This is a genomic window from Pseudomonas sp. REB1044, assembly GCF_038813925.1.
Lineage (GTDB): Bacteria > Pseudomonadota > Gammaproteobacteria > Pseudomonadales > Pseudomonadaceae > Aquipseudomonas > Aquipseudomonas boreofloridensis.
In genome coordinates this window covers 3,486,415-4,409,160 of the sequence record NZ_CP046139.1, presented here as the reverse complement: position 1 = coordinate 4,409,160, position 922,746 = coordinate 3,486,415, and the positions used below count along the sequence as shown (strand labels likewise).

The window sequence follows — 922,746 nt, the reverse complement described above, 5'->3', positions numbered from 1 at the left end:
GCACGCCGACCGCCAACGTCCAGCTCAAGCGTCGCCGCATACCGTTGTCCGGCGTGTACCTGACCAGCGCCGAGATCGACGGCAAGGTTTGGCCAGGCATCGCCAATATCGGGGTTCGACCCACCGTCGCCGGTGACGGCCGTGCCCACCTGGAGATTCATCTGCTGGATTACGCCGGCGATCTGTATGGCCGGCGCCTGACGGTAGAATTCCACCACAAGCTGCGCGAGGAGCAGCGATTCGCCTCCCTGGAGGCGCTGAAGTCGGCGATCGACGCGGACATCGCCGCCGCACGTGCCCACTGGCACGCTCAACCGCTAACCAAGAGCCTGAAATGACCGACTACAAAGCCACGCTTAACCTCCCGGACACCGCCTTCCCCATGAAGGCCGGCCTGCCTCAGCGCGAACCGCAGATCCTGCAGCGCTGGGACAGCATTGGCCTGTACCGGAAGTTGCGCGAGATTGGCAAGGACCGTCCGAAGTTCGTCCTGCACGACGGCCCGCCCTATGCCAACGGCAAGATCCACATCGGTCATGCACTGAACAAGATCCTGAAGGACATGATCGTGCGTTCGAAGACCCTGTCCGGCTTCGACGCGCCGTATGTTCCGGGCTGGGACTGCCACGGCCTGCCGATTGAGCACAAGATCGAGGTCACCCACGGCAAGCACCTGAGCCCCGACCAGACCCGCGAATTGTGCCGCGCCTACGCGGCCGAGCAGATCGAAGGGCAGAAGGCCGAATTCATTCGCCTGGGTGTGCTGGGCGACTGGGACAATCCCTACAAGACCATGGACTTCGCCAACGAGGCCGGTGAAATCCGCGCGCTGGCCGAGATGGTCAAGCAAGGGTTCGTCTTCAAGGGCCTCAAGCCAGTGAACTGGTGCTTCGATTGCGGCTCGGCATTGGCTGAGGCCGAGGTCGAGTATGCGGACAAAAAATCCCAGACGCTGGACGTCGCTTTCCCCATCAGCCCTTCCGACACCGGCAAGCTGGCTGCAGCGTTCGGCATGGACACGCTGCCCAAGCCTGCTTCCATCGTGATCTGGACCACTACTGCCTGGACGATTCCTGCCAACCAGGCGTTGAGTGTCCATGCCGATTTCAGCTACGCCTTGGTGGATGTGGGCGACCGCCTGCTCGTGCTGGCTGAGGAGCTGGTGGCTGCCTGTCTCGATCGTTACGGCCGTGAGGGTCAGATCATCGCGCGTACGCCGGGTGCGGCCCTGGAACTGATCAACTTCCGTCATCCCTTCTACGACCGTAACTCGCCGATCTATCTGGCCGACTACGTCGAGCTCAGCGCAGGCACTGGTATCGTCCATACTGCGCCGTCCTATGGTGAGGACGACTTCATCACCTGCAAGCGCTACGGCATGCAAAACGATGAAATTCTCACGCCTGTGCAAAGCAACGGCGTGTACGCGCCTTCACTGGAATTCTTCGGTGGCCAGTTCATCTGGAAGGCCAATCCGGCCATCGTCGAGAAGCTGCAGGAAGTCGACGCGCTGCTGCACACAGAAACCATCACCCACAGCTACATGCATTGCTGGCGCCACAAGTCCCCGCTGATCTATCGCGCCACGGCGCAATGGTTCGTCGGCATGGACAAGCAGCCTGCCAGCGGTGAGAACCTGCGTGAGCGCGCGCTCAAGGCCATCGAGGACACCCAGTTCGTCCCAGCGTGGGGCCAGGCGCGCCTGCATGCGATGATCGCCACCCGTCCGGACTGGTGCATCTCGCGTCAACGCAACTGGGGCGTGCCAATCCCGTTCTTCCTCGACAAACAGACCGGTGAATTACACCCGCGCACCGTCGAATTGATGGAGGCGGTAGCCAAACGCGTCGAGCAGCAGGGTATCGAAGCCTGGTTCAAGCTCGACGCTGCCGAACTGCTGGGTGATGAGGCCGCGCAGTACGAGAAGATCGCCGACACCCTGGACGTCTGGTTCGACTCTGGCACCACTCATTGGCACGTGCTGCGCGGCTCGCATGACATCGGTCATGCCACGGGGCCTCGCGCCGACCTGTACCTGGAAGGCTCCGACCAGCACCGCGGCTGGTTCCATTCCTCGTTGCTCACCGGCTGCGCCATCGATGGTCATGCCCCCTACCGCGAGCTGCTGACCCACGGCTTCACCGTCGACGAGAACGGTCGCAAGATGTCCAAGTCGCTGGGCAACACCATCGAGCCTGAAAAGGTCAACAACTCCCTGGGCGCCGATATCCTGCGTCTTTGGGTGGCCGCGACCGACTACTCTGGCGAGATGGCCGTTTCCGAGCAGATCCTGCAGCGCAGCGCCGATGCCTACCGGCGCATCCGCAACACTGCACGCTTCCTGCTTTCCAACCTGTCCGGTTTCGACCCGGCCCGCGATCTGCTGCCGGCCGAAGACATGCTGGCGCTCGACCGCTGGGCGGTCGACCGCACGTTGCTGCTGCAACGCGAGCTGCAGGAGCACTACGGCGAGTATCGCTTCTGGAACGTCTATTCCAAGGTGCACAACTTCTGCGTGCAGGAGTTGGGCGGCTTCTACCTCGACATCATCAAGGACCGTCAGTACACCACTGGCGCCAACAGCGTCGCCCGCCGCTCCTGCCAGACCGCGCTGTACCACATCAGCGAGGCCCTGGTGCGCTGGATCGCGCCAATCCTGTCCTTCACCGCCGACGAGATCTGGCAGTACCTGCCCGGTGAGCGCAATGAATCGGTGATGCTCAACGAGTGGTATCAGGGCCTGACCGAGTTGCCGCAGGACAGTGAGCTGGATCGCGCGTACTGGGACCGCATCATGGCGGTCAAGGCAGCGGTAAACAAAGAGCTGGAGAATCAACGCACGGCCAAGGTCATCGGCGGCAACCTGCAGGCCGAAGTGAGCCTGTTCGCTGAAGATGGCCTGAGCGCCGACCTGGCCAAGCTGGGCGATGAACTGCGCTTCGTGCTCATCACGTCGGCCGCCAGTTTGGCCCCATTCGCCCAGGCCCCGGCCGAGGCGGTGGCAACCGAGGTGGAGGGCCTGAAGCTCAAGGTGGTCAAGTCCGGTCACGCCAAGTGCGGTCGTTGCTGGCACTTCCGCGCTGACGTCGGCAGCCATCCGGAGCACCCGGAGATCTGCGGGCGTTGCGTCGACAACATCAGCGGCAAGGGCGAGGTGCGCCACTATGCCTAATCCTGCCGCAGGGCGCTTTGGCCGGCTGGCCTGGCTGTGGCTGAGCTTGCTGGTCCTGGTCCTCGACCAGGCCACCAAGCTGTACTTCGACAACGCCCTGACCATGTACCAGCAGATCGTGGTGATTCCCGACTACTTCAGCTGGACGCTGGCCTACAACACAGGCGCGGCCTTCAGTTTCCTGGCCGATAGCTCTGGCTGGCAGCGCTGGCTGTTCGCGTTGATCGCGGTCGTGGTCAGCGCCGCGCTGGTGGTCTGGCTCAAGCGCCTGGGGCGCAACGAGACCTGGCTGGCTGTCGCGCTGGCCTTGGTACTGGGCGGCGCCATCGGCAACCTGTGGGACCGGGTAGTGCTTGGCCATGTGGTCGACTTCATTCTGGTCCACTGGCGCAATACACACTATTTCCCCGCCTTCAACCTGGCCGACAGCGCAATTACGGTGGGTGCGGTGATGTTGGCGCTGGACATGTTCAAGAGCAAGAAGTCCGAGGAGGCCGTGCATGACTGACATCCGTATCGGCCAGAACACCGAAGTCACCCTGCACTTCGCGTTGCATCTGGAAAACGGCGACACTGTCGACAGTACGTTCGACAAGGCGCCGGCCACGTTCAAGGTAGGTGATGGCAACCTGTTGCCGGGCTTCGAGAATGCGCTGTTCGGCTTCAAGGCCGGCGACGAGCGCACCTTGAGCATTGCCCCGGAAAACGCCTTCGGTCAGCCGAATCCACAGAACGTCCAGGTGATGCCGCGTACGCAATTCGAAGGTATGGAACTGTCCGACGGTCTGCTGGTGATTTTCAACGATGCTGCCAACACCGAGCTTCCGGGCGTGGTCAAAGCCTTCGACGATAACCAGGTGACCATCGATTTCAACCATCCGCTGGCTGGCAAGACCTTGAGCTTCGAGGTCAAGATCCTCGACGTGAAGGCCCTGTGAGTCTGGAGCCGAGCATGCAAATCAAACTCGCCAACCCGCGCGGCTTTTGCGCGGGCGTTGACCGGGCGATCGAGATCGTCAACCGTGCGCTGGAAGTCTTCGGTCCGCCGATCTATGTGCGTCATGAAGTGGTGCACAACAAGTTCGTGGTGGAAGACCTGCGTAACCGTGGTGCGGTGTTCGTCGAAGAACTGGACCAGGTGCCAGACGATGTCATCGTCATCTTCAGCGCCCATGGCGTGTCCCAGGCTGTGCGTCAAGAAGCGGCGGGGCGCGGACTGAAGGTATTCGATGCCACTTGTCCGTTGGTGACCAAGGTGCACATCGAGGTGGCCAAGTACAGCCGTGATGGCCGTGAGTGCATTCTCATCGGCCATGCCGGGCACCCGGAAGTCGAAGGCACCATGGGTCAGTACGATGCCAGCAATGGCGGTGCGATCTACCTGGTCGAGGACGAGAAGGATGTCGCCACCTTGCAGGTGCGCGACCCGGAACATCTGGCGTTCGTCACCCAGACCACCTTGTCGATGGATGACACCAGTCGCGTCATCGACGCCCTACGAGCGCGCTTTCCGAACATCGGCGGGCCGCGCAAGGACGATATCTGCTATGCCACCCAGAATCGCCAGGATGCCGTCAAGCAACTGGCCGACGAGTGCGATGTGGTGCTGGTGGTCGGCAGCCCGAACAGTTCCAACTCCAATCGCCTGCGTGAGCTGGCCGAGCGCATGAGCACGCCAGCCTATCTGATCGACGGCGCCGAGGACCTGCAGCGCAGCTGGTTCGACGGTGTTCAGCGAATCGGCATCACCGCTGGTGCATCGGCGCCCGAAGTGCTGGTGCGTGGCGTGATCGATCAGCTCAGGGCCTGGGGCGCGAGTGGCGCCGAGGAACTCGATGGGCGCGAGGAGAACATCACCTTCTCCATGCCCAAAGAGCTGCGCGTGCGTACTCTGATCTGATCAGGGCTCTGCGCAGCGGGGTGTCTGCATTGCCTCGCTGCGCACACTGACACGCCCGCTGGGCGCCAGTACCACACGGTGCTGGCTGAGGCCTCGAGCCTCTGTGCAGATCTGCAACGTTCCCCCGACGAAAGCGCCGTTGTCGCGCCTCGGTATCCCCAGGGCATCGAACCTCACTTCGGCCAGGTTGGCGGCGATGCTCGACTGACGCTGCAATCGGTGTTCACGCACCACCTGCCCGCTGGCTTCCAGCACTGCGCGCCACCCCCGACCCCACTCTTGCTTGATAGGTCGCACAACCATGGCCTGGCTGTGCAGCAGTGCCTGGCTGCGGGCGCTGCGCAGGCTCTGTGCCAACTCCCGTGCGACGGCAGCCTGATAGACGCTTTCGCGCCAGTCTGCGTAGGCCGGCGCGCCGATTTGTGTCAGAACACCGAGCAGGGCCAGGACGCCCAGCAGTTGCATCAGTGTTACTCCCTGTTGCCGCATCGTGCATTCCTCCCTGGAAGTGCTTCTCTGTAGCTTCGAGGTCTGGGGCCAGGAGGTCCAGTCGGCCGAACCGATCACGTCAGGCGGGAAATTTCGCAGGAGGCGAATGATGAAGCTCAGGGAGCAGGGCATGACCTTGCTGGAGGTGGTGGTGGCGGTACTGGTACTGGGGGTGGGGCTGTTCACCTCGGCGTCGCTGCAGATGCGCGCGCTGCACGCGGCCGAGGGCGCACGGCGTGATGCCCAGGTGGTGCAATTGGGGCAGAGCCTCATCGAGCAGACGCGTAGTGCCGGGCGGTTTCAGCCCGGCGCGTTGCATGACTGGCGAGCGCGCCTGGAGGCGCTGTTGGGGAGTTCCGGTCGGGGGCAGGCGGTGGTAGCGGGTCAGTGGCTGCGTCTGGAAACCTGCTGGCAGGATGCGCGCGGTGCCCAGCCTCAGACCATCCAGTTGCAGGGTTGGGTCTTGCCATGAGCGCCCGGCAGCGCGGCTTCGGGCTCATGGAGGCTCTGCTGGCACTGGCGTTGGGTTTGATGGTACTGGCCGCAGCGGGCCAGGTGCTGTTCTCGGGCCAGCAGTTGTGGCGGGTGCAAGGCGCTCTGGCGCGCCTGCAGGAGGATGCCATGCTGGTGCTGCAACGGCTGGCTCTGGACATTCGCATGACTGCAAGCTTTGGCTGTCTGTCCCGGAGGCCGTCGAGTTCCACGATGCCGGCGCGCGGCAGGCGTTCGCCCACCCCTTGCACATCGAGCACCTCAGCGATGGCCGCCTGGCCAGGCTCAGTCTCGTCACGGCCGAGCTGTCTGGTACGGCGGGCTCACCGGACTGGACCTTGCACACCGACTGCCTGGAATGGGCGCAAGTGCATGGAAAGCGTCACTCGCTCCCTGGTGCACCGCTGTCGATTGGCTTGCGCCGCCATACCTATAGGCTCCAGGGCGGCAGCCTGATGCTTGCCAGCGGCGGATTCAATGCGTCGCTGATCGACAACGTGCGTGATTTCCGGGTGATGCGCGTTGAGGCCGAGCAGGGCACACGGCTCGATTTACAGCTGATCCTGGGCGACCTGGAGGGGCAGGTGGAGCGCACCTATGCCCTGAGTGTGGCCCTGCGCAATCGGTTGCCCCCGTCATGAGTCGTCAGCGAGGCATGGTGCTGCTGCTGGCGCTGATGTCGAGCCTGTTGCTTGGACTGTTCGCAACCTCAGCACTGCGAGAAGCCTTGCTGCAGTCCACGTTGGCCGGCAATGTGCTGGCGTCCGTCCGCGCGCTGGAGCAGGCGGAGGCGAGTCTGCTGGCCGGTGCCCAAGCGCTTGCACACACACCGCTGCAAGCGTGCAGCGTCTGTGTGCCGCCTGCCGATCCTCACAATCTGATCGCTGATCAGGGGGATTGGCAAGCCAGCGAGCACGGCTTCTTTCTCGTGCAGCGTCTTGGCGTCACGACCCGAGCGGTACACGTGCCGCAGGGTACGCCTGTGACGCTGTACCGTGTCACCGCCGTGAGTCGCGAGGCGCGTGCGCGTCAAGTGATCGAGGCGATCTATGCGCAGGACAGCGTAGAGGCCCACCCGCCACAGCGCATCCTCTGGCGCCAGCGGTTCAGGGAGCGCAGCGATGCAGCGCGGCCTTAGTCTAGTGGAGCTGTTGCTTGTGCTGGCGGTGCTCGGCATCCTGGCGGGCGTCGCCTATCCCAGCTACAGCGACTCCTTGCGGCGCGCAGCTCGTAGTGAGGTGGTCGGTCTGTTGCACGATGCCGCCCAGCGCCTGGAGTATCATCATGCGCGCACCGGCCAGTATGCCGACAACGACCCGTTGCACACGACGTTGCCAGAAGGCAGCCGGTTCTATCGCCTGCACGCCTGGCGAGAGGCGGATCGCTATCGTTTGCTGGCTGTACGTCTACCCGGTGGACTGATGGCCGATGATCGTTGCGGTGATTATCTTCTCGATCAGGCAGGCGTGCGCGACAACCCCGGTGCTCAGGACGCGACAGCGTGCTGGTGAGGCATTTCCCTTCAGGCAGTGGAACGACAGATGAGCAAGCGCGTAGTAATTGTCGGTGGTGGCGTGATCGGCCTGCTGACGGCCTACAACTTGGCGGCGAACGTCGAGCAGGTGGTGGTGTGCGATCAGGGGGCCGTGGGGCGTGAGTCGTCCTGGGCAGGAGGGGGCATCGTCTCGCCGTTGTACCCGTGGCGCTACAGCCCGGCAGTGACTGCGCTGGCGCACTGGTCGCAGGATTTCTATCCACAGTTGGGCGACCATCTGTTCGCCCGTACGGGTATCGACCCGCAGGTTCACACCACTGGATTGTACTGGCTCGACCTGGAGGACCAGGATCAGGCCTTGGCCTGGGCAGCACGTGAGCAGCGGCCGCTGAGTGAGGTGGCCATTTCGGCCGCTTATGCGGCGGTGTCGGCGCTGGGTTCTGGCTATGAGCGAGCCCTGTATATGCCTGGGGTGGCCAATGTGCGTAATCCCCGCTTGGTGAAGTCGCTGAAAGCAGCATTGCTGGCGCTGCCGAATGTGAGCTTGCGCGAGCACTGCCAGATCAGCGGCTTTGTGCGCACGCACGAGCGGATCAGCGGTGTGGTCACGCAGGAGGGGGTGCTCAGTGCCGACGAGGTCGTACTCAGCGCTGGCGCCTGGAGCGGCGACTTGTTGCGCACGCTGGGTCTGGAGCTGCCAGTCGAGCCGGTTAAAGGGCAGATGATCCTGTTCAAGTGCGCCGCCGATTTTCTGCCGAGTATGGTGCTGGCCAAAGGGCGGTATGCGATTCCGCGTCGGGATGGGCACATTCTGGTGGGCAGCACCCTGGAGCACGAAGGCTACGACAAGACCCCGACCGAGGTGGCGCTGAACAGTCTGCGGGCATCGGCGATCGAGTTGTTGCCGCAGTTGGCGCAGGCGCCAGTGGTGGCGCATTGGGCGGGACTGCGGCCTGGGTCGCCAGAAGGCGTTCCCTACATAGGACCGGTGCCGGGGCATGCAGGGCTATGGCTGAACTGTGGCCATTATCGCAATGGACTGGTGCTTGCCCCGGCCTCGTGCAAGCTGTTGGTCAACCTGATGAGCGGCGCCAGGCCGCTCATTGATCCTGCTCCCTATGCGCCAGCAGGACGGGTCGATTGAACGTTTCGTCAGCGCAATGGGGTCGATGACGATCGAGGTCAGCCTTGTCGACCAGGCCCCTGCTCCAGATGCGCCTGGCTGCAGTACCAGTCACTGCCCAGGCGCAGCGCCCGGTCGTTGGGCAAGTGCACGCCGCAATGGGCGCAGCGCACCATGGTCAGGGGATCTTCGAGGCGTTGCTCTGGGCGCGATTGCTGGCTGATCTTGAATTTGCGCCACAGCCAGAACGCGGCGGCGATCAGGGCGATCCAGAAGAGTAGACGAACCATGGTGTCCAGCTTGTCGTGAATTGAAGAGGCCACAGTCTAGGCTGCGGCCATGAAAAAAGGGAGACCTGCGGGTCTCCCTTTCTGTCGTTACGCGAGCGGTCAGTCGAACAGACCGAAGGTCAGATAACTGAACCAGGAGCGATCTTCGTCGGCATCCTTCGGACCTGCTGGCAGGATCGGGTCGCCGTTCTCGTCCTTGGGCAGCAGTTCGGCTGGCATTTCCGAACGGGCGTCCTTGAACTGACGCACCACATCCTGGTTGGCGCGGGTTTCGCCCGGTGGCAGCGGGGTGTCGGTCTCGATCAAGCCCAGGGTGGCCTTGGACAGCCAGGAGCGGTCGTCATCGTCTTTTTGCTGCGGCACGAACTGGCCATCGACCAGGCTCGGGTGATTCGGGTAGTTGAGCTTGAGGGTTTCCAGGCTGGTGGCAGCCAACTCGTCCAGGTGCATCTTCTGGTAGGCCTCGGTCATCACGGCCAGACCATCGCCCACGGAAGGGGTTTCCTGGAAGTTTTCCACCACGTAGCGGCCACGGTTGGCGGCAGCGACGTAGGCCTCGCGGCTCAGGTAGTAGTCGGCGACATGGATCTCGTAGGAGGCCAGCAGGTTGCGCAGGTAGATCATGCGCTGCTTGGCGTCCGGGGCGTAGCGGCTGTTGGGGAAACGGCTGGTGAGTTGGGCGAACTCGTTGTAGGAGTCGCGGGCCGCGCCCGGGTCACGCTTGGTCATGTCCAGCGGCAGGAAGCGCGCCAGCAGGCCACGATCCTGGTCGAACGAGGTCAGGCCCTTGAGGTAGTAGGCGTAGTCGACGTTCGGGTGCTGGGGGTGCAGGCGAATGAAGCGCTCGGCAGCCGACTTGGCGGCTTCCGGCTCGGTGTTCTTGTAGTTGGCGTAGATCAGCTCGAGCTGGGCCTGGTCGGCGTAACGGCCGAACGGGTAGCGCGATTCCAGGGCCTTGAGCTTGTTCACGGCGCTGGTGAAGCTGTGGTTGTCCAGGTCGGCCTGCGCCTGCTGGTACAACTCGGCTTCGCTGAGGTTCTCGTCAATGACTTCCTTGTTCGAGGAACAGGCAGCGGTGAGCCCGAGGATGGCGATCAGCAGCAGGTGTTTCACTTGCATGGCGGCTTGCGTCCTTTGACGGCCGCTGTCTTGGGCGGTGCCGTCCTGTTATGATGAGCGCCCCCGGCGAACCCCGGGGCAAAAGAAGCCGTATTTAACCACAAGCACGCAGCCGAAACCAAAGGCTGTAAGCCCATCGATTCGAGCATGTCCGAGATCATTCAATTAAGTGCAGAGGTCCCGTCCGAACTGGGGGGGCAACGCCTCGACCAAGTCGCCGCCCAATTGTTCGACGAGTACTCGCGTTCGCGCCTGACTTCGTGGATCAAGGAAGGTCGCTTGACCGTCGATGGTGCGGTACTGCGCCCGCGCGACACCGTCCACAGTGGCTCGGTCCTGGCGCTCGAGGCTGAACAGGAAGCCCAGGGCGAGTGGGAGGCCGAGGACATCGCGCTGGACATCGTCTATGAAGACGATCAGATCCTGGTGATCAACAAACCGGCCGGGCTGGTGGTTCATCCGGCCGCCGGGCATGCCAGTGGCACCTTGCTCAACGCCTTGCTGCACCACGTGCCGGACATCGTCAACGTGCCGCGCGCCGGCATCGTTCATCGTCTGGACAAGGACACCACCGGCCTGATGGTGGTGGCCAAGACCCTGCAGGCGCAGACCAACCTGGTCGATCAGTTGCAGAAGCGCTCGGTGAGCCGCATCTACGAATGCATCGTGGTCGGCGTGGTCACCGCCGGCGGCAAGATCGACGCCCCCATCGGTCGTCATGGCGGCATGCGCCAGCGCATGGCGGTCACCGACGGTGGCAAACCGGCGGTCAGCCACTATCGTGTGCTCAAGCGCTTCCGCTCGCACACCCATGTGCGGGTCAAGCTGGAAACCGGGCGTACCCACCAGATCCGCGTGCACATGGCCCATGTCGGTTTCCCGTTGGTGGGCGACCAGACTTACGGCGGTCGCTTCCGCATCCCGCCGGCGGCCAGTGTGGCGATGGTCGAGGCGGTCAAGCATTTCCCTCGCCAGGCCCTGCATGCGCGCTTCCTGGCGCTGGACCATCCGGCCACGGGTGAGCGCATGGAGTGGAAGTCGCCACTGCCGGATGACTTCATGTGGCTGCTGTCGCTGCTGGACCAGGACCGCGAGAGCTTCATCGGATGAGTGAGCTGACGCACTCGCTGATCAATCCCGACTGGCCGGCCCCGGCCTCGGTTCGCGCTTGTGTCACTACCCGCGATGGCGGCGTCAGTCTGCCGCCCTATGCCACCTTCAATCTGGGCGATCACGTCGGTGACGATCCGGCAGCGGTTGCCGAAAACCGTCGGCGTCTGCGCGACACGCTGGATACCCAACCCGTCTGGCTCCAGCAAGTGCACGGTACGCACGTGGCCGACGCCGACCCCGCTCACGTGGCGCAGGCCGATGCCAGTTGGACCGATCGGCCGGGCATCGCCTGTTGCGTGATGACTGCCGACTGCCTGCCGGTGCTGTTCTGCGACCGTGCCGGTACCCGTGTCGCCGCCGCCCACGCCGGCTGGCGTGGCTTGGCTGGCGGCGTGCTGGAAGCCACCCTCGAGCGCCTGGGGTTGGCGCCTGAGGAAGTGCTGGTGTGGCTCGGGCCGGCAATCGGTCCACACGCCTTCGAAGTCGGTCTGGAGGTGCGCGATGCGTTTACCGACCTCCATCCGCACGCGGCCAGTGCCTTCGTGCCAGGCCAGCGCCCAGACAAACTGATGGCAGATATCTACGCGCTGGCGCGCATTCGCTTGGCCGCCTGCGGCGTCACTGCCGTATATGGCGGTGGTTTCTGCACGGTTAACGACCCCCGCTTCTTCTCCTATCGCCGTACCCCTCAAGGCGGGCGTTTCGCTTCGTTGGTCTGGTTGGCTGCTCGCTGACTGCCTTGGGTAATGCACCCGCTGTTCTATGACTCGCCATAGATCTCACTGATGCCTGTGAGTCTTGTTGCTTTTTGTCGTAGTCTTTTTCCCAGCAAGCGCGTTCATCTGCTTCAAACGCGGGGGAATTGTCGCTAGTCTCGCAGCACATCCGCGCCGTTACCTTCCTGTTCGAACGAGTCGGCCATGACAGATCTGTCCCGCATGCATGGAGTCGCCAGCGAGGCCCAGGGTCTGCGGGATGGGCGTTTCTTTCGCCCACCGCTACCGGAGGGGCATGTGCTGCGTGGCCGTCTGTGCCAGCGGTTGCAGGCCGGGTTGCAGGGGCGTCTGCTGCTGGTGAATGCGCCGGCAGGTTTTGGCAAGAGCTCGTTGGCGATCGAATTCTGCGAGCGCCTGCCGCAGCGCTGGCGCAGTCTATGGCTGGGTCTGAGTGCGCGCGATGCCGAGCCTGGCCGGTTTCTCGAGCGCCTGCTCGAAGGCCTGCAGCAGTGCTGTCCGGCGGTCGGCGGTCAGGCCATGGGTCTGCTGCGCATGCGCCAGCGCCATCAGCCGTTTGCCTATGAAGCGTGGCTGGACGGCCTGCTTGACGAACTGGCCCTGCAGCTCGATGCCGAGACGCCGTTGCTGCTGGTGCTGGATGACTATCACCTGGCACAAGGGCCTGTGCTCGACCGCTGCCTGCAATTTCTGCTCAATCATCTGCCGTCGGGCTTGACGCTGCTGGTCACCAGCCGTCAGCGGCCGGATTGGCATCTGGCCCGGCTGCGCCTGTCGCGGCAGTTGGTCGAACTCAACGAACAGGACCTGCGCCTGACCCCTGACGAAGCCCTGGCGGTGATTGGACGGCAGCCCACCGGTCTGCGCGGGCAAGCCTTGGACAACCTGATCCAGCGCAGCGATGGCTGGGTCGCCGGCCTGCGCTTCTGGCAACTGGCGGCCAGCGAGGCCGGCGAGGAACAGGTGCTGCCCCAGGCCTTGCATGGCGCCCAGGGCCTGATTCGCGACTACCTGCTAGAGGAGGTGATCGAGATTCTGCCTGCGCAGGTTCAGGCCTTTCTCTACGACACCGCGTGTCAGGAGCGCTTTTGCAGCGACCTGTGCGATGCCCTGCGCGAGCGCCAGGACAGCGCCCAGATCCTCAGCTACCTCCAGGCCCACCAGGTATTTCTGGTGCCATTGGATGAGCACGGACGCTGGTTTCGCTACCATCACCTGTTCTCCGACCTGCTGCGCAGCCGGCAGGTCAGCGACCCTTCGAGCGCCTCGCACCTGCGCGCCTGTCGCTGGTTCGAGCGCCAGGGGCTGCTCGACGAAGCCGTGGAGCAAGCGCTGCGTGCGGGGTCGCTGGAAGCCGCCGCCGAGCTGGTGCAGAGCCTTTCCGAGGAGCAACTGCTGGCCGAGCAGAACGTCGGTATGTTGCTGCGCTGGAAGATGGACCTGCCCGACAGCCTGCTGATCAGCACGCCGCGGCTGATCGTGCTGTACAGCTGGGCGCTGGGTCTGGCTTGCCAGCTCGATGCCGCCGAGGAGCTGGCGGCCCATCTCAGTCGTTTTCTGCCGGCGCCGTCAGCCACTGCACAACGGTCCATGCTCGCCCAGTGGCTGGCGCTCAGCGGTGTCATCGCGCGTGGTCGCGGAGATCGTCAGCGCACGCTGGCGTACTGTGAAGAAGCGCTGCACAGCCTGCCGTGCAAACGCTATGGGCAGCGCCTGGTGTGCCTGTCGACGTTGTCCAACCTGGCCATTGCCGATGGCGACTTCTGGCGGGCGCGGGGCTGGAACCGTGAGGCGTTGGAGCTGGCTCAGCGCGTCGGCAATCCCTTGTTCGAAGCGCTGGCGCACTACGACCGCGCCCGTGTGCTGCATGCCCGTGGCCAGGTGCTGCGGGCGTTGGACGAGGTGCAAAGCGGCTTGAAGCGACTGCAGGGGTTGTCGAGCCAGCGTCTGTATGCGGTGCGTGCTCGACTGGTGCTCTACGAAGGCTATCTGCAGGCTTCACGGCTGCAGCCTGAGCAGGGCCGTGTGCGCTTGCGCGCCGGGATCGCCGAGGCGCGCGCCTGTCGCGATATCAGCGTGTTGATCGGCCATTGCATGATCGCTTCGCTGGAGGGGCGGGAGGGTCGATTCACCGAGGCCTTTGCCGAGCTGGCTGAGGCCGAGCGGCTGATGCATATCTGGGACGTCCCACCGATCTTCTACCTGGCGATGATCACCCTGATCAAATGCGAGCTGTGGCAGGCCCAGGGCCGCACCGACCTGGCCGAGTCCTGGCTGCAACGCCTGGGGCAGACCTACGGCGGCGAACAGGCGGCGGCAGCGCCGGAATTTCACCCCTTGCTGGCGCTGCACATCGACCTGCAACAGGCGTTGCTCGACGCCACCCTTGGGCGTACCGATGTGGCGGAGCAACGCCTGCGGTCGCTGATGAGACAAGGTCAGGACACCGGCGGCTTGATGCTGGTGCTCAGTGCCGCGTGCCAGTTGATCAGCGTGTTATTGGGGCAAGGACGTGGGCAGGAGGCGTCCGAGGTGGCCGGTCACGCCCTGCTGGCGGCCCGCGGCGGTGCGCTCTATCCCTTTCAGGCGCTGCTCGACGAGCACCCGGCCTGGCTGCGCGAGCTGCTCGATAAACTGCCGGCATGCCCCGTTCAGCGAGGACTGTTGGCGCGCCTGCCGCAGGCGCCTGTTCTGGGTGCGGTCGCCAGCGAGACCCTCAGCGGTCGCGAATTGGCGGTTCTGGAACTGATCGCCCAGGGCTGTTCCAACCAGCAGATCAGCGAGCGCCTATTCATTTCCTTGCACACGGTCAAAACCCACGCCAGTCACATTAACAGTAAGTTGGGCGTTGAGCGGCGTACCCAGGCGGTGGCCAGGGCCAAATCGCTGGGCTTGCTGGCCTAGGTGCGCGCAGCCCGTTAAAGTGATGGCTATTGGCTATTTTGCTGCCTTCATGCTCGCCTCATCTTTTCCGACGCACGGCCGATACAGCAAAGCGCCGCAGTGAATTTCCCATTCCCCAATACAGGTCGTGTCGATGCTGCAGTACGGGCAAAAAAGCTTTCTGATCGTCGACGACTACACCGACTTTCGTACCTCCACGCGCTCGATGCTGCGCGAACTTGGCGTGCGCGACGTGGACACCGCCGACAGTGGCGAGCAGGCCCTGCGCATGTGCGCGCAGAAGCGCTACGACTTCGTCCTCCAGGACTTCCACCTGGGCGATGGCAAGAAGAATGGCCAGCAAGTGCTCGAAGACCTGCTGCTGGACAAGCTCATCAGCCATGAGTGCGTGTTCATCATGGTCACGGCCGAGAGCAGTCAGTCCATTGTGCTCAGTGCGCTGGAGCACGAACCCGATGCTTACCTGACCAAACCGTTCAACCGTGTGGGGCTGGCCCAGCGTCTGGAGAAACTGACGCAGCGCAAGACGCTGCTCAAGCCGATCCTCCAGGCCCTGGACCGGGGACGGCCGGCCGAAGTGCTGGCCGCCTGTGCGCAGTTGTGCAAGCAGGATCCGCGCTTCGCCCCGCTGTGCCTGCGCTATCGGGCAGACGCGCTGCGCGAGCTCAACCGCTTCGAAGAATTGGAGAAGTTCCTCACCAGTATCCTGGCCAGTCGCCCGCAGCCCTGGGCCTATGCCGCCCTGGGCAGTCTGCTGCACAAGCGCGGTCAGCAGGACCAGGCCCAGGGCGTGTACGAGCAGGCCCTGAAAGCCTTCCCGATCATGCCTGCCTTGTACGACGGCATGGCCGAGGTGCTGGTGGCCAAGGGCGAGACCAAGCGTGCCCAGAACATGCTTGAAGAAGCCGTGCGCCTGTCGCCCTTGGCTGTTCGGCGTCAGGCGGCGCTGGGCAAGCTGGCGCTGGACAACGAGGACTTCGAAGGCGCCTCCAAGGCTTACCGACATGCGGTCAGTCAGGGGCAGAGCTCGCGCTACAAGGATGCCGAGAGCAACCTCGGCCTGGCCCAGGCGCTGATGAACAAGAACGTCGGTAATGGCCTGGATGCGCGTACCCGCGTGGAAATCAACAGCGTGCTCAGCGAAGTGGCCAAAGAGAATACCGAGGACCAGGGCCTGCAGGTGCGGGCGCGCCTGATGAAGGCCGCCAGCCTGCAGCAGGCGGGCGATGCGCAGACCGCCGCCAAGCTGACCGAGCAGGCCATGCAGCGGCTGGAGAAGATGGACCAATTCTTCTCGGTCGATGCGGCGCTGACCGTGGCCAGCCAGCTCAATGCGCTGGGCCAGGCGTCGGCCGGCACCTCCATTCTCAAGGGCTGCGTGGAAACCTATGGTGACGATCCGAAGGTGATGCAGAGCGTGGCCAAGGTCACTGACGACCCCACCGTGCTCGGCGCTGTGACCGAAGCCGTCGATCTCAACCGCCAAGGGGTGCGCAGCTACCAGGGCGGTCAATTGAACGAGGCCCTGGAGATGTTCCGCAAGGCACTCTCGCTGCAGCCGAAAAACATCAGTATCGCCCTCAACACCGCCCAGGCGCTGCTGCGCGTGGGCGGTGAAAGCCCGCCGGAGGCGATCATGCAGGAATGCCGCAACTGCCTGAACAGCGTGGCCGGCATTCCGGCCAGCGACAACCGCTTCGATCGCTACCGCAAACTGCATGTACGGGTGTTCGGGGCATGAGCCAGGATGAACAGGGGCTGGACTTTTCCACGGTGATCGCCTCCACCGTCCATGACATGAAGAACTCGCTGTCGGCGCTGATCCAGGCCCATGACCAGTGGCTGGCGCGCCTGCCCGAAGAGGCGCGCAGCGGTGGCGAACAAGGGGTGATCGAGCATGAGTTCCGCCATCTGAACGGCATGCTGGTGCAGATGCTGGGGCTGTACAAATTGGGCATCAACCAATTGCCGATCTGTCCCGACTATCACGAGCTCGAGGACTTCGTCGAAGCACAGTTGGCGCAGCAGCAGGAGGTCATTCGCCATCGCGACCTGCTGGCCACCTGGCGCATCGACAGCGAAAGCCCGCTGGGTTTCTTCGACCGCGAACTGGTCGCCTCGGTGGTGGGCAATGTGCTGACCAACGCCATTCGCCATGCCGGGCATGCCTTGCTGATCGGCGTCGAGCAGCAGGGCGAACAACTGGTGATCAGCGTCAACGACGACGGCGCCGGATACCCGCCCTACATGCTCGAACGTCAGCACGATTACATCCAGGGCATCGATGGGCGCAGCGGCAGCACTGGACTGGGCCTGTACTTCGCCGCCAGGATCGCCGCGCTGCATGAGCGTGACGGCGTGCGCGGGCGGATCGAGTTAGCCAATGGCGGTGCATTGGGTGGTGGTTTGTTCCGCTTGTACTTGCCCTGAGTGGTCTGTTGCGGTGAGTGTGCTTTCCTGAATGAAGGTAGGCGTGCTCCGAAGATCCGGTCGCGCCCGCTCTATGAACGGCATTTCATGGAATCTTTGCGCTTCGCTGTGATCCAATTCCGGCAGAGACCTGCCTGCGATCCGCCGCACTTTCCGAACTTCACCAGGAGCTTGTCCATGTTCAACATGCGCCGTCTGATTATCGTCGCTACTACCGCTGCCCTGATGACCGGCTGTGCCGGGCAGAACCCCTACGACAACCAGGGGCAGGCCCAGGGTGACGGTTCCGGGATGAGCAAGACCGCCAAGTATGGTGGTCTGGGCGCCTTGGCCGGTGCGCTGGCCGGTGCCGCCATCGACCACAACCACCGTGGCAAGGGCGCGCTGATCGGTGCTGCCGCCGTGGGCGCCGCCGCTGCCGGCTATGGCTACTATGCCGACAAGCAGGAAGCCGAGCTGCGCGCGCAGATGGCCAATACGGGCGTTGAGGTGCAGCGCCAGGGCGACCAGATCAAGCTGATCATGCCGGGTAACATCACCTTCGCCACCGACTCGGCGAACATCGCCTCCAGCTTCTACACCCCGCTGAACAACCTCGCCAACTCGTTCAAGCAGTTCAACCAGAACACCATCGAAGTGGTCGGCTTCACCGACAGCACCGGCAGCCGCCAGCACAACATGGACCTGTCCCAGCGTCGTGCCCAAGCGGTCAGCACCTACCTGAAGTCCCAAGGCGTCGATGCTTCGCGCGTGAGCGTGCGTGGCATGGGCCCGGACCAGCCGATTGCCAGCAACGCCGACGCCAATGGCCGTGCGCAGAACCGTCGCGTCGAGGTCAACCTCAAGCCGATTCCGGGTCAGCAGTATGACCAACAGGGCGCCGGCCAGCAGGGCACTGTCCAGCAGTATCCCTGATCCCAGGAAGGGGCCGCACTGCGGCCCCGATGCCTGATCACCGCACCTGACTGGCCTGGATGGCGGTCAGGGCGATGGTGTGTACGATGTCATCCACCTGTGCGCCGCGCGGCAAATCGTTCACCGGCTTGCGCAACCCCTGCAGCATGGGCCCCAGGCTGACTCCATCCGTGCTGCGCTGCACGGCTTTGTGGGTGGTGTTGCCGGTGTTCAGGTCGGGGAACACGAATACCGTCGCGCGCCCGGCCACCGCGCTGTTGGGCGCGAGCTGGCGGGCGACCTGCGGGTTGGCCGCTGCGTCGTATTGCAGAGGGCCGTCGATCAGCAGCCCCTGTTCGGTATCCTGGGCCAGGCGCGTGGCCTCCCGCACTTTCTCCACTTCCTCATCGCTCGCCGAATCGCTCGAATAGCTGATCATCGCCACCCGTGGAGCGATGCCGAAGGCCTGCGCCGATTCAGCGCTCTGCCGGGCAATCTCGGCCAGCTCGCTGGCGTTGGGGTGCGGGTTCATCACGCAGTCGCCGTACACCAGCACCTGCTCGGGAAACAGCATGAAGAACACCGAGGACACCAGGCTGGCGCCGGGCGCGGTCTTGATCAGTTGCAGGGCCGGACGAATGGTGTTGGCCGTGGAGTGCACCAGGCCCGAAACCAGGCCATCGACCTCGTCCAGGGCGAGCATCATGGTGCCGATCACCACCGGGTCTTCCAGTTGTTGCTCGGCCATCGGCGCATTGAGGTTCTTGCTTTTGCGCAGGTCGACCATCGGCTGCACGTAGCGCGCGCGAATCAGCTCGGGATCGAGTATTTCCAGGTCTGCCGGCAGGCTGATGCCTTGCGCGCGGGCTACGGCCTCGACGTCTTCGGGCTTGGCCAGCAGGACGCAGCGGGCGATGCCACGGGCCTGGCAGATGGCCGCAGCCTGCACCAGCAACGGTTCGGCGCCTTCGGGCAGGACGATGCGTTTGTTGGCTTGCTGTGCGCGCTGGACCAACTGATAGCGGAATACCGCCGGCGACAGACGCAGTTCACGGGGCGTGCCGCAGCGCTGGTGCAGCCAGGCGGCGTCCAGGCGGCTGGCGACGAAGTCGGTGATGAACTCGGCGCGGTCGCGATCGTCCACCGGGATTTCCCGGTTCAGCGAGTTCAGCAGGTTGGCGGTGTCGTAGGAGCCGGTGCTCACCGACAGAATCGGCAGGCCGGCCTGCAGCGCACCGCGGCACAGGCCGAGAATGCGCGCGTCCGGTTTGCTGTCGCTGGTCAGCAGCAGCCCGGCCAGCGGCACGCCATTGATCGCCGCCAGGCTCACCGCGAGGATGATGTCGTCGCGATCGCCCGGGGTCACCACCAAGGTGCCGGACGTCAGCAGCGGCACGGTATTGGCCACCGTACGCGCGCAGAGGATGATCTTGTTCATGCGCCGCTGTTCGTAGTCGCCTGCATTGAGCACCTGGGCACCCAGCAATTCGGCCACGTCACGGGTACGTGGCGCGTTCAACTCGGGTTGATAGGGAATGCAGCCGAGCAGGCGGAAGTCGTCGCCGCGCAGCAGCGGCGAATGCTCGCGCAGGCGAGTGGCAAAGTCGGTCATGCTCTCGTCGGTGCGCACCTTGTTGAGAATGACCCCGAGCACTTTCGGGTCGCGCGGGCCGCCGTACATCTGCGCCTGCAATTCGACCCGCCCCGAGAGCTCGCTGAGCACTTCGTTTTCCGGAGCCGATACCAGGATCACCTCAGCGTCCAGGCTCTTGGCCAAGTGCAGGTTGACCCGCGCCGCATAGCTGGCGTGGCGAGTCGGCACCATGCCTTCTACCACCACCACGTCGTTGCCGACGCAGGCCTGCTGGTACAGGCGGATAATCTGCTCGAGCAGTTCGTCGAGCTGGCCGTCGCCGAGCATGCGCTCGACCTGAGCCAAGCTCAGCGGCGTCGGTGGCTTGATGCCGTGGGTGCGGGCAACCAGTTCGGTGGAGCGTTCCGGGCCAGTGTCCCCAGGGTGGGGCTGGGCGATCGGCTTGAAGAACCCGACCTTGAGCCCGCCGCGCTCGAGCGTGCGCACCAGGCCCAGGCTGATGGAGGTCAGGCCGACCCCGAAGTCGGTCGGCGCGATGAAAAATGTCTGCATGCGTGGCGTCTCGAATGAGCGGTGCAAGGAATCAACGGTCAAGGGTAGCGCCATCAGCCCCTCTCGCGCACCAGCCGCAGGTGAAGACCTGGCCGACACGGGCGGCGCGTTGCTCTGGGTCGAGCACCCAGGCTCGGTTCTGCCAGGGCGGCTGATGGCGCAAGTGCTGGGTATGGCCGCAGGACAGTGCGACCACCCAATGGCCGTTCTCGTCTTGCTGGAAGTCGACGATCCGACTGATGGGGCGTTCCCCCTCGGCTACGCGTTCGCATTCGGGCGAACCCTTCGTTACACTTGCGCGCTCTACATTCTTTTGCAAAAGGTCTTGCCCCATGCTGATCGCCGCCAACAAGGCAGTCTCCATCGACTATACCCTGACCAACGACGCCGGGGAGACCATCGACAGCTCCGCCGGTGGCGCGCCGCTGGTCTACCTGCACGGTGCCGCCAACATCATTCCGGGCCTGGAAAAGGCGCTGGAAGGCAAGCAGGCTGGTGATGAACTCACCGTTGCCATCGAGCCGGAAGAGGCCTACGGCGAGTACATGGCCGAGCTGGTCAGCACCCTGAACCGCAGCATGTTCGAAGGCGTCGACGAACTGGAAGTTGGCATGCAGTTCCACGCTTCGGCGCCGGACGGCCAGATGCAGATCGTCACCATCCGTGACCTCGACGGCGACGACGTCACCGTCGATGGCAACCACCCGCTGGCCGGCCAGCGGCTGAACTTCAAGGTCAAGGTGGTCAATGTGCGTGATGCCAGCGAGGAAGAACTCGCCCATGGCCACGTGCACGGCGAGGGTGGCCATCAGCACTGATTTCTCAGCTAAGCTCTGAGAGTCGTCAGGCGCTCGGACAAGCCGACCCGCCCCTACGGGAGGGTATACGGCTTGATCGAGCGCCTTTTTAGTGGGCCCCATTCGCCCCAACGGCCATCGGTCACCTGAGAGGGAAATCAACATGAGTGCATTTCACGGCCTGACGCTGAAGTTGCTCGACGGCGAGGACTTGCCTCTGGCGCCGTTCAAGGGGCAGGTCGTGCTGGTGGTGAACGTCGCCTCCAAGTGCGGCCTGACGCCCCAGTACGCGACACTGGAGAAGCTGTACCAGCAGTTCAAGGACCGAGGCTTTGCTGTGCTCGGCTTGCCTTGCAACCAGTTTGCCGGACAGGAGCCAGGGTCGGCGCAGGAGATCCTGGCGTTCTGCAGCCTGAACTACGGGGTCAGTTTCCCGCTCAGTGCCAAGCTTGAGGTCAATGGGCCCGAGCGTCACCCGCTGTACCGGCTACTGGCGGGCGAGGGCGCCGAGTTTCCGGGGGACATCACCTGGAATTTCGAGAAGTTTCTGGTCGGCAAGGACGGCCGTGTGCTGGCGCGTTTCGCCCCGCGCATCGCGCCGGACGAGCCGAGCGTGCTGCAGGCGATCGAGAAGGCGCTGGGCTGATCGCGCGCCGACCAGGCTGACGCTCAGTTGTTCGAGGCAGTCGAGCCGGGCTTTATCGCCAGCGGCTTGATTGCTCGGGCATCATGGGTGGTGCTCGCCGCGCAGGCGGCATACAGATGACCTTCGAATTGCTCGACGATCGTCTGCCACCCTTGGCGGCTGGCGTGCTGGCGCGCATTGAGGCGCACGCGTCGAAGGGTTTCGTCGTCCTCGAGAAGCCAGCAGGCGGCGTCGATGAACGCCGGTTGATCGCCCGGCATGGCCAGCGCGCCGCTATGACCATGTCGAATATGCTGGGCCGCAGCGGCTTCATCATAGGCGACCACCGCCAGGCCCGAGGCCAGCGCTTCGAGCACCACGTTGCCGAAGGTTTCAGTCAGGCTGGGAAACAGGAACAGGTCGCCACTGGCGTAATGCTGAGCCAGCAATTCGCCGCGTTGCGCCCCGCAGAAGACCGCCTCGGGCATCTGCTGTTGCAACTGCGCACGCTGCGGCCCGTCGCCCACCACGATCAGGCGCAGGCGTCGCTGTGGATGGGCCTGTTGCAGGGCGCGCAGGCAGGGTTGCAGCAGGGCCAGGTTCTTTTCCGCCGCCAGCCGCCCGACATGCAGCACCGCGATATCGTCCGCCGCCAACCCCCAGCGATCGCGCAGCGCTTGGTCGCGCTTTGCCGGATTGAACAATTGCCCATCGACGCCGCGAGCCATCAATGCCAGACGCTCGAAGCCGCGCCGCTCCAGTTCCAGGCGCTGGCTGGCGCTGGGCACCAGGGTGGTGGCCGTGCGCCGATGGAACCCGCGCAGGTAATGCGTGAGCAGGCGGGCCAGCAGGCCCAGGCCGTATTGCCCGGAATACTGCGGGAAATTGGTGTGGAAGCCGCTGACCACGGCGATGCCCAGGCGTCGGGCCGCACGCAGGGCGCTAAGGCCCAGTGGGCCTTCGGTGGCGATGTACAGCACGTCCGGACGCTGCCGCCGCCAGCGCCGCCACAGTTTGTGCATCGACACTTCGCCCCATTGCAGTCCCGGGTAGCCCGGCAGCGGCCAGCCACGGCACAGCAGCAGGCTATCGTCGGCGTTGGTGGCCACTTCGCCGGCCTGGCGCGGACGCACCACCTCGACCAGATGCCCGCGCAGACGCAGGCCATCGCTGAGCCGGCCCAGGGTATTGGCCACGCCGTTTATCTCGGGTGGAAAGGTCTCGCTGACCAGGGTGACGCGTAGCGGCGGTGTATTCATGTGAAAAATTTTCCGCCTGCTTGATTGCCGTCATGTGACACAAAAATGATGGCCTTATGACGCCTGTTTTCCGGCACTTTTTCCGTTCACCATTATTTATTTTTGGGCGGATCAAGACTGTCTGGTTTCAGCCGATGAAGATGCCATTGACGGGTGGGCACGCTCGGGGAGAGCGGTGATGTTCAATAGCAAACTGAAGCAAGAAATCCAGCAACTGCGCGAGGAGCTGCAATCCATCGAGCAGATCAAGAACAGCCTCGACAGCGAAATGCTCGTGCTGCAACTCGACCCCAAAGGGCGCATCGAGTCGGCCAACGGTAATTTCGAGAAGGAGATGCTCTACACCCGCGATCGCCTGATCGGCCGCAATATCGAGGACATCGTTCCCGAGCATGTGAAGTCGCTGGATTTCTATCAGCGCATGAAGACGGCCATCACCCGTGGCGAGCACCTGAACGGCGCCTTCCGCCTGCTGCGTGGCAACGGTGAGGAGGCTTGGCTGCGCTCGATCCTGCAACCGGTCAAGGGCACCGACGGGCGCATCCAGTGCTTCAGCCTGCATTCGAGCGACCTGACGCGTACCATCAAGACGTCGCGTGAGCACGAAAGCCTGATCAAGGCATTGATGCGCTCCACGGCAGTGATCGAGTTCAATCTCGACGGCATCGTGCTCACTGCCAACGACCGTTTCCTGCACGCGATGGGCTACAGCCTCGAGCAGATCCGCGGCAAGCATCACCGCTTGTTCTGCGAACCCGAGGAAGCCAATTCGGCGGCCTACCAGCAATTCTGGGACAAGCTGCGCCGCGGTGAATTCGTGGTCGAGCGCTTCAAGCGCATCGACGCCCACGGGCGGGTGGTCTGGCTGGAGGCGTCTTACAACCCGATCATCGATGCCCATGATGTGCTGTACAAGGTGGTCAAGTTCGCCACCGTGATCACCGATCAGGTGAATCAGGAGATGGCCGTGGCGCGGGCCGCCGACATGGCCTACGGCACCTCCCAGGACACCGATGCCGCCGCGCGCAAGGCGACCGAGGTGGTGACCCAGACCGTCGAGGTGATGCGTGGCCTGGAGCGCTCCATGCAGGAGGCGGCCGAAGGCATTCAGGCGCTGGACAAGCAGTCGAAGGTGATCGGTTCGATCATCAAGACCATCAGCGACATCGCCGGGCAGACCAACCTGCTGGCGCTCAACGCGGCAATCGAAGCAGCGCGCGCTGGCGAGCAGGGCAGGGGCTTTGCCGTGGTCGCCGACGAGGTCCGCCAACTGGCCTCGCGTACCAGCAGCGCCACCGAGGAAATCGCCCGCGTGGTGCAGCAGAACGAGCAGTTGGCCCAGGCGGCGGTGGACATCATCGACACCAGCAAGCGTCAGGCCGAGCAAGGCCTGACACTGGCCGATGAGACCGGCCAGGTGATCGTGGAGATTCAGGATGGGGCGCGGCAAGTGGTCAGCGCGGTGGGGCAGTTTTCCAATCAGTTGACCCACTGACCGCACCACCCCTGGTGAGCGGGCGACGGATCAGCGTGGGCGATCGCGCTCGCGCACCCAAAACACCGTCGCCCCCGCTACTGCCGCCGGCATCATCAAGACGTTCACGCCCGGAACCAACAGCGCCAGGTAGGTGATGCCGCCAAAACCCAGGCTCTGCCAGCGCTTCTGGCGCAGCCAGGCGAGCATGTCCTGCCAGCTCATCTTGTTGTTGTCGGCCGGGTAGTCGATGTACTGGATGGCCATCATCCACACACCGAATACCAGCCACAGCGGCGCGGCGACCACGTTCACCACTGGAATCAGCGACAGGATGAACAGTCCGATGGCCCGTGGCAGGAAGTAGCCGAGCTTGCGCATCTCGCGGCCAAGCGTGCGCGGCACCATGGCCATTAGCTCGCCCCAACTGAACGCCGGAAAGTGGTCTTCGCCGCGTACCACCACTTCCACCTTCTCGGCCAGGAAGCCGTTGAACGGTGCAGCGATGATGTTGGCCAGCAGGGTGAAGGTGAAGAACACCATCAGGACCACCAGCACGACGAACAGTGGCCAGAGAATGTAGGTGAGAAAGCTCAGCCAACTGGGCAGGGTCGGCATCAGTGTGTCGACCCACAGGCTGAACTGATGGCCGGCGAAGTAGATCAGGCCGCCGAACAGCAGGATGTTGATCGCCAGCGGCAGCAGCACGAACAGGCGCAGGCTGGGGCTCAGGACCAGCTTCAGGCCTTCGCGCAGGTACTGCGGGCCGGACAGGACGGGGGCTTGCATCGAAAGGCTCCACGGAAGGGAAAACGCGCTGACCTTACCGAGTTTGCGGCGTCGGCGAAAGACGCGACACTCTCTGTAACAAAGCTGAGCGACAGTACCGGCAACGACGGCGCGTGCGCATAGAGCCTGCCTATGAGGTGGATTGTCGAAGGATATTTCCTTACTCTTTGCCACCTCGCTACAGTGCGTTCACTTTCTTTACGCCACGAAACGCCGCGAGCCCTCTGTGGGAGGTGGCCCCCAGGTTTTCGGACCTGCGCGTAGTAGCCTTCCCCAAGTGCTGCGCAGGTCCTTTTTCATTTCCAGCCGGCTTTGCCGGCACAGCGGTGTCGGCCTGTTCAGGCCGGCTCGACAGGAGCACGCCATGTCCGAAGTTCGTCATTCCCGCGTCATCATCCTCGGTTCCGGTCCTGCCGGTTACAGTGCTGCGGTGTACGCGGCCCGTGCCAACCTCAAGCCGCTGCTGATCACCGGCATGCAGGCCGGCGGCCAGCTGACCACCACCACCGAAGTCGACAACTGGCCGGGCGACCCCCATGGCCTGACCGGCCCTGCGCTGATGCAGCGCATGCAGGAGCACGCGGAGCGTTTCGAGACCGAGATCGTTTTCGATCACATCAATGCCGTCGACCTGGCCAACAAGCCGTTCACCCTGCGCGGTGACAGCGGCACCTACACGTGCGATGCGCTGATCGTCGCCACCGGCGCCAGCGCGCGCTACCTGGGCCTGCCGTCGGAAGAAACCTTCATGGGCAAGGGCGTGTCGGCCTGCGCGACCTGCGACGGTTTCTTCTATCGCAACAAGCCGGTCGCCGTGGTCGGTGGCGGCAACACCGCGGTGGAAGAGGCACTGTACCTGGCCAACATCGCCAGCAAAGTGACCCTGGTGCACCGCCGCGATACCTTCCGCGCCGAGAAGATCCTGATCGACAAGCTGCACGCTCGTGTGGCCGAGGGCAAGATCGAACTCAAGCTCAACGCCACCCTGGACGAAGTGCTCGGCGACAACATGGGCGTGACCGGCGCGCGCCTGAAGAACAACGATGGCAGCAGCGACGAGATCAAGGTCGATGGCGTGTTCATCGCCATCGGTCATACCCCGAACACCTCGCTGTTCGAAGGGCAACTGACGCTCAAGGATGGTTACCTGGTGGTCAGCGGCGGTCGCGAAGGCAATGCCACCGCCACCAATGTCGCCGGTGTGTTCGCGGCGGGCGACGTGGCTGACCATGTGTACCGTCAGGCCATCACGTCGGCGGGCGCCGGCTGCATGGCCGCGCTGGATGTGGAGCGTTATCTGGACGGCCTGGCCAACGCGTCGTTCTGATAGAAGGCGCGGCGCGCAACGCGCCGCGTTTGCGATCGCTGGGCCACGACAGCAGCCCGGCGATCCACCGGAACGGGCCGCAGTTACAGGCTCAATCGCATCGACAGATCCACCGCCTTCACATCCTTGGTCATCGCGCCGATGGAGATGTAGTCCACGCCGGTTTCAGCGATCACCCGCAGTGTACTTTCGTTGACCCCGCCGCTGGCCTCCAGCTTGGCTTTGCCTGCGTTCAGGCGAACGGCTTCACGCATTTCGTCCAGGCTCAGCTCGTCGAGCATCACGATATCTGCGCCCGCTGCCAGCGCCTGATGCAGTTCGTCCAGGCTTTCCACCTCGATTTCCACCGGCTTGCCGGGCGCAATGCGCCGTGCGGCTGCAACGGCTTCGGCCACGCCGCCACAGGCTGCAATGTGGTTCTCCTTGATCAGAAAGGCGTCGAACAGGCCGATGCGGTGGTTGTCGCAACCGCCGCAGGTCACGGCGTACTTCTGTGCCAGGCGCAGGCCGGGCAGGGTCTTGCGGGTATCGAGCAGCCGCACCTGGGTGCCTTCGACCAGGTTGGCCAGAAAGCGTGCGCGGGTCGCCACGCCTGAGAGCATTTGCAGGAAATTCAACGCCGAGCGCTCGCCAGTGAGCAGCGAGCGCGCCGGTCCTTCGAGGTGAAACAGCGCCTGGTCGGCTTCAGCCTGCTCACCGTCGACCACGCGCCAGTGCACGGCTACGCGCGGATCGAGCTGGCGGAACACCGCGTCGACCCAGGCGGTACCGGCGATCACGCAGCGCTCGCGGGTGATGACGGTGGCCTTGGCCAACCGCTCGGCAGGGATCAGCTGGGCGGTGATGTCGCCGCTGCCGACGTCTTCGAGCAGTGCACGGCGCACGTTGGCTTCGATTTCGGCGGTGAGGTCGGCGAGACGTAGGTTCGGCATGGTCGGCTCCACAAGCAAAGTGGCGCCGATTATAGGGCAGGGGACCACGCTTTACAGCCGTGCAAGCCGATGTCGATCACTGTGCACCGGGTCGCGTACTCGGCAGGGCGTGTTGGCAGCTGTCATCTTTTTCATCAATAATGACGCCTTGTATTTGACGTCATCGCTTTGACGAATCGAATTCGACTGTCGATCAATACCCAGCAAGGAGTTCGGGATGCGCGATGAAGGCAGGGTGGGCCCCTTCGGGGTGACCCTCGACAGCAGGCGGCCAGCGCCCTTGCCTGGCCTTCCCATGGTCCTCCTGCAAGTGCGTGACAAAGCCGCGTTGCACTTGCGCCAGGGGCTCCAGGCGTTGTTCGACAACGCCGACGACACCCTCTTCGAGATGGCCGACAAGGCCGGCGGTGGCGATCCGCAGCACCTGTATTTCGAAGCCATGCGCGATCTGCGGCTCAAGCGTAAAAGTATCGAGCGCGCCTTTCTCGACACCCTTCACGACACCTTCCTGCAACTCGGTCAGATCGACCCGCTGGGAAACTTCGACCTGGCCATCGGCAAACCTTCGCGCGAGCGCACCTTGGCAGTGGGGGCGATGGTCGAGCGCGTGCTGGCGCGCGATGGGTTTGCCTTGGAACAACTGAGCCAGCGTTTCACCGCGCTGCTCGACCGGCCCGTGCAGGTGCACGGCAATCCCCTCGGGCCTGCCTGCCTGTGTCGCTATTTTCTCGATGCGGGCCGCGAGCTGGGCGTGGGCCTGCGGGTCAAACTGATCCTGCTGCAACTGTTCGAGCGCTACGTGCTGCGCGATGTCGATGTGCTGTACGCCCAGGCCAACCAATTGCTGGCCGCCGCCGGCGTGCTTGGGCATCTGGCGCCGGGGCCGCGTCGGCGCGTCGAGGATCGGGCGCGGGTCGAACGCTGCGGTCCGACCTCTTTGATTGGCGGGCCTGACCTGGATGCCGACAGCGCCGGACAGACTTTCTTTGCATCGCTGCAGGACCTGCTGGCGCCCCGTCGCGGTCGCCTCGCCCCACGCGTACAGAGCGTGGCGGCGGCACAGGCGATCGGTACTGCGGACCTGTTGCGCCTGCTCACGCACTTGCAGCACTACCTGCCGGAACCGGTCGAGGCCGACGATTTCGACCTCGGCCAGCAACTGGAGCAACTGCTGCTGCGCATTGGCGTACGCAGTGGCACCCGGCGGCGCCTGGCCACGGACGATGAAGACTTGATCAACCTCATCGGACTGTTGTTCGGTCATATCCGTCGCGACGACAACCTGCCCGAAGCCCTGCGGGTGCTGCTGGTCCGTCTGCACCTTCCCCTGCTCAAGGTGGCCTTGCTGGACAAAAGTCTGTTCAGCCGCACCAGTCATCCCGCGCGTCGGCTGCTCAACGAAATAGCCGCCATGGCCATCGACTGGGAGGGCGCCGGCGAGGCGCTGCAGGCGCGGATGGAACGTGTCATCCAGCGCCTGCTCAGCGATTTCGACGACGACCTGCAGGTAGTTAACGATGTGCTCGAGGAGTTCCTGCAGTTCAGCGCAGAAGAGCGTCGGCGCAGCGAGTTGCTGGAACAGCGCACCCGTGATGCCGAACAGGGGCGGGCGCGTGCGTTGCAGGCGCGTCGACAGGTCCAGTTGGAACTCGACCGCCGCTTGCGCGGGCGCCTGGTGCCACGCGTGGTGCAGACCATGCTGATGGAGTGCTGGAGTCAGGTGTTGTTGCTCGCCTGGCTCAAGCATGGCGAGGGTTCGCAAGCCTGGGAGCACGGTCTGACGACACTGGACGCCTTGCTCGAGAGCATCACCGTGCGGCCCCAGCCCCTGGCGCGCCAACGTTTGATCGAGCAGTTGCCCGGCCTGCTCAAGGCCTTGCGCGATGGCCTGGCCGGGGTGGTGCTGGACTCGGCCGTACAACGGGCGTTCTTCATGGAGTTGGAGCGTCTGCACCTGCGCGCTTGCGCCGAGCCCGGTCAATGGCAGGGCGAGATCGACGAGGTCCGGATACGTGAGCCGATCATCCTGGCCATCGCTGAGGAGCCGGCCGGCAGTTGCGTACCGCCGTTGGCGGCGCACAGCCTGCAGTTGCAGCAGGTCAGGCGCCTGCGCCTGGGCACGTGGGTCGAGTTGCATGACGAAGATGAGCCGCTGCGCTGCAAGTTGGTGGCACGCGTCGAAGGGAGCGATCGGCTGGTCTTCGCCAATCGCACCGGCATGAAAGTGCGCGAATGGAGCAGTGCTGGCCTGGCCCTGGCGCTGCGCCGAGGCGAGGCGCGGGTGCTGGATGACGGCTTGCTGTTCGAGCGCGCCTTGGAGGCCGTGCTGGAAGAGCTGCGTTCAGCCGAAGTGCGTTGAGCCGGGGCTATCTTCACATGCACGCGTCATCTGGCCGGGGCATACTGATGCCTTGTTCCCGGCGTCTTTCAGGATCTGCCTCATGCAATTGGACCGCGCCAGCGGCTGGTTCAGCGGTGTCACTCACTGCCCCTCGCCCAATTTCAACGCCCGTCCCTCGGCGAGGCGATCTCCCTGCTGGTGATTCACAACATCAGCTTGCCGCCAGCCTGTTTCGGCACCGGCAAAGTCCAACAGTTCTTTCAGAACCGCCTCGATCCGGCCGAGCATCCTTATTTCGACAGCATCGCGCACCTGACCGTATCGGCACACCTGTTCGTCGAACGCGACGGCGCTGTGACCCAGTTCGTGTCGCTGCTCGACCGCGCCTGGCATGCTGGTGTGTCACGTTTCGACGGCCGTGAAGGCTGCAACGACTTTTCCATCGGCATCGAGCTGGAGGGCACCGATGCGCTGGCCTACACCGATGCCCAGTACGACGCTCTGGTCCAGCTCTCGCGACAGATCCGTCAGCAATGGCCGGCGATCGATCTGGAGCGCATTCAGGGTCACAGCGACATTGCGCCGGGGCGCAAGACCGATCCCGGCCCGGCTTTCGACTGGCGGCGTTACCGCGCCGCGCTGAACGAGGATGCGGTATGAGTTTTCTGGTGTTGGTCCTGATCCTCTGGGTCGAGCAGTTCTCGGCCTGGCGCCATCGTCTGCAGCGAGACGGCTTTTTCCTCGCCGAGCTGGCGCGCCTGGAGCGCCGAGGACGCGTGTCGGCCGACTGGAGCCTGGTGCTGCTGGTGCTGGCGCCCGTGCTGCTGCTGGCATTGCTGCTGTATGTGCTGCAGCCAGTGGCCTATGGCTTGCTGGCGCTGCCGGTGCACCTGCTGGTCCTGCTCTACAGTCTCGGCCGCGGCGATACCAAGGCGGCCCTCGGACCGTTTCGCGATGCCTGGCGTCGCGGCGACGAACAGGCCGCCCTGCATGTGGCCGAGCGCGACCTGGGCCTGGCCGCAGACGACCCGCGCGACCTTCTGGTCCGGGTGCAAGGCAACCTGCTGTGGCAGGCCTACCAGAGCTTTTTCGCGGTGATTTTCTGGTATGTCCTGCTGGGGCCGGCCGCGGCGCTTGGCTACCGGTTGCTCGCCCTGAGCGCCGCCCACGCTCATCAGCCCGCGCTCAAGGCGCGTGCGGTGCAATTGCGTCACCTCATGGACTGGCTACCAGTGCGGGTGCTGGCGCTGAGTTTCGCGCTGGTCGGCAACTTCGTAGCGGTGACCCGGGTGATGCTGCACGAGTTGCTCAACTGGCACCTCAGTGCCGGGCAACTGATCGCTCGCGTAGGCAGGGTGGCCGACGATATTCCTGAGCAGGAAGAGGCGCAGAGCGCACTGGCGCGTCTGGACAGTCTGTGGGAGCTGCTGCTGCGCAGTGCGGTGTTGTGGTATGCCGGGTTCGCCTTGTGGACGGTGCTGCTGTGAGCACTGGGGCGACGCCGGTCAGTCGTCGTGCGGCCAGCCGAACAGCTCGCAGGTGTTGCGGCGGGTAGCGTCGGCCAGCACCTGCGCCTCGACGCCCATGATGTCGGCCAGGGCGCGGGCGATGTCCGGCAGGTGCTCGGGGCTGTTGCGCACGCCTGGGTGCATGACCGGTGCCATGTCCGGCGCGTCCGTTTCCAGGACCAGACTCTCCAGCGGCAGACGCGGCAATGTCTTGCGCAAGCGCAGCGCCTGGGGCCAGGTGGCGGCGCCGCCGAGGCCCAGCTTGAAGCCGAGCTTGATGTACTCACGCGCCTCCTCGGCGCTGCCGGCGAAGGCATGGACGATGCCCGCGCGTGACGGTCTGTAGCGTTTGAGGGTGGCGATCACCTGGGCGTGGCTGCGGCGCACGTGCAGCAAGGCGGGCAGGTCGAAATCGCAGGCCATCTGCAACTGCGCTTCGAACAGCGACTGCTGGCGCGCCTTGTCCAGCGCTGGAAGATAATAGTCCAGCCCGAATTCGCCGACGGCGCACAGGCGCGGATCGCCGTGCAGGCGCTCCAGCCATTGGCGCAATTGCGTCAGGTGTTCCGGGCGATGCTGGGCGAGGTACACCGGATGCAGACCCAGCGCCGCGGGCAGGCGCGTGTCATGGCAGGCCAGGTTCCACACCCGTTGCCAGTTTTGCTGATCAACCCCCAGTACCACCATGCGCTCGATGCCGCGCGCCGTCGCGGTGGCCAGCAGGCGCTCGCGGTCGGCGTCGAAGTCGGGAAAGTCCAGGTGGGTGTGGGTGTCGATCAGGCGCATGCTCAGACCGCAATGCGTTGCTTGAAGGTCCGCGCCACCGCGTGCACCCCTGGCGCATAGCGCTTCTGCTCGATGGCGGCCAGCGCCAGTTCCAGGGCAGTGGCGGCGATCTGCCCGTGCTGCTGCGCCATGGCGTTGACCGGCAGCGGCAGGAAGTCCAGCAGCTGGTTGTCGCCAAAGGTGCCCAACTGCAATTGCCGGGCTTCGCTGCCGCGTGCCTGAAGGGCATCGAATACGCCCTGCAGCAGCACGTACGAGGTGGTGATCAAGGCGTCGGGCAGGCCGCCCAATTCGTCCAGCAGCGCCTGCATCAGTCGCTGACCGCAGGCGCGGCTGAACGCCTCGCCCTCTTGGCGTCGCACCTCGCCCGCGAAGCCCAGCAAGGCGTCGTCGAAGCCCGCCGCACGGGCCTGACTCACCGACAGTTCCGGGCGTGCGCCGATCAGCGCGATGCTGCGCGGCGCGGTGAGCAGCAAGCTGTCGGTGAGCTGGCGGCTTGCATTGTGGTCGTCGCTGATCACCGAGCAGAAATGCTCGGGGTCCAGGCAGCGGTCGATGGCGATCACCGGCAGGCCCTTGGCCTGCATCTCGCGGTAGCTGTCGTCCTCGGCCGGCAGGCAACTGGCGACGAACAGCGCGTCGCAGCGGCGGGCGCGGAACAACTGCTGCAACTGACGTTCGCTCTCGGGCTGATCGTCGCTGCTGGCAATCAGCAACTGATAGCCACGGGCACGCGCGCCTTGCTCCAGTTGCTTGGCGATGCGCGCATAGCTGGGGTTTTCCAGGTCCGGCAAGATGAAGCCGAGGGTCCGCGTGTGACGGCTGCGCAGGCCGGCAGCCTGGGGATTGGGTGTGAAGTCATGGGCTGCGACGACGGCGCGCACCCGCTCGACGGTGGCGCTGCTGATGCGCTGCTGTTCGGCCTTGCCGTTGATGACATAGCTGGCAGTGGTCACGGAGACACCGGCCAGACGTGCGATATCGCTGAGTTTCACCGCATTTTCCTTGTTATTACCGAGGCAGTCGGAGACGCGTGGTGAGGTAGTCTTACCCGCAATTGTGTCCAAGTGCAGGCGACCATTGTCGCAATTGTTCCGACAAACTGGGGCTTTTTCCCACGCAGATTATCGAGTAACGTGGCGGCCTGGTCAGATTAAACGTTTCAGCATCCATTAATTGGGGTCTGCCCTGAAAGCCCTAGGATGAAAAATACGTTGAATCCCACAACAATAACCTCAGTTCCCGACTGCGGGTACTGCAAAAGGAGAGGGTCATGCTCGAGCTCGCCAATGAGCAGATAGCCATGGGCCAGGTGGCCGTCGACAAAGCGTCGGCGCTGCGCCTGCTCGCGGACCGGTTGGTCGCCGATGGTCTGGTCGCCGAGGGATACCTCGACGGGTTGCAGGCCCGCGAGGCGCAAGGTTCCACCTTTCTCGGTCAGGGCATCGCCATTCCCCATGGCACGCCGCAGACCCGCGACCTGGTGTTCGCCACCGGTGTACGTCTCTTGCAGTTTCCCGACGGCGTCGACTGGGGCGACGGTCAGATCGTCTACCTTGCCATCGGCATCGCCGCGCGCTCGGACGAGCACCTGCGCCTGCTGCAACTGCTCACCCGTGCCCTGGGTGAAACCGACCTGGCCGAGGCGCTGCGACGCGCCAGTTCCGCCGACGCGCTGCTCAAGCTGTTGCAGGGCGCACCACGCGAACTGGAACTAGACGCCCAACTGATCAGCCTGAACCTGCCCGCCGACGACTTTGACGAACTGGCCTGGCGCGGCGCTCGCCTGCTACAACGCGCAGGGTGTGTGGACAGTGGCTTTGCCGCCCTGCTGCAACAGGCCGAGCCGCTGCCGCTGGGCGAGGGCTTGTGGTGGTTGCACAGCGAGCGCGAGGTGCTGCAACCGGGGTTGGCCTTCGTGACCCCGCAGCAGCCCTTGCGCCACCGCGACCAACCGCTCAATGGCCTGTTCTGCCTGGCCAGCCTGGGCGCTGCACACCAGGCGTTGCTCGAGCGCCTGTGCCAGGTGCTCATCGAAGGTCGGGGTCAGACCCTCTACCAGGCCACCAGCAGCCGTGATGTGCTTCAGGTCCTGGGCGGCGAGGTGCCAGCCGATTGGCCCAGTGTCCGGGTGATGCTGGCCAACCCTCACGGTTTGCATGCGCGCCCCGCCAAGGTACTGGCGCAGTTGGCCAAAGGGTTCGACGGCGAGATCCGTATCCGTGTCACCGACAGCGGTCAGGCTGGCGTTTCGGTCAAGAGCCTGAGCCGCCTGTTGTCCCTGGGCGCCCGCCGGGGACAGGAACTGGAGCTGATCGCCGAGCCGAGCATCGCCGCCGACGCGCTGCCGGTGCTGCTGGCGGCCATCAAGCAAGGCCTGGGCGAGGACGTCGAGCCGCTGCCGAGCACGCCTGAGCTTGCCCAGCAGCCCGTACCTGAAACCCTCCAGGCGCCGCTGCCGGGCACTCAAGTGCAGGGTGTCGGTGCGGCGCCGGGTATCGCCAGTGGCCCGGCCCACGTGCGCGTCGAACGCGAGATCGACTACCCACTGCGCGGCGAATCCTGCGCCCAGGAGCGCGCGCGTCTGCGCGCTGCCTTGGCTGCGGTTAACGATGAGTTGCAGGCGCTGGTACAGCGCAGCGACAAGGCCATCGCGGAGATTTTCGTCACCCACCAGGAAATGCTCGCCGATCCGGCCCTGACCGACGAAGTGGACCAGCGCCTGACCCAGGGTGAAAGCGCCGCAGCGGCCTGGATGACGGTGATCGAGGTTGCCGCCAGTCAGCAGGAAGCCCTGCGCGATGCGTTGCTGGCCGAGCGCGCCGCCGACCTGCGCGATGTCGGTCGGCGGGTGCTGGCCCAGTTGTGCGGCGTGACCGAGCAGGCCGAGCCGCAGCAGCCCTACGTGCTGGTCATGGCCGAAGTCGGGCCGTCCGACGTGGCGCGCCTGGACCCGCAGCGGGTCGCCGGTATCGTCACCGCCCATGGCGGCGCTACCGCCCACAGCGCCATTGTCGCCCGCGCCCTGGGCATTCCTGCCGTGGTCGGTGCGGGCGCAGCGATCCTGTTGCTCGAGCCCGGCACGGCATTGCTCCTCGATGGCCAGCGCGGCAAGGTCAGCGTGGCGCCGCCGGCCGACGAGTTGCAGCGTGCGCTGGCCGAGCGCGACCAGCGCGAACAACGCTTGCAGGCGGCCTGGAGTCAGCGGCACGCGCCGGCAGTGACCCGTGACGGCCATGCCCTCGAAGTGTTCGCCAACATCGGCGACAGCAGCAGCATCGACAAAGTGGTCGAACAGGGCGCCGAAGGCGTCGGTCTGCTGCGCACCGAACTGATCTTCATGGCCCATCCGCAAGTACCGGACGTGGCCACCCAGGAAGCCGAGTACCGCCGTGTGCTCGATGGCCTGCAAGGGCGTCCCCTGGTGGTGCGCACCCTCGATGTGGGGGGCGACAAGCCGCTGCCGTACTGGCCCATCGCCGCCGAGGACAATCCGTTTCTAGGCGTGCGCGGGGTGCGCTTGACCCTGCAGCGTCCGCAGGTGATGGAAGACCAGTTGCGCGCACTGCTGCAGGCCGCTGACGACCGACCGCTGCGCATCATGTTCCCGATGGTCGGGCAGATGCACGAATGGCGAGCGGCCAAGGCCATGGTCGAGCGCCTGCGCCAGGACATCCCAGTGGCCGACCTGCAGGTGGGCATCATGATCGAAGTGCCCTCGGCGGCGCTGCTGGCCCCGCAACTGGCTCGCGAAGTGGATTTCTTCAGCATCGGCACCAACGACCTGACCCAGTACACCCTGGCCATCGACCGAGGCCATTCGAGCCTGTCGGCCCAGGCTGATGGCCTGCACCCGGCCGTGCTGCAACTGATCGACATGACCGTGCGCGCCGCCCATGCCGAAGGCAAGTGGGTGGGCGTGTGCGGCGAGCTGGCCGCCGACCCGCAAGCGGTGTCGGTGCTGCTGGGGCTGGCGGTCGATGAACTCAGCGTTTCGCCGCGCAGCATCGCCGAAGTCAAGGCCTTGGTCCGCCAGGCCGATTACTCGACGGCCTGCGCCCTGGCGCGCGAGGCCTTGCAACAAGACAGCGCCGAGGCAGTACGGGCGCTGGTGGAGCGTTATTGAATGGCCAAGATTCTCACCCTGACCCTCAACCCGGCGCTGGACCTCACCGTCAGCGTCGAGCGCCTGCGCATCGGTGCGGTCAATCGCGCCACGGAGCAGCGTTGCCACGCTGCTGGCAAGGGCCTGAACGTGGCCCAGGTGCTGGCTGATCTCGGCCACCAGATCACCGTCGCCGGCTTTCTTGGGCGCGACAATCCGCAGCCTTTCGAGGCGCTGATCGCCCAGCGCGGTTTTGTCGACGCGTTTGTACGCGTGGACGGTGAAACCCGCACCAACCTCAAGTTGGTCGAAGCGCACGGGCAAGTCACCGACGTCAATGGGCAAGGACCGCAGGTGGATGCAACTGCCCAGGCCGAGTTGCTCGAACGCCTGGCTGCGCTGGCGGGCGAACATGCGCTGGTGGTGGTGGCTGGCAGTCTGCCGCGGGGTATCAGCCCGCAGTGGTTCACTCACCTGCTGGAGCAACTGAAGTCGCAAGGGCTGAAGGTGGTGCTGGACACCAGCGGCGAGGCTCTGCGTGCCGGTCTTCAGGCAGCGCCCTGGCTGATCAAACCCAACACCGACGAGTTGGCTGAACTGACGGGCAGTGGCGTCGAAGACTTCATCGCTCAGCAGACGGCGGCCCAGCGTCTGCTCGACAGCGGCGTCGGCCACGTGGTGGTGTCCCAGGGCGCCCAAGGCGTGAACTGGTTCAGCGCCGAGCGCACCCTGCATGCCCAGCCGCCCAAGGTCAGCGTCGCCAGTACCGTGGGCGCGGGCGACTCGCTGGTCGCCGGTATGGTGCACGGGCTGCTACTGGGCGAAGACGCCGGCCAGACCCTGTGCCGCGCCACCGCCATCGCCGCCCAGGCGGTGACCCAGGTTGGCTTCGGGATCACTGATCGCGAGCAACTCGCGCAGTTGGAGGCCGCCGTGCAACTGACCGAACAACAACAAGAGGCTCGCCGATGAACATCGCGATCGTCACCGCCTGCCCGAATGGCCAGGTGTCGAGTGTATTGAGTGCGCGCCTGCTGGCGGCGGCAGCGCAGCGTCGAGGCTGGAGCACCAGCGTCGAGGTGTGGGATGCCGACCATCCCGAGCGACGCCTGAGTGCGGCGCAGATCGCCGAGGCTGACTGGGTGCTGGTGGTCAGCACCGGGACCGTGGACCTGAGCCGCTTCGTCGGCAAGCGCCTGTTCCAGAGCACGCCGGCCCAGGCCCTGGCAGACCGGGAAAACTTCCTCGACGACGCGGCGGCCAAGGCCCAGGTGCTGGAGCACAGCGTCGCTGCCGAGCCTGCGCACGTCCATGCCGCGCCGCGTATCGTCGCCGTCACCGCCTGCCCGACTGGCGTGGCGCACACCTTCATGGCTGCCGAAGCGCTGCAGCAAGCGGCGCGCGACCTGGGCTACGACTTCAATGTCGAGACCCAAGGCTCGGTCGGTGCACGCAATCCGCTGTCGGCCGAGGCCATCGCACAGGCCGACGTGGTGCTGTTGGCCGCCGACATCGAAGTGCCCACCGCGCGCTTTGCCGGCAAGCGCATCTATCGCTGCGGCACCGGTATCGCCTTGAAGCAGTCACGCACCACGTTGGACAAGGCGTTGGCCGAGGGGCGTGTCGAGACGGCCGACGCCGCCAGCGCCCAGGCGCCGGCCAAGGGCGAGAAGGCTGGGGTGTACAAGCATTTGCTGACGGGCGTGTCGTTCATGCTGCCGATGGTGGTGGCCGGTGGTCTGTTGATCGCCTTGTCGTTCGTCTTCGGCATCGAAGCCTACAAAGAGGCAGGCACCTTGCCTGCCGCGCTGATGCAGATCGGCGGCGAAGCGGCGTTCAAGCTGATGGTGCCGATGCTGGCCGGCTACATTGCCTGGTCCATCGCCGACCGTCCGGGCCTGGCGCCGGGCATGATCGGTGGGCTGCTGGCTAGCACCCTGGGGGCCGGCTTCATCGGCGGTATCGTCGCCGGCTTCCTGGCCGGTTACAGCGCCAAGGCGATCAGTCGCTGGGCGCGCCTGCCCAGCAGCCTGGAAGCGCTCAAACCGATTCTGATCATTCCGTTGCTGGCCAGCCTGTTCACAGGCCTGGTGATGATCTACGTGGTCGGTCATCCGGTGGCGGCAATGCTCGAAGGGCTGACGCGCTTTCTCGACAGCATGGGCACCACCAACGCCATCCTGCTCGGCCTGCTGCTGGGCGGCATGATGTGCGTGGACTTGGGCGGGCCGATCAACAAAGCGGCCTATGCCTTCTCGGTCGGGCTGCTGGCCTCGTCCAGCTACGCGCCAATGGCCGCGACCATGGCGGCGGGCATGGTGCCGCCGATCGGCCTGGGCCTGGCGACCTTCCTGGCGCGTCGCAAGTTCGCCCAGAGCGAGCGCGAGGCGGGCAAGGCGGCGTTGGTTCTGGGGTTGTGCTTCATTTCCGAAGGGGCGATCCCGTTCGCGGCCAAAGACCCGTTGCGGGTGATCCCGGCGAGCATCGCCGGCGGCGCGCTGACCGGTGCGCTGTCGATGTACTTCGGCTGCAAGCTCATGGCGCCGCACGGCGGGTTGTTCGTGCTGCTGATTCCCAACGCGATCAACCATGCCCTGCTGTACCTGCTGGCGATCGTGGCCGGCAGTGTGGTGACGGCCGTGGTCTATGCGCTGCTCAAGAAGCGTGAACAAGCGGAGTTGGTGGTGGCGCCTGCGTCGGTCAACTGACCGACATTCAACCGCGCCGTTTGGCGCGCAACGGCGTCAAGAGATCGCCCAGACCGTTGTGGTCGATCTCGTGCATCAAGGCCAGCAGCCCGCCCAGTTCCCCGGGCGGGAAGCCTTTGCGGGCGAACCAGGCCAGGTAGTCACCTGGCAGGTCGGCGATGAGTCGGCCTTGATACTTGCCGAATGGCATCGAGCGAGTGATCAGTAGTTGCAAGAGTTCGGGGTTCATCTTTCTTACGGTCCTTTGTGTGGAAAGCTGACCATACAGCAGTTGATTCACCCTGCAATCTGCACGAGCCCCTAAGCGGCGATCATGCAGAACGCTGCAGTCGCGAAATCAGCCTTTAATTTCAACTTATTGAAATTAAAGGATTTATTTTTATCGTTCGACTTGGCACGAAGGCTGCTCTCTTCTTGGGGGACTATCACCTGCCAAGGAGTTACGCCATGAGCAACCCGAACAAAGACGTGATCGACGTACTGAACGACCTGATCGAGTACAGCAAAGACGGCGAGAAGGGTTTCAAGGAATCGGCCGATGATGTCAAAAATCCTCAACTGAAGGCATTCTTCAAACAACGCGAAACGGACTGCGCCCAGGCTGCACGCGAGCTGCAAGCCGAGGTGCGTCACCTGGGCGGGGATCCGGAAACCTCCACCAGCTTCAGCGGCGACCTTCACCGTGGTTGGCTGAACATGAAATCGATGTTCACCGGCAAAGACGAAGAGGCGGTACTGAACACCGTTGAAGACGGCGAAGATCATGCGCTGAAGGCTTATAAAAAGGCTCGCGAGAAATTGGCCAAAATCAACACTCCCGACGCACTGAAAGCGCGGAATTTGGTGGATGGCCAGTTGCAAGGCGTGCAGCGTAATCACGACCAAGTCAAGACTTTGCGCAATGCTGCCCGCGCCAAGTCTTAAATAGCGGGTCCCTCTACCCGGTTGCGGCCATTGGCTTTGGCCCGGTAGAGCGCTTCATCGGCGGCACCCAGCACCCTGGTCAGGTCGTGCTGGGTGCCGGCTTCATGTAGGCCGATGCCGATACTCACGGTGATCGGTCGCTCGTCGCCGCCGAAAGGGGGCAACGCCTCCACGCTCAGGCGGATACGTTCAGCCAACAGCCGCGCACCGGCCAATTCAGTTTCTGGCAACACCACCTGAAACTCCTCACCCCCATACCGCGCTGCCAGGTCTGCCGGACGGCGGATGCTCAACTCTATAGTGCGCGCCACCTCACGCAGGGCATGGTCGCCACCGGCGTGACCATGGCGCTGGTTGAACGCCTTGAAATGATCCACATCGACCATCAGCACCGCCAACGGCGTGCGGTTGCGCTGGGCACGAGCCCATTCCTGACGCAGCACCTGATCCAGCCGCCTGCGGTTGGCCAGGCCGGTCAAGCTATCGGTGGCGGCCAGGGTGGCAAGGCCTTGCTCGGCATGATGGCGGCGGCGCAATTCGCGTCCTAGCAGCAGCGTGAGCCAGAGAATGCCCAGGCACAGCACGCCGGTGGCCAAGCCGACGATGATCGCCGTACGCCGCCAAGCCTGGAAGACTTCGCTGGAGGAGTGCGCCACCAGTACGATCAAGGGCAGATCGCCTACACGGGCGAAGGTGTACATGCGCTGTTCGTCGAACAATGCCGAATGGGCGCTGAAGCTGCCGCTGTGCTCTTGCAGGATGCGCTGGAAATTCGGTTGCTGGCTGAAGTCGCCGCCGATGGCCGGTTGTCCAGGCCCCAGGGGCTCTCGTGCAAGCAAGTGCCCGCTGGTGTTGAGCAGGTTGATGCTGCTGTGCTCGCCGATGTCCAGGCGCTGGAACAATTCGCTGAAGTACGACAGGCGCAGAGCGCCGGTCGCCAGGCCCGCGAACTCGCCATTGGCGCCTGAAATGCGTCGGCTGAAACTGATGCACCAATCCAGATCGCCCAGCCTGGCCTTGAACGGCGGCCCGATGAGCAGCCCGAGGTTGGGGTAGTCGCGATGCGCCTTGAACACGCCGGTATCAGCGAAATTGGCTTTGCGCGGGACCAGGCTGGTGGAGTCTCCGACCACATTGCCTTGCTCGTCCAGCCACAGCACATCGCCACGGCTCTGATCGACCAGCGCCGGGTTGAACAGCAGCCGATGCCGCATGGTACTCGGCACTTGCGCCAGATCCTTGCGTCCCACCGCCCAGATGAGCTCCTTGAGCGACTGGTCGTAGAGCTCCGCGTTATTAAGGATATCGCTCTCGATCAACTGGACGATGTTGCTCGACGCGCGGATCGACGATTGCTCGACGCTGTCCCGTTCACGGCCCAGCAAGTAACTGACGATGCCGACTATCGCGAGCACGGCGAGGCAACTGCCCAGATTGAGGATCAGCTCGGGGTGAGGCCTGGAGAGGGTGGGGCGCGGGATTCGAGTGTGCGACATCAGGCTCGCGACTGCATAAGCCCCTCTTGCCGTGAGGGTCGGGCTATCAAGCGGCGGCGACAGTGTAGGCAAGTGGCTATTGTCGGACAAGACAGTCTGTCGCAAATGCGCGCTTCATGCGCGCCAGGCGAGTCGCGCTGGGCGAACCGGATGAGGTGTCCGCCCGTTTGCCCGTTTGCCCGTTAGACAGTCCTAGAACACGGCGAGCGGGTAGTCGACGATCAGACGGATCTCGTCGTTGTCGTTGTCCACCGCCGAGTAGCCTCGGCTGCCCCGGTGGCTGGCATAGCGCAGCAGTAGCGAGAGGTCCTTGAACTGGCCTTCCTGGAATACGTATTTAACGTCCAGATCGCGCTCCCAGTGACGTGCATCCTTGCCCTCGGCGTTGTACCACTGGCCGTAGCCGACGCTCTCCGGATTGGCCCGAGTGAGGTCCAGTTTGCCTCGCGAATACGACAGCGAAGCGCTGAGCCCTGGCAGTCCGAGCCCGGCAAAATCATAGTCATATTGCAGTTTCCATGAACGCTCGCCCGGCCCATTGAAGTCCGAATACATGCGCGAGTTATCCAGGAAGATGCTGTCGCCTTGGTTGATGTAGTCGAAGGGCGTGTTGCCGTTGACCTGCTGGTAGGCCGTGGTGACGCTGTGGTATCCGCTTGCCACGGTGAAATGCAGGCTGTAGGTCGTGTTGTTGATCTTGCCCAATTTGGCCTGACCGGTGTCCTGGGTGCGATAGAGGTGCACGCCGGGGTTCAGGCTGAGGCTGTCGTTAACCACATAGGTGTAGTCCAAGTCGGCGTAGTACTGGTGCCAGATGTCCTTGAGTTCGGCGGCATAGAGGTTGGCGGTGAGGTGCGGGCTGTCGCTCCAGGCAGCGCCAGCCCAAGACAGGTACTGGCTATGCTGATCGTCCGCACGCTGGCTGTAGTTGGTGTCGATACGTCGATGGCCGCTCTGGTTGTACGGCTTGGTGAAACTGACTCGCCCGCCTTCGAGCAGCAGCCCGTCGAGGCTGGTGTTACGTAGCGTCACGCCGCGGAAGGTCTGCGCCAGCAGGTAACTTTCGCCACCCGCAATCACCGGGTTTGAGATAAACAGGTCGCCTGCCTTGAGTTCGGTATCGAACCCTGTGAGCTTCACTGCTGCGCCCGCACTTGAGAAGTGGGCTGGCGCGGCACCCAACGCGTCTTCGTTCTTTTGCCGCGTAGGCAGCAGATCGGTGCCGGCATGTCCGCCGCCGCCGTCGAGTTTCACACCGAGCATGCCGTAGGCGTCGACGCCCACACCAATGAGTCCGGGCGTATAACCCGACTCAAAGCGGGCAATCGCCCCTTGTGCCCATTCGCGATTGTCCCGCACGCCACGGTCGAGCTGGTTGCGGTGGTAATAGGCATTGCGAAAATGCAGGTTCAGCGATGAGCCCTCGACGAAACCCGCGACGTGTTCTTCGGCATGACTGTGGTGCGAAATCATTGCGCAAAGTGCAATGAATAGAGGCGTCAGACGGAAAGTGAAAGGCATTGATGACTGCTCCTTTGCTCGAACGGCGGGCAGTCTCTCACTATTCAATTCGAAAGTTCCGAGGAAAGGGCTCGACAACCTGAAGGAAATTTCCAGCACGTGGACATGCCGCTGCTAGGCAACGGCTAAACGGCAGCCGGCCGGGCCGTGTGGGGGCTGCTTGAGGCCCGGCCGTGAACGCGCGGGTGCGCACGCGGTGACACGTCAGCTGTCGGCCCGGCCGTTTTCGATGACCTTCGCGGCCGTCTGCTGTGCATCTTTTCCGGCATTCTGCTGCTGCGCGGCGTAGCCGTCCTGCGACTGCTGCAGGCTCGTCGCGATCTCTGCATTGCGGGCAACGAAGGCCGGTGATTCCTCCGCCATGGCCAGGGGCGACAACAACAGGGACGACAGAACGAAGACGCTGGCAATACCCATACTCTTGGACATTTGAACAACCTTCTTGCGTGGCAAGTGTTAATTGGGACAGCGCTAAGTTAGTCCTGTGAAGGCCGTTGAAACAGCGCTCAACAAGGGAATCACTCTTGTATTAAACGTAACTATAAGTCGCTAAAACTTCGCCAAAATCGCTGAAAACGTCTTGGTTGGGCGCCTGCCTTCATTTCCCGGCGCGTGGGCGCCAATGCCATGGGTGGCCACCTGCCAGTTGGTTGCCGTGGATCAATGTTCCCGCAGCGGTTGCCCCTAGAGTCGAGCACTTTGCCGATTGTCCCGACGATGCTGAGAGCCTGCAATGAAGTGCAATGTGCCCATAACCGGTCGAGCCGTGGATTATCCGGCCGATGCCAACATTCTTTCGACCACCGACCTGGACAGCGTCATTACCTACGCTAATGACGACTTCGTGCGGATCAGCGGTTTTTCCCGCGACGAACTGCTGGGACAACCGCATCACGTCGTGCGCCATCCCGACATGCCGGCGCTGGCGTTCGAGCAGATGTGGCGAGCCCTGAAGTCGGGACGTTCGTGGATGGGCTTGGTGAAGAACCGCTGCCGTAATGGCGACCATTACTGGGTCAGTGCCTTCGTCACGCCGATCAGCAGCGCGGGAAGCACGGTCGAGTACCAGTCGGTACGCACACGCCCCACCGACGAACAGATCGCGGCCGCCGAGCTCTGCTATGCGCGTCTGCGCAAGGGGCGGCAGCGCTGGTGGGAGCGCTTGCCGATGCCAGGGCTGCATGCGCGCCTGTCGCTGAGCATGGCGATGGTGCTGGCGCTGGTGATGGGCGTCGGCCAGGGCTGGACGTCACTGCGTTGGTACGAGGCGCTGTTCCAATGGACTGCGGCCATCGCGTTGGCCAGCCTGGCGACCTGGGCACTGCTGCGTCCTTTCGAGCGTCTGCGCAGTCAAGCGCGGGCGCTGGCCGACAACCCCTTGAGCCAGCAGTTGTACACCGGTCGGCGCGACGACATCGGTCAAATCGACTTCGCCCTGTGCATGCTTAAGGCACAACTGGGCGCGGTGGTTGGGCGCATTGGCGATACGTCGACGCGCCTGGCCGGGCACTCTGGTTCGTTGGTCGAGGCCACCGAGGCGAGCCACGCCAACAGTCTTGAACAGCAGAGCCAGGCGGACCAGGTCGCGACCGCCATCCACCAGATGAGCGCCAGCGTCGCCCAGGTGGCCAGCAGTGCGCAGATGGCGGCGCTGGCGGCCGATCAGGCCGAGGACGAGACCCAGTCCGGGCATCGTATGGTCGAGCGCAATCGCTGCGCGATCCAGGACCTGGCCGGCTCGCTGGTGGAGGCGAGCGAGGTGATCCAGCGCCTGGAGAGCGACAGCGGCGAGATCTCCAGTGTGCTCGATGTGATTCGCGGCATCGCCGAGCAGACCAACCTGCTGGCGCTCAATGCCGCCATCGAGGCCGCCCGCGCCGGTGAGCAGGGCCGCGGTTTCGCAGTAGTGGCCGATGAGGTGCGGGGCTGGCCCAGTGCACCGCTCAGTCGACCCACGAGATTCAGCGCATGATCGGCGCCGTGCAGGGTGGTACTCGCGCGGCAGTGCAGGTGATGCGCCAGAGCAGCGCGCATGCCGGGCACAGCGTCGAGCAGGCGCGCCTGGCCAGCGATGCGCTGGACGGCATCAGCCTGCGGGTCAACCAGATCAACGAGATGAGCCTGCAGATCGCGGCTGCGGTGGAGCAGCAGAGCCAGGTGAGCGAGGCCATCAACCGCAACATCGTCAGCATCCGCCAAGCCAGCGAAGCGACCGTGACGGTGGGTCAACGCAGCCACGGTAGCGCCGCTGATGTGGCCGCGCTGGCCCAGGAACTGCGGCGGCTGGCCGACGAGTTCTGGCGCCGCAGCCGCTGAAGATCCCTCAGGGTGGGTGTGTCAGAACCCGATGAAGGCGTAGTACACCGGCGCTTGGTCCGTGGTCAGCACCCCGTGCTGTTGCAGATCTTGCGTCAGATCGGGGTCTTGCAGGTGCACCGACCACGAGGCGGCGTGTGCCTGCTGCCTGCTTTCCAGCGCCGTCATGAAGGCCTGCATGTCCGGTAGCCAGGCGGTGAAGCCATTGCCTTTTAGCGCACTGGTGGTCATGCCCAGCGCCTGACAGACCGCGACCTTGGCGGCGATGTCGTCGCGGTCGGCCTGGCGCGATGCGCCGATCAGGGCGGCGAGGTGTGGATCGGCAGGGCGATTGCCGACGATCAGTTGCGGACCTTGATGCCAAGCTTCGGGCGGGCAGTCCTTGGCGTCTGGACGCAGCGGCAGGTGCGGATTGATTTCCGCCGGGTAGATACGGCACACCAACGGCCGAGTTTCATAGATGCCGCACAGGTTGTCGGCATCAAGATGGCGGCAGCGGCCGGGGTTGAAGGCGGCGAAGGTGACCGAGACGTGCAGCTGGGCATTGCCGCAGGGCACGGCCAGCGAGCGGCGTAGCACGTGGTCGCGCTGTTCGGGCGGCATGCCGGGGCCGTCGGCGACGAACCCTTCGATCAGCACCACCACTTGGCCACCATCACGGGCCCACTGGTGTGCTTCGGCAAATGTCAGCGGCACGTGGTGACCGCTGCAGCACTTGCCACAGCCGGTGCAGGCGAAGCGCAGGCTATCGCTCACTTGGCGCCCGGTTTCCATTCGGTGACGTAGGCCTGCTGCCGGGCGCGGTCGTATAGGCACAGCTCGGTGCCGGTCTGGTTTTTCATGTGCTTGGGTTTGTAGACGCCTTCGATCAGCAGTGCGCTGTAGGCGGTGCGGTCGTCGAACTCGGCAGGCTTGCCCAGGGCATGGGCATCCTTGAACTGGCTGGCGGCCAGGCAACTCTTGACCATCTGCTGGCGATACGCGTTCCAGGCGTCGGAACTGGAGGCATGGGCCGCGCCGGCGGTCATGGCCAGCGCGATCAGGGCAGTACGAAGAAGTGTCATGGCGATACCGACAAATAGACTCGGAAGGGTAGGAAGTATGCCCGAGTCCTACCCTTCATCAAGTGAAGGCACTAGGCCGCCAACTGTATCAGCGTTTTTCCGCATGCACCGCGCGCGCCGCCACCACCAGGCAGTCGGTCAGTTCGGGGGAGGAAAACTTGGTGAGGATTGCATTGGCACCGGCGAGCTTGGCCTTTTCGGCGCTCATGGCGCTGTCCAGCGAGGTGTGCAGCAAAATATAGAGGTGCTGGAAGTCAGGTGTCTCGCGTAGCGTCCGGGTAAAGGCGTAGCCATCCATTTCCGACATCTCGATGTCGGACACCACGATGTTGATTTCCTGCCCGGTGCCCTGCTGTTCCAGCAACACGTTGATCGCGTCCTTGGCGCTGCGCGCAGTGTGGCACTCCAGCCCCAGGTGACGCAGGGTGTGCACCGACTGTTGCAGGGCCACCTGGCTGTCGTCCACCACCAGGATGTTGGCCGCCGCGAGCAGGCTGGCATCTTCCTCGGCGAGCTGCCCGGAAGGGGCTTCGGGCGGCGGTGGCGCGATGCCGTGGATGACCTTTTCGATATCCAGCACCTGCACCAGCGCATTGTCCACGCGGGTGACGCCGGTGATGTAGGAACGGTTGCCGGAACCATAAGGTGGCGGTTTGATGTCGGTGCTCAGGCAATGCACGATGCGGCTTACCGCCTGGACGTGCAGCCCCTGGCGCGAGCGGCTGATGTCGGTGACGATCAGGCAGCCGCCGTCCGGGTCGGCCAGCGGTTGCTCGCCGATGGCCCGGGACAGGTCGATCACCGACAGCGACTGTCCGCGCAGGGTGGCCACACCTTTGACGTGGGGGTGGGATTCGGGAAGCTTGGTCAGCGACGGGCAGGGGATGATTTCGCTCACTTTGAGCAGATTGATCGCCATCAGCTTGCCGCTGCGCAGGGTGAACAGCAGCAGGGACAATGCGTCCGCGCGGGCATTGGGCGTGGCCATGGGCAACCTTTGGGAGTATCGAAACGGGAGAAGGTATTCGTTTATCGGCCTCTCTGTGCCTGGCTTTAGGGTGAAGGCGCACGAGGTGGGTGAGCAACACCGGACAGGGTGATAGCGGTGGCTCGAGCATACGACGATCAATTGTCGGTCTGTCGTGCTCAATGGATAGCTAACCGACGCGCCAGGCGACTGAGGTTGGCACGGTCGATGCCCAACTCTCGCGCGGCGGCCGCCCAATTGTGCTCATGGCGAATCAGGCATTGTTCGATCAGCTGGCGCTGATAATCGTCCAAAGCCGTCCGCAAACCTACTCTTTCTAGCGACGCCGCTTGAACGGGCGCCGTACTGATGTGCGCCTGCGGGGCTATGGTGGCGTTGCTCAGGCCAAGGTCGAGCGCGTCCAATGCCAGCATCCGCGACCGATGCGCGCCTCGGCCCAAGGCCTTGAGGGCGCAGCGGCCTATGAGGTGCTCGAGCTCGCGCACGTTACCTGGCCAGTCGTAAGCTAACAGCGCCGCTTCGGCCGCCTTGGTCAAGCGCAAGCTGTCGAGCCCCAGGCGCGATCGATTCTGCTCGAGAAAAAACCCCGCAAGCAGCAGCACGTCGCGACCCCGCTCGCGCAGCGCAGGCACCGGCAGCGGATAGACGCTCAAACGGTGATAAAGATCGGCACGGAATTGACCAGCGCGCACGCTGGCGGCCAGGTCGCGGTTGGTGGCGGCGATCAGCCGCACATCCACCCGGTGTTCCCGGTCCGAACCCAAGCGCTGCAGTTGCCCACTCTGCAACACGCGCAGCAGTTTGGCCTGTACGGCCAACGGTAATTCACCCACTTCATCGAGAAACAGCGTGCCGCCGTCGGCCAGCTCGAACTTGCCGCGCCGTTCGCCGTGGGCACCGGTGAACGCACCACGCACATGCCCGAACAGCTCGCTTTCCACCAGGGTGTCGGGCAGGGCGGCACAGTTGAGGCTGATCATCGGTTTGTCGGCGCGGTGGCTGGCCTGGTGCAGGGCTTGGGCGACCAACTCCTTGCCCACCCCGGTCTCGCCCGTGATCAAGACGGTGAGATCGCTACCGGCGACCAGACGCAACTCCTCGAGCAGGCGCTTGTGCGCCGGACTCTGGCCGATCAACTCCTGGCTGCGGTCGGTAGCCTGGCGGAAAAGGTCGGCCCGACGTTGCTCGTCCTGCACGCGCAGCGCCAACTGGTCGATGCGTTCGGCCACGGTGACGGTGGCTGCGGCAAGGCTGGCGAAGGCCTCCAGCGCGTCGAGTTCCAGGCTCTGGAACTGCCCGGGGGTCAGCGCATCGAGGGTCAGCAGTCCCCACGGACGCTCTTCGACCATCAAAGGACAGCCCATGCAGTCGTGCACATGCAGATCGACGTCGATGGCTTCGACCAGGCCGTCGTACGGATCGGGCAATGGGGAGTCGCTGGCGAAGCGGGTCGGTTGCGGGCGGCTGAGCAGCACCTGGAAACGCGGATGATCACTGACCTTGAAGCGCCGGCCGAGGGTGTCGGTGGCCAACCCATCGATCGCCAGCGGCACCAGCCAGTCGCCCTCCAGGCGCAGCAGCGCGGCGGCATCGCAGGGCAGCAGCGTGCGCAGGGCTTGCAGCAGGCGCCGATAGCGCTCTTGATCGGGCAGGTCGCGCGACAGATCGCTGACCAAAGGGAGGAGGGCGGTGAGCAGGGGTTTTGCAGTCATTTGGACTCCTGTTGGTCATCCTGACTATACGCGGGCACTAGTCAATATGACATGCATCCGCTCCAGGGCTTGATTTTGCTGGGCCTGCCAGTTGGCACGATTGGTGAAATGACCGGTGTAATCATTCGAAGCCCAAGGCTCAGGAGTCGCAGCAATGCTCAATGCCGAACACCGTGCAATCATCAAGGCCACCGTCCCCCTGCTCGAAAGCGGGGGCGAGGCACTGACCACCCATTTCTACAAGATGATGCTCAGCGAGTACCCCGAAGTGCGTCCGCTGTTCAACCAGGCGCACCAGGCCAGCGGCGACCAACCGCGCGCGCTGGCCAACGGCGTGCTGATGTACGCCAAGCACATCGACCGGCTCGACGCCTTGGGCGCTCTAGTAGGACAGATCATCAACAAGCACGTGGCCCTGCAGATTCTGCCCGAGCACTATCCCATCGTCGGCCGCTGCCTGCTGCGTGCCATCGAAGAGGTGCTGGGCAGCGAGATCGCCACGCCGGCGGTGATCGAAGCCTGGGCGGCGGCTTACGGGCAATTGGCCGAGATTCTCATCGGCGCCGAAGAGCAGTTGTACCAGGCCAAGGAGCAAGCCGAGGGCGGCTGGCGGGGCGGGCGGGCGTTCCGTCTGGTGCGCCGCGAGCAAGAGAGCGCGGAAATCGTCTCGTTCTACTTCGAGCCGGTCGATGGCGCGGCGGTGCTCAAGGCTGAGCCTGGGCAGTACATCGGTGTGCAATTGTTCATCGAGGGGCGCGAGCTGCGCCGCAACTATTCGCTGTCGTCGCTCAGCGATGGCCGCAGGTACCGTATCAGCGTCAAGCGCGAGGAGGGGGGTGTGGTCTCCAATTACCTGCACGATCATTTGCAAGTCGGCAACACCGTCACACTGTTTCCGCCTGCGGGCGATTTCACGTTGCAGGCCAGCGACAAGCCCTTGGTGCTGATCAGCGGCGGGGTAGGGATCACCCCGACCCTGGCCATGCTCGAAGCAGCGCTGCAGACCCAGCGTCCGATACGCTTCATCCACTGCGCACGCAATGGCGCGGTGCATGCGTTTCGCGAATGGGTCGATGAGTTGGCCGAGCGGCACCCGCAACTGCAGCGCTTCTACTGCTACGACGAGCACGACGGCAGTCGGTCCGTCGATGCCGTGGGTCTGCTGAGTGAGGACTTGCTGGCCGAGTGGTTGCCCCGTGAGCGCGACATGGACGTCTACTTCCTCGGGCCCAAGGGCTTCATGGCGGCGATCCGGCGGTCCTTGAACCATTTGGGCGTGCCGCCAACGCAGAGTCACTTTGAGTTCTTCGGACCGGCTGCGGCCTTGGAATAGCGGGGCAAGAGATCGGGGCGGGCCACGCTCGGCCCGGTTTCTCTATAAGTAGTGCAGTGTCTTTAACCCACTGTTAATCGCCGTATCCTTCACTTTCGCTCACCCACGTCTTTGTCATCGGACGGGTGAACCGACCTGCAGACTGTCGGTCTGAGCTTCCCATGGAAAGCCCGGGCCGCACCGCACTGTCGCCTTTTCATCCATCGCCGGGTGCCCGCGCCGTGTAGACTGGCGGGCTTTGGGCATGGGCCATAGGGCAGCAGGCCTGCAACTCTCCAACGAAGGAACCGGTCATGAACGAACACAACCTGCGCCTGAATCGGGAACGGCGCTTTCTGGTGCTGCTGGGGCTGATCTGCCTGTCGTTGATCGGCGGCGCTCTTTATATGCAGGTGGTGCTGGGCGAAGCACCGTGCCCGCTGTGCATCCTGCAGCGCTACGCCTTGCTGTTGATTGCCCTGTTCGCGTTCATCGCAGCCGCCATGCCGGGGCGGCGCAGCCTGACCTTCTTCGAAGCGTTGGTGGTACTCAGCGCCATCGGCGGAATCGTTGCGGCCGGCAACCATGTGTATATACTCGCCAACCCCGCCGTCAGCTGTGGCATCGATGTGCTGCAACCGATCGTCGACGACCTGCCACTGGCGCAGGTCTGGCCGCTGGCGTTCCAGGTCGATGGTTTCTGCACCACGCCCTACCCGCCGATCCTGGGGCTGTCGCTGGCGCAATGGGCGCTGGTGGCCTTCGTCCTCACCGCCCTCCTGGTGCCACTGGGGATCTACCGAAATCGCCGCCGGGCTTAGACAAAAGTCCTTGCATGACGCAGGCCCATTGCGCAACTCGATCGATATCGAAAACCCGTCATCGGCTGATGTAGATCAAGTTCCAGCCCTTGCAGCATGCGGGTTTCGGGTCTACAGCCGAGGGTGCGACAAACTGTCGCGAAGTTGATTTTTAAGCGCTGATTGTTACTGATTCGGTAAAGGACTGTTGCTCAATAAGTCATAGTAAAGGGGGGCTACCTATCTACAATCGCCCCCAATTTCCGTTCGGCACTGCTTGCAAGTCGCAGGATTGAAGGAAGCCCCAGCGCTCCTTTTGCTGACTTCGACAAGTTTCGCCCAACGGCGATCCGGGCGGACACCCCTCCGCGTTTTCCGCACCAAATGGACTTGGTCTGAAGTACAGGCCTTTAGCCTACAAAAAACCCCAAGCTCGACCATACTTCCAACGCCCAGATCCTGCAGTCGGATCACAGGCCGGAGGGAGTTCGGGCTTAAAAATGCTAACGCTGGGCAGGACGAAGTGTTGGCGAACAAAACACATTGCATTGAAGCAAGCTGATCTAGAGGTCGTGAGATGAGTAAAAAGCGTTACCCCAGACTGTTTGGCATATTGCCCTTTTTAGGCATGCTTTTACTCAGTGGGTGCAACTGGACCCTGCTCGACCCCAAGGGCCAGGTCGGCATTGAGCAAAAGAACCTGATCCTGATCGCGATCGGCCTGATGCTGCTGGTGGTGATCCCGGTCATCATCATGACCTTGGTCTTCGCCTGGAAGTACCGTGCTTCCAACACGGCGGCCACCTACACGCCTGACTGGTCGCACTCGACCAAGATCGAGGCGGCGGTGTGGATCATCCCGATCCTGATCATCATCGTGCTGGGCTACGTCACCTACAAGTCCACCCATAAACTGGACCCCTACCGTCCACTGGATTCCGATGTGAAACCGGTGCAGATCGACGTGGTGGCCCTGGACTGGAAGTGGCTGTTCATCTATCCGGAGCAAGGCATCGCCACGGTCAACAAGATCGTCTTCCCGGCCAACACCCCGGTCAACTTCCGCGTGACCTCCGACGCCGTGATGAACTCGTTCTTCATCCCTGGCCTGGGCGGCCAGATCTACGCGATGGCCGGCATGACCACCAAGCTGCACCTGATCGCCAACGAAAATGGCGAGTTCGACGGTATCTCGGCGAACTACAGCGGTGCGGGCTTCACCGGTATGAAATTCAAGGCAACCGCCACCTCGCAAGCCGACTTCGATGCCTGGGTCGCGCAAGTGAAGGCGTCGCCGAAGAAGCTGGACAAGGCCGAATACGACGCCTTGGCCAAACCAAGCGAAAACAACCCAGTCGCGCTGTACAGCGAGGCTTCGCCTGACACGTTCCAGCTCATCGTCGACAAGTACGAAGGCATGAACCGCGGTCGTCCGAGCCATGAAGAAGCAGGCAGCAAAGACCTGGCCACTACCAAGGGTGTGGAATCGAGTATGCAACCAGCTGCCGGTGCAGAGGAGTAAGAGATGTTCGGTAAATTAAGCCTGGAGGCGATACCCTATCACGAGCCGATAGTCATGGTGACGCTTGCCATGATCGCGCTCGGTGGTATCGCCGTCGTTGGTGCCATCACCTATTTCCGCAAGTGGTCCTACCTGTGGACCGAGTGGCTGACCACGGTCGACCACAAGAAGATCGGGGTGATGTACATCATCGTCGCGATGGTCATGCTGCTGCGCGGCTTTGCCGACGCCATCATGATGCGTACCCAGCTGGCCGTCGCCACCGGCGGCTCCGAAGGCTACCTGCCGCCTGAACACTATGACCAGATCTTCACCGCCCACGGTGTGATCATGATCATCTTCATGGCGATGCCGTTCTTCACCGGCCTGATGAACCTGGCCCTGCCTCTGCAGATCGGTGCACGTGACGTTGCCTTCCCGTTCCTGAACTCCCTGAGCTTCTACCTGCTGCTGGCAGGCGTGCTGCTGGTGAACATCTCGCTGGGCGTCGGCGAATTCGCCAAGACCGGTTGGGTGGCCTATCCGCCGCTTGCGGGTATCCAGTACAGCCCTGGCGTGGGGGTCGATTACTATATCTGGGCGCTGCAGCTATCAGGTCTAGGCACGACATTGACGGGCGTGAACTTCCTGGTCACCGTCCTGAAGATGCGCGCACCTGGCATGAAGCTGATGGACATGCCGATCTTCACCTGGACCTGCACCTGGGCCAACGTGCTGATCGTCGCTTCTTTCCCGATCCTGACCGCTGCACTGGCCCTGCTGACCGTTGACCGTTATCTGGACTTCCACATCTTCACCAACGAGCTTGGTGGGAACCCGATGATGTACGTCAACCTGTTCTGGGCCTGGGGTCACCCCGAGGTGTACATCCTGATCCTGCCGGCCTTCGGCGTGTTCTCGGAAGTGACCTCGACCTTCGCCAGCAAGCGCCTGTTCGGCCACCACGCGATGATCTACGCATCGGGTGCGATCGCCATCCTGGGCTTCGCGGTCTGGCTGCACCACTTCTTCACCATGGGTGCCGGCGCCAGCGTCAACACCTTCTTCGGCCTGGCGACGATGCTGATCTCCATCCCGACCGGTGTGAAGCTGTTCAACTGGCTGTTCACCATCTACCAGGGCCGTCTGCGCTTCACCCCGCCGATTCTCTGGACCCTGGGCTTCATGGTCACCTTCTCCATCGGTGGCATGACCGGCGTTCTGCTGGCCGTTCCGGGTGCTGACTTCGTGCTGCACAACAGCCTGTTCGTGATCGCCCACTTCCACAACGTGATCATCGGTGGTGCGGTGTTCGGCTACATCGCCGGCTTCGCCTTCTGGTTCCCGAAAGCCTTCGGCTTCACCCTCAACGAGAAGTGGGGCAAGGCAGCCTTCTGGTTCTGGATCTCGGGCTTCTACGTCGCCTTCATGCCGCTGTACGCCCTGGGCTTCATGGGTATGACCCGTCGTCTGAACCATTCCGACAACCCGCTGTGGGAACCCTACCTGTACGTCGCCGTGGTCGGTGCCGTGCTGATCCTGTTCGGTATTGCCTGCCAGCTGATCCAGCTCTACGTGTCGATCCGCGATCGCAAGCAGAACATGGACGTGACCGGCGACCCATGGGGCGGCCGTACCCTGGAATGGTCGACTTCGTCGCCACCACCGTTCTACAACTTCGCCCACATGCCCGAGAAAGTCGGTCTGGATGCCTGGCAAGAAGCCAAGGACGCCGGTGTCGCTTACAAGGCGCCAGCCAAGTACGAAGCGATCCACATGCCGAGCAACACCTCTACCGGTCTGTTCATGGGTATGTTCCTGACCGTGTTCGGCTTCGCCTTCATCTGGCACATCTGGTGGCTGGTAGGCCTGAGCCTGGTAGCGACCATCGCGGTCTTCGTTCGCCACGCTGCGCGTGACGACCAGGGCTACATGGTGCCTGCCGAAGAAGTGGCGCGCATCGAAGGTGAACGCCAACGGGCCCTGCAGCTTGCCGGTGTGCCTACCGGTGGCGCACGTGTCGAAAACGTTTGAACGGGTGTAATCAATGTCCAGTCAAGTAATTCACGGTGACGCCCATGGCCATGACCATGGGCACGACGATCACCACCACGACTCGGGCCAGATGACCGTCTTCGGTTTCTGGCTGTACCTGATGACCGACTGCATCCTGTTTGCGTCGCTCTTCGCCACCTACGCGGTGCTGTCCGGCAGTTTTGCCGGCGGCCCGTCGGGTCATGACATCTTCCAGCTCGACTTCGTGCTGGTCGAAACGGCGTTCCTGCTGCTGTCCTCGATCACCTTCGGCTTCGCCATGCTGAAGATGTTCGCCGGCAACAAGGCAGGTGTACTGGGCTGGTTGGCAGTGACCTTCCTGTTCGGTGCAGGCTTCATCGCGATGGAAATCTATGAGTTCCATCACCTGATCATGGAGGGCTACGGCCCGCAGCGCAGTGGTTTCCTCTCGGGCTTCTTCGCCCTGGTCGGCACCCACGGTCTGCACGTGACCTCGGGCCTGATCTGGATGGCGATCCTGATGTACCAGATCCAGACCAAGGGCATCACGCCGACCGCCAAGACCCGCATGAGCTGCCTGAGCCTGTTCTGGCACTTCCTGGACGTGGTCTGGATCTGCGTATTCACCGTCGTCTACCTGCTGGGGGTTCTGTAATGGCTAATGCACACGACACTCATCACGAAGGCAACCACGGCAGCGTGAAGTCGTACATGATCGGCTTCGTCCTCTCGATCATCCTCACCGCGATTCCGTTCGCGCTGGCGATGTCGCCGATGCTGCCGAAGAACCTGACCGTGCTGGTCATCGTCGCCATGGCCGTTATCCAGGTGGTCGTCCACCTGGTGTACTTCCTGCACATGGATCGCTCGAAAGAGCAGAGCTCCAACGTGTCGACGTTCCTGTTCACCACCCTGGTGATCGCACTGCTGGTCGGCCTGTCGCTGTGGATCATGTTCAGCATCCACTTCGAAATGCTGGCCAAGTGAGGTAAGACTGCATGTCCGTGAAGCACTTTATCCAAATCACCAAACCGGGGATCATTTTCGGTAACGTGCTTTCCGTGGCGGGCGGTTTCTTCCTTGCCGCGAAGGGCCATGTGGACTTCGCCCTGTTCCTGGCCGTGGTGGTCGGTACTTCGCTGGTGGTCGCATCCGGTTGCGTGTTCAACAACTGCATCGACCGTGACATCGACCAGAAGATGGAACGTACCAAGAACCGCGTCATGGTCCAGGGCGGCATGTCGCTGCCCCTCGCGCTGATCTACGCCACCCTGCTCGGGGTGGCGGGTTTTAGCCTGCTGTACGTCCAGGCCAACCCGCTGTCGGCGTACTGCGCGCTGATCGGCTTCGTGGTCTACGTGGGCTTCTACAGCCTGTGGCTCAAGCGTAAATCGGTGCACGGCACCTTGGTTGGCAGCCTGTCCGGTGCCATGCCTCCGGTGATCGGCTATTGCGCCGTGAGCAACAGCTTCGACCTGGCAGCGGTCACGCTGCTGGTGATGTTCAGCCTGTGGCAGATGCCGCACAGCTTCGCCATCGCCATCTTCCGCTTCAAGGACTACAGCGCGGCCAACATTCCGGTCCTGCCGGTGGCCCGCGGTATTCTGGCGGCGAAGAAGCAGATCGTGCTGTACGTGCTGGCCTTCGTACTCGCCACCGTCATGCTCACCCTCGGTGGCTATGCTGGCCTGGCTTACCTGGCCGTCGCCGCTGCCATGGGCCTGTACTGGCTGTACATGGCCTGGGGTGGTTACAAGGCCGAAGACGACAGCAAGTGGGCGCGCAAAGTGTTCGGCTTCTCCATCCTCACCGTCATGGCCTTGAGCCTGATGATGTCGGTGGACAGCCAGACCGCGACCGATGTGCTGATGACCTACGCTCGCTGAAACCGCTTCACGCTTCACTGAAAACCCGGCCTAGCGCCGGGTTTTTTCATGGTGCGCCCGAAACCCGGCAGATTTTCCGGCTGCTGGCCGACGATCGCACAGCATAGTTTCGATGCCCCAACCTTCTGGAGGCACCGAGATGAGTGCGTTCACCGTGTACTTCTGCGGCACCGGCTCCCATCGCTTCGATGACCGTAATCCCAATTTCTGGAACGGCGAACTGATCGCCACCCTGGCCAGCCATACCGGCGGCAGAGAGTTCGTCGACTGGATCGCGGTCGATGGTCCGGGCAGTGGCAATCTGCAGGACGATGCCTTGTTCGTCGATGACGGCGACCACCTCAAGGTGACCGGCACCCTGTTCGGCAAAGGCTGGAACGAAAATGTGCAACATGCGTTGCAGGTCATCAAGGGCAAGAGCAACTGGGCACGGACCCAACTGACCGAGCAGCAATACGAGCATCTCAAGCAGGCCGGTGTTCCGATTCCCGACGCCTCAGCCGCCGGTTCGTGGTTCTGGCGCACCTACGATTACGGTGAGCGTGCCGTGACCCCGCAGGCGTTGCAGGAACAGTTGATCAAGCAGATGCGCAAGCCATTGATTCCCAGTGTGGTCAATCTGGTGGGCTGGAGCCGTGGCGGGATCAGTTGCCATATGCTGGCCAATGCCATGGTTGCAGATCCGCAGCTGCGCGACGTGCCGGTCAACATCTTCGCCATAGATCCCGTACCGGGTGTGGGGAACATCCAAGCTGATCGCGTGCAGTTGGGCGCGAACGTGAAGGAGTATGTCGGTTTCTACGCCCGTGACGAACGCTCCAAGGGCTTCGCCTGCGTGGTGCCGGTCACCGCGTTCGGCACGCGCATGAGTCTCTTCCCGGTCCCCGGCCGGCATGCCACCTTGGTGGGCAATGCCTCCGCCGACGGCGCCAGTGCCGGCAAGGTGCTGGCGGAGCCGGGCATGATCGTCCGGCATTTCGCCGAAACCTGCCTCACGCGCTGGGGCACCGCGTTGGACAAATGCCTGGCGCTCGATGACCAGGCGCTGGAGACCTGCCACCAGGCCATGGCCGCTGCCGACAGCCAGTACCTGGCGCTGCGTAAACAGTCCTACACGGCAATCACCGAAGGCAGCCAGCAGGAGCGCCTCGTTCATCATGGCCTGAACCCGACCGCGTTCAGCAAGGTGGCCAACGAGGGCATGCAGACCAAGGAAGGGTTGGGCCTGCGGCAACTGACCTGCGACAGCTACCAGTCGCTGCACTGAATCATCGGGCGGGAGGGTTGCCCTCGGCAGCCCTCACTTTACAAAACATTACCGCTGCGCTTATCGTCTGCCTCGGCCACCGCAGTGGCCAACGTCGCTCGGACGGTTCCGGGCGCTTACGTCTTCGAGGAAATCATGGCCAACTCCGGTTCGCCGCGCCGCTTTGCGCGCATCGATCGTCTACCCCCCTACGTCTTCAACATCACTGCCGAACTCAAGATGGCTGCCCGTCGCCGTGGCGAGGACATCATCGACCTGAGCATGGGCAACCCCGACGGCGCCACCCCGCCGCACATCGTGCAGAAGCTGGTACAGGTCGCCCAGCGCGAAGACACCCACGGTTACTCCACCTCACGCGGCATTCCGCGCCTGCGCCGGGCCATTTCCAACTGGTACCGCGAACGCTACGAGGTCGAGATCGATCCGGACAGCGAAGCCATCGTCACCATCGGCTCGAAAGAGGGCCTGGCGCACCTGATGCTCGCCACCCTCGACCAGGGCGACACGGTGCTGGTCCCCAACCCCAGCTACCCGATCCACATCTACGGTGCCGTGATTGCCGGCGCCCAGGTGCGTTCGGTGCCGCTGGTGCCGGGCGTGGACTTCTTCAATGAGCTGGAGCGGGCGATTCGCGAATCGATCCCCAAGCCGAAGATGATGATCCTGGGCTTCCCGTCCAATCCCACCGCGCAGTGCGTGGAGCTGGACTTCTTCGAGCGTGTGGTGGCCCTGGCCAAGCAGTACGACGTGCTGGTGGTTCACGACCTGGCCTACGCCGACATCGTCTACGACGGCTGGAAGGCGCCGTCGATCATGCAGGTCCCCGGGGCCAAGGACATTGCGGTTGAGTTCTTCACCCTGTCCAAGAGCTACAACATGGCCGGCTGGCGGATCGGCTTCATGGTGGGTAATCCCGAGCTGGTCAATGCCCTGGCGCGCATCAAGAGTTACCACGACTATGGCACCTTCACACCGCTGCAAGTGGCGGCGATCGCTGCCCTGGAAGGCGATCAGCAATGCGTGCGCGACATCGCCGAGCAGTACCGCCAGCGTCGCAACCTGCTGGTCAAGGGCCTGCATGAGCTGGGCTGGATGGTGGAAAACCCCAAGGCTTCGATGTACGTCTGGGCCAAGATCCCGGAAGCCTACGCACACCTGGGCTCGCTGGAATTCGCCAAGAAGCTGCTGGCCGAGGCCAAGGTCTGCGTGTCCCCTGGTATCGGTTTCGGGGAGTATGGCGACGATCATGTACGTTTTGCCCTGATCGAGAACCAAGACCGCATCCGCCAGGCCATCCGCGGCATCCGCCACATGTTCCGCGCCGGGAAGTAAGCGGCACGCGGCACGCGGCAAGCCGCAGCCGCAGCCGCAAGCTGCAAGCGGCAAGCTGCAAGATAGAACTGCGTTGTCAGTGCCACCGCGATCTAGCTTGTAGCTTGTAGCTTGTAGCTTGTAGCTGGCGCCTGGCGCCTGGCGCGACCAGCGGCTGCCTTTTTTTGCGTGGGCCTCTGTTCAGGGGCGTGGGGTTGGATTACAAATGGCGGCGCGGGCGTCCGCTCGCTCCCCATAACCTCCCTTTCTGGCCATCATGTCCGAACAGAATCCTTGCCTGACCTGCGGCGCCTGCTGCGGCTACTTTCGTGTGTCCTTCTTCTGGGGTGAATGCCAATCCTCGGGCGGGTCGGTGCCCGACGATCTGGTGGTGCAAATCAACCCCACCCGCGTGGCGATGATCGGCACCGATGCCAAACCCTGTCGCTGTATCGGTCTTGAAGGGGAAATCGGCAACACAGTGGGCTGCACGCTCTACGAACAACGCTCCAGCCCGTGCCGCGAATTCGAGGCGTCCTGGGAACATGGCACGCACAATCCGAGCTGCGACGCGGCCCGTGCCGCCTACGGTCTGCCACCGCTGACGCCGCCCGGCGCCAACGAGCCGCACTGGCCGGACGAGGGGCCGAGGTGGCCTGATCCGCTCTCGGAACACCACCGTTCGTCGCTTGGATCCACTTTTGAAGTCGCTGCAGCCCGCGTAATCCGGGCTGCCTAGACAAAGTATTAACCCGATTTGACCGCCCCTGCGCCGCGCCTGACTGCCTGTTCTGCGACTACACATTCCCCAATAAGGAAATTTGTCGCCAGGGTCAGGTGCTTCGTCGCGCGTGTGAAATCAACCGGCAACAGCGCTGTGCACGCATTCAAGGACTGAATCAGCTGATCCACGAAGGAGCTCTCCGTGGACAGAAGTCTCATCGCCGTTTCGCCCGCTCGTCTCTCGCACCTGTCATTGGCCGTAAGCCTCGCCGTCGGCGGATTGCTGTTCGGTCTGGGCAGCCAGCCGGCACTGGCCGCTTGTAGCCTGAGTGGGGGCGTGGTCACCTGTACCGGCGCGCTCAGTCCACTGGCGCCGGCCTATGCCAGCAGCGCGAACAATCTCACGGTCAACGTTCAGCAGGGCGCCAGCCTGGGTGTTGCGCTTGGCCTGCTCGGCACGGCGTTGAATCTGTCCGGCAGCAACATCACGCTGAACAACGCCGGCACGATTGACCCTTCGCTACTGGGCGCAGTCAGCCTGCTGAGCACCAGCACGCGCATCGGCAATGCCAACCCCAGCACCCTGGTGATCAACAACCTGGCCACCGGCGTGCTAAGAGGCACCGGGGGCGTTCTCGACGTCAACCTGGCCAACCTCAACGGCGCGGCGCTGGAGGTCACCAACGGTGCAGGCGGGAGCACCGTGATCAGCAACGCGGGGATCATCGGCTCTTCGGCACTCAGCGTCAGCGTGCTCAGCGAAGACACGCCCGTGGTCGCCGTCAGCGGCGGCAGCACGGTGAACATGACCAACACCGGCACCATCACCGGTCGCGCGGCGTTCCAGGCTTCCAGCAGCGGTAACACCTTCACCAACGTCGGCACGCTTAACGGCAGCCTGTCGATGGGTGCCGGCTCGACCAACCGTTTCAACGCCATCACCGGCTCCAGCGTCAACAAAGGCGGCGGCGCCGGCCTGCAATTGCTGGTAGTCAGCAATCCGAATCTGTCGTTCGCCGCCACCGGCACGGTCGATGGCGGCGCCGGCGGCAACAACACCCTGGCGTTGCAGAACGCCGTGGGCGGTGGCAGCGGCACGGCGGGTAGTGGCACGGTCGCGGCGGGCACCTACGTCAACTTCAACCGCCTGATCGTCGACAGCGGCACCTGGACCCTCGGTGGGCCGCTGCTGACCGGCAGCAGTTCGACCACGCTCAACGGCGGGCTGGTCAGCGTCGACGACTCCGCGGCCTTCGGTTCCGGCGCGATCACCGCCAACGGCGGGGCACTGCAAAGCGGCGGCGCTGGCGTGAACCTGAGCAACGCGCTGATTCTGGGCAGCAATGGCCTGACGGTTTCCGGCAGCAACCCCCTGGGTCTCAACGGCGTCCTGTCAGGTAGCGGTGCGCTGATCAAGAGCGGTGCCAGCCTGCTGACGCTGAGCGGCAACAACACCTTCAGCGGCGGCATCAATCTGGCCGCTGGAGGCCTCGAACTGGGCAGCGCGGCGAGCCTGGGCGGCGGTGCGCTGAATGTGACCGGCGCGTCCCGATTGCAGGGCAGCGCGCCGCTGGTGCTGGCCAATGCCGTGCAACTCAACGGCGCCGCACTCAACGTGACCGGCGCCAACGCCGTCACCTTGGGTGGCACGGTAAGCGGAACGGGAGCGCTGGTCAAAAGCGGCAGCGCCAGCCTGACCCTCAACGCCAGCAACACTTACACCGGTGGCACCACCCTCGGCGCAGGCACGCTGGTGTTGGGCAACGCAGGTGCCTTGGGCAGTGGTGCGTTGGGCCTGACCGGTAATGCGGCGTTGGATGCCAGCACTGCCATCAGCCTCGGCTCCGCGATCAACCTGGCCGGCAACACCCTGACCCTGCCTGGCAGCAACGCCATGACCCTCACTGGCGCGATCAGTGGAGCCGGGCGCCTGGTCAAGAACGGCGCAGCGACGCTGACCCTCAACGGCAGCAACAGCTTCAGCGGCGGCACCACCGTCAATGGCGGCGCGTTGATTCTGGGCAACGGCAGTGCCTTGGGCAGCGGCGCCCTGAACCTGGGGGCGAGCCTGGTGCTCGACGCCGGTGCGGCGGTGAGCCTGGCCAACGCCATCAACCTCGGCGCCAGCACACTCGCGCTCGCCGGTTCCAGCGCCACCACCTTGGGCGGCGTGATCAGCGGCACGGGCGCGTTGGTGAAAAACGGTGCGGCCAACCTGACCCTCAACGGCAACAACAGCTTCAGCGGCGGCACCAGCGTCAATGGCGGCGCGTTGATTCTGGGCAACAGCACTGCGCTGGGCAGCGGCGCGCTCAACCTCGGCGCCAGCACGCAGCTCGACACCAGCGCTGCACTGAACCTGAGCAATGCGATCAACCTCGGGAGCAACACGCTCGCGCTCGTCGGCAGCAACGCTGTCACCCTCGGTGGCGCCATCGGCGGCAGCGGGGCGCTGGTCAAGAATGGCGCGGCCGGCCTGACGCTCAACGGCAACAACAGCTACAGCGGTGGCACCACGCTCAACGCCGGTGTGCTGACGTTGGGCAACAACAATGCGCTGGGCACGGGGGCGCTGACCCTCGGTGCCAACGCCGGTCTCGTGGCAAGTACGGCGCTCAGCCTGGGCAACGCCATCGACCTGGGCGGCAACACCCTGAGCGTGGCGGGCAGCAACGATCTGCGCCTGGGCGGGACGATCGCCGGCACCGGGGCGTTGATCAAGAATGGCGCCGCCAACCTTACCCTCGGCGGCAGCAACACCTTCAGCGGCGGTCTGACGCTCAACACCGGCACCCTGACCCTGGCCAGCGCCGCCGCCCTGGGCAGCGGCGCGCTCATCGTCGGCGGCGCCGCCACCCTGGCCAACAGCACCGCGCTGAGCGTGAGCAACAACGTCAACCTCGGCGCCAACCTGGCCTTGACCGGCAGCAACGACCTGACCTTGGCCGGCACCCTGAGCGGGGCCGGCGGCCTGGTCAAGAACGGCGCCGGTGCCCTTACCCTCAGTGGCGTCAATGCCCACACCGGCGCCACCACGCTCAACACCGGCACCCTGGTGCTCGGCAGTGCCGCCGCCCTGGGCAGCGGCGCCCTCAACGCCGCCTCCGGCACTACTTTGGATAGCACGGTGGCCGGGCTGAACCTCAGCAATTCGTTGAACCTGGGCGGCAACCTGAACCTGACCGGCCGCAACGACCTGGTCCTGAACGGCCCCCTGAGCGGCGCGGGCGGCTTGACCAAAAATGGTGCCAGCACCCTGACCCTCAACGGTGCCAACACCCAGATCGGCGCCACCAACCTCAATGCCGGGCGCCTCGTGCTTGGCAACGATGCCGCGTTGGGCAGCGGTGTGCTCAATACCGCCGCGGGCACTCACCTGGATACCAGCACGGCGGTCAACCTCGGCAATGCCGTCAACCTCGGCGGAGCCCTGACCGTCGATGGCAGCGCCGACCTCGGCTTTGGCGGCCTGGTCAGTGGCGCCGGCAGGCTGCTCAAGCAGGGCGCCGCGACCTTGACCCTGTCCGGCCCCAACGTTTACCTGGGCGGCACCACCCTCGCAGCGGGTGGCTTGGTGCTGGGCAATGGCGATGCGCTGGGGCTCGGCAATTTGGCCGTCACCGGGGCTGGAAGCCTGGATAACACGGTGGCGCTGTCGGTCGCCAACGCTGTCACCCTCGACGCCGACCTGACCCTGCTCGGCAGCAACGACCTGCGTCTGGACGGTGTGATTGACGGTACCGGTCGCTTGATCAAGAACGGTGTCGGTACCCTCGCGCTCGGCGCATCGAACACCTTCATCGGCGGCACGCTGCTCAATGCCGGAACCTTGCTCCTGGACAGCGCCAGTGCCTTGGGCAGCGGCGCATTGAACGTCGGCGGCACGGCTACGCTGGATACCGCTGCGGCGCTCAACCTGGGCAACGACATCGCGCTGAATGCCGACCTCACCCTCGCTGGCAGCAATGCCCTTGACCTGTCCGGTGTGATCAGCGGGGCAGGGCAGTTGGTCAAGAACGGCGCGACCACGCTCACCGTGAACGGCGCGAACAGCTACGCGGGCGGCACCACGCTCAATGCCGGTGCTCTGGTGGTGGGCAACGGCGCCGCCTTGGGCAGCGGTGCGCTCAACGTTGCCGGTGTGACGCGCCTGGACAACAGCACGGCGCTCACATTGGGCAACACCATAACGCTGAATGCCGACCTGACCCTGGGCGGCAGCAACGACCTTGGCCTGGCAGGCGCCATCAGGGGCAGCGGCGGTCTGGTCAAGAATGGCCCAGCCAACCTCACCCTCAGCGGCAACAACAGCTTCACTGGCGTGATCGATCTGCTCGGCGGCACCCTCACCAGCGCAACGGCGACGGCTCTGGGCAACGCCTCGGCGGTGAACGTCGGTGCCGGCGCCAATCTCGCGCTCGGTGCCAGCACGGCCGTGGGTGGGCTCAACGGAGCGGGAGCAGTCAACCTCGGTGCGGGCAGCGACCTGAGCGTCGGTGGCAATGGCCTGGACAGCCTCTTCAGCGGCACTTTGAGCGGCGGCGGCGGGCTGATCAAGCAAGGCCCCGGCACCCTGCAACTCACCGGCAGCAACGGGCTGACCGGCGCCACCACGGTCAACGCCGGGCTGCTTGAGGTCACCGGCTCGCTGACCAGCGTCTCCGTGCAGGTCAATGCGGGCGCCAGCCTCGGTGGTGGCGGCAGCCTGCCGGGCGCGGTGGATATCGCCGATGGCGCGCACCTGCTGGCCAACAGCGGCAGCACCCTGAGCACCGGCGCGCTGACCCTGCACAGCGGTTCGATCCTCGATTTCGGCCTCGGCGCGCCGGTCAGCGGCAGCAACGCACTGGTCAGCGTCAACGGCAACCTCACCCTAGACGGCACCCTCAACGTCACCGACCTTGGCGGGTTCGGCACCGGTATCTACCGCCTGTTCGACTACACCGGCGCACTGCTCGACAATGGCCTGGCCTTGGGCAGCGTGCCCGGCAGCGTGATGCCGAGCGACCTGCAAGTGCAGACGTCGGTCGGCGCGCAAGTCAACCTGTTGGTCGGCGGCGCGGCCGGTGGCGTGCAGTTCTGGGACGGTCTCGAGACGCTGGCCAACGGTTCCATCGACGGCGGCAGCGGCACCTGGGACGCCAGCACCGGCAACTGGACCAACCTCGCCGGTACGCTCAACAGCGCCTGGGGCGGCGAGTTCGCGGTGTTCCAGGGCGCAGCGGGCGACGTCACCCTGATCGGTACCCAAACGGCCAGCGGCATGCAGTTCCTCACCGATGGCTACCGCCTGATCGGCAGCGGCGGGCTGGAGCTGGTCAACGCCGCCAACGGCGCGTTCGCCGTGCGGGTCGACCCCGGCGTGAATGCCACCCTGGAAGTCGATTTTTCGGGCAGCGGCCGACTGGCCAAGCTCGACCGCGGCACGCTGGTGCTCGGCGGGGTCAACAGCTACACCGGTGGCACCCTGCTGCAAGGCGGCCGGATCGTGCTCGGCAACGACCGCGCGCTCGGTGTCGGCGCGGTCACGACCGCAGGCGGCACGGCGCTGGACAGCCGCACGGCGGTCATCCTTGGCAACGACTTCGCCCTCGGCGGCGCGCTGACCTTGGACGGCAGCGCCGACCTTGGCCTGGTCGGCGTGATCGAGGGCGCCGGCAGCCTGGTCAAGAATGGCGCTGGCACGCTGACCCTCGGCAACGCCAACCGCTACAGCGGCGGCATCACCTTGAATGCCGGTAGCCTCGTCGTGGGCAGCGATCTGGCGCTGGGCAGCGGTAGCCTGACCGTCGGCGGTGCGTCCAGCCTCGTGGCGCCTGGCCAGATCGCGCTGGCCAACGCAGTGACCCTCAACGCCAACCTGACCCTGCCCGGTACGGGCGACCTGCGTCTGGATGGCACGCTCAGTGGCAGCGCTGGGCTGATCAAGAATGGCAGCGGCTCGCTCGTCCTCTCCGGGAGCAACAGCTATCAGGGCGGCACGCGTCTGGACGCGGGCACGCTGCAGGTCGGCAGTGACGCCGCGCTGGGCAGCGGTACGCTCACGGCTGCAGCGGGCACCACCCTGTCGGCAGTTGCCCAAGTTAACCTCGCCAACACCCTCGAACTGCTGGGCGATCTGACCTTGGCCAGCGCGCAGGACCTGGCGCTCAACGGTAGCATCGGCGGCGCAGGCGGCCTGACCAAGACCGGAAGCGGCACCTTGAGCCTGGGCGGCAGCAACACCTATCAAGGCGGCACCATCCTGGCCGGCGGCACCCTGCTGCTGGAGAGCGACACGGCGCTCGGCCTGGGTGCACTGAACACCGCCGACGGCACTCAGCTCGACAGCCGCGTGGCAGTCAACCTCGGCAACGCTGTCAATCTTGCGGGCACGCTGGCGATCCTCGGCAGCAACGACCTCAGTCTCTCCGGGCCGATCACGGGCCTCGGCGGCCTGAGCAAGGCCGGACCGGGCAACCTCACGCTCGCGGGCGCCAACGCCTTCGACGGTGGCGTGGTCCTCGGCGCGGGCAGCCTGACGCTGGGCGACGATGCAGCGTTGGGCAACGGTGCGTTGTCGGTCATCGGCGACGGCACGCTGTCCGGCACCACCGCGCTGCAAATTGCCAATGCCATCGGCCTGGCCGGTGGTGCCAACCTGACCCTCGACGTCGGCCAGGACCTGGCCCTGTCGGGCGCGATCAGCGGTGACGGCACCCTCACCAAGCAGGGCGGCGGGCAACTGCAACTCGCGGGCAATAACCGCTTCACTGGCGGCACGCTGCTGCAAGCCGGCAGCCTGTTGCTGGGCACCGCCAATGCCTTGGGCAGCGGTGCGTTGAGCGTGATCAACGATGCCTTGCTGGACATCACCCAGGCACTGACGGTGAGCAATGCGATCAACCTGACCAGCGGTAACCTGACCCTCGGTGGCGCGCAGGATCTGGTGCTCGACGGCGTGATCGCAGGTGGCGGTGCGCTGGTCAAGAATGGCGGCGCCAGCCTGACCCTCGCAGGCGCCAACACCTTCGCTGGTGCCACCCAACTCAACGGCGGCACGCTGATCGTCGGCAACGACAGTGCCCTGGGCAGCGGATCGCTGATCGCGGCCGACGGCACCGCGCTCGATGCCAACACCGACACTCGTCTGGCCAACAACCTGACAGTGGGTGGCGTACTCACCCTGCCAGGCTCTGCCGACTTCACCTTGAACGGTGTGATCGACGGTCCCGGCGGCCTGAACAAGTCCGGGCCCAGCACCCTGATCCTCAACGGCGCCAATACTTATCTGGGGGGCACCACGCTGGGCGCCGGCCAGTTGGTGGTCGGCGACGACAGTGCCTTGGGCCTGGGCGGTCTCACCGTCGCCGGGGCTTCGACCTTGAGCAGTGGCAGCGCCGCCACTACATTGGCCAACGATGTGGCACTCGATGCCGACCTGAGCGTCGTGGGCAGCAACGACCTGACCTTGAATGGCGTGGTAAACGGCGCCGGCGCCCTGGTCAAGCAAGGCGACGGCAACCTGACCCTCTCCGCCAGCAATGGCTACCAAGGCGGCACTCAGCTCGAAGCCGGGCGCCTGACCCTCGGCAATGGTGGTGCGCTGGGCAGTGGGCCTCTGACCGTGACCGGTGATGCCACGCTCGGCAGTGCCGCGCCGCTGACACTAGGCAGTCTTGTCGCCCTGAGCAATGGCGCCACGCTCACGCTCGATGCCGACAACGCGCTGGTCCTCACGGGCGACTTGAGCGGCACCGGCAACCTGATCAAGACCGGCGCCGATGACGTGACCCTGGTGGGCGGCAAGACGTTCACCGGCAACGTCGCCGTGCAGGCCGGTTCGCTCACCACACAGGGCAACGGCGTGTTGGCCAATGTCGGCACTCTGGACCTCGCTGCCGGTGGGCAGTTGAACCTCAATGGCGACGCCAGCCTCGGCGCGCTGAGTGGCAGCGGTCAGGCCAACCTCGGCAGCGGCGCCACCCTGAGCCTTGGCAGCAATGATCTCGACACGGCGTTCGCCGGGGCGCTGAACGGGCTCGGCAGCCTGGCCAAGGTCGGTAATGGGCGGCTGATCCTGAGCGGCGTCAGCGCCTTGGGCGGCAACACCCAGGTCAATGGCGGCACCTTGCAGGTCGATGGCACGCTTTCCAGCGCCGGGCTGAACGTTGTCAGCGGCGCCAGCTTGAGCGGCAGCGGTACGGTTGCGGCGCCGGTCGGCATCGGTGCGGGCGGGCGCTTGATCGGCAACAGCGGCAGCACCCTGCGCCTTGGCTCACTGGTGCTGGACAACGCGGCCAACGTCGATGTCGGGCTGGCCCCGCCGAGCATCAACAGCGCGGCGCTGTTCGCCGTGGGCGGTGACCTGACCTTGGGCGGTACGCTGAACATCAGCGACATCGGCGGCTTCGGCAACGGTGTGTACCGGCTGTTCGACTACGGCGGCGTGCTCACCGACAACGGCCTGGCCTTCGGCAACCTGCCGCTGGGCGTGGCGCTGGGTAACCTGGCGCTACAGACCGCGCTGGTCAATCAGGTCAACCTGCTGGTCAGCGGCAGCGGCTTGAACATCCTGTTCTGGAACGGCAGCCAGACCCAAGCCAGCGGCCAAATCGAAGGCGGGGCCGGGGTGTGGAACGCGAGCACGACCAACTGGACCGACTTCGACGGCACCGTCAACAGCACCTGGGGCGACACCTTCGCGGTGTTCCAGGGCACGCCGGGCGATGTCAGTGTCGAAGGCAACCAGCGCGTCACCGGCCTGCAGTTCGCCGCCGACGGTTACCGCGTGATCGACGGCAGCGCCGGTCAGTTGGAGCTGATCGACGGCGAACGCGGTGACACGCCGGTGCGGGTGGATCGCGGCGTGACGGCGACGCTCGACCTGCCGCTGGTGGGCAGCGGCAGGCTGACCAAACTCGACAGCGGCACCCTGGTGCTCGGTGGCAGCAACCGCTACAGCGGCGGCACCCAGCTCGGTGGCGGCACGCTGGTGCTGGGCAGCGACTCGGCATTGGGCAGCGGTGCGCTGGATACCGTCGCCGGTACCACGCTGGATGCCAATCAAGCGGTGAGCATCGGCAACGCAATCAACCTGACCGGGCCACTCACCGTGGCCGGCAGCAATGACCTGACCCTGAGCGGCACCGTCGCCGGGGCCGGCAGCCTGGTCAAGGCGGGCGATGCGGCGCTGGCGCTCTCCGGCGACAACCGCTATGCCGGTGGCACCTCGCTGCAGGGCGGCACCTTGGTGGTGGGCGCCGACACTGCGCTGGGCAGCGGCGTGCTGAGCGCGGCTGACGGCACGAGCCTGGACAGCAGCCAGGCGGTCACGCTGGCCAACGCCGTCAACCTGGCCGGCGACCTCACGGTGCTCGGCGGCAACGAGCTGGCCCTGGGCGGTCCGGTCAGCGGCGCGGGGCGTCTGTTCAAGGCCGGCTTCGCGCGCTTCAGCCTGCTGGGCGCCAACCGCTTCAGCGGCGGCACCGAACTGCGCGGCGGCACCCTGGTGGTGGGTAACGATGCCGCCCTCGGTACCGGCTCACTGGACGTCACCGGTGCGGCCAGCCTGGACAGCAGCCAAGCGGTCAGACTGGCCAATCCGGTCAACGTCAGCGGTACGCTCGACGTCGAAGGCAACAACGATCTGCAACTGGCCGGCGTGCTCAGCGGCAACGGTGTGCTGAACAAGAACGGCGCCGCCGACCTGACCCTGTCGGGCAACAACACCTTCAGCGGTATCCTCAACATCCTCTCCGGCAGCCTCAGCACTCTGGGCACCACTGCCCTCGGCACCCAGAGCGCGCTCAATGTCAGCAGCGGCGCCCGGCTCAACCTCGACGGCAGCACTACCCTGGGCGACATCGGCGGCACCGGGGCGATCCAGATCGCCCAGGGCAACAGCCTGAACGTGCAGGGCGGTGTATTCGATGGCCAGATCAGCGGCACCGGCACCCTGAACAAACTGAGCGTGCGTCGCCTGGCACTCACCCGCGTCAACACCCATGTGGGCGATACCCATGTGCAAGCCGGCGAACTGCAAGTGGACGGCTCGCTGGACAGCGGCAACGTGACCGTGGCCAGCGGCGCGACCCTGTCGGGCAGCGGCAACCTCGGTGGCGCAGTGTCGGTGAGCAATGGAGCGACGCTGGCCACCGTGACCGGCTCGACCTTGCAAGTGGGTAGCCTGAACCTGGAGCCTGATGCGGTGGTGACGGCGCAGCTCGGGGCACCGGACCCTGACGGTCAGCCGCTGGTCCAGGTGGCCAACGACCTCACCCTGCATGGCACGCTGAACGTGGTCGATATTGGCGGCTTCGGCGCCGGCGTGCACCGCCTGTTCCTGTACGGCGGCGCCTTCACCGACAACGGCATCAGCGTCGGCAGCACGCCGCTGCCCGATGTCGAAGTAGCGCTGCAAGCGACCGTGCCCAACCAGGTCAACCTGGTGGTGGGTGGGGCCAGCAACGTGCTGTTCTGGGATGGCAGCGACACCAGCGGCAATGGCCAGATCGACGGCGGCAACGGCACCTGGGACGCCGCCAGCCGCAACTGGACCGATGCCAACGGCGCGGTCAACAGCGCCTGGAACAGCACTTTCGCCGTGTTCCAAGGCCCGGCGGGCACCGTCACCCTCGATGGCAGCCAGGCGATCACCGGCCTGCAGTTCATGACCGACGGCTATTCGCTGCAGAGCGCGGGCACGGGTGAACTGCTGACCAGCGGCACCACCAACGTGCGCGTCGACAGCGGCGCCACCGCCACGGTCGGCGTGCCGATCAACGGCACCGGTTTTCTGGCCAAGCAGGATGGCGGCACGCTGGTGCTCAATACGGCCAACGGCTACAGCGGCGGCACCGCGCTCAATCGCGGCGCTTTGGTGGTGGGCAATGACGGCGCCCTGGGCAGCGGCCTGCTCACCGCCGCAGCGGGCACCCTGCTGGACAGCAACACGGCGGTCAGCCTGGCCAATGCCGTGCTGCTCGAAGGCGCCTTGACACTCGGTGGCAGCGCGGCGCTGACCTTGGCGGGTAGCGTCAGCGGCGAGGGCGGCCTGATCAAGAACGGCGCTGCGCCACTCACTCTCACCGGCAGCAACCTCTACAGCGGCGGCACCCAGATCAACGGCGGCAGCCTGATCGGCAACAGCAACAGCCTGCAAGGCGCCATCCTCAACAATGCCGCGTTGACCTTCGAGCAGGCAGCCGACGGTCGCTACACCGGCAATCTCACTGGCAGCGGCACCTTGAGCAAGAACGGCAGCGGCGAGCTGCTGCTCACCGGCAACAATGGCCTGACCGGCACTACTTCGGTGAATGCCGGCAGCCTGCGTGTCGACGGTCGCCTGGACAGCGCCAGGGTGCAGGTCGCCCGCGGCGCGCGGCTGGGCGGCAGCGGCGTCTACGCCGGGCAGGTGCTGCTCGCCGACGGCGCCAGCCTGGTGGCCGGACAGAGCAGCACGCCGCTGACCTTGGGCGGTCTCGAACTGGCGTCCGGCAGCACCCTGGACTTCGCCTTGGGCGCCCCGGATGCGGCCAGCACGGTGGTCAAGGTCGAAGGCAACCTGGTGCTCGACGGCACCTTGAATGTCACCGATGTCGGTGGATTCTCAACCGGCGTCTATCGGCTGTTCAGCTACGACGGGGCGCTGACCGACAATGGCCTGGCCCTCGGCGCCGTGCCGGGCAGCGTGGCCCTGGGCGATCTGGCGTTGCAGACCGCCATCGCCCGGCAGATCAACCTGGTGGTGCAGCGTGCGGGCGATCCGGTGCAGTTCTGGAACGGCAACCAGACCAACCCCGACGGCAGCATCGGCGGTGGCAGTGGCACCTGGGGGCCGAACAGCAACTGGACCAATGCCAACGGCACCGCAGGTGAAACCTGGAGCGATGCCTACGCCGTGTTCGGTGGTCAGCCCGGCACCGTCACCGTGGTCGGCAACCCGTCGTTCAGCGGCCTGCAATTCCTCAGCGATGGCTACCAACTGGTGCCGGGTGCCGAGGGCAGCCTGACGCCGGTCAATGGCGCCGACGGCAGCCTGGCGCCAGTGCGCGTCGATGCCGGTGCCAGCGCCGAGATCAGTGTGCCACTGGTGGGCCGCGGCGGTATCGAGAAGCTCGATGCCGGCACCTTGGTGCTCAGTGGCGCCAACCGCTACACCGGCGGCACCCTGGTCAGTGGCGGCACGCTGGTAGGCAACACCAGCAGCCTGCAGGGCACGCTGACCAACAACGCCAACCTGGTGTTCGCGCAAGCCAACGACGGCACCTTCAACGGCGTGTTGCGCGGCACCGGCACCACCATCAAGCGTGGCTTCGGTCGTCTGTTGCTGCTGGGCAATCATCCCTTCAGCGGGCTGTTCAACGTCGATCAGGGCACGCTGCAAGTGGGCGATGCCGCCAACCCGCGCAGTCTACTGGCCGCGCGTGTGAACGTGGCCAACGGTGCCGGCCTGACCGGCAATGGCACGCTAGGCAGCCTGATCAACCACGGCACGGTACTGCCGGGGCCGGCGGGCAATCTGAATGTCAGCGGCGACTTCACCAATGCCAGCGATGGCAACCTGGTCATCGACCTGGGGACTGCACCGGTGAACTACCTCAACGTGGGCGGCACCGCCAACTTGGGTGGCAGCCTCACCGTGGCCAATTTGTCCGGTGGCAATGGTCGTTACACGCTGCTGTCTGCCGACGGCGGTATCAATGGCGTGTTCGCCAGCAACAACCTGATGAACTCGGCGTTCCTCACCAGTGCGCTGGACTACGGCGCCAACCAGGTGACCCTGTCGGTGAGCCGCAACGACACCTCGCTCGCCGAGGTTGCGGTGTCCGGCAACCAGCGCGGCGTGGCCACTGCGCTGGAGAGCGCTGGGGTGCCGAACGTGCTGCGCGATGAAATCCTGCCGCTGGACCGGCCTTCGGCACAGGCGGCGTTCGACAGCCTGTCCGGCGAGATCCACGCCAGCACCGCCACGGTGTTGATCGAGGACACCCGCCACGTGCGCGAGGCGCTCAACGACCGGATGCGCCAGGCCGATTGCAGCCGTGCCGAGGATCCACGTCGCACCCTGGCCCCGACCGCCAATCAGCAATTGACCAGCGAAGGTTGCCAGGGTCAGCCGGTTGGCTGGATTCGCGCCATTGTCGCCTGGGGCGACTACGACGGTAGCGCCAACCATGCCAGCGTCGACCGCGACCTGTCCGGTTTCATGCTCGGTGTCGATCGCGCCCTGGACGATCAGTGGAAGGTGGGCATCGCGGCGGGCTACACCCGCAGCAGCATCGATGCACAGCGCCGCCGTTCGGACGCCAGCGTCGACAGCTATCACCTGGCGACCTACCTGGGTTACCAGATGGACGCCTTCGCTGCGCGCCTGGGGGCCAGCTACACCTGGCATGAAATCGATACCAAGCGCGATGTGCAGGCGGGCGCTTACGACGATCGCCTGAAGGCGAAGTACAAGGCGCGCACCGCGCAGGTGTTCGGCGAGGTGGGCTACGCCCTGGACGCGGGCGGTGTCGCGGTAGAGCCATTCGCCGGACTGGCCTATGTCAACCACGACAGCGACAGTGCGCGGGAGAAGGGCGGGGCGGGGCGTTTGAAAGCCAAGGTGGATCAGGACGTGACCTTCTCCACGGTGGGTGTGCGCGTCGGCAAGCGCATCACGTTGGACAACGGCAGTGAGATCACCCCACGGCTTTCGGTCGGCTGGCGACATGCCTTCGGTGATACCCAGCCCGAGGCTAAGTCGCGCTTCATCGGCGGGGGTGCGAGTTTCGGCAGTGAAGGCGTGGTGATCGCGCGCAACGCGGCGGTGGTGGAGGCTGGCCTTGACGTGGCTGTGGGCGAGAGCGGCAAGTTGGGCGTGGGGTATTCGGGGCAATTGTCCAATCAGGGCCGCGACCACGGTGTGGTGGTGAGTTTCAGCATGGGCTTCTGAACGGGGTGTCGTTGCGCCTGGCAGAGCTAGGGCAGTGGTGGTGTTGGTGTGTGGAAGCGGTCGTGCAAGACTCCGGGACCCGGTCAACGAGGAGGCCGCGCCCACGGTTACATCGACTTACTTTCATCACGCCACTGACGCTAGACTGTCATCTTCCCAGCTTTGGACAGGAGTTCGGCGTGATCCACCTCCGCAGTTTCCCCAGTGACCTGTGCCTGGACAGTCCGCGCTTGCAGTTGCGGCCCATGCGCCACGCCGATGCGGCGCGCTGGTTGACGATCATGGCCGACCCCGAGGTGATGCGTTACTGGTATCACGCGCCCTGGACCGAACTGGCCGAGGCCGAAAGCGCCCTGGCCGCCGACCGCGAAGCCTATGCGGCGGGCACGCTGCTCAAGCTGGGCATGTACCGGCGCGACAACGGCGAGCTGATCGGCATGGTGCAGATGTTCAACATCGATCACGATTCGCGCCGGGGCGAGATCGGCTACTGCCTGGCCCGCGCCGTGCAGGGCCGGGGCTACATGGACGAGGCGCTGACCTGCTTCATCGACTACCTGGCCCACACCCTGCACATGCGCCGTCTGGAAGCGGAGATCGACCCGCGCAACCAAGGCTCGGCGCGCACCCTGGAGCGTCAGGGCTTCGTGCTGGAAGGCACCTTGCGTGCGCGTTGGTGCGTGGCTGGAGAGCTGTCCGACTCGGGCCTCTACGGCCTGCTGCTGGAACCGCCTGTCGCCTGAGGCGTGGGTGCGGTAAGGTCGGCGTTCGCTTTCAAGCCCGTGGAGTGTCCGGTTGCCCGCTTATTACCTCAGTCTCAGCCTGTTGCTGTACCTCTCCAGTCTGTTCTTCGACGGCGCGCTGATGGATGTCGGGCGCCAGATGCCGGCCTTGCAGATGCTGCTCTACGGCCCCTGGGGCGTGGCCTTCGGTGTGTACGCCTGGTTCGCCAACCCGTTGCTGGCGCTGGCGGTGCTCGCCCATCGGCGCTTTCGGCGTTTGGCGTTGCTGGTCGGCGCTGCGGCGCTGTACCTGGCAATCGGCAGCTTGACCATCGAGCGTCTGCCGGACAACCGCAGCTACGCTTTCCACGACATCACCGGTTTCGGCCTCGGGTTCTACCTGTGGCTGGGGTCGATGCTGGTGTTCTGCGCCGGCCAGCTTTGGTGGTGCTTCAAGGCCCGCCGCGCCGATGAGGTGCCGGGCTGGAACTGGCTGGACGTGGTGGTGATTGCGGCCCTGGCGCTTACGCTGTATGTCGCCACACAACTGCCGTCGCTGCGCTTCGAGGTGGATCAGGTGCTGATGCCGCCGGAGCCTGCGCAAAGTCTCTGACACTGCTAGGCTCAGCATCCTCTTCACGCAACGGACCCGCTTCGATGACTCGCTATGCTTTTGCCACGCTGTATGCCGCGCTGGCTTTCGCCACATCGGCCCAGGCCGACGACAATTCCCCGAGCTATGTCCAGTGCATGGACAAGGCCGCCAGCACCTTGGCGATGACTGTCTGCGTCGCCGACGAAACCCGCGTGCAGGACCAACGCCTGAACACCGCCTACAAGCAGTTGATCCGCAAGCTGGAGATCGCTCAGGTCAAGCGCCTGCGTGAGGTGCAGCGCGACTGGATCGCCTTTCGCGACAAGAACTGCGGCTTCCACGCGCAACTGAGCGGCGGCAGCATGGCCAGCGTCGAGCAAGGCATCTGCGTGATGGACATGACCCAGGAGCGTGCGGCGGAGCTGGAGCGTCTGCTCAAGCCGGAGCAGTAATGCTTCGAGGCGTGGCGCCGGGACGTCTGCGGTCGCGGCGCCGAGACGCTGTCAGCGTGCCGGTGGCCGCTCGCGCTGCGCCCGTGCCTTGAGATACTCGCGCACCTCCACGCCATCGCCCGCGAACTCGATGCGGTGCGCCTTGGCCTCGCGCTGATAGGCGTACATCGGGTCGTAATACTCCTTTAGCAAGCCTTCGATCCAGCCCCGGTGCAGGTCCACCTCACCGCTGCGCAACTGTTCGTCCAAGGCCTGGTCCAGCAGCGCCTGCAGGCGCTGGAGACGTTCGCCGCCCAGGCGCTTGCGAATGTTGCCCAGGCTGTGGCGCAGACGTTCAGCGAACAACTGGCGACCCTCATCCTCGCCGTGCAAGGCGACGAACTCGGCGCACAGGTTGATCACGTAATCGCGCAGGATCCGCTCGACACGCTGGGCGAAGCTATCCTCCAGCCACACCAGCGGATAGCGCTGCATGCCCTGGTAGAGCGGCAGCGGCACCGCGCAACTGCCGACGATGCGCCCCTCGTCTTCGAGCACGAATTGCTGCACGCCACGCGCCCGTTTCTTCAGCACGTCGATCGCCAACTGGTTTTCGAAGTCGATCTGCGCTGGCTGCGCGGTGGCGCGTTTGCCGAAGCTGGAGCCGCGATGGTTGGCGTGGCCTTCCAGGTCCAGCGCGTTATCCAGTTGCAGCAGGACGTCGGTCTTGCCTGTGCCGGTGAGCCCGCCCATGAGCACGAAGTCGCACTGCGCCACCGCCTGTGCCGTGGTATCCAGCAGATAGTTGCGCAGGGCCTTGTAGCCGCCGCTGATGCGCGGGTAGTCGATACCGGCCTCTCTCAGCCAGCCTTGGACGATCTGCGAGCGCAGGCCGCCGCGAAAGCAGTACAGGTAGCCCTGCGGGTTGGCGCTGGCAAAGGCCGCCCAGGCCTCCAGGCGCGCCTGCTTGACTGCGCCATTGACCAATTGATGGCCCAGGGCGATGGCCGCGCCCTGGCCCTGCTGCTTGAAGCAGGTGCCGACCTTGTGCCGCTCCGCGTCGTTCATCAGCGGCAGGTTGACCACGCCGGGGAAGGCGCCTTTGGCAAACTCGATGGGCGCACGCATGTCCATCATCGGCACGTCATCGAGGAACAGCGGGTGGAAGTCGGTGCAGTCGGGGCGCATCAGATCACCTCGACTGCGTAGGTCTGTCGCTCGACCAGGGTGCCGATCGGCGCCAGGTCCAGGCCCAGTTCGGCGGCCACCGCGAGGAACTGCGCCTGGCCCTCGGGGCTGACGGCTACCAGCAGGCCGCCGCTGGTCTGCGGGTCGCACAGCAGGTGTTTCTGTTCATCGGTCAAGGCGGCGATCTTGTGACCGTAGCTCTCGTGGTTGCGCAGCGTGCCGCCGGGAATGCAGCCCTCGGCCAGGTAGTGCTCGACACCCGGCAGGCGCGGCACGGCGTCGAATTGCAGACGCGCGGTGAGGCCGCTGCCTTCGGCCACTTCGACCAGGTGACCAAGCAGGCCGAAGCCGGTGACGTCGGTCATGGCTTTGACCCCGTCGAGCTTGCCGAAGCGGCTGCCGGGGGTGTTCAAGGTGCACATCCAGTCGCGCGCCAGGCCCTGGTCCTGGACACGCAGCTTGGCCTTTTTCTCGGCGGTGGTGAGGATGCCGATGCCCAGCGGCTTGGTGAGGTACAGCGTGCAGCCTGCGGTGGCGGTGTCGTTGCGCTTGAGCTGGCGCTTGCCGACCACACCGGTCACCGCCAGGCCGAAGATCGGCTCGGGCGCGTCGATCGAGTGCCCGCCGGCCAGCGGAATACCGGCCTCGGCGCACACCGCGCGACCACCCCGGATCACTTCGCGGGCGACCTCAGGCGGCAGCACGTTGATCGGCCAACCGAGAATGGCGATCGCCATCAGCGGATCGCCGCCCATGGCGTAGATGTCGCTGATGGCGTTGGTGGCCGCGATGCGGCCGAAATCGTAGGGGTCGTCGACGATGGGCATGAAGAAGTCGGTGGTCGAGACCACGCCACGCTCGTCGTCCAGCGCATACACGGCGGCGTCGTCACGCGAAGCGTTGCCGACCCACAGCTTGGGGTCCAGCGCCTGGCTGCCGCTGTCGGCCAGAATGACGTCGAGCACCTTGGGAGAGATCTTGCAGCCACAACCTGCGCCGTGGCTGTACTGGGTCAGGCGAATCGGCTCGCTCATGGGCACCTCGCAATCGAATGAATGCGCGAGTGTAGCAATAGAGCAGCTTCGAGCTTCAAGCTTCGAGCGGCAAGATGAAGCAGTCGTGCGTGCTTGCGGCTAGAATGCCCACCTACACCCAACCGCGATCCGCGTTCATTTGCAGCTTGCAGCTCACCGCTCGCAGCTGTCTCCAAAGGAGACCCCTCCCGTGCTGAAACGTCCCCTGGCGCTGGCCGCCGGTTTCGTCCTGTCTTGTTGTGCCGTGGTGGCTCAGGCTGCCGAGACCTTGCGCGTCAGCGCCATTCCCGATGAAGCGCCGACCGAGTTGCTGCGCAAGTTCAAGCCGCTGGGCGAGTACCTTGAGCAGCAACTGGGCATGAAGGTGCAGTTCGTGCCGGTGGCCGATTATCCGGCGGTGGTCGAGTCGCTGGCCAGCGACCGCCTCGACCTGGCCTGGCTGGGCGGCTTCACCTTCGTTCAGGTGCACCTGAAAGATCCCACCGCTACGCCGCTGGTACAGCGCGAGCAGGATGCCCAGTTCACCAGCAAGTTCATCACCGCCAACCCCGAGGTCAAGAGCCTGGCCGATCTGAAGGGCAAGACCTTCGCCTTCGGCTCGATCTCTTCGACGTCCGGCAGCTTGATGCCACGCTACTTCATGCTCAAGCAGGACAACATCAAGCCGGAAAGCTACTTCAGCCGGGTCGCCTACTCCGGTGCCCACGACGCCACCGTCGCCTGGGTGCAGGCCGGCAAGGTCGATGCCGGCGTGCTCAACGCCAGCGTCTGGCAGAAGCTGGTCGATGCCGGCAAGGTCGATACCACCAAGGTGCGCGTCTTTGCGACCACGCCGACCTACTACGACTACAACTGGACGGTGCGCGGCAGCATGGACCCGGCGCTCAAGGAGAAGATCAAGCAAGCCTTCCTCGCCCTGGATCCCGCCAAGCCTGAGCAGAAGGCGATCCTCGATCTGCAGGCGGCCAGCCGCTTCATCGAAACCCAGCCGGAGAACTACGTCGGCACCGAGCAGGCTGCCCGTGAGGCCGGCTTGCTCAAGTGAGTATCGAACTGCAGGGCGCGGGGCTGCGCCACGGCCAGGTTCGCGCCCTGGACCACGTCAACCTGCGTATCGACGCCGGCGAGCGGGTGGCGGTGATCGGCCCGTCCGGCGCGGGCAAGTCCAGCTTGCTGCACCTGTTGGCCACCGCCGTGCAGCCGAGCAGCGGGCGCCTGCACCTGCTCGGCGAACAGCCCTGGGCACTGTCGGCCCGCGCTCGCCAGCGTTTGCGCACGCGGGTTGCGCTGGTGCACCAGGCGCCGCCCTTGCCGCCGCGCCAACGGGTGGTCACCGCCGTGCTGGCCGGACGTTTGGGGCAGTGGGGCACCCTGCGCGGGTTGCTCAACCTGCTGCACCCCACCGATGTACCCGGCGCCCGCCAAGTGCTGGCCGAGCTGGGGCTGGCCGACAAGGTGTTCGTCCAGTGCGGGCAGTTGTCCGGTGGTCAGTTGCAGCGCGTCGGCATCGCCCGCGCGTTGTACCAACAGGCTGAGGTGCTGCTGGCCGACGAGCCGGTCTCGGCGATGGACCCGGTACTGGCCGAGCATAGTTTGGGCCTGCTCAACCGCCATGCACGCGAGCGGGGCGTGACCCTGGTCGCCAGCCTGCACGCGGTGGACCTGGCGCTGGCGCATTTCCCGCGCATCATCGGCATTCGTGACGGCCAGGTGGCGTTCGATTGTGCGGCAGCGGCGGTCGCGCAGAGCATGCTCGACGAGCTCTATGCCAACGAGCACCTGCCGGCGCCAGTGACCGTAGCGCCGACCCTGACGGTGCAGATGCCACGATGCTGAAGGCCGATGCCCGCGATCCGGCGGCCTGGCCGCGTCTGCTGCTGGCCGTGGTGTGCCTGGCGGTGCTGTGGCCGGGCGTGCGACTGAGCGAGCTGAACCCCGGGGTGCTGCTGCAGGCCGAGAACCGGCAGCAGATGGCCAGCTTTCTCGGCGCGTTCTGGCCACCGGCCCATGATCGCGATTTCCTCGCCTTGCTGCTGGAGGCGACGGTGCAGACGCTGGCCGTGGCCACGGCCGGGATGGCCCTGGCGTTGCTGTTGGCCGTGCCCGCCAGCCTGCTCGCCAGTCGCGCGCTGTCGTTGCGTGCCGCATCGCGCGGTGGCCGGCCGGGGCCATGGTCGCAACTGGCGCGCTTACCGGTGCGCGGGCTGTTGGTGTTCCTGCGCAGCGTGCCGGAAATCGTCTGGGCGCTGCTGTTTGTCAGGGCGGTCGGGTTGGGACCGACGGCGGGGGTGCTGGCCATCGCCATCACCTACAGCGGCATGCTCGGCAAGGTCTATGCCGAGATCTTCGAGTCGGTCGACCAGCGTCCGGCGCATGCCCTGATGCAGGGTGGCAGCGGGCGATTGGCGGCCTTCGCCTACGGCATCCTGCCGCTGGCGGCGGCCGAGGTGGTGTCCTACAGCGTCTACCGTTGGGAGTGTGCGGTGCGCGCGTCGGTGGTGATGGGCTTCGTCGGCGCTGGCGGGCTCGGTCAGCAGATCGACCTGTCGATGCGCATGTTCGCCGGCGCCGAGGTGGCGAGCATGCTGCTGGCGTTCCTGCTGTTGGTGACCCTGGCTGATGGCCTGAGCCGCCTGCTGCGCGGGAGGCTGGCGTGAAGCGGGTGATCAATTGGCTGGTGCTGCTGGCACTGCTGGCCGCCGTGGTGGCGTCGTTCGCCTACCTGCAACTGGACCTGGCCTCGGTGCTGGGCAACGGCGGCTCGGCGCAGATGGCTGACTATGCGGCGCGCTTCCTCAGCCCTGACCTCTCGACCGAGCACTTGCGCGCGGTGGGCCATGGCGCACTGGAAACCCTGGCCATGTCCGGCCTGGGTACGTTGCTGGCGATGCTCTTGGGGTTGCTGCTGGCGTTGCCGGCGGCGGGGCGCTTCGGCTGGCCGCTGCAAGGCGCAGCGCGGCTGCTGCTCAATGCGCTGCGGGCAATTCCGGAACTGGTCTGGGCGGCCTTGACGGTGCTGGCGGCCGGGCTTGGCCCGAACGCCGGCACCCTGGCCCTGGCGTTGCACACGGCCGGGGTGCTGGGCCGGTTGTTCGCCGAGGCGCTGGAAAACGCACCGCCCGAGCCTGCGCAGGCCATCCGCCTGCAGGGCGGTGGGCAGGTGGCGGCGTTCTGCTTCGGCACCTTGCCCAACCTGTGGCCGCAGTGGCTCGCCTACAGCCTGTACCGCTGGGAAAACAACATCCGCATGGCCAGCGTGCTCGGTTTCGTCGGCGCGGGCGGGCTGGGGCAGATGCTCTACACCACCCTCAGCCTGTTCCAGGAGGCGCAGGCCAGCACCGTGATCATCGGCATGCTGGTGCTGGTGTTGCTGGTGGATGCCTTGAGCGACATGCTGCGCCAGCGCTACGTACGCGCCTGATCCTGCCGGTCTTCAGCCGCAAACTGGCGCGAGCCGTAGACGCTCGTCACGGCGCCCACTCGCCGCACTGCGCTTCGCGCTGCATCGACTCCAGGTTGCGCTCGATGGTCTCGCAGATGGTGTCCATGGTGATCTGGTGCTCGCTGCGGCGGAACGGGCTCTGCAGGTCGGTGCCGATGCGTTCGATCGCCAGCAGCATGAAGCCGACCACGGTCGAGGCCAGCGGCGTGAACCATTCCAGCGATTCCACCAGACCGATCGGCACGATCACGCAGAACAGCGTGATGAACAGCCGTGGGAAGTACACGTAGGGGTAGGGCAGCGGGGTATTGGCGATCCGCTCCATGCCACCTTGGGCATTGGACAGGTCCACCAGGGTCGACTCCAGCCGTGCCAGGCGAATGCTGTCCAGCCGCCCAGCCTTGTACTCGCGAGAGAGCAAGGCGGCGGAGCCTGCGAGGATGTCGTTGGCGAAATTGTTCGAGCCATTGCGTCGCTCGAATTCGTGCTGCGGGATGAACGCCATCAGTTCGGCCGGGCACGGCTCGCCCTTGAGGTGCGCGGCCAGGCAGTTCACATAGGCCACGTGACGGCGCAGCAGCGTGGCTTTCACCGGATTGAGCCCGTCGTCGGTGTCGTCCACCAGCGTCAGCACCTGCCGCGCGAAGCTGCGCGAACTGTTGACCATCGCCCCCCACAGCGTTCGCGCTTCCCACCAGCGGTTGTAGGCGCTGCTGTTGCGAAAACTCACCAGCACCACCAGTGCCGAGCCGAGCAGGGTCAGCGGGATCAGCGGCAGGCTGAACTTGCTGTCGAGGAACAGCATGAAGTCCAGGGTCACCAGGATGTCCCAGAGCAGCAGCCACAGCAGCGACCAGCCAATGTAGTTGAAGGTCTTGAACACCAGGCGGTATTTGCGCACGAGGTAGTTTTTCACGCAGGGATCTCTTCATGGAGCGGATGAAGGATCGGACGTCGGGGGCGGGGTAAGGTTCGCGCAGAGGGATGGGAACGTTAAACGGTTCAGTTTCCGAAGGCTGATGAAATGCGTAGGATTCGACCCCACCCGTTTGAACTCCCCTTTTCAGTAGTGGCACAATGCCAAAACGCCGAACCCCAGGGCCTGTCGCCAGCCTGGTTGCCTGTCCGGTGCAACCCAGGACAGTTTTTTTTCGGTGATTCCCGATGAACCAGCGAACGGACAAGGGCCTTTCTTTTGCTAAGCGCATGTACCCGCCACGTGCCATCGGCACCGGTCTGGGTTTCTTCTGCGTGCTTATGGGCCTGTGGCCCCTGCATCCGGCCTGGTGGGTCTGGACGCTGCTCGGGCTGCATGGCTTCGTTTGGCCACATCTGGCGTACCAGATCGCTCGACGCTCCCGGCAGCCTTTCGTCGCCGAGCAGCGCAACCTGGTGTTCGACGGCTTCGCCGGCGGCTGCTGGGCCGGGGCGATGGGGCTCAACCCGCTGCCTAGCGTGATCATTCTGTCGATGATTGCCATGGACAAGATCGCCGCCGGTGGCTGGCACATGCTGGTCAAGACCGTCATCGCCCAGGTGCTGGGTATCGCGCTGGGTCTGTGGCTGTACGCGCCGCCACTGTTTCCGCCCACCACCCAGGCGCAGATGCTGGCCTGCCTGCCGATCCTGCTGATCTACCCCATGGCCATCGGCCTGATCTGTTACCAGGTCACGGTTCAACTGGGCCAGCACAAACGCGCCCTGGCGCGCCTGAGCCAGACCGACAGCCTGACCGGACTGATCAACCACGGCGCCTGGAAAGACCTGCTGACGCGCGAGTTCCAGCGCTGCCGCCGCGCCGACCAGGCCAGTGTGCTGGCGTTGATCGACATCGATCACTTCAAGCAGATCAACGACGTCCATGGCCACCTGATGGGCGACGACATCCTGCGTACCCTGAGCGCGCTGCTGCCTACGCAACTGCGCAAGACCGACCTGGTGGCCCGTTATGGCGGAGACGAGTTCTGCGTGATGTTGCCCGGCGCTGGCCTGGCCCAGGCCGAGGAAATCCTCGAACGATTGCGCCAGGCGGTGGAGTGCTATCGGCATCCCGACCTGCCGGAGCAGCGGCTGAGCCTGAGCATCGGCATCGCCGCCTACGGCGCGCACCAGCTCAGTGCCGATGGCTGGCTGCATGAAGCGGACATGGCGCTGTACCAAGCCAAGAGCGCCGGGCGCAACCGGGTCGTGGTGGCGCGCAGCCAACCGTCGGCCGCTTGATAGGACCTGGGCGATGGATCCTCTTTCTTTTTGTGACCATGGGCATACCGACAACACACACAGATACATCCCACAGGTTATCTCTCCCGGATCCTCATGCGTTGACCGCTGAGTCGCCGTTAAATGCAGCGGCACGGCGGTTCGCGCTTTCGCGGACAGCCTTCATGGACACGAAAGGAGATGCACCTTTGAGCCTGACCGACAAGCGATTTCAGCGGTTCACTCAGCTGGGCTGGGGGGCGATGGATATGCTCATCGTCCTGGTCTATGTGGTCGACAGCCTGCGTCGCGGTGACATCCCGTTCTGGACCGACCTGCACAGCATTCTGGCGTTGGCGTCAGAACATGCGGAACTCGCCTACGCCATTGGCTTCGCCAGCTTGGCGGTCTATCTGACGGTGTTCATCAGCGGCTGTCTCTTTCTGAAAGGCGCGCGCATGGCGGCTTATCTCGGGCTAGCGCAGGCGCCGTTTCGGGTGATTCTGGTGCCCTCGATCCCGGTTGCGCTGTTCTGGCCCGATCCGCTGATCGAGACGGCGGGATGGCTGGTGTTCTTCCTCAGCCTCGTCGCCGAGGTGGTGAAGGTCTGGAGTTTGTTGCTGCTGCTGCGTAGCCAGAGCAATGAGGTAGCCGACGCGCCGGCGGCGGCTTGAGCCAGCCATTTCAGACGCTGCCTGGCAGCGGCCTGTGATCGCCGACGAGCGCGACTTTCCGTTAGACAAAAGATGGCCTACAGGCGATGAAGAAAATACTGAAATTTACCCGCGCCCGGACTACGGAAAACCCTTCCCAAAGGCTACGCTAGGCCAACTGTCCACAAGGCCGACTCGCCATGATCCTCGCCGATAACCTGCTTGCCTTTACCCTCGCCGCCACAGTGTTGACCATCACCCCAGGCCTGGACACGGCCCTGATCCTCAGAACATCGGCCGTCGAAGGCCGCGCGCAGGGGTTGCGCGCCGCGCTGGGTATCAACGCCGGCTGCTTCATCTGGGGCGCGGCGGTGGCCTTTGGTCTCGGCGCCTTGATCGCCGTGTCGGAACTGGCCTACGACATACTCAAGTACTGCGGCGCGGCCTATCTGGCATGGTTGGGTCTGAACATGCTGCTGCGCCCCCGACAGTCGTTGGCCCCGGCCGAGCAGGACGCACGGCCCACGCGGAACTGGTTCCTCAGGGGCATGCTCGGCAATCTGCTCAATCCGAAGATCGGCATCTTCTATGTGTCGTTCTTGCCCCAGTTCATCCCCCAGGGGGCACCGCTGATCACCTGGACCTTTGGCCTGGTAGCCATTCATGTGGTGCTCGGCCTGCTCTGGGCCGCGGCATTGATCGGCGCCACCCGCTCGTTGTCCGGTGTGCTGCGCAAGGGCTCGGTGGTCTCATGGATGGATCGCACCACCGGCGTGCTGTTCATCCTATTCGCTGCCCGGCTGGCGTTGAGCCGCCGTTAAGGAGTTTTCTGTGAATACCCCCGCAACCTTGTATGAAACCGACCGACTGATCGTGCGTAGCTTCTGCGAGGGTGATGCCGCCGCGCTGTTCGACTACCTGCATCGACCGACCGCTAGTTGCTTTTTCTCACTGGCGTTGTCCGACATGGCCGCCGCCGCGCAAGAAGCGAAGCAGCGCGGTATCGACAACGAGTACTTTGCCGTGTGTCTCAAGCACGACGGCGCGTTGGTCGGCGATGTCTTCGCTCACCCGGAAAAGGACCAGCCGGACACGTTTTCCATCGGCTGGAATTTCAATCCCCGCTTCGCCGGGCAGGGCTACGCGCACGAGGCGGCGGTAGCGTTGGTGGACTATTTGTTCAACGAACGGGGCCTGCGACGGTTGTATGCCTACGTTGAGGACACCAACCTGCCGTCCCAGCGACTCTGCGAAAAGCTCGGCATGCGCCGGGAGGGGCTGTTCATGGAGTTCGTGTCGTTCATGAAGGACGATAACGGGGTGCCGGTGTACGAGAATACTTATCAGTATGCGGTGTTGAGTAAGGCGTGGCGAACCACTCAGTCGCGCCCATGATGCAAGCAGCCCCCTAGGCACGCGCCAAGCGCGATCAGGCTGAACATCGCAACGGCCCCCGCCAGCACAGCCAGGCTGGTCCCGAACACTGCGCTGATCGCCATGGCCATCAGCGCGGCACTGCCAATCTGACAGAAACCTACCAGCCCAGAGGCGGTGGCGGCATGGCCGTGCTCTGCGGCGATGGCTCCCGACACGGACAGTGACAATGATGAGCCATTGGCCAGGCTCACCAGGCACATCGGCAGCACCACCCCGGCCGCACTTCGCCAGTCCATCGCTGCAACCCCCAGAAAGACCACACCGCCAAGCACGAAGCAGATCACCCCGGCGGCCACCAGCCGGTCATAGGGCCAGTATTCCAACCCGCGTTTCGTCAGCCAATTCGCGCCGATGATGCCCGCTGTCAGCGGCAGGTACATCCAGCCGATCTGTTCTTCGCTCAGCCCAGCGCGTGTCAGCAGAAAGGGTGACTGCGTGAGGTAGACGAACCACGCGCAGTAGATCGCGCAGACCACCAGGGTGTAGCGGCGAAAGCCACGGTCGCGTAGTACCTGGCTGAAACCGTTAAAGGGGTTGGTCCGTACACGCGCGGCTGCCGGTAGCGTTTCAGGGAGTCGTATAAAGGCCAAGAGCAGTGCAACAGCCCCGAATCCCGCGACGAAAAGAAAATCTGCGCGCCAGCCGAACTGGGCGGCCAGGTGTCCGCCAATCACCGGCGCCAGCGCGGGGGAGAGTGACACCAGCGGGTAGACGACCGCATAGACCTTGGCCGAGGTTCGCTTGTCACAGGTATCGGCGATCAGCGCGCGGCCGATGACCAGCCCGGCAGCGGCGCCCATCGCCTCGATCATGCGCCATGCCAGGAATTCCGAGTAGCTGCCCGCCGCCGCACAGCCCAGCGAGCCCACCAGGTACAGCAGGCCGGCGCCCATCAATACCGGTTTGCGGCCATAGCGGTCGGAGAGTGGGCCGTACACCAATTGCGATACCGCCAGCGCCAGCAGGTAGAACGACACGGTCTGCGGCATCTGCCAGTCGGCGATGCCGAAGGCGTGGGTCATGCTGGGCATGGCGGGCAAGTAGACGTCCGAGGCGATCAGGCCGAAGGCGCTGAGCATCGCGACGACGAGGATGAATGAGGGACGAGGCATGAGGCTCCCGGGTGACAGGCTGGCTGTCGTAGTGAGTTGAGTGGAAGCGGCACATGCTAGGCAGGCTGGGTTCATGTGAAAATGCACGCTAACGCAGCCATTGGCTGCATTTTTGCAGGTGCGTAGCAGGCAATCATGAACTGGGATGACATACGTATCTTTTTAGCCGTCCACCGTGCGAGCACCCTGACCGGCGCGGCGCAGCAGTTGGGGATCGACCAGACCACCGTGAGCCGGCGCCTGGCCGGGCTGGAGCGCACACTCGGCAGTCGGCTGTTCCTGCGCAGCAACAGCGGCCTGACGCTGACCGTGACCGGCCGCGATGTGCTGCTCAAGGCGCAGGACATGGAGCGCATGGCCGTGTCGTTCGAGCGCCGAGGCGAGGGCGCCGATGCACGCGCCGAGGGCGAGGTGAGGGTCACCACCACCGACGCGCTGGCCGTCGATTTCCTGGTCCCGGCGATCGAGCGCTTGCGCGCGAGCCACCCCGACATTCGCGTGATCCTGACCACCACCACCCGACTGCTGGATCTGGCGCGCCGGGAGGCCGACATCGCCGTGCGCACTGTGCGTCCAGAGCAGCCGGATCTGATCGTGCGGCGGCTGGCCAGTTGGGACGTGGGGCTGTATGCCACTCGCGGCTATCTCGAACGCTATGGCACGCCAGAGCCACAGGACCAATTCGCCGGACACGACATTGCCCTGTACCAGGCCGGGGTGACCGAGCGCCAGGACGGGACGCTGGTGGGCGTGCCCATCAAGCAGGGGCGGGTGGTGGCCGAGCTGGACTCCAGCTTGATGTTGGCTACATTCGTGCGGGCAGGGTTGGCCTTGGGTGAACTACCTGACTATCTGGCGGCGCGCGATCCTCAGTTGACGCGGCTATGGCCGCAGCGCCGGCGTGCCACGCCTTATGAAGCGTGGCTGGTGTTGCATCAGGATCTGGCGCATACGGCGCGGGTGAGGGTGGTGGTTGAGGCGATGGCAGGGGTGTTTGGGCAGGGGACGACGGTGCCGGAGCTGTGAGGCAAGGATGTGCCCAGCCTGTTTCACGGTGGGTTACCGGGTACGGGCGGGCGGCTTGTGTGGCTGATGTATCGATTTTTACGCTGCCTATTCGGCAGGTGATGAGTTGAAACTACGGTCTGAAGATTATGAGTCTTTCTGAGCTGTGTATGCGGCAGTGAAGGCTTGTACGTCCTTGGCCCCGCGTTTGACGGCTTTCTGAGTTGTCGGGTCAGCAGTGAACAGGTGCCTCAAGCCTATCGGCTGCTACCGTCGTTTCTGAACTGGCTCATGGCAGGGAGCTCCAGAACGGCGCTGGATTTGGGGCTGGATAATTTCTGGGCTGCCTACACGGGGGTAATCTTGCCCCTGGCCTCGGCGCGGCGGAGTATCCCTTTCTGAGCTGCCTACACGGCAGTGAACGTGGCGGTGTAGCCGATTTTCGAGTCGGGGTATTTCTGAGCTGCCTACACGGCAGTGAACCAATGGCTGGTCGATTGGCCGGACCTTGCGCATTTCTGAGCTGCCTACACGGCAGTGAACGCAGTGAATAGAGGGGAGAGGGGTTACAGCGGTTTCTGAGCTGCCTACACGGCAGTGAACCCGTGTCTCGCGCTCGCCTCGCACCGCCGTGCTTTTCTGAGCTGCCTACACGGCAGTGAACACGCCCACTTCGTCCAGGATCAGTAGGTCAACTTTCTGAGCTGCCTACACGGCAGTGAACGCCAAGGCCCTGCTGCTCGGTGAGTTCAAGCTTTTCTGAGCTGCCTACACGGCAGCTCAGAAACTATCCGCCAGCGGAGAGCCGAGCGCGCCATGGTTCACTGCCGTGTAGGCAGCCCATAAATCAATCCCAGGCCGCCTCACAGAACAGTTCGAATCAGTGATACCAACTATCAAGCGGGACGATTTTTCACCTTGTGCGGCGCCTCATAAGCTTGATCCATCGATTCGAAACCCTCGAATGTCAGGCACAGGATGCTGCACCATGAACGCCATTGTCCGTCCTCTTCTGGTTGTCATCACGGCTGTTGGTCTCAGTCTTCTTGCAGGCTGTGCCACCCATCCCGAACTACGTCCCTATACTGCGCAGGAAGTGCGCCAGTTGCGGCTGGAAGCGCTGCAGCGTCAAGGGCTATCTCTGGATGCCTACGAAAGGCAGCGGGCTGTAATCATCAGGGCCGACCAGGCAGAAATGGCGGCAAGCAGCGAGCAATCCGTAGACGGTTTCAGCGGGTGAGGCCTCGATGATGAGAAAAACACTGCGCGCCTTACTCATAATGTCCACCGCGTTGTTCTTTATCAGTTTGGCAGGCTGTGCAGGATCGTCACGCCTGTCTACGGGGGGCGTTGAGTACGCGCAGTTCGACTATGAAAAGCGGCTGGCGATGTTCTTAGGCGATGACGACCCGCTCGACGAAGATCAAGAGCTGAGTCTCTGGGGGCTGGACTACGCGGTGTTCAGTTCAGGTGTTGGCATGGTTCCAGCCCTGAAAGCGTCCGTGAACTGAGGTGCCTTACCCAACAGCATGAGAATCCGCAATGTCCGGCTCGGCGTCGCACAGGCAGTGCCATACCGTCTCGCAGGCCCTCTCTGGTTTGGCCATTAAAAACCGAAAACCCGCCCACAAAAAAACCGACCCTAAGGTCGGTTTCCTGTTCAATCATGGTGCCCCGAGGGAGACTCGAACTCCCACTCCTTTCGAAAACGGATTTTGAATCCGCCGCGTCTACCAATTCCGCCATCAGGGCTTGTGGCGCCGCAGTATAGTGAGGGTCTTCGAGTCGGTCAATCGGCTTTCATGGTCAATTTTCATGCATTGGGCTAAACTTCCCGGCCCTGCCAAACCGAACACGATCATGCGCGTCGCCGATTTTTCCTTCGAACTCCCCGATTCCCTCATCGCCCGTCATCCCCTGGCCGAGCGCCATGGCAGTCGTCTGCTGGTCCTCGACGGGCCGAGCGGCGAATTGGCGCACCGGCGTTTCACCGACTTGCTCGAGTACCTGCGCCCGGGCGACCTGATGGTGTTCAACAACACCCGGGTCATTCCGGCGCGGCTGTTCGGCCAGAAAGCCTCCGGCGGCAAGCTGGAAATGCTGATCGAGCGCGTGCTCGACAGCCACCGGGTGCTGGCCCATGTGCGCGCCAGTAAGGCGCTGAAGGTCGGGGCCACGGTGCTGATCGATGGCGGGGGCGCGGCCGAGATGGTGGCGCGCCACGAGACGCTGTTCGAATTGCGCTTCAGCGAAGAGGTGCTGCCGCTGCTCGACCGCGTCGGGCACATGCCGTTGCCGCCGTACATCGACCGTCCCGACGAGGGCGCCGACCGCGAGCGTTACCAGACCGTCTACGCCGAGCGCGCCGGGGCGGTGGCAGCGCCCACTGCCGGGCTGCACTTCGACGAGGCGTTGCTGGCGCAGATCGCCGCCAAGGGCGTTGGGCGCGCGTTCGTCACCTTGCATGTGGGCGCCGGCACCTTCCAGCCGGTGCGGGTCGACAAGATCGAAGACCACCATATGCATAAAGAGTGGCTGGAGGTGAGTCAGGACGTGGTCGATGCCATCGACGCCTGCCGCGCCAGGGGCGGGCGGGTGATCGCGGTGGGGACTACCAGCGTGCGGTCGCTGGAAAGCGCGGCGCGCGATGGCGTGCTCAAGGCCTTCAGTGGCGATACCGACATCTTCATCTACCCTGGTCGGCCGTTCCATGTGGTCGATGCGCTGGTCACCAACTTCCATTTGCCCGAGTCCACGCTGCTGATGCTGGTCTCGGCCTTCGCCGGATACCCCGAGACCATGGCCGCCTACGCGGCGGCGGTCGAGCAGGGGTATCGCTTCTTCAGTTACGGTGATGCCATGTTCATCACCCGCAATCCGGCGCCGCGCGGCCCCGAGGATCAAGCATGAGTCGCACCTGTCGTATGTCCTTCGAACTGCTGGCCACCGACGGCAAGGCCCGTCGTGGTCGGCTGACCTTCCCCCGTGGCACCGTGGAAACCCCGGCGTTCATGCCGGTGGGCACCTACGGCACGGTCAAGGGCATGCTGCCGCGTGACATCGAGGCCATCGGTGCCGAGATCATCCTGGGCAACACCTTCCACCTCTGGCTGCGTCCGGGCACCGAGGTGATCAAGAAGCACAACGGCCTGCACGATTTCATGCAGTGGAAAGGCCCGATTCTCACCGACTCCGGCGGCTTCCAGGTGTTCAGCCTGGGTGCGATGCGCAAGATCAAGGAAGAGGGCGTGACCTTCGCCTCGCCGGTGGACGGTTCCAAGGTGTTCATGGGCCCGGAAGAGTCGATGCAGGTGCAGCGCGACCTGGGCTCGGACATCGTGATGATCTTCGACGAGTGCACGCCGTACCCGGCCGAGCATGACGTGGCGCGCACCTCCATGGAGTTGTCGCTGCGCTGGGCCCAGCGTTCGAAAAACGCCCACGGCGACAATACCGCCGCGCTGTTCGGCATCGTTCAGGGTGGCATGTACCAGGACCTGCGCATGCGTTCGCTGGAAGCGCTGGTCAACATCGACTTCGACGGCTTGGCCATTGGTGGCCTGTCGGTGGGTGAGCCCAAGCACGAGATGATCAAGGTGCTGGACTACCTGCCGGCGCAGATGCCTGCTGACAAACCTCGTTACCTTATGGGGGTAGGCAAACCGGAAGATCTGGTTGAGGGTGTGCGCCGCGGCGTCGACATGTTCGACTGCGTGATGCCCACGCGCAACGCGCGCAACGGTCATCTGTTCGTCGATACAGGGGTGATCAAGATCCGCAATGCGTTCCATCGCCACGATGATTCGCCGCTGGATCCGACCTGTGACTGCTACACCTGCAGCAACTTCTCCCGCGCCTATCTGCATCACCTGGACAAGTGCGGCGAAATGCTGAGCAGTATGCTCAATACCATCCACAACTTGCGCCATTACCAGCGCTTGATGGCCGGTTTACGCGAGGCTATTCAACAGGGTAAATTGGCCGCCTTTGTCGACGCCTTCTATGCCAAGCGCGGACTTCCCGTACCGCCTTTGGATTGACTGTTCGTACACAACACTAAATTAAGCAACTGGAGTGCTACATGAGCTTTCTGATTCCCGCCGCTTACGCGGACGCTGCAGCCCCGGCCGCCGGCCCCGCCGGTACCGGCTTCGAGTGGATCTTCCTGGTCGGCTTCCTGGTCATCTTCTACCTGATGATCTGGCGTCCTCAGGCCAAGCGCGCCAAGGAGCAGAAGAACCTGCTCAATGCGCTGCAGAAAGGCGACGAAGTGGTCACCAACGGCGGTATCGCCGGCAAGATCGTCAAAGTATCGGATGATTTCGTGGTGCTGGAAGTGTCCGACACCGTCGAGCTGAAGTTCCAGAAGGGCGCCATCGCCGCGACCCTGCCGAAAGGTACGCTCAAGGCTATCTGAGTTACCGGTTTCATTTTTTCCAGTCGGGGCGCGCAACGCGCCCCGCGTCTTGAACGGGCGGCGTGATGCTGAACAAATACCCTCTGTGGAAATACCTGCTGATCCTGGTGGTACTGGCGGTCGGCTTTATTTATTCCGCTCCCAACCTCTACCCGGACGATCCGGCGGTGCAGATCAGCGGCGCAAGCTCGGCCCTGCACGTGAGCCAGGCCGACCTCGACCGCGCCACCAAGGCGCTGACCGATGCCGGTATCGCGGTCAAGGGCGGCAGCCTGGGCGAGAAGGGCAGTGCGCTGGTGCGCCTGACCAACCAGGAAGATCAACTGCCGGCCAAGGACGTGGTGCGCAAGGCATTGGGTGACGACTACGTCGTTGCGCTGAACCTGGCCCAGACCACCCCGCAATGGCTGCGCAACCTGGGCGCCAGCCCGATGAAGCTGGGCCTGGACCTCTCCGGTGGTGTGCACTTCCTGCTCGAAGTGGACATGGACAAGGCCATGAGCGCCCGGATGAAGGTCTACGACGGCGAGGTCAAGACCCTACTGCGCAAGGAGCGTGTGCGCTACCGCAGCCTGCCTCAGCAGGACGGTGCCATTCTGCTCGGCTTCTCCGACGACGCCACCCGCGAACAGGCCCGTGCCCTGGTCCGCAAGAATTTCAGTGATTTCGACATCACCACCACCGAGCGCAACGAGCTGTCGGTCCTGCGCCTGGCGCTGACGCCGGCCAAGGTCGCGGAAATCCGCGAGTACTCGGTCAAGCAGAACCTCACCACCGTGCGCAACCGGGTCAACGAGCTGGGTGTGGCCGAGCCGCTGGTCCAGCGTCAGGGCGGCAACCGCATCGTGGTCGAACTGCCAGGCGTGCAGGACACTGCCGAAGCCAAGCGTATCCTCGGCAAGACCGCCAACCTGGAGTTCCGCTTCGGCGCCGAGCCCGGCGCTTCGAAAGCCACTACCGAGGTGTTCGAGTTCCGCGACGGCAATCGTTCGGCGGCGGTCGAGCGCGGCCTGATCATCACCGGCGACCAGGTCACCGACGCCCAGGCCAGCTTCGACGAGCACGGTCGTCCACAGGTCAACATCCGCCTCGACGGTCACGGTGGCGAGCTGATGAGCCGCGCCACGCGCAGCAACGTCGGTCGCAGCATGGCGGTGATCTTCATCGAGCAGCGTCCGATGACCCGCTACGAGAAGCAGGTGATCGATGGCGTCGAGAAAGACGTACCCATCCAGACCTTCAAGGAAGAGAAGAAGATCATCAGCCTGGCGACCATCCAGTCGCCGCTGGGCAGCCAGTTCCGCATCACCGGCCTGAACGGTCAGGGCGAGTCGTCCGAGCTGGCGCTGCTGCTGCGTGCCGGTGGCCTGGCCGCTCCGATGTACTTCGCCGAAGAGCGGACCATCGGTCCGAGCCTGGGGGCCGACAACATCACCAAGGGTGTCGATGCGTCGCTGTGGGGCATGCTGTTCGTCTCGCTGTTCATCATCGCCATCTACCGCGGTTTCGGCGTGATCGCCACCGTCGCCCTGGCGGGCAACATGGTGCTGCTGCTGGCCTTAATGTCGCTGCTGGGGCCACCCTGACGCTGCCGGGTATCGCCGGTATCGTGTTGACCATGGGTATGGCGGTGGACGCCAACGTGCTGATCTTCTCGCGTATCCGCGAGGAGCTCAAAGCCGGCATGTCGGTGCAGCGCGCCATCCATGAAGGTTTCAACCGCGCCTATACCGCGATCATCGACGCCAACCTGACCAGCCTGCTGGTCGGCGGCATCCTGTTCGCCATGGGTACCGGCCCGGTCAAAGGCTTCGCGGTCACCATGTCCCTCGGGATTTTCACCTCGATGTTCACCGCCGTCATGGTGACCCGCGCAATGGTCAACCTGACCTGCGGCGGGCGTGACATCAAGAAGCTGTGGGTTTGAGGGAGCTGCGATGAAAACCATCAACTTCATGGGCGTGCGCAATGTCGCGTTCGCCATCACCATGCTCCTCACCGTGCTGGCGCTGTTCAGCTGGTGGCAGAAGGGCCTGAACTTCGGCCTGGACTTCACCGGCGGCACGCTGATCGAGCTGACCTACGAACGCCCGGCTGACCTCAAGGCAGTACGTGCCGAGCTGGTCGAGTCCGGTTTCCATGAGGCCGTGGTGCAGAGTTTCGGCGCCACCACCGACCTGCTGGTGCGTATGCCTGGCGACGACCCACAACTGGGTAATCGCGTGGCCAGTGCCCTGCAGAAACTGGGCGGCGACAACCCGGCGACCGTCAAGCGCGTCGAGTTCGTCGGCCCGCAGGTGGGTGAAGAGCTGCGCGACCAGGGCGGCCTCGGCATGCTTCTGGCCCTGGGCGGTATCCTCATCTACCTGGCGTTCCGCTTCCAATGGAAGTTCGCCGTGGGCGCCATCGTTTCGCTGATCCACGACGTGGTGGTGACCCTGGGCATCCTGTCGTTCTTCCAGATCACCTTCGACCTGACGGTGCTGGCAGCGGTGCTGGCGATCATCGGCTACTCGCTCAACGACACCATCGTCGTGTTCGACCGGGTGCGCGAGAACTTCCGGGTGATGCGCAAGGCTTCGTTGATCGAGAACATCAACGTCTCGACCACCCAGACTCTGCTGCGCACCATCGCCACCTCGGTGTCGACCCTGCTGGCCATCGCCGCCTTGCTGTTCTTCGGCGGCGACAACCTGTTCGGCTTCTCCCTGGCGCTGTTCATCGGCGTCATGGCCGGTACCTACTCGTCGATCTACATCGCCAACGTGGTGCTGATCTGGCTGAATCTGAACAGCGAAGACCTGATCCCGCCGGTCAAGGCCGAGGGTGCGGACGACCGACCGTAAGTAATCTCCTGCGCCGTTTGGCGTAACAAGAGGCGCGAGTGTTGAACTCGCGCCTTTTTTTTTGCTCCAAGGCAGGGAGAAGGTGGGCGTAGCCCCGTGAGTATGATCAGGAGAGTCCACGTGAACAAATCAATGCTGGTGGGTGCGGTTCTGGGTGCTGTCGGTGTCACTGCCGGAGGTGCTGTGGCGACCTACAGCTTGGTGAACAAAGGGCCTGAATACGCCCAGGTCACCGATGTGCAGCCGATCAAGCAACAGGTGAAGACGCCGCGCGAAGTGTGCAAGGACGTGACCGTGACCCGGCAGCGTCCGGTGCAGGACCAGCACCAGATCGCCGGTACGGTGGTGGGTGCGTTGGCGGGTGGCCTGCTGGGTAACCAGATCGGCGGCGGCAACGGCAAGAAGCTGGCCACCGTGGCCGGTGCGGTGGGCGGCGGCTATGCCGGCAACAAGGTGCAGGAAGGCATGCAGCAGCGTGACACCTACACCACCACGCAGACCCGCTGCAACACGGTCAATGACCTCAGCGACAAGGTGGTGGGCTATACGGTCAAGTACACCATCGGTGATCAGGCAGGTGTGGTGAAGATGGATCACGAGCCCGGTTCGACCATCCCGCTGGACAAGAATGGCAAGCTGGTGTTGAGTCAGGAGCAGCGTGGGCAGTGAAGGCGGATCGCGTTCTTTTCAGGCGCAGTTGAATAAAAAAAAGCACCTCGAGAGGTGCTTTTTTTGTGCCGCCGAGATCGCCTCAGCGCTTCAGGCTTTCCGGCAGGTGCGGTTGGATCGCCGTCAGCACCGCCTTGAAGCACTTGATGTTGCCGGCAACGATGTGGCCTTTCTCGAGGAAGTCGTGGCCGCCATTGAAGTCGCTGACCAGGCCGCCCGCTTCCTGGATCAGCAGCACGCCGGCTGCCATGTCCCATTCCGACAGGCCCGACTCCCAGAAGGCGTCGAAACGACCGGCCGCTACGTAGGCCAGGTCCAGCGCAGCGGAACCGGCGCGGCGGATGCCGGCGGTCTGGCCGGTGAGGGCGCGGAACATGCCCAGGTAGTTGTCCAGGTCGGCCATCTGGTTGTCACGGAACGGGAAGCCGGTGCCGAGCAGGGCGCCTTCCAGGCTGGTGCGGGAGCTGACGCGCAGGCGACGGCCATTGAGCTGGGCGCCGCGACCGCGGCTGGCGGTGAATTCTTCCTGGCGCACAGGATCGACGATGACCGCGTGCTCGAGGCGACCGCGGTAGCGGCAGGCGATGCTGACCGAGAAGTGGGGAACGCCACGCAGGAAGTTGGTGGTGCCGTCCAGCGGATCGATGATCCACAGGTAGTCCTTGCCTTCCTCGCCGGTGCCGGCATGCAGGCCGGTTTCTTCGCCTTGGATCGAGTGGTTCGGATAAGCCTTGCGCAGGGCGTTGACGATGGTCTGCTCGGCGGCGCGATCGACCTCGGAGACGTAATCCTTGGCCTCTTTCTCGTCGACCTTGATGCTATCCAGGCGTTCGATGGAGCGGAAAATCAGTTCACTGGCGCTGCGAGCGGCGCGCAGGGCGATATTCAGCATAGGCTGCATGGGCGTTTCACCTGGAGATGTTAAAGAAGAAAGCCGCATAGTCTATCAGAAAACTGTTCCGGCAGAAGGGTGACATGCACTTTCGTGGCGTTACGCCCCTCGCTTAGGTAACATCGCGGGCCTTGTCGTGTGCCTTCGTGAGCGTGTCACCGTGCTGCAGAATATTCGTGTCGTTCTGGTCAATACCAGCCACCCCGGCAACATCGGCGGCGCTGCGCGTGCCATGAAGAACATGGGCCTGTCGCGGCTGGTACTGGTGCAGCCGAAGGTGTTTCCGTCCGATGAGGCTGCGGCGCGGGCCTCCGGGGCCGACGATGTGCTGGCGAGCACGCAGGTGGTCGACAGCCTCGAAGAAGCCCTGACCGGCTGTACCCTGGTCATGGGCACCAGCGCCCGTGAGCGCAGCATTCCCTGGCCGTTGATCGATCCCCGCGAGTGCGGTGCCAAGGCAGTGGCGCATGCCGCCGGCGGCGAGGAGATCGCTCTGGTGTTCGGGCGCGAGCATGCCGGGCTCACTAACGACGAGTTGCAGCGATGTCACTTCCATGTGCACATCGCCTCGAACCCCGATTTCAGCTCGCTGAACCTGGCGGCGGCCGTTCAGGTGCTTTCCTACGAAGTGCGCATGGCCTGGCTGGCCGCTCAGCAAGCGCCTTCGGCGGTCGCGGTGTTGGAGGCTGGCTCGCCGCCCAGCGACGACCTGGCCACCATGGACGAGATGGAGCGGTTCTACGAACACCTGGAAAAGACCCTGGTGGACATCGGCTTCCTCGACCCGGCGAAGCCCAAGCACCTGATGCCGCGTCTGCGCCGGTTGTATGGGCGCAGCTCGGTCAATCGTTCGGAAATGAGCATCTTGCGTGGCATCCTCACCGAGACCCAGAAGGTCGTCCGGGGTGACGCGCACAAGCGCAAGGACTAGACCCCATGTTCGACCGTCTGCGTGAAGACATCCAAAGCGTATTCCACCGCGACCCGGCCGCGCGCAACGCCTTCGAGGTGCTGACCTGCTATCCCGGTATGCATGCCATCTGGTTGCATCGCCTGGGCAACGCCCTGTGGCGCCGCGACTTCAAGTGGCTGGCGCGGCTGGTGTCGAACTTCGGGCGCTGGCTCACCGGGATCGAGATCCACCCAGGTGCAACCATCGGCCGACGCTTCTTCATCGATCACGGCATGGGTATCGTCATCGGCGAGACCGCCGAAATCGGCGACGACGTCACCTTGTACCAAGGGGTGACGCTCGGCGGCACCAGTTGGAATAAAGGCAAGCGCCACCCCACGCTGGAAAACGGGGTGGTGGTCGGGGCCGGCGCCAAGGTGCTCGGCCCATTCACTGTTGGCGCTGGAGCCAAGATCGGCTCCAATGCCGTGGTCACCAAGGCGGTGCCGGCGGGGGCGACCGCCGTGGGCATTCCCGGGCGCATCATCGTCAGGCAGCAGGACGATGAGGCGGGTGCGCGGCGCAAGGCCATGGCCGAGAAGATCGGCTTCGATGCCTACGGCGTCAGCGCCGACATGCCCGACCCGGTGGCCCGCGCCATCGACCAGATGCTCGATCACCTGCAGGCGGTCGACGAGCGCCTCGAAGGCATGTGCGGTGCGCTCACTCAGTTGGGCAGCGACTACAGCGCCAAGGCGCTGCCGGCACTGCCCGAGGAGGACTTTGCCGAGGTCAAGCCGGCGATCCAGAGCGACGCGGCGGCGCACTGATTCCGTCAACACAGGTCGGCGCGTTGGCCAGGGGCGTGTGCTGCCGGCCCGTGTCTGCTATCATCGCGCCGCCTCCCGCATTCAAACCCGACTAAAGCACTAGGTCTTATAGTTGACTTAAATGCTCGGGAATCGCATACTCGCACACATCCTGTAACTCCCGTGGTACCCATAGCCATGCGATTGACTACCAAAGGCCGATACGCCGTCACCGCCATGCTCGACCTGGCGTTGCACGCGCAGCATGGACCGGTATCCCTGGCCGACATTTCCGAGCGTCAGGGCATTTCCCTTTCTTATCTGGAGCAGCTGTTCGCCAAGCTGCGCCGCAGCAGTCTGGTCTCCAGCGTGCGCGGTCCCGGCGGTGGCTACCAGTTATCCAGGACCATGGAAACCATCCAGGTGGTTCAGGTGATCGACGCGGTCAACGAGTCGGTCGATGCGACCCGCTGCCAAGGCCTCGGCGACTGCCACTCCGGTGACACCTGCCTGACCCACCATCTGTGGTGCGACCTCAGCCAGCAGATCCATGAATTCCTCAGCGGCATCAGTCTGGCCGACCTCGTCATGCGCCGTGAGGTGCAGGAAGTCGCCCAGCGCCAGGACCTGCGCCGTGTCGCCGGTCGCGTTGCCCAGCTGGACAAGATTGAGACGTCCGCCGTCGACTGATGCGACGAGCGACGCCAACGCCTGATAGGAGATATTCAATGAAGTTGCCGATCTACCTCGATTACTCCGCGACCACGCCGGTCGATCCCCGTGTCGCGCAGAAAATGGCCGACTGCCTGCTGGTCGACGGAAACTTCGGTAACCCGGCCTCGCGTTCCCACGTGTTCGGCTGGCGTGCCGAGGAAGCCGTCGAGAACGGCCGTCGCCAGGTCGCTGAACTGATCAATGCCGACCCGCGCGAGATCGTCTGGACCAGCGGTGCCACAGAGTCCGACAACCTGGCCATCAAAGGTGTCGCGCACTTCTATCAGACCAAGGGCAAGCACATCATCACCTCCAAGATCGAGCACAAGGCGGTCCTGGATACCGCTCGCCAGCTCGAGCGCGAAGGTTTCGAAGTCACCTACCTGGAACCCGGTGAAGACGGCATCATCACCCCGGCGATGGTCGAGGCGGTGCTGCGTGACGACACCATCCTGGTCTCGCTGATGCACGTGAACAACGAAGTCGGCTCGATCAACGACATCGCTGCCATCGGTGAACTCACCCGTGCTCGCGGTGTGCTGTTCCACGTCGATGCCGCGCAGTCCGCCGGCAAGGTCGAGATCGACCTGCAGACGCTCAAGGTCGACCTGATGTCGTTCTCCGCGCACAAGGCCTACGGGCCTAAAGGCATCGGCGCGCTGTACGTCAGCCGCAAGCCGCGGGTACGTCTGGAGGCCATCATTCACGGCGGCGGTCACGAGCGTGGCATGCGCTCTGGCACCCTGCCGACTCACCAGATCGTCGGCATGGGCGAGGCATTTGCCATCGCCAAGCAGGAAATGGCCGCCGAAAACGTGCGCATCAAGGCCCTGAGCGACCGCTTCTTCAAGCAGGTCTCGGACCTCGAAGAACTGTACGTCAACGGCAGCCAGACCCAGCGCGTACCGCACAACCTGAACCTGAGCTTCAACTACGTGGAAGGCGAGTCGCTGCTGATGTCGCTCAAGGACATCGCGGTATCGTCCGGCTCGGCGTGCACCTCCGCGTCGCTCGAGCCGTCCTACGTGCTGCGCGCTCTGGGCCGCAACGACGAGCTGGCGCACAGCTCGATCCGCTTCTCCTTCGGTCGTTTCACCACCGAGGAAGAGGTCGACTACGCCGCGCAGGAAGTCTGCAAGGCCGTGAACAAACTGCGTGAATTGTCGCCGCTGTGGGATATGTACAAGGACGGCGTCGACATCTCCAAGATCGAGTGGGCCGCCCACTAAGCAGTCGCCAGCAAGAGCGGCTCCCTGACGAGGAAGGAATTGCACCATGGCATACAGTGAAAAGGTCATCGACCACTACGAGAACCCGCGCAACGTCGGCAAGATGAACGCGGAAGACCCAGACGTCGGCACCGGCATGGTCGGGGCTCCGGCCTGCGGCGACGTGATGCGCCTGCAGATCAAGGTCAACGAACAAGGCGTGATCGAAGACGCCAAGTTCAAGACCTACGGCTGCGGTTCGGCCATCGCCTCCAGCTCCCTGGCCACCGAGTGGATGAAGGGCAAGACCCTGGACGAAGCCGAGACCATCAAGAACACCCAGCTGGCCGAAGAGCTGGCATTGCCGCCGGTCAAGATCCACTGCTCGGTGCTCGCTGAGGATGCCATCAAGGCAGCCGTACGCGATTACAAGCAGAAGAAAGGCTTGATCTAAGTCGCCCACGCGAAGGAGTTCCGATGGCTATCAGCATGACAGAAGCCGCCGCCAACCACATTCGCCGCTCCCTCGACGGGCGCGGTAAAGGTGAAGGCATTCGCCTGGGCGTGCGTACCACCGGCTGCTCGGGCCTGGCCTACGTGCTGGAGTTCGTCGATGAGCTGGCGAGCGAAGACCAGGTGTTCGAGAACCACGGCGTGAAGGTCATCATCGACCCGAAGAGCCTGGTGTACCTCGATGGCACCGAATTGGACTTCGTCAAGGAAGGGTTGAACGAAGGCTTCAAGTTCAACAACCCCAACGTGCGCGGTGAATGTGGCTGCGGCGAAAGCTTCAATGTCTGAGGCCTGACGTGGGTAGCCCTTGCCATTTCGCTCTGTTCGACCTGCAACCGAGCTTCCGCCTGGACCTCGACAAGCTGGCCACGCGTTATCGCGAGCTTGCCCGCGAGGTCCATCCCGACCGCTTCGCCGACGCCTCCGAGCGTGAGCAGCGCGTGGCCCTGGAAAACTCCGCAGCCCTCAACGACGCCTACCAGACGCTGCGCAGTGCGCCGCGTCGCGCGCGTTACCTGCTGGCCATCAGCGGCCAGGAGGTGCCTCAGGAAGTCACGGTCCACGACCCCGACTTCCTGTTGCAGCAGATGCAGTGGCGCGAAGAACTCGAGGAACTGCAGGACGAAGCCGACCTCGACGGCGTTGCCGTGTTCAAGCAGCGCCTGAAGGGTGCCCAGAGCACTCTCGATGAGGAATTTGGCGCTTGCTGGGATCAAGCTGCCGAGCGCGTCAGGGCCGAGCGCCTGATGCGCCGCATGCAGTTCCTCGACAAGCTCGCCCAGGAAGTGCGCCAACTCGAAGAGCGCCTCGACGATTAACCCCGGCGCCGCCGTGACGGCGCCCAAGGTATCAAGATAAGCATGGCCCTACTGCAGATCGCCGAACCCGGTCAGAGCCCCCAGCCGCACCAGCGCCGCCTGGCGGTGGGCATCGACCTGGGGACCACCAACTCGCTCGTCGCCGCGGTACGCAGCGGCCGCAGCGAGCCGCTGCCCGATGCCCAGGGCAACCTCATCCTGCCGTCCGCGGTGCGCTACCTGGAGGACCGCTGCGAGGTCGGTCAGGCTGCACGCGATGCGGCCTCCAGCGACCCGTTCAACAGCGTCCTGTCGGTCAAGCGCCTGATGGGACGAGGCCTGTCCGACGTCAAACAGTTGGGTGAACAGCTGCCATACCGGTTCGTTGGCGGCGAGTCGCACATGCCGTTCATCGACACCGTTCAGGGGCCCAAGAGCCCGGTGCAGGTGTCGGCCGACATTCTCAAGGTGCTGCGTCAGCGTGCCGAGGAATCCTTGGGTGGCGAACTGGTGGGCGCGGTGATCACCGTGCCGGCCTATTTCGACGACGCTCAGCGTCAGGCCACCAAGGACGCTGCGCGTCTGGCCGGGCTGAACGTGCTGCGCCTGCTCAACGAGCCCACCGCAGCGGCGGTGGCCTATGGTTTGGACCAGAACGCCGAAGGCGTGGTGGCGATCTTCGACCTGGGCGGTGGCACCTTCGACATTTCCATTCTGCGCCTTACGGCCGGCGTGTTCGAAGTGCTGGCCACCGGCGGCGACACGGCCCTGGGCGGGGATGATTTCGATCACGCCATCGCGGGCTGGATCATTGAACAGGCGGGCCTGTCCGCTGACCTCGACCCTGCTACTCAGCGCCAGTTGTTGCAGGCGGCGTGCGCCGCTAAAGAAGCCTTGACCGATGCCGATAGCGTTCGCGTGAGCCACGGCGGCTGGAGCGGTGAGCTCAGACGTGCCGATTTCGACGGCATGATCGAGCCGTTGATCGCTCGTAGCCTCAAGGCCTGCCGCCGCGCCGTGCGCGACAGTGGTGTCGAGCTGGAAGAGGTGGGGGCTGTGGTCATGGTGGGTGGATCGACCCGTGTGCCGCGTGTGCGCGACGCGGTCGGCACGTTGTTCGGTCGTGCGCCGCTGACCTCGATCGATCCCGATCAAGTGGTGGCCATCGGCGCGGCGATTCAAGCCGATACCTTGGCTGGCAATCGTCGCGAAGGCGGTGAATTGTTGTTGTTGGACGTCATCCCTCTGTCGCTCGGCCTGGAGACCATGGGCGGGTTGATGGAGAAGGTGATCCCGCGCAATACCACCATTCCGGTGGCGCGCGCCCAGGAGTTCACCACCTACAAAGACGGCCAGTCGGCCATGATGATCCACGTCCTGCAGGGCGAGCGCGAGCTGATCAGCGACTGCCGGTCGCTGGCGCGCTTCGAGTTGCGTGGCATTCCGGCCATGGTCGCCGGCGCGGCGAAGATCCGCGTTACGTTCCAGGTGGATGCGGATGGGCTGCTGAGCGTGGCCGCGCGCGAGCTGGGCTCGGGTGTGGAGTCGAGCATTCAGGTGAAGCCTTCCTACGGCCTGACCGACGGCGAGATCGCCCGCATGCTCAAGGACTCCTTCGAACACGCCGGTACCGACAAGCAGGCGCGCCAGCTGCGCGAGCACCAGGTCGATGGCGAACGCCTGCTCGAAGCGGTACAGGGTGCCCTCGAGGCGGACGGCGAGCGCCTGCTCAGTGGCGAGGAGCGCGAGGCCATCGAGTTCCAGATGCAAGAATTGCGTGATTTGCTCAACGGCACCGATGGCCCGGCCATCGAGCAGCAGACCAAGCGTCTATCGCAAGTGACCGATGCTTTTGCCGCCCGTCGCCTTGATTCGACGGTCAAAGCCGCACTGGCCGGGCGCAACCTGAATGAGATCGAGGAGTAATCGATGCCGCTGGTGACATTCCTGCCGCATGAGAAATTCTGCCCCGAGGGGCTGACCGTCGAGGTCGCGTGCGGCACCAACATCCTGGAGCTGGCCCATGAGCACCATATCGAAATGGAAAGTGCCTGTGGCGGCGTGAAGGCGTGCACCACGTGCCATTGCATCGTGCGCAAGGGCCTCGAATCCCTCGAGGAAGCCGACGAGTTGGAAGAGGACATGCTGGACAAGGCCTGGGGTCTGGAGGCGCAGTCGCGTCTCGGCTGTCAGGTGGTGGTCGCCGACCAGGACCTGACCATCGAAATCCCTAAGTATTCGCTCAACCACGCTGCCGAAGCGCCGCATTGAGGATCACGGAATGAGTCTGAAATGGGTTGATGTACTTGAAATCGCCATTCAGCTTGCAGAAAGCAAGCCGGACGTCGATCCTCGTTATGTGAATTTCGTCAATCTGCGGAGTTGGGTGATGGAATTGCCCGACTTCAGTGACGATCCGGCGCGCGGCGGCGAAAAGGTTCTGGAGGCCATCCAGGCGGCCTGGATCGAAGAAGCCGACTGAGTGACACCCGCAGGTTAGGCAATGCCCTCGAACCCGCGTATAATTCGCGGGTTTAATTTTTCGCAACACTCAATATTCTGGAGTTTTCCATGGCTGTTCAACGTACTTTCTCCATCATCAAGCCTGACGCCGTCGCCAAAAACGTCATCGGTGAGATCACCACTCGTTTCGAAAAAGCCGGCCTGAAAGTCGTCGCCTCGAAAATCAAGCAACTGTCCAAGGCCGAAGCCGAAGGCTTCTACGCCGAGCACAGCGCGCGTGGCTTCTTCGGCGAACTGGTTGCCTTCATGACTTCCGGCCCGGTCGTTGTCCAAGTGCTGGAAGGCGAAAACGCCATCGCTCTGAACCGTGAGCTGATGGGCGCTACCAACCCTAAAGAAGCCGCTGCCGGCACCATCCGTGCCGACTTCGCCGAGTCGATCGACGCCAACGCCGTTCACGGTTCGGACTCCGAAGCCGCTGCCGCTCGCGAAATCGCCTACTTCTTCGCAGCTACCGAGGTAACCACTCGCTAAGCGAACGCTTTCGAGTGAGGGTGAATCCATGACGACATCTACTGGCAAAATCAACCTGTTGGGGCTGACCCTGCCGGAAATGGAACAGTTCTTCGACTCGATCGGGGAGAAGCGCTTCCGTGCCGGTCAGGTGATGAAATGGATTCACCATTTTGGCGTGTCCGATTTCGCGGACATGACCAACGTCGGCAAGGCCTTGCGCGAAAAGCTCGAGGCCATTGCCGAGATTCGACCTCCGGAAGTGGTCAGTGAAGACATTTCCGCCGACGGGACCCGCAAATGGGTCGTGCGCGTTGCCTCCGGCAGCTGCGTCGAGACCGTCTACATTCCCACCGACGACCGCGGCACGCTCTGCGTCTCGTCGCAAGCCGGCTGCGCCCTGGACTGCAGTTTCTGCTCCACCGGCAAGCAAGGCTTCAACAGCAACCTGACCGCCGCCGAAGTCATCGGCCAGGTATGGCTTGCGAACAAATCCTTCGGCACCGTCCCGGCCAAGATCGACCGCGCCATCACCAACGTGGTGATGATGGGCATGGGCGAGCCGCTACTCAATTTCGACAATGTCATCGCCGCCATGAAGATCATGATGGACGATCTGGGCTATGGCATTTCCAAGCGTCGCGTCACCCTGTCCACCTCGGGCGTGGTGCCGATGATCGACGAACTGGCCAAGCACATCGACGTGTCGCTGGCGCTGTCGCTGCACGCGCCGAACGACGAACTGCGCAACAAGCTGGTGCCGATCAACAAGAAGTACCCGCTCAAGGTGCTGCTCGAGTCTTGCCTGGGCTACATGGCCACGCTCGGCGGCAAACGCGTGCTGACGGTCGAGTACACCCTGCTCAAGGATGTCAACGACCAGCCCGAACACGCCGCGCAGATGATCGAGCTGCTGCGCGACGTGCCGTGCAAGATCAACCTGATCCCGTTCAATCCGTTCCCGCACTCCGGCTACGAGCGGCCCAGCAACAATGCGATCCGTCGCTTCCAGGACCTGCTGCACCACGGTGGCTTCAACGTCACCACACGGACCACCCGTGGTGAAGACATCGTCGCGGCCTGCGGCCAGTTGGTCGGTCAGGTCATGGACCGCACCCGCCGCAGTGAGCGCTACATTGCCGTGCGCCAGCTCAACGCCGACGGTAGCGAGTCGGCAGACAGCGCCGTGCGCCTCTGACGGACACCGCCGCCCATGACCCTGCGCGCCGCGCTGTCGATCCTGTCACTGCTGTTGCTGGCTGGCTGCGTGTCCGGCGGCAGCGGCCATCCGCTGTCCAGCGAGCAGGGTCGGGCAGAGGCGGGGCGTGCCTACGTGCAGTTGGGCCTGGGCTATCTGCAGCAGGGCATGAGCGAGCAGGCCAAGGTGCCGTTGGCGCGCGCGCTCGAGTTGGACCCGCGTGACGCCGATGCCCATGCGGCCTTGGCACTGGTGTTCCAGGCTCAAGGCGAGCCGGAACTGGCGGATGAGCATTTTCGTCACGCCCTGGCGCAGCGCTCGAACGATGCGCGCATTCGCAACAACTACGGCAGTTTCCTCTATGCTCAAGGGCATTTTCGCCAGGCCGAGCAGATGTTTCGCCAAGCCGCCGCCGATACCCTGTATCCTGAGCGCTCGCGCGTGTACGAGAACCTGGGCCTGACCGCGCTCAGGCAAGGCCGTGCCGAGCAAGCACAGGCCTATCTGGAAAAAGCCCTGCGCCTCGATCAGCGACAACCGCGGGCGCTACTGGAAATGGCTGAGTTGTCCTACGAAAACAGGCATTATGTGCCGGCCTGGGATTACTACGAACGTTTCAGCCAGCAGGGCCAGCATGATGCCCGCAGCCTGCTGTTGGGCAGTCGTCTGGCGCGAATCGTCGAAGAGCACGGTACCGCTGACGAACTGGGCCGCACACTACAACGACTTTATCCCGGTACGCCGGAATATCAGCAATACCTGTCGGAGCAACGATGAACGCCGCGCACCCCGAATCAGCAGCAGCGCTTGAGCAGCATCCCGGTGACGTCCTGCGCCAGGCGCGCGAGCACCGGAACTGGTCGCAAGCCGAGGTCGCCCGTAGGCTGAACCTGACCGTCACCTCGCTGAACTACCTGGAAACCGGTGCCTTCGACAAGCTTCCCGGCCATACCTTCGCCCGCGGCTACATTCGCGCCTACGCCAAACTCATGGACATGGATCAGGCCCCGTTGGTCGAGGCCTTCGATCGTGTGACCGGCACCCATGCCAAAGGCAGCGAAGTGCATTCGCTGGGCCGTATCGAGGAGCCGGTACGCTTGTCGCACAACATTCTGCGCGGCGTCAGCCTGCTGCTGCTAGTGGTGGTGGTCGGCGGTGGCTTCTTCTGGTGGCAGGACCAGAGCGGCCAGCATGGCAAGGACCTGAGCAAGATCGCCCTGGAGCATGTCGAGGTCGAAAGCGCCGACGGCACCACCCAGATCCACACCCTCGACGAGCCCGAAGACCAGGCCGTGAGCGCTGGCCAGCAGCCCGAAAGCGCGCCGCTGCCGCTGGGGCAGGACACGGCAGCGCAGGGCGAAGACGAAACCGCCGCCCAGGCACCTGAACAGTCCGCGTCCGCGGTCGCGCCTACTGCGCCGGTTGCGCAGAACCCAGCCCCGCCGCATGCGCCGGCTGCCACGACCACCACCGCGCCTTCGACCACCCCTGCTGCGCCCGCCGTCAGCGAGCCTGCCGCGCCGAGCGCAGGGGAGGGCAAGGTCGCCATCCAGTTCGTCGCCGACTGCTGGACCCAGGTCACCGACGGAAATGGCAAGGTGCTATTTAGCGCCATCAAGCGCAAGGGCGATAGCCTCGAACTGGCAGGCAAGCCGCCGTTCGCCGTGCGCCTGGGCTTTGCCCGTGGCGCCCAGGTCAGCTACAACGGCCAGCCCGTCGATGTCGCCCCGTTCACCAGTGGCGAGACCGCTCGCCTGAAGTTGGGACAGTAAGTCATGCACGGTGAATCCCCGATCAAACGTCGCGAATCCCGCAAAATCTGGGTCGGCAATGTGCCGGTGGGCGGCGATGCTCCCATCGCGGTACAGAGCATGACCAACACCGACACCAACGATGTGGCCGCCACCGTGGCGCAGATCCAGCGTTTGGTGGATGCCGGTGTCGATATCGTCCGCGTGTCGGTGCCCGACATGGACGCCGCCGAAGCCTTCGGCAAGATCAAGCAGCAGGTCAGCGTCCCGCTGGTCGCCGATATCCACTTTGACTACAAGATCGCGCTGCGCGTCGCCGAGCTCGGCGTCGACTGCCTGCGCATCAACCCGGGCAACATCGGCCGTGAAGACCGAGTGCGCGCGGTGGTCGATGCTGCTCGCGATCGTGGCATTCCGATCCGCATCGGCGTCAACGCCGGCTCCCTGGAAAAAGACCTGCAGAAGAAGTACGGCGAGCCGACCCCGGCCGCGCTGGTCGAGTCGGCGCTGCGCCATGTCGAGCACCTCGACCGCCTGGATTTCCATGACTTCAAGGTCAGCGTGAAGGCCTCCGACGTGTTCATGGCCGTCGAAGCCTATCGCCTGCTGGCCAAGCAGATCGTGCAGCCCCTGCACCTGGGCATCACCGAAGCGGGAGGACTGCGTTCCGGAACGGTGAAATCCGCCGTCGGCCTCGGTATGCTGCTCGCCGAAGGCATCGGCGATACCATCCGCATTTCGCTGGCGGCCGATCCGGTCGAGGAAGTGAAGGTCGGCTACGACATCCTGAAGTCGCTGCACCTGCGCTCGCGTGGCATCAACTTCATCGCCTGCCCGAGCTGCTCGCGGCAGAATTTCGATGTGGTCAAGACCATGAACGAGTTGGAAGGGCGCCTGGAAGACCTGCTGGTGCCGCTGGACGTCGCGGTGATCGGCTGTGTGGTCAACGGACCGGGCGAAGCCAAGGAATCCCATGTCGGCCTGACCGGTGGCACGCCCAACCTGGTGTACATCGATGGCAAGCCGGCACAGAAGCTGACCAACGACAACCTGGTCGATGAGCTGGAAAAGCTCATCCGCCAGAAAGCGGCCGAAAAGGTCGAGGCCGACGCGGCGCTGATCGCCCGCGGCTGATATACAGATTCGTAAGGACTTTTCGTGAGCAAATCGCTGCAAGCCATTCGTGGCATGAACGACATCCTGCCCGAGCAATCGCCGCTGTGGCGCTACTTCGAAGGCACCGTGGCCAGCTTGCTGGACACCTACGGCTACAGCCAGATCCGCACGCCGATCGTCGAGTTCACCGAACTGTTCAAGCGTTCGATCGGCGAAGTCACCGATATCGTCGAAAAGGAAATGTACACCTTCCAGGACAACAAGGACTCGCTGACCTTGCGTCCGGAAGGCACTGCCGCGTGCGTGCGTGCCGTGCTCGAGCACGGCATCATCGGCAACGGCCAGGTTCAGAAACTCTGGTATGTCGGGCCCATGTTCCGCCACGAGCGCCCGCAACTGGGGCGCTATCGCCAGTTCCACCAGATCGGCGTCGAGGTGTTCAACCTGGCCGGTCCCGACATCGATGCCGAGCTGATCATGCTGACCTGGCGTCTGTGGGCGCGCCTGGGCATTCAGGATGCCGTCACCCTCGAACTCAACAGCCTGGGCACCAGCGAAGCGCGCGGGCGCTATCGCGAGGCACTGGTCGAGTTCCTCTCCGAGCGCCTCGACCAGTTGGACGAAGACAGCCAGCGCCGCCTCAAGAGTAATCCGTTGCGTATCCTCGACAGCAAGCACGAGGGCACCAAGGCTGCGCTGGTCGGTGCGCCGAAGCTGGAGGATTACCTGGACGAAGAGTCGCGCGTGCATTTCGACGGCGTGAAGGCGCGCCTGAACGCCGCCGGTATCCCGTTCGTGATCAACACCAAGCTGGTGCGTGGCCTGGATTACTACAGCAAGACCGTCTTCGAGTGGGTCACCGACAAGCTCGGCGCCCAGGGCACGGTCTGCGCGGGTGGCCGTTACGATGGCCTGGTCGAGCAGATGGGCGGCAAGCCTACCGCTGGCGTGGGTTTCGCCATGGGCATCGAACGCCTGCTGCTGCTGATCGAAACCTTGGGTCAGGTGCCCGAGTCGATTGCGCGCACGCTGGATGTCTACCTGTGCGCTTTCGGCGAGCAGGCCGAGCTGGCGGGGCTGGCGCTCAGCGAGCAACTGCGCGACCGCTTGCCGGCGCTGCGCCTTGCCGTCAACGCCGGCGGTGGCAATTTCAAGAACCAGTTCAAGAAGGCCGACCGCAGCGGGGCGCTGTTCGCCCTGATCCTGGGGGACGACGAACTGGCGCAACAAGTGGTAGGTTTCAAACCCCTGCGTGGCCAGGGCGAACAACAGAACATTGCCTGGGATGCTCTGGCCGAGCACCTGCAAGCTGCTCTCGCGCAGGCGTGAAGCGGTCATACAGCCGAATTGCTGAAAAGGAGTATTGGGGTGTCGAGTACCGATGATGAAGGCCTGGTCGCAGCCAAGGACTGGTGGAACCGCAACGGCAAGCCGCTGCTGACCGGTGCTTTGCTCGCCGCAGCGGTGGTGATGGGCTGGCAGGCCTGGCACAAGTACCAGAACAACCAGTCGCAGGGCGCTTCGATGGTCTATCAGGCGTTGATCGAAACGGCCCTGTCGGCTGACGGCAAGCCGGATGCGACCAAGGTGGCCGAGTTGTCCGGCAAGCTCAAGAGCGAGTACGGCGGCACCGCCTACGCCCAGTATGGCAGCCTGTTCGTGGCGAAAGTGGCCGTGGAGAGCGGCAAGCTCGACGACGCTGCCGCAGAACTCAAGGGCGTGGTGGATAAACCCGCCGACGCGACCCTGGGCGAGCTCGCCCGTCAGCGTCTGGCGCGCGTGCTCGCGGCGCAGAACAAAGCCGAAGAGGCACTCAAGTTGCTCGACGGCAACGCCGAGAAGGCCTACCAGGCCAGTCGCGAGGAGCTCAAAGGCGATCTGCTGGTGCAATTGGGCCGTACCGACGATGCCCATGGTGCCTACGAAAAAGCCAAGGCCGCGCTGTCTGACGACGCCGCGATCGGTGGTTTGCAACTGAAGCTCGATGACCTGGCCAAAGGGGACGCGTGAAGTGACCGGTTGGAAACAAGCAGCAGTGCTCGCCCTGGCCGTCCTGGCCGCGGGTTGCAGCAGCAACAGCAAGAAGGAACTGCCCCCGGCCGAACTGACCAAGTTCACCGAAGAGGTGGTGCTGACCAAGCAGTGGAGCCGTTCGATCGGTGACGGTCAGGGGGAAAAGTACAACCTCCTGGTGCCGGCCATCGAGAACGACCGTATCTACGCGGCCGACGTCAATGGCAAGGTCTACGCACTTAACCGCCTCAACGGTGACGTGATCTGGGACAAGGACCTGGAAGTGCCAGTGTCCGGTGCTGTCGGCGTGGGCTACGGCCTGGTGATGATGGGCACCCTCAAAGGTGAAGTCATCGCTCTGGATGCCAGCACCGGCGAAGAGCGCTGGCGCTCGCGCGTGACCAGCGAGGTGCTGGCTCCGCCGGCCACCAACGGTGACGTGGTGGTGGTGCAGACCCAGGATGATCGTCTGGTCGGCCTGGACTTCAACACCGGCGACCGTCGCTGGATCTACGAAAGCTCGCCTGCGGTGCTGACGTTGCGTGGCACCGGCGCGCCGATCGTGACCAATCGCATGGCCGTGGCAGGTCTGTCCACTGGCAAGGTGGTCGCAGTCGATACCCAGAACGGCGTACCGGTGTGGGAGGCGCGCGTCGCCGTCCCGCAAGGTCGTTCGGAACTGGAGCGCGTGGTGGACATCGACGGCGGTCTGCAGCTGTCCGGCGGTGTGCTCTACGTCAGCAGCTACCAGGGCCGCGTCGCTGGCCTGGACCTGGAAAGCGGTCGTGTCTTGTGGCAGCGCGATGCCTCCAGCTACGTGGGCGTCGCCCAGGGCCTGGGCAACGTGTACGTCAGCGAGGCGTCCGGCACCGTCGAGAGCATCGACGAGCGCTCGTCGTCGGCCCTGTGGAGCAACGACTCCCTGGCCCGTCGCCAACTGTCCGCGCCAGAGGTGTTCTCCAGCTATGTGGCGGTGGGCGACTTCGAGGGTTACCTGCACCTGCTCAGCCAGGTCGACGGTCGCTTCGTCAGCCGTGAGCGCATCGACAGCGACGGCCTGCGTGCCCGTCCGCTGGTGGTGGGCAACACCATCTACGTCTATGGCAACAGCGGCAAGCTCGAGGCACTGACCATCCGCTGAAGCTATGCTTGAAACCGACCTCGGTTTCAGGCTGCGGCGCAGGACGCGCCGCCCGAACTCCGGCCGCTGCCTTGCAGCGGCCTTTGCATTTTCAAGAATTCAGAGTGGAGAGCCGCATGGTTCCCGTAATCGCCCTGGTGGGACGGCCGAACGTCGGCAAATCCACCCTGTTCAACCGCCTGACCAAGACCCGCGATGCCATCGTCGGCGACCTCTCGGGCCTGACCCGTGACCGCCAGTACGGCGACGCCAGCTGGCAGGGTCGCTCCTACATCCTCATCGACACCGGCGGTATCACCGGCGACGAAGTGGGCATGGACGAGAAAATGGCCGCGCAATCGCTGATGGCCATCGAAGAAGCCGACTATGTCCTGTTCCTGGTCGATGCCCGTGCCGGCATGACCGCTGCCGACCAGATGATCGCCGAGCATCTGCGCAAGCGGAACAAGGAAGCGATCCTGGTCGCCAACAAGATCGACAACATCGACGCCGACGTCGCCCGCGCCGAGTTCTCGCCGCTGGGCATGGGCAACGCCATCCCGGTGGCCGGCTCCCAAGGCCGCGGCATCAATGGCCTGATGGAAGCTGTGCTGGGCCACATCCCGCGCGACCAGGTCGAAGAAGCGCTGGACGCTGAGGTCGCCGAGGGCGAGGAAGCGGTGCGCATTCCTGGGCCGAGCGAGAAGGATGGTATCAAGATCGCCATCATCGGCCGTCCCAACGTCGGCAAGTCCACGCTGGTCAACCGCATGCTCGGTGAAGAGCGTGTGGTGGTGTACGACCAGCCGGGCACCACGCGCGACAGCATCTACATTCCGTTCGAGCGCGATGGCGAGAAGTACACCTTCATCGACACCGCGGGTGTGCGCAAGCGCGGCAAGATCCACGAGGAAGTCGAGAAGTTCTCGGTGGTCAAGACGCTGCAGGCGATCAAGGACGCCAACGTGGTGGTGTTCGTCATGGACGCCCGTGAAGGTGTGGTCGACCACGACCTCAACCTGCTGGGCTTCGCCCTCGAAGCCGGCCGGGCCATCGTCATCGCCCTGAACAAGTGGGATGGCATGGAGTCGGGCGAGCGCGACTACGTGAAGACCGAGCTGGAGCGCCGGTTGTTCTTCGTCGATTTCGCCGATATCCACTTCATCTCCGCGCTGCACGGCACGGGCGTTGGCAACCTGTACAAGTCGGTGCAGGCCGCGTTCAAGTCGGCCGTCACCCGCTGGCCGACCAGCCGCCTGACGCAGATTCTCGAGGACGCCGTCAGCGAGCACCAGCCGCCGCTGGTCAACGGTCGCCGCATCAAGCTGCGCTATGCCCACCTCGGTGGCGCCAACCCGCCGTTGATCGTGATCCATGGCAACCAGACCGACAAGATTCCGCGTTCCTACTCGCGTTATCTGGAAAACACCTACCGCCGTGTCCTCAAGCTGGTCGGCACGCCGATCCGTATCGAGTACAAAGGCGGCGAAAACCCCTACGAGGGCAACAAGAACACCCTCACCGACCGTCAGGTCAACAAGAAGCGCCGCCTGATGTCGCACCACAAGAAGGCCGAGAAGAAGCGCAAAGACAAGCGCTGATCCCAAGAAGGAGCGGCGAACCGTCGCTCCTTCTGACTTGTCGCTTGCCGTTCTGAGCTTGTAGCTTATCCCCCCTCAGTCCGCAGGAAAGAGGGCTCCATGATCCGCAGCAAACTGCCGAACGTCGGCACGACCATCTTTACCCGCATGTCCCAGCTCGCCGCCCAGACCGGCGCGCTCAACCTTTCCCAGGGTTTTCCCGACTTCGACGCACCGCCCGCGCTGCTCGAAGCGGTCTCGCGACATGTGAGCGCCGGCCACAACCAATACGCACCCATGACCGGCCTGCCAGTGCTGCGCGAACAGGTCGCGGCGAAGATTGCCCGCCTGTATGGCGTTCAGGTGGACGCCGAGCAGGAAATCACCATTACCCCCGGCGCCACCGAGGCGCTCTTCTGCGCCATCCAGGCAGTGATTCAGCCCGGTGACGAGGTAATCGTCTTCGATCCCTGCTACGACAGCTACGCACCCGCCGTGGCACTGGCTGGCGGTCGCTGCGTGCATCTGCAACTGAGCGATGGCGATTTTCGTATCGACTGGCAAGCGTTCAGCGATGCATTGACACCCCGCACGCGCCTGGTGGTGCTCAACTCCCCGCATAACCCCAGCGGCGCGCTGATTACCCGCGAAGACCTCGACCAGTTGGCGGCGCTGATCGCCGGGCGCGATCTGTACCTGCTCAGCGACGAAGTCTACGAGCACCTGGTCTATGACGGGGTGCAGCATGCCAGCGTGCTGGCCCACGAGGCGTTGTACGCGCGGGCCTTCGTGGTCAGCTCGTTCGGCAAGACCTATCACGTTACGGGTTGGAAAACCGGCTATGTGGTCGCGCCGCCAGCACTGAGCGCGGAGCTGCGCAAGGTGCACCAGTACGTCAACTTCTGTGGCGTGACGCCCCTGCAGTGGGCGCTGGCCGACTTCATGGCCGAACACCCGGCCCATGTGGACGAACTGCCGGGTTTCTACCAGGCCAAACGCGATCTGTTCTGCGACCTGTTGCACACCTCGCGCTTCAGGTTCACCCGCGCGGCGGGCACCTATTTCCAACTGGTGGACTACTCGGCGATCCGTCCCGACCTCGATGACGTGCAGATGGCGCTGTGGCTGACCCGCGAGCACGGCGTGGCGAGCATTCCGGTGTCGGTGTTCTACCAGCAACCCATCCCCGCGCAGCGCCTGGTGCGCCTGTGCTTCGCCAAACGTGAGGAGACGCTGCGTCAGGCAGCGGAAAAGCTATGCGCGATCTGAGCCAACTGCCCAACCTGAACCTGGCCCTGGTGCAGACTCACCTGGCCTGGCATGACCGCGAAGGCAACCATGCACATTTCGAGGTGCTGCTGGAGCAAGCCCGAGGGGCGGACCTGGTGATTCTGCCGGAGATGTTCACCACCGGTTTCACCATGGATTCCGAGCGCCTCGCCGAGCCGGAGCAGGGGCCCACCTGTAAATGGCTCAAGGCCCAGGCGAAGAAGCTCGACGCGGTGATCACCGGCAGCGTGATCATTCGTGCGGCTGACGGCAGCCACCGCAACCGCCTGCTGTGGGCGCGCCCCGATGGCGAGGTGCTGCACTACGACAAGCGTCACCTGTTCCGCATGGCTGGCGAGCACCAGCACTACACGCCGGGCGAGCGGCAGGTGCAGTTCGAGCTCAAGGGTTGGCGCGTGCGTCCGCTGATTTGCTACGACCTGCGCTTCCCGGTGTGGAGCCGCGACCCGCACGACACCGACCTGCTGTTGTACACCGCCAACTGGCCGGCAGCGCGCCGCCAGCACTGGAACCGTCTGCTGCCCGCGCGGGCGATCGAGAACCTGTGCTATGTGGCGGCGGTGAATCGGGTGGGCACCGACGGCAAGGGCTTTGCCTATTCGGGGACAGTCAGGTGCTGGATTTCCAGGGCGAGAGCCTGCTGGGCGCAGCCGAAGCCGACGGTGTCTTCCATGTGGCGCTCAATGCCGTGGACCTGGCCGCCTACCGTGCGCGGTTCCCGGCGAACCTGGATGCCGACACCTTCGATATCCACTGAGCCATGCAGCCAGAGGGTCTGGCCGCCACCGATGGAAGGTCAATATACGTCCCGCCGGTAGCGGCCCTCTTCGATCAGGTGCTCCACCCCATCCTCACCGAAAATCCCCCTGAGCGCCGCATCCACGCCCGCCGCCATGCCCTGAAGGCTGCCGCACACGTACAGGCTCGCACCGTCATCGACCCAACGGCGCAGCGTCTCGGCCTGCTGCAGCAGTACATCCTGCACGTAGATCTTTTCCGCCTGATCCCGTGAAAAGGCCAGGTCCAGCCGAGCCAGATCGCCGCTGTCCAGCCAAGCGTGCAACTGCTCGCCGCAGAGCAGGTCGCAGGCTCGATTACGCTCGCCGAAAAACAGCCAGTTGTGCCGCTCCCCGGCGGCGATGCGCGCCTTGAGCAAGCTGCGCAGGCCCGCCAGGCCAGTACCGTTGCCGATCAGCACCAGCGGTGCCGGCCCCGCAGGCAAGTGGAAGCTGCTGTTGCGGCGTACCCGCAGACGCACATGGCCGTCCAGTGGCAGGTACTCGGTCAGCCAGCCGGAGCCCAGCCCCAGGCTGCCGTCGGGATGCCGTTCCTGGCGCACGATCAAGTCCAGCACGCCGTCGCTGGCGATGGAGGCGATGGAGTACTCGCGTGTGTCGAGCGGGATCAGTGCATCGACCAGCGCCTGGGCATGCAGCCCGACCAGGTGTTCGCGGCTGGCCGGCAACTGACGACTGGCCAGCGCTTGTCCCAGTGGCTGCGACAGTCCGTCGAGGTGCACCGGCTGCGCGGCATCCAGGCCCAGGCCCGCCAAGAACGCGTCGATCCGTACCTGGCCATGACGAGGCAGTATCTCCACCAGATCGCCGGCCTCCCACGTGCTCGGTCGTTCGGCGCTCAGGCCCAGCAGGAACACCGGTGCACCCTGGCTGCCGGAATTGAGCAACTGTCGTCGGATCAGGCGCCAGTTGCCATAGTCCGGCGCCTGCCAGGGGGTGACGGCCGCGGCACCGGTCAGCGCGCTCAGCGCCTGTTGCCAGTGCTGCAACGCACCGGCGTCGGCGTTATCGACTTCCACCGGGCTGAACGCTGAAGTCGCCCCGCGCTCACCCAACCAGGCGTGCAGGCGTCGGGCGAAACCACAGAAATGCGGGTACTGACGATCGCCCAGCGCCAGCACGGCGTAGCTGAGGTGGCTCAGGTCCAGGGCCTGACCCAGCACGTTGCGCTCGAAGCCACGGGCGCTGTCCGGTGCCTGGCCTTCGCCGAAGGTGCTGACCACGAACAGCACGCGCAAGGATTGGCTCAGTTGCGCCTGGTCGAGCTGGGCGAGGCTGCGCACCTGAACCGCCACGCCCGCGGCCTGCAATTGCCCGGCGCTTTGCCAGGCCAGTTGTTCGGCCAGGCCGCTCTGGCTGGCGAAGGCGATCAGCCAACCGCCTTCGCCGTCGCTGACGTGGTCCACCGAGCCCCGAGCGGCACGCACCTGACGCTGTTTGCGGCGTCGATCCAGATACAGCAGCCAGCCGGTGACGAAGAACAGCGGCATGCTCAAGCTGGCGAGGGTGAGCAGGATGCGTCCGGTCAGGCCGAAGTATTCACCCACATGCAGGGCATAGACGCTCTGCAGCAGTTGTGCCTTGAACGACTTGTCGGTGTAGCGCTCGTGGCTGCTCACCTCGCCGGTGGCCGGATCCAGCGTCAGCGTGTTGTAGGCGCGCGGATGTGCGGCGTCGTCCAGCATGTAGAACACGTTGGCGGGTTGGCCACCGGTGGCGGGCAGGCGCAGGTTGTAGGAGACCAGACCCGGTCCGGCCGCGACCTGAAGGGCAGACCACAGGGCCGGATAATCCACCACCAAAGGCGCTGCGTCCTTGTCGGGCGGTGCCATGGCCCGTGCGCGGCGCTCGCTGCGCGACAGTGTCGACTGCCCGGCAGCAGGCGGGTCGGCCAACAGCCTGTTCAGCCCCTCGCGGTACCACTCGTAGGACCAGAACAGGCCGGTCAGGGCGAACAGCAGATAGAACAGCAGGCACCAGGTGCCGGCGACGGCGTGCAGATCCCAGTTGAACGCCCGCCCTTTGCGCGCCCAGTCGAAGGTCAGCCACACCCGCCAATCCCGTGCCCGCCGTGGCCAGCGCAGGTACAGGCCGGACAGGCAGAAGAAGATCAGCAGCAGGGTGCAGGCGCCGGTGATCTGTCGGCCGCTGTCGCCCATGGCCAGGAACCGGTGCAGTTGCAGCATGAGGTTGAAGAAGTCCTGACCGGCCACGGCGCCGAGCAGTTCGCCGGTGTAGGGATCGGCATAGCGCAGTTCGCCGCGGCGCTCGCCTGGGGGCGGCGTGAAGAACAGCCGGGCGGCCTCGTCGCTGCGGGTGTCGACCCAGAGCATGGCCACCTTGTCGTGCTGGGCGGCCTCGGCGCGGCGCACCAGTTCCGGCAGTGGCAGCACGCCTTCGCGGCGCACTTCGACCTTCAACACCTCAGGGTTGAAAAAGCGCAGCAGTTCTTCCTGGAACGACCAGATCGCCCCGGTGATGCCCATCAGCGCCAGGACCAGGCCGGCACTGATGCCGAAGAACCAGTGCAATTGGAACAGCGACTTCTTCAGCACTTCGATTACCTTGAATTCCAGAGGGTGGCGCTTAGTGGTGGAGGTGTTTAGGTCAGGGCTGCCAGCGCGGCGCTGGGATTCTAATGCAAGCAAGGGAGAGTAACAATTGAGACTGGTTAGCATTTGCGAGTCGGTACGCCTGTCTTTTGCGCGTGATCCAACCGTGCGCTGGTCCCGCCATCCTTGCCCGCACTGAAACCGACTCCCTATGATGGGGGCCTTTTGCGATTTCACAGGTCACCGTCCCATGTCTGCCTCCACCTCGGAACGCTTCGATGCCGATCAGTTGGCGTCGATGCTCGACCATCAACCTGGCCAAGCCGCCAAGGCGATTCTCGCCGCCGCCGGGCAGGGCGTGGTCGAGGCGCAGGCGCTGCTGGGGCAGATCCTGCTGGACGGGCGCGGCATCGAGCAGGACGAGCGTCTGGCCCGCCATTGGCTGGCGGTGGCAGCCCAGGCCGGCAATGCCAAGGCGCACAACCTGCTGGGCCGCTGCCTGGAGCATGGCTGGGGCGGCGAGGTGGCGCTGAGCCAGGCCGCGATCCACTATGCCCAGGCCGCCGATGCGGGCTCAGGCTGGGCCTGTACAACTTGGGCAATCTGTTGGCGACCGGACGTGGCTTGCCCGCCGATCAGGGGCTGGCACTGACCTGCTATGAGAAGGCCGCGCAGATGGGCCATGCCAAGTCGATGAACCTGTACGGGCGTTATCTGGAACAGGGCATCGCGACCACGGCGAGTCCGTTGCGGGCGGCGCGCTGGTATCGGCGGGCGGCCGAAGCGGGAGATTTTCGCGGCATGTTCAGTCTGGCGCTGGTGTTGGCGTCACGCGGGCAGATGGGCGAGGCGGCGCAGTGGTTCGAGCAGGCGCGACAGCAGGGGCCCGTGGACTTCCTGCGCAGTGCGCTGGCGACCTTGCAGGACGCGGGGCCGACACTGACCAGCTTTGCGGCGCGCTACGCCGAGGCGATCGAGCGCTGCGAGGGGTGAGATCGGGGCCGCCAGGCGGCCCCGGACCTGATTACAGGTAGTACGCCTTCAGCGGTGGGAAACCGTTGAATTCAACTGCGCTGTAGCTGGTGGTGTAGGCGCCTGTGGACAGCCAGTACAGGCGGTCGCCGATGGCCAGGTTCAGCGGCAGGCCGTACTTGTAGTTCTCGTACATGATGTCGGCGCTGTCGCAGGTCGGGCCGGCGATCACCACTTCCTCGGTCTCGCCTTTCTTCTCGGTCCAGATCGGGAACTTGATGGCTTCGTCCATGGTTTCGATCAAGCCGGAGAACTTGCCCACGTCGGTGTAGATCCAGCGCTCCACGGCGGTACGCGACTTGCGCGCCACCAGCACCACTTCGCTGACCAGGATGCCGGCGTTGGCGATCAGCGAGCGGCCCGGCTCGAGGATGATTTCCGGTAGGTCGTCACCGAAGTCTTCCTTGAGGAAGCGGATGATTTCCTCGGCGTAGGTTTCCAGGCTGTTGGTGCGGGTGATGTAGTTGGCCGGGAAGCCGCCGCCCATGTTGATCAGCTTCAGTTCGATGCCGTCTTCTTCTTTCAGGCGTTCGAAGATCACCTTGACCTTGGCGATGGCCGCGTCCCACACGCTGATGTCGCGCTGCTGGGAGCCGACGTGGAAGGAGATGCCGTAGGGCACCAGGCCCAGGTCGCGGGCCAGGATCAGCAGGTCCATGGCCATGTCGGTCTGGCAGCCGAACTTGCGCGACAGCGGCCAGTCGGCGGTGGTCGAGCCTTCGGTGAGAATACGCACGTACACCTTAGAGCCGGGCGCGGCCTTGGCGATGTTGCGCAGGTCGGCTTCGGAGTCGGTGGCGTAGAGGCGCACGCCCTTTTCAAAGAAATAGCGGATGTCCTTGGACTTCTTGATGGTGTTGCCGTAGCTGATGCGATCGGCGCTGACGCCGCGCTCCATCACCTTGTCCAGTTCGTAGATCGAGGCGATGTCGAAGTTCGAACCCTTGTCCTTGAGCAGGTCGATGATCTCGACGGCCGGGTTGGCCTTGACTGCGTAGTAGACCTTGGCGAATTCGAAGCCCGCGCGCAGGTCGTCATAGGCCTGGCTGATCATCTGTGTATCGATGAGGACGAACGGGGTTTCCTGCTTGTCGGCGAACGCCTTCATTTTCTGGAAGGTGTCGCGTGCGAAATAGTCTTCGACCTGGATCGACATACTCAGGGACTCCATGGGCAAACTGAAAGAATAAGTGGCTGCAAACTGAACGTCCTCCGTATCCCCACTTTGGTTCGCCTACTCAGTACTTGAGCCGGATGGATCGTTTCCAGCATGGACGTTCGGCGCGCACTGTAGGGCGTGAGAAAGGTGGAATCAACCCGCGATCCGCGCCTGTTCGTCACCGTTCGACGCGCAACCCGTGGAATTAACGACCCTTGTGGCCGGTTGATGTTCCCGTGGACGATCCAGGCGTAAAAAATTGTGGAATGGAGTAGGTCGGCACCTTTGCAGGTGATGCCCTGCTTACAGGCATGGCGGGGTTGGACAGGGCACTCGGTCCGCTGACAAGCGGGTACGAGTGTTCATATTTATGGCCACCCGGAACAGGTACGGCCGTACCCGTCCGGGACCATAAATTTTTTGTTACCGAGGTGAAAATCGACTCGGCTGCCGCTCAGGAGGCGACAACCTCGGCCGGTGAGACGATGCTGGTCTTGGCACCGCGTGAGCGACCCGAGCTCAGGTAGGCCGCGATCGACTCCTGGGTAACCTCGCCGAGGAACACCTGCTCGGCATCGAGCACCGGCAGCCAGGCGCGGTTGAACTCGTACATGCGCGACAGCAGGATGCGCAGGTGCTCGTCATGGGCGGCGGTGGCGTTGAACTGACGCAGGAAGTCGGCGCACGTGCCCTGCTGGCGGTGCATGTCGCGGCGGCGCACATAGCCCAGGGCCTTGTTCGTCGCGTCGGTCACCACCACATAGCGGCGGTCGTGCTCGTCGAGCAACTCCAGCGCTTCGGCCACCGGCGTCTCGGGGCTGACCGACGGTGCGTTGTCCGCGGCATCCTCGGCGCGCACCAGCAACAGGCGCTTGAGTGTGCTGTCCTGGCCGACGAAGCTGCTGACGAAGTCGTCTACCGGATGCGCCAGCAGGGTGTCCGGATGGTCCAGTTGCAGCAGCTTGCCCGCGCGGAAGATGGCGATTTTGTCGGCCAGCTTGATGGCTTCGTCGATGTCGTGGCTGACCATGATCACGGTCTTGTTCAGCGCCCGCTGCATCTCGAAGAATTCGTTCTGGATCATCTCGCGGTTGATCGGGTCGACCGCACCGAACGGCTCGTCCATCAACAGCACCGGCGCATCGGCCGCCAGGGCGCGGATCACGCCGATCCGCTGCTGCTGCCCGCCGGACAGCTCGCGTGGGTAGCGCTGCAGGTACTGCTTGGGTTCGAGCTTGATCATGCTCATCAGCTCACGCGCCCGGTCGTGGCAACGTTGCTTGTCCCAGCCGAGCAGACGCGGCACCACGGTGATGTTTTCCTCGATGGTCATGTTGGGGAACAGGCCGATCTGCTGGATCACATAACCGATGTGGCGGCGCAGGGTGACCTCGTCGAGGCCGCTGGTGTCCTCCCCGTTGATGAACACCTGGCCGGAGGTCGGGGTGATCAGGCGATTGATCATTTTCAAGGTGGTGCTCTTGCCGCAGCCCGAGGGGCCGAGGAAGACGCAGATCTCGCCTTCGTTGACGGTCAGGCTGACCGAGTCCACGGCTTTGACGTCCTTGCCGTTGACGTCGAAGGTCTTGCTGAGGTTCTTCAATTCGATCATGGGCGCAGTCCTTCTGGAGTCAGGGCACGTTGCAGGGTTTGCAGAAGCAGGTCGGCGACGATCGCCAGCAGGCTGACCAGCACGGCGCCGACCAGCAGCATCGACATGTCGCTGCGGCTGATGGAGGTCAGGATGAGTACGCCCAGGCCACCCGCACCGATGGTGGCGGCGATGGTCATCACGCCGATGTTCATCACTACGGCGGTACGCACGCCGGCGAGAATCACCGGCACGGCGATGGGCAATTCGACCATGCGCAGGCGCTGGCCGAAGGTCATGCCGATGCCGCGCGCGGCCTCGCGGATGCCGGGTTCCACGTTGGTCAGGGCCAGGTAGGTGTTGCGCAGGATCGGCAGCAGCGAATAGAGGAACACGGCGGTGATCGCCGGCAGCGGCCCCAGGCCCTGGCCGAATGTGGAGTAGAACGGCAGCAGCAGGCCGAACAGGGCGATGGAGGGGATGGTCAGCAGCACCGTGGCGCTGGCTTGCAGCGGCCCGGCCAGGACCGGAAAGCGGGTCATCAGGACGCCCAGCGGCACGCCGATGACGATGGCCAGGCCCACGGCGATGCCCACCAGCATGATGTGCTGCCAGGTCAGTTGCAGGACCAATGCCCAGTCGAGGTGGGCGAAGGTGTCGAGCAGGCTCATGGGGTCACCTCGTGCAGGTCATGATCACGCAGAAAGGTGGCTGCGACCGAGGACGGGCTCTGGTGCTGGACATCGACCTTGGCATTGAGCTGGCGCATGGTTTCGTCGTCAAGCGCATCGGCCAGCGGCGCGAGCAGCTCGGCCAGTTGCGGATGGGCGTCGAGCACAGCCTTGCGGACCACCGGGCCGGCGGTGTAGTCCGGGAAGTAGTGCTTGTCGTCCTCCAGCAGCGTCAGCTCGAAGGCGTTGAGGCGACCGTCGGTGGTGTAGACCAGGCCGGCGAACACCTGGTCGTTGCGCAGAGCGGTGTACACCAGCCCGGCGTCCATCTGGCGGATGTTGGCGCGGCCCAGTTGCATGCCGTAGCGCTGCTGGAGGCCGTCCAGGCCATCCGGGCGATTGGCGAACTCGGTGTCGAGGGCGACCAGGTGCTTGCGCGCCTGTTCATCCTGCAGCACCTGATTCAACTGACTGATGGTGCGCACCTGCGGGTAGGCCTTGGCCACCGCGCTGGGCAAGGCCAGGGCATAGGTGTTGCTGAACTTGGACGGTTTGAGCCAGACCAGGCCTTTCTTCGCGTCCAGTTCCTTGACCTTGGCGTAGGTGGCCTCGGCGCTGGGCATGCGTTCCTGAATGTGGTTGTAGGAGACCAACGACACGCCGGTGTATTCCCACATCAGGTCCAGTTGGCCGGTTTCCTGGGCCTGGCGCGCCAGGCTGCTGCCCAGACCGCCAGTGACGCGCACATCAAAGCCGTTGGCACGCAGGTACTGGGCAGTGATTTCGGCGAGCACGGTCTGCTCGGTGAAGACCCGCGCACCGATGCGGATCAGGGGTTTTTCCGCCGCCTGGGCAACACCTGCCAACAGCAGGCCCGCGCCCAGGAGCAAGGCGATAGCTTTCTTCATGGATTGCCTCTTCTTAATGGGCCAGGCCGCGTTCCAGCCAGCGTTTGCTGGAGGCACTCACCAGCGCGTCGAGCAGCAGTGCCAGCAAGGCCGTGCAGGCCGCGCCGAGCAGTAGCTGTGGCTGATTGTTCAGGGCGATGCCGGGGAAGATCAGGCTGCCCAGGCTGTTGGCGCCGATCAGGAAGGCCAGTGGCGCGGTGCCGACATTGAGCGCCAGGGCCACGCGTACGCCGCCGACGATGATCGGCACGGCGTTGGGCAACTCGACCTGCCACAGTTGCTGGCGTGGGGTCATACCGATGCCGGTGGCGGCTTCCTTGAGCGAGGCGGGGACGTTCTTGAGGCCTTCGTAGGTGTTGCGCACGATCGGCAGGAGGGAGGCGAGGAACAGGGCGAAGATCGCAGGGCCTGCGCCGATGCCCAGAACGCTGAGGGCGATGGCCAGTACGGCCAGGGGAGGGATGGTGTTGCCAATATTGAAGAACTGCATGAAGCGCTCGGCTTTGTCGACCCGGTGCGGTCGACTCAAGGCAATGCCGGCGGGGATGCCCACGGCCAGTGCCGCCGCCATCGAAGCCAGCACCAACACCAGGTGCGCTTGCAGGTAGAACGTCAGATCGTCGCGATAACGCGCGATTGTGTCGAGGCCGATCCAGTGGATCAGCAGGGCCAGGATGACGAGCACGGCGGCCCATCCCAACAGCCCAGTTCCGTAGCGTTTTGCCACAGGTGGACTCCTTTTTTGTCGTCGGCGAGCACACTTCTTCTTGGCCGACCCGAGCGGGTGGCGGTGGTGTGTTCGCGAGTAGCAGCGCGGCGCCTGCCAAGCAGGGCGTTCACGCCATGAGTCGAGCCCCGTCAGGCTCGTGGATGCTGGTGTAACCAGCCCTGGAACCGAAGCGGGTTGCAGGGGAGTGGACGTCTCCGAGGGGACAAAGGTTCCCATGGGTGGAGGCGTTTGGCCAGTGTTCATCACTGGTCTAGTCGATTTTTCCTTCAGGAGAACAGTGGATTTCCTGCTGAAAGGCGTTGATTTACCTGCTGTCGGGCAACGAGTTGCAGCGGCAGTCTCTCCATGCTGATCGCTACCCTGCGCGCCTATCTGGAAGCCATGGGCGGCAGGCTGGAGTTGGTCGCACATCTGCCGGGGCGCGCGCCAGTTACGATCGACGGGTTGGCGGGCGATTGGGCGTCACGCCTTTGATCTCTTAGCGATACGGGACCATTCCAGCGACCTGCGGCCGAGCGCACTTTGGTCTGGCGTGCGACTTCAGGTATGATATCGCCCCTTTTTCGATCCCCATTCAGGCGATTTCCCATGACCCATCAGGCCGCCGAAGTCGCGAAGCGCCGCACTTTCGCAATCATTTCCCACCCCGACGCCGGTAAGACCACCATCACCGAGAAGCTGTTGTTGATGGGCAAGGCCATTTCCGTCGCCGGTACCGTGAAGTCGCGCAAGTCCGACCGCCACGCCACCTCCGACTGGATGGAAATGGAGAAGCAGCGCGGCATCTCTATCACCACCTCGGTGATGCAGTTCCCGTACCGCGAGCACATGGTCAACCTGCTCGACACCCCCGGCCACGAAGACTTCTCCGAAGACACCTACCGCACCCTGACGGCGGTGGACTCGGCGCTGATGGTGCTCGACGGTGGTAAGGGCGTCGAGCCGCGGACCATCGCCCTGATGGACGTCTGCCGTCTGCGCGACACGCCCATCGTCAGCTTCATCAACAAACTCGATCGCGACATCCGCGATCCGATCGAACTGCTCGACGAGATCGAGGCCGTGCTGAAGATCAAGGCGGCGCCCATCACCTGGCCGATTGGCTGCTACCGCGATTTCAAAGGCGTGTATCACCTGACCGGCGACTACATCGTGGTCTACACCCCCGGGCACGGTCATGAGCGCACCGAGGCCAAGATCATCGAGAAGCTGGACTCGGACGAAGCCCGCGCCCACCTGGGCGATCAGTACGATTCGTTCGTGGAGCAACTGGAGCTGGTGCAGGGCGCCTGCCACGAGTTCAACCAGGACGAGTTCATCAACGGCCAACTCACCCCGGTGTTCTTCGGCACCGCGCTGGGTAACTTTGGCGTCGATCACGTGCTCGACGCCGTGGTCGACTGGGCGCCACGTCCACTGGCACGGGTCGCCCACGAGCGCACCGTGGAGCCGGTGGAGGAGAAGTTCACCGGCTTCGTGTTCAAGATCCAGGCGAACATGGACCCCAAGCACCGCGACCGTATCGCGTTCATGCGCATTTGCTCGGGCAAGTACGAGAAGGGCATGAAGATGCGTCATGTGCGTCTGGGCAAGGATTTGCGCATCGGCGATGCACTGACCTTCTTCTCCTCCGAGCGCGAGCAACTGGAAGAAGCCTACGCCGGCGACATCATCGGTCTGCACAACCACGGCACCATCCAGATCGGCGACACCTTCAGTGAGGGTGAGGTGCTCGGTTTCACCGGCATTCCGCACTTCGCGCCGGAACTGTTCCGTCGTGTGCGCCTGAAAGATCCGCTGAAGTCCAAGCAACTGCGTCAGGGCCTGCAGCAGTTGGCCGAAGAGGGCGCGACCCAGGTGTTCTTCCCCGAGCGCAGCAACGACATCATTCTGGGCGCCGTGGGTGTGCTGCAGTTCGATGTGGTCGCCAGCCGCCTGAAGGAGGAATACAAGGTGGAGTGCGCCTATGAGCCGATCACCGTGTGGTCGGCCCGCTGGATCGCCTGCGACGACAAGAAGAAGCTCGAGGAATTCCAGAACAAGGCCGTGGAAAACCTGGCCATCGACGGTGGCGGCCACCTGACCTACCTGGCGCCCACCCGAGTCAATCTGGCGCTGATGGAAGAGCGCTGGCCAGACATCCAGTTCCGCGCTACGCGTGAGCACCACTGAGTCGCCGGGGCCGTAGGCCCCGGCGACTCAGAGCAACAAGCGGCAAACAAAAAGCTGCAAGCGGCAAGCTCCAAGCGGCAAGAGAAAAGCAGATCGCGTAGGGCTCTTGCTCTTGCTCTTGCTCTTGCTCTTGCTCTTGCTCTTGCTTGCAGCTTGCAGCTTGCAGCTTGCCGCTTGCCGCTTGCCGCTTGCCGCTTGCAACTAGCGGCAAGCCGCTAGTTGCCTGCCTTTACGCTGGTCCAGATGCGGGTGCGCAGGCGATCGATCTTGGCGGGCATCGCTTCCAGGGCGAACAGTTTGTTCATCACATCGTCGCTGGGGTAGATCATGGTGTTGTGCTTGAGCGCCGGATCGACCAAGGCGTCGGCCTTGGCATTGCCGTTGGCGTACTGCACGTAGTTACTGATGTTGGCCATCACCTCAGGCTCGAGCAGATAGTTCATGTAGGCGTAGCCGGCCTTCTCGTCCGGGGCGTCGGCAGGCATGGCGACCATGTCGAACCACAGCGGCGCACCTTCCTTCGGGATCGAATAGCCCACCTTGACCCCATTCTTCGCTTCCTCGGCGCGGTTCTTGGCCTGCAATACATCGCCCGAGAAACCCACCACCACGCACACATCGCCATTGGCCAGGTCGCCTGTGTACTTGGACGAATGGAAGTAACTGATGTACGGACGAGCCTTCATCAGCAGCGCCTTGGCTTTCTCGTAATCCTCGGGTTTCTGGCTGTGGTGCGGCAGGCCCAGGTAGTTCAGGGCGATGGGCAGCAGTTCCGGACCATTGTCCAGCACCGCCACGCCGCAGCTCTTGAGCTTGCTCAGGTACTCGGGCTTGAAGATCAGGTCCCAGGAATCCACCGGCGCGTCGGCGCCCAGCGCGGCCTTGACCTTGTCGATGTTGTAACCGATGCCAGTGCTGCCCCACAGATAGGGGAAACCATACTGGTTACCCGGATCGTTCACCTCGAGCACCTTGAGCAGGCGCGGGTCGAGGTTCTGCCAGTTCGGCAACTGGCTTTTGTCGAGCTTCTTCAGCGCCTTGCCCTGGATCTGCCGCGCCATGAAGTGGTTGGAGGGAAACACCACGTCGTAACCGGAGTTGCCGGTCATCAGCTTGCCATCGAGGGTCTCGTTGCTGTCGTAGACGTCGTAGGTGGGGGCGATGCCGGTGGCCTTCTGGAAATTCTTCAGCGTGTCGGGCGCGACGTAGCTCGACCAGTTGTAGATCTTCACCGAGTCGGCGGCGCTGGCCACGCCGGCCGCCAGTATCAGGGGAGCGATGAGAAGTGTGCGCATGTCCGGTTTACCTTGCTGAGTTTGTTGTTGTCGAGGAGCGGCAGGCGATCAGCGGATCAGAAAATCAACACATAGGTCTTGCGCACGGTTTCCTGGATGTCCCAGGTACCAGTGCTGTTGGCCGGTAGCATCAGGGCGTCTCCGGCTTCGATGAGCAGCGGCTCGCCGCCGTCTGGCGTGAAGGTGCAGCGACCCTTGATGAAGTGGCAGAACTCCTGTTGCACGATCTGCCGGCGCCAGCGGCCTGGGGTGCATTCCCAGATGCCGGTTTCGACGCCGTCGCTGCGCTCGACGCAGGTCACCGAGGTCACGGCAACGGGTTCGCCAAGGGGCACGGCGACCGGGTTGGAAGTCTCCAGGACGGCGCGTTCTGTGTCTTTGAACTGGGTGATGCTCATGACGGCGGATTCTCGTGTGGGAGTGGGTGAAACTCAGTGCATGAAACCTTCCATGAAGTCGGCCAGGCCACTGGCCAGGTTGCGTCGCCAGGCCGGGCTGGCCGGGTCGGCGAGAACGCGGTCTTCATGGACGAAACTGCGAATGATGGCGTTGTAGCCCAGCCAGCGGCAGGGCTCGGGCGGCCAACTGGCCAGGCTCGACAGCGGCCGGTTGTCGTGCACCCAGGGCTGGGCGGTCAGCACGTTCTGCTGGCCGAGGATCAAGGCGGCCAGCGTGCGTCCGCCGAGATTGGTGGCGCCGACGCCTTCGCCGCCATAGCCGCCCGATAGCGCCAGGCCGCGTTGACGGTCACACAGCATATGCGGGCGGAAACGCCGCGCCATGCCCAGGTTGCCGCCCCAGGAGTGGGTGATGCGCACGTGCTTCAGGTGCGGGAACAGTTCGCCGAACAGGTAGCGGCGCAGCTCGATTTCGGCGTCGGTGAGATTGAAGTCTTCGCGCAGGCGACCGCCGAAGCGGTAGCCGCCGCGAGCGCCGAATACCAGGCGGTTGTCGAGGGTGCGCTGGCCGTAGGTGACCTGACGGCTGCCTTCGCTGAAGGCCTGGCCCTGGCTGAGGCCGATCTGCTCCCAGGCGGAGTCGGGCAGCGGCTCAGTGGCCACCAGCAGACTCTGCACGGGCAGTTGATGCCGCCCCAGCGGTGGCAAGCTGGCTGCGTAGCCTTCCACCGCAGGCACCACCCACTGGCAGCGCACCTTGGCCTGGGCGCAACGCACCTCGCCACTCTGCCAATCGAGGGCCGGGGTGTTTTCGTAGATCGCCACGCCCAGGCCCTCCACCACCCGTGCCAGGCCCCGCACCAGCTTGGCCGGCTGAATGGTCGCCACATGCGGGCTGAAGATTGCGCCGTAGGCATTGCTGACCCGCAGTTGTCCGGCCAGTGCCTCGGGTGTGAGCCAGCGGTAGTCGTCCTCGTTCATGCCTTGGCGGTACAGATCGTCCAGGTAGGCACGCAGGCTACGCTCCTGCTCCGGGTAACGGGCCGCGCAGTAGATGACCCCACCCTTGCGGTAATCGCAGTCGATGCCTTCGCGCTGCAACATACGCTGCACTTCGTCGGGAATGTCGTGCAGCAGGTCGATGCTGTCGCGGCGCTGTAGCGGTGACAGTGTGGCGAGCAGGCGATCCTCACCCAGCAGGTTGCCCATCAGCCAACCGCCGTTACGACCGGATGCACCGAAACCGGCCGTGTGGGCTTCAAGGATGGCGATGCGCAGGTGCGGGGCCTGGCGCTTGAGGTAATAGGCTGTCCACAGCCCGGTGTAGCCGGCGCCGATGATGCATACGTCGACATCGATGTCGTGGGCGAGGGACGGTCGCGCGTCCAGCGGCTCGTCGAGCTGGTCCATCCACAGGCTGATCGTGCGCCAGGCTTGCATCGAGTACGGCTCCCGGAAAAAAGGTTGGGTTGTGCTCGATGCTAGTGGCAGGTCCGCTCCACTGTCTTACGTGCGTGCACGCAGAGAAATCTGCTTCACGTACGCCTTGGGAGACAGGCCGGTCTGTTCGCGAAAGCATTTGTAGAAGGCCGAGAGCGAGTTGAAGCCGGCACTGAACGCCAGTTCGTCGACCGGCGTCTGGAGGTCGGTATCGCTGAGCTGAGCCAGCAGGTGCTGGAGCCGCGCCTGATTGACGTAGCGATAGAAGCTCTGTCCCAGCACCTGATTGAACAGGTAGGAGATCTGGTTACGGCTGTAGCCACTGTGCTGTGCGACCTGTTGCAGGTTGAGCTGCGGATCCAGATACGGCCGGCGCTGCTGGAAGTAGTGCTCCAGATCCTGCGCCATGGTGCTCAACTGACGCGGCGACAAACCGAGCCGGCTAGTGGCCGGACGCGTCCGCCCACCGTTGCCCACGCGCGCGTCCTGGCGCACCAGCGTGGCATATTCGTTGACCTGCCAGATCAGCCCGTCGCGCACGGTGATCGCTTCGCTGGACTGAAAGGCCACCAGCCCCTCACCGCCCTGGACCGTCACCTGGTATTGGATGAACGCCGTGCAGCCATCGACGCGAATGCGGTCGCTGTGAACGATATCTTCGCCCTGCTGGTGGGGCAGGCAGGCGGCCACGTACTCGCGCAGTTCGGCGTAGCCGAGCACGCGGTTCTGGAAGAAGTCGTGGTAACGCACCTGCGGGTGGTAGAGCGCCATCACTCCGTCCAGGTCGCGATGCTTCCAGCACAGGTGGTAGCGCAAGACGATCTGCGCAGTCAGCGGAGTCTGTTCGGGGCCGTCTATCAGCGTGGGCGCGGTCATGGCGCGATAGTGCATCGTCGCAGTTCGACGGGCAAGCCCGGTGGCCGGGCTTGAGCGCATGGCACTGCATAACGCCCACCTGTTTTATCGGACTTCGGGCGTTTCGCACGATCCTAAGATTCGTCGATTCTGCAAGTCGTTGATTTATGACGAGGTTATTTTTTGGCACATCTGGCACGGGCAGTGCACCGACCCTCGTGCAAACCAACGGAAGTTTTGCTCACCTTCATAAGGCGCCGAATCATGATAACCACTGCCGATCTGCCAACCGCTGTCTCCGAGGCCCCGAATCGCTCGGGCGTTTCCTGGGCCGCCATCTTCGCCGGTGCCGCTGCTGCGGCTGCCTTGTCACTGATCCTCATCATTCTGGGCGCAGGCCTGGGCTTCGCGGCCTCCTCGCCGTGGGCGAACGAGGGGGCCAGCGCCAAGGCATTGGGCATTTCCACCATCGTCTGGCTGCTGATCACTCAGATCCTGGCCTCTGGCCTGGGTGGCTACATGGCCGGTCGTCTACGCGTGAAGTGGGCCAACTTGCATGGTGACGAAGTGTATTTCCGCGACACGGCGCATGGGTTCCTGTCCTGGGCTGTCGCGACCCTGGTCACTGCCGTGCTGGTGGTGTCCTCGGCAGGCGGTCTGGCCAGTGCGGGCGCGTCGGCCGGTGCCGCCGCTGCTTCGGGCGCCGTGGCCAGCGTGTCGATGAGCGATGACAAGAGCAAGCCGTCCGGCGCCGCCGACCCGATGGGCTACTACGTCGATCGGTTGTTCCGCAGCGAAGGCCCGGTGGGTGTGAGCGAAGATGCTGCCAACGGCGTCGCCAGCCGCATCCTGCTGCGCGGCCTGGCTGCCGACAATGGCATGTCCGCCGAAGATCGTACCTACTTGGCGCAGATGGTTGCCCAGCGCACTCGTCTGACCCAGGCCGAAGCGCAATCGCGCGTCGAGCAGGTCTATGAGGAAGCGCGTCAGGATGCCGCCCAGGCCAAGCAGGCCGCTCAGCAAGCTGCCGACACTGCAGCCAAAGTAGCCGCCTGGACCGCCATCTGGACCTTCATCTCCCTGCTGTGTGGCGCCTTCTTCGCCAGCTTCGCCGCGTTGTTCGGCGGTCGTCTGCGTGACCGCGCACGCTGGATCGAAGAAGACCGCCACGTTCACGCCTCGACCACCGTCGTGCGCTAATCCGCATTCACTACTGGAGAACTCATCATGCGCTCGATTCTGCTCTGGATGCTCGGCGTCCCAATTCCAGTGATCATCTTGATCGCTATCTTCATGCACTGATGTAACCAATGGAGCTGCAAAAGCAGATCCATCGTGTTTCAAACGCATGCTGGGGGCGTTCATGTCAATGAATGCCCCACGCCTGTCCTCTCAGACGCTGGTACCGATGAGCGAATGTCCATTCCCGCGTCATCTGCATCTTCCGACTCAGTCCGGGTGTGCCCCATCATCGCTCTGAACTGCTATTTCTCGATGGGCTTCCAGATGTAGTTGCCATCGTGAGTTTCGACCTTGCCAATACCTGGGAAGTCAATATGGGCGTCCGCTACCCAATAGCCTGCCTTGGGAGCCATCTCCAAGGCGGCTTTTCGGGTTTTCACTGCTTGGCTTGGAGTGGTGTCGTAAATGACGGTGACTTCAGGCTCAGGAAATTGCACGGGTTCTACATGGATAACATCACCCCAGAAGAGTAGTTGGTCGCCCTGCGCTCCGATCTTGAAACCGGTGTGCCCCGGCGTATGGCCTCGCAGATCCACAGCCTCGATTCCCGGCATGACGTTGTCCCCCCACTTGAATGTGGAAACACGGCCAGCGTCCTGGTAAGGCTTCAAGTAGTGTTTGACAGCAGAGAATGCGCTGGGCTTGTCCTCTTTGCCCAAGGCAGCGGATGCGTCCGACATCCAGTAGGTCAACTCCTGATCGTTGACTTTCACTACGGCGTTCTTGAATGCCCGCTGCTCTCCATTCAGAAGGCCGCCAATATGATCTGCATGCAGATGAGTCATTAACACCACATCAATCTGCTCGGGTGTGTAACCGGCGACCCTCAGACTGTCCTGCAAATGGCCCGCCGTTTTGCCGGTGAGCGTACCGCCGCCCGTATCCACGAGTATCTTTTTGTCACCCGTATCCACCAGATAAACGTTGACGGATATTCCGGCATCTTTATCCAGATTTGCTTCTTTCAGTAGCGCAGTGATCCGCTTTCCATCACCGCCTTCCAGAATCTTCATCATGTCCGCTGGTAAATAACCGTCATTTAAAGCGACCACTTTCAGTTTGCCGACGTGCATGGTGTAACTCGCAGGAGCTGCTGGAGGTGTGGCAGCAGACACCCCTCCCGAGAGGGAAAGTATAAAGACGAGGGGCCAAAGTGCAGCCTTGTTAAAAGTTGGGTATCTCATTGTCTTGCTCCTAAAGATCAAAGGACAGCCTGTCTCGCCCTGTGTAGTTGACGATCCAAGTTCGAGCCTTATCAAAGTGCGAATGTAGGCTGACGATTGCAGAGGTTTTTTTCTGCTGCTGAGTTGCTTGAAAAACACGTGAGCCGGCGTGGTTTCGCTGAGGCTGGTCAGCACCCACTCATGACTGAAGCACTCTCAGCCACGCCAGGATTCCAGAAAATCGAGCAGCAGTTTATTGACGGTCTCTGGCTGCTCTTCTTGTGGGAGGTGACCACACTGTTCAATGGCGTGTGTCTGAAGGTCGTCGGCCATTTCCGCCCATACCTTTTTCATGTCGAACAGCTTGCCAACCGCATGAAAATCCGCCCCCCATAGCGACATCACCGGGCAACTGATTTTCACGTCGGCGTCGGCCAAGTCCTGCTCAACATCCTGGGCGTTCGCACGATAGTCTGCCATGGCACCACGCACTGCCCCTGGCGCCTGGTAAGCACGCACGTAGGTGTCAAACGCTTCACCACTGATGCACGATGGATCGTACGTCCAGTCCGAGAAAAAGTGCCTGAGCCAGACCGCCTCGCGCCCACTGATGAGCGTCTCCGGTAGATCGGGTACGAGGTGGAACAAGAAGAACCAGTACGCCTTGGCGATTGAGGCGTTGAGATCGCGTGCCACGATGCGTGTCGGCACGTTATCCATGACCACCAAACGGTCAATCAAATCAGGATAATCCTTGGCGAACCGAGTGGCGACACGTGCGCCGCGGTCATGACCCACCAAGGCGACTTTCGGAATGTCGAGTGCATGAAGCAATGCTCGAATGTCGAGCGCCATGTTTCGCTTGTCATAGCCGGAGGCTGGTTTATCTGTCTCTCCATAACCTCGAAGGTCAGGCGCAATCACACGAAAATGTTTGGACAGGGCGGGAATCTGGTATCGCCAGGCGTAATGGGTTTCCGGAAACCCGTGAAGCAGAACCACGGGGCGCCTTCGCCCTCTTCCACAACGAACTGCCGTATGCCGTTTGCATGAACTGTGTAGCCTTTCATCATCATACCTTTAGGGGGCGGGAGGCGGGCTTTGCGGGCAGGCCTTCTTGTAACGTAAAGACGCGACATTGTCGGCCAGATGCGCAACTGCGAGACTTCGGATGAGTACATACATTGATGAACTGCCGACCAGTCATGACTGTTTCATCTTGAAGAGCGTATTGAAGATGTTTCCAGAAGGAAAGTATTGAAAAACCAAACTGTAGATTCGTTTTATCTCAACCACGCTCTCGTTCGACTTACGCAAAACCCAGCGTCTGGATCGAGACGCCATAGTTATGCCAGTGCTTCTCCAGGCATTCTTCAATGCGGCGTCATCGGTGTAAGCTTTTTTGGCTCAAGATAGAGACTGCTCCCAACACCTCAGCATCGAGCACATGGCCTGGACTGAGGTGGTCGGAGCGTTATCGAGGGGCGGTGAGATTCGCATCGGCCTGTTGGCCGTCTCTGAGTTATCGAAGTCCTGAACGTTCTGTTCGACAATGATCGCAGCACTGGCGGCGATCCGGGGGCGCTTGTCTTTCGTCAGGAGTCGTCACTGGGCAGCGTACTCTACGGCTGCTTTTCGCAGCGAGGGCCGCCCAGTTTTCCAACCGTTAGAGAAACTGTTCCGCATAATGGCAGGCCACCTGCCTGGTGCTGACGTGCCTGAACGCCGGCACCTCCTTGGCACACCGCTCCGTCGCATACGGACAGCGTTTGTGAAACGCGCAGCCATCCGGCGGATTCAGCGGATTGGGCAACTCGCCGGCGATGCGAATCTTCGGTTTGAGCGGATCGGGATGAATCGCCGGCGTCGCCGACAGCAGTGCCTGGGTATAGGGATGCAGGGGTTTGTCGTAGATATCGGCCTTCGGTCCCATCTCCGCCGGTCGCCCCAGGTACATCACCAGCACCTGATCGGCCACGTGCCGCACCACCGCCAGGTTGTGCGAAATGAACACATAGGCGGTGTTGAACTCCTGCTGCAGGTCCATGAACAGGTTCAGCACCTGCGCCTGGATCGACACGTCCAGCGCCGACGTGGGCTCGTCCGCCACCAACACCTTGGGTTGCAGCATCATCGCCCGGGCCAGGGCGATGCGCTGGCGCTGGCCGCCAGAGAACATGTGCGGGTAGCGTTGATAATGCTCGGGGCGCAGCCCCACCTGCTGCATCATCTGCTGCACCCGCTCGCGGCGCTCGGCGCGGCTGAGGGAGGTGTTGATCAACAGCGGCTCGGCCAACTGGTCGCCGATCTTCTGCCGAGGGTTGAGCGAGGCATAGGGGCTCTGGAAGACCATTTGCACGTCCCGGCGCAATTGCCGGCGCTGGGCCTTGTTGGCGCCGGCGACTTCGGTGCCGGCGATCTGCAGCGAGCCGGAGGACGGCTCTTCGATCAGGGTCAGGGCGCGCGCCAGGGTGGACTTGCCGCACCCGGACTCGCCGACCACGGCCAGCGTCTTGCCAGCCTCCAGTTCGAACGATACGCCATTGAGCGCACGCACCAGGGCATGGCCTTTGAACAGGCCACGGGACACTTCGTAATGACGGGTCAGTTCACGGGCAGACAGCACGACGCTCATCACGCCACCTCCTGGTTCAGCGGATAGAAGCAACGTGCCAGGCTGTGGGCCTGGGGATCGAGGGCCGGACGCTGGGCCCGGCAATTGTCACGCACGTAAGGGCAGCGCGGCGACAGCAGGCAGCCCTGCGGCCGGTCGTAGCGACCGGGCACGATGCCCGGCAGCGTCGCCAGGCGCTCGGCGCCCAGGCTGTGCTCGGGAATCGCCGCCAGCAGCGCTTCGCTGTAGGGGTGGGCGGGCAGGTCGAACAGTTCCGGCACCTGACCTACCTCCACCGCTTGGCCGGCGTACATCACGCAGACGCGCTTGGCGGTCTCGGCGACCACCGCCAGGTCGTGGGTGATCAGAATCAGCGCCATGTTGCGCTCGCGCTGCAGGTTGACCAGCAGTTCCATGATCTGCGCCTGGATGGTCACATCCAGCGCGGTGGTCGGTTCGTCGGCGATCAGCAGCTTGGGCTCGCCGGCAATCGCCATGGCGATCGCCACGCGCTGGCTCATGCCGCCGGAGAGTTGGTGCGGGTAAGCGTCCAGGCGGCTTTCGGGCGCCGGAATCTCGACCTTCTGCAACAGCTCCAGGGCGCGCTGGCGGGCCGCTTTGCCCTTCAGGCCCAGGTGCTGGCGCAGCACTTCTTCGATCTGGTAGCCCACGGTGTAGCTGGGATTCAGTGCGGTCATCGGGTCCTGGAAGACCATGGCGATGTCCTTGCCCACCACCTTGCGCCGCTGCCGGGCGCTGAGCCTGAGCATGTCGGTGCCGTCGAAGGTGAGCGAGTCGGCGGTGATGCGGCCGGGCGCTTCGATCAGCCCCATCAGGGCCATCATGGTCACCGACTTGCCCGAGCCGGACTCGCCGACGATGGCGAGAATCTCGCCGGCATCCACCACCAGGTCCAGGCCGTCGACCACGGGGACGGCATCGGCGTCGCCGAAGCGCACGTTGAGGTTGTTGATCTGCAACAGTGACATGGCGTTCTCCTCAGGTGGCGTTCTTGAGTTTCGGGTCCAGCGCATCGCGCAGGCCGTCGCCCATCAGGTTGATTGCCAAGACGCTGAGCAGGATCGTCAGGCCGGGCAGGCTCACCACCCACCAGGCGCGCTCGATGTAGTCGCGCGCCGACGCCAGCATGGTCCCCCATTCCGGCGTAGGCGGTTGTACGCCCAGGCCGAGGAAGCCCAGGGCCGCCGCGTCGAGGATCGCCGAGGAGAAGCTCAGGGTCGCCTGCACGATCAGCGGCGCCATGCAGTTGGGCAGCACGGTGACGAACATCAGGCGCGGCAGGCTGGCGCCGGCCAGGCGCGCGGCGGTGACGTAGTCGCGGTTCAGCTCACCCATCACGGCGGCGCGGGTCAGGCGCACGTAGGACGGCAGCGAGACCACGGCGATGGCGATCACGGTGTTGATCAGGCCAGGGCCGAGGATGGCGACGATCGCCACGGCCAGCAGCAGCGATGGCAGCGCCAGCATCACGTCCATCAGGCGCATGATCGAAGGCCCAAGAAGACGCGGGAAGAAGCCGGCGAACAGGCCCAGCAGGATGCCTGGAATCAGCGACATCACCACCGACGACAGGCCGATCAGCAGCGACAGCCTGGCGCCCTGGATCAGCCGCGAGAGCAGGTCGCGTCCCAACTCGTCGGTGCCCAGCACGAACTGCCAGGTGCCGCCTTCGAGCCACACCGGCGGCGTCAGCAGGAAGTCGCGGTACTGCTCGCTGGGATTGTGCGGCGCGACCCAGGGGGCGAACAGCGCGCAGAACACGATCAGGCACATGAAGGCCAGGCCTGCCACTGCGCCTTTGTTGCGCGAGAAGGCTTGCCAGAACTCCTTGTAGGGGGAGGGGTAGAGTGCGCTGTGGTCGGCGGCGGTAGCCGGCGTCGCAGCGTCGGAAATCGGATGAGACATGACGAGGTCCTCAGCGCTGATGACGGATACGGGGGTTGGCCAGGCCGTAGAGGATGTCCACCACGAAGTTGACCAGGATCACCAGGCAGGCGATGAGCAGGATACCGTTCTGCACCACGGGGTAGTCGCGGGCGCCGATGGCTTCGATCAGCCATTTGCCGATGCCCGGCCAGGAGAAGATGGTCTCGGTGAGCACCGCTCCAGCCAGCAAGGTGCCGACCTGCAGGCCGAACACGGTCAGCACCGGGATCAGCGCGTTGCGCAGGCCGTGGATGAACACCACGCGGGACGGCGACAGGCCCTTGGCGCGGGCGGTGCGGATGTAGTCCTCGCGCAGCACTTCGAGCATCGAAGAGCGGGTCATGCGCGCGATCACCGCCAGCGGGATGGTGCCGAGCACGATGGACGGCAGGATCAGGTGCATCAGCGCGTCCTTGAACGCACCTTCTTCATCGCTGAGCAGGGTGTCGATGAGCATGAAGCCGGTCTTCGGCTCGATGTCGTAGAGCAGGTCGATGCGCCCGGATACCGGTGTCCAGCCCAGGCTCACGGAGAAGAACATGATCAGGATCAGGCCCCACCAGAAGATCGGCATGGAGTAGCCGGCCAGGGAAATGCCCATCACCCCATGGTCGAACAGCGAGCCGCGCTTGAGCGCGGCGATCACCCCGGCGAGCAGGCCGAACACACCGGCGAACAGCAGGGCGCACACGGCCAGTTCGAGCGTGGCGGGGAACAGCGTGGTGAACTCGTTCCACACGCTCTCGCGGGTGCGCAGCGATTCGCCCAGGTCACCCTGGGCGAGCTTGCCGATGTAGTCCAGGTACTGGGCAGGCAGCGGCTTGTTCAGGCCCAGGCGCTCCATGGCCTGGGCGTGCATCTCGGGGTCGACCCTGCGCTCGCCCATCATCACTTCCACCGGGTCGCCGGGGATCAGGCGTATGAGCGCGAAGGTCAGCAAGGTGATACCGAAAAAGGTCGGAATCAGCAGACCCAGGCGCCGGGCAATAAAACTCAACATCGTCGGAGGTACCTCATCGGGCCGGTCAAGGCGGCCGCCGGCTGCGCGAGCAGGTCGGCGGCGGTCGTTTCTTCTACTTCACCTGGGTGGTGGCGAAGTTGTTATTGGTCAGGGGACTGATGACATAGCCCTCCACGTTCTGGCGCAGGGCCGTGAACATCTTCGGGTGGGCCATGGCGATCCACGGCAGGTCGGCATCGTACACCGCCAGGGCCTGGCGATAGAGCGCTGCACGCTGCTCATTGTCGATGATCAGACGGGCTTGGGTGATCAGTTCCTGGAACTTAGGGTTGCACCAGCGCGCATAGTTCTCTCCGCTCTTGGCCGCCTCGCAACTGAGCATGGGGCCGAGGAAGTTGTCCGGGTCGCCGTTGTCGCCGGCCCAGCCGGCGGACACCAGGTCCGCTTCGCCTTTTTTCGCGCGGCGCAGCATCTCGGCCCACTCCATCACGCGGATGTCGAGCTTCAGGCCGATGCTGGCCAGGTCCGCCTGGAGCATTTCCGCCGACAGGCGCGGGTTGGGGTTGGTCGGCCCGCCGCCGTTGCGGGTGAACAGGGTGAAGGTGGTGCCTTCGGGCACGCCGGCTTCCTTGAGCAAGGCGCGGGCCTTGTCCAGGTCGCGGGGCGGATTGCGGTTGTCGGTGTTGTAGCCGATCAGGGTCGGCGGGTAAGGATTGACCGCCACCAGCGCATTGCCCTTGCCGAACAGTTGATCGACATGGGTCTGGCGGTCGAAGGCGATGTTGATCGCCTGGCGCACGCGTACGTCGTTCAGGTACTTGTGCTCGGTATTGAGGGCGATGTAGCCGGTCACCAGGGCTTCGATCTCGGCCACTTTCAGCCTGGAATCGGTCTTGATGCCGGGTACGTCGTCAGGTTTGGGGTACAGGGCGATCTGACACTCGTTGGCGCGCAGTTTTTGCAGGCGCACGTTGTTGTCGGTGGCGATGGCGAACACCAGGGTTTCGCTCGGCGGTTTGCCGCGGAAGTAGTCCGGGTTGGCCTTGTAGCGGACCTGGGCGTCCTTGTTGTAGCGCTGGAAGACGAACGGGCCGGTGCCGATCGGCTTGCTGTTGAGCTCGCCGGTCTTGCCGGCCTTGAGCAGTTGGTCGCCGTACTCGGCCGAGTAGATCGAGGTGAAGGCCATGGCCATGTCGCGCAGGAATGGCGCTTCGGGACGGGTGAGGGTGATGACCACGGTGTGGTCGTCGGTCTTGGTCACCGACTTGAGCAGGTCCTTGAAGGCCATGCTCTCGAAATAGGGGTAGCCGACGCTGGTCTTGTCGTGCCACGGGTGCGCGGGATCGAGCTGGCGGTTCAGGCTCCAGAGCACGTCGTCGGCATTGAATTCACGGGTAGGGGTGAAATAGTCGGTGGTGTGGAACTTCACGCCCTGGCGCAGGTGGAAGGTGTAGGTCAGGCCGTCGTCACTGATCTCCCAGCGTTCGGCCAGGGCCGGTTCGATATCGGTGGTGCCGGGCTTGAAATCGACCAGGCGGTTGAACACCGTCTCGGCCGAGGCGTCGGCGGTGACCGCCGTGGTGTACTGGACGATGTCGAACCCTTCCGGGCTCGCCTCGGTGCACACCACCAGCGGCTTGGCCGCGAGCTGACCGGCGGCGCCGAGAATGATCGCTGCCAGGGCAGCGCGTAGCGGTAGCGAATGCATGGAACCTCCCTGCGTATGTCTTCAGCGTAGACCCCATGGCCCCGCGGGTCCGGGGCATGGGGTGCGGTTCAGAGAATGTTGAATGGAATGGTGGTCACCACGCGGAACTCGTCCAGGCTGCCGTCGGCCTGGGCTTGGCTCGCCCGGTGCGCGGTGTAGGTGGCGCGGATGCTGGTGTCCTTCAGCGGGCCGCTCTGCACCGCGTAGCTGGTACCGAAGCCCCACTCGTAGTGGGTTTCGCCGTCCATGCCGCGCACGTCATAGGCGGTGCCACGGTAGTGGGTGCCGTCGATGCCCCAGCCGCGCGCGTTGTACAGGTTGAATTTCAAGCCCGGCACGCCGTATTGCGCCATGTTCAGCACATAGGCGATCTGCAGCGATTTCTCGTTCGGGCCGTTGAAGTCCGACAGCAGCGAGTTGGCCAGGTAGATGCCGTTGGTTTCGTGCAGGTAGTCGAAGTACTCGTTGCCGTTGACCTGCTGCCAGGACGCGGTCAGGGTGTGGGCCTGGTGGGTGAGGCCGAGCGACAGGCTGTAGGTGTCGTTGTCGATCTCGCCCATTTTCTTGCTGCCGGTGTCCACCGTCTTGTAGTAGTTCAGGCCGGTGTTCAGGCTCAGCACCGAACTGTCGCCCAGCACGTGGCTGGCGCCGAAGTAATACTGGTTCCAGAAGTCGTCCACGCGCGTGGCGTACAGGCTGGTGGTCAGGCTCTTGAACGGCTGGTAGCTCAGGCCCGCGGTGCTGGCGCGGTCGGTTTCCACGCCCAGGGCGCCGTATTCGCTGCGGAACTTGCTCAGGCTCTGTTCGGTACGCGGCGAGACGCGGTCGAAGGTGCCCAGGTCGAAGGTCAGGTTGTCGAACTCGGCGCTGTGCAGGGCCACGCCCTGGAAGCTGGAGGGCAGGGCGCGGTTGCCGATGTAGGCGATCATCGGCGTGTCCAGTGACTGGCGGCCAACGGTCAGGGTGGTGTTGGAGATACGCGCCTTGACGTTGGCCAGGCTCGCCTTGCTCCACTGGTCGACCGGATCGCCGTCGCTGTGGGTCAGGGTGCGGTTGTTCGGCCCGGCGATGGATTCGCGGTCGCGCAGCAGGGCGACGGCGTTGTAGGCCGCCACTTCGGTGGCGAAGCCGATGGTGCCCTGGGTGAAGCCGGAGCTGTAGTTGAGGATGGTGCCCTGCACCCAGTTCTCGCGGCTGTGGGTGTCGTGGCGGGTGCCGTCGCTCTTGTAGTAGCGCCACAGCGGGCCGCGCGCGGCGTGTTCGCGTGCGTACCAGTTGCGCGTGCTGCCGCTCAGGCTCTGGCCTTCGAAGAAGCCGGTGGCCTGCGCCTGGTCGCTGGCGGACTTGAGCGTGATGGGCATGTAGTCCTGGCTGGCGGGTTCGGCCTGGGCGAAGGCGCAGAAGGCGCCGACGGACAAGGCCAGTGCAGTGGTTCTGGTTCGTATCGACATGAAAGCTCCCTTTCTCTTTTCTAGTTATCAGCCGGCCTCAGGGGCCAGTGTTGTCACGGTGTTGCGGGTATCTGCCTGGGGTCGCCGGGCAAATTCGGGCTGCACGGGTTCGCGGACGTGCGTGGCACGCCCGGATCCGTGATGGCGTCAATCGATGCCGACGTCGGAGAAGACGTTGCGGCCGAAGGGGCTGACCTTGAAGTCCTTGACGCGCAGGCTCAGCGGCTGGTTGACCGTGGAATGCGCCACGGGCGTGATCGGCACCTGGGCCTTGAGGCGGCGCTGGGCCTGCTGGTACAGCTCGGTGCGCTGGGCGCGGTCGGTGACCTGCTTGGCTTTCTTGACCAGCGCGTCGTAGGGCTGGTCGCACCACTGCGAGTAGTTGTTGCTGCCGATGGCGTCGCAACTGAACAGGGTGCCGAGCCAGTTGTCCGGATCGCCGTTGTCGCCGGTCCAGCCGATCAGGGCGATGTCGTGTTCGCCATTCTTCATGCGCTTGAGGTACTCGCCCCATTCGTAGCTGACGATGCGGACCTTGAAACCAAGCGCGCCCCAGTCGGCCTGGAGCATCTGCGCCATGAGCTTGGCGTTGGGGTTGTAGGGGCGTTGTACCGGCATGGCCCACAGGGTGATTTCGGTCCCCGGCTTGACCCCGGCCTGCTCCAGCAGTTGCTTGGCCTTGGCCGGATCGAAGGGGGCGTCCTTGATGCTGCTGTCGTAGGACCACTGGGTGGGCGGCATGGCGTTGACGGCCGCTTGGCCAGCGTCCTGGTACACCGCATCGATGATCGCCGCCTTGTTCACCGCCATGTCCAGTGCCTGGCGGACTTCCAGTCGGTCGAAGGGTGGGTGCTTGATGTTGTAGGCGATGTAGCCGAGGTTGAAGCCCGGTTGCGAGAGCACTTTCAGCTTGGCGTCCTGCTTGAGCGCCGGCAGGTCGGCCGGGCGGGGGTGCAGGGTGATCTGGCATTCGCCGCGGCGCAGTTTCTGGATGCGCACGGACGGGTCGATGTTGATCGAGAACACCAGGTTGTCCAGCTTGACCCGGTCCGGCGCCCAGTAGTCCTTGTTGCCCTTGTAGCGAATCTGCGCATCCTTCTGGTAGCGCTGGAACACGAACGGGCCGGTGCCGATGGGTTGCTGGTTGATGTCGCTGGCCTTGCCGCTGGCCAGCAGGTGGTCGGCGTATTCGGCGGACAGGATCGAGGCGAAGGCCATGGCGATGTTCTGGATGAACGCCGCATCGACCGTGTTCAGGGTGAACACCACGGTCATCGGGTCGCGCTTCTCGACCTTGGCGATGTTCTTGTCCAGGCCCATGCTGACAAAGTAGGGGAACTCGGTGGGGTAGGCCTTACGGAACGGATGATCGCGGTCGAGCATGCGCTGGAAGGTGAACAGCACGTCATCGGCGTTGAAGTCGCGGGTTGGTGTGAACGCCTTGTTGCTGTGGAACTTGACCCCGGGGCGCAGGTGGAAGGTGTAGGTCAGGCCGTCGTCGGATACCTGCCAGTCGGTGGCCAGGCCCGGCTGCACGGCGGTGCCTCCGCGCTCGAACTCCACCAGGCGGTTGTAGATCGGCTCGGCGGCATCGTTGTCGGTGGCCGAGGTGAACTGCGCGGTGTCGAAGCCCGCCGGACTGCCTTCGGAGCAGAACACCAGGTTGCTGGCGGCGGCGCTGACCTGGCTCATCAGGCCCAGGCCCAGTGCGGCGCCCAGCAGTGTGGTACGGCGTAGGGCAATCCTTTTGCTCATCGGTACATCCTCATCAGTGCGTTGCCGTGCGCCGGACGTGCGGCAACAGAATTCCGTTCCTGGCCCTCGCGGTAGCAGGAAAACGAATCACGGGTGTGGTATCGCTGACGGTGCGGTGTGGCTTCAGGCAGATGGCCGGGCGTGGCCGTCGCACTGCCTGGAATACGCCAGCCCTCTGCGCACAGAGGGCTGGCGCTGCCTCACTTCTCCACGCTCACCCCATAGAACGCGTTCAGGGCGAATGGACTGATCTTGAAGTCCTGCACCTTGATGCTCATGGGTTGATAGACGGTGGAGTGGGCGATGGGCGTGTACGGCACCTGTTCCTTGAGGATGTGCTGCGCCTGCTTGTACAGCTCGGTGCGCTTGGCCTGGTCGGAGGTGGCCTTGGCTTGCTTGATGAGGTCGTCGTAGGGCTTGTAGCACCACTTGGAGAAGTTGTTGCCTTCCAGGGCGTCGCAGCCGAACAGGGTGCCGAGCCAGTTGTCCGGGTCACCGTTGTCGCCGCTCCAGCCGATCAGCATGGCGCCGTTTTCGCCGCCCTTGGAGCGCTTGATGTACTCGCCCCACTCGTAGGTGAAGATCTTGGCCTTGATGCCGATCTTGGCCCAGTCCGATTGCAGCATCTCGGCCATCAGCTTGGCATTGGGGTTGTAGGGGCGTTGCACCGGCATGGCCCAGAGCGTGATTTCGGTGCCTTCCTTGACTCCGGCTTCCTTGAGCAGTTGCCGAGCCTTTTCCGGGTCGTAGGGGGCGTCCTTGATGGTGGTGTCGTAGGACCATTGCGTCGGCGGCATGGCATTGACCGCCAGTTGCCCGGCGCCCTGATACACCGACTCGATGATCTGCGCCTTGTTCACCGCCATGTCCAGGGCCTGGCGAACCTTGAGCTGGGCCATGGGATTGGGCTCGTTGCTGCCCTTGATCTTGTCCATCACGTTGTAGGCGATGTAACCGAGGTTGAAGCCGGCCTGCTCGGGCATCTTCAGGTTCTTGTCGGCCTTGAGCGGCTGGATGTCGGCTGGGCGCGGGAACAGGGTGACCTGGCACTCGTTCTTCTTGAGCTTCTGCATGCGCACCGAGGCGTCGGTGGTGATGGCGAAGATCAGGTTGTCGACCTTCACGTCCTCGGGCTTCCAGTAGTCCTTGTTGCCCTTGTAGCGGATCTGCGCGTCTTTCTGGTACTTGCTGAACACGAACGGCCCGGTGCCGATCGGCTTTTGGTTGATGTCGGGCGCTTTGCCTTGCTTGAGCAACTGCTCGGCGTATTCGGCGGACTGGATCGAGGCGAAGCTCATGGCCAGGTTCTGGATGAAGGCGGCGTCCACTGTGTTCAGGGTGAAGCGCACGGTATGGTCGTCGAGCTTCTCCAGCTTGGCGATGTTCTTGTCCATGCCCATGTCGGTGAAGTACGGGAACTCGGTGGGGTACGCCTTGCGGAACGGCATGTCCTTGTCGAGCATGCGGTTGAAGGTGAACAGCACGTCGTCGGCGTTGAATTCACGGCTGGGCTTGAAGTAGTCGGTGGTGTGGAACTTGACCCCTTCGCGCAGGTGGAAGGTGTAGGTCTTGCCGTCTTCGGAAACGTCCCAAGTGGTGGCCAGGCCTGGAATGACGGCGGTGCCGCCACGCTCGAACTGGGTCAGGCGGTTGAACAGCGGTTCGGCCGAGGCGTCGAAGTCGGTTCCGGTGGTGTACTGGCCGGGGTCGAAGCCGGCGGGACTGCCTTCGGAGCAGAACACCAGGTTGGATGCGGCGAGCGCGGTGGGCGCTGCACCAGCCAGCAGGCCTGCGCCTACCAGAAACGGAATGACTGCGTGTTTGAGCATGGTGGCCTCATTGTTGTCATTTTTTGAGTTGAGGCGGCCTCGTGAGCCGACCTGCGGATACTTATGCAGGGGCTATACCCATTGCAACACTCAACAGGATGGCCGGTCCCGGAAAGGTGGCACGCGCGTACATGGATGTCGCATTGTTGTAACTTTTGCCGTGGTTGAACGTTTGCGCAACAAAAAAACCGGCATTTTGCGACATGTTTCGGCGGGAATGGGGATGTAGGATGCGCGCTCTAAGTGCGTAGGGGCATTCGGATGGGTAGTGATGGGGCGGGGTAAGGCAGGTTGATGTTGGCTGTGGGCGTCAAACGATCGGGGCCGCAATGCGGCCCCGAGGTTGCGTTGAGTGCACGCCCAGATCAGGGCATTTGCACTTCGATCAGGCCATCGGCATTCATGCTGACTTCGCTGGTGCCCGCCTCGACGTCAGGCGAAGGGGCGGCCTCGTCGGCGGCCATGGCCTTCATTGCCATCGGCGCGCTGCGCAGGTAGGGGCGCGGGTAGCCACTGCTGTTGAGGTTGAGGTTGACCACCTTGTAGCCGCTGCCGCCGAGCGCTTCGGTGGCCAACTGGGCGCGGGCCTTGAAGGCGTTGACCGCTTCCTTGAGCAGGTCGTCTTCGCTGGCCTTGCGCGTAGCCGGGGCGATGGAGAAGTCCATGCCACCCATTTTCAGGGTTTGCAGCAGATCGCCGGTGAGCTTGGACAGGGCCGGGAAGTCGGCGCTTTCCAGGCGCAGCTCGGCACGCTCGCGCCAGCCGGTGATCTTCTGGCCCTTGTTGTCGTAGATCGGATAGCTGTTGCGGCTGCCCTGGCTGATCTTCACCTCTTTGACGTCGCGCGCCTGCTGCACGGCCTTGTTCATGGTTTCGGTGATCTGCTTGGCGAGCTTGCCCGGATCGTTGTCCTGCGCTTCGCTGTAGAGGGTGACGACCATCAGATCGCGGGCCACTTCCTTGCTGACTTCGGCGCGCAGCGAGACCTGGTTGTAACGCGGCTCGTCGGCGGCGAAGGCCGGCAGGCTGGCGAACAGGCCACAGGACAGGGCGAACGCGGCGCTGCAACGGGAAATCTGCATGTATCACTCCTTGGATGGAAGGCGCGGGGAACAGTCGCGTCCCGCATGGCCGTTCAGACTGGAAAAGCGGGCCGTGGGTTCAACGATGCCATCACGACTTTGTGACAGAGTATGGCACGCGCGAAACCTGTGGCGGTTTGCCGCATGGCTGCAGGCCAGCGCCTGGCTTCGGTATACTCCAGCCGATTGTCCTGGAGCACTCATCAGGAGAGCTCATGCTCGCCCCCGCACATCCGATGTCCGCCACGCGTCAGAACCTCTGGCGCCTGACCATCATCCGCATTCTGGTTCTGGCTGCCCAGGCAGGTTCCGTGGGCGTCGCCTACTGGACCGAGCTGCTGCCGCTGCCGTGGTTCTCACTGGCCGCCACCCTGGCCTTGTCGTCCCTGCTGTGTGCCTTCACCGCCCTGCGCCTGCGCCTGACCTTACCGGTGACCGAGCTCGAGTATGCCCTGCAATTGGCCTGCGACCTGCTCATCCACAGCGCCCTGCTGTACTACTCCGGTGGCTCGACCAACCCCTTCGTGTCCTATTACCTGGTGCCGTTGGCGATCGCGGCGGTGACCCTGCCGTGGATCTATTCGCTGCTGCTGTCGGGCATCGCGCTGGTCGCCTACAGTCTGCTGCTGGTGCAGTTCTATCCACTGGAAACGCTGCCGCTGGCGCGCGACACCATGCAGGTCTACGGCATGTGGCTGAGCATTGCCCTGGCGGCTGCGGTGATCACCTTCTTTGCCGCACGCATGGCCGAGGAGTTGCGTCGACAGGAGCAATTGCGTGCCGAGCGCCGCGAAGACAGCCTGCGCGACGAGCAGTTGCTGGCCGTGGCCACCCAGGCGGCCGGCGCTGCCCATGAGCTGGGTACGCCGTTGGCGACCATGAGCGTGCTGATCAACGAGATGCGCCAGGACCACAGCGATGCGCAGTTGCAGGAAGACCTCGCTGTGCTCCAGGACCAGGTCAAGCTGTGCAAGCAGACCCTGCAGCAATTGGTGCGCGCCGCTGAAGCCAATCGGCGCATGAACGTGCCCGAGCAGGAGGTCACGGCCTGGCTCGACGAGGCGCTCAACCGCTGGCACCTGATGCGTCCTGAGGCCAGCTACCGCTTCCAGCGCCTGCGCGACGGTCAGGTGCCATCGCTGACGCCGCCTCCGGACTTGACCCAGGCGCTGCTCAACCTGTTGAACAACGCCGCCGATGCCTGCCCGGACGATCTGGAAGTGCGCCTGGACTGGGACGCCCAGGACATCCTGATCAGCATTCGCGACCATGGCCCCGGCGTGCCGGTGGCCATTGCCGAGGCGATTGGCAAACCCTTCTTTACCACCAAGGGCAAAGGCTTCGGCCTGGGCCTGTTCCTGAGCAAGGCCAGCGTGACCCGCGCGGGGGGCTCGGTGAAACTCTACAGTCATGAAGAGGGCGGCACCCTGACCGAGCTGCGCCTGCCCCATGGCACGCGAGGAGATGAACGATGAGCGACGAGAACCAGATCGAAAGCGAAGAGCTGCCGCACCTGCTGCTGGTGGATGACGACGCCACTTTCACCCGCGTCATGGCGCGCGCCATGAGCCGCCGCGGCTTTCGCGTGAGCACAGCGTCCAGTGCCGAGGCCGGGTTGGAACTGGCCCTGCAGGACCTGCCCGACTACGCCACGCTGGACCTGAAAATGGACGGCGATTCGGGCCTGGTGCTGCTGCCCAAGTTGCTGGAGCTGGACCCGGAAATGCGCGTGCTGATCCTGACCGGTTATTCCAGCATCGCCACGGCGGTGGAAGCGATCAAGCGCGGTGCCTGCAATTACCTGTGCAAGCCGGCCGACGCCGACGATGTGTTGGCGGCGCTGCTGTCCGAGCATGCCGACCTGGACACCTTGGTGCCGGAAAACCCGATGTCGGTTGATCGCCTGCAGTGGGAGCACATCCAGCGCGTGCTGGCCGAGCACGAGGGCAACATCTCGGCGACGGCGCGGGCGCTGGGCATGCACCGACGCACCTTGCAGCGCAAGTTGCAGAAGCGCCCTGTGCGCCGCTGAGGCGGCCTACTGGCCCGGTGGGTGCAGCCCGCCAGGACTGCGCCAACCGGGCCCATTCTGCGCAGGTCAGATCTGCCAATCTGACAGAAGTTTCTCTCCTACAGCCCCGCGATCCCCGCAAATACCGGCCGTTGGCGTATCATCAGCGCCCTAAACGGCAAACCCCTTCCAGGATCGTGGCAATGCTCGCCCTTCTCATCCAGACGCTGAACATCACGGCACCGGTCTTCGCCATGCTGTTCCTGGGCGTGCTGCTCAGACGCATTCACCTGATCGACGACGACTTCATCAAAGTCGCCTCATCGCTGGTGTTCAATGCCTGCATGCCGGCGCTGTTGTTCCTGGGCATCTATCACGCCGACCTGTCTTCGGCGGTCAAGCCCGGCGTCATCCTTTACTTCATCGTCGCCACCTTGCTCGGCTTCGGCCTGTCCTGGGGACTGGCGATCTGGCGCAGCCCGCCTGCGGATCGTGGCATCTATACCCAGGGCGCCTTTCGCGGTAACAACGGGGTGATCGGCCTGGCGCTGGCCGCCAGCCTGTATGGCGACTACGGTATCTCCCTCGGCGCGGTGCTGGCCGGGCTGGTGATCCTGATGTACAACTCGCTGTCGACCGTGGTGCTGGCGGTGTACAGCCCGAGCCTCAAGTCCGATCCGTGGAGCCTGTGCAAGAGCATCTTCAGCAACCCGTTGATCCTCAGCGTGCTGCTGGCCACGCCCATGGCCTACGCTCAGGTGCCGCTGCCGAACTGGCTGCTCACCTCCGGCGACTACCTGGCGCAGATGACCCTGCCACTGGCGCTGATCTGCATTGGCGGCACCTTGTCGCTAGCGGCGCTGCGCGACAGCGGCAAGCTGGCGGTGGATGCCAGCCTGGTGAAGATGGTCTGGCTGCCGCTGTTCGGTACGCTCGGTGCCTGGCTCTGCGGATTCCGCGGGGCCGAGTTGGGCATCCTGTTCCTCTACATTGGCAGCCCGACCGCTGCGGCCAGCTACGTCATGGCCCGTGCGGCCGGCGGCAACCATGAACTGGCCGCCTCGATCATCGTCATCACCACGTTGATGGCGGCGATCACCACCAATATCGGCATCTTCATCCTGCAGTGGGGCGGATGGATCTAGCCGTCGGCACCCTAGCCTCAATCACAAGAACTTCGCCATCAAAGGACACTTCATGCAAGACCAGAGCACGCCCGAGGGGTTGCAACGCGGGCTGAAGAACCGCCATATCCAGCTGATCGCGTTGGGCGGTGCCATCGGTACCGGCCTGTTCCTGGGTATCGCCCAGACCATCCAGTTGGCTGGCCCTTCGGTGCTGCTGGGTTATGCGATCGCCGGGCTGATGGCCTTCCTGATCATGCGCCAGCTCGGCGAAATGGTGGTCGAGGAACCGGTGGCCGGGAGCTTCAGCCACTTCGCCCATCGCTACTGGAGCGAGTTCGCAGGTTTCGTCTCCGGATGGAACTACTGGGTGGTCTACGTGCTGGTCGGCATGGCCGAACTGACGGCGGTGGGCATCTACGTGCAGTACTGGTGGCCCACGTTTCCGACCTGGGCCACGGCGGCGATCTTCTTCGTGGTGATCAACGCCATCAACCTGACCCAGGTGAAGGTCTATGGCGAGATGGAGTTCTGGTTCGCGCTGGTCAAAGTCGTGGCCATCGTCAGCATGATCGGCTTCGGTGCCTGGTTGCTGAGTACCGGGCATGGCGGCCCGGATGCCAGCGTGGCCAACCTGTGGCAGTACGGCGGGTTCTTTCCCAACGGCATCACCGGATTGGTGATGGCGCTGGCGGTGATCATGTTTTCCTTCGGCGGCCTGGAGCTGGTCGGCATCACCGCTGCCGAAGCGGACGACCCGCGGCGCAGCATTCCCAAGGCCACCAATCAGGTGGTCTACCGCATCCTGATCTTCTACATCGGTGCCCTGGCCGTGCTGCTGGCGCTGTACCCGTGGCAGAAGGTGGTGCAGGGCGGTAGCCCGTTCGTGATGATCTTCCACGCGCTGGACAGCGATGTGGTGGCGACCGTGCTCAACGTCGTGGTGCTCACCGCGGCGCTGTCGGTGTACAACAGTTGCGTCTACGCCAACAGCCGCATGCTGTTTGGCCTGGCCAGCCAAGGCGACGCGCCGCGTCAACTGCTCACCGTCAATCGACGCGGCGTGCCGCTGGTGGCGCTGGGCGTTTCGGCGCTGGCCACTGGCCTGTGCGTGGTCATCAACTATGTGATGCCGGGCGAAGCGTTCGGCTTGCTGATGGCCCTGGCGGTGTCGGCGCTGGTGATCAACTGGGCGAGCATCAGCATCACCCACCTGAAGTTCCGCAAGGCCAAGCAGGCGGCGGGCATCGTGCCGTTCTACCGCAGCCTGGGACACCCGTTGACCAACTACCTGTGCCTGGCCTTCATCGTGTTGATCCTCGTGGTGATGTACCTGACGCCGCCGGTGCGCATTTCGGTGCTGTTGATTCCCTTGTGGATTGCCGCACTGTGGGTAGCGTTTCGCTTGAAGAAGCGCCGTCAGAGCGGCGCCTGATCCTGCCGAGCGGGCTGCTCAGTGCTGTCGGCGCCAGGCGCGAACGGTGGTGTAGAGCAGCACGGCACCGAGCACCGGCAGCACATACAGCAGCATCAGTCGTTCCAGGCGTTCGGCCAGCGGCAGGCCTGTGGTGAAGGCCACCACGTGCAGGCCGTAGGCCAGGTACAGCGCTAGGAACACCAGGCCCTCGGCGCGGGTGATGCGATAGCCGGAATAGAACACCGGCAGGCTCAGCGCCGCGACGCCGAGCATGACTGGCAAGTCGAAGTCCAGGGCATTGGGCGAGATCGACAGCGGCTCGGGCGTGATCAGCGCCGTCAGGCCCAACACGCCCAGCAGGTTGAACAGATTGCTGCCGATCACGGTGCCCACCGCGATCTCGCGCTCCCCGCGCAAGGCGGCGATCAACGCCGCCGCCAGTTCCGGCAATGAGGTGCAGACCGCGACCACGGTCAGGCCGATGACGCGCTCCGACAGTCCCAGGTCGGTGGCGACCTCGACTGCCGCCTGCAACAACAGATGCCCGCCCAGACTCAGCAATACCAGCCCACCGATCACCTGCAACAGCGCCAAGCTCCAGAAGCGTGCGGCGCTGCGATGGGCTGTGTCCGGGGCCGGATAGGTGCGCGCGTAGTGGCGTGACTGATGCCACAGCATGCCCAGGTAGCCGAGCAATCCCAACAGCAGCAACAGGCCTTCGAAACGGCCCAGCTCTGCGTTGGCGGCCAGCAGGTACACCAGCGCACTGGCGGCGATCATCAGCGGAATGTCCAGGCGCACCAGTTGCCGCGAAACGCGCAGCGGGATGATCAGTGCGGCCAGGCCGAGGATCACCAGGACATTGAAGATGTTGCTGCCGATCACGCTGCCGATCGCCACGTCAGGCGCGCCCTGGTAGGCGGCTTGCAGGCTGACGGTCAGTTGTGGCGCGGTGCTGCCGAAGGCGACCAGGCTCAGGCCGATGATCAGTGGCCTGACGTGCAGGCGCACCGCCAGGCGCAAGGCGGCGCGTACCAGCAGCTCGGCGCCGAGCACCAGCAGCACGAGGCCCAGGCCCAATTGCAGGAGGCTGAAGGTGGGAAGGGTGGCTAGGTCGAAAATGGTACAGCTCCCGTCAGGTCAGTCGCTCAATCCTTGTACCCGCACGCGCGCCGTTCCGCTACGCAGCATGCCGATTTTTTCAGCGGCAGCCCGGGATAGGTCGATGAGCCGGCCGCGGGTGTGCGGGCCGCGATCGTTAATACGCACCACGACGCTGCGTTGGTTGGACAGGTTGGTCACCAGCACCCGGCTGCCGAACGCCAGGGAGCGATGGGCGGCGGTCAGGCCATGCTGGTTGAAGGGTTCGCCGCTGGCGGTGCGGTTGCCGTGGTGGCGTGCACCGTAGTACGAGGCCGTGCCGGTTTCGTCGTAGCCGCGCGGATCGACGGCGTGGTTGGCGCAGCCGCCGAGGACGGCGAGCACCGCGAGGGGTAGAAAACGGATGATCGAACACATGGGTAGATCGGGTGCTCCGGTGCTGGCAGGTGAGGCGCAGAACCTGCAGGAGCGGCGCGAGGCCGCTCCTGCGAAGGTCACCCTTCGAGCTTGGCCTTGAGCAGTTGGTTCACCTGCCCTGGGTTGGCCTTGCCCTTGGAGGCCTTCATGGCCTGGCCGACGAAGAAGCCGAACATCTTGCCGCGCTTGGCCTCATCGGCGGCGCGGTACTGCTCGACCTGTTCGGCGTTGGCGGCCAGCACGTCTTCGAGCATCTTGTCGATGGCACCGGTATCGGTGACCTGTTTAAGGCCTTTGCTTTCGATGATGCCGTCGGCATCGCCTTCACCTGCAGCCATGGCCTCGAACACGGTCTTGGCGATCTTGCCGCTGATGGTGTTGTCGCGAATGCGCAGCAGCATGCCGCCGAGCTGTTCGGCGCTGACCGGCGACTGGTCGATCTCGACGCCCAGCTTGTTCAGCAGGCTGCCCAGCTCGACCATCACCCAGTTGGCCGCCAGCTTGGCGTCACCGCCGATCTTGGCCACCTGCTCGAAGTAGTCGGCCTGTTCGCGGCTGCTGGCCAGCACATTGGCGTCGTACGGCGACAGGCCGTACTGGTTCTGGAAGCGCTCGACCTTTTGCGTCGGCAGCTCCGGTAGCGAGGCGCGAACGGTGTCGAGGAAGCTCGGCTCGATGACCACTGGCAGCAGGTCCGGATCGGGGAAGTAACGGTAGTCGTTGGCTTCCTCCTTGCTGCGCATGGAGCGCGTCTCGTCCTTGTTCGGATCGTATAGGCGGGTTTCCTGGACTACCTTGCCGCCGTCCTCGATCAGGTCGATCTGGCGCTGGATCTCGCTGTTGATCGCCCGTTCGATGAAGCGGAAGGAGTTGACGTTCTTGATCTCGCAGCGAGTGCCGAACTCGGCCTGGCCTTTCGGGCGAATCGACACGTTGCAGTCGCAGCGCAGCGAACCTTCGGCCATGTTGCCGTCGCAGATGCCCAGGTAGCGCACCAGCGCATGGATGGCCTTGACGTAGGCCACCGCCTCCTTGGCGCTGCGCATGTCCGGCTCGGAGACGATCTCCAGCAGCGGCGTGCCGGCGCGGTTGAGGTCGATGCCGGTGGCGCCGTTGAAGTCTTCGTGCAGGCTCTTGCCCGCATCCTCTTCAAGGTGAGCGCGGGTGACGCCAATGCGCTTGAGCGTGCCGTCTTCCAGGGCGATGTCCAGGTGGCCCTTGCCGACGATCGGCAGCTCCATCTGACTGATCTGGTAGCCCTTGGGCAGGTCGGGGTAGAAGTAGTTCTTGCGCGCGAACACGTTGCGCGGTCCGATCTGGGCATCGATGGCCAGGCCGAACATGCACGCCATGCGCACTGCCTCCTGGTTCAGCACCGGCAACACACCCGGCATGCCGAGGTCGACCAGGCTGGCCTGGGTGTTCGGCTCGGAGCCGAAGGTGGTGGCGCTGCCGGAGAAAATCTTCGACTGGGTGGCGAGCTGGGTATGAATCTCCAGCCCGATCACAACTTCCCATTGCATGTGTGAATTCCTCAGAAGCCGTTGGGGGCGCGGGTGTGCCAGTCGGTGACTTGCTGGTAACGGTGCGCGACGTTGAGCAGGCGGCCTTCCTGGAAATACGGGGCCAGCAGTTGCACGCCCACCGGCAGGCCATCGACGAAGCCGGCCGGCATCGACAGGCCCGGCAGGCCCGCCAGGTTGGCGGTGATGGTGTAGACGTCCTCGAGGTAAGCGGCGACCGGATCGCTGCTCTTGGCCCCGAGTTTCCAGGCCAGGTTCGGCGTGGTCGGGCCGAGGATCACGTCGACCTGCTCGAAGGCCGTCATGAAGTCGTTCTTGATCAGGCGGCGGATTTGCTGGGCCTTGACGTAGTAGGCATCGTAGTAGCCAGCCGACAGGGCGTAGGTGCCGACCATGATCCGGCGCTGCACTTCAGGGCCGAAACCCTCGCCGCGCGAGCGCTTGTACAGGTCGGTGAGGTCTTTGGGGTTTTCGCAGCGGTGGCCGAAGCGCACGCCGTCGAAGCGTGACAGGTTGGAGGAGGCTTCGGCCGGGGCGATCACGTAGTAGGCCGGGATGGCATGCTGCATGTTCGGCAGGCTGATTTCCTTGACCACCGCGCCGAGCTTTTCCAGCGCCTTGACGCTGTTGTGCACCAATTCGCCGATGCGCGGGTCGAGGCCGGCACCGAAGTACTCCTTCGGCAGGCCGATGCGCAGGCCCTCGAGCGGGGCGTTCAGGTTGGCGCTGTAGTCGGGTACCGGCTCGTCGACGCTGGTGGAGTCGTTCGGGTCGAAGCCGGCCATGGCTTGCAGCAACAGCGCGCAGTCTTCGGCGGTGCGGGCCATCGGGCCGCCCTGGTCGAGGCTCGAGGCGTAGGCGATCATGCCCCAGCGCGAAACCCGGCCATAGGTAGGCTTGAGACCGGTGAGACTGGTCAGGGCCGCCGGTTGGCGGATCGAACCGCCGGTGTCGGTGCCGGTGGCAGCAGGCAGCAGGCGAGCGGCCACCGCGGCGGCCGAACCGCCAGAGGAACCGCCAGGCACGTGTTCGAGATTCCACGGGTTTTTCACTGCGCCATAGTGGCTGGACTCGTTGGCCGAGCCCATGGCGAATTCGTCCATGTTGGTCTTGCCGAGGCTGACCATGCCGGCCTGGGCCAGGCGTGCGACCACGGTGGCATCATAGGGCGCGGTGAAGCTGTCGAGCATCTTCGAGCCACAGCTGGTGCGCACGCCCTGGGTGCAGAACAGGTCCTTGTGGGCGATGGGAGCGCCCAGCAGCGCACCGGTCTCGCCCTGGGCGCGCCGCTGGTCGGCGGCGCGGGCCTGTTGCAGGGCTTGTTCTTCGGTGATGCTGATGAAGCTGTTGAGCTGGGGGTCGAGCTGCTGGATGCGCGCCAGCAGCGTGCGGGTCAGCTCTTCGGAGGAAAACGACTTGTCGGCGAGGGCGCGGGCGATCTCGGCCAGAGTGAGTTGATGCATGGCAGGTTCTATCCCTTACTCGATGACTTTCGGAACCAGGTACAGACCGTTCTCGGTCGAGGGTGCCACCGCTTGGTAGCGATCACGCTGGTTGCTTTCGGTCACCTGGTCGGGACGCAGGCGCTGGGTGGCTTCGAGCGGGTGGGCCAGCGGCTCTATGCCGGTGGTGTCGACGGCTTGCATCTGGTCGACCAGCCCGAGAATACTGTTCAGGGCATCGGTAATACGTGGCAGTTCGCCTTCATTGAGACCCAGGCGGGCCAGATGGGCGATCTTTTCCACGTCACAGCGTTCAAGCGCCATGGGGATCTCCAGGAAAAACAGAAACAGAATGCTTCCGTATTGAGGAACATGCCAGGATTCTGGCGGTCATACGGCCGCGATCATCGGCTGGCGTGCTCGGAAAAACTGCCAATTTACCATATTGGCTCCTTGCCCAAAATCCCTGCCATTGTTAGAGTTTGCCGCACTTTTTTACCCACGCTTTCCCCAGGGTCACTTTCCCATGTTCAAGAAACTGCGTGGCATGTTTTCCAGCGATCTGTCCATCGACCTGGGTACTGCCAACACCCTTATTTACGTGCGTGAGCGCGGTATTGTCCTGAATGAGCCCTCGGTCGTTGCCATCCGTACCCACGGCAACCAGAAAAGCGTCGTGGCCGTCGGCACCGAAGCCAAGCGCATGCTCGGCCGTACACCTGGCAACATTGCCGCCATTCGTCCGATGAAGGACGGCGTGATCGCCGACTTCAGCGTCTGCGAAAAGATGCTGCAGTACTTCATCAACAAGGTTCACGAAAACAGCTTCCTGCAGCCCAGCCCTCGTGTGCTGATCTGCGTCCCGTGCAAATCGACCCAGGTCGAACGCCGCGCCATCCGTGAATCGGCGCTGGGCGCCGGTGCCCGCGAAGTGTTCCTGATCGAAGAACCCATGGCCGCCGCCATCGGCGCCGGCTTGCCGGTCGAGGAAGCGCGCGGCTCGATGGTCGTGGATATCGGCGGTGGTACCACCGAGATCGCGTTGATCTCGCTCAACGGTGTGGTCTACGCCGAGTCCGTTCGCGTCGGCGGCGACCGCTTCGACGAAGCCATCGTCACCTACGTACGTCGCAACTACGGCAGCCTGATCGGCGAATCCACCGCCGAGCGCATCAAGCAGGAAATCGGCACCGCCTATCCAGGTGGCGAAATCCGCGAAGTCGATGTGCGCGGCCGTAACCTGGCCGAAGGCGTGCCGCGTGCCTTCACGCTGAATTCCAACGAAGTGCTCGAAGCGCTGCAGGAGTCCCTGGCGACCATCGTTCAGGCGGTCAAGAGCGCCTTGGAGCAGTCGCCGCCGGAACTGGCCTCGGACATCGCCGAGCGCGGTCTGGTGCTGACCGGTGGTGGTGCCCTGCTGCGCGACCTCGACAAGCTGCTGGCCCAGGAAACCGGTCTGCCGGTGATCGTCGCCGAAGACCCGCTGACCTGCGTCGCGCGCGGCGGTGGTCGTGCGCTGGAGATGATGGACAAGCACGCCATGGACCTGCTCTCCAGCGAGTGAGTCGCGTGCCGTTCGCTGTTCGCTGAAATCCCCCCGTTTACAGGTGGCACACACAGTGCTACCTGTATGCGCTGGGCTGGCGTCCGTTGGGCGTCGTTTCCGTCAACCCGCAGGCAGGTGGTTGCATTGACCCTGTGCAATGACCGCCTGAATCGTCGTCCACGAGGAACGGCCCATTAAACCGCTTTTCTCCAAGGGCCCTTCACTGGGCGTTCGTCTGCTCGTGCTGGTGGTGATGTCGGTCGCGCTGATGGTGGTCGACTCGCGCTTCGACGTGCTCAAACCGGTGCGCAGTCAGATGGGGCTGGTGCTGATGGAGTCCTATTGGGTCACCGATTTGCCGCAGCGTCTGTGGCAAGGCGTGGCCGGGCAGTTCGGCAGCCGCACCGAACTGATTGCCGAGAACGAGAAACTCAAGACCGAAGCGCTGCTGTTGCAGGGGCGTTTGCAGAAGTTGGCTGCACTCACCGAACAGAACGTGCGCCTGCGCGAACTGCTCAATTCGTCCGCGCTGGTCAACGAGAAGGTCGAGGTGGCCGAATTGATCGGCGTCGACCCCAATCCGTTTACCCATCGCATCCTGATCAACAAGGGCGAGCGCGACGGCGTGTTCCTCGGTCAGCCGGTGCTCGATGCGCGCGGCCTGATGGGCCAGGTGGTCGAGCTGATGCCTTACACCTCGCGGGTGCTGCTGCTCACCGACACCACCCACAGCATCCCTGTCCAGGTCAATCGCAATGGCCTGCGCGCCATCGCCAGCGGCACGGGCAATCCGGAGCGTCTGGAGCTGCGCCATGTGGCTGACACCGCCGACATCAAGGAAGGCGATCTGCTGGTGAGCTCCGGCATGGGGCAGCGTTTCCCGGCCGGTTATCCGGTGGCCACGGTCAACGAAGTGATCCACGACTCCGGGCAGCCCTTCGCCATCGTTCGTGCCATCCCCACCGCCGCGCTCAATCGCAGTCGCTACATGCTGCTGGTGTTCAGCGATCGGCGCACGCCTGAGCAACGCGCCACGGACGCGGCCATGGCACAGGAGGAGGCCGATCGCCAGGGCGCCAAGGACGCTCATCCGGGCGCGGCGACCGGCCAAGCGCCGGCCTCGACCGGCGACGCGCAGGGCCATGCTCCAGCCGCGTCTGGTTCCTCGGCGCCGGCGCACGGCTCGTCCACCTCTCATCCGGCCGCCACGCCAGCAGCGCCGGCCCAGCCGCGGAGTGAATGATGGTCAGTACCCGTAGCAGAAATGGCTGGGCGATCTGGCTGACCTTCGTCATCGGCTTGTTGCTCAGCGTCACGCCGATGCCGCAATTCATGGAAGTGTTTCGCCCCATGTGGCTCGCTTTGTTGCTGGCGTTCTGGACACTGGCGGTGCCGAGCAAGGTTGGCATGACCACCGCGTTCGTCCTGGGGCTGGCCGAAGACGTGCTGTATGGCACCCTGTTGGGGCAGAACGCGCTGATTCTCACGTTGATCACGTTCCTGGTGCTGTCCTTGCAGCAGCGCCTGCGCATGTTCCCCATGTGGCAGCAAAGCCTGGTGATCCTGGTGGTGTTCGGCATCGCCCAGTTGATCCAGCTGTGGCTCAGCGCCCTGACCGGTAACCGCCTGCCGACCCTGGCGCTGGTCTGGTCGGCGGTGATCAGTGCCTTGCTCTGGCCCTGGATCAGCTTCGCCCTGCGTGGCCTGCGCCGACGCCTGCACATCCACTGACGCGTCGTCACTGACAGGGAGATGTCCACATGACCCAACTGTACCTGGCCTCCGGCTCGCCGCGTCGGCGCGAGCTGCTGGCCCAGATCGGCGTGCCGTTCACTCGGGTCCACGCCCCCATCGATGAAACGCCGTTGCCCGCCGAAGCGCCCCAGGCCTATGTCGAGCGTCTGGCACGGGCCAAGGCCGCAGCCGGTTTCGCCACGCTGTCGGCGCCCGGCGTGGTGCTCGGGGCCGACACTGCCGTGGTGCTCGACGGCGTGATCCTCGGCAAGCCGGACGATCGCGAGCATGCGCTGGCCATGCTCGGCGATCTGTCCGGCCGTGAGCACCAGGTGCTCACGGCCGTGGCGCTCACCGATGGCCAACGCTCGCTGAGCCTGTGCGTGGCCACTCAGGTGCGTTTTCGCGCCATCTCCTTCGACGAAGCCTGGCGCTACTGGGCCAGCGGCGAGCCTGTGGACAAGGCCGGTGGTTACGCCATCCAAGGCCTTGGCGCGGTATTCGTCAGCGCCATCGCCGGCAGCTACTCGGCCGTGGTCGGCCTGCCCCTGAGCGAAACCGCCGAGCTGCTCGAACAGTTCGCCATTCCCTGCTGGCAGCATGAGGAAACCGCTTAACGCTGGCCAGACGTGCGCCCGCCATCCATGATTACCGAAGACCTTTGACGAGAGCTGCCATGAGCGAAGAGATCCTGATCAACATCACCCCGATGGAATCACGCGTGGCAGTGGTGGAAAACGGCGTATTGCAGGAAGTGCATGTCGAGCGCACCCAGCGCCGCGGTATCGTCGGCAATATCTACAAGGGCAAGGTGGTGCGGGTGTTGCCGGGTATGCAGGCGGCTTTCGTCGACATCGGTCTGGAGCGCGCAGCGTTCATCCATGCTTCGGAAATCTCCCAACGCGAAGGCTCGGCGGTCGAGACCATCACCGCCCTGGTGCACGAGGGCCAGGCCCTGGTGGTGCAGGTGACCAAGGATCCGATCGGCACCAAGGGCGCGCGCCTGACCACCCAGTTGTCGATTCCCTCGCGTTACCTGGTGTACATGCCGCGCAGCAGCCATGTCGGCATCTCGCTGAAGATCGAAGACGAAGCCGAGCGTGACCGCCTCAAACAGGTAGTCAGCGACTCCATGACCCAGGAAAACCTCAAGGACGCCGGCGGTTTCATCCTGCGCACCGCTGCGGAAGGCGCGCGGGCCGAGGATATCCTGCAGGACATCCGCTATCTGCGCCGCCTCTGGGAGCAGATCGCCAGCCAGATCCAGACCTGCGGCGCGCCCACCGTCATCTACGAAGACCTGGGCCTGGCACTGCGCACCTTGCGAGACCTGGTCCACCCGAAGATCGAGAAGATCCGTATCGATTCCCGGGAAACCTTCCAGAAAACCACGCAGTTCGTCGGCGAGCTGATGCCTGAGATCGCCGACCGCCTCGAGCACTATCCGGGCGAGCGGCCGATTTTCGACCTCTACGGTGTCGAAGACGAGATCCAGCGCGCGCTGGAGCGCAAGGTGCCGCTGAAGTCCGGTGGTTATCTGGTGGTCGACCCGGCGGAGGCCATGACCACCATCGACGTCAACACAGGCGCCTTCGTCGGCCATCGCAACCTCGAAGAGACGATCTTCAAGACCAATCTGGAAGCGGCCACGGCCATTGCCCGACAACTGCGCCTGCGCAATATCGGCGGCATCATCATCATCGACTTCATCGACATGGAAGATGAGGAGCACCGCCGCCAGGTGCTGCGCACGCTGGAGAAGCAGCTCGAGCGCGATCACGCCAAGACCAACATCATCGGCATCACCGAGCTGGGCCTGGTGCAGATGACCCGCAAGCGCACCCGCGAGAGCCTCGAGCAGGTGCTCTGCGAGCCCTGCCAGGCGTGCCAGGGGCGCGGCAAGCTGAAAACCCCGGAAACCATTTGCTACGAGATCTTTCGCGAGATTCTGCGTGAGGCCCGCGCCTACCAGGCCGAGGGCTATCGGGTGCTGGCCAATCAGAAGGTGGTCGATCGGCTGCTGGATGAGGAGTCGGGTAACGTCGCCGAACTGGAAGCGTTCATCGGGCGAACCATTCGCTTCCAGGTCGAGTCCATGTATTCCCAGGAACAATATGATGTGGTGCTGCTCTGACTCGCGCTGAATACCTCCGTGCTGTGGCGAAATCTGCGGGTGCGGCCATAGTTGATGGACGACTCGGAGGGCCTTGGCCATGGGACGTCTGAACCGCGTCCTGGGCGCGATGACCCGGTGGGGCCTTGGCCTCTGCGCACTGCTGGTCGTGTTGCTCGCGCTGTATGTGAGTCTCGGCCGACAATTGACGCCGCTGGTGGCCGAATACCGTAACGAGCTGCAGGACAAGGCCGAGCAGGCGCTGGGCATGCCCGTGCATATCGGCGCCCTGGAGGGACGCTGGAGCGGCCTGGCACCGGTGCTGCGGGTCAGCGATCTGCAGTTGGGTGAGGGGGCGTCGGCGCTGCGCCTGGACGAGGTCAAGCTGGTACCCGACTTGTGGGCCAGCCTCAAGGCCCGCGAAGTGCGTCTGGCGCACATTCAGCTTGGCGGCCTGCAAGTGATCCTGCGCGAGAATCCTCAGGGCGAGTGGAGTTTGGAAGGGCTGCCGAAAAAGGATGACGAACCGTTCGATGCCGCCCAGGTGCTGCAGCGCCTGCGTCAATTGGGGCGGGTCGATGTGTTCGACAGTCAGGTTACCCTCCAGCCGTTTGGACGCGACCCTCTCACCCTGACCTATGTCAGCCTGGGTCTGCAGGCTAGTCCCGCGCGGCAGTCTCTGGAACTGCAGGCAACGCTGCCGGACGGCCAGCCTCTGGCGCTCAACCTGCGCAGTCGCGCCAGACCCGAGGCCTGGCGCGAAGGCGACTACCAAGCCTATCTGAGCCTGCCGCAGAGCGACTGGGCGCGCTGGCTGCCGCCCAGTGTGCTGGGCCAATGGCGGGCCAAGACCCTGCGTGCAGGCGGCGAGTTCTGGGTCGACTGGCGCGAAGGGCGCTTGCAGCGCGGCGTCGTTCGGCTCAACGCACCGACATTGCGAGGTGCCTACGCGGACCGCAAGATGATCACCCTGGACAATCTGGCCCTGTCGGCCTGGGTTCGCCAAGGGCGAGAAGGGTACGAGGCGGTGGTCGATTCGCTGGCGGCGAACATCGGCGACACTCGCTGGGAGAGCCACCTGCAGGCGCAGCAAGCACCCGCTACGGATGACTCAGGCGACACTTGGCACGTTCAGGCCGACCGCCTCGACCTGACGCCGATCACCCCGTTGATCGACGCACTGGCGCCACTGCCCGACAAACTGATGACCGTAGTCGATGCGCTGAAAGTTACCGGTGCCCTGCGCAACGTGCGGCTCGACATCCGCCCCCAGGCCGAAGGCGACCAACGCCTGGCGTTCGCCGCCAACCTCGACAATGTCGGTTTCGACGCCTACCACGGCGCTCCGGCGGCCGGCAATGTCAGCGGCAGCATCAGCGGCGACCTGGGCCAGGGCGAGCTGCGCCTGGACAGCGATGCCTTCATGCTTCACCTCTACCCGATCTTCGCCAAGCCCTGGCACTACCAGAAAGCCAATGCTCGGCTGACCTGGGCGCTGGACGACGACGGTTTCACCCTGATCGCGCCCTACATCAAAGTGCTCGGCGATGAAGGCAAGATCGCCGCTGACTTCCTCATTCGCTTCCGTTTCCACGAGCAACAGGCCGACTACATGGACCTGCGCGTCGGTCTGACCGACGGCGACGGGCGCTACACGGCCAAGTACCTGCCGCAGGTGCTCAGCCCGGCGCTGGACCAGTGGTTGCGCAGCGCCATCGTCAAAGGCGCGGTCGACGAGGGTTATTTCCAGTACCAGGGTTCGTTGAACCACGATGCGCCGGACCATTCGCGCAGCATCAGCCTGTTCTTCGACGTCCACGACGCCACCCTCGATTTCCAGCCCGGCTGGCCGCAGGTGCGGCAGGTGGACGGCAAGGTGCGCATTCAGGACAGCGGCGTGCATATCCAGGCCAACCAGGGCCTGTTGCTCGATACCAAGGTCAGCGATGTGCGCGTCGATATTCCTCACGTCGAGGGCGACCAGCACAGCCACCTGTATCTGGACGGCAAGTTCGACGGCAGCCTGGGCGACGGTCTGAAGATCCTCAAGCAGGCGCCCATCGGCACTGGCGAGATCTTCGCCGGCTGGGAGGGCGAGGGTCCGCTGCGGGGCAAGGTCAAGCTGGACATTCCCTTGGAGCACGGCATGCAGCCCAAGGTGAACGTCGATTTCGCCACCCAAGATGCGCGACTGAAAGTGGAGCCGCCTGCGCTTGAGTTGAGCCGCCTCAAGGGCGACTTCAGCTTCGATCTGGACAAGGGTTTGAGCGGTAAGGACATCAGCCTGCAGGCCTTCGGCAAACCGGTTTCGGCGCAGATTTTCGCCGAAGGGCAGGGCGGCCAGATCCAGACCCGTATCCAGGCCAGCGGTCAGGTGGCACTCAAGGCGTTGACCGAGTGGCTGCAGTTCAAGCAACCATTGCCGGCTTCGGGCGATCTGCCCTACCAACTGCAACTCAGCCTTGGCAGTCGTGACAACCGTCTGGACATCAACTCGTCGCTCAAGGGGCTGATCATCGACTTGCCGCCGCCGTTCGGCAAGGCCATGACCACGGTGCGCGACAGCAGCTTCGGCATGACCCTGCAAGGCGCCGAGCGACGCTTCGATGCGCGGTATGCCGACCTGGCGCAGTTGGCCTATGCCACCACCTTGGACAAGCCCGAACAGGGCCGCGGCGAGTTGGTGCTCGGCGGTGGGTCGGCCAGCGTACCCGGTGCTCAAGGCCTGCGAGTGCGGGGCCGGCTGGAGACGCTGGACCTGGAGCCCTGGCAGCAGCAGATGAGCAAATATGCCGGGCAGGAGCCTGACGGCAGCGCGCGCCAGACCTTGCAGAGCGTCGATTTGAGCATCGGCCGGCTGAGTGCTTTCGGCACCGAACTCAATCAGGCCGTGGTGCGACTGGCGCGGGTGGCCAGCGCCTGGGACCTGCGGGTGGACAGCCGCGAAGTGATGGGCAACGCCCGCCTGCCTGACGCCAAGGCAGCGCCGATGGTGGTCACGCTGCAGACCCTGCGTCTGCCTCCGGCCGATCCGCAGCAGGAAGCGGCCGACGATGCGCCGGACCCGCTGGCCTCCTTCGATCCACGCAAGGCGCCCATGCTCGACCTGAGCATCGACAAGCTCTACCGCGGCGACGATCTGTTCGGCAGCGCGGCGGTCAAGCTACGCCCAACGGCACGCGGCGTTTCGGTGAATGACATCAACCTCGATCTGAAGGGCCTGCGTGTCGATGGCAGCGCGGGCTGGGAGGGCACGCCCGACAGCAGCGCCAGCTGGTACAAAGGCCGCGTGCAGGGCGCGAATCTCGGTGATGTGCTCAAGGCCTGGGGCTTTGCGCCGACCGTCACCAGCCGCAGCTTCCGCATGGACGTCGACGGTCGCTGGCCAGGCTCGCCAGCCTGGGTCAGTCTCAAGCGCTTCTCGGGAAGCCTCGATGCTGCACTGCGCACCGGGCAGTTCGTCGAGGTCGAGGGCGGTGCCCAAGCTCTTCGCGTATTCGGCCTGTTGAATTTCAACTCGATCGGTCGCCGTCTGCGCCTGGACTTCACCGATCTGTTCGGTCAGGGCCTGGCCTATGATCGGGTCAAGGGCTTGCTGGTGGCCAGCGAAGGCGTCTATGTGACCCGCAAGCCGATCGCGGTGACCGGACCTTCGAGCAATTTCGAACTCGACGGTACGCTCGATCTGGTCCGTGACCGCATCGACGCCAATCTGCAGGTGACCCTGCCGGTTACCAACAACCTGCCACTGGCCGCGTTGATCGTCGGTGCTCCGGCGGTGGGTGGGGCATTGTTCCTGGTCGATCGTCTGATCGGCGATCGCGTTGCGCGCTTCGCCAGCGTGCATTATCGGATTCAAGGTCCGGTCAAAGAGCCTAAGATCACATTTGTGAAACCCTTCGACAAATAGCTTCGGGAGCAGTCATGAAGTCAGCGGTGATCCAGATGGTCAGTCAGAATGATGTCCTGGCCAACCTGCAGCGGGCGCACGCGCTGCTGGAGCAGGCTGCCGCCGACGGCGCTCGCTTGGCTGTGTTGCCGGAAAACTTCGCGGCCATGGGTCGGCACGATGCCGCCGCCATCGGCCGTGCCGAGGCCCTGGGCCAGGGGCCGATAATGCCCTGGTTGAAACGTGCCGCCCGCGACCTCAAGTTATGGGTAGTGGCGGGCACGTTGCCGCTGCCACCGGTCGCTTCGCCCGAGGCCAAGGCCCACGCCTGTTCGTTGCTGGTCGACGAGCAGGGTGAAATCGTTGCCCGCTACGACAAGCTGCATCTGTTCGATGTGGACGTGGCTGACAATCGCGGACGCTACCGGGAGTCAGACGACTATGCGCCGGGTGCGCGCGTGGTGGTGGCCGATACTCCGGTCGGCAAACTGGGCCTGTCGGTGTGTTACGACCTGCGCTTTCCCGAGCTCTACAGCGCCCTGCGCGAGGCAGGAGCGGAGCTGATCAGCGCACCTGCGGCGTTCACCGCCGTGACCGGTGCGGCGCACTGGGAAGTGCTGATCCGTGCCCGGGCCATCGAAACGCAGTGCTACGTGCTGGCAGCCGCCCAGGGCGGGACTCATCCCGGAGGGCGCCAGACCCATGGTCAAGCGGCGATCGTCGACCCCTGGGGGCGGATCGTGGCCGAACAGGCGCGCGGCGAAGGTGTGCTGCTCGCTGCGCGCGATATCGACGAACAAGCGTCCATTCGGGCGCGCATGCCGGTGACTTCGCACCGGCGCTTTTTCTCGCAGGACGCCTTGCGGCCTGCGTTCACCGTGGAGTGATTATGAGCCAGATGTTATCGACCGTCAGCGATCAGCTCCTGGCACCGGGCGGACTGACCCTCGACAGCCTGCAAGCTGTGTTGGGTGAGTTGGCCGGGCCCGGCATCGACGCGGCCGACCTGTATTTCCAGGGACAGATCTCGGAAACCTGGGCGCTGGAGGACGGCATCGTCAAGGAAGGCAGTTTCAACCTCGACCAAGGCGTGGGTGTGCGTGCGCTGTCCGGCGAGAAGACAGGCTTCGCCTATAGCAATGCGATCAACCTTGAAGCGCTGACCTCGGCCGCCCGTGCCGCCCGGTCGATCTCGCGCGCCGGCCAGAACGGCAAGGTTCAGGCGTTCCGCAGCCAGGACGTGGCCGCGTTGTATGCGCCGAACAACCCACTTGACGTGCTGAGCCGCGCCGACAAAGTCGAGTTGCTCAAGCGCGTCGATGCCGCCACCCGTGCCCTCGATCCGCGTATCCAGCAGGTCAGCGTCAGCATGGCGGGCGTCTGGGAGCGTATTTTGGTGGCGGCGGCCGATGGCAGTCTGGCGGCGGATGTGCGGCCCTTGGTGCGCTTCAACGTCAGTGTCATCGTCGAGCACAACGGTCGCCGCGAGCGCGGTGGTCACGGCGGGGGCGGGCGCACCGACTACCGCTACTTCACCGAGGCGCGCGTGATGGACTATGCGCGCGAGGCGTTGCGTCAGGCGCTGGTCAATCTCGATGCCCGACCGGCGCCGGCTGGCTCCCTGCCGGTGGTGCTCGGTCCAGGCTGGTCAGGTGTGCTGCTGCACGAGGCGGTTGGGCACGGTCTCGAGGGCGACTTCAACCGCAAGGGCAGTTCGGCCTACAGCGGTCGCATCGGCGAAGCCGTGGCGTCGAAGTTGTGCACCATCGTCGACGATGGCACGCTCAAGGATCGTCGCGGCTCGCTGAGCGTCGACGACGAAGGCACGCCCACCGAGTGCACCACGCTGATCGAGAACGGCATCCTCAAAGGCTACATGCAGGACAAGCTCAACGCTCGCCTCATGGGCATGGCGGTGACCGGCAACGGCCGACGCGAATCCTATGCGCACCTGCCCATGCCGCGCATGACCAATACCTACATGCGCGCTGGCCAGAGCGATCCGCAGGAGATCATCGCCTCGGTCAAGAAGGGCATCTACTGCGCCAACCTGGGTGGCGGACAGGTGGACATCACCAGTGGCAAGTTCGTGTTTTCCACCAGCGAGGCCTACCTGATCGAAGACGGCAAGATCACCGCACCGGTCAAGGGCGCGACGCTGATCGGCAATGGTCCGGAGGCGATGAGCCGGGTGTCAATGGTCGGCAACGACCTGGCGCTGGACAGTGGCGTGGGCACCTGCGGCAAGGACGGGCAGTCGGTGCCGGTGGGCGTAGGCCAACCGACCCTCAAGCTCGATGCGATTACCGTAGGTGGGACCGGGGCTTGACGTATTCTGGGCGCGGTGCAGGCGCGGCGCGGTGTCGCGACCTGCGCGTGCGCTCAGCGCAGGCCGCGTTGCAGTTCGTCGAGGTCGCGAATGTACTTGAATACCTTGCGCGCTGCGGCGGGCGGCTTGTTCCGTGCTTTTTCGTGCTGAGCATGGCGAATCAGCGAGCGCAGGTGCTGGCGATCGGTTTCGGGGAATTCGCTGACGAAACGCTCAAGGTCTTCGTCGTTGCCGTCGATCAGCCGGTCGCGCCAGCGTTCCAGGCCATGGAAGCGTTCGTTGTACTGGCGTGTGGAGCTGTCGATCTGTTCCAGCAGCGCCTGGATGGCGTCCACATCCTGCACGCGCATCAGCTTGCCGACGAACGACATGTGGCGTTTGCGAGCGCCGTGGGCAGTGTGCCGGGAGGCTTCCTCCAGGGCCTTGCGCAGCTCGTCGGTGAGCGGCAGGCGCGCGAGGGTGTCGGGCTTGAGCGTGGTGAGGCGCTCGCCGAGTTCGACCAGTGCATGCAGCTCGCGCTTGATCTGGGTCTTGCTTTTTTCGCCGTCGAAGGCGTCGTCGTATGAATCAACCATGGTGGCAGTCCGCAGGAAATCGCCGCCATGATAACCAGTCGGGGGCCGCTTTGTCCGGCCCGGTCGCACAACGACCCTCGCCGAACGCAGAATTTGAGTGGAGAACACCATGAGTGCAGTCCAGAGCATAGGCCCCAAGGACCTGCCGGCGTTGCAGGAGCAGGTCGAAGCGATCGTCGCCGAAGCACGACGCCAGGGCGCCAGCGCCTGCGAGGTGGCGGTTTCGCTGGAGCAGGGTCTGTCGACCAGTGTGCGCCAGCGCGAAGTGGAAACGGTCGAATTCAACCGCGACCAGGGCTTCGGCATTACCCTCTATGTCGGTCAGCGCAAGGGCTCGGCGAGCACCTCGGCCAGCGGCGCCGAGGCCATCCGCGAGACCGTGGCCGCTGCCCTGGCGATCGCCAAGCACACGTCCGAAGACGAATGCTCGGGCCTTGCCGATGCGGCCTTGATGGCACGTGAGCTACCTGATCTGGACCTCTACCACGATTGGAATATCGAGCCGGAACGGGCCATCGAGATGGCCCTGGAGTGCGAGGCGGCGGCCTTCGATGCCGACCCGCGTATCCTCAACGCCGATGGCACCACCCTCAATACCCACCAGGGCGTGCGCGTGTATGGCAATAGCCATGGCTTCGTGGGGGTTACGCCTCGACCCGGCACAGCCTGAGTTGCGTGATGATCGCCGAGGGCGAAGGGCAGATGCAGCGTGATTACTGGTACGACGTCAGCCGCCAAGGCCCACTGCTCGACGATCCACGAAACATTGGTCGGCGTGCGGCACAGCGGGCCGCCAGCCGACTGGGCGCGCGTCCGGTGCCTACCTGCGAAGTGCCCGTGCTGTTCGCCGCAGAGCTGGCCGGTGGACTGTTCGGCAGCTTTCTTTCGGCTATCTCCGGCGGCAGTTTGTATCGGAAGTCGTCCTTCCTCGAGGGCACGCTCGGTCAGCAGTTGTTCCCCACCTGGCTGACGCTGGACGAGCGCCCGCATATTCCACGGGCGCTGGGCAGCGCCGCATTCGATGGCGACGGGCTGGCCACCTATGCCAAACCGTTCGTCGATAAAGGTGAGCTGGTGTCGTACATCCTCGGCACCTACTCCGGTCGCAAGCTGAAACTGCCGAGCACCGCCAATGCCGGGGGCGTGCACAACCTGTTCGTGACCCATGGTTCGGAAGACCAGGCTGCGTTGATCCGACGCATGGGCCGTGGTCTGCTGGTGACCGAACTGATGGGGCACGGGCTGAACATGGTCACCGGTGACTATTCCCGCGGCGCGGCGGGTTACTGGGTGGAGAACGGCGAAATCCAGTTCCCTGTGCAGGAGGTGACCATCGCCGGAAACATGAAGGACATGTTCCAGCAAATTGTTGCCATCGGTAGCGATCTTGAGACCAGAAGCAACATTCACACGGGTTCCGTGCTGATCGAGCGCATGACCGTCGCGGGCAGTTGACTGTCTGAAGTGAAGCGATGGTGTACAAAACCCGGACGAAGCGCCGGGTTTTTTACGTCCGCTTTCGAGCTTGAAGTGATTCTATTTATCAATTAATAATGAATATCATTAAACGGCAACTCCGGCGATGATGTTCATGAAAACCGTTCTCCACGAACTGCCCTACCTGGAAAACTGGCGCTGGCTGAGCCGGCGTATTCGTTGCGCGCTCGATCCCGACGAGCCGCGTCTGGTCGAACACTACCTCGCCGAGGGGCGCTACCTGGTGTGCTGCACCGACACTTCGGCCTGGACCGTGGCCCTGACTTCCCTGCGCCTTCTGCTCGATACCGCTTGCGACCGCATGCTGCCGTGGCACTGGCGCTGCCACTGCCTGGACCAGGCATGGCGTCCGTTGCTCGACCTGCGCAATCTCGATCGCCGCGACGGCAACCAGCGTTGGCAGCCCTATGCCCTGCAGTTGGCCAATTGTGTGCTACTGCCTTCGATTTCTCCCGATGAACTGATGCAAGGATTCGATGATGAGTGATACCCGTATCGAGCGTGACAGCATGGGCGAGTTGCAGGTCCCGACCCAGGCCCTGTACGGCGCGCAGACCCAGCGTGCGGTCGATAACTTTCCGGTCAGCGGCCAGCGCATGCCGCTGCAGTTCATCCGTGCCTTGCTGCTGGCCAAGGCGGCGGCTGCGAAGGCCAACATCGAACTGGGCCAATTGAGCGCGCAGCAGGGCGAGGCGATCATCCGTGCGGTGGAGCAACTGTTGGGTGAAGACTTCATCCAGCACTTCCCGGTCGACGTTTTCCAGACCGGCTCCGGCACCAGTTCCAACATGAATGCCAACGAGGTGATCGCTACGCTCGCCAGTTGCGTGCTGGGCGATCAGGTCAATGCAAACGACCATGTCAACTGCGGGCAGAGCAGCAATGACATCATCCCCACCACGATCCATGTCAGCGCAGCCTTGGCCCTGCATGAGCAACTGCTGCCGGCGTTGACGCATCTGGTGCAAGTGATCGAGAAAAAATCGCTGGAGGTGCATCGCTTCGTCAAGACGGGCCGCACTCACCTGATGGACGCCATGCCGGTGCGCATGAGTCAGGTGCTCGACGGCTGGGCCGCGCAGATCAAGGGCGCACAGGCGCACCTGCAAGCCAGCCTGCCCGCGCTGCAAGCGCTGGCTCTGGGCGGCACCGCCGTCGGCACAGGAATCAACGCCCATCCACAGTTCGCAGCCGGTTTTGCCCGTGAATTGAGCGAGTTGACCGGCATCCCGTTCACGCCAGGCGAAAACCTGTTCGCGCTGATCGGCTCTCAGGACACGGCCGTTGCGCTGTCCGGGCAGCTCAAGACCACCGCCGTGGCGCTGATGAAGATCGCCAACGATCTGCGCTGGATGAACTCTGGCCCTCTGGCCGGGCTTGGCGAGATCGAACTGGAAGGCCTGCAACCGGGCTCCTCGATCATGCCCGGTAAGGTCAATCCGGTGATTCCCGAGGCCACCGCCATGGTCGCCGCGCAGGTGATAGGCAATGACGCCACCATCGCCATCGCGGGTCAGTCGGGCAACTTCGAGCTCAACGTGATGCTGCCGGTGATCGCCCGCAACCTGCTCGAGAGCATCGAACTGATGGCCAACGTCAGTCGATTGCTGGCGGACAAAGCCATCGCCAGCTTCAAGGTCAACGAGCCCAAGCTCAAGGAGGCCCTGTCGCGCAACCCGATCCTGGTCACCGCCTTGAACCCGATCATCGGCTATCTGAAGGCGGCCGACATCGCCAAGACGGCCTACAAGCAGGGACGACCGATCGTCGATGTGGCCTTGGAGTACACCGATCTTTCACGCAATCAACTGGAGGCCTTGCTGGATCCGGAGAAGCTCACTGCGGGCGGTATCTGACTCGCGTTCTTCATCAGGAGACATGTCATGCAACACTGGAAACGCACCACGGACATCGCCAATCGGCTGTTCGCACAGGGCGAGCTGATAGACGCCCGAGAGCACTACCTGCAAGCGCTGGCCCTGGCGCAGGTGCTGTTCGAGCGCTGGCATGACGTCGATCAGGCGGTGGCGGCATTCGTCATCGCTCATCACAACCTGGCTGACCTGCACGTACGTCTGAACCAACCCCATGAAAGCGCCGACTACCTGTGTGCGGCGCATCAGCGCTTGCTCCAGGCCAGTCAGGAGCAGCGTCTGCCCGCAGCGCTGCGAGAGGCCGCGCTGCGGCACAGTGGGCGCACTTACACCGAGCTGCTGAATTTCATCGGCGAATACGGCCAATACCCCCGCACCGAGCGCCTGCTCCACCGCCAAGCTGCCGAAGCGAGCGCGCTGACGACTCGACCAGACACCTTCTCCCGTCCATCTGCCTACGGAATCCACTGATATGCCCCACACCTTGCCTGCCTTGCCCTACGCCTACGATGCCCTGGAGCCGCACATCGACGCCCAGACCATGGAGATCCACCACAGCAAGCACCACCAGACCTACATCAACAATCTCAATGTTGCTCTTGAAGGCACCGAGTGGGCCGACTGGCCGGTGGAGCGTTTGGTCGGGGCGGTCAAGCAACTGCCCGAGAAGCTGCAAGGCGCGGTGATCAACCAAGGCGGGGGGCATGCCAACCACAGCCTGTTCTGGACCGTAATGTCGCCGCAGGGCGGCGGTCAGCCATCAGGGCAGGTGGCGCAGGCCATCGAGCGCGAACTGGGTGGTTTCGATGCCTTCAAGGAGGCGTTCACCAAGGCCGCGTTGACGCGCTTCGGCAGCGGCTGGGCCTGGCTCAGCGTCACGCCGGACAAGCGTCTGGTGGTGGAAAGCAGCGGCAATCAGGACAGCCCGCTGATGCACGGCAATACGCCAATCCTGGGGCTGGATGTTTGGGAGCATGCCTATTACCTGAAGTACCAGAATCGCCGACCGGAGTACATTGGCGCCTTCTATAACGTCATCGACTGGGCGGACGTAGAACGTCGTTATCTCGAAGCCCTCAAGTGAGTCGATCCGCGATGCGCACTGACGTGATGTCTGTCGGGGGTGTGCGCCTGTTCCGCATGGCGCTTGGGACCTTGCTGCTCTTGGCCGGCACTGCGCTGCTGATGGCACGAGGCATCGCCTGGTTGGAACTGGAGCCGCGGATGTTGCGTGCGCTACAGGGTGGTGCCTTGTGCGCCTTGGGCACGGCATTGGGCGCGGTGCCGGTCCTGGTGATCCGCAAGATGCCGGTGGCCATCGCTGATACGTTGCTGGGTTTCGGTGCCGGGGTGATGCTGGCTGCAACCGCGTTTTCGCTGATCATGCCTGGCCTGGAAGCCGCGCGGGCCATCGGTTTCGATCCCTGGGGCGCCGGGGCGCTGGTCAGTGCCGGCTTGCTTGCCGGGGCCCTGTGCCTGTTCCTGATCGACCTGCGTATCGCTCGGGTTTCGCCCGGGTCCCTGGCAGGGCAGGGGCATCAGCCAGTGATCGCGGCGCGGGTCTGGTTGTTCGTGGCCGCTATCGTCGCCCACAACATTCCTGAAGGCATGGCGATAGGCGTCTCCGCTGGAGGAGGCATGCCCGATGCCGACAGCCTGGCGATGGGCATCGCTTTGCAGGATGTGCCGGAGGGACTGGTCATTGCGCTGGTCTTGGCGGGGGCTGGCATGCACCGGTTCAAGGCATTCTTGATCGGTGCGGCGTCAGGGCTGGTGGAGCCGGTGGCGGCGCTGATCTGCGCCTGGCTGGTCAATGTCGCACAGTTGCTGCTGCCGCTTGGTCTGGCCTGTGCGGCAGGGGCGATGTTACTGGTAGTGACTCAGGAAATCATTCCGGAGTCGCGCAGCAATGGTCATCACCGATTGGCCAGCCTGGGCCTGTGTATCGGCTTCTGCCTGATGATGGTGATGGATACGGCGATGTCCTGAGCCTGGTTTGCGCCAGGCTTGGGTTCATTCGCCCTCGTCGAAATAGTTGTTGATCAGCGCCACCAAGGCTTGCAGGGCTTCTTCGTCCTGCTCTCCCTCGGTGTGCAGGTGCACCGGGGTGCCCTTGCCGGCTGCCAGCATCATCACTGCCATGATGCTTTTTCCGTCCACCAGCTTGTCTGGGGCGCGCCCGACACGTACCTGACAGGGAAACTTCCCGGCCACGCCGACGAACTTGGCTGCCGCGCGTGCATGCAGGCCCAGCTTGTTGATGATGGTGATTTCGCGGGCCGGCATTGTCGGGTGGATCCTGTATTAGAGGTCGCGATGGCGAACCTGGACGTTTTTCAGGGTGCGCTGTAGCAATTGCCCCAGCCGCTCGGTGATGTACACCGAACGGTGATGTCCGCCGGTGCAGCCGATGGCGATGGTCACGTAAGCGCGGTTACTGGCCGCAAAACGCGGTAGCCATTTGAGCAGATAGCTGGAGATGTCTTGGTACATCTCCTCGACATCTGGCTGGGCCGCCAGGTAATCGATGACCGGCTGCTCGAGCCCAGAATGCTCACGCAATTCGGGCTTCCAGTATGGATTGGGCAGGCAGCGTACGTCGAATACCAGGTCCGCGTCCACTGGCATGCCACGTTTGAAACCGAAGGATTCGACGAGGAACGCGGTGCCGGGTTCGGGCTGGTTGAGTAGGCGAAGCTTGATCGAATCACGCAGTTGATAAAGGTTCAGACTGGTAGTGTCGATCTTGAGGTCGGCGAGGTCGGCGATCGGCCCGAGCAGTTCGGTCTCGACACGAATCGCTTCGGCAAGTGAACGGTTGGCGTTGGTCAGAGGGTGGCGCCGGCGGGTCTCCGAGAAGCGCTTGAGCAGCGTATCTTCGTCGGCATCGAGGTAGACCACGTCGCACTGGATGTGTCGCGCGCGGGCATCCTCGAGTAACTCGGGGAAACGGGACAGATGGCTGGGCAGGTTTCGCGCATCGATTGAGACGGCGACTTTGGGCTGCGACAGCTCGGTGTTGATCAGTGCGCTTTCGGCCAGTTGTGGCAGCAACCCGGCGGGCAGGTTGTCGATGCAGTAGTAGCCGTTGTCTTCCAACACATCGAGCGCGGTGCTCTTGCCGGAGCCGGATCGGCCGCTGACGATGATCAGGCGCATGTTCAGAGCTCGTTCTGGACGTTCAAGACGACCTGATAAAGCGCTTCGTTGCTGTCGGCGGCACGCAGACGGTCACGAACATCTTTGCGGTCGAGCATGCTGGCGATCTGGCGCAGCAATTCGAGATGCGCATCAGTGGCGGCTTCTGGTACCAGTAGCACGAAGAGCAGGTCGACTGGCGCTCCGTCGATCGCGTCATAGTCGATGGGCGCATCCAAATGCAGCAATGCGCTTACGGGAGCGCTGCAACCTTTCAGGCGGCAGTGGGGGATGGCAATGCCGTTGCCGAACCCCGTGGAACCCAGCTTCTCGCGGGCAAGAAGGCTCTCGAAGACGTCCTTCATCTTCAGCTCGGGTACTTGCTGGGCAATCAGATTGGCGACCTTTTCCAGGGCGCTCTTCTTACTGCCGCCCGGCACGTTCACCAAGGAACAGCCGGGGGCAGGATGGATTCAAGTCGGGTCATGGATGAGGGGTATCAGCGTGCGGCTGCACCTTGCAGCAGGCTTTGCTGTTTTTCCTTGTGTTTTTTCAATTGGCGGTCGAGCTTGTCGGCCAGGGCGTCGATGGCTGCATACATGTCTTCGTGCTCTGCGTTGGCAACCACTTCACCGCCCGGAATCTGCAGGGTGGCTTCGACCTTCTGCTGCAGCTTCTCGACTTTCAGGATGACCTGCACGTTGGTGATCTTGTCGAAGTGATTCTCCAACCGGGCAAGTTTATCGAGTACATAGTCGTGCAGGGGCTTGGTGACTTCTACATGGTGTCCACTGATGTTGACTTGCATACAGCTTCTCCTTTTGTTGCCGTGCATGTAAGAGGCAGGTGTTGCACCTGCCACTGAAACGCCGTGGCACATCCGGGCGTTACATCAGTCGCTTGCGTTCGCTGGAAGGTGCAATGCCGAGCGACTCGCGGTACTTGGCGACCGTGCGACGGGCTACCTGGATGCCTTGTGCCTCCAGTAAACCAGCGATCTTGCTGTCACTCAATGGCTTTTTCTGATTTTCCGCAGCAACCAGTTTCTTGATGATCGCGCGGATTGCCGTGGACGAGCACTCGCCGCCTTCGGCAGTGCTGACGTGGCTGGAGAAAAAGTATTTCAACTCATAGATGCCGCGCGGCGTATGCATGTACTTCTGCGTAGTGACCCGTGAAATGGTCGACTCATGCATACCAACCGCTTCGGCGATATCGTGCAGTACCAGCGGCTTCATGGCCTCGTCGCCATAGTCGAGGAACCCACGTTGGTGCTCGACGATCTGCGTGGCCACCTTCATCAGCGTCTCGTTGCGACTCTGCAGGCTCTTGATGAACCACCGAGCCTCTTGTAACTGGTTGCGCATGAAGGTGTTGTCGGCACTGGTATCCGCGCGGCGCACGAAGCCGGCGTACTGCGGGTTCACCCGCAACCGCGGCACCGCTTCCTGATTCAGCTCGACCAGCCAGCGATCGCTGTCCTTGCGCACGATGACGTCGGGAACGACATACTCCGGCTCGCTGGACTCGATCTGCGAGCCGGGACGTGGATTGAGGCTCTGTACCAGCTCGATGACCTGGCGCAGCTCGTCTTCCTTGAGCTTCATGCGGCGCATCAGTTGGCTGTAGTCACGGCTGCCGAGCAGGTCGATGTAATCGCTGACCAAGCGCTGCGCTTCGGCCATCCACGGCGTGCCGGCAGGCAGTTGGCGCAGTTGCAGCAGTAAGCATTCGCTGAGTGTACGGGCACCGATGCCGGCAGGTTCGAACTGCTGGATGCGATGCAGAACCGCTTCGACCTCATCCAGCTCGATGTCGAGCTCAGGATCGAAACCGGCGCAGATCTCCTCAAGGCTGTCTTCGAGATAGCCCTGGGCGTTGATGCTGTCGATCAGGGTGACGGCGATGAGTCGGTCGGTGTCCGACATCGGGGCCAGGTTGAGTTGCCACAGCAGGTGGCTTTGCAAGCTCTCGCCTACGGACGTGCGGGTCGTGAAGTCCCATTCGTCGTCATCGTTGCTCGGCAGGCTGCTGGCGCTGGTCTGGTAGATGTCTTCCCAGGCCGTGTCTACTGGCAGTTCGTTGGGAATGCGTTCGCTCCACTCGCCTTCATCGGTGGAATCGGCATTGCCACTGCTTTCCTGAAAGCTGCTGTCCTGGGCTTCGGCGACCGGTTTGCTCTCGCCGTTTTCTGCCATCGGGTCGCTGTTGTCGAAGTCGTCGCCTTCTTCCTGGCGTTCGAGCATCGGATTGGATTCCAGCGCTTCCTGGATTTCCTGCTGGAGGTCCAAGGTGGAAAGCTGGAGCAGACGAATGGCCTGTTGCAACTGAGGGGTCATCGTCAGTTGCTGGCCCATTTTTAGGACGAGCGATGGTTTCATGGCTGGGGCTTAATACCTTGTTCGCCGGCGCGCATGCGCCATCCACTACAGGGCGCCGGAGCGCCAAATCTTAAGCAAGTTATATGCCTGAAATTGTAGCGTTTGCCTAGAGCGCTGTAACACTTAAGCCCGTTTCAACAGGTTTTAACAGCGCTCCAGGCCGTTACCTGGCTGTCAGAGGCGGAACTCATGACCCAGGTAAACTTCCTTGACCAACTGGTTGGCCAGGATGGTCTCTGCGTCGCCCTCAGCGATCAGTTGACCGTCATTGACGATGTAGGCGGTCTCGCAGATGTCGAGCGTTTCACGCACGTTGTGATCGGTGATCAGGACGCCAATGCCTTTGGCCTTGAGGTGGTGGATGATCTGCTTGATGTCACCCACTGAAATCGGGTCGACGCCGGCGAAGGGTTCGTCCAGCAGGATGAACTTCGGCGAAGTGGCCAGAGCGCGGGCAATCTCGACCCGGCGTCGTTCGCCGCCGGACAGGCTCATGCCAAGGTTGTCGCGAATGTGGCTGATGTGGAATTCCTGCAGCAGGCTTTCCAGCTCCTTGCGACGACCGTCGCGGTCGATGTCCTTGCGGGTCTCGAGGATGGCCATGATGTTGTCGGCCACCGACAGCTTGCGGAAGATCGAGGCTTCCTGCGGCAGGTAGCCGATGCCTGCCTGCGCACGACCATGCATGGGCTGGTGGCTGACATCAAGGCTGTCGATGAGCACGCGGCCCTGGTCGGCCTGCACCAGGCCCACGATCATGTAGAAACAGGTGGTTTTGCCGGCGCCGTTGGGGCCGAGCAGGCCGACGATCTGGCCGCTGTCGATGGACAGGCTGACATCGCGTACGACCTGGCGGCCCTTGTAGCTCTTGGCCAGGTGCTGAGCTTTGAGGGTTGCCATCTGTTATTCGGCCTTTTTCTTCGGTTGGATAACCATGTCGATGCGCTGACGAGGTTGTGTCACCTTGCCACCACGACCGGCGGTTGCCACCTGGGTCTTGGTGTTGTAGACGATTTTCTCGCCTTCGGTGGTGTTGCCTTCGTTCTCGACCTTGGCGCGGTCGGTGAGGATGACCATGTCCTTCTGCGCCTGGTACTGGATGGTCACTGCCCAGCCTTTCATCTTGTCGGGCTTGGCGGCCGATTGCTGTTGCTCGAAGTAGGCCAGGTTGCCCACCGAGGTCACCACGTCGATATCGCCGGAGGGCGCACGGGTCATGGTCACGGTGTTGCCTTTGATCACCATCGAGCCTTGGGTGATGATGACATCGCCGGTGTAGGTGGCTACGCCCTGCTTGTCGTCCAGGTGCGCGTTGTCAGCCTGGATGCGGATCGGCTGATCACGGTCGTTCGGCAGGGCCAAGGCGCTCGCGCTTCCCAGTGCTGCGCTCAGGCTGAGCAAAAGGGGGAGGGTTTTAACGAGCCTCATACTGTCCTCTTACGTTGGACAGCAGGTCCATCCTGCCGTCTTCCAAGTACGCTTTCATTCCTACGCCCGTGGTCGTGCCACCGGCGCCGTCGATTCTAACGGCTTGATCGGTCTGCGCATATTGCTTCTGCGGGAACACCGTCATGCGGCTGCTGGTAATCAGGGTGTCACGCTGCTTCTCGTCGGTGCGGGCAATACGTACGTTGTCGATCAGTTCAACTTCGCTGCCGTCCGGATTGACCTCTGCGCGCACGCTCTGGACATGCCAGGGGTAAGCGGTGCCGCGGAAAATATGCATGTCTGGCGTGGTCACCAGCGTGATTTCGCTGGCTTTGAGGTGTTCGACCTTGTCGGCGGTCATTTCGTACTGCAGCTTGCCATCGGGCAAGAACTGGACGCTGTGTGCGTTGATCGCATAGTAGTCGATGGCGCTCTCGTCGACCTGGGCCGTAGGCTCGTCGAGGAAGCTCTCCGGGCTGATGTTCCAGTAGCCGACTGCGACCAGGACGGCGGCGATGGCCGTCAACAGCAGAGCATTGCGAATTTTCTTGCTGAACATGGCGTGTGGCCTACAGGTAATGGGCGTTGGCAGCGTCCAGGGTGCCCTGGGCCTGCATGATCAGTTCACAGAACTCGCGGGCGGCGCCTTCGCCGCCGCGGGCCTGGGTGACGCCATGGGCATGTTCGCGCACAAAGGCCGCGGCGTTGGCCACGGCGATCCCCAGGCCAACCCGGCGAATCACCGGCAGGTCGGGAAGGTCGTCGCCCAGGTACGCCACCTGGTCGTGGCGCAGCCCCAGTTCGGCGAGCAGGCCATCGAGCACCACCAGTTTGTCCTCGCGTCCCTGGAACAAGTGCGGGATGCCGAGATTGCGGGCGCGGCGCTCGACCACCGGGGTTTTGCGTCCACTGATGATAGCGGTGGTAACGCCAGAAGCCATGAGCATCTTGATGCCGTGGCCATCCAGGGTGTTGAAGGTCTTGAACTCGCTACCGTCTTCCAGGAAATACAGGCGGCCGTCGGTCAGCACGCCATCGACATCGAAAACGGCCAGTTTGACGGCTTTGGCCCGTTGCATCAGGTCTTGGTTCATTTCACATCACTCCAGCACGCAGCAGGTCGTGCATGTTCAGCGCGCCGGTCGGGCGATCCTGATCGTCGACCACCACCAGTGCGCTGATCTTGTGGTCTTCCATGATCTTGAGGGCCTCGGCGGCGAGCATTTCGGCGCGGGCGGTCTTGCCATGGACAGTCATCACTTCGTCGATCAGCGTGCGATGCACGTCGATGTTGCGATCCAGGCTGCGGCGCAGGTCACCGTCAGTGAAGACGCCGGCCAGCCGGCCGTCGGGTTCCATCACCACCGTCATGCCCAGGCCCTTGCGCGACATTTCCAGCAGTGCGTCCTTGAGCAGGGTGCCCCGTTGTACCTGCGGCAATTCGTCACCGGCATGCATGACGTGCTCGACCTTGAGCAGCAAGCGACGTCCCAGTGCCCCCCCGGATGGGAGAAGGCGAAGTCCTCGGCAGTGAAGCCGCGGGCCTCGAGCAAGGCGATGGCCAGCGCGTCGCCCAGCACCAGGGCCGCGGTGGTTGACGACGTCGGGGCCAGGTTCAACGGGCAGGCTTCCTGGGCGACGCTGGCGTCCAGATTCACTTCGGCGGCCTGGGCCAGCGGCGAGTCTGCCTTGCCAGTCAGGCTGATCAGGCAGATACCCAGACGCTTGATCAACGGCAGCAAGGTCACGATTTCGGCAGTACTGCCGGAATTGGACAGGGCCAGGATGATGTCGTCGCGGGTGATCATGCCCATGTCGCCGTGGCTGGCCTCGGCCGGGTGCACGAAGAACGAGGGTGTCCCGGTACTGGCCAGCGTGGCGGCGATCTTGTTGCCGATATGGCCGGACTTGCCCATGCCGACCACCACGACGCGCCCCTTGCTGCCCAGAATCAGCTCGCAAGCCTTGACGAAGTTGTCGTCGATACGCGCCCGCAGGCCTTGTACGGCCTCGAGTTCCAGGCTCAGGGTACGCTGGGCGGAGTGGATCAGCTCGCTGGATTGGCTCATGTCGAAAAAGCAATGCCTGATGAAAAGGCGCCGATTATAGCGACAATGTGAGAAACCCTCACCTTCGAGTTGTCGTAGGAACACGCGCGGATTGCTGTATGGCGCCTGAACGACCCTGGGAAAGTACCTTGGGGAGCCTTGTACGCAGTGCTATAGTTCGCCGCTGTTTGGCCCGCCGGGACGCACGTGTCTTCCTCATGAGGAGCGGCGTCCCTGTTGACGAGGCCACCTAGCAAGGAGTCTAGATGAGTTCGGATAGCGCCTACGCGGTCGAGTTGAAGGGTGTGACCTTCAAACGCGGTTCGCGCAGCATTTTCAACAACGTCGACATCCGTATCCCCCATGGCAAGGTCACTGGCATCATGGGGCCTTCCGGGTCCGGCAAGACCACGCTGCTGCGCCTGATGGGCGCGCAGTTGCGTCCGTCCAGCGGCGAGGTCTGGGTCGCCGGTCAGAACCTGCCTGCGCTGTCGCGCAGCGATCTGTTCGATGCCCGCAAGCAGATGGGCGTATTGTTCCAGAGCGGTGCGTTGTTCACCGATCTGGACGTCTTCGAGAACGTGGCATTCCCACTGCGGGTACACACCGAACTGCCCGACGAGATGATCCGCGACATCGTGCTGATGAAGCTGCAGGCCGTGGGCCTGCGCGGCGCCATCGACCTGATGCCCGACGAGCTTTCCGGCGGCATGAAGCGCCGTGTCGCGCTGGCCCGTGCCATCGCGCTCGATCCGCAGATACTGATGTACGACGAACCTTTCGTCGGTCAGGACCCCATCGCCATGGGCGTCCTGGTACGACTGATCCGCTTGCTCAACGATGCCTTGGGTATCACCAGTATCGTGGTGTCCCACGACCTGGCCGAGACGGCGAGCATCGCCGACTATCTCTATGTCGTGGGTGACGGTCAGGTGCTGGGGCAGGGCACGCCCGACGAACTGATGGGCTCGGACAACCCACGCATTCGCCAATTCATGAAGGGCGATCCGGACGGGCCGGTACCCTTTCATTTCCCCGCGCCAGACTACCGCGCCGACCTGCTGGGAGCGCGTTGATGCGCAGAAAATCCATACTCGAACGCATTCGCCTGTTCGGTCGCGCGGCTATCGACGTGCTGGCCGTGCTCGGGCGCTCCTGCCTGTTCCTCTTCCACGCCCTGGTCGGGCGTGGCGGTATCGGCGGCGGCTTCCAACTGCTCACCCGGCAGTTGTACTCGGTCGGTGTGCTGTCGTTGGCGATCATCGTCGTTTCCGGCATGTTCATCGGCATGGTGCTGGCTCTGCAGGGCTACAGCATTCTCACCAAGTACGGCTCGGAACAGGCCGTGGGCCAGATGGTCGCGCTTACGCTGCTGCGTGAACTGGGTCCGGTCGTCACCGCGTTGCTGTTCGCCGGCCGTGCAGGCTCCGCGCTTACTGCCGAAATCGGCAACATGAAGTCGACCGAGCAGCTCTCCAGCCTGGAGATGATCGGCGTCGATCCGCTCAAGTACATCGTGGCGCCGCGTCTGTGGGCTGGCTTCATCTCGTTGCCGCTGCTGGCCCTGATCTTCAGTGTGGTCGGTATCTGGGGTGGCTCCTGGGTGGCCGTCGACTGGCTGGGCGTCTACGAAGGCTCGTTCTGGGCCAACATGCAGAACAGCGTGTCGTTCAGCGACGACGTGATCAACGGGCTGATCAAGAGCCTGGTGTTCGCCTTCGTCGTCACCTGGATTGCCGTATTCCAAGGGTATGACTGCGAACCCACCTCAGAAGGGATCAGCCGTGCCACCACCAGGACCGTGGTCTATGCCTCGCTGGCCGTCCTGGGTCTGGACTTTATTCTGACCGCCTTGATGTTTGGAGATTTCTGATGCAAAACCGCACCCTGGAAATCGGTGTCGGCCTGTTCCTCCTGGCCGGGATCCTGGCGCTGTTGCTGCTGGCCCTGCGCGTCAGCGGGCTGTCGGCCAGCCCGAGCACCGACACCTATAAAGTTTATGCCTACTTCGACAATATCGCCGGTTTGACTGTCAGAGCGAAGGTGACCATGGCCGGTGTGACCATTGGCAAGGTCACCGCCATCGATCTGGATCGCGACTCCTTCACCGGTCGGGTCACGCTGCAGTTGGACAAGTCGGTCAATAACCTGCCGACCGATTCCACGGCGTCGATCCTGACCGCTGGGTTGCTCGGCGAGAAATACATCGGTATCAGCGTGGGCGGCGAGGAAGCTGTGCTCAAAGAGGGCAGCACGATTCACGACACCCAGTCGGCCCTGGTGCTGGAAGATCTGATTGGCAAGTTCCTGCTCAACTCCGTTGGCAAGGAACCCAAAGACGCCCAACCAGCTAATTGAGGAATTTCCATGATTTCGATCCTGCGACGTGGTCTGCTGGTGTTGCTGGCGACTCTCCCTTTGATGGCCTTGGCGGCTCCCGGGCAGTCCCCGCGCGATGTGGTGCAAAGCACCACGAATGAGCTGCTGTCCGACCTAAAGGCCAATAAAGCACAGTACCGCTCCAACCCCACGGCGTTTTATGAGGCGCTCAACCGCATCCTTGGCCCTGTGGTCGATGCCGACGGCATCTCCAGAAGCATCATGACGGTCAAGTACTCGCGCAAGGCATCGCCTGAGCAAATGCAGCGCTTCCAGGATAACTTCCGTCGCAGCCTGTTCCAGTTCTACGGCAATGCGCTGCTCGATTACGACAATCAGGGCATTACCGTCGATCCGGGCAGTTCCATTAAAGATAATCGCGCAACGGTCGGCATGAAGGTTTCCGGCAACAACGGGGCTATCTATCCGGTGTCCTACACCTTGGAAAACCTGGGTGGCGAGTGGAAGGTGCGTAACGTCATCGTCAACGGTATCAATATCGGCAAACTGTTCCGAGACCAGTTCGCCGATGCCATGAATCGCAACCGTAACGACTTGGACAAGACCATCGACGGCTGGGCTGGCGAAGTGGCCAAGGCCAAGGAAACCGCCGACAACTCGCCCGAGAAGGCGGTCAAATGAGCGAGTCTGGGGTAAGCATGGCCGAGCCGGGCGTGCTGAGCCTGGCCGGCGTGCTGGACTATCGCAGCGGGCCCGTCTTGCGCAAGCAGGGCAAGGCGCTGATCGCCGCCAGCCGTGAGCCGCGGCTGGTGCTCGATTGCGCGGCGGTGAGCAAATCCAGTAGCGTGGGGCTGTCTTTGCTGTTGGCGTTCATCCGTGATGGGCAAGGCCTCGGCAAGGCGTGCGAAGTCCGGAACATGCCCGCTGATATGCGGGAAATCGCCGAGGTCTATGGTCTCGACGAGGTATTGGCGGGCTGATAGCCCGTCTTGCTGAAAACGCCCCTCGGTCAGCGCGTCCAGCTATTGGGCTTCGCAGGCGAGGGGCTTTTTTGTATGATGGCCGACCCGCGCGCACTGGGCGCCGATTGAGGTTGAGCATGCAGGCCGTAGAAGTTAAGAGCTTCCTTGAAGAAAAACTGCCGGGAACCCGGGTCGAAGTTGAGGGCGAAGGCTGCAACTTCCAGTTGAACGTGATCAGCGACGAGCTGGCCGGCCAGAGCCCGGTCAAGCGCCAGCAGGCGATCTATGCTCACCTGAATCCGTGGATCGCCGACGGCAGCATCCATGCGGTAACCATGAAATTTTTCAGCAGCGCAGCCTGGGCTGAGCGCACCTGAGCCAACAGTTGGCGGCGAGATTGAAATGGACAAACTGATTATCACGGGTGGCGCACGTCTCGACGGCGAAATCCGCATTTCCGGGGCCAAGAACGCGGCACTGCCGATTCTTTCGGCGACACTGCTGGCCGATGGCCCGGTTACCGTCGGCAACCTGCCGCACCTGCACGACATCACCACCATGATCGAGCTGTTCGGGCGCATGGGCATTGAGCCTGTGATCGACGAGAAGCTGGCCGTGGAAATCGACCCGCGCACCATCAAGACCCTGGTCGCGCCGTATGAGCTGGTCAAGACCATGCGCGCCTCGATCCTGGTGCTCGGCCCGATGGTCGCTCGCTTCGGTGAGGCTGAAGTGGCCCTGCCAGGCGGTTGCGCCATTGGTTCGCGTCCGGTCGACCTGCACATCCGTGGCCTGGAAGCCATGGGCGCGAAGATCGAGGTCGAAGGCGGCTACATCAAGGCCAAGGCGCCTGAAGGCGGCCTGCGCGGTGCGCACTTCTTCTTCGATACCGTCAGTGTGACCGGTACCGAGAACATCATGATGGCCGCAGCGCTGGCCAAGGGTCGCAGCGTGCTGCAGAACGCTGCGCGCGAGCCTGAGGTGGTCGACCTGGCCAACTTCCTGATCGCCATGGGCGCCAAGATCCAGGGCGCGGGCACCGACACTATCACCATCGATGGCGTCGAGCGCCTGCACTCGGCCACGTACCGGGTGATGCCCGACCGTATCGAGACCGGCACCTACCTGGTCGCCGCCGCCGTCACCGGTGGTCGGGTCAAGGTCAAGGACACCGATCCGACCATCCTCGAAGCGGTCCTGGAGAAACTCAAGGAAGCCGGCGCCGAGATCACCACCGGCGAAGACTGGATCGAGCTGGACATGCACGGCAAGCGGCCCAAGGCCGTCAACCTGCGTACCGCCCCGTACCCGGCGTTCCCCACCGACATGCAGGCGCAGTTCATTTCCCTGAACGCCATCGCCGAAGGCACCGGTGCAGTGATCGAGACCATCTTCGAAAACCGCTTCATGCACGTGTACGAGATGCACCGCATGGGCGCGCAGATTCAGGTCGAAGGTAACACCGCCATCGTCACCGGCGTCACTGCGCTCAAGGGTGCTCCGGTCATGGCCACCGACCTGCGCGCCTCGGCCAGCCTGGTGCTGTCTGCGCTGGTGGCTGAAGGCGATACCTTGATCGATCGCATCTACCACATCGACCGTGGCTACGAGTGCATCGAAGAAAAACTGCAGATGCTGGGCGCGAAGATCCGTCGCGTACCGGGTTAATCCGGCTTCTGCCTGTGATCGGCACAAGGACGTGCCAGCCGAATCGAACGCGGTCGGGTCCAGGACCCGGCCGGCCGTAGCTGCTTAAGGACCGACGTTGCAATGTTGACCATCGCGCTTTCCAAGGGCCGTATTCTCGACGATACCCTGCCGTTGCTGGCCGAGGCCGGTATCGTGCCGACCGAGAATCCGGACAAGAGCCGCAAGCTGATCATCCCCACCACGCAGGACGACGTGCGCCTGCTGATCGTGCGTGCCACCGATGTGCCGACCTATGTCGAGCACGGCGCTGCCGACCTGGGCGTGGCTGGCAAGGACGTGCTGATGGAATACGGCGGCCAGGGGCTCTACGAGCCGCTGGACCTGCAGATCGCCCAATGCAAGCTGATGACCGCCGGTGTGGTGGGTGCGCCGGAGCCCAAGGGGCGTCTGCGCGTAGCCACCAAGTTCGTCAATGTCGCCAAGCGTTACTACGCCGAGCAGGGCCGTCAGGTCGACATCATCAAGCTGTACGGCTCCATGGAACTGGCACCGTTGATCAACCTCGCCGACAAGATCATCGACGTGGTGGACACCGGCAACACCTTGCGCGCCAACGGTCTCGAACCCCAGGAACTGATCGCCACGATCAGCTCGCGACTGGTGGTGAACAAGGCCTCCATGAAGATGCAGTACGCCCGCATCCAGACCCTCATCGACACCTTGCGCAAGGCTGTCGAGTCGCGACACCGCGGTTGACCTCTGCGCGCGACCTTCGCTGTCGCGCCCGTCGATCCGCGTCATTGCCACTTTTCTCGGGTGCCCGCGCGGATCGACTGGTAGCCTAGGGCGCCTGAGCATTCGCCACTAAAACGAGGCCCTCGTCATGACGCTGTCCACTGCAATCGCCCGTCTCAATGCTGCCGATCCGGATTTCGCACGCCATCTGGATCATCTGCTGAGCTGGGAGAGCGTGTCCGACGACGCGGTCAATCAGCGGGTGCTCGACATCATCAAGGCCGTGCGTGAGCGAGGCGACGCCGCGCTGGTGGAGTTCACCCAGCGCTTCGATGGCGTTCAGGCCAGTAGCATCGCTGACCTGATCCTCGACCGCGAGCGCCTGGAACTGGCGCTCACGCGCATCACTCCAGCGCAGCGCGAGGCGTTGGAAACCGCTGCCAATCGGGTACGCAGCTACCACGAGCGGCAGAAACAGGACTCCTGGCAATACACCGAGGCCGATGGCACGGTGCTGGGCCAGAAAGTCACTCCGCTGGACCGCGCCGGGCTGTACGTGCCGGGCGGCAAGGCGTCCTACCCTTCGTCGGTACTGATGAACGCCATTCCCGCCAAGGTTGCCGGGGTTGGCGAAGTGGTCATGGTGGTGCCCACGCCACGGGGCGAGTTGAACGAACTGGTGCTGGCCGCGGCCTGCATCGCCGGGGTCGATCGGGTGTTCACCGTTGGCGGTGCACAGGCAGTCGCAGCGTTGGCCTACGGCACCGAAAGCGTCCCGCAGGTGGACAAGATCGTCGGCCCGGGCAACATCTACGTGGCCACTGCCAAGCGCCATGTGTTCGGTCAGGTCGGCATCGACATGATCGCCGGCCCTTCGGAGATCCTCGTGGTCTGCGATGGTCACACCGATCCGGACTGGATCGCCATGGACCTGTTCTCCCAGGCCGAGCACGACGAAGATGCCCAGGCGATCCTGGTCAGCCCGGATGCCGATTTCCTCGACCGCGTCGCCGCCAGCATCGAAAAGCTGCTGCCGACCATGGAGCGCGCCGACATCATCGAGAAATCGATCAATGGTCGGGGTGCGCTGATCCAGGTGCGCGACATGCAGCAGGCCATCGAGGTGGCCAATCGCATCGCGCCCGAACACCTGGAGCTTTCGGTGGCCGACCCGCAGGCCTGGCTGGGGCAGATCCGCCATGCCGGAGCGATCTTCATGGGACGTCACACCAGCGAAGCGCTGGGTGACTACTGCGCTGGCCCCAATCACGTGTTGCCTACCTCCGGCACGGCGCGATTCTCCTCACCGCTGGGCGTCTACGACTTCCAGAAGCGCTCCTCGATCATTTTCTGCTCCGAGCAGGGTGCCTCGCAGTTGGGGCATACCGCATCCGTACTGGCCCGTGGCGAGTCGTTGACCGCCCACGCGCGTAGCGCCGAATTCCGTATTCTCGACAACGAGGGGAACTGAACATGAGTAAATTCTGGAGCCCCTTCGTCAAGGATCTGGTGCCCTATGTCCCAGGCGAGCAACCCAAGCTCGCGCGGTTGGTGAAGCTCAACACCAATGAAAACCCCTACGGCCCATCGCCCAAGGCTTTGCAGGCCATGCGCGAGCAGTTGAACGATGACCTGCGCCTGTACCCGGACCCCAACGGTGATCGGCTCAAGCAGGCAGTCGCTCAGTACTATGGCGTCAGCACGCAGCAGGTGTTCGTCGGCAATGGCTCGGACGAGGTGCTGGCACACATCTTCCACGGACTGTTCCAGCACCCGGGGCCGCTGCTGTTCCCGGACATCAGCTACAGCTTCTATCCGGTGTACTGCGGTCTGTACGGCATTGCGTACCAAACCGTGGCGCTGGACGAGGCGTTCCAGATCCGCATCGAGGACTATCAGCGCCCCAATGCCGGCATCATCTTCCCCAATCCCAACGCGCCCACGGGTTGTCTGCTGCCATTGCAGGCCATCGAGCAACTGCTGCAGGCCAATCGCGACTCGGTGGTAGTGGTGGACGAAGCCTATATCGACTTCGGCGGCGAGACGGCGATCAGCCTGGTCGCGCGCTACGACAACCTGCTGGTGACCCAGACCTTGTCCAAGTCGCGTTCGCTGGCTGGGCTGCGGGTCGGTCTGGCCGTCGGGCATCCCGATCTGATCGAAGCCCTGGAGCGGATCAAGAACAGCTTCAACTCCTACCCGCTGGACCGCATGGCCATTGCCGGCGCGGCTGCAGCGTTCGAGGACGAGGCCTATTTCGCACAGACTTGCCAAAAGGTCATCGACAGCCGCGAGGCACTGGTCGAGCAACTGACCGCGCGCGGCTTCGAGGTGCTGCCCTCGGCGGCCAACTTCATCTTCGCTCGCCATCGGCAACAGGACGCTGCACAACTGGCGGCGCGTCTACGTGAACACGGGGTGATCGTGCGTCACTTCAAGCAGACCCGCATCGACCAGTTCCTGCGCATCACCATCGGCACGCCGGAGATGAACCAGGCGCTGCTCGACGCGTTGCCCGCTTGAAGCGGGTTAACGGGGCCGAGCCCGAACAGCACGAAGCCGACGAGTGGCTGATCGATGCCGAGGCCGATGACGAGCAGGTCCAGCAGCAGCCGGTGACGCTGCAGCGCCCCTGGCTGCTGTTGCTGGGCCTGGTGCTGGTCGCTCTGAACCTGCGCCCGGCGCTGTCGAGCATGGCGCCGGTGCTGGGGCAGGTGTCCGATAGCCTGGGCTTGAGCGCTTCGGCGGCAGGTCTGCTGACCACCCTGCCCGTGTTGTGCCTGGGGCTTTTCGCGCCGTTGGCACCCGTGCTGGCGCGGCGCCTGGGCAGCGAACGGGTGATTCTCGGCATTTTGCTGATGCTGGCCCTGGGTATCGTGGTGCGCAGTGCGTTGGGTATCGCTGGAGTCTTCATCGGCAGTCTCATCGCCGGTGCCAGTATCGGCATCATCGGCGTGTTGCTGCCAGGCATCGTCAAACGGGATTTCCCCGCCCATGCCGGCACGCTGACTGGGGTCTACACCATGGCCTTGTGCCTGGGCGCGGCCATGGCGGCGGGCAGTACCGTGCCGCTCAGTCATGTCTTCGACGACCGTTGGGCGCTGGGCCTGGGCTTCTGGGCCGTGCCTGCGCTGCTGGCGATGCTGGTGTGGATGCCGCAGGCTCGCCAGGGGCACGGCGCCCATAAGGTCGCCTACCGGGTACGGGGCCTCTGGCGCGATCCGCTGGCCTGGCAGGTGACCTTGTACATGGGCCTGCAGTCGTCGCTGGCCTATATCGTGTTCGGCTGGTTGCCCTCCATCCTCATCGGCCGTGGCCTGAGCCCGACCGAAGCTGGGCTGGTGCTGTCCGGATCGGTGCTGGTGCAACTGATCAGCTCGCTCAGCGCCCCGTGGCTGGCCACCCGAGGCAAGGATCAGCGGCTGGCGATCGTGCTGGTCATGCTGATTACCCTGTGCGGGTTGTTCGGCTGTCTGTACGCCCCGGTTTCCGGGCTCTGGGGCTGGGCCGTGTTGTTGGGGCTGGGGCAGGGCGGCACCTTTGCCTTGGCCTTGACCCTGATCGTATTGCGTTCGAAGGACGCCCACGTCGCCGCCAACCTGTCGAGCATGGCTCAAGGCGTGGGCTACACCCTGGCATCGATGGGGCCGTTCGCCGTCGGTCTGGTGCACGACCTCACAGGCGGCTGGGCTGCGGTGGGCTGGATCTTCGGCGTGCTGGGCCTGGGCGCCATCGTCTTCGGGCTGGGTGCCGGGCGGGCCCTGCATGTGCAGGTGGTCAGCGAGCGTGTGCAGCGCTGAACGCCCGCTCATTGGCTTGTTCACCGCACTGATGGGCATGGCGCCCGCAGGTTGCGCGGATTATCGTGCAGCCTTCAATCCCTTTCTCGGATCTGCCCCATGAGCGACGCCAACAGCGCCTTGATCACCCGTTTCTACCAGGCCTTCCAGCGCCTGGACGCCGAGGCCATGGTGGCCTGCTACAGCGACGACATCGTCTTCAGCGATCCGGCCTTCGGTACCCTGAGGGGCAAGGATGCAGGCGATATGTGGCGAATGTTGATCAGCCGCGCCAAGGATTTCTCCCTGACCTTCGACCATGTGCGCGCCGACACGCGCGGCGGCAGCGCGCATTGGGTCGCCACCTACGTGTTTGGCCAGACCGGCCGTACGGTGGTCAACGATATCCAGGCCTGCTTCGTGATTCGCGACGGCTTGATCTGCCAGCATGACGACAGCTTCGATGTGTGGCGCTGGTCGCGTCAGGCACTGGGTACGCCAGGCCTGCTGTTGGGCTGGAGTCCGATGCTGCGCAACAAGGTGCGTCAGCAGGCGTTGAATGGCCTGCGCGCGTTCCAGGCGCGCTAAGGCGCAGCGTCGTGGAAGGTGAATCGATAGCCGAGGCGCCAGGCAAGCCTTGGTTCGTCTATCTGGTCCGGGCGGCCAATGGCTCGCTGTACTGCGGTATCAGCGACGATCCCCAGCGGCGCTTTCTCAAGCACCGCAGCGGGCAGGGTGCGCGCTATTTCAAGACCAGCCCTGCGCAGGCGCTGGTGTATGTGGAGCAGTGGCCCGACAGGCGCCAGGCGCTGCAACAGGAGCGGCTGGTGAAGAAGCTGCGCAAGTGCGCCAAGGAGGCCCTGGTGGCCTCCTATGTCAGTGAGCAGGTCGCAACCGAACTCAGTCCTTGCGACGTTTGAGCTGATCGACCAACTGCGTGGGCAGGCCCTTGATCACCAGCGTGCCGGCCGCTTCGTCATACTCGATCTTCGAGCCCAGCAGGTGCGCTTCGAAGCTGATCGACAAGCCCTCGGCCCGGCCGGTGAAGCGACGGAACTGGTTGAGGGTGCGCTTATCCGCTGGAATTTCCGGCGATAGGCCGTAGTCCTTGTTGCGGATATGGTCGAAGAACGCCTTGGGGCGGTCCTCGTCGATCAGGCTCGACAGTTCTTCCAGGGTGATCGGCTCGCCCTGCTTGCTTTGACTGGTGGCGTAGTCGACCAGGGTCTGGGTCTTTTCCCGCGCCGCTTCTTCAGGCAGATCCTCGCTCTCGACGAAGTCGCTGAAGGCCTTGAGCAAGGTACGGGTTTCGCCAGGGCCGTCGACGCCTTCCTGGCACCCGATGAAATCACGGAAGTAGTCCGAAACCTTCTTGCCGTTCTTGCCCTTGATGAAGGAAATGTACTGGCGTGAGTGCGTGTTGTTGTTCCATTCGGACAGATTTATACGCGCCGCCAGATGCAGTTGCCCCAGGTCCAGGTGACGCGATGGCGTGACGTCCAGTTCGGCGTTCACTGCCACGCCTTCGCTATGGTGCAGCAAGGCGATGACCAGGTACTCGGTCATGCCTTGCTGGTAATGGGCGAACAGCACATGACCACCCGTGGACAGGTTGGACTCCTCCATCAGCTTCTGCAGGTGCTCGACCGCCACGCGGCTGAAGGTGGCGAAGTCTTTTTCCTGCTCCTGGTACTGCTTGAGCCAGCCGCTGAGCGGATAGGCGCCGGACTCGCCATGGAAGAAGCCCCAGGCTTTGCCCTGTTTGGCGTTGTAGCTGTCGTTGAGGTCAGCCAGAAGATTTTCGAGGGCATCCGATGCAGCCAGTTCGGTGTCTCGTGCATGGAGCACGGCGGGGCTGCCATCGGGCTTCTTGTCGATCAGGTGAACGATGCAATGACGGATTGGCATGGAATTCTCTGAAAAAGGGGCGTTGGAACGCCGCGCTGCAAAGTCTCGCAGTTTACCGCAGGGCGGGGGTGAGGCAGTGGTCAGATTGTGGCAGATACACGGTGTTGTATGTTTTTTGATCAAAAGTCGGTTTTTTCGGCAAAACCCCCGAAAAACCTGAATAAAAACAGTGTCGGCAGCGGATATTTCCGCAGGCCTGTGTTAGTTTTGCGCCGTCTTGCGCCCCTTGGGGTGGCGCATTGCTGGCAGCTCGCTTGCCTCGTGTCGAACCAAACGTCGATTTGCGCATCTACATTCGCGATTGGCGAGGCTAGCCGGGACTTCCGTGCAGGCCCGATAACGATGAAGCACGCTGCATACCTCTGATTTGATAGGGAAGGAACACCACCATGGCATTGACCAAAGACCAACTGATTGCCGACATCGCCGAAGCCATCGATGCGCCGAAGACCACCGCGCGCAACGCCCTGGAGCAACTGGGCCAGATCGTTGCCGACCAACTGGAAAACGGCGCTGAAATCACTCTGCCGGGCATCGGCAAGCTGAAAGTCTCCGAGCGTCCTGCCCGTACCGGCCGTAACCCTTCGACTGGCGCTGCCATCGAAATCGCGGCCAAGAAAGTCGTCAAGTTCGTACCTGCAAAAGTGCTGACCGACGCCGTCAACAAGTAATTGTCGATGCTTCGTTGAAACCGCGCCCGGCCTGTCCGGGCGCGGTTTTTTCATGCCTGCGTTTTGTCTCGACCGCTGGACCAGGCAGCTCGGGCGCTGTCGTCGTGGAAGCTCCAGGCGACCATGCGGCTTTGCTTCTGTCCTTGGCCCATCGCGACCACGCGTTGGTCACTGACGCCTGCTTGCTTCAGTGCTGCTTCGATCCCGGGCAGGTTGCCGACTTTGGACACCAGACTGGTGAACCACAGCACTTGGCTGGCGTACTGCACGCTTTCGCTGATCAGCTGGCTGACGAAGCGAATCTCGCCCCCTTCGCACCACAGCTCATTGTTCTGCCCACCGAAGTTGAGCACCGGCAACCGGCGCTTGGGGTCCTGCTTGCCGAGGTTCTTCCATTTGCGCTGGCTGCCGCGCGTGGCTTCTTCGCGCGAGGCGTGGAAGGGCGGATTGCACAGGGTCAGGTCGAAGCGTTCGCTGGCCTGCAGCAGGCCGCTGAGGATACGGGTGCGCTCAGGTTGCTGGCGCAGCGTGATGGCCTTGCTCAGGCCATTGGCCTGGACGATGGTCTTGGCCGAGGCCAGTGCCACTTGATCGATGTCAGAGCCCAGGAATGACCAGCGGTAGTCACTGTGCCCGATCAGTGGGTAGATGCAGTTGGCGCCGACGCCGATGTCCAGTGCGCGCACTTTCGGGCCGCGTGGAACCTGTCCGCTGCTGTCTTCGGCGAGCAGATCGGCCAGCACATGAATGTAATCGGCGCGGCCTGGGATGGGCGGGCAGAGGTAATCGGCGGGAATGTCCCAGTGCTGGATGCCGTATTGGGCCTTGAGTAACGCGCGGTTGAACACGCGCACGGCTTCGGGATTGGCGAAGTCGATGCTGGGTTTGCCATGGGGATTGGTGAGGGTGAAGCGGGCCAGATCGGGGTGTGCCTCGATCAGCCGGGGAAAGTCGTAGCGGCCCTGATGGCGGTTGCGTGGGTGCAGGGTAGGTTTGTCGATCATGGTCGCATCCGGTGTTGCGAACCTTTCGCGGCCCTGTCGCGGCGAGGCCGCTCCGGCAAGCGCCTGGTGGCGTGCAGGAGCGGCCTCGTGCCGCGACAGGGCCGCCAAGCGGCCCCAACGGTGTGTTGATTACAGCGCAGCGATCCGCGCGTGTTGCTCGGTGAAGTTGGCCAGTGCCTGTTCGGACTCAGCCAGCTTGGCGCGCTCCTTCTCGATCACCGCCGGCGGTGCCTTGTCGACGAAGGCGGCGTTGGACAGCTTGCCACCGACCCGCTGGACTTCGCCCTGCAGGCGCTGGATTTCCTTGTTCAGGCGGGCCAGCTCGGCATCCTTGTCGATCAGGCCAGCCATGGGCACCAGCACCTGCAGATCGCCTACCAGGGCGGTGGCCGACAACGGCGCTTCGTCCTGCTCGGTGAGCACGGTGAAGGACTCGACCTTGGCCAGCTTCTTGAGCAGGGCTTCGTTGTCCTGCAGGCGACGCTGGTCGTCGGCGTTGGCGTTCTTCAGGAACAGCGGCAGCGGCTTGCCTGGGCCAATGTTCATTTCGGCGCGAATGTTGCGCAGGCCCACCATCAATTCTTTGAGCCACTCGATATCGCCCTCTGCGGCCGTATCGATGCGGCTTTCGTTGGCCACCGGCCACGACTGCAGCATGATGGTCTTGCCCTGGACACCGGCCAGCGGCGCGATGCGCTGCCAGATTTCTTCGGTGATGAAGGGCATGAACGGATGGGCCAGGCGCAGCACCACTTCCAGCACGCGCACCAGCGTGCGACGCGTGCCGCGAGCACGCTCGATTGGCGCGTTCTCGTCCCACAGCACCGGCTTGGACAGCTCCAGGTACCAGTCGCAGTACTGGTTCCAGACGAACTCGTAGAGCGCCTGGCTGGCCAGGTCGAAACGGAACTGCTCGAGCTGGCGGGTCACCTCGGCTTCGGTGCGTTGCAACTGCGAGATGATCCAGCGATCGGCCAGCGACAGCTCACAGGCTTCGCCGTTCTGGCCGCAATCTTCGCCCTTGTCCAGCACGTAGCGGGCGGCGTTCCAGATCTTGTTGCAGAAGTTGCGATAGCCTTCGACACGGCCCATGTCGAACTTGATGTCGCGACCGGTGGAGGCCAGGGAGCAGAAGGTGAAGCGCAGGGCGTCGGTGCCGTAGCTGGCGATGCCCTCGGGGAATTCAGCCTTGGTCTGCTTGGCGATCTTCTCGGCCAGCTTGGGCTGCATCATGCCGCTGGTGCGTTTCTCCAGCAGCGCCTCGAGGGTGATGCCGTCGACGATGTCCAGCGGGTCGAGCACGTTGCCCTTGGACTTGGACATTTTCTGTCCCTGACCGTCACGCACCAAGCCGTGCACGTACACGGTCTTGAACGGCACTTGGGGGTGCCGTCTTCGTTCTTGATCAGGTGCATGGTCAGCATGATCATCCGGGCGACCCAGAAGAAGATGATGTCGAAGCCTGTGACCAGCACGTCGGTGGAGTGGAATTTCTTCAGGAACTCGGTCTGTTCCGGCCAGCCCAGGGTGGAGAAGGTCCACAGCCCCGAGCTGAACCAGGTGTCCAGGACATCGTCGTCCTGGCGCAGGGCCACGTCGGCACCCAGGTTGTGCTTGCTGCGCACTTCCTGTTCGTTGCGCCCGACATACACCTGGCCGGCCTCGTCATACCAGGCTGGGATGCGGTGGCCCCACCACAGCTGACGGCTGATGCACCAGTCCTGGATGTCGCGCATCCAGGAGAAGTACATGTTCTCGTACTGCTTGGGCACGAACTGGATCCGGCCATCTTCCACGGCAGCGATGGCAGGCTCGGCCAGGGGCTTGGTGGAGACGTACCACTGGTCGGTCAGCCAGGGTTCGATGATGGTGCCGGAGCGGTCACCCTTGGGCACCTTTAAGGCATGGTCGTCGACACTCACCAGCAGGCCCTGGGCATCCAGGTCGGCCACCATCTGCTTGCGCGCGACGAAACGGTCGAGCCCGGCGTACTGGGCCGGCAGGGACGTATCGACGCGCTCGTTGACGCTGCCATCGAGGTTGAAGGCCTGCACGGCGGCGAGCACGCTGGCGTTCTTATCGAAGATGTTCAGCAGCGGCAGGTCGTGGCGCTTGCCGACTTCGTAGTCGTTGAAATCGTGGGCTGGGGTGATCTTCACGCAGCCGGTGCCGAATTCAGGGTCGCAGTAATCGTCAGCGATGATCGGGATGCGGCGACCGACCAGCGGCAGCTCGACGAATTGGCCGATCAGGGCCTGATAGCGCTCATCGTTCGGGTTGACCGCAACGGCGACGTCGCCCAGCAGGGTTTCCGGACGGGTAGTGGCCACCACCAGGTGGTCCTTGCCTTCGGCCGTGGTAGCGCCATCGGCCAGCGGGTAGCGCAGGTTCCACAGATGGCCCTTTTCGTCGTGGCTTTCCACTTCGAGGTCGGAAATGGCGGTGTGCAGCTTCGTGTCCCAGTTGACCAGGCGCTTGCCGCGGTAGATCAGACCGTCTTCATGCAGGCGCACGAACGCTTCTTTCACTGCTTCGGACAGGCCGTCGTCCATGGTGAAGCGCTCACGGCTCCAATCGACCGACGAACCCAGGCGACGAATCTGACGGCTGATGTTGCCGCCGGACTGGTCTTTCCACTCCCAGACTTTTTCCAGGAACTGCTCGCGGCCCAAGTCGTGACGATTCTGGCCTTTGGCTTCGAGCTGGCGTTCGACGAGCATCTGCGTCGCGATGCCGGCATGGTCGGTGCCCGGCTGCCACAGCGTGTCGCGGCCCTGCATGCGGCGGAAGCGAATCAGGGCGTCCATGATCGCATTGTTGAAGCCGTGGCCCATGTGCAGGCTGCCGGTGACGTTCGGCGGCGGGATCATGATGGTGTAGGACTCGCCTGCACCTTGCGGAGCGAAATAGTTTTCCGACTCCCAGGTGTTGTACCAGGAAGTTTCGATGGCGTGCGGCTGGTAGGTCTTATCCATGCGCGGCGGGACCCTTAGGCATTAATTCGGGAAAGCCGGGAAGTATAACCAAGCTGCGAGCTGCAAGCGACAAGGAGGGCGCGCGTCAGGCTCATCGAAGCTGGACCACGATGAGCGCAACGCGCAGAGCGCGGCGGCTTACTCCGAACGCTTGATCAGGCGTTCCATGCGCGCCTCGAGGCGACGCTTGATTTCGGCTTCGATGTGCGGGGTGTAGTCGTTGATCACGTCTTGCATGATCGATTGCGCGGCGGCGCGCAACTCGGCGTCCAGGTGCAACAGGGTGTCCTGGCGGCGGGTTTGCGAGTCTTCGGCTGGCGCCGGTGCCGGTTCGGCGCTTGTCTCGGAAGCGGGCAACGGCTCGTCGAGGTGCAGGGGCATCTGCTCGACGGTTTCGGTGAGCAGCGGCGGCTGCAGGTCGTCGTCGCCCAACAGCTGGCGAATCGACTCGAGGTCGTCGAGCAGGTGGGCGGATGGGGTCTGGGAAGTGGGTTTGTCCATCGTCGTCAAAGTCGCTGTAAGCGGTGATCTTGCAGAGCATAGCCCTGTTCACGGTAGAAACGGAATCGGTCTCGGGCCGACTGGCGGATGGCTGCGTCCTCGACGACGATTTCCGCCACCCGCTCGAACTGGCCGACGAAGGCCGGCACACTGGCGCCGAGGTTGATCAGCAGGTCGCGATGTTCGCCTGCACTGGCGTCGATGCCCAAGGCCACCTGGGCTTCAGGGTGCTGCTCGGCCAGGTCGTGGGGGACGAACGCCTCGCCCTTGAAGCGCCACAGGCGTTCGTCCAGATCCACGCGCTGAGCGTCGTCCTGGCAATGCAGGTAGACCCGATGGCCCAGGCGCCAGGCCTTCTCGCACAGCTTGCAGGCGAAGTCCAGGCGCGCCGACAGCGAGTCGGTGGGCAGAATGTAGAAGTCGACTTTGCTCATGGTCGGTCAGGTCGTCAGCCACGAGGCGACGGCAACGCCATCACCTCGCTGCCATCAAACGCCCGCGCGGTCCAGCAAGTACTGGGTCAGCAGGGGCACCGGACGCCCGGTGGCGCCTTTGTCCTTGCCGCCGCTGGTCCAGGCGGTGCCGGCGATGTCCAGGTGCGCCCAGCTGTAGTTCTTGGCGAAGCGCGACAGGAAGCAGCCGGCGGTGATGCTGCCCGCCTTCGGGCCGCCGATGTTGGCGATGTCGGCGAACGGGCTGTCCAGTTGTTCCTGGTACTCCTCGAACAGCGGCAGTTGCCAGGCGCGGTCGTCGGCGCGCTTGCCGGCGTCGAGCAGTTGACCGACCAGATCGTCGTTGTTACCCATCAGGCCGGAGGTGTGGCTGCCCAGGGCGACGATGCAGGCACCGGTGAGGGTGGCGATATCGATCACGGCCTGCGGCTTGAAGCGCTCGGCGTAGGTCAGGGTATCGCACAGCACCAGACGGCCCTCGGCATCGGTGTTGAGGATTTCCACGGTCTGCCCGCTCATGGTGGTGACGATGTCGCCAGGTCGGGTCGCGCCGCCACTGGGCATGTTCTCGGCGCAGGCCAGCAGGCACACCAGGTTGATCGGCAGTTGCAGTTCGAGCACCGCGCGCAGGGTGCCGAACACGCTGGCCGCACCACCCATGTCGTATTTCATTTCATCCATGCCGGCGCCCGGCTTGAGGCTGATGCCGCCGGTGTCGAAGGTGATGCCCTTGCCGACCAGCACGAACGGCTTGTCGGTCTTCTTGGCGCCCTGGTACTGCATGACGATCAGTCGTGGCGGCTGATCGCTGCCCTGGCCGACGGCGTAGAACGCGCCCATGCCCAGGTCCTTGATCTTCTTCTCGTCGAGCACTTCGACCTTCAGGCCCTTGTGCGCCTTGCCCAGATCCTTGGCCTGCTCGGCGAGGAAGCTGGGGTGACAGATGTTCGGTGGCAGGTTGCCCAGGTCGCGGGTCAGCGCCATGCCGCTGGTGATGGCGGTGGCGTGCTTGACCGCGCGCTCGACCTCGGACAGGCCGGCCTTGTCGGCGAGCAGGGTGACCTTCTTCAGGGCGCGCGGTTCGGCTTTCTGACTCTTGAAACGGTCGAACACGTAGGTGCCGTCGAGCAGGGTTTCTGCCAGCAGGCGGTATTTGCCGTAATGACCGTCACGATTGGTCACGGCGATGTCGTCCAAGGCCAGCACGGCGTCGGTGCCGGCCAGGTTGCGCAGAGCCCCGGCGACGCTGGCGACCAGCTTGCGCCAGGTGCGGTCGCCCAAAGCCTCTTCCTTGCCGCAGCCGACCAGCAGTACGCGCTCGGCCTTGAGACCCGGCAGGTTGTGCAGCAACAGGGTCTGACCCGGCTTGCCGACCAGATCGCCGCGCTTGAGGATGGCTGCCAGGGCGCCTTCTGTCGCCAGGTCGATGGCCTTGGCGACGGCGCCAAGCTGACGGCCTTCACCGACCGGAACGACCAGAGTGGCGGTTTTCACGGATGCTGCGGCTACGGTCTTTACAACCAGTTGCATGTGAGGGTCCCGAATGATCTGTAGAGTGGCGACGGCCGCGCAAGCGACGCGCCCGGCCTGGCGGCGCTGTCGCGGGCCAGTGGAAAAGCTGCCAGTTTGAGCCTGCCGGCGCCTCGCTGACAACCCCGGAGCCCGCTTTTGCAGGGGGCATCCGGCTTTCGCCAGTCAGGACATTCGCTGTGATGCGCCGCCAAGTGACAGGCGCCCCCAATCACAGGATAATGCGCGCACTTTTGAATGGAGGTTCGCTGCTGGCGAACCGGCGCGGGTCCTGATTGTCCTTTCAGTCAGTGTCCTGGCAATCCGCCCCTGACAACCCAGGAGTGTCTGGTTTGATCGTCTTTCGTTATCTGTCCCGCGAGGTCCTGGTCACCTTGAGCGCCGTCAGCGCCGTGCTGTTGGTGATCATCATGAGCGGGCGCTTCATCAAGTACCTGGCCCAGGCGGCCCAGGGTGCACTCGATCCGGGTGTGCTGTTTTTGATCATGGGCTTCCGCCTGCCGGGCTTTCTGCAACTGATCCTGCCGCTGGGGTTGTTCCTCGGCATCCTGCTGGCCTACGGCCGGCTCTACCTGGAAAGCGAGATGACTGTGCTTTCGGCCACCGGCATGAGCCAGCAGCGCCTGCTGACGCTGACCATGGCGCCGGCTGCGCTGGTCGCGCTGTTGGTGGCGTGGTTGAGCCTGAGCCTGGCGCCGTTGGGCGTTGCCCAGGTGCAGAAGATCGTGGCCCAGCAAGATGCCTTGACCGAGTTCGATACCCTGGTGCCCGGTCGCTTCCAGAGCCTGCGTGACGGCACCCGTGTCACCTATGCCGAAACGATGTCCGACGATCGGGTCAATCTCGGTGGCGTGTTCATCTCCGAGAAGCGCTTCAACCAAGACAAGACCAAGGACCGTGCGCCTTCGGTACTGGTCGCCGAAAAGGGCCACCAGGAAGTCCAGGCCGATGGTAACCGCTACCTGATCCTGGAAAACGGCTATCGCTACGATGGCAACCCAGGCGAGGCCGGTTATCGTGCGATCAAGTACGAGACCTATGGTGTGCAATTGCCCAAGCCGGAAGTCAGCCAGGAGGTCACCGAGCGCGAAGCCATCCCGACCTCCGACTTGATCGGGCACGACGGTCTGCGCGAGCGCGCCGAGCTGCAGTGGCGGCTGTCGCTGCCGCTGCTGGTCTTCATCGTGACACTGCTGGCGGTGCCGCTGGCTAGGGTCAATCCACGCCAGGGCCGCTTCCTCAAGCTGCTGCCGGCGATTCTTCTGTACATGGCCTACCTGACGATGCTGATTTCCGTTCGCGGTGCCCTGGAGAAAGGCAAGCTGCCAATTTCCCTTGGCTTCTGGTGGGTACACACGCTGTTCCTGCTCATCGGTCTTGCGCTGATGTACTGGGAGCCGCTGCGCTTGAAGATGGCCTCGCGCCGTGCGGGGGTGAGCCGTGGTTAAACTCGACCGCTACATTGGCAAGAGCGTACTGCTGGCCATTCTCGCCGTGCTGGGGATCATCCTCGGCCTGGCCTCGCTGTTCGCCTTCATCGACGAGATGGGTGACCTGAGCGACACCTACAGCCTGCTCGATGCCAGCAGCTATGTGCTGCTCACCGCGCCGCGCCGCCTCTACGACATGCTGCCGATGGCCGCACTGATCGGTTGCCTGATTGGCCTGGGCAGCCTGGCCAGCAGCAGCGAATTGACCATCATGCGTGCTGCTGGCGTGTCCATCGGCCGCATCGTCTGGGCGGTAATGAAGCCGATGCTGGTGCTGATGCTGGTCGGCCTGCTGATCGGCGAATACGTCGCCCCGGTCACCGAGAACAAGGCCCAGGCCGAGCGTTCGTTGGCCCAGGGCGGTGGCGAGGCGCAGAGCTCCAAGCGAGGCATGTGGCACCGCCAGGGCGACGAGTTCGTGCACATCAACTCGGTGCAGCCCAACGGCCTGCTGCTGGGCGTGACTCGCTACCGTTTCGACGACGAGCGCAAGATTCTCAGTTCCAGCTTCGCCCGTCGTGCCCTGTACAAGGACGAGCGCTGGGTGCTGCATGACGTCAACACCACGTTCTTCAAGGGCGATCACACCGAAGTGGTGCAGGTGCCGGAAGAACTCTGGGATGTTTCGGTGACGCCGGAACTGCTCAATACCGTGGTGCTGCCGCCCGAATCGCTGTCGATGACTGGGCTGTGGGAGTACATCCATTACCTGGCCGATCAGGGTCTGAACAATGCCCGCTACTGGCTGGCGTTCTGGAGCAAGATTCTGCAGCCGGTGGTGACCGCCGCATTGGTGCTGATGGCGATCTCCTTCATCTTCGGTCCGCTGCGCTCGGTGACCTTGGGTCAGCGCGTGTTCACCGGGGTGCTGGTGGGCTTCGTGTTCCGCATCGCCCAGGATTTGCTCGGCCCCTCGAGCCAAGTGTTCGGCTTCCCGCCATTGCTGGCGGTGGTGATACCGGCAGGGGTCTGCGCCCTTGCAGGGGTATGGCTGCTACGAAGGGCGGGATGAGCCTAGCCTTGGCGTAAACGAAAAAGCCGACCCTAGGGTCGGCTTTTTGCTGGCCGCTGCGCAGAGCCTGGCCGCCGTCATTTCTTCGACTTTGGAACGCGTACTAGCCGGGTTTCGGAGTAGATGTCATGCCAACTGCGTTTTTGCTTGTCGATCAACGACCAGATGAACCCCAGGCCCAGGCACAGCCAGGACGCGATCGAGACCATGAAGCGCAGTAAAGCCTGCCACAACGTGATGGCGCTACCGTCGGCATTCTGCACGCGCACTCCCCAGACTTGCATGCCCAGCGTCTGGCCGCCGTGGGTCCAGAACTTGGCGAAGAAGCCGAACAGGGCGAACAGCAGCACCGTGGACAGCAGGGGATCGCCATCCAGCGCGCCCGCCTCGGTGAGCGATCGCATGCGAGCCTCGCCGATGATCGACATCTGGATCAGCTTGTAGGCGCCCGCCGTCACGATTAGCAGGGCCGTGCAGAGCAGGAAGTCGTAGAACATCGCTGCCAGGCGTCGGCCAAGGCCGACAGGCGGGAATTCACCCTGTGGAGTGAGCAAGGGCTTGGTCATGCACGGTGGCTCCGAAAGACGAAGCCGCCATTCTACGGTTAAAAAAAAGCCCCTGCACTTGGCAGGGGCTTTTTCGAAGCCGGATCGGCTTACTCTGCAACCTGAACCTTGTCAGCTTGCATGCCCTTCTGGCCTTGCACGGCTTCGAAGGTGACCTTCTGGCCTTCTTTCAGGCTCTTGAAGCCATTGCCTTCGATCGCGCGGAAGTGAACGAACAGATCCGCACCGCTTTCGGGGGTAATGAAGCCGTAACCTTTCTCGTCATTGAACCACTTGACGGTACCGTTCTGACGCTCAGCCATTTTCTTGCTTCCTATGAATCTTTAGATAGTGATTTCAGTTTCTTTCGTTTTGGAAGGACGAAAGAGTACTGGGCTGGGTTGCAGGAAAGTAAGAGACGTCAGACGGGTTGTAGCAAAATTCGGCTACTGGCCCAGGTCACGAACTGTTGCGACCCATGCAAACACAGTGAGCCGACTCTACGCCAACTCTCGCGACAAAAACAAGCCCCGAATCGCCTCCAGATCAGGCTTTTGCCAATTACCGACACAATGGTCGCAAACAGCATGGCGCCTGGGCTGGCGCCATGTTCGAAAGTTATTAAATGGGTTCGCAATCGAATAAGCGAGCGCTTAATGAATTACCTTCAACCTCGGTAGTAACGCGGTACAACGAAAGGCATTTTGCTGACCTTCAAGGCAACTTGCTTGCCCCGCACCATGGCGAACAGCGGCGTTTCCAATGCACTGTGTTCGCTATCGACATAGCCCATCGCCACAGGCGCATTCAATGTCGGTCCGAAGCCGCCACTGGACACCCTTCCGACCGTCTTGCCGGTGCCATCGACGATGTCGGCACCTTCTCGAACCGGCGTGCGCTCCTGTGGCAGCAGGCCGACGCGCTTGCGGGCCACGCCCCCACGCTGCTGCTCGAACACCCGCTCTGCACCTGGGAAACCGCCCGCACGCGCGCCGTCGGCGCGACGGGCCTTGGACACGGCCCACCACAAGCTGGCTTGTACTGCGGTGGTGTCAGGGTCCATGTCGTGTCCATACAGGCACAGCCCGGCTTCCAGGCGCAGCGAGTCGCGGGCGCCGAGGCCGATGGGTTGTACCTCGGGTTCGGCCAGCAGGCGCCGCGCCAAGGCTTCGGCGTGCTCCGCGGGTACCGAGATCTCGTAGCCGTCTTCGCCGGTGTAGCCAGAGCGACTGATCAGGCAATCCGCCTCGAGCAGCGTCACGCGCCGCACCTGCATGAAGGTCATCTGCGCCACTTCAGGTGCCAGGCGCTGCAGCACCGAGGCCGCTGCCGGGCCTTGCAGTGCCAGAAGGGCGCGCGTCTCGAACAGCGGTTGCACCTCGCAGCGGGCGCCCAGATGGTCGCGCAGATGGGCCAGGTCCTGCTCCTTGCAGGCGGCGTTGACCACCAGAAAGAGCGTGTCGTCGCCGAGATTAGCGACCATCAGGTCATCGAGGATGCCGCCCTGTTCGTCGGTGAACAGCGCATAGCGCTGGGTGCCTACCGGCAGGTCGACGATATCCACCGGCACCAGGCTTTCCAGGGCGGTCGCCGCTTCAGGCCCGTGCAGCAGGATCTGGCCCATGTGCGAGACGTCGAACAATCCCGCCTGGCTGCGGGTGTGCAGGTGTTCCTTGAGTACGCCCAGCGGGTACTGCACGGGCATGTCGTAGCCGGCGAATGGCACCATGCGTGCGCCCAGTTCCAGGTGAAGGGCGTGCAGCGGGGTCTTGAGCAGTGTGGCGGACATCGATGACTCCTTGGAATGTGGTCCAGCCCTGCGCGCGAGCGGTAAGTGGCATTCGCGCGCAGGCCTTGCTGAGGCTGCGACGTTCGCGGCCTCAGACGTCCTGATAGCTTTCGACCGACGGGCAGGCGCAGACCAGGTTGCGGTCGCCGTACACGTTGTCGACGCGACCCACCGGCGGCCAGTACTTGTTGTCCATCAGGCTGGCCACCGGATACACCGCTTGCTCGCGGCTGTAGCCGTGTGCCCAGTCCCCGACCAACTCGGCTGCGGTGTGCGGGGCGTTCTTCAGCGGGTTGTCGTCCCTGTCCAGGCTGCCGTTCTCTACCGCGCGAATCTCTTCGCGGATCTGGATCATCGCTTCGCAGAAGCGGTCCAGTTCCTGGCGCGACTCGCTCTCGGTCGGCTCGATCATCAGCGTGCCGGCCACCGGGAAGGACATGGTCGGGGCATGGAAACCGAAGTCGATCAGGCGCTTGGCCACATCATCGACGCTGATGCCGCTGGAGTCCTTGAGCGGGCGCAGGTCGAGGATGCATTCGTGGGCCACCAGGCCATTGCTGCCGCTGTACAGCACCGGATAGTGCTCTTCCAGGCGGCGGGCGATGTAGTTGGCGTTGAGAATGGCCATCTGCGAAGCGCGCTTGAGCCCCGCCCCGCCCATCATGCGGATGTACATCCAGGTGATGGGCAGGATGCTGGCGCTGCCGAACGGTGCAGCGCAGACCGCCCCAGTGGTGTTCTCCAGCGCCGCATGGCCGGGCAGGAACGGTGCCAGGTGGGATTTGACGCCGATCGGCCCGACGCCCGGCCCGCCACCGCCGTGGGGGATGCAGAAGGTCTTGTGCAGGTTCAGGTGCGAGACATCGCCGCCGAACTTGCCTGGGGCGCACAGCCCGACCATGGCATTCATGTTGGCGCCATCGATGTACACCTGGCCACCGTTGTCGTGGATCAGCGCGCAGATCTCACCGATGGCTTCTTCGAACACGCCGTGGGTCGACGGGTAGGTGATCATCAGTGCGGCGAGGTGCTCGCGGTGCTGGCTGGCCTTGGCCCGCAGATCGTCGACATCGACGTTGCCGCGCGCGTCGCAGGCAGTCACCACCACGCGCATGCCGGCCATGTGGGCCGTGGCCGGGTTGGTGCCGTGGGCCGAGGAGGGGATCAGGCAGATGTCGCGGTGGCTGTCGCCGCGGCTTCGGTGATAGGCGCGGATCGCCAGCAGGCCGGCATACTCGCCTTGCGAGCCGGCATTGGGCTGTAGCGACACCGCGTCGTAGCCGGTGGCAGCGCAGAGCATGGCCTGCAATTCATCGGTCAGTTGCTGGTAACCCTGGCTTTGGCTGGCCGGGGCGAACGGGTGCAGGTTGCCGAATTCGGCCCAGGTCACCGGCATCATTTCGCTGGCCGCGTTGAGTTTCATGGTGCACGAGCCCAGCGGGATCATGCTGCGGTCCAGGGCCAGGTCCTTGTCGGCCAGGCGGCGCAGGTAGCGCATCAACTCGGTTTCGCTGTGGTAGCGGTTGAATACCGGGTGTTCGAGGTAGCCCGAGCGGCGCAGCAGGGCCTGCGGCAGGCGCGAGACGGGGGCTGCGGCCAGGGCGTTGAAGTCGGGCAGGCGACGGCCTTCGGCGAACAGCCCCCACAGCGCTTCGACATCGGCTTGGGTGCTGGTTTCGTCCAGCGACAGGCCCACGTGCGTGGCGTCGATCTGGCGCAGGTTGAAGTGCTGTGCCCGGGCTTTTTCGTGAAGCGTGGCGGTGGCGGCGCCGGTGTTCAGGGTCAGGGTGTCGAAGCAGGTGCTGTTGAGCACTGAGACGCCGAGGCTGTCGAGGCCGGCAGCGAGCACGGCCGTCAGCGTGTGTGTGCGTTCGGCGATGCGCTTGAGGCCGGCGGGGCCGTGATAGACGGCGTACATGCTGGCGATGTTGGCCAACAGCACCTGGGCGGTGCAGATGTTGCTGGTGGCCTTCTCGCGACGGATGTGCTGCTCGCGGGTCTGCATGGCCAGGCGCAGGGCGGTCTTGCCGAAGCGGTCGATCGACACGCCGACCAGGCGGCCCGGCATGTCGCGCTTGAATGCGTCGCGAGTGGCGAAGTACGCCGCGTGGGGACCGCCAAAGCCCAGCGGCACGCCGAAGCGCTGGGCGCTGCCGATGGCCACGTCGGCACCGAAGTCGCCCGGCGGGGTGAGCAGGGTCAGGGCCAGCAGGTCGGCGGCTACCGCCACCAACGCGTTGCCGTCGTGCAGGCGTTGGACCACTTCGCGGTAGTCGAACACTGCACCATGGCTGGCCGGGTACTGCAGCAGCGCACCGAAGTAGGCGCTGGTGTCCTGCAGCGCGAACTCATCGCCCACCACCACTTCGATGCTCAGCGGCTCTGCGCGGGTGCGCAGCACATCGAGGGTCTGCGGATGGCAATGCACGGAGGCGAAGAAGGCATTGCTGGCCTTGTTCTTCGACAGCCGCTTGCAGAAGGTCATGGCCTCGGCCGCAGCGGTGGCTTCGTCGAGCAGCGAGGCGTTGGCGATCGGCAAACCGGTGAGGTCGCTGATCAGCGTCTGGAAGTTCAGCAGCGCCTCCAGGCGACCCTGGGAAATTTCCGGCTGATAGGGGGTGTAGGCGGTGTACCAGGCCGGGTTTTCCAGCAAGTTGCGCAGGATCGGCGCCGGCGTGTGGGTGCCGTAGTAGCCCTGGCCGATGAAGCTCTTGAACAGCACATTGCGTGCAGCGATGGTCTTGAGGGCCGCGAGCGCGTCGGCTTCGCTTTGGCCATCGGCATGACCGAGCACGCTGGTGCCCTTGATGCTTTCGGGAATGACCGCAGCGGTCATGGCTTCGAGCGAATCGAAGCCCAGGGTGTGCAGCATGCCCTGTTCGTCGGCGCTATTCGGGCCGATGTGGCGGGCGATGAATTCGTTGGCGGTGCCGAGGTTGCTGGTCATGGTGGTGATCCTCAGGCGTGGGCGTTGGCGTTGAGCAGGCGGTCGTAGGCATCCTGGTCGAGCAGGGCGGCCACTTCAGCCATGTCGGCGGGCACGAAGCGGAAGAACCAGCCTTGGCCCAGTGGGTCTTCGTTGACCTGTTCCGGGCTGTCGTTGAGGTCTTCGTTGACGGCGACCACTGCGCCAGTGAGCGGCATGTACACACCGCTGGCGGCTTTGACCGATTCGACGGTGGCGGCTTCGGCACCTTTGTCGTAGTGCTGCAGCTCCGGCAGTTGCACGAAGACCACATCGCCCAAGGCGTTCTGGGCGTAGGCGGTAATGCCGACGGTGACGCTGCCGTCCGCTTCGACGCGCAGCCATTCGTGATCTTCGGTGAAACGCAACTCGCTCATGGGAAATCCTCGTAACGCAGGGGTCGATGGGCGCGGTGGTTCCGCGCTCTTGAGATGGGATTTCACCTAGCAATAATGCGGCCACTCGAATGGAAGCCCTTCAATTCAATGGGTTGGGGGCTTTTTGTGGGTGCGGGTGAGCGTGGAGATGGAATGAAAACGCTACGGCGCAAAAGTGGGAACAAAAGATCGACCAATCAAACCTTTGCAAAGACAAGCGCAACAGGGTTTGTACTGATTTCATTACGGTGTATTGAAATCAGTACGGATGTGGTCGGCCTCAGGACTTCCCAGAGATGCCGTACTTGCGCAAGCGCTGCGCAATGGCGGTATGCGAGGTATGCAGCCGCGCGGCGAGTTGGCGCGTCGAGGGGTAGCTGGCATAGAGCCGTTGCAGCAAACTGCGCTCGAAATCGCCGACGGCCTGTTCCAGGCTAGCCACTTCGCCGTCCTGCCCGCGCGCGACCGACGTGCCAGCAATGTCCAGATCGCCAATGTCCACCAAGTGGCTTTCGCAAATGGCGGCGGCGCGGAAAATCACGTTCTGCAACTGGCGCACGTTGCCCGGCCAGGGGTTGGCCAGCAGCGCCTGGTGGGTGGCGGGCGCCAGGCGGCAGGGCGGGCGCTGGATCTGGGTGCAAGCCTGCTGCATGAAGTAGTGGGCCAGCATCAGGATGTCCTGCCCGCGGTCGCGCAAGGGCGGCACTTGCAGGTTGAGCACGTTCAGCCGATAGAACAGGTCTTCGCGGAAGCTGCCTTCAGCGACCATGCGCTCCAGGTCGCGGTGGGTGGCGCTGATGATGCGCACGTCGACCTTGACCTCACGGTCGCCGCCAACCCGGCGGAAGCTGCCGTCACTGAGAAAACGCAGCAGCTTGGCTTGCAGGTACGGCGACATTTCGCCGATCTCGTCGAGGAACACCGTGCCTTTGTTGGCCAGCTCCATCAGACCGGGCTTGCCGCCGCGCTGGGCGCCGGTGAAGGCGCCGGGGGCATAGCCGAACAGCTCGCTCTCGGCCAGACTCTCGGGCAGCGCGGCGCAGTTGAGTGCCAGGAATGGCGCGGCCTGGCGGCTGCTCAACGCATGGCAGGCGCGGGCCACCAGTTCCTTGCCGGTGCCGGTTTCGCCATGCACCAGCAGCGGCGCATCCAAGGTCGCCACGCGTAGGCCGCGGGCCTTGAGGGTGCGGATGACCGGCGACTCGCCGAGCAGTGCATCGAAGCCTTCGGCGCGGTCGTGCCGCAGCGCCGACAGGCGCTCACCCATGCGGTTCGGCGGATACAGCGTGAGCAGGCCACCGGCCTGGGTGATCGGTGTGGCGTCGAGCAGCAGGCTCTGGCCATTGAGCTGCATTTCGCGCATGGGCAGGTGGAAGTTGTTGTCCAGCAGGGCCTTGAGCAGGTTGTCGTCGCCGAACAGCTCGCCCACCGAGCGGCCGGCCGATTCGCGCCCGCACAGGGCGATCAGTGCCGGGTTGGCCAGCAGCACCTTTCCGGCGCTGTCCACGGCCAGCACCGGATCACTCATGGCCGCCAGCAGGGCGTCGAGCTGCAGGTGACGGCGCTGGCCGGGCAAGATGTCCACTACCTCCACCGCCTGCACGCCGTGCACCTCGAACAGCGCATCGTGCAGTTCTTCGAGCACGGCAGGGCTCAGGGTCGGTGCGTCGATGTAGACGTTGGGCGGAACCATCTCCACCGCATCGAGGTTGAGGTGACGGGCACCGAGCAGGGCCAGGACTTCCTGGGTGATGCCGACGCGGTCGATGAAGCTGACGTGGATGCGCATGGGGGCGAGCGGTCTTGGGACGAGAGGCAGCAGTATGCCTCGAGATGCCTGGCGCGCCCACACGAACGGTGCATGGTCGGCGCCGGGGTCACTGCAAATGTTCAGGCTTGATCGGATCGCCGGACTTCACCGCCAGCGTCTGGCGGATGTCTTCGAACATGTGGTCGTAGAGTTTGTGCGGCGAGTTCAGGCTCTCGAACTTCTTCGGCGCCGGAAGGTGTGCTTGCGCCCTGCGCGTGAGTTGCATGAGAAAGCTCGGCAGGACCTGATCCTTGGCCAGGAAGAAGCGTTCGTCCACCGGTTTGCCTTCGATGCTGCCATGCATGTGGAACTGGATGCCGTGCCCTTCCTTGGGATCCTGGGTGGCCTCGTACTCGATGGCGAGGTCGTAGCTGTGGTCGTGGCTGTTGAGCGCGACACGCTCGATGTGCACGTGACCAGGATGGAACTGGGCCATGGGACGTCCTCCTGTAAATCGAAAACGGCCGGTGGGGCGCACCGGCCAACTGCGTTCAACGGTAGCTGATCCCGGGCAGGCCGGTCGATATGCGTGTACCGGCGGTGCCTTTGACGATGTCCTCGATGTTCTCCAGCGAGCTGATGACTGCGACCTTGCCGGTATTGCGGGCGAACTCGCAGGCGGCTTGGACCTTGGGGCCCATGGAGCCGGCGGCGAAACCGAGCGTGTCCAGCGCGTCCGGGTGCGCCTGGGCGATGGCGGTTTGCGTCGGCTTGCCGAAGTCCACATAAGCGGCATCGACGTCGGTGGCGATGATCAACAGGTCGGCGTCGAGCTGCTCGGCCAGCAGCGCGGAACACAGGTCCTTGTCGATCACCGCCTCGATGCCTTTGAGTCGTCCATGGGCATCGTACATCGTCGGAATGCCGCCACCCCCGGCACAGATCACCAGTGTGCGCTTTTCCAGCAGCCATTTGATCGGGCGGATCTCGAAGATACGCTTGGGTTTGGGGCTGGCGACCACGCGGCGGTACTTGTCGCCATCGGCCTTGACCACCCAGCCCTTTTCCTGTGCCAGGCGCTCGGCTTCCTGCCGCTCGTAGACCGGTCCGATGAACTTGGTCGGGTCCTTGAAGGCCGGATCGTCGGCATCGACTTCGACCTGGGTGAGCAGGGTGGCGAAGGGCACCTCGAAGTCGAGCAGGTTGCCCAGTTCCTGTTCGATCATGTAGCCGATCATGCCTTCGGTCTCGGCGCCCAGCACGTCCAGCGGATAGGCCTCGTCAGGCTTGTAGGCCTGGCCCTGGAGCGACAGCAGGCCAACCTGCGGGCCGTTGCCGTGGGCGATGACCAGCTCGTTGCCCGGATGGATGCGGGCGATACGCTCGGCAGCGGTACGAATGTTGGCGCGCTGATTGTCGGCGGTCATCGGTTCGCCGCGGCGAAGCAGGGCGTTGCCGCCCAGTGCAACCACGATAAGCATGGGGAATCTCCTTTGGGAAGCCACTGCGAGCGGTGAGCGCCGAGCGGCCAGTAGACGTGCGGTCGGGCAGAGGCTCGCCGCTTGACGCTCAAAGATCGGCGAGGGTCGAGACCAGGATCGCTTTGATCGTGTGCATGCGGTTCTCGGCCTGTTCGAAGGCGATGCAGGCCGGGGACTCGAACACGTCGTCGGTGACCTCGATGCCGTTGGTCAACTCCGGGTACTGCGCGGCGATCTGCTTGCCGACCTTGGTCTCACAGTTGTGGAAGGCGGGCAGGCAGTGCATGAATTTGGTCCGCGGGTTGCCGCTGGCCCGCATCAGCGCAGCGTTGACCTGATAAGGCTTGAGCAGCGTGATGCGCTCGCCCCAGGCTTCGATCGGCTCGCCCATCGACACCCACACGTCGGTGTGGATGAAGTCCACGCCCTTGACGGCCGCGCGCGGATCTTCGGTCAGGGTGAGGCGTGCGCCGCTTTCTTCGGCGTACTGCTTGCAGCGTTGCACCAGATCGTCGTGGGGCCAGAGGTCCTTGGGTGCGGCGATGCGCACATCCATGCCGAGCTTGGCGCCGATCAGCAGCAGCGAGTTGCCCATGTTGTTGCGCGCATCGCCCAGGTAGGCATAGCTGATGTCGTGCAACGGCTTGTCGCTGTGCTCGCGCATGGTCAGCACGTCGGCGATCATCTGCGTGGGGTGGTACTCGTCGGTCAGGCCGTTGAACACCGGCACGCCGGCGAATGTGGCCAGCTCCTCGACGATCTCCTGCTTGAAGCCGCGATACTCGATGGCGTGGTACATGCGCCCGAGCACGCGGGCGGTGTCCTTCATGCTTTCCTTGTGGCCGATCTGCGAGGAATTGGGATCGATGTAGGTGACGTTGGCGCCTTGGTCATAGGCGGCGACCTCGAAGGCGCAGCGGGTACGGGTGGAGGTCTTCTCGAAGATCAGCGCGATGTTGCGGCCCTTCAGGTGTTGCTGCTCGGTGCCGGTGTACTTGGCACGCTTGAGGTCGCGCGACAGGTCCAGCAGGTAGTTGAGTTCGCGGGTGCTGTGGTGTTCGAGGCTGAGCAGGTTGCGGTTACGCATGTTGAACGCCATGACGGTGTCTCCTTGGGTTCGGTAGGCTCGTGTGGCCGGGAATGACGGCTCTCAGTAGTCGATCGGGTCGCGCACGATCGGGCAGGTCATGCAGTGGCCGCCGCCGCGACCCCGGCCCAGTTCGCCGGCGCTGATGGTGATCACTTCCACGCCGGCCTTGCGCAGCAAGGTGTTGGTGTAGGTGTTGCGGTCGTAGCCGATGACCACGCCGGGCTCCAGGGCCACCACGTTGTTGCCGTCGTCCCACTGCTCGCGCTCGGCGGCGAAGCTGTTGCCACCGGTTTCCACGACTCGCAGTTTCACCCCCAGGTGTTCGCCGACCACGTCGATGAACGATTTATGTTCCCGGCGTACGTCCATGCCGTAGGGCTTGCTCTCGTCGGGGCGAATGATGAACGGCACGATTTCGCTGACCACCTCCGGGAAGACCGTGACCAGGTCGCGGTCGCAGAAGCTGAACACCGTGTCCAGGTGCATCGCTGCGCGCGACTTGGGCAGGCCGGCGACGATGACTTTTTCCACCGCGCCCTTGGCGAACAAGCTCTGCGCCAACTTGCCGATGGCCTGGCGCGAAGTGCGCTCGCCCATGCCGATCAGCACGACGCCGTTGCCGATCGGCATCACGTCGCCGCCCTCGAGGGTGGACTGGCCATGCTCCTTGTCAGGGTCGCCGTACCAGACCTGGAAGTCAGCCTGGGTGAACTGCGGGTGGAAGCGGTAGATGGCCGTGGCCAGCAGGGTTTCCTGGCGGCGCGCCGGCCAGTACATGGGGTTGAGCGTGACGCCGCCGTAGATCCAGCAGGTGGTGTCGCGGGTGAACTGGGTGTTGGGCAGCGGCGGCAGGATGAAGCTGGAATGGCCCAGGTAGTCGTTGTACATCTTCACCACTGCCGCGCCTTCGCTCTGCGGCAGGTCCTGGCCGGCCACGCCGCCGATCAGGAATTCGGCCAGGTGGCGCGGCTCCAGGCCCTCCAGCCAACTGCGCACTTCGTTGGTGAGGCCGACGCCGACGGTGTCCGGCGAAATCTTGCGGTCGAGGATCCAGGCCAGCGCCGCCTTGTCCTGCACGATGTCGGTCAACAGGTTGTGCATCTCCAGCACCTCGACGCCGCGCTCGCGCATCTTGGTGACGAAGTCGAAATGGTCGCGCTTGGCCTGGTCGACCCAGATCACATCGTCGAACAGCAGTTCGTCGCAGTTGCTTGGGGTCAGACGCTTGTGCGCCAGCCCCGGTGCACAGACCATCACTTTGCGCAGTTTGCCGGCTTCTGAATGGACGCCGTATTTCGCTTTGTCCGCGGACATGAGGTGTTCCTCCAGCAAGAGGTGATTCACAGGGTCAGGAAGCCGTCGTACAGGCCGTAGGCTGCCAGCAGGGCGCCCAGGACCACGGCGGCGAAGATCAGTTTTTCCAGGCGGCTGAAAATGGGTTGGCCCACTTCGTGCCGGGCCTTGGCGAACAGGATCGCGCCCGGTGCGTAGAGCAATGCCGACAGCAGCAGGTACTTCACGCCGCCGGCGTACAGCAGCCAGATGGCGTAGAGCAGGGCGATGGCGCCGATGGCCAGGTCCTTGCGCCGTTCGGCGAGGGCCTGCGCGTAGGTTTCCCCGCGCACCGCCAGCAGCACCGCATAGGCCGCCGACCACAGGTAGGGCACCAGGATCATCGAGGTGGCGAGGTAGATCAGCGACAGGTAGGTGCTGTTGGAAAACAGGGTGATGACCAGGAAGATCTGCACCATGGCGTTGGTCAGCCACAGGGCATTGGCCGGCACATGGTTGGCGTTCTCACGGCGCAGGAACGCCGGCATGGTGTGGTCCTTGGCGGCCGCGAACATGATTTCCGCACACAGCAGCACCCACGACAGCAGCGCTCCCAGCAGCGAAATGATCAGGCCGACACTGATCAACAGCGCCCCCCAGTGACCGACGACGTGTTCGAGCACGGCGGCCATCGATGGGTTTTGCAATGTGGCCAGTTCCGGCTGGGTCATCACGCCCATCGACAGAACGTTCACCAGTACCAGGAACAGCAGCACGGTGACGAAGCCGATGACCGTGGCCTTGCCCACGTCGGCGCGTTTTTGCGCCCGTGAAGAAAAGATGCTCGCGCCTTCGATGCCGATGAACACCCATACGGTCACCAGCATCATGTTGCGCACCTGGCTCATCACCCCGCCCAGGTCGGGTGAGCCCAGTCCCCAGATGTCGGCGGTGAACACGTCGAGCTTGAAGGCGAACAGACAGATCAAGGCGAACAGCAGCAACGGCACCACCTTGGCCACCGTGGTGACCAAGTTGATGAACGCCGCCTCCTTGATGCCGCGCAGCACCAGAAAGTGCACGCCCCACAACAACAGCGAGGCGCCGACGATGGCCGCTGGCGTGTTGCCCTGGCCGAAGATCGGGAAGAAATAGCCCAGGGTGCTGAACAGCAGGACGAAATAGCCGACATTGCCCAGCCAGGCGCTGATCCAGTAGCCCCCGGCCGAAGAGAAGCCCATGTAGTTGCCGAACCCGGCCTTGGCGTAGGCGTAGACGCCGCCGTCCAGGTCGGGCTTGCGGTTGGCCAGGGTCTGGAACACGAAGGCGAGGGTGAGCATGCCCACGGCGGTGATTGCCCAGCCGATCAGCACCGCGCCGACCCCGGCGCTGGCGGCCATGTTCTGCGGCAGCGAGAAGATACCGCCGCCGATCATCGAACCCACTACCAGGGCAACTAATGCACCAAGTTTGAGTTTTCCGGGAGCATCAGACATTTAACGACTCCACGTCAGGAGGAAGTTGCTGAAAGAATAAATCCGACGCGTTCGACATTCGCTGATTTGGATCAGTCGTTGAGGATTCGTCGTCAGAAACTTCCCGCTCGCTAGTTCGAAATTGAAGACGAAAGCGATCCATCCCTCTGCATGAAGGCCATGTGCCACAAGGCTTTGAGGTAGGCCGCCAGAAAAACACCGCGTTTGCCAAGCGAACTTTCAACCTGGTCGTTTCCTGGGGCTTCGCCCATTTTTCTCGTCTTCAAAGGCGATAAGTGCTCAGGATGTGAAACGTTTGGCACTCGGCTTCTGAATAAGCGCTCACCGATAGACAGATCCGTTATGAGTCATTTAAATTTAATGGTTTTAGTTGATATGACTGTCATGAAATCTCACGCTTCAATTCGACCGTTCAACTGCCGTGCGCACGGTGAGGGTGCTCCTTGATGGGCGAGCAAGGACACAAACTGGGCCTGGGCGCGCTCGTCGCCTTGGTCGTGGGGTCGATGATCGGCGGCGGTATCTTTTCGCTGCCGCAGAACATGGCCGCCCGTGCCGAAGTGGGCGCGGTACTGATTGGTTGGTCGATCACCGCCGTGGGCATGCTGGCGCTCGCGTTCGTGTTCCAGACCCTGGCCAATCGCAAGCCGACACTCGACTCGGGCGTGTATGCCTACGCCAAGGCCGGGTTCGGCGACTATCTGGGCTTCTGCTCGGCTTGGGGGTACTGGATCAGTGCCTGGATGGGCAATGTCGGCTATTTCGTCCTGCTGTTCAGCACGCTGGGGTTCTACGTTCCGTTGTTCGGCGAGGGCAATACGCCCCTGGCCATTGGCTGTGCCTCACTGTTGCTCTGGAGCGTGCACCTCTTGGTGCTGCGCGGCATCAAGGAGGCGGCGTTCATCAACCTGGTCACGACCGTGGCGAAGGTCGTGCCGCTGCTGATCTTCATCGTCATCGCCGCTTGCGCTTTTCGCGCCGATGTCTTCACCCGCGATGTCTGGGGCCTGGATACGCCGCAGTTGGGCAGCGTGCTGGAGCAGGTGCGCAGCATGATGCTGGTGACGGTGTTCGTGTTCATCGGCATCGAGGGCGCCAGCGTCTATTCCGGGCGCGCGCGGCGTCGCTCGGATGTCGGCAGGGCGACGTTGATCGGTTTTCTCGGCGTGTTGGCGCTGTTGGTGCTGGTCAATGTGCTGTCGCTTGGGGTGATGAGTCGTGGCCAGTTGGCAGGATTGCCGAACCCATCGTTGGCTTCGGTACTGGAGCACCTGGTAGGCCCCTGGGGCGCGCTGCTGATCAGCGTCGGCCTGGCGGTGTCGCTGCTCGGCGCCTTGCTGTCGTGGGCGTTGCTCTGTGCCGAGATCCTGTTTGCCACGGCCCGTGACGGCACGATGCCGCGTTTTCTCGCCAAGGAGAACGCCAACCAGGTGCCGGCCAATGCGCTGTGGCTGACCAATGGCATGATCCAGGGTTTCCTGTTGATCACGCTGTTTTCTGCCGGCACCTACACCAGCCTGATCTACCTCGCCTCGTCGATGATCCTGATGCCGTACTTCTGGTCGGCCGCCTATGCCGTGAAGTTGGCCTGGTGCGGCGAGGGTTATGCCGGGCAGTCGGCCGCGCGGCGCAAGGACTTGATGATAGGTCTGCTGGCCCTGGTGTATGCGCTGTGGCTGCTGTACGCCGGTGGCGCCAAGTACCTGCTGCTCTCGGCGCTGCTGTATGCCCCTGGGGCAATCCTGTTCGCACGGGCTCGCCGAGAGCAGGGCCGGGCGCTGTTCAGCCGATGGGAAGCGCTGATCTTCGCCGTGGTGCTGCTGGGCGCCGGGGTGGGGGCCTGGGCGCTTTCCGTGGGGCTGCTGAGTCTTTAGCGTCCCGCCCTGTGACGGTCACCAGGCCGGGCGGGCCGAACCCAGCTCGCTGGCGCCCAGTGCCCACTCCAACTGCGCGCAGCCTACTCTCAACGGACCCTTGAGCCGCTGCGCCACGCCCCAGGGCGTTTGCTCCAGGTGGGGGTCGAGATCGTCGGGGCTTTCTTCGGCCAGCGGCAGGTCTTCGCCGACCGTGCCGTGCTCGACCAGCAAGGCGGCGGTGCGTGCCAACGACAGGCGCGCGCGGCAACCGGCGCCGCTGTGCAGGCGCTGCTGCAGGCCCGAATCGCTTCGGCGGCCATCAGGTAACCGGTGGCGTGGTCGAGCGCCTGCACTGGCAGCGGTATGGGCTTTCCGCCTGCTGCCAGCGCATGCCTTCACGGGCGATACCGCTACTCATTTGCACCAGGCTGTCGAAACCCCGGCGATCCTGCCACGGCCCGCTCCAGCCGTAGGCATTGAGGCTGACGTCGATCAGGCCGGGGTTGAGCTGGCGCCGATACCGCGCGCCGAAGCCCAGACGCTCCAGAGCATCGGCGCGATAGCCGTGCAGCAGGACGTCGGCGTCGGCAAGCAGGGCAGCGAACGTCTCGCGGTCTGCGGGGGCGTGCAAGTCCAGACGCGCGCAGCGCTTGCCGAGGGTGACCTCAGCGACCAGCGAGGGCTCTTCCCAGCCTGGCGGGTCGATACGCAGGACCTGGGCGCCGAAGCCGGCCAGCAGGCGGCTGGCCGTGGGGCCGGCGATGATGCGGGTCAGGTCGAGTACCTTCAGTCCTGCCAATGGACGCGTCGGTGTGCCCTGCCAGGTCAGGATCGGGCCGGCTTCGAAGCCTTCGCGCAGCACCAGCGGCTCCTGGTTGACGGCCAGGCCCTGGGGATGCGCGCACCACTGCGCCCAACTGCGCATCTTCGCCGCGCAGCCGCCGGCCTGGACCACGGCGCTTTCCAGCGCTTCGGCATCCCAGCGCGCGACCTCGGCGGCGACGGCCTGGCGTTCGGCGGGGGTACCCAGCACAGCCAATGCCGCCTGACGGTGATGGACGGCGTTGGTGTGCAGGCGAATCCAGCCGTCACGGGTGGGGTAGTCGCCCGCGATGGCGTCCCACAACGGCGGTGTCTGCCAGTCGTGGGGACGCAGGCTGGTGGCGAACCAGAACGAAGCCAGGCGCCGATCGACGCTGACCAACGGGCATTGGTCGGTCTGTTGTTGCAGCAGCCTGGCCAGGGCCAGACCAGCGGCTGCCACACTGGCGGCGGCCAGGTCGGTGACGGCGAAGGTCGAGGGCAGCGCGCCGATGCCGTGCCAACGCAGGGCGCTGCTGTCCAGGTCGAGTGCTTGGGCGATGGTGTCGAGCATCTGATGCATGCAGGATCCTCCGTGCTGGGAGCCATTGCAGTACATCCGGCGCGTCGATGCAATGTCAGCGTTGCAGTTCGGCGGGAAGTGGCGCAGTGGGATGCTCTGGACGCGACCAGATCCACAGGTTGCCCAGGGTCATGCCGGCGATGGCCAGGAACACCGGCCAGCGGTGTTCGAGCACGATCAGCATCAGGCTGGCGCACAACAGCATGCTCAGGGTGGCGCTGATCTTGGCGCGGCGCTGGATGACCTTGCCATTGCGCCAGTTCCACAGGATCGGTCCGAACAGCCGATGGTTGTCCAGCCACGCTGCCAAGCGGGGCGAGCTGCGGGTCGCGGCCCAGGCGGCGAGGAGGATGAACTCGGTGGTGGGCAGGCCAGGTATCACGATGGCGACCAGGCCTATCCCGAGGCTGACATAGGCCAAAAGCGCATACAGCAGGCGTGACACTCGGGAGCGGGCAAGTCGGGTCGTCATGGTCTCACTGCAAGGCGATACGGCCACCGGGAGGGTGGCCGGCAAAGGCATTTCAAGCCAGCGCGGCATCGGTGGCATAGGCGTGCCTGAGCAGCTCGGTAAAGCGCTCGAAGGCTGCCACGGCGGCGCGCTCGGCGGCGGCGTCCTGTTCTGGCGACAACTGCAAGCCGTCCAGCGTGCGGGTGAACTGTTTCCAGCCCTCGGCCCGGCCACCTTCAGGCTCGCCCAGATGGCGGGCACCAAAGCTGTCGGACAGGCCCAACGCCTGCGCGCGCTTGATCAGGAACGCGGCGCCCAGTTTGGAGCCTTCGGAGACGAAGATCCAGCCCAGCGCCTGGCCCAGCGTCGGCGCGGTCACGGCGCCGGGAACAGGTGACGGCATAGCGGTATTCAAGTCTGCCAGATCCAGCCGTGCCTGTTCGGCCCGGCAGCGGGCGGCGAGGTCCGGGAAGAGCGAGATCAGCGCCGGGTCGTTGTACAGCGCCTGCAGTTCGGACTGGAACAGATACTGGGCGACGACGAAGCGGGCGAAGCTGTCGCGGCTGTCGAACGGCGCATGCGACTTGACCAAGGCATCGAGCTCGGTATGCGGGGCGTGGGTCACCTGGTTCAGGCGCTGCGAGCGCAGGGCAGGGCGCTCGGAAGGGGCTTGGGTCATGGAGGCATCCTTGGGAAATGGGGCTGTCTAGGCTCTGTCTGAAAAGCCTTGATACTCGGTGATGCTGCGTTGAAAACCGCCTCGGAATGCTCATTTACAGCTCGTAAACTCCGCTTCCTCGGCGGTTTTCGCCTTGCCTGACCTTCGTCTCAAGACTTTTCAAACAGACCCTAGGTAAAAGACGAAAGAGAAGACGCAGGGCAGTAAAAAAACCTCACCTGCGGTCAGGACGTATTCGCATTGAGGGTCAAATGGGCGGGTGAGCCACTGCGCGCGCAGGGCTCACGGTGAACATCCCCGAATCAGATATCCCACACCACATTGATGGCGAAGTTGCGCCCGGGCATTGTCAGGCGGTCGAGGTTGGCCGGCTGGGTCACGGCCGCTTCGCCCAGGCCGTCGTAGCCGCGCACGTCATCCCACTGCCAGTATTTCTTGTCGGTGAGGTTGTACAGGCCTGCGTTGACGGTCACGTCGTCGGTGACCTTGTAGAAGCCGGTCAAGTCGAGCACGCCGTAGCCTGGGGTGCGGAACTGCGAGCTGGTACCGTCCGGGGCGAAGAAGGTGCTGTCGTCGACCCGGGTCTTGCGCTTGACCAGCGTCCAGCTCAGCAGGCCACCGTACTGCGGCTGCTCGTAGCCCAGGCCCAGTACGGCGGTGAGCGGGTTGACGCTGTTCAGCGGCTGGCCATTGTCGTCATTGCGGCCATGGGCATAGGCCAGCGAACCCTGGGTGTAGAGGCCCTGGCTGGCGCCGAAGCTGTCCAGGTTCAGACGGCCCTTGAGTTCGGCACCCCTGATGGTGGCGTGACGGATGTTGTTGGCCTGGAAGGTCGAGCCGAGGTTGGCCGACTGCACAGCGTCTTCGTTGATGAAGTCGCGGTACTTGTTGTAGAACACCGCGACATCGAACTGGCCGGCCTCGAACTGGCCGCGCAGGCCCGTCTCGTAGCTCTTGCTCTTTTCCGGTTCCAGGTTCGGGTTGGGCTCGACCCGATAGCCCAATGTCGGGTTGTCGAAGCGGCCATACATGGCCTTGGCGGTCGGTGTGCGGAAGCCCTCGGCGTACTGGCCGTACCAGGTGTAGTGATCGTCGAAGGCATAGGTGATGCCGAACTTGGGCGAGACCCGATGCCACTTTTTGTCGCTGTCGTCGATACCGGCGGCCGCCGCGCCGTTGCCCTGGATGCCGCGCAGGAATTCGTCGGTCATCTTCGGCGACAGGCGGGTGTAGTCGTAGCGGGCGCCGGGCAGGAAGGTCCAGTCGTTCCAGCGGATCTCATCCTGGGCGAACAGGCTGTAGGTGTCGACGGTGGGGTCGGGGAAGTCACTGACCCGTGCCTGACCGTCGTTCGTGCTGACCTGGCCGATGGCGCGGCAGGTGCCGCCGACATTCAGGCAGACGCCGCTACCGCTGCGTGAGCCGGTGACTTTCTCATGCTTGAAGGTGGTGCCGTAGGTCAGCAGGTGCTCGGTCTCGCCGAGGCTGAAGGCCTTGTCCAATTGCGCGTCGAGCACCCACTGGCGGTCCTTGTAGGTGGTCTGGCGATCGCGCGCCACTTGGCGCCCTGACGCGAAATACAGCTCATCGGTGCGCTGGTCGGTCTTGGCGATCTGGTAGTTCAGGCTCCACTTGACGTGATCTGCCAGCAGGCTGTCGAGGCCGAATTCATGGTTGATGCCCACGCGTTCGCGGGTGACGGTGTCGTTGCCTTGGCGCAGGCGGTAGCTGTTCATGGCGCCGAAGCCTGGGATGAACGGCCCACCCACGGCGCTGCGGATGTTCTGATCGCGGTCGTCCTTGTAGTGCTCGTAGGTCAGGCCCAGGCGCGCGTCGTCGGCGTAGTTCCAGCCCAGCTTGGCCAGCACGTTGGTGGTGCGCACGTCTTCGGGGTTGGCCTCGGTCCGGGCCAGGCCCGTACCGCCGTGGCTGCCGTAGGACTCGGTCTCGTGGCCGTTGCGCTGACTCAGGTGCAGCAAGCCGTCGACGTCGCCCTGGCGGCCGGCGACGGTGGCGGAGGTCAGCCAGCTCTCGTCGGCGGAGCTGTAGCCCGTCTTCAGGCGCGCGCCGATGTCCTTGCCGGGCTTGATGATGTCGTCCGCGTCCAGGGTGTAGTAGCTCACCGCGCCGCCGATGGCATTGCTGCCGTAGAGCACCGAGGCCGGGCCACGCAGGATCTCCACGCGCTTGACGATTTCAGGGTCGACGTAGTTGCGCTGGGTCTGGGCGTAGGGGCCGTAGAAGAAGCTGTCGGGGATCGACACACCATCGATCTGGGTGAGGATGCGCTCGCCGTCGATGCCGCGGATGTTGAAACCGTTCAGGCCGCTGCGTTGGCCGGTGCCGCCCACCGACACGCCGGGCTCGTAGCGCACCAGTTGTTTGATGTCGCCGATGTTCTGCCGGTCCAGTTGTTCGCGGGTATGTACGCTGACGCTGCTGGGCACCTGGCTGGCATCCTGGGCGCTGCGGGTGGCGCTGACGGTCATCTGCTGCAAGGCGATCACCGTGCCGGCGCGCTGACGTTCGAGCACCACGTTGCCGGGGCCGAGGATGCGAAAGTCCAGACCGGTATTGGCGAGCAACTGGCGCAACGCGGCCTCAGGCGACAGCGCGCCTTGGGCGCCGGGGGAGGCCACATCCTGGGCCAGTTCGGCGGAAAAGCCGACCTGCCAGCCGGTGGTCTGGCTGAAGGCATTGATGGCTGAGACCAGTGGCTGCTGGGCGATGGCGAAGCGGTATTCGCCGCTACGCGGGCTGCTGACCTGGGCGGGCGCGGCGGCCAGCGCAGGCAGGCAGCCGACGCCACTGGCGATCAAGGCCAAGGTCAAGAGGGACAACTGCCCCCGGCGTTGGGGGAGGAATGAAGACGGGTTGGACCTGAGGACATCGAAAGCGCTCCCTGTCGCGCGAACCGTTATGAGTGAGTGCAGTTCTTGTTTCTTAACAAGAATCAGTTGCATTGGCTATAACGAGACGTGCCAGGATCGCGATTGCGTAAAAAATAGTGGGATGGACTGCGCGAGAGCGCGGCGATCAGTTGAGGATCACCACCTTCGGGTACTCATGCACGTGCGCCGAAGTGATGTGCGCCAGCGCCCGCAGCGCCTCCAGCGGCTGGTCCAGCCGGTAGTTGCCAGTCACCGCCACGGTTTCCAGGCGCGGGTTGCGATTGATGATCCAGCCGGGGTAGTAGCGGCGCAACTCGTCGAGCACCTGGCTCATGGGGCAATTCTCGAAGACCAGGCGACCCTCGACCCAGGCCAGGTCCTTCTGCGGATCGACCCGCTGGCGCTGGCCGAAGCCTTCGGGGCCGACCGCGATGCTGTCGCCGGCACGCAGACGAATGCGCTGGTCGCTGGCGGCCTGCAGGTCGACATCACCGCGCTGTACCCGCACCTGCGCCTGGCCGTCGAGGTAGCGCACGGCGAAGTGGGTATCGCGTGCCTGCGCACGCAGCGGACCAGCCTGGACCTCCAGCGCCGGCTGGTCGCCGCCGGGCACTTCGAAGTAGGCCTCGCCTTGTAGCAGGCGTGCGACTTGTTGGCCGTCGCGCGCGTGACTGGCGAATGCCGAATCGGTGTTCAGCAGCACGTGGGCGCCACCGTCCAGTTGCAAGCGCTGGCGTTCGCCGACCTGGGTCAGGTGGTCGGCTTGCAGGCGCACCGGCAGATTGCCGAAGGTGAACAGCCCCACCAACAGCAACGCAGCCGTGGCCAGCGGTTTCCAGTGGCGACGGAGGCGACCGCGCAGGGACGCGCGGCGGCGCTGGTGCAGATCGCCAGCGAGTCGGCGCACCTGCGCGCCGTTCCATAGCGCTTCGGCCTCCACATAGGCGAGGGCGTTATGTTTGTTGGCGCTCAGCCAGGCCTGGAAGTGTTCGGTGTCTTCGGCGTTAGGGCATTGCAGACGGATCAGCCAGTCCTGGGCCTCGTCCAGGGCACGGGCGCGTGCGTCTGGCGCGGCGAGCGATGGGCGAGAGGCGGAGTCGGTCACGGCATGTCCTTGGGCGATGGCTGCTGCAGATGATCGGTGCTGGCGCCAGGGCTGGCAAGCGCTCAGGCGAGGCGCTCGGCCACGCTTAAGCAGATCGCCATGATCAGTTTCAGTTCCTTCTGCACCGTGCTGGCCGAGACCTGCAATTGCTCGGCGATTTCCTGGTAGCTGGCGCCCTGCAAGCGGCTGAGGATGAAGATGCGTTGTTGCCGCTCGCTGAGCTGGCCGAGGCTCAGGCTCAGACGCTCCAGCAGTTGTTCGGCGTGCAGGGCATCTTCGCGGCTGCTCAGCGGCGCGGCGACATTGTGCAGAACCTGCTCGCAGACGTCGTCCACCAGCGTGCGCGCCTGGACGCGACGTGCGCGCAGGTGGTCGAGCGCCAGGTTGCGCGCGGTCTGGAAGACGAAAGGTTCGAGGTGTTCCACGGGACGCTCGCCCAATGCGCGAGTGACCCGCAGGTAGGTTTCCTGCACCAGGTCTTCAGCCGTGCTCGGGTTGCCGACCATGCGCTGGAGCGTGCGCAGCAGGCTCAGGCGCTGGTTGAGAAACAGGGCAGTGAAGCGGGACTGACTCACGAGAAAACCTGACCGAATGGGATTTTTGATGATGCGTATCATTCGCGCTAAAGGTCAAGCTGGGAAATGTCATGGCGCCATGCTCTATGGGGCGAGGATGATTTTCAATGTGAGAAATCTACGTTGATAATCAGCTATTGAGTTTCTAATTGTTTCTATAAGTAGGGATTTTCTGGTTTCTCGATCAAGCGTTGTCTTGCCGGACGGAGGTGCCTAGTTTTGTGGCTCCAACCTCACGCGATGACGATCGGGAGACACCATGGCCCATCAGGCGGCTCGGAGCATTTCGCCCATTCACTTCGCCGAATTTGCGGTGCTCATCGAGCGTTTGGGACCGAGCGCTGAGCGAGGAGGACTGTCATGACTGGCAAGCCAGCCGCCCGCAAAGGAGATGCGATCAAGTGCCCGGTGCATGGCGACAGCACGCTTGTTTCCGGTTCCTCCAACGTCTTGATCAACGGTCGTCCCGCCGCTCGCGAAGGCGATGAGTGCCCTTGTGGCGACACCCTGAGCACCGGCTTTTCCACCTCCGTGTTCATCAATGGCAAACCGGCTGCGTTACAGGGCAGTGGCGGCGGTCATGGTGGCCTAGTGATTGGCGGATCCGGGAACGTCAATATCGGCGGAGCGGCAAAAGCCTTACCTGCGGCTTCTGACGACTCGCCTGACTGCTATCGCGGGCACTTTCAGCTGATAGACCAGATGACGGGTAAGCCCATTGCCGGGCGCAGGGTCAGGCTGTTGTCGGACGATGGGTGGGACCTAGTCGACACCACCGATGCAGAAGGTTGTACGGTTTCGCGCGTTCACCGCCGCCCCGAGACGCTCTACATCGCTCTGCTGCGAGACGACGAGGCATGAGCGACAGGCCCAGTCTCGACCAGGGCGGTACGGCGGTGGGCGAGCGCGTCAATCCTGTTCGCCTGCAAGCGCCTCAGCTCGATCAGAACGACAAAACCGTACTGTGTTCGGCGGTCTGTCATTGCTCGGCGGCGCCCGCCATCAGCCGTGACGGTCGCAACCTCAAGCAAGTGTGCGTGGCGCAGCACCTGCGGGCGCTGGACGATGTGCTGCAACAGCGCAGCCCCTACAAGCCCGAGGTCAGTTACGACATGACCAAGCAGCCACCGCAGCCGATTCTCGACAGCCAGACGGGGCAACTTCCCCATGGCTGGATTCCGGGATGGATTCGCAAGTATTGGGATGAAGATCCGGAGCATCCGCCCTTCAGACCCGGCAAAGGAATGATTCGTCGTCCTGACGTGGTAATTGTCAGGAATACAAGAAATCCACCCACTCAGGACAATATTAAACAGGTCCTGGAGATGAAATTTCCACCTGATCCGATTAATGAAGAGCAGGCGCGGACTTACGCGCAAATCACAGGGGATGAAAGAAAGGTGGTTCAAATGAGTTCCGATGAGTGTGATTGTAATCGGCACGTACAGGTGTCCGAGATACCCATCCAAGAGTTGGGCTGGGCCGCAGGTATAGCCAGTGGCCTGTTATTCATTCTTACCCGTGGTCGCGTGCCTCGCCCTCCCATGCCCGCATACTGACTAAGGTGACACTGGTGAAGTCAGACTTCAAGCTCGCTGAGCAACTCGTAAAACACTCCCATCTACTGGAAATACCAGGCCATTTGTTGATGGGGCATGGTCGTCAAGACTATGTGGGCGCTGTACTTTGCTTGCGAGGCACTCTTTATTTTAAACAGGCACATACGATCATTGTGCGTGAAGCAATTTGTCAATGTTTCGACGCCTTCAGAAAGTATGCCGAGCTGCACGTGAATTGGTTGTGGCGGGAGGGAGTGGCGAGCGGGGAGTCTTTGACCCCCTATGCTAACTCTGTGTCTCTAAGGGAGATGATGAGCGTGATGGATGAGGATGACCATCTCAGTTTTTGCTACACCAGCGGCGTCAGGGAAGTTGATGCAGGCTCGTGGCTTTTCAAGATATTTGGAAAGCGTGGTTGGCAAGCGAAGATGGGGGACGATCTCAGTGTTTTAGAGTTCTCTGTTCCATTACTTTTCCAGGAATATCATCCCCTGGTATTTTTGGATTTATTCCTTTCTTTCTGCCGTCGACTCGCACCCGAACACGGCCACGCAGGACACGCCTACAACCTTTCCCCAACGCGCCGCGACGCCAATCAACCCACCGAAGCGTTCATGGCCGAACGTATGCCGGGGCTGGACGCCGGCACGGCCGCTCTGTTGACGACGACCCCAGGGTTCGAGCCGGTCAGCATCAAAACCGTCAGTTGGCTAACCGTGCTCGACCATGCACGTCTGGAGCGCGCCGGAGGCGTCTCGGCGCTGCGCGCGCAATTGCCGCCGAGTCACTTCGCCTTCTATGACTACGGTGCCGGATCGATCATCCAATCCGGCGCCTACCCCTACCTGGCCGGCGACGCCGAAGACCCGCGCCCGGCGCCTTACGTCTTGCTCAACCACCTGTTGAAAAGCATCCGCTGTGAAACCGTCGGCCCGCTGCACGGCGGCTCCCACGATGGCGAATTGCGGCTGGTGGGCTGGGCCGCTGACCAATGGCTGAAACGCCTGGATGTGGACGATGCCGCCATTCCCGCCTGGCGCAGCAAGCTGCTCGACCGCGAGCCAGCCTTGGACGCGTCTAACAGCCTGAGTGCCAGCCCGTGATGCGGCTCAGCGCGCGTTGAACAGTGCCAGGCAGTTGTCGAGCATGCGGTTGGAGAAGCCCCATTCGTTGTCGTACCAAGCCAGCACCTTGAGCATGCGCCCGTTGGCGCGAGTGTGGTTGGCGTCGAAGATCGACGACAGCGGGTTGTGGTTGAAGTCGCACGACACCAGCGGCAGGTTGTTGTAACCCAGCACCCGCGAATGGCGACTGGCTTCCAGGAACAGCGCGTTGACGTCGTCGGCCGAGACCTCGCGCTTGAGGTTGACGGTCAGGTCCACCAGCGACACGTTGATCACCGGCACCCGCACGGCCATGCCGGTGAGCTTGCCTGCCAGCTCCGGCAGCACCAGGCCCACGGCCTCGGCGGCGCCGGTCTTGCTCGGAATCATCGATTGGGTGGCCGAACGCGCGCGGTACGGATCGCTGTGGTAAACGTCGGTGAGTACCTGATCGTTGGTGTAGGCGTGGATAGTGGTCATCAAGCCCTGTTCGATGCCGAACTCACGCTGCAGCACCTGGGCGATCGGCGCCAGGCAGTTGGTGGTGCACGACGCGTTGGAGATGATCTGGTGCGAGGCGCGCAACACGTCGTGGTTGACGCCATACACCACGGTGGCATCCACGCCCTTGGCCGGTGCCGAGATGATGACCTTGCCGGCGCCTGCGCTCAGGTGCGCAGCGGCTTTTTCGCGTTCGGTGAACAGCCCCGTGCATTCGAACACGACGTCGATGGCTTCGGCCTTCCAGGGCAGTTCGGCAGGGTTGCGGATGGCGCTCACGCTGATGCGGTCGCCGTTGACCGTGATGCTTTCGTGGTCGGCCTCGACACTGGCGTCGAAGGTGCCGTGAACGCTGTCGTACTTGAGCAGGTGGGCGTTCATGGCGCTGTCGCCCAGGTCGTTGATGGCGACGACCTGCAGGTCCTGGCGGTAGCCTTGGGTATAGAGTGCGCGAAGGACGTTGCGTCCGATGCGGCCGAATCCGTTGATCGCGATGCGAAGGGTCATGGCATTACCTCTGGCAGTTCGGGTGAAGCTTGTGGCACAAAGACGCGACAGCCTCACTGAAACGGTTTTGTTATAGGAATTACAAGATTATTCACTCCCTGATAGAAAACAAGCATTTTTAGTGGCAATATTTTTGTAAATCTACAACGAGTGATCGAGCCGGGCGTCCCGGCGAGCCTTTCGCCCCTGCCTTGAGCCTAGGTGGCAATGGCCGCCAGCGCCGAGATCGGTTCAGATCGCCCTTACCCTAGCCTGGAGTTCAGTACATGCATCCGCGCATCCTCGAGGTCACCGCCCGGCTGACCGAACGCAGCCGTGCCACCCGTGAACGCTACCTTCAGCTCATTCGCGGCGCGGCCAGCGAAGGACCGATGCGCGCCAGCCTGCAATGCGCCAACTTCGCCCACGGCGTGGCCGGCTGCGGCAGTCAGGACAAGCAGAGTCTGAAGATGATGAACGCGGCCAACGTCGCCATCGTCTCGGCCTACAACGACATGCTCTCGGCGCACCAGCCCTACCAGCATTTCCCTGAACAGATCAAACAGGCCCTGCGCGAAATCGGCTCGGTCGGTCAGTTCGCCGGTGGCGTTCCGGCCATGTGCGACGGCGTCACCCAGGGCGAGCCAGGCATGGAGCTGGCGATCGCCAGCCGCGAAGTGATCGCCATGTCCACGGCCATCGCCCTTTCCCACAACATGTTCGATGCCGCGCTGATGCTCGGCATCTGCGACAAGATCGTGCCTGGGCTGATGATGGGCGCGCTGCGCTTCGGTCATCTGCCGACCGTCTTCGTGCCAGGCGGGCCGATGCCCTCGGGCATTTCCAACAAGGAAAAGGCCGACGTGCGCCAGCGCTATGCCGAGGGCAAGGCCAGCCGCGAAGAACTGCTGGAATCGGAGATGAAGTCCTACCACAGTCCCGGCACCTGCACCTTCTACGGCACCGCCAACACCAACCAACTGGTCATGGAGGTGATGGGCCTGCACCTGCCGGGCGCCTCGTTCGTGAACCCCTACACGCCGCTGCGCGATGCCCTCACCGCCGAGGCGGCGCAGCAGGTCACGCGCATGACCAAGGCCAGCGGCAACTTCATGCCCTTGGGCGAAATCGTCGACGAGAAGGCGCTGGTCAATTCCATCGTCGCGCTGCATGCCACCGGGGGTCGACCAACCACACCCTGCACATTCCAGCTATCGCCCAGGCCGCGGGTATCCAGCTCACCTGGCAGGACATGGCCGACCTGTCCGAGGTGGTGCCGACCCTGTCGCACGTGTACCCCAACGGCAAGGCCGACATCAACCACTTCCAGGCGGCCGGCGGCATGAGCTTGCTGATCCGCGAGTTGCTCGATGCCGGGCTGCTGCACGAGGACGTCAATACCGTGGCCGGACATGGTCTGCGTCGCTACACCCAGGAGCCGTTCCTGGAGGACGGCAAGCTGGTCTGGCGCGAGGGTCCGTTGCAGAGTTTGGATGAAAGCATCCTGCGCCCGGTGGCACGGCCGTTCTCGGCCGAGGGCGGGCTGCGGGTCATGGAGGGCAACCTTGGCCGTGGCGTGATGAAAGTCTCCGCCGTTGCCCCGGAGCACCAGGTGGTCGAAGCGCCCGCGCGCATTTTCCACGACCAGCAGTCGCTGGCCGATGCCTTCAAGGCCGGCGAACTGGAGCGTGATTTCGTCGCCGTGGTGCGCTTCCAGGGCCCGCGCTGCAATGGCATGCCCGAGCTGCACAAGCTCACGCCGTTCCTCGGGGTGCTGCAGGACCGTGGCTACAAGGTCGCGCTGGTCACCGACGGGCGCATGTCCGGCGCCTCAGGCAAGATCCCGGCAGCGATCCACGTCTGCCCGGAAGCCTTCGATGGCGGCCCGCTGGCAAAGGTGCGCGACGGTGATATCGTGCGCGTCGACGGTGTCGAAGGTACGCTGCAACTGATGATCTCGGCCGAAGAACTGGCCGGGCGCGATCAGCCTGAAGCACCCCAGGGCAATGACCTGGGCTGCGGCCGCGAGCTGTTCGGCTTCATGCGCATGGCATTCAGCCCGGCAGAGCAGGGCGCCAGCGCCTTTACCTCGGCTTTGGAGCGATTCAAATGAAGGCCTTGCTGGTCGGCGACATTGGTGGGACCAACGCACGCTTTGCCCTGTGGCGCGACAACGGCCTGCACGCGGTGCAGGTGTTGGCCACGGCGGATTATTCCAGCCCCGAGCAGGCTATCGAGGCCTATCTGCACGAGCAGGGCATCGCCTGTGGCGGCGTGTCGGATGTCTGCCTGTCGGTGGCTGGGCCGGTGGACGGCGACGACTTTCGCTTCACCAACAACCATTGGCGGCTGAACCGCACGGCGTTCTGCAACACCCTGCAGGTTCAGCGCCTGCTGCTGCTCAACGACTTTTCCGCCATGGCCCTGGGCATGACCCGGCTCAAACCGGGCGAGTTCGTCGAGGTGTGTCCGGGCCAGGCCGATCAGGCGCGTCCGGCGCTCATCATCGGACCGGGCACTGGCCTGGGGGTGGGCACCTTGCTCAACCTGAACAAGCACTGGATGGCGTTGCCGGGCGAGGGCGGCCACGTCGACCTGCCGGTGGGCAACGCCCGTGAGGCTGCGATCCACCAGCACATCCAGGGTCAGATCGGTCACGTCAGTGCCGAAACCGTGCTCAGCGGTGGCGGGCTGGTGCGCCTGTACCAGGCGATCTGCGCGCTGGACGGCGCCGCGGCGCAGCACAAGACCCCGGCGCAGATCACCGAGGCGGCGCTGGGCGGCGAGCCGCGTGCGCTGGCGGTGATCGAGCAGTTTTCGCGCTTCCTCGGCCGGGTGGCTGGCAACAATGTGCTGACCCTGGGCGCGCGGGGCGGCGTGTACATCGTCGGCGGCGTGATCCCGCGCTTCGTCGAGCTGTTCCTGCGCAGCGGCTTCGCCACCAGTTTCGCCGACAAAGGCTGCATGAGCGGCTACTTCCCCGGCGTACCGGTGTGGCTGGTGACAGCCGAGTTCTCGGGGCTTCTCGGCGCCGGCGTCGCGTTGCAGCAGGTGCTCGCCCACTGATGCCGTGAACCCCATCGCGCGGGGCGGTCCTTGGCGGCGCAACACCGCATGGACTTGCCCCGCGCCCGCTTCAGCGCTTATACAATGCCCCCAGCAGGCACCAAGACCTGCCCCCACCAAAGGGATTCCATTGTGAGCACTGCCGGTAAGACCATCCTCATGGTCGACGACGACCAGGATATTCGCGAGCTGTTGCAAACCTACCTCAGCCGCTGCGGCTTGCAGGTGCAGGCCGAACCCGACGGACAGGGTTTTCGCCGTGCCTTGGAGGCCGGGAACTACGACCTGCTGATCCTCGACGTGATGCTGCCCGACGAAGACGGCTTCAGCCTGTGCCGCTGGGTGCGTCAGCATCCACGCCAGTCGCGGGTGCCGATCATCATGCTGACCGCCAGTTCCGATGAGGCCGACCGCATCATCGGCCTGGAGCTCGGCGCCGACGACTACCTAGGCAAGCCGTTCAGCCCGCGCGAGCTGCAAGCGCGGATCAAGGCCTTGCTGCGCCGCTGCGACTTCACCACGGCGAGCCCCGCCAGCGCAGTGCTGGCCTTCGACGACTGGCGCCTGGACACGGTCAGTCACCGGCTGTTCCACCGAGACGGCGAGGAGGTGATTCTCTCCGGTGCCGACTTCGCCCTGCTCAAGCTGTTTCTCGATCATCCCCAGCAGATCCTCGACCGCGACACCATCGGCAATGCCACCCGTGGCCGTGAACCGATGCCCTTGGACCGCATCGTCGACATGGCAGTGAGCCGCCTGCGCCAACGGCTGCGCGACACCGACAAACCGCCACGGCTGATTCGCACCGTACGCGGCAGTGGCTACCTGCTCGCGGCGAATGTCTGCTGTGCCGGCTGAACAGGGCGTCGAGCGCCGCTGGCGCCTGCTGCCGCGCTCGTTGCTGGGACGCATGCTGCTGCTCACCTTGCTGGTGGTACTGATCGCCCAAGGCCTGTCGAGCCTGATCTGGCTGGCCCAACTGCGCGCCAGCCAGGTGCAGGGGCTGCGCGCCAGCGCCAACAGCCTGGCCCATTCCATGAGCGCCAGCGTCAGCTATTTCCGCTCCTTGCCGGTGGCCTACCGGCCGATGGTGCTCGATCAACTGCGCAGCATGGGCGGCACGCGTTTCTTCGTTTCGCTCAACGACAAACCGCTGGACATGTCGGTGCTGCCCGTCACCTCGCGCAAGCAGGCGGTGATCGAAGTGGTGAGCGAGGTGCTGCATGAGCGCCTGGGCCAGGGCATGGAAATCTCCGTCGAATTCGTCAGCCCCGATGACCTGCGCATCTTCAACAGCGGTCTGAAGCTCGATGAGCTGCCGCGCTCCTGGGCGCACTACGCCTTGACCCTGGAACCGCTGAATCCACCGGTGCTGGTGACCCAGATTCGCCTGGACGAGGGCGAGTGGCTGTACATCGCCTCGTTGCTGCCCGAGCCCTACACGGGGCTCGAACCCCAGGGCCTGCCGCGTCAGCAGATCGGTTTCATCGTCCTGACCACCGCCTTGCTGCTGCTGTTCATCGGCTTGCTGGTGCACTGGCAGAGCCTGCCGCTCAAGCGCCTGGCACGTACCGCCCGGGAGATGTCGCTGGGCGCCGACGTGCCGCCGGTGGCCGAGGCGGGAGGCAGCGAAGTGGTGGAAGTGGGGCGGGCGTTCAACGCCATGCGCGAGCGCATCAGCCGTTACCTGACCGAACGCTCGCAGTTGTTCAGCGCCATCTCCCACGACCTGCGTACGCCAATTACCCGCCTACGCCTGCGTGTCGAGCTGCTCGAGGACGAGGCGTTGCAGGCCAAGTTCAGCCGTGACCTCGACGAGCTGGAGCTGCTGGTCAAGGGGGCGCTGCAGTGCGTCAAGGACACCGACATTCACGAGAACATCGAGCCGGTCGACCTCAACCAGGTGCTGGAGATTCTTGCCGAACCCTACCTGCGCGACGGACGCGTCACCGTCGAGGGAAAAGTGCTGGCGCCCTATCAGGGCAAGCCACTGGCGCTGCGCCGCTGCATCGGCAACCTCATCGATAACGCCATCAAGTACGGCGAGCGCGCGCACCTGCGGATCATCGACGGCCCGGAGGCTTTCGTGTTGCAGGTCGACGACCAGGGCCCGGGCGTGCCGGAGCAGCGCCTGGAACAGGTATTCGAGCCGCACTTTCGCCTGGCGGCGCAGCAGCAGGGCTATGGCCTGGGCCTGGGCATCGCCCGCAACATCGCCCACAGCCACGGCGGCGAGGTGAGCCTGCTGAACCTGCGCGAAGGCGGGCTGCGGGTGACGCTGTGCCTGCCGCGGCTGATGGAGTGAGCTGAGAGGGGCCAGGCGTGGATGTCACGACTTGGTGACATTCGCGCTGGCCTTCGTGACATGCTCGCGCAGAGGGCTGGCTAGAATCCGCTGACGACAGGCACCCGGCCTGTCCTTGGCAAGGACCACGCCGCTGATGGACAGCCTCGATTTTCCCACCGGCCGCTGGCTCGATTCGCCGGCCCACCAGGCTTGGCTGCTGGGCGAAGGCCAGCGTCTGGTAAGCTTCGCCAAGGCCTCGCGCCTGCCCGGTGGCTTCGCCGGCCTCGATGCCCGCGGTGCGCTGCCCGGCGCAGCGATGGCCGATACCCTGAACACCACCCGCATGATCCACTGCTTCGCCATGGCCCACGTGCAGGGCATTCCCGGTTGCCTGCCGCTGGTCGCCCACGGCGTGGCCGAGTTGCTCGATGGCCCGCTGCGCGATGCGCGCCATGACGGCTGGTACATCGATGCGCGGGAGCAGGGCGAGCGCAGCAAGACCGCCTACCTGCACGCCTTCGTCGCCTTGGCCGCCAGTTCGGCGGTGGTGGCCGGTGCTGCCGGTGCCCGGCCCTTGCTGGACGATGCCATCGCGGTGATCGAGGCGCACTTCTGGCGCGAGGAGGAGGGCGCACTGTGCGAATCCTTCGCCGAGGACTGGTCGCAGGCCGAGGCGTATCGGGGCGCCAACAGCAACATGCACGCCACCGAAGCGTTTCTCGCCCTGGCCGATGTCACCGGCCAGACCCGCTGGCTGGATCGCGCCCTGCGCATCGCCGAGCGGCTGATCCAGCATCACGCCGCGGCTCACGACTTCGTGGTGGTCGAGCACTTCGATGCCCACTGGCAGCCGCTGCCGGACTACAACCGCGAAAACCCCGCCGACGGCTTCCGGCCCTTCGGCAGCACGCCGGGCCATGCCTTCGAATGGGCACGCCTGCTGCTGCACCTGGAGGCATCGCGCCAGCGGGCCGGGCTGCAAGTGCCGGCCTGGCTGTGCGAGGCTGCCCGGTCACTGTTCGCCGGGGCCTGCCGCCACGCCTGGAACGTCGATGGTGCGCCAGGGCTGGTCTACACCCTCGACTGGCACAATCGCCCGGTGGTGCGCGCGCGTCTGCACTGGGTGCACGCCGAAGCCTGCGCCACCGCCGCCGCGCTGCTGCGCCGTACCGGACAAACCGACTATGAGCAGTGGTATCGCCGCTTCTGGGATTTCATCGCGATGCATTTCATCGATCTGGTCCACGGAAGCTGGCACCATGAGCTGGATCCGCAGAACCGCCCTGGCGCAAGCATCTGGGGCGGAAAACCGGACCTGTACCATGCCTATCAGGCCGTGCTGCTGCCGCGCCTGGCCCTGGCGCCAAGCCTGGCCACAGCCCTGGCCCAGGCGAATGTCACCAAACGATGACATTCAGGCATCGCTTCGTTACCTGACGGGGCGGCCTCGCTCTCTAGAATCGATGCAACGCAAGCGCCAGTCTTGCACTGCATAACAAGAAGAAAGGTACTCCAATGAATTCCAAGCTCTGTCTCGCCGCCGCTATTTCCCTCGCCTCGCTTCTGCCGCTCAGTGCCCAGGCCGCCGACTCCAAAGGGAGTGTGGAGGTGGTTCACTGGTGGACGTCGGGCGGTGAAAAGGCCGCCGTCGATGTCCTCAAGGCCCAGGTCGAGCAGGACGGTTTCACCTGGAAGGACGGCGCGGTCGCCGGTGGCGGTGGCGCCACGGCCATGACCGTGCTCAAGAGCCGCGCCATGGCCGGCAATCCGCCCGGCGTCGCCCAGATCAAAGGCCCCGACATCCAGGAATGGGCGTCTACGGGTCTGCTCGACACCGACGTGCTCAAGGATGTGGCCAAGGAAGAAAAGTGGGACAGCCTGCTCGACAAGAAGGTCGCCGACACCGTCAAGTACGACGGTGACTACGTGGCCGTTCCGGTCAACATCCACCGCATCAACTGGCTGTGGATCAACCCCGAAGTGTTCAAGAAGGCCGGCATCGAACAGCCGCCCAAGACCCTCGAAGAGTTCTACGCCGCCGCCGACAAGCTCAAGGCCGCAGGCTTCATTCCCCTGGCCCACGGTGGCCAGCCGTGGCAGGACAGCACCGTGTTCGAGACCGTCGTGTTCGCCGTGATGGGCGCGGACGGCTACAAGAAGGCGATGGTCGACCTCGACGAGAAGACCCTCACCGGCCCTGAGATGATCAAGGCGCTCACCGAACTCAAGAAAGTCGCCAGCTACATGGACCCGGACGGCAAGGGCCAGGACTGGAACCTGGAAGCGGCCAAGGTCATCAACGGCAAGGCCGGCATGCAGATGATGGGCGATTGGGCCAAAAGCGAGTGGACCCTGGCCAAGAAGGTCGCGGGCAAGGACTACCAGTGCGTGCCTTTCCCCGGTACTGGCAATGGTTTCCTGTACAACATCGACTCGCTGGCGGTGTTCAAGCAGAAGGACAAAGGCACCGCCGAGGGCCAGAAAGACATCGCGCGCAAGGTGCTGGGCGAGGACTTCCAGAAGACCTTCAGCATCAACAAGGGCTCGATCCCCGTGCGTAACGACATGCTCGAGCACATGGACACGTTCGGCTTCGACAGCTGCGCGCAGACCGCTGCCAAGGACTTCCTGGCCGATGCCAAGTCCGGTGGACTGCAGCCGAGCATGGCGCACAACATGGCGACCACGCTCGCCGTGCAGGGCGCCTTCTTCGATGTCATCACCAACTACATGAACGACCCGAAAGCCGAGCCGGCCGACGCGGCGAAGAAGCTGGCGGCAGCGATCAAGTCTGCCCAATAGCTGAGGCTGTGCAGGCGCGGCCAGCCGCCGCGCCTGCAGCGTGTGTGCTTTCTTCCATCGGGGTATCCCTTCCATGACCACGACCACCGCCCGCCTGCGGGCCTCACCCCTGGACGCGTTGCAGCGCTGGCTACCCAAGCTGGTGCTGGCGCCGAGCATGTTCATCGTGCTGGTGGGTTTCTACGGCTACATCCTGTGGACCTTCGTTCTCTCGTTCACCACCTCGACCTTCCTGCCCACCTACAAATGGGCGGGCCTGGCCCAGTACATGCGGCTGTTCGACAACGACCGCTGGTGGGTGGCGAGCAAGAACCTGCTGGTGTTCGGTGGCCTGTTCATCGGCGTCACCCTGGTGATCGGTGTGCTGCTGGCGGTATTTCTCGACCAGCGCATCCGCCGCGAGGGCATGATCCGCACCATCTACCTGTATCCCATGGCGCTGTCGATGATCGTCACCGGCACCGCCTGGAAATGGCTGCTCAACCCAGGCATGGGCCTGGACAAGCTGCTGCGCGACTGGGGCTGGGACGGTTTCCGCTTCGACTGGCTGATCGACCCTGACCGGGTGGTGTACTGCCTGGTGATCGCGGCGGTATGGCAAGCGTCGGGCTTCATCATGGCGATGTTTCTCGCTGGCCTGCGCGGCGTCGACCCCTCGATCATCCGCGCCGCGCAGATCGATGGCGCGAGCCTGCCGCGCATCTATTGGTCCGTGGTGCTGCCGAGTCTGCGCCCGGTGTTCTTCAGCTCGCTGATGATCCTCTCGCACATCGCCATCAAGAGTTTCGACCTGGTGGCGGCCATGACCGCTGGCGGTCCGGGCTACTCCTCCGACCTGCCGGCGATGTTCATGTACTCGTTCACCTTCAGCCGTGGGCAGATGGGCATGGGCTCGGCCAGCGCGATCCTGATGCTCGGGGCGATCCTCGCGATCCTCGTGCCTTACCTGTATTCCGAGCTGCGGAGCAAACGCCATGACTGACGTCGTCGCCAAACCCGGCCTGAGCCTGGGGCGCGTGGCCATCCACGCGGTGCTGCTGGTGGCCGTGCTGCTGTACCTGGTGCCGCTGGTGGTCATGCTGTTGACCAGCTTCAAGACCCCGGAAGACATCAGCACCGGCAACCTGTTGAGCTGGCCGCAGATGTTCACGGCCATTGGCTGGACCAAGGCCTGGGCCACGGTCAATGGCTACTTTCTCAACTCGATCCTGATCACCGTGCCGGCCGTGCTGATTTCCACCACCATCGGCGCGCTGAACGGCTACGTGCTGTCGATGTGGCGCTTTCGCGGCTCGCAGCTGTTCTTCGGTCTGCTGCTGTTCGGCTGCTTCCTGCCGTTCCAGACCGTGCTGCTGCCAGCCTCGTTCACCCTCGGCAAGCTAGGCCTGGCCAGCACCACGTCAGGTCTGGTGCTGGTGCATGTGGTTTACGGACTGGCCTTCACCACACTGTTCTTCCGCAACTACTACGTGAGCATTCCCGAGGCGCTGGTCAAGGCGGCGCGCCTGGATGGCGCCGGGTTCTTCACCATTTTCCGGCGCATCATCCTGCCGATGTCGACGCCGATCATCATGGTCTGCCTGATCTGGCAGTTCACCCAGATCTGGAACGATTTCCTGTTCGGCGTGGTGTTCTCCAGCGGCGACTCGCAGCCGATCACCGTGGCCTTGAACAACCTGGTCAACACCAGCACCGGCGCCAAGGAATACAACGTCGACATGGCCGCCGCGATGATCGCCGCGCTGCCGACGCTGCTGGTCTACGTGGTGGCGGGTAAGTATTTCGTGCGCGGCCTGACCGCCGGCGCAGTCAAGGGGTAAGTCATGGCAACGCTCGAACTTCGCAATGTAAACAAGACCTACGGCAGCGGCCTGCCGGATACCCTCAAGGACATCCAACTCGCCATCGGCGACGGAGAGTTCCTGATCCTGGTCGGCCCTTCCGGCTGCGGCAAGTCGACGCTGATGAACTGCATCGCCGGGCTCGAGCAGATCACCGGCGGTGCGATCCTGATCGATGGCGAGGACGTCAGTGGCATGAGTCCCAAGGACCGGGACATTGCCATGGTGTTTCAGTCCTATGCGCTGTACCCGACCATGAGCGTGCGCGAGAACATCGAGTTCGGCCTGAAGATTCGCAAGATGCCCCAGGCCGCCATCGACGAAGAGGTGGCGCGGGTGGCCAAGCTGCTGCAGATCGAGCACCTGCTCACGCGCAAGCCGAGCCAGTTGTCCGGTGGTCAGCAGCAACGCGTGGCCATGGGCCGGGCGCTGGCGCGGCGACCGAAGATCTACCTGTTCGACGAGCCGCTGTCCAACCTCGACGCCAAGCTGCGGGTCGAGATGCGCACCGAAATGAAACTGATGCACCAGCGCCTGAAGACCACCACGGTGTACGTGACCCACGACCAGATCGAGGCCATGACCCTGGGCGACAAGGTGGCGGTGATGAAGGACGGCATCATCCAGCAATTCGGCACCCCGCAGCAGATCTACAACGATCCGGCGAACCTGTTCGTCGCCAGTTTCATCGGTTCGCCGCCGATGAACTTCATTCCGGTGCATCTGAGCCGCCAGGACGGTCGCTTGTTCGCCCAGCTCGACAGCGGCCAGGCCCGCTGCGAACTGCCGTTGGGCGTGCACGGCGATGGGCTGGAAGGACGCGAGGTGATTCTCGGCGTACGACCTGAACAGATCGCCTTGGGCGCCTCCGAGGGCAATGGCCTGCCGGCCGTGCGCGCCGAGGTGCAGGTACTCGAGCCCACCGGCCCGGACCTGCTGGTGTTCGTCACCCTCAACCAGACCAAGGTCTGCTGCCGACTGGCGCCGGATGTCGCCTGCCGTGTCGGTGACAGCCTCAACCTGCAGTTCGACCCGGCGCGGGTCCTGCTGTTCGACGCAGGCACCGGTGAGCGCCTGGATCTGCCGGCGACCGACGCGACGATCAAGGACAACGTCGCGCGTTTCAAAGGCCGCTGAAGTACACCCCCATCGATAACAAGAAAAGAGGAACCAACGGATGGAACATCGCAAACGTATCAAGGCCCTGGGATCGCTGACCCTGCTTGCCCTGTTCGGCAGCACCGGCGCGCACGCCGCCGAGGCGTTTTCCAGCGACTCGAAATGGATGACCGGCGACTGGGGCGGCACGCGCACCGAGTTGCTGGAAAAAGGCTATGACTTCAGCGTGGATTATGTCGGCGAGGTGGCCGGCAACCTGCGCGGTGGCTACAACCACGACAAGACCGCGCGCTACAGCGACCAGTTCGCCCTCGGCGCGCACCTGGACCTGCAGAAGATCCTGGGCTGGCACGACGCCGAGTTCAAGCTGGCGATCACCGAGCGCAGCGGGCGCAATCTGTCCAACGACCGCATCAGCGATCCACGCGCCGGGCAGTTCAGCTCGGTGCAGGAAGTCTGGGGCCGTGGCCAGACCTGGCGCCTGACCCAGATGTGGGTCAAGCAGAAGTACTTCGATGGCGCGCTGGACGTCAAATTCGGCCGCTACGGTCCGGGCGAGGACTTCAACAGTTTCCCCTGCGACTTCCAGAACCTGGCGTTCTGCGGCTCGCAGGTAGGCAACTGGGTGGGCGGCATCTGGTACAACTGGCCGGTAAGCCAGTGGGCCCTGCGCGTGAAGTACAACATCACCCCAGAGTTCTTCGTTCAGGTCGGCGCCTTCGAGCAGAACCCTTCGAACCTGGAGACCGGCAACGGCTTCAAGCTCAGCGGCAGTGGCACCAAGGGCGCGATCCTGCCGGTGGAGATGGTCTGGTCGCCGAAGGTCAACGGCCTGCCGGGCGAGTACCGCCTGGGCTACTACTACAGCACCGCCGACGCCACCGACGTGTACAAGGACATCAATGGCAACCCGCAGGGCATCTCGGGCACCGACTTCAAGTCGCATTCCAGCAAGCATGGCTGGTGGGTGGTGGCCCAGCAGCAGGTCACCGCGCACAACGGCGACGCCAGTCGCGGCCTGAACCTGTTCGCCAACTTCACCGTGCACGACAAGGCCACCAACGTGGTCGACAACTACCAACAAGTGGGCATGGTCTACAAAGGCGCCTTCGATGCACGGCCCAAGGATGACATCGGCTTCGGCATCGCCCGCATCCATGTCAACGACGATGTGAAGAAGCGCGCCGAGCAGATCAATGCCTTCAACGGCATCGACGATTATGACAACCCGGCCTTCCTGCCGCTGCAGCGCACCGAGTACAACGCTGAGTTGTACTACGGCTTCCACGTCACCAACTGGCTGACCGTGCGCCCGAACCTGCAGTACATCAAGCGTCCGGGCGGCGTGGACGAAGTCGACAACGCACTGGTTGCCGGCCTGAAGATTCAGTCGTCATTCTGAGACCGATTGTTGTAAATTTACGCCATCGCCTCTCATCCCGACATCCACTGCCTGGCAGTGGATGTTTTTTCCAGGGCTGAGATAGCGCTGTCTCAACAACAAGAGTGTCTCTGAAATGTCCGAACATCCGCTCCAGCGCTTCTTCACCTCGCAACGGCCGAGACCGGTTTTCGAGTGGGAGCGTCACCAGCAGCGCGATGTCTTGATCATCGATCATCCTCGCTGCCAGGCAGTGTTCAGTCGCCAGGGGGCGCAGTTGTTGCACTTCCAGCCGACCGGTGAGAAGCCGTGGTTGTGGTGCGCCGAGCAGTGGCCGCAGGTGGGTGCGATTCGGGGCGGGGTACCGGTGTGCTGGCCGTGGTATGGCCGTCATCCCAGCGAGGACTTGTGGCCGGCCCACGGCTGGGGGCGGCTGCTGGACTGGAAGCTGCTGGACAGTTGCGAGGACGAGCAGGGGGTGAGTCTCACCTGGCGTCTGGACCTGTGCGACTGGCAGGTGGACCTGCATGCGCGGCTGGGTGCGAGCATGGAACTGCGCTTGAGCACCGAGCACCAGGACAGCGAGCCGTGCCAGTTGAGCCATGCCCTGCTGGCGTTCTGGCGCATCAGCGACGTGTCGCAGATCGCCTTGTCGGGTCTTGAGGACATCGACGGCTATGACCGGCTCAACCGTCAGGCCTGCCGCGAAGAAGGCGCGCTGACCCTCAACGGGGGCTGCCAGAAGGTGTATCCGGGCACGCCGAAGGTGCAGTTGCACGACCCGGCCTGGGAGCGCGAGCTGTACATCGACACCAGCGACAGCGACGACACCGTGGTCTGGCATCCCGGCAATCGGCCGCTGATGGGGGTTAGCGGTCGCGAGAGCCAGGGTTTCGTCTGCGTCGAGGCCGCCAGCGGCAGCGCTGAGGGGCTGAGACTGGCGCCCGGGCAGCGCGCACAGTTGACGCTGCAGGCCCATCGGCTCAGTTGAGCTCGTTGTCCTCGGCGGGGTAGCGGCTGGCGTTGAGGCTTTCCTTGATCTTGCGCAGGTGCGGCTGGAAGTCCGAGCCCCGGCGCAGGGTCATGCCGGTGGCCAGGACGTCGAGCACGGTCAGCTGGATGATGCGTGAAGTCATGGGCATATAGATGTCGGTGTCTTCCGGCAGCGGCAAGTGCAGGCTCAGGCTGCAGGCGCTGGCCAGCGGCGAACCGGCGGCGGTGATGCCCAGTACCGAGGCGCCGTTTTCCCGAGCCTGGCGGGCTACTTCCACCAGCTCGCGGGTGCGTCCGGTGTAGGAGATGATCACGAACAGGTCACCGGTGTGCGCGACCGATGCCAGCATGCGCTGCATCAGCACATCGGGGTGGGCCGACACGGCCAGGTTGAAGCGGAAGAATTTGTGCTGCGCGTCCATGGCCACCGGGGCCGAGGCGCCGAGGCCGAAGAAGTGGATCTGGCGCGCCTGGATCATCATGTCCACGGCGCGGCTGACCTGCTGCGGATCGATCTGCTGGCACGCGCTGTCGAGCGAGGCGATGGCGCTGGCGAAGATCTTCTGGGTGTAGGCGGCCGGGTCGTCGTCGGCTTCCACCGCGCGGCTCACGTAAGCCGCGCCGCTGGCCAGGCTCTGTGCCAGTTGCAGCTTGAGTTCGGGATAGCCGCTGACGCCGAAGGAGCGGCAGAAACGGTTGACGGTCGGTTCGCTGACCTTGGCCGCCTGGGCCAGGGCGGCGATGCTGAAGCGCGTGGCCTGCTGCGGGTTGAGGAGGATGACCTCGGCGACTTTGCGTTCGGCCTTATTCAGCTCGTCGAGGCGTCCCTGGATCTGCTCCAGGAGGTTTCGCACACGGTCCATGGGTTGTCCTTGGGTCGGAAACGCGGCCGGCTACGGGAACTGCCGGCATGTTGCAGGGTTGTCTATCGTACTGAGGGTGGGTGTGTCATACCACACGTCTGTACCACTTAGGGGTAATGTTGTTGTTTTTACTACATCCTTCTTGAAAAGTACGCCTGAAAACGGTATTCCTACGTCCACTTTAATAAAAGAACCAACATCATGGCGGCCATTAGCGTAGAACCTTGCACTTTCGCTCTATTCGGCGCCCTCGGCGACCTGGCGTTGCGCAAGCTGTTTCCTGCCCTCTATCAGCTCGACCGCGCCGGCCTGCTGCACGCCGACACGCGCCTGCTGGCCTTGGCCCGTGAGCCGGGCAGCGCCGACGATCACCTGGCGACCATCGAAGCCCAGTTGCGGCGCTTCGTGCCGGATGCCGATATCGACCCCCAGACCTTGCAGCGCTTCATCGCGCGCCTGAGTTACCTGCACCTGGATTTCGTCCAGGCCGAGGGCTATACCGCGCTGGCCGAGCAGGCCGGCGAGGGCCTGCCGCTGATCGCCTATTTCGCCACGGCCGCAGCGGTGTATGGCGCCATCTGCGAAAACCTCGACAAGGTCGGCTTGGCCGAGCGCACCCGCGTGGTGCTGGAAAAACCCATCGGCCATGACCTGGAGTCCTCGCGCCGGGTCAACGACGCCGTGGCGCGCTTCTTCCCCGAGAGCCGGGTCTATCGCATCGACCATTACCTGGGCAAGGAAACGGTCCAGAACCTGATCGCCCTGCGTTTTGCCAACAGTCTGTTCGAAACCCAGTGGAACCAGAATTCCATCTCCCACGTGGAGATCACCGTGGCCGAGAAAGTCGGTATCGAAGGCCGCTGGGGCTACTTCGACAAGGCTGGCCAGTTGCGCGACATGATCCAGAATCACCTTTTGCAACTGCTGTGCCTGATCGCCATGGACCCGCCCAGCGACCTGTCGGCCGACAGCATCCGCGACGAGAAGGTCAAGGTGCTCAAGGCGCTGGCGCCGATCACCGGCGACGGGCTGAGCACCCGGGTGGTGCGCGGCCAGTACATTGCCGGCTACAGCGACGGCAAGCCGGTGCCTGGTTACCTGGAAGAAGACAATGCCAATGCCCAGAGCGACACTGAAACCTTCGTCGCCCTGCGTGCCGATATCCGCAACTGGCGCTGGTCCGGCGTGCCGTTCTATCTGCGTACCGGCAAGCGCATGCCGCAGAAACTGTCGCAGATCGTCATCCACTTCAAGGAAACCCCGCACTACATCTTCGCGCCGGAGCAGCGTCTGCAGATCGGCAACAAGCTGATCATCCGCTTGCAACCGGACGAAGGCATCTCGCTGCGGGTGATGACCAAGGAGCAGGGGCTGGACAAGGGCATGCACCTGCGCAGTGGCCCACTTCAACTGAATTTTTCCGACACCTGGCGCAGCGCGCGGATTCCGGATGCCTACGAGCGTTTGTTGCTCGAAGTGATGCGCGGCAACCAGAACCTGTTCGTGCGCAAGGACGAGATCGAGTACGCCTGGACCTGGTGCGACCAGTTGATCGCCGGCTGGAAGAACGCTGGCGATGCGCCCAAGCCTTATGCGGCAGGGTCCTGGGGCCCGATGAGCTCGATTGCACTGATCACTCGCGATGGGAGAGCCTGGTATGGCGATATCTGAACTGCGACTGCCGAGCAACGTGAAGGTCCATGAACTGGCCGACAGCAAGCGGCTGGCGGCGGCGTTGGCCGCCGATGTGGCCGAGCGGCTGTCTTCGGCCGTGGCCGCCAAGGGCCAGGCGTGCCTGGTGGTGTCCGGTGGGCGCAGCCCCGTAGCGTTCCTGGAGCAGCTTTCCAGCACCTCGCTGGATTGGTCGAAGGTCACGGTATCGCTGGCCGACGAGCGCTGGGTGCCGGTCGAGCATGCCGACAGCAATGCCGGGCTGCTGGCCCGTCACCTGTTCAAGGGCGCGGCGGCCAAGGCTCGTTTCCTCGGCCTTTACCAGCGCGGCGACAACCTTGAGGCCGCAGCAGAAGCGGCGGACCAGGCATTGGCCGAGTTGCCGCCCATCGACGTGCTGATCCTGGGCATGGGCGATGATGGCCATACCGCTTCGCTGTTCCCGGACAGTCCGCACCTGGCCGAGGGCCTGGACCCTGGCGCCAGCCGTCGCTGCCTGCCGATGCTGGCGCCAAGCGTGCCGCACCAGCGCCTGTCGATGACCCGCGTGCTGCTGTCCAGCGCCGCATTCACTGCCTTGTCGGTGCAAGGCCCGGGTAAGCTCGCCGCCCTACGCGCTGCATTGGCCGCCAATGATGCCGCGCAGATGCCGATTCGCGCCTTTCTTCACGACCCCCTGGACATCTACTGGTGCCCATGAGCCAAGGATCCACTGTCATGACCACCCTTGAACGCCCCCAACCGCTGCGCTCGATGGCCGAAAAAGCCGCCCGCATCGACCAGATCTGCGCCCAGGCGCGCATCCTGCCGGTGATCACCATCGCCCGCGAGCAGGACATCCTGCCGTTGGCCGACGCGCTGGCCGCCGGTGGCATTCGCACCTTGGAGGTGACCTTGCGCTCCGAGCACGGCTTGAAGGCCATCCGCGTGCTGCGCGAACAGCGCCCCGAGCTGTGTATCGGTGCTGGCACCGTGCTCGACCCGGCGATGTTCGCCGCCGTCGAAGCCGCGGGCGCGCAGTTCGTGGTGACGCCGGGCATCACGGCTGAGGTGCTCGAGGCCGGTGTTCGCAGCGACATCCCGCTGCTGCCAGGCATCAGCACGCCATCGGAAATCATGGCCGGTTACGCGCTGGGCTATCGCCGCTTCAAACTGTTCCCGGCAGAAGTAGTCGGTGGCGTCGCCGCGATCAAGGCCTATGGCGGCCCGTTCGGCGACATCCGTTTTTGCCCTACCGGCGGCGTCAATCCGGCCAATGCCCGCAGCTACATGGCCTTGCCGAACGTGATGTGCGTTGGCGGCACCTGGATGCTCGACAGCAGTTGGGTCAAGAGCGGCGACTGGGCGCGGATCGAGGCGTGCAGCGCCGAGGCCATGGCGTTGCTGGGCTGATACGAATTTCGTTGTGTGCTGTACGGCTTGTGGGGCGCTTGGTCGGCGCCCCTTTTTTTTGCCTGTGATTCGACGATCAGGCGACCTTGAATTGCGAGACCAGCCGCTGTCGTGCTCAGACCTATGACGCCAGTTTCTGCTGGGGGAGGCGGTCTGCTGCGCACGAGCGACTGTCCTGCGCACAACAAAAAGCCCGCGTCTTGCGAGGCGGGCTCTTCGGGTAGAGCGCTGGCAATCAGGCCGCTTTGGCAGACTGCTGGCTCAGTGAGCGGTTCAGGGCGCTGAACAGGGCCTTGAAGCTGGCCGTGGTGATGTTCTCGTCGATACCCACGCCATGCACCGGACGACCGCCGGCCACGCGCAGTTCGATGTAGGCTGCGGCCTTGGCGTTGGTGCCGGCACCGATGGCGTGCTCGTTGTAGTCCATGATCTCGACCGCGACCGGCAGGCCGGCGACCAAGGCTTCCAGGGCGCCGTTGCCCTTGCCGCGCCAGTGCAGGGTGGTTTCGCCCTCACCGGCCACTTCCACTTCCACGGCGCTGCTGCCGTTCTCTTCCTGCAGGCGATGGCTGACCAGCGCGTAGGGTGCGTTGGCTTGCAGGTACTCTTTGTGCAGCAGGCTGTAGATCTGCTGAGCGGTCATTTCCAGGCCCAGGCGATCGGTCTCGCCTTGCACCACTTGGCTGAATTCGATCTGCATGCGACGCGGCAGGCTGATGCCGTATTCCTGCTCCAGCAGGTAAGTGATGCCGCCTTTGCCGGACTGGCTGTTGACGCGGATCACCGCCTCGTAGCTGCGGCCGATGTCGGCCGGGTCGATCGGCAGGTACGGCACTTCCCACAACTCACCGTCCTTCTGCTGGGTGAAGCCTTTGCGGATGGCGTCCTGGTGGGAGCCGGAGAAGGCGGTGTGCACGAGGTCGCCCACATACGGATGACGTGGGTGCACGGGCAGTTGGTTGCACTCTTCGACGACCTTGCGCACGCCGTCGATGTCGGAGAAGTCCAGTTTCGGGTCGATGCCCTGGGTGTACAGGTTCAGCGCCAGGGTAACCAAGTCGACGTTGCCGGTGCGCTCGCCGTTGCCGAACAGGCAGCCCTCGGCGCGGTCGGCGCCGGCCATCAAGCCCAGCTCGGTGGCGGCGATGCCGGTGCCACGGTCGTTATGGGTGTGCAGGCTGATGATGACGCTGTCGCGACGGTTGACGTGGCGGCAGAACCATTCGATCTGGTCGGCGTAGACGTTCGGCGTGGCCACTTCGACGGTGGCTGGCAGGTTGAGGATGATCTTGTGTTCCGGCGTCGGGTTCCACACCTCGATCACCGCATCGCACACTTCCTTGGCGAACGCCATTTCAGTGGCGCTGAAGGTTTCCGGGGAATACTGGAAGGTCCACTGGGTGTCTGGCTGCTGGGCGGCGTACTTGACGAACAGCTTGGCGGCGTTCACCGCGATGTCCTTCACGCCTTGCTTGTCCTGGTTGAAGACGATGCGGCGGAATGACGGACAAGTGGCGTTATACAGGTGAACAATGGCTTTCTTGGCCCCGCGCAGGGACTCGAAGGTACGTGCGATCAGGTCTTCGCGGGCCTGGGTGAGCACCTGGATGGTGGTGTCGTCGGGGATGTGGCCATCTTCGATCAGGGTGCGCACGAAGTCGAAATCGGTCTGCGAGGCCGAGGGGAAGGCCGCTTCGATTTCTTTCACACCGACCTGCACCAAGGTCTTCCAGAAGCGCAGCTTCTTTTCCGCATCCATCGGTTCGATCAGCGACTGGTTGCCGTCACGCAGGTCGGAGCTGCACCAGATTGGCGCCTGGGTGAGGGTTTGCGAAGGCCAGGTGCGGTCGGGCAGGTCGATGGTGGGGAAGGCGCGGTACTTCTTGGAAGGGTCTTTGAGCATGGTCATTGGAGCAATCCTTTAAATGTGCGGCCTGATCGGGCCTGCCAAGCGGTGACGAGATGACGCGGCGGGGCGATGCGGTTTAGCCAGGTAGTCGTGCACTGACCAGGCAAAGGCTGCGGTGTTGGCGGAGCAGAATGAGGGTGTTGGCGGTTTTCATGCCCTCAACCCTAACCAGTGGCATGGGGGTTGGCAAGCGGCGGGAAAAAATTGAGAGGAATGCTTAAAAAAACCCTTCTTGCGAGATTCAATAGCTGAATTGTAATAAAGACTTTTTGATTGTTGCGCAGTATTTTTGGATGGCGCAACTCGGTTTTGTTGAGCGGGGAGAGTGTCAGATTTTTTGTGTGCGGGCCGATAACGGCCTGCCGTCAGGCTGGCCATGCTTTTACCAGGTCGGCCTGATAAATCGATCTCCGTACAGCATCGCGAATTGATTCATCGCATTTTTCCAGTCATGGGCCGCTGAGCCCCAGTTTGCCGTGATGTTCCGCAGCCCCAGCCAGATCAGCTTGGTGGCGGCCTCATCCGTTGGGAAGTGACCACGCGTTTTGATGATCTTGCGTAGCTGGGCGTTGATGCTTTCGATCGCGTTGGTCGTATAGATCACTTTTCGAATGCCCGACGGGAAGACAAAGAATGGAATCACTCGATCCCAGGCTCTTCTCCATGCCGCAACTACCGTTGGGTACTGTTTGCCCCAAGGGCCGTTTTCAAAGGCATCCAGTGCCTGCTCAGCCGCCTCGGCGTTGATGGCCTGATAGATCGGCTTGAGCGCTTTGGCCAGATCACGACGCTTATCCCACGCTGCATAATCGAGACTGTTGCGGATCAAGTGGACGATGCATGTTTGCAGCGTGGTGGCCGGAAACACGGCGCTTAGCGCATCTGGCATCCCTTTGAGGCCGTCGGTGACGGCGATCAGCACATCCTCAACGCCGCGCGTCTTAAGGTCATTGAAGACCTTCATCCAGAACTTCGCACCTTCGGTATTTTCGATCCAGATCCCGAGAATATCGCGCGTCCCATCGGGTAGAACGCCCAGCGCCAAGTAAATCGCTTTGTTGCGCACAAGCCCTTCTTCGCGAATCTTGACTCGCAGCGCATCAAAGAAAATGACCGGGTACATCGGCTCCAGCGGCCGCTGTTGCCACGCGCCGATTTCCTCCATCACCTCGGCCGTGACCGAACTGATGAAGTCGTGCGAAACATCCGTTCCGTACTGTTCAGAGATGAATGCGCGAATTTCCCGAACGGTCATGCCTCGGGCATACATGGCGATGATCTTGTCATCGAAGCCGGTGTAACGGCGCTCATGTTTGGGAATCAGGATGGGCGCAAAACTACCGTCTCGATCACGGGGGATATCCAGCCGCAGCGGCCCCTCTCCAGTCAGAACCGTCTTGCCAGTCCTGCCATTGCGCTGATTGGTTTCATCCTCTGGACGCTGCGCGCCCGGCAGATACCCCAGATGGTGACTGAGCTCGGCGTTCAAGGCCCGTTCGATCAGCGCCTTCTTGAATGCCGCAGAGGCATCTTCGATAGCCTCCGCAGTCATCAGGCCCTCACCGAACTGCTCAAGCAGCTCCTTGGGGATTTTTGGTAGGTCACGCAGGGGTTTCTTCTTGGTTGGCATACATGCACCTCTTGCTCATGTTATGCCCGAACACAAAATTTCTGACATACCCTGAGCGGGCGGCCTTTCGCGGATTCAACTGTGAACGGCCGCCACTGCACTCAAGGCTGAAACGCACCGATGAAAATCGCCGGGTCCACCCGCGCATCGTTCAGGCTGACGTTCCAATGCATGTGCGGCCCGGTGGCCCGTCCTGTAGAGCCCACCCGCCCGACGACGTCGCCACGGCGCAATACCTGCCCCGGCTGCACGTCCACCTTGGACATGTGACAGAACATGCTGATGAAGCCCTGGCCATGGTCGACGAACACCGTGCGGCCATTGAAGAAATAATCGCCCACCAGAATCACCTTGCCGTTGGCTGGGGTCTTGATCGGCGTGCCGGCGGGCACGGCGAAGTCCAGACCCGCGTGGGGATTGCGCTCCTCGCCGTTGAAGAAGCGGCGCACACCAAACTTGCTCGACAGGGGACCATTGACTGGCTTGTCGAGGATCAGGTTGCTGGGCACGCCTGGGCTGAAGCTGCGGTACGCCTTGATCTGTTCGGCCAATTCGCGGTCGATACGCTTGAGGTCGTCCGGCTCAGGATTGACCTGGCGCGTGTTCTTCAAGGTGATGCGTTGCTCCGGGTATTTCTTGCTGCCGACGCTGAAGGGCAAGGTGCGCGTGCCCTGGGTGAGGCTGGCAGGACCGGGCTTCTGGGTGAGAGGGAGGCCGACGATGGCCAGCCAACGGTCTTGCTCTTTGACCACCAGCACCGGCTTGCCCTCGAAGCGAGCGCTCGGGGCGCTGGCGGCTGGGCCCAGATCGACCACCGCAACGCCGCCAGGCACGGGTTTGTTCAAGGTGCGGGTGATGTAGCTGGCTTGGGCCGTAGCGGTCAGCAGCAGGACGCAAATGGCGAGCAGACGGGGCATGTGTCAGTCCAGAAGCGAGAGGGTGACCGGGGTCTGATGGTTGTCTTCGACCCGCACCTGCAACTCGCCCTGATCCAGGCGTGCGGTCAGGCGTTGGCCGTTGTGAGTCTGGGCAGCGCTGCGGATCGCTTGGCCACGGTCGTCGAGCAGGATGCTGTAGCCGCGCGCCAGGGTGGCCAGGGGGCTGACGATCTGCAACGTTTGCAACTGCGCCTGGAAGCGCTGGCGACGGTCACGAAGCACTGCCTGCATGGCCCTGGGCAAACGTTCGCCCAGGCTGTCCAGGCGCTGTCCCAGCAGGGCCAGGGTGCGCCCGGGATGCTGCGCGGCCAGGCGCGTGTCGAGACGGCCCAGGCGCTGCTGACGCTGGTTCAGGTCGAGCATGAAGGCGCGGCGCAGGCGCATGTCCAGGTCGTCCAGGCGCTGGGCCTGCTGGCGCAGTCGCTCGCGTGGATGGCGCAGGCGTCGGGCCAGGCCGTCGAGGCGCAGACGGTCGTGGCTCAAGCGGGCATTCATGCGCAACAGCAGACGGCGTTGCAGGCTGTCCAGGCGTTGCAGCAGACCGCTGCTGTCGGGCGCCAGCAATTCGGCGGCCGCCGAGGGCGTGGGGGCCCGCACATCGGCGACGAAGTCGCTGATCGACACATCGGTCTCATGCCCTACCGCGCTGACGATCGGCGTGACGCAGGCCGCGATGGCGCGCGCCACCGGTTCTTCGTTGAAGCACCACAAGTCTTCCAGCGAGCCACCGCCACGGGCCAGAATCAGCGCGTCGAAGCCAAGGCTGTCGGCCCGCTGCAGCGCGCGCACGATCTGCCCGACGGCTTCGCGCCCCTGCACCGCCGTGGGGATCAGGTTGAGTTCCACCTGCGGTGCGCGGCGAGCGAAGACGCTGATGATGTCGCGGATCACCGCGCCGGTGGGCGAGGTGACGATGCCGATGCGCCGCGGATGCGCCGGCAGCGGCTGTTTGCGCTCGGCGGCGAACAGGCCCTGTTCGCCCAGTTTTTCCTTCAGGGCTTCGAAGGCCAGGCGCAGGGCGCCATCGCCCGCCGGCTCGACGCTGTCGACGATCAACTGGTAGTCGCCACGGCCCTCGAACAGCGACACCTTGCCGCGTACCTTCACCGCCAGACCGTCACGCAGGGCCTGGCGAACCCGCGCAGCGTTCTGCCGGAACAGCGCGCAGCGCACCTGGGCACCACTGTCTTTGAGGGTGAAGTAGAGGTGGCCGGAGGCTGGGCGGGCGAGGTTGGATATCTCGCCTTGCACCCAGACGCTGCGGAACACGTCCTCGAGCAGCACGCGGGCGCGCCCGTTGAGCTGGGTGACGGTGAGGACCTCGCGGTCCAGGCCGAGTCGTTCGAAAGGATCTCTGATCATGGCGGGCATCATAAAGGACAACGCTTGCGATTGTCTGTGTCCGCTCCTTGGGTGGCAGCGAGGGGTACACAGGGGTGGGCCCCCCATCAGCCGACCTCACGCCGTCATCGCCGCCACGAACTGCCTCACCAGCACGCTCGCGTCAGCGCGACAGGCCAAGGCCACCGTGCTGTCACAGCGTGGTTTCAGTGTGATGAACTTCAGCGAAACCGGGGCAATGTCGCGCATGCAGGCCGGCAACAGCGCCACGCCCAAATCGGCCTCGATCAATTGAAGCTGGGTGGTCTTGCGTGACACCACCTGGGCGGCCTTGGGAAAGAATCCTGCGTCCAGGCACAGCGAAGCCGACAAGTAACTCAGTCCGCCTCGATGCCGGTGGGGGACGGACACGAAGCGTTCGTCCTTCAAGCGCTCCAGCGCGACTTCAGACACGCCAGCCAGCGGGTGCTCGGCCGCGACGGCCAGCAGCAGCGGTTCGCTGAACAGCTCGTGCAGTTCGACGCCTTCGTGCTGGCGCAGCACGGGCAGGCGCAGCAAGCCGATGTCCAGGCGTCCTTCGGCGATGTCCAGCAGTTGCGCCTCCGATGACTGCTGGGCGATTTCCAGGTTGACCTCTGGATGGTTTCGCAGATAGCTGCTCAGGCGCGTCAGCAGCTCGCCCGTGAGGGGGACGGTGCTGGAATGACTCAACTGCAGGCTGCCGCGCAGACCTTGTCCGACCTCCAGCGCCAGGCGCTGTGCGCTGTCCAGGTCTGCCAGGAGTTGCCGAGCCCGACCGAGAAACGCTTCGCCGGCCGGAGTCAATCGAGGCTGGCGTGCGGTGCGCTCGAACAGCGGTGTACCGAGATGCTGCTCCAGTTCCTTGATCTGGCGGCTCAAGGCCGATTGGGCGACGTACAGCCGCTCGGCCGCCGCCGTGAAGCTGCCGCTGTCGGCGATTTCCACGAAGTAGCGCAGTTGGCGAAGCGAGGTCATCCTTGATATGCCTTTTCGAGATGGGTCTGCTGGTCAAGGCATATTAGTCGGCATGGCTCATGGCTGGCTAACCTTGTGCTGTCTTTCCAGGAAACCTGCACATGGTCATTGCGCTTCCTTTTACAGGCTTGGAGTGGCTGCCGATCCTATTAGGCATTGCTGCCGCTTACGTCGTCTTTGGCATTGCCGGCTTCGGCACCGCGTTGATTGCCGGGCCGGTGTTGATCCATTTCATGCCGTTGTCGCGGATCATTCCGCTGCTGGTGTTGCTCGATTTCGTCGCCGCTTTCGGCAACCTGCTGCCGTCGCGACGTGATGTGGTGCGCAGCGAACTGCTGCGCCTGCTGCCGTGCATGGCGCTGGGCTGCACCTTGGGCGTGGCGTTCCTGCTGCACCTGAAATCGGACCTGCTGCTCTTGCTCATGGGGCTGTTCGTCACCGCTTACGCGCTCTACAGCCTCTGCGTGAAGGCTCGCCCGCAGCGTCTGGCCGCCGCCTGGGCGGTGCCCATGGGGACGGTGGGTGGGCTGTTCGGGGCATTGTTCGGCAGTGGCGGCTTTCTCTATGCGATCTACCTCAGTGCGCGGCTGACGGCCAAGGAGCACGTGCGGGCGACGCAGAGCGCATTGATCAGTTGCAGCACCCTGGTGCGCCTGGCGCTGTTCCTGGTGGCCGGGGTGTATGCCGACAGTCGCTTGCTGTGGCTGGCGGTGTGCTTGCTGCCGGTGATGGCGATCGGCTTGTGGCTGGGGCGGCGCCTGAGCCTGCGCCTGTCCCGCGAGGCCTTCGTGCGTCTGGTCACCTGGTTGGTGCTGGCCAGTGGGCTGGCGCTGATCGGTCGCTACCTCACGGGCTGAGCAGGGCGTAGACTTGCGCGATCGCTACAGTTTCAGGCCTGACCCTTCATGAACATCCACAGCATCATTGTCCCCAAACTGTCCACCGTACCCGCGCACGAGGCCCGCGCCCGGGCCATCGTGCGCTGGCTGGTACGCGAGAAAATCGTCGAGGAACACCTGAGCACCTGCGGGCGCACCGGCAACCGCATGGGCCATGCATTGGCCGAGGGGGCACGCAAGGTGGCCCTGCACCCGGAGCGTCTGCCGTTCGGCGAGCCGGTCAATGGTCTGGAAGTGATGCTCAAGCGCTGCATCTATACCCCGACTGACGGCTTTCTGGAGGAAGCCGGCTGCCCTGAGTGTCGCCGCGAAGTGGGCGAACCGCTGTTCGAAAGCCTGGAGGAGTGGATGCCAGCGGTGAGTGACAACTTCACCTGCCCGCTGTGCGGCTTCGAGGACGACATCAACGGCTTCCTGTATCTGCAGCCGTGCGCGTTCTCCAATCTGGGCTTCATCTTCAACAACTGGGGCGAGGCCGGGTTCACCCAGGCTTTTCTCGACAACTTCGCCGACTGGCTGGATCAACCGGTGGCGGTGGTCAGGGTGGGCTGAGCGGTGAGGCCTGCTGCCCATTGAGCCCCGGGCCCTGCATGAGTATAATGGCGCGCTTCCATTTTTCCCGCCCGGGAGCCCCCGCGATGCTGCGTATCAGCCAAGAAGCCCTGACCTTCGACGACATTCTCCTTGTACCCGGTTATTCCGAGGTACTGCCCAATGAAGTCAGCCTCAAGACCCGATTGACCCGCGGCATCGAGCTGAACATCCCGCTGGTGTCCGCTGCCATGGACACCGTCACCGAAGCGCGCCTGGCCATCGCCATGGCCCAGGAAGGCGGCATCGGCATCATCCACAAGAACATGACCATCGAGCAGCAGGCCGGCGAAGTGCGCAAGGTCAAGAAGTTCGAGGCTGGCGTGGTCAAGGATCCGATCACCATCGAGGCCGACGCCACCGTGCGCGACCTGTTCGACCTCACCCGTCTGAACAACATCTCCGGTGTTCCGGTGCTGGAAAACGGTGATCTGGTGGGTATCGTCACCTCCCGCGACGTGCGCTTCGAATCGCGTCTGGACGCCAAGGTACGCGACGTGATGACGCCCAAAGAGCGTTTGGTCACCGTGCGTGAAGGCGCCGACAAGAACGAAGTCCGCGAGCTGCTGCACAAGCATCGTCTGGAAAAAGTCCTGATCGTCGACGACAAGTTCGCCCTCAAGGGCATGATGACTGTCAAGGACATCGAAAAAGCCAAGGCCTACCCGCTGGCCAGCAAGGACGACCAGGGTCGCCTGCGCGTCGGCGCGGCGGTCGGCACCGGTAAGGACACCGGCGAGCGTGTCGCTGCGCTGGTGGCCGCTGGCGTCGACGTGGTGGTGGTCGACACCGCCCACGGCCACTCCAAGGGGGTGATCGAACGCGTTCGCTGGGTCAAGCAAACCTACCCGCAGGTGCAGGTGATCGGCGGCAACATCGCCACCGGCGCCGCCGCCAAGGCCCTGGCCGAAGCGGGCGCCGATGCGGTCAAGGTCGGTATCGGCCCAGGCTCGATCTGCACGACCCGTATCGTCGCCGGTGTCGGCGTGCCGCAGATCAGCGCCATCGCCAACGTTGCCGCTGCGCTGGAAGGCACAGGCGTGCCGCTGATCGCCGACGGCGGTATCCGCTTCTCCGGTGACCTGTCCAAGGCCATCGTTGCCGGTGCTTCCTGCGTCATGATGGGTTCGATGTTCGCCGGTACCGAAGAGGCTCCAGGCGAAGTCGAGCTGTTCCAGGGCCGTTCCTACAAGGCCTACCGCGGCATGGGCTCACTGGGTGCCATGGCGCAGGCGCAAGGCTCGTCCGACCGCTACTTCCAGGACTCCTCGGCCGGCGCCGAGAAGCTGGTGCCGGAAGGTATCGAAGGCCGCGTACCGTACAAGGGCGCCCTGGCCGCGATCATTCACCAACTGATGGGCGGCCTGCGTTCGTCCATGGGCTACACCGGCAGCGCGACCATCGAAGAGATGCGCACCAAGCCTGAGTTCGTGCGCATCACCGGCGCTGGCATGGCCGAGTCCCACGTGCACGACGTGCAGATCACCAAAGAAGCGCCGAACTACCGGGTCGGCTGACCCCTGAAGCCGCGCCGAGCGGCTTCGCCACACGTGACAAACGATGGCTGCGTCGATGCAGCCATCGTGTTTTCCCCCCGATCAACTTGCAGCTTGCAGCTTCAAGCTCGCAGCTGAATCAGAGATTCCCCCCATGGCCCTCGACATTCACGCTCACCGCATCCTGATCCTCGATTTCGGTTCCCAGTACACCCAGTTGATCGCCCGCCGTGTGCGCGAGATCGGCGTGTATTGCGAACTGCACCCGTTCGACATGGACGATGAGGCGATTCGCGAATTCAACCCACGCGGCATCATCCTCGCCGGTGGTCCCGAGTCGGTTCACGAATCCAACAGCCCACGCGCGCCGCAGGCCGTGTTCGACCTGAAGGTGCCGGTGCTTGGCATCTGCTACGGCATGCAGACCATGGCCGAGCAGATGGGCGGCAAGGTCGCCGGCTCCGAGCTGCGTGAGTTCGGTTATGCCCGAGTCGATGTGGTCGGCAAGAGCCGCCTGCTCGACGGCATCGAAGACCATGTCGATGCCGATGGCGTGCTGGGGCTGGACGTGTGGATGAGCCACGGCGACAAGGTCACCCAGATGCCGGCCGACTTCCACGTGCTGGCCAGCACCCCGAGCTGCCCGATTGCTGGCATGTTCGACGACGCGCGCGGCTACTACGGCGTGCAGTTCCACCCGGAAGTGACCCACACCAAGCAGGGCGGTCGCATCCTGTCGCGTTTCGTCCAGGACATCTGCGGCTGCGAAGCCCTGTGGACGCCCTCCAACATCGTCGAAGACGCCATCGCTCAAGTGCGCGAGCAAGTGGGTTCGGCCAACGTCCTGCTGGGCCTGTCCGGCGGTGTCGACAGCTCGGTGGTCGCGGCGCTGCTGCACCGCGCCATCGGCGACCAACTGACGTGCGTGTTCGTCGACAACGGCCTGCTGCGCCTGCACGAGGGCGACCAGGTGATGGCCATGTTCAAGGAGAACATGGGCGTCAAGGTGATCCGCGCCGACGCTGAGCAGCAGTTCCTGGACAACCTGGCCGGCGAAGCCGATCCGGAGAAGAAGCGCAAGATCATCGGCCGCACCTTCATCGACGTGTTCGATGCCGAGGCCAGCAAGCTGCCCAACATCCAGTTCCTCGCCCAAGGCACCATCTACCCCGACGTGATCGAGTCGGCCGGCGCCAAGAGCGGCAAGGCCCACGTGATCAAGTCGCACCACAACGTCGGCGGCCTGCCGGAGGAAATGAACCTCAAGCTGGTCGAGCCGCTGCGCGAACTGTTCAAGGACGAAGTGCGCAAGATCGGCCTGGAGTTGGGCCTGCCGTACGACATGGTCTACCGCCACCCGTTCCCAGGTCCGGGCCTGGGTGTGCGTATCCTCGGCGAAGTGAAGAAGGACTACGCCGACATCCTGCGCCGCGCCGATCACATCTTCATCGAAGAACTGCGCAAGGCTGACTGGTACCACAAGACCAGCCAGGCCTTCGTCGTATTCCAGCCGGTGAAGTCGGTAGGCGTCGTCGGCGACGGCCGCCGCTACGCCTGGGTCGTTGCCCTGCGCGCCGTGGAGACCGTGGACTTCATGACCGCACGCTGGGCGCACCTGCCTTACGAGCTGCTGGAGACCGTCAGCGGGCGCATCATCAACGAGATCGAAGGCATCTCGCGGGTGACCTACGACGTGTCGAGCAAACCGCCGGCGACGATTGAGTGGGAATGACATTGCGTTCGGCATAGACCGGCAGTAAGTGGCAAAAACCGAAAGCCCGCATAATTGCGGGCTTTCGGTTTTTTGGAAGTTGAGATTAGATAGAACTTTGCAGTGTTTTTGGTGCGTTGTAGAATTCCTGACCGTATTTACTATCACGCATGCAGTTTCCGCGAATGGCTCAACGGCCTCACCCTAGATACGGATAGCCTTAGGTCACTTACACTACGCTTGTCCGGCCAGTGCTCGCAGCCTGGGATGTACTCATGATGATGTATAAGGATGCCTAACATGTTTTACGTGCAGGATGCTGTGCTGGTGTTTGTTTTGCTTGGTATTCCCTATGCCTTTTTACTTAAAAAGGCTGGGCTCTCTCCGTATTGGTCGTTGATATTCATGATTGTCCCATTCGGTATACCGTTGGGCGCATGGATTGGCTTTCCGATTCTCGCCCTCAGGGCATGGCCTGCCAGGAATGAATTACCCAACAGGTACTTCCTGGCCGTTCCTCAAAACGTCACGTTGGTCCTGCTCCACCTTGTGATGCCGATCTTTTCAATCTTTGTCATTCTCAAGAAGTCTGGCTACAGCGGATGGTGGTGTTTGACCGCTGTGATACCTCCAGCCGCTTTCATCATGCTCTGGGTTATTGCATTCAAGAAAAGAACAATGCAAGCACCCGTAGCGCCATGCTAGTGGGCTAGCGTCATTCGCTTTTTATGCCCTGTTTTAGAAGTGAGCTGAGCCCCATGTTTCGGGTTGCACGCGGACGTGGTGGGAGCGGCCTTGTGCCGCGAAAGGGCCGCGAAGCGGCCCCAGCATTCTTTGAGTGAACAGCATTACCGTAAATACGGGATTTGTTGTTTCAGGCAAAGACGTTCAATCAGAAGTCATAACGCACATTGGCCATGAAACTGTTTGCATCGAAACCACTGCGGGCCAAATAGTTGTAACTTCCACCCACGCTCCATGCGCCCATGCGATAGGTCGCGCCCAGTCCCAGCTCGTAGCTGTCGCGCGCCGGTGTGGCGCCGGTGGTGGTGAACGCGTTGCCGCCGAGCACGAAGGTCGAGGTGGTGCTGGCCTTGTCGCCGATGAAGTCGTGCCAAGCCATCAATTTGGCCTCCGGCTCCAGACTGCCCACGCCCACGTCGAAGGCCGCTGCCAGGCGAGCGCCCAGGCCCATTTCGCCGATTTCATAGCGTTGGCTGCCGACTTTGAGGGCGGCCGAGCTGCTTTTTTCCCGGTACGAATCGATCGACACATTGGCATAGCGTGCCCCGACCTGCGGTTCCACAAGCCATTGCTTGTCGAGTTGGAAGCGGTAGCCGGCCAATGCATTGACGCCGAAGATCTCGCTGTCGTAGTCGGCTTTGGCGCGGGTGCCAGCAATGTAGCGTTTGGATTCGTTGTCGTTCCAGCCATACATCAGCGAGGTATCGACGAAAACGTTGCCGCGCGTCCAGTTGCCGTACAGGGTCAGGGCATGGCCGCTGACATCGGTTTTGTGGCCCAGGTCGGATTTGACGTCGCTGGCCAGGTAGCTGTAAGCCAGGCCCAGGGTGGTGTCGGCATTGAGCTTGCCATCGGCACCCAGGGAGATGCCCTTGGTCTTGGCGTCGTAGCCTTGGACGCCGTGGCGGTTGTCCTGGTTGGCATCGCTGGACAGCGCTTGCAGCCAGACGCCTTGCTCTGCCAGTGCGTCACCGGAAGACAGGCCGCTACGCGCTTTGCTGGCGCGCGCGTGAATGGCATTGGCCACCAGGTTCTGACTGTCGGTGGCGGCATTGATCACGCCACGGCTGACGTCCGGCGTCAGGGTTTCGGCCAGTTTGGCGAGTTCGGCGTTGCTGGCGGCGCTGGCGAAACGCTGGAAGACCGGGTCGCTTTCGGCGATCTGGCCCATGATCGTGTTCTTCAGCGGATTCACGGCGTTGACCGCGTTGTCCGAACCGCTGGCCTCCACCACGTTCTGCGCGACCTCCTCATCGCTGCGGGTGGTCACCAAAGCTTTGACGTCCTGGCCTTCGATACCGAAGTTCTTGACTTCGAGCAGGGCCGACGACGACACCACGGAGAGGTTCTGTTGTTCCTCCCAAGTGCCGGAATTGATCAGTGTGTAGCGTGTGCCTTGGGCGGAGGTGCGGAAGTCGTCGGAGCGCGCTTGCAGTTCGACCTGGCTGCCTTTGGAGAAGTAGGTATTGCCGGTGACTTTCAGGATCGGCGTGTTGGGCTGTGTGTCGTTGTCCAGCAACAGGCGCAGGCGTGCGGTGTCGCTGTCCAGGTCGAGGTCGCCGACGATCGTGGTCTGTGGGCGCAGCAGCGTCAGGCGGCCCCCGTCGATATCGACGAAGCCGCTGCGAATGGTCGAGCCATCGAACTGTACATCGCCTTTGACCAGGACACCGCCCAGGCCCTGCAGGTCACCTTTCACTTGGCCGCCGCGCCAGTAGAAGTAGGTATTAGGTGCATCGTCGTCGGCCAGAATCGCTGCGACGCCGCCTTCGATCAGGCCGCTGGTCTGGGTGATGCTGAGCAGGTTCCCCGGTGTGCTGGCATCGATGACGTGGATACCTACACCGTCGGCTGAAATGGTCCCACTGTTGTTGACGTCGGACTGATAAGGAGAGCCCGGCATGTTACCGGTGAATTGGGCTTTCTCGAGCACGATGCCCTCAGCGTCGGTGCCACGTGCCGTTATGGTGCCGGTGTTGTTGATGCGCGCTTGAGTCGAGCTGATCCACATGCCTTCGGCCTCTTCACCCGTGACGGTGATGTTGCCGGAGTTATTCACCTCGCCTGCGATCTTGGTCATGTACATTTGCAGACCGCCGCCGAGATCACCGCTCACCGTGATGTCACCCTGGTTGATCACATCGCCAGCGATGTTGGCGTACAAGCCGTCGATCGTGATGCCTGCTGTGAATCCTTTTGAGCTATCTGCTCGGTTGATTGTGCCTCGGTTTATCACGTTACCTGCCAGGGTGACGTCATTGAACCTAACCCCTGCGTTCTGGGAGGTGCCGGTGAAGGTGGCATTATTGAAAACTTCACCGGTGCTAAGGTAGCCCCCAGTACTCAGATCGTGATTCAGATTGTTCAGGGGTGCAGCCTGGAGTGGGGCAACGACAGCCGCCACGCAGAGCGCCAACAGTGAGCGGCGCAGAGGGGAAATAGTCAAAGCAGTATCCTTACAGGGCAGAGACTGAAAGGGAACAACCCGCTTTGGCGTCTGTTGTCGGCATCCCTGCCAGCTTTTCAGTGGAGTGCTGAGTCAAGCGCGCGTGAATTTACACGAATGAAGATGGCAATTCACCACTATCCATTCAGCGTGCGGCTAGATATTTCAGAAATGCGACAGGTGTCTCTCAGGTCTGGACTTTCTCTAAGGTTTATTCGGAAATCGTTCGAGCGACTTCAGCGATGACATAGCCCAGCAGCGACGAGACGTGGGCGGCCCATCGCGCGACAGCAAATGTGAGGATTGGCTGAAATGCGTCGATAGGGTTGGCAGCAATTCGAACGGTTAGTGGCTAAAAGCCGCTATCGTGCTAGCGTCAGTCCTACCCGTATTTCTGGTTCAACGGGGCGCATTCGCTCTCTGGATGGCGGTCGATTCACTTCCCACTCCCACATCACGAGGACACGCCATGATCTCCACTCTCAAGACGCCCGGCGTGTACATCACCGAGCTCAATGCGTTTCCCAACTCAGTCGCGCCCATCGCGACCGCTGTGCCCGCGTTCATCGGCTATACGCCGCGCGCCGATTATCGAGGCACGTCCTACTACAACAAGGCCGTGAAGATCACCTCGTTCGCCGAGTTCCAGGCCTACTTCCTGCTGGACAATCCGCCGCCGCCGGCGGAGCCGGCGCGCCAATACAGTCCTGCGTACTACCTGGTAGCGCAGAGCGCGCAACCTGACTCGGGTCAGTTCGTGCTGATCGGCGGCACGTACTATTCGATAGTGCCCGACCCCAGCACCGTCTATTACCTCTACAACAGCATTCGCCTGTTCTATCAGAACGGCGGCGGCGATGCCTACGTCGTTGCGGTCGGCACCTATGGTGCTCCCAGCCACAGGCCGGCCAGCGATGCGTCGGCACCTGTAGTCAACCCCAACGTGCACTTGGTCGATCTGCAACGGGGTTTGAGTGTGCTGCTCAAGGAGGCGGAGCCGACCTTGTACATCTGTCCAGAGGCCACCCTGCTGACGGTGGCCGACAACGGCACACTGATGCGGGGGATGCTGGAGCAGGCCGAGCAGATGGGGACTGCGTTCTGCGTGTTCGACATCATTGGCGCAGACAAACCTGATCCGGTCCACTACACCCAGGACATTCAGACCTTCCGTGGCAACGTCGGTCAAAATGGGCTGAGCTATGGCGCCTGCTATTACCCGTTCATCGGCACCCACGTGATGCAGCCGGCCGAGATGGATTTCACCCAGCTGTTCGGGGGCGATACCGCGCAACTGGCGGCGTTGATCAATCCGTCGGCTGCACCGAATGTGGCGGTCGCGGCACTGCTGGACATGATCCAGACGCCGCCGGCCCAGGCGATGAGCAACAGCCAGTTGCAGGCCGGGCTGCTCAACGCCAGTCAGAGCTACCGAATAATCATCGAAAAAGTGCTCGAATGCGCCAATATGCTGCCCCCAGCGGCGCGATGGCGGGGGTCTACGCGGCAAACGACAACTTAGAAGGGGTGTGGAGTGCCCCGGCCAACAGGGGCATCGTCGGTGCCGTCAGCTTGCCGATTCAGCTGTCCGACGCCCAGCAGGATGGTCTCAACATCGATGCCGATTCGGGCAAGTCGGTCAACGCCATCCGCTCTTTCAAAGGCGCGGGCATTTTGATCTGGGGGACACGTACCCTCGACGGCAACAGCCAGGACTGGCGCTATATCCCGGTGCGCCGGACCATGATCTTTCTTGAGCAGTCGATCAAGCTGGCCGCGCAGCCCTATGTGTTCCAGCCAAACACCGTCGACACTTGGGGCGCCGTGAAGGCCATGATCACCAGCTTCCTCACCGATCTCTGGAAGGCGGGTGGCCTGCAGGGGGCGACCCCTGATGAGGCGTTCCACGTGAGCGTCGGGCTGGGGTCGACCATGACCCCGGAAGACTTGCTCGACGGCTACCTGCGTATCAGCGTCCAGGTCGCGGTGATGAGGCCGGCCGAGTTCCTCACCATCGCCATCGTTCAGGAGCAGGCCAAGTCCGACTGAGATGGGGCGCCAGGCGCGTTCGACTCTGCTACCGCGCGACAATCGCGCACTTAATCTTTCTCAGTTGCAGGTGTATCGTATTCGCCCTTACGTCACTGGCCGATAATGGCCATTTGATTGCGCCTACGAGGTACCTGCACCGATGTCCTTTACCCGTCGACAAATGCTCAAAGGCCTGACCGGTCTCGTGGTGGTTGGCCTGGGCGCCGGAGGTGCGGCGCGTTACTGGCTGGGCAAGGTCGAGGACGAAAACGCCGGGCACGACTACGAGCTGATCGCCGCCCCGCTGGACGTTGAACTGGTGCCGGGCTTCAAGACCGAAGCCTGGGCCTTCGGGCCTTCGGCGCCGGGCACCGAACTGCGGGTGCGCCAGGGAACCTGGCTGCGGGTGCGCTTCATCAATCACCTGCCGGTGGAAACCACCATCCATTGGCACGGTATTCGTCTGCCGCTGGAAATGGATGGCGTGCCCTACGTGTCGCAACTGCCGGTCAAGCCGGGTGAGTTCTTCGACTACAAGTTCCGCGTGCCGGATGCCGGCAGCTACTGGTATCACCCGCATGTCAGCAGTTCCGAAGAGCTGGGCCGCGGCCTGGTGGGGCCGTTGATCGTCGAGGAGCGCGAGCCCACCGGCTTTCTTCACGAGCGCACGCTGAGCTTGAAGACCTGGCACGTGGACGAGCAGGGCGCCTTCATGCCCTTCAGCGTACCGCGCGAGGCGGCGCGCAATGGCACGGCCGGGCGGCTGATCACCATCAACGGCCAGGCCGAGGCGGTCACCGAGCTGCCGGCCGGGCAAGTAGTGCGCGTGCGGCTGCTCAATCTGGACAACACCTGGACCTATCGCATCAACCTCAAGGGTAATTGCGAGGCCAAGGTCTACGCCCTCGATGGCAACCCGGTCACGCCGAGGCCGCTGGAGGACGAGTACTGGCTCGGCCCCGGCATGCGCATCTGCCTGGCCATTCGCATTCCCGAGGCGGGCGAGGAGATCTCGTTGCGTGATGGCTTCGTGCGTCTCGGTACGCTGCGTTCGGTGGCCAGCAGTGAGGCCCCAGGCAACTGGCCCGAAGCCCTGCCGCCCAATCCCATCGCCGAGCCGGATCTGGAAAACGCCGAGAAGCTCAACTTCAATTTCGAGTGGGCAGGCAAGGTCTCGGTGGACACCGACAACGGCAGGCCACCGAGCCTGTGGCAGATCAACGGGCAGGCCTGGGACATCACCGACAAGACCTGCGCCGACCGTCCCATCGCCACGCTGAAAAAGGGCAAGAGCTACATCTTCGAGCTGAAGAACATGACCCAGTACCAGCACCCGATCCATCTGCACGGCATGAGCTTCAAGGTGATCGCCTCCAATCGGCACAAGATCACCGAGCCCTGGTTCACCGATACCTACCTGCTGGGCCGCAACGAACGTGCACAAGTGGCCTTGGTGGCGGATAACCCCGGCACCTGGATGTTCCATTGCCATGTGATCGACCACATGGAAACCGGCCTGATGGCCGCGATCGCGGTGCTGTGATGCGCCCGCGGATCATCGATCGCAGCCGCGACGAGGAATTCATGCGCCTGGCGCTGACGCTCGCGGCCCAGGGCGCGGCACTGGGCGAGGTGCCGGTGGGGGCGGTGCTGGTGCAGCACGGCGAGGTGTTGGGCCAGGGCTTCAATCGCCCGATCATCGACAGCGATCCCAGTGCCCATGCCGAGATGATCGCCATCCGCGCGGCGGCGCAGGCGGCGAACAACTACCGGCTGCCGGGCAGCACCCTGTATGTGACCCTCGAACCGTGCAGCATGTGCGCTGGGCTGATCGTCCATTCGCGCATCGAGCGGGTGGTGTTCGGCGCGCTCGAACCCAAGGCTGGCGTGGTGCAGAGCCAGGGCCAGTTCTTCACCCAGAGTTTTCTCAACCACCGGGTGCTGTTCGAGGGCGGGGTGCTGGCCGAGGCGTGCGGGGCGATCCTCAGCGAATTCTTCAAGGCCCGGCGGGCCAAGGGCTGACGCGGGTGGCCGTCAGGGACGGATCTCGATCATGGTGCCGTCCTTGACCATGCTCCACACTTCGCGCATGTCGGCGTTGCGCATGGCGATGCAGCCCTCGGTCCAGTCCAGGGTATGGAAGTACCACTCCGGGTACTCTTCGTTGATCGGCGTACCGTGGATCATGATCATGCTGCCGGCGTTCACCCCGTCACGGCGTGCCTTGGCGGCATCGCTGATGTTCGGGTAGGAAATGTGCATCGCCAGGTTGTAACGATCACTGGCCTTGCGCCAGTCGAGCCAGTAGAAACCTTCGGGGGTGCGCTTGTCGCCCTCGCGCTCCTTGGCGCCCTTGGGCTGCTTGCCCAGGGAGATGCGGTAGGTCTTGAGCGGCTCGCCGCGGCTGATCAGTTGCAGGCGACGTTCGGACTTGAGCACCAGCACCTTGTCGATCAACGGCTGGCTCGCACTGCGCGGCGGCAAGACCTGTGGCTGCGCAACCGGCGGCGTGTTCGCGGACGCGGGCTTGCGGATGATGGTTTCGGTGAACGCAGCCTGCGATACCGAGGCCACGCACAGGCAGAAGAGGGCAAGCAAGCAACGCATCACACGTATCCTGAAAGAGCTAGTTGGACGACGACACCTGCATCGGCGGCAGCGATTCATGCCCCAAGGGGAAATGCTGCCTGATGCGGTCGCGATAGTAGCATTCTAGTGTCCTGCTCACGGTGCGAAAAGCCAGCGCGTCCCAGGGGATTTCGTGTTCCTCGAACAGTCGCACCTCCAGGCTCTCGACGCCGACGGCGAAATCCAGGTCGGCCAGTTCGGCGCGGAAGAACACATGCACCTGGTTGATGTGCGGCAAGTCGAACAACTGATAGAGGGTAGTCGGGCCGACCCGCGCGCAGGCTTCCTCGACGGTTTCGCGACGGGCGGCCTGATCAAGCGTCTCGCCGTTTTCCATGAAGCCGGCCGGCAAGGTCCAGAAGCCGCGACGCGGTTCGATGGCGCGGCGGCACAGCAGCACCTGCGTGCCACAGGTCGGCAGCACCCCGGCGACGATGTTGGGGTTCTGGTAATGAATAGTCTGGCAGGCCGGGCAAACATAGCGCAGCCGGCTGTCGCCTTCGGGAATCTGTTGAATGACCGGGTTGCCGCACGCACTGCAGAATTTCATGCTGATCGTCCTGTGTGGGTGGCTATCTTGGCGCGGCCCGGTGGGTTGCCGCAAGCGGCCAGGGCTTGGGTGCTCTCGGGCTTTTGGTGCATCATGCAGGGCAGGCTTTGGAATCGAGAGTGCGCGATGCTGGACGAGCTTCTTCGCCGTATGAGCAACCATATCCCCGTGCCCCTGGAGGCGGACCGCCGTTTTCCGGAGGCGGCGGTGCTGTTGCCCATCACCCGCAGCGAAGAGCCCGAGCTGGTCCTGACCTTGCGCGCCCAGGGCCTGTCGACCCATGGCGGCGAAGTGGCTTTTCCGGGTGGAAGGCGCGACCCCGAGGACCCTGACCTGGTCTTCACCGCCTTGCGTGAGGCCGAAGAAGAAATCGGCCTGCCGCCCGGCTTGGTGGAAGTGCTCGGTCCGCTGAGCCCGCTGGTTTCCCTGCATGGCTTGAAGGTAACGCCGTTCGTCGGCGTGATTCCGGATTACGTCGAGTACCGCGCCAACGATGCCGAAATTGCTGCGGTGTTCACGGTGCCGCTGTCGTTCTTTCGCCAGGACCCTCGCGATCACACCCACCGTATCGACTACCAGGGCCGCAGTTGGTACGTGCCCAGCTACCGCTATGGCGACTACAAGATCTGGGGCTTGTCGGCGATCATGATCGTCGAGCTGGTCAACCTGCTGTTCGACGCCGGCATCAGCTTGCACCGGCCGCCCGAGCGTTTCATCGAGCACTGAGCGGGGTCCACCCGCCAACCGCAGCCAACCGTGAGGAAGCACATATGAAATACCGCCTGGGCGACCTGCGCGTCGAAGCCCATCCCAGCAGTTGGGCCGCGCCCACCGCCACGTTGATCGGCAAGGTGCGCCTGCAGGCGCGGGCCAGTGTCTGGTTCGGCGCCGTGCTGCGTGGCGACAACGAGCTGATCGACATCGGCGAGGACAGCAACGTCCAGGACGGTACGGTGATGCACACCGACATGGGCTCGCCGCTGACCCTGGGCAAGGGCGTGACCATCGGCCATAACGCCATGCTGCATGGCTGCAGCGTCGGCGACTACAGCCTGATCGGCATCAACGCGGTAATTCTTAACGGCGCGCGCATCGGTCGACACTGCATCATCGGCGCCAATGCGCTCATCCCGGAGGGCAAGGAAATTCCCGACGGCTCGCTGGTGATGGGCTCGCCGGGCAAGGTGGTGCGCGAGCTCACCGAGCAGCAGAAGCGCATGCTCGAGGCCAGCGCTGCGCATTACGTGCACAACGCCGAGCGTTATGGGCGCGAGTTGGTGCTCGATGAAGACTGACGAGCGGCCGGTCGGCTCACCCTGCGTTAACGTCTGCGCCCTGGACGAGCAGGACATTTGCACGGGTTGCCAGCGTACCGTGGAGGAAATCAGCCAGTGGACACGCCTGGACAACGACCAGCGCCGGGCAGTGCTGGTGCGTTGTCACGAGCGGGCGCTGGCGGCGGGCCTGGTCATCGGTTGAGCGTGTCTGCGGGCTGGGTTGCGCAGCAGCGGGTTTACCGGCGAATCACTCCCCGCTAATCTGTCCGGCTTGCCCACAGAATCTCCAATCATGTTCTATCTCATCGCCTATATCAGCAGCGTGGTGCTGATCAACTACGCCTTCTCCAGTGCGCCGCACCTGGACGTGATCTGGTCCGCCTGGGGCGGGCTGGTGTTCATCCTGCGCGACATGGTCCAGACCCGCTTCGGCCATGGCGCCCTGATCGCCATGCTGGTCGCGCTGGTGCTGTCCTACGCCACCTCCGAACCGGCCATCGCCCTGGCCAGTGCCACGGCGTTCTTCGTGTCCGAGCTGATCGACTGGCTGGTGTTCAGCATCACCCGCAGGCCCCTGCGCGATCGCCTCTGGCTGAGCTCGGCCCTGAGCATTCCGGTGGACACGTTCATCTTCTTCGGCATGATCGGCGCACTCACTCCAGCGGTGATCGGCACGGCCATGGCCTCCAAGTTCGCCGGGGTGACCGCAGTCTGGCTGATCATGGCCTGGCGTGCTCGCCGCTTGCTGGCAGCAGGTTGAAGCGCACGCGATTGATGTAGAATACCGGTCCTTTTTCAGCGGGCAGCCCCTGCCGGCGCGCCCCGGACGCCTACGAGGACCTGAAATGACCCGTATCGGAACCCCATTGTCGCCCACCGCGACCCGCGTACTGCTGTGTGGCTGCGGCGAGCTGGGCAAGGAAGTGGTGATCGAGCTGCAGCGCCTGGGCGTCGAAGTGATTGCCGTGGACCGTTACGCCAATGCGCCGGCCATGCAGGTGGCCCACCGTAGCCACGTGATCAACATGCTCGATGGCGTCGCCCTGCGCGCTGTGATCGAAGCGGAAAAACCGCATTACATCGTGCCGGAGATCGAAGCCATCGCCACGGCCACGCTGGTGGAGCTGGAAAACGAAGGCTTCAACGTGGTGCCGACGGCCCGCGCCACCCAGTTGACCATGAACCGCGAAGGCATCCGCCGCCTGGCCGCCGAAGAGCTGGAGTTGCCGACCTCGCCGTATCACTTCGCCGATACCTATGAAGACTTCGCCAAGGGCGTGGCCGATGTGGGCTATCCGTGCGTGGTCAAGCCGGTCATGAGCTCGTCGGGCAAAGGCCAGAGCTTGCTGCGCAGCGATGCCGACCTGCAGAAAGCTTGGGACTATGCCCAGGAGGGCGGCCGTGCCGGCAAGGGCCGAGTGATCGTCGAGGGCTTCATCGATTTCGAGTATGAAATTACCCTGCTGACTGTCCGACACGTCGGCGGGACCACGTTCCTCGCGCCGGTCGGCCACCGTCAGGAGAAGGGCGACTATCAGGAGTCCTGGCAGCCCCAGGCCATGAGCCCGAAGGCCTTGGCCGAGTCGCAGCGCGTAGCGCAGGCGGTCACCGATGCCCTGGGCGGTCGTGGTCTGTTCGGGGTCGAGCTGTTCGTCAAGGGCGACCAGGTGTGGTTCAGCGAAGTGTCGCCGCGCCCTCACGACACCGGCCTCGTCACCCTGATTTCCCAGGACCTGTCGCAGTTCGCCCTGCATGCCCGGGCTATCCTGGGCCTGCCAATTCCGGTGGTCCGCCAGTTCGGCCCGTCGGCCTCGGCGGTGATCCTGCCGGAAGGTCAGTCGCAGCAGACCGCGTTCGCCAACCTCGGCGCCGCGCTGAGCGAGCCCGACACCGCCATTCGCCTGTTCGGCAAGCCGGAAATCAACGGCACCCGACGCATGGGCGTGTGCCTGGCACGCGACGAGTCGATCGAAGCCGCCCGCGCCAAGGCCACCCGCGCCGCCCAGGCAGTCCACGTCGACTTTTAAACCACGAGCGGCAAGCGGCAAGCTACAAGCGGCAAGAAGGAGCGATCCGCGGCAGGTGCGGATCCTCTTGCAGCTTGCAGCTTGCAGCTTGCAGCTTGCAGCTTGCAGCTTGCTGCTTGCTGCTTGCCGCTTGCAACTGGCCGCAGGCCCAGGCTTAAAGCTGCGTCTGCCGGGTCTCCTTCAGGCACAACACCGCGATCACGCTGATGAGCGCGGCTGCCGATACATAGCCGCCTACCCAACTCAATCCACCCAGGCTCACCAGCTTCTGGGCGAAGAATGGCGCGGCCGAGGCGCCGACGATGCCGCCCAGGTTGTAGGCCGCCGAGGCGCCGGTGTAGCGCACGTGGGTGGGGAACAGCTCTGGCAGCAAGGCCCCCATCGGCGCGAAGGTCACGCCCATCAGGAACAGCTCGAGGGCCAGGAACAGCGCCACGCCGGTCGTGGAGCCAGAGGTCAGCAGCGGCTCCATGGTGAAACCCGACGCGGTCGCCAGCAGTCCGCCGACCACCAGCACCGGCTTGCGCCCGTAGCGGTCACTGAGCCAGGCCGACAGCGGTGTGGCCAGGGCCATGAACACCACGGCGAAGCACAGCAGGCCGAGGAAGGTTTCGCGGCTGTAGCCCAGCGTCGAGACGCCATAGCTGAGCGAGAACACCGTGGAGATGTAGAACAGTGCGTAGCACACCACCATCGCCGCCGCGCCGAGCAGGGTGGGGCGCCAGTGGTGGGCGAACAGGTCGACCACCGGCATCTTCACCCGCTCGTGACGCGCCACGGCCTTGGCGAACACCGGGCTTTCCTCGAGCTTGAGCCGCACATAGAGACCGACCAGCACCAGCGCCGCGCTGAGCAGGAAGGGAATGCGCCAGCCCCACTCACGGAACTGCTCGTCGCTGAGCAGCAAGGCCAGTGTCAGGAACAGGCCATTGGCGGCCAGAAAACCAATCGACGGCCCGAGCTGGGGAAACATGCCGAACCAGGCGCGCTTGCCTTCAGGCGCATTCTCGGTGGCCAGCAGCGCCGCGCCGCCCCATTCCCCGCCCAGCCCCAGGCCTTGGCCGAAGCGCAGTACACAGAGGATGATCGGTGCCCACACGCCGATGCTGTCGTAGCCGGGCAGCACGCCGATCAGGGTGGTCGATACGCCCATCAGCAGCAGCGAGGCCACCAGCGTCGACTTGCGCCCGATACGGTCGCCGAAGTGGCCGAACAGGGCCGAGCCCAGCGGGCGGGCGAGAAAGGCGATGCCGAAGGTGAGAAAGGCCGCCAGCATCTGCGCGGTGCCTGAGCCTGAGGGGAAGAATACCGGGCCGATGACCAGTGCCGCGGCAGTCGCATAGACGTAGAAATCGTAGAACTCGATGGCGGTGCCGATGAAGCTGGCGGTCGCCACGCGGGCAGGTGAGTTGACCGGAGTCGCCGAGGCAGGCTCGGCGTAGGTGCTGCTGGTTGTCATGCGAAAGTCCCTGAGCAGTCGTTCGCGAGGCTGCATGCGCAGGCCACCGCGTATTATTGTGGTTCGCCAGGCTGACGAAGACCCAGGGATGGCAGGGTGCGGATGCTGTTCGGGGTAGATGGCAGGACCGCAGGTTCGTCAGCAGCGGACTGGCCGTGAGCCGCCGATGCGGATAGCGGGCGGGACGGCAGGGCTGGGTAAGCGTGGGCCGAGTATAGCTAGCGAGTGACGGCCCAGACCAGCACCTTGCTCGCACAGTTGTCTTCGATTTCGAGGATCTCCAGGCGATAGCGACCGATCTTCAGGCAGACCGCGCTGGGGGGAATGCTTTCCAGGGCTTCGGTGACCAGGCCGTTGAGGGTTTTCGGGCCGCCGTCGCAGGGCAGGTGCCAGCCGAGACTGCGGTTGAGCTCGCGCAACGAAGCGGTGCCATCGATGACGAAGCGGCCATCGACCTGCGGGTGAATGTGCGGATTGTCCAGGCCCTGCTCTTCCTCGAACTCGCCGACGATTTCTTCGAGGATGTCTTCGAGCGTCACCAGGCCCAGCACCTCGCCATATTCGTCCACCACCACACCCATGCGCCGCTGCTGCTTGTGGAAATTCAGCAATTGCAGATGCAGGGGCGTGCTTTCGGGGACGAAATAGGGGTCGTAGCAGGCGCTCTTCAGGCTCTCCAGGGTCAGCTCGGCGCTGGCCAGCAAGTGACTGATGAGCTTGGTGTTGAGGATGGCTTCGACCTGATTGATGTCGTTGTGATAGACCGGCAGCCGCGTATGGCGGCTGACAATCAATTGCCGGACGATCTGTTCGAGCGGGTCGTCGAGGTTGATGCCATCGACTTCGTTGCGTGGCACCAGGATGTCGTTGACAGTGATCTTGTCCAACGCTTGCAAGCCCTCGGCCAGGCCCTGGCGAGGGGCTTCGTGGGGCTCGTGTTCGTCGAAACGCTCCTCGTCCTGTGGGTGCAGGGCGACGGCGGCAGGCTGTACACGGAACGGGCGCAAAATGAGCTTGGCCATCCCGTCTAGGAGGCAGGCCAGTGGCTGCAGCAGCGTCAGTGGCAGTTTCAGCAGGCTGGCCCCGAGGCTGACGAAGGCTTGGGGGTTACGTCGGGCCAGGCGGCGCGGCAGGTACTCGGCCAGCACCAGCAGCGCCAGCGTGGCGCCGAGTCCGCCCAGCCAAAACCCGTGTTCGCCACTATGGCGCTGGCCGATCAGGCAGGCCAGGCCCAGGACCAGCAATCGGCCCAGGCTGGCGCATAGCACCAAGGCCTGGGCGGGCAGGGCAGGGGCTGGCATGTCGTTGTGGCGGGGCTGGCCAAGCAGGTACTGGCGGGCGGCGTCGACAGCGCTGAACAGCGCCGACCACAGCAGCGCCAGTGTCAGGGTGCCGAGCAGAGGGGCATACGGCAGAGTGTTCATGACCGCTCGTCAGATGTGCAGGATGAATTCGCGAACCAGCTTGCTGCCGAAATAGGCCAGCATCAGCAGGCAGAAACCGGCCAGTGTCCAGCGGATTGCCTTGTGTCCGCGCCAGCCCAGGCGGGTGCGTCCCCACAGCAGCACGCTGAACACGATCCACGCCAGGCACGACAACGAGGTCTTGTGCACCAGGTGCTGGGCGAACAGGTTGTCCAGGAACAGCCAGCCGGAAATCAGCGACAGCGACAGCAAGATCCACCCGGCCCAGAGGAAGCCGAACAGCAGGCTTTCCATGGTCTGCAGCGGCGGGAAGTTACGGATCAGTCCGGAAGGGTGCTTGTGCTTGAGCTGGTGATCCTGCAACAGCAACAGCAGCGACTGCACCACGGCGATGGTGAACAGGCCGTAGGCGAGGATCGACAACAGGATGTGCGCAAGGATGCCGGGCTCTTCGTTGACCAGTGGCACCGTACCGGCCGGCGCGAACTGCGACAGCAACGCAGTGATGGCGCCGAGCGGGAACAGTAGGACCAGCAGGTTCTCCACCGGAATGCTCAGGCAAGCCAGCAAGGTGAGTGCGATGACCGCCGTGGCGATCAGGCTGGCCGCACTGAAGAAGTCGAGGCTCAGCCCCAGCGGGGTGAGCAACTGGAAGAACAAGGCGCTGCCTTGGGCAAGCACGGCGACCACGCCCAGCAAGCCGAGCAGCCGTTTGTCCGCTTTGTTGCCCTGTGCCAGGCGCGTGCCCTGATGGACGGTCGCGGCGATGTAGAGAATGGCTGCGATCAGGTTGGGGATGAGGCTGGGTGAGGAGAGCATAGGTCCTGGGAGGCGAGCCCTTAAAGGAGGGGAGTTTCGCACCGTCAAGCTGCAAGCTGCAAGCTTCAAGAAGCCGCGGGCTTCGAGCTTGGAGCGGCAAGCAGGAGCGGATCGCGCCAAACTCGCTTGCCGCTTGCCGCTTGCCGCTTGCCGCTTCGCGCCTTCGTCGCTCTCCGTTATACTGCCCGGCTTGCTGTGCCCTCGGCGTGCGATGTTTGCCGGGGCGCCTGAACAACCTCGGCTTTACTGGGCCTGAAAGGATCACCATGTTCGAAAACCTGACCGACCGTCTGTCACAGACGCTGCGCCATGTCACCGGCAAGGCCAAGCTGACCGAAGAGAACATCAAGGACACCCTGCGCGAAGTGCGCATGGCCCTGCTCGAGGCCGATGTCGCCCTGCCGGTGGTCAAGGACTTCGTCAACAGCATCAAGGAACGTGCAGTCGGCACCGAAGTGTCGCGCAGCCTCACCCCGGGCCAGGCTTTCGTGAAGATCGTCCAGGCCGAGCTCGAAAGCCTGATGGGCGCGGCCAACGAAGACCTGGCCCTCAATGCAGCCCCGCCGGCCGTGGTGCTGATGGCCGGTCTGCAAGGTGCGGGCAAGACCACCACTGCCGGCAAGCTGGCGCGCTTTCTCAAGGAGCGCAAGAAGAAGAGCGTGATGGTGGTGTCCGCCGACGTCTACCGTCCCGCGGCGATCAAGCAGCTCGAAACCCTGGCCAACGACATCGGCGTGACCTTCTTCCCGTCCGATATCAGCCAGAAGCCGGTGGATATCGCCGAGGCGGCGATTCGCGAAGCCAAGATCAAGTTCATCGACGTGGTCATTCTCGACACCGCCGGTCGTCTGCACATCGACGCCGACATGATGGACGAGATCAAGGTCCTGCATGCCGCGGTCAAGCCGGTGGAAACCCTGTTCGTGGTCGACGCCATGACTGGCCAGGACGCCGCCAACACCGCCAAGGTGTTCGGCGAAGCGCTGCCGCTGACCGGCGTGGTGCTGACCAAGGTCGACGGTGACGCCCGCGGCGGTGCCGCGCTGTCGGTGCGTGCCATTACCGGCAAGCCGATCAAGTTCATCGGCATGGGCGAGAAGAGCGAGGCGCTCGAGCCGTTCCACCCCGACCGCATCGCTTCGCGCATCCTCGGTATGGGCGATGTGCTCAGCCTGATCGAGCAGGCCGAGCAGAACATCGACAAGGCCAAAGCCGACAAACTTGCCAAGAAGCTGAAGAAGGGCAAGGGCTTCGACCTCGAAGACTTCCGCGACCAGCTGCAGCAGATGAAGAACATGGGCGGCCTGGGCGGCTTGATGGACAAGCTGCCGAGCATCGGCGGGGTCAATCTGTCGCAGATGGGCAATGCTCAGGGCGCGGCCGAGAAGCAGTTCAAGCAGATGGAAGCGATCATCAATTCCATGACCCCGGCCGAGCGCCGCGATCCCGACCTGATCAGCGGGTCGCGCAAGCGCCGCATCGCCATGGGTTCCGGCACCCAGGTGCAGGACATCGGTCGGCTGATCAAGCAGCACAAGCAGATGCAGAAGATGATGAAGAAATTCTCCGCCAAAGGCGGCATGGCCAAGATGATGCGCGGCCTGGGCGGGATGCTGCCCGGTGGCGGCATGCCGAAACTGTAAGGAATCCGATCGGCTGTATCGCCTCGCGAGGCAGCCGATCCGACCCCGCTTCGGCGGGAAAACCGGCCGCCTCAGCGCGGCTTAACCGGCAGGTCTGGCCGGCATTGCAAGGCTTTTGCGAAAAAGCCATTTGCAAATGTCCGTGTATTCCCCGAGAATATGCGGCCTTTTGGGCACCCGTGTGCCTATTTGGCATTCAGATTTGCAGCACCGACTGCAGTACCGACTATAGGAACGATGTTCACATGGTAACCATTCGTCTGGCCCGTGGCGGCTCGAAAAAGCGCCCCTTCTACCACCTGACCGTGACCAACTCGCGTAACGCCCGTGACGGCCGTTTCGTTGAGCGCGTAGGCTTCTTCAACCCGATCGCATCGGGCGCCGAAGTCAAGCTGTCGGTCAACCAGGAACGCGTCACCTACTGGCTGAGCCAGGGCGCGCAGCCGTCTGAGCGTGTTGCTCAGCTGCTGAAGGACGCTGCCAAGGCCGCCGCCTGAGCAGTATGAACGCGACGCCAGAAAAGCCTGACGATCTCATCGTCGTCGGCAAGATTTTTTCGGTTCACGGCGTTCGCGGCGAGGTGAAGGTGTATTCCTTTACCGATCCGATTGAAAACCTGTTGGATTATCCGCGCTGGACGCTCAGGCACGAAGGCAAGGTAAAACAGGTCGAGCTGGTCAACGGTCGTGGCTCCCAGAAGGGCCTGGTCGTGAAGTTGAAAGGTCTCGAGGATCGCGATGAAGCCCGTCTTCTGAGCGGTTACGAAATCTGCATACCGCGGAGCCTTTTGCCCAACCTGGCTGCTGACGAGTACTACTGGTACCAGTTGGTAGGTCTGAAGGTCATCAACCAGGACGAACAGCTGTTCGGCAAGGTCGATCACCTGTTGGAGACCGGTGCGAACGATGTCATGGTGGTCAAGCCTTGCGCTGGCAGCCTGGACGATCGCGAGCGTTTGTTGCCCTATACGGCGCAATGCGTGCTGGCCATCGACCTGGAAGCAGGCGTGATGCGAGTCGAATGGGACGCGGATTTCTAGACGATGGGTAACCTTCGCGTAGAAGTCGTCACGTTGTTCCCGGAGATGTTCTCGGCCATCACGGAGTACGGCATTACCAGCCGCGCGGTGAAACAGGGGTTGCTTCAGGTGACCTGCTGGAATCCGCGGGACTACACCACGGATCGTCACCATACGGTGGATGATCGGCCTTTTGGCGGTGGTCCGGGCATGGTGATGAAAATCAAGCCTCTGGAAGACGCCCTGGCCAGTGCCAGGCAAGCGACCGGAGCAGCGGCGAAGGTGATCTACCTCTCGCCACAAGGCCGCAAGCTGACTCAGCAGGCGGTCAAAGGTCTGGCCGAACAGGAATCGTTGATCCTGATCGCGGGCCGTTACGAAGGCATCGACGAGCGCTTTATCGAGGCTCATGTCGATGAGGAGTGGTCGATTGGCGACTATGTGCTTTCCGGTGGCGAGCTGCCGGCCATGGTGTTGATCGATGCGGTTACACGGCTGCTGCCCGGAGCTTTAGGGCATGTGGACTCGGCGGAGGAAGACTCCTTCACCGACGGTCTGCTCGATTGCCCGCACTACACCCGACCTGAGGTGTATGCGGATCAGCGTGTACCCGACGTGTTGCTCAGTGGCAACCATGCACACATCCGGCGTTGGAGAATGAAGCAGTCCCTTGGTAGGACCTTCGAACGACGCGCCGATCTTCTGGAAAGTCGCTCGCTTTCTGGAGAAGAGAAGAAGCTGCTCGAGGAATACCTCCGCGAGCGGGACGATAGTTAAACGTATCGATGGTGGATCGCGTATCCATCTTAGGAGCACAGCATGACCAACAAGATCATCCAGCAGCTCGAAGCCGAGCAGATGAGCAAGGAAATCCCAGCCTTCGCACCCGGCGACACCATTGTCGTCCAGGTCAAAGTGAAGGAAGGTGAGCGTTCCCGTCTGCAGGCGTTCGAAGGCGTCGTCATCGCCAAGCGTAACCGCGGTCTGAACAGCGCCTTCACCGTGCGCAAGATCTCCAGCGGCGTTGGCGTCGAGCGTACCTTCCAGACCTACAGCCCGCAGATCGACAGCCTGGCCGTGAAACGTCGTGGTGACGTGCGTAAAGCCAAGCTGTACTACCTGCGCGACCTGTCCGGCAAAGCCGCTCGCATCAAGGAAAAACTGTCCTGAGTGCAGTTTGACCGGTGGCCTCGGCCACCTTGCGAGAGAAAGAGCAGCCTTCGGGCTGCTTTTTTGCGTTCTGCGTCCGTGAGAAGAGGCGTCGCCAGGCCGTTGCAGACAAGCGTTGTCCCGTGTGGAAGACTAGGCGCACTTTTTCGCCACAGACCCGTTAAATGCCTGCTCTGGACCATCCGCTGATCGACCAGTTCCTCGATGCCCTCTGGCTGGAAAAGGGGCTGTCGGACAATACCCGTGTTTCCTATCGCAGCGATCTGGCCCTGTTCAACGGTTGGCTGCAGGAGCAGGGCCTGGCCTTGCCCGAGGCGGGCCGCGCCGCCATCCTCGATCACCTTGCCTGGCGTCTGGACCAGGGTTACAAGCCACGCTCCACCGCCCGCTTTCTGTCCGGAGTGCGGGGTTTCTATCGCTATCTGCTGCGCGAGAAGCTGATTGCCCTCGATCCCACCTTGCAGGTGGACATGCCGCAACTGGGCCGCCCGTTGCCCAAGTCGCTGTCGGAAGCGGATGTCGAGGCCCTGCTCAAGGCGCCGGATCTGGGTGAGGCCATCGGCCAGCGTGATCGCGCCATGCTCGAGGTGCTGTATGCCTGCGGCCTTCGGGTGACTGAGTTGGTCAGCCTGACCCTGGACCAGGTCAACCTGAGGCAAGGCGTCTTGCGGGTGATGGGCAAGGGCAGCAAGGAGCGCCTGGTGCCGATGGGCGAGGAAGCGGTGCTGTGGATCGAGCGCTACCTGCGCGGTGGCCGCGCCGATCTGCTCAACGGTCGTCCCAGCGACGTGCTGTTTCCCAGCCTGCGCGGGGAGGAAATGACCCGGCAGACCTTCTGGCACCGTATCAAGCACCATGCGCGCGTGGCCGGGATCGACAAGCCGTTGTCGCCGCACACTTTGCGCCATGCCTTCGCCACGCATTTGCTCAACCACGGCGCCGACCTGCGCGTAGTGCAAATGCTGCTGGGCCACAGCGACCTGTCCACCACGCAGATCTACACCTATGTGGCCAAGGCGCGCTTGCAGCAGTTGCACGCCCAGCACCACCCGCGTGGATGAATGATCCTCATGTTCCGCTCGGTGGCTTTCCAGACACTGATTTCGTCCCCGCCTGATGTGGTAGTCTTGGGCGGTTTGCATCAGGGACCGCTCTAGTCGCCGCGCTTTTCCCGCAGGCGATGTCCTCCGGTCCCCGTCCGTCTTCAGGAGTACCCCATGCGCGTGACCCAGATTTTTGCCGCCGCCGCTCTGGCGTTGGCCAGTACCTTTGCCGCCGCCGCGGCCACCGAGGCCAGTGCCGGTGCCAACGCAGGCGCCGAGCAGGCCATTCGCAACACGCTCAAGACCCTTGAACTGGAAGTGCCGATCGAGAGCGTCTCCAACAGCCCGGTCGGTGGTCTGTACGAAGTCAAGCTGCAAGGCGGTCGTGTGCTCTACGCCAGCGGTGACGGCCAGTACGTCATGCAGGGTTACCTGTATCAACTGCAGGACGGCAAGCCGGTCAATCTCACCGAGAAGACCGAGCGCCAAGGCATCGCCAAGCTGATCAACGGCATTCCCAAGGCTGAAATGGTCGTTTACCCGGCCAAGGGCGAAACCCGCTCGCACATCACCGTATTCACCGATACCACGTGCCCGTACTGCCACAAGCTGCATGCTGAAGTACCGGAGCTGAACAAGCGCGGTATCGAGGTGCGGTACGTGGCCTTCCCGCGCCAAGGCCTGGGCTCGCCGGGTGACGAGCAGTTGCAGGCCGTCTGGTGCTCCAGCGATCGCGTCGCGGCGATGGACAAGATGGTCGATGGCAAGGAAATCAAGGCGGCCAAATGCGCCAACCCGGTCAGCAAACAGTTCCACCTCGGCCAGTCGATCGGCGTCAACGGTACGCCAGCGATCGTGCTCGAAAGCGGTCAGGTGATTCCGGGCTACCAGCCGGCACCGCAAGTGGCCAAGCTGGCGTTGGCCGGCCAGGCGCAAGCGGCCAAGTAATTCATTCAGTACGCCGTCGTCATGGGGTGACGGCATGTTTCACGGTCGGCATTGTGCCGGTCGTTCTATGGGGAGTTCACAGTGAAACCGGTCAAAGTAGGCATCTGTGGGTTGGGGACCGTCGGTGGCGGTACCTTCAATGTGCTTCAGCGCAACGCCGAGGAGATCGCCCGCCGTGCCGGGCGCGGCATTGAGGTGGCCCAGATCGCCATGCGCTCGCAGAACCCGAACTGCCAGATTACCGGTACCCCCATTACCGCTGATGTGTTCGACGTTGCGACCAACCCCGAGATCGACATCGTCATCGAACTGATCGGTGGCTATACCATTGCCCGCGATCTGGTGCTCAAGGCCATCGAAAACGGCAAGCATGTGGTCACGGCCAACAAGGCGCTGATTGCCGTCCACGGCAACGAGATCTTCGCCAAAGCCCGCGAAAAGGGCGTGATCGTCGCCTTCGAAGCCGCAGTCGCTGGTGGCATTCCGGTGATCAAGGCCATTCGCGAGGGGCTGTCGGCCAACCGTATCAATTGGCTGGCCGGCATCATCAACGGCACCGGCAACTTCATCCTCACCGAAATGCGCGAGAAGGGCCGTGCCTTCCCTGATGTGCTGGCCGAGGCCCAGGCGCTGGGCTATGCCGAGGCCGATCCGACCTTCGATGTCGAGGGTATCGATGCTGCGCACAAACTGACCATCCTGGCGTCCATCGCCTTTGGCATTCCGCTGCAGTTCGACAAGGCCTATACCGAAGGCATAACCCGTCTGACCACGGCCGACGTCAACTATGCCGAGGCCCTGGGCTATCGCATCAAGCATCTGGGCGTGGCGCGCCGTACCGTCGATGGCATCGAGCTGCGCGTCCATCCGACCCTGATTCCCAGCGATCGACTGATCGCCAACGTCAACGGCGTGATGAACGCGGTGATGGTCAACGGCGATGCCGCCGGCTCGACCTTGTACTACGGCGCCGGTGCCGGCATGGAGCCGACCGCCTCTTCGGTGGTCGCCGACCTGGTCGATGTGGTGCGCGCCATGACCGCCGACCCGGAGAACCGCGTCCCGCACCTGGCGTTCCAGCCCGACTCGCTGTCGGCGCATCCGATCCTGCCGATCGAGGCCTGCGAAAGCGCCTACTACCTGCGCATCCAGGCCAAGGATCACCCGGGCGTGTTGGCCCAGGTGGCGAGCATCCTTTCCGAGCGTGGCATCAACATAGAGTCGATCATGCAGAAGGAAGCCGAGGAGCAGGATGGCCTGGTGCCAATGATCCTGCTCACTCACCGGGTCATCGAACAGCGCATCGACGACGCCATCGTCGCCTTGGAAGCGCTGCAGGACGTGGTCGGCAGCGTGGTACGCATCCGCGTCGAACAGCTCAATTAAGTGGTAAGCCTCACGCTGCGAGCTGCCAGTAAAAGCGGCGCGGTGTTGAGGCTTTCGATAGAGTCAATTCGCGGCAAAGGTGAGAAGCACGGCGCGAGAGCAACGCCAATCGGCTTTTTCTCGTGGCTTGACGCTTACAGCTTGCAGCTCAAATGAAAGGTTTGCACCCATGCGCTATATCAGTACTCGGGGCCAAGCTCCGGCGTTGAATTTCGAAGATGTTCTGCTGGCGGGCCTCGCCAGCGACGGCGGCCTGTACGTACCGGAAAACCTGCCGCGCTTCACCCAGGAAGAGATCGCCTCCTGGGCCGGCCTGCCGTATCACGAGTTGGCGTTCCGCGTGATGCGCCCCTTCGTGGCGGGCAGCATCGCCGATGCCGATTTCAAGAAGATTCTCGAGGAAACCTACGGCGTCTTCGCCCACGCTGCGGTGGCGCCGCTGCGCCAGCTCGATGGCAATGAGTGGGTCATGGAGCTGTTCCACGGCCCGACCCTGGCGTTCAAGGATTTCGCCCTGCAATTGCTGGGTCGTCTGCTCGACCACGTCTTGCTCAAGCGTGGCGAGCGTGTGGTGATCGTCGGCGCCACCAGCGGCGACACCGGCTCGGCTGCCATCGAAGGCTGCCGCCGCTGCGACAATATCGATATCTTCATCCTGCACCCGCACCAGCGTGTGTCGGAAGTACAGCGCCGCCAGATGACCACCATCCTGGGCGACAACATCCACAACATCGCCATCGAGGGCAACTTCGACGACTGCCAGGAGATGGTCAAGGCGAGTTTCGCCGACCAGTCCTTCCTCAAAGGCACCCGGCTGGTGGCGGTCAATTCGATCAACTGGGCGCGGATCATGGCTCAGATCGTCTACTACTTCCATGCGGCGCTGCAGTTGGGTGGCCCGGCCCGTTCCGTGGCGTTCTCGGTGCCGACCGGCAACTTCGGCGACATCTTCGCCGGTTACCTGGCGCGCAACATGGGCCTGCCGATCAGCCAGTTGGTCGTGGCGACCAACCGCAATGACATCCTGCACCGCTTCATGAGCGGCAATCAGTACGTCAAGGACGCCCTGCACCCGACTCTGTCGCCGTCGATGGACATCATGGTCTCGTCGAACTTCGAGCGCCTGCTGTTCGACCTGCACGGTCGCAATGGCGCGGCGATTGCCGAGTTGATGGCCAACTTCAAACAAGGCGGCGGTTTCAGCGTCGAGCAGGACCGCTGGACCGAGGCGCGCAAGCTGTTCGACTCACTGGCGGTGAGCGACGAGCAGACGTGCGACACCATTGCCGAGGTGTTCAAGGCCACCGGCGAGGTGCTCGATCCGCACACGGCAATCGGTGTCAAGGCTGCTCGCGAGTGCCGCCGTAGCCTGGATACGCCGATGGTGGTGCTGGGCACTGCACACCCGGTGAAATTCCCCGAGGCGGTCGAGCAGGCGGGCGTCGGCAAGGCGCTGGAATTGCCGGTGCACCTGAGCGACCTGTTCAGCCGTGAGGAGCGTTGCACGGTGCTGGCCAACGATCTGAAAGCGGTCCAGGCGTTCGTCAGCCAGCACGGTAATCGCGGCAAGCCGCTGTAAGGCGTTCTGGTCGCGAGGCCAAGCGGGGCAAGTCGGTCATCCGGCTTGCCCCGTTTTCGTTCGAGCGAAGGGTTTCTACGAAGATTCATCCTGCACTATCAGTTTCTTCCTATAGGAGTTTCTGTATCGCCTTTCTAGAGTGGGCGCCCTGTCCACCAGGGCCAGCAGCCCTCAGGAGCGGCTCATGCAGCGCCTCGATCTTCTCGTCGTCCAGTCCCGTCCCTCTCACCAGATCACCCTCCACCAAGCCTGCAACGCGCTGGGCGTGTTCAAGGTGCGGGTGGTCAACGACCTGCACAACGCCAAGGCGAGTCTGGCCCAAGCGCCGGATGCGGTGCTCATCGATCATGGCATGCCCACCCTGGCCGTGCAGGCGCTATTGAAAAGCATCGTGCGTCAAGGGCAAGTGCGTGCGGTGCTGTTCATCGGCGCGCCACCGGCGGGGGCACCGAACCTGTCCGTGGAAGCCTGGCGCAGAGGGTTATGGGTGGTCGCCAACCTTTCCTGGCCGCTCTCGATGCCGGCCTTGCACGCTGCGCTGTTGCGCTTGCGTCCGGCGATCGGTGGGTTGCAGACGCGGGATATCGAAACTGTCACCTCCAGCCTCCATGCTCGATGACGCGGCGACCGTCAAGCGAACTTTCCGCTTCGCTTGGCGGTCAGTTTCGTTAGGTTACCGACAAAGCGAGTACGCCGGATGGAAAGAATCTGCACCCTGCTCAATGATGCCCTGTCCCCTATCAGGTCCAGCTCGATGACGTGGACGCCAGAGGCTACCGCCAGTTGAGCGTCGTCGATATGCGCGGCACATCCGTGCTGCGGCGCTCGGTCAGCCTGTTGCAGTTGCAGGATCAGCGGCTGCTGGTGGATCTGGTGGACGGTCTGCACCGCGACCTGCAGATCGTCGAGGGCCGCTTGCAGCCGTGCGTGATCGCGGCGCTGCGGCAGCCTGTGCAAACTCAGGGAACCTTCGCGTAGGCGCCCCGTCACATTTCTTGACCCTGTGGTGATACTGCTTTGCTCCGGTGGTATCGACCCAGGGCGCAAGGCCTGCAAGGCCTTTGCTTGACCCCGTTGGCTGTGCGACAGCCTGCGGGGTTTCTTTTTAGCGATTTAGCGATCAGCGCTGAGGGGGGCGTTCGGTGGCTGCTCTGCTTGCAACAGCCGCTGCGCCTGTTTCAGGTAGTGTTCGCGCAGTTCGGGATCCAGCCATCGGGCATAGCGCTCAAGCAGCTCCGCTGAGCGTAGATGGGGAAGAAGTCGGTCGATCTTGGCGATGGCCTCTCGACCTGCCGGGGTGTCGGAGCAACCGACGTGGACCAGTTGATAGCGTTTGGCGCCCTTGATCGAGAGAAACGCATACGCGTCCAACGCGTTGCCTTGCTGTTGAAGCAGATAGCGTGCTTCAGGCCAGTAACCCAATACCACGTGCAACCGGCCCAACTGCTGCATCTGCAATAGATTGGCGGTGGCATCGTTGCTGTAGTGCCGACTCAACGCCGAGTCAGGCAACTGGCTGAGGATCTTATCGGTTTCTTGCCCGTAACTGCGGCCGGCGACGACGCCCAGTTTCAGACCCGGCGTGCCGAGCAATTGCGTGAGGTCCACGGAGGTCTGGCCTGCGGACAGGTTCAGTGCTGCCAGGTCCTGTCTGCGTACGATCACGCCACTGCTCACGATCGGTAGCAAAGGCTGGGAAAATTTCGCGAAGCTGGCCCGCTCCGGCGTCCACAGCAGCGTCGGATCACAGGTGAGGGTAGGGTCCTGCAGCATCTGGATGCCACGCGGGCGGTTGACGCGCACGATGCTGTGTTGGTACTCCGGCAACTGCTCGATCAACTGGGGTAGCAGGCTGTCGATCACACCCTGACCTTTTTCCGTGCCTTCGTAAATGGTGAACGGCGGCAGGTCACGTACCAGCCAAGTCAGGCGCTCACCCGCCTTCGCGGGTTGCAGCGCCAGTAGCGGCAGGATGCACAGCAGCAGGCGCTGCGCGGCCCTTTGAAGTTGAATCAGATGGCCCCCTGTTCGCGCAGTCGGGCAATGTCGGCCTCGCTGTAGCCCAGGCGGGTCAGCAATGTGACGGTGTGCTCGCCAAGGGCCGGCCCCACCCATTCGGTAGAGCCGGGCGTGTCCGAAAGCTTGGGAACGATGCCCGGCATCTTGAACGGTTTGCCGTCTGGCAGCCGAGCCTGGATGAACATTTCCCGAGCGAGAAACTGTGGGTCGTGGAACATGTCTTCGGCTGAATAGATGCGACTGGCGGGCACACCGGCGTCGTTCAGCACCTGCATCACCTGATCGAGCGGCAAACCGTTGACCCAACGGTCGATCACGCCATACAACTCGTCGCGGCGCAGGTCGCGACCGTCATTGCTGGAAAGAGTGGGGTCGTCGGCAAGATCGTTGCGGCCGATGGCCTGCATGAAGCGCTTGAAGATCGCATCGCCATTGGCGCCGATCTGCACATGGCGGCCGTCGGCACTGGTGTGGATACACGACGGGGTAATGCCCGGCATGATGTTGCCGGTGCGTTCGCGGATGAAACCGAACACGTCGAATTCCGGCACCATGCTTTCCATCATGGCGAAGATCGCTTCGTACAAGGCCACGTCCACCACCTGTCCCTGGCCACCGTTGACCTCCCGATGACGCAAGGCCATCAGCGCACCGATCACGCCCCATAAGGCGGCGATCGAGTCGCCGATGGAGATGCCCGTACGCACCGGTGGCCGGTCGTCGAAGCCGGTGATGTAGCGCAGGCCGCCCATGGACTCGCCGACCGCACCGAAGCCGGGCTGGTCCTTCATCGGCCCGCTCTGGCCGAAACCGGAAAGGCGGACCATCACCAGCCGCGGGTTGAGGGCGTGCAGCACGTCCCAGCCCAGGCCGAGCTTTTCCAGCACGCCGGGGCGGAAGTTCTCGATCAGGATGTCGGCCTCGGCCAGCAGTCGCTTGAGCACCTCGCGACCCTCCGGGTCTTTGAGATTCAGGGTGAGCGACTGTTTGTTGCGCGCCTGCACGAACCACCACAACGACGTGCCCTCGTAGAGCTTGCGCCACTTGCGCAGCGGATCGCCGCCGTCCGGCGATTCGACCTTGATCACCTCGGCACCGAACTCGGCGCAGATGCGCGAGGCGAAGGGTCCGGCGATCAGGGTACCGAGCTCGATCACCTTGAGGCCGGCGAGGGGTTTGGCAGGACTGGACATGGTGGATCCGTGACGGCTGAAAAGAGGGCTTGGTTTTATCACAGCTGGCTCGATGCAGGTAATGGCTCGCGACAGCGGTTGCGTGCCTGTGCGCAATGACGGACGACACGAGCCCCTCTGCGCACGTGGATCGGGTAAACTCTCCGACTTTCTTCGAAGAAGCCTCTGCCCCATGGCCCAGCCGTCCACCACCTACAAGTTCGAACTCAATCTCACCGACCTCGACCGTGGCGTGTACGAAAACGTACGCCGGACCATCGCCCGTCATCCGTCCGAGACCGAGGAGCGCATGGCTGTCCGCTTGCTGGCCTACGCGCTCTGGTACAACGAACAGTTGGCCTTCGGGCGCGGTCTGTCGGACGTCGATGAGGCTGCGGTGTGGGAGAAGAGCCTGGATGATCGGATCCTGCATTGGATCGAAGTGGGCCAGCCCGATGCCGATCGCCTGACCTGGTGCTCGCGTCGCACCGAGCGCACCAGTCTGCTGGCCTACGGCAGCCTGCGGGTGTGGGAGGGCAAGGTGGTGCCGGCGGTCAAGGGCCTGAAGAACCTGAGCATCGCAGCGGTGCCGCAAGAGGTGCTGGATGTGCTGGCCACCGACATGCCGCGCACCATCAAGTGGGACGTGATGATCAGCGAAGGCACGCTCTTCGTGACCGACGACCGGGGTCAGCACGAAGTCCAACTGCAGTGGCTGCTCGGCGAGCGCGGCTGACCTGATTCGACCTGACTGAAGAGCCCCATGCGCATCGAGCCCCGCCCCTGCCTGCAACCCTGCCATTTCTCGGCCAACTGCCGCCCCTGCTGACCCGTCTGTACGCCGCCCGTGGTGTGCAGAGTGAACTGGAGTTGGACAAGAGCCTGGCGCGCTTGCTGCCCTATCAGCAGCTCAAGGGCATCGACGCTGCCGTGGACCTGCTGGTGGAGGCCCTGGACCGGCGCCAGCGCATCCTCATCGTCGGCGACTTCGACGCTGATGGCGCTACAGCCAGCACCGTCGGCGTGCTCGGCCTGCGTCTGCTCGGTGCAGCCCAGGTCGATTACCTGGTGCCTAATCGCTTCGAGTACGGTTACGGCCTGACGCCGGAAATCGTCGAGGTGGCGCTGCAGCGCGAGCCGCACCTGCTGGTGACGGTGGACAACGGGATCTCCAGCGTCGAAGGCGTCGCTGCGGCGAAGGCGGCCGGGCTCAAGGTGCTGGTCACCGACCACCACTTGCCGGGCGAGCAGTTGCCGCAGGCCGATGCCATCGTCAACCCGAACCAGCCCGGTTGCACCTTCCCCAGCAAATCGCTGGCCGGGGTGGGGGTGATCTTCTACGTGCTCATGGCGCTGCGCGCGCGCTTGCGCAGCCTGGGCCGCTACGAGACCCAGGCGCAACCGAACATCGGGGAGTTGCTCGATCTGGTGGCCCTGGGCAGCGTCGCCGATGTGGTGCCGCTGGATGCCAACAACCGCATCCTGGTTCATCAGGGGCTCGAGCGCATCCGTGCGGGCCGTGCCCGGCCAGGCCTGAAGGCCATCCTTGAGGTCGCGCGGCGCGATCATCGGCGCATCACCTCAACCGACCTGGGCTTCATTCTCGGGCCTCGGCTCAATGCAGCAGGGCGTCTGGACGACATGAGCCTGGGCATCGAATGCCTGCTCTGCGAAGACCCCGCCACGGCGTTGGACATGGCAGCGCAACTGGATGGGCTCAACCAGGACCGCAAGTCCATCGAACAAGGCATGCAGCGCGAAGCGTTGGCCCAGCTCAAGGACCTGCCGCTCGACGCCATGCCCTATGGGCTGTGCCTGTTCGACGCCGAATGGCATCAGGGCGTGATCGGCATCCTCGCTTCGCGCTTGAAGGAGCGCTATCACCGTCCGACCATCGCCTTCGCCGACGCCGGCGAAGGCATGCTCAAGGGCTCGGCGCGCTCGGTACCGGGGTTTCACATTCGCGATGCCCTGGATGCGGTGGCGGCGCGCCACCCCCAGTTGATCAGCAAGTTCGGCGGGCATGCCATGGCGGCAGGCTTGTCGCTGCCGGCTGAGCACTTCCCGGTATTCGCCGAGGCGTTCGACCAGGAGGTGCGACGCCAATTGGATGAGGACGATCTGACCGGTCGGTTGCTGTCCGACGGCAGCCTGGCGGTCGAGGAATTCCACCTCGACCTTGCCCGTGCCCTGCGTAATGCCGGCCCCTGGGGGCAGCATTTTCCCGAGCCGTTGTTCCACGGCGTGTTCGAGTTGGTGGAGCAACGGGTGGTCGGCGAGCGCCATCTGAAAGTGGTGCTCAAGAGCGAGTGCGGTTCGCTGCGTCTTGACGGCATCGCTTTCAGCGTCGATCGCGAGGTATGGCCCAACCCGACGGTGCGCTGGGTGGAGCTGGCCTACAAACTGGATGTGAACGAGTTTCGCGGCAACGAAAGTGTGCAGTTGATGATTGCGCATATGGAGCCGCGCTGAGGGCTCGGCGCATTCGCTCGGGATGGCGGCGCCAGGCCGCGACCGATGACCGTGCAGGTGCCATGGCCTGAATTTTCGGGAACCGATCCCCAGGGTAATCTGGTCTAGTCTCAAGGAACGCCGGTAACGGTCCAGGATCGCACCACAGCGCCTGGGTCGGACCGTCATTGCAGACCTTCGGAGGCCCTCCCATGAGCATGCTGCTTGAGCCCTACACCCTGCGTCAGCTGACGTTGCCCAATCGCATCGCCGTTTCACCGATGTGCCAGTACTCGAGCGTCGATGGCCTGGCCAACGACTGGCACCTGGTCCACCTGGGCAGTCGCGCTGTCGGCGGCGCTGGCCTGGTGATAACAGAAGCCGTCGCTGTGACCGCCGACGGGCGCATCACCGCAGAAGACCTTGGGTTGTGGAACGACGAACAGATCGCCCCGCTGCAACGCATCACCCGTTTCATCACGGCCCAGGGCGCGGTTCCGGGTATCCAGTTGGCCCACGCCGGGCGCAAGGCCAGTACCCATCGGCCCTGGCTCGGCAAGCACGGCAGCGTCGCGCCGCAGGAGGGTGGATGGCAGCCGGTGGGGCCGTCGAAGATCGCCTTCGACCCCCAGCACACCGCACCGCGCGAACTGAGCCACGATGACATCCAGGAGGTCGTCGAGGCGTTCGTGGAGGCCGCGCGGCGCGCCCTGACCGCGGGCTTCAAAGTGGTGGAATTGCACGCCGCCCACGGCTACCTGCTGCATCAATTCCTCTCGCCATTGAGCAATCAGCGCTGTGACGACTATGGCAGTTCCTTCGACAACCGCATCCGTCTGACCTTGCAGGTGACCGAAGCGGTACGCGAGGTCTGGCCCAAGGAACTGCCGCTGTTCGTACGGGTGTCGGCCACCGATTGGGTCGAGGATGGCTGGAACCCTGACGAGACGGTGGAGCTGGCGCGCCGGCTGCGGTCGCTAGGCGTGGACCTGATCGATGTGTCCTCTGGCGGTACCTCGGTCAACGCCGAGATTCCCACCGGGCCCGGTTATCAGACGCGCTTCGCCGAACGGGTGCGCAAGGAGTCGGAAATCGCCACCGGCACCGTCGGCATGATCACCGAACCGGCCCAGGCCGAGCACATCCTGCGCACCGGTCAGGCCGACCTGATCTTCCTGGCCCGCGAGCTGCTGCGCGACCCTTACTGGCCGCTGCATGCCGACGATGACTTGGGTGGCAACAAGGCGACCTGGCCTGCCCAGTACCAGCGCGCCACTCATCGCGCCAACCCGATTCACGAGTCGGATTTGCGCGATTAAGCCTGGATTCAGACTGCGGTCGTAATCTGGCGCTTTCCTGTCCTTGAGGGTTCGCCAGATGAATACCCGTGGTCTGCTCGATCAATTGCTCAAATCCGGTCAATCGCTGCTGCAGAATTCGTCGGGCAAGCCCGGTACCGGCAAGGTGGCGGGGCTCGGCGATCTGCTCGGCGGCAAGGCCGGCGGCCTGGGAGGCCTGGTTTCCGGCGCCGGTGGCGGCGCCTTGGCGGCCGGCGCCATGGGCCTGCTGATGGGCAACAAGAAGGTGCGCAAGGTCGGTGGCAAGGTGCTGACCTACGGTGGCCTCGCCGCACTGGGCGTGCTGGCCTACAAGGCCTACGGCAACTGGCAGGCGCGCCAGGGGCAGGGCGACGCTGGCGAGCCGCAGACGCTCGACCGACTGCCGCCAGCCCAGGCCGAGCAGCACAGCCAAGCCGTACTCAAGGCCCTGGTGGCCGCCGCCAAGTCCGATGGCCATATCGATGCGCGTGAGCGTGAGCTGATCGAGGGCGAGTTCACGCGCCTGGACAGCGACCCAGAGCTGCAGCGCTGGTTGCAGGGCGAACTGAACAAGCCGCTCGATCCGGCAGAAGTGGCGCGTGCGGCGCAAACGCCGGAGATGGCCGCCGAGATGTACCTGGCCAGCGTGATGATGGTCGATCAGGAGCACTTCATGGAACGTGCTTACCTCGACGAATTGGCTCGCCAACTGCGCCTGGAACCCGCACTACGCGAGGAACTTGAACTGCAGGTCAGGCAGGCATCGACACCCTGAGATGGCTTTGAGCTATCCATCGGGCATGGAAGCCCGATAAGCCTTCAATTCTCCCGATAAAGCGTCAGGCGCCTGGGCTATACTTCGACGATTTTCCCGCTCGTGAAGCTTTCCTGAGGGCTGATTGTGAAGAACTGGACCTTGCGCCAACGGATCCTGGCAAGCTTTGCCGTGATCATCGCCATCATGCTGTTGATGATCGTGGCCGCCTACTCGCGTTTGGTGACCATCGAGTCCAGCGAGCAAGCGGTGGGGACCGACAGCATTCCCGGCATCTACTACAGTTCGATGATCCGCAGCGCCTGGGTCGACAGCTACGTCGCGACCCAGCAGTTGGTCGGCCTGTCCGAGCACCGCGAGCTGAGCTCGGCTGATGCCGAGCTGTTCAAGGGCTTCCACGACCGGCTCAAAGAACAGATGGCCAACTACCAGCGCACAATCCAGGATGCCCAGGATCAAGCCGCCTTCGACACCTTCGTGGGGCTTGAACAAGCGTACGAGAAGGCCATCGATCAGGTGCTGGGTGCCTATCGAGCAGGGAACTATGCCGAAGCCGAGCGCCTGATCATCAACGTGCTCACGCCGGCCTGGACCGCTGGCCGCAAGCACCTGAACACGGTCATCGACCGCAACACCGAAGCAGCCAACGCCGCTACGCGGGACATCGTCGATGCGGTGGCCACGGCCAAGGTGAGCATGGTGGTGTCGCTGATCCTGGCGATTCTCGCCGCCGGCATCTGCGGTCTGTTGCTGATGCGGGTCATCAGCGCGCCCATGCGCAGCATCGTGCAGGCCCTGGACAAACTCAGTTCGGGCGACCTCAGCGTGCGCCTGAGCATGGCGCGCAAGGATGAGTTCGGCGCCATCGAGACCGGCTTCAACGACATGGCCGAGGCATTGGCCAACCTGGTCGCCCAGGCCCAGCGCTCGTCGGTCCAGGTTACGACTTCGGTCACCGAGATTGCTGCTACCTCCAAGCAGCAACAGGCCACCGCCACCGAAACCGCGGCCACCACCACTGAAATCGGCGCGACCTCGCGCGAGATCGCCGCGACCTCTCGCGACCTGGTGCGCACCATGACCGAGGTCACCAGCGCCGCCGATCAGGCCTCCAGCCTGGCCGGCTCCGGTCAGCAAGGTCTGGCGCGCATGGAGGAAACCATGCACCAGGTGATGGGCGCGGCCGACCTGGTCAACGCCAAGCTGGGCATCCTCAACGAGAAGGCCGGCAACATCAATCAGGTGGTGGTGACCATCGTCAAGGTGGCCGACCAGACCAACCTGCTGTCGCTCAACGCCGCCATCGAAGCCGAGAAGGCCGGTGAGTATGGCCGCGGCTTCGCCGTGGTGGCCACTGAGGTGCGTCGTCTGGCCGATCAGACCGCGGTGGCCACTTACGACATCGAGCAGATGGTGCGCGAGATCCAGTCTGCGGTGTCGGCTGGGGTCATGGGCATGGACAAGTTCTCCGAAGAAGTGCGCCGCGGCATGTTCGAGGTGCAGCAGGTCGGCGAGCAGCTCACCCAGATCATCCATCAAGTGCAGGCCCTGGCGCCGCGCGTGCTGATGGTCAACGAAGGCATGCAGGCGCAAGCCACCGGTGCCGAGCAGATCAACCAGGCGCTGGCTCAGTTGAGCGATGCCAGCACGCAAACGGTCGAGTCGCTGCGTCAGGCCAGCTTCGCCATCGACGAATTGAGTCAGGTGGCAACCGGACTGCGCGGCGGCGTCTCGCGCTTCAAAGTCTGACGACGATGGCCGAGCCGCAATCGCACGAGCAGCGCCAGACCGCGAACAAGGGCGTGTTGTACCTGCAGTTCTGCATTGGCCAGCAGCGCTTCGCCCTGGACGTGCGCGAGGTGATCGAGGTGCTGCCGCTGCGCCCGCTCAAGCCCATCGCCCAGGCACCGCATTGGGTGGCCGGAATTCTTGGTCATCGCGGTACGCTGGTGCCGGTCATCGACCTGTCGGCGCTGAGCTTCGGCACACCTGCGCCGCGCCGCACCAGCACGCGTCTGGTGTTGGTGCACTATCAGGGCGATCCCCTGCGCGCGCCGCTCCGCCTGGGCCTGGTGCTGGAACAGGCCACCCACACCCTGCGCTGCCAACCCGATGAGTTCCTGCCGTATGGCGTGGATAACCGCGAAGCACGCTACCTCGGCCCGGTACGACAGGACGAACATGGCCTGCTGCAGCGCATTCAGGTCAATGATTTGCTCGACGAGGATGTGCGCCGGCTGCTGTTCCCCGAAGTCTCTGAAGCGGAGGCTGAATGAGCGAGCAGCGCTTTTTCCGCTTCCTCCAGGAGCGCATCGGGCTGGACGTGGAGTCGGTGGGCGCCTCGATGGTGGAGCGCGCCTTGCGCCAACGCTGTGCGGCGTCGGCGGCCGGCGACCTCGACCACTATTGGCTGTGCCTGCAGCAATCGACCGTCGAGCAGCAGGCGCTGATCGAGGCGGTGATCGTGCCGGAGACCTGGTTTTTCCGATACCCCGAGTCGTTCACCGCGCTGGCCACCTTGGCCCGTAAGCGCCTGGCCGAACTGGCCGGTGCCCGGCCCTTGCGCCTGCTCAGCCTGCCGTGCTCGACCGGCGAAGAGCCCTATTCGATTTCCATGGCGTTGCTCGACGCGGGCTTTGCGCCCTGTGCTTTCCGCGTCGACGCCATGGACATCAGCCCCAGCTCCATCGCGCGCGCCGAACTGGCGGTGTATGGACGCAATTCGTTTCGCGGCAGCGATCTGGCCTTCCGTGACCGGCACTTCGAAGGCGTCAACGACAGCTACCAGTTGTCCGAGCGGGTCCGCCGGCAGGTCAGCCTGGAAGCGGCCAACGTGCTCGACCCGGGGTTGCGCGCGCGCAGTGGACTCTATGACATCGTGTTCTGCCGCAACCTGCTGATCTATTTCGACATCCCGACTCAGCAGCGCGTGTTCGAGGTATTGAAGCGGTTGCTGCACGACGACGGCGTATTGTTCATCGGTCCGGCCGAGGGCAGCCTGCTGGCACGCCTGGGCATGCGCCCGGTCGGTATCGCGCAGTCGTTCGCCTATGTACGCCAGGATCCCGCCAGCGTCACTGCGCCGCCCAGTCCCGCACCGGTCGTGCGTGTGGCGGCGACGCCCGCACCGCCACCGCGAGCGACTGCCTGGGCGCCGAATGCGCTGCAGGCTACCCGCACTCCGCCAGCGCCGATCAGGCCGCTGCCAGAACCGGCGGCGAGCGAGAGTGAGCCCGAACTGCTGGCGAGCATTGCGCGCTTGGCCAACAGCGGTGCCAGCGATCAGGCCCGCGCCAGTTGCGAGCGTTACTTGCGCCAGTTCGCGCCCAAGGCCCAGGTGTATTACTGGCTGGGCTTGCTCAGCGATACCCAGGGCGACGCCGGCGAGGCGCTCAAGCATTACCGCAAGGCACTGTATCTGGAGCCGCAGCATGCCGAGGCACTGATGCACCTGGCCGCGTTGTTGGCCTCCCAGGGCGACAGTGCCGGCGCACGGCGCCTGCAGGCGCGTGCGGCTAAGGCGGACCGGGAGTCTGAACGATGAGTGAGCAACAGGGCCTACCACTGATCGCCCGGGCCGACGACGATATCGATGACTGCTGGAACCGCATCGGTGTTCACGGCGACAAGCAATGCCCGTTGCTTGAACGGCATATCCACTGTCGCAACTGCGAAATGCACGCCGCTGCGGCCACCCGACTGCTGGACCGCTACGCGCTGCAACAGGACGAGCAGGTCGAGGCCGTCAGCGTCGAGCCGAGGGCTGCGGGACGCTCCATGCTGCTGTTCCGGCTGGGCGAGGAGTGGCTGGCGTTGGCCACAGCCTGCCTGGCGGAGATCGAACCGCTGCTGCCGGTACATTCGCTGCCGCACCAACGCTCGCGAGTCCTGCAGGGGTGGCCAACGTGCGCGGTGCGCTGGTGCCGTGCCTGTCCTTCGCCGACCTGCTGGGCGTGGCTGCAGTCTCAGGCGCTGAGCGCCCGGGCCGAATCATGCCGCGCATGCTGATCCTTGCCGCCGAGGGCGGGCCGGTGGTGTTGCCGGTGGACGAGGTCGACGGCATCCATCGCCTGGACCTCGCGCAGGCGCAGGACGAGCGCGACGCCGCGACCTTCACCCTGGCGGTACTGCAGTGGCGTGCCCGCAGCGTACGCGTGCTGGATGAGCGCCAACTTCTGTCTGCCGTGAAGCGGAGCCTGTCATGACCCCGGAGCAAATGCGCGACGCTTCGCTGCTCGAGCTGTTCAGCCTGGAGGCCGAGGCCCAGACGCAGGTGCTCAGTGCCGGCCTGCTGGCATTGGAGCGCAATCCGGCCCAGGCCGATCAGCTCGAGGCCTGCATGCGTGCCGCGCACTCGCTCAAGGGCGCCGCGCGAATCGTCGGGATCGATGCGGGCGTCAGCGTGGCCCATGTCATGGAAGACTGTCTGGTGGCCGCTCAGGAACAGCGACTGCTGCTGCGCCCGGAGCACATCGACGCCTTGTTGCAGGGCACCGATCTGCTCATGCGAATCGCCACCCCAGGCGATCTGCAAGGTGAGGCAGCGGTGCCGGCGTTCCTGCTGCAGATGGCGGCGCTGCTCGATCCCACCGCGCCCATCGTGCCGCGCCCGAGCCTGCCCGCCGAGCCTGCGCCCGCCCCGCCCCCAGCGTACCCGCCGGCATTGTCGGTGGCCTCGGTCGAGCGCGAACCCGAATCCGAAGCGGCGACGGTTACCAAGACCAGCAGGCGAGGCGGTGAGGGCGGCGAGCGGGTATTGCGGGTCACCGCCGATCGCTTGAACAGCTTGCTTGACCTGTCGAGCAAATCCCTGGTGGAAACCCAACGTCTGAAGCCTTACCTGGCCACCCTGCAGCGCCTCAAGCGCATGCATGGCCAGGGCATGCGTGCGCTGGACGGGCTCAGGGGCCAGCTCGAGGGCAGCGCTCAGAACGTCGAGGTGCTCGAGGCCTTGGCCCAGACCCAGCGCCTGCTGGCCGAAACCCAGCAGATCCTCCAGCAGCAGGCCGCCGACCTCGACGAGTTCGGCTGGCAGGCCAGTCAACGCGCTCAATTGCTGTATGACACGGCGCTGGCGTGCCGCATGCGGCCGTTCGCCGATGTACTCACCGGGCAGAGCCGCATGGTCCGCGACCTCGGTCGGTCGCTCGGCAAGCAGGTGCAGTTGCTGATCGAGGGCGACAAGACGCAGGTCGACCGTGATGTGCTGGAGCGCCTGGATGCACCGCTCACCCATTTGCTGCGCAACGCCGTCGACCACGGCATCGAGTCGCCGGAACAGCGCTTGCTGGCGGGCAAGCCGGCCGACGGCACCTTGCGCTTGCGCGCGTCCCATCAGGCCGGCTTGTTGATCCTGGAGCTGACCGACGATGGCGCCGGTATCGACCTGGAGCGCCTGCGCCGCAGCATCGTCGAGCGCGCCTTGTCGCCGGCCGAAACCGTCGCACAGATGAGCGAAGCAGAACTGCTCACCTTCCTGTTCCTGCCGGGTTTCAGCCTGCGCGAGCAGGTCACCGAGGTGTCAGGACGCGGGGTGGGCCTGGATGCTGTGCAGCACATGGTTCGCGAATTACGCGGCTCGATCGAGTTGACCCAGTCGCCAGGCCACGGCTGTTGCTTCCACATGGAAGTACCGCTGACCCTGTCGGTGGTGCGCAGCCTGGTGGTCGAGGTCGGAAGCGAAGCCTACGCCTTCCCGCTGGCGCACATCGAGCGCACCCTCGACGTGCCCGCGCAGTCCATCGTGCAGATCGAGGGGCGCCAGCACTTTTGGCACGAAGACCGCCATATCGGCCTGGTCGCCGCCAGCCAGTTGCTCAATCGTCCGCCCGCGCAGGGTGATGCGGACAGTCTGCGCGTAGTGGTCATCCGAGAGCGCGAGCAGCTCTATGGGGTGGCGGTCGAGCGCCTGATCGGCGAGCGGGTGCTGGTGGTGATGCCGCTGGATCCGCGCCTAGGCAAGGTGCAGGACATTTCTTCCGGGGCGTTGCTCGACGACGGCTCGGTGGTGCTGATCATCGATGTCGAAGACTTGCTGCGCTCGGTGGACAAGCTGCTCAGCACCGGTCGCCTGGAGCGCATCGAGCGCAGCGCGGGCGCTGGTCGAGGCGTACCGCGCAAGCGCGTGCTGGTGGTCGACGATTCGCTCACCGTGCGCGAATTGCAGCGCAAGCTGCTCAGCACGCGCGGCTACGAGGTGGCCGTGGCGGTCGATGGCATGGATGGCTGGAACGCGCTTCGGGGCGAGGATTTCGACCTGTTGATCACCGACATCGACATGCCGCGCATGGATGGCATCGAACTGGTGACTTTGGTTCGCCGCGACAATCGATTGCAGTCATTACCGGTGATGGTGGTGTCATACAAAGACCGGGAAGAAGACCGACGACGTGGTCTGGACGCCGGTGCCGACTATTATCTGGCCAAGGCCAGCTTCCATGACGATGCGTTGCTGGACGCCGTGGTGGAGCTGATCGGAGGGGCACAAGGATGAAAATCGCCATCGTCAATGACATGCCCATGGCCGTGGAAGCCCTGCGTCGTGCGCTGGCCTTCGAGCCTGCCCATGAAGTGGTGTGGGTCGCGGGTAACGGTGAGGAGGCCGTGCGCAAGTGCGCCGAGCTCACGCCCGACCTGATCCTCATGGACCTGATCATGCCGGTGATGGACGGCGTCGAGGCGACGCGACGCATCATGGCCGAGACGCCCTGCGCGATCGTCATCGTCACGGTGGATCGCAAGCAGAACGTGCACCGCGTGTTCGAGGCCATGGGCCACGGCGCGCTCGATGTGGTCGATACGCCGGCGCTGGGCGCGGGCGATGCCCGTGAGGCTGCCGCGCCGTTGCTGCGCAAGATCCTCAATATCGGCTGGCTGATCGGTCAGCAACGCTCCAGTGCGGCACGTTCGCTGGATGCATCGGCGCGTACGCCGGCGTCGCGCTGTGCGTTGGTGGCCATCGGCTCCTCAGCCGGTGGTCCGGCGGCTCTGGAAGTGCTGCTCAAGGCGTTGCCGCGGGATTTTCCCGCCGCCATCGTGCTGGTCCAGCATGTCGATCAGGTGTTCGCCGCCGGGATGGCCGAGTGGCTCAGCGGGGTGTCCGGGCTGCCGGTGCGCCTGGCGCGCGAGGGCGAGCCGCCGCAGCCGGGCCAGGTGCTGCTGGCCGGCACCAACCACCATATCCGGCTGTTGCAGAACGGCCAATTGGCGTACACCGCCGAGCCGGTCAACGAAATCTATCGACCCTCGATCGACGTGTTCTTCGAAAGTGTGGCGCGCTTCTGGCGCAGCGAGGCGGTGGGGTTGCTGCTCACCGGCATGGGCCGTGACGGCGCCCAGGGTTTGAAGCTGATGCGCGAGCAGGGCTTTCTGACCATTGCCCAGGACCAGCAGAGCAGTGCGGTATATGGCATGCCCAAAGCGGCCGCAGCGATCCAGGCGGCCGTCGAGATTCGGCCGCTGGAACGGATTGCCGGGCGACTAGTGGAAATCTTTCCGAAATGACGACATGTGTTGAGTCACGCCGAGTGGTCGGTGGTGATCTGGTGAATACAGATGAATGATCTACCGATCGAAGGTTTCACGACGATCAACGAAGGTGCCGCCATGGTCCTGCTGGTCGATGACCAAGCGATGATCGGTGAGGCGGTGCGTCGCGGGCTGTCCCATGAAGAGAACATCGACTTCCACTTCTGCGCCGACCCGCATCAGGCGGTGGCCCAGGCGATGCGCATCAAGCCCACGGTGATCCTGCAGGACTTGATCATGCCGGGCCTGGACGGTCTGACCCTGGTGCGCGAATACCGTAACAACCCCGCCACCCAGGACATTCCGATCATCGTCCTCTCGACCAAGGAGGATCCGCTGGTCAAGAGCGCCGCCTTCGCCGCCGGAGCCAACGATTACCTGGTCAAGCTGCCGGACACCATCGAGTTGGTGGCGCGCATCCGCTATCACTCGCGTTCCTACCTGACCCTGTTGCAGCGCGACGAGGCCTACCGGGCCTTGCGAGTGAGCCAGCAGCAGTTGCTCGACACCAATCTGATGCTGCAGCGGCTGATGAACTCCGATGGCCTGACCGGGCTGTCGAACCGCCGCCACTTCGACGAGTATTTGGAGCTCGAGTGGCGCCGGGCCATGCGCGAGCAGCAGCAATTGTCGTTGCTGATGATCGACGTGGACTACTTCAAGGCCTACAACGACAGCTTTGGCCATCTGGCCGGCGACGAGGCCTTGCGCCAGGTGGCCGAGGCCATTCGCGGTTCCTGTTCGCGGCCCAGCGACCTGCCGGCGCGCTACGGCGGCGAGGAGTTCGCCCTGGTGCTGCCCAACACCTCACCGGGTGGCGCGCGCCTGATCGCGGAAAAGCTGCGCCAGACCGTCCTGGCGCTGAAGATTCCCCACAGCGCACCGCAGGCGGACTCGAGCCTGACCGTGAGCATCGGCCTGGCCACCCAGACCCCGGCGATCGGCAGCCATTGCCGGCAACTGATCTCGGCGGCGGACAAAGGCCTGTACCAGGCCAAGAACAGCGGTCGCAATCAGGTCGGTATCGCTTGAGACTACCAGGCCGCGCATTGTAAGAGGCAGGTGCTACCGATCACACCCCGTATGGCGATGTGTTGAGTGCCGGCCTTGTCAGGACTGTGCACTTATGATCGTCAAGGGGGAGTGTCACTGATATTTTTGTCAGTACCGCGCTTTGTCTTCAGGCATTTCAATAGCCACTATCGCCAGGATTGTGGCATTCAAGTGCTTAGGTGGCATCATGCATATACCAACGGTTGTCAGCTCCTCCTTCGTTTCGTACGCGCTGGTTCTGCTTCTTTCAGCGCTGTTCCCGAATCCCGCTTGGTCCGAATCAAATGCAGTGACGGCGCCTTCTTCGTCAGTCACTGCAGGTCTGGCGCTTGAATTGTACAGGCCGAGATTCCCCGACTCTGCCGCCACGCATGTCAACCTTGACCAGATCGGCGAATCAGTCGTGATCACTTTTTTGTACAAGCCTATGACGGTTGGTGATGTCGTCACGCTGAATTGGAAGGGGACGTCCGACTACCAGGCGCCGGAGCTGGTGGTGGCCGTGCCTGGTGTACCCATGGCCTTTCAGATTCCGTCCTCTGTGGTCGCAGGTGACGATGGCGGCGGGGCGGTCGTAACGGCCAGCGTCAAAGCAGGCTCTCAACCCGAAGTGACCTCGCCTGCTTTTAACGTCACGGTGGGCAGGGAGGGTAGTTCCACGGGAGACGGTATTGCGCAGCGGCTCAACGCACGTTTCAACGCGACCGAGAATGCCTGTCCTGGCAACCTTCCGGCCTACTACTGCAACGGCATCATCGTGCGTTCGGTAGATAACGGCGACTTCGACCCCTGGGATCCCAGTCCTTCCGGCGAGCGGCTGGGGGCGATATCGTTTTCGTACTTCCGCGTCGACACCCATACCGATAACCTGTACAGAAAGAGTGGATTCATCTTTCTGCCGCAATCGGAGGCCATTGCTCAGGGGAAAGCTGTCAACTACCTGTGCATTTATGCCTATGATGCCGGCACCCTGGTGGGTACACGTCCCGACAAAGGCTGTGGGCTCAAGCAAGAGCGCGTTTCGGACGACGATCTCAGCACGTGCGCTGGCAAGAATGCCACTACCGTCGAAGGCTGGTACGCCTTCACTAAGAGCCTGGCTCACCGTGACTATCAGTGTTCTTTGAGCACGCGTCAGGCTGATCAGTTTGCTGTCAGCTACCAGGTGCGTGCCAACAAGCCCGATAACATGAACGCCGCCTGGAACGAGCTTATGGTCGAGCTCTGGCCCCAGGGCCACGGGGCGCATTTGCCGATCGAGGCCTTTTACTACCGTGCGCGCGATGTGCGTTCGCTGGAGGATGCCAGGACCTTCCAGTACAAGTTCCATGCCCGTACGGGCCTGTGGGTACCGGTCGTTGCCTTCGACCTGGATCGCCTCGAACAATCTCCGTTCAGTTATCACGTTGAGGATCAACGTGTAGCTCAGGTGCCGGCGCCTGAGATCAAAGGCGTAGGCAGCAGTGGCGTGCTGGAGCTCTCCTCGCTGGGGATGCAGCCCGTCGATGTTTACGTCGACTACCCGGGTATGGCAGAAGGTCATCGCATCACGCTTCAGTGGTCCAATGCGCAGAAGTCCTGGACCGAGTCGAAGGTTGTCGGTAAAGACCACCGGGGCTTGTCCTTCGCGGTGCCAAACGACGTGGCGCGTGCCGCTCTGGATGGGCACGTGCTCGTCACTGCCAGTGTTACCCGCTGGCCCGATGAACGGGTGATTGTGTCCCCTTCTGCCCGATTGGCGGTCAAGAAGGCCAGGACAGGTCGAGATGTAGCTCAGGCGCTCAACCAACGTTTCGTCGACACCCGTGATAGCTGCCGAGCTGGAACGCCCGCGTATTACTGTAATGGTCTGCTGATACGGGCTATAGATGATGGCGATTTCATGCCGTGGAACCCAAGCCCGAGGGCTGAGAAACTGGGTGCGGTGTCGTTGTCCTGGCTACGGCGGGGTACTCATGTCACGCGTCTGCATACCGCCAGCGGTTTCATATTTCTGCCCCAGCAACTGGCCATCGAGAAGGGCTTCGACCTGCGCTACCTTTGCGTCTATGCCTACGACGCCTGGACAGCACTTGAAGGGCGCCCAGCCAATGGTTGCGGACTACAGCCGTCGAATCAGTCTGCCGCTGATTTGGATCTAAGCACTTGCGCCAGCCAGCAAGCAACGACTGTGACGGGCTGGTACGCGTTCACCAGCACCATCGAAAACTCCAAGTATCAGTGCTCACTCAGTACTCGCGATGCCGGTCAGTTTGCGGTGGCGTACAAGGTCAGGGACAAGCGTCCGCCCAATATCGTCGATACCTACAATGAAGTGCTGGTAGCCACATGGCCGCAGGATATTCCCGATCAACTCCCGATGGAGGCGTTCTTTTATACCAGTAGCCAAGGGCGAGAAGCGGCGATGAACTTCCAGCGCAAGTTCAAGCAGAGCACCGACGGTTGGTTGCCGGTCGTCAAAGTGGATTTGCGCCGGCTATCCACCTCTACGCCTATGAGCTATCTCGAGGAAGATCAAGCAGTGCTCCCCTGAGCGTCGGCTCAGGCTGCAGGTTTGAGCAGGCACCTCATTTGGTTGCAAGGCTGTCTTGAATCCGTATCAATCAAGACAGCTTTGCAAGCCCCTTTGAATCACACCTGGATTCAGCAAAAACACACGATTGCGTGGGCCTGCCGTCACGCGGCAGACTGCGATATACTCGCGGGCTTTTCACCGAATTCGCGCGAGAGCTGCCCGCCCATGGAAATCCAACCGATCCTCAATACCATCAAGGACCTTACCGAGCGTTCCCAGTCAATTCGGGGGTATCTTTGACTACGATCACAAAAGTGATCGTCTGATCGAAGTCAACCGCGAACTGGAAGACCCGGCCGTCTGGAACAAGCCTGAGTATGCCCAGGGCCTGGGCCGCGAGCGGTCCATGCTGGCGCAGGTGGTCGAGACCCTGGACAAGCTGTCCGGCGGCCTGGCCGATTGCAAGGATTTGCTCGACATGGCCGTGGAAGAGGGTGACGACGCAGCCGTGAATGATGTGATCGGCGAACTCGAAGGGCTCGAGGAATCCCTCGCCCAACTGGAGTTCCGCCGCATGTTCAGCGGCGAGATGGACATGAACAACGCCTACCTCGACATCCAGGCAGGTTCCGGCGGCACCGAGGCGCAGGACTGGGCCAACATCCTGCTGCGCATGTACCTGCGCTGGGCCGACAAGCGCGGTTTCGATGCCACCATCATCGAGCTGTCCGAAGGCGAGGTCGCCGGCATCAAAGGCGCCACCGTGCACATCAAGGGCGAATATGCTTTCGGCTGGTTGCGCACCGAGATCGGTGTGCACCGTCTGGTACGCAAGAGCCCGTTCGACTCCGGCGCCCGTCGCCACACCTCGTTCTCGGCGGTGTTCGTCTCGCCGGAAATCGACGACAAGGTCGAGATCGAGATCAACCCGTCCGACCTGCGCGTCGACACCTACCGCTCCTCCGGTGCGGGCGGTCAGCACGTCAACACCACCGATTCGGCGGTGCGTATCACCCACGTGCCGACCAATACCGTGGTGGCGTGCCAGAACGAACGCTCCCAGCACGCCAACAAGGACACCGCCATGAAAATGCTGCGGGCCAAGTTGTACGAGCTGGAAATGCAGAAGCGCAATGCCGCTTCCCAGGCGCTGGAAGATAGCAAGTCGGACATCGGCTGGGGTCACCAGATCCGCTCCTACGTGCTTGACGACTCGCGGATCAAAGACCTGCGCACCGGCGTCGAGCGCAGCGATTGCCAGAAAGTCCTCGACGGCGACCTCGACCAGTACCTCGAAGCGAGCCTCAAGCAGGGCCTGTAAACCGCACACCACCGCCGCGATACCTGGCCTGGGGCCGGTATCGCGTGGCCTGCCCGACAGGGGCAACGAACACCTGATGGAACCAATGACGACATGAGCGACCTGAAGACCGAATCGCAAGACCTGCAACAGGAAGAAAACACCCTGATCGGCCTGCGCAAGGACAAACTTGCCGCCGAGCGGGCCAAGGGTAATGCCTTCCCCAATGACTTCCGTCGCGACAGCTACTGCAACGACCTGCAGAAGCAGTACGTGGACAAGACCAAGGAAGAACTGGAAGCAGCCGCGATTCCGGTCAAGGTCGCCGGCCGCATCATGCTCAACCGTGGCGCGTTCATGGTCATCCAGGACATGACCGGGCGCATCCAGGTCTACGTCAACCGCAAGACCCTCCCCGAGCAGACCCTTGCAGCGGTCAAGACCTGGGACCTGGGCGACATCATCAGCGCTGAAGGGACCCTGGCGCGTTCCGGCAAGGGCGACCTGTACGTCGAGATGACCGACGTGCGCCTGCTGACCAAGTCGCTGCGTCCGCTGCCGGACAAGCACCATGGCCTGACCGACACCGAGCAGCGCTATCGTCAGCGCTACGTCGACCTGATGGTCAACGAGGACACGCGCCACACCTTCCGTGTGCGCTCCCAGGTGATCTCGCACATCCGCAAGTTCCTCGCCGAGCGCGACTTCCTCGAAGTCGAAACGCCGATGCTGCAGACCATTCCCGGTGGCGCCGCCGCCAAGCCTTTCGAAACTCACCACAATGCGCTGGACATGGCCATGTTCCTGCGTATCGCGCCTGAGCTGTACCTCAAGCGTCTGGTGGTCGGCGGCTTCGAGAAAGTCTTCGAGATCAACCGCAACTTCCGCAACGAAGGCGTCTCGACCCGGCACAACCCCGAGTTCACCATGCTCGAGTTCTATCAGGCCTATGCCGATTACCGCGACAACATGGACCTGACCGAAGAGCTGTTCCGCGAGCTGGCCCAGTTGGTCCTGGGCAGCACCGACGTGCCCTATGGCGATAAGGTGTTCCACTTCGGTGAGCCGTTCGCTCGCCTGAGCGTGTTCGACTCGATCCTCAAGTACAACCCGGAGCTGACCGCGGCCGACCTGCAGGATGTCGACAAGGCCCGTGACATCGCCAAGAAGGCCGGCGCCAAGGTGCTCGGCCACGAGGGCCTGGGCAAGCTGCAGGTGATGATTTTCGAAGAGCTGGTCGAGCACAAGCTGGAGCAACCGCACTTCATCACCGAGTACCCGTTCGAGGTCTCGCCACTGGCTCGCCGCAACGACGACAATCCGGCCGTCACCGACCGTTTCGAGCTGTTCATCGGCGGCCGCGAAATCGCCAACGCCTACTCCGAGCTCAATGACGCCGAGGACCAGGCCGAGCGCTTCCTGGCCCAGGTGGCCGAGAAGGATGCAGGTGACGACGAAGCCATGCACTACGACGCCGACTTCGTGCGCGCCCTGGAGTACGGCATGCCGCCGACCGCCGGTGAGGGCATCGGCATCGACCGCCTGGTGATGCTGCTGACCAACTCGCCGTCGATTCGCGATGTGATCCTCTTCCCGCACATGCGCCCGCAGGCCTGAGCCCACTGACCAAGCCGCCTCCCGAGGCGGCTTTTTCTTGCATTTCGTGAGGTACTTCCCGTGACACCCGCAACTGCCCCGCAAGGGGCTGCCGGCGTGGCCAATGCCGTCGCCGAGAGCGTCCAGTATCAAGGCCGCAAGGCCAGTCGCCAGGGCAGCGAGCAGCGCCGCCAGCAGATCCTCGACGCCGCCATGCGCATCGTCGTGCGTGACGGCGTGCGCGGCGTGCGGCATCGCGCCGTGGCCGCCGAGGCTGGTGTGCCCCTGTCGGCCACTACCTATTACTTCAAGGACATCGAAGACCTGCTCACCGACAGCTTCGCCCAGTACGTCGAGCGCAGCGCCGCCTACATGGCCAAGCTGTGGGCCAACACCGAAGGGGTGTTGCGTCATCTGCTCGCCCAGGGCGATTGCAGCGCCTTGTCGCGGGCGCGTCTGGCCGACGAAGTGGCGCGCATGACCGCTGACTATGTGAGCCGCCAATTGCTCAACCGCCGCGACTTCCTGCTGGCCGAACAGGCGTTTCGCCAGGAGGCGCTGCTGTGTCCGCGTTTGGCCGAACTGGTGCGCGCCCATGAGCAGATCCTGCTGCATGGTGCGCGGCAGATGCTCGAGGTGGTCGGCTCGCGTCAGCCGCAACAGGACGCCCTGGTGTTGACGGCCATCATCGAGCAGATGGAATATCAGGGCCTGCTCGATGCGCCCGATGCCCAGGCCGACGAACAGATGCTCGCTATCCTGACCCGCTATCTGCACTTGGTGCTGGCTGCGGTTTAAGGCATAGCCGATTTCTTCAAGGAGAACCCGATGAAAGCCTGGCGTGTGCTGTTGCTGACCTTGTCGTTCCTGCTGCTGGGCGGATGTCTGGTGACGTTCGACGAACCGCTGGCGGCGCACCAGGCGGCGCCCAAGGGCCTGGTGGGTCACTGGAGCAGCAAGGATGCCTGGGGCCAGCCGCTGCAGTTGACCATCAGCCGCACGGTTGGCGACACCTACAAGGCGGTGGCCCGCACCCAGGGCAAGGCGCCACAGTCCTACGACTTCACCGTGTCGCGCCATGGCAACCGCTGGTATCTGTCGGCGGCGGTGCCCAAGTCCTTGGGTGGCCACTATGTGATCGGCGGCTTCGAACTGATCGATGGCAAACAGTTGGTGGTCTACAACCTGGACGTGGAACAGATGCAGCAGGCCGTGGACAAGCAGGAACTCAGTGGTCGCCGCACCGAGGTGCCGCAAGACAACGGCGCGGGCGTGTTGATCGACAGCTCGGCCGAACGCGTTCTGGCATACCTGGACGACCCGGCCAACTCCGACCTGTTCGTGGAAGCGGCGCGGTTCCAGCGGGCCAGCAAATAAACCTGCCGGACGCTTTGCGGCTGAAGCGTTCGCTATTGGCCTCAACGCTATAGCCCGGCACGGCCAGCGTTTTTCAGAAAGGAGTTCCCGGTGGACGATTACCAACAGACCATCCGCGCGCTGTCCGACCGTATCGTCGCCGCCCAGACCCCGATACGGGTGCTGGATGCGGTGAAGTGGGACGACGGCATCCGTCAGGGCTTCTACAAGACCAAGGGCAAGGAACCGCCGGCGGTGGATCGCGCCTACTATCAAAGCCGGCCGCTGTCGTTCGACTCCAGCGCGGTGAAAGCCGAATTCCAGAGTATCGAGCGCGACATCACCCGCCAGCTCGGCCAGTTCAACCCAGTCGGGCAGATCATGCGACGCATGTGCAAGGAGTACCGCATGGTGGTGCGCATGCTCGAAGCGCGCGGCACCGAGGACTTCGGCCTGATCTCCCAGGAGCTGTACGGCGCCGCGTCCGATGCCTTCCACGCGGGTGACCCGACCCTGGCCGACCTGGGGCTGATGCTGTCGGATTACCTGAACAACATCGACGGGCGCGGCGACCTCAAGGACGAGCCGAAGAACCTCACGGCCAAGGAAGCGGTGGAAATTCTCCAGCGTCGCCTGAACAAGGTGTTCGGCGAGGCGGAAGAAACCATCCGCGTGTTCGAGTCCGACGGTATCGTCGCCGATGCCGCGGCCGGTGCCGACTACATCAAGGTGCGCAGCGACGCCCTGTTCAACAGCCGGGACGTGCGGGCGCTGGAGGTGCATGAAGGGCTGGTGCATGTCGGCACCACCCTCAATGGCCTCAACCAGCCCATCTGCACCTTCCTCTCCAAAGGCCCGCCATCGTCCACCGTGACCCAGGAGGGCCTGGCCATTCTCATGGAGGTGATCGCGTTCGCCTCCTACCCCAGTCGCTTGCGCAAACTGACCAACCGTACCCGCGCCATCCACATGGTGGAGCAGGGCGCCGACTTCATGCAGGTCTACGCCTTCTTCCGCGACCAGGGCTTCGAAATGGCCGACAGCTACGGCAATGCCAGTCGCGTGTTCCGCGGCTCCGTGCCCAATGGCCTGCCATTCACCAAAGACTTGTCCTATCTCAAGGGCTTCATCATGGTCTACAACTACATTCAGTTGGCCGTGAGGAAGGGCAAGCTGGAGCAGATCCCGCTGCTGTTCTGCGGCAAGACCACGCTGGAAGACATGCGCACGTTGCGTCAATTGGTCGAAGAGGGCCTGGTGGCGCCACCGAAGTACCTTCCCGAGCAGTTCCGCGACCTCAACGCGCTGTCGGCCTGGATGTGTTTCTCCAACTTCCTCAACCACCTGAGCCTCGATCGCATTGAAGCCGACTACGCCAACATTCTCTGAGCGCTGCCGTACGCTGTTGCTGGGGCTCGGGCTGGTGTGCCTGGCCGGTTGCAGCAGTCTGCTGTTCTACCCCGAGCCCGGTCAGCCGTTCACGCCAGAGCGTGCGCAGTTGCCGTACCGCGACGTGACGCTGACGGCGCGCGATGGCACGCGCTTGCATGGCTGGTGGTTACCGGCCAAAGCCGGCGTCGCGGTGAAGGGTACGGTGCTGCACCTGCATGGCAATGGCGGCAACCTGGCCTGGCACCTGGGCGGTAGCTACTGGCTGCCTGAGCAGGGCTATCAGGTGCTGATGCTCGACTACCGGGGCTATGGCCTCTCTGCCGGCAAGCCTACGCTGCCGGCGGTGTACCAGGACATCGAAGCCGCTTTGGATTGGCTGGGGCAGGCGCCCGAGGTCCAAGGCAAGCCGCTAGTATTGCTGGGCCAGAGCCTGGGAGGGGCCATGGCCATCCACTATCTGGCCGAACACCCCCAGCAACGCCAGCGCTTCAGCGCCCTTGTGTTCGACGGCGTACCAGCCAGCTACCGCGACGTCGGGCGCTTTGCCTTGAGCACCTCGTGGATGACCTGGCCGCTGCAGGTGCCGCTGTCCTGGCTGGTACCCGACGGCGACAGCGCGATCCGCTCCATCGAGCGTCTGGACAGCCCGCCGAAGCTGTTCTTCCACAGCATCGACGACAACCTGGTGCCGATGGCCAACGGCATCCGCCTGTACCAGCACGCACCGCCGCCACGCGTGCTGCAACTGACCCGGGGCGATCATGTGCAGACCTTCGCCGACCCGACCTGGCGTCAGGTGATGCTGCGTTTTCTCGACGATCCCAGCCATTTCAACTGCCTGCGCCGATTGGCGGAAGTGCCGAACTACCCTGACGAGAACCACCCGCAATGAGTGAAGAACGCAACGCCATCCGGCTGATTCTGACCGGTGTAGGCACCATCATCGTCACCGTGGGGGCCTTGTGGTACTACGGTTACCTGCACTTCGCCAAGCCTGAAGACGCGCTGCTGCTGCAGGACTACACCATGCTCAAGACCATTCCGGGCGAAGACTACAAGGTATCGCTGGAGCCCTCGCCGCAATTGGCGCAGTGCGTCGACGGCGTGCTGGTGCTGTTCGATACCCAGCAGAAGGGCCTGACGGGCGTGCTGGTGGACAACCGCAAGCGGGCGATCCGCTGCATGGGTCAGGACACGCCGCAACAGGTGCAATAAAACCTGCAGGCATGAAAAAACCCGCCATCGAGGCGGGTTTTTTCATATTACCGAGCAGACGCTATCAACGGATGGTCGAACGCGGCGCTACCGGTTGGTTGTCGTTGGAGATGGTGACTTCCACGCGACGGTTCTGGGCACGGCCAGAATTGCTGGAGTTGTCCGCAACCGGATACTCCTTGCCATAACCCTGGGCGACGATGCGCGCTGGGTCGATACCGGCACGTACCAGGGCCATGCGCACGCTGTTGGCGCGACGCTCGGACAGGCTCTTGTTGTAGCTCTGCGAACCGACGCTGTCGGTGTAGCCTTCGACGATCACCTTACGCTCTGGATTTTCCTGGAGGAAAGTGGCCAGGGTGGTGATGTTCGGCAGGGCACTGCTCTTGAGCTCAGCCTTGTTGAAGTCGAACAGCACGTCGCCGAAGGTCACCAGGGTGCCGCGGTCGGTCTGCTTGGCGTTGAGCTTGTCCTGCAGGGCTTTGATCTGCGCGTCGCGGGCGTCCAGCTTGGCCTGGGCGCGCTGGGCGGCGGCGTTCTTAAGGTCAGCTTCGGCGGTGCGCAGGGCGATGGTCTGCTTGGCCACTTCGACGCGCTGGTTGGTCAGATAGGCCAGTTGGTCGACCTTCTTCTCGTCTTCGCGGTCCATGTAGGCCTTGTCGGCCTTGTTCAGCCAGTCCTGGGCGTCCTTAGTTTCCAGCGCCGCGACTTTGCTCGCTTGCGGATCGCTCTGCAGCGACGAGAAGTTGGTGCGGGCCGATTCCAGGTTGGCGTTCGGGTCGTGCGAGCACGCAGCCAGGCCAACGCTCAGGGCCAGAAGGGCGGGGATCATTACGTAGTTGCGCATAGTGTTCATCCTTTGATCGATAACGAAGGCAGGTGGGCGGTCAGGCAGGCCTTACTGGGCGCTGCGCAGGCCTTCCTCACGCACGTCATTGACGCCTTGGCGGGCATCCTGCACGGCCTTCTGGGCCTTGGCTGCCTGGGCCTTGCGCTCGGCGACGCGGGCGTCCCACTCGGCCTGTTCGGCCAGGCGCTTGGCTTCGTCGTACTTCTTGTCATGCATGGCGATTTCGGCCTGCTTGAACTTGTCCTGCGCAGATTTCATCTCGACTGCGGCGTACTCGGTGCCGCCGGCGCTGACCGCAGAATTCACGGCGGACTGGGTCACGGCGTACTGTTCGGTCGGCGGATTGCCAGCACAGCCGGCCAGGACCAGGCTGCTGCCCAGGGCCAGCGCGGCCAATTTCAGCCCGCGCAGTGAGTTGGACGGGAAGTTTGCGGTGCGGGTCTTCATGGTGGTCAACTCCATTGGAACACTCCTGATAACGATGTCCGTGACAGTCCATCGCTCCCTGACATCACATAGGCTTGTGCCGGTGCACCAAACACCATGGGCGCAGGGTTTTTGCGTGATGGCTATTGGCTCCGACTTGAGCGATTCAAGAATAGTTCAGAAAAAACTTAGCTAGGCAACGCAACTTTTTCTGACTGATCGGTCAGTGCGCACAGGCCGGTGACTCAAGCCCATCGCACGTGCCACGGCGCGGTCTGTGTTGAGAACCGCAGCAGGTTGCAATAGTTGCATTGGCGTGGCGTCGCTTGTTTTGACGGGCTGTCGTGGGCACTCTTGGCGGATCGACCGGGATGCTGGCGCGGGTTGACCGCGCGATCTAAGGAGAGCCAATGACCGATATCGATGTGCGCTTGCGTGAAGATGTCCACCTGCTAGGTGAGCTGCTCGGGGAAACCATTCGCCAGCAGCATGGCGAAGGTTTTTTGCAGAAGATCGAGGACATTCGCCACAGTGCCAAGGCCGATCGCCGCGGTGCGGGCGAGCAGTTGAGTTCGACCCTTGCCGATCTGGCCGATGACGACCTGTTGCCGGTGGCCCGCGCGTTCAACCAGTTTCTCAACCTGGCCAACATCGCCGAGCAGTACCAGTTGATCCATCGACGCGGTGCCGAGCAGCAGGCGCCGTTCGAGGACCGCGCCTTGCCGGAACTGCTGGCACGGCTGCGCCAGGCTGGACATGACGATCAGAGCCTGGCCCGGCAGTTGGCCGAACTGGACATCCAGTTGGTGCTGACGGCGCACCCCACCGAAGTGGCGCGGCGCACCTTGATCCAGAAGTACGATGCGATCGCCGCCCAACTCGCCGCCCAGGACCATCGCGACCTCACGCCAGCCGAGCGCCAGCAGATTCGTGAGCGGCTGCGCCGTCTTATCGCCGAGGCCTGGCATACCGAGGAAATCCGTCGTACCCGGCCCACCCCGGTGGATGAAGCCAAGTGGGGCTTTGCAGTGATCGAGCACTCACTGTGGCAGGCCATTCCCAACCACCTGCGCAAGGTCGACCAGGCCTTGTTCGACGCCACCGGCCAGCGGCTGCCGCTGAGCGCCGCGCCGATTCGCTTCGCCTCATGGATGGGCGGTGACCGTGACGGCAACCCCAACGTCACCGCGCCTGTAACCCGTGAGGTACTGCTGTTGGCGCGCTGGATGGCGGCTGACCTGTTCCTGCGCGACATCGATGCGCTGGCGGCGGATTTGTCCATGCAGCAGGCCAGCGCCGCGCTGCGTGAAGTGGTCGGTGACAGCGCCGAGCCCTATCGCGCGGTGCTCAAGCAACTGCGCGATCGCCTGCGCGCCACCCGCGCCTGGGCCCATGCCTCCTTGGCCGGGCCACAGCCTGCTTCGGCGCAGGTGCTGGTCAACAACCGCGAACTGATCGAGCCCCTTGAGCGATGCCATCAGTCGCTGCATGACTGCGGCATGGGCGTGATCGCCGACGGCCCGCTGCTCGACTGTCTGCGCCGGGCCGTGACCTTTGGCCTGTTCCTGGTGCGCCTGGACGTGCGCCAGGACGCAGCCCGGCACCGCGATGCATTGTCGGAAATCACCGACTACCTGGGGCTGGGACGCTACGCCGACTGGGACGAAGAGCAGCGCATCGCCTTCCTGCAAGCCGAACTGGCCAATCGTCGACCCCTGCTGCCTGGCTATTTCCAGCCCGAGGCGGACACCGCCGAGGTGCTGGCGACCTGTCGCGAGATCGCGGCGGCGCCCGCTGCCTCGCTGGGCTCCTACGTGATTTCCATGGCCGGCGCGGCCTCCGATGTGTTGGCAGTGCAATTGCTGTTGAAGGAAGCCGGGCTGACCCGGCCGATGCGGGTGGTGCCGCTGTTCGAGACCCTGGCCGATCTGGACAACGCCGGCCCGGTGATGGAGCGCCTGCTCGGTTTGCCCGGTTATCGCGACACGCTGCACGGTCCGCAGGAAGTGATGATCGGCTATTCCGACTCGGCCAAGGACGCCGGCACCACGGCGGCGGCCTGGGCGCAGTACCGCGCACAGGAAAACCTGGTGCGGATCTGTCGTGAACATGAGGTCGAATTGCTGCTGTTCCATGGCCGCGGCGGCACCGTCGGGCGTGGCGGTGGTCCTGCCCACGCGGCGATCCTGTCGCAGCCCCCGGGCTCGGTGGCCGGACGCTTCCGGACCACCGAGCAGGGCGAAATGATCCGCTTCAAGTTCGGCCTGCCGGGCATCGCCGAACAGAACCTCAACCTGTATCTGGCGGCGGTGCTGGAGGCGACCTTGCTGCCGCCTCCGCCGCCGGAGCCCGCCTGGCGCGAGGTGATGGACCAGATGGCCGCCGACGGCGTCCAGGCCTACCGCGCGGTGGTGCGCGAGAACCCGGATTTCGTCGAGTATTTCCGGCAGTCCACGCCCGAGCAGGAACTGGGACGTCTGCCGTTGGGTAGCCGGCCTGCCAAGCGCCGCGCCGGGGGCATCGAGAGTCTGCGAGCGATTCCGTGGATCTTCGGCTGGACCCAGACACGGCTGATGCTGCCGGCCTGGCTGGGCTGGGAAACCGCATTGAGCAACGCACTGGCCCGGGGGCAGGGTGACCTGCTGACGCAGATGCGTGGGCAGTGGCCATTCTTCCGCACGCGTATCGACATGCTGGAGATGGTCTTGGCCAAGGCCGATGCGGAAATCGCCAAAGCCTACGACGAACGTCTGGTGCAACCGCAACTGCTGGCGTTGGGGTCGCATCTGCGCGACCTATTGTCGCAGTCGTGCCAGGTGGTGCTGAGCCTGACCGGCCAGCCGGTGCTACTGGCCCACAGTCCCGAGACCCTGGAATTCATCAGCCTGCGCAACACCTACCTGGACCCGCTGCATCGCCTGCAGGCGGAACTGCTGGCCCGCTCGCGGGTGCGCGAAGCCGCTCTGGATAGCCCGTTGGAGCAGGCCCTGCTGGTCACCGTGGCCGGCATTGCGGCGGGTTTGCGCAACACCGGCTGAGGTGCCGAGGCACCGTCGAATGCGCGCAAGCGACGGTGTCTTGCAAGGCGGTGCGGGGTGCGGTTGCGAGGGGCGCAACCCGCACTGAAAAGGGGCGCGGCACGCCGGTCCGTGCCACTTTCGCACGCTTGTCTGGCTGACGGGCGCTGTGTATCTTGAGCAGCCTTTTGACCGATTTTCCGGTCTATCCGATTTTCCGGACTTGGCCCTGAACCGCCGAATCCACTGTTTTGCTATAAAAAAATATGAGGAGCACATGATGCGCGTAATTCTGCTGGGAGCTCCCGGGGCCGGTAAAGGTACTCAGGCAAAGTTCATCACCGAAAAGTTCGGTATTCCGCAAATCTCCACGGGCGACATGCTGCGTGCCGCGGTCAAGGCCGGTACCCCGCTGGGCCTGGAGTTGAAGAAAGTTATGGATGCCGGTCAACTGGTCTCCGACGAACTCATCATCGGTCTGGTCAAGGAGCGCATCGCTCAGCCAGATTGCAAAAATGGCTGCCTGTTCGATGGCTTCCCACGGACCATCCCGCAGGCTGAAGCCATGGTCGCGGCAGGCGTGGACATCGATGCCGTGGTAGAAATCGCCGTGGACGACGAAGAGATCGTCGGGCGCATGGCCGGTCGCCGCGTTCACCTGGCCTCGGGTCGCACCTACCACATCCAGTACAACCCGCCGAAGGTCGAGGGCAAGGACGACGTCACTGGCGAGGAGCTGATCCAGCGCGACGACGATAAGGAAGAGACCGTGCGTCATCGCCTGTCGGTCTATCACACCCAGACCAAACCGCTGGTGGACTTCTATCAGAAGCTGTCCGCCGCGAATGACGGCAAGCCCAAGTACGCCCATATCGCAGGTGTCGGCTCGGTCGAGTCGATCACCGCCAAGGTACTGCAAGCCCTGAGCTGATCGTCCCTTGCAGTGCACCACGGCCCGCTTGCGGGCCGTAGTCGTTTATACTGCCGGCCTTTTCCCTTTCGCCTTTGGATACACGTTCGATGACCACCCTGCTGGCCCTGGATACCGCCACCGAAGCCTGTTCCGTCGCCCTGCTGCATGACGGCCAGGTGACCAGCCACTACGAGGTGATTCCGCGCCAGCATGCGCAGAAACTGCTGCCGATGATCAAGCAATTGTTGGCTGACGCCGGGGTGGCCCTGAACGCGGTGGACGCCATCGCCTTCGGTCGCGGGCCGGGCGCCTTCACCGGCGTGCGCATCGCCATTGGCGTGGTCCAAGGCCTGGCATTCGCCCTGCAGCGTCCGGTGCTGCCGGTGTCCAACCTGGCGGCGCTGGCCCAGGGCGCGTTGCGTCAGCACGGCGTGCAGCAGGTGGCGGCGGCCATCGATGCGCGTATGGACGAGGTGTACTGGGGCTGCTACCAGGCCCAGGGCGACGAAATGCGTCTGCTGGCACCGGAACGCGTGATTGCCCCTGAACAGGTGGTGTTGCCTCAGGGCGGTCAGTGGTTTGGCGCAGGCACCGGCTGGGGCTACGGCGAGCGACTGGCGGTTCAGGTGGCCAGCCACGACGCCCAGGCCTTGCCCCATGCCCAGGATGTCCTCAGCCTCGCCGCGCATGCCTGGGCTCGCGGCGAAGCGGTGGCCGCCGACCAGGCGCAGCCGGTGTATCTGCGCGACAACGTGGCCACACCAAAGGCGCGCTGAGTGCAGTTCGTCGGCTATTGCGGTTCGAGATAAACATTTGGCAAAAACTGTGGTCCAGTTATCACGGCCGCGTTGGTGATGGATGCCGGATGCTGCTAAATTGCCATTACTGTTTCTGAGTATGCCCTCATGCGCATCGACGGATTCTCCTCACAGCCGTACCCGGTCAAGCGCCCCCCGCGCAAGGGACCGGTGCGCGACGAGTCGATCGAAGACGCGCAGCTCGTCGAGGACGACGATGAAGCGGTGCAGGTCGCCCGCGCCCAGCGCCGCAGCGCTGGCCTGCCGGCCCGCCAGCAGGACATGATCTTCCCTCGGGCGCGTGATCGTCGCACGGCGACCGCCTTGGCCAGCTACCTGAGCACCGCCGGCTTCAGCGACTGGGAGATGGAAGTGCTGGGGCTCGACCTGTACATTTGAGCGATGAGCCCATCGCCACTGCCTTACCACCTCGGATGCCCGTCCTGGAGCGAAAACGCCTGGCGCGAGTACCTCTACCCCGTCGATTCGCGATCCCCGCAGTTTCTCGGGCTGTACTGCCAGGTGTTCAACGCTGTCGAGGGTAACACCACCTTCTATGCCCGCCCTACACCCGCCACGGTCGAGCGCTGGGCGCAGTCGATGCCTGCCGGCTTCCGCTTCACCGCCAAGTTTCCCCGCGAGGTCAGCCACTGCGACGATCTGCGTCAGCAACTGGACTCGGCCGCCGACTTCACTCGCCTGTTGGCGCCGCTGGGCGAACGGGTATCGCCTTACTGGCTGCAACTGCCGGCATCCTTCGGGCCGGGACGTCTGGCCGAACTGAGCCAGTTCCTCGACGACATCGGCGTGCCCGTGGCGGTGGAGGTGCGCAACGATGCGTTTTTCGCCCGAGGCGACGAAGAACGGCTGCTCAACCGGCTGTTGCACGCGCGCGGGGTGGAGCGTATCTGCCTGGATCCGCGGGCATTGTTCAGTTGCACGTCGCGCTCGCCCGAGGTGCTGCACGCGCAGTCGAAGAAACCCAAGGTGCCGCCTCGGCCCGCAGCGTTCAGTCAGCATCCGCAGGTGCGCTTCATTGGCCATCCCGAACTGGACGCCAACGATCCATTCCTCACGCCTTGGGTGGACAAGATCGCCGAATGGATCGAGCAAGGGCGCTGCCCGTACATGTTCCTGCACACTGCCGACAACCGCCTGGCCGCCGCCCTGGCGCAGCGTTTTCACCAGCGTTTGATGATGCGCCTGCCGGGCCTGGCCGCATTACCGGAATTGCCTCGTGCGCCTGAGGTCGAACAATTGGGACTGCTCTGACACCCCTTTTGACCCTCCCGGAGACGTGATCATGGATGTGCAAACCCTGCGAGCCGAAGCCTTCAAGGCGCTGCATGCGCGCGATGGCGCTTTCGTCATCGCCAACCCCTGGGATGCGGGCTCGGCACGGATGCTGGCGGCGCTCGGCTTCGAAGCCCTGGCCACCACCAGTGCGGGGCTGGCCTTCAGCCTGGGGCGGCCGGATGCCGAAGGTGCCCTAGGCCTGGACGAAGTGCTCGACAACGCCAGGGGTATCGTCGACGCCACCGCGCTGCCCGTCTCCGCCGACCTGGAGAAGGGCTTTGGCGACGCGCCGCAGGACTGCGCCAACGCCATTCTGCGCGCCGCTGAAGTGGGCCTGGTGGGCGCTTCGATCGAAGACGCCAGCGGCCGGGTCGACGCGCCGATCTACGAGTTCGCTGTGTCGTTGGAGCGGGTGCGCGCGGCGGTTCAGGCAGCGCGCAGCTTGCCGTTTCCTTTCACGCTATGTGCCCGCGCCGAGAACCTGCTGCACGGGCGCATGGACCTCGACGACACCATTGGCCGCCTGCAGGCGTACGCCGAGGCCGGGGCCGATGTGGTGTATGCACCGGGACTGCGCAGCGTCGAGGAAATCCGTGCGGTGGTGCAGGCAGTCGCGCCGACGCCGGTGAACGTACTCATGGGGCTGGCGGGAGTACCGCTGGGCGTCAATCAGTTGCAGGACCTGGGCGTGCGTCGCATCAGCGTCGGTTCGTCGCTGGCGCGTGCGGCGCTGGGCGCCTTCCAGCGGGCGGCGCTGGAGATTCGTGATCAGGGCACGTTCAGCTACGCCGACCAGGCGATGCCGTTCGATGCGCTCAACGACTTGCTGCGCCGCTGACTCGCGTGCGTCTGATCGCGCTGCTGCTCGGCGCCCTGTTGCTGGTCGGCGCGCAGGCTTGGTATCTGGGCTGGCGGCCACCGGCGCAGTGGAATCCCTGGGCGCCGCTGGATGTGCGGCAGCCGCCGAACTTGCTGACCGCCTGGAAACTCTCGCGTCTGCGCGACGACCCGGCACTATGCCGTCAGGCGCTGGAAACCTCTGCGCTGCGTTATCGGGCACAGGCCGACAGCCCGGCCTCAGCCGGTTGTCCTTTGCGCAATGTCTGGCGTGTGGAAAGCGGTGAGGCACGCTTGAGCAGCAGTTTCATCGCCAGTTGCCCGCTGGCAGTGGCCTATGCGCTGTTCGAGATCCACGGTCTGCAGCCGGCCGCGCAGCGGGTGTTCGGGCAGCCGGTCACGCAGGTGGACCACCTGGGCAGTTTCGCCTGCCGCAATGTGTACCACCGGGCACAAGGCAGGCTCAGTCAGCACGCCACGGCAAACGCCCTGGACATCAGCGGCTTTCGTTTGAAAGATGGCCAGCGCATCGTGCTGGCGCGCGACTGGCAAGCGGGCGGAGCCAAGGCGCAGTTTCTGCGCGAGGTGCGCGATGCGGCGTGCGCCAGTTTCAGTGGCGTACTAGGGCCGGACTACAACGCCGCCCACGCCAATCACTTCCATGTGGACATGGGACGCTGGCAGGTCTGTCGCTGATTCAGGCGTAGGCGCGCACGTTGTTCAGCACCACCGGTCGCGCCCAGTGGGTATCGAATTCCAGCGCGTTCTGCTGCTGGGCCAGGGTGGACGCGTCGAAGGGTTCTGCTGCGGGCTCGAGCAACTGTGGCTCCAGCTCGGCGATCGGCAGGTGCAGCGGGCGCGGTGAGGGCGCAGGGCCTGGGGCGGGAAGGGGATGGCCCTGGCTCATCACCCGTGGCCGCAGCCAACTGCCGTCGAGGTCGAGCTGGCGCTGCTGCTCGATCAGTTCGCTGGCGCTGAACGGCTCCGGCGCAGGCGGCAGCAGGTTGGCCTCCAGCTCCGCCTTGGGCAGGAACAGCGGCTCGGGCGGACGCACTTCGTGGTTCTGCACGGGCAGCGCACGCTGGATTTCGATCAAGGCCAGGGCCTTGGCACCGCCCAGGGGTTCGCCGCTATCGTGATCGTACTGGCGGGTCAGCGCCTGGCTGAAGCTGTCCTGCTCTTCCTCGGAGCGCTCGGCCATGGCGCGGGCGAAGAAGTCCTGCCACAGGTGGCTGACGCCGCCCAGGGCTTGGGAATTCTGCCGACCGTAGTTGCCGACAGGCGACAAGTAGGTCAAACCGATGGGAAGAGTTTCTGACATGGCAAGTCGCGCGCGTTGTGCTCTGGCAGAATAGCGGATAGAGCTTCTATCGGCCGTGGCCGGGGTTTCATTAATTTTTTCGAGTGCAGGTCGCATGGCAGAGCAAGGGCAGGGCGCAGGTATCAGGGTCGAGGCAATGTCGGCGCCGTTTCACAGTCAGGCGCAGGCGTGGTCGCAGCGCCTGGGCCTGCCGTTGGTGGATGACGCGGCGGCGTTCGCCCTGCAGGTCGGTGCCGAGGGGCTGCAGTTGCAGCAATTAGGGCCGCAGGCACCGGGCGCGGTGCGCGTGGACTTCGTCGAAGGTCAGGCAGCCCACCGCCGGCTGTTCGGCGGTGGCAGCGGGCAAATGATCGCCAAGGCGGTGGGCATCGCTCAGGGTGTGCGGCCGCGGGTGCTGGATGCCACGGCCGGTTTGGGCAAGGATGCCTTCGTGCTGGCCAGCCTGGGCTGCCAGATGACCCTGATCGAGCGCCAGCCGCTGATCGCAGCGTTGCTCGAAGATGGTCTGGCGCGAGGGCGTTCGGACGCTGAAGTGGCGTCGATCGTCCAGCGCATGCACCTGCTGACGGGTAACGCCATCGCGCACATGCGCGGATGGCAGGGCGAGGCGCCGCAGGTGATCTACCTCGACCCGATGTTCCCTCATCGCGACAAGAGCGCCTTGGTGAAGAAGGAAATGCGCGTGTTCCGTCCCTTGGTCGGCGACGACCTGGACGCTCCGGCGCTGCTCGAAGCGGCCCTTGCACTGGCGAGCCATCGCGTGGTGGTCAAGCGTCCGCGCAAGGCGCCGATCATCGACGGGCCCAAGCCGAGCCACAGCCTGGAAGGCAAGTCCAGCCGCTATGACATCTACCCCAAGAAGGCGCTCAAGCCCCAGGCTTGATTCGACCGTGAAGCAGGGCGCGAACCGTTCAGGACTCGCGCCGGTACGCACGCATGAACAGCGCCACCACCTCGCGCAGATGCACCTCGGCCTCTTCGCCGGCCAAGGGCGGCGCGCAACCGAGCAGCAAGCGGTAATCCGGCGCCCCTTTGACCAGGCAGAAGAAGTGCTCCGCCGCCCTGTCGGGGCGGTCGATGGCCAGCATCGACCGTGCATCGACCTCCCGTAGCAACCCTTCCATGCCAGCCAGTACCCGCCTGGGTCCCGCCTCGTAGAAAAACTGCCCCAGTCGAGGGTCTTGATTACCCAAGGCCATGATCAGCCGTGTCAGCTTGACCGACTCGTCATTACTGATCAGCGCCTGGAAACCACGGGCTATGCTCAGCAGGACGTCTTCGAGGGAGGCGCCCTCAGGCAGTTCGAAGATCAGGTCAGGCAGTTGCGTCTGGCAAGTCGCCATGACCGCCGTGCCGAACAGCGTCTGTTTGTCGTTGAAGTGGCTGTAGACCGTGAGTTTTGAAACACCTGCCGCCGCAGCGACCGCATCCATGCTGGTGTTGGCGTAGCCAAGGCTGAGAAACAGCGACTTGGCGGCTTCGAGGATAGCGTCGCGTTTGGCGAGATCCTTGGGCCGGCCAGGGCCTGTGGGTGCGTCGATGGGCATTGCAGTCCTTGTTTGTCCGAGGTGGCGCTCATCTTACCGGGTCATGCGGCCAATACGATTTTTCTCTAGGGCAACGGCTTCCCCGGTTCGGTTCCCTGACTTAATATACCCGCCAGTTCAATTATTAGAAGCGTCCCCTGCCAGGAAGGTCCGTCATCATGTTGCGTCACGCCTCGCCTCTGTTGTCGCTCGCTTGTGTCCTGCTGCTCACTGCCTGTGGCGCGGAGGTCGCGACGCCCGTCGCCCCGCGTCCGGCGCTGGTGATTCAGCCCCAGCCTGCCGTCGCCGCTGCCGACAGCTACCCAGGAGAAGTGCGCGCCCGCTTCGAACCGGCGCTGGCGTTTCGCATTGCTGGCAAGGTGAGCAAGCGCCTGGTGGAGGAGGGGCAGCGGGTCAAGGCCGACCAGCCACTGGCTGAGTTGGACCCCCAAGACGTGCGCCTGCAACTGGATGCGAGTCGTGCCCAGTTGGCAGCGGCCGAGGCCAACCTGGCGCTGGTCCGTGCCGAGCGCGATCGCTATCAGCGCCTGATCGACAGGCAGATGGTCAGCCGCTCCCAGTACGACAACGCCGAGAACCTCTACCGGGCCGGGCTCGCTCGCCTGAAGCAGGCCAAGGCCGAGGTCGATGTGGCCGGTAACCAGGCCGCCTACGCAGTGCTGCGTGCGCCGCAGGACGGGGTGATCGCCCAGCGTCTGGTCGAGGTCGGCCAGGTGGTGGCGCCGGGGCAGACGGTCTTCACCCTGGCTGCCGATGGCGAGCGCGAAGTGGCCATCGGCTTGCCGGAGCAGCAGTTCGCCCGTTTCGCCGTCGGCCAGCCGGTCAGCGTCGAGCTGTGGTCGCAGCCCGGCCAACGCTTCGTTGGCCGCATTCGCGAGCTGTCGCCAGCGGCCGATCCACGCTCGCGTACATTCGCCGCGCGGGTGGCGTTCGCCTCCACCTCGATCCCCGCGCAGTTGGGGCAGAGCGCCAAGGTGTACATCGCCGGCGCCGAGCGCTCGCCGCTGTCGGTGCCGCTCTCGGCCGTCACTGCCGAGCAGGGGCAGGCTTATGTCTGGCGGGTCGGTCGCGACCATCGGGTGCAACGCGCGCCGGTGCGCATCGGGCCTTATGGCGCCGAGAGCGTGCCGGTGCTGGCCGGGCTCGACGCGGGTGACTGGGTGGTTGCCGCTGGCGGTCATGTGTTGCGCGAGGGCCAGGAGGTGAGGCCGGTGGATCGCAGCAACCGAGGGGTAGACCTGGCGGCCAAGGAGTAAGTCGCGATGGGGTTCAATCTTTCCGCGTGGGCGTTGCGCAATCGCCAGATCGTCCTGTTCCTGATGATTCTGCTCGCGGCCATCGGTGCTGTGTCCTACACCAAGCTGGGACAGAGCGAGGATCCGCCCTTCACCTTCAAGGCCATGGTCATTCGCACCCTCTGGCCGGGCGCTACCGCCGAAGAAGTGGCCCGACAGGTCACCGAGCGCATCGAGAAGAAGCTGATGGAGACCGGCGAGTACGACAAAATCATCTCGTCCTCGCGCCCCGGTGAATCCCTGGTCACCTTCATGGCCCGTGATTCGCTGCATTCGGCCGACATCCCGGCGCTGTGGTACCAGGTCCGCAAGAAGATCGCGGACATCCGCTACACCTTGCCGCCCGAGGTTCAGGGGCCGTTCTTCAACGACGAGTTCGGTACCACCTTCGGCAACATCTATGCGCTCAGTGGCGAGGGCTTCGATTACGCCGTGCTCAAGGACTATGCCGATCGCATCCAGATCCAGTTGCAGCGGGTCAAGGACGTGGGCAAGGTCGAATTGCTCGGCTTGCAGGACGAAAAGATCTGGATCGAACTGTCCAACACCAAGCTGGCCACTCTGGGCCTGTCGCTGGCTGCCGTGCAACAGGCACTTCAGGAGCAGAACGCGGTGAGCACCGCAGGCTTCTTCGAAACGCCCAGCGAGCGCCTGCAACTGCGGGTCAGCGGGCGCTTCGACAGTGTCGAGCAGATCCGCCAGTTCCCCCTGCGGGTGGGCGAGCGCACGCTGCGCATCGGCGACGTGGCCGACGTGCACCGGGGATTCAACGACCCGCCCGCACCGCGCATGCGTTTCATGGGCGAGAATGCTATCGGCCTGGCCGTGTCGATGAAAGACGGCGGCGACATTTTGGTGCTGGGCAAGGCGTTGCAGGCCGAGTTCACCCGGCTGGCGCAGAACCTGCCGCTGGGCATGGCGTTGCGCAAGGTCTCGGACCAGCCCGCAGCGGTCAAGGCCGGGGTCGGCGAATTCGTCCAAGTGCTGGTCGAGGCGTTGGTCATCGTCCTGCTGGTCAGCTTCTTCTCCCTGGGCCTGCGCACCGGCCTGGTGGTGGCACTGGCCATTCCGCTGGTGCTGGCGATGACCTTCGCCACCATGCACTACCTCGGCATCGGCTTGCACAAGATATCCCTGGGCGCGCTGGTGCTGGCTTTGGGCCTGCTGGTGGACGACGCGATCATCGCGGTGGAAATGATGGCGATCAAGATGGAGCAGGGCTTCGACCGGCTCAAGGCGGCCAGCTACGCGTGGTCCAGCACGGCCTTCCCGATGCTCACCGGCACCCTGATCACCGCAGCAGGGTTCTTGCCCATCGCCACCGCAGCTTCGAGCACCGGCGAGTACACCCGTTCGATCTTTCAGGTCGTGACCATCGCACTGCTGACTTCATGGATCGTCGCCGTGCTGTTCGTGCCCTACCTGGGTGACCGGCTGCTGCCGGACCTGGCCAAGCGGCATGCCGCGCAGGGCGCTCAGCACGGTCCCGACCCCTATGCCACACCGTTCTATCGGCGCGTACGGGCGGTGGTGCAGTGGTGCGTACGCCGGCGCAAGACGGTGATCCTGCTGACCCTGGCGGCGTTCGTCGGGAGCCTGCTGTTGTTCCGCTTCGTGCCGCAGCAGTTCTTCCCTGCCTCCGCGCGCCCGGAGCTGATGATCGACCTGAAGCTGGCCGAAGGCGCTTCGCTGGCCAACACCACCGAACAGGTCGAGCGCCTGGAGGCGCTGCTCAAGCAGCAGCCGGGCATCGACAACTACGTGGCCTACGTCGGTACCGGCTCGCCGCGCTACTACCTGCCGCTGGACCAGCAATTGCCGGCCACCAGCTTTGCCCAGTTCGTGGTGCTGGCCAAGTCGCTGGAGGACCGCGAGGTTCTGCGCCGCTGGGCCATCGCCACCCTGGACGACGAGTTTCCGCAGTTGCGCTGGCGCGTCACGCGGCTGGAGAACGGCCCGCCGGTGGGCTACCCGGTGCAGTTCCGGGTGACCGGCGAGCACATCGACCAGGTGCGCGCCCTGGCCCGCGAAGTGGCGGTCAAGGTGCGCGATAACCCGCACCTGGTCAACGTGCACCTGGACTGGGAGGAGCCGAGCAAAGCGGTGTTCCTGGCGATCGACCAGGACCGCGCCCGCGCCCTGGGCGTGAGCACCGCGCAATTGTCCAGCTTCCTGCAGAGCGCCTTGAGCGGCAGCACGGTGAGCCAGTACCGCGAAGACAACGAACTGATCGAGATCTTGGTGCGCGGCACCGCCGAGACGCGTCGCGACCTGGGCAGCCTGTCCAGCCTCGCGGTGCCTACCGACAACGGCCGCAGCGTGGCGCTGTCACAGATCGCCACCTTGGAATATGGCTTCGAAGAGGGCGTGATCTGGCACCGCAATCGCCTGCCGACGGTCACCGTGCGCGGTGATATCTATGGTAAGGAGCAGCCCGACAGCCTGGTCCGGCAGATTCTACCGACCTTGCAGTCAGTACGTGAGCACCTGCCGGACGGCTACCTGCTGGAGGTCGGCGGCACGGTCGAGGACGCCGAGCGTGGCCAGCGTTCGGTGAATGCCGGCATGCCGTTGTTCATCGTGGTGGTGCTGACCCTGCTGATGGTCCAGCTGCGCAGTTTCTCGCGCACGCTGATGGTGTTCCTCACCGCGCCCTTGGGGCTGATCGGCGTGACCCTGTTCCTGCTGGTGTTCCGCCAGCCGTTCGGCTTCGTGGCGATGCTCGGCACCATCGCGCTGGCCGGCATGATCATGCGCAACTCGGTGATCCTGGTGGACCAGATCGAGCAGGACATCGCCGCCGGCCTGGACCGCTGGCAGGCGATCATCGAAGCCACCGTCCGTCGGTTCCGGCCCATCGTGCTGACGGCGCTGGCCGCAGTGCTGGCGATGATCCCGCTGTCGCGCAGCGTGTTCTACGGGCCGATGGCCGTGGCGATCATGGGCGGGCTGATCGTCGCCACGGCGCTGACGCTGCTGTTCCTTCCGGCGCTGTATGCCGCGTGGTTCAGGGTCAAGAAAGGCGACTGAGCGTGATGCCGCTTGAAGGGGATCGATGCAGTCGGCTCACACCGCCGCGATCTCATCGGCGGTCAGCAGTCTGAAAGCACCAGGCGCCAGGTCCGGGTCCAGCGTGATCGGGCCCATGCGCTCTCGGTGCAGGGCGATCACCTTGTTGTCGAAGTGGCCGAACATGCGCTTGACCTGGTGATAGCGTCCTTCGACGATCGCCAGTCGTGCGCTGCGCGGGCCGAGGATCTCGAGCTGGGCGGGCAGGGTGGTGAGGTCTTCGAACGCGAAGTACAGGCCGGCGCGGAAAGTCTCGATGTAGTGCGCGCCGATCTCGTCTTCGGTCTGCACGTGGTAGACCTTGGGCAGCTTGGTCTGCGGTTGGGTCAGGCGTCGCGACCACTGGCCGTCGTTGGTCAACAGCATCAGGCCGGTGGTGTTGTAGTCCAGGCGCCCGGCGATGTGCAGGTCGTCACGCAGTTGCGGGGGCAGTAACTCCAGCACGGTGGGGTGTTGCGGATCGCGTGTGGCGCTGACGCACCCGGCGGGCTTGTTGAGCATCAGGTAACGCGCTGCGCGTCCCGCCTGCAAAACCTGCTCGGCCACTTCGACCTGGCTGAATTCGCGCACTTCATGGCGCGGATCGGTGACCGTCAGTCCGTCCACGCGCACGCTGCGCTGCGCCAGCAGGACACGCACCTGTTGGCGGTTGTACTGGGGAAAGTTGGCCAGAAACCGGTCCACGCGCATGGCGGGCGCTCAGTCGTGTTGCCGCGTGGCGGCGGCCTTGAGTTGCTCATCCACCGCAGCGCAGCGCGGGCACAGGCAGGATCGGTTGCGCAGCTCGGCGGGCAGGGCTTGGAGCAGCGCAGGATCGATGCTGACGCTGTAGCACCAGCAGGCCTGGGTGGCGCTGCGGGGGTCGGCCAGTGCGCACTGGTTGGCGGCGCCACAGGCGGGGCAGCGTTGAGGGTCGTGCATGAGCGGGTCCGCAAAATCGTGTCTGGGGGCAGGCAGGCGCGCAGTATAGCGGCTACAGGCCGTGCCTCGCAGTGGCGTCATGCTTCAGGGGCTGGCTCACAGGCCGGACGGTTGCTCCAGGTCGGCCAGCGGATGTGCGCCCTCCCACACGGGACTGAAGTGCGCCTGGACGACCGCCCCCGGCACCTGGCCGACGTCCGGCCAATGCCAGCGCGGCTGCTGGTCCTTGTCGATCAAGCGCGCACGCACGCCTTCGCTGAATTCCGGGTGCCGGCAGCAGTTCAAGCTCATGGCGTACTCCATCTGGAACACCTGGGCCAGCGACAAGGTGCGGGCGCGCCGCAGTTGCTCCCAGAGCAGATGGCCGGTCAACGGGCAGCCCTGCTGCACGCGTTCGCCCGCGGCCGCCAGCAGCGGATCGGCGTGGCCCTGCAAGCCGCACACTGCACGCCAGGCCGCCACCGGATCGCAGACATCGAGCAAGGCGTCGATCTGCGCCCGACGCGGCAACCACTGCGGCTCGGGCAGCTCAGCGCGGGCCCGGTGCTGCTCGGCCCGCAGCAGGCTGCACAGTTGCAGTTCGGTCTGTTCCTGCCAGTTCAGTTGCAGCAGCTCGTCGATCAGCGCGTCCTGCTGCCCTTCGCCGAGAAAGCGGTCGGCCAGGCCCAGGTCGAGGGCGTCGCGGGCGTTGATCGGCGAGCCGGTCAGGCCCAGAAACAGTCCCAGCTTGCCCGGCAGTCGACTGAGGAACCCACTGGCCCCGACATCCGGGTACAGGCCAATGCTCACCTCCGGCATCGCCAGGCGCGTACTGGGCGTGACGATGCGCAGGTTGGCGCCCTGCAACAGGCCCATGCCGCCCCCAGCACATGGCCGTGCCCCCAGCACAGCAGCGGCTTGGGGTAGGTGTGCAGCAGATGATCGAGACGGTACTCGCGTTCAAAGAAGGTCGCGGCCAGCGGCGGCACGCCGCCGGGCGATTCGCGGCAGGCCTGGGCCAGGGCGCGGACGTCGCCGCCGGCACAGAAGGCCTTGGCACCGTTGCCGCGCAGCAGCACGCAGACCACCCCCGGATCGTTCGCCCACTCGCGCAGGCGCGTGTCGAGCGCCTCGATCATGGGCAGGGTGAGGGCGTTGAGGGTCTTGGCGGCATCCAGTGTGGCGATGCCGAGACGGGCGCCATCGGCGCCGGTGAGTAGCTCGCAGTGAATCGACATGAACCACCTCGCGCGAATCGTCGCTCAAGTATGGCTCGCCTTGCCGATCCTGCCGGTCATCGGTCGGCGCGATTGACAAGCCGGCACGGCTTTCCTAGTGTCGCGCCTCACCGATTCAGGATGGCACCATGACCGACGACGATCGCATCAAGCTCGAACCCAGCTGGAAGGCTGCGCTGCGCGCCGAGTTCGACAAGCCCTACATGCATCAGTTGCGCGAATTTCTGCGCGGCGAATACGCTGCCGGCAAGCAGATCTATCCGCCCGGTCCGCTGATCTTCAATGCCCTCAACAGCACGCCGCTGGAGCAGGTCAAGGTGGTGATCCTCGGCCAGGACCCTTATCACGGTCCCGGCCAGGCCCATGGCCTGTGCTTCTCGGTGCAGCCCGGGGTGCCGACGCCGCCGTCGCTGGTGAACATCTACAAGGAACTGCAACGCGACCTGAATCTGCCGATCCCCACGCATGGCTACCTGCAAAGCTGGGCCGAACAGGGCGTGCTGCTGCTCAACACCACCATGACCGTCGAGCGCGCCAACGCTGCCTCGCACGCCAAGAAGGGCTGGGAGCACTTCACCGACCGTATCATCGAGGTGGTCAGCGAGCAGTGCGAAAGCGTGGTGTTCCTGCTCTGGGGCTCGCACGCGCAGAGCAAGCAGAAGCTGATCGACGGCACCCGTCACCTGGTGCTCAAGTCGGTGCACCCTTCGCCGCTGTCGGCGTACCGCGGCTTCTTCGGCTGCGGGCATTTCAGCCGCGCCAACAGCTTCCTCGAGCAGCGCGGGCTGACCCCCATCGACTGGGCCTTGCCGCCGCTGTGAGGCGCGCGGGGTTCACTCGCGTCTGCGCACCCAGTAACGGAACATCGGCTCCGCCAGGAACAGGACGAACAGCAAACGCATCACCTGTAGTGCAGTCACCAACGGCACCGACAACTGCAAGGTCTCTGCGGTCAGGCTCATCTCGGCGATGCCGCCAGGCATCATGCCCAAGGTCAGCGAACGCAGGTCCAAGTGGCTGAACAGGCTCAGCACCCAGGCCGCGCCACCGGCGATCAGCATGCACAAGGCCGTGGCCACCAGGGTGCGGACAAGGAAGGCCGGGGCGCGACGGAAGAAGGCCCGGTTGAAATGGCAGGCCAGGCCGCTGCCGATCAGCCACTGGCCGATCTGACTAGCGCCATTGGGCAGGCCGATGCGCAGATCGCCCGCCAGGCTGATGCTGGCGGCCACCAGCAACGGGCCGAACAACCAGGGGTTGGGCTGGCGCAGACGTTGCCAGAGCAACGCCACGCCGATGCTCAGCGGCGCGATCAGCGCCAACCAGCCCCAACTGACGCTGCCGGCGTGATCGAGCGCCACACCGTTACCCAGCAGCAGCTTGAACAGTGCCGGCACGCACAGCACCACGGCCAGCACCCGCAGGCTCTGGGCGGCGGCCACCTGGCTGAGCAGCGCGCCATTGCGCGCACCAAGGTTGACCATCTCGCCCGAGCCGCCGGGCATGCTGGCGAAGAATGCCGTGGCGCGGTCTTCGCCGGCGCGGCGCAGCAGCCAGACGCCGACCACGCTGGACAGGGTGGTCAGCAGGGCGCCGAAAAAGATCAGGCCGAAATGGCCGGCGACCTGCTCGATCACCTCAGGGGTGAAGTGCAGGCCGATGCCGATACCAATGACCCATTGTCCGCATTTGCGGCCATTGGGAATTTCCGACAGTTGCCAGGGTGTCAGGCAGCGCACGGCGATGATCGCCAGTAGCGAGCCGACCATCCACGGCAAAGGCCAGCCGACCTGACTGGCGATGAAACCGCCCGTCAGGCCGACCAGCCCGGTTGCCCAGAACAGCGGCAACGACCGATCAGGCATCGGCCATGGCCCGGCGTTGCAGACTGCGGCGGCGCCAGATGCGCAGCAGCGGCAGGCTCATCATGCACAGGGTCAATGCCCACACGCCCAGGCTGATCGGGCTCGACCAGAGAATGCCCAGTTCACCGTTGGAGATCGACAGCGCCCGGCGCAGGTTCTGCTCCATCAAGCCGCCGAGGATGAAGCCCAACAGGATCGGCGACAGTGGGAAATCGAGCTTGCGCAGGATGTAGCCCATGATGCCGATGCCGACCATCAGGAACAGGTCGAAGGTGGTGGCATGCACGGCGTACACGCCAATCGCGGTGATGATCGCGATCACCGGCACCAGCGCCCAGTTCGGCACGGCGAGGATACGGGTGAAGATGCGGATCATCGGGATGTTCAGGATCACCAGCATGATGTTGGCGATGAACAGCGAGGCAATCAGGCCCCAGACAATGTCCGGCTGCTGTTCGAACAGCATCGGACCTGGCGTGATGTTGTACAGGGTCAGCGCACCGATCATCACGGCAGTGGTGCCCGAGCCTGGCACGCCGAGGGTCAGCATGGGCACCAGCGCGCCGCAGCACGAGGCGCCGATCGCGGTTTCGGGTGCGGCCAGGCCACGGGCGTCGCCTTTGCCGAATTTGCCGCTGGTGCCAGCGATGCGTTTCTCGGTCATGTAGGCCACGGCACTGGCCAGGGTCGCGCCCGCGCCGGGCAACACGCCCATGATGAAGCCCAGCAGACCACAGCGAATGTTCACCACGAACACCGAGGCCGCTTCCTTCATGTTGAACAGCATGCGTCCGGTGGCCTTGACCGCTTCGTGGCCGTGGTGGGTCTTTTCCAGCAGCAGAAGAATTTCGCTGATGGAGAACAGGCCCAGCACCAGCACCACGAACTGGATGCCATCGGCCAGGTGCACGCTGTCGCCGGTGAAGCGGTATACACCGCTGTTGGCATCGATGCCGACCGCTGACAGGAACAGGCCGATCAAGGCGGCGATGAAGGTCTTCAGGGGCTTGTCACCGGCCATCCCGCCCAGGCAGACGATGGCGAACACCATCAGCACGAAGTACTCCGCCGGTCCGAAGGCGATCGCCCATTTCGCCAGCAGCGGTGCGAACAGCACCATGCCGCAGGTGGCGATGAAGGCGCCGATGAACGAACTCCAGGCCGACAGCGACAAGGCCACACCGGCCAGGCCCTGGCGTGCCATGGGGTAGCCGTCGAGGGTGGTCATCACGGTCGAGGCTTCGCCGGGGATGTTCAGCAGGATCGAGCTGATCCGTCCACCGTATTCGCAGCCCAGGTATACCGCCGCCAGCAGAATCAGTGCCGATTCCGGCGGTAGACCGAGGGCGAAGGCGATGGGGATCAGCAGGGCCACGCCGTTGATCGGGCCCAGGCCCGGCAGCAGGCCGACCACGGTGCCGATCAGCGTACCGCACAAGGCAGTGACCAGGTTGTACGGGCTCAGCGCGACGCCGAAGCCCTGGCCCAGGTAGCTCAAAGTATCCATGTGTCAGTTCTCCAGTACGCTCAGCAGACCCAGGGGCAGGGGCACGTCCATCATGCGGTCGAACAACCAGTACAGCAGCAGGCTCATGGCGACCACCACGACGGCGCTGTGCAGCGAATTGCCACCGTACAGGCGCGCCATGGGCACGCCGACGAGCACGGCGCTGAGGATGAAACCGAGCGATTCGAAGGTTGCGGCGAACAGGATCAGCAGGCCGATGCAGGCGACGATCTTGGTCAGGGTTTCGCGATCCAGGGCCGGTTCATCGTCCTTGCGCACGATGGGCGTGGGGCGGATGGCCAGGTACAACAGGCCAAGCCCCATCAGACCGAGCATCAGCAGCGGGTAGGCCCGTGGGCCGACAGGTTCGTAGGAGAAAGCGGCCTGATAGGGCCAGGCCATCACGGCCAGGGCCGCGCAGACCGCGAGCATGGCCAGGGCGAAGAGGCGTTGCAGGATCATTGCTGAGTCCTCAGTGAACGCGGAGCCTGTGGCCGCAGCGAAGGATCGCCGCGGCCACAGGAAGCGCTGAAAGGTCGTGGTGGCTTACTGGATCAGGCCGAATTCCTTGGCCAGGGTCTTGTAGTCGGCCACTTGCTTCTTGACGTAGGCGTCCAGCTCTTCGCCGGTCATGGCGAAGGGGAACAGTTCGCGCTGGTCACGCAGCTTGGCGAAGTCTTCCGAGGCCAGCAGCTTGTCGAACGACGCTTTCCACCAGTCGTATTCTTCATCGGTCACCTTCGGCCCGAGGTAGAAGCCGCGCACCACCGGCCAGACGATGTCGTAGCCCTGTTCACGGGCGGTCGGAATGTCCTTCATCTCCGGCTCGTCCAGGCGGTTTTCCGAGAACACCGCGAGGATGCGCATGTTGCCGCTCTGGATGTGCGGCATGGAGTCGGAAATATCGGTGGAACCGACCTGGATATGGCCGCCGAGCAGTGCCGTGGCGATTTCGCCGCCGCCTTCCAGGGCTACGTAACGCAGGTCGCGCGGGTTGATGCCGGCAGCCTTGGCAATCAGCGCGGTCTGCATCCAGTCCTGGCTACCGACCGTGCCACCGGAGCCGATCACCACGCTGCCTGGGTCCTTCTTCAGTGCTTTGACCAGGTCATCCAAGGTCTTGTAGGGCGAGTCGTTCTTGACCGCGATGGCGCCGTAGCTGGTGCCGACGGCAGCCAGCCATTTCACGGCGTTCTCGTCGAAGCGGCCGAACTTGCCCTGGGCCAGGTTCAACAACGAGCCACTGGACCAGGCCACCAGGGTGCCGGCATCCGCCGGGCGCTGGGCGACCACGGCGTTGTAAGCCACTGCGCCGACGCCGCCGGGCATGTAGGTCACGCGCATCGGCTTACTGAGGATCTTCTCCTGCACCAGAGCGCTCTGCGCCAGTTTGCAGGTCAGGTCGAAGCCGCCACCGGGCGAGGCCGGGGCGATGCATTCCGGGCGTTTGGGTTCGGCGGCCAGGGCGTTGCCCGCCAGCAGCAGGCAACCGGTGGCCAGGACGAGTCGGCGCAGTGAAGGGGTCATGATAGGTCTCCGTGAACGTTGTTGTTATGGGGGGTCACAGGGTCAGGCGTGTGCTGATCGGCAGGCGCACTTCATCGCCAACGGTCAGGTCGCGGTACTTGCAGGGGAGTGCTGAGGGCTGTGTTCGAGCGGGCGCGCTGGGCGAGCCTCGGGGTGCGACCGGACAGGAACCGGTTGGGATGCAGAGACGGCATCGTTGTCTGACTCCGTTTATTGTTCTTATTCGTTGCACCTTGCTGGTGCTTTATTGGGCGCGTGGAGCGACCTTGGTGCGATGCTAGGTAACGAACCTTTCGCCAACCTTTCAACGTGAAAGGTTTGTGACCCAGGGGCTTCACAGGCTTGGCGACAGCGGTACACTCCGGGCCACTGTCCAATCCGAGCAGGAATAAACCGATGCGTGTGCTGCTGGTCGAAGATCACCTGCCGCTGGCCGACAGCGTGGCCCAGGCGCTCAAGAGTCACGGCCTGACCGTGGACGTGCTGCATGACGGCGTGGCGGCCGACCTGGCCCTGGCCAGCGAGGATTACGCCGTGGCCGTACTCGATGTCGGCCTGCCGCGCCTGGACGGCTTCGAGGTGCTGGCGCGCCTGCGCGGCCGTGGCAAGACCCTGCCGGTGTTGATGCTGACCGCACGCAGCGATGTCAAGGATCGGGTCCATGGCTTGAACCTGGGGGCCGACGATTACCTGGCCAAACCGTTCGAACTGACCGAGCTCGAAGCGCGGGTCAAAGCCTTGCTGCGGCGCAGCGTGCTCGGCGGCGAGCGTCAGCAGCGTTGTGGGCCGCTGGTCTACGACCTCGACACTCGACGCTTTACCCTGGGTGACGACGCGCTGACCCTGACCTCTCGCGAGCAGAGCGTGCTCGAAGCGTTGATCGCTCGTCCCGGACGGGTGATGAGCAAGGAGCAACTGGCCGCCCAGGTTTTCGGTCTGGACGAGGAGGCCAGTCCCGACGCCATCGAGATCTATATCCACCGATTGCGCAAGAAACTCGACGGCCATTCGGTAGCCATCGTGACGTTCCGTGGGCTGGGCTACCTGCTCGAGCACCGCGATGCGTGACGCCGGCAGCTTGCGTGGGCGCTTGCTGGGCAACCTTGCGCTGCTGCTGGTGGTGTTGATGCTGGCCAGTGGTCTGAGCGCTTACTGGAATGGCCGCGAAGCGGCCGACACGGCCTATGACCGTACCTTGCTGGCGTCGGCGCGGACCATCGCTGCCGGGCTTTCGCAGCGCGACGGCACGCTCAGCGCCGACGTACCCTACGTGGCACTGGACACCTTCGCTTACGACAGTGCCGGACGCATTTACTACCAGGTCCTGGACATCGACCAGAAGCTGATCTCCGGCTATGAAAAGCTGCCGCCGCCGCCGCCGGGTACGCCGCGCACCGACGATTACCCGGCGCTGGCCCGCTTCTACAACGCGACTTATCTGGGCCAGGACGTGCGCGTGGTCAGCCTGCTCAAGGCGGTCAGCGAGCCGAACATGAACGGTATGGCCGAGATTCGCGTGGCCGAGACCGAGGAGGCGCGGGTCAGCATGGCGCGCAGCCTGATGGCCGATACCCTGCTGCGTCTGGGCATGCTGGCGCTGGGTGCGCTGGTGCTGGTGTGGTTCGCGGTCAGTGCCGCCTTACGCCCGCTGGAGCGGTTGCGCACGGCGGTGGAGGAGCGTCAGCCCGACGATTTGCGTGCCCTGCCGGTGGTGCAGGTGCAGCATGAGCTGATGCCGCTGGTGGGCGCCTTGAATCATTTCACCGAGCGCTTGCGCGGTCAGTTCCAGCGCCAGGCGCAATTCATCGCCGACGCTGCCCACGAGTTACGCACGCCCTTGGCGGCGCTCAAGGCGCGTGTCGAATTAGGGTTGCGCTCGCGAGAGCCGCAGCAGTGGCACCAGACGCTGGAGGCGGCGGCGCAGGGCACCGATCGCCTGACCCACCTGGCCAATCAGTTGCTGTCGCTGGCGCGGGTGGAAAACGGTGCTCGGGCCATCGCCGAGGGGGGCGCTCAGCGCCTGGATCTCAGTCAGTTGGCGCGCGAACTGGGCATGGCCATGGCGCCGCTGGCCCATGCACACGGGGTCGCTCTGGCGTTGGAAGCCGAAGCGCCGGTGTGGCTCAAGGGCGAGCCCACCTTGCTCAACGAACTGCTGAGCAATCTGGTGGACAATGCCCTGGCCCACACACCCTCTGGCGGCAATGTGATCTTGCGGGTACTGGCGCCTGCGGTGCTGGAGGTGGAGGACGATGGTCCGGGTATCCCTGAGGATGACCGCGAGCGGGTGTTCGAGCGCTTCTATCGGCGCAGCGCGCAGGGCAGTGGGTTGGGGCTGGCCATTGTCGGCGAAATTTGCCGGGCGCACCTGGCGCAGATCAGTCTGCATGATGGCGACAACGGCGGTCTTAAAGTGCGGGTGAGCTTCATCGCCGACTGAAAAGGGCGGCTGGGCGCTCAGCGCAGCATGTCACGGGCGTCGAGCAGCTCGCTCAGGTCCAGGTCCTTGCCTTCAGGCAAGCGCAGGTGACGGTAGGCGGCCAGCGCTTGCGGTGCCTGGTCCTGATCGCGCAGGCACAGGGCGCGGGCGATCTGCACGATACCGATGTAGTCGATCTTGTCGCTCTGACGCGTCAGGTCTTGGACCTGGCTGGGCAGGCGCACCAGTTGCTCGGGAAAGTCCCAGGCGCTGAGAATCTTGTCGCCCAGCACGGGCTGGATCTGCTCGATGACGAACTGCAGGCACACCGGGTCGGACAGCAGTTCGTTGTGCTCTTGGGCATAGATCAGCACGGGCAGGGCGCCGATCTGGTGCACCAGGCCGCCGAGTGCGGCCTGATCCGGCTTGAGATGGGTGTGACGGCGGCAGATCTCGTAACTCACCCCGGCCACTTCCAGGCTGGTCTCCCAGATGGTGCGCAGGGTTTGCTCCACGGCAGGGGCGCGCGCGTGGAAGATCTGCTCGATCACCAGGCCGATAGCCAGGTTGCAGCTGTAGTTGACGCCCAGGCGGGTGATTGCGGTATGCAGGTCGGTGACCTCGACCAGCGCCCGCAGCAGCGGGCTGTTGACTACCTTGATCAGGCGCGCCGACAGCGCAGCGTCGCGTCCGATCACGCGGCTCAGGGCGGCCACGCTGATCTCGCTGTCTTCAGCCGCTTCACGGATGCTCAGGGCCACTTCAGGCAGTGTGGGCAGCACCAGGTCGTCGTTCTCGATGGCCGCCAGTAATTGCGCTTGAACCATCTCGGCCAGCTTGTTCATGAACATCTCTACCGCAGTGGTGGGGCTGCCCCGCACGGCGGCGGGGCCGGCTGGTCAGCGCTGAATTTCCCGGTCGCGGTCCAGTTCGTAAGGCAGGTCCAGCACCCTCAGGCGCGGGCCTTCGAGACTGCCCAGGTGCAGGTTGTCGTCCGCCACTGCTTCGGCAGTAAGCACCGCCAGCAGTTCCACGCCATGTTCGGCAGGGGCGGCGATCACCACTTCGCCGACGGATGAACCATGGGTAGGGGAGAAGATTTCGCTGCCAGGAACAGGGGCCTGTTCCTCGTCCAGGGCTAGCCGATACTGGCGACGTTTGAGCTTGCCCAGGTACTGCATGCGCGCGACGATTTCCTGGCCGGTGTAGCAGCCTTTTTGAAGCTCACGCCATCGACGGCCTGCAGGTTGATCATCTGCGGGATGAACAGCTCACGGGTTTGCTCCATCACCTGGCCGATGCCCGCACGGATCTGGCCGAGCAGCCAGGCCGCCAGCGGCGCTTCGGGCACGGCCTCGGCGAGCGTTGCGCTCACCTGGGCGGCGCGCTCGGCGGGCACCCAGAGTTCTGCGCGTCCTGGCGAGACGGCAATGACCATCAATCCCTCGTTGCGCAGGGTGGTGCCGGCGCCCTGAGGCTCCTCCAGCCCCAGTGCCTGCAGCGCAGCGCCCGCGTGCTGCAGCCCGAAGCGGGCCCAGGCGTCGCTTTCGTCGGTCAGCTTGGCCTTGGAGAACACCGCGTATTTCTTCAGGTCTGCCAATTGCGGCTCGAGCAGTTCGCGGGTCATGGCCAGCAGGAAACCGTCGCCTTCGGGCAGGATGCGGAAACTCGATTGCATGCGGCCTTTGACCATGCACCGAGCCCCCAGGCTGGCATGCTCAAGGCTGAGATAGTCGAGGTTGCAGGTCAGTTGGCCTTGCAGGAACTTACCGGCGTCGGAGCCGCGTACGGCGAGAATGCCCTCGTGGGACAGGGGGCAGAAAAAAGCGGAGTCGGCCATGGGTCATCGCGGTCGCTAGAAAGACTGGCGGCCATCATAGAACGGCAGTAACAAAATAGGTAGGTGAGCAGACCAATGCCCCGTGCCGCTGCGGTTGCGGCGCGCTATACTGCGCGACCATTCGAGGAGGGCCCCATGGTCGAACAAACTGAACTCAATCGGCTTTTCTGGCATAGCCGGCGTGGCATGCTGGAGCTGGATGTACTGCTCGTCCCCTTCACTCAAGAGGTCTACCCGAGCCTGAGCGAAGCGGATCGCGAACTGTATCGCCGCCTGTTGACCTGCGAAGATCAGGACATGTTCGGTTGGTTCATGGAGCGCACCGAGTCGGAAGACGCGGAGCTGCAGCGCATGGTTCGCATCATTCTGGACCGTGTCCAGCCCAAGTGAGCGGTTCGAGTGCCGTTGGCAAGGCTCGCGCCTGCTGCTGACGGCCTATCTTTCAGCCCAGGGGTTTGTGTTCCTCACCTTGTGGTGGAGTGCGCTGCCCTGGTGGTTGTCCATCAGCCTGCACTCCCTCTGCATGGCTCACGCCTACTGGACGATCCCTCGGCGTATCCTGCTGACCCATCCCGATGCCATCAGCGGCCTGCGTCGCGACGCGAGCGGCTGGCAGTTGTTCAGCCGTGCCCATGGCTGGCAGCGGGTCGAGTTGCGCCGCGACAGCCTGGCGCTGCCTGCGGTGATCGTCCTGCGCTTCGTTCGTCAGGGCCGACGCCTGAGTGAAAGCCAATGCATTCCTTTCGATGCGCTGCCCGGCGAGGAGCATCGCCGGCTGCGGGTGCGTCTGAAATTTAGTCGGCGGCGCTGGGCTCGGCTCAGCACGGGCTGAGCACGGTGTCCTTGGCGGTTTCCAGCAGTGCGGGGTAGTCGAGGGTGTAGTGCAGGCCGCGACTTTCCTTGCGCTGCATGGCGCAGCGGATCATCAGTTCGGCCACCTGCGCCAGGTTGCGCAACTCGATCAGGTCACGGCTGACCTTGTAGTTGCTGTAGAACTCATCGATCTCATCGAGCAGCAGCCGCACGCGATGTTCGGCGCGTTGCAGGCGCTTGCTGGTACGCACGATCCCCACGTAGTCCCACATGAAGCGTCGCAGCTCGTCCCAGTTGTGCGCGATGATCACGTCCTCGTCCGAGTCGGTGACCTGGCTGGCATCCCAGCAGGGCAGGGCGGTCGGGGACGGCACCTGCTCCAGGTGCGCCTGGATGTGCGCAGCCGCTGCGCGGCCATAGACGAAACATTCGAGCAGCGAGTTGCTGGCCATGCGGTTGGCGCCGTGCAGCCCGGTGAAGCTGGTTTCGCCGATGGCATACAGGCCCGGGACGTCGGTGCGACCGCGTTCGTCGACCACTACGCCGCCACAGGTGTAGTGCGCCGCGGGTACCACGGGTATGGGCTGGCGGGTGATGTCGATGCCAAAGGTCAGGCAGCGCTCGTAGACGGTGGGGAAGTGACTCTTGATGAAGTCGGCAGGTTTGTGGGTGATGTCCAGATACACGCAATCCACGCCCAGGCGTTTCATTTCATGGTCGATGGCACGCGCGACGATGTCCCGTGGCGCCAGTTCTTCGCGGCGGTCGAAGCGCGGCATGAAACGCTCCCCGTTGGGCAGGCGCAACAGCGCGCCCTCACCGCGCAGGGCTTCGGTAATGAGGAAGCTCTTGGCTTGGGGGTGATAGAGGCAGGTGGGATGAAACTGGTTGAACTCCAGGTTGGCCACCCGGCAACCGGCGCGCCAGGCCATGGCGATGCCATCGCCGCAGGCGCCATCGGGGTTGCTGGTGTAGAGGTAGACCTTGGCGGCGCCGCCGGTGGCCAGCACGGTGAAGCGTGCGCCGAAGGTGTCCACTTCGCCACTGTGGCGGTTCAGCACATAGGCACCCAGGCAACGGTCGCCGCTCAGGCCCAGGCGCCGCTCGGTGATCAGGTCGACGGCCACGCGTTGCTCGAGCAACTCGATGTTCGGACGTTGCCGCGCCTGCGCCAGCAGCGTCGTGAAGATCGCCGCCCCGGTGGCGTCGGCGGCATGGATGATGCGGCGGTGGCTGTGACCGCCTTCGCGGGTGAGATGGAACTCGAAACCGCCATCATCCACGCCGTGCTGCTCGTCACGGGTGAAGGGCACGCCCTGCTCGATGAGCCACTCGATGGCCTCGCGGCTGTGCTCCACAGTGAAGCGCACCGCGGCTTCGTGGCACAGGCCGCCGCCGGCGTCGAGGGTGTCTTCAACGTGAGACTGCACGGTATCGCTGTCATCGAGCACGGCGGCGACCCCGCCTTGTGCCCAGTAGGTCGAGCCGTTTGCCAGCTCGCCCTTGCTCAGCACGGCGATGCGCAGATGAGCCGGGAGGTTCAGTGCCAGGCTGAGACCGGCGGCGCCGCTGCCGATCACCAGGACATCATGTTGGAATTGTTGGCTCATGTCGGGACACTAGTAACTGGGGATGGGGGGCGGCACAATAGTCATGCGCGTATGGCATTGTGAAACTATCGTGAATCCGGTCGGGCTGTCTTTATAGCAGTCTCCAGCGCCAGATTTCCAATGGCGGGACTGCATGTACAGCCCGGCTGTGGGAACTTTCCGGCACCACGGGAAATCTTAAGCAGGCTGCCCGTCTTTCACCAATGCCAAAGCGATGCAGGACGGCGGCGCTATCCAGGCTGCCACCTGTGTATCTGAAACACCGATTATCGACGCAGCCGGCTGCGACCGCGCTGTGCCTTTTTCGTGCGAGCCGACCAGAGGCCGCAGGAAACTTGCTTGGAGGGGAGAACTTTTGCGCAAAGGCCGAGTCTATGGTTGCAAGCCTGAACGATGGCTTTCGCAACGCTCCTTTGAGTTCACTGAGGAGTGTTCATGCTAACCCAGGAAGAGGATCAGCAGCTTGTCGAGCGCGTGCAGCGTGGTGACAGGCGAGCGTTCGATCTGTTGGTGCTGAAGTATCAGCACAAGATTCTCGGGTTGATCGTGCGTTTTGTTCACGACACCCATGAAGCGCAAGACGTGGCGCAGGAAGCCTTCATCAAGGCCTACAGAGCGCTAGGCAATTTCCGCGGTGACAGTGCGTTTTACACGTGGCTGTACCGCATCGCCATCAACACGGCGAAGAACTACCTGGTGTCCCGTGGAAGACGGCCGCCAGACAGTGATGTCAGCTCCGAGGATGCGGAGTTCTACGACGGCGATCATGGCCTCAAGGATCTCGAGTCACCAGAGCGCTCGTTGTTGCGGGATGAAATCGAGGGCACTGTCCATCGCACCATCCAGCAACTACCGGAAGACTTGCGTACGGCATTAACCCTGCGTGAGTTCGATGGCCTGAGTTATGAAGACATTGCCAGTGTCATGCAATGTCCGGTGGGTACCGTGCGCTCTCGAATCTTCCGCGCTCGGGAGGCCATTGACAAAGCCCTGCAGCCCCTGTTGCAGGAAACCTGAGACAGCGGCGACAGCCAAGAGAGGAACCGCCATGAGTCGTGAAGCTTTGCAGGAATCGCTGTCCGCGGTAATGGATAACGAAGCGGACCAACTGGAATTACGTCGCGTGCTGAACGCCGCCGACGATGCCGAAACCCGTGCCACCTGGTCGCGTTACCAAGTGGCTCGGGCAGCCATGCACAAGGAGCTGCTGCTGCCCAACCTCGACATCGCTTCGGCCGTGTCGGCCGCGCTGGCTGATGAAGCTGCGCCGGTGCAGGCCAAGCGTGGAGCATGGCGCAGTGTCGGTCGTCTGGCCGTAGCTGCCTCGGTGACCGTTGCCGTCCTGGCCGGTGTACGCCTGTACAACCAGGACGAGATCACCGGTGCCCAGCTTGCCTCGCAACAGGCTGTGCAGCAGGGTGTCAGCTTGCCACAGGTGCAAGGTCCGGCTGTACTGGCGGGTTACACCGAGAGCAGCGATCAGCCGACCGGCCCGATGGCTAACGGCGTGTTGCAGAACCAAGCCGGTTGGGATCAGCGTCTGCCAGGTTACCTGCGCCAGCACGCTCAGGAGTCTGCGCTGAAGGGCGCTGAAAACGCTCTTCCTTACGCTCGCGCCGCTAGCCTGGAACCTGCCAAGTAAGGAGGATCATGCGCGCGCTACCTCTCCTGGCGCTGCTGTTCGGCGGATGCATGTCGGTGCCGGTGTTGGCGGCCAATTCCTCGCCAGAGGCGGGTGAATGGCTGTCCAAGCTGGCACAGGCCGAGCAGAAGCAGAGCTACCAGGGCGCCTTCGTCTACGAGCGTAACGGCAGTTTTTCTTCCCACGATATCTGGCATCGCGTCCAGTCGGGCAAGGTCAGCGAGCGGCTACTGCAGCTCGATGGCGCTTCCCAGGAAATTGTGCGCGTCGACGGCAAGGTGCAGTGCGTCAGCGGTGCACTCGCCGACGGTGTCGGCGCACCACCCGACGCGGCTGCGCGTGTCCTCGATCCGCTCAAACTGATGAGCTGGTACGCCCTGAGCATGGCGGGCACGTCCCGCGTGGCCGGTCGAGATGCCGTAATCGTCACCTTGACGCCTCGCGATCAACATCGTTATGCCTTCGAATTGCATCTGGACCGTGAAACCGGCTTGCCCCTGCGCTCGTTGATGCTCAACGACAAGGGTCAATTGCTGGAACGCTTCCAGATGACTCGACTGGACACCGCGAACCTGCCCAGTGACCGCGACCTGCAACCCAGTGCCGACTGCAAGCCGGTGGCGCCGGAGCCGGGAGCCAAGTCCGAGTCGGTCGCTGGCTGGCGCTCCGACTGGCTGCCCCCGGGCTTCGAGCTGATCAACAGCGCAGTGCGCACCGACTCTGCGGATAAGCGCTCGATCAGCAGCCTCATGTACGATGACGGGCTCACCCGCTTCTCGGTGTTTCTCGAACCTATCGACGACAAGGGCACCGACACGCGTGTGCAGCTCGGCCCAACGGCAGCCGTTTCGCGACACCTCAACACGCCTTCGGGCAAGGTCATGGTAACGGTGGTCGGTGAAATTCCCCTCGGTACTGCCGAGCGTGTGGCATTGTCGATGCGGCCACAGGATATCCAGGCACGGCAATAATTGGCGAGGACGTTTCGTACGGCTAGTCCAGCGTGCGTCTGACATCAAATTAAGGCATTGTCATTTGCAATCGACCGGTAAATTTTCTATAGGTCAGACTCTCCGGGGTCTGGCCTTTCCTGTATCTGCAGAGGCCGTTCTGCTAATTACGCTCGTTGTGACGGGAGCCGTATGTCAATACCACGCATGAAATCCTACCTATCGATGTTCGCCGCCGTGCTGATGCTCGGCCAGGTGCTCACCGCCCAGGCGGAGGAGGCCCTGCCAGACTTCACCACATTGGTCGAGCAAGCCTCGCCGGCGGTGGTCAACATCAGTACCAAGCAAAAGCTGCCCGATCGTCGCGTGGCTGCTGGTCAGATGCCGGATCTGGAAGGTCTGCCGCCGATGTTCCGCGAGTTCTTCGAGCGCAACATGCCGCAGCAGCCGCGCTCGCCGCGCGGTGATCGTCAGCGCGAGGCGCAGTCGCTGGGCTCGGGCTTCATCATTTCCCCGGATGGCTATGTGCTGACCAACAACCATGTGGTCGCTGATGCCGACGAGATCATCGTGCGTCTCTCCGATCGCAGTGAGCTGCAGGCCAAGCTGGTGGGCACCGATCCGCGTACCGACGTGGCGCTGCTCAAGGTCGATGGCAAGAATCTGCCGACCGTGAAGCTGGGCGATTCGGAAAAGCTCAAGGTCGGTGAGTGGGTGCTGGCCATCGGCTCGCCGTTCGGCTTCGACCATTCGGTGACCAAAGGTATCGTCAGCGCCAAGGGGCGTACCCTGCCCAACGACACCTACGTGCCGTTCATCCAGACCGATGTGGCGATCAACCCAGGCAACTCCGGCGGCCCCCTGTTCAACATGAAGGGCGAGGTGGTGGGTATCAACTCGCAGATCTTTACCCGTTCCGGTGGTTTCATGGGCCTGTCGTTCGCCATCCCGATCGACGTAGCGCTGGACGTGTCCAACCAGTTGAAGAAAGACGGCAAGGTCAGCCGGGGCTGGCTGGGTGTGGTCATTCAGGAGGTCAACAAGGATCTGGCTGAGTCCTTCGGGTTGGACAAGCCCGCCGGTGCGTTGGTGGTGCAGGTGCTCGATAACGGTCCGGCGGCCAAGGGCGGTCTGCAGGTGGGTGACGTCATCCTGAGCATGAACGGCCAGCCGATCGTCATGTCCGCCGACCTGCCGCATCTGATCGGAGGTCTGAAGGACGGTCAGAAAGCCAAGCTGGAGATTATTCGCGAAGGCAAGCGCCAGACCCTGGACGTGACCATCGGTGCGTTGCCCGAGGACGATGCCGACATCGGCACGGGTGGCCAGGCGGGCGCCGAGCGCAACAGCAACCGTCTCGGCGTATCGGTGGCCGACCTGAGCGATGAGCAGAAGAAGTCGCTCGAACTCAAGGGCGGGGTGGTCATCAAGGAAGTGCAAGACGGTCCGGCGGCGCTGATCGGCCTGCGCCCAGGCGATGTCATCAGTCACCTGAACAACCAGGCGATCGGCTCGGCCAAGCAGTTCACTGAAATTGCCAAGGAACTGCCGAAGAATCGCTCGGTGTCGATGCGCGTGCTGCGTCAAGGCCGTGCCAGCTTCATCACCTTCAAACTGGCCGAGTGATCGATTCAGTCTGAGAGAAGGGCAGCTGCGGCTGCCCTTTTTCACGAGTGGACCTGGTTTGACCTGAAAACCCCAATGCACCGAGCGGGTCAGCGGCGATACAGGAACCTCCCATATCCCGTCGGCTTGCGTTACAATGCCCGGCTATTTTTCGGCGGGCGTCCGGCTCGCAGCCTTATCGAGTGTTGACCTGTGAGTGATTTGAGTCATATCCGCAATTTCTCCATCATCGCCCACATCGACCATGGCAAGTCGACGCTGGCCGACCGTTTCATCCAGATGTGCGGCGGCCTGACCTCGCGCGAAATGGAAGCACAGGTCCTCGACTCCATGGACCTTGAGCGTGAACGCGGTATCACCATCAAAGCCCACAGCGTTACCCTGCACTACAAGGCGCAGGACGGCAAAACCTACCAGTTGAACTTCATCGACACCCCCGGCCACGTCGACTTCACCTATGAAGTTTCGCGTTCGCTGGCGGCGTGCGAAGGCGCGCTGCTGGTAGTCGATGCGGGTCAGGGCGTCGAGGCACAGTCGGTCGCCAACTGCTACACCGCCATCGAGCAGGGCCTGGAAGTGATGCCGGTGCTCAACAAGATGGACCTGCCCCAGGCGGATCCGGACCGCGTCAAGGACGAGATCGAGAAGATCATCGGCATCGACGCCACCGACGCCGTGGCGTGCAGCGCCAAGAGCGGCATGGGCGTGGACGAGGTGCTCGAGCGCCTGGTGCAGACCATCCCGGCGCCGGTCGGCGACATCGAGGCGCCGTTGCAGGCGCTGATCATCGATTCCTGGTTCGACAACTACCTGGGTGTCGTCTCGCTGGTGCGTGTGCGCCAGGGTCGCGTCAAGAAGGGCGACAAGATCCTGGTCAAGTCCACCGGCAAGGTGCACTTGGTCGACAGCGTCGGTGTCTTCACCCCGAAACACACGGCCACCGCTGACCTGAAAGCTGGCGAGGTGGGCTTCATCATTGCCAGCATCAAGGACATTCACGGGGCCCCGGTGGGTGACACCCTGACCCTCTCCTCGACGCCTGAAGTCCAGGTGCTGCCAGGCTTCAAGAAGATTCAGCCGCAGGTCTACGCGGGTCTGTTCCCGGTCAGTTCCGACGACTTCGAGGACTTCCGCGATGCCCTGCAGAAGCTGACGCTCAACGACTCTTCGCTGCAGTACATGCCGGAAAGCTCCGACGCCCTGGGCTTCGGCTTCCGTTGCGGCTTCCTCGGCATGCTGCACATGGAGATCATTCAGGAGCGCCTGGAGCGCGAATACGACCTGGACCTGATCACCACCGCGCCAAGCGTGATCTACGAGCTGGAATTGAAGACGGGTGAAACCATTGTCGTCGACAACCCCTCCAAGCTTCCGGACGTCTCGGCGGTCACCGACTTCCGCGAACCGATCGTCACCGCAACCATCCTCGTTCCCCAGGAACACCTGGGCAACGTGATCACCCTGTGTATCGAGAAGCGTGGCGTGCAGCGCGACATGCAGTTCCTCGGCAGCCAGGTGCAGGTGCGCTACGACATGCCGATGAACGAGGTGGTGCTGGACTTCTTCGACCGGCTCAAATCCACCAGCCGTGGTTACGCCTCGCTGGACTATCATTTCGATCGCTACCAGTCGGCCAACCTGGTCAAGCTGGACGTGCTGATCAACGGCGACAAGGTCGATGCCCTGGCATTGATCGTGCACCGCGACAACGCGGCCTACAAAGGCCGTGCGTTGACCGAGAAGATGAAGGAACTGATTCCTCGGCAGATGTTCGATGTGGCGATCCAGGCAGCCATTGGCGGTCAGATCATTGCGCGGACCACTGTCAAGGCGCTCAGAAAGAACGTACTGGCCAAGTGTTACGGCGGCGATGTGAGCCGTAAGAAAAAACTGCTGGAGAAGCAGAAGGCCGGTAAGAAACGCATGAAGCAGGTGGGCAACGTGGAAATTCCACAGGAAGCCTTCCTTGCCGTGCTCAGGTTGGATAGCTAGGTCCTATGTCGCTAAATTTCCCGCTGTTGCTCGTCATTGCCGTAGCCGTCTGCGGTCTGTTGGGTCTGATCGATCTGCTGTTCCTGGCGCCGCGCCGGCGAGCGGCGATCGCCAACTACCAGGGCAGCGTCAGCCAGCCCGAAGTGGCCGTCGTCGAGCGCCTGAACAAGGAGCCGTTGCTGGTCGAATACGGCAAGTCCTTCTTCCCGGTGCTGTTCATCGTGCTGGTGTTGCGCTCGTTTCTGGTCGAGCCCTTCCAGATTCCTTCGGGGTCGATGAAGCCGACCCTGGAAGTGGGCGACTTCATCCTGGTGAACAAGTTCTCCTACGGTATCCGTCTACCCGTGATCGACAAGAAGGTCATCGAGGTGGGTAATCCGCAACGCGGGGACGTCATGGTGTTCCGCTATCCGAGCGATCCGAACGTCAACTACATCAAGCGTGTGGTCGGCCTGCCGGGCGACCGGATCCGCTACACCAACGACAAGCGCCTGTACGTCAACGACCAGTTGGTCGCCGAGCAGTTGGTCGGCAGCGAAGCTGGCTCGCTGGGTAGCGCCGAGCTGTACAAGGAAAAACTCGGCGAAACCGAGCATCTGATCCGCAAGGAAATGAGCCGCTACCGCATGCCGCCGGACCAGCAATGGACCGTACCGGCCGGGCACTACTTCATGATGGGCGATAACCGCGACAACTCCAATGACAGCCGCTTCTGGGACGACCCGAACATCCCTCGCGAGCTGCATGGCATGGTCCCGGACCGCAACATCGTCGGCAAGGCCTTCGCGGTCTGGATGAGCTGGCCAGAGCCCAAGCTCAGCCACTTGCCGAACCTGTCGCGGGTGGGTCTGATCCATTGATACCCCTCGGCGCTGTCCACGGACGGCGCCGAATGCATTTCTGACATAGGCTGTGTTCTCAGGGATGAATCAATCCAGCGCCACGTTGTGGTGCGACACGGCCAAACAGTCTTTCAGGATGTTGATTTGAACGCGTTTAACAACGATGGGGTGGCCGCATGAGCGCTTCCCTCGAGCGCCTCGAGCGCAAGCTCGGCTACACCTTCAGGGACCGGGAGCAGATGCTCCTGGCGCTGACACACCGCAGCTATGCCGGGCGCAACAACGAGCGCCTGGAGTTTCTTGGCGATGCCATTCTCAACTTCGTGGCTGGCGAAGCGCTGTTCGAGCGTTTCCCCCAAGCGCGAGAAGGCCAGCTTTCGCGTCTGCGCGCTCGCCTGGTCAAGGGTGAAACACTGGCCCGTCTGGCACGCGGCTTCGACCTGGGCGAGTACCTGCGCCTGGGTTCGGGCGAGCTCAAGAGCGGCGGCTTCCGGCGTGAGTCGATCCTGGCCGACGCCCTCGAAGCCCTGATCGGCGCCATCTACCTGGACGCCGACATGCAGACCGCCCGCGAGCGAATCCTCGCCTGGCTGGCGGGCGAGTTCGACGGCCTGACCCTGGTCGATACCAACAAAGATCCCAAGACCCGCCTGCAGGAGTTCCTGCAGTCGCGTGCCTGCGAGTTGCCGCGCTACGAAGTGGTGGACATCCAGGGCGAACCGCACTGCCGTACGTTCTTCGTCGAATGCGAAGTGGTGCTGCTGAACAACAAGAGCCGTGGACAGGGCGTTAGCCGGCGTATCGCCGAGCAAGTCGCTGCCGCCGCCGCACTGATCGCCCTGGGCGTGGAGAATGGCAATGACTGAGAACACCCCGACCCGTTGCGGCTATGTGGCCATCGTCGGCCGTCCCAACGTGGGCAAGTCCACGCTGCTCAACCATATCCTCGGGCAGAAGCTGGCGATCACGTCGCGCAAGCCGCAGACCACGCGCCACAACATGCTCGGCATCAAGACCGAGGGCGATGTGCAGGCGATCTACGTCGACACCCCCGGCATGCACAAGGCCAACGACAAGGCCCTGAACCGCTACATGAACCGTAACGCATCGGCGGCCTTGAAGGACGTCGATGTGGTGATCTTCGTGGTCGACCGTACCCGTTGGACCGATGAGGACCAACTGGTGCTCGAGCGTGTCCAGTACGTGGAAGGCCCGCTGATCCTGGCGGTCAACAAGACCGACCGCATGGACGAGAAAGCCGAGTTGATCCCACACCTGCAATGGCTTCAGGCGCAACTGCCGAAGGCCGAAATCGTGCCGATCTCGGCGCAGCAGGGGCATAACCTGGAGTCTCTCGAGGCACTGATCGCCAAGCACCTGCCCGAGAACGAGCATTTCTTCCCGGAAGACCAGATCACCGACCGCAGCAGCCGTTTCCTCGCCGCCGAACTGGTCCGTGAAAAGATCATGCGTCAGCTCGGTGCCGAGCTGCCGTACCAGATCACCGTGGAAATCGAAGAGTTCAAGCAGCAGGGGCATGTGCTGCACATTCACGCCCTGATCCTGGTCGAGCGTGACGGCCAGAAGAAGATCATCATTGGCGACAAGGGCGAGCGCATCAAACGCATCGGCTCCGATGCGCGCAAGGACATGGAAGTGCTGTTCGACGCCAAGGTCATGCTCAACCTCTGGGTCAAGGTCAAGGGCGGCTGGTCCGATGACGAGCGGGCGCTGCGCTCGCTGGGTTACGGCGACCTCTAATCGGCTCGCGACGGCGCGGCTTTCTATGAGCGCGTAGGCAGGCGCTGCGATTGACCTGGGAAAGCGGCGCTGTCGCTGCCGTTTCCATGGGGTCACCCGCGCCTCCCGGTATCTTCGCTGCGTGAGATCGCCATGGACCAACCCACACCACAACTCGCCTACGTCCTGCACAGCCGCGCCTACAAGGAAACCAGTGCGCTGGTGGATTTTTTCACGCCCCAGGGCCGTGTGCGTGCCGTCTTGCGCCGGGCACGGGGCAAGGGCGGCAGTTCCATGCGGCCGTTCGTGCCGCTGGAGTTGGAACTGCGCGGGCGCGGCGAGCTGAAGAATGTGGGGCGCATGGACACCGTCGGCCTCGCCGGTTGGCTCAACGGCGATGCGTTGTTCAGCGGCTTGTACCTCAATGAGCTGCTGATGCGCCTGCTTCCTGCCGAAGCCCCTTATCCCGCCTTGTTCGAACACTACGGTCTTACCCTGCAAGCGCTGGCGGCGGGTCGTCCCCTCGAGCCGCTGCTGCGTGCGTTCGAGTGGCGCCTGCTCGATGAGCTGGGCTACGCGTTTTCCCTGACCGAAGATGTCGACCAGGCCCCAGTGGTTGCCGAAGGACTGTATCGCCTGCAGGTGGATGCCGGGCTTGAGCGTGTCGAGCTGTTCCAGCCCGGACTGTTCAATGGCGCGGAGTTACTGGCGCTGTCCGAGGCCGAGTGGGAAGCGCCGGGCGCCCTGTTGGCCGCCAAGCGCCTGATGCGCCAGGCATTGGCGGTCCACCTGGGGGCCAAGCCACTGGTCAGCCGCGAACTGTTTCGCAAGCGCTGAGCACGACGTATGCTGTGGGGCTCAATCTTCAGGAGAGCCTTTCGTGACTCAGAGCAACCGCATCCTTCTCGGCGTCAATATCGACCATGTGGCGACCTTGCGCCAGGCCCGCGGCACTCGCTATCCGGATCCGGTCAAGGCAGCGCTGGACGCCGAGCAGGCGGGGGCCGACGGTATCACCGTGCACCTGCGCGAAGACCGTCGGCATATCCAGGAGCGCGACGTGCTGCTGCTCAAGGATGTCTTGCAGACACGCATGAACTTCGAAATGGGCGTCACTGAAGAGATGATGGCCTTTGCCGAGAAGATTCGCCCGGCGCACATCTGCCTGGTGCCTGAAACGCGCCAGGAACTGACCACCGAGGGCGGGCTGGACGTGGCCGGCCAAGAGCAGCGGATCAAGGCCGCTGTGGAGCGCTTGTCGCGCACCGGCGCCGAAGTGTCCTTGTTCATCGATGCCGATGAGCGTCAGATCGAGGCGTCGCGGCGGGTCGGTGCGCCGGCCATCGAACTGCACACCGGGCGCTACGCCGATGCCCAGACCCCAAAGGACGTGGCCGAAGAGCTCGAACGTATCGTTCAGGGCGTCGCTTTCGGTTTGGCTCAGGGTCTGATCGTCAATGCCGGCCATGGCCTGCATTACCACAACGTCGAAGCCGTGGCGGCCATTGAAGGCATCAATGAGCTGAACATCGGCCATGCGCTGGTGGCGCACGCACTGTTCGTCGGTTTCCCGGCCGCCGTTGCCGAGATGAAAGCGCTGATGCTCGCTGCGGCGCCGCGCCGCAACTGAATGCAGTGCCCCTTGGGGCACTTGCGGCTCTCTATTTGCGCGCCAGCAACGTGGCTCGGCGCGGCGCTGGCAGGCCTTCGATGGTCTTGCTGTGGTCGGCAGGGTCGAGGAAGTCGCTGAGCGACTGGTAGCGCATCCAATCGGTGCTGCGCTGTTCCTCGACGCTGGTGACGCTGACATCCACGCAGCGCACATCGCTGAAACCTGCCCGGCGCAGCAGGCGCTCCAGGGCCGGCACCGACGGCAGGAACCAGACGTTGCGCATCTGCGCGTAACGGTCTTCGGGCACCAGCATTTGTTGCGCGTCACCTTCGATCACCAGCGTTTCCAGCACCAGCTCGCCGCCTTTGACCAGGCAGTCCTTCAGCGCCAGCAGGTGCTCGATTGGCGAGCGACGGTGGTAGAACACGCCCATCGAGAACACGGTGTCGAACCCTTCCAGATTGGCCGGCAGTTCTTCCAGGGCGAACGGCAGGTGCCAGGCCGGAAGATGCGGGAGGTATTTACTGACAGCCTGGAACTGGCAGAAGAACAGCCAGTTCGGGTCTACCCCGACCACCAGGTCGGCGCCGGCGCCGAGCATGCGCCACTGGTAGTAGCCGTTGCCACAGCCGACATCCAGCACACGTTTGCCGCTGAGGTTCAGGTGCGGGCTGACCCGCGACCACTTCCAGTCCGAGCGCCATTCGGTGTCCACGTGCACGCCGAACAGTTCGAACGGCCCCTTGCGCCAGGGCGACAGCCCCATCAGCGCTTGATGCATCTGCGCACGGCTGGCGGCATCGCAGTCGCTGTCCAGGCGCAGGCCGTCGACCAGGTCGACGGTGCTCGGCGTCAAGGCGGGCAGCGCGTCCAGTGCGCCACGCCAGCGTTCTAGGTCGCCGTGGCCTTTTTCCAGCTTGGCATCCAGTTGCGCTTGCAGACCTTGGGACCAGCGAGCCAGTGGGGTGCCCGCCAGACGGCGGACGAGGGGAGACAGATCGATCATGGCAGGGCTATCAGCGAGGCGAAGTTGAGGCATTGGAACCAGGGCACCACCTTGGAGAAACCGGCGGCGCGCAGGCGCTGCTCGTGGGTCTCCAGAGTGTCAGGCTTCATGACGTGCTCGATGGCGCTGCGTTTCTGGGCAATTTCCAGTTCGCTGTAGCCATTGGCACGCTTGAAGTCCAGGTGCAGTTCGTTGAGCAGATCGTGGGTCTGCGCGTCGTCGAAGCGCAGCTTTTCCGAGAGCACCAGCGCGCCACCGGGGAGCAGCGCCTGGCGGATGCGGGCCAGCAGGTCGAGGCGTTGGTCTAGCGCGATGAATTGCAGGGTGAAGTTCATTGCGACGAACGACGCCGGCTCCAGCGATAGCGCCAGGATGTCGGCCTCCAGCACCTGCACCGGCAGCAGTTCCTGGAACATGGAGTCCTGGGCGGTGAGGTACTGGCGGCAGCGCTCGACCATCGCTGCCGAGTTGTCCACCGCCATGACCCGGCAGCCGTCAGCGCGCACATGGCGACGCAGCGACTGGGTCACGGCGCCCAGCGAAGCGCCCAGGTCATACAAGACGCTATGCGGTTGGGCAAAGCGCGCACCCAGCACACCGATGTTCTCGACGATGGTCGGATAGCCGGGCACCGAGCGCTTGATCATGTCCGGGAACACGCGCACGACGTCTTCGTTGAAGACGAAGTCGGGTACCTGTTCCAGAGGCTGGGCGAATAGGCGGTCTGAGGGGTGGCTCACAGCGGGCTCGTGCAGTGGATGAAAAGGCGCACATTCTAGCGAAAACTCCCTGATGCCGTCTGCGTCGATTGGCCCGGATCTCGGAGCTTGGTAGCGTTTCCATTCATCAATCATCTGGCAATGGCGTGTGCGTTTTCCTGCCTGCCAGGGCGTGAACGGCTGACTTCTCGACGCATCGCTGACCCTTAGATTAACCGCTCGGCGATTCTTCCTGAGTTCAGGAAGAGCGGGAAACAAGGGGACGGTGACAATGGACACTGAAATACCTGCACAGCAGGTCGCCAACGATCAGGCCGCAACTGATGGCAAACCGTATGGGGAGTTGTCTGAGCACGAGCGCGTTGAACTCATTCCTCAGCAGATCTTCGACTTCAAAAAGAAAGCGCCTGCCTTTTTATTCAGCCAGGACAACTTGCGGACCATCAAACGCTATCAAAAGGCGGTGCGGCTGTTGCCCAAGGAGCGCAGCGCACTGGCCGCAAGAGCCAATTTCGGGATGCTTGGCCTGGACCTAGAGGCGTTTTGGTCATTTCATGAAGACCTGCGCCAGCATGCCGACGCCTGGGACGGCGTGGAAGATGGCTGCAAGACCTTGGGCGGTGAATTGCAAGTCTTCGCCGAAAATTTCGTCAAGGAAGGTGGCGCCTTCATCAAGCAACTCCGTGAGACCCAAGCATACGGCAGCCGACTGACCGACCTTCCTTCCGCTGAGCTACCGGGCCTGCCGCTATCGGAAAAAGACAGCACTTCCCTTAAGGAGGCGGTCGATCTGTATCTCACGACGATCCATGCCGATATCGAAGAACTCCTGAAGGGGATTCGCCAAGTCAAGAAGTTGGTGGCCAGCTTCAGTGAACAGATCGACAAGACATTGCAACCGAAAGCCATGGGTTTGTTGGTATCGCTGGAAAAGGAAAAAGTCGATGGAAAGATTGCATTGATCGGCAAGGAATTGATCGAACTTAATGAGTGTATCGAGAAGAAAACGGGGGAATATGATGCACTCGTCGGCACGGCATTCTTCGGCATCGCCTTCGGTCCTTTGGGCTTGGCCATTACCGGAGGCATCTACGGTGCTCAGGCAGAGGCCGTTCGCGCCGAGAAGAATGAGTTGATCGAAAAGCGCAACACGCTTGCCGAACGTCAAGAAGTTCTAACAGCCGAAATCGATAACTTTTTGGGTGTCAACACGATGGTCTCGGACATCAATTTCAGGTTAGTTGAGGTCCGCGCCGCGACCAAGAATCTGGAAGATGTGTGGGTGCTGCTGGAGTCCTATACCTCCGCATCGATCAAGAAAGCGAAGTTAATTTCCAGTGATATCGCCTTGAAGAAATTTATCGTGCAGTTCGAACGTGTGGTGTCACCTTGGGAAAAGATATCGGACATTTCCAAGCAACTGTCGGCACTCTTCAATGATGTTCTCGATGCCGAAAAACAAGGAGTTTCGTGATGCCAGGTATACAAAGAAACCCGTCGCTGCCCGATGTCAAGGACATGTTGGCCGTGGAAACTCGGGTCATCAAGATTTACCACAGCGAAACGACCCGTTTGCTGCCAGCCGTGCGCGAACGCTTGCAGACTGTAGCCGACGGCATCCAGAACGCGAACGATAAGTTCCGTGCGCAGGTGACACAAAGCCTGGTGACGTTGAATCTCGATCTGGAGGGATTCAATCAGCAAACGGCAGCAGAACTCGATGAGCATGAACTGGTGAACACGCGCAGCGAACTTCAAGCTGAGATCGCGCAGGTCATCGAACACTTCGAAACATTCCGCCGTATCTCGGTCCCGGAACTTGCAGGCTTGCAACAGGGTGCGCAGGCCGACTGGGCACAGGGGGATACAGCGCTCAAGCAGATTCAGCAGACCATCAAGAGCCAAGAGGACAATCTGGCCGAGATCGATACCAGTCTGGCAGCCTTGAAGGCGCCTTCTATCAGTCAGGCACTGAGGAACATGATCCCGGAGGAACAGGATATCGATACGGTCGTGTCGCAGATCAAGAATCCAAGCCTGTCGCCGGATCTGATCAAAGCCGCCCTCGCAAAGCTGAACAAGAATCTCGACCTGCTTGCTCAAGGTCGTGATTTCGCCAACGTGCTCAAGGCCAGGGATCGCATCGCTGCTGACCTGGAACGGGAAAAGCAGAACCTGCGTGCGCTCGAGAAGCAATTGCAGCAGAAGAACGAAACCATCGATCAGTATCAGCGGGCGCAGGAGTTGCTAGGGCTACGCCAGCAATGGTTGGGACAGGCAGCACTCTTCACGCAAGGCTGGAGCAGCACCGACAACACGCTGCGCAACTCACATGAGGGCACCCGCTTGTTGGCGGCGCTTGGGCAGGCACGTGACTACCTGCTGGCAGTGCGTAGAGCTTTTGAGGCGGTTTGATGCGGGTCATCTGACCCTGATCGCGCACTCGAACGTCTGCACCGGTTGCACTTCAGGCGCCCACGGTTGTTGATAGACCAATACCAGGTTGCCATCTCCCGGCGCGCTGGCCTGGAAACGCCAGGTGGATGTCCCGGCAACGCCGACCAGACCGCTTTCTTCAGGGCTGCTGTACACCTCTGGACCGAGGCTGCGCAGCACGCTCGAAGCGGGATCCTTGACCTGCCAGCGGTATCCGGTAGTCGGATTGCTGGTCAGGGTGAGGGTCAGGTTCTGGCCTGGCGCCAAGCGCTTGGGGCATTCGCTCTCGGCGTCCAGTTCGACGGTCTGCCGGGACTGCTGGGCGCAGGCGGTCAGCAATGCAAGGCTCATGGGAAGCAATAGGCGGGGGAGGGTCATGGTGTCTCCTCAGGCGACGATGGCCTGAGGATAACCGAAGCGTGTGGGCCTGTGGGGCCGGCGCGCGGCCCCGGCCGATCAGAACAGCACTTTCGCCACGTCGGCGAAGCGTTTGGCGAAATGCACCGTCAACCCCTCGCGCAGGTACGCCGGCAGTTCCTCGAAGTCGCCCCGGTTGGCCTCGGGCAGGATCAACTCGTGGATTTTCTGCCGCCGTGCAGCGATCACCTTCTCGCGCACGCCGCCGATGGGCAGCACCTGGCCGGTGAGGGTCAGCTCGCCGGTCATGGCCACGCCCTTTTTCGGCGCCTGATCGCGGGCCAGCGACAGCAGTGCACTGGCCATGGTCACGCCTGCGCTCGGCCCATCTTTCGGCGTAGCCCCTCGGGTACGTGCAGGTGAATGAAGGCCTCATTGAAGAAGCCCGAATCGCCACCGTATTGCTTGAGGTTAGAGCTGACATAGCTATAGGCGATTTCGGCGGACTCTTTCATCACATCTCCCAGCTTGCCGGTGAGCTTGAAGCCGCGATTGAGGGTGTGCACGCGCGTCGCCTCGATCGGCAGTGTGGCCCCGCCCATGCTGGTCCAGGCCAGGCCTGTGATCACGCCTTTGCCCGACAGCACCTGTTCGCTGCGGAATACCGGCATGCCCAGTGCCGGTTCCAGTTCCTTGGGACCGATCTTGAGTTTGGCGTCAGGATTGTCCAGCAACTTGACCACGGACTTGCGCACCAGTTTGCCTAGCTGTTTTTCCAACTGACGCACGCCGGCCTCGCGGGCATAGCCCTCGATCACCAAGCGCAGTGCGCTGTCTGAGATGCTCAGGCTGGTCTTGGCCACGCCCGCTTTGTTCAGTTGCTTGGGCCACAGATGGCGCTTGGCGATGGCCACCTTCTCTTCGGTGATGTAACCGGAGAGGCGGATCACTTCCATGCGGTCGAGCAGCGGGCCGGGGATCGAGTCGAGGGTGTTGGCGGTGCAGACGAACAGCACCTTGGACAGGTCCAGGCGCAGGTCCAGGTAATGGTCGAGGAAGTCGACGTTCTGCTCTGGATCGAGGGTTTCCAGCAGCGCCGAGGCGGGGTCGCCCTGGTAGCTCTGGCCCATCTTGTCGATCTCGTCGAGCATGATGACCGGGTTCATCACTTCGACGTCCTTCAGCGCCTGCACCAGTTTGCCGGGCTGGGCGCCGATGTAGGTGCGGCGGTGGCCCTTGATCTCGGCCTCGTCGCGCATGCCGCCGACGCTGAAGCGGTAGAACGGCCGGCCCAGGGATTCGGCAATGGACTTGCCAATGCTGGTCTTGCCCACGCCGGGTGGGCCGACCAGCAGCACGATGGAACCGCTGATTTCACCTTTCCAAGCGCCGACGGCGAGGAACTCGAGAATGCGCTCCTTGATGTCGTCGAGACCGGCGTGGTGTTGGTCGAGCACTTTGCGCGCGTGCTTGAGGTCGAGCTTGTCCTGGCCATAGAGGCCCACGGCAACGCGGTGGCCCAGTCCAGGTAATTGCGGGTGACGGCATACTCAGGCGAGCCCGTCTCGAGAATGGCCAGCTTGCCCATTTCCTCGTCGATGCGTTTTTTCGCCTGATCGGGCAGGGTCTTGCCTTCCAGGCGCTGCTCGAACTGTTCGAGGTCGGCGCTGCGGTCGTCCTTGGTCAGCCCCAGTTCCTGCTGGATGACCTTGAGCTGCTCCTTGAGGAAGAACTCGCGCTGGTGCTCGCCGATCTGCCGGTTTACCTCGGCGGAGATTTCGTTCTGCAGGCGCGCGACCTCCACTTCCTTGCGCAGCATCGGCAGGACTTTTTCCATGCGTTTGAGCATGGGCACGCAATCGAGCACTTCCTGCAACTGATTGCCGGTGGCCGAGGTGAGGGCCGCGGCGAAGTCGGTCAACGGCGAAGGGTCGTTGGGACTGAAGCGGTTGAGGTAGTTCTTCAGCTCTTCGCTGTACAGCGGATTGAGCGGCAGCAGTTCCTTGATGGCGTTGATCAGCGCCATGCCGTAGGCCTTGACTTCGTCGTTGGGCTCGGTGGGCTGACGCGGGTACTCGACTTCCACGAGATAGGGCGGGCGGTGATGCTTGAGCCAAGTGCGAATGCGCACACGGGTCAGTCCCTGAGCGACGAACTGCAGCTTGCCGCCCTCGCGACTGGCATGGTGGACCTTCACCAGGGTGCCGTACTCGGGCAGCGCCTTGGTGTCGAAGTGCCGGTGGTCTTCGGCTGGGGTGTCCATGAAGAACAGCGCGAGGGTGTGATGATCGGTCTTGGCGACGAGGTCGAGGGTTTCCGCCCAGGGCTCTTCGTTGACGATCACCGGCAGCACCTGCGCGGGGAAGAACGGGCGATTGTGAATGGGGATCACATAGACTTTGTCCGGCAGTTGCTGGCCGGGCAGGGCGAGGGCATGGCTGGTACTGGACTTGGCGTCGATATGCTCGACTTCGTCGTGCTCGTCGGGGTGATCAGGAAAATCCTGCTGGTCGCTCATGGGGCACCTGCGTGAATGGCTATGGTGCTTAGATGGGGCGAATGGTCCTGGGTTTCAAGCGGTGCGCGCTTGGCGCGCAGAGAGTGTCAGATTTTTTGTGTGCGGGCCGATAACGGCCTGCCGTCAGGCTGGCCATGCTTTTACCAGGTCGGCCTGATAAATCGATCTCCGTACAGCATCGCGAATTGATTCATCGCATTTTTCCAGTCATGGGCCGCTGAGCCCCAGTTTGCCGTGATGTTCCGCAGCCCCAGCCAGATCAGCTTGGTGGCGGCCTCATCCGTTGGGAAGTGACCACGCGTTTTGATGATCTTGCGTAGCTGGGCGTTGATGCTTTCGATCGCGTTGGTCGTATAGATCACTTTTCGAATGCCTGACGGGAAGACAAAGAATGGAATCACTCGATCCCAGGCTCTTCTCCATGCCGCAACTACCGTTGGGTACTGTTTGCCCCAAGGGCCGTTTTCAAAGGCATCCAGTGCCTGCTCAGCCGCCTCGGCGTTGATGGCCTGATAGATCGGCTTGAGCGCTTTGGCCAGATCACGACGCTTATCCCACGCTGCATAATCGAGACTGTTGCGGATCAAGTGGACGATGCATGTTTGCAGCGTGGTGGCCGGAAACACGGCGCTTAGCGCCTCTGGCATCCCTTTGAGGCCGTCGGTGACGGCGATCAGCACATCCTCAACGCCGCGCGTCTTGAGGTCATTGAAGACCTTCATCCAGAACTTCGCACCTTCGGTATTTTCGATCCAGATCCCGAGAATATCGCGCGTCCCATCGGGTAGAACGCCCAGCGCCAAGTAAATCGCTTTGTTGCGCACAAGGCCTTCTTCGCGAATCTTGACTCGTAGTGCATCAAAGAAAATGACCGGGTACATCGGCTCCAGCGGCCGCTGTTGCCACGCGCCGATTTCCTCCATCACCTCGGCCGTGACCGAACTGATGAAGTCATGCGAAACATCCGTTCCATACTGCTCGGAGAGGAATGCGCGAATTTCCCGAACGGTCATGCCTCGGGCATACATGGCGATGATCTTGTCATCGAAACCGGTATAACGGCGCTCGTGCTTGGGAATCAGGATGGGCGCAAAACTACCGTCTCGATCACGGGGGATATCCAGCCGCAGCGGCCCCTCTCCAGTCAGAACCGTCTTGCCAGTCCTGCCATTGCGCTGATTGGTTTCATCCTCTGGGCGCTGCGCGCCCGGCAGATACCCCAGGTGGTGACTGAGCTCGGCGTTCAAGGCCCGTTCGATCAACGCCTTCTTGAATGCCGCAGAGGCATCTTCGATAGCCTCCGCAGTCATCAGGCCCTCACCGAACTGCTCGAGCAGCTCCTTGGGGATTTTTGGTAGGTCACGCAGGGGTTTCTTCTTGGTTGGCATACATGCACCTCTTGCTCATGTTATGCCCGAACACAAAATTTCTGACATACCCGGCGCGCACCGAGCCGCTCGCAGCTCGCTGCGAGCTTCAAGCTGCAAGCGCCAAGCGGCAAGAAAAAGCGGGACCGCGCAGGCCCCGCTTTTGCTATCCAGCTTGCAGCTTGCCGCTCGCTTACAAGCCCGCGCGCTAGTGCGCGAGCTTGTAAGCGATGATGTAGTCGCCCATCCGCGTGCCCAGCGAGCCGTGGCCGCCGGCGACGATCAGCACATACTGCTCGCCATCCTTGCCGGTGTAGGTCATCGGTGTCGCTTGGCCGCCGGCCGGCAGGCGGGCGCTCCACAGCTGCTTGCCGTCGTTCACGTCATAGGCGCGCAGGTACTGGTCCAGCGTGCCGCTGAGGAAGCCCACGCCACCGGCAGTGACGATCGAACCGCCCATGCTCGGCACGCCCACCGGCAGGCCGATCGGCACCGGGGTGCTGTCACGGGTGGTGCCGTTCTTGTGCTTCCACACCACCTTGTGGGTGAACAGGTCGATGGCGGCCACATAGCCCCAGGCCGGAGCCTGGCACGGTACGCCCAGCGGCGACATGAACGGATGCATGGTCACCGCGTAAGGCGCACCCGTGTTCGGCTGGATACCGCTGGTTTCGCTTTCACGCTTGCTGTCGGCGGCGACCTGGTCGCGCGGGATCATCTTCGACACGAACGCCATGTAGTTCGGCGAGGTGAACAGCAGTTGACGTACCGGATCGACCGACACGCCGCCCCAGTTGAACACTCCCACGTTGCCCGGATACACCAGCGTGCCCTGCTCGGACGGCGGGGTGTACTGACCCTCGTAGCGCAGCTCGCGGAACTGGATGCGGCACAGCATCTGGTCGAACGGCGTGGCGCCCCACATGGCCTGCTCGGTCAGTTCAGGGCCGAGCAGGTTGAGGTCGGAACGGGCCTGGGTCGGTGCGGTGAAGTCGCCTTTGACGGCACCCTGCGGCACCGGAATCTCGCGGATCGGCACGATCGGCGTACCGTTGCGGCGGTCGAGCACGTACAGGCTGCCCTGTTTGGTCGGCACGATCACGGCCGGCTTGACGCCGTCGTCGGTCTTCAGGTGGACCAGGGTCGGCTGGCTGCCGACATCCATGTCCCACAGGTCGTGGTGAGTGAACTGGTAGTTCCAGCGGGCCTTGCCGGTGGCCAGGTCGAGGGCGACGATACCCGCGCTGTACTTCTCGGCGCCTGGCGTGCGGTCGGCACCGTACTGGTCAGGCATCTGGTTGCCCAGCGGCAGGTAGACCATGCCCAGCTCTTCGTCGACGCTGGCCAGCGACCACATGTTGGCTGAGTTGCGGCTGTAGGTCTTTCCAGGCGCCAGCGGTTGGGTGTCGTCGGGGTTGTTGCTGTCCCAGTTCCACACCAGGTGACCGTCGTGCACGTCGTAGGCGCGAATCACCCCGGACGGCTCGTTGGTCGACTCGTTGTCGGTGACATGACCGCCGATGATCACCAGGTCGCGGGTCACGGCCACCGGCGAGGTGGAGTAGTAACCGCCGGCGGTGAACGGACCGATGCCTTGGGTCAGGTCGATGGCGCCCTGGTTGGCGAAGCCTTCGCAGACTTTGCCGTTGTCGGCGTTGATGGCGATCAGGCGGGCGTCGGCAGTGGGCAGGTACAGGCGGCGCGGGCAGGCTTGCGCCACGGCCTGGCCGGCGGCGGAAATGGCCGGCACGGGGCTGCCGTCACGGCTGACGTAGCGGTTTTCGTCGTAGTACGACACGCCGCGGCAGGTCATATGGGCGAAGCCCTTGAAGGTGCCCACCGAGCTCTTGATCTGCGGATCGAAGCGCCAGATTTCGGCACCGGTGTCCGGGTCCAGGGCCAACACCTTGCTGTGCGCGGTACAGGCATAGAGCATGCCGTTGACCTTCAGCGGGGTGTTTTCATTGGTCAGCTCGACCGGGTCGTTGTCGCTCGGCAGATCGCCGGTGCGGATGCGCCAGGCTTCCTCCAGCCGATGGACGTTCTGCGCAGTGATCTGACGCAGCGGCGAGTAGCGGTCGCCGAACTCGGTACGACCGTAGGCCTGCCAGTCGCCATCGGGCATCGAAGGCGCAGCACTGGCCATTTCGCTGCTGTCGCGCCCCAGTTCCCCGGCAATTTCCCCGGGATGGGTGAATTGGCTGGCCAGGGCGCTGGCGCCGGCGGCGACCACCGCCACGCCGAGCAAGGCGCCGTTGACTGTCGACGCCGGGCCGCGCAGGGAACGACGTGCCCATGGCAGCAGCAGGATCACGCCCAAGGCGAACCACAGCGCCAGGCGCGGCACCAGTTGCCACCAGTCCAGGCCCACTTCCCACAGTGCCCAGGCCGTACTGGCCAGCAGCACGGCGCCGTACAGGCCCAGGCCGATGCGACGCAGCGCGATCAGCAACACGCCCGAGAGGGCGAAGCCGATACCGCCGATCAGATAATACAGCGATCCGCCCAACTGGCTGAGCTTGACGCCGCCGGCGATCAGGGCGAGGCCCATCAACAGCAGCAATACGCCGATCAGGCGCGGTAGCCAGCGGGTTCCAGAGGTAGCACCGTCAGTGCTCATCGTAGCTTCTCCGTTCATTCAAGGTGAGGTTCAGAAACTGCTTTGGATCTTCACGCCGCCGACCAGTGCATCGTCGACCCGCGACACCCCGCCCGGATGGCGGATGTACTGCAGGTTCGGGCGCACGGTGAGCCAGTCGGCCAGATGGATGCCGTAGTAGAGTTCGGCGCTGTATTCGGTGTCCTGGACAGGTAGGAAGCCAGGATTGTCATAGTCGTCCACGGCGTTGACCTGGTTGGCCAGGCGGGCGTTCTTGCGGTAGGCGGGGTTGACGTGCACGCGCGCCAGGGCGAAGCCGATGTCGTCCTTGGCACGGACGTCGAACGGTCCCTTGTACACCACACCCGCCTGAACATAGTTGTCGATGACATTGGTCTTCTTGTCGTGCATCGTCGCGTTGGCGAACAGGCTCAGGCCGCGCGAGGCGTCGGAGGCGAGCGAGGTCACCTGCTGTTGGGCACCGAGCCACAGGCCATGCTTGCTGGCGCTGCTGCGGTAGGCCTGGCCACTGAGGGCAGCGGGCTGGCCGTTGCGGTCTCGGTAAACATCCTGTGCCTTGGCATTACTGTAGTAGTAGCCGGCGCGATATTCCCCTTTCAAGCCATTGACCTGCGGGCTCCACACCAGTTCTATCGGCATCAGCGCGCCTTGCGTACCGCTGCCGCTGAGCTTGAAGCCGTTGCCGGTGTCCAGGTTGGAGGGGTTCTGCTCGAACACGCCGACTTGGGCGTAGAGGTCCTCGTGTAGGTTGTATCTGACACGCAAGGCCCATTGACTGACCGGCCAGTTGTACCAGATGCCACCGACCCAGTTGCCCACCTGCGAGCCGCAGAACGCCAGGTTCTGGAAGTCGCAGGGGAAGCTGTTGAAGTCCTCGCCTTCGCCGAAGCGGCCGACCTTGATGTCCAGCGCACCGTCGAAGTACTTCTGCTTGAACCACATCTGCGTCAGCCGCCAGGTCTGGCCACGGCCCCAGACTTCCTGGGCGGAGGTGAAGCCGCCGACGCGCGGGTCGTTGATGCGGTCGTTGCTGATGTTGCGGCCACTGCGCTCGGTGACGGTGAGCTGGAACTCGCTGGCTTGCCAGCCGAGCAGTTTCTGCAGGTCGAAGTGGGTGCCCAGGGTGAATTGGTCGCTGTAGCGCGCGGTGCGGTCATGATCGAAACCGCCATGCAGGTTGCTGCCCATCTCGCCGGTGTAGCCGAGGGTGAAGTCGTAGCCTTGTTGCTGCAGTCGCTGGCGCGCGCCGCCCCAGTCGCCGAGCATCCAGGGCGAGTCGGCGGAGAACGGCGCCTGGGCGCTGGCAGGCGTGGCGAAGCTGGTCAGCAGGACCGCCAGGGCGGTGCCGGGGAGTCGGTATTTCGGCAGTTGGAGCATGAGATAGCGCTGTCTTATTGATTATCGAAAAAACGCAAGCGCATCAAAGAGTTGCTCTCTTCGATGTTGATGGCTGCAAGGAGTGATGAGTGAAGCGTTTCAGCGTGCGGCGGGGAGGATATAGAGGAAGCGAGCGGAAAAAAAGACAAAATGTCGCAGGGGATTGTTGTGACCCGTGTAACAGTCGACTGAAAGGGGGACCTGTTCCCGCCACGGGGCAGGAACAGGGATTGGCGTGCCGAATGCCCGGGTCTCAGAAACGTGTGGTCAGGCCCACTTCGACGCTGCGCCCAGGTGCCGGGGCGATGTCACGCAGGATCGAGCTGGCGTAGCGCACGGTCTGGTTGGTCAGGTTTTCACCGCGCACGAAGGCCAGCCATTGGCTTTGACCGATATCGAAGTGGTAACCCACGCTGGCGCCGAGGGTGGTGTAGCCGTCGGTGCTGGTTTCATTGGCCGGTTTACGGTGCTGCGCGGCGGCATGCTGCACATCCACACGCGCTTGCCAGCGGTCCAACGCCCACAGCAGCCCGCTGTTGACCCGCAGCGGCGCGATGCGTGGCAGCGGCTCGCCAGTGTCGAGGTTCTTGGCGCGGGTATAGTCGCCGGACAGTTCCAGGGCGAAGCTGCCGTAGCGGTTCTCCAGCAGCTTCCAGTGGTCCTGGGCTTCGACGCCGTAGAAGCGTGCGCGCACGCCCGAATAGAGGTATTCGGGAATGGTCTCGTCGTCCTCGCCTTCGCGCTGGATACCGCTGGCTATCAAGCCGATGTAGTTGCGGAAGTGACTGTAGAACACTCCGACGCTGCCTTTATGGGTGCCGTTGTCGAAGCGCAGGGCCAAATCGCTGGAAATGGCTTTTTCCTTATTCAGGTTGGGGTCGCCGACTTCATAGGTGCCGGTCGCCACATGGGCACCGTTGGCGTACAGCTCGTAGAAGGTCGGTGCGCGTTCGGTGTAGCCCAGGCTGGCGGCCAGCGCCCAGACCGGATCGAGCTGGTAGACCGCGCCGGAGGACAAGCTCGCCGCATTGAAACTGTTGGTGCTGTCGGCATCGACGAAACGCTCGTTGCCCTTGCCGTCCGGATCCACCCGGGTGTGTTCCAGGCGTGCGCCCAGGCTCAGGTTCAGGCGTTCGGTGGCCTGCCACTGTTCGAGCATGAACACGGCCAAACTGTCGGTATCGGTCTGCGGTACGAACGCCTCTTCACCCAGGGCCGAGAATTCGTTACGGCTGACTTGGGCACCGATCACGCCTTCGACCGGCCCCAGCGGCTGATGACGCGCTTCGATGCGGGCCTCGTAGCCTTTGTTCTTGAAGGTGGTGCCGACTTCGCCGTCCTCGATCTCGCGGTGCTGGTACTCGGTGTATCCCGCGTCGACCTTGACCGAGCTGAACGGCCCTTGCAGGTCGCGCAGTTCGGAGGCGAAGGCATAGTGGTCCTGCTCCATGTCCAGACGCACGCCGGGCTCGGCCACCGAGCCGTAGTTGCCGTCATAGCGGCTGTAGGACAGGCCGGCATAGCCATGATCCCACTGGTAAGAACCGCCGATGGCACCGCCGTCCTGACGACCGTCACTGTTCTCCAGACGGTGTTTGGAACCGGGGTCGTCGGCGTCGCGCACCTTGCTGCTGCGCGCGTAGCCGGGAATGCGCAGGTCGTTGAACTGGCGGCTGTTGGCATCCAGGTGCAAGGCGAAGGTGCCATCACCCGCTTCCAGTTTGCCGGCGCTGCTGCGCGTGGTGTCGGCGCCGCCATAGCGCAGTTCGCCTGCGCCGTGGATGCCGTCGATGGGCGAGTCGGGAATGCGGTTGTCGAACGTATTGATTACCCCGCCGATGGCGTTGCCGCCATACAGCAGTGCCGCGGGGCCACGGACGATCTCGATGCGCTCGACGTTCACCGGGTCCAACGGCACGGCATGGTCGTAGGACAGCGACGAAGCGTCCAGCGCGCCGACGCCATTGCGCAGGATGCGAATGCGGTCGCCGTCAAGACCGCGGATCACCGGACGGCTGGCGCCCGGACCGAACCAGGTGGAGGCGACGCCAGGCTGCTTGTTCAGGGTTTCGCCCAGGCTGCCTTGCTGTTGCTGCAGCAGGGTGTCGCCTTCGAGCACGGTGCTGGGGCGGCGAGCTGACTGTTGCCCAGCGGGTTGGCGGTGATCACCTGGGGAGCGAGTTCCACCGCCTGGCCAGGCGATGAAGCCAGCCACAGGGCGATGGCGAGAGGGGAAAGGTGCAGAGGTTTGGACAGCATGGTGAAGTGACGTTCCTTGGCAGAGGATATGTATTGATACAATATAACATTGCCATTTCATCACGACCCTATTGTCTCTGGCCAGGAATTTGTGTACGCCTTCGTCAAGGCGTGTATGAAAGTGCCGGCGCGCGGGCGTTGGGCGCCGAATCGACCGCCACCGGCCGCCTACACTGGTGTAAGGTGCGCATCTTTGGACAGGAGCGCTGCATGAGCACGGCCCAACACACTGCGTTGCACGGCAAGACACTGGAGCAGATCCTCACCGAACTGGTGGCCCATTACCAATGGCAGGGCCTGGCCGAGCGTGTGGATATCCGCTGCTTCAAGAGCGATCCGAGCATCAAGTCGAGCCTGACGTTTCTGCGCAAGACGCCGTGGGCGCGGGAAAAGGTCGAGCAGTTGTACGTCACGCTGCAGCGCCGCAGTTGAGGTGGCCGCATCCTTGGCTGAGCGTGGCGGCCTGGCTGGGTTGGACAGGGTTGGCGGTGCAGTTGTATCTGGTGCTGTGGTCGCGCTGGCAGGAGCAGGCCAGCTTGATCGGCGGCCTGATCAACCTGTTCGGTTTCTTTACCGTGCTGAGCAACACCTTGGTGGCGACGGTGTTGAGCTATGCCGCCTTTGGCCGCGAGTCGGCGGCGCGGCGTTGGTTCCTGCGCCCGGCCGTCAGTGCCGGTGTGCTGGTGAGTATCGTGCTGGTGGCGTTGGCCTACAGCCTGCTATTGCGTAACCTCTGGCACCCGCAAGGCTGGCAGCGCCTGGCCGACGAGTTGCTGCACGATGTGATGCCAGGGGTGTTCGCGTTGTACTGGTGCCTGGCGGTGCCCAAGGGGCACTTGCGGCTCTGGCACTTGGGCGCCTGGACGCTTTACCCGCTGCTGTATTTCCTGTTCATCCTGTGGCGCGGGCATGAGATCGGGGTCTATCCCTATCCTTTCGTCGACGTCGCCAGTCTCGGTTACGCCCAGGTGATGCTCAACGCGTCGGGCGTGCTGGCAGGGTTCTGGGCGATCGGCCTGGCGGTACTGGGCGTGGACCGCCTGTGGGCACGGCGACACGCCTGATCAGCCGCCTCATTCATCATCCGCCGCGCCATCCGCTCGCCAGTAGGCGGCCGCTTTCAACGCGTCTTCTGCAACCCCTTTGTCCAGCAACAGCGCCTTGACCTGGCGGGTCAGCGTTTTCTCCAGTGCCACCCAGGCATACAGCCGGCCTTGCGGCAGTGCCAGATGCTCGACGAAATCAGCCACGTTTTCTGCCTGGCGCCGCAGCCAAATCACCTCTACCTGGGCCTGGCTCGGCAGCGCCTGGCGCTCCTGTTCATCCTCGATTTCTATCACCGCCAGTACCCGACGCCCGGCCGGCAGGGTTTCCAGGCGCCTGGCGATGGCGGGAATCGCGGTCTCGTCGCCGATCAGCAGGTAGCTGTCGAAGATGTCAGGCACCACCATCGACGCGCGCGGCCCAGCGATGTCGAGGGTCTGGCCGGGTGCAGCTTGGGCGGCCCAGGTGGAGGCGGGGCCGTCGCCGTGCAGGACGAAATCGATGTCCAGCTCCAGGGCCTGGAGGTCGATGCGCCGCGGGGTGTACTCGCGCATGGTCGGCCGCACGCTGCCGTCGCGGCCCAGGCTGCGGGTGTCGATCGCCTGCTGTTGCTCGGGGTGCAGCCGAACAGCACCTTGACGTGGTCGTCACTGCCCAGGCTGGTGAAACCAGCCAGTTCCGGGCCACCGAGGGTGATGCGGCGCATGCGCGGAGTCAGGTCGGTAACCCGCAGCACGTGCAGGTGGCGTTGGCGGATTTCGTGGTTGACGCGGTGGATGGTATCGCTCATGGGGACCTCGGCGTTCCGGTCGCTCTCGGCGCCCCCCCAGCTCAGCGGCGCTGAAAAGATCGTGGGGTTCACGCCCGTTGACAACGACCCTGGGTGGAGAGACGTCGCGACAGCTTACGCCACCGATATCCAGGCTCAAGCCTCAAATGCGGATGATTATCATCTGTTTTTTCGATGCGTAAGACCGTTCAGCGCAGGGCCAACCGCGGCGCCTTGCATTCATTGGGGTTTCCCGGCTCCAGATAAGGCATGAGGATTGGTGCCATGCCCTTGAGCACCTGTACCGGCAAGGCCGAGGTGAACGTGAAGGCTTCGGCGCTGGGGCCGGGAACGAAGGCCGTGAGCGTACCGAAGTGGTTATCGCCGAGGAAGAACACGAACGTGGCGGTGCGGTTGAGCGAGCGCGAGGCGATCAGTCGCCCGCCCGCGCCGTAGCTTTGCAGACGGTTGTCGCCGGTGCCGGTCTTGCCGCCCATCACCAGCGAGGTGCCGTCTTGCAGCTTGAAGCTGCCGGAGATGCGCCGCGCGGTACCGGCATCGACCACTTGCGACATGGCGCCTTTGAGGGCGCGCGCTACCTCCACCTTGAGAATGCGCCGGCCCCGGTCTGGGTCGCTGACGAGCTGGGTTTCGTAGGGGGTGTCGGCGGCGAAATGCAGGGTGTCGATACGCAGGGTCGGCAGGCGCACGCCATCGTTCTGGATGATCCCCACCAACTCCGAGAGCGCGGCAGGCCGGTCGCCCGAGCTGCCGATGGCCGTGGCCAGCGACGGCACCAGATGATCGAACGGGTAGCCGACGCGTTTCCAGCGTTGATGGATGTCGAGGAATGCCTCGATCTCGACCATGGTGCGGATGCGGCTGTCCCGTGCGCCCTGATGGCGACTCTTGAACAGCCAACTGTAAACCTCCTGGCGCTCGAAGCGGCTGGCCTTGACCATGTCGGCGGCGCTCGCACCTGGGTTGCGCAGCAGATAGCCCAGCAGCCACAGGTCCAGTGGGTGCACCTTGGCAATGAAACCTTGGTCGGGCAGGTCGAACTTGCCGGGACCGTAGGCCGCGTACATCTCGGCCAGGCGTCCGTCGTTGAGCCTGGCCATGGCGGCCTTGTCCTTGGCGGCATGGGCGCGCACGAAGGCGTTGAAGGTGTCCTGGCTGGCGTCGGGGAACAGGTAGCGATGCACTGCGGCCAGGCGCTGCGGGGTCACGCGCATGCTATCGAGGAAGGTGTCCAGGCGCTGCTGGGAGGTCTTGCGCTGGTACTTGCGCCAGAAACGCATCAGGTAGTTGGTGCCTTCCCGGTCGGCGAAACGTGCCAGGTATTCCTGGCGACGTGGATCGGCATCATCCTTGAGCAGCGGCTCGCGGTTGTAGGGCTGCTGGTAGGTGACGTAACGCACCAGGTCGCGCATCAGGCGGATGAAGGGCAGGTTGATCGACTCGCGCAAGGCGTCCTTGAGGCTGGGGTTGCGACCGTTGTCCTCGCGGCGAAAGTTGTTGAAGCGGTGCAGACCGCCGCCAGTGAAGAAGGCTTCGCCGGTGTTGGCCGAATAGGTGCGCTCCAGCGCCGCATCGAGCATGGCGTCGAGGTTCTGATCCTTGTTGTTCTGCATCAACCACTGCAGCGACCACTGGCTGATGCGGTCCAGATCGGCCACCGGCACTTTGCGCAGATCGGCCACTGACTTGCCGGCGTACTGGTCGTGCAGCTCAGCGATGATTTCCAGATAGGTGGTCAGTACCCGCAACTTGGCGGTGGAACCCAGTTCCAGCTTGCTGCCCTCGTTGATGTCGAACGGCTGGTTGGTGCTGTCGGTCTGCACCCTGACCCGCGAGCCATCGGCGGTGCGCTCGAACAGGGTGAAGCTGTAGCTGACCTGGTCGGTGGTGCGACTGGTCAGCAGGCGCTCGCCGATCAGGCCCATCTGCGCCGCGAACGCGGGGTCGGCGAGGTTCTTCAGGTACTGGCTGACCTGGGTCTGCAGCTCGGCCTGCAGGGTGCTGGTGGCCGACAGGTCGAGGCGGTCGAGGTCGTACAGCGGCCGATCGAGCATGGCTGCCAGGCGGTTACGGGCCAGACTGATGCCCTTGTTGGTGACGATTGGCACGATGGTCGGCTGCGCCACCCAGTCGCGGTAGACCGCCTTGCTCGCCAGCGCGGCCTCGGCCAGCGGGCGGTCGACGATGGCGTTGGCGGCGAGCACACGGATGTGCGCATCGGTCAGTTCGGCCAGTTCTTCTCGACCCTTGGACAGGTAATGGGAGGGCCGGCGCTGGGCGATCATCAGCGACAGCACCTCGCGCAAGGCCAGGCCGCGTGCAGCCAGGCTCTGCGCGTCCGTGGCGCTGGCGGCCAGTGCCTGGTTCACCTCGGCGAAATCGGCGCCGTACCAGACCCGCAGTCCTTCGGCCAGACCATGCACCTCGCCGTGCCCAGGCACTGCCGACAGCGGCACGCTGTTGAGGTAGTCGCGCACGATGCGCTGGCGCGCCACGGTGGTGTCCGTACCGCCCTGATAAGCGCGCACGCTGGCGGAAATCATCTGGCGGATTTTTCCGCCCCGCTGACCGTCAGACCGTCCGGCGAGTGGCGGTACTTTTCCAACTGCGTGGCCAAGGTGCTGCCACCGGCCGACTGCCCCGGCAGGGCCAGGTGCTTGGCCACCTGGCTGTAGGCGGCCTTGGCGAAACGCGGCCAGTCCACCGCCGGGTTGCTGCGCGGGTTGCTGGGGTCGAGCAGGTCACGGTTCTCGATGAACAGCAGGCTGTTGACGATCACCGGCGGTATGTCCGTGAAGCGATCGTACAGGTACTGGGGATAACGGTACTGGTAGAGGGCATCGCCACGGCAGTCGGTGATCGACAATCCGGCCTGGTCCTTTTCCACGTAAGGGACGAACAGGCCGTGATCGACATAGCGCATCAGCGCCGGGGAGAAGCGCACCTGTTCGCTGATCAGGTAGTCGCGCTTGAGCAACCTTGGCAGGAACTGGCCCAGGGCACTGTAGCCCAGGCGCTTGTCGAACGGGCCGTCGCCTGGGTAGACGATGGCGTCGCTCGGGCCGCGCTCGAGCGAATAGGTGAGGGTACTGGCCAGCGCGCTGAACTCGCGCGATTGCAGTTGCGAAGTCTGCACCTCTTCACGCACGGCCAAGCCCGCTGCCACCAAGGCCACCAGCACGATCAGAACGATCAGGCGCCACCACAGGCGGCGTTGACGAGGCGTCTTCGGCTGTGGGGCATCGGCCAGAGGTGGTTCGGTCGCTTGGGTGCTGCTCTGTTCCGAGTGCCACAGTACGCCCATAGTGTTCCAGTCCGGCCAGGTAGTTTCGTCTTGCTTGTCTGAAGCTTAGACGCTGACCGGGTTTGGTGAAAAATTTGTCATGGGGTGTGGGACGGGTATGCCTCAGGCGGCGATTTCGCTGTGCGGCTCGAAGCTGTCGGCACGGGCGAGCTGCCACATCCGCGAGTAGAACTGGCCGTCCACTTCGCCGGTCAGCAACTCGCCGGGCTTGAGGAACACGTGCATCTGCGAGAACAGCTTGATCTCGGTTGCGCTGATACGCCGTACCAAATGCTTGGCCTCCAATTGCGCCGGATGCTCGAGGCCGGCGGCGGCCAGCATTTCGGCCAGCGTGCGCAGGGTGTTGTGGTGGAAATTGAGCACACGCTGGGCTTTGTCCGGCACCACCAGCGCGCGTTGGCGCAGGGTGTCCTGGGTGGCGACGCCGGTGGGGCATTTGTTGGTGTGGCAGCTCTGCGACTGAATGCAGCCGATGGCGAACATGAAGCCGCGTGCCGAGTTGGCCCAGTCGGCGCCAATGGCCAGCACGCTGGCGATATCGAAGGCGCTGACGATCTTGCCGCTGGCACCGAGCTTGATCTTGTCACGCAGGTTCAGGCCCACCAGGGTGTTGTGCACGAACAGCAGCCCCTCGCGCAACGGCACGCCGATGTGGTCGGTGAATTCCACCGGCGCTGCACCGGTGCCACCTTCCTTGCCGTCGACGACGATGAAGTCGGGCAGGATGCCGGTCTCCAGCATGGCCTTGGCGATGCCCATGAATTCCCACGGATGGCCCAGGCAGAACTTGAACCCGACCGGCTTGCCGCCCGACAGCTCGCGCAGCGTGGCGATGAACTGCATCATCTCGATGGGCGTGGAAAAGGCGCTGTGGCGCGAGGGCGAGATGCAGTCCTCGCCCATGGCGATGCCGCGCGTGTCGGCAATTTCCTGGGTGACCTTGTGCTTGGGCAGGATGCCGCCGTGACCGGGCTTGGCGCCCTGGCTCATCTTGATTTCGATCATGCGCACCTGTGGGTTGGCCGCCTGTTCGGCGAAGCGCGCCGGATCGAACTGACCGTCGGCGCTGCGGCAGCCGAAGTAGCCGCTGCCCAGTTCCCAGACCAGGTCGCCGCCGTGTTCGCGGTGGTAGGGGCTGATGCTGCCCTCGCCGGTGTCATGGGCGAAGTTGCCCAGGTGCGCGCCTTGGTTGAGGGCGCGGATCGCGTTGGCGCTCAGTGAGCCGAAGCTCATCGCCGAGATGTTGAAGATCGACGCCGAGTAGGGTTGGCTGCACTGCGGCCCGCCGATGTCGATGCGAAAGCTCGCCGGATCGGCCAACGGTGCCGGACGCATCGAGTGGCCGATGAACTCGAAGCCGGACTCGTAGACATCGATGAGCGTGCCGAAGGGTTTGTCCGAGGCCTCGTTCTTGGCCCGGGCGTAGACCAGCGAACGCTGGGCGCGGGAGAAGGGCAGCGCGTCGCTGTCCGATTCCAGCAGGTACTGGCGGATCTCGGGGCGGATGCCCTCGACCAGGTAACGGATGTTGCCAAGGATCGGGTAATTGCGGCGCACCGCGTGGCGCGTCTGCAGCAGGTCGAACAGGCCAAGCAGGCTGAGCACGGCGGTGGTCAGGGTGAAGGGCCACAACCATTCGTGATGCAGGAAGGGCAGGCTGGCCAGGGTGAACAGCACGCACCCGGCGAACACAGCGTAACGGCTCAGAAGTGACAGACTCATGCGAAATTCCCTTGCGAATGCTTCGGTCGAACCTCGACCTTAGCCCGCCGCGGCAAGCATTGGCCAGTCTGAGGTAGCACGAGCAAATGAAATCTTCGGTATCAAAAATCATTCTCAAAATATTATGTTATAAAGTATCTCTTTCTATCCGAGGGTTACTTCCATGAAAGCAGGCATCCATCCCGATTACCGCCCGTGCTGTTCCACGACACGGCAGCGGACGCATTCTTCCTGATTGGCTCGACGGTCGAGACCGACCGCACGCATCGGCACACCGATGGCCAGACCTACCCCTACGTGGCGCTGGATGTGTCCAGCGCATCGCACCCGGTGTACACCGGCCAGCAGCGTAAGACCACGGTCGAGGGGCGTGTGGCCGGGTTCAACAAGCGCTTTGCCGGGTTTGCCGGGCAGGCGAAATAAGCGCGCACCCGCCGCCGCGTCGAGCCGGTCAGGGATTGCGTATCGGGGCGCCGCGCAGCACGTGCTGGCGCCACGCGTTTTGCTCCTCGCCGGTGGCCTCGACCAGGCAGCGGAACGTACCGCCTGCTCGCACCGCCACCGGTACGCCGTCGCGGTAGAGCAGGCGATTGGCGCTCAGCGCTGGCAGCTTGGTGCCCGGCAGTAACGTGCCGAGCAGATTCAACGGGTCGCTGCCGCTGACCATCACCCCCTCACCCTTCGCCTCGCGCCGGCGTACCTGGCGCAACGAGGCCACGGCTTCGGGCAGGGCGAATTGCTCGCCAGCGAGCCCGGCGATGAAGCGACCGCCACGGATTTCCCCGCGCGCTTCCAGTCGGTGATAGCAGCGCAGCAGATCGCGCCAGGGCGGCAGCAGTTCGCTTTCACGCTCCAGCAGGCGCCAGCAGATCACGCCATAGCGGCGCAGCAACACGCGGGCGATGTACTCAAGGCGCTCGTCGTTGTCCTGTTCGAGGCTGCCACGGCGCAGCAATGACCAGCGCCCGGCCTGGAGCATGGGGCTGGCGAAGGACGCATGGCTGCGCCGGCCATGCCGCGCGGTGCGCCTGCCCACGGGCGTGATCAGGCTGCGCAAGCCGCTGAAGCCGTCGGCTGCGGCCAGTCCTGAGCCGACCAGTTCCTGCAGCGCCGTCTCCAATTCGCTGGGCAACAGGCGCGCCTCATCGACGAGTTCGTCGAAGAACAAGGCGCCGTGCGCCTGCAAGGCCTGGTGCACGCGCTGCGCCCGCGGCCCCAGCGTGTCGGGATCGGCGCCGCAGGTCAGGCTGCGCCACAGGCCCAGGCGTTCGCGTGGCAGCAACACCAGCGGCGTGCTCGACAGCGTGCTGCTCGACACGCTACCGGTGAGCCGGGTCCAGGCCCACTGACCGCTGCGGCAGGCGTCATCCAGCCAATGTGGGCTGTAGTCGCCGATACGGGTGGGCAGCACGTCCGCTTCCCAGGCCCCGGCCGCGCAAGGGAAGCCTTCGAGTTGCGCCAGTACCACGGTCACGGCCTGGGGACCGCGCAAGCGTTCGTCGACGCTCAGGTGCTGCCAGTCGAACAGAAAACGCATGAAGTCCTGCAGGCTGACCGGCTCGATCTCCCGACGCAGACGCTTGACCGTATAACGATGAATCCGCGCCAGCAGATGCCGTTCGCACCACTGCAAGGCCGGTTGCGCGGGGCTGAAGTGTCCGCGCAGCAGATAGCCTTCGCCTTCCAGTCGTGCCAGGCCCTGTTCCACTTGGGTTTCGCGCAGACCCAAGGGCTCGGCGATCTGCGCCAGCGTCTGTGGGCCGAAGCCACTGAGGCGGGCGCGCAGCAACTCGCACAGGGCGTCGTCGGCAGCGACAGGCTGGTCGAAGCCCGGCAGGGCCTGCACCGCAGGCGTCAGGACGGCGCCGGGGTACAAGGTCGTCAGCGCCTTGAGTCGCTCACGGGGCAGCCACAGTTCTAGGTCGGCCGTCTCCAGGCGACAGGCACGCCCCCCGTGGGTCAAGTCCGCAAGCAGGGCGTCCCAGCCTGGGTTGGCCTGCACCTCGTCGGTGGTGAGCACGCCCAGGCTCATCAGCGCTTCGTGCAGTTCATCGGCGTCACGCGGCTGCGGCCAGGCCTCGATTGCGACGGCGTGAATCGCCTCGGCATCCAGGGCGCCCAAGTCATCGGCGCTGTGCACGTCGCTCCAGCGTCGATTGAGCACCGCCTGGGTGCGCCGTTCTTCCAGCGGCGCGTCGTCGAGAAAGGCATAGGGCCGCGCGTTGAGGATGGCCGAGGCCAGGGGCGACGGGGCTGGCAGATCACGGGCGAGCAAGCGCACTTCGCCGCGCTCCATGCGCCGCAGCAAGGCCAGCCAGCCCTCGCTGTCCATGGCGTCGTGCAGGCAGTCGTCCAGCGTCTGCTGCACCAGAGGATGGTCCGGCACCTGGCGTTCGCCGACCAGGTTTTCCACGCAGGCGATCTGGTCGGGAAAGACCGACGCCACCAGGTCTTCACTCTTCATCCGCTGGATCTGCGGGGCCACTTTGCGCCCGCCGACGTAGCGCGGCAGCGCCATCGCCGTGGCAGCGTTCCAGCGCCAGCGCACACCGAACAGCGGCGCGTCGAGCAGCGCCTGGATCAGGATCGACTCGGCGCTGCGGCTGGAGAGGTAGCGCCACACCTCGTCCAGTTCGAAGCTATGGCTGGTGGACAACGACAGCACGAGGGCATCTTCGCTGGCCGCCGCTTGCAGCTCGAAGTTGAAGGTGCGGCAGAAGCGCTTGCGCAGGGCCAGGCCCCAGGCGCGATTGATGCGGCTGCCGAAGGGGGCGTGAATGATCAGTTGGGTGCCGCCGGATTCATCGAAGAAGCGCTCCATCACCAGCGTCTGCTGCGAGGGCAGGGCGCCGAGCACGTGCCAGGTCCGCCCCAGGTAGTCGAGCAACTGACGGGCGCTGTCCTCGCCCAATGCGTAATGCGTCATGAGCCAGTTCAGGGCGGCGTCGGGGTCGTCGGCCTGGCGTTGCAACTGCGCATCCAGGCCCTGTTGCAGACGTGCCACCGCCGCCGACAGCTCGTCGCTGCGTCCCGGCGCTTCGCCGATCCAGAACGGGATGTTCGGCGCCAGCCCCTGGGCGTCTTCGACCCGCACGCGGCCTGGCTCGATCCGCAGAATGCGGTAGGAGGCGTTGCCCAACTGGAAGATGTCGCCGGCGAGGCTCTCCACCGCGAAATCCTCGTTGACGCTGCCGATGTTCAGCGCCTGGGGCTCGAGCAGCACGGCGTAGTCGGCGGTCTGCGCAATGGTGCCGCCGCTGGTCAGAGCGACCAGCTGGCTGCCACGCCGACCGCGCAAGGTGCCGCTGACGGCGTCGCGGTGCAGGTACGCGCTGCGCACACCCTGGCGGCTGTTGTAGCCCTCGGCGAGCATGCGCAGCACCGCCTGGTAGCGTTCATCGCTGAGCGCGGCGTACGGCGTGGCTGCGCGCAGGCAGTCCAGCAGCGCCTGCTCGGGCCACGGCTGGTTGCTGACTTCGGCGATGATCTGTTGGGCCAGGACATCCAGCGGGGCTTCTGGCAGGTGCAGGGCATCGAGCTCGCCACGCTGTACGCAGTCGAGCAGGGCCGCACATTCGATCAGGTCGTCGCGGGAGGTCGCGAACAGTCGGCCCTTGGGAGTGCCATCGACCTGATGCCCCGAGCGGCCCACGCGTTGCAGGAAAGCAGCGATGGAGCCGGGCGAGGCGATCTGACACACCAGGTCGACCTCGCCGATATCGATACCCAGCTCCAGCGAGGCGGTGGCCACCAACAACCGCAACTCGCCGGCTTTCAATCGCTGTTCTGCCGCCAGCCGGTGCTCCTTGGCCAAGCTGCCGTGGTGGGCGGCCACCTGGTCCTGGCCGAGGCGCTCGCTCAGGTGGCGGGTCAGGCGCTCGGCCAGCCGTCGGGTGTTGACGAACACCAGCGTGGTGCGGTGCTCGCGGGCCAAGGTGGCGAGGCGGTCGTAGACCAGGTCCCAGACATCGTTGGCCATTACCGCACCCAGCGGCACCGGCGGCACCTCGATGGCCAGGTCGCGCGCACGGGTATGGCCGACGTCGACGATGGCGCAGGGTCGTTCATGCCCGACCAGGAACTGCGCGACCCGCTCGATGGGACGTTGCGTGGCCGACAATCCTATTCGCCGCAGCGCCCGTCCGCTCAGGGCTTGCAGACGCTCCAGGCTCAGCGCCAGGTGGCAGCCGCGCTTATTGCCGGCCAGGGCATGGATCTCGTCGACGATCACCGTGTGCACCTGGGTCAGCCCGGCGCGCCCGGACGCCGAGCCAAGCAGCACGTAGAGCGACTCGGGCGTGGTCACCAGGATGTGCGGCGCGCGCCGGCGCATGGCGGCGCGGTCTTTCTGAGGGGTGTCGCCGGTGCGCACGGCGGTGGTGATCTGCGGCGCGTGCAACCCCAGGTCGGCGAGCGTCTGGGCAATGCCTTCCAGCGGCGCCTGCAGGTTCAGGCGGATATCGTTGGACAGCGCCTTGAGCGGCGAGAGGTAGACGACTTGGGTGTGCGCGGGCAACTCGCCGCCGAGCGCCAGGCCTTGGCGGAACAGTTCGTCGAGCACGGCGAGAAAGGCGCTGAGGGTCTTGCCCGAGCCGGTGGGGGCGGCCAGCAGCATCGACTGCCCGGCGTGGATCAACGGCCAGGCGCGGGCCTGGGCAGCGGTGACCGTGGCGAAGCGTTGCCCGAACCACTGGGCCACCGCGGGGTGGAACAGGTCGAGCGCCGGGTGGTGCGATTCGGGCAGGTTCATGCCCCGTTTATGGCGACTGAACGCCCGCTTGGCAAGGGGCCGTTCGTCTGGCTTGAAGCGTACGGGGCCTTTTCGGGTATCCTCCCCGCCCCGTCGTTGAGGAAGCCCTGCCCATGTCCCAGATCATCCCTATCGCCGCTGCCCTGCTCATCGATCCGGCCGGCCGGACCTTGCTGGTGCGCAAACGCGGCACCCAGGCCTTCATGCAACCCGGTGGCAAGATCGACGCGGGCGAAACGGCGGTGCAGGCCTTGGCGCGCGAACTGCACGAAGAACTGGGCCTGCACATCGATCCCGAGCAGGCGGTGCACCTGGGCCGTTTCAGCGCGCCAGCGGCCAATGAGCCGGGTTTCGAGGTCCAGGCCGAGCTGTTTCGCGTTCACTGCGCCGAGGCGGTGACGCCTGCGGCGGAAATCGAGGAAGTGCAGTGGCTGGCCGCCGACCAGGCCAGCGCCCTGACCCTCGCGCCCTTGACCCGCGACCTGATTCTGCCGCTGTGGCGCGACGCCCTCAACGCACCGCGCTGACCCCATCGAGGGTGGCGAACGAGGTGTCCTTGGCCGTCAGCAGAAAGTCGCGCATGTACGGCGCATCGAGCATGTCGGTGCGCACGGCAGCATAGAGCGTGGCGAACAGGCCCTTGTCGCCCAGGCGCTTGCCCTTCACGTAGCCGCGCGAACTGTACTCGTGCAAGGCCCAGTGGGGCATGCCGCACACGCCACGGCCGCTGGCCACCAGTTGCATCATCATCACGGTCAGTTCCGAAGTGCGCACGGCGGCCGGTTCGATGTCCGCCGGCTCCAGGAAGCGGGTGAAGATGTCCAGCCGATCGCGTTCCACCGGGTAGGTGATGAGTGTCTGGTCGACCAAGTCTTCCGGCACGATGTAGGGCTTGGTCGCCAGCGCGTGCTGATTGGCCACCGCGAGCATGGCCTCGTAGGTGAACAGCGGCACGTAGGTGATGCCGGCCAGGTCCAGCGGGTCGGAAGTCACCACCAGGTCGAGGTCGCCACGGGCCAGCGCCGGCAGCGGAGCGAAAGCGAAACCCGAAGCCAGGTCCAGCTCCACCTCCGGCCAGGCGTCGCGGAATTGATCGATGGTCGGCATCAGCCACTGGAAGCAACTGTGGCACTCGATGGCCATGTGCAGGCGACCGGCGGTGCCGCCGGCCAGGCGCGCGATGTCGCGTTCGGCACCGCGCAGCAGCGGCAGCGTGGCGTCGGCCAGTTGCAGCAGGCGCAGGCCGGCGCTGGTGAAGCGGATCGGTTTGGTCTTGCGCACGAACAGTTGCATGCCAAGACGTTCTTCCAGTTCTTTGAACTGATGCGACAGCGCCGACTGGGTCAGGTGCAGGCGCTCGGCAGCCTCCACAAGGCTGTCGGCCTCGCGCAAGGCATGAAGGGTTTTCAGGTGACGGATTTCCAGCACGTGCAGCTCCGTGAGCAAATTTTGAGGAAAATCAGATGGGGTTGAGTTTCCCTCATGTTGCGCGGTGTGTCGACTGCAGGATTCATGACCGTTCAGCGACCTTAATCAAACTGTCACGCAACTGTGGCAGCGCGCTTTAACGGATTTCATCAGACTCGCGCTCTACTGGGGATTTGCATTCTGGTGTTTCTGTCCATGCGGTACTTTCTGATTATTGTTCTGCTGCTGTGCGGGGGGCCGGCCGGTTTCGCTGCAGGGCGTTGCGATGCCCAGGTGCCGGTGCAGCGCGCCGAGCTGGGGGGGTGAGCCTGGTCTACCAGAGCGTCGGTACGCCGGGCGATCCGGCACTGCTGCTGGTGATGGGCCTGGGCGGGCAACTGATCCACTGGCCGGACGACGTGGTCGAGGCGTTGTGCCGCCAGGGCTTTCGGGTGATTCGCTACGACAACCGCGATGTCGGTCTGTCGCGCTGGAACCAGCCGCCGGCCTCGGCCAACCTCACCGTCGAACTGCTGCGCTACAAGCTGGGGCTGCCAGTGGCTGCGCCTTATAGCCTGACTGACATGGCCGGTGACGGCCTCGGGCTGATGGATGCGCTGGGTATCGAGCAGTTCCATGTGCTGGGTGTGAGCATGGGCGGCATGATCGCCCAGCATCTGGCGGCCATGGCGCCGCAACGGGTACGTAGCCTGACCTTGATCATGTCCAGCTCCGGCGCCCAGGGCCTGCCGGCGCCGAGCGCGGCGTTGGTGCAATTGCTCGCCCGGCGCAGCGCACCGAGCCGCGAGGTCGCGCTGGAGCAGCAGGCCGACTTGTTGGCGGCACTGGGCAGCCCAGCGGTACACGATGACCGCGCGGTGTTGTTGCAGCAGGCCGCGCAGGCTTACGACCGGGCGTTCAATCCGGAGGGGGTCAAGCGCCAGATCATGGCGATTCTGGCCGAGCCGAGCCGGGTACAACTGCTCAACCGCCTGCGGGTGCCGACGCTGGTGGTGCATGGCACGGCCGATCCGTTGCTGCCGGTGATGCACGGCGTGCACTTGGCCGCGCACATCCAGGGCAGTCAACTGCGCTTGATTCCGGGCTTGGCGCACCGATTCCAGGAGCCGTTCAAGGCGCCGCTGCTGGCGGCGGTACTGCCGTATCTGAAGTCGCATCGCCAGGAAACGGCGCACATCGCCGGGCTTTGAGCGGGCTGGCGTCTAGGCCTGGGGCCGCGCCGTCGGTGAGATGCGCTCAGCCCAGACCGTATTTCTTCACCTTGTCGAACAACGTGGTCTTGGCCATGCCCAGCTCCTGGCTGGCCTGGCTGAGGTTACCCCCGGTGCGCTGCAAGGCATCGCTGAGCAGATTGCGCTCGAAGGCTTCGACTGCCTCGGCAAAGCCCAGGCCCTGGCTGCCGCCGGCGCCGGGTTTCTTGAACGCTGGCAGTCCCAGCGCGTAACGCTCGGCGACGTTGCGCAGCTCGCGCACATTGCCTGGCCAGTCGTGGGCCATTAGCCGCGACAGGGTCTGGCTGTCCAATTGCGGCGCTTCACGATCGAAGCGCAGCGCTGACTGCTGGAGGAAATGTTCGAACAACTGGAGGACGTCTTCGCGGCGTTCGCGCAGTGGCGGCAGCTCGAGCGTAACCACGTTGAGGCGGTAGTACAGGTCGCTGCGGAACTGCCCCGTGGAGCCCAGCGCGTCGAGGTCAGACTTGGTGGCGGCAATTATCCGGCAGTCCACCGGGATGCTCTGGTTCGAGCCCAGCCGTTCGAGCGTGCGCTCCTGTAGTACGCGCAGTAGCTTGATCTGCAGGTTGACGGGCATGCTCTCGACCTCGTCGAGAAACAGCGTGCCGCCATTGGCGTGCTCGATCTTGCCGATGCGCCGCTTGCCGGCGCCGGTGAAGGCGTTGGCTTCGTGGCCGAAAATTTCGCTCTCGAACAGGTTCTCCGGCAGACCGCCGCAGTTCAGGGCCACGAACGGCGCGCTCTGACGGCGGCTGAAATCGTGCAGGCAACGCGCGACCAATTCCTTGCCGGTGCCGGTCTCGCCCTCGATCAGTACGTTGGCCGAGGTATCGGCGACGTTGGCGATCAGCTCGCGCAGCGCCTGCATGGCCGGCGAGCGGCCGATGATGCGCGCCTCCAGCGAGCCCTGGCCCGCCAACTGCTTACGCAAGGCCACCACTTCGCGTGACAGCCCGCGCTGCTCCAGCGCGCGGCGCACCACGTCTACCAGCCGCTCCGGCGAGAACGGCTTTTCCATGAAGTCGTAGGCACCGTTGCGCATCGCACCGACCGCCATGTCGATATCGCCGTGGCCGGTGATCAGCACTACCGGCAGGCTGCGGTCGCGGGCCTTGAGACGGTTGAGCAGCTCCAGGCCATCGATGCCGGGTAGACGGATGTCGCTGACGACGATACCGGCGAAATCGTCGCCGATACGTTCCAGCGCCTGTTCGGCGCTGCCCACGCCTTCGCAGGCGATGTCCTCCAGCGCCAGCGCTTGCTGGCAGCCGAGCAGCACGTGGGGGTCGTCTTCGACGATCAGGACGGTCAGGGGAGCTGGGGTCATGGGGACTCTTCATTCATGGTGTATCGGCCGAGTCGGTGGCGGGCGTTGCCAGCGGCAGGCTGAGGACGAACGCGGTGCCGCCGCCGGCAGGGTGTTCGACGCTCAGGGCGCCTTTGGCCGCAGCGGCCAGGCTGGCCGACAGCGTCAGCCCCAGGCCCAGGCCGTGCTCGCCCGGTTTGGTGGTGAAGAAGGGTTCGAACAGGTGTTTGCGCGCTTCATGGTCGATGCCGTGGCCATTGTCGCGTACCCGCAGGCGGTAGCGGTCGCCGGCCAGTTCGCCCTCCAGCCACAGTTGCGGGTGGGCTTGGGCAGTCATGGCGTCCAGCGCGTTGCCGATCAGGTTGACCAGGATCTGTTCCAGCCGGGTCTGGTCGATGGCCAGTGCCTGGTCGTCGAAATCGCGGTGCAATTGCAGGCCGCAGGCACCGATACGGTTGGCCAGCACCTGCAAGGTGGCCTCCACCGCGCTATCGAGCGACGCCAGGCCGCTGTCTTCGCCGCGGCGGGCGAAGGAGCGCAGACTCGCGGTGATCCGGCCCATGCGGTCGATCAGGTCGTTCATGGTGCGCAGATTGGTGCTGGCGGTGTCCAGGGCGCCGCGTTCGAGGAAGCGCACGGTATTGCCCGAGAGCGTGCGCAGCGCCGCCAGTGGCTGGTTGAGCTCGTGGGCGATGCTGGTGGACATCTGTCCAATGGCGGCCAGCTTGCCGGCCTGGACCAACTCGTCCTGGGCGTGACGCAAGGTTTGTTCGGCATGACGGCGTTCGCGGATCTGACCTTTGAGCCGCTCGTTGCTGGCGCGCAGGTCGGCGGTACGCTCGGCGATCCGCCGTTCCAACTGGCTGTTGGCTTCTTCCAGTGCTTCGCGGGCTGCCAGGCGGGTGGCGATCACCTTGCGCCGCTCGTTCCAGGCGATGCCGAGGATCGCCAGCAGGGCGAAGGCGACGCCTACCAGGATGCCCTGGATCATCGACTCGCGGTGCAAGTCCTGCAACGGGGTGAGCAGGGTGAAGTGCCATGGCGTATCGGCCAGACGTCGGGTCTGTGCCAGGTAGGTGACTTCGTGGCTGGCGTCCTGGCCGCTGTCGCGGCTGACCGGGAAGGTGAGCTTCTCCACGCCATCGCCCAGGGCTTCGCGCGCCAGAGGGTGCAGCTCGTTGAGCGGCCACCAGTAGTACTGCAGGCTGCGCGCCAGGTCCTCCTTGACCTGAGGGGTCAGCGGGCGGACCGATTTGAGCCGGCGCGCCGGATCGCTGGAAAGAATGATGATGCCGTTCTCGTCGCTGACGAAGGCTTCCAGGCGCGCGCGCTGCCAGCGCTCCTCCAGCGTGTCCAGGCGCACCTTGATCACCGCCACACCGATGATCCGACCGTGCTCCTCCAGGCCGTGGGCCAGGTAATAGCCGGCCTCGCCAGTGGTGCTGCCGATGCCGTAGAAGCGCCCTGGTTGGCCGCGCACGGCATCTTGGAAATAGGCGCGGAAGGCCAGGTCTTCACCCAAGAAGGAGTCGGGGTCGCGCCAGTTGCTGGTGGCCTGGACCCGGCCGTTGGTGTCCAGCACATAGATGGCCCGGCTGCGGCTGCGCCGGTTCAGGCCTTCGAGGTATTCGTTGACCGCCTGGCGTGGACCGCCGTCGGGGTCGGCGAGCAATTGCGAAACGCTGTCTTCGAGTTCCAGCAGGCTGGGCAAGTAGGTGTACTTGCTGATTTCGCTCTCGACCGTGCGCGCATGCAGCTCGAGCTGGCGTTCGCCGTTCTCGCTGAGGGCGCGGATGCCGTTGCTCTCGCTGATCATGTAGCCGACCGACCCTAGGCCGACCATCAGCAGGATGATCAGAGGCGGTAGAAACAGTTGGCGGATCAGGCGGGATTTCACGGCAGGCTGTGCAGGGCGAAGAAGCGAGGGATCGCATTTCATCACAGTGGCCTTGTCACCACCAGCGTGCGCCGCCTTGGCGGACGGCGCACGCCTGGCGCATCAGTGCTGCAGGATCTTGCTGAGGAAGTGCTGGGTGCGTTCATGGCGCGCTTCGGGTTTACCGAAGAAGTCTTCCTTCTGGCAGTCCTCGATGATGTGGCCCTTGTCCATGAAAATGACCCGGTTGGCGACCTTGCGTGCGAAGCCCATTTCATGGGTGACGCACATCATGGTCATGCCCTCATGGGCCAACTCGACCATCACGTCCAGCACCTCGTTGACCATTTCCGGGTCCAGCGCCGAGGTCGGTTCGTCGAACAGCATGACGATCGGGTCCATCGACAGCGCCCGGGCAATCGCCACGCGCTGTTGCTGACCGCCGGAAAGCTGACCGGGGTGCTTCTTGGCGTGGGCGCCCAGGCCCACGCGGTCGAGCAGGGCCAAGCCTTTCTTGGTGGCTTCGGCTTCGCTGCGCCCGAGCACCTTACGCTGGGCGATGGTCAGGTTCTCGGTGATCGACAGGTGCGGGAACAGCTCGAAGTGCTGGAACACCATGCCGACCCGCGAGCGCAGCTTCGGCAGGTTGGTCTTCGGGTCGGCGATCGAGGTGCCGTCGACCACGATGTCGCCCTTCTGGAAGGGCTCCAGCGCGTTGACGCACTTGATCAGGGTGGACTTGCCCGAGCCGGACGGGCCGCAGACCACCACCACTTCGCCTTTCTTGACTTCGGTGGTGCAGTCGGTCAGTACCTGGAAGTCCCGTACCACTTGTTGACGTTCTTGATGGAAATCATACGGTGATCCTTTTTTGCAGGCGCTTGACCAACCAGGAGGCGGAGAAACTGATGATGAAGTACACGACACCGGCAAAGATCAGGAACTCGTGGGAGCGCCCGATGATGTCGCCGTTGGCGCGTGCCGAGTTGAGGAAGTCGATCAGCCCCACGGTGTACACCAGTGAGGTGTCTTGGAACAGGATAATGCTCTGCTGCAGCAGCAACGGCGTCATCTTGCGAAATGCCTGGGGCAGGATGATCAGGCGCATGCACTGTCCGTAGGTCATCCCCAGGGCTTGGGCGGCGCCCATCTGGCCTTTGGAGATCGACTGCACACCGGCGCGCACGATTTCGCAGAAGTAGGCAGCCTCGAACATCATGAAGGCCACGACGCAGGAGGTGAAGGCGCCGATCGGGGTGTCTTCACCGGTGATCCAGCGCAACACGAAGGGCACGGCCAGGTAGAACCAGGTGATTACCAGCAGCAGTGGGATCGAGCGGAAGTAGTTGACATAGGCCCCTGCCAGGTTGGCCATCAGCTTGCTCGAGGACAGGCGCATCAGCGCCAGCAAGGTGCCCAGCACGATACCGCCGACCACGCCCATGACCATCAGTTGCAGGGTGATCAGCATGCCATCCCACAAGGCTGGCAGTGCGGGGATGATTTCACTGAAATCCAGGTCCATCATTTACCTCCCACGGAAATCAGGCCCGGCACGGCGACTTTCCTCTCGATCAAGCGCATGAGCAGCATCAAGCTCATGTTCAAGGTGAAGTAGATCAGCGTGGCCAGGGTAAAGGCCTCGAACAGGTTGGCGGAGAACTCGGCGGTTTGCTTGGTCTGTGCCAGCAACTCCATCAGGCCGATCAACGACGCTACCGACGAATTCTTGAACACGTTGAGGAATTCGGAAGTGAGCGGCGGGATGATGATCCGATAGGCTTGCGGCAGCAGCACGTTCATGTAGATCTGCGTCAGGCTGAAGCCCATCGCCCGCCCGGCCGATTCCTGTCCGCGGGGCAGGGCCTGGATGCCGGTGCGTACCTGCTCGCACACGCGCGCGGCGGTGAACAGGCCCAGGCAGATGACTACGCTGATCAGTGCCGAGGTGGCCGGGTTGAGATCCTGCTTGAACCATTCCTGCAGGCCTTCGGGCAGCAGGTCCGGTACTAGGAAGTACCAGATGAACAACTGCACCAGCAGCGGTACGTTGCGGAACAGTTCCACATAAGCGGTGGCGATGCCCGATACGAGGCGATTCGGCACGGTACGCATCACGCCCAGCAGCGATCCCAGCAGCAAGGCGATGATCCAGGCTGAAACGGCGATGGCAATGGTCCAGCCCAGACCGGTGATGTACCAGTCCAGGTAGATTTCGTCGCCCACGCCGGTGGACTTGAAGAAAACGCCCCAGTCCCAGTTGTAATTCATCGGGATTTCCCCTCAGACGGTTGTTTCACGGGCACCTTTGAACTTCCAAGGGCGCAGGCGCCCTTGGAAGTAAAGGTTAGACACTAATGAGTGGCCTGTCGGATCGATTGCGGTGCGTTGGAGCACCAGGCCACTAGCTACTGGAGGTCAGGACTTCTTTTCGTCCGCAGCCTTGTCGGTAGGCTCGGCAATCAGCTTTTTCAGTTCGTCGCTCATTGGGAATTGCATATTCAGACCCTTCGGCGGAATCGGCTCCTCGAACCATTTTTTGAAGCTCTTATCGACGTCACCGGATTTGAAGTAGGCGATGATGGCGTCATCCACTGCTTTCTTGAACTGGGCATCGTCCTTGCGCACCATGCAGCCATAGATTTCGTACGACTGTGGCGTGCCGGTGATCGTCCAATCGGATGGCTTCTTGGCCTTGGCCATTTCACCGGCCAGCAGGGCGTCGTCCATCATGAAGGCGACGGCACGACCGCTTTCGAGCATTTTGAAGGCTTCACCGTGGTCCTTGGCGGAGACCACGTTCATCTTCATGTTTTTCTCGGCGTTCATCGCTTTGAGCAGACGCTCAGAGGTGGTGCCCGCGGTGGTGACGACGTTCTTGCCCGCCAGGTCCGGGAAGTCTTTGTACGCCGGCTGACCGTCCTTGGCCTTGGTCAGCAAGCGAGTGCCGACTTCGAAGATGCCCACGGTAAAGCCAACTTGTTGCTGGCGTTCGACGTTGTTGGTGGTGGAGCCGCACTCCAGGTCAACGGTGCCGTTCTGCACCAGCGGGATGCGGTTCTGGGAAGTGACGAGCTTGTAATCGACCTTGATATCGGTGCCAAGCTGCTTTTTCAGCGCCTCGACCACGGCCAGTTGGACATCATGGGAGTAACCCTGAGGAACTTTGCCGCCCGTTAGGTACGAGAAGGGAATGGAAGAGTCGCGATGACCCAGGCTGATGGTGCCGGAATCCTTGATCTTCTTGAGCGTGCCGGTCAGCTCTTCGGCCATGACCGGCGAAGCGATGACGGCGGCGGCGATTGCAGCGCCCAGCAATTGACGAACGATACGCATCAAATTTTCCTCGACGTTTGTTTTTCTTATGGAGCCGTTGGCGGACTCTTCGTTCAACGAACACACCAGTGTGGTATGCGTTCGGCTTCCAAGTGTAGAGCATGACTCGTGCCAAACTCTGATATCGATCATAACGCCTCGAATTTGCTTGGAATTAGTCTTTTCTGACGATCACTTTGGTGCGGGCGCGTACGGGATTCCGATTGCTATGTGGGTTCGCGTTCGGAAAGCCGACCGAGGCTCCACGGTTTTCCGGTGGCTGGCACCATCCCGATACCACCTTGCTTTCCAGCGATTGGGGTGTGCTGCAGGTTTCCACCAGCGAGCCACCCCCATGACATTCGCCCTAGAACCTCAGTCCATCGACACCCTCATCGCCTCGCGCATGCCCCCTGGCTTATGGGCGCCAGTGTGGAGCATCTCACAGCGTTTCGCCGCGCTCTGCGCAGTCAGCAGTTGCATGCCGAACGGCTGAAGGTCCTGCTTCGCTCGATCCCTGCGCTCGATGCCTTCGCCGAGCAGCGCCTGGTGCAGGCCCTCGCGTCCAGAGGCGTGCCCAGCCTGGATGTGCGCCGCGCCACGCTGCGCATCACTCGACAGTTGAAGGCGCCGTCAGTCGGCAACAGTTTGCCAGGCCCGTTCTATCCGCATGTCTCGCGCCAGTCACTGCTAGGGGCGCTACTGCACAACTTTCATGTCGCCGAGACGCGGCCGAGCTTCCTGCGTTCGGGGCTGTTGCGCGATGCGCAGGGCAAGGCGTTGCCGATGGGCTTCGAAGCGTTCGCAGGGTTGTGTCGTCAGTTGGATGTGGGCAAGGCGTATCAGTCGCTGCTGCAACAGCGTCTGCGTCCTGATCAGGGCGACGATCGATCGCCCGGTGTCGGGTGCCAGGCGGTGAACCGCCTGTTCGAAGACAGTCTGCGGTCGAACCTGGAGGTGGATGTTCGCGCCTCCAGGCTCAAGGACGACCTGGATGAGACCAGTTATCTGCAGTTGCTGCCCGTGTTCGCCCACAAGCCCGTGGTGCCCCCCGTGGCGGCGACGCTGCTGCCGTGCCAGCCCTATCTGCTCGGCAAGCGCCTGCGCGGTGTGGTCGGGTTCGAAGTACGCGAGCCGGGGGGCTCCGATGTCGCGGCCGTGTTGCTGTGGATTCCCGGCGACCCTGCACGGCCGTTGCAGCGTCACGCGTCCTGGGAGGCGTTCTATCGGGCGCAAGCCGCGAGTCTGCGCGACGACAGCTACCAAACGTTCTTCTTGCGATTCGTCAGCCAGCGCGACCGGCCCGTGTTCGCCGGTGCGCTGCGCACGCGTTTAGCTGCGTCATCGGCTGCTGACCCTGTGGAGCTGGATGGCCGTGCGCTGCCGATCAAGGACGAACTCTTCGCTTACCTGCGCCAGCAGCACATCGACACGCTGTTCGATGATGCGCGAATACTGGCGGTACCCACTGGTGATGAAGACGAAGACGATCGACGTGAGCGTCTGGACAATTACCTGTCACTGGGTATGGATGTACTCGGCATGGCCGGGCTGTTCGTGCCGCTGTTGGGCCAGACCTTGCTGGCCATTGGCGTGGTGCAGATTGCCAAAGAAGTCTTCGAAGGGTTCGAGGACTGGCAGATCGGTGATCGGCAGGGCGCTATCGGTCACGTCCTGAACATTGCCGAGCAGTTGACGCTCGGTGCGGCCGTATCGGTGGGCGGCGCCGCGCTCGCCAAACGGCTGCCACGTCTGGACTTCGTCGACGCGCTGGCACCGGTTCGTCTCGACAACGGCGAACTGCGGCTGATGGATCCGCAACTGAGCGGCTACGCCCAGCCCGATGCGGCAGACGGGATCGTCATGGCGCACACCCGCTACGTGATGAGCGGTGACAGCCTCGACGGCTCCGCGCGCCTGCTGCATCCGTCACGCGTTGAGGCCTACAGCCCGCGGGTTGAGGACAATGGCACGTCTGGCTGGCGTCATGAGCTTGAACGGCCGCAGTGCTGGCAAGGCCCGCGCCAGTTGTTGCGCAGATTCGGCGATGGCTTTGCCGACCTTCCCGACCGGGTTGCCGAGGATCTGTTGCAGGTCACCGGCCTGAGCGAGGACCAGTTGCGGCGCTTGCACCTGGAAAACGCTGCGGCACCCGCTCGGCTGGCCGATCTGGTGGATCTGTATCGTCTGCACGAGGCGCAGCCGGGGTTGGAGGCTGCGGCCTTGGAGGAGCAACAACGACTGCGTCAGGGCTCAGCCGCCGCTAACGAGCGCGTGTTGATGGGCAGTTTCCCGGGGCTGACATTGCGCACCGCTCGGCAGTTGCTGGAGCATGCCGCTACGGCAGATATCGAACATCTGACCCGCCGCCAACGGGTGCCGCTGTCCATTGCCGAGCATGCCCGCTGGGCCTTGCGTGAGCGTCGCTTGGACCGTGCCTGTGCCGGCCTGCGCTGGCCGTGGCTCGCCGGCCCAGACAGCGAGCAACTGGCGCTTGGCTTGTTGGACAGCTTGGCGCCCTGGCCTGATTCGGTGCGCCTGGAGGTGCGCGAGTCAGCCGGCGATGGGCGGTTGCTGGCCAGTCATGGCCGCTTGGAAGCCCGCGACGTGCGCGCAATCATACGGTCTGTCGACGGATACCGGTCGAGTAGTGTGGATGCCGCGTCGCCGCACCTGATCGGTGCATTGCAGCACTGCCTCAGCGACCCGCAGAAGCTCATTCTGGGCCAGAGTGCGGCGAGCGAGGCCGCACTGCTGGCGAAAGTGGCCAGCACTATCGATCGCGATCTGGCCGCTTCGTTGTTGGGCATGACTGGACGCCAACCTGCGTTCGCACCTCCGCGCCGATTTGCCGATGGCCGCTTGGGTTATGCGCTCAGTGGGCGTGGCGGGGGAGAGCGCCAAGCCCTGCGCCGTGGCATTCATCAGATCTATCCGACCCTGAGCGACAGCCAGTTGAATGCGTATCTGGAGTCTCTTAGTCAGCGGGGAATCGGTTTGTGGGAGCACTACACCCAGTTGCAGGACCAATTGAGTCGCCTGCGTCAGTCGCTGGCGAACTGGCAGCGAAACTGGTCGAACCCCCTCGATGCGCTGCGCCGTCGTCGCGTGGCGAACGCGATTCGGCGCAGTTGGCGGCGCAAGGTCACCGATCGGTCGGACGATTTCGTCCTGCTCATCGATGGCGAATCGGTCGGCAGCCTGCCCAGCCTGCCCGACGACATCAGCTTCGCCCACGTCCGTCGCCTGTGCCTGCGCAACATGCGGCTCGAGATGATCGACAATGACTTTCTCCAGCGTTTCGAAAACCTGGTGGAGTTGGACCTCAGCGGTAATCGGCTGGACACCGTTGCGCAGGTTATCGGGCAAATGACGCACCTGCGTGTACTGCGTCTGGCCAACAACCAGATCACCCTGACCGCTGCCAGCGAGCGTATTCTGGGTGCGCTACGGGGGCTGGAATTTCTCGACCTGAGCCACAATCCGCTGGGGAGGGCCCCGGTGTTGACCCACTTGCGACGATTGCGCGATGTGCGCCTGCGCAATACCGGACTGGAGTCCTTGCCCGATGGGATCAGTTGGCGCGGCACCGTGGACGTGCGTGACAATCGGATTCGCCAATTGCGCCAGGACCTGATCAACCTGCGCGAGCAAATGGAGCAGGTGGCCTTGCATGACAACCCCTTGGACGAGGCCAGCGAGGCGCTGGCCGACAGCGCCTCTGGGCACGTCTCTGGCGGGCGTGGCAGTCCCACATTCCGGCATTCGGTCGTCGATATCTCTCTGAGAGATGCCTGGGTGGGTAATGTCAGCACGCAACTGCGCGAACGTCGTCGTGGCATCTGGGCAGCGCTGCAAGACGAACCGGGATCATTGGACCTGTTCAGGTTCCTCGCCGACTTCCTGGATACCGAAGACATGGATGCCCACCCACAGTTTTACCGCAAGCGCGTCTGGCGCATTCTCGAGGCGTGCGAGCAACACGCCGATCTTCGCCAGCGGCTGTTCATGGAGGCGGCGGGGCCTGGCACCTGTGAGGATCGGCTGCTGCTGGTGCTCGAACAGATGGAGGTGGCCGTGCTGGCCGAGCGGGCACTCGCGCAAGGGCCTGGGTCCAGGTCCGAAGCAAGTCTGGTCGAACTCGGTCGCGGCCTTTTTCGACTCGACGAAGTCGACCGCATCGCTTCCCGGCACATCGCCCAGATGCGTGAGCAGGCGATGCCGCTGGTGGATGACATCGAGGTCCGGTTGTTTTACCGACTCAGGCTGATGCGGCCGCTGGAGCTGCCCATCGCTGATGACGAGATGCATTACGACAGCTTTGCCCACGTCTCCACCAGTCAACTGGCGGCGGCGCAACGCGAAGTGCTGGCGGTGGAGACTCCGAGCGTATTGGCTGACTCGATCGCTCAGCGACCGTTCTGGGCCAAGCATGCGCGGGAATTGCACAGTATCCGTTTCGACAATCTGGCCGAGCAGTTCCACGGCCGTCTGGAGGCGCTGCAGTCTCAGGTCGAGCGACAGACGATCGATGAGTGGACATACGAGGTACGCAGCCGCGGCCTCAAATATGAGTACGAGATCGCCGAGCACCGCCTGCTGCGCACCCTGGCCGAAGAGGCGTTGCGCCGTACCAGCTAATGTCTGAAGGCCGGGGCCGCAGTAGCGCCCCGGGCAATGGCACTCAGGCGGCTGCCAGTCGGTGCACCTGTTTCAGGTAGTCAGCCAGCGCCTGCTGCTCGGCGGCGTTGGTGAACAAGCCCAACTTGGTGCGGCGCCAGAGAATGTCGTCGGCCGACACCGCCCATTCTTCCTTGCACAGGTAATCCACCTCACGGGCGAACAGACCGCCGCCGATGGCCTGGCCAAGATCGTCGGGCCCTTGCACGCCTTCCAGCAATCGCCAGACACGGTTGCCATAGGTGACCGCCCAGCGCTTGGCGATGTCCTGTGCCAGCCAGCCGTGGGCCGCCAACAGGGCTTGCACCAAGGCGTGCACGCTGGTCATGTCCTCACCGCCGGGCAGCGCCGAGGTGGCGGTCCAACTGCTGCGCATCTGGGGGAAGAACGGCTTGAGTTCGGCCATCGCCGACTCGGCCAGCTTGCGGTAGGTGGTCAGCTTGCCGCCGAACACCGACAGCAGAGGCGCCTGGTCGGCGTGGCGTGACAGCGCCAAGGTGTAGTCACGGGTGACTGCCGAGGGGTTGTCGGACTCGTCGTTGCACAGCGGGCGCACACCAGAGTAGGTGTGCTGGATGTCGGCACGCGATAGCTGATGATTGAAGTGGGCATTGACCACCTTCAGCAGGTAATCGGTCTCGGCATCGGTGATTGCGACCTGCGCCGGATCGCCGCTGTATTCGCGGTCGGTGGTGCCGATCAGGGTGAAACGGTCCAGATAGGGGATGCAGAAGACGATACGCTGATCTTCGTTTTGCAGGATGTAGGCCTGCTCACCTTCGTACAAGCGCGGCACGATCAGGTGGCTACCCTGGATCAGGCGAATGCCGTAGGGCGCGTCGAGTTTCAGATCGTCCTTGATGAAGCTGGCCACCCAAGGCCCAGCGGCATTGACCAGCGCACGGGCCCGAACGCTCTGCAGACGACCGTCGGCATGCTGCAACTCCACCTGCCACACGCCATCGACGCGCTCGGCGCGCAGGCAGCGGCTGCGGGTCTGGATAGTCGCTCCTTGCTCACGGGCGGCCATGGCGTTGAGCACCACCAGGCGAGCATCGTCGACCCAGCAGTCGGCATATTCGAAACCGCGGCTGATCTCGGGCTTGAGCGGGTAGCCCGGGCCGAAGCGCAGGCTGCGCGAGGCGCCTAGACGTTTGCGCTTGCCCAGGTGATCGTAGAGGAACAGGCCGGCGCGAATCATCCAGGCCGGGCGCAGGTGCGGGCGGTGGGGCAGGACGAAGCGCATGGGCTTGACGATATGCGGCGCCTTGCCTAGCAACACTTCGCGCTCGGCCAAGGCTTCGCGTACCAGACGGAATTCGTAGTGTTCCAGGTAGCGCAGGCCACCGTGAATGAGCTTGCTGCTGGCCGAGGAGGTGTGCTGAGCCAGGTCGTCGCGCTCGCAGAGAAACACCTTCAGGCCACGCCCGGCAGCGTCTGCCGCGATGCCGACGCCATTGATGCCGCCGCCGATCACGGCAAGGTCATAGCAATCTGCGGGGGTCGATGGGGTCTGTGGGGACTGGGACACGGGCAAGGCCTCCTGGGCACGGCTCACAGCGAATGTGAACATCGATGTTCGTTTGCGAAAATACTAGCGCAACAAAACGGCCCTTTCCAGTCGCGATCAATAGAAAATACTGATCGCTTACGGAACAAATGAACATTTATGAACATGAGATGACGGCCGCGCCGGGTCGTCCCCGGCGGGCGCCGTCCAGGAAGGCTCAGACGACCTCGAGGCGCACCTTGTACTGGTTCAGCAACTGCGAAAGCGCCGGGGTCGGCGTCTTGTCGGTGACCAGGCAGTCGATCAGGTTGATCGAACCCAGTCGCACCATGGCGTTGCGCCCGAATTTACTGGAGTCGGCCGCGAGCAGCACTTGTCGAGCGTTGGCGATGATCGCCTGGGAGACGCGCACTTCCTGATAGTCGAAATCCAGCAGGCTGCCGTCTTCGTCGATCCCGCTGATGCCGACCACGGCGAAGTCCACCTTGAACTGGCTGATGAAGTCGACGCTGGCCTGGCCGACCACACCGCCGTCACGGCGCACGGTGCCGCCGGCCACCAGTACCTCGAAGTCGTCCTTGGCGGCAAGGATCGAGGCCACGTGCAGGTTGTTTGTGATCACCTTGAGGTGGTTGTGGTTGAGCAGGGCGCGGGCGATGGATTCGGTCGTGGTGCCGATATTGATGAACAGCGAGGCGTGATCGGGAATCTGCCGGGCCACGGCGTCGGCGATGCGCTGCTTTTCGTCGCGCATCTGGTCGGCGCGCATGGCGTAGGCGGTGTTCTCGACACTCGAGTCGTAGGCGGCGCCACCGTGATAGCGGCGCAGCAGGTTGGCTTCGGCCAGTTGGTTGATGTCGCGGCGGATGGTCTGGGGGGTGACGACGAATAGTTGGGCCATTTCCTCGATACTGACGTAGCCGCGTTCGCGCACCAGTTCGAGAATTTGTTGTTGGCGGGGGGGCAGATTCATGGGCGGTCCTTTGGGGCTGCCGGACAAATGCTGCAATGATGCCGTAGGACGGGGATGTCGGCCAGTGGCGTATCCCACCGCTGCGTCCTGGCCCTGTAGGCGCGGCGAAGCATCGCGCCTACAGGGTGCAGCAGGCTTCAGTCGGTGTGATCTTCCCAGTCACGGGTGCGCTCGACGGCTTTCTTCCAGCCGGCATACAGCTTTTCTTTCTGCGCGTCGTCCAGTTGTGGGCTGAACTCACGCTCGATGATTGCCTTGTCGCGCAACTCGTCCAGGCTGCCCCAGAACCCGCAGGCCAGGCCCGCCAGGTAGGCAGCGCCCAGGGCGGTGGTCTCGCGCATCTTCGGCCGCTCGACACAGGTACCGAGAATGTCGGCCTGGAACTGCATGAGGAAGTTGTTGGCTACCGCACCGCCGTCCACGCGCAGTTCGGACAGGCGCTGGCCGCAGTCCTGCTGCATGGCGTCGAGCACGTCGCGGGTCTGGTAGGCGATCGACTCCAGCGCCGCGCGGATGATGTGATCGACTTTCACCCCACGGGTCAGGCCGAACAGCGCGCCGCGTGCGTAGGGATCCCAGTAGGGCGCGCCCAGGCCGGTGAAGGCTGGGACCAGGTAGACGCCGTTACTGTCCTTGACCTTGCTGGCGAAGTACTCGGTGTCCAGTGCGTCGTTGACGATCTTCAGTTCGTCGCGCAGCCACTGCACGGTGGAGCCGCCGTTGAACACTGCGCCCTCCAGGGCGTAAGCCACCTCGCCGCGCGGTCCGCAAGCGATGGTGGTGAGCAAGCCGTGGGACGAGGTCACGGCCTTGTCGCCGGTGTTCATCAGCAGGAAGCAGCCGGTGCCATAGGTGTTCTTGGCCTGGCCAGGTTCCACGCACATCTGGCCGAACAGCGCCGACTGCTGATCGCCCGCGATGCCGGCGATGGCGATGCCGCTCTTGGTGTGGCCGTAGACTTCGGACGAGGGGCGCACCTCAGGCAGCATCTGCCGCGGAATGCCGAGAATCTCCAGCAGTTTGTCGTCCCACTGCAGGCTATGGATGTTGAACATCAGCGTGCGCGAGGCATTGGTGTAGTCGGTGACATGCACCTTGCCGCCGGAGAATTTCCAGATCAGCCAGCTGTCGACGGTGCCGAACAGCAGTTCGCCGCGCTCGGCGCGCTCGCGCACGCCCTCGACGTTGTCCAGGATCCACTTCAGCTTGGTGCCGGAGAAGTAGGGGTCGGTGACCAGTCCCGTGGCTTGGCGAATGTACTGTTCGTGACCGTCACGCTTGAGCTGGGCGCAGATCTCGGTGCTGCGTCGGCACTGCCAGACGATGGCGTTGTACACCGGGCGCCCGGTTTCCTTGTCCCACACCACGGTGGTTTCGCGCTGGTTGGTGATGCCGATCGCGGCCACCTGGGCGTGGCTCAGGCCGGCCTGTGCCAGGGCTTCGACCATGGTTGCGCTCTGGGTGGCGAAGATTTCCATGGGATCATGCTCAACCCAGCCGGCCTGCGGGTAGTGCTGGACGAACTCGCGCTGGGAGGTGCCGACCACGTTGGCGTCGCGGTCGAAGATGATCGCCCGCGAACTGGTGGTGCCCTGGTCCAGGGCGATGATGTAGTGCTTATCCTGGGTGTCTGTCATGGTCGTTGCCTTGCACGAAATGGGTAGGGTCAGGGCTTCAAGGGGCCAGAGGGCTCAGTGCCGATGTCAGGAGGCCTGAGTATCGCCCTGGTTGACGGCCGCTGTCTGCGGTTGGTCGGCTTCGGCCGTCGGCAGGCTGCGGGCGATGAGTACGCGGTAGCCTGCGGCCCCCAGGCAAGCACCGAGAATCGGTGCCAGCAGCGGGACCAGGAAGTACGGGATGTCGCGTCCGCCGGTGAAGGCAATATCGCCCCAGCCGGCAAAGAAGGTCATCAGTTTGGGACCGAAATCTCGGGCCGGATTCATGGCGAAGCCGGTCAGTGGGCCCATGGCGCTGCCGATCACCGCGATCAGCAGGCCGATCAGCAACGGCGCGGTGGCGCCGCGCGGCAGGCCGTTGTTGTCATCGGTCAGGGCCATGATCACGGCCATGAGGATGGCGGTGATGATCACTTCCACCAACGCCGCCTGGGCGGTGGACAGCGAGGGATGCGGGTAAGTGGAGAACACCGAGGCCAGCTCCAGGCTCGCCGGACTGCCACGCAGCATGCCGTGGGCCTGTTCGAAATCGAAGAACAGCGTGCTGTACAGGCAATACACCAACGCAGCGCCACAGAACGCACCGGCTACCTGAGCGATCACGTAGAACGGGAGTTTGCGCTTCTCGAAACCGGCGAACAGCGTCAGCGCGATGCTGACCGCCGGATTCAGGTGAGCGCCCGATACCCCGGCACTGAGGTAGATCGCCATGCTGACGCCAACCCCCCAGATGATGCTGATTTCCCACAGGCCGAAGCTGGCGCCGGCGACCTTGAGCGCAGCGACGCAGCCGGTGCCGAAAAAGATCAGCAGTGCCGTACCCAGGAATTCGGCCATGCATTGGCCGCCAAGCGTCGGTTGTCGTAGAGCTGTGGTCATGGATGAACCTCGGTTCTTGTTGTTGTGAGACGCTGAGCGCTCAGCGGTTCTCGCCGGTAATCCATCCCCATGAATCATCAGCGAGTGTACGAATGTGCACTTTTTCTGTGCGTGTTTTCTTCAAAAACGAAAAAATATAGACAAGAAACGCTGATGTCAAAGGTCGAAAGTGAACGATCAGCCACATTTCGACTCACGACCGCGCAGTCGTTTGCGCACTGCTGGTGCAGGCGGCAGAAGGCCACTGGCTGGCCCCGGGCAATTGGCCTACAGTAGCCGCCGAGCCGATCCTGACTGGAGCTGTGCATGACCCCCGCCCTCGACCTGTTGAAGAACGCGCGCGCCGAACATCGCGTGCTCAGCTACGAACACGACCCAAAGTCCGCGTCCTATGGCCTGGAGGCTGCCGAGAAACTCGGGCTGGATCCGCAGCAGGTGTTCAAGACACTGCTGGCGTGCAGCGAGAAGGGAGAGTTGCTGGTTGCGGTGGTGCCGGTGGTCGGCACGCTCGATCTGAAGGCGTTGGCCCATGCCGCCGGGGTGAAAAAGTGCGAGATGGCCGACCCTGCCGCCGCGCAGCGTGCCACCGGCTATTTGGTAGGCGGCATCAGTCCGCTGGGGCAGAAGAAGCGCTTGCGCACCTTCATCGATGCATCAGCTCAGCAGTTCGACAGTATTCATGTCAGTGCCGGACGGCGCGGCCTGGAGGTGGAACTGGCCGCTGCGGTGCTGGCCGAGCATACCAAGGGTGTGTTCGCCAGCATCGGCCGGGGCTGAGACGAGCGTCACAGCCCGGCCGCAGTGATCAATGGGCTGGACTGTGGCGGCGCACGCCGTTGTCCTGCGTGGTGAGGTGCGCGGCTACGCTGCCGGGCACGGCGAACAGCACCAGATGATCGGCCGCTACGGCAATGCCCACGTCCTGACCGATCTGATGATCGACATGACTGGGGAAGATCGCCTCCAGTTGGCTACCGGTCGGCAGTCGCAGGCGATAGAGGGTTGAGGCGCCGAGGAAGCTCTTGCCGTGGATGCGCGCGCGCAATGCGCTGTCCGGGGCATGCACGATGTCGTCGGGTCGCAACAGCACGTCCACTGCGCTGCCCGCGGGCATCGCATAGGCACGGTTGCCGCGCAGCTCGCCCAGCTCCGTGGTGACGGCCTCGGGGCTGCTCATTTGCCCACGGATGAAGTAACCCTGGCCGATGAAGCTGGCGACGAACGGCGTCTGCGGTTCGTGGTACAGGTTGTAGGGCGTGTCCCATTGCTCCAGGCGACCTTCCTTGAACACACCGACATGGTCGCTGACGGCGAAGGCTTCTTCCTGGTCATGGGTGACCAGAATCGCACTGGTGCCGCGGCTCTTGAGAATGTCGCGCACCTCGTGGCTCAGGCGCTTGCGCAGCTCGACGTCGAGGTTGGAAAAGGGCTCGTCGAGCAGCAGCAGTTGCGGCTCTGGCGCCAGCGCGCGGGCCAGTGCGACGCGTTGCTGCTGGCCGCCGGACAACTCGTGCGGGTAACGCCCACCCAGGCCGCCGAGCTTGACCAGTTCGAGCATGTCTTCGACCACCTGGGCCTGGCGTGGGTGCTTGGCGATGCCGAAGGCGATGTTCTGCGCCACCGTAAGGTGCGGGAACAGCGCGTAATCCTGGAACACCATGCCGATGCGGCGCTTTTCCGGTGCGAGGGTGAAGCCGGCGCGCGAGATGACCTCGCCGGCCAACTGGATCTCGCCGTCATGCACCGGCTCGAAGCCGGCGATGGCGCGCAGGGTGGTGGTCTTGCCGCAACCGGAGGAGCCGAGCAGGCAACCGATGTCGCCGGCGTTCAGGTGCAGGTTGAGGTTCTGGACGATGCGCTGCTCGCCGTAGCCACAGGCGAGGTTGCGCAGGTTGAGCAGCAGGGGTTGACTCATGCGGTGTGGTAAGCCGGTTCTACAAGGAATTCAAGAAGGGCCTTCTGTGCATGCAGACGGTTCTCGGCCTGGTCCCAGGCGACCGACCGGGGGTCGTCGAGCAGGTCCTGGCTGATTTCCTCGCCACGGTGGGCGGGCAGGCAGTGCATGAACAGGGCATCGGGTGCCGCCAGGTCGAGCAGTTCGCGGGTGACCTGGTAAGGCGCGAAGTGCGCCAGACGCCTGGCAGTTTCCTCTTCCTGGCCCATGGAAGTCCAGACATCGGTGGTAACCAGATGCGCGCCGCGCACCGCTTGCTGCGGGTCGCGGATGATCTGCACGCGATCGCCGCCCAACGCCAGGAAGCGCGGATCGGGTTCGTAGCCTTCGGGGCAGGCGATGCGCAGTTGGAAGTCGAACTGGCGGGCGGCTTCGATGTACGAGTTGCACATGTTGAAGCCATCACCGATCCAGGCCACGGTCTTGCCCTGGATCGAGCCGCGGTGCTCGACGAAGGTCTGCATGTCGGCGAGCAGTTGGCAGGGGTGCGATTCATCGGACAAGCCGTTGATCAACGGGACTTTCGAATGGGCGGCGAACTCGGTGAGGGTGCTGTGGGCGTGGGTACGGATCATCACCACATCGACCATGCTCGAGAGCACGATGGCGCTGTCGCCAATCGGTTCGCCACGGCCCAGTTGGGTGTCGCGCGGGGACAGGAATATCGCCTGGCCGCCGAGCTGGATCATGCCGGCTTCGAACGACACCCGCGTACGGGTCGAGGACTTCTCGAAGATCATCCCCAGTACGCGGTTCTTCAAAGGCTCATGGAGCACGCCGCGCTTGCGCAGGCCCTTCAGCTCGATGCCTCGACGGATCACGCCGAGCAGTTCGTCAGCGGTGAAATCCAGCAGGGAGAGAAAGTGCCTGGTGCTCATGAGATGACTACCTTATCTGCAACGTTTTGCAGGCCGGCCGTAGGTTTTTTTTGACAACGGCGGTGACCTGCGGCGTAAGCCGCGCGGGGCGGACGGAATGGGGAAAGGCGCAATACTATAATTAAATGTCGCCTGAAACCAAGAGGTGAAACAGGTCGCCTGTATCAAGGCGTGTCGTAATATCGTTGTGAAGCGACTGTTTTTTATTTTCTACAGGGTTTTACACGGGCCATCGGGGCGTTTGCAAACCCCGTGTCGCGAATCGTGTGCCTGATGACGCTCGATTCACAGCGCTTAGCGCCGTGGCGGCGGGAGGCGCGCGGGCATAGTCTGTGCTCTCCAGAACAACAAGGCAGAGGCGGCCATGACCAAGACCCTGCATTACCGTGCGTGTCATCTGTGCGAAGCCATCTGTGGCCTGGCCATCGAAGTCAGCCACGGACCGGATGGGCTGGCTTCGATCGATTCCATCAAGGGCGACCGCGAAGACCCGTTCAGCCGTGGCCACATCTGCCCCAAGGCCGTGGCCCTGCAGGACATCCAGGACGACCCGGATCGCCTGCGTCAGCCCCATCGGCGGGTCGGCGATCACTGGCAGCCGATCGGCTGGGACGAAGCCTTCGCCCTGGCCGCCGAGCGGCTGTGGCAGATCCAGCAGCATCATGGGCGCAACGCCGTGGCGGTGTACCAGGGCAATCCCAGCGTGCACAACTATGGGCTGATGACCCACAGCAACTACTTTCTCGGCCTGCTCAAGACCCGCAACCGTTTTTCCGCCACCTCGGTCGACCAGTTGCCCCAGCACCTGACCAGCCACCTGATGTACGGCCATGGCCTGCTGCTGCCGATACCGGACATCGACCACACCGACTTCATGCTGATCCTCGGCGGCAACCCGCTGGCCTCCAACGGCAGCATCATGACTGTGCCGGATGTGGAAAAACGCCTGAAAGCGCTGCGTGCCCGCGGTGGTCGCCTGGTGGTGATCGACCCCCGTCGCAGCGAAACGGCAGCCATGGCCGATCAGCACCTGTTCATCCGCCCCGGTGGTGACGCGGCGTTGCTCTGCGGGCTGCTCAACACCCTGTTCAGTGAAGACCTCGCGCGCGGCTCGCACTTGCCGGTGCAAGGGCTGCAACAGGTGCACGAAGCCATTGCGCCGTTCACGGCCCAGGCCATGAGTGCGCTGTGCGGCATAGAGGCCGAACAGATCCGCCAGCTGGCCCGCGATTTCGCGGCGGCGGAGCGCGCGGTGTGTTACGGGCGCATGGGAGTCTCGACCCAGACCTTCGGCACCCTGTGCCATTGGCTGGTACAACTGATCAACCTGGTCACCGGCAACCTTGACCGGGTGGGCGGCGCGCTGTGCACCGACCCGGCGGTGGATCTGGTCGCCAGTACCTCGGGGGCCACTTCGACCAATGGCGCAGTCGCGTTTCCGGCTTGCCGGAGTACGGCGGCGAGCTGCCGGTGGCGGCGCTGGCCGAAGAAATGCTGACGCCTGGCGAAGGCCAAATCAGAGCCTTGGTCACGGTGGCCGGCAATCCGGTGCTGTCCACCCCCAATGGCCGCCAATTGGACGGCGCCCTGGCGGGGCTGGAGTTCATGCTCAGCATCGACCTGTACATCAACGAGACCACGCGCCACGCCGACCTGATCCTGCCGTCCACCTCGGCGCTGGAAAACGACCATTACGACAGCACCTTCAACCTGCTGGCGGTGCGCAATGTCACCCGTTTCAACCGGGCGATCCTGGCCAAGCCGCAGGGCGCACTGCACGACTGGGAGATCTTCGTCGGTCTGGCACGCGCCTTCGCCGAGCGGGCGGCCCTGGAACTCAAGCCGACCTTGCCGCCGGCGCAGATGATCGACCTGGCCTTGCGCACAGGACCCCGTGGCGAAGCCTCGCCCTGGAACCTGTCGTTACAGGCGCTGGACGCACATCCGCATGGCCTGGACCTGGGGCCGTTGCAGGCGAACCTCGCCGCACGTCTGCGCACTCCCGCGCAGGCGGTGCAGGCCGCGCCGCAGGTGCTGCTCGACGACTTGCAACGTCTGGCACGCCAGGTGCCCATGGCGCCTGACCAACTGTTGCTCATCGGCCGGCGTCATGTCCGCAGCAATAATTCCTGGATGCACAACTATCATCGCCTGATCAAAGGCAAGCCGCGCCATCAACTGCTCATGCATCCGCAGGATCTGCAGCAGCGGCAGCTCGAAGATGGCCAGTGGGTACGCGTGCGTTCGCGCACCGGCAGCCTGGAAGTCCAGGTGTTGGCCAGTGACGAGGTGATGCCGGGTGTGGTCAGCCTGCCCCATGGGTGGGGGCACGCACGCCAGGGCGTCCAATTGCAGATCGCCCAGGTGCAGCCGGGGGTGAGTGCCAATGACCTGACCGACGAAACCCTGCGCGATGCACTGTCGGGCAACGCGGCGCTCAATGGCGTACCGGTGCAGGTAGAGGCGGCTTGATTCGATCGTGAGCCGAGGGCCATGGCCGAGCACGGCACTCGGCTTTCCGATACAATGCCCGACCGTGCCGACGACCGTGTCGGAAAGTTCAGCCGAGGTGCTCCATGGATATCATCGAAACAATCAAAGAGCAGATTGCCAACAACACCATTCTGCTTTACATGAAAGGCTCGCCGAATGCCCCGCAGTGCGGCTTCTCGGCCCGTGCTTCGCAGGCGGTGATGGGGTGCGGCGAGAAGTTCGCCTACGTCGACATCCTGCAGAATCCGGAAATCCGCGCCAACCTGCCCAAGTACGCCAACTGGCCGACCTTCCCGCAACTGTGGGTGGGCGGCGAACTGGTCGGTGGCAGCGACATCGTGCTGGAAATGTTCGAAAAGGGTGAACTGCAGACCCTGATCAAGGACGCGGCCGCCAAGGCCAAGGCCTCCGAGGCCTGATGGCATCTTTGGCACGCTCATGAAAAAGCCCCGCCTAGGCGGGGCTTTTTGGTGGGCGGTAGAGGCGAAACTTACTCTTCGCCCATCTGCGACTGCAGGTAGTTTTCGATGCCGATCTTGTCGATCAGGCCCAACTGGGTTTCCAGCCAGTCGATGTGCTCTTCCTCGGCTTCGAGGATGTCTTCGAGCAGGTCGCGCGAGCCAAAGTCACCAGCGGTTTCGCAGTGGGCGATGGCGGCTTTCAGATCGATCAGGCCTTTGTTTTCGATCTTCAGGTCGCACTCAAGCATTTCACGGGTGTGCTCGCCGATGAGCAGTTTGCCCAGGTCCTGAACGTTGGGAATGCCTTCGAGGAAGAGAATACGCTTGATCAATTTATCAGCGTGCTTCATCTCGTCGATGGATTCTTTGTACTCGTGCTTGCCGAGCGCGTTCAGGCCCCAGTCTTCATACATACGCGCGTGCAGGAAGTACTGGTTGATCGCGACCAGCTCGTTTCCGAGGATCTTGTTGAGATGCTGGATGACGCTTACGTCGCCTTTCATGTCCGGGTTCCTGCCCTGAGAAGTGAGCCAATAGGCGAAGTCTGAGCCTGACAACTTTCTATGTCAAACCTAAGTTGTTGAATAATAAGTGAAAATTAATAGGAATAAGAATGTTTGTGAACCGCGTTGGTGGCTAACTTATTGAATTACAGGCATAAAAAAACCGGACACGAGGTCCGGTTCTTTGAAGGGGGCGTTTTAAGCGGCGGTGAATTCGACGGGGTAGGGCAGTGCAGGCTGCTGGGCGAGCTGAAGTTCGGTGAGGGTCTCACGAACCACCTGCTTGGCCAGGCAGGCGCATTTACCACATTGGCTGGCCACGTTGGTGGCGGTACGGACTTCCTTGTAGCTGCAGCATCCTTCGTAGATCGCATCGCGGATCTGTCCATCGGTGACGCCGACGCAGAGACATACGTACATAGGGTCTGACCATCGCTGGGTGAGTCGATGCGTTGGAGACTAATGGTAATGAGAATGCTTGTCAAAGCACTTGAAGAATGATTCATCTTCGCGCGACCGGCGGTTCGATTCGGCCTGTCATGATATCCCGTGTATGATGGTCGGTCTTTGCAGGATGCCGGGCGAGTCGACTCGCCTGGGCAACGGTTTTCACCCCCATCAGGAGATGACGAATGAGCGTACTCGTTGGTAAACAAGCCCCGGACTTCACCGTTCCAGCCGTGCTGGGCAACGGCGAGATCGTCGACAGCTTCAACCTGGCTTCGGCGATCAAAGGCAAGTATGGCCTGGTGTTCTTCTACCCGCTGGACTTCACCTTCGTCTGCCCGTCCGAGCTGATTGCCCTGGACCACCGCATTCCCGATTTCGAAGCCCGCGGCGTAGAAGTGATCGGCGTGTCGATCGACTCGCACTTCACCCACAACGCCTGGCGTAACACCCCGGTCAACAACGGCGGCATCGGCCAAGTGAAGTACACCCTGGCTGCCGACATCACTCACGAAATCTGCAAGGCCTATGACGTCGAGTCCGAAGGCGGCGTGGCCTTCCGTGGTGCGTTCCTGATCGACAAGAACGGCGTGGTGCGTTCGCAGATCGTCAACGACCTGCCGCTGGGCCGTAACATGGACGAGCTGCTGCGCCTGGTCGACGCCCTGCAATTCCACGAAGAGCACGGCGAAGTCTGCCCGGCCAACTGGAAGAAAGGCGACAAAGGCATGAACGCTTCGCCGGAAGGCGTTGCGGCCTACCTGAGCGAGAACGCCGGCAAGCTGTAATACGGCGTGATGCAAAAAAAAACCGGCCTCCTGGCCGGTTTTTTTGAGCGTCGAGTTTTTAGCGACAAGCGGCAAGGAAAGCCAGCACTGCGGTGTCCACGCGTGCCGCTTGCTCAGCCGCGCCAGCCGCCCATGTCCTTCCAGCGGTTGACGATGCCGCAGAACAGCTCAGCGGTTTTCTCCGTGTCGTAGCGCGCCGAGTGCGCCTCGCGGCCGTCGAAGTCGATGTCTGCGCTCTGGCACGCTCTGGCCAGTACCGTCTGACCGTAGGCCAAGCCGGCCAGCGTGGCGGTGTCGAAGCTGGAGAAGGGGTGGAAGGGGTTGCGCTTGAGGTCGTTGCGCGCCACCGCAGCGTTGAGGAAGCCCAGGTCGAAGCTGCTGTTGTGGCCGACCAGGATCGCCCGCTTGCAGCCATTGGCCTTCAGCGCTTTGCGCACACCACGGAAGATGTCGGTGAGTGCGCTTTCCTCGCTCACGGCCATGCGCAGCGGGTGATCCAGCTTGATGCCGGTGAACTCCAGCGCAGCAGGCTCGATATTGGCGCCTTCGAACGGCTCGACACGGAAGAAGTAGGTGTGTTCCGGGAACAGGAAGCCCTTTTCGTCCATGCCGATGGTGACGGCGGCAATTTCCAGCAGCGCGTCGGTGGCGCTGTTGAAACCGCCGGTCTCGACATCCACCACCACCGGCAGGTAGCCGCGAAAACGCTCGGCCATGGGATGGCGCGAACCGCCACCGGACGGCAAGTCTTGATCGTCTTCGTAGAGGTCTTCGCTCATACGTTGTCCTCCAGCAGGCGCCAGCGCAGGGTTTCACCCGCACGCAGCGGCACCACCTGGGTATCGCCGAACGGCAGGCTGGTCGGTGCGGTCCAGTCTTCACGGATGAGCGTGATGCGGTCGGTGTTCGCCGGCAGGCCATAGAACGCTGGACCGTGCAGGCTGGCGAAGCCCTCCAGCTTGTCCAAGGCGTTGCGTTGCTCGAAGGCTTCGGCATACAGCTCGATGGCCGCGTAGGCGGTGTAGCAACCGGCGCAACCGCAGGCCGCTTCTTTGGCATGCTGGGCATGTGGCGCCGAATCGGTGCCGAGGAAGAACTTCGGATTACCGCTGGTGGCCGCATCCAGCAGGGCCACTTGGTGCGTATTGCGCTTGAGGATCGGCAGGCAATAGAAGTGTGGACGAATGCCGCCGACCAGCATGTGGTTGCGGTTGTAAAGCAGGTGCTGCGCGGTGATGGTCGCCGCGACGTTGGCCGGGGCCTCGCTGACGAATTGCGCGGCATCGGCGGTGGTGATGTGCTCGAACACCACCTTGAGCGTCGGGAAGCGCTCGACCAGGCGACGCATATGCTCATCGATGAAGCGTTTTTCGCGGTCGAACACGTCGATGTCCGCGCGCGTCACTTCACCATGCACCAACAGCGGCAGCCCGGTTTCGGCCAGCGCTTCGATCGCCGGGAAGATGTTGTCGATGCTGGTGACGCCCGAGTCGGAGTTGGTCGTGGCGCCGGCCGGATAGAGCTTGGCAGCGAACACGATGCCGCTGGCCTTGGCCGCATGGATGTCTTCGCGGCGGGTGCGGTCGGTGAGGTACAGCACCATCAGGGGCTCGAAACGGCTGCCGGCAGGACGCGCCGCGAGGATGCGCTCGCGGTAGGCTTCGGCTTCATGGGCGGTACGTACCGGCGGAACCAGATTGGGCATGATGATGGCGCGGGCGAAGGTACGCGCCACGTCGCCGACGGTATGTCGCAGCACAGCTCCATCGCGCAGATGGATGTGCCAGTCGTCGGGACGCAGGAGGGTCAGGCGATCGGACATTGGGGTTTCCAGGCGGTTCGAACTCAGCCGCCAATGCTACCGGAAAACCCTGAGAGCGGCACGGCTATCAAGTTTTCCAGCAGGCGTCCGATAGCCTGCAGGTAAGACGTCAGAATTTGTGGAGCCGCCTGTGCGCCAGCGTTACCTACTCCTGCTCAGCCTGTGCGCCAGCCTGCCGGCCGGTGCAATGACCTTCCAGACCCGCATGGAGAACATCGCGTGGAAGGTCGAAGGCGATCAGTTCGAGTGTCGGCTGATTCAGCCCATCGAGGGCTTCGGCAGCGGCCAGTTCGTGCGCCGTGCCGGAGAGCAGCCGGTGTTCCAGTTGCGTTCTGACAGCAACGCGCTGGGCGCGGGCTCGGCCACCCTGTTGGCGGCTGCCGCGCCATGGCAACCCGGACGTGGCGACGTCAACCTGGGGGCCGTGCGTCTAAGCCGCTCCGGCGTGCTGTTCAGCACCTCCCAGGGACAGGCCAGCCGGTTGATCAACGGGTTGCTCGACGGCCGCAGTACCGTGGTGCGCAACTATACCGGCGAGGGCGGCCGTCCCATGGAAGTGCATGTGTTGCCGGTCAGCTTCGCCAAGGCCTACAGCGACTATCAGGTCTGCGCCGCCAAGCTGTTGCCGATGAATTACGATCAGATTCGTCAGACCCAGATACCGTTCCCCGGCACCGGTTTCGAGCTGGACAGCTCGGCACGGGCGCGTCTGGACGTGATCCTCGACTACATAAAGGCCGATCCGACGGTCAACCATATCGAGCTCGACGGCCACTCCGACAACAGCGGCAATCGCCTGGCCAACCGCGACGCGTCGCGGCGTCGTGCCATGGCCGTGGCCGAGTACCTGCAAGCCCACGGCGTGCCGGAGGCGCAGATCGTCGTACGTTTCCACGGTGAGCGTTATCCGCTGGTCAAGAACAACACCCCCGCCAATCGCGCGCGCAATCGGCGTGTGAACATTCAGCTCGACCGTGTCACGCCGGTCGAGAAACCGGTTGAGAAGCCCCACGACGCGGCGCCTGCCACGCCCGCCCAGCCCGCTGCGGCACCTGCCGCGACCGCTGCGCCAGCAGCCACCGCTGCGGCGGCCTCGGCCAAGAAAATCTGATTTCGACGGAAGGTCGCGCCCGCGACACTTCCTGTCGCTTTGGCATCAGAAGCTGTCGCGCCACTGTAAATTCCTCAACGAGATCGGTAGAATCGCGGGTTTTCCGTACAACCCCGTGGAGTGATGGCATGGCGGACGTAAAGAAGGTCGTACTGGCGTATTCCGGCGGCCTTGATACTTCGGTGATTCTCAAGTGGCTGCAAGACACCTACAACTGCGAAGTGGTGACCTTCACCGCTGACCTGGGCCAGGGCGAAGAGGTCGAACCGGCCCGTGCCAAGGCGCAGGCCATGGGCGTCAAGGAAATCTACATCGACGACCTGCGCGAAGAGTTCGTCCGCGATTTCGTCTTCCCGATGTTCCGTGCCAATACCGTCTACGAAGGCGAGTACCTGCTGGGTACCTCCATCGCCCGTCCGTTGATCGCCAAGCGTCTGATCGAAATCGCCAACGAAACCGGTGCCGACGCGATCTCCCATGGCGCCACCGGCAAAGGCAACGACCAGGTGCGCTTCGAACTGGGCGCCTATGCGCTCAAGCCGGGCGTCAAGGTCATCGCCCCGTGGCGTGAATGGGACTTGCTGTCCCGTGAAAAGCTGATGGACTACGCCGAGAAACACGGTATTCCGATCGAGCGTCATGGCAAGAAGAAATCGCCATACTCGATGGACGCCAACCTGTTGCACATCTCCTACGAAGGCGGCGTTCTGGAAGATACCTGGACCGAGCACGAAGAAGACATGTGGCGCTGGAGCGTCTCCCCGGAGAATGCCCCGGACCAGGCGACTTATCTCGAGCTGACCTACCGCAACGGTGACATCGTAGCCATTGACGGCGTCGAGAAGACGCCGGCCACTGTGCTGGCCGATCTGAACCGCATTGGCGGCGCCAACGGCATCGGTCGCCTGGACATCGTCGAAAACCGCTACGTGGGCATGAAGTCGCGCGGCTGCTACGAGACGCCTGGCGGTACCATCATGCTCAAGGCGCACCGTGCCATCGAGTCGATCACGCTGGACCGCGAAGTCGCTCACCTCAAGGATGAGCTGATGCCCAAGTACGCCAGCCTGATCTACACCGGCTACTGGTGGAGCCCGGAGCGGGTGATGCTGCAGCAGATGATTGACGCTTCCCAGGTCAACGTGAACGGTGTCGTGCGCCTGAAGCTGTACAAGGGCAACGTCACCGTCGTCGGTCGCAAGTCGGACGACTCGCTGTTCGATGCCAACATCGCTACCTTCGAGGAAGATGGCGGCGCCTACAATCAGGCCGACGCGGCAGGCTTCATCAAGCTCAACGCCCTGCGCATGCGTATCGCTGCGAACAAGGGTCGCTCGCTGCTCTGATTGTTGTTGCAGTGAACAAAGCCCGGTCGCAACGACCGGGTTTTTTGTATCTGCAGGTAGTGCTCCGGCCCGCCTACAAGTCGATTTTGTCGCCTTTCTCCAACGCTCGAATCGACAGCAAGATGCGTGATCGGCACTCCAGGTTGTAGAAGATCCAGCGGCACTCCCTGCCGGGGGGGCGATTGAGTGCATTGAGCACGTGAGTCTCGATGTTCTTGTGTGCACCGGGCCCTGACAGGGCGATGGTCATGGGCGCCTGGGTATCGGCGTAGAGCGGCTCCTCATCGTCCACAGCGCGCTTGTCCGGGGTGTAGAGCGACTCGTGGTTGAAGTTCAGCGTCAAAAAGAACAGCACGGTGAGGAAAAACGGGAAGCCCACCAGAAACCAGGTGTAGATCGATTGACTGCTCTCGCTCAGGAACGGCAACGAAGCAAGCGCCGACGCCTCGATGATGCCGGAGAAAATGGCAATGATCGTCAAGGGACTCATCTGTTCGGTGCTGTTCATGGCGAGGGCCTCCTTCGGGCTTTGTCCATCTGTACCCTGTCGCCTCGCCGAGAAAAACGCTTGCTGTTTCCCCTCAAGGAAAAAATTACCGGTTGTCATGGGCCCGGTATAACTATTCGCTCCCAAAAGATTGAAAGATCTCACTTCTTGGTCGTGCTATCCGCACTTTGCATTTTTGCGGCCATTGGACTTTCACTTGGTTGCCCATTCAGGTGATGGATATCGAACGGATCTGTCGCCCAAATGTAGGACGTTTCTATTAGCAGTGTAAGTTTCATCTTTGACTGCGTCCTACTGATGAATCACCGCGCCACAACAGCGATGGCTCGGTTATCGTGGCGCGTCAGAACTTAGAACGGATCAATGGATATCCCATGAATAAAGTACTTATCGTGGATGATCATCCGGTCATTCGCTTGGCCGTACGTATGTTGATGGAGCGTCATGGATATGAAGTAGTGGCGGAGACCGATAACGGTGTAGATGCGCTGCAGATGACCCGGGACTATCTGCCCGATATCGTCGTACTCGACATTGGCATACCCAAGCTCGACGGGTTGGAGGTGATCGCGCGCATGACGACGGCGAGTCCTGGGAGCAAGGTGCTGGTGCTGACCTCCCAGGCCCCGGGGCACTTCTCCATGCGCTGCATGCAGGCCGGCGCGGCCGGTTACGTGTGCAAGCAGCAGGAACTGACCGAACTGCTCAGCGCGATCAAGGCCGTGCTCTCGGGGTATAGCTACTTCCCCAATCAGGCGCTGCACAAGACTCGCAGCGGCGTCAGTGGCGGCAGCGAGAGCGAGATGGTCGAGCGCCTGTCAGGGCGCGAAATGATGGTGCTGCAGCAGTTGGCCAGAGGACGAACCAACAAGGAAATTGCCGATAGCATGTTTCTCAGCAACAAGACGGTGAGCACCTACAAGACCCGGCTGCTGCTCAAGCTCAATGCGCGATCGCTGGTGGACCTGATCGAGCTCGCGCAGCGCCATGGCCTGGCCTGAAACACTTGGGGCCTCTAGGGCAGGAGGTCTGCGTGCCGCGGGCTACAGGTCGTAATCGAAGTCGGCCAATTGCCGCTGCAAGCGCCGTTCTTCGAGCAAGTTGTCGATAGTGCGGCGTTTGCTCAGGTTGGTTTTGGCAGGTTCCACCTGCGGTTCTGCGTCGTCGTCCGCGACGAAGTCCTCGTCGATCAATTCGTCTTTATCGGTGCTCATGCATCGCTCCAAGCCAAGGGGCCATTGGCCGTCCTTATAGCGAGAATCGCAGAACCGGTAAAAAAGATTTTTTCAATCGGACATCATGATTTTTTGCTAAAGCGTTAATCGTCCGAGGTCTTGTGTCGATACTCGCACAAGTCCTCGATCCGGCAACTGCCGCAGCGGGGCTTGCGTGCCTGGCAGACGTAACGGCCGTGGAGGATCAGCCAGTGGTGGGCGTCGAGCAGGTAATCCTTCGGCACGAACTTCAGCAGCTTCTTCTCCACCTCCAGGACGGTCTTGCCTGGCGCAACCCCTGTGCGGTTGCTGACCCTGAAAATGTGGGTATCCACTGCCATCGCCAACTGCCGAAAGGCCGTATTGAGGACCACGTTGGCTGTCTTGCGTCCCACACCGGGCAGGGCCTCCAGCGCTTCGCGCGTCTGCGGCACCTCGCTACCGTGCTGCTCGATGAGCAGGCGGCACGTTTCGATGACGTTCTTGGCCTTGCTGTTATACAGGCCGATGGTCTTGATGTATTCGCTCAACCCCGCCACGCCCAGGGCGAAGATGGCCTCAGGGGTATTGGCCACCGGATACAGCCGGGCGGTAGCCTTGTTCACACCCACATCGGTCGCTTGCGCGGACAGAATCACCGCGATCAGCAGTTCGAAGGGGGTGGTGTAGGCCAGTTCGGTTTTTGGATCGGGGTTGTCTTCGTGCAGCCTGCGAAAGATCTCCAGGCGTTTGGCGGCATTCATGAGACCACGCATTCCTCGGCGACGGAAAGGGGAGAGTCAGCGCTGCAGCCTGGGGCGTCGGAAGACGCCCCAGGCCGGGGGCCGGTTCACTTGATGCGTTGGCCTGGCTTGGCACCGCTGTCGGGGCTGAGCAGGTAGATTTCCTCGCCGCCGGGGCCAGCCGCCATGACCATGCCTTCGGAGACGCCGAAGCGCATTTTGCGCGGCTTGAGGTTCGCGACCATCATCGTCAATCGGCCTTCGAGCTTCGAAGGGTCAGGATAGGCCGACTTGATGCCGGAGAACACGGTGCGCCGTTCATCGCCAATGTCCAGGGTCAGTTGCAGCAGCTTGTCGGCTCCGGCCACCGCCTCGGCTTTGACGATCAACGCGACACGCAGATCGACGGCAGCGAAGGTGTCGAACTCGATCTCGGCCGACAGCGGGTCTTTGCCCAATTCGCCATTGCCCGCCGGTGCCTGAGCGTCGGCGCTCAGCAAATCTTCCTTGCTGGCGGCGATCATGGCCTCGACCTTGGCTGGCTCGATGCGGCTCATCAACGCCTTGAACGGGTTCAGGGTATGGTTTTCCAGGCGCGACAGGTGGTCGTTCCACGTCAGCGGTGCGACGTTCAGGAAGGCCTCGGCATCGGCGGCCAGCAGCGGCAGCACGGGTTTGAGGAAGATCACCAGTTGCCTGAACAGGTTGATGCCCTGGGCGCAGATGGCTTGGACCTCGTCCTGCTTGCCTTCCTGCTTGGCCAGGGACCAAGGGGCTTTATCGGCGATCCACGCATTGGCACGGTCGGCCAGGGCCATGATCTCGCGCATGGCGCGGCCGAAGTCGCGGGCTTCATAGGCGTCCGCGATCGACGGGGCTGCGGCGAGGAACGCTTCGGTGAGCTCCGGTGCCGCGTCGCCAGCTACCATCACGCCCTGGTTGCCCTTATGGATGAAGCCTGCGCAGCGGCTGGCGATGTTCACCACTTTGCCGACCAGGTCCGAGTTGACCTTCTGCACGAAGTCGTCGAGGTTCAGGTCGAGGTCGTCTACACCGCGTCCGAGCTTGGCCGCGTAGTAGTAACGCAGGTATTCGGGCTGCAGGTGATCCAAGTAGGTGCGGGCCTTGATGAAGGTGCCGCGGGATTTGGACATCTTCGCGCCGTTGACGGTGAGGTAGCCGTGCACGTTCACCGCGGTCGGCTTGCGGAAGCCGGCGCCTTCGAGCATCGCGGGCCAGAACAGCGCGTGGAAGTTGACGATGTCCTTGCCGATGAAGTGGTACAGCTCGGTTTGCGAGCCTTCGTTCCAGAACGCGTCGAAGTCCAGCTCCGGACGGCGAGCGCACAGGTTCTTGAAACTGGCCATGTAGCCGATCGGAGCGTCCAGCCAGACATAGAAGTACTTGCCGGGCTCACCTGGAATCTCGAAGCCGAAGTAGGGGGCGTCACGGGAGATGTCCCACTCCTGAAGGCCCGCGTCCAACCACTCGGCCAGCTTGTTGGCCACGGCTTCCTGCAGGGTGCCACTGCGGGTCCACTGCTGCAGCATGGCCTGGAAATCTGGCAGCTTGAAGAAGAAATGCTGGGAGTCGCGCAGCACCGGAGTGGCGCCGGAGATGGCCGACTTGGGGTTCTTCAGTTCGGTTGGCGCGTAGGTGGCACCGCATTTTTCGCAGTTGTCACCGTACTGGTCCTCGGCGGCGCACTTCGGGCAGGTGCCCTTGATGAAGCGATCGGCCAGGAACATACCCTTTTCCGGATCGAAATACTGGGTCACCGACCGATTGGCGATGTGCCCGGCTTCGCGCAGGCGGGTGTAGATCAGGCTCGACAGCTCACGGTTTTCTTCGCTGTGGGTCGAGTGGAAGTTGTCGAAGTCGACCAGGAAGTCTGCGAAGTCGCTGCTGTGCTCGGCCTGCACGTTGGCGATCAACTGCTCGGGGTGATGCCTTCCTTCTCCGCGCGCAGCATGATCGCCGAACCGTGGGCATCGTCAGCGCACACATAGATGCACTGATTGCCGCGCAGCTTCTGGAAGCGCACCCACATGTCCGTCTGGATGTATTCCAGCATGTGGCCAAGGTGAATCGATCCATTGGCATAGGGCAGGGCGCTGGTGACGAGAATCTGACGTGGCTCGGACATGGTGGCTCGGCTACTTATCTGGCGACGGGTAAAAATGAGGATGATCGGCCACTATAAAGGGCTGGCGCAGATATTTCACCCCGCAGACGCATCTGTGCGCGCTTGCGGGTTAGCATAGGCGCCTGTTCCACTTTTCCGAAAAATGCCACGGGAGTCTCCATGAGTGCCGTCACACCCGCCGCCATCGAAGGCGTGCTTCGCCAGTACACCGACCCGTACCTGAACCAGGATCCGGTCAGCGCCGGCTGCGTGCGCGCCATCGACGTTCAAGACGGTCAGGTCAGTGTGCGCTTGCAGTTGGGTTACGCCGCGGGCTTGTTCACCAACGGCTGGGCTCAGGTGCTGCAGACGGCCATCGAGAACCTCGATGGCGTGACGTCGGCGCAGGTGCGCATCGACACGCAGATCGTTGCGCACAAGGCTCAAGCCCAGGTGCCGGCGCTGGCCAATGTGAAGAACGTCATCGCGGTGGCCTCGGGCAAGGGGGGCGTGGGCAAATCGACCACTGCCGCCAACCTCGCCCTGGCCTTGGCGCGCGAGGGGGCGCGGGTGGGCATTCTCGATGCCGATATCTATGGGCCGAGCCAGGGCGTGATGTTCGGCATCCCGGAGGGTACGCGGCCGCAGATCCGTGATCAGAAGTGGTTCGTGCCGATCAAGGCTCATGGCGTCGAGGTGATGTCCATGGCGTTCCTCACTGACGACAAGACGCCGATGGTCTGGCGCGGGCCGATGGTCTCCGGCGCTTTGCAGCAACTAGTGGCCCAGACCGCCTGGGACGATCTCGACTATCTGGTGATCGACATGCCGCCGGGCACTGGCGACATCCAGTTGACCCTGGCGCAGAAAGTGCCGGTGGTCGGTTCTGTGGTAGTGACCACGCCTCAGGACTTGGCGTTGCTCGATGCCAAGAAGGGCGTCGAGATGTTCCGCAAGGTCAACATCCCGGTGCTGGGTGTGGTGGAGAACATGGCGGTGCACATTTGCTCGAATTGCGGCCATGCCGAGCACCTGTTCGGCGAGGGCGGTGGAGAGAAGCTGGCGAGCCAGTACGGGGTCGAGTTGCTGGCGTCGCTGCCACTGTCCATGGTCATCCGTGAGCAGGCTGACAGTGGCAAGCCTACAGCTATCGCCGAGCCGGATAGCCAGATCGCCATGATCTATCAGGAACTGGCGCGTCAGGTCGGTGCGCGCATCGTGCTGCAAGAGGCCGCAGCACCGGCGATGCCGAGCATTACCATCAGCGAGGACTGATCCGGCACTGAGGATTGCATGGCGGGCTTGCCCGCGATGCATCCAGCGCTGACCTATTCGCAGCCATAAAAAAACCCGCCATAAGGCGGGTTTTTTTGAAAGCGAGGAAGCTAAATCGACTTAGGCGATTTGAACTTCTTCAGCCTGCATACCTTTCTGGCCGCGGGTAGCGACGAAGGTAACAGCCTGGCCTTCTTTCAGGGTTTTGAAGCCTTCAGCCTGGATGGCTTTGAAGTGTACGAACAGGTCGTCACCCGACTGAGGAGTGATGAAGCCGTAGCCTTTCTCATCGTTGAACCACTTGACGGTACCGGATTGGCGGTTGGACATGTGTCTGTCTCCTTGGACAAAGTAGATTTCGGCTCAGGAAACGCCCTGGCCGGGACTGAGTGCAAAGAGAGCGGAAAATTCAGCGATGGGCCGATCAGGATCGTGCATCTAACAGATTCTCGGTGTCACGTGCAGCACAGTGGCGTCACCTTACCCCACTTTCCGCAACCTGCCAATGGCCAACAGCGGCTTTGATGAAATTCGTCTCGGCCAAGCGCGAGCCCGTGCCGGGCGCGGGATAGGGCAGGGAACTTTATCGTGCCGGCCAGGACCGGTAAGATGCGCATCTCGTTTTCAATCTCGACCTCTCAGGACAACCCGCCATGAGCATCAAATCGGACAAGTGGATTCGCCGCATGGCGCAGGAACACGGCATGATCGAACCCTTCGTCGAACGCCAGGTGCGCGGCGAACAGGACAGCCGGGTGATTTCCTTCGGGGTGTCCAGCTACGGCTACGATGTGCGCTGCGCCGACGAGTTCAAGGTCTTCACCAACATCAACTCGGCGACCGTCGATCCGAAGAATTTCGACGAAGGCAGCTTCGTCGACATCAAGAGCGATGTCTGCATCATTCCGCCGAACTCCTTCGCCCTGGCGCGCACCGTCGAGTATTTCCGCATTCCCCGTGACGTGCTGACCATCTGTCTGGGCAAGAGCACCTACGCCCGCTGCGGGATCATCGTCAACGTCACGCCGCTGGAGCCTGAGTGGGAGGGTCACGTGACCCTTGAGTTCTCCAACACCACGACCCTGCCGGCGAAGATCTATGCCAACGAAGGCGTGGCGCAAATGCTGTTCCTGCAGTCCGATGAGGCCTGCGAAGTGTCGTACCGCGACCGTGGCGGCAAGTACCAGGGCCAACGTGGCGTGACCCTGCCGCGCACATGAACCGACGAACCGGGGGAATTAGTTTCCCTTTTGACACTCCTACGAGGTAACTCCCCGGCGTGCATAACGCGCGCCGGCCTTGTCTGGAGCAGCCCATGAAACTCGACCCTGCAATCAGTGCCAAACTGGCTGGCCTGCAGCCGAACCAGATCGGCATGCTGGCGTGGAGCCTCCTTGCACACCCTCCGGTGCACTTGCATGCCGGCGGTGTACCACACCAGCCGGATCCCGATCCAGCGCCCACGGAGCCCGGCGAACCCACCATACCGGACCAGCCACCGCCGACCCCGATGGCCTGATCACCTGGGTAAGGCCCATACACGATCCCCACCCGCCACGAACAGGCGGGTGCCTGGAGAAGGGTCCACAGTCCAGCCTCCGGTGAACTCGCCGAAGGCTGGCAACAGGCTGACCGCTTTCTCGAAGACAAAGCATGGCAGCCTCAGGCGTTGCCTCCCGCGACCTTTGAGCACGCAGGCCGGGTGAACGTGTCCCGCGATCACTGGCAGCGTCGCGTGGGCTTTGGGCTCGTGTGCCAGCGCAAGACCGCCCATCACCCAAGGTTCCTCCACCACCTCGATCCCCAGCGTGTGCGGCGGGTCGCCTGCATGGCGATCATGGTTACCACGCACCAGAATCATCTTCAATTGCGGATGTCTGTCGCGCCACAGCGCCAGCCTGGCGAGCGTGGCCGGTGCTCGGGCGCTGCGCGCATGGAGAAAGTCGCCCAGTACGATCAGTTGTTGGCAATCGTAATGTTCCAGCAGCCGGTCCAGGCGCTCCAGCGTCGCGCTGGTGGTGCCTCGGGGCACTGGCTGGTGCAGGGCACGGTAGCTGGCCGCCTTGCCGATGTGCACATCGGCCACCAGCAACGCCCGTTGCGCCGGCCAGTAAAGCGCCTTGTCCGGTAATAGCCAGAGGGTTTCGCCGCAGTGCTCAATGACCATATGTTGCACGTTCAGCGAGGCCTCCTCGACAGGGTGTGGGGGATTCACGGTCGGCTCGCCGCCTTCTCCAGGTCGGCCACCATCCGCGCGATGCGATCGGCGAGCTTTTCGGTGCTCAGGGTCTCGCGCATGCCTTCGATCAGCAGTGCGAAAGCCAGTGGACTGGGCCGTTGCAATGCATGCAGGTCCAGGCTCAGGCCTGCCAGTTTCTGCAATTGGTGACTCAGCCGCTCGATTTCCAGTTCTTCCATCAACACCTCGTCACGCGCCTGGCCCAGCAGCAGGTTATCCGCATCATGCTTGCGGAACACTTCGTAGAACAGACCGCTGGACGCTTGGATCTGACGGGTACTTTTCTGCGCTGCCGGGTAGCCGCCAAAGACCAGGCCGGCGATCTGGGCGATTTCTCGAAAACGCCGCAGCGCCATCTCCCCCGCATTCAAGCTGGCAAGCACATCCTCGAGCAGATCGTCGACCGTCAGCGCGGCGGGCAGATACGCTGCCCAGTCCACCGCGCTGGCGGCCAGCAATTCGAAGCCATAGTCGTTGACGGCGATCGAGACCGACAGCGGCTGCTGCCGGCTGACCCGCCAAGCGAGCAGATTGGCCAGTCCCAGGTTGGCCATGCGCCCGGCGAAGGGATAGACGAACAAGTGCCAGCCCTGGCGCGTATGCAGCGTCTCGGCCAGCAAGGTGCGTTGCGTGGGCAGCGCCGACCAACTGGCCTGAAGCGCCAGCAGGGGACGCACCGCGCGCATTTCCGGGCCCTCGTAATGGCCATGGGCCGCGGCATCCAGGCGCTCGACCAGGGCATCGGCCAGCTCGCTGGACAGCGGCATGCGCCCGCCATTCCAGCGTGCCACCGCCGCTTTGCGTGCCGTGCTGCGACGCACGTAGGCGGTCATGTTTTCCACCCGTACCAGCTCCAGGATGCGCCCGCCGAACAGCAGGGTATCGCCAGGCTTGAGACGGGCGATGAACGATTCTTCGACGCTGCCCAGCGACTTGCCGCCTCCGCCTTTGCTCCAGTATTTCAGTTGCAGGCTGGCATCGCTGACGATGGTGCCGATGCCTAAGCGATGGCGGCGTGCCAGACGCTCGCTGGCCACGCGCCAGAGGCCATCGGGGTGAGCTTCGACGCGTTGGTAATCCGGGTAGGCCGTCAGCGAGCTGCCGCCATGGCGCACGAAGGCCAGTGCCCACTGCCACTGGGCGTCCTGCAAGTGTTGAAAGGCCCAGGTGCTGCGCACCTCTTCGAGTAACTGCTCAGGCCGGAACCCGCTGCCCAGCGCCATGCTGACCATGTGCTGGACCAGCACGTCCATGCTCAGCCGCGGCGAGCGACGCGCCTCGATGTGCCCGGCCGCCAAGGCCTGTCGAGCCGCGGCGGCCTCCACCAGTTCCAGGCTGTGGGTCGGTACCAAGGTGATGCGGGACGTCCTGCCTGGCGCGTGTCCCGAACGCCCGGCACGTTGCAGCAGGCGCGCGATGCCTTTGGCCGAACCGATCTGCAGCACCCGTTCGACTGGCAGGAAATCCACCCCCAAATCCAGGCTCGAGGTGCAGATCACTGCTTTCAGCGTCCCCTGCTTGAGGCTGCGCTCTACCCAGTCGCGGGTGTGCCGGGCCAGCGACGCGTGGTGCAGCGCGATCAGGCCTGCCCAGTCGGGGCGGGCATCGAGCAGCGCCTGGTACCACAATTCGGCCTGGGCGCGGGTGTTGGTGAACACCAGGCTGCTGGCGCTGGCCTCGAGCTCGGCGCTGACCTTGGTCAGCATCTTCAGCCCCATGTGCCCAGCCCAAGGGAATCGCTCGATTTCGTCCGGCAGCAAGGTATCGACCTGGATGCGTTTGTCCTGGCGCCCTTGCACCAGGCGTCCGCCGCCAGGCAGCAGCACCTCCAGCGCGTGCGGCAGGTTGCCCAAAGTGGCCGACAGGCCCCAGACCACCAACTGTGGCTGCCAGCGCCGCAGGCGAGCCAGGGCCAGTTGCAACTGCACGCCACGCTTGTTGCCCAGCAGTTCATGCCACTCATCCACCACGATCATGCGCAGTTCGGCAAAGTCGCGCTCGGCGTGTTCACGGGTGAGCAGCAAGGTCAGGCTTTCCGGGGTCGTCACCAGCGCACTGGGCAGGCGTCGAGTCTGCCGTGCGCGCTCGGCGCTGGACGTGTCGCCGCTGCGCACGCCGATGCTCCAAGGCAGCCCCAGCTCATCGACCGGTGCCTGCAAGGCGCGGGCGGTATCACTGGCCAGCGCACGCATGGGCGTGATCCATAACACCTGCAGCGGCGCCGGATGACGTCCACTCACAGGACGGGCGAAGGCTCGCAGGGCACCCAGCCAGACGGCGTAGGTCTTGCCGCTGCCGGTACTGGCATGCAGCAGGCCCGATTCGCCGCGCTCAATCGCTGCCCACACGGTGCGCTGGAAGGCGAAGGGCTTCCAGCGTCGGCTGCTGAACCAGGCGTTGGCGAGGTCGGGTGAGGTGGGCATCAGTGGCCGGTCTCGTCGAAGGCTGTGCTTCTACAGACCCGCTAGCGTGCGCTTTGGTTTGATTCGCGTCAGTTGGCCAGGAGATAGCCGCTACGGCACACCTGTTCGCCCGCGACATGGGCGATGACCATACCGGTCGTCGCCATGCGGCGCACGCTGCGTGCATAGAGCAGGCCGCCGTGTGCAGTGCTCACCGGGGTCACCTGGTCGTTGAGCGGGTCGATGATCTCAGCGACCTGCTGTCCTGGCTCCAGGTACTGTCCTGGCTTGGCGTGGAACACCAACAGGCCACCACGTGGCGCCGCCAGCGGCTCGACCGCTGCCAGCGGCGTGGCAGGATACCGAAGCGGGGCAGGGGGCTCGCCTGGCCCGCGATCACGCCCCGGTGCACGAGGAAATCGAGGATCGCCTGGCAATCCTGGCGGGCCAGTTCATGGTTGACGTCGGCCTGGCCGCGCAGCTCGACGGTGACCGCCACGCAGCCCAGGGGAATCGGGAAGCGCTTGGCGAAACGCTGCTGAAGTTGCCACCAGACCAGGCTGAAGCATTCGTCGAACGACTGCCCGCCCGAGTCGGTGGCCAGCAGGCTGGCCTGGGCGCCGAGATAGCGCGCCAGCGGCTCGACCTGCGGCCAGGCTTCGGGAGTGGTGTAGAGGTGTTCGACGGCCTCGAAGTCGCAGTGCAGGTCGAGCACCAGCTCAGCGTCGCAGGCCAGGCGCTGCAAGGTCAGGCGCTGGGCCTGCAGCGGCGTCACCGCCGGGTGGGCCTCCAGCCCGCGACGCAGGTATTTGCGGATCAAGGCGAGGTTATGTTCAGGATCGCCGCTCAGCCGTGGTTCGATCTGATCGCCGATGCTGTCCGACAGGTCGACGAATTTGCGGTTGAAGTTCTCGCCACTGTGCAATTCGAAACGTCCCAGCGGCGCATCCAGCAGCACCTGCTCCAGACCCACCGGGTTGGCCACGGGCACCAGCACCACCTCGCGCTGTAGCAGGCCCTGCTGGTGCAAGTCCCGCAGACGCTGCTTGAGGTGCCAGGCGACCAGCATGCCGGGCAACTCATCGGCGTGCAGCGAGGCCTGGATATAGACTTTGCCTTGGCCTCGCGGGCCGAAGTGGAAGCTGTGCAACTGACGGGTGACACCGGGAACCGGAGAGAGCAAGTCGTGGGTCAAGTGATGCATGGGAGTCCTGGGCTGCGCGGGCGTTGATCGTGGCGACTGGAAATAGAAGCACAAACTGAGCCTGCGTGCCTATGCACGTGAGCACCGGACACCGGCAAACGCGTCAGGTCGGACCGAGCAGACTCTGCAAGGTGGCCAAGTCGTCGGCCTCTTCCACGGGCTTGTCCAGGCGCCAGCGCAGCATCCGTGGAAAGCGCACGGCGATCCCGCTCTTGTGACGTTTGGACAGGGCGATACCCTCGAAACCGAGCTCGAACACCAGGGTCGGCTTGACGCTGCGCACCGGGCCGAAAGTCTCCACGGTGGTCTTGCGGATGATCGCATCGACCTTGCGCATTTCTTCGTCGCTGAGCCCCGAATAGGCCTTGGCGAAGGGCACAAGCGTGCGTTGCGCAGCACCGGCCGGGGCATCCCAGACGGCGAAGGTGTAGTCGCTGTAAAGGCTGGCGCGGCGGCCATGGCCGCGCTGGGCGTAGATCAGCACCGCATCGACGCTGAAGGGGTCGATCTTCCACTTCCACCACACGCCCAGATCCTTGGTGCGACCGACGCCATACAGTGCATCGCGCCGCTTGAGCATCAATCCTTCGACGCCAAGGCTGCGCGACTGCTCGCGCTGTTCGGCCAGGCCCGCCCAGTCGTCTGCCTGCAGCAGAGGGGACAGCAGTACCGGCGCCAGCGGGTGTTCGTTCAGCAGACGTTCCAGCCCGCTGCGCCGCTCGTGTTGCGCACGGCTGCGCCAGTCTTCTCCCTCGTACTCGAGCAGGTCGTAGGCCTGCAACACCACCGGAGCATCGGCGAGCAGCTTCTTGCCGAGGATCTTGCGACCCAGGCGCTGCTGCAACAAGGCAAAAGGCTGCACCGCGGGTGCGTCTTGCGTGGTGCCAGGTTTCCACACCAGGATTTCGCCATCGAGTACCACGCCGTCCGGCAGGGTTTCGGCCAGGCTGTGCAGTTCGGGAAAACGCTCCGTGACCAATTCTTCGCCGCGCGACCAGATCCACAATTGGCCCTCGCGCTTGACCACCTGGGCACGGATACCGTCCCACTTCCATTCCACTTGCCAGTCTTCGACCGGGCCGATCAACGTGGCGAAGTCTTCCACCGGCGCTTGTAGGGCATGGGCCAGGAAGAATGGGTAGGGCTGTCCGCCGCGTTGGGCGTGTTCGTCGTCCGATTCCGGGGCAATCAGTTTCAGGTAGCTGTCGGGCGTCGGTCGATGGCTGAGGTCGGTGTAGCCGACCAACCGTTGCGCCACACGCTTGGGGTCCAGGTCGCACAATTGGGCCAGTGCGCGAGTGACCAGCAGTTTCGACACCCCGACTCGGAAACTGCCGGTGATCAACTTCAGGCACAGCATGAGGCTGGGACGGTCCAGACGCAGCCACAGTTGCGGTAACCGTTCGCCAATCACCTCGGCGGGTTGCCCACGCAGGGGCAGCAGGTGCTGCTCGACCCACTGCGCCAGTCCTTCATCGCTGTCGTGATCGTGCTGTGGCAGTAGCAGGGAAATGGTTTCGGCCAGGTCGCCGACCGACTGGTAGCTCTCCTCGAACAACCAGTCCGGCAAGCCCGCCATGGCCGTGGCCAACTCGCGGAGCAAGCGGGTGGGTACCAGTTGCCGTGGGCGACCGCCGGCCAGGAAATAGACGGCCCAGGCCGCGTCGGCGGCCGGCGCTTCGGCGAAGTAGTCGCGCAGGGCCTGTAGCTTGGCATTGCTCGAAGTGGTTGCGTCCAGGCGCAGGTACAGCTCGGCGAAATCCTTCATGGTGCAGGCTCCGCAGCGGGGGCGTCATCCTCATCGCCGTATTCGGTGACGAAGGCGCGGGCGTCCAGGCCCTGTTCGCACAGGTAGCGCACCAGCACGCCGACCGAGCCGTGGGTGACCATCACCCGCTCGGCACCGGTTTGGCCGATGGCCCATAGCAGGCCGGGCCAGTCGGCATGGTCGGAGAGCACGAAGCCGCGGTCCACGCCACGCCGCCGACGGGTTCCTCGCAATAACATCCAGCCGCTGGCGAAGGCGTCGCTGTAGTCGCCGAAACGGCGTATCCAACTGCTGCCGCCAGCCGATGGCGGTGCCAGCACCAAGGCCTGGCGCATCAGCGGATCATTGCGCGGGATATCACCGGCATAGCGGGTTTCCGGCAGCGCGATACCGGCTTCGCGGTAGACCCGGTTCAGTGGCTCCACGGCGCCATGCACCAGAATCGGCCCGAGGCTGGCGTCCAGCCCATGGAGGATGCGCTGGGCCTTGCCGAAGGCATAGCAGAACAGCACGCTGGCCTTGCCCTGGTCGCGGTTGCTGCGCCACCAGGCGTTGATGTCGGCGAACACCTCGGCCTGGGAGGGCCAGCGATAGATCGGCAGACCGAAGGTGGATTCGGTGATGAAGGTGTGACAACGCACCGGCTCGAACGGCGCGCAGGTGCCGTCGGGCTCGACCTTGTAGTCGCCCGACGCCACCCACACCTCGCCCTCGTACTCCAGCCGTACCTGCGCCGAGCCGAGGACATGCCCGGCAGGATGGAAGCTCAAGGTCACGCCGTGGTGCACCAGACGCTCGCCGTACGGCAGGGTCTGCAGGTCGATGTCCTGGCCCAGCCGGCTGCGCAGAATACCGGCGCCGGGGGCTGCGCACAGGTAGTGTCCGTTGCCGGTGCGGGCATGGTCGCCGTGGCCGTGGGTGATCACCGCGCGCTCCACTGGCCGCCATGGATCGATGTAGAAATCTCCGGGTGGGCAATACAGGCCTTCGGGACGGGCGATCACGAGATCCATGGGCATTCGCGCTGGCTGGGGTTATTGCTTAGGAGCGCGACGTCGGCGTGGAAGTTCGGCTGGATCGAAGCACGCCGAGCGACCCTGGCGGGCCGCTCGGCAATAGGGCTACTTGCCCGGGGTGAGGGTCAGGCGCTGGCTGCCGTAGGCGCGGGCGAAGTTCTGCGGCTGCAGCGGCAGGGTCGTGAAACGGCCCTTGAACCAGGCGTCCAGGCCGTCGGCGTAGTGGGCGCTGGCAGCGTTGCCGGACTGACCGCTGCTGGTCAGCACTTGCAGCGGTTCGGCCTGGCCGAAGTCGACGATCATCCGCGCCGAGGCCGGCAGCCTGGTATCGAAGTCACGGCCCCAGGCGTAGGGCGTCAGGGCCAGGGTGCTGAAGTCGCCACCGGCTGCCATCGGTGCCTGGTTCAGGGCGTCGCCCAGGCTATGTACGTTCGGCGCAGGCCAGTGGTATTGGTGCAGCTTGCCCCATTGCCAGGCCTTGCGGTCGGCGCCGAATTTGGCGATGCCTTCGTCCATGGCCGCCGCGAGGCTACGGGCGAGAATGGTCGGTTTGTCTTCCTTCTGCTGCGTGCTGCGGTCGTCCCAGAACGGACTGTCTTCACGGCCGAGCAGGTGATCGGCCTGGGCCGAATAAGACAGCTCGGCATTGCTCACGAAAGCTTGCCAGGCGGCACTGGACTCAGGGCCGAGTTCGTCGAGGAAGGTCTGACGCACGACAGTCTGCAGGAACAGTTCATAGAGCGCGGCGTCGGCCGAGACCGGACTGAGGCGACCGTCGAAGGCTTTCAGCCTAGTCAGGGTTTCGCGGGCCTTGTCGCGCTCTATGGCAGGCAATGCGTCGATGGCCTGCTTGAGCGGCTGGGCCATGCCGGGCGCCTCGAACATGCGCTTGAGCTTGTCGGCGAGCAGGGTCACCTGGTCGTTCTGCAGGGCCATCAGGCTGCGGCTGTCGTGGCGACCGTTGCCCGCCAGTTGGCCCAGACGCTCGGCGCGTTCGGGTAGTACCAGGTACTCGACAACTGCATGCCGTAGCCTTTGGGCAGGCTGCGCTGGTTGGCGTGGCCGATCCAGCCACTGGGCGGATCCTGGTCGTAGGGGTGAAGCATGGCGTCGGCGAAACCGTCCCAGTCATAACGCCCGTCCCAGCCAGGGGAGGGCAGCAGGCCCTGGCCTTCACGACGGTTCGGGTAGCGCCCGCTGACCTGCCAACCGATATGCTCGGGTTCGGCGAAAACGAAGTTCAAGGCCGCGGCGCCGACTTCGCGGGTGCTGTCGAAGGCGCGTTCCAGCGTGCTGGCGCGGGTCAGGTCGAACAGCGCGTCCAGGCTGCGGTCGTCCTTGAGCTGCGGCAAGTGCAGGGCAAGGCCGTAGCCGTTGCCGGGCTGGCCGAGCAGGGTGCCGTGGCGGGTGTCGTACAGCACTTCGCGCACGGGGCGCTGACCGCGCACGAAGAAGGTCTCGTTGCGCCCACGCGCAGCCTGCCACTTACCGTCGGCCAAGTAAGTGAGCTGGTTGCCCTGGCGGCGCAGTTGTTCGAGGAACAGGTCCTGGTTATCGGCCATGACCGCGCTGGCGCTCCACGCCAACTTGCCGTTGTAGCCGGCCAGTACGATGGGCAAACCGGGCAGCGACAGACCGGCGACCTGATACTTGCTGGTGTGGATCTGCACCGGGCTCAAGGCCCAGGTGGCGCGGCTGTCGCTGGCCAGCAGGCTCTTGCCGTTGCGGCTGCGCAGCGGACCCAGCGCGAGGTTGGACGAGCCGGCGCTGCCCAGCAGGCCCAGCTCGGTGAGCTTCTGGCTGGCCGCAGTGACGTCGCCCAGGCCAGAGATGCGCGTCAGATCGATGCCCTTGAGCTTGTCGGCCTCGCCATTGGCCAACGCCTCGTCAGGGGCGCTGGGCAGCAGCCAGGCCAGCTTGTCACTGCCGACTTTCTGCGCCAGGGTGAGCGCGGACAGCTCTTCCTGCAGGTTCACCGACTGGCTGAAGGCATACAGACTGAAAATCAGCGCCGAGTCCTCGGCTTTCCAGTACTCAGGGCGATAGCCGCTGCCGGCGAGGTCGCTGGGCAGTTTGTCGCGGTAGCGGAACAGGTAGGCGTTGACGCCTCGGGCGTAGACTTCGAAGAAGCGCTTGAGCCGCGGTGAGGCATCGGCATATTGCTGGGCGGCGCTTTGCTTGAGATTGGCCGCGCGCATCAGGCGGTCGATATCGAGCGCCTCGGCCCCGGCGATTTCGGACAGGCGCCCCTGGGCCAGCAAGCGCATGGCGATCATCTGTTCGATGCGGTCGCCAGCATGCACATAGCCCAGACTGAACAGTGCATCGTGAAAGCTGCTGCTCTCGATCAGCGGCGCGCCCATGGCGTTACGCCTTACCGAGACGTTCTGCGCCAGCCCTTTGAGCGGCTGCACGCCGGTGCTCGGCGGCACACTGTCCTGATGGCCGCCCACCTGACAGCCGGCAAGCCCGAGCAGGCCGAGCAGCACGGCGCCAGAGCCGAACCGGAAACGCAAAGGAGGAAACACGGGGGCAGCCATTGCAAAGGCTCCTGAAGAGGGGAAGTCGGCTAGTTTCAAGCGGGTAAGTTTCAAGCGGTAAGTTGCAAGCGGCAAGTTGCAAGTAAAGGCGCGTGAGCCCACGCATCGCGAGCGACTTCGAGGGGCGGCGCCTCGGCATGCCCGCACTCCAACTTGCCGCTCGCGGCTAATTCAAGCGCCGTGGCACTTCTTGAATTTCTTTTCGCTGCCGCAGGGGCAAGGGTCGTTGCGGCCGACGTCTTTCAGCGCATTGCGCACCGGCTCCTGATGGCCGTGGTTGCAGTGGGGGCCGTGCACATGGCCGTGGTCGTGGTGGTGGTCGTGACCGTGGTCGCAGTCGGGGCCATGGACATGGGGTTGTTGGGTCATTGCGGGCTACTCCGGTTTGAGATCGCCGCGGATTATCTCACCACTGCGCGACAAGTGCAGGTCCCTGTGCACGATCAGCCCGGTGGCGAGCTCGGCCTGCAAGCTGTAGTTCAGGGGGTTGCCACTTCTGAGCAGCTTGGCCAGCGGTTTGAGGTGCTGCCAGAGGTTGGTGCGCACATCGATCTTGAAGGTCCGCCGCGAATGGGCGCCGACGCTGCGCCACAGGCTGGCCTCGTCCTGCACCAGCAGCAGGTCGCCCAGGCGTACCGTATAGGCAAGGGTGCGGATGAACAGACGACTGTCGGTCGGGTTGTCGATGCGCACATGCAAGACGAAGTGCTGCTGGTGCAGGCGCGCCTTGACCGTTTCCACGCGCAGCAAATGAACCTCGGGCCGGGCCCGCTCGCTGGCGTCCCAGCCCGCGCAACCGCCCAGCCAGAGTGAGGTGACAGTTAGCAGGCAGAGCCGCCCGATGAAGTTCATGGTCAGTGGCCGACGTAGCTGGCGCAGCATTTCTTGAACTTCTGCCCGCTGGCGCAGGGGCAGGGACCGTTGCGCCCGGCGCGCATTGCCACGGTGGGGTCGATGAAATACCAGTGTCCGCCATGCTGCACGAAGGCCGAGCGTTCGCGGTGCTGATGGTCGCCTTGTTGATCGTGCCAGCGCGCGGTGAAGGTGACGAATGCATGCTCAGGCTGTCCGCCGAGCACTTCGCTGCTTTCGACGTCAAGGCCCAGCCAGGTGCTCTGGGCGCTCCAGGTGGCCATGGCGGCGCGGTCCAGATCGGCTTGCTGGGCGGGCAGCGTGGTTGCCACCAGGTAGTCCACCAGGCCCAGTACATAGGCGCTGTAGCGCGAGCGCATCAAGGCCTGGGCATCGGCTGCCGGCGTGCCGGCATGAAGGCGCCCGCAGCAGGCGTCGAGAAGATTGCCGCTGCCGCAGGGACAGACCGTAACGCTCATGAAGTCACCACCAGTACTTGCCGAAGTTTTGCGGATTGGCCCAGAACTTGGCATTGAGCCAGTCCGGCACCTGCTTGTAGTCATGCAGATCATAGGTGAACAGGCTCAGCACCTGCTCCTGGCGGCGAAACTTTTCACTCGCCGACATCGCCAGGGCGAAGAAGTCGGTGTCGTGCCAGCCGCAGGCGGCCAGGTCGGCCAACACGGCCACCTTGCTGGCGTTGAGATTGCGGATGCCGCCCAACAGTTCCAGACCGCTGCGTTTGGGCAGGTGCTCCAGGCAGTCCACCAGCACGGCCAGGTCGAAACGCTGCGCGGCCAAGTCGGCGGGCAGCGGCCCCGGCGCGGTTACCTGCACCTGGGTCGCCGGGTGTGCGGCGGCAAAGGCGTCCAGGGCCGGGAAACGCGAGCCCACCAGCAGCAGGCGGGCGGGTGCGAAGCGCTCGAGCAGGGCCGCCAGGGCCTGTTGCGGAGTGCGCTGGGAAAAACCGTCGGTCATTGCCAATCCTCGTTCAGGTCGCTCTAGACTAGCGGGCCTGGCTTTGCGGGCAAAGCGGGTTGTGGTGCAGTCATGGCCCATTGCTGGCAGAGCGGCCACGGGCGGTCTTTACTCCCTGAGCATCGGTCGTGCACCGATTCCCTCAGGAGAGACGACAAAAATGAGCATAGTACGCACTGCGATACCCCTGGTTCTGATCACCGGTGTGTTGACCGGGTGTGCAGGCCTGCAGAAAACCGACTGGCCGAAATGCGCAGCGGTCGGTGGTGTAGGGGGCGCGGCCCTGGGCGCCATCGAAAGTTCGAGCTGGGCCGGCTGGGGCGCTTTGCTCGGCGGTGGCCTGGCAGCCGGTTACTGCTGGTCCCATGGCGACGGTGACGAAGACGGCGATGGCGTGCCGGACAGCCGCGACAAGTGCCCCGGTACGCCGCGTGGGGTCCAGGTCGACGCCAACGGTTGCCCACTGCAGCCGGTAGTCGAGGAGCGGGTGGTCGAGGAGGTGGTGGTGGTCGAGAAGGAAGAGGTCATCGTCATCCGCGACGTGCACTTCGAGTTCGACTCGGCGCGGCTGACCGCCGCCGACAAAGAGCGCCTGAACAGCGTGGCCACCCGCTTGAAGCAAGAGGCGCCCAGCGCCCGCCTGAGCGTCACCGGGTACACCGACAGTGTCGGCGCCGATGGCTACAATCAGAAACTTTCCGAGCGTCGTGCCCATTCGGTGACCGACTACCTGATCGGCAGCGGTATACCGCGTGACCGCTTCGTGTCGGTGGTCGGCGCGGGCGAGCGTCAGCCAGTGGCCGACAACGCCACGGCCGAGGGCCGCGCCCTGAACCGTCGCACCGAGATCAAGATCCAGCGTTGATGGGCCGCGTCCACGTCGCCGGTCGGGGCGTGGGCTTGTGCTGCGAAGCCGTGTCGCCGGCCCCTGGCGCACGGCCCGGCACGGCGTTACTGTTGGCCGCAGCGTCCGCTCGAACGGGCCGCAAGCCAACAACAAGACAGTCGGGGGCGAGGTATGAAATTCATCTTGGGTCTGGGCAAGGCCCTGACGGTGGTGTTCTGGTGGGTGGTGCTGGTCAATCTGACCCAGCCGCAGCCATTGCCATTGAATCTGTTGATCAATGCAGCCGGTGCGTTTTTGCTGGCCCTGCACCTGCTTGAGGTGCTGATGTTCAATGCCAGTCTTCGCGGGCGCAGTCACCGCTGGTTCGATCGCCTGCAAATCCTGTTGACCGGCATCTTTCACGTCATGTCCATTCCCCGTCCGCTGGAGGCTCCGCGCCATGCGTAAGTTGATGTTGTTGGCCGCGTTGGCCGCTCCGCTGGCGCAGGCCGAGAGCCTTGAGGTGGGTGCCCATTCCATGCTGCGGTTGCCGAGCAAGTCGTCCAGCGTGCACCTGGAGCGTGTCGAGGTGGCCGACTCGGCGACGCTGCTGCTGCCGGCCACGCTGACCGCGCTGAAGATCGACCACTTGGTCATGGGCCGCGACGCACGTATCGCCATCGCGCCGGCGCCGAGCGCGCTGAGCATCGAGGCCGGTACCGCAGTGCTCGGTCCTGGTAGCGAGATCAGCGCGCCTGGCGCCGCCGGAACCTATCAGCGCCCTGCACGCCCGGGGCGCGACCTGGACCTGCGCTTGCAGACGCTGGAGGCCGAGCAACTGATGATCGATGCCAGGGGTGGGGCCGGAGCGCCTGGCTTTGCCGGTCTCGACGGCGGTACTGGCAGCGCCGGGGGCTGCACCTGGGGCACTGCCAGCCGCGGCGCGAATGGTGACAATGGCGGTGATGGCCACGATGGCGCTGCGGGCGGACGGGTGCGTCTGGCCGTCCCCGGTGACTTCCCGGCGGAGCGCATTCAGGTCCGCGTCGAAGGCGGCGCTCCGGGTCAACCTGGCGCGGCGGGCAAAGCGGGGCAGGGCGGAGCCAGCAAAGGCTGTCTGGTGTATCGCACCGCAGCGGGCAGCGCGGGGCGAGCGGGCTTGCCAGGCCAGCCCGGGCTGGCCGGGGCGGCGGGGGAGTTGATTCTGCAGACGATCCGTTAGTTCGGTGCTTTGGGGCTGCACTGCAGCCCTGCTCGATCTGTCAGAGGGGCAGGCGCGAACTGGCGACGGCCACCACGGCGACGCCCAGCAACAGATTGATGCCGACCATCCGTCGGATCCTGCCCAGCACCGCAGCGCCCGAGGCCCAGTCCTCGGCCTGCACGGCGGTGCGCAACTCCGGGAGCAGCAGCGCCTGCACGCGCATGAACAGCGCGAACATCGCGATGCCGCCGCCGATCATCACCTGAACGTGGCGTGGCGCGGCATCGAAGCCGCCGAAGCGCAGGTGCAACATGCCGATACCACTGATCGCCAGCACCGCCACGGCCAGCCAGACCCATCCGAAGAAACGTCGGAAAACTTCCAGCCACAGCCGCAGGCGCGCTGGCCCCTCCAGCGCTACGACTGCCGCCGGGCGCAGTATCAGCCAGGCGAAGAGCATGCCGCCGACCCAGACCAACGCGGCCAGAACGTGCAGTGTGTAGGGCAGGGCAAAGGCAAGCATCCGGATCTCCATGGGGCATCGAGGGCAATGACGGGGTATGATAGCCGCCCCATGCAAAACACTGAAAATATATCCAGCCCGTCGGGCGCGCCTAGACCATGATCAGCAATGAACTAAAAGCCACCATCCAGGGCGCCTACTCGCGTTTTCTCGAAGCCAAGAGCCTCAAGCCTCGCTACGGCCAGCGCCTGATGATCGCCGAAGTGGCCAAGGTGCTCGGCGATATCGCTTGTGACGAGGAAGGTCGTCGATCTGGTGAACCCGCCGTGGTGGCGGTCGAGGCCGGCACCGGTACCGGCAAGACGGTCGCCTACAGCCTCGCCGCGATCCCCGCTGCCAAGGCTGCGGGCAAGCGTCTGGTGATTGCCACCGCCACCGTCGCCTTGCAGGAGCAGATCGTCTTCAAGGATCTTCCCGACCTGATGCGCAACAGCGGCCTGAATTTCAGCTTCGCGCTGGCCAAAGGGCGGGGCCGCTACCTGTGCCTGTCCAAACTCGACGTGCTGCTGCAGGAAGGCCACGCGCAGTCGGCCACCGCTCAGTTGTTCGAAGAGGAAGGTTTCCACATCGAGGTGGATGAGCGCAGCCAGAAGCTGTTCAACAGCATGATCGAGAAGCTTGCCGGCAACCGCTGGGATGGCGACCGCGACAGTTGGCCCGAAACCCTCGAGGACCAGGACTGGGCGCGCCTGACCACCGACCACAGCCAGTGCACTGGCCGGCATTGCCCGAATTTTCAGCAGTGTGTCTTCTATAAAGCTCGCGAAGGCATGGGTAAGGTCGACGTCATCGTCACCAACCATGACATGGTGCTTGCCGACCTAGCGCTCGGTGGCGGTGCAGTGCTGCCCGACCCACGCGACACGATGTACGTGTTCGACGAAGGCCACCACCTGCCGGACAAGGCTATCGGCCATTTCGCCCACTATTCGCGTCTGCGCTCCACCGCCGACTGGCTGGAGCAGACCGCCAAGAACCTGGCCAAGCTGCTGGCCCAGCACCCGCTGCCAGGCGACCTTGGCCGGCTGATCGAGCAGGTGCCGGAGTTGGCGCGGGAAATCCGCACCCAGCAGCAGTTCATGTTCACCCTGTGCGAACAGGTAGCCGACTTCCGCGTGGGCGAAGACATGGAGGGCCGTGACCGCCCGCGCTATCGCTTCGAGGGGGGTGTGGTGCCCGAGCAGATCCGCGAGGTGGGCATCGAGCTCAAGAAAGGCTTCGCCCGGCTCAATGACCTGTTCACCCGCTTGGCCGACCTGCTCAAGGAAGGCATGGATGGTGAGGTCAACATCGGCATCGCCAGTCATCAGGCCGAAGAGTGGTACCCGCTGTTCGGCAGCCTGGTGACTCGCGCCCAGGGTAATTGGGAGCTGTGGACGGCGTTCACTGCCGAAGATCCGCAGGACAGTCCGCCCATGGCGCGCTGGTTGACCCTCGCCGAAAGCGGCGCGCTGTTCGACATCGAAGTCAATGCCAGCCCGATCCTTGCCGCCGAGATGCTGCGGCGCAATCTCTGGCATGTCGCCTACGGTGCCTTGGTCACCTCGGCGACGTTGACGGCGCTCGGCAAGTTCGACCGGTTCCGCATGCGCTCGGGGCTGCCCCGCGATGCCGTCACCTGCGTGGTGCCCAGTCCCTTCGTGCACGGCGATGCCGGTCTGCTGCGCGTACCGGACCTGGGCGCCGACCCGCGCGATGCCGCCGGGCATACCGCAGCCATCATCCGCGAACTGCCAGCGATCGTCGAAGACGCGCGCGGTGCGCTGGTGCTGTTCTCGTCGCGCAAGCAGATGCAGGATGTGTTCGACGGCCTGGACCGCGACTGGCGCAAGCTGGTGCTGATCCAGGGCAACCTGTCCAAGCAGGAAACCCTGAACAAGCACAAGGCGCGGGTCGACGACGGCCAGCACAGTGTCCTGTTCGGCCTCGCCAGCTTTGCCGAAGGGGTCGACCTGCCAGGTGCCTACTGCGAGCACGTGGTCATCGCCAAGATCCCATTTGCGGTGCCCGACGACCCGGTTGAAGCTGCGCTCGCCGAATGGATCGAGGCCCGTGGCGGCAATCCGTTCATGGAAATTGCCGTGCCCGATGCCTCGCTGCGTCTGATCCAGGCGTGCGGTCGCCTGCTGCGTACCGAGCAGGACCGCGGCGTCATCACCTTGCTCGACCGGCGTCTGGTCACCCAGCGCTACGGCAAGGCTATCCTCAATGCACTGCCGCCCTTCCGGCGGGAGATTCAGTAAACGGCTGGAGCACGATGCTCCGGCCTGTTGTCCATGACTCGATACGGGCCCATGAGGGCCTTGAAGGAGAGCCCCGTCCACATGATCCGCCGCACCCTGCCCGTTGTCCTTACCCTGTTGTGCAGCACTGGCGTGCTGGCTGGGCAGCAGACGCTGTTCAGCTTCGTGCGTCCGACCTCGATGGTGACGGTCACCACTGAAGATACCGGCATGCCGCAATACAATGCGGAACAGACGGCCGAGGGCGAGGTGCTTCGACGCGTGGTGTTCAACCCGGTGGCGCATCCTACCCTGCGCCTGAGTCCTCAGACTGGCGTGTGGGACTGGTCGGCTGGGCAGTTCCTGACGCTGCGCCTGCAGAGTGCCCAGGACTGGGCGCTGACCGTGGATGTGACGGTCACGGGCGGTGACGGCCGCAGCCTGGTCAGCCGTATCGATCTGCCGGCAGGCCCGGCGCAAACGGTGATGGTGCCGCTCAAGGCCAGTTCGCCGCTCAGCCAGGGCATGCGCGCCGGCCCGCCGATGCCCTGGAGTTACGACGGCCAACGTCTGCTGTTGACCAGTAGCAGCGGCGAGCTGGACCTCAAACAGGTGGCGTCGGTCAGCTTGAGCATTCCCCAGCCCAAGGTCGCGCAGAACCTGCTGGTGGAAAAGCTCGGCCTGGAGAGCGACGACCGCGTGGTGCGTGCGGTCTACAGCGAGTTGATCGATGCCTATGGTCAGTCCACTCGCAGTCGCTGGCCAGAAAAGATCGCCAGCGACGAGCAACTCAAGGCAGCCGATGTCCGCGAACAGCAGCAACTCAAACGTTGGCTGGGCGAGCGCGAGCAACAGTCGCTCGACCTTTATGGCGGCGTGATCGCCGGTCCGGCCTTCGAGGCCCAGGGCTTCTTCAGAACCGAAAAGCGCGATGGGCGCTGGTATCTGGTCACGCCGCAAGGCCATGCGTTCTATTCCCTGGGCGTCAATGCCGTGGCTGCGGACGGTGGGCGCACCTACGTCGCTGGACGGGAAACGATGTTCAAGGGCCTGCCGGCGCAGGGCGAGGCACTCTCGGCATTCTATGGTGAAGGCAACAATGACGATGGCAACGCGTCTTCCCAGGGGCGCGGCTTCAAGCAAGGCCGCTGGTTCGACTTCTACGCGGCCAACCTGCAGCGCACCTACGCCAAGCCCTGCACGCCGGTCGCCGAGAGCCAAGGGCCTGCCGACTGTGCGGCTGCGACCCTCGATGCGACGCGCTGGCAAACCCATAGCCTCGACCGGTTGCTGGCCTGGGGTTTCAATACCTTGGGTAATTGGAGCGATCCAGCGTTGGGTGAGGCGCAGAGGGTGCCTTACACCCTGCCACTGTCGATTGTCGGTGATTACGCCAGCATTAGTACGGGCATGGACTGGTGGGGCCGCATGCCCGATCCGTTCGACCCGCGCTTTGCCATGGCTACCGAGCGGGCGGTGGCCATCGCGACCCGCGACCACCGCGACGATCCTTGGCTGATCGGCTATTTCGCCGACAACGAGCTGGCCTGGGCAGCGCCTGGCGACGATCCCAAGGCGCGTTATGGCCTGGCCTTCGGTACGCTTCGGCTGACCACCGATGTGCCCGCCAAGCGCGCGTTCCTCAAGCAGTTGCGCGACAAGTACCGCAACCAGGAGGGTCTGTCGAAAGCCTGGGGCATCGAGCTCAAGGCCTGGGAACTGATGGAAGACCCAGGCTTCGAGGCGCCGTTGCCCAATGCCGAGCATCCGGAGATCGAGCGTGACTATCAGTACTTCCAGCAGGTGTTCGCCCAGACCTACTTCAAGACCATCTCCGATGCCCTGAAGTGGCATGCACCCAATCACCTGCTGCTGGGTGGGCGCTATGCGATCAGCACACCGGAAGCGGTCCAGGCATGCGCCGAGTTCTGCGATGTCATCAGTTTCAACTTCTATACCCTCAAGCCCCAGGACGGCTACGACTTCGCGCGTCTGGCCGAGTTGGACAAGCCGGTACTGGTCTCGGAATTCCAGTTCGGCTCGCGCGACCGTGGTCCGTTCTGGCCTGGGCCGCTGGAAGTGGAGCGGGAAGAGGATCGAGGTCCGGCCTACGGCAATTTCCTCAAGGCCGCGCTGGCCCAGCCAATGATCGTCGGGGCGCATTGGTTCCAGTACCTGGATCAGCCCGCCAGTGGCCGGCTGCTCGATGGTGAGAACGGCCATCTCGGGCTGGTGGCCATCACCGATGTCGCCTATCCGGGCTTCGTCGAAGCGGTGCGCAAGAGCAATCGGGAAACCCTCGAGGAGGTGCGTCGAATGCTGGAGTCCAAGACGCCCTGAGCATCGTTGGGGAACTTGGGCTTTTTCCGACAACCTTCCGGCCACATTCAGTAGGCAAAACCGCCAACTACTGAAACAATGCCCGCCTTTGACTGGCAAGTGGTACGGAGAGCGGGCGGGTGCACATTCAGGGTCACTTTGAGCTGAAGTTCGAGGCAGTGCGCGACGCCTTTGCCGCCTTGTTCGAGGATTCCCAGGAGCGTGGTGCGGCGCTGTGCATTCAGGTGGGCGGCGAGACCGTCATCGACCTGTGGGCGGGCACAGCCGACAAGGATGGGCAGCAGGCTTGGCACAGTGACACCCTTGCTAACCTGTTTTCCTGTACCAAGACCTTCACCGCAGTAACCGCGCTGCAGTTGGTCGGCGAGGGCAAGCTGGCACTGGATGCCCTGTGGCCCGTTACTGGCCCGAGTTTGCCCAGGCTGGCAAGGAAGGCATCACGCTGCGCCATCTGCTCAGTCACCGTGCCGGCCTGCCAGCCATCCGTCATCTGCTGCCGGCCGAGGCGCTCTACGACTGGTCGTTCATGGTCGATACCCTGGCGGCCGAGGCGCCTTGGTGGACACCGGGCACTGAGCATGGCTATGCCGCCATCACCTACGGCTGGCTGATCGGCGAGCTGATCCGGCGCGCCGACGGTCGCGGCCCGGGCGACTCGATTGTGGCCCGCACAGCGCGTCCTCTGGGCCTGGATTTCCATGTGGGCTTGGACGATGCCGAATTTCACCGTGTCGCGCATATCGCTCGCGGCAAGGGCAACCCCGGAGACGCCGCTGCCCAGCGCTTGCTGCAGGTGACGATGCGTGAGCCGCAGGCGCTGTCCACCCGCGCTTTCACCAATCCCCCGGCGATTCTCACCAGCACCAACAAGCCCGAGTGGCGCCGCATGCAGCAACCGGCTGCCAATGGCCACGGCACTGCGCGCAGCCTGGCTGGTTTCTACGCCGGTCTGCTCGATGGCAGTCTGCTGGAATCGGAACTGCTCGATGAGTTGACCCGCGAACACAGCCTTGGCCAGGACCGGACGCTGCTGACCCAGACCTGCTTCGGCCTGGGCTGCATGCTCGACCAGCCCCAGGTCGCCAACGCCACGTTCGGGCTGGGCGCACGGGCGTTCGGTCATCCCGGCGCAGGTGGTTCGGTCGGTTTTGCCGACCCGGAGTACGACGTGGCGTTCGGCTTTGTCACCAACACCCTCGGGCCTTACGTGCTGATGGATCCGCGGGCGCAGAAACTGGTGCGGGTACTGTCCAATTGCCTTTGATCGGGTAATGCGGGTAATGCCCGATTCCTTTGACTATCCTCAATGCCAACGCCACCACGGGTGGGCAAAATCTTCTTCTAATTCATGGTGTATCGCCGATGTCTTCACACAAAACCTTAGCACTCGCCCTGTGCCTGGCCATGACCGGCTGCGCCAGCCAAACCCCGGATGGCTCCAAGAGCGCGGCCCTGAGCTGGTGGCCGTTCGGTTCGGACAAGGTCGCTGACCAGGAAGTGAAAGCGGCGGTCACCGAAAAGGTTGCGAAAGCTGACGCCAAGTCCGAGGGCGGCAGTCATTGGTGGTGGCCGTTTGGCTCGAGCGAGAAGCAGGCTGAAGCGCCAGTCGTACCGAAGATCGACCAGAAGGCCACCCAGGCCTGGCTGGATGCGTACGAACCCAAGCTGCGCGAAGCCGCCAAGGACAGCAAGCTGGAGGTGGAGCGTCGTGAAGATGTACTGGTCGTGATCCTGCCGGTCGACGGTTCGTACAACCCAGATCGACCCAATATGCTGCTTCCCGTCACGCTCGGCCCCATCACCCGTGTGGCCAAGGTTGTCGAAGGCGATCCCAAAACCGCAGTGCTGGTGCTCGGCCACGCCGATACCAGCGGTGTTGCCGTCGCCAATCAGAAACTCAGCCTGGAACGCGCGGCCTCGGTATCGGCTATTTTCCGTTTGAGCGGCCTGCAGCGTGATCGCCTCAACCTCAAGGGCATGGGTGCGGTCATGCCGCGTGCAGCCAATGACAGTGTCGAGGGCCGGGCGCTGAACCGCCGTGTCGAGATGCTGCTGACCCCGCAGAACACCATGCTGGCGCTGCTCGCCAAGTATCAGCAGGCAGCCCCAGCGCCTATGGCTGCTCCGGCGGCCATGGTTGCTACGCAGGATGCCAAAGCGCCAGTCAAGGCCGCTGCGGCCAAGCCAGCCGCCAAACCTGCGACCAAGGCCGCCGCCAAGCCTGCTGCGAAGAAGACCGCGAGCAAGGCTGCCGCCAAGCCTGCAGCTAAGAAGGCGGCTGCAAAACCCGCCGCGAAAAAGGCGACCACCACCACGGACAAGAAAGTCGCCGCCAATAGCCCTGCGAAGACCAACTGATCGTCAAGGAAACGCAGCAATGACCCAATCCCTGGCCGATATGCGGCGCGACTACACCCGTGATGGCCTGGCCGAAGACCAGGCCCGGCCGAGCCCTTCGCCTTGTTCCACCACTGGTTCGGCGATGCGGTGAAGACCGAGCAGCCGCCAGTGGAGGCCAACGCCATGACGCTGGCCACGGTCGATGGTCAGGGGCGCCCGCATTGCCGGGTGCTGCTGCTCAAAGGGCTCGATGAGCGCGGGTTCACTTTTTTCACCAACTACGAGAGCGCCAAGGGCCAGCAACTGCTGGTCAGTCCTTTTGCGGCCATGACCTTTTTCTGGCCTGCGCTGGAGCGTCAGGTGCGCATCGAGGGACGAGTGGAAAAGGTCTCGGCGAAGGAGTCGGACGATTACTATCAGGTGCGTCCTCTGGGTAGTCGCCTAGGTGCCTGGGCGTCGCCGCAAAGCCGGGTGATCGCTGACCGTGCCGAGCTCGAAGGCCTGGTCAAGGCTACCGAAGCGCGGTTCTCCGACACTCAGCCGCACTGTCCGGAACATTGGGGCGGCTATCGTTTGCTGCCTGAGCGCATCGAATTCTGGCAAGGCCGTTCGAGCCGTTTGCACGATCGTCTGAATTATCGCTGGATCGACGGTGTGTGGCAGCGGGAGCGCCTGGCGCCTTAATCGGTGAGGGCCGTTCAGGTTCTCGTTTTCACGCAGCTTCCTTCGCGTAGGCATCGGCCTCACGCTTCAACCAGTCCGCTAGTTGCCCTCGAGCGATCTTCTGATCTCGCGCCTGTACCGATCGTTGCAGCATGTAGGCACCTTTTGCGACGTCCTGGCCCGCCAGTGATAGCGCCAGGTCACGGTCCATCCAGCGCCGCATACGCAGGTACAGCCAGCCGTGAAAGTACAGGCCGGCGGCGGTGGTCACCGCGACGATGAAGTAATCCATGGCTATCATTGGTCTCAGTATTCAAGCGCGGCGATGGGCTATTGCCTGTACCTGAACTGAATGAAAACAATTTAATAGCCTGGGTGTCGTGACACCCATCAATACGCGGAGTCTAATGGACACCTGACTTATGGAGATTTCCCATGCGTAAATCCGTTCTGCTGATGGCCAGCTTCACCACCATGGCGCTGCTGCTCGGCGGTTGCCAGTCGAGCCTGACCGGCGACAGCTATTCCCGTGACGAGGCCCGCCGTGTGCAAACCGTGCGCATGGGCACCATCGAATCCCTGCGTCCGGTGAAGATCGAAGGCAGCAAGACGCCGATCGGTGGTGGCGCAGGTGCCATCGTCGGTGGTGTTGCAGGCAGCGCAGTCGGCGGCGGTCGTGGCAGCATCGTCGCTGCGGTGATTGGTGCAGTGGCCGGTGGCCTGGCGGGTTCTGCCGCCGAAGAGGGCTTGACCCGCACTCAAGGTGTCGAAATCACCGTGCGTGAAGACGATGGCAGCATGCGAGCCTATGTGCAGCAAGTGCAGCAGAACGAGATCTTCCGCGTTGGCGAGCGCGTGCGCATCATGACGGTCGATGGCACCAGTCGCGTTACCCACTGATTGCTCAATATAAAAAACCCGACTCGGCACGGCCGGTCGGGTTTTTTTGCGCTTGGCGATCAGGGCGTGGCCATTGCAGGATCGCGCTGGCGACTGGCTGCCGCCGTGACGGCGTAGCCGATCAACGCCGCGAAGAACGAGCCGGTCAGAATGCCCATTCGATCCTCGCCCGCATATTCGCTCACCCCTGAAGGGAAGGCCAGGGATCCGACGAACAGGCTCATTGTGAATCCGATCCCGCACAAGATGGCTACACCGAAAACCTGGCCCCAATTGGCGCCTGCTGGCAGCGAAGCCAGGCGCAGCTTTATGGCGACCCAAGTCAGGCCGAACACACCGACCGTTTTGCCCAGCACCAGGCCGATGGCTACGCCCAGCGGCACGGAGTGGATGAAGCTCTGAGCCGTGACACCGACCAGCGAAACCCCGGCGTTGGCGAAGGCGAACAAGGGAAGGATCGCATAGGCCACCCAAGGGTGCAGCGCATGCTCCAACGTGATCAGCGGCGAGGCGGTTTTGTCGTCGTGGCCCCGCAGCGGGATGAACATCGCCAACATGACGCCTGCAAGCGTGGCATGGATGCCGCTTTTCAGCACGCAGACCCACAGCACCAGGCCGACGATCAGGTAGGGTGCCAAGCGTTTGACCCCCAGCCGATTCATCCCCAGCAGTACTAGCAGACACGCGCCTGCCAGGCTCAGCGCCAGACTCGAAAGGGCACCCGAATAGAACAGGGCGATGATGATGATCGCGCCCAGGTCATCGATGATTGCCAGCGTCATCAGGAACAGTTTCAGCGACACTGGTACGCGCTTGCCGAGCAGTGCCAGCACGCCGAGGGCGAAGGCGATATCGGTCGCCGTGGGGATTGCCCAACCCGCCAATGTGGCCGGGTTGTCGCGGTTGATGAACCAGTAGATCAAGGCGGGCACCAGCATACCGCCGACGGCTGCGGTCGCTGGAAGAATGATTTGCGATGGCTTGGACAGCTGACCCTGGAAGACTTCTCGCTTGACCTCAAGGCCGATCAGCAGGAAGAACAGTGCCATGAGGCCATCGTTGATCCACAGCAGCAGGGGCTTGGCGATATGCAGGTCGCTGATCTGCACGGCCACCGGTACGTCGAGGAAACTGACGTACCAGTGCGAAAGGGAAGAGTTGTTGATGATCAGGGCAATGACCGCTGCAGTGATCAGCAGCAGGCCGCTGGCGGATTCCAGCTGAAGGAAGCGATTGATAAGACTGCGCACGGATGGGCGGCTCCACGACTTGGGCGAACAGGGGATATACCCTAGCGTGCAGCGTTATGCTTTAGAATAAAAACTATATTCTTTTTTGTTATAACGTGTTGCCGTTTGGGTAGGGGAAGGCTAGAGGTCTTAAAGGCTGAGTGCTGAGCGAAAAGTCTCTGCGTGGCGTCGAAAATTCCGAAAAATGGGTACAGCCCCGGGGGCGACGTTGCCCCCAGGACAGCGCGATCAGGCGTCGATACCCAGCATGCTTCTGGCCACCGCTTCGGCAATGCGAATGCCGTCCACGCCGGCCGAAAGAATACCGCCGGCATAGCCTGCGCCCTCACCGGCAGGGAACAGCCCTTTGAGGTTCAGGCTCTGGTAGTCCTGCCCGCGGGTAATGCGCAGTGGCGAGGATGTGCGCGTTTCGATACCGGTCAGCACCGCGTCGTGCAGGTTGTAGCCTTTGATCTGGCGGTCGAACGCTGGCAGTGCCTCGCGGATCGCTTCGATAGCGAACGCGGGTAGGCTAGGCGCCAGATCGCCGAGGGTGACGCCCGGTTTGTAGGAAGGCTCGACGCTACCCAAGGCAGTGGACGCACGCCCGGCGACGAAGTCGCCCACCAGTTGCGCAGGCGCCTGGTAGTTGCTGCCGCCCAGCACGTAGGCGTGTGCCTCCAGACGCTCCTGCAACTCGATACCGGCCAGTGGACCGCCTGGGTAGTCCCGCTCCGGATCGATGCCCACGACGATGCCCGAGTTGGCGTTACGCTCGTTGCGCGAATACTGGCTCATGCCATTGGTGACCACCCGGCCTGGCTCGCTGGTGGCGGCCACTACCGTGCCTCCCGGGCACATGCAGAAGCTGTACACCGACCGGCCGTTGCTGGCGTGGTAGACCAGTTTGTAATCCGCCGCGCCCAGTTTCGGGTGTCCGGCATACTTGCCCAAGCGCGCTTTGTCGATCAGCGATTGTGGATGCTCGATGCGAAAGCCCACCGAGAACGGCTTGGCTTCCATGAACACGCCCCTGGCGTGCAGCATGCGGAAGGTGTCGCGGGCGCTATGCCCCAACGCCAGCACCACATGTCGCGATTGCAGTTGCTCGCCGCTTTCCAGCACGACCCCCGTGAGTTGCTCGCCCTCGGTCAACAGGTCAGTGACTTTTTCCTGGAAACGGATCTCACCGCCCAGGGCAATGATTTCCTCTCGCATCTTTTCGACCATGCTGGTCAGACGGAACGTACCGATGTGCGGCTTGTTGATGTAGAGGATTTCCTCCGGCGCGCCGGCCTTGACGAATTCGTTGAGCACCTTGCGGCCGTGATGCTGGGGATCCTTGATCTGGCTGTACAGCTTGCCATCGGAGAACGTACCGGCGCCGCCTTCGCCGAACTGCACGTTGGACTCGGGGTTGAGCACGCTTTTGCGCCACAGGCCCCAGGTGTCCTTGGTGCGTTGGCGCACCTCCTTGCCGCGTTCCAGCACGATCGGCCTGAAGCCCATCTGCGCCAGCAGCAGGCCAGCGAAGATACCGCAGGGGCCGAAGCCGACTACCAGCGGACGCTCGGCCAGTTCGGCAGGTGCATGGCCGACGAATTTGTAGGTGACATCCGGCGCCACACCGACATTGCGATCGTCGACGAAGCGGCGCAGCACTTCGTCTTCGTTGTTGGTTTCCAGGTCGATGGTATAGATGAACAGCAGCTCGCTGTTCTTCTTGCGCGCATCGTAGCTGCGCTTGAACAGGTTGAAGCTCAGCAGTTGATCGTCACGGATGCCCAGGCGCTGGACGATGGCCTCGCGCAGGGCCTCGTCGGGATGGTCCAAGGGCAGCTTCAGTTCGGTGATTCGTAGCATGGCACGTCCAGTATCGCGGCCATGGGCGGCCGGCGGCTTTAAACAAACCGCCAAGTATAAGCTGTTAGCCGCCTCGACTGGCAGGATAAAAGTGTCCGGCGATCACTTGTCCCGCGCACCACCGTAGTAGGCGCAGCCTTGCAGGCTCTGGCCGTCGATGCGCAGTTCGGCGCGCAGGTGACGCATGTCGCCCGTACCGCGCTCGACGCAGCGTTGCGGCGCCACCCACAGTTCGACACGCTGACCGTTGGCTTCGCTGGACAGGCTCAAGCCACCGCCAGGCATCTGCTCTTCGAGGAACGGCAATGGCAGCGGATCCTTGCCTGCGCGGTTGATCACCATACCTTTGCCGCTGGCCTTGATGTCCCAGTCGGGCTCATGCCCGCCGGCGCGTAGCGTCAATTGCTTGAAGTTCGGGTCTTCGCAGGCGTTGGCCGACGCTTCTACGCGGTACAGCCGAGTCACCTCCAACTGCCCATCGCTGTTGGCAGCGCGACTGCCGGCCAGACGCCCGCGAACATCGGCGAACAAGGTGGCTTTTGGCCCGCCTGCCAGGTTGGCCGCCTCCTGAAGAATGCCGGTGCCGGCCGCGTCCTTGACCACGAAGTGGCGCGCTTCGCTGCAGGGTTTGAACAGCAGTTGACCGTCGGCCGCGCTCAATTCGCCCTGCAAGCGTGTGCTGCCGACGTTGGGATCGCTCGGTTGCTCGGCGAACATCTGGCAGCCGGCGAACAGCGGCAGCATGGCAGCGAGCAGAAGAGAAGAGGTGAAGCGCATCGGGTGGACTCCGGGGTCGCGTGGGTCGAGGGAGCTCACGTTACCCAGCGTAGGTCCGGTCCACAAGAGGGGGACAGGAGCGACGAAGCGCCACTCCTGTCGCGCGAGCATCAGCCGCCGAGGTAGGCGTCGCGTACTTTCGGATCGGTCAACAAGGCTTGGCCTGCGCCTTGCATCACAACCTTGCCGTTTTCCAGCACATAGGCGCGGTCGGCGATCTTCAGTGCCTGATTGGCATTCTGCTCTACCAGGAACACCGTTACGCCATCACGGCGCAGTTGCTCGATGATGTCGAAGATCTGCTGGATGATGATCGGCGCCAGGCCCAGCGACGGCTCATCGAGCAGCAGCAGCTTGGGCTTGCTCATCAGCGCCCGACCGATGGCGAGCATCTGCTGCTCGCCGCCGGACATGGTGCCGCCACGCTGGTTGAAGCGCTCCTTCAGACGCGGAAAAAGGGCCAGGACCTTGTCCATCTGGGCTTGATAGTCGCCCTTGTCGGTGAAGAAACCGCCCATGGCCAGGTTTTCCTCGACCGTCAGACGGGCGAACACGCGGCGGCCTTCGGGTACGACCGCGATGCTCTTGCGCATGATGTGCGAGGAGGGCTGGCCCACCAGTTCTTCGCCCAGGTAGCGGATACTGCCGCTATGCGCCTGCGGCGAGCCGCACAGGGTCATCAGCAACGTCGACTTGCCCGCGCCGTTGGCACCGATCAGGGTGACGATCTCACCCTGATTGATCTCCACATTGACGCTGTGCAGCGCCTGGACCTTGCCGTAGAAGGTGGAAACGTTCTCGAATTTCAGCATTTACGCTTCCCCCAGGTAGGCCTTGATCACATCAGGGTTGGCACGGATCTGCTCCGGCGTGCCATCGGCCAGGGGCGTACCCTGGTTGATCACCACAATATGGTCGGAAATGCTCATCACCAGCTTCATGTCGTGCTCGATCAGCAGCACGGTCACGTCATGGGATTCGCGCAGGTACCCGATCAAGGCTTTGAGGTCTTCGGTTTCCTTAGGGTTCAGGCCCGCGGCCGGTTCATCGAGCATGATGATACGCGGCCGGGTCATCATGCAGCGGGCGATCTCCAGGCGGCGCTGCTGACCATAGGCCAACGTGCCTGCGGTGCGGTTGGCGAACTCGGTCAGGTTGACCTTGTCCAGCCAGTACTGGGCGCGCTCCAGGGCTTCCTTCTCGCTGCGGCGGAAACCTGGCGTCTTGAACAGCCCGGCGAAGAAGTTGGTGTTCAGGTGGCGGTGCTGGGCGATCAGCAGGTTTTCCAGCGCGGTCATTTCCTTGAACAGGCGAACGTTCTGGAAAGTGCGCACCACGCCTTTGCGGGCGATCTGATGTCCGGCCAAGCCCTGAATGGGCTGGCCATCGAGCAGGATAGTGCCGCCGCTGGGCTTGTAGAAGCCGGTCAGGCAGTTGAATACGGTGGTCTTGCCAGCACCATTCGGACCGATCAAGGCCACCACCTGTTTTTCCTTGACGGTCAGGCCCACGCCATTGACCGCCAATAAGCCGCCGAAGCGCATGCTCAGGCCGCTGACTTGCAGAATTTCGCGGCTCATCGACGCAGCTCCATATGGGGACGTTGCATGGGCAGCAAGCCCTGGGGACGCCAGATCATCATCAACACCATCAGCGCACCGAACATCAGCATCCGATACTCGCTGAAGTCGCGCATCAACTCAGGCAACAGGATCATCACGATGGCCGCAAGAATTACGCCCAACTGAGAGCCCATGCCGCCGAGCACGACGATGGCCAGGATGATCGCTGACTCGATGAAGGTGAATGACTCCGGTGTCACCAGACCCTGGCGCGCGGCGAAGAAACTGCCGGCGAAACCGGCGAAGCTGGCGCCCAGAGTGAAGGCGGAGAGCTTGATTACGGTCGGGTTCAGGCCAAGCGCACGGCAGGCGATCTCATCTTCGCGTAGCGCTTCCCATGCTCGTCCGATGGGCATGCGCAGCAGGCGGTTGATCACGAACAATGCGAGCAATGCCAATACCAGCGCTACCAGATAGAGGAAGATGACCTTGTTGATCGAGTTGTATTCCAGGCCGAAGTACTCGTGGAAGGTCTGCATTCCCTCGGCGGCGCGGCGCTCGAAGGTCAGACCGAAGAAGGTCGGCTTTTCGATGCCGCTGATGCCGTTGGGCCCGCCGGTCCAGTCGGTGAGGTTGCGCAGGAACAGGCGAATGATCTCGCCGAAGCCCAGCGTGACGATCGCCAGGTAGTCGCCGCGCAGGCGCAGTACCGGGAAACCGAGCAGGAAACCAAAAGTCGCGGCCATCAGGCCGGCGATCGGCAGGCACACCCAGAAGCTCCAGCCCAAGTAATGCGAGAGCATGGCGTAGCTATAGGCGCCGACGGCATAGAAACCGACGTAACCCAGGTCGAGCAGACCGGCCAGGCCCACCACGATGTTCAGCCCCAAGCCCAGCAGAACGTAGATCAGGATCAACGTGGCGATATCGACTGCCCCGCGTGAGCCGAAGAACGGCCATACCAGTGCAACCGCGATCAGGCCGAGGATGACCCAGCGCTGAGTCTTGGGCAGGGTCATGAAGTTGCTCACCGAAGGCGGAATCAGTTTGCGTTCGGTGCGGCTACCCATGACCGCGCTCCACTGCCGGTCGAACAGCACACGCAGGAACATCAGCAGCGAGCACGCGGCGATCACGGCGAGGGTGAATTCGCCCTGGCTGTGCACGACCAGGTTGATGCCGTCGATGCTCAGTTTCAGGCCCAGCACCGGGAAGGCCACGGCCCAGACCAGCAAGGCGCTGAACAGCGCCTGTTTGAGATTTTTGTTCATACTTTTTCAACCTCCGGACGGCCCAGGATGCCGGTCGGCCGGAACAACAGGACAAGAACCAACAAGCCGAACGCTACGACGTCCTTGTATTGGTCGCCGAAGATGTCTGCGCCGAACGCTTCGGCCACACCCAGCACCAACCCGCCGAGCATGGCCCCCGGGATGCTGCCGATGCCGCCCAGTACTGCTGCGGTGAACGCCTTCAGCCCCACGAGGAAGCCGGCGTTGGGGTTGATCACGCCGTACTGCATGCTCAGCAGCACGGCTGCCACCGCCGCCAGTGCGGCGCCGATGACGAAGGTCAGGGCGATGATGTTGTTGGTGTTGATGCCCAGCAGGTTGGCCATCTTGATGTCCTCGGCGCAGGCGCGACAGGCGCGGCCCAGGCGGGAGCGGGAGATGAACAGCGTCAGGCAGGTCATCGCCACCAAGGTAACCACGAACACCAGGATCTGCATGTAGGACACCAGCACTTCTTCCGCGCCGCCCGGACCGAAGGAGAAGGCTCCCGGAATCAGGTTGGGGATGGATTTGTCCTTGGAGTCCTGCGACAGGAGCACGGTGTTCTGCAGGAAGATCGACATGCCGATCGCGGAAATCAGCGGGATCAGGCGATTGCTGTTGCGCAGCGGACGGTACGCCACCCGCTCGATGCTGTAGCCATAGGCGCTGGTGACGCAGATGGTGGCGACGAAGGCCACGGTCATCAGGATCGGCAGCGAGTGAATGCCCATCATGGCCAGCCCGGCAAGGGCGATGAAGGCCACGTAGGATCCGATCATGTAGACCTCGCCGTGGGCGAAGTTGATCATCCCGATGATGCCGTACACCATCGTGTAACCGATGGCGATCAAGGCATAGGTGCTGCCGATGGTCAATCCATTAACCAGTTGTTGGAAGAAATGGTAGATCTCAGGCATTACAGCGCTCCTAAAAACCTGATGTGCATTTCGCTGGCTGGGGTAACGGCCAGGAAACCGCGGGTGACGGTTTTAAGATTTTCAGGTGAGTCCGCCCCCGGATCGCGGGAGTCGGGCCCATGAACCTCGTAAAACAAAGCCCACTGCTCGCACAGTGGGCTTCTACGGTCAGCTATTTAGTCACGCGTATTACTGAGGGGAGACTTCGGTCTTCGGCTTGCCGAAGTGCCATTCGTAGACCACGAACTTGAAGTCTTCCAGGTCGCCCTTGTCATCGAAGGACAGGGTGCCGGTTGGCGTCTTGAAGGAACCTTTGTGGAGCGCCTCAGCCACCTTTTTAGTGTCTTCGGACTTGGCAGCCTTGATGCCTTCGGCGATCAATTCGACGGCCGAGTAGGCCGGGAACACGAACGGACCGCTCGGGTCCTTGCCGTCGGCCTTGATGGCGTCGACGATGGCCTTGTTCTCTGGATCGGCGTCGAACGACTTCGGCAGGGTCACCAGCAGGCCTTCGGAAGCGCCTTGGGCGATCTGCGAGATGGAGTCGTTGCCGACACCTTCCGGCCCCATGAACTTGGCTTTCAAGCCTTTTTCCTGAGCTTGGCGCAGGATCAGACCCAGTTCTGGGTGGTAGCCACCGTAGTAGACGAAGTCGACGTTGTTCTGCTTGAGCTTCTGAATGATCGAGGAGAAGTCTTTGTCGCCCGCGTTGAGGCCTTCGAAGACGGCGACCTTGACGCCTTTCTTCTCGAGGGTCTGTTTGACCGCGGTGGCGATGCCCTCACCGTACTGTTGCTTGTCGTGCAGCACTGCAACGACCTTGGGCTTGACGTGATCGGCGATGTAGTTGCCGGCCGCTGGACCCTGGGCGCTGTCCAGACCGATGGTACGGAAGATCAGCTTGTAACCGCGGGCGGTGATCTCCGGAGACGTGGCAGCAGGGGTGATCATGATCACGCCTTCGTCTTCGTAGATGTCCGACGCGGGCTGAGTGGAGCTGGAGCACAGGTGGCCGATGACGAACTTGACGCCGTCGTTGACCACTTTGTTGGCGACGGCCACGGCCTGTTTAGGGTCGCACGCGTCGTCGTATTCCTTGGCCTCAAGCATCTTGCCATCGACGCCACCCTTGGCGTTGATGTCCTTGATAGCCTGGTTGGCGCCGATGAACTGCATGTCGCCGTACTGGGTCACAGCGCCCGTCTTGGGACCGGCGATACCGATCTTGATGGTATCGGCGGCCATCGAATGGCTGGCTACCCCGGCCAGAACCATTGCGGCGAACAGCTTGGAAATCTTGATCATAGTGCTCCACTCATTCTGTTGTAATTCTTGGAGTCCTGGCGGCCAGGGCTACAGACCGGGCGAGATTCGCGGCACGCTCGTGCCATGTCGCGAGCCCACCTTCCCCGGAACAGGTCCCGGAACTGTACCGGTACAGTGTAGAGCGCTCTCTGAGCGCTTGAAAAGCGGGCGAAAAGTCCCTGTTCTGCGGGTTGTCGCATGCTCGACATGAAAATACAGATAAGCGCCATCAAAATGCCTGTATTTTCTGGTTTTCTGGAGGAGACCACTACCTGTCGAGCAAATTACTTATTTGAAACTGGGTTTTTCTGCAAAAATGCGGGCTTTTTAGTTGGCCATGCCATTAGCAGGAATACCCATGACTGATCACACAAGCACCCTCTATGCCAAATTGCTCGGCGAGACGGCGATTATCGAATGGAGCGCCTTGGAGCGTTTTTGGGCCAAGGGTGACCTGATTTGGGTCGACCCTACCCTGGACTTGATCGCCGTGGCCCAGGCCATGGCAGAAAACCGCAGTGATCTCGTTGCTGGGTGGCGTGAGCAGGGCGCTGTCGCGGCGGTCGATGCAGAGCAGGCGCTAGACATGCAGACGCGCAATCCGCAGATCTGGGCCGTGGTGGTCTCACCGTTCATCCTTATCCAAGTGAAATCAGTGAAAAACGATTGATCTATTCTGGTGCGGCTGGATGTAAATCGGCACCTTTATGGTGCTTGAGCGGGTTGCGTTACAGTAGCTGTAGGTAACAAAAGAGGTTCGACGGCGTCGTTGCGGTAACAGTTTACGCCATGCGTAATGCCGGCACGGCCTTTCGTCTATATGGAATATGTCTGGAGTCGTCCATGAGCACAGCCAAGCCAACCCTCGGATTTGCCGGAATCGGCTTGATGGGACTGCCGATGTGCCACCGGCTACTCGCCGCAGGCTATTCGCTGACGGTATGGAATCGCAGCGCGCACAAGTGCGCGGAGTTGGTCGCTGCAGGAGCACGACTGGCCGAAAGTCCGGCAGCACTGTGCCGTGACAGCGATGTGGTGATGCTGTGTCTGGCCGACACGGCGGTTGTGCGCGAAGTCGTATTCGCAGAGCAGGGTGTGGCCTGCGGTGCAAAGCCAGGTCAGTTGCTGGTCGATTTGTCCAGCCTGGAGCCCGGCGCCACCCGTGAAATGGCCGCCGCACTGGCGGCGCGTTGTGGCATGTCCTGGCTTGACGCTCCAGTGTCCGGCGGCACTGCGGGTGCACAAGCCGGAACCTTGGCGATCATGGTCGGTGGCGAGGCGGCCGACTTGGCGCGCGTGCGCGCAGTGCTGCTCACCCTCGGCCAACGCGTCACGCACATGGGCGGCGTGGGGGCCGGCCAGGTGACCAAGGCCTGCAATCAGATGATCGTCGCCTGCAATGCGCTGGTGATCGCTGAGGTGGTGGCGCTGGCTGAACGCTCCGGGGTCGATGCCAGCCTCATCGCCCAAGCCTTGGCCGGCGGTTTTGCCGATTCGCGACCCTTGCAGATACTCGCGCCACAAATGGCGCAGAGCCCGTATTCGCCCGTCAAGTGGCATGTACGCACCTTGCTCAAGGATCTTGATACGGCAGTGAAGCTGTCCCGCGAACAAGGCTCGGCGACGCCGATTACCGGCCTCGCCGCGCAATTGATGCGCCTGCACGGCGGCCAGGGACATCTGCAGGACGACCCTGCGACCCTGGTCGAGCTGTTTCGCACTCGCCCATGACCGTACTGTCCATGCGATCCAGCCGCTCCAGCACGGCCGGTAACTCGCTCAGTGCCACGGGGCGACTGAGCAGGAAGCCCTGAGCGAAGTCGCAGCCCTGGGTCGCCAGGAAGGCCAGTTGCTCATCGGTCTCCACGCCCTCGGTCACCACCTGCAAGTGCAGGGTGTGCGCCATGATCAGAATCGCCTGGACGATCTCGCGGTCCTGCTGGCTACCCGGTACGTCCTGGATGAACGAACGATCGATCTTCAACACATCCAGCGGTAGGCGCTTGAGGTAGGCGAGCGACGAATAGCCGGTGCCGAAATCGTCGATCGACAGCCCCACGCCCTGGCCACGGATGCGCTTGAGCAGATTGATGGTGCGGTGGATGTCGCCCATCAGCGCATTTTCCGTGACCTCCAATTCCAGTTGGCGGGCAGCCAGGCCGGCCTGCAGCAAGGCCATCTCGACATCGCTGGCCAGTTCCTCACGGCCAAGGGTGACTGCCGAGCAATTGACCGTGACCTTCAGATGTCCATAGCCACGCCGAGTGAGGTCGGCCAGGTCCTGGCAGGCGCGCTGCAGCACCCACTGGTCGAGCTCGGCGATCAGTCCGTTGGCCTCGGCGATGGCGATGAAACGGTCAGGGCCGATCAGGCCCTGTTGCGGATGGTGCCAGCGCACCAGTGCTTCGAGCTTGGCCACGCGGGCGTCGTGCAGATCGAAGATCGGCTGGTAGTACACGCACAGCCCGCGTTCCTCGAGCAATGCCACGCGCAGTTCTTCCTCAAGCTGCAGTTCGAGAGTGGCCCGGGTCTTCAAGCTGCTGTTGAAGAAGTTCAGGTTGTTGCGCCCGCCATCCTTGGATTGATAAAGCGCCAGATCGGCATTTTTCAGCAGTTCCTCAGCACTGCGGCCATCATCCGGGAAAATGCTGATGCCGATGCTGGTAGTCATGACCATGCGCCGCCCACCCAGGTCGATGGGCTCCTTCATGCGCTGCATGATCCGCTGGCCGAGTTTGCGCGCTTCGTCACGGTTGTGCAGGCTGGTGACGATGCAGAACTCGTCGCCGCCAAAGCGTGCCACCAAGTCCTGACTGCGGGTCGCTGCCCGAATATGGGCGGCGATCACTTTGAGCAACTCATCGCCGGCGGCGTGGCCGAGGCTGTCGTTGATGCGCTTGAAGTGATCGATGTCGAGAAACATCACCGCCAGCAGGCTTTCTGTGACCGCGTGCTCGGCCAGGCGCTCGGCAAAGACCTGGTTGAAGCCCCTGCGATTGACCAGATTGGTCAAGGCGTCGTAATGAGCGGCTTGCTGCAGCGAAACCCGGGCCTGGTCGAGTTGACTGAGCAGCACATTCACCCTGCGCAGGTCGTGCTCCTTGCTCTGCAGCTTCTTGTCGGCCAGTGCTGCGCTGATGCTGCTGGCGCTGATCAGCAGGGTGATGAAACCGATGCTCAGGCCCAGTTGCAAGCTGTTGTCGGCGGAGGGCAGTTGTGCAGGGTCGCCCTCGGCAATCACCAGCGACAGTGCGGCCATTCCCGTGTAGTGGGTGAAGACGATGCCTGCCGCCATGATCAGGGCTGCCCCATACTTCATCGCCAAGTGCCGCGTACCACTGCCGCTGCCCAGGTAGCGAGTGACCCACACCGCCACCAGGCTGGTGACCACGGCAATACCCAGCGAGGCCACCACCAGCGGGGTCTGATAGTACTGTCGAGCGCTGGTCTGCAGGGCCGCCATGCCGACGTAATGCATGACGCCGATACCCAAACCAATGGCCAATGCCGCCTGGAGGTAATGGCGCGGTTGCATGTGCAACCTATCCAGCTGGTTCATTGCCAACCAGGCGGCGATCAAAGCTATGAACAAGGAAAGCGCTGTCAACGTCATGTCGTAATGCACTTCCAGCGGTGGCTGGTAGGCCAGCAGGCTGATGAAGTGCATGGCCCATATGCCGCTGGCCAGACAGCAGGCGCCCAGGCCTTTCCATTGGCGACGCGCGCGTGGCTCCTCGCTGTGGATCTGTCGATCAGCCATGTCCAGGGTGGCGAAACAGGCTGCGCCGGCGACCACATAGGCAAGCACGACAAGGAAAGGGTTGTGATGACAGTCGAGGACAACCTGTCCGTGCGCCGGCAGCTCGGCGAATAGTTGAAGTCCCAGCCACTCCATTGCCTGTCTCTTCGTCGAGTACGCAGGGGTCCTCTGCGCTCATGGAGAAGACCATCGAGCCGTGAGTATAGGAAAGGTGCTGACCGCGTTCCTGATTGACGGCGATTTGATTTCAATTATTTGGGCATTTGCCATATAGCCGATGGCTATATGTCAGCCCAAGCAGCAGGCTGGAGACGATCCCAGGCTATCGGTCGATCGTGGAGGAACGGTCGAAATGCAAGGTGACCAACCTGGCCTCATCATCCTTGTCGAACCGCACGCTCACGCCGTATACGTCGTGCAGAAGGCGCGTGGCGTCGAGGTACTCATCCTTGACCACGGAACTGCCACGACCGGCGGAACTGCGCGTCATGCCCACATTGATCAGCACTCGTGCGTAAGGGTCATCGGTATCTGGGACGTAGCGATGAGCCACTTCAGCGTCGTGACCGATAATGTCGTAGCGCGTGACGCTGTCTACCGCGTTGAGGTAGTGCCTGGAGGTGAGTACGTAAGCCTTGTTCGAGGAGTAGTCGACCGTGCCGTCGAGGTAGGGGTTGTCGCGGCTGTCGTTGAACGTCACTTCACCCTTGGCGAGGGCGATCAGATACTTCAGGTCTTCGGCTTGGCAGAAAAAGTGTCCTGTTTTTTCGCTGATAGCCGTACGCCCTGCGCTCAGCCACAGAGGCGAATAACGCTTGCCGCCCATCTCCACGGCCAGTTGGTAGTTGCGCAATACCCGTTCTTCCTGGAACAGGCCGTAGTACCCCGCTACCAGGCAGCCAATGGCCAGTAGCGCTGCAATGACCAACAGTTTGGCAAAGGTCCTGAACATTCTCATTCCACGAGGACGGGCGGCGAGGCGTCCCCTCGCCAGCTTGGCCGAGGGGAGCGCGGTACGGATGTCAGCCGGCGACCAGCACGCGAATCGCTTCCAGGCGCAGAGCGGCCTTGTCGAGCATTGCCAGACCCTGCTCGCGCTGCAGGCGCAGCGCGTCGATCTCGCTGTCACGCACGCTCGGGTTGACCGCCTTGAGCGCGGTCAGGCGTGCCAGTTCCTCGTCGGCCTCGGCACTCAGGCGGCGTTGCGCTTCGGCGACGCGCTCATCATGGACCGGCAGTACCTTGGCTTCGCCAGCGGCGATGCGCTTGGCCAGCACCTCGCGCTGGGCCTGGATGAACTTGTTGGCGCTGGCCCTGGGCACGCTTTCGAGCTGGTCGTTGAGTGTTTCGAAGGCCACCCGCGCCGCCAGGTCATTGCCGTTGGCATCGAGCAGACAGCGCAGCGCCGCCGAAGGCAAGTAGCGGCCCAACTGCAGGCTGCGTGGCGCCACCACCTCGCTGACGTACAGCAGTTCGAGCAGCACAGTACCGGGCTTGAGCGCCTTGTTCTTGATCAGCGCTACCGCGGTGTTGCCCATCGAGCCGGACAGCACCAGGTCCATGCCGCCCTGTACCATGGGGTGCTCCCAGGTGAGGAACTGCATGTCCTCGCGCGACAGTGCCTGGCCGCGGTCGTAGGTGATGGTCACCCCTTCGTCGTCGCCCAGTGGGAAGCTGGCATCGAGCATCTTTTCGCTGGGCTTGAGGACCAACGCGTTCTCGGAATGGTCCTCGCTGTCGATGCCGAAAGCGTCGAACAAGGTTTCCATGTAGATGGGCAGGGCGAACTGGTCGTCCTGCTCGAGAATGGCTTCGACCAGTGCCTCGCCTTCGCCGGCGCCACCGGAGTTGAGCTCCAGCAGGCGGTCGCGCCCCGTGTGCAGCTCGGCTTCCAGGCGCTCGCGCTCGGCGCGGGCCTCAGCGACCAAGGCGTTCCAGGCGCTGCTGTCATTGGCGGCCAGTAACGTCAACAGGCGCGGGCCGAACTGGTGCTGCAAGGCGTTGCCGGTCGGACAGGTATTGAGGAAGGCGTTCAGGCCTTCCTGGTACCACTGGAAGAGGCGTTCCTGAGGACTGTCCTGCAGGTACGGGATGTGCAATTGGATGGTGTGCAGTTGACCGATCCGGTCCAGGCGGCCAATGCGTTGTTCGAGCAGGTCCGGGTGGGCTGGCAGGTCGAACATCACCAAGTGGTGGGCGAACTGGAAGTTGCGGCCCTCACTGCCGATTTCCGAGCAGATCAACACTTGGGCACCGAATTCCTCGTCGGCGAAATAGGCCGCTGCGCGGTCGCGCTCGAGAATGCTCATGCCTTCGTGGAACACCGTGGCCGGAATACCGGAGCGCACGCGCAGGGCGTCTTCCAGGTCCATGGCGGTTTCGGCATGGGCGCAGATCACCAGCACCTTGGTACGCTTGAGCATTTTCAGGGTGTCGATCAACCAGTCGACTCGCGGATCGAAACGCCACCAGCGCTCGTCCTCACCACCCTCGCCTTGGGCCTGGAACGCCACTTCCGGGTACAGCTCGGCGCGCTCGCCGGCCGGCAGCTCGCTGTACTGTGGGGGATTAGCCAGCGGGTAGGGGTGCAGTTGGCGCTCGGGGAAGCCTTGGATCGCTGCGCGGGTGTTGCGGAACAACACGCGACCGGTGCCGTGACGGTCGAGCAGTTCGCGGATCAGCCGCGCGCTGGCCTGGGTGTCGCCATCGGCCACGGCTGCCAGCAGAGCTTCGCCTTCGGCACCGAGGAAATTGTGGATGGTGGCATGGGCCTTGGGCGACAGGCGGCCTTCGTCGAGCAGTTCCTGAACCGCCTCGGCCACTGGACGGTAATGTTCGCTCTCGGCGCGGAACGCGGCCAAGTCGTGGAAGCGGTTGGGATCGAGCAGGCGCAGACGCGCGAAATGGCTGTCCTGACCCAGTTGCTCGGGAGTGGCGGTGAGCAGCAATACGCCGGGAATGACTTCGGCCAGTTGCTCGACCAGCGCATACTCGGCGCTGGCCTGCTCCTCGTGCCACACCAGGTGGTGGGCTTCGTCGACCACCATCAGGTCCCAGCCCGCCGCGAACAGCGCATCCTGAGCCTTCTCGTCGTCGACCAGCCACTCCAGTGCCACCAGCGCAAGCTGGGCGTCTTCGAACGGGTTGCTGGCATCGCTTTCGATGAAACGCTCGGCATCGAACAGCGCCACCTGCAAGTTGAAGCGTCGGCGCATTTCCACCAGCCACTGGTGCTGCAGGTTCTCCGGCACCAGGATCAGCACGCGGCTGGCTCGGCCGGACAGCAGTTGGCGATGGATCACCAGGCCGGCTTCGATGGTCTTGCCCAGACCGACTTCGTCGGCCAGCAACACACGCGGTGCGATACGGTCGGCCACTTCGCGGGCGATATGCAATTGGTGGGCGATCGGCTGGGCGCGGCAGCCGCCCAGGCCCCAGAGCGGGGAGAGCAACTGCTTGCTGTTGTGCTGCAGGGTGTTGTAACGCAGCGAGAACCACGACAGCGGGTCGATCTGGCCGGCGAACAAGCGGTCGCTGGCCAGACGGAACTGAATGAAGTTCGACAGTTGCGTTTCCGGCAAGGTACGGGGCTGGTTCTGCGCGTCCAGACCGTGATACACCAGCAGGCCATCGACATCATCGACCTCTTGTACGGTGAGCTTCCAGCCGTCGAAATGGGTGATCTGGTCACCCGGCGAGAAGCGCACGCGGGTCAACGGTGCGTTGCGCAGGGCGTACTGACGGGTATCGCCCGTGGCCGGATAAAGCACGGTCAGCAGGCGGCCATCCTGCGCCAGGATGGTTCCCAGGCCGAGCTCCGCTTCGCTGTCGCTGATCCAGCGTTGCCCCGGTTGATACTGCTGCGCCATACTGCCGAACTCCCGCGATGAAAAAAACGGCCCATCTTAACGGATCGCCCGGGCGGACCAAAGCGTTCAGCCACTTCATCGACGAATCCTGTCTTGCCGACGAGGGCCGTGCGCCAACATGCCTGTCACCCACCGCTGGTTGAATCTTTCCCTGGCCCTGGGCAGCCTGGCCCTGGTCGCTGCCTGCGAGCAGAAGAAGAGTTTCGAAATCCTGGCCCCGTTGCCGGTCGAGCAGCTCCAGGCGCTGGACGTGCAGTCGCCGCTCAAGAGCGTTCATTTCCGCGATCGTGAGGGCGAGGGGCTGCTGGTACTGAGTCGGCTCGATGGTCAGGCCGTCGAGCCGGGCAGCGAGCAAGAAGTGGACAAGGTGGTGCTCAAGGCCACGCTGTATGGCCGTGACAACGACCGTGAGGCGTTCAAGCCGCGTTGGCAGATCGATCAGCAGACCACCTGTCCGGGGCTCGACCTGGATGTCGACTTCTACACCGATGTCAGCGATGTCACGGACCTGGACAACAACGGTATCGCCGAAGTCACCGTGGCCAGCCACGCGTTCTGCGGCGGTGGCATCGACCCGCACGACATTACCATCGAGATGCATCAGGGCCAGGCGGTCTACGGTATCCACGGTCAGTCGCTGATCAGCCCCGCAGGCGAGGAGCCGATCGGCGGCGAGCGCGAAGACAGTGCCTCGCTCAAGGATGCGCCGCCCGTGCTGCGTGAGCACCTGGATGCGGTCTGGCAGCAGGTCTATAAACGTCCTTGGAGCGACGCTGGCGGCCCGGTCGACGACGATTCCGATGACGAAAGCGAGTGAGCGCGGTCTACACTCCACACGCTACCTGTGACAGGCCGCACAAACCCGTTTAGCTGCGCTCAAGGCGATTGCCAGTTGGCCGATAAAGGGGCTACAGGAGAACCGACCCATGCTGCTGCCTATCGTACCGCTCAGTGCTGCCCCCGTGACCTCGCAACACGACCCGGTCAAGCCGACGCCGGACATTCCTCCGGTGGTGCCGGCTCAGCCTGCCTCCAGTGATGGCACCATCGACCTGCGGCATCAGCGCGATCCCGAGGAGCAGGCCTACCTGCTGCGCGAAGAACAGCGCCGTCAGCAGCAGCGTCGTGAGCAGCGCCGCCAGGACGACCAGACCGATCTCTACAGCCCCATGCCAGGCGATGAACTCAACGCCGACAATACCGTGCCGGTCGCGCCGCTGGGTGAGCGCCCCCGGCAAGGCCTGCTGGTGGATATCGAGATCTGACGACACCTGTGTGTAGTGTCTGTCTTGAAACCCGCTGCTTGCAGCCCCCATCATGGACACATCCGCTGTCATCCGAGCCTGCCCATGAGCCAAGACAACCTCATCGACTTCGGCGCCGAGCGCGCCAAACGCATTCACGACATCAAAGACAAGCGCCTGGACGACATGCGCCAGGCCTTCGAGCAGGCCATGCCCCTGGCTCCGACCAAAAAGAAGAAAAGCAAAGGCAAGCCCAAGAAGCGCTGAAAACTGATGCAGGTCAACCCTGCCCCCCTCTTGTGCCCGGTCCCGGGCAGCATTGACCCCGATCAATTTTCCCTGCCGTCGCTTTGGTTACCTTGGCTACATCGGACAACGGCAACGGGCAGGGAGGCCGACATGTTTTTCGACAATGTGGTGATCGCCGGTGTGGTGACGGTCGGATTGATGGTGGTGTTCTTTGCCGGTCTAGGGATTTTCATCTGGAAGGATGCGAACAAGCGCAGGTAGCGCTGATCCTTCCCGATCTACGAGCACGCAAGGCATTTAGGGCGACTTCGGTCGCCCATTTTTTTGTCCGTTGCTTAGATGCTTAGCTAGCTAATTGTTTGGTTACACTTTATTCTTGCCGCTGTTGTCTATCGTTCACTCAACAGTCTGTGCAAGGTCCGCTTCGTGCCCATCACCTTTCAGGCCCTGTTCGCGCCCACCGGCCTGGCGCTGAAGTTTGCCGTCAAGACCCTCCTGGGAGGAGGGCTGGCGCTGTGGCTGGCGCTGCGCTGGGGCTAGAGCAACCCGCGTGGGCGTTGATGACGGCATTTATCGTCGCCCAGCCGCTGTCGGGCATGGTGGTGCAGAAGGGTCTGGCGCGACTGGCTGGCACGCTGGTCGGTACCTTCATGTCAGTGGTGTTCATAGGGCTGTTCGCTCAGACGCCATGGCTATTCCTGATGGCCTTGGCCCTGTGGCTGGCGTTGTGCACCGCCGCCTCGACCCAACTACGCAGCGCCTGGGCGTATGCTTTTGTGCTGGCCGGATACACCGTGGCGATCATTGCCCTCCCAGCGATCGATCATCCCCTTCAGGTGTTCGACCAGGCCGTGGCGCGCTGCACCGAGATCTGCCTGGGCATCGTCTGCGCCACACTCAGCAGTGCGCTGGTCTGGCCGCTGCGTGTCGAACAGCAGTTGGGCGACCAGGCACGGCAGGCGTGGCGCAGTGGATTGCAGACCGCCAGCGCCATGTTGGGCGGCGAGGATGAAGCACGCAAAGGCTTGCTGGACATCCTCGGTCGGGTGGTGGCGATCGATGCGCAGCGCGAGCATGCATGGTTCGAAGGCGCACGAGGACGGCAGCGCGCCAAGGCGATCCGTGGCTTGAGCCAGAAACTGATGGTGTTGCTTCGCCTCTCGCGTTCGGTCCGCCGTCAGTGGCGCCAGCTCGATTCGCAGCAGGCTGCACGATTGGCGCCCTGGCTAGAGGAGGTGCGCAGGCAGCTGGCGAGTCCGGAGCTGGCCAGTCTGCTGCTGTTGCGCCAGCGCATTTGGGATGCGGCCCAGGACGAAGCGATCAGCTCGGCGGAACACTTCTGCCTGGCGCGCCTGGCCCTGCTGCTGGACTTCGCCATGGCTGCCACCCAAGCCTTATTGGATATGGAACAAGGGCGCACGCCCAAGGATGTCTCCCAGGGGCTCGCCGTTCACCGTGACCTGACCCTGGCGCTGCTTTTTGGCTCACGCAGTGCGCTGGCCTTTCTGGTGATGAGCAGCTTCTGGCTGGCAACGGCCTGGCCTTCCGCGCCGGGTGGTCTGGTGCTGACCTGTGTGGTCTGCAGCTTGTTCGCCAGTCGTGAGAACGGTGCTCAGATTGGCCTGAGTTTCCTGCGCGGCATTCTGCTGGCGATTCCCACGGCATTTTTCGTCGGGCAGATCCTGTTGCCGCAATGGAGCAGTTTTGCCCTGCTGGCCCTGGCCATGGGCGTGCCGCTGTTCTTCGCTGCGCTGGGTATGGCACATCCGCGCACCGGACCCACGGCCACCGCGTTCTGCCTGCATTTCATCGTGCTGGTCGGGCCTGCCAACGTCATGCATTACGACGTGGCGACGTTGCTCAACAGTGCCCTGGCCATGCTGGTCGGTGTGTCGGCGGCGGTGCTGGCCTTTCGTCTGGTGGTGCTGCGTCATCCGAAGTGGTTGGGGCGGCGGTTGCGTTCTGCTACCCAGAGCGATCTGGTGCGCTTGACCCACCGTGACCTGCGCGGCGCCGACAGTTGGTTCGGCGGACGCATGGCCGATCGTCTGATGCAACTGGCGCGTCATGCCAGTGAGCTGCCGGAGGTCGAGCGCAAGCGCTGGGACGATGGCCTGCTGGGGCTGGATATCGGCGATGAACTGGTGCACCTGCGCATGTGCCTGGCGGTGGCCCAGGCACCCTTGGCCGGCGCCGAGCGCCAGTATTTGCAGCAGTTGGAGGCGGTGCTGGCCAGTGGTCCGGCACCGGGTCGTGGGCAGCGCCTGGATGCGCCTAGCGAGGTCTTCATCGAAGCCTTGCGTGGCCAACCGTCGAGTGATCCCTTGCGCCTAGCTATCGGGGCAGTGGCGCAATTGCAGAAGAGCTGGCACCAGTGGTGCCGCTGGCAGGAGGAGATTCATGGGCTTGCGTGAATGGGCGTTGGGTGGCGTGCTGCTCAGTCCGTTTCTGATCTACGTGTTGCTGGCGCTGGCGCTTACCGGCGCACTGCGCCTGCTGGTTCAGGTCACCTCGCTGGGGCGTTGGATCTGGCATGAAGCATTGTTCGATGCGGCACTGTTCGTCTGCGTGCTGTCGTTGCTGGTACATCTGTTAGGACCTTTGTAAGGAGTCAATCCATGCGTGCAGCGGTACGTACCTTGGTCACCCTGTGCGTGGTGGCCATCGCGGTGTTCGCCGGTTATCGGCTCTGGCAGTACTACATGCTCACACCCTGGACCCGCGATGCGCGGGTCAGAGCCGACGTCGTGGTGATTGCCCCGGATGTATCCGGTTGGGTGCGCGAGTTGAAGGTAAGGGACAACCAGCCGGTCGAGGCCGGTGAGCTGCTGATGTCCATCGACCGCGAACGTTTCCAGGCCGCGTTCGACCAGGCCAGCGCGGTCACCGACACCCGTGCCCAGCAATTGCGCCTGCGCGAGCGTGAGGCAGCGCGGCGCGTGGCGCTGGGGCCAGAAGCGATCAGCGCCGAGTTGCGCGAGAATGCACAGATCAATGCCGCCATCGCCCGCGGCGAGTTGCACGAAGCTCAGGCACAGCTGCAGGTGGCGAAAATCAATCTGGCCCGCAGCGAAGTCCGCGCACCGCGCAGCGGCCATATCACCAATCTGCGCTTGGCCCAAGGCAACTACGTCAATGCCGGTCAATCGGTGATGGCCTTGGTCGACGACTCGACGTTCTACATACAGGCGTATTTCGAAGAAACCAAACTGCCGCGGATCAAGGTCGGTGATCCGGTGAAGGTCTGGCTGATGGGAGCAGGGGAGGCCATGCGCGGCCATGTGCAGAGCATCAGTCGAGGCATCACGGACCGCAACTCGACGCCAGACGGCCAACTGCTGCCGGAGGTGGAACCTACGTTCAACTGGGTGAGATTGGCCCAGCGTATCCCTGTACGCATCGTTCTGGACGAGTTGCCGGCAGGTGTAACCCTCAGCGCTGGCATGACCGCAAGCGTGCAGGTGCATGAGGACGAGATCCAGCGCTGAACCGCCTAGGCAGCGTGCCGGTGTCTGTGCTTTAGCAGGGGTTGGCTTGCGTGGGTGCCAGTGGCAGGCGGAAGCTGAATAGCGTGCCGTGCTCGGCACTGGACGACACTTCCATGGAACCCCCGTGGGCCAGGGCGATCTGGTTGGCGATGTACAGGCCTAGACCGAGTCCTTGCTGAGGGGCCGTACTGACCTGACGGGTGAAGGGCTGGAACAGTTGTCCCATGGCCTGCGGCGCGATGGGCTCTCCGGTATTGCGCACGCTCAGCACGAAGGCATCGGGCTGAAGGCTGGCGCAGACCCACACCGGCCCGTAGGGGTCGCCATGCTCCAGGGCATTGGCGATCAGGTTGGAGAGTAGCTGGGTCACCCGTTCGCGGTCGCAGCGCAGGCCTTCGATCGGTCCGATATCCAGCAGGATCCGGCGCTGCGGATGCACTCGCTGCAGTTCAGACGCTACATGACTCAGGGCTTGAGCAAGGTCTGGGCAAGATTGCAGATTCAAGGGTATGCCAGCGCCGAGACGTCCGCGGGCGAAGTCCAGCACATCGCGCACCAAGTGCGCGGCCCGTCGGCCGCAGGTCAGAATGTGCCGGGCAATGGCCCGGCTTTTCTCGTCGCTCAGGCGCTGGGCAAGCAGTTCGGCGCCTGCGGTGATGGCGAACAGCGGATTGCGCAGGTCATGCCCGAGCACGGCAATGAACTGCTCGCGCACCTCGGCCATGGCGCGCTCCTCACGCAAGGCAAGTTCGGTGCGCTGGACGCTTTCCTCGCTTTCGATCTGTATCGACAACAGGCGCGCGAAAGACGCCATCATCGGTTCTATGGCCGTGCCCTTCAGGCGGGCCGGCTTGGGGTCGAGTGCACAGATGGTGCCGAAGAAGCTGCCATCGGCCCGAATGACCGGTACCGAGATGTAGCTTTCAAAACGGTATTTGCGTCGTGTCGGATGGTTGCAGTAAACGGAGTCTTCGCTGGCCTTGTCGATGACGATGGTCTGCCGGGTGTTATGGATTTCATGGCAGAGGGTGCTGGCGACGTCCAACTCACCCCCGACCTTGAGGCCGAAGCCCAGGTTATCGAGGACGGCGCAGGCCGTCCAGCTGTCGTCCGTTACCCGTGCCACAGCCGCGAATCGCAGCCCACTGGTCTCGCAGATCACCTGAAGAATCGCGGGCACAGCATTGATCCGCGCAATAGTGGCAAGGTCGGAAGTCACGTCGGTCATAGTGCTTTGCTGATGTCCTCGGGAGTGGTCTTGCAAGCTGGCGATCATCAGTCTAGCGCGCCTTTGGGGGCGCGATGTAAAACCTTGGCACGGGTAGCGCGGGTTGCGGTAGGCTGCGCAGGAAAACACCTGCGCGTTGCCCGTCAGAGGCAACCGTTTGCCTGCGTGCGTTCCTTCCAGTTCCTTTGCGAGGTAACGTCATGGCCATCACTTCACAAGATATTTGCAGCGCTGCTGATCAACTCAAGGGTTTTGTCGGCTTTCACCGCAAGCGAGGGGCGTATATCGTGCGTTTCAGCGAAGATGCCTTTGGGATGGACGTCGCCGACGACAGTATCGTCACGTGCGCCGAATTCGTCTGGCAACCGGCATCAGGTCAGCGCATGACACTGTGTCGAGAGCGTCTGGCGCTGCTGTTGGCGCAGCATGTGGACGATCGATTGAACATCGGCGAGCCATTGCGTATTTACCTGCGTCGCACCGACCTACCGGAAATTGTCGCCGAGCGCAGCCTGGCGCAGTAAGGGGCGCGTCAGGCCAGCCTGAGCGGCACCACCTCGCGGTGGGCGAAGTTCACCTGATTGCGGCCTTGGTGCTTGGCTGCATAAAGCGCCTTGTCGGCATCCTCCAGCCACTGCTCCGGCGTTTTCAAGCTTTCGTGATAGACCGAGAGGCCGATGCTCAGACTGATACGCAGTTCCGGTAGCTGCGGGTTGCGATAGGCACTGACTTGCTGGCGCAGGCGCTCCATGGCCAGGCCGGCCTGGTGCTGGTCGGTATCGGGCAGGATCAGACAGAATTCGTCGCCGCCGTAGCGTCCAGCCAGGTCGTCGGCGCGCAGCAGGTGACGAATCTCCAGGCTCAGCTGGCGCAGCACGCAGTCGCCCACCACATGACCGAATGTGTCGTTGATGGCCTTGAAATGATCGACGTCGATCAGTGCGATGACCGCAGGCGTCCGTTGCTGCTGGCACATCTGGAACCTGAGCAGCAGCAGGTCCTTCCATGACCCATGGTTGAGCAGTCCAGTAAGACTGTCGGTGCGGCTCAGTGCGCTGAGCCGTCCCTTGTGCTCGGCCAGCTTGATCGCCAGACGGTAGCAGACCCAACCCAGCGCGACCGGGTACAAGGTCAACATCGGCAGGCAGGCGTAGACCTGCAGCGAGGTCGCCTGCAATTGCAGGCCTGGGCCGAACAGCGCCAAGGCGAGCAGCATGCCGACTACTTGCGCAAGTACACCTCGCAGCAGTAGCCGCTTGCCTCCGGCCGACACGTTGTTCATGGTCATCATCGATAGAATGGTCACGGTGGGCAGCGGATTGAAGTGAAAGGCTGCCGCCCAGAAGCCTCCACCCAGCGAGTCGAGCAGCAGGTTGCGCTGCTCGGCGCGATACGGTGCTGGCGAGTGTATGGCCCACTGATACGCCAGGTGTGGCCACACCAGGCCGTTGAACAGCATCACCAGCCATACCCAAGGCGCTGGATGCAGCGGTGCCATCGCCGCCATGACACTGAACAGGCCAATACCCATGCCGATGATGCGTGGCACGTAGATGCGCCTGACGAAGGAGAGTCCTTTGCCACTTCTGTTGTCTATCATGTCTGTCGTTCTTTTATACAGGCGGCGTTTATCGCATAAGTTGCATGAAGATTGTCGGACAATGATTCATTCATGAAAAATGACCTTACAAGCCAATTCACGGTTACGCGGATCACCGTGAGTTAGGATGACTCCCTTGTGTTTCTTTGTAGAGGGTCTGTTTTCATGAGCGCGATCGATCCTCCGACAGGTCCGTCGGCACGCTTCAGCGAGGGGCGTTTTCATAATAGTGCCGAGTTGCCCAAGGACGGCGTGGGCAAGAAGTTGCGCATCGGCTTGAAGTATCTGCTGCGACGCAAGCCGGCGCACACGCGTCCGGCGGTCATGCCCGACCTGCGACCGATGACTCGCCAACAGGTGCTGGATGCCCCCGACCGCAGCCTGTGGCGGCTTGGTCACTCCACCGTATTGCTCAAGCTGCGCGGACGCTACTTCATCACCGATCCGGTCTTCGCTGAGCGTGCTTCACCGGTGCAATGGGCGGGGCCGCTGCGCTTTCATCCCGCGCCGCTGCCACTGGAGCAAGTGCCGCCGCTGGCAGCCGTGATTCTTTCCCATGACCATTTCGATCACTTGGACGAGTCTGCTGTGCGTCGGCTGGCGCCGCGCACCGGACGGTTTCTGGCGCCGTTGGGTGTCGGTCAGCGTCTCATCCAATGGGGCGTGCCGCACAACAAGGTGTGTGAGCTTGGCTGGTGGCAAGAGGCTGAGGTAGACGGCGTGCGTTTCATCGCTACCCCTGCTCAGCATTTTTCAGGTCGCGGTCTGTTCGACAGCAACAGCACCCTGTGGGCTTCGTGGGTCATGATCGATGGCGAGCGCCGCGTGTTCTTCAGTGGAGACACAGGTTATTTCGAAGGCTTTAGCGCTATCGGCGAGCGCTATGGTCCATTCGACCTGACGTTGATGGAGACCGGCGCCTATAACGTGGCGTGGCCGAATGTGCATATGCAGCCTGAACAGAGCCTGCAGGCTCATCTGGATGTGCGTGGACGCTGGATGCTGCCGATCCACAATGGCACCTTCGACCTCGCCATGCACAGTTGGCAGGAGCCTTTCGAGCGTATCGTCGCGCTGGCAGCCGCTGCCGGGGTCGACCTGAGTACACCGCAGATGGGCGAGCGGGTCTGCCTCGACACCCCGCACCGCGGGCAGGCGTGGTGGCAACAGACTACGCCTGCCCGTTAAGCGTCAGTCATGGCTACGTTGCTTGGCCTCTTCCTGTTCTTCGTCCTTCAGCAACTTCGAGGGGCCTTGCCACTGTCGCTACGCACCTGCGCGTGGCTGATCAGAGCAAAGATGAAACTGCCACCGATGATGTTGCCGGCCAGTGTCGGCAGTGCGAAGTCCAGCCAGAACGTGCGCCAGCTTTCTTCGCCGGCCCATACCAAGTAGGACACTTCCACGGAGCCGACGACGATGTGGGTGAAGTCCCCCAGGGCCATCAGATAGGTGATCATCAGGATGATCCAGATCTTGGCGTGTTCCATCGACGGAATCATCCACACCATGGTGGCGATCATCCAGCCTGAGACGATGCCCTTGGCGAACATCTGACCCAGGTCGTTGTGCATGACCTTGCGCCCGACTTCCAGGAAGGCCATGTCCGTCTTGGTGTCGAAGATCGGCAGCTCGAGCATCACCCAGGCTACCAGCAAGGTGCCAGCCAGGTTGCCGAGCAGCACCACCGACCACAGGCGGAACAAACGGCCGAAGTTGCCCAGGGTAGGGGCGGTCATTACCGGCAGCACTGCGGTGAGTGTGTTTTCAGTGAACAGTTGCTGGCGTGCCAGGATCACGGCCAGAAAGCCCGCGCTGTAACCGAGACTGGCAATCACCTGGCTGCTTTCACTGTCCGGCAAGCGTGAATAGAGTAAGCCCATCGCCATTAGCGACAAGCCCATGGTCAAGCCCGCCGCCAAGGCCGACCACCAGAGCGCCGCCAAGGTACGCTCCAATTCATGATCGCCCTGGAAGCGGATGATTTCGTGCAATACCGCAGGCCTGGGGGCTGGTTGTGGCTGACCTCCTGTTCTTCGTCTGCCGACAATCCTGGGGTCTTCTCGTTTTCCGCCTCGCTCATGATGCGCCTGCTCCAAGGATGTTTCTCTACAGATCGACTGCGCTGCAATTAGTTGCTGGAAGCCTGATGGAGGCCGATAAAACTTTTTGGATCAAGGTGTTGACTCTGATTTCAAAGCGCGTATTATTCGCCTCCTCGCAGCGATGCACGCAGCGAGACAGGCGGTAAGTTTTTGAGGTTGAAAGCTTTCGAGTGAAAGCGCTTCAAAAAACTTCAAAAAAACGCTTGACACGAAGTAAGGCTGCTGTAGAATGCGCGGCCTCGGTTGAGACGAAACGCTCTTGGCCAAACGCTCTTTAACAAATCGAATCAAGCAATTCGTGTGGGTGCTTGTGAGTATGGACTGATCGTCGCCTAGATTATCAGCATCACAAGTGGCCATGCGAGAAATCACATAGTCATTTGAGATTGCTGAGCCAAGTTTAGGGTTTCTTAAAAACCCAAGCAGTATTGAACTGAAGAGTTTGATCATGGCTCAGATTGAACGCTGGCGGCAGGCCTAACACATGCAAGTCGAGCGGATGAGAGGAGCTTGCTTCTCGATTCAGCGGCGGACGGGTGAGTAATGCCTAGGAATCTGCCTGGTAGTGGGGGACAACGTTTCGAAAGGAACGCTAATACCGCATACGTCCTACGGGAGAAAGCAGGGGACCTTCGGGCCTTGCGCTATCAGATGAGCCTAGGTCGGATTAGCTAGTTGGTGAGGTAATGGCTCACCAAGGCGACGATCCGTAACTGGTCTGAGAGGATGATCAGTCACACTGGAACTGAGACACGGTCCAGACTCCTACGGGAGGCAGCAGTGGGGAATATTGGACAATGGGCGAAAGCCTGATCCAGCCATGCCGCGTGTGTGAAGAAGGTCTTCGGATTGTAAAGCACTTTAAGTTGGGAGGAAGGGTTGTAGATTAATACTCTGCAATTTTGACGTTACCGACAGAATAAGCACCGGCTAACTCTGTGCCAGCAGCCGCGGTAATACAGAGGGTGCAAGCGTTAATCGGAATTACTGGGCGTAAAGCGCGCGTAGGTGGTTTGTTAAGTTGGATGTGAAAGCCCCGGGCTCAACCTGGGAACTGCATCCAAAACTGGCAAGCTAGAGTACGGTAGAGGGTGGTGGAATTTCCTGTGTAGCGGTGAAATGCGTAGATATAGGAAGGAACACCAGTGGCGAAGGCGACCACCTGGACTGATACTGACACTGAGGTGCGAAAGCGTGGGGAGCAAACAGGATTAGATACCCTGGTAGTCCACGCCGTAAACGATGTCAACTAGCCGTTGGAATCCTTGAGATTTTAGTGGCGCAGCTAACGCATTAAGTTGACCGCCTGGGGAGTACGGCCGCAAGGTTAAAACTCAAATGAATTGACGGGGGCCCGCACAAGCGGTGGAGCATGTGGTTTAATTCGAAGCAACGCGAAGAACCTTACCAGGCCTTGACATGCAGAGAACTTTCTAGAGATGGATTGGTGCCTTCGGGAACTCTGACACAGGTGCTGCATGGCTGTCGTCAGCTCGTGTCGTGAGATGTTGGGTTAAGTCCCGTAACGAGCGCAACCCTTGTCCTTAGTTACCAGCACGTTATGGTGGGCACTCTAAGGAGACTGCCGGTGACAAACCGGAGGAAGGTGGGGATGACGTCAAGTCATCATGGCCCTTACGGCCTGGGCTACACACGTGCTACAATGGTCGGTACAGAGGGTTGCCAAGCCGCGAGGTGGAGCTAATCTCACAAAACCGATCGTAGTCCGGATCGCAGTCTGCAACTCGACTGCGTGAAGTCGGAATCGCTAGTAATCGCGAATCAGAATGTCGCGGTGAATACGTTCCCGGGCCTTGTACACACCGCCCGTCACACCATGGGAGTGGGTTGCACCAGAAGTAGCTAGTCTAACCTTCGGGGGACGGTTACCACGGTGTGATTCATGACTGGGGTGAAGTCGTAACAAGGTAGCCGTAGGGGAACCTGCGGCTGGATCACCTCCTTAATCGAAGACATCAGCCTGCTGATGAGCTCCCACACGAATTGCTTGATTCATTGTGAAAAGACGATGCTGTAACGCGACCCTGTTATAGGTCTGTAGCTCAGTTGGTTAGAGCGCACCCCTGATAAGGGTGAGGTCGGCAGTTCAAATCTGCCCAGACCTACCAATTACTTGGTGCGGCCTACGAGATGTAGCAGATACACGGGGCCATAGCTCAGCTGGGAGAGCGCCTGCCTTGCACGCAGGAGGTCAGCGGTTCGATCCCGCTTGGCTCCACCACCTTTGTACAGCACTGTTAGAACTCAGAAATGAGCATTCGCGCGTCGTGTTGACGCCGCGTTGGAATGTTGATTTCTGGCTTTTGCCAGATCGTTCTTTAAAAATTCGGATATGTGATAGATACAGACTGATGACCAGTTTCACTGCTGGACATCAGGCTGAGGTAAAATTTGTGAGTTCTGCTCGAAAGAGCGACGTGCGAATTTTCGGCGAATGTCGTCTTCACAGTATAACCAGATTGCTTGGGGTTATATGGTCAAGTGAAGAAGCGCATACGGTGGATGCCTTGGCAGTCAGAGGCGATGAAAGACGTGGTAGCCTGCGATAAGCTTTGGGGAGTCGGCAAACAGACTGTGATCCAGAGATCTCTGAATGGGGGAACCCACCTAGGATAACCTAGGTATCTTGTACTGAATCCATAGGTGCAAGAGGCGAACCAGGGGAACTGAAACATCTAAGTACCCTGAGGAATAGAAATCAACCGAGATTCCCTTAGTAGTGGCGAGCGAACGGGGACCAGCCCTTAAGTTGATTTGAGATTAGTGGAACGCTCTGGAAAGTGCGGCCATAGTGGGTGATAGCCCCGTACACGAAAGTCTCTTTTCAATGAAATCGAGTAGGACGGAGCACGAGAAACTTTGTCTGAACATGGGGGGACCATCCTCCAAGGCTAAATACTACTGACTGACCGATAGTGAACCAGTACCGTGAGGGAAAGGCGAAAAGAACCCCGGAGAGGGGAGTGAAATAGAACCTGAAACCGTATGCGTACAAGCAGTGGGAGCCTACTTTGTTAGGTGACTGCGTACCTTTTGTATAATGGGTCAGCGACTTATATTCAGTGGCGAGCTTAACCGAATAGGGGAGGCGTAGCGAAAGCGAGTCTTAATAGGGCGCTTAGTCGCTGGGTATAGACCCGAAACCGGGCGATCTATCCATGGGCAGGTTGAAGGTTAGGTAACACTGACTGGAGGACCGAACCGACTACCGTTGAAAAGTTAGCGGATGACCTGTGGATCGGAGTGAAAGGCTAATCAAGCTCGGAGATAGCTGGTTCTCCTCGAAAGCTATTTAGGTAGCGCCTCATGTATCACTGCTGGGGGTAGAGCACTGTTTCGGCTAGGGGTCATCCCGACTTACCAAACCGATGCAAACTCCGAATACCAGCAAGTGCCGAGCATGGGAGACACACGGCGGGTGCTAACGTCCGTCGTGAAAAGGGAAACAACCCAGACCGTCAGCTAAGGTCCCAAAGTCATGGTTAAGTGGGAAACGATGTGGGAAGGCTTAGACAGCTAGGAGGTTGGCTTAGAAGCAGCCATCCTTTAAAGAAAGCGTAATAGCTCACTAGTCGAGTCGGCCTGCGCGGAAGATGTAACGGGGCTCAAACCATGCACCGAAGCTACGGGTATCACCTTTGGTGATGCGGTAGAGGAGCGTTCTGTAAGCCTGTGAAGGTGAGTTGAGAAGCTTGCTGGAGGTATCAGAAGTGCGAATGCTGACATGAGTAACGACAATGCGAGTGAAAAACTCGCACGCCGAAAGACCAAGGTTTCCTGCGCAACGTTAATCGACGCAGGGTTAGTCGGTCCCTAAGGCGAGGCTGAAAAGCGTAGTCGATGGAAAACAGGTTAATATTCCTGTACTTGCAGTTATTGCGATGGAGGGACGGAGAAGGCTAGGCCAGCCTGGCGTTGGTTGTCCAGGTTTAAGGTGGTAGGCTGAAATCTTAGGCAAATCCGGGATTTCAAGGCCGAGAGCTGATGACGAGTTGCCTTTAGGCGACGAAGTGGTTGATGCCATGCTTCCAAGAAAAGCTCCTAAGCTTCAGATAACTGGGAACCGTACCCCAAACCGACACAGGTGGTTAGGTAGAGAATACCAAGGCGCTTGAGAGAACTCGGGTGAAGGAACTAGGCAAAATGGCACCGTAACTTCGGGAGAAGGTGCGCCGGCGAGGGTGAAGGACTTGCTCCGTAAGCCCATGCCGGTCGAAGATACCAGGCCGCTGCGACTGTTTATTAAAAACACAGCACTCTGCAAACACGAAAGTGGACGTATAGGGTGTGACGCCTGCCCGGTGCCGGAAGGTTAATTGATGGGGTTAGCGCAAGCGAAGCTCTTGATCGAAGCCCCGGTAAACGGCGGCCGTAACTATAACGGTCCTAAGGTAGCGAAATTCCTTGTCGGGTAAGTTCCGACCTGCACGAATGGCGTAACGATGGCGGCGCTGTCTCCACCCGAGACTCAGTGAAATTGAAATCGCTGTGAAGATGCAGTGTATCCGCGGCTAGACGGAAAGACCCCGTGAACCTTTACTATAGCTTTGCACTGGACTTTGAGCTTGCTTGTGTAGGATAGGTGGGAGGCTTTGAAGTGGGGACGCCAGTTCTCATGGAGCCATCCTTGAAATACCACCCTGGCAACCTTGAGGTTCTAACTCAGGTCCGTGATCCGGATCGAGGACAGTGTATGGTGGGTAGTTTGACTGGGGCGGTCTCCTCCCAAAGAGTAACGGAGGAGTACGAAGGTGCGCTCAGACCGGTCGGAAATCGGTCGTAGAGTATAAAGGCAAAAGCGCGCTTGACTGCGAGACAGACACGTCGAGCAGGTACGAAAGTAGGTCTTAGTGATCCGGTGGTTCTGTATGGAAGGGCCATCGCTCAACGGATAAAAGGTACTCCGGGGATAACAGGCTGATACCGCCCAAGAGTTCATATCGACGGCGGTGTTTGGCACCTCGATGTCGGCTCATCACATCCTGGGGCTGAAGCCGGTCCCAAGGGTATGGCTGTTCGCCATTTAAAGTGGTACGCGAGCTGGGTTTAGAACGTCGTGAGACAGTTCGGTCCCTATCTGCCGTGGACGTTTGAGATTTGAGAGGGGCTGCTCCTAGTACGAGAGGACCGGAGTGGACGAACCTCTGGTGTTCCGGTTGTCACGCCAGTGGCATTGCCGGGTAGCTATGTTCGGAAGAGATAACCGCTGAAAGCATCTAAGCGGGAAACTTGCCTCAAGATGAGATCTCACTGGGATCTAGAATCCCCTGAAGGGCCGTCGAAGACTACGACGTTGATAGGTGGGGTGTGTAAGCGCTGTGAGGCGTTGAGCTAACCCATACTAATTGCCCGTGAGGCTTGACCATATAACACCCAAGCAATTTGAGCGTGAGCGCCGAATTGTGGTGGTGAAGACGAGAGAACCGAAAGTTCGCGACGAACCACAGAATCACATATCCGAATAGGCTGGGGTGTCCGTAAGGGCGCACTGGCAACCGAATTTCTTGACGACCATAGAGCATTGGAACCACCTGATCCCATCCCGAACTCAGCAGTGAAACGATGCATCGCCGATGGTAGTGTGGGGTTTCCCCATGTGAGAGTAGGTCATCGTCAAGATTCATTTCGCAAAACCCCTATCTGCGTGAGCAGGTAGGGGTTTTGTCTTTTCACGACGCTCAAAATCTTTGCCCTCCGGCCGCCACGCAAGTCTCCTCATTGGTGCGACAATGTTGCTGTCACAATACGTGACTTCCCCGTACCTACCCTGCGTCAAGACTTAGGTTCGGGGCAATCCTGGCACCTGGACCGAGCGATGCCAGCGCAGCGCGCTGCGCATTTCTGGACTTTCACCGTCCTATTACTTGAGGTTAGAAGCAAGATGGCCAAGGCCGCCGATGTCGTTGTGCAATGCCTGGAAAACGAAGGTGTCGAGTATGTGTTCGGCATCCCCGGCGAGGAGAACCTCGACCTGCTCGAATCCCTGCGCAAGTCGAAGATCAAGCTGGTACTGACCCGCCACGAACAATCCGCAGGCTTCATGGCTGCAACCTATGGACGCCTGACCGGCAAGACCGGCGTCAGCCTGTCGACCCTGGGTCCCGGCGCGACCAACTTGGTCACCGCCAGCGCCTACGCCTATCTGGGCGGCATGCCGATGATGATGATCACCGGCCAGAAGCCGATCAAGAAGTCCAAGCAGGGTCGATTCCAGATCATCGACGTGTGCGGCATGATGGACCCCATCACCAAGTACACCCACCAGTTCGCTTCGGCCGACAACATTCCGGCCCGTATGCGCGAAGCCTTCCGCCTGGCCGAAGAAGAGAAACCCGGCGCGGTGCACCTGGAGTTGCCTGAAGACATCGCCGCCGAGCAGACCGATGCCTTGCCGATTCCGCGCAGCCTTCACCGCCGTCCGCTGGCCGAGCACGTGGCCATCGACGCTGCCGTGCAGAAACTGCAGAACGCACGCAATCCGATCCTGGTGATCGGCGCCGGTGCCAACCGCAAGATGACCGCCAAGGTGCTCAAGCAGCTCATCGACAAGACCGGCATCCCGTTCATCACCACGCAGATGGGCAAGGGTGTGGTCGACGAGCGTCACCCGCGTTTCCTGGGCAACGCTGCGCTGTCGTCTGGTGATTTCGTGCACCGCGCTGTCGAAGCGGCCGACCTGATCATCAACATCGGCCACGACGTGATCGAGAAGCCGCCGTTCTTCATGGTCCGCGGCGGTACCGAAGTCATCCACATCAGCTTCCGTTCGGCGGAAGTGGATGCGGTGTACTTCCCGCAGGTCGAAGTGATTGGCGATATCGCCAACGCCGTGTGGCAGATCAGCGAAGCGTTGGGCGACACCTCGCATTGGGACTTCACCCGCCTGATGGCCATCCGTGAAGCCAACGAAGCGCAGATCGTCGAAGGCGCCGACGACGACCGCTTCCCGGTCTACCCGCAGCGTCTGGTGGCCGACATCCGTCGCGTGCTGCCGTCCGAAGGCATCGTCGCCCTCGACAACGGCATCTACAAGATCTGGTTCGCCCGCAACTACAAAGCGCACAAACCCAACACCGTGCTACTGGACAACGCCTTGGCGACGATGGGCGCCGGCTTGCCGTCGGCCATGGCATCGCACTTGGTGTACCCGGACCGCCCGGTGATCTCGGTGTGCGGCGATGGCGGCTTCATGATGAACAGTCAGGAGCTGGAAACGGCTGTGCGTCTGGGCATGCACATCACCGTGGTGATCCTGCGCGACGACGGCTACGGCATGATCCGCTGGAAGCAGGCCAACATGGGCTTCACCGATTTCGGCCTGGACTACGGTAACCCCGACTTCGTCAAATACGCCGAAGCCTATGGCGCCAATGGTCACCGCGTGGAAAGCGCCGAAGGGCTGCTGCCGCTGCTGGAGCACTGCATCAAGACGCCAGGCGTGCACGTCATCGATTGCCCGGTCGATTACAGCGAGAACGACCGGATCTTGAATAGCGAGCTGCGTGAGCGCGCACTAGCTGTTTGACCCAGCGACGCCCCCGCCTGTACTACCTCTGGCTAGTGCAGGCGGCTTCTTCCAACTGACCATCGACCTCGAATGTGGGCTGGCTTGGCCACCACTAGCCAGCATGCCCCTTTCAGCAAAATCCTTCCTTCGCCGTGCCTGTGCTAGGGTGCATCTTCCCTTATCCAGGACTGTCCCATGCTGCCCACTCTGAGTGAAAAAGAACTCAATCGTCTTGAAGATCTGTTGATCAGCTACGGTAATGAATACTCAGTGATCAACCTTGCTGAACTCAACGGCTTCTTTACCGCCTTGGCCAGTTCGCCAGTCAAGGTCACGCCTGAACATTGGCTTCCGGCCGTCGCAGGCGGCAAGGTGCCAAAATTCAAGAAGCCCGCCCATGAAGAAGCCTATACCGCGCTGATGTTGCGCTACGCCAGTCAGGTCGCCGAGGAGTTGGCCGATGACCTTGATCGATTCCAACCGCTGTTGGAAGAGAGCGAGACCGAGGAGGGCACGGTCATCGTGCTGGAGGAATGGTGCTTCGGTTACATGCGTGGCACTCAAGTCACTCAATGGCCGACCCTGCCCCGCGAACAGGACGCTTTGCTAAAGGCGATTTCCCTGCACGGTCTTGAAGACAACGTCGAACTGCTCGATACAATGAGCGCCGCGGATCGTCAAGCCTGCGTGCCGCAGTTGCTTGAGGCCATCCGAGCGCTTTATCGTTACCATCATCGGCCCATGCATTGAATAAAGCGGCGTAGACCAACATAACCATTTCTTCAGGCCAAACGAGCAATTGTTTTCCGCAGACATTCTCGCGCCAGTTAATTGTGCGCAGGATCAGCCTAACGGTATGGCGTGCTGAGGGTATTCGAAGAGTCACTCTGGTCCAATCCTGTATCACAGCGGGAGAGCATATATGGCTCGGCCGAGATGCGGAGCCTCATTGATCGTCTAGTGACTTACCTGCGCAGCCACCGGCATCTGATCGAGCATTGAGGGTTATCTGAACCCGTGAGCCTATTTGGCTACCTGTGAAAGATGGGGTCATCACCTCGCTCATCTACACCATCCTGGAGGTACTCTGCGCAACCTGGCCATTAGCCAGATCACCACCGCACCATTGACCTTGCAAGAGGACGCAGGTGTCTGGACTTGTACAACAGCTGGCAAGATGTCGGGCTGCTTGAGAGCATCAGTGCTCAAGGGCTGTTTCGGGTGCAACTGGCCGACTGGCGTCGTCCGCGCTCGCTGCATGATCGCCGCGCGCTGAGGCGCGACCTACCGTTTGTCCGCTGCTGCAGAGGCTGAGCGCCTGCGGTTACCACGGCAACTACGTTCTGGAGATCTTTTCCGAGGGTGTCGTCGACTCGCTGTGGACGAACAAAGTCACATTGGTGCAGGCCGTCGAAGCAAGCGCCAGCGTCTTCGCCGCATTGCGCGCCGGCCTTCAGGATGCGTAGGCTATAGCCCCGGTAATGATGAACTACAGCGAACCTACACGATGATTCTGCGTACTCTCCGAAATAGACTCGGTCTGCTGGCCATGCCGCTGCTCGCCGCCTGCAGCGGCCACCAGACAGAGCGTCACGTGGTATACGAGAACACCGTTTACCACTGGCGAATCGAACATGTGGTCCAGCACAACTTTCCTGCGAGCACCCATCAGTATTATCAAGTATTCCTCAACGACCGGCCGCTGGTGCTACCGGCCAAGGCATTCAACGACGAGCGCAATATCGAGGTATTTCTGGCAGCAGGCGGCTTCGATATCGCCCACTGGCGCAACAAGTCGATCGTCGTGACGTTCGAGAATACTCAAGCTCGTGACGGGGAAACGATTCGCCTCATTCGTTCGGTGATGATCACGCCCGATTTGAATGAGCGCGATATCATTCTGACGGATCTGCTGACGCAGCAGGAAGTGGTAGTGGAGCGGGTCGAAGCAGATGCCCCACAGCCTTGAGGATGTACTAGACCCTTCGATACCAATCACAGGTACAAAAAAGCCACCTTTCGGTGGCTTCTTCATCAATCCCAGCTCAACGCCCCGCCGGTCTGATACTCGATCACGCGCGTCTCGAAGAAGTTCTTCTCCTTCTTCAAGTCCATGATCTCGCTCATCCATGGGAACGGGTTGGTGGTCCCTGGGTACTCTTCTTTAAGACCGATTTGAGTCAGACGACGGTTGGCAATGAACTTGAGGTAGTCCTCCATCATTGCCGCGTTCATGCCCAGCACACCGCGTGGCATGGTGTCGCGGGCATATTCGATCTCCAGCTGAGTCCCTTGCAGGATCATCTGGGTCGCTTCTTCCTTCATTGCCGCATCCCACAGGTGCGGGTTCTCGATCTTGATCTGGTTGATCACGTCGATACCGAAGTTCAGGTGCATCGACTCGTCGCGCAGGATGTACTGGAACTGCTCGGCGACGCCAGTCATCTTGTTGCGGCGACCCATGGAGAGGATCTGGGTGAAGCCGCAGTAGAAGAAGATGCCTTCCAGGACGCAGTAATAGGCGATCAGGTTGCGCAGCAGTTCCTTGTCGGTTTCGACGGTGCCGGTGTTGAATTCCGGATCGGAAATGGCGCGGGTGTACTTCAGGCCCCAGGCGGCTTTTTTCGCCACCGACGGAATCTCGTGGTACATGTTGAAGATCTCGCCTTCATCCATGCCCAGCGACTCGATGCAGTACTGGTAGGCATGGGTGTGGATCGCCTCTTCGAAGGCCTGGCGCAGGATGTACTGGCGGCATTCGGGGTTGGTGATCAGGCGGTAGACGGCCAGGGCCAGGTTGTTGGCGACCAGCGAGTCGGCGGTGGAGAAGAAGCCGAGGTTGCGCATGACGATGCGGCGCTCGTCTTCGGTCAGGCCGTCCATGCTCTTCCACAGTGCGATGTCGGCGGTCATGTTGACCTCTTGCGGCATCCAGTGGTTGGCGCAGCCATCGAGGTACTTCTGCCAGGCCCAGTCGTACTTGAAAGGCACGAGTTGGTTGAGGTCGGCGCGGCAGTTGATCATGCGCTTCTCGTCAACGGCGACGCGGGCCGACGAGCCTTCCAGCTCAGCCAGGCCCTCGGCGATGTCGAGGGCGTCGAGGGCGGCCTTGGCGCGCTTCACGGCCTCGGAATCGGCAGCGGTGGCGGCACGGGCTTCCAGGGCGGCGGCACCACCGGCGCTGTCCAGCTTGTCCAGGGTCGCGGCGGCGTGGGCCTGTGCGGGGGTGTTGCCTTTGGCGGCGACTTCGCCGTCATCTTCTTTGTCGAATTCGTCCCAGCTCAGCATGCTAAGTGCTCCTGCTTGAGGGCCATCTTTGGAGTATGGCCGGTGGATCTTGGTTGCGCTGCTTTGGTCCCGAAGGGGTACTACCGTGCACGCAAATCTGATTGCCCTTTGCGGGGCTGGCCCAGGCAATGGCGCCCAGGCTTATTGTGTTTGGCTGTGCGGCAGGCGACGGCAATGCCGGCCTCGTCGCGGGTAAACCCGCTGCCACAGGGTTCCGTGTGGTGACATGGAAAAAGAGGCTTCCCGGGGGAAGCCTCAGCCACGCCTTACTGGCAGGCTTCGCAATCCGGCTCGTCGATGGCGCAGGCCTTCGGCACTGGCGCAGGGCCTGCGGCCTGGACCGGGGCGCTGTCTCCGCCGCTGGAAACGGCGTTGAGCTTGCCGGTGTTGATGGTCGATTTCTCGGTGCTGGTGGCGGCCAGGGCACGGAGGTAGTAGGTGGTCTTCAGACCACGGTACCAGGCCATGCGGTAGGTCACGTCCAGCTTCTTGCCCGAGGCGCCGGCGATGTACAGGTTCAGCGACTGGGCCTGGTCGATCCACTTCTGGCGACGCGAGGCGGCATCGACGATCCACTTGGTGTCGACTTCGAAGGCCGTGGCGTACAGGTCTTTGAGCTCCTGCGGGATACGCTCGATCTGCTGCACCGAACCGTCGTAGTACTTCAGGTCGTTGATCATCACCGAGTCCCACAGGTCGCGGGCTTTCAGGTCGCGGACCAGGTACGGGTTGATCACGGTGAACTCGCCCGACAGGTTCGACTTGACGTACAGGTTCTGGTAGGTCGGTTCGATCGACTGCGATACGCCGGTGATGTTGGCGATGGTCGCGGTCGGTGCAATGGCCATGATGTTCGAGTTGCGGATGCCTTTCTTGACCCGATCGCGCACCGGAGCCCAGTCCAGGGACTCTTCCAGGTTGACGTCGATGTACTTGGCGCCACGGGCCTCGATCAGGATCTGCTGCGAGTCCAGCGGCAGGATACCTTGGGACCACAGGGAACCGTCGAAGGTCTGGTAGGCGCCGCGCTCGTCGGCCAGGTCACACGAGGCCTGGATGGCGTAGTAGCTGACTGCCTCCATGGACTTGTCGGCGAACTCGACGGCCGCGTCCGAGCCGTACGGGATGTGCTGCAGGTACAGCGCGTCCTGGAAGCCCATGATGCCCAGGCCGACCGGACGGTGCTTGAAGTTCGAGTTCTGCGCCTGGGGCACCGAGTAGTAGTTGATGTCGATCACGTTGTCGAGCATGCGCACGGCGGTCTTGACGGTACGCGCCAGTTTCGCGGTGTCCAGCTTGCCGTCGGCGATGTGGTTCGGCAGGTTGATAGAACCCAGGTTGCACACGGCGATTTCGTCGGCGTTGGTGTTCAGGGTGATCTCGGTGCACAGGTTCGAGCTGTGCACCACGCCCACGTGCTGCTGCGGCGAGCGCAGGTTGCACGGGTCCTTGAAGGTCAGCCAAGGGTGGCCGGTCTCGAACAGCATCGACAGCATCTTGCGCCACAGGTCTTTGGCCTGGACGGTTTTGAACACCTTGATCTTGTTGTACTCGGTCAGGGCTTCGTAGTACTCGTAGCGTTCTTCGAAGGCCTTGCCGGTCAGGTCGTGCAGGTCCGGCACTTCCGAAGGCGAGAACAGGGTCCATTTGCCGTCGTCGAAGACACGCTTCATGAACAGGTCCGGAATCCAGTTGGCGGTGTTCATGTCGTGGGTACGACGACGGTCGTCACCGGTGTTCTTGCGCAGCTCGAGGAATTCCTCGATATCCAGGTGCCAGGTTTCCAGGTAGGCGCAGACCGCGCCCTTGCGCTTGCCACCCTGGTTGACGGCCACGGCGGTGTCGTTGACCACCTTGAGGAAGGGCACGACGCCCTGCGACTTGCCGTTGGTGCCCTTGATGTACGAACCCAAAGCACGCACCGGGGTCCAGTCGTTGCCCAGGCCACCGGCGAATTTGGACAGCATGGCGTTGTCGTGGATGGCCTTGTAGATGCCCGACAGGTCGTCCGGAACGGTGGTCAGGTAGCAGCTCGACAGCTGCGGACGCAGGGTACCGGCGTTGAACAGGGTTGGGGTCGAGGCCATGTAGTCGAACGACGACAACAGGTTGTAGAACTCGATGGCACGGGCTTCGCGGTCTTTTTCCTGCAGCGCCAGGCCCATGGCCACGCGCATGAAGAACACCTGCGGCAGTTCGAAACGCACGCCATCCTTGTGGATGAAGTAACGGTCGTAGAGGGTCTGCAGGCCCAGGTAGGTGAACTGCTGGTCACGCTCGTGGTTGATGGCCTTGCCCAGGCGCTCCAGGTCGTAGCCCTTGAGAGCCGGGTCGAGCAGCTCGAACTCGACGCCTTTCGCGACGTAGGCTGGCAGGGCCTTGGCATACAGCTCGGCCATCTCGTGGTGGGTGGCGCTGTCGGCCACGCCGAGGAAGCCCAGGCCTTCGGCGCGCAGGGTGTCCATCAGCAGGCGGGCGGTGACGAACGAGTAGTTCGGCTCGCGCTCGACCAGGGTACGGGCGGTCATCACCAGGGCGGTGTTGACGTCCTTGAGGGCCACGCCGTCGTAGAGGTTCTTCAGGGTGTCGCGCTGGATCAGTTCGCCATCGACTTCGGCCAGGCCTTCGCAGGCTTCGCTGATAATGGTGTTCAGGCGCGCCATGTCCAGCGGCGCCAGGCTGCCGTCGGCCAGGGTGATGCGGATGCTCGGGTGCGGCTCGACCACCGAATCGGTATTGGCGCGAGTGGCACGTTCTTTGGCGCGCTGGTCACGGTAGATCACGTAGTCGCGGGCGACTTTCTGCTCGCCGGCGCGCATCAGGGCCAGTTCGACCTGATCCTGGATTTCTTCGATGTGGATGGTGCCACCCGACGGCATGCGACGCTTGAACGTGGCGGTGACCTGTTCGGTCAGGCGCGCGACGGTGTCGTGGATACGCGACGAAGCGGCGGCGGTGCCGCCTTCAACTGCGAGGAACGCCTTGGTGATGGCAACGGTGATCTTGTCGTCGGTGTAGGCCACGACAGTGCCGTTACGCTTGATCACGCGCAGTTGGCCCGGAGCGGTCGCAGCCAGATCCTGATTCGAATCGGTGGCCTGCGGCGCCTTGGCCTGCGGGTTCTCGCGAGTTGTGTCGGTGTGCATGGGTGGGTGTCTCCACAGTTTCTATAGTGTTCGGGCGCCTTGGGGGCGCCCACCGTTCCATCCAGTCAGTTAGCTCGGCCCGTGGGCGGACGGCACGCGAAGGTGCGTCGGCCGCTCGGGCTTACCGACTTCGGGACAGACTCAGGAATAAGGGCAATCGCTTGCCGCTCCCTGGCCGAAGTCAAAGATCCTGGGCGAGCCCAGGAACTGTTGCTGTCGGGTGTCAGGCCATGCCTGCAACACCCATACCCGAACAAGGCCACGGGGGCTTGCCTCGGTCGCGCCTGTGCAGGAGCGGTTTGGCTGCTGAAATCAGCGTAAGTTCCGGCAGAAAAATCGCTTGAGTTTCTGCGTTGACTTATGGTTGTGCTCAAGGTCGAAGCCACAACATGTAGTGGTTCGCCACGCTGGGGATACAAGATAATGCGGTATGGGGGGTATTGCAAGGCAGCGGGCTGTGGATATCTTGTGGGTACTTTGTGAGTGAATAGCCCACCGCCGCTGTAGGCCTAGTCGCTACAGGTCCGGACGTTTTTTTGCGCTTTCCGGGCCTGTGCAAGAAGCTGCCGAGTGGTTGGCAGTCCCCACGGCTGGACGTAGTATCCGAGGGCAACATGACCCTCTGTCGATACGTCAGGACGCCCCTGCCCACCACAACAAGAAGGGAGAAGGCGATGGATCAGCCCCTCCAGCGCATCCTCATCGTCGAGGACGATCAGCGTCTGGCCGACCTCACTGCCGAGTACTTGCAGGGTAATGGTTTCGAGGTGTCGGTCGAGCATGATGGCGCGCGGGCCGTGCGGCGTATCCTCGACAGCCAGCCCGATCTCGTGGTGCTCGACCTGATGCTGCCTGGCGAAGACGGTTTGAGCATTTGCCGAAAGGTCCGTGGCCAGTTCGCCAATCCCATCCTCATGCTGACCGCGCGCAGTGACGAACTCGATCAGGTCCAGGGCCTGGACCTGGGCGCCGACGATTACGTGTGCAAGCCCGTGCGCCCGCGTCTGCTGCTGGCGCGCATCAATGCGCTGCTGCGACGTAGCGACGCGCCTCTGGGCAAGGCCCACAGCCTGTGCTTCGGTGCGCTGCGCATCGACAACCGGGCGCGCGAGGCCTGGCTGGGCGAGCAGGCCATCGAGCTGACCGGCGCGGAGTTTGACCTGCTCTGGTTGCTGGCCAGCCATGCCGGTCGGGTGCTGTCGCGCGAGCAGATCTGCACGTCGCTGCGCGGCGTCGGTTATGACGGCCAGGACCGCTCCATCGATATCCGCATCTCCAAGATTCGCCCGAAGATCGGCGACGATCCTGTACAGCCGCGTCTGATCAAGACGCTACGCAGCAAGGGTTATCTGTTCGTCGGCGATCTCGGGCCATGAATTCGATCTTTCTGCGCATCTATGGCGGCATGTTGGCGGTGCTGGTATTGGTCGCCGTGCTCGGGATCCTGAGCCTGCAGCTGGTCAACCATGTGCGTGCCGCGCAGTACCGTGAGGATCTGGCGCAAGGCACCTTCAGTCTGATGGCGGACAACCTGGCGCTGCAGAGCGAGGTCGAGCGCAAGCGATCGCTGGTGATCTGGGAGCGGCTGCTCGGCGTGCCACTGGATTTGCTGGCGCTGTCCGCGCAACCCCTGGATGCCGGCCAGCGCAGCCGTCTGGCGCGTGGTCTGGTGGTGGTCGAAAAGACTGGGCCGCACGCGGCCAAGGTACTGCGCCAGTTGGCCCAGGAGGACCAGGTGCTGGCGGCGCAGGTCAAGCAGATCAGCGAGCAACTCGCCCGCGCGACGTTGTACCTGCTGGCCGACGAGCTGGTGCGCTACCCGGTGACCGAGCAGCCACAGCGCTTGGCGCAGATCCGTCAGAGCAAAGGATTTGGTTTCGACATCGGCTTGCAGCGCATCGAGCGCGCGGATCTGGACGACGATCAGCGACGGCGGGTGGAGGAGGGCGACACGGTGATGGCGTTGAGCCGCGACGGGGACGCCATCCGCGTGTTCTCTGGACTGTCCGGCTCGCCCTGGGTGCTGGAGATTGGACCACTCTACTCGTTCAAACCCTATCCACCGGCATTGCTGGTGTTGATCGCGGCAGTGGGTTTGTGCTTGATCGGTTTGGTGGTCTACCTGCTGGTGCGTCAGCTCGAGCGCCGCGTCTCGGGTCTCGAACTGGCGGCCTCGCACATCGCCCAGGGCAGCCTGCAGACGCGGGTGCCGGCCGGCGATGCCGACTCGGTCGGACGCCTGGCCGCAGCGTTCAACCGCATGGCCGAGCACCTGCAGCGCTCGCTGAGCATGCAGCGCGAGCTGGTGCGTGCGGTGTCACACGAATTGCGCACGCCGGTGGCACGCCTGCGTTTCGGCTTGGAGATGATCGAGGAGGCCGACACCGAACAGGCGCGGGCCAAGCACCTGGCGGGGATGGACAGCGACATCCAGGACTTGGACCGGCTGGTCGACGAGATGCTCACCTATGCCCGCCTGGAACAAGGCGCCCCGGCCCTTCATTTCGAACGCGTCGATGTACGGCAATTGCTGGACAGGATCGTGGCCGAGCTGGCCCCGTTGCGCGCGGATATCCGGGTGACGCAAGCTGAGGATCCAGACCGTGACGGCGCGCCACGTTGGGTCGAAGCCGAGCCGCGTTATCTGCACCGCGCGTTGCAGAATCTGGTGGGCAATGCGTTGCGCCACGCCGAGTCGCAGGTGCGCTTGAGTTACCAGCTCGACGCGCAGCGCTGTCGCATCGACGTGGAAGACGACGGGCCGGGCATTCCGGAGGGGTTCTGGGACCGCATCTTCACGCCGTTCACGCGCCTGGACGACAGCCGCACCCGCGCCTCGGGCGGTCACGGTCTGGGGCTGTCGATCGTGCGGCGGATCATCTATTGGCATGGTGGGCGGGCACTGGTTGGGCGCAGCGAAGGCCTGGGCGGCGCCTGCTTCAGCTTGAGCTGGCCTGCCCGGCAGCCGCGCCACTGAGGGTCAGGCGCTGACCAGACTGAGCAGATGGCCGTCCTGCACGCAGTACTGACCCGCCAGCTCGCGGCCGCTGCGCCATTCGGCCGACAGATCGGTGAGCAGGCGCAAGCGCGCGTGGCCGTCGGCGCTCCATTCGAGCAGCTCGGCGTGCTCGAAGTAAAAGCGCTTGAGCGTCAGCGGATAGAGCGCTTTGAACAAGCTTTCCTTGAGCGAAAAGGTCAGCGTCACGCTTAGGCCAATCTGCGCCGGATCCAGGCGCTGCAATTCGCTGGGGGTGAGGATTTCAGCGGCCAGGCGCTCGGCGCGCGCGTCGTCGAGCAGGCTTTCCTGATCGATGCCGATGCCCTGGCAGGCCGTGGCGGGCGCGACTACGGCGGCGGCCCAGCCCTGGCCGTGGGTGATGGAACCACGGATGTCCGCAGGCCATATGGGCGAGCGGTCCTCATGGGTGCCGGGCACGTGATCGCGACCGTCGAGGTGCTGAAGAGCCGCACGCGCACAGACGCGCCCGGCCAGGTACTCGGCCTGGCGCTTGGCCACCGAGCGTTGCAGGCTGGTGCTCTGGTCGATGCCGGCGCGCTGGAAGTCGTCGGCGGCCAGGCGTTGGGGATCGAAGGCGCAACTGACCAGCACCGCGCCGGGCACGGGCTGGGGCAGGGGCCAGTGGTGCTGGAGCGGGGCGCAGCAGGTAGGCAGTCTGTTCATGGGCGCTATTGTGCCATCTGCCGGGCCCGCCCCGCACGCCGGGCTGACCGCCTACTTGAAGGCCTGTTTGAAGAACGCCTGCATGTCCCGCCAGGAGCTTTCATCAGCAGCCTTGTCATAGCCGATGTCCGGCCCGCCATGCTCGCCATGGCTCAGGCGGTCGGCGTCGGGGTTGGTGAAGCCGTGCTTGGCACCGGGAATGCCGACGAACGTCATGTCGGCACCGGCAGCGGCCATTTCCTGCTTGAAAGCCTCCACCTGCTGCGGCGTGACCATGCTGTCGGCTTCGCCATGCTCGACCAGAATCTTGGCCCTGACCACGCCTGGCTGAGCGGGTGTCTGGGTGACCAGCGCGCCATGGAAGCTCACCACGCCATCGAGCTTCTCGCCACGGCGAGCGGCATCGAGCACCACCTTGCCGCCGAAGCAATAGCCCACCGCGCCCAGCTCATGTTTGTTGGTGTTGGGTTGCAGCTTGAGCAGCGCCAGGCCCGCGTCGAAGCGCCGCGCGGCCGCAGCCGGGTCCTTCAGCGCGGCGGCCATGAAGGCCTGGGCGTCCTGTGGGTGCTCGGTGTGCTTGCCGTCGCCATACATGTCGATGGCCAGGGCGTTGTAGCCCAACGCGGCAAGGTCGCGGGCGCGGCGCTTGGCGTAATCGTTCAGCCCCCACCATTCGTGCACCACGACGATGCCGGGGCGCTTGCCATCGAGGGCGTCGTCATAGGCGTAGTAGCCGATCAGGGGTGTGCCGTCGGCGTCCTGGTAGCGAATCTCGCGGGTCTGTACCGCCGCCTGGGCGAGGGCGGCGCTGCATGTCAGGGCCAGGGCAAGCAGGAAACGCATGGGGGATCTCCAGGTGCGGGTGCTGTTCACGTTCGGTTCGTTCAGCCGAGGTTCAGTCGGGGTTCAGGGGCGGTTCAGGCTGCCCTGCTTACTCTAGCCCTCACACCCACACAGCGCACCTCACTGGAGAAACAAAGCATGAAAGCACTCAATACCCTGATGGTCGCCATGGCTGTCTGCGCCTCCGGCTTCACCGCTACCTCCCAGGCCGACGACACGTTCGCCAGCGTCACCTACGGCCAGACCAGCGACAAGATTCGCAAGTCCGGCCTGCTGCAACGCAACACCGATCACCTGAACACTGATGGCATCATCAACAAGGACGGCACCTGGGGCCTGCGGGTAGGACAGATGAACGACCAGGGCCGCTACTACCTCACCTACGACAATGTCTCCGACAGCCACAGCGGCATCAAGCTGCGCCAGGAAAACCTGCTCGGCAGCTACGACCTGTTCCTGCCGATCACTGATACCGCCAAACTGTTCGGTGGTGCCAGCCTGGGCATGACCAAGATGACTCAGACCTCGTCCGGCTACAGTCGCGACACCAACTACGGCTACGCCGCCGGGCTGCAGGCCGGTGTGATCCAACAAGTGACCGACAACGCCTCGGTGGAGCTGGGCTACCGCTACCTGCGCACCAACGCCTCCACCGAACTTTCGCCCCATGGCGGTTACAAGCAAGGTGCTCTACGCCTGACCAGCAGCGCTCAAACCTACCTGGCCGCCACCTACAAGTTCTAACGCGACAGGCTCGAAGAACCGGCCGGGGCTCCCCCTGCCGGTTCGCTGTTATGCTGTGCCAGCCCGCCTTTGTTCAGGCGGTGCGAGAAAAAGGAGAATGACATGAAGTTGCTGGTGGTCGAGGATGAAGCGCTGCTGCGTCACCACCTGTACACGCGCCTGGGCGAAAGCGGACACGTGGTCCAAGCGGTCGGCGATGCAGAGGAGGCGCTGTACCAGGCCGGCCAGTACAACCACGATCTCGCCGTCATCGACCTTGGGCTGCCGGGCATGAGCGGCCTGGACCTGATCCGCCAACTGCGCAGCCAGGACAAGACTTTTCCCATCCTGATTCTCACTGCCCGCGGTAATTGGCAAGACAAGGTCGAAGGGCTGGCCGCGGGTGCCGACGACTACGTGGTCAAGCCTTTCCAGTTCGAGGAGCTGGAAGCCCGCCTGAACGCGCTGCTGCGCCGCTCCAGCGGTTTCACCCAGTCGACCATCGCCGCCGGGCCTTTGGTGCTGGACCTCAATCGCAAGCAGGCCACCCTCGACGAGCAGCCGCTGGCGCTGACTGCCTACGAATATCGCATCCTTGAATACCTCATGCGTCATCACCAGCAGGTGGTGGCCAAGGATCGTCTGATGGAACAGCTTTACCCGGACGACGAGGAGCGTGATCCGAACGTCATCGAGGTGCTGGTCGGCCGGCTGCGCCGCAAGCTCGAGGGCGACAACGGCTTCAAACCGATCGACACCGTTCGCGGCCTGGGCTACCTGTTCACCGAGCGCTGCCGATGATTCGTTCGCTGCGCGTGCGCCTGATGCTGGCCGCCGCCGTGCTGGCGCTGCTGTTCATGCTGGCGCTGCTGCCGGCCTTGCAGAAGGCCTTCAGCCTGGCCTTGCAGGAGTCGATCGAGCAGCGCCTGGCCTCGGACATCACCACGCTGATTTCTGCCGCGCGCGTCGAACACGGCCATTTGCAGATGCCCGATCTTCTGCCTGACGAGCGCTACAACCTGCCCAGCGTCGGCCTGCTCGGTTACATCTTCGACCGAGAAGGGCGTCTGGTGTGGCGTTCGCGTGCCACCACCGATCGACACATCAACTACCAGCCCCGCTATGACGGCCATGGCAACGAGTTCGCCCGAATCCGCCAGGATAATGGCGACGAATTTTTCGTCTATGACGTGGAAGTCAAGCTGCTCGGTGGTCGCAGCGCAGCATTCAGCATCGTCGCCCTGCAACCGGTGCGCGAGTACCAGCATACCCTCGACGGCCTGCGCGAAAAGCTCTACTTGGGCTTTGGCGCGGCCTTGCTGGCGCTGATGGTGTTGCTGTGGGCCGGCCTGACCTGGGGGCTGCGTTCACTGCGCAGGCTCAGCCACGAACTGGACGAGGTGGAGAGCGGCGCCCGCGAGGGCCTGAGTCGCGAGCATCCGCGCGAACTGCTGCGCCTGACCGGCTCGCTCAACCGGCTACTGCACAGCGAGCGCGAACAACGCCAGCGCTACCGCGATTCGCTGGACGACCTGGCGCACAGCTTGAAGACGCCGCTGGCGGTGTTGCAAGGCGTGGGCGAGAGCATGGGGCGCGGCAGTGGCGAGCGTGAACAGGCGCGCGTGCTGCAGAGCCAGATCGAACGCATGAGTCAGCAGATCGACTACCAATTGCAGCGCGCCAGCCTGCGCAAGAGTGGCCTGGTGCGACACCAGGTGCGCCTGGCGCCGGTGCTCGACAGCTTGTGCAGCACCTTGGACAAGGTGTATCGCGACAAGCGCGTGGCGGTGACACTGAACGTTGCTCCGCAGGCGCGCGTGCCGATCGAGGAGGGCGCCTTGCTCGAACTGCTCGGCAACTTGCTGGAGAACGCCTATCGCCTGTGCCTGGAGCAGGTGCGGGTGAGCTTCGAGACGTTGCCGGGTCAACAGGTGCTGTGCATCGAAGACGACGGCCCCGGTGTCCCGGCCGATCAACGTGAGCGGATTCTGCAGCGCGGTGAGCGCCTGGATCGCCAGCATCCAGGTCAGGGCATCGGCCTGGCGGTGGTCAAAGACATCATCGACAGCTTCGACGGGCGCCTGACGCTCGAGGATTCGCCGCTCGGCGGCGCTGCGTTCAGGATCACCTTCAACCAGGGATGATCTGCCCAGGTTGCGCCGGCCTTGGGCGGATTCCCGCCACTCAGGGTGTACGAATTTCGCCACAGGGCGGAATTCCGCCATATCCTACACGTCTCGTTGCCCTGTCCTTGGGCAGAAACTTCCCGTAAACACTCGTGTTGCACCCGGATCGGGCATTTTGGCATCAGCCTTGCTAAAGCTTTGTCAGAGATCTGCCCAGGCAGCTCTAACACAATGACAAATCCCTCCAGGTGCAGGAGGGTTCGCGCTTTAGGTGCCTCGCTCTGGGAAGGGTGAATCGGCACACTTGAGGAAGATCACGCCATGACGAAACGTCAGCCGCTGTACAAATCCCTGTATTTCCAGGTGATCGTTGCCATCACCATCGGTATTCTGCTCGGCCATTTCTATCCGGAAACCGGCGTCGCCCTCAAACCGCTGGGTGACGGCTTCGTCAAACTGATCAAGATGGTCATCGCTCCGATCATCTTCTGTACCGTGGTCAGCGGCATCGCCGGCATGCAGAGCATGAAGTCGGTTGGCAAGACCGGTGGCTACGCACTCCTGTACTTCGAAATCGTTTCCACCATCGCCCTGATCATCGGCCTGATCGTGGTCAACGTGGTCCAGCCTGGCGCCGGTATGCACGTCGACGTCAGTACCCTGAACGCCAGCAGCGTCGCGGCCTACGCCTCGGCCGGTGCGCAGCAGACCACCGTCGGCTTCCTGCTCAACGTGATCCCGGCCACCGTGGTCGGTGCCTTCGCCAACGGCGACATCCTGCAAGTGCTGATGTTCTCGGTGCTGTTCGGCTTCGCCCTGCACCGTCTGGGCAGCTACGGCAAACCGCTGCTGGAGATGATCGATCGCTTCGCCCACGTCATGTTCAACATCATCAACATGATCATGAAGCTGGCGCCGGTCGGTGCCTTCGGTGCCATGGCCTTCACCATCGGCCAGTATGGTGTCGGTTCGCTGGTGCAACTGGGCTACCTGATGGCCTGCTTCTACGTCACGTGCCTGTTGTTCGTGCTGGTGGTGCTGGGCGCCATCTGCCGCGCCCACGGCTTCAGCGTCCTCAAGCTGATCCGCTACATCCGTGAGGAACTGCTGATCGTGCTGGGTACTTCTTCGTCGGAGTCGGCCCTGCCACGCATGCTGACCAAGATGGAGCGCTTGGGCGCGAAGAAATCCGTTGTTGGCCTGGTGATCCCGACCGGCTACTCGTTCAACCTGGACGGCACCTCGATCTACCTGACCATGGCTGCGGTATTCATCGCCCAGGCCACCGACACCACCATGGACATCACTCACCAGATCACCCTGCTGCTGGTGCTGCTGGTCGCCTCCAAAGGGGCTGCGGGTGTCACCGGTTCGGGCTTCATCGTCCTGGCCGCCACCCTGTCGGCGGTCGGTCACCTGCCGGTTGCCGGCCTGGCGCTGATCCTCGGGATCGACCGCTTCATGTCCGAAGCCCGTGCGCTGACCAACCTGGTCGGTAACGCCGTTGCCACCGTAGTGGTCGCCAAGTGGGTCAAGGAGCTGGATACCGACAAGCTGCAGTCCGAGCTGGCCTCCGGTGGTTCGCCGTTGGTCGAGACCCGTCCGACCGACGACTTGGGCGTTGCCGAAGGTCCGGCCGTGCGTTGATCGTGGTGGTAGTGCGATAAAGGAAGGCGACCCTCGGGTCGCCTTTTTCATGTCCAGCGCGGCAGATGCTTACTCGACCCGGGTCTGTCCGCTGAAGACCAGCACTTGCCGACAGCGCCGACACAGGTAGCGGCGCCCCTGGCGTACCAGTGTGTGGCGCTGGGCGGTGAAGGCGAAGTCGCTGTCCGGGCAGGGGCAGCGATAGATGTAGCGCGTGGCCACGCGACGCTGCACTTCGTAGCGGTGGCAGCGATCGGGCGGCAGCTCGTAGACTCCGCGCATGATCAACTGCCATTCCTCGCCGTGGGCCTGGATGCGGTCGCCGAACAGCTGGTGAGCGATCAGGTGCGCCACTTCATGGGCCACGGTCTGGCGCAGGAAGTCGTCGTGGTTCTCGCGGTACAACTGCAGGTTGAAGCGCAGCAGGTTTTCATGCAGATGGGCGACGCCGGCCTTCTGCCCGCGCAGCTTGAAGCTGACCTGCGGGCGCGGGAAGGTGCGTTTGAAGAAGGTTTCGGCTTGCTGGTAACAGGCTTCGACGCGTTGCGTGAGCAGCTCGGGCATGGCGGGGCAATTCTCCTGGCTCGCCATTATGCCGCAAGCCATCGGCGGCCGACGAGCCGCCGGTCAGCCTCGGCATGGCGCTGCTGATCAGAAGGCCCTACGCCTGGACTCGGTTTGCAGGTAAAATGTTCGGCTTTTGTCACACCTCGCGGATCCAAGCGCTATGGGCACCCTCTCGGTCAACCAGAACAAACTGCAAAAACGCCTGCGTCGTCTCGCTGGCGAAGCGATCACCGACTACAACATGATCGAGGATGGCGACAAGGTCATGGTCTGCCTGTCCGGGGGCAAGGACAGCTACACCATGCTCGACGTTCTGCTGCACCTGCAGAAGGTGGCGCCGATCAGCTTCCAGATCGTCGCGGTGAACATGGACCAGAAGCAGCCGGGCTTTCCCGAGCATGTGTTGCCGGCCTACCTGAAGACCTTGGGCGTCGAGTATCACATCGTCGAGAAAGACACCTATTCGGTGGTCAAGGAACTGATCCCCGAGGGCAAGACCACCTGCTCGCTGTGCTCGCGCCTACGCCGGGGCACCCTGTACACCTTTGCCGATGAAATCGGCGCGACCAAGATGGCGCTCGGTCATCACCGCGACGACATCGTCGAGACCTTCTTCCTCAACATGTTCTTCAACGGCGCGCTCAAGGGCATGCCGCCGAAGCTGCGCGCCGACGACGGTCGCAACGTGGTGATCCGTCCGCTGGCCTACTGCAGCGAGAAGGACATCCAGGCTTACTCGGACATGAAGGAATTCCCGATCATCCCGTGCAACCTGTGCGGCTCTCAGGAAAACCTGCAGCGCCAGGTGGTCAAGGACATGCTGGTGGAGTGGGAGCGCAAGCACCCGGGACGTACCGACAGCATCTTCCGCGCGCTGCAGAACGTCGCGCCGTCGCAACTGGCCGACCGCAACCTGTTCGACTTCACGGGCCTGAAGATCGACGAAAGCGCCACGCCGCGCTTTCTCGATGTGCTGAACGTCTGATCCGATGCGCGACTATCAGTGGCTGCATACGTACTGCCTGAACCGCTTCGGCTCGGCCAAGGCGCTCGAAGCCTTCCTACCGCAACCGCGCTCGGCCGCCCAGTTGCGCGCCCTGCCGGATGATCGCTACCTGTCGACCCTGGCGCTGCGGGTCTTTCGCGCCGGGCTCAAGCACAGTCTGGTGGACGCCAAGTGGCCCGCGTTCGAGCAGGTGTTCTTCGGCTTCGACCCGGAAAAGGTGGTGCTGATGAGCGCCGAGCACCTGGAGCGGTTGATGCAGGACACCCGCATCATCCGTCACTTGGGCAAGCTCAAGAGTGTGCCGCGCAACGCGCAGATGATCCTCGACGTGGCCAAGGAAAAGGGCAGTTTCGGCGCGTTCATCGCCGACTGGCCCGAGAATGACATTGTCGGCCTGTGGAAGTACCTGGCCAAGCATGGCAACCAGCTCGGTGGGCTGTCGGCACCGCGCTTTCTGCGTATGGTCGGCAAGGATACTTTCGTGCCCACCGAAGACATGGCCGCCGCGCTGATCGCCCAAAAGGTGATCGACAAGGCGCCGACCAGCCAGCGCGACCTGGCGTTGGTGCAGGAGGTGTTCAATCGCTGGCACGAAGAAAGCGGGCGGCCGCTGTGTCAGTTGTCGGTGATGCTGGCCCATACCGTCAATCACTGAGATAGCGAGGCGGGCGCCTACTGACCTTCGCCCGCCATACGCCGTTCGAACTGGAACTTCCAGCGTACGAACAGCAAGGCGCTGATGAACAGCGCCAGGCTCACCAGCACTTCGAGCCAGCCGAACAGCGCCCTGGCCGGGTCGAAGGCCGCCAGCACGCCCTTGATGAAATAGAGGTTCACCACGAAGCAGGTCCAGGCATGTGCCCGGGCGCTGCCGATCAGCATGCCGGGCAGCAACAGCAGCAGCGGCACCAGCTCGATGGCCAGGATCACCGCGACGCGGGCGCCGTGCAGGTCGGCGAACCACACATCGTTCACCACCAGCAGGGCGATCAGCCCACAGAAGCAGGCCAGCGCCAGTGCGCGGGTCAGGCGCAGGCGGGGAGCCAGCCAGTCGAGTGTCGGCAGTACCTTGGGTTTTTTAGCCACGTGCGTGACTCAGCGCCTTGGCCGTGCTCGCCAAGCGTTGGCCCAGGGCGCGGCACAGGGCGATTTCGTGCTCGTCCAGCTCGCGCTTGCCATCGGCGCCGGCATGGTGACTGGCGCCATAGGGCGTGCCGCCGCCACGGGTTTCCAGCAAGGCGGACTCGCTGTAGGGCAGGCCGGTGACCAGCATGCCGTGGTGCATCAGCGGTAGCAGCATCGACAGCAGGGTGGTCTCCTGGCCGCCGTGCAGGCTGGCGGTGGAGGTGAACACGGCCGCAGGCTTGCCCACCAGTTCGCCGCCCAGCCACAGGCTGCTGGTGCCGTCGAGGAAGTACTTCAGCGGCGCTGCCATGTTGCCGAAGCGGGTCGGGCTGCCCAAGGCCAGGCCCGCGCACTGGCGCAGGTCGTCCAGGTTGGCGTAGAGCGCGCCGCTGGCGGGGATGTCCGGCGCCACGGCTTCGCACTCGGTGGAAATGGCCGGCACGGTGCGCAGCCGCGCTTCCAGCCCGGCCATTTCGACGCCGCGGGCGATATGCCGGGCCATCTCGCTGGTGGAGCCGTGGCGGCTGTAATACAGCACCAGGATGTAGGGTTCGCTCATGGCAAGAGCTCCAGGACGTTTTCCGGAGGACGGCCGATCACGGCCTTGTCGTCGACGACGAGGATCGGGCGTTCGATCAGTTTCGGGTGCTGGACCATGGCCTCGATCAGTTGTGCATCGCTGAGGGCGGGGTTGGCCAGGTCCAGGGTCTTGAATTCGTCTTCGCCGCTGCGCAGCAACTGGCGCGCGCCGATGCCAAGCTTGCCGAGCAGCGCGTGCAGGGTGGCCGTATCGGGCGGGGTTTCCAGGTAGCGCACGATGGTCGGTGCCAAGCCGCGGGCTTCCAGCAGTTCCAGGGCGCCACGGGATTTCGAGCAGCGTGGGTTATGGTAGAGGGTCAGTTCGGGCATGACGGGTCGCATCCAGCTGGGTGTGGCGGCTATTCTACCCGCTGCGTCCGACATTTCATGCTTTAAAACTTCGAGAAGGATTGACCCATGGCAAGGCGTTTGGCGGCTGCACTGGCGATCACCGCGAGCCTGTTGCTCGGCGGCTGCGGTGCAGACTACGGCGTGGACCAACACGGCAACACGGTAAAGGCCGAGCAGCTCGACGGGCACTGGCTGGTGCTCAACTACTGGGCCGAGTGGTGCGGTCCGTGCCGCACGGAAATCCCGGAACTGAACAGCGCGGCCCAGCAGTGGCAGGCGCAGGGCATCAAGGTAGTGGGGGTGAACTTCGATGGCCTGCAGGGCGACGATCTCAAGCAAGCGGCCCAGGCGCTCGGCATCGAATTCACCGTGCTGGCGCAGGATCCTGCAGAGCACTACGAGTTGCCGCGCAGCGAGGCGCTGCCGGTGACCTACATCATCGATGACAAAGGCAAGGTACGCGAGCAGTTGCTCGGCGAGCAGACGCTCGAAGGGCTCCAGGCCAAGATCAAGGCATTGAAGGGAGCCTGACGGTTATCAGGGCTGCGGCGCAGCCCATCGCGGGTCGACCGGCGATGGCGTGCTTGGCAGCCCTGAATGACCTCAGTCTTCTTCAGCCCAGAAGCGCAGGGGCTTGCCTTCGGCAGGCCACAGGCGGATCTGCTCGATGCTCGAGACATCCCAGCGCTGCACGCTCTGCAGCGCTTTCAGATAGCGTTCTTCCTGCTCCATCAGTGCCGGGGCGCACAGCTTGCGGGTCTTGCCTACCTGGCCGAAGCTGAGCCGCTCGCCGTTCTGCGTGTAGCTGGCGAACCAGTGGTTGCAGCCGGCGGTGCCATAGGCGCGACCATCGTCAGCCAGGGTCAGGGTCAGGTGACTGTTGTCGATCAGTGGGCGTTCGCCGATCCATTCCAGGACATAGCTGCGCTCGTGCTGCAGCTTCGAAGGCTCGGCGGCGCAGCCGAGCAGACCACCGAGCAGCGCCGCGCAGGTCAACAGATGCTTCATTGGGCGCCTGCCTGGCACTGACGGCACAGGTGACGCTCGCCTTCGCTGCGCCAGCCCAGTTCGGCGATGCGGGCGCTGGCGGCCGGCTGGCGGGCCTTCTTGCCCAGTTTGGCGTCGACGGCGAACTCGAAGTCGAGCACGGCTTCGCACTGGTCGCACTTGACCTGCCAGGTGAGGATTTCCAGCTCGTTGAACACCGGGCCGCTGGCCACGGCAACCCACTGGCCGCGCGGGTTGATCAGGTGGCGCACGCTTTCGACGGTCAGGCGCATGGACAGGTCCTTGCTGCCCTTGAGGGTGACCAGCAGGGCGTCGCCCTTGTGCATCGAGCCGCCGTTGCCGGTCACCTGGTAGCGACCTGGCACCAGGGCGCGGCATTCGATCAGGGTGTGTTGCGGGTTGAAAAGGGTGTAGCGGAAATCGTGCTCGACCATGGGTCCTCCAGAAATGCCGCGTATCCTAACCCGTGACGGTGTTGCGCGCATCGCCTGCCGCCCAGTGGAGCACGTTGTCCAGCGTGGTGGCAGCGATCGCCGCCAAGGCTTCCTGGGTGAGGAAGGCCTGGTGGGCTGTGACGATGACGTTGGGGAAGGTCAGCAGGCGCGCCAGCACGTCGTCCTGCAGCGGCTGGTCGGAGCGGTCCTCGAAGAACAGCTGCGCTTCTTCCTCGTAGACATCCAGGCCCAGGTAGCCGAGTTGACCGTTCTTGAGCGCGTCGATCAGCGCCGGTGTGTCGACCAGCGCGCCGCGTCCGGTGTTGATCAGCATGGCGCCTGGCTGCAGGCTGGCCAGGCTGCGGGCGTTGATCAGGTGACGGGTGGCGTCGGTCAGCGGGCAGTGCAGGCTGATGATGCGCGACTCGCTGAGCAGCTCGGGCAGCTCCAGGTAGCGGGCCCCCAGTGCCAGCAACTCGGGGTTGGGCTGCGGGTCGTAGGCCAGCAAGCGACAGCCGAAGCCGGCCATGATGCGGGCGAAGGTCGTGCCGATCTGTCCAGTGCCGACCACGCCCACGGTCTTGCCATGCAGGTCGAAGCCGGTCAGCCCGTGCAGGGTGAAGTCGCCGTCGCGGGTGCGGTTGTAGGCGCGGTGCAGGCGACGGTTGAGCGCCAGGATCAGCGCGACCGCGTGCTCGGCCACGGCGTGTGGTGAGTAGGCTGGCACCCGCACCACGGTCAGCCCCAGGCGCGCCGCTGCGGCCAGGTCCACATGGTTGTAGCCGGCCGAACGCAGGGCGATCAGGCGGGTGCCGCCGCTGGCCAGGCATTTCAGGACCTCGGCGTCCAGCTCGTCATTGATGAAGGCGCATACCACGGCGAAACCCTGCGCCAGCGGTGCCGTGTCCAGGGTCAGGCGAGCGGGTTGAAAGTGCAGTTCCAGGCCGCTGTCGAGGGCGGCCTGGCTGAAGCTTTCCTGGTCGTAGTGTTGGCTGCTGAACAACAGGATGCGCATGCGCGATACTCCTTCGGCAATCGGTTGTCAGGCGGAAAAGTGCGCCTGTTGCGCCAGACGCTCGATGGCCAGGTCTAACTCGTCGAGCGCCTGGGTGGTCTGGGGGCTGTCTTGCTTGAGCAAGGTCTCGGCGCGCTGGCAGGCCGCACGCAGTTGCGGCACCCCGCAATAGCGCGAAGCCCCGTTGAGGCGATGCACGCGCTCGATCATCGCCGCGCGGTCACCCAGCTCGCGCGCGCTGGCGATGGCCTGACGGTCGCCCTCCAGCGACGCCAGCAGCATGGCCAGCATGTCGGCAGCCAGGTCCGCTTTGCCGGCTGCCAGGCGCAGGCCTTCCTCGTGATCCAGCACCAGCAGTTCGCTGCTGTCGGGCAGGCGTTCGCTGGCGCGCTCCGGCGGCGGCGTGCCGAGGTTCAGCCCGGTCCATTTCATCACCACCTGAGCCAGTTGGCGCTCGCTGATCGGCTTGGTCAGATAATCATCCATGCCGCTGTGCAACAAGGCGCGCTTTTCATTGGCCATGGCGTGCGCGGTGAGGGCGACGATGGGCAACGGCGGATCGTTCTGGCGCGTTTCCCAGTCGCGGATCTGTTCGGTGCAGGCGCAGCCGTCCATGCCCGGCATCTGCACGTCCATCAGCACCAGGTCGAAGGGCGCAGCCTGGACTGCCTCCACCGCCGCGAAGCCGCTGTCCACCGCGACCACTTGGGCGCCCATGTCCTCGAGCAGGGTTTGCACCAGCAGCAGGTTGGCCGGGTTGTCGTCGACGCACAGGATGCGCGGCAGGCGCGTGCCGATGCCCTGGCGCACATCGACGTTGGGGCGACTCGGTTGCATCAGCTCCAATAGCAGGCGCCGCAGCTTGCGGGTGCAGGTGGGCTTGGACAGCAGTTGGCCGTGGCCATTGGGCAGGAACGGGTGGTACTGCGCCTGCTCGGTGGTCGGGCACAGCACCACGCATTGGCAGCCCAGACGCTCGAGCTGCTGGTGGTACTGCCCGAGGCGTTCCGGCGCGAGGATGCCGAGGTGGGCGCCAAGCACCGCCAGTTCGAACGGTTGACCGGCCTGACTGGCCGCCTGTACCCCTTGCAGCAGTTGGTCGAACGAGCCGAACAGACTGACACTCAGGCCGCAATCCTCCAACTGATGCTGCAACGCCTGGCGCGCCAGTTCGTGCCCATCGACGATCGCGGCGCGGCGACCGATCAGGGCCTGCAGCGGCAAGGCGTCGGTATCGTCATGGGCCTTGGGCAAGTTGAGGTTGATCCAGAACTGCGAGCCTTCGCCGGGCGTGCTGTCGACGCCGATTTCGCCGCCCATCTGCTCGATCAGGCGCTTGGAGATCACCAGTCCCAAGCCGGTGCCGCCGGGCTGGCGAGACAGCGAGTTGTCGGCCTGGCTGAAGGCCTGGAACAGCGCGCGCACGTCCTGCGGTGACAGACCGATGCCGGTGTCCTGCACGCTGATGCGCAACTGTGCGGTGTCCTCGTGTTCGTCCTCGACCATGGCGCGCACGACGATGGTGCCTTCGCGGGTGAACTTGATGGCATTGCTCACCAGGTTGGTGAGGATCTGCTTGAGTCGCAATGGATCGCCGATCAGCGACAACGGCGTGTCACGGTAGACCAGGCTGACCAGTTCCAACTGCTTGGCGTGGGCGGCGGGCGCCAGGATGGTCAGGGTGTCCTGGATCAGGTCGCGCAGGTTGAACGGAATGCTGTCGAGCACCAGCTTGCCGGCTTCGATCTTGGAGAAGTCGAGAATCTCGTTGATGATGCCCAGCAGGTTGTCGGCCGATTTCTCGATGGTGCCCAGGTAGTCGAGCTGTCGCGGCGTGAGCTCGCTCTTTTGCAGCAGGTGGGTGAAGCCGAGGATACCGTTGAGCGGGGTGCGGATTTCGTGGCTCATGTTGGCGAGGAATTCGGACTTGATGCGGCTGGCCTCCAACGCTTCCTTGCGCGCCATGTCCAGCTCGATGTTCTGGATCTCGATGGTTTCCAGGTTCTGGCGCACGTCCTCGGTGGCCTGGTCGATGCTGTGCTGCAATTCCTCGTGGGCATTGTGCAGGGTCTCGGCCATGCGGTTGATGCCGGCAGCCAACTCGTCCAGCTCGACGCTGCCCATCGGTGGCAGGCGTTCTTCGAGGTGGCCTTCCTTGAGCTGGGTGACGGCATGCTTGATGCGCCCGATCGGGCCGTTGATCGCCCGGCTCATGCGCAGCGCCAGCAGGGCGTTGAGGCTCAGGCAGGCAAGGATCAGCAGCAGGCTGGTGAATAGGTTGCGGTAGCCGCGCAGCAGGGTGCCGTCGTGGGACAGTTCGATCTCGACCCAGCCCAGCAGGCGTTCGCGCTCGTCCGGCACGGCCGCGGTGGCCAGGTCGCGGTGATGACCGAACACCGGCATCAGGTAGCGCGTGGCGTCGTTGCCGCTGCGTTGCAGCAGTTGCGTGCCGGTGCCGCCGCTGGGCGGTGGGTTGAGCATGCTCGGACCCGCGTGGGCCAGGCGCGAGCGGTTCGGGGCGAGGAAGGCCACCGCGCGCACATCGGCCTGTTCCAGCGCCTCGGCGGCGATCCGCTCCAACTGCGCCGGCGTGTTCTGCGCCAGGGCTGGTGCGGCCAGCGGGGCCAGTTGCTCGGCTATCATCTTGCCGCGTTGCAGCAGTTGGCTGCGCAGTTCGTTCTGCTGCAGCCAGGTGAAATAACTGCCCAGCACCAGCGCCATCAGCCCGGCGGGCAGGAGGGCCAGCAGCAGGACGCGGCTTCTGATTCCCAAACGATCGAGCACACTGGTCTCCTGTCATGTGCGGGCGGGCCGTCCACGCAGGACGGCGAGCAGGCTGAACGTTACTCCGCGTTCGGCCCCAATGCACTGGGTTTGTGCACCTCGGTGTTGAGCGGGATCACGCAAGAACGCGCTGGAGCGATATAGCTGAATGCTATAGACCCCAACGATTGCGTGATATGGCCAAACCGGCTTTGCCGGTATGATAGTCGCCCCTGCCGTCCTGATTGCGAAACACGCCCATGACCCTGCAGTACCCAACCATCGCCGATTGCGTCGGCAACACCCCGCTGGTGCGCCTGCAGCGCATGGCCGGGCACACCAGCAACACTTTGCTGCTCAAGCTCGAAGGCAACAACCCTGCCGGTTCGGTCAAGGATCGTCCGGCGCTGTCGATGATCGCCCGAGCCGAACTGCGCAACCAGATCAAGCCCGGCGACACGCTGATCGAGGCCACCTCCGGCAATACCGGTATCGCCCTGGCCATGGCTGCAGCGATCAAGGGTTACAAGATGATCCTGATCATGCCGGACAACTCCACCGCCGAGCGCAAGGCCGCCATGACCGCCTACGGCGCCGAGCTGATCCTGGTGTCCAAGGAAGAGGGCATGGAAGGCGCGCGCGACCTGGCCGACAAACTGCAGGCCGAAGGCCGCGGCCTGGTGCTCGATCAGTTCGCCAATGGCGACAATCCCATCGCGCACTACACCAGCACCGGCCCGGAGATCTGGCAGCAGACCCAGGGCGGCGTGACCCATTTCATCAGTTCCATGGGCACCACCGGCACCATCATGGGCTGTTCGCAGTACCTCAAGGAGCAGAACCCGGCGGTGCAGATCGTCGGTCTGCAACCGATGGAAGGTTCGGCCATCCCCGGTATTCGCCGCTGGCCCGAGCAGTACCTGCCGAAGATCTTCGACGCCACGCGGGTAGATCGAGTGGTCGACATGTCCCAGGAAGAAGCCGAAGCGACCATGCGCCGGCTTGCCCGCGAAGAGGGCATTTTCTGTGGCGTGTCCTCCGGCGGTGCGGTGGCGGCGATGCTGCGTCTGTCCCGAGAAGTGGAAAATGCCGTGATGGTCGCGATCATCTGCGACCGCGGCGACCGCTACCTGTCCACCGGCCTGTTCGACGCGACCTGATGTCCAGAAAGAAAAGCAACAGCAGCAACCTGCGCTTCCAGCCTGCCGGCGGCGATCGCCGCGCGCAGGTGCCCGTGGGCAAGAAACAGCGCCTGGACATCGAGCGCCTGGCCGGGGACGGTCGTGGCATCGCCTTCGTCGAGGGGCGCACCTGGTTCGTCAGCGGCGCCTTGGCGGGCGAGGCGGTCGAGGCGCGGGTGCTCAGTGCCCGCGGCAAGATCGTCGAAGCGCGCCTGGAGCGGGTGCTGCAAGGCAGCCCTGAACGTCGCGAAGCGCCGTGCCGACACTACGCCCGTTGCGGTGGCTGCACCGTGCAGCACCTGCCGCATGCCGCGCAGCTTGTGTTCAAGCAGCGTCAGTTGGCCGAGCAGTTGCAACGGCTGGCGGGTGTCCAGCCAGAGGTGTGGGCCGCGCCATTGGCCGGGCCGGAGTTCGGCTACCGCCGCCGCGCACGCCTTGCCGTGCGCTGGGACGCCAAGGCCCGCGAGCTGCAGGTCGGTTTTCGTGCCGAGGCCAGCCAGGACATCATCGCCATCGACGATTGCCCAGTGCTGGTACAGCCCTTGCAGGTGATCCTGCGCCATTTGCCGACCGTGCTGCGCAGCCTGAGCACGCCGCAGGCCCTGGGGCATGTCGAGCTGTTCAGCGGCAGCGCCGACTCGGTGCTGGTGCGTCATGTGTCCGCGTTGCCCGAACGGGATGTGGCGCGGTTGCAGGCGTTCTGCCAGGAAGCCGGGGCGCAGCTCTGGCTGCAGGGCGAGGGCGAGCCTGCGCCCTGCGATCCCACCTCTAAGCTGGGTTTCAGCCTGGCACCCTGGGGGCTGGAACTGGCCTGGCGGCCGGGCGACTTCGTCCAGGTCAATGCGCAGGTCAACACGCAGATGATCGAGCAGGCGCTGGCCTGGTTGAACGTGCAGCAGGACGAGCGGGTGCTGGACCTGTTCTGCGGCCTGGGCAACTTTGCCCTGCCGCTGGCACGTCAGGCGCGCGAAGTGGTCGCGGTGGAGGGCGTGCAAACCATGGTTGACCGCGCCGCCGCCAACGCGCAGGCCAACGATGTGCATAACGTGCAGTTTTTTCAGGCCGATTTATCGCAGTCGCTGGCTGCTGCCGAGTGGGCCGCCGAGGGCTTTTCTGCGGTACTCTTGGACCCACCTCGCGACGGTGCCCACGAGGTGGTGCAAGGCATCGCCCGGCTCAAGGCCCGGCGATTGGTGTATGTATCGTGCAACCCCGCGACGCTGGCGCGAGATGCGCAGGTGCTGGTCGGCCAGGGGTACCGGTTAAAAAGGGCCGGGATTCTCGACATGTTTCCTCAGACGGCCCATGTCGAGGCCATGGCGTTATTCGAAGCGGACCAGTAACGGCTGGCCCTTGGTAGCGCTTCCACGGAATGGAAGCGGTACGGTTGATTGCCAGTGCGTCCGTTGGGCGTGCTGTATGGAAAGGTAAACGAAACATGGTACAGGTGAGAGTGCACCAGCCGGTCAACACCGACGGCAGTATCAACCTCGATGCATGGCTCGATCATGTGGTGAGCGTCGATTCGGCGCTCGATCGCACGGCCCTCAAGGAGGCCTGCGATTTTGCCCAGGACGTCGAGAAGAAGGGCAACCCCGCCAAGCACTCCTGGGCCGACGGCACCTCGAGTTTCCAGGCGGGCCTGGAAATCGCCGAGATCCTCGCCGACCTCAAGCTCGACCAGGATTCGCTGGTCGCCGCCGTAATCTATCGCTCGGTGCGCGAGGGCAAGGTGACCTTGGCCGAGGTCGGTCAACGCTTCGGGCCCGTGGTGTCCAAGCTGGTCGACGGGGTGCTGCGCATGGCGGCCATCAGTGCCAGCCTCAGTCCGCGACAGTCACTGGTGCTCGGCTCCCAGGCCCAGGTGGAAAACCTGCGCAAGATGCTGGTGGCGATGGTCGATGACGTGCGTGTGGCGCTGATCAAGCTGGCCGAGCGCACCTGCGCCATCCGTGCGGTGAAGTCTGCCGATGACGAAAAGCGTCTGCGCGTGGCCCGCGAGGTGTTCGACATCTATGCACCACTGGCCCACCGCCTGGGTATCGGCCACATCAAGTGGGAACTCGAAGACCTTTCGTTCCGCTACCTGGAGCCCGACCAGTACAAGCAGATCGCCAAGCTGCTGCACGAGCGACGGCTGGACCGCGAGCGGTTCATCTCCGATGTGATGAACCAGTTGCAGAACGAACTGCTGGCCACCGGCGTCAAGGCCGACATCAGCGGCCGGGCCAAACATATCTATTCGATCTGGCGCAAAATGCAGCGCAAAGGTCTGGAATTCAGCCAGATCTACGACGTGCGTGCGGTGCGCGTGCTGGTCCCGGAAATCCGCGACTGCTACACCGCGCTGGGTATCGTCCACACCTTGTGGCGGCACATTCCCAAGGAATTCGACGACTACGTCGCCAACCCCAAGGAAAACGGCTACCGCTCGTTGCACACGGCGGTGATCGGCCCCGAGGGCAAGGTGCTCGAAGTGCAGATCCGCACCCACGGCATGCACGAAGAAGCCGAGCTGGGCGTCTGTGCGCACTGGAAGTACAAGGGCACCGACGTCAAGTCCAGCTCCAACCATTACGAAGAGAAAATTTCCTGGTTGCGCCAGGTGCTGGAGTGGCACGAGGAACTCGGCGACATCGGTGGCCTGGCCGAGCAACTGCGGGTCGACATCGAGCCGGACCGGGTCTACGTGTTCACCCCCGATGGCCACGCCATCGACCTGCCCAAGGGCGCGACGCCGCTGGACTTCGCCTACCGCGTGCACACCGAGATCGGCCATAACTGCCGAGGCGCCAAGATCAACGGGCGCATCGTGCCGCTGAACTACAGCCTGCAGACCGGCGAGCAGGTGGAGATCATCACCAGCAAGCACGGCAGCCCGAGCCGTGACTGGCTGAACTCCAACCTGGGCTACGTCACCACCTCGCGGGCGCGGGCCAAGATCGTCCACTGGTTCAAGTTGCAGGCGCGCGACCAGAACGTCGCGGCCGGCAAGACCCTGCTCGAGCGCGAGCTCAGCCGCTTGGGGCTGCCGCAGGTCGACTTCGAACGCCTGGCGGAAAAGGCCAACGTCAAGACTGCCGAAGACCTGTTCGCGGCCCTCGGGGCTGGCGACCTGCGCCTGGCTCATTTGGTCAACGCCGCCCAGCAGTTGATCGAGCCGGAGCGCATCGAGCAGGTCGAGTTGATTCCGCGCGCGGCGCGTGGCACCCGTGCCGGCAAGCGCAGCGACATCCAGATCCAGGGGGTCGGCAACCTGCTCACGCAGATGGCGGGCTGCTGCCAGCCGCTGCCGGGCGATGCCATCGTCGGTTATATCACCCAGGGGCGGGGGGTGAGTATCCACCGCCAGGATTGCGCCTCGGTGCTGCAATTGGCCGGCAAGGAACCCGAGCGCATCATTCAGGTGAGCTGGGGGCCGATTCCGGTGCAGACCTATCCGGTCGACATCGTCATCCGCGCCTACGACCGGCCGGGACTGCTGCGCGATGTGTCGCAGGTGCTGCTCAACGAAAAGATCAACGTGCTGGCGGTCAACACCCGGTCAAACAAGGAAGACAACACCGCGCTCATGTCGCTGACCATCGAGATTCCCGGCCTGGATGCATTGGGGCGCCTGCTCGGGCGCATCTCGCAACTGCCGAACATCATCGAGACGCGGCGTAACCGCACGCCCTGAGACCGTACCCCCTTGTCAGGCTGACCCCGCCCCAGTGGGCGCGGAGTCAGCCGCGATGAAACCGCCACCGAAGGACTTGCCCCCATGACTTACGCCCTGGACGACCTGCTGCACCTCATGGCCCGTCTGCGCGACCCGCAGTTCGGTTGCCCGTGGGATGTGGAGCAGGACTACGCCAGCATCGTCAAGCACACCCTCGAGGAAGCCTACGAGGTGGCCGATGCCATCGAGCAGGGCGATCTGGTCCAGTTGCAGGGCGAGCTCGGCGACCTGCTGTTCCAGGTGGTCTACTACAGCCAATTGGCGCGCGAGGACGGGCGGTTCGATTTTGCTGACGTGGTCGATTCGATCACCCGCAAGCTGATCCGTCGTCATCCCCACGTGTTTCCAACGGGCGACCTGTACGCACCCGTCGATACCCCGCGCCTGAGCGAAGCGCAGGTCAAGGCGCGCTGGGAGCAGATCAAGGCCGAGGAGCGCGCCGAGAAGAGCACGCCTGAGCAGTTGTCGTTGCTCGACGATGTGCCGGCCGCCTTGCCGGCGCTATCGCGTGCGGCCAAACTGCAGAAGCGCGCCGCCACCGTCGGTTTCGACTGGCCCGCGGCGCTGCCGGTACTGGACAAGGTCCGTGAAGAGCTCGACGAGGTGCTGCAAGCCATGGCCGAGGGCGATGCCCTGGCGCTGGAAGATGAAGTCGGCGACCTGCTGTTCGCTGCCGTGAACCTGGCTCGCCATCTCAAGCTGGACCCGGAGAACGCCCTGCGTGGCGCCAACCGTAAATTCGAACGACGTTTTCGCTTCATCGAGCAGGCACTGCGCGACGCCAGCCGCCCGATCGAAGCCTGTAGCCTTGACGAGCTGGACGCCCTCTGGGGCGAAGCCAAGCGTCAGGAAAAGAACCTGCCCAGCTGCGGCTGAGCCGATGCATAAGTGAGTGAACACCCATGAGCCTTTCCCTTCGCGATCAATTGCTCAAGGCCGGTCTGGTCAACCAGAAGCAGGTCTCCCAGACCAACAAAGCCGAGAAGAAACAGAAACGCCTGCAGCACAAAGGCCAGTTGGAGGTCGATGACAGCCAGCAGCGCCAGGCCAAGGAAGCCATGGCCGAGAAGGCCAGGAAAGACCAGGAACTGAACCGTCAGTTGCAGGAGAAGGCCGAGCAGAAAGCGCGTGCCGCCCAGGTCAAGCAACTGATCGAGGCCACCCGGCTGCCCAAGCTCAATACCGAGGACTACTTCAACTTCGTCGACGACAAGAAGGTCAAGCGCATCGCCGTCAATGCCCTGATGCGCAGCAAGCTGAGCAATGGCTCGTTGGCGATCGTTGCCCATGGCGGCAGCTATGAAGTGATTCCTCGCGAAGCCGCAGTGAAGGTCCAGGAGCGTGCGCCACAGCGCATCCTGCTGCTCAACACCCATGTCGAGGAAGCTGACGAGGACGATCCGTACGCGGCCTACAAGATCCCTGACGATCTTATGTGGTAAATGACGAAAACCCCGCCGAGGCGGTAATGCTGTTCACTTAAAGAATGCTGGGGCCGCTTCGCGGCCCTTTCGCGGCACAAGGCCGCTCCCACAAAGTCCGCGCAAACCCTGAAACAGGGGGCTGTACGAACCCTGTGGGAGCGGCCTTGTGCCGCGATGGGCTGCGCAGCAGCCCCAATTCCAGCAATACAGATCTTAAGTGAACCGCATTATGCCGAGGCGGGGTTTTTCGTGAATGGGCACTTACTGCGTGCGGCGCTGGTTCTCGAGGGTCTCGAGCTCCTGGCGGTACTGATGGGCTTGGTGCTCGTCATGGAACATGCCGACCAGTTGGCCCTGCTGGTGCACATCCCAGATCCGCACGCCAGCGGCCAGGCCTTCGTGGGACATTTTCGATTCGTCGCGTTCGGTTACTTGGACAGTCATCGGTAAACTCCACTTTCGTTGGTCTGCGACACTGTGTCGCACACCTCCTTTATAGAGTTTGTTAGCAGGCTAAGTAAATAAAACGACGATGAAACAATGTTCATCAATGTGCGGGGAACAAAACAAAGCCCCGCACAGGGCGGGGCTTGAGAAACAGCACAGAGGCGATCAGCTGCCTTTTACCGATTTGCCGTCGACCGTGCCGTCCTGCAGCACGATCACGTATTCCTTGCCATCGGTCTCCAACTGGCGCAGTTGCACCAGCAGGTAGTCCCAATCCTTGGCGAACCACAGCTCGGTGATACGTTTGCTCTGGCTTGGATCGCGGACGCGCTCCACTTTCACGGCATCGACCTGACCGGTCTTGGTGGCGACCTTCTCGGTGCCCAGCACGCGGAAGTCGTAGGTGTCGATCTCGTCACCGTCGACCACTTGGTAGGTCATGCTCTTCTTGCCAGCGGCCACGTCATGTTGCAGCGCCAACTGGTAGGACGATTTGTCCAGCACGCCACGGTTGAGCGGCAGGCTGATGGCAACACCACGGTCGCTACCGGTGACTTTCTTGCTGCTCCAGTCGAAATCCAGGTCGACTTTCTTGGCCTTGCCCAGGCCGCCGCGCTCGAAGTGATACTTCTGCGGCAGCAGGGTGTCGTTTTCCATGCGCACCGTGCTCTGCTCGGTGAGGCTGGCGATCATCATGGACGCTTTGAAATTGAGGTCCCAGGTGCCGTTGGCATTCTTGACCAGGCTGCGCTCGGCGGTACCGCTCATGGGCAGTTGTTTCCAGTCGGCGGTGTAGCTGGCCGAGAAGGGCTTCAGGTCAGCTGCCTGGAGCGGCAGGGCAAGCACGGCGAGAGCCAAAAACAGGGCGCGACGCATACATTCTCCTAGGGTCGAATCAAGTGGCCGCTGGCCGCCAGCGGCTGGCCATCCAGTAGTGCACCGTGATCGCCCAGGCGCAAGCGTCCTTCAGCGAACCAGCGCACTGCCAGCGGATAAATCTGATGTTCCTGTCGGTGGACCCGTTGTGCCAGGCTCTGCGCATCGTCGCCTGGCGCGACCGCTACCACAGCCTGTACGACCAAGGGCCCGCCGTCGAGTTCCTCGGTGACGAAATGAACACTGCAACCGTGTTCCGTGTCGCCGGCCTCCAGCGCCCGCTGATGGGTATGCAGCCCCTTGTACTTGGGCAGCAGCGAGGGGTGGATGTTGAGCAGGCGGCCGTGGTAGTGGCGCACGAAGCCGCCACTGAGGATGCGCATGAAACCGGCGAGTACCACAAGGTCGGGAGCATAGCTGTCGACCACGTGCATCAGCGCCGTATCGTACGCTTCACGCCCGGCGAAGCCGCCGTGCTCGAGCACGGCGGTGTCGATCCCGGCGGCGCGGGCACGTTCCAGCCCATAGGCGTCGGCGCGGTTGGCGATCACCGCGCCAATTCGCGCCGGGCTGCCCTCGGCGCGGTTGCTGTCGATCAGCGCTTGCAGATTGCTGCCGGACCCCGACAGCAGGACGACCACATTGCAGGACTTGCTCGGCATCAGTGTGCCTTGAGGTTGTGCAGCTCGACCTGCGCGGCGCCTTCGGCGGCCACGTCGATGCGACCGATCACCCAAGGCTGCTCGCCGGCCTGGCGCAGCACGGCCAGGGCGCCCTCGACCTGGTCCTGGGCCACGCAGATGACCATGCCTACGCCGCAGTTCAGCACGCGGTGCATTTCATGCTCGTCGACATTGCCTTTTTCCTGAAGGAAATCGAAGACTGCCGGACGCTGCCAGCTGGCCACATCGACCACGGCCTGGGCGCCTTTTGGCAGCACGCGCGGGATGTTGTCGAGCAGGCCACCGCCGGTGATGTGGGCCATGGCCTTGACCGCGCCGGTCTTCTTGATCAGTTCCAGCAGCGGCTTGACGTAGATGCGCGTCGGCGCCATCAGCAGGTCGGCCAGCGGCTTGCCGTCGAGCTGGGTGTTGTCGATGTCGGTGTTGGACACTTCGAGGATCTTGCGGATCAGCGAGTAGCCATTGGAGTGCGGGCCGGAGGAGGGCAGGGCGATCAGGGCGTCGCCGGTGACCACTTTCGAACCGTCGATGATTTCCGATTTTTCCACCACGCCGACGCAGAAACCGGCCAGGTCGTAGTCTTCGCCTTCGTACATGCCGGGCATTTCGGCGGTCTCGCCACCGACCAGCGAGCAGCCGGCCAGTTCGCAGCCGGCACCGATGCCGGTGACCACGGTGGCGGCGACGTCGACGTTGAGCTTGCCAGTGGCGTAGTAGTCGAGGAAGAACAGCGGCTCGGCGCCGCACACCACCAGGTCGTTGACGCACATGGCGACCAGGTCCTGACCGATGCTGTCGTGTTTGTTCAGGTTCAGCGCCAGGCGCAGCTTGGTGCCGACGCCGTCGGTGCCGGACACCAGCACGGGCTGCTTGTAGCCGGCCGGGATCTCGCAGAGGGCGCCGAAGCCGCCCAGGCCACCCATGACTTCAGGGCGTGCGGTGCGCTTGGCCACGCCCTTGATGCGTTCGACCAGTGCTTCGCCGGCGTCGATGTCTACACCGGCGTCCTTGTAGCTCAGGGAGGGTTGCTTGCTCATTGATCCAGGCCTTTAGAGGGAGGGATTCAGGAAAACGACCAGCGCGGCCAAGGCCGGCTTCGAGGGCGGCGGCTGCCTGTACGTGACTGGTCTGCGAAGGCGCGCGATTTTATCAGGGTTGCCCGGCAGCGGCCATCCTCCATTGAGCGGCCGGTGGCAACCGCCAGGCGGCGAGCTATAAGAAAAGACAGGCGGTATCGCCGTGCGCTTTCGCTTGCCGCTGACCGCTCGCAGCTTGTAGCTTCTGCGAGGAACGTCACCTGGACAGGAATTCTTCATGCGTTTTTTTCATTACCTGGCAGTGGCCTGTGCGGGCCTGATCGCCGCGACGGCGCAGGCCGAGACCGTTTCGGGCCTGTATCAGGTTCGTGAGCCTGTCGAGGGCCAGGGCAGCGAGGCCCGTACCCAGGCCACCAGCAAGGCACTGGATACTCTGGTACTGCGCCTGACCGGCGACCCGAAGGCAATTCAGAATCCAGCCGTGGCCGCACTGCGCAAGGATCCGCGGCAGATCATCAACCAGGTCGGCAACGAGGCCGGCCCGCCCGAGGCGGTGGTGGTCGAATTCGATCCCGGCAGCACCGAGCGCGCCTTGCGCCAGGGCGGTCTGGCACTGTGGGGCAGCAATCGGCCGTCGATCCTCGGGTGGTGGTTGAACGACACCGTCGAGGGCAGCAGTCTGGTGGGCGATGGCCAGACCAGTGCCGAACCGCTGCGCCAGGCCGCCCAGCATCGTGGCCTGCCGTTGCGCCTGCCGTTGGCCGACCTGCAGGAGCAACTGGTGGCCAATGCCAAGCAGCTCGAAGGCAAGGATCCGGCGCCGCTGCGCGAGGTCTCCGAGCGCTACAACGCCGATGCCTTACTGGCTGTGCACGCCCAGGAAACCGACGGCAAGTGGCAGGGCAAGTGGCAGTTGTGGTTGGGCGACCAGCGCGAGCAGGGCAGCGCCGAGGGCGCCGATCAGGCAGCGTTGGCCGACGCCGTGATGCTGGCGATCAGCACCCGCTTGGCGCCGCGCTATGTCGTGCGGCCCGGGACGAGTAGCGAACTGCAGGTGCAGGTACAGGGCATGAACCTGCAGCGTTACGCCGAACTGGGACGGGTGCTCGAGCCTTACGGTCCGCGACTGCAGGCAGCCGAGGGCGACACACTCACCTACGCCGTCAGCGGCAATCGCGAGCAGTTGCGTGCCCAATTGGGTCTGGCGCACCTTCAAGAGGTGCCTGCCGAGCAGATCGCGCCTGTCGCGCCGACGCCTGCGCCGCAAACCGCGTCCGGTCAGCCAGGCGCAGCGCAGCCGGTTGCGCCGGCTGCGTTCGATGGCCTACGTTTTCGCTGGTAAGGAGTGTCGACGATGACCGATATGCGCCGTTGGGCCTGGCTGGGCGTGGCCTTGTTGATCGCCCTGTTGTTGTTCCTGTTGCATAACATCCTCTCGCCATTCCTCATCGGCATCCTGCTGGCGTACCTGGCCGACCCGCTGGTCGACCGCCTCGAACGACTGGGGCTGTCGCGCACCTGGGGCGTGGTGGTGGTGTTCGGCCTGTTTACCCTCATCTTCCTGGCATTGTTGCTGGTGCTCGTACCGATGCTGGCCAAGCAGTTGGTGCGCCTCTACGAGCTGACCCCGCAGATGCTCGACTGGCTGCAGCATGTGGCGCTGCCCTGGGTGCAGAGTCGTTTGGGCCTGGCCGATGGATTCTGGAAGTTCGACAAGATCAAAGCCGCCATCGGCGAGCACATGGGGCAGACCACCGATATCGTCGGCGTCGTGCTGTCTCGGGCCACCGCCTCGAGCCTGGCGCTGATCGCCTGGCTGGCCAACCTGGTGCTGATCCCGGTGGTGGGCTTCTACCTGCTGCGCGACTGGGACCTGATGATGGCCAAGTTGCGCAGCCTGTTGCCGCGCCAGCGCGAAGAGCAGGTGGTCGGGCTGGCGGGCGAATGCCATGAAGTGCTGGGCGCCTTCGTTCGGGGTCAGTTGCTGGTGATGCTGGCCCTGGGCGTGATCTACGCCGCAGGTCTGTCGTTGCTGGGGCTGGAGCTGGGGCTGTTGATCGGCCTGCTGGCAGGGCTGGCGGCCATCGTGCCGTACATGGGCTTCATCGTGGGGATTGGCGCGGCGCTGATCGCCGGGCTGTTCCAGTTCGGCGGCGACCTGTACCCGATGCTGGGTATCGTCGCGGTGTTCATGGTCGGCCAAGCCTTGGAAGGCATGGTGCTGACGCCGCTGCTGGTGGGCGATCGCATCGGCCTGCATCCTGTGGCCGTGATCTTCGCCATCCTCGCCGGCGGCGAGCTGTTCGGCTTCACCGGCGTGCTGCTGGCGCTACCGGTGGCGGCGGTGATCATGGTGCTGCTGCGCCACGCCCACGACCTCTATAAAGAGTCGGACATGTATGGCGCGGACATCGACCCGCAACTCTAGCCGTCTGCGCGCCCGGCCTGCTTGCCGGGCGACACTCGCCCCTGGGACAAAGCGCCACCTTGACGGGCGCATCGGCAATTTGTTTGTGCTGGCATTTCAGTTACAATCCGCAACCGTTTCAGCCCACCCGCGTCAATCAGACCAAAGGCTGTCGCGCTCTAAGGGTTCTCTGGCTGCCGAATAATGATCACAAAAAGCCTGCGCTGAAGAACAAGAAACACCCGGGCCAGCCACAGGCCCTCCGTTCTACTGACTGGAAGTGATCAATGTTCAAGAAAGCTGGCAAGACCTTGCTGAGTCTGGCTGTCGCGGCGTCCTTCATGCAGGCGCACGCCGAAGACACCAAGAAAGTCGATGTGCTGCTGATCGGCGGCGGCATCATGAGCGCAACCCTGGGCGTCTGGCTTAACGAGCTGGAGCCGAGCTGGTCGATGGAGATGGTCGAGCGCCTCGATGGCGTCGCCGAAGAGAGCTCCAATGGCTGGAACAACGCCGGCACCGGCCACTCCGGCCTGGCCGAGATGAACTACACCCCGATCGATAAAGACGGCAACGTCAGTATCGCCAAGGCCGTTGAAATCAACGAAGCCTTCCAGGTGACCCGTCAATTCCTCGCCTGGCAAGTGCGTCAGGGCGTGCTGAAGAACCCGCACTCGTTCATCAACAGCACCCCGCACATGAGCTTCGTCTGGGGCGACGACAACATCAGCTACCTGAAGAAGCGCTACGAAGCGCTGCAGGCCAGCCCGCTGTTCCGCCCGATGCAGTACTCCGAGGACCACGCGCAGATCGCCAAGTGGGTTCCGCTGATGATGGAAGGCCGTGACCCGAACCAGAAGCTGGCGGTCACCTGGACGCCGATCGGCACCGACGTCAACTGGGGTGAAGTGACCCGTCAGTACGTCAGCCACCTGCAGACCCGCGACAACTTCAAGCTGAAGCTGTCCAGCGAAGTGCGCGACATCACCCGTAACAAGGACGGCTCCTGGCACGTCGAGTACAAGAACCTGAAGACCGGTGACACCTCAGCCACCGACGCCAAGTTCCTGTTCATCGGTGCCGGCGGCGGCGCGCTGAAGCTGCTGCAGAAGTCGGGCATCCCGCAGGCCGAAAACTACGGCGGCTTCCCGGTGGGCGGCTCGTTCCTGGTCACGGAAAACCCGACGATCGCCATGCAGCACATGGCCAAGGCCTACGGCGTTGCCTCCACTGGTGCACCGCCCATGTCGGTTCCGCACCTCGATACCCGCGTGCTGGACGGCAAGCGCGTGATCCTGTTCGGGCCATTCGCCACCTTCTCGCCGAAGTTCCTCAAGAACGGTTCGTACATGGACCTGCTGAGCAGCACCACCGTGCATAACGTGTGGCCGATGACCCGCGTCGGCATCGACGAGTACCCGCTGGTGGAGTACCTCGCCGGCCAGCTGATGCTCTCCGACGACGAGCGCATGGACGCCCTGCGCACCTACTTCCCACACGCCAAGAAGGAAGACTGGCGCCTGTGGCAAGCCGGTCAGCGCGTGCAGATCATCAAGAAGGACCCGGAGAAGGGCGGCGTGCTGAAGCTGGGCACCGAAGTGGTGACGTCCGACGACCGCACCCTGGCCGCACTGCTGGGCGCCTCGCCGGGCGCCTCGACCGCCGCACCGATCATGATGGGTGTGCTGGAAAACGTGTTCAAGGACAAGGTCGCCACGCCTGAGTGGCAGGCGCGTCTGCACGAAATCGTACCGAGCTACGGCACCAAGCTGAACGACTCGCCTGCCGCCGTGCAGAAAGAGTGGAACTACACCGCCGAAGTGCTGCAACTGGACAAGCCGCCAGTGATCGACCAGAGCGTCGGCACCAGCACTGGCGATGCGCAGAGCGCACCGGTCGAAAGCAAGGCTGCCAACGACATGGCGCTGTAAGCCGTCTGGCGAAGGCTTGTCAGCAGGCGGGCCTTCACCCGAAAAGCCACGAGGATCGCCACAGGCGGGCTCGTGGCTTTTTTGTGTCTGGGGGGAATGCAGCGTTTGGATGGCGAGTCAATCGCGGCGAGCCGCCTTCCCCGCAGGCATCACGGGGCTTGATCGATCAGTGGCCTCCGAACAACGCCCGCGCGTGTTCGAAGCACTGTTCGGCAATCGCCGGGCGCGGCTCGCTGCGGCGCAGCAGCAGGCCGACGGGGCTGTGGATGCTGGCGTCGGCCACCGGGACGATGCGCAGGTGCTCGTTCAGCGCTTCAAGGCCGCAGTCCAGCGGCATCACCGCGCAGCAGATGCCAGCGTTCACTGCCTGGATCAGTTGGAAGGTGGAGTCGCTTTCCAGCACTGCCTGGGGCGCCAGGCCGCGACTGCGGAAGCTCAAGTCCAGGGACTGGCGGTAATGCATGCCTTTGCTCAGCAGGCCGAGCGGAACCCCCGCCAGCGCTTGCCACTGCAATTGCGCGTCTGGGAACTGGAAATGCCGGATGTCGTGCAGCAGGCCCATGGTGGTGGTGCCCAGTTCGATCACTTCGAAGAAGCTGAGGTCGACCTGATCCAGGTAGCAGATACCCAGGTCCAGCTGATTGCGACTCAGGCCATCGACCACCTGCTGCGAGCTCAGCGAGCTCAATTGCAGGTGCAGTTCGGGGTATTTCTCGCGCAGCGGCAGCAGCAGTGCCATCGGATTGAAGCTGGCCAGCGGCACGCTGCCCAGGCGCAGGTTGCCGACCAGTTGGCCGCGGCAACTGGCGGCTTCGGCCTGCAGACCGTCGTGGGCGGCGAGCAGGGTCTTGGCCCAGGCCAGGATGCGCTCGCCGGCTTCGGTGAAGCCTTCGAAACGCTGGCCGCGCTCGACCAGCACCAGCTCCAGTTCTTCTTCCAGGTTGCGCAGACGCATCGATAGGGTCGGCTGGGAAATGTGGCACAGCTCGGCGGCCTGGCCGAAATGACGGGTCTGGTCGAGGGCGATGAGGAACTTGAGCTGCTTGATGTCCATGGTCCGGCCTGGCAAGAAAGGGGATCGGACGGGGCGTCGTATTGAAGGGACGCGCGTGCCGCCAGCGCCAGGGTGACGCAAAAGGCCTGCAGAGACAAATCGGTGGTGAAGCGCCTGGGCGCTGTTCGACTCAGCTCAGCACATGCTCCACCGGTTCGAGCAGCGGCGGCATCGGCTCGCCGAGCGCCGACAGCACGTCACGTTCGAGCAGGCGCACCAGCGAGTCGGTGGGCAAGTCGTTTTCGTCACGGCCGAAGGGGTCTTCCAGCTCATTGCCGATGGCGTCCAGGCCCAGGAACGTGTAGCTGACGATTGTGGTGAACAACGGTGCCAGCCAGCCCAGTGGCTCGGCCAGGGCGAACGGCAGCAGCAGGCAGAAGATATAGATGGTGCGGTGCAGCAGCAGGGTGTAGGGGAAGGGCAGCGGCGTGCCTTTGATGCGCTCGCACGTGGCCTGCACCTCCGACAGCCCGACCAGGCGTTGCTCCAGCGTCATGTAGCGAAACTCGCTGATCCGTCCTTCGCTGGCCAGACGCGAACAGCGCTCGCCAAGGTCGCGCAGAATGCCATCGCAAACGTTGTGCGCCGAGATGTCCGCGTCCTTGGGCAGCCATGGCGTCGCGGCGTGCAGGTCATCCTCGTTGCGCAGGCGCGCATTCAAGCCATGGGCAAAGGCGCACAGGCTGCGCAGCAACCGCGCACGCTGGGTTGGATCGTCGATCACTGCGCTTTCGCGCACGAACGAGCGCACCTCGATGATCATCCGTCCCCAGGCCTTGCGGCCCTCCCACCAGCGGTCGTAGCAGGCGGTGTTGCGAAAACTCATGAAGATCGACAGCGACAGCCCGAGCAGTGTGAAAGGCGTAGCGCTGACCGGGTAGAAGAACGCCGGGTAGTGCCGTTCGACCAACACGATCAGTGCGGCCAGCAGGGTCACCATCAGGCAGCGCACGGCGATGCGCTTGACCACTGAACCGCGCAAGGTGAACAACATGCGCAGCAGGTCGGTGTGAGCGTGGACGATCAAGGCAGTTCCAGAGACGGCCGATCAGCCGCCGGTCATGTTCATGAAGCGCAGGATCTGCACCTCGCCACCCACCTCGAAATGATGGCGGTAGGGCTTGAGGTGCAAGGCATCGCGGATCGCCTGGTCCAGACGGGCGCTGTCGCCAGGGTGGCTGCGCAGTACCTGCTTGAGGTCCAGCGAGTGTTCGTTGCCCAGGCACAACAGCAGCCGGCCTTCGACGGTCAGGCGCACTCGGTTGCAGGTGGCGCAGAAGTTGTGGCTGTGCGGCGAGATGAAGCCGACCCGCGTCTGCGGGGCCTCGGTCAGGCGCCAGTAGCGGGCCGGGCCTTGGGAGGACTCGGCCGACTCGATCAGGCTGAAATGCTCGGCCAGGCGTTCGCGCACCGCGTCGCTGGAATAGAACGACTCGCCGCGCTCGTGCTCGTCGATCACCCCCAGGGGCATCTCCTCGATGAAGGTGATATCCAGTTCGCGATCGATGGCGAAACGCACCAGGTCGACCAGTTCGTGGTCGTTGCGGCCCTTGAGCACCACGCAATTGAGCTTGGTGCGGCGAAAGCCGGCACGGCGCGCAGCGTCGATGCCTGCGATCACCTGGGCAAGGTCGCCGGTGCGGGTCAGGGCCTTGAAGCGCTGGGCGTCGAGGCTGTCCAGGCTGATGTTCAAGCGCGTCACGCCGGCGTCGAACAACGGTTGGGCCAGGCGACCGAGCTGCGAGCCATTGCTGGTCAGGCACAGTTCGCGCAGGCCGGGCAGGGCGGCGATGCGCCCGCACAGCTCGACGATGCCCTGGCGCACCAAGGGTTCACCGCCGGTCAGGCGGATCTTGCGTGTGCCCATGGCGACGAAGCGCTCGGCCACCTGGTACAGCTCTTCGAGGCTGAGGATTTGCTGGCGCGGCAGGAACTGCATGTCTTCGGCCATGCAGTAGACGCAACGGAAGTCGCAACGGTCGGTGACCGACATCCGCAGGTAGTCGATTTTTCGGTTGAAATCGTCGATCAGGGCCGGCGGGTTCTGTTCCACGTTTGCGCTCGAAAGGAGGGGGCGGCGTTGTCGCCGCGCATGGGGTCCACGCTATAACCTGTGGGCAGGTACGTCAAATCGCTTTGGCCGACCAGGCGATAGGTGGGCTCTATCACGCTCCAGGCCCGGCAGTCAGCGTGACACCGGAAACGCGGTGGTGTACTTGATCTGCTCCATGGCGAAGCTGGAGGTGATGTTCGACAACCCTTCGGTACAGGTGATCAGCCGCTTGTAGAAGCGGTCGTAGGCAGCGATGTCGCTGACCACTACGCGCAGCATGTAGTCCCAATCACCGGACATGCGGTAGAACTCCATCACCTCCTCGAACGCGGTGACGGTACGGGCGAAGTCCTCCAGCCAGGCGCTGTCATGGCGCTGGGTCTTGAGCTGGACGAACACGCTCAGGCCCAGGTTCAAGCGCTGTGGATCGAGCAAGGCCACGCGGCCGCGGATATACCCTTCGTCTTCCAGGCGCTTGACCCGCTTCCAGCACGGCGTGGTGGTGAGGTTGACGGCTTCGGCCAGGTCCTTGAGCGACAGCGAGGCGTCGCGTTGGAGCAGGGTGAGAATGTGCTGGTCGAAACTGTCCATTGCCATTGCGTGCGTGCCGGTGTGTGCGGAACAAGAAGTGCGCAGCCTAGCGCACTCGGGGAACGGCTGGCCACGGGCCTGTCGCTGCGGCGAGTCAGGGCCGGATATGCCATAGTGGCACTTTTCCCCGCCCCCCAGTGCAGACGGACCCGATCATGGCTGAAAAACCGCGCAGTTTCGCCACCCGAACCCTCCATGCCGGCGAGCAGTCCAGCGTCGCCGACAACGCCATCTTCCCGGCCATCGTCACCTCCAGTTCGTTCATCAAGCGAGGTCTGGACGACCATCCCGAGTACGCCTACAGCCGCGTCGCCAACCCCACCCGCCATGCCTACGAGACCTGCGTTGCGGCGCTCGAAGAAGGCGTGGGCGCGGTGGCCTGTGCCTCGGGCGTGAGCGCCACTGCCACCGTGCTCGAACTGTTGCCCAAGGATGCCCATGTGGTGGTGATGAATGGGGTCTACGGCGGTACCTTCCGCCTGATGGAGGACTACCGTGCCCACACCAGTGGCCTGACCACCACCTATGTCGACCTCAACGACCTCGACGCGGTGGCGGCCGCGATCCGTCCGAACACGCAGATGATCTGGCTGGAGTCACCCACCAACCCGCTGCTGCACGTGGTGGACATTGCCGCATTGAGCGAACTGGCCCAGGCGCGCGGCATCCTGACCTGTATCGACAACACGTTCTGCTCGCCCTGGAACCAGCGGCCGATCACCCTTGGCGTGGACCTGGTGATGCACTCGGCGAGCAAGTACATCGGTGGCCATTCCGACCTCACCGGCGGTGTGGTGGTGGCTGGCAACCCCGAGTTGCTGACGCGACTGCGCAAGATCAGCATGGCGGTGGGCGCGATCCAGGGCCCGTTCGACTGCTACCTGGCGCTGCGCGGCCTGAAAACCCTCGACGTGCGCATGGAGCGCCAGTGCGCCAATGCCTTGCGCGTGGCGCAGCACCTGGAGCGTCACCCGCAGGTCGAGCAGGTGTTCTACCCAGGGTTGCAAAGCCATCCCCAGCACGCCCTGTGTCAGCGCCAGATGCGCAGCGGCGGCGCCGTGGTGGCGCTGCGGGTCAAGGGCGACCGGGCGGCGGTCAACCGACTGGTGGAGGCATTGTCGATCTTCGTGCTGGCCGATTCGCTGGGCGGTGTGGAGAGCATGATCAACCACTCCTGGAGCATGTCGCACAACTCGCTCAGCCCGCAGCAGAAGGCGACAATGGGGATCAGCGAAAACCTGGTGCGCTTGTCGATCGGCATCGAGGACTGCCGCGACCTGATCGAGGATCTGGAGGCGGGCTTGCAGGCGGCGGCCGGGGCGTGACAGGAGAGGACTGATCGCGGCGGGGGATGCCGCGATCAGACGGTCATCCAGCGAGGGATCAGGCCTTGGGCGGATGGACGATCCGTTCGATCTTGTCCTTGATCAGCAGGCGCTCGCGACGCAGGCGGTTGACCGCCTCGTCGTTGGTGCCGTTGCCCTCGGCGGCCACCACCTCCTTGTCCTTGGCGTTGTATTCCTTGTGCAACCGGTGCAGGTCGTGGTTGTTGTCGACCAGGGCCTGGAAAGCGTCTGCGCTGGTGTGCAGGTCGGCTAGCAGATCATGCGGTACGGGCATCTTTTCACCTCGATTTCAGGGATTGCGGAAAGATCCTGCTGCTTCAGGATAGCCGTGTAAATGGACCGCCGCTGGGGCCAGAGGTGCAATTCATCTTTTATGCCGTTGCCAAGCGTGAAGATGTGAAACTTTGTTAATCATGAAATACACTTCATAACTTAATAATCCTGAAGTTTTCACGAAAAATTGATGGTAACTTCCCTAGAGTGCGGCCATCCAGCCAAGGTGCCCGATCGGTCGCGCCTGGTCGTTTCTCAACTTTAGCGGCGAACGCCATGATAAAAATCAGATCCCTGCGGACCGAATGGGTCACGCTGCTGGCCAGCCTGTACCTGCTGATCGGCCTCAATCTGTTTCTCTGGAAACACCTGGAGAGCATCGTACCCCCCGGTTTGGTGGGGCTTTGGTTGAGCCTGGCGTTTGCCTTGCTGATGTTGTTCGCCTTCAATTTGCTGCTGACCTTGCTGGCCTTCAAATATGTATTGAAACCGGTATTGATCGTGCTGTTCATGGCCGGCGGGGCGGTCGCCTATTTCATGAATCAATATGGCGTTCTTATTGATGTCGGCATGTTCCGCAATGTCGTGGAAACCAACATCGAAGAAGTACGCGACTTACTCTCGCTGAAGTTTGCCTTGTATATGCTCGGGCTCGGTGTGTTGCCTTCCTTGTTGCTCTGGAAGACGCCAGTCGCCTATCGCCCCTGGCACCGTGAGCTGCTGGGCAAGCTGGTGGTCAGCGGGGCCTGCGTGACCGCGCTGGCTTCGGTGGCGCTGATCAATTACCAGGGCCTGTCGTCGCTGTTTCGCAACCACCACGAGATCCGCCTCATGCTCACCCCGAGCAACATCGTCGGCGCCTCTTTGACCTACGCCAGCGAGAAACTCGGCAGTGCTGCACGGCCTTTCCAAAAGTACGGTGAGGATGCCCGCCGCGACGCCGCCTGGCAGCAGCATGCGCGCAAGTCGCTGACCGTGCTGGTGGTCGGTGAAAGTGCTCGCGCCGAGAACTTCGGGGTGCTGGGCTATGCCCGCGACACCACCCCGCGCCTGGCCAAGGAGCCTGGCCTGCTGGGCTTTACCGATGTGCACTCGTGCGGCACCGAAACTGCGGTGTCGGTGCCGTGCATGTTCTCCGGCATGACCCGCAAGGACTACGACCCCAGCCTGGCCAGCCGTCGCGAGGGGCTGCTGGACATTCTCGGCCGCGCCGGCCTGCAGGTGAAATGGCGTGACAACCAGTCAGGTTGCAAAGGCACCTGCTCGCGCTTCGACTACGTCAACCTGACCACGGCGAAGGACCCGGTGCTGTGCGCTGGCGGCGAGTGCCATGACCAGATCCTGCTGCAGAACCTCGATGCCTTGCTCGATAACCTCGACCAGGACACTGTGCTGGTCCTGCACCAGATGGGCAGCCACGGCCCCGACTACTACAAGCGCTACCCCGAGGGCTTCGAGCACTTCACGCCAGTGTGCCGCAGCAACGCCCTGAACCAATGCAGCCGCGAGGCGATCGTCAATAGCTACGACAACACCCTGACCTACACTGACGCGGTGCTGGCCTCGCTGATCGATACCCTGCGCAAGCACCAGGACAAAGTCGACACGGCCATGGTCTATCTCTCCGACCACGGCGAATCGCTGGGTGAATACAACGTGTTCCTGCACGGTACGCCGTATATGCTGGCGCCGGACCAGCAGAAGCACATCCCGCTGCTAGCCTGGTTCTCCGACAGCTACCAGCAGGACTTCGCGGTGGACACCGACTGCCTGGCCAAGCTGCGCGATGCGCCGCTGAGCCAGGACAACCTGTTCCATTCGATGCTCGGCCTGTTGCAGGTGCACACCCAGGTCTACCAGCAGTCGCTGGACCTGTTCGCCGGCTGTCGGCCCTGGTTGACGGCGAAAAGCTGAGGGTCGCGCTCGCGACCGCTGATCGCCACCACGGATGGCCCGGGTTTCACCAGCAGCGCCCGCGCCGTATATACTGCGCGCCAATGTTTGTGGGAGAGCCTCGTGGCCATCGAAATACACTGGATCCGTGACGACCAGACCCTGGCCGAACGCTGCCGGGCCTGGCGCGAACTGCCTTTCGTGGCCGTCGACACCGAGTTCATGCGGGTCGACACCTTCTATCCCAAGGCCGGCCTGGTTCAGGTCGGCGACGGTCAACGGGCCTACCTCATCGATCCGCTGGCAATCCGCGACTGGCAGCCGCTGGGCGAGTTGCTCGAAGACAGCACGGTGGTCAAGGTGCTGCACGCCTGCAGCGAAGACCTCGAGGTGCTGTTGCGCCTGACCGGCAAACTGCCGCAGCCGCTGTTCGACACCCAGTTGGCGGGCGGCTACCTGAATATCGGCTTTTCCATGGGCTATTCGCGCCTGGTCCAGGACGTGCTCGGTATCGAGCTGCCCAAGGGCGAGACCCGCTCCGACTGGTTGCAGCGACCGTTGTCCGACACCCAGGTGAGCTACGCCGCCGAAGATGCCGTGCACCTGGCCGAGCTGTTCGAAGCCCTGCGCCCGCGGTTGTCCGACGACAAGTACGCTTGGGTGCTGGAAGACGGTGCCGAGCTGGTGGCGCAGATGCGCCGCGAGGTCGATCCGCAGACGCTCTACCGCGAGGTCAAGCTGGCCTGGAAGCTGGGTCCGCAGCAGCTCGCCGTGCTGCGCGAGCTGTGTGCCTGGCGCGAGCGCGAAGCCCGCAGCCGCGACGTACCGCGCAATCGCATCCTCAAGGAGCACGCGCTGTGGCCCATGGCCAAAGGGCAGCCGGACAACCTCTCGGCTCTGGCCAAGATCGAGGACATGCATCCGCGTACCATCCGCCAGGACGGCGAAACGCTGCTCAAGCTGATCAAGGACGCCGCCAGCCAACCGCCCGAGCAATGGCCGGCGGTGCTGGCCGAGCCTCTGCCCATCGAGGCCGCCGGCCTGATCAAGCGCCTGCGCGCCATCGGCCAGGCCGAAGGTGAACGCCTGGGCATCGCGCCGGAACTGATGCTGCGCAAGAAATCCCTGGAAGCCCTGCTCAAGAGCGGCTATCCCAACGGCCCCTACCAACTGCCCGAATCGCTGCGCGGCTGGCGCCGCGAACGCATGGGCCAGGCCCTGCTGGCTGACCTGGCAGGTGCCGGAGAGACGCCATGAAACGTATCTGTTCGATCTACAAGAGCCCGCGCAAGCAGGAAATGTACCTCTACGTGCTCAAGGCCGATGGCTTGGCGCGCGTGCCCGAGGCGCTGCTGCCGTTCTTCGGCGCCCCGGTGCATGCCTTCGACCTGGTGCTGTCCCCCGAGCGCACCTTGGCCCGCGAGGACATCGCCAAGGTGCTGGAAAACCTCGAAAGCCAGGGCTATCACTTGCAGATGCCACCGCCCCAGGACGAGTACATCGAGCACCTGCCCGAAGAATTGCTGCGCCGTAACGATCCGGCCTGAGCCGGGTTCGATCACCCCCATCCAGGCGGTCGCTGACGGACCGCCTGCGTCGTACGTCAAGGTTTTCTAGAAATGCGCGTTTTGATCGCTGAACAGGATCATGCCCTTTACGCTCGCCTGCTGGGCGAGCTGGCACCGGACCTGGAGGTCCTGACCAGTGGCGATTCCGCCGAGCTGGCGCGTCAGGCGCCGCAGTGCCCGGTATGGCTGGGCGAGCCGCACCTGGTCGCCAGCCTGCTGCGCCAGGGGCACGTCCCGGCCTGGCTGCAGTCCACCTGGGCCGGTATCACCCCGCTGCTGGCCGAGGGCCTGCCGCGCGACTATCGGCTGAGCCGCGCCGTGGGCATTTTCGGCCAGGTCATGGCCGAATACATGCTCACCTACATGCTGATTCACGAGCGTGACGTGCTGGCGCGCCTGGTCAGCCAGGTGGAGCGGCGCTGGGACGGCCGCCCGGGAAACAGCCTGCAAGGGCGCAAGGTGCTGATCGTCGGCACCGGCGACATCGGCCAGCGCGTCGCCGAGTTCCTGCTGCCGTTCGGCGTGACACTGTACGGCATCGCCAGTACACCGCGCGAGCAGGCGCCGTTCGTCGAAGTGGCCGGGCTGGAGGCGCTGCCGCGGCGGGTGGCAGAGGTCGACTACGTGCTCAACCTGCTGCCCGACACCCCGGCCACCCACGACCTGTACGATGCCGCGCTGTTCCAGCGCTTCAAGCCCACGGCGCTGTTCATCAATGCCGGACGCGGGGTGGCGGTGGTCGATGCCGACCTGGTCGAGGCGCTCAAGAACGGTCACCTGGCCGGTGCGGTGATCGACGTGTGCCGGCAGGAGCCGCTGCCGCAGCGCCATCCGTTCTGGACCGCCTGGGGCTTGCTGCTGACCGGGCACAGCTCGGCACCGACCTCGCCCGAGGCCATGGTGCGACTGTTCATCGACAACCTGCGGGCCTACACGGCGGGGCAGCCTGTGCGCGGCGAAGTGGATTTCGCCCGAGGCTATTAACCCGTCGCCCCAGGCCAGCGCAGGGTCTGGGCGCTGACCGGCGGTCTGGCATTGCGCCGGGACAGGCTCTAGACTGGCGCCGCCGCGCGCCGCGGCCTTTTCCGTGACTGCAGGAACCTGTCTGATGATCGCCGACACCGCGCCGTTCTGGCGGCGCAAGACCCTCGACCAGCTCGATGCGCACGAGTGGGAATCGCTCTGCGACGGCTGCGGGCTGTGCTGTCTGCAGAAGCTCGAAGACGAGGACGACAACAGCATTTATTACACGCGTATCGCCTGCAAACTGCTGGACCTGAAATCCTGCCAGTGCAGCGACTACCCCGGGCGCTTCGCCCAGGTGCCCGATTGCATCCAGCTCACGCCGGGCAAGGCCGACCAGTTCAAGTGGCTGCCGACCACCTGTGGCTATCGTCTGGTCAGTGAGGGCAAGGACCTGCCGGCCTGGCATCACCTGGTGTGCGGCGATCGTGAGCAAGTCCATGAGCAGCGCATTTCCCAATCCGGACGCATGTTCAGCGAGAACGATGTCGACGAAGACGATTGGGAAGACCATCTGATCTTTCGTGCCGGCTGAGTCCCGGCGTCTGTCCTGTTGCCGAACGAGGAACCTGAATATGCGCCTGTGGTTGTTGCTGCTAGGTCTGCTGGTCAGCGTGCCGGCCTGGGCGAAGAAGGTCGATCTGGATTATCAGGTGCGCCTGTTGCCCAAAAGCGGCCAGGCTGAGGTGCGTGTGACCCTGGCCGATGGCAGCGCCGTGCGCAGCCTGGACTTCGATCTCGGGCGTCAGGGCGTCTACAGCGATTTCCAGGCCGACGGCCAGTGGCAGGCGCACGACGGTCGTGGCGTCTGGCAACCCGGCCCCGGCAAGACCCGTCTCAGCTACCGGGTGCAGTTGGACGTCAAACCGGCGAACAGCGCCCACGAATCGCGGATCACGCCACACTGGGCATTGTGGCGCGGTGAGCAACTGGTGCCGGCTGCACGCCTGGATCAGCAGGACGGCACCGAGCTGGTGGCGCGCCTGAGTTTCGAGCTGCCGTCGGGCTGGCAAAGCGTGGAGACGGCCTGGCCGCGCATCGGCAAGCGCAGGTTCCGTATCGATGACGTCTCGCGGCTGTTCGACCGGCCCACTGGCTGGATGCTGGCGGGCAACCTGGGCAGTCGACGCGCCCGCCTGGGCGATACCGAAGTGACGGTGGCCGCGCCGCAAGGGCAGGGCATGCGACGCATGGACACCCTGACATTGCTCACGTTCGTGTGGCCGCAAGTGCAGGCGGTGTTCCCGCGAACGCCGGCCAAGCTGCTGGTGGTCGGCGCGCGTGACGACGTGATGCGTGGCGCTCGGGCCTCTTACAACTCGCTGTACCTGCACAGCGGCCGCGCATTGATTGGCGAGAACGGTAGCAGTGCGATGCTGCGCGAACTGGTGCAGGTGTTCGCGCAGATCAAGGACCGCGAGCGCAGCGACTGGTTGAGCGAGAGCCTCACCGACTACTACTCCACCGAACTGCTGCGCCGCGCTGGCGGACTCAGCGATGACCGCTACCACGTCGTGCAAGCACGCTTGCAGAACGACAGCGCCCAGGTAGGCACACTGCGCGGCGATCAGGCCGACGCGGCACAGGTGGCCCGCGGCGTGTTGCTGCTACAGGCGCTGGATCGCGAGATTCGTCTGCACACCCACGACCAGCGCTCGCTGGACGACGTCACCCGTGCCCTGATGCGTCTGCCCAGCGTGAGCACGGAGGAATTCGTGCAGATCAGCGAGCGTGTGCTGGGGCGCCAGTCCGACGTCCTGCAGAGCAAACTGCTGCGCTGAGAGGCCGCCCTCAGACCTCGCTGAGTGGATCCTTGCCGGTCACGGTCACTGTGCGCGTGGCCGATTCGGCGCTGTCCTTGAGTGCCCTGAGCTCGGCGGCGCCGCGATCGATTTCGGCGTTCAGGCGACGGTAGTCCGCGCGCTGTTTCTGCAGCCACGCCTTGGCCTGGCACTGGCCTTTGAGCCCACGGGCCAGCGCGAGGCCGCCAACCGTCACCTGCAGCAGGCCGATCAGGCCACCACGGCGCATGCCTTTGCTGACCATCAGTGCACCACCGGCCAGCGAGCTGACGCGTTCCCAGCCGGTAACGTTGTGGTCTTGGCTATCGGTGAGCGAATGGATATCGAGCATGGGACGGTCTCCTGAGGATGGGTTCATCAGGTGACCGTGGTAGTGGCGGCGTCGTTCAGTGCAATCGATCGAGAGGCGCCACTACTTGAACTTCGGCCCCGAGCGGGTGTTCAGGCCCTTGGCCAGGCGGTCGTAGAGCACCACGTTGACCGTCGCGGCCAGGTTCATGCAGCCGTGGGTGGGGATGTAGATGGTTTCCTCGCACCAGGCGCGCACGCTGTCGTCCAGGCTGCCGTCTTCGGGGCCGAAGATGTAGATCGCCCGGTCGGGGTGGGTGTATTCCGGCAGCGGCCGGGCGCCCTCGACCAACTCCACCGCCACCGGCGTGCAGCCCAGCGGGATGATGCGCTGCAGATCGTCGATGCCGATCAGCGGGATGTCGTAGTGCACGCGCTTGGTGTCGGTGACGAAGTCGCGGGCGCGCTCGTAGCGCTTGCCGGTGTAGAACACCGAGTTGACCCCGTAGCAGCCTGCGGCGCGCATCACCGAGCCGACGTTTTCCGCGGATTTGGGGTTGAACAGGCCGATGCAGCTGTACCGTTTGTTCGCCACGAGTCGGGGCCCTTCGCAAAAAAGAGCGCGATTATACGGGCTCGCCGACGTCGTGTGGGCGCGATTGGACGGTCAGTCCTTGTTCATCAGCGCGGCGAGGCCGGCGAAGGGGTTGTGCGTGGCCACGTTGGTCTTGGGCGTGCTCAGCGACCCTTCGCCGAAGTATTGCTGGTCGGTGTAGCGCGAGTGTTCGTTGTCGTGGCAATACAGGCACAACAGTTCCCAGTTCGAGCCGTCCTGGGGATTGTTGTCGTGGTTGTGGTCGCGGTGGTGCACGGTGAGTTCCGACAGACGCTTGCCGGCGAATTCACGGGCACAGCGTCCGCAGACGTGCGGGTACATCTTCAGCGCCTTGTCGCGGTAGCCCATTTCCTTGTCGCGCTTGGCGTCGGCGAGGATGCGGTCGAGACGGGCGGTGGCGGCGGAGGTGGAGGCCGAGCTCATGGTGTTACCTTTATCGTTATCAGGGCTATGACGGTGGTTGCGCTGAGTCTAGCGCGACTGCGGTGTAGCGCACAGGCAAACGCGCGCGATTGGGCGTAGCCTGTAGGCAGGTTCCGGACGGGAGGTGATCGATGTTGCCTGTACTGCTTGCCAGTGTGTGGCTGCTCGCCGCGCCGTGCGCCGCGCTTGCCGGCCAGCCTTCGGGCGGTTTGGCCCCGGTGCCCGGTGCGCCGGGTACGCCCACGCCCACGCCCTATCCACAGATCACCCCGAGCGTGCCGCCTAAGGCCGGCGGCAGCGAGGTCGGCGGGCCGCTGTTGCCGCCCATGCCCAAGCCAGGGCCGCCGAAGGATCAGCCCCTGCCGGGCCTGTCGCCCGCGCCGCCGGTCAAAAGCGACTGACGCTAGCGCGTAACGCCCAGCTCATCGAGCACGAAGGCGTACTCCAGGGCCACGTCGCGCAAGCCCTGGTAGCGCCCGCTCATGCCGCCGTGGCCGGCGCCCATTTCGGTCTTGAGCAGCAGCAGGTTGTCGTCGGTCTTGCGGGTGCGCAGCCGGGCCACCCACTTGGCCGCTTCCCAGTACTGCACACGGCTGTCGTTGTAGCCAGCCACCACCAGCATCGCCGGGTAGGCCTGGGCCTTGACGTTCTCGTAGGGCGCATAGGCCTGGATGCGCGCGTACACCTCGGGCTCTTCGGGGTTGCCCCACTCGTCGTACTCGGTGACGGTCAACGGCAGCTCGGGGTCGAGCATGGTGTTGAGCACATCGACGAAGGGCACTTCGGCAATGGCGCAACGGAACAGCTCGGGACGCTGGTTGAGCACGGCGCCGATCAGCAGGCCACCGGCGCTGCCGCCGCTGATCGCCAACTGCTCGGAGCGGGTCACGCCTTGGGCGATCAAGTGTTCGGCGCAGGCGATGAAGTCGTCGAAACTGTTCTGCTTGTGCGCCTGCTTGCCGGCGCGATACCAGGCTTCGCCCAGCTCACCGCCGCCGCGCACGTGGGCGATGGCGAAGGCCACGCCGCGCTCGAGCAGGCTCAGGCGAGCGTGGGAGAACCAGGGGTCCAGGCTTTCGCCGTAGGCGCCGTAGCCATACAGGTACAGTGGCACGCTGCGGCCCAGGTCCTGACGTCGGCGCACCAGGCTGATCGGCACCTGCGTGCCGTCCGCCGCGGTGGCCCACAGGCGCTGGCTGACGTAGTCGTCGGCATCGAATGGGCCCAGCACTGGCGTTTGCTTGAGCACCTGCTGCGCGCCGTTGGCCAGGGTCAACTGGCGCGCCTGGGCGGGGCGGTTGAGGGCCTCGTAGCGCAGGCGGATAGACGCGCTGGCGAACTCCAGGCTGTCCTGCACGTACAGGCTGTAGGCCGCGTCCGGCAGTTCGACGCGGTAGGCCGGCAGACCCTGGGGATGCACCTCGATGATTGGCAGACCGCCTTCGCGCAGGCTCAGCGTCAGCGCGCTGGCATTCAGGCTAAGGCCTTCGAGCATGATCTCGTTGCGGTGCGGCACCAGCACCTGCCACTGGGCGTGGGTGGGAACTCGGTCGGCGGGCGCATGGAACAGGGCGAAGTTGATGCCATCCTGGTTGCTGCGGATGAACCAGCGCCATTGGCCGTCGAGTTGGCCGTGGTCGGGGAAGTATTCGTGGCCTTCGACCCGTGGCGCCAGGCAGGTGAAGGGCGCCTTGGGCGTCTGGGCATCGAGTACCCAGGCCTCGCTGGTGGTCTTGCTGTTGAGCAGCAGCACCAACTGACGCTCCGAGCTGCTGCGGTAGCAGTGCAGGAAAAAGCGTCCGTCCGCTTCTTCGAAGACCTGCGTCGCGTCGGCCTCGCCCAAGGTGTGGCGAAGCAGGCGCCAGGGCCGGTGGGTCTCGTCCAGTTCGGCGAAGAACAGGGTGCGGCTGTCGTTGGCCCAGGTCAGGCTGCCGTCGCAGTCGTCGAAGGGCAGGGCGGTGAGGGCGCCGGTGTCCAGATCCTTGACGTACAGCGTGTAGATTTCATCGCCACGGGTGTCCAGGCTGTAGGCCAGCAGGCGATGGTCGGGGCTGACGTTGAACGCGCCCAGGGCCAGGAAGCCGCCCTCGGCCAGGGCATTGGGGTCGAGCAGCAACTGCTCGGCGCTTTCGTCGACCTGCAGGCTGTCGTCGGCCGGACGCGGGCAGCGGTAGTGACGTGGATACTCGTCGCCGGCGGTGGTGCGGGTGTAGTAGAGGAAAGGGCCCCAGGGCGAGGGCAGCGACAGGTCGGTTTCCAGAATGCGGCCCTTGATCTGCTCGAATAGCTGCTCGCGCATTTCGGCCTGGTCGGCCAGGCACGCCTGCTGGTAGGCGTTTTCCTGCTCCAGGTAGGCCAGTACCTCGGCGTTGTCGCGTTCCTGCAACCAGGCGTAGGGATCGCGGCCGGGGGCTTGGCGGGCGATGGGGGGCTGGGGTCTGATAGGCATGAAATGTCCCGAGATGGAAAGGGCACCTGTGCCCCTAAAAGTGTTTATCATAGGCGCCTCTTCGCTTGCCTTGCACGGACACCATGATCGAACAAGACTACACACTGGCCTGGGGCCTCTACGCCGTCGCCGCCGTGGGCTGCCTGCTGGTGGCCTTCAAGCTCACCGGCTGGATGTGGCGCTGGCTGCGCGAGCCGCTGCGGGTCTTGGTGGCCGTGCTGCTGTTCAGCCCCACCATCGTCGATCCGGTCAAGGACAGCTTCGCCCCGGCCATTGCCATCACCGCCTTGGACCTGGCGTTCAAGGTGGGCAACAACGCCTGGCGCGCGGCGTCGGACCTGGCCATGTACGGCATGATCGCCTTCGCCCTGTACCTGCTGTTCGTGCTGGTGCGCTGGCCGCTGGAAAAGCGTGCTCGCGAGCGCAAGGCGCGGGCCGAGGCCGCTGCCAGCCGACGCGCCGCCGAAGACGAGGCGATGGTCGACGATGCCCCGCAGGTCGACCCGCGCGACCGCTACCGCAGCGAGCCGCCCGCCCCGGCACCGCGCCGTCCCGCCAATGGCGGCGGTCGCGTCGAACCCCGGATCTGACACGGAGCGCTGGTCGATGTGTGAATTGCTGGGCATGAGCGCCAACGTCCCGACCGATATCGTTTTCAGCTTCACCGGCCTGATGCAGCGCGGCGGGCGCACCGGCCCGCACCGCGACGGCTGGGGCATCGCCTTCTACGAGGGGCGTGGCCTGCGCCTGTTCCAGGACCCGACCGCCAGCAGCGAATCGGAGGTGGCCAACCTGGTGCAGCGCTACCCGATCAAGAGCGAGGTGGTCATCGGCCACATCCGCCAGGCCAACGTCGGCAAGGTCTGCCTGTCCAACACCCACCCGTTCGTTCGCGAGTTGTGGGGGCGTAACTGGTGCTTCGCGCACAACGGTCAATTGGCAGGCTTCGTCGGCGAGAAGACCTTTTACCGCCCCGTGGGCGACACCGACAGCGAAGCAGCCTTCTGCGACTTGCTCAACCGCGTGCGCGAGGCCTTCCCCGAGCCGGTCGAAGCCGAGGCGTTGCTGCCGGTGCTGGTCGAGGCGTGCGCCGGTTACCGTGACAAAGGCGTGTTCAACTGCCTGCTCAGCGACGGCGACTGGCTGTTCTGCTACTGCTCCACCAAACTGGTACACATCACCCGGCGCGCCCCGTTCGGCGCCGCGCGCCTGAAGGATGTCGACCTGATCGTCGACTTCCAGTCGCAAACCACCCCCAACGACGTGGTCACGGTGATCGCCACCGAGGCGCTCACCGAAAACGAAACCTGGCAGCGCTATACCCCTGGCCAGTGGGCCCTGTGGCGCCATGGCGAGTGCGTCGCCAACGGCTGAGGAGCGAGCATGTTCAGAAGTTACCTGCGGTTGCTGCTGTTCACCGTCGGCCTGCTGGCCGGCATCCAGGTGCCGGGGTTGGTCAAGGACTACAGTCAGCGCGTCGAAGCGCACATGCTCGAGTCGCGCGAGGCCCTGGCGGGCTTCCAGGAAACCGCCGAGCGCTTCTTCAACGGCGATCTGCAAGCGTTGCTGCGGCACTACCGCAGCAGCGACGACCCGGTGTTCAACAGCGATGCCAACAGCATCGAAAGCCTGATGACCCGTAACCAGTTGCTGGAGAGCGAGTGGCAGGCGTTGCAGGGCAACTGGGTCAGCCGTACCTGGCATGTCGTGGCGCAGGCCGATCCGCAGCTTCGCGAGGAAACGCTCAAGGGCTACAGCTACCAGATCCTGCTGGTGCCCGAGGCGATCGGCTGGGGCATCGGTTGCGGGTTCCTGCTGGCGCTGCTGGTCGAGAGCCTTTTGCTGGGCATCGGTTGGGTGATCCTCGGTGGTCGGCGGGGCGCGGTGAAGGAGAGCTGGCGCTAGGCTCTACTTGCCTGCACCAGCACGATCCTGCGCTCGCCCGCCTCCTGCGCGTAGCGCGCCAGCACCTGCCGGCACACACCCACCACTTCCTCCACCAGGTCCACGCCGGTCTGCCAGGACGCCACCAGTTCCAGGCTCGGCGGCGCCAGCAGGCCGTCGAGCAAGGCCAATTCGCCCCGTGCCAGCTCGCTGGCCACCAGCGCCGGGGGCAGTGCAGCGACGCCGAAGCCGTCGCGCAGCAGTCGGGTGATCGCCGACACCGAATTCACGCAATTGAGCCGCAACCTGTGCGCGCCCGCCGCCTGCAGCAGGCTGGCGACGTCCTGATGTGGACGCGAGTTGCGTGAAAAGGTGAGGATTCGCTCGCGTGCCAGCTCGGCCAGGTCGGCGTACTCGCGGTGCAGGGCCGAGCCGCTGGCGACGATCCAGCCCATGGGATAGCGCGCCAGGTCCAGGCTGCGAATGCGTTCTTCACGCAGCAGGTCGGTCTGCAGGATTACATCGACGAAGCCCTTGTGCAGGTGCTCGCGCAGGTTCAGCGCGGTGTCGGCGACCAGTTCGATCTCCACCTGCGGATAGCGCGCGGTCAGCTCGGCCACCAGCGCGCTCATCCAGGTGTGGATCACCGTGTCCATGATGCCCAGGCGCACTCGGCCCACCCGCGTGCGCTCGGCGCCCAACGACTGCTTCATCGCCTGGGCGGTGTCGAGCATGCGTTCGGCGTATTCCAGCACGCGGCTGCCTTCGGGCGTCAGGCTCACCCCGCGCGAGTCGCGCAGCAGCAGCTTCACGCCCAGGTCGGCCTCCAGCGCGGCAATGCGGCTGGACACCGAGGCCTGGGTGGTGAACAGCTTCTCGGCCGTCAGGCGAAAGCTCTTGAGCCGGGCGACCCAGACGAAAGTTTCGAGAAAGCGCAGGTTCATGGAGGGCTCGCAAGGCTGGGCGATCGGTTTTTCTTGTTCCAGACCGCAGGTTTTTCTCATTGGACGCCGGTTGCGCGGCGTTCCGACAATGACGCACACGCCGCAGCGCGGCTCGCCCCGAACCATACCAACAAGACGAGGCCCTGATGAACCCCTCGACACACCGCCAACGCCTGCTGCTCAACTGCGACATGGGCGAAAGTTTCGGCAACTGGCGCACCGGCCTGGACGCCGAGGTGATGCCCTTCGTCGACTGCGCCAATATCGCCTGCGGCTACCATGCCGGCGATCCCGGCACCATGCGCCGCACCGTCGCCCTGGCGCTGGAGCATGGCGTCAGCATCGGCGCACACCCGGCGTACCCCGACCTCAACGGCTTCGGTCGCCGCTCCATGGCCTGCAGCAGCGAGGAGATCCGTGACCTGCTGCATTACCAGATCGGCGCGCTGGACGGTATCTGCAAGGTGCTCGGCGGGCGCGTGGCCTACGTCAAGCCCCATGGCGCGCTGTACAACGACATGATGGCCGACCCACGTCAGTTGCGGACCGTGCTCGAAGCGGTGGCGGCGTACGAGGCCGGTCTGCCGCTGATGCTGATGGCCACCGCCGACGACAGCGCCGCGCAGGCCTTGGGCGAGGAGGTCGGCGTGCCGCTGTGGTTCGAGGCCTTCGCCGACCGCGCCTACACCGCCAGCGGTCACCTGGTGTCGCGACGCCTGCCCGGCGCCGTGCATCACGATCCGGCACTGGTCGTGGAGCAGGCTGTCCGCCTGGCGCGCGGTGAGGCGCTGGTGGCCGACGACGGCAGCGCGCTGCGGCTCAACGCCGCCACCCTGTGCGTGCATGGTGACAACGAAAGCTCGGTGGCGGCCGTTCGGCAGATCCGCGAGGCCTTGGATGCGTTGCAGGCATGAGGGCGCCGCGATGAACCCGCGTATCGAAGTGGTGGCCATCGACAGCCTGATGGTGCGGCTGTTCGACGCCATCGACGAGGCCAACATGCCGTGGATCCTCGCCGCCGGCCAGCGCCTGCGCGCGGCGTTCGGCGCGCACCTGATCGACCTGGTGCCGTCCTACACCACGCTGATGCTGCAGTCCGACCTGGCCCCGGCCTCGGCGCGGGCGCGCATCGAGCAGGCGCTGACGGGGCTTGCGCCTGACGCAGGCAGCAGCGGACGCCGCCATGAGATCCCGGTGTGGTACCACCCCAGCGTCGGTCCCGAGCTGCCCTTGCTGGCCGCACGCAGTGGCCTGAGCGAGCAGGAGGTCGTGCAACTGCACAGCGAGCGCGAATACCCGGTGTTCGCCCTGGGCTTCGCGCCGGGTTTCGGCTTCATGGGCCTGGTGGACGAGCGCCTGGCCACGCCGCGCCTGAGTACGCCACGCAAGCGCGTAGCCGCTGGCAGCGTGGGGATCGCGGAGCGGCAGACGGCGGCCTATCCGGCGGTGTCGCCGGGCGGCTGGAACCTGCTCGGGCGCACCCCGGTGCGCCTGTTCGACCGTGACCGTGACGGCTACAGCCTGTTGCAGCCGGGTGACCGGGTGCGTTTCGTGGCTGTGTCGCACGCCGAGTTCATCGCCTTGGGCGGCGACGATCGCCCGCAGGAGGCCTACGCATGAAGCAGTTGACGATCGAGGCCAGCACCGCCCTGTGCCAGTTGCAGGATGGCGGGCGCCTGGGTGTGCGGCATTTGGGCGTGACCCAGGGTGGCGCGCTGGACTGGGTGGCGATGTACTGGGCCAACTGGCTGCTGGGCAATGCCCTGGACGCCCCGGTGCTGGAGGTGGCGCTGGGCGGTTTCACGGTGCTGGCCGAGCAGGACTGCGTGGTGGCCCTGGCCGGCGCCGACCTGGACGCGCGCGTCGATGACCAGCCAGTTGCCCCTTGGCGCAGCCTGGCCTTGGGTAAAGGCCAGTGCCTGACCCTCAGGCAGCCCCGTCAGGGCGTGCGCGCCTACGTGGCTGCGCCCGGCGGTTTTCACGGGGCGGCGGTGCTGGGCAGTTGCGCCACCGTGGCACGTGAGCAACTCGGCGGCCTGGACGGCTGCGGCGGGCCATTGGCCAAAGGGCAGACGTTGCGCTTCGGCGAGGGCATGCCAGCGGTGCGTGAGGTGCCTGCCGCCCTGCGCCCGACCGCTTCGGCCAAGCCACAACTGGACCTGGTGATGGGCGCGCAGATCGGCGCGTTCAGCGGCCTCAGCCTGTTCGAGGCGTTCAACCGCGACTGGACCCTGGACAGCCGAGCGGACCGCATGGGCAGCCGTCTGCTGGGGCCGCCCTTGGTGTACCAAGGACCGCCGATGATTTCCGAAGGCATTCCCCTGGGCGCCGTGCAGGTGCCGCCGGATGGGCAGCCGATCGTGCTGCTCAACGACCGCCAGACCATCGGCGGCTATCCGCGACTCGGGGCACTCACGCCCCTGGCGCTGGCGCAGTTGGCGCAGTGCATGCCGGGGGCGGTGGTGCGCTTCAGGGCGGTGGTGCAGGACACTGCATGGCGCGAGCAGCAGGCGTATCTGCAACGTTGGCGGTAAGGCTATCGCCGGTCAGTGGCCGCGCTATTTCGACAGGTAGCGCATCGCCTCTTCCAGGCCCTGCAAGGTCAGCGGGTACATGCGGTCTTCCATCAGTTCACGCACCAGGTGCGTGGACGCGGTGTAGTCCCAGGTCTGCCGGGGATAGGGGTTGATCCACACGATCTTGCGAAATTTCTCCCTGAAGCGCTGCATCCACACATAACCCGCTTCTTCGTTCCAGTGCTCGACACTGCCGCCCGGCTGGGTGATTTCATACGGCGCCATGGCGGCGTCGCCGACGAACACCACCTTGTAGTCGTCGCCGTACTTGTGCAGCAGGTCGAACGTGGCGAAGCGTTCGGCGTTGCGGCGCAGGTTGTTCTTCCACACCGTCTCGTAGACGAAGTTGTGGAAGTAGTAGTACTCCAGGTGCTTGAACTCGGTCTTGCAGGCCGAGAACAGCTCCTCGCAGACCTTGACGTGGGCGTCCATCGAGCCGCCGATGTCGAACAGCAACAGCAGCTTGACGGTGTTGCGTCGCTGCGGACGCATCTGGATGTTCAGCAGCCCGGCATCGCGGGCGGTATGGTCGATGGTGCCGTCGATGTCGAGTTCCTCGGCGGCGCCTTCACGGGCGAACTTGCGCAAGCGGCGCAGGGCCATCTTGATGGTGCGTGTGCCCAGTTCGACTTGGTCGTCGAGGTTCTTGTACTCACGCTGATCCCACACCTTGACCGCCTTGCCCTGGCGCTGCCCGGCATCGCCCACGCGAATGCCCTCGGGGTTGAAACCGCCCGAGCCGAACGGGCTGGTGCCGCCGGTGCCGATCCATTTGTTGCCGCCGGCGTGACGTTCCTTTTGCTCTTGCAGGCGCTGCTTGAAGGCTTCGATCAGCTTGTCCAGCCCGCCCAGGGACTGGATCTGCGCACGCTCTTCGGCGCTGAGCGAACGCTCGAACTCCTTGCGCAGCCAGTCTTCGGGGATCAGCGCCTCGAGGTGATGGTCGAGGCGTTCCAGACCGTTGAAATAGGCGGAAAAGGCGCGGTCGAACTTGTCGAAATGCCGTTCGTCCTTGACCAGAATGGCCCTGGCCAAGTAGTAGAACGCGTCCATGTCGGCGAAGACCACACGCTGCTGCAGGGCGTCGAGCAGGTCGAGCAGTTCGCGCAGCGACACCGGCACCTTGGCTGCGCGCAGTTCGTTGAACAGGTTGAGCAGCATGGCCAGGCCCTCAGCGGTTGCCGCGACGGCTCATGAAGGCCAGGCGTTCGAGCAGTTGCACGTCCTGCTCGTTCTTCACCAGCGCGCCGGCCAGCGGTGGAATGGCTTTGGTGGGATCGCGCTCGCGCAGCACCGCTTCGCCGATGTCGTCGGCCATCAGCAGCTTGAGCCAGTCGACCAGCTCGGAAGTGGAAGGCTTTTTCTTCAGGCCCGGCACCTTGCGCACGTCGAAGAACACATCCAGCGCTTCGCTGACCAGTGAGGCCTTGATGTTCGGGTAATGCACATCGACGATGCGCTGCAGGGTGTCGCGGTCGGGGAAAGCGATGTAGTGGAAGAAGCAGCGGCGCAGGAACGCGTCGGGCAGTTCCTTCTCGTTGTTGGAGGTGATGATGATGATCGGGCGCTGGGCGGCCTTGATGGTTTCGTCGGTCTCGTAGACGTAGAACTCCATGCGGTCGAGTTCCTGCAACAGGTCGTTGGGGAATTCGATGTCAGCCTTGTCGATTTCGTCGATCAGCAGGATGACCCGTTCCTGGGCCTCGAAGGCTTCCCAGAGCTTGCCTTTCTTCAGGTAGTTGCGCACGTCGTGGACCTTGTCCACGCCCAACTGCGAGTCGCGCAAACGGCTGACGGCATCGTACTCGTACAGGCCCTGCTGGGCCTTGGTGGTGGATTTGATGTGCCAGGTGATCAGGCGCGCGCCCAGGGCCTCGGCCAGTTGTTCGGCGAGCAGGGTCTTGCCGGTGCCGGGCTCGCCCTTGACCAGTAGCGGGCGTTCGAGGGTGATGGCCGCATTGACCGCCAGCTTCAGGTCGTCGGTGGCGACGTAGTTGCGGGTGCCTTCGAATTTCATGAAACCGTTCCTTTATGAGGTGTCAGCGGTAGCCTTGGGGGAGCGGGTTCATCCGCGAAGGCTGCACCATTGACGACGCGTGTCGGTGATGTGCCCGCGACTATAACCTGCACCTCGGCGAGCGAAAATGCAGACCCGATATTCACTGGCTGAATGCCCCGTCAGGCAACGCTCAATTCGAGGTCGGCGCGGGCTGTTCGTAGCGGGCATTGAAGGCCTGGACGAAGCCATTGCGCAGGATCTGCAGGAATGCCTCGAAAGCGCTGATGTCCTGCTGGTGAACGCTGCCGCTGAGCTCGACGCGGGTGGCGAATTGGTTCTTCGGCTGGTTCTTGAGCACGGTTTCGCTGGCCCCGACCAGCGCTTCCCAGATCGAGCGGAACACGCCCTTGTTCTTGTTCTCCACGTCCTGCTGCCAGTCGAACACGTCCACGTCGCGCAACAGCGGCTTGATGTAGCCTTTGAGCCGGCCGTTCTCGGCCTGGGCCTCGATCACCACATCGCCATTACCGGCATTGAAATCGAACTTGCCGTAGGCGCTGGCGAAGTCGTTGAGGCGGCGCAGTTCGATACCCGTGGCCCGCAGGCGGAACTCGAAGTCGTCGAAGTCGCTGAACGGATCGAAGGTGGCGCGGCTTTCCACCTTGGCGTCGCCGGCGATCAAGGCTGTGGCCTGGAAGCTGGCATCGCGACGGCCAGCCTCGTCGCGCACGTTGGTCAAGTTACGGATGCTGGCCTGCAGTCGAGTGGCCTTGAGATTGACCGGGGGCTTGGAATTGAAGTTTCGGAAGGTCAGGGTGCCGTCGTCGATGCGCACCTCGTTCAGGGTGATCGGCAACAGCTTTTCCAATTGCGCGCGCCAGTCGGTGCCCTGACCGGTCTGGGAGTTCTGGTTGCTGCCGCCGTCGACGAAGTTCAGTTCCGGGTGCACGAAGGCCACTTCGGCCACTACCGCCTGGTCGTACCACAGTGCATGCCAGCTCACCGACAGGTCGATCAGCGGTGCATCGAGCAGCGGCACCGGCACCTTGCCGCTGGTCTTGACGATCTTCAGCCCGTTGATCTGGTAGGCCCCGCGCCACCAGGCCAGGTCCACGTCGTTGACCTGGCCGCGGTAGTCGCCCATGTCGGCCAGCTTGTCGTTGAGGTAGTCGCGCACCAGGTAGGGCAGGGCCAGATGCAGGGCCACCAACAGCACGACCAGGCCAGCCAGGCCGAGCAGCGGCCAGCGATAGCGAGCTTTCATCCCAGGGTCTCCAGGTCAGGTTGTGCGGTTGACCGCCCGTTGCCCGGCTTGGTTCGACCGGGCTTTACGCCGTGCTGGGGGCAGGCTTACCCTTGAGGTTTTCCGTCTGTTTCCCACGATTCAAGGACTGCAGCCATGAGCCGTATCTACGCCGACAACGCCCATTCCATCGGCAACACGCCGCTGGTGCAGATCAATCGCATCGCCCCGCGTGGGGTGACCATCCTGGCCAAGATCGAAGGACGCAACCCAGGCTATTCGGTCAAGTGCCGCATCGGTGCCAACATGGTCTGGGACGCCGAAGGCAGCGGCAAGCTCAAGCCGGGCATGACCTTGGTCGAACCGACCTCGGGCAACACCGGCATCGGCCTGGCCTTCGTCGCGGCTGCGCGTGGCTACAAGCTGATCCTGACCATGCCGGCGTCCATGAGCCTGGAGCGGCGCAAGGTGCTCAAGGCGCTGGGCGCCGAGCTGGTGTTGACCGATCCGGCCAAGGGCATGAAGGGCGCGATCGAGAAGGCCGACGAGATCGTCGCCTCCGACCCTGCGCGTTACTTCCTGCCAGGCCAGTTCGAGAACCCGGCCAACCCGGCCATCCACGAGAAGACCACCGGCCCGGAAATCTGGAACGACACCGACGGCGCGGTCGATGTGCTGGTGGCGGGCGTGGGCACCGGCGGCACCATTACCGGCGTATCACGCTACCTAAAGCACACCCAGGGCAAGTCGATCCTGTCGGTGGCGGTAGAGCCGGCGGCCTCGCCGCTGATCACCCAGGCCCTGGCCGGTGAGGCGCTCAAGCCAAGCCCGCACAAGATCCAGGGCATCGGTGCCGGTTTCATCCCGAAGAACCTGGACCTGTCGATCGTCGACCAGGTGGAGTTGGTCACCGACGAAGAAGCCAAGGCCATGGCCATCCGTCTGATGCAGGAAGAGGGCATCCTCTGCGGCATCTCCTGCGGCGCCGCCATGGCCGCTGCCGTCCGCCTGGCAGAAAAGCCGGAAATGCAAGGCAAGACGCTGGTGGTGATTCTCCCTGACTCCGGCGAGCGCTACCTGTCGAGCATGCTCTTCAGCGACCTGTTCACCGACCAGGAACTCCAGCCCTGAGCGCAGGCGCTCAGGGCCAAGCGCCAACAAGCTACAAGCTGCAAGCTGCAAGCTGCACCGTGGAACGCCACCGATCAGCTTGCCGCTTGAAGCTCGCCACTTGTAGCTCCAAAAAAAGGCTTGATCGGGATCAGGTTGCAGCTGTCTGGGATGGGTTTATCATGTCCGGCTATTCGGGGACGGCCTGATTCCCCCAAAGGAGTGTTGCATGACCTTTTCCTTCCTCGCCAAGGCGGGTGTCCTGCTGGTGTTCTTCGGCAGTGTGCTGTTCGTGCACCTGCGGGGCAAGGCGCGCTTGCCGGTGCTGCGCCAGTTCGTCAACCATTCGGCGCTGTTCGCGCCCTATAACAGCCTGATGTACCTGTTCTCCGGGGTGCCGTCCAAGCCGTACCTGGACCGTCAGCGCTTTCCCGAGCTGGATGTACTGAAGAACAACTGGCAGGAAATTCGCGAAGAGGCCATGCGCCTGTTCGACGAGGGTTACATTCGCGCTGCGGAAAAGGACAACGATGCCGGCTTCGGTTCGTTCTTCAAGAAGGGCTGGAAGCGTTTTTACCTGAAGTGGTACGACAAGGCCCTGCCTTCGGCCGAGGCGCTGTGCCCACGCACCGTGGAACTGGTCAACAGCATCCCCAACGTCAAGGGTGCGATGTTCGCCCTGCTGCCCGGCGGTAGCCACCTCAATCCGCACCGCGATCCGTTCGCCGGCTCCCTGCGCTATCACCTGGGGCTGTCCACGCCGAACTCCGACGACTGCCGCATCTACGTCGACGGCCAGGTCTACGCCTGGCGTGACGGCGAGGACGTGATGTTCGACGAAACCTACGTGCACTGGGTGAAGAATGAAACCGACGTGACCCGGGTGATCCTGTTCTGCGACGTCGAGCGTCCGCTGAACAGCCCGCTGATGACCCGCATCAACCGCAAGGTCAGCGCGTTCCTCGGCCGCGCCACCGCGCCGCAGAACACCGACGACGAGCGCGTGGGGGGCATCAACCAGGCCTACGCCTGGAGCAAGCGCTTCAGCAACCGCATCAGTACCCATGTGAAACAGTTCAAGCGGGCCAACCCCAAGGCCTACCGTGTGCTGCGACCGGTGCTGGCCGTATTGGTGGCCTACCTGTTGTATCGCTGGTTGTTCTGATCTGCCTGTCCCGGCGTCGTCGACGACGCCGGGGCCTTCCCTCAGCGGCGCGCCGGTCGCAGCACCAGCCACAAGGCCGCGCCGATCATCACCCCGCCATACAGGTGCGCCAGCGACAGCGGCTCGCCCAACAGCCACGCCCCCCAGAGCACGCCGAATACCGGAATCAGAAAGGTCACCGTGGTGGCCTTGACCGGCCCGATCTCGTCCAGCAGGCGGAAGTACAGGATGTAGGCGAACGCCGTGCACACCAGCCCCAGTCCCAGCAACGAGCCCCACACCGACCAGCCGCCCCAACTGGGCGGCGGCTGGGTCAAGGCGCTCCAGGCGAACAGCGGGGCCAGCAGCAAGGTGGCACCGAGCATGCTGCCCAGGGCCGATAGCCGACTGTCCAGCCCGCTGATCCAGCGCCGTGCGAGAAAGCCGGCGAAGCCATAGCAGGTGGTCGCGGCCAGGCACGCCAGCGCGCCTTGCAGCAGCGCCAGGTCCAGCGCGACCGGGCCGGCACCGCTGAGGATGGCCACGCCGAACAGCCCCAGGAAAATCCCGCACAGCTTGGGCAGGGTCATGGCCTCATGGAAGAACAGCGCGCCGATCAGCACGCCCATCAGCGGCGTGGTGGCGTTGAAGATCGCCGAGTAGCCGGCGGGCAGCACTTGCGCGGCCACCGAATAGAAGGTCGCCGGAATGCCCGAGTTGATCATGCCCAGCACCAGACAGGCGCCGAGCTTGCCCTGAAAGTCCCAGCGCACGCGCCCGGCGGCGAGGATGGCGATCAGCCCGAGGCAGGCGATGGACACGCGGAAAAAGGCGGTGGGCAGCGCGCCCAGCTCTGGCGCGATGATGCGCATGAACAGGAAGCTCGCGCCCCAGACGGCGGCGAGGATCAGCAGGCGGGCGAGGGCGATGGGGCTCACGGACATCTCCGGTGGACGGGACAGGGGCGCGAGTGTACGTGAGCGGGGAGGGGCTTTCCTGTCGTTTCTTGCGATGTGAACCGGTCAGCCCTTGAGGCACTTCAACTGGCTGAAGTCCTGGCGCACCTTGCCCAGCCGCTCGATCAGCAACTGGCGCTGCGCCGTGCTGCTCTGCTGCAGCAAGTCGACCAACAGGCTGCGGGCCTGGCGCTCGGTGTTGTCGAAGGCAGCGCGGTAGGCCGGCGACCACAGGCTCTGCTTGTCTTGTAGCAACTGCGCCAGGCGCGGCTCGAAGGCCGGGGTTTGGCGCTGGTCCATGGCCAGCAGCAACTGCTGCTGCCAGGCCTGGCGGTTGGCGATCCACTCGCGGTTCTGATCGCCCAGCGCCTGGGACCAGCTCATCACCCGCTGACGCTGGACGGCGCTGAGCTCGCCCAGCCAGGGCTTGAGGCGCTTGTGCATACGCGTGGCGCGCTCTTCTATCTGCCTGGGCAGCGGGGTGTCGACGTATTCTTTCTGGCGCTCGGCGATGTCGTCGCTGAACGCCTTGCGCATCTCGGCCACCTGGGCATCGCTCATGTCGCGCAACAGCTCGGCGGCCGACGGGGTGATCGCCTCGGCCACCCGCCCGATGGCCAGGCGCGCCTCGGCGGTGCGCTGTTGCAAGGCCTGGTCGGTGACCGCCTTGTCGGCGACCATCTGCCGGACCTTGTCGAGCCAGTCGAGATAGCCCGGCAACTGCGTTTTGCAGTGCCAGGCCAAGTGATCCTTGAGCCGTTCGTCGAGCAGCGCCTTCTGCTGGCGGTTCATGTCCAGGTAGTCGCCCAGCGACCAGGGCACCAGGCGGTCGAGGTTGCGGTAGGCGAGGTCGATACGCGTGCAGGCCCCCAGCGTCAGGGCCAGGCCGACGATGAGCACCAGGGTGCGGATGAGCTGGGCAGGCATGCGCGAATCCTTGCAGGTGACGGACCAGGGAGTAGACGCGGCGGTACGCTCGGCGGTTCCAGCGGATCGGCAGCCTGGGCGCATCGGGTGTAGAATAGCCGCCTTGTCTGGAGGAACATCGGAAATGGCTCTGCTTGGGCGTTACAACAGTTTGCAAATCGTGAAACACGTGGAGTTCGGTCTCTACCTGGACGGCGGCGCCGACGGCGAGATCCTCCTGCCCAGGCGCTACTTCCCCAAAGACGCTGAGCTGGAGCTGGACGACTGGCTCAACGTGTTCATCTACCTGGACAGCGAAGATCAGCTGATCGCCACCACCGAAAAGCCCAAGATCCAGGTCGGTGGCTTCGCCAGTCTCAAGGTCAAGGACATCAACGGCGCCGGTATCTTCCTCGACTGGGGGCTGTCCAAGGACCTGCTGATGCCCTACTCCGAAGAAGTGCAGCCGCTGAAGATCGGCGACTACTGCGTGGTCCACGCCTACCTCGACAAGCGCACCCGGCGCATCACCGCCACCGCGCGCCTGGACCGCTACCTCGATCGCACCCCGGCCGACTATTCGCCTGGTCAGCCGGTGGAACTGCTGGTGGCTGGCGAGACGCCGATGGGCTTCAAGGCCATCATCAACAGTCGCCACTGGGGCCTGATCCACAAGAACGAGGTGTTCAAGTTCCTGCGTTCGGGGATGCACGAACAGGGCTTCATCAAGGAAGTGCGCCACGACGGCAAGATTGCCCTGAGCCTGCAACCAGTGGGCGCGGCGCTGGCCGACGACCTGCAGGCGCAGATCCTCAAGCGCCTGGAGGAGGCCGGTGGGGTGTTGCCGGTGTGCGACAAGAGCTCGCCGGACGTCATCGCCAAGCTGTTCAACGTCAGCAAGGGCAACTTCAAGAAAGCGATCGGCGGCTTGTTCAGGCAGGGGCTGATCGTCATCCATGACGATCGCATCGAGCGCGCCTGATCAGCCCTGCACGAAGGGGCTGAAGTCCAACTGCTCACCGCCCGGGCGGGTGTCGCGCAGCAGCGAGTCGCGGTCGGCGCTGAGCGCCAGGCTGATGGTCGAGCGGCGCTTGCCGGGGTTGCGGATTTCCATCTGTTCCTGATGCGCGCGCAAGAAGTTCACCGGCACCTTCAAGTGTTGCAGCGTGTCGGTATCGGGGGTGTGCAGCAGCAGGTTGACCCAGTCGGGCTGGCCTTTGCGCAGCAAGCCCACCGGCACCTCGAACCACCACAGGTTGCGTTTCTTGTCGAGGATGGCGAACAGGGTGTTGTCGCGGTCGAGCACCGGCCGGGCCAGCGCTTCGTTGCGCCGGGCAATGGCGGTGGGTTTGTCGAGTTTCATGCAGGTTCCTGCGGGTTGACGCTTGAAAGGCCTGACATTGTGCAAGGCGGCGCGGGGCGCGGCAAGGTCTGCAAGGCTCACGGCAGCTACGGCATACTAGCCGTCGCTGCCATGGCCCGGCTCATCGCCGTAATGGCGGGCTCAACTCCGAGGTCGCGCCATCGGCGGTCGTCACCGTGGCGGTGAAACTGTGCAGTGCGTCGATGTCGTTCAACGTCATCTCGAAGCGTGCGCGGCCCTGAGCATCACTGTTGGCCAGCACCTCGCCCAGATAGTGTTCGGCCTCCTGGCCATCGGCCGTGGAGTTGCCGAACACTTCGATACGCAGCCGGCTCGAGGCCGGTCCCTGCACCTCTCCTCTGAGCAACGCGCCGTCCAACGCCAACAGTCGTGGCGCGGGTTGATTATGGTTGGGCAGCGGCTGGCACGGCTGGGGCCGGCCGTTGGCGTCGCAGATGATCGCCTGGTCCTGCTTCGCCAACTCCGCTCCGACGCCGCGTGAGCCGACGTACAGCGCATGCGCCTGGGCCGGCACGCCGAAGACGATGGCCCCGGTACGCTGGTTCGGCACGCACGAGCCGCCCGCCTGGCAGCGACGGATGTCCAGGCCGTTGCCCCAGATGCGGTTGGCGGTCAGGCGCGTGGCAGTCACTTGTGGCTCTGGACGCAGGGCCACACCGATGCGGTTGCCGTGGATCAGGTTGCCGTCGAGCACGTTGTCTTCGCCCGTGACGCTGACGCCGATGGAGTTGCCGGTGAAGGTGTTGGCGCCCAGGTAGTTGCGCTTGCCCCAGTTGATCTGCAGACCGTCGGAGTAGTGCTCGAAGCGGTTGCGCACCACGGTGTTGTCGTTGCCCAGCAGGATTTCGATGCCTTGGGACGGCTCGGGATTGGCGTCGGTGGAGCGGAACAGGTTGTCGGCCACCAGGTTGAAGGCCGCGCCACGGGTCAGTTCCAGACCGTCGCCGTTGTCGATCAGTTGATTGCGCAACACCTTGTTGTTGATCGTGGTGGTGGCGGTCGGATTACCGGCGCCGTCGTCGCCGGTGAGCATGATGCCGGCACCGCCCTTGTTGGCGACGATGCGGTTGTCCTCTATCACGTTGCCGCTGGCGCGGTTGACCAGGATGCCGATGCAGAAATTGCGTACCTCCAAACCGCTCACGTGCACGCCCTGGGTGTCGCGCAGCACCAGGCCGGGGTAGCTTATCGTGCGCACGTTGGTGCCGAACTGGCCGGGCAGGGCGCCGGGGCAGGTCCGCACGCCCTGGTCGCGGATGTAGCCGGAGCCGTCGATGGCGATGTATTGACCGTCACGCGCCCAGGACAGCCCGGTGATGCGCAGCGGCCCCTTGATCTCCGGCAGCGCCCGGTTGGGGCGGATGACATAAGGCGGCTCGCCCACGGGCACGATGTCGATGCGATAACGGCCAGGGGCTGCATTGCTGGTTTCCAGCGCCCAGCGCAGGGTGCCGGGCTGGCCATCGTCGCTGTAACGATCGACGCGCAGGATTTCAGGGGTGGTCGGGTCTGCCGCCAGGGCAGGCAGGGGCAGCAGCGGCAGGGCGGCTGCGAGCAAGGTGATCAGACGCATGGGCAGGTAGGTCCGCAAACTGTTGTTGTTATGAGCGGCCGATTCTAGAGGCGCGGGTCAGGCCCTTGCAGTGAGCGAAGGTCGATTCGGTGCGGTATTCGCCCGTTGTTTGCCGCCGGGCTCGGCGAGGCGAAAAAGTTTGAAACTCCCCGACAAGCCCAGCGGTCAACCTTTTGTCGGCACGGTTCACGTGTCTCTATCAGGAGATTCACCATGAGCGGCACTAAAGACAAAGCGAAGGGCCTGGCGAACGAAGCCATCGGCAACGTCAAGCAAGGTGTTGGCAAGGTCACCGACAGCGACAAGCTGAAGGCCGAAGGTAAAGCCCAGGAACTGAAGGGTGAAGCGCAGCAGAAAGTCGGCAAGGTCAAGGACAAGCTCGATAAGTAACTGCCTGTAACGCTCAAGGCCGCCTAGTGGATGAGCGACTACGCTCCTTCACACGGCGGCCTTTACTGTGGGTTGTCGCAACCTGAGTAGGTTTTTTCCTGAAACAGGCAGGGAGCAGTACACCAGCCGCGTGGTCTATTAGACTTGACCGCCTTGTGACAACCACGACGATCGAGCGGCGAAAGGAGACGCTATGATTTTTCCCGCCTTGCAGGGGCTGCCTCTGCACCGCGTGATGGTGCGCACCGTCCAGGAGTTCCTTGACGACGAGATGTCCACCTACGCCTCGGCACTGGCCTACCAGATGCTGTTTTCGCTGTTCCCCTTCATCCTGTTCCTGATCGCCCTGATCGGTTTCCTGCACCTTCCCGACTTCTTCTCCTGGCTGCGCCTGCAAACCGAATTGGTGTTGCCGCCCCAGGCGCTGGAGCAGGTCAATCCGGTGATCGACCAGTTGCAGCAGTCCAAGGGTGGGCTGGTGTCGGTGGGTATCGTCATCGCCCTGTGGACCGCCTCGGCCGGTGTGCGCCTGATGATGAGCGCAATGAACGCCGCTTATGACGTGCCCGAAGGCCGTCCGGTGTGGAAGCGCATTCCCCTGTCGATCTTCTACACCATTGGTATCGCCGGCATGCTGCTGATGGCGGCGGCACTGATGGTACTTGGCCCGCAGGTGATGGAGTGGATCGCCGCCCAGGTCGGCCTGCAAGAGGTGATCGTCACCGTTTGGACGGTGCTCCGTTGGCCGGTCATCATCCTGCTTATGATGGTCGCGGTGGCGTTGATGTATTACGTCATGCCGGATGTGAAACAGAAATTCCGCTTCATCACGCCGGGGTCTGTGCTGGCGGTGGTCGTGTGGATCCTGGCTTCACTGGGCTTTGCCTATTACGTGAAAACCTTCGCCGACTACAACGCCATGTACGGCAGCATCGGGGCGATCATCGTACTGCTGCTGTATTTCTACATTTCCTCTGCGGTGCTGCTGCTGGGCGCCGAGATGAATGCGGTGATCGAGCACATGTCGGCCGAGGGCAAGGATCCTGGGGAGAAGGACTTCGACGGCGAGAAACCCAAGGAAACCATCACCGTGCTTGGCCACGAGCAGCCGGTATCGGCCGAGTCGCACCCGCGCCAGCCTAATGCCTGAAGCGCGATTCAGCCTGGCGTGAACCCCGCCCGCACCAGCGCCACCAGTGACTTGCTGCGCTGGTAGCGGGCCAACCGAGAAGCCAGTTCGGCGGGCAGGGTGGGGGTTAAGTCGAAACCCAGCCGAGCGTAGAAGGTCTGCAGGTCGGGGTGGCAGAACAGCCAGGTCGGGCCAGGACGTGCTGCCAATGACGCCTCGATCAATCCCGCCGCGATGCCTTTCCTGCGCCAGGGTTCGGCGACGAACAATCCCGTCAACCACTGACCCCCGGCAAGCGGCGTCAGGCTCAGCGCGCCGATCAAGCCGTTAGCCCGTGCTACCCATGACTCCCCGTCACCACTGGCGCGCATGCGCGAGCCCTGCTGGCGATAGAAATGATCGAGCAAGCGGCGCTGTGAGTGGCATAGCCGTTGATAGTCAGGCGGAGTCATGGGCAGCTTTGTCGCAGATTGTTGCATTTGGAGCAAGGGTGAAACTCCGACTGCCGGGTTCACGTATTGCGTGGCGGGCGTAAAATTTCAGCTATCCCTTTCGCACTGTCCGAAGCGGGATTCGTGCTTCGTGTCACCGCTTCGGTGACAACTTCTCCACGCCAGTGACGGCACAAGAAGTCGATCTAGCCGATTGTCTTCAAGGTCTTGAATCATGAAACCATTACTGATCCTCGCATTGGTCGGGATGTCTTCGTTCGCCCTGGCGGATGAGGTCAAGACGGCCCAGGCCCAACCCCCGGTGCAATACGACTACTCGACCCACCTCGATATCAAGCGGGTCATTCATCTGTCGACCCTGCCCAATGTCTGCGAGGTGGTACCCGCGACCATGACTTACGAAGATCACCAGGGGCAGGTGCACATCCTTCAATACCGCGCCATGGGCGAGGGTTGCCAGCAGGGCTAGGTGCCTCAGTCACTGCCGTCGTCCAGCAGTGCGCGCACGATCTCCAGCCCCTGTGTGAGCTGCGCGCGGCTGACGGCAGCCGACAGGCTGATGCGCACGGCTTTCACTGCCTCGCCGCCCACCGCGAACACGCTGGCTGGCACCACTTCCACGCCTCGTTGCCGACACGCTGCCGCCAAGGTTTCGGCGCAGGTGGGTGTGCGCACCCAGATATGCGGGGACGGCGCCTCGCGGGTGAGCAAGGCCTCGCCCAACCACCGTCGGGCCAGACGCCAGCGTTGCTCGACTTCCTCGCGCTGCTGGGCCAACCGGCGTGCTGCCGTCCCCTCGCCGATCCACTGGCAGGCGATCTGCAGATTCAGCGGTGATACCGACCAGTGGGTGGCGCGGGTGTGGGGGTCGATGCGTTCGAGCAGGTCCGGCGACGCCGCGATCCAGCCCACCCGCAGCCCGGCGGCCACGGTTTTCGACAGGCTGCTGACCAGCACGCCACGGCCATCGAGCAGTGGATACAACGGTGGCCGTTCGCTGAACGCACCGTAGATATCGTCCTCGATCACCCACAGCTCATTGCGTCGGACCACGTCGGCGATGGCCTGGCGACGGGCATCGTCCATGCACGCTCCGGTGGGGTTGTGCAGCGTCGGCGTGGTCACCAGTACCCGCGCGCCGCTGGCCCTCGCCACCCGCTCCAGCGCCTCGGGGCGCAAGCCTTGACCGTCCAGGGCCACGCCCTGCACGGGAAGGCGCAGCTGTCGACAGGCCGCCTTGATGCCGGGCGCGCTCAGCGCTTCGACCATTACCGGCTCACCGGGCTGGCACAGCGACTGCAACACGCAGGTCAGTGCCTGTTGCGCGCCGCCGCACAGCAGCAGGTCGTCGGCATCCACGGTGATGCCGCGCAGGCTGAGCCAATGGGCGCCCTGCAGGCGGCCCAGCAGCAGTCGATCATGGTCCAGGTAGTGATCCAGCAGGTTGAAGTCGCCTGCCTGCAGCAACGATTGCAGACTCTGTTGCAGATCCTGTGGGGCCAGGTCGGCCACTGGCACGTTGGTCGACAGGTCGATCAGTGTCGGATGGCGGTCGTGCTGCTTGAGGCGAAACAGCGTCGCTTCCTTGCTCCCCGCCAGCACATAGGTGCCGCGCCCGACTTCGCCGGCCACCAGGTGGCGGGCGGCCGCTTCGCGGTAGGCCTGCTGCGTGGTGCTCGGATTGAGCCCCAGCTTCCACGCCAGGCGCCGCTGCGGGGGAAGGCGCTCGCCGACTGTCAGTTCACCGCGCTCGATGGCCATGGCGATGGCATCGACCAGCGCCAGGTAGCGGGGTTGGTCATCATAGACCAGGTGAGGTGTCCACACGAAATTGCGGCCCATGCAATATAAGGTTTGACCCATACAATGCCGGGCACTCAGGATCGAGGCAACTGCAACCGATAAGGATGACCGCCATGTTCGACCTCACCGCCTTGCGCGAAGCCGCCGATTTCGTTCATCAGCATGTGCCGCCGACGCCTCAGTTGGCCTGGCCGCTGCTGGCCGAGCGGACTGGATGCCAGGTATGGGTCAAGCACGAAAACCATGCCCCCACCGGCGCCTTCAAGGTGCGCGGCGGACTGGTCTACGTGCGTTCACTGCTCGACAGCGGCGAGGTGCCCGCGGGCCTGGTGACCGCGACCCGCGGCAATCACGGGCAGAGCATGGCGCTGGCGGCGCGGCAAGCGGGCCTGCCGCTGGTGATCGTGGTGCCTGAAGGCAATTCGCTAGAAAAGAACGCGGCCATGCGCGCGCTGGGGGCGGAACTGATCGAGCATGGCGTCGATTTCGACGTGGCCCGCGAGCACGCGGCACGACTGGCCCAGGCCCGTGGCTATCTGATGGTGCCGTCGTTCCATGCGCAACTGGTACGCGGCGTGGCGACTTACGCCCTGGAGCTGTTCGAGGCGGTGACCGGTCTTGACACCGTCTACGTGCCGATCGGCATGGGCTCGGGCATCTGTGGGTTGATCCAGGCGCGGAACCTGCTGGGGCTGCGCACCGAGATCGTCGGCGTGGTCTCCAGCGCGGCGGATGCCTATGCGCGCAGCTTCGAATCGGGGCGTATCGTCACCACCGCCAGCGCGAACACCTTCGCCGACGGCATGGCCTGCCGCGTGCCCAACCCCGAGGCCTTCGCCCTGGTGCGAGAGCACGCGGCGCGGATCGTGCGGGTGAGCGACGACGAGATCGCCCAGGCCATGCGCCTGTACCACGAAACCACCCACAACACCGCCGAAGGCGCCGGTGCTGCGGCGTTGGCGGCGCTGCTGCAGGAGCGCGAACGCCAGGCCGGCAGGCGTGTGGCGGTGGTATTGAGCGGCGCGAATGTGGACCGTGCGCGCTACGCGCAGGTCCTAGCAGGCTGAGCCCTCAGCTGGCGACGAAGTTTGGCGGCGACACCAGTTCGACGGTCTGCTGCTTGCGCGGGGCGAGAATCTCGGCCTCGCCGGCCACCACCAGTTCGTCGTTCTGGTTGTAGACGTTGGTGGCGATGCGCACTTTGAACTTGGGCAGCTTCTCGAGAATTTCCAGGCGCACGGTCAGGGTGTCGCCGATCTTCACCGGCTTCTGGAAGCTCATTTGCTGACCCAGGTAGATGGTGCCCGGCCCTGGCAGGGTGCAGGCCACCGCAGCACTGATCAGTGCGCCGCTGAACATGCCGTGGGCGATGCGCTCGCGGAACATGCTCTTAGCGGCGAACTCGGCATCCAGGTGCACCGGGTTGTGATCGCCGGACATCGCAGCGAACAACTGGATGTCGCGTTCTTCCACCGCTTTTTCGTAACTGGCCGTCTGGCCGACTTCGAGGGCTTCGTAGGGCGTGTTGCTGACCTGGGTCATCAGGGCTTCCTTGAGAGGGACGAGGCGGGTGTTCATTCGCTACGGGCTGGACGGTTCAGGGCCAGGGCCTGTTCCAGCCAGACGATGATGTCGCGGGTAACCTCGTCGCGATGGGTTTCATTGAGCACTTCGTGCCGGGCATCGGGGTAGACGCGCAATTGTACATGGCGGTTACCGGTGGCGCGCAGCGCGTCGGCCAGATGGGTGAGACGTCCGCCGGCACTGACCGGATCACATTCGCCGCCGATCACCAGCAGCGGCAGGTCCGGGTCGATCTGCGCCAGGTGGCGGGGCTGGCTGATCTGCACCAGGCCTTGCAGCAGGTCGAGCCATAGCTGGTTGCAGCAGCGAAAGCCGCACAGCGGGTCGTTGAGGTAGGCGTCCACCTCCTGCGCATCGCGGCTGAGCCAGTCGAAGGCGGTGCGGTTGGGCTTGAATGCCTTGTTGAAGGCGCCGAACGACAGCCAGTCGATCACGCCGCTGCGCCCGCGCGGTCCCTGGCGCCAGGTTTCCAGGCGGGCGATCAGCCGCGCCGCACGGTACAGCGCCGCCGGCCGGCTGTTCGAGCCGCTGAGCACGGTGCCTTGCAGGCTGGCGCTGTGGTGCAGCAAATAGGCCTGGGCGAGGTAGCTGCCCATGCTGTGGCCGAACAGAAACAGCGGCGTGCCGGGAAACTGCTGGCCGATGTATTGGCTGAGCAAGCCCAGGTCATCGAGCACCGTGCTCCAGCCATTGCGCTCGGCGAACAGGCCCCGATCGGCCGGCGCGGCGGTGCGGCCGTGACCGCGCAGGTCGGGTGCGAACAGGGCGAAACCGGCCTGGTTCAGCGCTTGGCCCAGTCGTCCATAGCGTCCGCCATGCTCGGCCATGCCGTGGACCAGCAGCACGACGGCCTTGACCGGGGTGAGCGGCAACCACTGGTGGACATACAGGCTGCACCGCTCGCCGGCGGGTAGCCAGAAGGCGTTGGGAGACATGACCGATCCTTTGCTCACGGGCCTCAGATCAGTGTATGCACAATGACCAGAATTGCAGGGAGGGCACAAATAAGATTCACGATGTTAATGGCAGCCCTTCCTGTGTTTGTCCGCTCAGGCTTACCTGCTAACGTCGGCTGAACGCCTGTTTGCCAAGGGCAATCAGGGCATGGACGGTTCAGGCTGAGGAACAACAATAAATGCAAGCCGACTTCTGGAACGACAAACGCCCGGCGGGCGTGCCCTCCATCCTCGACATGGGCGACTATGCGTCGGTCGTCGAGGTTTTCGAGCGCGCCTGCAAGCGCTTCGCCGAGCGCCCGGCGTTCAGCAACCTGGGCGTCACCCTGACCTATGCCGACCTGGATCGCCACTCGGGCGCCTTCGCCGCCTGGTTGCAGCACCATACCGATCTGGCGCCTGGCGAGCGCATCGCCGTGCAGATGCCCAATGTACTGCAGTACCCGATCGCCGTGTTCGGCGCCATGCGCGCCGGGCTCATCGTGGTCAATACCAACCCGCTGTACACCGAACGCGAGATGCGTCACCAGTTCAAGGACTCCGGGGCCCGAGCGCTGGTGTACTTGAACATGTTCGGCCAGCGCGTGCAGAACGTGCTGCCGGACACCGGCATCGAGTACCTGATCGAGGCGAAGATGGGCGACCTGCTGCCTGCCGCCAAGGGCTGGCTGATCAACACCGTCGTCGACAAATTGAAGAAGATGGTGCCGGCCTATCGTCTGCCCCAGGCGCTGTCGTTCAAGCAGGTGCTGCGCCAGGGCCGCGACCTTCGCCGCACCCCGGTATCGCGCACGCTCGATGACGTCGCCGTGCTGCAGTACACCGGCGGCACCACAGGCCTGGCCAAAGGCGCGATGCTGACCCACCGCAACCTGGTGGCCAACATGCAGCAGGTGCTGGCCTGCTTTTCCCAGCATGGCCCTGACGGCCAGCCGTTGATCAAAGAAGGGCAGGAGGTGATGATCGCGCCGCTGCCGCTTTATCACATCTATGCCTTCACCGCGAACTGCATGTGCATGACCGCCACCGGCAACCACAACGTGCTAATCACCAATCCCCGCGACATTCCTGGTTTCATCAAGGAGTTGGGCAAGTGGCGTTTCTCGGCGTTGCTGGGGCTCAACACGTTGTTCGTCGCGCTGATGGACCACCCAGGCTTCGCGTCGCTGGACTTCTCGTCGCTGAAGGTCACCAATTCGGGGGGCACGGCACTGGTCAAGGCCACGGCCGAGCGCTGGGAAACGCTCACGGGCTGTCGCATCGTCGAAGGGTACGGCCTCACCGAAACCTCGCCGGTGGCCAGCACCAATCCCTACGGCACGTTGGCGCGATTGGGTACTGTGGGTATTCCGGTGGTGGGCACGGCGTTCAAGGTCATCGATGACCAGGGTCAGGAGCTGCCGCTGGGCGAGCGCGGCGAGCTGTGCATCCAGGGACCGCAGGTGATGAAGGGCTACTGGCAACAACCCGAGGCCACGGCCGAGGCGCTGGATGCCGAGGGCTGGTTCAAGACCGGTGACATCGCGGTGATCGATGCCGAAGGCTTCACCCGTATCGTCGACCGCAAGAAGGACATGATCATCGTCTCGGGCTTCAACGTGTACCCCAATGAGGTCGAAGATGTGCTCATGGGCCACCCGCAGGTGGCCAGTTGTGCGGTGATCGGCGTGCCGGACGAGCGCTCCGGCGAGGCGGTGAAGTTGTTCGTGGTGCCGCGGGCGGGCGGGGTCAGCGTCGAGGAACTGAAAACCTTCTGTAAGGCCAACCTCACCGGCTACAAAGTCCCCAAGCACATCGTGCTGCGCGACTCGCTGCCCATGACCCCGGTGGGCAAGATCCTGCGCCGCGAATTGCGCGACATTGCCTGAGGTGCCGATGGCAGCAGCGGGGATGGGTCGCTGCTGCCACCGCGCAGTCGGAGAGGTTCAGTGCTTGTTCGACGCAGGATGGCGAAATTCAAAATGTGACCACAACCTAACTTAAGGTCATTTTTGTGACTGTGTGGGCCGCCACGGCCCTAGGCGGCCCCCGGCAAAGCTGCTACTCTCGGCGCGCTTCGGATGATGCGGTTTGCACTGAGCCCTCATCCCATATCAATAATAAGCGCATCGACGCGTAGAGCATTCGCTGTTGCTAAAGGAGTGGGCTTCCATGATCGAACATTTTTGGAAGGATAAGTACCCAGCCGGAATTACGGCGGAAATCAATCCTGACGAATTTCCCAACATTCAGGCCGTATTGAAGCAATCCTGCCAGCGCTTTGCCGACAAGCCGGCGTTCAGCAACCTCGGCAAGACCCTCACCTACGGTGAGCTGTACACCCTGTCCGGCGCCTTCGCCGCATGGCTGCAGCAGCACACCGATCTCAAGCCCGGCGATCGTATCGCCGTGCAACTGCCCAACGTCCTGCAATACCCCGTCGCGGTATTCGGCGCCATGCGCGCCGGTCTGGTCGTGGTCAACACCAACCCGCTGTACACCGCCCGCGAATTGGAACACCAGTTCACCGACTCCGGGGCCAAGGCGGTGGTGTGCCTGGCGAACATGGCCCACCTGGTCGAGAAGGTGCTGCCCAAGACCCAGGTCAAGCACGTGATCGTCACCGAGGTGGCCGACTTGCTGCCGCCGCTCAAGCGCGTGCTGATCAACAGCGTCATCAAGTACGTGAAGAAGATGGTGCCGGCCTACCACCTGCCGCAGGCGGTGCGCTTCAACGAGGCCTTGGCCAAGGGCAAGGGCCAGCCGGTGACCGAAGCCAGCCCCGAGGCCAACGACGTGGCCGTGCTGCAATACACCGGCGGCACCACGGGCGTGGCCAAGGGGGCGATGCTGACCCACCGTAACCTGGTCGCCAACATGCTGCAGTGCCGCGCACTGATGGGCTCGAACCTGCAGGAAGGCTCGGAAATCATCATCACGCCGCTGCCGCTTTACCACATCTACGCCTTCACCTTCCATTGCATGGCGATGATGCTGATCGGCAACCACAACGTGCTGATCAGCAACCCGCGTGACCTGCCCGCCATGGTCAAGGAACTGAGCAAGTGGAAGTTCAGCGGCTTCGTCGGGCTCAACACCTTGTTCGTCGCGCTCTGCAACAACGACACCTTCCGCAGCCTGGATTTCTCCGCTCTGAAGGTCACCCTGTCCGGCGGCATGGCCCTGCAATTGAGCGTGGCCGAGCGCTGGAAGGCGGTCACCGGCTGCGCCATCTGCGAAGGCTACGGCATGACCGAGACCAGCCCGGTGGCGGCGGTCAACCCGTCGGAAGCCAACCAGGTGGGCACCATTGGTATTCCGGTGCCGTCCACCCTGTGCAAGGTCATCGACGACAACGGCCAGGAATTGCCGTTGGGCGAGATCGGCGAGTTGTGCATCAAGGGGCCGCAGGTGATGAAGGGCTATTGGCAGCGCGAAGACGCCACCGCCGAGATCCTCGACGGCGACGGCTGGCTGAAGACCGGTGACATCGCGGTGATCCAGCCGGATGGTTACATGCGTATCGTCGACCGCAAGAAGGACATGATCCTGGTCTCGGGTTTCAACGTGTACCCCAACGAGCTGGAAGATGTGCTGGTCACGCTGCCCGGCGTGTTGCAGTGCGCAGCCATCGGTGTACCGGACGAGAAGTCGGGCGAGGTGATCAAGATGTTCATCGTCGCCAAGCCCGGCGTGACCCTCACCAAGGAGCAGGTGATGACCCACATGCGTGCCAACGTCACCGGTTACAAGGTGCCCAAGGCCATCGAGTTCCGCGATGCGTTGCCGACCACCAACGTCGGCAAGATCCTGCGCCGCGAACTGCGCGATGAAGAGCTGAAGAAGCTGGGCCTGAAAAAGACCGCCTGAGCCCTGGCAACCCCTGCAGTAGAGGCGGCGCAAGCCCGCGCCTACCGCAGGGGCGGGTGCCCGCAGGTCAGCGCAGTTTTTCCAGCATCTGGTAGTACCACATCCCGACCGACAACAACGGGTTGCCCAGCAGGTCGCCCATCGGCACCTTGATGTGCCGGCATTGGGCGAAGGTGTCGAAGCGCTCCAGGGTGCCGGTCAACGCTTCGGCCATGATTTCGCCCATGATGTGGCTGGTGGCGATGCCGTGCCCGGAGTAGCCCTGGCAATACCAGACGTTGTCCGACAGCTTGCCCAACTGCGGAATTCGGTTGACCACGATCCCCATCGCGCAACTCCACTTGAACTCGATCGGCACGCCTTTGAGCGCGGGAAAGGTGCGCTCGATGCATGGCCGCAGCTCGGCCTCGATGTCCCGTGAATCGCGTCCGGAATAGTGGGCGCCGCCGCCGAACAGCAGGCGCTTGTCGGCCGTCAGGCGGTAGTAGTCGAGGACGAAGCGGCAGTCGTACACCGCCAGGTCGTGGGGATTGATCTGCTCGGCCAGCTCGCCCAGCGCAGCGGTGGTGACGATCCCGCCCATGGCCGGGAAAATCTTGCCCTTGAGCTGACGCTGCTCGAGCTTGTGATAGACGTCGCCGGCCAGCAGCACCTGGCGCGCGTCGATGCGCCCGTGGGCCGTGATCACCGCCGGACGCGCACCGTGGACGATCTCCAGCACCTCGGACTGCTCGAAGATCAACGCGCCCAGTTGGCCGGCGGCACGGGCCTCGCCCAGGCACAGGTTGAGCGGGTGCAGGTGCAGGTTGCAGTTGTTCTTCAGCGCGCCCAGGTACAGCGGGCTCTGCAGGTGCTGGGAGACGCCGCGACGGTCGAGCAACTGCACCTGATCGCCCATGCCGCGGCGCTGGGCCTCGGCTTCGAAGGCGCGCAGTTCATCCAGGTGCGAGGGCTTCATGGCCGCGTGCAGGTGGCCGTGCTTGAGGTCGCACTGAATGCCGTAGCGTGCCACGCGTTGCTCGATGATCTGATGCCCGCGCCAACGCAGTTGCCAGATGAAGTCGTCCACTTCGGCGCCTAGGCGCCGGCGCATCTGCGTACGCATCGCCTCGTCGCCCGACAGGCTGCCGGTGACCTGACCGCCATTGCGCCCGCTGGCGCCCCAGCCGATGCGGTGGGTTTCGACGATAGCCACTTTCAGGCCGCGCTCGGCCAGCTCCAGCGCTGTGGCGACGCCGGTGAAACCGCCGCCGATGATCGCCACATCGACCTCGACCGTGCCCTCGAGGCGAGGGTACTCGACGGGGTCGTTGAGCGTGGCGCTGTAGTAGGAGAGGGCACGTTGCGCCGGGGCGCCGTTCACTGCTGCATGCATGAGAAATTCCTTGTCGTTCGGGGTATCAGGCCTGGTGCAAATACCAACGCCAGTCCTGTTCGCCCACTTCGGCCATGAACTGGCGGTATTCGGCGCGCTTGACCTTCAGGTACACGCCGAGAAAAGCGTCGCCCAAGGCGTCGCGTGCCCACTGCGAGCCCTCCAGGGCTTCAAGAGCGGTCAGCCAGTCGGTGGGCAGGTGTTCCTGGGCCTGGGCGTAGCCGTTGCCCTGCACGGGTGCGCCCGGATCGAGCTGCTGGCGGATGCCGGCGTGGCTGGCGGCGAGCATCGCAGCGGCGGCCAGGTAGGGATTGGCATCGGCGCCACAGACGCGATGCTCGATATGCCGACTGGCCGCCGGTCCGCCCGGCACGCGCAGGCTCACGGTGCGGTTGTCGACGCCCCAGGTCGGCGCCAGCGGTGCATAGCTGTTGGCCTGGAAGCGCCGGTAGGCGTTGGCGGTGGGGCAGAACAGCAGCAGCGATTCGCGCAGGTGACGCAGCATCCCGGCCACCGCCTGGCGCAGCAGCGGCGTACCGGCCGCATCGTCGCTGGCGAACAGGTTGCGACCGGCCGCATCGGCCAGGCTCAGGTGCATGTGCATGCCGGTGCCGGCGAGGTGGGCGAAGGGTTTGGCCATGAAGCACGCCTGCATGCCATGGGCGTGGGCCACGCCTTTGACCAGGCGCTTGTAGCGCACGGCCTGGTCCATCGCCGTCAGCGCATCGCCATGCTCCAGGGTAATTTCTACTTGCCCGGGGGCATACTCGGAAATCGCCGTGCGCGCCGGTATCCCCTGGGCCTTGCAGGCGGCGTAGAGGTCGGCGAGGAAGGGCTCGATCTGCTCCAGTTCGCGCAAGCCATACACTTGAGTGGCACGCGGTCGGCCGCCATCGCGGTCCAATGCCGGCTGCGGTTGGCCCTGGGCATCGCGCTGCTGATCGAGCAGGTAGAACTCCAGCTCGCAGGCCATCACCGGGTGGTAGCCGTCGGCTTTCAGGGCCTGGAGGGTGTGCAGCAGCACATGCCGGGGGTCGGCGACACTGGCCGGCAGGCCTTCGCTGGGATGCATGCTGACCTGCACGGCGGCAGTGGGCACCCTGCGCCAGGGCAGACGTACCAGGCTGCCTTCAAGTGGGTAGGCGCGGCAGTCGATGTCGCCGACGTCCCACACCAGGCCGGAGTTTTCCACGTCGTCACCCTGGATAGTCAGGCCGAGGATGGTGCTGGGCAACGGTCGGCCCTGTTCATACACCGCCAACAGCTCGTCGCGGTGCAGCAGCTTGCCGCGTGGTACACCGTTGGCGTCGAGGATGAACAGCTCGAACAACTCGATATCGGGGTTGCTCGCCAGAAACTGGCGGGCGTGATTGGGATCGGCAAAATGCATGTAAGCGCTCGCTCGCGCGCCCTGGGTAAGGGTGCGCACGGGACCACCGCGAAACAGGCGCGGTGCGTCGGACGAAGTCAGGCAGCCACAGGGCTGCGGTGGGCGTCAGGGAAAGGCGAGCGAGGTGTCCGGCGGGCGTGCATGGCGGCAGTGCCACAGCGCCCAGAAGGCCAGGATGACGTGCACCAGCGGATTCTCACCGGCACGCGCCCTGGCCTTCGCTAGCGAAGGACGTGAAGGCGGGGGCGGGGTGATCGGCTCGGGGGTCATGGGTTGGATACTCACATGCGCTGGAAGGGTGATTAAAGCGGTGAGTGGCGACGTTCACTCCTGTTATCACTAAACATTCGGAATCTGTCCTACCAATAGGGAAGTCTTTGCGCTGCCCTGTTCGGATTTGTCGGGTAGGCCGCGTCGCATGATCGGGTGAAGGTTTCACTCCCGATGCACGCCGCGACGCCGACATCGTCAATGCAGGAGCTTCCATGTCCACCCTTTCCACCCTGGCCTTCATCCTGGTCGCCGGCTGCGTGCTGGACTGGCTGTGCCGATCGGCGCGCCTGCGCGATGCGGTGTGTCTGCTGTTCATGGTGGCCAGCATCACCAGTTGCACGCAGTTGGGCGAGCGCGAAATCCTGTGGCTGGACGGTCTGGACTGGACCATTTTCTTCACCCTGATCGGCACGCGACTGCTGTTCGAGCGTTCGGCGGTGTTCGAGCGTCGTCGCCCCTGACGTCCAAGCCCGCAGCGCTGCAACAGCCCCGGCTCAGCCACCCAATCCAGCAAAGCCCCGGCAAATCTGCGACAATCGCCCACCTTCCGAATGCCGATCATGAGAAAGCAGGGCCACCTGCATCACCCAGAAGCCCCATGACTGACCACGCCATCGACACACTGCTGCACACCCTCGACCACGCCATGCTCGCCGACCGCCACCGCCTGCGGCGGCAATTGCACGAGCTGCGCAAGCGCCCCGACGAGGCCAAGCTGGCGCAGTGGGCGCAGAAGGTCCAGGCCTCCTGCGCCCAGGTCACCGCGCGCCAGCAGAGCGTGCCGAGCATCCGCTACGACGACAACCTGCCTATCGCCGCCAAGCGCGACGAGATCAAGAAAGCCCTGGCCGAACACCAGGTGCTGGTGATCGCCGGCGAGACCGGCTCGGGCAAGACCACCCAGTTGCCGAAGATCTGCCTGGAGCTGGGCCGTGGCAGCCATGGCCTGATCGCCCACACCCAGCCACGGCGAATTGCCGCGCGCAGCGTCGCCACGCGGGTGGCGGAGGAACTGGGCACGCCCTTGGGGGCGCTGGTCGGCTACCAGGTGCGCTTCGAAGACCAAAGCGATGCCAACACCCTGGTCAAGCTGATGACCGACGGTATCCTGCTGGCCGAAACCCAGCACGACCGCTTCCTCGAACGCTACGACACGATCATCGTCGACGAAGCCCACGAGCGCAGCCTGAACATCGACTTCCTGCTCGGCTACCTCAAGACCCTGCTGCCGCGCCGTCCCGACCTCAAGCTGATCATCACCTCGGCGACCATCGACCTGGAGCGCTTCTCCCAGCACTTCGACGGCGCGCCGATCATCGAGGTGTCCGGGCGCACCTATCCGGTGGATACCTGGTATCGCCCACTGACCAGCGAGCAGGACGAGGAAGGCAACGTGGTCGAGGACGACCTCAGCGTCGATCAGGCGATCCTCGCCACGCTGGACGAAATTGCCGCGCACGAGCGCAGCCAGGGCAAGGGCCCAGGCGATGTGCTGGTGTTCCTGCCCGGCGAGCGCGAGATTCGCGACGCCGCCGAGATCCTGCGCAAGGCGCAGTTGCGCCATACCGAGATCCTGCCGCTGTACGCGCGGCTCACCCCGGCCGAACAGCAGAAGATCTTCCAGTCCCACAGCGGCCGACGCGTGGTGCTGGCCACCAACGTCGCCGAAACCTCGCTGACGGTGCCCGGCATCCGCTACGTGATCGACAGCGGCACCGCCCGTATCAGCCGCTACAGCTACCGCGCCAAAGTCCAGCGTCTGCCCATCGAGGCCGTGTCGCAAGCCAGCGCCAACCAGCGTAAAGGGCGCTGCGGACGGGTCGAGCCGGGGATCTGCATCCGCCTGTACAGCGAAGAGGATTTCAACGGCCGCCCGGCGTTCACCGATCCCGAGATCCTGCGCACCAACCTGGCGGCGGTGATCCTGCAGATGCTGCACCTGCGCCTGGGCGCCATCGACGCCTTCCCGTTCATCGAACCGCCGGATGGCAAGGCCATCAGCGACGGATTCAACCTGTTGCAGGAGCTGTCCGCGGTCAACCGCGAGAACCAGTTGACTCCGCTGGGTCGCCAGCTCGCGCGCCTGCCGATCGACCCACGCCTGGGCCGCATGCTGCTCGAAGGCGCCCGCCAGGGCAGCTTGCAGGAAGTGCTGATCGTCGCCAGTGCGCTGTCGGTGCAAGACCCGCGCGAACGTCCGCCGGAGCGCCAGCAGGCCGCCGACCAGGCCCATGCCCAGTGGAAGGACGTCGATTCGGACTTCGCTGCGCTGGTCAACCTGTGGCGCGGCTTTGAGGAGCAGCGCCAGGCGCTCACCGCCAATCCGCTGCGCAACTGGTGCCGCAAGCAGTTCCTCAACTACCTGCGCCTGCGCGAGTGGCGCGATGCCCACCGGCAGTTGTCGCTGATCTGCCGCGACTTGCAACTGACGGTGAACAAGGAGCCGTGCGACTACCCGCGCCTGCACAAGGCGATCCTCAGCGGCCTGCTCAGCCAGATCGGCCACAAGGCCGAAGAGGGCGACTACCAGGGCGCGCGTCAGCGCCGCTTCTGGGTCCATCCGTCCTCCGGCATCGGCCGCAAGCGCCCGCAATGGCTGATGGCGGCGGAATTGGTCGAGACCACTAAGCTGTACGCGCGCATGGTGGCCAAGATCGAGCCGGACTGGATCGAACCGCTGGCCGGCCACCTGATCAAGAAGAACCACTTCGAGCCGCACTGGGAGAAGAAGCGTGGCCAGGTGGTGGCCTACGAGCAGATCACCCTGTACGGGCTGATCATCGTCGGCCGTCGCCCGGTGCATTTCGGGCCGATCGATCCGGCGACCTCACGCGAGCTGTTCATCCGCGAAGGGTTGGTGGGCGGCGAAATCCAGTCCAGGGCCAAGTGCCTGGCGGCCAACAAGCGCCTGCTCGAACAACTCGACGAACTGGAAGCCAAGGCGCGCCGACGCGACATCCTGGCCGACGAGGAAACCCTCTACGCCTTCTACGAGGCGCGCCTGCCACAGGAGATCCACCAGAGCGCGACCTTCGACAGTTGGTACCGGATGAACAGCCAGAAGGACGCCGACCTGCTGATCATGCGCGAGGAAGACGTGCTGGCCCGCGACGCCAGTGAAGTCACCGCCGCGCAGTACCCGGATCACCTGCAGGTGGGCGATCTGCGCCTGCCGCTGAGTTACCACTTCGAACCCAATCACCCGCGCGACGGGGTCACCGTGCGGGTGCCGGCGCCGTTGCTGCCGACCTTGCCGGGCGAGCGCCTGGAGTGGCTGGTGCCGGGGCTGCTGGAGGCCAAGTGCGTGGCGTTGGTGCGTAACCTGCCCAAGGCGTTGCGCAAGAACTTCGTGCCGGTGCCGGACTTCGTCAAGGCCGCGCTGGCGCGACTGAGCTTCGGCCAGGGTGCGCTGCCCCAGGCGCTGGGTCACGAGCTGTTGCGCATGACCGGCGCCCGCGTGTCCGACGAAGCCTGGGCAGAAGCGGCCGGGCAGGTCGAAGGGCACCTGCGCATGAATGTCGAAGTGGTCGATGGCCAGGGCAAGTTTCTCGGCGAGGGCCGCGACCTGGCCGAGCTCACCGCCCGCTTCGCCGCCGCCAGCCAAGCGGCGCTTGCCCTGCCACGCACTGAAAAGACCGAGCAGCCGGTGCAGGCCAAGGCCTTCTCCGAAGTGGCGCAGACCGCCCAGCAGAAGATCGCCGGCCTGTCGCTGACCGTGTACCCGGCCTTGGTTGAAGACGCGGGGCGTGTGCGCGAGGGGCGCTTCTCGACCCAGGCCGAAGCCCAATTCCAGCACCGCCGTGCCCTGCAGCGCCTGTTGCTGCAGCAATTGGCCGAGCCCGCCAAGTTCCTGCGCGGCAAGCTGCCGGGGCTGACCGAACTGGGGCTGCTGTACCGCGAGCTGGGCCGCATCGACGCGCTGGTCGAAGATATCCTGCTGGCCAGCCTCGACAGTTGCGTGCTGGAAGGCGAAACCACGTTGCCGCGAGACGGCGCCGCGCTCGCTTCGCTGGCCGAGCGCAAGCGCGGTGACTGGACCGAACATGCCGAGCGCCTGGCGCGCCAGACGCTGGAGGTGCTCAAGCTCTGGCACGGGCTGCAGAAGCGCTTCAAGGGCAAGATCGACCTGAGCCAGGCCGTGGCCTTGAACGACATCAAGCAGCAGTTAGCCAACCTGGTCTACCCAGGCTTCGTGCGCGAAACCCCGACGCAGTGGTTCAAGGAGCTGCCGCGCTACCTCAAGGCCGTCGAACTGCGGCTGGAGAAGCTGGGGGCGCAGGTGCAGAAGGACCGGGTGTGGAGCGGCGAGCTGGGCACCCTGTGGACCCAGTACAAAGCCCGTGCCGACAAGCACGCCCAGGAGGGCAAGCGCGATCCGGAACTCACGCTCTATCGCTGGCTGCTGGAGGAGTACCGGGTGTCGCTGTTCGCCCAGCAACTGGGGACCAAGGTGGCGATTTCAGACAAACGTCTGGGCAAGCAATGGGCGCTGGTGGAGGGTTAAACTGCGCCGATTTGTGGCACACTTGGCGCAATTTTGGTCCGGCGATGCGGGCCTCGTCGCGGTTGAACCCGCGCCTGCGGGCGGCGGGTTCGGTCGCGATCCTGCTGCAAGCTGTCCATCCGACTACGAATTGGCACTGACGTGCCACAGACCAGAGGAACGACCGTGCACAACGTCGTGATCAGCGGCACCGGCCTGTTTACCCCGGCCCAGAGCATTTCCAACGAAGAACTGGTGGAGTCTTTCAACACCTGGTCGCAACAGTTCAACTATGACAACGCCGAAGCCATCGAGCGTGGCGAACTGGAGGCCGCGCCGCTGTCCGACGCGGCGTTCATCGAGAAAGCCTCGGGCATCAAGAGCCGCTTCGTCATGGACAAGGCCGGCATCCTCGACCCGCAGCGCATGAAGCCACGCCTGCCGGAGCGCGCCAACGACGAGCCGTCGATTCTCTGCGAAATGGCCGTGGCCGCCGCCCGCCAGGCGCTGGAACGTGCCGGGCGCAGCGCCGCCGATGTCGATGGGGTGATCGTCGCCTGCTCCAACCTGCAGCGCGCCTACCCGGCCATCGCCATCGAAGTGCAGCAGGCGCTGGGTATCCAGGGCTTCGGCTTCGACATGAACGTGGCCTGTTCCTCGGCCACCTTCGGCATCCAGAACGCCGCCAACGCCATTCAACTCGGCCAGGCCCGGGCGATCCTGGTGGTCAACCCAGAGATCTGCACCGGGCATTTGAATTTCCGTGATCGCGACAGCCACTTCATCTTCGGCGACGCGGCCACTGCGGTGCTGCTCGAGCGGGCCGACCAGGCCACCTCGGCGCACCAGTTCGACGTCGTCAGCACCAAGCTGCTGACCACCTTCTCCAACAACATCCGCAACAACTTCGGTTTCCTCAACCGCGCGGCTGAAGAGGGCGAGGGCAGCACGGACAAACTGTTCGTGCAGGAAGGCCGCAAGGTGTTCAAGGAAGTCTGCCCGATGGTCGCCGAGCTGATCGGCAAGCACCTGGCCGACAATCAACTACAGCCTGCCGACGTCAAGCGCTTCTGGCTGCACCAGGCCAACCTCAGCATGAACCACCTGATCGTCAAGAAGCTGCTGGGGCGCGAAGTGAGCGAGCAGGAAGCGCCGGTGATCCTCGACCGCTATGCCAACACCAGTTCGGCCGGTTCGGTGATCGCCTTCCACCTGTATCAGGATGACCTGGCGCCGGGTTCGGTGGCGGTGCTGAGCTCGTTCGGCGCGGGCTATTCGATCGGCAGCGTGATTCTGCGCAAGCGTTGATCGCGGCGGCGTTGATCGCCGCCCGCCTGTGCAGCAGACGAAAAAAAGCGGAAAGCGCCGGATGGGGTTCGGCACTTCCCGCTGAGCTACGCAGGGGAGCGTTCGGTTAGAACTTGGCTTCCAGGTCGACCTGCAGGGTATCGACGTCTGCATCGGTGTTCGGCAGTTGCGAACGGTCGGTCTTGGCCATCAGATAGGCTGCGCCGACGGCGAAGTTCTTGTCGATCTCGTAGCCGACCTTGAACTTGTGACCGCGGGCACCGGTGAAGCCGTTGCCGAAGTCCGAATCGGTGAAGGCGCTGACCACGGCGTTACGCTGCACGTCGCGGTAGTTGTAGTCCATGCTCCAGGCACCGACCTTGGTCTTCAGACCGGCCAACCAACCTTTGTCTTCGCCGTCGGTACTTTCGGTGTTCTTGACGAACTGACCGTAGGCGGCCAACGGGATGGCGAAGCCGGTGAAGTCGATCTGACCGAAGCCTTCGACCAGGTTGAACTCGTTGGTGGTGTTGCCGAACTGGCGCAGGGCCGCCGATTCCTTGTCGTTGTCATAGCCGTAGACGCTGCCGCCGACGGTGAGCTTGAGGGTATCGGCTGGCGCGAAGCGAGCACCCAACTGACCGTGGTACAGCTGAGCGTCGTGCTTGAACTGCACGCCGTCGCCGTCGACGTTGTCCTTGAGCATGTAGTGACCGGCGCTGCCGAACAGTTCGGTGCCGCCCAGATCGGTCTTGTAGGTGACGGCCACGCCTTCGGGGTTCAGGTCGCTGTCCCAGATGATGTCGCCCATGCTCACCCACGGCTGCTGCATTTTGCCGCCGATCAGGTGCAGGTTGGGGATGGCGGTGGGGTGCCAGTCGAGGTAGGCCAGGTCGACCCACAGGGATTTCTTCTCGAAGTAGTTGTCCAGGCTCTGGTTGGTGGAGCGGCCGTCGGCGCTGCTGCCGGTGGCGATACGCACGCCAGCGTCGACCTGCGGGTTGATCTCGCTGTAGAAACCGACACGGGCGCGAACGCGTTCACGGTCCTGGTTGCCACTGCCGCTGCGTGGGTTGTCGACGTTGACGTCTTCGTAGCGCAGGCGCACATCGCCCTTGATCTGGGTCTTGGCGGCCCAGGCGACTTTCTGTTCGAAGGAGCTCAGGCGATCGGCCTGGGCTTTCTGGTCGACCTTTTCCTTGGTTTCTTTTGCCAGGTCGGCCTGCAGTTCGCTGTACTGCGCCTGGTTGATCGAGCCATTGGCGCGGAGCATTTCGAGCAGCTTGGCGTCGACTGCAGCACTGGCCGGGGCGCTCAGTGCCAGCATCATGCCGGTGAGGCTAACTCCGGTAAGTGTAGAAACAAGACGCATAAGGTTCTCCCTGTTGAAAAGGTGTGGGGAGGCCCGTGTACGCCTCGCCCCGAGTTGGCATGTCGACGGAAAGTGCCTGGCTAGACAGGTTCTTGGCTTTCCGAAAACAGGCGCAAGTATTGCGGGGGCGGATGACAGAATAATGTCTTTTTGATGGCGCTGCGGTTAAGTCAGCTAACCTTTGGCTATAAGCGAAATCGTCACAATTTGAGCGAGTCGACGTCTTTGGCGATACTGGCCGCTTGTGTCCAGGGAGTCGACGTCGTGACCAGCCTCTACAGTCTTGCCCACCTGCGCGACCTTGCGGCGCCGCAGTGGGACGCGCTGGTGCCTGCCGGCCAGCCCTTTCTGCGCCATGCGTTTCTCAGCGCCCTCGAAGACAGCGGCAGCGTCAGCCCGCAGACCGGCTGGGCCGCCGAGCACCTGGTGCTGGAGCGCGACGGTCAGGTGCGCGCCGTGCTGCCGGCGTACCGCAAATGGCATTCGTTCGGTGAGTACGTGTTCGATCATGGCTGGGCAGAGGCCTGCGAGCGCGCCGGCATCGCCTATTACCCCAAGCTGCTCGGCGCGGTGCCGTTCAGCCCGGTGAGTGGGCCGCGTTTGCTCAGTGCCGAGCCGGCCGATGCTTCGCTGCTGTTGCAGGCCTTGCCCGAGTACTTGGTGAAGGGCGAACTGTCCGGGGCGCATATCAATTTCACCGACAGCGCACTGGACCAGCAGATGATGGGGCAGCCAGGGTGGATGGAGCGCCTGGGTTGCCAGTTCCATTGGCGCAACCGGGGCTACCGCGATTTCCAGGACTTCCTCGACACCCTGGCCTCGCGCAAGCGCAAGCAGATGCGCAAGGAGCGCGAGCAGGTGGCCGGGCAGGGCATCGACTTCCACTGGCTGCGCGGCGATGCACTGGACCCGGTGCGCTGGGACTTCGTCTATCGCTGCTACGCCAACACCTACGCGGTGCGCCGCCGCGCACCCTACCTGACCCGTGAATTCTTCAGCCTGCTGGCCGAGCGCATGCCCGAGGCGCTGCGGGTGGTGATCGCCCGGCAGAACGGGCGCGACGTGGCCATGGCCTTGAGTCTGGTGGGCGGCGACAGCCTGTATGGTCGCTACTGGGGCTGCCTGGATGAGTTCGACCGGCTGCACTTCGAAACCTGTTTCTATCAAGGCATGGACTACGCCATCGCCCACGGTCTGCAACGTTTCGACGCCGGCGCCCAGGGCGAACACAAGCTGATCCGAGGCTTCGAGCCGGTACTGACACGCTCCTGGCATTACCTGCGTCACCCCGGCCTGCGCCGAGCGGTGGATGAGTTCCTGGCCCAGGAACGAGACGGGGTGAGGGCGTATGCCGAGCAGGCACGCGAGATGCTGCCGTATCGGCGGGGTTGAGTGGGGATTGTGCCGGCCCTATCGCGGGGCAAGCCCGCTCCCACAGGTACCGCGTTGCACTGACGGACAGCGCGGTACCTGTGGGAGATTCTATGGTTGTGGGCAATGCTTTTTGCCGCCTTTGCTCACGTATTCGCCTTGAGTCTTCATCAAGGCGAATGCAATTCTGGCCAGCTTTCGCGCCAGGATGACCAGTGCCTGAGTGGTTGCCTTACCTGTACTCCGATAATGTTCATAGACCTCCTTCCAGGCCTCGGTCTTGCTAGCGGACATGGCGGCGTTGTGCAAGAGTCGGCGCACTTCTGAGCAGCCGCGCTTGGTCAAGCGTCTGCGTCCGCATTTCTGGCCTGATTCGGAAACTTCCAGATCCATACCCAGAAAAGCGATGAAGGAGTCGCTTCGCTTAAAGTCGCCACGGATGAAGGCAGTGACCAAAGCGACAGCCGTTAGAAAACCAATGCCTTCAACTGCTTGGCAGCGGGCAACCTGCTCGCTCAGCCCTGCCTCTCTCACTAATGTCTTCAAACGCTTTTGAATCAGCAGATCAAGCGATGCAAAGTGCTTGGCAAAACTTTTGAAGGCTTCTTTGAGGGACACTTCGTTTCCCCAGCTCTGGGTCAGGCTGGTGCGTGCCGACACCAGTGCTGCTCGGCGTCGCAGAAGGCTCTGGAGCTTGCTGTAGACGGCTGGAGGGGGCGTCCAAGGACGAAGCGCACTGCCCTCACGATTAAGGAAACGGGCGAGTAGACAGGCATCAGACGCATCGGTTTTGACACGCCCGCCAATTCCTTTTCGGTAGTTGCTCAGCTGGAACCCATCGACGACATAGACGGCAAAACCCACTTCGTAAGCCATCTCCACCAAGTCCAGGTGATAAACGTTGGTGGCTTCAACACAGATGGCCGTATTGGCAGGCTGAAGTGCTAGCCATTTGCGGATCTCAGGCTTGGTATTCTTAAACGCGTGTTGTTGAGCAGTGTCCTCGCAGTAACTGACCAGTTCGACCTTGGCGACATCGACGCCAATGATGAACTTCTCGACTCGCATTGCCATGACCTGAACTCCCACGGTATGGTTTTTGGGCTCGGAGGGGGTTCACCAAGAGGCGCTGGCTTGCTTCTATCGTCGCTTGCAAACGATGCATTCTTTATCGGCGCTTTGGTGAAGGGGTGGGGCGAGGTCTCCCACGGTCTGTACTGTTTGTGGACAGTCAGATTCGGCCTTTTCGTCCCACCACCCCTTCGAGTATCACCATACAAGCGGGCTTGCCCCGCGATAGGGCCGGTTAGAACCCCTCAACCCACGCCGACGAACCCGCCTGTCTCCCACAGGTACCGCATTGCACTGACGGACAGCGCGGTACCTGTGGGAGCGGGCTTGCCCCGCGATAGGGCCGGTTAGAACCCCTCAATCCACGCCGACGAACCCGCCTGTCTCCCACAGGTACCGCATTGCACTGACGGACAGCGCGGTACCTGTGGGAGCGGGCTTGTCCCGCGATAGGGCCGGTTAGAACCCCTCAATCCACGCCGACGAACCCACCTGTCTGGTGATGCCACAGCCGCGCATACAGACCCCGCTGCGCCAGCAACTCGGCATGGCTGCCGCTTTCGACGATGCGCCCTTGCTCCAGCACCACCAGCCGGTCCATGCGCGCGATGGTCGACAGGCGGTGGGCGATGGCGATGACCGTCTTGCCCTGCATCAGCGTCTCCAGGCTTTCCTGGATCGCCGCCTCCACCTCCGAGTCCAGCGCCGAGGTAGCTTCGTCCATGATCAGGATCGGCGCGTTCTTCAGCAGCACCCGCGCAATGGCGATGCGCTGACGCTGGCCGCCGGACAGCTTGACCCCGCGCTCGCCCACATGAGCATCGAAGCCGGTACGGCCCTGGGCATCGGACAATTGCGGGATGAACGCGTCGGCACGGGCGCCGCGCACCGCCTCCCAGACCTCTTCCTCGCTCGCCTCCGGTCGCCCGTATAGCAGGTTCTCGCGGATCGAGCGGTGCAGCAGCGAGGTGTCCTGGGTGATCATGCCGATCTGCGCCCGCAGGCTGGCCTGGTTGACCTGGGCGATGTCCTGGCCGTCGATCAGAATGCGTCCGCCCTGCACGTCGTACAGGCGCAGCAGCAGGTTCACCAAGGTGGATTTGCCCGCCCCGGACGGCCCGATCAGACCGATCTTCTCGCCCGGACGAATGTCCAGGGTCAGGCCTTCGAGCACCTTACTGCCCTTGCCGTAATGGAAGTCCACGTTGTCGAAACGTACGGCGCCGCGCTCGACCTTCAGCGCCGGGGCGTTCGGCGCGTCGGTGACGGTCACCGGCTGGGCGATGGTCTGCAGACCGTCCTGAACCATGCCGATGTTCTCGAAGATGCCGTTGACCACCCACATGATCCAGCCGGACATATTGACGATGCGGATCACCAGGCCAGTGGCCAGGGCGATGGCGCCGACGCTGATCAGCGACTGGCTCCACAGCCACAGCGCCAGGCCGGTGGTGGCCACCACCAGGAGGCCGTTCAGCGTGGTGATCACCACGTCCATGCTGGTGATCACCCGCGACGCCAGTTGGGTCTTCTCGGTCTGCTCGGAGATCGCCTCGCGGGCGTACTGCTGTTCGTGGTCGGTATGGGCGAACAGCTTGAGGGTGGCGATGTTGGTGTAGCCATCGACGATGCGCCCCATCAGCTTGGAGCGCGCGTCGGAGGACACCACCGAGCGCTCTTTCACCCGCGGCACGTAGTACCACAGTGCGGCGATGTAGCCGAAGATCCACGCCAGCAGCGGAATCATCAGCCGCCAGTCGGCCTCGGCGAACAGCACCAGCGAACTGACCGCGTAGATCAGCACGTGCCACAGCGCATCCACCGCCTGCACCGCCGAATCGCGCAGCGAGTTGCCGGTCTGCATGATGCGCTGGGCGATGCGCCCGGCGAAGTCGCTCTGGAAGAAGTTCAGGCTCTGCTTGAGCACGTAGCTGTGGTTCTGCCAGCGGATCAGGCTGGTCATCCCCGGGTTGATGGTCTGGTGCACCAGCAGGTCGTGCAGGCCGAAGAACACCGGCCGCAGCACCAGCACCACCACCAGCATCCAGATCAGCTCGCCGCTGTGGTCACTGAAGAAGTGGACGTTGGGCGTGCCCTGGGCCAGGTCGATGATGCGGCTCAGGTAGCTGAACAGCGCCACCTCGATCAGCGAGGCGATGAGGCCGACCACCAGCAGGGCGAGGAAGCTCGGCCATACCTGACGCAGGTAGTACAGGTAGAACGGCCAGACCGTGCTTGGCGGCGCCTCGCTGGGCGCCTCACGGAAGATGTCGATCAGTTGCTCGAAACGGCGGTACAGCATGGGTACTCCTGTCGGTCTCGCGCACAGAGGGCGTCACCTCCCGTGAGACCTGCGATCAATCGATACGTTTGGCCGACTTGATGAAGACCGGATTGGCAGGCACGTCGCGCATGCCTTTCTTCACGGTGGTCGGCGAGTTGACGATCTGGTCGATCACATCCATGCCCCGGGTGACCTTGCCGAATACGGCATAGCCCGCATCGCGGCCTGGGTTGAGGAAGTCATTGTCGGCGACGTTTATGAAGAATTGGCTGGTGGCCGAGTTCGGATTCGAGGTGCGCGCCATCGACAGGGTGCCGCGAGTGTTCTTCAGGCCGTTGCTGGCTTCGTTCTTGATCGGATCCTGGGTGTCCTTCTGCACCATCTGTTCGGTGAAGCCGCCGCCTTGGACCATGAAGCCCGGAATCACGCGGTGGAAGATCGTGTTGTTGTAGAAACCGTTGTCCACGTAGCTCAGGAAGTTCTTGGTACTGACGGGCGCTTTTTCCGCGTTCAGTTCGATCGTGACCGGGCCAAGGCTGGTGTCCAGGAGCACGTGAGGGGGGTGTCGGACGCCATGACGCTGGTGGCGAAGGCGACCGAGCAGGCGGTGAGCAGGAGTTTCTTCAGCATGGGCGCGATGTTCCTTGAGGGGGAAAATGGGCTGCGAGAAAGCGCAGCAGGGTCTGGTTGAAGACCTCGGGTTGATCCAGCGGCGTAGCGTGCCGCGAATCCTCGATGACCGCCAGCGTCGCATGGGGCATCAGGGCGACGTAGCGTTGCTTGTGCTGCACCGGGGTGTAGTCGTGGTCGGCGGCGATCACCAGGGTCGGACACTCGATGGCGCCGATGCGTTCCTGCACGCCCCAGCCGACGATGGCGTCGAAACTCTTGAGGTAGGCGCGCTTGTCGTTGCGCGCCCAGCGTTGGGCCATGCTGCGGCGCAGCGCGGCCTGTTCAGGCTTGGGAAACAGGCGCGCGGCCAGGCCCTGGCCGACCGTCTCGACACTGAGCAGGCGCGCCAGGCTCCAGCGCTTGGCCCACCACAGCCAGTGCTCCAGGCTGCGCCGCTTGACCTCGGGCGCGCTGTTGACGATGCACAGGCTGCGCAGCCATTGCCGATGATCGACGGCGAACTGGAAGCCGACCATGCCGCCCATCGACAGGCCGACGACATGCACCGGGCCACAGCCCAGGTGCTGGAGCAGCGCCAGCAGGTCGTCGCTGAAGGTGGCGATGCGGTAGCCGCTGCGGGGTTTGGCCGACTGCCCGTGGCCGCGCAGGTCCATCAGGATCACCTGGTAGTGCCGGCTCAGCACCGGCACCTGCCGCTCCCAATCCTCGCTGCTCGAACCGAGCCCGTGCAGCAGCACCAGCGGTTCGCCCTGGCCGTGCACCTCGTAGTGCAGACGGCATCCAGCGTGTTCGAAACGGGCCATGGCCGAGGTCCTCTCAGGCTTGTGCGGGGCGGCGAAGGGCACGTCCAGCGGCGCGGTGTCGAAGTTGCGCAGCAACTCGATGAGGATCTGCGTAGCCGGGCCCAGGGCCTTTTCCTTGCTCGCGTAAAGGTAGAACAGCGGATGACGACTGCCACCCTGATCCAGCGGCAGCGGCTTGAGCAGACCGTCCTCGAGTTCGCGCTCGATCATGTGCCGCGGCAGCCAGGCAAAGCCCAGACCGCTGCCGACGAAGGTCGCCGCCGTGCCCAGGCTGCCCACCGTCCAGCGCTGTTCGGCGCCCAGCCAGCCGACGTCGCGCGGCTGGCTGCGCCCGGAATCGCGGATCACCACCTGCAACTGGCTTTCCAGGTCCTGGAAGGTGAGTTGGCGGTTGAGCCGGTGCAGGCTGTGCTCGGGGTGGGCGACGGCGATGAACTCCACCGTGCTCAACTCGGCGCCCAGGTAGCCGGGAATGTTGAAGCTGCTGATGGCAAGGTCGGCGATGCCGTCGTGCAGCACCTCCTCGACGCCCGACAGCACTTCTTCGCGCAGCCGTACACGGCAGCCCCGGCTCTGCGGCATGAAGGCGCTCAGGGCACGCACCAGGCGGGCGCTGGGGTAGGCGGCATCGACCACCAGGCGCACTTCGGCCTCCCAGCCCTGTTCCATGTGGTGGGCCAGGTCCTCGAGTTGGCTGGCCTGCTTGACCAGTTGCCGCGAGCGGCGCAACAGCACGTCGCCGGCCTCGGTGAGCACTGCCTTGCGCCCATCGATGCGCAGCAGCGGCACGCCAAGTTGCTCCTGCATGCGCGCCACGGTGTAGCTCACCGACGACTGCGAGCGGTGCAGGGCCTCGGCGGCCTGGGCGAAGCCGCCGTGGTCGACCACCGCCTGCAGGGTTCGCCACTGATCCAGGGTCACGCGCGGCGCTTTCATGTTCGGCTCCTGTTGTCCTAAGCTGCGCACTTTCAAGGAGCGCGCACGATGAAAAAATGCCTGGCGATACTGATGTCGTTGCTGCCGATCACGGCGCTGGCCTATCCGATCGAGGTGCAGAAGCAGGTGGACGGCGTGAAGCTCGACTACACCGCCTACGACACCGCCCCTGACATCGGCAGCATCGCCCTGAACAACTATGGCCAGGTGCCTGCCGCCTGCAAGGTGACCTTCAGGAACGGCCCCGAAGCGCCCCGTGTGCGCCGGATAAATGTGCCCGCCGGGCGAAGCGTGGACGTGACGGCGAAATTCAATCGGCAGATCATCAAGCTGCGCATCAACGTCAACTGTCAGGCGGAATGAACGGATTAGTCGATAGATTGCAGCGATTTTTTACGCTTTTTTATCGATAGGTCAAGCATTAGTCTCACCTCCATCGAATCGCACCCGTTTTTGCCGATGGAGGCAGCCATGTCCCGCGTACTGATCATCGAAAGCAGCGCCCGCCAGCAGGATTCCGTGTCTCGCCAGTTGACCCGCGAATTCACCCAGCAGTGGCAGGCCGCGCACCCGGCTGACACCCTGGCCCTACGCGACCTGGCGCTGAACCCGGTGCCGCACCTGGACGCCGACCTGCTCGGCGGCTGGATGAAACCCGAGGCGCAACGCAGCGCCGCCGAGGTGCAGGCGCTGCTGCGCTCCAATGAACTGACCGACGAGTTGCTGGCTGCCGACGTGCTGGTGCTGGCCGCGCCCATGTACAACTTCACCATCCCCAGCACGTTGAAGGCCTGGCTCGACCATGTGCTGCGCGCCGGCATCACCTTCAAGTACACCCCCACCGGGCCGCAAGGTCTGCTCAGCGGCAAGCGCGCCATCGTGCTGACCGCTCGCGGCGGCATTCATGCCGGCGCCAGCAGCGACCACCAGGAGCCCTACCTGCGCCAGGTGATGGCGTTCATCGGCATCCACGACGTGACCTTCATCCACGCCGAAGGCCTGAACATGAGCGGCGATTTCCACGAGCAGGGCCTGAACCAGGCCAAGGCGAAACTGGCCGCGGTTGCCTGAGACGCTGGGGCGAATCCATTCCCAACCCCTGACACCTGTTGCTCCTTTGGGTGTGTCAGCCCGGCCATGCACATGGCCGGGCTTTTTTTATAGCGCTTTGTGAATCGCCGCGCGCACCTACCAACCGGCCACGCCGCCGTCGCCCGCCATCACCTGGCCCTGGGCCCGCAGTGCCTCGATCAGGAAGAACGTCGCGCAGGGCGTCTCCACCAATTGGGTCTGCTGTGGGCCGATGCAGTAGCTGTGGCCCACGAAGCGGCCGCGCTTGACCTCGGGCGACAGCAACCCGCCGATCTGCCGACAGGCCAGTTCGCACCAGGCATTGCGCCCTGGCAGGCATTGCCACAGGCGTAGCAGCGCCAGCGAGGCGATGGCGATGGCGCAGGGGTCCGCCTCGTTGGCGCGCAGGCGCCCGGCGGCGGCCTGGGCGCCCCAGCGCTGGGTCCAGTACTCGCACGCCCGCGCGGCGGCCTCGGCGTATTCGCCGCCGTACCGGCCCACGGCCTCGGCCAGGCCCAGCATCGCCCAGGCCTGACCGCGCGCCCAGTGTCCGGGCGCGCTGCGCTGCCAGTGCCCGTCGGCGTGGCGCACGGCCTGGGCGGCCCAGGCGCCTGAGGGCTCGGCCAGGCTGTGCAGGCAGCGTTGCAGGTGGCGGCGCGCCAGGTCCGCGTGGCTCGCCACGGGGCTGCTGTGCAGCAGCGCCAGAGTCGGGGCCAGGGCATCGACATCGAGGGTGGCCGCCCCTGGCTCGCCTGCGCCCAGGCCGGTGCCCAGCCACCAACCGCCCAAGCCAGGATCGAAGTCGGCGGCCAGGGCAGCGGCGGCGCGCTCGGCCAACTGCCGCGCCTGTGCGCCATCCGGATGGCGGGCGGCCAGGCCGGCGCCGTACCAGAACACGAAGCTGCGGTTGAGGCTGGGTTCGGCCAGTTGCCCGTGCAGGCGCTCGCTCCAGGCCTGGGCTTCGGCCAGGTCAGTGGCCTGCCCGCTGAGCCCGGCGCGGCGCCACCACAGGGCAGCCCAGAAACCGCCCAGCCAGGAGCCACGCCGCGACAGCTTCCACGGCGTGTCGGGGGCCAGGCGATACAGCGGGAACTGCCCGTCGCACTGCTGCGAGACCCGCCCCAGCGGCGCCAGCAAAGCCTCGATGACCGCCTGACGCTTACGCTGTTCCGGCATCGCTGCAGCCCTCCTGCGTGCGCCGCGCCCGGTACAGGCTGCGGCACAGTCCGGCGCCCACGCACAGCGCCGCCATCAGCAGTGTCCAGCCTGCCGTGAAACCACCGGGCTGGCGCAGCAGCGCGGCGAACAGCGGCGGTCCGAGCGCGATGCCGCCGAAGAAACCCAGCGACAGCAGCCCGGCGCTGCCGGCCACGCCACCGAAGCGCGGCTCGCGCAGCAGCATGCTCATCGCCACCGCATTGCTTGCCACCAGGCTCAATCCCATGCCCAGCACGGCGCCCCACAGCGGCCAGAGCCGGCCCGGCGCCGCCTGCTGCAACAGCAGCACGGTGACCAGGGCGAACAGGAACAACCCGCCGAGCAGTGCGGTTTCATCGCGCAGCGCCGCGCCCAACGGGGTCAACAGCAGGCGCGAGAGGATGCCGGTGATGCCGAAGCCGCTGATCATCAGGCCAATGGTGGCCGAGGCGACGCCAAGACTGCTGGCATACACGCCAAAGAAGGTGATGAACGCTGACAGGCACAGCCCCGCGCAGCCCTGGATCGCCATCAGCCGCAGCAGCCAGCCATTGGGCCGCTGCACGCGCAGCGCGGTCTTGGCCGGTGTGGCCGGTGCGGCGATCTGCCTGCCCACCCACAGCGCCAGCAGCAGCGCCAGCGGTGCCCAGCAGGCCAGCGCCAGGCGCCAGCCCAGCGCTTCGCTGAGCGCCGGCAAGGCAATGCCTGCCAGCAGCGCCGACGCCTGCACCCCGGCCTGTTTGATACCGACCAGGCTGGCCCGTGGCGCATCGGGGGTCTGCGCGATGGCCTGATTGGTAGCCGGGTTGGCCAAGGCCTGCGCCGCGCCACAGAACAGCAGGGCCACCACCAGGCCGACGAATCCCGGCAGCACCAGCACCAGGCTGAACGACAACGCCACCAGCACGAACAGCGCGCGCAGCCCGTTGCGCGAGCCGATGCGCTGCACCAGCGCCCCGGCCCACGGCGACAGCAGCGCGGCCAGGCCGAAGGCGCTGGTGGTCAGCCAGCCCAGTTGCTGGCGGTCGATGCCCAGGTCGGCGATCAGTTGCGGGCCGAGCACGCCGAGGGCATAGAACACCATCATCGGCAGGCCCATGGCGCAAGTGAGCAGGGCCGCCAGCGGCACGTGTCGGTTCATGGCGCCCCCTTGCCGTGCAGGTGCATGGAGGGCGCCAAGGCATCGAAGGCCGCCCCGGGTTGCGTGGCCTCCAGCAGATCGCGGCCCAGGGTGCTGATCAATGCATCGTCGGTGCCGTCGAGGATGTGCGTGGTGCGCGCGCCGCGATAGATGCCCGACAGCGGCGACAGCTCGCTCAGGCCCTCGGCGCCCATCACCTGGATCGCCGAGTCCACCGCCAGCGACAGCGCCTCGCTGGCCGCCAGCTTGGCCAGGTTGACCTCGATGGCGTTGGCCTGGCCACGGTCGAACTTGGCCGCTGCATCCTGCAGCAGGCCGCGTGCGCTGGCGATTTCACGAAAGCTGCGGTACACCCGGGCGCGCACCAGTTGCTTGTCGGCCAGCCGTGCCTGGGCGCCGCGCGGCGAGTGCACCCGTGCGCACAGCGCGTCGAAGCAGCGCTGGGCCAGGCCCAGCCAGTGCGCCGCGCGCAGCAGGCGGCCCAACCCCAGGCGCTGCTGCATCAGCGCCAGGCCCTGGCCCGGTGCGCCCAGCACCTGGTCGGGCTGCACCCGCACCGCTTCCAGGTGCAGCTCGCCCTGACCCTGCTGGCGACCGAGCAGCGCCAGCGGCCGGACGAAGCGAAACCCTGGACTGTCGCAGGGCACCACCAGCATCGACAGCGCCGACTGCAACGGACCGTCGTCGGTGCGGGCGATCACGGTGGCGAAGTCGGCGCGCTCGGCGCGGCAGATGAACCACTTGCGCGCCGTCAGTTGCCAGTGGTCGCCTTGCCAGCGCGCCTGGCTGTTCAGCGTGGCGGGGATCGAGCCGATGCTGTCCGGCTCGGACATCGCATAGCACGGCACCTGTTCGCCGCGCACCAGCGGCAGGTAGAAGCGCTCGCGCAGGCTCGGGTTGGCGTGGCGGGCGAGCATATGGCAGTCCAGCGTGGCGTCGCAGCCCAGCAGCGCCGGGGCGAATTCGCTGCGTCCTTCCTCGGCGGCCACGGTCAGGTAGTCCACCAGGCTGGCGACCCGGCCGCCGTCGGCCACGGGATAGAAATTGCCGAACACGCCCTCGGCCTTGGCCTGAGCCTGCAACTGGGCCGTCAACCGCGCCGCTGCCGCATCGCAGCGGCCCAGCTCGGCCTCGCGCGGCAGCACCTGCTGCTCGACGAAGTGGCGCACCCGCTGCGCCAGGTGGGAGACATTCTCGCAGGCCATGGCTCAGCCCACCTGCCGCACGGGCTCGGCCAGGCCGGCAGCGTCGGCGGCCAGGGCACGTTTGTCGACCTTGCCGGCCGGCGTCAGCGGCAGGTGGCGGTAGAAGCGCAGGTACTCCGGCAGCTTGTTCACCTCCAGGCCCTGTTCGCGCAGGAACCCGGTGATGTCCTGCAAGGCGAAGCGCTGCGCGCCTTCGCGCAGGGTCACGCACAGGCACACGCGCTGGCCCAGGTCCGGGTCGGGCACCGGCACGCAGGCCACGCTGACCACGTCCGGGTGCGCCATGGCCAGCCCTTCGATCTGCACCGGGCTGATGTTGGCGCCGCCGCGAATGATGATGTCTTTCTTGCGCCCGGCCAGTTTCAGGTAGCCCGCCGGATCGATGAAGCCCAGGTCGCCCGTGCGCACCCAGCCCTCGGCGTCGCGGTAGCGCTCGTCCAGCTCCGGCGCGTTGACGTACTGCATGGGGCTCAGTGGCCCGCGCGCGGTGATCTCGCCGACGCTGCCAGGCGGCACCTCGCGGCCCAGGTCATCGACGATGCGGATCTCGCACACCGCCGGGTTGGGCTTGCCGACGCTGCCCAGCACCACCTCCAGCGGGTCGTCCAGGGTGTTGTGGCAGTTCACCCCGTCGGCCGAGCCGTAGAGGCTGATGAAGCCGCAGCCGAAGGCCTCGGTGCAGCGCAGCACGGTGGCTTCGTCGATCACCGAACCGCCGCAGATCAGCCCGCGCAGGCTGGACCTGTCGATCTCGGCCAGGGCCGGGTCGGCGGCGATGCGCTGGAGCATGGTCGGCACGCCGAGGATGAAGCTCGGGCGCAGGCGTTCGATGGCCTTGATCGCCTCGCTCACCTCGAAGCGCGGCAGCACCACCAGCGAGCCGCCCAACCAGCTGAGCACGCCGAAGGTGGCCGTGGAGCCGAACGAAGAGCCCAGCGGCACCAGGTACAGGCCCCGGAACTCGGCGCCGTCGTCGCTGATGCGTTGCAGGAAACGGCCGCGTCCGCCGATCAGCGCGTTGTGCGAGTAGGCCACCAATTTAGGCTCCGACTCGGTGCCCGAGGACACCAGCAGGCGCACCGGCGAATCCGGGCACACCCGAGGCAGGCTGGTGCTGTCGATGGGCGTGTGCTCGAACAGCGCGTCGAGGGTCGACCAGCCCGCGCGTGGCGCGCCGTCGACGATCAGAAAGCGCAGCGACAACAGGGTCGGGCGCAGCGACTCGATCACCTCGCACAGGTCGATGTCGGCGTACTGCGCCGGCACGATCACCGCCCGCGCATCGCAGCGGCGCACCAAGGCCTGGATGTCCAGTTTGCCGCGCCCCGGCGGGAAGGGCGCGACGATGGCGCCCAGCGCGGCCACCGCCAGGTCGATGGCGCAGCAGCGCCAACTGTTGCTCAACTGATAGGCCACCACGTCGCCCGCGACGATTCCCGACTGGCGCAGGCTGCCGGCCAGGCGCAGGGCCGCGCCGAGCAGTTCGGCGTAGCTGACGTGGCCCTCCGGCGACAGCACCGCAGGTTTGTCCGGCGTCTCGCCGGCGCGCTCGCGGAACAGGTCGAACACATCGCGGTTCGGGTAGCTGCCGTCTTCGCGCCAACGACGACGGGCGTTCTGGGGTACCAGGTCAATGATGCCGGCGGTGTTCATGTGAAACTCCACGGTGATTGAACGGATCGGTAGGTGCGCTGGCCGAAGCAGTCGGCCAGGCAAGGGTCGTTGGCCAACGCGGCCAGGTCTTGATGCACGCGGCTGGCCGGAATCCCGGCCTGTTGGCAGCGTCGTTGCCAGTGTTCGGCATCGGCGCTGGCCAGGCGCCGGGGCAGGTCCTGGGCCTCGCAGGGGGCGCCGAGCAACTGGTCGAGGGCGCGTCGCTGGGCGCGGGTCTGGCAGTCCACCGCCAGCAGGCCGTGGCCGGTCTCGAACACGCCTTGCAGCAGGCTGGGTGGGTTGGCGCTGTCGCTGGCCAGCAGCAGGTCGGCGGCGCCGAGCAGGGTGCTCTGCACCTGGCTGCCGCGTGCGTGCAGGCAGCGGTCGAGCAGGGCGGCGCAGACGCCTTGGGCGCTGATTACCCCGCCCAGCACATCGAGTGCGGTGAACAAGGTGCCGCCGCGTGTGCCACTGGCGCGGGCGATGCGTTCGGCCACGCCAGACCAGGCCTGTACGGTGAAGTCGGTGCCCGGCGCCTGCACGGCAGCGTCGCCCCAGCCGCCGGCATAGGCATGCACCAGCGACGGGTGCCGCGCGTGCAGGTCGGCGGCGTCCAGGCCGAGCTCGGCGGCCTTGCCCGGCGCCCAGTTATGCAGGAACACGTCGGCCTCGGCGCACAGCGCGTCGATTTCGGCGCGGCCGGCGGCGGACTTGATGTCCACCTCGCGTACCGACTTCAAGTGATTGAGCGCATCGAAGCGCACCGAGCAGCCGTCGGCGCACGGCGGCATATTGCGTAGCGGATCCCCGCCCGGCGGCTCCAGGCGAATGACCTCGGCGCCGAGCAGCGCCAGCAGGTGGCCGGCCAGCGGGCCTTGGATGCGCCGGCACGACTCCAGGACGCGAATGCCCTGTAACGGCAGCGCGCCGGGCACGCTGGTGGACCATGCCAGCGCTTGCGGCCCGGGCGTCAGGCGCCAGGGGCTGGACAGGCTGGCACGGTAGTCGGCGTCGGCTTGGCGCTGCGCCGGGCTGCGCAGGGGCACCAGCGCCACACCGCTGGCCTGCGCCTGGGCCTGGATCCGCGCCAATGGCAGGGCGGCCAGTGCGTCCAGGCACTCGGCGGGCATCGCTGCCACGGCCCTGGCATAGCGCAGCAGAAAGTGCTGCCAGGCTTTGCCTGCAAGGCTGTCGCTGATACCGAGCGCGCGCCAGAAGTGCCGCCACGGTTGGCTGTCGAGGGTTTCCAGTTCGAAGGCCGTGCCCTCCAGCGACACGAACGGCGGCCGGGCGAAGGCATCGTCCTGGCCGGGCAGCAAGCGCTCCGCGTCCTCCGGCGCGGTGGCGCCCGCCAGGTACTGGCCGATGCTCAACAGCGCGCCGCGCGCAGGGTCCAGGGTGACGCTGTGGAAGCGGCCGCCGCGCAGTTGGCCGACGGCGGCGGCCAGCGTGGCTTGCCAGGCCAGCGCTGCGTTCAGGCTGGCCAGGTAGTTCACCCCCAGTGCCTGCGCTCGGCCACTGGCGCGACCATGCACCGACATCAGGCCGCAGGCGGCCTGCAGGGTGAATTCGCTGGTCAGTTCCAAGGGCAGTGCAGTCGGCATCGCCAAGTGCGTGTGCAGCGGTTGCAGGTCGGGGTGCAGCAGGTGCAGTGCCGGCCCTTCGGCCAGGCCGTCGAGCGAACGCAGGCCAAGGCACTCGCCGTGCTGCTGCAGGGCGCGGCTCAGGCCCTGCCAGGCAGGCAGGGAGGGGCCGCTGCGCCAGCGCAGGCTGGCGTCATCGAGGATACGGGGCATGGGCGGATCTCGCGGACAGGGGACGGGCGAGCAGGCTTCGCGGGCGTACCCGCGAAGGGCTGGAGGGGCTTCAGCCGCCAGCGACGGCCGGCAGTACGGTCAACTGATCGCCCGGACGGGTCGGCGTGGCCAGCCCGTCGGCGAAGCGGATGTCGTCATCGTTGACGTAGATGTTGACGAAGCGGTGCACCTGGTCATCGTTGACCAGCCGCGCCTTGATGCCGGGGAAGCGGCTGTCCAGGTGCTCGATGATGTGGCGCACCGTGTCGCCCTCGGCCTGAACCTGTTTCTGCCCTTCGGTGAGCGGGCGCAGCAGGGTGGGAACCATCACTGAAACCGACATGCGAATCTCCTTCTTTGCGTGTGGGGCCGCCGTGGCGGCCGGTTCATGGCTGGACGGACAGCGGTTCCTCGAACACCCGCCCGTCGATGATGCGAAAGCTGCGCGCCGCATGCCGGGCCTCGGCCCAGGTCGAGACGATCAGGTAATGCACCTGGCCGTCGCTGGCATGGGCGATGTCCTCGCGGCTGGGCCAGGCTTCGCTGGCGGTGTGCGAGTGGTAGATCACCCGGCAGTCCTCGTCGCGCTGGTCCAGCTCGCGCCAGACCTGCAGTTGCTCGCGCGGGTCGAAGCTGAACCAGGTCGGGCTGGCCGCCTGGTTGCGCAGCGGCACCACGCGCCGGGCCAAGGCCTGGCCGCTGGCGGCGGCGATCAGGCCGCAGGCTTCGATTGGATGCGCGGCGCGGGCCAGGCGCTGAACCTCGGCCAGCGCCTGGGCGCTGATGCGCAGAACCATGTGGCTGTCCTCAATAGCTCGGCAGGGCCGGCTCGACGTCACGCACCCAGGCCAGCACGCCGCCTTCCAGGTCGCGCACCTTGCCGTGGCCCAGGCGTTGCAGGTCGCCGGCCACCGCGCGCGAGCGCATGCCTGACTTGCAGGTGATCACCAGGTCGGTGTCGTGGCCGTAGCGCTCGACGATCTGCGCCGCCACCTGCTCGGACTTGGGCATGAGCACGGCGCCGTCGATGCGCACGATGTCCCATTCGGTCGGCTCGCGGACATCGATGATCACCGGCGCGCGCCCGGCATCCTGCAGCGACTTGAGCTGCACCGCGCTGATCGCCGGCACCTGCGGTGCGTCGCTGGCCGCCGGCCGGTTCAGGCCGCACAGCGCCTGGTAGTCGCCCAGGGCGGTGACCGCCCGGCGTTGCGGCAGGCGCCGCAGGGGCAGTTGGCGATAGCTCATCTGCAGCGCGTCGTAGACCATCAGGCGGCCAAGCAGCGGCTCGCCGATGCCGGTCAGCAGCTTGATCGCCTCGGTGGCCATGATCGAGGCGATGGCCGCGCAGAGCACGCCGAGCACGCCGCCTTCGGCGCACGAGGGGGCCAGTTCCGGCGGTGGCGGCTCGGGGTACAGGTCGCGGTAGTTGAGGCCGCGACCGTCGGGTGCGTTTTCCCAGAACACCGAGGCCTGGCCTTCGAAGCGGAAGATCGAGCCCCAGACATAGGGCTTGTCGGCCAGGATGCAGGCGTCGTTGACCAGGTAGCGGGTGGCGAAGTTATCGGTGCCGTCGAGGATCAGGTCGTAGCCGCTGAACAGCTCCACGGCCATGTCCGCTTCCAGACGCTCGGTGTGGGTGCGCACCTTCACCAGTGGGTTGAGGCGGGCGATGGCCTGGCGTGCGCTTTCCACCTTGAGCTCGCCCAGGGTGTCGACGGTGTGGATCACCTGGCGTTGCAGGTTGGACACATCGACCCGGTCGAAGTCGATCACGCCCAATGTGCCAATGCCAGCCGCGGCGAGGTAGAGCAGGGTCGGCGAGCCCAGGCCGCCGGCACCGATGACCAGCACCTTGGCGTTCTTCAGACGACGCTGGCCGTTGACGCCGATGTCGGGAATCAGCAGGTGGCGGCTGTAGCGGTTCACTTCTTCGCGGCTGAGCTCGGCAGCGGGCTCGACCAGAGGCGGTAGGGTCATATCGCTTTCTTCCATTCAGTAGATACGAACTGGAACCATTTTCAATTGCGGCGACCGTCGATTCAATCCGTTGGTGGGGCCGATTCGTATGGCAAAGCGCGGGAAAACTATGGGGTTCGGTGGGCGGTGCTGCTGGGTAGCGTTGGGGGCTGCTGCGCAGCCCCGAATGCCTCACCCAAGGCCTTACGACTGGAACGTCGCCAAGTCCTCGCACACGGCGGCGAACGCGGCGAGGAAGTGGTCGGCCTCCTCGCGGCTGAGCACCAGCGGGGGCTGGATGCGCATCACCCGGTTGTTGTTGGCGGTGACGAAGGTGAGCACGCCGTGCTCCTGGGATAGCTTGGTCATGAAGCGCAGCACGAACATGTCCTCCAGGCTCTGCTCCACCGCCTCGGCGGCCGCTTCGAGATGCGCGCGGGCAGCGCCGGAGAGCATGCGGTAGGTGGCCATGGCCTGGCCGGGGATGCGCCCGGCCAGTTCCTTGACCAACGCCTGCACGCCGCCCTGCAGATCCTGCTGGAACTCGATGGCCAGCATCAGCCCGCGGCCACGCACCGCCACCAGGAACGGATAGCGCTCCACCAGGTGCTGCAAGCCGGCCTGCAGGTGCGCGCCGATCTCGGCGGCATTGGCGGTCAGGTCGTCCTGCTCCAGCACGTCCAGCGCGGCCAGGGCGGCGGCGGCGGCGAAGTTGCCGCCGCCGAAGGTCGAGGTGTGCAGGGCGAAGCGGTCGATGTCGCCATAGGCCCGCTGCCACACCGCCTCGCGCGACAGCGTGGCGCCAATCGGCACCAGCCCGCCGGACAGCGACTTGGACAGCACCAGGATGTCCGGCGCGGTGTCGTCCCACTGGCAGGCGAACAGCTTGCCGGTACGGCCCAGGCCGGTCTGGATCTCGTCGAGGATCCACAGGCAGTCGAACTCGTCGCACAGCGCGCGGACCCCGGCCAGGTAGCCCGGCGGGGGCAGGATCACGCCGCCTTCGCCCTGGATCGGCTCGACGATGAAGGCGGCCACATCGCCGCGTTCCAGGCGTGTGCGCAGCGCCTGGAGGTCGCCGAACGGCAGGCTTTCACAGCGCGGCAGCAGCGGCTCGAACGGCGTACGGTGCTTGGCCCGGCCGGTCACTGACAGCGCGCCGAGGGTCTTGCCGTGGTAGCCGTTGTCGCAGTACAGCACGCAGCGTTTGTCGCTGGCCGCCAGCGCCAGCTTGAGCGCGGCCTCCACCGCTTCGGTGCCGGAGTTGCTGAAGAACACCCGATTCAGCTCGCCCGGCGCCAGGGCCGCGAGGCGCTTGGCCAACAGGCTGGCATGCAGCGGCGCCGACAGGTACTGGATGAAGGTGGGGAACTGCGCCTGCAGGTAGCCTTGCAGGGCCTGGCTGATGGCCGGGTGGTTGTGCCCGGTGTTGAGGCAGCCGTAGCCGGCGACGAAATCCAGGAACCGTCGCCCGTCCAGGTCGGTGAGCCAGCAGCCCTCCCCATGGCTGAACACCCGCTCGATATGGTTGAACTGGTAGAACTCGCGCAGCACCGGGTTGATGTGATCGGCGAAGCTGTTCAGCACTTCGCGGCGCAGGGCCAGCGGTTCCTCGTGCGCATCGCGGGCTTGCAAGGTGCGACGCGGGTGGTGGTGGCGGTGCAGGCGGTCGAACGCCTCGCTGCCGAGCACCTCGCCTTCGCAGGTCATCGGCGAGGGGCTGAAACCATGGCGCTCGGCGATGCGGCCGATCTCCAGCACCTTGTCCACCGGCAGCTCGCGGCCCAGGGAGAACGGCTCGGCGCGGCCTTCCAGGGCCAGGATCATGGTTTCGGCCAGGCAGCCGTTGAGGCTGCGCTTGGGCTCCAGGCCCAGGCTGCGCAGGCCCAGGTGCACGGCGGGGCTGGCCGAGACCAGGCCGGCGTCCACCAGCAGGATGTCGCGGCGCTGGTGGTCCACGGCCATCACGTCCTTGGGCAACGCGGCGTCCAGCACCACCGAGCCCGGCAGCAAGCGACGCGGATCGATCAGGCCGCCGCTGGAGGTGGCGGCGACGTAGAAGCGCACCTGGGCGTAACAGTCTTCGAGGTTGTCGTGCAGGCTGACCTGGGCGTGGTACTGGCTGGGCAGGTACTCCAGGTGCGCCTGGGCTTGCTGGGCATTGCCGCGGTGCACCAGGCGCAAGCGGCAGCCCTGTTCGACCAGCAAGCGCGCCACCGCCAGGGCGATGGAGCCGGGATAGCCGAGCACGGCCACCTCGGCGTCCTGGGCGGCGATGCCCAGCAACCTGAGGCTGTCCATCAGGTTGGCATAGGCGGCGAAGGCGGTCAGCGAGTTGCCGGTGGTCACGGCCACGTCAGCCTGCTCCAGGGTGGCCACGCCACGGTTGCCGACGATCGCGGTGAAGCCGCCCAGGCCCACCAGTTCGGCGCCTTCGGCCTTGAGCGCGGCCACGCCCTGGAGCACGCGCTCGGCGATGGCCCGTGGCTGGCGCAGCATCTGCTCGGCGGTCAGCGGCATGAACTGCAGCATCCCCGAGCACTCGGCGCCACAGGCGCTGACGATGCGGCCGAAGTCGATGAACGGCACCAGGTTGCGGCGCTGCCAGCGTTCGCGCTGGTAGCCCCAGGCCTGTTCTTCCAAGGTGCGGTCGAGCAGGTCGACCAGCTTGACCTGATGCAGCAGGCCGGTGGAGGTGGGGTGGGCAATGAATCCGAATTTCATCAGCAGTTTTCCATGTTCAGGCGGCTCCAGGCCGTTTCCGAGACCAGGCTCAAGCCATCGCCCTCGGAGTTGTGGCCGAGCCAGACGTCGAAGAAGTTGAGGCGTCCCGGCGCGCTCAGCGCCTGGCGCAGGGTGTCGGGGCAGAAGTGCAGCAGGCGTGCGCGGCAGATGCTGATCGGGCCGAAGGCGCGCTCCTGCCACAGCGGCCCGTCGGCCAGGGGCACGTTGACCTGGCTGGCGCCGTGGCAGGCGTAGCGCTTGTCCAGGTAGGTCTGGATCATCGACAGCACACCGTTGGCCAGGTACATCACCGTGACGTTGCGCTGGGCGCCATCGGCGGCGCTGGCCAGGCTCATGGCCAGGCGCTGCTCGATGTCCGGCACCAGCGCGCGGGCGCCGTCGCCGATGAAGGCCAGCACATGCCGGCCGTCGTTGCGGGCGATGTACGGCAGCGACACCAGCGCATCGCCCATCAGTGCCCGGCCGTACCAGCCGGAAAAACCGGCGTCGGTACGCGGCAGGTTGCGCAGCGCCGAGAGGCTGCAGCGGCCGACGTCGAAGACGCCGGTATAACGGTAGCCGTCGCGCTCGATCATCTCGCCGAGCAGTTGGCCGAGACGGTGAAAGAAGAAGTTGGGCGTCATCGGCAGGGTTTCGATCTGATCGCTGGGCAGCACTTCGCGGGTGCGTTGCAGGCGCTGCAAGCGTTCGCGGCGCGCCTTGAGCAGCGTCGGCGGGACGGCCAGGCGCGGTTCGAGGTAGTCGAGCACGGTGTCCAGGTCGAGGGTGACCGGCAACTCGCAGAACGGCGCGATGTGCTCGGCTTGGCGGTTGATCTGCACGATGTGGAACAGGCGTTGCAGACGGCCTTCGGAGTAGGGCGTGGCCGACTGGTCGATCTTGCTTTTGACGAACACCAGCCAGGGCTTGTCCGGCGTGTCTTCGGGCTGTTCCAGAAAGGCGTGCACACGGCGGCTGAAGCCGTACATCGACAGCGGACCGAGGTAGTTGGCCACCGGTTCCTGGTCCTGGTAGGCGCACACGCTGCCGGGGGCGACGAGGCTGTCCGCCAGGGCGATGCCGCTGCGCCGGGCCAGCTCGACCACGCGCTGGCGCTCGCGGGCGTCGAGCCGGCCACATTGCCAGAGCACGCGCGAAGGGGCGTGGTTGAGCACCTCCAGCAGTTGTTCGAGGCTGGCCTGCTGCTGCGCACTCAGGTCATGGGCGGCGGGTTCGGTGGGCGCGGGTGGCGCGGGCTGATCCACCGCCGCGCGGGACTCCAGCACCGCTTGGGTGGCGAACAGAAAGGTCGGTGCCGGGCGCTGCGCCAGGGCCTCGAAGGCCTGTTCGACACAGGCCGGGGCTTCGTCGGGACGGCGTATGAAGCGCTGCCACAGGCCACGGGCGGCGATCACCTGGTGGCCGTCGTTGTCCGCGTCCAGGCTGCCCTGGAAGGCGAACCACACCGATTCGGGCGAGTCGGCGCAGATCACCAGGCCCGGCGCACCGGCGCGCTTGAGATTGGCCAGGGTGCCGCGCATCTCGTCGAGCATCCCCGAGGTCATCACGATCACATAGGCGCGCTGGTATAACTGCCAGCCGGCCAGGGCGCTGACCGCCAGGGCGTGCTCGTTGCAGGCGCTGTGGAAACCGCAGGCGGTGGGCCGCAGCAGCTCGCCGAGCGAGTCGAGAAAGCCGGCGACCATGGAGCCGGTGAAGAAATGGCAGTCCCAGGCCTGGCCCCAGCGTTGGGTCATGCGCTGCTGGATGTCGCGGGCCAGCGCCACCGGCTCGCTGGTCTGCAGTGTGGTGCGGGCCAGCAGGCGGTTGCAGTAGGCGTGTTCCAGGTGGTCGACGAACAGGCGCAGCAGGTCGGCGCGGCGCAGGGCCGGGTCGGGGTGGGGCACGCGCAGCAGGCGGTTGCCACCCAGCCGTTCGAGCCAATGCTGCAGGTGCTGCGGGTCGCACAACAGCACGGCGCTGCTGGGCGAGCGCCGGGCCTCGGGTTGGGCGTCGAGCAGCGCGTGCAGCGGATCGTGTGCGGGTTGCTGGGGCAGATGGCGGGTGTCCAGCAGCACGTGGTCGCATGGGCAGGCCGAGGGCAGCGCGGCGTGGGCCTGGGCGAGGTCGTCGAAGGCCAGCAGTTCCAGCGCCAGGGCGCCTTCGCCGGCCTGCTGGCGCAGGTACGCCTCGGCCTGGCCCGCCACCTGGCGGTACAGGCTGTCCAGGTGCGCGTCCGGCCAATGCTGGCTGGCCAACGGGGTCTCATGGCCCAACCAGTGGTTGAGCCGGTCGAGCACGGCGCTGACATCGGCCCGCAGCGCGGGGTCGCGGCTGATCAGGCAGATGCCGTAGCGGTGTGGCTTCATGGTTTGCCCTCCAGAGCGATGGCGGTGACACCGGGGGCGGCGTCATCGGGGGTGTGCAGCAAGGCGTCGGTGCTGCGGGCGATGCTGTGGCGCACCCGCCAGGCCAGCAGCAGGGCCAGCAGCAATCCGCCGCACAGGCTGGCGAGCAGGCCGCCGTAGCCCAGGCGGTCGAGCAGCAGGCCGGCGAGCACCGGCGCTGCCAGGCGGGTGATGACGAACAGGCTCGATTGCAGGCCGTAGTCGCTGGCGCTGCGCTGCTGGCGGCTGTAGAACAGGGTCAGGCCGAACATCAAGGCCGACACGGCGCCCATGCCCACGGCCAGCAGCAGTGCGCCGGCGATCAGCCACGCCGTACCCAGCCGCAGCCATACCGCCAGGCCCAGCACCAGCAGGGCGAGCAGGGCGCTCGACAGGTACAGGACGATGGCCCGCGCGGTGCCCAGCACGCCGATCAGCCGACCGCCGAGCAGGCTGGCCAGCGCACCGAGGGCGCCACCGGCGATGCCGACCACCCAGGCCACCTGTTCCAGGGCCAGGCCTTGGTCGAGCAGCAGTGGCTTGAGGTACAGCCAAGCCGCGCCGATGAACGGAAATGCGCTGAGCAGCAGCCAGGTCCACTGGCGCGCGGCCGGTTGGCTGAAGAAACTCGCCCAGTCGGCCATCACCCCGGGCGCCGCCGAGGGCTGCGCGGGCGCGCTGGGCAAGCGTCGTCCGACCCATAGCAGCACCAGCACGCCGAGCGCCAGCGCCGTGCCCATGATCGCGAAAGGCGCCTGCCAGCCCAGGCGCGCCTGCACCAGCAGCATCGCGCCGCCGCCGACGATGGCACCGACGAACAGCGCGGCAGCGCGAATGCTGCCGGCGCGCACCTGCTCGCGGCGCGGCAGCCAGTGCACGGCCAGGGCATTGAGCGGGATGTCCATCCAGGTGGCGATGAGGCTGATGGCGAACGTCATGGCGAACAGTGCCAGGCGCTGGTCGATGAGGTTGTCGCGGGCGATCAGCGCGTACAGCCCGATCAGCGCCACGCTCAGGGCCAAACACCAGCGTTGCAGGGGGGCACGGCCCAGGCGCACGCGCTGGACCGGCACCGCCAGCAGGAACTTGAACACCGCTGGCAGCCCGGCCAGTTGGAACAGCCCGATCTCGGTGCCGCTCCAGCCGTATTGGCGCATCACCAGTGGCAGGCCGAACATCAGGTAGATGCTCGGCACCGCCAGGGCCAGGTTGAGCCAGCCGAACAGCAGTTGCAGCGCAGTGAGGCGGGCGCGGGTCATGGCATCACTCCTTGGCCTTGCGGGCGATCACGGCGGTGACCGGCGTGACCGGGTAGCGGACCCCGTCGATCTGCTCCACGCCGCACCAACCGTTGTCCCGGAGCTGGCCCGCCAGTTCGCCTTCAGCCAGCACGTGGCGGCCCTGCAGGCGCATGTGCAGGTAGTACGGCAGCACCTGCGCGGCGGCCGCGCGGGCCTGGGGCACTTCGGCCTGGCAGCACACCAGCAGCCCGCCGGGGGCCAGGGCGGCGTGCAGGCGCTGCAAGGTGGCCGGCAGGTCGCGGACGAAGTGCAGCACCGAGGAACACCAGATCAGGTCGTAGCCGCAGCCGATGTCGTCGCTGTCGAGGTCGCCGCCCTGCGCATGCAGGCGAGCGCTGAGGCCCGCTGCGTCGATGTTGTGCGCGGCCACCGCGGCCGTTTGCGGGTACTCGAACACGGTGCCGCTGAGCGCCGGCAACTGCCGGGCCAGGGCGATGGCCACCAGGCCGGGACCGCCGCCGAGGTCGAGCAAGCGGCGCAGGCGCGGGTATTCCGGCAGGCTGGCCAGCAACGTGCAGGCGCTGTCGCAGGTGACCGCGCGCTGCTCCTGGGCGATCTGCAGGCGGGCGGCATTGGCCCAGGCCTGGTCGAGCTGGACGCTGGTCGGCGTGCGCCGGGGCAGGCCATTGCGCAGGTAGTCGTCGAGTTGCGCGCCGGTCTCGCGCAGCACGCGGTGGCGGAACATCAGCGCATCGCCGCAGTAGCTGGCGCCGTCGCTGCGCAGGTGACGGTCGGCCAGCGGGCGGTTGCGGTAGTGCGCTGGGTGCTGGGTATCGCGCTCGAGCAGGCCTTGGCTCCACAGCAGTTCGAGGAAGTAGCCGGTGCTGTCGGCGTGCCAGTCCAGGTGCTGTGCCAACTGGGTGGCGGGCTTGAACTGTTGCAGGTGGTCGAACAGGCCGTGTTCCAGGGCCAGGTGCAGGGCATCGGCGCCCAGTCCACCCAGTTGCAGGTCCCAACTGGGCTGCAGCGGATGGGCGGTGGTGAGGTCCAGGGGCGCCGGGTGCGGGCGGGGGGCGTGTCGGGTCACGTTAACGTCCTGTCGTGGGCTGACCCGCGCCTTTGGGCAGGTCACGGGTCTGAAACGAAACGGGGCATGGCCGAATCAGCGGAAAGGGTGGTATATATTAAATGAGAATCATTCACGCAAAGTATGCGAGCCGGAGCCGTTTCTATGCGGTGCGATGGCCGCCGACCCTCAGGGATGTCTTGATGAACACGACCAATGCCGTTTCCCGCCTGGGCCTGGATCAACCCCGCCGCCGTTCGGTGAGCAGCGACGGGCGTCTGCGCCTGCAACTGGACGAGACCTACGGGCAGTGCCACACCGACCTGCTGCAACTGGAGCAGGGGCTGTCCCTGGGCCGACTGCACTACCACCCCACGCGCACGCTGGTAGAAGAGACCTGTGGTCCGCACGACGGCCATGTGATGGTGGTCACCGTGGGCTTGCAGGGAAAATCCGGCTTTATCGGCCAGGACGGCAGCACCCTGGCCTTCGAGGCCGGGCACACCACCATCACCGCCTTTCGGGCCGCGCCGGGCGAGCGGCGCTACCAGGCCAACGAGACCGCTTCGCAACTGCGCGTGGTGATCGACCATGCCACGTTGTGCAAGTACGTCGGCGAGGCGCGGGCGACCGAGGTGCTGGGCAGCGGTCGCCTGCACCGCCTGGACTTTCGCCGCAGCTCCCAGGCCGCCCAGGCCCATGCCGCTGCGCTGGTGCGCTACCTGCAACCGGGCGGGCTGGACCCGGCCCATCGCCTGGACCTGCACATCCACACCCTCAGCCTGCTGGCCGAGCAGTTCAACCTGCTGGCACCGCAGCAGAGCAGCACGTCGGCGCTGAGCACGTGTGACATCCAGCGCATCGAGCGCGCACGCAACCTGCTGTGCGAGCAACTGGACAAGCCGCTGACCGTGGATTACCTGGCCACGGCGGTTGGCATGAACGAGCACAAGCTCAAGGAAGGCTTCCGCTACCTGTTCGATACCACCCCGGCGCGTATGCTGCTGGAGCTGCGCATGCGCAAGGCCATGACCCTGCTGGAAGCCGGGCAGCAGGTGGCGCAGGCGGCGTGGCAGGTAGGGTACAAGTACCCGAACAATTTCACCGTGGCGTTCACGCGCTATTTCGGGCGCTCGCCAAAGTCGATTTTCGGCAAGAAGCGCTGAGGGATCGGCGGGCAGCGGTCCGAGCTATTCAGCTTCGCCGCCGCCCTGGCCGGGACCGCTGTGCGGTCCAATCGCGACACAAGGCCACTCCTACCGAGATTTGAGCTGCGACCCAAATGTTGGACACCCGTCCACTTTTGGGGCGCAGCTCAGGCTTTTGTGGGCGCGGTGCGGGGGGAGTCACGGGCTCTACAACTCGAAGCTGAGCCTCACGCCCACTTCGCGCGGCGGGCTGTAGACGGTTACCGCGCCGTTGAGCAGGCCCTGCGCGTCATAGCGCTTGTCCATCAGGTTGTCGACATAGGCGCTGACCGTGTACTGGCCAAACCGATACCCACCGCTCACGTCCACCAGCCCGTAACCGGGCCGCTGGTAGCGATTGGCTGCATCCAGGTAGATCTTGCCCACGGCGCTCAGGCCACCTTGCACGTACCAGCCGCCATCGGCGTCGTAGCGCAAGCCCAGGTGGCCGGTGAGGTCCGGGGCGAAGGGGTTGCGGTGGTCCTTGTAGTCGTTGAGCCCCTCGCTGAAACGCTCGAAGCGCGTGCGGTTCAGGCCCAGCGCGGCGGTCAGCGTCCAGCGCTCGCCAAGCAGGTATTCCAGGTCCAGGTCCAGCCCGGTGGAGGTGGCCGACGCCGCGTTGGTGATGTACACCAGCCCCTGTTGCACCAACTGCTGCACTTGCATGTCGCGCACCTGCATGTGGTACAGCGCTGCCGAGTAGCGCAGGCGCTGATCGACGCTCAGGCCTTTGACGCCGATTTCGTAGCTGTTGACCCGCTCCGGGTCGTAGGCAGGGTTGCCGGCGTTGCTGGCGAAGGCGTTGAAGCCGCCGGCGCGCATGCCCTGGGTGTAGCTCAGGTACACCTGGGCGTCGTCGCTCAGGGCGTATTGCAGCGCGACCTTGGGCGTGAAGTGTTGCCAGCTGTCCGACTGGTTGCGGTTGCTGGCTGGATCGATCCAGGCGCGGGCGTATTCGTAGCGCCCACCCAAGGTCAGCGACCACGCCTCGGACAGCGGCTGCAGCCACTGCCCGAAGACGGCGGCGGTGTTGCCGCCCAGGTCGGCCTGGGTGCGGGCCAGCGCCATCGGCAGTTTCTGCTGGTAGTCCAGGCTGTGATCCTCGCGGTCGGCATACAGCCCCAGCAGCCAGCGGCTTTGGCCCTGCTCGCCGCTCAGGCGCAGTTCCTGGCTGAGGGTCTCGAAGTGGTAGTCGCGGGCCAGGTGCATGAGGTCGCGGGGCTGGAAGTCGGTGTCCTGGCGCAGGCGGTCGTCGAACACGCTGCGCGCGGTGATCGAACGCAGCTCGACCGTGTCGGACAGGGCGCGGCGCAGGTCCAGCGACCAGGTGTCGCCGCTGGAGTGGTTGCGTCCGGCCAGCCCGGCATTCACCGCCCGGTCGCGACCCTGGCGGCTGCCCCACTGCGAGGCCTCGTCACGGTATTTCAGGGCGCTGTAGCGCAGGGTCGCGTCGGTGAATTCATCCGGCGTCCAGCGTAGGGTCAGACGCCCGCTCTGGCGCTCGCGGTCGTCGGCCTTGCCGCCGGCGAAATCGTCGTCCAGGTAGCCGTCCTGGCGCTTCCACTGGCCGGCCACGCCGCCATACAGCGTGCCCTCGATCAGCGCCGTGCTCAGGTCGGCGCTGACGGTGCGCTTGTCGCGGCTGCCCAGGGTGGTGTCCAGTCGCGCGTAGTCGGCGGCGTCCGGCTGGCGGGTGAACACGCTGAGCACCCCGGCTTCGGCGTTGCGTCCGTACAGCGCCGACTGCGGTCCGCGCAGGATCTCCACGCGCTCGACGCCGACCAGGTCGTTGTCGAAGCCTTGCCCGCGCAACACCGGTACGCCGTCCACCAGCATCAGCAGCGAGTTGGAAAAGGCCGTGGCGTTCGAGGTGAGGCCGCGCACCACCGGCAACTGGGTGCCGGACTGGCCGAACGGCTGGAAGGTGAAGCCGGGTGTGCGCCGCACCAGTTGTTCGAGCGACTGCACCGGCGTGCTCTGCAGCGTCGTGGCGTCGATCACCGAGAGGCTGGCCGGCAGGCGCTCGCGCGACTGTTCCAGTTTGTCGCTGACCACCACGGTGTCTTCCAGCATCACCCGTTCGAGCGCGCTTGCCGGCATCGCTCCGCCTGCGGCCACCAGCCCGCCGAACACGCCCCCCAGCCATCCCCTCGTCATCTCTGCTCCCCGTGCCTGCAAGACGCACCCCGAACGGGCGCGCGACGGACGGCATTGTAGCTCGCTATCGAGAATCATTTGCATCGGTGCGCCTATGCGCAAGCGCTAGATTCCTATGCGCTGCGGCCCTGCGCGACGGTTGCCCGCGCCGACACTAACGGCTAAGGTCGCCGCCTTGATTCACGAGAGGCAACCATGGGCTACCTGATTATCGTCGCGCTGATCCAGGCGTTTTCCTTCAGCCTGATCGGCGAGTACCTGGCCGGGCATGTCGACAGCTACTTCGCCGTGCTGGCGCGCGTGCTGCTGGCCGGTCTGGTGTTCCTGCCACTGACCCGCTGGCGCCAGGTCGAGCCGCGTTTCCTGCGTTCGATGCTGCTGATCGGCGCACTGCAATACGGCATCACCTACGTCTGCCTGTACCTGAGTTTCCGTGTTTTGAGCGTGCCGGAGGTGCTGCTGTTCACCATCCTCACGCCGCTGCACGTGACCCTGATCGAAGACGCCTTGAACCGCCGCTTCAACGCCTGGGCACTGCTCGCGGCGCTGGTGGCCGTGGCCGGTGCGGCGGTGATCCGCTTCGACCGCATCAGCGGCGAGTTCTTCGGCGGCTTCCTGCTGCTGCAACTGGCCAACTTCACCTACGCCGCTGGCCAGGTGCTGTACCGCCACCTGATCGCCCGGCACCCGAGCGATCTGCCGCACTACCAACGCTTCGGCTATTTCTACCTCGGTGCGCTGATGGTGGTGCTGCCGGCGTTCCTGGCGTTCGGCAATACCCAGCGCCTGCCGAGCACCGACGTGCAATGGCTGGTGCTGCTGTTCCTCGGCCTGTGCCCCACGGCGCTGGGGCTGTACTGGTGGAACAAGGGCGCGTGCCTGGTCTCCGGTGGCACCCTGGCGGTGATGAACAACCTGCACGTGCCGGTGGGGCTGCTGCTGAACCTGCTGATCTGGAACCAGCACGAACCGCTGGGGCGCTTGTTCATCGGCGGCGCGGTGATCCTGGCGTCGGTGTGGCTCAGTCGCCTGGGCGAGCGCCGTGCCCCGTCGCTGGCGGGCAAGGGCTAGGCTCTGACTGAAAAGTTCTGAAACGCCGGGGAGACAAGGCGAAAACAGCCGAGGAACGGTCGGAGTCGCGCTCGACTTTACTGGTTGTAAATGAGCATTCCGACCGGGCTGGCGATCCAGGCTGTTTTCAACGCAGGATCACCAAGTATCAGGGCTTTTCAGACAGAGCCTAGGCGCGGCGAGCGCGGGCTGAGCCTTCACCCGGCGCGCCGGCAGCAAGGCATAGAGCGCCGGCAGCACGAACAGGGTGAACAGCGTGCCGATGAGCATGCCCCAGACCATCACCATGCCCAGCGAATGCCGGCTGTTGGCACCGGCACCGCTGGCCAGCAGCAGCGGCAGCGAACCGAAGACCATGGCGGCGGTGGTCATGATGATCGGCCGCAGGCGGATCTTCGCCGCGGTTTCGATGGCGCTGATCCGGTCCAGACGCTCGCGCACCTGCAGTTCGTTGGCGAATTCGATCATCAGGATGCCGTGTTTGCTGATCAGTCCGATCAAGGTCACCAGCCCGATCTGCGTGTAGATGTTGACCGTGGCGAAGCCCATCGCCAGCGGGATCAGCGCGCCGAGCAAGGACAGCGGCACGGTCACCAGGATGATCAGCGGGTCGAGCATGCTCTCGAACTGCGCGGCCAGCAGCAGGTAGATCACGATGATCGCCATGACGAAGGCCAGCGCCAGCGAACTGCCTTCCTGCACGTACTGGCGGCTTTCACCGGACCAGTCGATGCTGTAGCCGTCCGGCAGGCTCGCCGCTTCGCGTTGCAGGAAGGCGATGCAGTCGCCCAGGCTCACGCCGGCCGCCGGGACGGCTTGCAGGGTGATCGCATTCTGCTGGTTGAACTGCTTGAGGGTGTTCGGTTTGGTGGTGGTCTCGGCGCGCACCACGGCCGACAGCGGCACCAGCTCGCCACTGCGGCTGCGCACGTACTGTTGGCCCAGCGCCTCGATCGTCGAGCGGGCGCCCTGGGTGCTCTGGGCAATCACGTCGTAGGAGCGGCCCTGCAACGCGAAGCGGGTGGTGTAGCCCTCGGCCAGGAAGGTTTCCAGTGAATCGCCGATGGCCTGCATGGAGATGCCCAGGGCATTGGCCCGGTCGCGGTCGACATGCAGATCGACGTTGGGGCTGTCGAACTCGATGTCGCTGTCCAGGGTGGCGAACAGGCCACTGTCCCGGGCCTTGCGCTTGAGGCTGTCCATGGCGCTGTACACATCCTCGAAATCGGCGCTGGCGCGCAGGATCATCTGCACCGGCAGGCCGCCGGTGGAGCCGGGCAGGGGGGGCAGTTGAAAGGCGAAGAGGCTGGTGCCCTGGATGTCGCCGACACGCGCTTGCAAATCGCCCTGGATCGTGGCCGCCGTGCGTGAGCGCTCATCCCACCGGCTCAGGTTGACACCGGCGAAGCCGTTGGCCGGACCGTCGGTGCCGTTGATGATCCAGCGGCTGATCACCTCGGGGATGTCCTTGAATGCGTCGTCCAGTTCGGCGGCATAGCGCTCGCTGTACGCCAGGTTGGCGTACTGCGGCGCCTTGATCACCGTGAGGATCGAGGCCTGGTCTTCGGACGGCGCCAGTTCGTGCTGCGCGTGCAGGTACAGCAGCGGCAACGCCAGCAGAATCAGCACACTGCCCAGCACCACGGCCCAGCGCAGGCGCTGCACCTGGACCAGCACCCGCGCGTAGTATTGCTGCGCTTTGCTGAACAGGGCGTCGGAAAAGGCGGCGGTGCGGCTGGGCGAATGAGCTTTCATCAGCGTCGCGGCCAGCACCGGTGACAGGGTCAACGCCACCACGCCAGAGATGATCACCGCGCCCGCCAGGCTCAGCGCGAACTCTTTGAACAGCGCGCCGGTCAGCCCACCGATGAAGGCGATGGGCGAATACACCGCCGCCAGGGTCAGGGTCATGGTGATCACCGGCACGGCGATTTCCCGGGCGCCGAGCAGCGCCGCCTGCCAGGGCGAGGCTCCGTCGTCGATGTGCCGGTGCACGTTCTCCACCACCACGATGGCGTCGTCTACCACCAGGCCGATGGCTAGGACCATGGCCAGCAATGTCAGCAGGTTGAGGCTGAAGCCGAAGGCGAACATCAGCGCCGCCGCGCCCAGCAGCGACAGCGGAATGGTGACCAGCGGGATGATCACCGTGCGCAGCGAGCCCAGGCACAGGAGGATCACCACCGCGACGATCAGCGAGGCTTCCACCAGGGTGCGGGTGACCTCGTCGATCGAGGCCTTGATGAACAACGCGGTCTCGAAGGCGATGTCCGCCTCGACGCCGGGCGGCAGGGTCTTCTTGATCGCCGGCAGCAAGTTGTTGATCTGCTCGACGATGGTCAGCGGGTTGCCGGCGGGCGCGGCGAACAGGCCCAGGTGCACGGCCGGTTTGCCGTCCATCAGCGCGCTGGTTTCGCGGCTGGCGGCGGCCAACTCGACGGTGCCGATGTCCTTGACCTTGATCAGTTCGTTGCCGGCGCTGCGCAGGGTCATGTCCTGGAATTGCGCGATGCTCTTGAGGTCGGTGTCGACCTGGATGTTGGTGACTGTCAGGTCATCCTTGAGGTTGCCGGGGGCGGTCTGCACGTTTTCCGCGCGCAGGGCCTGGGCCACCTCTGCGGCGGTGATGTTGCGCGCGGCCAGGCGCGACGGATCCAGCCACAGGCGCATCGCCAACTGCTGGCCGCCGAAGGTCTGGATCTTGGCCACGCCGTCGATGCCGGACAGGCTGGGAATCACTTCCCGGGACAGGTAGTCGGTCAACTGCGCCAGCGACAGGGTGGTGGTGGAAAAGCCTACGTAGGCGACCGCCGTGGAGTCGCCAGCCGACTGTTCGATGACCGGGTCATAGGCTTTCTCCGGCAGCTTGTACTTGACCTGGCTGACCTTGGCGATCACGTCGGACAGCGCTTTGGTGGTGTCCGCGCCGAGCTTGAGCCGCACCTGCACCGTGCTCAGGCCCTGCTTGGTGGAGGAGCTGATGTAGTCGGCGCCCTCGATGGTGGCGCTGGCCTGGGCGATCGGCTGGGTGACGAAACCTTGCATCAGCTCGGCGGAGGCGCCGGGGTATTCGGTGGTCACCGTCACCGTGACGCTGTCGAGCAGCGGGTACTGACGCACCGGCAGGTTGTTGAGGGCCAGCAGGCCGGCGAGGACCAGGAAGGCATTGACCACCAGGGCGAGGATCGGCCGGCGCAAAAACAGATCAGTGAAGTGCATGGGCCGCTCCTTGCCGGGCTGCTTGAGCCGGGGCAGGGCTGGGCACGGGTTGGACGTCCTGCCCGTCGCTCAGGCGGTTCTGCCCGACCTCCACCACTTCGTCACCGGGCTCGAGGCCTTCGGCGATCACCCGCCAACCCTCGCTGCGGGCACCGGTCTTCACGGCGACCCGATGCACCTGAGCGCGCTGCTCGTGGCGGGTAATGCGGTACACCACATCGCCGTAGGCGCTGCTGACGATGGCGGTGGTCGGCACCACCAGGGTGGGCGCGGCAGAGGCGCGCACCACGCGCACATCCGCCGACATGCCGGGCCTGAGCGCGGGGGGCGCCTCGGTCAGGATCGCCTGCACGCGGGTCATGCGTGTGCTGTCGAGCAACGGATCGAGGGTGGTGATGCGCGCGGAGTAGGTCTTATCGGGCAGGGCGCTGAAACTCAGCAGCACCGCCTGGCCCTGATGGACCTGGGCGCTGGCGTGTTCATCGAGGGAGAAATTCACCCGCAGTTCGCTGAGGTCGATCAGGCTGGCGAGGGTGTCTCCCGGGTTCACGTACTGGCCCACATGCACTTTGCGAATGCCGAGCTGGCCGGCGAAGGGCGCGGTGATGGTCTTCTGCGCGATCACCGCCTCGACTTTGGCCAGCATGGCCTTGGCCGCGTCCAGGTCGGCCTGGGCGTTGTCCAGGTCTTCCTTGGCCACTGCACCTGCCGGGATCAGTTGGCGGATGCGTTGCAGACGCTTTTGCGCCCTGGCGGCCAGTGCCCGCTGATGATCGGCTTCGGCCCGCTCCGGCGCGCTGTTGAGGGTCACCAGCCGCTGGCCTTTCTGAACCCTCTGGCCGGAATCGAAACTCAGCGCCTCGACTTTGCCGCCCACTTCCGCGCTGACCAGCACTTGTTCGCCCGCTTCCAGGCTGCCGATGCTGTCGAAATAACGGGGTAGCGACTGGGTCTTTGCCTGGACGGTTTGCACGTTGGTGGGCGCCGGCGCTTCGCCGCTGGCCTGCTGCGCCGTCGTGGTGTTTGGCATGGCGTACACCGCGATAACGATGACCAGCACTAGGCTGACGAATAGAGCAAGTTTCTTGCGCATGGGCAGATCATTCCTTGATCACACTTTCGCTGGACAATTGAATCAACAACACCCCGATGAAAATCATTGCCACACCCAGTATTCGGTACAGCGTGACCTGTTTTGTCGGCATCCCCATCAAGCCGAAATGGTCGATGATGAGCGAGGTGAGCAATTGGCCGCCAATGACGCAGGCCATGAAACTGGTCGTGCCCATGCGCGGCGATAACAACAACGCGGCGGTGATGTAGATCACCCCGGCAATCCCCCCCACCCAGGCCCACAACGGCAGGCTGGTGGCGGCACCGAGTTGAGGTGCGGGTGCACGCAGCGCCAGCAGTACCGGCGCAATGGCTATCAAACTGATGATCAGCGACACCACCGTGGCCCATAAGGGATGACCGACGGCGCGCCCCAACGCCGCATTGGCTGCGGCCTGGAACGGCACGACTGCGCCTGCGGCTATGGCTGCGCCGACAAGCATCGCGGTAGACATCGAAAGAGGAGTGGTCATTGGCTATCGCTTCATCAGTGGTTGTTTCGGACTTGATTTTGAAATATGAATAGAGGGAATGGAAATTCGTATAACCAACGGATGGTATTCAACGGATGAATAATCTTCGAAGTATCGACCTCAATCTTCTGGTGACCTTGCAGGCACTGTTGGTCGAAAAGCACATCACCCGCGCTGCCTCCCGTTTGCATAAAAGCCAACCTGCCGTGAGCCATGCCTTGGCGCACTTGCGCCGACTGTTCGATGACCCGTTGCTGATCCGCCGCGGCGGGCACCTGGAGTTGACGGCCAGGGCGACCGAACTGCTGCATCCGCTGAACGACGCGCTGGGACAGATCGGCACGCTGTTCGAGCCGCCGCAATTCGACCCGACCAAAGCCAAGCGCGTGTTCCGCCTGGCCATGTCCGATTACGGCTCGCGTGTGCTGTTGCCGGGGCTGACCCGGGCGTTCAGGGCCATGGCGCCGGGCGTGGAATTGCTGGTCAGTCAGGCCAGTCGGGAATCGATGCTGGCCGATGTGCGAGAGAGCGAAGTGGATCTGGCGCTGGGGGTATTCCCTGGTAAACAGTCGGACGAATTGCGCCAGCACACCTTGTTTTCCGAAAGCTTCGTCTGCGTGGCGGACTCCTCCAGCATCCCCGAGAAGGGCATCGCCGACCTCGACGGTTGGCTGAAACGGCCCCATGTGCTGGTGGCCATGCGCGCCGGCAACGACAACGAGGTCGACCGCGCCCTGAGCAAGTTGGGCGTGCAACGCCAGATCAGCGTGGCGTTGCCGCACTGGAGCGTGGCCAGCGACCTGATCGCCGGCACCGACCTGATTCTGACCGTGGCGCGGCGAAGCCTGGACATTGTCGAGCGCGACGGTCGGCTGCGCCTGTTCGAACCCCCGTTCGACATTCCCCAGTTCGACTTCAAGATGATCTGGCACCCGCGCCGCGAATCCGACACGGCGCATACGTGGTTGCGCCAGATGATCATGCGCGTGGCGAATGAGCAATGAACCCGGCGTGAATCAATTCAGCGTCAGCGGTTTTTATCTTTACAACTAACCCAATCCGACAGGCTCGCTCTACATTCAGCTTTTTGCCCACGTCAATGCGCTTGGCGCCTTCGTTCGAAGTGCGCCTTTTTTTATTCATAATCCTAAAGGAACAGGAACTTTCCAAGTGCGTTATTCGTCGCGCGAATAGTCTGGATGCGAACAAAGAATTGGCATTCGTACCGCCTGCGGATAACCCTATTCGCGGCACTTATGGTTTTTATTGTCTTGCACAGGTGCTGGAACTAACAGGGTGCATAGAACACTGTTTTCCAACCACTAAGGAGAGTGAAATGACACTGGAAAGCGCCGAATACAATGTGATTGGCGGGCTGTTCGAGAGCTTTACCGATACCGCCGCCCAGCGCGAGGTGGAAGTTCGCACGATTCTTCATATGGTCGGGGACGTGCACGGCAAGTCGATCCTCGACGTGGCCTGCGGCTTCGGCTATTTCGGCCGTCAACTGCGCCAGCGCGGGGCGCGGAAGGTGGTCGGGGTGGACATCTCGCAAAAGATGATCGACCTCGCCAGGGAAGAGTCCGCGCGCACTGGCGACGACCTCGAATTCCATGTTCGCGATGCCTCGAAGATGGAAAAGCTCGGCAACTTCGACATGGTGGTGGCGGCGTGGCTGTTCAACTACGCCTCGTCCCTCGACGACTTGGAGAAGATGTTCAAGTGCGTCGCCGCCAATCTTTCGACCGGTGGCACTTTAGTGGCTTATACCGTGGAGCCCGACTTCGAACTGGGCCTGGGCAACTTCACGTCCTACGGCGTGAATGTCCGCACCGAAGAACCCTGGGGACCCGGTTATCGCCACCAGGCCGAGTTCGTTACCCAGCCGCCGAGTCCATTCACCTTTTATCGCTGGGGACGTGCCGACTATGAACGCGCGGCGAAGAACGCCGGGTTCAGTTACTTGCGGTGGCAGAAGCCACTGTTGCTCAAGGCGGACGAGCACAAGTACACGCCCGGCTTCTGGGACGTGTTCAAAGACAACTGTTTGCAGACCGGGCTGGTGTGCACGCTGTAACGCGCGCCTATAACAAGAAACGGAGTAGCTCCATGGGACTCATGAGTTTTCATTCTCCCGAGACGTTGCGTCGAGCCAATCCACAGTTGTCGGATCGCGAATTGCTTGGCCTGCCAGCGTCCTTCACCCCCAACCGCACGCTGAACCTGTCGGCGGACAGTTTCGGCGCACTGGTTGCCGGTGGGGTGGCGCACTGGGTCGATTCGCTGGAAAGCCAGGACTGCGCGCTCGCCTATCGCTACACGGCCGGACAGATCCTCGCCAGTGTGGGCGATCCGCGCCTCAATCCGCTGGCCCCGAACATGGTGCTGGTGCCTGAAGCCACAGCGCAGATCGGCCTGGCCTGCGAACGGTTGCCGGCGGTGATGCAGTCGTTGGCCGACCTGAACCTGGACCCGGACTGGATCGCCAAGGAAACCCCTCGGCACGCGGTCGACTTGCCCGCCTACAAGATCGGTCGTTACCCGGTCACCAACCTGGAATACAAAGCGTTTCTGCTCGATTCCCAAGCGCCGCGTATCCCGACCGACTGGTTCCTCGGGCGCTACCCGCTCGAACGCGCCAACCATCCGGTGTCCGGCATCAGCGTCGAAGACGCGCAGTGCTACATCGAGTGGCTGTCGGCCAAGACCGGGCGCGCGTTTCATCTGCCCAGCGAAGCGCAATGGGAGTACGCCGCAGCAGGGCCGCAGGGCCTTCAGTACCCCTGGGGCGAAGACTTCCTGCCCGATCACGCCAACACCGCTGAACTCGGCGTGTTCACCACCACCCCGGTGGGTCTGTTCGCCAATGGCGCTTCGCCATTTGGCTGCCTGGACATGGCAGGCAACGTCGAAGAGTTCGTCGCCGATGACTACCACGCCTATCCCGGCGGTGCGGCCATCGAAGACGACCTGGTGACGGCCGTCGGCACCCATCGAGTCGCCCGCGGCGGCAGCTACTCGCGGTTTCGCGATCTGGCCCGCACCACCCGGCGCCATGGAAAGTTTCCAAGGGATATCTACGTCATGGGTTTTCGTCTCGCTGAAAGCGTGTAGTGACAAGGACCCGTCATGCAGTGTGATCAGAAGAGGGTTGCTCGTATGCCAATCTATAAAGTTAAAAATACCGTGGACATCCCCATCCTCCAGGGGGGCAAGGTCGGTAGTTTCGTGTCCTTCGAAGGGTTTTCGCCCAGCGAAGAACACATCGCCATCGTGGTCGGTGACGTCACCCAGCAAGCGCCGCTGGTGCGGATTCACTCCGAGTGCCTGACCGGCGATATTTTCGGTTCGCACCGCTGCGACTGCGGCGCGCAATTGAACGAAGCGCTCGAGCGCATGGCCGACGAAGGCGGCGTGCTGCTGTACCTGCGCCAGGAAGGACGCGGCATCGGCTTGTACGCCAAGCTGGCCGCCTACCGCCTGCAGGACACCGGACTGGACACCTTCGAGGCCAATCGCCGCCTCGACCTGCCCGAGGATGGCCGCGACTTCGCCATCGCCGCCGGCATGCTACGCGGCCTGGGCATCACCCGTTGCCGGCTGATGACCAACAACCCCGACAAGGTCTCCACCCTCAGAAAGCACGGCATCCAGGTGGACGAGGTGATTTCCACCGGCGTGTTCCTGACCGAGCACAACCGCCATTACCTGGCCGCGAAAATCGCCAAGAAGAACCACGACATCAATTTGGGTCTGGATCGTTCAGCTTAAGGAAAAGTTGCGATGAAACATTTTGCCCCCATCAGCGGCATCGCCAGTTTTGCCGAGCAATACGTTGCCACTGCCGGTTACGACAATCAGGTCATCCTCTGGGATGCGCCGCGTAAACAAGCCTTGCACCGGGTGTTTCACGATCACCTGGCCAATCAATGCGCCTTCAACGCCAGCGGTACGCGCCTGGTCACCGCCAGCAGCGACTACACCGCGCGCGTCTGGGAAGTGCCGTCGATGCGCCTGAAGGCGGCGCTGGTCGGTCACCGCGACGACGTCGAGATGGCCGCCTTCAACCCGGCCGGCGACCGCATCGCCACCTGCTCGCGGGATCACACCATTCGCCTGTTCGAGGCTGAAACCGGTGCCTGCCTGCGCACCCTCGAAGGCCACAGCGCCGACGTGATTTCCATCAGTTGGAGTGCCGACGGCCAGCAACTGGTATCCAGCAGCGACGACGGCACCATTCGCCGCTGGAACGTGCAGACCGGCGAGCAAGTGGAGCGCATCGACCTGGGCGGCGTGGAAACCGACACCATTGCCCTGGCCAGCGACGGCACCATCTTCGCCGGCGACGACGAAGGCCGCCTGACCGTCATCGACGCCAGCGGCACCACCCGCCTGCAGGCCCATGCCGCTGGGGTGAAACGGGTGGTGTGGGACCAGCGCAAGGGTTGGCTGATCAGCCTGAGCTACGACCGCTCGGTGGTGCTGTGGCGCTACGAGGCTGGCACCCTGACGCGCCTGGCGCACAGTTCCCTGCCGAGCATCATCTGGCCGCGCAGTTGCGCGTTCCTGGGCGATGAGCGCATCGCCTTCGTCACCTTCGGCTCCACCTATGCGGTCTGGGATCACACGACCGACACCTGGGACCTGGAGGGCATCGACCACGCCATCAGCCTCAACGCGGTCTCCATTCACAACGGCCACACCTATGCCATCGGCGATGCCGGCAAGCTGCTGATCGATGGTCAGCCCAGCACCCTGATCGGCAGCCTGTGCAACTTCCTGCTGCCCTTCGGCGAGGAAATGCTCACTGGCGGGCAAATGGGGCAGGTCTATGACGCAGTGACTGGCCGGTTGATCCACCAGCATCGCTCGCCGCTCAATTGCGCCACGGCGTTCACCCGGCACGGCGTGGCCCACGCGGCGGTGGGCACCTACACCGGCGAGGCGCTGATCTTCAAACGCGATGCCCAGGGGCAGGCCGAGTTCGTCTGCGAACTGTCGATGCATGACAACGCCATCAAAGGCATTTCCGCCGACGAGGAGTACCTGTTCAGCGTATGCGCCACGGCCGCTGCCGCCTTCCACCGGGTAGACGACTTCTCCCTGGCCCGGCATGTGGAACAGGCGCACGAGCGCATTTCCAACGGCTGCGCCACGGTGCAAGGCGGCTTCGCCAGCATCGGTCGCGACCTCAAGCTGCGTATCTGGTCCGGTGACGCCTCGCAAGTGTACGAGACACCGCATGTGCACTCGGTCAAGTGCATCGCCGCTTCGGCCGACCAGCAGGTGATCGCCACCGGCAGCTATGGCGGCACCGTGGCGCTGTTCGACCTTCAGCAGCGACGCTGGACGCACCGGGTCAAGCCCACCACCAGCGGCATTTCCTGCATCACCTACTCCCCGCAGGACGGCCTGTTCCTGGCCAGTTCCTACGATGGGCAGTTGTACCCCATCTCCGTCAGCGCTTGATGCGCACCCGCGCCGGCCTGCACGGCGGCGCGGGTTTTTCCGTCTGGGGGCTTCATGACCGAACACGCGGATCACCGTTACATGCAGCAGGCGCTGGACCTGGCGCGGCGCGGCAGCTTCACCACCCGTCCCAACCCCATGGTCGGCTGCGTCATCGTCAAGGACGACGTGGTGGTGGGCGAGGGCTGGCATGTGCGCGCCGGCCAGGCGCATGCCGAAGTCCATGCCCTGCGCCATGCCGGCGCCAAGGCACAGGGCGCGACGGCCTACGTGACCCTGGAACCCTGCGCCCACCATGGCCGCACCCCGCCGTGCTACCAGGCGCTCATCGGCGCCGGCGTGGCGCGGGTGGTGGTGGCGTGCGAAGACCCGTTCCACAAGGTCGCGGGCCGAGGCATCGCCGGCCTGCGCGAGGCGGGCATCGACGTGCACGTCGGTGTGCTGCGCAGCCAAACGCAGGCCCTGAACAAAGGCTTCATCAGCAGTGCACGGCGCGGCAGGCCATGGGTAACGCTCAAGCTGGGCATGAGCCTGGATGGTCGAACCGCCCTGGCCGATGGCCAATCGCAATGGATCACCGGCGCGGCCGCCCGCGCCGATGTGCATCGGCTGCGGCGCGAGCACTGCGCGATCCTGACCGGCATCGGCACGGTGCTGGCGGACGACCCCGCCCTCACGGTACGGCTCGATGACCCGCAAGCCTTCGTGCCGCCGTGGCGCGTGGTGCTGGACAGTGCCCTGCGCACGCCGCATACGGCCCAGCTGGTCGATGGCGCCGTGCCCACGTTTATTCTTCATGGTGTGACCGGTGGCCAGGCGCCCCGGGGCGCTGAAGGTATCCAGGTCGCCAGCCAAGGTGGGCGGCTGGACCTGCTCGATTGCCTCACCGCCCTGAACGACCGCGGCGTGCACAGCGTGCTGGTGGAGGCGGGCGCCACGCTGGCCGGTGCGTTGATCCAGGAGGGCCTGGTGGACGACCTGGTGCTGTACGTGGCGCCGAAGCTGCTCGGCAATGGGGCGCGGCCATTGCTGGTGGGCGATTTCGCCAGCTCGCTAACGGCACCGGCAGGGTTGCGCCTGGTGACCGCCGAGGCGGTGGGGGAGGATGTGAAAATCAACTGGCGTTCGCTGCGCTCCGAGTCGGAGTGCTTCGCGCCGTAGCGATCAGGAGGCAGTCATGTCGGTATCCATCAGCCATCTACGTATCGCCCGCCCGGTGTCCGATCTGCAGCGCGCGGTCGCGATGTACCGCGACGGGCTGGGGCTCGAAGTGCTGGGCGGGTTTGAGGATCACGCGGGGTTCGATGGCGTGATGCTGGGCGATCCCGCGCGGCATTGGCACCTGGAGTTCACCCATTGTCGGCGGCAGAAGGTCGAGCCCCGGCACACAGTGGAAGATTTGCTGGTGATCTATGTCGACGGGCTGGAGGCGTTCGAGGCGTTTTGCCTGCGATTGACCGGGAGTGGGTTCGAGCGCGTGGCGCCGTTCAATCCGTATTGGCGGGAGAACGGGGCGACCTTTGCCGATGGGGATGGGTATCGGGTGGTGGTGTCGCGGGTGGCGTGGCTGGCGCTCTTTTCATCCACCCGCGATGCTGCTGCGTCCGCTGCGCAGCCACACCGCTGATGCTCAGGGCACGCGCCAGTGCGTCATGCCGCTGCTACCTGGGTGTGGCTAGTAAGGCTCGAACCTGCCCAGCAGAGCCATTGCCTTGTTGGCTTCCATACACGCCTTTAGAATGGTCGGCCCTCGCAAGGCAGGAAATACCATGTGGTTCATGAGTAAAAAAACGCTCAGTGACGAGCAAGCGACTGCGCTCCATGAGCAGGCCTGGGCGGCGTTTCGCGAGCAGGATCTGGACACTGCGCAGGAGTGCTTCCAGATCCTTGCCAAGGCGTGTCCCGCCGACGCACGCTGGATGAATGGCGTTGGCGCGGTGAGCCTGGCACGTGACGATCGCGCCGATGCCCATCGACACTTCCAGATGGCCGCCGATCGTGATTATCCCGGCAGCCACTACAACCTCGGCATCATGGCCTACCAGGACGGTGATCACGACGTCGCCCGCCGACACTTCCAGAGGGCTGCCGAGCACAATTATCCGGGCAGCCACTACAACCTCGGCAGCATGGCCTTCCAGGAAGGTGATCACGACACCGCCCGCCAATACTTCCAGCAAGCCGCCGAGTACGATTGTCCCCGCAGCCACTTCTACCTTGGCAGCATGGCCCACCAGGATGGCGATCACGATGCCGCCGTCGAGCACCTCAATAACGCCGTGCGCCACGATCATCCTGAGGCGCTGAACCTGCTTGGCGACGTCCATCTGCATGCCGAGCGCTATCCGCAGGCTGAGCAGGCCTACCGGCGCGCGGCCGAGTTGGGCAATGTCGATGGCTACAACAATCTTGGCCTTCTTTACTTGCAGCTCGAAGACTATCAGCAGGCCAAGCAGGCGTTGTTGCAGGCCCTACAATCCGACCACGTCTACGCCCAGCACAACCTGGCTGTGGCCTATCACCGCCTGGGCGAGCTCGAGGAGGCCGAGCGCTGGTACCTGATCTCCTTCTCTCTGCACGGCAACCTGCAGTCGCTGGAGAATCTTGGGCATGTTTATGGCGACAGTGGGCGTGAGGTCGAGGGCCAGGCGCTGATCACGGCCTCCGACAAGCTCTACGAGGATCAGCCTCTCAACGATTACGAGCAGGCGTTGATCGACCGGTTGCTGGCCTGAGCCTCAACGACTATTGAGACGCGCTGGGGTACTGCAGCCATATAGGGTGACCTGAGCCTGCCGCCCGATCAGCAGATCAGCAAGATTGCCGTGCTGACACACCGATCTGTCGACACATCCGGCGAAGTACGCGATGCGCCACCGTATCCCGTACATCAGCATCGCCACTCAGTTCACCGAGCTGGCGTCGAAGTTGGCCGTGCATGTGGGCGGCTGCGCCCGCGCCGCCGGCCTGATAGAGGCCACGAACATCGCAGGCGTGCTGGTGCGCTGTCGCTGATGCAGCGCTTCTCGCGCAACGAGCGCATCGCCATCGGCGCGGTGATGGACGACCAGGACCTGGGCGGGCCGAAAAGCCAGAGCGACGTAGACGACTTTGCGACCTTCTGGTCGATCGCTACTAGCCTTAACTTTTTATTTGTCCCCGAATGCTGCAGACGGCGTGATGCATTTGGTGGTTCTGATGGTAGATGTTCGAAGTATCTGCGGGGATTTGGCTGCGGGAGATTGCAGTCTGGGCGAAGAGGGCGTCACGTGCGGGCGATACTTTGCTAATGGGAATTGTTATCGATAGTGGAACGGTTCCTGTGGGAGTGCAAGATGTGTTTGACCCGATATTGACTGCTATCCGGTCGTAATCTGTGCCATGAGAGGCACCCTCACTCTCTGAGGAGCGGAAGCGTTTATTCGCGTCCGGCTGCTTTCGACCCAAAGCGGTCATAGCTGCAGGCTTGGCCAAGTCTTCAGAAAGCTTAGCCATCCCAGCCTAATCGCTGCTACTGCCCATCAAAATCCATCTTTTACCACCCTGCTGAATATCGAAAGCGAAGTCCCAGAACACTGGGTATGCCGGATGGCCCTTGGTTAGCCAAAATGAAGTTAGGGTGCTGGCCTGGTCTAGGCGCTAATGCGTGAATAGGTCCTCGAGAAGACTCAGGATTTCGGAGCGTTTTGCATCCAGATCCAGTGGGCCGTAACCGCCATCCCCCGCGTGCAGCAGTTGCTCGGTAACCTCAATGCGAGCCCCGCTTGCGGTCACGCAGGACTGCCCGCCGATGATCACTTCGTTACCGGTGGAAAAAGCGAGTTGCTCTTCAAGCGTTCTATCCAGGTCAAAGGGCCCATAGGTGTTGATCCAGACCGAATAGTTGAAACCCTCCAAGAGATGCTCAAGCCTGAGGATTTCGTTTGCACGTAAATCTTGGGTGATACGCATACTGGCTCCTTTAATCAAAGCTTTGAAGCCTACCTGAGAGCTTTCAAGGCGTTCTGGCGCCAGGCCACTCGCAAACCCACAACAGAAGCCTAATTGCTCTTCAGTTACTCGTAAATTTTTCCGCAGTAAAGAAATGTCGCGAACTGCGCCCACAGGTTGGAAGGTGGAAGCCCTTGGCGAATACCAAATTCACTGTCTTCTGCCCAAGATATTGCGGCATCCAGGAAGGCTTCAACGCTGATATTCTCCCAATCGTTGTTTGCGCGCTTATCAGCCGCTAGGGCGTGGACGAAAGCCAAGAAGGTCGTCGCGTCCATGACCTCGGCCAACTGTTCATGAAGGTCCAAGAGTTTCTCCCTCGCTAAGGTAGACGTATATAGGCATTGTCTTTCAGACGCTGAATGACCGCTTGGGGTCGGTACCCGCCGCTCTTAATACTCATCTCCATACGGAGGCCTCAGTCTTATTCCGGCTATGCCGCCATCGAAGTTCCGTCCGCAGGCTTTTATCCTCACCACCTTCTGCCCCCCCAAAACCTGAGCCATCAGCCGATCACTTACCGTCGACCATCGACCAACGTCGCACGCCATACCGACAGTGTTCGCCCCGAGCATGATGCAAGCCGTTGAGCCCACCTATCCTGCCACCCCATCACAGGCGTAACTCCCGAAAACTCCCATCCGATCCCTGCGAGCACTGCACATGTCCATCGAATTCAGACCCGCTCAAGCCTCGGACGCACCCGATATCGCGCGTTTCTTTCAACTGACATCGGAGGGCATGGCCGACTACATCTGGAGCAAGCTCGCCGCGCCTGGAGAAACACTGCTGAGTGTGGGTGCGTCGCGCTATGCCAGGGAGCAAGGCGACTTCTCCTATAAAAACTGCTTGATGGCCACTTCCGAAGGGCGCGTCATCGGCATGATGCATAGCTATGCCCTGCATGAAATCCCTGACAGGCCTGCCGAAACAGACCCGGTGTTGGCGCCCTATGCCGACATGGAAATACCCGACACGTTGTACATATCCAGCCTGGCCTTGGATGAAGCCTGGCGCAGCCAGGGGTTGGGCGTTGAGTTTCTTCGCCATGCCCAGCAGCGTGCCGAGGACGCTGCCCTGAAGGGACTGTGCCTGATCGACTATGCAGAAAACCACGGCGCACGCCGCTTCTACGAGCGCCACGGTTTTCAGATCGTTAAAACCTGCCAGATCGTGCCGCACCCGATGCTGGGCGTAACCGGTGAGGCCTATTTGATGTATCGCCCCAACCACAACCTGATCGAGAACAAACCATGAACAAGACACTGACCGTGTTCCGCGAACTCGATATCCAGCCGGTGCGCGACCTTCCTTTTTTTGAAGAAGTCGTGGAAGGCGATCCTCATACACTGACGTCCAAGTACTATCACGACGAACAGCAAGGTCGCATTTCCGGGGAGTGGGAAGCCAGCACCGGTGCGTGGCGCATCGACTATAAAGTCTGGGAGTTCTGCCATGTCCTGAGTGGACGCTGCGTCATCGAACTCGAGGGTGGCGCCCCCGTCACACTGGCCGCTGGCGACACGTTCATCATCGAGCCGGGCGCCAAGGGCAAGTGGACCGTGCTGGAAGACATGAAAAAGAACTTCGTGATTCTCCTGCCCGCGAACTAGGCACGCGGCCGCTTTATCGAGCGCCACGCCTATCCAGTGTGTGGCGCTCGAGCCTTATTTGGCGTGCCGCAACAGCCTTCTACCTCAGCCCATCCACGATCCGCTTCCCATAAAGCCCAACCGCCAGCCCCGACACGATCAGCACCACCGCAACGATCTTGCTGAATGAAAGCGCCTCACCAAAGACCATCACCGAACCCACCATACCGAACACCGGTACCAGCAGTGATAACGGTGCGATGGTCGAGACGGGGTAGCGCTTCATCAGCGAATTCCACACCCAGTAGCCGAACAGGGTATTGGGGTAGACCTGAAACAGAATGGATAGCACGGCGCTCGAGTCCAGGTGGGTGAGCAGGGCGCGATACCCGCGGGTGCCGTTCACGGCATAGACGAGCGCGAACAGCGCAAGGGGAGAGAACGCGCTGGACCACACCAGAAACGCAAACACTTGGGTGGTCTGCGCTTTCTTGTTGATGACATTCGTCACGCTCCACGCCAATGCGCCCAGCAGCACCAGCGCCAGGCCTGCCATCGTCACGCTGCCGTCGACGATGGAGGCGATGCTGAGCAACCCGCACAGGGCGATGATCATTCCGGCCACCTGGTAGCGCGACACCTGTTCGTTGAAGACCTTGGCGCCCAGCACAAGGGTGAAAAACGCGCTGAACTGCAGTACCAGCGACGCGATGCCCGCCGACAGTCCCGACTGGATGCTTAGATTGACCATCCCCCACAAGCCAACGCCGAACGCTAGTCCATACCCCACCAGGTAGCGCCAGGGCACATCGGGCTTGGGGATGAACAGGATGGTGGGAAGCGCGCAGAGGGTGAAGCGAAGGCCGGCCAGGATGAAGGGATCGACGCTGGCAAGTCCCAGCTTGATCACCGAGAAATTCAGACCCCAGATGGCGGTGATGGAGATGGCGAGCAGCAGGTGTCGGAATTTCATTGCGAGCTTCCTGGGCGGGCGGTTGAGCTGCGGACGGTCAAGCACCACAGGATCAACGCGGCAGCGCTGATCGTGGCGCCCAGCAGGCATACGGCAGGCCATCCCCAGTGCACGTAGACCTGGGTCGCCACGGCCGCGCCGAGTGCGCTGCCGATGGCGTAGAACAGCATGTAGGCGCCGACCATGCGGCTCTGGGCATCCGGTCGTGCGGCGAAAATCAGGCTCTGGTTGGTGACGTGGACGGCCTGGACGGCGAAGTCGAGCACCACCACACCGCATACCAGGGCGATCAGAGAATGCTGGGCGAAGCCGATGGGCAGCCAGGAAAGCGTCAGCAAGACCAGGGCGATAGCGCTGACCCGTTGGCCCAGGCCCCGATCTGCCCAGATGCCGGCCCGCCTGGCGGCCAATGCGCCAGCAACACCTGCCAAGCCGAACAGGCCGATGGATGTGTGGGACAAAGACAGCGGCGGGGCGCTCAGCGGTAGCACCATCGCCGTCCACAACACGGAGAAGGCGGCGAAGACGAGCAGCGCCAGCAATCCCCGAATCTGCAATACCGGTTCGGTCAGTAGCAGCGTGAACACGGAGCGGAGCAGCGCACCATAGGTGCTCCCACGTCGCTGCGGCGGGGCGTCGGGCAAGTACTTGGACAGCACCAGGGTGAGTATCAGCATCAAGCCTGAGGAGAGGCCGTAAACTGCCCGCCAGTCGGCCAGGTCAGCGATCAGCCCTGAGGTAAAGCGCGCCAGGAGAATCCCCAGCACGATGCCGCTGGTGACGGTGCCGACCGCCTGTCCGCGTTCTGACGGCGTCGCCAGCACCGCGGTGTAGGCCATCAGCACTTGAGCGACCACCGCCATCAGACCGACGACCACCATGGCGCCCAGCAGCATCATCCAGGTCTGCGACGCGCCGATCGCCGCGAGCGCGAGGGCGCAGAGTGCTGTCTGGGTGAGTACGAGCCGCTTGCGATCGACCCGATCGCCCAAAGGAACGAGCAGCAGCAGCCCCAGCGCGTAGCCGACTTGCGTCATCGTGACCACGCTACCGATCAGCCCAGGTGCGACGTCCAGGCTTCGAGCCATCGAGGCGAGCAGGGGTTGGGCGAAGTAGACGTTGGCGACGGCCAAACCGCAGGTCACCGATAGCAGCAGCGTGAGTGAAGGGTGCAGGCCAGAGGGGCGCTTGTCATGACGTTGATCGGTGCTTGATGGCATCCGTGATCGTTGGGGTTGCGGTAGGCGACCCTGTGAGGGCTTAAATTCGGCTGTCATAACGCATTCCATCCGGGTAGTCTGGTTGCAAACTGAAACCATTTGGAATCATGGTTTATTCCTGTTTCAAATTGCAACCAGATTTTTGTGGGACGAAGTCACGTGACCTGAAAAGTCCCCTATTTCAGAAGGTAAGAAATGGCTGAGATATCTTCGCCCGATCCTCGGGAATGCCCTGTCGCCCGGTCGCTCGAGGCGATCGGAGATCGCTGGTCGCTGATGATCGTTCGTGATGCATTCGACGATGTCCGTCGGTTCAGTGAATTCCAGAAAAGCCTGGGCGTTGCCAAGAACATCCTGGCATCGCGGCTCAAGGCATTGGTGGAGGTGGGTGTGTTCGACATCCGTCCGGCTTCGGACGGCAGTGCCTACAGGGAGTACGTACTGACGGAGAAAGGACGCGAGATCTTTCCGATTGTGGTCGCCCTGCGGCAGTGGGGCGAGCGGTTCGAGTTCGAGCCGCATGAGACCCGCTCGGTGTTGCTGGATAACGCATCGGGCGAGCCGGTGATGAGGATGGCGGTGTGCTCGGTGAGCGGAGAGGTGCTTGGGCCGGAAGACTGTCATCGGGTCAGGGTGGTCAGCGAGCCATGAACAGCGCATTCACGGTGGCCATAAAGCCATGCGCTTTGATACAAGGCGCTCGGGTACCATGTACGACACGGATGGGTTGCATGTCAGTTCGCGGCCGTATCGGTCGGATGACGGATATGGATTTTTCTCATAACTTATGTTGTTTTTTTAATTTACAGCGGATGGGTCGGTTCATAGACTCGAATAGCCATCCTCTTGGTAAACAATCATCTTTTTTATAAAAACTGCGACGAAGCGCAGTTCGATTTATTGCATGGCAGCGTATGGGTAATACGTTGGCCTCATAGGCGGGATCAAGTTAAAACAATAAAAGCTGGAGTCTTCGATGGGTATCTCAAGCGCAATTGCAGCACCGGGTCAGGAACGTCTCGATGAATTGAAGCTCTATCGCCGTGTGGCCTGGCGGATCTTGCCTTTAACCGTGGTGTGTTATTTTTTCTCCTATTTTGATCGTATCAATATCAGTTTTGCAAAAGCTCAAATGCAGGCGGACTTAGGTCTCAGCGATGCGGCGTATGGTATTGCAGCAAGCATTTTCTTCGTTGGTTATGTGTTATTTGAAGTGCCTAGCACGATAGGCTTGAGAAAATATGGAGCCCCGAGCTGGATTTGCCGCATCATGATCTCGTGGGGTTTGGCGACAGCGGCGCTGATGTTTGCCTCAAGTGAGTATGTACTTTATCTCCTCAGGTTCCTGATTGGCGTCATGGAGGCTGGATTCGGTCCAGCGATTCTTTTCTACTTGGCGTGCTGGTTCCCGCGTAGAAAGATGGCTTCCATTAACGGGCTGTTTTTCCTTTCCGGGCCGATTTCAGGTGCGCTCGGTGCGCCTGTCGCCGGTTTCATTCTCTCGCATATGGATGGCGTCATGGGTCTTGCTGGCTGGCATTGGCTCTTCTTGATGTCGGGTCTCCCTTGTGTATTGCTCGGCCTCGTCACCGTCTGGAAGCTGGATCGAGATATCAGCTCAGCCCGTTGGCTTGCTGCAGAGGAAAAGGCCTATCTTATTGAGCAACTCGGCGATGCTAAAGCAGCGGCTAAGCCAGCGCACGGCTCTGTTCTGAAAGTGCTCATGAGCTGGGAGGTGCTTGCACTTGGCTTGATTTATTTTGTTGTCAAGGTTTCAGCATACGGTATCAATTTCTGGATGCCAGATCTCATCCGCCGTTCTGGCGTTGAAGACTTGACGACGATCGGTTTACTGACCGGAATCCCCTACGCATTCGCCTTTGTCGGAATGCTGATTGTGACACGATATTCTGATCGGAAGGGTAACCGTCGTACGCCTCTATGGGTTTCCTTGACCGTTGCAAGTGTCGGCTACTTTCTGGCGTGTACCTATCCCGAATACCCAGCGTTATTCATGAGTGCGCTGATCTTGGCAACGGCGGGTTCGTTTGTTGCGATTCCTGTGTTCTGGGCTATTCCTCAGACTAAATTCAATGGCCTTGCTATTGCGGCTGCAATCGCGGCGATCAATTCCCTGGGGCAGTTGAGTGGGATCGTGGCACCTTCTGCCATTGGCTTTATCAACGAACTGTCCGACAACAAGTATTTGGGTATGCTCAGTATTGCCCCTGTTTGTCTCGTCGGTGCACTCCTGGTGCTGAAGTTTGTTCCTCGAAAAATTTGATCGATTCCAGTGCGGCGCGTTATGTGTCGCGCTACTTGATCGATCACGCGACCGCATCGCCCATAGGATCAATGCTTTCAAGCCTCGCCTGTTGAGGTCATGAGGAGAGTAAATCCATGGCCTAGGTTGTGATCAGTAAGCGGTTCCGCAGATGACCAGCTCCGGATCACGTTGGCGGTATGACAGACTATTAACATTAAGAAACAGAGAAAGCCCAGCTCAAGCTCGGCTCTCTCCAACGAAATCAAAACTTATACAGGGGTGTGGATTCAATGAAAATTAGGAGATCCCGTATTTTTTTCGTTACAAATTTAGGTTCTTTCCAGGTTGGGCCCTTTTTGTAACCCCCTTTTTCATCGAATGATATATTTTATTTTTTCTCATTTCTTTAACCAGTGATATTAGTTCAGTATTCGATATTTTTTTCCAGCATATGTAGTGCAGTCTCCGTCCAGTTGGGGGTGGGATATCCCATTTTCCCCTCGCCCTGATAAGAATAAAACTATATCGCTGGTTGTTTCGTTCTCAAACATCGTTTTAAAATCAATCACAATCATAGCCTCAAATTTATTAATTGGCAGAATTTAATGCTTCTGGTGTGTTGGTCAAGAGGGTTCGCTACTTGGCTTAAAGTCTTCCAAGGTGGCCGTATGCGTATTTTTCCATATAATGCCATCATCCTCAGGCTCCACTCCATCAGGAACGTTCAATGCTCTGTACCGCTCCAACTCCCTGATGTCATGTGTGTAAAAGCGCTTGTCAGTATCAGTGAAGGTCGCTGTAACGGAAGCCGCTCACCTGTTGCTTGGCGATGGTAATGTTAACTGTGCCGACGCGGGTTATACCGGCGTTTAAAAGCGGCCGTAGCATGAAAGAAGGCCGGCGATCTGGCAGATTGTGGCTCGTCGAAGCACCTATAAATACGTGAGCACACGAAGCGCGCTCTACAAAACCAGACGCAAGCTCGGAGCGCAGGTCGAACATCCATTTCGTGTGATCAAGCGTCAGTTCGGCTATGTGAAAACCCGCTTCTGTGGCTTGGCCAAGAACACGGCGCAACTGACCACGCTGTTTGCCCTGTCGAATCTATGGATGGAGCACCGGCAATTATTGCCTGCTGCGGGAGAGGGGCGCCTGTGAGGGCAGAAAACCAAGGCTTTGCCTTGGTTTTCCAATAATCAGCGACTGAACATCGGTCTTTTCAGCATCCCTCAACCGCCTACTTCCGGCTGATGAGCAACTTGTTCGGAGTTTCCTCAGCGATTGACGTCGACAATCAATCGGCCACGGATCTTCCCGTCCATCAAGTCAACGGCGGCTGAAAGAGCAGACTCAAGGCTAATGTCCTCGGTCATCAATGATAAGGCATCCAGGTTGAGTTGATCAGCCAGTCGTTCCCAAGCTTCGACTCGTCGCTCAAATGGTTGAGTAACACTGTTGATGCCAAGCAGGCTCACCCCTCGCAGAATGAAAGGGGCAACGGTTGCAAGAAAGTCCATTCCCTGAGCCAATCCACATGCGGCCACCAAGCCTTCTGACATCGTGCTTGCGCAGGCATTGGCCAAGGTGTGGCTACCGACTGAGTCGATTACAGCAGCCCATTTCTCTTTTGCCAGTGGGCGTCCAGGGGCAGACAGCTCGGCACGATCAATGATCGTCGTCGCCCCCAGGCTCTTCAGATACGCTTCCTCGCTGGATTTTCCGGTAGCTGCAGTGACGGTGTACCCAGCACCTGCCAGAAGGCTGATTGCGAAGCTGCCGACACCACCTGTGGCGCCCGTTACCAGCACGGGGCCACTGGCGGGCTTCAGTCCATGGCGTTCCAACGCCATCAGGCAAAGCATGGCGGTGTATCCGGCAGTGCCGACTGCCATGGTTTGACGTTCGCTCAAGCGCTCGGGGTGGGGGATCAGCCAGTCGCCGTTCAACCTGGCTTTCTGTGCTAGCCCGCCCCAATGGCTTTCACCCACGCCCCAGCCATTCAAAAGTACGCGGTCGCCTGGCTTATAGCGCGGATCATCGCTTGACTCGACGGTGCCAGCAAGGTCGATGCCCGGCACCATAGGGAAGCTGCGAACAACCGGCCCTCTGCCGGTGATAGCCAGAGCATCCTTGTAGTTCAAGGTGCTGTAGGCGACTTTTACCGTCACGCTTCCGCTTGGCAACTGGTCAGCATTCAGCTCAGTGAGCCGCGCCGAATACTGGTCTTCCTGCTTCTCAATCAGAATGCCTTTGAACATTACCAACCCTCATTTAGACCGATTGTCTTTAAATCGTCGTAAGGAATCACTTGGTGATTCCCGCCAGAAATCCTTGGAAAAAAACGTCGAGGGGACGGACGTGTTGCACAAGACGCGCTCGAAGGACGGCGCCCTCCCACCCAACCCAGAAGAAGGCTGCAAGGGCCCCGCAGTCATGCTCGCAAGATAGGTCTCCCACCTTGACCGCCTCCGTCAGGCAGATAGATAAGCGCTGCTCCCAATCCTGCAGAATCAGCTCCAGCTGTTCACGGAAGCTGTCTGGCAGTACCTGTACCTCTTGCCCAAGATTTCCCACAAGGCAGCCTCTTCGGAACTGGTGCCTAGCCATTCCTAGTTTTGCCTCTTCAACGAAGTTGGACAGCCTTCGTAGTGGAGGCACGCTTAGGTCGCTGAAACAGCGATCCAGCTTCTGAGCAAAGTAGTCTGCATAGCGCTCCAGCACGGCTTGGCCGAAAGCTTCTTTACTTTCAAAGTAGTGATAGAACGAGCCTTTGGGTACTTGGACGCGCTTGAGTACGGTGTCGATGCCGGTGGCAGTAAAGCCTTGCTCAGTGAGGATTTCCATGCCGCAGCGCAGGAGCAGCTCCAGCGTTTCGCCATGCTCACGCGGGACTTTTGGGGGCCGGCCTCTTCGAGAAACAGGTGTAGAGCTATTCATGCGTTGTAATTTAGACCAATCGTCTTTAATGTCAACCCGCCAATAATTCGATCCTCGACCCACTGAGCGCTGGATACGTGATGAAGAAGCGTCTACCCCCCTTGAACTGGCTCCGGGCCTTTGAGGCGTCTGCTCGGCTGCTGAATTTCACCCAGGCAGCTGAAGAGCTCAACCTCACGCAGGCGGCAATCAGTCAACAGGTGAAGAGTCTGGAGTCTCAGTTGGGGGTTGCTCTTTTCAAGCGCCTCGCACGAGGACTTGAGCTCACCGAGGCAGGGAAATCATACTTCCCTGTGGTGAGAGAGTCGGTCGAACGCCTAGCTGCCTCCACAGATGAAATTTTTGGGCAAGGCCACCGAAGGGTATTGATCATCCGAAGTAGTCTGGTTTTCTTCACACACTGGATAGCGCCTCGGCTGCCTCGCTTTCAGGCCCTTCACCCCACCATCAATTTGCGCGTCGCGAGCAGTATCTGGGAAGAAGACTCACAGTTCGATGCCCACCTGGAGATCAGGTATGGTCAAGGACGGTGGCCAGGTATGAAATCCGAGCGCCTGACATGGGACACGTTAGTCCCGGTTTGCTCCCGTGCCTTGATCACGGATGAGCGTCCGCTGAACTGCGCTCAAGACCTTGCGAAACACCAACTGCTCCATGTCCTTGGATACGAAGAAGGGTGGGGATACTGGCTACAGAAAAATAACGCCGAAGCCGTCGATTGTTCGCAGGGACTTCAATTCGACACTCTGATTTCGACCTTGGCGATTGCCGAGTTGGGCCAGGGCGTTGCGTTGGCTAGGTCTTCGCTGGTCAAGCATTTGTTGGATGAGGGTAGGCTCATAGCGCCCTTGGGCGACAGCACTCCGACCAAAGAGGCGTTCTACTTGACGTACTCGGCCCATGGCATGGCCAATCCGAATGCGATTGCTTTCGCACATTGGTTATGTGAGGAGGCGAATGTATTCAGGTTCGTCTAATCATAGAACGTTGAGTTAGCGATGGATGGTAAAAAACAAGCAATAAAAAAAATGGCCCCTCAGGGCCTTTTTTTATTGCTTTTACGACGCCAACAAATTTCTGAAAGTAGTCGCCAGATCGCAGGGCCTGGAGAGATGTCGTCGCCCAGGTATCGGTAGATGCGAAGTCTCAACAACAACAATAACCGCGCCGGCAAACCAAGCTGGCTCCAGGCTACGTAGGATTTTCGTCATGGGACATTCCAAGCAATTGCCTTTGCAAGGCGTCAATGTCATCGATTTCGGACAGTACATCGCAGGCCCTGCAGTCGCGATGATTCTCGCTGATCTGGGTGCTACCGTTGTTCATATCGACCCGCTGGGGGGCCTCTCTGGGATAGCCCAGCGAATGCCACGCTGAACCGCAACAAGCTTTGCATGCGCCTGGATCTGAAAACGCCTGAAGGGCTGCAGCAAGCTCGCCAGCTCATCACGCGTGCCGATATCGTCATCGAGAACTTCCGCCCTGGCGTCATGTCCAGGCTGGGCCTCGATTTAGGAGAGCTTCGGCATGCACGTCCCGAGCTGATCACGTTGTCGATCCCAGGGTTTGCCAGTGATGACGAGCTGCGTGCGCAATGGCGGGCTACCGAAGCCGTTATCGCTTCGGCCTCCGGAGTGTTCACGGACATGGGTCAGAACCGTGTTTTGATGGGCATCAACCCCAGCTTCTCGCCGCTTCCTTTGGCGTCCGCGTATGGAACCATGCTGGCAGTGTCTTCTGTGGTGCTTGCATTGCAGGCACGTGAAAAGAATGGCGTTGGCGATCAGATCGAAGTCCCGTTGGCATCAGCGGTCATGGAAGGACTCTCGTACAACTCGATCAAGATCGACGGCTATCCGCTGCGCTACAAAACTCTGCGTGAAAAGGAGAGCGAGCGTCGCCGGGCCGAAAACCTGCCGATGAACCTGAGCTACCAGGATCTGCAGGAGTTCCTCGATCCGTTCTACCGCACCTATGAATGTGCTGATGGCCGTAAGTTCTACGCCGTGTGCCCCTCGCACCGTGAGCATGCCAAGCGCTGCCTGCAGGCAATGGGCATCTACGAAGAAATGGTTGCTGCCGGCTTGCCGAAAGTAGATGACCCCTACCTCCCGATTGCCCGGTGGGAAGGAAATGCATCGCTGGGCGTTTACCCGTTGCCTGCTGATTGGGCTGCGCGTATCTCGGCCAGGATGAAAGAAGTATTCCTGACCAAAACAGCCGCCGAATGGGAAGTCATCTTCGGTGAGGGGCGTTTCCCTGGTGCGCCGCACAGGTCTACCCAAGAGTGGCTCCATGATGAGCACTCCAATACTGCTGGGTTGATCGTTGAGGTTAATGATCGCGAGTTTGGACTCATGAAGCAGCCTGGCCCAATCGCATGGTTGGAGGGCTGTTCCGAGCCAATGCTCAAGCCGCTTTCGCGTCGCGATGTGAGCTTCGAAGAAGCGTTGGCAACGCTGTCTGAGAGTCCTGCGCGTGCATTGCCTCCTGCCAAACTCGATAAGCCAGCCGGTTGGCTGGAGGGTGTCAGGATACTCGATCTGACCAACGTTATCGCAGGGCCGCACTCGACATCGTTCTTGGGTCGCTTCGGTGCTGACGTCATCAAGCTCGACCCGGTCATGCCCAATTATGATCCCTGGAATACCGTGGTCTTCGGCATGTCTTCGGCACGCGGCAAGGAAAGTGTTCTGGTTGATCTGAACAAGTCCGAAGGCCGAGACGTATTCAATCGCCTTGTGCGGGAGGTCGACGTGATCGTCATGAACGCACCTGATCGCCAGTTGGCACCGCTTGGCCTGAATGAGGCGAGCCTCCAGGCAGTGAATCCTGGGGTGATCTTCTGCCAGTTGGACTGCTTCGGCGGGCCACGTCGCGGCCCTCGTACAGATTATCTGGGGTATGACGACCTGATCCAGGCCACCACCGGGATCATGCTGCGCTTTGGTGGCGGGATGGATACTCCAGAAGAACATGCCCACGTCGGCACTATTGATGTTATGTGCGGGTTTGCTGCTGCTCTGGGCGTGGCTACTGCCCTGTATCGCAAGCATCACTCCGGCGAGGCTCACCGGGCCCGCACCTCGCTCGCATCATTAGGGAATCTGGTACAGATCCCGTTCTGCTACGACTATTCCGGCAGAGCACCATTCAACGAGCCATCCGGGCGTGACGTCTTTGGCTACAGCGACCTTTCTCGGTTCTACAAGACCGCGGATGGTTGGATCTACCTGGATGCCTCCGAGTCAGAGCTGCACAAGTTTGCGGCAATTTCTGAGCTATCCGAGTTGGCATCCGCAAATGATCGCGCTGCCTATCTGAGCACTGCCATTGGCCGCATGAGCAGCTCGGTTCTTCAAGAGCGTTTCCAGGCTGCCAACATTGCTGCAGCGGTGCCGGACAACATTGATCACCTGCGCAGCCAATACAGCCGATCCGCTGATGGCCTGCCAGGCACCGAGAATGGAAGCTACTCCTTCAGCATCTATAGCGACCATCCGAGTGGTCATCGGGTGACGCAGCTGGATCCCTACGCCATTCGCCCACGCGTATCGCGAATTCGAGCGTTGCCACCCGCTGAGAAGTTTGGCGCTTCCACTCGTAAGGTACTCGGGCGCTACGGCTATACCGATATGCAGATTCAATCGCTCCTGGATGCCGGTGCAATCGGCGAGTCCTGGAGTGAGGAATACCTGCCGAGCTAGCTGCTGAGGATACGTCAAGGGGAGACCTTCTCAGCGTCACCCCTTGCACCTCGATTCACCGATCAAGCGAACACGAGCCCAAGGCAGCTCGCGGGCGCGTTCATGCCCAGGAAATGAGATAGAGCCATGACTTACAACAGCATTCTCCCACGCATCCTGCAAACCGGTGCCGGTGCTAGCCAGCAAATTCACCACGTTCTGGCCAGCCTCGGCTGCAGCAAACCACTCATCATCACCGACCGAATGATGGTCGAGCTGGGTTACTCAGGTCGTATCAGCGCCGTACTGGCCGAGCACGGCATTGAAGTTGACGTGTTTTCCGATACCGTGCCAGAGCCCACAGTTGCTTCGATCCAAGCCGGCGTGTCGAAGGCCCGGGAAGGGGGTTATGACAGCATCATCGCCTTGGGTGGGGGAAGCCCAATCGACAGTGCTAAAGCGATTGGCATCCTGGCCAAGTTCGGCGGCGTCATGCGCGATTACAAGTTCCCGCGCAACGTCACCGAGATGGGCTTGCCGATCATTGCCATTCCAACAACTTCCGGCACCGGCTCCGAGGTGACCCGGTTCACCATCATCACCGATGAGTCGACTGACGAGAAAATGCTCTGCGTCGGCGCAGGCTTCATGCCCGTTGCCGCGCTGGTTGATTATGAACTGACGCTCTCGTTGCCGGCCCGTGTCACGGCGGATACCGGTATCGACGCGCTGACTCACGCTATCGAGGCTTACGTCAGCAAGAAAGCAAACCTCTTCAGCGATGCCCAGGCGCTGGCCGCCGTGCGCTTGATCGGCCCAAACCTTCGCAAGGTCTATCGCGATGGCTCTGACCGCGTTGCTCGGGAGGCCGTCATGCTCGGATCGACCCTGGCTGGCTTGGCGTTCTCGGCCTCATCGGTTGCTCTGGTGCATGGCATGAGCCGCCCGATTGGCGCCGCATTCCACGTCCCACACGGGCTGTCGAACGCCATGCTGCTGCCTGAAGTGACGGCATTTTCCATCCCGGCTGCACGTGATCGGTACGCTGATTGCGCACGTGCAATGGGGGTCGCTACTGAAAGCGACACGGATCAGTCAGCAGTGGAAAAGCTCCTAGAAGAGTTGGTGGCAATCAACGATGAGATGAATGTTCCCACGCCAGCCCAGTTTGGGATCGACCGTGAAAAATTCTTCGAGATGATGCCAACCATGGCTGCTCAAGCGCTGGCTTCCGGCTCGCCTGGCAATAATCCTCGTGTGCCTACTGAGGCAGAGATGGTCGAGCTTTACCGCAGCCTTTGGTAATCGAACACCCAACCAATATTTGAATAACAACAGTGGAGTTTCACATGAATACTGTCGGCCATCTGATTAACGGCGAAGTCGTTCTCGAATCAACGCGCACCCAAGATGTCTTCAACCCCGCTACTGGCCAGGTGGCTCGCCAAGTTGCGTTGGCATCGAGTCAGACGGTGGAGCACGCCATTGCCACTGCTGAGGCTGCTTTCCCGGCCTGGCGTGATACTCCGCCGATCAAGCGGGCCCGCGTCATGTTCCGCTTCAAAGAACTCCTGGAGCAGAATGCTGACGCGATCTGCAAACTGATCGGCGAAGAGCACGGGAAAATTTCCCATGATGCGGCAGGCGAACTGCAGCGTGGTATCGAGAACGTCGAGTATGCCTGTGGGATCGCCGAGCTTCTCAAAGGTGAGCACAGCAAAAACGTTGGCCCGAACATCGATGCCTGGAGTGAGTTCCAGCCGCTGGGTGTGGTGGCTGGCATCACACCGTTCAACTTCCCCGTGATGGTTCCGCTTTGGATGATTCCGGTGGCTATTGCGGCGGGCAACTGCTTCATTCTCAAACCTTCTGAGCGCGACCCCAGCTCTACGCTGTTCATTGCCCAACTGCTGCAGGAAGCAGGCCTGCCCAATGGTGTGCTGAACGTGGTGAACGGCGACAAGGAAGCGGTAGATATCCTACTGCGTGACGCACGCGTTCAGGCGGTCAGCTTCGTGGGCTCGACGCCGGTTGCCGAGTACATCTACGCCACTGCCACTGCCCACGGCAAACGCTGCCAGGCACTGGGTGGCGCGAAGAACCATGCCATCGTCATGCCTGACGCCGATATCGACAATGCGGTGAACCAACTCCTGGGCGCTGCCTTTGGCTCGTCTGGTGAGCGTTGCATGGCGCTGTCCGTAGCGGTTGCTGTGGGTGACGCGACAGCCGATGCGCTGATCGCCACAATGAAAGAAGCCATGAAGAACCTGAAGGTGGGTGCTTACACCGACAGCAAAAATGACTTCGGCCCGGTGATAACCCGCCAGCACCAGGAAAAGGTCGTTGGGTACATCAACAGTGCTGAAGAGCAGGGCGCTACAGTGGTTGTCGACGGGCGTCAGCCAAACGTTGCTGGCTACGAGGAAGGCTTCTTCGTCGGGGGCACTTTAATCGATCACGTCACTGCGCAGATGCAGAGCTATAAGGAAGAGATTTTCGGCCCCGTTCTTCAGGTCGTGCGCGTCAACAGCATGAAGGAAGCCATGGCGCTGATCGATAAGCACGAGTACGGCAACGGCACCTGCATCTTCACCCGTGACGGCGAAGCAGCACGCTATTTCTCCGACAACATCAAGGTGGGCATGGTTGGGATCAACGTTCCTCTGCCAGTACCTGTGGCGTACCACAGCTTTGGCGGTTGGAAGCGTTCTTTGTTTGGCGACCTTCATGCCTACGGGCCAGACGGGGTTCGTTTCTACACGCGTCGGAAAACGGTGACACAGCGCTGGCCTTCCTCAGGCCTTCGAGAAGGCATTGAGTTCTCCATGCCGACAATGAAGTAACCCAAAGAGCCGAGGTGGGGCATCCCACCTCGGCGTTTGCTTGCCTGTCCCCAATCGCCCGATAACAAAAAATGTAAGGTTGCGATGATGAACCCCAATAATGCCTCCTCAAAAAATATCAAGACCAAGATTGATCTGCCTCTGATGGTGATAAGTCTGGTTGCCATTGGCTTCAGCGTGGCAGGGTTGACACGCTATCCAGATCAGTCGTTGAAGCTCTCGGGTGTTGTGTTTGACGCGGCGACGAAGTTGTTTGGCGCCAGTGTTCAAATTATTGGATTCGTCTGTGTGGTTTTTGTGGTGTGGGTTGCGCTTAGCAAATACGGCAATATCAAACTAGGCGAAGGCAAGCCAGCTTACGGGAATGCCAGCTGGGTGTTCATGTTTATTTGTGCAGGGCTTGGATCTGCCACCATGTACTGGGCGTTTATGGAGTGGGTGTATTATTACTCTACGCCTGGCTTAGGTGTTGCGCCGCTCAGTAAGGAAGCGCTTGAATACAGTATTGCTTACTCATTTTTTCATTGGGGTGTTACGCCTTGGGCGATTTACGGTGTTGCTTCGCTGGCCATGGCCTATCATTTCCACGTGCGAAAAAATACAGGTCTGAGTCTGTCTGCTGCTATTGAGGCTATCACGGGGCTGAACGCGACAGGTGTTGTTGGGCGTTTCGTGGATGTGGTGTTCTTGCTGTCGACATTTGGTGGGCTGGTGCTCACCATCACACTGTCGGCCTCGACAGTGGGTAAAGGCATAGCCATGCTGTTTGGTATCGATGATGGGTATGCACTGAAGGCGTCTCTGGTACTGGCGGTGACGTTGGTATTCTCGCTGAGCTCCTATGTGGGTATCGGCAAAGGGATGCAAAAGCTTGCGCATGCCGCCTGCGGCTTGACCGTTCTTTATGCAGTCATCGTACTGGTGCTCGGGCCCACCGGGTTCACGCTCAGTAACACCGCCAATGGTGTTGGCCTGATGCTGCAGAATTTTGTGCGTATGAGCCTTTCCACTGACCCTGCAGGCAATGGGGAGTTCGCACGGGGCTGGACGGTGTTCTACTGGTTGTACTGGATCACCTACACGCCAGGGGTTGCACTCTTTGTGACCCGCGTGTCGCGTGGGCGCAAGATCAAAGAGGTGGTTGCCGCGATGATTTTGGGCGGCTGCGGGGGGTGCTGGTTTTTCTTCGGTAGTCTGCAGAGTTTTGCCATGCATCAGTTCATCTCAGGCGTAGTGGACGCACCGACCCTCATTAACAGCGTTGGAGGTGAGGAAGTGGTCTCACGGCTGCTCTTCAGCTTGCCTTTCGGCAAGATCCTCGCGGTTGGGTACTACTTATTGATGCTGGTCTTCCTTGCCTCGCACCTGGATGCCGTGTCGTTTGCGGTTGCAGCTACCAGCACCAGGAACCTGAAAGAAGGTGATGAGCCTTCGACCACGCTTAGGCTCTTCTGGTGTCTGATGTTGGCAGCCATTCCACTGGCGATGCTCTACATTGGAGCCCCGTTACACGCACTCAAGACGGTGGTGACGGTTGCGGCGATTCCGTTCCTGGCGGTGCTGGTGGTCAAAATGTACGGCCTTCTGCGATGGATGAAGGCCGACTATGGAAACGCGCCTGCCCATGAGATTGAAATGAGGTGCTCTGAGCGCTCAGAGCTGACGGTGTTGCTCCAAAATGAGAAAGAGCCTGACGAAGCAGCTGCTTGAATCACCTCTGGTTGCCTAGGCTCTGTTAGAAAAATTTTGAGAAGAAGGTGATGGAGGGCGAAACCGTGGAGGGACGGTCGAAGTCCCGCTCGACTTTACGGGTTGTAGATGAGCAGTCCGAATGGGCTGGCGATCCAGTGGGTATGTCAGAAATTTTGTGTTCGGGCATAACATGAGCAAGAGGTGCATGTATGCCAACCAAGAAGAAACCCCTGCGTGACCTACCAAAAATCCCCAAGGAGCTGCTCGAGCAGTTCGGTGAGGGCCTGATGACTGCGGAGGCTATCGAAGATGCCTCTGCGGCATTCAAGAAGGCGTTGATCGAACGGGCCTTGAACGCCGAGCTCAGTCACCACCTGGGGTATCTGCCGGGCGCGCAGCGCCCAGAGGATGAAACCAATCAGCGCAATGGCAGGACTGGCAAGACGGTTCTGACTGGAGAGGGGCCGCTGCGGCTGGATATCCCCGTGATCGAGACGGTAGTTTTGCGCCCATCCTGATTCCCAAGCACGAGCGCCGTTATACCGGTTTCGATGACAAGATCATCGCCATGTATGCCCGAGGCATGACCGTTCGGGAAATTCGCGCATTCCTCTCCGAGCAGTATGGAACGGATGTTTCGCATGACTTCATCAGTTCGGTCACGGCCGAGGTGATGGAGGAAATCGGCGCGTGGCAACAGCGGCCGCTGGAGCCGATGTACCCGGTCATTTTCTTTGATGCACTACGAGTCAAGATTCGCGAAGAAGGCCTTGTGCGCAACAAAGCGATTTACTTGGCGCTGGGCGTTCTACCCGATGGGACGCGCGATATTCTCGGGATCTGGATCGAAAATACCGAAGGTGCGAAGTTCTGGATGAAGGTCTTCAATGACCTCAAGACGCGCGGCGTTGAGGATGTGCTGATCGCCGTCACCGACGGCCTCAAAGGGATGCCAGAGGCGCTAAGCGCCGTGTTTCCGGCCACCACGCTGCAAACATGCATCGTCCACTTGATCCGCAACAGTCTCGATTATGCAGCGTGGGATAAGCGTCGTGATCTGGCCAAAGCGCTCAAGCCGATCTATCAGGCCATCAACGCCGAGGCGGCTGAGCAGGCACTGGATGCCTTTGAAAACGGCCCTTGGGGCAAACAGTACCCAACGGTAGTTGCGGCATGGAGAAGAGCCTGGGATCGAGTGATTCCATTCTTTGTCTTCCCGTCAGGCATTCGAAAAGTGATCTATACGACCAACGCGATCGAAAGCATCAACGCCCAGCTACGCAAGATCATCAAAACGCGTGGTCACTTCCCAACGGATGAGGCCGCCACCAAGCTGATCTGGCTGGGGCTGCGGAACATCACGGCAAACTGGGGCTCAGCGGCCCATGACTGGAAAAATGCGATGAATCAATTCGCGATGCTGTACGGAGATCGATTTATCAGGCCGACCTGGTAAAAGCATGGCCAGCCTGACGGCAGGCCGTTATCGGCCCGCACACAAAAAATCTGACACTCTCGATCCAGTCGGTTTTCGACGCAACATCACTGAGTATCAAGGCTTTTCAGACAGAGCCTGGACACCTCCAAGCCTCACAACGAGGCCCAAACAGGAGGGGCCATGAGTTGTCAGCGCCACCTCGAAGAATTCAAGATCGAAGCGGTCAAGCAAGTGATCAAAAAGGCAAACCTGCTGCCGATATCGCCCAGCGCCTGGCGACGTCCGAGTACGGCCTGTATGCCGGATCAAGGTCTACAGCAAGCCCCAAGCGCAGCGTCAGCAAGACGATGTTAAGCAGGCCGAACGGCACACACTGCGCGCAGCACTCAAGCGGGTGACGCAAGAGCGAGACATCTTGAAGAAGGCCGCGGCGTACTTCGCCAAGGTGTACGGCTTTAGTACGCGCTCATCAAGAATTCCACGATGACCGTAAGCGTTCGTTGAAGTCACTTTGCACGGCTTGGGCGCCCATCGACTTGGCTGAAGGTGGGCGAGGCAGGATCGCCCTATGATTCGGTGAGTCCACATCTGATAATGCCTCGGATACCACTATTCAAGGCAGGGCCAAACATGGACTCCCGTGCAACTCGCTACGCCTTATTTGTCTTTTCCGTTTTCATAATGTGCCAACCAGTACAAGCATCGACGTGGCAAATTTGCCGTATGGAGCTACATATCACTGATGTGTTGAAGCATCCCCACCCAGCACTACAGGCCCAAGTCGTGAAGGTAAGCCCGGCATCGACCACGGCAGAATGCCCGGAAAAGGGGGCGACTCTAACATTCGTACCGGAAGCCGCTGATTATCAAAGCACGCTCCCGCGCCGGCAGTGGCCCAAAAAAGGCCAGACGATACACATCAACTATCGATATCTGGATGGGACCTGTAAAGGCGATGGCCATCCCCATGAGTGCCGTGTTGAACACTATCCCTTAGGCTCTGCCTGAAAAGCCTTGAGACTCGTTGATGCTGCGTTGAAAACAGCCTGAAGCGCCAGCCCGGTCGGAGTGCTCATGTACTCCAGTACACTGCGCTTCCCTAGGCTGGCAGCCTCACGCTTGAAAGTTGGGGTGAAGGTACGTCGTTGTCTACTAACATCGAACACCTCTGTATGGCGAGCATTCTCGCCTACAAAGGTGTCCGGGGTTAGTAGACCACTACACAATCACTTTCGTATCGATACGCATCTCACCCTCACCTTTCCCAACTTGCGCCATCCCCCACACCCAGCTAAATTCTCCCAGTCGCCGATGCATCGGCGATACGACCTTGGCCGGTCGGAATCGAAAGGCGCATCAGCGCCAAATCGTCATCGCAGGCGCTTTTTTGTGCCCGTGATGTCGAGTCATGGCAGTGGTGCGCGGGACACCTTCGGGTGTGCCGGGCTCCTTTCGTCCCGGTCGGCCAACCCGCGTACTGCTGCCACCTCAACTTGCTTGGCCGCAAGCGGTGGCAGTTCCACAACGAAAGGAACTCATGCATGACCACTGCACATCCGTCGAGGATCCTCGCATTCGCGCTCCGCCCCCGTTTCCCGGTTCCGGTACCGCGAGCCCAGCGTTTCTACCGCCCTCACAGCCCGTTCACCCGCAAACCGAAGCAGGTGTCCCATGACTGACCATGAACGGCTTTCCTCAATCCAATCTTACGCGTGGACCCTGGAGTTACTGGGCGAGGCCCTGGCTCAGCAGGATGCGCTGCTGGAATGCGAGCACAACCCGCACATGGGAGTTCGAGGTGCAGCGGGGATTCATCAGGCGATCCGCATCATCAGTCGGTTGACGGCGGAGGAGTGTGGGAGGGCAATTGAATTGGCGGGGCATCCTGGCGAGTGATGCTTGGCTTTTCATTGCAGGGGCCGCTTTGCGGCCCTTGCGCGGCATAAGTCGGGACGCCGACCCGCAGCGCCACTTTCAGGCCTCGCTCATCCGCTCGACCCGCGCCGCCAGCCCTGAGCGCATATCACTCCCGCTCGGCTGCTGATACACGCTCAACCCAAACTCTGGCAGCACCGCCAGCAGGTAATCGAAGATATCCCCTTGAATCCGTTCGTAGTCGGCCCAGGCGGTGGTGCGGGTAAAGCAGTACACCTCCAGCGGCACACCTTCGGCGCTGGTCTGCATCTGGCGGACCATGCAGGTCATGTTCGGGTGTACATCAGGGTGGTTCTTCAGATAGGCGAGGGCGAAGGCGCGGAAGGTGCCGATGTTGGTGAGCTTGCGGCGGTTGGCGGCCAGCTCTTCGACCAGGCCCTGGGCTTCGTTCCAGTCGTGCAACTCCTTGCGCTTGGTGGCCAGGTAGTCGCCCAGCAGGCGCACGCCGGACAGGCGCTGCTCTTCCTGCACGGTGAGAAAGCGCACGCCGGTGGCGTCGATGAACAGGCTGCGCTTGATGCGGCGTCCGCCCGACTGCTGCATGCCGCGGTAGTTGCGGAACGACTCGCTCATCAGGCGCCAGGTGGGGATGGAGACGATGGTCTTGTCGAAGTTCTGCACCTTCACTGTGTGCAGGGTGATATCGATCACATCGCCGTCTGCGCCCACCTGGGGCATCTCGATCCAGTCGCCGACGTGCAGCATGTCGTTGCTGGTGAGCTGCACGCTGGCCACGAACGACAGCAGGGTGTCCTTGTACACCAACAGCAGCACCGCCGACATCGCACCCAGGCCCGAGAGTAGCAGCAGCGGCGAGCGATCGATGAGGGTGGCGACGATGACGATGGTGCTGAACACCCACAGCACCATCTTCGCCAACTGCACGTAGCCCTTGATCGAGCGGGTGCGGGCGTGCTCGGTGCGGGCGTAGATGTCCAGCAGCGCGTCGAGCAGGCACGACAGGGCCATGCTCAGGAACAGCAGGGTGAAGGCCAGGGCCAGGTTGCCGAGGAAATGCTGCGCCGTGTCGGACAGTTCCGGCACCAGACGCAGACCGAATTGCATCACCAGCGACGGAGTGGTTTGTGCCAGGCGCTGCAGCACCTTGTTATGGCGCAGGTCTTCGACCCAGCGCAGCGCCGGTTGGCGCGCCAGCAGACGGCTGGCGTGCAGCACCAGAAAGCGCGCGATGCGCCCCAGCACCAGCGAGATCAGCAGCAGCACGCCCAGGCCCAGGGTCGCGTGCAATAAAGGGTGCTGGTCGAGGGTGCCCCAGAGGTCCAGAGCGTCGACCCAGAGTCGTTGGATATCCATAGCGAAAAACGGTCTGCAATTGCCTGACGAGGCGCAATTAGAGCGCGGAAGCGGGGCAGGGTGCCAAAAGAAATTCGGCGTCGGCAGCGGAAAACGTTAACCTATGCAGCCGAATTGTCCGCATCTACCTGAGGTACACCCGTGTTTTCCCAATTCGCCCTGCACGAACGCCTGCTCAAAGCCGTGGCCGAGCTGAAATTTGTCGAGCCGACCCCGGTGCAGGCGGCGGCCATCCCCCTGGCCCTGCAAGGGCGCGACCTGCGCGTGACGGCGCAGACTGGCAGCGGCAAGACCGCCGCCTTCGTGCTGCCGCTGCTCAACCGCCTGGTCGACCTCAGCGGTCCGCGCGTGGAAATCCGTGCGTTGATCCTGCTGCCGACCCGCGAGCTGGCCCAGCAGACCCTCAAGCAGGTGCAACTGTTCTCGCAGTTCACCTACATCAAGTCTGGCCTGATCACTGGCGGTGAAGACTTCAAGGAACAAGCGGCGATGCTGCGCAAGGTGCCGGACGTGCTGATCGGCACGCCGGGCCGCCTGCTCGAGCACCTCAACGCCGGCAACCTCGACCTGTCCCAGGTGCAGGTGCTGATCCTCGACGAAGCTGACCGCATGCTCGACATGGGCTTCGCCGAAGACATGGAGCGCCTGTGCAAAGAGTGCGAGCAGCGCGAGCAGACCCTGCTGTTTTCCGCCACCACTGGCGGCGCGGCGCTGCGCGACATCATTGGCAAGGTGCTGAAGGATCCTGAGCACCTGATGCTCAACAGCGTGTCCCAACTGGCCGAAGGCACCCGCCAACAGATCATCACCGCCGACCACGACCAGCACAAAGAGCAGATCGTGCAGTGGCTGCTGGCCAACGAGACCTTCGACAAGGCGATCATCTTCACCAACACCCGGGCCCTGGCCGACCGCATCTACGGTCACCTGGTGGCCAAGGACGTCAAGGTCTTCGTGCTGCATGGCGAGAAGGACCAGAAGGACCGCAAGCTGGCCATCGAGCGCTTCAAGCAGGGCAGCTCCAAGGTGCTGGTGGCCACCGATGTGGCCGCACGCGGCCTGGACATCGATGGCCTGGACCTGGTGATCAACTTCGACATGCCGCGCAGCGGTGACGAGTACGTGCACCGGGTGGGCCGCACCGGGCGTGCCGGTGGCGAAGGTCTGGCGATCTCGCTGATCACCCACAACGACTGGAACCTGATGTCGAGCATCGAGCGCTACCTCAAGCAGCAGTTCGAGCGCCGGGTGATCAAGGAGGTCAAGGGCACCTACAGCGGGCCGAAGAAGGTCAAGGCGTCGGGCAAGGCGGCGGGCGTGAAGAAGAAAAAGACCGACAAGAAGGCCGCAGACAAGAAGGCAGTGGCCAAGCGCAAGCCGAGCGCCAAGCCGCGTCCGAATGCTCCACTGACCAGTGCTGATGGCCTGGCGCCGCTGAAAAAGCGCGCGCCGAAGGCCGAGTAATTACAGAACGGTGCAGGAGCGGCGCGAGGTCGCTCCTGCACAGGCATAGCCCATCGTTATCCTGCCTTGCGCTCCGCTTCCTTCAACTCCTGAATCCGCTTGTCGATCAACTGGCATTTATCCGGCAGGTCCTTGCTCGCCGTGCCCAGCTCCATGCCCTGGAGTTCTTCGTTGATTTCCTTGGCCTTCTGCGGGTTCTGCTCGGTGAGTTGCGTCACCAGCCCTGCCAGTTCCTCTCGTTTTTGCGTCGCCTCGTCGGGCGTGCAGGCCCAGGCGGGTAGGGCGCAGGACAGGCTGGCGAACAGGGTCATGCGGCACAGAACGTTCATGGTCGTTTCCTCCTTGTGCAGTCACAGGGTGGAGTGGCGCCTGGCGGCAAAGGTTCAGGTCAATGACCCAGAGGGCTTGTCAGTACGGCTGATGGCAAATTGACGTCAAAAAGCCATGAGGTTATGCTTCGCCCCCCGTTTTTACCGTCCAGGGACTGGAACATGGCGACATGGTTTCGCACGCGCGCCGCTCACGCGCTCCTGCTGCTGACTGTTGGTTTCTCCGGCGCCGACGCCCTGGCCGCCACGCCGCTGGAGCAAGACCTCATCCGCGATCGTCAGGACCGCCTGCTGCAAGAACAGCAGCGGCGCCTCGATGAGCTGCGCGACCTGCCGGGTAACACGCCGGCGCCCAGTACCCAGCCGCTGCCCGAAGACACCCGCTGCTTCACCATCCGCACCCTCGAAATCAAGGGGGCCGACAGCCTCAGCGCCGCCGACCGCGAGCGTCTGACCAAGCCCTTCATCGGCCAATGCCTGGGCGTCAGTCAACTCAATGTCCTGCTCAAGGCCATCACCGACCTGTACCTGGACCGTGGCTTGGTCACCAGCCGCGCTTATCTGCCGCAGCAGGACCTGTCCAGCGGTCACCTGCAGGTGCTGGTGGTCGAAGGGCGTGTGCAAGGTCTGCGGGCTGACCCGGCCAGCGGTCTGTCGCCGCGTGAGATCGCCATGACTTTCCCCGGCCGTGAAGGCGAGGTGCTCAACCTGCGCGAGATCGAGCAGATGGTCGATCAGCTCAATCGCCTGCCCTCGACCCGTGCGCAAATGGAGCTGCTGCCCGGTGACGCCGTCGGCGCCAGTGTGGTGCAGGTCAAAGGCCAGCCCGACAAGCCCTGGCGCGCCTCGCTGTCGCGCAACAACGAAGGCCAGCGCAGCACCGGCGAGCAGCAGGTCAACCTGGGTTTCGAATGGGACAGCCCCCTGGGCCTGGCCGACCAACTGAGCCTGCGCGGCGGTCACGATGTGGTCAGCGACCACACGCAAGGGTCGAAGAACGGCACGCTGGCGTACAACCTGCCCTGGGGGTGGTGGAACTTCAGCTACAGCTACAGCGAGTCCGATTACCGCTCCGAAGCCCAGGCCAACGGCTTCACGTTCAAGCAGACCGGCGACAGCCAGAACCACCAACTGCGCGCCGACCGTGTGCTGCACCGCGATGCCACCAGCAAGACTTCGGTGAACGTCGGCCTGGCGCACCTGCGCACCAACAACTACATCGAAGACAGCCGTCTGCAAGCCAGCAGCAACCGCCTCAGCGAAGCGCAGTTCGGCATCAACCACGGCCGGCGTATCGGCACCGCCTTCGTCAACCTTGACCTTGGCACTCAGTCGGGCATCGGCGCCTTCGACGCCCAGAGCAACGGCCATCCCCAGCCTGGCGAGCCAGTGGCGCGCTACCGCAAGTACACCGCCACGCTGAGCTACGTGCAGGGCTTCCAGGTGCTTGGCGAGAACCTGTCCTTCTCCAGCCTGGCCACCGCCCAGCGCAGCGAGGACGTACTGTTCAGCCCGCAGCGCATCAGCCTCGGCGGGCTGTCGTCGGTGCGTGGCTTGAAGGATCAGTCGCTGTCCGGGGACAGCGGCGCCTACTGGCGCAACGACCTGCGCTGGACCCGACCGGTGACCTGGCCGGTGTTGCAGCCGGTGATCGCCGAGTACGGGATGGGCCTGGGCTATGACCTGGGCGTGATCCGCAACGACCGCTACAACGGCGACCGTCACGGCCGCGCCAGTAGCCACTCGCTGGAGTTGTTCGCCCGGGGCCGGCACCTGGCTGCCAGCGTCACCTTCGCCCAGAGCCTGGAGCGACCGGACGCCGTGCCCGACAAAGAGCGCCCGGTTTACTTCCGGCTCGACTTCTTCATCTGACGGTCGAGTCGATACGCCTTGTCCCTTCTTCGCGAAAGGGTCATCGCCTGAGGACGTGTGCCTCGGGGATTCGAGATCTTGAGGGTCTGCCCTGAGCAGCGTTGCGTCTTTGCGACCTGCGCCGAAGGCGGCGAGGATCGCGCTGTGTTGGTGTGTTTCAAGCTTGGGGTGTGATGGCAGGGCAGCCAGTCAGCACGCCCGCTGTGACCGACTCCAGAAGCCCACCGGTACGTGATCCACCAGCCACACACCATTGTCCGCTTGATAGAACTTCGCGCCAGCGTCGCGCATCTTCGCCGCATCGATTTCCAGCAACACGGGCTCCCCGTAGCGTTTGCCCACGCTCAGGGCAATCTGCGGATCTTCGCTGAGGTGCACATGGTGACGTGTGCCGGCTAGCAGCCCCTGGCGTTCGATGGAGGCCATGAAGCGGCTCGCGGTGCCGTGATAGAGCAGGGCCGGAGGCGTTTTCTCAACATGCTGAACATCCACCTGATCGGTGCTGTGGCCTTGGGCGGCGCGGATGTAGCGGGCGTCCTGCGAAAGGGTGAAGCGCTTCTTGTCGTTGGTATCGACCACCTCGCGCAGCGCAGCGAGGTCGAAGTTGCGCCCGTGTTGGGCGGCGTTTTGCAGCAGGGTATCCACTTCGGCCCAGCCATCGCGGTCCAACGTCAGGCCGATGGCGTGAGGTTCATGGCGCAGTACATAGCTCAGGAATTTGCTTATTTCGTCACGCTGTTTCTTGTTCAAACTCGAGTTCCTTTTTGTCTTTTCCTTTTTTTGGCGTAGGAATTGTCGCCTTTGCACCCCCCGTGCTCAAGGCATCAGTGCTCAAGGCATTGGACTGACAAGCGCTTTGCCTCCTACCGCTATCGACCGAGCGGTGCCCCGCCTGAACGCACAAGGTCATTGACCAGCAGACGTTTTGAACGCCAGCGACACGCCGCCGGTCCCACCCTCTGTACAGCCCTTCGCCCATTGAACGAGGCCACCGCCATGAGCACGAGCACCTACGACTGGGATCTGATCGAACGCCTGCTGCACGAAGTGCAGAACGGCGCAGGTGAACATTTCACCCCGCGCCCCTACGCCGAACAGCACGCGGCAGCGCTGGCCAGTGCCGGTGAGCCAGTGGGCGATGTGGACCGGCTCAAGACCCGCGCTTGCGAATACAAAAAGCTGCTGCTCGACCGTGGCTTCATCGCCCCGCGCCCTGAAGAGGAGGGCGGTAATGGCGAGAATTTCGTGCTGACCGAACGTGGCTCGCGCCTGCTCAGCCTGATCGACAGTGCCATTCCGGGCGCCGACAGCCCGCGCCTGCGCCTCGATCAGGAGAGCGATGCCTTGGACGCCGCCACCTTCGACAAGGTGTCGGCCAAACCGCAAATCACCCCCGGAGCGGTGTAGGTATCGCCATCGGCAACAAGGTGAAACAGTTAACCGACCGTCGGCTGGCGCCTTTCGCGCTTGATCTGCGGCAGAATCGGCCCTATGTGCAGGATTAGACGCAGGCGATAATCAGAACATCCGACTATGATCTGTTTGACGCACCGCAGAACCGCTTCGCCGTGAGGCTGACCCGTAAAGGGGGCAATGATGAATAAACCAATGACCAACTGGCTCCATGACCTCGGCGTCGCCTTGGGTCTGATTCCGCCACCGCTGCAGCCGGTGCCGATTCCCAGCGACGCAGAACAGCGCAAGCGCCAGCCCCGTCGGCGCTGACCGCGACAGGAAAAAGGCCGCCGCCTCCTTGAGCAGGAGGCGGCGGCCTTTTGCGTTGCGGGCGAAGACTCCTGTCGTGGATCAGGCCAGGTTGACCGCTGCCATCGGCTTGCGCGACAGCAGGCTGACCACGATGAAGCTCACCAGACCGACCGCCAGGCTGTAGTAGATCGGCGAGTTGGCTTCCAGGCCATCTTTGACCATGAACAACAGTGCCGTAGCGAAGCCCAGCGACATGCTGGCGATGGCGCCGGCTGTGGTCGCGCGTTTCCAGAAGATCGCTCCGATCAGCGGGATCAGCATGCCGCCCACCAGCAGGTTGTAGGCCAGGGTCAGTGCGGCGATCACATCGTCCACCACCAGGGCGATGGCCAGCATCGCCAGGCCGGTCAGCAGGGTGAACAGCCGATTGACGTTCAGGCTCGACTGCTTGCCGCCGCGCAGCCGTGGCAGCAGGTCCTCGGTGAGGGTGGTCGAGGCGGCCAGCAGGCAGGCGCTGGCGGTGGACATCATCGCCGCCAGGGCAGCGGCCATCAGCAGGCCACGGATGCCGTCGGGCAGGGTGGTCTTGATCATCTCGGCGAAGGCGTTGTTGGGATTGGCCAGGTCCGGCAGTAACACATGGGCGGCCATCCCGATCAGCGCGCAGGCCAGGCCGTAGATCACGCAGTACACACCGGCCGCGGTGCCGGCGCGCTGGCACACCTTGGCGTCACGGGCGGTGAACACTCGCTGCCAGATGTCCTGGCCGATGAGGATGCCGAAGAAGTAGATCAGGAAGTAGGTGACGATGGTGTCCCAGCCGATGGTGGTGAGCTGGAAACTCGCCGCTGGCAGCTTGGCCACCAGGCTGTCCCAGCCGCCGACCTTGAACACGCACACCGGCAGCAGGATGAACATCAGGCCCACGGTCTTGATGACGAACTGGACGATGTCGGTGAGGGTCAGCGACCACATGCCGCCGATGGTCGAGTACACCACCACCACGCCACCGCCGAACAGCAGCGCCATCCAGAACGGTACATCGAGCAGCACCTGCAGCACGGTACCCATGGCCAGCGTCGAGACCACCGCGATCATCAATGCATAGACCAGCATGATCACCGCGCTGGCCTGGCGCGCCATGGGGTTGTAGCGGCGCTCCAGCACCTGGGTCACGGTGAAGATGCGCAGGCGCAGCAGCGGTTTGGCCAGGAACAGGTTGAGGGCGACGATGCCCAGGCCCAGGGCTGCGCACAGCCAGAAGCCGGAAATGCCGTGCACGTAGCCCAGGCGCACGGTGCCGACGGTCGAGGCGCCGCCCAGCACGGTGGTGGCCATGGTGCCCATGTACAGCGTGGGCCCCAGGTTGCGTCCGGCCACCAGGTAGTCTTCGTGGGTTTTCGCCCGCCGCATGCCGTACCAGCCCAATCCCAGCATGCCGACGGCGTAGATCAGTACAACGATGATGTCCAAGGCCATGGGGGTCTCCGATTATCTTTATTATGCGAGATCGATCCGGGCACGCTGACCGCGCCCGGTGCTCCTCATCGAGTGTTGGCGGGCCTCTATGGCCCTGTCCCACGGCTCCTGCCCGGGTGTCGCATGGATTCGGGCCTAGCGGTGCACCACGCCCGGCAGCACGCAGAGCATTTCGAACAGCAGGTTCGCGCCCAGCAGCGAGGTGTTGCCAGTGGTGTCGTAGGGCGGCGAGACCTCCACCAGGTCGCAGCCGATCAAATCCAGGCCCTGGCAGCCACGGATGATCTCCATGGCCTGGATGGTGGTCAGGCCACCGATCTCCGGGGTGCCGGTGCCGGGCGCCCAGGCCGGATCGATGCCGTCGATGTCGAACGACAGGTACACCGGGCCACCGCCGACCTTCTCGCGCACTTCGGCCATGAGCGGTGCCAGGGATTGGTGCCAGCACTCCTCGGCCTGCACCACGCGAAAGCCTTGGCGGCGGCTCCAGTTGAAGTCGTCGGCGGTATAGCCCTGGGCGCGCAGGCCGATCTGCACCACGCGCTCGCAGTCCAGCAGGCCTTCTTCGACGGCGCGGCGGAAGGTGGTGCCGTGGGCGATCTTCTCGCCGAACATATGATCGTTGACGTCAGCGTGGGCGTCGATGTGCACCAGGCCGATCTTGCCGTGTTTCTTGTGCAGGGCGCGCAGGATCGGCAGGGTGATGGTGTGATCGCCGCCCAGGGTCAGCGGGATGATGTTGTGTTCGAGGATCTGGTCGTAGGCTTCTTCGATGATGCGCACGGCGTCGAGCAGGTTGAAGGTGTTGATCGCCACGTCGCCGATGTCGGCCACCGACAGCGAGTCGAACGGGGCGGCGCCGGTGGCCATGTTGTAGGGGCGGATCATCACCGATTCGGCGCGGATCTGCCGAGGGCCGAAGCGGGTGCCGGCGCGCAGCGAGGTGCCGATGTCCAGCGGCACGCCGATGAAGGCCGCGTCCAGGCCTTCGGCGCTCTGCAGGTGGGGAAGACGCAGCATGGTGGCGATGCCGCCGAAACGCGGCATTTCGTTGCCGCCCAGTGGTTGGTGGAGAATCTTGTCCACGGTGGGCCTCATCAGTCGGTCGATTGTTGTGTTTGTTCGAACCTGTGTCGCGGCGCGCTCGAGCCAGGCACGGGGCCGGCGACCAGGGACATTTCGGCCGAGTGTGCGAGAGGTAGTGGCGTGGAAGAATCGCTACCGACAAATACTTACTTCAGGAATTTCTAAACTATCACTCTCCAGGCGCGGTAGACTCTGTCGGAATTTTCCGAGTGGACCGGTGTGTCATGGCCTCAACGCTGCCCGACCTGAAGCTGCTGCGCATCTTTGCCAGCGTGGTGCGTCACCAGGGCTTCGCCAATGCCCAGCGCGACCTCAACCTGTCCACGTCGGCCATCAGCACCTACATGAGCCAGTTGGAAAGCAGCCTCGGCCTGGTGCTGTGCCACCGCGGCCGTGGCGGTTTCAGCCTGACCAGCAAGGGCGAGCTGTTCCACCAGGAGACCTTGCGCCTGCTTGGCGAGCTGGACGGTTTCGAGCAGTACGCCGCCGCGCTCAAGGGCGAACTGCGCGGCACCCTCAACCTCGGCGTGATCGACTCCACCGTGGGCGACCGCGCCCTGCCGCTGGCCGAGGCGATCGGTGCCTATAGCCAGGAGCACCCGGCGGTGCACCTGCACCTGTCGGTGTCCAGCCCCTACGAGCTGCAACTGGGGGTGCAGGACAACCGCCTGGACCTGGCCATCGGCGCCTTTTCCTCGCGCATGAGCGGGTTGCTGTACCAACCGCTGTACCGCGAGCAGCACTGGCTGTACTGCAGCAACCGTCATCCGCTGTACGCCGAGCGGCGCATCCCCGCCCAGGTCATCACCCAGCAGCGCATGGTCGGGCGCGGCTACTGGAGCCAGGCGGAACTGGCCCGGCATGGCTTCAAGCACAGCGCGGCCACGGTGGAGAGCATGGAGGCGCAGTTGATCCTGATCCTCTCCGGCGCCTACATCGGCTACCTGCCCGAGCATTACGCCCAGGCCTGGGCCGACAAAGGCGACCTGCGTGTGCTGTCGCCCGCGACCTTCGGCTACCAGGCGCCGTTTTCTCTGATCATTCGCCGGGGCCGCAGTCGCGAACCGCTGATCCAGACTTTTCGTGACTTGCTCAAGTCGCAGTTGAACGTCGGTTGATGGCCGGCGCCATCCTGGGCCTGATCGGCCTTTTCCTATCACCGCGTCGTCGCGTCGATGGCTGTTCGTCGAATGGCGTCATCCGGCACTGACGCGCTCTGCTAAACCTGTAAACGTTTTGTTCAATTCCTACACCCGAACCAGCAAGGACCGCCCGCGATGCGCACGAATTTGCCCGTGACCGAGCAAGAAAGAACTTTCCCCAGTGAGCAGCGGCTGATCTCCACCACCGACCTGGACAGTCGGATCACCTATTGCAACGAGGCCTTCGTGGCCATCAGCGGTTTCACCTACGAGGAACTGGTGGGCCAGCCGCACAATCTGGTGCGCCACCCCGACATGCCACCGGCGGTATTCGGTCACATGTGGGACACCATCAAGCAAGGCAAAGCCTGGATGGGGGTGGTGAAGAACCGGGCCAAGAACGGTGACTACTACTGGGTCAGCGCCTATGTCACGGCGGTCTACGAGAACGGTCGGCTCAGCGGCTACGAGTCGGTGCGCTCGGTGCCCAGCCGCGAACAGATTCGCCGCGCCGAGGCGCTCTATGCGCGGCTCAATGCCGGACGTTCAGCGGTGCCGAAGGTGGCGCGCCTGACCCGGTGGCTCGGCACCGGTGGACCCCTGCTGGTCGCGGCAGCGATCGCCGCCGCGGGCATGCTGTGGCTGCCGCTGCCGGGCGCCCTCGGCGTGCTGCTGGCCAGCCTGCTCGGCGCCGGCTGGCTGATCGAGCACCGCCAGAACCGGGCCATCCGCCGCACCCTCGCCGATCACCCAAAGGCTTTCACCAGCCCGCTGGTGGCGCTGACCTACAGCGACAACCCGGGTCTGCGCGGTCAGCTCGACCTGGCCATCATCAGCGAAGAGGCGCGGCTACAGACGGCCCTGACTCGCCTGGTGGACGCGGGCGTCGGGGTCAAGTCGCGGGCTGCGCAGTCGGCTGAGCTGTCCGACGCCCAGGCGCGGATGCTCGACCGTCAGCGTAGCGAAACCGACCAGTCGGCCACCGCCATCGCCGAGATGGCCGCGACCATCCAGGAGGTCACCCAGAATGTGCAGAGCACCGCCCATGCTGCCGGCGATGCTGACCAGTTGGCGCAGCAGGGCAGCGAACTGGCGCGCCAGAGCCTGCGCGCCATGGGCAGCATGAGCGAGGCGGTCGGCGACATCAGCCAGGCGGTGGACGCCCTGGCCGAGCAGACCATGAGCATCGGCAGCGTAGTGGACGTGATCACCGCCATCGCCGAACAGACCAACCTGCTGGCGCTCAACGCCGCCATCGAAGCCGCGCGTGCGGGCGAGCAGGGACGCGGTTTCGCGGTGGTGGCCGATGAGGTGCGTTCGCTGGCGCAGCGCACCCGCTCCTCCACCGAGGAAATTCACCAGATCATCGATACGCTGCGTGCCGGCGCCGAACGTGCCGTGACCAGCGCCGGGCGCGGCGAGCAGATTTCCCGCGACAGCATGCACAGCGTCGAGGCGGTGCAGACGGCGCTGACCGGCATCGTCCAGGCCGTCAGCCGCATTACCGGCATGAGCCAGCAGATGGCGACGGCCTCCGAGCAGCAGAGCCATGTGGCCGAGGACATCAACCAGCAGATCGTGCGCATCGCCCAGTTGTGCGACGAGAGCGCCGGGCAGGCCAAGCAGGGCGCCGAGATCAGCCAGGACCTGGAGCGCATGGCCGAGTACCTGCACAGCTTGGCGGAGCGCTTCAGCCGGTAAGCGCGAAGAGGGCGTCATCGCGGCGACCAGCAGCCACACCGCAGGCCGGTGTGGCACACTGCGCGCCTTGAGGAGAGCCCATGTCCAGACCCCGCTGCACACGCTGCCAGCGTCCACTTGCCCACTGCCTCTGCGCGCTGATCCCATCGCTGCCCAGCCGTACCCGCGTGGTCCTGCTGCAGCACGCCAGCGAGACCCCCATGCGCTGAACACCGCGCGACTGGCCGCCTTGGGCCTGCGCAATGCCGAGCTGCTGAGCGGCGAGGTGTTCGACGAACTGCCCGCGTTGTTGGCCACGCCAGGTTATCGCCCGGCGCTGCTGTTCCCTGGCGAGCAGGCAGAGATCGTGCAGCCCTACGCCGAGCACGACGCGTTGCCGCTGTTGCTGATCGTGCCCGACGGTACCTGGCGCAAGGCGCGCAAGCTGCTGTACCTCAACCCACTGCTCGACGCGCTGCCACGCCTGACCCTTGGCCAGGTGCCGCCGTCGCGTTATCGCCTGCGCAAGGCGCCGCAGCCAGGGGCGCTGTCGACGATCGAGGCGGTGGTGCAGGCGCTCGACGTCCTGGAGGCGCCGGTCCGGTTCGATGCGCTGCTGCGACCGTTCGAGGCGCTGATCGAAGGGCAGATCAAAGCCATGGGTGCCGAGACCTTCGAGCGCAATCACGGCCAGGGCTGAGCCCCGACCGCGTCGCAGGGCTTAACGCATTTCGGGCAATTGCGCCTGAGTACGGACTTCGGTGGTGGCAATGGCTTCCGGCGGCAGGGTGATGCGCTGCTTGGTCAGCAACTCGCCCATGGTCGCCAGCACGCGGTACATCGAGTATTCCTCGGTGTAGCGCACTTCGGTGTAGCGGCGGTTGGCGTTGTACAGCTCGTTTTCGCTGTCGAGCACGTCGAGCAGGGTGCGTTGGCCCAGGCCGAACTGGTCCTGGTACGCCGCGCGCACCCGCGTGGTGGTCTCGGCGTATTCGCGGGCGCTCGGGGTCTGCTTGCGCGCATTGTTCATGGCGTTCCACGCCAGGCTCAGGTTCTCGGTGAGCTCGCGCAGGGCGTTGTTGCGGATGTCCATGGCCTGGTTGATCTTGTACGAATCAGACTCCAGGCGCGCCTTGTCGCTGCCGCCACGGAACAGGTTGTAGCTGAGCTCGACGCCGGCTTGCCAGTCGTTGTTGCTGTGACCGCGCTCACCGCCGGTGTTGTTGTTGGCGCCGGTGGCCAGCACCGCATCCAGGCGCGGGTAGAAGGGCGACTTGGCCACTTCGTACTGCTTCTCGGCAGCATTCACGTCGGCTTGTGCCGATTTCAGGTACGGGTTGTTCTCGCGCATGCCCTGGCGGGCTTCGTCCAGGGTGTTGGGCATCTGGATCTTGATGCTGCTCGGTGCTTCCAGCTCGTCCGGCTGACGGCCGACGACGCTGTAGAAGTTGGCCTCGGCGTCGGCCAGGTCCACTTCGGCGGTGTCCAGGTTGTTTTCCGCCAGCGCGCGACGGGCGCGGGACTGGTCGAGGTCGGCGGTGCTGCCTACGCCGCGCTCACTACGCAGGCCGATCTGATCGTTCACGCGCAGGTGCGCTTGCAGGTTGTTACGAGCCAGGGTCACCAGTTCGCGGCGCTTGAGCACCTCCAGGTACACCTCGATGGCGCGCAGCGCCACGTCCTGGGCCACGGCCTGGGTGTAGTAGGCGCGCGAGGTGGCCACCGATTGCGTGCGACCGACTTCGTTGGAGGTGTTGAAACCGTCGAAGATCATCTGCCGCAGGCGCAGTTCGGACTGTGTGTAGTTCAGGGTCGCCTTGTCGTGGTTGCGCGTGCCATCAGGGTTCACGCCACGGGTGTTCTGGTTGTCCGAGCGCTGGCGCCCGTAGCCGGCGACCAGGTCGACGGTGGGGAAGTAGCCGCCGCGCGCGAACTTCACATCCTCATCGGCCGAGAGCTTGCTGTTGCGGTTGGAACTGATCTGAGGGTGGTAGTCCACGGCACTCTGGACGGCCTCGGTGATCGACATCGCCTGTGCGTTGGCACAGACCATGGCCAACAAGATGGCACTGGTGATGGGGGTTGGAACGCGCATCGGGTACTTCTCCCTGATCGAATAAGGTGCTGCACTCGCCAAAAAAATGACGGAAATGCATGTTAAAACCGTTTCAGGTTTGTAACAACAGAGCTAAGAACATTTCGTGGCAAAGCTAAGAAGATTTCTTCATAAGTTCTATGCGAAAAAAAACTTATGAGCTCTAAGAAAACCGAGACATTGTTCTACACAGTCGCTCGGTGAATTGGCTGAAGTACCTGATTTCCGGGCTTTACTGAAAGTTCCACATTTGTTTGCAGTGCGGGCGCCGGAAAGCAAAATTTAGGCGTATTTAGTCGCCAAAATATTGGCGATTAATTGATGGCTACTTGGTATTAGTCCCTGCGTATTAGGTCCAAAGTGAGCGGGATTTCTCACGGATCTGACAGGTGAAGTGGTTGAACCTGATCGCGTCGCGCGGTTTCCGGAATCGCCTGTAACGAGCACCAGCATCGGAGGCGTATGTTCATGGCGGGTTCAATCGGGGTGGTGAGCAAGGTGATCGGTCAGGTGTTCGCGGTCGCCAGTGATGGTGCCCGGCGCTTGCTGGTGGAGGGCGATCGGCTGTTCGCTGGGGAGCAACTGGACACGGGCCTAGGTGGTGCCGTGGCAGTTCGTTTAGCCAACGGTGCCGAGCTGACCCTCGGGCGAGGCAGCAGCCTGACGCTCACGCCGGACCTGCTGGCCAATCATGCGCCCCACGTCCAGGCGCCCGATCCGACGCCCACCCAGGCCCAGCTCAGCGACGTCGAGCGCTTGCAGCAGGCCATCGCCGCGGGCGGTGACCCGACCCAGGAAGGCGAAGCGCCTGCCGCCGGTCCCGGTGCCAATGGCGCACCGGGTGCGTTGGGCGGTGGACACAGCTTCGTGCTTCTGACCGAGGTCGCCGGGCGAGTCGACCCTACGGTCGGTTTCCCCACCGCCGGTTTCAATGGCACGCCCGAGTTGGCCAATCGTGACCTCGGCGGACTCGACCCGAGCGGTAATCCCCCAGGCGCGGGCCCCGCGACCAATCCGCCACCTGTCACGCCGCCTGTGACTCCACCGGTCACTCCACCTGTTACACCGCCGGTGACGCCTCCGGTGAATCCGCCTGTCACTCCGCCGGTTACGCCCCCAGACCACCCTGTCACCCTGGGCGGTCTCGACCTGAATCCCGCAGAGCTGAGCCTGAACGAAGCCAATCTGCCACAAGGCTCGGCGCCGAACCCCCAGGCCCTGACGCAAACCGGCAGTTTCACCGTGGTCGCGCTCGACGGGCTGTTCAACCTCAGCGTCGGCGGCATCAACGTGGTCACCGCCGGCGTGGTGACCGGTGTCGGCCAGTCGATCACCACCGGCCTTGGCAACCTACTGACCATCACCGGCTATGACGCGGCCAACGGCCGGGTCAGCTACAGCTACACCCTCACTGGCGCCGAGCAGCACCCCGCAGGCGACGGCGCCAACCTGCTGGGCGAGCACTTCTCGGTGCTGGCCAGCGACACCGACGGCGATACCGCCAGCGGCTCGCTGGATGTGATCATCCGCGACGACGTGCCCACGGCGGTCAACGACAGCAATCCGCTCAGCGCCAACGAACAGTCGGTGCAGTTGACCGGCAACGTGCTGGACAACGACATCCAGGGCGCCGACCGCATCGCCAGCGGCCCGGTGGTCGCCGGCACCTATGCCGGCACCTACGGCACCCTGCAATTGGCGGCCGACGGTTCCTACACATACACCCTCAACCCCGACGCTGCGGACTTCAAGAACCTCCACGGAGGCGGGCGCGGCACCGAGACCTTCACCTACACCTTGCGCGACGCTGACGGCGATACCAGCAGCGCGACCCTGACCCTGAACGTCATCAATCTGGACGATCCGGTGATCCTCCGTGGCCTGGACGTGGACGGCGGTGAGCTGACGGTCTACGAGAAGAACCTGAGCACGGGCACCTCCCCCGATCCGGCGGCGTTGACCCAGCAGGGCAGCTTCACGGTCAGCGCGGCAGACGGCCTGCAGAGCCTGAGCGTCGGTGGCATCGCCGTGGTCAGTGGTGGCGTGGTCGCGGGCTTGCCGCAGTCGATCGTCACGGCCCTGGGCAACACCTTGACCCTGCTCGGCTACGATCCGGCCACCGGCGTGGTGAGCTACAGCTACACCTTGCGCGGTAACGAAGGCCACCCTGCCGGCCAGGGGGCGAACAGCCTGAGCGAGCATTTCAGTGTGATCGCCCAGGACACGGACGGCAGCCGCGCCACGGCCAGCCTGGACGTCAACATTGTCGACGACGTGCCCCAGGCGTCTAGCGACGCCGCTACGGTCTACGAGGGCGGCACCGTCAGCGCCAACGTGTTGGTCAACGATGTGATCGGCGCCGATGTTCGGGCCGACGGCCAGTATGTGGTGGGCGTGCGCGCGGGCGCCGACACCTCGACGTCGGCCAGCGGCAACCTGGGAACTGCCGTGGTGGGCCTGTATGGCACCCTGACCCTCGATGGCGCCGGTAATGCGGTCTACCACGCCAATCCCAATGTCGCACCGCCCTCCGGTGCGGTCGATGTCTTCGTCTACACCCTGCGCGACGGAGACGGCGACGAGAGCACCACCACCTTGACCATCGATGTCCGCGACTGTGCACTGATCGTTGGTCCCAACGATGGGGTGACGGTGTACGAGAAGGCGCTTGATCTGATCAAGGACGGCAACGACCTGGCGCCGGGCACGGTGGTGGGCAGCGACCCGCAGTCGAACGCGGAAACCGCGTCCGGAACGTTGGCCGGAACGGTCAGTGGCGGCGTGGGGGCCTTGACCTTCGCGCTGGTGGGCAACGCTGTCGGCCAGTACGGCCAGATCCAGCTCAACGCCGACGGTTCCTACACCTACACGCTCACCTCGGCGCCGAAGTCGCCGGACAACCTCAATGACGGGGCGAATACGCTGACCGAGTCGTTCACCTATCAGGTGAAGGATTCGCTGGGTAACTCGACCACGGGCACTGTGGTCATCAGCATCGTCGATGACGTGCCGAAGGCGGACAGCGATTTCGTCAACGTCTACGAGGGCGGCAGCGTCAGCGGCAATGTGCTGGTCAACGATGTGATCGGTGCCGATGTACGGGCCGACGGCCAGTATGTCGTGGGCGTGCGCGCGGGCGCCGACACCTCCACCTCGGCCATTGGCCAGCTTGGCGTGCAGGTGGTCGGCCAATACGGTTACCTGACCCTCGACGCCCAGGGCAACGCCACCTATCACGCCAGGCCGGATGGCGTGACGCCGGCCGGTGCCACCGACGTGTTCGTCTACACCATCCGCGATGCCGACGGCGACGAAAGCACCACCACGATCACCATTGATATCCACGACTGTTCGCTGGTGGTTGCGCCAGGCGGTGGCGTGACGGTGTACGAAAAGGCCCTCGATCTGGTCAAGGACGGCAATGATCTGGCGCCGGGCACGGTCACCGGCAGCGATCCGCATTCCACTGCGGAAACTGCCTCTGGCTCACTGGCCGGGTTGGTCAGCGGCGGCATCGGTGCAATGACTTTCGCGCTGGTGGGCAACGCTGTAGGCCAATACGGCCAGATCCAGCTCAACGCCGACGGTTCCTACACCTACACGCTCACTTCGGCGCCGAAGTCGCCGGATAACCTCAATGACGGGGCGAATACGCTGACCGAGTCGTTCACCTATCAGGTGAAGGATTCGCTGGGTAACTCGACCACGGGCAGCGTGGTCATCAGCATCGTCGATGACGTGCCGAAGGCGCACTGCGACGTCGCCAGCGTGACCGAAGGCGGCGTGGTGAGCGGCAATGTGCTGGACAATGACATCGTCGGCGCCGACGTGCGGGCCGACGGCCAGTATGTCGTGGGCGTGCGCGCCGGGTCGGATACCTCGACATCGGCGATTGGCCAGCTCGGTGTGCAGGTGGCTGGCCAGTACGGTTATCTGACCCTCGACGCCCAAGGCAACGCCACCTATCACGCCAATCCGAACAGCGTATCCAAGGCCGGTGCCACCGACGTGTTCGTCTACACCATCCGTGATGCCGATGGCGATGAAAGCAGCACGACTCTGACCATCAACGTGCAGGACAGCCGCTTGCTGGCCTGTGAGAACAGCGATGTGACGGTGTACGAAAAGGCGCTGGATCTGGTCAAGGACGGCCACGATCTGGCCGCGGGTACGGTCATCGGCAGCGATCCGCAGTCCACCGGCGAAACGGCCACTGGCAACCTGGCGGGCTCGGTCGGCGGTGGCGTGGGTGCCGTGACCTATAGCCTGGTCGGTAGTACGGTCGGTCAGTTCGGCCAGATTCAGGTCAATGCGGACGGCACCTACACCTACACCCTCACCTCGGCGCCGAAGACGCCGAGTGGTGCCGATGACGGTACCAACCGGGTCATCGAGCAATTCACCTACAAAGCCACCGATTCGCTGGGCAACAGCGTGACCAGCACCATCGCCATTTCCATCGTCGATGACGTACCCAAAGCCGTGTGCGCCGAGCGCAGCATCACGCCGGGCCAGTTGGACTCCAACATCCTGCTGGTGATCGACGTGTCCGGCAGCATGAACTTTGCCTCCGGTGTTCAAGGGCTGAGCCGACTGGACCTGGCCAAGCAGTCGATCAACGCGTTGCTCGAGCGCTACGACGAGATGGGTGACATCAAGGTGCAGGTGGTGACCTTTGCTACCGGCGCCTGGGTCAAGACGCCGGTCTGGGTGTCGATCGCCGAGGCCAAGAGCGTGGTCGCAGGGCTGACCGCCGACGGTTCCACCTATTACGACTCGGCGGTGAGCAAGGCCCAAGAAGCCTTCCTCAGCAGCGGCAAGATCGCCGGGGCGCAGAACGTCAGCTATTTCTTCTCCGATGGCGTACCGACCAATGGGCACGCGATGACGTCGGTGCGCGAGGCCGCTTGGGAGCGGTTCCTCGACGACCAGGGCATCAAGTCCTACGCAATCGGTATGGGCACCGGGGTCAATCAGGCCAATCTCGATCCCTTGGCCTACGACGGCAGCAGCCATGTCGACACCGGCTCGGTGGTGGTCACCGACCTCAGTCAGCTCAGCGCGGTACTCACCGGCACCGTGCAGGGCGCGCCGATCACCGGCAGCCTGATGAGTGGCGGGCACTTCGGTGCCGACGGCGGTTTCATCAAGGCATTGCTGGTCGATGGCACCACCTACACCTTCGATCCCAACGCCAACGGCGGGCAGGGTGGCTACAGCGTGTCGGGCGGACCGGACAAGGCCAGCTTCGACACGCAGGGCAATACCTTGGCAGTCAAGACCGCACTCGGCGGTACGCTGCTGGTGGACATGGACACCGGCGAGTTCACCTACGCACCGCCCAAGGACGATGGCAGTCGCCACGTGGAGCGCTTCGGCTTCACCGTCAGCGACAACGACGGCGATACCAGCAGCGCCAGCCTGGTGGTGCAGCTCAACAGCAACAGCGCGCCGGTCGCCGGGGCCGACCACATCATCACCAACATCACGGGGGCCAGCATCAGCGTGCCGATGCAGGCCCTGTTGGCCAACGACAGCGATGCTGACCATGATCGCCTGAGCGCCGCGCCGACCACCTTCACCACCGGCTTCGCCGACAAGGGGGCCGGCTTCGCCGCCGCCGGTCAGGTACAGACCCTGCGCTTCGACGGTACGGCCAACACCACGGCGAACCAATTCAAGGAACTGCTGCGCAGCGACTTCACGGCGGTGTCGGGCAGCATGACCGCCGCGCTGGTGGTCGCGGGCTACCTGGGCGCCATCAGCACCAGCAATGCCAACGACGAAGACACGCTGACGGTCAGCTTGCGCAAGGGTGAGAGCCTGACCTTGGACCACGACCGTCCGGCCGGCAATCTGCAGATGCAGTGGAAGGATGCCACGGGCAATTATCAGGCTATCGACGAGGGTGGCCGCTTCACCGCCAGCCATGACGGGGTGTACAGCCTGCATGTGATCAACACTGAGAATGCGCAAGGCAACAGCAAGGCGGCCGAGAGTTACAAATTGAGCCTGGTGATCGATTACAGCCAGGCCGAGAACGAAGTCCGGCACGACAGTTATACCCTCAGCGACAACCATGGCGGCGTCGCCACTGGCGCTGTGGACATCACCTATCAGGCGGGGACCACCTTGGTGGGGAGTGCGGGCGACGATGTGCTGTTGGCGGGTAACGGCGACGACACCTTGATCGGTGGCGCCGGGCACGATGTGCTGGTGGGGGGAGAGGGCAACGACCGGTTGTACGGTGGGGAGGGCAACGACCTGCTGATCGGCGGGCCAGGCGACGACCTGCTCGACGGCGGCCCGGGCAATGACACCGCCAGCTACGCCAGCGCTGGCACGGGCGTGACCGTCGATCTGGCCCATGTCGGGCAACAGAATACCGTGGGTGCGGGGCTCGATACCCTGGTCAGCATCGAGAACCTGATCGGTTCTGACCATGACGATCGGCTGTTCGGCAACGACGGCGACAATGTGCTCAATGGCGGCAAGGGCGACGATCTGCTGGTCGGCGGCGCGGGTAACGATACCCTGATCGGCGGGCCAGGCAACGATACCCTGACGGGGGGCAGCGGCAACGACATCTTCGTCTGGCAGCAGGGCGACAGCGGGCACGACCGCGTCACCGACTTCACCCCAGGCAGCGACACGCTCGACCTGTCGCAACTGCTGCAGGGCGAGAACGCCACGGCGGCGTCACTGGACGACTACCTGCATTTCACGATCAGCGGCAGTGGTGCCGGGGTGGTATCGACTCTGGAAGTGAGCAGCGTGGCGGGTGCGGCGCCGACCCAGACCATCGACCTGGCGGGTGTCGACCTGGCGCAGCACTACGGGGTGACCCCGGGCGCTGGCGGCTTGATCGCTGCCGGCTACGACACGGCGGCGCTGATCAACGGCATGCTCAACGATCATTCGTTGAAGGTGGATGCGGTCTGATTGCCAGGCGGCTGCGCCGGTCTGTTCAGGGCCGGTGCAGGGTCTTCTGCTTGAGGATGTAGAGGCTGACCAGCACGGCGCTGGTGAGCATGAAGGCCCGTGCCCAGAACAATGGCACCAGGTAGCACGACAGGCCGATGCTGGCCCACATCAGGCCGATGGCGTACACCTTGCCCTTGAGTGGAATGCCCTGTCCATCGAGGTAGTCGCGGATCCAGGGGCCGAGCCGGGGATGCTCGACCAACCACGCGTGAAAACGCGGGGAGCTGCGGGCGAAACAGGCGGCTGCCAGCAGCAGGAACGGGGTGGTCGGCAAGACCGGCAGGAAGATGCCGATCACCCCCAGCGCGACACTGAGCCAGCCAATGGCCAGCAGCAGATAGCGCGCCACCGCCGATCAGTGGTGGCGTGGCTTGAGCAGTGCCGGCTTCTCTTCCGGGGCGTGCAGCAGCAGGAACAAGGCGCTGAGGGCCTCGGGAATCTGCACGATCATGTCGTCCTGCAAGTTGGCGTTGCTGGCGATGTCGGCGAACTCCGGCTGTTCGTCGAACAGGCCCGAGCCGACCATGATCGGCAGCAGCATTTCGCTGACTTCCTCTTCGGCATTCTCGAACCAGGCTTCTTCGCGCAGGAACACGCCTTCCATGAACCCGATGCACCAGCCTCGCAGTTCGGAATCGTCCGGCTCGTCGGTCAGGTCGAGCTCGCAGGGCAGGTCGAATTCCTCGTCGCTGGCCAGTTGGCGGGCGATGTGGCCTTTGAGCGCGACCAAGGTGGCCTCGATTTCGACGTGCTGGGCTTCGCTGGCGTAATGCGGCTCCTCGGCGAACAGCGCGTCGATCCATTCACGTTCGGGCACCTCCTCCGAGCAGATCGACAGGGCGGTCAGGTAGCCGTGTGCGGCGACGTAGTCCAGCGCCTCTTCGTGCAGCTCGTCGGCGTCGAGGAAGGCTTGCAGGCGGGTCAGTTGCTCGGCGAAGGACATTACAGGGCTACCTTGGGGAATAAACGATGCTGAATTCTAGCACCTTGCAGCGATGGCGGGGCAAAGGGAACGTCTGTCATCCCAGCCTGCCGCAGGGCAGGGCAGTGGGGTATACTTCGCCGTTTTCGAGCCAGGTGGCGCCTTGGCGTCATTCGGCAAAAAACGCTTACGCATCCGGCGTGTGCGCAGCGGATTTATCGTCCAGCCTGTCTGCGGGATGGTACGACGATCGTGGAGTGGCAAATGCTCGAACAGGCTCAGCGCGTCCTCAAGGACATCTTCGGCTACGACAGCTTCCGGGGTCGCCAGGCGGCGATCATCGAATGCGTGGCCAACGGTGGCGATGCGCTGGTGCTGATGCCCACCGGCGGTGGAAAATCGCTGTGCTTCCAGGTGCCCGGCCTGTTGCGCAACGGCCTGACCGTGGTGGTGTCGCCGCTGATCGCGCTGATGGACGACCAGGTCGCCACCCTCGACGAACTCGGCGTGGCGGCGGCGGCGCTGAACTCCACCTTGAGTGTCGAGCAGCAGCGCGACCTGGCCGCGCGCCTGCGCCGCGGCGAAGTGAAGATGCTTTACCTGGCGCCTGAGCGCCTGGTGCAGCCGCGCATGCTGGACTTCCTGCGCGACCTGGACATCGCCCTGTTCGCGATCGATGAAGCGCACTGCGTGTCGCAGTGGGGGCACGACTTCCGTCCCGAGTACCTGCAACTGGGTCAGCTCGCCGAGTTGTTCCCCCATGTGCCGCGTATCGCCCTGACCGCCACCGCCGACATGCGGACCCGCGAGGAAATCGTCCAGCGCCTGCACCTGCAGGGCGCCGAGCGGTTCCTGTCGAGTTTCGACCGGCCCAACATCTTCTACCGCATCGTGCCCAAGGAATCGCCACGCAAGCAATTGATGGCCTTCCTCGCCGAGCGTCGGGGTAACGCCGGTATCGTCTATTGCCTGTCGCGCAAGAAGGTCGACGAGACGGCGGCCTTCCTCTGCGAGCAAGGCTTCCCGGCGCTGCCGTACCATGCCGGCCTACCCGCCGAGACCCGTTCGGCCAACCAGCACCGGTTCCTCAACGAGGAGGGGCTGATCATGGTCGCGACCATCGCCTTCGGCATGGGCATCGACAAGCCCAACGTGCGCTTCGTCGCCCACCTCGACCTGCCCAAGTCGCTCGAGGCCTATTACCAGGAAACCGGCCGTGCCGGCCGTGACGGCCTGCCCTCCGATGCCTGGATGGCCTATGGGCTGCAGGACATGGTGATGCTCAAGCAGATGCTGCAGAACTCCGAAGGCGACGAGCGCCACAAGCGTGTCGAGCAGCACAAGCTCGATGCCATGCTGGCGCTGTGCGAGGAAACCCGCTGCCGCCGTCAGGCGCTGCTGGCGTACTTCGACGAAGTGCTGGAGCAGCCTTGTGGCCATTGCGACAACTGCGTCGACCAGGTGCAGACCTGGGATGCCACCGAGCCCGCCCGCCAGGCCCTGTCGGCGGTATTCCGCACCGGACAGCGCTATGGTGTCGGGCATCTGGTCGATGTGTTGCTGGGCAAGGACAACGAGAAGGTGCGCAGTTTCGGTCACGAGAAGCTCTCGGTGTTCGGCGTCGGCAAGGCCTTGGGCGAACACGAATGGCGCTCGCTGTTCCGCCAGTTGGTGGCGCGCGGGTTGGTGGACATCGATCTGGAAGGCTACGGCGGGCTGCGGCTTTCCGACACGTGCCGGCCGCTGCTGCGCGGCGAGGTCAACCTGCAACTGCGCCGCGACCTCAAGCCGCAAACCGTGGCCAAGTCCTCGAGCGGTGGCGGCAGCCCGGCCAGCCAATTGGTGCGTGCCGAGGAGCGCGAGCTGTGGGAGGCGCTGCGCACCCTGCGGCGCAAGTTGGCCGAGGAGCACAGCGTGCCGCCGTACGTCATCTTCCCCGACTCCACCTTGCTGGAGATGTTGCGCAGCCAGCCCACCAGCCTCAGCGACATGGCCCAGGTCAGCGGCGTCGGTGCACGCAAGCTGGAGCGCTATGGCCAGGCCTTCCTCGAGGTGCTCAATGGCGTCGGTGGCACCGAGGAGGCGCCCAAGGTGGTGCTCGACCTGCGCCACGAGTTGGTCAGTCTGGCCCGTGCGGGGATGACGCCGGCGCAGATCGCCGGGCAACTGGCGTGCAGCGAGAAGAACGTGTACAGCCTGCTGGCCGAGGCCATCGGTCGTCAGGAACTGAGCCTGGAGCAGGCGCTGGACCTGCCCGAGGAGCTGATGATGGAAATTCAGGACGCCTTCCTCGACGGCGAAGGCGAGCTGCCACCAGTGTCGGCCCTGTTGCCACAGTTCGCGCAGCGGGTGCCAGAAGGCGTGCTGTACTGCGTACGCGCAGCACTGGCGGCCGAGTTCGAGCTCTGAGCTGACCGGCGTCATGCTCTGCGTCGATTTTCGGCGCATTCCCACAGGCTGAGCCTTGCCTGATCCTGTGGGGCATGATTAGCTGACTAACTATTAGTTTCCCTCCACAGAGTTGCCTATGCCCCTCACCGACAATCAACACCGCTTCGGCATGCAACTGGCACAGATGTCCCGAGGCTGGCGTGCCGAACTGGACCGTCGTCTGGCCGGGCTCAATCTGTCCCAGGCGCGGTGGCTGGTGTTGCTGCACCTGGCCCGGTTCAGCGAAGCACCCACCCAGCGCGAGCTGGCGCAGAGCGTCGGCGTCGAGGGTCCGACCCTGGCGCGATTGCTCGACAGCCTGGAAAACCAGGGGCTGGTCCGTCGCCAGGCCGTCATGGAAGACCGCCGCGCCAAGAAAATCCTGCTGTGTCCGCCGGCCAAGCCGCTGATCGACCAGATCGAGACCATCGCCAACGCCTTGCGCGCGGAGCTGTTCACCGGCGTCGACGAGGCGGACCTGGACGTGTGCATGCGGGTGCATGCGAAGATTCTCGGCAACCTGGAGAAGCCTTGAGGTTCAACGGCGCACCCGCGCGTACACGCAAAAGCGGATGGCGGCCCCATCCGCTTTTTCCATTTCTTTGGCCGGGCCCGCCGACACTCAGAAGCTGCTGCCCAAATTCAAGTACACCGCCTTCTGATGCTCGGTGTTGATTCCGTAGCTGATGTTCAAAGGCCCCAGGGGTGTCTCCAGTCCCAGGAATACGCTGGCCGCGTTGATGTAGCCGCTGTCGAAGTCGTTGTCGTTGTTCCACGCGCGGCCACGCTCCAGCGACCCGCCCAGATACAAAGGCAGATCCAACGGCACATAGGCCCGAGGCGTCAGCCGGCGGTAATACACCATGCGCATCAGGCTGATGTTCTGGCCTGACAGCGAATCCTGGCGGAACCCCGACAGTTGCCTGGCTCCACCGAGCACGAAGCTGGAAGTCACCACCTCGGTATCGTCCAGGGTGCGCCCGTAGCGGCCACCCAGCACCCAGGTATTGGCGCCGTAACTCAAGGCTTTGTCCAGATGGAACTGCCATTGGCGGTAGTCGCTGTCCGAGTCCAGCGAGCGGTCGAACTTGCGCAGGCTCAGGCCGATGTCTTCGCCGCTGTGGGGGAAGTAGACGTTGTCGAAGGTGTCGAAGGAGTACTTCAGTTCGTAGAAGCCCTCGTTGAAGCTGACTTTGGGCAGGCTCTGATCGCCAATGCGCACCTCAGCCTCGCCCCAGGCCTTGCCGACCCCGAGTCGCACTTCGCCGTAGGTGCCGATCTGTCGACCCAGGTTGAGGCCGAACCCGTAGCGTTCCAGGCGGTATTCGGCGACCGGATCGTTGTCCAGGGTGGCTTCGATGTTCTGCGAACCCAGGGACAGGTAGGGGGCGACGAAGTAGCGCGAGCCCACGTCCAGCGGTTGGTAGAACTCGCTGTACAGCTCCTGCTGGTCGCCGATCTGCGCGCGCGTGAGCCATTCGGCGCCCAGCCGGTTGATGCCATTGACGCGGTAGCTGGCACCGAGGTTGAAGGCGCTGTCGCCGCGCATGTCGTCCGAGAGGTTCAGGCCCAGACGCAGGTAGTCGGTGCCACCACGCCGGCCACGGGCATTGATCACCAGGGTATTGTCGTCGCCCTTGTGTACCACGCGGTACTGCACGCGGTCGAAGTAGTCCAGCCCGTACAGGGTGCCCATGTCGGTTTGCAGGCGATCCAGCGCCAGCGGCTCGCCGATGGGCTGGCGGATGTAGTAGCGGATCACCTCGTCGCTGACCTTCGAATCGTTCTCGACCTTGATCGCCGTGATCACCGGCGTGCGCTGGCGCGGTGAGCGGGCCACGGCCAGTTCGGCGTCACCGGCCTGGCGCAGCCCGGCCAGGCGCGCGTCGAGGGCGCGGGTGGCACGGTAGCCCGCGTCGATCATGTCCTGGGCGCGGCCGAAATCGGTGACGCCGAAGGCGCTCAGCGGTGGTTGCACAAGAATGTCTTCGCGGCCCAGGCTGGCCAGCTGTTCTTCGGAGTTGCGCCGGGTCATCAGGGTGATCGACTGATTGAGCACGTCCACCACAGTGGCCAGTTGCTTGCGCGAGCGCAGCGGGGTGCCGATGTCTACCACGATGGCCAGGTCGACGCCCATTTCCCGCACGACATCCAGCGGAATGTTGTCGACCATGCCGCCGTCGACCAGCAGGCGGCCGTCCAGCTCCACCGGCGCGAACACCGCTGGAATCGACATGCTGGCCCGCACCACCTGCGGCAGGTGGCCACGGCGGAACACCACCTTTTCGCCACTGGCGATATCGGTGGCGACGGCGCGGAACGGAATGGGCAGTTTGTCGAAGTCGCGGATGTCGGCGGTGTGGGCCAGCTTGCTTTCCAGCAGCAGCGACAGGTTCTGGCCCTGGATCACCCCCAGCGGCAGACCCAGGCTGCCGTCGTCGCGAAAGCTGAGCTTCTGCTTGACCAGGAAGTCGCGGTCGTCCTGCTTGCGCCTGAACGGCACGTCCTTGCGCGGTGGCGCATCGGACAGCGCCTGCTGCCAGTCGAGGGTCAGCGCCAGGTGTTCGAGTTCCTCGATGCTGTAGCCCGAGGCGTACAGCCCGCCGACCACCGCTCCCATGCTGGTGCCGGCGATGGCGTCGATGCGTACGCCCTGTTCTTCCAGGGCCTTGAGCACGCCGATGTGGGCCAGGCCTCGGGCGGCGCCGCCGGACAGTACCAGGCCGACCTTGGGCCGGGCCGCGTCGGCCGCGTGCAGGACAAGCGGGGTGAGGGTCAGCAACAGGCATAACAGCAGACGGCGCATCGTGAGTCTCAAAACCGTGGGCAAAGACCGCTAGTATAAGCGGCCCATTTCAGCAGGAGACGTTTGACCATGGCCGATGCCAAGCCCGAAATCGTCATCGAGTATTGCACCCAGTGTCAGTGGCTGCTGCGCGCCGCCTGGTTGGCGCAGGAATTGCTCAGCACCTTCGCTGACGACCTGGGCCGGGTCACGCTGCAGCCGGGCAGCGGCGGTGTGTTCCGCATCACCTGCAACGAGCGACAGCTCTGGGAACGCAAGGCCGATGGCGGCTTCCCCGAAGCCAAGGTGCTCAAGCAGCGGGTGCGCGATTGCATCGACCCGCAGCGCGACCTGGGCCACAACGACCGCTGAGGGTGTGTCGGTGGGCAGCGCGTGACTCGTCACACGACTGCCACCAACCTGTCATCCGCACCTGCCAGTCTCCTGCAAACAACGCCGGAGGCCGCCCGATGACACACGCCGAACTGCTCCGCCCGTCACGCAAGCAACGCGTGCGAACCCTGTGGATCTCCGATGTGCACCTGGGTACTCGTGACTGCCAGGCCGAGCACCTGTCGCAGTTCCTCAAGGGATATCAGGCCGATCGCATCTATCTGGTCGGCGACATCATCGACGGCTGGAAGCTGCGCAGCGGCGTCTACTGGCCGCAGGCTCACACCAATGTGATCCGCCGCTTGCTGACCATGAGCAAACGCGGTACCGAGGTGATCTACGTCACCGGCAACCACGACGAATTCCTGCGCCGTTACTCACGGCTGATCCTGGGCAACATCCAGCTGGTAGACGAGGCCGAACATCTCACGGCTGACGGCCGTCGCCTGCTGGTGGTGCATGGCGATCAATTCGACGTGATCACCCGCTACCACCGCTGGCTGGCCTTTCTCGGCGACCGCGCCTATGAATTCACCCTGGTGCTCAACCGCTGGCTCAACCACTGGCGCGCCCGTTACGGCTATGGCTACTGGTCGCTGTCGGCGTACTTCAAGCACAAGGTCAAGGGCGCGGTGAACTTCATCAGCGATTTCGAGGATGCGATTGCCCACGAATGCACACGGCGCGGCTTTCAAGGCGTGGTCTGTGGGCATATCCATCACGCCGAGATTCGTCAGGTGGGCGATGTGCAATACCTCAACTGCGGCGACTGGGTCGAGTCGTGCACCGCGCTCATCGAGCACTGGGACGGTCATATCGAGTTGTATCGGTTGGCCGAGGCGCAAGCCCAGGAAAGCGAGCGCCTGGCGGCGCTGCGCGAGCTGGTCTGAGACCCGTGCTCAGAGGCTGATCTTGCCGCGCAGGATGTCGCGGAACATGGCGAAGTCGCCGATCAGGCTATAGAGGGGATAGGTGAAAGTGGCCGGCCGATTCTTCTCGAAAAAGAAGTGCCCGGCCCAGGCGAAGCCATAGCCGGCCACCGGCATGGCCAGCAGCAATAGCCACTGACCGCTGCCGATGGCATACGCCAACAGCGCGATGACCAGGCTGGTGCCGACGAAGTGCAGGCGTCGGCAGGTGGGGTTGGCATGCTCGCCGAGGTAGTAGGGATAGAACTCGGCGAAACTGCGAAACGGCGTCGTGCTGTTCATGGCGGGGTTCTCGCCGCTGTGTTTTTGTTCGGGGTATACGGCGTGGAGCCTGTTTCGAGTCTAGAGTCACTGGAAGCGCCCACCAGTGACAATTGGCGCCATTTGAGTATCCTTTCGATTCACCGCAGGAGCGGTCAGCACAAGAAGCCTGTCATGAGCGAAAGAACCACGTCGGCCAGCTGGGCCTCAGGGATCGTCAAAGCGCTCGAGCTCGAAGGACTCGATTGCCGGGCCATGTTCAAGCAGTTGGGCCTGGACTTCGCGGCGCTGGACGACCCGGATGCACGCTTTCCCCAGGATGACATGACCCGTCTGTGGTTGCTGGCGGTCGAGCTGTCCGGGAACCAGGCCATCGGCCTGAACATGGCGCGGGTGGTACGCCCGGCGTCGTTCCATGTGGTGGGTTATGCGCTGATGTCCAGTCGTACCCTGGCAGAAGGCTTCGAGCGCCTGGTGCGCTATCAGCGCATCATCGCCGAGAGCTCCGACCTGAGCTTCACCCTCGGCCCTGAAGGCTACTCGCTGATCCTCACCGTGCATGGCGATCACCTGCCGCCGACCCGCCACAGCGCCGAGGCGTCGCTGGCCTGTGCGCTGTCGTTGTGCGCCTGGCTCAGCGGCCGCCCGGTGCAGCCGCGGCGGGTGCTGATCCAAGGTGCGCAGCCCAGGGACATCGAACCCTACCGACAGGCCTTCCGTGCGCCTGTGGAGTTCGGCGCACGGCACGATGCGCTGGTCTTGGAACGCGCGGACATGGAGGCGCCGCTGCCCACCGCCAACGAGGCGATGGCCATACTGCACGACCGCTTCGCGGGCGAGTACCTGGCACGCTTTTCCGAAAGCCGCGTGACCCATCGGGTGCGCCAGACCCTGTGCCGCATCCTGCCGCAAGGCGAACCCAAGCGCGATACCGTGGCCCAGGCCCTGCACCTGTCGCAGCGCACCCTGCAGCGCCGGTTGCAGGAGGAGGGCACCAGCTTCCAGACCCTGCTCGACGACACCCGTCGGGAATTGGCCGAGCAGTACCTGGCGCAGCCTGGCATGACCTTGCTGGAAACCGCCTACCTGCTGGGTTTTGCCGACCCGAGCAATTTCTACCGGGCCTTCCGTCGCTGGTTCGACGCCACGCCCAGCGAGTACCGGGCGCGCCTGGAGGCGTCGCTCAATGGCGCCAGAACGCCGGCATGCACAACACCAGCACGGTGATGATCTCCAGGCGACCGAGCAGCATGCCGCCGGCCAGGATCCACTTTGCCGCATCCGGCAGGCTGGCGAAGTTGCCGGCCGGGCCGATCACCTCGCCCAATCCTGGGCCCACGCCGGAGACGGTACTGGCGGCACCGGTCAGCGCGGTCATCCAGTCCACGCCCAGCAGCGACAGCAGCAAGGCGATGACGCAGATGGTCACGGCGAAGAAGAACGAGAAGGTCAGGATCGAGCGCACGATTTCTTCGTCGAGGCGGTGACCGTTGTACTTCTGCTTGATCACCGCGCGCGGGTGGATCAGTTGGTTGAGGCTGGCCTTGAGCAGGATGTAGGCCACCTGGAAGCGGAAGATCTTGATACCGCCGGCGGTCGAGCCGGAGCAGCCGCCGATGAAGCCCAGGTAGAAGAACAGCATCAGCGAGAAGTTGCCCCACAGGCTGTAGTCGCCCAGGGCGAAGCCGGTGGTAGTGACCACCGAGGTGACGTTCAGCGCCACGTGGCGGAAGGCGTCCAGCCAGTGCAGGTCGGTGGTGGCCCAGTACCAGGTGCCGAGCACTATCCAGGTGGCCACCAGCAGACCGAGCAGGCCCTGCACCTGTTGGTCGCGCCACAGCGCGCGGTGGTTGCCGCGCAGGGTCGCCACGTACAGCGTGAACGGCACGCTGCCGAGGACCATCACCACCACCGCCACCCAGTGCACGGCCGGCATGTCCCATTTCGCCAGGGACAGATCGGAGGTGGAGAAACCGCCGGTCGAGATCGCCGACATGGCATGGTTGATGGCATCGAACAGGCTCATGCCGGCCCACCAGAACGCCAGGCTGCCGAGCACGGTGATGCCCACGTACACCGCGACGATGTATTTGGCCACCATGTGCGAACGCGGCATGACCTTTTCCGAACGGTCCGACGATTCGGTCTGGAACAGGCGCATGCCGCCGATGCGCAGCAGCGGCAGGATCGCGACCGCCATACCGATGAAGCCGATGCCGCCGAGCCAGTGCAGCATCGAGCGCCAGATGAGAATGCCCGGCGACACGCTGTCCAGGCCACTGAGCACTGTCGAGCCGGTGGCGGTGATGCCTGACATGCTTTCGAAGAAGGCGTCGGTGTAGCTGATGTGCTGGGTCAGCAGCAGGGGCAGGGCGGCGAACACGCAGACCACGACCCAACTGCTGACGGTCAGCAGGTACATGTCGCGCGGGCGCAGGTGCACGTGCTCCGGTCGCCCCTGCAGCACCATGGCCAGGCCGGCGATGAAGGTGATCAGGCTCGACCACAGGAACGAGGGCAGATCGGCCGTGCGTTCGAAGATCATCAGCGTGGCCATGGGCACGACCATGCTCACGGCCAGGGTGATCAGGAAGATGCCGATGATGAACGCGATGATCCTTAAGGTCGGCAACGCCATGTGATCTGACTCGAAACGGGAAAGGGCGACATTTTAAGCGGCGAGCCTCAAGCTGCAAGCGGCAAGTTGAAGCGAGCCGGCGTTGGCTGACAGCTTGCAGCTTGAAGCTTGCGGCTGGGCACCTGAGAATGGCGGCACTTTCAATTTGCCAGGAGGGTAGCCCGTGGAGGCTCTCGACGCTTTGCTCAACCGTGTTTCCGTGCCGCGCCTGACCGATCCCGCGCCCAATGCGGCCCAGCGTGAAGGGTTGTTTCAGGCGGCGCTGCGTGCACCGGATCACGGACAGTTGCGACCGTGGCGATTCCTGACCATCGAGGGGGCGGCGCGCGAAGCGTTGGGCGAGCTGTTCGCCGAGGCGATTCAGGCCCAAGGCGATGCCAGCCAGGCTGCGCTGGACAAGGCCCGGGCCATGCCGCTGCGTGCGCCGTTGCTGGTGGTGGTGATCGCACGTTTGCAGGCGCATCCCAAGGTGCCGGCGTCCGAACAGCGCCTGGCGGCCGGTTGCGCGGCCCACGGCATCCTGATCGCCGCCCATGCCCAAGGCATCGGTGCGGTGTGGCGCACCGGCGACATGGCCTTCGACAGCCATGTGCACAAGGGGCTGGGGCTGGCCGACAATGAAGAGCTGATCGGCTATCTGTACCTGGGCACCCCGACTAGCGAGCCGCGCACACCGCCGGTACTGGACACCGCCGACTTCGTCACCGCCTGGGGCGAGTGACCAAGGCCTGATGGCGTGCGCCCTTAAACGGGCGCCTGAGTCACCGGCAGCGCCAGCCGGGCCTCGAACCCGCCTTGTGGGTGGTTCTCCAGCACCAGCGTTCCGCCATGACGCTCGGCGGCGCGGCGGGCGATTGCCAAGCCCAGCCCATGCCCCGCCGCCTGCTGCCCCGGCGCGCGGAAGAACGGCTCGCCCAGGTGCAGCAAGTGTTCCGGCGCGACCCCAGGGCCATGGTCGCGCACGCTCAGCAGCACCTGCTCGTGCTCGCGGCGGGCATGGATTTCGATGGGCTGGCCCGCCGGGTTGAACCGCAGGGCATTGCGTACCAGGTTGTCCAGCGCCCGTTCGAGCAAGGTCGGCCAGCCCTGCAAGGTCAAGCCGGGTTCTGCTTCCAGGCGCACCTCCTGCTCCGCTTCGCTGAGCTTAGCGTCCCGGCGCACACTGCCCAGCAGTGCGTTGACGTCCACCGGCTCCGGGTGCGCCTGCTCGGCATCGACCCGGGCCAGCACCAGAATCTCGCTGATCAGGTCTTCCAGGCGATCGCACTCGCGGGTCAGTCGTGGCCAGAGCGCCTGGCGCTGCTCGGGCTCGGCCCGCTCGGCCAGGGCCAGGGCGATGCGCAGGCGTGCCAGCGGCGAGCGCAACTCATGGGACACGTCGCGCAGCAATTGGCGCTGGCTGGAAATCAGGCTTTGCAGGCGCGCGCCCATCTTGTTGAAGTCGTTGGCCAGTACGCCGAACTCGTCGCGTCTGACCGACAACTGCGCCAGGCTGTTCTGCTGATAAGTGGTTTGCCCCAGGTCGTGCACCGCGCCGCGCAGACGGCTCAGTGGACGGGTGATGGACAGGGTGACCAGCAAACTGAACAACGTCAGCACCACCAGGGCGATGCCCAGGGCGCTCAGCGGCCAGATCAGGCTCTCGCGGTGCCAAGCCATCAGTTCCGGATGAGGAATGCGGTAGATCAGCAGGTAGGTCTGGCCGGTGGTGGGGCTGGTGTACTCCTCGGTGAGGCGACGCCAGGGCAGGCGCTCGTCATTGTGCTGACGGCGCTCGAAGTCTTCGGCGCGCCGCGGGAAGGTACCGGGCACCACGGCATCTCCACTGTCGTCGAGCACCTGGACGTCGATCTTGTAGCGCTGTTTACGCCGTTCCAGGAAACGTTGCGAGGCTTGCAGGCCTTCCTGCTCGTAGTGCTGGACCCAGCGGCTGGCGAGGGTGTTGAGGCCCGGGTGACGACTGAGGATCCAGGCATCCTGATTGAGCATGTGGCCAAGTAGGATCGACAGGCCGGCGACCAGGGCGATGGCCAGCCAGAAGCTGGCCAGGATGCGCCAGAACAGTGAGCGCAAGACGAGTACCTCCCAGGCATGAAAAGGCCCGGCCCGCTGGAGTGCGGGCCGGGCGTCGAACGTGCAGCTTACTGGGCCTTGGCGGCTTTTTCAGCTTTCCAGGCCTGGAACTGCTCCCACTCGGCCTTGTCGGCCGCGCGTTTGCTTTGCAGTTCGTCGAATTGCTTCTGCTGGTCGGGCTTGAGCAGGGCGCGGATCTGGGTCTGGGTCTTGTCGTGACCGGCCTTGATCTCGTCCTTCATGGCCTTCTGTTCAGGGGCCGGCAGCTTGTCCAGGTAGCGCTCGGTGATCTCGCGGCGCTGTTTCATCTGCTCGCCCATCAGCCGGCCGATCTGCTGGCGCTGCTCCGGGGTCAGGTCGAGCTGGGCGAAAGCCGCAGGGCCACGGTGATGAGGGCCTTCGCCGTGCGGGCCGGGTTCAGGCATGGCCATGGCGAGGGTCGGCAGGGCGGCAGCGAACATCAGTGCGGTCAGGGTCTTGCGCATGGGTGTTTCTCCTTTTCAGGCCGGTGATTACCGGATGAGCCCAGTCTAGGGTGCGCAAGGTCAAGCGCGGTCAGGTCAGGGTAAAGGCTCGGTAAAGACCGCCCTCGACGTCGATCACGGCTGGCGCCCGGATCGAACCGGTTTGGGCTGTGTTCAGCGACGCACCTGCTTGAGGGTTTCGGCGATCAGGAACGCCAGCTCCAGCGACTGGTCGGCATTGAGCCGCGGGTCGCAGTGGGTGTGGTAGCGGTCCGACAAGCCGTCTTCGGTGATCGGGCGCGCGCCGCCGATGCACTCGGTGACGTTCTGACCCGTCATCTCGATATGGATGCCGCCGGCGTGGCTGCCTTCGGCCTGGTGCACCTGGAAGAACTGCCGCACCTCGTCGAGGATCTGCGCGAAGTCGCGCGTTTTGTAGCCGCTGCTGGCCTTGATGGTATTGCCGTGCATCGGGTCGGAGCTCCACAGCACCTGGCGCCCCTCGCGCTCGACATGACGAATGAGCGGTGGCAGGTGGTCGCCGACTTTGTTCGCGCCCATGCGCACGATCAGGTTCAAACGACCGGGGTCGTTGTCCGGGTTGAGCACGTCGATCAGGCGGATCAATTCTTCAGGGTTCATGCTGGGGCCGACTTTGACCCCGATCGGGTTGTGCACCCCGCGCAGGAACTCGACGTGAGCGCCGTCGAGCTGGCGGGTGCGGTCGCCGATCCACAGCATGTGCGCCGAGCAGTCGTAGGCGTCGCCGGTCAGGCTGTCACGGCGCACGAACGCTTCTTCGTAATTGAGCAGCAGCGCCTCATGGGCGGTGAAGAAGCTGGTTTCGCGCAGTTGCGGCGCGCTGTCCAAGCCGCAGGCGCGCATGAAGGCCAGGGTCTCGTCGATGCGGTCGGCGAGTTGATGATACTTCTCGGCCAGCGCCGAGTTGGCGATGAAGTCCAGGTTCCACTTGTGCACTTGGTGCAGGTCGGCGAAGCCGCCCTGGGCGAAGGCGCGCAGCAGGTTGAGGCTGGCTGTGGACTGATGGTAGGCCTGCAGCAGGCGCTCGGGGTCGGGAATGCGACTGGCCGAGTCGAAGCCGATGCCGTTGACGATGTCGCCGCGATAGGCGGGCAGGGTGACCTGGCCCAGGGTTTCGTCGTTGGCCGAGCGCGGTTTGGCGAACTGCCCGGCCATGCGCCCGACCTTCACCACCGGACAGCCGGCGGCGAAGGTCATAACGATCGCCATCTGCAGCAGCACCTTGAAGGTGTCGCGGATCTTCGCCGCGGAGAATTCGGCGAAGCTCTCGGCGCAGTCGCCGCCTTGCAGCAGAAACGCGCGGCCCTGGGTGACCTCGGCGAACTGGCGACGCAGTTCGCGGGCTTCGCCGGCGAACACCAGCGGCGGATAGCTGGCCAGGGTCTGCTAGACCTTGTGCAGGTGTGCGGCATTGGGGTAGATCGGCTGCTGCTGGATCGGCAGGGCGCGCCAGCTGTCGGGGGTCCAGGGTCGGTTCATCATCGGCTCGGTCAGGTCGGTTCGGGCATGCCTGGCCATGGTAACAGTTGCCCGCCGGCTTGTTGCACTGCAGGCATTGGCGGACAATGCCGGTTTTGCGCGGGCAGGTGGCGGCGATGGCGATGGATCGGGAAGAGCGGCGGCTGGCCCGGGTTGAGGATGCCTACGGGGTCATCAGCGTTTACGAGGTCGAAGACTACCGTTTCCTCGAGTTCGGTGACGCCATCGAGCAAAGCTGCACCTTCACCGCCGATCCGAGTTGGCTGGAGTACGACTACACTCGGGCGATGCTGGTCGGCGCGCTGTGCCACCCACACCCGGAAAGCGCGCTGTTTCTCGGGCTGGGCGCCGGCACCCTGACCCAGGCCTGTCTGAAATTCCTGCCGCTGGAAGACGTCGAAGCCATCGAACTGCGCGCGGATGTGCCGCGTCTGGCCATGGAGTACCTGGGCCTGGACGACGATCCGCGCCTGTACGTGCGCATCGGCGATGCACTCGAACTGCTGCCTACGGCGGAAAAGGCTGACCTGATCTTCGTCGACCTGTATACCGACTACGGGCCGGGCGTTGGCCACCTGGCGTGGGGCTTTCTGGAAAAATGCCAGCAGCAGCTCAATCCGGGGGCTGGCTGGTGATCAACCAATGGGCCGCCGATGACGGTCGGCCATTGGGGGCGGCGCTGTTGCGCGGCTTGTATCACCGCCATTACTGGGAGCTGCCGGTCAAGGAAGGCAATGTGATCCTGCTGGTGCCTGCGGACCTCGAGCAGAGCCTGGATCAGGACGCGGTGGGTGACCGGGCGGCAGCGCTGGCGACGCGTCTGGGCTATTCGCTGGAGTATCTGATCAAGGCGATCAGGCCCGCCAGTTGAGCGAAACGTAAACGTTTCAGTCTGCGACGTCCGTCTCGTACCCGACTGCGGGTTCCCGTAGAAATTTTTCTCACGGTGCTACACGAATTCGTATATAGTACGCGCCGGTCTTTTAGCGGACCTCAAAATCAGGCGGTGCAAATCCTCCGAGTCCAGCTTCGGCTGCACGTCCGCTAGGCGGACCTTCCCAAGTAATTCTTTTTCAATCGTTTTCGCAAATCCCCGCCGCCAAAGCTGCCTGGGTGACCTTCGGGTCTTTCAAGGCATGTGCAGCTTTGGAGCATGGGTCTTTGCGGATGCACATAGAGGCAGACCCATGACCCAGGAAACCGGCGGATTCGCCGCTCTCGATCTTCATCCGAACATCGTTGCTGCCGTATTGGCTACAGGCTATGAAGAGCCATCGGCCATCCAGCAACAGTCGATCCCGATCATCCTCGCCGGTCACGACATGATCGGCCAGGCGCAGACTGGCACCGGCAAGACCGCTGCCTTCGCCCTGCCGATCCTCAACAAGATCGACGTGAGCAAGCGCGAACCGCAAGCCCTGATCCTGGCGCCAACCCGTGAGTTGGCGCTGCAAGTAGCTACCGCTTTCGAAACCTACGCCAAGCAGATGCCGGGCGTGAATGTCGTGGCCGTGTACGGTGGTGCCCCGATGGGTCCACAGTTGCGCGCCATCCGCAATGGCGCCCAGATCGTGGTCGCCACCCCAGGCCGTCTCTGCGATCACCTGCGCCGTGACGAGAAAGTGCTTTCCACCGTTCAGTACCTGGTACTCGACGAAGCCGACGAGATGCTCAAGCTGGGCTTCATGGACGACCTCGAAGTAATCTTCGACGCGATCCCAGCGACCCGTCAGACCGTGCTGTTCTCCGCGACCCTGCCGTCGTCGATCCGCTCGATCGCCGAGCGTCATCTGCGCGAGCCCAAGCACGTCAAGATCCAGAGCAAGACCCAGACCGTCACCGCCATCGACCAGGCGCACCTGATGGTCCATGCCGACCAGAAGATCCCGGCCGTACTGCGTCTGCTGGAAGTCGAGGAATTCGACGCGCTGATCGCCTTCGTGCGTACCAAGCAGGCCACCCTGGATCTGGCTGCTGCGCTGGAAGCCAAGGGTTACAAGGCCGCTGCGCTGAACGGCGACATCGCCCAGAACCAGCGCGAGCGCGTCATCGACTCGCTCAAGGACGGTCGTCTGGACATCGTCGTCGCGACCGACGTCGCTGCCCGTGGTCTGGACGTCCCGCGCATCACCCACGTGTTCAACGTGGACATGCCGTACGATCCTGAATCCTACGTGCACCGTATCGGTCGTACTGGCCGTGCCGGTCGTGAAGGTCGCGCCCTGCTGTTGGTGACCCCGCGTGAGCGTCGCATGCTGCAGGTGATCGAGCGCGTCACTGGGCAGAAGGTCGCCGAAGCCCGTCTGCCTGGCCCGCAAGCCGTGCTGGATGCGCGCATCAAGAAGCTGACCGCCAGCCTGGCACCGTTGGTGGCCGAGGCCGAAGCGACCCACGGCGAGCTGTTCGACCGCCTGACTGCCGACTTGGGCTGCTCGGCCCGTGCGCTGTCCGCCGCCCTGCTGCGCAAGGCGACCAACGGTCAGTCGCTGGACTTGGCCGCCGTCGAGCGCGAGCAGCCGCTGGTGCCGACCCACACGCCGCGCGAGCGTAGCGGCGAGCGCAGTGACCGTGGCGAGCGCGCTGAGCGCGGCGACCGCGAGCGTCGTGCACCGATGCCACTGGCTGAAGGCCGCGTGCGTTGCCGGACTGCCCTGGGTGCACGTGACGGCATCGCCGCCAAGAACCTGTTGGGTGCGATCCTCAACGAAGGCGGTCTGGCCCGCGACGCCATCGGCCGCATCCAGGTGCGCGACAGCTTCAGTCTGGTCGAGCTGCCTGAGGAGGGTCTGGAGCGTCTGCTGACCAAACTCAAGGACACCCGCGTAGCCGGCAAGCAGCTCAAGCTGCGTCGCTATCGCGAGGACTGAGTCCTGCGGTCATGAAAAATCCCCAGCTCAGGCTGGGGATTTTTTTGTCCGTGCGATCACGCGCAAGGCGGTCTCAGTCGAACCGATAGATGTCCATGCCCAGCGCACCCAGCGTGAATCCCTGATGCACGATGCCAAAACGCTGGCCTGCGCCCATGGCGAAGAACAGCGGCAACAAGTGCTCGTCGCTGGGGTGGTTGCGCACCGCAAAGGGGGCCTGCTGGCGATAGTCCTGAAGAGCCGCGGTGTCGCCGTCGACCAGTCGCTGGACGATCCAATCGCGGAAACTGCGCGCCCAGGGTTCGATGACCTCCGGGCCTGCCTGCCAATCCAGTTCGCCCAGGTTGTGGGTGATACTGCCCGACCCCACCAGCAGAACGCCCTGGTCGCGCAAGCCGGCCAACGCCTGGCCAATCTGCACATGCAACGCGGGAGGGCGATGGCTGGGCAGCGAAAGCTGGAGCAGCGGAATGTCGGCTTCTGGGTACATCAAGGACAGCGGTACCCAGGCGCCATGGTCGAACGGCCGGTGGGCGTCGAGGTGCGCAATCAAGCCGGCCTGACCGAGCTGTTCGACGATCTGCCTGGCCAGATCCGGCGCGCCGGGCGCCGGGTACTGCACCGCGTACAGCGCCGCTGGAAAACCGCGAAAGTCGTGCCAGGTCTCGGGACGAGCGGCGCTGGTAAGCATCAGCTCACGGCTTTCCCAGTGCGCCGATACCACCACGATCGCTTTCGGCCGCGGCAGGCCGGCAGCCAATCCGGCAAGCGCCGTACCGCTTGCACCCGGCTCAAGGGCAAGCATGGGGGAGCCGTGGGAAATGAACAGGCTGGGCAACATAGCGGTGTCCTGGGGCGTTAAGATGCTGCCATCTTCGGTCAGGCAAAGATCGATATCCAATATAAGATTTGCGGTAAATCAATCGAAAATACTGGAGAAATCATGGAGCCGGCGTTTTGGCACAAGCGATGGGCGGATAACCAGATCGGTTTTCATCAGCCTCAGGTGAATACCTATCTGCAGGGCCATTGGCCGGCGTTGGCGCCAGGCAGTCGGGTATTCGTACCTTTGTGCGGCAAAAGTCTGGATATGGTCTGGTTGGCGGAGCAGGGCTATCGGGTGCTCGGCGTGGAGCTGTCGCGGCGTGCAGTCGAAGACTTCTTCGTCGAGCAGGGGCTTGCCGCCGAAGTCGAGCAGCAGGGAGCGTTCGAAGTATGGCGCAGCGCGGATTTCGAGTTGTGGTGTGGGGACTTCTTCGCACTGCGTGCGTCGGACCTGGCAGACTGCGCGGCGATGTACGACCGAGCCGCGCTGATCGCGTTCCCCTCGAGCATGCGTGAGCGCTATCTGGATCACCTGTCCCGCTGCTTGCCAGATCGCTGCGAAGGCCTGTTGGTGACGCTGGAGTACGATCAATCGCTCATAGAGGGGCCGCCGTTTTCAGTGCCGCAAGCGCAGGTGAGGCAAGGGCTCGGCGGATGGCAGGTGACGGAGTTGCAGACGCCTCAGGTCATCGCCAGCAGCCCCAAATTCCAGGCGGCGGGTGTCACTAGCCTGCTGGAGAGGGTCTACGCAGTGCGGCGCTGAGCGTGCACTTCATTGAAGAATGAAACATGAAAAGGGCGACCGAAGTCGCCCTTTTTTGCACTACCGATTGACTCAGCCGCGGCGACGCAGCGCGTCGATACGGTCTTCCAGCGGCGGGTGGCTCATCAGCAGGCCCGCCAGGCCTTGCTTCAGGCCGCCGTTGATGCCGAAGGCCTTTAGCGTATCGGGCATATGCACCGGCATGCCCTGCTCCGAGCGCAGGCGTTGCAGTGCCGCGATCATCGCCCCGGTGCCTGCCAGTTGCGCACCGGCTTCGTCCGCGCGGTATTCGCGACGGCGCGAGAACCACATGACGATGATGCTGGCCAGGATGCCCAGGATCAGTTCGGCGACGATGGTGGCAACATAGTAGGCAATGCCTTGGCCTTCCTCGTTCTTGAACACCACTTTGTCGACGAAGTTGCCGATGATTCGCGCAAAGAACATCACGAAGGTGTTCACCACGCCTTGCACCAGCGCCAGGGTGACCATGTCGCCATTGGCCACGTGACCAATCTCGTGGGCCAGCACGGCACGCACCTCGTCACGCGAAAAACGCTCGAGCAGACCTTGAGATACCGCGACCAAGGCATCGTTGCGGTTCCAGCCAGTGGCGAAGGCGTTGGCCTCATAGGCGGGGAACACGCCCACCTCGGGCATCTTGATGCCCGCCTCGCGGGACAGCTCCTCGACCGTCTGCAGCAGCCACTGTTCGTGATGGGTGCGCGGCTGGGTGATGATCTGCGTACCTGTGGTCATCTTCGCCATCCACTTGGAGATGAACAGCGAGACCAGCGAGCCGGCGAAACCGAACACGGCGCAGAAGACCAGCAGACGGCTCAGGTCGAGGTCGACGCCGTTGGCGGCCATGAACCCGTTGAAGCCGAACAGGCTGAGGGTAATGCTTGCAACCAGCACCACCGCAAGGTTGGTGGCCACAAACAACAGAATGCGCATCATGGTTGTTACGTTCTCCTGACGGATGAAAATGTCGCTCTACTGCGGGGTATATAAGGGGTGGCCTGGGCGATTCAACCGGCCGACTATTTCAAACTGTGTACCCGGCAGTATGCCAGAGGCGCAAAGGCGCGCCGGTGGATAGACCGTTGCAGGATGTAAGAATTCATCCGAGGGGGAGGGCGCCTATTCCTGCGGCACCTTGGATAAAGGTGCCGCAGGCGTCAGAAAGCTTACTGCGAATAGGTGCGCAGGAAGTTGCCGATACGGCCGATGGCCTGTTCGAGGTCATCTACTCGTGGCAGGGTGACGACGCGGAAGTGGTCCGGCCATGGCCAGTTGAACGCAGTCCCCTGCACGATCAGCAGTTTTTCTGACAGCAGCAGATCAAGTACGAACTTCTCGTCGTTATGGATCGGACAGACCTTGGGGTCGATTTTCGGGAAGGCATACAGCGCGCCCATGGGCTTGACGCAGCTCACGCCGGGAATGTCGTTGAGCAGTTCGTAGGTACGGTTGCGCTGTTCGAGCAAGCGGCCCGGCGGCAGTACCAGGTCATTGATGCTCTGGTACCCGCCCAGGGCGGTCTGGATCGCGTGCTGGGCCGGCACGTTGGCGCACAGGCGCATGTTGGCCAGCATGTCGATGCCTTCGATGTAGCTGCGTGCGTTGTGCTTGGGTCCGGAAATGATCAGCCAACCGGAGCGGAAGCCGGCGACGCGGTACGACTTGGACAGGCCGTTGAAGGTCAGGCACAGCAGGTCGGGCGCGAGCGAAGCGGTACTGATGTGCACGGCCTCGTCATAGAGAATCTTGTCGTAGATTTCGTCGGAGAACACCACCAGGTTGTGCTGGCGAGCCAGTTCCAACATGCCCAGCAGCAATTCCTTCGAGTACACCGCACCCGTCGGGTTGTTGGGGTTGATGATCACCAGCGCCTTGGTATTGGGGTGATCTTGGCCTTGATGTCGTCCAGGTCGGGGAACCAGTCGGCCTGCTCGTCGCACAGGTAATGCACTGGCTTGCCGCCGGCCAGGCTGACGGCTGCCGTCCACAGCGGGTAGTCAGGCGCGGGGATCAGCACTTCATCATGGTTGTTGAGCAACGCCTGCATCGACATCACGATCAGTTCCGAGACGCCGTTGCCCAGGTAGATATCCTCGATGCCGACACCGTCGATCTGCTTTTGCTGGCAATACTGCATGACCGCTTTACGGGCGCTGAACAGGCCTTTGGAGTCGCTGTAGCCCTGGGCCGTCGGGAGGTTGCGGATCACATCCTGGAGAATTTCGTCCGGCGCCTCGAAACCAAAAGGTGCCGGGTTGCCGATGTTCAGCTTGAGGATGCGTTGGCCTTCCTCTTCCAGGCGTTTGGCGTGCTTGAGCACCGGGCCGCGAATGTCGTAGCAGACATTGGCGAGCTTGTTCGATTTGCTGAACTGCATGATGTGATCCCGAATGGATAAGTCGCGGGGCGCGGGCGTCTAAAGATTTGAAAAGGACGCGGCGCGGGTGCCAGACTGACCGTCTGCACACAAGCAGACTAATATACGTGCCACCCGCGCCAGGGAAAAGACGGCGCAGGGTGAAATTCAGCCTGCCGAGGTCCAGCCATGCAAAAGATCGACAAAACCCTGGAAGAATGGCGCGAAATGCTCGATCCCGCGCAATATCAAGTGTGCCGCCTGAAAGGCACCGAGCGGCCCTTCACCGGTAAGTACAACAGCGAAAAGCGCGCGGGCACCTATTCGTGCATTTGCTGCGGTCTGCCGCTGTTCGATTCGCAGACCAAGTTCGACTCCGGCTGCGGCTGGCCGAGTTTCTACGCCCCGATCGAAGACAGCGCGATGATCGAGATTCGCGACACCTCCCACGGCATGATTCGCACCGAGGTTACCTGCGCTCAGTGCGATGCGCACCTGGGCCATGTGTTCCCGGACGGTCCACCGCCGACCGGGCTGCGTTACTGCATCAACTCTGTGTGCCTGGATTTCCAACTGCGTGATTGAACGGAGAGCCCCAATGACCGATGCGCTGCTGGACATTCCCTGCCTCACCCTCGGCGGAGAGCAGAAAACCTTGGACGACTTTGCCGGTAAAGCGCTGCTGGTGGTCAACACCGCCAGTCAGTGCGGCTTTACCCCGCAGTACAAAGGGTTGGAGAAACTGTGGCAGGCCTACGCCGGTCGCGGCCTGGTGGTGCTGGGCTTTCCTTGCAACCAGTTCGGCAAGCAGGAGCCGGGGGATGCGCACGAGATCGCGCAGTTCTGCGAGTTGAATTTCGGTGTGAGTTTCCCGTTGTTCCGCAAGATCGAGGTCAACGGACCCGGTACCCATCCGCTGTTCGCCGAGCTCAAGCGCCGTGCCCCCGGCGTACTCGGCACCCAGAAGATCAAGTGGAACTTCACCAAGTTTCTGTTCGATCCCTCTACCGGCAAGGTCACCCGCTACGCACCCACCACCAAGCCCCAGGCACTCGAGGCCGACATCGAGCAGCTGCTCAGCCGTTGAACGGTACCCAATGGTCGATGAGTGCCAGCAGTTCTTCGCGGCGGAACGGCTTGGCCAGATAGTCGTCCATGCCTGCTGCGCGACAGCGCTCGCGCTCGTCGGGCATGGCGTTAGCGGTCAGGGCCACGACCGGCAATTGGCTCCAGCGACCATCCTGACGAATGCGTCTACTGGCTTCGTAACCGTCCATCACTGGCATGTTGCAGTCCATCAGCACTAGGTCGAAGCGGTCGTGTTCTAGCATTTGCAGCGCTTCGGCGCCGTGGGCGGCCACTTGCACTTGGCAGCCGAGTTTTCCCAGCATGCCGATGGCCACCAGCTGGTTCACCGGATTGTCTTCGACCAGCAGGATGTGCGCCCGCCGCTCGGCCAATAGCGCTGTACCTGCCGGCAGTGGGTTACCGTTTTCCCCTTGGAGCGTTCGGCGCAGCAGTTGATAGAGCGTATTGCGTGCCAGCGGGCGCGCGAGCTGATGCAAGGGCGCCAGACGCAGCGCCTGCTCGGCGGCCAGGAAATTGCCATACGCGGTGATCAGCAGGATCGGTGCGTGTGTTCGCTTGCGCAGGTCAGGTAGTTGCTCGGCATCGTCGCAGATCAACAGGTCCAGGGCAGCATTGTCGAGCTCCTCGGTGTGCTCGCAGCGCCCGTAGTCCAAGCCCCAGTTCGGTAGCAGGCGATCGAGCAGTTCGGCCAGACCGCTGGCGGCATTGGTCAGGGCCACGATCCGTCCATGCAGCGCAGGCGGGGGGACCGCCTCCAGGTGGGCGGGCAAGGGCAGGTCGGCACTGAAGCGGCTGCCGAATCCGGTCTGCGACTGAATGGTCAGGTGCCCGTGCATGGCCTTGCACAAGTTGCGGGTCAGGGTCAGACCCAGACCGGTACCGCCGTATTGGCGGGTGATACCTGCACCGGCCTGGGTAAAGGGTTGGAAAATGCGCGCCTGGGCATCTTCGGGGATGCCGATGCCGGTGTCCGACACCTCCAGACGAATGCCGCCGACGATGCTCGAGAGGCGCACATCGACCCGCCCGAAGCGCGTGAACTTCAACGCATTAGCCAACAGATTGCTGACGATCTGCCGCACGCGGGTTGGGTCGCCCAGCACACTCGCCGGAAAATCCGAGGCGATCAGGCAGGTCAGCTCGACGTTGGCCGCGGCATTCTGTGACAGCAGGCTGGCGGTGTCCTCGAGCAAGGTGCCGAGGTCGAATGGAATGCGTTCCAACTCCAGTTGCCCGGCATCGAACTTGGACAGGTCGAGAATATCGTTGAGCAGTTCCACCAGCACCTTGCCCGAATCGTGGGCGATCGACAGTTGCTGGCGTTGCTCGCCGCTCAGGCCGCTGTCCATCGCCAGGGAAAGCATGCCGAGCATGCCGTTGAGCGGTGTGCGGATCTCGTGGCTCATGTTGGCCAGAAAGGCCGCGCGTGCCTGGGCCATATCCAGGGCGCGGCGACGGGCATCCTCCAGTTCCTGATTGGACTGACTCAAGCGGCTGTTGCTGGCTTTGAGTTCGTCGGTACGGGCCGAGACGATGTCTTCCAGTTCGTTCAGGTATTGAGTCAGGCGATTTTCGGCGTTGCGCCGCTGCTGAATCTCGGTGGCCATGCTGATGAATTGTTGGTTGGCGACCTTGACCAGTACGCCGATCTCATCGTGCTCGTGGCCTTTGGGGTAGTCCAGGCGCGCCTGTCCGGGTTGGCGCGGATCGCGGCTGCTCAGCGCGCTGATGACCGTGACCAGCGGCTTGGTCAACATGACGTAGAACAGCCCCAGCAGGATCACCGTCAGCACCAGGCTGCGGGCAAAACCATTGAGCAAGGTGATGCCGGCGCGTTCGAGGAAACGACTGCCGAAGGCGTAAGTGTCGACGTCCAGGTACAACGTGCCCAGGTAGTCCTTGGGCATGTGCGCCAGATACAGCGGGTCTTTGAATTGGCGCTGCTCGCCGAATAGAAAGTCGCTTAGCGGCCGGTAGCTGTTTTCCTGGCGCAGACGGCTGACATCGGCCAGCACGGTATCGTTGTTGTCGATCAGCCGAGCACGCACGATGGCGGGTGACTGCAGCAGACCCCGAGTCAGTTCCTGAGCCAGTTCGGCGTCGATGTTGTAGGCGATGCGTGATGCCGGGTCGTGGCTTATTTGCAGCAGCGCCTGCACTTCGCGGTTGATGGACGCGTCTTCGCTGGCATAATCGATGCCGATCTGGATGAGACTGAGCAATGTCCCCAGGATGAAGCCGACCAGGACTGTCAACCGGGCTTGCTTGTATGACAGGCGATTGGTGAACTTGATATCCATGCTTCCCGAGCCGGCTCTACGCCCTTTGCGCTGCGCAAGCATAGCCGATCAACCTCGGCTGCTGGCGGGTCTGTCTGTTCATTTCAGTTGATTCCCTGGTGTGCCGTCGTCGGGCATGCCTCACTGAAAATCGTAGGAGCCATCATGGACGCCCGCTTGACCGCATTTCTGGAGCGCGCCGAATCGGTGCTGGCGCGCCTTGAGCCGCTGCTTCCGGCCCAACGGCCGACTATAGACTGGAGCGAAACGCTGGCCGCGCGTTGGCAGCGTGATGGCCGCAGCGGCTATTTGATGCCGTTGCAGGTGAGCCTGGATATGCGCCTGAGCGATCTGATCGGCGTCGATCAGCAGCGCGAGCAATTGGGTCGCAACACGCACCAGTTCATTCAGGGCATGCCGGCCAACCACGCGCTACTGTGGGGTTCGCGTGGCACCGGTAAATCGTCGCTGGTGCGGGCGTTACTGGCCGAGCACGCCGGTCAGGGGCTGCGCCTGATCGAGATCGAACGCGATCATCTGGCCGACCTGCCGCGGGTGGTCGAACAGTTGCAGGGTTTAGACCAGCGTTTCATCCTGTTTTGTGACGACCTGTCGTTCGAGGCGGGCGAGGGTGATTACCGGGTGCTCAAGAGCGTACTGGACGGCTCCCTCGAACAGGCGCCGGACAACGTGCTGCTGTATGCCACGTCTAACCGTCGACATTTGGTGCCGGAGAAACAGAGCGATAACGAGAACTGGAAAATGGTCGATGGGGAACTTCATCCCAACGAAGCGGTGGAGGACAAGATTGCACTGTCCGACCGCTTCGGCCTGTGGTTGTCGTTCTATCCATTCACCCAGGAACACTTCCTCGATGTGGTCGAGCACTGGATCGGTCAGCTTGCCACGACCGCCGGGCTGACATGGCAGCGCAACGAAGCGCTCGACATCCTCGCCACGCGCTGGGCGACCGGCCGGGGCAACCGTAATGGCCGTTGTGCCTATCAGTTCGCCCGCTATTGGGTCGGACTGCAATTGCTGGAGCAGAATCAATGATCGACCTCAATGCCAGTGGCAAAGGCCTGGATGGCTACGAACTTCTGGCGGCGCAAGTCCAGGCGCTGTTCGCCGACGAGCGTGATTTCATCGCCAATGCCGCGCAGTTCTCGGCGTTTATCTATCACCAAGTGGCAGACCTGAACTGGGCGGGCTTCTACCTCAATCGCGACGAGCAACTGGTGCTCGGCCCGTTCCAAGGGCAGGTGGCCTGCGTGCGCATTCCTTTCGGCAAGGGCGTGTGCGGCGCTGCGGCAGCGACCGGGCAGACCCAGCGGGTCGAGGACGTGCATGCATTCCCCGGCCACATCGCGTGCGATAGCGCGTCCAATAGCGAGCTGGTGATACCGCTGGTGAAAGAGGGCAGGTTGATCGGCGTGCTGGATCTGGACAGCCCAACCTTGGCGCGCTTCAGCGAGGCAGACCAGCGCGGGCTTGAGCACTTGGCCTCGATCTTCCTCAGCTTGAGCGACTGCTGAAAGACAGAAGGGCCGCAGCGCGGCCCTTCCTCAAGTGAATTCGCGGATCAATCGTAGATCACGCGCTTTTTCCAGGTTTCGTCTTCATCGGTCTTGAGGCCTTCGGTCAAGGCGTTCTGTTCGTCCTCGGTCGGCTCCATCTGGTCGAGTACCTGGGCGTTGGCCCGTGCCAGCAGCTTCTCCAGGTAGATCAACTGTTCTTCGTACTGCTTGGGCTCAGGTTGCTTACGCAGATACTGCACGCCGCGCTCGAACGCCAGTCGGGCTTGCCCGGGTTGGCCCTGCTGCAAAGCCTGTTGTCCCAGGTTATTGAAGAACTCGATGTGCAGCAGCACGAGGATGTGGCGGATTTCCTTGACCCAGTACTTGCCTTCATTGGACTGCAGGAAGTTCTCCTGGGTCGCCCGGACGATCTGGTTGTGCAGCGATTCAAGCAGAAACCGCACGTCCTTGGCCTTGACCTCGGTCTGGATCGGGCTGGGCGGATTGTTCACCGGCAGCTTGTCGCCCAAGGCGATCAAGGCTTCCAGTTCGCCGATTCGCGCCTTTATATCGCTGTTTTGCTTGTCCAGCGCCAACTGCCGCTGATTGATGTTCAACTCCAGGCGCGTGAGCAGCAGCTTGAGCGCCGGGGTCATCAACTGGCCGGGAAAGGTCTCGGTGATCTCACCGCACCGGCGCAAACGATCGGTGAGCTCGATTTTCAAGCGCGTGCGTTCGAGCTTGGCGTTTTCCACGACATTGTTGAGGTAGCCGATCACGATCAGCAACGCGATACCCGCCACGATGAGCAGGGTGATCAGAAGTGGTGTCACCGTTAACGCCTCATGAAGAAGTTTTGCATCATTGAGTGTAGTGAGTCCGCGGGGGCGCGAACAGTGCAGCCTGGCGGGCAGCGCATTCAAGCGCCCATAGCGTTGTCGGCACGGGCGCGTAAAACTACAGTGCTGGCGCTTTGCGGCGAGCTTGCCGGGCCGCCGCCAGAAAAGCAACGTCAATCCCCGGGCACCCGTGCGGGCACACTAGGGAATTACGGAAGTCATTGATTTAAATAAATTTCCATAAAGGGGTTGACGGCTTCCGAGTGCATCCCTAGAATGCGCGCCACTTGCAGCGTAAAGCTCTTCGCCAAGCGCCGCAGGCAGTGAAAAGATCTAGTGTGTCCCCTTCGTCTAGTGGCCTAGGACACCGCCCTTTCACGGCGGTAACAGGGGTTCGAGTCCCCTAGGGGACGCCATTGCGGGAATAGCTCAGTTGGTAGAGCACGACCTTGCCAAGGTCGGGGTCGCGAGTTCGAGTCTCGTTTCCCGCTCCAGTTTCACGACGCTGCCGTCTGGCAGGGTTGGAAAAGAAATCCAGGGTCAGCCGCGAGGCTTTACACCTGGTGCGCTGAAAAGCGTTGGGTATGTCCCCTTCGTCTAGTGGCCTAGGACACCGCCCTTTCACGGCGGTAACAGGGGTTCGAGTCCCCTAGGGGACGCCATTTGCGGGAATAGCTCAGTTGGTAGAGCACGACCTTGCCAAGGTCGGGGTCGCGAGTTCGAGTCTCGTTTCCCGCTCCAGTTAATTCTGTGGCGTTCATGACGGTACAGCGGTGTTGAAGGGCTCAGGTCACTTCAAGCCTCAAGTGGTTGGTTTACATTGCGGGAATAGCTCAGTTGGTAGAGCACGACCTTGCCAAGGTCGGGGTCGCGAGTTCGAGTCTCGTTTCCCGCTCCATATCTTGATCTTCAACGTTTTCAAATGTTGTTGAATCACAAAAAAGACGCTTCGGCGTCTTTTTTCGTTCCTGCGTTTTCCGCAGCCAGATGTTCTCGACTGGCCCTTATCGTTGGTCACCCCATCAACGAGCCTTCAACACGCCTTGGGCCAAGCCAACGGTCATGCTCTGATTCAAGAAAAGCGCCACGTCATTGCAGTGGCGCTTAGCAACTCAAGCAGCGGGCTACTCAGGCCTAGTGGCGCTCGCCCTGATCCGGGGCGCTTAACAGTTGTTTCTCCAAATTCCAGTCAAACGGCTCGCCCTGCTGTTCGGCCTCATAACGCCGCTCTTCCAGGGTCTGATAAAGATCCAGTTCGTCATCCGGCATGTAGTGAAGGCAGTCGCCACCGAAGAACCAGAGCAGATCACGCGGCACCAAGTGTGCGATCTGCGGGTAGCGGGTGATGACTTGGCAGATGATGTCCTGGCCCAGGTACTGGCTTTCCAGTGGATCCTGCGGCAGTAGGCTCAACAGTTCGTCGAAGCGTTCCAGGAACAGCAGATGGCTTTCTTCCGGTACCTGCTCGGCTTCGCCCAGGGCCACCAGGATGGTGCGCAGATGTCGAAGCAGTTGCAGGTGATACTCCAGGTGGGAATTGGCCATGGGGCTGTCCTCGGGTATTGAAACGGGGGCCGGAGTATACGCAGGTTTTATTCGCGGGGGCAGGGTGGGCGATTGGCGTCGATCACCGACCGGCAGGGCGGTCGGCAATCGAGTCAGAGATTCACTTTAGCGAATCTTGCCTTCTGTGGGTAAGAGCTGCTCTTTGTCGAACGCATCCACATCGATCACGACACGGCGTGCAGCCTCCGCCGCTCGTAGCCGCTCGGCCTCGGCGCTCTGCAGCACACCTGATTGCACTGCCGCATCGATCAAGGACTGGCCGGGCGCAGGATGCAACTTGCCATCCTTGAGCGCTTGGTGAACAGCCTTTTGCAGCGGCTCGGTGTCGTCCAGTAGATCGCGAGCCTGTTGCAGCGCTGCTACCGGATCGCCATCCGCCTGAGGACGGAAGCACCCTGCGAGCAGTTCTTCCAGAGCGGGGTCACCTTTTTGCCGGCCGATCAGTGCAGCCACTTCAGCGTCCAGTTCATCGCTGGGGCCGGTATGCCGCCGACCGAAGGGGAACACCAGTACCCGCAGGGCGCCGCCGACGAAGCGATTGGGGAAGTTGTCGAGCAATCGATCCAGGGCCGTTTCTGCCTGTCCCAGGCTCTCTTCCAGCGCCCAGCGCAGCAAAGGCTGCATGTAGTCGGGCGCGCCGAGATCATGGTAGCGCTTGAGTGCGGCGGACGAGAGGTACAGGTAACTCAGCACGTCGCCCAGTCGTGCACTGAGGCGCTCGCGACGCTTCAAGGCGCCGCCCAGGAGCATCATGGACAGGTCTGCCAGCAGCGCGAAGGCTGCTGCCTGCCGGTTCAGTGCACGGAAGTAGCCCTGGCTGAGGGCATCGCCCGGCACCTTGTCGAAGTGTCCAAGACCTAACCCCAATACAAAAGTACTCGACGCATTGCGGGTGGCGAACATGATGTGCTTCATCAGCAAATCATCGAACTCTTTCAGTGCCTGATCGCGGTCCTCACGGCCTGCCAGCGCCATCTCCTTGAGGACGAACGGATGGCAACGGATCGCCCCTTGGCCGAAGATCATCAGGTTGCGCGAGAGGATGTTCGCCCCCTCGACCGTGATGAAAATCGGCGCGCCTTGCCAATTGCGGCCCAGGTAGTTGTTGGGGCCCATGATGATGCCTTTGCCGCCATGCACATCCATGGCGTGCTGGATGCACGCTCGACCGCGCTCGGTGAGGTGATACTTGAGAATCGCCGACAGGACAGAGGGTTTTTCACCGAGGTCTACCGCCTTGGCGGTGAGCAGGCGCGCACTGTCCATCAGCCAGGCATTGCCGCCAATCTGCGCGAGCGATTCCTGGATACCCTCGAATGCGGCCAGCGGCACATTGAACTGCTCGCGAATGCGCGCGTATTGTCCGGTCACCAGGCTGGTGTACTTTGCGGCGCCGGTGCCGACGGCGGGCAGCGAGATGGAGCGACCCACCGACAGGCAGTTCATCAGCATCATCCAGCCCTTGCCGAGCATGTCCTGGCCACCGATGAGGAAGTCCAGTGGCACGAACACGTCCGTTCCGCTGTTTGGACCGTTCATGAAAGCTGCGCCCAAGGGCAGGTGGCGCTGGCCGATCTGTACACCGGGGGTGTCAGTGGGGATTAGCGCCAGGCTGATGCCCAGTGATTCTTCCTCGCCGAGCAGATGGTCGGGGTCGTAAGCCTTGAACGCCAGGCCCAGGAGCGTGGCGACTGGGCCGAGGGTGATGTAGCGTTTCTCCCAATTCAAGCGCAAACCGATGACTTCTTCGCCGTTCCATTGGCCCTTGCAGACGATACCGGTGTCGGGCATCGCGCCGGCATCCGACCCGGCCAGCGGTCCCGTGAGGGCGAAACAAGGGATCTCATCGCCCCGCGCCAGGCGCGGCAGATAATGGTTGCGTTGCTCATCGGTGCCGTAATGCAGGAGCAATTCGGCGGGGCCGAGCGAGTTGGGTACCATCACCGTTGAGGCCAGGTCGCCGCTGCGGGTAGCCAGTTTCATCGCCACCTGCGAGTGAGCGTAGGCCGAAAAGCCTTTGCCGCCGTATTCCTTCGGAATGATCAGGGCGAAGAAGCCGTGCGTTTTGATGTGTTCCCAGGCAGCCGGTGGAAGATCCAGGTCCTGGCCGATCTGCCAGTCGCTGACCAGTGCACAAAGTTCCTCGGTCGGCCCGTCAATGAAGGCCTGTTCCTCGGCGGTGAGTTGGGCAGCAGGGTAGTCGAGGAGGGTATTCCAGTCGGGCTGGCCGCTGAACAGCTGGCCGTCCCACCAGACGGTGCCTGCGTCGATCGCTTCGCGTTCAGTCTGCGACATGGGCGGCAACGTGCGCTGGAACCAGTTGAACACCGGGGCGGTGAACAACCGGCGCCGCCACTCGGGCAGCACCAGCAAGGCAACCTTGGCTGCCAGCACCAGCCAGATCAGCGTCAACAACCATCCTGGGGCATCGGCGAAGACGCCCATCAGCAGCACGTAGACCGCGATGGCACCGATGATGTGCAGTGGCGCCAGACGCCGATGAGTGAGATACGCGGCGCCGATCACTAGCACCACCAACCACAACAGCAACATAGACCTTCCTCCTTGGAAGCTAGGGCTCGAGGTATCCCCGCAAGCATAGACGCGCTACGCAGGATGACTCGCTCTGAACAGTGACAGGGTATGGCTACAGGAGTTTCAGAAGAGCCCGCTGTCGGTACAGAGGTCAGGCACAAGGAGTAGACTGGTCGGCTCTGCCTTCCTGAGGACGTGGTGATGATCAAGATCTGGGGTCGCAAGAATTCCAGCAACGTGCGCAAGGTATTGTGGATCGCGCACGAACTGGGCCTGTTGTTCGATTCGATCGACGCTGGCGGCGCGTTTGGCATAGTCGACGAACCCTATTATCGCCAGCGTAACCCTAACGGCCTGGTGCCAATGCTCGAAGACGATGAACTGATACTTTGGGAGTCCAACGCCATCGTGCGTTATCTCTGTGCTGAATATGGCAGCAAGCAGGGTTGGTATTTGGATCAGCCGCGTCAACGCGCTCAGGCAGACAAATGGATGGATTGGACCACTTCATCCCTCGCTGCGCCATTCAGACCTCTGTTCTGGGGGTTGCTACGGACCCCCGAAGAGCAACGCGACTGGGCCGCCATCAACGCGGCGCACAAGCACTGCACACAGTTGCTGTCCATTGCTGACCAGGCTCTGGCGACGCAACCCTATTTGACCGGTGAGCACATCGGTATGGGCGATGTCCCTTGGGCAGTTTCGCCTACGCCTGGTTCGAGTTGCCCATCGAACGTCCAGAGATGCCTCACCTTGAGGCCTGGTACGAACGGTTGAAAGTGCGGCCGTCTTACCAGACAGCTGTTATGACGGCCTTGACCTGATCGAACACTCCAAGTGTTTCGATAGTCACTATCGATACGCATGACTGTACTTGTGCGGTCAGGCCTTGCACCATGGCCGCACCCTCTACTGCGCTGGCGCTTCAAGTCGGCGTGTTCCGAACCCTTTTTTCGGTACGTGATCTGCTATGAGTTCTGCTCTGTCCATCCGACAGTTGACCAAGACCTACGGCAACGGCTTCCAGGCCCTCAAGGGCATCGATCTGGAAGTTGCCGAAGGCGACTTCTTCGCCTTGCTCGGCCCCAACGGTGCCGGAAAATCTACTACGATCGGCATTCTCTCGACGCTGGTTAACAAGACCAGCGGCACAGTGAATGTCTTCGGCCACGATCTGGACCGCCAGCCTGCCGCGCTCAAGCGCAGCATCGGTGTTGTGCCTCAGGAGTTCAACTTCAACCAGTTCGAGAAGACCTTCGACATTGTCGTGACCCAGGCCGGTTACTACGGCATCCCGCCGAAGCTGGCCAAGGAGCGGGCCGAGCAGTACCTCACTCAGTTGGGGCTGTGGGACAAGCGTGATGTGCAGTCGCGTTCGCTGTCCGGCGGCATGAAGCGCCGGCTGATGATCGCCCGTGCATTGATCCACGAGCCGCGCCTGTTGATCCTCGACGAGCCCACTGCGGGTGTGGATATCGAGTTGCGCCGCTCGATGTGGAGCTTCCTCACCGAACTGAACCAGAAAGGCATCACCATCATCCTCACCACGCATTATCTGGAGGAGGCTGAGCAGTTGTGCCGCAACATCGGCATCATCGACCACGGCACCATCGTCGAGAACACCAGCATGCGCCAGTTGCTGGGCAAGCTGCACGTCGAAACCTTCGTGCTCGACCTGCGTCAGGATCTGATCGCCGCGCCGGTCCTGCAAGGTTACCCGTGCCGGCTGATCACGCCACACACGCTGGAAGTGCAGGTGGACAAGGACATTGGTATCACTGCGCTTTTCGGTCAGTTGGCGTTGCAGAGCATCGAAGTGCAAAGCTTGCGTAACAAGACCAATCGTCTCGAGGAGTTGTTCGTGTCCCTGGTTGAAAAAAACCTCTCGAAGGTGGCGGTATGAGTATCGAATTGCGGACCAATTGGGTCGCCCTCAACACCATCGTCTACCGTGAGGTACGTCGTTTCCTGCGCATCTGGCCGCAAACACTGCTGCCGCCAGCCATCACCATGGTCTTGTACTTCGTCATCTTCGGAAACCTGATCGGCCGGCAGATCGGCGACATGGGCGGCTTCACCTACATGGAGTACATCGTGCCGGGGCTGATCATGATGTCGGTGATCACCAACTCTTATGGCAACGTGGTGTCGAGCTTCTTCGGCAGTAAGTTTCAACGCTCCATCGAAGAGCTGATGGTCTCGCCGGTGTCGCCGCATACCATCCTGGTGGGCTATGTGCTGGGTGGCGTGTTGCGTGGTCTGGCAGTGGGCGTGATCGTGACGATCCTGTCGATGTTCTTCACCCATCTGCAGGTTCACCATCTGGGCGTGACGGTCGTGGTGGTGCTGTTCACCGCGACGATCTTTTCGCTGCTGGGCTTCGTCAACGCGGTTTTTGCACGGAATTTCGATGACATTTCGATCATCCCGACCTTTGTGCTGACACCGCTGACCTACTTGGGCGGGGTGTTCTATTCGATCAACCTGTTGCCGCCGTTCTGGCAGACCGTGTCGCTGGCCAACCCGGTGTTGCACATGGTCAATTCGTTCCGCTACGGCATTCTAGGGGTGTCGGATATCAGCATTGGCACCGCGATCACCTTCATGGTGGTGGCCACTGCACTGCTCTACGCACTGTGCATCCGACTCCTGGTCAGTGGGCGTGGCATGCGGGCGTGAGCTTCTGAGCTTGCGCCGACGCCACTGGCGACCGACCCACCAGCGCCAGTAGAACAGTGTGGTGAAGTAGGCGGCGATGCCCAGAAGTACGCCGCATACCACCGACCCCAGCAGGAAGGGCTGCCATACGGTGGAGAGCTGGTCGGTGATCCACTGAAAGGTCAGCTCGTCTGGCAGCGTGCGCGGTGGCACTTGCATCAGCCAGGCCCCGGTCATGTAAGTGACGAAGAACACCGGTGGCATGGTCAGCGGGTTGGTCAGCCACACCAAGCTCACGGCAATGGGCAGGTTGCCCCGTACGGGAATGGCCAAGGCTGCAGCCAGCAGCATTTGCATGGGAATGGGGATCAGCGCCGCGAACAGTCCGACACCCATGGCACGAGCCACCGAATGGCGGTTCAGGTGCCAGAGGTTGGGGTCATGGAGTAATCGGCCGAAGAAGCGTAAGGATTTGTGTTCCCTGATGCTGGTCGGATCCGGCATGTAGCGTTTGAATAATCGGCGCGGCATGTAGGCCCCGGGGCTGGAGTAGGGCGAGTATGCCGCGATTTCAGCGCAATCTCGTTCAGAGTTTGTGACAATTATTGAGTGAGCTCTGAGGGCATTGGCGCCTAGGCTGCAGGGGCGTTGATGCTTGCGGAGCTCTATTTCTATGCGCACAGGGATGTTTGCGCTGGTGCTCGGGTTGTTGAGCCTGGGTTTGTGGCCTGCCTTGCCATCGGTCGGGTGGCTTTTCCTTCTGTCGTTGTTGGCGCTGTTGTGCCTGCGCAGCCGCGCCTGGCCGCTGGGCTGGCTGTTGCTGGGCGTGTGTTGGGCCTGCTGGTCGGCGCAGCAGGCCCTGGACGATCGCCTGGCCAGCGGTCTGGATGGCCGCACCTTGTGGTTGGAGGGCAGGGTGGTGGGGCTTCCGGCACACTCCGGCGGCACTGTGCGCTTCGACCTTGAGGATGCGCAGTCGCGGCGTGGTGCGCTGCCTCGGCACGTCCAGTTGAGTTGGTTCGGCGGCCCGACGATCAGGGCGGGTGAACGCTGGCGACTGGCGGTGACACTCAGGCAGCCGAGCGGTCTGCTTAACCCCCATGGTGCGGATCGCGAAGCGATGTTTCTGGCTCGTCGCATCGGTGCCACCGGAACAGTCAAGGCCGGCGAGAGGCTGGAGCCGGTCCGAGGCGGCTGGCGGGATCGCTTGCGTCAGCGGCTGCTGGCAGTGGATGCGCACGGACGTGAATCGGTGCTGGCGGCTTTGCTGCTGGGGGATGGCTCGGGCCTGACGCGGACGGACTGGCAAACTTTGCAGGCCACTGGCACCGTGCATTTGCTGGTTATTTCCGGACAACACATCGGTCTGCTGGCAGGGCTGATATACGGCGTAATTGCCGGCTTGGCTCGTCTAGGTGTGTGGCCTGGGCGCTGGCCGTGGCTACCTTGGGCGTGTGGTCTGGCGATGGCTTCGGCGCTGGGCTACGGGGCGCTGGCTGGATTCCAGGTGCCCGTGCAGCGTGCCTGCCTGATGCTGGCTACGGTGCTGCTCTGGCGTCTGCGCTTTCGCCACTTGGGCGCCTTCTTTCCGCTATTGCTGGCGCTGACCGGTGTGCTGCTGCTTGAGCCGCTTGCAAGCCTGCTGCCAGGTTTCTGGTTGTCCTTCACTGCCGTGGCCACCTTGATCTACTGTTTCAGTGGACGTCTGGGCCGCTGGCGTCCTTGGCAAGCCTGGAGTCGCGCGCAATGGGTGATCGCGATCGGTTTGCTGCCTGCATTGCTGGCGCTGGGCCTGCCGATCAGCCTCAGCGCACCGTTGGTCAATCTGCTGGCCGTGCCCTGGATCAGCCTGGCTGTTTTACCTCTGGCGTTGCTCGGCACGGCCTTGTTACCGCTGACGGGCGTCGGCGAGAGTTTGTTATGGGTGGCCGGCGGGTTGATCGACATCATGTTCCGCACGCTCGGCCTGTTGGCCGAATGGCAACCAGCGTGGCTGCCTCGTCCCTTGCCGCTGTGGCGTTGGAGTCTGGTGTGTGTCGGTGCGCTGCTGCTGCTGTCACCGCGCGGCGCGCCGCTCAAGGGGCTGGGGGCGGTGATGCTCCTGGCGCTATGGACGCCCCGCGATCACATCCCGCATGGACAGGCAGAGATTTGGCAGTTGGACGTCGGCCAAGGCCTGGCGGTACTGCTGCGTACGCGGCATCACAGCCTGCTCTACGACGCCGGGCCAGCCACCCGTTTCAGTGATCTTGGGGAAAGCGTGGTACTGCCAACGTTGCGCAAGCTCGGTGTCGATCAGCTCAATGTGATGTTGATCAGTCATGCCCATGCCGACCACGCGGGCGGTGCTGCGGCGGTGTATCGAGGACTGCCGATCGTGCGCGTGCTGGCAGGCGAGCCGCTGGCGCTGCCAGCCTCGCTGCAGGCGCAAGCGTGCGCCAGCGGCGAGCGCTGGGAATGGGACGGCGTGCATTTCTCGCTGTGGCACTGGCCGCAGGGCAAGAGCAGCAACGACCGCTCCTGTGTATTGTTGGTCGAGGCTCAGGGCGAGCGCTTACTGCTCGCTGGCGATATGGAGACGGCCGCCGAGCGCGCCTGGCTGAAAGAAAACGTATCGCCACGCATCGACTGGCTGCAGTCACCGCATCACGGCAGCCGCAGTTCCTCCACCGAGCCGTTCATACGCGCAACGGCGCCACGTGGCGTATTGATTTCCCGAGGGCGACACAACATGTTCGGTCACCCTCATCCCCAAGTGATCGAACGCTATCGACGGCATGGTCTGACCGTGCATGATACGGCTCTGCATGGCGCGTTGCGCCTGTCGCTGGGTGCCCATGGCGACGTCGAGGGGCTTGGTCTGCAAAGGCGTTTCTGGCGCGGGCCACCGTCCTGAACCTGCCTTAACGGCACTGGCTCAATCAACCTGAGGAAGCCCTGACCTCCGGCAGATGAGCGTCTGGCGCGCCTATGGTAGAGTGGCGACCATTTTCAGGGGGAATGCTTACTGTGTGGGAACTGGTCAAGTCTGGCGGCTGGATGATGCTGCCGATCATTCTGAGCTCCGTCGCTGCCATGGCGATCGTGGTCGAGCGCCTGTGGACCCTGCGTGCCAGCCGCGTCGCGCCCCCCATTTGCTGGGGCAGGTGTGGATGTGGATCAAGGACAAGCAGTTGACCAGCGACAAGCTCAAGGCGCTGCGTGCCGATTCTCCACTGGGCGAGATTCTTGCGGCAGGTCTGGCCAACTCCCGCCATGGCCGAGAGATCATGAAGGAATGCATCGAAGAGGCCGCTTCCCGTGTCATCCATGAGCTCGAGCGCTATATCAGCACGCTGGGCACCATCGCCGCCATGGCGCCTCTGCTCGGTCTACTTGGCACAGTGCTGGGCATGATCGACATCTTCAGCGCCTTCATGGGCTCGCAGATGACCGCCAATGCCGCCGTGCTCGCTGGGGGTATTTCCAAAGCCTTGGTGACCACCGCAGCCGGTCTGATGGTGGGCATCCCCGCGGTGTTCTTCCATCGTTTCCTGTTGCGCCGCATCGATGAGCTGGTCGTCGGCATGGAGCAGGAAGCGATCAAACTGGTCGAAGTGCTGCAGGGCGACCGCGAGGTCGAGGTGGCCGGAGGCGATGCGTGAAGTTTCGGCGTAATCGACAGCGCGAAAACGTCGACATCAACCTGGCGTCGCTGATCGATGTGGTGTTCGTCCTGCTGCTGTTCTTCGTAGTCACCACTACCTTCACCCGCGAGACGCAATTGCGCGTGGAACTGCCCGAAGCGGCCAGCGGCGCGCCGGCGGTTGCCGATGACGCCAAGCTGGTTGAGGTGACCATCAGCGCCGATGGGGTGTATTCAGTGAATAACCATCTGCTGCCCAAGAGCGATCTGGGCACTTTGACCGAGGCGCTCGAGCGCGAATCTGGCGGGGACAACACCCTGCCACTGGCCATCAGCGCGGATGGCAAGACCCCGCACCAGGCCGTGATCACGGCGATGGACGCTGCCGGCAAGCTCGGCTTCAGCCATCTGCGCATGACCACCGTCGAGGCGGCCCAGGGGACACCCTGATGAGCATCGCCGATCGTTTGCTTGCCGCCTGGTACGAAGGGCATCCGGCGTTGGCGCTGCTGCGCCCGCTCGAAGCGCTGTACCGGTGTGTCGTCACCCGCAAGCGTGTGCGCTTTCTCCAAGGGCAAAGCCCCAGCTACCGTGCACCGGTGCCAGTGATCGTGGTCGGTAACATCACCGTCGGCGGTACCGGCAAGACGCCTATGATCCTGTGGCTGATCGAGCATTGTCGGCGCCAGGGGCTCAAGGTCGGTGTGGTCAGTCGAGGCTATGGCGCCACGCCGCCCAGCTTGCCGTGGCAGGTCACGCCCGATCAACACGCCTCGCAGGCCGGAGACGAACCGCTGCTGATCGTGCAGCGCACAGGCGTGCCGCTGATGATCGACCCAGACCGTTCGCGCGCTGTGCAGGCGCTGCTGGCCTGCGAGACATTGGATGTGGTGCTCTGCGATGATGGCATGCAGCACTACCGGCTGGCGCGTGACCTGGAACTGGTGCTGATCGATGCAGTACGCGGCTTGGGCAATGGTCGTTGCCTGCCGGCCGGCCCCTTGCGTGAGCCTGTTGAGCGTCTGGCGCAGGTCGATGCGGTGCTGCACAACGGTGCTTCGTCCGATCCCGAAGGTGGTTTCGCCTTTGCCTTGCGCCCCAGCGCCCTGGTCAATCTGCGCAGCGGTGAGCGGCGCGCGCTCGATTACTTCCCTCCCGGGCAAGCTGTCCACGCCGTGGCCGGCATCGGTAATCCCCAACGTTTCTTCAATACGCTGCTGGGACTAGACTGGCAGCCCGTACCTCATCCATTTGCCGATCATGCTCAGTTCAGCGCGCAGAACCTCAGGTTCACGCCCGCGTTGCCGTTGGTCATGACAGAAAAGGATGCGGTGAAATGTCGAGATTTCGCAAGTGACGACTGGTGGTATCTGGCTGTCGATGCCGAACCTTCTCGCGCGTTCGTCGCTTGGTTCGATCGGCAACTCGACCGCCTGTTGCCTTGACCCCTTTCATTCTTTCGGCCTCCGGCCTCTAGGACACCCTCATGGACACCAAACTGCTAGATATCCTGGCCTGCCCGATCACCAAGAGTCCGCTCAAGCTCAGTGCCGACAAGACCGAACTGATCAGCAAGGCTGCTGGCCTGGCCTATCCGATCCGCGAGGGCATCCCGGTGATGTTGGAAAGTGAAGCGCGCACTTTGACTGACGATGAGCGTCTGGACAAATGAGTGTGACGTTCACGGTCGTTATTCCCGCGCGACTGCACTCCACCCGTCTGCCTGGCAAGCCACTGCTGCCGATTGCCGGTAAACCGATGGTGCAGCATGTCTGGGAGCAGGCCTGCAAGAGCAGCGCCAGCCGTGTGGTGATTGCGACTGACGACACCAGTATCGTCCAGGCGTGCCAGGCGTTTGGCGCTGAAGTGCTGCTGACCCGCGCCGACCATGAGTCCGGTACCGACCGACTGGCTGAGGTCGCCGCCCATTTGGGATTGCCCGCAGAAGCCATTGTGGTCAATGTGCAGGGTGACGAGCCGTTGATTCCGCCTTCGATCATCGACCAGGTGGCGGTCAATCTGGCAGCTCATCCGGAAGCGGGCATCGCAACCCTCGCCGAGCCGATCGACGAGCCGCAGACCGTGTTCAACCCCAACGCTGTCAAGGTGGTCAGCGACAAGCACGGGCTGGCCCTGACGTTCAGCCGGGCACCACTGCCCTGGGCGCGCGAAGCGTTCGCCCGTGATCGTGAGCAATTGCCCCATGACGTGCCCTATCGCCGACACATCGGCATGTATGCCTATCGGGTGAGCTTCCTTCAGGATTTCGTCGGCTGGGGCCTTGCTGGCTCGAGCAGACTGAATCGCTGGAGCAACTGCGTGCGCTTTGGCATGGGGTGCGTATCCACGTGGCCGATGCGCTGGAGGCCCCGGCCGTCGGTGTCGATACCGCCGAAGACCTTGAGCGCGTGCGGCGCTTGCTGGAGGCATGATGCGTATCCTGTTCGTCTGCCTGGGCAATATCTGCCGGTCGCCGACCGCTGAGGGCGTGCTGCGCCAGCAGTTGCAGGCTGCCGGGCTTGCCGACCGCGTGCAAGTGGCCTCGGCCGGCACCGGCGACTGGCACGTGGGTAACCCCCCCGACAGCCGCACCTGCGCAGCTGCCCGGGCGCGCGGCTATGATCTCAGTGCGCAGCGCGCTCAGCAGGTCAAGGCCTCCCATTTCAGTGAATACGACCTGATCCTGGCCATGGACGAGAGCAACCTGCGCGACTTGCAGGCCCTGCGTCCGAGCGGTGCGAGGGGTGAGCTCGATCTCTTTCTGCGCCGCTACGGCGCTGCGCTGGATGAAGTGCCGGACCCCTATTACCGCGGCGCCGAGGGTTTCGAGCAGGTCCTCGACTTGATCGAGGCCGCGTGCCGTGAACTGGTGGTGGATATCAAGGGGCGGATATGACGATGCAGTGGCAGGAGCATGCGTCGCTCAAGCCGTTCAATACCTTTGGCATCGACGTCAAGGCGCGGTGGCTGGCACAGGCCCACAACGACGCGCAGGTGCGTTCGGCCTTGGAGAGTGCTATCCAGCGACAGATCTCGGTGCTGGTCATCGGCGGTGGCAGCAACATGCTGTTCACTCGCGACGTCGACGCCTTGGTGCTGCACATGGCCAGCCGTGGTCGACGGATCTGTAGCGACGATGGCGAACGGGTCGTCGTCGAGGCCGAGGCCGGTGAGCCTTGGCATCCATTCGTCCAGTGGAGCTTGGCCCAAGGGCTATGCGGTCTGGAAAACCTGAGCCTGATTCCGGGTACGGTTGGTGCTGCTCCCATGCAGAACGTTGGCGCCTATGGGGTGGAGATCAAGGACGTCTTCGCCGGTTTGACGGCCCTGGATCGACAGACCGGCGAGTTGTGTGAGTTCACGCTCGAACAATGTGCGTTCGGCTATCGGGACAGTGTGTTCAAGCGTAACCCAGGCCGCTGGTTGATTCTGCGTGTTCGTTTTCTGCTCAGTCGCACGCTGATCGCGCACCTGGATTACGGGCCGGTGCGCCAGCGGCTGCAGGAGCAGGGCATCGAAGCGGTGACGGCGCAGGCTATCAGCGATGCGATCAGCAGCATTCGCCGTGAGAAGCTGCCGGACCCTGCTGTGTTGGGCAATGCCGGCAGCTTTTTCAAAAATCCTGTCGTTTCAGTTGCCTTGGCTGAGCAGATTCGCACGCATTATCCGAACCTTGTGGCTTATCCACAGGCTGACGGTGGGGTGAAACTGGCGGCGGGCTGGTTGATTGAGCAAGCGGGATGGAAAGGCCATCGCGAAGGTGACGCAGGCGTGCACCGTTTGCAATCGCTGGTGCTGGTCAATCACGGTCTGGCCTCGGGCGCTCAGATGCAGGATCTGGCCCAGCGAATCCAGGCTGATATCCTCGAGCGCTTCGGCGTGGCGCTGGAAATGGAACCCAACGTCTACTAAGCCACGGCTACCTCTCGTGCTGGAACGTTGAATAAGAAAAGGCCCCGCCAGTTCGCACTGGCGGGGCCTTTTCATTCAGCCGACTGAATCAACCGTGGTGAGGCTTGTGCTCATTGTCGGAGGTTTCCAGTGCGGGTGCAGCGGCGGCCGCAGCGGCTTCAGCCTCGCGTTTGCGGCGACGTACCTCACGCGGATCGTTCGGTGCACGACCGTTCGACAGCATGACAGTCGAGGCTGTCGCCACGGCTGGTTCTTCGACCACTGCCGTTTCGGCTACGGCAGGAGCGGGCTCTTCGGCAACTGCAGGCGCGGCAGGGATAGCAGCGGAAGTCTCGACTTCGGGCTCGACCGCAACCGGTTCGACCGTTGCAGCCTCGACGGAGGACGCGGGCACTTCCTTGCTTTCGACGACCGGGGCCTTCTCAGCGGCGACCACTTCCACGGCCGGTGCTTCAAGGGCTGGCGTCTCAGCAGCCGTTTCCGGCTCGCTGGCAGCGAGGTGTGCTACCGGTTCAGGGACGACCTCGACAACTGGCTCGACGCTCGGCTCAACCTCTGCGACAGGCTCGCTGAACGGCTGTTCAACGACTGGCGCAATAGTAACGTCCTCAGCCTTGACCTCAGCCGGTTGCGGCTGCATCTGAGTCTGCTCGACGGGTTGAGCTGCTTCGTGCTGCTCGTTCTCGGCGACAGCGGCAGTCGCGCGCTCTGCTTGCTCATTGGCCTGGGCTTCGGCATTGGCGCTGACAGCGCTGGTAGCCACAGCGGCAGTTACCGCCAGGCCTGCAGCCAGTTCGGCGCCCAGTTCTGTGGCCTTGTGCTGCTGAACTGGCTGGTCTTCGCTGCCTTCTTCCTCGCTGCCTTCGATCAACTCGCCATTGGCGTTGCGCTGGCGCTCGCGGCGATTGCTGCGACGACGTTGACCGCGCGAACGACGACGTGGGCGCTCGCCATCGGTGCTTTCCTGATCGTCCTGCAGGTGCTCTTCGTCAGGCAGTTGCTCTTCGCTGGTCTCGGCGGCTTGTTCGGCAGTGCGTGGCTGACGCTCTTCGCGCGGCTGGCGTGGTTGGCGTTCCTCGCGCGGTGCGCGCTCTTCGCGAGCTGGGCGCTCCTCACGTGCGGCCTGCTCTTCGCGGGCCGGACGCTCTTCGCGCACAGCAGCGTGCTCTTCTCGCGGAGCACGCTCTTCACGGGTTACACGCTCTTCGCGAGGGGCACGTTCTTCGCGCGGTGTGCGTTCTTCGCGAGGGGCACGTTCTTCACGTGATGCGCGTTCTTCACGTGGCGCACGCTCTTCACGGGCCACACGCTCCTCACGAGGGGCGCGCTCTTCGCGGGCCACCGCAGGGGTGGCATCCAGCGGCTCGCGCAGTTCGCGCACGCGCTCTTCGCGGTTGCCACGGCGATCTTCACGCGGTTGGCGCGACTGGCGCTCTTCGCGAGGGGCGCGTTCTTCACGAGGGGCACGCTCTTCGCGCGGCTGACGCTCTTCACGAGAGGTGCGCTCGCTGCGCTCTTCACGCGGCTTGCGTTCTTCGTCGCGACGGCCGTTACGATTGCGGCTCTGCTGACGACCGTTGCGGCGCTCTTCGTTGCGCGCGGTGCGCTCGGTGGCAGGTTTCTGCACAGTGGCGGCCGGTGCGACGACGGGCTCTTCCTTCCCGGCGAACAGGCTGACCAGCGACTTGACCAACCCCTTGAACAGGCTCGGCTCCGGGACGGCGACGGGTGCTGGAGCAGGCGTCGGCGTGCTTGGCTGCTCTTCGCTAACGGTCGGCGTCGGTGCGTTGGTGCGGGCCGGCGCAGTCTTCACGGCGGCTTCCTGGCGAACCAGTGTACGGGTGGCGGTGGGTTGCGGCGCTTCTTCGGTCTCGCTGGTGGCGATCTCGTAGCTAGATTGGTTGGTCAGCACGTCCGGGTTGTCGTCGCGCAGGCGCTGGACTTCGAAGTGAGGGGTTTCCAGATGATCGTTGGGCAGGATGATGATGCGCGCACGGGTGCGCAGTTCGATCTTGGTGATCGAGTTACGCTTCTCGTTGAGCAGGAACGCGGCAACCGGAATCGGCACCTGGGCACGCACCTCGGCGGTACGGTCCTTCAGTGCTTCTTCCTCGATTAGGCGCAGGATGGCCAGCGACAGGGATTCGACGTCGCGGATGATGCCGGTGCCCGAGCAGCGGGGGCAGACGATGCCGCTGCTCTCGCCCAGCGATGGGCGCAGGCGCTGGCGAGACATCTCCAGCAGACCGAAGCGCGAGATGCGGCCGACCTGTACACGGGCGCGATCGGCTTCCAGGCATTCGCGAACACGTTCTTCGACGGCGCGCTGATTCTTGGCTGGCGTCATGTCGATGAAGTCGATGACGATCAGGCCGCCGATGTCACGCAGACGCAGTTGGCGGGCGATTTCTTCGGCCGCTTCCAGGTTGGTCTGCAGGGCGGTTTCCTCGATGTCGCTGCCTTTGGTGGCGCGCGCCGAGTTGATGTCGATCGAGACCAGTGCTTCGGTCGGATCGATGACGATGGAACCGCCGGATGGCAGGTCAACCACACGTTGGAAGGCAGTTTCGATTTGGCTTTCGATCTGGAAGCGATTGAACAGCGGGACGCTGTCTTCGTACAGCTTGACCTTGCTGGCGTACTGCGGCATGACCTGGCGGATGAAGGTCAGTGCTTCTTCCTGGGCATCGATGCTATCGATCAGTACCTCACCGATGTCCTGGCGCAGGTAATCGCGGATGGCGCGGATGATCACGTTGCTTTCCTGGTAGATCAGGAAGGGCGCGGCGCGGTCAAGGGAGGCTTCCTTGATGGCGGTCCACAGCTGCAGCAGGTAATCAAGGTCCCACTGCATTTCTTCGCTGCTGCGGCCAAGGCCAGCGGTGCGCACGATCAGGCCCATGTCGCCCGGTACGGTCAGGCCGTTGAGGGCTTCGCGCAGTTCGTTGCGTTCTTCGCCTTCGATGCGACGAGAAATACCGCCAGCGCGTGGATTGTTGGGCATCAGCACCAGGTAGCGGCCGGCGAGGCTGATGAAGGTGGTCAGGGCTGCACCCTTGTTGCCACGCTCTTCTTTTTCGACCTGGACGATGACTTCCTGGCCTTCGCTCAGGACTTCCTTGATGTTGACACGGCCTTCAGGGGTCTTCTTGAAGTACTCGCGGGAGATTTCCTTCAGCGGCAGGAAGCCGTGACGTTCGGAGCCGAAGTCGACGAAAGCGGCTTCGAGGCTGGGTTCGATGCGAGTGATCTTGCCCTTGTAGATGTTGGCCTTTTTCTGCTCGCGGGCACCGGACTCGATGTCCAGGTCGTAGAGGCGTTGGCCATCCACCAGTGCTACACGCAACTCTTCGGGTTGAGTCGCGTTAATCAGCATTCTTTTCATGTTGTACCGTCGGTTTCCGGGCTGCCGGAAACGGCGTTCGGCACACACGACGTCTCATGGTCGGTGCCAAGGTGCGCAAAGGGTGGCATGCCACCCCCGTGTCCAGCGACGTTCGGCACCAGCCGGTTGCCCAGCCTGCCGTTGTCGCGACGACGCGTCCTGTTTGCTGCGGTGCCTATCGCACTCAGTCAGGAGGAGGAATCAGCCGAGGGCCGTGGACGCCTCTGGGGCGTCTGCAAACACCGGTTCCGCTCGCCGGGCCAATACAGTCGGCCGATGCCGGCCGTGCTTCACGGTCCGGGCTGTACATCTCCACCCTGCACGTATCCCTGATAATTCGGGTGCTGCCGCGCGCTGAATCCGCAACGGGTTGCATTTTTCGCCAGCGCCGTATCTGCGCTGACGCCATTCATGTCCAAGGCTGGTGTTTCCGAAGTGTTCGCCAGGCGCTGCACGGAAGCGACAAGGCGGGGCAGGGGCATGCGAAAAAGAACAGGAGGGAGATGGAACACCGCACTTGTCGTTTTTTTCGTTCTTCTCTGCTCGGCGCTGGTGGCGATTCCAGGCATCTCGGTAAACTGGCACACACCCCGTCGGACGGCCTCGCGTCCTCGAGAATTGCGTTGGCCAGAGACGGTGCGAAACCGTGCGTTACTGGCCTACCGCTTTGGGCGGCGTTCGCGACTATAGCAGCAATGATTAAGTGCTTCAATTCCATAAAAATTGTTATGATCCTGCGATGACGACCAATAATCCCCCGACTTCCGGCGTTCAGCTGATCGAAGTCGCGCCGGAACTTGCCGGCCAGCGTATCGACAACTTCCTCATCACCGCACTCAAAGGCGTGCCCAAGACCCTTGTCTATCGCATCCTGCGCAAGGGTGAGGTGCGCGTGAACAAAGGGCGCATCAAGCCCGAGTACAAGCTCCAGGCCGGCGATATCGTGCGCGTGCCGCCCGTGCGTCTGCCCGAGCGCGACGAGCCGGCGCCGGTGGCGCCAGGGCTGTTGCAGCGCCTGGAGGCGGCGATCGTCTATGAAGACAAGGCCCTGATCGTGATGAACAAGCCGGCTGGCATCGCCGTGCACGGCGGCAGCGGTCTGAGCTTCGGTGTCATCGAGGCGTTGCGCCAGCTACGCCCCGACGCCAAGGAGCTGGAGTTGGTGCACCGTCTGGATCGCGATACCTCAGGCCTGCTGATGATCGCCAAGAAGCGCAGCATGCTGCGCCACCTGCATGCCGCGCTGCGCGGCGATGGCGTGGACAAGCGCTACATGGCCTTGGTGCGGGGTCATTGGCCGACCTCGAAGAAGCAGGTCAATGCGCCTCTGCAGAAGAGCAACCTGCGTTCCGGCGAGCGCATGGTCGAAGTGAATGACGAGGGCAAGGAGGCGCTGACGCTGTTCCGTGTATTACGTCGCTTCGGCGAGTTCGCCACGCTGGTCGAGGCCCGTCCGATCACCGGGCGCACGCACCAGATTCGTGTGCACACCCTGCATGCCGGGCACATGATCGCGGGCGACAGTAAATATGGTGATGAAGATTTCACCCGCGAAATTCGTGACCTGGGCGGCAAGCGCCTGTTCCTGCACGCCTATGCGCTGACGGTGCCGCTGCCCGATGGCGGCGAGCTCAAGCTCGAGGCTCCCGTCGATGAGGCGTGGGCCAAGACAGTCGAACGCCTGGGGGCAAGCTGAGCGGCCATGCGCAAACCCTATGAACTGCTGATCTTCGACTGGGATGGCACCCTGGCCGACTCCATAGGCCGTATTGTCGATTCGATGAATGTCGCCGCTGAGCGTGCGGGTGAGCTCCCCAGTGCCGAGGCTGCCGTGAAGGGAATCATCGGTCTGGCGCTGGATGAGGCGATCTCGGTGCTCTATCCGCACCTTGACGCGAATGAAGTGGCGCGTTTTCGACGGCATTACGCCGATATCTATACCGATCTCGACCGGCAGCCTTCGCCGTTGTTCGAGGGTGTGGCGCAATCGCTGGAGGTCTTTCGGGCGCAGGGTTATCGCCTGGCGGTGGCCACAGGCAAGGCGCGGCGAGGACTGGATAGGGTGCTCAAGGCCAATGGCTGGGAGGACTTTTTCGATATCACCCGTGCTGCCGACGAGACCCGTGGCAAGCCTCATCCGCTGATGCTTCAGGAAATTCTCGCGCATTGCCGGGTCGAGGCGGGCGAGGCGTTGATGGTTGGGGATTCGGCATTCGATTTGCAGATGGCCAGCAATGCTGGCATGCACTCGGTGGCCGTGGGCTACGGCGCGATGTCGCTTGAGGCGCTCGCCGAGTTTGGGCCGCAGGTGTGTATCGAGCATTTTTCACAATTGCGCGAGTGGCTGGCTGGCGCTGCGCGCTCCAATTCCAAGGTAGGTGAGCATGGCTGACGAGTGGAAGGCGCCTGCATCCGAAGATGCAGTCGAGGGCAAGGAAGAGCGCAAGAGCTGGAAGCTGCTGGAGAAGACGCTCCTGGCCAGTGTTCAAGAGCAGCGGCGTGCGCGGCGTTGGGGGATCTTCTTCAAGTTGCTGACGTTCATCTATCTGTTCGGCATCCTTTTCCTGTTCTCGCCCTTCATGGACATGGAGTCCGCGGCCTCGCGCAGTGCCAGTCATACGGCGCTGGTCGAGGTGCGTGGGGTCATCGCGGATCAGGAAGCTGCCAGTGCCGACAACATCATCAAGAGCCTGCGGGAAGCATTCAAGGATGCCAAGACCAAAGCGGTGGTGATGCGCATCAACAGCCCGGGCGGTAGTCCGGTGCAGGCAGGGTATGTCTACGACGAGATACGTCGCCTGCGCGCCGAGTACCCCGCGATCAAGCTGTATGCGGTGATCACGGATCTAGGGGCCTCTGGGGCGTACTACATTGCCAGTGCGGCTGATGAGATCTATGCCGACAAGGCCAGTCTGGTGGGCTCGATCGGCGTGACGGCGGCAGGCTACGGGTTTGTCGGGGCGATGGAGAAGCTGGGAGTGGAGCGTCGCGCTTACACCTCGGGCGAGCACAAGGCGTTCCTCGATCCGTTCTCGCCGCAGAAGCCGGATGAAACAGCGTTCTGGCAAGGTGTGCTGGATACCACGCACAATCAGTTCATCGCGATGGTCAAGCAAGGTCGTGGCGATCGCCTGAAGGATAAAGAACACCCTGAGCTGTTCAGTGGTTTGGTCTGGTCTGGCGAGCAGGCCAAGGCTTTGGGGTTGGTCGATGGCCTGGGCAGCGCCAGCTATGTGGCGCGTGATGTCGTCGGCGAGAAAGAGTTGGTCGACTTCACCGTGCAGGAATCGCCTTTCGATCGCTTCTCCAAGCGCATGGGTGCCAGCGTGGCTGAGCGTCTTGCGCTGTACATGGGGCTTCAAGGGCCTTCATTGCGTTAATGCGCGCTAGCGGGGCTGCTCGACGGCCCCGCCGGTTTCAGGGTACTTGCACGCCCTCCTTGAGCAACATGTCCACCAGGCGTATGAGGGGCAGGCCGATCACGCTCGTCGCGTCGCTGCCGTGTGTGCTCTGAAAGAGCGAAACGCCCAATCCCTCGGCCTTGAAGCTGCCGGCGCAATCCAGTGGTTGCTCGGTCTGTACGTAGCGCTCCACGCGCTGGCGGTCCAGTTCGCGCAACGTCACGGTGAAGGGGATGCAGTCAACCTGGCAGTGGCCTGTGGCGCTGTTGAGCAGGGCCAGGCCCGTCAGGAAAGTGACGGATTGTCCGCTGGCGGCCAGCAGTTGCTCACAGGCGCGCTCGGCGCTGTGTGGTTTGCCGAGGATACGTTCGCCGAGCACGGCGACCTGGTCCGAGCCGATGATCAGGTGCTGTGGGTGATGTTCGGCCAGGGCTTGGGCCTTGAGCCGAGCGAGTCTGCGGACCAGTTCAGCAGCGGTCTCGTCGCCTTGGCGCGCTTCGTCTATGTCGGGACTCGCCCAGGTGAAGGGCAGGTGCAGGCGCTGGAGCAGTTCGCGCCGGTAGGGGAGCTCGAGGCGAGCAGCAGAGGAAGCATGGTGGACTCCTTGGCAGTTGCCGTGATTCTAACATGCGTCAAGCTGCCGAATTTCCTTTGACAGAGGCGGGGGGCATCCCTAGAATGCTGCGCCTATGTTGAATGACCCGATTCCACCTCACGTTGACCCGCGCAAATTAGCCGATCGTGGCGTAACCCTCGAGGGTTCGCTGCAACTCGCTGATTTGGAAAGACTCTGCGACCCGCTTTCCGACACTGTCGGTACGGTGCAGGCGAAGTTCGATTTTGAACGAGACGAACAGCACGTTGTGGTTATCCACAGCGATTTGAATGTCGAAGTCAAAATGGTTTGCCAGCGTTGTCTTGAGCTGGTCACCCTGCCGATCCATAGCGAATGTACGTACGCTGTGGTGAAGGAGGGTGCGAATACCCAGTCGTTGCCGAAAGGCTATGACGTGCTGGAACTGGGCGAAGATCCTTTGGATCTGCAGGCGCTGATCGAGGAAGAGCTTTTGCTCGCACTTCCTATCGTGCCTGCTCATCATCCGGAAGAATGCCAGCAGCCGGCGGGCGCAGACGAGCCCGAATCGAGCAAGGACGAGGTATCGCGGTCCAACCCGTTCAGTGTCTTGGCGCAGTTAAAGCGTGACCCAAACGTTTAGGAGTTAATCAATTATGGCTGTTCAGCAGAACAAAAAATCCCGCTCTGCCCGTGACATGCGTCGTTCGCACGATGCCCTGTCGGAAAACGCTCTGTCCGTAGAAAAGAGCACCGGTGAAGTTCACCTGCGCCACCACGTGTCGCCAGAAGGCGTATACCGCGGTCGCAAAGTGATCGACAAGGGCGCTGACGAGTAATCCTTGTCCGCTCAGATCATCGCGATCGACGCAATGGGCGGGGACTTCGGTCCCCGCAGCATTGTTGAGGCCAGTATCGCTTGCCTTTCGGCTACCCCCTCGCTCCATCTGACCCTCGTCGGTCAAACCTCCCTTCTCGAAGAACTCGTCAGTGGCCTTGCAGCCATCGATCGCGCGCGCCTGCGGATCGTGGATGCCAGCGAAGTGATTGGTATGGATGAGCGGCCCTCGCAGGCCTTGCGCGGCAAGCCTGACTCTTCGATGCGTGTCGCGCTCGAGCTGGTCCGTGATGGCAAAGCGCAGGCGTGCGTAAGCGCCGGCAATACGGGCGCTTTGATGGCCTTGTCGCGTTTCGTGCTCAAAACCTTGCCGGGTATCGATCGTCCAGCCATGGTGGCGGCCATTCCTACACGGCAAGGTTACTGCCAGTTGCTCGACCTGGGTGCGAACGTCGACTGCAGCGCCGATCACCTCTACCAGTTTGCTGTGATGGGGTCGGTGGCGGCGCAGGCGCTGGGCGTGCGCCGCCCACGAGTAGCTCTGCTGAACATCGGGACCGAAGACATCAAGGGCAATCAGCAGGTCAAGCTGGCTGCCAGTTTGCTGAAGAACGCCCGTGGCCTTAACTATGTCGGTTTTATTGAAGGTGACGGGCTGTATCGCGGCGAGGCCGATGTGGTGGTGTGCGACGGCTTCGTGGGCAATATCCTGCTCAAATCCAGCGAAGGGCTGGCAACCATGATCGGCGAGCGTCTGGAAGCGTTGTTCAAGACCGGTTTGTTCGCCCGTGTTGCGGGTGCTTTGGCCAGGCCTTTGTTGCGGCGCCTGCAATCGGACCTGGCTCCGGCGCGGCACAACGGCGCAAGCTTTCTGGGGTTGCAGGGTATCGTCGTGAAAAGCCACGGGTCGGCGGGTGTGCAAGGCCTGCAGAGTGCTATCCAGCGGGCGCTGATCGAGATTCAGGAAAATCTACCGCAGCGTTTGCATGGCCGCCTGGAAGACCTGTTGCCTTAGGTGTATCGGCCATGAAGTAGTTAAATGTGACCGCTTGGTCTGCGTTTCCATCCAAGTTTTCAGATTCCGTGCCCTGCCGATGGCAGGGTGCACCCCATTCGACGACAAGATCATAAGGGCTTGTTCAATGTCTGCATCCCTCGCATTCGTCTTTCCTGGCCAAGGTTCCCAGTCACTGGGCATGCTCGCTGAGCTCGGTGCCGTTCAGCCGCTGATCATCGAGACCTTCAAGGAAGCTTCCGAGGCTCTGGGCTATGACCTGTGGAAACTGGTGCAGGAAGGTCCCGAGGAACAACTCAATCAAACCGACAAGACGCAGCCAGCTATCCTGACGGCCTCCATCGCGCTGTGGCGCCTGTGGCTGGAGCAGGGCGGCGCGCGTCCGGCATACGTTTGCGGTCACAGCCTGGGTGAGTACAGCGCCCTGGTCGCCGCGGGTAGCTTGTCGCTCAAGGACGCCGTGCGTCTGGTCGAGCGCCGCGGCCAACTGATGCAGGAAGCGGTGCCGGCCGGTCATGGCGCCATGGCTGCCATCCTGGGGCTGGACGACGCCGTGGTGGTGGATGTCTGTGCGCAGGCGGCCGAAGATGACGTGGTCAGTGCGGTCAATTTCAATTCGCCTGGCCAAGTGGTCATCGCTGGCAACAAGGCTGCAGTCGAGCGTGCCATCGAGCTGTGCAAGGCCAAAGGCGCCAAGCGTGCATTGCTTCTGCCGGTCAGCGTGCCGTCGCACTGCGCCTTGATGAAGCCAGCCGCCGAGCGCTTCGCCGAGGCGGTCAGTGCCGTCGAGTGGCAGGCTCCGCAAATCCCGGTGGTGCAGAACGTCTCTGCCGCCGTACCTGCCGATCTGGAAGCCCTCAAGCGTGACCTGCTGGCACAGTTGTACCAACCAGTGCGTTGGGTCGAGTGCGTGCAGACCCTGGCTGCCAACGGTGCGGTCAGTTTGGTGGAGTGCGGCCCTGGCAAGGTGCTGGCCGGCCTGAACAAGCGGTGCGCCGAGGGCGTCACCACTTACAACCTCAATACCCCTGACGCCATCGCCGCCGCCCGCGCGGCGCTGGTCTGACATCTGGAGAAGCTTGCATGAGCCTGCAAGGTAAAGTTGCACTGGTTACAGGTGCCAGCCGTGGCATTGGCCAGGCTATCGCCCTCGAGCTGGGTCGCCAAGGCGCGACCGTGATCGGCACCGCCACTTCCGCCTCTGGCGCTCAGCGCATCGCTGAGACACTCAAGGAACACGGTATCACCGGTACCGGCCTTGAGCTCAATGTCACCAACGAGGCATCCGTGACTGGCGTCCTGACGTCTATCCAGGAGCAGTTCGGCGCGCCGACGATTCTGGTCAACAACGCCGGGATCACGCGTGACAACCTGATGTTGCGGATGAAAGATGAAGAATGGTTCGATGTCATCGACACCAACCTCAACAGCCTTTACCGTCTGTCCAAGGGCGTGCTGCGCGGCATGACCAAGGCCCGCTGGGGTCGTATCATCAGCATCGGCTCGGTGGTCGGTGCGATGGGTAACGCAGGTCAGGCCAACTATGCCGCTGCCAAGGCAGGTCTGGAAGGCTTCAGTCGTGCCTTGGCGCGTGAAGTGGGATCGCGCGGTATCACGGTGAACTCGGTGACGCCGGGTTTCATCGATACCGACATGACCCGCGAGCTGCCAGAAGCACAACGCGAAGCGCTGCAGACGCAAATTCCGCTGGGTCGCCTGGGTCAGGCCGAGGAAATTGCCAAGGTGGTTTCCTTCCTGGCATCTGATGGCGCGGCCTATGTCACCGGCGCTACAGTGCCGGTGAACGGCGGGATGTACATGTAACAGCCGCAACTCAATGTGACGGATTGCTTAAAAAAACAGTCATACTGCGTGTCTAAAATCCGTTATAAAGCTGCAACCAGATTCCAGGCGGCAGGCCGGGCGACTCTCGTGAAGGCGCGTTACGCTTGAAAAGCAGGCGTCTTCCTATAAACTTGGGCACCGGCCAGCTGCCTGACATATATCCACTAGGAGTGAAAACTAGGTATGAGCACCATCGAAGAACGCGTCAAGAAAATCGTCGCCGAGCAACTGGGCGTGAAGGAAGAAGAAGTGGCCAACAACAAGTCCTTCGTCGATGACCTGGGTGCCGATTCGCTTGACACCGTTGAGCTGGTAATGGCTCTGGAAGAGGAATTCGAGACCGAAATCCCTGACGAAGAAGCCGAGAAGATCACTACCGTTCAAGCCGCCATCGACTACGTCAACAGCCACAAGGCCTAAGACGTTGTAGTCGACGCTTCTTGTCGGGAAAAACCGCACTGCCTTCGGCGTGCGGTTTTTCTTTGCGAACCCTGCAGTCGATAATCGAGCAACCGAGAGCCTGTTGCCATTTCATTCCGGATGGATGAATGCAATGGCAAGAGACTCTGTTATTAGAAAAGGAGAGTGCTGTGTCGCGTAGACGCGTCGTGGTCACCGGTATGGGTATGCTGTCGCCACTGGGTACTGACGTACCGAGCACCTGGCAGGGCATTCTGGCTGGCCGCAGTGGCATCGGTCCGATCGAACACACGGACCTGAGTGCCTACTCCACCCGTTTTGGCGGCTCGGTGAAGGGGTTCGAGGTCGAGCAGTACCTGTCGGCCAAGGAAGCTCGCAAGCTTGACCTGTTCATTCAGTACGGCCTGGCGGCCGGTTTCCAGGCGGTGCGCAACGCCGGCCTGGAGGTCACTGACGCCAATCGCGAGCGTATCGGCGTGGCCATGGGTTCGGGCATCGGTGGCCTGACCAATATCGAAGACACCAGCCGGACCTTGCACGAGCAGGGGCCGCGGAGGATCTCACCGTTCTTCGTGCCAGGCTCGATCATCAACATGATCTCCGGTTTCCTGTCGATCCACTTGGGGCTGCAAGGTCCGAACTACGCCATCTCCACCGCCTGCACCACGGGCACCCACTGCATCGGCATGGCCGCGCGCAACATTGCCTATGGCGAGGCGGACGTGATGATTGCCGGCGGTGCCGAGATGGCTGCCTGCGGTCTGGGCATGGGCGGTTTCGGTGCTTCGCGTGCACTGTCGACCCGAAATGACGAGCCGGCCCGCGCCAGTCGTCCCTGGGACAAGGGGCGTGATGGTTTCGTACTCTCCGACGGTGCAGGCGCGCTGGTGCTCGAGGAGCTTGAGCACGCCAAGGCGCGCGGGGCGACCATCTACGCGGAATTGGTTGGCTTTGGCATGAGTGGTGACGCCTATCACATGACCTCGCCACCGGACACCGGAGAAGGGGCTGCACGGTGCATGATCAACGCCTTGCGCGACGCGGGTGTAGCACCATCGCAGGTCAGCTACATCAATGCCCACGGTACCTCGACCCCTGCTGGCGACATCGCTGAAGTCGCTGCTATCAAGCACGTGTTCGGCGAGCATGCCTATAAGCTGGCGGTCAGCTCGACCAAGTCGATGACCGGTCACTTGCTCGGCGCCGCGGGTGCCGTCGAGGCGATCTTCAGTGTGCTGGCGATCAACAGTCAGATGGCGCCTCCGACCATCAACCTGGATGAGCCGGACGAAGGCTGCGATCTGGACTTCGTGCCGCATCAGGCGCGCAGCATGCCGATCGATGTGGTGCTGTCCAACTCCTTCGGTTTCGGCGGGACCAACGGTTCTCTGGTATTCCGTCGGTTCGCCGACTGATGCACAGCTGGATCGACGGCCAGCCTGGATCTGCGGTCAACCTGCAGAATCGCGGGCTGGCTTACGGCGATGGTCTGTTCGAGACCATCGCCGTGCGCGGCGGCAGGCCTAGCCTGCTGCAGCGTCACCTGGATCGGCTGGCGATGGGGTGTCGGCGCCTGGCGATCGATCTCGATGTGCCGCTCGCTCGCGAAGAATTGCTGGCCTACGCGGCGCAACTGGGTGAGGGTGTCGTCAAACTGATGGTCACTCGCGGTGATAGCCCACGCGGTTATGCGCCCGCGCCCGGAGCCCCGGCCCGACGAATCCTGCAGAACAGCCCGCTCCCGGCCTATCCGGCAGCGCATGCCGAGCAAGGCATCTCGCTGTTCGACTGTCAAACGCGCTTGGCTCGGCAACCCCTGCTGGCCGGGCTGAAACACCTCAACCGCCTGGAGCAGGTGCTGGCGCGTGCCGAGTGGCAGGATCCCGCCTACGCCGAAGGCTTGATGCGCGATGCCCAAGGTCTGTTGATCGAAGGTGTCTACAGCAACCTGTTCCTGGTGCGCGATGGCGTGTTGACCACGCCTGAGCTGAGTCACTGCGGGGTAGCCGGGGTCATGCGCGGCGAACTCTTGGATCAGGCTCGTGCGCTTGGCATCAAGGCATGCACCGCCGAGCTTGCACAAGCCGATCTGCAGCAGGCCGATGAAGTGTTCACCTGCAACAGCGTCTACGGTATCTGGCCAGTGCGCAGCGTTCCGGCGCTCAAGCTTGACTGGCCGGCCGGGCCGCTCACCCGTAAACTGCAGGCCGTCGCCCGTACGTTACTGGATACCTGATTCGTGAGACGTAAATTCCTGCTGCTGCTGGAGATGGGCCTGGTACTCGCTGGTCTGGCGCTGGGCTGGTCGGCCTGGAAGGTTCATTCGGCCTTGCAGCAACCGCTGCACATCGCTGAGGAGCGACTGATCGACGTGCCCACCGGCACCAACCCCAACCGTATGTTCTATCGCATGCAGAGCGAGGGCTTGATCGACGATGCGCTGTGGCTGCGCCTGTACTGGCGCTTCAATATGGCTGGCACCGCTCTGCACACTGGCGAATACCGCCTGACACCGGGGATGACGGTGGAAGGCCTGATCGACGCCTGGCGCCGTGGCGACGTGGTGCAGTACAACCTGACGCTCGTCGAGGGCTGGACTTTCCGGCAGTTGCGTGCCGCGCTGGCCAAGCATGACAAGATCAAGCATACCCTCGAGGGCTTGTCTGACAGCGAAGTGATGGAGAGGCTCGGTCACGAGGGTGTTTTTCCCGAAGGTCGATTCTTTCCCGATACCTATCGCTTCGTGCGCGGGATGAGCGATGTCGAGCTGTTGCAGCAGGCCTATCTGCGCCTGGATGAGGTGTTGGCCAAGGAATGGGCGCAACGCGCCGGTGATCTGCCCTACAGCGACCCGTATCAAGCCCTGATCATGGCCTCTCTGGTGGAGAAGGAAACCGGCATTGCCCAGGAGCGCGGGGAGATCGCTGGCGTATTCGTGCGTCGGCTGCGCCTGAACATGATGCTGCAGACCGATCCGACAGTGATTTACGGAATGGGTGAACGCTATAACGGCAAGATCACCCGTGCCGACCTGCGTGCGCCAACGCCCTACAACACCTACACCAATACCGGACTGCCACCGACGCCGATCGCCATGGTCGGACGCGAGGCGATTCATGCTGCGTTGAATCCATCTGCGGGCACCAGCCTGTACTTCGTTGCCCGTGGCGATGGCAGTCATGTGTTCTCCGACGATCTGAACGATCACAACTCCGCAGTCCGTGAGTATCAGCTCAAGCGCCGGGCCGACTACCGCTCCAGCCCCGCGCCGCGTGCGCCGGCCGGAGCGTCGCCGCAGGCCCAGGACGCCGAGCTTCCTGCCGGCAGCTCGTCACCCTCGAGCGAGGTGCCGGACAGTGCTCCGGGCGAAACCTCCGAATCCTCCGTGTCGGGCGATGCGCCGGCAACCCACTAAGCACATCAAGGAATGCCTGTGAGCGGTCTGTTCATCACCTTGGAAGGCCCCGAAGGCGCGGGCAAAAGCACCAATCGCGAGTATCTGGCGCAGCGCCTGCGCGAGCACGGCATAAATGTCGTGATGACTCGCGAACCCGGCGGCACGCCGCTGGCCGAACGCATTCGCGAGTTGCTGCTGGACCCTAGCGATGAAACGATGGCGGTCGATACCGAGCTGTTGCTGATGTTCGCCGCCCGCGCTCAGCATCTGGCCAGGGTCATTCGTCCTGCTCTGGCGCGTGGTGCTGTGGTGCTGTGCGATCGTTTCACCGACGCCACTTACGCATACCAGGGCGGCGGTCGCGGTCTGCCCATCGAGCGCATCGCCACGCTGGAACACTTCGTTCAGGGCCAGTTGCGTCCCGACCTGACGCTGGTCTTCGACCTGCCCGTAGAGATCGGCCTTGCCCGCGCAGCGGCTCGTGGGCGTCTGGATCGCTTCGAGCAGGAGGGCCAAGCGTTCTTCGAGGCGGTGCGTCAGGCCTACCTGCAACGCGCTGCTGCGGCCCCCCAACGCTACCATCTACTGAATGCGGCGCAGCCACTGGCTGCGGTGCAGCAAGCCATCGACACGTTGCTGCCCGACATCCTGGAGCGCAGCCGTGGCTGAGGTGTTTCCCTGGCAACAGGCGCTCTGGCAGCAGGTGGCCGGGCGTCGGCAGCATGCCCATGCCTACCTGTTCCATGGGCCACAGGGTATCGGCAAGCGCGCCTTGGCCGAAGGGCTGATGGCGCTGCTGCTATGCCAGAAACCGCACGCTTCGCAAGCGTGCGGCCAGTGTAAATCCTGCCTGCTGCTCAAGGCCGGCAGCCATCCCGACAACTTTGTGCTCGAGCCGGAAGAGGCCGACAAGCCGATCAAGGTCGATCAGGTGCGTGATCTGGTTGCTTTCGTGGTTCAGACCGCCCAGCAAGGCGGACGCAAGGTGGTGCTGATCGAGCCGGTCGAGGCGATGAACGTCAATGCCTCGAATGCGTTGCTCAAGAGCCTGGAGGAGCCCTCGGGAGACACGGTGCTGCTGCTGGTGAGCCATCAGCCCAGTCGCCTGCTGCCGACCATCAAGAGTCGCTGTCAGCAGATTGCGTGCCCGCAACCTACGCCTGCGCAGAGCCAGGAATGGTTGGCTGAGGCATTGCCGGACATCGATCAGGGCGAACGTGATGAGTTGCTGAGCCTGGCTGCCGGCTCGCCATTGATGGCGCTCAGCTTGCAAGTCCAGGGTGTGCGTGAGCAACGCGCATTGGTCACCGAGGGCATCAAGAAACTGCTCAAGCAACAGCAGTCACCTACGCAATTGGCCGAAGCCTGGAATGCAGTGCCGCTGCTGGTGCTGTTCGACTGGTTCTGCGACTGGTCGCACCTGATACTGCGCTATCAACTGACCCAGGACGAGGATGGGCTGGGCTTGGCCGACATGCGCAAAGTGCTGCAGTACCTTGCGCAGAAAAGTCGTCAGAGTCGCGTGCTGGAGATGCAGGCCTGGATTCTGGAGCAGCGTCAGAAAGTCATGGGCAAGGCCAACCTCAACCGTGTGCTGCTGCTCGAAGCGCTGCTTGCCCATTGGCTGCAGTTGCCGGGTGCGCGCTGATTCTTCCACCGCTTTTTTCAGATATGTGCCAATCCCATGCTTGTAGATTCCCATTGCCACCTAGACCGTCTTGACCTGAGCGCCCACGCAGGTTCGCTCGACGCTGCCTTGCAGGCGGCTCGCCAGCGCGGGGTCGGGCATTTTCTATGCATTGGCGTGAGCGCCGAGAATGCTGGAGCAGTCAAAGCCCTGAGCGAGCAGTATGGCGATGTCGACTGCTCGGTTGGCGTGCATCCGCTCGATCTGGCGCCGGGCGAGACGCCGGCGCTCGAATGGCTCCTGCGCGAGCTGGCCCACCCTCATGTGGTCGCAATCGGCGAAACGGGTCTGGATTACCACTACGAGCCCGAAGCTGCGACACTTCAGCAGGCGTCGTTCCGCCTGCATCTGGAAGCGTCGCGACAGACCGGCAAGCCGGTGATCGTGCATACCCGTGCCGCGCGGGCCGACACCCTCGCGTTGCTGCGCGAGGCCAACCTGCCACAGGCCGGCGTGTTGCATTGTTTTACCGAAGACTGGGACATGGCGCGGGCGGCACTGGATCTGGGCTATTACATCTCACTTTCCGGGATCGTCACCTTCCGCAACGCCGATGCCTTGCGCGAGGTGGCGCGCCAGGTTCCGCACGACCGCTTGCTGGTCGAAACCGACTCGCCTTACCTGGCGCCGATTCCTTATCGCGGCAAGCCCAACCTCCCGCAATACGTGCGTGAGGTTGCCGAGTACGTAGCGTCGTTACGCGGGGTGAGCTACACCCAGTTGGCCGATCAGACCACCGCCAACTTCAAACGACTGTTCCCGCTGGCACGCGTCGCCTGATCAAGGTCTGCAGCGAGCGACCGATCGATCGCTGCAAACGGCAAAAAAAACCCGGCTTCTGGGGGAGGAATCCGGGTCAAGACCATTAGGAGTAATACACAGGCACGCGGTCCCTAGGTGCCTTCATCAATGCTTCGCTTGGGGGGGAAGCTCAGCATCGACACATCTAGTATTGGTCAGTCTTGGCGCTGTGCCAGCGTCGATTGATGGTTTTTTAAACAGATTTGGCATACGTTCTCGATGCGACATGCCTCGACCGCATGAGTCGAGGGCGGAACTGCCGTTTTCAGTACCCACCGCACGCACACTCACGATGAAACACTCACGTCAGCGGAAGAACCGTGCAATTTGGCAGCACTTAGGCATAATAATCCGCTTCGATTGTCATCCCAGTCCTTCCTATGCAGAAAGAACCTCGTAAGGTCCGTGAGTTTCGCCGTCGCGAACAAGAGATCCTCGACACGGCGCTCAAGCTGTTTCTCGAACAGGGTGAAGACAGCGTCACCGTCGAGATGATTGCCGACGCGGTCGGCATCGGCAAAGGCACGATCTACAAGCACTTCAAATCCAAGGCAGAAATTTATCTGCGCTTGATGCTCGACTACGAGCGCGATCTGAATGCGCTGCTGCATTCGAGCGATGTCGACCGCGACAAGGAAGCCCTGTCGCGCGCCTACTTCGAGTTCCGCATGCGTGATCCCCAGCGCTACCGTTTGTTCGACCGGCTTGAAGAGAAAGTGGTCAAGGGCAATCAGGTGCCGGAGATGGTCGAGCAGTTGCACAGCATCCGTGCCTCGAATTTCGAGCGTCTTACCCAGTTGATCAAGGGACGGATCAGCGAGGGCAAGCTCGAGGACGTTCCTCCGTATTTCCATTACTGTGCAGCCTGGGCGCTGGTGCACGGGGCGGTCGCCCTGTATCACTCGCCGTTCTGGAGCAACGTGCTGGAAGACCAAGAGGGTTTCTTCCAGTTCTTGATGGATATCGGTGTACGCATGGGCAACAAGCGCAAGCGTGATCCGGACCCCGCCACCTAATCACCCTGTTCCCGGCGGGTTGTGATGAATGCATGCGCAAGTCGTTCAACCGGGGCAGTGATCAGCGAACTGGCGTAAAAGCTGCATCACGCGGCTATTCGCCGGTTTTTCGTCACCGGTCACTGGAGGAAAGATGCGTAGCCTGGTCTTGCTGCTGGCGCTGATGGCGTTGGGCGGCTGCATGAAAGTCAGCGACATGGGGGAGGGGGTGCGCTATCAGTTGAGCGATGCGGGTCTGCTCGACCACAGTGACACGACGCGCACCCTGTCGGTCCGTCTGCAGCCTGACTCTTTCATCTTCATTGGCCAAGGCGCATTCGTTCCGCCGGGTAAAGGCCCGGTACCCAGACAGAACGCCGTCGCTGAAGAGGCGTTCAAGAGCTTTGTCGAGTACTTTCCGCTGGTACGTCGCGCAAAGGCTCCCCTGGGCCTGGAAGAAGCCATTGCCGAAGCTCGTTCGGTCGGTGCCCATTATGTGCTCTACACCCGGTTCGCCCGTACGGATGATCGCATCGGCAACGGTGACGAATGGTATGACGAGCAGGCTGTAGATCGTCTTGGCTGGGACACTGGCGTCGTGCAGATGATGCTGATCGAAACCAGCACTCGATATCTGATCGACACTGCGCGGATCAAGAGTCGCGGCGGTTTGTTGACGTTCCACGACAATACGCCCCAGGATTTGCTCGCTGAGCCGATGCGCGAGTACGCTCGCAGTCTTCTTGGGATGAGTCGTTAAGGAGTACGCGATGACGGGTGAGGGCAAGGCCAGTGACATCCTCGGGCAAATTCCCAAGGAAAAAGGGCTGCCGCCCGTGCATCTCTGGAACCCTGATTTCTGCGGCGATATCGACATGCGCATCGCCCGTGACGGTACGTGGTACTACTTGGGTACCCCCATCGGGCGCAAGCCCATGGTTCGGCTGTTTTCCACCATCCTGCGACGTGATGGGGACGATTACTTCCTGGTGACGCCGGTCGAGAAGGTCGGCATTCGTGTCGACGACGCGCCGTTCGTGGCTGTCTCGATGCAGGTCGAGGGTGAAGGCGAGGGTCAGGTATTGCGTTTTATCAGCAATGTCGACGACCAAGCCGAAGCCGGCCCAGAACATCCTTTGCGCGTGCACACCTGCGCTGACACGGGCGAGCCAGCGCCTTATCTGCTGATGCGCAGCAATCTGGAGGCACTGATCCACCGCAACGTGTTCTACCAATTGGTGGACCTTGCAGTGCCGCGGATGATAGAGGGCCAGTCTTGGCTTGGCGTGTGGAGTCACGGTCAATTCTACCCGTTGGGGCGAGCCGACTGAGTCGGGGCTGCAGAGAGAAAGCGTGCGCCCGAAAACGAAAAACCTCCAGTGCTTGCGCATCTGGAGGTTTTCAATGTGTGGCTCCGCGACCTGGACTCGAACCAGGGACCCAATGATTAACAGTCATTTGCTCTACCGACTGAGCTATCGCGGAATCTGCGCGTATCTTAATGAATGCCAAGGGGAAGTCAACCCGCCCCTTGGCAAATCAAGCGCTTACAGCACCTCGACGATAGCTTTGGTCACCACGCGGATGTTGCTCTGATTCAGCGCGGCCACAGCGATGCGTCCGGTGTCCAGCGCATAGATGCCGAACTCGGTCTTCAGGCGTGCCACTTGCTCGACGGTCAATCCGGAGTAGGAGAACATCCCGACCTGACGGCCGACAAAGCTGAAGTCGCGCTTGGCGCCATACTGGGCGAGCAATTCGACCATCTGCTTGCGCATGCCATGGATGCGTTCGCGCATCTCGCCTAGCTCGGTTTTCCACATCTGCCGCAGTTCGGCGTTGTTGAGTACGGTGGCGACGATGGTAGCGCCATGGGTCGGTGGGTTGGAGTAGGTGGTGCGGATCACACGCTTGACCTGCGACAGCACGCGGGTGCTTTCGTCCTTGGAGCCGGTGACGATCGACAGGGCGCCTACACGCTCGCCGTACAGCGAGAACGACTTGGAGAACGAACTGGAGACGAAGAAGTCCAGACCCGATTCGGCGAAAAGACGCACCGCGAGCGCGTCTTCGGCGATGCCGTCGCCGAAGCCCTGGTAGGCCATGTCGAGGAACGGGATATGGTTTTTGGCTTTGACCACTTCCAGCACGTTCTTCCAGTCGTCGAGCGACAGGTCGACACCCGTTGGGTTATGGCAGCAGGCGTGCAGGACGATGATCGAGCCCGAGGGCAGGCTGTTCAGGTCTTCGAGCATGCCGACGCGATTGACGTCGTTATTCGCAGCGTCGTAGTAGCGGTAGTTCTGCACAGCAAAACCGGCCGACTCGAACAGGGCGCGGTGGTTTTCCCAGCTCGGATCACTGATGGCGACGGTGGCGGTGGGCGACAGGCGCTTGAGGAAGTCGGCGCCGATCTTCAGGGCGCCGGTACCGCCGACGGCCTGTACGGTGACCACGCGGCCGGCAGCGAGTAACGGGGATTCTGCACCGAACAGCAGCTTCTGCACGGCTTGGTCGTAGCTGGCGATACCGTCGATCGGCAGGTAGCCGCGCGAGGCCCGTTGGGCTGCACGCTGGGTTTCAGCCTCGATCACCGCACGCAGTAGCGGGATGCGACCTTCCTCGTTGCAGTAAACACCAACGCCCAGATTCACCTTGTGGGTGCGTGGGTCGGCATTGAAGGCTTCGTTGAGGCCCAGAATGGGATCGCGGGGTGCCAGCTCGACAGCGGAAAACAGGCTCATTGTTACCTTGGCTCTGAAGTGGAGAGTGATGGGAAATGCACGCTCCAGCCCAGTGCACTGAAGCGGTGCAAACGGGGAGTCAGTATAGAGATACCGCTGGGTGACCGCGACAGTCTGGCGCAGGTTTTTGCCACAGTTGGCGCAAATATTTTTCGACCCTTGGGTCAATTGCCCGGTCCACTGCAATGAGTGTTCACAGGTAGGGACGGGCAGATTCGCCCGATGCGCGTTTTTGCGTATAGACTACTGGCTAAATTTACAGTTGCCGCGATTTCCACGAGGTCATTCATGTCCGAGTTCCAGCTCGTCACGCGCTTCCAGCCGGCCGGTGATCAGCCCGAGGCCATTCGTCTGATGGTCGAGGGGCTGGAGGCGGGGCTATCGCACCAGACGCTGCTCGGCGTCACCGGCTCTGGCAAGACCTTCAGCATCGCCAACGTCATCCAGCAGGTGCAGCGTCCAACCATGGTCCTGGCGCCCAATAAAACGCTGGCAGCCCAGCTGTATGGTGAGTTCAAGGCTTTTTTCCCGAACAACGCGGTCGAATACTTCGTTTCTTATTACGACTACTACCAGCCCGAAGCCTATGTGCCGTCTTCGGACACCTTCATCGAGAAAGATGCGTCGATCAACGACCACATCGAACAGATGCGTCTGTCGGCGACCAAGGCCCTGCTCGAGCGACGCGACGCGATCATCGTTACCACGGTGTCCTGCATCTATGGTCTGGGCAGCCCGGAAACCTACCTGAAGATGGTGCTGCACATCGACCGCGGCGACAAGCTCGATCAGCGCGCGTTGCTACGCCGGCTGGCTGACCTGCAGTACACCCGCAACGAGATGGATTTTGCCCGTGCGACGTTCCGTGTCCGGGGTGATGTGATCGACATTTTCCCGGCTGAATCGGACCTCGAAGCCATTCGCATCGAGCTGTTCGATGACGAGGTGGAGAACATCGCCGCTTTCGATCCGCTCACCGGCGAGGTCATTCGCAAGCTGCCGCGTTTCACGTTCTATCCCAAGAGCCATTATGTGACCCCTCGGGAAACATTGCTCGACGCGGTCGATGGCATCAAGCAGGAGCTCGGCGAGCGCCTGGAGTATCTGAACAAGGCCAACAAGCTGGTGGAGTCACAGCGCCTCGAACAGCGCACTCGCTTCGACCTGGAGATGATTCTCGAGCTGGGCTATTGCAACGGTATCGAGAACTACTCCCGCTACCTCTCCGGTCGCCCATCGGGGGCTCCGCCGCCCACGCTTTATGACTATCTGCCGGCCGATGCTCTGTTGGTCATCGACGAATCCCACGTTAGCGTGCCCCAGGTCGGGGCCATGTACAAAGGCGACCGTTCGCGCAAGGAAACCCTGGTCGAGTACGGTTTTCGGCTGCCTTCCGCGCTGGACAACCGACCTATGCGTTTCGACGAGTGGGAGTCGGTCAGCCCGCAGACCATATTCGTTTCTGCGACACCCGGGCCCTACGAAGAGGCGCACGCCGGCCGAGTGGTCGAGCAGGTGGTGCGCCCGACCGGCCTGGTCGACCCCGAGGTCGAGATTCGGCCGGCCTTGACTCAGGTCGACGACCTGTTGTCCGAGATCGGCAAGCGTGTGGCGGCAGGTGAGCGAGTGCTCGCGACGACCTTGACCAAGCGCATGGCCGAAGACCTGAGTGACTATCTGGCCGATCACGGCGTGCGCGTTCGCTATCTGCACTCGGACATCGACACCGTGGAACGCGTCGAAATCATCCGCGATCTGCGTCTTGGAACCTTCGATGTGCTGGTGGGCATCAACCTGCTGCGCGAAGGTCTGGACATGCCCGAGGTATCGCTGGTGGCGATCCTCGACGCCGACAAGGAGGGCTTCCTGCGCTCCGAGCGTTCACTCATCCAGACCATTGGCCGTGCGGCGCGAAACCTGAACGGCAAGGCCATCCTGTACGCCGATCAGATCACCGGATCCATGCAGCGGGCGATCGACGAGACCGAGCGGCGCCGTACAAAGCAGGTGGCCTTCAACGAAGCCAACGGCATCGTGCCCAAGGGTGTGGTCAAAGACATCACTGACATCCTTGAGGGCGCCACGGTACCGGGCGCGCGCAGCAAGAAGCGCAAAGGAATGGCCAAGGCGGCGGAGGAGGCTGCGCGTTACGAGGCCGAACTCAAGACGCCTGGCGAAATCACCAAGCGCATCAAGGTGCTGGAAGAGAAGATGTTCCAGATGGCGCGCGACCTCGAATTCGAAGCCGCCGCACAGTTGCGCGACGAGATTGGACAGCTGCGTGCACGGTTGATCAGCAGTTGAGTCACTGATCGCTCAATCGCTCACCTGGCGTACGGGCCCAGCGCGCGAGCACCTCCGATCCGATGTTGCAAACGCCTTTGCTGGAGCCCGCAGCCTGCTCCCTGCTAACATTCCGTCTTTGTTTCATCCTTCGTCCGAGACTGTCCATGACCACCGTTCGCACGCGCATCGCGCCATCGCCTACCGGCGACCCCCATGTTGGCACCGCCTACATCGCTCTGTTCAACTACTGCTTCGCCAAGCAGCACGGCGGCGAATTCATTCTGCGTATCGAAGACACCGATCAGTTGCGTTCGACCCGTGAGTCCGAGCAGCAGATCTTCGATGCCCTGCGCTGGCTGGGAATCGAGTGGAACGAAGGTCCGGATGTCGGTGGTCCGCATGGCCCATATCGGCAGAGCGAGCGTGGCGAAATCTACGCGCGCTATGCCAAGGAATTGGTCGATGCCGGTCACGCTTTCTATTGCTTTTGCACGGCGCAAGAGCTGGATCAGATGCGCGCCGAACAGATGGCCCGTGGCGAGACGCCCCGCTATGACGGGCGTGCGCTCAAGCTCAGTGATGAAGAGGTCCAGCGCCGTCTGGCGGCAGGCGAGCCTCATGTGATCCGCATGAAGGTGCCCAGCGAAGGTATCTGCGTGGTGCCGGACATGCTGCGTGGCGATGTCGAGATTCCGTGGGACCGCATGGACATGCAGGTGCTGATGAAGAACGACGGTCTGCCCACCTACTTCCTGGCCAATGTGGTCGATGATCACCTGATGGGGATCACCCACGTCTTGCGCGGTGAGGAATGGCTGCCTTCGGCGCCGAAGCTGATCAAACTCTACGAGTATTTCGGTTGGGAACAGCCCAAGCTGTGTTACATGCCGCTGCTGCGTAATCCAGACAAATCCAAGCTGTCCAAGCGCAAGAATCCGACCTCCGTCACCTTTTACGAGCGCATGGGCTTCATGCCCGAGGCGATGCTCAATTACTTGGGGCGCATGGGTTGGTCGATGCCCGACGAGCGCGAGAAGTTCTCCCTGGCGGAAATGGTCGAGCACTTCGATCTGTCGCGCATCTCGCTGGGTGGACCGATCTTCGATATCGAGAAGCTGTCCTGGCTCAATGGCCAGTGGCTGCGTGATCTGCCGGTCGAAGACTTCGCTACGCGTGTGCGACAGTGGGCGTTCAACTCCGACTACATGATGAAAATCGCCCCGCACGTTCAAGGTCGGGTGGAAACGTTCAGTCAGATTGCGCCGTTGGCCGGTTTCTTCTTTGAAGGTGCGCTCAAGCTCGATGCCAAGCTGTTCGAGCACAAGAAGCTGACGCCTGAGCAGGTCCGGCAGGTGATGCAGTTGATCTTGTGGAAACTCGAAAGTTTGCGTCAGTGGGAAAAAGAGCGCATCACTGGCTGTATCCAGGCAGTAGTCGACGCGCTTGGCTTGAAGTTGCGTGACGCCATGCCGCTGATGTTCGCTTCGATTTCCGGTCAGGCCAGTTCGGTGTCAGTACTTGATGCCATGGAGATTCTTGGCCCTGACCTCACGCGCTATCGCTTGCGGCAGGCACTGGAGTTGCTGGGGGGCGTGTCCAAGAAAGAAAACAAGGAGTGGGAAAAGCTCCTCGCCAGTATCGCCTGATCGTTTGTGAATGGTCATCGCCTGGGCGGCGGCGGTGGAGCAAGCCTTCACTGCCGTGGGCAGCACTTCTAGGGCCGCCAGGGCAGGGCGGTAAGTGATTGTTATCTGTGAAAAAAATTTTGAGTTTTTTCACGAATTCGTTTGACAGCCCTGCAATCCACTCTTAATATGCGCCCCGTCCACAGCGATGAACGAGAACGAAACATTTGGCGCCCAGTCAATGCTTCGGTTCACTGCGACATTGTGGGGCTATAGCTCAGCTGGGAGAGCGCCTGCATGGCATGCAGGAGGTCAGCGGTTCGATCCCGCTTAGCTCCACCACATTCCGCTTCATGTCCAGCAACATGAAGCAAGATCGGGTCTAGTACACGGTCTTGAAGGCAAGAAGGTTCGTCCCCTTCGTCTAGTGGCCTAGGACACCGCCCTTTCACGGCGGTAACAGGGGTTCGAGTCCCCTAGGGGACGCCAGTTTCACACAAGCGATGCTGCAAGGGTCGCTGGGCCGCGAGGCTAGAAATCTGGGGCTATAGCTCAGCTGGGAGAGCGCCTGCATGGCATGCAGGAGGTCAGCGGTTCGATCCCGCTTAGCTCCACCAATTTTGCCGCGGCTCGTGAAAACGGGTCGGCACGAAGGTCAACGTCCCCTTCGTCTAGTGGCCTAGGACACCGCCCTTTCACGGCGGTAACAGGGGTTCGAGTCCCCTAGGGGACGCCACTTCTTCCCGCGTATTGCGGGATTGAAAGGCTCATTCGGTTGTTGGATGGGCTTTTTGTTTTGTTTCGGGGCTATAGCTCAGCTGGGAGAGCGCCTGCATGGCATGCAGGAGGTCAGCGGTTCGATCCCGCTTAGCTCCACCAAATCTGCCAGGATTCGTGAAAACGAGTCTGCACGAAGGTTTCACGTCCCCTTCGTCTAGTGGCCTAGGACACCGCCCTTTCACGGCGGTAACAGGGGTTCGAGTCCCCTAGGGGACGCCACTTTTACCCGCGTTTTGCGGGACTTCAAAGGCTCATTCGATTATTGAATGGGCCTTTTGTTTTTCTACTTCTCGGCATTGGTTACACTCTGTCTCTTCACTCATTGGGGAGCAGGCATGAGCTGGGATCTGGCAGCGCCGTTCATCATCGACCTTCGGGTCGGCAGCGAAGACATCGACGGCCTTGGCCACGCCAACAATGCGGTTTACGTGACGTGGCTGGAGCGATGTGCCTGGCGTCATTCGCAGCGCCTGGGCCTGGACTTGGCCGAATACCGTCGGCTGGACCGGGCCATGGCCGTTGTTCGTCATGAAATCGACTATCTGGCGGCCGGCTATGAGGACGACGAGCTGCAACTAGGCACGTGGATCGTCGAATGGGACCAGCGTCTGCGCATGACTCGTCGTTTCCAGCTCAGGCGTCCAAGCGACGGCGTCACGCTGCTTCGTGCGCAGACCACCTTCGCCTGCATCGAGCTGTCCAGCGGCAAGCCTCGGCGCATGCCTGCCGAGTTTATCGAAGGCTATGGTCCGGCACTACTCGGTGCCTGATGGTCCCGTCTTTTTGCTAGACTCCCGCTTTTTCTCGAGACCCCAACATGCAAATTGCCCTGGCCCCCATGGAGGGTCTGGTCGACAACATCCTGCGCGACGTGCTGACCCGTGTCGGTGGCATCGACTGGTGTGTCACCGAGTTCATCCGCGTCTGCGATCGCCTGCTGCCGCCCTCGTCATTCGACAAGTTGGCGCCTGAGCTGCGCCATGGGGCCCAAACAGCGGCAGGTGTGCCCATGCGTGTGCAGTTGCTGGGCTCGGACCCCGTATGCCTGGCAGAGAATGCCGCGTTGGCTTGCGAGCTGGGTGCGCCGGTTATCGACCTGAACTTCGGTTGTCCGGCCAAGACCGTCAATAAATCCCGCGGTGGCGCCGTGCTGCTCAAGGAGCCTGAACTGCTGCACGCCATCGTCCATGAAGTTCGCCGCGCCGTGCCTGCGCACATCCCTGTAACCGCCAAGATGCGTCTGGGCTTCGACAGTCCAGACGGTGCGCTGGAATGCGGTACGGCGCTGGCCGAAGGCGGGGCAGCGCACCTGGTGGTGCATGCGCGAACCAAGGTCGAAGGTTACAAGCCGCCAGCCCATTGGGAATGGGTGGCGCGGGTGCAGGACGTGGTTCAGGTACCGGTGTTCGCCAACGGCGAAATCTGGACGGTCGAGGACTGGCGACGCTGCCGCGAGGTCAGCGGTGCCGAACACATCATGTTGGGGCGTGGTCTGGTGTCTCGGCCCGACTTGGCACTGCAGATCGCAGCAGCACACGAGGGGCGCGACTACCGACCTTTGGCCTGGTGCGAACTGTTGCCGCTGTTGCGCGAATTCTGGCGTCAGGCCCAGGCCAAGCTGTCGCCACGCTATGCGCCAGGACGGATGAAGCAGTGGCTGGCCATGTTGACTCGCAGCTATCCAGAGGCCGTGGCACTGTTCGCCCAATTGCGCCGTGAAGACGACTGCCAGCGGATCAGTCAGTTGCTGGGCGTTGGAGTATTCACCGGGCAAGGCGTTGAACTGGATGTTGCCTGAAGGGCACACGAATTTTTTGCCGATGTCCCTTGAAACCGTTGTTGAAGACCTTATCTCTTGAGTACGCGATGCCGAAGTCGGGTCGCGAAGTGACTTACTTGCTGAATCTCAGGAGTTAATGACTATGACTACCGCTTTCTCCCTCGCTCCACTGTTCCGCCACTCCGTTGGCTTCGACCGTTTCAATGACTTGTTCGAGTCTGCGGCACGTAACGAGGCTGGTAGCAGCTACCCGCCCTACAACGTTGAAAAGCATGGTGATGACCAGTACCGCATCGTTATTGCCGCCGCCGGCCTTCAGGAGCAGGACCTTGATCTTCAGGTCGAGAAGGGTGTACTGACGGTCTCGGGTGGCAAGCGTGACAAGGCCGCCACCGAGGTCACCTATCTGCATCAAGGTATTGCCCAGCGCGCGTTCAAGCTGTCGTTCCGTCTGGCCGATCACATCGAGGTCAAGGCCGCCGACCTGGCCAACGGGCTGCTGAGCATCGACCTCCTACGTGTCGTGCCGGAAGAAGCCAAGGCCAAGCGCATCCCAATCAATGGCGATAAGCCAGCGCTCAATTGATACCTTGAAACTGCTCGGTGAGCATCGATCGGGGCCGCTTTGCGGCTCCGATCTTGTTTGCGTTGCGCATCGTTCTACCTGATTTCTCTCGCCAACCAGTCATGTGCGACCGCTTGTCTCAGCCAATAGACGGCGAAACTCAGCCAGAGCCAGTGGTCGGCTGAACAGATAACCCTGATAGAGATGACAGCCTTGGCGCTGGAGGAACGTCAGTTGTTCAGTCAACTCGACACCTTCGGCGATTACCGTCAGCCCGAGGCTGTGTGCCATGGCGACGATGGCGCGAACGATTTCCGCATCGTTCGAATCGTTGGGTGCATCGCGCACGAAGGTCTGATCGATCTTCAGTGCATCGACGGGCAACCGCTTGAGGTAGGTCAGCGAGGAATAGCCCGTGCCGAAATCGTCCATGGCGAAGGTCACGCCGTGACGCTTGAGCTCGCGCATCTTGCCGATGGTGTCCTCCAGGTTCTGGATCACGATCCCCTCGGTGATTTCTAGCTTGAGCATGTAGCGGGGCAGATGATGCTCGTCCAGGCTGCGCAAAACCCTTTCGACGAAATCATTCCGGCGAAATTGTTTGGGGCTGATGTTCACGCACAGGCTGAACTCACCAGTATCGATCAACCCCTCATCCAGCAGGCGCGCGCAGGCCTCGCAGGCCAGGTCGAGGATCCAACTGCCCACCTCGAGTATCAGTCCGCTTTCCTCCAGCACCTGTATGAACAGCGCAGGGGATTGCTGCCCCAATTGTGGGTGATGCCAGCGCAGCAAGACCTCTACGCCGACGATGCGATTGGCGCGCGCGTCAACCTGGGGCTGGAAGTGCAACGCCAGTTCGTCACGCGACAGCGCCAAGCGCAGGTCGTTTTCCATGCGCAGCCGTTCGCTGGCGGCTTCCTGAATGGTGGTGTGAAACAGTTGCGTGGTGTTGCGTCCCGAGTCCTTGGCCCGGTACAGGGCGATGTCGGCACGTTTGAGCAGGTCGGCCGGGGTGGAGCCATGATCCGGAATCAGCGCTACGCCAATGCTCGGCGTCACCTGCAGGCGCTGACCATCCAGCGACATCGGTGCGGCCAGCAACTCGCGTAAGGTGTCGGCCAGTTCGCGTACTTGGGCCTCGACCCGTTCGCGGCTGCCGGCCAGGCCGCTGAGCAGCACCACGAACTCGTCGCCGCCCAGCCGCGCCACCGTGTCCTCCAGGCGTACGCTGGCTTCGAGGCGTGCGGTGATGATCTTGAGCACGGTATCGCCGACCGGGTGGCCGAGTGAATCGTTGATATGCTTGAAATGATCCAGGTCCAGAAAGAGCAGGGCGCCGCGCAGATCATGGCGTTTGAGCAGGGCGATCTGCTGGCTCAGCCGATCGGTCAGCAGGGCGCGATTAGGCGCTCGGCGCGCTTGCGCTCAGTGGTGTCGACAAAGGTGCTGACCAGATAAGTAATACCTTCGAGTTCAATGCCCTGGGTGCACAGAATGCCGTCCTGGACCCGGCCCGTCGCGGTGCGGAACTGCACTTCCATGGTCACCGGCTTGCCGCTGTTGCGGGTGGCGTCGAGCATTTGCTGGCGTTGTTCGGCGTGGACCCACATACCCAGTTCGACACTGCTCTTGCCGATCACCAGCGCGCCGGGCCAGCCGAACATGGCCTCGAAGTGCTGGTTGACCTCGAAGATCATGCCGTCGTGGCGACGGGTCAGCAGGATCGCATTGGGACTGAGGTGGAAAAGGGTGGCAAAGCGCTTTTCCGAGTTGACCAGCGCGGCCTCTCGATCGCGCTGGCGGGTGATTTCGCGAATCACCCCGATCATCTGGCGGCGACCATTGTGGTCGTGCGTCAGGCTGCCGTTTATTTCCAGCCAGTGCAGGCTGCCGTCGGGCCAGCGGATGCGATGGCGCATGGCTTGATCCGCCGGTTCGCCATCGACCACCGCCTGGAACAACTGGCGGGTTCGCGCACGGTCTTCTTCAGGGAGCAAATCCAGGTAATCGATACCTTCTGCCAGTGGGTGCTGCGGATCGAAGCCGAATAGCGCCTGGGTGCCGCGCGACCAGCTGACCCGGCCTGTTTCGATATCCCACAGCCACGCGCCGAGGCGCGCACCGTTGAGTGCAGTGAGCAACTGCGGAGCGTTCTGCTACGCCTGCTCCGATTCCAATGGGTCGACTGCAGGAATATGAGGCAGGCGCGGGTAGGTTTTGTCTGGTTTGGGCATGGCTCGCAGACCATCGGCAGATGAAGCTCGCTATGGATCACACGCCGTACCGCGATGCAGTCAGGCAGGCTCGCGCTGGCTGTCGAGCAAGGCCATGAACGCCCTGGCCGCATTGGACAGCGTTCGTTCCGTATGCAGGATGTAGCCTAGCTGGCGAGACAGGCATATGCCGGGCAAAGCGATGGATGCGACCTGCCCATCGAGCATGGTGCGCGGTAGAACGCTCCAGGCCAGACCAATGGACACCATCATCTTGATAGTCTCCAGATAGTTGGTGCTCATGGCGATGTTTGGCGTCAATCCCTGGCTCTCGAACAGGCGTTGCACGATGTGATGGGTGAACGTATTACCGCCGGGAAACACGGCGGGATGGCGTGCGACATCGGCCAGTCGGACATGGCTGTCGCGTGCCAGTGGATGCTCCGGGGCGGCGACGAAGTCCAGTGCGTCGTCCCATACGGGAATGGCGCGAATCAGGTGATGAGGCTCGGGGGCCAGGGTGATCACGGCAATTTCTGCGCGGCCGTGGAGAACTTCGTCGTAGGCCGCTTCTGAATCGAGAAACTGGATATCCAGCGCCACGCCAGGGTATTCCCGGGTGAACGCCCGCAGGACCGGGGGCAGGCGGTGTAGGCCGATATGGTGGCTGGTGGCCAGAGTCAGGCGGCCGGTCACTTCTCCTGTCAAATTGGTCAGTGCACGCCGTGTGTCGTCCAGTACATTGACGATCTGGTAAGCACGCGGGAGCAGGGCTCGCCCGGCCTCGGTCAGGCTCACCTCGCGGCCGAGTCGATCGAAAAGGCGCACGCCCAGTTGCTGCTCCAGGCCCGCGATGCGTTTGCTGACCGCCGGTTGGGTCAAATACAGGCGCTCAGCGGCACTCGAGAAGCTGCCGGTTTCAGCAATCGCAATGAAGGCACTGAGGTTTGCCAGATCCACGCTTTCGAATTCCTTTTGGTTATCCAAAGCATAAAAATTATGAATTTGAGTTATTCAATCTAGCCCTTTAGCATCGACCGTACAAGCCAAGGGGTTATTGGCATAGAAATACGCTGATGAGGAACAGTCTGATGGCTGGCAAAACGCTTTACGACAAACTCTGGGATGCGCACGAAGTCAAGCGACGCGACGATGGTTCGTCCTTGATCTACATCGACCGTCACATCATCCACGAAGTGACTTCGCCCCAGGCCTTCGAAGGCCTGCGCCTGGCCAACCGCCAGCCATGGCGTATCGACGCCAACATCGCCACCCCTGACCACAACGTGCCGACCACGCCTGAGCGCAAGGGCGGTATCGAGGCCATCGCCGACCAGGTCTCGCGCTTGCAGGTGCAGACGCTCGACGAGAACTGCGACGAATATGGCATCGTCGAATTCAAGATGAACGACGAGCGCCAAGGTATCGTGCACGTGATCAGCCCCGAACAAGGCGCGACATTGCCGGGCATGACCGTGGTCTGCGGCGATTCGCACACCTCCACGCACGGCGCTTTCGGCGCGTTGGCCCATGGCATCGGTACGTCGGAAGTCGAGCATGTGCTCGCCACGCAGTGCCTGGTCGCCAAGAAAATGAAGAACATGCTGGTGCGGGTCGAGGGGCAGTTGCCTGCCGGCGTTACCGCCAAGGACATCGTGCTGGCGGTCATCGGCAAGATCGGTACCGCTGGTGGCAACGGTCATGCCATGGAGTTCGCCGGCAGCGCTATCCGCGCATTGTCCATGGAAGGCCGCATGACCATCTGCAACATGTCCATCGAGGCCGGTGCCCGCGTCGGCCTGGTCGCCGTGGACGACACCACGATTGCCTACGTCCAAGGACGCCCCTATGCGCCCAATGACGAGCAGTGGCCGCAGGCGGTCCAGGTCTGGAAGGGGCTGGTATCCGACGCGGATGCCGTGTTCGACACTGTTGTCGAGCTGGATGCCGCCCAGATCAAGCCGCAAGTGAGCTGGGGCACGTCGCCCGAAATGGTGCTGGCGGTCGATCAACGTGTTCCGGATCCGGCGGCCGAGCCAGACCTGATCAAGCGCGGCTCGATCGAGCGCGCCCTCAAGTACATGGGGCTGGCAGCCAATCAGGCCATTACCGATATCAAGCTCGACCGCGTGTTCATCGGATCGTGCACCAACTCGCGCATCGAAGACTTGCGCGCAGCGGCCGAGATCGCCAAGGGCCGCAAGGTGGCGGCGAACGTCAAGCAGGCGTTGGTGGTGCCGGGATCGGGGCTGGTCAAGGCCCAGGCCGAGCGCGAGGGGCTGGACAAGATCTTCCTCGAAGCGGGCTTCGAATGGCGTGAGCCAGGTTGCTCGATGTGCCTGGCGATGAATCCGGACCGCCTGGAAAGCGGCGAGCATTGTGCCTCTACCTCCAACCGTAACTTCGAGGGGCGTCAGGGCGCAGGTGGGCGTACCCATTTGGTCAGCCCGGCCATGGCCGCCGCTGCGGCGGTGACTGGCCACTTCATCGATGTCCGCGAGTTGATCCAAGGGAGCGCAGCATGAAAGCCTTCACCCAGCACACCGGTCTCGTGGCGCCGTTGGATCGGGCCAACGTCGATACCGACCAGATCATTCCCAAGCAGTTTCTCAAGTCGATCAAGCGCACCGGCTTCGGCCCCAACCTGTTCGATGAGTGGCGTTATCTGGATGTAGGTCAGCCCTACCAGGACAACAGCAAGCGCCCGCTGAACCAGGAGTTCGTGCTCAACCACGCCCGCTATCAAGGCGCCAGCGTGCTGCTGGCACGGGAGAACTTCGGCTGCGGTTCGAGCCGCGAGCATGCGCCTTGGGCGCTGGATGAGTACGGCTTTCGCAGTGTCATCGCGCCGAGCTTCGCCGACATCTTCTTCAACAACAGTTTCAAGAACGGCTTGCTGCCGATCATCCTGGCCGACGAAGAAGTGGACGAATTGTTCAAGCAGGTCGAGGCCAATCCGGGGTATCAACTCACTATCGACCTGCAGGCCCAGGCCGTCACTCGCCCGGACGGCAAGGTCCTGCATTTCGAGATCGACGCCTTCCGCAAGCACTGCCTGCTCAATGGCCTGGATGATATTGGCCTGACCTTGCAGGATGGCGACGCCATCAAGGACTTCGAAATTGGGCACCGCGCTGCGCAGCCGTGGTTGTTTCGCGACGCTTGAGTGAGCGTGCCGGACGCACCGCATCTTGAAACGACCCATGAGGATCGACACCATGACCAGCAGCACCCACGCCGATGTGGTTCAGCGCCAGTTCGGCGAACAGGCCAGCGCTTATCTCAGCAGCCCCGTACATGCCCAGGGCACCGAGTTCGCTCTGCTGCAGGCTGAGCTGCAAGGCCAAGGCGCTGCGCGGGTGCTGGACCTTGGGTGTGGTGCCGGCCATGTCAGCTTCCAGGTGGCGCCCTTGGTGGCCGAGGTGGTGGCCTACGATCTCTCGCAGTCGATGCTCGATGTGGTTGCCAGTACGGCGGCGGCGCGTGGGTTGAACACTATCGTCACCGAGCGCGGCGCGGCCGAGCGTCTGCCATTCCCCGATGCCTCTTTCGAGTACGTCATCAGTCGTTATTCGGCGCATCACTGGAGCGACCTGGGCCTGGCCCTGCGGGAAGTGCGCCGGGTACTCAAGCCCGGTGGCGTGGCTGCTTTCATCGACGTCATGTCGCCGGGCAGCCCGCTGCTCGACACCTACCTGCAAAGCGTCGAAGTCCTGCGCGACACCAGTCATGTGCGCGATTACTCTGCCGACCAGTGGCTGCGCCAGGTCAGTGATGTGGGGCTGTTCACCCGCAGCCACAGCCGCCAGCGTTTGCACTTGGAATTCGCCTCCTGGGTCGAGCGCATGCGCACACCCGAGCCCATGCGCGTGGCCATCCGCCAGCTGCAGCGGGCCATGGGAGAGGAAGTGCGGCAGTATTATCAGATCCAAGCCGACGGCTCCTTCAGCACGGATGTCATTGTGCTGTGGGCCGAGCGCTAGCATTTCGGCGCGGCGCATCCAGCCGCGCCGCTTGAACGAATAGAGGAAAGCATGAGCAAACAGATTCTGATTCTCCCAGGTGATGGCATCGGCCCGGAAATCATGGCCGAGGCCGTCAAGGTGCTGAACCTGGCCAACGAAAAGTTTGGCCTGGGTTTCAGCCTGGCGCACGATGTGATCGGCGGCGCGGCCATCGACAAACACGGCGTGCCGTTGGCCGATGAAACGCTGGAGCGCGCGCGCAACGCCGATGCTGTGCTGCTGGGCGCTGTCGGTGGACCGAAGTGGGACAAGATCGAGCGTGACATCCGTCCCGAGCGTGGCCTGCTGAAGATCCGCGCACAACTGGGCCTGTTCGCCAACCTGCGTCCGGCGATCCTCTACCCGCAACTGGCGCAGGCTTCTTCGCTCAAGCCGGAGATCGTGTCCGGTCTGGACATCCTCATCGTCCGCGAGTTGACCGGCGGTATCTACTTCGGCGCACCTCGTGGTCAGCGCGAGTTGCAGGGCGGCGAGCGTCAGGCCTACGACACCTTGCCGTACAGCGAGAGCGAAGTGCGTCGCATCGCCCGTGTCGGCTTCGACATGGCCCGCGTGCGCGGCAAGAAGCTGTGCTCGGTCGACAAGGCCAACGTCCTGGCATCCAGCCAGCTCTGGCGTGAAGTGGTCGAAGAGGTGGCCAAGGACTATCCGGACGTCGAGCTCAGCCATATGTACGTAGACAACGCCGCCATGCAGCTGGTCCGCGCACCCAAGCAGTTCGATGTGGTGGTCACCGACAACATGTTCGGAGACATCCTTTCGGACGAAGCTTCCATGCTGACCGGCTCCATCGGCATGTTGCCGTCCGCGTCGCTGGACGCCGACAACAAGGGCATGTACGAGCCGTGCCATGGCTCGGCGCCGGACATCGCCGGGCAAGGCATCGCCAACCCACTGGCGACCATTCTTTCGGTGTCCATGATGCTGCGCTACAGCTTCAACCAGCAGGTGGCCGCCGAGGCCATCGAGCGTGCCGTCAGCCTGGTGCTCGACCAAGGGCTGCGCACCGGCGACATCTGGTCGGCCGGTTGCACCAAGGTCGGTACCCAGGAAATGGGCGACGCAGTAGTCGCGGCTCTGCAGAATCTGTAATCTCTCTGGCCCGCCGTCGTTTCCCCTCGACGGTGGCCCACTTTTTAGCAAAGGTGTAGTTGCGATGAAACGTGTAGGTCTGATCGGTTGGCGCGGTATGGTCGGTTCCGTGCTCATGCAGCGGATGCTGGAAGAGCAGGACTTCGACCTTATCGAGCCGGTGTTCTTCACCACCTCCAATGTCGGCGGCCAGGGCCCGAACGTGGGCAAGGATACGGCGCCGCTCAAGGACGCCTATTCGATCGAAGAGCTCAAGACCCTCGACGTGATCCTGACCTGCCAGGGCGGCGACTACACCAACGAAGTCTTCCCCAAGCTGCGCGAAGCAGGCTGGCAAGGCTACTGGATCGACGCCGCGTCGTCCCTGCGCATGCAGGACGATGCAGTCATCATTCTCGATCCGGTCAACCGCAAGGTCATCGACCATCAACTGGACGCTGGCACCAAGAACTACATCGGCGGCAACTGCACCGTCAGTCTGATGCTGATGGGCTTGGGCGGGCTGTTCGAAGCCGGTCTGGTGGAGTGGATGAGCGCCATGACCTACCAGGCGGCCTCCGGTGCAGGCGCGCAGAACATGCGTGAGCTGATCCGGCAGATGGGCGGTATCCATGCCGCGGTAGCGGACGAACTGGCCAATCCCGCCAGTGCCATTCTCGACATCGACCGCAAGGTCGCCGAGACCATGCGCGGTGATGGCTTCCCCACCGAAAACTTCGGTGTGCCGCTGGCCGGTAGCCTGATTCCGTGGATCGACAAGGAATTGCCCAACGGTCAGAGCCGTGAGGAATGGAAGGCCCAGGCCGAAACCAACAAGATTCTCGGTCGCTTCAAAAGCCCGATTCCGGTCGACGGCATCTGCGTGCGGATCGGCGCCATGCGTTGCCACAGCCAGGCACTGACCATCAAGCTGAACAAGGATGTGCCGCTGGCCGATATCGAAGGCATGATCAGCCAGCACAATCCGTGGGTTAAGTTGGTACCCAACCAGCGCGAGATCAGCATGCAGGAACTGAGTCCGACTCAGGTCACTGGCACCCTGAACGTTCCGGTTGGCCGTCTGCGCAAGCTGAACATGGGCTCGCAGTACCTTGGGGCATTCACAGTCGGCGACCAACTGCTGTGGGGCGCAGCCGAACCGCTGCGCCGCATGCTGCGGATTCTTCTGGAGCGTTGATCGCTTCGGCGTGTCGAAAAACCCGTGCCGGGCAACCGCACGGGTTTTTTGTTTGTCTGTCAATCAAGTACAGTGCCGCTCCCGCCGTTCCCGTACAAGGATTCAAAGCATGAGCCAAGCCTTAGATATCGCCGTCGTCGGCGCCACCGGCAGTGTCGGTGAAGCCCTGGTGCAGATCCTCGAGGAGCTTCAGTTTCCAGTGGCAACCCTGCATTTGTTGGCGAGCATGGAGTCAGCGGGCAGCAGTGTGATGTTCGCCGGCAAGAAGGTCCGTGTGCGCGAAGTCGACAGTTTCGATTTTGCTCAGGTCAAGCTGGCGTTCTTCGCCGCTGGTGCGGCGGTGAGCCGCAGTTTTGCGAGCAAGGCGCGTGAGGCTGGGTGTTCGGTGATCGACCTCTCTGGCGGGCTCGAAGAGGCGTTGAGCATCGTACCGGAGGCCAACCCTGAGGCGCTGGACGGGCTAAAACTGCCAGTGTTGGTGTCGAGCCCGAGCAGCGGTGCGATCGCCTTGGCGGTGGCGCTGGCACCGCTTCGAGGTGTGCTCGATATCGAGCGAATTCAGGTCATGGCCTGCCTGGCCGTGTCGTCGCAGGGACGCGAGGCCGTGAACGAACTGGCCAGACAGACTGCCGAGTTGCTCAACGCACGCCCTCTAGAGCCGCGCTTCTTCGATCGGCAGGTGGCGTTCAACCTGCTGGCGCAAGTGGGCGCTACCGATGAGCAGGGGCACGGCACCCTGGAGCGGCGCTTGGTCAATGAGAGTCGCGTGCTGTTGGGGCTGCCTGAACTGAAGATTTCTGTGAGCTGCGTTCAAGTCCCAGTGTTTTTCGGCGATAGCTTCAGTGTGTCCGTACAAAGCCGAATTCCCGTGGATGTGCAGGCGGTCAAGCTGGCGCTGGATGGCGCTGCCAGCGTCGAACGCGTGGAGAATGACGATTATCCGACGCCAGTGGGTGACGCAGTGGGGCAGGACGTGGTCTATGTTGGTCGTGTACGCCAGGGAATCGACGCGGATCACCAACTCGATCTGTGGTTGACGACCGACAACGTGCGCAAGGGCGCGGCCCTCAACGCCGTACAATTGGCGCAATTGTTGATTAAAAAAATGGCGTAAAAGATACTGGCCAGCACATTTGTCCTACGCCTGGCAGGTATTGGGGACGATTCATACAAGGGAACAGGTCCATGCTTCGAATTCGCAAATTGGTTCTGGCTATCGCGGCCGCTTCGGCGCTGTCGTCCGGCATGGCCAATGCACTCGGTCTTGGCGAGCTGACCCTCAAGTCGGCGCAGAACCAGCCGCTGGACGCCGAGATCGAGCTGCTCGATGTACGCGACCTGACCCCTGCGGAGGTGGCGCCTAGCCTGGCGCCCGCCGAGGAGTTCGCCAAGGCTGGCGTGACGCTACCGGCCTATCTGCAGGACCTGAGCTTCACCCCGGTGATCAACCCCAACGGCCGCAGCGTGCTGCGTGTCACCTCCAGCAAGCCGCTGCCTGAGCCTGTCATCAAGTTTCTGGTGCAAGTGATGTGGCCGCAAGGGCGCCTGCTGCGTGACTACAGCGTTGCGCTCGATGCGCCGCAAGCTGCCACTGCCGCGCCAGCGCAGGGAACCGTCAACCCGGCGACCACTGCGGGCAGCTACACCACCCGTCAGCGTGACACGCTCTGGCAAATCGCTGCGCGCAATACCCAGGGCGGCTCGATTCAACAAACCATGCTGGCGATCCAGGCTTTGAATCCTGACGCCTTCATCGGTAACAACATCAATCAGCTCAAGACCGGACAGGTGCTGCGCCTGCCGGATCAGCAGCAGATCCGCGCCATCCCCCAGGGCGAAGCGATTCGTGAGGTGGCCGAACAGTACGCTGCCTGGCGCGAAGGACGGCGCCTGGGGCCTCGCGCTCGGCAATTGGACGCGACCCGTCGTGGCGCCGCCGATGCTGCCCCGGCACGGATTGCCCAAGGCGATAACCTGCGCCTGGTCTCACCGAATAACCAAGGTGCGGCGAATGACGCCAAGGCCCTCAGCGACAAATTGGCGGTCGCTCAGGAGAGCCTGGATACCAGTCGCCGTGACAACGAAGAACTGCAGAGTCGAATGACCGATCTGCAAAGCCAGTTGGACAAGCTGCAGCGCCTGATCGAACTGAAGAATGATCAACTGGCGCGTCTGCAGGCTCAAGGTGACGCGGCGCCGGCCGCTACGGTAGCGCCGCCGCCGGTCGAGCCTGCGGTGAATGCCCAACTGACGCCTGCCGAACCTGGGGTCGTACCCCCTCCGGCTGCGGTCGATACCGCGCCGGTGCCGGAGCCAGAGACCGCTGCTCAGCCCCAGACCGAACCGAGCATGCTCGACGATCTGCTGGGTAATCCGTTGTTGCTGGGACTGTTGGCCGGTTCGGCGTTCCTGGTCCTGCTGCTGCTGTTGCTGCTTCTGGCGCGCAAGCGCAAGGCGCAGCAAGAGGCGGAAAAACATCTGCGCATGGCGCGGGCGCTGGCCGAGGACGACGAGCGCGGGCCGGACCCAGACTTGCCGCCAGGTAGCTTCGATGGCCTGGACGTGTCTGCCCCCACGGTGACCCTGTCGCCGGCGGTGGTGGCGGCCTCTGCAGCGGCCGCCGCCGCGGCTGAGAAGCCGGTCGCTGCCAGTGCGCCTGTGGTTGCCGATCGCTATGCGGCACTGTTGGCCGAGGTCGATGACAGTGTCGCCAAGGGGCGTCTGAACCACGCCGCTAGCCTGCTTGAACCTGTTGTGGCTGCTGAGCCGCAGCGCAGCGACCTGCGCCTGAAGTTGATGGAGGTCTATGCGCGTCAAGGCGATCAACACGCCTTTGCCGAGCAGGAGCACCAATTGGCCGACACCCCGGAGAATCAGGGTGAAGTCGAAGGCATCAAGCAGCGTTACCCGGCCATGGTTGCCGTCGTGGCTTCGGCGGCAGCCGTCGGGCTCGGCGCCGCCGCTTTGGCAGCAGAGCAGGATGAGCAATACGTCCAGGAGCTGTTGCAGGACCCAGAGCCGCTAGTCGAGGCGCAGCCTGAGCCCGTGCAAGCCGTCGAGCCCGAGCCGCAGGACGCGAGCGAAGCTGACGTCGAATCCATCACGGCCACGCCGGATTTGGGCGACGACTTCGACCTGAGCCTGGATGACGACCTGCTGTTGGACGAGCCGCTCAATGCGCCGGTGCTCGACGCCCCAGAAGCACCGCAGGTCGACGAGATGCAGAGCGGCGCAGACGACGATTTCGAGGCGCTGCTGGCGCAGGCTCAGGCGCAGTCCCAGCCACTGGATGATCTGGCGGACTTCGACCTGGATGTCGGTGAGCCTGCTGCTGCCACGCCAGCCGCAGACAGCGAGACGCCCGTTGATGTCGCTGCCGAGCTTGCAGCGTTCGACGAGATTCCTGAGTTCGATCCGATTTCCGAACTGGAACTGCCGGAGGACTTCGACCTGTCGTTGTCGCTGGATGACGAAACACCTGCCGACAAGCATTTCGCGTCTGAGCTCGATGATGTCAACGCCGAACTGGACAAGCTTTCGCAGAGTCTGGCGTCGCCTTCGCTGGAACCGCATTTCACCGCCGAGGATGCGGCGCTCGAGCCCGAAGCCCTGGACGACCTGGATTTCGATTTTTTCTCCGGGACCGATGAGGTGGCGACCAAGCTGGACCTGGCGCGTGCCTACATCGATATGGGGGACCATCAGGGGGCCCGTGACATCCTCGATGAAGTGGTCAAGGATGGTGACGATACCCAGCGTCAGGAAGCCGAGGACATGCTCTCGCGTCTGGTCTGACAGGCAGCGTGCTTGAGGTGGATGACGGCAGCCCAGTGGGCTGCCGTTTTCTTTATAATGGCCGCCTTTCGATCAGCTCCACAGGTTTGGCTTTCTTGGACATCAACGACATCGAGGCGGCCGAGTCGGCCGCTGAAGGCTACTCGCGCATCGCCCTGGGCGTGGAATACAAAGGGTCGCGCTATCGCGGCTGGCAGCGTCAGGCCAGCGGCGTGCCCAGTGTCCAGCAGGCGCTGGAGCAGGCGTTGTCGAAGGTCGCCGACGCGCCGATCAGCGTGGTGTGCGCCGGGCGCACCGATGCCGGTGTGCACGGTTGTGGTCAAGTGGTGCATTTCGACACGTGCGCGGTGCGCGACGAGCGCGCCTGGACCTTGGGCAGCAATTTCAACCTGCCCCACGACATCAGTGTGGTCTGGGCGCGGCCAATGCCTGCGCACTTTCACGCACGATTCAAGGCTACCGCTCGGCGCTACCGGTACGTGATCTACAACGATCCGATCCGTCCGGCGCACCTCGCCGAGGAAGTGACCTGGAATCATCGCCCGCTGGACATCGCCGCGATGGCCCAGGCGGCCGAGTACCTGCTCGGTACTCATGACTTCAGCGCGTTTCGCGCCAGCCAGTGTCAGGCGAAGTCGCCGATCAAGCACATCCATCACCTGCGTGTGACGCGCCACGGTCGCATGATCGTGCTGGATGTACGTGCCACCGCTTTCCTGCATCACATGGTGCGCAACATCGCCGGCGTGCTGATGACCATCGGCGCCGGCGAGCGGCCGGTGGAGTGGGCGCGGCAGGTGCTGGAGGGGCGCAATCGGCGCGAAGGCGGTGTCACTGCCCACCCCTACGGCCTTTATCTGGTGCAGGTGGAGTACCCGGACGAGTTCGCGCTACCGCAGCGTTACATCGGTCCACACTTTCTCACCGGCTACGAGTCGCTGTCCGACTGACGGGCGATACGTCATTTGCTAACATCCGGCCCTTCACCGATCACCCAGGGTTGTCGTCTATGAGCATCGTGCGCACCAAGATCTGTGGCATCACCCGCATCGAGGATGCCCTGGCGGCTGCCGAAGCGGGAGCCGACGCCATCGGCTTCGTGTTCTATGCCAAGAGCCCGCGCGCGGTGGATGTACGCCAGGCCCGGGCCATCATCGCCGCGCTGCCGCCTTTCGTCACCACCGTGGGCCTGTTCGTCAATGCTTCGCGTTGCGAACTGAGCGAGATCCTCGAAGTGGTCCCGCTGGACCTGCTACAGTTCCACGGCGATGAAACACCGGCCGATTGCGAGGGGTACCATCGTCCGTGGATCAAAGCGCTGCGCGTGCGCCCGGGCGACGATCTGCAGGCGGCTTGCGAGCACTACCATGGCGCCCGCGGCATTCTGCTCGATACCTACGTGCCGGGTGTGCCGGGCGGTACGGGTGAAGCGTTCGACTGGTCGCTGGTGCCGGCAGGCCTGAGCAAGCCCATCATTCTGGCCGGAGGATTGTCGGCGGGTAACGTCGCTCAGGCGATTCGCCAGGTTCGACCCTATGCGGTCGATGTCAGTGGCGGGGTCGAACAGGCCAAGGGCATCAAGGATGCGGGCAAGATCGATGCCTTCCTCGAGGCGGTCAAGCTGGCATGAGCTTGGATGTGACGGTTGGCCGTGCGCCATCGTCCATAGCTATCGCAGCGCGATGCTGCCCGGCCGGCCCTGCGGGGCGGGCCCTCAGAACACGCGGCGCCGCGGGCGTCGGCGTACAGGTTGAAGGTGGAGTGGTGCAACGGGTGGTCCCGTTGGCCGGTCCATCATCGTTTTGAACACGATTTTGAGCTCAAGGGTCGGGGCAGGGCAGGCGACAGTCAGCCCGCCACCGGCCGAAACGGGAGAAATAGAGCATGAGCAACTGGTTGGTAGACAAACTGATCCCTTCGATCATGCGTTCCGAGGTGAAGAAGAGCTCGGTACCGGAAGGCCTGTGGCACAAGTGCCCATCCTGCGAAGCCGTGCTGTATCGTCCGGAGCTGGAAAAAACCCTCGACGTCTGCCCCAAGTGCAATCATCACATGCGCATCGGTGCCCGTGAGCGTATCGATATCTTCCTTGATGCCGAAGGGCGTGCCGAATTGGGTGCCGACCTGGAGCCGGTCGACCGTCTGAAATTCCGTGATGGCAAGAAGTACAAGGACCGCCTGACTGCTGCTCAGAAGCAGACGGGCGAAAAAGATGCCCTGGTGTCGGTGAGTGGAACGCTGATGGGTCTGCCGGTTGTCGTCAGTGCCTTCGAGTTCTCGTTCATGGGCGGTTCCATGGGCGCCATCGTCGGTGAACGGTTCGTCCGCGCTGCCAACTATGCGCTGGAACACCGTTGCCCGATGATCTGCTTCTCCGCCTCGGGTGGTGCGCGCATGCAGGAAGCGCTGATCTCGCTGATGCAGATGGCCAAGACCTCTGCGGTGCTGGCACGTCTGCGTGAAGAAGGCATTCCGTTCATTTCGGTGCTGACCGATCCGGTCTACGGCGGTGTATCGGCCAGTCTGGCCATGCTCGGTGACGTCATCGTCGGCGAGCCCAAGGCGCTGATCGGCTTTGCCGGCCCGCGCGTGATCGAGCAGACCGTGCGCGAGAAGCTTCCCGAGGGCTTCCAGCGCAGCGAATTCCTGCTGGAGCACGGCGCCATCGACCTGATCATTTCGCGTCAGGAACTGCGTCCGCGCCTGGCCCGACTGCTGGCGCAAATGACCGGCCAGGCCACGCCTGAGCAGGCCCAAGAAGCCGCCGTCGTCGCGTGATGAGCGAGCGTACCCTGGGCGAGTGGCTCGCTTACCTGGAACAACTGCATCCCTCGGCGATCGACATGGGCCTCGAGCGATGCCGGCAGGTGCTGGCGCGCCTCGACCTGGGGCGCCTGGCTGCGCGAGTGGTGACGGTAACCGGCACCAATGGCAAAGGCTCGACCTGTGCCTTCGTCGCCGCGCTGTTGCGCGCCCAGGGGCTCAAGGTGGGCGTCTACAGCTCGCCGCACCTGGTGCGCTACAACGAGCGGGTACAGATCGATGGCAACGAGGCCAGCGACCGTGACCTGTGTCGGGCCTTCGCTGCCGTAGAGGCCGCGCGTGGCGAAATCTCCCTGACCTATTTCGAGATGGGTACCCTGGCGGCCTTCTGGTTGTTCAGTCAGTCGTCCTTGGATGCCGTGGTGCTTGAAGTGGGGCTGGGCGGGCGTCTGGACGCCGTCAACCTGATCGATGCCGACCTGTCGCTGGTGACCAGCATCGGCGTGGACCATGTCGACTATCTGGGCGATACCCGGGAGCAGGTGGCCTTCGAGAAGGCCGGTATCTTCCGCCAAGGCACGCCAGCCTTGTGCGGCGATCTCGACCCGCCCCAGCCGCTGCTGGACAAAGTGTCCGAATTGGCTTGCCCGTTCTTCTTGCGCGGGCGCGATTTCGACCTGGCGAGCACTGACGCACATTGGCAATGGCGTGGTACCACGCTCAAGGGTGAGGCGGTGGAGTTGGTCGATCTGCCCCAGCTCGACTTGCCGATGGAGAACGCAGCCCTGGCAGTTCAGGCGTACCTGCTAATGGATCTGCCCTGGGTTGCGTCGGATATCCCCCAGGCGCTGCTGGGTACTCGCATGACCGGCCGCCTCGACCGTCGCACGGTGACGTGGCGCGGCCAACGATTGGAATTGCTCCTGGATGTCGGCCACAACCCCATGCTGCCGAGTACCTGGCACGCCGCTTGGCCACCTGGCCTGTCTCCGGGCGCCGCCTGGCGGTGTTCGGGCTGCTGGCGGACAAAGATCTCGAGGGCGTGGTCGCACCGTTACTGCCGCTGGTCGATTCCTGGGCGGTGGCGCCGCTTGAGACGCCGCGCAGTCGCACCGGGCAGGAGCTTGCCATGGCCTTGACGAACCACGGCGCGACGGTGAAGTCATATGCCAGTGTCGCCGCTGCCCTCGAAGGGCAATGTGCGCAGGCAACGGCAGATGACCAGATCCTGCTGTTCGGTTCGTTTTTCTGCGTCGGCCAGGCCCTCGAATGGCTTGAGCGGCAGGCCCTGGAGGATGGAGTAGATGGCAGTGCTGGATAAGGGAATGAAGCAGCGCATGGTGGGTGCGCTGGTGCTGGTGGCGCTGGCGGTGATCTTCCTGCCCATGCTGTTCACCCGTGAGGACGAGATGCGCCAAGTGCATGTCGAAGTGCCTCAAGCCCCGGCGATGCCAAGCCCGTCCGAGGTCAAGGTCGAGCCGGTCCAAGTGCCTGAGCCTCAGCCGCTGCCCGATCTTTCCGAGCAGGCGCCGGTGGTGGTCGATGAGTCCACAGCGCCTCCCAGCGCTCCCAGCCAGCCGATCACGCCGTCGCCGTCGCAGAACGCCCAGCCCGCCGCCGCCAAGCCTCAGGCGCCCGTTGCCGAGGCCAAGGTCGAAAGTCGTGCTGCACAACCGGCTGCCCAGCCCCTGCGGTCAGTGCAACGGCCAGCAAGCCGGCGGCGGCTTCCAAGGTCGATGCCAATGGTTTGCCGGTGAGTTGGTCGATCCAATTGGCCAGCCTGTCCAATCGTGCAGGCGCCGACACTCTGCAGAAAACCCTGCGCAGCCAAGGCTACAACGCCTACATCCGCTCCAGCGGTGGACTGAATCGGGTATTCGTCGGCCCGATCATTGACCGTGCCGAAGCCGAGCGTCTACGCGATACGATCAACCGCCAGCAGAACCTCAAGGGCATCGTTGTGCGCTTCCAGCCTGAGCGCGGTTGAGTCCATGCGGCCCTGTTCCGCCTGCGCTCAAGCGTCGGCCGAACAGGGCCTTTTTGTGCGCGCGGGTGGGGTGCCGAGGCTTGTCAAGTTGTCTTGGGAGTCAAGCTGCAAGCCTGCAACGGCGTGACTTTCCGCTTACCCCACGCCCTTTGCTCTGCTAAAATGCGCCGCCTCAAACGTCTGCAGGCCGTACCGTGGCATTTACCTGGGTTGATTGGGCGATCATCGCGATCATCGCCATTTCCTCACTGATCAGTCTCAAGCGCGGTTTCGTCAAGGAAGCCTTGTCCCTGCTCATCTGGATCGTTGCCGGCGCGGTGGCGTGGATGTTCGGCGGGTCTCTGTCGCAGTACCTGGAAAGCTATATCCAGACGCCTTCGGCACGGGTCATCGCAGGCTGCACCATTCTCTTCATCGCCACGCTGCTGGTGGGGGCGATGATCAATTTCCTCATCGGCGAGCTGATCCGCGTGACCGGGCTGTCCGGCACCGATCGCTTTCTCGGCATGGCCTTCGGCGCTGCGCGCGGAGGCTTGCTGGTGGTGGTGGCCGTCGGGCTGCTCAGCCTGGGGCCGGTACAACAGGATTCGTGGTGGCAGGAATCACGCCTGATACCACAGTTTCTATTGGTCGCCGACTGGTCGAAGAACCTGATCCTGGGCTTCGCGGGTCAGTGGATGTCCAATGGGATCAGCTCACCGGTTGATCTTCCGTTCAAGGAACAGTTGCTCGGACCTTCCCGGTCCTGAGCGCTTTTCACTCCGTTTCATCAAAGTAGGGGTTGCGTCGCATGTGTGGCATCGTCGGTATCGTCGGTAAGTCGAACGTCAATCAGGCGCTGTATGACGCGCTAACGGTCCTCCAGCACCGCGGCCAGGACGCTGCCGGTATCGTGACCAGCCATGATGGCCGGTTGTTCCTGCGCAAGGATAATGGCCTGGTGCGCGATGTATTCCAGCAGCGCCATATGCAGCGCCTGGTCGGTCACATGGGCATCGGCCACGTGCGCTACCCCACGGCGGGCAGCTCGACGTCGGCCGAGGCCCAGCCGTTCTATGTCAACTCGCCGTACGGCATCACCTTGGCGCACAACGGCAACTTGACCAACGTCGAGCAGTTGGCCAAGGAGATCTACGAGTCCGACCTGCGCCACGTCAACACCAACTCCGACTCGGAAGTGCTGCTCAACGTGTTTGCCCACGAGCTGGCCGTACGCGGCAAGCTGCAGCCGACCGAGGACGATGTGTTCGCGGCGGTTTCCCATGTGCACAGCCGCTGTGTCGGTGGCTACGCCGTGGTGGCGATGATCACCGGCTACGGTATCGTCGGTTTCCGTGATCCCAACGGCATTCGTCCGGTGGTCTTCGGCCAGCGCCACACCGACGAAGGCGTCGAGTACATGATTGCCTCCGAAAGCGTGGCCCTGGACGTGCTGGGCTTTACCCTGATCCGCGACCTGGCGCCGGGCGAAGCGGTGTACATCACCGAAGACGGACAGATGCACACCAAGCAGTGCGCTGATGCCCCCATGTTGCAACCGTGCATCTTCGAGCACGTCTACCTGGCCCGCCCCGACTCCATCATGGATGGCGTGTCGGTGTACAAGGCGCGTCTGCGCATGGGTGAGAAGCTGGCCGACAAGATCCGTCGCGAGCGCCCCGAGCACGACATCGACGTCGTCATCCCGATTCCGGACACCAGCCGCACCGCAGCCCTGGAACTGGCCAACCACCTGGGCGTGAAATTCCGTGAAGGCTTCGTCAAGAACCGTTACATCGGCCGCACCTTCATCATGCCTGGCCAGGCGGCACGCAAGAAGTCGGTACGGCAGAAGCTCAATGCCATCGAATTGGAATTCCGTGGCAAGAACGTGATGCTGGTGGACGACTCGATCGTGCGCGGCACCACCTGCAAACAGATCATCCAGATGGCCCGCGAGGCCGGGGCGAAGAATGTCTACTTCTGCTCCGCAGCGCCCGCTGTACGCTACCCCAACGTCTACGGCATCGACATGCCGAGCGCTCACGAGCTGATCGCCCACAACCGTACCACTGAACAGGTGGCCGAGTTGATCGGCGCCGACTGGCTGATCTATCAGGACCTCCCGGACCTGATCGACTCGGTCGGTGGCGGCAAGATCAAGATCGAGCATTTCGATTGCGCGGTGTTCAACGGTGAGTACGTCACCGGCGACATCGACGACGTCTACCTGGAGCGGATCGAACAGGCGCGCAATGACGCTGCCAAGGTCAAGACCCAGGCCGTCAGCGCGATCATCGACCTGTACAACAACTGATCTGCACTTTGTGAGGAGTACGGCATGACGGATCAATGGGAGGCCGGACGGCTGGACAGCGACTTGGAGGGGGTCGGTTTCGACACCCTGGCAGTGCGCGCCGGCCAGCACCGGACGCCTGAGGCCGAGCACAGCGAAGCGCTGTTCCTGACCTCCAGCTATGTGTTCCGTACCGCAGCCGATGCGGCTGCGCGGTTTGCTGGTGAAACGCCAGGTAACGTCTATTCGCGCTACACGAACCCGACGGTGCGCGCCTTCGAGGAGCGCCTGGCGGCGATGGAGGGGGCCGAGCAGGCCGTGGCCACCTCCACGGGCATGGCGTCGATTCTGGCCGTGGTCATGTCGCTGTGCAGCGCTGGCGATCATGTGCTGGTGTCGCAGAGTGTCTTTGGCTCGACCATCAGCTTGTTCGAGAAGTATCTCAAGCGTTTCGGCCTGCAGGTGGACTACGTGCCGCTGGTCGACCTGGGTGCCTGGAAGAGTGCGCTGAAGACCAACACCAAACTGTTGATCGTCGAGTCGCCGTCCAATCCACTGGCCGAGCTGGTGGATATCCGCGCGCTGGCCGATATCGCCCACGCCGGTGATGCGATGCTGGTGGTGGACAACTGCTTCAGCACGCCAGCGCTGCAGCAGCCTCTGAAACTGGGCGCCGACATCGTCTTCCATTCCGCGACCAAGTTCATCGACGGCCAGGGCCGTTGCATGGGCGGTGCGGTAGCCGGGCGTGCCGAGCAGATGAAGGAAGTGGTGGGTTTCCTGCGCACCGCAGGCCCGACGCTCAGCCCCTTCAATGCGTGGATTTTCACCAAGGGCCTGGAGACGCTCAAGCTGCGCATGCGTGCGCACTGCGAGAGCGCTCAGGCCTTGGCCGAATGGCTGGAGCGCCAGGACGGTATCGAGAAAGTGCATTACGCGGGTCTGCCCAGCCATCCCCAGCATGAGTTGGCCAAACGGCAGATGAGTGGCTTCGGCGCGGTCGTCAGCTTCGAGGTCAAGGGTGGCAAAGAGGGCGCCTGGCGCTTCATCGACGCCACTCGGGTGATCTCCATCACCACCAACCTGGGTGACAGCAAGACCACCATTGCCCATCCGGCAACCACTTCCCATGGTCGCCTGACGCCACAGGAGCGCGAAGCTGCCGGTATTCGTGACAGCCTCATTCGCGTGGCCGTGGGGCTGGAAGACGTGGCCGATCTGCAGGCCGATCTCGCCCGCGGCCTGGCCGCGCTGTGATCGACTGGCCAGGTGAGGCGCCCGACCACAACGGTCGGGTCGCCTTGGTGACCGGTGCCGCGCGCGGCATTGGTCTGGGCATCGCCGCCTGGCTGATCTGCGAAGGCTGGCAAGTGGTGCTCACCGACCTGGATCGCCCACGCGGCGCCAAGGTGGCCAAGGCACTGGGCAGCAATGCCTGGTTCATCGCCATGGACGTGGCCGACGAGGCCCAGGTCATCGCGGGCGTCGCCGAGGTGCTCGGCCAGTTCGGTCGTCTGGATGCGCTGGTGTGCAACGCGGCCATCGCCAATCCCCACAACCACACCCTGGAAAGCCTCAGCCTTGTGCAGTGGAACCGGGTGCTGGCAGTCAACCTCAGCGGTGCGATGCTGCTGGCCAAGCATTGTGCGCCGTACCTGCGTGCCCACGGCGGTTCGATCGTCAACCTGGCGTCGACCCGCGCCCGTCAGTCTGAACCGGATACCGAGGCCTATGCCGCGAGCAAGGGTGGCCTGGTTGCCCTGACCCATGCCTTGGCCATCAGCCTGGCGCCGGAGATTCGCGTCAACGCGGTGAGCCCCGGCTGGATCGACGCACGCGACCCGTCGCAGCGCCGCGCCGAGCCTTTGAGCGACGCCGACCACGCCCAGCACCCGGCAGGTCGGGTAGGGACTGTGGAGGATGTGGCTGCGCTGGTGGCCTGGTTGCTGTCGCGTCAGGCCAGCTTCGTCACCGGCCAGGAGTTCGTGGTCGACGGCGGCATGACCCGCAAGATGATCTACAACTGAACGGCAAGTTTTAAGCGGCAAGCTACAAGTAGGAGCGCTGTCGAGCCTGCCGGCGCGTTCACATGCGATCAGGCTTTTTCTCGCCACTTGCGGCTTGAAGCTTTCCGCTGTTTTTGAAAAAAAACTCAACAGGGCTATTGACTTAGCTTCGGCACCTGCGTAAATTTCGCGGCCTCAGCGAAGCAAACGCAACAAGCAACATCGCGGGGGTGATTAGCTCAGCCGGGAGAGCATCTGCCTTACAAGCAGAGGGTCGGCGGTTCGATCCCGTCATCACCCACCACTTCCTGAGAGTTCCTGGACCGGAACGCTTCCAACGAAGCTTTCCAGCAGAGAGGAACAGGACGCAAGTCCACTATGCGCAGCGGTAGTTCAGTCGGTTAGAATACCGGCCTGTCACGCCGGGGGTCGCGGGTTCGAGTCCCGTCCGCTGCGCCACTTCTTCAACGGATGGGTGAGATTCACCGGTCCGTGGTCATAAGGCAAATCCTTAAGGCCAGATCCTAGTTTCAAGCAGGCCTCGGCCTGTGAGATACGCAGCGGTAGTTCAGTCGGTTAGAATACCGGCCTGTCACGCCGGGGGTCGCGGGTTCGAGTCCCGTCCGCTGCGCCATCTTATGCTTCGAAGCCCTAGAACTCTTCGAGGCGGCAATCAAGGCGATGAAACGAGTCGCCTTTTTTGTGCCTGCAACGCCAGCGTCTTGCGCCGGCGAGCAGATCCCAGTTTCAAACAGGCCATGGCCTGAGCGATACGCAGCGGTAGTTCAGTCGGTTAGAATACCGGCCTGTCACGCCGGGGGTCGCGGGTTCGAGTCCCGTCCGCTGCGCCATATTCGCCTCGAGGTCACTGAACGCCTCGAAGCTCAAATCAAGCGACCTGAGGGTCGCTTTTTTTATGCCTGCCATTAGAGGCCTGGCCAAAACCTTGCAGGTGCGATGCTGAACGCATCTTCATCGACCGGCGGTTCCTGCCATCGAGGGATGTGTTGCACAATACGCCCCATTCGTTTACCCGGAATCGACAATGTCCAGATCTAACGTCTGCGCAGCGCTCGGGCTGGCCCTGACGCTGGCGGGCCTCGCCGGCTGCGCCACGAAGAAGGCAGCGGTCTACGAGCATGAAAACTTCGCCGACTCAGGCACCTTCTCGCGCACCTTCGCGGTGGGGGAGGCCGGTTCATGCGAGGCAGCGCGCCGAGCCTTGCTGAGTCAGGGCTACATCATCACCAGCAGCGATGCCAATCAGGTGGCAGGCAACAAGAGTTTCCAGCAGAACGCCGAGAACCATCTGCAGATCAGCTTCAACATCACCTGCGTGCCGGACAGCAACGACGAGCAGCGCTCGACCATCTTCGCCAACGCCTTGCAGGACCGCTACGCCCTGAAGAAATCCAACACCTCGGCCAGTGTCGGTGTGGGCGTGCTGGGCTCGTTGTCGATGCCTATCGGCTCCACCGACGATTCCATGGTCAAGGTCGCCAGCGAAACCGTGTCCTCGCCGCAGTTCTACGACCGCTATTTCGCGTTGGTGGAGAACTACCTGCCCAAGCCGCGCACGTCGAGCAGGCTCGAGCCGCAGGCCGAAGCACCAAAGGCGCAACAACCTGCGCAGGCGTTGGGACTGCCGGAGCCCGCGGGGCTGACGCCGGCCAATCCTCCGGCAGCGGCGGCGGCACCGGTCAGCCCCGTCCAGGCGGTCCCGCAAAGTCCAGTCGAGCCTGCACCGGTGCCTACGGCGAATCAGACCTCGGCAGCCCCAGCCCTCGACGACAGTCAAGGTTCCCAGCCCGTGGCGCCGCCGGCCGATCCCGCGCCCCTCCAGGTGCAGTCTCCAGCGCCCGCCAGCGACGAGCAGACCGCACCGCTGCAACAGAGCGAGTGAACCTCTCGCCGATGTCCTCGCTCATACGCTTGTCATGATGTTTTAACCTGGCCCGCTTAGCGTGACGGCCACAGACGAGAAGATGAGCGAGAGGACGCAGGCCCATGGACGATTATCAGGAAGAGTTGCTCGAGTTCCAGGCGTACGAACTGGACATCCCCGAGCAGGCAGAAGACGCCACCGAGCTTTAACCCATTCGCCGCTGCTGGCGGCGAAACTCCCCCGGCGTCAGGCCCGTCCAGCGCTTGAATGCGCGCTGGAAGGCCTCTGCCGAAGCGAACCCCAACAGATAGGAGATCTCCCCGAAGGCCAGCGCGGTATCGCGGATGTAGGTCTGCGCGAGGTCGCGCCGTGTGTCGTTGAGCAAGCTACGGAAACTCGTGCCCTCTTCAGCGAGCTTGCGCCGCAAGGTCCAACTGGGCATGTGCAACTGTTGCGACACCTGCTCCAAGTCAGGCTCGCGTCCACCGCTGAGCAAGGGGCCCAGCAGATGAATGATGCGCTCGCTCAGGCTGCGCACTCGGGTACGCTGTACCCACTCGGCCTCGCACAGTTGCAGCAAATGTCGCCAGGTGCTGGGGCAGTGCTGCGGATTGCGCGCATCGAGCACCTCGTGGGCAAGGTGCAGTTGATTGCAGCCGGCAGCGAACTGCACGGGCGCACTGCACAGGCTTTGATACTGGGCGCAGTACGCAGGCGCTTCGAACTCGATGTCCAAACGGTCAGCGATGGCGGGTGTGCCCGTCACGGCTGACAGTTGCGCCAGCCACCCGGAAAGCACCGAGTCGACGACGAAGCGGTTATAGGCGTTGTAGGGGCTGATCGAGTAGAACCGCAGCCAGGCGCCCTGTGGGTCTTCGATGAACGCAGAGCTGCCCCGGTAGTTGGCGGCATACAGTGGCTCGAAACGCAGCAGTGTGTGCGCTGCTTCGCGCACGGTCGGTGCCTGCGCGGCGGTCACGCCGGCCAGGCCTGCCTGCGCCAGCCGGCTGAGGCGGCCCATGTGCAGACCCAGCGCCGGCTCGCCACACAGCTCGATGGCCGCATGACCCAGGTGCATGTAGCGCGGGATCGACAGGCGTGCCCCGGCCTCATCCAGGCGCGGTGCATCCAGGCCGTAGCGCTGTAGCAAGGGTGCCGGATCATGGCCCAGTTCACGCATGGCTTGGGTCAAAGGCTGGACGAATCCGACTGACAGATCACCCAGGCGCACGCGCTCGCGCATCAATCTACAGCCACAGGTTCAGCAGGCGCGCGCCCGGGCTCGGTCGGCCCATCAACTGCTCGCCTGCCTGGTTGGCGAAACCCTGGCCGTCGCTGCCCAGCTCCCAGAACTGTCCTCGCATGAACACGCTGAGGCTGGGCAGGCCAGGGTTGGCCGCTCGGGTCAACTGGTGCCACGCCCTCTCTTCGCTGGTCTGGCCCTTGGCCAGCGGCAACTCAGCCGCCGCAGCTTGATGGCGATTGCCCCGCCACGGTTGTTGCCAACTGCCCTTGCCGCTGAGAAATACGGGGTTGGCGATCAATTGTGCCGATTGGCGCACCAATTGTTCGTGGTTGCGCGGGTACCAACTGTCGCTGCCGACCAGCACCCCCAGGCGCCCGGCCGGGGTCTGCAGCACGTGCAATGGGCGTGACTGGCCATCGTCGATGTAACGCCGTGCTTCACTGTCGACATACTGCTGCAACTGCGGTTGCCCAAGCGGCGCGCCGTCACTGGCGAACACCAGGCTGCTGTTGTACAGCGGGCCGCTGCCGACCTTGAGTCGGCCTTCTTCGACGTAGGGCGCTGGCAGCACGATGGAACCGGCCACCAGGGTGACGCCGAACTCGCGGGCCAGACCGCCGAAGAGCTGTTGATAGTCGGCCGCCATCTGCCGCGCCTTCATGCGCAGATGCGCGTCTGAGCGACGGTCGTCGCCGGTCGCGGCCAGCATGGCCAGGCCGTAGTGCAAGGGGTTGCTCAATTCCAGCCACTGCCAGGCGTCGCGCAAGCGAGTGACCTGGTACAGCTCGTTCTTCTCGCCGCGCGCCCACAGCCAGGTGCCGATGTGCTCGGGCAGCACCACCACCGTGCGCGAGCTGACCAGGCCCTGATCACGGGCTTGACTCAGGTAAGCCGAGAGCTTGCGGTGCAGGCGTTCGAGGTTTTGGTAGTCGCTAGGGTAGAGCAGCGGCTCGATCCCCAGCAGATTGCCACGATCGCCAGGCACGCCTTGGTCGAGCACCCGCTCGATGCGCAGGTCGGAGAGGTAGTGGCCTTCCGGGCGCTGCTGGGTCCAGAACGCGTAGCCGCACAGGGCGGCGATCATCACCAGCGCCAAGGCGCTTGCCAGAAGTTTGCGCATGAAGCGATACGGCACCTTGAAAGGACGGTGTCCTAGGGTAGTCGCGCTGCACGTCAGGATCAACGAATTGTCAGTTTCGATCATTGAGCCCGTTCAAACGCCTGTTTAATGTCACTGCCAGACAACCGACGGGGCCCGGACGAGGCGCCCGCATTCCGTGATCATGCCCTCTGTGGAGACCTCCATGGCCGCTCAACACTATCCCCACCTGCTGGCCCCTCTCGACCTGGGCTTCACTGTTCTGCGCAACCGCACCCTGATGGGCTCCATGCACACCGGTCTGGAAGAGCGTCCCGGCGGCTTCGAGCGCATGGCCGCCTATTTTGCCGAGCGTGCGCGCGGCGGCGTCGGCCTGATGGTGACCGGCGGCATCGCACCGAATGACGAAGGCGGTGTGTACGCCGGTGCCGCCAAGCTCAGCACCGAACAGGAGGCCGAACAGCATCGTCTGGTCACTGACGCGGTGCATGCCGCAGGCGGCAAGATCTGCTTGCAGATCCTGCACGCCGGACGCTACGCCTACAGTCCCCGTCAGGTCGCCCCGAGTGCGATCCAGGCGCCGATCAACCCGTTCAAGCCCAAGGCGCTGGACGAAGAGGGCATCGAGAAGCAGATAGGCGATTTCGTCAACTGCGCGCGCCTGGCCCAGTCCGCAGGTTACGACGGGGTCGAGGTGATGGGCTCGGAAGGCTACTTCATCAATCAGTTCCTCGCCGCCCACACCAACCAGCGTACCGACCGCTGGGGTGGCAGCTATGAGAACCGCATGCGCCTGGCGGTGGAGATCGTGCGCCGGGTGCGCGAAGCGGTGGGCCGCGAATTCATCATCATCTTCCGCCTGTCGATGCTCGACCTGATCGAAGGTGGCAGCGACTGGGCGGAAATCGAGCAGCTGGCCAAGGCCATCGAGCAGGCGGGTGCAACGCTGATCAACACCGGTATCGGCTGGCACGAGGCACGGATCCCGACCATCGCCACCAAGGTGCCGCGGGCGGCGTTCAGCAAGGTCACTGCCAAGCTGCGCGGCACGGTGGGCATCCCGTTGATCACCACCAATCGCATCAACACCCCGGAGGTGGCCGAGCGGGTACTGGCCGAGGGCGACGCCGACATGGTGTCCATGGCCAGGCCTTTCCTGGCCGATCCCGAATTCGTCAACAAGGCCGCGCAGGGGCGCGCGGCAGCGATCAACACCTGCATCGGCTGCAACCAGGCCTGCCTGGATCACACCTTCGGTGGCAAGCTCACCAGTTGCCTGGTCAACCCACGCGCCTGCCACGAGACCGAGCTGAACTACCTGCCGGCGGCCGTGGCCAAGCGCATCGCCGTGGTGGGCGCCGGTCCCGCTGGGATGGCAGCGGCCAGCGTGGCGGCCCAACGCGGTCATCAGGTGACCTTGTTCGACGCGGCAGCTGAGATCGGTGGCCAGTTCAACGTCGCCAAGCGTGTGCCGGGCAAAGAGGAGTTCAACGAAACCCTGCGCTATTTCGCCAACCAACTGACTCAGACCGGTGTGCATCTGCGCTTGAACACGCGGGTGGGTGTCGATGACCTGGTGGCAGGCGGTTTCGACGAGGTGATCCTGGCCACCGGTATTACTCCGCGCACCCCGGCCATCCCCGGAGTCGAGCATGCCAAGGTGCTGAGCTACCTGGACGTGCTGCTTGAGCGCAAGCCGGTGGGTGAGCGCGTGGCGGTGATTGGCGCAGGCGGCATCGGTTTCGATGTGTCCGAGTACCTGGTGCACGCTGGCACCGCCACCAGCCTCGACCGAGAGGCGTTCTGGCGCGAATGGGGCATCGACACCGATCTGCGCGCCCGTGGTGGTGTAGCGGGGATCCACCCCGAGCCGCAGGCGCCGGCACGGCAGGTCTACTTGCTGCAACGCAAGAAGAGCAAGGTCGGCGACGGCCTGGGCAAGACCACTGGCTGGATTCATCGCACCGGCCTGAAGAACAAGCAGGTGCAGATGCTCAACGCCGTGGACTACCTGAAGATCGACGACGAAGGCCTGCACGTACGCATTGCTGACGGCGAACCACAGGTGCTGGCGGTGGACAATGTGGTCGTCTGCGCCGGCCAGGAGCCCTTGCGCGAACTGCATGACGGGTTGCTGGCCAGGGGCCAATCGGTACACCTGATCGGCGGCGCCGATGTGGCCGCCGAACTCGACGCCAAGCGCGCCATTGACCAAGGTTCGCGGCTGGCCGCCGCCTTGTGAGGGCTCTACATAGTTAGCACCGGCGGCGGTTGGGCCCTCGGCAAGCTCCAGGCTTTTCGCTTGGAGAGTGCCTCATGTCCTCGCTCGATCTGTCCGCCGCGCTGCTGGCGCAACTGCCAGAGGGCCTGCCCGACGTCCACAGTCTGCCGTCGCTCGACACGGCGGCCCGTGCCTTGTTCGAAGCCCGCCTGCCCGGCGTGCTCGACCTCGATCTCTACCTGCTGCAGCTAGGCCCTGCCGATGAATCGGGGCAACGCGCAGTGCTCGCGGCCCGTTCGTTGTTCGAGTTGCTGCAACAGGCTCGTCAGGGGCAGCCGGCGGCGCCAGGCGACTTCGAGCCGGCTGACGCGGCGCTGTCGTTGCGTGCCGATACCGTGCAGTTGCCAGAGACGATGCCTGACCTGACCCTTAAGCAACTGCGTGAGGCGTTGCAGCAGATCGATGTGCAGCGTGTCGCGGCGCACTGGGCGGCTGACGCATCGACCTATTGGGACGTGCCGCAACGCGTGTCCGAGAACAGTCGGCGCTTGGCCTTGCAGATTCAGGTGCGCCAAAGCCTGCGCGAGACCGTGGAATCCTTCGCAGCGGCTGGGTGGATCGTGCCTGAGGCTATGACGTTGGTCGAGGACATCGTCGCGCACCCGCGTTTGGTTGATCGCAGCACCCGACGCGGTGTCTACGCACTGGTCGCGCGGACTTGGGGCGATGGCCAAGAGGTGCTTTTGCCTGGTGTGATGGCGGTGTGCACCGAGCCTGCGGGCTATCAGCCAGCGCTCGGTCGAGTGACCGAACGGCAGACCCTGACCGGTACTACGGTGCTCTATTGCACCGGCTATTTCGGTTTCGTGCGAGCCCATGCGCACTTGCAGGAGGCGTTGCATGGGATAGCGATGGCATTGGCGGGGCCGGGGCCCTGGTTGCAGGCGCTGCTGCGTCGATTGGGCGCTGTCGATCAAGCGCGGATCCTTGGCGAGCGTGCCCGCTTGGGCGGTGGCTTCGAGCTGTTCGCTCGGCCTATCGACGACAACCCGTTCGAAGCCCTGGCCGAGCAGCAGATCGCCGCCTGGCGCAGCAATGTAATGGCGAATGGACGTTCGCTGTGGAACCCGCAACTGGGGCTGGATGCATCACCCCCGCGTGCACTGCACGACCTGCAGGCCTTCGTTGCACATCGACAGGCGTTACGTGCTCAGTTGCCGATGGGGCTGCGCCAGCTCACTACCACGCGTCAGGCGCAGTTGGACACCTTGATCCTGTCGCTACTGGAACAGCAGGCCCAGGCCGAGCGCTTTTGGCTGGCACTGCCGTCTTTCGAGAGCTTCGCCCGCCAACGCATTGCTGATGCCTTGGCCGCACGCGGCTTGGCCATCGACCCGGCGCAGGTCAAGGTGATGATCACCATCACGCAATTCTCAGCAGAGACGATCGGCTCGGAGCTTGCGCCGGGCGTCGAGCTCGAGCGGGGGCATGTCCAACCCAGCGTGGTCGAGTGCACGCTGGTGGAATACCTGGCGATGCGCATGCATGCACGTGCCGATGCCACCTGGCAGGTCCAGTTCGAGGGCCTTACGGTCATCCAGGCCACACGCCTGAACGGGTCCTATCTGGAGAAGTTAGGGCAGCAACTCGATTTGCCTGGGCGCTATGCGCAGTTGCTCACCGATGCGATGCGGCCGACCACGCAGGCGGGGTTCGAGGCGAGCCGCACCGCCGCGCTGTCGCAGTTCGAAACGCGGTTACGCCTGGATGCGCTGCTGGCCAACGCCTGTGGCGTGCTCGACGACTCGGGGCATAGTCTGGTGCTCGAGGTGCTTGCGCCCTCCGAGTCGCCACGCAATGGCGTGCGGGCGGAGGGCCTGGCGATCGGTGGTAACTCGCTGCGGGACGTGCTGATCTTCTCCAGTCGTGGTGAGTCTTCCATCCTCTGCTATTTTCCGGATCACCCGTCTGGGCAGCCATTCAGGCGCTGCCAGTCGCGCAGCGCGCTGGTCGCAATACTGCGCCAGGAACTGGCGGGAATCGGCATGCTATCAGCCTGGCAGGCAACGCTGCGGTACTGGCTGTCGCGTTTCGGCAAGCATCAGCAGGCTGCCGTCTATCCCCTGTTGCGGCTAATCGCCGAAGGCAAGGGCGGAGCGCAGATCGCCACGGTCGTGATCGACAAGCCACTCGCGCAGCAGGTCTTCGATTACCGGCTCGCCTTCCTGGCTGCCGAAGCCGACAGCTTGGCCTTATCCGACGCAGAACTGGCACTTGAGCGTGGCTTGGAAATCGCCGTGGCGATTTTTCGTCTGCTCAGCGTGGTGTTTCCGGCGCGCGTGATGACGGTATTGGACCTGGCCGAGTTAGGCTACTACCTGTTCAACGGCTATGCCGCCTACGCTCAAGGCCAGCGTCAGGAGGCAGGCGAGTACGTGATACAGGCCCTGACCAGCATCACCGGGCTGACCAATGCCCGTTTTCCCACGCTGATCCCGGCAGCGCGCGCTCAGGCTCCGGTACGTCTGCAGTCGGTGGGCGCGCGTCTGAGCTTGACGCCGGTGCCGAGCTCACCGGCCATGTCCGGGCTGGTGCGGATCGAAACAGGGGTGCGCGAAGGCCTGTTTGCCGCCGACGGCAAGCTCCACGTCCGGCTGGACGGCCGCTACTACCGGGTCTATGAGGTACACGACAGCCTGGAGGGCATCTCGCGTTTCTACCTGGGCGACGGTCAGGGTCCGCTGGCCCGTTCGCTGTTTTCCAATCCTGATACGCGTGTCGAGCGCATTGCTGGCTCGCCGCGTTGGCACGTCATGCCGAAGCTGCAACTGCGCGCCGGCATGCCGATGGTGCCGGTAGGGCGGGCACCGGCACTGCTGCATCTACGTGGGATCAACAGCAGTCAGGTGCGCGATGGTGTCGAGCATCGTCTGCACGATGGTCAGCGCAGTCAATTGGTGTATTTCGACCTGGATACCTGTCGCTGGTATTCGGCTGACAACCGATTGTTCTATGAATACGATGCGTTAGCCGCCCGTCATCGCAGCGTTACCAGGCCCACGCGCCTGCCCAGTGAACTCGAACGCCAGCAGGCACGTTACGAGTTGGAGTGCGTCGATCGCCCGGTGTTGCCGATACTCAAGTCGGCGGCGCTGGGCGAGGCAGTGCCCAAGGCCATTCATCAGATATGGATCGGTAGCGCCGCTGCGCTGATCGCTGCCCACGATGCCACGCTCAAATCCAATGTGGCGTTGGCCCGACAAAGCGGCTACAGCCTACAGGTGCATTTTCTGGGTGAGGGGGGGCGGCTGCGGACCTTGACGCAATTGACCCGCCTGCGTCTGCGTTACCCCGGCGCGACATTCGTCAACCTGGCCGGCGAAGCGTTCTATACCCCGTTCAAAGCCAGCGCTCAGGGGCGAGTGTTCGACGCTTTTCTGCAACCACAGTGGCGTAATTACGCCGCAGCCAGCGACGTGTTGCGCTACCGCTTGCTGTTCGAACTGGGCGGGGTGTACCTGGACATGGACGACCGCCTGCTCAAGCCGCTCGAAACGATCAGCTTGCGGCCGGGACAGTTGGCCGTTGGCGCGGTGGTGGAAAACTATCTGCTCATGCTCAAAGGGCCGAACAACAGCCACTTCGCCAGCCTGGCAGGGAATCCGTTGCTCGACGCGATGCAGGCCGAAATCGTTCGGCGTTTCGATCAGGCACGGTTGCCCGAACAGCGTCCACTGCACGATCAGCCCGGCTTCACCGCGTACATGCGGGAGATTTCCGCGATCAGCGGTCCACGGTTGTTCAACGACATGCGCCATCTGGCCGATGCCGAGATCGCTGCCGTGGACGCAGCCAAAGGCTATGTTTTCGATCTGATCGGGCAAGGCGTGTTGGCCGAGCGCGAGGTGATGCAGTGGATCGAAACCGCCGAGGTGCTGCACCCGACGCTGGAGCGCTTCATCGATGTGGGCAATGCGCACAGTTGGCGAACCACCCGGCGTTGAGCTGTTAATCTTGGGCGCCTTGCCGCTGTTCGACGAGACGCCCGATGTTCGCAGACCTTCCCTCCGCGCCGCTGCACCCGCTGCGCCTGCCCTGGCTGGCGCAGGCGGGCGTCGAGTGCGCGATCCTGCGCTTGGACCTGATCGACCCGCTGATCAGCGGCAACAAAGGGTTCAAGCTGCAGCGGCCTTTGCAACGCGCACGTCAGGCCGGTGCGCCTGGCCTGATCAGCCTGGGTGGCAACCACTCCAATCACCTGCACGCCCTCGCGGTCGCGGGTCGCCGCTTTGGCTTCGCTACCGCCGGGCTGCTGCGTGGTCATCGCCAGGACACGCCCACGGTTCGCGATTTGGAGGCGTTCGGCATGCAGCTGCATTGGCTGGGTTATGCCGGTTATCGGGCGCGGCACCACCAAGACTTCTGGCGGCCCTGGCAGGCCCGCTACCCGGGCTGGCACTGCATCGCCGAAGGCGGCGCCGGCGAGGACGGGTTGGTGGGGTGTGCGCAGATCGTCGAGCAGGCCCGTGCTGGGCTGGGTGCACTCGGTTGGGCGGACTATCACGCCTGGTGGCTGGCGGTGGGCACCGGCACCACCTTGGCTGGCCTGGTGCAGGCCGAGCAGGGCGCGCATCCCGTGCACGGTGCGCTGGCGGTCCCCGAAGACCACGGCGCGGCGCAGAACGTCGCGGCGCTGGTCGGCGCTTCGGGCTATCACCTGCACGCCGCTTGCCGCGGGGGCTTCGCCCGGATCGACGAAGCATTGCTGGACTTCATCGCCGCCAGCGAGCGCCACAGCGAGGTGCCCCTGGAGGCGCTGTATACCGGTAAGGCGCTGCTGGCGCTGCGCGAGCAGGTCGAGGCTGGGCGCTTTGCCCGTGGCACTCGCCTGATCTTCGTTCACACCGGCGGCCTGCAGGGGCGCCGCGGTTACTTGTAGGGCAGCATGCGCAGCAGCGTGTTGTCGCGGCGCACGTAGTGGTGGTAGAGGCCGGCCAGCGCATGCAGGCCGATCAACCAGTAGCCCCAAGTGCCGACCTGCTCGTGCCAGCCCTTGATGAACTTGGCCAGGTCCGGGTCCTTGCCGATCAGCGCGGGCAACTCCAGTCCATAGAAGGGGATAGGCTTGCCCGCTGCACTGAGGATCAGCCAGCCGGCGACCGGCATGCCGATCATCAGCAGATACAGCAATGCGTGCATCAGGTGCGCCAGGCCGGTCTGCCAGGCCGGTGGCCGGGGCAGGATCGGCGGCGTCGGACGCATCACGCGCATGGCCAGGCGCAGCCAGACCAGCACGAACACGGTCAGGCCGAGCATGAAGTGCAGGCTCTTGATCAGGTCGCGTTCGGCGCTGTCCCGGGGGAACAGACCGCGAAACTCTATACAGGCGTACACCGCGGCGAGCAGCACCAGCATCAGCCAGTGCAGGATGATGGATAGGCGCGCGTAGTGCGGCGTCGGGGTGGATGAAAGCATGGTCGATCCTCGTCATCAGGTCAGTGAGGCGCTCTTGCCGGCGCCTGCTGTGGACTGTAGCGCGTCGGATGATAGTTTTTCGTTGATCCTAGCGGTGAGTTTCTTCGATCGGCGCCACTCATGCTGACCCACGCCCTGTATGCCGGGGCGATGGCCGTTTGCTGCTGGCCAGGGGTTTCGCCCATAATCGCGCCATCGTCACCCGCCGCAGAGCCTTGCAGGAGCCCCATGGAGCAATTTCGCAATATCGGTATCATCGGTCGCCTCGGTAGCTCGCAGGTGCTCGACACCATTCGCCGACTGAAGAAATTCCTGCTCGAGCGCCACCTGCACGTGATTCTCGAGGACACCATCGCCGAAGTGCTGCCCGGTCATGGCCTGCAGACCTCGTCGCGCAAGCTGCTGGGCGAGGTCTGCGACCTGGTCATCGTGGTCGGCGGCGATGGCAGCCTGCTCGGTGCTGCGCGCGCACTGGCCCGCCATAACATCCCGGTGCTGGGCATCAACCGCGGCAACCTGGGCTTTCTCACCGACATTCGCCCCGACGAACTGGAGACCAAGGTCGCCGAGGTGCTCGACGGTCACTACCTGGTCGAGAACCGTTTCCTGCTGCAGGCCGAGGTGCGCCGTCACCACGAGGCCATCGGCCAGGGCGATGCGCTCAACGATGTGGTGCTGCATCCGGGCAAGTCGACGCGGATGATCGAGTTCGAGATCTACATCGACGGCCAGTTCGTCTGCAGCCAGAAGGCCGACGGCCTGATCGTGGCCACGCCCACCGGCTCCACCGCCTACGCGCTGTCGGCGGGCGGGCCGATCATGCACCCCAAGCTCGACGCCATCGTCATCGTGCCGATGTACCCGCATACCTTGTCCGGGCGGCCGATCGTGGTCGACGGCAACAGCGAGCTGAAGATCGTGGTGGCCAAGGACCTGCAGATCTACCCGCAGGTGTCCTGTGACGGTCAGAACCATTTCACCTGCGCACCGGGCGACACCATCACCGTGAGCAAGAAGTCGCAGAAGCTGCGCCTGATCCATCCGCTGGGGCACAACTACTACGAGGTCTGCCGGACCAAGCTCGGCTGGGGCAGCCGTCTGGGCGGCAGGGACGACTGATGCTCGATCCGGCTCGCAGTTTCGACATCATCGGTGACGTCCACGGTTGCGCGCAGACCCTCGAACGCCTGCTCGACGCCCTCGGCTACCACCGCGTGGGTGGCGTGTGGCGTCACCCACGGCGCCAGGCGCTGTTCCTCGGCGACATCGTCGACCGCGGTCCGCGCATTCGCGAGGCGTTGCACATCGTCCACGACATGGTCGAAGCGGGGCAGGCGCACTGCATCATGGGCAACCATGAGTACAACGCCCTGGCCTGGGAAACCCCGGCACTGCCGGGCAGCGGCAAGACCTTCGTACGCGAGCACACGCCGCGCCACGCGCGCCTGATCGACGAGACCCTGGAGCAGTTCGCCCAGCATCCGGGCGACTGGCACGACTTCCTGCGCTGGTTCTACACCTTGCCGTTGTTCATCGATGCCGAGCGCTTTCGGCTGGTGCATGCCTGCTGGGACCACTCACTGATCGCGCAATTGCGCGCCCAGCATCCGGACGGACGTATCGACCCGCACTTCGTGCAGGCCTCGGCGGTGTCCGGCAGCTTCGCCGCGACCGCCTGTAACCGCTTGCTGCGCGGCACCGACATGCGCCTACCCGGCGGTCTGACCCTGACCGGTGGCGACGGCCTGACCCGCGCGTTCTTCCGCACCAAGTTCTGGGAGGAAGACCCGCAGACCTATGGTGACATCGTGTTCCAGCCTGACGCTCTGCCCGAAGAAGTGGCCCGCGCGCCGCTCAGTCACAGCCAGAAGAATGCCTTGCTGAGGTACGCCGAAGACGAGCCCTTGCTGTTCGTCGGCCACTACTGGCGCAGCGGTCATCCCGCGCCGATCCGCCCCAACCTGGCCTGCCTGGACTACAGCGCAGTGCTTTACGGCAAGTTGGTGGCCTACCGGCTGGATGCGGAAACCCGCATCGACCCGCACAAGTTCGTCTGGGTCGATGTCGACCGTCCGCAGGCCGGCCAATGAACGTGGTCGAAGTGCTGCGCCTGCCCTTGTCGGTCGACCTGGGCGGCTTCGTGACCTTGCTCCAGCAGTTGCAGGTGCCGCACCGGGTGGTGGAAGCGGGCAGCGATCAAGTGCTGTGGGCACCGCCGGAACTGGCTGAGCAGGTGCTGGACCTGTACCGCCGCTATCGCGAAGGCGACGCCGACCTGCATGCACTGGCCACGCCCGAACGTCCGGCCCAGGACAACGCAGCGCCCTCGCTCAAGGCTCAGGCCCGCGCCTGCAAGGTCACCGTCGCCGTGCTGCTGCTGTGCTTGGTGGTGGCGGGCCTGACCGGCCTTGGCGACAACCTCGCCACCTTGAGCGGGTTCACCTTTCAGGACTACCAGGTGCAGGGCGATTACCTGTACTTCGTGCCCCTGGCCCAGAGCCTCGGCGAGGGGCAGTGGTGGCGGCTGATTTCGCCCATCTTCGTGCACTTCGGCGTGCTGCACCTGCTGATGAACGGCATGTGGTACTGGGAACTGGGGCGGCGCATCGAGCTGCGCCAAGGCCCATGGACGCTGCTGGCCCTGACGCTGGTGTTCGGCGGGGTGTCGAACCTGGCCCAGCATGTCATCGGCGGCCCGAACCTGTTCGGCGGGCTTTCCGGTGTGCTCTACGGCCTGCTCGGCTACCTCTGGCTGTACCAGCGCCTGGCGCCGCACCCGCTGTTCGAACTGCCTCGCGGCGTCCTGGCAATGATGCTGATCTGGCTGGTGGTCTGCCTGAGCGGCGTCGTCGGTCAGCTCGGTTTCGGCCAGATCGCCAATGCTGCCCATGTCGGCGGCCTGCTCATCGGTTGCCTGAGCGGCCTCTTGGGTGGGCTGCTGGCCCGGCGTAAACTGTCGGCTTGATTCAGGAGACGTTCATGTCCACTTTCGCGCAAATGATCGAAAACATCACACCCGAGATCTACCAGAGCCTGAAGACGGCCGTGGAGATCGGCAAATGGTCCGATGGCCGCAAGCTTACCGCCGAGCAGAAAGAGCTGTCGTTGCAGGCCATGATCGCCTGGGAGGCCAGCAACCTGCCCGAGGAGCAGCGCACCGGCTACATGGGCGCCCAGGAATGCGCGTCCAAGTCTGCGCCGATCCCCAACATTCTGTTCAAGTCGGACTCGGTACATTGATCGAACTCGCTCGCGGCTCTTTGAGCAAGATGGCGGTGCGCCTGGACGCACCGGTGGTGCAGTACAGCTTTCGCCTTGGCGAACAGCAGGTGCCGGTCAATCCGCTGATCGGCCAGACCCTGCGCCTGGAATACCTGGGCGCGATTCATTGCAGTCATTGCGGTAAACGCACCAAGACCAGCTTCAGCCAGGGCTATTGCTACCCCTGCATGACCAAGCTGGCGCAGTGCGACCTCTGCATCATGGCGCCGGAGCGCTGCCACTACGACGCCGGCACCTGCCGCGAACCGTCGTGGGGCGAGCAGTTCTGCATGACCGACCACATCGTCTACCTGGCCAACTCGTCGGGCATCAAGGTCGGCATCACCCGCGCCACCCAACTGCCCACCCGCTGGCTCGACCAGGGCGCCAGCCAGGCGTTGCCGATCCTGCGCGTTGCCACGCGCCAGCAGTCCGGGCTGGTCGAAGACCTGCTGCGCAGCCAGGTGCCGGACCGCACCAATTGGCGCACCCTGCTCAAGGGCGATGCCGAGGTACTCGATTTGCCGGCCGTGCGCGAGCAGATCTTCGATGCCTGCGCCGAGGGCCTGCGCGGGCTGCAGGCACGGTTCGGCCTGCAGGCGATCCAACCGCTGGCCGATGCCGAGGTGGTGCAGATGCGCTATCCGGTCCAGACCTACCCGAAGAAGATCGTCAGCTTCAACCTGGACAAGGATCCGGTGGTCGAGGGCACGTTGCTGGGCATCAAGGGTCAATACCTGATCTTCGACACCGGCGTGATCAACATTCGCAAGTACACGGCTTATCAGCTGGCCGTGCTCCAGTAAAAGGATCGTCCGCATGCGCACCGAACAACCGCAAGTGATCTACCTCAAGGACTATCAGGCCCCGAGTACCTGATCGACGAGACGCACCTGACCTTCGAGCTGTTCGAAGACCACAGCCTGGTGCACGCGCAACTGGTCATGCGACGCAACCCTGAGCGCGGCGCCGGCCTGCCGCCGCTGGTGCTCGACGGCCAGCACCTGGAGTTGCTGCGCGCCGCGCTGGACGATCAGGAACTGCACGCCGGCGAATATCAACTCGATGACGACAGCCTGACCCTGCAGCCCAAAGCCGAGCGCTTCACCCTCGACACCAGCGTCAAGATCCACCCGGAAAGCAACACTGCGCTGGAGGGGCTGTACAAGTCCGGCAGCATGTTCTGCACCCAGTGCGAAGCCGAGGGCTTTCGCAAGATCACCTATTACCTCGACCGCCCGGATGTGATGAGCACCTTCACCACCACGGTGATCGCCGAACAGCATCGCTACCCGGTGCTGCTGTCCAACGGCAACCCGGTCGACAGCGGTCCGGCCGAAGACGGGCGCCACTGGGCCACCTGGGAAGACCCGTTCAGAAAGCCCGCCTACCTGTTCGCTCTGGTAGCGGGCGACTTGTGGTGCGTCGAGGACAGCTTCAGCCGTCAGTCCGGTCGCGACGTGACGCTGCGCATCTACGTCGAACCCGAGAACATCGACAAGTGCCAGCACGCCATGGTCAGCCTGAAGAAGTCCATGCGCTGGGACGAAGAGGTGTATGGCCGCGAGTACGACCTGGACATCTTCATGATCGTCGCAGTCAACGACTTCAACATGGGCGCCATGGAAAACAAGGGCCTGAACATCTTCAACTCCAGCTGCGTGCTGGCGCGCGCCGAGACGGCCACCGACGCCGCTCACCAGCGTGTGGAGGGGGTGGTGGCCCACGAGTACTTCCACAACTGGTCGGGCAACCGCGTGACCTGCCGCGACTGGTTCCAACTGTCGCTCAAGGAAGGCTTCACGGTGTTCCGCGATGCCGAGTTCAGTGCCGACATGAATTCGCGCACGGTCAAGCGCATCGAAGACGTCGCCTACCTGCGCACCCACCAGTTCGCCGAAGACGCCGGCCCCATGGCCCACCCGGTGCGTCCGGACAGCTTCATCGAAATCTCCAACTTCTACACCCTGACCGTCTACGAGAAGGGGGCCGAGGTGGTCGGCATGGTCCGCACCCTGCTGGGCGCCGAGGGTTTCCGCAAAGGCAGCGACCTGTATTTCGACCGTCATGACGGCCAGGCCGTGACCACCGACGATTTCATCAAGGCCATGGAAGATGCCAACGGCGTCGACCTGACCCAGTTCAAACGCTGGTACAGCCAGGCGGGAACGCCGCGCCTGGAGGTCAGCGAGGCCTATGACGCTGGCGCCCAGACCTACAGCCTGACCTTCCGCCAGAGCTGCCCGGCGACCCCGGACAAGGCCGAGAAACGACCGTTCGTGATCCCCGTGGCGCTCGGTCTGCTCGATGCGCAAGGCAACGACCTGCCGCTGCAAGTGCTCGGCGAGGCGCAGCCCACTGGCACCCACCGCGTGCTGGCGGTGACCGAAGCCGAGCAGACCTTCACCTTCCAGGGCATCGCTGTCAGGCCGCTGCCTTCGCTGCTGCGCGGTTTCAGCGCGCCGGTGAAGCTGAGCTTCCCCTACGACCGCGACCAGCTGATGTTCCTGATGCAGCACGACAGCGACGGTTTCAACCGCTGGGAGGCGGGACAGCAGTTGGCCGTGCAGGTGTTGCAGGAGCTGATCGGTCAGCATCAGCGCGGCGAAGCGCTGAAACTCGACCCTCGGCTGATGACCGCCCTGGGTACGGTACTGGGCAACGAGTCGCTGGATCCGGCCATGGTCGCCGAGATGCTGTCGCTGCCGGGCGAGGCGTACCTGACCGAAATCAGCCAGGTGGCGGATGTCGACGCGATTCATGCGGCCCGCGAGTTCGCCCGCAGGCAGATCGCCGAGCAACTGTTCGATGCGCTCTGGGCGCGCTATCAAGCGCACCGCGAGGTGTCGCGCAACACCGCCTATGTGGCCGAGGCCGAGCACTTCGCCCGCCGCAGCCTGCAGAACATCGCGCTGTCGTACCTGATGCTCACTGGCAAGGCGCAGGTGCTGGAAGCGACCCTCGAGCAGTTCGAGCACGCCGACAACATGACCGAACGCCTGACCGCCCTGGCGGTACTGGTCAACTCGCCGTTCGAAGCCGAGCGCGCCAAGGCGCTGGAGGCCTTCGCCGAGCACTTCAAGGACAACCCGCTGGTCATGGACCAGTGGTTCAGCGTACAGGCGGCAAGCAGCCTTCCGGGCGCGCTGGCACGGGTCAAGGCGTTGATGCAGCACCCAGCCTTCACCTTGAAGAACCCGAACAAGGTGCGTGCAGTGGTCGGTGCCTTCGCCGGGCAGAACCTGGTCAACTTCCACGCCGCCGACGGTTCGGGCTACCGCTTCCTGGCGGACTTGGTGATCGAGCTCAACGCCCTCAACCCGCAGATCGCCTCGCGTCAACTCTCGCCCCTGACCCGCTGGCGCAAGTACGATGCCGCGCGTCAGGCGCTGATGAAGGGCGAGCTGGAGCGGATTCTCGCTTCCGGTGAGCTGTCCAGCGATGTGTATGAGGTGGTGAGCAAGAGCCTGGCCTGATCACGTTGACCTTATCGTCGACCAACCTGAGCCCAGGCGAGCAGGTAGGTCGGCGATGAGGCGAACACGCGAGCCATTGCTCCGTTCAGCGCCTGGCATATCCCACCGAGCAACTGGACCTGACCTGGCAGCCACAGCCCAGCTTGGCTGGCTCGAACACCAAGGGTCTGCCATTTGACTCGATGCTGTCGTCCCCGCCCGAAACCAGTGCGAATACCCCGCTGTGCAGTGGGCATTCTGCTCGATCCCCGAGCACACACTGTGCACGACCGTTGATCCGCATACCGCTGGCCTCGATCATGCTGCCTCCTCCGGAGTGGACGTCATCCATGCGAATGGCACCGCGTCTGCTCATGCTTGAGATCCTCTTGGTTTTTCCAACATGTTTGCTCGCATCGTGTTATCCCCAGGTGCAAACGCGGCTGGGCCGTTGCCCTTGATGTTCGCATCCTCGGCAGCACCGAGAGCGATGCCGCTGCTCCAGACCCAGCCTGTGTCAACTTATCGCGCCCGTTTCGCGCACAGCTTCATACAGCCCCTCAGGGACGGCTTCGGGGTTGTAGCGGCAGGCCGCTTTCAAGAATTGCTCCAGCAGTTCGTCGCGCTCCAATGGGGTGTGTGGCGGCAGGGTCAGCATCGCGTAGGGGCTTTTCATCAACGGGTGATCGATGAAAGGCGTCTGCAGGCCGAGCGAGAGGCGCAGGTTTTTGATGGCGAGGATTTCGGCGGGGTAGACGGCCTCGAAGGGTGAGCCGAATTCGAAATTGCCGGAGTCGAGTTCGCGAGAGGTCAAGGCAATGCGTTCGACGTGGGTATCGCAGGCGTCGAGCAGGATTGGGAGAAGCTTTTGGGGATCGGGTTCGCGCCAGTGTGCAACCAGTTGGCCCCAGGCGGGGTCGCGGGGGAGAGCGTGCTTGTCGAGGTCCAGAGGTTTGCCGAGCCAATCACCGATGATGGTGAGGCCGAAGGCGGCATAGCGTAGGGTGGTGCCGATCGGACGATTGTGGCCGTCGCGAACGCCGTAACCACCGTTCAAGCCTGCAAAAACAGTTTGGTGGAAAGGTTCTATGAGTCCCAGTTGGCCAGTTGCCAAGCCGCACATCATAACTTGGGTAAGACCATCAAGATCGTCAATGCCGGTTTTCAGGGTCTCCTTCAGTGCGAGAATAGTGACGCTGTTTGCGGTTAAGATTTTTAGATTCCCCATAGCTAACTTTTTCTGAGGTTCCGTGCTAACTTTGTGGCCTGCCTGTTGCAGGCTGCCTCCAATATTTTGCATACCTTCTAGAAACATCTGGATGCTGGCTACTCCAATCCGCCCGTTCCCGCCAATGAAATCATTTATCTCGGCTACCCGAGGTCTCATGCCCCCGCAGGCCCAGCTCTGAATGTCTCGTAAGCTCTTCAGTAATCGTTTGTTGGGTGTCATTTTTTAGTCCCATCTGTTTAGTTGAACACCAGCTGTCGGTCCGGCTATGTTGCTGAGTTTTCCGGTAGAGTCAAAAAAAACCTGGGCGTGAATGTACGATGCTTTTCCGCTTTCAACGGCTTTAAAAAGGGCATTAGCTATATCCTCAAATTGTGGGTTAGCCTCGCTTAGTTTTTTGGGTTCCACCCTTTCCTCTGCCTGAGAATAAGATTCTGTATACGTGCTGTATCAACTTCACCACCTACAGCCTGCGTCTTCAAAAACCCAGGCGTCCTACTCTTCCCCAGCGTCGTCTTCACCTCGATCACCAACAACGTCCCTTCCTCGAACTTCAACTCTTCCACCGGTGATGTCCCTTTGATCCCATCGATGTGATGACGCATGGCCCCAGTAGTCGGGTTTCTCACGGTCATCGACGGGGGTGGCGGCACGTACACCAGCATGTCGATGCCTTGGTCGCTCCTGTTCTTCAACCCGAACTGGCTGGCCTTGCCGGGCTGGGTACTGAGCCCGAGGATGTTCTCGGGCTTGACCTTCCAGTGACTGACCAACGCCGCCGCCAGGGCTTCTTCGCCCGCGTCGGCGACCACGCGGGTCAGGCTGCCGCCCATACGTACCGGCCCAACACTGTGCTGGATCAATGCCACCAGGCGGTCGCGCAGGGTGGTGGCCATGTACTGGTAGTCGGCCTTGCCGCCGGTGACCTCCAGCCCTACCAGGCTGGCGTTGCGCTCCACCGAATGCAGCTCGCTGGCGCGCACGGGCAGGCCGCCGTCGACCACGCGTCGCTCGATTTGGGTTTCCAGTACGTTGATTTCGCCCGCTGTCCGCCTACCCAGCCGTCGCACTGCCTCTTCGCTCAAGGCGCTCTCGTCCAGGCGCACGGTGGTCACGCTGCCGGGGCGGACCTTGTGCATCAGCCAACGGGCACCACCGTAGGCCGCAGGCAGCAACAGGGCGAGGTTGATGGCCATGAATACCTGCTTGCCGCGGGCTTCGGCGGTATCGGGGTTGGCCAGGCGAGCCAGGTCGGTGAAGAATCGCTCGCCGATGCTCAAGCCCTCGCCGGTGATCATGCGGCTGCTGCCATCGACGATGGCATCGGCGGCCAATGCGGCTTCGATGGCGGCGAAGGCATAACGGCCCACGGTGACACCCCCGGTGATGCCACGGATTACCGGTATCATCGCCAACACGCCGAGGGCGGCTTCGCCAGCGCCTGCTGCGCCTGCCCAAAAGCGCGCGCTGGCCTTGGCCTCGATGAAATGCCGTGCCAACTGCTCGCAGGCGTCGGCGATGGGGTACAGGCCGGTGGGGCTGTGCCAGGTGTACGGCGGGCTGATCCGACGCTCGCCGTTGTCGTCGAGGTATTCCTCGCGCGCAGCTTCAGACCAACTGGCGTGGGTGAATGTGGCGAAATAGAGCTTGCCGGCCAGGAACAGGAAGTTGTGCCGCAGTTCGAAGCCGAGCCCGTCATGGGTCCGGACACCCATATGGTCGAGCACCGGCGGCGCCAGGTCGTCTTCCCGGATCTGCTCGTCCACGCACAGCAGTTCGATTTTTTCGCGGCTGACGAAGGCAAGGAACTCGGCGAGCCAGGCATCGCCCAGGGTCAAGCCGGCGTGTTCCAGCACGTGTTGCAGGAACGTATCGCGGTGGTTGCGAGCCTGGTCGCGGATCCACGGGTTGTTGCGGAACCAGCTTGGGCCGACGCCATCGCGGGAGGGGATGCCCAGCAGCGAGTCGCAACCGTCCATGCCATCGAGCGAAAACAAGGCGCCGGGGAGCGAGCAGGGAATGCACACACTGGCTGGCGCGGGCAGGGCGCCGTTGCGCACGTCCTGGCGCAACCGCTCCAGGCCAGCGTTCGGGAGATCTTCAGGCATGCGAGAGGGCGTCCTTGAGGGCGTGCTGGTGAGCGTTCAGTTCCCGGGCCAACTGCCGGCCTCTTTCACGTGGGCATTGCAGTTCTTCCAGCGGCTGGACCCATGGGCTGAACAACGGGTTGTGGTTGAAAAAACGCCCGAACGTGATCGCTAGCGCGATGTGCATCAACACGCGGTGGCGTGAGAGGGGGTCAAGCTGTCGCAGGTCGTCGGACGGCTGCGGAATCCGCATGCCGTAATGCTGGTAGGCCAGTAGTTGGTTGCCGCTGAGCGCCTGGTGCGAGGTGAGGGCCAGTCCGTACCTGTCGAAGGCATCGGCTTCGTATTGGCGATAACTGTCCTGGTGCGTTTCGCCTGCGATACCGCGCAGCGTCATCAATTGCGCGAGGGCGTGCCAGAGCTGGTTGGGATTTTCGCGTTGCGCTGGGGCCTCGAGCATGGACAGGGTGATGTCATGCATGCGCGATAGCTGTTTTTCCAACTGCTGGCGATGGGTGATCGTGTGCTCGGCCAACAGGGCCAGGCGCTCCTGCTGGCGCAGGCCGGGGGCTTGATCGACCTGTGTCAGCAGCCCGCAGGCCGGGTCTTTCCACCACCCCACCCCCAGGAGCAAATGAGGCAGGACCAGGAGGCTGTAGTCACCCGGGTGGTAGGCCTCGGTGTGCTCGAGTAGCTCGGTGACGCAGGCGACCAGCAGCGGCACGCGTTCGGGACGGGTATGCAGGGTGGCCAGCGAAGGCCCCAGCGACGCCAGCAGGCTGCGAGAGAGGCCGCGGTTGTTGGCCTGCAGCATGGCCTTGCGCATAGCCTCGAGGTCCAGGGGCGGCAGCTTCATGGTGTGCCCTTGGGGCGAGGAAACCGCCAGGCCAAGCAGCTCATCTGCTCGCACGTGCCCGCTGCTTGCTCGAACAACGGTTGCACAGCCATTGCCAGATCGGTTTTCGGGTCATGGAAATAGAGCGTGCGCAGACGCCCATGATCGAACAACTGTGCGAGTGCACTCGGCTGCCTGGCCAGTGACGCGACATAGACGCTCAGTGACCTGGGGTCACCCAGACGCAAGAAATAGCGTGTTTTGCCCTGCTGGACCTTGCTGAACCGGCGCAGGTGCCGTGCCAGTGCTGCAATCGCCGCATCGGTCTCGATCACGGTGCAGCCCAGGCCGTCGTGCAGGGAACCCAGCCAGGTCTCAAGGGCGCTGTCGGGGGCAAGCTGGAACAGCCACGGGGCATGGTGTTCCAGCCCGCTTCCCGGCTCCAGGTGCCAGAGGCACTGGTGGCTTGCGCCCTGAAACTCCAGGTGCCCTATCAATCCTGGGTGGGCGGAGGCTTGCGCAAGCAGGTACAGATGGCCGCTGGCAGGCGCTGTCCCGAGCCCGTAGTCGCGCAACTGCGCAATGAAACTCATGCGTCCCCCTTGTCGCTGAAGGGGCATTCCTCGATCAGTGGCGAACCCTCGCGGATCGCTGCTTCGATCGCGTCGGTCTGGGCGGTTGCTGGCGTCTGGTAGGTGACGTTGCCGTTGAAACGAATATTCGTCGCTTCGATCGTGATGCCGTCGGCATCGAAGACGATCTTGCCGCTGGGGCCACGAATATGGATGCGCTCGGTGCCCTGGAGCATGTAGGAGGGGGCAGTAAGCGTTGACCGGTGCGGACCTCGAGGGTGCGCGTCCCTTCGACGATGAGTGTCTGGTTCCGGCCTACTGTGAAGTGCTGGTCCGTGCCGACGGTTTCCTGGCTGGCATTGCCGATGTCGCGTACCGCGTTGCGGTCGATGGTGGTGAAACTGTCTTGATGCACATGATCGCGGCGGTCGCGCCCTGTGCTGGTCGTCTCGTCCCGGGCAATGCTGGACCGCGCATCACGACCCGTCGTGGTGGTCTGGTCGTTGCCGACGATGCGCTGGTCGTCATGAAGCACCTTGGTGTTCATGTTCCTCTGGGCATGAATGAACACTTCTTCGCAGCCCAGTTCATCCTCGAAACGCAGTTCATTGAAGCCGTCGCCTTTGTGGGTCTGGCTCTTGATGGTCATGCGCGTCTTGTGGTCGGGCAGGTCGTAGGGCGGCAATTGAGTGCCGCAGTAGGTACGGCCGGTGATCATGGGCTGGTCGGGGTCGCCATTGACGTAGTGGATGATCACGTCATTGCCGATGCGCGGGATGGCCATCGATCCCCAACTGCCCCGGCCCACCCTTGCGATACCCGCACCCAGCAGGAACTGAACTCGTTTTCGTGGCTTTCACGGTCCCACGGGAAGCTGACTTTGACGCGCCCCCATGGGTCGCAATAGATCTCCTCCCCAGGTGGTCCGACGACGGTGGCCATGTGCGGGCCGTCGACGCGAGGTTTGTCCAGCAAGGCAGGGCGCCACTCGTCCAGTCCCGGGACCAGCACTGCGCTGTACTGGTACTGCGTGCCCGGGTCCGCGCGGCAGGCTTCCTCCTGCAGGCTGGTGAACTGCTTGCCCGTGTGGGTCTGGCCGATGACGCGCCAGTGGACGTTGAAGTCGCTTCGCGGATGATCGGTGAGCGTGAAGCTCAGGCCCGGTTGCAGGCGTATGTCGTCACCTTCGACTTCGGCGATGCGGGCGTCATGGCGTAGGGCGCTGATGCGTGTTTCGGTGAACGGCTTGCCGACCTCGTCACGCTTGTAGCGGCCGGGGTAGTCGAAGCGTTCGTAGTTCGACGATTGGTGGGCCAGATGGCTGGCGGGCGCGCACGCCCTGTGCTCCTGACGGTAGGCCGGGTGTGTGAAGGTATGGTCGCGCTGCACCTGCTGCGCGGTACGGACCTGCTCGCTGTAGCGAAGCGTGCGCAGGCAGGGTCGTTGCGGATCGCCACCGCCAGTGCACTGATAGAGCACGGTGTAGGAGGGGCCGGGCGTGTCGTCATCGAAGGGATCCTGGTCATCGGCCTGGATGGCGCTGCCGGTGAGCGTCCCCATCGACAGCAGACGATCAGTGATGAGCAACGTGTGGTGCTTGGCGCTGTGAGCGAAGCGGTAGACCAAACCCTCTTCGGCCGCGAGGCGAGCCATGAAATCGAGGTCCGTCTCCCCGGCCTGTACACAGAACTCACGGACCTGGTGGTCGAGCACGGTGCTGATTTCGAACCGCGTGATGCCTTGGCGTTCGAGCATCAGTTGGAGAATCTGCGGGACCGTCTTGTGCTGGAAGATGCGCCAGTTCGAGCGCAGCCTTGCGCGGGCCAGCTGGGGCTCTACCCGGGCGTGATAGAAGGTGCGCTGAAAGCCGCTTTCACCCTGACTGAAGCTGCTGACCAGGCCGTGGACATGGCGTACCGGTCGTGCGCCTTGCCAGAGGGTGAACACTGCAGGTTTATCGAGTAGATGGCCGAAGTCGATGTCGTTGTCGTGGCTGACCAGATCGAGTGTCAACTGAAAGGGCGTGCTGACGGCTTCATCGAGCGTGAACGACACCACCTCGAATTCACCGCTGCCTGCCAGGGGCGTGAAGGTGAAGCGCAAGTCGGATTGGCTTGGCATAAACGGTCCTTGTCGGGTTCTGCCTGCCTCTGTGAACGGGGCATACGTTCGGAGGCAGTCAAAAAAGACCGTAATGCGATGGGGAATTAGCGTCTTGCCAGTGGCTTCCTTTAGCGTTGTGGGAGGTTTCCCAGACGCATAGCGGCGCGCTGGGCACCGCACAGTACGCGTTCGCGGGATCAGATTCCGAGTATCCCGTGCAGTGAGGGGCGGTTAACAAAACATAACGTCCCGCCCGTTGTGTTCGCGCGAAGTTCCCCGATAGGATCGCCCCACGCTATCGCAGGGCTCTGGATCAAGGGTTTTCGCAGGACCTGCAAGGCATTGACCCACTACAAGAACACAACAGGGGCGGTGATGAGGGAATGGCTGAGGGTGGATGTCAGGCGCGCAGCCTTGGCGTTGACGGCCAGCGCACTAGTGGCGCTGGGCACCTGGACAGACACCGCGCAGGCGGCCGCCGCCGCCGAATACTCGGTGGAGTCGACCAAGGCCAGCCGCAGTCTGCTGATCGACGCTGCCCATGCCGGGCCGCGTCTGGTGGTGGTCGGCGATCGCGGTCATATCCTGTTTTCCGATGACCAGGGCAAGACCTGGAGCCAGGCCCGGGTGCCCACTCGGCAACTGCTCACCGCCGTGTTCTTCCTCGATGACAAGCGCGGCTGGGCGGTGGGGCATGATGCGCAGATCCTTGCCACCACCGATGGCGGCGCGACCTGGAACAAGCAGTTCGAGGACCTCGCCCGCGAAGCGCCGCTGCTGGATGTGCGCTTCATCGACGCCCTGCATGGCTTCGCCGTCGGCGCCTACGGTGCGCTGCTGGAAACCACCGACGGCGGCCAGCACTGGCAGGATGTGGGCGAGCGCTTGGACAACCCCGAGCAGATGCACCTCAATGCCATCACCCAGGTCAAGGACGCTGGCCTGTTCATCGTCGGCGAGCAAGGCAGCATGTTCCGCTCAAGTGACGACGGCCTGACCTGGACGCCGGTGCAAAGCCCCTATGAAGGTTCGCTGTTCGGTGTGATCGGCACTGCCCAGCCGCACACCCTGCTGGCCTTCGGGCTGCGGGGCAACCTGCTGCGCTCCACCGACTTCGGCGACAGTTGGCACGCCATCGACGTGCAGACCCCACGCGGGCCGCTGGAATTCGGCCTGGCTAACGCCACGTTGCTGGGCGACGGCAGCCTGGTGGTGGTGGGCAACGGCGGCAGCGTATTGCGCAGCCGCGACGACGGCCAGACCTTCAGCCTCTACAACCGCGCCGACCGTCTGGCTCTGGCCGGTGTCAGTGGCCTGAGCAACGACCGCCTGCTGCTGGTGGGCAGGGCGGGGTGCATCTGGCCAGTGCCGAGGGTGCCGATGAGGTGCAGCCATGAACCGTCCGGAGAAGCTCGACATGCACCATAACGACAAGGCCACCCTGCTCGAGCGACTGATCTTCAACAATCGCCCGGTGGTCATCGCACTGTGCGTGGTGGTCAGCATGTTCCTGTTCTGGCAGGCCACGCAGATCCGCCCGTCCACCAGCTTCGAGAAGATGATCCCGCTGCAGCACCCCTTCATCGAACAGATGCTGGAGCACCGCGACGACCTGGCCAATCTCGGCAACACCGTGCGCATCTCGGTGGAGGCCGTCAACGGTGACATCTTCGACAAGGACTACATGGAGACCCTGCGTCAGATCAACGACGAGGTGTTCTACCTGCCCGGCGTCGACCGCGCCGGGCTCAAGTCGCTGTGGAGCCCCAGCGTGCGCTGGAGCGAAGTGACCGAGGAAGGCTTCTCTGGCGGAGAGGTGATCCCCAACACCTACGATGGCTCGCCGGACAGCCTCGACACCCTGCGCGACAACGTGCTCAAGTCCGGGCAGGTCGGCCGGTTGGTGGCCAACAATTTCAAGTCGAGCATCATCGACATCCCGCTGCTGGAGACTTTCCCCGACCCGCAGCACCCCGGCACGCTCACCCGGCTGGACTACCAGAAGTTCTCGCATCAACTGGAAGAGAAAATCCGCGACAAGTTCCAGGCACAGAACCCCAACGTGAAAATCCATATCGTCGGCTTCGCCAAGAAGGTCGGCGATCTGATCGACGGCCTGGTGATGGTTGCGATGTTCTTCGGCATCGCCTTGCTGATCACCTGGGCACTGCTGTACTGGTTTACCTGGTGCATCCGCAGCACCATCGCCGTGCTCATCACCACCTTGGTGGCGGTGGTCTGGCAACTGGGGCTGATGCATGCGGTAGGCTTCGGCCTGGATCCGTATTCGATGCTGGTGCCGTTCCTGATCTTCGCCATCGGCATTTCCCACGGTGTGCAGAAGATCAATGGCATCGCCCTGCAGTCCAGCGACGCCGATAACGCCCTGACCGCCGCCCGACGCACCTTCCGCCAACTGTTCCTGCCGGGGATGATCGCCATCCTCGCCGACGCCGTGGGCTTCATCACCCTGCTGATCATCGACATCGGCGTGATCCGCGAATTGGCCATTGGCGCCTCGATCGGCGTGGCGGTGATCGTCTTCACCAACCTGATCCTGCTGCCGGTGGCCATCAGCTACGTCGGTATCAGCCAGAAGGCCATCGCCCGCAGCAAGCAGGATGCGGTCTGCGAGCACCCGTTCTGGCGCCTGCTGTCGAACTTCGCCAGCCCCAAGGTGGCGCCAGTGTCCATCGGGTTGGCGCTGTTGGCCTTTGCGGGTGGGCTCTGGTACAGCCAGAACCTGAAGATCGGCGACCTCGATCAGGGCGCACCGGAGTTGCGTCCCGACTCACGCTACAACCTGGACAACCGCTTCATGATCGGCAACTACTCCACCAGTTCCGATGTGTTGGTGATCATGGTCAAGACCGCCGCCGAGCGCTGTTCGGTGCACGACACGATGGCGCCCATCGACGAGTTGATGTGGACGATGGACAACACCCCCGGCGTGCAGTCGACCATCTCCCTGGTGACCGTGTCCAAGCAGGTGATCAAGGGGATGAACGAAGGCAGCCTGAAGTGGGAGACGCTGTCGCGCAACCCGGACATCCTCAACAACTCCATCGCCCGTGCCGACGGGCTGTACAACGCCAACTGCTCGCTGGCCCCGGTGCTGGTGTTCCTCAACGACCACAAGGCCGAGACCCTCGAACGGGTCACCGCCGCCGCCAAGGCCTTTGCCGAGGCGCATGATCGTGACGGCTTGCAGTTCCTGCTCGCGGCCGGCAACGCCGGCATCGAGGCGGCCACCAACGAGGTGATCAAGTCGGCCGAGCTGACCATCCTGATCCTGGTGTACCTGTGTGTGGCGGTGATGTGCCTGATCACCTTCCGCTCCTTCGCCGCGACCCTGTGCATCGTCCTGCCGCTGGTGCTGACCTCGGTGCTGGGCAACGCCCTGATGGCCTTCATGGGTATCGGCGTGAAAGTGGCGACGCTGCCGGTGGTGGCCCTGGGCGTGGGCATCGGGGTGGACTACGGCATCTACATCTACAGCCGCCTGGAAAGCTTCCTGCGCGCGGGGTTGCCGTTGCAGGAGGCCTATTACGAAACCCTGCGCTCCACCGGCAAGGCCGTGCTGTTCACCGGTCTGTGCCTGGCCATCGGCGTGTGCACCTGGATCTTCTCGGCAATCAAGTTCCAGGCCGACATGGGCCTGATGCTCACCTTCATGCTGCTGTGGAACATGTTCGGGGCGCTGTGGCTGCTGCCGGCACTGGCGCGCTTCCTGATCAAGCCGCAGAAGATGGTGGGCAAGCCGGGCGGCTCGATCTTCGCCCACTGAGCCAGGGGCGGGCAGGCGGCCAGGGCGATATACTGGCCGCCTTTTTTCGCCCTAGGTGGTTCCCATGCCCGCTCTCGCTACTGCCCTCGAATCCTGCGACATGCTGCTGATCGACGGCCTGCATGCCTTCGACTTCACCTGCGACGACACCGGCCTGGTGGTCGAGTGCATGGACGGTCGCCAACTGCGTCGCTGGACTTTCAGTGCCGAGCAGGTCGCCGCCGCCCGCGCCGAGGGGAACGATTGGTTGCTGGCCGATGCCGAAGCTGAACACCGCCTGGTGTTGATGAGTGCCTTTCGCGCCCCCGATGAGGACGAAGATGAACCGGAACTGGAAGCGCCTGCTGATCGTTAGTCTCATGGGTCTGGGCGTCAACGCACAGGCTGCCACGTTGCTGGTGGGCAGCTACACCGACGGCGCCAGCAAGGGCCTGTATCGCTATGCCTTCGACACCGACACCGGGCGCATCGAACCGCAGCCGCTGCAAGTGATCGAGGCCGACAGCCCGTCTTGGCTGGTGCTGTCCGAAGACCACAAGCAGCTGTTCACCGTCAACGAGACGCGTGCAGGTCATGTCAGCAGCTATGCGGTGGGCAGCGACGGCGAGCTCGAACCGCTCGGACAGGTGCCCAGCCACGGAGATGAGCCGACCCACGCCAGCCTGAGCCAGGATGAACGCTACCTGTTCGTGGCCAACTACGCCGTGGCCCCCGACCCCGGTGGCAGCCTGGTGGTGATTGCGGTGGATCGCGACGGCAAGCTGGGCAAGGTGCAACAGCAATTGCGGCATGCGCCGAGCCAGGTCAATGCCGAGCGCCAGCGCGGTGGCCATGTGCATTCGGTGGTGCGCTCCCCCGATGGCAGCCATCTGTATGCCAGTGACCTGGGTGCCGACAAGGTGTTCATCTATCGCTACGACGGCGCCAGCAGCGATCAGCCATTGACCCCAGCCACTCCGGCATCGGTCACGCTGCCGCCGGGCAGCGGGCCGCGTCACCTGCTGTTCGATGCCAAGGGCCGGCATGCCTACCTCACCCTGGAAATGAGCGCCGAAGTGGTGATGTTCGATGTCCGTCAGGTCGAGTTGATCGAACGCCAGCGCCTGCCCCTCACCGACAGCGCCGACCCGGCGGCGAAGGCCGCTGCAGGGCTGCACCTGTCGGACGATGGGCGGTTTCTCTACGTCAGCAACCGTGGCACCGCCAACCAGATCGTGGTCTATGCCGTCGATCCCGAGGATGGCCACCTGACCCTGGTGCAGCGTCGCTCGGTGGAAGGCGATCATCCCCGGGAATTCGCCTTGGACCCCAGTGGCAAGTTCCTGCTGGTGGCCAACCAGAAGAGCAACCAGATCGTGGTGATGCATCGAGACCCGCGCAGCGGCAGGCTCGGCGACACGGTGCAGACCCTGGCTCAGGACGCGCCCTCGGACCTGAAGCTGTTCGAGTGATTGGCGCTCAGGGCTGCTTGGCCATGATCGCCGTGAACAGCTCCGACGCCAGCCATCCTTGTAACCATCGGCGCAGGCGCGGATAAGCGGCCTCGGCGAACCATTGCGGTTCGACCCCGGCGAACTGGCGCAGCAAGGGCATCAACGCGGCATCGGCCAGGCTTGGATGATCGGCCAGCAGGAAGAGCCGCTGCGCCAGCAATCCTTCCAGTTCGGCCAGCCAGGTTTCAGCCTGCCGGCGGTAGTGTTCACGCGAATGCTCGGGGTAACGTTCGGCGTACTTGTAGCGGTTCACCTGGGCCTTGAAGTCCGTGTCGTTGCGGGCAATGAGCACCTCGGCGCGGGCTGCGGCGGGCGGGTCGTCGAGCAAGCGCCAGTCTTGCGGGTCATGCCGGTCCAGAGCCCAGCGCATGATGTCCAGGCTTTCCTCCAGCACCCCGGTGCCGGTATCGAGCACCGGCACCGTGCCCTTGGGCGACAAGGCCAGCAGTTCGGCGGGCTTGTGCTTCAGCGACACTTCGCGGATCTCCACGTCGCAGCCGGCATAGCGCAGCGCCAGGCGCGCCCGCATGGCCCAAGGGCAGCGCCGGAACGAGTAGAGGATCACCCGCAGACCTCGACATCGCTCAAGCCGTTGCCTTGGCGGCGCACCTGGATCTGCACGGGAATTCGCTCGTGCATCTCCTGCACGTGGGAAATCACCGCGACCTTGCGGCCCTGGGCCTGCAAGCCGTCCAGTGCGTCCATGGCCAATTGCAGCGATTCCGGGTCGAGGCTGCCGAAGCCTTCGTCGATGAACAGCGACTCGATGCGCAGGGTGCTCGAGGCCATGGACGCCAGGCCCAGGGCCAGGGCCAGCGACACCAGGAAGGTCTCGCCGCCGGACAGCGAATGCACCGAGCGCAGTTCGTCGCCCATTTCCGTGTCCAGCACCAACAGGCCGAGGGCGCTGCCGCCGCGCTTGAGGCGGTAGCGCCGGGCCAGTTGGCGCAACTGCTGGTTGGCGTGGTGCAGCAGCAGGTCGAGGTTGTAGCCCTGGGCGATCTTGCGGAACACATCGCCGGAGGCCGAGCCGATCAGTGCGTTCAGGCGCGCCCAGCGTTGCCATTCGTGGCGGGCCTGCTCGATGGCGTCGGCCAAGGCCTGATGCGCCTGCTGGCGGCGTTGGTCGTCGGCCTGACGGGCGCGCAGTTCGGCGCACTGCTGTTCCTGGGCGTTGAGGTGTTCACGCAGCACGACTAGGCGTTGTTGCAGGTCGTCGATCGACGCCTGGACCGCACCCGCGGCGTTGTGCTGTTGCAGGCCCTGTTCGCGCTCCTGCAACAGCACCCGGGCCTGTTCGACCGCTTTGTCGGCCTGCTGCAGGCGCTGACGCAGCGCGCTGACCTCGGCGTCGTCGATGGCCAGCAAGCGTTGCAACCCAGCGTCGTCGAGTTGCGGATGCTCGGCGCGCCAGTCGGCGATCTGGCTGTCCAAGGCGTGCCGTTCCTGCTCCAGCGCCTGCTGACGGGCGGTGTTGGCCTTGAGTTCGCCGGCCAGTTGCACGTCCTGGGTACGCAGCGCCTGAAGCTGCTGCGCCGTCTCGCTGTCGAGTGCCCGGGCCTGTTCGAGCTGCGTGTCGCCATGCTGCTGCCAGGCTTCGGCGCTGGGCTGCTCGCCAAGCAGTTCGGACAGCTCGGCGTGCGCCTGCTGACGCTGGGCATCGAGCGCTGCGCGTTGCTGCTGCAACTGTTCCAGCGCCTGGGCCTGGGTTTGGTGGTGATCGTGCAACTTGTCCAGTTGCGTTTGGCGGGCCTGCTGCTCCTGCTGTTCTTCCTGGCGCTGGGTCTGCTGTTGCAGGCGCAGGCTGATCTGCTGGTCGAGCGCGACGAAGGCGTGGGCGGGGTCATCGCTGAGGGCTTTGAGCACGTCTTCGGGCAGCACGCTGGCCAAGTCCGTCAGGCCTTGCCGCAATTGTTGCTCGTCGTTATCCAGGGCCTGGTGCTGCTGTTCCAGATGGCGCTGGGCTTGCTGCTGGGCCTGTTGCGCCGCCTGCATCTGCTGGGTCAGGCGCGCCGCGTCTTTGTGCAGCGTGAGCAGGGCGCTCTGGCGCTGCTCGTCCCTGCCGATTTCCGTCTCCAGCCGGCGCAATTGGCTGTCGAGCCAGGCGCTGCGGGCCGGGTCGTCCTGGGGCGCCAGCGCTGGCCACAGACTGTGGGCCTGCAACTGGGCCGCCAGCGGTTGCAACTGTTCGTCCAGGTGCAGGTGTTGCTGCTGGAGGTCCTTGAGCTGAGCGTTGACTACGCCGAGCTGGGTGCGCAACTCCACCAGTTGCTGGGTGAGCGTCGCGACCTGCTGCTGCGCCGTCTCTTCTTCGACCTGGTCGTGCTGACCGAGGCTATGCAACAGCGCCTCGGGCTGGTGAAACGGATGCTCGGCGCTGCCGCAGACCGGACAGGCTTGGCCCTCGCGCAACTGACTGCGCAGCGCTTCGACACTGCTGTGGCGCGCCTGACGCTGGCGCTCCAGCAATTGCCGGGTCAGCGCCAAGGCCTGCTCGGCGGCGTCCAGTTCGGCTTTGGCGGCGGTGCCCTGGGCGATCAACTGCTGGCGCTGCTGCATGGCCTGCTGCTGGCGTTCGCGCAGCCCATCGCGTTGCTGGCTCAACTCGCGTTTGCGGCCGTGCAGGCGCGACAGTTCCTCCACGGCACGCTGCTGTTTGCGATTGTCCTGAAGCATGCCGCCGAGCAGATCGATCTGCTCGGCCAGTGCCTCGGGCTCGGCCTTGGCTTCGCGGAACAGCAGCTCGAGGCTGTCGCGCTGGCTCTGTACCTGCGCAGTGGCCTGGCTGGCCTGGGCCTGAAGACCGGGCAACTCTTCGCGGCCCTGGGCCAGGCGGGCGCCGATCTGCACCACCTGACGCACTTGCGGCAGGTACGCCTGCCAGGCGTCGGCCAGCCCGGACAAATGCTGGCTCTCGGCCAGTCTGGTGTCGATCAGCGCCAACTGCGCCAGGCTGCGCTGCTGGTGTTCTTGCACCTGCTCAAGGTGTTGCTGGCCCTCGACCAGACGCTGTTCGGCGTCCTGGCAGAGCGACTGCTGCTTCTCCAGGTCCTGGTCCAGGCGCGCCAGTTCGTGCTGGGCGGCGAACGCCTGACGCAGGCGCGGGGCCTGTTCGGCCTGCTGCGCTTGCTGTTGCGCGAGGGCTTCGCGGGCCGCGAGCTGAGCCTGCTCATGCTCGCCGAGGCGGGCGTGCAGGTCGGCCTGCTGACGCGTCTGCTCGGCCATCTCTGCCGCCAGCGGCGCGAGCTGGGCGCCCAGGGCGTGCTGACGCTGGAACTGATGACGCTGCGGCGCCAGACGCTCGAGGCGCTGCAGGTCCAGACGCTGTTCGCCCAACTGCTCGCTGGCCTGCTCGGCGGCCTGGAGTGCTTCGACCACGTCCTGGCGTTGCGCCTGTAAGCGCTGCTGCTCGGCCAGCCAGGCGCATTGCTGCTCCAACTGCCGTTCGTTGGCTTGCTCAGCCTTGAACTGCAGCAAAGCCTGTTCGAGTTGTCGATCCAGCTCGGCGCGTGCGTCGGCCGCCAGCGGTAGCAGATGGCTGGCCTGGTCTTCCAGGGTCTTGAGTGCGTCGGCCGCTTCGCGGGTGCGGCTGAAGGCGCGCTGGCCGAGGCGGGTGTAGATCGCCGTGTTGGTGAGTTTTTCCAGCAGCTCGCTGCGCTCACGGTCGTCGGCCTTGAGGAAGGCGCCGAATTCGCTCTGGGCCAGCATCACCGCGCGGGTGAACTGTTCGAAGTTCAGCCCCAGGCGCGCCTCGACCAGCGACTTGAATTCCTGCTTGCCGCTGGCCAGCAGTTGCTCGCCGTCCAGGTCATAGAGGCTCTGGCGGCTCTGCTGCAGTTTGCCGGTGGCCTTGTCGCGGGCGCGGTTGGCCTCCCAGCGGGCGCGGTAGCGCTGGCCGTCGATGCCGACGAAATCGACCTCGGCAAAGCCGCTGCCGGTGCCACGCCGCAGCAGGTTGCGCGGGTCGGACGTGGGAATCTCGCCGTCGGCGTCGGGCACCTTGGCTTCGCGACCGATCGGTTCGAGCCGCGGCACCGTGCCGAACAGCGCCAGGCACAGGGCATCGAGCAAGGTGCTCTTGCCGGCGCCGGTCGGCCCGGTGATGGCGAACAGGCCAGCGCTGGCCAGGGGCTCGGCGGTGAAGTCGATGTCCACGGGGCCGGCCAGGGAGGCCAGGTTCTTCAGGCGGATGGCCAGGATCTTCATGGCTGCGACGCCTCCAGTTGCACGTCCTGCAGCAGCAGGGCGAAGTCATTCAGGGTCTGCTCGTCGACGGGGCTGCCGTAGGCCTGCTCCCAGGCGCGGCCGAACAGATCCTGCGGCGTGAGCTGCGACAGCTCGACGAACGCCTGGCCGTCGTCGTCATGGGCGTCGCGCCCGGCGTATTCGGCGCTGATGCGCACCAGGCGCACGGCCTTGCCGTGCAGAGCGGCCTCGATGCGCTGGCGCAGGTCCGGCTGAGGCTCGTCCAGGCGCACGCGCACTTCCAGCCAGGGCTGACGGTTGGGATCGTCCAGCAGATCGATCACCGGCAATTCGGCCAGTTGCTCGAGCAGCTCGCTCAACGGCGCCGGCCCCATGCGCTGCAAGGCCACGGCGCGCGGCACCAGGCGCGGCTCGACGCTCACCAGCGCGGCGCCGTCCAGCTCAATCTCCAGCACCTGGTGCGGGTAGTTGATCTCGGCGAACGACAACGGAATAGGCGCGCCGCTGTAGCGGATGCGTTGCTCGCGGTTGACCTTCTGCGGCTTGTGCAGGTGGCCCAGGGCAACATAGGCGATGGCCGGGTCGAACAGCCGCGCCGGCAGCGCTTCGGCGTTGCCGATGATCAGGCTGCGTTCGGAGTCTTCGCTGATCGAGCCGCCGGCCATGTGCGCATGGCTGATGGCGATCAGCGCCTGGTCCTTGCGGCGTTTGCCCAGCGCAGCGCCGATCAGTTGCTGGTGCACCTGATGAATGCCTTGCAGGTAGTCGTCGCCCAGTTGCGGGCCGGTGACTTCGGCTGGACGCAGGAAGGGCAGGGCCAGGCACCAGGCGCAGACCTTGCCGCGGGCGTTGGTCAGCGGAATCAACAGGCGCTCGGCGTCGAGCTGGCCATCGTCCATCCAGTGCACGCGGCCCAGGGCATGGGTGCGCAGGCGCCGCATCAGCGGTGCAGGCAGCTCGATGCGCGAGCCGGAATCGTGGTTGCCGGCGATCATCACGATGTCCAGCTTCGGCTGCTGCTCGTGGGCCTGGACGATGAAGTCGTAGAGGCGTTCCTGGGCTTTGACCGGCGGGTTGACGGTGTCGAAGATATCGCCGGCGATCAGCAGCGCGTCGGGCTGGCGCAGGCGCAACTGGCCCAGCAACCAGTCGAGGAAGCAGGCGTGTTCGAAGTCGCGTTCCTGGCCGTGGAGACTCTGGCCCAGGTGCCAGTCGGAGGTGTGAAACAGACGCATGGGGGACCTGTTGATGTCGAGTCGAGCGAACGCGGGTCGCGCTTGAAGGGGCGCTCGGAAGGGCCGCCATGGTAACTCAACTCGTCCGCGATCGGTTCTGCCGATGCTCAGGACCGCCCCGGCGGGCGGTCTTCACTTGGGGTACAGCGGCGGCAGGTTACCGCTGTCGCCACCGGGCGCGACGGCAGGCTGGCCAGGCGGGATGCTGCCGATCGCGCGCCACAACTCGTCGCCATGCCAGTTCTGGCCGCTCTCGCTGTAAAGCGCCCCATTGAGTCCATCCAGGGCATCGGACAAGGGTACGAAGCGTGCGGCCATTTCGGCCAGCGTCTCGGGCTGCTGACGGGCCCAGGCATCGAGCGCCGGGCGGGTGGCATGCGGATCGTTGGCCTGGCAGGCGCGCTTGAGATCGTCGAGCAATGTGCGTGGGCTCGGTCCATTCTGCGCCGTGCGCAGCACTGCCGGCTGCGAGCGGGCGCGCCACCACAGGCCGAAGCCCAGCAGCGTGGTCAGCGCCAGGATCAGCGTTGCCAGTTGCCAGGGCCACAGCAGGCGGCTACCGCCCGCGCCGTCGGCGGCAGGCGTGTCGGTGCTCAGGGCCGGGTTGTCGTCGATCTGCAGACCACGGGCCGGCAGGCTGCTGTGTTCCAGATGGTCCTCCAGGGTGTTCCACCAGGTGACTTCCAGCGCCGGCAACTGCAGGTGGCCGCTGCGGGTGGGGACCAGGGCTTCGCGCTCTTCGCGGTTGGCGGTCATGCCGCGTTCGTTTATCTCGTTGCGCAGCAAGGGCTGGTCGGGGTAGCGGCGCAGGCCGGGTGCTTCGGTCGCCGGCAGCGGCGGCAGTTGGGTGCTGGACAGGCCCTCGGCGCGCAGGGTGATGTTGCGGGTCAAGGAGTCGCCGATTTGCGTGGGTTGTTGGCTGGGGTCGGGGTTCCAGCGCTCTTCCAGGGTCAGGCTGCGCGCCGGCAGCCAGGTCAGCCCGGCGGGCCAGGCGGCGGGGATCGGTTTGACCTGCAGGCTCAGCGGCAGCGAGCTGACTTGCACTTGGCGCCCGCTGTTGCCGGGCTGCTGGCCGCTGTCGGCGGCCGTGGCGGTGAAGGTCAGCGGCGGCAGTTGCAGCGGGCCGCTGCGCTGCGGGTAGAGGGCATAGCGGGTTTCGATCACGCCGTGGCGCACGCCGTTGATGTCCTTCTCGTAGGTGCGCGACTCGCCCAGTGGCTCGACCTTGACCTCGTCCAGGCGCAACGGGCTGAGGCTGCTATCGTCGTACAGCGACACCGAGTGATAGATGCGCACGGTCAGCACGGCCTGGGCCTGAACATAGACCTCGGGGCTGTCCAGGCTGGTCTCGATGAACACCTGCGAGGCGCTGTCGGGGCGGTTGGGATCGGCTTGCACCACGTGCAACTCGATCGGCTCGCTGCGGGACTCTCCCAGTTGCAGCGCCGGGATCTGCAGGCTGCCGCTGCGCTTGGGCAGCAGGGTGACGATCCAGCGGGTGCTGGCCCGGGTTTCGCCATCCAGGGTGCGCAGGCTGTTGAGCTGGCGGGTGCCGCGCACCTCGAAATCGCCCTCCAGGGCGCGCAGGTCGGGTTTGCCGAACTGGGTGACGTCCTGGCTTTCCAGGGTCAGTTCCAGGGTTTCGCCGGCCTCCACGCGGGTACGGTCGACGCTGGCCTGCAGCGCCGGTTGGGCCTGGGTGAGGGTGAGCCAGAGCAGGCCGAGTACAAAGACGCCGAGGCGACTCATCGTTTGGGTTCCTGATGCAATTGCTGTTCGTACCAGAACTTGCGCCGCAGCAACTGCGCCGGGTTGTCGGGGATTTCCCGCAACCACTGTTCCAGGGCCTGGCGCTGTTCGGCGTCCAGGCTGGTGGCGGCCGGTCGTTGCGGCGGTTGGGTGACGCTGTCGTCATCGTCGCCGGGGCTGCTGGAGCCGGTCGCATCGTCGTCATTGGGGCATTGCGGGCGTCGCGGCTGTCCTGGGCCGGACTCTGCTCGTCGTTGCCGGGCGTGCCTTGGGCGCTGCTGTTGGGGAACTGCTGTTGCCGTCGGTGTCGCGACTCGGGCTCTGTTCGGCCTGGTCGCTGTCGCTTTGCGCCTCGGCCTTGCCTTGGCGTTGCTGCAACAATTGCTCGACCAGCGCCTGGTTGTCCAGCGCCGGTTGCAGGTCGGGTTGACGCTCCAGGGCCTGCTCGTAGGCGTCGAGCGCGGCCTCCAGCTCGCCGGCCTGGGCCAGCGCGTTGCCGCGGTTGTAGTGGGCGGCCGCGCTGTTGCTCTGGGCGAAGGCCTGGGCCGCGCCGCTGTAGTCACCGGCCTGATACAGCGCCATGCCACGCCACTGCGGATCCTCGAAGCGTTCGGCGGCCTCGGCGGGGCGCTGGTGTTGCAGCAGGTGCTGGCCCTGTTGATCGGGGCGTCGCCACAGGTCCTGGAATTCGAAGGCCTGGCTGGGCTGGGGCAGGGCCAGCAACAGCGGCAGGCAGAACAGCCAGCCGCGCCGCCCGGCGCAGGCGGCCAGCAGCAGCAGCGGCAGCAGTAGCCAGTAACCCTGGTCGGCCCAGCTGTCCAGGTGCAGGGTCTGGCCGTCGTCGCGCAGGGCGCGCGGATTGTCGAACAGGCCCAGGCCGCGCAGGTCCAGGTCGTCGACGCGGGCGTGGCGGTAGCGACCGCCGCTGCCGGTGACGAAGCGCTTGAGCTCGGGGCTGTCCAGGTGCGGCACGAGAATGCCGCCCTGGGCGTCCTTGAGGTATTCGCCGTTGGCTTGGCGCACGGGCGCGCCTTCGGCGGTGCCGACGCCGAGCATCAGCAGCGAAGGCCCTTGACGGCCGAGGGCCTGACGGATGCCCTGGCGCTCCTGGGCACTGAGCGAGGAACCGATCAGCAGCACCCGGCCTTCGCCCAGGCCGCTCTGGGCCAGCAGCGCCAAGCCCTTGTGCAGCGCCAGGTCGGCGCGCTGGCCCGGCTGCGGCATGATCGCCGGATCGACCGCTTCGAGCAGGTTGCGGGTGGTGCCCATATCGTCGGACAGCGGTACCAGCGTGTGTGCGCTGCCGGCGTAGACGATCAGTGCGGTCTGGCTGTCGCGGCGGTGTTCGAGCAGGTCGAGGATCTTGCGTCGAGCTTGCTCCAGGCGGTTGGGCTGGACGTCCTCGGCGAGCATCTGCGGGGTGAGTTCGAGCAGGATCACCAGCGGATCGGCGGGGCGCTGACGGGTTTCTTCCAGGCGCTGCCAGCTCGGTCCGAGCAAGGCCAGTACCAGCAGCAGCCAGGCCAGGCCCAGGGCGATCCAGGGCAGTTTGCTGCTGCTGCCGCTGCCGCCACCGAGCAGCACGGCGTGGAACTGCGGCGGCAGGATCATCTGCCAGCGTCCGGCGCGCTGACGCCGATGCCAGAGCTTGAACAACAGCCAGGCGAGCACGGGCACGCTCAGCAGCCAGAGCGGGCGTAGCCAGTGTGGCCAGAGTTCGATCATCGCCGCCTCCTCAGGCGCAGGCGTTCGAGGCGCTGACGCCATTGCGGATGGGGCTGCAGGAAACGCGGACGACGCAGCAGGCGCTGCAGAAGGTGGTCGGGCCACTGCGCGGCGATCACCAGCAGTACGCTGAGCAGCAGCGCCAGGGCCAGTGGCCAGGCATAGAGCTCATGGGCGGTGCGCGCTTGAGTGGGTTGCTGGGCCACCGGTTCGAGGCGGTCGAGGGTATCACCGATGGCGTCCAGTTCGGCACCGTCGTGGGCGCGGAAGTAGGCGCCCTGGGTCAGGCTGGCGATTTCCTTGAGCGAGGCTTCGTCCAGGTCCAGGCTTGGATTCAGGCCGAGCAGGCCCGGTGTGCCGTTGGCGTCGGGATCGGCGCCGATGCCGATGGCATAGATGCGCACGCCTTCCTGAGCGGCCAGGCGCGCGGCGGTCAACGGGTGGATCTGCCCGCCGTTGTTGGCGCCATCGGTGACCAGCACCAGCACCCGGCTCTGTGCCGGTCGCTGGCGCAGGCGCTTGACTGCCAGGCCGATGGCGTCGCCGATGGCGGTGTTCTTGCCGGCGATGCCGATCTGCGCTTCGTCGAGGAAGGTGCGCACGGTGCGCCGGTCGAAGGTCAGCGGCGCTTGCAGGTAGGCTTGGCTGCCGAACAGGATCAGGCCGACCCGGTCGCCTTCGCGGTCCTGGAGGAAGTCGCCAAGCAGTGCCTTGACCAGGTCCAGGCGACTGATGTCTTCGCCTTTCCAGTGCATGTCAGGGAAATCCATCGAGCCCGATACGTCCACCGCGACCAGCAGGTCGCGGCCGCTGGCGGCGATCGGCATGGGTTCGCCCAGCCATTGTGGGCGCGCGGCGGCCAGCAGCAACAGCAGCCAGATCACCAGGAACGGCGCCTGCTGGCGCCAGGTCGGCAGGTTCAGGCGCGCGCGGCGCCCGGCCAGGCTTTCCAGTTCGTCGAGAAAACCCACCTTGAGTACCGGCTCGCCGCTGTCGGCGGTGGGCAGCAGCAGGCGCATCAGCCAAGGCAGCGGCAGCAGCGCGAAGATCCACGGCCAGGCCAGGTCAAACATGTTTGCGAATCCAGGTCTCGACCGCCTGGGCAAGCCCGGCGATGGCCTTGTCGTCGAGCTTGCACTCGGGCTTGTAGGCGCCTTCGACCAGCACCATCCAGCGCGTCAAGCCGGCGGCCGGGCAGCGGTTGTCGAGAAAGGCCAGCCATTGGCGGCCGTTGAGGGTATGGCTGTGGGCACCGGGATAGTGGTTGCGGCACAGGCGCTTGAGCAGGGCGTTGATCTGCTGCAGCCAGGCGCCGGCCGGTGCACCGTCATAGGGGCGCGGTAGGCGGGCCAGTTCGGCCAGCGCCTCGACCCGCACCGGATCGAGCGGCTGCTCGGCGCGCACCACCTTGCGCGGGACCGGGCGCCAGCGCAGCAGGCGCCACAGGCCCCAGCCCAACAGCGGCAGCACGGCCAGCAACAGCCACCAGCCCGGTGCCGGCGGCCAGATACCGATCGGCGCTGGCGCGATCAGCGGTTGCAACTGATCCAGCGGGTTCATTGGCTGCTTCCAGGGCGCTGGTTGAGGGACTCGCGCAACTGCTCGATCATTTCGCTCTGGGTGCTCAGCGGAATCAGCACCACGCGCAGTTTCTGCGCCAGCAACTCCCAGCGCTCGATGCGCGCTTCGGCCTGCTGGCGGTAGAGCAGGCGCAGGTTGGCGTCCAGGGTATCGAGTTCCAGTTGCGCGCCGCGCTGGGCGAAGCGCAGCAGGCCGGCGGCGGGCAGGGCATGGTCGAGCGGGTCGCTGATCGGCAGCAGCAGCAGGTCGCAATGGCGCGAGAGCATCGCCAGGTGCTGTTCCACCGCCGGAGTGAGCGCGCGTTCGTCGCAGATGACGATGGCCAGGCTGCCGGGGCGCAGCACCTCGCGCGCACGGCGCAGGGCCAGGCCCAGGCTGTCCGCTTGCGACACGGCTTCGGTGTGCAGCGCCTGGTTGATGCGCGCCAGGCGATTGAGCAACTGCAGCAGGCTCTGTTTGCTGCGACGTGGTTTGATCTCGTGGTGCTCGTGGTCGCCGAACACCAGGCCGCCGATGCGGTCGTTGTGGCCCAGGGCGGCCCAGCCGAACAGCGCGGCCGCCTGCGCGGCGAGCACCGACTTGAACATCAGGCCCGAGCCGAAGAACAGGCGCTGGCTTTGCTCGACCAGGATGAAGATCGGCCGCTCGCGCTCTTCATGGAACAGCTTGGTGTGCGGCTCCTGGGTGCGGGCGGTGACGCGCCAGTCGATGTTGCGCACATCGTCGCCGGCCTGGTAGACGCGAACCTGGTCGAAATCCACGCCGCGTCCGCGCAGCTTGGAGTGGTGCAGGCCCACCAGCGGGCTGCGCTGGCCGGGTCGGGAAAACAGCTGGATTTCGCGCACGCGGTGGCGCATGTCGATCAGCTCGGCTAGGCCGATGCGGATGCCGGGTTCGCTCAGGTGGGCGGCGGGCATGCGCGTCAGGCGACGGCGACGACGTCGAGGATGCGCTGCACCACGCGGTCCTGGTCGACACCGGCCGCTTCGGCCTCGAAGGACAGGATGACGCGGTGGCGCAACACGTCGAACAGCACCGCCTGAATGTCCTCGGGGCTGACGAAGTCGCGTCCGGCCAGCCAGGCATGTGCGCGCGCGCAGCGGTCCAGGGCGATGGAGCCGCGCGGGCTGGCGCCATAGGCGATCCAGTCGGCCAGCTCGGCGTCGAACTTGGCGGGTGTACGAGTGGCCATCACCAGTTGCACCAGGTATTCCTCCACCGCATCGGCCATGTACAGGCCGAGGATTTCCCGGCGCGCAGCGAAGATCGCCTGCTGGCTCACCTGGCGTTCGGGCTTGACCTCGCCGCCCAGCGCCTCGCCGCGGGCCTGCTGGAGAATGCGCCGCTCGACGGCGGCATCCGGGAAGCCGATCTTGACGTGCATGAGGAAGCGGTCGAGCTGGGCTTCGGGCAGCGGGTAGGTGCCTTCCTGCTCGATGGGGTTCTGCGTGGCCATCACCAGGAACAGCGGCGACAGCTCGTAGGTGCTGCGGCCAACGCTGACCTGGCGCTCGGCCATGGCTTCGAGCAACGCCGACTGGACCTTGGCCGGTGCCCGGTTGATTTCGTCGGCCAGCACCAGGTTGTGGAAAATCGGCCCTTGCTGGAACACGAAGCTGCCGGTTTCCGGGCGATAGATTTCGGTGCCGGTGATGTCGGCCGGTAGCAGGTCGGGGGTGAACTGGATACGGTGGAACTGCGCCTCGATGCCTTCGGCCAGTTCCTTGATGGCCTTGGTCTTGGCCAGGCCCGGCGCGCCTTCGACCAGCATGTGGCCGTCGGCGAGCAGTACGATCAGCAGGCGATCGACCAGCTTCTCCTGGCCCAGGATCTGGGAGGAGAGAAAGGTGCGCAGCGCGATCAGCGCTTCACGGTGTTCCATCGGCGACGGTTCCTGGAAATGGGCCGGGCGCTTGGCTGAAGGCGGGGTGCCGGGCAGGGGCACATACTTTAATCCATCCAGGGGGCTGGCGACCAATGGCCGCCGGAAAAATACCTGCGCCGTGCCCAGTCGAGTCCTACAGGAACACGAACTTAGCGATGAAGATCAGGCACAGCACCCACAGGCTGGCCGAAATCTCCTTGAATTTGCCGGTGCCGGCCTTGAGCACCACGTAGGTGATAAAGCCCAGGGCGATACCGTCGGCGACCGAGAACGTCAGCGGCATCATGATCGCGGTGACGATCGCTGGGATGCTGTCGGTGGCCTCGTCCCATTCGATGTGGGCCAGGCTGCCCATCATCAGCATCGCCACGTAGATCAGCGCGCCTGAGGTGGCGTAGGCGGGGATCATGCCTGCCAGCGGGGCGAAGAACATCGCGGCGACGAACAGCACGCCGACCACCACGGCGGTCAGCCCGGTGCGCCCGCCCGCCGCCACGCCGGCGGCGCTTTCCACGTAGCTGGTCACCGGCGGCACGCCCACAGCGGCGCCGAACACGCTGGAGGCGCTGTCGGCCTTGAGCGCCCGCGACAGGTTCTCGATGCGGCCGTTGGCGGCCACCAGGTTGGCGCGCTGGGCGACGCCCATCAGGGTGCCGGCGGTGTCGAACATGTGCACGAAAAGAAAGGCCAGCACCACGCTGATCATGCTGACGTTGAACACACCGGCCAGGTCCATGGCCATCCAGGTCGGCGCCAGGCTCGGCGGCAGCGAGAACACTCCGCCGTACTGCACCAGGCCCAAGCCCCAGCCGGCCAGGGTCACGGCGATGATGCTGATGAGGATGGCGCCGAACACGCGGTGGTAGCTCAGCACCGCGATCAGCAGGAAGCACAGTGCCGCCAGCAGGGGCGCGGGTTCGTGAAGCGAGCCCAGCCTGATCAGGGTCGCCGGGCTGTCGACGATGATGCCGGCGGTCTTCAGGCCGATCAGTCCGAGGAACAAGCCTACCCCGGCGCCCATGGCGTGGCGCAAGCTCAGGGGAATGCTGTTGAGCAGCCATTCGCGCACCCGCGACAGGGTCAGCAGCATGAACAGCACGCCGGAGACGAACACCGCGCCGAGGGCGGTCTGCCAGCTGTAGCCCAGGGTGCCGACCACGGTGTAGGTAAAGAAGGCGTTCAGGCCCATGCCGGGAGCCAGGCCCACCGGCCAGTTGGCGTACAGGCCCATCAGCAGGCAGCCGAGGGCGGCGGCGATGCAGGTGGCGACGAAGGCGGCGCCGTGATCGATGCCGGCGTCGGCCATGATGTTGGGGTTGACGAAGATGATGTAGGCCATGGTGATGAAGGTGGTCACCCCGGCGATCAGCTCGGTCCTGACCGTGGTGCCATGGTGCTTGAGCTTGAAAAGGCGCTCCAGCCAGTCGGGCTTGGGCGGGGTGGCGAGGTCCAGCGACGTGGCTTCGGATTTGCGGCTTTCCACAGCGAGTACTCCTCAAGTCGTTCTTGTTGTTCTGGAGCCCTGGTCCTGCGCATGCGCTGGGCGGCTCCGTGAGGGTAGGGCAGATGGCAGGTTTTCCTGACTGAAAGGTCAGGAACTTGCTCGTGGGATTATGCTTTTGTGTACAAAGAAAGCAAATAATGTTTTATCTTTCGTGCCCACAGGTGGCGTTCAGCGGGCTATAAGGGCATTGGGCCTCTGCAGAAACGCCTCAGCCTGTGTACAATGCGCCGATACCTTGACCCCCTTTTTTCACCCCAGGACTTGCCAGCCACCCTGCGACAGGTATTACAGTCGAGGCTCCACTGGCCGACCCCTTGTGCTCGAGTGCCCATGAACGAACAGCTGCAACCTCTGAAGAAGCCTGCGCGCGCCCCCAAGGCCGGTCGCAGCGGCACCCAGGACGACATCGTCTATGCGCACATCTTCGAGGCCATCCTCGAACAGCGGTTGGCGCCGGGTACCAAGTTGAGCGAGGAAGCGCTGGGCGAAATCTTCGGCGTCAGCCGCACCATCATCCGCCGCGCGCTGTCGCGCCTGGCCCATGAAAGTGTGGTGCTGCTGCGGCCCAACCGCGGCGCGGTGGTCGCCAGCCCGACGGTGGAGGAGGCGCGCCAGGTGTTCTTCTCACGGCGTATGGTCGAGCGCGCCATCACCGAACTGGCCGTTCAGCACGCCAGCGTCGAACAGCTCAACGAACTGCGCCAGATGGTGCGTGAGGAGCGCGACAGTTTCTCGCGCGGCGACCGCGGTGCCGGCATCCGCCTCTCCGGCGAGTTTCACCTCAAGTTGGCCGAGGCAGCAGGCAACGCGCCACTGGTCAGCTTCCAGCGCAGCCTGGTGTCGCAGACCTCGCTGATCATCGCCCAATATGAAAGCGGCAACCGTTCCCACTGCTCCTACGACGAGCACATGCAACTGATCGATGCCATCGAGGCGCGCGATGCCAGTCAGGCAGTGAGCTTGATGATGCACCACATGGATCACATCGACAGCAAGCTCAATCTCGATGAAGACAGCGCCTCGGACGATCTGCACGCGGTGTTCTCGCACTTGCTGAACAAGTCCAAGGGCTGATCGTCTGCCGCGCTGATCGAGGACCGCTGCACAGCCCCTGGCCGGGCTGGGCAGCGGTTTTTTTTCATCCGCGCCGATGGACCGAACGCCCGGCGGCGAAGGTCTCGCGCACGGTGCGATCGTCGCCCAGGGTGGTCAGCACGAACAAGGTTTCCTCGATGCTGCGCGACTGCTGGATGCGGTAGTCCAGCAGTGGCGTGGCCTTGTAGTCGAGTACCACGAAGTCGGCGTCGTTGCCGGGGCGCAGGCTGCCGATGCGGTCGTCCAGGCGCAACGCGCGGGCGCCCCCCAGAGTCGCCAGGTACAGCGACTTGAATGGGTGCAGGCGCACGTCCTGCAACTGCATCACTTTGTAAGCCTCGTTCAGGGTGTTGAGCAGCGAGAAGCTGGTGCCGGCGCCGACGTCCGTGCCCAGGCCCACGTTGACCTTGAAGCGCTCGGCCTGGGGCAGGTTGAACAGACCGCTGCCCAGGAACAGGTTCGAGGTGGGGCAGAAGGCCACGGCCGAGCCCGTGTCGGCCAGGCGCTGGCATTCCTTGTCGCACAGGTGCACGCCGTGGGCGAAGATCGAGCGCTCGCCGAGCAGTTCGAAGTGATCGTAGACATCCAGGTAGCCGCTGCGCTCGGGGAACAGCGCCTTGACCCACTCGATTTCCTTGAGGTTCTCCGACAGGTGAGTGTGCAGATAGACGCCGGGATGCTCCTTGAGCAAGCGACCGGCCATGGCCAGTTGCTCGGGGGTGCTGGTGGGGGCGAAACGTGGGGTCACGGCGTAGTGCAGGCGGCCCTTGCCGTGCCAGCGCTGGATCAGCGCCTTGCTGTCGGTGTAGCTGGATTCGGCGCTGTCGGTGAGGTAGTCGGGGGCGTTGCGGTCCATCATCACCTTGCCGGCGATCAGGCGCAGGTCCAGGCGCTCGGCGTGCTCGAACAGCGCATTGACCGATTCGGGGTGCACACTGCCGAACACCAGGGCGGTGGTGGTGCCGTTGCGCAGCAGTTCGGCGAGAAACCGCTTGGCCACCTCATCGGCATGGGCCTTGTCGGCAAATTGCCGTTCGCAGGGGAAGGTGTAGGTGTTGAGCCAGTCCAGCAACTGTTCGCCGTAGGAGCCGATCATGCCGGTCTGCGGGAAATGGATGTGGGTGTCGATGAAGCCCGGCGTGATCAGCGCGTCCTGGTGGTGCACCACCTCGATGTCGGCATCGAGGGTCGGCAGCAGGTCGGCGGCGTGGCCCACGGCGCTGATACGGCCCTGGTCGACCACCAGCAGACCGTCTTCGAAATACTCGTGGGAGGCCTGCAGGCCGACCTCGGCGGGGTCGGCGATGCTGTGCAGGATGGCGGCTCGGTAGGCTTTGCGAGTGGCAGTCATGAAACGCTCTTCAAATGGCGTGGCTGCGCCGGGAGGGCGGCAGCAACTGGGCAATGGGGCCTGCATTGGCACCAGCGTCGTGCTGGCCGAAACAGGCGTTGTAGGTGGCGATGATCTCGCCGGCGATGGACACGGCGATCTCGATGGGCAGCTTGCCTTTGACCTGCGCCAGCCCCATGGGACAGCGCATGCGTGCCACCACCGCGTCGTCGTAGCCGCGCTCGCGCAGGCGGTGTTCGAACTTGACCCGTTTGGTTTTCGAGCCGATCAGGCCGAACCAGGTGAAGTCGTTGCGCGCGAGAATGGCGGCGGTCAGTTCCAGGTCCAGCTGATGGTTGTGGGTCATGACGATGCAGTAGCTGCCCACTGGCAGCTCGGCCACTTCGTCGACCGGCTCTTCGCTGAGCACCTGGGTCACCCCGTGGGGTATCGACGGCGGGAACTCGTCCGGGCGCGAGTCGATCCAGCGCACCCGGCAAGGCAGCGCGGCGAGCAAGGGTACCAGAGCCCGTCCGACATGGCCCGCGCCGAACACGGCGATCTGCGCCTGCACGGGGCCATGGGTTCGAACAGCAGCACCGTCACGCCGCCACAGCACTGGCCCAGGCTGGCGCCCAGGCTGAAGCGCTCCAGATGCGGTGTGCTGCGCTGCTCGGCGAGCATCTGCCGGGCAATGTGCAGGGCCTTGAACTCCAGGTGCCCGCCGCCGATGGTGTCGAACAGCTGGCTGGCGCTGACCACCATCTTCGAGCCGGCATTGCGCGGCGTCGAGCCGCGCTCCTCGATGATGGTCACCAGTACACAGGGTTCGCCACGGGCCTGATGATCGGCGAGGGCAGTGATCCATTCGTGCATGTGCTGAATCCTCGGTGAGGCCGGTGTCGTCAGGGGGCGACGGTTTCCGCCACGGGCTGGGTGGCGAGTGGCTGCATGCGCGCCTGGCGCATCTGTTCGCAGCCCCAGAGTACGCGTTCGGGTGTGGCGGGCGCGTCGATCTGCGGCTGCACGCGATAGTCGGCCAGGCTCGCCACGGCGTCTTTGAGCGCGCACCAGGCGGCGATGCCGAGCATGAACGGCGGCTCGCCGACGGCCTTGGAATGGAACACCGTGTCCTCGGGGTTCTTGCGGTTCTCCACCAGCTTCACCCGCAGGTCCGGCGGCATGTCGGCCACCGCCGGGATCTTGTAGCTGGCCGGGCCGTTGGTCACCAGCTTGCCCTTGGCGTTCCACACCAGCTCTTCGGTGGTCAGCCAGCCCACGCCCTGGATGAACCCGCCTTCGACCTGGCCGATGTCGATGGCCGGGTTCAACGAGTCGCCGACGTCATGCAGGATGTCGGCGCGCAGCATCTTGTATTCGCCGGTGAGGGTGTCGATGAGCACTTCCACGCAGGCGGCACCGAAGGCGTAGTAGTAGAACGGCCGGCCGCGGGCCTGGCTGCGGTCGTAGTAGATCTTCGGCGTGCGGTAGAAGCCGGTGCTCGACAGCGAGACCTGACCGAAGTAGGCCTGTTGCACCAGTTGTTCGAAGCTCAGCAGTTGTTCGCGCACGCGCACGTGGCCGTTGCGGAATTCGACGTCTTCTTCGCTGACCTGGTAGTGCCGGGCGGCGAACTCGGTCAGGCGCCGCTTGAGAATCTCGGCGGCGTTCTGGGCGGCTTTGCCGTTCAGGTCGGCGCCGCTGGAGGCCGCGGTGGGCGAGGTATTGGGCACTTTGTCGGTGTTGGTGGCGGTGATCTGGATGCGCTCGATGTCGACCTGGAACACCTGTGCCACCACCTGGGCGACCTTGGTGTTCAGGCCCTGGCCCATCTCGGTGCCGCCGTGGTTCAGGTGAATGCTGCCGTCGGTGTAGAGGTGGATCAGCGCACCGGCCTGGTTGAGGAAGGTGGCGGTGAAGGAGATGCCGAACTTCACCGGCGTCAGGGCCAGGCCCTTCTTCAGGACGGGGTTGGCGGCATTGAACTGGCGGATGGCTTCGCGGCGTTCGGCGTACTGGCTGCTGACTTCCAGCTCGGCGGTCATTTCCTCGAGCAGGTTGTGCTCGACGGTCTGGTAGTAGTGGGTGACGTTGCGTGTCTGCTTGCCGTAGTAGTTGGCCTTGCGCACCGCCAGTGGATCGAGGCCCAGATGCCGGGCGATGTGGTCCATCACCTGTTCGATGGCGACCATGCCCTGGGGGCCGCCGAAGCCGCGGTAGGCCGTGTTGGAGGCAGTGTGGGTCTTGCAGCGGTGGCCGTTGACCGTGGCATCGCCCAGGTAATAGGCGTTGTCGGCGTGGAACATGGCGCGGTCGACGATCGAGCCGGACAGGTCGGGGGAATAGCCGCAGTTGCCAGCCAGGTCCATGGCGATGCCGTGCAGGCGGCCGCTGTCGTCGAAGCCAACGTCGTACTCGACATAGAACGGATGACGCTTGCCGGTCATGGTCATGTCCTCGACCCGTGGCAGGCGCATCTTGGTCGGTTGCCCGGTCAGGCGCGCGATCACCGCGCACAGGCACGCGGGGCTCGCGGCCTGGGTCTCCTTGCCGCCGAAACCGCCGCCCATGCGACGCATGTCCAGCACCACCTTGTTCATCGGCACGTCCAGTACCTCGGCCACCAGCTTCTGCACTTCGGTGGGGTTCTGCGTCGAGCAGTACACCAGCATGCCGCCGTCCTCGGTGGGCATGACCGACGACACCTGCGTCTCCAGGTAGAAATGCTCCTGGCCGCCGATGTGCAGGGTGCCTTGCAGGCGGTGCGGGGCGCTGGCCAGGGCGGCGCTCGAATCGCCACGCTGATGGGTGTGGCTGTCGAGCACGAAGTGCTTCTGGCGCAGGGCCTGGACCACGTCCAGCACCGGCTCCAGGTCTTCGTATTCGACGATCGCCGCCTGCGCGGCGCGGCGCGCGGTGGCCAGGTCGTGGGCGGCCACGGCCAGCACCGGTTGGCCGAAGTATTCGACCTTGTCGATGGCCAGCAAGGGGTCGCCGGGCATTATCGGGCCGATGTCCTTGAGGCCGGGAATGTCTTCGTGGGTGATGACGATGCGCACGCCTTCGAACTGGTAGCACGGCGTGGTATCGATGCGCAGGATGCGCGCGTGGGCGCGGTCTGCCGTACGTGCATAGACGTGCAACTGGTTCGGAAACTCCAGGCGGTCGTCGATGTACACGGCCTCGCCGGACACGTGCTTGTCGGCGCTTTCGTGACGCACGCTGCGACCGACGCCGGTACTCAAGTCCTGGCTGAACAGTTCGGCCATCTCGGCCTGGCTCTTGACGGTGTGATGGTTAGACATGGTCGGTCACCCGGGTCGCGAAGGACGGCGATTGCTGTTCGATGAAGTACTTGCGCAGCAGGTTCTGCGCGGTCAGCAGGCGATAGGCCTGGCTCGCGCGAAAGTCGCTCAGTGGGCTGAAGTCCTCGGCCAGCGCCTGGCAGGCGCGCTCTAGCGTGGCCGAATTCCACGGCTTGCCCAGCAAGGCGGCCTCGCAGGCGCGGGCGCGCTTGGGGATCGCCGCCATGCCGCCGAAGGCGATACGGGCGCCGGCCACCGTGCCGTCGTCCAGGCTCAGGTTGAAGGCCGCGCACACCGCCGAGATATCGTCGTCCAGGCGCTTGGAAACCTTGTAGGCACGCAAGGTCCAGTCGGCGCTGGCGCGCGGCACTCGAATCGTCTCGATGAATTCGCTGTCCTGGCGGGCGGTGATGCGGTAGTCGATGAAGTAGTCTTCCAGCGCCAGAGTGCGCTGGCGCTCGCCCTGGCGCAGCACGATCTCTGCATTCAGGGCGATCAGCAGCGGGGGCGAGTCGCCGATGGGCGAGGCGTTGCCGATGTTGCCGCCCAGGGTGCCCTGGTTGCGGATCTGCAGCGAGGCGAAGCGCTGCAGCAGGGCGCCGAAGTCCGGGTACTCGCTCGCCAGCGCGGCGTAGCAGTCGGTGAGGGTGACGGCGGCGCCGATTTCCAAATGCGTGGCGGTGAGGTCGATGCGCTTGAGCTCGGCCACGTGACCGACATGGATCATCACCGGCAGGGTCTTGTGCATCTGCGTGACTTCCAGCGCCAAGTCGGTGCCGCCGGCCAGCAGGCGCGCCTCGGGGTGCGAGCCGTAGAGCTCGGCCAGGTCGGCGACGGTCAGTGGCACCAGGCAACGTTTGTCGCCGCTGTTGAGCTCACCGGTCTGTTGCGGGGCGATGGCCTTCAGCAGGGCGACGGTCTGCGCCTGTCCAGCGTCGAACTGATCGGGGCAGGGCTGGGTGCAACTGCGCTCGGCGGCCTCGAGAATCGGCCGGTAGCCGGTGCAGCGGCACAGGTTGCCGGCCAGGGCTTCATGGGCCTGGTGCGGGTCGGAACCGCTGCTGTTCTTCTGCAAGGCGAACAGCGACATGACGAAACCAGGGGTGCAGAAGCCGCATTGCGAGCCATGACACTCGGCCATGGCCCGCTGCACGCTGTGCAACTGGCCCTGGTGCTTGAGCGCTTCGACGCTGATCAACTGCTTGCCGTGCAGCGCCGAGACGAAGGTCAGGCATGAATTGAGGCTGCGGTAGCGCAGGGTGTCGGCGCCGTGCGCGTCCTGGGTCAATTCACCGACCACCACGGTGCAGGCGCCACAGTCGCCACTGGCGCAGCCTTCCTTGGTGCCGGTCTTGCCCAGGTGCTCGCGCAGGTACTGCAGCACCGTCATGTTCGGGTCCAGCGCGTGCTCGCTGTGCAGCGCCTGGTTAACGAGAAACTGGATCACGGAGGAATGCCTCGTAGCGTTTTATTGTTGTTGGGCGGACTCTAAGCAAGCGCTGACCTCGGGGTCAATAATTTTCTGACCCAAAGGTCAGGATTTTGCCCGCACCTGCGTCCAGCCACCCAACGCTGACCTTCTGACAAGCATAGATCGCGCCGGCTCGGCCGGGTGACCGCCAGGTCGCACAAAGCCGTGTGTGGCGCTGCGCGGTTGCCCAATGAGTGCGCTACAATCGCGCCCTTGTGCACTGTTTTCGACTTCCAAGGAACATCATGACGTTCAAGGCGCCTGACAGCCTCTGCGAGCAGATCGCTCACTACCTGGCCGAGCGGATCATCCGTGGCGAGCTCGCACCCGGTGAGCGCATCCAGGAGCAGAAGGTTACCCAGGCGCTGAACGTCAGCCGCGGCTCGGTGCGCGAGGCCCTGCTGATTCTCGAACGTCGCCATCTGGTGGCGATCCTGCCGCGACGCGGCGCCCACGTCACCGAACTGGACGAGCGCAGCGTGTGCAGCCTGTGCGCGCTGATGGGCGAGCTGTACATCCTGCTCGGCTACGCCGTGGCCCAGCAGTGGCGCAGCGAGAGCGACCTGCTGCCGTTCCTGGAGATCCAGCAGCGCCTGCACCAGGCCCGCGCGGCCCAGGACATCGAGTCGTTCGTCGCCGACAGTTTCGCGGTGATGCGCGCGGCCTACCCCTTCGCCGCCAACCCCTACCTGCAGGAAACCGTGGAAAACCTGCAGCCGGCCATGAGCCGCGCCTACTACCTGGCCCTGGACCAGCGCCAGGCCAACATGGACGACTACCTCGAACTGTTCGCCCGCCTGCTCGACGCGGTGCTGCTGCGTGACATGCCGCGCATCCGCGAGGTGCTGGTCGCCTACTGTCAGCGCAGCTGCGAGCTGGTGCTGGCTGCGCTGGCGCGGGTCTGACCGATGCGCCTGAAGTGCATCCGCCTGGCCGGCTTCAAGTCCTTCGTCGACCCCACCACCGTCAACTTCCCCAGCAACATGGCGGCGGTGGTCGGGCCTAACGGCTGCGGCAAGTCCAACATCATCGATGCGGTGCGCTGGGTGATGGGCGAGAGTTCGGCGAAGAATCTGCGCGGCGAATCGATGACCGACGTCATCTTCAATGGCTCTTCCGGCCGCAAGCCGGTCAGCCAGGCCAGCATCGAACTGGTGTTCGACAACAGCGACAGCACCCTGGTGGGCGAGTACGCCGCCTACGCCGAGATTTCCATTCGCCGCAAGGTCACCCGCGACGCGCAGAACACCTACTACCTCAACGGCACCAAGTGCCGACGCCGCGACATCACCGACATCTTCCTCGGCACCGGTCTGGGTTCGCGCAGCTACTCGATCATCGAGCAGGGCATGATTTCCAAGCTGATCGAGGCCAAGCCCGAGGAACTGCGCAACTTCATCGAAGAGGCGGCGGGCATCTCCAAGTACAAGGAGCGTCGCCGCGAAACCGAGAACCGCATCCGCCGTACCCAGGAAAACCTGGCGCGCCTGACCGACTTGCGCGAAGAGCTCGAACGGCAGCTCGAACGCCTGCACCGCCAGGCCCAGGCGGCCGAGAAGTACCGTGAATACAAAGCCCAGGAACGCCAGCTCAAGGCGCGTCTGTCGGCCTTGCGCTGGCGGGCGCTGGATGAACGCGTGCGCCAGCGCGAAAGCCTCATCGGCGACCAGGAAGTGGCTTTCGAGGCGCTGGTGGCCGAGCAGCGCAACGCCGATGCCAGCATCGAGCGCCTGCGCGACGGTCACCATGAACTCTCCGAGCGCTTCAACCAGGTGCAGGGGCGTTTCTACTCGGTGGCCGGCGATATCGCCCGCGTCGAGCAGAGCATTCAGCATGGTCAGCAGCGCCTGCGCCAGTTGCAGGATGATCTCAAGGAAGCCGAGCGTACGCGCCTGGAAACCGAGTCGCACCTGGGCCACGACCGCACCTTGCTGGCCACGCTCGGCGAAGAGCTGGCCATGCTCGAACCCGAGCAGGAGATGACCCTGGCGGCGGCCGAGGAATCGGCGGCCACGCTCGAGGAAGCCGAGCTTGGCATGCACGGCTGGCAGGCCCAGTGGGACGATTTCAACACCCGCTCCGCCGAGCCTCGGCGCCAGGCCGAGGTGCAGCAGTCGAAGCTGCAACAGTTGGAAGGCAGCCTCGAGCGGCTGGCCGAACGTCAGCGCAAACTCAGCGAAGAGGGCGAACAGCTCGGCGCCGATCCACAGGATGCCGCGCTCCTTGAAGTGGCCGAGCAGGTGGCTGACGGCGAGCAACTGCTCGAGGAGCTGCAAGCGCAGGAGCGGCAGGTGGTCGAAAGCCTGGAGGCGCAGCGCGAAACCTTGCAGCACCTGAGCCAGAATCAGCAGCAACGCCAGGGCGAGTTGCAGCGCCTGGGCGGTCGGCTGGCGTCGCTGGAGGCCTTGCAGCAAGCGGCGCTGGAGCCAGGCGCTGGGGCGGGCGAGTGGTTGCAGCGCCAGGGCTGGGCGAGCGGCCGCGGTTGGCCGAAGGTCTGCGGGTGCAGCCGGGCTGGGAGCTGGCGGTGGAAACCGTGTTGGGCGCCGATTTGCAGGCGGTGTTGGTGGACGATTTGGCCGAGCTGGATTTTGCTGCCTTGGAGCAGGGTGACCTGCGCTTGCTGGTTGCGGGTCAGGGCGGTCGTGCGCAGGCTGTGCCCGGGAGCTTGCTGGACAAGGTCGAGGGCCGCAGCGACCTGACGCCCTGGCTCGGCCAGATCACCCCGGTCGAAACGCTCGAGCAGGCCCTGGCGCGTCGCGCGACCCTCGGCGACGGCCAGAGCCTGATCAGTCGCGATGGCTACTGGGTGGGTCGGCATTTTCTGCGGGTCAGTCGCGGTGGCGATGCCGCCGGCGGAGTACTGGCCCGCGGTCAGGAAATCGAGCGGCTCGGTCAGGAACAGCAGGCGTTGCAGGACGCGCTCGCTGAGCTGGAGGCGCAACTGCAAGCGCTACGCGAGCGCCAGCGCAGCCAGGAAGAGCAGCGCGAGCAATTGCGCCGTCGCAGCCAGGATGAAAGCCGTGCGCTCGGCGAGGCCAAGGCGCGCCTCTCGGCAGGCCGGGCACGCGCCGAGCAGTTGGAGCTGCGCCGCCGTCGTCTGCAGGAAGAACTGGCCGAACTTCAGGAGCAGCGTGCGCTGGAGCTCGAACAGTTGGGTGAGGCGCGGCTGGTGCTGCAGGACGCACTGGACCTCATGGCCCAGGACACCGAACAGCGCGAGCAGTTGCTGGCCCGGCGCGACACCTTGCGCGAAGGTCTCGATCGCGTGCGCCAGGAAGCCCGGCAGCACAAGGACCATGCCCATCAGCTGGCCGTGCGCTTGGGCTCGCTGCGCGCCCAGCACGACTCCACCCGCCAGGCCCTTGAGCGTCTGGAGCAGCAGGCGGCGCGCCTGCATGAGCGTCAGGAGCAATTGAGCCTGAACCTGGAGGAGGGCGAGGCACCGCTGGAAGAGCTGCGCCTGAAACTGGAAGAGTTGCTCGAGCGGCGCATGGGCGTGGATGAAGAAATGCGTCAGGCCCGCCTGCACATGGACGAAGCCGACCGGGAACTGCGCGAGGTCGAGAAGCGTCGAACCCAGGCCGAGCAGCAGGCGCAGTTGCTGCGCGGGCAACTGGAACAGTCGCGTCTGGAGTCGCAAGGCCTGGACGTGCGCCGCAAGACCTTGCAGGAACAGTTGCTCGCCGACGGCTACGACCTGAACGGGGTGCTCGCCACCTTGGAGGCCGAGGCCAGCGAGCAGGGCACCGAACAAGAACTGGAGCAGACCGAGGCGCGTATCCAGCGCCTGGGAGCGATCAACCTGGCGGCCATCGAAGAATACGAGCAGCAGTCCGAGCGCAAGCGTTACCTCGACGCGCAGAACGCCGACCTGGTCGAGGCGCTGGACACGCTGGAGACGGTGATTCGCAAGATCGACAAGGAAACCCGCAGCCGCTTCAAAGAGACCTTTGATCAGATAAATGACGGATTACAGGCACTTTTTCCAAAAGTTTTCGGTGGTGGCAGCGCTTATCTGGAACTGACGGGCGAAGATTTACTCGATACAGGGGTGACGATCATGGCGCGTCCCCCGGGCAAGAAGAACAGCACCATCCATTTGCTGTCCGGCGGCGAGAAAGCACTGACCGCCCTGGCGCTGGTATTTGCCATCTTCAAGCTCAATCCGGCACCGTTCTGCATGCTCGACGAAGTCGATGCGCCGCTGGACGATGCCAACGTTGGACGCTACGCCCGCTTGGTCAAGGAAATGAGCGAGACGGTGCAGTTCATCTACATTACGCATAACAAGATCGCCATGGAGATGGCCGATCAACTGATGGGGGTCACCATGCATGAGCCTGGTTGTTCACGTCTTGTTGCAGTTGATGTGGAGGAGGCAATGGCCATGGTTGACGCGTAATGCGCGAAGACTGGCCGGTATTCGTAGGGAAATGCGCCTTACAGGTGCGACAGACGGTGTAAAGTTGCCGGTGGTCGTGCTAGCTTAACGTCACTCGTTTTGCGCGTGGGTAAAACGCCTGTCAGAACATAGAGTTGGCGCCACGTGTTAAAGGGCTTTCAAGCCTTTGTTTTCAAGCATATTTCTATAGAGGCACGGGATTACATGGAAATCGGTCTGCGCGAGTGGCTGATCCTCATCGGCATCATTGTCATCGCCGGTATTCTTTTCGACGGCTGGCGCCGCATGCGCGGCGGCAAGGGCAAGTTGAAGTTCCGTCTGGATCGCAGCTATTCCAACGTCGCGGACGACGAGGGCAGCGCCGAGGTGCTGGGCCCTGCGCGCGTCCTGGATACGCACAAAGAACCTGAACTGGACGAGACCGACCTGCCGTCGATGAGCGCGCCGTCCCGTGAGCGCGAGCGTGAAGCCAAGCCGGCCAAGGCCGCCAAGCGCGGCAAGCGCGCCGCCAGCGACGCGCCTGCCGCCGACCTGAAGCTCTCCGCCGAGCCGCGTGAACCCGACCTGTTCGCCGACGAGGGCGACGACTACAGCGCCGATACCCGTCGCAACAGCGGATTCGCCACCAGCAACAATGCGGCCAAGGAGCTGCCACCGGTCGAGGAAGTGCTGGTGATCAGCGTCATTTCCCGTGACGAAGGCGGTTTCAAAGGCCCTGCGCTGCTGCAGAACATCCTCGAAAGCGGCTTGCGCTTCGGCGAAATGGACATCTTCCACCGCCACGAAAGCATGGCCGGTCACGGCGAAGTGCTGTTCTCCATGGCCAACGCGGTCAAGCCGGGCATTTTCGACCTGGACGACATCGACCATTTCAGCACCCGTGCGGTGAGCTTCTTCCTCGGTCTGCCAGGCCCACGCCATCCGAAGCAGGCGTTCGACGTGATGGTCGCTGCCGCACGCAAGCTGGCTCACGAACTGGACGGCGAGCTCAAGGACGATCAACGCAGCGTGCTGACGGCGCAGACCATCGAGCACTACCGTCAGCGCATCGTCGAGTTCGAGCGCCGCGCGCTGACCCAGAAACGCTGAAACACCCAGACTCAAGAGCAGCCCATGGGGATTGCGGGTCGGTTCGGGAGACACCACGTCTCCCGACCCCCACATGACCCAGGCTGCTCTTTTGCTTTTCCAGAGACCTGACCCATGAACGCCGAAAACCGAATCCACGCACTTCGCGCCGAGCTCGACCAGCACAACTACCGTTACTACGTGCTCGACGAGCCCAGCGTGCCTGACGCCGAATACGACCGGCTGTTCAACGAGCTCAAGGCCCTGGAGGCCGAGCACCCGCACTTGGTCACGCCGGACTCGCCCACCCAACGGGTCGGCGGCACGGCGTTGGCTGCGTTCAGCCAGGTCCGCCACGAGATCCCCATGCTCAGCCTGGGTAACGCCTTCGAGGAAACCGACCTGCGCGAGTTCGGTCGGCGCGTGGTCGAGGGCCTCGACCAGGGTGAGGCGGTCGATTACAGCTGCGAGCCCAAGCTCGATGGCCTGGCGGTGAGCCTTTTGTACCGCAACGGCCAGTTGGTACAGGGCGCCACCCGTGGCGACGGCACCACCGGCGAGGACATCAGCACCAACGTGCGCACCATCCGCAACGTGCCGCTCAAACTGCACGGCAAGGGCTGGCCTGAGGTGCTGGAAGTCCGCGGCGAGGTGTACATGAGCAAGGCCGGTTTCGAGCGCCTGAACGCCGCTCAGGCCGAGGTCGGTGGCAAGACCTTCGCCAATCCGCGCAACGCGGCGGCCGGCAGCCTGCGCCAGCTCGACTCGAAGATCACCGCCAGCCGGCCGCTGGAATTCTGCTGCTATGGCGTGGGACAGACCTCGGCCCGCGTCGGTGACAGCCACATCGCCACGCTCGAACAGCTCAAGATATGGGGGCTGCCCATCAGCCCCGAGCTCAAGCATGCCGAAGGCATCGAGCAGTGCCTGGCCTATTACCAGGACATCGGCGCACGGCGTAACAGCCTGGCCTACGAGATCGATGGCGTGGTGTTCAAGGTCAACAGCCTGGCTGCCCAGCAGGAGCTGGGCTTTCGCGCCCGCGAACCGCGTTGGGCCATCGCCCACAAATTCCCCGCCATGGAAGAGCTCACCGAGGTGCTGGACGTCGAGTTCCAGGTCGGTCGTACCGGCGCGGTGACGCCGGTCGCGCGGCTCAAACCGGTCAAGGTCGCAGGCGTTACCGTGTCCAACGCGACCCTGCACAACATGGATGAAATCGCCCGCCTGGGCCTGCGCATCGGCGACACGGTCATCATCCGCCGCGCCGGCGACGTGATCCCCCAGGTCATGCAAGTGGTGCTCGACCGCCGTCCCGACGACGCCCGTGCGGTGGAGGTGCCCAGCGCCTGCCCGGTGTGCGGTTCGCAGGTGGAGCGCACGCAACTGGTCAAGCGCAGCAAAGGCCGCGAAACCACCAGCGAGGGCGCGGTGTACCGCTGTGTCGGGCGGCTGGCCTGTGGCGCCCAGCTCAAGCAGGCGATCATTCACTACGTGTCGCGCCGGGCGATGGACATCGACGGTCTTGGCGAGAAAAGCGTCGAACAACTGGTCGATGAGGGGCTGATTCGCTCGCCGGCGGACCTGTACGCGCTCAAGCCCGAGCAAGTCTTCGAGCTCGAAGGCTTCGCCGAAGTGTCCAGCCGCAAGCTGGTCGAGGCCATCGAGGCGAGCAAGCGCCCGACCCTCGCGCGTTTCATCTTCGCGCTGGGCATTCCCGATGTGGGCGAGGAAACCGCCAAGGTGCTGGCCCGCTCGCTGGGCAGCCTGGAGCGGGTGAAGGTGGCGTTGCCGCAGGTGCTGACCTATCTGCCGGACATCGGCCTGGAAGTCGCCTACGAGATTCACAATTTCTTCGAGGACGCGCACAACCGTGACGTCATCGAGCAGTTGCTCGCCAGCGGCATGCAGTTGCAGGACCAGGGCGAGCTGGCGGCCGAGTTCGCCGCCAGTACCACGCTGGCGGGCATGATCGCCAAACTCGACATCCCCTCGGTCGGCCCGACCGGCGCCGAGAAGCTGGTGGACAAGCTCGGCACCCTCGACAAGATCATCGCCGCCGACGGTATCGACCTGCGCCAGGCGCTCACTACCAAGCAGGCCGACGCCGTGCGTGAGTTCTTCAAGGTCGAGGCCAACCAGCAGCTCGCCCGCGCCATCGAGGCACAGCTCGAGGACTTCGGCATGCACTGGCACAGCGAGAAGAAGACCGCCGACGGCCTGCCCCTGGCCGGCCAGACCTGGGTACTCACCGGCACGCTGGAGCGCATGAGCCGCGACATCGCCAAGGAGAAGCTGGAAAGCCTCGGCGCCAAGGTGGCCGGGTCGGTGTCCGGCAAGACCCACTGCGTGGTCGCCGGCCCCGGCGCCGGTTCGAAGCTGGCCAAGGCCAGCGAGCTGGGAGTCAAGGTGCTGGACGAGGACGCCTTCGTGGCCTTCCTGGCGGAGCAGGGCATCGCGGTATGAGGATGACGCACGCCTGCGCGGTCCTTGCTCGAATCGACAAGTCATTGAGAAATGATGGGTTTTTTCATCCGCAACGGTTGTAACTTCCTCACGTAGCGGTACAATGGCGCGGCTCATCACCTGATGAGCTGCGTTATGGTGGCCCCACCGGTCCCCCCGCATTGATTACCCGTTAACCTGGTCAGGCCCGGAAGGGAGCAGCCACAGCGGGAACATCGAGTGCCGGGGTGTGGCTGGTGGGGCCGCCACCTTTCTGTAGCAGCAAAATCCCTCACCACCTCCTTCGCACCTCCATGCCACCCGCCGCATGCGATTTCGTGCACCCCCTCTCAACTCCAACTGCCGCAACTGGACAACTCAAAACGCCCTTGCTAGTTTCCCCGAGCCATATGTTTCAACGTGTAACTCCGGCGCGAAAATGACATTGAAGTGCTATCACTTCACCCACTCGGCAAGGACGCAACCCCATGAAAAGCTTGCAAGGCCTCCCCAGTCTCATCAGCGCGTCGGTGGGTACGCCCGGCAAGGCGCGCAACTTGCCAGCCGATGTCCAGTGCATTCAATACCTCTTCAACCTGATCGGCACGCAGTTGGGTTTTCCGCTGCCGGAAAATGGCCGCTGCGATAACCAATTGGTGCAGCGCATCAGCCAATACCAGTTCCGCCAACTCAAGTACGCGCACCCCGATGGGGTGGTAGACCCCCGGGGGCGTACCTTCAACAGCCTCATCGAACAGGCCGTGCGGGTGCCGGTCAAGCTCAGCCCGGCGCTGCGCCTGCCCACCTTCGTCAATGCCTTCGCCAACAACGGCAATGCCCAGGTGCAGGGCACGGTCAATCATTACCTGGACCGGGTGCGGGCGATGATCGAGGCCGAGCGGCGCAATCGGGAGATGGTGCTGCAGGTCACCTGCGACGGTAATACCAGCCTCAGCGACACCGACTTCCAGAATGCCGCCAAGCAATTGGGTAACGGAATTTCGGCCAACCTGATCAAGGCCTTCGCCACCGTGGAATCCGGTGGGCGATCAGGCTTCGGTCCGGCTCGGTTGCCAGTGATCGCTTTTGAAGGCCATATCTTTCAACGGCTGACCAAGCACAAGTACGACCAGACCCACCCGCTGCTGTCGTACAAGTATGTGAGAAAGGCAGGACCGCAATGGCAGGTCAACAACAAGGACCAGACCAAGGCCTGGGAAACCATGGCCACAGCCTTCGGGCTGGACCAGGATGCCGCCTTGCAGTCGGCCTCCTGGGGCATGTTCCAGATGATGGGGTTCAACTTCGCCGATTGCGGTCATGCCAATGTGTTCGAATTCGTCGCGGCCATGAAACTCAACGCCGGCAAGCAACTCGATGGCTTCCTCGGCTTCTGTGCAAAACGCCCAGCCTTCATCAAGGCCGCCAAGAACAAGGATTATGTCGGCATGGCCACCAGTTACAACGGCCCGGATTATGGCGACTACGACGTGCGTATCAAAAAAGCCTACGAAGCACTCGAAGGGAAGAAATGACATGAACCACCTGTTTTCCCGCGCGCTGCACACCGGTGCGGCGCTGCTGCTGGGACTGTCCTGCGCCGTGCAGGCCAGCGCCGCCGAGATCAAGGCCGGTCAATACGACGCGCTGATGCTGGCGGTCACCCCTGACCACCAGGTCGAGGGCTACTATTCCGAAACCCTCGGTCAAGGCGTCACCCGCACCTGTTCGTTCTACCTCAAAGGGCCGATCAACGGCGACGGCGCCGTGCCGCTGAACACCTGGGAGTACGACAGCTTCCCCGGCAGCCTGAAGGCCACCGCCGACGGGGTTAGCCTCACCATCGAGAAGGGCCGGGAACACTCGGGTTGCGCCAGTGTGATGATGCCGCAGATCGCCACCGGGCTGGACCTGAGCCGTTACGCTGAAAAGCCCTGGATCGGCCTGCTCAAGATCAGCGCCGACAAGGCTTATCTGCGCAAGCAGGCGCGCGGCAGCACCAGCAAGCGCCCCTACATCGTCAAAGACGACGTGGTCGGTGTGCTGGCGTTCAAGGACGGTTGGGCCAAGGTCGAGTTCATCAATGACAACGACCGCTCGTTCAGCGGCTGGATCAGCCAGGAGCAGTACAGCCGTCTGGTGCCACCCAAGCCTTGAGGCGTGTCGCGGCACCTGCTTTTATCGCCAAACAGGCTTATGATGCGCCTCTCGCAGCCCACCCATTCCTGAGAGAGGTCATCAGTATGGATCAGGTTGACGATCTGACCCGCCAGCGCATTCGTGACTGGCAAGCCCGCCGTCTGCAGATCAAGGATGAGATGGCCAGCCATCCTGAGCGCACCCTCGAACTGTCGACGCTGCTCGATCAAATGGAAGACGAGCACGCGCGCATTCTCGGCGAGGCCACGCCGCTGGCTACCCAGCCTGAAACCCCGGAAGAGGCTGAACCGGCGCCGGGCCTGGCGTTGCGCCTGAGCGTCTCGGCGCGCAGCGCAGCCGACTTGCGCAAGCTGCTGGAACTGGCGCTGCATGAGCTCGACGGTGCGTTGGCTGCCCAGGCGGCCGCGTCGGCTGACAGCCTTCGCCGGTATCCGGGCGGCATGTCCGGCTCGTTGGGCACTTATGCCTATGACCTCCAAGCCACACCCCACCCCGATTCCGCTGAATGACCTGCGCGCATGCAACCTGAACATTACGATTTCGCCACCGCCGCCTTTTTGCCGGTCAGTCTGGAGGTGTGCCAGGCCCTGCTCGACGACGCCAGTGCCCTGGACGGTCTGAGCGACCCGGAGCTGGCTGCGCTGCTGGTGATCCAGAACCTGGCGCAGGCGCGCGAGCAGGTGCTCGATCCGACCGCGGCCGAGCGGGTGCTGGTCAAGCTGTTGCACTGGTCGGTCCATGGTCCGCATTCGGCAGGGGTGACCCTGACGTCCGAGGCGCAGCGCCTGTTCGACGCCCACAAGCTGTATTTCGGCCTGGAACTGCTCAAAGGCTCGCGCCTGCACCTGATGGACGCCGAGGAGGTGGCCGAGCGCGCTTACCTGCTGTCCGACGGCACGTGGGACACGCGCTTTCGCGCGCAGCGTCACCAGGCCCACAACCCGTTCAGCCAGCAGGCCATCACCGGCTTCAACAAGGAGCGCTGGCTCACCACCGAGCAGGACAAGCTGCTGCGTGTGCTGCGCGCCAATCCTGACGAGGACCTGCATGTGCAGGGCTACGCCGGGATCGGCAAAAGCTACCTGCTCGGTGCGCTGATCGACTGTCTGCCCAGAGGCCGGGTGCTGGCCCTGGCGCGCACACCGAACAAGCTCGACGCCCTGCGCCGTCGCATCGGTAGCGGCTCGCGCGCCGGCAAGACCTTCGCCGAGTTCGCCCAGGCCCTGATCAGCGGCCCCGGCGGCTATGCGCCGCGCTCGCCAGCGCGGTTGCCGAGCAAGCGTGCGGTCGCCGAACGCCTGGCGATCATGGGCTTTCGTCAGTACGACGGCGAGAAGACCCTGGATATCGCGCTGGAAGTGCTCAAGCGCTACTGCGAATCGCGCGAGCACAGCCTCAGCGCCCAGCACCTGCCGCACTTCGCCCAGGCGTTGAGCCGCGCCGACGCCCAGGTGCTGCTCGAGTACGCCAGTCGCCTGTGGCTTTACGTGCAGGATCATCCCGCCTGGGACCGTCAGACCGGTTTCGCCACGCTGCTGCTGCTCAAGCGGGCCAGCCTGTCCGGCCATAGCGTGCCGAGCCGCTACAGCCATGTGATCGTTGACGAAAGCCAGGACATGCCCGGCCCGCTGCTGCAGATCATCGAGCGCGGTCGTCAGGTGCTGATCACCCTGGGCGACGAGTACCAGCGTGCCGACGGCCCAGGGCTGCGCCGCGGTCGCCAGGTGCGCCAGCGCGACATTGCCTTCTCGGTGCGCTGCGGGCAAAAAGTCGAGAAGTTGATCAATCCGCTGATCGGCATGCACTCGAACAAGTCCAAGCTGGCTTTCGAGGGCGCTGGTAGCGTCGAGGTGGGCATCGAGTACTATCCGCTGGATTTCGTACCGCCGCCCGGTTGCGTGGTGCTGACCGCTTCGCTGTGGGACTCGATGAAGTGGGCCCTGCAATTGGCCGACAACCAGTGCCAGGTCGGTTTCGCCGACAACCCGGCGATGAAGCGCTTCATGCACAGCGCCGTGCAGTTGTTCCGCGCCGACCTGTATGGCGCAGGCAGCGAGGGCGAGCAGACTCACCCGGCGTTCGCCCATGCGTTGAACTGGCGGCAGGTGCAGGACGAGCACCGCTACGACGAGTCGTTCCTGTGGGTCGAGGCGCGCTTGCAGGCCGGTTTTCGCATCGCCGAGCTCAACGCCCTGGCCACGCGCTTCAGTCATGACCCCGGCAGCCTGCTGCTGATGCCGGCGCAGGAGGCCGGCGGTCAGGAATTCGACCGCGTGCTGCTGACCCAGGAATTGATGGCGCTCAACCCGTTCCAGGACGCCTACGCCTTCGACAGCCGCCTGTGCGCGGTGTACATCGCCCTGTCACGGGCGCGCCGCCACCTCTATCTGCCCTATGACGTGGAAGAGTGGGTGGCCTATCACAAAGGCCGCACGTTCCGGCAGACGCATGGCTATTGATCGGCGCTCTGCAGTTCCGCCGCCTGGGTGTAGCGCTGGACGATACGCTCCACTTCGCCGGACTGCTTGAGCCGGACCATGGCGCGCAGCACGCGCTGGGCCGGGATGTTCGGATCGTTGCGCACCATGCAGCCCAGGTCCTGTTCCTCGAGCAGCAACAACGGACGCAGACGCTGCTCGGCCGGTTGCTGACGATTGAACCACTGCAGTGACAACTGGTTGCTCACCGCGTAGCGGTAGCGGCCGGCCTGCAGTTTTTGCAGGGCCAGGTCTTGGTTGCGGCTGTCTTCGCGCTGTAGCAGGTGCTGGGCGAACAGCGGCTGGAGGGCAGGGTAGGTGTAGCCGAGCACGGTGCCGATGGCTTGAGCCGGCAACTGCGCCAGCCCACCGGGCAGGGTGTCGCCGGCACGCCCCACCAGCAGGTCGCGCTGGCGGATCAAGGGCACGCTCCAGATGAAATTGCCCGGGCGCTTATTGAGCCAGTCGCTGGCCACGTAGCAGCGCACATCGATGTCGCCGTCGAGCATCGCCTGTTCCAGGCGCAGGCGCGCCAGCACATGGTACTGCGGGGTGATCTCGGCTTCGCGGGCCACCGCCTGCATCAGGTCGAAGAGAATGCCCTGGACCGGCACCTGATCCTCCAGGCGAATCAAGGGCATGCTCCAGCTTTCGGCGATGGAAAAGCGCATCACCGACGGCTCGGCCAGCGCGCTGGCGCTGCACACGGACAGGATGGCGAGAAATCGGCGCACGTCTACCCTCCAGGTTCATTCACGATTTCAGCGGCGCGTACCGCAGGCGTGCGGCGCAGGGTGCAATTTTGCCCCCGCTCCGCTAGCATTGGCGATCTTCCGCTTGTTCTGGCTGCGATGGTTTTTCGATGAGTTATCAGGTTCTTGCACGTAAATGGCGGCCGCGCTCGTTCCGCGAGATGGTCGGGCAGACCCATGTGCTCAAGGCATTGATCAACGCCCTGGACAACCAGCGCCTGCACCACGCCTATCTGTTCACCGGCACGCGCGGCGTGGGCAAGACCACCATCGCGCGCATCATCGCCAAGTGCCTGAACTGCGAAACCGGCATCACCTCCACCCCCTGCGGCACCTGTTCGGTGTGTCGCGAAATCGACGAGGGCCGCTTCGTCGATCTGATCGAGATCGACGCCGCCAGCCGCACCAAGGTCGAGGATACCCGCGAACTGCTCGACAACGTGCAGTACGCACCGAGCCGCGGGCGCTTCAAGGTCTACCTGATCGACGAAGTGCACATGCTCTCCAGCCATTCCTTCAACGCCTTGCTCAAGACGCTGGAGGAGCCGCCGCCCTACGTCAAGTTCATCCTCGCCACCACCGATCCGCAAAAGCTGCCGGCGACCATCCTGTCGCGCTGCTTGCAGTTCTCGCTGAAGAACATGAGCCCGGAGCGGGTGGTCGAGCACTTGAGCCACGTGCTCGAGGCCGAGAACGTGCCGTTCGAGCAGGACGCCTTGTGGCTGCTCGGCCGCGCCGCCGACGGTTCGATGCGCGATGCCATGAGCCTGACCGACCAGGCCATCGCCTTCGGCGAGGGCAAGGTGCTGGCCGCCGACGTGCGGGCGATGCTGGGCACGCTGGATCATGGTCAGGTCTACGGCGTGCTCCAGGCGCTGCTCGAAGGCGATGCCCGCGCGCTGCTGGAAGCGGTGCGCGAGCTGGCTGAGCAGGGTCCGGACTGGAGCGGCGTGCTGGCCGAGATGCTCAATGTGCTGCACCGGGTGGCCATCGCCCAGGCGCTGCCCGAGGCGGTGGACAATGGCCAGGGCGACCGTGACAAGGTGCTGGCCCTGGCCGCCGCGCTGCCGGCCGAGGACGTGCAGTTCTATTACCAGATGGGCCTGATCGGCCGACGTGACCTGCCCCTTGCACCGGAGCCGCGCGGCGGCTTCGAGATGGTCCTGCTGCGCATGTTGGCGTTCCGTCCGGCCGATGCCGACGACGCCCCGAAACCGGTGCTAAAGCCGGTGGGGATCAGCCAGGCCACAGCTGATCCCGCCCAGCCGGTGGCGACGGTGGCGGTTGCCAAGGCGCCTGCGCCGGTCGTCGAGGCGGCCCCGGCGCCGGCCGTCGAAGCGCCGCTGCCCGCCGAGCCTGCGGTACCGGTACAAGCCGAACCCGAACCCGTCGCCCAGGACGAACCTGACGTCGAGCCCGCCGCTGAACACGCTGTCGAGGAGGTGATCGACCTGCCGTGGGAAGCGGCCGTGGCGCCTGAGCCCCAAGCGCCTGCGCCTGTCGCGGCTCCCGCCCCGGTCCAACCGCCGCGTGGCCAGCCTGATTACGACGAGCCGCCCTTCGATCCAGGCGCCTATGCGTCGGTCGGAATGGAACGCGACGACGACGGCCCGGATGACGACTACTACGCACCTGAAGCCGACCCGGCCAGCTTCACCTACCTGGACGAGCTGGCCGAGCACGTGCACGAAGCCGAACCGCTCACCCCGCCCGAGCCGCAGCCAGCGGCCCAGCCGGCCACCGGGCTGGCCCTGCAGTGGCTGGAATTATTCCCGCACTTGCCGGTCTCGGGTATGACAGGCAACATCGCCGCGAACTGCACGCTGATCCGCGCCGAAGGCGACGACTGGCTGCTGCACCTGGACCCGGGGCAGGGCGCGCTGTTCAACAGTACCCAGCAACGGCGCCTGAACGAAGCGCTCAACCAGCACCTGGGGCGCAGCCTGCGCCTGCAGATCGAGCTGATTCGCCCCGAGCAGGAAACCCCGGCCCAGGCCGCCGCGCGCAAGCGCGCCGAACGTCAGCACGACGCCGAGGTGTCGATCGAGCAAGACCCGCTGGTCCAGCAGATGATCCAGCGGTTCGGCGCACGCGTGCGCCACGATACAATCGAACCCGTGGAGACCGCCCAGGCCAGTCCTGGGCAGTGAACGAACACCCTGCACCCGACCCAGAGCCGGGTGCACACATGACCCAATCGAGGATTTCCCCATGATGAAAGGTGGCATGGCCGGCCTGATGAAGCAGGCCCAGCAGATGCAGGAAAAAATGGCCAAGATGCAGGAAGAACTGGCCAATGCGGAAGTCACCGGTCAGTCCGGCGCCGGCCTGGTCAGCGTGGTGATGACCGGTCGTCACGACGTCAAGCGGGTCAATATCGACGCCAGCCTGATGACCACCGACCCGGACGACAAGGAAGTGCTCGAGGACCTGATCGCTGCGGCGCTGAACGACGCCGTGCGCAAGATCGAGCAGAACAGCCAGGACAAGATGGGCAACATGACCGCTGGCATGCAACTGCCGCCGGGCTTCAAGATGCCGTTCTGAGGGGTTCTCGGACACCGACAGGGAGCACGGTCCTCTGACCGCTGCTCCCTTCTTCATTCTGCACCACTGACAGGCCTGTCCCCATGAGCTTCAGCCCTTTGATCCGCCAACTGATCGACGCCCTGCGCGTGCTCCCCGGCGTCGGCCAGAAAACCGCCCAGCGCATGGCCCTGCAGTTGCTCGAACGCGACCGCAGCGGCGGCACGCGCCTGGCCCAGGCCCTTGGCCAGGCCATGGAGGGCGTTGGCCACTGTCGCCAGTGCCGCACCCTCACCGAGCAGGAACTGTGCCCGCAATGCGCCGACCCACGGCGCGACGACACCCAGCTGTGCGTGGTGGAAGGGCCGATGGACGTCTATGCGGTGGAACAGACCGGCTATCGCGGCCGCTACTTCGTGCTCAAGGGGCACCTGTCGCCGCTCGACGGCCTCGGCCCCGAGGCCATCGGCATTCCACAGTTGATGGCGCGCATAGAAGAGCAGGGCACCTTCACCGAGGTGATCCTGGCGACCAACCCGACCGTGGAGGGCGAGGCCACCGCGCACTACATCGCCCAGTTGCTGGCCGAGAAGGGCCTGACCGCTTCGCGCATCGCCCACGGCGTGCCGCTGGGTGGCGAGTTGGAACTGGTCGATGGCGGCACGCTGGCGCATGCTTTCGCGGGCCGCCGACCGATTTCGCTCTAGCGTCAAGCAGCGCCGTCGCGGCAGCCAGGCGCTGCCGCCACAGAGCCGGCGGCCTGTTTACTGGCCGGTGTAGATCTGGTCGAACACGCCACCGTCGTTGAAGTGGGTCTTCTGCACGGTGCGCCAGTCGCCGAAGGTCTTCTCCACCGAGAGGAAATCGACTTTCGGGAAGCGGTCGGTGTACTTGGCCAGAACCGTGGCATCGCGCGGGCGCAGGTAGTTCTGAGCGGCGATCTCTTGGGCCGCCGGCGACCACAGGTATTTCAGGTATTCCTCGGCCACGGCCTGGGTGCCCTTCTTGGCCACCACCTTGTCGACCACGCTGACCGGCGGCTCGGCCTCGGCCGACACGCTCGGGTAGACCACCTCGAATTGATCGCGGCCAAATTCACGGGCGATCATCTCCGCCTCGTTCTCGAAGGTCACCAACACGTCGCCGATCTGGTTGTTCATGAACGTGGTGGTGGCGGCGCGACCCCCGGTGTCGAGCACCGGCGCCTGCTTGAACAGCTTGCCGACGAACTCGCGCGCCTTGGCCTCGTCACCGCCCTGCTTGAGCACATAGCCCCAGGCCGAGAGGTAGGTGTAGCGGCCGTTGCCCGAGGTCTTGGGGTTGGGCACGATCACTTGGACGCCGTCCTTGAGCAGGTCCGGCCAGTCTTTCAGGGCCTTGGGGTTGCCCTTGCGCACGATGAACACAGTGGCCGAGGTGAAGGGCGCACTGTTGTTCGGCAGACGGCTGACCCAGTTGTCCGGGAGCAGCTTGCCGTTGTCGACCAGCGCGTTGATGTCGGTGGCCATGTTCATGGTGATCACATCGGCCGGCAGGCCGTCGATCACCGCGCGCGCCTGTTTGCTCGAACCGCCGAAGGACATCTGCACATTGACCTTCTCCTGGTGCTCTTGCTCCCAGTGCTTCTGGAATGCCGGGTTGTAGTCCTTGTAGAAGTCGCGCATCACGTCGTAGGACACGTTCAGCAGCTTCGGTGCAGCCTGGGCCAGCGTGCCCAGCGTAAGCCCGGCGATGAGCAGCGAGGCACTGAAGAGTTTTTTCACAGCGGGCGATCCTTGTTGTGAGTGAAGTTTGGCAATTTGCCAGCAACTATAACCGTGGGTTCTTGCGCCTTTAAAGACCGAAACGGACTTTGCTTATGCCTGCCCGGCCTTGGGAAACAACGGGTTGCCGCAGCGCGAGCAGAATGCCGCCGCCGGCTCGTGGGTGTTCTTGGCACAGGTGGGGCAGTCGTGGCGCAACTGCTCGCCGCGCATGGCGTTGGCCAGCTCGGCGGTGAAGATGCCGGTGGGCACTGCGATGATCGAGTAACCAATGATCATCACCATCGAGGACACCACCTGGCCAAGCGGCGTCCTGGGCACGATGTCGCCGAAGCCTACGGTGGTCAGGGTGACGATGGCCCAGTAGATACCCTTGGGAATGCTGGTGAAGCCATGTTCGGGGCCTTCGATCACGTACATCAGGGTGCCGAACACCGTCACCAGGGTCGAGACGCTGACCAGGAACACGATGATCTTCTGCTTGCTGCCGCGCAGTGCATCGAGCAGGTAGTGCGCCTGCTTGAGGTAGGGGCCGAGCTTGAGCACGCGGAAAATGCGCAGCATGCGGATGACCCGCACGATCAGCAGGTACTGGGCGTCGCTGTAGTACAGGGCGATGATCCCCGGCACGATGGCCAGCAGGTCGACCAGCCCGTAGAAGCTGAAGGCGTAGCGCAGCGGCTTGGGCGAGCAGTACAGGCGCGTCAGGTATTCGGCGAGGAAGATCGCCGTGAAGCCCCACTCGATGCCCGCCAGCAGGCCTGAGTAACTGCGGTGCACCCCGTCGATGCTGTCGAGAATGACCGTGACCAGGCTGGCGAGGATGATCAGCAGCAGGGTTTTGTCGAAGCGTCGGCCAGCCACCGTGTCGGACTGGAAGACAATGACGTAGAGCCGCTCGCGCAGGCTCGCAGGTGTGTCCATCTGAGGCGTTCCATAGGGCGTAGCGGCTGAGCCTATGGCCTGGCTCTCAGCCGTGCAAGCGTTGCACGTTGCGCCGCCGCGCGAGCCCGGCGAGATGGCCGCCCAGGTGCATCAGCCAGCAGGCGATGACGAAGGGTGCGGTGAGCGAGGGCAGCGCGGCATGCGCGAACAGGGCCTGCACCAGCAGGGCCAGGGCGATGGCCAGCAGGGTGACCCAAGGACGCTCACCGTGCCGGCTGAACGCCTGCGCCGCCAGGGCGGTGTTGAAACCGTACAGCCCCAGCGCCGCGGCCTGGGGCTGGTCAGCCAGCAGGGCCGCACCACCGCCGAGCGTCGAGCCGAGCACGGCCCAGAGCGCCGCGTAGGGATGGGCGATCAGCAGGCCGAGTACGATCAACAGCCCGGCCAGCGGCGCGTCCAGCAGGAACACCTGGCCCAGCCCGCGCAGCACGCCTTGCACGGGTTCGCCCGCCACCACCACGGATGCGGCGGGCTCGGCGAGCGCCAGGGCCGCCCAGCCCAGGAGTACGAAGGGTGCCGTGTAGGCCGTCAGCAAGGGCCCGCCGCGCTTGCGCCATTGGTGCGTGAGCATGCTCGACAGGCCCCCGGCAGCGAGAATCAAGGGCGGCAGGATGGCCGACCACGGCAGTACGGCGCTGATCAGCAGGCCGATCAGCACGCCGTTGTAGCTGTACAGCCCGGCCTGGCGGTCGGCGCGCTCGTAGCCTCGGCGTTGTGCCGTGAGCAGCCCGGCAAGCGCGCCGAGCAGGGCGCCGCCGACCAGGGCCGGCGCCGTGAGCAGGATGGCCAGTAGGCAGCACACGCCGCACAGGGGATTGCGCAGCAGCAGGACCTGGCTGAAGCCGTTGAGCAGGGCCGTGGCCCAGTCGGGGCACGGGTTGACGAAGTTCTTGGTGTACATGGGGCAGTCAGTGAAGGTGGCAGGAAGGCGCTGGGCCTCTTCGGGCCTCGGTTTTGCGCCGTGTCGTGGTGCGCTGCGCGGCGGCGGGTAGCCGCCCCGGCAGTCAGATCAGGGTCTCGATCCTCAAGGTGTTGGTGGTGCCCGGTTTGCCGAAGGGCACCCCGGCGGTAATCAGCAAGGTATCGCCGCGACAGGCCATACCTTGGGCCTGGGCGATCTCCAGCGCCGTCGAGCAGATTTCGTCGACCTGATGCAGGCGGTCGTTGACCACCGAATGCACGCCCCAGGTCAGGCTCAGGCGTCGAGCGGTGCGCAGGTTGGGCGTCAGGTTGAGGATCGGCGCCGTCGGCCGTTCGCGCGCGGCGCGCAGGGTCGAGGCGCCCGACTCGCTGTAGTTGACCAGCACCGCCACCGGCAGAATGGCGCTGATACGGCGGATGGCGCAGCTGATGGCGTCCGACACCGTGGCCTCGGCCTTGGGCCGGGCGACGTCGAGCTGGGCCTGGTAGTCCGGGCCGTTCTCCACTTGGCGAATGATCTTGCTCATCATCTGCACCGCCTCCACCGGGTAGTCGCCGGACGCCGTCTCGGCCGACAGCATCACCGCATCGGCGCCTTCGGCCACGGCATTGGCCACATCGGTGACCTCGGCGCGGGTCGGCGCCGGAGAAAAACGCATGGACTCGAGCATCTGCGTGGCCACCACCACTGGCTTGCCCAACTGGCGGCAGGTGCCGATGATGCGTTTCTGTATCTGCGGCACCTGCTCGGCCGGCACCTCCACACCCAGGTCGCCACGGGCGATCATGATCGCATCGGCCAGTTCGGCGATGGCCTGCAGGTGCTCCACCGCCGAAGGCTTCTCGATCTTGGCCATCAGGTAGGCACGCTCGCCGATCAGTTGCCGGGCCTCGACGATATCCTCCGGGCGCTGCACGAACGACAACGCCACCCAGTCCACCCCAGCTCCAGGCCGAAGGCCAGGTCGCGGCGGTCCTTGTCGGTGAGTGGCGAGAGGTCGAGCAGCGCCTGGGGCACATTGACACCCTTGCGGTCGGACAACTCGCCCCCGACCAGCACCTCGGTGTCGATGGCCTCGGCGTGCTTGGCGACAACCCGCAGGCGCAGCTTGCCGTCGTCCAGCAGCAGGTCCATGCCCGGCTGCAACGCCGCGATGATCGCCGGGTGCGGCAGGTTGACCCGCTGGCTGTCGCCCGGTGTCTCGTCCAGATCCAGGCGCAGGTGCTGGCCGCGCTGCAAGTGCACCTGGCCTTCGGCGAAGCGCCCGACGCGCAGCTTCGGCCCTTGCAAGTCCATGAGGATGCCCAGCGGCCGGTTCATCTGCTGCTCGACCTCGCGGATCCACTGGTAGCGCAGGGCGTGGTCGGCGTGCTCGCCGTGGCTGAAGTTGAGGCGAAACAGGTTGACCCCGGCCTCGACCAGTTGGCGCACCGCGTCGCGGCTGCCGATGGTAGGCCCCAGGGTCGCGAGGATCTTCACTTTCTTGTCGAGCGTCATGGATGCGGGGCCTCGAGGATCAGAATGGCGCGGAAGTCGTTGACGTTGGTGCGGGTCGGTTCGGTGACGACCAGGGCGTCGAGTGCGGCGAAGTAGCCGTAGCCGTCGTTGTCATCCAGCGCGGCGCTGCTCGACAGGCCCAGGGCCTGGGCGCGGGCGTAGGTGTCCGGGGTCATCAAGGCGCCGGCGTTGTCTTCCGAACCGTCGATACCGTCGGTGTCGCCGGCCAGGGCATAGACGCCGGGCAGTCCCTTGAGGCTGTCGGTGAGGCTCAGCAGGAATTCGGCATTGCGCCCGCCGCGGCCGGTGCCGCGCACGGTGACGGTGGTCTCGCCGCCGGACAGAATCACGCAGGGCGGCTTGAGCGGCTGGCCATGCAGGACGATCTGGCGGGCGATGCCGGCATGCACCTTGGCCACCTCGCGCGCCTCGCCCTCCAGGTCGCCGAGGATCAGCGGGCTGAAGCCGGCCCGGCGGGCGCTGACTGCGGCGGCTTCCAGGGATTGCTGGGGCTTGGCGATCAGTTGGAAATGGCTGCGGCTGAGCGCCGGGTCGCCTGGCTTGACGGTTTCCGACGCGGGATCGTGCAGCCAGTCGATCACGGCCTGCGGCGCGTCGATGGCGTAGCGCTTGAGAATCGCCAAGGCGTCGGCCGAGGTGCTGGGATCGGCCACGGTCGGCCCGGAGGCGATGACCGTGGCCAGGTCGCCCGGCACATCGGAAATGGCGTAGGTGTAGACACTGGCGGGCCAGCAGGCCTTGGCCAGACGCCCACCCTTGATCGCCGAGAGGTGCTTGCGCACGCAGTTCATCTCGCCGATGGTGGCGCCGGACTTGAGCAGCGCCTTGTTCACCTGCTGCTTGTCCGCCAGGCTCAGTCCCGCGGCGGGCAGCGCCAACAGCGCGGAGCCGCCACCGGACAACAGAAAGATGACCCGGTCTTTTTCAGTGAGGTCGCTCACCAGCGCCAGCACCCGCGTGGCCACGGCCAGCCCGGCCGCGTCGGGCACCGGATGGGCTGCTTCGACCACTTCGATTTTCTGGCAGCGTGCGCCGTGCCCGTAGCGGGTGACCACCAGTCCGCTGACCTCACCCTGCCAGCACTGCTCGACCACTTCGGCCATGGCCGCCGCAGCCTTGCCCGCGCCGATGACGATGACCCGCCCGCTGCGATCGGCCGGCAGATGGCCCTCTAGGACCTGATGAGGATGTGCAGCCGCAATGGCCGTTTCAAACAATTCGAGTAGACGTTTCTGTGCATCGACCAACATGGCACTCTCCTGAGCGGCAAGCGGCAAGCGGCAAGATGAAGCAGATCGGCTTGTAGCTTGTAGCTTGCCGCTTGCAGCTCGCCGCTGCGGCTAGTCGCGAATGGAAAAGTTGGCCATGTGCTCGAGGCCTTTGATCAGCGCCGAGTGGTCCCAGTTGCCGCCGTCCAGGGCCTGGCAGGTGTTGAACACCTGCTGGGCGTTGGCGGTGTTGGGCAGGTTGATGCCCAGCTCCTTGGCGCCCTGCAGGGCCAGGTTGAGGTCTTTCTGGTGCAGGTTGATGCGGAAACCTGGATCGAAGGTGCCCTTGATCATGCGCTCGGCGTGCACCTCGAGAATCTTCGAGGAGGCGAAGCCGCCCATCAGCGCCTCGCGCACCTTGGCCGGGTCGGCGCCGTTCCTGGCTGCGAACAACAAGGCTTCGGCCACCGCCTGGATATTCAGGGCGACGATGATCTGGTTGGCCACCTTGGCGGTCTGGCCGTCGCCGCTGCCGCCGACGCGGGTGATGTTCTTGCCCATGGCCTGGAACAGCGGCAGGGCGCGCTCGAAGGCCTTTTCGCAACCCCCGACCATGATGCTCAGGGTCGCGGCCTTGGCACCGACCTCGCCGCCTGAGACCGGCGCGTCCAGGTAGGCTGCGCCGCTGCGCTCGATCTTCTCGGCGAAAGCCTTGGTGGCGGTGGGCGAAATCGAGCTCATGTCGATCACCACCTTGTTCGGGCCGACGCCCTCGGCGACGCCCTGCTCGCCGAACAGTACCCCCTCGACCTGCGGCGTGTCGGGCACCATGACGATGATGAACTCGGCCTCCTGGGCCACTTCCCTGGGGTTGGCCAGGGCCACCGCGCCGGCGGCGATCAGGTCGGCGGGGCCGCTGAGTGGTGGGTGGAGACGAACAGGCTGTGACCTGCCTTTTGCAGGTTCTGGGCCATGGGCTTGCCCATGATGCCGGTGCCGATGAAGCCGATCTTGGCCATGAGAATGTGCCTCTTTTTATTGGCGTTGTGGGTAGCTGATCGCGGGGCTGCCACGAAACCCTGTGGGAACGGGCTTGCCCCGCGAATGCGTTCGGTCAGGCGATGGAGGTGTCTGTGCGGGCGCTTTCGCGGAACATGCCCGCGCCCACCTGGGTCTTAAGCCAGCCCAGGCCTGCTTCGGTCGTGGTCAGCGGTTTGTACTCAGCGCCCACCCACCCCTGGTAACCGATACGGTCCAGGTGCTCGAACAGGAAGCGGTAGTTGATCTCGCCGGTGCCGGGCTCGTGGCGACCGGGGTTGTCGGCCAGTTGCACGTGGTTGATCAGCGCCAGGTTGGCTTGCAGCGTGCGCGCCAGGTCGCCTTCCATGATCTGCATGTGGTAGATGTCGTATTGCAGGTACAGGTTGGCACTGCCGACTTCGGCCTGGATCTCCAGGGCCTGCGCCGTGGTGTTCAGGTAGAAGCCGGGGATGTCACGGGTGTTGATCATCTCCATGACCAGACGGATACCGGCGGCCTGGAGTTTGTCGGCAGCGTACTGGAGGTTGGCGACGAAGGTCTGGCGCACGCTGGCCTCGTTCGCCGCAGGCGGACGGATGCCGGCCAGGGCGTTGACCTGGGTATTGCCCAGCACCTTGGCGTAGTCGATGGCCTTGTCGACGCCGGCGCGGAATTCCTCGACCCGGTCCGGGTGACAGGCGATGCCGCGCTCGCCGCTGGCCCAGTCGCCGGCGGGCAGGTTGAACAGCACCTGGGTCAGGCCATGGGCCTGCAGCTCACGCTGGATGTCGTGGGCGCTGAAGTCGTAGGGGAACAGGTATTCGACACCGCTGAAGCCCGCGTCGGCGGCGGCCTTGAAGCGGGCCAGGAAGTCCTGTTCGGTGAACAGCATGGACAGGTTGGCGGCAAAGCGCGGCATGGGAGTCTCCTTGCGTGGGCAGGCCCCGCCTGGGCGGGGCGTGGGCAGTCAGTCGAGCAGCGAGAGGGCGGTCGGCGCGTCGTTGCCGACCAGCGCCAGGTCTTCGAATTCGTTGACCGCATTGATCTCGGTGCCCATGGAAATATTGGTCACGCGCTCGAGTATCACCTCGACCACCACCGGTACGCGCAACTGCTGGGCCATTTCCTGCGCCTTGCGCAGGGCCGGGGCGATGTCGTTCGGCTCGAACACCCGCAGTGCCTTGCAGCCCAGGCCCTCGACCACCGCGACGTGGTCCACGCCGTAGTTGCCGGCCTCGGTGGCGTTGATGTTCTCGAAGGCGAGTTGAACACAGTAGTCCATGTCGAAGCCACGCTGGGCCTGGCGGATCAGGCCGAGGTAGGCGTTGTTCACCAGCACGTGGACATAGGGCAGGTTGAACTGCGCGCCCACGGCCAGTTCCTCGATCATGAACTGGAAATCGTAGTCGCCCGACAGCGCCACCACCTGGCGCGCAGGATCGGCCTTGACCACGCCGAGGGCGGCGGGGATGGTCCAGCCCAGCGGGCCGGCCTGGCCGCAGTTGATCCAGTGCCGTGGCTTGTACACATGCAGGAACTGCGCGCCAGCGATCTGCGACAGGCCGATGGTGCTGACATAGCAGGTGTCCTTGCCGAACACCTGGTTCATCTCCTGGTACACCCGCTGCGGCTTGACCGGCACCTGGTCGAAGTGGGTCTTGCGTTGCAGGCTGGCCTTGCGCTGCTGGCAGTCCTGCAACCAGTCCTTGCGGCACTTGAGCTTGCCGGCCGCCTGCCACTCGCGGGCCACCTCGATGAATGCATCGAGCGCCGCGCCGGCATCGGAGACGATCCCCAGGTCTGGGGTGAACACCCGGCCGATCTGGGTGGGCTCGATGTCCACGTGAATGAAGCGGCGGCCCTCGGTGTAGACCTCCACGGAGCCGGTATGGCGGTTGGCCCAGCGGTTGCCGATGCCGAACACCAGGTCGGACTTGAGCAAGGTGGCATTGCCGTAGCGGTGCGAGGTTTGCAGCCCGACCATGCCGACCATCTGCGGGTGATCGTCGGGCAGGCAGCCCCAGCCCATCAAGGTCGGAATCACCGGCACGCCGGTCAGTTCGGCGAATGCCACCAGCTTGTCGCTGGCATCGGCATTGATGATGCCGCCACCGGCCACCAGCAGCGGGCGTTCAGCGTCGTTGAGTAGTGCCAGGGCCTTTTCCGCCTGGATGCGCGTGGCCGAGGGCTTGTGTACCGGCAGCGGTTCGTAGGCCTCGATGTCGAACTCGATCTCGGCCATCTGTACGTCGAACGGCAAATCGATCAGCACCGGGCCGGGGCGGCCGCTGCGCATTTCGTGGAAGGCTTTCTGGAAGGCGTAGGGCACCTGGCCTGGCTCCAGCACGGTGGTCGCCCACTTGGTCACCGGCTTGACGATGCTGGTGATGTCCACCGCCTGGAAGTCTTCCTTGTGCAGGCGCGAGCGCGGCGCCTGGCCGGTGATGCAGAGGATGGGGATGGAGTCGGCCGAGGCACTGTACAGGCCGGTGACCATGTCGGTGCCGGCAGGACCGGAGGTGCCGATGCACACCCCGATGTTGCCGGGGTTGGCGCGGGTATAGCCTTCAGCCATGTGCGAGGCCCCTTCGACATGGCGCGCGAGGACGTGATCGATGCCGCCAACCTTCTTCAGGGCCGAGTACAGCGGGTTGATCGCCGCGCCGGGAATGCCGAAGGCGGTGTCTACGCCTTCCCGGCGCATGACCAGTACGGCGGCATCGATTGCTCTCATTTTGCTCATGTCTTGTGCCTCATTTATTTTGTAATTGTATACAACGCGACTTGCAGACGAGTGTATTCATGGTCTGAGTTCAAGGTCAATGGGTTTTCATCGGATGCTCAGCAGATCGAATCGATGAGTGGGCGTAGCGCTTGATTGGTGCTGCTTTGCAGCCCTGTCGCGACACCAGACCGCTCCCTTATCTACCGTGTGAGCTCAGGTTTTCGGGCAATTTTCGCGGACGGCTGCGGGCTGCAAGAGCGGCATGACGCAGTGTGAACGTGCCGGAGCGCCAGCCTAATTGATCGAAATTATTGTATACAAATATCTATTATTCTGTGTTCTATTGATTCGCCTGCATTCTGGCCCCACACAACAATAAAAGGAGCTCCCATGACTGCACTCACCCTCAACGTCGCCAACACCCTGGTCCACGCCGCGCTGTGCGCTGGACGCCGGATCGACGCGGCCCCTCTCACCGTGGCCGTGCTGGACGCCGGTGGGCATCTGCTGGCCTTGCAGCGCGAGGACGGGCCAGCCTGTTGCGTCCGCAACTGGCCACGGCCAAGGCCTGGGGCGCGGTGGCGCTGGGCAAGGGTTCGCGCCTGCTGGCGCTGGACGCGCAGCAGCGCCCGGCGTTCTTCGCCGCGCTCAACGGACTGGGTGACGGCGCCGTGGTACCGGCGCCGGGAGGCGTGCTGATTCGTGATCAGGCCGGCACGGTGCTGGGCGCGCTGGGCATCAGTGGCGATACCTCGGATGTCGACGAGCAGTGCGCGATCAGTGCGATCGAGTCGCTGGGCTTGCGGGCAGATGCGGGCGCGGCGGTGTGAGCCGGCGGGCAGTGTCGGGCCCTTGGCAGGTGAAGGCCCGAGGGATGTTCACGCAGGCTCCGGCTCGCAACCCTTGAGCACCAGGCGGATGATGGTGTCGGCGGCCGCGTCGTAGTCGCTGTCGCTGAGTTTCGCCTTGCCGGTGACCACGGCGATCTGCCAGTCGAAGTCCGCGTAGGTCTGGGTCGCGGCCCAGATGCTGAACATCAGGTGGTGCGGATCGACCGCAGCGATCTGCCCGCGTTCGATCCAGCGCTGGATGCACTCGATGTTGTGCCGGGCCTGCTCGTTGAGTTGCTCCACCTGCGACGGCGACAGGTGCGGGGCGCCGTGCATGATCTCGCTGGCGAACACCTTGGACGCATGGGCAGGTCGCGGGAGATGCGGATCTTCGAGCGGATGTAGTGGCTGAGCACTTCCTGCGGATCGCCCTCGGCATTGAACGGCGTGGAGGCCTGCATGATCGGTGCGATGATGCTTTCCAGCACCTCGCGGTAGAGGTTTTCCTTGGACTTGAAGTAGTAGTAGACATTCGGCTTGGGCAGCCCGGCCTTGGCCGCGATGTCGCTGGTCTTGGTCGCCGCGAAGCCCTTGTCGGCGAATTCCTCGCTGGCCGCGCGCAGGATCAGTTCCTTGTTGCGCTCGCGAATCGTGCTCATGGTCTGTGGAACTTCCTATGACTGGCCGCCTCTAGGCTTTGTCTGAAAAGCCTTGATACTCGGTGATGCTGCGTTGAAAACCGCCTGGATCGCCAGCCCGGTCGGAATGCTCATTTACAACCTGTAAAGTCGAGCGCGACTCCGACCGTTCCTCGGCGGTTTTCGCCTTGCCTGACCTTCGTCTCAAGACTTTTCAAACAAAGCCTAAGAGCGAGCAGGCATGGTAGCACCGTGCCGCAGAACCGCTCAAGGTAACGGCCTGGGCGGTCTCCGTCGCGTATCATGCACTCGGCAGGCCGGTCGGATGGGCTCGCCGGGGTGCTGGCACGGCACGAATCTATCAAGGGTAAAAGCAATGGCAGGCAGCAGTTTTTTCGCGTTGTTGGATGATATCGCGGCCCTTCTGGACGATATTTCGCTGATGAGCAAGGTGGCGGCGAAGAAGTCCGCCAGCGTGCTCAGCGACGACCTGGCGGTCAATGCCGAGCAGGTCACCGGCATGAAGGCGGACCGGGAATTGCCGGTGGTGTGGGCAGTGTTCAAGGGCTCGCTGAGGAACAAGGCTATTCTGGTGCCGTGCGCGCTGATACTCAGCGCCGTGCTGCCAGCGGCGGTCAAATGGCTGCTCATGGCTGGCGGCCTGTACCTGTGCTACGAGGGCTTTGAGGCGATCAAGGATAAGCTGTCTCGCGACAAGCCCGGCGATGAGGCGCAGGCCAGCAAATCGGTGCCGCGCAGCGCCGAGGCGCTTGCCGAGTACGAACAGCGCAAGATCAAGGGGGCGATCAAGACCGACTTCATCCTCAGCGCCGAAATCATCGTCATCACCTTGAACGTAGTGGCCGAGGCGCCGTTGTACCAGCAGATTCTCACGCTGGTGATCATCGCCCTGTTGATGACGGTCGGTGTCTACGGCCTGGTCGCCGGCATCGTGCGGCTGGATGACGCTGGCTTCGCCCTGGCCAAGTCCAAGGCCCAGGGGCTGTGGGGGCGGTGCGTGAAAAGCGTGGGGCGGGGCCTGGTGGCCGCCGCGCCGATGCTGATGAAGGCGCTGTCCTGGATCGGCACGGTGGCCATGTTCCTGGTGGGCGGCACGTTCATCGCCGAAGGCATTCACCCGTTGGAGCAGGCCCTGGAGTCGCTCGTGGCGGCCAGCGGCGCCTGGGGGCCGGTGGTCAAATATGCCCTGTTCGGCGTGGTCGGTGCGGTGGCCGGCTTCATCACGGCGCTGATCGTCGGCGGCTTTTCGAAACTTCGCCAGCGCCAGGCGGCGTAAACCGTCCGGCGCTGGACGCGGGCTAGCCAGCAGCCCGCGCCACCCTCAGAAGTGCACCTTGACCAGCAGGCTCATGGTGTTCTGGTCGGTGGTGAAGGCATCGCTGTCCTTGATGCCGTACTTGTTGCTCCAGTAGTCGTACTCGATACCCACGTACAACTGTTTTTCACCCATGTGCAGCGCCTTGCCCAGGTCGTACTTCACCTGCGGGTTGAAGTGCAGGTTGGCGTGGTAGCTGCCGCGCCCATTGCGGTCGTTGTCCACCACCCAGTCCATGAAGCCGTCGATCAGCACGTCGGAGGCGCCCACCGGCAGGGTGTAGCCCCACACCGGGGTGATCTGCCAGACATGATCGCCCGGGCGGCTGCCGTCGGTGGTGCGGTGGTAGAAGTTGAGCTGGAAGTAGTCGAAGCCCGGTACGGCCAGGTCGAAGCCGGGGCCGATCAGGTACGACTCGGTATCGCCTTCGCCGAACTCGTAGGTCATGGCCAAGAGCACGTCGGTCACCGGACCGAAGGCCAGCTTCTGATCGAAGATCTTGCCGAACGACAGGCGCGGGGAGATCTCACCGTAATAGGTGTTGGCGCCGTTGTTCCCGTCTTTCTTGCCCTGGTAGAAGATCTTGTCGACGAACAGGAAGTTGTCGCCGTACTTCCAGGAGTCGGCGTGCTCGAAGGTCAGGGTCTGCTGGGTTTCAGGGTTGACCTTGAAGTTCTTGCCCCACAGGTAGGTCAGGCTGTTGTTCTGCCAGTTCAGCAGGTCACCGGCGTGGCTGGTGGCGCAGGCCAGCAGGCCGCCGGCGAGGATCAGGCTGTTGAGAATCCGCATGGTTGAGGTCGCTCCCTTGAGTGGATGTGTGTCAGCGCTCGTGTCGGCGCTTTTTTCTGTCTATTTGGTCAGGTTTGAAACGTGGGCCACAGCTCCCTGGCAAGTGCTGCGCCAACTTTTGCGGGTCGGTCGCAGCCATCCTGCTCGACGGCGTTCTGAACGGATGAAAAAGGGTGCTGCTGGCTGGCACGACATCGACCAACCGCCCGAATTCATTGACTGAGCGGTCAGTAAACGCGGGCAGGATCCGACCTGCCCTGAGCGAGGGGGCGCGCAGATTACTGGCTTGCGCGCCGGGCCTCAAGTGCTCCTTCCTGGAGCGTGCTGTCGCAAAACTGGGCGTTCGGTCAGGTTGTCAGGCGTGACGCGCCATCGCCTGTGCCGAGCGCCCCGGATCGACGGGGTCGGCGCTGCTTCAGTGCCGGTGACACACCCTGGTGTGGGCGGCTCGCTCGGCACCGCCAAGAATGTTGAACAGCAGGTTCAACATCAACGCGCTGAGGGTGGCCATGGCGATGCCACTGTGGGTGATCGGCTCCATCCAAGTCGGCATCTGCGCGAAGAATTCCGGACGCACCACCGGTATCAGGCCCAAGCCTATGCTCACCGCCACCAGCAGTTGATTGCGACGGTCGCTGATGTCCGCTTCCTGCAGAATCTTGATGCCCGTGGCCGTGACCATGCCGAACATGGCAATCGATGCACCGCCCAGTACCGCCGGTGGGATCGACGCAATCAGGAACGCCGCCTTGGGCAGCAAGCTGAGCAGCATCAGCAAGACACCGGCGACCGCCGTGACCGAGCGGCAGCGCACGCCGGTCATCTGCACCAGGCCGATGTTCTGGGCGAAGGAAGAATGGGTGAAGGTGTTGAAGAAACCGGCCACGAACGAAGCGCCGGCATCGCACAACAGGCCGCGCCGCAGCATGCCGGGCGTGACCGGCCGATCGGTGACCTTGCCCAGGGCCAGGAACATGCCGGTGGACTCGACGAAGATGATCACCACCACCAGGCACATCGACAGGATCGGTGCCAGGCTGAAGGTCGGCAGGCCGAAGTGCAGCGGCGTGACCACCTGCAACCATGGCGCCTGGGCCAGGCCCGACAGATCGACCATGCCGATGCAGCCGGCCAGCACGTAGCCCAGGCCCATGCCGACCAGCACCGAGACGTTGACCCAGAAGCCGCGCATGAAGCGGTTGATCAGCAGGATCACCGCGAGCACCAGGCCGGCGACCATGAGGTAGATGGGCGCGCCGAAGCTGTCCGCCTGCTGACCACCACCGGCCCAGTTGACCGCCACCGGGAACAGCGACAGGCCAATGGCGGTGATCACCGTGCCGGTGACCAGCGGCGGGAAGAACCGCACCACCCTGGACATGAACGGCGCGATGAGCAGCCCGAACAGCCCGGCGGCGATGGTCGCGCCGAAGATGCCCTGCAGGCCCACGCCGGGCATGCCGGCCATGGCCACCATGCTGCCGACGGCGGCGAAGCTGGCACCCATCATCACCGGCATGCGGATGCCGACCGGGCCGATGCCCAGCGACTGGATGACGGTCGCGACCCCGGCCACGAGCAGGTCGGCGTTGATCAGGAAGGCGATTTCCTCGCGCGACAGACCTGCGGCCGGGCCGATGATCAGCGGCACGGCGATGGCGCCGCCGTACATCAGCAGCACATGTTGCAGGGCCACCAGGATGAGCTGGGCCAGGGGCAGGGGTTGTCGTGGCGGCGCGACGGGAATGGACGCCTGCGGTGACGTGGACATGCAGCACCTCGAGTGTTGTTCTTATTCTCGGATCCAAGCGGGCGGCGCCCGGCGCCAGGCGCTTCGCATGAAGGCCTGAATGTGCCGGGGGAGCCGAACGCTCGATGCTTGCTTTTGTGTCTGTGGTGCAGCGCAGGCCGGTCGGCTATCGCGACGGGCCTGCGCCAGCCGCTAGTTGACCGGTGCACCCTTGGCGATCCAGTCGCCGACCAGCTTGCGCTCCTCCACGGTCATCTGGGTGATGTTGCCCAGCGGCATGATCTGGCTGGCCACGGCCTGTGCCTGGATGCGCGCGGCCTGGGTCTGGATCTGCTGTGGCGTGTCGAACATCACCCCGGCCGGAGCCGTGCTGAACAGCGGGCTGGTGGGTTTGGACGAATGGCACACGGTGCAGCGTTCCTGGATCACGTGATGGATCGCCTCGAAGTTGCCGGGCTCAGCCTGGGCAGTGGCCTGGGCCGGGGCGGCGGGGGCTGCGGCCGCCTTGGCTGCGGCCTCAGCGCGGTGCTCGGCGGCGGTCTTGCCGCCCACGGCACTGGCCGGCAGCGGCTGGTACTGGATCGGCGCGGCGGCCTGCTCGGGGCTGGCCGGCAGGGGCTTGGGCGCGGTCACGTAGGCCAGGCAGATCATCGCCAGAGCGCCGGCTGGCAGGGTCCAGGCGTACTGGTTGCTGGCATGGCGGGTGTTGAAGTAATGCCGTACCAGCACCGCTGCCACCGCGATCCCGGCCAGGATCAACCAGTTGTACTGGCTGCCGTAGGTGCTCGGAAAATGGTTGCTGATCATGATGAACAGCACCGGCAGGGTGAAGTAGTTGTTGTGCCGCGAACGCAGCAGGCCCTTGGCGGGCAGCAAGGGATCAGGCGTCTGGTTGGCAGCGATCGCCGCGACCAACTGGCGCTGGGCCGGCATGATGATGCGGAACACGTTGCCGACCATGATGGTGCCGATGATCGCCCCGGTGTGCAGGTAGGCGCCGCGTCCGCTGAACACCAGGCTGAAGCCCCAGCAGGCGGCGATGATCAGCACGAACAGCACGCCGCCGAGCAGGGCAGGGCGCTTGCCCAAGGGCGAATCGCAGAGGAAGTCGTAAACGAACCAGCCCGCCACCAGCGAGCCGATGCCGATGGCCACGCCCTCGGCGCCGCTCAGGCTGCTGCCGGGGGCGAGCAGGTAGAGGGTCGGGTTCCAGTAGAACACCACGCAGAGCAAAGCGATGCCCGACATCCAGGTGAAATACGCCTCCCATTTGAACCAGTGCAGGTCATCGGGCATTTTCGGCGGTGCGAGCTTGTACTTCTCCAGGTGGTAGATGCCGCCGCCGTGGATGGCCCACAAGTCGCCCGACAGGCCGTCGCGCGGGTTGCTGCGGTTGAGGTTGTTCTCCAGCCAGACGAAGTAGAACGATGCACCGATCCAGGCCACGCCGGTGATCATGTGAACCCAGCGAATGCTCAGGTTCAGCCATTCGTGAAGATGTGCTTCCACAGTATGTACCTCTGCCGGTCACCGGCAGGCCGTGGACCTGTGATGACCGACCTTCTCTTATTGGTGGGGATCGAGGATCAACATCTGCTCCTCGGGGAAGTAATGCTCGTCGCAGTTGTTGCCGGAACCACTGCGATCAACCACCAGGAAGTCATCCCGCTTTTCGATCGTCAGCACCGGGTGGTGCCAGACGCCGCGATGGTAATTGACGCCCTGCCTGCCGTTGCTACGGAAGGCGCGGACCAGACCTGATACAGGTGCATCGCCAAGTGGCGCGACCACGATCAGAAAGGGGTTGCCCAGCAGCGGCACGAAGGCCTGGCTGCCCAGCGGATGGCGCTCCAGCATGCGGATGGTCAATGGCATCTCCAGGGCATCGGCGCGGAAGATGCTGATGATCGCCCGGTCTTCCGGCTCGGCGGTTTGCACCGTGGCGAGCTTGTGGAAGCGCATGGTCGAGCCGTTGTTGATCATGAAGTGGTCGCTGCCGTCGGTTTCGATCACGTCACCGAAGGGGGCGAAGGCTTCTTTGGTCAGCGGCTCGATCATCAGGGTACGCATGCGGTTTTCTCTTGTAGTCGTTATCGGTCAAGGGGCGAGGCCGTGTTCGGCCAGGTCTCACAATTGCTGCAGACGGAACAGGGCGATCTGGTTGATCTGCGCCAGCGCCTCGCGGAACTCGGCGTCGGCATCGTTATGGATGCGCTGCTCGAAGGCGGCGAGGATCTGGTGCCGGTCGCTGCCTTTGACCGCCATGATGAACGGAAACTGGAATTTTGCCTTGTAGGCGTGATTGAGCTCGGTGAAACGGGCGAATTCCTCGGCCGTGCACAGGTGAATGCCGGCGCCGGCCTGCTCGTGGGTGCTCGACTCGGTCAGCTCGCCACGCACCGCCGCTTTGCCGGCCAGGTCCGGGTGCGCATTGATCAGCGCCAGTTGCTCGGCGTGGCTGGCGGCCAGCAGCACCGCGCTCATGCGCTGGTGCAGGGCCTCGACCTGGTCCAACGCACTGCGCTCGCCCTGGTCGAAGGCCCGCTCGGCCACCCACGGCGAGTGCTCGTAGATGTCGGCGAAGGCGGCGACGAACGCGTCGCGGCTCAGGGTCGAAGGGGTGACGGTGGTGAAGGCGCTCATCGGGCGTTCTCGGGCGTGTAGGGGTGGGTGGCGTGCCAGTGACGGGCGATATCCACGCGCCGGGCGAACCAGACTTGCTCGTGGCTTTTCGCGTAGTCGACGAAGCGCTTGAGCGCAGCCAGGCGCGCCGGACGGCCGACCAGGCGGCAATGCAGGCCGATGGAGAGCATCTTCGGCGCCTCGGCGCCCTCGGCGTAGAGCACGTCGAACGCGTCCTTGAGGTACTGGAAGAACTGCTCGCCGCAGTTGAAGCCCTGCACCTGGGTGAAGCGCATGTCGTTGGTGTCCAGGGTGTAGGGGATCACCAGGTGCGGCTTGTCGGTGGGGGTGTTCTTTTCCCAGTAGGGCAGGTCGTCGTCGTAGGTGTCGCTGTCGTAGAGGAAGCCGCCTTCCTCCATCACCAGGCGCCGGGTGTTGGGGCCGGTCCGGCCGGTGTACCAGCCCAGCGGGCGTTCGCCGGTGATCTCGGTGAGGATGCGGATGGCTTCGAGCATGTGCTCGCGCTCCTGGGCCTCGTCCATGTACTGGTAGTCGATCCAGCGATAGCCGTGGCTGCAGATCTCGTGGCCGGCCTCGACCATGGCGCGAATCACGTCCGGGTGGCGCTGGGCGGCCATGGCCACGGCGAAGATGGTCAGCGGTACGCCGCTGTCCTTGAACAGCCGCAGCAGGCGCCAGACGCCGGCCCGGCTGCCGTATTCGTAGAGCGACTCCATGCTCTGGTTGCGTACGCCTTGCAGCGGTTGCGCCGCTACCATCTCGGAGAGGAAGGCTTCGGACTCCTTGTCGCCATGCAGGATGCAGCGCTCGCCACCTTCTTCGTAGTTGAGCACGAAGGACAAGGCGATGCGGGCGTTGCCCGGCCAGTGTGGGTGAGGAGGCGTGTTGCCGTAGCCGATCATGTCGCGAGGGTAGTCAGCGCTCATGCAGTCTTCCTTATGAACGTAGAGGCTAGGTGCTGACCGCGGCGGGTTGTCGCAGGCACCGGAGTGGGACGATTGTATACAACTTGTTCGGCCATTTGTAAGCCCGATTTGCCGCAATTCTTCGTTTTTGTCGTCCTTGAATATCTGCTCAATACCTTGCAAGAAACTTGCCTAATTGGTCAGGTAATCCGACGAGCCGTGTACCGGCCTTGAGTTTTCCGCCTGACGCCGGCAGATCCAGATGCAGCGGCGCAGATGGAGAGAGTGGCTTACAAAATTGTGTACAATCTGCGATTCGAGTGTCTTAATTGGCTCCGCTCCGGCAAGCGCTTGCCCCGCGCAGGTGCATGCCGTCTATCTTTTGCCCAGGCCAATGACAAGAGGCGATACGCAGATGGGACGTTTGACTACACATGTGCTGGACGCCGCCCACGGCTGTCCGGGAAGCTCGATCCGAGTCGAGCTGTACCGCGTCGAGGGCCAGCAACTGACGCTGGTCAACAGCGCGCTGACCAACAGCGATGGTCGGGTCGATGCACCGTTGCTCGAAGGCGATGCGTACCGCACCGGTGTTTATCAGTTGCAGTTCAGTGCCGGCGACTACTACCGGGCGCGTGGCGTGGCGCTGCCGGACACCGCGTTTCTCGATGTCGTGGTGCTGCGCTTCGGCATCGAGGAAGCTCAGGAGCACTACCACGTGCCGCTGTTGATCTCGCCTTACAGCTATTCGACCTATCGAGGCAGCTAGTGGGTCGCTGAAGAATCTTCGTAGGTCCTTGCCCGCTCTCACACTGGCGGGCTTTTTTCATGTTGTAGCCATTGCCCGAAGCGTCGTCAAAACCCCCTGTCCCGTTTCCTTTCGGTGTGCGCACACGAAGGCCTATCAGCGTTCGCCCCAAAGCAGTGCATGGCGAATTGAAGACCTGTGCCTGCTCTTGTATCCTTCGCTCCTTCTCGCATTGATGCGATCAGTTCTCAAGTGATGGATTACTTGCATGTCCCTTTTTTTCCGTGCGCTGGCTACCGGCCTTGCGTGCCTACCGCTATGGGCCAGTGCTGCGCCCTTCCAGTCACCCGGCGACCGCGACCTGATTCGTGAACGTCAGGAAAACCTTCTGCAAGAGCAGCGCAAGCGCCTTGAGGAACTGCAGCAATTGCCCGGCAAGCAGGCCCCTCAGGCTCCTGTGGCGCCCTCGGAGCAAGGGCGCTGCTTCCAGATCCGCAGCGTCGAGCTGCAAGGTGCGACCCTGCTCAGCGAGCGGCAGCGCCAGGCACTGGTCGAGGGCTATGAAGGCAAGTGCCTGCAGGTCGGCGAGCTCAACGGCCTGCTCAAGCGCATCACCGACCACTACATCGACCGCGGCTACCTGACCACCCGTGCCTACCTGCCGCAGCAGGACCTGGGTTCGGGCATCCTGCAGATCATCATCGTCGAAGGGCGCCTGGAAGGCCTGGACAGCTCGGCGCTCGCCAGCCCACGGGAAATGGCCATGACCTTCCCCGGCCACGTCTCCGAAGTGCTCAACCTGCGCGACATGGAGCAGATGGTCGACCAGCTTGGTCGCTTGCCGTCGCGTCAGGTCCAAGTCGAGCTGGTGCCAGGCCAGGAAGTCGGCGGTAGCCGCGTGCAGCTCAAGGGCCAGCGTGACAAGCCCTGGCGGGTCTCGGCCAGCCGCCACAACAATGGTGATGCCAGCAGCGGCGAGCAACAGATGAACCTGGGCCTGGAGTGGGACAGCCCGTTGGGCCTGGCCGATCAGCTGAGCCTCAGGGGCGGGCGTGATGTGGTCAGCGACCACTGGCGCCATTCCGACAGCCATGGCCTGAACTACAGCCTGCCGTGGGGCTGGTGGACCTTCAACTACAGCTACAACCACAACTACTACCGCACCCGCGACACCTCCAGCGGCTTTCCCTTCAAGCTCGACGGCGACAACAGCGTGCACCAGTTCCAGGCCGAACGTGTGATCCACCGCGACAGCCTGAGCAAGACGGCGGTGAACATCGGCGTGAGCCACCTGCGCGCGCGCAACTACCTTGACGACACCCTGATCGATGTCTCCAGCACCCGCATCACCGAGCGTCAGCTTGGCGTCAACCACGGCCGACGCATCGGCAACGCCTTCGTCAACCTCGATGCCGGCTGGCAGCAGGGCATCGGCGCGCTCGACGCCCAGGGCGCAGGCGACCCCCACGGCAACGAACCGGTGTCGCGCTACAACAAGTACACCCTGACCCTGAGCTACCTGCAGCCGTTCCAGCTGTGGGGCGAACAGTTCAGCTTCGACAGCCTGGCTACCGGCCAGCGCAGCGAGGACGCGCTCTACAGTGCGCAGCGCATCAGTGTCGGCGGGCTGACCTCGGTGCGTGGCTTCAAGGATCAGACCCTCACCGGCGACAGCGGCGGCTACTGGCGCAACCATTTGCGCTGGCGTCGGCCGGTCACCTGGGCAGCCCTGCAGCCCTGGTTGCGCGAATACGGCATGGCGTTCGCCTACGATGCCGGTGTGATCAAGGGCCAGCATGGCAACGGCAAGGACCATGGGCGCCTGAGTGGCAATGCCCTGGAATTCAACGTCCGCGGCCAGTACTTCGCCGCCAGCGCAACCTTTGCCCGTTCGCTGGAGCGGCCCGATGCGGTGACCCGCCGCGAGCACCCGATCTATTTCCGCGTCGACGCCTTCTTCTGAGCGTCGGCCCTACCCATTACCCGTGACATCGCTGCCCCTTGCGGGGCCGCCCGGCAACTGGCCTGAGCTGCGACTGGAGTTTGTTCGACATGGATATCCGCACCCCACTGAACCAGTGCATCGCCCTGATCGTCGCTGGCGTGATGTTCCTCAACCCCATCGTCAGCACGGCTGCACAGCTGACCGTCGATGCAGCGGCCAATGCCAACACCAGCATCAACCAGGCCGGCAACGGGGTGCCGATCGTCAATATCGCCACCCCCAACGGCAGCGGCCTGTCGAGCAACACCTTCCGCGACTACAACGTCGGCAGCAACGGGTTGATCCTCAACAACGCCACCGACAAGACCCAGTCGACTCAACTGGGCGGCATCATCGTCGGCAACCCCAATCTCAGGGGGCAGGCGGCCCAGGTGATCCTCAACCAGGTCACTGGCGGCAACCGCAGTAACCTGCAGGGCTACACCGAGGTGGCCGGGCAGTCGGCACGGGTCATCGTCGCCAACCCCCACGGCATCACCTGCAATGGCTGCGGCTTCATCAACACGCCACGGGCGACTCTCACCACCGGCAAGCCGATCATGGACGGCGAGCGCCTGGACCGCTTCCAGGTCGATGGCGGCGACATCGCCATCGAGGGCGATGCCCTCAACGCCACCAATCTCGACCAGTTCGACCTGATCACCCGCAGTGCCAAGCTCAATACCGAGCTGCATGCCAAGCAACTGAACATCGTCACCGGGCGCAACGACGTCCAGGCCGACACCCTGCAAGCCACCCCGCGTGCCGACGACGGCAGCGAAAAGCCCCTGCTGGCCATCGACAGCTCGGCGCTGGGCGGCATGTACGCCAACACCATCCGCCTGGTCGGCACCGAGCAGGGCGTGGGCGTCAAGCTGGCCGGCAACATGGCCGCCACCACCGGCGATATCCAGGTGGATGCCAACGGCAAGGTGACGCTTGCGCAGACCTCCAGCGCCGGCGACCTGAAGATTGCCGCACAAAGCGCCGAGCTGACCGGCAAGACCTACACCGCCGGCAGCGCCACCGTGCGTGTGCGCGACGATGTGAGCGTTGGTCAGAGCCTCGCCGCCAAGGGCAGCATCAGCGTGCAAGGCGCGCGGATCGACAACCAGGGCATCATCGAAGCCGGCGTGGAGCCAGACAACAGCCGCAACGTCCAGGGCGACGTGAGCCTCAAGGGCCAGACCCTGAGCAACCGCGGTAGCGTGGTCGCCAGCCGCAACCTCGAGATCGACAGCAGCGCCACGCTCGACAACCAGGGTGGCAGCCTCAAGGGCCGCAACACCACGCTGACCGCAGCCCTGCTGGACAACCGCAAAGGCCAGGCGCTGGCCGACGACACCCTGAAAGCCACCGGCGGTGCGATCGACAACCGTGAGCAAGGCCTGCTGCAAGGCAAGGGCCAGGCCGTGGTGGATATCACCGGCAACCTCGACAACCGTGGCGGCCGCGTGGTCGGCCAGGGGGATCTGCAGGTCACCGCCGCCCAGGTGGACAACCGCGCCAACGGCCTGATCGGCAGTGACAAGCAGGCCAGGCTGACCACTCGCGCGCTGCTGGACAACCAGAACGGCGGCAAGCTCAAGGCCGATCGCCTCGACATTACCACCGCCGGGCTGCTCAACAGCGGCGGGCAGTTGCTGGGCGGCGACGTGCTGATCGCCGCCAGCGCTGACATCGACAACCGCCTCGGCCTGATCTCGGCCAAGCGCCTGCTCGACCTCAAGGGCGTGCGCCTGGACAACAGCGGCAAGGGCAACCTGCTCAGCGACGGCACCCTGGCCGTCAACGTGGCCACCCTGAACAACCGCGACAACGGCATGCTGTCGAGCGTCGGCGACCTCTCACTGCATGGCGAACGCCTCGACAACCGTGGCGGCCTGGTGCTTGCTGACCGCTCGTTGACCGTCACCGGCGGGCACTTCGACAACCGCGACAAGGGCGTAGCCACCACCAAGGGCAAGGCCCACATCGAAGTTGCCAGCCTCGCCAACAGCGATGCCGGCCACCTGCAGAGCGATGGCCGCCTCGAGCTGATCGCCGATGAGGTCGACAATCAACGCCTGGGCAACATCACCGCCAAAGGCGATCTCGAAGCCCACCTGGGCACCTTGAACCAGCAGGGCGGCAGGCTGACCAGTCTGGGTAGCTTGCTGCTCACCGCCAATACCATCGACAACCAGAACGGCGGCGGGATCGGCGCGACCAGCCTGGTCGACATCCGCGCTGCGCGCGTGCTCAACCAGCAGGGTGAGATCTCCAGCGCGGGCAAGGTCGTGCTCGACGCCAGCGAGCTGCTGGACAACCAGGCGGGCAAGGTCATTGGCGACCGTGGCCTGACCCTGACCGTCGAGCGCCTGCTGAACCAGAACAAGGGCCTGCTCAGCGGCTACGACAGCCTGAGCCTGAAAGGCACCGAACTGCTCAACAACGGCGGCCGGTTGAGCAGCCACACGCATATCGAGCTGGCCCTGGACGGCCAGTTGGACAACAGCGACGCCGGGCTCATCGTCAGTGACGGCACCCTCACGCTGAACGCCGGGACGCTGCATAACCGCCAGGGCGGCAAGGTTTCGGCAATCGCTGCCATGGGCCTGACCAGCCAAGGGCTGCTGGATAACCAGGGCGGCATTCTGGTGACCGATGCCGGGCTGGTGCTTAACGCCGCCCGCCTGGACAACAGCCAGGGCGGCGCCATCAGCGCAGCTGGCCATGCCCAGTTGCGCAGCGGCGCCATCGACAACAGCGCCCAGGGCAACATCGGTGCCGGCAGCCTGCTGCTGACCGCCACCCAGCTCGACAACAGCGCCCGCGGCCGCATCAGTGCTTCCGGCCAGATCGATGCGACGCTGACTGGCCTCGACCAGCATGACCACGGGCAACTGGTCAGCGGGACCGGCATCGATCTCGACCTGCAGCACGGCCAGCTGGTGAACCGCGACGGTGGCTTGCTGCGCTCGCCAGGCAGCCTGCTGTTGCGCCAGATCGGCGCGGTGGACAACCGCAACGGCGCAGAGATTTCCAGCGACCACGGCTTCAGCCTGGTCGCTGACCGCCTCGACAACCGTGGCGGACGCCTGATCAGCGCCCAGGACCTGACCCTGCGCATCGCCGGTATTCTGGACAACAGCCTCAAGGGCGTGTTGTCGGCTAGCCACGATCTCGACATCGAGGCCGCCAGCCTCGATAACTTCAGTGGCGGCACCCTGGCCAGCGGCAAGGCCCTCAAGGCCGTGATCGACGGCCAACTCGACAACCACGACCAGGGCATCCTCTCCGCCGCCGCAGCGTTGACCGTCACCAGTGCCGGCCTGCTCAACAGCGAGCGTGGCCTGCTGTCGGGCAACACCGGCCTGACCGTCACGACCGGACAATTGGACAACCACCAAGGCGGCCAGCTCATCAGCCAGGCGGCGATGACCGTCACCAGCGATGGCCTCGACAACCGTGGCGGCACCTTGAGCAGCAAGCAGGCCATGACGCTGACCACGGGCGACGTGCGCAACGGCGCCGATGCCCTGCAGCGTGCTGGTCGCATCCACAGCGATGCCGCGTTGACGCTGGTGGCCGGGCAGGTCGATTCCAGCGGCGGCGAGATCTCCGCCAAGGGCGATCTGCTGCTGCGGGTGAGTGCGTTGATCCAGCGCCAGGGGCGTCTGATCGGTGAACAGAAGCTCGACCTCGACCTGAAGGGCGGCGACCTGACCAACCAGGGCGGCCTGATCAGCGCCAATGGCCCGCTGAACATCCAGCGCCTGGGCAAGCTCGACAACAGCGCTGGCGAAATCACCAGCCAGCAGTCCTTCAGCCTGCTGGCCAAGCGCATCGACAACCAGCAGGGCCGCATTCTCAGCGACGGCCGACTGAGCGTCGAGGCGGCGCAGTTGGACAACAGCACCAAGGGCCTGATTTCTGGCGTGCAGGGCCTGCTGGTCACGGGCAGCGACCTGAACAACAGCAGCGAAGGCACGTTGTCCAGCAAGGACGGCGACCTTACCGTGACGCTGGCCGGAACCCTCGACAACCGTGACCAGGGTGCTTTGGTCAGCAAGGGCAGCCAGCAGATCACGGCGGCCAGCCTGGACAACCGCAAGGGCATCGTCTCCTCCGAACAGGCGATCACCCTCAGCGTCGGCGACCGGCTCGACAACAGCGGCGGCCTCATTTACGCCACGGGTGACCTGACGCTCGATCAGGACAGCACCGTCATCGACAACCAGGGCGGGCAGATCAACGGCCAGGCGATCAGCATCGCAGGCCAGCGTCTGGAAAACGCCAAGGGCCAGCTCATCAGCCGCGCGGCGCTCGACCTGACCTTGACCGATGCGCTGCTCAATACGGACGGTGCGCGCCTGGTCAGTGGCGCCGACCTGCTGCTCAAGGCCGCGCGTGTCGACAACCAAGGCGGCAAGCTGATCAGTCATGGGTTGCTGCATGTCGATTCGGGCACGCTGGACAACAGCCACGGCGGCAACCTCGCCAGCCAGCAGAACCTGGTGCTGCGCCTGAGCGGCGATCTGCTCAACGGCAACGATGGCCTGTTGTTCAGCGAGCACGGCAAGCTCGATATCCATGCCGTAGCTCTCGACAACCAGGCCGGCACGCTCAAGAGCCAGGGCGATATCGACGTGCGTCTGGACAAGCGCCTGGACAACCGCGGCGGTCGCCTGGAGAGCCAGGCGGGTAACCTCGAGCTGCACGCGGCGAGCCTCGACAACAGCGGCAATGGCATGCTCAGCGCGGCCAAAGGCCTGTTCAAGGGTGTCTTCAGCGACCTGTTCGACAACGCTGGCGGTACCACGCAGGCGCAGTCCGTGGACATCGCAGCCGATGCCAAGGTGAACAACCAGGGCGGCTACCTTTCGGCCCAGGGCGGTGACGGCAAGATCGTCACGGCTGAGCTCGACAACCGCGGCGGCGGGCTGTACGCCGCCGGATTGCTGCAGGTGCAGGGCCAGCAACTGTTCAACCAGAGCGGCAAGATCGGCGCCGGACGCATCGACTTTGGCCTGAGCGGCGCGCTTTACAACAGCCTCGGCCAGTTGGAAAGCGAGAGCGAGCTGCAACTGCGTGCCAGCGAACTCGACAACCGCACCGGCAACCTGCGCGCCCTGGGCAAGACCGGCACCAGTCGATTGATCGTGGCGGGCAACCTGCTCAACGACAACGGTGTGCTGGCCACCGCCAACCAGGACCTCGACCTGCAGATCGGTGGCCTGAGCAACAGCGGCGGGCAACTGCTGCACACCGGCCAGGGCAGCTTCGGCCTGGCCTCCGACAAGGTCACCCAGGCTGGCGGCGTGCTGCATACCGATGGCCTGCTGAGCATCGCTGCTGCCAGCTGGACCAACAGCAGCGTGCTGCAGGCCCGGCGTCTGGAGCTGGACATCGGTCGTTTCGTCCAGACCGCCAGCGGCAAGCTGCTGGCCGTCGAGAGCCTCAAGGGCCGAGGCGGCGACTGGACCAACCATGGCCTGCTGGCCAGCGATGGCAGCCTGCAACTGGATCTGACCGGCAACTATGACGGCAATGGCCGCCTGAGCAGCCTTGGCGCACTGACGCTGGGCGCCAACGATATCCGCCTGTCCAGTACCGCCAGCCTCGCCGGTGGCGCCGACACCGTGGTGACCGCGCGCAACCTGCTGAGCAACGACGGTCGCCTGACCGCCCTGGGCGGCCTGACGGTGACGGCCGCCAGCCTCGAAAACCGCGGCACCCTGGGTGGCGCTGCGGCGGTGAAGCTGGCCGCCAACAGCCTGAGCAACCAGCGCGGCCTGGTGTTCAGCGGCAACGACCTGACCTTGCGCGTCGGCAGCCTGAGCAACTATTACGGCGATATCTACAGCCTTGGTGGCCTCGACCTTGCCGGCAACGCCGCTGCCCGCGCGGTGCTGCTGGACAACATCTCCGGCAGCGTGGAAAGCGCCGGCAACATGACCCTGGCGGTGGACACGCTGCTCAACCGCAAGGAATTCCTGAGTTCGACCAAGAAACTGGTCGCCGGCAACGTCAACGTCTATTCCGACGACCGCTGCAAGGGCAAGGGCTGCGAGCTGTACTTCTCGGCAACCGAAAGCTGGGAAGACGTCATCGACCGCGATACCCCCACCGCCTTCATCACCACTGGTAGCAAGCTGACCTTCGCCGGTGACGCATTCCGCAACCACTACAGCAGTGTTTCGGCGGCGGGTGATATCGCCATCAACACGGCGGTGTTCGAGAACAAGGGTGCCGGTGGAGGCGAGCAGCGCAACCTCACCGCGAGTATGTATACCCGTGATCGCGGCCAGTACAACGCGTTCATCCAGGCCAAGAACCAGTTCAACCAGAACCCCGGCTCGCTGACCCTCGACCAGGTCATGGCCGCTGCGGGGTATCCGCAGTACAGCATCTACGACGTCATCGACAACAGGACGCCGATCGCTGGCGCCGTGGTTGCCCCGGCGGTCGTGCAGTCGGCTGGCGCCGTGACCATCAACGCCACCCAGCGCATCGACAACAGCGTGGTGCGGGTCAATCAGGTCGGCGCCGGCGCCATCGCGGCCCGAGGCGATGCCACGGCCGATCCGCGCCAGGTCCAGACCCAGGTACGTGCGCTCAACCCGCAGTTGCCGCCCGACCTCGACCAGCGCCAGGTCAATCCGGTCACGCTGCCCAGCTTCAGCCTGCCGCAAGGCAGCAACGGCCTGTTCCGCATCAGCACCCAGACCGGCCGGGCGGCAATCAGCGGCGATGCCCTGGGCGCCAGCGCCGACCATACCCAAGCAGGCAGTGGCACCTTCATCTCGCCGCTGGCCAGCACCACCAATGCCGACAACCGTGCGGCGCAGACGCTGTCCGCCCAAGGCTCGGCTGCTGCCCAAGGCGCCGTCAGCGGCGCCGGTGTAGCACTGGATGGCCTGGCAGCGGGTGTTCGACTGGTCCAGGGCGTCCCTGAGCGCAGCGTGCCGAGCACCTCGCACAAGTACCTGGTGGAGACCAACCCGGCCCTGACCGATCTCAAGCAGTTCCTGAGCTCCGACTACCTGCTCGGCCAGCTCGACGTCAATCCCGACCAGGCCATCAAGCGCCTGGGCGACGGCCTCTACGAACAACGCCTGATCCGCGAAGCCGTAGTAGCTCGCACCGGCCAGCGCTACATCGACGGCATGACCAGCGACGAGACGTTGTTCCGCTACCTGATGGACAACGCCATCGCCAGCAAGGACAAGCTGTCGCTGAGCGTAGGCGTGTCGCTCAGCGCCGAGCAGGTCGCCGCCCTGACCCACGACATCGTCTGGATGGAGCAGGTCGAAGTCAACGGCGAGAAGGTGCTGGCCCCGGTGCTGTACCTGGCCCACGCCAACGGCCGCGTCGCCCCCAACGGCGCGCTGATTCAAGGCCGTGACGTCAACCTGATCAGCGGCGGCGACCTGGTCAACGTCGGCACCCTGCGTGCCACCAACCACCTCGCCGCCAGCGCCACCAACATCAGCAACAGCGGGCTGATCGAAGCGGGCGGGCGCCTGGACATGCTGGCCACCGACTCGATCCGCAACGCCCAGGGCGGGATCATCGCCGGTCGTGAAGTGAGCCTGACCGCGCTGACCGGCGACGTGATCAACGAACGCAGCGTCACCCGCCTGGAAGGCCGGGCCGGTGGCGAGCAGGTGACCAAGGACCTGGTCGACAGCGCTGCACGCATCGAGGCGGCGAACGACCTGACCATCACCGCCGGGCGGGATATCGGCAGCGTGGGCGGGGTGGTCAAGGCGGGTGGCGATATCAGGCTGGATGCCGGTCGCGACCTGTCCATCGTCAGCCAGGAAGGCGTCGACAGCCACGAATATCAACGCCGCCGTGTCAGCGGCCACGACACCAGCATCACCCAGTACGGCAGCGAGATCAGCGCAGGCGGCAACCTCACCGCCACGGCCGGCCAGGACCTGAGCATCGTCGCCAGCGAAGTCGAGGCACGCCGCGACCTGGCCCTGCAGGCCGGCCGCGACGTGACCCTGGCTGCTGCGGCGAACGAGGAGCACAGCTACGCCAAGGGCAAGAAGGGCAAGACCAAGTACGAGCGGCAGGAGGATGACGTCGAGCAGCAGTCTGCCGTGGTGAAGGCCGGCGGCGACCTGGCCATCGACGCCGGGCGTGACCTGCGCCTGGTGGCGAGCAAAGTCAGCGCCGGCGAGGAAGCCTACCTGGTGGCGGGTGACAAGCTGGAACTGCTGGCGGCCAACGACAGCCAGTACTCGCTGTACGACATGAGCAAGAAAGGCGGCTGGGGCAGCAAGCAGACCCAGCGCGACGAAGTCACCGACGTCAAGGCGGTGGGCAGCGAAGTCAGCAGCGGTGGTGACCTGATGCTCAAGAGCGGTGGCGATCAGTTGTACCAGGGGGCGAAGCTCGCCTCGGGTAATGACCTGACCATCGATAGTGGCGGCGCGGTGACGTTCGAGGCGGTCAAGGACCTGCATCAGGAGAGTCACGAGAAGAGCAAGGGTGACCTGGCCTGGACCAGCATGAAGGGCAAGGGCAACACCGACGAGACTGTGCGTCAGAGCCAGTTGACGGCCAACGGTGACGTGCTGATCAAGGCGGTTGATGGCTTGAAGGTCGACGTCAAGCATATCGATCAGGCCAGCATCAGCCAGAGCATCGATGCCATGGTGGCGGCTGATCCGCAGTTGGCGTGGCTGAAAGAGGTCGAAAAGCGCGGAGATGTGGACTGGCGGCAAGTGAAGGAGGTGCATGACTCCTTCAAGTACAGCCATTCCGGACTAGGCGCAGGCGCGCAGATGGTTATCGCGATCCTGATTGCCTATTTCACTGCAGGTGCGGCCAGTGGATTGGTGGCCAGCGGAGCGTCGACCGCCGGCGCTTCTACGGTGGCCACCTCGGCCGGAGGCATGTGGGCAGCTGGGGCCGGTGCATCCTTGCAGGGTATTGGCTGGGCCAACGCAGCGGTAACCGCAGGTGTGATGGGGATGACCAGCAATGCCGCCATCAGCACCATCAACAACAAGGGCAACCTGAGCCTGGTACTCAAGGACGTGACCTCCAAGGATGCGCTGCGTGGGTATGCGGTGTCGGGCATCACCGCTGGTTTGACAACAGGATTGTTCGAAGGCTGGACAGGAACGGAGACAGACGTTGCTGGCGCTGGCGGTGCGACCGGGGCCGTGGTCAATACCACAACGGTTTTGCCACCAGGCGGGCTATCCAGCGTGGGGGGAATTGGCCGGTTTGCTGGCAACCAGATGCTGCAGAACGGGACATCTGCAGTGCTGGATCGAGCACTCGGCGGTAACAGCTCATTCAGCGAGGCACTGCGTAATAGCTTGGTCAACACATTTGCGGCGGCAGGCTTCAAGTGGGTTGGCGACATCAGTGCGGAGAACAAGCTTGATCTGAAGGACGGCGGAATCCCCAAGGTTGCTTTGCATGCCCTCATGGGCGGTCTTGCAGCGGAAGCCTCCGGTGGAGACTTCAGAATGGGTGCGCTGTCAGCGGGTGTGAACGAAGCTGTGGTGGGGCTACTGGCTGATCAGTACACCAAGATCCCGAAAGAGGATAAGAACCGGCTGTTGGTGATGAACTCGCAGCTCATCGGTGTTTTGACCGCTGCCGCTGCCGGGGGAGACGCCAAGGATCTTCAAACTGGATCTTGGGTTGCGGGCAGTGCGACTTCCTACAACCGTCTCTTGCATGACGCTGAGAAAAAGGCCCTCACGACCGAGGCTGCGGAGTTGCAGAAGCGGCTGGGTAAACCAGGGACGGATCTTTCTTGGGAAGACTTGTTGTTGGTGGCTGCCAACGCTCAAGTGGATGAGACGGAGAGTAAGCGGCTGTTGCTGCTTCTGAAAATGTATGACCCAACAAAACCTGAAGGGCAGCATTTTGTTGAAAGTCTGAAGATCGCCCGACAGAGCATCTCCAGATTAGCGGCGCAGGACATTGTCCTGACCTGGAAAGACGGCAGCCCCATCACGGCCGATGGGGATGAGGTCAAGGCGTTCCAGTCCACAGGAAAGCAGTTCCAGGATCACGGATTGTTCAATACCGATTCGAAATGGACGCAGGCATCAGGCAACAGCTGGGCGGGCGATGTTGATATGGTGCCCGAGGCATGGAAGCGGCAGTTTGGCGAGAAGAATGCCGCAATCTACATGCGTGAGATTGGGCAGGTATCGAGTAGCCCGGCTGAAATGAAGGACCTCGCGGAGCGCATCTCGGTCATCGCCACAGGTGGTGTGCAGGATGTAACGGTGGATCTGGATATCGCGTTGGCGATGACGGGCGTGCCTGCTGTAATGCGTGCGTTGCTGGCCAAGCGCATTAGTGCGGCCATGGCTGAGGTGGGAGGAGCGGCTGGGAAGGAGGGGCTGGTTGATGCTGGGGGGGCGTCGGCAGGGAAGGGTACTGGTGGTGGGCTGAGTGGTGTTATGCCGGAGGGCTCGGTAAGCTCTGGTACAAAAGCGACAGGCGAAGCTGCTCAGATCCCAGGCCGAGTGCAGTCTCGTGTGAACATTGCCAATGGTCGTACGGAAACGACCCCTCTTCGTGATAACGGCAATCCCGTATCTGCGGGTTTCGACCACGTTCTAGATGGGCATTTCAATAGAGAAATCTCCAACTCGCGCTCGGTGTTTACTATTGCTCCGGATGAGCTGAAAGGGATCCTGCAGAGTAGTACTGTTGTGAAGTCTCCGGTTGTTGCGCTGCCAGATGGCCAATTTGTAAGAACGGTTGATGTTGGTCGGGCTATTGGCACTACTACATTGAAGGATGGTGGTGTTCCTACTTCTGTGATAAAGGTATTCACCGATAAAGCAGGAAACTTAATTACAACTTTTCCAGTTAAGGTGGGAAGCTGATGCGTACTCTCCCCGTAAAAATATGGAATGAATTCCAGTCGGCAGTGGCGACTCTGAGTGATGAGGCACCTTCGAGGGAGGTTCTTGAGGTAATACTATTTTGGATAAGGAGTAACTATAAGCATCTGGCCGGTGAGCCATTTTCGGTCTATGGGTTTGAAGACTTGGCAAAGGTAGATGAGAGGGGGGCTCCAGTTGAGTTCTCTTCCTTTAAAGTTAGTGATTTAATTAATTTCAAAGGTGTTATTTTGAAGCGTCAGGCTAGAGATGTAGACGCGATAGCTAGATTTTTACGCGATACAGTTGAGGAGTTGGCAGCTGTTGAATTTGATGAGCAATGTCCCAAGTGTGAATCTGAAGGAATGCGCGTTTTTATAGGTAAGCATAATGGATTGTTGGCTTATCAGTGCAATGTTTGCGGGTATTCCCATTATTCAGATGGATCTCGGGTTGAGAGTGGTGGTTTAGAGTTTGCGAGTGGAGCGCAGTTGCGAGAGTTTGGCCTGATTTAGTGGTGCAAAGGGAGCGAAAACTGCTGGGAGACTTGTTGTCGTATCTCCAGGAAATTCATCGATTCCGAGAAGTGGCGATCGGTTGGTTGTGAACCAAGGGCCTTGCCTAGTTGCGGACACAACTCTTGCGTATGGTGTCTAGATACATTGGGCAAGGAAGTTGATATAGGATCTCCTATCCAAAGGCATGGGTAGATGGGGAGTTTGGCCATCTCGACCCGCTGAACAGTGCTGAGTTTGACCGTCTGCTCTTCCAAAAGGTCGGTTCAGAAGCTGAAGCGCTGATTAAAGCAGGAGATACTGCCGGTGTCGCGTTGTCGAGGGCAGGTGTACCGGGGCGGGATTATGTGAGCGAGGCGTTCACCAATATAAGTGCGAAGGTGCCGAAATTCCCTGGGATAGAGCGGTTTGGCGAGGCCAAAGAGTATTTCACAGTGGTCGATCAGGGGGCGTTCATGCGAAAGGTAGAGCAGCTGTATGCTGACACAGGAACGCCGCTGACACCTCAGGTTAAAGGGATGATTGAAAACCTTGTCAGCAATGGAAAGAGATTTGATGTCCAGAATGGTGTTCCTGGGCTGCATGCCGAGGTCAGAGCGGTGAATAGCGCGCTTACTCGGTACCCCAAGGTATCAATTGATGATGTGAAAGTGGCCACCTACAAGCTGGCACCGAAGCAGGGTCAGGGGGATAAATTCGAGGCGTGCTCGAACTGTAGCGGTGTACTGAAGGATGCCGATGTGATTACCGGAAGGAAGCACTGATGATTATCAAAAGAAATGCGTTAAGCAACCAGGGCGGATTGTGGACTTTTCGGGGCGTACCCTACACCGGGGGGGCGTTGGAATTCTCGAATGGTCATGTGGTTGGAGGAGGTATGTATGAAGATGGCCGCTATGTTGATGTCTACCGCAGCGAGTTTATTATTGGGGAGGTGCGTAATGGTATTGAAATGGAGCGAGACTATACGGGGGAGCAGTTTTATTTGGGAGGCAGTGTCTACAACGGATTTTCCTATGAGTTCAGTGGGAATGTATGTGTCAGCGAGCGCTTGTATGAATATGGCTGGGTGATAGAGGAAGTAACATATTTCCCAGATGGACAGTTGCGAACTGTCGAGGTCGGGGAGGATGTTCCACAGAGCTATGAGTGGTTCGAAGGCGGTGGCCTGAAAGCGATGACGGTTCACCAGAATAATATTTTCATGTTTTCCTTAAAATTTTCATTGGAAGGTCTGACGCGGTTGACTCTGTTGGGTGACTATTTTTCTAAGCTACCGCAAGTGATCGGGTGCATAAGATTTCCTGTGTTGCGTGATAAAGCGGAGCTCTCCTCTCTTAAGTATGCGGCCCGGGTTTCACTCATTGGAGATGGTATTGACAAGGCTGTGGTTGACTACATTTTTATGGGGAAAAAGGAACGCTGTATCAGAGAGTTAGAGCTGGATGGTGTCAATGGTACACCGGAAATTCTGCAGTGTTTGAAAAATTATCAGCAGTTGAGTGTATTGAAAGTTGTGGCTGCTAAGGATTGCGTAGACTGGTGGCGTGAAGGCTGCGTCCAGTTTCAGGTACTTCATCCCGGATGTGAAGTATATTTAAATAATCGGAAGGTTAGTTTGGAGGGGTGATGGGGTGTTTGTTTTGTTCGTAGAATTGCCTTCCATATCGATCTGCAAGCCGGGTCGTTTCTGGTAGTCGATAGTGGCGTGTTGCATTTAATACCCAGTGACAGGCAGTTTCAAGGGAGATTCGGTGGCCGATTGAAACGAACACGGGTTTTACATTTTTTTGAGTCCTGAGCGCGGCCCCGATTAGCTCGTCGCCGTCGAACAGGCCTGATTGGCATCCCCTTTCATTAAGCGGAGGTGCGTATTCACCAATGAAGCGACTTTTCCCGCATCCAATAGTGGGAACGTCATAAAGTACCCCCAAGTGCGATGCCAAGCCAAACCGACGAGGGTGAGCTATACCTTGCCCGTCGCAGATGATCAGGTCAGGTCGGTGGGTTATAGTTGATAAGAGCTTTACGATAGAAGGCAGTTCTCGAAACGAAAAAAGACCAGGCATATAGGGAAACGAAGTAGTATCCGACCACGCATGCTCTTCGATGATTTCCAGGCTTTTTGCGTCAACCACAACAATAGAGGCTATGAGTGTATCGTTTTCTTTGTGGTAGGCGACATCGATGCCTGCGATACTTGAAATAGGCCCAAGCTGATCTTGCTTGATTACACGTTCAGATAGTCGTATCTGTAGATCGATAGCCTCGCTTGGGGTTATATCCCAAGGGTGTTGTATGACTGGCTGCATGTGGGCTGTTCTAGCTGAATTAAACGGGTGAGGTTATCGTCAACGATTCTTAAGATTATGCCATTTAAGTGGCAAATGACCAGCTGATTTACTATTGATATTGGACATGAAAAGCATGAAAGGGGCTAAACGTTGGGTGGATCTAGTTTTACTACTCTAATTTTGGTCCCTATGGGGTCGAAGGGATCAGGTAATCATGCAGGTCAAGCCGGTGGCGAGCAGGTGACCAAGGACCTGGTCGACACCGCTGCGCGCATCGAGGCGGCGAACGACCTGACGATCACGGCCGGACGGGACATCGACAGCGTGGGCGGGGTACTCAAAGCGGGTGGTGATACCAGGCTGGACGCCGGTCGCGACCTGTCCATCGGCAGCACAGTCTACGTTTTGATCATCTTCTCGACGGCGATATAACTACGTTAAAGAGAGTGGTGAGAGGGTTGGGCCAGGTGATCACTATTCAAGATCTCCAGATGTCCGTGTGATTGGAATCAGTGGTCAGTTGATTGCTGCGCTTCCAGCCCGGGCAGCGTCCAGCTTCTGCGAGCGGCTTGCTCGCGTGAGCCATGCCAACCCATCGATAGCAGCAGCGCATGGATACGCTACGAGGCTGCAAGGCCATCATTTATTTGACGCCACTATTTTGCCACCTTATCATCCGCGCCGGTTATTGGCACAACGCCATACAAAAGGACCTAACCGATGTGGCGTTTGGAACGCCGGGCCGCGCATTCGTTGCCGCCCACCTTCACTGACCCGGACACTGTCGTGTCGGCGCGCGTCGCCCTGATCGAGCCACGCACCGCCCACTACCCCCGTTTTCTGAAACCACCGGCCCCCGCCACCGATCGGGCAGCGCCGGTGCGTTTACGCCTGGACTTCTTTCTCTAATTTTTTCACCGCCCTCGGGCATCGGGATTTCACATGGACGTTCGTCAGTTCGCCTTTCTCGTGCGTCAGCCTTCGGCTGCCCTCAAAAGCCGTTCCCACTTCCTGGGGATGCCCAAGCGGGGTCTGGCGTTCATCCTGGCCAACGCCATGTTCTGGCAGCCGCTGCTGGTCCAGGCCGAGGGCATCGCGGTCAGCGGGCAGGGCACCACGCTCGGGCAAGCGGGCAATGGCGTGCCGATCGTCAACATCGCCGCGCCCAACGGCAGCGGCCTGTCGCACAACCAGTTTCAGGACTACAACGTCGGCGCCAACGGGGTCATTCTCAACAACGCCACCGGCCGTACCCAGGACACCCAACTGGGCGGCATCATCGTCGGCAACCCCAACTTCCAGGGCACGGCCGCGCAGATCATCCTCAACGAAGTCAATGGCGCCAACGCCAGCCAACTGCGCGGCTACACCGAAGTGGCCGGGCAGTCGGCCCATGTGATCGTCGCCAACCCGCACGGCATCACCTGCGACGGCTGCGGCTTCATCAACACGCCGCAGGCGACCTTGACCACCGGCAGGCCGGTGATCGAAAACGGCCAGCTCACCCGCTACCAGGTCGACCAGGGCAGCGTCGCCATCGAAGGCGCGGGCCTGAACGCCAGCAACGTCGACCGCTTCGAAGTCATCACCCGCGCTGCCCGCCTCAATGCGCAGATCCAGGCGAACAAGCTGACCATCGTCGCCGGGCGCAACGATGTCGAGGCCGGCACCCTCAACGCCACCGCGCGCGCTGCCGACGGCAGCCAGGCGCCGGACCTGGCCATCGACTCCTCGGCGCTGGGCGGCATGTACGTGGGCGCGGTCAAGCTGGTCGGTACCGAGGCCGGGGTCGGTGTGCGCATGGCCGGCGACATGATGTCCGGTGGCGATATCCAGATCGATGCGGCAGGGCAACTGCTGATGGGCCAGACCTCGGCAGCCACCACGGTCAACGTCAAAGCCCAGAGCCTCGACGTTCAGGGCGCCGTATATGCCGGCAGTGATCTGGCGCTGACCACCCAGGGCGCATTGACCAACCAGGGCACCTTGGCAGCCAGGAACAGCGTCACCTTGGACGCCGGCGGCCGCCTGACTAACCGCGGCATCATCGAGGCTGGCGTCAACGCGGACAACAGCCGCAACAGCCAAGGCGATGTGCAGCTCAAGACGCAGGCCTTCGATAACACCGGTAAGAGCGTCATCGCCAGTCGCGACCTGCGCGTGCAAACCGGTGAACTGATCAACCAGCGCGGCACCCTCAGCGCTGCGCGCAGCGCCCAACTGGCCGCGACCACCCTGGACAATCAGAACCAGGGCCGCGTGCTCAGCGCCGGCAATCTCGGCATCAGCGCCGATCAGTTGCTCAACAGCCAGGCTGGACTGGTCACCGCCTCCGGCCTGCTGACGGCGAACGTCGGCCAGTTGATCAACCGTCAGGGCGAGCTGTCGAGCCTCGGCCAGGCCAGCCTGCAGGTGGCGTCGCTGGATAACGTCGCCGGGCTGGTGTCGGCCGGACAAACCTTGAGCCTGAGTGCGCAAGGCGCCATCGACAACCAGGGCGGACGCATCGCCGCGCAGCAGGCCGTGCAGGTCAATGCCGCCTCGCTGAACAACAGCCAGCGCGGTGTGCTGACCAGCCAAGGCGCGCTCGGCGTCGAGGTGAGTGGCGCCCTGGCCAACCAACAGCAGGGGCGCATCGAGTCCACGGCGGGGGCGACGATCAAGGCCGCGGCGCTGGACAACCAGCAGGGCGGCAAGCTCAGCGGCCAGACCCTGAACCTCACGGCAGGCGCGGTGAACAACAGCGTCGGTGGCGAGATCGCCAGCGCACAAGGCACGAACGCCAACCTGGGCCGCCTCGATCAGCACGACGGCGGCCGCTTCTACAGCAATGGCGACCTGTACCTGAACCTAAACGAGGGCCAACTGGATAACCGCAGTGCCCTGATCAATGCCGCCGGGCAGTTGACCTTCGACCACCTCGACAGCGTCGACAACCGCCAGGGCGAAATCTCCAGTGCTCGTAGCTATTCGGTCACGGCGCGCACCCTCGACAACACGGCGGGCAAGCTGCTCAGCGACCAAGGCTTGATCCTCAGCATCGTCCAGACCTTGAACAACGGCGCCGGACTGATCGCCGCCAGCGGCCTGCAGATCGGTGCCGCCAGCCTGATCAATGACCAACAAGGCACCGTGCACAGTCGCGCGGCGCTGGACGCGCGTGTCGCGGGACTGTTCGACAACCGCAGCGGCAGCCTGACCAGCGCCGCCGCCAGCCAGCTCAGCGTCGGCAGCCTGAACAACGCGGGCGGCCGGGTATCCAGCCATTCCGGCTTGAGCCTGGACCTCAATCGCGGTCATCTGGACAACCAGTCCGGGGTGATCAGTGCGCCTGGCACACTGCTGCTGAACAACCTGACCACGGTCGATAACCGCAACGGCGCCGTCTCCAGCAGCAGCGCATTCTCCTTGCTGGCCGATGCGCTGGATAACCGGGGCGGTAAGGTGCAGAGCGACCAGTCGCTAAGCGTGGCGGCTGCGCAGGTGGTGAACAGCGCGGCGGGTCGTCTATCGGGTGCGTCGCTGCGGCTGAACGCCGACAGCCTCGACAACGGCAGCGGTCACTTGCTGGCCAACGACGGTTTGAGCCTGGACGTCGCGGGCGCATTGCTCAACCACAGTGGCGAGGTGCTGGCCCGTGACGTGCGGCTAACAGCCGGCTCGTTGGATAACACCCAGGGCCAGGTGCAGGCCGACCAGTCGTTGACGATCGACAGCGGCGCCCTTGGCAATCGCGCCGGCACGCTCGCCAGCGGCCAGACCCTGGCGCTGACCGCCAGCGCCCTGGACAACACCTCCGGCAAGGTGACCAGTGCGGCGGCGCTGACCGCCGCCATCTCCGGCAATCTGCTCAACCAGAGCGGGCTGATCAGCGCAAGCGCGGACCTGCAACTGAGCAGCGCCGACCTGAACAACCAGGCCGGCCAGATCAGTGCCGCCCACGCCCTGCGCCTGCGCACCGCGCAACTGGACAACAGCGCCGGTGGCCGTATCACCGGCAACACCCTCAGCGCCCAGGTGACGGGCCTGGACCAGCGCGGCGACGGGCGTTTGTACAGCCAGGGCGACTTGAGCCTGGACCTCGCTCGCGGCTTGTTGAATAACCAGGGGGGTGTGATCAGCGCGCCGGGCGCGTTGCGGCTGACCCAACTGGCGACCGTCGATAACCAAGGCGGCGAAATCTCCAGCGCCCGAGGCTTCAGCCTGCAAGCGGACAGCCTGGACAACCGCGCGGGCAAGGTGGTGAGCGAGCAAGCGCTCACCCTGCGCATCGCCCGTGCGCTCGAAAACGCCAAAGGCCTGATTTCGGCCTCAAGCCTGGACGCGCGCAGCGCCAGCCTAGGCAACCAGAACGGCACCCTGAGTGCGCGTGACGGCGTGATCCTGAACGTCGAGGGCCTGCTGGACAACCGCAGTGGCAAGCTCCTGGGCCGTGACCTGTCGCTGACCGCAGGTACGCTCGATAACAGCGACGGCCAAGCGCAAGGCGACACGCGCCTGACCGTCGCCAGCGGGGCGCTGATCAACCAGCGCGGCCGCCTGGTCTCGGCCAACACCGTCAGTCTCAGCGCTGCCAGCCTGGACAATACCGAGGGCACCCTCACCAGTGACGGCGCCCTGACCGCCATCATCGCCGCAGCCGTGCTCAACCAGGCCGGCCTGCTGGCAGCCACTGCCAACCTCGACCTGACCCTGGGCAGCCTCGACAACCAGCGCCAAGGGCGCGTCAGCAGCCAGGCCGACCTGAACCTGGCCGGCACCTCGCTCGACAACCGCAACGGCAGCCTGGCGGCGGTCGGTGTGCTCAAGCTCGATGCGACGCGCCTGGATAACCGCCAGGGCAATGTCTACGCCCAGCAGCGCCTGGACCTGGCGTTGGGTGCAGACCTGAACAACAGCCAACACGGCACCCTGCGCGGTGACGCCCAACTGAATCTGCGCGCCGGCCCGGTAGACAACAGCGAAGGCGGGCGCATCAGTGCCGGGCAGACGTTGATCGCCAGCGTCACCGGGCTGGACCAGCACAACGACGGTCGGCTGTCAGGCCAGGGCGACGTCAGCCTCGACCTCAATCGCGGCCACCTGAACAACCAGGGCGGCACCTTGACCGCACCGGGTCAGTTGCTGTTGAGCCACCTCGCCAGCGTCGATAACCAGGGCGGGGAAATCTCCAGCAGCCAGGCCTTCACCCTGGCTGCCGACACCCTGGACAACCGTGGTGCCAAGGTGCTCAGTGAACAGGCCCTGATCCTGCGCATCGCCCGTGCACTGGACAACACCCAAGGCTTGGTTTCAGCCAAGGCGTTGACCCTGCAGGCTGGCAGCCTGGACAACCAGAGCGGCCTGCTCAGCGCCAACCACGACCTGGCAGTGCAGGTCGGCGCGACGCTGGACAACCGCAGCGGTCGGGTACTGGCCCGCAGCGCCTCGGTGAAGGTGGGCGCTCTGGACAATCGCCTGGGCCTGCTGCAGAGCGACAGCCTGCTCGACCTCACCAGCCTTGGCGCCGTGGATAACCGCCAGGGCACGCTGTTCGCCGCCCAGGCCTTCGACCTCGACGCCGCCAGCCTGGACAACAGCACCGGCAAGCTGACCAGCGATGGGCGCTTGACCGCGACCCTCGCCGGTCAGTTGCTCAACCAGGCTGGCCTGTTCAGCGCGGGCAGCGACCTGCACCTGATCGCCGCCAGCCTGGACAACAGCGCCAAAGGCAGCCTGCACGCCAAGGGGCCGCTGGCGCTCACCGTGGGCGGCGCCTTGAACAACGCCCAAGGCGTGCTCGATAGCGACAGCACGCTGGTACTCACGGCGGGCCAAGTGGACAACAGCCGCGCAGGACGCATCAGCAGCCAGCAGCAACTCACGGCCTCCGTCACCGGCCTTGACCAGCACGATGGCGGTCGCCTGTATGGCCAGGCCGGTGTCAGCCTGGACCTGAATCACGGCCTGCTGAACAACCAGGGTGGCTTGATCCACGCGCCCGGCGCGCTGCTGCTGAGCCACCTGGCCGAGGTGGACAACCGCGCCGGGGAAATCTCCAGTGCCCAGGCGCTGAGCTTCGACGCCCAGAGCCTGGACAACCGCCGCGGCAAGCTGCTCAGCGAGCAAGGGCTGAGCGTGCGCATCGCCAAGGCGCTGGACAATGCCCAGGGCCTGGTGCGCGCGACTGCGCTGGATCTGCGGGCCAACACGCTGATCAATACGGCCGGTACGCTGAGCGCCGGCGACGACCTGACCGCCCAGGTCGAGGCGACACTCGATAACGGTCAGGGCGAGATTCTCGGCGCCACGACTCGCCTAGCCGGCACCACGCTGGACAACCGCTCCGGCCTGATTCAGGGCGACCAGCGGCTCACCCTCGCGGACTGGCAAGCGGTCGGTAACCGCAATGGCCGGCTCGTCACAGGCCAACGCTTCGACCTGAACGCCGCCCGCCTCGACAACACCCAAGGCACGCTCACCAGCGACGGAACGCTCGACGCCCTGATCAGCGGCCAGTTGCTCAACCAGGCCGGCCTGATCGGCGCCAGCGCGCAACTGCAACTGACCGCAGGCAGCTTCGACAACCAGGCCAAGGGCCGCCTGCTGGGCAAGCGCGACCTGAGCCTGACCGTCGGCCAATTCGACAACCGTGGCGGCAACGTCGCCGCAGTGAACCAATTGCAGTTCAAGGGCACGTCGCTGGATAACCGCGACGGTGGCCTGCTCAATGCGGGTCAGGGCATGACCCTGGCCCTCGACAGCCTGGACAACCGTGCCGGTGAGGTCTCCAGCGTCGGTGGCCTGACCCTCGCGGCCCGCGAGCTCGACAACAGCACTGGTGCGCGGCTGCTGGCCAATGACGCCCTGCAGGTGACCGTGCAGCGCCTGAACAACCAGCTCAAGGGCATCATCTCCGGGCAGCGCTCCGTCGAGTTGAACACGGCGCTGCTGGACAACAGCGGGCAGGGCAGCGTGTATGCCAAGGGCAACCTGTCCCTGCTCGCCAGCGGCCAGGTGCTCAACCAGCAAGGCGCGCTGCGCAGCGATGCGGGCCTGAACCTGCACGCCGACAGCCTCGACAACGGCAGCGGGCGCATCAGCAGCGCCGCACCGCTGGTTTTGGTCAGCACCGGCGCGCTGGGTAACCGCAACGGCGAGGTGCTCAGCGCCTCGACCCTGAGCCTGACCAGCGCCAGCCTCGACAACCAGAGCGGCACGCTCATCGGCGACGGGGCCGTGCAGGTCACCACCGGCGCCCTGAACAATCAGCAAGGTGGACGCCTCACCAGCGCCGACCGCCTCGACCTGGTGGCCGGGCAGGTGGACAACCGCGCCGCCGGTCGCATCGCCAGCGCCCACGCACTCACGGCCAGCCTCACCGGTCTCGACCAGCGCGGCGGCGGCAAGCTGTACAGCACCCGCGCCCTGACTCTGGACTTGAACCAGGGCACGTTGAACAACGCCGGTGGCTTGATCAATGCGCCCGGCCCGCTGGTACTGCGCAACCTCGCGCAGGTCATCAACCAGGGCGGCGAAATCTCCAGCCAGCAAGCCTTCGCCCTGGCGGCGCAGAGCCTGGACAACACCGACGGCAAACTGCTGAGCGACCACGGGCTGAGCCTGACGGTCGAGCGGGCGCTGCTCAACGTCAGAGGACAGATCACGGCCGCCGGACTCAAGGCCCAGGCGGGCCGTCTGGACAACAGCGAAGGCGTGTTCAGCAGCGAAGAAGACCTGGCCCTGTCGGTCAGCGACGCATTGCTCAACGTCGACGGCGAGCTGTCCAGCGCCGGCGCCAGCGTGGTCGATGCGCAGACCCTGAACAACCGCAACGGGCAGGTGATGGGCGACGTCAGCCTGGTGCTGACGACCCGAGGCGCGCTGCTCAACCAGGGCGGCACCCTGGGCGCCGCCGAGCGCTTGCAGGTGACGGCGGCGAGCCTGGACAACAGCCAGTCCGGCAGCCTGGTGAGTGACGGCAGCCTGACCGCGAAGGTCGATGGCCTGCTCGACAACCAGGACCAAGGCCGGGTCATGGCCAAAGGCGCCATGGCGGTGCAGGCCGGTGCGCTGGACAACCGGGGCGGGCGGGTGTCCGGGCAGGATCTGCTGACCCTGAGCGGTGATCGCCTGGACAACCGTGGCGGCGCGGTGCGCGCCAATCAGGCGCTCGACCTGGCCATCGGCGAGGTGGACAACCGCGCAGGCGTGCTCAACAGCAAGCAGGCCTTGGTGATCGTCAGCCAGACGCTGAGCAACCAGGCCGGGCTGATCAGCGCCGCAGGCCCGGTGCGCCTGACCGCGCAGCGTGTGGAAAACGGCACCGGCCGCATCGCCAGCCAGCGCGACCTGGACGCCAGCGTTGGCGTGCTCAATCAACAGGGCGGCGAGCTGGTGGCCCAGGGAGAACTGACCCTCACCGGCAGCGCCCTCGATAACCGCAACGGCGGTCTGGTGGGCGCCACAAAAGCGCTGAAACTCAAGGTGGACGCGGTCGATAACCGCGCCGGGGAGCTGTCCAGCCAGGCCGCTGCCGAGTTCAGCGGCCAGCGCCTGGACAACAGTGGCGGCAAGCTGCTCGCCGCCACCGCGCTGCAACTGGCCGTGGCTCAGGTCATCAACCAGGCCAAGGGCTTGGTGTTCGCCCAGGACACGCGCTTGACCGGCGCGAGCCTGGACAACGCCCAAGGCACCTTCGCCGGCCAGCGTTCGCTGGCGCTGGAGCTGACCGCCGCGCTGGACAACACCCAAGGCACACTCAGCAGCGAAGGCACGCTGCAACTGACCGGCGAGCGGATCGACAACACCGCTGGCCGTATCACCAGTGCCGACACGCTGACCCTCGACAGCACCGCTGCGCTGATCAACCAGGGCGGGGTGGTGGAAACCGCGCAGAGCCTGACGCTCAACAGCGCCAGCCTGGACAACAGCCAGCAGGGCCTGCTCAAGAGCCAAGGCGCCGCGCGCCTGACCACCGGCCAGTTCGACAACACCCAGGGCGGGCGCCTGATCGGTTCCGGGCCGCTCGATCTCACCGCGACGCAGCTCAGCAATGGCGGCCGTGTCGCCAGCGCCGGCACCCTCAACGCCAGCCTCACCGGCCTCACGCAACAAGGCGGCGAGCTGTTCAGCAACAGCCAACTGATCCTCGACCTGAACGGCGGTGACGCCACCAACAGCGGCGTGATCAACGCACCGATCCTGGTCCTGAAAAACCTCGGCAACCTCGACAACCGCCACGGCGAGCTCTCCAGCCAGAACGCCATCACCCTGGCCGCCCGCAGCCTGGACAACAGCCAGGGCAAGCTGATCAGCAACCAGGCACTGGTGCTGCGCATCGAACAGGCCCTGGCCAACGCCAAGGGCCACATCAGCGCCGCACGCCTCGACACCCGCAGCGCACGCCTGGACAACAGTGACGGTCTGCTCAGCAGCCGCAGTGGCCTGGACATCGTCGCCCGCGAAACGCTCGACAACCAGCGCGGCACCTTGATCGCCGACGGCCAATTGCTGCTGACCAGCGCCCAGTTGGACAACCGTGGCGGCGAGATCGCCGGCAAGGCCGACCTGAGCGTCAATGCCGCGCGCCTGGACAACCGCAGCGGCCAGTTGATCGGCACCCAGGCCGTGCAGGTCAGTGGCGCCAGCCTCGACAACCGGGGCGGTCTGGTCGGCGCCACAAAAGCGCTGAAACTCGACGTCGGTGCCGTGGATAACCGGGCCGGCGAGCTGACCAGCAACGCCGGCGTGAGCATCACCGGTCAGCACCTGGACAACAGCGACGCGGGCCAGGTGTTCGCCGCCGAGGGCCTGACGCTGAACGTCGAGCAGGTGCTCAACCGCCAGGGCGGTTCGCTCAGCGCCCAGCGCCTGGCGCTGACCGGCAGCCGCCTGGACAACACCGGCGGCACGCTGCTCAGCCAGCAGCCGTTGCGCCTGCAGGTGAGCGGCGAGCTGGACAACAGTTGGGGCCTGCTGAGCAGTGAAGACACTCTCGACATCGAGGCCGGCAGCCTGAACAACAGCCACGGCAGCCTGTCCAGCGCGCACGCCTTGAACGTGGCCCTCAATGGTCAGTTGAACAACCAGAGCGGCCAGTTGGTCAGCGACGGCGCCCTGGTGCTGAGCAGCACCGCGCTGGCCAACCAGCACGGCAGCATCAGCGCCAAAGGCGCGGTGACGGTGAGCGCCGGTACGCTGGACAACCAGGGCGGTCGCCTCAACAGCGGCGAGACCTTGCAGTTGACCAGCGGGCAATTGAACAACGGCGGCAGCATCGGCAGCGCCAAGGCCCTGACCGCGAGTGTCAGCGGGTTCGACCAGCAGGGCGGTACGCTCTTCAGCCACAGCGGCCTGAGCCTGGACCTGAACAACGGCGCGTTGAGCAACCAGAACGGTTTGATCAACGCCACAGGCCCACTGCTGTTGAGCAACCTCGCGGCAGTCAATAACCAGAACGGTGAAATCTCCAGTGCCCAAGCCTTCACCCTGGCCGCTCAGAGCCTGGACAACGGCAACGGCAAACTACTCAGCAACCAGGCCCTGGTCGTGCGCGTCGGCCAAGTGCTGGCCAACGTCAAAGGCCTGATCGGCGCCGCCCGCCTGGACGCGCACGCCGGCGCCGTGGACAACCGCGGCGGCACCCTGAGCAGTCGCAGCGACCTGCAACTGACCAGCGATGGCCTGCTCGACAACCAGGAGCAGGGCCTGATCAGCGCCAGCCAGACGCTGACCCTCAATACCGGCAACCTCAACAACCTCACCGGCAGCCTGCTCGGCGCGGCGGGCGTGACGCTCACCGCCATGGCCCTGGACAACAGCGGCGGTGGCCTGATCAACAGCCAGGGCACCCTGGACCTGAGCGCCGCCAGCCTGAACACCGGCAGCGGCGGTGAAGTGTCCGCCCGGGGCGCGATGGGCCTGAAGCTGAGCGCCCTGGCGCTGGCGGGCGGTCGGGTGATGGGCGAGCAGGGCGTGACCCTCGACCTCAACGACAGCGACCTGGACAACCGCAATGGCCAGATCCTGGCCAAGGGGCCGCTGACCCTCAAGCGCCTGCGCAGCTTCAACAACCAGAACGGCGAACTGTCCAGCCAGCGCAGCCTGACCCTGAGCACCGGCACCCTGGACAACAGCGGCGGCAAGCTGATCAGCAGCGAGGTGCTGACGGTCCAGGCCGCCAGGCTGATCAACCAGAACGGCCTGGTATCCGGCTGGCAAGGGCTGAGCGTCGGCGGCGGCAGCCTCGACAACCGCAACAACGGCACCCTGTCCAGCCGCAGCGGCGCGGTCGATGTGCGGCTCTCCGGCGAACTGCTCAATGCCGGAGCCGGCGCCCTGGTCAGCCAGGGCGCGCTGACCGTCAGCGCTGCCAGCCTGGACAACACCGGCGGCATCCTCTCCAGTGGCGCAGGGCAAACCCTGGTGGTCGGCGGCACGCTCGACAACGCCAGCGGCGGCCTGATCGACAGCGGCGCCGAGCTCGATGTACAGGCGGCCAGCCTGAACAACACCGCCGGCACCGTCACCGCCCAGCAGGCGCTGGCCGTCACCGCCACCGACCTGGGCAACCAGAACGGCACCCTGGTCAGCAATGGCCGCCTGACCCTCGACCTGCTGGGTCGCCTGGTCAACAACCAGGGCAAGCTCGCCAGCGCCGGAACGTTGCTGTTGCAGCGCGCCACGCAGGTGGACAACCAGGGCGGCCAGATCGCCAGCCAGGGCGTGCTGACGCTGCTGGCCGGCGGCATCGACAACCGCCAGCGCGGCACCCTCGCCGGCAAGGAGCGGGTGGCGATCACCAGCACCGGCGTGCTGCAGAACGATGCAGATGGCTTGATCTACAGCCAGGGCGCGGACGTGCACATCAGCGCGGCCAGCCTCAGCAACCGCGCTGGCGTGGTGCAGGGCCAGCAGGGCCTGGGCCTGAGCCTCACGGGCGACCTGGACAACGAAGGCGGCACGCTGCTGGCCCAGAGCGGCGACCTGAGCGCCGCCGCCAGCACCCTGAACAACCAGGGCGGTACGCTGGCCAGCGTGGCCGGGGCGCTCGATGCCCGCATTGGCGGCCAACTGCTCAACGGCGTCAACGCCGCCAACAAGGCGGGCGTGATCCAGGGACAGCGCTTGAACCTGATCGCCGCCAGCGTCGACAACCAGCGCGGCCGCATCGCCGCGCAAAACGGCGACGCGCTGATCAACGCCCGTTCCTTCGCCAACGCCCAGGGCGGCCTGTATGCCAAGCACCTGCTCCAGGTGGTGGGCGCCGCGCTCGACAACAGTACCGGTCAAATGGCGGCCAATCGCGTGGACCTGGGGCTCGACGGCCAGCTGGGCAACCGTGGCGGGATCATCGAAAGCGACAGCGTGCTCCACGTGCGCGCCAGCGCCGTCGATAACCAAGGCGGGCAGTTGCGTGCCCTGGGCAGCACCGGCAAGACCGACTTCCAACTGCTCGGCGGATTCGACAACCGCAATGGCCGACTCGAAACCCGCAACAGCGACCTAACCCTCAACGCCACTGGCTTGCAGAACCAGGGCGGTAGCCTGCTGCACAGCGGCAGCGGCACTTTTGAGATCGCTACCAGCAACCTCATCGACGCCGGCGGCACCCTGGTGACCCGAGGCGGCCTGACCCTGGCTGCCGACACCTGGACCAACAGCAGCGTGCTCCAGGCCGGGCGCCTGAACCTCAACGTCAACACCCTGAACCAGACCGCTAGCGGCCAGTTGCTGGCCTCCGACAGCCTGGTCGGCACGGGCGCCAACTGGAGCAACGACGGCCTGATCGCCAGCGATGGCACCGCGCAACTGACGCTGACCGGCCGCTACAGCAGCAACGGCCGCTACAGCAGCCTCGGCCAACTCGGCTTGAGCGCCGCCCAGGTAGACCTGAACAGTACGGCGTCCATCGCCAGCGGGCAGGACAGCACCCTGCGCGTGGGCGGCCAGCTCAACAACGCCGGGCGCCTGACCGCCGCTGGCAACCTGACCCTCGGCAGCGTCGGCATCGGCAACACCGGCACCCTGGCCAGCGGCGCCAACCTGACCCTCAGCGCCAACACCCTGCTCAACGACAAAGGCCTGATCACCAGCGGCGGCGACATGCAGTTGCTGGCCAACCGCTTCACCAACTCGTTCGCCGATGTGTACAGCCTGGGCAACGTGCTGATCGGCAAGGATGCCAGCCAGACCAAAGCCGAGTTGCTGGACAACCGCTCCAGCACCCTCGAAAGCGCGAAGAACCTGACGATCAACGCCATGACCGTCAATAACGTGCGTGATGTGCTGGAGTACTCGGCGCATGGAAAAAGCTATGCCAAGATCACCGAACTCGATTGCAGCCTGATTCCGGGGCCGGGATGCGACTTCCGCAAGAAGGGCCGTCGCAACGGCTTGTGGCAGATCGATGAAATCGACCGGTTGGAGGTCACGCGCAGCTCGGTAGCCTCGGCGCTGAGTAGTGGCGCAGACCTGCTGGTCAACGCCCAGACCCTCAACAATTACAGCAGCACCATCGCCGCGACCGGCAACCTCACCGCCAACGCGACCACCATCACGAACCAGGGTCTGCAAGCCCAGGAGATCAAGACCACCCGGACCTACTGGAACTTCGTAAAGCAAATCTTCGGTGCGACACAGGCAGCTGCCGACTTCAACGCGAAGAACAGCCCCAAACCGTCAGAGACGGTGGAAGCGGATCTTGCCTATTTCATCAGTCTCATGGGCGGCGGCAAGCTGTCGGAAAACACGACCATCCTCAACAGCGATGGCCAGTCTTACGATGCCGTCATCCAGGCGGGCGGCAATGTCACCCTGAGCGCTTCGCAGAACATCAACAACAGCGTGGTGCGTCCCTACTACGCCTACGTCGCGGCAGGCCGCAACACGACCGATACAGGCGCAGGTAGTCGCTATTCGACGGCGGTGTCCATCAACGCCCAGTTGCCGCCTGACCTGGCCCAGCAGCAGGTCAACCCGCTCGCGCTGCCCGGCTTCAGCCTACCCACCGGCCAAAACGGCCTGTTCCGTCTGAGCGGGCAGGGCGGCAACAGCGGGCAGGTGGCTCGAGGTTCCGCCGGGCCTGCCAGTTGGACCCTGGGCGCTGCCAGCGTCGGCCTGGAACAACGCCAGCAACGCCTGCCCGAAACCCAAGGCCGGACAATTCAACTCGACGACGTCGCCCAGGTGTCTGCCAGCAGCCGCCAGGTGTCGGTCACGGCCCGTGAGGCCAGCGGCATCCAGGCCAGCGTCAGCGCGATCAATGTGGGCGGTGTGAGCGATGCCGACGTCGGCACGCTGCAACCTGGCCGCAGCGGCGGCGGCACCATCACCCCAGTGGATGGCATCACCGCGCAGAACCCGGTCGATGGCTCGCGCCCGGCCGTCGACCTGTCCCGCCCGGACATCGACCTGTCCGGCCTGACCCCCGCCGAGCGCGATGCCCGCATCGTGCTGACCACGCCCGATCAACCGGTTTCCGACAGCAGCCGTCCGACCTTGAACGTCCCCGGCCTGTCCACCGCCGAGCGCGACACCCGCGTGGTCACCGTCGCACCGGACAGCGCCCGCCCAGACCTCAGCGTGCCCGGCGTCACGCCGCTGGCCTCTGCGACCCAGGTGTCCGTGGAGCGGCAGCAGCCTTCGACCGTGGCGACAGTGGTGCCGACCTCCCGCGAGTTCCTGCCCGCCGTCAGCCCCGCCGAGCAGCCTGTCGTGGACAGCACCGCCACCCGCCCGGCCGCCGTCACGGTCGAGCAGGTCGCCGCGAACCCGACGCCGGTCGCCAGCCAAACCCTTGAGCGAGTCCAGGGCCTTCCCGAAAAGCGTCCGGTCTCCCAGCCGCACAAGTACCTGATCGAAACCAATCCCGTGCTCACCGACATGAAGCAATTCATGAGCTCGGACTACCTGCTTTCGGGCCTGGGCTACAACCCGGACGAAAGCGCCAAGCGCCTGGGCGACGGCCTTTACGAACAGCGCCTGATCCAGCAAGCCGTGGTGGCCCGCACTGGCCAACGCTTCATCGACGGCCAAACCACCGACGAAAAGCTGTTCAAGCACCTGATGGATAACGCCATCGCCAGCCGTCAAACGCTGAACCTGGCCGTAGGCGTAACCCTCACCTCAGAGCAGGTCGCAGCGCTGACCCACGACATCGTCTGGCTGGAAACCCATGTGGTGAACGGCGAGGAAGTGTTGGTGCCGGTGCTGTACCTGGCCAACGCCAACAATCGCCTGGCCCCCAACGGCGCGCTGATAGCAGGCAGCGACGTCACCCTCATCGCCGGCCAGAACCTCACTAACGTCGGCACCTTGCGCGCCAGCAACAACCTGTCCGCCCAGGCCGGCAACGACATCATCAACGGCGGCCTGATCGAGGCAGGCAATCGCCTGGACCTGCTGGCCGGCAACAACATCGTCAATAAAGCCGGCGGCATCATCGCCGGCCGCGACGTGACCCTCACAGCCCTCAAGGGCGATGTGATCAACGAACGCACCGCCACTACCCACGCCAGCAGCGACGGGCGCACAAGCGAACGCCGTGACTTCCTCGACAGCGCTGCGCGCATCGAAGCGGCCAATGACCTGAGCATCGGCGCAGGTCGCGACGTCTCGAACCAGGGCAGCGTGCTGCAAAGCGGGCGTGACCTGACGATTCAGGCGGGCCGCGATGTGAGCTTCGGCGCCGTGGAGCAGGTGGAGAGCCGCGACAGCCGTGGTAAGCGTTACACCAACAGCAACAGCAGCGTGAAGCAGAACGGCTCGACGGTGACCGCAGGACGGGATTTGTCAGCGTTGGCCGGACGCGACCTCACCGCCATCGCTAGCCAGATCGACGCCAAGCGCGATGTGGCCATGGCGGCGACCGAAAACCTCAGCCTGAGCTCAGCGGCGGATGAACAGCATTCGGCGTTCAAGACGAAGAAGGCCAAGGGTCAGGAAGACCATGTGAGCCAGGTCGGCACGGCGGTGACGGCGGGCGGCGACGTGAGCCTGCGCGCTGGACAGGACCTGGCGATGACGGCCAGCCGGGTGTCGGCGGGGGATGAAGCGTATCTGGTGGCCGGTGGTCGGTTGGAGCTGCTGGCTGAGGCTGACAGTGACTACTCGCTGTATGACAAGAAGAGTAAAGGGAGTTTCGGTAGCAAGAAAACTAAGCGCGATGAAGTGACCGATGTGAAGTATGTCGGCAGCGCGGTATCGGCCGGGGCGATGTGACCCTCGCGAGTGGCGGGGATCAGCGGTATCAGGCGGCCACGCTTGAGAGTGGGAAGGATCTGACGCTGGAGAGTGGCGGAGGGATCGCGTTTGAAGGCGTGAAGGATCTGCATCAGGAGAGTCACGAGAAGAGCAAGTCGGATCTGGCGTGGAACAGTGCAAAGGGCAGAGGCAACACGGACGAAACTTTGCGCCAGAGTCAATTGGTTGCACAGGGCGAACTTGCAATCAAAGCTGCGGAAGGTTTGAAGATCGATGTGCGGCAGATCGATCAGCACACCGTGAGCCAGACCATCGACGCTATGGTTGCAGCCGATCCACAACTGGCATGGCTCAAGGAAGCCGAGGCGCGAGGCGATGTGGATTGGAAGCTCGTGAAGGAAACTCACGATGCCTACAAATACAGTCACTCTGGGCTGGGTCAGGGCGCCATGCTGGCGATCGTCATCGTCGTCACGGTGCTAACGGCGGGAAGCGGAACTGCAGCTGCCCTGGGCACTGCTGCTGGTAGCGCAGCACAAGGCGCAGCAGTGGCAGCCGGAATGTCCGCGACGACAGCAGCAACTATCGCAACAGCGGCCAACGCAGCAGCGGTTGCGGCCTTCTCTGCGGCAGTGTCTCAATCCGCGGTCAGCGTGATTAACAACAAGGGAAACATCGGGGCAGCGCTAAAAGACGTCACCTCTAAAGACAGCATGCAGAGCTATCTCGTCAGCGGGCTGGCTGCCGGATTTGCGGCGGGTGTTCTCGATAAAACGTTTGGGGTGGAGAAAGCGGACGTTACCAAAGCCACACATGGTTTCGAGTTGGGCACCGTGAGTGGCGCCAGCAAATTTGCGGGTTATACCTTCGCTGAAAGTGGCTTTGGAGCGGTCGCCAACACGGCCATCAAGGGTGGCAGCCTAGGCGACAATCTGGCTCACGCAGCCGTCAGCTCGGCAGCGGATGTGATCTCGGCAGGGATCTACAACCGTTTGGGTACGAAGTTGGAGTTCTCCGGGCTCCCGGCAAAAATGGGCGCTCATGCCCTGGTCGGTGGCTTGATCAGCGAATTGGCTGGAGGTGATTTCAAGACTGGTGCATTGGCGGCAGGCGCGAACGAGGCATTCGTCGCGTCGGTTGGCGACAAGATCTTCGACAACGGCATGCACGATCAACTGCTGGCCATGACCTCGCAACTGATCGGTCTCACGGTGGCAGCGGCGGCAGGCGGGTCGAGCAAGGATCAAGCTGTCGCTGGTTGGGTGGCTTCGCAAGCGACCAAGTACAACAGCCTGGATCATCCGACCGCCGAGAAGTTGCTGGATGAGTTGAAGGGCTGCAAAGCCAGCGGGGCGTGCGGCAGAGCACAAGTGGAAGGCATTGTCGGTCGCTATGAAAAGCTTTCTGCGGACCGGTCCAAAGCGATCCAGGGCTGCGAGTCCAGGGCCTGTGTAGAGGCTATCCAGGCCAACACTATCGCTATGAACGACCCCGTTGCGCAGGAACTGTTGGGTATGTTCAGGCGGACGGTGGCGTATGACGTCCCGGGCTTACTACAAGGTGATCCGAGCAACGTCGCAATGCCTTCTCTTGGGGTCGATAAGTGGGGAGGCTTATTCGTATCCGACAAGGACCTGATTCAGGCGAAATATATATCGGAAGGCTGGTTGACGCCTGCTGAGCATGGGGGATTGGAGAAGTGGGATAGGGAAACTGAGTGGCTGAATCGACTGGCCGGCAAACAATTGTCGGTCGAGGAGAAGGCGAGTAGGCTTGTTGAGCTTACTTCTATGGCTGGTATGGGCATCATCACTGGCCGTGGAACCGTAGGTGGTGCTGTTGGACAGGCTGGAGGTAAGCCGAAGGCTTCTACCAGTGGCGACACGTCAAAAAATTCTAACTCGACAGGCGAGTCGGATCGCGCGGAGACTGGTAGTGTTACAAGGCAAAATGTATCGGGTAGTGATCCGAAAGATGGAGTTCGGGATGGTTTCAGTGGGGGGAAACCAGCTGTTTCGAATGATCCGTATAACCCGAAGGCTGTTTCTGATAGATCTAAAGTCAATAGAGATTATTATGGTCAAGAAAATTCTGCTGATGATTTTTCTGCTGGTCTTCCAAACTATTCCACACATTCAACAGCGAAGAGCTATCAGTCAGCGGCACCACGAGATTTGAATGAGCAGATGCTGTGGAATAGAGTGATAGAAAACCCCTCTGCGGGCCGTGATACAAAACTAGCGGGCGATAAAGACTTCCCGAGGAGTGAGGGGTGGAGAAAAATGGAAGTAAGTCACCGTTTGCCTAGCGGAGACAACATAACAGTTCACTATCAGTACAACTCCGTTACAGACAAAGCATACGATATGAAAATCACCACGCCGCAACAGTTGCCACCTGTGCTGCAGCCCGGAAGGACCATTGAGTGATGTGTATATGATTGTTCGAGAAATTGGGCGAGAAAACCCTGTGCAGGTGTTTGGGATTTACTGGGTAGGTAACGAACGCTTCTACTGGGTCATTCCTTATAAAGGTTATAGTGGCTTAATGGCGCTCAGTGATCGAGAGGTCGTTATGATTGACTCTTCTTTATCAAGCGAATTCATTCTCTGTAAGGATGGGGATGGGAGTGATATGATTTTGCATTGGGCCGCAGAAGATTTGATTGAAGAGCTTGTGGGCGGTGATCCACTTGCAATGGTGGAGTTCTTAAGGCGCATTGAAGACTAATGACCCATAAGGGGTTGGTGCTGCTGAGAAGGGTGGAGAGCATCACTCTAAGGTAAAAATATTACTGTGTTACATGGCAAGTGAGAGGGGCGGGGTGGTTTAATAAATAAGTTAAATCTCTATTGAAAGACTGCTTTGTAGAGTATTCAATAGTCGGCAACGAGAATTTTGGTGACCTTGAACGGATAGAACTGGAAGGCTTGAATAAGCTGGCGACTGTAGAGTTTTGATCTGAAGGCTGGATGGGTACTGATATTTATGACTGTGCTTGTGATGAGCAGGTCATGAACATTTTGCTTTCTCTAGAAGAGAAATATCTTGTCCTTAAGGAATCTCCGATCAAGTCAGCACCGGCCATCTGACCTGTGGGGTATGTCAGAAATTTTGTGTTCGGGCATAACATGAGCAAGAGGTGCATGTATGCCAACCAAGAAGAAACCCCTGCGTGACCTACCAAAAATCCCCAAGGAGCTGCTTGAGCAGTTCGGTGAGGGCCTGATGACTGCGGAGGCTATCGAAGATGCCTCTGCGGCATTCAAGAAGGCGCTGATCGAACGGGCCTTGAACGCCGAGCTCAGTCACCATCTGGGGTATCTGCCGGGCGCGCAGCGTCCAGAGGATGAAACCAATCAGCGCAATGGCAGGACTGGCAAGACGGTTCTGACTGGAGAGGGGCCGCTGCGGCTGGATATCCCCCGTGATCGAGACGGTAGTTTTGCGCCCATCCTGATTCCCAAGCATGAACGCCGTTACACCGGCTTCGATGACAAGATCATCGCCATGTATGCCCGAGGCATGACCGTTCGGGAAATTCGCGCATTCATCTCTGAACAGTACGGAACGGATGTTTCGCACGACTTCATCAGTTCGGTCACGGCCGAGGTGATGGAGGAAATCGGCGCGTGGCAACAGCGGCCGCTGGAGCCGATGTACCCGGTCATTTTCTTTGATGCGCTGCGAGTCAAGATTCGCGAAGAAGGGCTTGTGCGCAACAAAGCGATTTACTTGGCGCTGGGCGTTCTACCCGATGGGACGCGCGATATTCTCGGGATCTGGATCGAAAATACCGAAGGTGCGAAGTTCTGGATGAAGGTCTTCAATGACCTTAAGACGCGCGGCGTTGAGGATGTGCTGATCGCCGTAACCGACGGCCTCAAAGGGATGCCAGATGCGCTAAGCGCCGTGTTTCCGGCCACCACGCTGCAAACATGTATTGTCCACTTGATCCGCAACAGTCTCGATTATGCAGCGTGGGATAAGCGTCGTGATCTGGCCAAAGCGCTCAAGCCGATCTATCAGGCCATCAACGCCGAGGCGGCTGAGCAGGCACTGGATGCCTTTGAAAACGGCCCTTGGGGCAAACAGTACCCAACGGTAGTTGCGGCATGGAGAAGAGCCTGGGATCGAGTGATTCCATTCTTTGTCTTCCCGTCGGGCATTCGAAAAGTGATCTATACGACCAACGCGATCGAAAGCATCAACGCCCAGCTACGCAAGATCATCAAAACGCGTGGTCACTTCCCAACGGATGAGGCCGCCACCAAGCTGATCTGGCTGGGGCTGCGGAACATCACGGCAAACTGGGGCTCAGCGGCCCATGACTGGAAAAATGCGATGAATCAATTCGCGATGCTGTACGGAGATCGATTTATCAGGCCGACCTGGTAAAAGCATGGCCAGCCTGACGGCAGGCCGTTATCGGCCCGCACACAAAAAATCTGACACTCTCGACCTGTGCTGAAATAGCCCTGCGTCCAACTGCCCTCTACAAGCCCGCCATTCCATGAGTCAGATGAGCTTTTCCGATTTCGAGTACGCCGGTAAGCGCAAGCAAACCCGTCGCGAGCGTTTCCTGGCCGAGATGGAACAGGTGGTGCCGTGGAGCGGTTTGGTGGCATTGATCGAGCCGCACTACCCAAAGGCCGGCGGTGGTCGCAAGCCGTACCCACTGGAAACCATGCTGCGTGTTCACCTGCTGCAGAACTGGTTCTCGTTGAGCGACCCAGCCATGGAAGAGGCGGAGAGTGTCAGATTTTTTGTGTGCGGGCCGATAACGGCCTGCCTTCAGGCTGGCCATGCTTTTACCAGGTCGGCCTGATAAATCGATCTCCGTACAGCATCGCGAATTGATTCATCGCATTTTTCCAGTCATGGGCCGCTGAGCCCCAGTTTGCCGTGATGTTCCGCAGCCCCAGCCAGATCAGCTTGGTGGCGGCCTCATCCGTTGGGAAGTGACCACGCGTTTTGATGATCTTGCGTAGCTGGGCGTTGATGCTTTCGATCGCGTTGGTCGTATAGATCACTTTTCGAATGCCCGACGGGAAGACAAAGAATGGAATCACTCGATCCCAGGCTCTTCTCCATGCCGCAACTACCGTTGGGTACTGTTTGCCCCAAGGGCCGTTTTCAAACGCATCCAGTGCCTGCTCAGCCGCCTCGGCGTTGATGGCCTGATAGATCGGCTTGAGCGCTTTGGCCAGATCACGACGCTTCTCCCACGCTGCATAATCGAGACTGTTGCGGATCAAGTGGACGATGCATGTTTGCAGCGTGGTGGCCGGAAACACGGCGCTTAGCGCCTCTGGCATCCCTTTGAGGCCGTCGGTGACGGCGATCAGCACATCCTCAACGCCGCGCGTCTTGAGGTCATTGAAGACCTTCATCCAGAACTTCGCACCTTCGGTATTTTCGATCCAGATCCCGAGAATATCGTACGCGATCCATAAACCCCACCTGCCCAACAGTGGGGGAACGGGTTACCGTGGCATCTCTGGCGAGCAGTTCCACGGTAGCAGCGCTTCGTAGTCTGCTACCGACGAGGCGTGCGGTAGCCGCTCTAGTACGTGGCGCAGCCACGTATAAGGCTCTTGGCCGTTGACCTTGGCGGTCTCGATCAGGCTGTAGATCTTCGCGCTGGCACTGGCGCCGTTGACGGTGTCGCTGAACAGCCAGGCCTTGCGCCCTATGACAAACGGCTTGATCGCTCTTTCGGCCGTATTGTTATCGATGGGCAAGTAACCCGCTTCGACATAGCGCTCCAGTCGACTCCAGTTGTTCGCCAGGTAATGCACTGCCTTGCCCAACGCACTTTGTGCGGTCACCTGCGACTGGGTTTTATCCAGCCAGCTTTTCAGTTGTGTCAGGATCGGCAGGCTTTTCTCCTGTCGACCAGCAAACCGCTGTTCATCACTGACGTCTTTGAACTCGCGCTCGATGCCGTACAGCTTGTTGATCATCGCCAGCGCGATATCAGCCCGTCCGGTTTTACCTTTGGGCTGCACTTTTTGCGCGTCCACGAACTTGCGTCGCGCATGGGCCATGCACGCCAGTCGCTCCACGCCCGGCTGCAACGCCAACGCGTTATAGCCGGCGTAATCATCAGTCATGACATAGCCACGGTAACTTTCCAGCAAGCGCAACGGCACCTCCTGCGCACGGCTGGACGTGTAATCAAACAGCACAACTTTTCGATCCGGTGGGCCACTGGCTTGCACCCACATCCAGGATTGGCTGGTCGGATCTCGATCCGGTTCTTTCAACACCTGTACACGGGTTTCATCGCAGTGAATCACTGGGCTTTCCAGCAACCGATCACGCATCAAATTAAGCAGTGGCTGGAAATGCTCGCTGCACTGGATCACCCAGCGTGCCAGCGTTTGCCGAGGGATATCGATACCGTGGCGGCTAAGTACCGTTTCAAACCGATGCAACGGTAAACCGTCGACATACTTGGTGGTCAGTAGCATGGCCAGCACGCTGGGGCTGGCCATGCTTTTCTCGATCAACTGGGCAGGCTTGTCGGCGGTGACCGGTGCGGCTTCACAGCCACGGCAAGCGTAGATCTTGCGGATATATTTGATGACCCGGATCTGCATCGGCACGATATCCAGTTGCTCACTGGTTTCTTCCCCGATGGCATGTTTGCGGCAACCGCAAGCACAGGTCAGTTCGTGTTCGGGCAGTTCGTGGATGACTTCGATACGCGGCAGATCGGCCGCCAACGGCTTGCGTTTGCCACGGCGTGGTGTCGGTGCGACAACTTCTTCATCGACGTCGCCAACCAACGGCATTGGCTCGCTTTCAGGCTCATTGAACAAGGCCAACTGTGGCGTGTTGGGTTCCACGGATTGCTCGGACTTGCGTCCAAACAAACGGTCACGCAACAGCTTGATCTGTTCTTTCAGGTCGACGATGTGAGTCTGATAAGCCTGAGTGGTTTCCTCCTGACGATTGAGGGCCTCAAGCAACAGTTGCTTAAGCAAAACAGGATCATCAGGAAGGTCATCGGGCAGAGAAATCATGGCCCGGATTATACCGGGTTACGCCACGTAGCGCGGCGTCAAAACCTGATGAGGACGATTACGCCAGAGGTCAAAACCGTCGAGCAGCCAGTTGAGTTCCTGGACGGTCAGAATGATCGCCTCGTCGGTGGCGTCAGGCGATGTTTTGAAACGCTCGGATTCGAGGCGCTTGAGCCAAAGGCAGAAGCCGTTTCGTTCCCAGTAGAGGATCTTCACGCGGTTGCGCGGCTTGTTGAGAAACACGAAAAGCACGGGGTCAAACACCGCCACTTTGATATCCAGTTCGACCAGAGCGGCCAGGCCGTCAATCGACTTTCGGAAGTCGACGGGCTTGGGGTAGAGATAGACTTTTTCGACTTTGGCGTCGGGTCGCATCATGACGGGGCTGGCTCCAGAAAGAGATCGGGAGCACAGCATTGGGGATCAACTTCGCGCTTTGAATGTGGGGTTCATGGAGCGGTTACAATCTGTGGATGGTACACCGGCAATTATTACCGGCCGCTGGAGAGGTGCGTCCGTGAGGGCAGGAAATCAAGGCTGCGTTTTGGTTATCCAATAGCCAGCGGCTGAAAATCGGGCTATTCGACGTGCCCGAGCCGTCCATTTCGAGCTGATGGCAACTTGTTCGGAGTTTTCCATAGCGGGCCCAATCCCCCGAGCCCGCCACACCGCTCCTACCTCAAGGACACTGACAAGTCGAAGGCCCAAACACCGGCCCGCTGCAAGGGTCTTTCGACGGGCCGAACACCGGGCACGCCGCTTGGGCAGTCAGGGAGAAACCACAGAGCAGAAACACCGCCAACAGTACGTTCTTCATTCGCAAGCTCCTGAGTGGGTAAACCCACGCGTTCTATCCATAGTGAGGGTACGGTCGGTCATCCCGGACACTGGCGGGCACACCACACTCGCCCGGAAGGTCCGTTCGCCCGGTCGCGGCACATCGCCAGACAGGCCAGCGAGGGCCGGACCCGGAGCAGTAAAGATCAGCCCCGTCGAACGCGCCAGTGTGGCGTAACGTCGCAAATCCCCGCCGCCTCAGTTCTTGGCGCTGGAATACTTGCGTCCTTGGTCGAGCAGGGCGAACACCACCACCAACACCCCAGCCACCGCCAGGATGAGCGCGACGCCATCGGTGGAGTGCGTCGCCGAGCCTGCCACCAATGCCAGCCCGCCCAGAGGCGCCATGCCGCCTGCCACCGCCGTGCCGATTTCGCGGCCGGTGCCGAAGCCTGAGGCGCGGGTCTGGGTGGGGAACTGTCGGCTCAGGAACGAGCCCTGTGGGGCGAACATCATGGGCGCCAGGATGCCGGTGCCGAGGGCGATCGCTACATAGATCAGCGTCGGCTCGCCGGTGCTCAGCAGGCGCAGGAAGGGGTAGGCGAACAGCACCGATAGCAGGCCGCCGAGCATCAGTACGGTCTTGCTGCTCCAGCGGTCGCACAGCCAGCCGAAGAAGGGCACGGCGAAGATCGCCACCAGGCTGGCGATGGTCACCGACAGGGAGGTGACGTGGGCCTCGACGCCTTTGAACTGGGTCAGGTAGGCCAGGGAGAAGGTCTTGAAGATGTAGCTCAGGGCGTTGTAGCCGACGGCCACGAAGAACACCACGGCCAGTCCTTTGCGGTCATTGCGCAGCAGCAACTTGAGTGGCGAGACCTTGGGGGTGTCCTCGGCCGTGTCCAGGGCTTTGAAGTCCGGGGTTTCCGGGATGCTCTTGCGCACCCACAGGCCCACCGCCACCAGTGCGATGCTGGCGATGAAGGGGATGCGCCAGCCACCGGCCAGCAGGAAGTCGTTGCCGTTCATGGTCAGCAGGTACACGGTCAGCGACGACAGCAGCAGGCCCAGGTTCAGGCCCAGCGCTGGCCAGGCGCCTTGACTGCCGCGCTTGCCTTCGCTGGCGTGCTCGTAAGAGGTGACCGCTGCGCCGGACAGTTCGGCGCCGGCGCCCAGGCCTTGGATGATGCGGATCACCACCAGCAGGATCGGCGCCCAGATGCCGAGGGTGGCGTAGCCGGGGATCAGGCCGATCAGCGTGGTGCATACACCCATCAGGCAGAAGGTGATCACCAGCACGTGCTTGCGGCCGAAGCGGTCGCCCAGGTAGCCGAACAGGATGCCGCCGAACGGGCGGGCGATGAAGCCGATGGCGAAGGTGGAGAAGGCCAGCAGGGAGGCCACCGCCGGGTTGCTGGCGTCGAAGAAGATCTTCGAGAACACGATCGCGGCCATGGTCGCGTAGAGGTAGAAGTCATACCACTCCAGCATCGAGCCGAAGATGGTCGCCGCCGCGACCTTGCGCAGGCGCTTGCGTTGCTGGTCGGGGGTTTCCGTCGCGGACGGGGCCGTTTCATGTGCCGACATGGGTTATTCCTTATTGTCTTTGTAGTGGAAGGTGCAGCAGAATTCAGCGGGCCTTGAGGATGCGCTGGGCGATCATCTGGCCGATGGGAATGGCCGAGGTGGCGGCCGGCGAGGGGGCGTTGCAGACATGCACCATGCGCGGCGTCTCGGCGAACAGGAAGTCATGCACCAGGGTGCCGTCGCGCATTACTGCCTGGGCGCGGATGCCAGCTTCATGCGGCAGCAGGTCGTCGATTTCCAGCGACGGGCAGTACTTGCGGCACTGCTCCAGGTAGCCGCGCTTGAACACCGAGTTCTTCATTTCCGTGGTGCCGGAGCCCAGGTTGTTCCAGAGGGTTTTCCAGAACCCGGGAAAGCGGGCGTACTCGGCCACGTCGCGCCAGTTCACCGAACCTTTGCGGTAGTTTTCGCGGCCCAGGCCGAGCACGGCATTCGGGCCGACGGTCACGCTGCCGTCGATCATTCGCGTCAGGTGCACGCCGAGAAAGGGCAGGTCGGGGTCGGGGATGGGGTAGATCAGGTGGTTGACGATGCCGTTCTTGCTCGGCGGCAGGCGGTAGTACTCGCCGCGGAAAGGGATGATCTGGTGATCGATGCTGACCCCGGCCAAGCGCGCCAGGCGGTCGGATTGCAGGCCGGCGCAGGCCACCAGTTGCCGTGCACGCCAGGTGTTGGCGTCGCTGGTGATGGTGACGTGGTCGGTGTGTTCCTGGATCGCGCGCACCGTGGTACACAGGCGCACCTCGCCGCCGGCGCGCTCGATCACCCGCGCCATGGCCTTGCACACTTCCTTGTAGTCGACGATGCCGGTGGCATCGAGGAACAGCGCGCCCTGGCCGACGATGTTCGGCTCGCGATGGCGCAGGGCGTCCGCGTCCAGTCGCTCAACCTTGAGGCCGTTCTGCTGCGAGCGCTGGTACAGCGCCTGCATGCGCTGCATCTCCAGGTCGTTGGAGGCCACCAGCAGCTTGCCGCACACCTCGAAGGCGATGCCGTGCTCGTGGCAGAAGTCCTTGGTGGCCTGGGCGCCGCGTTTGCACAGTTCGGCCTTGAGGCTGCCGGGTGCGTAGTAGATGCCGGCGTGGATCACGCCGCTGTTGTGGCCGGTCTGATGGCGACCCAATTGGTCTTCCTTGTCCAGGAGCAACAGCGAGGCGCCGGGGCGCTGTTCCAGCAGGGCCATCGCGGTGGCAAGGCCGACGATGCCGCCGCCGATGATGCAATAGTCGTGGGTCATGCGGATTACCTTGAGTGCGTGTCTTTGAATCTGATTATCAGGTTGTCAGACAAAGTAGTGCGTTAAAAATCCGGGGCCTCTGCCCCGGAGCGTCATGGGCTTCAGTCGAGTGCGGGCAGGTCGATCTTCAGGCGTTTGGCCGAGGCGCGCAGGTGCGCTTCGGCGCACCCGGCGGCGGCGTGGCGGTCGCCGTCGGCAATGGCTTGGTACAGCGCCTGGTGCTCGCGGCTGGCGTCGGCCGACCCGCCGATCGCTGGGCGGGCGGAGTTTTCCCAGGCGGTACGGCGGGCGCTGGCCAACTGACCGCCGAGGAAATCGTGGAAGGCGACGAAGTAATCGTTCTTGCTGGCTTCGGCGATGGCGCGGTGAAAGGCCACGTCGGCGGCTGCGGCGCGAGTCAGGTCGCTGCCGGAGTCGAGCATGATCTGCAGAGCATCGGCCATGCGCGTCAGGTCGGCGGCATCACGCCGACGCGCAGCGATGGCGGCGGCCTGGGTTTCGATCCACAGGCGCATCTCGAACATCTGCACCAGGTCGGGCGCGCGTCCGCTGCTGCCGGGGAAGCGGAACACGGTGCCGCCGGGGGTCTGGGAAATGTAGGAGCCCAGTCCGCGTCGGGCTATAAGCACGCCGTCGGCCTTGAGCTGCGCCACCGCCTCGCGCACCACGGAGCGGCTGACGTTGAGCTGCTCGGCCAGTTGCTGTTCGGTGGGCAGGCGCGATTCAGCGGCCAGTCGGCCGGCGTCGATCTCGGCGCGGATGGCGCTGACCACTCGGTCGACGAGGGTGTCGGGGCGCTGGAGCTCAAGCATGGAAGGATTGCCTAGTGGTCAGGTTGTCAGACAATGCCTAGGGCCTGGCGATCTGTCAATCGTGCCCGCGGCCGTCAGAGCTCGGAGACGAAGGTGCCGGTGCCGTCGAGAATATTGCGCAAGGTCAGCGCCACCTCGTCCAGGTCGCTACCGGCCGAGGTCAGCAGGATTTCCAGTTGCGCGTCGCCCTTGAGGGCATCGCGATCACCGGGGGCCACCTCGATCAGCAGGCGTTCGGCGCTCAACGTCACGGTCAACCCATCCAGCGTCGAAGGCTCGTCGTCCAGGGTCAGGTCGACGGTGTCTTCGTCGGGGTAGCGGGTGAGCAGGAACATCTGGCCCTTGTCGCTGTGGCAGCACAGGGTCGCCATGTCGTCTTCTTCGTCGTCGCACGGGGTGGCGAAGAGCAGGGCGGTTTTCAGTTGCATGGGCGGCTCGGTTTAAGGAAGTGAAACGCGATTGTGCCAGCCTTGGCACTGCGCATAAATGCACAGTTACCGCCGCTTGACCGAATATGTCGCAGCGCTGCAAGCCGCGGTGACCGCTCAGTCGTTAAGCTGCCCAGTCGATGGGCAGCCGTAAGGCCACAGCCCCGGCAGTCGTCTTTGAGGTGCTCATCCTTGGCGGGTGGCCCGGAACGCCGACGCGCGGGACCTGTCCGACGCCTTGATTCCATCGTTCTGTCGCCATGGGTTGGCTATGGTTGATCCTGAACGGCGGACGTACACGTACACGACGCTTCACCAAAAAAAAGCCCAAGCGGAGTACCACAGATGGCGTTTTTCACCGCAGCCAGCAAGGCCGACTTCCAGCATCAACTGCAAGCGGCCCTGGCGCAGCACATCAGCGAACAGTCCCTGCCACAAGTGGCGCTGTTCGCTGAGCAGTTCTTCGGCATCATCTCTCTGGACGAACTCACCCAGCGTCGGCTGTCCGACCTGGCCGGCTGCACCCTTTCTGCCTGGCGCACCATCGAGCGCTTCGACTCGGCCACCCCGCTGGTGCGGGTCTACAACCCGGACTACGAGCGCCATGGCTGGCAGTCCACGCACACCGTGGTCGAAGTCCTGCATGACGACCTGCCATTTCTGGTCGACTCGGTGCGTACCGAGCTCAACCGCCGCGGCTACAGCATCCACACCCTGCAGACCACCGTGCTCAGCACCCGGCGTGGGGCCAAGGGCGAACTGCTCGAACTGCTGCCCAAGGGCACCCAGGGTGAAGGCGTCAATCACGAATCGCTGATGTACCTGGAGATCGACCGCTGCGCCAACGCTGCCGAGCTGACCAGCCTGACCCGCGAGCTGGAGCTGGTACTGGCCGATGTGCGCGTGGTGGTGGCTGACTTCGAGCCGATGAAGGCCAAGGTCCGCGACCTGCTGGCGCTGGTGGGCGAGAACGCCTTCGGGCCGGCGCAGCATGACAAGGCCGAGGTGCAGAGCTTCCTCACCTGGCTGCTGGACAACCACTTCACCTTCCTCGGCTATGAGGAATTCGTGGTCGAGACCGACGCCGCCGGCGGCAGCCTGGCGTATGACGAATCCTCGTTCCTCGGCCTGCCGCGCGTGCTGCGCACTGGCCTGAGCAGCGACGACCTGCGCATCGAGGACTACGCCGTCAGCTACCTGCGCGAGCCGCGCCTGCTGTCGTTCGCCAAGGCCTCGCAGCCGAGCCGCGTACACCGCCCGGCCTACCCGGACTACGTGTCGATCCGTCAGATCGATGCCGACGGCAAGGTCCTCAAGGAATGCCGCTTCATGGGCCTGTACACCTCCACGGTGTACGGCGAGAGCGTCTATACCATTCCGTACATTCGCGAAAAGGTCGCCGAAGTGGAGCGCCGCTCGCACTTCGACCCCAAGGCGCACCTGGGCAAGGAGCTGACCCAGGTCCTGGAAGTGCTGCCGCGCGACGACCTGTTCCAGACCCCGATCGACGAGCTGTTCAGCACCGCGATGTCGATCGTGCAGATCCAGGAGCGCAACAAGATCCGCGTGTTCCTGCGCAAAGACCCCTACGGCCGCTTCTGCTACTGCCTGGCCTACGTGCCGCGTGAGGTCTATTCCACCGAAGTGCGCCAGAAGATCCAGCAGGTGCTGATGGAGCGCCTGAAGGCCTCGGACTGCGAGTTCTGGACCTTCTTCTCCGAATCGGTGCTGGCGCGGGTGCAACTGATTCTGCGGGTCGATCCGAAAAACCGCATCGACATCGATCCGCAGCAACTGGAAAACGAAGTGATCCAGGCCTGCCGCTCGTGGCAGGACGACTATTCGGCGCTGGTGGTGGACAACTTCGGCGAAGCCCAGGGCACCAACATCCTGGCCGATTTCCCCAAAGGCTTCCCGGCCGGTTACCGCGAGCGCTTCGCCGCGCACTCGGCGGTGGTCGACATGCAGCATGTGCTGGCGTTGTCCGAGGCCAAGCCCCTGGCCATGAGCTTCTACCAGCCGCTCACCCAGATCGGCGAGCGTCAGTTGCACTGCAAGCTGTACCACGCCGACACGCCGCTGGCGCTGTCCGACGTGCTGCCGATCCTGGAGAACCTGGGCCTGCGCGTGCTCGGCGAGTTCCCGTATCGGCTGCGTCATGCCAATGGCCGCGAGTTCTGGATTCACGACTTCGCCTTCACCTACAGCGAAGGGCTGAGCCTGGACCTGCAGCAGCTCAACGACACCCTGCAGGACGCCTTCATCCATATCGTCCAGGGCGAAGCCGAGAACGACGCGTTCAACCGCCTGGTGCTCACCGCTGGCCTGCCGTGGCGCGACGTGGCGCTGCTGCGCGCGTATGCCCGCTACATGAAGCAGATCCGTCTGGGCTTCGACCTGGGCTACATCGCCAGCACCCTGAACAACCACACCGACATCGCCCGCGAGCTCACCCGGCTGTTCAAGACCCGCTTCTACCTGGCGCGCAAGCTCGGCCAGGATGACCTGGACGACAAGCAGCAGCGCCTGGAGCAAGCGATTCTCAACGCGCTGGACGACGTTCAGGTGCTCAACGAAGACCGCATCCTGCGTCGCTACCTGGACCTGATCAAGGCCACCTTGCGCACCAACTTCTACCAGACCGACAGCAACGGTCAGAGCAAGGGCTACTTCAGCTTCAAGTTCAACCCACGGCTGATCCCCGAGCTGCCCAAGCCAGTGCCCAAGTTCGAGATCTTCGTGTACTCGCCACGGGTCGAAGGCGTGCACCTGCGCTTCGGCAACGTCGCCCGCGGCGGCCTGCGCTGGTCGGACCGCGAGGAAGACTACCGCACCGAAGTGCTCGGCCTGGTCAAGGCCCAGCAGGTGAAGAACTCGGTGATCGTGCCGGTCGGCGCCAAGGGCGGCTTCCTGCCGCGTCGCCTGCCCTTGGGCGGCGGGCGCGACGAGATCGCCGCCGAGGGCATCGCCTGCTACCGCATCTTCATCAGCGGCCTGCTCGACATCACCGACAACCTCAAGGACGGCGGCGTGGTGCCGCCGGTCAACGTGGTGCGCCACGATGAGGACGACCCCTACCTGGTGGTGGCAGCGGACAAAGGCACCGCGACCTTCTCCGACATCGCCAACGGCATCGCCAACGACTATGGCTTCTGGCTGGGCGATGCCTTCGCCTCCGGAGGCTCGGCGGGCTACGACCACAAAGGCATGGGCATCACCGCACGTGGCGCCTGGGTCGGCGTGCAGCGCCACTTCCGCGAGCGCGGCATCAATGTGCAGGAAGACCCGATCACCGTGGTCGGCATCGGCGACATGGCCGGCGACGTGTTCGGCAACGGCCTGCTGATGTCGGACAAGCTGCAACTGGTGGCCGCGTTCAACCACCTGCACATCTTCGTCGATCCGAATCCGGATCCGGCCAGCAGCTTCGCCGAGCGCAAGCGCCTGTTCGAACTGCCGCGTTCGGCCTGGACCGACTACGACACCACGCTGATGTCCGAAGGCGGCGGTATCTTCCCGCGTAGTGCCAAGAGCATCGCCATCAGCCCACAGATGAAGGCCCGCTTCGCCATCGAAGCCGACCGCCTGACTCCGACCGAACTGCTGCACGCGCTGCTGCAGGCCCCGGTCGATTTGCTGTGGAACGGGGGTATTGGCACCTACGTCAAGGCCAGCAGCGAAAGCCACGCCGACGTCGGCGACAAGGCCAACGATGCTCTGCGGGTGAACGGCAACGAGCTGCGCTGCAAGGTGGTGGGCGAGGGCGGCAACCTGGGCATGACCCAGCTCGGCCGCGTCGAATTCGGCCTGCACGGCGGCGCCACCAACACCGACTTCATCGACAACGCCGGTGGCGTGGACTGCTCCGACCACGAGGTCAACATCAAAATCCTGCTCAACGAAGTGGTGCAGGCCGGCGACATGACCGAGAAGCAGCGCAACCAGCTGCTGGGCAGCATGACCGAGGAAGTCTCGGCCCTGGTGCTGGGCAACAACTACAAGCAGACCCAGGCGCTGTCGCTCGCCGCCCGTCGCGCCCGCGAGCGGATCGCCGAGTACAAACGCCTGATGGCCGATCTGGAATCGCGTGGCAAGCTCGATCGCGCCATCGAGTTCCTGCCCAGCGAAGACCTGCTGGCCGAGCGTCTGGCCGCCGGCCACGGCCTGACCCGTGCCGAGCTGTCGGTGCTGATCTCCTACAGCAAGATCGACCTCAAGGAGCAACTGCTCAAGTCCGAGGTGCCGGACGACGAGTACCTGACCCGCGACATGGAAACCGCGTTCCCGCCGTCGCTGGTTAGCAAATTCGCCGAGGCCATGCGCCGTCACCGCCTCAAGCGCGAGATCGTCAGCAACCAGATCGCCAACGACCTGGTCAACAACATGGGCATCACCTTCGTGCAGCGCCTCAAGGAGTCCACCGGCATGAGCCCGGCCAATGTCGCCGGTGCCTACGTGATCGTGCGCGACATCTTCCACCTGCCGCACTGGTTCCGTCAGATCGAGGCACTGGATTACCAGGTCCCGGCCGACATCCAGCTGACCCTGATGGATGAGCTGATGCGTCTGGGCCGTCGCGCCACCCGCTGGTTCCTGCGCAGCCGCCGCAACGAGCAGGACGCCGGCCGCGACACGGCGCACTTCGGGCCGAAGATCGCGCAGTTGGGGCTCAAGCTCGACGAACTGCTGGAAGGTCCGACCCGCGAGCGCTGGCAGACGCGCTACCAGAGCTTCGTCGAAGCGGGCGTGCCGGAGTTGCTGGCGCGCATGGTGGCCGGCACCACGCACCTGTACACCCTGCTGCCGATCATCGAGGCCTCGGACGTCACCGGCCACGAACCGGCCCAGGTGGCCAAGGCGTTCTTCGCCGTGGGCAGCGCGCTGGACCTGACCTGGTACTTGCAGGAGATCAGCAACCTGCCGGTGGAGAACAACTGGCAGGCACTGGCCCGCGAGGCGTTCCGCGACGACATCGACCTGCAGCAGCGCGCGATCACCATTTCCGTGCTGCAGATGGCCGATGCCCCGGACGACATGGATGCCCGCGTGGCCCTGTGGGCCGAGCAGCACCGGGTGATGGTCGAGCGCTGGCGCGCCATGCTCGACGACCTGCGCAACGCCAGCGGCACCGACTATGCGATGTACGCGGTGGCCAACCGCGAGCTGGTCGACCTGGCGCTGAGCGGGCAGGCGGTGGTGATTCCTTCCTGAGTCTTGCGCTTAAATGAAAAGCCCCGGTAGCGATACCGGGGCTTTTTTGTCTGTCTTCGACGGTCTGGTGGTGGGCCGTTACGGTGTTACTTGAACCGTCTTTCCACCCCTTTCTCCACCAGGATCTTCGCCGAAATCTCTTCCACCGAGAAATGCGTGGAATTGATGTGGGGGATGTTCTCGCGGCGGAACAGGTTCTCCACTTCGCGCACCTCGAACTCGCACTGGGCAAAGCTCGAATAACGGCTGTTGGGTTTGCGCTCATGGCGGATGGCGGTGAGGCGGTCGGCGTCGATGGTCAGGCCGAACAGCTTGTTATGGTGCTTTTTCAGCACCGGTGGCAGTTGCAGACGTTCCATGTCGTCTTCGGTCAACGGGTAGTTGGCGGCGCGAATGCCGAACTGCATGGCCATGTACAAACACGTCGGCGTTTTGCCACATCGCGACACGCCCACCAATATCAGGTCGGCTTTGTCGTAATAATGGGTGCGCGCGCCGTCGTCGTTGTCCAGGGCGAAGTTCACCGCCTCGATCCGCTCCATGTAGTTGGAGTTGCCGCCAATGGAATGCGACTTGCCCACCGAATAAGACGAGTGGGCGGTCAACTCCTGTTCCAGCGGCGACAGGAAGGTGGAGAAGATGTCGATCATGAAGCCATTGGAGGTGGCCATGACTTCGCGGATGTCCTGGTTGACGATGGTGTCGAAGATGATCGGACGGACGCCGTCGCGCTCGGCCGCTGCATTGATCTGCTGGACCATGGCGTGGGCCTTGTCGAGCGTATCGATGTAGGGACGGGTGAATTTGGCGAAGGGATGGTATCGAACTGCGCTAGCAGACTTTGGCCCAGTGTTTCGGCCGTGATGCCGGTACCGTCGGAGATGAAGAACGCGGATCGTTTCATTTGCGCCAAGGGCCTTAAGCTGCCGAATGTTTCTGGATATGATAGGTTCGGTTTGCCGAACGCGGACGTTCGGCATTCTCACTTATTTTCCAGGTCCAGGCCACAAGCGTCCCGGCCCAGCCGCAACCCCGACAGGCGGGCGCCCTTGAGCTTTTCCAACACAGTCAGTGGAGAGATCACCTTGGTAGAGTACGTAGTTTCCCTCGATAAGCTCGGCGTCCATGATGTGGAGCATGTGGGGGGCAAGAACGCATCCCTAGGCGAGATGATCAGTAATCTTGCAGGTGCCGGCGTTTCGGTGCCGGGCGGCTTTGCCACTACGGCTCAGGCGTACCGTGATTTTCTCGAGCAAAGTGGCCTGAACGAGCGCATCCATGCCGCGCTCGATGCCTTGGACGTGGACGACGTCAACGCCCTGGCCAAGACCGGTGCGCAGATCCGTCAGTGGGTGATGGACGCGCAGTTCCCGGCGCGCCTGGATGCCGAAATTCGTACGGCCTTCGCCGAAATGGCTGCCGGCAACGACAACATGGCCGTCGCCGTGCGGTCCTCGGCCACGGCCGAAGACCTCCCGGACGCTTCGTTCGCCGGTCAGCAGGAAACCTTCCTCAACATTCGTGGCGTCGACAACGTGATCCGCGCGGCCAAGGAAGTGTTCGCCTCGCTGTTCAACGACCGCGCCATCGCCTATCGCGTACACCAGGGTTTCGACCACAAGCTGGTGGCTCTGTCGGCCGGCGTGCAGCGCATGGTGCGATCGGAAACCGGCACCGCTGGCGTGATGTTCACCCTGGACACCGAATCGGGCTTCCGCGACGTGGTGTTCATCACCGGCGCCTACGGCCTGGGCGAAACCGTGGTGCAGGGCGCGGTCAACCCTGACGAATTCTACGTGCACAAGAACACCTTGCAGGCTGGCCGCCCGGCCATTCTGCGCCGCAACCTGGGCAGCAAGGCGATCAAGATGGTCTATGGCGACGAAGCCAAGGCCGGTCGCTCGGTCAAGACGGTCGAGGTCGATCGCGCCGAGCGTGCGCGCTTCTGCCTGAGCGACGACGAAGTCAACGAGCTGGCCAAGCAGGCCATGATCATCGAGCAGCACTACCAGCGCCCGATGGACATCGAGTGGGCCAAGGACGGTGACGACGGCAAGCTGTACATCGTCCAGGCCCGCCCGGAAACGGTGAAGAGCCGCGCCAGCGCCAATGTCATGGAACGCTACCTGCTCAAGGAAAAGGGCACGGTGTTGGTCGAAGGCCGCGCCATCGGCCAGCGCATCGGCGCCGGCAAGGTGCGCGTGATCCGTGATGTGTCGGAGATGGACAAGGTTCAGCCTGGTGACGTGCTGGTCTCGGACATGACCGACCCGGACTGGGAGCCGGTGATGAAGCGCGCCAGCGCCATCGTCACCAACCGTGGCGGTCGTACCTGCCACGCCGCGATCATCGCCCGTGAGCTGGGCATTCCGGCCGTGGTCGGTTGCGGCAATGCGACGCAACTGCTCAAGGACGGTCAGGGCGTGACCGTGTCCTGCGCCGAGGGCGACACCGGCTTCATTTTCGAAGGCGAACTGGGCTTCGACGTCAAGCAGAATTCTGTGGACGCCATGCCGGAACTGCCGTTCAAGATCATGATGAACGTCGGCAACCCTGACCGTGCCTTCGACTTCGCCCAGCTGCCCAACGCCGGTGTCGGCCTGGCGCGCCTGGAATTCATCATCAACCGCATGATCGGCGTGCACCCCAAGGCGCTGCTGAACTATGCCGGCTTGCCGCCGGAGCTCAAGGATAGCGTCGACAAGCGCATCGCCGGCTACAACGACCCGGTCGAGTTCTATGTCGAGAAGCTGGTCGAAGGCATCAGCACCCTGGCGGCAGCCTTCTCGCCGAAAAAGGTCATCGTGCGTCTGTCGGACTTCAAGTCCAACGAATACGCCAACCTGATCGGCGGCAAGCTGTACGAGCCGGAAGAAGAGAACCCGATGCTGGGCTTCCGCGGGGCGTCGCGTTACATCAGCGAGTCGTTCCGTGACTGCTTCGAGCTCGAATGCCGTGCCCTGAAGCGCGTGCGCAACGAGATGGGCCTGACCAACGTCGAGATCATGGTGCCGTTCGTACGTACCCTCGGCGAGGCCAGCCAGGTGGTAGACCTGCTGGCCGAGAATGGCCTGGCCCGTGGCGACAATGGCCTGCGCGTGATCATGATGTGCGAGCTGCCGTCCAACGCCATTCTCGCCGAGGAGTTCCTCGAATACTTCGACGGCTTCTCGATTGGCTCCAACGACCTGACCCAGCTCACCTTGGGCCTGGATCGCGACTCCGGCATCATCGCCCACCTGTTCGACGAGCGTAATCCGGCGGTCAAGAAGCTGCTGGCCAATGCCATTGCCGCCTGCAACAAGGCCGGCAAGTACATCGGCATCTGCGGCCAGGGCCCTTCGGACCACCCGGATCTGGCCAAGTGGCTGATGCAGCAAGGCATCGAAAGCGTGTCGCTGAACCCGGACTCGGTGCTCGAAACCTGGTTCTTCCTGGCCGAGGGCCAGGGCGCCGCCTGATGCGTTCAATGCGGGGTGCACGTCGATGCGCCTCGCGTTCGTGTTTTCTTCGCGGGTAAATCGCTGCGGCGAGCCGCCGCCTCTTCTAGTGAGAGCGGCCGTTCGCCGCAGCGATTTACCCGCGACTACGCTGGAGCCGACGTTCAGCGTGGCCAGCGCCCGCCCATTCCGTATTCCTTTCTCATTGCCGTGAATTCATGCAAAGCAGCAGTACTCTTTTTCCCGTGGCCCTGCTCAGTGCCGAGCGCCGTGGCGACCTCAGCGAAGACGTCTACCGAATAAAAGCCGGCAACAGCCCGGACCCCAGCGTGGAGCTGGCCGTGACCCGTCTGGGTCTGGCCGATCAGCCCACTGAGCGAGCGGTGCCGGTGATCCTCCTGCATGGCAGCTTTTCCAACCGCCGTTTCTGGTATTCCCCAAAAGGCATTGGCCTGGGGGCGTTCCTGGCGCGGGCGGGCTTCGACGTATGGATTCCGGAGATGCGCGGCCATGGCCTGTCGCCGCGCAATCGTCAATGGCGCGCCAACTGCGTGGCCGACTACGCGCGTTTCGATCTGCCGGTGATCGGCACGTTCGTACGGGAAATGACGGGACAGGCGCCGCACTGGGTCGGGCATTCCCTGGGCGGCACCACGCTGGTTGCCTCCCTGGGCGGTGGCTACCTGGACCCGAATAGCGTCGCCAGCGTGGCGCTGTTCGGGACCCAGGTCACTCGCCGCTACTGGCCTCTGAAGTTGCCGCCGGTGGTGTGGGGCGCGCGCCTGCTGCTCAAGCGCTTTGCCCAACTGTCCGGGACCAGGCTCAAGCGTGGCCCGGAGGACGAGCCGATCGGCCTGGCCTTGGAGTGGTTGCGTTGGCAGGGGTTGTTCGGCCGCTTCGGGGTCAAGGACCGTGACTGGTGGGCAGGGCTGGCCGAGGTGCGAGTACCGCTATTGGCCGTGGCAGCGGTGGCCGATACCCAGGATCCGCTGTGGGCCTGTCGCGCGCTGTTCGAGCAGTGGGGCGATGCGCGCAAGCGATTCCTGCGCCTGGGGCGCGAGGACGGCTTCGAGGCGTTCGGGCATGTGGACATGCTGGTGAGCAAAGCCGCTCAGGACCAGGTGTGGCCGCAGGTCGAGCGCTGGCTGGCGCAGGCGCAGAGCACGCCACACGCCGCGGCGACTGACTACCCAGTCTCGGATGACTGCACGGCCTCGGAGGGTGTAGCCTTGCCCGACACCCGCCTTCGTTGTGACTGACAGGAGTTTCCCATGCAGCATTACGTAACCCCCGACCTGTGCGATGCCTATGCAGACCGGGTCCAAGTGCTCGAGCCGATGTTCAGCAACTTCGGTGGCCGCGACTCGTTCGGTGGGCAGATCGTCACCATCAAGTGCTTCGAGGACAATTCCCTGGTCCGCGAGCAGGTCGAGCTCGACGGCATCGGCAAAGTGCTGGTGGTCGACGGCGGTGGTTCGCTGCGCCGCGCCTTGCTCGGCGACATGCTCGCCGAAAAAGCCGCCAAGCACGGTTGGGAAGGGCTGGTGATCTACGGATGCGTGCGTGACGTCGATGTTTTGGCGCAGACCAACGTCGGCGTGCAGGCCCTGGCCAGTCATCCGATGAAGACCGACAAGCGCGGTATCGGCGACCTGAACGTCCCGGTCACCTTCGCCGGTGTCACCTTCCGTCCCGGCGAATACGTCTACGCCGACAATAATGGCGTGATCGTCTCGCCCACCCCGCTGAGCCAACCGCAGTGACGCGCCGCGGGCGCTGATGGAGCATCGATGTTCGAGGAAGACAACGCGCAGTGGGGCCTGGTGCATGCCCTGGTGCTCGACGGCAAGGGCGGCGCCCGTGCGATCGCTCGTACCGAGTTGGACAGCCTGCAGTTGCAGGATCATGAAAGCCTTTGGTTGCACTGGGATCGCAGTCACCCGCAGACCCGCACCTGGCTGCTGCACGACAGCGGCCTGAGCGAGTTTGCCTGCGAGCTGCTGCTGGAGGAAAACACCCGTCCGCGCCTGCTGCCGCTGGCCAATGAGCAGATGTTGCTGTTTCTGCGCGGGGTCAATCTCAATCCGGGGGCCGAGCCGGAAGACATGGTGTCGGTGCGTATCTTCGCCGAAGCCCGGCGCATCATTTCGCTGCGCCTGCGGCCGCTACGGGCCAGCGACGAGATCCTGCAGCAACTGGGCGAGGGCCGAGGACCGAAGTCGGCGTCGGAGCTGCTGCTGCTGATGGGCGAGTTGCTGACGGAAAAGGTCCAGGCGCTGGTCAGCGACTTGTCGGAAGCAGTCGATCTCGAAGAAGAGAAGGTGGAATCCGACGAACGGTACAGCCCAGCGCAGGGCAGTCTCCAGCAGATCCGCCGCCGTGCCGCTGGCCTGCGGCGTTTTCTCGCGCCCCAGCGAGACATCTATGCCCAGCTGTCGCGGCATAAGTGGAGTTGGTTCGCCGAAGTCGATTCCGACTACTGGAACGAGCTCAACAACAGCCTGATTCGCTACCTGGAGGAACTGGAGCTGGCCCGCGAGCGCGCGGCGCTGGTGCTCGAGGGCGAGGACCGGCGGCGCAGCGAACTGATGAACCGAACCATGTACCGCTTCGGCATCATCACCTGCATCTTCCTGCCCATGAGCTTCATCACCGGCCTGCTCGGTATCAACGTCGGCGGCATCCCGGGGGCAAGCAACCCCTATGGGTTCTTGGTGGCCTGTCTGGTGGTGCTGGCGCTGGCCGTGGGGCAATGGTGGTTGTTCAGGCGCTTGCGCTGGGTGTGAGGCGATCCATGCTACTGCTCTCTTATTTTGAAACAGTCGTGCCACCTTTCGGTGTGACCTGCGCAGCAGAGCCCTCGTCTTTGACTGACATCACGCGAGGTGCCCATGCACGATCCGTTTGAAGAATCCCTGCGCGACCTGCTCAAGGCGTCGCCGTCCGGCCAGGATCGCGACGACGATGCCTGCCTGGGTCGGGTGCTCAAGACCGCCAACCGCCAGGTGGGCGCGGGCGATCTGTTCAGCTTGCTGGGCCGGTGGAGCCAGGCGCTGCTGATCGCTGTCAACAATGGCTCGGCGCATGTGGCGCCGGTGCGCCGTACCTCTGCCGCTGGCAGACCGCAAGCTGATAAGGCCGAATGATTATGGAACTCGATCTCTGGACCCAGAGCCTGGTTACCGCCATGACTGCACTATGGACCAAGGTGGCGAACTTCATCCCCAACTTGTTCGGTGCGCTGGTGGTGGTGCTGCTGGGCTTCGTGGTAGCCAAGCTGCTCGACACCTTGCTGTCCAAACTGCTCGCCAAGTTCGGGCTGGACCGCTTGATGAGCGGCACTGGCCTGACCAAGATGCTCAGCCGAGTCGGCATTCAGGTGCCGATCTCGACCCTCATCGGCAAGATCGTCTATTGGTTCATCCTGCTGATTTTCCTGGTGTCGGCCGCCGAATCGCTCGGCCTCGAGCGGGTGTCGGCCACCCTCGACATGCTCGCCCTCTACCTGCCGAAGGTCTTCGGCGCGGCGCTAGTGCTACTGGCCGGGGTGCTGCTGGCGCAACTGGTCAATGGCCTGGTCCGCGGCGCGGCCGAAGGCATCGGGCTGGAGTACGCGGCGGGTGTCGGACGCATCGCCCAGGGACTGGTCATCATCATCTCGATTTCGGTGGCTATCAGCCAGTTGGAGGTCAAGACCGACCTGCTCAATCATGTGATCGTGATCGGCTTGATTACCGTTGGTCTGGCCGTTGCATTGGCAATGGGCCTGGGCAGCCGCGAAATCGCCGGGCAGATTCTGGCCGGCATTTATGTACGCGAACTCTACCAAGTGGGCCAGCACGTGCGTGTTGGCGAGGTCGAAGGCCACATCGAGGCCATCGGAACAGTCAAGACCACACTGATGACCGATGAGGGTGAATGGGTGTCGCTGTCGAACCGAGAACTGCTCGAGCAGCGCGTCAGTAGCCGCTAACGGCACAAAAGCTGTTAATGTATGCCGCCGCTGAAATCCGCCTCCGGGCCTTGCGGCGACATTGACCTGACTGTCGGCCAGATCCGTTTTGAATACAGTGCACACGCCGCCCATGCGTTACGACCCCCGCGACCTCACTGACGAGGAACTGGTAGCGCGTTCGCATGAAGAATTGTTTCACGTTACCCGCGCCTATGAGGAACTCATGCGGCGCTACCAGCGGACCCTGTTCAACGTCTGTTCGCGTTATCTGGGGAACGACCGCGATGCCGACGATGTCTGTCAGGAAGTCATGCTGAAGGTGCTGTACGGCCTGAAGAATTTCGAGGGCAAGTCCAAGTTCAAGACTTGGCTGTACAGCATCACGTACAACGAATGCATCACCCAGTACCGCAAGGAGCGACGCAAGCGCCGATTGATGGATGCCTTGAGCCTGGACCCCATTGAAGAGGCGTCCGAGGACAAGGCACCGAAAGCGGAAGAAAAGGGTGGTTTGGATAAGTGGCTGGTGCATGTGAACCCGATCGATCGGGAAATTCTGGTGCTGCGCTTCGTGGCTGAACTGGAGTTCCAGGAGATCGCAGACATCATGCACATGGGCCTGAGCGCCACGAAAATGCGCTATAAGCGTGCGCTCGACAAGCTTCGTGAGAAATTTGCAGACTCGGCTGAAACTTAGTCCTACGCAAATGGCTCAAACGAATCGGCAAGGTCTGCTAGACTTGCCGTCGAGTTGTCCCGCGGCTATTGGTGGGACGGCTTAACTATCACTAGATGGGGATTTAACGGATGAAATTGAAAAACACCTTGGGCTTGGCCATTGGTTCGCTCGTAGCCGCTACCTCGATTGGCGCTATGGCACAAGGCCAAGGCGCCGTCGAAACCGAGATCTTCTACAAGAAGGAGTTCTTCGACAGCCAGCGCGACTACAAAAACGACGGCAACCTGTTCGGCGGTTCGATCGGTTACTTCCTGACCGACGACGTTGAACTGCGTCTGGGCTACGACGAAGTTCACAACGCTCGTGGCGACGACGGCAAGAACATCAAGGGCTCGAACACCGCTCTTGACGCCGTTTACCACTTCAACAACCCGTACGACGCCATCCGTCCGTACGTCTCGGCTGGTTTCTCCCACCAGTCGATCGGCCAGAGCTTCCGTGGCGGTCGTGACCACTCCACCTTCGCCAACATCGGCGCTGGCGCCAAGTGGTACATCACCGACATGTTCTACGCCCGCGCTGGCGTTGAAGCCCAGTACAACATCGACAAAGGTGACACCGAGTGGGCACCAAGCGTTGGTGTTGGCCTGAACTTCGGCGGTAGCCCGAAGCAGACCGCAGCCCCTGCGCCTGCTCCAGTTGCTGAAGTCTGCACCGACAGCGACAACGACGGCGTCTGCGACAACGTCGACAAGTGCCCAGACACCCCGGCCAACGTCACCGTTGACGCTGATGGCTGCCCGGCTGCCGCTGAAAACGTCCGCGTTGAGCTGGACGTGAAGTTCGACTTCGACAAGTCGGTCGTCAAGCCTAACAGCTACGGCGACATCAAGAACCTGGCTGACTTCATGAAGCAGTACCCACAAACCACCACCGTGGTTGAAGGTCACACTGACTCCGTAGGTCCAGACGCTTACAACCAGAAGCTGTCCGAGCGTCGCGCCAATGCTGTCAAGCAAGTTCTGACCCAGCAGTACGGCATCGAATCCAACCGTGTTGACTCGGTTGGCTACGGTGAGACCCGTCCGGTTGCCGACAACGCCACCGAAGCTGGTCGCGCTATCAACCGTCGCGTTGAAGCTCAAGTAGAAGCCCAAGCCAAGTAATTGGTCTGATGCTTCCTGAAAAACCCGGCTTAGGCCGGGTTTTTCTTTGCTTGTGATTCTTGGTCCGCGCAGCGTTGCAAAGGCCTGTTGCGCAGGCGACCCGGTAGCTATAATTGCCGACTCACTCATCCCCGAGTTTTGCCCGCCCATGTATACCCTGGCCCGCCAGTTGCTGTTCAAGCTCTCCCCGGAATCCTCCCATGACCTGTCTCTGGACCTGATCGGTGCAGGGGGCGTCTTGGCCTCAACGGTGTGCTGTGCAAGCGTCCGGCATCGCTGCCGGTGACCGTCATGGGCTTGAACTTCGCCAACCCGGTGGGGTTGGCAGCAGGGCTGGACAAGAACGGCACGGCTATCGATGGTTTTGCGCAGTTGGGTTTCGGCTTCGTCGAAATCGGTACCGTAACCCCGCGTCCTCAGCCAGGTAACCCAAAGCCGCGGTTGTTCCGTCTGCCCGAAGCCACGGCCATCATCAACCGCATGGGTTTCAACAACCTGGGGGTAGATCATCTGCTATCGCGGGTGCGCGCAGCGCGCTATGAGGGTGTTTTGGGTATCAATATAGGCAAGAACTTCGACACGCCAGTCGAGCGCGCCCAGGACGACTACCTGATCTGCCTGGAGAAGGTCTACTCACACGCCAGCTACATCACCGTCAACGTCAGCTCACCCAACACCCCAGGCCTGCGCACCCTGCAGTTCGGCGACTCACTCAAGCAGCTGCTCGATGCATTGGCTGAGCGTCGTGAGCGACTGGCGGCCGAGCAGGGCAAGCGTGTGCCGTTGGCGATCAAGATCGCACCAGACATGAGCGATGAAGAAACCGCACTGGTGGCCGCTGCGCTGATCGAGTCGGGCATGGATGCGGTGATTGCCACCAACACCACGCTCAGCCGGGAAGGGGTGGAGGGGTTGCCATTCGGGGGGAGGCCGGAGGGTTGTCCGGAGCACCCGTGCTGGAAAAGAGCACACATATCGTCAAGGTGCTGGCTGGGGAACTGGGTGGCAAGTTGCCAATCATTGCCGCGGGTGGCATCACCGAGGGCCGTCATGCAGCGCAGAAAATAGCCGCTGGAGCCAGCTTGGTGCAGATCTATTCGGGCTTCATCTATAAAGGCCCTGCGCTGATTCGCGAAGCGGTCGATGCCATTGCGGCAATGCCCCGCTAAGCGCCTTTCCATGAAAGATGGGCCCCGTGAAGGGGCCCTTGGGCACTAGCCCGTCGTCCGAGTGGGACGTTCATGGTGAATCGAATTCAGTAACCTCGTTCAGCCAACGGCGTGATTTTCGTTGAGTCTGTGGATACCAGCAGTGCCGGTCATGCCGTCCCAGTTGTCGCCGCGACCCTCACGCCAGCCGTTGATCCAGGCCTGGCGAACCGAAGGCAGGCTGAAGGGGCAAAGTTCGCGGGATTTTCCGGTGACTCCATACTGGTAGCCACGTGAATATGCTCTTTCCAACGGATCACGCTTAAGTCTTCTCATAGGGTATTGCCCTCACTTGTTGACTGTAATGTCCCGTCGGCCTCTCTGAGGCCGGGCAGAGTCTTTCTGCCGGTTTGCGCTCGCTGCCGGCGTGGCGAGCTGGAAGTGTCGCCCCGTTGCAAGGCGACCTGAGGTCAGTTCTAACCAATGCGAGTCACACTGTGAATGATCGATTTGTCATAAGGACGTAACCTTTCAGCCGATGAAAGGATAAGTAAGTAAATGCGACTCAACCTTGTTTCAGAAAACACCTGCATTGGTTGGGGTTTGCCAGGGGTTGAAATCATTTGGCCATTGGCGCCAGCGATCTGACGTAATATTCAGCAATGCGACGAAGGGTCACGCTTGGCCTGAGTCCTACGAAATTTTCATACTGCCCGACGATCAAATTTCTTCTCGCGTTTTGGCGGATGGGAACGAACGGGCGGCCCGGCGTCTCGTTATCGAGGCGCCACCTGGATATCTGATGAAAAGGTATTCGGGCAAACAGAGGCAATGACGATGCGTCGTCTTGCCAGCACACAGCCAGAGGCACTGCACTGCACATGTCGGACTCAATCGAACTCTATCTCACCTGTCCCAAAGGCCTGGAAGGCCTGCTAGCCGAAGAAGCCCGCGGGCTGGGCCTGGTCGAGGTGCGGGAGCACACCTCGGCGATCCGGGGCGCGGCCGATATGGAAACTGCCTATCGTCTCTGTCTTTGGTCGCGCCTGGCCAACCGGGTGCTCTTGGTGGTCAAGCGCTTCGCCATGAAGAACGCTGACGACCTGTACGATGGTGTCAATGCCGTTGACTGGCAGGAGCATCTGGCCGCCGACGGCACACTGGCCGTCGAGTTCAGCGGCCATGGCTCCGGCATCGACAACACCCACTTCGGCGCGCTCAAGGTCAAGGACGCCATCGTCGACAAACTGCGCAACCGCGACGGGCAGCGTCCTTCGGTGGACAAGATCGACCCGGATCTGCGGGTACACCTGCGCCTTGATCGCGGCGAGGCCATCCTTTCGATCGACCTTTCCGGCCACAGCCTGCACCAGCGTGGCTATCGCTTGCAGCAAGGCGCAGCGCCGCTCAAGGAGAACCTGGCGGCGGCCGTGTTGATCCGCGCCGGCTGGCCACGTATTGCCGCTGAGGGTGGTGCGCTGGCCGACCCCATGTGCGGTGTCGGTACCTTCCTGGTCGAGGCGGCGATGATCGCCGCCGACATCGCGCCGAACCTCAAGCGTGAGCGCTGGGGTTTCAGCGCCTGGCAGGGCCATGTACCGGCACTGTGGCGCAAAGTGCATGACGAGGCCCAGGCCCGCGCCGAGGCCGGGCTCGGCAAGCCACCGCTGTGGATTCGCGGCTATGAAGCCGATCCGCGGCTTATTCAGCCTGGGCGCAACAACGTCGAGCGAGCCGGTCTGGGCGACTGGGTGAAGATCTATCAGGGTGAGGTGGCCAGCTTCGAGCCTCGGCCGGATCAGAACCAGAAAGGCCTGGTGATCAGTAACCCGCCGTATGGTGAGCGCCTGGGCGACGAAGCGAGCCTGCTGTATCTCTATCAGAATCTGGGTGAGCGCCTGCGCCAGGCTTGCCTGGGCTGGGAGGCTGCCGTATTCACCGGCGCGCCTGAGCTGGGCAAGCGCATGGGCATTCGCAGCCACAAGCAATACGCGTTCTGGAACGGCGCGCTGCCGTGCAAACTGCTGCTGTTCAGGGTCCAACCCGACCAGTTCGTCACCTCCGAGCGCCGCCCGGCCGAACAATCGGGCGGCGCCGCGCACACCGCACCAGCGCTAAGCTCCGAAACGGCGCGTCTGTCCGAAGGCGCGCAGATGTTCGCCAATCGCCTGCAGAAGAATCTCAAGCAACTGGGCAAGTGGGCCCGGCGCGAGCAAATCGACTGCTACCGCCTGTACGATGCCGACATGCCTGAGTACGCGCTGGCGGTCGACCTGTACCAAGACTGGGTGCATGTGCAGGAATATGCGGCGCCACGTTCGGTCGATCCGGAAAAAGCCCAGGGCCGTCTGCTCGACGCGTTGGCAGCGATTCCCCAGGCGTTGGGCATCGATCCGCATCGGGTGGTACTCAAGCGTCGCGAGCGCCAGGGCGGGACCCGTCAGTACGAGCGCCAGGCGACGGAGGGGCGCTTCCAGGAGGTGAATGAGGGCGGCGTGAAGTTGCTGGTCAACCTCACCGACTACCTCGATACAGGCCTGTTTCTCGATCACCGGCCCATTCGTCTGCGCATTCAGCGTGAGGCGGCCGGCAAGCGCTTCCTCAACCTGTTCTGCTACACCGCGACCGCGACCGTGCATGCGGCCAAGGGCGGCGCGCGCGGCACCACCAGCGTCGACCTGTCGAAGACCTATCTGGATTGGGCACGGCGCAACCTTTCGCTCAATGGCTTCTCCGAGCGCAACCGTCTGGAGCAGAGCGATGTCATGGCCTGGCTGGAAAGTGCGCAGGACAGCTACGACCTGATCTTCATCGACCCACCGACTTTCTCCAACTCCAAGCGTATGGAAGGGGTGTTCGACGTGCAGCGCGACCATGTGCGCCTGCTCGACCTGGCAATGGCCCGGCTGGCGCCGGGTGGTGTGCTGTACTTCTCCAACAACTTCCGCAAGTTCCAGCTCGACGAGCACCTGCTGGAGCGTTATGCGGTGGAGGAAATAAGCACCCAGACCCTGGATCCGGACTTCGCTCGCAACAACCGCATCCACCGGGCCTGGCGTCTGCAGTTGCGCTGAAGCGCCACGGGCGGGGTGCCGACCTGTTCGGCGCACCGCCCCGTCTGCGTTTCTTGCCTGACGTCGGCCCTTCCCTAGGGCTGGCGGTACAGGTCCAGCAGCACCTGGTCCAGTACCTGCGAGGCGCCCCAGGGTTTAGGGTCGTTGAGGATGGCCGAGACGGCCCAGGTATGGCCATTGCTGTCGCGACTGAAACCGGCGATCGCGCGAACCGTGTTCAGGGTACCGGTCTTGATGTGGCCCTCACCGGTCATGGCGGTGCGTTTCAGACGTTTACGCATGGTGCCGTCCATACCCACCAATGGCATGGAGCTGATGAATTCGGCGGCGTAGGGGCTTTTCCAGGCTGCTTGCAGCATCGCCGCCATCTCGCGGGTGCTGACCCGCTCGGCGCGCGACAAGCCGGAGCCATTTTCCATCACCAAATGCGGCGCCGTGATGCCTTTCTTGGCGAGCCATTGGCGCACCACGCGCTGCGCGGCGCGGGCGTCGTCACCATCGGCATCTGTGCGGAACTGTGCGCCGAGGCTGAGGAACAACTGCTGAGCCATGGTGTTGTTGCTGTACTTGTTGATGTCACGGATCACTTCGACCAAGTCTGGCGAGAAGGCCCGGGCCAGCAGACGAGCGCTCTTGGGAACATTTTCTATGCGATCGCGGCCCTGGATGCTGCCGCCCAGCTCGTTCCAGATGGCGCGCACCGCACCGGCGGCGTAGGCGGGGTGGTCGAGCAGAGCGAGGTAAGTCTGTGAGTTGCAGCCGTCGCCGAGTTGGCCGCTGACCGTGACACTGACGCCGTCTGGCTGCACCACGGGGTTGTAGCGCACATCGCCGGTGCATTGCTTGGACGCCACCGGCTTGACCTGATTGTCGATGCGGATGCTGGCGATCGGAGGCTCGACCGACACCACGACCTTGCCACCGTCGTTGCGTGCCACGAAGCGCAGGGCCTTGAGGTTGACCAGCAGCGAGTCGGGTTTGACCAGGAACGGCTTGTTCACATCGCCGCCGTCATCGTCGAAATGTGGCAGGTTGGGCTGGACGAAGTGGCTGCGGTCGAGTACCAGGTCGCCGGTGACGGTGCGCACGCCATTGGCACGCAGGTCGCGCATCAGCAGCCAGAGTTTTTCCATGTTCAGCTTGGGATCGCCGCCACCTTTAAGGTACAGGTTGCCGTTGAGCACGCCGTTGCTCAACGTGCCATCGGTATAGAACTCGGTCTTCCACTGGAAGGTGGGGCCGAGCAATTCCAGGGCTGCGTAGGTGGTCACCAGCTTCATGGTCGAGGCCGGATTCACCGAAATGTCGGCATTGAAGATGGTCGGGTTACCGGGGCCGTTGAGGGGGAGCATCACCAGCGACAAGGCGTTGTCCTGCAGCTTGTTGGCCTTGAGGGCCTGCTGCACCTTGGGCGGCAGGGTGGTGTTGACAGCGGCGGCCGAGACGGGAAGGGCGATGGGGAGCAGCAGGCCGGCCAGAAACAGTGGGCGAAGCGTCTTGATCATAGGTGACCCTGCGGACGAGGGAAAAGAAAACGGGGCTGTAAAAGATGATGGCCCCTTGACGAAATCAAGACGGCATTATGCCCCAAGCGTACAGTTTGTGGGCATGTTCAAGACAAAAGCGCCTTTGCGTGACGGAAACTGGTAAAGTGCCGCGCGTAATTACTCAAGAGGATTGTTTCAATGGCTACCAACCGTTCCCGTCGTCTGCGCAAGAAGCTGTGCGTGGATGAATTCCAGGAGCTGGGTTTCGAACTGAACCTGGATTTCAAGGAAGACCTGTCCGACGAAGCCATCGACGCTTTCCTCGACGCCTTCCTGGCAGAGGCCATGGATGCCAATGGTCTGGACTATGTCGGCGGCGATGATTTCGGTCTGGTCTGCCTGGCCAAGCGTGGCTCGGTCAGCGAAGAGCAGCGCGCCACCGTCGAATCCTGGCTCAAAGGTCGCAGCGAACTGACCAAAATCGAAGTCAGCCCGCTGCTGGACGCTTGGTATCCTGACAAGCCGATCAACTCGGCGTCCTGATCCCGCGTCCCTTCAAGGAGTCCTGATCGGCCGCTCACGCTGGCCGGACAGGGCTCTCTGCACCCGTCGCAGGTGGCGCGCCAACGCCTGGCGACGCAGTTTCAGCTGGGACAGCGACACGCCTTTCTCTTCCAGCGCCTCGCAACTGTTCATCAACGCCCTCGCGTCCAGCATGCGTGCGACGCCTAGTATCTTGTGCGCCTGATCGATGATGGCCTGCTGTTCGTGTTCCGCATCCAGGGACATCAGCAGTGTTAGGTCGTCTGCCAGGCTCATCTGCAGGGTGGTGAGCATTCGCGCTCTATCTTCGCTGCGATGGCCGATCAGGTTGTCGAGCCCGATCAGGTCGAGGGGCGTCCGAGCAGCACGTTCGGGCGTCGGTTGCACGGTACACAAATGCCTGCTCAGCGTGTGCAGGCTGATAGGCTTGAGCAGGCAGTCATCCATGCCAGCATCCAGGCAACGCTGGCGTACCTCAGGCTGGGCATTGGCGGTGTAGCCCAAAATAGTGCAAGGCCCCAGGCCCTGCCGATGTTCTTCACTGCGAACGGCCTCGGCCAGTTGATAGCCGTTCATGCGTGGCATGTTGCAATCGAGTATCAGCACGTCGAACTGGCCGCAGCGCCATTTCTCCAGACCTTCGCGGCCGTCACGGGCGCTTTCCGGTTTAAGTCCCAGGAACGCCAACTGTTGGGCCATGAGCAAGAGGTTGGCGGGGTGGTCGTCGATCACCAGCACGCGCAGGTTCAGGTTCGGCTTGTAGAGGCGCGGTTCCTGCTCGATGCTGACCGGAAATGGCTCGATACAATGCAGCGGCATCAGCAGTCGTACTTGGGTACCCACGCCCTGCAAGCTCTTGATAGCCAGATGCCCCCCCATCATGTCGCACAGTGTTCGGCAGATCGCCAGCCCCAGGCCGGTCCCGGTACGGGCGTTTTCGCTTTGCGGGTTGATCTGGACGAAGGGATTGAACAGCCGTCGTAGGTCATCGTCATGGATGCCGATGCCACTGTCGCGCACCTCGAGTTCGAGCCGGGGGCGTTCACCATTCTGCACCGAGGCTTTGATCCGTACATGGCCTTCATGGGTGAACTTGATGGCGTTGCTTACCAAATTGGACAGGATCTGCTTGAAACGCAGCGGATCGAGCAACGCGTGGCAGCGAGCGGACGGCTCGATACTGACTTCCAGCATTAGCCCTTTTTCCCGCGCCTGTCCTTCGAACACCCGTCTGACCGAGTCGATCAGCACTGCCAGATCGACAGGCTCTGGCGCCAGGGACACGTGCCCGGATTCTATCCGGACGATGTCGAGGATGTCGCCGATCAAACCAAGCAAATCCTTGGCTGAGTGGTAGGCGACTTCGATTGAAGGTTTGTCCAGCTGGCCATGATCGGCGCGTTTTACCGCCAGTTCCAACATGCCGATCACGGCGTTCATTGGCGTGCGGATCTCGTGGCTGATGGTGGCTAGGAACGTACTCTTGGCACGGTTGGCGTCGTCGGCTTGTTGCTTGGCCAGGCGCAGATCCTGGATTAGTTCGCGGCGTTCGCTGATGTCGATCCAGCCGCCGATGATACCTTGGACTTCACCGAGTGAATCGCGATAAGGCAGGATCCAGTGATAGATGGTTAGCTCGCGGTCCTTCAAGCGCAGCGGACGGTCGATGATTAGCGGCGTGCCTGCCGCCATCACCTGTAGGTAATCGGAGTGTATCTGTCGGGTGTAGTCGCAGTTACTGAACAAACTCTCTTGCAGGCGCTTGCCCATGACCTCTTCGGCGGTAGCGTCAACCGCTTCCAGATAGCTGTCGTTGCAGCTTTGCAGACGTCCTTCTCGGTCGCGCACATACATCGGGTGGGGCGTGCCGTTGAGCAGTGCGCGCATGAATTCGAGCTGGTCGTTCAAAGCCCGTTCGGCCTGGCGGCGTTGTCCGATCTGATGTCGCAGGTACGCATTCCATGCCAGCGCCATGAGCAGCAGAATGCCGATGCCGAGTACCACCTGAATCACCAGCCGTTGATACTCGCGCCACTGGCCGCCGTCATGCAGGGCGTAGCCGCGCCAGCGGCTGTTGATGACACCTAATTCTTCCGGAGTGATGCTCAGCAGCGCCTTGTCCAGAATCGAGGCCAGAACGGTTTGATCCTTGGCATTGGCCATGGAAAAGGTGGCCGGTTCGCTGCCGAAGCTGGAACGGATCACTAGATTGCTGTTGGCGGCAATGGCATGGTTGGCATCGAGTAGCGTGGTGATGGTCGCATCCACCGCCCCGCTGCTCAGCAGCGCCAATGAGTAGAAGGTGCTCTCGGTTTCGATGCGGCGTATCTGTGGATGACGCGCTGCCAGAATGGCAGCAGCCGGCGTATGGCGGGTTACTGCCACGCGGCGGCCCTTCAACTGCTCAAGCGATGCGAACAGTCTGCCGCTGCGAGTGACGATGACGTAAGGACTTTCCAGATACGTGCGGCTAGGCTTGAGGCCTGTTCCATCGGCGCCGCCGAGGGTAATGGCCGCGATCAGGTCGGCGTTGCCTGCCTGGACCTGTTCGATCATTTCACCGATGCCGCTGGCGCGCTGGATCTTGAACTTCAGCCCCGTGCGTAGACGAATCAGCTCAAGTAGATCGGCGGTGATACCGCGAAAATGACCGTTGCTGTCGAAGAACGACAGTGGTGCAGAGGTATCGGTCACCACGACTCTCATGCTGGGGTGCTCTGCCAGCCAGTGTTCTTCACGCGGGGTAAGTTGTAGTCGTCGGTCGGTCAGCAGCAGGTCGCTGCCTGCGCTCCAGCGCTTGAAAATCGAACTGGTCACGCTAGCAGGTTGGGTGTCCAGGGTGACGTTGATCAGACTCATCAGCACGCTGTCTTCGCGCCGCAGGGCGAAGCTGAAGCCGGTGGCTTCATGCTTGCCGAAATTAGCCATGCGCAGGCTCGGCAGATGGCCGCGGTTGAGCTGGAAGTGGGTCGAGATGGTGTCGCCGAGAAACACGTCAGCTTGACCGAACGCTACGGCGTTGAGCGCTTCAGTGGTGGAGGCGAACGTCTGCAGCCTGGCCTGTGGGTAGAGTGCGCGCACTTCCTTCAAAGGCAGATAGTGGTAAAGCATGCTCAGCCGCAGGCCCGCCAGCCCCGTGTCCAGCGGGCGCGTGTCGTCTTCTCGGGTCACCAGCACGGGCTGGTCGACTGCGTAGGGGCGTGACAGCGCGATGTCGGCGACTGCGGCCTCATAGCCATTGGCGCTGCCGAGCATGTCGATTCGCCCGGATTTCAAGGCTTGTACGGCTTCCTGGCGGCTGGTAAAGCGCAGCACCTGCACCGATACGCCCAGCGCGCGTCCGATCAGGGAAGCATACTCGGCGGTAATGCCCTGATATTCGCTGTTGCTGGCCACGTCGAAGGGCGGGTTGTCCGGCGCAGAGGTTCCCAGAAGCAAATGCTTGCGGCCCCGCAGCCATTGGCGCTGCGCCGGGGAAAACGGCGGTTTGACGGCCTCGGCGCTCGAACGCGCGAGCAGGTTCAAAGGCTTGGGGGCGCTTGGCTGCGCTTGGGCTTGAACCCCCAGGCTCATCAGGATCAGCAGCAGGCAGGTGAAGTACCTTGGCATGACGTGCCTCACCTCACACCAACGCGTTGCGCTTGGCCGCTTCTATCAACTCGACCAGTGTTGAAACCTGCAGTTTCTGCATCAGACGTTTCTTGTAGGTGCTGACCGTTTTGTTGCTGAGAAACATGCCTTTGGCGATGTCCTTGTTGCTACGCCCCATGGCAAACAGCTGAAGGACCATCAACTCTCTGTCGTTGATCTGTCGGAACATTTCCAATTCCTGAGCGGATGACTCAGTTCCGTTTTTTATTGCCTGACTGGGGAAGTAGTTGTATCCGCAGAGCACGGCCTTGACGGCACTGAGCAGCTCGCTCAGATCTTCCTGTTTGCACACGAAGCCAGCGGCGCCTGAATGCATGCAACGGATGGCGAACAAGGCTGGCGATTGTGCGGTGAGCACTAGCACTTTAGGTGGAAGTCCAATGGCCTGGAAACGCGACAGTACCTCCAAGCCGTCGAGACGGGGGATGCTGATGTCCAGGATAACCAGGTCCGGCAGGGTTTCACGGATCATCTGCATGGCATCGACGCCATTGTCGGATTCGCCGATGACCGTGTAATCCTGGTTTTCCAGCAACAGGCGTACGGCAAGACGAATGACAGGGTGGTCATCAACGATGAAGATCGTGCTCATATCAACTTCCCGGGCGATGAGTGGCAAAGACGAGCGAGACCTTATCGCAGTTGACAGACATCGAGCGTATGAGCGTGCAGCACAGTGTAACTATGGGAAAAAACCTACAGCGATGTACTACAGTTGTTTCGAGTATTTACAACTCACGGGTAGAAATTGGTAGGCAGCCTCCATCCGTCACTATTTGTTTGTAGTCGTTTAGACGGAAGGTGCTTGTGTAGGAACTTGCCTTTGACAGGCGCGAGGCCTTAACCTCGCGCCTATCGAGATTAGTGGGGGATGGACCGTCCGGTCATCTCGCCAGCCATTTCACTGGCGTAGCTGTCGGTCATGCCGGCGATGAAGTCGATCATCCGCAAGAACGCATTGTGCAGCGAGCCGTGCGGATCCGGTGCGTGATTACCGATCAGGTCCAGTACGCGTCGGCTCTTGAACGATGGCGTACGACCGCCGTGTTGTTCCAGTGCGGCGCCGCAGAAGGCGTTCAGCAGGATTTCCAGCGTGGTGTAGGCACCGATCTCGTGAAGGGTCTTGCGTTTGTCCTGGAAAATTTTCTTGCGGGCGATTTCCTTGGCCTGGAGCACGCAGTGTTTGGCCGGACCATGCATGTGCTCGACCAGATCGCCACCGAGCACGCCTGCGAGCAGGGCCGGTTGCTGTTCGACGAATGCCTGGGCTGCGGCATTGGTCAGATGTTCGATGGCCTTGCCGCGCAGGATGGCCAGCTTGCGCCGTCGTGAATCGTCGGGCCCCAACTGGCGATAGGTGTCCGGTAGGTCGTCACCCACCAGGTCCAGCAGCAGCGCCTCGACTTCCGCGTATTGCAGCAGCTCCATCTCCACGCCGTCTTCCAGATCGATAAGGGCATAGCAGATGTCGTCCGCCGCCTCCATCAGATACACCAAGGGATGACGCGCCCAGCGCTGCTCTTCCAGTTGCGGCAGGCCGAGTTTCTGGGTGATCTGCTGCAGGAGCGGCAGTTCGCTCTGGTAGCAACCGAACTTGTGTTTCTTGTACCCGAGTGCATCGGCGTGTCGAGCGCTCCAGGGGTACTTCAGGTAGGTGCCGAGGGTGGCGTAGGTGAGCCGGGTGCCGCCGTCGAACTGATGGTATTCCAGTTGCGTGAGTACCCGAAAACCTTGGGCGTTGCCTTCGAAATTGAGAAAGTCAGCGCGCTGATCGTCGTTCATGTCATCCAGCCAGCCGCGCCCGGCAGCTTGCTGGAACCAGTGGCGGATCGCATCTTCGCCGGAGTGGCCGAAGGGCGGATTGCCAATGTCGTGGGCCAGGCAGGCCGATTGCACGATCATGCCCAGGTCGCTGGGATCGCACCATTCGGGCAATGCCTCGCGCAGGGTCTGGCCGACCCGCATCGCGAGCGAGCGGCCGACGCAACTGACTTCCAGTGAGTGGGTCAGGCGGGTATGGATATGGTCGTTGCTGGACACCGGATGAACCTGAGTCTTGCGGCCCAGGCGGCGGAAGGCGCCGGAGAAGATGATGCGGTCGTGATCTTTGTGAAACGGGCTACGCCCGAGTTCCTCGGGGCTGTACAGGGCCTTGCCGAGGCGTTCGCGGTTGAGCAGGGTGTGCCAGTCCAAGGCGTGATCTCCGTCAGGGGGTGGCCATAGCTTCCCGATTAGCAGGCGCCCGCGCAAGCGTCGGGCGCCGGGCTTCAGCCGCGACGACCGTTCTTCAGGTACAGGCGCACCAGCGGCGCCAGGCTGCCGCCCAGACGCAGCAGGCGTGCCAGCGTGCCGTTGCGCACGCCTTTACCGGTCAGAAAGCCCATCGCGACGACGGCGCCGATGCCCCAGAGCGGCGCGTGCTTGATGCCGAGTCCGTCCTGAACCGAAGCGCCCATGCCACGCAGGCGTCGGACCGGTTCGAGCAGTTGCCCGGATTCGTGGCGAATTTCCTGGCGATGCATTTCCATGCGCAGACGCAGCAAGGCCTTGCGCAGTTCGCGCGGGTTACGGCTGGTGGGCAGTTCAGGCAGGCTCATGGCAACAGGCGCTCCCGGTCCTTGGCAAGTTCTTCGAGGGTGCTGTGGAACGGTGAAGACTCATCGAATACTGCCGCTTTCAGACGCACGCCACAGAACACTGCAGCAAGGCCGTAGAACACGCAGAGGCCGATGATACCGGCCAGCCGATAGCTGTCCCACAGCAGCACGAGCAACAGCCCCGAGAGTGCGGTCAGCAACAGCAGTGCGAACACCAGTGCCAGGCCCGCGAACAGCAGCAGACGCAGCGTACGACCCTTTTGCTCCTGCAACTCGATGCCGAACAGTTCGATATGACTGTGCAGCAGGCCCAGTATGGCCGCGCCGAGGCGTCTGCCGGTGGCGCCGGTGCCGATGGCGTCATTGTCCATGCGTCCTCCTCAGCGGCGGCTGGCAAGCAGGCCGATCAGCAGGCCGACACCCGCTGCGATGCCGATGGCCTGCCAAGGATTTTCCTGCACGTATTCTTCGGCAGTCCCCAGAGCGGCCTGGCCGCGCTCGCGCACCGATTCCCGGGTTTCCTGCAAGCTGTCACGGGCCTGCTGTAGGCGCTCGTGGATCTGGCCGCGCAGTTCGTCAGCCTGATCGCCGGCCAGGTTGGCGGTGTCGGCGAGCAGCTTCTCGGTGTCGCGCACCAGCGCTTGGAAGTCAGCCATCAAGATGTCTTGTGCAGTCTTTGCCGATTTGCTGGCCATGGGCCTCTCCCTGTTGATGTCTGTGGGTCTTTCGAGTGATGAGTGTGGCCGAAGGTTCAGCCGCTGTCGTCGCTGCGCCCCTTTGCGCGCAGCGCCAATGGGTTGGCACCCGCACAGGCGAGGACTGCTGGGCAGATGCAGCGCGCGACCAACGGGCCTAGAATAGCCTTCTTTTCACCACGCTCGGGAACTGACCATGCTGCCTGAATGCCAATTGCTCGGCACCTTGGGGTGCCATCTGTGCGAAGTGGCCGAAGCGGTGCTCATGCCGTTCGTCGAGCACGGGCTGCTGGTGGAGTTGGTGGACATCGCCGATGACCCAGCGCTGTTCGAGCAATACGGGCTGGTCATTCCGCTGTTGCGGCGTTGTGACAACGGTGCCGAATTGCTCTGGCCGTTCGAAGCTGAGCAGGTCGTCGCGTTTCTACGCTGACCGCCTTTGTGGTCGCCCGCGAGTGCCGTCCATCGGAGAAGGCGAGGGCGGCCTTGGGTGAATTGACGAGACGGTGCAGGGTTCGTATGCTGTATAAAGATACAGTATCCGGGATAAGGTCATGCATAACGTCGAGCAACTGAAGTACAGCGTCAATCGCATGTCTCCCGACACCGTCTGCGATGCCGTGCTCGAACTGCGCATGGAAGGCGTGGTCACCGACGATCGCACGCCGTTCGGCAAGGTGCATTTCAACACCTGTTTCGCTGAAATCGAGGCGCTTTTTCAGCGCGCTGGTTTCCACCGGCCGTTGGATGTGGTGGGCTACGAAGGCATGGTTTATGCCCTCTACGACGCCGGGCGCTGGGAAGCCGTGCAGGTGTTGCGTTGGCTCAAGTCGCGTTGCGAACTGGCCCACGAAGCTGGTTGATCATGTGGCCATTGGGGATAATGCCTGCCCCTGACTGCCGAGCACGCCATGTCCAGCCCGTTCGACCCTGCACGTCAGCAAGCCAGCACGGTTTGCCTTCCTCCTGGGCATTGGGCCACCGTGCTCGACTGCCTCTGCGATCACTTCAAGGCGATCGCCCGCGAGCAGTGGCTCGATCGCTTCGCCCGTGGCCGTGTACTCGATGCCAACGGTCAGCCTGTCGCTGCCGATCTGCCTTACCGCCGTGGCTTGCGCCTGCATTACTTTCGTGAAGTGCCTAACGAGCGCCCCATCCCGTTTCAGGAAACCCTCCTGCATTGCGACGAGCATCTGGTGGTGGTCGACAAGCCGCATTTCCTGCCAGTCACCCCCACCGGCGAGTATGTCGAACAGACCTTGCTGCGTCGCCTGATCCGCCGTCTGGACAATCCGCACCTGGTGCCCTTGCACCGTATCGATCGACACACGGCAGGGCTGGTGCTGTTTTCGGCCAACCCGCAGTCGCGCACCGCGTATCAGCAGTTGTTCCCACAGCGCCGCATCGACAAGCGCTATCAGGCCATCGCCGCCCCTCTGCCGCAGCGCAGCTTTCCCTTGGTGCATCGCAGCCGTCTCGAGCATGGTCAGCCGTTTTTTCGCATGCAGGAAGTGCCGGGTGTGGCGAATAGCGAGACGCTGGCCGAGGTGTTGAAGCGTGACGCAGAGCGTTGGCTATATGGCTTGTCGCCGGTCACCGGCAAGACCCACCAACTGCGGGTGCATATGGCCGCGTTGGGAGCGGCGATCTGCAACGATCCGTTCTATCCCGATCTGCAGCCGGACGCCGACGACTACCAGAAACCTTTGCAGTTGCTGGCCCACAGCCTTCGCTTCGAAGACCCGCTGACCGGAGAGACGCGCGAGTTCGAGAGTCGCCTGACCCTGGCCTGGTGATCAGGCGTGGGTCAGGGCGACCACTTCGCCCTGGCCCACGGCCGGTTCAGCGGTTGAAGCGCTCCACCAGCGAGTACTGGGTACCTGCCGTGCTGGTCAGTTCCTCGCTGAGCGACGCCGAATGCTGGGCCTGTTCGGCGGTCTGGTCGGCCAGGTCGGCGATGGTGCTGATGTTGCGACTGATTTCCTCGGCCACCGCCGATTGCTCTTCGGTGGCCGCCGCGATCTGGGTCGCCATATCGGTGATATTGGCCACCGCCTCGCTGATGCCCACCAGCGCCTGATCGGCCTGCAGCACGCGTTCGACCCCTTCTTCGGCCTGGCGATGGCCGGTCTCCATGGTCTGCACCGCATTGCTGGCGGTTTGTTGCAGCTTGGCGATCAAGCCATGGATTTGCCCGGTGGATTCGGCAGTACGCTGCGCCAACTGACGGACCTCGTCAGCAACCACGGCGAAGCCGCGACCCATTTCTCCTGCCCGCGCCGCCTCGATGGCCGCGTTGAGTGCCAGCAGGTTGGTCTGGTCGGCGATACCTTTGATCACGTCCACCACGCCGCCGATTTCGTCACTGTCCTTGGCCAGTTGGGTAACGGTCTGACCTGTTTCGCCGACGGCTACCGACAGGCGCTGGATGGCGTCGCGGGTTTCTCCGGCGATCTGCCGACCTTCGCTGGTCAGGCGGTTGGCTTGCTGTGTGGCGTCGGCCGCACGTTGCACGTGGGTCGCCACTTCCTGGGTGGTGGCCGCCATCTGGTTGACGGCAGCCGCGACCTGCTCGGTCTCTACCCGCTGTCGCTCCAGGCCCGACGAGCTCTTGTGCGCCAGTTCATCGGACTGTCGGGCCTGCTCGCTGAGGTGCTCAGCGCTGTCCTGAAGGCGGGTCAGGCACGTCTTCAGGCGCGATTCCTGACTGAGCATGGCCATTTCCAAACGTGCCTGAACGCCCCGGCTATCGGTATACATTTGGGCGATCAGCGGATCGGAGGTGGTCTGTTCGGCCAGGCGCAACAGGCGCTTGAGGCCCCGTTGCTGCCAGCTCAGTCCGAGCAGGCCCAATGGCACGGAAACCGCCGCAGCCAGTGCGAAGCCCCAGGAATGGCCAAACCAGTTGCCGATCAGGAAGCCGATCTGGCTGATGAGGATGAATGGCAGCCAGTCCTGCAGCACCGGCAGCCATTTGTCGCGGCGCGGTATCGCCTTCTTGCCTTGGTTGATGCGCTGATACAGCGCCTCGGCCCTGCGGATCTGTTCGGCACTGGGCTTGACCCGCACCGACTCGAAGCCGACCACCTGGTCGTTGTCGAAGAACGGCGTGACGTAAGCATTGACCCAATAATGGTCGCCGGACTTGCAGCGGTTTTTGACGATCCCCATCCAGGGCTGCCCTTGCTTGAGGGTCTGCCACATATGGGCGAAGACCGCTGCCGGCACATCCGGGTGGCGCACCAGATTGTGCGGCGCGCCCATCAATTCCTCGCGCGAAAAACCACTGATCTCGATGAAGGCATCGTTACAGTAGGTAATCACCCCCTTGGCGTTGGTGGTGGAAATCAACCGCTGCTGAGCAGGGAAAGTCCGTTCTCTCTGTGTAATCGGCTGGTTGTTGCGCATGGGTTGCTCGATCCGCGTGGCTTTCCCCAAGTATCGGCACGTCAGGTAATTTATTGAGCCAATATTTGTCCAGCTTGATCCAGAGCAAGGAGTGAGCGTTCGCTATCGGTTACGAAAGTCGATTTTTCGCGGGAATTAGCGGCATTATTGCATTTTTTAGGCGGTTTTGTGACGGATTGGTCACAGATGTCATCGGCTGAATTGCAGGATGGCCTGTGCAGAGGCAACGGTTTGTAACCGACTGCCTCTGCACAGTGTATTCACCCGATCTGGCTCAACCTGCGATCAATTGACGCAGCACGTAGTGCAGGATGCCGCCGGACTTGAAGTACTCCACTTCGTTGAGGGTGTCGATGCGGCATAGCACTTCGATGTCCCGCTGCTGACCGTCCTCAGCGGTGATGCGCAGGGGCAGGCTCATGCCGGGGCGAATCTGCGTACCCTCCAGGCCCAGCACATCAATCCGCTCCTTGCCGGTCAGGCCCAGGCGCTTGCGATCCTCGCCGGCCTTGAACTGCAACGGCAGTACGCCCATGCCTACCAGGTTGGAGCGGTGGATGCGCTCGAAGCTCTCGGCCAGCACGGCCTTGACCCCCAGCAGATTGGTGCCCTTGGCCGCCCAGTCACGGCTGGACCCCGTGCCGTACTCCTGGCCGGCGATCACCACCAGAGGTGTACCTTCCTGCTGATAGCGCATGGCCGCATCGTAGATCGACAGTTTCTCGCCGCTGGGCACGAACAGGGTATTGCCGCCTTCTTCGCCGCCGAGCATCTCGTTGCGGATTCGGATGTTGGCGAACGTACCGCGCATCATCACTTCGTGGTTACCCCGGCGAGAACCGTAGGAGTTGAAGTCGCGCGGTTCGACACCTTTGCTGCGCAGGTAGCGACCGGCGGGGCTATCGGTCTTGATATTGCCAGCGGGTGAGATGTGGTCGGTGGTCACCGAATCGCCGAGCAGTGCCAGGATTCTAGCGCCGCGGATGTCGGTGATTTCCGGCAGAGGTCCGGCGATGTCCTCGAAGAAGGGTGGATGCTGAATGTAGGTGGAATCGTCCTGCCACACGTAGGTCGCAGCTTGTGGCACTTCGATGGCCTGCCACTGGGCATCGCCGGCGAAGACCTCGGCGTATTCCTTGTGGAACATCGCGGTATCCACCTTGGCCACTGCGTCGGCAATTTCCCGTTGGCTCGGCCAGATGTCCTGCAGGTATACCGGTTGGCCATCCTTGCCCGTGCCCAGTGCATCGCGGGTCAGGTCGATGCGCACGCTGCCGGCCAGGGCATAGGCCACCACCAATGGGGGCGAGGCCAGCCAGTTGGTCTTGACCAGTGGATGCACGCGGCCCTCGAAGTTGCGGTTGCCCGAAAGCACTGAGGCGACGGTGAGGTCGGCGCGGGTGATGGCTTTTTCGATGGCCTCGTCCAGTGGCCCGGAGTTGCCGATGCAGGTGGTGCAGCCATAGCCCACCAGGTCGAATCCTAGTTCGTCCAAGTACTGCGTCAGGCCTGCGGCCTGGAAGTAGTCGGTCACCACCTTCGACCCTGGAGCCAGTGAGCTCTTGACCCAAGGTTTGCGGACCAGGCCTTTCTCAACGGCTTTCTTGGCCACCAGTCCGGCAGCCATCATCACGCTGGGGTTGGAGGTGTTGGTGCAAGAGGTGATGGCGGCGATCACCACCGCGCCGTCACGCAGCGTGTGGGTTTGGCCGTCGTGCGTGTAGGCGATCTCGCCAGCCTGGTCGGCATTGCCGACCGCCACGCCGCCGCCACCCTCGCTTTCCAGTCGACCGACCTCCTTGGCCGGCGGCTTGGGCTGCAATTCGACGAAGCCGTCGAACGCCTGGCTGACATCGGACAGCGCCACCCGGTCCTGAGGCCGCTTGGGGCCGGCCAGGCTGGCTTGAACCTCATGCATGTCCAGCGCCAGGCTGTCGCTGAACAACGGCTCTTGACCCGGATTTCGCCACAGGCCCTGGGCCTTGCAGTAGGCCTCGACGAGTTCGACCGTCTCATCCGGACGGCCTGACAAGCGCAGGTAGTCGAGGGTCACCTCATCGACCGGGAAGAAACCACAGGTGGCCCCGTATTCGGGGGCCATGTTGGCCAAAGTGGCGCGGTCGGCCAAAGGCAGCTCGGCCAGGCCGTCGCCGTAGAACTCGACGAACTTGCCCACCACGCCTTTCTTGCGCAGCATCTGCGTGACGGTCAGCACCAGGTCGGTGGCGGTGATGCCTTCGCGCAGCTTGCCGGTCAGCTTGAAACCGATCACCTCTGGAATCAGCATCGACACCGGTTGACCGAGCATGGCGGCCTCGGCTTCGATGCCGCCGACGCCCCAGCCGAGTACGCCCAGGCCGTTGATCATGGTGGTGTGCGAGTCGGTGCCGACCAAAGTGTCGGGGAAGGCGTAGGTGCGGCCGTCTTCTTCCCGGGTCCAGACGGTGCGACCCAGGTACTCCAGATTCACCTGGTGGCAGATGCCGGTGCCCGGCGGCACCACGCGGAAATTGTCGAAGGCGCTCTGGCCCCAGCGCAGGAACGCGTAGCGCTCGCCATTGCGCTGCATCTCGATGTCGACGTTCTCGGCAAAGGCGGCCTGGCTGGCATAGTGATCGACCATCACCGAATGGTCGATCACCAGATCCACCGGCGACAGCGGGTTGATCCGCTGCGGGTCGCCGCCGGCCTTGGCCATGGCGGCGCGCATGGCCGCCAGGTCGACCACGGCGGGCACGCCGGTGAAGTCCTGCATCAGCACCCGCGCCGGGCGGTACTGGATCTCTCGGTTGGAACGGCGATCCTTGAGCCAGTCGGCCAGGGCGTGCAGGTCCTCGCCGCTGACGGTCTTGCCGTCCTCCCAGCGCAGCAGGTTCTCCAGCAGCACCTTGAGCGACATGGGCAGGCGATCGAGGTCGCCCAATTGGCGGGCGGCTTCTGGGAGGCTGAAGTAGTGGTAGGCGCGTTGGCCCACCTGGAGGGTCTTGAGGGTGTTCAGGCTATCGAGCGAGGGCATTGCCAACTCCTTCTGCGCCGGTGCCCGGCACTCGTCGATGCCGGTGTCACCGCTCTGTGTCGGCCCGCACGGCACGGGCCTGGCTGATCGATCAGGGTAGACCGCTTTGGCGGTACTGACCCTGTTCTGGACCTGCGGGGCGTGTCGCAGGTTCCGAACTTCCTTTATCATTCGCCGCCCTGGCGCTGTCTGCGCCAGTGATGTGGAGTGAGAGATGACTACCCTGTTCATGCATTGCCGCCCCGGCTTCGAGGGCGAAGTCTGCGCCGAAATCAGCGAGCATGCCGCACACCTGGGCGTCGCCGGCTACGCCAAGGGCAAGCCGCACAGCGCCAGCGCCGAGTTCGTCTGCCTGGATGAGGGCGGCGCCGAACGGCTGATGCGTGAGCGCCGCTTCGATCGCCTGATTTTTCCGCGTCAGTGGGCGCGTGGCGACTACCTCGATCTGCCGGAAACCGACCGCATCAGCGTATTGCTGGCGCACCTGGCACAACTGCCGGTGTGCGGCAGCCTGTGGCTGGAGGTGCTCGACAGCAACGATGGCAAAGAATTGTCGACCTTCTGCCGCAAGTTCGAAGGGCCACTGCGCAAAGCGCTGGAGAAGGCGGGCCGTTTGATTGACGATCCCACCGCGCCGCGTCTGCTGCTGACGTTCATCAGCGGTCGGCGGGTATTCGTCGGCGTGGCTGAAGCCGACAACTCGGCGCTTTGGCCCATGGGCATCCCGCGCCTGAAGTTCCCGCGCGAGGCGCCGAGCCGCTCGACGCTCAAGCTCGAAGAAGCCTGGCATCAGTTCATCCCGCGCGAGCAGTGGGAGCAGCGCCTGAACGACGACATGACCGGGGTCGATCTCGGCGCTTCGCCAGGCGGCTGGACCTACCAACTGGTCAAGCGCGGCATGCTGGTCACCGCCATCGACAACGGCCCCATGGCCGAGAGCCTGATGGACACGGGTCTGGTGCAGCACCTGATGGCCGACGGCTTCACCTGGAAGCCCCGGCAGACCGTGGACTGGATGGTCTGCGACATCGTCGAGAAGCCGGCGCGTACCGCCTCGCTGATCGAAACCTGGCTGGGCGAGGGCCTGTGCCGCGAAGCGGTGGTCAACCTCAAGCTGCCGATGAAGCAGCGGTACGCCGAGGTGCACAAGCTGCTCGAACGTATGGAGGCGGCGTTCAAGGCGCGCAAGATCAAGGTGTCGATCGCCTGCAAGCAGCTCTACCACGACCGCGAGGAAGTGACTTGCCACCTGCGCAGGCTCGACCTGAAGCCGCGCTGAGCCCGTCCGGCGCGATATCCACCCCATTTGCGGAGCCCAGCATGACCGACCTGACCCCAGACGCGACCCTCGATGCCACCGGCCTCAACTGCCCGGAACCGGTGATGATGTTGCACCAGCACGTGCGCAACCTGAACGCCGGCGGCTTGCTGAAGGTCATCGCCACCGATCCCTCGACCCGGCGTGACATCCCCAAGTTCTGTACCTTCCTCGGCCACGAACTGGTGCAGCAGCACGAAGAGGACGGCACCTACCTGTACTGGATCCGCAAGAAAGTCGACTGACCCAGGCTGGATCGCCCGGCGTGCAGCGCCTACACTGCGCTCCCCCACAGGAGAGCGCCCATGCTGATCGTTGCCGACGAAAATATCCCGCTGCTCGATGCCTTCTTCGCCGGGTTCGGTGAAATCCGCCGCTACCCAGGGCGGGCCATCGACGCGGCCTGCGTCAGGGACGCCGATGTGTTGCTGGTGCGCTCGGTGACCCGTGTCGATCGACAACTGCTCGAGGGCAGTCGGGTGCGCTTCGTCGGCACCTGCACCATCGGCACCGATCACCTGGACCTGGAGCACTTCGCCCAGGCCGGTATCCAGTGGAGCAGCGCCCCAGGCTGCAATGCCCGGGGCGTGGTGGACTATGTGCTGGGCAGCCTGTTGACGCTGGCCGAACTCGATGGCGTGGCGCTCGGCGAACGGGTCTACGGGGTGGTCGGCGCCGGCGAAGTCGGTGGCCGCCTGGTGCGGGTACTGCGGGGCTGGGCTGGCAGGTGCTGGTGTGCGATCCGCTGCGCGCGGCGTGCGAGGAGGGCGAGTTCGTCAGCCTGGAGACGGTGCTGGAGCGCTGCGATGCCATCAGCCTGCATACGCCGCTGCAACGCGACGGCGAGCACCCCACTTGGCATCTGCTCGACGCCTCCGCGCTCGCCCGCCTGCGCCCTGGCGCCTGGTTGATCAACGCCAGCCGTGGCCCGGTGGTGGACAACGCCGCCCTGCGTGCGCTGCTGCTCGAGCGTGACGACGTGCACGCGGTGCTCGACGTCTGGGAGGGCGAGCCACAGGTCGACCTGGCGCTGGCCGACCTGTGCACCCTGGCCACCCCGCACATCGCCGGCTATAGCCTGGACGGCAAACAGCGCGGCACCGCGCAGGTCTATCAAGCCTTCTGCCGGGCTCAGGGCCTGCCTGAAACGGTGCGTCTGGCCGACCTGCTGCCGCCGCAGCCGCTGGCGAGCGTGGCGCTCGATGCCAGTGCCGATCCGACCTGGGCCTTGGCGACCCTGTGCCGGGCGGTCTACGACCCGCGCCGCGACGATGCGGACTTCCGACGCAGCTTGAGCGATGACGCAGAGGCCCAACGCGCGGCCTTCGACCTGCTGCGCAAGCATTACCCGGCGCGTCGCGAGATCGAAGGGCTGCGGGTGCGGGTGCCGGAAGGGGCGCCGCGGCTGGTGCAACTGGTCAATGCGCTGGGGGCGGCACTGGTCTGACGGCAGCGTTCAACCCTGCATCACCTGGGCAAAGGCCTGGCGAAAACGCTGCATGTCGCTTTCGCTGCCCACGCTGACCCGCATCCAGTTCGGCCAGCTTTGCCACACGCGCCCGACCAGCACCCCGTGCTCGGCCAGGCGCTCTATCACCGGCTGCGCGGCTGTGCGCAGGTCGATCATGAAGCAATTGGTCTGGCTCGCGGTGCAGCGCCAGCCGCGCTCGGTGAGCCAGGCCAGCGTGGTGTCGCGCAGGCGCGCGTTGGCGGCCTTGCGGTTGGGCACCAACTGCGCATCGTTCAAACTGGCGAGTCCGCCCAGCAAGGTCGGTGCAGCGGCCACATTCTCGCCGTCGTACACCTCCAGGCGTTGCAGCAGTGGCGCTTGGCCGATCGCCAGGCCCAGGCGCGCCCCGGCCATGCCGTAGAGCTTGGAAAAGGTCTGCAAGACCAGCAACTGCGGGTAGTCGTGCACCAGATCGATGCAACTCGGTGCGTCGCTGAAGTGGATATAGGCTTCGTCGACCACCACAGTGGTGTTCGCCCCAGAGCGGGCGAGCAGCCGCTCAATGGCGCGGCGCGGTGTGAGCGTGCCCGTGGGGTTGTTGGGGTTACACAGGTAGATCATGCCCGGCGCCGGGTCCGCGGCGAGCATGGCATCGACGTCATGCGCGTGGTCCGCGTCCAATGCCACGGCGTGCACCGCCGTGCCGCGTGCTCGGGCAGCTTCCACGGGGGCCTCGTACGAAGGGTCGGCCAGCACCAGGCTGCCGCGCTGGGTGAAGGCCATCACCGCATGTTGCAGGGCCAGCTTGGAGCCGCAGAACACCTGGACCTGATCGGCTTGCAGGCCGTGCTGCGAGGCGAACAGGTCGACCAATCGATACTGGGCCTTGTAGGGATAGCGCCCACAAGCGCCGATGCCCTCGGCCATCGCCTGGCGCGCCGCTGCGCTCGGACCCCAGGGGCTTTCGTTGTAATTGAGTGGCACCTGCCCGGAATAGACCGGTGCCGCCTGCGTCATGCGCAGGGCACCCAGGGCGGGTAGAGCCAGGCCGAGGCCGACCAGGGAACGACGTGACAGCTCGAACATGCTTCGACTTCCTTGTGCTGATGGGCTACCTGGGAAGACGAAGCGCGCGTCGGCAAATGAATGGTGGCAATTAGACGCTGATGGGCGCGCGCTCATCGCACGGTAGCAGCACCTGGCAGGCATCGAGCCAGTGCGCGAAGCATTCGAACGTCGCTACGGCGCAGGCCACGCTATCGGCAACGGCGGCAGGCGACGTTGGCGCCTGCTCCAGCCGTTGCAGGAAGCTACGCCAACGGCTGGCGGTGGCGCTGCCATACACATCGAGAAAACCGCCGCCGCTGTCGGCATCGATACCCAGGCGTTGAGCCATGGCACGCTTGAGCACCTGACCGCCCAAGGTCGAGCCTTCCAGTACGTACATCACCCCCAGCGCATGGGCGTGGTCAGTGATGATCGGCAGGTCGCGGCACAGCGGCAGGGCGTCGATCTGTGCCACAGTCAGGCCGAGCGCCTGCAGATCGCGGCGCAGCGTGGGCGCCTTGTGTCGCTCGTCGTCCTGGTAATCCGACAGCCGCGCCTCTAGCGGCGCATGAAAGCCATGGTAGGCGGCAACCAAGCGGCGATAGGCGTGCAGATCGAAGGCGTCGCTGAAAAATGGCAGGCGTGTTTCCAGCGTTTTGTGACACGCATGGGTGCCCTGACGCAGGGCGAGCAGCAACGGGCTAGAGGGCGGGCGCGGGGTGTCTGGCATTGAATCGACTCGGATGGAGATTGCCTGGGTTAGACTGGCCATCCTATCGCAGCGTTCATTGATGCCCTAATTCCCCCGGCCAGAGATTCCAACGGTGAAACCCGTCCGCCTGACCCTGATCTGCCATGCCCAGACCCGTTCCCAGCAGACTGGCTGCTTTTCGCATCCTGAAGAGCCTGTCTTGGCGCAAACGCCTCTTCTTGCCAGCGCACCTCCCGGTACGCATCTGATAAGCGCGCCCGAGCGGCGCGCGCGGCAGACGGCGGCCTGGTTGGGCGCCGAAGTGCAGCTCGAACCCGCCTTGGCCGATTGCCACATGGGCCGTTGGCAAGGCCTGAGCCTCAAGCAGGTTCAGCGAGAGGAAACGCACGCGCTGGCGTGGTGGGGGGTGGATGTACAGGCGACGCCCCATGGCGGCGAGTCGTTCGCGGCGCTGCATAGGCGGGTCGCCGTTTGGCTGGAATCCTTCGCTGCGCCAGGGGACTGGCTGGCGGTCACTCACCCGCTGGTGATACGCGCTGCACTGGCTGAAGTCCTGGACGCGTCGCTGGGCACGTGCCAGGCGATCGACGTGCTGCCGTGCGCGCGGATTGAGTTGAGCCGTACCGAGCGCTGGCGCCTACGACTACTGCCGGGCTAAGTGAAACGTCAGAACGCCAGTTTGTAGCCGATCAGCAGCAGCATCCCCGCCAGGCACGGGCGCAGCACGCGGTCGGAAATGCGCCCGGTGAGGTGGCTGCCCAGGTAGATGCCGGGCAGCGAGCCCAGCAGCAGGTAGCCGAGCAGCGACCAGTCCATATTGCCCATGCCGGCATGGCCCAAGCCAGCCACCAGTGTCAGCGGCACGGCGTGGGCGATCTCGGTGCCGACCAGGCGTCGGGTGACCAGGAACGGATAGAGCAGGAATAGCGCCACCGTCCCCAATGCCCCGGCGCCGATGGAGGTCAGGGTAACCATGACCCCCAGCACAATGCCGGTGGTCACCGTGAGCACGTTCAGGCTGCGGGCACTGAGGTGATAATGGTCGCCCGCATGGCGGCTGGCGAAGGCCTGCAGACGGGATTTGAACAGGATGGCCAGTGCGGTGAGGATCAACACCACGGCCAGGCCCTGCTTGATGATGGCGTTGAGCGCCGAGGTGTCGGTGTGCAGCGTGCTGAGGAACCACAGGGTCAGGGCCGCTGCCGGTACGCTGCCCAGGCTCAGCCAGCCCGTGATCTTCCAGTCGATGTTCTTGTTGCGCGCGTGCACCCAGACACCACTGGCCTTGGTGATGGCGGCATAGAGCAGGTCGGTGCCCACAGCAGTGGCAGGGTTGATACCGAACCAAAGCAGAATGGGTGTCATCAGCGAACCGCCGCCGACGCCGGTCATGCCGACGATGAAACCCACTACCAGCCCGGCAATGGTGAAACCGAAAGAACCTACATCCATACGCTACTCAATCTGCCTGCTAGCCCGTGGTCGGATGCTGCGCAGCATATAGATTGTTCGTTATAGCCAAATAGAATTCTTCGTTATGAGGTTATAACGCGCCGCAGTCATCCCCGCTGGCCAGTCGGCGGGGGTGACTGCGTGCTGGGCAACTTCAGATCCTGAAGCTGCCCACCAGTTGCTTCAGACGACCCGCCTGTTGAGTCAGGGCGTCGCAGTGGCGCAAGGTCTCGTTGAGGTTCTGTACGCCTTGCTGGTTGAGTGCGTTGATCTGGGTGATGTCCAGGTTCAAGCTCTCGACCACCGCGCTCTGTTCCTCGGTGGCCGTGGCCACCGACTGGTTCATGCCATCGATCTCGCCGATGCGCGACGTCACGCTGGCCAGTCGTTCGCCCGCGCGGTTGGCCACCTGCACGGTCTGTTCGCTGGACACCTGGCTGGCGTTCATGGTGTGCACGGCTTCGCGCGAGCCGACCTGCAGGCCGGTGATCATGCGGTGAATCTCTTCGGCCGACTCCTGGGTGCGGTGCGCCAGGTTGCGCACCTCGTCAGCCACCACGGCGAAGCCGCGCCCAGCCTCGCCGGCACGAGCGGCCTCGATGGCGGCGTTGAGCGCCAGCAAGTTGGTCTGCTGGGAAATGCCTTTGATCACATCGAGGATCTTGCCGATTTCGTCGGTGCTGGCGTTGAGCGTTTCGATCTGCTGGCACGACTCGCTGATCTTCTGCGACAGCGCAGTCATGGCGCTGATCGCATCATCGACCACCTGGCGTCCATCGTTGGCCTGGTCGCTGGCGCCGCTGGCATGCTGCGAAGCATCGGCGGCATTGCGGGCGATTTCCTGGGTAGCGGCGCCCAACTGGTTGATCGCCGCCGCCACGCTGTTGGTTCGCAGGCTCTGCTCCTCCGAGCCATTGATCGAGGCATTGGATGCGCTCATGACCTGCTCGGACAGATCGTGCACCAGCCGCGTGGCCGAGGCCACTTCGCTGATCGAGGCATGGATACGCTCGACGAAGCGGTTGAAAGCGGCTGCCAGCTCGCCGAACTCATCCTTGTTCTGCACCTGCAGGCGGCGGGTGAGGTCGCCTTCACCTTCAGCGATATCGTGCATGGCGCGGCCCATGGTGGTCAGCGGACGCATCAGCACGGGAATCAGCAGACCCAGCACAGCGGCGATGGCGACCACAGCGATGAGCATGGCGATGATGGCCGAGCTGCGGAACTGGCCCAGAGCGGCGTAGGCTTTGTCTTTATCAATCGACAGGCCGATGTACCACTGCGCCGAAGGCAGACCGTTGACCGGCGTGAAGGAGACGATGCGCTCGGAGCCCGCGAGGGTCACGTCCTGCATGCCGGGTTCGACGCGCAGGCCGCTGTTGGGGTAGAGGTCCTTGAGATTCTTCATCAGCTGGTTCTTGTCGGGGCTGACGATCACCTGGCCTTCACGGTCGACCAGGAACGCATGGCCGATGCCGCCGAAATCCACGGCGTTGATGATGTCGACCAGGCTGTCCAGACTCAGGTCGCCACCGACCACACCGAGCAGTTCGCCGTTGCCGCGCGCCTTGACCGGGATGGCGATGGTCACCACCAGACCGCCCACCGAGGCTTGGTAAGGCGGGGTCAGCAGGGTCTGGTTGGCGCTGACGGCGGCGCTGTACCACGGACGCTTGCGCGGATCATAGCCGTCGGGCATCTGCGCGTCAGGGCGCTGGGTGAAGGCGCCATTGTTCTGGCCAAAGTAGGTGAACTGGAAGTTGCTGGTGTAGGAGGGCTGATCCACCAGCCCGGCCACTTGACTGCCGGTGCCTTGCTGGGCGATGTCCTGGGCCAGATTCTCCAGTACCAGGATGCGTCCGCTCATCCAGTTCTGCACGCTGCTGGCGGTCAGGGCGCCCGCCTGCTGCACAGACGACTCGATGTTCTGGGCGATGGTCTTGCGCTGCAGGTAGTCGTTGTAGAGGGTGAACAGTGCGAATGCCAGTACCACGACACCGCAGGCACTGAGGAGGATCTTGTGGCGAAACTTCAGGTTCATGTTTCGAGACCTTGAGCCGAAATCGGAGATGGCGGCCGCCCGCTCGTCGCGGGCTGGCGGTGCCTGTCGGAGTCGATATCGGCGTGCTTGACGAAAGGTTGAGGGCGTTGCTGGGGCATCCGACGGATGGTGAAGGCTCAGCGGCTGGTCAGCATGCCCACCAGCGCTCGCGCCGCCTGACCCAGCGGTTGGCTTTTGCGCCACAGCGCATGCACCGGCAACTGCAGTTCATTGCGCGTGTTGCGAAACGCCAGTCGCACCAAGCGTCCCGCCTGCACCCGCGGGGCGATACGCGCGCAGGGTAGATCGCCCCAACCCAGACCCGCTTCGACCATCTGCACGGCCAGGTCGACGCTGTCGGTACGCCAATGGGCGGTTCCGATCAGCGAGCGGGTATCGCCCAGCGGCAGGTGGCGGCTGTGTACTAGAATCTGGCGGATGTTCACCAGGTCTTCGAGGTCGCGAATGCGTCCTTCGCGAAAGGCCGGGTGATGCGGCGACAGCACCGCCACCAGCGCCTCGCTGCCCAGGTGCTGGAAGCTGCGCTGCGGATCCACCTGCAGTTCGGCGAAGGCCAGGCACAGCCCGACGCGGCCGCTGTCGAGCAACTGCAGGGCATCGTCCTGGGGCGCGCTGAGCAATTCGATGTCGAGCAATGGGTAGCGCTCGCCCAGTCGGGCGATGGCTGCCAGCAACGCAGCTGGATCGATATCGGTCACTACGGCGATGGACAGACTGCTCTCCAGGCCGCGCGACAGCTCCAGTGCATGCACCTGCAGCAAGCCCAGTTGTTCGGCGATCAGCCGGGCATGGGGTTCCAGGGCGCGAGCGCGATCGGTGGCGCGCACCTCGCGCGAGCCCCGCTCGAACAGCGGGTAGCCCAGTTCGGCTTCAAGATTGCCCACGGCCATGCTCACCGCCGAGGGTACGCGGCCGAGCAGTCGTGCCGCCGCGGAGAACGAACCGCCATCGAGCACGGCGAGAAACAGCTGGATGTTGTCACTGGAAAAGTTCATGGCGCCTCCTGTCAGTAGATCTGAAAGGAGCTGACTTTTTCTGTCAACAGAATTGATTCAGTCTTGGCGCCCTCATCAACGCCCGTGGAGCGACAACGACTGTGCAAGGCGCCAAACGCAAACTGGTCTACGTGACCTTCTATGAACTGATTGGGTTGTGCATGTCGACCCTGGGACTGGCGTACCTGTCAGACACCCAAGCCACGCACACCGGCCCGCTGGCGGTGATGATCACCACCATCGCCATGGTCTGGAACCTGATCTACAACACCCTGTTCGAGCGCTGGGAAAGTCGCCAGGCCAAGCGCGGGCGCGGCTTGGCCAGGCGGGTAGGGCACGCGGTGGGCTTTCAGTTGACCCTGGTGGTGTACCTCATCCCGCTGATCGCCTGGTGGCTGGACATGAGCCTGTGGGAGGCGTTCGTGGTGGACCTGGCGTTCATCGTGTTGGTACCGTGCTACACCTTTGTTTACAACTGGGCGTTCGATCGGATCTTCGGGTTGCCGACCTCGGCGTTGGCGACGGTGTGAGCCGCGCTCAGTCAGCGTCATCAAGGTCGAGCTTGGCTTCCAGCCGATCCAGGTGCTGATGCATCAGCAGGAGCGCCGACGTGGCATCGCCACCTTCCACTGCGTCGATAATGGCCTCGTGCTCTTCCCAGGCGCAGTGCTCACAGCAGGGCGCTTCATAGCGAGCGATGATCAGCGAGGTCATCGGTATCAGGCCATTGAGAAACCGCGCCAGCGGGGCGTTGTTGGCCATTTGCGCGAGCTTTAGGTGGAATTCGCCGCCCAGACGGATGGCCGTGCAGCGCTCGCCGCGTTCGTGGTGCAGCCGTTCACGCTCCACCAACTGACGCAACTGACGGATCTGGTTAGGACGCGCACGCTGGGTGGCCAGGCCGATCAAGGTGGTTTCGGCCAGGCGCCGGGCGCTGAGCACCTGGCGCGCCTGCTGCGGATCGGGCGCGGCCAGGTGCGCGGTGTGACTGGGCCGTTGGACCACCACCTGCTGGTCGGCCAGGCGACCGAGGACGCGGCGGATGACGGTGCGACTGACGCCGAACGCATTGCCCAGGGCCTGTTCGGGCAAAGCGCTGCCCGGCGGCAGGCGCTGTTCGAGGATGGCGTCGAACAGTCGCGGATAGATCTGTTCGGCACCCAGTCGGCCTTCGCCGGTCTTGATCAACTGGGGCAAGCGCGATGGATGGGCCAAGGCAGTCATGGTCGCTCTCCTGGGTCAATGGTCCGGGGCCGGATGCTCGTCCGGAATGTTCAGCTCGATGCCCATGCGCAGGCCTTCGGCGAGGATGTGCCGGCGCATCTGGGCGCTGGCCTCGGCGCTGTTGCGCGCACGGATCGCACGCACCACCGCTTCGTTTTCTTCCAGCCGCGCGGCGAAGTGTTCGGGCGAGTCGCGCAGCATCGCCGCGCTCTGCTTGAGGGCATTGCTGGTCTGCTGCACCACGCTCTGGAAGATTGGGTTGGTGGTCAGCGCGAACAGCGCTTCGTGCAACGCGATGTAGGCCACTACGCCGGCCTCGCTATCGCTGGCGTCCACCGCCTCGCGCAGGTCCATCAGGGTCAAACGCAACTGGCCGATGTCCTGGCTGCCGGCCGCTTGCGCAACCAGCCCGGCGATGAAGGGCTCGAGGGTATAGCGCAGCTCCAGCACGTCGGCCAGGCTGGCGGCGGCGACGCTGTCGCTGACCGAGACCAGAGCAAGGTCGGCGTCTAGCACCAGCACGCCCTTGCCCGGCATGGCCCGCACCAGCCCGAGGGTTTCCAGCACAGTCAGAGCTTCACGCAGGCTCGGGCGGCTGATACCCAATTGCTCGGCCAGCTCGCGCTGACCGGGCAGCATTTGACCGCTGCGCCATTGGCCACGGGCCAGGGCGCTGCGCAGTTTTTCCACCACGGCGGTGACGACGGTCGATGAACTGATCACGGTGCTTTCCCCGATTGAGGCTTGAGTCTTGCTGCCTGCGGGCCGACGTCGGGCGTCGGCCCCGGCCTGCTCAGAACTCCTGCTGATGGGCCTGGCCTGGTTTACGGGGCAGCGGCGCGAAACCCGGCTTGCCGGACAGCACGTTGTTGGCCCGCTCCATGTCGATGTCCTTCTCCCAGCGGGCGATGGCCACGGTGGCGACGCAGTTGCCGACCAGGTTGGTCAGCGCGCGGCCGATGCCCATGAACCAGTCCACCGCCAGTACCAGCACCAGGCCCACCACTGGGATCGCCGGTACGGCGGTGAGGGTCGCCGCCAGGATCACCAGCGCGGAGCCGGGAATGCCGTGGGCGCCTTTGGAGGTCACCAGTGACACCAGCAGGATGGTCAGCAGGTCGGTCATGGCCAGCGGCGTACCGGTGGCGTTGGCAATGAAGACGATGGCCAGGGTCAGGTAGATCGAGAAGCCGTCGAGGTTGAACGAGTAGCCGGTGGGGATCACCAGTCCGACGGTGGAACTGCCGATACCCAGGTGCTCGAGTTTGCGCATGACCTGGGGCAGCACGGCATCGGAGGACGCGGTTCCCAGCACGATGGTCAGCTCTTCGCGCAGGTACTTGAGGAAGGGAATCATCTTCAGGCCCGACACGCGCATCACGGTGCCCAGCACCAGCAGGACGAAGCCTGCGCAGGTGATGTAGAACAGCGCGACCAGCCCGCCCAAATGCTGCAGCGATTCCAGGCCGTATTTGCTGGTGGTGAAGGCGATGGCGCCGAACACGCCGATCGGCGCCAGGCGCACGATCATGCCCATGATGCGGAAGATCACGTGGCTGAGTTCGTTGATCAGTCGGGAAATGCCCGAGGCGGATTCACCGACCAGGTTCAGGGCGCTGCCGAACAGCACGGCGAACAGCAGGACTTGGAGGATGTTGTTGTCGGCGAAGGCGCCGATCACTGAGGTGGGGATCAGGTCCATGAAGAACGCTGTGGCCCCATGTAGGTGTGCGCCGCGGTCAGCGAGGGCTCCGGCATCGGCGCTGGAGAGCTGGTCGAGGTGGATGTTGGCGCCTTGGCCGATGCCGGTGGAGAAGGCCAGCACCAGCCCGATGACCAAGGCGATGGTGGTGAGGATCTCGAAATAGATCACCGACTTCAGGCCGATGCGGCCGACCTTCTTCAGGTCGCCTGCGCCTGAGATGCCCGTCACCACCACGCAGAACACGATGATGCCGATGAGCATCTTGATCAGCTTGATGAAGCCGTCACCGAGGGGTTTGAGTTGCAGGGAGAGGTCAGGGAAGCTCAGACCGCAGACAATGCCGAGGGCCAGGCCCAGGACAACTTGGAGGAAGATCGAACGCGAGCACCATTTGAGCATGGGAGGGATCTCTGATTCGGTGTCCCTGCTTCGATGCCCCCAGGGGAGTGCGGGCGAAAGAGCGCGGGACTTAATTATTGTGGTCTTACCGGTTTGTCCAGTGCGGGGTCGAATGTAGCGCTGGTGGGTGGGGGTGGCAAGAGGTTTTGGTTTGACCGGTCTGACCAGTTGCGGGATGTTTCATGGGGAGGGCTCTAGTGCGGGGGTGTTGGCTGATGAATTTTTTGATGGGGCTTGTTTGGGGGGCTAGTTCTTTTGGGGTGAATATCCGTTGGCTTGGGTGAGGCTGATTCACCTTTTCGCCCTTACGGCGACCCCCTTTTTTTCTTGGAAAAAAAGGGGGGCAAAAACGGGTATGTCAGAAATTTTGTGTTCGGGCATAACATGAGCAAGAGGTGCATGTATGCCAACCAAGAAGAAACCCCTGCGTGACCTACCAAAAATCCCCAAGGAGCTGCTTGAGCAGTTCGGTGAGGGCCTGATGACTGCGGAGGCTATCGAAGATGCCTCTGCGGCATTCAAGAAGGCGCTGATCGAACGGGCCTTGAACGCCGAGCTCAGTCACCATCTGGGGTATCTGCCGGGCGCGCAGCGTCCAGAGGATGAAACCAATCAGCGCAATGGCAGGACTGGCAAGACGGTTCTGACTGGAGAGGGGCCGCTGCGGCTGGATATCCCCGTGATCGAGACGGTAGTTTTGCGCCCATCCTGATTCCCAAGCATGAACGCCGTTACACCGGCTTCGATGACAAGATCATCGCCATGTATGCCCGAGGCATGACCGTTCGGGAAATTCGCGCATTCATCTCTGAACAGTACGGAACGGATGTTTCGCACGACTTCATCAGTTCGGTCACGGCCGAGGTGATGGAGGAAATCGGCGCGTGGCAACAGCGGCCGCTGGAGCCGATGTACCCGGTCATTTTCTTTGATGCGCTGCGAGTCAAGATTCGCGAAGAAGGGCTTGTGCGCAACAAAGCGATTTACTTGGCGCTGGGCGTTCTACCCGATGGGACGCGCGATATTCTCGGGATCTGGATCGAAAATACCGAAGGTGCGAAGTTCTGGATGAAGGTCTTCAATGACCTTAAGACGCGCGGCGTTGAGGATGTGCTGATCGCCGTAACCGACGGCCTCAAAGGGATGCCAGATGCGCTAAGCGCCGTGTTTCCGGCCACCACGCTGCAAACATGTATTGTCCACTTGATCCGCAACAGTCTCGATTATGCAGCGTGGGATAAGCGTCGTGATCTGGCCAAAGCGCTCAAGCCGATCTATCAGGCCATCAACGCCGAGGCGGCTGAGCAGGCACTGGATGCCTTTGAAAACGGCCCTTGGGGCAAACAGTACCCAACGGTAGTTGCGGCATGGAGAAGAGCCTGGGATCGAGTGATTCCATTCTTTGTCTTCCCGTCGGGCATTCGAAAAGTGATCTATACGACCAACGCGATCGAAAGCATCAACGCCCAGCTACGCAAGATCATCAAAACGCGTGGTCACTTCCCAACGGATGAGGCCGCCACCAAGCTGATCTGGCTGGGGCTGCGGAACATCACGGCAAACTGGGGCTCAGCGGCCCATGACTGGAAAAATGCGATGAATCAATTCGCGATGCTGTACGGAGATCGATTTATCAGGCCGACCTGGTAAAAGCATGGCCAGCCTGACGGCAGGCCGTTATCGGCCCGCACACAAAAAATCTGACACTCTCGCAAAAACCGCTTGCTCCCGCATCCGGCCCCTTCGCTGCGCTGCGGGGTTCCCTCGCGCCGGTGTCGCTCCGGGGTACCGCGCTTAGGGGCCGTCCTGGCCCCAAGCGCTTGACGGGCATCCGTGCCCGTCAACCCCCTCCATGCCACCTCTGCTCGGCCTCCTGAGGTCGCGATGGGCGGCGTCTGAACTGAAGCGCGCTTAGAAGCACGGCGGTGGGGGCAAATGTTCTGGAGCGCTGCGCGATCGAATCGCCATCGCCATCGCCATCGCCGTTGTCGTTGCCGTTGCCGTTGCCGTTGCCGTTGATCTTGCTCTTAGTGCGCGGTAGCTCGAACACCGCCAACCGCGACCTCAGGAGGCCGAGCATAGGCGTTGCGCAGGGAGGTGACGGGCATGGATGCCCGTCAAGCGCTTGGGGCCAGGACGGCCCCTAAGCGCGATCCTCCCGGAGCGACGCCGGCGCGAGGGAACCCCTGCGCATAGCGCAGGGGCCGTATGCGGGAGCAAGCGGTTTTTGCCCCCTTTTTCCCAAGAGAAAAAGGGGGTCGCCGTAAAGGCGAAAAGGTGACTCAGCCTCACCCCAGAATCCGGATATTCACTCCAGAATCCGGATATTCACTCCAGAATCCGGATATTCACTCCAGAGTCCGGATATTCACCCCAAAATCCGAATATTCGCCCCAGAAACCACCCCCTCGCCAAAGCAAACAAACCAAATCACCCCCTATCAACCATAGCCCATGTAATCTCCCGAACCAGCCCATCCAACGCAATCGCCCGGCTACTCACCAACAATTCACTGGCCCGCCGATACACCTCCCCCTCATTGGCATACCGCCCAGACACCAGATCAACCCTCTGCACCACCCCATCCACCCGCCACCGCAATCCCGGAATATCCCCAGGTGCTGTTCGAGCGCGACCAGGTAGGGCTCGGCGACCACCGCGCCTTCATAGGCCCCCACCTGCTCAGTGGCCTCGCTAAGGCTGGAGTGATAGTCAACAGCGCCCTCCCAGGCCTGCTCCTGGGCCTGAAAGACAGGCTGATGCAGACGCTGGATCCAGTCGCGCCACAGCGGCTGCTGCACCGCCCAATCGCTGAAGCGCTGGGCATCGACCTCCGCCAGTACCGCAGCCCCCAGCCGCTCGACGGTCGCCTCGCTCAGCTGCGCCAGATACCCGAATGCGATCGCCTGCGGCTGCGGCGGCAGTCCCAGGCGTGCCTGCAGGCGGCGTCTGGCATCGAGTTGGATTTCGATCTCATCGATCAGGAAATTGGCTGCCCCCAAACTGGCGTCGTCCAGGTCGTCATCGGGATGCAGAGGCGGAGGTTGAGTGGCCCGCCCCGTGTCACGAGCCTCGGCCAGGGCCCGTCTACGGGCGACTCGAGCGTCGTAGAGGCGGGCGATACGCTCATCCAGCAGGTGCTGGCGCAACACGCCAAGCGCACTGCCGAGCAGGGCCTGGGCATCGTCTGCCGACGGGCCGGCGTGCGAGAACATATGCCACATCAATACATCGGTTTCTGTCTGCTGAAACAACAGGCTGGCCTGATCGACACAGGTCTGTGCCGCATCTTCCAGGCGTGTGCTGATCTGCTGCAAGAGCTCGGCCCGCCCCCAGCCACCCTCGGCGCCCGGCTGGACAGGCTCGCTGAGCAAGCGCACCACCTGCTGCATGCGCGGGATCACCTGCGCCGGATGCTGCTGGTACTCGGCGGTGTCGGGCATCCGTGCGAACAGCGCGTAGAGCGGCTGCCACTGGGGGTGTTCAGCGGTGTCGGAGATGTGGTCGAGCAGATCCATCGGCCAGTCGAAATACCAGCCATTTTGCATCGGGTAGTCCGGCGAGGCGGACAGACCGGCATCGCTCAGGTGTTGCAGGCTTTGCTCATCCAGCGGATTGCTGTCGAAGTTGTAGAGCGTGCCTTCCTCTGCGGCGACCGCCTGGGCGAACTGGGTGTCCGCCAGGGGGGGATTTGGGTCAGCAGATTGTCACTTAGGTCGATTTGGCGAAGGCGCAAGGGACGTTGGTCGAGCAGTGCCGTGAGGCCCACCGGCCATTCGAAGATTGAAGTGTCCTGCAGGTCCAGCAATTCCAGGCGCGTCCAGCCGGTGAAAACGGGCGACAGTTCCAGAGGGTTGTCGCTCAGATAGAGCTGTTCGAGGCGGTTGAGTCGCGCCAGCGCATCGCGGCTCTGCACGGTCAGGTGGATGCTGTTGTCTCGCAGGCTGAGCGCCCGTAGTGCCGGCCACTGTTCCAGTGCCTGCAGTTGGGCCACGTCGAGATTGAGGTTGTTGGATTCGATTTGCAGCGCTTCCAGACGCGGCAGTTGCGCCCAGCGTTGCAGGGCCGTGACCGGCAGGTGGGAGATTGCGTCCGTCAGATTGAGTTGGCGCAGCCGGGTCAGCCGGGCAATGACCTCGACGTTCTCCGCGATCTGTAGATCGATGAGATTCTCCGCCAGCACCAGACTCTCCAACGCCCTCAGCCTGCCGAGCTGCGCAGGCAGACGCCCCAGCAGGCAGGATGAGAGGTCCAGGTGGCGTACGGCGCGGAACGCCTCGAGAAAACCACCCAGGTTCGAGGTTTGGCCACCGTCCAGATTGACCAGGCTTAATGATCGAACCTGGGTCAGAGGGCCTGGCAAGTTCGGCAGTCTGCCCACGCGGCTGGCGTTCAGATGCAGCACCAACCGGTCGAAACCGCCCAATCCATGCATGGGCGCTTCGCGCCGCCAGGCCTGGCGTATGCTCTGGGCGAAAGCGATGCGCGCCGTGCGCCGAGCCTCGGGGTTTTCCAGTGGCGGGGTGTGCGGTTCCTCCACCCACAATTCCAATGCGCTGTTCAGACGCCGGTAATCCTCGCGCAGTTCCAGCAGCAGGCGCGAGAAGGCATGGGGCGCGGCGCCCGCCTGCTGGCGCAGGTGGTTACGAAGGCCCTGGCGGTCGTCTCCAGGCGTACTGGGATACAGCTCGTCGAACAGCGCATCGGGGTCGACCCAACCTCGGCCGCGACCGCTGAGGCGGTAGCCCAGGCGTGGATCGCCGGGTTGACGCATCGGCAGGCGCAGCAAAGGACGGATGGGCTGCATGCCCAGCGCTTGGGCGCAGCCCTCGCGGTCGTTGGCGGCCAAGTCGAACAGGACATCGCTCAGGCGCTGTGGCTGGTGGATGTCGATGGACAGAGTGACGCGCTCGGCGTCCGGCAGCGCCTGCAGCAAGGCCTGGAATAGGTCGGTGTCGTTGCCGAGGGTGAGGCCGGTTTCATCGAAGGGGCGGTAGCGACTGCCATCGCGCACGATCACTTTGCAGGCCCCTTCCTGCGGGCCGGCGGCCGCCAGCAGGCGACCGGCGAGGCGCTGCTCGCGCAGTTCTACCCGGGTGTTCCCGCTCCAGCCTGGTAAGCGTTGCAACTGGTGCAGGACGATCAGGTCGCGGTCAGCGTACGCGCCCGTATCGAGTTGAAAGGCGCTCAAGGCGCGGTTGAGGCGGGCATTGCGCAGGTACAGCCGAGCCGATTCGCCAATCGCCAGCGGCAGCCGCTGGCTGCGTTGTAGTTGGCGCAGGTCGTCGTGCTGGGCGCTGGCCAGCAACTCGCTGCGGACTCGCTCGCTGAGCGACGGAAAATGCCGGGCCAGCACCTCGGCCTCAGACCCGAGCGGTACAGCGTCACTCAAGCCGCTGGCGCCGTGGATTTGCAGGCTGTCCAGAAGCAGGGCGGGCAGCGGCTGATGATCGACCACCCGTTGTCTTACTTCGGCTTCGCTGTAACCGCTGCAACGCAGCGCCCGTTCCAGGTTGGCGTCGTCGAGCCCCGTGCTGATCGGTGTCAGACGCCTGAGCAAGGTCTGTCGATCCCAGGCCAAGGGATTTTCGTGTTCGAAGACCGGCACGCTCGCACTATGTCCTCTCAACGCGGGTGCGACGGTGTGGGCCCCGGCAGGATTGTTCAAACGCCAGCGCGCATCGGTGTCACGGCCCAGCGCATAAGCCTTGGCGTCGATCTCCAGCCATTGTCGGCCTTGCCAGTGCAGCAAACCATCGGCAGAGACGTTGGTCCCTGACGGCCAAGGGCGATTAGCCGCGAACAATGTCGTGTCGCCGTTCCACAGGCGTTGCCTACCCTGGTGTTCCAGCAAGTGCCAATCCTGCAACGGACCTTCGACCTCGACGTAGCGGGCCGCAGCGCCCAGAGCGGCGAAGGTGATCAGACTGTCGAATACGCCGAACAGGTGCGCGATGGCGGCATCGCTGTCGCCTTCATTGAGCGCGTGAACGCCATCGAGGAACTCGTCCACCACCTGTGCAGCTCCGACGACCATCATCACCGTGCCCAGGGCCGGAACGAACAACCCGGCCAGGCTGGCGACATTGATACCCAACTGCAACCACCCCTCCAGGCGCTCGCGCTGAGCGGCGGCGTTACGCTCGGCAACGGGGACGGCCAGGGTGGCTGCATCCGTCAACGCGCGGACGACGTTCTGCCGCGCACGCGCAGCGAACGGGTCGCCGGGCCACAGCCCGCAGGTCCAGGGCAATCGCGCATTCTTGTCCAGTGTCGGCTGCCAGATACTGTGCGGCGAGGGAAACGCACGCTCCAGCCAACTGATCGCCTGGCCCTTCTCCAGGACCGGGTCGTGCTGCACCGTGCTGTAGGGGTAGAGCGGATACAGCGCCTGGCGCAGGCGCGTGGCGAACAGGGTGAACTGCTTATGGCTGACGAAACCGGCGAAGTAGCGACGAACGTCCGCTTTCCAGAGCTTGCGGGTCAGCGCGCTGCCCAGCGCCTGCATCGACGGGTACTGGTGCAGGGATTCGCCTGGCGCCCCCGGCAGATAGAGCAAGCAGGGTTCGGTCGCGTCGCGGGGTTCCAGGCGAATCAGCAGCGGGCCGTGCAGCGGGATGCCGAACACGCTCAAATACGCACACTGCAGCCGTCTGCTTTGGCCATCGGCCATCGGCAAGTCGAATTGTCCAGACAGCACGGCGTCGCCCAGCATCTGGCCGCGGCTGTCGATGCGCCGCTCCAGTACGGCGAGCAGTAGCTCGGCGGCGAATGCACTTCGGTCTTGCTGCAGCAGCCGTCCACGGTAGTCGTCGTTATCCAGATGCTCGCGCAGATGATTCTGGTAGCGCCATCCCAGGTCCAGGTTGCGCACGCCTTTGACGAACCGCGCGCTGTCCAGTGACAGCGGACGCAGGTCTTGGGCCGAGACATGCAGCGAGATCGGCTCGTTCGCATCGAAATTCTGCAGGGCCGCTTCCAGCCAGGTGCTTTCACGCACAGGGTCGCGGCGTCGCACGATGCCTTGCTCAGGCGCAGGCAGCGGTGTGTCTGGATACCAACTGGCGAGCGCCTCGATCAGCAACGGGCGGCAGAAGCTGTCGACATCCTGCACCTGGGCGAGCACCTCGCGCACCCTCCGGGCAGCGTTGACGCTGTCTTGCACGCGCCGTTGCAGCAGGTCGCGTTGCCCCGGTGTGGCGCTGTGCATCCATGCAGGCAGGCGGGCATGGATGAAATCAAGGGTCGGGGAGGGTGAGGGGCTGGCATCGGCACTGCTCCTGTGGGGATGAGGCTGCGATGCTAGGCGGCGGCGTCAGCGGCCGGGCCGTAGCCGATTACCACCTGCCGACCCCGGTAAATTTTCTGGCGCAGGGTACGTTCTAGCTTGGATAGAGGCCGCAGCATGGCTGCAACGGACAGAGACGCAATGACCATTTCCCGACGAGGATTCATCGCAGGCCTGGCAGTGGCGGGGCCGCGGGGGGCGCGGCCTATCATGCACACAAGGTGCTGACCCACGATCCGCAGGACGATGTCGTCACCCCGGGCGAGGCCAGCGTCGAGCTCGCCGACCTGGCCGGGCAATGGCTGGCCGACCAACTGCGCGGGATCTGGGACATTCGTTTCGAGGGCCGCGACGGTGGCCTGGAGGGTTTACCGGGCGCGGGCGTCGAGGTGTTTTTCGACATCGCTACCAAGGGGCGCGGCCTGCGCGGCTTCGTCGACACCGGCGAGCGCCTGCGTGGCGTAGGCCCTGCCGCCTACCGGGTGTTGGGCGACCTGGTCGGCGCATCGTCGGCCCAGGTGCGCTGGCGTCTCATCGGACAGCGCGGCGGACCGAGCTATGAGTGCGTGGCCAGCCTCGACGAGGTCTGGGGCGCATTCGCCAACGCCGGCAGTGGCACGCTCAGCGGGCGCTTGCAGCGCCTGGACCGCCCGTTGACCTTGCTGGTGCCGGACAGCCGATTCGTGGCCGTCAAGCGCCTGTTTCCCGAAGCCCGCGAACGCCTGCCCTACAACGCGGCCATGCAAGCCTGGGTGATCAGTCCCGAGCACCGCTTGTTCCATCAGCTTTGGCACGCCAGTCGCGACCAATGGCACAAGATGTCCGACGAAAAACGCAACGCGCTCAGGGGCCTGGGTTGGCAACCGGGGCCGCGCGATCGCGAACGTGATGCCCGAGGGCCGCGCAAACACCGTAATGGCTCGGGCGTAGACTTTCTCTTCATGCACCGGCACATGCTCGGCACCGCCCGAGCGTTGCAGGATCTGCCGTCCTGGCAGCAGTTTCCGCTGCCGCAGCCCAGCGTCGAGTTCGATCGCCAAGGCTTTGCCCGTTACTTCGACAACCACGACGGTTGCCGCGTGCCGCCGCCCTGGCGAGCGCCAGGCGACGACGACTATGGGCAGTGGGTGTCGGCGATCAAGGCCGGCGAGACCTTCACCAGCAACTTCCAGGTGTGGGAGTCGCAGTACCAGGACCCGCTGTACCTGTCCAAGTTGAGCCTGGGCGCCTTCGGTTCCGAGTTGGAGATGAACCTGCACGATTGGCTGCACATGTGCTGGGCGTCGGTGCCGCGCGATCCGTCCAATGGTGTGCCGGTGCCGTTCGCGCGTGAGCAGGACGACTTCGCCGGACGCTGGTTCGCGCGCGAGAACGATTTTCTCGGCGACCCGTTTTCATCCCATGTGCACCCGGTGTTCTGGGGTTTTCATGGGTGGATCGACGACCGCATCGAGGACTGGTATCGCGCCCACGAGCGACACCATCCCGGCCAGGTCCGCCGCCTGGAGGTCAATGGCGTGCAATGGTTCGCGCCGGGGCCCTGGGTCGAGGTGGCCGATCCCTGGCTCGGCCCGGATACCCATGGCTGCAGCACCCTGCCAGGCATTCGTCCCGGCAAGAGCGTCGAAATGGACCCTGAGGTGATGAAGCTGGCACTGCGCATCACCTTCGGTGAGCCGGACTCGCTCGATCAGTGGCTGCGCCGGGTGCCGCGTCGGCCTTGGTATGCGCGGCACCTGTCGATGAGGAACATCCTGTCCTGAGCGGCGGGTGTCGCCCTGTGTTTGCCGCCCGCACTCCTGCAGGCGGCGTCCATTGCCTCAAAGCCTCCAGCCGCCGCCCAAGGCCTTGTACAGTGCCACGCTGCCCTGCAGGCGAGCCAGGCGCAGTTGGGCCTGCTGATCCTCGGCCTGGTACAGGGTGCGCTGGGTTTCCAGTACCGTCAGCAGCGTCTCGGCGCCGGCGGCGTAGCGCTGCTCGGCCAGGCTGAAGGCGATGCGCGCCTGCTCCACCTCTTGGTCCTGCCACTGGCGTTGGCGCTCGACGCCGTCGATGGCGTTCAGTGCTTTCTCCACGTCGCCGAAGCCCGCGATGATCTGTTGGCGATAGGTTTCCAGCAGCTCCTGCTGGCGTGCCGTGGCCCGGTCGCGCTCGGCACTGCGCCGCCCATGGTCGAAGATCGGCGCGGTGAGCGCGGTGGTCAGGGTGTAGAACGGACTGTCAAGGACGTCGGCGAAGGTTCGCGCGCCGCTGCCCAGTTCGGCACCGAGCACCACGCGCGGCAACAGCGCCGCCCTGGCCACTTGCACGTCAGCACGGGCCGCTGCCAGGCGAGCTTCGGCAGCGGCGATGTCGGGACGACGGCTGAGCAGCTCGCTGGGCACGCCACTGCCGATCGCCGGCCAGCTCAGTTGGGCGAGCGATTCGCTGCCGGTGCGCAAGCGCTGTACCGGCTCGCCGAGCAACGTGGCCAGGGCCACTCGGTTGTCCTTCCAGCGCTGCTCGAGCAGCGGCACCTGCCGCTCCTGGGACGCTACCAGGCTGCGCTGCTGAGCCAGTTCCAGGCGCGTGGACGCGCCGGTACGCTCGCGTGCTTCGACCAGGTTCAATACGTCGCGGGCATTGGCCAGGTTGAGGCGGGCGATGCGCAATTGCTCCTCAAGGGCCAGGCCTTGCAGGTAGCTGTCGGCGACAGCACTGGTCAAGGTCAGCTCTACGGTCTGACGGTCGAAGCGGCTGGCCTGGAGTGTGTTCAAGGCGCTGTCACGTGCGCCGCGCAGCCCGCCCCAGAAGTCGATTTCATAACGGGTGGTCAGGCGCGTGCTGAAGGCGGTGCTGGTGCGCTCGCTGCTCGAGGCATCGAGCCGATCGCTGCCTTCGCCACGCAGCAGGCGCTGACGGCTACCGTCCACCCCGAATTGCACCTGCGGCAACAACGGCGCTCCCGCGATCACGGTGCTGGCCTGGGCCTGGCGCACGCGCGCAGCGGCGGCGGCCAGGTCATGGCTGTTTTCGCGGGCACGTAGGATCAAACGGTCCAGTTCCTGGCTGGAGAACGCTTGCCACCACGCTTGATCCGGCAGCGCGGCTGTCGGATTGGCAGCCCCTTGCCAGGTGCTCGGCAGTTCTATCGGCGTCTGCGGCGCAGGCGCAGTGGCGCAGGCGGCGAGGCAGAGGCTCAGGGTCAGCAGGCTGATGCGGCTTGGCAATGTCATGGGCTACACGCTGGTAAGGGCTTTGACCGGGTCGAGTCGGGCGGCTTTGCGCGCTGGCATGAAGCCGAACACGACACCGGTGATCACGGCGCATGCGAAGGCGCCGAGGATGGCGGGCAGGGCGAAGGCCACGGCGATATCGGCCAGCAGCAGCGCGCCGCCGATACCCAGGGCCAAGGCGATGCCAGTGACGCCGCCGACCATCGACAGCATCACCGCTTCGGTGAGGAACTGGCGCAGGATGTCACGCTGACGGGCACCGGTGGCCATGCGGATGCCGATCTCGCGGGTGCGTTCGCGCACGGTCATCAGCATGATGTTCATCACGCCGATGCCGCCGACCAGCAGCGAGATGGCGGCAATCGCGCCGAGCATCAGCGACAGGCTGTTCTGGGTGCGCGCCTCGGCCTGGATCAGTGCAGCGTCGTTGGTCAGGTCGAAATCGCGCTTGCCTTGGCGTCGCTTGCGCATCAGTTGGTCGATGGCGGCCTCGGTTTCCGACACCCGGCTCGAGTCGGCGGCGGTCATGATCACGTATTCGGGGTCGCGCGAGCCGAACAAGCGGGTCGCAGCGGCCGAGTAGGGCACCACGATGCGCTCGTCGCTGTCCTGATTGCCGGAGCTGGCGCCCTTGGCAGCGAGCACGCCGACCACCTGGAATGGCACATTTTCGATCAGCAGGTACTGGCCCAGCGGGTCGCTGCCCGGTGCCAGCAGCTTGTCGCGGACTTTCTGGCCAATCACTGCCACGGCCGCGCCGCGCTGTTCATCGGCTTCGGTGAACAGGCTGCCCTGAACGACCGGCCAGTTGAGGATTTGTGGAAATTCGGTGTTGTTGCCGCCCACGTAGAACGTCTGGTTGTTGTTGCCGTGGCGCACCATCAGCTCGCCGCCGATCACTGGCATGATGCGGTGCACCTGGGGCAGGCCGCCGATGGCGGCGACATCGTCGAGGGTGATCTGGCCGGCCGCTTCGCGTGAGGTGGCGTGCTTGGCGCTGATGTAGAGGATGTTGGAGCCGAAGGCGGCCATCTGCGCCATCACCTGGCGCTTGCTGCCTTCGCCGACCGCCAGCATCACCACCACCGAGGCCACGCCGATGACGATGCCGAGCAGGGTCAGGGCGGTGCGGAAGCGGTTGATCCACATCACCCGCCAAGCCGCTTGCAACGACTCGATCAGCTCGCCTTTCCAAGCGCCGCGCAGGCTTGCACCGCGGTCCAGACGTCGGCGCAACTCATCGGCCTGCACGCCGGACACGGTAGGTGGCTCGGCGCTGGCCGAGTCGCTGACGATCTCGCCGTCGCGAATCTCGATGATACGTCGCGCCCGCGCCGCCACTTCTCGGTCGTGGGTGATGAGAATGATCACGTGGCCCTGGCTCGCCAGTTCGTCGAGCAGGGTCATCACCTCGGCGCCACTGTGGCTGTCGAGGGCTCCGGTGGGTTCGTCGGCGAGGATGATATGGCCGCCGTTCATCAGCGCGCGGGCAATCGACACCCGTTGCTGTTGACCGCCGGACAACTGATGCGGTCGGTTGCCGGTACGGCTGGCCAGGCCCAGCCGTTCGAGCAGGGCGGCGGCGCGGGCATGGCGCTGGTCGGCAGGCGTACCGGCGTAGATGGCTGGCATCTCGACGTTTTCCTGGGCTGAGCCTGAGGGAATCAGGTGATAGCCCTGGAACACGAAGCCGAAGGCTTCGCGGCGCAGCCAGGCCAGCTCGTCGCTGTCCAGTTCGGCGACATCGCGCCCAGCGAAGCGATAACGGCCGCTGGAAGGGCGATCGAGGCAGCCGAGGATGTTCATCAGGGTGGACTTGCCCGAGCCAGAGGCGCCGACGATGGCGACGAATTCTCCAGGCTGGATGCTCAGGCTGATGCCGCGCAGGACCTGAACCTCGGGGGAGTCGATGCCGCCGTAGACTTTGTGGATGTCGTCGAGCTCGATCAGCGCTGCACTCATTCAGCCTCCACTGGCGCGCGGCGCGCCGATGATCAGGTGCTCGCCTTCGCGCAGCCCGTCGAGAATCTGCACCCGAAGGCGGTCGCTGAGCCCGGTGCGCACCTGGCGCTGTTCGACCTTGCCGTCCGGGTTGAGCACCTGGGCCAGGCGCAGGCTGTCGTCAGGTGCATCGTCCAGCGCGGCCAGCGGCGCGGTGAGTACTTGGCGGGCTTGACCGGCGACGAAGAACACCTGGGTGGTCATCTCGGCCATGAGCGCGCCATCGGGATTCTCCACGTCGAGCAAAACGGTGTACTGCACCACTTTGCTGCCCGTGCTGCTGCTGGCGCTGGTCGGGCTGCCGCCGCCCTGACTGGTCTGGTCGAGTGGCTTGGGCGGGATCGGCAGGATTTGCCGCACGGTGCTGGTCCAGCGTCGCTTGCCACCGGCCAGGGTGGTGAAGTAGGCGGTCATGCCCGGTTTGACCTGGCCGATGTCCGCCTCCGAAACCTGGGCCCAGACGGTCATCGGCGACAGCCGGGCGATGCGCAGGATCAACGGCGTCTGCTGCTGGGCGTTGAGCGTCTGGCCTTCACGGGCATCGACTGCCACCACGGTGCCATCCATCGGCGCGTAGATGCGTGTGTAGCCAAGCTCGGCTTCGTCGCTGCGCAGGCTGGCCTGGGCCTGGAGGATCTGCGCCTGGTACATGTCGATCCGGGCCTGGGTCACTTTCAACTCCGCCTGAGCGCGCTGCACGTCCTCTTCGCGCGTGGCACCGGCGCGGGCCAGATCTTGCTGGCGCTTGACCTGTTGCTGGGCCAAGAGGTGCTGTGCGCGCTGCTCGGCCAGTTGGGCCTTGAGGTTCTCGATCGAGTAGCGTCCGGCATCCAGGCGCGCCTGTTGGGTGGACGGGTCGATTTCCACCAGCAGTTGGCCCTTTTTCACCTGGTCGCCGGCTTCGACGTGCAGCGTGCGGATTTGCCCGGAGGCCTGGGCGCCGACATCGACGTAGCGACGCGGCTGCAGGGTGCCCAGTGCGGTGACGCTGCTTTCGATGTCGGCGCGGGTGACGGGCACGGTGCTCAGCGATGGTGCGCCCAGGGGCAGGGTTTTCCAGGCCAGCAGGGTACCCAGTGCCAGCAGGCTCAGGGCGCCGAGCAGCAGCCGACGGGGGAGCGGGGAGGTGCGTCTCATTGCAGACTTCCAGGCGGAGGTATGAGGCGTGGCATGGCGTGCAGGCACATACGAACGTCACCGATAGACGAACCTTGTGCACCGGGATTTAGCGGACCGGGTGGGCTGCGTTGCTGAGAATGGGTGTAATTTGTAATATGTCACACTGATATCACCGATGCGCATTCTCAACTTTATCGGTGTTGCCTGGAGGAGAAGCGAAGGCCGTGGTGGAACATTACTATCGCGAACTGTTGAGCTTTCTCTGCGCGCGGCTGGGCAGCCGGCATGCGGCCGAGGATGTGGCGCACGACGTTTGGGTTCGGTTACTCGAGCGCAGCGGTCAGCCGCCGATCGAACGGCCTCGCCCCTTCCTCTATCGTACGGCGCTGAATTTGGTCATCGACAGGCATCGGCGGCAGTTGGTGCGGCAGGTCGAGCCGCTGGAAGTGCTGGAGGACGATGAGCGCTGGCACAGTCCGGCGCCTTCGCAGCAACTGCATCTTGAGCAGCGATTGGCGATGGTGCGGCGGGCGCTGGATGAACTGAGCGGGACGTGCCGGGAATGCTTTTTGCTTCGTAAGCTAGAGGGGTTGTCGCATGGGGAGATCGCGGCGCGGCTTGGGATATCGCAGGGGATGGTCGAGAAGCATATCGTTAATGCCATGAAGCATTGTCGGGGGCGGATTCTGGGGTGGGATCGGTGATTTTCCCTGGCGGGGGGCTTATCCGTTGGCTTTGGTGGGGCTTAGTCACCTTTTCGCCCTTACGGCGACCCCCTTTTTTTCTTGGAAAAAAGGGGGCAAAAACCGCTTGCTCCCGCATCCGGCCCCTTCGCTGCGCTGCGGGGTTCCCTCGCGCCGGTGGCATTCCGGGGGTACCGCGCTTAGGGGCCATCCATGGCCCCAAGCGCTTGACGGGCATCCATGCCCGTCAACCCCCTCCATGCCACCTCTGCTCGGCCTCCTGAGGTCGCGAGTGGCGGCGTCTGAACTGGCGCGCGCTTAGAAGCAGGGCGGTGGGGCAGATTTATCGGAGCGCTGCGCGATCGAATCGCCGTTGCCGTTGCCGTTGCTATTGATCTTAGTGCGCGGTAGCTCAAACACCGCCAACCGCGACCTCAGGAGGCCGAGCATAGGCGTTGCGCAGGGAGGTGACGGGCATGGATGCCCGTCAAGCGCTTGGGGCCAGGAAGGCCCCTAAGCGCGGTCCTCCCGGAGTGACGCCGGCGCGAGGGAACCCCTGCGCATAGCGCAGGGGCCGGATGCGGGAGCAAGCGGTTTTTGCCCCCCTTTTTTCCAAGAAAAAAAGGGGGTCGCCGTAAAGGCGAAAAGGTGACTAAGCCCCACCAAAGCCAACGAATATTCACCCCAAGACAACCAGCCCCCAAAAACCCCCGTTTTTCAGCTTTTGCTATCCTGTGCCCCCCAAACACCAGCTCAGCAGATCCCAATGACCCCCATCGCCCCCCCTAGAGCCCCCCGTTTCAGCCGCAGGGACCACAAGACCCTGGGCCTGGCAGCCCTAGGCGGGGCGCTGGAAATCTACGATTTCATCATTTTCGTTTTCTTCGCCCTGACCCTGAGCCAACTGTTCTTCCCGCCGCAGATGCCCGAGTGGCTAAGGCTATTGCAGAGCTTCGGGATCTTCGTCACCGGTTATCTGGCGCGCCCGTTGGGCGGCATTCTCA

727 protein-coding genes, 19 tRNA genes, 3 rRNA genes, 1 other RNA gene, 66 pseudogenes and 1 CRISPR repeat array (2 of these 817 cut by a window edge) are annotated in these 922,746 nt (G+C 63.6%); of the genes and pseudogenes, 474 read left to right on the top strand and 342 right to left on the bottom strand.

The features are described 5' to 3' along the window. The 5 genes in view from ribF to ispH are tightly spaced (at most 14 nt apart) and all read left to right on the top strand, a layout consistent with a single transcriptional unit that may run on beyond the window. Positions 1–338 carry the end of a bifunctional riboflavin kinase/FAD synthetase gene (ribF, locus tag GKC70_RS20105; protein ID WP_342649706.1) on the top strand. Its footprint begins 613 nt before the window's first position, so 338 of the gene's 951 nt are visible here — the last part of the coding sequence; its start codon lies off the left edge, out of view; its stop codon occupies positions 336–338. Continuing rightward, complete coding sequence (gene ileS, locus GKC70_RS20100; RefSeq protein WP_342649705.1) at positions 335–3,172, top strand: isoleucine--tRNA ligase; 2,838 nt, start codon at positions 335–337, stop codon at positions 3,170–3,172. Before ribF ends, ileS begins: the two co-directional genes overlap by 4 nt. After that, the gene (gene lspA, locus GKC70_RS20095) at positions 3,165–3,680 is read left to right on the top strand and encodes a signal peptidase II (RefSeq protein WP_342649704.1); all 516 of its coding nucleotides are present in this window, start codon (positions 3,165–3,167) and stop codon (positions 3,678–3,680) included. Before ileS ends, lspA begins: the two co-directional genes overlap by 8 nt. Further along, positions 3,673–4,110: a peptidylprolyl isomerase gene (locus tag GKC70_RS20090; protein WP_342649703.1), complete on the top strand. Its 438-nt coding sequence runs from the start codon at positions 3,673–3,675 to the stop codon at positions 4,108–4,110. Before lspA ends, GKC70_RS20090 begins: the two co-directional genes overlap by 8 nt. Before the next feature lie 14 nt (positions 4,111–4,124). Further along, positions 4,125–5,072: a 4-hydroxy-3-methylbut-2-enyl diphosphate reductase gene (gene ispH, locus GKC70_RS20085; RefSeq protein WP_039575282.1), complete on the top strand. Its 948-nt coding sequence runs from the start codon at positions 4,125–4,127 to the stop codon at positions 5,070–5,072. Here the strand turns inward: ispH and GKC70_RS20080 are convergent, their stop codons facing one another. Then, a complete protein-coding gene (locus tag GKC70_RS20080; protein ID WP_342649702.1) occupies positions 5,073–5,537 on the bottom strand; it encodes a GspH/FimT family protein in 465 nt (154 codons plus the stop codon). It lies immediately after the preceding gene. Between the two features lie 133 nt (positions 5,538–5,670). Between GKC70_RS20080 and GKC70_RS20075 the strand changes: the two genes are divergently transcribed. Beyond that, complete coding sequence (locus GKC70_RS20075; protein WP_342649701.1) at positions 5,671–6,033, top strand: prepilin-type N-terminal cleavage/methylation domain-containing protein; 363 nt, start codon at positions 5,671–5,673, stop codon at positions 6,031–6,033. Here the strand turns inward: GKC70_RS20075 and GKC70_RS20070 are convergent. Continuing rightward, on the bottom strand, positions 5,997–6,197 hold the full coding sequence (locus tag GKC70_RS20070; protein WP_342649700.1) for a hypothetical protein: 201 nt from the start codon (positions 6,195–6,197) through the stop codon (positions 5,997–5,999). The genes GKC70_RS20075 and GKC70_RS20070 overlap by 37 nt on opposite strands. 101 nt (positions 6,198–6,298) lie before the next feature. On the opposite strand from GKC70_RS20070, the gene GKC70_RS20065 reads away from it, so the two are divergent. The 4 genes from GKC70_RS20065 to thiO are packed head-to-tail and all read left to right on the top strand — an operon-like array spanning position 6,299 to position 8,692. Then, complete coding sequence (locus GKC70_RS20065) at positions 6,299–6,694, top strand: hypothetical protein (RefSeq protein ID WP_342649699.1); 396 nt, start codon at positions 6,299–6,301, stop codon at positions 6,692–6,694. Continuing rightward, complete coding sequence (locus tag GKC70_RS20060) at positions 6,691–7,191, top strand: hypothetical protein (RefSeq protein WP_342649698.1); 501 nt, start codon at positions 6,691–6,693, stop codon at positions 7,189–7,191. The genes GKC70_RS20065 and GKC70_RS20060 overlap by 4 nt, the downstream gene beginning before the upstream one ends. Beyond that, a complete protein-coding gene (locus GKC70_RS20055) occupies positions 7,175–7,564 on the top strand; it encodes a type IV pilin protein (RefSeq protein WP_342649697.1) in 390 nt (129 codons plus the stop codon). Before GKC70_RS20060 ends, GKC70_RS20055 begins: the two co-directional genes overlap by 17 nt. A gap of 30 nt (positions 7,565–7,594) precedes the next feature. Beyond that, positions 7,595–8,692: a glycine oxidase ThiO gene (gene thiO, locus GKC70_RS20050; RefSeq protein WP_342649696.1), complete on the top strand. Its 1,098-nt coding sequence runs from the start codon at positions 7,595–7,597 to the stop codon at positions 8,690–8,692. Between the two features lie 38 nt (positions 8,693–8,730). On the opposite strand, the gene GKC70_RS20045 is transcribed toward thiO, so the two are convergent. Further along, positions 8,731–8,961: a PP0621 family protein gene (locus GKC70_RS20045; protein WP_029614584.1), complete on the bottom strand. Its 231-nt coding sequence runs from the start codon at positions 8,959–8,961 to the stop codon at positions 8,731–8,733. A 99-nt stretch (positions 8,962–9,060) separates the two neighbouring features. Further along, a complete protein-coding gene (locus GKC70_RS20040; protein WP_029614585.1) occupies positions 9,061–10,080 on the bottom strand; it encodes an outer membrane protein assembly factor BamD in 1,020 nt (339 codons plus the stop codon). Between the two features lie 147 nt (positions 10,081–10,227). Here GKC70_RS20040 and rluD point away from each other — a divergent pair, with 147 nt between their 5' ends. The 6 genes from rluD to GKC70_RS20010 all read left to right on the top strand — a co-directional run bounded on the left by rluD (position 10,228) and on the right by GKC70_RS20010 (position 18,176). Continuing rightward, entirely contained in the window at positions 10,228–11,190 is a 963-nt protein-coding gene (gene rluD / locus GKC70_RS20035; protein WP_029614586.1) for a 23S rRNA pseudouridine(1911/1915/1917) synthase RluD, read from the top strand. After that, positions 11,187–11,927, top strand: a complete 741-nt coding sequence (pgeF, locus tag GKC70_RS20030) for a peptidoglycan editing factor PgeF (RefSeq protein WP_342649695.1) — start codon at positions 11,187–11,189, stop codon at positions 11,925–11,927. Before rluD ends, pgeF begins: the two co-directional genes overlap by 4 nt. Positions 11,928–12,113: 186 nt before the next feature. Continuing rightward, the gene (locus tag GKC70_RS20025; RefSeq protein ID WP_342649694.1) at positions 12,114–14,831 is read left to right on the top strand and encodes a LuxR C-terminal-related transcriptional regulator; all 2,718 of its coding nucleotides are present in this window, start codon (positions 12,114–12,116) and stop codon (positions 14,829–14,831) included. 133 nt (positions 14,832–14,964) lie between these two features. Continuing rightward, positions 14,965–16,572, top strand: coding sequence for a response regulator (locus GKC70_RS20020; protein WP_342649693.1), 1,608 nt, complete (start codon positions 14,965–14,967; stop codon positions 16,570–16,572). After that, positions 16,569–17,261, top strand: a complete 693-nt coding sequence (locus GKC70_RS20015) for a HAMP domain-containing sensor histidine kinase (protein ID WP_342649692.1) — start codon at positions 16,569–16,571, stop codon at positions 17,259–17,261. The genes GKC70_RS20020 and GKC70_RS20015 overlap by 4 nt, the downstream gene beginning before the upstream one ends. Before the next feature lie 177 nt (positions 17,262–17,438). Further along, positions 17,439–18,176 carry an OmpA family protein gene (locus GKC70_RS20010; RefSeq protein WP_342649691.1) on the top strand — a complete coding sequence of 246 codons (738 nt, stop codon included), beginning with the start codon at positions 17,439–17,441 and terminating at the stop codon, positions 18,174–18,176. A gap of 37 nt (positions 18,177–18,213) precedes the next feature. Here GKC70_RS20010 and pta read toward each other — a convergent pair whose 3' ends face one another. Both pta and GKC70_RS20000 read right to left on the bottom strand, forming a co-directional pair. Continuing rightward, positions 18,214–20,301, bottom strand: coding sequence for a phosphate acetyltransferase (pta, locus tag GKC70_RS20005; protein WP_342651555.1), 2,088 nt, complete (start codon positions 20,299–20,301; stop codon positions 18,214–18,216). Positions 20,302–20,332: 31 nt separating this feature from the next. After that, positions 20,333–20,635 (bottom strand): DUF3565 domain-containing protein, encoded by a 303-nt coding sequence (locus GKC70_RS20000; RefSeq protein ID WP_342651554.1) that lies wholly within the window; start codon positions 20,633–20,635, stop codon positions 20,333–20,335. Between GKC70_RS20000 and GKC70_RS19995 the strand changes: the two genes are divergently transcribed. Both GKC70_RS19995 and GKC70_RS19990 read left to right on the top strand, forming a co-directional pair. Continuing rightward, positions 20,634–21,119, top strand: a complete 486-nt coding sequence (locus GKC70_RS19995) for a peptidylprolyl isomerase (protein ID WP_342649690.1) — start codon at positions 20,634–20,636, stop codon at positions 21,117–21,119. The genes GKC70_RS20000 and GKC70_RS19995 overlap by 2 nt on opposite strands. 142 nt (positions 21,120–21,261) lie before the next feature. After that, positions 21,262–21,744 (top strand): glutathione peroxidase, encoded by a 483-nt coding sequence (locus GKC70_RS19990; RefSeq protein ID WP_342649689.1) that lies wholly within the window; start codon positions 21,262–21,264, stop codon positions 21,742–21,744. 23 nt (positions 21,745–21,767) lie between these two features. Here GKC70_RS19990 and GKC70_RS19985 read toward each other — a convergent pair whose 3' ends face one another. Then, entirely contained in the window at positions 21,768–22,982 is a 1,215-nt protein-coding gene (locus GKC70_RS19985) for a glycosyltransferase family 1 protein (protein ID WP_342649688.1), read from the bottom strand. Positions 22,983–23,160: 178 nt separating this feature from the next. Here GKC70_RS19985 and GKC70_RS19980 point away from each other — a divergent pair, with 178 nt between their 5' ends. After that, positions 23,161–24,477 (top strand): PAS domain-containing methyl-accepting chemotaxis protein, encoded by a 1,317-nt coding sequence (locus GKC70_RS19980; RefSeq protein ID WP_342649687.1) that lies wholly within the window; start codon positions 23,161–23,163, stop codon positions 24,475–24,477. A gap of 30 nt (positions 24,478–24,507) precedes the next feature. On the opposite strand, the gene cysZ is transcribed toward GKC70_RS19980, so the two are convergent. After that, positions 24,508–25,245 carry a sulfate transporter CysZ gene (cysZ, locus tag GKC70_RS19975; RefSeq protein WP_295486550.1) on the bottom strand — a complete coding sequence of 246 codons (738 nt, stop codon included), beginning with the start codon at positions 25,243–25,245 and terminating at the stop codon, positions 24,508–24,510. Between the two features lie 364 nt (positions 25,246–25,609). Here cysZ and trxB point away from each other — a divergent pair, with 364 nt between their 5' ends. After that, positions 25,610–26,572: a thioredoxin-disulfide reductase gene (gene trxB, locus GKC70_RS19970; RefSeq protein WP_039575324.1), complete on the top strand. Its 963-nt coding sequence runs from the start codon at positions 25,610–25,612 to the stop codon at positions 26,570–26,572. Between the two features lie 83 nt (positions 26,573–26,655). On the opposite strand, the gene nadC is transcribed toward trxB, so the two are convergent. Further along, entirely contained in the window at positions 26,656–27,504 is an 849-nt protein-coding gene (gene nadC, locus GKC70_RS19965; protein WP_304484718.1) for a carboxylating nicotinate-nucleotide diphosphorylase, read from the bottom strand. A gap of 217 nt (positions 27,505–27,721) precedes the next feature. On the opposite strand from nadC, the gene GKC70_RS19960 reads away from it, so the two are divergent. From GKC70_RS19960 to ampE, 3 genes and pseudogenes are all read left to right on the top strand, one after another. Further along, a complete protein-coding gene (locus tag GKC70_RS19960) occupies positions 27,722–29,863 on the top strand; it encodes a DUF1631 domain-containing protein (RefSeq protein ID WP_342649686.1) in 2,142 nt (713 codons plus the stop codon). 82 nt (positions 29,864–29,945) lie between these two features. Next, a pseudogene (ampD, locus tag GKC70_RS19955) lies at positions 29,946–30,505 on the top strand (1,6-anhydro-N-acetylmuramyl-L-alanine amidase AmpD). Continuing rightward, positions 30,502–31,332: a regulatory signaling modulator protein AmpE gene (gene ampE, locus GKC70_RS19950; RefSeq protein WP_039575334.1), complete on the top strand. Its 831-nt coding sequence runs from the start codon at positions 30,502–30,504 to the stop codon at positions 31,330–31,332. The pseudogene ampD and the gene ampE overlap by 4 nt, the downstream one beginning before the upstream one ends. An 18-nt stretch (positions 31,333–31,350) precedes the next feature. Here the strand turns inward: ampE and GKC70_RS19945 are convergent, their stop codons facing one another. Both GKC70_RS19945 and cra read right to left on the bottom strand, forming a co-directional pair. Next, positions 31,351–32,139, bottom strand: a complete 789-nt coding sequence (locus GKC70_RS19945) for a TatD family hydrolase (RefSeq protein ID WP_317870740.1) — start codon at positions 32,137–32,139, stop codon at positions 31,351–31,353. Positions 32,140–32,141: 2 nt separating this feature from the next. Continuing rightward, on the bottom strand, positions 32,142–33,134 hold the full coding sequence (gene cra / locus GKC70_RS19940; RefSeq protein WP_342649685.1) for a catabolite repressor/activator: 993 nt from the start codon (positions 33,132–33,134) through the stop codon (positions 32,142–32,144). A 278-nt stretch (positions 33,135–33,412) separates the two neighbouring features. On the opposite strand from cra, the gene ptsP reads away from it, so the two are divergent. The 3 genes from ptsP to GKC70_RS19925 are packed head-to-tail and all read left to right on the top strand — an operon-like array spanning position 33,413 to position 38,952. After that, complete coding sequence (ptsP, locus tag GKC70_RS19935; protein ID WP_342649684.1) at positions 33,413–36,265, top strand: phosphoenolpyruvate--protein phosphotransferase; 2,853 nt, start codon at positions 33,413–33,415, stop codon at positions 36,263–36,265. Continuing rightward, the gene (gene pfkB / locus GKC70_RS19930) at positions 36,266–37,216 is read left to right on the top strand and encodes a 1-phosphofructokinase (protein WP_342649683.1); all 951 of its coding nucleotides are present in this window, start codon (positions 36,266–36,268) and stop codon (positions 37,214–37,216) included. It begins immediately after the preceding gene. Next, positions 37,213–38,952 carry a PTS fructose-like transporter subunit IIB gene (locus GKC70_RS19925; protein WP_342649682.1) on the top strand — a complete coding sequence of 580 codons (1,740 nt, stop codon included), beginning with the start codon at positions 37,213–37,215 and terminating at the stop codon, positions 38,950–38,952. Before pfkB ends, GKC70_RS19925 begins: the two co-directional genes overlap by 4 nt. A 7-nt stretch (positions 38,953–38,959) precedes the next feature. On the opposite strand, the gene GKC70_RS19920 is transcribed toward GKC70_RS19925, so the two are convergent. Further along, a complete protein-coding gene (locus GKC70_RS19920; RefSeq protein WP_342649681.1) occupies positions 38,960–39,181 on the bottom strand; it encodes a DUF3820 family protein in 222 nt (73 codons plus the stop codon). Between the two features lie 218 nt (positions 39,182–39,399). On the opposite strand from GKC70_RS19920, the gene GKC70_RS19915 reads away from it, so the two are divergent. Then, positions 39,400–39,876: a PA2169 family four-helix-bundle protein gene (locus GKC70_RS19915; protein WP_342649680.1), complete on the top strand. Its 477-nt coding sequence runs from the start codon at positions 39,400–39,402 to the stop codon at positions 39,874–39,876. Here the strand turns inward: GKC70_RS19915 and GKC70_RS19910 are convergent. The 3 genes from GKC70_RS19910 to GKC70_RS19900 all read right to left on the bottom strand — a co-directional run bounded on the left by GKC70_RS19910 (position 39,873) and on the right by GKC70_RS19900 (position 43,322). Next, positions 39,873–41,372 (bottom strand): sensor domain-containing diguanylate cyclase, encoded by a 1,500-nt coding sequence (locus GKC70_RS19910; RefSeq protein WP_342649679.1) that lies wholly within the window; start codon positions 41,370–41,372, stop codon positions 39,873–39,875. The two genes, GKC70_RS19915 and GKC70_RS19910, sit on opposite strands and share 4 nt — an antisense overlap. A 192-nt stretch (positions 41,373–41,564) precedes the next feature. Continuing rightward, the gene (locus GKC70_RS19905) at positions 41,565–42,893 is read right to left on the bottom strand and encodes an OprD family porin (RefSeq protein ID WP_342649678.1); all 1,329 of its coding nucleotides are present in this window, start codon (positions 42,891–42,893) and stop codon (positions 41,565–41,567) included. 204 nt (positions 42,894–43,097) lie between these two features. Then, positions 43,098–43,322, bottom strand: a complete 225-nt coding sequence (locus tag GKC70_RS19900; protein WP_342649677.1) for a hypothetical protein — start codon at positions 43,320–43,322, stop codon at positions 43,098–43,100. Positions 43,323–43,626: 304 nt separating this feature from the next. Here GKC70_RS19900 and GKC70_RS19895 point away from each other — a divergent pair. Then, positions 43,627–45,209: pseudogene (locus tag GKC70_RS19895) on the top strand (PAS domain-containing methyl-accepting chemotaxis protein). Between the two features lie 21 nt (positions 45,210–45,230). Here the strand turns inward: GKC70_RS19895 and GKC70_RS19890 are convergent. The 4 genes from GKC70_RS19890 to norR all read right to left on the bottom strand — a co-directional run bounded on the left by GKC70_RS19890 (position 45,231) and on the right by norR (position 48,973). Next, positions 45,231–45,965, bottom strand: coding sequence for a YkgJ family cysteine cluster protein (locus GKC70_RS19890; protein WP_342649676.1), 735 nt, complete (start codon positions 45,963–45,965; stop codon positions 45,231–45,233). Continuing rightward, the gene (locus GKC70_RS19885) at positions 45,962–46,273 is read right to left on the bottom strand and encodes a hypothetical protein (protein ID WP_342649675.1); all 312 of its coding nucleotides are present in this window, start codon (positions 46,271–46,273) and stop codon (positions 45,962–45,964) included. Before GKC70_RS19885 ends, GKC70_RS19890 begins: the two co-directional genes overlap by 4 nt. Positions 46,274–46,361: 88 nt before the next feature. Further along, a complete protein-coding gene (locus GKC70_RS19880; RefSeq protein ID WP_342649674.1) occupies positions 46,362–47,261 on the bottom strand; it encodes a chemotaxis protein in 900 nt (299 codons plus the stop codon). A gap of 158 nt (positions 47,262–47,419) precedes the next feature. Beyond that, a complete protein-coding gene (gene norR / locus GKC70_RS19875; RefSeq protein ID WP_342649673.1) occupies positions 47,420–48,973 on the bottom strand; it encodes a nitric oxide reductase transcriptional regulator NorR in 1,554 nt (517 codons plus the stop codon). Between the two features lie 154 nt (positions 48,974–49,127). Here norR and hmpA point away from each other — a divergent pair, with 154 nt between their 5' ends. From hmpA to GKC70_RS19805, 14 genes and pseudogenes are all read left to right on the top strand, one after another. Then, entirely contained in the window at positions 49,128–50,306 is a 1,179-nt protein-coding gene (gene hmpA / locus GKC70_RS19870) for an NO-inducible flavohemoprotein (RefSeq protein ID WP_342649672.1), read from the top strand. Between the two features lie 293 nt (positions 50,307–50,599). Continuing rightward, positions 50,600–51,106: a disulfide bond formation protein B gene (locus GKC70_RS19865; protein WP_029613089.1), complete on the top strand. Its 507-nt coding sequence runs from the start codon at positions 50,600–50,602 to the stop codon at positions 51,104–51,106. A 556-nt stretch (positions 51,107–51,662) separates the two neighbouring features. Continuing rightward, positions 51,663–52,607, top strand: a complete 945-nt coding sequence (gene cyoA / locus GKC70_RS19860; RefSeq protein ID WP_039575374.1) for a ubiquinol oxidase subunit II — start codon at positions 51,663–51,665, stop codon at positions 52,605–52,607. A gap of 3 nt (positions 52,608–52,610) precedes the next feature. Beyond that, positions 52,611–54,620 carry a cytochrome o ubiquinol oxidase subunit I gene (gene cyoB / locus GKC70_RS19855; RefSeq protein WP_029613088.1) on the top strand — a complete coding sequence of 670 codons (2,010 nt, stop codon included), beginning with the start codon at positions 52,611–52,613 and terminating at the stop codon, positions 54,618–54,620. Between the two features lie 13 nt (positions 54,621–54,633). Then, positions 54,634–55,257 carry a cytochrome o ubiquinol oxidase subunit III gene (gene cyoC / locus GKC70_RS19850; RefSeq protein WP_029613087.1) on the top strand — a complete coding sequence of 208 codons (624 nt, stop codon included), beginning with the start codon at positions 54,634–54,636 and terminating at the stop codon, positions 55,255–55,257. After that, complete coding sequence (gene cyoD, locus GKC70_RS19845; RefSeq protein WP_029613086.1) at positions 55,257–55,589, top strand: cytochrome o ubiquinol oxidase subunit IV; 333 nt, start codon at positions 55,257–55,259, stop codon at positions 55,587–55,589. The genes cyoC and cyoD overlap by 1 nt, the downstream gene beginning before the upstream one ends. An 11-nt stretch (positions 55,590–55,600) precedes the next feature. Then, on the top strand, positions 55,601–56,488 hold the full coding sequence (gene cyoE / locus GKC70_RS19840) for a heme o synthase (protein WP_039575376.1): 888 nt from the start codon (positions 55,601–55,603) through the stop codon (positions 56,486–56,488). Between the two features lie 139 nt (positions 56,489–56,627). Further along, positions 56,628–57,755, top strand: coding sequence for a hypothetical protein (locus GKC70_RS19835; RefSeq protein ID WP_342649671.1), 1,128 nt, complete (start codon positions 56,628–56,630; stop codon positions 57,753–57,755). 135 nt (positions 57,756–57,890) lie between these two features. Further along, a complete protein-coding gene (gene alaC, locus GKC70_RS19830) occupies positions 57,891–59,087 on the top strand; it encodes an alanine transaminase (RefSeq protein WP_029613083.1) in 1,197 nt (398 codons plus the stop codon). Between the two features lie 256 nt (positions 59,088–59,343). Next, positions 59,344–59,697 (top strand): annotated as a pseudogene (locus GKC70_RS19825) (YkgJ family cysteine cluster protein); the annotation flags it as partial. Between the two features lie 294 nt (positions 59,698–59,991). Next, positions 59,992–73,710, top strand: coding sequence for an autotransporter-associated beta strand repeat-containing protein (locus GKC70_RS19820; RefSeq protein ID WP_342649670.1), 13,719 nt, complete (start codon positions 59,992–59,994; stop codon positions 73,708–73,710). A gap of 179 nt (positions 73,711–73,889) precedes the next feature. Continuing rightward, positions 73,890–74,453, top strand: coding sequence for a GNAT family N-acetyltransferase (locus GKC70_RS19815; RefSeq protein WP_052191960.1), 564 nt, complete (start codon positions 73,890–73,892; stop codon positions 74,451–74,453). 52 nt (positions 74,454–74,505) lie between these two features. Next, positions 74,506–75,045 (top strand): hypothetical protein, encoded by a 540-nt coding sequence (locus tag GKC70_RS19810; protein WP_342649669.1) that lies wholly within the window; start codon positions 74,506–74,508, stop codon positions 75,043–75,045. A 44-nt stretch (positions 75,046–75,089) separates the two neighbouring features. Next, on the top strand, positions 75,090–75,479 hold the full coding sequence (locus GKC70_RS19805; protein WP_342649668.1) for a lysozyme inhibitor LprI family protein: 390 nt from the start codon (positions 75,090–75,092) through the stop codon (positions 75,477–75,479). Positions 75,480–75,530: 51 nt separating this feature from the next. Here GKC70_RS19805 and mnmH read toward each other — a convergent pair whose 3' ends face one another. Continuing rightward, positions 75,531–76,646 carry a tRNA 2-selenouridine(34) synthase MnmH gene (gene mnmH, locus GKC70_RS19800; protein ID WP_342649667.1) on the bottom strand — a complete coding sequence of 372 codons (1,116 nt, stop codon included), beginning with the start codon at positions 76,644–76,646 and terminating at the stop codon, positions 75,531–75,533. Beyond that, positions 76,646–77,680: a selenide, water dikinase SelD gene (gene selD / locus GKC70_RS19795; RefSeq protein ID WP_029613065.1), complete on the bottom strand. Its 1,035-nt coding sequence runs from the start codon at positions 77,678–77,680 to the stop codon at positions 76,646–76,648. Before selD ends, mnmH begins: the two co-directional genes overlap by 1 nt. A gap of 190 nt (positions 77,681–77,870) precedes the next feature. On the opposite strand from selD, the gene GKC70_RS19790 reads away from it, so the two are divergent. The 4 genes from GKC70_RS19790 to phnE are packed head-to-tail and all read left to right on the top strand — an operon-like array spanning position 77,871 to position 81,101. Beyond that, positions 77,871–78,725 carry a putative selenate ABC transporter substrate-binding protein gene (locus GKC70_RS19790; RefSeq protein ID WP_342649666.1) on the top strand — a complete coding sequence of 285 codons (855 nt, stop codon included), beginning with the start codon at positions 77,871–77,873 and terminating at the stop codon, positions 78,723–78,725. Next, positions 78,722–79,516, top strand: a complete 795-nt coding sequence (locus GKC70_RS19785; RefSeq protein ID WP_342649665.1) for an ATP-binding cassette domain-containing protein — start codon at positions 78,722–78,724, stop codon at positions 79,514–79,516. Before GKC70_RS19790 ends, GKC70_RS19785 begins: the two co-directional genes overlap by 4 nt. After that, the gene (locus GKC70_RS19780) at positions 79,510–80,337 is read left to right on the top strand and encodes an ABC transporter permease (protein ID WP_342649664.1); all 828 of its coding nucleotides are present in this window, start codon (positions 79,510–79,512) and stop codon (positions 80,335–80,337) included. Before GKC70_RS19785 ends, GKC70_RS19780 begins: the two co-directional genes overlap by 7 nt. Continuing rightward, entirely contained in the window at positions 80,334–81,101 is a 768-nt protein-coding gene (gene phnE / locus GKC70_RS19775; RefSeq protein WP_342649663.1) for a phosphonate ABC transporter, permease protein PhnE, read from the top strand. The genes GKC70_RS19780 and phnE overlap by 4 nt, the downstream gene beginning before the upstream one ends. A gap of 46 nt (positions 81,102–81,147) precedes the next feature. Here phnE and GKC70_RS19770 read toward each other — a convergent pair whose 3' ends face one another. After that, the gene (locus GKC70_RS19770) at positions 81,148–82,038 is read right to left on the bottom strand and encodes a bestrophin family ion channel (protein ID WP_039575412.1); all 891 of its coding nucleotides are present in this window, start codon (positions 82,036–82,038) and stop codon (positions 81,148–81,150) included. A gap of 248 nt (positions 82,039–82,286) precedes the next feature. On the opposite strand from GKC70_RS19770, the gene GKC70_RS19765 reads away from it, so the two are divergent. The 4 genes from GKC70_RS19765 (at position 82,287) to GKC70_RS19750 (ending at position 85,369) form a co-directional block, all read left to right on the top strand. Beyond that, positions 82,287–83,342 (top strand): diguanylate cyclase, encoded by a 1,056-nt coding sequence (locus tag GKC70_RS19765; protein ID WP_342649662.1) that lies wholly within the window; start codon positions 82,287–82,289, stop codon positions 83,340–83,342. Between the two features lie 188 nt (positions 83,343–83,530). Continuing rightward, the gene (locus GKC70_RS19760) at positions 83,531–83,995 is read left to right on the top strand and encodes a hypothetical protein (RefSeq protein ID WP_317870711.1); all 465 of its coding nucleotides are present in this window, start codon (positions 83,531–83,533) and stop codon (positions 83,993–83,995) included. A gap of 179 nt (positions 83,996–84,174) precedes the next feature. Continuing rightward, entirely contained in the window at positions 84,175–84,795 is a 621-nt protein-coding gene (locus GKC70_RS19755; RefSeq protein WP_342649661.1) for a LysE family translocator, read from the top strand. A 10-nt stretch (positions 84,796–84,805) separates the two neighbouring features. After that, positions 84,806–85,369, top strand: a complete 564-nt coding sequence (locus GKC70_RS19750) for a GNAT family protein (protein WP_342649660.1) — start codon at positions 84,806–84,808, stop codon at positions 85,367–85,369. On the opposite strand, the gene GKC70_RS19745 is transcribed toward GKC70_RS19750, so the two are convergent. Continuing rightward, entirely contained in the window at positions 85,354–86,523 is a 1,170-nt protein-coding gene (locus GKC70_RS19745) for a multidrug effflux MFS transporter (RefSeq protein ID WP_342649659.1), read from the bottom strand. The two genes, GKC70_RS19750 and GKC70_RS19745, sit on opposite strands and share 16 nt — an antisense overlap. A 135-nt stretch (positions 86,524–86,658) precedes the next feature. Here GKC70_RS19745 and GKC70_RS19740 point away from each other — a divergent pair, with 135 nt between their 5' ends. The 3 genes from GKC70_RS19740 (at position 86,659) to GKC70_RS19730 (ending at position 89,039) form a co-directional block, all read left to right on the top strand. Next, positions 86,659–87,549 (top strand): LysR family transcriptional regulator, encoded by an 891-nt coding sequence (locus GKC70_RS19740; RefSeq protein ID WP_342649658.1) that lies wholly within the window; start codon positions 86,659–86,661, stop codon positions 87,547–87,549. 314 nt (positions 87,550–87,863) lie between these two features. Beyond that, a CRISPR array of direct repeats spans positions 87,864–88,312; the repeat unit is 28 nt; unit sequence TTTCTGAGCTGCCTACACGGCAGTGAAC. A 204-nt stretch (positions 88,313–88,516) separates the two neighbouring features. Continuing rightward, positions 88,517–88,768 carry a hypothetical protein gene (locus GKC70_RS19735; RefSeq protein WP_342649657.1) on the top strand — a complete coding sequence of 84 codons (252 nt, stop codon included), beginning with the start codon at positions 88,517–88,519 and terminating at the stop codon, positions 88,766–88,768. Between the two features lie 7 nt (positions 88,769–88,775). Continuing rightward, a complete protein-coding gene (locus GKC70_RS19730; protein ID WP_342649656.1) occupies positions 88,776–89,039 on the top strand; it encodes a hypothetical protein in 264 nt (87 codons plus the stop codon). Between the two features lie 156 nt (positions 89,040–89,195). On the opposite strand, the gene GKC70_RS19725 is transcribed toward GKC70_RS19730, so the two are convergent. After that, positions 89,196–89,280: transfer RNA gene (locus GKC70_RS19725), tRNA-Leu, on the bottom strand. Between the two features lie 108 nt (positions 89,281–89,388). On the opposite strand from GKC70_RS19725, the gene queA reads away from it, so the two are divergent. From queA to GKC70_RS19695, 6 genes and pseudogenes are all read left to right on the top strand, one after another. Then, positions 89,389–90,438 carry a tRNA preQ1(34) S-adenosylmethionine ribosyltransferase-isomerase QueA gene (queA, locus tag GKC70_RS19720; protein WP_342649655.1) on the top strand — a complete coding sequence of 350 codons (1,050 nt, stop codon included), beginning with the start codon at positions 89,389–89,391 and terminating at the stop codon, positions 90,436–90,438. 14 nt (positions 90,439–90,452) lie between these two features. Further along, a complete protein-coding gene (gene tgt, locus GKC70_RS19715) occupies positions 90,453–91,568 on the top strand; it encodes a tRNA guanosine(34) transglycosylase Tgt (RefSeq protein WP_016393977.1) in 1,116 nt (371 codons plus the stop codon). Positions 91,569–91,609: 41 nt separating this feature from the next. Then, positions 91,610–91,945: a preprotein translocase subunit YajC gene (gene yajC / locus GKC70_RS19710; protein ID WP_317870646.1), complete on the top strand. Its 336-nt coding sequence runs from the start codon at positions 91,610–91,612 to the stop codon at positions 91,943–91,945. Between the two features lie 65 nt (positions 91,946–92,010). Then, positions 92,011–93,872: pseudogene (secD, locus tag GKC70_RS19705) on the top strand (protein translocase subunit SecD). A 10-nt stretch (positions 93,873–93,882) separates the two neighbouring features. Continuing rightward, entirely contained in the window at positions 93,883–94,791 is a 909-nt protein-coding gene (secF, locus tag GKC70_RS19700; RefSeq protein ID WP_039575437.1) for a protein translocase subunit SecF, read from the top strand. A 120-nt stretch (positions 94,792–94,911) separates the two neighbouring features. Then, a complete protein-coding gene (locus GKC70_RS19695) occupies positions 94,912–95,460 on the top strand; it encodes a glycine zipper 2TM domain-containing protein (RefSeq protein WP_342649654.1) in 549 nt (182 codons plus the stop codon). Positions 95,461–95,542: 82 nt separating this feature from the next. Here the strand turns inward: GKC70_RS19695 and suhB are convergent, their stop codons facing one another. After that, a complete protein-coding gene (gene suhB / locus GKC70_RS19690; protein ID WP_342649653.1) occupies positions 95,543–96,361 on the bottom strand; it encodes an inositol-phosphate phosphatase in 819 nt (272 codons plus the stop codon). Positions 96,362–96,512: 151 nt separating this feature from the next. On the opposite strand from suhB, the gene trmJ reads away from it, so the two are divergent. The 21 genes and pseudogenes from trmJ (at position 96,513) to GKC70_RS19585 (ending at position 115,086) form a co-directional block, all read left to right on the top strand. After that, positions 96,513–97,283, top strand: a complete 771-nt coding sequence (gene trmJ / locus GKC70_RS19685) for a tRNA (cytosine(32)/uridine(32)-2'-O)-methyltransferase TrmJ (protein ID WP_342649652.1) — start codon at positions 96,513–96,515, stop codon at positions 97,281–97,283. A 5-nt stretch (positions 97,284–97,288) separates the two neighbouring features. After that, positions 97,289–98,074, top strand: a complete 786-nt coding sequence (cysE, locus tag GKC70_RS19680; protein ID WP_342649651.1) for a serine O-acetyltransferase — start codon at positions 97,289–97,291, stop codon at positions 98,072–98,074. Between the two features lie 177 nt (positions 98,075–98,251). Beyond that, a complete protein-coding gene (gene iscR, locus GKC70_RS19675) occupies positions 98,252–98,743 on the top strand; it encodes a Fe-S cluster assembly transcriptional regulator IscR (RefSeq protein ID WP_029613657.1) in 492 nt (163 codons plus the stop codon). Between the two features lie 38 nt (positions 98,744–98,781). Further along, a complete protein-coding gene (locus tag GKC70_RS19670) occupies positions 98,782–99,996 on the top strand; it encodes an IscS subfamily cysteine desulfurase (protein WP_342649650.1) in 1,215 nt (404 codons plus the stop codon). Positions 99,997–100,042: 46 nt separating this feature from the next. Further along, positions 100,043–100,429: a Fe-S cluster assembly scaffold IscU gene (gene iscU / locus GKC70_RS19665; RefSeq protein WP_003248539.1), complete on the top strand. Its 387-nt coding sequence runs from the start codon at positions 100,043–100,045 to the stop codon at positions 100,427–100,429. A gap of 23 nt (positions 100,430–100,452) precedes the next feature. Continuing rightward, positions 100,453–100,776 carry an iron-sulfur cluster assembly protein IscA gene (gene iscA, locus GKC70_RS19660; protein WP_029613656.1) on the top strand — a complete coding sequence of 108 codons (324 nt, stop codon included), beginning with the start codon at positions 100,453–100,455 and terminating at the stop codon, positions 100,774–100,776. An 8-nt stretch (positions 100,777–100,784) separates the two neighbouring features. Beyond that, the gene (gene hscB, locus GKC70_RS19655) at positions 100,785–101,306 is read left to right on the top strand and encodes a co-chaperone HscB (protein WP_342649649.1); all 522 of its coding nucleotides are present in this window, start codon (positions 100,785–100,787) and stop codon (positions 101,304–101,306) included. Between the two features lie 42 nt (positions 101,307–101,348). After that, complete coding sequence (gene hscA / locus GKC70_RS19650; protein ID WP_342649648.1) at positions 101,349–103,211, top strand: Fe-S protein assembly chaperone HscA; 1,863 nt, start codon at positions 101,349–101,351, stop codon at positions 103,209–103,211. 3 nt (positions 103,212–103,214) lie between these two features. Further along, the gene (gene fdx, locus GKC70_RS19645; RefSeq protein ID WP_342649647.1) at positions 103,215–103,556 is read left to right on the top strand and encodes an ISC system 2Fe-2S type ferredoxin; all 342 of its coding nucleotides are present in this window, start codon (positions 103,215–103,217) and stop codon (positions 103,554–103,556) included. 10 nt (positions 103,557–103,566) lie between these two features. Beyond that, a complete protein-coding gene (gene iscX, locus GKC70_RS19640; protein WP_317870643.1) occupies positions 103,567–103,767 on the top strand; it encodes a Fe-S cluster assembly protein IscX in 201 nt (66 codons plus the stop codon). Between the two features lie 89 nt (positions 103,768–103,856). After that, a complete protein-coding gene (ndk, locus tag GKC70_RS19635; protein ID WP_029613652.1) occupies positions 103,857–104,282 on the top strand; it encodes a nucleoside-diphosphate kinase in 426 nt (141 codons plus the stop codon). Between the two features lie 28 nt (positions 104,283–104,310). After that, positions 104,311–105,459, top strand: a complete 1,149-nt coding sequence (gene rlmN, locus GKC70_RS19630; RefSeq protein WP_342649646.1) for a 23S rRNA (adenine(2503)-C(2))-methyltransferase RlmN — start codon at positions 104,311–104,313, stop codon at positions 105,457–105,459. A gap of 15 nt (positions 105,460–105,474) precedes the next feature. Next, positions 105,475–106,236, top strand: a complete 762-nt coding sequence (pilW, locus tag GKC70_RS19625) for a type IV pilus biogenesis/stability protein PilW (protein WP_342649645.1) — start codon at positions 105,475–105,477, stop codon at positions 106,234–106,236. Next, positions 106,233–107,231, top strand: a complete 999-nt coding sequence (locus tag GKC70_RS19620) for a RodZ family helix-turn-helix domain-containing protein (RefSeq protein ID WP_342649644.1) — start codon at positions 106,233–106,235, stop codon at positions 107,229–107,231. Before pilW ends, GKC70_RS19620 begins: the two co-directional genes overlap by 4 nt. 3 nt (positions 107,232–107,234) lie before the next feature. Next, positions 107,235–108,344: a flavodoxin-dependent (E)-4-hydroxy-3-methylbut-2-enyl-diphosphate synthase gene (ispG, locus tag GKC70_RS19615; protein ID WP_029613650.1), complete on the top strand. Its 1,110-nt coding sequence runs from the start codon at positions 107,235–107,237 to the stop codon at positions 108,342–108,344. A 24-nt stretch (positions 108,345–108,368) separates the two neighbouring features. Then, positions 108,369–109,655, top strand: coding sequence for a histidine--tRNA ligase (gene hisS, locus GKC70_RS19610; protein ID WP_342649643.1), 1,287 nt, complete (start codon positions 108,369–108,371; stop codon positions 109,653–109,655). Positions 109,656–109,694: 39 nt separating this feature from the next. Further along, a complete protein-coding gene (locus GKC70_RS19605; RefSeq protein WP_029613648.1) occupies positions 109,695–110,336 on the top strand; it encodes a tetratricopeptide repeat protein in 642 nt (213 codons plus the stop codon). Between the two features lies 1 nt (position 110,337). Next, positions 110,338–111,480 carry an outer membrane protein assembly factor BamB gene (gene bamB / locus GKC70_RS19600; RefSeq protein ID WP_342649642.1) on the top strand — a complete coding sequence of 381 codons (1,143 nt, stop codon included), beginning with the start codon at positions 110,338–110,340 and terminating at the stop codon, positions 111,478–111,480. A gap of 116 nt (positions 111,481–111,596) precedes the next feature. Further along, positions 111,597–113,060 carry a ribosome biogenesis GTPase Der gene (gene der, locus GKC70_RS19595; protein ID WP_039575508.1) on the top strand — a complete coding sequence of 488 codons (1,464 nt, stop codon included), beginning with the start codon at positions 111,597–111,599 and terminating at the stop codon, positions 113,058–113,060. A 99-nt stretch (positions 113,061–113,159) separates the two neighbouring features. Further along, on the top strand, positions 113,160–114,308 hold the full coding sequence (locus tag GKC70_RS19590) for a pyridoxal phosphate-dependent aminotransferase (RefSeq protein WP_342649641.1): 1,149 nt from the start codon (positions 113,160–113,162) through the stop codon (positions 114,306–114,308). Continuing rightward, a pseudogene (locus GKC70_RS19585) lies at positions 114,296–115,086 on the top strand (amidohydrolase). The gene GKC70_RS19590 and the pseudogene GKC70_RS19585 overlap by 13 nt, the downstream one beginning before the upstream one ends. Before the next feature lie 39 nt (positions 115,087–115,125). Here GKC70_RS19585 and GKC70_RS19580 read toward each other — a convergent pair. Beyond that, on the bottom strand, positions 115,126–117,681 hold the full coding sequence (locus tag GKC70_RS19580; RefSeq protein WP_342649640.1) for a sulfite reductase flavoprotein subunit alpha: 2,556 nt from the start codon (positions 117,679–117,681) through the stop codon (positions 115,126–115,128). A 247-nt stretch (positions 117,682–117,928) separates the two neighbouring features. Here GKC70_RS19580 and GKC70_RS19575 point away from each other — a divergent pair. Further along, positions 117,929–118,671, top strand: a pseudogene (locus GKC70_RS19575) (tetratricopeptide repeat protein). Between the two features lie 31 nt (positions 118,672–118,702). Here the strand turns inward: GKC70_RS19575 and GKC70_RS19570 are convergent. The 5 genes from GKC70_RS19570 to GKC70_RS19550 form a co-directional block, all read right to left on the bottom strand. Further along, complete coding sequence (locus GKC70_RS19570) at positions 118,703–119,866, bottom strand: type III PLP-dependent enzyme (RefSeq protein ID WP_039575523.1); 1,164 nt, start codon at positions 119,864–119,866, stop codon at positions 118,703–118,705. 457 nt (positions 119,867–120,323) lie between these two features. Next, positions 120,324–121,481, bottom strand: a complete 1,158-nt coding sequence (locus tag GKC70_RS19565) for an ABC transporter ATP-binding protein (RefSeq protein WP_342649639.1) — start codon at positions 121,479–121,481, stop codon at positions 120,324–120,326. Then, on the bottom strand, positions 121,478–122,131 hold the full coding sequence (locus tag GKC70_RS19560) for an ABC transporter permease (RefSeq protein ID WP_116887612.1): 654 nt from the start codon (positions 122,129–122,131) through the stop codon (positions 121,478–121,480). Before GKC70_RS19560 ends, GKC70_RS19565 begins: the two co-directional genes overlap by 4 nt. Next, positions 122,128–123,039: a glycine betaine ABC transporter substrate-binding protein gene (locus tag GKC70_RS19555; protein ID WP_295484433.1), complete on the bottom strand. Its 912-nt coding sequence runs from the start codon at positions 123,037–123,039 to the stop codon at positions 122,128–122,130. The genes GKC70_RS19560 and GKC70_RS19555 overlap by 4 nt, the downstream gene beginning before the upstream one ends. Positions 123,040–123,052: 13 nt before the next feature. After that, entirely contained in the window at positions 123,053–123,766 is a 714-nt protein-coding gene (locus GKC70_RS19550; RefSeq protein WP_342649638.1) for an ABC transporter permease, read from the bottom strand. A 348-nt stretch (positions 123,767–124,114) separates the two neighbouring features. Here GKC70_RS19550 and GKC70_RS19545 point away from each other — a divergent pair, with 348 nt between their 5' ends. Together GKC70_RS19545 and GKC70_RS19540 are read left to right on the top strand one after the other, a co-directional pair. After that, positions 124,115–124,243, top strand: coding sequence for a hypothetical protein (locus tag GKC70_RS19545; RefSeq protein ID WP_342649637.1), 129 nt, complete (start codon positions 124,115–124,117; stop codon positions 124,241–124,243). Between the two features lie 114 nt (positions 124,244–124,357). Continuing rightward, the gene (locus GKC70_RS19540; RefSeq protein ID WP_039575533.1) at positions 124,358–125,941 is read left to right on the top strand and encodes a peptide chain release factor 3; all 1,584 of its coding nucleotides are present in this window, start codon (positions 124,358–124,360) and stop codon (positions 125,939–125,941) included. A gap of 215 nt (positions 125,942–126,156) precedes the next feature. On the opposite strand, the gene GKC70_RS19535 is transcribed toward GKC70_RS19540, so the two are convergent. The 4 genes from GKC70_RS19535 to GKC70_RS19520 all read right to left on the bottom strand — a co-directional run bounded on the left by GKC70_RS19535 (position 126,157) and on the right by GKC70_RS19520 (position 129,965). Continuing rightward, a complete protein-coding gene (locus GKC70_RS19535; RefSeq protein WP_304483790.1) occupies positions 126,157–127,236 on the bottom strand; it encodes a polyamine ABC transporter substrate-binding protein in 1,080 nt (359 codons plus the stop codon). A 56-nt stretch (positions 127,237–127,292) separates the two neighbouring features. Further along, positions 127,293–127,634 (bottom strand): cupin domain-containing protein, encoded by a 342-nt coding sequence (locus tag GKC70_RS19530; protein WP_029613627.1) that lies wholly within the window; start codon positions 127,632–127,634, stop codon positions 127,293–127,295. Between the two features lie 33 nt (positions 127,635–127,667). Beyond that, positions 127,668–129,074 carry an FAD-dependent oxidoreductase gene (locus GKC70_RS19525; RefSeq protein ID WP_342649636.1) on the bottom strand — a complete coding sequence of 469 codons (1,407 nt, stop codon included), beginning with the start codon at positions 129,072–129,074 and terminating at the stop codon, positions 127,668–127,670. Positions 129,075–129,140: 66 nt separating this feature from the next. Further along, the gene (locus tag GKC70_RS19520; RefSeq protein ID WP_342649635.1) at positions 129,141–129,965 is read right to left on the bottom strand and encodes a helix-turn-helix domain-containing protein; all 825 of its coding nucleotides are present in this window, start codon (positions 129,963–129,965) and stop codon (positions 129,141–129,143) included. A 228-nt stretch (positions 129,966–130,193) separates the two neighbouring features. On the opposite strand from GKC70_RS19520, the gene GKC70_RS19515 reads away from it, so the two are divergent. Further along, complete coding sequence (locus GKC70_RS19515) at positions 130,194–131,129, top strand: hypothetical protein (protein ID WP_342649634.1); 936 nt, start codon at positions 130,194–130,196, stop codon at positions 131,127–131,129. A gap of 284 nt (positions 131,130–131,413) precedes the next feature. Here GKC70_RS19515 and GKC70_RS19510 read toward each other — a convergent pair whose 3' ends face one another. The 11 genes from GKC70_RS19510 to GKC70_RS19460 form a co-directional block, all read right to left on the bottom strand. Then, positions 131,414–132,244, bottom strand: a complete 831-nt coding sequence (locus GKC70_RS19510; protein WP_342649633.1) for an MBL fold metallo-hydrolase — start codon at positions 132,242–132,244, stop codon at positions 131,414–131,416. Positions 132,245–132,550: 306 nt separating this feature from the next. Then, positions 132,551–133,336, bottom strand: a complete 786-nt coding sequence (locus GKC70_RS19505; RefSeq protein WP_342649632.1) for an alpha/beta hydrolase — start codon at positions 133,334–133,336, stop codon at positions 132,551–132,553. 664 nt (positions 133,337–134,000) lie between these two features. Then, positions 134,001–134,969, bottom strand: coding sequence for a peptide ABC transporter ATP-binding protein (locus tag GKC70_RS19500; RefSeq protein ID WP_342649631.1), 969 nt, complete (start codon positions 134,967–134,969; stop codon positions 134,001–134,003). Further along, complete coding sequence (locus GKC70_RS19495) at positions 134,969–135,937, bottom strand: ABC transporter ATP-binding protein (RefSeq protein WP_116887616.1); 969 nt, start codon at positions 135,935–135,937, stop codon at positions 134,969–134,971. The genes GKC70_RS19500 and GKC70_RS19495 overlap by 1 nt, the downstream gene beginning before the upstream one ends. Positions 135,938–135,947: 10 nt before the next feature. Further along, on the bottom strand, positions 135,948–136,874 hold the full coding sequence (locus GKC70_RS19490; RefSeq protein ID WP_342649630.1) for an ABC transporter permease subunit: 927 nt from the start codon (positions 136,872–136,874) through the stop codon (positions 135,948–135,950). 10 nt (positions 136,875–136,884) lie between these two features. Continuing rightward, on the bottom strand, positions 136,885–137,895 hold the full coding sequence (locus GKC70_RS19485) for an ABC transporter permease subunit (RefSeq protein ID WP_342649629.1): 1,011 nt from the start codon (positions 137,893–137,895) through the stop codon (positions 136,885–136,887). 73 nt (positions 137,896–137,968) lie between these two features. Then, positions 137,969–139,564 (bottom strand): ABC transporter substrate-binding protein, encoded by a 1,596-nt coding sequence (locus GKC70_RS19480; RefSeq protein ID WP_342649628.1) that lies wholly within the window; start codon positions 139,562–139,564, stop codon positions 137,969–137,971. Between the two features lie 68 nt (positions 139,565–139,632). After that, positions 139,633–141,015: an OprD family porin gene (locus tag GKC70_RS19475; protein WP_342649627.1), complete on the bottom strand. Its 1,383-nt coding sequence runs from the start codon at positions 141,013–141,015 to the stop codon at positions 139,633–139,635. A gap of 147 nt (positions 141,016–141,162) precedes the next feature. Then, on the bottom strand, positions 141,163–142,707 hold the full coding sequence (locus GKC70_RS19470) for an ABC transporter substrate-binding protein (RefSeq protein WP_342651553.1): 1,545 nt from the start codon (positions 142,705–142,707) through the stop codon (positions 141,163–141,165). A gap of 263 nt (positions 142,708–142,970) precedes the next feature. Further along, positions 142,971–144,599 (bottom strand): ABC transporter substrate-binding protein, encoded by a 1,629-nt coding sequence (locus tag GKC70_RS19465; protein WP_342649626.1) that lies wholly within the window; start codon positions 144,597–144,599, stop codon positions 142,971–142,973. 365 nt (positions 144,600–144,964) lie between these two features. After that, a complete protein-coding gene (locus GKC70_RS19460) occupies positions 144,965–145,681 on the bottom strand; it encodes an SIMPL domain-containing protein (protein WP_116887618.1) in 717 nt (238 codons plus the stop codon). Positions 145,682–145,896: 215 nt separating this feature from the next. Here GKC70_RS19460 and GKC70_RS19455 point away from each other — a divergent pair, with 215 nt between their 5' ends. The 4 genes from GKC70_RS19455 to GKC70_RS19440 all read left to right on the top strand — a co-directional run bounded on the left by GKC70_RS19455 (position 145,897) and on the right by GKC70_RS19440 (position 150,251). Next, positions 145,897–147,156, top strand: a complete 1,260-nt coding sequence (locus GKC70_RS19455; protein WP_039575560.1) for an ATP-binding protein — start codon at positions 145,897–145,899, stop codon at positions 147,154–147,156. After that, complete coding sequence (locus GKC70_RS19450; RefSeq protein ID WP_029613619.1) at positions 147,153–147,713, top strand: response regulator transcription factor; 561 nt, start codon at positions 147,153–147,155, stop codon at positions 147,711–147,713. Before GKC70_RS19455 ends, GKC70_RS19450 begins: the two co-directional genes overlap by 4 nt. Positions 147,714–147,895: 182 nt before the next feature. Further along, on the top strand, positions 147,896–148,837 hold the full coding sequence (locus tag GKC70_RS19445) for an AEC family transporter (RefSeq protein ID WP_342649625.1): 942 nt from the start codon (positions 147,896–147,898) through the stop codon (positions 148,835–148,837). A gap of 52 nt (positions 148,838–148,889) precedes the next feature. Next, positions 148,890–150,251, top strand: a complete 1,362-nt coding sequence (locus GKC70_RS19440; protein ID WP_116887619.1) for an amino acid permease — start codon at positions 148,890–148,892, stop codon at positions 150,249–150,251. A gap of 18 nt (positions 150,252–150,269) precedes the next feature. Here GKC70_RS19440 and GKC70_RS19435 read toward each other — a convergent pair whose 3' ends face one another. The 5 genes from GKC70_RS19435 to gatC form a co-directional block, all read right to left on the bottom strand. After that, the gene (locus tag GKC70_RS19435; RefSeq protein ID WP_039575567.1) at positions 150,270–151,313 is read right to left on the bottom strand and encodes a calcium/sodium antiporter; all 1,044 of its coding nucleotides are present in this window, start codon (positions 151,311–151,313) and stop codon (positions 150,270–150,272) included. A 60-nt stretch (positions 151,314–151,373) separates the two neighbouring features. Next, entirely contained in the window at positions 151,374–151,751 is a 378-nt protein-coding gene (locus tag GKC70_RS19430) for a septal ring lytic transglycosylase RlpA family protein (protein WP_342649624.1), read from the bottom strand. Between the two features lie 77 nt (positions 151,752–151,828). Further along, a complete protein-coding gene (gatB, locus tag GKC70_RS19425; protein WP_039575572.1) occupies positions 151,829–153,274 on the bottom strand; it encodes an Asp-tRNA(Asn)/Glu-tRNA(Gln) amidotransferase subunit GatB in 1,446 nt (481 codons plus the stop codon). Between the two features lie 11 nt (positions 153,275–153,285). After that, a complete protein-coding gene (gene gatA, locus GKC70_RS19420) occupies positions 153,286–154,737 on the bottom strand; it encodes an Asp-tRNA(Asn)/Glu-tRNA(Gln) amidotransferase subunit GatA (RefSeq protein WP_039575575.1) in 1,452 nt (483 codons plus the stop codon). 15 nt (positions 154,738–154,752) lie between these two features. Continuing rightward, entirely contained in the window at positions 154,753–155,040 is a 288-nt protein-coding gene (gene gatC, locus GKC70_RS19415; RefSeq protein ID WP_029613616.1) for an Asp-tRNA(Asn)/Glu-tRNA(Gln) amidotransferase subunit GatC, read from the bottom strand. Between the two features lie 202 nt (positions 155,041–155,242). Here gatC and mreB point away from each other — a divergent pair, with 202 nt between their 5' ends. The 8 genes from mreB (at position 155,243) to tldD (ending at position 166,327) form a co-directional block, all read left to right on the top strand. Continuing rightward, a complete protein-coding gene (mreB, locus tag GKC70_RS19410; RefSeq protein WP_039575577.1) occupies positions 155,243–156,280 on the top strand; it encodes a rod shape-determining protein MreB in 1,038 nt (345 codons plus the stop codon). Positions 156,281–156,515: 235 nt separating this feature from the next. Beyond that, a complete protein-coding gene (gene mreC, locus GKC70_RS19405) occupies positions 156,516–157,505 on the top strand; it encodes a rod shape-determining protein MreC (RefSeq protein WP_342649623.1) in 990 nt (329 codons plus the stop codon). Next, complete coding sequence (gene mreD / locus GKC70_RS19400; RefSeq protein ID WP_039575581.1) at positions 157,505–157,993, top strand: rod shape-determining protein MreD; 489 nt, start codon at positions 157,505–157,507, stop codon at positions 157,991–157,993. Before mreC ends, mreD begins: the two co-directional genes overlap by 1 nt. Before the next feature lie 29 nt (positions 157,994–158,022). Next, a complete protein-coding gene (locus GKC70_RS19395) occupies positions 158,023–158,613 on the top strand; it encodes a Maf family protein (RefSeq protein ID WP_342649622.1) in 591 nt (196 codons plus the stop codon). Between the two features lie 59 nt (positions 158,614–158,672). Further along, complete coding sequence (gene rng, locus GKC70_RS19390) at positions 158,673–160,130, top strand: ribonuclease G (RefSeq protein WP_039575586.1); 1,458 nt, start codon at positions 158,673–158,675, stop codon at positions 160,128–160,130. Between the two features lie 79 nt (positions 160,131–160,209). Next, entirely contained in the window at positions 160,210–164,019 is a 3,810-nt protein-coding gene (locus GKC70_RS19385) for a YhdP family protein (RefSeq protein WP_342649621.1), read from the top strand. Between the two features lie 14 nt (positions 164,020–164,033). Beyond that, a complete protein-coding gene (locus tag GKC70_RS19380; RefSeq protein ID WP_342649620.1) occupies positions 164,034–164,885 on the top strand; it encodes a carbon-nitrogen hydrolase family protein in 852 nt (283 codons plus the stop codon). 2 nt (positions 164,886–164,887) lie between these two features. Next, complete coding sequence (gene tldD / locus GKC70_RS19375) at positions 164,888–166,327, top strand: metalloprotease TldD (RefSeq protein WP_342649619.1); 1,440 nt, start codon at positions 164,888–164,890, stop codon at positions 166,325–166,327. Between the two features lie 53 nt (positions 166,328–166,380). Here tldD and yjgA read toward each other — a convergent pair whose 3' ends face one another. Then, positions 166,381–166,902 carry a ribosome biogenesis factor YjgA gene (gene yjgA / locus GKC70_RS19370; RefSeq protein WP_037027981.1) on the bottom strand — a complete coding sequence of 174 codons (522 nt, stop codon included), beginning with the start codon at positions 166,900–166,902 and terminating at the stop codon, positions 166,381–166,383. 109 nt (positions 166,903–167,011) lie between these two features. Between yjgA and pmbA the strand changes: the two are divergent. From pmbA to GKC70_RS19340, 6 genes and pseudogenes are all read left to right on the top strand, one after another. Continuing rightward, positions 167,012–168,357, top strand: a pseudogene (gene pmbA / locus GKC70_RS19365) (metalloprotease PmbA). A gap of 127 nt (positions 168,358–168,484) precedes the next feature. Continuing rightward, positions 168,485–168,886 carry a FagA protein gene (locus GKC70_RS19360; protein ID WP_295484359.1) on the top strand — a complete coding sequence of 134 codons (402 nt, stop codon included), beginning with the start codon at positions 168,485–168,487 and terminating at the stop codon, positions 168,884–168,886. Then, positions 168,879–170,255, top strand: coding sequence for a class II fumarate hydratase (locus GKC70_RS19355; RefSeq protein WP_342649618.1), 1,377 nt, complete (start codon positions 168,879–168,881; stop codon positions 170,253–170,255). The genes GKC70_RS19360 and GKC70_RS19355 overlap by 8 nt, the downstream gene beginning before the upstream one ends. Positions 170,256–170,282: 27 nt before the next feature. Then, a complete protein-coding gene (locus GKC70_RS19350) occupies positions 170,283–170,744 on the top strand; it encodes a hypothetical protein (RefSeq protein ID WP_342649617.1) in 462 nt (153 codons plus the stop codon). A 1-nt stretch (position 170,745) separates the two neighbouring features. Continuing rightward, positions 170,746–171,357, top strand: a complete 612-nt coding sequence (locus GKC70_RS19345; RefSeq protein WP_342649616.1) for a superoxide dismutase — start codon at positions 170,746–170,748, stop codon at positions 171,355–171,357. A gap of 11 nt (positions 171,358–171,368) precedes the next feature. Continuing rightward, positions 171,369–172,262 carry a ZIP family metal transporter gene (locus GKC70_RS19340; protein WP_342649615.1) on the top strand — a complete coding sequence of 298 codons (894 nt, stop codon included), beginning with the start codon at positions 171,369–171,371 and terminating at the stop codon, positions 172,260–172,262. Positions 172,263–172,286: 24 nt separating this feature from the next. Here the strand turns inward: GKC70_RS19340 and GKC70_RS19335 are convergent, their stop codons facing one another. The 10 genes and pseudogenes from GKC70_RS19335 to GKC70_RS19290 form a co-directional block, all read right to left on the bottom strand. Next, positions 172,287–172,559 (bottom strand): HPr family phosphocarrier protein, encoded by a 273-nt coding sequence (locus tag GKC70_RS19335; protein ID WP_029613605.1) that lies wholly within the window; start codon positions 172,557–172,559, stop codon positions 172,287–172,289. A gap of 18 nt (positions 172,560–172,577) precedes the next feature. Next, positions 172,578–173,432 (bottom strand): RNase adapter RapZ, encoded by an 855-nt coding sequence (gene rapZ, locus GKC70_RS19330; protein ID WP_029613604.1) that lies wholly within the window; start codon positions 173,430–173,432, stop codon positions 172,578–172,580. 2 nt (positions 173,433–173,434) lie between these two features. Next, positions 173,435–173,898: pseudogene (gene ptsN, locus GKC70_RS19325) on the bottom strand (PTS IIA-like nitrogen regulatory protein PtsN). 12 nt (positions 173,899–173,910) lie between these two features. Continuing rightward, positions 173,911–174,219: a ribosome-associated translation inhibitor RaiA gene (gene raiA, locus GKC70_RS19320; RefSeq protein WP_342649614.1), complete on the bottom strand. Its 309-nt coding sequence runs from the start codon at positions 174,217–174,219 to the stop codon at positions 173,911–173,913. A gap of 79 nt (positions 174,220–174,298) precedes the next feature. Continuing rightward, positions 174,299–175,792 carry an RNA polymerase factor sigma-54 gene (locus tag GKC70_RS19315; protein WP_342649613.1) on the bottom strand — a complete coding sequence of 498 codons (1,494 nt, stop codon included), beginning with the start codon at positions 175,790–175,792 and terminating at the stop codon, positions 174,299–174,301. Positions 175,793–175,966: 174 nt separating this feature from the next. Beyond that, positions 175,967–176,692 carry an LPS export ABC transporter ATP-binding protein gene (gene lptB, locus GKC70_RS19310; RefSeq protein ID WP_029613601.1) on the bottom strand — a complete coding sequence of 242 codons (726 nt, stop codon included), beginning with the start codon at positions 176,690–176,692 and terminating at the stop codon, positions 175,967–175,969. A 3-nt stretch (positions 176,693–176,695) separates the two neighbouring features. Continuing rightward, a complete protein-coding gene (gene lptA, locus GKC70_RS19305) occupies positions 176,696–177,220 on the bottom strand; it encodes a lipopolysaccharide transport periplasmic protein LptA (protein WP_029613600.1) in 525 nt (174 codons plus the stop codon). Then, positions 177,207–177,779, bottom strand: coding sequence for an LPS export ABC transporter periplasmic protein LptC (gene lptC, locus GKC70_RS19300; RefSeq protein ID WP_342649612.1), 573 nt, complete (start codon positions 177,777–177,779; stop codon positions 177,207–177,209). The genes lptA and lptC overlap by 14 nt, the downstream gene beginning before the upstream one ends. Before the next feature lie 10 nt (positions 177,780–177,789). Continuing rightward, the gene (locus GKC70_RS19295) at positions 177,790–178,314 is read right to left on the bottom strand and encodes an HAD family hydrolase (RefSeq protein WP_116887625.1); all 525 of its coding nucleotides are present in this window, start codon (positions 178,312–178,314) and stop codon (positions 177,790–177,792) included. A 1-nt stretch (position 178,315) separates the two neighbouring features. Beyond that, positions 178,316–179,289: pseudogene (locus tag GKC70_RS19290) on the bottom strand (KpsF/GutQ family sugar-phosphate isomerase). A gap of 245 nt (positions 179,290–179,534) precedes the next feature. Here GKC70_RS19290 and GKC70_RS19285 point away from each other — a divergent pair. The 13 genes from GKC70_RS19285 to GKC70_RS19225 all read left to right on the top strand — a co-directional run bounded on the left by GKC70_RS19285 (position 179,535) and on the right by GKC70_RS19225 (position 189,654). Next, complete coding sequence (locus GKC70_RS19285) at positions 179,535–180,344, top strand: ATP-binding cassette domain-containing protein (RefSeq protein WP_342649611.1); 810 nt, start codon at positions 179,535–179,537, stop codon at positions 180,342–180,344. Then, positions 180,344–181,141, top strand: a complete 798-nt coding sequence (gene mlaE, locus GKC70_RS19280) for a lipid asymmetry maintenance ABC transporter permease subunit MlaE (protein ID WP_342649610.1) — start codon at positions 180,344–180,346, stop codon at positions 181,139–181,141. The genes GKC70_RS19285 and mlaE overlap by 1 nt, the downstream gene beginning before the upstream one ends. Then, positions 181,141–181,626, top strand: a complete 486-nt coding sequence (gene mlaD, locus GKC70_RS19275) for an outer membrane lipid asymmetry maintenance protein MlaD (protein ID WP_342649609.1) — start codon at positions 181,141–181,143, stop codon at positions 181,624–181,626. Before mlaE ends, mlaD begins: the two co-directional genes overlap by 1 nt. Before the next feature lie 9 nt (positions 181,627–181,635). Then, positions 181,636–182,289, top strand: a complete 654-nt coding sequence (locus GKC70_RS19270) for an ABC transporter substrate-binding protein (RefSeq protein WP_342649608.1) — start codon at positions 181,636–181,638, stop codon at positions 182,287–182,289. After that, positions 182,286–182,588 (top strand): STAS domain-containing protein, encoded by a 303-nt coding sequence (locus tag GKC70_RS19265; RefSeq protein WP_039575626.1) that lies wholly within the window; start codon positions 182,286–182,288, stop codon positions 182,586–182,588. The genes GKC70_RS19270 and GKC70_RS19265 overlap by 4 nt, the downstream gene beginning before the upstream one ends. Positions 182,589–182,707: 119 nt before the next feature. Beyond that, positions 182,708–182,947, top strand: a complete 240-nt coding sequence (locus GKC70_RS19260) for a BolA family protein (protein ID WP_029613593.1) — start codon at positions 182,708–182,710, stop codon at positions 182,945–182,947. 25 nt (positions 182,948–182,972) lie between these two features. Further along, the gene (gene murA / locus GKC70_RS19255; RefSeq protein ID WP_317870596.1) at positions 182,973–184,238 is read left to right on the top strand and encodes a UDP-N-acetylglucosamine 1-carboxyvinyltransferase; all 1,266 of its coding nucleotides are present in this window, start codon (positions 182,973–182,975) and stop codon (positions 184,236–184,238) included. 102 nt (positions 184,239–184,340) lie between these two features. Continuing rightward, positions 184,341–184,976, top strand: a complete 636-nt coding sequence (hisG, locus tag GKC70_RS19250) for an ATP phosphoribosyltransferase (protein ID WP_342649607.1) — start codon at positions 184,341–184,343, stop codon at positions 184,974–184,976. Positions 184,977–185,103: 127 nt separating this feature from the next. Beyond that, positions 185,104–186,426, top strand: a complete 1,323-nt coding sequence (gene hisD / locus GKC70_RS19245; protein WP_342649606.1) for a histidinol dehydrogenase — start codon at positions 185,104–185,106, stop codon at positions 186,424–186,426. A 2-nt stretch (positions 186,427–186,428) separates the two neighbouring features. Then, positions 186,429–187,478, top strand: coding sequence for a histidinol-phosphate transaminase (hisC, locus tag GKC70_RS19240; protein WP_342649605.1), 1,050 nt, complete (start codon positions 186,429–186,431; stop codon positions 187,476–187,478). After that, entirely contained in the window at positions 187,475–188,755 is a 1,281-nt protein-coding gene (locus GKC70_RS19235) for an MFS transporter (RefSeq protein ID WP_342649604.1), read from the top strand. The genes hisC and GKC70_RS19235 overlap by 4 nt, the downstream gene beginning before the upstream one ends. Before the next feature lie 99 nt (positions 188,756–188,854). Then, the gene (locus GKC70_RS19230; RefSeq protein WP_342649603.1) at positions 188,855–189,322 is read left to right on the top strand and encodes a nuclear transport factor 2 family protein; all 468 of its coding nucleotides are present in this window, start codon (positions 188,855–188,857) and stop codon (positions 189,320–189,322) included. An 11-nt stretch (positions 189,323–189,333) separates the two neighbouring features. After that, complete coding sequence (locus GKC70_RS19225; protein WP_039575638.1) at positions 189,334–189,654, top strand: GIY-YIG nuclease family protein; 321 nt, start codon at positions 189,334–189,336, stop codon at positions 189,652–189,654. On the opposite strand, the gene yejK is transcribed toward GKC70_RS19225, so the two are convergent. Next, positions 189,635–190,642: a nucleoid-associated protein YejK gene (yejK, locus tag GKC70_RS19220; RefSeq protein WP_342649602.1), complete on the bottom strand. Its 1,008-nt coding sequence runs from the start codon at positions 190,640–190,642 to the stop codon at positions 189,635–189,637. The genes GKC70_RS19225 and yejK overlap by 20 nt on opposite strands. A 389-nt stretch (positions 190,643–191,031) precedes the next feature. Here yejK and GKC70_RS19215 point away from each other — a divergent pair, with 389 nt between their 5' ends. Next, entirely contained in the window at positions 191,032–191,313 is a 282-nt protein-coding gene (locus tag GKC70_RS19215; RefSeq protein WP_029613585.1) for an HU family DNA-binding protein, read from the top strand. Between the two features lie 50 nt (positions 191,314–191,363). On the opposite strand, the gene rlmF is transcribed toward GKC70_RS19215, so the two are convergent. The 5 genes and pseudogenes from rlmF to GKC70_RS19190 form a co-directional block, all read right to left on the bottom strand. After that, entirely contained in the window at positions 191,364–192,317 is a 954-nt protein-coding gene (gene rlmF, locus GKC70_RS19210; RefSeq protein WP_342649601.1) for a 23S rRNA (adenine(1618)-N(6))-methyltransferase RlmF, read from the bottom strand. Positions 192,318–192,446: 129 nt separating this feature from the next. Beyond that, positions 192,447–195,292 (bottom strand): annotated as a pseudogene (locus tag GKC70_RS19205) (valine--tRNA ligase). A gap of 138 nt (positions 195,293–195,430) precedes the next feature. Then, positions 195,431–195,793, bottom strand: a complete 363-nt coding sequence (locus GKC70_RS19200) for a DNA polymerase III subunit chi (protein WP_342649600.1) — start codon at positions 195,791–195,793, stop codon at positions 195,431–195,433. 5 nt (positions 195,794–195,798) lie between these two features. Next, complete coding sequence (locus tag GKC70_RS19195; RefSeq protein WP_317870587.1) at positions 195,799–196,227, bottom strand: DNA polymerase III subunit chi; 429 nt, start codon at positions 196,225–196,227, stop codon at positions 195,799–195,801. Positions 196,228–196,281: 54 nt separating this feature from the next. Continuing rightward, on the bottom strand, positions 196,282–197,775 hold the full coding sequence (locus GKC70_RS19190; protein ID WP_304483845.1) for a leucyl aminopeptidase: 1,494 nt from the start codon (positions 197,773–197,775) through the stop codon (positions 196,282–196,284). A 332-nt stretch (positions 197,776–198,107) separates the two neighbouring features. On the opposite strand from GKC70_RS19190, the gene lptF reads away from it, so the two are divergent. After that, complete coding sequence (lptF, locus tag GKC70_RS19185; RefSeq protein ID WP_342649599.1) at positions 198,108–199,223, top strand: LPS export ABC transporter permease LptF; 1,116 nt, start codon at positions 198,108–198,110, stop codon at positions 199,221–199,223. Then, the gene (gene lptG, locus GKC70_RS19180; protein ID WP_029613580.1) at positions 199,216–200,277 is read left to right on the top strand and encodes an LPS export ABC transporter permease LptG; all 1,062 of its coding nucleotides are present in this window, start codon (positions 199,216–199,218) and stop codon (positions 200,275–200,277) included. Before lptF ends, lptG begins: the two co-directional genes overlap by 8 nt. A 77-nt stretch (positions 200,278–200,354) precedes the next feature. Here the strand turns inward: lptG and GKC70_RS19175 are convergent, their stop codons facing one another. From GKC70_RS19175 to arcD (GKC70_RS19125), 11 genes are all read right to left on the bottom strand, one after another. Then, positions 200,355–200,843: an RDD family protein gene (locus tag GKC70_RS19175; RefSeq protein ID WP_342649598.1), complete on the bottom strand. Its 489-nt coding sequence runs from the start codon at positions 200,841–200,843 to the stop codon at positions 200,355–200,357. Between the two features lie 89 nt (positions 200,844–200,932). Beyond that, positions 200,933–201,145 (bottom strand): cold-shock protein, encoded by a 213-nt coding sequence (locus GKC70_RS19170; RefSeq protein WP_029613578.1) that lies wholly within the window; start codon positions 201,143–201,145, stop codon positions 200,933–200,935. A 344-nt stretch (positions 201,146–201,489) separates the two neighbouring features. Continuing rightward, the gene (gene gcvT / locus GKC70_RS19165) at positions 201,490–202,611 is read right to left on the bottom strand and encodes a glycine cleavage system aminomethyltransferase GcvT (protein ID WP_342649597.1); all 1,122 of its coding nucleotides are present in this window, start codon (positions 202,609–202,611) and stop codon (positions 201,490–201,492) included. A 91-nt stretch (positions 202,612–202,702) separates the two neighbouring features. Beyond that, positions 202,703–205,558, bottom strand: a complete 2,856-nt coding sequence (gene gcvP / locus GKC70_RS19160; protein WP_342649596.1) for an aminomethyl-transferring glycine dehydrogenase — start codon at positions 205,556–205,558, stop codon at positions 202,703–202,705. A gap of 11 nt (positions 205,559–205,569) precedes the next feature. After that, positions 205,570–205,953 (bottom strand): glycine cleavage system protein GcvH, encoded by a 384-nt coding sequence (gene gcvH / locus GKC70_RS19155; protein WP_342649595.1) that lies wholly within the window; start codon positions 205,951–205,953, stop codon positions 205,570–205,572. 280 nt (positions 205,954–206,233) lie between these two features. Beyond that, a complete protein-coding gene (locus GKC70_RS19150) occupies positions 206,234–207,742 on the bottom strand; it encodes a sigma-54-dependent transcriptional regulator (protein ID WP_342649594.1) in 1,509 nt (502 codons plus the stop codon). A gap of 88 nt (positions 207,743–207,830) precedes the next feature. Beyond that, positions 207,831–208,199: a DUF5064 family protein gene (locus GKC70_RS19145; RefSeq protein ID WP_029613575.1), complete on the bottom strand. Its 369-nt coding sequence runs from the start codon at positions 208,197–208,199 to the stop codon at positions 207,831–207,833. A gap of 55 nt (positions 208,200–208,254) precedes the next feature. Continuing rightward, entirely contained in the window at positions 208,255–209,184 is a 930-nt protein-coding gene (arcC, locus tag GKC70_RS19140) for a carbamate kinase (protein ID WP_342649593.1), read from the bottom strand. 88 nt (positions 209,185–209,272) lie between these two features. Next, a complete protein-coding gene (locus tag GKC70_RS19135) occupies positions 209,273–210,283 on the bottom strand; it encodes an ornithine carbamoyltransferase (protein ID WP_342649592.1) in 1,011 nt (336 codons plus the stop codon). Between the two features lie 51 nt (positions 210,284–210,334). Continuing rightward, entirely contained in the window at positions 210,335–211,588 is a 1,254-nt protein-coding gene (gene arcA / locus GKC70_RS19130; RefSeq protein WP_342649591.1) for an arginine deiminase, read from the bottom strand. Positions 211,589–211,614: 26 nt separating this feature from the next. After that, positions 211,615–213,042, bottom strand: a complete 1,428-nt coding sequence (arcD, locus tag GKC70_RS19125) for an arginine-ornithine antiporter (RefSeq protein WP_342649590.1) — start codon at positions 213,040–213,042, stop codon at positions 211,615–211,617. A 446-nt stretch (positions 213,043–213,488) separates the two neighbouring features. Here arcD (GKC70_RS19125) and arcD (GKC70_RS19120) point away from each other — a divergent pair, with 446 nt between their 5' ends. Then, a complete protein-coding gene (gene arcD, locus GKC70_RS19120) occupies positions 213,489–214,916 on the top strand; it encodes an arginine-ornithine antiporter (RefSeq protein ID WP_342649589.1) in 1,428 nt (475 codons plus the stop codon). A gap of 18 nt (positions 214,917–214,934) precedes the next feature. On the opposite strand, the pseudogene GKC70_RS19115 reads toward arcD (GKC70_RS19120), so the two are convergent. The 6 genes and pseudogenes from GKC70_RS19115 to GKC70_RS19090 all read right to left on the bottom strand — a co-directional run bounded on the left by GKC70_RS19115 (position 214,935) and on the right by GKC70_RS19090 (position 221,983). After that, positions 214,935–216,282, bottom strand: a pseudogene (locus GKC70_RS19115) (CoA transferase). 55 nt (positions 216,283–216,337) lie between these two features. Next, a complete protein-coding gene (locus GKC70_RS19110; RefSeq protein ID WP_037027852.1) occupies positions 216,338–216,754 on the bottom strand; it encodes a YbaN family protein in 417 nt (138 codons plus the stop codon). A 52-nt stretch (positions 216,755–216,806) separates the two neighbouring features. Beyond that, positions 216,807–217,412 (bottom strand): biliverdin-producing heme oxygenase, encoded by a 606-nt coding sequence (locus tag GKC70_RS19105; protein WP_342649588.1) that lies wholly within the window; start codon positions 217,410–217,412, stop codon positions 216,807–216,809. Positions 217,413–217,714: 302 nt separating this feature from the next. Next, positions 217,715–220,243, bottom strand: a complete 2,529-nt coding sequence (locus tag GKC70_RS19100) for a TonB-dependent receptor (RefSeq protein ID WP_342651552.1) — start codon at positions 220,241–220,243, stop codon at positions 217,715–217,717. A gap of 205 nt (positions 220,244–220,448) precedes the next feature. Next, a complete protein-coding gene (locus GKC70_RS19095) occupies positions 220,449–221,408 on the bottom strand; it encodes a FecR domain-containing protein (protein ID WP_342649587.1) in 960 nt (319 codons plus the stop codon). Positions 221,409–221,470: 62 nt separating this feature from the next. After that, complete coding sequence (locus GKC70_RS19090; protein ID WP_342649586.1) at positions 221,471–221,983, bottom strand: RNA polymerase sigma factor; 513 nt, start codon at positions 221,981–221,983, stop codon at positions 221,471–221,473. Positions 221,984–222,343: 360 nt separating this feature from the next. Here GKC70_RS19090 and GKC70_RS19085 point away from each other — a divergent pair, with 360 nt between their 5' ends. The 3 genes from GKC70_RS19085 to GKC70_RS19075 are packed head-to-tail and all read left to right on the top strand — an operon-like array spanning position 222,344 to position 224,645. After that, on the top strand, positions 222,344–222,844 hold the full coding sequence (locus tag GKC70_RS19085; protein ID WP_342649585.1) for a PAAR domain-containing protein: 501 nt from the start codon (positions 222,344–222,346) through the stop codon (positions 222,842–222,844). Further along, a complete protein-coding gene (locus GKC70_RS19080; protein ID WP_342649584.1) occupies positions 222,841–223,542 on the top strand; it encodes a VRR-NUC domain-containing protein in 702 nt (233 codons plus the stop codon). The genes GKC70_RS19085 and GKC70_RS19080 overlap by 4 nt, the downstream gene beginning before the upstream one ends. A gap of 14 nt (positions 223,543–223,556) precedes the next feature. Beyond that, a complete protein-coding gene (locus GKC70_RS19075) occupies positions 223,557–224,645 on the top strand; it encodes a DUF3396 domain-containing protein (protein WP_342649583.1) in 1,089 nt (362 codons plus the stop codon). A gap of 6 nt (positions 224,646–224,651) precedes the next feature. Here GKC70_RS19075 and gap read toward each other — a convergent pair whose 3' ends face one another. Then, positions 224,652–225,653: a type I glyceraldehyde-3-phosphate dehydrogenase gene (gene gap, locus GKC70_RS19070; RefSeq protein WP_029613373.1), complete on the bottom strand. Its 1,002-nt coding sequence runs from the start codon at positions 225,651–225,653 to the stop codon at positions 224,652–224,654. Between the two features lie 266 nt (positions 225,654–225,919). On the opposite strand from gap, the pseudogene edd reads away from it, so the two are divergent. The 11 genes and pseudogenes from edd (at position 225,920) to GKC70_RS19015 (ending at position 239,119) form a co-directional block, all read left to right on the top strand. Continuing rightward, positions 225,920–227,745 (top strand): annotated as a pseudogene (gene edd / locus GKC70_RS19065) (phosphogluconate dehydratase). Then, complete coding sequence (locus GKC70_RS19060; RefSeq protein WP_342649582.1) at positions 227,742–228,698, top strand: glucokinase; 957 nt, start codon at positions 227,742–227,744, stop codon at positions 228,696–228,698. Before edd ends, GKC70_RS19060 begins: the two are co-directional and overlap by 4 nt. A gap of 132 nt (positions 228,699–228,830) precedes the next feature. Continuing rightward, positions 228,831–229,556, top strand: a complete 726-nt coding sequence (locus GKC70_RS19055; protein ID WP_029613372.1) for a response regulator transcription factor — start codon at positions 228,831–228,833, stop codon at positions 229,554–229,556. Next, on the top strand, positions 229,537–231,003 hold the full coding sequence (locus GKC70_RS19050) for an ATP-binding protein (protein ID WP_342649581.1): 1,467 nt from the start codon (positions 229,537–229,539) through the stop codon (positions 231,001–231,003). The genes GKC70_RS19055 and GKC70_RS19050 overlap by 20 nt, the downstream gene beginning before the upstream one ends. Positions 231,004–231,139: 136 nt before the next feature. Continuing rightward, positions 231,140–232,396, top strand: coding sequence for an AGE family epimerase/isomerase (locus GKC70_RS19045; RefSeq protein ID WP_342649580.1), 1,257 nt, complete (start codon positions 231,140–231,142; stop codon positions 232,394–232,396). A gap of 104 nt (positions 232,397–232,500) precedes the next feature. Beyond that, complete coding sequence (locus GKC70_RS19040; protein ID WP_342649579.1) at positions 232,501–233,787, top strand: ABC transporter substrate-binding protein; 1,287 nt, start codon at positions 232,501–232,503, stop codon at positions 233,785–233,787. Between the two features lie 73 nt (positions 233,788–233,860). Continuing rightward, positions 233,861–234,769, top strand: a complete 909-nt coding sequence (locus GKC70_RS19035) for a sugar ABC transporter permease (RefSeq protein WP_029613368.1) — start codon at positions 233,861–233,863, stop codon at positions 234,767–234,769. Further along, entirely contained in the window at positions 234,762–235,607 is an 846-nt protein-coding gene (locus GKC70_RS19030) for a carbohydrate ABC transporter permease (RefSeq protein ID WP_029613367.1), read from the top strand. Before GKC70_RS19035 ends, GKC70_RS19030 begins: the two co-directional genes overlap by 8 nt. Before the next feature lie 3 nt (positions 235,608–235,610). After that, the gene (gene ugpC / locus GKC70_RS19025; protein WP_342649578.1) at positions 235,611–236,765 is read left to right on the top strand and encodes a sn-glycerol-3-phosphate ABC transporter ATP-binding protein UgpC; all 1,155 of its coding nucleotides are present in this window, start codon (positions 235,611–235,613) and stop codon (positions 236,763–236,765) included. Between the two features lie 40 nt (positions 236,766–236,805). Continuing rightward, a complete protein-coding gene (locus GKC70_RS19020) occupies positions 236,806–238,149 on the top strand; it encodes a carbohydrate porin (RefSeq protein ID WP_039575705.1) in 1,344 nt (447 codons plus the stop codon). A 115-nt stretch (positions 238,150–238,264) separates the two neighbouring features. Beyond that, the gene (locus GKC70_RS19015; protein ID WP_342649577.1) at positions 238,265–239,119 is read left to right on the top strand and encodes a D-hexose-6-phosphate mutarotase; all 855 of its coding nucleotides are present in this window, start codon (positions 238,265–238,267) and stop codon (positions 239,117–239,119) included. On the opposite strand, the gene hexR is transcribed toward GKC70_RS19015, so the two are convergent. After that, complete coding sequence (hexR, locus tag GKC70_RS19010; protein WP_295484247.1) at positions 239,112–239,975, bottom strand: DNA-binding transcriptional regulator HexR; 864 nt, start codon at positions 239,973–239,975, stop codon at positions 239,112–239,114. The two genes, GKC70_RS19015 and hexR, sit on opposite strands and share 8 nt — an antisense overlap. A 210-nt stretch (positions 239,976–240,185) precedes the next feature. On the opposite strand from hexR, the gene zwf reads away from it, so the two are divergent. Genes zwf through GKC70_RS18995 form a run of 3 tightly spaced genes read left to right on the top strand, consistent with a single transcriptional unit; the run spans position 240,186 to position 243,047 of the window. Next, positions 240,186–241,655 carry a glucose-6-phosphate dehydrogenase gene (gene zwf, locus GKC70_RS19005; RefSeq protein WP_029613366.1) on the top strand — a complete coding sequence of 490 codons (1,470 nt, stop codon included), beginning with the start codon at positions 240,186–240,188 and terminating at the stop codon, positions 241,653–241,655. After that, complete coding sequence (gene pgl, locus GKC70_RS19000; protein WP_342649576.1) at positions 241,642–242,355, top strand: 6-phosphogluconolactonase; 714 nt, start codon at positions 241,642–241,644, stop codon at positions 242,353–242,355. Before zwf ends, pgl begins: the two co-directional genes overlap by 14 nt. Positions 242,356–242,372: 17 nt before the next feature. Continuing rightward, positions 242,373–243,047 carry a bifunctional 4-hydroxy-2-oxoglutarate aldolase/2-dehydro-3-deoxy-phosphogluconate aldolase gene (locus GKC70_RS18995; RefSeq protein ID WP_039575714.1) on the top strand — a complete coding sequence of 225 codons (675 nt, stop codon included), beginning with the start codon at positions 242,373–242,375 and terminating at the stop codon, positions 243,045–243,047. Positions 243,048–243,282: 235 nt separating this feature from the next. Here GKC70_RS18995 and leuA read toward each other — a convergent pair whose 3' ends face one another. The 5 genes from leuA to GKC70_RS18970 all read right to left on the bottom strand — a co-directional run bounded on the left by leuA (position 243,283) and on the right by GKC70_RS18970 (position 249,861). Beyond that, positions 243,283–244,956, bottom strand: coding sequence for a 2-isopropylmalate synthase (gene leuA, locus GKC70_RS18990; protein ID WP_342649575.1), 1,674 nt, complete (start codon positions 244,954–244,956; stop codon positions 243,283–243,285). A gap of 382 nt (positions 244,957–245,338) precedes the next feature. Beyond that, positions 245,339–246,586, bottom strand: a complete 1,248-nt coding sequence (locus GKC70_RS18985; RefSeq protein WP_342648733.1) for an IS256 family transposase — start codon at positions 246,584–246,586, stop codon at positions 245,339–245,341. 101 nt (positions 246,587–246,687) lie between these two features. Beyond that, positions 246,688–247,503 carry a peptidoglycan DD-metalloendopeptidase family protein gene (locus GKC70_RS18980; RefSeq protein WP_342649574.1) on the bottom strand — a complete coding sequence of 272 codons (816 nt, stop codon included), beginning with the start codon at positions 247,501–247,503 and terminating at the stop codon, positions 246,688–246,690. Positions 247,504–247,506: 3 nt separating this feature from the next. Next, the gene (gene xseA, locus GKC70_RS18975) at positions 247,507–248,886 is read right to left on the bottom strand and encodes an exodeoxyribonuclease VII large subunit (protein ID WP_342649573.1); all 1,380 of its coding nucleotides are present in this window, start codon (positions 248,884–248,886) and stop codon (positions 247,507–247,509) included. Between the two features lie 96 nt (positions 248,887–248,982). Next, complete coding sequence (locus tag GKC70_RS18970) at positions 248,983–249,861, bottom strand: LysR substrate-binding domain-containing protein (protein ID WP_342649572.1); 879 nt, start codon at positions 249,859–249,861, stop codon at positions 248,983–248,985. 101 nt (positions 249,862–249,962) lie between these two features. On the opposite strand from GKC70_RS18970, the gene GKC70_RS18965 reads away from it, so the two are divergent. The 5 genes from GKC70_RS18965 to GKC70_RS18945 all read left to right on the top strand — a co-directional run bounded on the left by GKC70_RS18965 (position 249,963) and on the right by GKC70_RS18945 (position 255,263). Then, on the top strand, positions 249,963–250,718 hold the full coding sequence (locus tag GKC70_RS18965) for a sulfite exporter TauE/SafE family protein (protein WP_317871284.1): 756 nt from the start codon (positions 249,963–249,965) through the stop codon (positions 250,716–250,718). Positions 250,719–250,766: 48 nt separating this feature from the next. Further along, complete coding sequence (locus tag GKC70_RS18960; protein WP_039575723.1) at positions 250,767–251,312, top strand: hypothetical protein; 546 nt, start codon at positions 250,767–250,769, stop codon at positions 251,310–251,312. Between the two features lie 86 nt (positions 251,313–251,398). Continuing rightward, positions 251,399–252,868, top strand: coding sequence for an IMP dehydrogenase (guaB, locus tag GKC70_RS18955; RefSeq protein WP_039575726.1), 1,470 nt, complete (start codon positions 251,399–251,401; stop codon positions 252,866–252,868). 133 nt (positions 252,869–253,001) lie between these two features. Continuing rightward, entirely contained in the window at positions 253,002–254,579 is a 1,578-nt protein-coding gene (gene guaA, locus GKC70_RS18950) for a glutamine-hydrolyzing GMP synthase (RefSeq protein ID WP_342649571.1), read from the top strand. A 279-nt stretch (positions 254,580–254,858) separates the two neighbouring features. Beyond that, positions 254,859–255,263: a hypothetical protein gene (locus GKC70_RS18945; protein ID WP_342649570.1), complete on the top strand. Its 405-nt coding sequence runs from the start codon at positions 254,859–254,861 to the stop codon at positions 255,261–255,263. A 187-nt stretch (positions 255,264–255,450) separates the two neighbouring features. Here the strand turns inward: GKC70_RS18945 and GKC70_RS18940 are convergent, their stop codons facing one another. Then, positions 255,451–257,466, bottom strand: a complete 2,016-nt coding sequence (locus tag GKC70_RS18940; RefSeq protein ID WP_342649569.1) for an autotransporter domain-containing protein — start codon at positions 257,464–257,466, stop codon at positions 255,451–255,453. A 751-nt stretch (positions 257,467–258,217) separates the two neighbouring features. Here GKC70_RS18940 and GKC70_RS18935 point away from each other — a divergent pair. The 4 genes from GKC70_RS18935 to tadA all read left to right on the top strand — a co-directional run bounded on the left by GKC70_RS18935 (position 258,218) and on the right by tadA (position 261,801). Continuing rightward, on the top strand, positions 258,218–259,270 hold the full coding sequence (locus GKC70_RS18935; protein WP_342649568.1) for a hypothetical protein: 1,053 nt from the start codon (positions 258,218–258,220) through the stop codon (positions 259,268–259,270). Next, entirely contained in the window at positions 259,207–259,797 is a 591-nt protein-coding gene (locus GKC70_RS18930) for a phage tail sheath C-terminal domain-containing protein (protein ID WP_342649567.1), read from the top strand. Before GKC70_RS18935 ends, GKC70_RS18930 begins: the two co-directional genes overlap by 64 nt. Before the next feature lie 142 nt (positions 259,798–259,939). After that, positions 259,940–261,322 carry a multicopper oxidase family protein gene (locus GKC70_RS18925; protein WP_342649566.1) on the top strand — a complete coding sequence of 461 codons (1,383 nt, stop codon included), beginning with the start codon at positions 259,940–259,942 and terminating at the stop codon, positions 261,320–261,322. Further along, the gene (gene tadA / locus GKC70_RS18920) at positions 261,322–261,801 is read left to right on the top strand and encodes a tRNA adenosine(34) deaminase TadA (protein WP_342649565.1); all 480 of its coding nucleotides are present in this window, start codon (positions 261,322–261,324) and stop codon (positions 261,799–261,801) included. Before GKC70_RS18925 ends, tadA begins: the two co-directional genes overlap by 1 nt. Before the next feature lie 12 nt (positions 261,802–261,813). Here tadA and GKC70_RS18915 read toward each other — a convergent pair whose 3' ends face one another. After that, positions 261,814–262,386, bottom strand: a complete 573-nt coding sequence (locus tag GKC70_RS18915; RefSeq protein ID WP_342649564.1) for a L,D-transpeptidase family protein — start codon at positions 262,384–262,386, stop codon at positions 261,814–261,816. A 19-nt stretch (positions 262,387–262,405) separates the two neighbouring features. Further along, complete coding sequence (locus GKC70_RS18910; protein WP_342649563.1) at positions 262,406–262,957, bottom strand: NUDIX hydrolase; 552 nt, start codon at positions 262,955–262,957, stop codon at positions 262,406–262,408. Positions 262,958–263,083: 126 nt separating this feature from the next. On the opposite strand from GKC70_RS18910, the gene GKC70_RS18905 reads away from it, so the two are divergent. From GKC70_RS18905 to purT, 5 genes are all read left to right on the top strand, one after another. After that, positions 263,084–263,683: a CoA pyrophosphatase gene (locus GKC70_RS18905; RefSeq protein WP_029613355.1), complete on the top strand. Its 600-nt coding sequence runs from the start codon at positions 263,084–263,086 to the stop codon at positions 263,681–263,683. 44 nt (positions 263,684–263,727) lie between these two features. Continuing rightward, positions 263,728–264,252 (top strand): gamma carbonic anhydrase family protein, encoded by a 525-nt coding sequence (locus tag GKC70_RS18900; protein WP_295484221.1) that lies wholly within the window; start codon positions 263,728–263,730, stop codon positions 264,250–264,252. Continuing rightward, a complete protein-coding gene (locus GKC70_RS18895; RefSeq protein ID WP_029613353.1) occupies positions 264,242–264,436 on the top strand; it encodes a DUF1289 domain-containing protein in 195 nt (64 codons plus the stop codon). Before GKC70_RS18900 ends, GKC70_RS18895 begins: the two co-directional genes overlap by 11 nt. A 90-nt stretch (positions 264,437–264,526) precedes the next feature. Beyond that, positions 264,527–264,994 (top strand): VUT family protein, encoded by a 468-nt coding sequence (locus GKC70_RS18890; protein WP_342649562.1) that lies wholly within the window; start codon positions 264,527–264,529, stop codon positions 264,992–264,994. Positions 264,995–265,079: 85 nt separating this feature from the next. Beyond that, positions 265,080–266,261, top strand: coding sequence for a formate-dependent phosphoribosylglycinamide formyltransferase (gene purT, locus GKC70_RS18885; RefSeq protein ID WP_116887655.1), 1,182 nt, complete (start codon positions 265,080–265,082; stop codon positions 266,259–266,261). 154 nt (positions 266,262–266,415) lie between these two features. Here the strand turns inward: purT and GKC70_RS18880 are convergent, their stop codons facing one another. The 3 genes from GKC70_RS18880 to ccsA form a co-directional block, all read right to left on the bottom strand. After that, complete coding sequence (locus GKC70_RS18880) at positions 266,416–267,720, bottom strand: MFS transporter (RefSeq protein WP_342649561.1); 1,305 nt, start codon at positions 267,718–267,720, stop codon at positions 266,416–266,418. Positions 267,721–267,938: 218 nt separating this feature from the next. Further along, positions 267,939–269,144 carry a transporter associated domain-containing protein gene (locus GKC70_RS18875; protein ID WP_342649560.1) on the bottom strand — a complete coding sequence of 402 codons (1,206 nt, stop codon included), beginning with the start codon at positions 269,142–269,144 and terminating at the stop codon, positions 267,939–267,941. Positions 269,145–269,153: 9 nt separating this feature from the next. Next, positions 269,154–269,963 (bottom strand): cytochrome c biogenesis protein CcsA, encoded by an 810-nt coding sequence (ccsA, locus tag GKC70_RS18870; RefSeq protein WP_029613350.1) that lies wholly within the window; start codon positions 269,961–269,963, stop codon positions 269,154–269,156. A gap of 266 nt (positions 269,964–270,229) precedes the next feature. Between ccsA and ffh the strand changes: the two genes are divergently transcribed. The 11 genes and pseudogenes from ffh (at position 270,230) to GKC70_RS18815 (ending at position 279,728) form a co-directional block, all read left to right on the top strand. Continuing rightward, positions 270,230–271,606 (top strand): signal recognition particle protein, encoded by a 1,377-nt coding sequence (gene ffh, locus GKC70_RS18865; RefSeq protein WP_342649559.1) that lies wholly within the window; start codon positions 270,230–270,232, stop codon positions 271,604–271,606. A 245-nt stretch (positions 271,607–271,851) separates the two neighbouring features. Next, positions 271,852–272,103, top strand: coding sequence for a 30S ribosomal protein S16 (gene rpsP / locus GKC70_RS18860; protein ID WP_008094480.1), 252 nt, complete (start codon positions 271,852–271,854; stop codon positions 272,101–272,103). Between the two features lie 5 nt (positions 272,104–272,108). Continuing rightward, the gene (gene rimM / locus GKC70_RS18855) at positions 272,109–272,645 is read left to right on the top strand and encodes a ribosome maturation factor RimM (protein WP_029613348.1); all 537 of its coding nucleotides are present in this window, start codon (positions 272,109–272,111) and stop codon (positions 272,643–272,645) included. Positions 272,646–272,648: 3 nt separating this feature from the next. Beyond that, complete coding sequence (gene trmD / locus GKC70_RS18850) at positions 272,649–273,401, top strand: tRNA (guanosine(37)-N1)-methyltransferase TrmD (protein WP_029613347.1); 753 nt, start codon at positions 272,649–272,651, stop codon at positions 273,399–273,401. A 42-nt stretch (positions 273,402–273,443) separates the two neighbouring features. Next, positions 273,444–273,794 (top strand): 50S ribosomal protein L19, encoded by a 351-nt coding sequence (gene rplS / locus GKC70_RS18845; protein WP_029613346.1) that lies wholly within the window; start codon positions 273,444–273,446, stop codon positions 273,792–273,794. Positions 273,795–273,958: 164 nt separating this feature from the next. Beyond that, positions 273,959–274,855: a site-specific tyrosine recombinase XerD gene (xerD, locus tag GKC70_RS18840; RefSeq protein WP_342649558.1), complete on the top strand. Its 897-nt coding sequence runs from the start codon at positions 273,959–273,961 to the stop codon at positions 274,853–274,855. 156 nt (positions 274,856–275,011) lie between these two features. Further along, the gene (locus tag GKC70_RS18835; protein WP_304483907.1) at positions 275,012–275,785 is read left to right on the top strand and encodes a DsbC family protein; all 774 of its coding nucleotides are present in this window, start codon (positions 275,012–275,014) and stop codon (positions 275,783–275,785) included. An 81-nt stretch (positions 275,786–275,866) separates the two neighbouring features. Beyond that, a complete protein-coding gene (locus GKC70_RS18830; RefSeq protein ID WP_317871273.1) occupies positions 275,867–277,171 on the top strand; it encodes a homoserine dehydrogenase in 1,305 nt (434 codons plus the stop codon). Positions 277,172–277,340: 169 nt separating this feature from the next. After that, entirely contained in the window at positions 277,341–278,750 is a 1,410-nt protein-coding gene (gene thrC, locus GKC70_RS18825; protein WP_342649557.1) for a threonine synthase, read from the top strand. A gap of 184 nt (positions 278,751–278,934) precedes the next feature. Next, positions 278,935–279,369, top strand: coding sequence for a hypothetical protein (locus GKC70_RS18820; protein WP_029613343.1), 435 nt, complete (start codon positions 278,935–278,937; stop codon positions 279,367–279,369). A gap of 78 nt (positions 279,370–279,447) precedes the next feature. Next, positions 279,448–279,728, top strand: a pseudogene (locus GKC70_RS18815) (DUF3509 domain-containing protein). A gap of 135 nt (positions 279,729–279,863) precedes the next feature. Here GKC70_RS18815 and GKC70_RS18810 read toward each other — a convergent pair. Both GKC70_RS18810 and GKC70_RS18805 read right to left on the bottom strand, forming a co-directional pair. Further along, entirely contained in the window at positions 279,864–280,763 is a 900-nt protein-coding gene (locus GKC70_RS18810) for a TIGR02285 family protein (RefSeq protein WP_342651551.1), read from the bottom strand. Further along, entirely contained in the window at positions 280,763–281,962 is a 1,200-nt protein-coding gene (locus GKC70_RS18805) for a CaiB/BaiF CoA-transferase family protein (protein ID WP_342649556.1), read from the bottom strand. The genes GKC70_RS18810 and GKC70_RS18805 overlap by 1 nt, the downstream gene beginning before the upstream one ends. Before the next feature lie 172 nt (positions 281,963–282,134). Here GKC70_RS18805 and GKC70_RS18800 point away from each other — a divergent pair, with 172 nt between their 5' ends. From GKC70_RS18800 to GKC70_RS18710, 19 genes and pseudogenes are all read left to right on the top strand, one after another. After that, positions 282,135–282,677 (top strand): YaeQ family protein, encoded by a 543-nt coding sequence (locus GKC70_RS18800; protein WP_039575775.1) that lies wholly within the window; start codon positions 282,135–282,137, stop codon positions 282,675–282,677. Positions 282,678–282,704: 27 nt separating this feature from the next. Further along, a pseudogene (gene recJ / locus GKC70_RS18795) lies at positions 282,705–284,413 on the top strand (single-stranded-DNA-specific exonuclease RecJ). Between the two features lie 191 nt (positions 284,414–284,604). Then, on the top strand, positions 284,605–285,711 hold the full coding sequence (locus tag GKC70_RS18790; protein ID WP_342649555.1) for an NADH:flavin oxidoreductase/NADH oxidase: 1,107 nt from the start codon (positions 284,605–284,607) through the stop codon (positions 285,709–285,711). Positions 285,712–285,769: 58 nt separating this feature from the next. Beyond that, positions 285,770–286,486, top strand: a complete 717-nt coding sequence (locus GKC70_RS18785; protein ID WP_342649554.1) for a tellurite resistance TerB family protein — start codon at positions 285,770–285,772, stop codon at positions 286,484–286,486. 126 nt (positions 286,487–286,612) lie between these two features. Continuing rightward, complete coding sequence (locus tag GKC70_RS18780; protein ID WP_342649553.1) at positions 286,613–288,235, top strand: methyl-accepting chemotaxis protein; 1,623 nt, start codon at positions 286,613–286,615, stop codon at positions 288,233–288,235. Positions 288,236–288,240: 5 nt separating this feature from the next. Beyond that, positions 288,241–288,762, top strand: coding sequence for a chemotaxis protein CheW (locus GKC70_RS18775; RefSeq protein ID WP_342649552.1), 522 nt, complete (start codon positions 288,241–288,243; stop codon positions 288,760–288,762). Next, positions 288,759–290,030: a CheR family methyltransferase gene (locus GKC70_RS18770; RefSeq protein ID WP_342649551.1), complete on the top strand. Its 1,272-nt coding sequence runs from the start codon at positions 288,759–288,761 to the stop codon at positions 290,028–290,030. Before GKC70_RS18775 ends, GKC70_RS18770 begins: the two co-directional genes overlap by 4 nt. Beyond that, positions 290,027–290,691 (top strand): annotated as a pseudogene (locus GKC70_RS18765) (chemotaxis protein CheW). Before GKC70_RS18770 ends, GKC70_RS18765 begins: the two are co-directional and overlap by 4 nt. Beyond that, a complete protein-coding gene (locus GKC70_RS18760) occupies positions 290,688–292,979 on the top strand; it encodes a hybrid sensor histidine kinase/response regulator (protein WP_342649550.1) in 2,292 nt (763 codons plus the stop codon). Before GKC70_RS18765 ends, GKC70_RS18760 begins: the two are co-directional and overlap by 4 nt. After that, positions 292,976–293,989 (top strand): chemotaxis response regulator protein-glutamate methylesterase, encoded by a 1,014-nt coding sequence (locus GKC70_RS18755; protein WP_342649549.1) that lies wholly within the window; start codon positions 292,976–292,978, stop codon positions 293,987–293,989. The genes GKC70_RS18760 and GKC70_RS18755 overlap by 4 nt, the downstream gene beginning before the upstream one ends. A gap of 51 nt (positions 293,990–294,040) precedes the next feature. Then, a complete protein-coding gene (locus GKC70_RS18750; protein ID WP_039575790.1) occupies positions 294,041–295,045 on the top strand; it encodes a PleD family two-component system response regulator in 1,005 nt (334 codons plus the stop codon). 208 nt (positions 295,046–295,253) lie between these two features. Next, on the top strand, positions 295,254–297,599 hold the full coding sequence (locus GKC70_RS18745) for a hypothetical protein (RefSeq protein ID WP_342649548.1): 2,346 nt from the start codon (positions 295,254–295,256) through the stop codon (positions 297,597–297,599). 207 nt (positions 297,600–297,806) lie between these two features. Continuing rightward, positions 297,807–298,902 (top strand): peptide chain release factor 2 gene (gene prfB / locus GKC70_RS18740; RefSeq protein ID WP_342649547.1). Its coding sequence is split into 2 segments (ribosomal slippage): positions 297,807–297,878 and positions 297,880–298,902, totalling 1,095 coding nucleotides; the frame shifts between segments, so codons are not numbered across the junction. 93 nt (positions 298,903–298,995) lie between these two features. Continuing rightward, positions 298,996–300,498 (top strand): lysine--tRNA ligase, encoded by a 1,503-nt coding sequence (gene lysS / locus GKC70_RS18735; protein ID WP_342649546.1) that lies wholly within the window; start codon positions 298,996–298,998, stop codon positions 300,496–300,498. A gap of 60 nt (positions 300,499–300,558) precedes the next feature. Next, positions 300,559–301,275, top strand: coding sequence for a TetR family transcriptional regulator (locus GKC70_RS18730; protein ID WP_295481290.1), 717 nt, complete (start codon positions 300,559–300,561; stop codon positions 301,273–301,275). Positions 301,276–301,305: 30 nt separating this feature from the next. Next, the gene (locus GKC70_RS18725) at positions 301,306–301,854 is read left to right on the top strand and encodes a hypothetical protein (protein ID WP_342649545.1); all 549 of its coding nucleotides are present in this window, start codon (positions 301,306–301,308) and stop codon (positions 301,852–301,854) included. Between the two features lie 90 nt (positions 301,855–301,944). Next, positions 301,945–303,222 (top strand): flavohemoglobin expression-modulating QEGLA motif protein, encoded by a 1,278-nt coding sequence (locus tag GKC70_RS18720; RefSeq protein WP_039575801.1) that lies wholly within the window; start codon positions 301,945–301,947, stop codon positions 303,220–303,222. Beyond that, entirely contained in the window at positions 303,194–304,117 is a 924-nt protein-coding gene (locus tag GKC70_RS18715) for an alpha/beta hydrolase (protein WP_342649544.1), read from the top strand. Before GKC70_RS18720 ends, GKC70_RS18715 begins: the two co-directional genes overlap by 29 nt. Beyond that, a complete protein-coding gene (locus GKC70_RS18710; protein WP_342649543.1) occupies positions 304,114–304,440 on the top strand; it encodes a hypothetical protein in 327 nt (108 codons plus the stop codon). Before GKC70_RS18715 ends, GKC70_RS18710 begins: the two co-directional genes overlap by 4 nt. A 64-nt stretch (positions 304,441–304,504) precedes the next feature. Here GKC70_RS18710 and GKC70_RS18705 read toward each other — a convergent pair whose 3' ends face one another. Together GKC70_RS18705 and GKC70_RS18700 are read right to left on the bottom strand one after the other, a co-directional pair. Beyond that, a complete protein-coding gene (locus GKC70_RS18705; protein WP_342649542.1) occupies positions 304,505–305,287 on the bottom strand; it encodes an OmpA family protein in 783 nt (260 codons plus the stop codon). Between the two features lie 51 nt (positions 305,288–305,338). Further along, entirely contained in the window at positions 305,339–305,752 is a 414-nt protein-coding gene (locus GKC70_RS18700) for a DUF4398 domain-containing protein (RefSeq protein WP_039575807.1), read from the bottom strand. A gap of 374 nt (positions 305,753–306,126) precedes the next feature. Here GKC70_RS18700 and ppc point away from each other — a divergent pair, with 374 nt between their 5' ends. The 7 genes from ppc (at position 306,127) to GKC70_RS18665 (ending at position 313,272) form a co-directional block, all read left to right on the top strand. Further along, complete coding sequence (ppc, locus tag GKC70_RS18695; protein WP_342649541.1) at positions 306,127–308,754, top strand: phosphoenolpyruvate carboxylase; 2,628 nt, start codon at positions 306,127–306,129, stop codon at positions 308,752–308,754. Positions 308,755–309,013: 259 nt separating this feature from the next. After that, positions 309,014–309,664, top strand: coding sequence for an adenylate kinase (adk, locus tag GKC70_RS18690; RefSeq protein ID WP_039575810.1), 651 nt, complete (start codon positions 309,014–309,016; stop codon positions 309,662–309,664). An 89-nt stretch (positions 309,665–309,753) separates the two neighbouring features. Further along, positions 309,754–310,422 carry a tRNA (adenosine(37)-N6)-threonylcarbamoyltransferase complex dimerization subunit type 1 TsaB gene (gene tsaB, locus GKC70_RS18685; protein WP_342649540.1) on the top strand — a complete coding sequence of 223 codons (669 nt, stop codon included), beginning with the start codon at positions 309,754–309,756 and terminating at the stop codon, positions 310,420–310,422. A 129-nt stretch (positions 310,423–310,551) separates the two neighbouring features. After that, on the top strand, positions 310,552–310,842 hold the full coding sequence (locus GKC70_RS18680) for a hypothetical protein (RefSeq protein ID WP_029613483.1): 291 nt from the start codon (positions 310,552–310,554) through the stop codon (positions 310,840–310,842). A gap of 3 nt (positions 310,843–310,845) precedes the next feature. Continuing rightward, a complete protein-coding gene (locus GKC70_RS18675) occupies positions 310,846–311,715 on the top strand; it encodes a DUF72 domain-containing protein (protein WP_342649539.1) in 870 nt (289 codons plus the stop codon). 31 nt (positions 311,716–311,746) lie between these two features. Then, on the top strand, positions 311,747–312,577 hold the full coding sequence (locus GKC70_RS18670; RefSeq protein ID WP_342649538.1) for an isocitrate lyase/phosphoenolpyruvate mutase family protein: 831 nt from the start codon (positions 311,747–311,749) through the stop codon (positions 312,575–312,577). A 5-nt stretch (positions 312,578–312,582) separates the two neighbouring features. Continuing rightward, positions 312,583–313,272, top strand: a complete 690-nt coding sequence (locus GKC70_RS18665) for an extensin family protein (protein ID WP_342649537.1) — start codon at positions 312,583–312,585, stop codon at positions 313,270–313,272. A gap of 1 nt (position 313,273) precedes the next feature. Here the strand turns inward: GKC70_RS18665 and GKC70_RS18660 are convergent, their stop codons facing one another. After that, positions 313,274–313,897: an energy transducer TonB gene (locus GKC70_RS18660; RefSeq protein WP_342649536.1), complete on the bottom strand. Its 624-nt coding sequence runs from the start codon at positions 313,895–313,897 to the stop codon at positions 313,274–313,276. Between the two features lie 94 nt (positions 313,898–313,991). On the opposite strand from GKC70_RS18660, the gene GKC70_RS18655 reads away from it, so the two are divergent. Further along, positions 313,992–314,780: a class I SAM-dependent methyltransferase gene (locus GKC70_RS18655; RefSeq protein WP_342649535.1), complete on the top strand. Its 789-nt coding sequence runs from the start codon at positions 313,992–313,994 to the stop codon at positions 314,778–314,780. Positions 314,781–314,808: 28 nt separating this feature from the next. Here GKC70_RS18655 and GKC70_RS18650 read toward each other — a convergent pair whose 3' ends face one another. Further along, entirely contained in the window at positions 314,809–315,444 is a 636-nt protein-coding gene (locus GKC70_RS18650; protein WP_116887671.1) for a TetR/AcrR family transcriptional regulator, read from the bottom strand. 158 nt (positions 315,445–315,602) lie between these two features. Between GKC70_RS18650 and GKC70_RS18645 the strand changes: the two genes are divergently transcribed. Then, positions 315,603–316,700, top strand: coding sequence for an efflux RND transporter periplasmic adaptor subunit (locus GKC70_RS18645; protein WP_317871253.1), 1,098 nt, complete (start codon positions 315,603–315,605; stop codon positions 316,698–316,700). 6 nt (positions 316,701–316,706) lie between these two features. Beyond that, on the top strand, positions 316,707–319,769 hold the full coding sequence (locus tag GKC70_RS18640) for an efflux RND transporter permease subunit (RefSeq protein WP_342649534.1): 3,063 nt from the start codon (positions 316,707–316,709) through the stop codon (positions 319,767–319,769). Between the two features lie 36 nt (positions 319,770–319,805). Here the strand turns inward: GKC70_RS18640 and GKC70_RS18635 are convergent, their stop codons facing one another. The 3 genes and pseudogenes from GKC70_RS18635 to GKC70_RS18625 all read right to left on the bottom strand — a co-directional run bounded on the left by GKC70_RS18635 (position 319,806) and on the right by GKC70_RS18625 (position 321,946). Further along, a complete protein-coding gene (locus GKC70_RS18635) occupies positions 319,806–320,498 on the bottom strand; it encodes a pseudouridine synthase (RefSeq protein WP_342649533.1) in 693 nt (230 codons plus the stop codon). A gap of 9 nt (positions 320,499–320,507) precedes the next feature. Further along, a complete protein-coding gene (locus tag GKC70_RS18630; RefSeq protein ID WP_039575835.1) occupies positions 320,508–320,729 on the bottom strand; it encodes a cysteine-rich CWC family protein in 222 nt (73 codons plus the stop codon). Between the two features lie 96 nt (positions 320,730–320,825). Continuing rightward, positions 320,826–321,946: pseudogene (locus GKC70_RS18625) on the bottom strand (enoyl-CoA hydratase/isomerase family protein). 128 nt (positions 321,947–322,074) lie between these two features. Between GKC70_RS18625 and ung the strand changes: the two are divergent. Beyond that, the gene (ung, locus tag GKC70_RS18620; RefSeq protein WP_029613490.1) at positions 322,075–322,767 is read left to right on the top strand and encodes a uracil-DNA glycosylase; all 693 of its coding nucleotides are present in this window, start codon (positions 322,075–322,077) and stop codon (positions 322,765–322,767) included. A gap of 12 nt (positions 322,768–322,779) precedes the next feature. Here ung and GKC70_RS18615 read toward each other — a convergent pair whose 3' ends face one another. From GKC70_RS18615 to GKC70_RS18600, 4 genes are all read right to left on the bottom strand, one after another. Next, entirely contained in the window at positions 322,780–323,811 is a 1,032-nt protein-coding gene (locus GKC70_RS18615; protein ID WP_342649532.1) for an AbrB family transcriptional regulator, read from the bottom strand. Then, positions 323,804–325,318: a tripartite tricarboxylate transporter permease gene (locus GKC70_RS18610; protein ID WP_304483947.1), complete on the bottom strand. Its 1,515-nt coding sequence runs from the start codon at positions 325,316–325,318 to the stop codon at positions 323,804–323,806. The genes GKC70_RS18615 and GKC70_RS18610 overlap by 8 nt, the downstream gene beginning before the upstream one ends. A 3-nt stretch (positions 325,319–325,321) precedes the next feature. Continuing rightward, entirely contained in the window at positions 325,322–325,780 is a 459-nt protein-coding gene (locus tag GKC70_RS18605; protein WP_342649531.1) for a tripartite tricarboxylate transporter TctB family protein, read from the bottom strand. 84 nt (positions 325,781–325,864) lie between these two features. Further along, on the bottom strand, positions 325,865–326,845 hold the full coding sequence (locus tag GKC70_RS18600; protein ID WP_342649530.1) for a tripartite tricarboxylate transporter substrate binding protein: 981 nt from the start codon (positions 326,843–326,845) through the stop codon (positions 325,865–325,867). 396 nt (positions 326,846–327,241) lie between these two features. On the opposite strand from GKC70_RS18600, the gene GKC70_RS18595 reads away from it, so the two are divergent. Both GKC70_RS18595 and GKC70_RS18590 read left to right on the top strand, forming a co-directional pair. Further along, positions 327,242–327,913: a response regulator gene (locus tag GKC70_RS18595; RefSeq protein WP_342649529.1), complete on the top strand. Its 672-nt coding sequence runs from the start codon at positions 327,242–327,244 to the stop codon at positions 327,911–327,913. Further along, positions 327,906–329,285: a sensor histidine kinase gene (locus tag GKC70_RS18590; RefSeq protein WP_116887678.1), complete on the top strand. Its 1,380-nt coding sequence runs from the start codon at positions 327,906–327,908 to the stop codon at positions 329,283–329,285. Before GKC70_RS18595 ends, GKC70_RS18590 begins: the two co-directional genes overlap by 8 nt. 17 nt (positions 329,286–329,302) lie before the next feature. Here GKC70_RS18590 and GKC70_RS18585 read toward each other — a convergent pair whose 3' ends face one another. Both GKC70_RS18585 and GKC70_RS18580 read right to left on the bottom strand, forming a co-directional pair. Then, complete coding sequence (locus GKC70_RS18585; protein ID WP_342649528.1) at positions 329,303–330,109, bottom strand: HDOD domain-containing protein; 807 nt, start codon at positions 330,107–330,109, stop codon at positions 329,303–329,305. 54 nt (positions 330,110–330,163) lie between these two features. After that, positions 330,164–331,104 (bottom strand): annotated as a pseudogene (locus GKC70_RS18580) (folate-binding protein YgfZ). 135 nt (positions 331,105–331,239) lie between these two features. On the opposite strand from GKC70_RS18580, the gene GKC70_RS18575 reads away from it, so the two are divergent. Together GKC70_RS18575 and GKC70_RS18570 are read left to right on the top strand one after the other, a co-directional pair. Then, the gene (locus tag GKC70_RS18575) at positions 331,240–331,494 is read left to right on the top strand and encodes a succinate dehydrogenase assembly factor 2 (protein WP_029613909.1); all 255 of its coding nucleotides are present in this window, start codon (positions 331,240–331,242) and stop codon (positions 331,492–331,494) included. Then, entirely contained in the window at positions 331,478–331,936 is a 459-nt protein-coding gene (locus tag GKC70_RS18570; RefSeq protein ID WP_342649527.1) for a protein YgfX, read from the top strand. The genes GKC70_RS18575 and GKC70_RS18570 overlap by 17 nt, the downstream gene beginning before the upstream one ends. Here the strand turns inward: GKC70_RS18570 and nadB are convergent. Next, the gene (gene nadB, locus GKC70_RS18565; protein ID WP_304483955.1) at positions 331,923–333,527 is read right to left on the bottom strand and encodes an L-aspartate oxidase; all 1,605 of its coding nucleotides are present in this window, start codon (positions 333,525–333,527) and stop codon (positions 331,923–331,925) included. The genes GKC70_RS18570 and nadB overlap by 14 nt on opposite strands. Positions 333,528–333,962: 435 nt before the next feature. Between nadB and rpoE the strand changes: the two genes are divergently transcribed. From rpoE to pdxJ, 10 genes are all read left to right on the top strand, one after another. Next, positions 333,963–334,544: an RNA polymerase sigma factor RpoE gene (rpoE, locus tag GKC70_RS18560; protein WP_003252049.1), complete on the top strand. Its 582-nt coding sequence runs from the start codon at positions 333,963–333,965 to the stop codon at positions 334,542–334,544. Between the two features lie 31 nt (positions 334,545–334,575). Further along, complete coding sequence (locus GKC70_RS18555) at positions 334,576–335,169, top strand: RseA family anti-sigma factor (RefSeq protein WP_342649526.1); 594 nt, start codon at positions 334,576–334,578, stop codon at positions 335,167–335,169. An 8-nt stretch (positions 335,170–335,177) separates the two neighbouring features. Next, the gene (locus tag GKC70_RS18550; protein WP_342649525.1) at positions 335,178–336,140 is read left to right on the top strand and encodes a MucB/RseB C-terminal domain-containing protein; all 963 of its coding nucleotides are present in this window, start codon (positions 335,178–335,180) and stop codon (positions 336,138–336,140) included. Between the two features lie 171 nt (positions 336,141–336,311). Further along, complete coding sequence (locus GKC70_RS18545) at positions 336,312–337,745, top strand: DegQ family serine endoprotease (protein WP_342649524.1); 1,434 nt, start codon at positions 336,312–336,314, stop codon at positions 337,743–337,745. 192 nt (positions 337,746–337,937) lie between these two features. Further along, complete coding sequence (lepA, locus tag GKC70_RS18540; RefSeq protein ID WP_029613914.1) at positions 337,938–339,737, top strand: translation elongation factor 4; 1,800 nt, start codon at positions 337,938–337,940, stop codon at positions 339,735–339,737. Positions 339,738–339,742: 5 nt separating this feature from the next. Continuing rightward, complete coding sequence (gene lepB, locus GKC70_RS18535) at positions 339,743–340,597, top strand: signal peptidase I (protein WP_342649523.1); 855 nt, start codon at positions 339,743–339,745, stop codon at positions 340,595–340,597. 158 nt (positions 340,598–340,755) lie between these two features. After that, positions 340,756–341,445, top strand: a complete 690-nt coding sequence (gene rnc, locus GKC70_RS18530) for a ribonuclease III (RefSeq protein ID WP_039575871.1) — start codon at positions 340,756–340,758, stop codon at positions 341,443–341,445. After that, positions 341,438–342,340, top strand: coding sequence for a GTPase Era (gene era, locus GKC70_RS18525; RefSeq protein WP_039575872.1), 903 nt, complete (start codon positions 341,438–341,440; stop codon positions 342,338–342,340). The genes rnc and era overlap by 8 nt, the downstream gene beginning before the upstream one ends. Positions 342,341–342,472: 132 nt before the next feature. Continuing rightward, positions 342,473–343,156 (top strand): DNA repair protein RecO, encoded by a 684-nt coding sequence (gene recO / locus GKC70_RS18520; protein WP_039575874.1) that lies wholly within the window; start codon positions 342,473–342,475, stop codon positions 343,154–343,156. 43 nt (positions 343,157–343,199) lie between these two features. Continuing rightward, positions 343,200–343,949, top strand: a complete 750-nt coding sequence (gene pdxJ, locus GKC70_RS18515; protein WP_342649522.1) for a pyridoxine 5'-phosphate synthase — start codon at positions 343,200–343,202, stop codon at positions 343,947–343,949. A 31-nt stretch (positions 343,950–343,980) separates the two neighbouring features. Here pdxJ and cmoB read toward each other — a convergent pair whose 3' ends face one another. Beyond that, the gene (gene cmoB / locus GKC70_RS18510; RefSeq protein WP_342649521.1) at positions 343,981–344,937 is read right to left on the bottom strand and encodes a tRNA 5-methoxyuridine(34)/uridine 5-oxyacetic acid(34) synthase CmoB; all 957 of its coding nucleotides are present in this window, start codon (positions 344,935–344,937) and stop codon (positions 343,981–343,983) included. Beyond that, the gene (cmoA, locus tag GKC70_RS18505) at positions 344,934–345,677 is read right to left on the bottom strand and encodes a carboxy-S-adenosyl-L-methionine synthase CmoA (RefSeq protein ID WP_342649520.1); all 744 of its coding nucleotides are present in this window, start codon (positions 345,675–345,677) and stop codon (positions 344,934–344,936) included. Before cmoA ends, cmoB begins: the two co-directional genes overlap by 4 nt. A 250-nt stretch (positions 345,678–345,927) precedes the next feature. Here cmoA and GKC70_RS18500 point away from each other — a divergent pair, with 250 nt between their 5' ends. Further along, positions 345,928–347,130: an alpha-xenorhabdolysin family binary toxin subunit A gene (locus tag GKC70_RS18500; RefSeq protein WP_342649519.1), complete on the top strand. Its 1,203-nt coding sequence runs from the start codon at positions 345,928–345,930 to the stop codon at positions 347,128–347,130. Then, entirely contained in the window at positions 347,130–348,071 is a 942-nt protein-coding gene (locus tag GKC70_RS18495; RefSeq protein WP_342649518.1) for an alpha-xenorhabdolysin family binary toxin subunit B, read from the top strand. The genes GKC70_RS18500 and GKC70_RS18495 overlap by 1 nt, the downstream gene beginning before the upstream one ends. 6 nt (positions 348,072–348,077) lie before the next feature. Here GKC70_RS18495 and GKC70_RS18490 read toward each other — a convergent pair whose 3' ends face one another. The 6 genes and pseudogenes from GKC70_RS18490 to GKC70_RS18465 form a co-directional block, all read right to left on the bottom strand. Beyond that, a complete protein-coding gene (locus GKC70_RS18490; protein WP_029614103.1) occupies positions 348,078–348,470 on the bottom strand; it encodes a protease inhibitor I42 family protein in 393 nt (130 codons plus the stop codon). A 78-nt stretch (positions 348,471–348,548) separates the two neighbouring features. Beyond that, positions 348,549–350,967 (bottom strand): annotated as a pseudogene (lon, locus tag GKC70_RS18485) (endopeptidase La). A 140-nt stretch (positions 350,968–351,107) separates the two neighbouring features. Next, positions 351,108–352,355 (bottom strand): IS256 family transposase, encoded by a 1,248-nt coding sequence (locus tag GKC70_RS18480; RefSeq protein ID WP_342648746.1) that lies wholly within the window; start codon positions 352,353–352,355, stop codon positions 351,108–351,110. 187 nt (positions 352,356–352,542) lie between these two features. Then, the gene (locus tag GKC70_RS18475) at positions 352,543–354,954 is read right to left on the bottom strand and encodes a glucose/quinate/shikimate family membrane-bound PQQ-dependent dehydrogenase (protein ID WP_342649517.1); all 2,412 of its coding nucleotides are present in this window, start codon (positions 354,952–354,954) and stop codon (positions 352,543–352,545) included. Between the two features lie 30 nt (positions 354,955–354,984). Then, a complete protein-coding gene (locus tag GKC70_RS18470; RefSeq protein ID WP_304483973.1) occupies positions 354,985–356,331 on the bottom strand; it encodes a carbohydrate porin in 1,347 nt (448 codons plus the stop codon). A 253-nt stretch (positions 356,332–356,584) separates the two neighbouring features. Next, positions 356,585–358,590 (bottom strand): annotated as a pseudogene (locus GKC70_RS18465) (TonB-dependent receptor). Positions 358,591–358,800: 210 nt separating this feature from the next. On the opposite strand from GKC70_RS18465, the gene GKC70_RS18460 reads away from it, so the two are divergent. Both GKC70_RS18460 and GKC70_RS18455 read left to right on the top strand, forming a co-directional pair. Beyond that, a complete protein-coding gene (locus GKC70_RS18460; RefSeq protein ID WP_116887687.1) occupies positions 358,801–359,022 on the top strand; it encodes a VF530 family protein in 222 nt (73 codons plus the stop codon). Further along, positions 359,019–359,654, top strand: coding sequence for a Pr6Pr family membrane protein (locus GKC70_RS18455; RefSeq protein WP_342649516.1), 636 nt, complete (start codon positions 359,019–359,021; stop codon positions 359,652–359,654). Before GKC70_RS18460 ends, GKC70_RS18455 begins: the two co-directional genes overlap by 4 nt. Positions 359,655–359,663: 9 nt before the next feature. Here the strand turns inward: GKC70_RS18455 and GKC70_RS18450 are convergent. From GKC70_RS18450 to GKC70_RS18440, 3 genes and pseudogenes are all read right to left on the bottom strand, one after another. Continuing rightward, positions 359,664–360,424 (bottom strand): annotated as a pseudogene (locus GKC70_RS18450) (siderophore-interacting protein). A 188-nt stretch (positions 360,425–360,612) separates the two neighbouring features. Further along, positions 360,613–363,728, bottom strand: a pseudogene (locus GKC70_RS18445) (transglycosylase domain-containing protein). Between the two features lie 102 nt (positions 363,729–363,830). Then, the gene (locus GKC70_RS18440) at positions 363,831–365,450 is read right to left on the bottom strand and encodes an FMN-binding glutamate synthase family protein (protein WP_342649515.1); all 1,620 of its coding nucleotides are present in this window, start codon (positions 365,448–365,450) and stop codon (positions 363,831–363,833) included. Between the two features lie 163 nt (positions 365,451–365,613). Between GKC70_RS18440 and GKC70_RS18435 the strand changes: the two are divergent. Continuing rightward, positions 365,614–365,873 (top strand): annotated as a pseudogene (locus tag GKC70_RS18435) (type B 50S ribosomal protein L31). 28 nt (positions 365,874–365,901) lie between these two features. Here GKC70_RS18435 and GKC70_RS18430 read toward each other — a convergent pair. Then, positions 365,902–370,200 (bottom strand): DEAD/DEAH box helicase, encoded by a 4,299-nt coding sequence (locus GKC70_RS18430; RefSeq protein WP_342649514.1) that lies wholly within the window; start codon positions 370,198–370,200, stop codon positions 365,902–365,904. Positions 370,201–370,313: 113 nt separating this feature from the next. Between GKC70_RS18430 and GKC70_RS18425 the strand changes: the two genes are divergently transcribed. Next, a complete protein-coding gene (locus GKC70_RS18425) occupies positions 370,314–370,727 on the top strand; it encodes an NUDIX domain-containing protein (protein ID WP_317871229.1) in 414 nt (137 codons plus the stop codon). On the opposite strand, the gene metR is transcribed toward GKC70_RS18425, so the two are convergent. After that, positions 370,711–371,628: a transcriptional regulator MetR gene (gene metR / locus GKC70_RS18420; protein ID WP_039575916.1), complete on the bottom strand. Its 918-nt coding sequence runs from the start codon at positions 371,626–371,628 to the stop codon at positions 370,711–370,713. The two genes, GKC70_RS18425 and metR, sit on opposite strands and share 17 nt — an antisense overlap. 195 nt (positions 371,629–371,823) lie before the next feature. Here metR and GKC70_RS18415 point away from each other — a divergent pair. Then, positions 371,824–372,818, top strand: a pseudogene (locus GKC70_RS18415) (alpha/beta hydrolase). 46 nt (positions 372,819–372,864) lie between these two features. On the opposite strand, the gene GKC70_RS18410 reads toward GKC70_RS18415, so the two are convergent. From GKC70_RS18410 to GKC70_RS18385, 6 genes and pseudogenes are all read right to left on the bottom strand, one after another. Then, positions 372,865–374,139, bottom strand: coding sequence for a sigma-54 dependent transcriptional regulator (locus GKC70_RS18410; protein WP_342651550.1), 1,275 nt, complete (start codon positions 374,137–374,139; stop codon positions 372,865–372,867). A 64-nt stretch (positions 374,140–374,203) separates the two neighbouring features. Continuing rightward, a complete protein-coding gene (locus GKC70_RS18405; protein ID WP_342649513.1) occupies positions 374,204–376,108 on the bottom strand; it encodes an ATP-binding protein in 1,905 nt (634 codons plus the stop codon). Positions 376,109–376,168: 60 nt separating this feature from the next. Beyond that, positions 376,169–376,902: pseudogene (locus tag GKC70_RS18400) on the bottom strand (amino acid ABC transporter ATP-binding protein). Next, the gene (locus GKC70_RS18395) at positions 376,899–377,570 is read right to left on the bottom strand and encodes an ABC transporter permease subunit (RefSeq protein WP_342649512.1); all 672 of its coding nucleotides are present in this window, start codon (positions 377,568–377,570) and stop codon (positions 376,899–376,901) included. Before GKC70_RS18395 ends, GKC70_RS18400 begins: the two are co-directional and overlap by 4 nt. Then, on the bottom strand, positions 377,570–378,316 hold the full coding sequence (locus tag GKC70_RS18390) for an amino acid ABC transporter permease (protein WP_342649511.1): 747 nt from the start codon (positions 378,314–378,316) through the stop codon (positions 377,570–377,572). The genes GKC70_RS18395 and GKC70_RS18390 overlap by 1 nt, the downstream gene beginning before the upstream one ends. A gap of 147 nt (positions 378,317–378,463) precedes the next feature. Further along, on the bottom strand, positions 378,464–379,381 hold the full coding sequence (locus tag GKC70_RS18385; RefSeq protein ID WP_342651549.1) for a glutamate/aspartate ABC transporter substrate-binding protein: 918 nt from the start codon (positions 379,379–379,381) through the stop codon (positions 378,464–378,466). Between the two features lie 411 nt (positions 379,382–379,792). Between GKC70_RS18385 and GKC70_RS18380 the strand changes: the two genes are divergently transcribed. Continuing rightward, on the top strand, positions 379,793–384,001 hold the full coding sequence (locus tag GKC70_RS18380; RefSeq protein ID WP_342649510.1) for an NEL-type E3 ubiquitin ligase domain-containing protein: 4,209 nt from the start codon (positions 379,793–379,795) through the stop codon (positions 383,999–384,001). A gap of 43 nt (positions 384,002–384,044) precedes the next feature. Here GKC70_RS18380 and glpD read toward each other — a convergent pair whose 3' ends face one another. From glpD to GKC70_RS18360, 4 genes are all read right to left on the bottom strand, one after another. Then, a complete protein-coding gene (gene glpD, locus GKC70_RS18375; RefSeq protein WP_342649509.1) occupies positions 384,045–385,571 on the bottom strand; it encodes a glycerol-3-phosphate dehydrogenase in 1,527 nt (508 codons plus the stop codon). A 196-nt stretch (positions 385,572–385,767) separates the two neighbouring features. Beyond that, positions 385,768–386,523, bottom strand: coding sequence for a DNA-binding transcriptional repressor GlpR (gene glpR / locus GKC70_RS18370; protein WP_342649508.1), 756 nt, complete (start codon positions 386,521–386,523; stop codon positions 385,768–385,770). Between the two features lie 137 nt (positions 386,524–386,660). Then, positions 386,661–388,160 carry a glycerol kinase GlpK gene (glpK, locus tag GKC70_RS18365; RefSeq protein WP_304483988.1) on the bottom strand — a complete coding sequence of 500 codons (1,500 nt, stop codon included), beginning with the start codon at positions 388,158–388,160 and terminating at the stop codon, positions 386,661–386,663. Between the two features lie 66 nt (positions 388,161–388,226). Further along, the gene (locus GKC70_RS18360; protein WP_317871221.1) at positions 388,227–389,078 is read right to left on the bottom strand and encodes an MIP/aquaporin family protein; all 852 of its coding nucleotides are present in this window, start codon (positions 389,076–389,078) and stop codon (positions 388,227–388,229) included. Positions 389,079–389,384: 306 nt separating this feature from the next. Here GKC70_RS18360 and ybaK point away from each other — a divergent pair, with 306 nt between their 5' ends. Next, positions 389,385–389,855 carry a Cys-tRNA(Pro) deacylase gene (ybaK, locus tag GKC70_RS18355; RefSeq protein WP_039575937.1) on the top strand — a complete coding sequence of 157 codons (471 nt, stop codon included), beginning with the start codon at positions 389,385–389,387 and terminating at the stop codon, positions 389,853–389,855. 28 nt (positions 389,856–389,883) lie between these two features. On the opposite strand, the gene GKC70_RS18350 is transcribed toward ybaK, so the two are convergent. Together GKC70_RS18350 and argF are read right to left on the bottom strand one after the other, a co-directional pair. After that, positions 389,884–390,993, bottom strand: a complete 1,110-nt coding sequence (locus GKC70_RS18350) for an ABC transporter ATP-binding protein (protein ID WP_342649507.1) — start codon at positions 390,991–390,993, stop codon at positions 389,884–389,886. After that, positions 390,990–391,910, bottom strand: coding sequence for an ornithine carbamoyltransferase (argF, locus tag GKC70_RS18345; RefSeq protein ID WP_029613239.1), 921 nt, complete (start codon positions 391,908–391,910; stop codon positions 390,990–390,992). The genes GKC70_RS18350 and argF overlap by 4 nt, the downstream gene beginning before the upstream one ends. 364 nt (positions 391,911–392,274) lie before the next feature. Here argF and GKC70_RS18340 point away from each other — a divergent pair. Both GKC70_RS18340 and grxD read left to right on the top strand, forming a co-directional pair. Then, positions 392,275–394,382 (top strand): annotated as a pseudogene (locus GKC70_RS18340) (molybdopterin oxidoreductase family protein). Positions 394,383–394,486: 104 nt separating this feature from the next. Then, positions 394,487–394,822, top strand: a complete 336-nt coding sequence (gene grxD, locus GKC70_RS18335; RefSeq protein ID WP_039575941.1) for a Grx4 family monothiol glutaredoxin — start codon at positions 394,487–394,489, stop codon at positions 394,820–394,822. A 71-nt stretch (positions 394,823–394,893) separates the two neighbouring features. Here grxD and bfr read toward each other — a convergent pair whose 3' ends face one another. Continuing rightward, a complete protein-coding gene (gene bfr, locus GKC70_RS18330; protein WP_029613238.1) occupies positions 394,894–395,367 on the bottom strand; it encodes a bacterioferritin in 474 nt (157 codons plus the stop codon). Positions 395,368–395,565: 198 nt separating this feature from the next. Beyond that, on the bottom strand, positions 395,566–395,787 hold the full coding sequence (locus GKC70_RS18325; RefSeq protein ID WP_029613237.1) for a bacterioferritin-associated ferredoxin: 222 nt from the start codon (positions 395,785–395,787) through the stop codon (positions 395,566–395,568). 212 nt (positions 395,788–395,999) lie between these two features. Between GKC70_RS18325 and GKC70_RS18320 the strand changes: the two genes are divergently transcribed. Next, positions 396,000–396,602 carry a peroxiredoxin C gene (locus GKC70_RS18320; RefSeq protein WP_295481347.1) on the top strand — a complete coding sequence of 201 codons (603 nt, stop codon included), beginning with the start codon at positions 396,000–396,002 and terminating at the stop codon, positions 396,600–396,602. Positions 396,603–396,715: 113 nt separating this feature from the next. On the opposite strand, the gene rnt is transcribed toward GKC70_RS18320, so the two are convergent. Both rnt and pyrC read right to left on the bottom strand, forming a co-directional pair. Next, positions 396,716–397,381: a ribonuclease T gene (rnt, locus tag GKC70_RS18315; RefSeq protein ID WP_029613236.1), complete on the bottom strand. Its 666-nt coding sequence runs from the start codon at positions 397,379–397,381 to the stop codon at positions 396,716–396,718. Continuing rightward, positions 397,378–398,424, bottom strand: coding sequence for a dihydroorotase (pyrC, locus tag GKC70_RS18310; protein WP_342649506.1), 1,047 nt, complete (start codon positions 398,422–398,424; stop codon positions 397,378–397,380). Before pyrC ends, rnt begins: the two co-directional genes overlap by 4 nt. Before the next feature lie 130 nt (positions 398,425–398,554). Here pyrC and GKC70_RS18305 point away from each other — a divergent pair, with 130 nt between their 5' ends. Both GKC70_RS18305 and GKC70_RS18300 read left to right on the top strand, forming a co-directional pair. Then, on the top strand, positions 398,555–399,535 hold the full coding sequence (locus GKC70_RS18305) for an OmpA family protein (protein ID WP_342649505.1): 981 nt from the start codon (positions 398,555–398,557) through the stop codon (positions 399,533–399,535). 128 nt (positions 399,536–399,663) lie between these two features. Then, on the top strand, positions 399,664–400,881 hold the full coding sequence (locus tag GKC70_RS18300) for an argininosuccinate synthase (protein WP_029613234.1): 1,218 nt from the start codon (positions 399,664–399,666) through the stop codon (positions 400,879–400,881). Between the two features lie 73 nt (positions 400,882–400,954). Here GKC70_RS18300 and GKC70_RS18295 read toward each other — a convergent pair whose 3' ends face one another. After that, positions 400,955–401,389: a hypothetical protein gene (locus tag GKC70_RS18295; RefSeq protein WP_039575948.1), complete on the bottom strand. Its 435-nt coding sequence runs from the start codon at positions 401,387–401,389 to the stop codon at positions 400,955–400,957. A 374-nt stretch (positions 401,390–401,763) separates the two neighbouring features. Here GKC70_RS18295 and GKC70_RS18290 point away from each other — a divergent pair, with 374 nt between their 5' ends. Continuing rightward, positions 401,764–402,390, top strand: a complete 627-nt coding sequence (locus GKC70_RS18290) for a response regulator transcription factor (RefSeq protein ID WP_342649504.1) — start codon at positions 401,764–401,766, stop codon at positions 402,388–402,390. A gap of 42 nt (positions 402,391–402,432) precedes the next feature. Here GKC70_RS18290 and GKC70_RS18285 read toward each other — a convergent pair whose 3' ends face one another. The 3 genes and pseudogenes from GKC70_RS18285 to metG all read right to left on the bottom strand — a co-directional run bounded on the left by GKC70_RS18285 (position 402,433) and on the right by metG (position 405,471). Further along, complete coding sequence (locus GKC70_RS18285) at positions 402,433–402,603, bottom strand: hypothetical protein (RefSeq protein WP_342649503.1); 171 nt, start codon at positions 402,601–402,603, stop codon at positions 402,433–402,435. A gap of 104 nt (positions 402,604–402,707) precedes the next feature. Next, a complete protein-coding gene (gene nth / locus GKC70_RS18280) occupies positions 402,708–403,346 on the bottom strand; it encodes an endonuclease III (RefSeq protein WP_039575953.1) in 639 nt (212 codons plus the stop codon). 86 nt (positions 403,347–403,432) lie between these two features. Further along, positions 403,433–405,471 (bottom strand): annotated as a pseudogene (metG, locus tag GKC70_RS18275) (methionine--tRNA ligase). A gap of 159 nt (positions 405,472–405,630) precedes the next feature. Here metG and apbC point away from each other — a divergent pair. Next, positions 405,631–406,725, top strand: coding sequence for an iron-sulfur cluster carrier protein ApbC (gene apbC, locus GKC70_RS18270; RefSeq protein WP_342649502.1), 1,095 nt, complete (start codon positions 405,631–405,633; stop codon positions 406,723–406,725). 120 nt (positions 406,726–406,845) lie between these two features. Here apbC and GKC70_RS18265 read toward each other — a convergent pair whose 3' ends face one another. Beyond that, entirely contained in the window at positions 406,846–407,055 is a 210-nt protein-coding gene (locus GKC70_RS18265; RefSeq protein WP_342649501.1) for a cold-shock protein, read from the bottom strand. 323 nt (positions 407,056–407,378) lie between these two features. Here GKC70_RS18265 and dcd point away from each other — a divergent pair, with 323 nt between their 5' ends. Both dcd and GKC70_RS18255 read left to right on the top strand, forming a co-directional pair. After that, entirely contained in the window at positions 407,379–407,945 is a 567-nt protein-coding gene (dcd, locus tag GKC70_RS18260) for a dCTP deaminase (RefSeq protein ID WP_029613227.1), read from the top strand. Positions 407,946–408,040: 95 nt separating this feature from the next. Then, positions 408,041–408,244, top strand: a complete 204-nt coding sequence (locus tag GKC70_RS18255) for a hypothetical protein (protein WP_029613226.1) — start codon at positions 408,041–408,043, stop codon at positions 408,242–408,244. Here the strand turns inward: GKC70_RS18255 and pdeM are convergent, their stop codons facing one another. The 10 genes and pseudogenes from pdeM to GKC70_RS18205 form a co-directional block, all read right to left on the bottom strand. Next, on the bottom strand, positions 408,245–408,901 hold the full coding sequence (gene pdeM, locus GKC70_RS18250; RefSeq protein ID WP_342651548.1) for a ligase-associated DNA damage response endonuclease PdeM: 657 nt from the start codon (positions 408,899–408,901) through the stop codon (positions 408,245–408,247). Between the two features lie 35 nt (positions 408,902–408,936). Then, positions 408,937–411,387, bottom strand: a complete 2,451-nt coding sequence (locus GKC70_RS18245; RefSeq protein ID WP_342649500.1) for a ligase-associated DNA damage response DEXH box helicase — start codon at positions 411,385–411,387, stop codon at positions 408,937–408,939. Between the two features lie 68 nt (positions 411,388–411,455). Beyond that, positions 411,456–412,570, bottom strand: a pseudogene (locus GKC70_RS18240) (succinylglutamate desuccinylase/aspartoacylase family protein). Positions 412,571–412,673: 103 nt separating this feature from the next. Continuing rightward, positions 412,674–414,338, bottom strand: coding sequence for an ATP-dependent DNA ligase (locus GKC70_RS18235; protein ID WP_295481355.1), 1,665 nt, complete (start codon positions 414,336–414,338; stop codon positions 412,674–412,676). Beyond that, a complete protein-coding gene (locus GKC70_RS18230; RefSeq protein ID WP_342649499.1) occupies positions 414,335–415,351 on the bottom strand; it encodes a ligase-associated DNA damage response exonuclease in 1,017 nt (338 codons plus the stop codon). Before GKC70_RS18230 ends, GKC70_RS18235 begins: the two co-directional genes overlap by 4 nt. Before the next feature lie 108 nt (positions 415,352–415,459). Next, a pseudogene (locus tag GKC70_RS18225) lies at positions 415,460–417,894 on the bottom strand (penicillin acylase family protein). Positions 417,895–418,065: 171 nt separating this feature from the next. Then, a complete protein-coding gene (locus GKC70_RS18220; RefSeq protein WP_029613223.1) occupies positions 418,066–418,263 on the bottom strand; it encodes an SEC-C metal-binding domain-containing protein in 198 nt (65 codons plus the stop codon). A gap of 6 nt (positions 418,264–418,269) precedes the next feature. Beyond that, positions 418,270–418,776, bottom strand: a complete 507-nt coding sequence (locus tag GKC70_RS18215; RefSeq protein ID WP_342649498.1) for an LEA type 2 family protein — start codon at positions 418,774–418,776, stop codon at positions 418,270–418,272. Continuing rightward, entirely contained in the window at positions 418,749–419,225 is a 477-nt protein-coding gene (locus GKC70_RS18210; RefSeq protein ID WP_342649497.1) for a YchJ family protein, read from the bottom strand. The genes GKC70_RS18215 and GKC70_RS18210 overlap by 28 nt, the downstream gene beginning before the upstream one ends. Positions 419,226–419,229: 4 nt before the next feature. After that, the gene (locus GKC70_RS18205; protein ID WP_342649496.1) at positions 419,230–419,724 is read right to left on the bottom strand and encodes a DUF6231 family protein; all 495 of its coding nucleotides are present in this window, start codon (positions 419,722–419,724) and stop codon (positions 419,230–419,232) included. Between the two features lie 160 nt (positions 419,725–419,884). Between GKC70_RS18205 and GKC70_RS18200 the strand changes: the two genes are divergently transcribed. The 3 genes from GKC70_RS18200 to GKC70_RS18190 all read left to right on the top strand — a co-directional run bounded on the left by GKC70_RS18200 (position 419,885) and on the right by GKC70_RS18190 (position 421,772). Beyond that, positions 419,885–420,589, top strand: a complete 705-nt coding sequence (locus tag GKC70_RS18200) for an OmpA family protein (protein WP_342649495.1) — start codon at positions 419,885–419,887, stop codon at positions 420,587–420,589. A 153-nt stretch (positions 420,590–420,742) separates the two neighbouring features. Continuing rightward, on the top strand, positions 420,743–421,018 hold the full coding sequence (locus tag GKC70_RS18195; RefSeq protein WP_342649494.1) for a DUF1145 domain-containing protein: 276 nt from the start codon (positions 420,743–420,745) through the stop codon (positions 421,016–421,018). Then, on the top strand, positions 421,011–421,772 hold the full coding sequence (locus GKC70_RS18190) for a collagen-like protein (RefSeq protein WP_342649493.1): 762 nt from the start codon (positions 421,011–421,013) through the stop codon (positions 421,770–421,772). Before GKC70_RS18195 ends, GKC70_RS18190 begins: the two co-directional genes overlap by 8 nt. A 40-nt stretch (positions 421,773–421,812) precedes the next feature. Here GKC70_RS18190 and GKC70_RS18185 read toward each other — a convergent pair whose 3' ends face one another. Next, entirely contained in the window at positions 421,813–422,277 is a 465-nt protein-coding gene (locus GKC70_RS18185; protein WP_342649492.1) for a CopD family protein, read from the bottom strand. 98 nt (positions 422,278–422,375) lie between these two features. Between GKC70_RS18185 and dinG the strand changes: the two genes are divergently transcribed. Together dinG and GKC70_RS18175 are read left to right on the top strand one after the other, a co-directional pair. After that, positions 422,376–424,520 carry an ATP-dependent DNA helicase DinG gene (gene dinG, locus GKC70_RS18180; RefSeq protein WP_116887709.1) on the top strand — a complete coding sequence of 715 codons (2,145 nt, stop codon included), beginning with the start codon at positions 422,376–422,378 and terminating at the stop codon, positions 424,518–424,520. An 81-nt stretch (positions 424,521–424,601) separates the two neighbouring features. After that, positions 424,602–426,839 carry a beta-galactosidase gene (locus GKC70_RS18175; protein ID WP_342649491.1) on the top strand — a complete coding sequence of 746 codons (2,238 nt, stop codon included), beginning with the start codon at positions 424,602–424,604 and terminating at the stop codon, positions 426,837–426,839. A 47-nt stretch (positions 426,840–426,886) separates the two neighbouring features. Here GKC70_RS18175 and GKC70_RS18170 read toward each other — a convergent pair whose 3' ends face one another. Continuing rightward, the gene (locus GKC70_RS18170; protein ID WP_342651582.1) at positions 426,887–427,132 is read right to left on the bottom strand and encodes a hypothetical protein; all 246 of its coding nucleotides are present in this window, start codon (positions 427,130–427,132) and stop codon (positions 426,887–426,889) included. Between GKC70_RS18170 and GKC70_RS18165 the strand changes: the two are divergent. From GKC70_RS18165 to pdxH, 3 genes and pseudogenes are all read left to right on the top strand, one after another. Then, positions 427,019–428,103: pseudogene (locus tag GKC70_RS18165) on the top strand (serine hydrolase domain-containing protein). The gene GKC70_RS18170 and the pseudogene GKC70_RS18165 sit on opposite strands and share 114 nt — an antisense overlap. Before the next feature lie 98 nt (positions 428,104–428,201). Further along, complete coding sequence (locus GKC70_RS18160) at positions 428,202–429,197, top strand: OmpA family protein (protein ID WP_342649490.1); 996 nt, start codon at positions 428,202–428,204, stop codon at positions 429,195–429,197. Between the two features lie 19 nt (positions 429,198–429,216). Further along, positions 429,217–429,863, top strand: a pseudogene (gene pdxH, locus GKC70_RS18155) (pyridoxamine 5'-phosphate oxidase). A 28-nt stretch (positions 429,864–429,891) separates the two neighbouring features. Here pdxH and GKC70_RS18150 read toward each other — a convergent pair. After that, the gene (locus GKC70_RS18150; protein ID WP_342649489.1) at positions 429,892–430,134 is read right to left on the bottom strand and encodes a hypothetical protein; all 243 of its coding nucleotides are present in this window, start codon (positions 430,132–430,134) and stop codon (positions 429,892–429,894) included. A gap of 143 nt (positions 430,135–430,277) precedes the next feature. Between GKC70_RS18150 and GKC70_RS18145 the strand changes: the two genes are divergently transcribed. After that, entirely contained in the window at positions 430,278–430,742 is a 465-nt protein-coding gene (locus GKC70_RS18145) for a glycine zipper 2TM domain-containing protein (protein WP_029613212.1), read from the top strand. 59 nt (positions 430,743–430,801) lie between these two features. Here GKC70_RS18145 and nhaA read toward each other — a convergent pair whose 3' ends face one another. The 8 genes from nhaA to GKC70_RS18105 form a co-directional block, all read right to left on the bottom strand. Next, positions 430,802–431,992 (bottom strand): Na+/H+ antiporter NhaA, encoded by a 1,191-nt coding sequence (nhaA, locus tag GKC70_RS18140; RefSeq protein ID WP_342649488.1) that lies wholly within the window; start codon positions 431,990–431,992, stop codon positions 430,802–430,804. A gap of 228 nt (positions 431,993–432,220) precedes the next feature. Further along, positions 432,221–433,834 carry an NAD(P)/FAD-dependent oxidoreductase gene (locus tag GKC70_RS18135; protein WP_342649487.1) on the bottom strand — a complete coding sequence of 538 codons (1,614 nt, stop codon included), beginning with the start codon at positions 433,832–433,834 and terminating at the stop codon, positions 432,221–432,223. A gap of 102 nt (positions 433,835–433,936) precedes the next feature. Beyond that, the gene (locus GKC70_RS18130) at positions 433,937–434,611 is read right to left on the bottom strand and encodes a hypothetical protein (protein WP_342649486.1); all 675 of its coding nucleotides are present in this window, start codon (positions 434,609–434,611) and stop codon (positions 433,937–433,939) included. 110 nt (positions 434,612–434,721) lie between these two features. After that, positions 434,722–435,423: an ABC transporter ATP-binding protein gene (locus GKC70_RS18125; protein WP_342649485.1), complete on the bottom strand. Its 702-nt coding sequence runs from the start codon at positions 435,421–435,423 to the stop codon at positions 434,722–434,724. Next, the gene (livG, locus tag GKC70_RS18120; protein ID WP_342649484.1) at positions 435,424–436,191 is read right to left on the bottom strand and encodes a high-affinity branched-chain amino acid ABC transporter ATP-binding protein LivG; all 768 of its coding nucleotides are present in this window, start codon (positions 436,189–436,191) and stop codon (positions 435,424–435,426) included. It lies immediately after the preceding gene. Beyond that, positions 436,188–437,444 (bottom strand): high-affinity branched-chain amino acid ABC transporter permease LivM, encoded by a 1,257-nt coding sequence (locus tag GKC70_RS18115; protein ID WP_342649483.1) that lies wholly within the window; start codon positions 437,442–437,444, stop codon positions 436,188–436,190. Before GKC70_RS18115 ends, livG begins: the two co-directional genes overlap by 4 nt. Beyond that, complete coding sequence (livH, locus tag GKC70_RS18110; protein ID WP_039575990.1) at positions 437,441–438,364, bottom strand: high-affinity branched-chain amino acid ABC transporter permease LivH; 924 nt, start codon at positions 438,362–438,364, stop codon at positions 437,441–437,443. Before livH ends, GKC70_RS18115 begins: the two co-directional genes overlap by 4 nt. Positions 438,365–438,553: 189 nt before the next feature. After that, positions 438,554–439,669 (bottom strand): branched-chain amino acid ABC transporter substrate-binding protein, encoded by a 1,116-nt coding sequence (locus tag GKC70_RS18105; RefSeq protein WP_342649482.1) that lies wholly within the window; start codon positions 439,667–439,669, stop codon positions 438,554–438,556. 358 nt (positions 439,670–440,027) lie between these two features. On the opposite strand from GKC70_RS18105, the gene GKC70_RS18100 reads away from it, so the two are divergent. Further along, entirely contained in the window at positions 440,028–440,339 is a 312-nt protein-coding gene (locus tag GKC70_RS18100) for a DUF2288 domain-containing protein (RefSeq protein WP_342649481.1), read from the top strand. 173 nt (positions 440,340–440,512) lie between these two features. Then, the gene (locus tag GKC70_RS18095) at positions 440,513–441,400 is read left to right on the top strand and encodes an NAD(P)-dependent oxidoreductase (RefSeq protein WP_342649480.1); all 888 of its coding nucleotides are present in this window, start codon (positions 440,513–440,515) and stop codon (positions 441,398–441,400) included. Here the strand turns inward: GKC70_RS18095 and GKC70_RS18090 are convergent. The 3 genes from GKC70_RS18090 to rapA all read right to left on the bottom strand — a co-directional run bounded on the left by GKC70_RS18090 (position 441,300) and on the right by rapA (position 447,298). Beyond that, positions 441,300–443,564, bottom strand: coding sequence for an EAL domain-containing protein (locus GKC70_RS18090; RefSeq protein ID WP_342649479.1), 2,265 nt, complete (start codon positions 443,562–443,564; stop codon positions 441,300–441,302). The genes GKC70_RS18095 and GKC70_RS18090 overlap by 101 nt on opposite strands. Before the next feature lie 187 nt (positions 443,565–443,751). Then, complete coding sequence (locus GKC70_RS18085; RefSeq protein WP_342649478.1) at positions 443,752–444,381, bottom strand: hypothetical protein; 630 nt, start codon at positions 444,379–444,381, stop codon at positions 443,752–443,754. A gap of 70 nt (positions 444,382–444,451) precedes the next feature. After that, on the bottom strand, positions 444,452–447,298 hold the full coding sequence (gene rapA / locus GKC70_RS18080) for an RNA polymerase-associated protein RapA (RefSeq protein ID WP_342649477.1): 2,847 nt from the start codon (positions 447,296–447,298) through the stop codon (positions 444,452–444,454). 118 nt (positions 447,299–447,416) lie between these two features. On the opposite strand from rapA, the gene GKC70_RS18075 reads away from it, so the two are divergent. The 7 genes and pseudogenes from GKC70_RS18075 to GKC70_RS18045 all read left to right on the top strand — a co-directional run bounded on the left by GKC70_RS18075 (position 447,417) and on the right by GKC70_RS18045 (position 452,279). Next, positions 447,417–448,115 (top strand): hypothetical protein, encoded by a 699-nt coding sequence (locus GKC70_RS18075; RefSeq protein WP_342649476.1) that lies wholly within the window; start codon positions 447,417–447,419, stop codon positions 448,113–448,115. A gap of 109 nt (positions 448,116–448,224) precedes the next feature. Continuing rightward, positions 448,225–448,563, top strand: coding sequence for an aspartate-semialdehyde dehydrogenase (locus tag GKC70_RS18070; RefSeq protein ID WP_342649475.1), 339 nt, complete (start codon positions 448,225–448,227; stop codon positions 448,561–448,563). A gap of 84 nt (positions 448,564–448,647) precedes the next feature. Then, on the top strand, positions 448,648–448,809 hold the full coding sequence (locus GKC70_RS18065) for a hypothetical protein (RefSeq protein WP_342649474.1): 162 nt from the start codon (positions 448,648–448,650) through the stop codon (positions 448,807–448,809). 132 nt (positions 448,810–448,941) lie between these two features. Beyond that, positions 448,942–449,052, top strand: a complete 111-nt coding sequence (ccoM, locus tag GKC70_RS18060) for a cytochrome c oxidase subunit CcoM (protein WP_342649473.1) — start codon at positions 448,942–448,944, stop codon at positions 449,050–449,052. A 165-nt stretch (positions 449,053–449,217) separates the two neighbouring features. After that, positions 449,218–451,205 (top strand): annotated as a pseudogene (locus GKC70_RS18055) (FUSC family protein). Further along, on the top strand, positions 451,192–451,398 hold the full coding sequence (locus GKC70_RS18050) for a DUF1656 domain-containing protein (RefSeq protein ID WP_029613197.1): 207 nt from the start codon (positions 451,192–451,194) through the stop codon (positions 451,396–451,398). The pseudogene GKC70_RS18055 and the gene GKC70_RS18050 overlap by 14 nt, the downstream one beginning before the upstream one ends. 11 nt (positions 451,399–451,409) lie before the next feature. Continuing rightward, on the top strand, positions 451,410–452,279 hold the full coding sequence (locus GKC70_RS18045) for an HlyD family secretion protein (protein WP_342649472.1): 870 nt from the start codon (positions 451,410–451,412) through the stop codon (positions 452,277–452,279). 31 nt (positions 452,280–452,310) lie between these two features. Here GKC70_RS18045 and GKC70_RS18040 read toward each other — a convergent pair whose 3' ends face one another. Then, complete coding sequence (locus tag GKC70_RS18040; RefSeq protein WP_342649471.1) at positions 452,311–453,507, bottom strand: GAF domain-containing sensor histidine kinase; 1,197 nt, start codon at positions 453,505–453,507, stop codon at positions 452,311–452,313. 200 nt (positions 453,508–453,707) lie between these two features. On the opposite strand from GKC70_RS18040, the gene GKC70_RS18035 reads away from it, so the two are divergent. Beyond that, a complete protein-coding gene (locus GKC70_RS18035) occupies positions 453,708–454,031 on the top strand; it encodes a DUF2025 family protein (protein ID WP_342649470.1) in 324 nt (107 codons plus the stop codon). Positions 454,032–454,039: 8 nt separating this feature from the next. Here GKC70_RS18035 and GKC70_RS18030 read toward each other — a convergent pair whose 3' ends face one another. Beyond that, a complete protein-coding gene (locus tag GKC70_RS18030) occupies positions 454,040–455,107 on the bottom strand; it encodes a diguanylate cyclase (RefSeq protein WP_342649469.1) in 1,068 nt (355 codons plus the stop codon). Positions 455,108–455,272: 165 nt separating this feature from the next. Between GKC70_RS18030 and GKC70_RS18025 the strand changes: the two genes are divergently transcribed. Further along, entirely contained in the window at positions 455,273–456,295 is a 1,023-nt protein-coding gene (locus GKC70_RS18025) for an MBL fold metallo-hydrolase (RefSeq protein ID WP_342649468.1), read from the top strand. 3 nt (positions 456,296–456,298) lie between these two features. Here GKC70_RS18025 and GKC70_RS18020 read toward each other — a convergent pair. Then, positions 456,299–457,190 (bottom strand): annotated as a pseudogene (locus tag GKC70_RS18020) (formate/nitrite transporter family protein). A gap of 452 nt (positions 457,191–457,642) precedes the next feature. Here GKC70_RS18020 and GKC70_RS18015 point away from each other — a divergent pair. The 8 genes from GKC70_RS18015 to GKC70_RS17980 all read left to right on the top strand — a co-directional run bounded on the left by GKC70_RS18015 (position 457,643) and on the right by GKC70_RS17980 (position 466,709). Next, positions 457,643–459,178: ribosomal RNA gene (locus GKC70_RS18015) — 16S ribosomal RNA — on the top strand. 86 nt (positions 459,179–459,264) lie between these two features. Continuing rightward, a tRNA-Ile gene (locus tag GKC70_RS18010) sits at positions 459,265–459,341 on the top strand. Positions 459,342–459,378: 37 nt separating this feature from the next. After that, a tRNA-Ala gene (locus tag GKC70_RS18005) sits at positions 459,379–459,454 on the top strand. A 254-nt stretch (positions 459,455–459,708) separates the two neighbouring features. Beyond that, a 23S ribosomal RNA gene (locus tag GKC70_RS18000) occupies positions 459,709–462,599 on the top strand. 137 nt (positions 462,600–462,736) lie between these two features. After that, positions 462,737–462,852: ribosomal RNA gene (rrf, locus tag GKC70_RS17995) — 5S ribosomal RNA — on the top strand. The 16S, 23S and 5S rRNA genes sit together here with 2 tRNA genes alongside, the layout of an rRNA operon. A 262-nt stretch (positions 462,853–463,114) precedes the next feature. After that, entirely contained in the window at positions 463,115–464,758 is a 1,644-nt protein-coding gene (locus GKC70_RS17990; protein ID WP_039576017.1) for an acetolactate synthase large subunit, read from the top strand. A gap of 177 nt (positions 464,759–464,935) precedes the next feature. Next, entirely contained in the window at positions 464,936–465,490 is a 555-nt protein-coding gene (locus tag GKC70_RS17985) for a UPF0149 family protein (RefSeq protein ID WP_029612939.1), read from the top strand. A gap of 757 nt (positions 465,491–466,247) precedes the next feature. After that, positions 466,248–466,709 (top strand): hypothetical protein, encoded by a 462-nt coding sequence (locus GKC70_RS17980; RefSeq protein ID WP_317872065.1) that lies wholly within the window; start codon positions 466,248–466,250, stop codon positions 466,707–466,709. A gap of 65 nt (positions 466,710–466,774) precedes the next feature. Here GKC70_RS17980 and GKC70_RS17975 read toward each other — a convergent pair whose 3' ends face one another. Then, positions 466,775–468,028, bottom strand: coding sequence for a ribonucleotide-diphosphate reductase subunit beta (locus tag GKC70_RS17975; protein WP_039576020.1), 1,254 nt, complete (start codon positions 468,026–468,028; stop codon positions 466,775–466,777). Positions 468,029–468,294: 266 nt separating this feature from the next. Then, entirely contained in the window at positions 468,295–471,174 is a 2,880-nt protein-coding gene (locus GKC70_RS17970; RefSeq protein WP_039576021.1) for a ribonucleoside-diphosphate reductase subunit alpha, read from the bottom strand. A gap of 674 nt (positions 471,175–471,848) precedes the next feature. On the opposite strand from GKC70_RS17970, the gene GKC70_RS17965 reads away from it, so the two are divergent. Further along, positions 471,849–472,550, top strand: a complete 702-nt coding sequence (locus GKC70_RS17965; protein WP_342649467.1) for a response regulator transcription factor — start codon at positions 471,849–471,851, stop codon at positions 472,548–472,550. Beyond that, the gene (locus GKC70_RS17960; protein WP_342649466.1) at positions 472,547–474,151 is read left to right on the top strand and encodes an ATP-binding protein; all 1,605 of its coding nucleotides are present in this window, start codon (positions 472,547–472,549) and stop codon (positions 474,149–474,151) included. The genes GKC70_RS17965 and GKC70_RS17960 overlap by 4 nt, the downstream gene beginning before the upstream one ends. Before the next feature lie 3 nt (positions 474,152–474,154). Here GKC70_RS17960 and GKC70_RS17955 read toward each other — a convergent pair whose 3' ends face one another. Both GKC70_RS17955 and GKC70_RS17950 read right to left on the bottom strand, forming a co-directional pair. Continuing rightward, on the bottom strand, positions 474,155–474,856 hold the full coding sequence (locus GKC70_RS17955) for a 4'-phosphopantetheinyl transferase superfamily protein (RefSeq protein WP_342649465.1): 702 nt from the start codon (positions 474,854–474,856) through the stop codon (positions 474,155–474,157). Positions 474,857–474,907: 51 nt separating this feature from the next. Beyond that, entirely contained in the window at positions 474,908–475,699 is a 792-nt protein-coding gene (locus tag GKC70_RS17950; protein WP_342649464.1) for a dienelactone hydrolase family protein, read from the bottom strand. A gap of 138 nt (positions 475,700–475,837) precedes the next feature. On the opposite strand from GKC70_RS17950, the gene GKC70_RS17945 reads away from it, so the two are divergent. The 4 genes from GKC70_RS17945 to GKC70_RS17930 all read left to right on the top strand — a co-directional run bounded on the left by GKC70_RS17945 (position 475,838) and on the right by GKC70_RS17930 (position 480,195). After that, complete coding sequence (locus GKC70_RS17945; RefSeq protein ID WP_342649463.1) at positions 475,838–476,443, top strand: hypothetical protein; 606 nt, start codon at positions 475,838–475,840, stop codon at positions 476,441–476,443. A gap of 102 nt (positions 476,444–476,545) precedes the next feature. Next, the gene (locus GKC70_RS17940) at positions 476,546–477,223 is read left to right on the top strand and encodes a response regulator (RefSeq protein ID WP_342649462.1); all 678 of its coding nucleotides are present in this window, start codon (positions 476,546–476,548) and stop codon (positions 477,221–477,223) included. After that, positions 477,220–478,566 carry an ATP-binding protein gene (locus tag GKC70_RS17935; protein WP_342649461.1) on the top strand — a complete coding sequence of 449 codons (1,347 nt, stop codon included), beginning with the start codon at positions 477,220–477,222 and terminating at the stop codon, positions 478,564–478,566. The genes GKC70_RS17940 and GKC70_RS17935 overlap by 4 nt, the downstream gene beginning before the upstream one ends. A 303-nt stretch (positions 478,567–478,869) precedes the next feature. Then, on the top strand, positions 478,870–480,195 hold the full coding sequence (locus GKC70_RS17930; RefSeq protein ID WP_342649460.1) for a dicarboxylate/amino acid:cation symporter: 1,326 nt from the start codon (positions 478,870–478,872) through the stop codon (positions 480,193–480,195). A 69-nt stretch (positions 480,196–480,264) separates the two neighbouring features. On the opposite strand, the gene GKC70_RS17925 is transcribed toward GKC70_RS17930, so the two are convergent. After that, positions 480,265–480,759 carry a SprT family zinc-dependent metalloprotease gene (locus tag GKC70_RS17925; RefSeq protein WP_342649459.1) on the bottom strand — a complete coding sequence of 165 codons (495 nt, stop codon included), beginning with the start codon at positions 480,757–480,759 and terminating at the stop codon, positions 480,265–480,267. A 163-nt stretch (positions 480,760–480,922) separates the two neighbouring features. Between GKC70_RS17925 and ttcA the strand changes: the two genes are divergently transcribed. Then, positions 480,923–481,747 (top strand): tRNA 2-thiocytidine(32) synthetase TtcA, encoded by an 825-nt coding sequence (gene ttcA, locus GKC70_RS17920; protein WP_029612927.1) that lies wholly within the window; start codon positions 480,923–480,925, stop codon positions 481,745–481,747. A 4-nt stretch (positions 481,748–481,751) separates the two neighbouring features. Continuing rightward, positions 481,752–482,423, top strand: a complete 672-nt coding sequence (locus GKC70_RS17915) for a DNA-3-methyladenine glycosylase I (protein WP_317872059.1) — start codon at positions 481,752–481,754, stop codon at positions 482,421–482,423. A 17-nt stretch (positions 482,424–482,440) separates the two neighbouring features. Here GKC70_RS17915 and GKC70_RS17910 read toward each other — a convergent pair whose 3' ends face one another. The 3 genes from GKC70_RS17910 to arsC are packed head-to-tail and all read right to left on the bottom strand — an operon-like array spanning position 482,441 to position 483,802. Next, a complete protein-coding gene (locus GKC70_RS17910; RefSeq protein WP_342649458.1) occupies positions 482,441–482,854 on the bottom strand; it encodes a DUF2069 domain-containing protein in 414 nt (137 codons plus the stop codon). Beyond that, positions 482,847–483,452, bottom strand: coding sequence for an NAD(P)H:quinone oxidoreductase (wrbA, locus tag GKC70_RS17905; RefSeq protein WP_039576041.1), 606 nt, complete (start codon positions 483,450–483,452; stop codon positions 482,847–482,849). Before wrbA ends, GKC70_RS17910 begins: the two co-directional genes overlap by 8 nt. Further along, entirely contained in the window at positions 483,449–483,802 is a 354-nt protein-coding gene (arsC, locus tag GKC70_RS17900; protein WP_342649457.1) for an arsenate reductase (glutaredoxin), read from the bottom strand. Before arsC ends, wrbA begins: the two co-directional genes overlap by 4 nt. Before the next feature lie 87 nt (positions 483,803–483,889). Between arsC and GKC70_RS17895 the strand changes: the two genes are divergently transcribed. Beyond that, entirely contained in the window at positions 483,890–484,354 is a 465-nt protein-coding gene (locus tag GKC70_RS17895) for a TlpA disulfide reductase family protein (protein WP_039576045.1), read from the top strand. A gap of 72 nt (positions 484,355–484,426) precedes the next feature. Here GKC70_RS17895 and GKC70_RS17890 read toward each other — a convergent pair whose 3' ends face one another. Genes GKC70_RS17890 through GKC70_RS17875 form a run of 4 tightly spaced genes read right to left on the bottom strand, consistent with a single transcriptional unit; the run spans position 484,427 to position 489,064 of the window. Then, a complete protein-coding gene (locus tag GKC70_RS17890; protein ID WP_116887732.1) occupies positions 484,427–484,831 on the bottom strand; it encodes an META domain-containing protein in 405 nt (134 codons plus the stop codon). Beyond that, positions 484,828–485,265, bottom strand: a complete 438-nt coding sequence (locus GKC70_RS17885) for a hypothetical protein (protein ID WP_039576049.1) — start codon at positions 485,263–485,265, stop codon at positions 484,828–484,830. The genes GKC70_RS17890 and GKC70_RS17885 overlap by 4 nt, the downstream gene beginning before the upstream one ends. Positions 485,266–485,290: 25 nt before the next feature. Continuing rightward, the gene (locus tag GKC70_RS17880) at positions 485,291–486,280 is read right to left on the bottom strand and encodes a 2-hydroxyacid dehydrogenase (protein ID WP_342649456.1); all 990 of its coding nucleotides are present in this window, start codon (positions 486,278–486,280) and stop codon (positions 485,291–485,293) included. A 27-nt stretch (positions 486,281–486,307) separates the two neighbouring features. Then, positions 486,308–489,064 carry a response regulator gene (locus GKC70_RS17875; protein ID WP_317872056.1) on the bottom strand — a complete coding sequence of 919 codons (2,757 nt, stop codon included), beginning with the start codon at positions 489,062–489,064 and terminating at the stop codon, positions 486,308–486,310. 239 nt (positions 489,065–489,303) lie between these two features. Between GKC70_RS17875 and cysM the strand changes: the two genes are divergently transcribed. The 5 genes from cysM (at position 489,304) to GKC70_RS17850 (ending at position 495,387) form a co-directional block, all read left to right on the top strand. After that, positions 489,304–490,203, top strand: coding sequence for a cysteine synthase CysM (cysM, locus tag GKC70_RS17870; protein WP_295484978.1), 900 nt, complete (start codon positions 489,304–489,306; stop codon positions 490,201–490,203). Next, positions 490,203–491,567 carry a 23S rRNA (uracil(1939)-C(5))-methyltransferase RlmD gene (rlmD, locus tag GKC70_RS17865; RefSeq protein WP_342649455.1) on the top strand — a complete coding sequence of 455 codons (1,365 nt, stop codon included), beginning with the start codon at positions 490,203–490,205 and terminating at the stop codon, positions 491,565–491,567. Before cysM ends, rlmD begins: the two co-directional genes overlap by 1 nt. Positions 491,568–491,662: 95 nt before the next feature. After that, positions 491,663–493,903, top strand: coding sequence for a GTP diphosphokinase (relA, locus tag GKC70_RS17860; RefSeq protein ID WP_029612913.1), 2,241 nt, complete (start codon positions 491,663–491,665; stop codon positions 493,901–493,903). 84 nt (positions 493,904–493,987) lie between these two features. Further along, positions 493,988–494,821 (top strand): nucleoside triphosphate pyrophosphohydrolase, encoded by an 834-nt coding sequence (gene mazG / locus GKC70_RS17855; protein WP_342649454.1) that lies wholly within the window; start codon positions 493,988–493,990, stop codon positions 494,819–494,821. A gap of 26 nt (positions 494,822–494,847) precedes the next feature. Beyond that, complete coding sequence (locus GKC70_RS17850; protein ID WP_342649453.1) at positions 494,848–495,387, top strand: DUF2058 domain-containing protein; 540 nt, start codon at positions 494,848–494,850, stop codon at positions 495,385–495,387. Between the two features lie 243 nt (positions 495,388–495,630). On the opposite strand, the gene GKC70_RS17845 is transcribed toward GKC70_RS17850, so the two are convergent. The 4 genes from GKC70_RS17845 to purM form a co-directional block, all read right to left on the bottom strand. Further along, on the bottom strand, positions 495,631–495,813 hold the full coding sequence (locus GKC70_RS17845; RefSeq protein ID WP_029614650.1) for a hypothetical protein: 183 nt from the start codon (positions 495,811–495,813) through the stop codon (positions 495,631–495,633). A 168-nt stretch (positions 495,814–495,981) separates the two neighbouring features. Next, positions 495,982–496,692: a DUF3108 domain-containing protein gene (locus GKC70_RS17840; protein WP_342649452.1), complete on the bottom strand. Its 711-nt coding sequence runs from the start codon at positions 496,690–496,692 to the stop codon at positions 495,982–495,984. A gap of 8 nt (positions 496,693–496,700) precedes the next feature. After that, a complete protein-coding gene (gene purN / locus GKC70_RS17835; RefSeq protein WP_029614648.1) occupies positions 496,701–497,354 on the bottom strand; it encodes a phosphoribosylglycinamide formyltransferase in 654 nt (217 codons plus the stop codon). Next, on the bottom strand, positions 497,354–498,412 hold the full coding sequence (gene purM / locus GKC70_RS17830; protein WP_295484968.1) for a phosphoribosylformylglycinamidine cyclo-ligase: 1,059 nt from the start codon (positions 498,410–498,412) through the stop codon (positions 497,354–497,356). The genes purN and purM overlap by 1 nt, the downstream gene beginning before the upstream one ends. A gap of 277 nt (positions 498,413–498,689) precedes the next feature. Between purM and GKC70_RS17825 the strand changes: the two genes are divergently transcribed. The 3 genes from GKC70_RS17825 (at position 498,690) to mqo (ending at position 502,750) form a co-directional block, all read left to right on the top strand. After that, complete coding sequence (locus GKC70_RS17825; protein ID WP_342649451.1) at positions 498,690–499,754, top strand: DUF2066 domain-containing protein; 1,065 nt, start codon at positions 498,690–498,692, stop codon at positions 499,752–499,754. Between the two features lie 12 nt (positions 499,755–499,766). Then, a complete protein-coding gene (locus tag GKC70_RS17820; RefSeq protein ID WP_317872049.1) occupies positions 499,767–500,840 on the top strand; it encodes an AI-2E family transporter in 1,074 nt (357 codons plus the stop codon). A 266-nt stretch (positions 500,841–501,106) separates the two neighbouring features. Next, positions 501,107–502,750, top strand: a complete 1,644-nt coding sequence (mqo, locus tag GKC70_RS17815; protein ID WP_342649450.1) for a malate dehydrogenase (quinone) — start codon at positions 501,107–501,109, stop codon at positions 502,748–502,750. 166 nt (positions 502,751–502,916) lie between these two features. Here the strand turns inward: mqo and GKC70_RS17810 are convergent, their stop codons facing one another. From GKC70_RS17810 to GKC70_RS17795, 4 genes are all read right to left on the bottom strand, one after another. Further along, a complete protein-coding gene (locus GKC70_RS17810) occupies positions 502,917–503,804 on the bottom strand; it encodes a LysR family transcriptional regulator (RefSeq protein WP_342649449.1) in 888 nt (295 codons plus the stop codon). A gap of 130 nt (positions 503,805–503,934) precedes the next feature. After that, entirely contained in the window at positions 503,935–504,831 is an 897-nt protein-coding gene (locus tag GKC70_RS17805) for a bestrophin family protein (protein ID WP_342649448.1), read from the bottom strand. A gap of 21 nt (positions 504,832–504,852) precedes the next feature. Next, on the bottom strand, positions 504,853–505,857 hold the full coding sequence (gene moaA / locus GKC70_RS17800) for a GTP 3',8-cyclase MoaA (RefSeq protein ID WP_029614643.1): 1,005 nt from the start codon (positions 505,855–505,857) through the stop codon (positions 504,853–504,855). 132 nt (positions 505,858–505,989) lie between these two features. Continuing rightward, complete coding sequence (locus GKC70_RS17795; protein ID WP_039576070.1) at positions 505,990–506,448, bottom strand: Lrp/AsnC family transcriptional regulator; 459 nt, start codon at positions 506,446–506,448, stop codon at positions 505,990–505,992. 155 nt (positions 506,449–506,603) lie between these two features. Here GKC70_RS17795 and GKC70_RS17790 point away from each other — a divergent pair, with 155 nt between their 5' ends. Continuing rightward, entirely contained in the window at positions 506,604–507,773 is a 1,170-nt protein-coding gene (locus GKC70_RS17790) for an aminotransferase class I/II-fold pyridoxal phosphate-dependent enzyme (protein ID WP_342649447.1), read from the top strand. A gap of 58 nt (positions 507,774–507,831) precedes the next feature. Here the strand turns inward: GKC70_RS17790 and GKC70_RS17785 are convergent, their stop codons facing one another. Beyond that, positions 507,832–508,068, bottom strand: a complete 237-nt coding sequence (locus tag GKC70_RS17785) for a YdcH family protein (RefSeq protein ID WP_039576076.1) — start codon at positions 508,066–508,068, stop codon at positions 507,832–507,834. Positions 508,069–508,343: 275 nt separating this feature from the next. On the opposite strand from GKC70_RS17785, the gene GKC70_RS17780 reads away from it, so the two are divergent. From GKC70_RS17780 to GKC70_RS17755, 6 genes are all read left to right on the top strand, one after another. Beyond that, positions 508,344–509,981, top strand: coding sequence for a phosphoethanolamine--lipid A transferase (locus GKC70_RS17780; RefSeq protein ID WP_342649446.1), 1,638 nt, complete (start codon positions 508,344–508,346; stop codon positions 509,979–509,981). A 102-nt stretch (positions 509,982–510,083) separates the two neighbouring features. Further along, the gene (gene rnd, locus GKC70_RS17775) at positions 510,084–511,217 is read left to right on the top strand and encodes a ribonuclease D (RefSeq protein WP_116887741.1); all 1,134 of its coding nucleotides are present in this window, start codon (positions 510,084–510,086) and stop codon (positions 511,215–511,217) included. Further along, positions 511,214–511,507: a YcgL domain-containing protein gene (locus tag GKC70_RS17770; RefSeq protein WP_029614639.1), complete on the top strand. Its 294-nt coding sequence runs from the start codon at positions 511,214–511,216 to the stop codon at positions 511,505–511,507. Before rnd ends, GKC70_RS17770 begins: the two co-directional genes overlap by 4 nt. A gap of 72 nt (positions 511,508–511,579) precedes the next feature. Further along, positions 511,580–512,512, top strand: a complete 933-nt coding sequence (locus tag GKC70_RS17765; RefSeq protein WP_295484947.1) for a D-2-hydroxyacid dehydrogenase — start codon at positions 511,580–511,582, stop codon at positions 512,510–512,512. Between the two features lie 124 nt (positions 512,513–512,636). Continuing rightward, complete coding sequence (locus GKC70_RS17760) at positions 512,637–513,086, top strand: YcgN family cysteine cluster protein (RefSeq protein WP_039576086.1); 450 nt, start codon at positions 512,637–512,639, stop codon at positions 513,084–513,086. A gap of 40 nt (positions 513,087–513,126) precedes the next feature. Further along, on the top strand, positions 513,127–514,332 hold the full coding sequence (locus GKC70_RS17755; protein ID WP_342649445.1) for a hypothetical protein: 1,206 nt from the start codon (positions 513,127–513,129) through the stop codon (positions 514,330–514,332). 10 nt (positions 514,333–514,342) lie between these two features. Here GKC70_RS17755 and GKC70_RS17750 read toward each other — a convergent pair whose 3' ends face one another. The 3 genes from GKC70_RS17750 to GKC70_RS17740 all read right to left on the bottom strand — a co-directional run bounded on the left by GKC70_RS17750 (position 514,343) and on the right by GKC70_RS17740 (position 515,680). Next, positions 514,343–514,684 carry a DUF2892 domain-containing protein gene (locus GKC70_RS17750; protein WP_295484942.1) on the bottom strand — a complete coding sequence of 114 codons (342 nt, stop codon included), beginning with the start codon at positions 514,682–514,684 and terminating at the stop codon, positions 514,343–514,345. Positions 514,685–514,765: 81 nt separating this feature from the next. Next, positions 514,766–515,236 (bottom strand): RNA methyltransferase, encoded by a 471-nt coding sequence (locus tag GKC70_RS17745; protein ID WP_029613706.1) that lies wholly within the window; start codon positions 515,234–515,236, stop codon positions 514,766–514,768. A gap of 72 nt (positions 515,237–515,308) precedes the next feature. Further along, positions 515,309–515,680: a YajD family HNH nuclease gene (locus GKC70_RS17740; RefSeq protein WP_029613705.1), complete on the bottom strand. Its 372-nt coding sequence runs from the start codon at positions 515,678–515,680 to the stop codon at positions 515,309–515,311. Between the two features lie 131 nt (positions 515,681–515,811). On the opposite strand from GKC70_RS17740, the gene GKC70_RS17735 reads away from it, so the two are divergent. Beyond that, positions 515,812–516,081 (top strand): hypothetical protein, encoded by a 270-nt coding sequence (locus tag GKC70_RS17735; protein WP_342649444.1) that lies wholly within the window; start codon positions 515,812–515,814, stop codon positions 516,079–516,081. A gap of 2 nt (positions 516,082–516,083) precedes the next feature. On the opposite strand, the gene GKC70_RS17730 is transcribed toward GKC70_RS17735, so the two are convergent. Then, positions 516,084–518,129 (bottom strand): S9 family peptidase, encoded by a 2,046-nt coding sequence (locus GKC70_RS17730; protein WP_342649443.1) that lies wholly within the window; start codon positions 518,127–518,129, stop codon positions 516,084–516,086. 83 nt (positions 518,130–518,212) lie between these two features. Here GKC70_RS17730 and GKC70_RS17725 point away from each other — a divergent pair, with 83 nt between their 5' ends. From GKC70_RS17725 to GKC70_RS17715, 3 genes are read left to right on the top strand one after another with little or no spacing between them, the layout of a single operon-like run. After that, complete coding sequence (locus GKC70_RS17725) at positions 518,213–518,719, top strand: hypothetical protein (protein ID WP_029613704.1); 507 nt, start codon at positions 518,213–518,215, stop codon at positions 518,717–518,719. A gap of 16 nt (positions 518,720–518,735) precedes the next feature. Then, on the top strand, positions 518,736–519,503 hold the full coding sequence (locus tag GKC70_RS17720; RefSeq protein WP_029613703.1) for a class II glutamine amidotransferase: 768 nt from the start codon (positions 518,736–518,738) through the stop codon (positions 519,501–519,503). A gap of 9 nt (positions 519,504–519,512) precedes the next feature. Further along, positions 519,513–520,034, top strand: coding sequence for a DUF2937 family protein (locus tag GKC70_RS17715; RefSeq protein ID WP_039576106.1), 522 nt, complete (start codon positions 519,513–519,515; stop codon positions 520,032–520,034). Here the strand turns inward: GKC70_RS17715 and GKC70_RS17710 are convergent. Next, positions 520,031–520,957 (bottom strand): LysR family transcriptional regulator, encoded by a 927-nt coding sequence (locus GKC70_RS17710; protein WP_342649442.1) that lies wholly within the window; start codon positions 520,955–520,957, stop codon positions 520,031–520,033. The two genes, GKC70_RS17715 and GKC70_RS17710, sit on opposite strands and share 4 nt — an antisense overlap. Positions 520,958–521,103: 146 nt before the next feature. Here GKC70_RS17710 and GKC70_RS17705 point away from each other — a divergent pair, with 146 nt between their 5' ends. The 3 genes from GKC70_RS17705 to GKC70_RS17695 are packed head-to-tail and all read left to right on the top strand — an operon-like array spanning position 521,104 to position 523,491. Then, positions 521,104–521,871, top strand: coding sequence for a 5-oxoprolinase subunit PxpA (locus GKC70_RS17705; RefSeq protein ID WP_039576108.1), 768 nt, complete (start codon positions 521,104–521,106; stop codon positions 521,869–521,871). 10 nt (positions 521,872–521,881) lie between these two features. Next, positions 521,882–522,577, top strand: coding sequence for a 5-oxoprolinase subunit PxpB (gene pxpB, locus GKC70_RS17700; protein WP_342649441.1), 696 nt, complete (start codon positions 521,882–521,884; stop codon positions 522,575–522,577). Continuing rightward, positions 522,574–523,491: a biotin-dependent carboxyltransferase family protein gene (locus tag GKC70_RS17695; protein WP_342649440.1), complete on the top strand. Its 918-nt coding sequence runs from the start codon at positions 522,574–522,576 to the stop codon at positions 523,489–523,491. Before pxpB ends, GKC70_RS17695 begins: the two co-directional genes overlap by 4 nt. Positions 523,492–523,515: 24 nt before the next feature. Here GKC70_RS17695 and GKC70_RS17690 read toward each other — a convergent pair whose 3' ends face one another. The 3 genes from GKC70_RS17690 to GKC70_RS17680 all read right to left on the bottom strand — a co-directional run bounded on the left by GKC70_RS17690 (position 523,516) and on the right by GKC70_RS17680 (position 526,796). Next, positions 523,516–524,694: a VWA domain-containing protein gene (locus GKC70_RS17690; protein WP_317872032.1), complete on the bottom strand. Its 1,179-nt coding sequence runs from the start codon at positions 524,692–524,694 to the stop codon at positions 523,516–523,518. Positions 524,695–524,704: 10 nt separating this feature from the next. Next, on the bottom strand, positions 524,705–525,550 hold the full coding sequence (locus tag GKC70_RS17685) for a MoxR family ATPase (protein WP_029613698.1): 846 nt from the start codon (positions 525,548–525,550) through the stop codon (positions 524,705–524,707). A 172-nt stretch (positions 525,551–525,722) separates the two neighbouring features. Continuing rightward, the gene (locus tag GKC70_RS17680) at positions 525,723–526,796 is read right to left on the bottom strand and encodes a DUF748 domain-containing protein (RefSeq protein WP_342649439.1); all 1,074 of its coding nucleotides are present in this window, start codon (positions 526,794–526,796) and stop codon (positions 525,723–525,725) included. A gap of 135 nt (positions 526,797–526,931) precedes the next feature. Between GKC70_RS17680 and cysK the strand changes: the two genes are divergently transcribed. Continuing rightward, on the top strand, positions 526,932–527,906 hold the full coding sequence (cysK, locus tag GKC70_RS17675; protein ID WP_342649438.1) for a cysteine synthase A: 975 nt from the start codon (positions 526,932–526,934) through the stop codon (positions 527,904–527,906). Positions 527,907–528,114: 208 nt separating this feature from the next. Next, entirely contained in the window at positions 528,115–529,050 is a 936-nt protein-coding gene (locus tag GKC70_RS17670; RefSeq protein WP_029613695.1) for an aspartyl/asparaginyl beta-hydroxylase domain-containing protein, read from the top strand. A gap of 41 nt (positions 529,051–529,091) precedes the next feature. On the opposite strand, the gene GKC70_RS17665 is transcribed toward GKC70_RS17670, so the two are convergent. Together GKC70_RS17665 and GKC70_RS17660 are read right to left on the bottom strand one after the other, a co-directional pair. Next, the gene (locus GKC70_RS17665; protein ID WP_295484918.1) at positions 529,092–529,967 is read right to left on the bottom strand and encodes a DMT family transporter; all 876 of its coding nucleotides are present in this window, start codon (positions 529,965–529,967) and stop codon (positions 529,092–529,094) included. Positions 529,968–530,051: 84 nt separating this feature from the next. Next, on the bottom strand, positions 530,052–530,912 hold the full coding sequence (locus tag GKC70_RS17660) for a DUF6279 family lipoprotein (protein WP_342649437.1): 861 nt from the start codon (positions 530,910–530,912) through the stop codon (positions 530,052–530,054). A 124-nt stretch (positions 530,913–531,036) separates the two neighbouring features. Here GKC70_RS17660 and GKC70_RS17655 point away from each other — a divergent pair, with 124 nt between their 5' ends. Further along, the gene (locus GKC70_RS17655; protein WP_342649436.1) at positions 531,037–531,873 is read left to right on the top strand and encodes a S1-like domain-containing RNA-binding protein; all 837 of its coding nucleotides are present in this window, start codon (positions 531,037–531,039) and stop codon (positions 531,871–531,873) included. On the opposite strand, the gene GKC70_RS17650 is transcribed toward GKC70_RS17655, so the two are convergent. Next, positions 531,874–532,254 (bottom strand): hypothetical protein, encoded by a 381-nt coding sequence (locus GKC70_RS17650; protein WP_037028026.1) that lies wholly within the window; start codon positions 532,252–532,254, stop codon positions 531,874–531,876. It lies immediately after the preceding gene. 121 nt (positions 532,255–532,375) lie between these two features. Next, entirely contained in the window at positions 532,376–533,848 is a 1,473-nt protein-coding gene (locus GKC70_RS17645) for a right-handed parallel beta-helix repeat-containing protein (protein ID WP_342649435.1), read from the bottom strand. Between the two features lie 213 nt (positions 533,849–534,061). Here GKC70_RS17645 and GKC70_RS17640 point away from each other — a divergent pair, with 213 nt between their 5' ends. Together GKC70_RS17640 and GKC70_RS17635 are read left to right on the top strand one after the other, a co-directional pair. Then, the gene (locus tag GKC70_RS17640) at positions 534,062–534,238 is read left to right on the top strand and encodes a CsbD family protein (RefSeq protein WP_080754705.1); all 177 of its coding nucleotides are present in this window, start codon (positions 534,062–534,064) and stop codon (positions 534,236–534,238) included. Between the two features lie 193 nt (positions 534,239–534,431). Continuing rightward, positions 534,432–535,388, top strand: coding sequence for a YihY/virulence factor BrkB family protein (locus GKC70_RS17635; protein ID WP_342649434.1), 957 nt, complete (start codon positions 534,432–534,434; stop codon positions 535,386–535,388). An 8-nt stretch (positions 535,389–535,396) separates the two neighbouring features. On the opposite strand, the gene GKC70_RS17630 is transcribed toward GKC70_RS17635, so the two are convergent. Then, the gene (locus GKC70_RS17630; RefSeq protein WP_342649433.1) at positions 535,397–535,819 is read right to left on the bottom strand and encodes a GNAT family N-acetyltransferase; all 423 of its coding nucleotides are present in this window, start codon (positions 535,817–535,819) and stop codon (positions 535,397–535,399) included. 214 nt (positions 535,820–536,033) lie between these two features. On the opposite strand from GKC70_RS17630, the gene GKC70_RS17625 reads away from it, so the two are divergent. Beyond that, on the top strand, positions 536,034–536,288 hold the full coding sequence (locus GKC70_RS17625) for a DUF2790 domain-containing protein (protein ID WP_342649432.1): 255 nt from the start codon (positions 536,034–536,036) through the stop codon (positions 536,286–536,288). A gap of 5 nt (positions 536,289–536,293) precedes the next feature. Here the strand turns inward: GKC70_RS17625 and GKC70_RS17620 are convergent, their stop codons facing one another. After that, on the bottom strand, positions 536,294–537,661 hold the full coding sequence (locus GKC70_RS17620) for a PLP-dependent aminotransferase family protein (RefSeq protein ID WP_342649431.1): 1,368 nt from the start codon (positions 537,659–537,661) through the stop codon (positions 536,294–536,296). Between the two features lie 74 nt (positions 537,662–537,735). Between GKC70_RS17620 and GKC70_RS17615 the strand changes: the two genes are divergently transcribed. Beyond that, a complete protein-coding gene (locus GKC70_RS17615; protein ID WP_342649430.1) occupies positions 537,736–538,689 on the top strand; it encodes a threonine dehydratase in 954 nt (317 codons plus the stop codon). 4 nt (positions 538,690–538,693) lie between these two features. Here the strand turns inward: GKC70_RS17615 and GKC70_RS17610 are convergent, their stop codons facing one another. Further along, entirely contained in the window at positions 538,694–539,164 is a 471-nt protein-coding gene (locus GKC70_RS17610; protein ID WP_317872023.1) for a MaoC family dehydratase, read from the bottom strand. 32 nt (positions 539,165–539,196) lie between these two features. Further along, a complete protein-coding gene (locus tag GKC70_RS17605; RefSeq protein ID WP_342649429.1) occupies positions 539,197–540,141 on the bottom strand; it encodes an alpha/beta hydrolase in 945 nt (314 codons plus the stop codon). Positions 540,142–540,341: 200 nt separating this feature from the next. Here GKC70_RS17605 and fadD2 point away from each other — a divergent pair, with 200 nt between their 5' ends. Both fadD2 and fadD1 read left to right on the top strand, forming a co-directional pair. Then, the gene (gene fadD2 / locus GKC70_RS17600) at positions 540,342–542,030 is read left to right on the top strand and encodes a long-chain-fatty-acid--CoA ligase FadD2 (protein WP_342649428.1); all 1,689 of its coding nucleotides are present in this window, start codon (positions 540,342–540,344) and stop codon (positions 542,028–542,030) included. 283 nt (positions 542,031–542,313) lie between these two features. Then, positions 542,314–544,011 carry a long-chain-fatty-acid--CoA ligase FadD1 gene (fadD1, locus tag GKC70_RS17595; RefSeq protein ID WP_342649427.1) on the top strand — a complete coding sequence of 566 codons (1,698 nt, stop codon included), beginning with the start codon at positions 542,314–542,316 and terminating at the stop codon, positions 544,009–544,011. Between the two features lie 67 nt (positions 544,012–544,078). Here fadD1 and GKC70_RS17590 read toward each other — a convergent pair whose 3' ends face one another. Both GKC70_RS17590 and GKC70_RS17585 read right to left on the bottom strand, forming a co-directional pair. Then, positions 544,079–545,386 carry an FAD-binding oxidoreductase gene (locus tag GKC70_RS17590; protein WP_342649426.1) on the bottom strand — a complete coding sequence of 436 codons (1,308 nt, stop codon included), beginning with the start codon at positions 545,384–545,386 and terminating at the stop codon, positions 544,079–544,081. A 25-nt stretch (positions 545,387–545,411) separates the two neighbouring features. Beyond that, on the bottom strand, positions 545,412–546,776 hold the full coding sequence (locus tag GKC70_RS17585; RefSeq protein ID WP_342649425.1) for a glutamine synthetase family protein: 1,365 nt from the start codon (positions 546,774–546,776) through the stop codon (positions 545,412–545,414). Between the two features lie 485 nt (positions 546,777–547,261). Between GKC70_RS17585 and GKC70_RS17580 the strand changes: the two genes are divergently transcribed. From GKC70_RS17580 to GKC70_RS17570, 3 genes are all read left to right on the top strand, one after another. Further along, on the top strand, positions 547,262–547,510 hold the full coding sequence (locus tag GKC70_RS17580) for a hypothetical protein (protein WP_295484889.1): 249 nt from the start codon (positions 547,262–547,264) through the stop codon (positions 547,508–547,510). A 137-nt stretch (positions 547,511–547,647) separates the two neighbouring features. Further along, entirely contained in the window at positions 547,648–551,553 is a 3,906-nt protein-coding gene (gene hrpA / locus GKC70_RS17575; RefSeq protein ID WP_342649424.1) for an ATP-dependent RNA helicase HrpA, read from the top strand. 165 nt (positions 551,554–551,718) lie between these two features. Then, complete coding sequence (locus GKC70_RS17570) at positions 551,719–552,840, top strand: beta-ketoacyl-ACP synthase III (protein ID WP_039576146.1); 1,122 nt, start codon at positions 551,719–551,721, stop codon at positions 552,838–552,840. A gap of 106 nt (positions 552,841–552,946) precedes the next feature. On the opposite strand, the gene GKC70_RS17565 is transcribed toward GKC70_RS17570, so the two are convergent. Continuing rightward, positions 552,947–554,191, bottom strand: coding sequence for a putative porin (locus GKC70_RS17565; protein WP_342649423.1), 1,245 nt, complete (start codon positions 554,189–554,191; stop codon positions 552,947–552,949). Between the two features lie 264 nt (positions 554,192–554,455). Between GKC70_RS17565 and GKC70_RS17560 the strand changes: the two genes are divergently transcribed. Then, complete coding sequence (locus tag GKC70_RS17560; RefSeq protein ID WP_342649422.1) at positions 554,456–555,583, top strand: GNAT family N-acetyltransferase; 1,128 nt, start codon at positions 554,456–554,458, stop codon at positions 555,581–555,583. Between the two features lie 90 nt (positions 555,584–555,673). Here GKC70_RS17560 and GKC70_RS17555 read toward each other — a convergent pair whose 3' ends face one another. The 5 genes and pseudogenes from GKC70_RS17555 to GKC70_RS17535 all read right to left on the bottom strand — a co-directional run. Continuing rightward, positions 555,674–556,636 carry a transposase gene (locus GKC70_RS17555; RefSeq protein WP_342649421.1) on the bottom strand — a complete coding sequence of 321 codons (963 nt, stop codon included), beginning with the start codon at positions 556,634–556,636 and terminating at the stop codon, positions 555,674–555,676. 466 nt (positions 556,637–557,102) lie between these two features. Further along, entirely contained in the window at positions 557,103–558,935 is a 1,833-nt protein-coding gene (locus GKC70_RS17550) for an ABC transporter ATP-binding protein (protein WP_116887767.1), read from the bottom strand. A gap of 55 nt (positions 558,936–558,990) precedes the next feature. Next, a pseudogene (locus tag GKC70_RS17545) lies at positions 558,991–559,547 on the bottom strand (peptidylprolyl isomerase). Next, the gene (locus tag GKC70_RS17540) at positions 559,541–560,353 is read right to left on the bottom strand and encodes an alpha/beta hydrolase (RefSeq protein WP_342651547.1); all 813 of its coding nucleotides are present in this window, start codon (positions 560,351–560,353) and stop codon (positions 559,541–559,543) included. Before GKC70_RS17540 ends, GKC70_RS17545 begins: the two are co-directional and overlap by 7 nt. Positions 560,354–560,377: 24 nt before the next feature. Continuing rightward, positions 560,378–561,289, bottom strand: a pseudogene (locus GKC70_RS17535) (LysR family transcriptional regulator); the annotation flags it as partial. 48 nt (positions 561,290–561,337) lie between these two features. Between GKC70_RS17535 and GKC70_RS17530 the strand changes: the two are divergent. Both GKC70_RS17530 and GKC70_RS17525 read left to right on the top strand, forming a co-directional pair. Further along, positions 561,338–561,652 carry a 3-phosphoglycerate kinase gene (locus GKC70_RS17530; RefSeq protein WP_342649420.1) on the top strand — a complete coding sequence of 105 codons (315 nt, stop codon included), beginning with the start codon at positions 561,338–561,340 and terminating at the stop codon, positions 561,650–561,652. A gap of 108 nt (positions 561,653–561,760) precedes the next feature. After that, on the top strand, positions 561,761–562,360 hold the full coding sequence (locus GKC70_RS17525) for an FMN-dependent NADH-azoreductase (protein ID WP_039576164.1): 600 nt from the start codon (positions 561,761–561,763) through the stop codon (positions 562,358–562,360). A 117-nt stretch (positions 562,361–562,477) separates the two neighbouring features. Here GKC70_RS17525 and GKC70_RS17520 read toward each other — a convergent pair whose 3' ends face one another. The 12 genes from GKC70_RS17520 to GKC70_RS17465 all read right to left on the bottom strand — a co-directional run bounded on the left by GKC70_RS17520 (position 562,478) and on the right by GKC70_RS17465 (position 578,750). Next, on the bottom strand, positions 562,478–563,536 hold the full coding sequence (locus GKC70_RS17520; RefSeq protein ID WP_342649419.1) for a glucuronyl hydrolase: 1,059 nt from the start codon (positions 563,534–563,536) through the stop codon (positions 562,478–562,480). Continuing rightward, positions 563,520–564,698 (bottom strand): MFS transporter, encoded by a 1,179-nt coding sequence (locus tag GKC70_RS17515; protein WP_342649418.1) that lies wholly within the window; start codon positions 564,696–564,698, stop codon positions 563,520–563,522. Before GKC70_RS17515 ends, GKC70_RS17520 begins: the two co-directional genes overlap by 17 nt. Further along, the gene (locus GKC70_RS17510) at positions 564,695–565,903 is read right to left on the bottom strand and encodes an acyl-CoA dehydrogenase family protein (RefSeq protein ID WP_342649417.1); all 1,209 of its coding nucleotides are present in this window, start codon (positions 565,901–565,903) and stop codon (positions 564,695–564,697) included. Before GKC70_RS17510 ends, GKC70_RS17515 begins: the two co-directional genes overlap by 4 nt. 3 nt (positions 565,904–565,906) lie before the next feature. Next, positions 565,907–567,556, bottom strand: a complete 1,650-nt coding sequence (locus tag GKC70_RS17505) for a class I adenylate-forming enzyme family protein (protein WP_039576171.1) — start codon at positions 567,554–567,556, stop codon at positions 565,907–565,909. Then, entirely contained in the window at positions 567,553–569,352 is a 1,800-nt protein-coding gene (locus GKC70_RS17500) for a CoA transferase (protein ID WP_342649416.1), read from the bottom strand. The genes GKC70_RS17505 and GKC70_RS17500 overlap by 4 nt, the downstream gene beginning before the upstream one ends. Positions 569,353–569,422: 70 nt before the next feature. After that, complete coding sequence (locus tag GKC70_RS17495) at positions 569,423–569,695, bottom strand: MoaD/ThiS family protein (RefSeq protein WP_342649415.1); 273 nt, start codon at positions 569,693–569,695, stop codon at positions 569,423–569,425. Between the two features lie 43 nt (positions 569,696–569,738). Beyond that, positions 569,739–570,149 carry a M67 family metallopeptidase gene (locus GKC70_RS17490; RefSeq protein WP_039576175.1) on the bottom strand — a complete coding sequence of 137 codons (411 nt, stop codon included), beginning with the start codon at positions 570,147–570,149 and terminating at the stop codon, positions 569,739–569,741. A gap of 10 nt (positions 570,150–570,159) precedes the next feature. Further along, positions 570,160–571,332, bottom strand: a complete 1,173-nt coding sequence (moeB, locus tag GKC70_RS17485; protein ID WP_342649414.1) for a molybdopterin-synthase adenylyltransferase MoeB — start codon at positions 571,330–571,332, stop codon at positions 570,160–570,162. Between the two features lie 183 nt (positions 571,333–571,515). Then, a complete protein-coding gene (locus tag GKC70_RS17480) occupies positions 571,516–574,035 on the bottom strand; it encodes an aminotransferase class III-fold pyridoxal phosphate-dependent enzyme (RefSeq protein WP_039576177.1) in 2,520 nt (839 codons plus the stop codon). Then, entirely contained in the window at positions 574,035–576,404 is a 2,370-nt protein-coding gene (locus GKC70_RS17475; RefSeq protein ID WP_342649413.1) for a decarboxylase, read from the bottom strand. Before GKC70_RS17475 ends, GKC70_RS17480 begins: the two co-directional genes overlap by 1 nt. After that, positions 576,401–577,681, bottom strand: a complete 1,281-nt coding sequence (locus tag GKC70_RS17470; RefSeq protein WP_342649412.1) for an MFS transporter — start codon at positions 577,679–577,681, stop codon at positions 576,401–576,403. The genes GKC70_RS17475 and GKC70_RS17470 overlap by 4 nt, the downstream gene beginning before the upstream one ends. Positions 577,682–577,685: 4 nt before the next feature. Further along, positions 577,686–578,750, bottom strand: coding sequence for a methyltransferase domain-containing protein (locus GKC70_RS17465; RefSeq protein WP_342649411.1), 1,065 nt, complete (start codon positions 578,748–578,750; stop codon positions 577,686–577,688). A gap of 182 nt (positions 578,751–578,932) precedes the next feature. Here GKC70_RS17465 and GKC70_RS17460 point away from each other — a divergent pair, with 182 nt between their 5' ends. Continuing rightward, complete coding sequence (locus GKC70_RS17460; RefSeq protein ID WP_342649410.1) at positions 578,933–579,895, top strand: AraC family transcriptional regulator; 963 nt, start codon at positions 578,933–578,935, stop codon at positions 579,893–579,895. A 189-nt stretch (positions 579,896–580,084) separates the two neighbouring features. Here the strand turns inward: GKC70_RS17460 and GKC70_RS17455 are convergent, their stop codons facing one another. Continuing rightward, complete coding sequence (locus GKC70_RS17455; protein ID WP_342649409.1) at positions 580,085–582,073, bottom strand: TonB-dependent receptor; 1,989 nt, start codon at positions 582,071–582,073, stop codon at positions 580,085–580,087. A gap of 195 nt (positions 582,074–582,268) precedes the next feature. Here GKC70_RS17455 and GKC70_RS17450 point away from each other — a divergent pair, with 195 nt between their 5' ends. Then, positions 582,269–583,144: a carboxylate/amino acid/amine transporter gene (locus GKC70_RS17450; protein ID WP_342649408.1), complete on the top strand. Its 876-nt coding sequence runs from the start codon at positions 582,269–582,271 to the stop codon at positions 583,142–583,144. Between the two features lie 138 nt (positions 583,145–583,282). Here the strand turns inward: GKC70_RS17450 and GKC70_RS17445 are convergent, their stop codons facing one another. From GKC70_RS17445 to GKC70_RS17435, 3 genes are read right to left on the bottom strand one after another with little or no spacing between them, the layout of a single operon-like run. Then, a complete protein-coding gene (locus GKC70_RS17445; protein ID WP_342649407.1) occupies positions 583,283–586,363 on the bottom strand; it encodes an efflux RND transporter permease subunit in 3,081 nt (1,026 codons plus the stop codon). Beyond that, the gene (locus GKC70_RS17440) at positions 586,350–587,456 is read right to left on the bottom strand and encodes an efflux RND transporter periplasmic adaptor subunit (protein ID WP_342649406.1); all 1,107 of its coding nucleotides are present in this window, start codon (positions 587,454–587,456) and stop codon (positions 586,350–586,352) included. Before GKC70_RS17440 ends, GKC70_RS17445 begins: the two co-directional genes overlap by 14 nt. A 7-nt stretch (positions 587,457–587,463) precedes the next feature. Next, positions 587,464–587,949 carry a DMT family transporter gene (locus GKC70_RS17435; protein WP_029612364.1) on the bottom strand — a complete coding sequence of 162 codons (486 nt, stop codon included), beginning with the start codon at positions 587,947–587,949 and terminating at the stop codon, positions 587,464–587,466. A gap of 95 nt (positions 587,950–588,044) precedes the next feature. On the opposite strand from GKC70_RS17435, the gene GKC70_RS17430 reads away from it, so the two are divergent. The 9 genes from GKC70_RS17430 to GKC70_RS17390 all read left to right on the top strand — a co-directional run bounded on the left by GKC70_RS17430 (position 588,045) and on the right by GKC70_RS17390 (position 596,433). After that, positions 588,045–588,953, top strand: coding sequence for a LysR family transcriptional regulator (locus GKC70_RS17430; protein WP_342649405.1), 909 nt, complete (start codon positions 588,045–588,047; stop codon positions 588,951–588,953). A gap of 332 nt (positions 588,954–589,285) precedes the next feature. Further along, the gene (locus GKC70_RS17425; RefSeq protein WP_342649404.1) at positions 589,286–590,026 is read left to right on the top strand and encodes a class I SAM-dependent methyltransferase; all 741 of its coding nucleotides are present in this window, start codon (positions 589,286–589,288) and stop codon (positions 590,024–590,026) included. A gap of 32 nt (positions 590,027–590,058) precedes the next feature. Continuing rightward, positions 590,059–591,063: an SUMF1/EgtB/PvdO family nonheme iron enzyme gene (locus GKC70_RS17420; RefSeq protein WP_116887785.1), complete on the top strand. Its 1,005-nt coding sequence runs from the start codon at positions 590,059–590,061 to the stop codon at positions 591,061–591,063. Positions 591,064–591,108: 45 nt separating this feature from the next. After that, entirely contained in the window at positions 591,109–591,720 is a 612-nt protein-coding gene (ribA, locus tag GKC70_RS17415; RefSeq protein WP_342649403.1) for a GTP cyclohydrolase II, read from the top strand. A 12-nt stretch (positions 591,721–591,732) separates the two neighbouring features. After that, entirely contained in the window at positions 591,733–593,418 is a 1,686-nt protein-coding gene (locus GKC70_RS17410) for a WD40 repeat domain-containing protein (protein WP_342649402.1), read from the top strand. 54 nt (positions 593,419–593,472) lie between these two features. Next, positions 593,473–594,579: a bifunctional diaminohydroxyphosphoribosylaminopyrimidine deaminase/5-amino-6-(5-phosphoribosylamino)uracil reductase RibD gene (gene ribD / locus GKC70_RS17405; RefSeq protein ID WP_342649401.1), complete on the top strand. Its 1,107-nt coding sequence runs from the start codon at positions 593,473–593,475 to the stop codon at positions 594,577–594,579. 16 nt (positions 594,580–594,595) lie between these two features. Next, a complete protein-coding gene (locus GKC70_RS17400; protein WP_304484684.1) occupies positions 594,596–595,045 on the top strand; it encodes a VOC family protein in 450 nt (149 codons plus the stop codon). 151 nt (positions 595,046–595,196) lie between these two features. Next, on the top strand, positions 595,197–596,153 hold the full coding sequence (locus GKC70_RS17395; protein WP_342649400.1) for a tetratricopeptide repeat protein: 957 nt from the start codon (positions 595,197–595,199) through the stop codon (positions 596,151–596,153). A 133-nt stretch (positions 596,154–596,286) separates the two neighbouring features. Further along, positions 596,287–596,433, top strand: coding sequence for a hypothetical protein (locus GKC70_RS17390; protein ID WP_155290511.1), 147 nt, complete (start codon positions 596,287–596,289; stop codon positions 596,431–596,433). A gap of 624 nt (positions 596,434–597,057) precedes the next feature. Here GKC70_RS17390 and GKC70_RS17385 read toward each other — a convergent pair. Both GKC70_RS17385 and GKC70_RS17380 read right to left on the bottom strand, forming a co-directional pair. Next, a complete protein-coding gene (locus tag GKC70_RS17385) occupies positions 597,058–597,369 on the bottom strand; it encodes a hypothetical protein (RefSeq protein ID WP_342649399.1) in 312 nt (103 codons plus the stop codon). 104 nt (positions 597,370–597,473) lie between these two features. Beyond that, positions 597,474–597,716 carry a hypothetical protein gene (locus tag GKC70_RS17380; RefSeq protein ID WP_029612354.1) on the bottom strand — a complete coding sequence of 81 codons (243 nt, stop codon included), beginning with the start codon at positions 597,714–597,716 and terminating at the stop codon, positions 597,474–597,476. 355 nt (positions 597,717–598,071) lie between these two features. Between GKC70_RS17380 and GKC70_RS17375 the strand changes: the two genes are divergently transcribed. Both GKC70_RS17375 and GKC70_RS17370 read left to right on the top strand, forming a co-directional pair. Beyond that, positions 598,072–598,665: a GNAT family N-acetyltransferase gene (locus GKC70_RS17375; RefSeq protein WP_342649398.1), complete on the top strand. Its 594-nt coding sequence runs from the start codon at positions 598,072–598,074 to the stop codon at positions 598,663–598,665. After that, complete coding sequence (locus tag GKC70_RS17370; RefSeq protein ID WP_029612351.1) at positions 598,662–599,021, top strand: cupin domain-containing protein; 360 nt, start codon at positions 598,662–598,664, stop codon at positions 599,019–599,021. Before GKC70_RS17375 ends, GKC70_RS17370 begins: the two co-directional genes overlap by 4 nt. A gap of 79 nt (positions 599,022–599,100) precedes the next feature. Here GKC70_RS17370 and GKC70_RS17365 read toward each other — a convergent pair whose 3' ends face one another. Beyond that, positions 599,101–599,973 carry an EamA family transporter gene (locus tag GKC70_RS17365; protein ID WP_342651546.1) on the bottom strand — a complete coding sequence of 291 codons (873 nt, stop codon included), beginning with the start codon at positions 599,971–599,973 and terminating at the stop codon, positions 599,101–599,103. Then, on the bottom strand, positions 599,970–601,193 hold the full coding sequence (locus GKC70_RS17360) for an MFS transporter (RefSeq protein ID WP_342649397.1): 1,224 nt from the start codon (positions 601,191–601,193) through the stop codon (positions 599,970–599,972). The genes GKC70_RS17365 and GKC70_RS17360 overlap by 4 nt, the downstream gene beginning before the upstream one ends. A gap of 195 nt (positions 601,194–601,388) precedes the next feature. Here GKC70_RS17360 and GKC70_RS17355 point away from each other — a divergent pair, with 195 nt between their 5' ends. From GKC70_RS17355 to GKC70_RS17345, 3 genes and pseudogenes are all read left to right on the top strand, one after another. Continuing rightward, the gene (locus tag GKC70_RS17355; RefSeq protein ID WP_342649396.1) at positions 601,389–601,844 is read left to right on the top strand and encodes a helix-turn-helix domain-containing protein; all 456 of its coding nucleotides are present in this window, start codon (positions 601,389–601,391) and stop codon (positions 601,842–601,844) included. A 325-nt stretch (positions 601,845–602,169) separates the two neighbouring features. Continuing rightward, entirely contained in the window at positions 602,170–603,477 is a 1,308-nt protein-coding gene (locus GKC70_RS17350; RefSeq protein ID WP_342649395.1) for an MFS transporter, read from the top strand. A 774-nt stretch (positions 603,478–604,251) separates the two neighbouring features. Continuing rightward, positions 604,252–604,617, top strand: a pseudogene (locus GKC70_RS17345) (transposase); the annotation flags it as partial. A 116-nt stretch (positions 604,618–604,733) separates the two neighbouring features. Here the strand turns inward: GKC70_RS17345 and GKC70_RS17340 are convergent. Continuing rightward, complete coding sequence (locus GKC70_RS17340; protein ID WP_342649394.1) at positions 604,734–605,717, bottom strand: MDR family oxidoreductase; 984 nt, start codon at positions 605,715–605,717, stop codon at positions 604,734–604,736. A gap of 46 nt (positions 605,718–605,763) precedes the next feature. After that, complete coding sequence (locus GKC70_RS17335; protein ID WP_342651545.1) at positions 605,764–606,303, bottom strand: TetR/AcrR family transcriptional regulator; 540 nt, start codon at positions 606,301–606,303, stop codon at positions 605,764–605,766. A gap of 170 nt (positions 606,304–606,473) precedes the next feature. Between GKC70_RS17335 and gcvA the strand changes: the two genes are divergently transcribed. From gcvA to GKC70_RS17290, 9 genes and pseudogenes are all read left to right on the top strand, one after another. Beyond that, entirely contained in the window at positions 606,474–607,373 is a 900-nt protein-coding gene (gcvA, locus tag GKC70_RS17330; RefSeq protein WP_342649393.1) for a transcriptional regulator GcvA, read from the top strand. 232 nt (positions 607,374–607,605) lie between these two features. Continuing rightward, a complete protein-coding gene (locus GKC70_RS17325; protein WP_342649392.1) occupies positions 607,606–607,773 on the top strand; it encodes a CoA transferase in 168 nt (55 codons plus the stop codon). 17 nt (positions 607,774–607,790) lie between these two features. Then, positions 607,791–610,103: a CoA transferase gene (locus GKC70_RS17320; protein ID WP_342649391.1), complete on the top strand. Its 2,313-nt coding sequence runs from the start codon at positions 607,791–607,793 to the stop codon at positions 610,101–610,103. A gap of 126 nt (positions 610,104–610,229) precedes the next feature. Beyond that, positions 610,230–611,387: an iron-containing alcohol dehydrogenase gene (locus GKC70_RS17315; RefSeq protein ID WP_342649390.1), complete on the top strand. Its 1,158-nt coding sequence runs from the start codon at positions 610,230–610,232 to the stop codon at positions 611,385–611,387. Between the two features lie 44 nt (positions 611,388–611,431). Next, entirely contained in the window at positions 611,432–612,928 is a 1,497-nt protein-coding gene (locus GKC70_RS17310; RefSeq protein WP_342649389.1) for a CoA-acylating methylmalonate-semialdehyde dehydrogenase, read from the top strand. 87 nt (positions 612,929–613,015) lie between these two features. Then, complete coding sequence (locus GKC70_RS17305) at positions 613,016–614,638, top strand: BCCT family transporter (RefSeq protein ID WP_342649388.1); 1,623 nt, start codon at positions 613,016–613,018, stop codon at positions 614,636–614,638. Positions 614,639–614,829: 191 nt separating this feature from the next. Further along, positions 614,830–616,076: pseudogene (locus GKC70_RS17300) on the top strand (IS256 family transposase). Between the two features lie 162 nt (positions 616,077–616,238). Further along, positions 616,239–616,514 (top strand): annotated as a pseudogene (locus GKC70_RS17295) (transposase); the annotation flags it as partial. 1,215 nt (positions 616,515–617,729) lie between these two features. Then, on the top strand, positions 617,730–617,954 hold the full coding sequence (locus tag GKC70_RS17290) for a hypothetical protein (RefSeq protein ID WP_342649387.1): 225 nt from the start codon (positions 617,730–617,732) through the stop codon (positions 617,952–617,954). A 78-nt stretch (positions 617,955–618,032) separates the two neighbouring features. On the opposite strand, the gene GKC70_RS17285 is transcribed toward GKC70_RS17290, so the two are convergent. Then, positions 618,033–619,307 (bottom strand): mechanosensitive ion channel family protein, encoded by a 1,275-nt coding sequence (locus GKC70_RS17285; protein ID WP_342649386.1) that lies wholly within the window; start codon positions 619,305–619,307, stop codon positions 618,033–618,035. 141 nt (positions 619,308–619,448) lie between these two features. Between GKC70_RS17285 and GKC70_RS17280 the strand changes: the two genes are divergently transcribed. Next, positions 619,449–620,771, top strand: coding sequence for a DEAD/DEAH box helicase (locus tag GKC70_RS17280; RefSeq protein ID WP_342649385.1), 1,323 nt, complete (start codon positions 619,449–619,451; stop codon positions 620,769–620,771). A 56-nt stretch (positions 620,772–620,827) separates the two neighbouring features. Here GKC70_RS17280 and GKC70_RS17275 read toward each other — a convergent pair whose 3' ends face one another. Next, a complete protein-coding gene (locus GKC70_RS17275; protein ID WP_039576224.1) occupies positions 620,828–621,100 on the bottom strand; it encodes a hypothetical protein in 273 nt (90 codons plus the stop codon). A 162-nt stretch (positions 621,101–621,262) separates the two neighbouring features. Here GKC70_RS17275 and GKC70_RS17270 point away from each other — a divergent pair, with 162 nt between their 5' ends. After that, entirely contained in the window at positions 621,263–622,972 is a 1,710-nt protein-coding gene (locus tag GKC70_RS17270; protein ID WP_342649384.1) for a ShlB/FhaC/HecB family hemolysin secretion/activation protein, read from the top strand. 189 nt (positions 622,973–623,161) lie between these two features. Here the strand turns inward: GKC70_RS17270 and GKC70_RS17265 are convergent, their stop codons facing one another. Continuing rightward, on the bottom strand, positions 623,162–623,722 hold the full coding sequence (locus GKC70_RS17265) for an RNA 2'-phosphotransferase (RefSeq protein ID WP_342649383.1): 561 nt from the start codon (positions 623,720–623,722) through the stop codon (positions 623,162–623,164). Positions 623,723–623,968: 246 nt separating this feature from the next. On the opposite strand from GKC70_RS17265, the gene GKC70_RS17260 reads away from it, so the two are divergent. Beyond that, the gene (locus GKC70_RS17260) at positions 623,969–624,379 is read left to right on the top strand and encodes a transcriptional regulator (protein WP_342649382.1); all 411 of its coding nucleotides are present in this window, start codon (positions 623,969–623,971) and stop codon (positions 624,377–624,379) included. Positions 624,380–624,568: 189 nt separating this feature from the next. Further along, on the top strand, positions 624,569–624,697 hold the full coding sequence (locus tag GKC70_RS17255) for a PA1414 family protein (RefSeq protein WP_295484792.1): 129 nt from the start codon (positions 624,569–624,571) through the stop codon (positions 624,695–624,697). An 81-nt stretch (positions 624,698–624,778) separates the two neighbouring features. Here the strand turns inward: GKC70_RS17255 and GKC70_RS17250 are convergent, their stop codons facing one another. Next, on the bottom strand, positions 624,779–626,158 hold the full coding sequence (locus GKC70_RS17250; protein ID WP_039576230.1) for a sodium:solute symporter: 1,380 nt from the start codon (positions 626,156–626,158) through the stop codon (positions 624,779–624,781). Between the two features lie 135 nt (positions 626,159–626,293). Further along, on the bottom strand, positions 626,294–627,244 hold the full coding sequence (speB, locus tag GKC70_RS17245; RefSeq protein WP_029615209.1) for an agmatinase: 951 nt from the start codon (positions 627,242–627,244) through the stop codon (positions 626,294–626,296). Positions 627,245–627,468: 224 nt separating this feature from the next. On the opposite strand from speB, the gene GKC70_RS17240 reads away from it, so the two are divergent. The 3 genes and pseudogenes from GKC70_RS17240 to GKC70_RS17230 all read left to right on the top strand — a co-directional run bounded on the left by GKC70_RS17240 (position 627,469) and on the right by GKC70_RS17230 (position 630,766). Continuing rightward, a complete protein-coding gene (locus GKC70_RS17240; RefSeq protein WP_029615208.1) occupies positions 627,469–628,362 on the top strand; it encodes a LysR family transcriptional regulator in 894 nt (297 codons plus the stop codon). Between the two features lie 159 nt (positions 628,363–628,521). After that, entirely contained in the window at positions 628,522–630,087 is a 1,566-nt protein-coding gene (locus tag GKC70_RS17235) for a PAS domain-containing methyl-accepting chemotaxis protein (RefSeq protein ID WP_342649381.1), read from the top strand. 80 nt (positions 630,088–630,167) lie between these two features. Further along, a pseudogene (locus GKC70_RS17230) lies at positions 630,168–630,766 on the top strand (DTW domain-containing protein). 21 nt (positions 630,767–630,787) lie between these two features. Here the strand turns inward: GKC70_RS17230 and GKC70_RS17225 are convergent. Then, positions 630,788–632,161, bottom strand: coding sequence for a TolC family outer membrane protein (locus tag GKC70_RS17225; RefSeq protein ID WP_039576240.1), 1,374 nt, complete (start codon positions 632,159–632,161; stop codon positions 630,788–630,790). Positions 632,162–632,629: 468 nt separating this feature from the next. Here GKC70_RS17225 and GKC70_RS17220 point away from each other — a divergent pair, with 468 nt between their 5' ends. Further along, positions 632,630–639,103, top strand: coding sequence for a retention module-containing protein (locus tag GKC70_RS17220; RefSeq protein WP_342649380.1), 6,474 nt, complete (start codon positions 632,630–632,632; stop codon positions 639,101–639,103). Positions 639,104–639,128: 25 nt separating this feature from the next. Here the strand turns inward: GKC70_RS17220 and GKC70_RS17215 are convergent, their stop codons facing one another. After that, positions 639,129–639,494 carry a YbaN family protein gene (locus tag GKC70_RS17215; protein ID WP_342649379.1) on the bottom strand — a complete coding sequence of 122 codons (366 nt, stop codon included), beginning with the start codon at positions 639,492–639,494 and terminating at the stop codon, positions 639,129–639,131. A 6-nt stretch (positions 639,495–639,500) separates the two neighbouring features. After that, a complete protein-coding gene (locus GKC70_RS17210; protein WP_029612941.1) occupies positions 639,501–640,088 on the bottom strand; it encodes a YecA family protein in 588 nt (195 codons plus the stop codon). A 243-nt stretch (positions 640,089–640,331) separates the two neighbouring features. Between GKC70_RS17210 and recQ the strand changes: the two genes are divergently transcribed. Both recQ and GKC70_RS17200 read left to right on the top strand, forming a co-directional pair. Continuing rightward, positions 640,332–642,476, top strand: a complete 2,145-nt coding sequence (recQ, locus tag GKC70_RS17205; protein WP_342649378.1) for a DNA helicase RecQ — start codon at positions 640,332–640,334, stop codon at positions 642,474–642,476. Positions 642,477–642,594: 118 nt separating this feature from the next. Beyond that, positions 642,595–643,032, top strand: a complete 438-nt coding sequence (locus tag GKC70_RS17200; protein WP_029612943.1) for a MarR family transcriptional regulator — start codon at positions 642,595–642,597, stop codon at positions 643,030–643,032. Positions 643,033–643,119: 87 nt separating this feature from the next. On the opposite strand, the gene GKC70_RS17195 is transcribed toward GKC70_RS17200, so the two are convergent. Next, positions 643,120–645,303 (bottom strand): patatin-like phospholipase family protein, encoded by a 2,184-nt coding sequence (locus GKC70_RS17195; RefSeq protein ID WP_317871811.1) that lies wholly within the window; start codon positions 645,301–645,303, stop codon positions 643,120–643,122. Positions 645,304–645,372: 69 nt separating this feature from the next. Here GKC70_RS17195 and GKC70_RS17190 point away from each other — a divergent pair, with 69 nt between their 5' ends. Together GKC70_RS17190 and GKC70_RS17185 are read left to right on the top strand one after the other, a co-directional pair. Beyond that, positions 645,373–645,654 carry a SelT/SelW/SelH family protein gene (locus GKC70_RS17190; protein WP_029612945.1) on the top strand — a complete coding sequence of 94 codons (282 nt, stop codon included), beginning with the start codon at positions 645,373–645,375 and terminating at the stop codon, positions 645,652–645,654. A gap of 98 nt (positions 645,655–645,752) precedes the next feature. Continuing rightward, the gene (locus tag GKC70_RS17185) at positions 645,753–646,565 is read left to right on the top strand and encodes a UDP-2,3-diacylglucosamine diphosphatase (protein ID WP_342649377.1); all 813 of its coding nucleotides are present in this window, start codon (positions 645,753–645,755) and stop codon (positions 646,563–646,565) included. 9 nt (positions 646,566–646,574) lie between these two features. Here GKC70_RS17185 and GKC70_RS17180 read toward each other — a convergent pair whose 3' ends face one another. Next, positions 646,575–646,886, bottom strand: a complete 312-nt coding sequence (locus GKC70_RS17180; protein ID WP_342649376.1) for a DUF962 domain-containing protein — start codon at positions 646,884–646,886, stop codon at positions 646,575–646,577. 153 nt (positions 646,887–647,039) lie between these two features. On the opposite strand from GKC70_RS17180, the gene GKC70_RS17175 reads away from it, so the two are divergent. Beyond that, the gene (locus tag GKC70_RS17175) at positions 647,040–648,092 is read left to right on the top strand and encodes an AraC family transcriptional regulator (protein WP_295483406.1); all 1,053 of its coding nucleotides are present in this window, start codon (positions 647,040–647,042) and stop codon (positions 648,090–648,092) included. Here the strand turns inward: GKC70_RS17175 and GKC70_RS17170 are convergent. Beyond that, on the bottom strand, positions 648,049–649,503 hold the full coding sequence (locus GKC70_RS17170) for a TrkH family potassium uptake protein (RefSeq protein ID WP_342649375.1): 1,455 nt from the start codon (positions 649,501–649,503) through the stop codon (positions 648,049–648,051). The genes GKC70_RS17175 and GKC70_RS17170 overlap by 44 nt on opposite strands. A 163-nt stretch (positions 649,504–649,666) precedes the next feature. Between GKC70_RS17170 and GKC70_RS17165 the strand changes: the two genes are divergently transcribed. Next, entirely contained in the window at positions 649,667–650,224 is a 558-nt protein-coding gene (locus GKC70_RS17165; RefSeq protein WP_039576256.1) for a nitroreductase family protein, read from the top strand. Positions 650,225–650,247: 23 nt separating this feature from the next. Here GKC70_RS17165 and GKC70_RS17160 read toward each other — a convergent pair whose 3' ends face one another. The 3 genes and pseudogenes from GKC70_RS17160 to GKC70_RS17150 all read right to left on the bottom strand — a co-directional run bounded on the left by GKC70_RS17160 (position 650,248) and on the right by GKC70_RS17150 (position 653,561). Then, positions 650,248–651,576, bottom strand: a complete 1,329-nt coding sequence (locus tag GKC70_RS17160) for a HAMP domain-containing sensor histidine kinase (protein WP_342649374.1) — start codon at positions 651,574–651,576, stop codon at positions 650,248–650,250. A 68-nt stretch (positions 651,577–651,644) separates the two neighbouring features. Beyond that, complete coding sequence (locus GKC70_RS17155) at positions 651,645–652,061, bottom strand: Spy/CpxP family protein refolding chaperone (protein WP_342649373.1); 417 nt, start codon at positions 652,059–652,061, stop codon at positions 651,645–651,647. A 153-nt stretch (positions 652,062–652,214) separates the two neighbouring features. Further along, positions 652,215–653,561: pseudogene (locus GKC70_RS17150) on the bottom strand (3-deoxy-7-phosphoheptulonate synthase class II). A 116-nt stretch (positions 653,562–653,677) separates the two neighbouring features. Between GKC70_RS17150 and GKC70_RS17145 the strand changes: the two are divergent. Further along, positions 653,678–654,432, top strand: a pseudogene (locus GKC70_RS17145) (spermidine synthase). Between the two features lie 282 nt (positions 654,433–654,714). Beyond that, positions 654,715–656,428 (top strand): annotated as a pseudogene (locus GKC70_RS17140) (DEAD/DEAH box helicase). Positions 656,429–656,501: 73 nt separating this feature from the next. Here the strand turns inward: GKC70_RS17140 and GKC70_RS17135 are convergent. Beyond that, positions 656,502–657,269: a class III extradiol ring-cleavage dioxygenase gene (locus GKC70_RS17135; protein WP_342649372.1), complete on the bottom strand. Its 768-nt coding sequence runs from the start codon at positions 657,267–657,269 to the stop codon at positions 656,502–656,504. A gap of 102 nt (positions 657,270–657,371) precedes the next feature. On the opposite strand from GKC70_RS17135, the gene GKC70_RS17130 reads away from it, so the two are divergent. Next, positions 657,372–658,016: a thiopurine S-methyltransferase gene (locus tag GKC70_RS17130; protein ID WP_342649371.1), complete on the top strand. Its 645-nt coding sequence runs from the start codon at positions 657,372–657,374 to the stop codon at positions 658,014–658,016. Positions 658,017–658,088: 72 nt separating this feature from the next. Here the strand turns inward: GKC70_RS17130 and htpX are convergent, their stop codons facing one another. Next, entirely contained in the window at positions 658,089–658,976 is an 888-nt protein-coding gene (htpX, locus tag GKC70_RS17125; RefSeq protein ID WP_029612955.1) for a protease HtpX, read from the bottom strand. A 230-nt stretch (positions 658,977–659,206) separates the two neighbouring features. Further along, positions 659,207–660,417, bottom strand: a pseudogene (locus GKC70_RS17120) (pyridoxal phosphate-dependent aminotransferase). Between the two features lie 168 nt (positions 660,418–660,585). Between GKC70_RS17120 and msrB the strand changes: the two are divergent. Together msrB and GKC70_RS17110 are read left to right on the top strand one after the other, a co-directional pair. After that, positions 660,586–660,981: a peptide-methionine (R)-S-oxide reductase MsrB gene (msrB, locus tag GKC70_RS17115; protein ID WP_342649370.1), complete on the top strand. Its 396-nt coding sequence runs from the start codon at positions 660,586–660,588 to the stop codon at positions 660,979–660,981. A gap of 13 nt (positions 660,982–660,994) precedes the next feature. Beyond that, positions 660,995–661,483 carry a glutathione peroxidase gene (locus GKC70_RS17110; RefSeq protein WP_342649369.1) on the top strand — a complete coding sequence of 163 codons (489 nt, stop codon included), beginning with the start codon at positions 660,995–660,997 and terminating at the stop codon, positions 661,481–661,483. Here the strand turns inward: GKC70_RS17110 and GKC70_RS17105 are convergent. Beyond that, positions 661,473–663,827, bottom strand: coding sequence for a response regulator (locus GKC70_RS17105; RefSeq protein WP_342649368.1), 2,355 nt, complete (start codon positions 663,825–663,827; stop codon positions 661,473–661,475). The two genes, GKC70_RS17110 and GKC70_RS17105, sit on opposite strands and share 11 nt — an antisense overlap. Positions 663,828–663,929: 102 nt before the next feature. Here GKC70_RS17105 and GKC70_RS17100 point away from each other — a divergent pair, with 102 nt between their 5' ends. Beyond that, a complete protein-coding gene (locus GKC70_RS17100; RefSeq protein ID WP_295483434.1) occupies positions 663,930–664,820 on the top strand; it encodes an ATP-binding protein in 891 nt (296 codons plus the stop codon). After that, the gene (locus tag GKC70_RS17095; protein WP_342649367.1) at positions 664,817–665,299 is read left to right on the top strand and encodes a GAF domain-containing protein; all 483 of its coding nucleotides are present in this window, start codon (positions 664,817–664,819) and stop codon (positions 665,297–665,299) included. Before GKC70_RS17100 ends, GKC70_RS17095 begins: the two co-directional genes overlap by 4 nt. A gap of 47 nt (positions 665,300–665,346) precedes the next feature. Here GKC70_RS17095 and GKC70_RS17090 read toward each other — a convergent pair whose 3' ends face one another. Further along, positions 665,347–666,114 carry a hypothetical protein gene (locus GKC70_RS17090; RefSeq protein ID WP_029612970.1) on the bottom strand — a complete coding sequence of 256 codons (768 nt, stop codon included), beginning with the start codon at positions 666,112–666,114 and terminating at the stop codon, positions 665,347–665,349. Between the two features lie 346 nt (positions 666,115–666,460). Here GKC70_RS17090 and GKC70_RS17085 point away from each other — a divergent pair. The 5 genes from GKC70_RS17085 to GKC70_RS17065 all read left to right on the top strand — a co-directional run bounded on the left by GKC70_RS17085 (position 666,461) and on the right by GKC70_RS17065 (position 667,018). After that, a tRNA-Glu gene (locus tag GKC70_RS17085) sits at positions 666,461–666,536 on the top strand. Positions 666,537–666,538: 2 nt separating this feature from the next. Continuing rightward, positions 666,539–666,614: transfer RNA gene (locus GKC70_RS17080), tRNA-Gly, on the top strand. A gap of 92 nt (positions 666,615–666,706) precedes the next feature. Further along, positions 666,707–666,782: transfer RNA gene (locus GKC70_RS17075), tRNA-Glu, on the top strand. 3 nt (positions 666,783–666,785) lie between these two features. Then, a tRNA-Gly gene (locus GKC70_RS17070) sits at positions 666,786–666,861 on the top strand. An 81-nt stretch (positions 666,862–666,942) separates the two neighbouring features. Beyond that, positions 666,943–667,018, top strand: a tRNA-Gly gene (locus tag GKC70_RS17065). 236 nt (positions 667,019–667,254) lie between these two features. On the opposite strand, the gene GKC70_RS17060 is transcribed toward GKC70_RS17065, so the two are convergent. Together GKC70_RS17060 and GKC70_RS17055 are read right to left on the bottom strand one after the other, a co-directional pair. Beyond that, positions 667,255–667,665, bottom strand: a complete 411-nt coding sequence (locus GKC70_RS17060; RefSeq protein WP_342649366.1) for a PA2817 family protein — start codon at positions 667,663–667,665, stop codon at positions 667,255–667,257. A 126-nt stretch (positions 667,666–667,791) separates the two neighbouring features. Further along, positions 667,792–670,239, bottom strand: a complete 2,448-nt coding sequence (locus GKC70_RS17055) for an acyl-CoA dehydrogenase (RefSeq protein WP_342649365.1) — start codon at positions 670,237–670,239, stop codon at positions 667,792–667,794. Positions 670,240–670,422: 183 nt separating this feature from the next. Here GKC70_RS17055 and GKC70_RS17050 point away from each other — a divergent pair. The 3 genes and pseudogenes from GKC70_RS17050 to GKC70_RS17040 all read left to right on the top strand — a co-directional run bounded on the left by GKC70_RS17050 (position 670,423) and on the right by GKC70_RS17040 (position 672,900). After that, positions 670,423–671,045: pseudogene (locus tag GKC70_RS17050) on the top strand (glutathione S-transferase). Positions 671,046–671,191: 146 nt separating this feature from the next. Then, on the top strand, positions 671,192–672,124 hold the full coding sequence (locus GKC70_RS17045) for an ABC transporter ATP-binding protein (protein WP_342649364.1): 933 nt from the start codon (positions 671,192–671,194) through the stop codon (positions 672,122–672,124). Continuing rightward, the gene (locus GKC70_RS17040; RefSeq protein WP_029612976.1) at positions 672,121–672,900 is read left to right on the top strand and encodes an ABC transporter permease; all 780 of its coding nucleotides are present in this window, start codon (positions 672,121–672,123) and stop codon (positions 672,898–672,900) included. Before GKC70_RS17045 ends, GKC70_RS17040 begins: the two co-directional genes overlap by 4 nt. Here GKC70_RS17040 and GKC70_RS17035 read toward each other — a convergent pair. Next, positions 672,784–673,410 (bottom strand): DUF2062 domain-containing protein, encoded by a 627-nt coding sequence (locus GKC70_RS17035; protein ID WP_342649363.1) that lies wholly within the window; start codon positions 673,408–673,410, stop codon positions 672,784–672,786. The two genes, GKC70_RS17040 and GKC70_RS17035, sit on opposite strands and share 117 nt — an antisense overlap. A 142-nt stretch (positions 673,411–673,552) precedes the next feature. Between GKC70_RS17035 and GKC70_RS17030 the strand changes: the two genes are divergently transcribed. From GKC70_RS17030 to murB, 8 genes and pseudogenes are all read left to right on the top strand, one after another. After that, positions 673,553–675,775: a DNA internalization-related competence protein ComEC/Rec2 gene (locus GKC70_RS17030; protein WP_342649362.1), complete on the top strand. Its 2,223-nt coding sequence runs from the start codon at positions 673,553–673,555 to the stop codon at positions 675,773–675,775. A 113-nt stretch (positions 675,776–675,888) separates the two neighbouring features. Next, positions 675,889–676,523, top strand: a pseudogene (locus GKC70_RS17025) (MotA/TolQ/ExbB proton channel family protein). Next, on the top strand, positions 676,520–676,954 hold the full coding sequence (locus GKC70_RS17020) for a biopolymer transporter ExbD (RefSeq protein WP_029612978.1): 435 nt from the start codon (positions 676,520–676,522) through the stop codon (positions 676,952–676,954). Before GKC70_RS17025 ends, GKC70_RS17020 begins: the two are co-directional and overlap by 4 nt. Further along, the gene (gene lpxK, locus GKC70_RS17015; protein WP_342649361.1) at positions 676,954–677,949 is read left to right on the top strand and encodes a tetraacyldisaccharide 4'-kinase; all 996 of its coding nucleotides are present in this window, start codon (positions 676,954–676,956) and stop codon (positions 677,947–677,949) included. The genes GKC70_RS17020 and lpxK overlap by 1 nt, the downstream gene beginning before the upstream one ends. Before the next feature lie 41 nt (positions 677,950–677,990). Beyond that, positions 677,991–678,176, top strand: coding sequence for a Trm112 family protein (locus GKC70_RS17010; protein WP_029612980.1), 186 nt, complete (start codon positions 677,991–677,993; stop codon positions 678,174–678,176). Beyond that, positions 678,173–678,936 (top strand): annotated as a pseudogene (gene kdsB / locus GKC70_RS17005) (3-deoxy-manno-octulosonate cytidylyltransferase). Before GKC70_RS17010 ends, kdsB begins: the two are co-directional and overlap by 4 nt. Beyond that, positions 678,936–679,400 (top strand): low molecular weight protein-tyrosine-phosphatase, encoded by a 465-nt coding sequence (locus GKC70_RS17000; RefSeq protein WP_342649360.1) that lies wholly within the window; start codon positions 678,936–678,938, stop codon positions 679,398–679,400. The pseudogene kdsB and the gene GKC70_RS17000 overlap by 1 nt, the downstream one beginning before the upstream one ends. Then, on the top strand, positions 679,397–680,416 hold the full coding sequence (murB, locus tag GKC70_RS16995; RefSeq protein WP_342649359.1) for a UDP-N-acetylmuramate dehydrogenase: 1,020 nt from the start codon (positions 679,397–679,399) through the stop codon (positions 680,414–680,416). The genes GKC70_RS17000 and murB overlap by 4 nt, the downstream gene beginning before the upstream one ends. A gap of 88 nt (positions 680,417–680,504) precedes the next feature. Here the strand turns inward: murB and rne are convergent, their stop codons facing one another. Continuing rightward, the gene (gene rne, locus GKC70_RS16990) at positions 680,505–683,801 is read right to left on the bottom strand and encodes a ribonuclease E (protein WP_342649358.1); all 3,297 of its coding nucleotides are present in this window, start codon (positions 683,799–683,801) and stop codon (positions 680,505–680,507) included. 739 nt (positions 683,802–684,540) lie between these two features. Between rne and rluC the strand changes: the two genes are divergently transcribed. Genes rluC through GKC70_RS16975 form a run of 3 tightly spaced genes read left to right on the top strand, consistent with a single transcriptional unit; the run spans position 684,541 to position 687,181 of the window. After that, the gene (gene rluC / locus GKC70_RS16985) at positions 684,541–685,497 is read left to right on the top strand and encodes a 23S rRNA pseudouridine(955/2504/2580) synthase RluC (RefSeq protein WP_116887820.1); all 957 of its coding nucleotides are present in this window, start codon (positions 684,541–684,543) and stop codon (positions 685,495–685,497) included. 6 nt (positions 685,498–685,503) lie between these two features. Then, the gene (locus GKC70_RS16980; RefSeq protein WP_342649357.1) at positions 685,504–686,193 is read left to right on the top strand and encodes an HAD family hydrolase; all 690 of its coding nucleotides are present in this window, start codon (positions 685,504–685,506) and stop codon (positions 686,191–686,193) included. After that, positions 686,186–687,181 (top strand): S49 family peptidase, encoded by a 996-nt coding sequence (locus tag GKC70_RS16975; RefSeq protein ID WP_342649356.1) that lies wholly within the window; start codon positions 686,186–686,188, stop codon positions 687,179–687,181. The genes GKC70_RS16980 and GKC70_RS16975 overlap by 8 nt, the downstream gene beginning before the upstream one ends. 37 nt (positions 687,182–687,218) lie before the next feature. Here GKC70_RS16975 and GKC70_RS16970 read toward each other — a convergent pair. Then, positions 687,219–687,796 (bottom strand): annotated as a pseudogene (locus GKC70_RS16970) (nucleoside triphosphate pyrophosphatase). 95 nt (positions 687,797–687,891) lie between these two features. On the opposite strand from GKC70_RS16970, the gene GKC70_RS16965 reads away from it, so the two are divergent. The 15 genes from GKC70_RS16965 to GKC70_RS16895 all read left to right on the top strand — a co-directional run bounded on the left by GKC70_RS16965 (position 687,892) and on the right by GKC70_RS16895 (position 700,105). Then, a complete protein-coding gene (locus tag GKC70_RS16965) occupies positions 687,892–688,419 on the top strand; it encodes a YceD family protein (RefSeq protein ID WP_080754710.1) in 528 nt (175 codons plus the stop codon). 13 nt (positions 688,420–688,432) lie between these two features. Then, entirely contained in the window at positions 688,433–688,615 is a 183-nt protein-coding gene (gene rpmF, locus GKC70_RS16960; protein ID WP_008096416.1) for a 50S ribosomal protein L32, read from the top strand. Between the two features lie 33 nt (positions 688,616–688,648). Then, positions 688,649–689,629, top strand: a complete 981-nt coding sequence (plsX, locus tag GKC70_RS16955) for a phosphate acyltransferase PlsX (RefSeq protein ID WP_342651544.1) — start codon at positions 688,649–688,651, stop codon at positions 689,627–689,629. A 127-nt stretch (positions 689,630–689,756) separates the two neighbouring features. Beyond that, a complete protein-coding gene (gene fabD, locus GKC70_RS16950; RefSeq protein ID WP_342649355.1) occupies positions 689,757–690,695 on the top strand; it encodes an ACP S-malonyltransferase in 939 nt (312 codons plus the stop codon). Positions 690,696–690,712: 17 nt separating this feature from the next. Continuing rightward, positions 690,713–691,453, top strand: coding sequence for a 3-oxoacyl-ACP reductase FabG (gene fabG / locus GKC70_RS16945; RefSeq protein ID WP_039576305.1), 741 nt, complete (start codon positions 690,713–690,715; stop codon positions 691,451–691,453). 204 nt (positions 691,454–691,657) lie between these two features. After that, positions 691,658–691,894: an acyl carrier protein gene (gene acpP / locus GKC70_RS16940; RefSeq protein ID WP_342649354.1), complete on the top strand. Its 237-nt coding sequence runs from the start codon at positions 691,658–691,660 to the stop codon at positions 691,892–691,894. A gap of 170 nt (positions 691,895–692,064) precedes the next feature. Beyond that, complete coding sequence (gene fabF / locus GKC70_RS16935) at positions 692,065–693,309, top strand: beta-ketoacyl-ACP synthase II (RefSeq protein WP_029612988.1); 1,245 nt, start codon at positions 692,065–692,067, stop codon at positions 693,307–693,309. Beyond that, on the top strand, positions 693,309–694,130 hold the full coding sequence (gene pabC / locus GKC70_RS16930) for an aminodeoxychorismate lyase (RefSeq protein WP_342649353.1): 822 nt from the start codon (positions 693,309–693,311) through the stop codon (positions 694,128–694,130). Before fabF ends, pabC begins: the two co-directional genes overlap by 1 nt. Positions 694,131–694,133: 3 nt before the next feature. After that, positions 694,134–695,309, top strand: coding sequence for an endolytic transglycosylase MltG (mltG, locus tag GKC70_RS16925; protein ID WP_342649352.1), 1,176 nt, complete (start codon positions 694,134–694,136; stop codon positions 695,307–695,309). A gap of 18 nt (positions 695,310–695,327) precedes the next feature. Continuing rightward, positions 695,328–695,960 (top strand): dTMP kinase, encoded by a 633-nt coding sequence (tmk, locus tag GKC70_RS16920; protein ID WP_342649351.1) that lies wholly within the window; start codon positions 695,328–695,330, stop codon positions 695,958–695,960. Further along, positions 695,953–696,939, top strand: coding sequence for a DNA polymerase III subunit delta' (locus GKC70_RS16915; protein ID WP_342649350.1), 987 nt, complete (start codon positions 695,953–695,955; stop codon positions 696,937–696,939). The genes tmk and GKC70_RS16915 overlap by 8 nt, the downstream gene beginning before the upstream one ends. Before the next feature lie 36 nt (positions 696,940–696,975). Further along, positions 696,976–697,758: a TatD family hydrolase gene (locus tag GKC70_RS16910; RefSeq protein WP_039576314.1), complete on the top strand. Its 783-nt coding sequence runs from the start codon at positions 696,976–696,978 to the stop codon at positions 697,756–697,758. A 401-nt stretch (positions 697,759–698,159) separates the two neighbouring features. After that, positions 698,160–698,795, top strand: coding sequence for a TetR/AcrR family transcriptional regulator (locus GKC70_RS16905; RefSeq protein WP_029612997.1), 636 nt, complete (start codon positions 698,160–698,162; stop codon positions 698,793–698,795). A gap of 133 nt (positions 698,796–698,928) precedes the next feature. Next, positions 698,929–699,534, top strand: coding sequence for a DUF4823 domain-containing protein (locus GKC70_RS16900; RefSeq protein ID WP_295483526.1), 606 nt, complete (start codon positions 698,929–698,931; stop codon positions 699,532–699,534). Positions 699,535–699,544: 10 nt separating this feature from the next. Further along, entirely contained in the window at positions 699,545–700,105 is a 561-nt protein-coding gene (locus tag GKC70_RS16895; RefSeq protein WP_342649349.1) for a DUF1285 domain-containing protein, read from the top strand. A 78-nt stretch (positions 700,106–700,183) separates the two neighbouring features. Here the strand turns inward: GKC70_RS16895 and GKC70_RS16890 are convergent. Beyond that, positions 700,184–700,259, bottom strand: a tRNA-Asn gene (locus GKC70_RS16890). Between the two features lie 62 nt (positions 700,260–700,321). Continuing rightward, positions 700,322–701,518: an amino acid aminotransferase gene (locus GKC70_RS16885; protein WP_342649348.1), complete on the bottom strand. Its 1,197-nt coding sequence runs from the start codon at positions 701,516–701,518 to the stop codon at positions 700,322–700,324. A gap of 288 nt (positions 701,519–701,806) precedes the next feature. On the opposite strand from GKC70_RS16885, the gene uvrB reads away from it, so the two are divergent. The 11 genes from uvrB (at position 701,807) to GKC70_RS16830 (ending at position 708,575) form a co-directional block, all read left to right on the top strand. Then, positions 701,807–703,822 (top strand): excinuclease ABC subunit UvrB, encoded by a 2,016-nt coding sequence (gene uvrB, locus GKC70_RS16880; RefSeq protein ID WP_295483534.1) that lies wholly within the window; start codon positions 701,807–701,809, stop codon positions 703,820–703,822. A 146-nt stretch (positions 703,823–703,968) separates the two neighbouring features. Next, positions 703,969–705,450 (top strand): glutamate--tRNA ligase, encoded by a 1,482-nt coding sequence (gene gltX / locus GKC70_RS16875; protein WP_342649347.1) that lies wholly within the window; start codon positions 703,969–703,971, stop codon positions 705,448–705,450. A gap of 245 nt (positions 705,451–705,695) precedes the next feature. Continuing rightward, positions 705,696–705,771, top strand: a tRNA-Ala gene (locus GKC70_RS16870). 71 nt (positions 705,772–705,842) lie between these two features. Further along, positions 705,843–705,918: transfer RNA gene (locus tag GKC70_RS16865), tRNA-Glu, on the top strand. Between the two features lie 52 nt (positions 705,919–705,970). Further along, a tRNA-Ala gene (locus GKC70_RS16860) sits at positions 705,971–706,046 on the top strand. 43 nt (positions 706,047–706,089) lie between these two features. After that, positions 706,090–706,165 (top strand) — tRNA-Glu (locus tag GKC70_RS16855). A gap of 67 nt (positions 706,166–706,232) precedes the next feature. Beyond that, positions 706,233–706,308: transfer RNA gene (locus GKC70_RS16850), tRNA-Ala, on the top strand. Between the two features lie 44 nt (positions 706,309–706,352). Further along, positions 706,353–706,428: transfer RNA gene (locus tag GKC70_RS16845), tRNA-Glu, on the top strand. A 116-nt stretch (positions 706,429–706,544) separates the two neighbouring features. After that, the gene (locus tag GKC70_RS16840; RefSeq protein WP_116887830.1) at positions 706,545–706,979 is read left to right on the top strand and encodes a thioesterase family protein; all 435 of its coding nucleotides are present in this window, start codon (positions 706,545–706,547) and stop codon (positions 706,977–706,979) included. A 47-nt stretch (positions 706,980–707,026) separates the two neighbouring features. Continuing rightward, positions 707,027–708,007: a tRNA-dihydrouridine synthase gene (locus GKC70_RS16835; RefSeq protein WP_342649346.1), complete on the top strand. Its 981-nt coding sequence runs from the start codon at positions 707,027–707,029 to the stop codon at positions 708,005–708,007. 124 nt (positions 708,008–708,131) lie between these two features. Next, positions 708,132–708,575, top strand: coding sequence for an Hsp20 family protein (locus tag GKC70_RS16830; protein ID WP_029614178.1), 444 nt, complete (start codon positions 708,132–708,134; stop codon positions 708,573–708,575). Between the two features lie 99 nt (positions 708,576–708,674). On the opposite strand, the pseudogene GKC70_RS16825 reads toward GKC70_RS16830, so the two are convergent. Further along, positions 708,675–710,791: pseudogene (locus GKC70_RS16825) on the bottom strand (EAL domain-containing protein). 60 nt (positions 710,792–710,851) lie between these two features. Continuing rightward, positions 710,852–711,730: a LysR family transcriptional regulator gene (locus tag GKC70_RS16820; protein ID WP_342649345.1), complete on the bottom strand. Its 879-nt coding sequence runs from the start codon at positions 711,728–711,730 to the stop codon at positions 710,852–710,854. Positions 711,731–711,861: 131 nt separating this feature from the next. Between GKC70_RS16820 and leuC the strand changes: the two genes are divergently transcribed. The 21 genes and pseudogenes from leuC to GKC70_RS16715 all read left to right on the top strand — a co-directional run bounded on the left by leuC (position 711,862) and on the right by GKC70_RS16715 (position 731,793). Then, positions 711,862–713,295, top strand: a complete 1,434-nt coding sequence (leuC, locus tag GKC70_RS16815) for a 3-isopropylmalate dehydratase large subunit (protein ID WP_039576334.1) — start codon at positions 711,862–711,864, stop codon at positions 713,293–713,295. Next, positions 713,292–713,936 (top strand): 3-isopropylmalate dehydratase small subunit, encoded by a 645-nt coding sequence (gene leuD, locus GKC70_RS16810; RefSeq protein WP_039576335.1) that lies wholly within the window; start codon positions 713,292–713,294, stop codon positions 713,934–713,936. The genes leuC and leuD overlap by 4 nt, the downstream gene beginning before the upstream one ends. Before the next feature lie 52 nt (positions 713,937–713,988). Further along, on the top strand, positions 713,989–714,753 hold the full coding sequence (locus GKC70_RS16805; protein ID WP_342649344.1) for a class I SAM-dependent methyltransferase: 765 nt from the start codon (positions 713,989–713,991) through the stop codon (positions 714,751–714,753). A 51-nt stretch (positions 714,754–714,804) separates the two neighbouring features. Then, positions 714,805–715,887, top strand: a complete 1,083-nt coding sequence (leuB, locus tag GKC70_RS16800) for a 3-isopropylmalate dehydrogenase (protein WP_116887834.1) — start codon at positions 714,805–714,807, stop codon at positions 715,885–715,887. 64 nt (positions 715,888–715,951) lie between these two features. Next, on the top strand, positions 715,952–717,064 hold the full coding sequence (gene asd, locus GKC70_RS16795) for an aspartate-semialdehyde dehydrogenase (RefSeq protein WP_039576342.1): 1,113 nt from the start codon (positions 715,952–715,954) through the stop codon (positions 717,062–717,064). 109 nt (positions 717,065–717,173) lie between these two features. Continuing rightward, positions 717,174–718,178, top strand: a complete 1,005-nt coding sequence (locus GKC70_RS16790; RefSeq protein WP_342649343.1) for an aspartate-semialdehyde dehydrogenase — start codon at positions 717,174–717,176, stop codon at positions 718,176–718,178. A gap of 71 nt (positions 718,179–718,249) precedes the next feature. Next, positions 718,250–720,859, top strand: a complete 2,610-nt coding sequence (locus GKC70_RS16785; RefSeq protein ID WP_342649342.1) for a FimV/HubP family polar landmark protein — start codon at positions 718,250–718,252, stop codon at positions 720,857–720,859. Between the two features lie 101 nt (positions 720,860–720,960). Beyond that, complete coding sequence (gene truA, locus GKC70_RS16780; RefSeq protein ID WP_162889585.1) at positions 720,961–721,809, top strand: tRNA pseudouridine(38-40) synthase TruA; 849 nt, start codon at positions 720,961–720,963, stop codon at positions 721,807–721,809. Positions 721,810–721,868: 59 nt separating this feature from the next. After that, on the top strand, positions 721,869–722,489 hold the full coding sequence (locus GKC70_RS16775; RefSeq protein WP_342649341.1) for a phosphoribosylanthranilate isomerase: 621 nt from the start codon (positions 721,869–721,871) through the stop codon (positions 722,487–722,489). A gap of 254 nt (positions 722,490–722,743) precedes the next feature. Continuing rightward, positions 722,744–723,637 (top strand): acetyl-CoA carboxylase, carboxyltransferase subunit beta, encoded by an 894-nt coding sequence (accD, locus tag GKC70_RS16770; protein ID WP_342649340.1) that lies wholly within the window; start codon positions 722,744–722,746, stop codon positions 723,635–723,637. Continuing rightward, positions 723,637–724,943, top strand: a pseudogene (folC, locus tag GKC70_RS16765) (bifunctional tetrahydrofolate synthase/dihydrofolate synthase). Before accD ends, folC begins: the two are co-directional and overlap by 1 nt. Continuing rightward, positions 724,927–725,609, top strand: a pseudogene (locus GKC70_RS16760) (SPOR domain-containing protein). Before folC ends, GKC70_RS16760 begins: the two co-directional pseudogenes overlap by 17 nt. A gap of 194 nt (positions 725,610–725,803) precedes the next feature. Beyond that, positions 725,804–726,358, top strand: coding sequence for a CvpA family protein (locus GKC70_RS16755; RefSeq protein ID WP_342649339.1), 555 nt, complete (start codon positions 725,804–725,806; stop codon positions 726,356–726,358). A 41-nt stretch (positions 726,359–726,399) separates the two neighbouring features. Continuing rightward, entirely contained in the window at positions 726,400–727,905 is a 1,506-nt protein-coding gene (gene purF, locus GKC70_RS16750; RefSeq protein ID WP_342649338.1) for an amidophosphoribosyltransferase, read from the top strand. A 24-nt stretch (positions 727,906–727,929) separates the two neighbouring features. Further along, on the top strand, positions 727,930–729,141 hold the full coding sequence (locus GKC70_RS16745) for an O-succinylhomoserine sulfhydrylase (protein WP_342649337.1): 1,212 nt from the start codon (positions 727,930–727,932) through the stop codon (positions 729,139–729,141). Further along, positions 729,138–729,911, top strand: coding sequence for an SDR family oxidoreductase (locus tag GKC70_RS16740; protein WP_342649336.1), 774 nt, complete (start codon positions 729,138–729,140; stop codon positions 729,909–729,911). Before GKC70_RS16745 ends, GKC70_RS16740 begins: the two co-directional genes overlap by 4 nt. A gap of 207 nt (positions 729,912–730,118) precedes the next feature. Beyond that, positions 730,119–730,194: transfer RNA gene (locus GKC70_RS16735), tRNA-Val, on the top strand. A gap of 78 nt (positions 730,195–730,272) precedes the next feature. Beyond that, positions 730,273–730,349: transfer RNA gene (locus GKC70_RS16730), tRNA-Asp, on the top strand. 98 nt (positions 730,350–730,447) lie between these two features. Next, positions 730,448–730,524: transfer RNA gene (locus GKC70_RS16725), tRNA-Asp, on the top strand. Between the two features lie 140 nt (positions 730,525–730,664). Beyond that, positions 730,665–730,741, top strand: a tRNA-Asp gene (locus tag GKC70_RS16720). Between the two features lie 194 nt (positions 730,742–730,935). Then, complete coding sequence (locus tag GKC70_RS16715; protein WP_342649335.1) at positions 730,936–731,793, top strand: DUF2242 domain-containing protein; 858 nt, start codon at positions 730,936–730,938, stop codon at positions 731,791–731,793. Positions 731,794–731,980: 187 nt separating this feature from the next. On the opposite strand, the gene GKC70_RS16710 is transcribed toward GKC70_RS16715, so the two are convergent. After that, positions 731,981–733,021, bottom strand: a complete 1,041-nt coding sequence (locus GKC70_RS16710; RefSeq protein WP_342649334.1) for an AraC family transcriptional regulator — start codon at positions 733,019–733,021, stop codon at positions 731,981–731,983. Position 733,022: 1 nt separating this feature from the next. After that, entirely contained in the window at positions 733,023–734,141 is a 1,119-nt protein-coding gene (locus tag GKC70_RS16705; RefSeq protein ID WP_342649333.1) for a nitrilase-related carbon-nitrogen hydrolase, read from the bottom strand. A 184-nt stretch (positions 734,142–734,325) separates the two neighbouring features. Between GKC70_RS16705 and GKC70_RS16700 the strand changes: the two genes are divergently transcribed. The 3 genes from GKC70_RS16700 (at position 734,326) to GKC70_RS16690 (ending at position 741,280) form a co-directional block, all read left to right on the top strand. Further along, positions 734,326–736,362, top strand: a complete 2,037-nt coding sequence (locus tag GKC70_RS16700) for an NADPH-dependent 2,4-dienoyl-CoA reductase (protein ID WP_342649332.1) — start codon at positions 734,326–734,328, stop codon at positions 736,360–736,362. A gap of 74 nt (positions 736,363–736,436) precedes the next feature. Next, positions 736,437–740,345: a DUF6543 domain-containing protein gene (locus GKC70_RS16695; protein ID WP_342649331.1), complete on the top strand. Its 3,909-nt coding sequence runs from the start codon at positions 736,437–736,439 to the stop codon at positions 740,343–740,345. A 44-nt stretch (positions 740,346–740,389) separates the two neighbouring features. Then, positions 740,390–741,280 carry a pyridoxal-phosphate dependent enzyme gene (locus tag GKC70_RS16690; RefSeq protein ID WP_342649330.1) on the top strand — a complete coding sequence of 297 codons (891 nt, stop codon included), beginning with the start codon at positions 740,390–740,392 and terminating at the stop codon, positions 741,278–741,280. On the opposite strand, the gene GKC70_RS16685 is transcribed toward GKC70_RS16690, so the two are convergent. Continuing rightward, the gene (locus tag GKC70_RS16685) at positions 741,271–741,816 is read right to left on the bottom strand and encodes a cytochrome b (RefSeq protein WP_029614799.1); all 546 of its coding nucleotides are present in this window, start codon (positions 741,814–741,816) and stop codon (positions 741,271–741,273) included. The two genes, GKC70_RS16690 and GKC70_RS16685, sit on opposite strands and share 10 nt — an antisense overlap. Positions 741,817–742,044: 228 nt before the next feature. Between GKC70_RS16685 and GKC70_RS16680 the strand changes: the two genes are divergently transcribed. From GKC70_RS16680 to pepN, 6 genes and pseudogenes are all read left to right on the top strand, one after another. Next, on the top strand, positions 742,045–742,935 hold the full coding sequence (locus GKC70_RS16680; protein ID WP_039576369.1) for an NAD(+) kinase: 891 nt from the start codon (positions 742,045–742,047) through the stop codon (positions 742,933–742,935). Next, positions 742,932–743,906, top strand: coding sequence for a metallophosphoesterase (locus tag GKC70_RS16675; RefSeq protein ID WP_342651543.1), 975 nt, complete (start codon positions 742,932–742,934; stop codon positions 743,904–743,906). Before GKC70_RS16680 ends, GKC70_RS16675 begins: the two co-directional genes overlap by 4 nt. Then, positions 743,903–744,781, top strand: coding sequence for a rhomboid family intramembrane serine protease (locus GKC70_RS16670; protein ID WP_342649329.1), 879 nt, complete (start codon positions 743,903–743,905; stop codon positions 744,779–744,781). Before GKC70_RS16675 ends, GKC70_RS16670 begins: the two co-directional genes overlap by 4 nt. Positions 744,782–744,795: 14 nt before the next feature. Next, positions 744,796–745,056 carry a DUF1315 family protein gene (locus GKC70_RS16665; RefSeq protein WP_029614797.1) on the top strand — a complete coding sequence of 87 codons (261 nt, stop codon included), beginning with the start codon at positions 744,796–744,798 and terminating at the stop codon, positions 745,054–745,056. Beyond that, the gene (locus GKC70_RS16660; RefSeq protein ID WP_342649328.1) at positions 745,053–745,883 is read left to right on the top strand and encodes a DUF2797 domain-containing protein; all 831 of its coding nucleotides are present in this window, start codon (positions 745,053–745,055) and stop codon (positions 745,881–745,883) included. The genes GKC70_RS16665 and GKC70_RS16660 overlap by 4 nt, the downstream gene beginning before the upstream one ends. A 13-nt stretch (positions 745,884–745,896) precedes the next feature. Further along, positions 745,897–748,553 (top strand): annotated as a pseudogene (gene pepN / locus GKC70_RS16655) (aminopeptidase N). Positions 748,554–748,638: 85 nt separating this feature from the next. Here pepN and GKC70_RS16650 read toward each other — a convergent pair. The 6 genes and pseudogenes from GKC70_RS16650 to tssI all read right to left on the bottom strand — a co-directional run bounded on the left by GKC70_RS16650 (position 748,639) and on the right by tssI (position 755,375). Continuing rightward, positions 748,639–748,908, bottom strand: coding sequence for a PAAR domain-containing protein (locus tag GKC70_RS16650; protein WP_342649327.1), 270 nt, complete (start codon positions 748,906–748,908; stop codon positions 748,639–748,641). A gap of 141 nt (positions 748,909–749,049) precedes the next feature. Continuing rightward, entirely contained in the window at positions 749,050–749,982 is a 933-nt protein-coding gene (locus GKC70_RS16645) for a hypothetical protein (RefSeq protein ID WP_342649326.1), read from the bottom strand. Positions 749,983–750,149: 167 nt separating this feature from the next. Beyond that, positions 750,150–751,868, bottom strand: coding sequence for a hypothetical protein (locus tag GKC70_RS16640; protein ID WP_342649325.1), 1,719 nt, complete (start codon positions 751,866–751,868; stop codon positions 750,150–750,152). After that, the gene (locus tag GKC70_RS16635) at positions 751,861–752,703 is read right to left on the bottom strand and encodes a hypothetical protein (RefSeq protein ID WP_342649324.1); all 843 of its coding nucleotides are present in this window, start codon (positions 752,701–752,703) and stop codon (positions 751,861–751,863) included. Before GKC70_RS16635 ends, GKC70_RS16640 begins: the two co-directional genes overlap by 8 nt. Then, positions 752,700–753,275, bottom strand: a complete 576-nt coding sequence (locus tag GKC70_RS16630) for a DUF4123 domain-containing protein (protein ID WP_342649323.1) — start codon at positions 753,273–753,275, stop codon at positions 752,700–752,702. Before GKC70_RS16630 ends, GKC70_RS16635 begins: the two co-directional genes overlap by 4 nt. Further along, a pseudogene (gene tssI, locus GKC70_RS16625) lies at positions 753,272–755,375 on the bottom strand (type VI secretion system tip protein TssI/VgrG). The gene GKC70_RS16630 and the pseudogene tssI overlap by 4 nt, the downstream one beginning before the upstream one ends. Before the next feature lie 357 nt (positions 755,376–755,732). Between tssI and GKC70_RS16620 the strand changes: the two are divergent. The 4 genes and pseudogenes from GKC70_RS16620 (at position 755,733) to GKC70_RS16605 (ending at position 760,595) form a co-directional block, all read left to right on the top strand. Continuing rightward, positions 755,733–756,754, top strand: a pseudogene (locus GKC70_RS16620) (YCF48-related protein). Positions 756,755–756,774: 20 nt separating this feature from the next. Further along, positions 756,775–759,144, top strand: a complete 2,370-nt coding sequence (locus GKC70_RS16615) for an RND family transporter (RefSeq protein WP_342651542.1) — start codon at positions 756,775–756,777, stop codon at positions 759,142–759,144. Between the two features lie 64 nt (positions 759,145–759,208). Continuing rightward, positions 759,209–759,499 carry a DUF5629 family protein gene (locus GKC70_RS16610; RefSeq protein ID WP_039576382.1) on the top strand — a complete coding sequence of 97 codons (291 nt, stop codon included), beginning with the start codon at positions 759,209–759,211 and terminating at the stop codon, positions 759,497–759,499. After that, positions 759,465–760,595 (top strand): lactonase family protein, encoded by a 1,131-nt coding sequence (locus GKC70_RS16605; RefSeq protein WP_342649322.1) that lies wholly within the window; start codon positions 759,465–759,467, stop codon positions 760,593–760,595. Before GKC70_RS16610 ends, GKC70_RS16605 begins: the two co-directional genes overlap by 35 nt. A gap of 7 nt (positions 760,596–760,602) precedes the next feature. Here the strand turns inward: GKC70_RS16605 and GKC70_RS16600 are convergent, their stop codons facing one another. From GKC70_RS16600 to GKC70_RS16555, 10 genes and pseudogenes are all read right to left on the bottom strand, one after another. Further along, entirely contained in the window at positions 760,603–761,202 is a 600-nt protein-coding gene (locus GKC70_RS16600) for a glutathione S-transferase N-terminal domain-containing protein (protein WP_029615147.1), read from the bottom strand. Further along, a complete protein-coding gene (locus tag GKC70_RS16595; RefSeq protein WP_342649321.1) occupies positions 761,199–764,843 on the bottom strand; it encodes an AAA family ATPase in 3,645 nt (1,214 codons plus the stop codon). The genes GKC70_RS16600 and GKC70_RS16595 overlap by 4 nt, the downstream gene beginning before the upstream one ends. Beyond that, positions 764,840–766,078, bottom strand: a complete 1,239-nt coding sequence (locus GKC70_RS16590; protein ID WP_342649320.1) for an exonuclease SbcCD subunit D C-terminal domain-containing protein — start codon at positions 766,076–766,078, stop codon at positions 764,840–764,842. The genes GKC70_RS16595 and GKC70_RS16590 overlap by 4 nt, the downstream gene beginning before the upstream one ends. A gap of 132 nt (positions 766,079–766,210) precedes the next feature. After that, positions 766,211–767,827 (bottom strand): BatD family protein, encoded by a 1,617-nt coding sequence (locus tag GKC70_RS16585; protein ID WP_342649319.1) that lies wholly within the window; start codon positions 767,825–767,827, stop codon positions 766,211–766,213. Next, positions 767,824–769,552, bottom strand: a pseudogene (locus GKC70_RS16580) (tetratricopeptide repeat protein). The gene GKC70_RS16585 and the pseudogene GKC70_RS16580 overlap by 4 nt, the downstream one beginning before the upstream one ends. Continuing rightward, complete coding sequence (locus tag GKC70_RS16575) at positions 769,549–770,625, bottom strand: VWA domain-containing protein (RefSeq protein ID WP_342649318.1); 1,077 nt, start codon at positions 770,623–770,625, stop codon at positions 769,549–769,551. Before GKC70_RS16575 ends, GKC70_RS16580 begins: the two are co-directional and overlap by 4 nt. Continuing rightward, on the bottom strand, positions 770,618–771,112 hold the full coding sequence (locus GKC70_RS16570; RefSeq protein WP_342649317.1) for a DUF4381 domain-containing protein: 495 nt from the start codon (positions 771,110–771,112) through the stop codon (positions 770,618–770,620). Before GKC70_RS16570 ends, GKC70_RS16575 begins: the two co-directional genes overlap by 8 nt. Beyond that, positions 771,109–772,050: a DUF58 domain-containing protein gene (locus tag GKC70_RS16565; RefSeq protein ID WP_039576400.1), complete on the bottom strand. Its 942-nt coding sequence runs from the start codon at positions 772,048–772,050 to the stop codon at positions 771,109–771,111. The genes GKC70_RS16570 and GKC70_RS16565 overlap by 4 nt, the downstream gene beginning before the upstream one ends. 5 nt (positions 772,051–772,055) lie before the next feature. After that, entirely contained in the window at positions 772,056–773,015 is a 960-nt protein-coding gene (locus tag GKC70_RS16560; RefSeq protein WP_039576402.1) for a MoxR family ATPase, read from the bottom strand. A gap of 136 nt (positions 773,016–773,151) precedes the next feature. After that, positions 773,152–774,471 carry an NCS2 family permease gene (locus tag GKC70_RS16555; protein WP_342651541.1) on the bottom strand — a complete coding sequence of 440 codons (1,320 nt, stop codon included), beginning with the start codon at positions 774,469–774,471 and terminating at the stop codon, positions 773,152–773,154. A gap of 381 nt (positions 774,472–774,852) precedes the next feature. On the opposite strand from GKC70_RS16555, the gene GKC70_RS16550 reads away from it, so the two are divergent. Beyond that, complete coding sequence (locus GKC70_RS16550; protein ID WP_317871866.1) at positions 774,853–775,596, top strand: GntR family transcriptional regulator; 744 nt, start codon at positions 774,853–774,855, stop codon at positions 775,594–775,596. A 64-nt stretch (positions 775,597–775,660) separates the two neighbouring features. Here GKC70_RS16550 and guaD read toward each other — a convergent pair whose 3' ends face one another. The 4 genes and pseudogenes from guaD to xdhA form a co-directional block, all read right to left on the bottom strand. Then, positions 775,661–776,968: a guanine deaminase gene (gene guaD / locus GKC70_RS16545; RefSeq protein ID WP_342649316.1), complete on the bottom strand. Its 1,308-nt coding sequence runs from the start codon at positions 776,966–776,968 to the stop codon at positions 775,661–775,663. Between the two features lie 10 nt (positions 776,969–776,978). Continuing rightward, positions 776,979–777,823 (bottom strand): annotated as a pseudogene (xdhC, locus tag GKC70_RS16540) (xanthine dehydrogenase accessory protein XdhC). Positions 777,824–777,852: 29 nt separating this feature from the next. Further along, a complete protein-coding gene (gene xdhB, locus GKC70_RS16535) occupies positions 777,853–780,252 on the bottom strand; it encodes a xanthine dehydrogenase molybdopterin binding subunit (protein WP_342649315.1) in 2,400 nt (799 codons plus the stop codon). Further along, complete coding sequence (gene xdhA / locus GKC70_RS16530) at positions 780,245–781,699, bottom strand: xanthine dehydrogenase small subunit (protein WP_342649314.1); 1,455 nt, start codon at positions 781,697–781,699, stop codon at positions 780,245–780,247. The genes xdhB and xdhA overlap by 8 nt, the downstream gene beginning before the upstream one ends. Positions 781,700–781,968: 269 nt before the next feature. Here xdhA and GKC70_RS16525 point away from each other — a divergent pair, with 269 nt between their 5' ends. From GKC70_RS16525 to GKC70_RS16485, 9 genes and pseudogenes are all read left to right on the top strand, one after another. Beyond that, positions 781,969–782,628: a GntR family transcriptional regulator gene (locus tag GKC70_RS16525; protein ID WP_342649313.1), complete on the top strand. Its 660-nt coding sequence runs from the start codon at positions 781,969–781,971 to the stop codon at positions 782,626–782,628. Between the two features lie 3 nt (positions 782,629–782,631). After that, positions 782,632–786,125: pseudogene (smc, locus tag GKC70_RS16520) on the top strand (chromosome segregation protein SMC). A 204-nt stretch (positions 786,126–786,329) separates the two neighbouring features. Further along, positions 786,330–787,214, top strand: coding sequence for a cell division protein ZipA (gene zipA, locus GKC70_RS16515; RefSeq protein WP_342649312.1), 885 nt, complete (start codon positions 786,330–786,332; stop codon positions 787,212–787,214). 114 nt (positions 787,215–787,328) lie between these two features. Further along, a complete protein-coding gene (gene ligA, locus GKC70_RS16510; protein WP_342649311.1) occupies positions 787,329–789,659 on the top strand; it encodes an NAD-dependent DNA ligase LigA in 2,331 nt (776 codons plus the stop codon). Between the two features lie 145 nt (positions 789,660–789,804). Continuing rightward, positions 789,805–789,901, top strand: an RNA gene (gene ffs / locus GKC70_RS16505) — signal recognition particle sRNA small type. A gap of 225 nt (positions 789,902–790,126) precedes the next feature. Beyond that, positions 790,127–791,173, top strand: a complete 1,047-nt coding sequence (locus GKC70_RS16500; RefSeq protein WP_342649310.1) for an N-acetylmuramidase family protein — start codon at positions 790,127–790,129, stop codon at positions 791,171–791,173. 1 nt (position 791,174) lies between these two features. Then, a complete protein-coding gene (locus GKC70_RS16495) occupies positions 791,175–791,795 on the top strand; it encodes a hypothetical protein (RefSeq protein WP_342649309.1) in 621 nt (206 codons plus the stop codon). 86 nt (positions 791,796–791,881) lie between these two features. Further along, positions 791,882–792,307 (top strand): hypothetical protein, encoded by a 426-nt coding sequence (locus GKC70_RS16490; RefSeq protein ID WP_342649308.1) that lies wholly within the window; start codon positions 791,882–791,884, stop codon positions 792,305–792,307. Positions 792,308–792,316: 9 nt separating this feature from the next. After that, the gene (locus tag GKC70_RS16485) at positions 792,317–794,257 is read left to right on the top strand and encodes a hypothetical protein (protein WP_342649307.1); all 1,941 of its coding nucleotides are present in this window, start codon (positions 792,317–792,319) and stop codon (positions 794,255–794,257) included. Here GKC70_RS16485 and GKC70_RS16480 read toward each other — a convergent pair. Beyond that, positions 794,251–795,009 carry an ABC transporter substrate-binding protein gene (locus tag GKC70_RS16480; RefSeq protein WP_342649306.1) on the bottom strand — a complete coding sequence of 253 codons (759 nt, stop codon included), beginning with the start codon at positions 795,007–795,009 and terminating at the stop codon, positions 794,251–794,253. The genes GKC70_RS16485 and GKC70_RS16480 overlap by 7 nt on opposite strands. Positions 795,010–795,137: 128 nt before the next feature. Here GKC70_RS16480 and dnaX point away from each other — a divergent pair, with 128 nt between their 5' ends. The 3 genes from dnaX (at position 795,138) to recR (ending at position 798,260) form a co-directional block, all read left to right on the top strand. Next, complete coding sequence (gene dnaX / locus GKC70_RS16475) at positions 795,138–797,177, top strand: DNA polymerase III subunit gamma/tau (protein ID WP_342649305.1); 2,040 nt, start codon at positions 795,138–795,140, stop codon at positions 797,175–797,177. 61 nt (positions 797,178–797,238) lie between these two features. Continuing rightward, entirely contained in the window at positions 797,239–797,574 is a 336-nt protein-coding gene (locus GKC70_RS16470; RefSeq protein WP_029614614.1) for a YbaB/EbfC family nucleoid-associated protein, read from the top strand. Between the two features lie 83 nt (positions 797,575–797,657). Continuing rightward, the gene (gene recR, locus GKC70_RS16465) at positions 797,658–798,260 is read left to right on the top strand and encodes a recombination mediator RecR (RefSeq protein WP_039576452.1); all 603 of its coding nucleotides are present in this window, start codon (positions 797,658–797,660) and stop codon (positions 798,258–798,260) included. A gap of 57 nt (positions 798,261–798,317) precedes the next feature. On the opposite strand, the gene GKC70_RS16460 is transcribed toward recR, so the two are convergent. The 8 genes and pseudogenes from GKC70_RS16460 to gcl all read right to left on the bottom strand — a co-directional run bounded on the left by GKC70_RS16460 (position 798,318) and on the right by gcl (position 807,672). Next, complete coding sequence (locus GKC70_RS16460) at positions 798,318–799,316, bottom strand: sulfate ABC transporter substrate-binding protein (RefSeq protein ID WP_342649304.1); 999 nt, start codon at positions 799,314–799,316, stop codon at positions 798,318–798,320. Between the two features lie 93 nt (positions 799,317–799,409). Further along, positions 799,410–800,240: an ion transporter gene (locus tag GKC70_RS16455; RefSeq protein WP_342649303.1), complete on the bottom strand. Its 831-nt coding sequence runs from the start codon at positions 800,238–800,240 to the stop codon at positions 799,410–799,412. A gap of 46 nt (positions 800,241–800,286) precedes the next feature. Further along, positions 800,287–801,162 carry an urea transporter gene (locus tag GKC70_RS16450; protein WP_342649302.1) on the bottom strand — a complete coding sequence of 292 codons (876 nt, stop codon included), beginning with the start codon at positions 801,160–801,162 and terminating at the stop codon, positions 800,287–800,289. A gap of 103 nt (positions 801,163–801,265) precedes the next feature. Next, a pseudogene (gene pyk / locus GKC70_RS16445) lies at positions 801,266–802,680 on the bottom strand (pyruvate kinase). Next, a complete protein-coding gene (locus GKC70_RS16440) occupies positions 802,677–803,951 on the bottom strand; it encodes a glycerate kinase (protein ID WP_342649301.1) in 1,275 nt (424 codons plus the stop codon). Before GKC70_RS16440 ends, pyk begins: the two are co-directional and overlap by 4 nt. A 90-nt stretch (positions 803,952–804,041) precedes the next feature. After that, positions 804,042–804,928: pseudogene (locus GKC70_RS16435) on the bottom strand (2-hydroxy-3-oxopropionate reductase). Between the two features lie 95 nt (positions 804,929–805,023). Beyond that, entirely contained in the window at positions 805,024–805,848 is an 825-nt protein-coding gene (gene hyi, locus GKC70_RS16430; RefSeq protein ID WP_342649300.1) for a hydroxypyruvate isomerase, read from the bottom strand. A gap of 48 nt (positions 805,849–805,896) precedes the next feature. Beyond that, positions 805,897–807,672: a glyoxylate carboligase gene (gene gcl / locus GKC70_RS16425; RefSeq protein ID WP_304484530.1), complete on the bottom strand. Its 1,776-nt coding sequence runs from the start codon at positions 807,670–807,672 to the stop codon at positions 805,897–805,899. 372 nt (positions 807,673–808,044) lie between these two features. Between gcl and GKC70_RS16420 the strand changes: the two are divergent. Then, positions 808,045–808,484: pseudogene (locus tag GKC70_RS16420) on the top strand (heme-binding protein). Between the two features lie 48 nt (positions 808,485–808,532). On the opposite strand, the pseudogene GKC70_RS16415 reads toward GKC70_RS16420, so the two are convergent. Next, positions 808,533–809,143 (bottom strand): annotated as a pseudogene (locus GKC70_RS16415) (TetR/AcrR family transcriptional regulator). Between the two features lie 355 nt (positions 809,144–809,498). Between GKC70_RS16415 and GKC70_RS16410 the strand changes: the two are divergent. Continuing rightward, positions 809,499–810,419, top strand: coding sequence for a DUF808 domain-containing protein (locus tag GKC70_RS16410; protein WP_039576474.1), 921 nt, complete (start codon positions 809,499–809,501; stop codon positions 810,417–810,419). 45 nt (positions 810,420–810,464) lie between these two features. On the opposite strand, the gene GKC70_RS16405 is transcribed toward GKC70_RS16410, so the two are convergent. The 6 genes from GKC70_RS16405 to puuE all read right to left on the bottom strand — a co-directional run bounded on the left by GKC70_RS16405 (position 810,465) and on the right by puuE (position 816,566). Continuing rightward, a complete protein-coding gene (locus GKC70_RS16405; RefSeq protein ID WP_039576476.1) occupies positions 810,465–811,247 on the bottom strand; it encodes an outer membrane protein OmpK in 783 nt (260 codons plus the stop codon). Between the two features lie 415 nt (positions 811,248–811,662). Further along, entirely contained in the window at positions 811,663–813,018 is a 1,356-nt protein-coding gene (locus GKC70_RS16400) for a nucleobase:cation symporter-2 family protein (protein WP_342649299.1), read from the bottom strand. Between the two features lie 171 nt (positions 813,019–813,189). After that, positions 813,190–814,506: a urate hydroxylase PuuD gene (locus tag GKC70_RS16395; protein ID WP_342649298.1), complete on the bottom strand. Its 1,317-nt coding sequence runs from the start codon at positions 814,504–814,506 to the stop codon at positions 813,190–813,192. Between the two features lie 57 nt (positions 814,507–814,563). Next, positions 814,564–815,067: an ureidoglycolate lyase gene (locus GKC70_RS16390; RefSeq protein WP_029613865.1), complete on the bottom strand. Its 504-nt coding sequence runs from the start codon at positions 815,065–815,067 to the stop codon at positions 814,564–814,566. 57 nt (positions 815,068–815,124) lie between these two features. Continuing rightward, positions 815,125–815,640: a 2-oxo-4-hydroxy-4-carboxy-5-ureidoimidazoline decarboxylase gene (gene uraD / locus GKC70_RS16385; RefSeq protein ID WP_342649297.1), complete on the bottom strand. Its 516-nt coding sequence runs from the start codon at positions 815,638–815,640 to the stop codon at positions 815,125–815,127. Then, positions 815,637–816,566 carry an allantoinase PuuE gene (puuE, locus tag GKC70_RS16380; protein WP_039576487.1) on the bottom strand — a complete coding sequence of 310 codons (930 nt, stop codon included), beginning with the start codon at positions 816,564–816,566 and terminating at the stop codon, positions 815,637–815,639. Before puuE ends, uraD begins: the two co-directional genes overlap by 4 nt. 394 nt (positions 816,567–816,960) lie before the next feature. Here puuE and uraH point away from each other — a divergent pair, with 394 nt between their 5' ends. The 6 genes from uraH to GKC70_RS16350 all read left to right on the top strand — a co-directional run bounded on the left by uraH (position 816,961) and on the right by GKC70_RS16350 (position 832,281). Then, positions 816,961–817,314, top strand: coding sequence for a hydroxyisourate hydrolase (gene uraH, locus GKC70_RS16375; RefSeq protein WP_295483738.1), 354 nt, complete (start codon positions 816,961–816,963; stop codon positions 817,312–817,314). A 247-nt stretch (positions 817,315–817,561) separates the two neighbouring features. After that, a complete protein-coding gene (locus GKC70_RS16370; RefSeq protein ID WP_342649296.1) occupies positions 817,562–819,256 on the top strand; it encodes a ShlB/FhaC/HecB family hemolysin secretion/activation protein in 1,695 nt (564 codons plus the stop codon). Positions 819,257–819,345: 89 nt separating this feature from the next. After that, a complete protein-coding gene (locus GKC70_RS16365; RefSeq protein WP_342649295.1) occupies positions 819,346–830,139 on the top strand; it encodes a DUF637 domain-containing protein in 10,794 nt (3,597 codons plus the stop codon). Further along, positions 830,139–830,651: a hypothetical protein gene (locus GKC70_RS16360; protein ID WP_342649294.1), complete on the top strand. Its 513-nt coding sequence runs from the start codon at positions 830,139–830,141 to the stop codon at positions 830,649–830,651. The genes GKC70_RS16365 and GKC70_RS16360 overlap by 1 nt, the downstream gene beginning before the upstream one ends. A 347-nt stretch (positions 830,652–830,998) precedes the next feature. Beyond that, positions 830,999–831,415 (top strand): YwqJ-related putative deaminase, encoded by a 417-nt coding sequence (locus GKC70_RS16355; RefSeq protein ID WP_295483755.1) that lies wholly within the window; start codon positions 830,999–831,001, stop codon positions 831,413–831,415. Further along, positions 831,415–832,281: a hypothetical protein gene (locus tag GKC70_RS16350; protein ID WP_342649293.1), complete on the top strand. Its 867-nt coding sequence runs from the start codon at positions 831,415–831,417 to the stop codon at positions 832,279–832,281. Before GKC70_RS16355 ends, GKC70_RS16350 begins: the two co-directional genes overlap by 1 nt. Here GKC70_RS16350 and nfi read toward each other — a convergent pair. Beyond that, positions 832,265–832,963 carry a deoxyribonuclease V gene (gene nfi, locus GKC70_RS16345; protein WP_342649292.1) on the bottom strand — a complete coding sequence of 233 codons (699 nt, stop codon included), beginning with the start codon at positions 832,961–832,963 and terminating at the stop codon, positions 832,265–832,267. The two genes, GKC70_RS16350 and nfi, sit on opposite strands and share 17 nt — an antisense overlap. Positions 832,964–833,185: 222 nt before the next feature. Between nfi and GKC70_RS16340 the strand changes: the two genes are divergently transcribed. From GKC70_RS16340 to GKC70_RS16310, 7 genes and pseudogenes are all read left to right on the top strand, one after another. Next, entirely contained in the window at positions 833,186–833,377 is a 192-nt protein-coding gene (locus tag GKC70_RS16340) for a hypothetical protein (protein ID WP_342649291.1), read from the top strand. 288 nt (positions 833,378–833,665) lie between these two features. Next, positions 833,666–833,854 (top strand): hypothetical protein, encoded by a 189-nt coding sequence (locus GKC70_RS16335; protein ID WP_342649290.1) that lies wholly within the window; start codon positions 833,666–833,668, stop codon positions 833,852–833,854. 33 nt (positions 833,855–833,887) lie between these two features. After that, the gene (locus tag GKC70_RS16330; RefSeq protein ID WP_342649289.1) at positions 833,888–849,148 is read left to right on the top strand and encodes a filamentous hemagglutinin N-terminal domain-containing protein; all 15,261 of its coding nucleotides are present in this window, start codon (positions 833,888–833,890) and stop codon (positions 849,146–849,148) included. Between the two features lie 98 nt (positions 849,149–849,246). Next, positions 849,247–851,559, top strand: a complete 2,313-nt coding sequence (locus GKC70_RS16325) for a DUF637 domain-containing protein (protein WP_342649288.1) — start codon at positions 849,247–849,249, stop codon at positions 851,557–851,559. 1 nt (position 851,560) lies between these two features. Continuing rightward, positions 851,561–851,860 (top strand): hypothetical protein, encoded by a 300-nt coding sequence (locus GKC70_RS16320; RefSeq protein ID WP_342651540.1) that lies wholly within the window; start codon positions 851,561–851,563, stop codon positions 851,858–851,860. A 420-nt stretch (positions 851,861–852,280) separates the two neighbouring features. Then, entirely contained in the window at positions 852,281–853,528 is a 1,248-nt protein-coding gene (locus tag GKC70_RS16315) for an IS256 family transposase (RefSeq protein WP_342648733.1), read from the top strand. 115 nt (positions 853,529–853,643) lie between these two features. After that, positions 853,644–853,880 (top strand): annotated as a pseudogene (locus GKC70_RS16310) (transposase); the annotation flags it as partial. Between the two features lie 61 nt (positions 853,881–853,941). On the opposite strand, the pseudogene GKC70_RS16305 reads toward GKC70_RS16310, so the two are convergent. The 8 genes and pseudogenes from GKC70_RS16305 to GKC70_RS16270 all read right to left on the bottom strand — a co-directional run. Further along, a pseudogene (locus GKC70_RS16305) lies at positions 853,942–854,571 on the bottom strand (IS256 family transposase); the annotation flags it as partial. Positions 854,572–854,616: 45 nt separating this feature from the next. Continuing rightward, positions 854,617–856,161, bottom strand: coding sequence for an IS66 family transposase (locus GKC70_RS16300; RefSeq protein WP_342649228.1), 1,545 nt, complete (start codon positions 856,159–856,161; stop codon positions 854,617–854,619). A gap of 18 nt (positions 856,162–856,179) precedes the next feature. After that, complete coding sequence (gene tnpB, locus GKC70_RS16295) at positions 856,180–856,539, bottom strand: IS66 family insertion sequence element accessory protein TnpB (RefSeq protein ID WP_029614001.1); 360 nt, start codon at positions 856,537–856,539, stop codon at positions 856,180–856,182. A gap of 301 nt (positions 856,540–856,840) precedes the next feature. After that, the gene (locus GKC70_RS16290; protein WP_240326970.1) at positions 856,841–856,978 is read right to left on the bottom strand and encodes a hypothetical protein; all 138 of its coding nucleotides are present in this window, start codon (positions 856,976–856,978) and stop codon (positions 856,841–856,843) included. A gap of 218 nt (positions 856,979–857,196) precedes the next feature. Then, positions 857,197–858,525 (bottom strand): MFS transporter, encoded by a 1,329-nt coding sequence (locus GKC70_RS16285; protein ID WP_342649287.1) that lies wholly within the window; start codon positions 858,523–858,525, stop codon positions 857,197–857,199. A gap of 43 nt (positions 858,526–858,568) precedes the next feature. Beyond that, positions 858,569–859,762: an L-2-hydroxyglutarate oxidase gene (gene lhgO, locus GKC70_RS16280; protein ID WP_342649286.1), complete on the bottom strand. Its 1,194-nt coding sequence runs from the start codon at positions 859,760–859,762 to the stop codon at positions 858,569–858,571. A gap of 101 nt (positions 859,763–859,863) precedes the next feature. Beyond that, complete coding sequence (locus GKC70_RS16275; protein WP_342649285.1) at positions 859,864–860,574, bottom strand: FadR/GntR family transcriptional regulator; 711 nt, start codon at positions 860,572–860,574, stop codon at positions 859,864–859,866. 74 nt (positions 860,575–860,648) lie between these two features. Further along, on the bottom strand, positions 860,649–861,002 hold the full coding sequence (locus GKC70_RS16270) for a hypothetical protein (protein WP_317870345.1): 354 nt from the start codon (positions 861,000–861,002) through the stop codon (positions 860,649–860,651). 345 nt (positions 861,003–861,347) lie between these two features. Here GKC70_RS16270 and GKC70_RS16265 point away from each other — a divergent pair, with 345 nt between their 5' ends. Then, positions 861,348–866,213, top strand: coding sequence for an NAD-glutamate dehydrogenase (locus tag GKC70_RS16265; protein ID WP_342649284.1), 4,866 nt, complete (start codon positions 861,348–861,350; stop codon positions 866,211–866,213). 86 nt (positions 866,214–866,299) lie between these two features. On the opposite strand, the pseudogene GKC70_RS16260 reads toward GKC70_RS16265, so the two are convergent. Beyond that, positions 866,300–867,117: pseudogene (locus GKC70_RS16260) on the bottom strand (pyruvate, water dikinase regulatory protein). Positions 867,118–867,298: 181 nt separating this feature from the next. Here GKC70_RS16260 and ppsA point away from each other — a divergent pair. From ppsA to GKC70_RS16215, 9 genes and pseudogenes are all read left to right on the top strand, one after another. Continuing rightward, positions 867,299–869,674 (top strand): phosphoenolpyruvate synthase, encoded by a 2,376-nt coding sequence (ppsA, locus tag GKC70_RS16255; protein ID WP_039583090.1) that lies wholly within the window; start codon positions 867,299–867,301, stop codon positions 869,672–869,674. Positions 869,675–869,871: 197 nt separating this feature from the next. Next, the gene (locus GKC70_RS16250; RefSeq protein ID WP_342649283.1) at positions 869,872–870,912 is read left to right on the top strand and encodes an alpha/beta fold hydrolase; all 1,041 of its coding nucleotides are present in this window, start codon (positions 869,872–869,874) and stop codon (positions 870,910–870,912) included. Positions 870,913–870,924: 12 nt separating this feature from the next. Continuing rightward, the gene (gene rraA / locus GKC70_RS16245) at positions 870,925–871,416 is read left to right on the top strand and encodes a ribonuclease E activity regulator RraA (protein WP_342649282.1); all 492 of its coding nucleotides are present in this window, start codon (positions 870,925–870,927) and stop codon (positions 871,414–871,416) included. Between the two features lie 27 nt (positions 871,417–871,443). After that, positions 871,444–872,439: a zinc transporter ZntB gene (locus tag GKC70_RS16240; protein ID WP_029613990.1), complete on the top strand. Its 996-nt coding sequence runs from the start codon at positions 871,444–871,446 to the stop codon at positions 872,437–872,439. 105 nt (positions 872,440–872,544) lie between these two features. Next, positions 872,545–872,799, top strand: coding sequence for a hypothetical protein (locus tag GKC70_RS16235; RefSeq protein WP_039576500.1), 255 nt, complete (start codon positions 872,545–872,547; stop codon positions 872,797–872,799). A 2-nt stretch (positions 872,800–872,801) separates the two neighbouring features. Beyond that, positions 872,802–873,626, top strand: coding sequence for a mechanosensitive ion channel domain-containing protein (locus GKC70_RS16230; protein WP_029613988.1), 825 nt, complete (start codon positions 872,802–872,804; stop codon positions 873,624–873,626). Between the two features lie 112 nt (positions 873,627–873,738). Then, positions 873,739–874,305 (top strand): RNA polymerase sigma factor SigX, encoded by a 567-nt coding sequence (sigX, locus tag GKC70_RS16225; RefSeq protein WP_342649281.1) that lies wholly within the window; start codon positions 873,739–873,741, stop codon positions 874,303–874,305. A 110-nt stretch (positions 874,306–874,415) separates the two neighbouring features. Then, the gene (locus GKC70_RS16220; RefSeq protein ID WP_039576502.1) at positions 874,416–875,453 is read left to right on the top strand and encodes an OmpA family protein; all 1,038 of its coding nucleotides are present in this window, start codon (positions 874,416–874,418) and stop codon (positions 875,451–875,453) included. A gap of 148 nt (positions 875,454–875,601) precedes the next feature. Beyond that, a pseudogene (locus GKC70_RS16215) lies at positions 875,602–876,622 on the top strand (quinone-dependent dihydroorotate dehydrogenase). Between the two features lie 99 nt (positions 876,623–876,721). Here the strand turns inward: GKC70_RS16215 and GKC70_RS16210 are convergent. After that, complete coding sequence (locus GKC70_RS16210; protein ID WP_080754714.1) at positions 876,722–876,937, bottom strand: ribosome modulation factor; 216 nt, start codon at positions 876,935–876,937, stop codon at positions 876,722–876,724. A 545-nt stretch (positions 876,938–877,482) separates the two neighbouring features. Here GKC70_RS16210 and rlmKL point away from each other — a divergent pair. Next, positions 877,483–879,675, top strand: a complete 2,193-nt coding sequence (gene rlmKL, locus GKC70_RS16205) for a bifunctional 23S rRNA (guanine(2069)-N(7))-methyltransferase RlmK/23S rRNA (guanine(2445)-N(2))-methyltransferase RlmL (RefSeq protein ID WP_342649280.1) — start codon at positions 877,483–877,485, stop codon at positions 879,673–879,675. A gap of 74 nt (positions 879,676–879,749) precedes the next feature. Here the strand turns inward: rlmKL and dacB are convergent, their stop codons facing one another. Then, positions 879,750–881,180, bottom strand: a complete 1,431-nt coding sequence (dacB, locus tag GKC70_RS16200) for a D-alanyl-D-alanine carboxypeptidase/D-alanyl-D-alanine-endopeptidase (RefSeq protein WP_342649279.1) — start codon at positions 881,178–881,180, stop codon at positions 879,750–879,752. A 180-nt stretch (positions 881,181–881,360) separates the two neighbouring features. Between dacB and GKC70_RS16195 the strand changes: the two genes are divergently transcribed. Then, positions 881,361–881,705 carry a YggL family protein gene (locus GKC70_RS16195; RefSeq protein ID WP_029613883.1) on the top strand — a complete coding sequence of 115 codons (345 nt, stop codon included), beginning with the start codon at positions 881,361–881,363 and terminating at the stop codon, positions 881,703–881,705. A 12-nt stretch (positions 881,706–881,717) separates the two neighbouring features. Here GKC70_RS16195 and GKC70_RS16190 read toward each other — a convergent pair whose 3' ends face one another. From GKC70_RS16190 to GKC70_RS16165, 6 genes are all read right to left on the bottom strand, one after another. Continuing rightward, positions 881,718–885,278, bottom strand: a complete 3,561-nt coding sequence (locus GKC70_RS16190) for a transporter substrate-binding domain-containing protein (protein ID WP_342651539.1) — start codon at positions 885,276–885,278, stop codon at positions 881,718–881,720. Between the two features lie 49 nt (positions 885,279–885,327). After that, on the bottom strand, positions 885,328–885,948 hold the full coding sequence (locus tag GKC70_RS16185) for a response regulator transcription factor (RefSeq protein WP_039576511.1): 621 nt from the start codon (positions 885,946–885,948) through the stop codon (positions 885,328–885,330). Between the two features lie 269 nt (positions 885,949–886,217). Continuing rightward, positions 886,218–887,549: a deoxyguanosinetriphosphate triphosphohydrolase gene (locus GKC70_RS16180; RefSeq protein ID WP_342649278.1), complete on the bottom strand. Its 1,332-nt coding sequence runs from the start codon at positions 887,547–887,549 to the stop codon at positions 886,218–886,220. A gap of 74 nt (positions 887,550–887,623) precedes the next feature. Continuing rightward, positions 887,624–887,953: a hypothetical protein gene (locus GKC70_RS16175; RefSeq protein ID WP_029613886.1), complete on the bottom strand. Its 330-nt coding sequence runs from the start codon at positions 887,951–887,953 to the stop codon at positions 887,624–887,626. After that, positions 887,950–888,324, bottom strand: a complete 375-nt coding sequence (locus GKC70_RS16170) for a phage holin family protein (protein WP_029613887.1) — start codon at positions 888,322–888,324, stop codon at positions 887,950–887,952. Before GKC70_RS16170 ends, GKC70_RS16175 begins: the two co-directional genes overlap by 4 nt. Before the next feature lie 9 nt (positions 888,325–888,333). Then, positions 888,334–888,648, bottom strand: a complete 315-nt coding sequence (locus GKC70_RS16165) for a YqjD family protein (RefSeq protein ID WP_342649277.1) — start codon at positions 888,646–888,648, stop codon at positions 888,334–888,336. Positions 888,649–888,844: 196 nt separating this feature from the next. On the opposite strand from GKC70_RS16165, the gene GKC70_RS16160 reads away from it, so the two are divergent. The 3 genes from GKC70_RS16160 to GKC70_RS16150 all read left to right on the top strand — a co-directional run bounded on the left by GKC70_RS16160 (position 888,845) and on the right by GKC70_RS16150 (position 890,444). After that, entirely contained in the window at positions 888,845–889,081 is a 237-nt protein-coding gene (locus GKC70_RS16160; RefSeq protein WP_295483922.1) for a glutaredoxin family protein, read from the top strand. Between the two features lie 121 nt (positions 889,082–889,202). Beyond that, positions 889,203–889,511 (top strand): hypothetical protein, encoded by a 309-nt coding sequence (locus tag GKC70_RS16155; RefSeq protein ID WP_029613890.1) that lies wholly within the window; start codon positions 889,203–889,205, stop codon positions 889,509–889,511. Positions 889,512–889,559: 48 nt separating this feature from the next. Further along, on the top strand, positions 889,560–890,444 hold the full coding sequence (locus GKC70_RS16150) for a pseudouridine synthase (protein ID WP_342649276.1): 885 nt from the start codon (positions 889,560–889,562) through the stop codon (positions 890,442–890,444). A gap of 46 nt (positions 890,445–890,490) precedes the next feature. Here GKC70_RS16150 and GKC70_RS16145 read toward each other — a convergent pair whose 3' ends face one another. Next, on the bottom strand, positions 890,491–892,056 hold the full coding sequence (locus GKC70_RS16145; RefSeq protein WP_342649275.1) for a PAS domain-containing methyl-accepting chemotaxis protein: 1,566 nt from the start codon (positions 892,054–892,056) through the stop codon (positions 890,491–890,493). A gap of 274 nt (positions 892,057–892,330) precedes the next feature. Continuing rightward, positions 892,331–895,072, bottom strand: coding sequence for an aconitate hydratase AcnA (gene acnA / locus GKC70_RS16140; RefSeq protein ID WP_342649274.1), 2,742 nt, complete (start codon positions 895,070–895,072; stop codon positions 892,331–892,333). Between the two features lie 214 nt (positions 895,073–895,286). On the opposite strand from acnA, the gene rlmM reads away from it, so the two are divergent. The 3 genes and pseudogenes from rlmM (at position 895,287) to pdxB (ending at position 897,837) form a co-directional block, all read left to right on the top strand. After that, positions 895,287–896,351, top strand: a complete 1,065-nt coding sequence (rlmM, locus tag GKC70_RS16135) for a 23S rRNA (cytidine(2498)-2'-O)-methyltransferase RlmM (protein ID WP_029613892.1) — start codon at positions 895,287–895,289, stop codon at positions 896,349–896,351. A gap of 41 nt (positions 896,352–896,392) precedes the next feature. Next, positions 896,393–896,635, top strand: coding sequence for a sulfurtransferase TusA (tusA, locus tag GKC70_RS16130; protein ID WP_342649273.1), 243 nt, complete (start codon positions 896,393–896,395; stop codon positions 896,633–896,635). A gap of 60 nt (positions 896,636–896,695) precedes the next feature. Continuing rightward, positions 896,696–897,837 (top strand): annotated as a pseudogene (pdxB, locus tag GKC70_RS16125) (4-phosphoerythronate dehydrogenase PdxB). A gap of 9 nt (positions 897,838–897,846) precedes the next feature. Here pdxB and GKC70_RS16120 read toward each other — a convergent pair. Together GKC70_RS16120 and GKC70_RS16115 are read right to left on the bottom strand one after the other, a co-directional pair. After that, positions 897,847–898,926 (bottom strand): pyridoxal phosphate-dependent aminotransferase, encoded by a 1,080-nt coding sequence (locus GKC70_RS16120; RefSeq protein WP_342649272.1) that lies wholly within the window; start codon positions 898,924–898,926, stop codon positions 897,847–897,849. A 70-nt stretch (positions 898,927–898,996) separates the two neighbouring features. Then, on the bottom strand, positions 898,997–899,617 hold the full coding sequence (locus GKC70_RS16115) for a biliverdin-producing heme oxygenase (RefSeq protein ID WP_342649271.1): 621 nt from the start codon (positions 899,615–899,617) through the stop codon (positions 898,997–898,999). Between the two features lie 94 nt (positions 899,618–899,711). Here GKC70_RS16115 and GKC70_RS16110 point away from each other — a divergent pair, with 94 nt between their 5' ends. Continuing rightward, on the top strand, positions 899,712–900,257 hold the full coding sequence (locus GKC70_RS16110; RefSeq protein ID WP_342649270.1) for a histidine phosphatase family protein: 546 nt from the start codon (positions 899,712–899,714) through the stop codon (positions 900,255–900,257). An 8-nt stretch (positions 900,258–900,265) separates the two neighbouring features. Here GKC70_RS16110 and GKC70_RS16105 read toward each other — a convergent pair whose 3' ends face one another. The 3 genes from GKC70_RS16105 to GKC70_RS16095 form a co-directional block, all read right to left on the bottom strand. Then, positions 900,266–901,051 (bottom strand): sulfite exporter TauE/SafE family protein, encoded by a 786-nt coding sequence (locus GKC70_RS16105; protein ID WP_116887906.1) that lies wholly within the window; start codon positions 901,049–901,051, stop codon positions 900,266–900,268. Positions 901,052–901,205: 154 nt separating this feature from the next. Next, on the bottom strand, positions 901,206–903,092 hold the full coding sequence (locus GKC70_RS16100; protein WP_342649269.1) for a methyl-accepting chemotaxis protein: 1,887 nt from the start codon (positions 903,090–903,092) through the stop codon (positions 901,206–901,208). 137 nt (positions 903,093–903,229) lie between these two features. Then, the gene (locus tag GKC70_RS16095; protein WP_039576527.1) at positions 903,230–904,108 is read right to left on the bottom strand and encodes a LysR family transcriptional regulator; all 879 of its coding nucleotides are present in this window, start codon (positions 904,106–904,108) and stop codon (positions 903,230–903,232) included. Between the two features lie 101 nt (positions 904,109–904,209). On the opposite strand from GKC70_RS16095, the gene GKC70_RS16090 reads away from it, so the two are divergent. Further along, positions 904,210–904,638: a PACE efflux transporter gene (locus GKC70_RS16090; protein WP_342649268.1), complete on the top strand. Its 429-nt coding sequence runs from the start codon at positions 904,210–904,212 to the stop codon at positions 904,636–904,638. Between the two features lie 7 nt (positions 904,639–904,645). On the opposite strand, the gene GKC70_RS16085 is transcribed toward GKC70_RS16090, so the two are convergent. From GKC70_RS16085 to GKC70_RS16075, 3 genes are all read right to left on the bottom strand, one after another. Next, the gene (locus GKC70_RS16085; protein WP_342649267.1) at positions 904,646–905,332 is read right to left on the bottom strand and encodes a GntR family transcriptional regulator; all 687 of its coding nucleotides are present in this window, start codon (positions 905,330–905,332) and stop codon (positions 904,646–904,648) included. 15 nt (positions 905,333–905,347) lie between these two features. Further along, the gene (locus GKC70_RS16080) at positions 905,348–906,055 is read right to left on the bottom strand and encodes an FCD domain-containing protein (RefSeq protein ID WP_342649266.1); all 708 of its coding nucleotides are present in this window, start codon (positions 906,053–906,055) and stop codon (positions 905,348–905,350) included. Between the two features lie 70 nt (positions 906,056–906,125). Further along, complete coding sequence (locus GKC70_RS16075) at positions 906,126–907,436, bottom strand: C4-dicarboxylate transporter DctA (RefSeq protein ID WP_029614702.1); 1,311 nt, start codon at positions 907,434–907,436, stop codon at positions 906,126–906,128. 403 nt (positions 907,437–907,839) lie between these two features. Between GKC70_RS16075 and GKC70_RS16070 the strand changes: the two are divergent. Further along, a pseudogene (locus GKC70_RS16070) lies at positions 907,840–909,086 on the top strand (IS256 family transposase). 848 nt (positions 909,087–909,934) lie between these two features. Here GKC70_RS16070 and GKC70_RS16065 read toward each other — a convergent pair. Continuing rightward, the gene (locus tag GKC70_RS16065) at positions 909,935–910,984 is read right to left on the bottom strand and encodes an NEL-type E3 ubiquitin ligase domain-containing protein (RefSeq protein ID WP_342649265.1); all 1,050 of its coding nucleotides are present in this window, start codon (positions 910,982–910,984) and stop codon (positions 909,935–909,937) included. Between the two features lie 35 nt (positions 910,985–911,019). Beyond that, positions 911,020–914,646, bottom strand: a complete 3,627-nt coding sequence (locus GKC70_RS16060; RefSeq protein WP_342649264.1) for a leucine-rich repeat domain-containing protein — start codon at positions 914,644–914,646, stop codon at positions 911,020–911,022. Positions 914,647–914,865: 219 nt separating this feature from the next. Between GKC70_RS16060 and GKC70_RS16055 the strand changes: the two are divergent. Next, positions 914,866–916,487, top strand: a pseudogene (locus GKC70_RS16055) (twin-arginine translocation signal domain-containing protein). A gap of 57 nt (positions 916,488–916,544) precedes the next feature. On the opposite strand, the gene GKC70_RS16050 reads toward GKC70_RS16055, so the two are convergent. Genes GKC70_RS16050 through GKC70_RS16040 form a run of 3 tightly spaced genes read right to left on the bottom strand, consistent with a single transcriptional unit; the run spans position 916,545 to position 921,077 of the window. Further along, positions 916,545–917,939 carry an efflux transporter outer membrane subunit gene (locus tag GKC70_RS16050; RefSeq protein WP_342649263.1) on the bottom strand — a complete coding sequence of 465 codons (1,395 nt, stop codon included), beginning with the start codon at positions 917,937–917,939 and terminating at the stop codon, positions 916,545–916,547. 3 nt (positions 917,940–917,942) lie between these two features. Next, entirely contained in the window at positions 917,943–919,901 is a 1,959-nt protein-coding gene (locus tag GKC70_RS16045) for a MacB family efflux pump subunit (protein WP_342649262.1), read from the bottom strand. Continuing rightward, a complete protein-coding gene (locus tag GKC70_RS16040) occupies positions 919,902–921,077 on the bottom strand; it encodes an efflux RND transporter periplasmic adaptor subunit (RefSeq protein ID WP_342649261.1) in 1,176 nt (391 codons plus the stop codon). Positions 921,078–921,286: 209 nt separating this feature from the next. On the opposite strand from GKC70_RS16040, the gene GKC70_RS16035 reads away from it, so the two are divergent. Then, positions 921,287–921,763, top strand: coding sequence for a sigma-70 family RNA polymerase sigma factor (locus GKC70_RS16035; RefSeq protein ID WP_317870653.1), 477 nt, complete (start codon positions 921,287–921,289; stop codon positions 921,761–921,763). A gap of 745 nt (positions 921,764–922,508) precedes the next feature. Further along, positions 922,509–922,746, top strand: partial view of an MFS transporter gene (locus GKC70_RS16030; RefSeq protein WP_342649260.1) — the beginning only. It continues 1,073 nt past the right edge of the window; the window shows 238 of its 1,311 coding nt (coding positions 1–238); the start codon lies at positions 922,509–922,511; its stop codon lies off the right edge, out of view.

What these genes read in the sequence shown, in the direction of transcription:
- GKC70_RS17365 (WP_342651546.1), bottom strand. Translation starts at nt 599,973, where the DNA reads ATGAAATTCCGACACCTGCTGCTCGCCATCTCCATCACCGCCATCTGG.
- GKC70_RS17055 (WP_342649365.1), bottom strand. Translation starts at nt 670,239, where the DNA reads ATGTTGCTGTTGTGGTTGGTGGTGCTAGTGATCGGCGCCGCGTATCTC.
- hisG (WP_342649607.1), top strand. Translation starts at nt 184,341, where the DNA reads ATGTTGACCATCGCGCTTTCCAAGGGCCGTATTCTCGACGATACCCTG.
- GKC70_RS19260 (WP_029613593.1), top strand. Translation starts at nt 182,708, where the DNA reads ATGCAGGCCGTAGAAGTTAAGAGCTTCCTTGAAGAAAAACTGCCGGGA.
- suhB (WP_342649653.1), bottom strand. Translation starts at nt 96,361, where the DNA reads ATGCAGCCTATGCTGAATATCGCCCTGCGCGCCGCTCGCAGCGCCAGT.
- GKC70_RS19745 (WP_342649659.1), bottom strand. Translation starts at nt 86,523, where the DNA reads ATGCCTCGTCCCTCATTCATCCTCGTCGTCGCGATGCTCAGCGCCTTC.
- fabD (WP_342649355.1), top strand. Translation starts at nt 689,757, where the DNA reads ATGTCTGCATCCCTCGCATTCGTCTTTCCTGGCCAAGGTTCCCAGTCA.
- mqo (WP_342649450.1), top strand. Translation starts at nt 501,107, where the DNA reads ATGTTCAAGAAAGCTGGCAAGACCTTGCTGAGTCTGGCTGTCGCGGCG.
- GKC70_RS18320 (WP_295481347.1), top strand. Translation starts at nt 396,000, where the DNA reads ATGAGCGTACTCGTTGGTAAACAAGCCCCGGACTTCACCGTTCCAGCC.
- GKC70_RS19150 (WP_342649594.1), bottom strand. Translation starts at nt 207,742, where the DNA reads ATGCGCATCCACGTCAGCTTCATCGACCGCGTCGGCATCACCCAGGAA.
- GKC70_RS17630 (WP_342649433.1), bottom strand. Translation starts at nt 535,819, where the DNA reads ATGACTCCGCCTGACTATCAACGGCTATGCCACTCACAGCGCCGCTTG.
- dnaX (WP_342649305.1), top strand. Translation starts at nt 795,138, where the DNA reads ATGAGTTATCAGGTTCTTGCACGTAAATGGCGGCCGCGCTCGTTCCGC.
- GKC70_RS17850 (WP_342649453.1), top strand. Translation starts at nt 494,848, where the DNA reads ATGAGCCTTTCCCTTCGCGATCAATTGCTCAAGGCCGGTCTGGTCAAC.
- GKC70_RS17445 (WP_342649407.1), bottom strand. Translation starts at nt 586,363, where the DNA reads ATGCACTTCACTGATCTGTTTTTGCGCCGGCCGATCCTCGCCCTGGTG.
- GKC70_RS17035 (WP_342649363.1), bottom strand. Translation starts at nt 673,410, where the DNA reads ATGCCGCGCCGATTATTCAAACGCTACATGCCGGATCCGACCAGCATC.
- dacB (WP_342649279.1), bottom strand. Translation starts at nt 881,180, where the DNA reads ATGATCAAGACGCTTCGCCCACTGTTTCTGGCCGGCCTGCTGCTCCCC.
- rpoE (WP_003252049.1), top strand. Translation starts at nt 333,963, where the DNA reads ATGCTAACCCAGGAAGAGGATCAGCAGCTTGTCGAGCGCGTGCAGCGT.
- GKC70_RS16045 (WP_342649262.1), bottom strand. Translation starts at nt 919,901, where the DNA reads ATGAGTGCAGCGCTGATCGAGCTCGACGACATCCACAAAGTCTACGGC.
- lysS (WP_342649546.1), top strand. Translation starts at nt 298,996, where the DNA reads ATGAGCGACCTGAAGACCGAATCGCAAGACCTGCAACAGGAAGAAAAC.
- GKC70_RS16805 (WP_342649344.1), top strand. Translation starts at nt 713,989, where the DNA reads ATGACCAGCAGCACCCACGCCGATGTGGTTCAGCGCCAGTTCGGCGAA.
- GKC70_RS16360 (WP_342649294.1), top strand. Translation starts at nt 830,139, where the DNA reads ATGCGTACTCTCCCCGTAAAAATATGGAATGAATTCCAGTCGGCAGTG.
- GKC70_RS19060 (WP_342649582.1), top strand. Translation starts at nt 227,742, where the DNA reads ATGAAGGCCTTGCTGGTCGGCGACATTGGTGGGACCAACGCACGCTTT.
- GKC70_RS19105 (WP_342649588.1), bottom strand. Translation starts at nt 217,412, where the DNA reads ATGACCCAAGCCCCTTCCGAGCGCCCTGCCCTGCGCTCGCAGCGCCTG.
- GKC70_RS19445 (WP_342649625.1), top strand. Translation starts at nt 147,896, where the DNA reads ATGCTCGCCCTTCTCATCCAGACGCTGAACATCACGGCACCGGTCTTC.
- GKC70_RS18790 (WP_342649555.1), top strand. Translation starts at nt 284,605, where the DNA reads ATGAGCATGCTGCTTGAGCCCTACACCCTGCGTCAGCTGACGTTGCCC.
- GKC70_RS17390 (WP_155290511.1), top strand. Translation starts at nt 596,287, where the DNA reads ATGCGCCACCGTATCCCGTACATCAGCATCGCCACTCAGTTCACCGAG.
- lptC (WP_342649612.1), bottom strand. Translation starts at nt 177,779, where the DNA reads ATGTTCAGCAAGAAAATTCGCAATGCTCTGCTGTTGACGGCCATCGCC.
- rnc (WP_039575871.1), top strand. Translation starts at nt 340,756, where the DNA reads ATGAGCGCTTCCCTCGAGCGCCTCGAGCGCAAGCTCGGCTACACCTTC.
- alaC (WP_029613083.1), top strand. Translation starts at nt 57,891, where the DNA reads ATGGCCAACTCCGGTTCGCCGCGCCGCTTTGCGCGCATCGATCGTCTA.
- GKC70_RS16400 (WP_342649299.1), bottom strand. Translation starts at nt 813,018, where the DNA reads ATGTCCACGTCACCGCAGGCGTCCATTCCCGTCGCGCCGCCACGACAA.
- GKC70_RS17325 (WP_342649392.1), top strand. Translation starts at nt 607,606, where the DNA reads ATGGGACATTCCAAGCAATTGCCTTTGCAAGGCGTCAATGTCATCGAT.
- GKC70_RS17795 (WP_039576070.1), bottom strand. Translation starts at nt 506,448, where the DNA reads ATGGACAGTTTCGACCAGCACATTCTCACCCTGCTCCAACGCGACGCC.
- GKC70_RS17930 (WP_342649460.1), top strand. Translation starts at nt 478,870, where the DNA reads ATGACGAAACGTCAGCCGCTGTACAAATCCCTGTATTTCCAGGTGATC.
- leuB (WP_116887834.1), top strand. Translation starts at nt 714,805, where the DNA reads ATGAGCAAACAGATTCTGATTCTCCCAGGTGATGGCATCGGCCCGGAA.
- GKC70_RS17190 (WP_029612945.1), top strand. Translation starts at nt 645,373, where the DNA reads ATGGCCGATGCCAAGCCCGAAATCGTCATCGAGTATTGCACCCAGTGT.
- purF (WP_342649338.1), top strand. Translation starts at nt 726,400, where the DNA reads ATGTGTGGCATCGTCGGTATCGTCGGTAAGTCGAACGTCAATCAGGCG.
- pgeF (WP_342649695.1), top strand. Translation starts at nt 11,187, where the DNA reads ATGAGTGAGCTGACGCACTCGCTGATCAATCCCGACTGGCCGGCCCCG.
- GKC70_RS19495 (WP_116887616.1), bottom strand. Translation starts at nt 135,937, where the DNA reads ATGTCACTGTTGCAGATCAACAACCTCAACGTGCGCTTCGGCGACGCC.
- GKC70_RS18655 (WP_342649535.1), top strand. Translation starts at nt 313,992, where the DNA reads ATGGCAGAGCAAGGGCAGGGCGCAGGTATCAGGGTCGAGGCAATGTCG.
- GKC70_RS17660 (WP_342649437.1), bottom strand. Translation starts at nt 530,912, where the DNA reads ATGCCTGCCCAGCTCATCCGCACCCTGGTGCTCATCGTCGGCCTGGCC.
- selD (WP_029613065.1), bottom strand. Translation starts at nt 77,680, where the DNA reads ATGAGCGAGCCGATTCGCCTGACCCAGTACAGCCACGGCGCAGGTTGT.
- GKC70_RS19560 (WP_116887612.1), bottom strand. Translation starts at nt 122,131, where the DNA reads ATGAGCCTGCTCGACACCTTCGCCCACCTCGACTGGGCATTGGTCCTG.
- GKC70_RS17555 (WP_342649421.1), bottom strand. Translation starts at nt 556,636, where the DNA reads ATGGCAATGCGAGTCGAGAAGTTCATCATTGGCGTCGATGTCGCCAAG.
- GKC70_RS18245 (WP_342649500.1), bottom strand. Translation starts at nt 411,387, where the DNA reads ATGCCCACCTCACCCGACCTCGCCAACGCCTGGTTCAGCAGCCGACGC.
- cysK (WP_342649438.1), top strand. Translation starts at nt 526,932, where the DNA reads ATGAGCCGTATCTACGCCGACAACGCCCATTCCATCGGCAACACGCCG.
- GKC70_RS19340 (WP_342649615.1), top strand. Translation starts at nt 171,369, where the DNA reads ATGCGCACTGACGTGATGTCTGTCGGGGGTGTGCGCCTGTTCCGCATG.
- GKC70_RS17965 (WP_342649467.1), top strand. Translation starts at nt 471,849, where the DNA reads ATGGATCAGCCCCTCCAGCGCATCCTCATCGTCGAGGACGATCAGCGT.
- GKC70_RS19900 (WP_342649677.1), bottom strand. Translation starts at nt 43,322, where the DNA reads ATGTCCAAGAGTATGGGTATTGCCAGCGTCTTCGTTCTGTCGTCCCTG.
- GKC70_RS19945 (WP_317870740.1), bottom strand. Translation starts at nt 32,139, where the DNA reads ATGCGCCTGATCGACACCCACACCCACCTGGACTTTCCCGACTTCGAC.
- GKC70_RS17185 (WP_342649377.1), top strand. Translation starts at nt 645,753, where the DNA reads ATGACACACGCCGAACTGCTCCGCCCGTCACGCAAGCAACGCGTGCGA.
- GKC70_RS17310 (WP_342649389.1), top strand. Translation starts at nt 611,432, where the DNA reads ATGAATACTGTCGGCCATCTGATTAACGGCGAAGTCGTTCTCGAATCA.
- GKC70_RS18900 (WP_295484221.1), top strand. Translation starts at nt 263,728, where the DNA reads ATGAAATACCGCCTGGGCGACCTGCGCGTCGAAGCCCATCCCAGCAGT.
- GKC70_RS17730 (WP_342649443.1), bottom strand. Translation starts at nt 518,129, where the DNA reads ATGCCTATCAGACCCCAGCCCCCCATCGCCCGCCAAGCCCCCGGCCGC.
- GKC70_RS17890 (WP_116887732.1), bottom strand. Translation starts at nt 484,831, where the DNA reads ATGAAGCATCTGTTGACCTGCGCGGCGCTGCTCGGTGGTCTGCTCGGC.
- GKC70_RS18705 (WP_342649542.1), bottom strand. Translation starts at nt 305,287, where the DNA reads ATGCGCAACTACGTAATGATCCCCGCCCTTCTGGCCCTGAGCGTTGGC.
- GKC70_RS17270 (WP_342649384.1), top strand. Translation starts at nt 621,263, where the DNA reads ATGGCGACATGGTTTCGCACGCGCGCCGCTCACGCGCTCCTGCTGCTG.
- tadA (WP_342649565.1), top strand. Translation starts at nt 261,322, where the DNA reads ATGCGCCCGCGGATCATCGATCGCAGCCGCGACGAGGAATTCATGCGC.
- GKC70_RS19880 (WP_342649674.1), bottom strand. Translation starts at nt 47,261, where the DNA reads ATGGCCACGCCCAATGCCCGCGCGGACGCATTGTCCCTGCTGCTGTTC.
- GKC70_RS18635 (WP_342649533.1), bottom strand. Translation starts at nt 320,498, where the DNA reads ATGCGCGTGGACCGGTTTCTGGCCAACTTTCCCCAGTACAACCGCCAA.
- ugpC (WP_342649578.1), top strand. Translation starts at nt 235,611, where the DNA reads ATGGCAACGCTCGAACTTCGCAATGTAAACAAGACCTACGGCAGCGGC.
- GKC70_RS17940 (WP_342649462.1), top strand. Translation starts at nt 476,546, where the DNA reads ATGAAGTTGCTGGTGGTCGAGGATGAAGCGCTGCTGCGTCACCACCTG.
- rlmN (WP_342649646.1), top strand. Translation starts at nt 104,311, where the DNA reads ATGACGACATCTACTGGCAAAATCAACCTGTTGGGGCTGACCCTGCCG.
- GKC70_RS18200 (WP_342649495.1), top strand. Translation starts at nt 419,885, where the DNA reads ATGAGCATAGTACGCACTGCGATACCCCTGGTTCTGATCACCGGTGTG.
- pxpB (WP_342649441.1), top strand. Translation starts at nt 521,882, where the DNA reads ATGAACCCGCGTATCGAAGTGGTGGCCATCGACAGCCTGATGGTGCGG.
- GKC70_RS16775 (WP_342649341.1), top strand. Translation starts at nt 721,869, where the DNA reads ATGAGCATCGTGCGCACCAAGATCTGTGGCATCACCCGCATCGAGGAT.
- GKC70_RS18820 (WP_029613343.1), top strand. Translation starts at nt 278,935, where the DNA reads ATGCAGCGCCTCGATCTTCTCGTCGTCCAGTCCCGTCCCTCTCACCAG.
- GKC70_RS17785 (WP_039576076.1), bottom strand. Translation starts at nt 508,068, where the DNA reads ATGCCCGTACCGCATGATCTGCTAGCCGACCTGCACACCAGCGCAGAC.
- GKC70_RS17990 (WP_039576017.1), top strand. Translation starts at nt 463,115, where the DNA reads ATGGCCAAGGCCGCCGATGTCGTTGTGCAATGCCTGGAAAACGAAGGT.
- gcvT (WP_342649597.1), bottom strand. Translation starts at nt 202,611, where the DNA reads ATGTCCGCCACACTGCTCAAGACCCCGCTGCACGCCCTTCACCTGGAA.
- GKC70_RS18030 (WP_342649469.1), bottom strand. Translation starts at nt 455,107, where the DNA reads ATGATAGACAACAGAAGTGGCAAAGGACTCTCCTTCGTCAGGCGCATC.
- accD (WP_342649340.1), top strand. Translation starts at nt 722,744, where the DNA reads ATGAGCAACTGGTTGGTAGACAAACTGATCCCTTCGATCATGCGTTCC.
- arcC (WP_342649593.1), bottom strand. Translation starts at nt 209,184, where the DNA reads ATGCTTATCGTGGTTGCACTGGGCGGCAACGCCCTGCTTCGCCGCGGC.
- GKC70_RS16065 (WP_342649265.1), bottom strand. Translation starts at nt 910,984, where the DNA reads ATGCAAAATGGCTGGTATTTCGACTGGCCGATGGATCTGCTCGACCAC.
- GKC70_RS16470 (WP_029614614.1), top strand. Translation starts at nt 797,239, where the DNA reads ATGATGAAAGGTGGCATGGCCGGCCTGATGAAGCAGGCCCAGCAGATG.
- GKC70_RS18725 (WP_342649545.1), top strand. Translation starts at nt 301,306, where the DNA reads ATGAAAGCCTGGCGTGTGCTGTTGCTGACCTTGTCGTTCCTGCTGCTG.
- GKC70_RS19270 (WP_342649608.1), top strand. Translation starts at nt 181,636, where the DNA reads ATGATTTCGATCCTGCGACGTGGTCTGCTGGTGTTGCTGGCGACTCTC.
- GKC70_RS16195 (WP_029613883.1), top strand. Translation starts at nt 881,361, where the DNA reads ATGGCTACCAACCGTTCCCGTCGTCTGCGCAAGAAGCTGTGCGTGGAT.
- GKC70_RS17880 (WP_342649456.1), bottom strand. Translation starts at nt 486,280, where the DNA reads ATGCGCATCCTGTTGTTCAGCAGCCAACACTACGACCAGGAAAGCTTC.
- GKC70_RS19135 (WP_342649592.1), bottom strand. Translation starts at nt 210,283, where the DNA reads ATGGCGTTCAACATGCGTAACCGCAACCTGCTCAGCCTCGAACACCAC.
- GKC70_RS18235 (WP_295481355.1), bottom strand. Translation starts at nt 414,338, where the DNA reads ATGAAGGATTTCGCCGAGCTGTACCTGCGCCTGGACGCAACCACTTCG.
- GKC70_RS16525 (WP_342649313.1), top strand. Translation starts at nt 781,969, where the DNA reads ATGACGTTCAAGGCGCCTGACAGCCTCTGCGAGCAGATCGCTCACTAC.
- uvrB (WP_295483534.1), top strand. Translation starts at nt 701,807, where the DNA reads ATGTCCGAGTTCCAGCTCGTCACGCGCTTCCAGCCGGCCGGTGATCAG.
- gltX (WP_342649347.1), top strand. Translation starts at nt 703,969, where the DNA reads ATGACCACCGTTCGCACGCGCATCGCGCCATCGCCTACCGGCGACCCC.
- GKC70_RS18750 (WP_039575790.1), top strand. Translation starts at nt 294,041, where the DNA reads ATGAATGATCTACCGATCGAAGGTTTCACGACGATCAACGAAGGTGCC.
- GKC70_RS17440 (WP_342649406.1), bottom strand. Translation starts at nt 587,456, where the DNA reads ATGCGCAAGAAACTTGCTCTATTCGTCAGCCTAGTGCTGGTCATCGTT.
- queA (WP_342649655.1), top strand. Translation starts at nt 89,389, where the DNA reads ATGCGCGTCGCCGATTTTTCCTTCGAACTCCCCGATTCCCTCATCGCC.
- rapZ (WP_029613604.1), bottom strand. Translation starts at nt 173,432, where the DNA reads ATGCGCCTGATCATCGTCAGCGGCCGATCCGGCTCCGGCAAGAGCACC.
- ndk (WP_029613652.1), top strand. Translation starts at nt 103,857, where the DNA reads ATGGCTGTTCAACGTACTTTCTCCATCATCAAGCCTGACGCCGTCGCC.
- GKC70_RS17645 (WP_342649435.1), bottom strand. Translation starts at nt 533,848, where the DNA reads ATGCGTCTGATCACCTTGCTCGCAGCCGCCCTGCCGCTGCTGCCCCTG.
- GKC70_RS18980 (WP_342649574.1), bottom strand. Translation starts at nt 247,503, where the DNA reads ATGCCCCGTCTGCTCGCCATTTGCGTCCTGCTGCTGACCGCTACGGCC.
- GKC70_RS16615 (WP_342651542.1), top strand. Translation starts at nt 756,775, where the DNA reads ATGCACCATAACGACAAGGCCACCCTGCTCGAGCGACTGATCTTCAAC.
- GKC70_RS19620 (WP_342649644.1), top strand. Translation starts at nt 106,233, where the DNA reads ATGAACGCCGCGCACCCCGAATCAGCAGCAGCGCTTGAGCAGCATCCC.
- GKC70_RS18205 (WP_342649496.1), bottom strand. Translation starts at nt 419,724, where the DNA reads ATGACCGACGGTTTTTCCCAGCGCACTCCGCAACAGGCCCTGGCGGCC.
- GKC70_RS18835 (WP_304483907.1), top strand. Translation starts at nt 275,012, where the DNA reads ATGCGCGTGACCCAGATTTTTGCCGCCGCCGCTCTGGCGTTGGCCAGT.
- GKC70_RS17790 (WP_342649447.1), top strand. Translation starts at nt 506,604, where the DNA reads ATGGCTGAAAAACCGCGCAGTTTCGCCACCCGAACCCTCCATGCCGGC.
- ileS (WP_342649705.1), top strand. Translation starts at nt 335, where the DNA reads ATGACCGACTACAAAGCCACGCTTAACCTCCCGGACACCGCCTTCCCC.
- GKC70_RS19015 (WP_342649577.1), top strand. Translation starts at nt 238,265, where the DNA reads ATGTCCGAACATCCGCTCCAGCGCTTCTTCACCTCGCAACGGCCGAGA.
- GKC70_RS18630 (WP_039575835.1), bottom strand. Translation starts at nt 320,729, where the DNA reads ATGCACGACCCTCAACGCTGCCCCGCCTGTGGCGCCGCCAACCAGTGC.
- GKC70_RS17320 (WP_342649391.1), top strand. Translation starts at nt 607,791, where the DNA reads ATGCGCCTGGATCTGAAAACGCCTGAAGGGCTGCAGCAAGCTCGCCAG.
- GKC70_RS16240 (WP_029613990.1), top strand. Translation starts at nt 871,444, where the DNA reads ATGTTCGAGGAAGACAACGCGCAGTGGGGCCTGGTGCATGCCCTGGTG.
- GKC70_RS19590 (WP_342649641.1), top strand. Translation starts at nt 113,160, where the DNA reads ATGATCCGCAGCAAACTGCCGAACGTCGGCACGACCATCTTTACCCGC.
- nth (WP_039575953.1), bottom strand. Translation starts at nt 403,346, where the DNA reads ATGAATGCCGCCAAACGCCTGGAGATCTTTCGCAGGCTGCACGAAGAC.
- GKC70_RS17985 (WP_029612939.1), top strand. Translation starts at nt 464,936, where the DNA reads ATGCTGCCCACTCTGAGTGAAAAAGAACTCAATCGTCTTGAAGATCTG.
- xerD (WP_342649558.1), top strand. Translation starts at nt 273,959, where the DNA reads ATGCCTGCTCTGGACCATCCGCTGATCGACCAGTTCCTCGATGCCCTC.
- lspA (WP_342649704.1), top strand. Translation starts at nt 3,165, where the DNA reads ATGCCTAATCCTGCCGCAGGGCGCTTTGGCCGGCTGGCCTGGCTGTGG.
- GKC70_RS18970 (WP_342649572.1), bottom strand. Translation starts at nt 249,861, where the DNA reads ATGACCTCGCTTCGCCAACTGCGCTACTTCGTGGAAATCGCCGACAGC.
- GKC70_RS17960 (WP_342649466.1), top strand. Translation starts at nt 472,547, where the DNA reads ATGAATTCGATCTTTCTGCGCATCTATGGCGGCATGTTGGCGGTGCTG.
- GKC70_RS17725 (WP_029613704.1), top strand. Translation starts at nt 518,213, where the DNA reads ATGATCGAACAAGACTACACACTGGCCTGGGGCCTCTACGCCGTCGCC.
- GKC70_RS16570 (WP_342649317.1), bottom strand. Translation starts at nt 771,112, where the DNA reads ATGAACCCGCTGGATCAGTTGCAACCGCTGATCGCGCCAGCGCCGATC.
- GKC70_RS20020 (WP_342649693.1), top strand. Translation starts at nt 14,965, where the DNA reads ATGCTGCAGTACGGGCAAAAAAGCTTTCTGATCGTCGACGACTACACC.
- leuD (WP_039576335.1), top strand. Translation starts at nt 713,292, where the DNA reads ATGAAAGCCTTCACCCAGCACACCGGTCTCGTGGCGCCGTTGGATCGG.
- GKC70_RS19915 (WP_342649680.1), top strand. Translation starts at nt 39,400, where the DNA reads ATGAGCAACCCGAACAAAGACGTGATCGACGTACTGAACGACCTGATC.
- GKC70_RS17810 (WP_342649449.1), bottom strand. Translation starts at nt 503,804, where the DNA reads ATGGACATCAAGCAGCTCAAGTTCCTCATCGCCCTCGACCAGACCCGT.
- GKC70_RS19315 (WP_342649613.1), bottom strand. Translation starts at nt 175,792, where the DNA reads ATGAAACCATCGCTCGTCCTAAAAATGGGCCAGCAACTGACGATGACC.
- pilW (WP_342649645.1), top strand. Translation starts at nt 105,475, where the DNA reads ATGACCCTGCGCGCCGCGCTGTCGATCCTGTCACTGCTGTTGCTGGCT.
- GKC70_RS17510 (WP_342649417.1), bottom strand. Translation starts at nt 565,903, where the DNA reads ATGGCCTGCGAGAATGTCTCCCACCTGGCGCAGCGGGTGCGCCACTTC.
- xdhB (WP_342649315.1), bottom strand. Translation starts at nt 780,252, where the DNA reads ATGTCTAACCATCACACCGTCAAGAGCCAGGCCGAGATGGCCGAACTG.
- GKC70_RS16210 (WP_080754714.1), bottom strand. Translation starts at nt 876,937, where the DNA reads ATGAGAAGACTTAAGCGTGATCCGTTGGAAAGAGCATATTCACGTGGC.
- mlaE (WP_342649610.1), top strand. Translation starts at nt 180,344, where the DNA reads ATGCGCAGAAAATCCATACTCGAACGCATTCGCCTGTTCGGTCGCGCG.
- GKC70_RS18285 (WP_342649503.1), bottom strand. Translation starts at nt 402,603, where the DNA reads ATGAGCACCGATAAAGACGAATTGATCGACGAGGACTTCGTCGCGGAC.
- yajC (WP_317870646.1), top strand. Translation starts at nt 91,610, where the DNA reads ATGAGCTTTCTGATTCCCGCCGCTTACGCGGACGCTGCAGCCCCGGCC.
- GKC70_RS16495 (WP_342649309.1), top strand. Translation starts at nt 791,175, where the DNA reads ATGAACCACCTGTTTTCCCGCGCGCTGCACACCGGTGCGGCGCTGCTG.
- GKC70_RS18490 (WP_029614103.1), bottom strand. Translation starts at nt 348,470, where the DNA reads ATGACCCTCCCCCGCCTATTGCTTCCCATGAGCCTTGCATTGCTGACC.
- GKC70_RS19905 (WP_342649678.1), bottom strand. Translation starts at nt 42,893, where the DNA reads ATGCCTTTCACTTTCCGTCTGACGCCTCTATTCATTGCACTTTGCGCA.
- GKC70_RS16610 (WP_039576382.1), top strand. Translation starts at nt 759,209, where the DNA reads ATGCCCGCTCTCGCTACTGCCCTCGAATCCTGCGACATGCTGCTGATC.
- GKC70_RS19335 (WP_029613605.1), bottom strand. Translation starts at nt 172,559, where the DNA reads ATGCCGGCCCGCGAAATCACCATCATCAACAAGCTGGGCCTGCATGCA.
- lpxK (WP_342649361.1), top strand. Translation starts at nt 676,954, where the DNA reads ATGAGCATCGCCGATCGTTTGCTTGCCGCCTGGTACGAAGGGCATCCG.
- rapA (WP_342649477.1), bottom strand. Translation starts at nt 447,298, where the DNA reads ATGGCGCAGCAGTATCAACCGGGGCAACGCTGGATCAGCGACAGCGAA.
- GKC70_RS17095 (WP_342649367.1), top strand. Translation starts at nt 664,817, where the DNA reads ATGATCGACCTCAATGCCAGTGGCAAAGGCCTGGATGGCTACGAACTT.
- pabC (WP_342649353.1), top strand. Translation starts at nt 693,309, where the DNA reads ATGCACAGCTGGATCGACGGCCAGCCTGGATCTGCGGTCAACCTGCAG.
- GKC70_RS17030 (WP_342649362.1), top strand. Translation starts at nt 673,553, where the DNA reads ATGCGCACAGGGATGTTTGCGCTGGTGCTCGGGTTGTTGAGCCTGGGT.
- mnmH (WP_342649667.1), bottom strand. Translation starts at nt 76,646, where the DNA reads ATGCGCCCCGACTGCACCGACTTCCACCCGCTGTTCCTCGATGACGTG.
- GKC70_RS17290 (WP_342649387.1), top strand. Translation starts at nt 617,730, where the DNA reads ATGACTGACCATGAACGGCTTTCCTCAATCCAATCTTACGCGTGGACC.
- relA (WP_029612913.1), top strand. Translation starts at nt 491,663, where the DNA reads ATGGTACAGGTGAGAGTGCACCAGCCGGTCAACACCGACGGCAGTATC.
- GKC70_RS17255 (WP_295484792.1), top strand. Translation starts at nt 624,569, where the DNA reads ATGAATAAACCAATGACCAACTGGCTCCATGACCTCGGCGTCGCCTTG.
- GKC70_RS18670 (WP_342649538.1), top strand. Translation starts at nt 311,747, where the DNA reads ATGGATGTGCAAACCCTGCGAGCCGAAGCCTTCAAGGCGCTGCATGCG.
- GKC70_RS16705 (WP_342649333.1), bottom strand. Translation starts at nt 734,141, where the DNA reads ATGCGCAAACTTCTGGCAAGCGCCTTGGCGCTGGTGATGATCGCCGCC.
- lepB (WP_342649523.1), top strand. Translation starts at nt 339,743, where the DNA reads ATGTCGCTAAATTTCCCGCTGTTGCTCGTCATTGCCGTAGCCGTCTGC.
- GKC70_RS16885 (WP_342649348.1), bottom strand. Translation starts at nt 701,518, where the DNA reads ATGAGCCTGTTTTCCGCTGTCGAGCTGGCACCCCGCGATCCCATTCTG.
- GKC70_RS17000 (WP_342649360.1), top strand. Translation starts at nt 678,936, where the DNA reads ATGCGTATCCTGTTCGTCTGCCTGGGCAATATCTGCCGGTCGCCGACC.
- GKC70_RS16635 (WP_342649324.1), bottom strand. Translation starts at nt 752,703, where the DNA reads ATGAAGCTGCCGCCCCTGGACCTCGAGGCTATGCGCAAGGCCATGCTG.
- GKC70_RS19470 (WP_342651553.1), bottom strand. Translation starts at nt 142,707, where the DNA reads ATGAGCCAGGTCAGCGCCGCCGCCAGCAACCTGGTGTTCTGCTCCGAA.
- GKC70_RS19345 (WP_342649616.1), top strand. Translation starts at nt 170,746, where the DNA reads ATGCCCCACACCTTGCCTGCCTTGCCCTACGCCTACGATGCCCTGGAG.
- rlmKL (WP_342649280.1), top strand. Translation starts at nt 877,483, where the DNA reads ATGTCGGACTCAATCGAACTCTATCTCACCTGTCCCAAAGGCCTGGAA.
- GKC70_RS17615 (WP_342649430.1), top strand. Translation starts at nt 537,736, where the DNA reads ATGTTCGACCTCACCGCCTTGCGCGAAGCCGCCGATTTCGTTCATCAG.
- GKC70_RS19195 (WP_317870587.1), bottom strand. Translation starts at nt 196,227, where the DNA reads ATGAGCAAAGTCGACTTCTACATTCTGCCCACCGACTCGCTGTCGGCG.
- GKC70_RS16680 (WP_039576369.1), top strand. Translation starts at nt 742,045, where the DNA reads ATGGAGCAATTTCGCAATATCGGTATCATCGGTCGCCTCGGTAGCTCG.
- rpmF (WP_008096416.1), top strand. Translation starts at nt 688,433, where the DNA reads ATGGCTGTTCAGCAGAACAAAAAATCCCGCTCTGCCCGTGACATGCGT.
- GKC70_RS18545 (WP_342649524.1), top strand. Translation starts at nt 336,312, where the DNA reads ATGTCAATACCACGCATGAAATCCTACCTATCGATGTTCGCCGCCGTG.
- GKC70_RS17705 (WP_039576108.1), top strand. Translation starts at nt 521,104, where the DNA reads ATGAACCCCTCGACACACCGCCAACGCCTGCTGCTCAACTGCGACATG.
- GKC70_RS17110 (WP_342649369.1), top strand. Translation starts at nt 660,995, where the DNA reads ATGACCGATGCGCTGCTGGACATTCCCTGCCTCACCCTCGGCGGAGAG.
- GKC70_RS16165 (WP_342649277.1), bottom strand. Translation starts at nt 888,648, where the DNA reads ATGGCCAGCAAATCGGCAAAGACTGCACAAGACATCTTGATGGCTGAC.
- GKC70_RS17550 (WP_116887767.1), bottom strand. Translation starts at nt 558,935, where the DNA reads ATGCTGTACCGCCGTTTCGAGCAACTGATCGACATCTTCCGTGAGGCG.
- GKC70_RS18405 (WP_342649513.1), bottom strand. Translation starts at nt 376,108, where the DNA reads ATGAAATGCGATCCCTCGCTTCTTCGCCCTGCACAGCCTGCCGTGAAA.
- GKC70_RS18395 (WP_342649512.1), bottom strand. Translation starts at nt 377,570, where the DNA reads ATGGACCTGGATTTCAGTGAAATCATCCCCGCACTGCCAGCCTTGTGG.
- GKC70_RS19765 (WP_342649662.1), top strand. Translation starts at nt 82,287, where the DNA reads ATGAACCAGCGAACGGACAAGGGCCTTTCTTTTGCTAAGCGCATGTAC.
- ppc (WP_342649541.1), top strand. Translation starts at nt 306,127, where the DNA reads ATGACCGATATCGATGTGCGCTTGCGTGAAGATGTCCACCTGCTAGGT.
- lhgO (WP_342649286.1), bottom strand. Translation starts at nt 859,762, where the DNA reads ATGACCCACGACTATTGCATCATCGGCGGCGGCATCGTCGGCCTTGCC.
- GKC70_RS17435 (WP_029612364.1), bottom strand. Translation starts at nt 587,949, where the DNA reads ATGACCACTCCTCTTTCGATGTCTACCGCGATGCTTGTCGGCGCAGCC.
- GKC70_RS20025 (WP_342649694.1), top strand. Translation starts at nt 12,114, where the DNA reads ATGACAGATCTGTCCCGCATGCATGGAGTCGCCAGCGAGGCCCAGGGT.
- GKC70_RS16050 (WP_342649263.1), bottom strand. Translation starts at nt 917,939, where the DNA reads ATGACATTGCCAAGCCGCATCAGCCTGCTGACCCTGAGCCTCTGCCTC.
- GKC70_RS19050 (WP_342649581.1), top strand. Translation starts at nt 229,537, where the DNA reads ATGTCTGCTGTGCCGGCTGAACAGGGCGTCGAGCGCCGCTGGCGCCTG.
- GKC70_RS18585 (WP_342649528.1), bottom strand. Translation starts at nt 330,109, where the DNA reads ATGAACAAGCTGGCCGAGATGGTTCAAGCGCAATTACTGGCGGCCATC.
- guaD (WP_342649316.1), bottom strand. Translation starts at nt 776,968, where the DNA reads ATGACTGCCACTCGCAAAGCCTACCGAGCCGCCATCCTGCACAGCATC.
- GKC70_RS17425 (WP_342649404.1), top strand. Translation starts at nt 589,286, where the DNA reads ATGACACTGGAAAGCGCCGAATACAATGTGATTGGCGGGCTGTTCGAG.
- GKC70_RS18085 (WP_342649478.1), bottom strand. Translation starts at nt 444,381, where the DNA reads ATGTTCAGGACCTTTGCCAAACTGTTGGTCATTGCAGCGCTACTGGCC.
- GKC70_RS18710 (WP_342649543.1), top strand. Translation starts at nt 304,114, where the DNA reads ATGAGTGAAGAACGCAACGCCATCCGGCTGATTCTGACCGGTGTAGGC.
- GKC70_RS17605 (WP_342649429.1), bottom strand. Translation starts at nt 540,141, where the DNA reads ATGTCTCCCAACGCCTTCTGGCTACCCGCCGGCGAGCGGTGCAGCCTG.
- tgt (WP_016393977.1), top strand. Translation starts at nt 90,453, where the DNA reads ATGTCCTTCGAACTGCTGGCCACCGACGGCAAGGCCCGTCGTGGTCGG.
- mreB (WP_039575577.1), top strand. Translation starts at nt 155,243, where the DNA reads ATGTTCAAGAAACTGCGTGGCATGTTTTCCAGCGATCTGTCCATCGAC.
- GKC70_RS17640 (WP_080754705.1), top strand. Translation starts at nt 534,062, where the DNA reads ATGAGCGGCACTAAAGACAAAGCGAAGGGCCTGGCGAACGAAGCCATC.
- gcl (WP_304484530.1), bottom strand. Translation starts at nt 807,672, where the DNA reads ATGAGCAAAATGAGAGCAATCGATGCCGCCGTACTGGTCATGCGCCGG.
- murA (WP_317870596.1), top strand. Translation starts at nt 182,973, where the DNA reads ATGGACAAACTGATTATCACGGGTGGCGCACGTCTCGACGGCGAAATC.
- GKC70_RS17935 (WP_342649461.1), top strand. Translation starts at nt 477,220, where the DNA reads ATGATTCGTTCGCTGCGCGTGCGCCTGATGCTGGCCGCCGCCGTGCTG.
- GKC70_RS17225 (WP_039576240.1), bottom strand. Translation starts at nt 632,161, where the DNA reads ATGCGCGTTCCAACCCCCATCACCAGTGCCATCTTGTTGGCCATGGTC.
- GKC70_RS17530 (WP_342649420.1), top strand. Translation starts at nt 561,338, where the DNA reads ATGAAAAAATGCCTGGCGATACTGATGTCGTTGCTGCCGATCACGGCG.
- GKC70_RS19045 (WP_342649580.1), top strand. Translation starts at nt 231,140, where the DNA reads ATGGACAGCCTCGATTTTCCCACCGGCCGCTGGCTCGATTCGCCGGCC.
- GKC70_RS18745 (WP_342649548.1), top strand. Translation starts at nt 295,254, where the DNA reads ATGCATATACCAACGGTTGTCAGCTCCTCCTTCGTTTCGTACGCGCTG.
- GKC70_RS19990 (WP_342649689.1), top strand. Translation starts at nt 21,262, where the DNA reads ATGAGTGCATTTCACGGCCTGACGCTGAAGTTGCTCGACGGCGAGGAC.
- mlaD (WP_342649609.1), top strand. Translation starts at nt 181,141, where the DNA reads ATGCAAAACCGCACCCTGGAAATCGGTGTCGGCCTGTTCCTCCTGGCC.
- purT (WP_116887655.1), top strand. Translation starts at nt 265,080, where the DNA reads ATGACCCGTATCGGAACCCCATTGTCGCCCACCGCGACCCGCGTACTG.
- ribD (WP_342649401.1), top strand. Translation starts at nt 593,473, where the DNA reads ATGACCGAACACGCGGATCACCGTTACATGCAGCAGGCGCTGGACCTG.
- GKC70_RS17155 (WP_342649373.1), bottom strand. Translation starts at nt 652,061, where the DNA reads ATGCGCAAGACCCTGACCGCACTGATGTTCGCTGCCGCCCTGCCGACC.
- GKC70_RS18100 (WP_342649481.1), top strand. Translation starts at nt 440,028, where the DNA reads ATGACTGATCACACAAGCACCCTCTATGCCAAATTGCTCGGCGAGACG.
- thiO (WP_342649696.1), top strand. Translation starts at nt 7,595, where the DNA reads ATGAGCAAGCGCGTAGTAATTGTCGGTGGTGGCGTGATCGGCCTGCTG.
- GKC70_RS17470 (WP_342649412.1), bottom strand. Translation starts at nt 577,681, where the DNA reads ATGACCCGCGCCCGCCTCACTGCGCTGCAACTGCTGTTCGGCTGGCTC.
- GKC70_RS18640 (WP_342649534.1), top strand. Translation starts at nt 316,707, where the DNA reads ATGGGGTTCAATCTTTCCGCGTGGGCGTTGCGCAATCGCCAGATCGTC.
- GKC70_RS16350 (WP_342649293.1), top strand. Translation starts at nt 831,415, where the DNA reads ATGATTATCAAAAGAAATGCGTTAAGCAACCAGGGCGGATTGTGGACT.
- zwf (WP_029613366.1), top strand. Translation starts at nt 240,186, where the DNA reads ATGGCGGCCATTAGCGTAGAACCTTGCACTTTCGCTCTATTCGGCGCC.
- GKC70_RS19460 (WP_116887618.1), bottom strand. Translation starts at nt 145,681, where the DNA reads ATGCAGATTTCCCGTTGCAGCGCCGCGTTCGCCCTGTCCTGTGGCCTG.
- pfkB (WP_342649683.1), top strand. Translation starts at nt 36,266, where the DNA reads ATGGCCAAGATTCTCACCCTGACCCTCAACCCGGCGCTGGACCTCACC.
- ampE (WP_039575334.1), top strand. Translation starts at nt 30,502, where the DNA reads ATGAGTTTTCTGGTGTTGGTCCTGATCCTCTGGGTCGAGCAGTTCTCG.
- GKC70_RS16220 (WP_039576502.1), top strand. Translation starts at nt 874,416, where the DNA reads ATGAAATTGAAAAACACCTTGGGCTTGGCCATTGGTTCGCTCGTAGCC.
- argF (WP_029613239.1), bottom strand. Translation starts at nt 391,910, where the DNA reads ATGAGCACCAGGCACTTTCTCTCCCTGCTGGATTTCACCGCTGACGAA.
- mreC (WP_342649623.1), top strand. Translation starts at nt 156,516, where the DNA reads ATGTCGGTCGCGCTGATGGTGGTCGACTCGCGCTTCGACGTGCTCAAA.
- ung (WP_029613490.1), top strand. Translation starts at nt 322,075, where the DNA reads ATGACCGACGACGATCGCATCAAGCTCGAACCCAGCTGGAAGGCTGCG.
- GKC70_RS17885 (WP_039576049.1), bottom strand. Translation starts at nt 485,265, where the DNA reads ATGGTCGAGCACGATTTCCGCTACACCCTTTTCAACCCGCAACACACC.
- GKC70_RS17400 (WP_304484684.1), top strand. Translation starts at nt 594,596, where the DNA reads ATGTCGGTATCCATCAGCCATCTACGTATCGCCCGCCCGGTGTCCGAT.
- GKC70_RS17950 (WP_342649464.1), bottom strand. Translation starts at nt 475,699, where the DNA reads ATGCGTTTCCTGCTTGCCCTGGCCCTGACATGCAGCGCCGCCCTCGCC.
- ribA (WP_342649403.1), top strand. Translation starts at nt 591,109, where the DNA reads ATGCCAATCTATAAAGTTAAAAATACCGTGGACATCCCCATCCTCCAG.
- GKC70_RS17975 (WP_039576020.1), bottom strand. Translation starts at nt 468,028, where the DNA reads ATGCTGAGCTGGGACGAATTCGACAAAGAAGATGACGGCGAAGTCGCC.
- leuA (WP_342649575.1), bottom strand. Translation starts at nt 244,956, where the DNA reads ATGACCATGCTCAAAGACCCTTCCAAGAAGTACCGCGCCTTCCCCACC.
- GKC70_RS19885 (WP_342649675.1), bottom strand. Translation starts at nt 46,273, where the DNA reads ATGACACTTCTTCGTACTGCCCTGATCGCGCTGGCCATGACCGCCGGC.
- GKC70_RS16830 (WP_029614178.1), top strand. Translation starts at nt 708,132, where the DNA reads ATGACTACCGCTTTCTCCCTCGCTCCACTGTTCCGCCACTCCGTTGGC.
- GKC70_RS16270 (WP_317870345.1), bottom strand. Translation starts at nt 861,002, where the DNA reads ATGCAACTGAAAACCGCCCTGCTCTTCGCCACCCCGTGCGACGACGAA.
- GKC70_RS16365 (WP_342649295.1), top strand. Translation starts at nt 819,346, where the DNA reads ATGGATATCCGCACCCCACTGAACCAGTGCATCGCCCTGATCGTCGCT.
- tsaB (WP_342649540.1), top strand. Translation starts at nt 309,754, where the DNA reads ATGACCACCCTGCTGGCCCTGGATACCGCCACCGAAGCCTGTTCCGTC.
- GKC70_RS19920 (WP_342649681.1), bottom strand. Translation starts at nt 39,181, where the DNA reads ATGAACCCCGAACTCTTGCAACTACTGATCACTCGCTCGATGCCATTC.
- GKC70_RS18800 (WP_039575775.1), top strand. Translation starts at nt 282,135, where the DNA reads ATGGCCCAGCCGTCCACCACCTACAAGTTCGAACTCAATCTCACCGAC.
- GKC70_RS18230 (WP_342649499.1), bottom strand. Translation starts at nt 415,351, where the DNA reads ATGGATCTCGTGATCGCCCGTCCCGAAGGCCTGTATTGCCCACCCGGA.
- GKC70_RS16275 (WP_342649285.1), bottom strand. Translation starts at nt 860,574, where the DNA reads ATGCTTGAGCTCCAGCGCCCCGACACCCTCGTCGACCGAGTGGTCAGC.
- sigX (WP_342649281.1), top strand. Translation starts at nt 873,739, where the DNA reads ATGCGTTACGACCCCCGCGACCTCACTGACGAGGAACTGGTAGCGCGT.
- ttcA (WP_029612927.1), top strand. Translation starts at nt 480,923, where the DNA reads ATGGGCACCCTCTCGGTCAACCAGAACAAACTGCAAAAACGCCTGCGT.
- GKC70_RS17130 (WP_342649371.1), top strand. Translation starts at nt 657,372, where the DNA reads ATGGAGCCGGCGTTTTGGCACAAGCGATGGGCGGATAACCAGATCGGT.
- GKC70_RS17275 (WP_039576224.1), bottom strand. Translation starts at nt 621,100, where the DNA reads ATGAACGTTCTGTGCCGCATGACCCTGTTCGCCAGCCTGTCCTGCGCC.
- GKC70_RS17475 (WP_342649413.1), bottom strand. Translation starts at nt 576,404, where the DNA reads ATGAAGCCACACCGCTACGGCATCTGCCTGATCAGCCGCGACCCCGCG.
- fdx (WP_342649647.1), top strand. Translation starts at nt 103,215, where the DNA reads ATGCCGCTGGTGACATTCCTGCCGCATGAGAAATTCTGCCCCGAGGGG.
- acpP (WP_342649354.1), top strand. Translation starts at nt 691,658, where the DNA reads ATGAGCACCATCGAAGAACGCGTCAAGAAAATCGTCGCCGAGCAACTG.
- GKC70_RS16670 (WP_342649329.1), top strand. Translation starts at nt 743,903, where the DNA reads ATGAACGTGGTCGAAGTGCTGCGCCTGCCCTTGTCGGTCGACCTGGGC.
- GKC70_RS18065 (WP_342649474.1), top strand. Translation starts at nt 448,648, where the DNA reads ATGAGCCAAGACAACCTCATCGACTTCGGCGCCGAGCGCGCCAAACGC.
- secF (WP_039575437.1), top strand. Translation starts at nt 93,883, where the DNA reads ATGAAAACCATCAACTTCATGGGCGTGCGCAATGTCGCGTTCGCCATC.
- GKC70_RS18600 (WP_342649530.1), bottom strand. Translation starts at nt 326,845, where the DNA reads ATGACCCCTTCACTGCGCCGACTCGTCCTGGCCACCGGTTGCCTGCTG.
- GKC70_RS17450 (WP_342649408.1), top strand. Translation starts at nt 582,269, where the DNA reads ATGGGCTACCTGATTATCGTCGCGCTGATCCAGGCGTTTTCCTTCAGC.
- GKC70_RS17740 (WP_029613705.1), bottom strand. Translation starts at nt 515,680, where the DNA reads ATGAGCTCGGCCTCCACCTCCGCCGCCACCGCCCGTCTCGACCGCATC.
- GKC70_RS16565 (WP_039576400.1), bottom strand. Translation starts at nt 772,050, where the DNA reads ATGCCCGCCGCCCACCTGAGCGAACCCGGCATCCGCATCGGCCTAGCC.
- rng (WP_039575586.1), top strand. Translation starts at nt 158,673, where the DNA reads ATGAGCGAAGAGATCCTGATCAACATCACCCCGATGGAATCACGCGTG.
- GKC70_RS19190 (WP_304483845.1), bottom strand. Translation starts at nt 197,775, where the DNA reads ATGCAACTGGTTGTAAAGACCGTAGCCGCAGCATCCGTGAAAACCGCC.
- GKC70_RS17235 (WP_342649381.1), top strand. Translation starts at nt 628,522, where the DNA reads ATGCGCACGAATTTGCCCGTGACCGAGCAAGAAAGAACTTTCCCCAGT.
- GKC70_RS18495 (WP_342649518.1), top strand. Translation starts at nt 347,130, where the DNA reads ATGCCAGGTATACAAAGAAACCCGTCGCTGCCCGATGTCAAGGACATG.
- GKC70_RS17710 (WP_342649442.1), bottom strand. Translation starts at nt 520,957, where the DNA reads ATGAACCTGCGCTTTCTCGAAACTTTCGTCTGGGTCGCCCGGCTCAAG.
- GKC70_RS16895 (WP_342649349.1), top strand. Translation starts at nt 699,545, where the DNA reads ATGACGGGTGAGGGCAAGGCCAGTGACATCCTCGGGCAAATTCCCAAG.
- guaA (WP_342649571.1), top strand. Translation starts at nt 253,002, where the DNA reads ATGGCCCTCGACATTCACGCTCACCGCATCCTGATCCTCGATTTCGGT.
- ccsA (WP_029613350.1), bottom strand. Translation starts at nt 269,963, where the DNA reads ATGCTCTCCTCACCCAGCCTCATCCCCAACCTGATCGCAGCCATTCTC.
- GKC70_RS17765 (WP_295484947.1), top strand. Translation starts at nt 511,580, where the DNA reads ATGCGCGTTTTGATCGCTGAACAGGATCATGCCCTTTACGCTCGCCTG.
- cysE (WP_342649651.1), top strand. Translation starts at nt 97,289, where the DNA reads ATGTTCGACCGTCTGCGTGAAGACATCCAAAGCGTATTCCACCGCGAC.
- GKC70_RS16120 (WP_342649272.1), bottom strand. Translation starts at nt 898,926, where the DNA reads ATGTTCGAGCTGTCACGTCGTTCCCTGGTCGGCCTCGGCCTGGCTCTA.
- cyoC (WP_029613087.1), top strand. Translation starts at nt 54,634, where the DNA reads ATGTCCAGTCAAGTAATTCACGGTGACGCCCATGGCCATGACCATGGG.
- GKC70_RS17460 (WP_342649410.1), top strand. Translation starts at nt 578,933, where the DNA reads ATGAACACGACCAATGCCGTTTCCCGCCTGGGCCTGGATCAACCCCGC.
- GKC70_RS17100 (WP_295483434.1), top strand. Translation starts at nt 663,930, where the DNA reads ATGGACGCCCGCTTGACCGCATTTCTGGAGCGCGCCGAATCGGTGCTG.
- GKC70_RS19385 (WP_342649621.1), top strand. Translation starts at nt 160,210, where the DNA reads ATGGGACGTCTGAACCGCGTCCTGGGCGCGATGACCCGGTGGGGCCTT.
- GKC70_RS17695 (WP_342649440.1), top strand. Translation starts at nt 522,574, where the DNA reads ATGAAGCAGTTGACGATCGAGGCCAGCACCGCCCTGTGCCAGTTGCAG.
- GKC70_RS17715 (WP_039576106.1), top strand. Translation starts at nt 519,513, where the DNA reads ATGTTCAGAAGTTACCTGCGGTTGCTGCTGTTCACCGTCGGCCTGCTG.
- GKC70_RS17170 (WP_342649375.1), bottom strand. Translation starts at nt 649,503, where the DNA reads ATGGCGTTGCCGACCTTAAGGATCATCGCGTTCATCATCGGCATCTTC.
- GKC70_RS16160 (WP_295483922.1), top strand. Translation starts at nt 888,845, where the DNA reads ATGCTGCCTGAATGCCAATTGCTCGGCACCTTGGGGTGCCATCTGTGC.
- thrC (WP_342649557.1), top strand. Translation starts at nt 277,341, where the DNA reads ATGCGCTATATCAGTACTCGGGGCCAAGCTCCGGCGTTGAATTTCGAA.
- GKC70_RS18500 (WP_342649519.1), top strand. Translation starts at nt 345,928, where the DNA reads ATGGACACTGAAATACCTGCACAGCAGGTCGCCAACGATCAGGCCGCA.
- rluD (WP_029614586.1), top strand. Translation starts at nt 10,228, where the DNA reads ATGTCCGAGATCATTCAATTAAGTGCAGAGGTCCCGTCCGAACTGGGG.
- GKC70_RS18605 (WP_342649531.1), bottom strand. Translation starts at nt 325,780, where the DNA reads ATGATCCTGCAACGCCTCTTCGCCCTGGCCATGCTCGCGGTCTGCGCG.
- GKC70_RS18105 (WP_342649482.1), bottom strand. Translation starts at nt 439,669, where the DNA reads ATGATCAAGATTTCCAAGCTGTTCGCCGCAATGGTTCTGGCCGGGGTA.
- GKC70_RS16550 (WP_317871866.1), top strand. Translation starts at nt 774,853, where the DNA reads ATGAACGAACAGCTGCAACCTCTGAAGAAGCCTGCGCGCGCCCCCAAG.
- GKC70_RS17750 (WP_295484942.1), bottom strand. Translation starts at nt 514,684, where the DNA reads ATGCTCGATATCCATTCGCTCACCGATAGCCAAGACCACAACGTTACC.
- GKC70_RS16085 (WP_342649267.1), bottom strand. Translation starts at nt 905,332, where the DNA reads ATGACTGCCTTGGCCCATCCATCGCGCTTGCCCCAGTTGATCAAGACC.
- GKC70_RS16190 (WP_342651539.1), bottom strand. Translation starts at nt 885,278, where the DNA reads ATGAGCCTGGGGGTTCAAGCCCAAGCGCAGCCAAGCGCCCCCAAGCCT.
- GKC70_RS19475 (WP_342649627.1), bottom strand. Translation starts at nt 141,015, where the DNA reads ATGTCGATACGAACCAGAACCACTGCACTGGCCTTGTCCGTCGGCGCC.
- GKC70_RS18890 (WP_342649562.1), top strand. Translation starts at nt 264,527, where the DNA reads ATGTTCTATCTCATCGCCTATATCAGCAGCGTGGTGCTGATCAACTAC.
- GKC70_RS17045 (WP_342649364.1), top strand. Translation starts at nt 671,192, where the DNA reads ATGAGTTCTGCTCTGTCCATCCGACAGTTGACCAAGACCTACGGCAAC.
- guaB (WP_039575726.1), top strand. Translation starts at nt 251,399, where the DNA reads ATGCTGCGTATCAGCCAAGAAGCCCTGACCTTCGACGACATTCTCCTT.
- GKC70_RS18700 (WP_039575807.1), bottom strand. Translation starts at nt 305,752, where the DNA reads ATGGAGTTGACCACCATGAAGACCCGCACCGCAAACTTCCCGTCCAAC.
- GKC70_RS17360 (WP_342649397.1), bottom strand. Translation starts at nt 601,193, where the DNA reads ATGCCATCAAGCACCGATCAACGTCATGACAAGCGCCCCTCTGGCCTG.
- GKC70_RS19145 (WP_029613575.1), bottom strand. Translation starts at nt 208,199, where the DNA reads ATGGCCCAGTTCCATCCTGGTCACGTGCACATCGAGCGTGTCGCGCTC.
- GKC70_RS16690 (WP_342649330.1), top strand. Translation starts at nt 740,390, where the DNA reads ATGTTCGCAGACCTTCCCTCCGCGCCGCTGCACCCGCTGCGCCTGCCC.
- adk (WP_039575810.1), top strand. Translation starts at nt 309,014, where the DNA reads ATGCGCGTAATTCTGCTGGGAGCTCCCGGGGCCGGTAAAGGTACTCAG.
- bfr (WP_029613238.1), bottom strand. Translation starts at nt 395,367, where the DNA reads ATGAAAGGCGACGTAAGCGTCATCCAGCATCTCAACAAGATCCTCGGA.
- GKC70_RS18175 (WP_342649491.1), top strand. Translation starts at nt 424,602, where the DNA reads ATGATCCGCCGCACCCTGCCCGTTGTCCTTACCCTGTTGTGCAGCACT.
- puuE (WP_039576487.1), bottom strand. Translation starts at nt 816,566, where the DNA reads ATGAGCGCTGACTACCCTCGCGACATGATCGGCTACGGCAACACGCCT.
- GKC70_RS18255 (WP_029613226.1), top strand. Translation starts at nt 408,041, where the DNA reads ATGAAACTCGACCCTGCAATCAGTGCCAAACTGGCTGGCCTGCAGCCG.
- GKC70_RS19510 (WP_342649633.1), bottom strand. Translation starts at nt 132,244, where the DNA reads ATGCACGTCGGCAAACTGAAAGTGGTCGCTTTAAATGACGGTTATTTA.
- iscA (WP_029613656.1), top strand. Translation starts at nt 100,453, where the DNA reads ATGGCTATCAGCATGACAGAAGCCGCCGCCAACCACATTCGCCGCTCC.
- GKC70_RS16905 (WP_029612997.1), top strand. Translation starts at nt 698,160, where the DNA reads ATGCAGAAAGAACCTCGTAAGGTCCGTGAGTTTCGCCGTCGCGAACAA.
- GKC70_RS16170 (WP_029613887.1), bottom strand. Translation starts at nt 888,324, where the DNA reads ATGGACAATGACGCCATCGGCACCGGCGCCACCGGCAGACGCCTCGGC.
- lptB (WP_029613601.1), bottom strand. Translation starts at nt 176,692, where the DNA reads ATGGCAACCCTCAAAGCTCAGCACCTGGCCAAGAGCTACAAGGGCCGC.
- GKC70_RS17540 (WP_342651547.1), bottom strand. Translation starts at nt 560,353, where the DNA reads ATGGCCCGTTTCGAACACGCTGGATGCCGTCTGCACTACGAGGTGCAC.
- GKC70_RS18645 (WP_317871253.1), top strand. Translation starts at nt 315,603, where the DNA reads ATGTTGCGTCACGCCTCGCCTCTGTTGTCGCTCGCTTGTGTCCTGCTG.
- dinG (WP_116887709.1), top strand. Translation starts at nt 422,376, where the DNA reads ATGATCAGCAATGAACTAAAAGCCACCATCCAGGGCGCCTACTCGCGT.
- GKC70_RS18440 (WP_342649515.1), bottom strand. Translation starts at nt 365,450, where the DNA reads ATGAGTCTGTCACTTCTGAGCCGTTACGCTGTGTTCGCCGGGTGCGTG.
- GKC70_RS19355 (WP_342649618.1), top strand. Translation starts at nt 168,879, where the DNA reads ATGAGTGATACCCGTATCGAGCGTGACAGCATGGGCGAGTTGCAGGTC.
- GKC70_RS19910 (WP_342649679.1), bottom strand. Translation starts at nt 41,372, where the DNA reads ATGTCGCACACTCGAATCCCGCGCCCCACCCTCTCCAGGCCTCACCCC.
- GKC70_RS17825 (WP_342649451.1), top strand. Translation starts at nt 498,690, where the DNA reads ATGCGTTTTTTTCATTACCTGGCAGTGGCCTGTGCGGGCCTGATCGCC.
- GKC70_RS16575 (WP_342649318.1), bottom strand. Translation starts at nt 770,625, where the DNA reads ATGTTTGACCTGGCCTGGCCGTGGATCTTCGCGCTGCTGCCGCTGCCT.
- hscA (WP_342649648.1), top strand. Translation starts at nt 101,349, where the DNA reads ATGGCCCTACTGCAGATCGCCGAACCCGGTCAGAGCCCCCAGCCGCAC.
- GKC70_RS18615 (WP_342649532.1), bottom strand. Translation starts at nt 323,811, where the DNA reads ATGCCTGATCGGTCGTTGCCGCTGTTCTGGGCAACCGGGCTGGTCGGC.
- iscR (WP_029613657.1), top strand. Translation starts at nt 98,252, where the DNA reads ATGCGATTGACTACCAAAGGCCGATACGCCGTCACCGCCATGCTCGAC.
- GKC70_RS20045 (WP_029614584.1), bottom strand. Translation starts at nt 8,961, where the DNA reads ATGGTTCGTCTACTCTTCTGGATCGCCCTGATCGCCGCCGCGTTCTGG.
- pta (WP_342651555.1), bottom strand. Translation starts at nt 20,301, where the DNA reads ATGCAGACATTTTTCATCGCGCCGACCGACTTCGGGGTCGGCCTGACC.
- GKC70_RS17040 (WP_029612976.1), top strand. Translation starts at nt 672,121, where the DNA reads ATGAGTATCGAATTGCGGACCAATTGGGTCGCCCTCAACACCATCGTC.
- GKC70_RS16250 (WP_342649283.1), top strand. Translation starts at nt 869,872, where the DNA reads ATGCAAAGCAGCAGTACTCTTTTTCCCGTGGCCCTGCTCAGTGCCGAG.
- GKC70_RS19285 (WP_342649611.1), top strand. Translation starts at nt 179,535, where the DNA reads ATGAGTTCGGATAGCGCCTACGCGGTCGAGTTGAAGGGTGTGACCTTC.
- GKC70_RS18905 (WP_029613355.1), top strand. Translation starts at nt 263,084, where the DNA reads ATGCTGGACGAGCTTCTTCGCCGTATGAGCAACCATATCCCCGTGCCC.
- GKC70_RS18325 (WP_029613237.1), bottom strand. Translation starts at nt 395,787, where the DNA reads ATGTACGTATGTCTCTGCGTCGGCGTCACCGATGGACAGATCCGCGAT.
- GKC70_RS17350 (WP_342649395.1), top strand. Translation starts at nt 602,170, where the DNA reads ATGGGTATCTCAAGCGCAATTGCAGCACCGGGTCAGGAACGTCTCGAT.
- GKC70_RS18475 (WP_342649517.1), bottom strand. Translation starts at nt 354,954, where the DNA reads ATGAGCACTGACGGTGCTACCTCTGGAACCCGCTGGCTACCGCGCCTG.
- fadD1 (WP_342649427.1), top strand. Translation starts at nt 542,314, where the DNA reads ATGATCGAACATTTTTGGAAGGATAAGTACCCAGCCGGAATTACGGCG.
- GKC70_RS16645 (WP_342649326.1), bottom strand. Translation starts at nt 749,982, where the DNA reads ATGACACCCAACAAACGATTACTGAAGAGCTTACGAGACATTCAGAGC.
- GKC70_RS16040 (WP_342649261.1), bottom strand. Translation starts at nt 921,077, where the DNA reads ATGAGACGCACCTCCCCGCTCCCCCGTCGGCTGCTGCTCGGCGCCCTG.
- GKC70_RS18595 (WP_342649529.1), top strand. Translation starts at nt 327,242, where the DNA reads ATGCGTGTGCTGCTGGTCGAAGATCACCTGCCGCTGGCCGACAGCGTG.
- GKC70_RS18660 (WP_342649536.1), bottom strand. Translation starts at nt 313,897, where the DNA reads ATGTCAGAAACTCTTCCCATCGGTTTGACCTACTTGTCGCCTGTCGGC.
- GKC70_RS19535 (WP_304483790.1), bottom strand. Translation starts at nt 127,236, where the DNA reads ATGCGCACACTTCTCATCGCTCCCCTGATACTGGCGGCCGGCGTGGCC.
- GKC70_RS18555 (WP_342649526.1), top strand. Translation starts at nt 334,576, where the DNA reads ATGAGTCGTGAAGCTTTGCAGGAATCGCTGTCCGCGGTAATGGATAAC.
- glpK (WP_304483988.1), bottom strand. Translation starts at nt 388,160, where the DNA reads ATGACAGACACCCAGGATAAGCACTACATCATCGCCCTGGACCAGGGC.
- GKC70_RS16500 (WP_342649310.1), top strand. Translation starts at nt 790,127, where the DNA reads ATGAAAAGCTTGCAAGGCCTCCCCAGTCTCATCAGCGCGTCGGTGGGT.
- GKC70_RS18590 (WP_116887678.1), top strand. Translation starts at nt 327,906, where the DNA reads ATGCGTGACGCCGGCAGCTTGCGTGGGCGCTTGCTGGGCAACCTTGCG.
- GKC70_RS18295 (WP_039575948.1), bottom strand. Translation starts at nt 401,389, where the DNA reads ATGAACAGCACCGAACAGATGAGTCCCTTGACGATCATTGCCATTTTC.
- GKC70_RS20075 (WP_342649701.1), top strand. Translation starts at nt 5,671, where the DNA reads ATGAAGCTCAGGGAGCAGGGCATGACCTTGCTGGAGGTGGTGGTGGCG.
- GKC70_RS18185 (WP_342649492.1), bottom strand. Translation starts at nt 422,277, where the DNA reads ATGCTTGCCTTTGCCCTGCCCTACACACTGCACGTTCTGGCCGCGTTG.
- GKC70_RS16700 (WP_342649332.1), top strand. Translation starts at nt 734,326, where the DNA reads ATGGCCGCTCAACACTATCCCCACCTGCTGGCCCCTCTCGACCTGGGC.
- GKC70_RS17260 (WP_342649382.1), top strand. Translation starts at nt 623,969, where the DNA reads ATGAGCACGAGCACCTACGACTGGGATCTGATCGAACGCCTGCTGCAC.
- cyoE (WP_039575376.1), top strand. Translation starts at nt 55,601, where the DNA reads ATGTCCGTGAAGCACTTTATCCAAATCACCAAACCGGGGATCATTTTC.
- GKC70_RS19450 (WP_029613619.1), top strand. Translation starts at nt 147,153, where the DNA reads ATGAGCGACGAGAACCAGATCGAAAGCGAAGAGCTGCCGCACCTGCTG.
- GKC70_RS18195 (WP_342649494.1), top strand. Translation starts at nt 420,743, where the DNA reads ATGAAATTCATCTTGGGTCTGGGCAAGGCCCTGACGGTGGTGTTCTGG.
- tnpB (WP_029614001.1), bottom strand. Translation starts at nt 856,539, where the DNA reads ATGATGCGACCCGACGCCAAAGTCGAAAAAGTCTATCTCTACCCCAAG.
- rpsP (WP_008094480.1), top strand. Translation starts at nt 271,852, where the DNA reads ATGGTAACCATTCGTCTGGCCCGTGGCGGCTCGAAAAAGCGCCCCTTC.
- GKC70_RS17375 (WP_342649398.1), top strand. Translation starts at nt 598,072, where the DNA reads ATGTCCATCGAATTCAGACCCGCTCAAGCCTCGGACGCACCCGATATC.
- GKC70_RS18775 (WP_342649552.1), top strand. Translation starts at nt 288,241, where the DNA reads ATGGCCGAGCCGCAATCGCACGAGCAGCGCCAGACCGCGAACAAGGGC.
- rluC (WP_116887820.1), top strand. Translation starts at nt 684,541, where the DNA reads ATGACGACCAATAATCCCCCGACTTCCGGCGTTCAGCTGATCGAAGTC.
- gap (WP_029613373.1), bottom strand. Translation starts at nt 225,653, where the DNA reads ATGACCCTTCGCATCGCGATCAACGGATTCGGCCGCATCGGACGCAAC.
- GKC70_RS18610 (WP_304483947.1), bottom strand. Translation starts at nt 325,318, where the DNA reads ATGGATACTTTGAGCTACCTGGGCCAGGGCTTCGGCGTCGCGCTGAGC.
- leuC (WP_039576334.1), top strand. Translation starts at nt 711,862, where the DNA reads ATGGCTGGCAAAACGCTTTACGACAAACTCTGGGATGCGCACGAAGTC.
- GKC70_RS17175 (WP_295483406.1), top strand. Translation starts at nt 647,040, where the DNA reads ATGAGCGAAAGAACCACGTCGGCCAGCTGGGCCTCAGGGATCGTCAAA.
- grxD (WP_039575941.1), top strand. Translation starts at nt 394,487, where the DNA reads ATGGATATCATCGAAACAATCAAAGAGCAGATTGCCAACAACACCATT.
- GKC70_RS19265 (WP_039575626.1), top strand. Translation starts at nt 182,286, where the DNA reads ATGAGCGAGTCTGGGGTAAGCATGGCCGAGCCGGGCGTGCTGAGCCTG.
- GKC70_RS19835 (WP_342649671.1), top strand. Translation starts at nt 56,628, where the DNA reads ATGAGTGCGTTCACCGTGTACTTCTGCGGCACCGGCTCCCATCGCTTC.
- cmoB (WP_342649521.1), bottom strand. Translation starts at nt 344,937, where the DNA reads ATGATCGATCTGTCTCCCCTCGTCCGCCGTCTGGCGGGCACCCCACTG.
- GKC70_RS16405 (WP_039576476.1), bottom strand. Translation starts at nt 811,247, where the DNA reads ATGCGGATTCTCAACAGCCTGATCCTCGCCGGCGGCCTGCTGGCCTGC.
- GKC70_RS18985 (WP_342648733.1), bottom strand. Translation starts at nt 246,586, where the DNA reads ATGCCAACCAAGAAGAAACCCCTGCGTGACCTACCAAAAATCCCCAAG.
- GKC70_RS17500 (WP_342649416.1), bottom strand. Translation starts at nt 569,352, where the DNA reads ATGCCCCGTATCCTCGATGACGCCAGCCTGCGCTGGCGCAGCGGCCCC.
- GKC70_RS19040 (WP_342649579.1), top strand. Translation starts at nt 232,501, where the DNA reads ATGAATTCCAAGCTCTGTCTCGCCGCCGCTATTTCCCTCGCCTCGCTT.
- GKC70_RS19175 (WP_342649598.1), bottom strand. Translation starts at nt 200,843, where the DNA reads ATGACCAAGCCCTTGCTCACTCCACAGGGTGAATTCCCGCCTGTCGGC.
- GKC70_RS19295 (WP_116887625.1), bottom strand. Translation starts at nt 178,314, where the DNA reads ATGAACCAAGACCTGATGCAACGGGCCAAAGCCGTCAAACTGGCCGTT.
- GKC70_RS17945 (WP_342649463.1), top strand. Translation starts at nt 475,838, where the DNA reads ATGAAAGCACTCAATACCCTGATGGTCGCCATGGCTGTCTGCGCCTCC.
- GKC70_RS18215 (WP_342649498.1), bottom strand. Translation starts at nt 418,776, where the DNA reads ATGCTGCGCCAGCTACGTCGGCCACTGACCATGAACTTCATCGGGCGG.
- GKC70_RS16490 (WP_342649308.1), top strand. Translation starts at nt 791,882, where the DNA reads ATGGATCAGGTTGACGATCTGACCCGCCAGCGCATTCGTGACTGGCAA.
- GKC70_RS16590 (WP_342649320.1), bottom strand. Translation starts at nt 766,078, where the DNA reads ATGCGTCTGTTTCACACCTCCGACTGGCACCTGGGCCAGAGTCTCCAC.
- GKC70_RS19515 (WP_342649634.1), top strand. Translation starts at nt 130,194, where the DNA reads ATGATAACCACTGCCGATCTGCCAACCGCTGTCTCCGAGGCCCCGAAT.
- asd (WP_039576342.1), top strand. Translation starts at nt 715,952, where the DNA reads ATGAAACGTGTAGGTCTGATCGGTTGGCGCGGTATGGTCGGTTCCGTG.
- GKC70_RS18575 (WP_029613909.1), top strand. Translation starts at nt 331,240, where the DNA reads ATGGTCGAACAAACTGAACTCAATCGGCTTTTCTGGCATAGCCGGCGT.
- GKC70_RS16965 (WP_080754710.1), top strand. Translation starts at nt 687,892, where the DNA reads ATGTTGAATGACCCGATTCCACCTCACGTTGACCCGCGCAAATTAGCC.
- GKC70_RS19380 (WP_342649620.1), top strand. Translation starts at nt 164,034, where the DNA reads ATGAAGTCAGCGGTGATCCAGATGGTCAGTCAGAATGATGTCCTGGCC.
- GKC70_RS19530 (WP_029613627.1), bottom strand. Translation starts at nt 127,634, where the DNA reads ATGAGCATCACCCAGTTCAAAGACACAGAACGCGCCGTCCTGGAGACT.
- GKC70_RS18095 (WP_342649480.1), top strand. Translation starts at nt 440,513, where the DNA reads ATGAGCACAGCCAAGCCAACCCTCGGATTTGCCGGAATCGGCTTGATG.
- GKC70_RS17490 (WP_039576175.1), bottom strand. Translation starts at nt 570,149, where the DNA reads ATGGTTCTGCGCATCAGCGCCCAGGCGCTGGCCGAGGTTCAGCGCCTG.
- ispH (WP_039575282.1), top strand. Translation starts at nt 4,125, where the DNA reads ATGCAAATCAAACTCGCCAACCCGCGCGGCTTTTGCGCGGGCGTTGAC.
- iscU (WP_003248539.1), top strand. Translation starts at nt 100,043, where the DNA reads ATGGCATACAGTGAAAAGGTCATCGACCACTACGAGAACCCGCGCAAC.
- GKC70_RS16185 (WP_039576511.1), bottom strand. Translation starts at nt 885,948, where the DNA reads ATGAGCACGATCTTCATCGTTGATGACCACCCTGTCATTCGTCTTGCC.
- GKC70_RS19500 (WP_342649631.1), bottom strand. Translation starts at nt 134,969, where the DNA reads ATGAGCGTCGTGCTGTCTGCCCGTGAACTGACCCGTCATTACGAAGTG.
- glpR (WP_342649508.1), bottom strand. Translation starts at nt 386,523, where the DNA reads ATGAATCTGCCCCCCCGCCAACAACAAATTCTCGAACTGGTGCGCGAA.
- GKC70_RS17625 (WP_342649432.1), top strand. Translation starts at nt 536,034, where the DNA reads ATGAAACCATTACTGATCCTCGCATTGGTCGGGATGTCTTCGTTCGCC.
- hisD (WP_342649606.1), top strand. Translation starts at nt 185,104, where the DNA reads ATGACGCTGTCCACTGCAATCGCCCGTCTCAATGCTGCCGATCCGGAT.
- GKC70_RS19565 (WP_342649639.1), bottom strand. Translation starts at nt 121,481, where the DNA reads ATGATCGAATTGAAGAACCTCAGCAAGACCTTCGACGTCAACGGCAAG.
- GKC70_RS16060 (WP_342649264.1), bottom strand. Translation starts at nt 914,646, where the DNA reads ATGCACAGCGCCACACCGGGGCAACGCGACCTGCTGCAACGGCGCGTG.
- lptA (WP_029613600.1), bottom strand. Translation starts at nt 177,220, where the DNA reads ATGAGGCTCGTTAAAACCCTCCCCCTTTTGCTCAGCCTGAGCGCAGCA.
- zipA (WP_342649312.1), top strand. Translation starts at nt 786,330, where the DNA reads ATGGAAATCGGTCTGCGCGAGTGGCTGATCCTCATCGGCATCATTGTC.
- GKC70_RS16975 (WP_342649356.1), top strand. Translation starts at nt 686,186, where the DNA reads ATGGCTGACGAGTGGAAGGCGCCTGCATCCGAAGATGCAGTCGAGGGC.
- GKC70_RS18035 (WP_342649470.1), top strand. Translation starts at nt 453,708, where the DNA reads ATGGCCATCACTTCACAAGATATTTGCAGCGCTGCTGATCAACTCAAG.
- GKC70_RS16075 (WP_029614702.1), bottom strand. Translation starts at nt 907,436, where the DNA reads ATGCTCAAATGGTGCTCGCGTTCGATCTTCCTCCAAGTTGTCCTGGGC.
- GKC70_RS16785 (WP_342649342.1), top strand. Translation starts at nt 718,250, where the DNA reads ATGCTTCGAATTCGCAAATTGGTTCTGGCTATCGCGGCCGCTTCGGCG.
- GKC70_RS18470 (WP_304483973.1), bottom strand. Translation starts at nt 356,331, where the DNA reads ATGCTCCAACTGCCGAAATACCGACTCCCCGGCACCGCCCTGGCGGTC.
- cyoA (WP_039575374.1), top strand. Translation starts at nt 51,663, where the DNA reads ATGAGTAAAAAGCGTTACCCCAGACTGTTTGGCATATTGCCCTTTTTA.
- GKC70_RS17755 (WP_342649445.1), top strand. Translation starts at nt 513,127, where the DNA reads ATGCGCCTGTGGTTGTTGCTGCTAGGTCTGCTGGTCAGCGTGCCGGCC.
- GKC70_RS16450 (WP_342649302.1), bottom strand. Translation starts at nt 801,162, where the DNA reads ATGTACACCAAGAACTTCGTCAACCCGTGCCCCGACTGGGCCACGGCC.
- GKC70_RS19985 (WP_342649688.1), bottom strand. Translation starts at nt 22,982, where the DNA reads ATGAATACACCGCCGCTACGCGTCACCCTGGTCAGCGAGACCTTTCCA.
- GKC70_RS17315 (WP_342649390.1), top strand. Translation starts at nt 610,230, where the DNA reads ATGACTTACAACAGCATTCTCCCACGCATCCTGCAAACCGGTGCCGGT.
- recQ (WP_342649378.1), top strand. Translation starts at nt 640,332, where the DNA reads ATGCTCGAACAGGCTCAGCGCGTCCTCAAGGACATCTTCGGCTACGAC.
- GKC70_RS17925 (WP_342649459.1), bottom strand. Translation starts at nt 480,759, where the DNA reads ATGCCCGAGCTGCTCACGCAACGCGTCGAAGCCTGTTACCAGCAAGCC.
- GKC70_RS20040 (WP_029614585.1), bottom strand. Translation starts at nt 10,080, where the DNA reads ATGCAAGTGAAACACCTGCTGCTGATCGCCATCCTCGGGCTCACCGCT.
- ispG (WP_029613650.1), top strand. Translation starts at nt 107,235, where the DNA reads ATGCACGGTGAATCCCCGATCAAACGTCGCGAATCCCGCAAAATCTGG.
- GKC70_RS16330 (WP_342649289.1), top strand. Translation starts at nt 833,888, where the DNA reads ATGGACGTTCGTCAGTTCGCCTTTCTCGTGCGTCAGCCTTCGGCTGCC.
- GKC70_RS16455 (WP_342649303.1), bottom strand. Translation starts at nt 800,240, where the DNA reads ATGGACACACCTGCGAGCCTGCGCGAGCGGCTCTACGTCATTGTCTTC.
- GKC70_RS17770 (WP_029614639.1), top strand. Translation starts at nt 511,214, where the DNA reads ATGAAACGTATCTGTTCGATCTACAAGAGCCCGCGCAAGCAGGAAATG.
- GKC70_RS20060 (WP_342649698.1), top strand. Translation starts at nt 6,691, where the DNA reads ATGAGTCGTCAGCGAGGCATGGTGCTGCTGCTGGCGCTGATGTCGAGC.
- GKC70_RS17590 (WP_342649426.1), bottom strand. Translation starts at nt 545,386, where the DNA reads ATGCATGCAGCAGTGAACGGCGCCCCGGCGCAACGTGCCCTCTCCTAC.
- GKC70_RS17395 (WP_342649400.1), top strand. Translation starts at nt 595,197, where the DNA reads ATGAGTAAAAAAACGCTCAGTGACGAGCAAGCGACTGCGCTCCATGAG.
- GKC70_RS18910 (WP_342649563.1), bottom strand. Translation starts at nt 262,957, where the DNA reads ATGAAATTCTGCAGTGCGTGCGGCAACCCGGTCATTCAACAGATTCCC.
- plsX (WP_342651544.1), top strand. Translation starts at nt 688,649, where the DNA reads ATGGGCGGGGACTTCGGTCCCCGCAGCATTGTTGAGGCCAGTATCGCT.
- GKC70_RS16115 (WP_342649271.1), bottom strand. Translation starts at nt 899,617, where the DNA reads ATGCCAGACACCCCGCGCCCGCCCTCTAGCCCGTTGCTGCTCGCCCTG.
- GKC70_RS16370 (WP_342649296.1), top strand. Translation starts at nt 817,562, where the DNA reads ATGTCCCTTTTTTTCCGTGCGCTGGCTACCGGCCTTGCGTGCCTACCG.
- acnA (WP_342649274.1), bottom strand. Translation starts at nt 895,072, where the DNA reads ATGCCCTCGCTCGATAGCCTGAACACCCTCAAGACCCTCCAGGTGGGC.
- gatC (WP_029613616.1), bottom strand. Translation starts at nt 155,040, where the DNA reads ATGGCGCTTGAACGCTGTGACGTGGAAAAGATCGCCCATCTGGCCCGC.
- GKC70_RS17760 (WP_039576086.1), top strand. Translation starts at nt 512,637, where the DNA reads ATGATCGCCGACACCGCGCCGTTCTGGCGGCGCAAGACCCTCGACCAG.
- gatA (WP_039575575.1), bottom strand. Translation starts at nt 154,737, where the DNA reads ATGCATCAACTCACTCTGGCCGAGATCGCCCGCGCCCTCGCCGACAAG.
- GKC70_RS17680 (WP_342649439.1), bottom strand. Translation starts at nt 526,796, where the DNA reads ATGAAAGCTCGCTATCGCTGGCCGCTGCTCGGCCTGGCTGGCCTGGTC.
- rlmM (WP_029613892.1), top strand. Translation starts at nt 895,287, where the DNA reads ATGACTACCCTGTTCATGCATTGCCGCCCCGGCTTCGAGGGCGAAGTC.
- moeB (WP_342649414.1), bottom strand. Translation starts at nt 571,332, where the DNA reads ATGACCCTACCGCCTCTGGTCGAGCCCGCTGCCGAGCTCAGCCGCGAA.
- GKC70_RS19395 (WP_342649622.1), top strand. Translation starts at nt 158,023, where the DNA reads ATGACCCAACTGTACCTGGCCTCCGGCTCGCCGCGTCGGCGCGAGCTG.
- GKC70_RS17565 (WP_342649423.1), bottom strand. Translation starts at nt 554,191, where the DNA reads ATGCGTCTTGTTTCTACACTTACCGGAGTTAGCCTCACCGGCATGATG.
- GKC70_RS18965 (WP_317871284.1), top strand. Translation starts at nt 249,963, where the DNA reads ATGGTCATTGCGCTTCCTTTTACAGGCTTGGAGTGGCTGCCGATCCTA.
- GKC70_RS18995 (WP_039575714.1), top strand. Translation starts at nt 242,373, where the DNA reads ATGACCACCCTTGAACGCCCCCAACCGCTGCGCTCGATGGCCGAAAAA.
- GKC70_RS18115 (WP_342649483.1), bottom strand. Translation starts at nt 437,444, where the DNA reads ATGAACAAAAATCTCAAACAGGCGCTGTTCAGCGCCTTGCTGGTCTGG.
- GKC70_RS16640 (WP_342649325.1), bottom strand. Translation starts at nt 751,868, where the DNA reads ATGCCTGAAGATCTCCCGAACGCTGGCCTGGAGCGGTTGCGCCAGGAC.
- GKC70_RS19670 (WP_342649650.1), top strand. Translation starts at nt 98,782, where the DNA reads ATGAAGTTGCCGATCTACCTCGATTACTCCGCGACCACGCCGGTCGAT.
- GKC70_RS17480 (WP_039576177.1), bottom strand. Translation starts at nt 574,035, where the DNA reads ATGAAATTCGGATTCATTGCCCACCCCACCTCCACCGGCCTGCTGCAT.
- GKC70_RS18480 (WP_342648746.1), bottom strand. Translation starts at nt 352,355, where the DNA reads ATGCCAACCAAGAAGAAACCCCTGCGTGACCTACCAAAAATCCCCAAG.
- GKC70_RS16315 (WP_342648733.1), top strand. Translation starts at nt 852,281, where the DNA reads ATGCCAACCAAGAAGAAACCCCTGCGTGACCTACCAAAAATCCCCAAG.
- GKC70_RS19440 (WP_116887619.1), top strand. Translation starts at nt 148,890, where the DNA reads ATGCAAGACCAGAGCACGCCCGAGGGGTTGCAACGCGGGCTGAAGAAC.
- GKC70_RS19570 (WP_039575523.1), bottom strand. Translation starts at nt 119,866, where the DNA reads ATGTCGATCCAGGTCGAAGACTATTTCGCACGCGACACCTTCCAGAAA.
- GKC70_RS19110 (WP_037027852.1), bottom strand. Translation starts at nt 216,754, where the DNA reads ATGACGACCCGACTTGCCCGCTCCCGAGTGTCACGCCTGCTGTATGCG.
- GKC70_RS16630 (WP_342649323.1), bottom strand. Translation starts at nt 753,275, where the DNA reads ATGAGTTTCATTGCGCAGTTGCGCGACTACGGGCTCGGGACAGCGCCT.
- nadB (WP_304483955.1), bottom strand. Translation starts at nt 333,527, where the DNA reads ATGAGCCAACAATTCCAACATGATGTCCTGGTGATCGGCAGCGGCGCC.
- GKC70_RS17655 (WP_342649436.1), top strand. Translation starts at nt 531,037, where the DNA reads ATGGCTCTGCTTGGGCGTTACAACAGTTTGCAAATCGTGAAACACGTG.
- htpX (WP_029612955.1), bottom strand. Translation starts at nt 658,976, where the DNA reads ATGATGCGCATTCTGTTGTTTGTGGCCACCAACCTTGCGGTGGTGCTG.
- GKC70_RS16560 (WP_039576402.1), bottom strand. Translation starts at nt 773,015, where the DNA reads ATGGAACACCGTGAAGCGCTGATCGCGCTGCGCACCTTTCTCTCCTCC.
- GKC70_RS18805 (WP_342649556.1), bottom strand. Translation starts at nt 281,962, where the DNA reads ATGTCCAGTCCTGCCAAACCCCTCGCCGGCCTCAAGGTGATCGAGCTC.
- GKC70_RS17580 (WP_295484889.1), top strand. Translation starts at nt 547,262, where the DNA reads ATGTCCACCCTTTCCACCCTGGCCTTCATCCTGGTCGCCGGCTGCGTG.
- GKC70_RS18075 (WP_342649476.1), top strand. Translation starts at nt 447,417, where the DNA reads ATGCCTGTCACCCACCGCTGGTTGAATCTTTCCCTGGCCCTGGGCAGC.
- GKC70_RS18785 (WP_342649554.1), top strand. Translation starts at nt 285,770, where the DNA reads ATGAATACCCGTGGTCTGCTCGATCAATTGCTCAAATCCGGTCAATCG.
- trxB (WP_039575324.1), top strand. Translation starts at nt 25,610, where the DNA reads ATGTCCGAAGTTCGTCATTCCCGCGTCATCATCCTCGGTTCCGGTCCT.
- GKC70_RS18135 (WP_342649487.1), bottom strand. Translation starts at nt 433,834, where the DNA reads ATGCTACGAATCACCGAACTGAAGCTGCCCTTGGACCATCCCGACGAG.
- GKC70_RS18425 (WP_317871229.1), top strand. Translation starts at nt 370,314, where the DNA reads ATGTCCCAGATCATCCCTATCGCCGCTGCCCTGCTCATCGATCCGGCC.
- cyoB (WP_029613088.1), top strand. Translation starts at nt 52,611, where the DNA reads ATGTTCGGTAAATTAAGCCTGGAGGCGATACCCTATCACGAGCCGATA.
- purM (WP_295484968.1), bottom strand. Translation starts at nt 498,412, where the DNA reads ATGAGCAAGCAACCCTCCCTGAGCTACAAGGACGCCGGTGTAGACATC.
- GKC70_RS16840 (WP_116887830.1), top strand. Translation starts at nt 706,545, where the DNA reads ATGAGCTGGGATCTGGCAGCGCCGTTCATCATCGACCTTCGGGTCGGC.
- GKC70_RS18875 (WP_342649560.1), bottom strand. Translation starts at nt 269,144, where the DNA reads ATGAACACTCTGCCGTATGCCCCTCTGCTCGGCACCCTGACACTGGCG.
- GKC70_RS18125 (WP_342649485.1), bottom strand. Translation starts at nt 435,423, where the DNA reads ATGCTGAAATTCGAGAACGTTTCCACCTTCTACGGCAAGGTCCAGGCG.
- GKC70_RS16105 (WP_116887906.1), bottom strand. Translation starts at nt 901,051, where the DNA reads ATGGATGTAGGTTCTTTCGGTTTCACCATTGCCGGGCTGGTAGTGGGT.
- GKC70_RS16235 (WP_039576500.1), top strand. Translation starts at nt 872,545, where the DNA reads ATGCACGATCCGTTTGAAGAATCCCTGCGCGACCTGCTCAAGGCGTCG.
- GKC70_RS19485 (WP_342649629.1), bottom strand. Translation starts at nt 137,895, where the DNA reads ATGTTGAGTTTTATTGCCCGGCGCCTGGGTCTGCTGATTCCGACCTTT.
- GKC70_RS18925 (WP_342649566.1), top strand. Translation starts at nt 259,940, where the DNA reads ATGTCCTTTACCCGTCGACAAATGCTCAAAGGCCTGACCGGTCTCGTG.
- GKC70_RS16265 (WP_342649284.1), top strand. Translation starts at nt 861,348, where the DNA reads ATGGCGTTTTTCACCGCAGCCAGCAAGGCCGACTTCCAGCATCAACTG.
- GKC70_RS19215 (WP_029613585.1), top strand. Translation starts at nt 191,032, where the DNA reads ATGGCATTGACCAAAGACCAACTGATTGCCGACATCGCCGAAGCCATC.
- iscX (WP_317870643.1), top strand. Translation starts at nt 103,567, where the DNA reads ATGAGTCTGAAATGGGTTGATGTACTTGAAATCGCCATTCAGCTTGCA.
- GKC70_RS16095 (WP_039576527.1), bottom strand. Translation starts at nt 904,108, where the DNA reads ATGAACTTTTCCAGTGACAACATCCAGCTGTTTCTCGCCGTGCTCGAT.
- ffh (WP_342649559.1), top strand. Translation starts at nt 270,230, where the DNA reads ATGTTCGAAAACCTGACCGACCGTCTGTCACAGACGCTGCGCCATGTC.
- hmpA (WP_342649672.1), top strand. Translation starts at nt 49,128, where the DNA reads ATGCTCAATGCCGAACACCGTGCAATCATCAAGGCCACCGTCCCCCTG.
- ccoM (WP_342649473.1), top strand. Translation starts at nt 448,942, where the DNA reads ATGTTTTTCGACAATGTGGTGATCGCCGGTGTGGTGACGGTCGGATTG.
- GKC70_RS17210 (WP_029612941.1), bottom strand. Translation starts at nt 640,088, where the DNA reads ATGTCCTTCGCCGAGCAACTGACCCGCCTGCAAGCCTTCCTCGACGCC.
- GKC70_RS17455 (WP_342649409.1), bottom strand. Translation starts at nt 582,073, where the DNA reads ATGACGAGGGGATGGCTGGGGGGCGTGTTCGGCGGGCTGGTGGCCGCA.
- GKC70_RS19925 (WP_342649682.1), top strand. Translation starts at nt 37,213, where the DNA reads ATGAACATCGCGATCGTCACCGCCTGCCCGAATGGCCAGGTGTCGAGT.
- GKC70_RS16485 (WP_342649307.1), top strand. Translation starts at nt 792,317, where the DNA reads ATGCAACCTGAACATTACGATTTCGCCACCGCCGCCTTTTTGCCGGTC.
- GKC70_RS18915 (WP_342649564.1), bottom strand. Translation starts at nt 262,386, where the DNA reads ATGCGTTGCTTGCTTGCCCTCTTCTGCCTGTGCGTGGCCTCGGTATCG.
- gcvH (WP_342649595.1), bottom strand. Translation starts at nt 205,953, where the DNA reads ATGAGCGAGTTGCGTTTCACCGAAGATCACGAATGGCTGCGCGTCGAA.
- GKC70_RS17410 (WP_342649402.1), top strand. Translation starts at nt 591,733, where the DNA reads ATGAAACATTTTGCCCCCATCAGCGGCATCGCCAGTTTTGCCGAGCAA.
- GKC70_RS18880 (WP_342649561.1), bottom strand. Translation starts at nt 267,720, where the DNA reads ATGACAACCAGCAGCACCTACGCCGAGCCTGCCTCGGCGACTCCGGTC.
- fabG (WP_039576305.1), top strand. Translation starts at nt 690,713, where the DNA reads ATGAGCCTGCAAGGTAAAGTTGCACTGGTTACAGGTGCCAGCCGTGGC.
- GKC70_RS16595 (WP_342649321.1), bottom strand. Translation starts at nt 764,843, where the DNA reads ATGAAGATCCTGGCCATCCGCCTGAAGAACCTGGCCTCCCTGGCCGGC.
- GKC70_RS17340 (WP_342649394.1), bottom strand. Translation starts at nt 605,717, where the DNA reads ATGTTCAAAGGCATTCTGATTGAGAAGCAGGAAGACCAGTATTCGGCG.
- GKC70_RS20055 (WP_342649697.1), top strand. Translation starts at nt 7,175, where the DNA reads ATGCAGCGCGGCCTTAGTCTAGTGGAGCTGTTGCTTGTGCTGGCGGTG.
- GKC70_RS19735 (WP_342649657.1), top strand. Translation starts at nt 88,517, where the DNA reads ATGAACGCCATTGTCCGTCCTCTTCTGGTTGTCATCACGGCTGTTGGT.
- pgl (WP_342649576.1), top strand. Translation starts at nt 241,642, where the DNA reads ATGGCGATATCTGAACTGCGACTGCCGAGCAACGTGAAGGTCCATGAA.
- GKC70_RS18430 (WP_342649514.1), bottom strand. Translation starts at nt 370,200, where the DNA reads ATGAACCTGCCCGAATCGCACCACCCGGCGCTCGACCTGTTCCACCCC.
- GKC70_RS19525 (WP_342649636.1), bottom strand. Translation starts at nt 129,074, where the DNA reads ATGCAAGCCTGGCGCACGATCAGCCTGTGGATGGACCAGCTCGACGAG.
- GKC70_RS19360 (WP_295484359.1), top strand. Translation starts at nt 168,485, where the DNA reads ATGATGTTCATGAAAACCGTTCTCCACGAACTGCCCTACCTGGAAAAC.
- GKC70_RS16390 (WP_029613865.1), bottom strand. Translation starts at nt 815,067, where the DNA reads ATGCGTACCCTGATGATCGAGCCGCTGACCAAAGAAGCCTTCGCCCCC.
- GKC70_RS18160 (WP_342649490.1), top strand. Translation starts at nt 428,202, where the DNA reads ATGTCTTCACACAAAACCTTAGCACTCGCCCTGTGCCTGGCCATGACC.
- apbC (WP_342649502.1), top strand. Translation starts at nt 405,631, where the DNA reads ATGAGTGCCGTCACACCCGCCGCCATCGAAGGCGTGCTTCGCCAGTAC.
- arsC (WP_342649457.1), bottom strand. Translation starts at nt 483,802, where the DNA reads ATGCCCGAACTGACCCTCTACCATAACCCACGCTGCTCGAAATCCCGT.
- GKC70_RS16440 (WP_342649301.1), bottom strand. Translation starts at nt 803,951, where the DNA reads ATGTTGGTCGATGCACAGAAACGTCTACTCGAATTGTTTGAAACGGCC.
- GKC70_RS16285 (WP_342649287.1), bottom strand. Translation starts at nt 858,525, where the DNA reads ATGTCGGCACATGAAACGGCCCCGTCCGCGACGGAAACCCCCGACCAG.
- GKC70_RS19545 (WP_342649637.1), top strand. Translation starts at nt 124,115, where the DNA reads ATGCTGATCGCTACCCTGCGCGCCTATCTGGAAGCCATGGGCGGCAGG.
- fadD2 (WP_342649428.1), top strand. Translation starts at nt 540,342, where the DNA reads ATGCAAGCCGACTTCTGGAACGACAAACGCCCGGCGGGCGTGCCCTCC.
- GKC70_RS18770 (WP_342649551.1), top strand. Translation starts at nt 288,759, where the DNA reads ATGAGCGAGCAGCGCTTTTTCCGCTTCCTCCAGGAGCGCATCGGGCTG.
- der (WP_039575508.1), top strand. Translation starts at nt 111,597, where the DNA reads ATGGTTCCCGTAATCGCCCTGGTGGGACGGCCGAACGTCGGCAAATCC.
- rlmD (WP_342649455.1), top strand. Translation starts at nt 490,203, where the DNA reads ATGTCCAGAAAGAAAAGCAACAGCAGCAACCTGCGCTTCCAGCCTGCC.
- pyrC (WP_342649506.1), bottom strand. Translation starts at nt 398,424, where the DNA reads ATGTCCGATCGCCTGACCCTCCTGCGTCCCGACGACTGGCACATCCAT.
- GKC70_RS17370 (WP_029612351.1), top strand. Translation starts at nt 598,662, where the DNA reads ATGAACAAGACACTGACCGTGTTCCGCGAACTCGATATCCAGCCGGTG.
- GKC70_RS16150 (WP_342649276.1), top strand. Translation starts at nt 889,560, where the DNA reads ATGTCCAGCCCGTTCGACCCTGCACGTCAGCAAGCCAGCACGGTTTGC.
- GKC70_RS17285 (WP_342649386.1), bottom strand. Translation starts at nt 619,307, where the DNA reads ATGGATATCCAACGACTCTGGGTCGACGCTCTGGACCTCTGGGGCACC.
- GKC70_RS18895 (WP_029613353.1), top strand. Translation starts at nt 264,242, where the DNA reads ATGAAGACTGACGAGCGGCCGGTCGGCTCACCCTGCGTTAACGTCTGC.
- GKC70_RS17840 (WP_342649452.1), bottom strand. Translation starts at nt 496,692, where the DNA reads ATGCGTCGCGCCCTGTTTTTGGCTCTCGCCGTGCTTGCCCTGCCGCTC.
- GKC70_RS17060 (WP_342649366.1), bottom strand. Translation starts at nt 667,665, where the DNA reads ATGGCCAATTCCCACCTGGAGTATCACCTGCAACTGCTTCGACATCTG.
- GKC70_RS19030 (WP_029613367.1), top strand. Translation starts at nt 234,762, where the DNA reads ATGACTGACGTCGTCGCCAAACCCGGCCTGAGCCTGGGGCGCGTGGCC.
- arcD (WP_342649590.1), bottom strand. Translation starts at nt 213,042, where the DNA reads ATGTCTGATGCTCCCGGAAAACTCAAACTTGGTGCATTAGTTGCCCTG.
- GKC70_RS19035 (WP_029613368.1), top strand. Translation starts at nt 233,861, where the DNA reads ATGACCACGACCACCGCCCGCCTGCGGGCCTCACCCCTGGACGCGTTG.
- GKC70_RS16650 (WP_342649327.1), bottom strand. Translation starts at nt 748,908, where the DNA reads ATGAGCAGACGCGGTGCCATTCGCATGGATGACGTCCACTCCGGAGGA.
- mazG (WP_342649454.1), top strand. Translation starts at nt 493,988, where the DNA reads ATGACTTACGCCCTGGACGACCTGCTGCACCTCATGGCCCGTCTGCGC.
- GKC70_RS19980 (WP_342649687.1), top strand. Translation starts at nt 23,161, where the DNA reads ATGTTCAATAGCAAACTGAAGCAAGAAATCCAGCAACTGCGCGAGGAG.
- GKC70_RS17915 (WP_317872059.1), top strand. Translation starts at nt 481,752, where the DNA reads ATGCGCGACTATCAGTGGCTGCATACGTACTGCCTGAACCGCTTCGGC.
- rlmF (WP_342649601.1), bottom strand. Translation starts at nt 192,317, where the DNA reads ATGATCGACAAACCTACCCTGCACCCACGCAACCGCCATCAGGGCCGC.
- hrpA (WP_342649424.1), top strand. Translation starts at nt 547,648, where the DNA reads ATGACTGACCACGCCATCGACACACTGCTGCACACCCTCGACCACGCC.
- GKC70_RS17635 (WP_342649434.1), top strand. Translation starts at nt 534,432, where the DNA reads ATGATTTTTCCCGCCTTGCAGGGGCTGCCTCTGCACCGCGTGATGGTG.
- GKC70_RS18210 (WP_342649497.1), bottom strand. Translation starts at nt 419,225, where the DNA reads ATGAGCGTTACGGTCTGTCCCTGCGGCAGCGGCAATCTTCTCGACGCC.
- GKC70_RS20000 (WP_342651554.1), bottom strand. Translation starts at nt 20,635, where the DNA reads ATGGGGCAAGACCTTTTGCAAAAGAATGTAGAGCGCGCAAGTGTAACG.
- GKC70_RS19480 (WP_342649628.1), bottom strand. Translation starts at nt 139,564, where the DNA reads ATGCATTCGCTACCGCTACGCGCTGCCCTGGCAGCGATCATTCTCGGC.
- GKC70_RS18150 (WP_342649489.1), bottom strand. Translation starts at nt 430,134, where the DNA reads ATGGATTACTTCATCGTCGCGGTGACCACCGCCGCCGGCCTGTACTTT.
- livH (WP_039575990.1), bottom strand. Translation starts at nt 438,364, where the DNA reads ATGCCTGAGATCTACCATTTCTTCCAACAACTGGTTAATGGATTGACC.
- GKC70_RS17385 (WP_342649399.1), bottom strand. Translation starts at nt 597,369, where the DNA reads ATGCGTATCACCCAAGATTTACGTGCAAACGAAATCCTCAGGCTTGAG.
- GKC70_RS19520 (WP_342649635.1), bottom strand. Translation starts at nt 129,965, where the DNA reads ATGCACTATCGCGCCATGACCGCGCCCACGCTGATAGACGGCCCCGAA.
- GKC70_RS17335 (WP_342651545.1), bottom strand. Translation starts at nt 606,303, where the DNA reads ATGGAAATCCTCACTGAGCAAGGCTTTACTGCCACCGGCATCGACACC.
- GKC70_RS17690 (WP_317872032.1), bottom strand. Translation starts at nt 524,694, where the DNA reads ATGCTGCTCAACCTGTTCAACGAACTGCGCGCAGCCAAGGTGCCGGTG.
- GKC70_RS17135 (WP_342649372.1), bottom strand. Translation starts at nt 657,269, where the DNA reads ATGTTGCCCAGCCTGTTCATTTCCCACGGCTCCCCCATGCTTGCCCTT.
- GKC70_RS17430 (WP_342649405.1), top strand. Translation starts at nt 588,045, where the DNA reads ATGAATAATCTTCGAAGTATCGACCTCAATCTTCTGGTGACCTTGCAG.
- GKC70_RS16685 (WP_029614799.1), bottom strand. Translation starts at nt 741,816, where the DNA reads ATGCTTTCATCCACCCCGACGCCGCACTACGCGCGCCTATCCATCATC.
- GKC70_RS19805 (WP_342649668.1), top strand. Translation starts at nt 75,090, where the DNA reads ATGACTCGCTATGCTTTTGCCACGCTGTATGCCGCGCTGGCTTTCGCC.
- GKC70_RS18460 (WP_116887687.1), top strand. Translation starts at nt 358,801, where the DNA reads ATGAGCACGGCCCAACACACTGCGTTGCACGGCAAGACACTGGAGCAG.
- arcA (WP_342649591.1), bottom strand. Translation starts at nt 211,588, where the DNA reads ATGTCCGCGGACAAAGCGAAATACGGCGTCCATTCAGAAGCCGGCAAA.
- GKC70_RS19740 (WP_342649658.1), top strand. Translation starts at nt 86,659, where the DNA reads ATGAACTGGGATGACATACGTATCTTTTTAGCCGTCCACCGTGCGAGC.
- GKC70_RS18290 (WP_342649504.1), top strand. Translation starts at nt 401,764, where the DNA reads ATGAATAAAGTACTTATCGTGGATGATCATCCGGTCATTCGCTTGGCC.
- GKC70_RS16230 (WP_029613988.1), top strand. Translation starts at nt 872,802, where the DNA reads ATGGAACTCGATCTCTGGACCCAGAGCCTGGTTACCGCCATGACTGCA.
- GKC70_RS19960 (WP_342649686.1), top strand. Translation starts at nt 27,722, where the DNA reads ATGCGCGATGAAGGCAGGGTGGGCCCCTTCGGGGTGACCCTCGACAGC.
- tusA (WP_342649273.1), top strand. Translation starts at nt 896,393, where the DNA reads ATGACCGACCTGACCCCAGACGCGACCCTCGATGCCACCGGCCTCAAC.
- GKC70_RS19430 (WP_342649624.1), bottom strand. Translation starts at nt 151,751, where the DNA reads ATGTGTTCGATCATCCGTTTTCTACCCCTCGCGGTGCTCGCCGTCCTC.
- GKC70_RS18070 (WP_342649475.1), top strand. Translation starts at nt 448,225, where the DNA reads ATGCTGCTGCCTATCGTACCGCTCAGTGCTGCCCCCGTGACCTCGCAA.
- GKC70_RS18350 (WP_342649507.1), bottom strand. Translation starts at nt 390,993, where the DNA reads ATGAGTCAACCCCTGCTGCTCAACCTGCGCAACCTCGCCTGTGGCTAC.
- GKC70_RS17845 (WP_029614650.1), bottom strand. Translation starts at nt 495,813, where the DNA reads ATGACTGTCCAAGTAACCGAACGCGACGAATCGAAAATGTCCCACGAA.
- yejK (WP_342649602.1), bottom strand. Translation starts at nt 190,642, where the DNA reads ATGCCAATCCGTCATTGCATCGTTCACCTGATCGACAAGAAGCCCGAT.
- GKC70_RS16790 (WP_342649343.1), top strand. Translation starts at nt 717,174, where the DNA reads ATGAGCCAAGCCTTAGATATCGCCGTCGTCGGCGCCACCGGCAGTGTC.
- rplS (WP_029613346.1), top strand. Translation starts at nt 273,444, where the DNA reads ATGACCAACAAGATCATCCAGCAGCTCGAAGCCGAGCAGATGAGCAAG.
- GKC70_RS18050 (WP_029613197.1), top strand. Translation starts at nt 451,192, where the DNA reads ATGGGCTTGCGTGAATGGGCGTTGGGTGGCGTGCTGCTCAGTCCGTTT.
- GKC70_RS17720 (WP_029613703.1), top strand. Translation starts at nt 518,736, where the DNA reads ATGTGTGAATTGCTGGGCATGAGCGCCAACGTCCCGACCGATATCGTT.
- GKC70_RS19730 (WP_342649656.1), top strand. Translation starts at nt 88,776, where the DNA reads ATGATGAGAAAAACACTGCGCGCCTTACTCATAATGTCCACCGCGTTG.
- GKC70_RS17780 (WP_342649446.1), top strand. Translation starts at nt 508,344, where the DNA reads ATGATAAAAATCAGATCCCTGCGGACCGAATGGGTCACGCTGCTGGCC.
- GKC70_RS16335 (WP_342649290.1), top strand. Translation starts at nt 833,666, where the DNA reads ATGTGGCGTTTGGAACGCCGGGCCGCGCATTCGTTGCCGCCCACCTTC.
- ligA (WP_342649311.1), top strand. Translation starts at nt 787,329, where the DNA reads ATGAACGCCGAAAACCGAATCCACGCACTTCGCGCCGAGCTCGACCAG.
- GKC70_RS17970 (WP_039576021.1), bottom strand. Translation starts at nt 471,174, where the DNA reads ATGCACACCGACACAACTCGCGAGAACCCGCAGGCCAAGGCGCCGCAG.
- rimM (WP_029613348.1), top strand. Translation starts at nt 272,109, where the DNA reads ATGAACGCGACGCCAGAAAAGCCTGACGATCTCATCGTCGTCGGCAAG.
- GKC70_RS18265 (WP_342649501.1), bottom strand. Translation starts at nt 407,055, where the DNA reads ATGTCCAACCGCCAATCCGGTACCGTCAAGTGGTTCAACGATGAGAAA.
- recO (WP_039575874.1), top strand. Translation starts at nt 342,473, where the DNA reads ATGGACCAACCCACACCACAACTCGCCTACGTCCTGCACAGCCGCGCC.
- GKC70_RS17105 (WP_342649368.1), bottom strand. Translation starts at nt 663,827, where the DNA reads ATGCTTGCGCAGCGCAAAGGGCGTAGAGCCGGCTCGGGAAGCATGGAT.
- GKC70_RS17220 (WP_342649380.1), top strand. Translation starts at nt 632,630, where the DNA reads ATGGCGGGTTCAATCGGGGTGGTGAGCAAGGTGATCGGTCAGGTGTTC.
- GKC70_RS17250 (WP_039576230.1), bottom strand. Translation starts at nt 626,158, where the DNA reads ATGGCCTTGGACATCATCGTTGTACTGATCTACGCCGTCGGCATGCTG.
- GKC70_RS18090 (WP_342649479.1), bottom strand. Translation starts at nt 443,564, where the DNA reads ATGGAGTGGCTGGGACTTCAACTATTCGCCGAGCTGCCGGCGCACGGA.
- ybaK (WP_039575937.1), top strand. Translation starts at nt 389,385, where the DNA reads ATGACCCCCGCCCTCGACCTGTTGAAGAACGCGCGCGCCGAACATCGC.
- GKC70_RS19465 (WP_342649626.1), bottom strand. Translation starts at nt 144,599, where the DNA reads ATGCTCAAACACGCAGTCATTCCGTTTCTGGTAGGCGCAGGCCTGCTG.
- GKC70_RS18755 (WP_342649549.1), top strand. Translation starts at nt 292,976, where the DNA reads ATGAAAATCGCCATCGTCAATGACATGCCCATGGCCGTGGAAGCCCTG.
- GKC70_RS17670 (WP_029613695.1), top strand. Translation starts at nt 528,115, where the DNA reads ATGACCTTTTCCTTCCTCGCCAAGGCGGGTGTCCTGCTGGTGTTCTTC.
- GKC70_RS16900 (WP_295483526.1), top strand. Translation starts at nt 698,929, where the DNA reads ATGCGTAGCCTGGTCTTGCTGCTGGCGCTGATGGCGTTGGGCGGCTGC.
- GKC70_RS16585 (WP_342649319.1), bottom strand. Translation starts at nt 767,827, where the DNA reads ATGAGTCGCCTCGGCGTCTTTGTACTCGGCCTGCTCTGGCTCACCCTC.
- GKC70_RS17195 (WP_317871811.1), bottom strand. Translation starts at nt 645,303, where the DNA reads ATGCGCCGTCTGCTGTTATGCCTGTTGCTGACCCTCACCCCGCTTGTC.
- yjgA (WP_037027981.1), bottom strand. Translation starts at nt 166,902, where the DNA reads ATGGTTGATTCATACGACGACGCCTTCGACGGCGAAAAAAGCAAGACC.
- GKC70_RS19020 (WP_039575705.1), top strand. Translation starts at nt 236,806, where the DNA reads ATGGAACATCGCAAACGTATCAAGGCCCTGGGATCGCTGACCCTGCTT.
- GKC70_RS19780 (WP_342649664.1), top strand. Translation starts at nt 79,510, where the DNA reads ATGCTGAAGGCCGATGCCCGCGATCCGGCGGCCTGGCCGCGTCTGCTG.
- xseA (WP_342649573.1), bottom strand. Translation starts at nt 248,886, where the DNA reads ATGATCAGAGATCCTTTCGAACGACTCGGCCTGGACCGCGAGGTCCTC.
- GKC70_RS17505 (WP_039576171.1), bottom strand. Translation starts at nt 567,556, where the DNA reads ATGAACACCGCCGGCATCATTGACCTGGTACCCCAGAACGCCCGTCGT.
- GKC70_RS16300 (WP_342649228.1), bottom strand. Translation starts at nt 856,161, where the DNA reads ATGATTTCTCTGCCCGATGACCTTCCTGATGATCCTGTTTTGCTTAAG.
- GKC70_RS17820 (WP_317872049.1), top strand. Translation starts at nt 499,767, where the DNA reads ATGACCGATATGCGCCGTTGGGCCTGGCTGGGCGTGGCCTTGTTGATC.
- era (WP_039575872.1), top strand. Translation starts at nt 341,438, where the DNA reads ATGACTGAGAACACCCCGACCCGTTGCGGCTATGTGGCCATCGTCGGC.
- rnt (WP_029613236.1), bottom strand. Translation starts at nt 397,381, where the DNA reads ATGAGCGAAGACCTCTACGAAGACGATCAAGACTTGCCGTCCGGTGGC.
- GKC70_RS19490 (WP_342649630.1), bottom strand. Translation starts at nt 136,874, where the DNA reads ATGTCTCATCCGATTTCCGACGCTGCGACGCCGGCTACCGCCGCCGAC.
- GKC70_RS18550 (WP_342649525.1), top strand. Translation starts at nt 335,178, where the DNA reads ATGCGCGCGCTACCTCTCCTGGCGCTGCTGTTCGGCGGATGCATGTCG.
- GKC70_RS17515 (WP_342649418.1), bottom strand. Translation starts at nt 564,698, where the DNA reads ATGAACCGACACGTGCCGCTGGCGGCCCTGCTCACTTGCGCCATGGGC.
- GKC70_RS19350 (WP_342649617.1), top strand. Translation starts at nt 170,283, where the DNA reads ATGCAACACTGGAAACGCACCACGGACATCGCCAATCGGCTGTTCGCA.
- GKC70_RS20010 (WP_342649691.1), top strand. Translation starts at nt 17,439, where the DNA reads ATGTTCAACATGCGCCGTCTGATTATCGTCGCTACTACCGCTGCCCTG.
- GKC70_RS16910 (WP_039576314.1), top strand. Translation starts at nt 696,976, where the DNA reads ATGCTTGTAGATTCCCATTGCCACCTAGACCGTCTTGACCTGAGCGCC.
- uraH (WP_295483738.1), top strand. Translation starts at nt 816,961, where the DNA reads ATGGGACGTTTGACTACACATGTGCTGGACGCCGCCCACGGCTGTCCG.
- GKC70_RS17650 (WP_037028026.1), bottom strand. Translation starts at nt 532,254, where the DNA reads ATGAAACTCGACAAACCCACCGCCATTGCCCGGCGCAACGAAGCGCTG.
- rne (WP_342649358.1), bottom strand. Translation starts at nt 683,801, where the DNA reads ATGAAAAGAATGCTGATTAACGCGACTCAACCCGAAGAGTTGCGTGTA.
- GKC70_RS17305 (WP_342649388.1), top strand. Translation starts at nt 613,016, where the DNA reads ATGAACCCCAATAATGCCTCCTCAAAAAATATCAAGACCAAGATTGAT.
- GKC70_RS18930 (WP_342649567.1), top strand. Translation starts at nt 259,207, where the DNA reads ATGCGCCAATATGCTGCCCCCAGCGGCGCGATGGCGGGGGTCTACGCG.
- GKC70_RS16410 (WP_039576474.1), top strand. Translation starts at nt 809,499, where the DNA reads ATGGCAGGCAGCAGTTTTTTCGCGTTGTTGGATGATATCGCGGCCCTT.
- GKC70_RS17610 (WP_317872023.1), bottom strand. Translation starts at nt 539,164, where the DNA reads ATGACCCAGGTCAGCAACACGCCCTACGAAGCCCTCGAAGTCGGCCAG.
- GKC70_RS19085 (WP_342649585.1), top strand. Translation starts at nt 222,344, where the DNA reads ATGACTGGCAAGCCAGCCGCCCGCAAAGGAGATGCGATCAAGTGCCCG.
- GKC70_RS18650 (WP_116887671.1), bottom strand. Translation starts at nt 315,444, where the DNA reads ATGCCCATCGACGCACCCACAGGCCCTGGCCGGCCCAAGGATCTCGCC.
- GKC70_RS20015 (WP_342649692.1), top strand. Translation starts at nt 16,569, where the DNA reads ATGAGCCAGGATGAACAGGGGCTGGACTTTTCCACGGTGATCGCCTCC.
- GKC70_RS19995 (WP_342649690.1), top strand. Translation starts at nt 20,634, where the DNA reads ATGCTGATCGCCGCCAACAAGGCAGTCTCCATCGACTATACCCTGACC.
- GKC70_RS16175 (WP_029613886.1), bottom strand. Translation starts at nt 887,953, where the DNA reads ATGAGCCTGCCTGAACTGCCCACCAGCCGTAACCCGCGCGAACTGCGC.
- GKC70_RS17980 (WP_317872065.1), top strand. Translation starts at nt 466,248, where the DNA reads ATGATTCTGCGTACTCTCCGAAATAGACTCGGTCTGCTGGCCATGCCG.
- nadC (WP_304484718.1), bottom strand. Translation starts at nt 27,504, where the DNA reads ATGCCGAACCTACGTCTCGCCGACCTCACCGCCGAAATCGAAGCCAAC.
- GKC70_RS18045 (WP_342649472.1), top strand. Translation starts at nt 451,410, where the DNA reads ATGCGTGCAGCGGTACGTACCTTGGTCACCCTGTGCGTGGTGGCCATC.
- GKC70_RS19755 (WP_342649661.1), top strand. Translation starts at nt 84,175, where the DNA reads ATGATCCTCGCCGATAACCTGCTTGCCTTTACCCTCGCCGCCACAGTG.
- GKC70_RS17010 (WP_029612980.1), top strand. Translation starts at nt 677,991, where the DNA reads ATGGACACCAAACTGCTAGATATCCTGGCCTGCCCGATCACCAAGAGT.
- GKC70_RS19455 (WP_039575560.1), top strand. Translation starts at nt 145,897, where the DNA reads ATGCTCGCCCCCGCACATCCGATGTCCGCCACGCGTCAGAACCTCTGG.
- GKC70_RS18390 (WP_342649511.1), bottom strand. Translation starts at nt 378,316, where the DNA reads ATGAATTACAACTGGGACTGGGGCGTTTTCTTCAAGTCCACCGGCGTG.
- GKC70_RS19170 (WP_029613578.1), bottom strand. Translation starts at nt 201,145, where the DNA reads ATGGCTGAGCGTCAGAACGGTACCGTCAAGTGGTTCAATGACGAGAAA.
- trmD (WP_029613347.1), top strand. Translation starts at nt 272,649, where the DNA reads ATGGGTAACCTTCGCGTAGAAGTCGTCACGTTGTTCCCGGAGATGTTC.
- GKC70_RS17200 (WP_029612943.1), top strand. Translation starts at nt 642,595, where the DNA reads ATGCCCCTCACCGACAATCAACACCGCTTCGGCATGCAACTGGCACAG.
- purN (WP_029614648.1), bottom strand. Translation starts at nt 497,354, where the DNA reads ATGCCGAGCAAGTCCTGCAATGTGGTCGTCCTGCTGTCGGGGTCCGGC.
- livG (WP_342649484.1), bottom strand. Translation starts at nt 436,191, where the DNA reads ATGAGCCGCGAAATTCTGCAAGTCAGCGGCCTGAGCATGCGCTTCGGC.
- GKC70_RS20090 (WP_342649703.1), top strand. Translation starts at nt 3,673, where the DNA reads ATGACTGACATCCGTATCGGCCAGAACACCGAAGTCACCCTGCACTTC.
- wrbA (WP_039576041.1), bottom strand. Translation starts at nt 483,452, where the DNA reads ATGAGCGAACCCTACATCCTGGTGCTGTATTACAGCCGCCACGGCTCC.
- GKC70_RS16100 (WP_342649269.1), bottom strand. Translation starts at nt 903,092, where the DNA reads ATGAACCTGAAGTTTCGCCACAAGATCCTCCTCAGTGCCTGCGGTGTC.
- GKC70_RS18680 (WP_029613483.1), top strand. Translation starts at nt 310,552, where the DNA reads ATGCGCATCGACGGATTCTCCTCACAGCCGTACCCGGTCAAGCGCCCC.
- GKC70_RS19200 (WP_342649600.1), bottom strand. Translation starts at nt 195,793, where the DNA reads ATGGACAAACCCACTTCCCAGACCCCATCCGCCCACCTGCTCGACGAC.
- GKC70_RS20080 (WP_342649702.1), bottom strand. Translation starts at nt 5,537, where the DNA reads ATGCAACTGCTGGGCGTCCTGGCCCTGCTCGGTGTTCTGACACAAATC.
- hisC (WP_342649605.1), top strand. Translation starts at nt 186,429, where the DNA reads ATGAGTAAATTCTGGAGCCCCTTCGTCAAGGATCTGGTGCCCTATGTC.
- GKC70_RS17620 (WP_342649431.1), bottom strand. Translation starts at nt 537,661, where the DNA reads ATGGGCCGCAATTTCGTGTGGACACCTCACCTGGTCTATGATGACCAA.
- GKC70_RS17420 (WP_116887785.1), top strand. Translation starts at nt 590,059, where the DNA reads ATGGGACTCATGAGTTTTCATTCTCCCGAGACGTTGCGTCGAGCCAAT.
- GKC70_RS17735 (WP_342649444.1), top strand. Translation starts at nt 515,812, where the DNA reads ATGTTGCCTGTACTGCTTGCCAGTGTGTGGCTGCTCGCCGCGCCGTGC.
- rraA (WP_342649282.1), top strand. Translation starts at nt 870,925, where the DNA reads ATGCAGCATTACGTAACCCCCGACCTGTGCGATGCCTATGCAGACCGG.
- GKC70_RS16835 (WP_342649346.1), top strand. Translation starts at nt 707,027, where the DNA reads ATGCAAATTGCCCTGGCCCCCATGGAGGGTCTGGTCGACAACATCCTG.
- GKC70_RS18385 (WP_342651549.1), bottom strand. Translation starts at nt 379,381, where the DNA reads ATGCGTATCGTTCGTCAATTGCTGGGCGCTGCAATCGCCGCCGCCGTC.
- GKC70_RS17685 (WP_029613698.1), bottom strand. Translation starts at nt 525,550, where the DNA reads ATGAAATTCGAAGGCACCCGCAACTACGTCGCCACCGACGACCTGAAG.
- GKC70_RS16745 (WP_342649337.1), top strand. Translation starts at nt 727,930, where the DNA reads ATGACGGATCAATGGGAGGCCGGACGGCTGGACAGCGACTTGGAGGGG.
- GKC70_RS17240 (WP_029615208.1), top strand. Translation starts at nt 627,469, where the DNA reads ATGGCCTCAACGCTGCCCGACCTGAAGCTGCTGCGCATCTTTGCCAGC.
- GKC70_RS17895 (WP_039576045.1), top strand. Translation starts at nt 483,890, where the DNA reads ATGGCAAGGCGTTTGGCGGCTGCACTGGCGATCACCGCGAGCCTGTTG.
- tldD (WP_342649619.1), top strand. Translation starts at nt 164,888, where the DNA reads ATGAGCCAGATGTTATCGACCGTCAGCGATCAGCTCCTGGCACCGGGC.
- GKC70_RS16145 (WP_342649275.1), bottom strand. Translation starts at nt 892,056, where the DNA reads ATGCGCAACAACCAGCCGATTACACAGAGAGAACGGACTTTCCCTGCT.
- GKC70_RS18025 (WP_342649468.1), top strand. Translation starts at nt 455,273, where the DNA reads ATGAGCGCGATCGATCCTCCGACAGGTCCGTCGGCACGCTTCAGCGAG.
- GKC70_RS18760 (WP_342649550.1), top strand. Translation starts at nt 290,688, where the DNA reads ATGACCCCGGAGCAAATGCGCGACGCTTCGCTGCTCGAGCTGTTCAGC.
- GKC70_RS16290 (WP_240326970.1), bottom strand. Translation starts at nt 856,978, where the DNA reads ATGAAGAACGTACTGTTGGCGGTGTTTCTGCTCTGTGGTTTCTCCCTG.
- raiA (WP_342649614.1), bottom strand. Translation starts at nt 174,219, where the DNA reads ATGCAAGTCAACATCAGTGGACACCATGTAGAAGTCACCAAGCCCCTG.
- GKC70_RS19230 (WP_342649603.1), top strand. Translation starts at nt 188,855, where the DNA reads ATGAGCGACGCCAACAGCGCCTTGATCACCCGTTTCTACCAGGCCTTC.
- uraD (WP_342649297.1), bottom strand. Translation starts at nt 815,640, where the DNA reads ATGAGCGCCTTCACCACCGTCACCCCTTCGACCCTGAGCCGCGACGCG.
- GKC70_RS18675 (WP_342649539.1), top strand. Translation starts at nt 310,846, where the DNA reads ATGAGCCCATCGCCACTGCCTTACCACCTCGGATGCCCGTCCTGGAGC.
- GKC70_RS18945 (WP_342649570.1), top strand. Translation starts at nt 254,859, where the DNA reads ATGTTTTACGTGCAGGATGCTGTGCTGGTGTTTGTTTTGCTTGGTATT.
- GKC70_RS19540 (WP_039575533.1), top strand. Translation starts at nt 124,358, where the DNA reads ATGACCCATCAGGCCGCCGAAGTCGCGAAGCGCCGCACTTTCGCAATC.
- recR (WP_039576452.1), top strand. Translation starts at nt 797,658, where the DNA reads ATGAGCTTCAGCCCTTTGATCCGCCAACTGATCGACGCCCTGCGCGTG.
- GKC70_RS17355 (WP_342649396.1), top strand. Translation starts at nt 601,389, where the DNA reads ATGGCTGAGATATCTTCGCCCGATCCTCGGGAATGCCCTGTCGCCCGG.
- GKC70_RS17180 (WP_342649376.1), bottom strand. Translation starts at nt 646,886, where the DNA reads ATGAACAGCACGACGCCGTTTCGCAGTTTCGCCGAGTTCTATCCCTAC.
- GKC70_RS17585 (WP_342649425.1), bottom strand. Translation starts at nt 546,776, where the DNA reads ATGCATTTTGCCGATCCCAATCACGCCCGCCAGTTTCTGGCGAGCAAC.
- GKC70_RS16980 (WP_342649357.1), top strand. Translation starts at nt 685,504, where the DNA reads ATGCGCAAACCCTATGAACTGCTGATCTTCGACTGGGATGGCACCCTG.
- cysZ (WP_295486550.1), bottom strand. Translation starts at nt 25,245, where the DNA reads ATGCAAGCCCCCGTCCTGTCCGGCCCGCAGTACCTGCGCGAAGGCCTG.
- cysM (WP_295484978.1), top strand. Translation starts at nt 489,304, where the DNA reads ATGACCCTGCAGTACCCAACCATCGCCGATTGCGTCGGCAACACCCCG.
- GKC70_RS18935 (WP_342649568.1), top strand. Translation starts at nt 258,218, where the DNA reads ATGATCTCCACTCTCAAGACGCCCGGCGTGTACATCACCGAGCTCAAT.
- cyoD (WP_029613086.1), top strand. Translation starts at nt 55,257, where the DNA reads ATGGCTAATGCACACGACACTCATCACGAAGGCAACCACGGCAGCGTG.
- GKC70_RS17525 (WP_039576164.1), top strand. Translation starts at nt 561,761, where the DNA reads ATGTCCCGCGTACTGATCATCGAAAGCAGCGCCCGCCAGCAGGATTCC.
- GKC70_RS17520 (WP_342649419.1), bottom strand. Translation starts at nt 563,536, where the DNA reads ATGCCGGAACAGCGTAAGCGTCAGGCGGTCATCGAGGCTTTGCTGGCG.
- GKC70_RS16665 (WP_029614797.1), top strand. Translation starts at nt 744,796, where the DNA reads ATGTCCACTTTCGCGCAAATGATCGAAAACATCACACCCGAGATCTAC.
- GKC70_RS18190 (WP_342649493.1), top strand. Translation starts at nt 421,011, where the DNA reads ATGCGTAAGTTGATGTTGTTGGCCGCGTTGGCCGCTCCGCTGGCGCAG.
- GKC70_RS18300 (WP_029613234.1), top strand. Translation starts at nt 399,664, where the DNA reads ATGGCGGACGTAAAGAAGGTCGTACTGGCGTATTCCGGCGGCCTTGAT.
- GKC70_RS17955 (WP_342649465.1), bottom strand. Translation starts at nt 474,856, where the DNA reads ATGAACAGACTGCCTACCTGCTGCGCCCCGCTCCAGCACCACTGGCCC.
- GKC70_RS16715 (WP_342649335.1), top strand. Translation starts at nt 730,936, where the DNA reads ATGTCCAGATCTAACGTCTGCGCAGCGCTCGGGCTGGCCCTGACGCTG.
- msrB (WP_342649370.1), top strand. Translation starts at nt 660,586, where the DNA reads ATGCAAAAGATCGACAAAACCCTGGAAGAATGGCGCGAAATGCTCGAT.
- GKC70_RS16605 (WP_342649322.1), top strand. Translation starts at nt 759,465, where the DNA reads ATGAACCGGAACTGGAAGCGCCTGCTGATCGTTAGTCTCATGGGTCTG.
- GKC70_RS19555 (WP_295484433.1), bottom strand. Translation starts at nt 123,039, where the DNA reads ATGAAGAAAGCTATCGCCTTGCTCCTGGGCGCGGGCCTGCTGTTGGCA.
- murB (WP_342649359.1), top strand. Translation starts at nt 679,397, where the DNA reads ATGACGATGCAGTGGCAGGAGCATGCGTCGCTCAAGCCGTTCAATACC.
- GKC70_RS18130 (WP_342649486.1), bottom strand. Translation starts at nt 434,611, where the DNA reads ATGCGCTTCACCTCTTCTCTTCTGCTCGCTGCCATGCTGCCGCTGTTC.
- norR (WP_342649673.1), bottom strand. Translation starts at nt 48,973, where the DNA reads ATGACTGCAAAACCCCTGCTCACCGCCCTCCTCCCTTTGGTCAGCGAT.
- GKC70_RS19080 (WP_342649584.1), top strand. Translation starts at nt 222,841, where the DNA reads ATGAGCGACAGGCCCAGTCTCGACCAGGGCGGTACGGCGGTGGGCGAG.
- GKC70_RS18040 (WP_342649471.1), bottom strand. Translation starts at nt 453,507, where the DNA reads ATGACCGACGTGACTTCCGACCTTGCCACTATTGCGCGGATCAATGCT.
- arcD (WP_342649589.1), top strand. Translation starts at nt 213,489, where the DNA reads ATGGGCGAGCAAGGACACAAACTGGGCCTGGGCGCGCTCGTCGCCTTG.
- mreD (WP_039575581.1), top strand. Translation starts at nt 157,505, where the DNA reads ATGGTCAGTACCCGTAGCAGAAATGGCTGGGCGATCTGGCTGACCTTC.
- GKC70_RS16155 (WP_029613890.1), top strand. Translation starts at nt 889,203, where the DNA reads ATGCATAACGTCGAGCAACTGAAGTACAGCGTCAATCGCATGTCTCCC.
- GKC70_RS18360 (WP_317871221.1), bottom strand. Translation starts at nt 389,078, where the DNA reads ATGACCACAGCTCTACGACAACCGACGCTTGGCGGCCAATGCATGGCC.
- ptsP (WP_342649684.1), top strand. Translation starts at nt 33,413, where the DNA reads ATGCTCGAGCTCGCCAATGAGCAGATAGCCATGGGCCAGGTGGCCGTC.
- hyi (WP_342649300.1), bottom strand. Translation starts at nt 805,848, where the DNA reads ATGCCGCGCTTTGCCGCCAACCTGTCCATGCTGTTCACCGAACAGGAC.
- GKC70_RS16695 (WP_342649331.1), top strand. Translation starts at nt 736,437, where the DNA reads ATGTCCTCGCTCGATCTGTCCGCCGCGCTGCTGGCGCAACTGCCAGAG.
- dcd (WP_029613227.1), top strand. Translation starts at nt 407,379, where the DNA reads ATGAGCATCAAATCGGACAAGTGGATTCGCCGCATGGCGCAGGAACAC.
- GKC70_RS17495 (WP_342649415.1), bottom strand. Translation starts at nt 569,695, where the DNA reads ATGTCGGTTTCAGTGATGGTTCCCACCCTGCTGCGCCCGCTCACCGAA.
- GKC70_RS19865 (WP_029613089.1), top strand. Translation starts at nt 50,600, where the DNA reads ATGAACGAACACAACCTGCGCCTGAATCGGGAACGGCGCTTTCTGGTG.
- GKC70_RS18220 (WP_029613223.1), bottom strand. Translation starts at nt 418,263, where the DNA reads ATGACCCAACAACCCCATGTCCATGGCCCCGACTGCGACCACGGTCAC.
- GKC70_RS18960 (WP_039575723.1), top strand. Translation starts at nt 250,767, where the DNA reads ATGAACATCCACAGCATCATTGTCCCCAAACTGTCCACCGTACCCGCG.
- GKC70_RS18145 (WP_029613212.1), top strand. Translation starts at nt 430,278, where the DNA reads ATGCGTAAATCCGTTCTGCTGATGGCCAGCTTCACCACCATGGCGCTG.
- nfi (WP_342649292.1), bottom strand. Translation starts at nt 832,963, where the DNA reads ATGCAGCCAGTCATACAACACCCTTGGGATATAACCCCAAGCGAGGCT.
- gcvP (WP_342649596.1), bottom strand. Translation starts at nt 205,558, where the DNA reads ATGACCAGCAACCTCGGCACCGCCAACGAATTCATCGCCCGCCACATC.
- gatB (WP_039575572.1), bottom strand. Translation starts at nt 153,274, where the DNA reads ATGCAATGGGAAGTTGTGATCGGGCTGGAGATTCATACCCAGCTCGCC.